The organism is Enterobacter sp. CPE_E863 (assembly GCF_046521465.1).
Lineage (GTDB): Bacteria > Pseudomonadota > Gammaproteobacteria > Enterobacterales > Enterobacteriaceae > Enterobacter > Enterobacter adelaidei.
In genome coordinates this window covers 1718938-2641683 of record NZ_JBKFZX010000001.1, presented here as the reverse complement: position 1 = coordinate 2641683, position 922746 = coordinate 1718938, and the positions used below count along the sequence as shown (strand labels likewise).

At 53.2% G+C, this 922746-nt stretch carries 873 protein-coding genes, 3 tRNA genes, 3 other RNA genes, 37 pseudogenes, 1 riboswitch and 2 other annotated features (2 of these 919 cut by a window edge); of the genes and pseudogenes, 491 read left to right on the top strand and 425 right to left on the bottom strand.

Annotated features, from left to right (window positions below; all coding sequences use genetic code 11):
* Positions 1–465 carry the 3' portion of an alpha,alpha-trehalose-phosphate synthase gene (gene otsA / locus ACLHV8_RS13025; RefSeq protein ID WP_028018601.1) on the top strand. Its footprint begins 960 nt before the window's first position, so 465 of the gene's 1425 nt are visible here — the last part of the coding sequence; its start codon lies beyond the left edge, outside the window; it ends in the stop codon at positions 463–465.
* A 15-nt stretch (positions 466–480) separates the two neighbouring features.
* Here the strand turns inward: otsA and uspC are convergent, their stop codons facing one another.
* The gene (uspC, locus tag ACLHV8_RS13020) at positions 481–909 is read right to left on the bottom strand and encodes a universal stress protein UspC (RefSeq protein WP_028018602.1); all 429 of its coding nucleotides are present in this window, start codon (positions 907–909) and stop codon (positions 481–483) included.
* Between the two features lie 795 nt (positions 910–1704).
* Here uspC and flhD point away from each other — a divergent pair.
* From flhD to cheW, 6 genes are all read left to right on the top strand, one after another.
* Positions 1705–2055: a flagellar transcriptional regulator FlhD gene (flhD, locus tag ACLHV8_RS13015; protein WP_023312264.1), complete on the top strand. Its 351-nt coding sequence runs from the start codon at positions 1705–1707 to the stop codon at positions 2053–2055.
* Positions 2056–2057: 2 nt separating this feature from the next.
* Positions 2058–2636 (top strand): flagellar transcriptional regulator FlhC, encoded by a 579-nt coding sequence (flhC, locus tag ACLHV8_RS13010; protein ID WP_010432486.1) that lies wholly within the window; start codon positions 2058–2060, stop codon positions 2634–2636.
* A gap of 123 nt (positions 2637–2759) precedes the next feature.
* On the top strand, positions 2760–3647 hold the full coding sequence (motA, locus tag ACLHV8_RS13005) for a flagellar motor stator protein MotA (protein WP_008500417.1): 888 nt from the start codon (positions 2760–2762) through the stop codon (positions 3645–3647).
* Complete coding sequence (motB, locus tag ACLHV8_RS13000; protein ID WP_208594398.1) at positions 3644–4573, top strand: flagellar motor protein MotB; 930 nt, start codon at positions 3644–3646, stop codon at positions 4571–4573. Before motA ends, motB begins: the two co-directional genes overlap by 4 nt.
* A gap of 4 nt (positions 4574–4577) precedes the next feature.
* Positions 4578–6608, top strand: a complete 2031-nt coding sequence (gene cheA, locus ACLHV8_RS12995; protein WP_028018605.1) for a chemotaxis protein CheA — start codon at positions 4578–4580, stop codon at positions 6606–6608.
* Positions 6609–6627: 19 nt separating this feature from the next.
* Positions 6628–7131, top strand: a complete 504-nt coding sequence (cheW, locus tag ACLHV8_RS12990) for a chemotaxis protein CheW (protein WP_410376923.1) — start codon at positions 6628–6630, stop codon at positions 7129–7131.
* Positions 7132–7227: 96 nt separating this feature from the next.
* Here the strand turns inward: cheW and ACLHV8_RS12985 are convergent, their stop codons facing one another.
* Positions 7228–8487 (bottom strand): dicarboxylate/amino acid:cation symporter, encoded by a 1260-nt coding sequence (locus ACLHV8_RS12985; RefSeq protein WP_028018606.1) that lies wholly within the window; start codon positions 8485–8487, stop codon positions 7228–7230.
* A 429-nt stretch (positions 8488–8916) separates the two neighbouring features.
* Between ACLHV8_RS12985 and ACLHV8_RS12980 the strand changes: the two genes are divergently transcribed.
* The 14 genes from ACLHV8_RS12980 (at position 8917) to ACLHV8_RS12915 (ending at position 24296) form a co-directional block, all read left to right on the top strand.
* Positions 8917–9489: a spore coat U domain-containing protein gene (locus ACLHV8_RS12980; RefSeq protein WP_028018607.1), complete on the top strand. Its 573-nt coding sequence runs from the start codon at positions 8917–8919 to the stop codon at positions 9487–9489.
* Between the two features lie 12 nt (positions 9490–9501).
* Positions 9502–10050 carry a spore coat U domain-containing protein gene (locus ACLHV8_RS12975; RefSeq protein ID WP_208594399.1) on the top strand — a complete coding sequence of 183 codons (549 nt, stop codon included), beginning with the start codon at positions 9502–9504 and terminating at the stop codon, positions 10048–10050.
* Positions 10051–10066: 16 nt separating this feature from the next.
* Entirely contained in the window at positions 10067–10825 is a 759-nt protein-coding gene (locus ACLHV8_RS12970) for a molecular chaperone (protein WP_208594400.1), read from the top strand.
* Positions 10801–13185, top strand: a complete 2385-nt coding sequence (locus ACLHV8_RS12965) for a fimbria/pilus outer membrane usher protein (RefSeq protein ID WP_208594401.1) — start codon at positions 10801–10803, stop codon at positions 13183–13185. The genes ACLHV8_RS12970 and ACLHV8_RS12965 overlap by 25 nt, the downstream gene beginning before the upstream one ends.
* On the top strand, positions 13182–14144 hold the full coding sequence (locus ACLHV8_RS12960) for a spore coat protein U domain-containing protein (protein WP_049006620.1): 963 nt from the start codon (positions 13182–13184) through the stop codon (positions 14142–14144). The genes ACLHV8_RS12965 and ACLHV8_RS12960 overlap by 4 nt, the downstream gene beginning before the upstream one ends.
* An 84-nt stretch (positions 14145–14228) precedes the next feature.
* Positions 14229–15896, top strand: a complete 1668-nt coding sequence (tar, locus tag ACLHV8_RS12955) for a methyl-accepting chemotaxis protein II (RefSeq protein WP_208594402.1) — start codon at positions 14229–14231, stop codon at positions 15894–15896.
* 44 nt (positions 15897–15940) lie between these two features.
* On the top strand, positions 15941–17542 hold the full coding sequence (gene tap, locus ACLHV8_RS12950; RefSeq protein WP_410376922.1) for a methyl-accepting chemotaxis protein IV: 1602 nt from the start codon (positions 15941–15943) through the stop codon (positions 17540–17542).
* A 19-nt stretch (positions 17543–17561) separates the two neighbouring features.
* Positions 17562–18428 carry a protein-glutamate O-methyltransferase CheR gene (gene cheR / locus ACLHV8_RS12945; RefSeq protein ID WP_028018614.1) on the top strand — a complete coding sequence of 289 codons (867 nt, stop codon included), beginning with the start codon at positions 17562–17564 and terminating at the stop codon, positions 18426–18428.
* A complete protein-coding gene (locus tag ACLHV8_RS12940) occupies positions 18425–19474 on the top strand; it encodes a chemotaxis response regulator protein-glutamate methylesterase (protein ID WP_028018615.1) in 1050 nt (349 codons plus the stop codon). Before cheR ends, ACLHV8_RS12940 begins: the two co-directional genes overlap by 4 nt.
* 17 nt (positions 19475–19491) lie before the next feature.
* Positions 19492–19881, top strand: coding sequence for a chemotaxis response regulator CheY (gene cheY / locus ACLHV8_RS12935; RefSeq protein WP_000763862.1), 390 nt, complete (start codon positions 19492–19494; stop codon positions 19879–19881).
* A gap of 10 nt (positions 19882–19891) precedes the next feature.
* Positions 19892–20536, top strand: a complete 645-nt coding sequence (gene cheZ, locus ACLHV8_RS12930; RefSeq protein ID WP_008500432.1) for a protein phosphatase CheZ — start codon at positions 19892–19894, stop codon at positions 20534–20536.
* 148 nt (positions 20537–20684) lie between these two features.
* Positions 20685–21833 carry a flagellar biosynthesis protein FlhB gene (gene flhB / locus ACLHV8_RS12925; RefSeq protein WP_028018616.1) on the top strand — a complete coding sequence of 383 codons (1149 nt, stop codon included), beginning with the start codon at positions 20685–20687 and terminating at the stop codon, positions 21831–21833.
* Complete coding sequence (gene flhA / locus ACLHV8_RS12920; RefSeq protein WP_028018617.1) at positions 21826–23904, top strand: flagellar biosynthesis protein FlhA; 2079 nt, start codon at positions 21826–21828, stop codon at positions 23902–23904. Before flhB ends, flhA begins: the two co-directional genes overlap by 8 nt.
* The gene (locus tag ACLHV8_RS12915; RefSeq protein WP_049006633.1) at positions 23904–24296 is read left to right on the top strand and encodes a flagellar protein FlhE; all 393 of its coding nucleotides are present in this window, start codon (positions 23904–23906) and stop codon (positions 24294–24296) included. The genes flhA and ACLHV8_RS12915 overlap by 1 nt, the downstream gene beginning before the upstream one ends.
* Before the next feature lie 42 nt (positions 24297–24338).
* Here the strand turns inward: ACLHV8_RS12915 and argS are convergent, their stop codons facing one another.
* Positions 24339–26072: an arginine--tRNA ligase gene (gene argS / locus ACLHV8_RS12910; RefSeq protein ID WP_028018619.1), complete on the bottom strand. Its 1734-nt coding sequence runs from the start codon at positions 26070–26072 to the stop codon at positions 24339–24341.
* Positions 26073–26311: 239 nt separating this feature from the next.
* Here argS and ACLHV8_RS12905 point away from each other — a divergent pair, with 239 nt between their 5' ends.
* Together ACLHV8_RS12905 and cutC are read left to right on the top strand one after the other, a co-directional pair.
* A complete protein-coding gene (locus ACLHV8_RS12905; protein WP_208594404.1) occupies positions 26312–26872 on the top strand; it encodes a VOC family protein in 561 nt (186 codons plus the stop codon).
* Between the two features lie 78 nt (positions 26873–26950).
* Positions 26951–27694: a copper homeostasis protein CutC gene (gene cutC, locus ACLHV8_RS12900; RefSeq protein ID WP_028018621.1), complete on the top strand. Its 744-nt coding sequence runs from the start codon at positions 26951–26953 to the stop codon at positions 27692–27694.
* A gap of 139 nt (positions 27695–27833) precedes the next feature.
* Here the strand turns inward: cutC and cmoB are convergent, their stop codons facing one another.
* From cmoB to ACLHV8_RS12875, 5 genes are read right to left on the bottom strand one after another with little or no spacing between them, the layout of a single operon-like run.
* Positions 27834–28805 carry a tRNA 5-methoxyuridine(34)/uridine 5-oxyacetic acid(34) synthase CmoB gene (gene cmoB, locus ACLHV8_RS12895; RefSeq protein ID WP_028018622.1) on the bottom strand — a complete coding sequence of 324 codons (972 nt, stop codon included), beginning with the start codon at positions 28803–28805 and terminating at the stop codon, positions 27834–27836.
* Positions 28802–29545, bottom strand: coding sequence for a carboxy-S-adenosyl-L-methionine synthase CmoA (gene cmoA / locus ACLHV8_RS12890; protein ID WP_049006641.1), 744 nt, complete (start codon positions 29543–29545; stop codon positions 28802–28804). Before cmoA ends, cmoB begins: the two co-directional genes overlap by 4 nt.
* 41 nt (positions 29546–29586) lie before the next feature.
* The gene (locus ACLHV8_RS12885) at positions 29587–29982 is read right to left on the bottom strand and encodes an MAPEG family protein (protein WP_028018624.1); all 396 of its coding nucleotides are present in this window, start codon (positions 29980–29982) and stop codon (positions 29587–29589) included.
* A gap of 52 nt (positions 29983–30034) precedes the next feature.
* Positions 30035–30853 (bottom strand): DUF72 domain-containing protein, encoded by an 819-nt coding sequence (locus ACLHV8_RS12880; protein ID WP_108089678.1) that lies wholly within the window; start codon positions 30851–30853, stop codon positions 30035–30037.
* Positions 30850–31416: a hydrolase gene (locus tag ACLHV8_RS12875; protein WP_049008480.1), complete on the bottom strand. Its 567-nt coding sequence runs from the start codon at positions 31414–31416 to the stop codon at positions 30850–30852. The genes ACLHV8_RS12880 and ACLHV8_RS12875 overlap by 4 nt, the downstream gene beginning before the upstream one ends.
* A gap of 264 nt (positions 31417–31680) precedes the next feature.
* Here ACLHV8_RS12875 and aspS point away from each other — a divergent pair, with 264 nt between their 5' ends.
* The 6 genes from aspS (at position 31681) to ruvB (ending at position 36935) form a co-directional block, all read left to right on the top strand.
* Complete coding sequence (gene aspS / locus ACLHV8_RS12870) at positions 31681–33453, top strand: aspartate--tRNA ligase (protein WP_410376921.1); 1773 nt, start codon at positions 31681–31683, stop codon at positions 33451–33453.
* Between the two features lies 1 nt (position 33454).
* Positions 33455–33898, top strand: a complete 444-nt coding sequence (gene nudB, locus ACLHV8_RS12865) for a dihydroneopterin triphosphate diphosphatase (RefSeq protein WP_028018628.1) — start codon at positions 33455–33457, stop codon at positions 33896–33898.
* Positions 33899–33925: 27 nt separating this feature from the next.
* The gene (locus ACLHV8_RS12860; RefSeq protein WP_028018629.1) at positions 33926–34666 is read left to right on the top strand and encodes a YebC/PmpR family DNA-binding transcriptional regulator; all 741 of its coding nucleotides are present in this window, start codon (positions 33926–33928) and stop codon (positions 34664–34666) included.
* A gap of 34 nt (positions 34667–34700) precedes the next feature.
* Positions 34701–35222 (top strand): crossover junction endodeoxyribonuclease RuvC, encoded by a 522-nt coding sequence (gene ruvC / locus ACLHV8_RS12855; RefSeq protein WP_014832404.1) that lies wholly within the window; start codon positions 34701–34703, stop codon positions 35220–35222.
* A gap of 79 nt (positions 35223–35301) precedes the next feature.
* Complete coding sequence (gene ruvA, locus ACLHV8_RS12850) at positions 35302–35916, top strand: Holliday junction branch migration protein RuvA (protein ID WP_048223742.1); 615 nt, start codon at positions 35302–35304, stop codon at positions 35914–35916.
* Between the two features lie 8 nt (positions 35917–35924).
* Positions 35925–36935 carry a Holliday junction branch migration DNA helicase RuvB gene (ruvB, locus tag ACLHV8_RS12845; protein WP_028018631.1) on the top strand — a complete coding sequence of 337 codons (1011 nt, stop codon included), beginning with the start codon at positions 35925–35927 and terminating at the stop codon, positions 36933–36935.
* Between the two features lie 59 nt (positions 36936–36994).
* Here ruvB and znuB read toward each other — a convergent pair whose 3' ends face one another.
* Positions 36995–37780, bottom strand: coding sequence for a zinc ABC transporter permease subunit ZnuB (gene znuB / locus ACLHV8_RS12840; RefSeq protein WP_049008485.1), 786 nt, complete (start codon positions 37778–37780; stop codon positions 36995–36997).
* Positions 37777–38532: a zinc ABC transporter ATP-binding protein ZnuC gene (znuC, locus tag ACLHV8_RS12835; protein ID WP_023312233.1), complete on the bottom strand. Its 756-nt coding sequence runs from the start codon at positions 38530–38532 to the stop codon at positions 37777–37779. The genes znuB and znuC overlap by 4 nt, the downstream gene beginning before the upstream one ends.
* 77 nt (positions 38533–38609) lie before the next feature.
* Between znuC and znuA the strand changes: the two genes are divergently transcribed.
* From znuA to lpxM, 3 genes are all read left to right on the top strand, one after another.
* The gene (znuA, locus tag ACLHV8_RS12830) at positions 38610–39554 is read left to right on the top strand and encodes a zinc ABC transporter substrate-binding protein ZnuA (protein WP_028018634.1); all 945 of its coding nucleotides are present in this window, start codon (positions 38610–38612) and stop codon (positions 39552–39554) included.
* 15 nt (positions 39555–39569) lie between these two features.
* Complete coding sequence (gene mepM / locus ACLHV8_RS12825; RefSeq protein ID WP_028018635.1) at positions 39570–40889, top strand: murein DD-endopeptidase MepM; 1320 nt, start codon at positions 39570–39572, stop codon at positions 40887–40889.
* 120 nt (positions 40890–41009) lie between these two features.
* Entirely contained in the window at positions 41010–41981 is a 972-nt protein-coding gene (gene lpxM / locus ACLHV8_RS12820; protein ID WP_028018636.1) for a lauroyl-Kdo(2)-lipid IV(A) myristoyltransferase, read from the top strand.
* Between the two features lie 45 nt (positions 41982–42026).
* Here the strand turns inward: lpxM and pyk are convergent, their stop codons facing one another.
* Together pyk and ACLHV8_RS12810 are read right to left on the bottom strand one after the other, a co-directional pair.
* The gene (pyk, locus tag ACLHV8_RS12815; RefSeq protein ID WP_008500455.1) at positions 42027–43469 is read right to left on the bottom strand and encodes a pyruvate kinase; all 1443 of its coding nucleotides are present in this window, start codon (positions 43467–43469) and stop codon (positions 42027–42029) included.
* Between the two features lie 139 nt (positions 43470–43608).
* The gene (locus ACLHV8_RS12810) at positions 43609–44478 is read right to left on the bottom strand and encodes a MurR/RpiR family transcriptional regulator (RefSeq protein ID WP_028018637.1); all 870 of its coding nucleotides are present in this window, start codon (positions 44476–44478) and stop codon (positions 43609–43611) included.
* Positions 44479–44835: 357 nt separating this feature from the next.
* Here ACLHV8_RS12810 and zwf point away from each other — a divergent pair, with 357 nt between their 5' ends.
* The 3 genes from zwf (at position 44836) to kdgA (ending at position 49038) form a co-directional block, all read left to right on the top strand.
* Entirely contained in the window at positions 44836–46311 is a 1476-nt protein-coding gene (gene zwf, locus ACLHV8_RS12805) for a glucose-6-phosphate dehydrogenase (protein ID WP_028018638.1), read from the top strand.
* Between the two features lie 234 nt (positions 46312–46545).
* A complete protein-coding gene (gene edd / locus ACLHV8_RS12800; RefSeq protein ID WP_028018639.1) occupies positions 46546–48357 on the top strand; it encodes a phosphogluconate dehydratase in 1812 nt (603 codons plus the stop codon).
* A 39-nt stretch (positions 48358–48396) separates the two neighbouring features.
* Positions 48397–49038 carry a bifunctional 4-hydroxy-2-oxoglutarate aldolase/2-dehydro-3-deoxy-phosphogluconate aldolase gene (gene kdgA, locus ACLHV8_RS12795; RefSeq protein WP_108089680.1) on the top strand — a complete coding sequence of 214 codons (642 nt, stop codon included), beginning with the start codon at positions 48397–48399 and terminating at the stop codon, positions 49036–49038.
* Positions 49039–49079: 41 nt separating this feature from the next.
* Here kdgA and purT read toward each other — a convergent pair whose 3' ends face one another.
* Entirely contained in the window at positions 49080–50258 is a 1179-nt protein-coding gene (purT, locus tag ACLHV8_RS12790) for a formate-dependent phosphoribosylglycinamide formyltransferase (protein WP_208594406.1), read from the bottom strand.
* 170 nt (positions 50259–50428) lie between these two features.
* Between purT and ACLHV8_RS12785 the strand changes: the two genes are divergently transcribed.
* Both ACLHV8_RS12785 and ptrB read left to right on the top strand, forming a co-directional pair.
* Complete coding sequence (locus ACLHV8_RS12785) at positions 50429–51079, top strand: tellurite resistance TerB family protein (RefSeq protein WP_208594407.1); 651 nt, start codon at positions 50429–50431, stop codon at positions 51077–51079.
* A gap of 84 nt (positions 51080–51163) precedes the next feature.
* A complete protein-coding gene (gene ptrB, locus ACLHV8_RS12780) occupies positions 51164–53224 on the top strand; it encodes an oligopeptidase B (RefSeq protein WP_208594408.1) in 2061 nt (686 codons plus the stop codon).
* Here the strand turns inward: ptrB and exoX are convergent.
* From exoX to ACLHV8_RS12765, 3 genes are all read right to left on the bottom strand, one after another.
* Positions 53221–53883 carry an exodeoxyribonuclease X gene (gene exoX / locus ACLHV8_RS12775; protein ID WP_410376920.1) on the bottom strand — a complete coding sequence of 221 codons (663 nt, stop codon included), beginning with the start codon at positions 53881–53883 and terminating at the stop codon, positions 53221–53223. The two genes, ptrB and exoX, sit on opposite strands and share 4 nt — an antisense overlap.
* A 24-nt stretch (positions 53884–53907) precedes the next feature.
* Complete coding sequence (locus tag ACLHV8_RS12770; protein ID WP_108089684.1) at positions 53908–54558, bottom strand: carbon-nitrogen hydrolase family protein; 651 nt, start codon at positions 54556–54558, stop codon at positions 53908–53910.
* A gap of 111 nt (positions 54559–54669) precedes the next feature.
* Positions 54670–54900: a DNA polymerase III subunit theta gene (locus ACLHV8_RS12765; protein ID WP_028018646.1), complete on the bottom strand. Its 231-nt coding sequence runs from the start codon at positions 54898–54900 to the stop codon at positions 54670–54672.
* 137 nt (positions 54901–55037) lie between these two features.
* Between ACLHV8_RS12765 and yobA the strand changes: the two genes are divergently transcribed.
* The 3 genes from yobA to ACLHV8_RS12750 are packed head-to-tail and all read left to right on the top strand — an operon-like array spanning position 55038 to position 56635.
* Positions 55038–55409 (top strand): CopC domain-containing protein YobA, encoded by a 372-nt coding sequence (yobA, locus tag ACLHV8_RS12760; protein ID WP_049008501.1) that lies wholly within the window; start codon positions 55038–55040, stop codon positions 55407–55409.
* A gap of 1 nt (position 55410) precedes the next feature.
* On the top strand, positions 55411–56280 hold the full coding sequence (gene copD / locus ACLHV8_RS12755; protein WP_208594409.1) for a copper homeostasis membrane protein CopD: 870 nt from the start codon (positions 55411–55413) through the stop codon (positions 56278–56280).
* Positions 56281–56296: 16 nt separating this feature from the next.
* The gene (locus ACLHV8_RS12750; RefSeq protein WP_049008505.1) at positions 56297–56635 is read left to right on the top strand and encodes a YebY family protein; all 339 of its coding nucleotides are present in this window, start codon (positions 56297–56299) and stop codon (positions 56633–56635) included.
* Positions 56636–56954: 319 nt separating this feature from the next.
* On the opposite strand, the gene ACLHV8_RS12745 is transcribed toward ACLHV8_RS12750, so the two are convergent.
* From ACLHV8_RS12745 to ACLHV8_RS12690, 12 genes and pseudogenes are all read right to left on the bottom strand, one after another.
* On the bottom strand, positions 56955–58040 hold the full coding sequence (locus ACLHV8_RS12745; protein ID WP_410376919.1) for a tyrosine-type recombinase/integrase: 1086 nt from the start codon (positions 58038–58040) through the stop codon (positions 56955–56957).
* Positions 58009–58281, bottom strand: coding sequence for an excisionase (locus tag ACLHV8_RS12740; protein ID WP_410376918.1), 273 nt, complete (start codon positions 58279–58281; stop codon positions 58009–58011). The genes ACLHV8_RS12745 and ACLHV8_RS12740 overlap by 32 nt, the downstream gene beginning before the upstream one ends.
* Positions 58282–58623: 342 nt before the next feature.
* Positions 58624–58815: a hypothetical protein gene (locus tag ACLHV8_RS12735; RefSeq protein WP_410376917.1), complete on the bottom strand. Its 192-nt coding sequence runs from the start codon at positions 58813–58815 to the stop codon at positions 58624–58626.
* Positions 58816–58824: 9 nt separating this feature from the next.
* A complete protein-coding gene (locus tag ACLHV8_RS12730) occupies positions 58825–59064 on the bottom strand; it encodes a DUF4222 domain-containing protein (RefSeq protein ID WP_410376916.1) in 240 nt (79 codons plus the stop codon).
* Positions 59042–59698, bottom strand: coding sequence for a hypothetical protein (locus ACLHV8_RS12725; RefSeq protein ID WP_410377044.1), 657 nt, complete (start codon positions 59696–59698; stop codon positions 59042–59044). The genes ACLHV8_RS12730 and ACLHV8_RS12725 overlap by 23 nt, the downstream gene beginning before the upstream one ends.
* Before the next feature lie 11 nt (positions 59699–59709).
* Positions 59710–59931: a TraR/DksA family transcriptional regulator gene (locus ACLHV8_RS12720; protein WP_410376915.1), complete on the bottom strand. Its 222-nt coding sequence runs from the start codon at positions 59929–59931 to the stop codon at positions 59710–59712.
* A gap of 91 nt (positions 59932–60022) precedes the next feature.
* Complete coding sequence (locus ACLHV8_RS12715; protein WP_410376790.1) at positions 60023–60340, bottom strand: hypothetical protein; 318 nt, start codon at positions 60338–60340, stop codon at positions 60023–60025.
* Positions 60337–60555 carry a hypothetical protein gene (locus ACLHV8_RS12710; protein WP_410376914.1) on the bottom strand — a complete coding sequence of 73 codons (219 nt, stop codon included), beginning with the start codon at positions 60553–60555 and terminating at the stop codon, positions 60337–60339. Before ACLHV8_RS12710 ends, ACLHV8_RS12715 begins: the two co-directional genes overlap by 4 nt.
* Positions 60552–61103 carry a phage N-6-adenine-methyltransferase gene (locus tag ACLHV8_RS12705; protein WP_410376913.1) on the bottom strand — a complete coding sequence of 184 codons (552 nt, stop codon included), beginning with the start codon at positions 61101–61103 and terminating at the stop codon, positions 60552–60554. The genes ACLHV8_RS12710 and ACLHV8_RS12705 overlap by 4 nt, the downstream gene beginning before the upstream one ends.
* Positions 61100–61267 carry a hypothetical protein gene (locus ACLHV8_RS12700; RefSeq protein WP_237422456.1) on the bottom strand — a complete coding sequence of 56 codons (168 nt, stop codon included), beginning with the start codon at positions 61265–61267 and terminating at the stop codon, positions 61100–61102. The genes ACLHV8_RS12705 and ACLHV8_RS12700 overlap by 4 nt, the downstream gene beginning before the upstream one ends.
* The gene (locus ACLHV8_RS12695) at positions 61264–61692 is read right to left on the bottom strand and encodes a regulator (RefSeq protein WP_410376912.1); all 429 of its coding nucleotides are present in this window, start codon (positions 61690–61692) and stop codon (positions 61264–61266) included. The genes ACLHV8_RS12700 and ACLHV8_RS12695 overlap by 4 nt, the downstream gene beginning before the upstream one ends.
* A pseudogene (locus ACLHV8_RS12690) lies at positions 61689–61901 on the bottom strand (exonuclease); the annotation flags it as partial. The pseudogene ACLHV8_RS12690 and the gene ACLHV8_RS12695, both read right to left, overlap by 4 nt.
* A gap of 17 nt (positions 61902–61918) precedes the next feature.
* Here ACLHV8_RS12690 and ACLHV8_RS12685 point away from each other — a divergent pair.
* The 14 genes from ACLHV8_RS12685 to ACLHV8_RS12620 all read left to right on the top strand — a co-directional run bounded on the left by ACLHV8_RS12685 (position 61919) and on the right by ACLHV8_RS12620 (position 73738).
* Entirely contained in the window at positions 61919–63313 is a 1395-nt protein-coding gene (locus ACLHV8_RS12685; RefSeq protein WP_410376911.1) for a hypothetical protein, read from the top strand.
* A 3-nt stretch (positions 63314–63316) separates the two neighbouring features.
* Positions 63317–63754: a hypothetical protein gene (locus ACLHV8_RS12680; protein WP_023327272.1), complete on the top strand. Its 438-nt coding sequence runs from the start codon at positions 63317–63319 to the stop codon at positions 63752–63754.
* Positions 63755–63756: 2 nt separating this feature from the next.
* Complete coding sequence (locus ACLHV8_RS12675; protein ID WP_224435084.1) at positions 63757–64341, top strand: hypothetical protein; 585 nt, start codon at positions 63757–63759, stop codon at positions 64339–64341.
* Positions 64342–64464: 123 nt separating this feature from the next.
* Entirely contained in the window at positions 64465–66402 is a 1938-nt protein-coding gene (locus ACLHV8_RS12670) for a lytic transglycosylase domain-containing protein (protein WP_410376910.1), read from the top strand.
* 2 nt (positions 66403–66404) lie between these two features.
* Positions 66405–67121: a hypothetical protein gene (locus tag ACLHV8_RS12665; protein ID WP_410376909.1), complete on the top strand. Its 717-nt coding sequence runs from the start codon at positions 66405–66407 to the stop codon at positions 67119–67121.
* Positions 67118–67393: a hypothetical protein gene (locus tag ACLHV8_RS12660; protein WP_333487901.1), complete on the top strand. Its 276-nt coding sequence runs from the start codon at positions 67118–67120 to the stop codon at positions 67391–67393. The genes ACLHV8_RS12665 and ACLHV8_RS12660 overlap by 4 nt, the downstream gene beginning before the upstream one ends.
* On the top strand, positions 67393–68412 hold the full coding sequence (locus ACLHV8_RS12655; protein ID WP_333487902.1) for a hypothetical protein: 1020 nt from the start codon (positions 67393–67395) through the stop codon (positions 68410–68412). The genes ACLHV8_RS12660 and ACLHV8_RS12655 overlap by 1 nt, the downstream gene beginning before the upstream one ends.
* A complete protein-coding gene (locus tag ACLHV8_RS12650) occupies positions 68409–69125 on the top strand; it encodes a hypothetical protein (RefSeq protein ID WP_208594289.1) in 717 nt (238 codons plus the stop codon). Before ACLHV8_RS12655 ends, ACLHV8_RS12650 begins: the two co-directional genes overlap by 4 nt.
* The gene (locus ACLHV8_RS12645) at positions 69122–69454 is read left to right on the top strand and encodes a hypothetical protein (RefSeq protein ID WP_151571603.1); all 333 of its coding nucleotides are present in this window, start codon (positions 69122–69124) and stop codon (positions 69452–69454) included. Before ACLHV8_RS12650 ends, ACLHV8_RS12645 begins: the two co-directional genes overlap by 4 nt.
* Positions 69451–70869 (top strand): ubiquitin-activating E1 FCCH domain-containing protein, encoded by a 1419-nt coding sequence (locus ACLHV8_RS12640; RefSeq protein ID WP_410376908.1) that lies wholly within the window; start codon positions 69451–69453, stop codon positions 70867–70869. The genes ACLHV8_RS12645 and ACLHV8_RS12640 overlap by 4 nt, the downstream gene beginning before the upstream one ends.
* Position 70870: 1 nt before the next feature.
* Positions 70871–71575, top strand: a complete 705-nt coding sequence (locus tag ACLHV8_RS12635; RefSeq protein ID WP_410376907.1) for a hypothetical protein — start codon at positions 70871–70873, stop codon at positions 71573–71575.
* A gap of 325 nt (positions 71576–71900) precedes the next feature.
* Entirely contained in the window at positions 71901–73148 is a 1248-nt protein-coding gene (locus tag ACLHV8_RS12630; protein WP_410376906.1) for a hypothetical protein, read from the top strand.
* Between the two features lies 1 nt (position 73149).
* The gene (locus ACLHV8_RS12625) at positions 73150–73566 is read left to right on the top strand and encodes a tail assembly chaperone (protein ID WP_410376905.1); all 417 of its coding nucleotides are present in this window, start codon (positions 73150–73152) and stop codon (positions 73564–73566) included.
* A gap of 10 nt (positions 73567–73576) precedes the next feature.
* On the top strand, positions 73577–73738 hold the full coding sequence (locus tag ACLHV8_RS12620; protein WP_410376904.1) for a hypothetical protein: 162 nt from the start codon (positions 73577–73579) through the stop codon (positions 73736–73738).
* A 301-nt stretch (positions 73739–74039) separates the two neighbouring features.
* Here the strand turns inward: ACLHV8_RS12620 and ACLHV8_RS12615 are convergent.
* Positions 74040–75160 (bottom strand): IS3-like element ISSen4 family transposase gene (locus ACLHV8_RS12615; RefSeq protein ID WP_121528277.1). Its coding sequence is split into 2 segments (ribosomal slippage): positions 74040–74902 and positions 74902–75160, totalling 1122 coding nucleotides; the frame shifts between segments, so codons are not numbered across the junction.
* 33 nt (positions 75161–75193) lie between these two features.
* Positions 75194–76087: an acyltransferase family protein gene (locus tag ACLHV8_RS12610; protein ID WP_410376903.1), complete on the bottom strand. Its 894-nt coding sequence runs from the start codon at positions 76085–76087 to the stop codon at positions 75194–75196.
* Between the two features lie 157 nt (positions 76088–76244).
* Here ACLHV8_RS12610 and ACLHV8_RS12605 point away from each other — a divergent pair, with 157 nt between their 5' ends.
* Positions 76245–76634 carry a S24 family peptidase gene (locus tag ACLHV8_RS12605; RefSeq protein WP_410376902.1) on the top strand — a complete coding sequence of 130 codons (390 nt, stop codon included), beginning with the start codon at positions 76245–76247 and terminating at the stop codon, positions 76632–76634.
* Between the two features lie 473 nt (positions 76635–77107).
* Here the strand turns inward: ACLHV8_RS12605 and ACLHV8_RS12600 are convergent, their stop codons facing one another.
* Positions 77108–78049 (bottom strand): VirK/YbjX family protein, encoded by a 942-nt coding sequence (locus tag ACLHV8_RS12600; protein WP_049008507.1) that lies wholly within the window; start codon positions 78047–78049, stop codon positions 77108–77110.
* A gap of 176 nt (positions 78050–78225) precedes the next feature.
* Between ACLHV8_RS12600 and pphA the strand changes: the two genes are divergently transcribed.
* Positions 78226–78870: a protein-serine/threonine phosphatase gene (gene pphA, locus ACLHV8_RS12595; RefSeq protein ID WP_208594410.1), complete on the top strand. Its 645-nt coding sequence runs from the start codon at positions 78226–78228 to the stop codon at positions 78868–78870.
* A gap of 34 nt (positions 78871–78904) precedes the next feature.
* Here pphA and ACLHV8_RS12590 read toward each other — a convergent pair whose 3' ends face one another.
* The 4 genes from ACLHV8_RS12590 to yebS all read right to left on the bottom strand — a co-directional run bounded on the left by ACLHV8_RS12590 (position 78905) and on the right by yebS (position 84655).
* Positions 78905–79144, bottom strand: coding sequence for a YebV family protein (locus ACLHV8_RS12590; RefSeq protein ID WP_028018652.1), 240 nt, complete (start codon positions 79142–79144; stop codon positions 78905–78907).
* Between the two features lie 106 nt (positions 79145–79250).
* The gene (gene rsmF, locus ACLHV8_RS12585; protein ID WP_049008511.1) at positions 79251–80693 is read right to left on the bottom strand and encodes a 16S rRNA (cytosine(1407)-C(5))-methyltransferase RsmF; all 1443 of its coding nucleotides are present in this window, start codon (positions 80691–80693) and stop codon (positions 79251–79253) included.
* 76 nt (positions 80694–80769) lie between these two features.
* Complete coding sequence (locus ACLHV8_RS12580) at positions 80770–83403, bottom strand: PqiB family protein (protein ID WP_049008513.1); 2634 nt, start codon at positions 83401–83403, stop codon at positions 80770–80772.
* Positions 83372–84655: a membrane integrity lipid transport subunit YebS gene (yebS, locus tag ACLHV8_RS12575; RefSeq protein WP_014832380.1), complete on the bottom strand. Its 1284-nt coding sequence runs from the start codon at positions 84653–84655 to the stop codon at positions 83372–83374. Before yebS ends, ACLHV8_RS12580 begins: the two co-directional genes overlap by 32 nt.
* A 132-nt stretch (positions 84656–84787) precedes the next feature.
* Here yebS and ACLHV8_RS12570 point away from each other — a divergent pair, with 132 nt between their 5' ends.
* From ACLHV8_RS12570 to htpX, 4 genes are all read left to right on the top strand, one after another.
* Positions 84788–85285, top strand: coding sequence for a GAF domain-containing protein (locus ACLHV8_RS12570; RefSeq protein WP_028018655.1), 498 nt, complete (start codon positions 84788–84790; stop codon positions 85283–85285).
* 96 nt (positions 85286–85381) lie between these two features.
* Entirely contained in the window at positions 85382–86068 is a 687-nt protein-coding gene (proQ, locus tag ACLHV8_RS12565; protein ID WP_028018656.1) for an RNA chaperone ProQ, read from the top strand.
* Positions 86069–86087: 19 nt separating this feature from the next.
* Positions 86088–88136, top strand: a complete 2049-nt coding sequence (gene prc, locus ACLHV8_RS12560) for a carboxy terminal-processing peptidase (protein ID WP_028018657.1) — start codon at positions 86088–86090, stop codon at positions 88134–88136.
* 193 nt (positions 88137–88329) lie between these two features.
* A complete protein-coding gene (gene htpX / locus ACLHV8_RS12555; protein WP_028018658.1) occupies positions 88330–89211 on the top strand; it encodes a protease HtpX in 882 nt (293 codons plus the stop codon).
* A 50-nt stretch (positions 89212–89261) separates the two neighbouring features.
* On the opposite strand, the gene ACLHV8_RS12550 is transcribed toward htpX, so the two are convergent.
* On the bottom strand, positions 89262–90635 hold the full coding sequence (locus ACLHV8_RS12550; RefSeq protein ID WP_208594411.1) for an MFS transporter: 1374 nt from the start codon (positions 90633–90635) through the stop codon (positions 89262–89264).
* A 179-nt stretch (positions 90636–90814) separates the two neighbouring features.
* Between ACLHV8_RS12550 and kdgR the strand changes: the two genes are divergently transcribed.
* Positions 90815–91606 (top strand): DNA-binding transcriptional regulator KdgR, encoded by a 792-nt coding sequence (gene kdgR, locus ACLHV8_RS12545; protein ID WP_028018660.1) that lies wholly within the window; start codon positions 90815–90817, stop codon positions 91604–91606.
* A gap of 60 nt (positions 91607–91666) precedes the next feature.
* On the opposite strand, the gene ACLHV8_RS12540 is transcribed toward kdgR, so the two are convergent.
* Positions 91667–91906, bottom strand: a complete 240-nt coding sequence (locus ACLHV8_RS12540; protein ID WP_049008652.1) for a YobH family protein — start codon at positions 91904–91906, stop codon at positions 91667–91669.
* A gap of 159 nt (positions 91907–92065) precedes the next feature.
* On the opposite strand from ACLHV8_RS12540, the gene mgrB reads away from it, so the two are divergent.
* The 7 genes and pseudogenes from mgrB to rlmA all read left to right on the top strand — a co-directional run bounded on the left by mgrB (position 92066) and on the right by rlmA (position 97298).
* Positions 92066–92209 carry a PhoP/PhoQ regulator MgrB gene (mgrB, locus tag ACLHV8_RS12535; RefSeq protein WP_014170606.1) on the top strand — a complete coding sequence of 48 codons (144 nt, stop codon included), beginning with the start codon at positions 92066–92068 and terminating at the stop codon, positions 92207–92209.
* A gap of 74 nt (positions 92210–92283) precedes the next feature.
* Entirely contained in the window at positions 92284–92574 is a 291-nt protein-coding gene (locus ACLHV8_RS12530; RefSeq protein WP_028018662.1) for a YebO family protein, read from the top strand.
* Between the two features lie 23 nt (positions 92575–92597).
* The gene (locus tag ACLHV8_RS12525; RefSeq protein ID WP_128347531.1) at positions 92598–93587 is read left to right on the top strand and encodes an MBL fold metallo-hydrolase; all 990 of its coding nucleotides are present in this window, start codon (positions 92598–92600) and stop codon (positions 93585–93587) included.
* A gap of 525 nt (positions 93588–94112) precedes the next feature.
* Positions 94113–94257 (top strand): annotated as a pseudogene (locus ACLHV8_RS12520) (DUF2627 domain-containing protein).
* Positions 94258–94269: 12 nt separating this feature from the next.
* A complete protein-coding gene (cspE, locus tag ACLHV8_RS12515) occupies positions 94270–94479 on the top strand; it encodes a transcription antiterminator/RNA stability regulator CspE (protein ID WP_001062678.1) in 210 nt (69 codons plus the stop codon).
* 219 nt (positions 94480–94698) lie between these two features.
* A complete protein-coding gene (gene ftsI, locus ACLHV8_RS12510; RefSeq protein ID WP_128347532.1) occupies positions 94699–96417 on the top strand; it encodes a peptidoglycan glycosyltransferase FtsI in 1719 nt (572 codons plus the stop codon).
* A 65-nt stretch (positions 96418–96482) separates the two neighbouring features.
* A complete protein-coding gene (gene rlmA, locus ACLHV8_RS12505; protein ID WP_208594412.1) occupies positions 96483–97298 on the top strand; it encodes a 23S rRNA (guanine(745)-N(1))-methyltransferase in 816 nt (271 codons plus the stop codon).
* On the opposite strand, the gene mntP is transcribed toward rlmA, so the two are convergent.
* From mntP to manX, 5 genes are all read right to left on the bottom strand, one after another.
* The gene (gene mntP, locus ACLHV8_RS12500) at positions 97295–97861 is read right to left on the bottom strand and encodes a manganese efflux pump MntP (RefSeq protein ID WP_126303775.1); all 567 of its coding nucleotides are present in this window, start codon (positions 97859–97861) and stop codon (positions 97295–97297) included. The genes rlmA and mntP overlap by 4 nt on opposite strands.
* Positions 97862–97871: 10 nt before the next feature.
* A riboswitch (yybP-ykoY riboswitch) is annotated at positions 97872–98062 on the bottom strand.
* Between the two features lie 199 nt (positions 98063–98261).
* Positions 98262–98720: a DUF986 family protein gene (locus ACLHV8_RS12495; RefSeq protein ID WP_208594413.1), complete on the bottom strand. Its 459-nt coding sequence runs from the start codon at positions 98718–98720 to the stop codon at positions 98262–98264.
* A 62-nt stretch (positions 98721–98782) separates the two neighbouring features.
* Complete coding sequence (locus ACLHV8_RS12490; protein WP_028018668.1) at positions 98783–99634, bottom strand: PTS mannose transporter subunit IID; 852 nt, start codon at positions 99632–99634, stop codon at positions 98783–98785.
* A gap of 12 nt (positions 99635–99646) precedes the next feature.
* Positions 99647–100447 carry a PTS mannose/fructose/sorbose transporter subunit IIC gene (locus ACLHV8_RS12485; protein ID WP_028018669.1) on the bottom strand — a complete coding sequence of 267 codons (801 nt, stop codon included), beginning with the start codon at positions 100445–100447 and terminating at the stop codon, positions 99647–99649.
* A gap of 46 nt (positions 100448–100493) precedes the next feature.
* Positions 100494–101456, bottom strand: coding sequence for a PTS mannose transporter subunit IIAB (manX, locus tag ACLHV8_RS12480; protein WP_028018670.1), 963 nt, complete (start codon positions 101454–101456; stop codon positions 100494–100496).
* Positions 101457–101720: 264 nt separating this feature from the next.
* Between manX and ACLHV8_RS12475 the strand changes: the two genes are divergently transcribed.
* Together ACLHV8_RS12475 and yoaE are read left to right on the top strand one after the other, a co-directional pair.
* Positions 101721–101930 (top strand): protein YoaL, encoded by a 210-nt coding sequence (locus ACLHV8_RS12475; RefSeq protein ID WP_072032730.1) that lies wholly within the window; start codon positions 101721–101723, stop codon positions 101928–101930.
* A complete protein-coding gene (yoaE, locus tag ACLHV8_RS12470) occupies positions 101918–103477 on the top strand; it encodes a CNNM family cation transport protein YoaE (protein ID WP_028018671.1) in 1560 nt (519 codons plus the stop codon). The genes ACLHV8_RS12475 and yoaE overlap by 13 nt, the downstream gene beginning before the upstream one ends.
* A 6-nt stretch (positions 103478–103483) precedes the next feature.
* On the opposite strand, the gene ACLHV8_RS12465 is transcribed toward yoaE, so the two are convergent.
* From ACLHV8_RS12465 to pabB, 4 genes are all read right to left on the bottom strand, one after another.
* The gene (locus ACLHV8_RS12465) at positions 103484–105082 is read right to left on the bottom strand and encodes a cyclic diguanylate phosphodiesterase (RefSeq protein ID WP_134708067.1); all 1599 of its coding nucleotides are present in this window, start codon (positions 105080–105082) and stop codon (positions 103484–103486) included.
* Between the two features lie 131 nt (positions 105083–105213).
* Positions 105214–106578, bottom strand: a complete 1365-nt coding sequence (sdaA, locus tag ACLHV8_RS12460; RefSeq protein ID WP_023336071.1) for an L-serine ammonia-lyase — start codon at positions 106576–106578, stop codon at positions 105214–105216.
* 185 nt (positions 106579–106763) lie between these two features.
* Positions 106764–107342, bottom strand: a complete 579-nt coding sequence (locus ACLHV8_RS12455; RefSeq protein WP_047652298.1) for a CoA pyrophosphatase — start codon at positions 107340–107342, stop codon at positions 106764–106766.
* Positions 107343–107348: 6 nt separating this feature from the next.
* Positions 107349–108674 carry an aminodeoxychorismate synthase component 1 gene (pabB, locus tag ACLHV8_RS12450; protein WP_208594414.1) on the bottom strand — a complete coding sequence of 442 codons (1326 nt, stop codon included), beginning with the start codon at positions 108672–108674 and terminating at the stop codon, positions 107349–107351.
* A gap of 61 nt (positions 108675–108735) precedes the next feature.
* On the opposite strand from pabB, the gene ACLHV8_RS12445 reads away from it, so the two are divergent.
* Positions 108736–108927: a YoaH family protein gene (locus tag ACLHV8_RS12445; RefSeq protein WP_208594415.1), complete on the top strand. Its 192-nt coding sequence runs from the start codon at positions 108736–108738 to the stop codon at positions 108925–108927.
* Between the two features lie 6 nt (positions 108928–108933).
* On the opposite strand, the gene ACLHV8_RS12440 is transcribed toward ACLHV8_RS12445, so the two are convergent.
* Positions 108934–109278, bottom strand: a complete 345-nt coding sequence (locus ACLHV8_RS12440) for a RidA family protein (protein WP_023312193.1) — start codon at positions 109276–109278, stop codon at positions 108934–108936.
* Between the two features lie 133 nt (positions 109279–109411).
* Between ACLHV8_RS12440 and ACLHV8_RS12435 the strand changes: the two genes are divergently transcribed.
* From ACLHV8_RS12435 to rnd, 5 genes are all read left to right on the top strand, one after another.
* A complete protein-coding gene (locus tag ACLHV8_RS12435; RefSeq protein WP_028018676.1) occupies positions 109412–111322 on the top strand; it encodes an ATP-dependent DNA helicase in 1911 nt (636 codons plus the stop codon).
* Positions 111323–111388: 66 nt separating this feature from the next.
* A complete protein-coding gene (gene tsaB / locus ACLHV8_RS12430; protein WP_208594417.1) occupies positions 111389–112084 on the top strand; it encodes a tRNA (adenosine(37)-N6)-threonylcarbamoyltransferase complex dimerization subunit type 1 TsaB in 696 nt (231 codons plus the stop codon).
* A gap of 37 nt (positions 112085–112121) precedes the next feature.
* Complete coding sequence (locus ACLHV8_RS12425; RefSeq protein WP_028018678.1) at positions 112122–112703, top strand: Slp family lipoprotein; 582 nt, start codon at positions 112122–112124, stop codon at positions 112701–112703.
* Between the two features lie 203 nt (positions 112704–112906).
* The gene (fadD, locus tag ACLHV8_RS12420; RefSeq protein WP_208594418.1) at positions 112907–114592 is read left to right on the top strand and encodes a long-chain-fatty-acid--CoA ligase FadD; all 1686 of its coding nucleotides are present in this window, start codon (positions 112907–112909) and stop codon (positions 114590–114592) included.
* A 71-nt stretch (positions 114593–114663) separates the two neighbouring features.
* Complete coding sequence (gene rnd, locus ACLHV8_RS12415) at positions 114664–115791, top strand: ribonuclease D (RefSeq protein WP_028018680.1); 1128 nt, start codon at positions 114664–114666, stop codon at positions 115789–115791.
* Positions 115792–115864: 73 nt separating this feature from the next.
* On the opposite strand, the gene minE is transcribed toward rnd, so the two are convergent.
* The 3 genes from minE to minC are packed head-to-tail and all read right to left on the bottom strand — an operon-like array spanning position 115865 to position 117681.
* Entirely contained in the window at positions 115865–116134 is a 270-nt protein-coding gene (gene minE / locus ACLHV8_RS12410) for a cell division topological specificity factor MinE (protein WP_008500504.1), read from the bottom strand.
* A 3-nt stretch (positions 116135–116137) separates the two neighbouring features.
* Positions 116138–116950 (bottom strand): septum site-determining protein MinD, encoded by an 813-nt coding sequence (gene minD / locus ACLHV8_RS12405; RefSeq protein ID WP_023312187.1) that lies wholly within the window; start codon positions 116948–116950, stop codon positions 116138–116140.
* Positions 116951–116973: 23 nt separating this feature from the next.
* On the bottom strand, positions 116974–117681 hold the full coding sequence (gene minC / locus ACLHV8_RS12400; RefSeq protein WP_208594419.1) for a septum site-determining protein MinC: 708 nt from the start codon (positions 117679–117681) through the stop codon (positions 116974–116976).
* Positions 117682–117804: 123 nt separating this feature from the next.
* Between minC and ACLHV8_RS12395 the strand changes: the two genes are divergently transcribed.
* From ACLHV8_RS12395 to ACLHV8_RS12385, 3 genes are all read left to right on the top strand, one after another.
* Positions 117805–118080 (top strand): YcgL domain-containing protein, encoded by a 276-nt coding sequence (locus ACLHV8_RS12395; protein WP_028018682.1) that lies wholly within the window; start codon positions 117805–117807, stop codon positions 118078–118080.
* A 47-nt stretch (positions 118081–118127) separates the two neighbouring features.
* The gene (locus ACLHV8_RS12390) at positions 118128–118787 is read left to right on the top strand and encodes a fumarylacetoacetate hydrolase family protein (RefSeq protein WP_028018683.1); all 660 of its coding nucleotides are present in this window, start codon (positions 118128–118130) and stop codon (positions 118785–118787) included.
* A gap of 93 nt (positions 118788–118880) precedes the next feature.
* On the top strand, positions 118881–119321 hold the full coding sequence (locus ACLHV8_RS12385) for a YcgN family cysteine cluster protein (protein ID WP_049008556.1): 441 nt from the start codon (positions 118881–118883) through the stop codon (positions 119319–119321).
* A 65-nt stretch (positions 119322–119386) separates the two neighbouring features.
* Here the strand turns inward: ACLHV8_RS12385 and dsbB are convergent, their stop codons facing one another.
* Positions 119387–119917 (bottom strand): disulfide bond formation protein DsbB, encoded by a 531-nt coding sequence (dsbB, locus tag ACLHV8_RS12380; RefSeq protein WP_028018685.1) that lies wholly within the window; start codon positions 119915–119917, stop codon positions 119387–119389.
* A gap of 143 nt (positions 119918–120060) precedes the next feature.
* The gene (nhaB, locus tag ACLHV8_RS12375; RefSeq protein WP_049008558.1) at positions 120061–121599 is read right to left on the bottom strand and encodes a Na(+)/H(+) antiporter NhaB; all 1539 of its coding nucleotides are present in this window, start codon (positions 121597–121599) and stop codon (positions 120061–120063) included.
* 201 nt (positions 121600–121800) lie between these two features.
* On the opposite strand from nhaB, the gene fadR reads away from it, so the two are divergent.
* Complete coding sequence (gene fadR / locus ACLHV8_RS12370) at positions 121801–122520, top strand: fatty acid metabolism transcriptional regulator FadR (protein ID WP_028018687.1); 720 nt, start codon at positions 121801–121803, stop codon at positions 122518–122520.
* 73 nt (positions 122521–122593) lie between these two features.
* Here fadR and ACLHV8_RS12365 read toward each other — a convergent pair whose 3' ends face one another.
* A complete protein-coding gene (locus ACLHV8_RS12365; protein WP_024909810.1) occupies positions 122594–124126 on the bottom strand; it encodes a SpoVR family protein in 1533 nt (510 codons plus the stop codon).
* Positions 124127–124447: 321 nt separating this feature from the next.
* Between ACLHV8_RS12365 and ACLHV8_RS12360 the strand changes: the two genes are divergently transcribed.
* The gene (locus tag ACLHV8_RS12360; protein ID WP_028018688.1) at positions 124448–125746 is read left to right on the top strand and encodes a D-amino acid dehydrogenase; all 1299 of its coding nucleotides are present in this window, start codon (positions 124448–124450) and stop codon (positions 125744–125746) included.
* A 9-nt stretch (positions 125747–125755) separates the two neighbouring features.
* Entirely contained in the window at positions 125756–126826 is a 1071-nt protein-coding gene (gene dadX / locus ACLHV8_RS12355) for a catabolic alanine racemase DadX (protein WP_108089702.1), read from the top strand.
* 46 nt (positions 126827–126872) lie between these two features.
* Here dadX and ACLHV8_RS12350 read toward each other — a convergent pair whose 3' ends face one another.
* A complete protein-coding gene (locus ACLHV8_RS12350; protein WP_208594421.1) occupies positions 126873–128606 on the bottom strand; it encodes a potassium/proton antiporter in 1734 nt (577 codons plus the stop codon).
* Positions 128607–128703: 97 nt separating this feature from the next.
* Complete coding sequence (ldcA, locus tag ACLHV8_RS12345) at positions 128704–129618, bottom strand: muramoyltetrapeptide carboxypeptidase (RefSeq protein ID WP_208594422.1); 915 nt, start codon at positions 129616–129618, stop codon at positions 128704–128706.
* Between the two features lie 107 nt (positions 129619–129725).
* Between ldcA and emtA the strand changes: the two genes are divergently transcribed.
* Positions 129726–130337 carry a membrane-bound lytic murein transglycosylase EmtA gene (gene emtA / locus ACLHV8_RS12340; RefSeq protein WP_028018692.1) on the top strand — a complete coding sequence of 204 codons (612 nt, stop codon included), beginning with the start codon at positions 129726–129728 and terminating at the stop codon, positions 130335–130337.
* 38 nt (positions 130338–130375) lie between these two features.
* Here the strand turns inward: emtA and ACLHV8_RS12335 are convergent, their stop codons facing one another.
* On the bottom strand, positions 130376–131107 hold the full coding sequence (locus ACLHV8_RS12335; protein ID WP_114976938.1) for a flagellar brake protein: 732 nt from the start codon (positions 131105–131107) through the stop codon (positions 130376–130378).
* A gap of 208 nt (positions 131108–131315) precedes the next feature.
* On the opposite strand from ACLHV8_RS12335, the gene ACLHV8_RS12330 reads away from it, so the two are divergent.
* On the top strand, positions 131316–131570 hold the full coding sequence (locus ACLHV8_RS12330; protein ID WP_049008565.1) for a GlsB/YeaQ/YmgE family stress response membrane protein: 255 nt from the start codon (positions 131316–131318) through the stop codon (positions 131568–131570).
* A gap of 112 nt (positions 131571–131682) precedes the next feature.
* Complete coding sequence (locus tag ACLHV8_RS12325; RefSeq protein ID WP_208594423.1) at positions 131683–133785, top strand: TonB-dependent siderophore receptor; 2103 nt, start codon at positions 131683–131685, stop codon at positions 133783–133785.
* 64 nt (positions 133786–133849) lie between these two features.
* Here the strand turns inward: ACLHV8_RS12325 and ACLHV8_RS12320 are convergent, their stop codons facing one another.
* Entirely contained in the window at positions 133850–135535 is a 1686-nt protein-coding gene (locus ACLHV8_RS12320) for an alpha,alpha-trehalase (protein WP_410376901.1), read from the bottom strand.
* A gap of 102 nt (positions 135536–135637) precedes the next feature.
* Positions 135638–136594 carry an AraC family transcriptional regulator gene (locus ACLHV8_RS12315; protein WP_128347543.1) on the bottom strand — a complete coding sequence of 319 codons (957 nt, stop codon included), beginning with the start codon at positions 136592–136594 and terminating at the stop codon, positions 135638–135640.
* Positions 136595–136709: 115 nt separating this feature from the next.
* Between ACLHV8_RS12315 and ACLHV8_RS12310 the strand changes: the two genes are divergently transcribed.
* Positions 136710–137897, top strand: coding sequence for an MFS transporter (locus ACLHV8_RS12310; RefSeq protein ID WP_410376900.1), 1188 nt, complete (start codon positions 136710–136712; stop codon positions 137895–137897).
* Between the two features lie 48 nt (positions 137898–137945).
* Here ACLHV8_RS12310 and ACLHV8_RS12305 read toward each other — a convergent pair whose 3' ends face one another.
* From ACLHV8_RS12305 to ACLHV8_RS12290, 4 genes are all read right to left on the bottom strand, one after another.
* A complete protein-coding gene (locus tag ACLHV8_RS12305) occupies positions 137946–138425 on the bottom strand; it encodes an Hcp family type VI secretion system effector (protein ID WP_129323400.1) in 480 nt (159 codons plus the stop codon).
* 221 nt (positions 138426–138646) lie between these two features.
* Positions 138647–139351, bottom strand: a complete 705-nt coding sequence (locus ACLHV8_RS12300) for a hypothetical protein (protein WP_208594425.1) — start codon at positions 139349–139351, stop codon at positions 138647–138649.
* Between the two features lie 280 nt (positions 139352–139631).
* Positions 139632–140642 (bottom strand): type I glyceraldehyde-3-phosphate dehydrogenase, encoded by a 1011-nt coding sequence (gene gap, locus ACLHV8_RS12295; RefSeq protein ID WP_208594426.1) that lies wholly within the window; start codon positions 140640–140642, stop codon positions 139632–139634.
* A gap of 78 nt (positions 140643–140720) precedes the next feature.
* On the bottom strand, positions 140721–141701 hold the full coding sequence (locus ACLHV8_RS12290; protein WP_410376899.1) for a GlxA family transcriptional regulator: 981 nt from the start codon (positions 141699–141701) through the stop codon (positions 140721–140723).
* A gap of 149 nt (positions 141702–141850) precedes the next feature.
* Between ACLHV8_RS12290 and ACLHV8_RS12285 the strand changes: the two genes are divergently transcribed.
* Entirely contained in the window at positions 141851–142822 is a 972-nt protein-coding gene (locus tag ACLHV8_RS12285) for a fatty acid desaturase (RefSeq protein WP_049008656.1), read from the top strand.
* The gene (locus tag ACLHV8_RS12280) at positions 142815–143561 is read left to right on the top strand and encodes a phosphate/phosphite/phosphonate ABC transporter substrate-binding protein (protein ID WP_208594428.1); all 747 of its coding nucleotides are present in this window, start codon (positions 142815–142817) and stop codon (positions 143559–143561) included. Before ACLHV8_RS12285 ends, ACLHV8_RS12280 begins: the two co-directional genes overlap by 8 nt.
* On the opposite strand, the gene ACLHV8_RS12275 is transcribed toward ACLHV8_RS12280, so the two are convergent.
* Together ACLHV8_RS12275 and ACLHV8_RS12270 are read right to left on the bottom strand one after the other, a co-directional pair.
* Entirely contained in the window at positions 143540–144436 is an 897-nt protein-coding gene (locus ACLHV8_RS12275; RefSeq protein ID WP_208594429.1) for a LysR family transcriptional regulator, read from the bottom strand. The two genes, ACLHV8_RS12280 and ACLHV8_RS12275, sit on opposite strands and share 22 nt — an antisense overlap.
* 22 nt (positions 144437–144458) lie before the next feature.
* Positions 144459–146747: an FdhF/YdeP family oxidoreductase gene (locus tag ACLHV8_RS12270; protein WP_410376898.1), complete on the bottom strand. Its 2289-nt coding sequence runs from the start codon at positions 146745–146747 to the stop codon at positions 144459–144461.
* 1000 nt (positions 146748–147747) lie between these two features.
* On the opposite strand from ACLHV8_RS12270, the gene ACLHV8_RS12265 reads away from it, so the two are divergent.
* The 12 genes from ACLHV8_RS12265 (at position 147748) to ACLHV8_RS12210 (ending at position 161609) form a co-directional block, all read left to right on the top strand.
* Positions 147748–148242: a hypothetical protein gene (locus ACLHV8_RS12265; protein WP_028018705.1), complete on the top strand. Its 495-nt coding sequence runs from the start codon at positions 147748–147750 to the stop codon at positions 148240–148242.
* 23 nt (positions 148243–148265) lie between these two features.
* Positions 148266–148769, top strand: a complete 504-nt coding sequence (gene tssJ, locus ACLHV8_RS12260) for a type VI secretion system lipoprotein TssJ (protein WP_049008586.1) — start codon at positions 148266–148268, stop codon at positions 148767–148769.
* A 25-nt stretch (positions 148770–148794) separates the two neighbouring features.
* A complete protein-coding gene (tssK, locus tag ACLHV8_RS12255) occupies positions 148795–150138 on the top strand; it encodes a type VI secretion system baseplate subunit TssK (protein ID WP_128347548.1) in 1344 nt (447 codons plus the stop codon).
* A 17-nt stretch (positions 150139–150155) separates the two neighbouring features.
* Positions 150156–151394, top strand: a complete 1239-nt coding sequence (locus tag ACLHV8_RS12250; RefSeq protein ID WP_208594432.1) for a DotU family type VI secretion system protein — start codon at positions 150156–150158, stop codon at positions 151392–151394.
* Between the two features lie 2 nt (positions 151395–151396).
* Positions 151397–155017, top strand: a complete 3621-nt coding sequence (gene tssM / locus ACLHV8_RS12245) for a type VI secretion system membrane subunit TssM (RefSeq protein ID WP_208594433.1) — start codon at positions 151397–151399, stop codon at positions 155015–155017.
* Positions 155018–155033: 16 nt separating this feature from the next.
* Positions 155034–155750: a type VI secretion system-associated protein TagF gene (tagF, locus tag ACLHV8_RS12240; RefSeq protein ID WP_028018710.1), complete on the top strand. Its 717-nt coding sequence runs from the start codon at positions 155034–155036 to the stop codon at positions 155748–155750.
* An 11-nt stretch (positions 155751–155761) separates the two neighbouring features.
* The gene (gene tssA, locus ACLHV8_RS12235) at positions 155762–156778 is read left to right on the top strand and encodes a type VI secretion system protein TssA (protein WP_208594434.1); all 1017 of its coding nucleotides are present in this window, start codon (positions 155762–155764) and stop codon (positions 156776–156778) included.
* A gap of 75 nt (positions 156779–156853) precedes the next feature.
* Positions 156854–157378: a type VI secretion system contractile sheath small subunit gene (gene tssB / locus ACLHV8_RS12230; protein WP_008502644.1), complete on the top strand. Its 525-nt coding sequence runs from the start codon at positions 156854–156856 to the stop codon at positions 157376–157378.
* Positions 157379–157381: 3 nt separating this feature from the next.
* Entirely contained in the window at positions 157382–158881 is a 1500-nt protein-coding gene (gene tssC / locus ACLHV8_RS12225) for a type VI secretion system contractile sheath large subunit (RefSeq protein ID WP_028018712.1), read from the top strand.
* A gap of 329 nt (positions 158882–159210) precedes the next feature.
* On the top strand, positions 159211–159693 hold the full coding sequence (locus ACLHV8_RS12220; RefSeq protein ID WP_008502640.1) for an Hcp family type VI secretion system effector: 483 nt from the start codon (positions 159211–159213) through the stop codon (positions 159691–159693).
* A gap of 568 nt (positions 159694–160261) precedes the next feature.
* A protein-coding gene (locus ACLHV8_RS12215; RefSeq protein ID WP_174491968.1) for an IS1 family transposase occupies positions 160262–160958 on the top strand; the annotation gives its coding sequence in 2 pieces (ribosomal slippage) (positions 160262–160515 and positions 160514–160958; 699 coding nt in all).
* Between the two features lie 102 nt (positions 160959–161060).
* Positions 161061–161609, top strand: a complete 549-nt coding sequence (locus tag ACLHV8_RS12210) for a hypothetical protein (protein WP_410376897.1) — start codon at positions 161061–161063, stop codon at positions 161607–161609.
* A 25-nt stretch (positions 161610–161634) separates the two neighbouring features.
* Here ACLHV8_RS12210 and ACLHV8_RS12205 read toward each other — a convergent pair.
* A pseudogene (locus tag ACLHV8_RS12205) lies at positions 161635–162602 on the bottom strand (IS5-like element IS903B family transposase).
* On the opposite strand from ACLHV8_RS12205, the gene ACLHV8_RS12200 reads away from it, so the two are divergent.
* The 25 genes from ACLHV8_RS12200 (at position 162582) to comJ (ending at position 190394) form a co-directional block, all read left to right on the top strand.
* Positions 162582–163115 carry a hypothetical protein gene (locus tag ACLHV8_RS12200; RefSeq protein ID WP_410376896.1) on the top strand — a complete coding sequence of 178 codons (534 nt, stop codon included), beginning with the start codon at positions 162582–162584 and terminating at the stop codon, positions 163113–163115. The pseudogene ACLHV8_RS12205 and the gene ACLHV8_RS12200 overlap by 21 nt on opposite strands.
* Positions 163109–163525, top strand: a complete 417-nt coding sequence (locus tag ACLHV8_RS12195) for a hypothetical protein (protein WP_134708079.1) — start codon at positions 163109–163111, stop codon at positions 163523–163525. Before ACLHV8_RS12200 ends, ACLHV8_RS12195 begins: the two co-directional genes overlap by 7 nt.
* A gap of 88 nt (positions 163526–163613) precedes the next feature.
* The gene (tagH, locus tag ACLHV8_RS12190) at positions 163614–165368 is read left to right on the top strand and encodes a type VI secretion system-associated FHA domain protein TagH (protein ID WP_410376895.1); all 1755 of its coding nucleotides are present in this window, start codon (positions 163614–163616) and stop codon (positions 165366–165368) included.
* Positions 165365–166162: a PP2C family protein-serine/threonine phosphatase gene (locus ACLHV8_RS12185; protein ID WP_114976964.1), complete on the top strand. Its 798-nt coding sequence runs from the start codon at positions 165365–165367 to the stop codon at positions 166160–166162. Before tagH ends, ACLHV8_RS12185 begins: the two co-directional genes overlap by 4 nt.
* 16 nt (positions 166163–166178) lie before the next feature.
* Positions 166179–167177: a hypothetical protein gene (locus ACLHV8_RS12180; RefSeq protein WP_208595203.1), complete on the top strand. Its 999-nt coding sequence runs from the start codon at positions 166179–166181 to the stop codon at positions 167175–167177.
* 9 nt (positions 167178–167186) lie between these two features.
* Complete coding sequence (locus tag ACLHV8_RS12175) at positions 167187–167999, top strand: type VI secretion system accessory protein TagJ (RefSeq protein ID WP_410376894.1); 813 nt, start codon at positions 167187–167189, stop codon at positions 167997–167999.
* The gene (tssE, locus tag ACLHV8_RS12170) at positions 167992–168555 is read left to right on the top strand and encodes a type VI secretion system baseplate subunit TssE (RefSeq protein WP_028018721.1); all 564 of its coding nucleotides are present in this window, start codon (positions 167992–167994) and stop codon (positions 168553–168555) included. The genes ACLHV8_RS12175 and tssE overlap by 8 nt, the downstream gene beginning before the upstream one ends.
* Before the next feature lie 2 nt (positions 168556–168557).
* Positions 168558–170429, top strand: coding sequence for a type VI secretion system baseplate subunit TssF (gene tssF, locus ACLHV8_RS12165; RefSeq protein ID WP_049008631.1), 1872 nt, complete (start codon positions 168558–168560; stop codon positions 170427–170429).
* On the top strand, positions 170426–171469 hold the full coding sequence (gene tssG / locus ACLHV8_RS12160) for a type VI secretion system baseplate subunit TssG (protein WP_208595202.1): 1044 nt from the start codon (positions 170426–170428) through the stop codon (positions 171467–171469). The genes tssF and tssG overlap by 4 nt, the downstream gene beginning before the upstream one ends.
* Positions 171470–171503: 34 nt before the next feature.
* Positions 171504–174119, top strand: a complete 2616-nt coding sequence (tssH, locus tag ACLHV8_RS12155) for a type VI secretion system ATPase TssH (RefSeq protein WP_128347560.1) — start codon at positions 171504–171506, stop codon at positions 174117–174119.
* A 24-nt stretch (positions 174120–174143) separates the two neighbouring features.
* Entirely contained in the window at positions 174144–175577 is a 1434-nt protein-coding gene (locus tag ACLHV8_RS12150; protein ID WP_208595200.1) for a serine/threonine protein kinase, read from the top strand.
* Between the two features lie 36 nt (positions 175578–175613).
* A complete protein-coding gene (locus ACLHV8_RS12145; protein ID WP_410376893.1) occupies positions 175614–177083 on the top strand; it encodes a phospholipase in 1470 nt (489 codons plus the stop codon).
* A 23-nt stretch (positions 177084–177106) separates the two neighbouring features.
* A complete protein-coding gene (locus ACLHV8_RS12140; protein ID WP_244250161.1) occupies positions 177107–177841 on the top strand; it encodes an ankyrin repeat domain-containing protein in 735 nt (244 codons plus the stop codon).
* A 14-nt stretch (positions 177842–177855) separates the two neighbouring features.
* On the top strand, positions 177856–178305 hold the full coding sequence (locus tag ACLHV8_RS12135) for a hypothetical protein (protein ID WP_049004890.1): 450 nt from the start codon (positions 177856–177858) through the stop codon (positions 178303–178305).
* A gap of 31 nt (positions 178306–178336) precedes the next feature.
* Positions 178337–179092: an ankyrin repeat domain-containing protein gene (locus tag ACLHV8_RS12130; RefSeq protein WP_208595198.1), complete on the top strand. Its 756-nt coding sequence runs from the start codon at positions 178337–178339 to the stop codon at positions 179090–179092.
* A gap of 14 nt (positions 179093–179106) precedes the next feature.
* Positions 179107–179874 carry an ankyrin repeat domain-containing protein gene (locus ACLHV8_RS12125; protein WP_208595197.1) on the top strand — a complete coding sequence of 256 codons (768 nt, stop codon included), beginning with the start codon at positions 179107–179109 and terminating at the stop codon, positions 179872–179874.
* On the top strand, positions 179871–180311 hold the full coding sequence (locus tag ACLHV8_RS12120) for a hypothetical protein (RefSeq protein WP_208595196.1): 441 nt from the start codon (positions 179871–179873) through the stop codon (positions 180309–180311). Before ACLHV8_RS12125 ends, ACLHV8_RS12120 begins: the two co-directional genes overlap by 4 nt.
* A 98-nt stretch (positions 180312–180409) precedes the next feature.
* Entirely contained in the window at positions 180410–182332 is a 1923-nt protein-coding gene (locus ACLHV8_RS12115) for a type VI secretion system Vgr family protein (RefSeq protein ID WP_049005141.1), read from the top strand.
* A 162-nt stretch (positions 182333–182494) separates the two neighbouring features.
* A complete protein-coding gene (locus tag ACLHV8_RS12110; RefSeq protein ID WP_247171576.1) occupies positions 182495–183040 on the top strand; it encodes a hypothetical protein in 546 nt (181 codons plus the stop codon).
* A 2-nt stretch (positions 183041–183042) separates the two neighbouring features.
* Positions 183043–183483: a hypothetical protein gene (locus ACLHV8_RS12105; protein ID WP_244250158.1), complete on the top strand. Its 441-nt coding sequence runs from the start codon at positions 183043–183045 to the stop codon at positions 183481–183483.
* Positions 183484–183636: 153 nt separating this feature from the next.
* Positions 183637–184077: a DcrB-related protein gene (locus ACLHV8_RS12100; protein WP_208595194.1), complete on the top strand. Its 441-nt coding sequence runs from the start codon at positions 183637–183639 to the stop codon at positions 184075–184077.
* Between the two features lie 3 nt (positions 184078–184080).
* Positions 184081–188466: an RHS repeat-associated core domain-containing protein gene (locus ACLHV8_RS12095; RefSeq protein WP_208595193.1), complete on the top strand. Its 4386-nt coding sequence runs from the start codon at positions 184081–184083 to the stop codon at positions 188464–188466.
* A gap of 12 nt (positions 188467–188478) precedes the next feature.
* Positions 188479–188928 carry an SMI1/KNR4 family protein gene (locus tag ACLHV8_RS12090; RefSeq protein ID WP_208595192.1) on the top strand — a complete coding sequence of 150 codons (450 nt, stop codon included), beginning with the start codon at positions 188479–188481 and terminating at the stop codon, positions 188926–188928.
* Positions 188929–189336: 408 nt separating this feature from the next.
* Positions 189337–189768 (top strand): immunity 26/phosphotriesterase HocA family protein, encoded by a 432-nt coding sequence (locus tag ACLHV8_RS12085; protein WP_208595191.1) that lies wholly within the window; start codon positions 189337–189339, stop codon positions 189766–189768.
* A 143-nt stretch (positions 189769–189911) separates the two neighbouring features.
* The gene (gene comJ / locus ACLHV8_RS12080; protein ID WP_410376891.1) at positions 189912–190394 is read left to right on the top strand and encodes a competence protein ComJ; all 483 of its coding nucleotides are present in this window, start codon (positions 189912–189914) and stop codon (positions 190392–190394) included.
* 76 nt (positions 190395–190470) lie between these two features.
* On the opposite strand, the pseudogene ACLHV8_RS12075 reads toward comJ, so the two are convergent.
* Positions 190471–190566: pseudogene (locus tag ACLHV8_RS12075) on the bottom strand (DUF933 domain-containing protein); the annotation flags it as partial.
* Here ACLHV8_RS12075 and ACLHV8_RS12070 point away from each other — a divergent pair.
* The 3 genes and pseudogenes from ACLHV8_RS12070 to ACLHV8_RS12060 all read left to right on the top strand — a co-directional run.
* Positions 190560–191624: pseudogene (locus tag ACLHV8_RS12070) on the top strand (RHS repeat domain-containing protein); the annotation flags it as partial. The pseudogenes ACLHV8_RS12075 and ACLHV8_RS12070 overlap by 7 nt on opposite strands.
* Before the next feature lie 412 nt (positions 191625–192036).
* Positions 192037–192357 (top strand): hypothetical protein, encoded by a 321-nt coding sequence (locus ACLHV8_RS12065; RefSeq protein ID WP_208595205.1) that lies wholly within the window; start codon positions 192037–192039, stop codon positions 192355–192357.
* A gap of 344 nt (positions 192358–192701) precedes the next feature.
* A complete protein-coding gene (locus ACLHV8_RS12060) occupies positions 192702–192995 on the top strand; it encodes a YciI family protein (RefSeq protein ID WP_208595162.1) in 294 nt (97 codons plus the stop codon).
* A gap of 54 nt (positions 192996–193049) precedes the next feature.
* Here ACLHV8_RS12060 and ychF read toward each other — a convergent pair whose 3' ends face one another.
* Complete coding sequence (gene ychF, locus ACLHV8_RS12055) at positions 193050–194144, bottom strand: redox-regulated ATPase YchF (RefSeq protein WP_010432886.1); 1095 nt, start codon at positions 194142–194144, stop codon at positions 193050–193052.
* Positions 194145–194270: 126 nt separating this feature from the next.
* Positions 194271–194855, bottom strand: a complete 585-nt coding sequence (gene pth, locus ACLHV8_RS12050; protein ID WP_023336005.1) for an aminoacyl-tRNA hydrolase — start codon at positions 194853–194855, stop codon at positions 194271–194273.
* Between the two features lie 274 nt (positions 194856–195129).
* Between pth and ychH the strand changes: the two genes are divergently transcribed.
* Positions 195130–195405 carry a stress-induced protein YchH gene (gene ychH / locus ACLHV8_RS12045; RefSeq protein WP_028018741.1) on the top strand — a complete coding sequence of 92 codons (276 nt, stop codon included), beginning with the start codon at positions 195130–195132 and terminating at the stop codon, positions 195403–195405.
* A gap of 55 nt (positions 195406–195460) precedes the next feature.
* Positions 195461–195592: pseudogene (locus ACLHV8_RS12040) on the top strand (MerR family transcriptional regulator); the annotation flags it as partial.
* On the opposite strand, the gene dauA reads toward ACLHV8_RS12040, so the two are convergent.
* The 4 genes from dauA to lolB all read right to left on the bottom strand — a co-directional run bounded on the left by dauA (position 195578) and on the right by lolB (position 199932).
* Positions 195578–197257 (bottom strand): C4-dicarboxylic acid transporter DauA, encoded by a 1680-nt coding sequence (dauA, locus tag ACLHV8_RS12035; RefSeq protein WP_208595163.1) that lies wholly within the window; start codon positions 197255–197257, stop codon positions 195578–195580. The pseudogene ACLHV8_RS12040 and the gene dauA sit on opposite strands and share 15 nt — an antisense overlap.
* A gap of 124 nt (positions 197258–197381) precedes the next feature.
* Positions 197382–198329 (bottom strand): ribose-phosphate diphosphokinase, encoded by a 948-nt coding sequence (prs, locus tag ACLHV8_RS12030; protein ID WP_003856663.1) that lies wholly within the window; start codon positions 198327–198329, stop codon positions 197382–197384.
* A gap of 125 nt (positions 198330–198454) precedes the next feature.
* Positions 198455–199324: a 4-(cytidine 5'-diphospho)-2-C-methyl-D-erythritol kinase gene (gene ispE / locus ACLHV8_RS12025; protein ID WP_208595164.1), complete on the bottom strand. Its 870-nt coding sequence runs from the start codon at positions 199322–199324 to the stop codon at positions 198455–198457.
* Positions 199321–199932 carry a lipoprotein insertase outer membrane protein LolB gene (gene lolB, locus ACLHV8_RS12020; RefSeq protein WP_028018744.1) on the bottom strand — a complete coding sequence of 204 codons (612 nt, stop codon included), beginning with the start codon at positions 199930–199932 and terminating at the stop codon, positions 199321–199323. The genes ispE and lolB overlap by 4 nt, the downstream gene beginning before the upstream one ends.
* Positions 199933–200133: 201 nt before the next feature.
* On the opposite strand from lolB, the gene hemA reads away from it, so the two are divergent.
* From hemA to kdsA, 6 genes are read left to right on the top strand one after another with little or no spacing between them, the layout of a single operon-like run.
* Complete coding sequence (hemA, locus tag ACLHV8_RS12015; protein ID WP_028018745.1) at positions 200134–201390, top strand: glutamyl-tRNA reductase; 1257 nt, start codon at positions 200134–200136, stop codon at positions 201388–201390.
* A 41-nt stretch (positions 201391–201431) separates the two neighbouring features.
* Positions 201432–202514: a peptide chain release factor 1 gene (prfA, locus tag ACLHV8_RS12010; RefSeq protein ID WP_049005087.1), complete on the top strand. Its 1083-nt coding sequence runs from the start codon at positions 201432–201434 to the stop codon at positions 202512–202514.
* Positions 202514–203341 (top strand): peptide chain release factor N(5)-glutamine methyltransferase, encoded by an 828-nt coding sequence (gene prmC / locus ACLHV8_RS12005; RefSeq protein WP_208595166.1) that lies wholly within the window; start codon positions 202514–202516, stop codon positions 203339–203341. The genes prfA and prmC overlap by 1 nt, the downstream gene beginning before the upstream one ends.
* Positions 203341–203733, top strand: a complete 393-nt coding sequence (sirB2, locus tag ACLHV8_RS12000) for an invasion regulator SirB2 (RefSeq protein WP_028018748.1) — start codon at positions 203341–203343, stop codon at positions 203731–203733. Before prmC ends, sirB2 begins: the two co-directional genes overlap by 1 nt.
* Positions 203734–203736: 3 nt before the next feature.
* Positions 203737–204546: an invasion regulator SirB1 gene (sirB1, locus tag ACLHV8_RS11995; RefSeq protein WP_028018749.1), complete on the top strand. Its 810-nt coding sequence runs from the start codon at positions 203737–203739 to the stop codon at positions 204544–204546.
* 36 nt (positions 204547–204582) lie between these two features.
* Complete coding sequence (gene kdsA, locus ACLHV8_RS11990) at positions 204583–205437, top strand: 3-deoxy-8-phosphooctulonate synthase (RefSeq protein WP_028018750.1); 855 nt, start codon at positions 204583–204585, stop codon at positions 205435–205437.
* A 48-nt stretch (positions 205438–205485) separates the two neighbouring features.
* Here the strand turns inward: kdsA and chaA are convergent, their stop codons facing one another.
* Positions 205486–206586 carry a sodium-potassium/proton antiporter ChaA gene (chaA, locus tag ACLHV8_RS11985; RefSeq protein ID WP_024907071.1) on the bottom strand — a complete coding sequence of 367 codons (1101 nt, stop codon included), beginning with the start codon at positions 206584–206586 and terminating at the stop codon, positions 205486–205488.
* A 270-nt stretch (positions 206587–206856) separates the two neighbouring features.
* Between chaA and chaB the strand changes: the two genes are divergently transcribed.
* Together chaB and ACLHV8_RS11975 are read left to right on the top strand one after the other, a co-directional pair.
* A complete protein-coding gene (gene chaB, locus ACLHV8_RS11980; protein ID WP_021240355.1) occupies positions 206857–207087 on the top strand; it encodes a putative cation transport regulator ChaB in 231 nt (76 codons plus the stop codon).
* A 177-nt stretch (positions 207088–207264) separates the two neighbouring features.
* A complete protein-coding gene (locus tag ACLHV8_RS11975) occupies positions 207265–207960 on the top strand; it encodes a gamma-glutamylcyclotransferase (protein ID WP_049005090.1) in 696 nt (231 codons plus the stop codon).
* A 30-nt stretch (positions 207961–207990) separates the two neighbouring features.
* Here the strand turns inward: ACLHV8_RS11975 and ACLHV8_RS11970 are convergent, their stop codons facing one another.
* The 3 genes from ACLHV8_RS11970 to ACLHV8_RS11960 all read right to left on the bottom strand — a co-directional run bounded on the left by ACLHV8_RS11970 (position 207991) and on the right by ACLHV8_RS11960 (position 210686).
* Positions 207991–208230 carry a DUF1883 domain-containing protein gene (locus ACLHV8_RS11970; RefSeq protein WP_010432930.1) on the bottom strand — a complete coding sequence of 80 codons (240 nt, stop codon included), beginning with the start codon at positions 208228–208230 and terminating at the stop codon, positions 207991–207993.
* Between the two features lie 211 nt (positions 208231–208441).
* Positions 208442–210226, bottom strand: coding sequence for a methyl-accepting chemotaxis protein (locus ACLHV8_RS11965; RefSeq protein ID WP_208595167.1), 1785 nt, complete (start codon positions 210224–210226; stop codon positions 208442–208444).
* Positions 210227–210332: 106 nt separating this feature from the next.
* Complete coding sequence (locus ACLHV8_RS11960; RefSeq protein WP_049005091.1) at positions 210333–210686, bottom strand: DsrE/DsrF/TusD sulfur relay family protein; 354 nt, start codon at positions 210684–210686, stop codon at positions 210333–210335.
* A gap of 177 nt (positions 210687–210863) precedes the next feature.
* Between ACLHV8_RS11960 and ACLHV8_RS11955 the strand changes: the two genes are divergently transcribed.
* Positions 210864–212270, top strand: a complete 1407-nt coding sequence (locus ACLHV8_RS11955; protein WP_208595168.1) for a YchO/YchP family invasin — start codon at positions 210864–210866, stop codon at positions 212268–212270.
* A gap of 3 nt (positions 212271–212273) precedes the next feature.
* Here the strand turns inward: ACLHV8_RS11955 and narL are convergent, their stop codons facing one another.
* Together narL and narX are read right to left on the bottom strand one after the other, a co-directional pair.
* Positions 212274–212924, bottom strand: coding sequence for a two-component system response regulator NarL (gene narL, locus ACLHV8_RS11950; protein ID WP_028018756.1), 651 nt, complete (start codon positions 212922–212924; stop codon positions 212274–212276).
* Complete coding sequence (gene narX / locus ACLHV8_RS11945; protein ID WP_129323429.1) at positions 212917–214713, bottom strand: nitrate/nitrite two-component system sensor histidine kinase NarX; 1797 nt, start codon at positions 214711–214713, stop codon at positions 212917–212919. The genes narL and narX overlap by 8 nt, the downstream gene beginning before the upstream one ends.
* A 309-nt stretch (positions 214714–215022) precedes the next feature.
* Between narX and ACLHV8_RS11940 the strand changes: the two genes are divergently transcribed.
* From ACLHV8_RS11940 to narI, 5 genes are all read left to right on the top strand, one after another.
* Positions 215023–216420 (top strand): NarK family nitrate/nitrite MFS transporter, encoded by a 1398-nt coding sequence (locus ACLHV8_RS11940; protein ID WP_208595169.1) that lies wholly within the window; start codon positions 215023–215025, stop codon positions 216418–216420.
* Positions 216421–216799: 379 nt separating this feature from the next.
* On the top strand, positions 216800–220543 hold the full coding sequence (locus tag ACLHV8_RS11935; RefSeq protein ID WP_208595170.1) for a nitrate reductase subunit alpha: 3744 nt from the start codon (positions 216800–216802) through the stop codon (positions 220541–220543).
* A complete protein-coding gene (gene narH / locus ACLHV8_RS11930) occupies positions 220540–222075 on the top strand; it encodes a nitrate reductase subunit beta (protein ID WP_028018760.1) in 1536 nt (511 codons plus the stop codon). Before ACLHV8_RS11935 ends, narH begins: the two co-directional genes overlap by 4 nt.
* Entirely contained in the window at positions 222072–222782 is a 711-nt protein-coding gene (narJ, locus tag ACLHV8_RS11925) for a nitrate reductase molybdenum cofactor assembly chaperone (RefSeq protein WP_208595171.1), read from the top strand. The genes narH and narJ overlap by 4 nt, the downstream gene beginning before the upstream one ends.
* Positions 222782–223459, top strand: coding sequence for a respiratory nitrate reductase subunit gamma (narI, locus tag ACLHV8_RS11920; RefSeq protein WP_208595172.1), 678 nt, complete (start codon positions 222782–222784; stop codon positions 223457–223459). Before narJ ends, narI begins: the two co-directional genes overlap by 1 nt.
* On the opposite strand, the gene ACLHV8_RS11915 is transcribed toward narI, so the two are convergent.
* Positions 223456–224352, bottom strand: coding sequence for a DMT family transporter (locus ACLHV8_RS11915; RefSeq protein WP_208595173.1), 897 nt, complete (start codon positions 224350–224352; stop codon positions 223456–223458). The genes narI and ACLHV8_RS11915 overlap by 4 nt on opposite strands.
* Positions 224353–224459: 107 nt before the next feature.
* Between ACLHV8_RS11915 and ACLHV8_RS11910 the strand changes: the two genes are divergently transcribed.
* A complete protein-coding gene (locus ACLHV8_RS11910) occupies positions 224460–224903 on the top strand; it encodes an Lrp/AsnC family transcriptional regulator (RefSeq protein WP_028018764.1) in 444 nt (147 codons plus the stop codon).
* Positions 224904–224921: 18 nt separating this feature from the next.
* Here ACLHV8_RS11910 and ACLHV8_RS11905 read toward each other — a convergent pair.
* From ACLHV8_RS11905 to ACLHV8_RS11885, 5 genes are all read right to left on the bottom strand, one after another.
* A non-coding RNA gene (locus tag ACLHV8_RS11905) (RtT sRNA) lies at positions 224922–225052 on the bottom strand.
* Positions 225053–225097: 45 nt separating this feature from the next.
* Positions 225098–225227: non-coding RNA, RtT sRNA (locus ACLHV8_RS11900), on the bottom strand.
* 164 nt (positions 225228–225391) lie between these two features.
* Positions 225392–225476: transfer RNA gene (locus ACLHV8_RS11895), tRNA-Tyr, on the bottom strand.
* Positions 225477–225633: 157 nt separating this feature from the next.
* Positions 225634–226476, bottom strand: a complete 843-nt coding sequence (gene purU / locus ACLHV8_RS11890; RefSeq protein ID WP_208595174.1) for a formyltetrahydrofolate deformylase — start codon at positions 226474–226476, stop codon at positions 225634–225636.
* 48 nt (positions 226477–226524) lie between these two features.
* The gene (locus ACLHV8_RS11885; protein WP_032666959.1) at positions 226525–226983 is read right to left on the bottom strand and encodes a YchJ family protein; all 459 of its coding nucleotides are present in this window, start codon (positions 226981–226983) and stop codon (positions 226525–226527) included.
* Between the two features lie 114 nt (positions 226984–227097).
* On the opposite strand from ACLHV8_RS11885, the gene rssA reads away from it, so the two are divergent.
* From rssA to galU, 3 genes are all read left to right on the top strand, one after another.
* Positions 227098–228000, top strand: a complete 903-nt coding sequence (gene rssA, locus ACLHV8_RS11880) for a patatin-like phospholipase RssA (RefSeq protein ID WP_032666960.1) — start codon at positions 227098–227100, stop codon at positions 227998–228000.
* A 91-nt stretch (positions 228001–228091) separates the two neighbouring features.
* Positions 228092–229105, top strand: coding sequence for a two-component system response regulator RssB (rssB, locus tag ACLHV8_RS11875; protein WP_028018768.1), 1014 nt, complete (start codon positions 228092–228094; stop codon positions 229103–229105).
* 200 nt (positions 229106–229305) lie between these two features.
* Positions 229306–230214 (top strand): UTP--glucose-1-phosphate uridylyltransferase GalU, encoded by a 909-nt coding sequence (gene galU, locus ACLHV8_RS11870; protein ID WP_049007582.1) that lies wholly within the window; start codon positions 229306–229308, stop codon positions 230212–230214.
* 199 nt (positions 230215–230413) lie between these two features.
* On the opposite strand, the gene hns is transcribed toward galU, so the two are convergent.
* From hns to ACLHV8_RS11855, 3 genes are all read right to left on the bottom strand, one after another.
* Positions 230414–230827: a histone-like nucleoid-structuring protein H-NS gene (hns, locus tag ACLHV8_RS11865; protein WP_008502781.1), complete on the bottom strand. Its 414-nt coding sequence runs from the start codon at positions 230825–230827 to the stop codon at positions 230414–230416.
* 417 nt (positions 230828–231244) lie between these two features.
* A complete protein-coding gene (locus ACLHV8_RS11860) occupies positions 231245–232225 on the bottom strand; it encodes an IS5-like element IS5 family transposase (protein WP_032636617.1) in 981 nt (326 codons plus the stop codon).
* Positions 232222–233252 (bottom strand): IS3 family transposase gene (locus ACLHV8_RS11855; RefSeq protein ID WP_410376890.1). Its coding sequence is split into 2 segments (ribosomal slippage): positions 232222–232994 and positions 232994–233252, totalling 1032 coding nucleotides; the frame shifts between segments, so codons are not numbered across the junction. The genes ACLHV8_RS11860 and ACLHV8_RS11855 overlap by 4 nt, the downstream gene beginning before the upstream one ends.
* A gap of 156 nt (positions 233253–233408) precedes the next feature.
* On the opposite strand from ACLHV8_RS11855, the gene tdk reads away from it, so the two are divergent.
* The gene (gene tdk, locus ACLHV8_RS11850; protein ID WP_208595106.1) at positions 233409–234023 is read left to right on the top strand and encodes a thymidine kinase; all 615 of its coding nucleotides are present in this window, start codon (positions 233409–233411) and stop codon (positions 234021–234023) included.
* Between the two features lie 64 nt (positions 234024–234087).
* Here tdk and adhE read toward each other — a convergent pair whose 3' ends face one another.
* Positions 234088–236766: a bifunctional acetaldehyde-CoA/alcohol dehydrogenase gene (adhE, locus tag ACLHV8_RS11845; protein WP_028018771.1), complete on the bottom strand. Its 2679-nt coding sequence runs from the start codon at positions 236764–236766 to the stop codon at positions 234088–234090.
* A gap of 477 nt (positions 236767–237243) precedes the next feature.
* Here adhE and ACLHV8_RS11840 point away from each other — a divergent pair, with 477 nt between their 5' ends.
* From ACLHV8_RS11840 to ACLHV8_RS11810, 7 genes and pseudogenes are all read left to right on the top strand, one after another.
* Complete coding sequence (locus ACLHV8_RS11840; protein WP_021240330.1) at positions 237244–237891, top strand: YchE family NAAT transporter; 648 nt, start codon at positions 237244–237246, stop codon at positions 237889–237891.
* A gap of 771 nt (positions 237892–238662) precedes the next feature.
* On the top strand, positions 238663–240294 hold the full coding sequence (gene oppA / locus ACLHV8_RS11835) for an oligopeptide ABC transporter substrate-binding protein OppA (protein WP_028018772.1): 1632 nt from the start codon (positions 238663–238665) through the stop codon (positions 240292–240294).
* A gap of 84 nt (positions 240295–240378) precedes the next feature.
* Complete coding sequence (gene oppB / locus ACLHV8_RS11830) at positions 240379–241299, top strand: oligopeptide ABC transporter permease OppB (protein WP_028018773.1); 921 nt, start codon at positions 240379–240381, stop codon at positions 241297–241299.
* Positions 241300–241311: 12 nt separating this feature from the next.
* Complete coding sequence (gene oppC / locus ACLHV8_RS11825) at positions 241312–242220, top strand: oligopeptide ABC transporter permease OppC (protein WP_049006867.1); 909 nt, start codon at positions 241312–241314, stop codon at positions 242218–242220.
* A gap of 11 nt (positions 242221–242231) precedes the next feature.
* Positions 242232–243245, top strand: coding sequence for an ABC transporter ATP-binding protein (locus tag ACLHV8_RS11820; RefSeq protein WP_208595105.1), 1014 nt, complete (start codon positions 242232–242234; stop codon positions 243243–243245).
* Positions 243242–244246, top strand: coding sequence for a murein tripeptide/oligopeptide ABC transporter ATP-binding protein OppF (oppF, locus tag ACLHV8_RS11815; protein ID WP_028018776.1), 1005 nt, complete (start codon positions 243242–243244; stop codon positions 244244–244246). Before ACLHV8_RS11820 ends, oppF begins: the two co-directional genes overlap by 4 nt.
* A gap of 14 nt (positions 244247–244260) precedes the next feature.
* Positions 244261–245130 (top strand): annotated as a pseudogene (locus ACLHV8_RS11810) (ion transporter).
* Positions 245131–245161: 31 nt separating this feature from the next.
* On the opposite strand, the gene ACLHV8_RS11805 reads toward ACLHV8_RS11810, so the two are convergent.
* Positions 245162–245491, bottom strand: coding sequence for an HI1450 family dsDNA-mimic protein (locus tag ACLHV8_RS11805; RefSeq protein WP_410376889.1), 330 nt, complete (start codon positions 245489–245491; stop codon positions 245162–245164).
* Positions 245492–245524: 33 nt separating this feature from the next.
* Positions 245525–246985 (bottom strand): cardiolipin synthase, encoded by a 1461-nt coding sequence (cls, locus tag ACLHV8_RS11800; protein ID WP_028018778.1) that lies wholly within the window; start codon positions 246983–246985, stop codon positions 245525–245527.
* Positions 246986–247129: 144 nt separating this feature from the next.
* On the opposite strand from cls, the gene ACLHV8_RS11795 reads away from it, so the two are divergent.
* Entirely contained in the window at positions 247130–247303 is a 174-nt protein-coding gene (locus ACLHV8_RS11795; protein ID WP_021240326.1) for a YciY family protein, read from the top strand.
* 107 nt (positions 247304–247410) lie between these two features.
* Positions 247411–248045 (top strand): annotated as a pseudogene (leuE, locus tag ACLHV8_RS11790) (leucine efflux protein LeuE).
* 37 nt (positions 248046–248082) lie between these two features.
* Here leuE and ACLHV8_RS11785 read toward each other — a convergent pair.
* The gene (locus tag ACLHV8_RS11785) at positions 248083–248379 is read right to left on the bottom strand and encodes a YciI family protein (RefSeq protein WP_049006872.1); all 297 of its coding nucleotides are present in this window, start codon (positions 248377–248379) and stop codon (positions 248083–248085) included.
* 221 nt (positions 248380–248600) lie between these two features.
* On the opposite strand from ACLHV8_RS11785, the gene tonB reads away from it, so the two are divergent.
* Positions 248601–249323, top strand: coding sequence for a TonB system transport protein TonB (gene tonB, locus ACLHV8_RS11780; protein WP_049006960.1), 723 nt, complete (start codon positions 248601–248603; stop codon positions 249321–249323).
* Positions 249324–249358: 35 nt separating this feature from the next.
* Here the strand turns inward: tonB and yciA are convergent, their stop codons facing one another.
* The 4 genes from yciA to ACLHV8_RS11760 all read right to left on the bottom strand — a co-directional run bounded on the left by yciA (position 249359) and on the right by ACLHV8_RS11760 (position 251628).
* Positions 249359–249754 (bottom strand): acyl-CoA thioester hydrolase YciA, encoded by a 396-nt coding sequence (gene yciA, locus ACLHV8_RS11775; protein ID WP_008502796.1) that lies wholly within the window; start codon positions 249752–249754, stop codon positions 249359–249361.
* Between the two features lie 104 nt (positions 249755–249858).
* A complete protein-coding gene (locus tag ACLHV8_RS11770) occupies positions 249859–250398 on the bottom strand; it encodes a septation protein A (protein ID WP_049006874.1) in 540 nt (179 codons plus the stop codon).
* 56 nt (positions 250399–250454) lie between these two features.
* Positions 250455–251198 (bottom strand): YciC family protein, encoded by a 744-nt coding sequence (locus ACLHV8_RS11765; RefSeq protein WP_208595103.1) that lies wholly within the window; start codon positions 251196–251198, stop codon positions 250455–250457.
* A gap of 25 nt (positions 251199–251223) precedes the next feature.
* Positions 251224–251628: a YkgJ family cysteine cluster protein gene (locus tag ACLHV8_RS11760; protein ID WP_049006878.1), complete on the bottom strand. Its 405-nt coding sequence runs from the start codon at positions 251626–251628 to the stop codon at positions 251224–251226.
* A 282-nt stretch (positions 251629–251910) separates the two neighbouring features.
* Here ACLHV8_RS11760 and ompW point away from each other — a divergent pair, with 282 nt between their 5' ends.
* Positions 251911–252543 (top strand): outer membrane protein OmpW, encoded by a 633-nt coding sequence (gene ompW / locus ACLHV8_RS11755; RefSeq protein WP_049006880.1) that lies wholly within the window; start codon positions 251911–251913, stop codon positions 252541–252543.
* A 53-nt stretch (positions 252544–252596) separates the two neighbouring features.
* Here the strand turns inward: ompW and uspF are convergent, their stop codons facing one another.
* From uspF to trpL, 11 genes and pseudogenes are all read right to left on the bottom strand, one after another.
* Positions 252597–253031, bottom strand: a complete 435-nt coding sequence (uspF, locus tag ACLHV8_RS11750; RefSeq protein ID WP_049006882.1) for a universal stress protein UspF — start codon at positions 253029–253031, stop codon at positions 252597–252599.
* Positions 253032–253171: 140 nt separating this feature from the next.
* Positions 253172–253405: a sulfurtransferase-like selenium metabolism protein YedF gene (gene yedF, locus ACLHV8_RS11745; protein WP_003856774.1), complete on the bottom strand. Its 234-nt coding sequence runs from the start codon at positions 253403–253405 to the stop codon at positions 253172–253174.
* Positions 253402–254613 (bottom strand): selenium metabolism membrane protein YedE/FdhT, encoded by a 1212-nt coding sequence (gene yedE / locus ACLHV8_RS11740; protein WP_208595102.1) that lies wholly within the window; start codon positions 254611–254613, stop codon positions 253402–253404. The genes yedF and yedE overlap by 4 nt, the downstream gene beginning before the upstream one ends.
* A 220-nt stretch (positions 254614–254833) precedes the next feature.
* Complete coding sequence (locus tag ACLHV8_RS11735) at positions 254834–255493, bottom strand: DUF1345 domain-containing protein (RefSeq protein ID WP_028018789.1); 660 nt, start codon at positions 255491–255493, stop codon at positions 254834–254836.
* 74 nt (positions 255494–255567) lie between these two features.
* The gene (locus ACLHV8_RS11730; protein ID WP_128347583.1) at positions 255568–256443 is read right to left on the bottom strand and encodes a transcriptional regulator; all 876 of its coding nucleotides are present in this window, start codon (positions 256441–256443) and stop codon (positions 255568–255570) included.
* 220 nt (positions 256444–256663) lie between these two features.
* Positions 256664–257473 carry a tryptophan synthase subunit alpha gene (trpA, locus tag ACLHV8_RS11725; RefSeq protein ID WP_128347584.1) on the bottom strand — a complete coding sequence of 270 codons (810 nt, stop codon included), beginning with the start codon at positions 257471–257473 and terminating at the stop codon, positions 256664–256666.
* Entirely contained in the window at positions 257473–258666 is a 1194-nt protein-coding gene (gene trpB, locus ACLHV8_RS11720) for a tryptophan synthase subunit beta (RefSeq protein WP_208595100.1), read from the bottom strand. The genes trpA and trpB overlap by 1 nt, the downstream gene beginning before the upstream one ends.
* 10 nt (positions 258667–258676) lie before the next feature.
* Complete coding sequence (gene trpCF, locus ACLHV8_RS11715) at positions 258677–260035, bottom strand: bifunctional indole-3-glycerol-phosphate synthase TrpC/phosphoribosylanthranilate isomerase TrpF (RefSeq protein WP_208595099.1); 1359 nt, start codon at positions 260033–260035, stop codon at positions 258677–258679.
* Between the two features lie 3 nt (positions 260036–260038).
* Positions 260039–261634, bottom strand: coding sequence for a bifunctional anthranilate synthase glutamate amidotransferase component TrpG/anthranilate phosphoribosyltransferase TrpD (trpD, locus tag ACLHV8_RS11710; protein ID WP_028018794.1), 1596 nt, complete (start codon positions 261632–261634; stop codon positions 260039–260041).
* Positions 261634–263195: pseudogene (locus tag ACLHV8_RS11705) on the bottom strand (anthranilate synthase component 1). Before ACLHV8_RS11705 ends, trpD begins: the two are co-directional and overlap by 1 nt.
* A gap of 23 nt (positions 263196–263218) precedes the next feature.
* Positions 263219–263313, bottom strand: a sequence feature (Trp leader region).
* Positions 263290–263334, bottom strand: coding sequence for a trp operon leader peptide (gene trpL / locus ACLHV8_RS11700; protein WP_106993556.1), 45 nt, complete (start codon positions 263332–263334; stop codon positions 263290–263292). (Overlaps the previous feature by 24 nt.)
* Positions 263335–263461: 127 nt before the next feature.
* On the opposite strand from trpL, the gene rnm reads away from it, so the two are divergent.
* From rnm to rluB, 3 genes are all read left to right on the top strand, one after another.
* Positions 263462–264355, top strand: a complete 894-nt coding sequence (rnm, locus tag ACLHV8_RS11695; RefSeq protein WP_208595097.1) for an RNase RNM — start codon at positions 263462–263464, stop codon at positions 264353–264355.
* Positions 264352–264972 carry an L-threonylcarbamoyladenylate synthase gene (locus ACLHV8_RS11690; RefSeq protein WP_003856793.1) on the top strand — a complete coding sequence of 207 codons (621 nt, stop codon included), beginning with the start codon at positions 264352–264354 and terminating at the stop codon, positions 264970–264972. Before rnm ends, ACLHV8_RS11690 begins: the two co-directional genes overlap by 4 nt.
* Positions 264973–265068: 96 nt before the next feature.
* Positions 265069–265944: a 23S rRNA pseudouridine(2605) synthase RluB gene (gene rluB / locus ACLHV8_RS11685; RefSeq protein ID WP_008502809.1), complete on the top strand. Its 876-nt coding sequence runs from the start codon at positions 265069–265071 to the stop codon at positions 265942–265944.
* Between the two features lie 33 nt (positions 265945–265977).
* On the opposite strand, the gene cobO is transcribed toward rluB, so the two are convergent.
* Together cobO and ACLHV8_RS11675 are read right to left on the bottom strand one after the other, a co-directional pair.
* The gene (gene cobO / locus ACLHV8_RS11680) at positions 265978–266568 is read right to left on the bottom strand and encodes a cob(I)yrinic acid a,c-diamide adenosyltransferase (protein ID WP_108089769.1); all 591 of its coding nucleotides are present in this window, start codon (positions 266566–266568) and stop codon (positions 265978–265980) included.
* The gene (locus ACLHV8_RS11675) at positions 266565–267326 is read right to left on the bottom strand and encodes a YciK family oxidoreductase (RefSeq protein WP_028018798.1); all 762 of its coding nucleotides are present in this window, start codon (positions 267324–267326) and stop codon (positions 266565–266567) included. Before ACLHV8_RS11675 ends, cobO begins: the two co-directional genes overlap by 4 nt.
* A gap of 251 nt (positions 267327–267577) precedes the next feature.
* Between ACLHV8_RS11675 and sohB the strand changes: the two genes are divergently transcribed.
* Entirely contained in the window at positions 267578–268624 is a 1047-nt protein-coding gene (gene sohB / locus ACLHV8_RS11670; protein WP_208595096.1) for a protease SohB, read from the top strand.
* Between the two features lie 34 nt (positions 268625–268658).
* Here sohB and ACLHV8_RS11665 read toward each other — a convergent pair whose 3' ends face one another.
* The gene (locus tag ACLHV8_RS11665) at positions 268659–268910 is read right to left on the bottom strand and encodes a YciN family protein (protein ID WP_023312072.1); all 252 of its coding nucleotides are present in this window, start codon (positions 268908–268910) and stop codon (positions 268659–268661) included.
* Positions 268911–269308: 398 nt separating this feature from the next.
* Between ACLHV8_RS11665 and topA the strand changes: the two genes are divergently transcribed.
* From topA to acnA, 6 genes are all read left to right on the top strand, one after another.
* Positions 269309–271906 carry a type I DNA topoisomerase gene (gene topA / locus ACLHV8_RS11660; RefSeq protein WP_114977042.1) on the top strand — a complete coding sequence of 866 codons (2598 nt, stop codon included), beginning with the start codon at positions 269309–269311 and terminating at the stop codon, positions 271904–271906.
* Positions 271907–272093: 187 nt separating this feature from the next.
* Positions 272094–273068 (top strand): HTH-type transcriptional regulator CysB, encoded by a 975-nt coding sequence (gene cysB, locus ACLHV8_RS11655; protein WP_006175683.1) that lies wholly within the window; start codon positions 272094–272096, stop codon positions 273066–273068.
* Positions 273069–273406: 338 nt separating this feature from the next.
* A complete protein-coding gene (locus ACLHV8_RS11650) occupies positions 273407–273547 on the top strand; it encodes a YmiA family putative membrane protein (protein WP_218064857.1) in 141 nt (46 codons plus the stop codon).
* A 2-nt stretch (positions 273548–273549) separates the two neighbouring features.
* Positions 273550–273720, top strand: coding sequence for a hypothetical protein (locus ACLHV8_RS11645; protein ID WP_032666965.1), 171 nt, complete (start codon positions 273550–273552; stop codon positions 273718–273720).
* 137 nt (positions 273721–273857) lie between these two features.
* Positions 273858–273956, top strand: coding sequence for a small membrane protein YmiC (ymiC, locus tag ACLHV8_RS11640; RefSeq protein ID WP_049006961.1), 99 nt, complete (start codon positions 273858–273860; stop codon positions 273954–273956).
* Positions 273957–274116: 160 nt separating this feature from the next.
* On the top strand, positions 274117–276792 hold the full coding sequence (gene acnA / locus ACLHV8_RS11635) for an aconitate hydratase AcnA (protein ID WP_208595095.1): 2676 nt from the start codon (positions 274117–274119) through the stop codon (positions 276790–276792).
* Between the two features lie 37 nt (positions 276793–276829).
* Here the strand turns inward: acnA and ribA are convergent, their stop codons facing one another.
* Entirely contained in the window at positions 276830–277420 is a 591-nt protein-coding gene (gene ribA, locus ACLHV8_RS11630; RefSeq protein ID WP_028013401.1) for a GTP cyclohydrolase II, read from the bottom strand.
* A 197-nt stretch (positions 277421–277617) separates the two neighbouring features.
* Here ribA and pgpB point away from each other — a divergent pair, with 197 nt between their 5' ends.
* From pgpB to yciH, 5 genes are all read left to right on the top strand, one after another.
* Positions 277618–278385: a phosphatidylglycerophosphatase B gene (pgpB, locus tag ACLHV8_RS11625; RefSeq protein ID WP_028018802.1), complete on the top strand. Its 768-nt coding sequence runs from the start codon at positions 277618–277620 to the stop codon at positions 278383–278385.
* A 148-nt stretch (positions 278386–278533) separates the two neighbouring features.
* Positions 278534–278842: a LapA family protein gene (locus ACLHV8_RS11620; RefSeq protein WP_023312067.1), complete on the top strand. Its 309-nt coding sequence runs from the start codon at positions 278534–278536 to the stop codon at positions 278840–278842.
* 6 nt (positions 278843–278848) lie between these two features.
* The gene (lapB, locus tag ACLHV8_RS11615) at positions 278849–280018 is read left to right on the top strand and encodes a lipopolysaccharide assembly protein LapB (protein WP_028018803.1); all 1170 of its coding nucleotides are present in this window, start codon (positions 278849–278851) and stop codon (positions 280016–280018) included.
* Between the two features lie 185 nt (positions 280019–280203).
* Positions 280204–280941, top strand: coding sequence for an orotidine-5'-phosphate decarboxylase (gene pyrF, locus ACLHV8_RS11610; protein ID WP_028018804.1), 738 nt, complete (start codon positions 280204–280206; stop codon positions 280939–280941).
* Complete coding sequence (yciH, locus tag ACLHV8_RS11605; RefSeq protein WP_028018805.1) at positions 280941–281267, top strand: stress response translation initiation inhibitor YciH; 327 nt, start codon at positions 280941–280943, stop codon at positions 281265–281267. The genes pyrF and yciH overlap by 1 nt, the downstream gene beginning before the upstream one ends.
* Before the next feature lie 106 nt (positions 281268–281373).
* Here the strand turns inward: yciH and osmB are convergent, their stop codons facing one another.
* From osmB to ACLHV8_RS11590, 3 genes are all read right to left on the bottom strand, one after another.
* On the bottom strand, positions 281374–281592 hold the full coding sequence (osmB, locus tag ACLHV8_RS11600; RefSeq protein WP_028018806.1) for an osmotically-inducible lipoprotein OsmB: 219 nt from the start codon (positions 281590–281592) through the stop codon (positions 281374–281376).
* 263 nt (positions 281593–281855) lie between these two features.
* Positions 281856–282608, bottom strand: a complete 753-nt coding sequence (locus ACLHV8_RS11595; protein WP_208595094.1) for a DNA-binding transcriptional regulator YciT — start codon at positions 282606–282608, stop codon at positions 281856–281858.
* 43 nt (positions 282609–282651) lie between these two features.
* Positions 282652–282834 carry a hypothetical protein gene (locus ACLHV8_RS11590; RefSeq protein ID WP_024907126.1) on the bottom strand — a complete coding sequence of 61 codons (183 nt, stop codon included), beginning with the start codon at positions 282832–282834 and terminating at the stop codon, positions 282652–282654.
* 193 nt (positions 282835–283027) lie between these two features.
* Here ACLHV8_RS11590 and ACLHV8_RS11585 point away from each other — a divergent pair, with 193 nt between their 5' ends.
* Positions 283028–283897, top strand: a complete 870-nt coding sequence (locus tag ACLHV8_RS11585) for a crotonase/enoyl-CoA hydratase family protein (RefSeq protein ID WP_129323453.1) — start codon at positions 283028–283030, stop codon at positions 283895–283897.
* Here ACLHV8_RS11585 and pdeR read toward each other — a convergent pair.
* From pdeR to ACLHV8_RS11550, 7 genes are all read right to left on the bottom strand, one after another.
* On the bottom strand, positions 283894–285873 hold the full coding sequence (pdeR, locus tag ACLHV8_RS11580) for a cyclic di-GMP phosphodiesterase (protein ID WP_208595093.1): 1980 nt from the start codon (positions 285871–285873) through the stop codon (positions 283894–283896). The genes ACLHV8_RS11585 and pdeR overlap by 4 nt on opposite strands.
* 323 nt (positions 285874–286196) lie before the next feature.
* A complete protein-coding gene (locus ACLHV8_RS11575) occupies positions 286197–288131 on the bottom strand; it encodes an exoribonuclease II (protein ID WP_208595092.1) in 1935 nt (644 codons plus the stop codon).
* 88 nt (positions 288132–288219) lie between these two features.
* On the bottom strand, positions 288220–289206 hold the full coding sequence (locus ACLHV8_RS11570; protein WP_028018811.1) for a carboxymuconolactone decarboxylase family protein: 987 nt from the start codon (positions 289204–289206) through the stop codon (positions 288220–288222).
* 154 nt (positions 289207–289360) lie between these two features.
* Positions 289361–290149, bottom strand: coding sequence for an enoyl-ACP reductase FabI (gene fabI / locus ACLHV8_RS11565; RefSeq protein WP_003856831.1), 789 nt, complete (start codon positions 290147–290149; stop codon positions 289361–289363).
* Positions 290150–290419: 270 nt separating this feature from the next.
* Positions 290420–293515, bottom strand: a complete 3096-nt coding sequence (locus ACLHV8_RS11560) for a multidrug efflux RND transporter permease subunit (RefSeq protein WP_208595091.1) — start codon at positions 293513–293515, stop codon at positions 290420–290422.
* A 4-nt stretch (positions 293516–293519) separates the two neighbouring features.
* Positions 293520–294428 carry an ABC transporter six-transmembrane domain-containing protein gene (locus ACLHV8_RS11555; RefSeq protein WP_065422670.1) on the bottom strand — a complete coding sequence of 303 codons (909 nt, stop codon included), beginning with the start codon at positions 294426–294428 and terminating at the stop codon, positions 293520–293522.
* A 124-nt stretch (positions 294429–294552) separates the two neighbouring features.
* A complete protein-coding gene (locus tag ACLHV8_RS11550; RefSeq protein WP_374936333.1) occupies positions 294553–294945 on the bottom strand; it encodes a transporter in 393 nt (130 codons plus the stop codon).
* Between the two features lie 358 nt (positions 294946–295303).
* Between ACLHV8_RS11550 and ACLHV8_RS11545 the strand changes: the two genes are divergently transcribed.
* The 3 genes and pseudogenes from ACLHV8_RS11545 (at position 295304) to ACLHV8_RS11535 (ending at position 298159) form a co-directional block, all read left to right on the top strand.
* Positions 295304–296284 (top strand): IS5-like element ISKpn26 family transposase, encoded by a 981-nt coding sequence (locus tag ACLHV8_RS11545; protein WP_000019445.1) that lies wholly within the window; start codon positions 295304–295306, stop codon positions 296282–296284.
* A gap of 123 nt (positions 296285–296407) precedes the next feature.
* Complete coding sequence (locus tag ACLHV8_RS11540) at positions 296408–297115, top strand: response regulator (protein ID WP_410376888.1); 708 nt, start codon at positions 296408–296410, stop codon at positions 297113–297115.
* Positions 297112–298159, top strand: a pseudogene (locus tag ACLHV8_RS11535) (ATP-binding protein). Before ACLHV8_RS11540 ends, ACLHV8_RS11535 begins: the two are co-directional and overlap by 4 nt.
* Here ACLHV8_RS11535 and ACLHV8_RS11530 read toward each other — a convergent pair.
* From ACLHV8_RS11530 to pspF, 7 genes are all read right to left on the bottom strand, one after another.
* Positions 298140–299081, bottom strand: coding sequence for an ATP-grasp fold amidoligase family protein (locus tag ACLHV8_RS11530; RefSeq protein WP_208595290.1), 942 nt, complete (start codon positions 299079–299081; stop codon positions 298140–298142). The pseudogene ACLHV8_RS11535 and the gene ACLHV8_RS11530 overlap by 20 nt on opposite strands.
* 159 nt (positions 299082–299240) lie before the next feature.
* Entirely contained in the window at positions 299241–300047 is an 807-nt protein-coding gene (sapF, locus tag ACLHV8_RS11525; RefSeq protein ID WP_028018817.1) for a putrescine export ABC transporter ATP-binding protein SapF, read from the bottom strand.
* A 1-nt stretch (position 300048) separates the two neighbouring features.
* A complete protein-coding gene (gene sapD / locus ACLHV8_RS11520) occupies positions 300049–301041 on the bottom strand; it encodes a putrescine export ABC transporter ATP-binding protein SapD (protein ID WP_028018818.1) in 993 nt (330 codons plus the stop codon).
* Positions 301041–301931 (bottom strand): putrescine export ABC transporter permease SapC, encoded by an 891-nt coding sequence (sapC, locus tag ACLHV8_RS11515; protein WP_114977056.1) that lies wholly within the window; start codon positions 301929–301931, stop codon positions 301041–301043. Before sapC ends, sapD begins: the two co-directional genes overlap by 1 nt.
* Positions 301918–302883, bottom strand: coding sequence for a putrescine export ABC transporter permease SapB (sapB, locus tag ACLHV8_RS11510; RefSeq protein ID WP_028018820.1), 966 nt, complete (start codon positions 302881–302883; stop codon positions 301918–301920). Before sapB ends, sapC begins: the two co-directional genes overlap by 14 nt.
* The gene (gene sapA / locus ACLHV8_RS11505) at positions 302880–304520 is read right to left on the bottom strand and encodes an ABC transporter substrate-binding protein SapA (RefSeq protein ID WP_028018821.1); all 1641 of its coding nucleotides are present in this window, start codon (positions 304518–304520) and stop codon (positions 302880–302882) included. The genes sapB and sapA overlap by 4 nt, the downstream gene beginning before the upstream one ends.
* Positions 304521–304608: 88 nt before the next feature.
* Positions 304609–305586: a phage shock protein operon transcriptional activator gene (gene pspF, locus ACLHV8_RS11500; RefSeq protein ID WP_128347594.1), complete on the bottom strand. Its 978-nt coding sequence runs from the start codon at positions 305584–305586 to the stop codon at positions 304609–304611.
* Between the two features lie 166 nt (positions 305587–305752).
* On the opposite strand from pspF, the gene pspA reads away from it, so the two are divergent.
* From pspA to tyrR, 7 genes are all read left to right on the top strand, one after another.
* The gene (gene pspA / locus ACLHV8_RS11495; RefSeq protein WP_028018823.1) at positions 305753–306421 is read left to right on the top strand and encodes a phage shock protein PspA; all 669 of its coding nucleotides are present in this window, start codon (positions 305753–305755) and stop codon (positions 306419–306421) included.
* Positions 306422–306475: 54 nt separating this feature from the next.
* Positions 306476–306700 (top strand): envelope stress response membrane protein PspB, encoded by a 225-nt coding sequence (gene pspB, locus ACLHV8_RS11490; protein WP_028018824.1) that lies wholly within the window; start codon positions 306476–306478, stop codon positions 306698–306700.
* On the top strand, positions 306700–307059 hold the full coding sequence (gene pspC, locus ACLHV8_RS11485) for an envelope stress response membrane protein PspC (RefSeq protein ID WP_208595291.1): 360 nt from the start codon (positions 306700–306702) through the stop codon (positions 307057–307059). Before pspB ends, pspC begins: the two co-directional genes overlap by 1 nt.
* 12 nt (positions 307060–307071) lie before the next feature.
* Entirely contained in the window at positions 307072–307290 is a 219-nt protein-coding gene (gene pspD, locus ACLHV8_RS11480; protein ID WP_028018826.1) for a phage shock protein PspD, read from the top strand.
* Between the two features lie 115 nt (positions 307291–307405).
* Positions 307406–308803, top strand: a complete 1398-nt coding sequence (locus tag ACLHV8_RS11475; RefSeq protein WP_028018827.1) for a YcjX family protein — start codon at positions 307406–307408, stop codon at positions 308801–308803.
* Complete coding sequence (locus tag ACLHV8_RS11470) at positions 308800–309852, top strand: YcjF family protein (protein ID WP_028018828.1); 1053 nt, start codon at positions 308800–308802, stop codon at positions 309850–309852. The genes ACLHV8_RS11475 and ACLHV8_RS11470 overlap by 4 nt, the downstream gene beginning before the upstream one ends.
* A 112-nt stretch (positions 309853–309964) precedes the next feature.
* Positions 309965–311506 (top strand): transcriptional regulator TyrR, encoded by a 1542-nt coding sequence (gene tyrR / locus ACLHV8_RS11465; RefSeq protein ID WP_208595292.1) that lies wholly within the window; start codon positions 309965–309967, stop codon positions 311504–311506.
* 37 nt (positions 311507–311543) lie between these two features.
* On the opposite strand, the pseudogene ACLHV8_RS11460 reads toward tyrR, so the two are convergent.
* The 4 genes and pseudogenes from ACLHV8_RS11460 to tpx all read right to left on the bottom strand — a co-directional run.
* Positions 311544–311675 (bottom strand): annotated as a pseudogene (locus ACLHV8_RS11460) (DUF4432 domain-containing protein); the annotation flags it as partial.
* Positions 311676–311682: 7 nt separating this feature from the next.
* Positions 311683–312379 (bottom strand): IS1 family transposase gene (locus ACLHV8_RS11455; RefSeq protein WP_174491968.1). Its coding sequence is split into 2 segments (ribosomal slippage): positions 311683–312127 and positions 312126–312379, totalling 699 coding nucleotides; the frame shifts between segments, so codons are not numbered across the junction.
* A 56-nt stretch (positions 312380–312435) separates the two neighbouring features.
* Positions 312436–313527 (bottom strand): annotated as a pseudogene (locus ACLHV8_RS11450) (aldose 1-epimerase family protein); the annotation flags it as partial.
* A 275-nt stretch (positions 313528–313802) separates the two neighbouring features.
* Positions 313803–314309, bottom strand: coding sequence for a thiol peroxidase (gene tpx, locus ACLHV8_RS11445; protein WP_049006931.1), 507 nt, complete (start codon positions 314307–314309; stop codon positions 313803–313805).
* A 107-nt stretch (positions 314310–314416) separates the two neighbouring features.
* Here tpx and ycjG point away from each other — a divergent pair, with 107 nt between their 5' ends.
* On the top strand, positions 314417–315382 hold the full coding sequence (gene ycjG, locus ACLHV8_RS11440; protein ID WP_208594865.1) for an L-Ala-D/L-Glu epimerase: 966 nt from the start codon (positions 314417–314419) through the stop codon (positions 315380–315382).
* On the opposite strand, the gene mpaA is transcribed toward ycjG, so the two are convergent.
* Complete coding sequence (gene mpaA, locus ACLHV8_RS11435) at positions 315373–316086, bottom strand: murein tripeptide amidase MpaA (protein ID WP_028018833.1); 714 nt, start codon at positions 316084–316086, stop codon at positions 315373–315375. The two genes, ycjG and mpaA, sit on opposite strands and share 10 nt — an antisense overlap.
* 185 nt (positions 316087–316271) lie before the next feature.
* On the opposite strand from mpaA, the gene ACLHV8_RS11430 reads away from it, so the two are divergent.
* Complete coding sequence (locus ACLHV8_RS11430; protein WP_208594863.1) at positions 316272–317888, top strand: ABC transporter substrate-binding protein; 1617 nt, start codon at positions 316272–316274, stop codon at positions 317886–317888.
* 59 nt (positions 317889–317947) lie between these two features.
* Here the strand turns inward: ACLHV8_RS11430 and ACLHV8_RS11425 are convergent, their stop codons facing one another.
* The 4 genes from ACLHV8_RS11425 to ACLHV8_RS11410 all read right to left on the bottom strand — a co-directional run bounded on the left by ACLHV8_RS11425 (position 317948) and on the right by ACLHV8_RS11410 (position 322399).
* Positions 317948–318511, bottom strand: a complete 564-nt coding sequence (locus tag ACLHV8_RS11425) for a DJ-1/PfpI family protein (protein WP_028018835.1) — start codon at positions 318509–318511, stop codon at positions 317948–317950.
* Between the two features lie 218 nt (positions 318512–318729).
* The gene (locus tag ACLHV8_RS11420; RefSeq protein ID WP_049006936.1) at positions 318730–318870 is read right to left on the bottom strand and encodes an Ecr family regulatory small membrane protein; all 141 of its coding nucleotides are present in this window, start codon (positions 318868–318870) and stop codon (positions 318730–318732) included.
* Positions 318871–318944: 74 nt separating this feature from the next.
* On the bottom strand, positions 318945–320177 hold the full coding sequence (locus tag ACLHV8_RS11415) for a sensor domain-containing diguanylate cyclase (RefSeq protein ID WP_128347597.1): 1233 nt from the start codon (positions 320175–320177) through the stop codon (positions 318945–318947).
* Between the two features lie 92 nt (positions 320178–320269).
* The gene (locus tag ACLHV8_RS11410) at positions 320270–322399 is read right to left on the bottom strand and encodes a putative bifunctional diguanylate cyclase/phosphodiesterase (RefSeq protein ID WP_028018837.1); all 2130 of its coding nucleotides are present in this window, start codon (positions 322397–322399) and stop codon (positions 320270–320272) included.
* A gap of 456 nt (positions 322400–322855) precedes the next feature.
* Here ACLHV8_RS11410 and ACLHV8_RS11405 point away from each other — a divergent pair, with 456 nt between their 5' ends.
* On the top strand, positions 322856–324010 hold the full coding sequence (locus ACLHV8_RS11405) for a methyl-accepting chemotaxis protein (RefSeq protein WP_208594867.1): 1155 nt from the start codon (positions 322856–322858) through the stop codon (positions 324008–324010).
* Positions 324011–324043: 33 nt separating this feature from the next.
* Here the strand turns inward: ACLHV8_RS11405 and ACLHV8_RS11400 are convergent, their stop codons facing one another.
* Positions 324044–325174, bottom strand: a complete 1131-nt coding sequence (locus tag ACLHV8_RS11400; protein WP_208594862.1) for a GGDEF domain-containing protein — start codon at positions 325172–325174, stop codon at positions 324044–324046.
* 197 nt (positions 325175–325371) lie between these two features.
* On the opposite strand from ACLHV8_RS11400, the gene zntB reads away from it, so the two are divergent.
* The 3 genes from zntB to dbpA all read left to right on the top strand — a co-directional run bounded on the left by zntB (position 325372) and on the right by dbpA (position 328199).
* Positions 325372–326355 carry a zinc transporter ZntB gene (gene zntB, locus ACLHV8_RS11395; RefSeq protein ID WP_049006940.1) on the top strand — a complete coding sequence of 328 codons (984 nt, stop codon included), beginning with the start codon at positions 325372–325374 and terminating at the stop codon, positions 326353–326355.
* Positions 326356–326627: 272 nt separating this feature from the next.
* Positions 326628–326798: a hypothetical protein gene (locus ACLHV8_RS11390; RefSeq protein ID WP_154231563.1), complete on the top strand. Its 171-nt coding sequence runs from the start codon at positions 326628–326630 to the stop codon at positions 326796–326798.
* A 27-nt stretch (positions 326799–326825) separates the two neighbouring features.
* Positions 326826–328199, top strand: a complete 1374-nt coding sequence (dbpA, locus tag ACLHV8_RS11385; RefSeq protein WP_208594861.1) for an ATP-dependent RNA helicase DbpA — start codon at positions 326826–326828, stop codon at positions 328197–328199.
* A gap of 42 nt (positions 328200–328241) precedes the next feature.
* Here the strand turns inward: dbpA and ttcA are convergent, their stop codons facing one another.
* Positions 328242–329177: a tRNA 2-thiocytidine(32) synthetase TtcA gene (gene ttcA, locus ACLHV8_RS11380; protein ID WP_028018842.1), complete on the bottom strand. Its 936-nt coding sequence runs from the start codon at positions 329175–329177 to the stop codon at positions 328242–328244.
* Between the two features lie 38 nt (positions 329178–329215).
* A pseudogene (locus ACLHV8_RS11375) lies at positions 329216–329520 on the bottom strand (tyrosine-type recombinase/integrase); the annotation flags it as partial.
* 348 nt (positions 329521–329868) lie between these two features.
* On the opposite strand from ACLHV8_RS11375, the gene ACLHV8_RS11370 reads away from it, so the two are divergent.
* The 10 genes from ACLHV8_RS11370 to ACLHV8_RS11325 all read left to right on the top strand — a co-directional run bounded on the left by ACLHV8_RS11370 (position 329869) and on the right by ACLHV8_RS11325 (position 336549).
* A protein-coding gene (locus tag ACLHV8_RS11370) for an IS3-like element ISSen4 family transposase (RefSeq protein ID WP_121528277.1) occupies positions 329869–330989 on the top strand; the annotation gives its coding sequence in 2 pieces (ribosomal slippage) (positions 329869–330127 and positions 330127–330989; 1122 coding nt in all).
* Positions 330990–331320: 331 nt separating this feature from the next.
* Positions 331321–331665 (top strand): DUF1294 domain-containing protein, encoded by a 345-nt coding sequence (locus ACLHV8_RS11365; protein ID WP_208594859.1) that lies wholly within the window; start codon positions 331321–331323, stop codon positions 331663–331665.
* Between the two features lie 95 nt (positions 331666–331760).
* Positions 331761–332216, top strand: a complete 456-nt coding sequence (locus ACLHV8_RS11360; protein WP_028018845.1) for a VOC family protein — start codon at positions 331761–331763, stop codon at positions 332214–332216.
* A gap of 10 nt (positions 332217–332226) precedes the next feature.
* Positions 332227–332775: a GNAT family N-acetyltransferase gene (locus ACLHV8_RS11355; RefSeq protein WP_208594866.1), complete on the top strand. Its 549-nt coding sequence runs from the start codon at positions 332227–332229 to the stop codon at positions 332773–332775.
* Positions 332776–332900: 125 nt separating this feature from the next.
* Positions 332901–333350, top strand: a complete 450-nt coding sequence (locus ACLHV8_RS11350) for a hypothetical protein (RefSeq protein ID WP_208594858.1) — start codon at positions 332901–332903, stop codon at positions 333348–333350.
* A 267-nt stretch (positions 333351–333617) separates the two neighbouring features.
* On the top strand, positions 333618–333740 hold the full coding sequence (locus ACLHV8_RS11345) for a hypothetical protein (protein ID WP_410392128.1): 123 nt from the start codon (positions 333618–333620) through the stop codon (positions 333738–333740).
* 40 nt (positions 333741–333780) lie between these two features.
* Positions 333781–334761 (top strand): IS5-like element ISKpn26 family transposase, encoded by a 981-nt coding sequence (locus ACLHV8_RS11340; protein WP_000019445.1) that lies wholly within the window; start codon positions 333781–333783, stop codon positions 334759–334761.
* Complete coding sequence (locus ACLHV8_RS11335; RefSeq protein ID WP_410392127.1) at positions 334743–335849, top strand: methyltransferase; 1107 nt, start codon at positions 334743–334745, stop codon at positions 335847–335849. Before ACLHV8_RS11340 ends, ACLHV8_RS11335 begins: the two co-directional genes overlap by 19 nt.
* Positions 335850–335940: 91 nt before the next feature.
* A complete protein-coding gene (locus tag ACLHV8_RS11330; RefSeq protein WP_028018848.1) occupies positions 335941–336138 on the top strand; it encodes a hypothetical protein in 198 nt (65 codons plus the stop codon).
* Positions 336139–336141: 3 nt separating this feature from the next.
* The gene (locus ACLHV8_RS11325) at positions 336142–336549 is read left to right on the top strand and encodes a GFA family protein (protein WP_028018849.1); all 408 of its coding nucleotides are present in this window, start codon (positions 336142–336144) and stop codon (positions 336547–336549) included.
* Positions 336550–336838: 289 nt separating this feature from the next.
* Here the strand turns inward: ACLHV8_RS11325 and ompC (ACLHV8_RS11320) are convergent, their stop codons facing one another.
* Positions 336839–337948 (bottom strand): porin OmpC, encoded by a 1110-nt coding sequence (gene ompC, locus ACLHV8_RS11320; RefSeq protein WP_028018850.1) that lies wholly within the window; start codon positions 337946–337948, stop codon positions 336839–336841.
* Positions 337949–338337: 389 nt separating this feature from the next.
* A complete protein-coding gene (nifJ, locus tag ACLHV8_RS11315; RefSeq protein WP_049007343.1) occupies positions 338338–341862 on the bottom strand; it encodes a pyruvate:ferredoxin (flavodoxin) oxidoreductase in 3525 nt (1174 codons plus the stop codon).
* 271 nt (positions 341863–342133) lie between these two features.
* On the opposite strand from nifJ, the gene ACLHV8_RS11310 reads away from it, so the two are divergent.
* Positions 342134–342400, top strand: coding sequence for a DUF333 domain-containing protein (locus ACLHV8_RS11310; protein WP_025759109.1), 267 nt, complete (start codon positions 342134–342136; stop codon positions 342398–342400).
* Here ACLHV8_RS11310 and hslJ read toward each other — a convergent pair whose 3' ends face one another.
* The 4 genes from hslJ to ACLHV8_RS11290 all read right to left on the bottom strand — a co-directional run bounded on the left by hslJ (position 342401) and on the right by ACLHV8_RS11290 (position 345504).
* Positions 342401–342838, bottom strand: a complete 438-nt coding sequence (gene hslJ / locus ACLHV8_RS11305; protein ID WP_028018852.1) for a heat shock protein HslJ — start codon at positions 342836–342838, stop codon at positions 342401–342403.
* Positions 342839–342965: 127 nt separating this feature from the next.
* Positions 342966–343094: a DUF2474 domain-containing protein gene (locus ACLHV8_RS11300; protein WP_032666970.1), complete on the bottom strand. Its 129-nt coding sequence runs from the start codon at positions 343092–343094 to the stop codon at positions 342966–342968.
* Complete coding sequence (gene cydB / locus ACLHV8_RS11295) at positions 343094–344104, bottom strand: cytochrome d ubiquinol oxidase subunit II (protein ID WP_208594856.1); 1011 nt, start codon at positions 344102–344104, stop codon at positions 343094–343096. The genes ACLHV8_RS11300 and cydB (ACLHV8_RS11295) overlap by 1 nt, the downstream gene beginning before the upstream one ends.
* Positions 344104–345504: a cytochrome ubiquinol oxidase subunit I gene (locus ACLHV8_RS11290; RefSeq protein WP_028018854.1), complete on the bottom strand. Its 1401-nt coding sequence runs from the start codon at positions 345502–345504 to the stop codon at positions 344104–344106. The genes cydB (ACLHV8_RS11295) and ACLHV8_RS11290 overlap by 1 nt, the downstream gene beginning before the upstream one ends.
* A gap of 393 nt (positions 345505–345897) precedes the next feature.
* On the opposite strand from ACLHV8_RS11290, the gene ACLHV8_RS11285 reads away from it, so the two are divergent.
* The 9 genes from ACLHV8_RS11285 to ACLHV8_RS11245 all read left to right on the top strand — a co-directional run bounded on the left by ACLHV8_RS11285 (position 345898) and on the right by ACLHV8_RS11245 (position 354416).
* Positions 345898–346086 carry a hypothetical protein gene (locus tag ACLHV8_RS11285; protein ID WP_032666971.1) on the top strand — a complete coding sequence of 63 codons (189 nt, stop codon included), beginning with the start codon at positions 345898–345900 and terminating at the stop codon, positions 346084–346086.
* Between the two features lie 82 nt (positions 346087–346168).
* Positions 346169–347578: a PLP-dependent aminotransferase family protein gene (locus ACLHV8_RS11280; RefSeq protein ID WP_410392126.1), complete on the top strand. Its 1410-nt coding sequence runs from the start codon at positions 346169–346171 to the stop codon at positions 347576–347578.
* A 273-nt stretch (positions 347579–347851) separates the two neighbouring features.
* Positions 347852–348997, top strand: a complete 1146-nt coding sequence (gene ydcS, locus ACLHV8_RS11275) for a putative ABC transporter substrate-binding protein YdcS (RefSeq protein ID WP_028018856.1) — start codon at positions 347852–347854, stop codon at positions 348995–348997.
* 17 nt (positions 348998–349014) lie between these two features.
* The gene (locus tag ACLHV8_RS11270) at positions 349015–350028 is read left to right on the top strand and encodes an ABC transporter ATP-binding protein (protein WP_028018857.1); all 1014 of its coding nucleotides are present in this window, start codon (positions 349015–349017) and stop codon (positions 350026–350028) included.
* 1 nt (position 350029) lies between these two features.
* Positions 350030–350974, top strand: coding sequence for an ABC transporter permease (locus tag ACLHV8_RS11265; RefSeq protein ID WP_208594855.1), 945 nt, complete (start codon positions 350030–350032; stop codon positions 350972–350974).
* Positions 350964–351770, top strand: a complete 807-nt coding sequence (locus ACLHV8_RS11260) for an ABC transporter permease (protein ID WP_208594854.1) — start codon at positions 350964–350966, stop codon at positions 351768–351770. The genes ACLHV8_RS11265 and ACLHV8_RS11260 overlap by 11 nt, the downstream gene beginning before the upstream one ends.
* A gap of 24 nt (positions 351771–351794) precedes the next feature.
* Positions 351795–353219: an aminobutyraldehyde dehydrogenase gene (gene patD, locus ACLHV8_RS11255; RefSeq protein ID WP_208594853.1), complete on the top strand. Its 1425-nt coding sequence runs from the start codon at positions 351795–351797 to the stop codon at positions 353217–353219.
* A gap of 181 nt (positions 353220–353400) precedes the next feature.
* Positions 353401–353574 carry a GhoT/OrtT family toxin gene (locus ACLHV8_RS11250; RefSeq protein WP_013096478.1) on the top strand — a complete coding sequence of 58 codons (174 nt, stop codon included), beginning with the start codon at positions 353401–353403 and terminating at the stop codon, positions 353572–353574.
* A gap of 86 nt (positions 353575–353660) precedes the next feature.
* Positions 353661–354416 carry an alpha/beta fold hydrolase gene (locus tag ACLHV8_RS11245; RefSeq protein WP_208594852.1) on the top strand — a complete coding sequence of 252 codons (756 nt, stop codon included), beginning with the start codon at positions 353661–353663 and terminating at the stop codon, positions 354414–354416.
* Positions 354417–354447: 31 nt separating this feature from the next.
* Here ACLHV8_RS11245 and ACLHV8_RS11240 read toward each other — a convergent pair whose 3' ends face one another.
* The 3 genes from ACLHV8_RS11240 to ACLHV8_RS11230 are packed head-to-tail and all read right to left on the bottom strand — an operon-like array spanning position 354448 to position 360948.
* Positions 354448–356625, bottom strand: coding sequence for a virulence factor SrfC family protein (locus ACLHV8_RS11240; protein ID WP_208594851.1), 2178 nt, complete (start codon positions 356623–356625; stop codon positions 354448–354450).
* Positions 356622–359603, bottom strand: a complete 2982-nt coding sequence (locus ACLHV8_RS11235; RefSeq protein WP_128347622.1) for a virulence factor SrfB — start codon at positions 359601–359603, stop codon at positions 356622–356624. Before ACLHV8_RS11235 ends, ACLHV8_RS11240 begins: the two co-directional genes overlap by 4 nt.
* A 4-nt stretch (positions 359604–359607) precedes the next feature.
* Complete coding sequence (locus ACLHV8_RS11230; protein ID WP_208594850.1) at positions 359608–360948, bottom strand: SrfA family protein; 1341 nt, start codon at positions 360946–360948, stop codon at positions 359608–359610.
* 283 nt (positions 360949–361231) lie between these two features.
* On the opposite strand from ACLHV8_RS11230, the gene ACLHV8_RS11225 reads away from it, so the two are divergent.
* Complete coding sequence (locus tag ACLHV8_RS11225; RefSeq protein ID WP_049007332.1) at positions 361232–362830, top strand: ABC transporter substrate-binding protein; 1599 nt, start codon at positions 361232–361234, stop codon at positions 362828–362830.
* 56 nt (positions 362831–362886) lie between these two features.
* Positions 362887–363120, top strand: coding sequence for a YdcY family protein (locus ACLHV8_RS11220; protein ID WP_028018866.1), 234 nt, complete (start codon positions 362887–362889; stop codon positions 363118–363120).
* A gap of 3 nt (positions 363121–363123) precedes the next feature.
* Here ACLHV8_RS11220 and ACLHV8_RS11215 read toward each other — a convergent pair whose 3' ends face one another.
* On the bottom strand, positions 363124–363573 hold the full coding sequence (locus tag ACLHV8_RS11215; protein WP_208594849.1) for a DMT family transporter: 450 nt from the start codon (positions 363571–363573) through the stop codon (positions 363124–363126).
* Complete coding sequence (locus ACLHV8_RS11210) at positions 363570–364088, bottom strand: GNAT family N-acetyltransferase (protein ID WP_410392125.1); 519 nt, start codon at positions 364086–364088, stop codon at positions 363570–363572. The genes ACLHV8_RS11215 and ACLHV8_RS11210 overlap by 4 nt, the downstream gene beginning before the upstream one ends.
* A 148-nt stretch (positions 364089–364236) precedes the next feature.
* On the opposite strand from ACLHV8_RS11210, the gene ACLHV8_RS11205 reads away from it, so the two are divergent.
* The 3 genes from ACLHV8_RS11205 (at position 364237) to ACLHV8_RS11195 (ending at position 366839) form a co-directional block, all read left to right on the top strand.
* Positions 364237–364812, top strand: a complete 576-nt coding sequence (locus ACLHV8_RS11205) for a helix-turn-helix domain-containing protein (RefSeq protein WP_134708148.1) — start codon at positions 364237–364239, stop codon at positions 364810–364812.
* 65 nt (positions 364813–364877) lie between these two features.
* The gene (locus ACLHV8_RS11200; RefSeq protein ID WP_208594848.1) at positions 364878–365918 is read left to right on the top strand and encodes an NADP-dependent oxidoreductase; all 1041 of its coding nucleotides are present in this window, start codon (positions 364878–364880) and stop codon (positions 365916–365918) included.
* Positions 365919–366170: 252 nt separating this feature from the next.
* Positions 366171–366839: a GntR family transcriptional regulator gene (locus ACLHV8_RS11195; RefSeq protein ID WP_208594847.1), complete on the top strand. Its 669-nt coding sequence runs from the start codon at positions 366171–366173 to the stop codon at positions 366837–366839.
* A gap of 119 nt (positions 366840–366958) precedes the next feature.
* Here the strand turns inward: ACLHV8_RS11195 and pqqU are convergent, their stop codons facing one another.
* On the bottom strand, positions 366959–369067 hold the full coding sequence (gene pqqU, locus ACLHV8_RS11190) for a TonB-dependent receptor PqqU (RefSeq protein WP_128347627.1): 2109 nt from the start codon (positions 369065–369067) through the stop codon (positions 366959–366961).
* A 242-nt stretch (positions 369068–369309) separates the two neighbouring features.
* Here pqqU and ACLHV8_RS11185 point away from each other — a divergent pair, with 242 nt between their 5' ends.
* Positions 369310–370371 carry a YncE family protein gene (locus ACLHV8_RS11185; RefSeq protein WP_208594846.1) on the top strand — a complete coding sequence of 354 codons (1062 nt, stop codon included), beginning with the start codon at positions 369310–369312 and terminating at the stop codon, positions 370369–370371.
* 40 nt (positions 370372–370411) lie between these two features.
* On the opposite strand, the gene ansP is transcribed toward ACLHV8_RS11185, so the two are convergent.
* Complete coding sequence (ansP, locus tag ACLHV8_RS11180) at positions 370412–371908, bottom strand: L-asparagine permease (RefSeq protein ID WP_208594845.1); 1497 nt, start codon at positions 371906–371908, stop codon at positions 370412–370414.
* A gap of 401 nt (positions 371909–372309) precedes the next feature.
* On the opposite strand from ansP, the pseudogene ACLHV8_RS11175 reads away from it, so the two are divergent.
* Positions 372310–372469: pseudogene (locus tag ACLHV8_RS11175) on the top strand (cupin domain-containing protein); the annotation flags it as partial.
* Here the strand turns inward: ACLHV8_RS11175 and ACLHV8_RS11170 are convergent.
* The gene (locus tag ACLHV8_RS11170) at positions 372466–374001 is read right to left on the bottom strand and encodes a methyl-accepting chemotaxis protein (RefSeq protein ID WP_208594844.1); all 1536 of its coding nucleotides are present in this window, start codon (positions 373999–374001) and stop codon (positions 372466–372468) included. The pseudogene ACLHV8_RS11175 and the gene ACLHV8_RS11170 overlap by 4 nt on opposite strands.
* 487 nt (positions 374002–374488) lie before the next feature.
* Here ACLHV8_RS11170 and ACLHV8_RS11165 point away from each other — a divergent pair, with 487 nt between their 5' ends.
* From ACLHV8_RS11165 to ACLHV8_RS11120, 10 genes and pseudogenes are all read left to right on the top strand, one after another.
* Positions 374489–375490: an LLM class flavin-dependent oxidoreductase gene (locus ACLHV8_RS11165; RefSeq protein ID WP_208594843.1), complete on the top strand. Its 1002-nt coding sequence runs from the start codon at positions 374489–374491 to the stop codon at positions 375488–375490.
* Positions 375487–376608: an amidohydrolase gene (locus ACLHV8_RS11160; protein WP_208594842.1), complete on the top strand. Its 1122-nt coding sequence runs from the start codon at positions 375487–375489 to the stop codon at positions 376606–376608. Before ACLHV8_RS11165 ends, ACLHV8_RS11160 begins: the two co-directional genes overlap by 4 nt.
* 16 nt (positions 376609–376624) lie before the next feature.
* Positions 376625–378888, top strand: a pseudogene (locus tag ACLHV8_RS11155) (NtaA/DmoA family FMN-dependent monooxygenase).
* Between the two features lie 9 nt (positions 378889–378897).
* Positions 378898–379407, top strand: coding sequence for a GNAT family N-acetyltransferase (locus tag ACLHV8_RS11150; RefSeq protein ID WP_028018880.1), 510 nt, complete (start codon positions 378898–378900; stop codon positions 379405–379407).
* Between the two features lie 9 nt (positions 379408–379416).
* Positions 379417–380343 carry an amino acid ABC transporter permease gene (locus tag ACLHV8_RS11145; RefSeq protein ID WP_208594840.1) on the top strand — a complete coding sequence of 309 codons (927 nt, stop codon included), beginning with the start codon at positions 379417–379419 and terminating at the stop codon, positions 380341–380343.
* Positions 380327–381100: an amino acid ABC transporter ATP-binding protein gene (locus ACLHV8_RS11140; protein ID WP_028018882.1), complete on the top strand. Its 774-nt coding sequence runs from the start codon at positions 380327–380329 to the stop codon at positions 381098–381100. Before ACLHV8_RS11145 ends, ACLHV8_RS11140 begins: the two co-directional genes overlap by 17 nt.
* A gap of 9 nt (positions 381101–381109) precedes the next feature.
* On the top strand, positions 381110–381997 hold the full coding sequence (locus ACLHV8_RS11135) for an ABC transporter substrate-binding protein (RefSeq protein WP_049007317.1): 888 nt from the start codon (positions 381110–381112) through the stop codon (positions 381995–381997).
* A 49-nt stretch (positions 381998–382046) separates the two neighbouring features.
* Positions 382047–382664, top strand: coding sequence for a glutathione S-transferase family protein (locus ACLHV8_RS11130; RefSeq protein ID WP_208594839.1), 618 nt, complete (start codon positions 382047–382049; stop codon positions 382662–382664).
* Between the two features lie 37 nt (positions 382665–382701).
* A complete protein-coding gene (pptA, locus tag ACLHV8_RS11125; protein ID WP_049007315.1) occupies positions 382702–382932 on the top strand; it encodes a tautomerase PptA in 231 nt (76 codons plus the stop codon).
* Between the two features lie 183 nt (positions 382933–383115).
* Positions 383116–384117: a Kdo(2)-lipid IV(A) acyltransferase gene (locus ACLHV8_RS11120; protein ID WP_208594838.1), complete on the top strand. Its 1002-nt coding sequence runs from the start codon at positions 383116–383118 to the stop codon at positions 384115–384117.
* A gap of 47 nt (positions 384118–384164) precedes the next feature.
* On the opposite strand, the gene ACLHV8_RS11115 is transcribed toward ACLHV8_RS11120, so the two are convergent.
* Entirely contained in the window at positions 384165–385850 is a 1686-nt protein-coding gene (locus ACLHV8_RS11115) for an NAD-dependent malic enzyme (RefSeq protein ID WP_129325144.1), read from the bottom strand.
* A 32-nt stretch (positions 385851–385882) separates the two neighbouring features.
* The gene (locus tag ACLHV8_RS11110) at positions 385883–386830 is read right to left on the bottom strand and encodes an AEC family transporter (protein ID WP_028018888.1); all 948 of its coding nucleotides are present in this window, start codon (positions 386828–386830) and stop codon (positions 385883–385885) included.
* A gap of 409 nt (positions 386831–387239) precedes the next feature.
* On the opposite strand from ACLHV8_RS11110, the gene ACLHV8_RS11105 reads away from it, so the two are divergent.
* The gene (locus ACLHV8_RS11105) at positions 387240–388565 is read left to right on the top strand and encodes a 2-hydroxycarboxylate transporter family protein (RefSeq protein ID WP_028018889.1); all 1326 of its coding nucleotides are present in this window, start codon (positions 387240–387242) and stop codon (positions 388563–388565) included.
* 34 nt (positions 388566–388599) lie between these two features.
* Here ACLHV8_RS11105 and ACLHV8_RS11100 read toward each other — a convergent pair whose 3' ends face one another.
* Complete coding sequence (locus ACLHV8_RS11100) at positions 388600–389061, bottom strand: winged helix-turn-helix transcriptional regulator (protein ID WP_410392124.1); 462 nt, start codon at positions 389059–389061, stop codon at positions 388600–388602.
* A 60-nt stretch (positions 389062–389121) separates the two neighbouring features.
* On the opposite strand from ACLHV8_RS11100, the gene ACLHV8_RS11095 reads away from it, so the two are divergent.
* Positions 389122–389358 carry a tautomerase family protein gene (locus tag ACLHV8_RS11095; RefSeq protein ID WP_028018891.1) on the top strand — a complete coding sequence of 79 codons (237 nt, stop codon included), beginning with the start codon at positions 389122–389124 and terminating at the stop codon, positions 389356–389358.
* 95 nt (positions 389359–389453) lie between these two features.
* Here the strand turns inward: ACLHV8_RS11095 and ACLHV8_RS11090 are convergent, their stop codons facing one another.
* On the bottom strand, positions 389454–390932 hold the full coding sequence (locus ACLHV8_RS11090) for a PLP-dependent aminotransferase family protein (RefSeq protein ID WP_410392123.1): 1479 nt from the start codon (positions 390930–390932) through the stop codon (positions 389454–389456).
* 148 nt (positions 390933–391080) lie between these two features.
* Between ACLHV8_RS11090 and ACLHV8_RS11085 the strand changes: the two genes are divergently transcribed.
* A complete protein-coding gene (locus ACLHV8_RS11085; RefSeq protein ID WP_410392122.1) occupies positions 391081–391536 on the top strand; it encodes a GNAT family N-acetyltransferase in 456 nt (151 codons plus the stop codon).
* A 53-nt stretch (positions 391537–391589) separates the two neighbouring features.
* Here the strand turns inward: ACLHV8_RS11085 and ACLHV8_RS11080 are convergent, their stop codons facing one another.
* Positions 391590–391889 carry an ArsR/SmtB family transcription factor gene (locus tag ACLHV8_RS11080; RefSeq protein WP_028018894.1) on the bottom strand — a complete coding sequence of 100 codons (300 nt, stop codon included), beginning with the start codon at positions 391887–391889 and terminating at the stop codon, positions 391590–391592.
* A 159-nt stretch (positions 391890–392048) separates the two neighbouring features.
* Between ACLHV8_RS11080 and fusA the strand changes: the two genes are divergently transcribed.
* Positions 392049–394151 carry an elongation factor G gene (gene fusA, locus ACLHV8_RS11075; RefSeq protein ID WP_028018895.1) on the top strand — a complete coding sequence of 701 codons (2103 nt, stop codon included), beginning with the start codon at positions 392049–392051 and terminating at the stop codon, positions 394149–394151.
* Positions 394152–394230: 79 nt separating this feature from the next.
* Here the strand turns inward: fusA and ACLHV8_RS11070 are convergent, their stop codons facing one another.
* Positions 394231–394656, bottom strand: a complete 426-nt coding sequence (locus ACLHV8_RS11070) for a DUF3828 domain-containing protein (protein WP_049007307.1) — start codon at positions 394654–394656, stop codon at positions 394231–394233.
* Between ACLHV8_RS11070 and ACLHV8_RS11065 the strand changes: the two genes are divergently transcribed.
* A complete protein-coding gene (locus tag ACLHV8_RS11065) occupies positions 394647–394862 on the top strand; it encodes a hypothetical protein (protein ID WP_160311051.1) in 216 nt (71 codons plus the stop codon). The two genes, ACLHV8_RS11070 and ACLHV8_RS11065, sit on opposite strands and share 10 nt — an antisense overlap.
* 282 nt (positions 394863–395144) lie before the next feature.
* On the opposite strand, the gene ACLHV8_RS11060 is transcribed toward ACLHV8_RS11065, so the two are convergent.
* Entirely contained in the window at positions 395145–395717 is a 573-nt protein-coding gene (locus ACLHV8_RS11060) for a flavin reductase family protein (protein ID WP_108089824.1), read from the bottom strand.
* 108 nt (positions 395718–395825) lie between these two features.
* Here ACLHV8_RS11060 and nhoA point away from each other — a divergent pair, with 108 nt between their 5' ends.
* Positions 395826–396671, top strand: coding sequence for an N-hydroxyarylamine O-acetyltransferase (gene nhoA / locus ACLHV8_RS11055; protein ID WP_128347639.1), 846 nt, complete (start codon positions 395826–395828; stop codon positions 396669–396671).
* 37 nt (positions 396672–396708) lie between these two features.
* Here the strand turns inward: nhoA and ACLHV8_RS11050 are convergent, their stop codons facing one another.
* Positions 396709–397638: a LysR family transcriptional regulator gene (locus ACLHV8_RS11050; RefSeq protein WP_049007304.1), complete on the bottom strand. Its 930-nt coding sequence runs from the start codon at positions 397636–397638 to the stop codon at positions 396709–396711.
* 154 nt (positions 397639–397792) lie between these two features.
* Here ACLHV8_RS11050 and ACLHV8_RS11045 point away from each other — a divergent pair, with 154 nt between their 5' ends.
* Together ACLHV8_RS11045 and ACLHV8_RS11040 are read left to right on the top strand one after the other, a co-directional pair.
* The gene (locus ACLHV8_RS11045) at positions 397793–398881 is read left to right on the top strand and encodes a 4-oxalomesaconate tautomerase (protein ID WP_208594970.1); all 1089 of its coding nucleotides are present in this window, start codon (positions 397793–397795) and stop codon (positions 398879–398881) included.
* A 76-nt stretch (positions 398882–398957) separates the two neighbouring features.
* Positions 398958–399098, top strand: a pseudogene (locus ACLHV8_RS11040) (MFS transporter); the annotation flags it as partial.
* Between the two features lie 177 nt (positions 399099–399275).
* Here ACLHV8_RS11040 and ACLHV8_RS11035 read toward each other — a convergent pair.
* Both ACLHV8_RS11035 and ACLHV8_RS11030 read right to left on the bottom strand, forming a co-directional pair.
* Positions 399276–400244 carry an alpha/beta hydrolase gene (locus ACLHV8_RS11035; protein ID WP_208594969.1) on the bottom strand — a complete coding sequence of 323 codons (969 nt, stop codon included), beginning with the start codon at positions 400242–400244 and terminating at the stop codon, positions 399276–399278.
* A gap of 311 nt (positions 400245–400555) precedes the next feature.
* Positions 400556–401131, bottom strand: a complete 576-nt coding sequence (locus ACLHV8_RS11030; RefSeq protein WP_208594968.1) for a TetR family transcriptional regulator — start codon at positions 401129–401131, stop codon at positions 400556–400558.
* A gap of 115 nt (positions 401132–401246) precedes the next feature.
* Between ACLHV8_RS11030 and ACLHV8_RS11025 the strand changes: the two genes are divergently transcribed.
* Positions 401247–402734: an MFS transporter gene (locus tag ACLHV8_RS11025; RefSeq protein ID WP_208594967.1), complete on the top strand. Its 1488-nt coding sequence runs from the start codon at positions 401247–401249 to the stop codon at positions 402732–402734.
* 89 nt (positions 402735–402823) lie between these two features.
* The gene (locus tag ACLHV8_RS11020; protein WP_410392121.1) at positions 402824–404707 is read left to right on the top strand and encodes a potassium transporter Kup; all 1884 of its coding nucleotides are present in this window, start codon (positions 402824–402826) and stop codon (positions 404705–404707) included.
* A gap of 39 nt (positions 404708–404746) precedes the next feature.
* On the opposite strand, the gene ACLHV8_RS11015 is transcribed toward ACLHV8_RS11020, so the two are convergent.
* From ACLHV8_RS11015 to ACLHV8_RS10985, 7 genes are read right to left on the bottom strand one after another with little or no spacing between them, the layout of a single operon-like run.
* A complete protein-coding gene (locus ACLHV8_RS11015; protein ID WP_129325137.1) occupies positions 404747–405973 on the bottom strand; it encodes a Zn-dependent hydrolase in 1227 nt (408 codons plus the stop codon).
* Positions 405970–406452, bottom strand: a complete 483-nt coding sequence (locus ACLHV8_RS11010; RefSeq protein WP_129325136.1) for an L-2-amino-thiazoline-4-carboxylic acid hydrolase — start codon at positions 406450–406452, stop codon at positions 405970–405972. Before ACLHV8_RS11010 ends, ACLHV8_RS11015 begins: the two co-directional genes overlap by 4 nt.
* Positions 406453–406470: 18 nt before the next feature.
* On the bottom strand, positions 406471–407628 hold the full coding sequence (locus tag ACLHV8_RS11005) for a branched-chain amino acid ABC transporter substrate-binding protein (RefSeq protein ID WP_028018906.1): 1158 nt from the start codon (positions 407626–407628) through the stop codon (positions 406471–406473).
* A 28-nt stretch (positions 407629–407656) separates the two neighbouring features.
* A complete protein-coding gene (locus ACLHV8_RS11000) occupies positions 407657–408376 on the bottom strand; it encodes an ABC transporter ATP-binding protein (protein ID WP_134708169.1) in 720 nt (239 codons plus the stop codon).
* On the bottom strand, positions 408369–409136 hold the full coding sequence (locus ACLHV8_RS10995) for an ABC transporter ATP-binding protein (RefSeq protein WP_208594966.1): 768 nt from the start codon (positions 409134–409136) through the stop codon (positions 408369–408371). The genes ACLHV8_RS11000 and ACLHV8_RS10995 overlap by 8 nt, the downstream gene beginning before the upstream one ends.
* Entirely contained in the window at positions 409133–410239 is a 1107-nt protein-coding gene (locus tag ACLHV8_RS10990) for a branched-chain amino acid ABC transporter permease (RefSeq protein ID WP_208594965.1), read from the bottom strand. Before ACLHV8_RS10990 ends, ACLHV8_RS10995 begins: the two co-directional genes overlap by 4 nt.
* An 8-nt stretch (positions 410240–410247) precedes the next feature.
* Positions 410248–411198, bottom strand: coding sequence for a branched-chain amino acid ABC transporter permease (locus ACLHV8_RS10985; RefSeq protein WP_208594964.1), 951 nt, complete (start codon positions 411196–411198; stop codon positions 410248–410250).
* Between the two features lie 170 nt (positions 411199–411368).
* Between ACLHV8_RS10985 and ACLHV8_RS10980 the strand changes: the two genes are divergently transcribed.
* Positions 411369–412307, top strand: coding sequence for a LysR substrate-binding domain-containing protein (locus ACLHV8_RS10980; RefSeq protein WP_208594963.1), 939 nt, complete (start codon positions 411369–411371; stop codon positions 412305–412307).
* Here ACLHV8_RS10980 and ACLHV8_RS10975 read toward each other — a convergent pair.
* The 3 genes from ACLHV8_RS10975 to yddG form a co-directional block, all read right to left on the bottom strand.
* The gene (locus tag ACLHV8_RS10975) at positions 412302–412742 is read right to left on the bottom strand and encodes a GFA family protein (protein WP_028018912.1); all 441 of its coding nucleotides are present in this window, start codon (positions 412740–412742) and stop codon (positions 412302–412304) included. The genes ACLHV8_RS10980 and ACLHV8_RS10975 overlap by 6 nt on opposite strands.
* Positions 412743–412821: 79 nt before the next feature.
* Complete coding sequence (ompC, locus tag ACLHV8_RS10970) at positions 412822–413904, bottom strand: porin OmpC (RefSeq protein ID WP_208594962.1); 1083 nt, start codon at positions 413902–413904, stop codon at positions 412822–412824.
* A 650-nt stretch (positions 413905–414554) separates the two neighbouring features.
* Entirely contained in the window at positions 414555–415433 is an 879-nt protein-coding gene (gene yddG, locus ACLHV8_RS10965; protein WP_028018914.1) for an aromatic amino acid DMT transporter YddG, read from the bottom strand.
* Between the two features lie 221 nt (positions 415434–415654).
* On the opposite strand from yddG, the gene fdnG reads away from it, so the two are divergent.
* The 3 genes from fdnG to fdnI are packed head-to-tail and all read left to right on the top strand — an operon-like array spanning position 415655 to position 420244.
* Positions 415655–418702 (top strand): formate dehydrogenase-N subunit alpha, encoded by a 3048-nt coding sequence (fdnG, locus tag ACLHV8_RS10960; RefSeq protein WP_208594971.1) that lies wholly within the window; start codon positions 415655–415657, stop codon positions 418700–418702.
* An 11-nt stretch (positions 418703–418713) separates the two neighbouring features.
* A complete protein-coding gene (gene fdxH / locus ACLHV8_RS10955; RefSeq protein ID WP_049007245.1) occupies positions 418714–419595 on the top strand; it encodes a formate dehydrogenase subunit beta in 882 nt (293 codons plus the stop codon).
* Positions 419588–420244, top strand: coding sequence for a formate dehydrogenase-N subunit gamma (gene fdnI / locus ACLHV8_RS10950; protein WP_208594961.1), 657 nt, complete (start codon positions 419588–419590; stop codon positions 420242–420244). Before fdxH ends, fdnI begins: the two co-directional genes overlap by 8 nt.
* A gap of 51 nt (positions 420245–420295) precedes the next feature.
* Here the strand turns inward: fdnI and ACLHV8_RS10945 are convergent, their stop codons facing one another.
* The 3 genes from ACLHV8_RS10945 to ppk2 form a co-directional block, all read right to left on the bottom strand.
* Positions 420296–420619 carry a CcdB family protein gene (locus tag ACLHV8_RS10945; protein ID WP_128347660.1) on the bottom strand — a complete coding sequence of 108 codons (324 nt, stop codon included), beginning with the start codon at positions 420617–420619 and terminating at the stop codon, positions 420296–420298.
* Entirely contained in the window at positions 420619–420807 is a 189-nt protein-coding gene (locus tag ACLHV8_RS10940; protein WP_049006512.1) for a type II toxin-antitoxin system CcdA family antitoxin, read from the bottom strand. Before ACLHV8_RS10940 ends, ACLHV8_RS10945 begins: the two co-directional genes overlap by 1 nt.
* A gap of 102 nt (positions 420808–420909) precedes the next feature.
* Positions 420910–421728 (bottom strand): polyphosphate kinase 2, encoded by an 819-nt coding sequence (gene ppk2 / locus ACLHV8_RS10935; protein ID WP_208594960.1) that lies wholly within the window; start codon positions 421726–421728, stop codon positions 420910–420912.
* A gap of 159 nt (positions 421729–421887) precedes the next feature.
* On the opposite strand from ppk2, the gene ACLHV8_RS10930 reads away from it, so the two are divergent.
* The 3 genes from ACLHV8_RS10930 (at position 421888) to araJ (ending at position 423935) form a co-directional block, all read left to right on the top strand.
* Positions 421888–422079, top strand: coding sequence for a hypothetical protein (locus tag ACLHV8_RS10930; protein ID WP_244250125.1), 192 nt, complete (start codon positions 421888–421890; stop codon positions 422077–422079).
* A gap of 18 nt (positions 422080–422097) precedes the next feature.
* A complete protein-coding gene (locus ACLHV8_RS10925) occupies positions 422098–422604 on the top strand; it encodes a YbjP/YqhG family protein (RefSeq protein ID WP_208594959.1) in 507 nt (168 codons plus the stop codon).
* A 155-nt stretch (positions 422605–422759) separates the two neighbouring features.
* Positions 422760–423935: an MFS transporter AraJ gene (gene araJ, locus ACLHV8_RS10920; protein WP_208594958.1), complete on the top strand. Its 1176-nt coding sequence runs from the start codon at positions 422760–422762 to the stop codon at positions 423933–423935.
* A gap of 5 nt (positions 423936–423940) precedes the next feature.
* Here the strand turns inward: araJ and ACLHV8_RS10915 are convergent, their stop codons facing one another.
* From ACLHV8_RS10915 to ACLHV8_RS10870, 10 genes and pseudogenes are all read right to left on the bottom strand, one after another.
* Positions 423941–425032 carry an alkylhydroperoxidase domain protein gene (locus ACLHV8_RS10915; protein ID WP_208594957.1) on the bottom strand — a complete coding sequence of 364 codons (1092 nt, stop codon included), beginning with the start codon at positions 425030–425032 and terminating at the stop codon, positions 423941–423943.
* A 10-nt stretch (positions 425033–425042) separates the two neighbouring features.
* Entirely contained in the window at positions 425043–426032 is a 990-nt protein-coding gene (locus ACLHV8_RS10910; protein WP_208594956.1) for a putative FMN-dependent luciferase-like monooxygenase, read from the bottom strand.
* On the bottom strand, positions 426029–427636 hold the full coding sequence (locus tag ACLHV8_RS10905) for an ABC transporter ATP-binding protein (protein WP_208594955.1): 1608 nt from the start codon (positions 427634–427636) through the stop codon (positions 426029–426031). Before ACLHV8_RS10905 ends, ACLHV8_RS10910 begins: the two co-directional genes overlap by 4 nt.
* Positions 427633–428484 (bottom strand): ABC transporter permease, encoded by an 852-nt coding sequence (locus ACLHV8_RS10900; RefSeq protein ID WP_208594954.1) that lies wholly within the window; start codon positions 428482–428484, stop codon positions 427633–427635. Before ACLHV8_RS10900 ends, ACLHV8_RS10905 begins: the two co-directional genes overlap by 4 nt.
* Entirely contained in the window at positions 428481–429425 is a 945-nt protein-coding gene (locus tag ACLHV8_RS10895; RefSeq protein ID WP_023327539.1) for an ABC transporter permease, read from the bottom strand. Before ACLHV8_RS10895 ends, ACLHV8_RS10900 begins: the two co-directional genes overlap by 4 nt.
* A 10-nt stretch (positions 429426–429435) precedes the next feature.
* The gene (locus tag ACLHV8_RS10890; protein WP_208594953.1) at positions 429436–431055 is read right to left on the bottom strand and encodes a TIGR04028 family ABC transporter substrate-binding protein; all 1620 of its coding nucleotides are present in this window, start codon (positions 431053–431055) and stop codon (positions 429436–429438) included.
* 151 nt (positions 431056–431206) lie between these two features.
* Positions 431207–432217, bottom strand: a complete 1011-nt coding sequence (gene adhP / locus ACLHV8_RS10885) for an alcohol dehydrogenase AdhP (RefSeq protein ID WP_049006495.1) — start codon at positions 432215–432217, stop codon at positions 431207–431209.
* A 197-nt stretch (positions 432218–432414) separates the two neighbouring features.
* Positions 432415–434124: an ABC-F family ATP-binding cassette domain-containing protein gene (locus ACLHV8_RS10880; RefSeq protein ID WP_208594952.1), complete on the bottom strand. Its 1710-nt coding sequence runs from the start codon at positions 434122–434124 to the stop codon at positions 432415–432417.
* Between the two features lie 631 nt (positions 434125–434755).
* Positions 434756–435235, bottom strand: a complete 480-nt coding sequence (locus ACLHV8_RS10875) for an Hcp family type VI secretion system effector (RefSeq protein WP_049006491.1) — start codon at positions 435233–435235, stop codon at positions 434756–434758.
* A 235-nt stretch (positions 435236–435470) separates the two neighbouring features.
* Positions 435471–436031 (bottom strand): annotated as a pseudogene (locus ACLHV8_RS10870) (hypothetical protein); the annotation flags it as partial.
* A gap of 71 nt (positions 436032–436102) precedes the next feature.
* Here ACLHV8_RS10870 and ACLHV8_RS10865 point away from each other — a divergent pair.
* Positions 436103–437223 (top strand): IS3-like element ISSen4 family transposase gene (locus ACLHV8_RS10865; protein WP_121528277.1). Its coding sequence is split into 2 segments (ribosomal slippage): positions 436103–436361 and positions 436361–437223, totalling 1122 coding nucleotides; the frame shifts between segments, so codons are not numbered across the junction.
* Positions 437224–437232: 9 nt separating this feature from the next.
* Here ACLHV8_RS10865 and ACLHV8_RS10860 read toward each other — a convergent pair.
* From ACLHV8_RS10860 to ACLHV8_RS10840, 5 genes and pseudogenes are all read right to left on the bottom strand, one after another.
* Positions 437233–437388: a hypothetical protein gene (locus ACLHV8_RS10860; protein ID WP_410377053.1), complete on the bottom strand. Its 156-nt coding sequence runs from the start codon at positions 437386–437388 to the stop codon at positions 437233–437235.
* A 5-nt stretch (positions 437389–437393) separates the two neighbouring features.
* Positions 437394–437486, bottom strand: a pseudogene (locus ACLHV8_RS10855) (type VI secretion system tube protein Hcp); the annotation flags it as partial.
* 250 nt (positions 437487–437736) lie between these two features.
* Positions 437737–439434 carry an NAD-dependent malic enzyme gene (locus ACLHV8_RS10850; protein WP_028018933.1) on the bottom strand — a complete coding sequence of 566 codons (1698 nt, stop codon included), beginning with the start codon at positions 439432–439434 and terminating at the stop codon, positions 437737–437739.
* A 174-nt stretch (positions 439435–439608) separates the two neighbouring features.
* Positions 439609–439746, bottom strand: a complete 138-nt coding sequence (sra, locus tag ACLHV8_RS10845; protein WP_008501714.1) for a stationary-phase-induced ribosome-associated protein — start codon at positions 439744–439746, stop codon at positions 439609–439611.
* A 100-nt stretch (positions 439747–439846) separates the two neighbouring features.
* Positions 439847–440697 (bottom strand): annotated as a pseudogene (locus ACLHV8_RS10840) (Vmh family MBL fold metallo-hydrolase).
* A gap of 110 nt (positions 440698–440807) precedes the next feature.
* Between ACLHV8_RS10840 and ACLHV8_RS10835 the strand changes: the two are divergent.
* Positions 440808–441683 (top strand): LysR family transcriptional regulator, encoded by an 876-nt coding sequence (locus tag ACLHV8_RS10835; protein ID WP_128347673.1) that lies wholly within the window; start codon positions 440808–440810, stop codon positions 441681–441683.
* Positions 441684–441702: 19 nt separating this feature from the next.
* On the opposite strand, the gene ACLHV8_RS10830 is transcribed toward ACLHV8_RS10835, so the two are convergent.
* A complete protein-coding gene (locus ACLHV8_RS10830; protein ID WP_244250127.1) occupies positions 441703–442644 on the bottom strand; it encodes a hypothetical protein in 942 nt (313 codons plus the stop codon).
* A gap of 133 nt (positions 442645–442777) precedes the next feature.
* Between ACLHV8_RS10830 and ACLHV8_RS10825 the strand changes: the two genes are divergently transcribed.
* A complete protein-coding gene (locus ACLHV8_RS10825; protein ID WP_208594950.1) occupies positions 442778–443206 on the top strand; it encodes an OsmC family protein in 429 nt (142 codons plus the stop codon).
* Positions 443207–443285: 79 nt separating this feature from the next.
* Here ACLHV8_RS10825 and ACLHV8_RS10820 read toward each other — a convergent pair whose 3' ends face one another.
* From ACLHV8_RS10820 to ACLHV8_RS10790, 7 genes are read right to left on the bottom strand one after another with little or no spacing between them, the layout of a single operon-like run.
* A complete protein-coding gene (locus ACLHV8_RS10820) occupies positions 443286–444215 on the bottom strand; it encodes an ABC transporter ATP-binding protein (protein WP_208594949.1) in 930 nt (309 codons plus the stop codon).
* Positions 444208–445194 (bottom strand): ABC transporter ATP-binding protein, encoded by a 987-nt coding sequence (locus ACLHV8_RS10815; RefSeq protein ID WP_028018940.1) that lies wholly within the window; start codon positions 445192–445194, stop codon positions 444208–444210. Before ACLHV8_RS10815 ends, ACLHV8_RS10820 begins: the two co-directional genes overlap by 8 nt.
* Entirely contained in the window at positions 445191–446087 is an 897-nt protein-coding gene (ddpC, locus tag ACLHV8_RS10810; RefSeq protein ID WP_049006481.1) for a D,D-dipeptide ABC transporter permease, read from the bottom strand. Before ddpC ends, ACLHV8_RS10815 begins: the two co-directional genes overlap by 4 nt.
* The gene (locus ACLHV8_RS10805; RefSeq protein WP_128347677.1) at positions 446084–447106 is read right to left on the bottom strand and encodes an ABC transporter permease; all 1023 of its coding nucleotides are present in this window, start codon (positions 447104–447106) and stop codon (positions 446084–446086) included. Before ACLHV8_RS10805 ends, ddpC begins: the two co-directional genes overlap by 4 nt.
* A 23-nt stretch (positions 447107–447129) precedes the next feature.
* Positions 447130–448662, bottom strand: a complete 1533-nt coding sequence (locus tag ACLHV8_RS10800) for an ABC transporter substrate-binding protein (RefSeq protein WP_208594948.1) — start codon at positions 448660–448662, stop codon at positions 447130–447132.
* A gap of 15 nt (positions 448663–448677) precedes the next feature.
* A complete protein-coding gene (gene ddpX / locus ACLHV8_RS10795; protein ID WP_208594947.1) occupies positions 448678–449253 on the bottom strand; it encodes a D-alanyl-D-alanine dipeptidase in 576 nt (191 codons plus the stop codon).
* Positions 449254–449265: 12 nt separating this feature from the next.
* A complete protein-coding gene (locus ACLHV8_RS10790; protein WP_208594946.1) occupies positions 449266–450120 on the bottom strand; it encodes a MurR/RpiR family transcriptional regulator in 855 nt (284 codons plus the stop codon).
* Positions 450121–450386: 266 nt separating this feature from the next.
* On the opposite strand from ACLHV8_RS10790, the gene ACLHV8_RS10785 reads away from it, so the two are divergent.
* The 8 genes from ACLHV8_RS10785 (at position 450387) to ACLHV8_RS10750 (ending at position 461374) form a co-directional block, all read left to right on the top strand.
* Positions 450387–451862, top strand: coding sequence for an alpha/beta hydrolase (locus ACLHV8_RS10785; protein WP_208594945.1), 1476 nt, complete (start codon positions 450387–450389; stop codon positions 451860–451862).
* Positions 451863–451963: 101 nt separating this feature from the next.
* The gene (locus tag ACLHV8_RS10780) at positions 451964–453175 is read left to right on the top strand and encodes a diguanylate phosphodiesterase (RefSeq protein ID WP_208594944.1); all 1212 of its coding nucleotides are present in this window, start codon (positions 451964–451966) and stop codon (positions 453173–453175) included.
* Between the two features lie 89 nt (positions 453176–453264).
* Positions 453265–454155, top strand: coding sequence for an aminoimidazole riboside kinase (locus ACLHV8_RS10775; RefSeq protein WP_410376886.1), 891 nt, complete (start codon positions 453265–453267; stop codon positions 454153–454155).
* Between the two features lie 173 nt (positions 454156–454328).
* A complete protein-coding gene (locus tag ACLHV8_RS10770; protein ID WP_208594942.1) occupies positions 454329–455846 on the top strand; it encodes a carbohydrate porin in 1518 nt (505 codons plus the stop codon).
* 66 nt (positions 455847–455912) lie between these two features.
* Positions 455913–457283 (top strand): sucrose-specific PTS transporter subunit IIBC, encoded by a 1371-nt coding sequence (locus tag ACLHV8_RS10765; RefSeq protein WP_208594941.1) that lies wholly within the window; start codon positions 455913–455915, stop codon positions 457281–457283.
* Positions 457283–458689 carry a sucrose-6-phosphate hydrolase gene (locus ACLHV8_RS10760; protein ID WP_208594940.1) on the top strand — a complete coding sequence of 469 codons (1407 nt, stop codon included), beginning with the start codon at positions 457283–457285 and terminating at the stop codon, positions 458687–458689. Before ACLHV8_RS10765 ends, ACLHV8_RS10760 begins: the two co-directional genes overlap by 1 nt.
* Positions 458690–458717: 28 nt before the next feature.
* Positions 458718–459734: a LacI family DNA-binding transcriptional regulator gene (locus ACLHV8_RS10755; protein ID WP_208594939.1), complete on the top strand. Its 1017-nt coding sequence runs from the start codon at positions 458718–458720 to the stop codon at positions 459732–459734.
* 89 nt (positions 459735–459823) lie between these two features.
* Positions 459824–461374 carry a methyl-accepting chemotaxis protein gene (locus tag ACLHV8_RS10750; protein WP_410376885.1) on the top strand — a complete coding sequence of 517 codons (1551 nt, stop codon included), beginning with the start codon at positions 459824–459826 and terminating at the stop codon, positions 461372–461374.
* 70 nt (positions 461375–461444) lie between these two features.
* On the opposite strand, the gene ACLHV8_RS10745 is transcribed toward ACLHV8_RS10750, so the two are convergent.
* Positions 461445–461720, bottom strand: a complete 276-nt coding sequence (locus ACLHV8_RS10745; protein WP_208594938.1) for a PAAR domain-containing protein — start codon at positions 461718–461720, stop codon at positions 461445–461447.
* A 166-nt stretch (positions 461721–461886) separates the two neighbouring features.
* Here ACLHV8_RS10745 and ACLHV8_RS10740 point away from each other — a divergent pair, with 166 nt between their 5' ends.
* From ACLHV8_RS10740 to dsbG, 12 genes are all read left to right on the top strand, one after another.
* Entirely contained in the window at positions 461887–464451 is a 2565-nt protein-coding gene (locus tag ACLHV8_RS10740) for a type VI secretion system Vgr family protein (protein ID WP_208594937.1), read from the top strand.
* Positions 464448–466727 carry a DUF3274 domain-containing protein gene (locus tag ACLHV8_RS10735; protein ID WP_208594936.1) on the top strand — a complete coding sequence of 760 codons (2280 nt, stop codon included), beginning with the start codon at positions 464448–464450 and terminating at the stop codon, positions 466725–466727. Before ACLHV8_RS10740 ends, ACLHV8_RS10735 begins: the two co-directional genes overlap by 4 nt.
* On the top strand, positions 466724–467116 hold the full coding sequence (locus ACLHV8_RS10730) for a hypothetical protein (protein WP_208594935.1): 393 nt from the start codon (positions 466724–466726) through the stop codon (positions 467114–467116). Before ACLHV8_RS10735 ends, ACLHV8_RS10730 begins: the two co-directional genes overlap by 4 nt.
* Positions 467117–467166: 50 nt before the next feature.
* Positions 467167–467863 (top strand): IS1 family transposase gene (locus ACLHV8_RS10725; RefSeq protein WP_174491968.1). Its coding sequence is split into 2 segments (ribosomal slippage): positions 467167–467420 and positions 467419–467863, totalling 699 coding nucleotides; the frame shifts between segments, so codons are not numbered across the junction.
* An 82-nt stretch (positions 467864–467945) separates the two neighbouring features.
* Complete coding sequence (locus tag ACLHV8_RS10720) at positions 467946–468215, top strand: hypothetical protein (RefSeq protein WP_208595220.1); 270 nt, start codon at positions 467946–467948, stop codon at positions 468213–468215.
* A gap of 72 nt (positions 468216–468287) precedes the next feature.
* On the top strand, positions 468288–469004 hold the full coding sequence (locus ACLHV8_RS10715; RefSeq protein WP_244250164.1) for a hypothetical protein: 717 nt from the start codon (positions 468288–468290) through the stop codon (positions 469002–469004).
* 218 nt (positions 469005–469222) lie between these two features.
* The gene (locus ACLHV8_RS10710) at positions 469223–469642 is read left to right on the top strand and encodes a hypothetical protein (RefSeq protein ID WP_208595221.1); all 420 of its coding nucleotides are present in this window, start codon (positions 469223–469225) and stop codon (positions 469640–469642) included.
* Between the two features lie 5 nt (positions 469643–469647).
* Positions 469648–470208, top strand: a complete 561-nt coding sequence (locus ACLHV8_RS10705) for an RNA polymerase sigma factor (protein WP_128347773.1) — start codon at positions 469648–469650, stop codon at positions 470206–470208.
* Positions 470209–470295: 87 nt separating this feature from the next.
* Positions 470296–470667 carry a hypothetical protein gene (locus ACLHV8_RS10700; protein ID WP_049007666.1) on the top strand — a complete coding sequence of 124 codons (372 nt, stop codon included), beginning with the start codon at positions 470296–470298 and terminating at the stop codon, positions 470665–470667.
* 47 nt (positions 470668–470714) lie between these two features.
* Complete coding sequence (locus ACLHV8_RS10695; RefSeq protein WP_410376884.1) at positions 470715–472736, top strand: protein-disulfide reductase DsbD family protein; 2022 nt, start codon at positions 470715–470717, stop codon at positions 472734–472736.
* A 7-nt stretch (positions 472737–472743) separates the two neighbouring features.
* Positions 472744–473355 (top strand): DsbA family protein, encoded by a 612-nt coding sequence (locus tag ACLHV8_RS10690; RefSeq protein WP_208595223.1) that lies wholly within the window; start codon positions 472744–472746, stop codon positions 473353–473355.
* A gap of 42 nt (positions 473356–473397) precedes the next feature.
* Complete coding sequence (gene dsbG / locus ACLHV8_RS10685) at positions 473398–474156, top strand: thiol:disulfide interchange protein DsbG (RefSeq protein ID WP_208595224.1); 759 nt, start codon at positions 473398–473400, stop codon at positions 474154–474156.
* Positions 474157–474198: 42 nt separating this feature from the next.
* On the opposite strand, the gene ACLHV8_RS10680 is transcribed toward dsbG, so the two are convergent.
* The 5 genes from ACLHV8_RS10680 to ACLHV8_RS10660 all read right to left on the bottom strand — a co-directional run bounded on the left by ACLHV8_RS10680 (position 474199) and on the right by ACLHV8_RS10660 (position 478373).
* On the bottom strand, positions 474199–475491 hold the full coding sequence (locus ACLHV8_RS10680) for a glycoside hydrolase family 10 protein (RefSeq protein ID WP_208595225.1): 1293 nt from the start codon (positions 475489–475491) through the stop codon (positions 474199–474201).
* Between the two features lie 7 nt (positions 475492–475498).
* Positions 475499–475786 carry a VF530 family DNA-binding protein gene (locus ACLHV8_RS10675; protein WP_208595226.1) on the bottom strand — a complete coding sequence of 96 codons (288 nt, stop codon included), beginning with the start codon at positions 475784–475786 and terminating at the stop codon, positions 475499–475501.
* A gap of 95 nt (positions 475787–475881) precedes the next feature.
* Positions 475882–476868 (bottom strand): MBL fold metallo-hydrolase, encoded by a 987-nt coding sequence (locus ACLHV8_RS10670; RefSeq protein WP_208595227.1) that lies wholly within the window; start codon positions 476866–476868, stop codon positions 475882–475884.
* Between the two features lie 121 nt (positions 476869–476989).
* Positions 476990–477733, bottom strand: coding sequence for a 5'-nucleotidase, lipoprotein e(P4) family (locus ACLHV8_RS10665; RefSeq protein ID WP_244250165.1), 744 nt, complete (start codon positions 477731–477733; stop codon positions 476990–476992).
* 94 nt (positions 477734–477827) lie between these two features.
* Positions 477828–478373 (bottom strand): winged helix DNA-binding protein, encoded by a 546-nt coding sequence (locus ACLHV8_RS10660; RefSeq protein ID WP_208595229.1) that lies wholly within the window; start codon positions 478371–478373, stop codon positions 477828–477830.
* A 201-nt stretch (positions 478374–478574) separates the two neighbouring features.
* Between ACLHV8_RS10660 and ACLHV8_RS10655 the strand changes: the two genes are divergently transcribed.
* From ACLHV8_RS10655 to ACLHV8_RS10645, 3 genes are read left to right on the top strand one after another with little or no spacing between them, the layout of a single operon-like run.
* The gene (locus ACLHV8_RS10655; RefSeq protein ID WP_008501655.1) at positions 478575–479297 is read left to right on the top strand and encodes a DUF969 domain-containing protein; all 723 of its coding nucleotides are present in this window, start codon (positions 478575–478577) and stop codon (positions 479295–479297) included.
* On the top strand, positions 479294–480280 hold the full coding sequence (locus ACLHV8_RS10650; RefSeq protein WP_114977198.1) for a DUF979 domain-containing protein: 987 nt from the start codon (positions 479294–479296) through the stop codon (positions 480278–480280). The genes ACLHV8_RS10655 and ACLHV8_RS10650 overlap by 4 nt, the downstream gene beginning before the upstream one ends.
* Before the next feature lie 9 nt (positions 480281–480289).
* Positions 480290–481285, top strand: a complete 996-nt coding sequence (locus ACLHV8_RS10645; protein WP_208595230.1) for a DUF2891 domain-containing protein — start codon at positions 480290–480292, stop codon at positions 481283–481285.
* Between the two features lie 35 nt (positions 481286–481320).
* On the opposite strand, the gene ACLHV8_RS10640 is transcribed toward ACLHV8_RS10645, so the two are convergent.
* On the bottom strand, positions 481321–482736 hold the full coding sequence (locus tag ACLHV8_RS10640) for an MFS transporter (protein WP_208595240.1): 1416 nt from the start codon (positions 482734–482736) through the stop codon (positions 481321–481323).
* A 117-nt stretch (positions 482737–482853) separates the two neighbouring features.
* On the opposite strand from ACLHV8_RS10640, the gene ACLHV8_RS10635 reads away from it, so the two are divergent.
* The gene (locus ACLHV8_RS10635) at positions 482854–483759 is read left to right on the top strand and encodes a LysR family transcriptional regulator (protein WP_208595231.1); all 906 of its coding nucleotides are present in this window, start codon (positions 482854–482856) and stop codon (positions 483757–483759) included.
* Between the two features lie 4 nt (positions 483760–483763).
* Here the strand turns inward: ACLHV8_RS10635 and ACLHV8_RS10630 are convergent, their stop codons facing one another.
* Positions 483764–485218 carry a Cu(+)/Ag(+) sensor histidine kinase gene (locus ACLHV8_RS10630; protein WP_208595232.1) on the bottom strand — a complete coding sequence of 485 codons (1455 nt, stop codon included), beginning with the start codon at positions 485216–485218 and terminating at the stop codon, positions 483764–483766.
* Positions 485208–485891 carry a copper/silver response regulator transcription factor gene (locus ACLHV8_RS10625; protein WP_028018970.1) on the bottom strand — a complete coding sequence of 228 codons (684 nt, stop codon included), beginning with the start codon at positions 485889–485891 and terminating at the stop codon, positions 485208–485210. Before ACLHV8_RS10625 ends, ACLHV8_RS10630 begins: the two co-directional genes overlap by 11 nt.
* A gap of 162 nt (positions 485892–486053) precedes the next feature.
* On the opposite strand from ACLHV8_RS10625, the gene ACLHV8_RS10620 reads away from it, so the two are divergent.
* From ACLHV8_RS10620 to ACLHV8_RS10580, 9 genes are all read left to right on the top strand, one after another.
* On the top strand, positions 486054–487439 hold the full coding sequence (locus ACLHV8_RS10620; protein ID WP_208595233.1) for an efflux transporter outer membrane subunit: 1386 nt from the start codon (positions 486054–486056) through the stop codon (positions 487437–487439).
* Positions 487440–487467: 28 nt separating this feature from the next.
* The gene (gene cusF / locus ACLHV8_RS10615) at positions 487468–487809 is read left to right on the top strand and encodes a cation efflux system protein CusF (RefSeq protein ID WP_208595234.1); all 342 of its coding nucleotides are present in this window, start codon (positions 487468–487470) and stop codon (positions 487807–487809) included.
* Positions 487810–487820: 11 nt separating this feature from the next.
* Entirely contained in the window at positions 487821–489071 is a 1251-nt protein-coding gene (locus tag ACLHV8_RS10610) for an efflux RND transporter periplasmic adaptor subunit (RefSeq protein WP_208595235.1), read from the top strand.
* A gap of 10 nt (positions 489072–489081) precedes the next feature.
* Positions 489082–492258: a Cu(+)/Ag(+) efflux RND transporter permease subunit SilA gene (gene silA / locus ACLHV8_RS10605; protein WP_208595241.1), complete on the top strand. Its 3177-nt coding sequence runs from the start codon at positions 489082–489084 to the stop codon at positions 492256–492258.
* A 44-nt stretch (positions 492259–492302) separates the two neighbouring features.
* Entirely contained in the window at positions 492303–493607 is a 1305-nt protein-coding gene (gene yjjJ / locus ACLHV8_RS10600; protein ID WP_208595236.1) for a type II toxin-antitoxin system HipA family toxin YjjJ, read from the top strand.
* Positions 493608–494196: 589 nt separating this feature from the next.
* The gene (locus ACLHV8_RS10595; RefSeq protein ID WP_024908520.1) at positions 494197–494466 is read left to right on the top strand and encodes a hypothetical protein; all 270 of its coding nucleotides are present in this window, start codon (positions 494197–494199) and stop codon (positions 494464–494466) included.
* A gap of 157 nt (positions 494467–494623) precedes the next feature.
* A complete protein-coding gene (locus ACLHV8_RS10590) occupies positions 494624–495766 on the top strand; it encodes an HBL/NHE enterotoxin family protein (protein WP_208595237.1) in 1143 nt (380 codons plus the stop codon).
* Between the two features lie 111 nt (positions 495767–495877).
* Complete coding sequence (locus ACLHV8_RS10585) at positions 495878–496765, top strand: HBL/NHE enterotoxin family protein (RefSeq protein WP_208595238.1); 888 nt, start codon at positions 495878–495880, stop codon at positions 496763–496765.
* Positions 496766–496800: 35 nt separating this feature from the next.
* Positions 496801–497892 carry an HBL/NHE enterotoxin family protein gene (locus ACLHV8_RS10580; RefSeq protein WP_410376883.1) on the top strand — a complete coding sequence of 364 codons (1092 nt, stop codon included), beginning with the start codon at positions 496801–496803 and terminating at the stop codon, positions 497890–497892.
* 139 nt (positions 497893–498031) lie between these two features.
* Here the strand turns inward: ACLHV8_RS10580 and ACLHV8_RS10575 are convergent, their stop codons facing one another.
* The 5 genes from ACLHV8_RS10575 to ACLHV8_RS10555 form a co-directional block, all read right to left on the bottom strand.
* Positions 498032–498367, bottom strand: coding sequence for a copper-binding protein (locus ACLHV8_RS10575; RefSeq protein ID WP_208594714.1), 336 nt, complete (start codon positions 498365–498367; stop codon positions 498032–498034).
* Positions 498368–498966: 599 nt separating this feature from the next.
* On the bottom strand, positions 498967–500610 hold the full coding sequence (locus ACLHV8_RS10570) for a hypothetical protein (RefSeq protein WP_208594715.1): 1644 nt from the start codon (positions 500608–500610) through the stop codon (positions 498967–498969).
* Positions 500603–503452 carry a hypothetical protein gene (locus ACLHV8_RS10565; protein WP_208594716.1) on the bottom strand — a complete coding sequence of 950 codons (2850 nt, stop codon included), beginning with the start codon at positions 503450–503452 and terminating at the stop codon, positions 500603–500605. The genes ACLHV8_RS10570 and ACLHV8_RS10565 overlap by 8 nt, the downstream gene beginning before the upstream one ends.
* Before the next feature lie 228 nt (positions 503453–503680).
* A complete protein-coding gene (locus tag ACLHV8_RS10560; RefSeq protein WP_050482915.1) occupies positions 503681–504784 on the bottom strand; it encodes a glycoside hydrolase family 19 protein in 1104 nt (367 codons plus the stop codon).
* Positions 504781–505215 (bottom strand): hypothetical protein, encoded by a 435-nt coding sequence (locus tag ACLHV8_RS10555; RefSeq protein ID WP_208594717.1) that lies wholly within the window; start codon positions 505213–505215, stop codon positions 504781–504783. The genes ACLHV8_RS10560 and ACLHV8_RS10555 overlap by 4 nt, the downstream gene beginning before the upstream one ends.
* Positions 505216–505768: 553 nt before the next feature.
* Between ACLHV8_RS10555 and ACLHV8_RS10550 the strand changes: the two genes are divergently transcribed.
* The 8 genes from ACLHV8_RS10550 (at position 505769) to ACLHV8_RS10515 (ending at position 512858) form a co-directional block, all read left to right on the top strand.
* Entirely contained in the window at positions 505769–506626 is an 858-nt protein-coding gene (locus ACLHV8_RS10550; protein WP_208594718.1) for a lipase family protein, read from the top strand.
* Positions 506627–506637: 11 nt separating this feature from the next.
* Positions 506638–508128, top strand: a complete 1491-nt coding sequence (locus tag ACLHV8_RS10545; protein ID WP_208594719.1) for an alkaline phosphatase D family protein — start codon at positions 506638–506640, stop codon at positions 508126–508128.
* A gap of 16 nt (positions 508129–508144) precedes the next feature.
* Positions 508145–508945, top strand: coding sequence for a hypothetical protein (locus tag ACLHV8_RS10540; RefSeq protein ID WP_208594720.1), 801 nt, complete (start codon positions 508145–508147; stop codon positions 508943–508945).
* 329 nt (positions 508946–509274) lie between these two features.
* Positions 509275–510624, top strand: coding sequence for an ISNCY-like element ISLad2 family transposase (locus ACLHV8_RS10535; RefSeq protein ID WP_410392136.1), 1350 nt, complete (start codon positions 509275–509277; stop codon positions 510622–510624).
* A 58-nt stretch (positions 510625–510682) separates the two neighbouring features.
* Positions 510683–511486 (top strand): hypothetical protein, encoded by an 804-nt coding sequence (locus ACLHV8_RS10530; protein ID WP_000589340.1) that lies wholly within the window; start codon positions 510683–510685, stop codon positions 511484–511486.
* Between the two features lie 108 nt (positions 511487–511594).
* A complete protein-coding gene (locus tag ACLHV8_RS10525; protein WP_410392120.1) occupies positions 511595–512170 on the top strand; it encodes a hypothetical protein in 576 nt (191 codons plus the stop codon).
* Positions 512149–512394: an FRG domain-containing protein gene (locus ACLHV8_RS10520; protein WP_410392119.1), complete on the top strand. Its 246-nt coding sequence runs from the start codon at positions 512149–512151 to the stop codon at positions 512392–512394. Before ACLHV8_RS10525 ends, ACLHV8_RS10520 begins: the two co-directional genes overlap by 22 nt.
* An 83-nt stretch (positions 512395–512477) precedes the next feature.
* On the top strand, positions 512478–512858 hold the full coding sequence (locus ACLHV8_RS10515) for a hypothetical protein (RefSeq protein ID WP_227807621.1): 381 nt from the start codon (positions 512478–512480) through the stop codon (positions 512856–512858).
* A 916-nt stretch (positions 512859–513774) separates the two neighbouring features.
* Here the strand turns inward: ACLHV8_RS10515 and ACLHV8_RS10510 are convergent.
* Positions 513775–514742 (bottom strand): annotated as a pseudogene (locus ACLHV8_RS10510) (IS5 family transposase).
* 888 nt (positions 514743–515630) lie between these two features.
* Here ACLHV8_RS10510 and ACLHV8_RS10505 point away from each other — a divergent pair.
* Positions 515631–517032 (top strand): annotated as a pseudogene (locus ACLHV8_RS10505) (ISNCY family transposase).
* A gap of 32 nt (positions 517033–517064) precedes the next feature.
* Here the strand turns inward: ACLHV8_RS10505 and arsH are convergent.
* Positions 517065–517769: an arsenical resistance protein ArsH gene (gene arsH / locus ACLHV8_RS10500; RefSeq protein WP_000130816.1), complete on the bottom strand. Its 705-nt coding sequence runs from the start codon at positions 517767–517769 to the stop codon at positions 517065–517067.
* Positions 517770–517853: 84 nt separating this feature from the next.
* On the opposite strand from arsH, the pseudogene ACLHV8_RS10495 reads away from it, so the two are divergent.
* The 3 genes and pseudogenes from ACLHV8_RS10495 (at position 517854) to arsC (ending at position 519942) form a co-directional block, all read left to right on the top strand.
* Positions 517854–518172, top strand: a pseudogene (locus ACLHV8_RS10495) (metalloregulator ArsR/SmtB family transcription factor).
* A 45-nt stretch (positions 518173–518217) separates the two neighbouring features.
* A pseudogene (locus tag ACLHV8_RS10490) lies at positions 518218–519504 on the top strand (arsenic transporter).
* Between the two features lie 12 nt (positions 519505–519516).
* A complete protein-coding gene (gene arsC, locus ACLHV8_RS10485; RefSeq protein WP_000065802.1) occupies positions 519517–519942 on the top strand; it encodes a glutaredoxin-dependent arsenate reductase in 426 nt (141 codons plus the stop codon).
* 59 nt (positions 519943–520001) lie between these two features.
* Here arsC and ACLHV8_RS10480 read toward each other — a convergent pair.
* From ACLHV8_RS10480 to ACLHV8_RS10465, 4 genes and pseudogenes are all read right to left on the bottom strand, one after another.
* A pseudogene (locus ACLHV8_RS10480) lies at positions 520002–520828 on the bottom strand (universal stress protein).
* Positions 520829–520846: 18 nt separating this feature from the next.
* A pseudogene (locus ACLHV8_RS10475) lies at positions 520847–522323 on the bottom strand (SulP family inorganic anion transporter).
* Positions 522324–522819: 496 nt separating this feature from the next.
* Positions 522820–524433, bottom strand: a complete 1614-nt coding sequence (locus tag ACLHV8_RS10470; protein ID WP_208594721.1) for a mechanosensitive ion channel family protein — start codon at positions 524431–524433, stop codon at positions 522820–522822.
* 89 nt (positions 524434–524522) lie between these two features.
* Positions 524523–525275 (bottom strand): DeoR/GlpR family DNA-binding transcription regulator, encoded by a 753-nt coding sequence (locus tag ACLHV8_RS10465; protein WP_028017394.1) that lies wholly within the window; start codon positions 525273–525275, stop codon positions 524523–524525.
* Positions 525276–525360: 85 nt separating this feature from the next.
* Between ACLHV8_RS10465 and ACLHV8_RS10460 the strand changes: the two genes are divergently transcribed.
* Both ACLHV8_RS10460 and tam read left to right on the top strand, forming a co-directional pair.
* A complete protein-coding gene (locus ACLHV8_RS10460) occupies positions 525361–525945 on the top strand; it encodes an NUDIX domain-containing protein (protein ID WP_049005520.1) in 585 nt (194 codons plus the stop codon).
* An 83-nt stretch (positions 525946–526028) separates the two neighbouring features.
* Positions 526029–526787, top strand: a complete 759-nt coding sequence (tam, locus tag ACLHV8_RS10455) for a trans-aconitate 2-methyltransferase (protein WP_129325030.1) — start codon at positions 526029–526031, stop codon at positions 526785–526787.
* A gap of 4 nt (positions 526788–526791) precedes the next feature.
* Here the strand turns inward: tam and ACLHV8_RS10450 are convergent, their stop codons facing one another.
* The 7 genes from ACLHV8_RS10450 to ACLHV8_RS10420 all read right to left on the bottom strand — a co-directional run bounded on the left by ACLHV8_RS10450 (position 526792) and on the right by ACLHV8_RS10420 (position 533403).
* A complete protein-coding gene (locus tag ACLHV8_RS10450) occupies positions 526792–527982 on the bottom strand; it encodes a cytochrome c biogenesis protein/redoxin (protein WP_208594722.1) in 1191 nt (396 codons plus the stop codon).
* A 135-nt stretch (positions 527983–528117) separates the two neighbouring features.
* A complete protein-coding gene (locus ACLHV8_RS10445) occupies positions 528118–529416 on the bottom strand; it encodes an ATP-binding protein (protein ID WP_208594723.1) in 1299 nt (432 codons plus the stop codon).
* On the bottom strand, positions 529413–530153 hold the full coding sequence (locus ACLHV8_RS10440) for a response regulator (protein WP_128347722.1): 741 nt from the start codon (positions 530151–530153) through the stop codon (positions 529413–529415). Before ACLHV8_RS10440 ends, ACLHV8_RS10445 begins: the two co-directional genes overlap by 4 nt.
* A 44-nt stretch (positions 530154–530197) precedes the next feature.
* Positions 530198–531193, bottom strand: a complete 996-nt coding sequence (locus ACLHV8_RS10435) for an alpha/beta fold hydrolase (protein ID WP_208594724.1) — start codon at positions 531191–531193, stop codon at positions 530198–530200.
* A 145-nt stretch (positions 531194–531338) separates the two neighbouring features.
* Positions 531339–531779, bottom strand: coding sequence for a GNAT family N-acetyltransferase (locus tag ACLHV8_RS10430; RefSeq protein ID WP_208594725.1), 441 nt, complete (start codon positions 531777–531779; stop codon positions 531339–531341).
* A gap of 74 nt (positions 531780–531853) precedes the next feature.
* A complete protein-coding gene (locus ACLHV8_RS10425) occupies positions 531854–532441 on the bottom strand; it encodes a hypothetical protein (protein ID WP_049005514.1) in 588 nt (195 codons plus the stop codon).
* Entirely contained in the window at positions 532441–533403 is a 963-nt protein-coding gene (locus ACLHV8_RS10420) for a hypothetical protein (RefSeq protein ID WP_028017403.1), read from the bottom strand. The genes ACLHV8_RS10425 and ACLHV8_RS10420 overlap by 1 nt, the downstream gene beginning before the upstream one ends.
* 177 nt (positions 533404–533580) lie before the next feature.
* Here ACLHV8_RS10420 and ACLHV8_RS10415 point away from each other — a divergent pair, with 177 nt between their 5' ends.
* Positions 533581–534129 (top strand): GNAT family N-acetyltransferase, encoded by a 549-nt coding sequence (locus ACLHV8_RS10415; protein WP_049005513.1) that lies wholly within the window; start codon positions 533581–533583, stop codon positions 534127–534129.
* Here the strand turns inward: ACLHV8_RS10415 and ACLHV8_RS10410 are convergent.
* The 9 genes from ACLHV8_RS10410 to sad all read right to left on the bottom strand — a co-directional run bounded on the left by ACLHV8_RS10410 (position 534117) and on the right by sad (position 544477).
* Complete coding sequence (locus ACLHV8_RS10410) at positions 534117–535031, bottom strand: bestrophin family protein (RefSeq protein WP_238934275.1); 915 nt, start codon at positions 535029–535031, stop codon at positions 534117–534119. The genes ACLHV8_RS10415 and ACLHV8_RS10410 overlap by 13 nt on opposite strands.
* 200 nt (positions 535032–535231) lie before the next feature.
* Positions 535232–536683 carry a tagaturonate reductase gene (locus ACLHV8_RS10405; protein ID WP_208594726.1) on the bottom strand — a complete coding sequence of 484 codons (1452 nt, stop codon included), beginning with the start codon at positions 536681–536683 and terminating at the stop codon, positions 535232–535234.
* A 116-nt stretch (positions 536684–536799) separates the two neighbouring features.
* Positions 536800–537327: a GNAT family N-acetyltransferase gene (locus ACLHV8_RS10400; protein WP_049005512.1), complete on the bottom strand. Its 528-nt coding sequence runs from the start codon at positions 537325–537327 to the stop codon at positions 536800–536802.
* 82 nt (positions 537328–537409) lie between these two features.
* Positions 537410–538375: a sensor domain-containing diguanylate cyclase gene (locus ACLHV8_RS10395; protein ID WP_208594727.1), complete on the bottom strand. Its 966-nt coding sequence runs from the start codon at positions 538373–538375 to the stop codon at positions 537410–537412.
* Between the two features lie 119 nt (positions 538376–538494).
* The gene (locus ACLHV8_RS10390) at positions 538495–539934 is read right to left on the bottom strand and encodes a GGDEF domain-containing protein (RefSeq protein ID WP_134708419.1); all 1440 of its coding nucleotides are present in this window, start codon (positions 539932–539934) and stop codon (positions 538495–538497) included.
* Positions 539935–540046: 112 nt separating this feature from the next.
* Positions 540047–540403, bottom strand: a complete 357-nt coding sequence (locus tag ACLHV8_RS10385) for a DUF4186 domain-containing protein (protein WP_049005509.1) — start codon at positions 540401–540403, stop codon at positions 540047–540049.
* Positions 540403–541329 (bottom strand): glutaminase B, encoded by a 927-nt coding sequence (gene glsB / locus ACLHV8_RS10380; RefSeq protein ID WP_028017411.1) that lies wholly within the window; start codon positions 541327–541329, stop codon positions 540403–540405. Before glsB ends, ACLHV8_RS10385 begins: the two co-directional genes overlap by 1 nt.
* Before the next feature lie 62 nt (positions 541330–541391).
* Positions 541392–542981: a methyl-accepting chemotaxis protein gene (locus ACLHV8_RS10375; protein ID WP_208594728.1), complete on the bottom strand. Its 1590-nt coding sequence runs from the start codon at positions 542979–542981 to the stop codon at positions 541392–541394.
* Positions 542982–543088: 107 nt separating this feature from the next.
* A complete protein-coding gene (gene sad, locus ACLHV8_RS10370; protein WP_208594729.1) occupies positions 543089–544477 on the bottom strand; it encodes a succinate-semialdehyde dehydrogenase in 1389 nt (462 codons plus the stop codon).
* Positions 544478–544576: 99 nt separating this feature from the next.
* Here sad and ptrR point away from each other — a divergent pair, with 99 nt between their 5' ends.
* On the top strand, positions 544577–545455 hold the full coding sequence (ptrR, locus tag ACLHV8_RS10365) for a putrescine utilization regulator PtrR (RefSeq protein WP_208594730.1): 879 nt from the start codon (positions 544577–544579) through the stop codon (positions 545453–545455).
* Here the strand turns inward: ptrR and ACLHV8_RS10360 are convergent.
* From ACLHV8_RS10360 to ACLHV8_RS10350, 3 genes are all read right to left on the bottom strand, one after another.
* The gene (locus ACLHV8_RS10360) at positions 545409–545891 is read right to left on the bottom strand and encodes a GNAT family N-acetyltransferase (protein ID WP_208594731.1); all 483 of its coding nucleotides are present in this window, start codon (positions 545889–545891) and stop codon (positions 545409–545411) included. The two genes, ptrR and ACLHV8_RS10360, sit on opposite strands and share 47 nt — an antisense overlap.
* A 92-nt stretch (positions 545892–545983) precedes the next feature.
* A complete protein-coding gene (locus tag ACLHV8_RS10355; protein WP_208594732.1) occupies positions 545984–546775 on the bottom strand; it encodes a PhzF family phenazine biosynthesis protein in 792 nt (263 codons plus the stop codon).
* A gap of 27 nt (positions 546776–546802) precedes the next feature.
* Positions 546803–547591, bottom strand: coding sequence for a PhzF family phenazine biosynthesis protein (locus tag ACLHV8_RS10350; RefSeq protein WP_208594733.1), 789 nt, complete (start codon positions 547589–547591; stop codon positions 546803–546805).
* Positions 547592–547768: 177 nt separating this feature from the next.
* Here ACLHV8_RS10350 and ACLHV8_RS10345 point away from each other — a divergent pair, with 177 nt between their 5' ends.
* Positions 547769–548965, top strand: a complete 1197-nt coding sequence (locus ACLHV8_RS10345; RefSeq protein ID WP_128347735.1) for a sugar transporter — start codon at positions 547769–547771, stop codon at positions 548963–548965.
* Between the two features lie 46 nt (positions 548966–549011).
* Here ACLHV8_RS10345 and ACLHV8_RS10340 read toward each other — a convergent pair whose 3' ends face one another.
* Positions 549012–549677: a MarC family NAAT transporter gene (locus tag ACLHV8_RS10340; RefSeq protein WP_028017428.1), complete on the bottom strand. Its 666-nt coding sequence runs from the start codon at positions 549675–549677 to the stop codon at positions 549012–549014.
* A gap of 256 nt (positions 549678–549933) precedes the next feature.
* Here ACLHV8_RS10340 and marR point away from each other — a divergent pair, with 256 nt between their 5' ends.
* From marR to marB, 3 genes are read left to right on the top strand one after another with little or no spacing between them, the layout of a single operon-like run.
* Positions 549934–550368, top strand: coding sequence for a multiple antibiotic resistance transcriptional regulator MarR (gene marR / locus ACLHV8_RS10335; RefSeq protein ID WP_028017429.1), 435 nt, complete (start codon positions 549934–549936; stop codon positions 550366–550368).
* Between the two features lie 20 nt (positions 550369–550388).
* Entirely contained in the window at positions 550389–550769 is a 381-nt protein-coding gene (gene marA, locus ACLHV8_RS10330) for an MDR efflux pump AcrAB transcriptional activator MarA (RefSeq protein WP_008502237.1), read from the top strand.
* Between the two features lie 32 nt (positions 550770–550801).
* Entirely contained in the window at positions 550802–551008 is a 207-nt protein-coding gene (gene marB, locus ACLHV8_RS10325; protein WP_028017430.1) for a multiple antibiotic resistance protein MarB, read from the top strand.
* Between the two features lie 42 nt (positions 551009–551050).
* Here the strand turns inward: marB and eamA are convergent, their stop codons facing one another.
* Positions 551051–551956, bottom strand: coding sequence for an O-acetylserine/cysteine exporter (gene eamA, locus ACLHV8_RS10320; protein ID WP_208594734.1), 906 nt, complete (start codon positions 551954–551956; stop codon positions 551051–551053).
* Between the two features lie 193 nt (positions 551957–552149).
* On the opposite strand from eamA, the gene ydeE reads away from it, so the two are divergent.
* Positions 552150–553343: an efflux MFS transporter YdeE gene (gene ydeE / locus ACLHV8_RS10315; RefSeq protein WP_108089930.1), complete on the top strand. Its 1194-nt coding sequence runs from the start codon at positions 552150–552152 to the stop codon at positions 553341–553343.
* Positions 553344–553389: 46 nt separating this feature from the next.
* On the opposite strand, the gene zinT is transcribed toward ydeE, so the two are convergent.
* From zinT to ACLHV8_RS10275, 8 genes are all read right to left on the bottom strand, one after another.
* Entirely contained in the window at positions 553390–554031 is a 642-nt protein-coding gene (zinT, locus tag ACLHV8_RS10310; RefSeq protein ID WP_208594766.1) for a metal-binding protein ZinT, read from the bottom strand.
* Positions 554032–554083: 52 nt separating this feature from the next.
* Positions 554084–554782 (bottom strand): urea ABC transporter ATP-binding subunit UrtE, encoded by a 699-nt coding sequence (gene urtE, locus ACLHV8_RS10305; protein WP_049007235.1) that lies wholly within the window; start codon positions 554780–554782, stop codon positions 554084–554086.
* Between the two features lie 9 nt (positions 554783–554791).
* Positions 554792–555589, bottom strand: coding sequence for an urea ABC transporter ATP-binding protein UrtD (gene urtD, locus ACLHV8_RS10300; RefSeq protein ID WP_208594735.1), 798 nt, complete (start codon positions 555587–555589; stop codon positions 554792–554794).
* Positions 555589–556662 (bottom strand): urea ABC transporter permease subunit UrtC, encoded by a 1074-nt coding sequence (urtC, locus tag ACLHV8_RS10295; protein ID WP_028017436.1) that lies wholly within the window; start codon positions 556660–556662, stop codon positions 555589–555591. Before urtC ends, urtD begins: the two co-directional genes overlap by 1 nt.
* Complete coding sequence (gene urtB, locus ACLHV8_RS10290) at positions 556662–558236, bottom strand: urea ABC transporter permease subunit UrtB (protein WP_410376879.1); 1575 nt, start codon at positions 558234–558236, stop codon at positions 556662–556664. Before urtB ends, urtC begins: the two co-directional genes overlap by 1 nt.
* Positions 558237–558260: 24 nt before the next feature.
* Positions 558261–559532, bottom strand: a complete 1272-nt coding sequence (gene urtA, locus ACLHV8_RS10285) for an urea ABC transporter substrate-binding protein (protein ID WP_208594737.1) — start codon at positions 559530–559532, stop codon at positions 558261–558263.
* A gap of 204 nt (positions 559533–559736) precedes the next feature.
* Complete coding sequence (locus tag ACLHV8_RS10280) at positions 559737–560840, bottom strand: cobalamin-independent methionine synthase II family protein (protein WP_208594738.1); 1104 nt, start codon at positions 560838–560840, stop codon at positions 559737–559739.
* Positions 560841–560996: 156 nt separating this feature from the next.
* The gene (locus ACLHV8_RS10275) at positions 560997–561410 is read right to left on the bottom strand and encodes a rhodanese-like domain-containing protein (RefSeq protein ID WP_108089934.1); all 414 of its coding nucleotides are present in this window, start codon (positions 561408–561410) and stop codon (positions 560997–560999) included.
* Positions 561411–561483: 73 nt separating this feature from the next.
* Here ACLHV8_RS10275 and ftrA point away from each other — a divergent pair, with 73 nt between their 5' ends.
* Both ftrA and ACLHV8_RS10265 read left to right on the top strand, forming a co-directional pair.
* Positions 561484–562491, top strand: a complete 1008-nt coding sequence (ftrA, locus tag ACLHV8_RS10270; RefSeq protein WP_208594739.1) for a transcriptional regulator FtrA — start codon at positions 561484–561486, stop codon at positions 562489–562491.
* 40 nt (positions 562492–562531) lie between these two features.
* Entirely contained in the window at positions 562532–563068 is a 537-nt protein-coding gene (locus tag ACLHV8_RS10265) for a dihydrofolate reductase family protein (RefSeq protein WP_028017442.1), read from the top strand.
* Positions 563069–563238: 170 nt separating this feature from the next.
* Here the strand turns inward: ACLHV8_RS10265 and ACLHV8_RS10260 are convergent, their stop codons facing one another.
* Positions 563239–563601 (bottom strand): hypothetical protein, encoded by a 363-nt coding sequence (locus ACLHV8_RS10260; RefSeq protein ID WP_028017443.1) that lies wholly within the window; start codon positions 563599–563601, stop codon positions 563239–563241.
* Between the two features lie 243 nt (positions 563602–563844).
* Between ACLHV8_RS10260 and ACLHV8_RS10255 the strand changes: the two genes are divergently transcribed.
* Positions 563845–564075 carry a DUF2554 family protein gene (locus ACLHV8_RS10255; RefSeq protein ID WP_028017444.1) on the top strand — a complete coding sequence of 77 codons (231 nt, stop codon included), beginning with the start codon at positions 563845–563847 and terminating at the stop codon, positions 564073–564075.
* On the opposite strand, the gene ACLHV8_RS10250 is transcribed toward ACLHV8_RS10255, so the two are convergent.
* Entirely contained in the window at positions 564072–566036 is a 1965-nt protein-coding gene (locus ACLHV8_RS10250) for a peptidase U32 family protein (RefSeq protein WP_128347745.1), read from the bottom strand. The genes ACLHV8_RS10255 and ACLHV8_RS10250 overlap by 4 nt on opposite strands.
* Positions 566037–566116: 80 nt before the next feature.
* Positions 566117–566644, bottom strand: coding sequence for a helix-turn-helix domain-containing protein (locus ACLHV8_RS10245; RefSeq protein ID WP_208594740.1), 528 nt, complete (start codon positions 566642–566644; stop codon positions 566117–566119).
* 92 nt (positions 566645–566736) lie between these two features.
* On the opposite strand from ACLHV8_RS10245, the gene ACLHV8_RS10240 reads away from it, so the two are divergent.
* Entirely contained in the window at positions 566737–567906 is a 1170-nt protein-coding gene (locus ACLHV8_RS10240; RefSeq protein ID WP_410376878.1) for a benzoate/H(+) symporter BenE family transporter, read from the top strand.
* Here ACLHV8_RS10240 and ACLHV8_RS10235 read toward each other — a convergent pair.
* Positions 567886–568758: a helix-turn-helix domain-containing protein gene (locus ACLHV8_RS10235; RefSeq protein WP_208594742.1), complete on the bottom strand. Its 873-nt coding sequence runs from the start codon at positions 568756–568758 to the stop codon at positions 567886–567888. The two genes, ACLHV8_RS10240 and ACLHV8_RS10235, sit on opposite strands and share 21 nt — an antisense overlap.
* A 173-nt stretch (positions 568759–568931) precedes the next feature.
* Between ACLHV8_RS10235 and ACLHV8_RS10230 the strand changes: the two genes are divergently transcribed.
* On the top strand, positions 568932–569828 hold the full coding sequence (locus ACLHV8_RS10230; protein ID WP_208594743.1) for a DMT family transporter: 897 nt from the start codon (positions 568932–568934) through the stop codon (positions 569826–569828).
* Between the two features lie 35 nt (positions 569829–569863).
* On the opposite strand, the gene ACLHV8_RS10225 is transcribed toward ACLHV8_RS10230, so the two are convergent.
* Together ACLHV8_RS10225 and ACLHV8_RS10220 are read right to left on the bottom strand one after the other, a co-directional pair.
* Positions 569864–570538 (bottom strand): DUF3313 domain-containing protein, encoded by a 675-nt coding sequence (locus ACLHV8_RS10225; RefSeq protein ID WP_049007223.1) that lies wholly within the window; start codon positions 570536–570538, stop codon positions 569864–569866.
* 135 nt (positions 570539–570673) lie between these two features.
* Complete coding sequence (locus ACLHV8_RS10220) at positions 570674–572269, bottom strand: ABC transporter substrate-binding protein (protein ID WP_208594744.1); 1596 nt, start codon at positions 572267–572269, stop codon at positions 570674–570676.
* A gap of 111 nt (positions 572270–572380) precedes the next feature.
* Here ACLHV8_RS10220 and pepT point away from each other — a divergent pair, with 111 nt between their 5' ends.
* Entirely contained in the window at positions 572381–573610 is a 1230-nt protein-coding gene (gene pepT / locus ACLHV8_RS10215) for a peptidase T (protein ID WP_049007221.1), read from the top strand.
* Here pepT and tehB read toward each other — a convergent pair.
* A complete protein-coding gene (gene tehB / locus ACLHV8_RS10210) occupies positions 573607–574200 on the bottom strand; it encodes a tellurite resistance methyltransferase TehB (RefSeq protein ID WP_208594745.1) in 594 nt (197 codons plus the stop codon). The genes pepT and tehB overlap by 4 nt on opposite strands.
* Before the next feature lie 135 nt (positions 574201–574335).
* Here tehB and ydcK point away from each other — a divergent pair, with 135 nt between their 5' ends.
* Positions 574336–575316, top strand: coding sequence for a YdcK family protein (gene ydcK, locus ACLHV8_RS10205; protein ID WP_208594746.1), 981 nt, complete (start codon positions 574336–574338; stop codon positions 575314–575316).
* Here the strand turns inward: ydcK and rimL are convergent.
* The 7 genes from rimL to ACLHV8_RS10170 all read right to left on the bottom strand — a co-directional run bounded on the left by rimL (position 575311) and on the right by ACLHV8_RS10170 (position 583798).
* A complete protein-coding gene (gene rimL, locus ACLHV8_RS10200; RefSeq protein WP_208594747.1) occupies positions 575311–575850 on the bottom strand; it encodes a 50S ribosomal protein L7/L12-serine acetyltransferase in 540 nt (179 codons plus the stop codon). The genes ydcK and rimL overlap by 6 nt on opposite strands.
* Positions 575851–575861: 11 nt before the next feature.
* Positions 575862–576479 carry a hypothetical protein gene (locus ACLHV8_RS10195; protein ID WP_208594748.1) on the bottom strand — a complete coding sequence of 206 codons (618 nt, stop codon included), beginning with the start codon at positions 576477–576479 and terminating at the stop codon, positions 575862–575864.
* Positions 576480–576493: 14 nt separating this feature from the next.
* Positions 576494–577852 carry an McrC family protein gene (locus ACLHV8_RS10190; RefSeq protein WP_208594749.1) on the bottom strand — a complete coding sequence of 453 codons (1359 nt, stop codon included), beginning with the start codon at positions 577850–577852 and terminating at the stop codon, positions 576494–576496.
* Positions 577849–579831: an AAA family ATPase gene (locus tag ACLHV8_RS10185; RefSeq protein ID WP_208594750.1), complete on the bottom strand. Its 1983-nt coding sequence runs from the start codon at positions 579829–579831 to the stop codon at positions 577849–577851. Before ACLHV8_RS10185 ends, ACLHV8_RS10190 begins: the two co-directional genes overlap by 4 nt.
* 115 nt (positions 579832–579946) lie before the next feature.
* On the bottom strand, positions 579947–581602 hold the full coding sequence (locus tag ACLHV8_RS10180; RefSeq protein ID WP_410376877.1) for a glucan biosynthesis protein D: 1656 nt from the start codon (positions 581600–581602) through the stop codon (positions 579947–579949).
* A 242-nt stretch (positions 581603–581844) separates the two neighbouring features.
* The gene (locus tag ACLHV8_RS10175) at positions 581845–582618 is read right to left on the bottom strand and encodes a transporter substrate-binding domain-containing protein (RefSeq protein ID WP_049007271.1); all 774 of its coding nucleotides are present in this window, start codon (positions 582616–582618) and stop codon (positions 581845–581847) included.
* Between the two features lie 10 nt (positions 582619–582628).
* Complete coding sequence (locus ACLHV8_RS10170; RefSeq protein ID WP_049007272.1) at positions 582629–583798, bottom strand: pyridoxal phosphate-dependent aminotransferase; 1170 nt, start codon at positions 583796–583798, stop codon at positions 582629–582631.
* 114 nt (positions 583799–583912) lie between these two features.
* Here ACLHV8_RS10170 and ACLHV8_RS10165 point away from each other — a divergent pair, with 114 nt between their 5' ends.
* Positions 583913–584755: a LysR family transcriptional regulator gene (locus ACLHV8_RS10165; RefSeq protein ID WP_208594752.1), complete on the top strand. Its 843-nt coding sequence runs from the start codon at positions 583913–583915 to the stop codon at positions 584753–584755.
* Here the strand turns inward: ACLHV8_RS10165 and ACLHV8_RS10160 are convergent.
* The 3 genes from ACLHV8_RS10160 to ACLHV8_RS10150 form a co-directional block, all read right to left on the bottom strand.
* Positions 584742–586247, bottom strand: a complete 1506-nt coding sequence (locus tag ACLHV8_RS10160) for a carboxylesterase/lipase family protein (RefSeq protein ID WP_208594753.1) — start codon at positions 586245–586247, stop codon at positions 584742–584744. The two genes, ACLHV8_RS10165 and ACLHV8_RS10160, sit on opposite strands and share 14 nt — an antisense overlap.
* Before the next feature lie 43 nt (positions 586248–586290).
* Positions 586291–587634 carry a VOC family protein gene (locus tag ACLHV8_RS10155; protein ID WP_208594754.1) on the bottom strand — a complete coding sequence of 448 codons (1344 nt, stop codon included), beginning with the start codon at positions 587632–587634 and terminating at the stop codon, positions 586291–586293.
* Positions 587635–587837: 203 nt separating this feature from the next.
* A complete protein-coding gene (locus tag ACLHV8_RS10150; RefSeq protein ID WP_164881334.1) occupies positions 587838–587999 on the bottom strand; it encodes a hypothetical protein in 162 nt (53 codons plus the stop codon).
* Between ACLHV8_RS10150 and ACLHV8_RS10145 the strand changes: the two genes are divergently transcribed.
* The 6 genes from ACLHV8_RS10145 (at position 587998) to ACLHV8_RS10120 (ending at position 595763) form a co-directional block, all read left to right on the top strand.
* Entirely contained in the window at positions 587998–589401 is a 1404-nt protein-coding gene (locus ACLHV8_RS10145; RefSeq protein WP_208594755.1) for a cytochrome ubiquinol oxidase subunit I, read from the top strand. The two genes, ACLHV8_RS10150 and ACLHV8_RS10145, sit on opposite strands and share 2 nt — an antisense overlap.
* The gene (gene cydB, locus ACLHV8_RS10140) at positions 589401–590411 is read left to right on the top strand and encodes a cytochrome d ubiquinol oxidase subunit II (protein ID WP_208594756.1); all 1011 of its coding nucleotides are present in this window, start codon (positions 589401–589403) and stop codon (positions 590409–590411) included. The genes ACLHV8_RS10145 and cydB (ACLHV8_RS10140) overlap by 1 nt, the downstream gene beginning before the upstream one ends.
* A 270-nt stretch (positions 590412–590681) precedes the next feature.
* Entirely contained in the window at positions 590682–591071 is a 390-nt protein-coding gene (locus ACLHV8_RS10135) for a YdeI family stress tolerance OB fold protein (RefSeq protein WP_208594757.1), read from the top strand.
* Positions 591072–591135: 64 nt separating this feature from the next.
* Positions 591136–592020 carry an SDR family oxidoreductase gene (locus ACLHV8_RS10130; RefSeq protein ID WP_208594758.1) on the top strand — a complete coding sequence of 295 codons (885 nt, stop codon included), beginning with the start codon at positions 591136–591138 and terminating at the stop codon, positions 592018–592020.
* Positions 592021–592201: 181 nt separating this feature from the next.
* Positions 592202–593125, top strand: a complete 924-nt coding sequence (locus ACLHV8_RS10125; RefSeq protein ID WP_028017465.1) for a LysR substrate-binding domain-containing protein — start codon at positions 592202–592204, stop codon at positions 593123–593125.
* Between the two features lie 256 nt (positions 593126–593381).
* A complete protein-coding gene (locus ACLHV8_RS10120) occupies positions 593382–595763 on the top strand; it encodes a glucose/quinate/shikimate family membrane-bound PQQ-dependent dehydrogenase (protein ID WP_410376876.1) in 2382 nt (793 codons plus the stop codon).
* 48 nt (positions 595764–595811) lie between these two features.
* Here the strand turns inward: ACLHV8_RS10120 and ACLHV8_RS10115 are convergent, their stop codons facing one another.
* From ACLHV8_RS10115 to ACLHV8_RS10105, 3 genes are all read right to left on the bottom strand, one after another.
* Entirely contained in the window at positions 595812–597503 is a 1692-nt protein-coding gene (locus tag ACLHV8_RS10115) for a methyl-accepting chemotaxis protein (protein ID WP_028017467.1), read from the bottom strand.
* A 181-nt stretch (positions 597504–597684) separates the two neighbouring features.
* Positions 597685–598803 carry an S-(hydroxymethyl)glutathione dehydrogenase/class III alcohol dehydrogenase gene (locus ACLHV8_RS10110; RefSeq protein ID WP_208594760.1) on the bottom strand — a complete coding sequence of 373 codons (1119 nt, stop codon included), beginning with the start codon at positions 598801–598803 and terminating at the stop codon, positions 597685–597687.
* 31 nt (positions 598804–598834) lie between these two features.
* Positions 598835–599110 carry a metal/formaldehyde-sensitive transcriptional repressor gene (locus tag ACLHV8_RS10105; RefSeq protein WP_003857256.1) on the bottom strand — a complete coding sequence of 92 codons (276 nt, stop codon included), beginning with the start codon at positions 599108–599110 and terminating at the stop codon, positions 598835–598837.
* 298 nt (positions 599111–599408) lie between these two features.
* Between ACLHV8_RS10105 and ACLHV8_RS10100 the strand changes: the two are divergent.
* The 3 genes and pseudogenes from ACLHV8_RS10100 to ACLHV8_RS10090 all read left to right on the top strand — a co-directional run.
* Positions 599409–599582: pseudogene (locus tag ACLHV8_RS10100) on the top strand (hypothetical protein); the annotation flags it as partial.
* 37 nt (positions 599583–599619) lie between these two features.
* Positions 599620–600084, top strand: coding sequence for a DUF3828 domain-containing protein (locus tag ACLHV8_RS10095; protein ID WP_208594761.1), 465 nt, complete (start codon positions 599620–599622; stop codon positions 600082–600084).
* Positions 600085–600147: 63 nt separating this feature from the next.
* Positions 600148–601014, top strand: a complete 867-nt coding sequence (locus ACLHV8_RS10090; protein ID WP_208594762.1) for a GyrI-like domain-containing protein — start codon at positions 600148–600150, stop codon at positions 601012–601014.
* 49 nt (positions 601015–601063) lie between these two features.
* Here the strand turns inward: ACLHV8_RS10090 and ACLHV8_RS10085 are convergent, their stop codons facing one another.
* Positions 601064–601993 carry a LysR family transcriptional regulator gene (locus ACLHV8_RS10085; protein WP_208594763.1) on the bottom strand — a complete coding sequence of 310 codons (930 nt, stop codon included), beginning with the start codon at positions 601991–601993 and terminating at the stop codon, positions 601064–601066.
* An 89-nt stretch (positions 601994–602082) separates the two neighbouring features.
* On the opposite strand from ACLHV8_RS10085, the gene ACLHV8_RS10080 reads away from it, so the two are divergent.
* From ACLHV8_RS10080 to ACLHV8_RS10070, 3 genes are all read left to right on the top strand, one after another.
* Positions 602083–602559 (top strand): GNAT family N-acetyltransferase, encoded by a 477-nt coding sequence (locus tag ACLHV8_RS10080; RefSeq protein ID WP_129324982.1) that lies wholly within the window; start codon positions 602083–602085, stop codon positions 602557–602559.
* Positions 602560–602684: 125 nt separating this feature from the next.
* Entirely contained in the window at positions 602685–603353 is a 669-nt protein-coding gene (locus ACLHV8_RS10075; RefSeq protein WP_208594764.1) for an epoxyqueuosine reductase QueH, read from the top strand.
* Positions 603354–603472: 119 nt separating this feature from the next.
* Complete coding sequence (locus ACLHV8_RS10070) at positions 603473–603745, top strand: YqjD family protein (RefSeq protein ID WP_045284344.1); 273 nt, start codon at positions 603473–603475, stop codon at positions 603743–603745.
* Between the two features lie 31 nt (positions 603746–603776).
* On the opposite strand, the gene ACLHV8_RS10065 is transcribed toward ACLHV8_RS10070, so the two are convergent.
* Positions 603777–605240 (bottom strand): EAL domain-containing protein, encoded by a 1464-nt coding sequence (locus ACLHV8_RS10065; protein ID WP_049007285.1) that lies wholly within the window; start codon positions 605238–605240, stop codon positions 603777–603779.
* Positions 605241–605517: 277 nt separating this feature from the next.
* Between ACLHV8_RS10065 and ACLHV8_RS10060 the strand changes: the two are divergent.
* A pseudogene (locus ACLHV8_RS10060) lies at positions 605518–606183 on the top strand (MarR family transcriptional regulator); the annotation flags it as partial.
* Between the two features lie 13 nt (positions 606184–606196).
* Here ACLHV8_RS10060 and ACLHV8_RS10055 read toward each other — a convergent pair.
* Positions 606197–606893 (bottom strand): IS1 family transposase gene (locus ACLHV8_RS10055; RefSeq protein ID WP_174491968.1). Its coding sequence is split into 2 segments (ribosomal slippage): positions 606197–606641 and positions 606640–606893, totalling 699 coding nucleotides; the frame shifts between segments, so codons are not numbered across the junction.
* A 512-nt stretch (positions 606894–607405) separates the two neighbouring features.
* On the opposite strand from ACLHV8_RS10055, the gene ACLHV8_RS10050 reads away from it, so the two are divergent.
* The gene (locus ACLHV8_RS10050; protein WP_049006022.1) at positions 607406–608170 is read left to right on the top strand and encodes a DeoR/GlpR family DNA-binding transcription regulator; all 765 of its coding nucleotides are present in this window, start codon (positions 607406–607408) and stop codon (positions 608168–608170) included.
* Positions 608163–609230, top strand: coding sequence for an oxidoreductase (locus tag ACLHV8_RS10045; RefSeq protein WP_208595249.1), 1068 nt, complete (start codon positions 608163–608165; stop codon positions 609228–609230). Before ACLHV8_RS10050 ends, ACLHV8_RS10045 begins: the two co-directional genes overlap by 8 nt.
* A gap of 45 nt (positions 609231–609275) precedes the next feature.
* On the opposite strand, the gene cybB is transcribed toward ACLHV8_RS10045, so the two are convergent.
* Complete coding sequence (gene cybB / locus ACLHV8_RS10040) at positions 609276–609806, bottom strand: cytochrome b561 (protein ID WP_032666827.1); 531 nt, start codon at positions 609804–609806, stop codon at positions 609276–609278.
* A gap of 188 nt (positions 609807–609994) precedes the next feature.
* Between cybB and gap (ACLHV8_RS10035) the strand changes: the two genes are divergently transcribed.
* A complete protein-coding gene (gene gap / locus ACLHV8_RS10035) occupies positions 609995–610996 on the top strand; it encodes a type I glyceraldehyde-3-phosphate dehydrogenase (RefSeq protein ID WP_208595250.1) in 1002 nt (333 codons plus the stop codon).
* Positions 610997–611036: 40 nt separating this feature from the next.
* On the opposite strand, the gene ACLHV8_RS10030 is transcribed toward gap (ACLHV8_RS10035), so the two are convergent.
* Positions 611037–611840, bottom strand: a complete 804-nt coding sequence (locus ACLHV8_RS10030) for a YdcF family protein (protein WP_208595251.1) — start codon at positions 611838–611840, stop codon at positions 611037–611039.
* Between the two features lie 283 nt (positions 611841–612123).
* Between ACLHV8_RS10030 and ACLHV8_RS10025 the strand changes: the two are divergent.
* A pseudogene (locus ACLHV8_RS10025) lies at positions 612124–612784 on the top strand (O-methyltransferase).
* Positions 612785–612866: 82 nt separating this feature from the next.
* On the opposite strand, the gene hrpA reads toward ACLHV8_RS10025, so the two are convergent.
* A complete protein-coding gene (gene hrpA / locus ACLHV8_RS10020; RefSeq protein WP_208595252.1) occupies positions 612867–616769 on the bottom strand; it encodes an ATP-dependent RNA helicase HrpA in 3903 nt (1300 codons plus the stop codon).
* A 205-nt stretch (positions 616770–616974) separates the two neighbouring features.
* On the opposite strand from hrpA, the gene azoR reads away from it, so the two are divergent.
* The gene (gene azoR, locus ACLHV8_RS10015; protein ID WP_028017486.1) at positions 616975–617580 is read left to right on the top strand and encodes an FMN-dependent NADH-azoreductase; all 606 of its coding nucleotides are present in this window, start codon (positions 616975–616977) and stop codon (positions 617578–617580) included.
* Between the two features lie 89 nt (positions 617581–617669).
* The gene (locus ACLHV8_RS10010) at positions 617670–618356 is read left to right on the top strand and encodes an RluA family pseudouridine synthase (RefSeq protein ID WP_208595253.1); all 687 of its coding nucleotides are present in this window, start codon (positions 617670–617672) and stop codon (positions 618354–618356) included.
* A 7-nt stretch (positions 618357–618363) separates the two neighbouring features.
* Here ACLHV8_RS10010 and ACLHV8_RS10005 read toward each other — a convergent pair whose 3' ends face one another.
* The gene (locus tag ACLHV8_RS10005) at positions 618364–618903 is read right to left on the bottom strand and encodes a DUF2058 domain-containing protein (RefSeq protein ID WP_049006011.1); all 540 of its coding nucleotides are present in this window, start codon (positions 618901–618903) and stop codon (positions 618364–618366) included.
* Between the two features lie 262 nt (positions 618904–619165).
* On the opposite strand from ACLHV8_RS10005, the gene ACLHV8_RS10000 reads away from it, so the two are divergent.
* The 3 genes from ACLHV8_RS10000 to ACLHV8_RS09990 all read left to right on the top strand — a co-directional run bounded on the left by ACLHV8_RS10000 (position 619166) and on the right by ACLHV8_RS09990 (position 621666).
* Positions 619166–619501, top strand: coding sequence for a GNAT family N-acetyltransferase (locus ACLHV8_RS10000; protein ID WP_410376875.1), 336 nt, complete (start codon positions 619166–619168; stop codon positions 619499–619501).
* Between the two features lie 141 nt (positions 619502–619642).
* Positions 619643–620617, top strand: a complete 975-nt coding sequence (locus ACLHV8_RS09995) for a DUF1852 domain-containing protein (RefSeq protein ID WP_049006007.1) — start codon at positions 619643–619645, stop codon at positions 620615–620617.
* Positions 620618–620640: 23 nt separating this feature from the next.
* Positions 620641–621666 (top strand): methionine synthase, encoded by a 1026-nt coding sequence (locus ACLHV8_RS09990; protein WP_208595254.1) that lies wholly within the window; start codon positions 620641–620643, stop codon positions 621664–621666.
* Between the two features lie 7 nt (positions 621667–621673).
* Here the strand turns inward: ACLHV8_RS09990 and ACLHV8_RS09985 are convergent, their stop codons facing one another.
* From ACLHV8_RS09985 to ACLHV8_RS09950, 8 genes are read right to left on the bottom strand one after another with little or no spacing between them, the layout of a single operon-like run.
* Positions 621674–622204: a DUF3833 domain-containing protein gene (locus ACLHV8_RS09985; protein ID WP_134708383.1), complete on the bottom strand. Its 531-nt coding sequence runs from the start codon at positions 622202–622204 to the stop codon at positions 621674–621676.
* Complete coding sequence (locus tag ACLHV8_RS09980) at positions 622201–622725, bottom strand: hypothetical protein (RefSeq protein ID WP_208595255.1); 525 nt, start codon at positions 622723–622725, stop codon at positions 622201–622203. The genes ACLHV8_RS09985 and ACLHV8_RS09980 overlap by 4 nt, the downstream gene beginning before the upstream one ends.
* On the bottom strand, positions 622722–623207 hold the full coding sequence (locus ACLHV8_RS09975) for a DUF2878 domain-containing protein (protein ID WP_208595256.1): 486 nt from the start codon (positions 623205–623207) through the stop codon (positions 622722–622724). Before ACLHV8_RS09975 ends, ACLHV8_RS09980 begins: the two co-directional genes overlap by 4 nt.
* Entirely contained in the window at positions 623204–624424 is a 1221-nt protein-coding gene (locus tag ACLHV8_RS09970) for an SAM-dependent methyltransferase (protein WP_208595257.1), read from the bottom strand. Before ACLHV8_RS09970 ends, ACLHV8_RS09975 begins: the two co-directional genes overlap by 4 nt.
* Positions 624421–625143: a DUF1365 domain-containing protein gene (locus tag ACLHV8_RS09965; RefSeq protein WP_049005998.1), complete on the bottom strand. Its 723-nt coding sequence runs from the start codon at positions 625141–625143 to the stop codon at positions 624421–624423. The genes ACLHV8_RS09970 and ACLHV8_RS09965 overlap by 4 nt, the downstream gene beginning before the upstream one ends.
* Before the next feature lies 1 nt (position 625144).
* Positions 625145–626404, bottom strand: coding sequence for an NAD(P)/FAD-dependent oxidoreductase (locus ACLHV8_RS09960; protein ID WP_049005997.1), 1260 nt, complete (start codon positions 626402–626404; stop codon positions 625145–625147).
* Positions 626401–627120, bottom strand: coding sequence for an SDR family NAD(P)-dependent oxidoreductase (locus ACLHV8_RS09955; RefSeq protein WP_049005996.1), 720 nt, complete (start codon positions 627118–627120; stop codon positions 626401–626403). The genes ACLHV8_RS09960 and ACLHV8_RS09955 overlap by 4 nt, the downstream gene beginning before the upstream one ends.
* The gene (locus ACLHV8_RS09950; RefSeq protein ID WP_028017499.1) at positions 627117–627551 is read right to left on the bottom strand and encodes a nuclear transport factor 2 family protein; all 435 of its coding nucleotides are present in this window, start codon (positions 627549–627551) and stop codon (positions 627117–627119) included. The genes ACLHV8_RS09955 and ACLHV8_RS09950 overlap by 4 nt, the downstream gene beginning before the upstream one ends.
* Before the next feature lie 296 nt (positions 627552–627847).
* Between ACLHV8_RS09950 and ACLHV8_RS09945 the strand changes: the two genes are divergently transcribed.
* Positions 627848–628390: a phosphoglycerate mutase family protein gene (locus ACLHV8_RS09945; protein WP_080351356.1), complete on the top strand. Its 543-nt coding sequence runs from the start codon at positions 627848–627850 to the stop codon at positions 628388–628390.
* 44 nt (positions 628391–628434) lie between these two features.
* Here ACLHV8_RS09945 and ACLHV8_RS09940 read toward each other — a convergent pair whose 3' ends face one another.
* Both ACLHV8_RS09940 and ACLHV8_RS09935 read right to left on the bottom strand, forming a co-directional pair.
* Positions 628435–629265 carry an oxidoreductase gene (locus ACLHV8_RS09940; RefSeq protein ID WP_208595258.1) on the bottom strand — a complete coding sequence of 277 codons (831 nt, stop codon included), beginning with the start codon at positions 629263–629265 and terminating at the stop codon, positions 628435–628437.
* 115 nt (positions 629266–629380) lie between these two features.
* Positions 629381–630484, bottom strand: a complete 1104-nt coding sequence (locus ACLHV8_RS09935; protein ID WP_410376874.1) for an AraC family transcriptional regulator ligand-binding domain-containing protein — start codon at positions 630482–630484, stop codon at positions 629381–629383.
* Here ACLHV8_RS09935 and ACLHV8_RS09930 point away from each other — a divergent pair.
* Positions 630483–631463: an IS5-like element IS5 family transposase gene (locus tag ACLHV8_RS09930; RefSeq protein WP_032636617.1), complete on the top strand. Its 981-nt coding sequence runs from the start codon at positions 630483–630485 to the stop codon at positions 631461–631463. The genes ACLHV8_RS09935 and ACLHV8_RS09930 overlap by 2 nt on opposite strands.
* Positions 631464–631501: 38 nt before the next feature.
* On the opposite strand, the gene ACLHV8_RS09925 is transcribed toward ACLHV8_RS09930, so the two are convergent.
* A complete protein-coding gene (locus tag ACLHV8_RS09925; RefSeq protein WP_410376873.1) occupies positions 631502–632734 on the bottom strand; it encodes an alkene reductase in 1233 nt (410 codons plus the stop codon).
* A gap of 99 nt (positions 632735–632833) precedes the next feature.
* On the opposite strand from ACLHV8_RS09925, the gene ACLHV8_RS09920 reads away from it, so the two are divergent.
* Together ACLHV8_RS09920 and ACLHV8_RS09915 are read left to right on the top strand one after the other, a co-directional pair.
* Entirely contained in the window at positions 632834–633745 is a 912-nt protein-coding gene (locus ACLHV8_RS09920) for a LysR family transcriptional regulator (RefSeq protein ID WP_410376872.1), read from the top strand.
* An 83-nt stretch (positions 633746–633828) separates the two neighbouring features.
* A complete protein-coding gene (locus ACLHV8_RS09915; protein ID WP_337281695.1) occupies positions 633829–634143 on the top strand; it encodes a PTS cellobiose transporter subunit IIB in 315 nt (104 codons plus the stop codon).
* A gap of 44 nt (positions 634144–634187) precedes the next feature.
* Here the strand turns inward: ACLHV8_RS09915 and ACLHV8_RS09910 are convergent, their stop codons facing one another.
* Positions 634188–634556: a MerR family transcriptional regulator gene (locus ACLHV8_RS09910; RefSeq protein WP_410376871.1), complete on the bottom strand. Its 369-nt coding sequence runs from the start codon at positions 634554–634556 to the stop codon at positions 634188–634190.
* A gap of 96 nt (positions 634557–634652) precedes the next feature.
* Between ACLHV8_RS09910 and ACLHV8_RS09905 the strand changes: the two genes are divergently transcribed.
* From ACLHV8_RS09905 to ACLHV8_RS09880, 6 genes are all read left to right on the top strand, one after another.
* Positions 634653–635447 carry an SDR family NAD(P)-dependent oxidoreductase gene (locus tag ACLHV8_RS09905; RefSeq protein WP_410376870.1) on the top strand — a complete coding sequence of 265 codons (795 nt, stop codon included), beginning with the start codon at positions 634653–634655 and terminating at the stop codon, positions 635445–635447.
* Between the two features lie 209 nt (positions 635448–635656).
* The gene (locus ACLHV8_RS09900; RefSeq protein WP_049006838.1) at positions 635657–636271 is read left to right on the top strand and encodes a TetR/AcrR family transcriptional regulator; all 615 of its coding nucleotides are present in this window, start codon (positions 635657–635659) and stop codon (positions 636269–636271) included.
* Between the two features lie 74 nt (positions 636272–636345).
* On the top strand, positions 636346–637455 hold the full coding sequence (locus tag ACLHV8_RS09895) for an efflux RND transporter periplasmic adaptor subunit (RefSeq protein ID WP_410376869.1): 1110 nt from the start codon (positions 636346–636348) through the stop codon (positions 637453–637455).
* The gene (locus ACLHV8_RS09890; RefSeq protein ID WP_410376868.1) at positions 637452–640541 is read left to right on the top strand and encodes an efflux RND transporter permease subunit; all 3090 of its coding nucleotides are present in this window, start codon (positions 637452–637454) and stop codon (positions 640539–640541) included. The genes ACLHV8_RS09895 and ACLHV8_RS09890 overlap by 4 nt, the downstream gene beginning before the upstream one ends.
* A 34-nt stretch (positions 640542–640575) precedes the next feature.
* A complete protein-coding gene (locus ACLHV8_RS09885; RefSeq protein ID WP_049006831.1) occupies positions 640576–641169 on the top strand; it encodes a TetR/AcrR family transcriptional regulator in 594 nt (197 codons plus the stop codon).
* Positions 641170–641242: 73 nt separating this feature from the next.
* Complete coding sequence (locus ACLHV8_RS09880; protein ID WP_208594996.1) at positions 641243–641848, top strand: NAD(P)H-dependent oxidoreductase; 606 nt, start codon at positions 641243–641245, stop codon at positions 641846–641848.
* Here the strand turns inward: ACLHV8_RS09880 and ACLHV8_RS09875 are convergent.
* Positions 641838–642314: a WbuC family cupin fold metalloprotein gene (locus ACLHV8_RS09875; RefSeq protein WP_208594995.1), complete on the bottom strand. Its 477-nt coding sequence runs from the start codon at positions 642312–642314 to the stop codon at positions 641838–641840. The two genes, ACLHV8_RS09880 and ACLHV8_RS09875, sit on opposite strands and share 11 nt — an antisense overlap.
* A gap of 321 nt (positions 642315–642635) precedes the next feature.
* On the opposite strand from ACLHV8_RS09875, the gene ACLHV8_RS09870 reads away from it, so the two are divergent.
* Positions 642636–643106: a hypothetical protein gene (locus tag ACLHV8_RS09870; protein ID WP_129324808.1), complete on the top strand. Its 471-nt coding sequence runs from the start codon at positions 642636–642638 to the stop codon at positions 643104–643106.
* A 42-nt stretch (positions 643107–643148) separates the two neighbouring features.
* On the opposite strand, the gene ACLHV8_RS09865 is transcribed toward ACLHV8_RS09870, so the two are convergent.
* Positions 643149–644075: a LysR substrate-binding domain-containing protein gene (locus ACLHV8_RS09865; RefSeq protein ID WP_129324809.1), complete on the bottom strand. Its 927-nt coding sequence runs from the start codon at positions 644073–644075 to the stop codon at positions 643149–643151.
* Positions 644076–644115: 40 nt separating this feature from the next.
* Complete coding sequence (locus ACLHV8_RS09860) at positions 644116–644622, bottom strand: MarR family winged helix-turn-helix transcriptional regulator (protein ID WP_049006818.1); 507 nt, start codon at positions 644620–644622, stop codon at positions 644116–644118.
* Positions 644623–644752: 130 nt separating this feature from the next.
* Between ACLHV8_RS09860 and ACLHV8_RS09855 the strand changes: the two genes are divergently transcribed.
* Together ACLHV8_RS09855 and ACLHV8_RS09850 are read left to right on the top strand one after the other, a co-directional pair.
* Positions 644753–645913: an MFS transporter gene (locus ACLHV8_RS09855; protein ID WP_208594994.1), complete on the top strand. Its 1161-nt coding sequence runs from the start codon at positions 644753–644755 to the stop codon at positions 645911–645913.
* An 82-nt stretch (positions 645914–645995) separates the two neighbouring features.
* Positions 645996–646433 carry a glyoxalase/bleomycin resistance/dioxygenase family protein gene (locus ACLHV8_RS09850; RefSeq protein WP_028017524.1) on the top strand — a complete coding sequence of 146 codons (438 nt, stop codon included), beginning with the start codon at positions 645996–645998 and terminating at the stop codon, positions 646431–646433.
* A gap of 281 nt (positions 646434–646714) precedes the next feature.
* On the opposite strand, the gene ACLHV8_RS09845 is transcribed toward ACLHV8_RS09850, so the two are convergent.
* From ACLHV8_RS09845 to ACLHV8_RS09835, 3 genes are all read right to left on the bottom strand, one after another.
* Positions 646715–647835, bottom strand: a protein-coding gene (locus ACLHV8_RS09845) for an IS3-like element ISSen4 family transposase (protein WP_121528277.1) whose coding sequence is annotated in 2 segments (ribosomal slippage) — positions 646715–647577 and positions 647577–647835 — 1122 coding nt in all. Because the reading frame shifts where the segments join, the coding sequence is not laid out codon by codon here.
* 360 nt (positions 647836–648195) lie between these two features.
* Entirely contained in the window at positions 648196–648510 is a 315-nt protein-coding gene (locus ACLHV8_RS09840; RefSeq protein WP_028017526.1) for a cupin domain-containing protein, read from the bottom strand.
* Positions 648511–648638: 128 nt separating this feature from the next.
* Entirely contained in the window at positions 648639–649550 is a 912-nt protein-coding gene (locus ACLHV8_RS09835) for a LysR family transcriptional regulator (protein WP_049006817.1), read from the bottom strand.
* Between the two features lie 103 nt (positions 649551–649653).
* Here ACLHV8_RS09835 and ACLHV8_RS09830 point away from each other — a divergent pair, with 103 nt between their 5' ends.
* From ACLHV8_RS09830 to ACLHV8_RS09815, 4 genes are all read left to right on the top strand, one after another.
* Positions 649654–650862: an MFS transporter gene (locus ACLHV8_RS09830; RefSeq protein ID WP_208594993.1), complete on the top strand. Its 1209-nt coding sequence runs from the start codon at positions 649654–649656 to the stop codon at positions 650860–650862.
* A 129-nt stretch (positions 650863–650991) separates the two neighbouring features.
* On the top strand, positions 650992–651552 hold the full coding sequence (locus ACLHV8_RS09825; protein ID WP_208594992.1) for a winged helix-turn-helix transcriptional regulator: 561 nt from the start codon (positions 650992–650994) through the stop codon (positions 651550–651552).
* Between the two features lie 127 nt (positions 651553–651679).
* A complete protein-coding gene (gene fabF / locus ACLHV8_RS09820; RefSeq protein ID WP_208594991.1) occupies positions 651680–652954 on the top strand; it encodes a beta-ketoacyl-ACP synthase II in 1275 nt (424 codons plus the stop codon).
* Positions 652955–653273: 319 nt separating this feature from the next.
* Complete coding sequence (locus tag ACLHV8_RS09815) at positions 653274–654257, top strand: MDR family oxidoreductase (protein WP_134708367.1); 984 nt, start codon at positions 653274–653276, stop codon at positions 654255–654257.
* A gap of 50 nt (positions 654258–654307) precedes the next feature.
* Here the strand turns inward: ACLHV8_RS09815 and ACLHV8_RS09810 are convergent, their stop codons facing one another.
* Both ACLHV8_RS09810 and ACLHV8_RS09805 read right to left on the bottom strand, forming a co-directional pair.
* Positions 654308–654964, bottom strand: a complete 657-nt coding sequence (locus ACLHV8_RS09810) for a TetR/AcrR family transcriptional regulator (RefSeq protein ID WP_128348924.1) — start codon at positions 654962–654964, stop codon at positions 654308–654310.
* Positions 654965–655134: 170 nt separating this feature from the next.
* Positions 655135–655617 (bottom strand): glutathione peroxidase, encoded by a 483-nt coding sequence (locus ACLHV8_RS09805; protein WP_028017533.1) that lies wholly within the window; start codon positions 655615–655617, stop codon positions 655135–655137.
* Positions 655618–655737: 120 nt separating this feature from the next.
* Between ACLHV8_RS09805 and ACLHV8_RS09800 the strand changes: the two genes are divergently transcribed.
* Positions 655738–657459 carry a SulP family inorganic anion transporter gene (locus ACLHV8_RS09800; protein WP_028017534.1) on the top strand — a complete coding sequence of 574 codons (1722 nt, stop codon included), beginning with the start codon at positions 655738–655740 and terminating at the stop codon, positions 657457–657459.
* 155 nt (positions 657460–657614) lie between these two features.
* On the opposite strand, the gene ACLHV8_RS09795 is transcribed toward ACLHV8_RS09800, so the two are convergent.
* The 16 genes from ACLHV8_RS09795 to paaA all read right to left on the bottom strand — a co-directional run bounded on the left by ACLHV8_RS09795 (position 657615) and on the right by paaA (position 671588).
* A complete protein-coding gene (locus ACLHV8_RS09795) occupies positions 657615–658163 on the bottom strand; it encodes a hypothetical protein (RefSeq protein WP_244250129.1) in 549 nt (182 codons plus the stop codon).
* A gap of 182 nt (positions 658164–658345) precedes the next feature.
* A complete protein-coding gene (locus tag ACLHV8_RS09790) occupies positions 658346–658864 on the bottom strand; it encodes a DUF2569 domain-containing protein (RefSeq protein WP_028017536.1) in 519 nt (172 codons plus the stop codon).
* A gap of 45 nt (positions 658865–658909) precedes the next feature.
* Complete coding sequence (locus tag ACLHV8_RS09785; protein ID WP_028017537.1) at positions 658910–660322, bottom strand: hypothetical protein; 1413 nt, start codon at positions 660320–660322, stop codon at positions 658910–658912.
* 135 nt (positions 660323–660457) lie between these two features.
* Positions 660458–661054 (bottom strand): phenylacetic acid degradation protein PaaY, encoded by a 597-nt coding sequence (gene paaY / locus ACLHV8_RS09780; protein ID WP_108089988.1) that lies wholly within the window; start codon positions 661052–661054, stop codon positions 660458–660460.
* A gap of 9 nt (positions 661055–661063) precedes the next feature.
* On the bottom strand, positions 661064–661996 hold the full coding sequence (paaX, locus tag ACLHV8_RS09775) for a phenylacetic acid degradation operon negative regulatory protein PaaX (RefSeq protein WP_028017539.1): 933 nt from the start codon (positions 661994–661996) through the stop codon (positions 661064–661066).
* Between the two features lie 80 nt (positions 661997–662076).
* Positions 662077–663393, bottom strand: coding sequence for a phenylacetate--CoA ligase PaaK (paaK, locus tag ACLHV8_RS09770; RefSeq protein WP_028017540.1), 1317 nt, complete (start codon positions 663391–663393; stop codon positions 662077–662079).
* Between the two features lie 26 nt (positions 663394–663419).
* A complete protein-coding gene (pcaF, locus tag ACLHV8_RS09765) occupies positions 663420–664625 on the bottom strand; it encodes a 3-oxoadipyl-CoA thiolase (RefSeq protein WP_129324816.1) in 1206 nt (401 codons plus the stop codon).
* On the bottom strand, positions 664625–665047 hold the full coding sequence (paaI, locus tag ACLHV8_RS09760) for a hydroxyphenylacetyl-CoA thioesterase PaaI (protein ID WP_208594990.1): 423 nt from the start codon (positions 665045–665047) through the stop codon (positions 664625–664627). The genes pcaF and paaI overlap by 1 nt, the downstream gene beginning before the upstream one ends.
* Complete coding sequence (gene paaH / locus ACLHV8_RS09755; RefSeq protein WP_108089990.1) at positions 665037–666461, bottom strand: 3-hydroxyacyl-CoA dehydrogenase PaaH; 1425 nt, start codon at positions 666459–666461, stop codon at positions 665037–665039. Before paaH ends, paaI begins: the two co-directional genes overlap by 11 nt.
* 1 nt (position 666462) lies before the next feature.
* The gene (paaG, locus tag ACLHV8_RS09750) at positions 666463–667251 is read right to left on the bottom strand and encodes a 2-(1,2-epoxy-1,2-dihydrophenyl)acetyl-CoA isomerase PaaG (protein WP_128347900.1); all 789 of its coding nucleotides are present in this window, start codon (positions 667249–667251) and stop codon (positions 666463–666465) included.
* A complete protein-coding gene (gene paaF / locus ACLHV8_RS09745) occupies positions 667251–668018 on the bottom strand; it encodes a 2,3-dehydroadipyl-CoA hydratase PaaF (protein WP_208594989.1) in 768 nt (255 codons plus the stop codon). The genes paaG and paaF overlap by 1 nt, the downstream gene beginning before the upstream one ends.
* Positions 668015–669085 carry a 1,2-phenylacetyl-CoA epoxidase subunit PaaE gene (gene paaE, locus ACLHV8_RS09740; RefSeq protein ID WP_049006792.1) on the bottom strand — a complete coding sequence of 357 codons (1071 nt, stop codon included), beginning with the start codon at positions 669083–669085 and terminating at the stop codon, positions 668015–668017. The genes paaF and paaE overlap by 4 nt, the downstream gene beginning before the upstream one ends.
* 7 nt (positions 669086–669092) lie before the next feature.
* Positions 669093–669590: a 1,2-phenylacetyl-CoA epoxidase subunit PaaD gene (paaD, locus tag ACLHV8_RS09735; protein WP_028017547.1), complete on the bottom strand. Its 498-nt coding sequence runs from the start codon at positions 669588–669590 to the stop codon at positions 669093–669095.
* Between the two features lie 14 nt (positions 669591–669604).
* The gene (paaC, locus tag ACLHV8_RS09730) at positions 669605–670351 is read right to left on the bottom strand and encodes a 1,2-phenylacetyl-CoA epoxidase subunit PaaC (protein ID WP_208594988.1); all 747 of its coding nucleotides are present in this window, start codon (positions 670349–670351) and stop codon (positions 669605–669607) included.
* 8 nt (positions 670352–670359) lie between these two features.
* A complete protein-coding gene (gene paaB, locus ACLHV8_RS09725) occupies positions 670360–670647 on the bottom strand; it encodes a 1,2-phenylacetyl-CoA epoxidase subunit PaaB (RefSeq protein WP_006175064.1) in 288 nt (95 codons plus the stop codon).
* 11 nt (positions 670648–670658) lie between these two features.
* The gene (gene paaA / locus ACLHV8_RS09720) at positions 670659–671588 is read right to left on the bottom strand and encodes a 1,2-phenylacetyl-CoA epoxidase subunit PaaA (protein WP_247171593.1); all 930 of its coding nucleotides are present in this window, start codon (positions 671586–671588) and stop codon (positions 670659–670661) included.
* Between the two features lie 285 nt (positions 671589–671873).
* Here paaA and paaZ point away from each other — a divergent pair, with 285 nt between their 5' ends.
* The 6 genes and pseudogenes from paaZ to ACLHV8_RS09690 all read left to right on the top strand — a co-directional run bounded on the left by paaZ (position 671874) and on the right by ACLHV8_RS09690 (position 680442).
* Positions 671874–673913: a phenylacetic acid degradation bifunctional protein PaaZ gene (paaZ, locus tag ACLHV8_RS09715; protein ID WP_208594987.1), complete on the top strand. Its 2040-nt coding sequence runs from the start codon at positions 671874–671876 to the stop codon at positions 673911–673913.
* A gap of 165 nt (positions 673914–674078) precedes the next feature.
* Positions 674079–676352 carry a primary-amine oxidase gene (gene tynA / locus ACLHV8_RS09710; protein WP_208594986.1) on the top strand — a complete coding sequence of 758 codons (2274 nt, stop codon included), beginning with the start codon at positions 674079–674081 and terminating at the stop codon, positions 676350–676352.
* Between the two features lie 165 nt (positions 676353–676517).
* Positions 676518–676748 (top strand): annotated as a pseudogene (locus ACLHV8_RS09705) (MBL fold metallo-hydrolase); the annotation flags it as partial.
* 55 nt (positions 676749–676803) lie between these two features.
* A protein-coding gene (locus ACLHV8_RS09700; RefSeq protein ID WP_174491968.1) for an IS1 family transposase occupies positions 676804–677500 on the top strand; the annotation gives its coding sequence in 2 pieces (ribosomal slippage) (positions 676804–677057 and positions 677056–677500; 699 coding nt in all).
* Between the two features lie 15 nt (positions 677501–677515).
* Positions 677516–679267: pseudogene (locus tag ACLHV8_RS09695) on the top strand (alkyl/aryl-sulfatase); the annotation flags it as partial.
* A gap of 69 nt (positions 679268–679336) precedes the next feature.
* Positions 679337–680442, top strand: a pseudogene (locus tag ACLHV8_RS09690) (membrane-associated sensor domain-containing protein).
* 39 nt (positions 680443–680481) lie between these two features.
* On the opposite strand, the gene ACLHV8_RS09685 reads toward ACLHV8_RS09690, so the two are convergent.
* The gene (locus ACLHV8_RS09685) at positions 680482–681981 is read right to left on the bottom strand and encodes an aldehyde dehydrogenase family protein (RefSeq protein ID WP_049006774.1); all 1500 of its coding nucleotides are present in this window, start codon (positions 681979–681981) and stop codon (positions 680482–680484) included.
* A gap of 241 nt (positions 681982–682222) precedes the next feature.
* Here ACLHV8_RS09685 and feaR point away from each other — a divergent pair.
* A pseudogene (feaR, locus tag ACLHV8_RS09680) lies at positions 682223–683130 on the top strand (transcriptional regulator FeaR).
* On the opposite strand, the gene ACLHV8_RS09675 reads toward feaR, so the two are convergent.
* From ACLHV8_RS09675 to ACLHV8_RS09665, 3 genes are read right to left on the bottom strand one after another with little or no spacing between them, the layout of a single operon-like run.
* A complete protein-coding gene (locus ACLHV8_RS09675) occupies positions 683131–683448 on the bottom strand; it encodes a YdbL family protein (RefSeq protein ID WP_028017556.1) in 318 nt (105 codons plus the stop codon).
* A gap of 7 nt (positions 683449–683455) precedes the next feature.
* Positions 683456–683647 (bottom strand): YnbE family lipoprotein, encoded by a 192-nt coding sequence (locus tag ACLHV8_RS09670; protein WP_028017557.1) that lies wholly within the window; start codon positions 683645–683647, stop codon positions 683456–683458.
* A complete protein-coding gene (locus ACLHV8_RS09665) occupies positions 683644–686283 on the bottom strand; it encodes a YdbH family protein (protein ID WP_208594984.1) in 2640 nt (879 codons plus the stop codon). Before ACLHV8_RS09665 ends, ACLHV8_RS09670 begins: the two co-directional genes overlap by 4 nt.
* Before the next feature lie 210 nt (positions 686284–686493).
* On the opposite strand from ACLHV8_RS09665, the gene ACLHV8_RS09660 reads away from it, so the two are divergent.
* Positions 686494–687483: a 2-hydroxyacid dehydrogenase gene (locus tag ACLHV8_RS09660; protein WP_028017559.1), complete on the top strand. Its 990-nt coding sequence runs from the start codon at positions 686494–686496 to the stop codon at positions 687481–687483.
* Positions 687484–687502: 19 nt separating this feature from the next.
* Here ACLHV8_RS09660 and ACLHV8_RS09655 read toward each other — a convergent pair whose 3' ends face one another.
* Entirely contained in the window at positions 687503–688711 is a 1209-nt protein-coding gene (locus tag ACLHV8_RS09655; protein ID WP_208594983.1) for an MFS transporter, read from the bottom strand.
* A 449-nt stretch (positions 688712–689160) separates the two neighbouring features.
* Between ACLHV8_RS09655 and ACLHV8_RS09650 the strand changes: the two genes are divergently transcribed.
* On the top strand, positions 689161–689835 hold the full coding sequence (locus ACLHV8_RS09650; protein ID WP_371128440.1) for an MgtC family protein: 675 nt from the start codon (positions 689161–689163) through the stop codon (positions 689833–689835).
* Between the two features lie 264 nt (positions 689836–690099).
* A complete protein-coding gene (locus tag ACLHV8_RS09645; protein ID WP_028017562.1) occupies positions 690100–690318 on the top strand; it encodes a cold shock domain-containing protein in 219 nt (72 codons plus the stop codon).
* A 90-nt stretch (positions 690319–690408) separates the two neighbouring features.
* Here ACLHV8_RS09645 and ACLHV8_RS09640 read toward each other — a convergent pair whose 3' ends face one another.
* Positions 690409–690573 (bottom strand): YnfU family zinc-binding protein, encoded by a 165-nt coding sequence (locus ACLHV8_RS09640; RefSeq protein WP_218064858.1) that lies wholly within the window; start codon positions 690571–690573, stop codon positions 690409–690411.
* Positions 690574–690721: 148 nt separating this feature from the next.
* On the opposite strand from ACLHV8_RS09640, the gene ACLHV8_RS09635 reads away from it, so the two are divergent.
* Positions 690722–690949, top strand: coding sequence for a hypothetical protein (locus ACLHV8_RS09635; RefSeq protein ID WP_028017563.1), 228 nt, complete (start codon positions 690722–690724; stop codon positions 690947–690949).
* A gap of 159 nt (positions 690950–691108) precedes the next feature.
* Here ACLHV8_RS09635 and dcp read toward each other — a convergent pair whose 3' ends face one another.
* A complete protein-coding gene (gene dcp / locus ACLHV8_RS09630) occupies positions 691109–693142 on the bottom strand; it encodes a peptidyl-dipeptidase Dcp (protein WP_208594982.1) in 2034 nt (677 codons plus the stop codon).
* Positions 693143–693284: 142 nt separating this feature from the next.
* Between dcp and ydfG the strand changes: the two genes are divergently transcribed.
* Both ydfG and ACLHV8_RS09620 read left to right on the top strand, forming a co-directional pair.
* Complete coding sequence (ydfG, locus tag ACLHV8_RS09625) at positions 693285–694031, top strand: bifunctional NADP-dependent 3-hydroxy acid dehydrogenase/3-hydroxypropionate dehydrogenase YdfG (protein ID WP_108090002.1); 747 nt, start codon at positions 693285–693287, stop codon at positions 694029–694031.
* Between the two features lie 91 nt (positions 694032–694122).
* Entirely contained in the window at positions 694123–694809 is a 687-nt protein-coding gene (locus tag ACLHV8_RS09620; RefSeq protein WP_208594981.1) for a GntR family transcriptional regulator, read from the top strand.
* Between the two features lie 35 nt (positions 694810–694844).
* Here ACLHV8_RS09620 and ACLHV8_RS09615 read toward each other — a convergent pair whose 3' ends face one another.
* Positions 694845–695276, bottom strand: a complete 432-nt coding sequence (locus tag ACLHV8_RS09615) for a universal stress protein (RefSeq protein WP_028017567.1) — start codon at positions 695274–695276, stop codon at positions 694845–694847.
* A 286-nt stretch (positions 695277–695562) separates the two neighbouring features.
* On the opposite strand from ACLHV8_RS09615, the gene ydfZ reads away from it, so the two are divergent.
* On the top strand, positions 695563–695766 hold the full coding sequence (ydfZ, locus tag ACLHV8_RS09610) for a putative selenium delivery protein YdfZ (protein ID WP_014831738.1): 204 nt from the start codon (positions 695563–695565) through the stop codon (positions 695764–695766).
* 43 nt (positions 695767–695809) lie between these two features.
* On the opposite strand, the gene ACLHV8_RS09605 is transcribed toward ydfZ, so the two are convergent.
* The 5 genes from ACLHV8_RS09605 to ACLHV8_RS09585 all read right to left on the bottom strand — a co-directional run bounded on the left by ACLHV8_RS09605 (position 695810) and on the right by ACLHV8_RS09585 (position 701623).
* Positions 695810–697273, bottom strand: a complete 1464-nt coding sequence (locus tag ACLHV8_RS09605) for a mannitol dehydrogenase family protein (RefSeq protein WP_208594980.1) — start codon at positions 697271–697273, stop codon at positions 695810–695812.
* 222 nt (positions 697274–697495) lie between these two features.
* Complete coding sequence (locus tag ACLHV8_RS09600) at positions 697496–698863, bottom strand: MFS transporter (protein WP_208594979.1); 1368 nt, start codon at positions 698861–698863, stop codon at positions 697496–697498.
* A gap of 73 nt (positions 698864–698936) precedes the next feature.
* Positions 698937–699956, bottom strand: a complete 1020-nt coding sequence (locus ACLHV8_RS09595) for a Zn-dependent oxidoreductase (protein WP_208594978.1) — start codon at positions 699954–699956, stop codon at positions 698937–698939.
* 14 nt (positions 699957–699970) lie between these two features.
* The gene (manD, locus tag ACLHV8_RS09590) at positions 699971–701185 is read right to left on the bottom strand and encodes a D-mannonate dehydratase ManD (protein WP_208594977.1); all 1215 of its coding nucleotides are present in this window, start codon (positions 701183–701185) and stop codon (positions 699971–699973) included.
* 111 nt (positions 701186–701296) lie between these two features.
* The gene (locus ACLHV8_RS09585; protein WP_208594976.1) at positions 701297–701623 is read right to left on the bottom strand and encodes a YnfA family protein; all 327 of its coding nucleotides are present in this window, start codon (positions 701621–701623) and stop codon (positions 701297–701299) included.
* 152 nt (positions 701624–701775) lie between these two features.
* On the opposite strand from ACLHV8_RS09585, the gene ACLHV8_RS09580 reads away from it, so the two are divergent.
* Both ACLHV8_RS09580 and speG read left to right on the top strand, forming a co-directional pair.
* Positions 701776–702114 (top strand): DUF1283 family protein, encoded by a 339-nt coding sequence (locus ACLHV8_RS09580; protein ID WP_028017573.1) that lies wholly within the window; start codon positions 701776–701778, stop codon positions 702112–702114.
* A complete protein-coding gene (speG, locus tag ACLHV8_RS09575; protein ID WP_208594975.1) occupies positions 702114–702674 on the top strand; it encodes a spermidine N1-acetyltransferase in 561 nt (186 codons plus the stop codon). Before ACLHV8_RS09580 ends, speG begins: the two co-directional genes overlap by 1 nt.
* A gap of 17 nt (positions 702675–702691) precedes the next feature.
* Here the strand turns inward: speG and ACLHV8_RS09570 are convergent, their stop codons facing one another.
* Positions 702692–703402, bottom strand: coding sequence for a YnfC family lipoprotein (locus ACLHV8_RS09570; protein ID WP_208594974.1), 711 nt, complete (start codon positions 703400–703402; stop codon positions 702692–702694).
* A gap of 104 nt (positions 703403–703506) precedes the next feature.
* On the opposite strand from ACLHV8_RS09570, the gene ACLHV8_RS09565 reads away from it, so the two are divergent.
* The 4 genes and pseudogenes from ACLHV8_RS09565 to ACLHV8_RS09550 form a co-directional block, all read left to right on the top strand.
* Positions 703507–703773: a DUF1161 domain-containing protein gene (locus ACLHV8_RS09565; protein WP_208594973.1), complete on the top strand. Its 267-nt coding sequence runs from the start codon at positions 703507–703509 to the stop codon at positions 703771–703773.
* A gap of 131 nt (positions 703774–703904) precedes the next feature.
* Positions 703905–706343 (top strand): annotated as a pseudogene (ynfE, locus tag ACLHV8_RS09560) (selenate/tellurate reductase subunit YnfE).
* Between the two features lie 93 nt (positions 706344–706436).
* Entirely contained in the window at positions 706437–707051 is a 615-nt protein-coding gene (dmsD, locus tag ACLHV8_RS09555) for a Tat proofreading chaperone DmsD (RefSeq protein ID WP_049005639.1), read from the top strand.
* A 38-nt stretch (positions 707052–707089) separates the two neighbouring features.
* Positions 707090–707374 (top strand): annotated as a pseudogene (locus ACLHV8_RS09550) (aminoglycoside phosphotransferase); the annotation flags it as partial.
* A 113-nt stretch (positions 707375–707487) separates the two neighbouring features.
* Here the strand turns inward: ACLHV8_RS09550 and ACLHV8_RS09545 are convergent.
* Positions 707488–708387 carry a LysR family transcriptional regulator gene (locus ACLHV8_RS09545; RefSeq protein WP_049005640.1) on the bottom strand — a complete coding sequence of 300 codons (900 nt, stop codon included), beginning with the start codon at positions 708385–708387 and terminating at the stop codon, positions 707488–707490.
* Positions 708388–708523: 136 nt separating this feature from the next.
* Between ACLHV8_RS09545 and ACLHV8_RS09540 the strand changes: the two genes are divergently transcribed.
* The 6 genes from ACLHV8_RS09540 (at position 708524) to ACLHV8_RS09515 (ending at position 713624) form a co-directional block, all read left to right on the top strand.
* Positions 708524–709447 carry an alpha/beta hydrolase gene (locus ACLHV8_RS09540; protein ID WP_049005641.1) on the top strand — a complete coding sequence of 308 codons (924 nt, stop codon included), beginning with the start codon at positions 708524–708526 and terminating at the stop codon, positions 709445–709447.
* Positions 709444–710376 (top strand): alpha/beta hydrolase, encoded by a 933-nt coding sequence (locus ACLHV8_RS09535; RefSeq protein WP_208594972.1) that lies wholly within the window; start codon positions 709444–709446, stop codon positions 710374–710376. Before ACLHV8_RS09540 ends, ACLHV8_RS09535 begins: the two co-directional genes overlap by 4 nt.
* 18 nt (positions 710377–710394) lie before the next feature.
* Positions 710395–711033: an SDR family oxidoreductase gene (locus ACLHV8_RS09530; protein ID WP_208594997.1), complete on the top strand. Its 639-nt coding sequence runs from the start codon at positions 710395–710397 to the stop codon at positions 711031–711033.
* A 72-nt stretch (positions 711034–711105) separates the two neighbouring features.
* A complete protein-coding gene (locus ACLHV8_RS09525; protein ID WP_049005644.1) occupies positions 711106–711939 on the top strand; it encodes an SDR family NAD(P)-dependent oxidoreductase in 834 nt (277 codons plus the stop codon).
* Between the two features lie 39 nt (positions 711940–711978).
* Positions 711979–713106 (top strand): NADH-dependent flavin oxidoreductase, encoded by a 1128-nt coding sequence (locus ACLHV8_RS09520; RefSeq protein ID WP_049005645.1) that lies wholly within the window; start codon positions 711979–711981, stop codon positions 713104–713106.
* Positions 713107–713399: 293 nt separating this feature from the next.
* Positions 713400–713624, top strand: a complete 225-nt coding sequence (locus ACLHV8_RS09515; protein WP_108090007.1) for a hypothetical protein — start codon at positions 713400–713402, stop codon at positions 713622–713624.
* A 165-nt stretch (positions 713625–713789) separates the two neighbouring features.
* On the opposite strand, the gene ACLHV8_RS09510 is transcribed toward ACLHV8_RS09515, so the two are convergent.
* On the bottom strand, positions 713790–714101 hold the full coding sequence (locus tag ACLHV8_RS09510; RefSeq protein WP_239519041.1) for a barstar family protein: 312 nt from the start codon (positions 714099–714101) through the stop codon (positions 713790–713792).
* A 106-nt stretch (positions 714102–714207) separates the two neighbouring features.
* Positions 714208–715191: an NAD-dependent epimerase/dehydratase family protein gene (locus ACLHV8_RS09505; protein ID WP_208595276.1), complete on the bottom strand. Its 984-nt coding sequence runs from the start codon at positions 715189–715191 to the stop codon at positions 714208–714210.
* A 96-nt stretch (positions 715192–715287) separates the two neighbouring features.
* Between ACLHV8_RS09505 and ACLHV8_RS09500 the strand changes: the two genes are divergently transcribed.
* Positions 715288–716196: a LysR family transcriptional regulator gene (locus tag ACLHV8_RS09500; RefSeq protein WP_208595275.1), complete on the top strand. Its 909-nt coding sequence runs from the start codon at positions 715288–715290 to the stop codon at positions 716194–716196.
* Positions 716197–716316: 120 nt separating this feature from the next.
* Here the strand turns inward: ACLHV8_RS09500 and dgcJ are convergent, their stop codons facing one another.
* Positions 716317–717834: a diguanylate cyclase DgcJ gene (dgcJ, locus tag ACLHV8_RS09495; protein ID WP_244250174.1), complete on the bottom strand. Its 1518-nt coding sequence runs from the start codon at positions 717832–717834 to the stop codon at positions 716317–716319.
* 334 nt (positions 717835–718168) lie between these two features.
* Between dgcJ and asd the strand changes: the two genes are divergently transcribed.
* Complete coding sequence (gene asd, locus ACLHV8_RS09490; RefSeq protein WP_208595274.1) at positions 718169–719287, top strand: aspartate-semialdehyde dehydrogenase; 1119 nt, start codon at positions 718169–718171, stop codon at positions 719285–719287.
* Positions 719288–719339: 52 nt separating this feature from the next.
* On the opposite strand, the gene ACLHV8_RS09485 is transcribed toward asd, so the two are convergent.
* A complete protein-coding gene (locus tag ACLHV8_RS09485) occupies positions 719340–719924 on the bottom strand; it encodes a dihydrofolate reductase family protein (RefSeq protein WP_049005660.1) in 585 nt (194 codons plus the stop codon).
* 245 nt (positions 719925–720169) lie between these two features.
* Between ACLHV8_RS09485 and ACLHV8_RS09480 the strand changes: the two genes are divergently transcribed.
* On the top strand, positions 720170–720649 hold the full coding sequence (locus ACLHV8_RS09480) for an RrF2 family transcriptional regulator (RefSeq protein WP_028017381.1): 480 nt from the start codon (positions 720170–720172) through the stop codon (positions 720647–720649).
* Between the two features lie 59 nt (positions 720650–720708).
* Here the strand turns inward: ACLHV8_RS09480 and oqxB are convergent, their stop codons facing one another.
* Together oqxB and ACLHV8_RS09470 are read right to left on the bottom strand one after the other, a co-directional pair.
* Positions 720709–723861, bottom strand: a complete 3153-nt coding sequence (oqxB, locus tag ACLHV8_RS09475) for a multidrug efflux RND transporter permease subunit OqxB (protein WP_129324838.1) — start codon at positions 723859–723861, stop codon at positions 720709–720711.
* 23 nt (positions 723862–723884) lie between these two features.
* The gene (locus ACLHV8_RS09470) at positions 723885–725060 is read right to left on the bottom strand and encodes an efflux RND transporter periplasmic adaptor subunit (RefSeq protein ID WP_208595273.1); all 1176 of its coding nucleotides are present in this window, start codon (positions 725058–725060) and stop codon (positions 723885–723887) included.
* 338 nt (positions 725061–725398) lie between these two features.
* On the opposite strand from ACLHV8_RS09470, the gene ACLHV8_RS09465 reads away from it, so the two are divergent.
* Positions 725399–725749: a helix-turn-helix domain-containing protein gene (locus ACLHV8_RS09465; RefSeq protein WP_028017378.1), complete on the top strand. Its 351-nt coding sequence runs from the start codon at positions 725399–725401 to the stop codon at positions 725747–725749.
* Here the strand turns inward: ACLHV8_RS09465 and ACLHV8_RS09460 are convergent.
* Positions 725673–726587: a LysR family transcriptional regulator gene (locus tag ACLHV8_RS09460; RefSeq protein WP_208595272.1), complete on the bottom strand. Its 915-nt coding sequence runs from the start codon at positions 726585–726587 to the stop codon at positions 725673–725675. The two genes, ACLHV8_RS09465 and ACLHV8_RS09460, sit on opposite strands and share 77 nt — an antisense overlap.
* A 100-nt stretch (positions 726588–726687) precedes the next feature.
* On the opposite strand from ACLHV8_RS09460, the pseudogene ACLHV8_RS09455 reads away from it, so the two are divergent.
* Positions 726688–727668 (top strand): annotated as a pseudogene (locus ACLHV8_RS09455) (nitrilase family protein).
* 77 nt (positions 727669–727745) lie between these two features.
* The gene (locus ACLHV8_RS09450) at positions 727746–728063 is read left to right on the top strand and encodes a YebG family protein (protein ID WP_128347920.1); all 318 of its coding nucleotides are present in this window, start codon (positions 727746–727748) and stop codon (positions 728061–728063) included.
* A gap of 82 nt (positions 728064–728145) precedes the next feature.
* Here ACLHV8_RS09450 and gcvA read toward each other — a convergent pair whose 3' ends face one another.
* Complete coding sequence (gene gcvA / locus ACLHV8_RS09445; protein ID WP_208595277.1) at positions 728146–729045, bottom strand: transcriptional regulator GcvA; 900 nt, start codon at positions 729043–729045, stop codon at positions 728146–728148.
* Positions 729046–729163: 118 nt separating this feature from the next.
* On the opposite strand from gcvA, the gene ACLHV8_RS09440 reads away from it, so the two are divergent.
* Both ACLHV8_RS09440 and ACLHV8_RS09435 read left to right on the top strand, forming a co-directional pair.
* Positions 729164–729520, top strand: a complete 357-nt coding sequence (locus tag ACLHV8_RS09440) for a gamma-glutamylcyclotransferase (protein WP_208595271.1) — start codon at positions 729164–729166, stop codon at positions 729518–729520.
* Between the two features lie 64 nt (positions 729521–729584).
* Positions 729585–730244: a DsbA family protein gene (locus tag ACLHV8_RS09435; RefSeq protein ID WP_208595270.1), complete on the top strand. Its 660-nt coding sequence runs from the start codon at positions 729585–729587 to the stop codon at positions 730242–730244.
* A gap of 18 nt (positions 730245–730262) precedes the next feature.
* Here the strand turns inward: ACLHV8_RS09435 and ACLHV8_RS09430 are convergent, their stop codons facing one another.
* Complete coding sequence (locus ACLHV8_RS09430; protein WP_208595269.1) at positions 730263–731390, bottom strand: MFS transporter; 1128 nt, start codon at positions 731388–731390, stop codon at positions 730263–730265.
* A gap of 102 nt (positions 731391–731492) precedes the next feature.
* Here ACLHV8_RS09430 and ACLHV8_RS09425 point away from each other — a divergent pair, with 102 nt between their 5' ends.
* Complete coding sequence (locus ACLHV8_RS09425; protein ID WP_208595268.1) at positions 731493–732287, top strand: AraC family transcriptional regulator; 795 nt, start codon at positions 731493–731495, stop codon at positions 732285–732287.
* 291 nt (positions 732288–732578) lie between these two features.
* Positions 732579–733699 (top strand): IS3-like element ISSen4 family transposase gene (locus tag ACLHV8_RS09420; RefSeq protein WP_121528277.1). Its coding sequence is split into 2 segments (ribosomal slippage): positions 732579–732837 and positions 732837–733699, totalling 1122 coding nucleotides; the frame shifts between segments, so codons are not numbered across the junction.
* A gap of 326 nt (positions 733700–734025) precedes the next feature.
* Here the strand turns inward: ACLHV8_RS09420 and ACLHV8_RS09415 are convergent.
* Positions 734026–734232, bottom strand: a complete 207-nt coding sequence (locus ACLHV8_RS09415) for a hypothetical protein (RefSeq protein WP_191933842.1) — start codon at positions 734230–734232, stop codon at positions 734026–734028.
* On the bottom strand, positions 734198–734608 hold the full coding sequence (locus ACLHV8_RS09410) for a hypothetical protein (RefSeq protein WP_208593954.1): 411 nt from the start codon (positions 734606–734608) through the stop codon (positions 734198–734200). The genes ACLHV8_RS09415 and ACLHV8_RS09410 overlap by 35 nt, the downstream gene beginning before the upstream one ends.
* Positions 734609–735449: 841 nt before the next feature.
* On the opposite strand from ACLHV8_RS09410, the gene ACLHV8_RS09405 reads away from it, so the two are divergent.
* Complete coding sequence (locus ACLHV8_RS09405) at positions 735450–735851, top strand: YybH family protein (RefSeq protein WP_208593953.1); 402 nt, start codon at positions 735450–735452, stop codon at positions 735849–735851.
* 53 nt (positions 735852–735904) lie between these two features.
* Here ACLHV8_RS09405 and ACLHV8_RS09400 read toward each other — a convergent pair whose 3' ends face one another.
* Both ACLHV8_RS09400 and ACLHV8_RS09395 read right to left on the bottom strand, forming a co-directional pair.
* The gene (locus ACLHV8_RS09400; protein WP_208593952.1) at positions 735905–736360 is read right to left on the bottom strand and encodes a hypothetical protein; all 456 of its coding nucleotides are present in this window, start codon (positions 736358–736360) and stop codon (positions 735905–735907) included.
* Positions 736361–736712: 352 nt separating this feature from the next.
* Positions 736713–737597, bottom strand: coding sequence for a LysR family transcriptional regulator (locus ACLHV8_RS09395; protein WP_049005685.1), 885 nt, complete (start codon positions 737595–737597; stop codon positions 736713–736715).
* A 113-nt stretch (positions 737598–737710) separates the two neighbouring features.
* Between ACLHV8_RS09395 and ACLHV8_RS09390 the strand changes: the two genes are divergently transcribed.
* From ACLHV8_RS09390 to clcB, 8 genes are all read left to right on the top strand, one after another.
* Entirely contained in the window at positions 737711–738838 is a 1128-nt protein-coding gene (locus ACLHV8_RS09390) for an alpha/beta hydrolase (protein ID WP_208593951.1), read from the top strand.
* A 48-nt stretch (positions 738839–738886) separates the two neighbouring features.
* Positions 738887–740062 (top strand): MFS transporter, encoded by a 1176-nt coding sequence (locus tag ACLHV8_RS09385; RefSeq protein ID WP_208593950.1) that lies wholly within the window; start codon positions 738887–738889, stop codon positions 740060–740062.
* A 150-nt stretch (positions 740063–740212) separates the two neighbouring features.
* The gene (locus ACLHV8_RS09380) at positions 740213–740836 is read left to right on the top strand and encodes a glutathione S-transferase family protein (RefSeq protein ID WP_208593949.1); all 624 of its coding nucleotides are present in this window, start codon (positions 740213–740215) and stop codon (positions 740834–740836) included.
* A 342-nt stretch (positions 740837–741178) separates the two neighbouring features.
* Positions 741179–741889 (top strand): osmoprotectant ABC transporter permease OsmY, encoded by a 711-nt coding sequence (gene osmY, locus ACLHV8_RS09375; protein ID WP_208593948.1) that lies wholly within the window; start codon positions 741179–741181, stop codon positions 741887–741889.
* A gap of 18 nt (positions 741890–741907) precedes the next feature.
* Positions 741908–742807: an osmoprotectant ABC transporter substrate-binding protein OsmX gene (gene osmX, locus ACLHV8_RS09370; protein WP_049005693.1), complete on the top strand. Its 900-nt coding sequence runs from the start codon at positions 741908–741910 to the stop codon at positions 742805–742807.
* 8 nt (positions 742808–742815) lie between these two features.
* On the top strand, positions 742816–743463 hold the full coding sequence (gene osmW / locus ACLHV8_RS09365; RefSeq protein WP_021241193.1) for an osmoprotectant ABC transporter permease OsmW: 648 nt from the start codon (positions 742816–742818) through the stop codon (positions 743461–743463).
* Positions 743463–744611, top strand: coding sequence for an osmoprotectant ABC transporter ATP-binding protein OsmV (gene osmV, locus ACLHV8_RS09360; protein WP_208593947.1), 1149 nt, complete (start codon positions 743463–743465; stop codon positions 744609–744611). Before osmW ends, osmV begins: the two co-directional genes overlap by 1 nt.
* A 102-nt stretch (positions 744612–744713) precedes the next feature.
* Positions 744714–746024 carry a voltage-gated ClC-type chloride channel ClcB gene (gene clcB, locus ACLHV8_RS09355; RefSeq protein WP_208593946.1) on the top strand — a complete coding sequence of 437 codons (1311 nt, stop codon included), beginning with the start codon at positions 744714–744716 and terminating at the stop codon, positions 746022–746024.
* Here clcB and bioD read toward each other — a convergent pair.
* The 3 genes from bioD to ACLHV8_RS09340 form a co-directional block, all read right to left on the bottom strand.
* Positions 745959–746654 (bottom strand): dethiobiotin synthase, encoded by a 696-nt coding sequence (bioD, locus tag ACLHV8_RS09350; RefSeq protein ID WP_208593945.1) that lies wholly within the window; start codon positions 746652–746654, stop codon positions 745959–745961. The two genes, clcB and bioD, sit on opposite strands and share 66 nt — an antisense overlap.
* A 130-nt stretch (positions 746655–746784) precedes the next feature.
* Positions 746785–748005 carry a sugar metabolism global transcriptional regulator Mlc gene (mlc, locus tag ACLHV8_RS09345; RefSeq protein WP_028017362.1) on the bottom strand — a complete coding sequence of 407 codons (1221 nt, stop codon included), beginning with the start codon at positions 748003–748005 and terminating at the stop codon, positions 746785–746787.
* Between the two features lie 121 nt (positions 748006–748126).
* Positions 748127–749032 carry a LysR family transcriptional regulator gene (locus ACLHV8_RS09340; protein ID WP_108090031.1) on the bottom strand — a complete coding sequence of 302 codons (906 nt, stop codon included), beginning with the start codon at positions 749030–749032 and terminating at the stop codon, positions 748127–748129.
* Between the two features lie 121 nt (positions 749033–749153).
* Between ACLHV8_RS09340 and ACLHV8_RS09335 the strand changes: the two genes are divergently transcribed.
* The 5 genes from ACLHV8_RS09335 (at position 749154) to ACLHV8_RS09315 (ending at position 754410) form a co-directional block, all read left to right on the top strand.
* Positions 749154–750407, top strand: coding sequence for an MFS transporter (locus tag ACLHV8_RS09335; protein ID WP_134708334.1), 1254 nt, complete (start codon positions 749154–749156; stop codon positions 750405–750407).
* 74 nt (positions 750408–750481) lie between these two features.
* The gene (locus ACLHV8_RS09330; RefSeq protein ID WP_208593944.1) at positions 750482–751966 is read left to right on the top strand and encodes a carboxypeptidase M32; all 1485 of its coding nucleotides are present in this window, start codon (positions 750482–750484) and stop codon (positions 751964–751966) included.
* A gap of 173 nt (positions 751967–752139) precedes the next feature.
* The gene (locus ACLHV8_RS09325; RefSeq protein WP_244250001.1) at positions 752140–752664 is read left to right on the top strand and encodes a thioredoxin fold domain-containing protein; all 525 of its coding nucleotides are present in this window, start codon (positions 752140–752142) and stop codon (positions 752662–752664) included.
* Positions 752665–752839: 175 nt separating this feature from the next.
* Positions 752840–753310 (top strand): acid resistance repetitive basic protein Asr, encoded by a 471-nt coding sequence (asr, locus tag ACLHV8_RS09320; protein WP_208593942.1) that lies wholly within the window; start codon positions 752840–752842, stop codon positions 753308–753310.
* A 278-nt stretch (positions 753311–753588) separates the two neighbouring features.
* Positions 753589–754410 (top strand): trypsin-like serine peptidase, encoded by an 822-nt coding sequence (locus tag ACLHV8_RS09315; protein ID WP_028017357.1) that lies wholly within the window; start codon positions 753589–753591, stop codon positions 754408–754410.
* Position 754411: 1 nt separating this feature from the next.
* Here ACLHV8_RS09315 and ACLHV8_RS09310 read toward each other — a convergent pair whose 3' ends face one another.
* The 3 genes from ACLHV8_RS09310 to mdtJ all read right to left on the bottom strand — a co-directional run bounded on the left by ACLHV8_RS09310 (position 754412) and on the right by mdtJ (position 757337).
* Entirely contained in the window at positions 754412–756574 is a 2163-nt protein-coding gene (locus ACLHV8_RS09310) for a bifunctional diguanylate cyclase/phosphodiesterase (protein ID WP_208593941.1), read from the bottom strand.
* Positions 756575–756658: 84 nt separating this feature from the next.
* Positions 756659–756988 carry a multidrug/spermidine efflux SMR transporter subunit MdtI gene (gene mdtI, locus ACLHV8_RS09305; protein WP_028017355.1) on the bottom strand — a complete coding sequence of 110 codons (330 nt, stop codon included), beginning with the start codon at positions 756986–756988 and terminating at the stop codon, positions 756659–756661.
* The gene (gene mdtJ, locus ACLHV8_RS09300) at positions 756975–757337 is read right to left on the bottom strand and encodes a multidrug/spermidine efflux SMR transporter subunit MdtJ (RefSeq protein WP_028017354.1); all 363 of its coding nucleotides are present in this window, start codon (positions 757335–757337) and stop codon (positions 756975–756977) included. Before mdtJ ends, mdtI begins: the two co-directional genes overlap by 14 nt.
* 421 nt (positions 757338–757758) lie before the next feature.
* On the opposite strand from mdtJ, the gene ACLHV8_RS09295 reads away from it, so the two are divergent.
* On the top strand, positions 757759–758793 hold the full coding sequence (locus ACLHV8_RS09295; protein WP_208593940.1) for an AI-2E family transporter: 1035 nt from the start codon (positions 757759–757761) through the stop codon (positions 758791–758793).
* Between the two features lie 3 nt (positions 758794–758796).
* On the opposite strand, the gene ACLHV8_RS09290 is transcribed toward ACLHV8_RS09295, so the two are convergent.
* Complete coding sequence (locus ACLHV8_RS09290; RefSeq protein WP_208593939.1) at positions 758797–759744, bottom strand: zinc-dependent alcohol dehydrogenase family protein; 948 nt, start codon at positions 759742–759744, stop codon at positions 758797–758799.
* 28 nt (positions 759745–759772) lie between these two features.
* Positions 759773–760798 (bottom strand): LLM class flavin-dependent oxidoreductase, encoded by a 1026-nt coding sequence (locus ACLHV8_RS09285; protein WP_208593938.1) that lies wholly within the window; start codon positions 760796–760798, stop codon positions 759773–759775.
* Between the two features lie 178 nt (positions 760799–760976).
* Here ACLHV8_RS09285 and yajD point away from each other — a divergent pair, with 178 nt between their 5' ends.
* Positions 760977–761324, top strand: coding sequence for an HNH nuclease YajD (yajD, locus tag ACLHV8_RS09280; protein ID WP_006808895.1), 348 nt, complete (start codon positions 760977–760979; stop codon positions 761322–761324).
* A 70-nt stretch (positions 761325–761394) separates the two neighbouring features.
* Here the strand turns inward: yajD and ACLHV8_RS09275 are convergent, their stop codons facing one another.
* Positions 761395–762162: an arylamine N-acetyltransferase family protein gene (locus tag ACLHV8_RS09275; protein ID WP_208593937.1), complete on the bottom strand. Its 768-nt coding sequence runs from the start codon at positions 762160–762162 to the stop codon at positions 761395–761397.
* 36 nt (positions 762163–762198) lie between these two features.
* Here ACLHV8_RS09275 and ACLHV8_RS09270 point away from each other — a divergent pair, with 36 nt between their 5' ends.
* Entirely contained in the window at positions 762199–763713 is a 1515-nt protein-coding gene (locus ACLHV8_RS09270; RefSeq protein WP_410376866.1) for a PLP-dependent aminotransferase family protein, read from the top strand.
* Here the strand turns inward: ACLHV8_RS09270 and ACLHV8_RS09265 are convergent.
* Complete coding sequence (locus ACLHV8_RS09265) at positions 763685–764569, bottom strand: LysR family transcriptional regulator (protein ID WP_028017348.1); 885 nt, start codon at positions 764567–764569, stop codon at positions 763685–763687. The two genes, ACLHV8_RS09270 and ACLHV8_RS09265, sit on opposite strands and share 29 nt — an antisense overlap.
* Positions 764570–764704: 135 nt before the next feature.
* On the opposite strand from ACLHV8_RS09265, the gene ACLHV8_RS09260 reads away from it, so the two are divergent.
* Complete coding sequence (locus ACLHV8_RS09260) at positions 764705–765685, top strand: NAD(P)H-dependent flavin oxidoreductase (RefSeq protein ID WP_128347936.1); 981 nt, start codon at positions 764705–764707, stop codon at positions 765683–765685.
* 40 nt (positions 765686–765725) lie between these two features.
* Here the strand turns inward: ACLHV8_RS09260 and ACLHV8_RS09255 are convergent, their stop codons facing one another.
* Positions 765726–766781: an SDR family oxidoreductase gene (locus tag ACLHV8_RS09255; RefSeq protein WP_028017346.1), complete on the bottom strand. Its 1056-nt coding sequence runs from the start codon at positions 766779–766781 to the stop codon at positions 765726–765728.
* 97 nt (positions 766782–766878) lie between these two features.
* Here ACLHV8_RS09255 and ACLHV8_RS09250 point away from each other — a divergent pair, with 97 nt between their 5' ends.
* Both ACLHV8_RS09250 and ACLHV8_RS09245 read left to right on the top strand, forming a co-directional pair.
* A complete protein-coding gene (locus ACLHV8_RS09250) occupies positions 766879–767766 on the top strand; it encodes a LysR family transcriptional regulator (protein WP_208593935.1) in 888 nt (295 codons plus the stop codon).
* A gap of 83 nt (positions 767767–767849) precedes the next feature.
* Positions 767850–768119: a hypothetical protein gene (locus ACLHV8_RS09245; RefSeq protein WP_028017344.1), complete on the top strand. Its 270-nt coding sequence runs from the start codon at positions 767850–767852 to the stop codon at positions 768117–768119.
* 12 nt (positions 768120–768131) lie between these two features.
* Here the strand turns inward: ACLHV8_RS09245 and umuC are convergent, their stop codons facing one another.
* From umuC to ACLHV8_RS09225, 4 genes are all read right to left on the bottom strand, one after another.
* Positions 768132–769394: a translesion error-prone DNA polymerase V subunit UmuC gene (gene umuC, locus ACLHV8_RS09240; RefSeq protein WP_134707609.1), complete on the bottom strand. Its 1263-nt coding sequence runs from the start codon at positions 769392–769394 to the stop codon at positions 768132–768134.
* On the bottom strand, positions 769378–769812 hold the full coding sequence (gene umuD / locus ACLHV8_RS09235) for a translesion error-prone DNA polymerase V autoproteolytic subunit (protein WP_028017342.1): 435 nt from the start codon (positions 769810–769812) through the stop codon (positions 769378–769380). The genes umuC and umuD overlap by 17 nt, the downstream gene beginning before the upstream one ends.
* 134 nt (positions 769813–769946) lie before the next feature.
* A complete protein-coding gene (locus tag ACLHV8_RS09230) occupies positions 769947–771470 on the bottom strand; it encodes a cyclic diguanylate phosphodiesterase (protein WP_208593958.1) in 1524 nt (507 codons plus the stop codon).
* A gap of 139 nt (positions 771471–771609) precedes the next feature.
* Positions 771610–772476, bottom strand: coding sequence for an aldo/keto reductase family oxidoreductase (locus ACLHV8_RS09225; protein ID WP_208593934.1), 867 nt, complete (start codon positions 772474–772476; stop codon positions 771610–771612).
* 144 nt (positions 772477–772620) lie between these two features.
* On the opposite strand from ACLHV8_RS09225, the gene tcp reads away from it, so the two are divergent.
* On the top strand, positions 772621–774282 hold the full coding sequence (gene tcp, locus ACLHV8_RS09220; RefSeq protein WP_028017339.1) for a methyl-accepting chemotaxis citrate transducer: 1662 nt from the start codon (positions 772621–772623) through the stop codon (positions 774280–774282).
* 27 nt (positions 774283–774309) lie between these two features.
* Here the strand turns inward: tcp and smrA are convergent, their stop codons facing one another.
* Positions 774310–774873, bottom strand: a complete 564-nt coding sequence (gene smrA / locus ACLHV8_RS09215) for a DNA endonuclease SmrA (protein WP_028017338.1) — start codon at positions 774871–774873, stop codon at positions 774310–774312.
* 356 nt (positions 774874–775229) lie between these two features.
* Positions 775230–776141, bottom strand: a complete 912-nt coding sequence (locus ACLHV8_RS09210) for a LysR family transcriptional regulator (protein WP_028017337.1) — start codon at positions 776139–776141, stop codon at positions 775230–775232.
* Positions 776142–776316: 175 nt separating this feature from the next.
* Between ACLHV8_RS09210 and ACLHV8_RS09205 the strand changes: the two genes are divergently transcribed.
* The 7 genes from ACLHV8_RS09205 to uspE all read left to right on the top strand — a co-directional run bounded on the left by ACLHV8_RS09205 (position 776317) and on the right by uspE (position 783492).
* Positions 776317–777627 carry a M20 family metallo-hydrolase gene (locus ACLHV8_RS09205; protein WP_208593933.1) on the top strand — a complete coding sequence of 437 codons (1311 nt, stop codon included), beginning with the start codon at positions 776317–776319 and terminating at the stop codon, positions 777625–777627.
* Positions 777627–779072: a M20 family metallopeptidase gene (locus ACLHV8_RS09200; protein WP_208593932.1), complete on the top strand. Its 1446-nt coding sequence runs from the start codon at positions 777627–777629 to the stop codon at positions 779070–779072. The genes ACLHV8_RS09205 and ACLHV8_RS09200 overlap by 1 nt, the downstream gene beginning before the upstream one ends.
* 41 nt (positions 779073–779113) lie before the next feature.
* Complete coding sequence (abgT, locus tag ACLHV8_RS09195) at positions 779114–780640, top strand: p-aminobenzoyl-glutamate transporter (RefSeq protein WP_410376865.1); 1527 nt, start codon at positions 779114–779116, stop codon at positions 780638–780640.
* Between the two features lie 10 nt (positions 780641–780650).
* A complete protein-coding gene (ogt, locus tag ACLHV8_RS09190; protein WP_208593931.1) occupies positions 780651–781166 on the top strand; it encodes a methylated-DNA--[protein]-cysteine S-methyltransferase in 516 nt (171 codons plus the stop codon).
* A gap of 183 nt (positions 781167–781349) precedes the next feature.
* Complete coding sequence (gene fnr, locus ACLHV8_RS09185) at positions 781350–782102, top strand: fumarate/nitrate reduction transcriptional regulator Fnr (RefSeq protein ID WP_006174991.1); 753 nt, start codon at positions 781350–781352, stop codon at positions 782100–782102.
* Between the two features lie 135 nt (positions 782103–782237).
* Entirely contained in the window at positions 782238–782432 is a 195-nt protein-coding gene (locus ACLHV8_RS09180) for a hypothetical protein (protein WP_008500541.1), read from the top strand.
* A 109-nt stretch (positions 782433–782541) separates the two neighbouring features.
* Complete coding sequence (gene uspE / locus ACLHV8_RS09175; protein ID WP_028017332.1) at positions 782542–783492, top strand: universal stress protein UspE; 951 nt, start codon at positions 782542–782544, stop codon at positions 783490–783492.
* A 57-nt stretch (positions 783493–783549) separates the two neighbouring features.
* Here uspE and pntB read toward each other — a convergent pair whose 3' ends face one another.
* The gene (pntB, locus tag ACLHV8_RS09170; RefSeq protein WP_028017331.1) at positions 783550–784938 is read right to left on the bottom strand and encodes a Re/Si-specific NAD(P)(+) transhydrogenase subunit beta; all 1389 of its coding nucleotides are present in this window, start codon (positions 784936–784938) and stop codon (positions 783550–783552) included.
* A gap of 10 nt (positions 784939–784948) precedes the next feature.
* On the bottom strand, positions 784949–786478 hold the full coding sequence (gene pntA, locus ACLHV8_RS09165) for a Re/Si-specific NAD(P)(+) transhydrogenase subunit alpha (RefSeq protein ID WP_049006288.1): 1530 nt from the start codon (positions 786476–786478) through the stop codon (positions 784949–784951).
* Positions 786479–787013: 535 nt separating this feature from the next.
* Between pntA and ydgH the strand changes: the two genes are divergently transcribed.
* The 3 genes from ydgH (at position 787014) to folM (ending at position 790288) form a co-directional block, all read left to right on the top strand.
* A complete protein-coding gene (ydgH, locus tag ACLHV8_RS09160; RefSeq protein ID WP_028017329.1) occupies positions 787014–787958 on the top strand; it encodes a DUF1471 family protein YdgH in 945 nt (314 codons plus the stop codon).
* Positions 787959–788143: 185 nt separating this feature from the next.
* Complete coding sequence (locus ACLHV8_RS09155) at positions 788144–789526, top strand: amino acid permease (protein ID WP_028017328.1); 1383 nt, start codon at positions 788144–788146, stop codon at positions 789524–789526.
* A gap of 39 nt (positions 789527–789565) precedes the next feature.
* Entirely contained in the window at positions 789566–790288 is a 723-nt protein-coding gene (folM, locus tag ACLHV8_RS09150) for a dihydromonapterin reductase (protein ID WP_208593929.1), read from the top strand.
* On the opposite strand, the gene ACLHV8_RS09145 is transcribed toward folM, so the two are convergent.
* Positions 790285–790620, bottom strand: a complete 336-nt coding sequence (locus ACLHV8_RS09145; RefSeq protein ID WP_028017326.1) for a GlpM family protein — start codon at positions 790618–790620, stop codon at positions 790285–790287. The genes folM and ACLHV8_RS09145 overlap by 4 nt on opposite strands.
* Before the next feature lie 132 nt (positions 790621–790752).
* Here ACLHV8_RS09145 and rstA point away from each other — a divergent pair, with 132 nt between their 5' ends.
* From rstA to tus, 3 genes are all read left to right on the top strand, one after another.
* On the top strand, positions 790753–791469 hold the full coding sequence (gene rstA, locus ACLHV8_RS09140) for a two-component system response regulator RstA (protein WP_028017325.1): 717 nt from the start codon (positions 790753–790755) through the stop codon (positions 791467–791469).
* A gap of 24 nt (positions 791470–791493) precedes the next feature.
* Complete coding sequence (rstB, locus tag ACLHV8_RS09135) at positions 791494–792792, top strand: two-component system sensor histidine kinase RstB (protein ID WP_028017324.1); 1299 nt, start codon at positions 791494–791496, stop codon at positions 792790–792792.
* Positions 792793–792865: 73 nt separating this feature from the next.
* Positions 792866–793795 carry a DNA replication terminus site-binding protein gene (tus, locus tag ACLHV8_RS09130; protein WP_128347944.1) on the top strand — a complete coding sequence of 310 codons (930 nt, stop codon included), beginning with the start codon at positions 792866–792868 and terminating at the stop codon, positions 793793–793795.
* Here the strand turns inward: tus and fumC are convergent, their stop codons facing one another.
* Positions 793796–795190, bottom strand: a complete 1395-nt coding sequence (fumC, locus tag ACLHV8_RS09125; protein WP_208593928.1) for a class II fumarate hydratase — start codon at positions 795188–795190, stop codon at positions 793796–793798.
* A gap of 139 nt (positions 795191–795329) precedes the next feature.
* On the bottom strand, positions 795330–796976 hold the full coding sequence (fumA, locus tag ACLHV8_RS09120) for a class I fumarate hydratase FumA (protein WP_028017321.1): 1647 nt from the start codon (positions 796974–796976) through the stop codon (positions 795330–795332).
* Between the two features lie 197 nt (positions 796977–797173).
* On the opposite strand from fumA, the gene manA reads away from it, so the two are divergent.
* Together manA and ACLHV8_RS09110 are read left to right on the top strand one after the other, a co-directional pair.
* A complete protein-coding gene (manA, locus tag ACLHV8_RS09115; RefSeq protein ID WP_208593927.1) occupies positions 797174–798349 on the top strand; it encodes a mannose-6-phosphate isomerase in 1176 nt (391 codons plus the stop codon).
* Between the two features lie 99 nt (positions 798350–798448).
* Positions 798449–799981: a YdgA family protein gene (locus ACLHV8_RS09110; RefSeq protein WP_108090044.1), complete on the top strand. Its 1533-nt coding sequence runs from the start codon at positions 798449–798451 to the stop codon at positions 799979–799981.
* 54 nt (positions 799982–800035) lie between these two features.
* Here ACLHV8_RS09110 and ACLHV8_RS09105 read toward each other — a convergent pair whose 3' ends face one another.
* Positions 800036–801064 carry a Mal regulon transcriptional regulator MalI gene (locus ACLHV8_RS09105; protein WP_049006298.1) on the bottom strand — a complete coding sequence of 343 codons (1029 nt, stop codon included), beginning with the start codon at positions 801062–801064 and terminating at the stop codon, positions 800036–800038.
* A gap of 177 nt (positions 801065–801241) precedes the next feature.
* Between ACLHV8_RS09105 and malX the strand changes: the two genes are divergently transcribed.
* The 3 genes from malX (at position 801242) to add (ending at position 805154) form a co-directional block, all read left to right on the top strand.
* A complete protein-coding gene (malX, locus tag ACLHV8_RS09100; RefSeq protein WP_208593926.1) occupies positions 801242–802834 on the top strand; it encodes a maltose/glucose-specific PTS transporter subunit IIBC in 1593 nt (530 codons plus the stop codon).
* A 49-nt stretch (positions 802835–802883) separates the two neighbouring features.
* Entirely contained in the window at positions 802884–804056 is a 1173-nt protein-coding gene (locus tag ACLHV8_RS09095) for a MalY/PatB family protein (protein WP_208593925.1), read from the top strand.
* 96 nt (positions 804057–804152) lie between these two features.
* Positions 804153–805154: an adenosine deaminase gene (gene add, locus ACLHV8_RS09090; protein ID WP_410376864.1), complete on the top strand. Its 1002-nt coding sequence runs from the start codon at positions 804153–804155 to the stop codon at positions 805152–805154.
* 54 nt (positions 805155–805208) lie between these two features.
* Here the strand turns inward: add and ACLHV8_RS09085 are convergent, their stop codons facing one another.
* The gene (locus ACLHV8_RS09085; protein WP_208593923.1) at positions 805209–806249 is read right to left on the bottom strand and encodes an oxidoreductase; all 1041 of its coding nucleotides are present in this window, start codon (positions 806247–806249) and stop codon (positions 805209–805211) included.
* A gap of 243 nt (positions 806250–806492) precedes the next feature.
* Here ACLHV8_RS09085 and blr point away from each other — a divergent pair, with 243 nt between their 5' ends.
* The 12 genes from blr to gstA all read left to right on the top strand — a co-directional run bounded on the left by blr (position 806493) and on the right by gstA (position 816661).
* Positions 806493–806618 (top strand): division septum protein Blr, encoded by a 126-nt coding sequence (gene blr, locus ACLHV8_RS09080; protein ID WP_168112406.1) that lies wholly within the window; start codon positions 806493–806495, stop codon positions 806616–806618.
* A 233-nt stretch (positions 806619–806851) separates the two neighbouring features.
* Positions 806852–807067, top strand: coding sequence for a transcription modulator YdgT (gene ydgT, locus ACLHV8_RS09075; protein ID WP_006174966.1), 216 nt, complete (start codon positions 806852–806854; stop codon positions 807065–807067).
* An 86-nt stretch (positions 807068–807153) separates the two neighbouring features.
* The gene (locus ACLHV8_RS09070) at positions 807154–807594 is read left to right on the top strand and encodes a DUF2569 domain-containing protein (RefSeq protein ID WP_023311379.1); all 441 of its coding nucleotides are present in this window, start codon (positions 807154–807156) and stop codon (positions 807592–807594) included.
* Positions 807595–807670: 76 nt separating this feature from the next.
* The gene (gene rsxA, locus ACLHV8_RS09065; protein WP_008500564.1) at positions 807671–808252 is read left to right on the top strand and encodes an electron transport complex subunit RsxA; all 582 of its coding nucleotides are present in this window, start codon (positions 807671–807673) and stop codon (positions 808250–808252) included.
* A complete protein-coding gene (rsxB, locus tag ACLHV8_RS09060; protein ID WP_028017313.1) occupies positions 808252–808830 on the top strand; it encodes an electron transport complex subunit RsxB in 579 nt (192 codons plus the stop codon). Before rsxA ends, rsxB begins: the two co-directional genes overlap by 1 nt.
* Positions 808823–810844, top strand: a complete 2022-nt coding sequence (gene rsxC, locus ACLHV8_RS09055) for an electron transport complex subunit RsxC (protein WP_208593922.1) — start codon at positions 808823–808825, stop codon at positions 810842–810844. The genes rsxB and rsxC overlap by 8 nt, the downstream gene beginning before the upstream one ends.
* Positions 810845–811897: an electron transport complex subunit RsxD gene (gene rsxD / locus ACLHV8_RS09050; RefSeq protein ID WP_128347956.1), complete on the top strand. Its 1053-nt coding sequence runs from the start codon at positions 810845–810847 to the stop codon at positions 811895–811897. It abuts the gene before it with no gap.
* Positions 811898–811907: 10 nt separating this feature from the next.
* On the top strand, positions 811908–812528 hold the full coding sequence (rsxG, locus tag ACLHV8_RS09045; protein ID WP_028017310.1) for an electron transport complex subunit RsxG: 621 nt from the start codon (positions 811908–811910) through the stop codon (positions 812526–812528).
* Positions 812529–812530: 2 nt separating this feature from the next.
* Positions 812531–813217, top strand: a complete 687-nt coding sequence (locus tag ACLHV8_RS09040; RefSeq protein WP_128347957.1) for an electron transport complex subunit E — start codon at positions 812531–812533, stop codon at positions 813215–813217.
* Positions 813214–813849 (top strand): endonuclease III, encoded by a 636-nt coding sequence (gene nth, locus ACLHV8_RS09035; protein WP_049006313.1) that lies wholly within the window; start codon positions 813214–813216, stop codon positions 813847–813849. The genes ACLHV8_RS09040 and nth overlap by 4 nt, the downstream gene beginning before the upstream one ends.
* A gap of 591 nt (positions 813850–814440) precedes the next feature.
* The gene (gene dtpA / locus ACLHV8_RS09030; RefSeq protein ID WP_028017307.1) at positions 814441–815949 is read left to right on the top strand and encodes a dipeptide/tripeptide permease DtpA; all 1509 of its coding nucleotides are present in this window, start codon (positions 814441–814443) and stop codon (positions 815947–815949) included.
* 106 nt (positions 815950–816055) lie between these two features.
* Complete coding sequence (gene gstA, locus ACLHV8_RS09025; RefSeq protein WP_028017306.1) at positions 816056–816661, top strand: glutathione transferase GstA; 606 nt, start codon at positions 816056–816058, stop codon at positions 816659–816661.
* A 77-nt stretch (positions 816662–816738) separates the two neighbouring features.
* On the opposite strand, the gene pdxY is transcribed toward gstA, so the two are convergent.
* The 5 genes from pdxY to anmK form a co-directional block, all read right to left on the bottom strand.
* Positions 816739–817599: a pyridoxal kinase PdxY gene (gene pdxY, locus ACLHV8_RS09020; protein ID WP_208593921.1), complete on the bottom strand. Its 861-nt coding sequence runs from the start codon at positions 817597–817599 to the stop codon at positions 816739–816741.
* Positions 817600–817665: 66 nt separating this feature from the next.
* Positions 817666–818940 (bottom strand): tyrosine--tRNA ligase, encoded by a 1275-nt coding sequence (tyrS, locus tag ACLHV8_RS09015; RefSeq protein WP_208593920.1) that lies wholly within the window; start codon positions 818938–818940, stop codon positions 817666–817668.
* Positions 818941–819065: 125 nt separating this feature from the next.
* Entirely contained in the window at positions 819066–819722 is a 657-nt protein-coding gene (gene pdxH / locus ACLHV8_RS09010; protein WP_028017303.1) for a pyridoxamine 5'-phosphate oxidase, read from the bottom strand.
* A gap of 57 nt (positions 819723–819779) precedes the next feature.
* The gene (gene mliC / locus ACLHV8_RS09005) at positions 819780–820103 is read right to left on the bottom strand and encodes a C-type lysozyme inhibitor (RefSeq protein WP_028017302.1); all 324 of its coding nucleotides are present in this window, start codon (positions 820101–820103) and stop codon (positions 819780–819782) included.
* A 94-nt stretch (positions 820104–820197) separates the two neighbouring features.
* Positions 820198–821322: an anhydro-N-acetylmuramic acid kinase gene (anmK, locus tag ACLHV8_RS09000; protein WP_028017301.1), complete on the bottom strand. Its 1125-nt coding sequence runs from the start codon at positions 821320–821322 to the stop codon at positions 820198–820200.
* Positions 821323–821577: 255 nt separating this feature from the next.
* On the opposite strand from anmK, the gene slyB reads away from it, so the two are divergent.
* Both slyB and ACLHV8_RS08990 read left to right on the top strand, forming a co-directional pair.
* Positions 821578–822045 (top strand): outer membrane lipoprotein SlyB, encoded by a 468-nt coding sequence (slyB, locus tag ACLHV8_RS08995; RefSeq protein WP_008500578.1) that lies wholly within the window; start codon positions 821578–821580, stop codon positions 822043–822045.
* A gap of 195 nt (positions 822046–822240) precedes the next feature.
* Complete coding sequence (locus tag ACLHV8_RS08990) at positions 822241–823602, top strand: MASE4 domain-containing protein (RefSeq protein ID WP_410376863.1); 1362 nt, start codon at positions 822241–822243, stop codon at positions 823600–823602.
* Between the two features lie 34 nt (positions 823603–823636).
* On the opposite strand, the gene slyA is transcribed toward ACLHV8_RS08990, so the two are convergent.
* The gene (gene slyA / locus ACLHV8_RS08985) at positions 823637–824077 is read right to left on the bottom strand and encodes a transcriptional regulator SlyA (RefSeq protein WP_028017299.1); all 441 of its coding nucleotides are present in this window, start codon (positions 824075–824077) and stop codon (positions 823637–823639) included.
* Positions 824078–824263: 186 nt separating this feature from the next.
* On the opposite strand from slyA, the gene ACLHV8_RS08980 reads away from it, so the two are divergent.
* From ACLHV8_RS08980 to ACLHV8_RS08970, 3 genes are read left to right on the top strand one after another with little or no spacing between them, the layout of a single operon-like run.
* Positions 824264–824500, top strand: coding sequence for a DUF1656 domain-containing protein (locus tag ACLHV8_RS08980; RefSeq protein ID WP_028017298.1), 237 nt, complete (start codon positions 824264–824266; stop codon positions 824498–824500).
* Between the two features lie 2 nt (positions 824501–824502).
* On the top strand, positions 824503–825363 hold the full coding sequence (locus tag ACLHV8_RS08975) for an HlyD family secretion protein (RefSeq protein ID WP_028017297.1): 861 nt from the start codon (positions 824503–824505) through the stop codon (positions 825361–825363).
* Entirely contained in the window at positions 825363–827396 is a 2034-nt protein-coding gene (locus ACLHV8_RS08970; protein ID WP_208593918.1) for an FUSC family protein, read from the top strand. Before ACLHV8_RS08975 ends, ACLHV8_RS08970 begins: the two co-directional genes overlap by 1 nt.
* Here the strand turns inward: ACLHV8_RS08970 and sodC are convergent.
* From sodC to ACLHV8_RS08955, 3 genes are all read right to left on the bottom strand, one after another.
* Entirely contained in the window at positions 827375–827893 is a 519-nt protein-coding gene (gene sodC, locus ACLHV8_RS08965) for a superoxide dismutase [Cu-Zn] SodC (protein ID WP_208593917.1), read from the bottom strand. The genes ACLHV8_RS08970 and sodC overlap by 22 nt on opposite strands.
* 80 nt (positions 827894–827973) lie before the next feature.
* Positions 827974–828870, bottom strand: coding sequence for an aldo/keto reductase family oxidoreductase (locus ACLHV8_RS08960; RefSeq protein WP_049006321.1), 897 nt, complete (start codon positions 828868–828870; stop codon positions 827974–827976).
* Positions 828871–828918: 48 nt separating this feature from the next.
* Positions 828919–829206 carry a DUF1289 domain-containing protein gene (locus ACLHV8_RS08955; protein ID WP_161788399.1) on the bottom strand — a complete coding sequence of 96 codons (288 nt, stop codon included), beginning with the start codon at positions 829204–829206 and terminating at the stop codon, positions 828919–828921.
* Positions 829207–829307: 101 nt separating this feature from the next.
* Between ACLHV8_RS08955 and eptA the strand changes: the two genes are divergently transcribed.
* From eptA to rnt, 5 genes are all read left to right on the top strand, one after another.
* A complete protein-coding gene (gene eptA, locus ACLHV8_RS08950; RefSeq protein ID WP_049006323.1) occupies positions 829308–830933 on the top strand; it encodes a phosphoethanolamine transferase EptA in 1626 nt (541 codons plus the stop codon).
* Between the two features lie 41 nt (positions 830934–830974).
* The gene (locus ACLHV8_RS08945) at positions 830975–831574 is read left to right on the top strand and encodes a TetR/AcrR family transcriptional regulator (RefSeq protein WP_129324549.1); all 600 of its coding nucleotides are present in this window, start codon (positions 830975–830977) and stop codon (positions 831572–831574) included.
* A gap of 53 nt (positions 831575–831627) precedes the next feature.
* Positions 831628–832725, top strand: coding sequence for an alkene reductase (locus ACLHV8_RS08940; protein WP_028017290.1), 1098 nt, complete (start codon positions 831628–831630; stop codon positions 832723–832725).
* 100 nt (positions 832726–832825) lie between these two features.
* A complete protein-coding gene (gene gloA / locus ACLHV8_RS08935) occupies positions 832826–833233 on the top strand; it encodes a lactoylglutathione lyase (RefSeq protein ID WP_013096923.1) in 408 nt (135 codons plus the stop codon).
* A 95-nt stretch (positions 833234–833328) separates the two neighbouring features.
* A complete protein-coding gene (rnt, locus tag ACLHV8_RS08930; protein WP_049006331.1) occupies positions 833329–833979 on the top strand; it encodes a ribonuclease T in 651 nt (216 codons plus the stop codon).
* Between the two features lie 44 nt (positions 833980–834023).
* Here the strand turns inward: rnt and grxD are convergent, their stop codons facing one another.
* Positions 834024–834371: a monothiol glutaredoxin 4 gene (gene grxD, locus ACLHV8_RS08925; RefSeq protein WP_003832760.1), complete on the bottom strand. Its 348-nt coding sequence runs from the start codon at positions 834369–834371 to the stop codon at positions 834024–834026.
* Between the two features lie 338 nt (positions 834372–834709).
* On the opposite strand from grxD, the gene ACLHV8_RS08920 reads away from it, so the two are divergent.
* Both ACLHV8_RS08920 and sodB read left to right on the top strand, forming a co-directional pair.
* Complete coding sequence (locus tag ACLHV8_RS08920; RefSeq protein WP_028017288.1) at positions 834710–835483, top strand: C40 family peptidase; 774 nt, start codon at positions 834710–834712, stop codon at positions 835481–835483.
* Positions 835484–835604: 121 nt separating this feature from the next.
* Complete coding sequence (gene sodB, locus ACLHV8_RS08915; protein ID WP_028017287.1) at positions 835605–836186, top strand: superoxide dismutase [Fe]; 582 nt, start codon at positions 835605–835607, stop codon at positions 836184–836186.
* Between the two features lie 38 nt (positions 836187–836224).
* On the opposite strand, the gene ACLHV8_RS08910 is transcribed toward sodB, so the two are convergent.
* Positions 836225–837391 carry an MFS transporter gene (locus ACLHV8_RS08910; protein ID WP_208593915.1) on the bottom strand — a complete coding sequence of 389 codons (1167 nt, stop codon included), beginning with the start codon at positions 837389–837391 and terminating at the stop codon, positions 836225–836227.
* A 163-nt stretch (positions 837392–837554) separates the two neighbouring features.
* A complete protein-coding gene (locus ACLHV8_RS08905) occupies positions 837555–837644 on the bottom strand; it encodes a YnhF family membrane protein (protein WP_020688313.1) in 90 nt (29 codons plus the stop codon).
* A gap of 297 nt (positions 837645–837941) precedes the next feature.
* Between ACLHV8_RS08905 and purR the strand changes: the two genes are divergently transcribed.
* Positions 837942–838967 (top strand): HTH-type transcriptional repressor PurR, encoded by a 1026-nt coding sequence (gene purR, locus ACLHV8_RS08900; protein WP_028017285.1) that lies wholly within the window; start codon positions 837942–837944, stop codon positions 838965–838967.
* An 18-nt stretch (positions 838968–838985) separates the two neighbouring features.
* Here the strand turns inward: purR and punR are convergent, their stop codons facing one another.
* Entirely contained in the window at positions 838986–839897 is a 912-nt protein-coding gene (punR, locus tag ACLHV8_RS08895; protein WP_129324548.1) for a DNA-binding transcriptional activator PunR, read from the bottom strand.
* Positions 839898–840011: 114 nt separating this feature from the next.
* On the opposite strand from punR, the gene punC reads away from it, so the two are divergent.
* Together punC and cfa are read left to right on the top strand one after the other, a co-directional pair.
* Positions 840012–841211: a purine nucleoside transporter PunC gene (gene punC, locus ACLHV8_RS08890; RefSeq protein WP_028017283.1), complete on the top strand. Its 1200-nt coding sequence runs from the start codon at positions 840012–840014 to the stop codon at positions 841209–841211.
* A 297-nt stretch (positions 841212–841508) separates the two neighbouring features.
* Complete coding sequence (gene cfa, locus ACLHV8_RS08885) at positions 841509–842657, top strand: cyclopropane fatty acyl phospholipid synthase (protein ID WP_208593914.1); 1149 nt, start codon at positions 841509–841511, stop codon at positions 842655–842657.
* Between the two features lie 31 nt (positions 842658–842688).
* Here the strand turns inward: cfa and ACLHV8_RS08880 are convergent, their stop codons facing one another.
* Positions 842689–843330, bottom strand: a complete 642-nt coding sequence (locus tag ACLHV8_RS08880) for a riboflavin synthase (RefSeq protein WP_028017281.1) — start codon at positions 843328–843330, stop codon at positions 842689–842691.
* A 225-nt stretch (positions 843331–843555) separates the two neighbouring features.
* On the opposite strand from ACLHV8_RS08880, the gene mdtK reads away from it, so the two are divergent.
* The 4 genes from mdtK to ACLHV8_RS08860 all read left to right on the top strand — a co-directional run bounded on the left by mdtK (position 843556) and on the right by ACLHV8_RS08860 (position 846953).
* Positions 843556–844929: an MdtK family multidrug efflux MATE transporter gene (gene mdtK / locus ACLHV8_RS08875; RefSeq protein WP_028017280.1), complete on the top strand. Its 1374-nt coding sequence runs from the start codon at positions 843556–843558 to the stop codon at positions 844927–844929.
* 153 nt (positions 844930–845082) lie between these two features.
* Positions 845083–845159, top strand: a tRNA-Val gene (locus tag ACLHV8_RS08870).
* 4 nt (positions 845160–845163) lie between these two features.
* Positions 845164–845240: transfer RNA gene (locus ACLHV8_RS08865), tRNA-Val, on the top strand.
* Positions 845241–845357: 117 nt separating this feature from the next.
* Entirely contained in the window at positions 845358–846953 is a 1596-nt protein-coding gene (locus tag ACLHV8_RS08860; RefSeq protein WP_208593913.1) for an FAD-NAD(P)-binding protein, read from the top strand.
* A gap of 28 nt (positions 846954–846981) precedes the next feature.
* Here ACLHV8_RS08860 and ACLHV8_RS08855 read toward each other — a convergent pair whose 3' ends face one another.
* Entirely contained in the window at positions 846982–847617 is a 636-nt protein-coding gene (locus tag ACLHV8_RS08855) for a carbonic anhydrase (protein ID WP_108090114.1), read from the bottom strand.
* A gap of 72 nt (positions 847618–847689) precedes the next feature.
* Entirely contained in the window at positions 847690–848472 is a 783-nt protein-coding gene (locus ACLHV8_RS08850) for an MBL fold metallo-hydrolase (protein ID WP_028017277.1), read from the bottom strand.
* Between the two features lie 125 nt (positions 848473–848597).
* On the opposite strand from ACLHV8_RS08850, the gene ACLHV8_RS08845 reads away from it, so the two are divergent.
* Complete coding sequence (locus ACLHV8_RS08845) at positions 848598–848738, top strand: hypothetical protein (RefSeq protein WP_003857665.1); 141 nt, start codon at positions 848598–848600, stop codon at positions 848736–848738.
* Between the two features lie 92 nt (positions 848739–848830).
* Here ACLHV8_RS08845 and ACLHV8_RS08840 read toward each other — a convergent pair whose 3' ends face one another.
* Positions 848831–848998, bottom strand: a complete 168-nt coding sequence (locus tag ACLHV8_RS08840; RefSeq protein WP_032666818.1) for a hypothetical protein — start codon at positions 848996–848998, stop codon at positions 848831–848833.
* Between the two features lie 245 nt (positions 848999–849243).
* Here ACLHV8_RS08840 and ACLHV8_RS08835 point away from each other — a divergent pair, with 245 nt between their 5' ends.
* Genes ACLHV8_RS08835 through ACLHV8_RS08820 form a run of 4 tightly spaced genes read left to right on the top strand, consistent with a single transcriptional unit; the run spans position 849244 to position 852337 of the window.
* Positions 849244–850074, top strand: coding sequence for an ABC transporter substrate-binding protein (locus ACLHV8_RS08835; RefSeq protein WP_208593957.1), 831 nt, complete (start codon positions 849244–849246; stop codon positions 850072–850074).
* A gap of 1 nt (position 850075) precedes the next feature.
* Positions 850076–850891 carry an amino acid ABC transporter ATP-binding protein gene (locus ACLHV8_RS08830; protein WP_208593912.1) on the top strand — a complete coding sequence of 272 codons (816 nt, stop codon included), beginning with the start codon at positions 850076–850078 and terminating at the stop codon, positions 850889–850891.
* Positions 850891–851667 (top strand): amino acid ABC transporter permease, encoded by a 777-nt coding sequence (locus ACLHV8_RS08825; protein ID WP_208593911.1) that lies wholly within the window; start codon positions 850891–850893, stop codon positions 851665–851667. The genes ACLHV8_RS08830 and ACLHV8_RS08825 overlap by 1 nt, the downstream gene beginning before the upstream one ends.
* Positions 851651–852337, top strand: a complete 687-nt coding sequence (locus ACLHV8_RS08820) for an amino acid ABC transporter permease (protein ID WP_208593910.1) — start codon at positions 851651–851653, stop codon at positions 852335–852337. The genes ACLHV8_RS08825 and ACLHV8_RS08820 overlap by 17 nt, the downstream gene beginning before the upstream one ends.
* Here the strand turns inward: ACLHV8_RS08820 and fumD are convergent.
* The 4 genes from fumD to ACLHV8_RS08800 all read right to left on the bottom strand — a co-directional run bounded on the left by fumD (position 852318) and on the right by ACLHV8_RS08800 (position 855157).
* Positions 852318–852527, bottom strand: coding sequence for a fumarate hydratase FumD (fumD, locus tag ACLHV8_RS08815; RefSeq protein WP_008500615.1), 210 nt, complete (start codon positions 852525–852527; stop codon positions 852318–852320). The genes ACLHV8_RS08820 and fumD overlap by 20 nt on opposite strands.
* A 110-nt stretch (positions 852528–852637) precedes the next feature.
* Positions 852638–853450: a MetQ/NlpA family ABC transporter substrate-binding protein gene (locus ACLHV8_RS08810; RefSeq protein WP_208593909.1), complete on the bottom strand. Its 813-nt coding sequence runs from the start codon at positions 853448–853450 to the stop codon at positions 852638–852640.
* A gap of 23 nt (positions 853451–853473) precedes the next feature.
* A complete protein-coding gene (locus ACLHV8_RS08805; protein WP_008500617.1) occupies positions 853474–854142 on the bottom strand; it encodes a methionine ABC transporter permease in 669 nt (222 codons plus the stop codon).
* On the bottom strand, positions 854135–855157 hold the full coding sequence (locus tag ACLHV8_RS08800; protein WP_208593908.1) for a methionine ABC transporter ATP-binding protein: 1023 nt from the start codon (positions 855155–855157) through the stop codon (positions 854135–854137). The genes ACLHV8_RS08805 and ACLHV8_RS08800 overlap by 8 nt, the downstream gene beginning before the upstream one ends.
* Before the next feature lie 400 nt (positions 855158–855557).
* Between ACLHV8_RS08800 and ACLHV8_RS08795 the strand changes: the two genes are divergently transcribed.
* From ACLHV8_RS08795 to lpp, 4 genes are all read left to right on the top strand, one after another.
* Positions 855558–856928, top strand: a complete 1371-nt coding sequence (locus tag ACLHV8_RS08795) for a pyridoxal-phosphate dependent enzyme (RefSeq protein WP_208593907.1) — start codon at positions 855558–855560, stop codon at positions 856926–856928.
* Between the two features lie 11 nt (positions 856929–856939).
* The gene (locus ACLHV8_RS08790) at positions 856940–858085 is read left to right on the top strand and encodes a trans-sulfuration enzyme family protein (protein WP_129324557.1); all 1146 of its coding nucleotides are present in this window, start codon (positions 856940–856942) and stop codon (positions 858083–858085) included.
* A gap of 377 nt (positions 858086–858462) precedes the next feature.
* Complete coding sequence (gene pykF / locus ACLHV8_RS08785; protein WP_028017267.1) at positions 858463–859884, top strand: pyruvate kinase PykF; 1422 nt, start codon at positions 858463–858465, stop codon at positions 859882–859884.
* Positions 859885–860192: 308 nt separating this feature from the next.
* The gene (gene lpp / locus ACLHV8_RS08780; RefSeq protein ID WP_001082307.1) at positions 860193–860429 is read left to right on the top strand and encodes a murein lipoprotein Lpp; all 237 of its coding nucleotides are present in this window, start codon (positions 860193–860195) and stop codon (positions 860427–860429) included.
* Between the two features lie 60 nt (positions 860430–860489).
* Here the strand turns inward: lpp and ACLHV8_RS08775 are convergent, their stop codons facing one another.
* The 10 genes from ACLHV8_RS08775 to ACLHV8_RS08730 all read right to left on the bottom strand — a co-directional run bounded on the left by ACLHV8_RS08775 (position 860490) and on the right by ACLHV8_RS08730 (position 870851).
* Positions 860490–861503 (bottom strand): L,D-transpeptidase family protein, encoded by a 1014-nt coding sequence (locus tag ACLHV8_RS08775; RefSeq protein WP_208593906.1) that lies wholly within the window; start codon positions 861501–861503, stop codon positions 860490–860492.
* A 97-nt stretch (positions 861504–861600) separates the two neighbouring features.
* Positions 861601–862017, bottom strand: coding sequence for a cysteine desulfuration protein SufE (gene sufE / locus ACLHV8_RS08770; protein ID WP_028017265.1), 417 nt, complete (start codon positions 862015–862017; stop codon positions 861601–861603).
* Between the two features lie 14 nt (positions 862018–862031).
* Positions 862032–863252 carry a cysteine desulfurase SufS gene (gene sufS / locus ACLHV8_RS08765; RefSeq protein ID WP_208593905.1) on the bottom strand — a complete coding sequence of 407 codons (1221 nt, stop codon included), beginning with the start codon at positions 863250–863252 and terminating at the stop codon, positions 862032–862034.
* Positions 863249–864520: a Fe-S cluster assembly protein SufD gene (sufD, locus tag ACLHV8_RS08760; RefSeq protein WP_049006365.1), complete on the bottom strand. Its 1272-nt coding sequence runs from the start codon at positions 864518–864520 to the stop codon at positions 863249–863251. The genes sufS and sufD overlap by 4 nt, the downstream gene beginning before the upstream one ends.
* Complete coding sequence (sufC, locus tag ACLHV8_RS08755) at positions 864495–865241, bottom strand: Fe-S cluster assembly ATPase SufC (protein ID WP_028017262.1); 747 nt, start codon at positions 865239–865241, stop codon at positions 864495–864497. Before sufC ends, sufD begins: the two co-directional genes overlap by 26 nt.
* Positions 865242–865250: 9 nt before the next feature.
* Entirely contained in the window at positions 865251–866741 is a 1491-nt protein-coding gene (gene sufB / locus ACLHV8_RS08750; protein ID WP_208593904.1) for a Fe-S cluster assembly protein SufB, read from the bottom strand.
* 8 nt (positions 866742–866749) lie between these two features.
* Complete coding sequence (gene sufA / locus ACLHV8_RS08745) at positions 866750–867118, bottom strand: Fe-S cluster assembly scaffold SufA (protein WP_028017260.1); 369 nt, start codon at positions 867116–867118, stop codon at positions 866750–866752.
* A 461-nt stretch (positions 867119–867579) separates the two neighbouring features.
* Positions 867580–868263 carry a hypothetical protein gene (locus ACLHV8_RS08740; RefSeq protein ID WP_208593903.1) on the bottom strand — a complete coding sequence of 228 codons (684 nt, stop codon included), beginning with the start codon at positions 868261–868263 and terminating at the stop codon, positions 867580–867582.
* Between the two features lie 451 nt (positions 868264–868714).
* Positions 868715–869443 carry a MerR family transcriptional regulator gene (locus ACLHV8_RS08735; protein ID WP_208593902.1) on the bottom strand — a complete coding sequence of 243 codons (729 nt, stop codon included), beginning with the start codon at positions 869441–869443 and terminating at the stop codon, positions 868715–868717.
* A 187-nt stretch (positions 869444–869630) separates the two neighbouring features.
* Positions 869631–870851, bottom strand: a complete 1221-nt coding sequence (locus tag ACLHV8_RS08730) for a diguanylate phosphodiesterase (protein WP_208593901.1) — start codon at positions 870849–870851, stop codon at positions 869631–869633.
* A 340-nt stretch (positions 870852–871191) separates the two neighbouring features.
* Here ACLHV8_RS08730 and ycgZ point away from each other — a divergent pair, with 340 nt between their 5' ends.
* The 4 genes from ycgZ to fdhF all read left to right on the top strand — a co-directional run bounded on the left by ycgZ (position 871192) and on the right by fdhF (position 874405).
* Positions 871192–871431 carry a regulatory protein YcgZ gene (gene ycgZ, locus ACLHV8_RS08725; protein ID WP_208593900.1) on the top strand — a complete coding sequence of 80 codons (240 nt, stop codon included), beginning with the start codon at positions 871192–871194 and terminating at the stop codon, positions 871429–871431.
* Between the two features lie 4 nt (positions 871432–871435).
* Positions 871436–871756 carry a hypothetical protein gene (locus tag ACLHV8_RS08720; RefSeq protein ID WP_049006380.1) on the top strand — a complete coding sequence of 107 codons (321 nt, stop codon included), beginning with the start codon at positions 871436–871438 and terminating at the stop codon, positions 871754–871756.
* Positions 871757–871785: 29 nt separating this feature from the next.
* On the top strand, positions 871786–872064 hold the full coding sequence (locus ACLHV8_RS08715; RefSeq protein WP_028017255.1) for a biofilm/acid-resistance regulator YmgB/AriR: 279 nt from the start codon (positions 871786–871788) through the stop codon (positions 872062–872064).
* Positions 872065–872254: 190 nt separating this feature from the next.
* Complete coding sequence (gene fdhF / locus ACLHV8_RS08710) at positions 872255–874405, top strand: formate dehydrogenase subunit alpha (RefSeq protein WP_208593899.1); 2151 nt, start codon at positions 872255–872257, stop codon at positions 874403–874405.
* Between the two features lie 88 nt (positions 874406–874493).
* Here the strand turns inward: fdhF and ACLHV8_RS08705 are convergent, their stop codons facing one another.
* From ACLHV8_RS08705 to ACLHV8_RS08665, 9 genes are all read right to left on the bottom strand, one after another.
* Complete coding sequence (locus tag ACLHV8_RS08705; RefSeq protein WP_108090127.1) at positions 874494–874715, bottom strand: hypothetical protein; 222 nt, start codon at positions 874713–874715, stop codon at positions 874494–874496.
* A complete protein-coding gene (locus ACLHV8_RS08700; protein ID WP_208593898.1) occupies positions 874693–874926 on the bottom strand; it encodes a hypothetical protein in 234 nt (77 codons plus the stop codon). Before ACLHV8_RS08700 ends, ACLHV8_RS08705 begins: the two co-directional genes overlap by 23 nt.
* Positions 874923–875288, bottom strand: a complete 366-nt coding sequence (locus ACLHV8_RS08695; protein WP_208593897.1) for a hypothetical protein — start codon at positions 875286–875288, stop codon at positions 874923–874925. The genes ACLHV8_RS08700 and ACLHV8_RS08695 overlap by 4 nt, the downstream gene beginning before the upstream one ends.
* On the bottom strand, positions 875260–875931 hold the full coding sequence (locus ACLHV8_RS08690; protein ID WP_208593896.1) for a helix-turn-helix transcriptional regulator: 672 nt from the start codon (positions 875929–875931) through the stop codon (positions 875260–875262). Before ACLHV8_RS08690 ends, ACLHV8_RS08695 begins: the two co-directional genes overlap by 29 nt.
* Positions 875932–876130: 199 nt before the next feature.
* Complete coding sequence (locus tag ACLHV8_RS08685) at positions 876131–876643, bottom strand: fimbrial protein (protein ID WP_208593895.1); 513 nt, start codon at positions 876641–876643, stop codon at positions 876131–876133.
* 11 nt (positions 876644–876654) lie between these two features.
* The gene (locus tag ACLHV8_RS08680) at positions 876655–877602 is read right to left on the bottom strand and encodes a fimbrial protein (RefSeq protein ID WP_108090132.1); all 948 of its coding nucleotides are present in this window, start codon (positions 877600–877602) and stop codon (positions 876655–876657) included.
* Between the two features lies 1 nt (position 877603).
* Positions 877604–880147, bottom strand: a complete 2544-nt coding sequence (locus ACLHV8_RS08675; RefSeq protein WP_208593894.1) for a fimbria/pilus outer membrane usher protein — start codon at positions 880145–880147, stop codon at positions 877604–877606.
* Between the two features lie 42 nt (positions 880148–880189).
* Positions 880190–880867, bottom strand: a complete 678-nt coding sequence (locus ACLHV8_RS08670; protein ID WP_108090134.1) for a molecular chaperone — start codon at positions 880865–880867, stop codon at positions 880190–880192.
* A gap of 57 nt (positions 880868–880924) precedes the next feature.
* Positions 880925–881455, bottom strand: coding sequence for a fimbrial protein (locus ACLHV8_RS08665; RefSeq protein WP_208593893.1), 531 nt, complete (start codon positions 881453–881455; stop codon positions 880925–880927).
* Positions 881456–881876: 421 nt separating this feature from the next.
* On the opposite strand from ACLHV8_RS08665, the pseudogene ACLHV8_RS08660 reads away from it, so the two are divergent.
* Positions 881877–882137: pseudogene (locus tag ACLHV8_RS08660) on the top strand (cyclic nucleotide-binding protein); the annotation flags it as partial.
* Here the strand turns inward: ACLHV8_RS08660 and ACLHV8_RS08655 are convergent.
* A complete protein-coding gene (locus ACLHV8_RS08655; protein ID WP_407220422.1) occupies positions 882114–882305 on the bottom strand; it encodes a hypothetical protein in 192 nt (63 codons plus the stop codon). The pseudogene ACLHV8_RS08660 and the gene ACLHV8_RS08655 sit on opposite strands and share 24 nt — an antisense overlap.
* Positions 882287–883267, bottom strand: coding sequence for an IS5-like element ISKpn26 family transposase (locus tag ACLHV8_RS08650; RefSeq protein WP_000019445.1), 981 nt, complete (start codon positions 883265–883267; stop codon positions 882287–882289). Before ACLHV8_RS08650 ends, ACLHV8_RS08655 begins: the two co-directional genes overlap by 19 nt.
* Before the next feature lie 67 nt (positions 883268–883334).
* On the opposite strand from ACLHV8_RS08650, the pseudogene ACLHV8_RS08645 reads away from it, so the two are divergent.
* Both ACLHV8_RS08645 and ACLHV8_RS08640 read left to right on the top strand, forming a co-directional pair.
* A pseudogene (locus tag ACLHV8_RS08645) lies at positions 883335–883736 on the top strand (helix-turn-helix domain-containing protein); the annotation flags it as partial.
* A gap of 77 nt (positions 883737–883813) precedes the next feature.
* Complete coding sequence (locus ACLHV8_RS08640; protein ID WP_108090137.1) at positions 883814–884443, top strand: helix-turn-helix domain-containing protein; 630 nt, start codon at positions 883814–883816, stop codon at positions 884441–884443.
* 49 nt (positions 884444–884492) lie between these two features.
* On the opposite strand, the gene ACLHV8_RS08635 is transcribed toward ACLHV8_RS08640, so the two are convergent.
* The 3 genes from ACLHV8_RS08635 to ACLHV8_RS08625 form a co-directional block, all read right to left on the bottom strand.
* Entirely contained in the window at positions 884493–884687 is a 195-nt protein-coding gene (locus ACLHV8_RS08635) for a YdiH family protein (RefSeq protein WP_010430192.1), read from the bottom strand.
* An 85-nt stretch (positions 884688–884772) separates the two neighbouring features.
* Entirely contained in the window at positions 884773–885183 is a 411-nt protein-coding gene (gene menI, locus ACLHV8_RS08630) for a 1,4-dihydroxy-2-naphthoyl-CoA hydrolase (RefSeq protein WP_028017253.1), read from the bottom strand.
* Complete coding sequence (locus ACLHV8_RS08625) at positions 885180–888236, bottom strand: FAD-binding and (Fe-S)-binding domain-containing protein (protein WP_208593892.1); 3057 nt, start codon at positions 888234–888236, stop codon at positions 885180–885182. Before ACLHV8_RS08625 ends, menI begins: the two co-directional genes overlap by 4 nt.
* A gap of 199 nt (positions 888237–888435) precedes the next feature.
* Between ACLHV8_RS08625 and ydiK the strand changes: the two genes are divergently transcribed.
* The 5 genes from ydiK (at position 888436) to ACLHV8_RS08600 (ending at position 891524) form a co-directional block, all read left to right on the top strand.
* Positions 888436–889551 (top strand): AI-2E family transporter YdiK, encoded by a 1116-nt coding sequence (gene ydiK / locus ACLHV8_RS08620; protein ID WP_049006386.1) that lies wholly within the window; start codon positions 888436–888438, stop codon positions 889549–889551.
* A 195-nt stretch (positions 889552–889746) separates the two neighbouring features.
* Positions 889747–889854, top strand: an RNA gene (gene rprA / locus ACLHV8_RS08615) — antisense sRNA RprA.
* Between the two features lie 365 nt (positions 889855–890219).
* A complete protein-coding gene (locus ACLHV8_RS08610; protein ID WP_049006387.1) occupies positions 890220–890714 on the top strand; it encodes an Hcp family type VI secretion system effector in 495 nt (164 codons plus the stop codon).
* Positions 890714–891082: a tlde1 domain-containing protein gene (locus ACLHV8_RS08605; RefSeq protein ID WP_049006388.1), complete on the top strand. Its 369-nt coding sequence runs from the start codon at positions 890714–890716 to the stop codon at positions 891080–891082. The genes ACLHV8_RS08610 and ACLHV8_RS08605 overlap by 1 nt, the downstream gene beginning before the upstream one ends.
* Position 891083: 1 nt before the next feature.
* Complete coding sequence (locus ACLHV8_RS08600; protein ID WP_108090139.1) at positions 891084–891524, top strand: Shiga toxin A subunit; 441 nt, start codon at positions 891084–891086, stop codon at positions 891522–891524.
* 77 nt (positions 891525–891601) lie between these two features.
* Here ACLHV8_RS08600 and ACLHV8_RS08595 read toward each other — a convergent pair whose 3' ends face one another.
* The 3 genes from ACLHV8_RS08595 to ppsA all read right to left on the bottom strand — a co-directional run bounded on the left by ACLHV8_RS08595 (position 891602) and on the right by ppsA (position 898014).
* A complete protein-coding gene (locus tag ACLHV8_RS08595; RefSeq protein WP_410392118.1) occupies positions 891602–893998 on the bottom strand; it encodes a glycoside hydrolase family 3 N-terminal domain-containing protein in 2397 nt (798 codons plus the stop codon).
* A gap of 3 nt (positions 893999–894001) precedes the next feature.
* On the bottom strand, positions 894002–895402 hold the full coding sequence (locus ACLHV8_RS08590; RefSeq protein WP_208593890.1) for an MFS transporter: 1401 nt from the start codon (positions 895400–895402) through the stop codon (positions 894002–894004).
* A gap of 233 nt (positions 895403–895635) precedes the next feature.
* Entirely contained in the window at positions 895636–898014 is a 2379-nt protein-coding gene (gene ppsA / locus ACLHV8_RS08585; RefSeq protein ID WP_208593889.1) for a phosphoenolpyruvate synthase, read from the bottom strand.
* A gap of 335 nt (positions 898015–898349) precedes the next feature.
* Between ppsA and ppsR the strand changes: the two genes are divergently transcribed.
* The 8 genes from ppsR (at position 898350) to ACLHV8_RS08545 (ending at position 906457) form a co-directional block, all read left to right on the top strand.
* A complete protein-coding gene (gene ppsR, locus ACLHV8_RS08580; protein WP_028017244.1) occupies positions 898350–899183 on the top strand; it encodes a posphoenolpyruvate synthetase regulatory kinase/phosphorylase PpsR in 834 nt (277 codons plus the stop codon).
* Positions 899184–899335: 152 nt separating this feature from the next.
* Positions 899336–900382, top strand: a complete 1047-nt coding sequence (gene aroH, locus ACLHV8_RS08575; protein WP_049006390.1) for a 3-deoxy-7-phosphoheptulonate synthase AroH — start codon at positions 899336–899338, stop codon at positions 900380–900382.
* Between the two features lie 172 nt (positions 900383–900554).
* Positions 900555–900737 carry a hemin uptake protein HemP gene (gene hemP, locus ACLHV8_RS08570; protein ID WP_208593888.1) on the top strand — a complete coding sequence of 61 codons (183 nt, stop codon included), beginning with the start codon at positions 900555–900557 and terminating at the stop codon, positions 900735–900737.
* Between the two features lie 76 nt (positions 900738–900813).
* Positions 900814–902799 carry a TonB-dependent hemoglobin/transferrin/lactoferrin family receptor gene (locus ACLHV8_RS08565; RefSeq protein WP_208593887.1) on the top strand — a complete coding sequence of 662 codons (1986 nt, stop codon included), beginning with the start codon at positions 900814–900816 and terminating at the stop codon, positions 902797–902799.
* A gap of 47 nt (positions 902800–902846) precedes the next feature.
* Positions 902847–903875, top strand: coding sequence for a hemin-degrading factor (gene chuS / locus ACLHV8_RS08560; protein WP_208593886.1), 1029 nt, complete (start codon positions 902847–902849; stop codon positions 903873–903875).
* Positions 903872–904693: a hemin ABC transporter substrate-binding protein gene (locus ACLHV8_RS08555; protein WP_208593885.1), complete on the top strand. Its 822-nt coding sequence runs from the start codon at positions 903872–903874 to the stop codon at positions 904691–904693. Before chuS ends, ACLHV8_RS08555 begins: the two co-directional genes overlap by 4 nt.
* Positions 904693–905685 (top strand): FecCD family ABC transporter permease, encoded by a 993-nt coding sequence (locus tag ACLHV8_RS08550; protein ID WP_028017238.1) that lies wholly within the window; start codon positions 904693–904695, stop codon positions 905683–905685. The genes ACLHV8_RS08555 and ACLHV8_RS08550 overlap by 1 nt, the downstream gene beginning before the upstream one ends.
* The gene (locus ACLHV8_RS08545; RefSeq protein ID WP_028017237.1) at positions 905678–906457 is read left to right on the top strand and encodes a heme ABC transporter ATP-binding protein; all 780 of its coding nucleotides are present in this window, start codon (positions 905678–905680) and stop codon (positions 906455–906457) included. Before ACLHV8_RS08550 ends, ACLHV8_RS08545 begins: the two co-directional genes overlap by 8 nt.
* Here ACLHV8_RS08545 and ACLHV8_RS08540 read toward each other — a convergent pair.
* Complete coding sequence (locus ACLHV8_RS08540) at positions 906424–907347, bottom strand: LysR family transcriptional regulator (RefSeq protein ID WP_032666815.1); 924 nt, start codon at positions 907345–907347, stop codon at positions 906424–906426. The genes ACLHV8_RS08545 and ACLHV8_RS08540 overlap by 34 nt on opposite strands.
* 140 nt (positions 907348–907487) lie before the next feature.
* Here ACLHV8_RS08540 and ACLHV8_RS08535 point away from each other — a divergent pair, with 140 nt between their 5' ends.
* The 5 genes from ACLHV8_RS08535 to ACLHV8_RS08515 are packed head-to-tail and all read left to right on the top strand — an operon-like array spanning position 907488 to position 912264.
* Positions 907488–908195: a CoA transferase subunit A gene (locus tag ACLHV8_RS08535; protein WP_208593884.1), complete on the top strand. Its 708-nt coding sequence runs from the start codon at positions 907488–907490 to the stop codon at positions 908193–908195.
* A 2-nt stretch (positions 908196–908197) separates the two neighbouring features.
* The gene (locus tag ACLHV8_RS08530; protein WP_049006738.1) at positions 908198–908854 is read left to right on the top strand and encodes a CoA transferase subunit B; all 657 of its coding nucleotides are present in this window, start codon (positions 908198–908200) and stop codon (positions 908852–908854) included.
* A 9-nt stretch (positions 908855–908863) separates the two neighbouring features.
* Positions 908864–910045, top strand: a complete 1182-nt coding sequence (locus tag ACLHV8_RS08525; protein ID WP_208593883.1) for an acetyl-CoA C-acetyltransferase — start codon at positions 908864–908866, stop codon at positions 910043–910045.
* 46 nt (positions 910046–910091) lie between these two features.
* Positions 910092–911483, top strand: a complete 1392-nt coding sequence (locus tag ACLHV8_RS08520; protein ID WP_208593882.1) for a GntP family permease — start codon at positions 910092–910094, stop codon at positions 911481–911483.
* Positions 911484–911493: 10 nt separating this feature from the next.
* The gene (locus ACLHV8_RS08515; RefSeq protein WP_208593881.1) at positions 911494–912264 is read left to right on the top strand and encodes a 3-hydroxybutyrate dehydrogenase; all 771 of its coding nucleotides are present in this window, start codon (positions 911494–911496) and stop codon (positions 912262–912264) included.
* A gap of 40 nt (positions 912265–912304) precedes the next feature.
* On the opposite strand, the gene selO is transcribed toward ACLHV8_RS08515, so the two are convergent.
* The 13 genes from selO to infC all read right to left on the bottom strand — a co-directional run.
* Positions 912305–913747 (bottom strand): protein adenylyltransferase SelO, encoded by a 1443-nt coding sequence (gene selO / locus ACLHV8_RS08510; RefSeq protein ID WP_208593880.1) that lies wholly within the window; start codon positions 913745–913747, stop codon positions 912305–912307.
* 61 nt (positions 913748–913808) lie between these two features.
* Entirely contained in the window at positions 913809–914522 is a 714-nt protein-coding gene (locus ACLHV8_RS08505; protein ID WP_028017230.1) for an EAL domain-containing protein, read from the bottom strand.
* A gap of 293 nt (positions 914523–914815) precedes the next feature.
* Positions 914816–915280, bottom strand: a complete 465-nt coding sequence (locus tag ACLHV8_RS08500) for an NlpC/P60 family protein (protein ID WP_028017229.1) — start codon at positions 915278–915280, stop codon at positions 914816–914818.
* Positions 915281–915354: 74 nt separating this feature from the next.
* Positions 915355–916110, bottom strand: coding sequence for a vitamin B12 ABC transporter ATP-binding protein BtuD (btuD, locus tag ACLHV8_RS08495; protein ID WP_028017228.1), 756 nt, complete (start codon positions 916108–916110; stop codon positions 915355–915357).
* On the bottom strand, positions 916110–916661 hold the full coding sequence (locus tag ACLHV8_RS08490) for a glutathione peroxidase (protein ID WP_049006724.1): 552 nt from the start codon (positions 916659–916661) through the stop codon (positions 916110–916112). The genes btuD and ACLHV8_RS08490 overlap by 1 nt, the downstream gene beginning before the upstream one ends.
* Before the next feature lie 33 nt (positions 916662–916694).
* Positions 916695–917675 carry a vitamin B12 ABC transporter permease BtuC gene (gene btuC / locus ACLHV8_RS08485; protein ID WP_028017226.1) on the bottom strand — a complete coding sequence of 327 codons (981 nt, stop codon included), beginning with the start codon at positions 917673–917675 and terminating at the stop codon, positions 916695–916697.
* 103 nt (positions 917676–917778) lie between these two features.
* Positions 917779–918078: an integration host factor subunit alpha gene (gene ihfA, locus ACLHV8_RS08480; protein ID WP_208593879.1), complete on the bottom strand. Its 300-nt coding sequence runs from the start codon at positions 918076–918078 to the stop codon at positions 917779–917781.
* A gap of 4 nt (positions 918079–918082) precedes the next feature.
* Entirely contained in the window at positions 918083–920470 is a 2388-nt protein-coding gene (pheT, locus tag ACLHV8_RS08475) for a phenylalanine--tRNA ligase subunit beta (protein WP_208593878.1), read from the bottom strand.
* Between the two features lie 15 nt (positions 920471–920485).
* Positions 920486–921469 carry a phenylalanine--tRNA ligase subunit alpha gene (gene pheS, locus ACLHV8_RS08470; RefSeq protein WP_010426091.1) on the bottom strand — a complete coding sequence of 328 codons (984 nt, stop codon included), beginning with the start codon at positions 921467–921469 and terminating at the stop codon, positions 920486–920488.
* A 62-nt stretch (positions 921470–921531) separates the two neighbouring features.
* Positions 921532–921656 (bottom strand) — a sequence feature (Phe leader region).
* Positions 921607–921651, bottom strand: coding sequence for a pheST operon leader peptide PheM (gene pheM, locus ACLHV8_RS08465; protein ID WP_001386830.1), 45 nt, complete (start codon positions 921649–921651; stop codon positions 921607–921609). Its footprint overlaps the feature before it by 45 nt.
* A 117-nt stretch (positions 921657–921773) precedes the next feature.
* On the bottom strand, positions 921774–922130 hold the full coding sequence (gene rplT / locus ACLHV8_RS08460; RefSeq protein WP_000124850.1) for a 50S ribosomal protein L20: 357 nt from the start codon (positions 922128–922130) through the stop codon (positions 921774–921776).
* 50 nt (positions 922131–922180) lie between these two features.
* A complete protein-coding gene (rpmI, locus tag ACLHV8_RS08455) occupies positions 922181–922378 on the bottom strand; it encodes a 50S ribosomal protein L35 (protein ID WP_001124225.1) in 198 nt (65 codons plus the stop codon).
* A gap of 97 nt (positions 922379–922475) precedes the next feature.
* On the bottom strand, positions 922476–922746 hold the end of the coding sequence (gene infC, locus ACLHV8_RS08450; RefSeq protein WP_023616141.1) for a translation initiation factor IF-3. Its footprint extends 272 nt past the window's final position; 271 of the gene's 543 nt are visible here — the last part of the coding sequence; its start codon lies beyond the right edge, outside the window; the stop codon is at positions 922476–922478.

Genomic DNA, 922746 nt, shown 5'->3' with positions numbered 1-922746 from the left:
ATTAACGGCCGCTATGGCCAACTGGGCTGGACGCCGCTCTTTTATCTGAATCAACACTTTGACCGTAAAATCCTGATGAAAGTGTTCCGCTATGCAGACGTTGGCCTGGTCACGCCGCTGCGTGACGGGATGAACCTGGTGGCGAAAGAGTATGTGGCGGCCCAGGATCCTGCCGACCCGGGTGTACTGGTACTTTCACAGTTTGCCGGAGCGGCAAATGAACTCACTTCAGCGCTTATCGTAAATCCTTACGATCGGGATGATGTGGCTAACGCCCTGAACCGCGCCCTGACAATGCCGCTTACAGAGCGCATTTCCCGGCATGCCGAAATGATGGAGACGATCCGTAAGAACGACATTAATCACTGGCAGGCGAATTTTATTCAGGATTTACGTGATATCGCCCCGAAAAGTAAGGATGGTGATCTGCAAAAAAAGATCGCGACATTTCCTAAACTCGCCTGATTTTCTACTGGGGGATTAATCTCCCCCAAGAGGTACTAACAGCACATCGACCTGACTTGAAGCAACAATAGATTTCGCCGCACATGCCGCGCGCGATAAAAAGCTATGGTTGTGGTTCCCGCATATCACTAAATCAATATTCTGTTTACGACACATGTCAAGAATATGTGCATTAAGTTCTCCCGTTGCAATAACGGTCTCATAAACAGGATATTGTGCCTTTTCAGCCAGTTCCCGCAGAAATTGCTGTGTTTCTTCCTGAAGTACCTCCCGAATATCTTCAAGCATAGGGGCTGCCAGCTGGTTATACATTTCGGGTTCGGCCGCGAGAGTGATGAGGCTGATGCGGGCATTATGGGGCCTGGCAATGGAAACTGCCCGGGCGACAAGCTGATGGCTTTCGGGTGAAACAGCAACAGAAACAAGAAGATGGGAGTAACTCATGGTGCACTCCTTAGATGTCTGACAGACTGCGTCTACCCACCTTTACCGCGAATCCCCTGGTTCTGCAAGAGTTGAATACGACATTAGTGTGAAGCTTATCATAATTATTCATTAATTATTCTTATAAGAAGAATAACTGAAAAATACGCCTAAATGAAAAAAATTAACAACTTAACGTAAATCACACAATTTTACTCTTCCACTATTAAATCATTTTAACGCGTTATAAACACAATTCGAATGATCACATACTGAAACATTTTTTTTGAGCGTTACGCATAAGTATATGTTTTTTCGAGGTAAGAAAAATGTATCCAGGACATTCTCGGGATGTGAACGATTGCAGACACCGGGAATGACAGGCAAAGCACGTTAAATGCCAGTTATGTTCACCCTTCTGCATGAGTATTCGGCATTTAAGAATACAAAACAGGACTGATTGCTCGCTTTTTGAGCAAATTACAAGTCATGCTGATGGATTTATGGGTGATATTCACTTAAATTATGTGACGTGGATCACATTTTTTTAAATTTGAGGAAGGCTGCATTGTATGTATCAAATCTGACGAGTAGAGTTTGCGTCGAATTAGGAAAAATCTTAGTTATTTGTAAGAAATGATAAAAGATGTAAGAGGCGCAACGGCGTTTCTTCTCTTGCGTGTATCAACTGAATACAAACCTAAATTCAACTATGCATTTGGCCTTTTCTTTTTTATACCGGGTGATTTCCCGGCGACATCACGGGGTGCGGTCTTTCCGCATAAAAATAATAGTTGGTTATTCGGGATGGGAACAATGCATACATCCGAGTTGCTAAAACATATCTATGACATCAATTTGTCGTATTTACTGCTCGCGCAGCGTTTGATTAGTCAGGACAAGGCGTCCGCGATGTTTCGTCTGGGTATTAACGAAGAAATGGCAACCATGCTGGGGGGTTTAACCCTCCCTCAGATGGTTAAACTGGCCGAAACGAATCAGCTGGTTTGTCAGTTCCGTTTCGATGATTCACAGACAATAACGCGTCTGACGCAGGAATCCCGTGTTGACGATCTTCAACAGATCCATACCGGTATACTTCTCTCCACTCGCTTGCTTAACGAAATCAGCCAGCCTGATGACGCAGCCCGTAAGAAAAGGGCCTAGCAATGAGCGAAAAAAGCATTGTTCAGGAAGCGCGTGACATACAGTTGGCCATGGAGCTGATTACACTGGGTGCTCGTTTACAAATGCTGGAAAGCGAGACTCAGTTGAGCCGTGGTCGTCTCATCAAACTGTACAAAGAGTTACGTGGTAGTCCCCCGCCGAAAGGCATGCTGCCGTTTTCTACCGACTGGTTTATGACGTGGGAGCAGAACATCCACGCATCCATGTTCTGTAACGCCTGGCAGTATCTTCTCAAAACCGGTTTGTGTAGCGGCGTTGACGCTGTGATCAAAGCGTACAAACTTTACCTTGAACAATGCCCACAGCAGGAAGATGGTCCACTGCTGGCGCTGACCCGCGCATGGACGCTGGTGCGTTTTGTTGAAAGCGGAATGCTTGAACTGTCGCGCTGCAATTGCTGCGATGGCAATTTTATTACCCATGCTCATCAGCCTGCAGGCAGCTTCGCCTGTAGTTTATGTCAGCCTCCATCCCGTGCAGTAAAAAGACGTAAACTTTCCCGGGATGCTGCCGATATTATTCCACAACTGCTGGATGAACAGATCGAACAAGCTGTTTAACCCGAACGTGTGGGCAAGATTCCAGCAGCGGTAAGCAATTACCGCTGCTTTTTTTTACCCCGCAAACGGTAAACGCTGCGAACTGAACGTCCTTGCCATAGTCACTAGCGGAAGGATGATGTCGTGCTTATCTTATTAGGTTACCTGGTAGTTCTCGGTACAGTTTTCGGCGGTTACATGATGACCGGCGGGCACCTTGGAGCACTCTATCAACCGGCTGAACTTATTATCATCGGCGGCGCAGGGGTAGGGGCTTTTATCGTTGGTAACAACGGTAAATCGATCAAGGGCACGCTGAAAGCGATTCCATTGCTGTTCCGTCGCTCGAAATACACCAAAAGCATGTATATGGACCTGCTGGCGCTGCTCTATCGCCTGATGGCGAAGTCACGTCAACAGGGGATGTTCTCTCTTGAACGCGATATCGAAAACCCGAAAGAGAGTGAAATTTTTGCCAGCTATCCGCGCATTCTTGCCGACGCCATGATGCTGGATTTCATCGTCGACTACCTGCGACTCATCATCAGCGGCAATATGAACACCTTCGAAATTGAAGCGCTGATGGACGAAGAGATCGAAACCCACGAAAGTGAATCCGAAGTGCCGGCCAACAGCCTGGCGCTGGTGGGCGATTCCCTTCCTGCGTTCGGTATCGTTGCCGCTGTCATGGGGGTTGTTCACGCCCTGGCCTCGGCGGATCGTCCTGCCGCTGAGCTGGGCGCACTGATCGCCCATGCTATGGTGGGCACCTTCCTCGGTATTTTGCTGGCGTATGGCTTCATCTCTCCGCTGGCAAGCGTTCTGCGCCAGAAGAGCGCGGAAACGACTAAAATGATGCAGTGCGTGAAGATCACGCTGCTCTCTAACCTCAACGGTTATGCGCCACCGATCGCGGTTGAGTTTGGCCGTAAAACGCTTTACTCCAGCGAGCGTCCGTCGTTTATCGAACTTGAAGAACACGTGCGTGCGGTGAAAAACCCAAACCAACAGACGACAACTGAGGACGCATGAAAAACCAGTCCCATCCGATCGTCATCGTAAAAAAACGCAAGCATAAGGGCGGCGGGCATGGCGCACACGGCTCGTGGAAAATTGCGTACGCCGATTTTATGACTGCAATGATGGCGTTCTTTCTGGTGATGTGGCTGATCTCCATCTCCAGCCCGAAAGAACTGATCCAGATTGCGGAATATTTCCGAACGCCGCTGGCGACGGCGGTGGCCGGTGGGCCGCGCATCTCTAACAGCGACAGCCCAATCCCGGGCGGTGGCGATGATTACACCCAGCAGAAGGGTGAGGTGAAAAAAGAGCCGAACATCGACGAGCTGAAAAGAAAGATGGAGCAGGCGCGTCTGAAGAAACTGCGTGGCGATCTCGATCAGCTGATTGAAGCAGATCCAAAACTGCGCGCGCTGCGTCCGCATCTGAAAATCGATCTGGTACAGGAAGGGTTACGTATCCAGATTATTGATAGCCAGAACCGCCCAATGTTTAAGACCGGGAGTGCGGAAGTTGAGCCGTACATGCGCGATATTTTGCGTGCTATTGCGCCGGTGCTGAACGGCATTCCTAACCGAATCAGCCTGTCAGGACACACGGACGGTTTCCCGTACGCCAGTGGGGAGAAGGGATACAGCAACTGGGAGCTTTCTGCCGATCGTGCCAACGCCTCGCGTCGCGAGCTGGTGGCCGGTGGGCTTGATGATGGCAAGGTACTGCGCGTGGTCGGCATGGCAGCAACCATGCGTGTCTCTGACCGCGGGCCGGATGACGCCATCAACCGTCGTATCAGTCTTTTAGTGCTGAACCAGCAGGCGGAGCAGGCCATCCTGCATGAAAACGCCGAAAGTCAGAATGAGTCACTGGACGATTTAAAACAGCCTGGGGCCGTTCCTTCGGCTGCCGTTCCAACATCGCCACCAGCCAATCCGAGGTGATAGCGTGAGCATGGATATTAGCGATTTTTACCAGACATTCTTTGATGAAGCCGACGAGTTGTTGGCCGATATGGAGCAACACTTGCTCGATTTGGTGCCTGAAGCACCAGACTCTGAGCAGCTTAATGCCATCTTCCGTGCGGCGCACTCCATTAAAGGCGGAGCCGGAACGTTTGGATTTACCATCCTGCAGGAAACGACCCATCTGATGGAAAACCTGCTTGATGAAGCACGACGCGGTGAGATGCAGCTCAATACCGATATTATCAACCTGTTTTTGGAAACCAAAGATATTATGCAGGAACAGCTCGACGCCTATAAAAGCTCGGCAGAGCCTGATGCCGCCAGCTTTGAATACATCTGCAATGCGCTGCGCCAGCTCGCGCTGGAAGCAAAAGGTGAGGTTGCCGCAGCCGTTGTTCCGGCCGCAAAACTGAGCGTTGTCGATGCCGTTGCCGCCCAGGAGTCTGCCCCTGCCGAAGCACAAGCGGGCAAATTGCGCGTTGTGCTGTCACGCCTGAAAGAGAATGAAGTTAACCTTCTGGAAGAAGAGCTGGGTAATCTGGCGACATTAAGCAATGTGGTAAAAGGCAAAGACAGTCTTGCTGCGACGCTTGATGACGGCATTGGCCAGGACGATATCGTGGCGGTGTTGTGCTTCGTCATTGAAGCCGACCAGATTGCCTTCGAAACCGAAACGGCCGTTGTCGAAACGCCAGCAGAAGAGGTCGCTGTTGTTGCTCAGACTACTGCACCGGCCGTTGTGCCTGCGGCTCCGGCGCTGAAAGCCGTGCCAAAAGAGGCTGCGGCGCCAGGCCGTGGTGAAAAACCGGCTGCGCGTTCCAGTGAGTCCACCAGCATCCGTGTTGCCGTTGAGAAGGTTGACCAGCTGATTAACCTGGTGGGCGAACTGGTCATCACTCAGTCAATGCTGGCACAACGTTCAAACGAACTGGACCCGGTCACGCACGGCGATCTGATTACCAGCATGGGGCAATTACAGCGTAATGCCCGCGATCTGCAGGAATCGGTCATGTCCATCCGAATGATGCCGATGGAATATGTCTTCAGCCGCTTCCCGCGTCTGGTCCGCGACCTTGCCAGCAAACTGAATAAACAGATTGAACTGACCCTGATGGGCAGCTCAACCGAACTGGATAAGAGCCTGATCGAGCGCATTATTGACCCGTTAACACACCTGGTGCGTAACAGCCTCGACCACGGTATCGAACTGCCGGAAAACCGCATTGCCGCCGGGAAATCTCCGGTCGGCAACCTGATCCTCTCTGCGGAACACCAGGGTGGGAACATCTGCATCGAAGTGACCGATGACGGTGCGGGCCTTAACCGTGAACGCATCCTGGCAAAAGCGATTTCGCAGGGGATGGCGGTCAATGAAAACATGACCGACGAAGAAGTGGGCATGTTGATCTTTGCGCCAGGCTTCTCGACTGCGGAACAAGTGACCGACGTGTCCGGGCGCGGTGTGGGCATGGACGTGGTGAAACGTAACATCCAGGAGATGGGCGGTCACGTTGAGATCCAGTCTAAGCAGGGCTCTGGCACCACCATTCGCATCCTGCTGCCGCTGACGCTGGCAATTCTGGACGGTATGTCAGTCAAAGTGGCAGACGAAGTCTTTATTCTGCCGCTGAACGCCGTGATGGAATCGCTGCAGCCGCGTGAGGAAGATCTGCATCCGCTGGCGGGTGGCGAGCGTGTTCTCGAAGTGCGCGGTGAGTATCTGCCGCTGGTGGAACTGTGGAAAGTGTTTGAAGTGGACGGGGCGAAGACAGAGGCCACGCAGGGTATCGTTGTGATCCTGCAAAGTGCGGGCCGTCGCTACGCGCTGCTGGTTGATCAGCTGATTGGTCAGCACCAGGTGGTGGTGAAAAACCTCGAAAGCAACTACCGCAAGGTACCAGGTATTTCTGCCGCGACCATTCTGGGTGATGGTAGCGTGGCGCTGATCGTCGACGTATCGGCGCTTCAGGGATTAAATCGTGAACAACGTGTGGCGTACACAGCCGCCTGATTAAGTAGAAGGTAATAACATGACCGGTATGAGTAATGTAACGAAACTGGCGGGCGAGCCATCAGGGCAGGAATTCCTGGTTTTCACTTTAGGTGACGAAGAGTACGGTATCGACATTCTGAAAGTGCAGGAAATCCGTGGTTACGACCAGGTTACCCGCATCGTTAACACGCCTGCTTTTATTAAAGGTGTCACCAACCTGCGTGGTGTGATTGTGCCAATCGTTGACCTGCGCGTGAAGTTCAGCCAGGGCGACGTTGACTACAACGACAACACCGTGGTGATTGTTCTGAACCTGGGGCAGCGCGTAGTGGGCATCGTGGTGGATGGCGTGTCTGATGTGCTTTCCCTGACCTCTGACCAAATCCGTCCTGCACCGGAATTTGCCGTCACATTGTCGACGGAATACCTGACCGGTCTGGGCGCGCTCGGCGAGCGTATGCTGATTCTGGTGAATATTGAGAAGCTGCTGAACAGCGATGAGATGGCACTGCTGGATATCGCGGCGAGTCATGTAGCGTAAAACAAAGCCGGGTAGCACTGACGCTTACCCGGCCTACGTGTTCGAGCCATTAGTGGGCCGGGTAAGGCGAAGCCGCCACCCGGCTTTTTCATACCCTTATGCTTCCTGCTCCACCAGCTCAGCTTCCGCTTCCCGCGCACCTTCATTCTGCGACAGCATCGCGGTCGCGATACCATTCCCCAGAACGTTAATCGCAGAACGTCCCATATCCAGGAAGTGATCAATTCCCATCAGCAGCAGAATACCGGCCACCGGAATATTGAAGCTTGGAATAGTCGCCGCCAGAACGACCAGCGATGAACGTGGTACGCCTGCAATGCCTTTTGAGGCGAGCATCAGGGTCAGCATCAATACCGTCACTTCAGAGAAGCTCAGGTGAATGTTGTACGCCTGGGCGATAAACATCGAGGCGAAAGAGCAGTACACCATCGAACCCACCAGGTTGAAGGAGTAGCCAATCGGCAGAACGAAAGAGGCAATGTTGCGCGAGCAGCCAAAACGCTCCAGCTGTTCCAGCGTTTTTGGATAGGCCGCTTCAGAGCTGCTGGTGGTAAACGCTACCAGTACCGGGTCTTTCAGCATACTGACCAAGCGAAACACCTCTTTTTTCAGCACCATGTAACCCACGGCCAGCAGCACCATGCAGGTGAGAAGAATGGCAACATAGTAGCCACCAATAAAGGAGGCGTAGTTCAACAGAATGCCCAGACCCTGAGTGGCAATAACGGATGAAATCGCCGCGAAAATGGCCAGTGGCGCAACGTACATCACGTAACCCGTCACCTTCAGCATGATATGGGAAACCACATCCAGCGCGGCAACCAGTGGCGCGTTGAATTTCTGTCCCAGCGACGCGCCGCCGATGCCGAAGAACATCGAGAACACCACAATCTGCAGGATCTCATTGTTCGACATCGCCCCTGCGATACTGGTTGGAATGGTGTGAGACAGGAAGGCTTTCAGCGTCATGCCCCCAACGGCCAGACCGGTATCGACGGCCTCGGTTGGGATCGTCAGGTTCAGACCGCTTCCCGGATGCTCGAGCGTGACGATAAACAGCCCCACCAGAATAGACAGCACGGATGAGCTGATAAACCACACCATCGCTTTGCCGCCAACGCGGCCAATGGTGGAGGTTTCACCCAGTTTCATGATGCCGACGGTTAACGTGCTGAAGACCAAAGGTGCAATCACCATTTTGATCAGGCGAAGGAAGATATCGGTCAGAAGGGTAATATTATCCGACCAGGCTTTAATAGCATCCGCAGATGCGTACTCATGAATTGCTGCCCCTGAAAGAATACCCGCCAGCATGAAAATCACGATGAAGAGTGTGAGTTTGTTTGCACTTGCCACGAAAAAAGACCCTCTATGCGCTTTAGATGTAGCCCGAGTCGATACATATAAATTTTTTATTACGACGCGGGAAATTATTCGGCACATAAATTGACGCAAAGTGTAGGGGGATACAACTCCTTTTTAAGTTTTATTAATTTTGTTGTTAATTCACTGACGATATATTGTGATCAATATCACATTATTGCGGATATATTCTCTGTGGATAAAATAAAATCTCTGTTTTTTAGAGTTCAACTGACTGTTATTTATAGAAATACCTCGTCAATAAGACATTCGGCTTATGCGTCATGGGGCAGGTGGTAGAAGCGATATCCATAAACTAAATTCTCAATAACCCCCCTCAAAGGAACCTTAAGCGGGGCTAACATCTTGAACGACAAAAATAAAATGCGGCAAGGGAACGGAGACGTCTTCTGGAGGGTGTAAATGAAAAGAAAACTCCTGTTGATCTGCGCAGGCAGCTTACTGACTGCAACAACGGCCCATCAGGCGCTGGCCGTTACCAGCAGCGGCACCATCGGCGCGACGCTGACGCTGACAAACGGTTGTTTGATAAACGGATCGCCCGCGCAAAGTGGCATTAACTTCGGTACGCTCGATTTCGGTACCCATCCGGCTACCTTTTCCACTCTTACGACGCAGTTGAGCGGCGCCAGCGGCGGAAACACCTTCACCATTCAATGTACGACCGCAAGCTATACGGTCGCGATCACCGGTAATACCCACTCCACCGCGCCCGGCTCCGTTGTCGGTTCGCCGGGTACGCCTGAACGCTATCTGGTTAATACAGCCAACGCGGCACAGGGCGTGGCTTATAGCCTGTACAGCGACAGCGGGTTTAACACCGTGATTGCCAATAACGCCGCGTTGCCGATCGCCTCTACGGCCGGAGGCGTGGATAGCTACACCCTCTACGGGCGTATTACCGGCGGTGGTAACAGCGTGACGGTCGTCCCGGGAACCTACACCGACACGATTAACGTCAGCGTCACCTATTAGTCCCGAACCGCCATGAAGGCAACTCTCACAGGTCTGCGCAAACGCGCAGAGGGACGCGTGCAGCCTTTTTTCGCGCTGATTGTCGGATTGCTCGTGATGCCCTCTGCGGACGCGGTGACATCACAGTCCTTTAAGGTCAGCGCGACGATAGTACCGGGATGCGCGGTGGCCACCGGCAGCGGAGGGCTTCTCGGTATGCTGGATTTTGGCACCCATAACGGCGTCGAGAGCGCGCCGGTCAGCACCAGCTTTGTGCCAAACGGGGCGTTGTCTATCGCCTGTACGCCGGGCGTGGCGCTGAGCATGAGCATTAATGGTGGTCAAAATTATTCATCCGTGCGTCGAATGAAGCGGTCCGGTGCAACAGAACTGGTGCCGTACCGGCTCTACAGCAGCAGCTCGCTGGCCGCGAACAGCGAAATTGGCGTAAACCAGGCAATACCGGTGACGTATACCAACAGCAATAACATCGCGCTGCCGCTTTTTGGCGTGGCGCTACTGACCGGATTTAGCCCGGCAGGAACCTATTCCGATCAACTCACCGTGACCTTGTCATGGTAATAAAGGGAGAGTGTTGATGAAGCCATTTTTCAGACCGATATGTCTGGCGGGTGCGTTGGGTATGGCTGCGGTAACCGGCCAGGTGCAGGCGGCGGCGACTATTCTGCTCTGGCCGATCGATCCGTGGCTTGCTGCAGACGCCAACGCCACGGAACTGTGGATCCAGAATCAGGGAAACAGCGCCACGACGATGCAGGTCCGCATCGTGCGCTGGAAGCAGGAGGACGGACACGAGCGTTATACCTCTCAGCAGGACGTGGTCGCCAGCCCGCCCATCGTCACGATTGGTACTGGCAGCAAGCAGCTTATTCGCCTTATCAAACAGGCTTCTGTTCCCGCTGGTGTCGAACAGGCTTACCGCATTATCGTAGATGAAATCCCTCAGCCTGATACAAAAGCCGAACCTGCCATCGGCCTCAAATTGCAGATGCGTTACTCCATCCCTTTGTTTGTGTATGGACAGGGGATCCCGACCATCAAAGAAGGCGCGCATCACGCGCTGGCGGAAACCCAAAACCTGAGCTGGCGGGTGACGCGCGCGGAGGGGCAGCCGGCGCTGGAGGTCAGAAATCGGGGTGATGTCCATGTCAGGCTGAGCCAGGTGGCGCTGGAGCAGGGAGGTCGGAAACACACGGTAGCGGATGGACTACTGGGTTACGTTCTCCCCGGCAGCACCCGCAGTTGGCCAATACCCGCCGGGGTTCGCCAGCCAGACCGGATGAGTGCGCAAATTAATGCCAGGGACGCACAATGGCAGTCGACGCCCGTCAACTAAAACCGGCGATGATGATACTGCTTTGCGTCAGTACCACTTCCTGGGCTGAAACCGGCGACGACAGTTTACCGCCGCCCCCCCAGGCTCAGGCGATCAATGATGAGGCGGTCTTCCAGCTCGCCCTCGTGCTGAACCACTACGATACCGGTCTGGTGGTGCCTGTGACGCAACGTAAAGGCGCTTTCTATATCTCCAGCGCAGATTTGTTACGCGCAGGGCTTCCCCCTGAGCATGTACCAACCGGGGACGTTAATCTCTCTTCGCTTTCTCAGGTTAGGGTGGAGTATGACAGCGCTGCGCAACGGTTATTGCTGACCGTTCCCCGCGACTGGGTCACGACCCGCGTGACGCCGTTCAGCACACAAACGGCGCAGAGCAAACCGCACTTTGGACGCGGGGCATTGCTGAATTATGATCTCTACACCAACCACACGGAACATCTTGGTGGTCAGGCGTCGCTCTGGCACGAATTCCGCTACTTTAACGAGAACGGCTCGTTTTCCTCTACCGGCTACGCCCGGGAAAATTTCACCGGGGATAATGGTCAGCAGGAAGGATATGTCCGCTATGACACCACTCTGCTATTCACAAATGAGGATGAGGCGATTTCCTGGAGTGCCGGGGATGTGATCAGCGACGCCCTGAGCTGGAGTACCAGCGTACGTATGGGCGGGATAAGTTACGGACGGGATTTCTCCCTGCGTCCGGACCTGGTCACATGGCCGCTACCCGAATTTTCGGGAGAAGCCGCGGTACCCACCTCGGTTGATCTCTTTATTAATGGCTATCGGTCCGGCTCAACTCAGCTCCAGCCGGGGCCATTTACGCTGACTAATCTGCCCTATATCAACGGTGCTGGGGATGCGGTGCTGGTCACCACCGATGCATTGGGTCGTCAGGTAAGTACCACGCTACCGTTTTATGTCACCAGTGATTTGTTAAAACAAGGCCTGAGCGGCGGGGCCGTGACGCTGGGAAGCCTGCGGCGTAATTATGGCATCAGGAATTTTGACTACGGCCCTGCGGCAGGCAGCGGCTCATATCGTTATGGTTTGACGGACTGGCTCACGCTGGAGGGGCATGCGGAAGGGGCACAAGAGCTGGCGTTGGGGGGCGCTGGCACTGTGGTTAAACTCGGACAGTTTGGCGTGGTGAATACCTCTTACTCGCAAAGCCGCATGCGCGGTGATGCAGGCGGGCAAATCAACTGGGGTTACCAGTACAGCACCAGCGAGTTTAGCGTGGCAACCCAGCACACGCGGCGCGATCGCGGCTTTGGCAATCTGGCTCTCTACGACCAGCCGACGGTCTATGACGAAAATGACAAACCCATCGCCAGTTTTAGTCGCAATACGGATCAGTATTCTCTCACCTTTAATCTGGGGCAGTACGGCAATATTGGCGCCGCCTGGATCGGCGTAGAGAGCTTCGACAGTCAAAAAACCGAGCTGCTGAATCTCTCCTGGAGCCGTAATCTGTGGGGTGCGAGCAGTATTTATCTGGCGGCAAGCCGGGACCAGCAGCGGGGAGACTGGACGGTGGCGTTGTCGCTGCAGGTGCCGCTGGGGGCGCGTGACAGCGCCGCCGTCACTTTCGAAAACACCCCGGATGCGGGCAGCACGCAGCGCATCAACTATAACCACTCGATGCCTTCCGACGGCGGGTTTAGCTGGAACATGGCATGGGCTAACCAGTCGAAAGCCAGTGACTATCAGCAGGGAACGCTGGGCTGGCGCAATAACAACATTGAGCTACAGGGAGGCGGTTATGGTGAAAAGGACAACATGACCTGGTGGGGCGAGGCGATGGGGGCGATTGTTCTGATGGACGGCGAGCTGTTTGCGGCCAACAAGATCAACGATGCCTTTGTGGTCATCAGTACCGATGGTCACCCGGACGTCCCGGTCAGCTACGAGAACCAGCCCGTCGGTAAAACCAATAACAACGGTTATCTGCTGGTGAGCGGGGTGTCGGCGTATTATCCGGCCAGTTACCGGATTGATACGCTGAATTTGCCTGCGGATACTCGGCTGAAAGAGACCGAACACCGGATTGCGATCCGCCGCCATAGCGGCTACCTGGTCGATTTCCCGATGGAACAGGAGCGGGTGGCGAGCGTTATTCTGCATGATGCGCAGGGACAGGCTATTCCGGTGGGAAGCCAGGTCCGACGCGCATCGCGTAGCAATGCGGTGGTAGGGTATGACGGTATCGCCTGGCTGGAAAATCTCAGTGATGTGAACCCGCTCGACGTTATCACCCCTGACGGAAAGCACTGCTCGGTCACGCTGACGGTGAGTGCCAATCCGCAACACAAACTGCAAACCTACGGTCCTCTGGTTTGTCGGGAGGGACAGTGAAACGCTTGCTGCTGTTGATGTTGTTGCTGTTCTCTGGCAGCGGCTGGGCGGCGTGTAACATCAGCACGGTCAATGCGTCGTTTGGTAGCGTTACCTCGTTCGCACTCAGCGGAAGCGGAGAGGTCGAAACCACGGGCACGCTGGTGGTGGCGTGCGATGCCATACTGAATCTGTTGACCAGCGACTCCGTGACGCTGACCTATAGCTCGGCATCGGTCTCGGGCAGCAGTCGGGCCACCATGAAACGGACGGATAATGCGACCATTACGGACGTGATCCCCACGCGATTGTGCGGTCTATCGGGGTGCGCAAGCAGCAGCGAGGTACAGATAAGTAAATCGTATACCTGGAGTGGGAATACCTTGCTGGGGCTGCTGGGGTCAAAGCAGTACAACATTCCGCTCTATTTTCGCACCGTCGCCGGGCAAAACGTCACTGCCGGGCCATATCAGGTGCAGTTAACCTTCAGCATTAACTACAGCGTGTGCTCCGTGGGCGCGCTCGGCATTTGCACAATCAATCAGACGGGAACCTCGACAACCACCATCCTGTTAGATATGACCGTCACCAATGACTGCAGCGCGATGACCACGCCAGACGTGAGCTTCAATAGCGCGCCGCTGGTACAAAGTTTCCCCACCGTCTCACAGGCGATTGCCGTCACCTGCACCAAAGGAAGTTCGTATACCATCGGCATCAATAACGGTGCCAACGCGCTGAACAACGTACGGCGTATGGTGAATGGTAGCAACTTTATGAGCTACGACATCTATAAAGAAGCCACCAGTAACCGCTGGGGGGGAAGCGGCAGCGAGCGCTGGTCCAGCGCGGTATCGTCGCAGGTCAGTACTGATGGTTTACTGCGCACCTACAACTACACCGCGAAAGTCCTGACCAATCAGGCCACGCCCCCCGCCGGAACCTACACCGATACGCTGATTGTCGACGTGGCGTTTTAACCCCGCGCTTTTCCCTTTCTCAAATGTAAAGTTCCTGTGGGCAGTGCCGATAACACCGTTAATAAATCTATGAGAAGGTGTTGTATGTTGAACCGTATCCGCGTTGTCACAATGCTCATGATGGTGCTGGTCATTTTCGCACTTCTTCAGCTCATCTCCGGCGGGCTTTTTTTCTCGTCATTAAAACAGAACCAGGACAGTTTCGCGGCCTCGAACGATCTCCGCCTGCAGCAGAGTGAACTCACGTCGACGTGGGATCTGATGCTGCAAACGCGTATCAATCTGAGCCGCTCGTCCGCGCGCATGATGATGGATCCGAATAATCAGCAGAGCAGCGCGAAAACCGATCTGTTGAAAAATGCCCGTGCTACTCTCGCTGACGCCGCAAAACATTACGACGCCTTCAAAAAGATCCCCCCGCAGCCCGCTATGGAGCAGGTGAGCCAGAATATTGACGAAAAATACAACGCCTACAATGCCGGTCTCACGGAGCTGATTCAGTTCCTGGAAAGCGGCAACATGGACGCCTATTTCGCGCAGCCAACGCAAGGGATGCAAAACGCACTCGGCGCGGCGCTGGGGGAATATGCGAAGGTCAGTAGCGATCTGTATCACTCGGCCTTTACCGAAAGCCAGAATGACTATCGCTTTGCGAAATGGCAGATGGCCGTGATGGCGCTGGCGCTGGTCATTGTGCTGGTCGCGGTCTGGTACGGCATTCGCCATATCCTGCTGAACCCTCTCGGCCGCGTCATTGCCCACATTCGTGAAATTGCCGGTGGCGACCTGACCAAAACGCTGACCGTTTCCGGGCGCAATGAGATCACCGAACTGGCCAACAGCGTTGACCATATGCAGCGTTCATTAATTGAAACCGTCGCCAACGTGCGAAACGGGTCGGAGGCTATCTATACCGGCACCAGCGAAATTGCGCTGGGGAATAACGATCTCTCTTCCCGTACTGAAGAGCAGGCATCCGCCCTGGAAGAGACGGCCGCCAGCATGGAACAACTTACCGCGACCGTGAAGCAGAACGCCGATAACGCCCGTCAGGCTTCTCAACTGGCTGAAAGTGCCTCTGAGACGGCGCAACGTGGTGGTCGCGTGGTGGATGGCGTGGTGAAAACCATGCACGAAATCGCCGACAGCTCGAAGAAAATCGCCGACATCATTAGCGTCATCGATGGCATTGCTTTCCAGACCAACATCCTTGCGCTGAACGCCGCCGTGGAAGCGGCACGTGCGGGCGAGCAGGGGCGTGGGTTTGCCGTGGTCGCGGGTGAAGTGCGTAACCTCGCCAGTCGCAGTGCCAATGCGGCGAAAGAGATCAAAGCGTTGATTGAAGATTCCGTTTCCCGCGTGGATACCGGCTCCGTGCTGGTAGAAAGTGCCGGGGAAACCATGAATGACATCGTGAATGCTGTTACTCGCGTAACGGACATCATGGGTGAAATCGCCTCTGCATCTGACGAGCAGAGTCGTGGTATCGACCAGGTTGCTCTGGCGGTATCGGAAATGGATCGCGTGACACAACAAAACGCCGCGCTGGTGCAGGAGTCCGCTGCGGCTGCTGCTGCCCTGGAAGACCAGGCGAGCCGTCTGAAGATGGCCGTCTCGGCGTTTCGTCTCGCTTCACTCGCTGGAAACACGGTCACCCCGCAAGCCACCTATCGTGTGCCCGCTGCAGAATCAGCGGCAACCCGTACCCGTGCTGCGACGACCGGACAAGATGAAAACTGGGAAACATTTTGACTGACAATTAAACCGCGGCTGCTTGCCGCTTGATGGGAGCGTGGATGTTAAATCGTATTCGTATCTCGACCACACTGTTTTTGATTCTGATCCTTTGCGGTGTGTTGCAGGTTGGCAGTAACGGGTTGTCTTTTTGGGCGTTTCGCGATGGCTATCAGAATTTGCAGGAAGTTGAGGCGAGTAATCAGCAGCGCTCCGCACTGGCACAAACGCGTGCCGTGCTGTTGCAGGCAAGCACTGTGCTGAATAAGGCGGGAACCTTAACCGCGCTGAGTTATCCGCCGGATGACATCAAAGCGCTGATGGCGACCGCGCGTGACAGCCTGAAACAGGCAGACGGGCAGTTTAAAGCCTTTACGGCGCAGGAAGCCGTTAGCGAGAAAGAGAAAACGCTAAAGGCTGCCATGAAAAAGAACTTTGAACAGTGGTACAGCGATCTGGACCACCAGGCAACCTGGCTTGAGAACAACCAGCTGTCAGATTTTATGACCGCACCGGTTCAGGCGTCTCAGGCGGCGTTTGATGGCAGCTTTAACGCGTGGCAGCAGGATATTAACCAGTTTGTTCAACGTGCAGAGGAAGACAGCAAAATGAGCTACCACATGTCCGGCGTGATTTTTGCCGTGGTGGTGATTTTGGCGGCGCTTCTGACCGGCGGGGCACTGATCTGGTCTCGCAAAATGATTGTGCAGCCGCTGGCGATTATCAGCAGCCACTTCGACAGTATTGCGAAGCGGAATCTGGCGCGTCCGGTGGCGGTTTATGGCAAGAACGAAATTTCGGCGATCTTTGCCAGCCTGAAGGCGATGCAGGGATCGCTGCGGGAAACGGTATCCGATGTGCGTCAGGGCAGTTATGCCATGCACACCGGGATTTCAGAGATTGCGGCAGGCAATAACGATCTCTCGTCCCGTACCGAGCAGCAGGCGGCCTCCCTGGCGCAGACGGCAGCCAGTATGGAGCAACTGACTGCGACGGTAAGTCAGAACGCTGATAACGCGCGTCAGGCGTCTGACCTGTCGAAACAGGCAGCAATGACGGCGAAAAAGGGTGGGGATCAGGCGTCTCATGTTGCGAGCACCATGCAGGAGATTGCCACCAGTTCGCAGAAAATTGGTGACATCATCAGCGTGATTGACGGTATCGCCTTCCAGACCAACATTCTGGCGCTCAATGCCGCTGTCGAAGCGGCGCGCGCCGGTGAACAGGGTCGTGGTTTTGCGGTGGTGGCGGGTGAAGTGCGTAACCTGGCAAGCCGAAGTGCCAACGCGGCGAAAGAGATTAAGGTGCTGATAGAAGAGTCGGTTTCACGCGTCCAGCAGGGCTCTACGCTGGTCGATACGGCGGCACAAACCATGCACGAGATCGTCACCTCTGTCACGCGGGTGAACGACATCATGGGCGAAATTGCCTCGGCGTCGGACGAACAGCGTCGCGGGATTGAGCAGGTTGCTCAGGCAGTCAGTCAGATGGATCAGGTCACGCAACAGAACGCCTCGTTAGTTGAGGAAGCGGCAGCGGCAACCGATCAGCTGGCCAGCCAGGCGGATCATCTCACCGGACTGGTCGCGGTATTTAATGTGAAAGAGCACGTTGAAGCAGTAACAGAAGTCGGGCGGTCGCAGGCCGTGCCAGTTGTATCCTGAATGTAATTAAGAAGGCGCTATGACATCACCAATGCCCTCCGGGCAAACGTCATTATTGTTGCAGATGACACAGCGCCTCGCGCTGTCCGACGCGCATTTCCGTCGGATATGTCAGTTAATCTACCAGCGTGCGGGGATCGTGCTTGCGGATCATAAGCGAGACATGGTTTACAACCGTCTGGTGCGGCGCTTGCGTACGCTGGGGCTGGATGACTTTGGTCGCTATCTGAGCATGCTCGAAGCGAACCAGAACAGCGCCGAGTGGCAGGCTTTTATTAACTCATTAACCACGAACCTGACGGCGTTTTTCCGTGAAGCGCACCACTTCCCGGTCCTGGCAGAGCACGCGCGTCGCCGCACCGGGGAGTATCGCGTCTGGAGCGCGGCAGCCTCGACGGGTGAAGAGCCGTACTCGCTGGCAATCACCCTTGCCGATACCCTGGGCATGGCACCCGGACGCTGGAAAGTCTACGCCAGCGATATCGACACCGAGGTACTGGAGAAGGCGCGTAACGGTGTTTATCGCCAGGATGAGTTGAAAACGCTGTCACCGCAACAGCTACAGCGTTATTTCATGCGTGGAACCGGTCCACATGAAGGCCTGGTACGCGTACGCCAGGAACTGGCGAACTGCGTCGAATTTGCGCCCGTTAACCTGCTGGATAAGCAGTACAACGTGCCGGGACCTTTTGACGCTATTTTTTGCCGTAACGTCATGATCTATTTTGATAAAACGACGCAACAGGACATTCTGCGTCGGTTTGTTCCGTTGCTCAAGCCTGACGGTTTACTGTTTGCCGGGCACTCGGAAAACTTCAGCAACCTCGTGCGTGAGTTTAGCCTGCGTGGGCAAACGGTATATGCGCTGAGTAAGGAAAAAGCATGAGTAAAATCAGGGTATTGTCTGTCGATGATTCGGCGCTGATGCGCCAGATAATGACTGAAATCATCAATAGCCACAGCGACATGGAGATGGTGGCAACAGCGCCGGATCCGCTGGTAGCGCGGGATTTAATTAAAAAATATAACCCCGATGTGCTAACGCTGGATGTCGAGATGCCGCGCATGGATGGCATAGATTTTCTGGAAAAATTAATGCGACTGCGCCCGATGCCGGTGGTGATGGTCTCCTCCCTGACGGGAAAAGGATCGGAAATCACGCTGCGCGCGCTGGAGTTAGGGGCGGTGGATTTTGTCACCAAACCGCAGCTCGGCATTCGTGAAGGAATGCTGGCCTACAGCGAGATGATCGCAGAGAAGATCCGTACCGCATCGCGAGCGAAACTCGCCGCTCACAAACCGATGGTTGCACCGGCAACGTTGAAGGCGGGTCCATTGCTCAGCTCGGAAAAACTGCTGGTGATTGGGGCGTCAACCGGGGGAACAGAGGCAATTCGTCATGTACTCCAGCCATTGCCGCTTTCAAGTCCGGGTATTCTGATCACTCAGCATATGCCGCCTGGCTTTACCCGCTCGTTCGCTGAACGTCTGAACAAGCTGTGTCAGATCAGCGTGAAAGAGGCGGAAGACGGCGAACGCGTGCTCCCGGGGCATGCGTATATTGCGCCGGGTGACAAACATATGGAGCTGGCGCGCAGCGGCGCTAACTATCAAATCAAAATTCATGACGGGCCGCCGGTCAACCGGCACCGTCCGTCGGTGGATGTGCTGTTTCATTCGGTGGCGAAACATGCGGGGCGCAACGCCGTTGGGGTGATCCTGACGGGGATGGGCAACGATGGTGCCGCCGGAATGCTTGCAATGCACCAGGCTGGCGCCTGGACGATTGCGCAGAATGAAGCAAGTTGTGTGGTGTTCGGCATGCCGCGCGAGGCCATCAATATGGGTGGCGTGAGCGAAGTGGTCGATCTTAGCCAGGTAAGCCAGCAGATGTTGGCGAAAATCAGTGCCGGACAGGCAATACGTATTTGACTCAGGAGTAGAATTAGATGGCGGATAAAGAGCTTAAGTTTTTGGTTGTGGATGACTTTTCCACCATGCGTCGCATTGTACGCAACCTGCTGAAGGAGCTGGGCTTCAACAACGTTGAAGAAGCAGAAGATGGTGTTGATGCGCTGAACAAACTGCAGGCGGGTGGGTTTGGTTTTGTTATCTCCGACTGGAACATGCCAAACATGGATGGTCTGGAACTGCTGAAAACCATTCGTGCAGATGCGGGCATGGCGTCTCTGCCGGTTCTGATGGTCACCGCAGAAGCGAAAAAAGAGAACATCATTGCCGCTGCACAGGCGGGCGCAAGCGGCTACGTGGTGAAGCCATTCACTGCTGCGACCCTGGAAGAGAAGCTCGGCAAGATCTTCGAGAAACTCGGCATGTGAGGTGTTGGTTATGATGCAACCTGCTATGAAACCCGTTGAAGAACACTCGCCGAGCGATATCATCGTACGCATCGGCAGCCTGACGCGCATGCTGCGTGACAGCCTGCGTGAACTGGGGCTGGATCAGGCGATTGCCGAAGCGGCGGAAGCCATTCCTGATGCGCGTGATCGCCTGGACTATGTCGTGCAGATGACTGCTCAGGCGGCTGAACGTGCGCTGAACAGCGTTGAAGCGTCACAACCGCACCAGGACGCGATGGAAAAGGGCGCGAAAGCGCTGACAAAACGCTGGGATGAGTGGTTTGAGAATCCGATCGAACTGGCGGACGCCCGTGAACTGGTTACCGATACCCGTCAGTTCCTGGGGGATGTTCCTGGCCATACCAGCTTCACCAACGCACAACTGCTGGACATCATGATGGCGCAGGATTTCCAGGACCTGACCGGTCAGGTTATCAAGCGCATGATGGATGTTATCCAGGAGATTGAACGTCAGTTGCTGATGGTGCTGCTGGAGAATATTCCAGAGCCTGCAGCCCGCCCAAAACGCGAGAACGAAAGCCTGCTCAATGGTCCACAGCTCGACGCCAGCAAAGCGGGCGTGGTAGCAAGCCAGGACCAGGTGGACGATCTGCTCGACAGCCTCGGCTTCTGATTGTCCATTCCGCCTCAGAGGGTTAACACCGTCTGAGGCGGTTTACGACAAAATCACTGAAAAGAGCCCGAATAAACGGGCTTTTCCCGCCATTGGATTTTCGCTGCACTGGCATGATACCCGTGACTTAATAGGTTGGGCATGCACTGTGGCAGAAGAGAACGACGACAAAACGGAAGCCCCCACACCCCACCGACTAGAAAAGGCGCGTGAGGAAGGGCAGATCCCCCGATCCCGAGAACTGACTTCCCTGCTGATCCTTATCGTAGGGGTGTGCATTATCTGGTGGGGTGGGGAGTCGCTCGCCCGCAAACTGGCGGGAATGTTGTCTACTGGCTTACGTTTTGACCACAGCATGGTCAATGACCCGAATCTGATCCTCAGCCAGATTATCCAGCTAATAAAAGGGGCGATGGTTGCACTGCTGCCGCTGATTACAGGGGTTGTGCTGGTCGCGCTGGTTTCGCCGGTGATGCTGGGTGGTCTGGTCTTTAGTGCCAAATCGCTGCAGCCGAAATTTTCCAAACTGAACCCGCTGCCGGGCATTGCGAAAATGTTCTCTGCGCAGACCGGGGCGGAGTTGCTCAAAGCCATTCTCAAATCGGTACTGATGGGGAGTTCAGCGGGGTTTTACCTCTGGTACCACTGGCCGGAAATGATGCGTCTTATCAGTGAATCCCCCCTCACCGCAATGAGCAATGCGCTGAACCTGGTCGGACTCTGCGCGCTGCTGGTGGTGCTCAGCATTATTCCGATGGTGGGTTTTGACGTGATCTTCCAGCTTTATACCCACTTCAAGAAACTGCGCATGTCACGCCAGGATATCCGTGACGAATACAAACAGATGGAAGGTGACCCGCACGTCAAAGGGCGTATCCGCCAGATGCAGCGCGCCGCTGCCCGTCGACGCATGATGGAAGACGTGCCAAAAGCTGACGTGATCGTCACCAACCCGACACACTATTCCGTTGCGCTGCGCTATGACGAAAACAAAATGAGCGCGCCGAAAGTGGTGGCGAAAGGGGCGGGTCTGATAGCACTTCGCATTCGTGAGATTGGTACTGAACACCGTGTACCTATCCTGGAAGCCCCTCCGCTGGCGCGTGCCTTATACCGCCATGCGGAAATTGGACAACAGATCCCCGGACAACTCTACGCCGCCGTGGCGGAAGTGTTGGCCTGGGTATGGCAGTTGAAGCGCTGGCGTCTGGCTGGCGGACAACGACCTGTGAAACCTGAGAACCTTCCGGTGCCTGAAGCGCTGGATTTTTTGAACGAGAAGGACACTGATGGCTAATCTGGTGGCAATGTTGCGCCTGCCCGGCAACCTGAAATCGACCCAATGGCAGATCCTTGCCGGGCCGATTCTCATCCTGCTAATTCTGTCGATGATGGTACTGCCGCTCCCGGCATTCATCCTCGATTTGCTTTTCACATTCAACATTGCGTTGTCCATCATGGTGCTGCTGGTGGCGATGTTCACCCAGCGTACCCTTGAGTTCGCGGCGTTCCCGACCATTCTGCTGTTTACCACCTTGCTGCGACTGGCGCTGAACGTGGCCTCCACGCGTATCATTCTGATGGAAGGTCATACGGGTGCGGCTGCGGCGGGTAAAGTGGTTGAGGCCTTCGGCCACTTCCTGGTAGGCGGTAATTTCGCCATCGGTATCGTGGTGTTTGTGATCCTCGTAATCATCAACTTTATGGTTATCACCAAGGGTGCAGGGCGTATCGCCGAAGTGGGCGCGCGCTTTGTGCTGGACGGGATGCCAGGCAAGCAGATGGCGATTGATGCCGACCTGAACGCCGGTCTTATCGCGGAAGATGAAGCGAAAAAACGCCGTGCGGAAGTGACGCAGGAAGCGGACTTCTACGGCTCCATGGACGGTGCGAGTAAGTTTGTGCGCGGTGACGCCATCGCGGGCATTCTGATCATGGTGATCAACGTGGTGGGTGGCCTGCTGGTCGGTGTTCTGCAACATGGCATGGACATGGGCCACGCGGCAGAGAGTTATACGCTGCTGACCATCGGTGACGGTCTGGTCGCGCAGATCCCGGCGCTGGTTATCTCCACGGCGGCGGGTGTGATTGTGACCCGCGTGAGTACCGATCAGGACGTTGGCGAGCAGATGGTCGGCCAGCTCTTCAGTAACCCGCGCGTCATGCTATTGGCCGCTGCGGTACTGGGGTTACTCGGTCTGGTCCCAGGTATGCCAAACCTCGTGTTCCTGCTGTTCACTGCGGCACTGCTGGGTCTTGCCTGGTGGATGCGAGGGCGTGAAACCCAACCGGCAGCCGAGCCTGTTGCGGTTAAAATGCCGGAGAACACCCAGGCTGTCGAAGCGACCTGGAATGACGTTCAGCTGGAAGATTCGCTGGGTATGGAAGTTGGGTATCGCCTGATCCCGATGGTCGATTTCCAGCAGGATGGCGAACTGCTTGGCCGCATCCGCAGTATCCGTAAAAAATTCGCCCAGGACATGGGCTTCCTGCCGCCGGTGGTACACATCCGCGACAATATGGACCTGCCGCCCGCGCGCTATCGCATCCTGATGAAAGGCGTTGAAATCGGCAGCGGCGATGCCTATCCGGGACGCTGGCTGGCGATTAACCCCGGCACCGCCGCAGGCACATTGCCAGGCGAGCAAACCATCGATCCGGCTTTTGGTCTGGCCGCGATCTGGATTGAAAGTGCGCTGAAAGAGCAGGCGCAAATTCAGGGGTATACGGTAGTCGAAGCCAGTACCGTGGTGGCAACCCATCTTAATCACCTGATTGGCCAATTCTCGGCAGAGCTGTTTGGACGTCAGGAAGCGCAGCAGCTCCTTGACCGCGTCACGCAGGAGATGCCGAAGCTGACGGAAGATCTGGTGCCGGGCGTGCTGACGTTGACTACCCTGCACAAAGTGTTGCAAAACCTGCTCGACGAGAAAGTACCGATCCGCGATATGCGTACCATTCTGGAAACCCTTGCCGAACATGCGCCGTTACAAAACGATCCGCATGAGCTTACCGCGGTGGTGCGCGTGGCGCTGGGGCGAGCGATTACCCAGCAGTGGTTCCCTGGAACCGGAGAAGTGCAGGTTATTGGTCTCGATACGCCGCTTGAACGTCTGCTGCTGCAGGCCTTGCAGGGTGGCGGCGGGCTGGAACCGGGTCTGGCGGACCGCCTGCTGGCGCAAACGCAGGAGGCGCTGGCGCGTCAGGAGATGCTGGGAGCACCGCCGGTGCTGCTGGTTAACCATGCGCTGCGTCCGCTGCTGTCGCGCTTCCTGCGTCGTAGCCTGAACCAACTGGTCGTGCTGTCAAATATGGAGCTGTCGGATAACCGTCATATCCGCATGACCGCGACGATTGGAGGAAAATAATGCGTAAGTGGTTATGGATCTTATTCTTCCCGCTGGTGGCGCAGGCTGCCGGGGAAGGGACCTGGCAGGCGAGCAGCATGGGCGTGACCCTCAGCAATCGCGGGGTTGCCATGTCATCAAACCCGTTATCGCCCTCTGAGCCGGTTTCCGGCCAGATGGGGCTTGTGGTGTGGAACTACAGGCTGATTGGCCCAACGCCAGCAGGGTTGCGGGTACGTCTCTGCTCTCAGACTCGCTGCACGGAAATTGACGGAGAGAACGGCACCACACAGGCATTTAATGGCGTGCCGGCCATCGAACCTTTGCGTTTTATCTGGGAAGTACCGGGTGGAGGGCGTTTGATTCCGGCGCTGAAAGTTCAGAGTAACGCTGTCATCGTTAACTATCGTTAACGGTGTGAAAAAAGAAACCCGGCGCTTGCCGGGTTTTTTGTATTACATGCGTTCTACGGTTTCGATACCCAGGGTATCCAGACCCAGCTTCAGGGTCTTCGCCGTGAGCTGCGCCAGCTTCAGGCGGCTGTTACGTACCGCGTCGCTTTCCGCAGACAGGATAGGGCAGTGCTCGTAGAAGCCGGAGAACAGGCCTGCCAAATCGTACAGGTAAGCACACATCACGTGCGGTGTTCCGTCTCGCGCCACAACCGTCAGTGTCTCTTCAAACTGCAGCAGACGCGCTGCCAGCTGCGCTTCGCGATCTTCAGTGATGGTCACGGCAGCATTCGCCAGTACGCTTTCGTCGATATTGGCTTTACGGAATACAGAGAGCACACGGGTGTAGGCATACTGCATGTACGGCGCGGTGTTGCCTTCAAACGCCAGCATGTTATCCCAGTCGAAGATATAGTCGGTGGTCCGGTTCTTGGAAAGATCCGCGTATTTAACCGCACCGATACCCACGGCATTCGCCAGTTTTTCCAGCTCATCGGCAGGCATATCCGGGTTCTTCTCCGCCACCAGGCGACGGGCGCGTTCCAGCGCTTCGTCCAGCAGGTCGGACAGCTTCACGGTACCGCCCGCACGGGTTTTGAACGGCTTGCCGTCTTTACCGAGCATCATGCCGAACATATGGTGTTCCAGCGGAACGCAATCCGGCACGTAACCGGCTTTACGCACGATGGTCCACGCCTGCATCAGGTGCTGGTGCTGACGGGAGTCGATGTAGTACAGCACGCGGTCGGCATGCAGCGTTTCGTAACGGTATTTTGCACAGGCGATATCGGTAGTGGTGTAGAGATAGCCGCCATCCTTTTTCTGGATGATCACGCCCATCGGTTCACCTTCCTTGTTTTTATACTCATCAAGGAACACGACCGTTGCGCCTTCGCTCTCAACTGCCAGATTTTTGGCCTTCAGGTCAGCCACAATGCCGGGCAGCATTGGGTTATAGAGGCTTTCACCCATTACGTCATCACGGGTTAGGGTGACGTTCAGACGGTTATAGGTGAGTTGGTTCTGAGACATCGTAATGTCAACCAGCTTGCGCCACATCTCGAGGAAGTACTGGTCGCCGCCCTGCAGTTTTACTACGTAGCTGCGCGCGCGCTCGGCAAAAGCTTCGTCTTCGTCGTAGTGTTTTTTGGCTTCGCGGTAGAACCCTTCGAGATCGGCCAGCGCCATTTCACCCGCGTTTTCCTGCTGCTGTTTTTCCAGGTAAGCAATCAGCATACCGAACTGAGTACCCCAATCGCCCACGTGGTTCGCGCGGATCACCTTGTGACCGAGGAATTCGAGGGTACGCACGGCAGCATCACCAATGATGGTGGAGCGCAGGTGACCCACGTGCATCTCTTTCGCCACGTTCGGGGCAGAGTAGTCGATCACAACGGTCTGCGCTTCCGGCTGGGAGACACCCAGGCGGTCAGATTTCAGCGCCGCGTCAACGTGGCTTGCCAGGAAAGCAGGTTCCAGGAAGATGTTGATAAAGCCCGGACCGGCGATTTCGGTTTTGCTGGCGATACCGGTGAGATCCAGATGCGTCAGTACCTGCTCAGCGAGTTGTCGCGGCGGCATGCCCAGTTTTTTAGCCACTGCCATCACGCCATTAGCCTGATAGTCGCCAAACTGTACTTTTGCTGACTGACGAACCTGCGGTTCGCAATCCGCAGGTGCACCTGCGGCAATCAGTGCCTGACTGACTTTTTCGGAGAGAAGAGCCTGAATATTCACCTGGATACCTTACTTTTTTGATGCGGGCTCACAACCACCCGCGCCAGTTATAGAATTTAGGGCGGGAGTATACTGCAAATGCCCTCTGGCGTCAGCATTGCGCGGGCCGAAGATTGTTCAGAATCCAGGCTAAGAAGGCGTGCATAATCATGCAGTCATAAAAAGCCGTATTCTGCGGTTGGTCAAAACTGGGCAACAGAGTAAATTAGCGGCTTTGCGACATGAAAAGAGACTGACTTATGGCGAACTGGCATTCCATTGACGAACTGCATGATATTTCCGCAGATTTACCGCGCTTCACCCAGGCGTTCACAGAACTTGCCACCCGCCTTGGTCTGGATATCGCACCGCTTGAAGCGGATCACATCTCTTTGCGCTGTCATCAAAATGCGACCGCCGAGCGCTGGCGTCGAGGTTTTGAACAGTGCGGTGAGCTGCTCTCTGAGAACATTATTAACGGTCGCCCAATATGCCTGTTTAAACTGCATGAACCCGTGAAGGTAGCGCACTGGCAATTCACTGTGATTGAACTGCCGTGGCCGGGGGAAAAACGTTATCCGCACGAAGGCTGGGAGCATATCGAAATTGTTCTGCCGGGTGAGCCAGAAACACTGAACGCGCGCGCACTGGCCTTGTTATCTGATGAAGGCTTAAGCAAACCGGGGATTTGTGTCAAAACGAGTTCACCCAAAGGCGAACGCGAGCGTTTACCTAACCCGACGCTGGCCGTCACGGACGGACAGGTCACCGTGAAGTTTCACCCGTGGACCATTGAGCAGATTGTTGCCAGTGAAGCGTGAGAGTTGTGAGTCAACGCCGGGACTAAAAACGGGCGGCGTGTCATGATGATTTGTTTAGTGGGCTTTCAGGAGGATTAAATGGCACTGCTGGAGATTTGTTGTTACAGCGTGGAGTGTGCCGTGACTGCGCAAAAACACGGTGCTGATCGCATCGAACTGTGCGCGGCACCCAAAGAGGGTGGGCTGACGCCATCCTACGGCATGTTGAAGTCTGCCCGTCAGGCCGTCACCATTCCCGTTCACCCGATTATTCGTCCTCGCGGCGGTGATTTTTGTTACACGTCGGGCGAGTTCAGTGCCATGCTTGAAGATATCACTCTGGTTCGTGAACTGGGATTTCCCGGGCTGGTTATCGGGTTGCTTGATGAAGACGGTCAGGTCGATATGCCACGTATGCGCCAGGTCATGGATGCCGCGAAAGGGATGGCAGTGACTTTCCATCGCGCATTTGATATGTGCAAAGACCCCCTGCAAGCATTTGATTCGCTTACCGAACTGGGCGTGGCACGCATTCTGACATCGGGGCAGCAGTCCTCTGCGGAAAAAGGTCTGCAATTAATTACGGAACTAAAAGCCCATTCTGGTGTTCCAATAATAATGGCGGGTGCGGGTGTCCGTGCCAGCAATCTGGAACGGTTTTTAAACGCCGGGGTAGAGGAGCTTCACAGCTCGGCAGGCAAGTGGATGCCGTCTCCCATGCGTTATCGCAATACAGGGTTGTCAATGTCGACAGATGCTGAAGCGGATGAGTATTCACGCTACGGTGTAGAGGGAGAGTCGGTTGCGGAAATGAAGTCGCTGATTGAGCGTCATCACGTGTAGCAACGTACCGATTTTTACCGCGCATCATGTCGCCCAATATGATGCTTGCTTGTACCAGGCCCCTGCAATTTCAACAGGGGCCTTTTTTTATCCTTCATATTTCAAGCCGCAGCTGCGTTGGCCACCAACGGCTAAAAGGCTACGGCTTCGTGGCAATCAACACCGCACGCATCGGCGCAGGATAGCCTTCAACGGTTTTGCTGTGATCGGCCGGGTCAAGGAATTGCTCCAGCGATTCGGTAATCATCCAGTCGGTGCGGCGCTGTTCTTCGATTGACGTCACGCAGACATCTGCAATGCGTACATCCACAAACCCGCACTTCTCAAGCCAGTTTTTTAGTGCCAGCGCGGAAGGGATGAAGTAGACATTTCGCATTTGCGCGTAACGGTCACCCGGCACCAGAACCGCATTCTCATCACCTTCGATAACCAGCGTTTCCAGCACCAGTTCGCCACCGCTGACCAGCTGATCTTTAAGCTGCCATAGATGCTCCAGCGGGGAACGGCGGTGGTACAGCACACCCATGGAAAACACGGTATCAAAGGCTTTCAGGGCTGGCAGTTGCTCAATGCCCAACGGCAGCAGGTGTGCGCGCTGGTCGTTACCCAGCAATTTACGCACTGCCTCAAACTGGCACAGGAACAGCTGCATCGGATCAATGCCCACTGCCAGATGCGCACCTGCGCCAATCATGCGCCACATGTGGTAACCACTGCCGCAGCCGACATCCAGAATGGTACGTCCGGTCAGATCGGACAGATGCGGCAAAACGCGATCCCATTTCCAGTCTGAGCGCCATTCGGTATTGATGTTCACACCGTAAAGTGAAAACGGTCCTTTGCGCCAGGGCATCAGGTTTCGCATCAACGTTTCGATGCGGTTAGTCTGCCCGGCGGAAAGAGGCTCTGCGCTTTCTGCGGTCACGCTATGCAGCAGATCCAGACGGTGAGGTGTCAGTTCAGGAAGAAACTCCACTGCATTTGACCACTGCTTTAACAGGCCGTGCTGCTGATCGCGCTGCCAGGTAGCAATCTGCGCCGGCAGGGTTTCCAGCCAATGGGAAAGGTGGTTTTTCGCAATCAGCTGATAGAAGTTGCCGAACTCAATCATGCAGGAACCCCCGCTTTCAGTGCCACCAGGGAGCCAAAGTTGAAACACTGGAACCACAGTTCGCTATGCTCAAATCCTGCCTGACGCAGACGCGCTTTATGGGTCTCCACGGAGTCCGTGAGCATCACGTTTTCGAGCATGCTACGCTTCTGACTGATCTCCAGCTCGCTGTAACCGTTCGCACGCTTGAAATCGTGGTGCATATTGAACAGCAGTTCGCCAACCTCGGCGTCTTCAAAGCTGAATTTTTCGGAAAGGACCAGCGCACCGCCAGGGTTCAGCCCTTGATAAATTTTGTCCAGCAGTCGCTGACGGTCTTCAGGCACCAGGAACTGCAGGGTAAAATTCAGCACCACCATCGACGCGTTATTGATCTCAATCTCACGGATATCACCTTCTACGACGTCCACCGGGGTAGGGGCTTTGTAAGCATCAATATGGCGACGGCAGCGTTCAACCATTGCCGGGGAATTATCCACGGCAATGATCCGGCAGCCTTCGTGGTGAACGTTACGACGTACCGACAGCGTTGCCGCGCCAAGCGAACAGCCCAGGTCATAGACCTTTGTGCCGGGTTGAACGAATCGCTCAGCCAGCATGCCGATCATCGAGACAATATTGGAATAACCGGGAACAGAGCGCTGGATCATATCCGGGAAGACTTCGGCTACCCGTTCATCGAAGGTCCAGTCGCCCAGGCTGGCGATAGGCGCGGAAAAAAGCGTGTCGCGATCTGACATAACGTAAAAAATCCGGGAAAAATAAAGTGGCGTATTGTGCGCTAATGGAAGGAGAAAACCAACTCCCACGGCATATACCAAAGGTTAGCCAGCACCATCAGCAAAAGTGAACACCACGTCGCACTCATGCCGGAACGACGCCAGCGAAACAGGCGGTGGTGAAAACCGTAATAATGCATTAGTCGGCCGGCAAGCAGAAGCAGGCCACAGATGTGCACCATCCAGGTTTCTGCGCCATTCATCTCCATAAACAGCAGCAAAATTAACGCCACCGGGATGTATTCGACCGCATTGCCGTGAACGCGGATAGCGCTTTGTAGCTCGGAAAATCCGCCGTCACCGTAAGAGACGCGGTACTGCATTCTGAGGCGCACAACATCAAATGAAAACTTAATCAGTAGCAATGCACCTAATACCGCATACAGCGCGCTGACCATACAAACTCCCTGTTTTTTGGCAGATGGCACTTTACTATGATAGGGGGTGATATCAGAAAAGAGAAGATTGTTGTGGGATGACGGGGGCGCTGCCCACGGACGGTACCGCAGCCTGCAAGGCCTGCCAGAGAGCATCGACCAGTTCAGGTGCCTGCGCGATATCCGGGGTGTGCAGGAAGAGATATGGCGTGGTGGTCTGTTCCCACGTCGCTAATTTTTGCAGCCAGACGGCGAACATCTCCTGATTTTGCTGCATGTTATCGCTGCCTATAAACCTGACCATAGGGTGATGAGCCGTCACGATGGCATGAACAGGCACTTTGGGCTTTTTGCGTTGCGCATCAATGATGGCTTCGCTATGCGGAATGGCGCTATGCACCGGACGGCTGTCGAGGATCACACGGTTGACTGAGCGCTCAAGCAGACCGCGATTGAGCGCTTTCTCTTCTTCACCTTTGGCAAAAAATGCAGGATGCCTGACTTCAACCCCATAGGTAAATTCCCGGGGAAGTGTATCCAGAAACTGCCAAAGCGCGGGCAGATCGCGTGGGCCAAAGACGGCGGGAAGCTGCAGCCAGTACTGACCTATGCGGTTTGCCAGCGGCGACATTCTGTTCAAGAACTCGACGGTCAAATCATCGCAGTGACGCAGGGCCGCGTTATGGGAGATGGTTGCCGGAAACTTAAAGCAGAAGCGGAAATCATCGGTTGTTTGTTCGCGCCAGCGTTCAACAATCTCTGCTTTGGGTAGTGCATACAGCGTGGTGTTACCCTCGACGCAATTGAAGTGTCGGGCATATTCCTCAAGGCTGGTGATGCCAAGGCGCACCCATTTCGGGTGCGACCATTGGGGCAGGCCCACATACATCATAACGCGTTTAAGATCTCGTCAGTGCTGCGCACACGACTGATGCGCGGGAAGATGTGAGTCATACTGCCCTGGTGCTGTTCCGCAGAGGCCGCGCTGCAGGCATCTTCTGCAATCACAAGGTTAAAGCCCAGTTCCCACGCGTTGCGGGCGGTAGATTCCACGCCGATGTTGGTGGAAATGCCACAAAGAATGATGGTGTCGATTCCGCGACGGCGCAGCTGCAGCTCCAGATCGGTACCGTAAAATGCACCCCACTGGCGTTTAGTCACTTCGATATCACTGTCACGCTTGCCGAGTGAGACCGGATACGTCCACCAGTTTTCCGGTAGCGAATGCGCCGCAATCTGCGCATCGACGGGCTGTTTTAAGGCTTCGGCAAAATCGGCGGACCAGCCGACGCGCACCATGACAACAGGCGCTCCGCTTGTGCGGCATTTTTCCGCCAGGCGAGCGGCGCGGCTGACCACATCATTTGCGGTGTGTGGGCCTCCGGCAAAAGGCAGGATCCCTTCCTGTAAATCAATGACGACAAGCGCGGTTTTGCTGGTATCGAGTGTTAACATAGTCACTCCAGTTAAATTAATCACTTCCGCTACACCATACGACGTGATGGCCTGTTACCGGTCGGATAATTTTGTTAATTTTTGTGAGAATGCGCAATAAGAGTGCAGCAAACGACCGTCAGGCCGAGGTTCGCTCTTATCGTCCGGCGGAATTTCCAGTATAATAGCCGCCTTTTTTCATCCAGTTGTGACATACAGAAAGCTGCGACATAGTAGCCTGCATACCAGGCGACATTTAGCCTGCGGCTAATTAAGGGATATCTCATGCGTACAGAATATTGCGGGCAGCTGCGTCAGTCCCACGTTGGACAGCAGGTAACCCTGTGTGGTTGGGTCAACCGCCGTCGTGATCTTGGTAGCCTTATCTTCATTGATATGCGTGACCGCGAAGGTATCGTTCAGGTGTTCTTCGATCCGGATCGCGCAGATGCGTTGAAACTGGCTTCTGAGCTGCGTAATGAGTTCTGCATTCAGGTCACCGGCACCGTTCGTGCGCGTGACGAGAAAAACGTCAACGCAGACATGGCGACCGGCGCAATTGAAGTGCTGGCGTCCGATCTGGTGATTATCAACCGTGCTGAAGCGCTGCCGCTGGACTCTAACCACGTCAACACTGAAGAAGCACGTCTGAAGTACCGCTATCTGGATCTGCGTCGCCCGGAAATGGCTCAGCGCCTGAAAACCCGCGCGAAAATCACCAGTCTGGTGCGTCGCTTTATGGATGACCACGGTTTCCTGGATATCGAAACCCCGATGCTGACCAAAGCCACGCCGGAAGGCGCGCGCGATTACCTGGTCCCATCCCGCGTGCATAAAGGTAAATTCTACGCGCTGCCACAGTCTCCACAGCTGTTCAAACAGTTGCTGATGATGTCTGGTTTCGATCGCTACTATCAGATCGTAAAATGCTTCCGTGACGAAGACCTGCGTGCTGATCGCCAGCCAGAATTTACCCAGATTGATGTGGAAACCTCCTTCATGACCGCCGAGCAGGTGCGTGAAGTGATGGAAGCTCTGGTGCGTAGCCTGTGGAACGACGTGAAAGGCGTTGAGCTGGGCGATTTCCCAATCATGACCTTCGCTGAAGCTGAGCGTCGCTACGGTTCTGACAAACCAGATCTGCGTAACTCGATGGAGCTGGTGGACGTTGCTGATCTGGTTAAATCCGTTGAGTTTGCGGTATTTGCTGGCCCGGCTAACGATGCCAAAGGTCGCGTAGCTGCGCTGCGTGTACCTGGCGGTGCGGCACTGAGCCGTAAGCAGATTGACGACTACGGTAACTTCATCAAGATCTACGGCGCGAAAGGTCTGGCCTATATTAAAGTCACCGAGCGTGCAAAAGGTCTGGAAGGTATTACCAGCCCGGTCGCGAAATTCCTGAACGCGGACATCGTGGAAGCGATCCTTGAGCGCACTGGCGCGCAGGACGGCGACATGATCTTCTTCGGCGCGGACAACAAGAAAGTGGTTGCCGATGCGATGGGCGCCCTGCGTCTGAAACTCGGTAAAGACCTGAACCTGACCGACGAGAACAAATGGGCGCCGCTGTGGGTTATCGACTTCCCAATGTTTGAAGACGACGGTGAAGATGGTCTGACCGCAATGCACCATCCATTCACCTCGCCGAAAGACATGACTGCCGCAGAGTTGAAAGCCGCACCGGAAGACGCGGTGGCGAACGCCTACGATATGGTCATCAACGGCTACGAAGTGGGCGGTGGTTCCGTGCGTATTCACAGCGGTGACATGCAGCAGACCGTGTTCGGCATTCTGGGCATCAATGAGCAGGAGCAGCGCGAGAAATTCGGCTTCCTGCTGGACGCCCTGAAATACGGTACGCCTCCGCACGCGGGTCTGGCCTTCGGTCTTGACCGTCTGACCATGCTGCTGACCGGTACCGATAACATTCGTGATGTTATTGCCTTCCCGAAAACCACTGCCGCGGCGTGTCTGATGACCGAAGCACCAAGTTTTGCTAACCCGGCCTCTCTGGCCGAGCTGGGCATTGAAGTGGTGAAGAAGGAAGAGAAAAACTGATATGACATATAAGCTGCCCGTTTCGGTCCTGGTGGTCATCTATGCAGAAGACACGAAGCGGGTGCTGATGTTGCAGCGGCGCGATGACCCTGATTTCTGGCAGTCGGTAACCGGCAGTCTGGAAGAGGGGGAGACCGCGCTGCAGGCCGCCGCGCGTGAAGTAAAGGAAGAGGTCACCATTGATGTTGCCCGCGAGCAACTGACCCTGAAGGACTGTCAGCGCACGGTGGAGTTTGAAATTTTTAGCCATTTACGTCATCGCTATGCGCCGGGTACCGAGCGGAATACGGAATCGTGGTTCTGTCTTGCACTCCCCCACGAACGTGAGGTTGTGTTTACCGAACACCTGACCTACCGCTGGGTCAGTGCGGCGGATGCCGCCGCTCTGACCAAGTCGTGGAGCAACCGGCAGGCGATTGAAGAATTTGTAATTAACGCAGCCTGAGAAGGCGCGATTTTTGGAGAACTTTTTATGGCAGGTCATAGTAAGTGGGCCAACACCAAACACCGTAAAGCGGCACAGGATGCCAAACGCGGTAAAATCTTTACCAAAATCATTCGTGAGCTGGTAACAGCGGCACGTCTGGGCGGCGGCGATCCGGCTTCTAACCCGCGCTTGCGCGCGGCGGTTGATAAAGCGCTGTCTAATAACATGACGCGTGACACCCTGAACCGTGCAATCGCACGTGGCGTGGGCGGTGATGAAGACGCGAACATGGAAACCATCATTTATGAAGGTTACGGCCCTGGCGGTACTGCGGTCATGGTTGAGTGTCTGTCCGACAACCGTAACCGTACCGTAGCCGAAGTGCGTCACGCGTTTACCAAAACCGGTGGTAACCTGGGAACTGACGGTTCCGTTTCTTATCTGTTCAGCAAGAAAGGCGTGATCTCCTTCGAGAAAGGCGACGAAGATGTGATCATGGAAGCGGCACTGGAAGCCGGTGCAGAAGACGTTGTGACCTTCGATGATGGCGCAATCGACGTCTACACCGCGTGGGAAGAGATGGGTGCGGTACGTGACGCGCTGGAAGCGGCGGGTCTGAAAGCAGACAACGCTGAAGTGTCTATGATCCCATCAACAAAAGCGGACATGGATGCGGAAACTGCACCGAAACTTCTGCGCCTGATCGATATGCTCGAAGACTGCGACGACGTGCAGGAAGTGTATCACAACGGTGAAATCTCTGATGAGGTTGCAGCGACTCTCTGATGAGAGCGTGTAAACCGTTAACGGGAGACGCGTGATGTCGATTATCCTCGGGATTGACCCCGGCTCACGCGTCACCGGCTATGGCGTTATCCGTCAGGTGGGACGCCAGCTAACCTACCTCGGCAGCGGGTGTATTCGCACCAAAGTGGACGATCTGCCGTCACGCCTGAAACTGATCTACGCAGGTGTGACAGAAATTATCACCCAGTTCCAGCCAGACTATTTCGCCATCGAACAGGTCTTTATGGCCAAAAACGCTGATTCGGCATTAAAGCTTGGTCAGGCGCGCGGTGTGGCCATTGTTGCTGCCGTAAACCAGGATTTACCGGTGTTCGAATACGCGGCAAGGCAGGTCAAGCAGACGGTGGTGGGGATTGGCAGCGCGGAGAAAAGCCAGGTGCAGCACATGGTGCGAACCTTGTTGAAGCTCCCCGCGAACCCCCAGGCGGACGCCGCGGATGCGCTGGCTATCGCGATTACCCACTGTCACGTCAGCCAGAACGCGATGCAAATGAGCGAGTCGCGGCTCAATCTGGCGCGAGGCAGGTTACGATAATGAAAAATCAGGCTGGATGTTTATCCAGCCTTTTTTTATTATGTCGGCAGTTAATTTTTCCAGAACGCAGGAGCGTCACGTGATAGGCAGACTCAGAGGCATCATCATTGAAAAACAACCCCCGTTAGTGCTGCTGGAAGTGGGTGGCGTGGGCTATGAAGTCCATATGCCGATGACCTGCTTCTACGAGCTGCCGGACGCGGGTAAAGAGGCGATTGTCTTTACTCAGTTTGTGGTGCGTGAAGATGCTCAGCTGCTGTACGGCTTCAACAACAAACAGGAACGTACCCTGTTCCGCGAGCTGATTAAAACCAACGGCGTCGGGCCGAAGCTGGCGCTGGCAATTCTCTCCGGTATGTCAGCTCCACAGTTTGTGAATGCCGTTGAGCGCGAAGATCCCGCAGCGCTGATTAAGCTTCCGGGTATCGGCAAGAAAACCGCCGAGCGTCTGATTGTCGAAATGAAAGATCGCTTCAAAGGGCTGCATGGCGATCTCTTTACCCCTGCGACCGATCTGGTGCTGACCTCGCCTGGCGCGCCAGCGACGGATGATGACGCCGAGCAGGAAGCGGTTGCTGCGCTGGTGGCACTGGGCTATAAACCTCAGGAGGCCAGCCGTATGGTGAGTAAAATCGCCAAACCGGATGCCAGCAGTGAAACTCTGATTCGTGAAGCGCTGCGCGCTGCATTGTGAGGTAAAGGATGATTGAAGCAGATCGCCTGGTATCGGCAGGCTCCCTTCAGGCTGAAGACGTGGTGGATCGTGCGATCCGCCCGAAGCTGCTTGATGAGTACATTGGCCAGCCGCAGGTACGTTCCCAGATGGAGATTTTCATCCAGGCGGCAAAACTGCGCGGCGATGCTCTCGATCACCTGCTGATTTTTGGTCCTCCGGGACTGGGGAAAACCACGCTGGCGAATATCGTCGCCAATGAAATGGGCGTCAACCTGCGTACTACCTCCGGCCCGGTGCTGGAGAAAGCAGGCGATCTGGCGGCGATGCTGACCAACCTTGAACCCCATGACGTGCTGTTTATCGACGAGATTCACCGTCTGTCGCCGGTGGTGGAAGAGGTGCTCTATCCGGCGATGGAAGATTACCAGCTGGATATCATGATCGGTGAAGGCCCGGCAGCGCGCTCTATCAAGATCGATCTGCCACCGTTTACCCTGATTGGCGCAACAACCCGCGCCGGGTCGTTGACCTCTCCGCTGCGCGACCGTTTCGGTATCGTACAGCGTCTTGAGTTTTACCAGGTGGCGGATCTCCAGCACATCGTTGGCCGTAGCGCCCGCTATATGGGGCTGGAAATGAGCGAAGAGGGCGCGTTTGAAGTGGCGAAGCGTTCCCGCGGTACGCCGCGTATTGCCAACCGCCTGCTGCGCCGCGTGCGTGACTTTGCCGAAGTGAAGCATGATGGTTCCATTTCCGCCGAGATAGCTGCTCAGGCGCTGGATATGCTGAACGTAGATGCCGAAGGCTTTGACTACATGGACCGCAAGCTGTTACTGGCGGTGCTGGACAAATTCTTTGGCGGGCCAGTCGGGCTGGATAACCTGGCGGCGGCAATCGGGGAAGAGCGCGAGACAATTGAAGATGTGCTCGAACCGTATTTGATCCAGCAGGGCTTCCTGCAACGTACTCCGCGTGGACGCATGGCCACGGTGCGGGCGTGGAATCACTTCGGGATTACCCCACCGGCAATGCCATAATGTTTAATTCCCTCTCCCAACGGGAGAGGGGCAGGGTGAGGGCATCAGCGCCCTCGATGTCAACTTGCCGTCTTCTTCATCATACTGAAAATAAACAGCACCGCTGCACACAGCACCACAGACGGCCCTGCAGGCGTGTCATAAAACGCCGAGAAGGTTAATCCACCCGTTACCGCAATCATCCCGATAATCACGGCCACACCGGCCATCTGTTCTGGCGTGCGGGCAAAGCGGCGCGCTGTTGCTGCCGGAATGATCAGAAGGGAGGTAATAATCAGCGCTCCAACAAACTTCATCGCCACACCAATGGTCAACGCTGTTACCAGCATCAGCAGCAACTTCACGCGCTGCAATTTCACGCCGTCAACAAACGCCAGATCCGGACTTACGGTCATCGCCAGCAAATTACGCCACTGCCAGAGCAGAATGCCGAGCACCACGACGACACCAATGGCGATAGAGATCAGATCTTCTGGCGTCACGGCCAGCAGGTCGCCGAACAGGTAGGCCATCAGGTCGACGCGAATGTTCGACATCAGGCTCACGACGACCAGACCCAGCGACAGGGCACTGTGCGCCATGATGCCAAGCAGCGTATCAATGGCGAGGTGTGGGCGTTTTTCCAGCCAGACCAGCCCCCCGGCAAGGAGCAGCGTGACTACAATCACCGCATAGAAAGGGTTGACGTTCAGTAACAGACCAAAAGCGACGCCCAGCAGAGAGGCATGCGCCAGGGTATCGCCAAAATAGGACATTCTGCGCCAGACAACAAACGAGCCGAGTGGGCCCGCGGCGCAGGCAAGCATAATCCCGGCTAACCAGCCGGGCAGTAACAGTTCAATCATGAGTGTCCATTTCCCCGGCGCAGGACAATTCGTCCCTGTAAATCATGGCGATGATTATGATGATGGCGATAAATGCCCAGTTGCTCAGCACCGCGAGGGCCAAACATGGAGATAAACTCCGGATGCATTGACACCACTTCAGGCGTGCCGGAGCAGCAAATATGGTGGTTGAGACACAGCACTTCGTCAGTTTTTGCCATGACCAGATGCAGGTCATGGGACACCATCAGCACTGCGCAATCAAGCTCTCGACGTAGCTGGTCGATCAAATCATAAAGCGCAACCTGACCATTCACATCCACACCCTGAGTCGGCTCATCCAGTACCAGCAGCTGCGGGCTGCTCAGCAGCGCGCGGGCGAGTAAAACTCGCTGCGTTTCACCGCCGGACAGTTTTTGCAGAGGCGCATCGACAAGATGGCCCGCCTGCACGCGTTTCAGTGCCGGGAGAATATCGGCTTTACGGGTGCCGGGGCGCAGACGCAGGAAACGGCTGACCGTCAGCGGCAGCGTGGCGTCGAGGTGAAGTTTTTGCGGCACATAGCCAATACGCAATTTTTCCTCGCGCTTGATCACGCCTTCATCGGGTGCGACCAGACCCAGCACCACGCGCACCAGGGTAGATTTTCCGGCGCCATTGGGACCGAGCAGCGTCAGAATTTTGCCGGGCTTCAGATCGAGCGACACGTCAGAGAGGACGCGGCGCTGCCCGAATGAGACCGAAATATTTTCAAGAGAAACCAATGTCGTCATGTCATTTTAAGCTTGAAGAAGTCAACGAATGTTATAATATCACATTCCACGCATTCACTACGATGATTAGTCGCATTATGTTACATAAAAATACGCTTCTTTTCGCAGCATTATCCGCTGCCCTTTGGGGTACAACCGCACAAGATGTTAACGCTGCGGTTGTCGCTTCGCTTAAACCGCTTGGATTCATCGCATCTGCCATTGCAGACGGGGTAACGGAAACCCAGGTTCTGCTCCCTGATGGTGCATCCGAGCATGACTATTCCCTGCGCCCGTCAGATGTAAAGCGCTTACAAAACGCGGACTTAGTCGTCTGGATTGGTCCGGAAATGGAAGCGTTTATGCAGAAGTCAGCGAAACAGATTGTTGACGAAAAACAGGTCGCGATTGCCGAACTCCCTGGCGTGAAACCGTTGCTCATGAAAGGGTCGGATGACGACGGCGACGAACATGACCATCATGCTGCAGACGGCGAAAAAGGTGATGGAGATCACCATCACGGCGAGTACAACATGCATCTTTGGTTATCCCCAGAGATAGCGCGGCTTTCAGCGGTTGCAATCCATGACAAATTAGTGGAACTTATGCCGCAAAGTCGAGCCAAACTAGACGCCAACCTGAAGGATTTTGAGGCACAATTAGCCGCAACCGATAAGCAGGTAGGTACTGAGCTCGCACCGTTGAAAGGAAAAGGGTATTTCGTTTTTCATGACGCCTATGGCTATTACGAAAAACACTACGGTCTGACCCCGCTGGGTCATTTTACCGTCAACCCTGAAATTCAACCTGGTGCGCAGCGTTTACATGAAATCAGAACACAGTTGGTTGAGCAAAAAGCGACATGCGTTTTTGCTGAGCCACAGTTCAGGCCAGCGGTCGTAGAAGCCGTGGCCAGGGGGACATCCGTGCGCATGGGGACCCTTGACCCGCTAGGAACGAATATCCAGTTGAGCAAAGCGAGCTATTCGCAGTTTCTCAGCCAACTGGCGAACCAGTATGCGAGCTGCCTGAAAGGAGATTAACGAGGAAGTGAATACGTGCAACAGATAGCCCGCTCTGTCGCCCTGGCATTTAACAATCTGCCTCGACCCCATCGCGTTATGCTGGGGTCGCTTACAGTTCTCACTTTAGCGGTCGCCGTCTGGCGGCCCTATGTTTACCACCCGAGTTCTGCCCCTATCATCAAAACCATAGAGCTCGAAAAGAGCGAAATCCGTTCTTTGCTGCCTGAAGCCAGTGAGCCTATCGATCAGGCGGCTCAGGAAGATGAAGCTATCCCACAAGATGAACTGGACGATAAAACCGAGAGCGACGCAGGGACCCACGAATACGTTGTTTCTACCGGGGATACGCTGAGTAGTGTACTGAACCAGTACGGCATCGACATGGGCAATATCAGCCAGCTGGCGGCTGCAGATAAAGATCTCCGTAATTTGAAAATAGGGCAACAGCTCTCATGGACATTAACGGCAGATGGCGATCTGCAGAGTCTGACCTGGGAAATGTCTCGCCGCGAAACCCGCACCTACGAACGCACTGCAAACGGTTTCAAAATGACCAGCGAAATGCAGAAGGGCGACTGGGTCAATAGCGTTATGAAAGGGACCGTGGGCGCAAGCTTTGTTTCCAGTGCCCGAGATGCAGGGTTGACCAGCGCTGAAATCAGTTCTGTCATCAAAGCCATGCAGTGGCAGATGGATTTCCGCAAGCTGAAGAAAGGTGATGAGTTTTCCGTTCTGATGTCCCGCGAAATGCTGGAGGGTAAGCGCGAGCAGAGCCAGCTGCTGGGCGTGCGTTTGCGCTCAGAGGGCAAAGATTACTACGCGATTCGTGCTGAAGACGGCAAGTTCTATGACCGCAGCGGTACAGGTCTTGCGAAAGGCTTCATGCGCTTCCCGACGGCGAAACAGTTCCGCGTTTCCTCTAACTTCAATCCGCGCCGTCTGAACCCGGTCACCGGGCGTGTTGCACCGCATCGTGGCGTTGATTTTGCTATGCCGCAGGGTACACCGGTACTGGCTGTGGGTGATGGTGAAGTGGTCATGGCCAAACGCAGCGGAGCAGCTGGATACTATGTTGCGGTGCGTCATGGTCGTACTTACACGACTCGCTATATGCACCTGCGCAAGTTGTTGGTCAAACCGGGTCAGAAAGTGAAACGTGGTGACCGTATCGCGCTGTCAGGCAATACCGGACGTTCTACCGGCCCGCACCTGCACTATGAAGTATGGATCAACCAGCAAGCCGTGAACCCGCTGACGGCGAAACTGCCGCGCACCGAAGGCCTGACAGGTAAAGATCGTTCTGATTACCTGGCGCAGGTGAAAGAGGTGGTGCCGCAGCTGAGCTTAGACTAAGCCTTCTGTGTTGTTTAAAAAGCCGGTGTCAGTGTGCGCCGGCTTTTTCTTTTGTGCGTGGGCGACTGCCTCGCTACACTATCTGAATAAAATTTTGCGTCATCAGACCCTGGATCCAGCATGGAAACCCAAAAAAACAATATTGAATACATTCCCGAGTTTGAAAAATCTTTCCGTCACCCGCGTAACTGGGGTGCCTGGCTTGGCGTTTATGCATTTGCGGGTATTGCGATGCTACCAGCTTCTGTACGCGATCCTGTGCTGGGCAAAATAGGTCGCCTGGCCGGACGCTTAGGCAAAAGTGCCCGTCGCCGCGCGCAAATTAATCTTTACTACTGTTTCCCGGAAAAGAGCGACGCAGAGCGGGAGGCCATTATTGATGCCATGTATACCACTGCGCCACAGGCGATGGCGATGATGGCTGAACTGGCGCTGAAAGGGCCGGAGAAAGTCATGGATCGCGTTGACTGGAAAGGTCTGGAAATCATTGATGAGATGCGTCGCAACAACGAGAAGGTCATTTTTCTCGTTCCGCACGGCTGGGGCGTTGATATTCCAGCTATGCTGATGGCGTCGCAGGGACAAAAAATGGCGGCAATGTTCCATAATCAGGGTAACAAGATCTTTGATTACGTGTGGAATACGGTACGTCGCCGTTTCGGTGGTCGCCTACATGCGCGCAATGATGGTATCAAGCCGTTTATTCAGTCCGTACGTCAGGGCTACTGGGGCTACTATTTGCCAGATCAGGATCACGGCCCGGAACACAGTGAGTTTGTGGATTTCTTCGCGACTTACAAAGCGACACTACCTGCGATTGGCCGTCTGATGAAGGTGTGCCGTGCCCGTGTTATTCCGCTTTTCCCGGTCTACGACGGTAATACCCATCGTCTGAGCATTGAAGTTCGTCCGCCGATGGATGATCTGCTCACTGCAGACGATAACACCATTGCGCGTCGAATGAACGAAGAGGTGGAAATACTGGTGGGACCGCATGCGGAGCAGTACACGTGGATACTGAAACTGCTTAAAACGCGTAAGCCAGGCGAAAAAGAGCCGTATAAACGCAAAGAGCTTTTTCCAACGAAATAAAAAAAGCCCTCTCTGAAAGGAGAGGGCTTTTTAACAGAGACTGACTTACTCGACTGTCATAACGCGAGTGGTGTTGGTTGAGCCGATGGTGCTCATCACATCACCCTGGGTCACGATGACGATATCACCGGATACCAGATAGCCTTTGTCACGCAGAAGGTTTACGGCGTCGTGTGCCGCAGCCACGCCGTCATTGGTGCTATCGAAGTGAACAGGGGTAACACCGCGATACAGCGCCGTCAGGTTCAGCGTACGCTCGTGACGGGACATGGCGAAGATAGGTAAGCCGGAACTGATACGGGAGGTCATCAGCGCGGTACGGCCAGATTCGGTCATGGTGATGATTGCGGTAACGCCCTTCAGGTGGTTGGCAGCGTACATGGCGGACATCGCAATCGCTTCTTCCACATTGTCGAACTGAACGTCCAGACGGTGTTTAGAGACATTAATGCTTGGGATCTTCTCAGCACCCAGACAAACGCGCGCCATGGCGGCCACGGTTTCTGCAGGATACTGGCCTGCTGCGGTTTCCGCTGAAAGCATAACCGCATCGGTACCGTCCAGCACGGCGTTGGCCACGTCCATGACTTCCGCACGGGTTGGCATTGGGTTGGTGATCATGGATTCCATCATCTGAGTGGCGGTGATCACCGCGCGGTTCAGCTGACGTGCGCGGCGAATCAGCGCTTTCTGGATACCCACCAGCTCAGGGTCGCCGATTTCCACACCCAGGTCGCCACGGGCAACCATCACCACGTCAGAGGCGAGAATCACGTCGTCCATGGCGTCCTGATCGCAAACGGCTTCCGCGCGTTCAACTTTAGCGACGATTTTGGCATCGCAACCAGCATCACGTGCCAGTCGGCGCGCATAGTTCAGGTCTTCACCGCAGCGTGGGAAGGAGACGGCCAGGTAGTCAACGCCGATCAGCGCAGCGGTAACGATATCCGCTTTGTCTTTATCGGTAAGCGCTTCTGCAGAGAGGCCGCCGCCCAGTTTGTTAATACCTTTGTTGTTGGAGAGCGGGCCGCCGACGGTGACTTCGGTGAACACTTTCATGCCCTGAACTTCCAGCACTTTCAGCTGTACGCGACCGTCGTCGAGCAGCAGGATATCGCCAGGCACCACGTCAGCCGGCAGGCCTTTATAGTCAATCCCGACTTTTTCTTTATCGCCTTCACCTTTGCCGAGGTTGGCATCAAGCAGGAATTTGTCGCCAATATTGAGGAAAACTTTTCCCTCTTTAAAGGTCGATACACGAATTTTAGGACCTTGCAGATCGCCGAGGATGGCAACATGGCGCCCCAGTTTTGCTGCGATTTCACGCACTTTATCGGCACGTAATTTATGGTCTTCTGGCGTACCGTGAGAGAAGTTCATACGCACCACGTTGGCACCTGCGGCGATAATCTTTTCGAGGTTATTATCGCGATCGGTGGCCGGGCCTAAGGTGGTTACGATCTTGGTTCTGCGAAGCCTTCTGGACATGTATTACTCCGTTGACTGAAACAACTTTGGTGTTGCGTGAACATTGAATCGGCCTTCATTTGCCGCAAGGCGGCAGAGAGTGGACCGAATGCCGTAAATCGTTACATCGTCATTATTCGTGACGTTTTGTTATCAACTATCAGGGAACATCGCTCTTTATAAGCAATTCTTTATCAAAACGCGATTCCTTAAGCGCTTCCTTGACACGCTTCAAGTTATCTCTGAATTTTGCCCCTCTTCGTAGGGTAAAACCGGTCGCCAGCACGTCAATCACCGTGAGCTGCGCCAGACGGGAGACCATCGGCATATAGATATCGGTGTCTTCCGGTACGTCGAGGGTAATCGCCAGCGTGGCCTCACGGGCCAGCGGTGTCCCTGCCGTCGTGAGAGCGATCACCATGGCATCGTTTTCACGCGCCAGCTGGGCCAGTTCTACCTGGCTCTTGGTACGTCCGGTGTGCGAAATCAGTACCACGACGTCATCTTCACTGCAATTCATACAGCTCATGCGTTGCAGCACAATGTCATCGGAATAAATAACCGGCACGTTAAAGCGGAAGAATTTATTCATGGCGTCATGCGCCACGGCTGCCGATGACCCAAGACCAAAGAAGGCAATCCGCTTGGCCTGGGTGAGTAAATCCACCGCACGATTTACCGAACTCATATCCAGAGACTGGCGGACGTGGTCAAGTGTGGCCATCGCTGACTCAAAAATTTTCGCCGTGTAGGCATCAACGCTGTCGTCTTCATCCACATTACGATTAACATAAGGTGTGCCGTTTGCCAGACTTTGTGCCAGATGCAGTTTAAAATCAGGAAAGCCGCGCGTTTCCAGGCTACGGCAGAAGCGATTTACCGTTGGCTCGCTGACACTCGCTTCCTGCGCCAGAGCGGCGATGCTTGAATGAATCGCCTGAGCGGGAGACGCGAGAATAACTTCGGCCACTTTTCGCTCGGATTTGCTAAGGTGTTCCAGTTGAAACTGGATTTTTTCCAGCATGTTCATTGTTAACATGACGCTCATGGGTGTAAACGATTTCATAAATGGGTGAAATCGTGATTCGATTTAGCCGATATTACCCCTGTGGCTTCCATAAAGGGTAACAGTCGACAAGATAATGTTGTTGTTTTTTTTCATTACTTGATCGGCGTCGGGTTTTGCCGGGCCCTTGTTGCGCAAAGAATCGACGGTTGTTGCGTCATTGCATCCCCGAAAGCACCGGAATGGCGAAAAATCGCGGTAAAGCACGTGGCGATAAGCGCTAATGGTTTCGGGAATGACGTAAAAGCAGTACAGTGCATTGTAATAAAATTACAACGATACCTGGCAGAAGTACCAGGTGATCCAACTGAGGAGAATGACATGGCGGTAACGCAAACAGCCCAGGCATGTGACCTGGTCATTTTCGGCGCGAAAGGCGATCTTGCACGCCGGAAATTGCTGCCTTCCCTGTATCAACTGGAAAAAGCAGGCCAACTTCATCCAGATACCCGTATCCTGGGTGTAGGGCGCGCCGAATGGGACAAGGACGCTTATACCAAAGTCGTTCGTGAAGCGCTCGAAACGTTCATGAAAGAGAAAATCGATGAAAGTTTGTGGGATACGCTGAGCGGACGCCTTGATTTCTGCAACCTGGACGTGAACGACATCAGTGCGTTTTCCCGCCTGGGCGACATGCTGGATCAGAAAAATCGTGTCACCATTAACTATTTCGCCATGCCGCCAAGCACCTTTGGTGCCATCTGCAAAGGTCTGGGTGAAGCCAAACTGAACGCCAAGCCGGCGCGCGTGGTGATGGAGAAGCCGCTGGGTACGTCGCTGGCAACCTCCCGCGAAATTAACGATCAGGTAGGCGAGTTCTTTGAAGAGTGCCAGGTTTACCGTATTGACCACTATCTTGGTAAAGAGACGGTCCTGAACCTGCTGGCGCTGCGTTTTGCTAACTCCCTGTTTGTGAACAACTGGGACAACCGCACTATCGACCACGTGGAAATCACCGTGGCGGAAGAGGTGGGGATTGAAGGGCGCTGGGGTTACTTTGACCAGGCCGGTCAGATGCGCGACATGATCCAGAACCACCTGCTGCAAATTCTGTGCATGATTGCTATGTCTCCACCGTCTGACCTGACGGCTGACAGCATCCGTGATGCAAAAGTGAAAGTACTGAAGTCACTGCGCCGTATCGACCGCTCTAACGTACGTGAGAAGACCGTTCGTGGTCAGTACACCGCCGGGTTTGCGCAAGGCAAAAAAGTGCCTGGGTACCTGGAGGAAGAGGGCGCGAACAAGTCCAGCAACACCGAGACGTTTGTGGCTATCCGCGTGGATATCGACGACTGGCGCTGGGCGGGGGTTCCGTTCTATCTGCGTACCGGTAAACGTCTGCCAGCCAAATGCTCCGAAGTGGTTGTCTACTTCAAAAACCCGGAACTGAACCTGTTCAAAGAGTCCTGGCAGGAACTGCCTCAGAACAAACTGACCATTCGCCTGCAGCCGGACGAAGGGGTTGATATTCAGATCCTGAACAAAGTGCCGGGTCTTGACCACAAACACAACCTGCAGACCACCAAACTGGATCTGAGTTACTCCGAAACCTTCAACCAGACGCATCTTGCAGACGCGTATGAGCGCCTGCTGCTGGAAACCATGCGCGGTATCCAGGCGCTGTTTGTGCGCCGCGACGAAGTGGAGGAGGCCTGGAAATGGGTTGACTCCATTACCGAAGCCTGGGCAGCCGATCAGGATGCGCCTAAACCGTATCAGGCAGGCACCTGGGGGCCAGTCGCGTCCGTGGCGATGATCACCCGCGATGGCCGCTCCTGGAACGAGTTTGAGTAAGATCATCCTCTAGCTCGAAAGTGTTATTTTACCGGTAACATGATCTAACACAGCTAGTGGCATAATTTTTAAACTTTTAAGCTCCGTGTGGATTCACCCGCGGAGCTTTTTTTATTACACTGCCGGAAGTGATTTTGCCCCTGAGCTCCGGACAGCAAGCGTTTCAGCGTTGTTAACAACTGCCAGCGACTTTGTAAACTCCTGAGCACGGACAGATAAATTAGAGGAGCATTTATGAATCCGACATTGTTACGCGTAACACAGCGCATTATTGAACGCTCGAAAGAGACCCGTTCGGCCTACCTCGCCCGGATTGAACAAGCTAAAAGTAACACCGTCCACCGCTCTCAGCTGGCATGCGGTAACCTGGCACACGGTTTCGCCGCCTGCCAACCCGATGATAAAGCCTCGCTGAAAAGCATGTTGCGTAACAACATCGCCATCATTACTTCCTATAACGATATGCTTTCCGCGCACCAGCCGTATGAGGTATATCCCAATATCATCCGTAAAGCGCTGCACAGCGTGAATGCCGTGGGCCAGGTGGCGGGCGGTGTTCCGGCGATGTGCGACGGCGTGACGCAGGGTCAGGACGGAATGGAGCTTTCCCTGCTGAGCCGCGAAGTGATTGCGATGTCTGCAGCGGTTGGCTTGTCACACAACATGTTCGATGGCGCGTTGTATCTCGGCGTGTGCGACAAGATTGTCCCGGGCCTGGTAATGGCTGCGCTGTCGTTTGGTCATCTGCCTGCGATCTTCGTGCCATCCGGCCCGATGGCAAGCGGCCTGCCAAACAAAGAGAAAGTGCGTATCCGTCAGCTGTACGCAGAAGGGAAAGCAGACCGTCAGGCGCTGCTGGAGGCAGAAGCCGCGTCCTACCATGCGCCGGGAACCTGTACTTTCTACGGTACGGCTAACACTAACCAGATGGTCGTAGAGTTCATGGGGATGCAGCTTCCGGGCTCGTCCTTTATCCAGCCGGATGCACCACTGCGCCAGGCGCTGACCGAAGCTGCTGCCCGTCAGGTGACGCGTTTGACCGGTAATGGCAACGAATGGATGCCAATGGGCAAAATGGTTGACGAGAAAGTCATCGTTAACGGTATCGTCGCGTTGCTGGCAACGGGGGGGTCAACCAATCACACCATGCACCTGGTGGCCATGGCGCGTGCGGCGGGCATTCTGATTAACTGGGATGATTTCTCCGAGATCTCTTCTGTGGTGCCGCTGATGGCGCGCCTGTACCCGAACGGCCCGGCTGACATTAACCACTTCCAGGCCGCAGGTGGTGTGCCGCTGCTGATGCGCGAGCTGCTGAAAGGCGGTCTGCTGCATGAAGATGTAAATACCGTGGCGGGCTTTGGTCTGCAACGCTACACCCAGGAGCCGTGGCTGAATAACGGCGAGCTGGACTGGCGCGAAGGGGCGAATGCCTCTCTTGATGCACAGGTTATCGCCACCATCGACAAACCGTTCTCTCCTCATGGCGGTACCAAAGTGCTCAGCGGCAACCTCGGACGCGCGGTGATGAAGACGTCTGCCGTACCGGAAGAGAATCAGATTATCGAAGCACCGGCGGTAGTGTTCGAAAGCCAGCACGACGTATTACCTGCCTTTGACGCCGGTCTTCTGGATAAAGACTGCGTGGTGGTCGTTCGCCATCAGGGGCCAAAGGCCAACGGGATGCCAGAATTACATAAACTTATGCCGCCACTTGGTGTATTATTGGACCGCCGTTTCAAAATTGCTCTGGTGACGGATGGACGCCTCTCTGGCGCATCCGGTAAAGTGCCTTCAGCCATCCACGTGACACCTGAAGCTTACGACGGTGGTTTGCTGGCGAAAGTGCGTGACGGCGACATGATCCGCGTAAACGGTCAGACAGGTGAGTTAACCCTGCTGGTGGATGACGCAGAGCTGGCGGCACGTAAGCCACATATTCCTGACCTGAGCGCATCGCGCGTGGGGACAGGGCGCGAAATGTTTGGTGCGCTGCGTGAGAAACTCTCTGGTGCTGAGCAGGGCGCAACCTGTATTACGTTTTAAGACGACTTGATTTTAACGATCTGGCGAGAGAAGACACTGATGAAAAACTGGAAAACAAGTGCAGAAGCAATCATGACCACTGGCCCTGTCGTGCCGGTTATCGTGGTAAATAAACTGGAGCATGCGGTACCGATGGCGAAAGCGCTGGTTGCCGGTGGCGTTCGTGTTCTGGAAGTCACCCTGCGCACTGCCTGCGCGATGGATGCTATTCGCGCAATCGCTAAAGAAGTGCCGGACGCCATCGTCGGTGCGGGTACCGTTCTGAATGCACAGCAACTGGCGGAAGTGACTGAAGCGGGCGCACAGTTTGCGATCAGCCCGGGCCTGACGGAGTCTCTGCTGAAAGCGGCAACCGAAGGCACCATTCCGCTGATCCCTGGCATTAGCACCGTATCTGAACTGATGCTGGGTATGGACTACGGTCTGAAAGAGTTCAAATTCTTCCCGGCAGAAGCGAACGGCGGCACCAAAGCGCTGCAGGCGATTGCGGGTCCATTCGCTCAGGTTCGTTTCTGCCCGACGGGTGGCATCTCTCCTGCTAACTACCGTGACTACCTGGCACTGAAAAGCGTGCTGTGCATCGGTGGTTCATGGCTGGTTCCGGCGGATGCGCTGGAAGCGGGCGACTGGGATCGCATTACTAAACTGGCTCGTGAAGCGGTTGAAGGTGCGCAGCAGTAAGTTATACGCAGCATGAAAAACGGGCCATTCGGCCCGTTTTTTTATCCTCTTACGCTAACAGCTGCGGAGGCTGTTTTCGCTCTCGCCACGGCGTCTTCTACGTTATCCCCGGTGGCTAATGCTACGCCAAGACGACGCGTGCCGTCGATCTCCGGTTTACCGAACAAACGCACCTGTAACCCTGCACCTACTGCGCCGTCGACGTTATCAAACGTGACATTCTGGCTGGTTAATTGCGGCAGGATCACTGCGGAAGCGGCCGGGCCGTACTGACGGATGCCACCAACAGGCAATCCGAGGAAAGCGCGCACGTGCAGGGCGAACTCAGAGAGATCCTGCGAAATCAGCGTCACCATGCCGGTGTCATGCGGGCGAGGTGAGACTTCGCTGAAAATAACCTCATCTCCGCAGACGAAAAGCTCTACGCCAAACAGGCCATAGCCGCCCAGCGCGAGTACGGTTTTACGGGCGATCGCCTGCGCACGTTCCAGTGCCAGGGCACTCATCTGCTGCGGCTGCCATGATTCACGGTAATCGCCATCTTCCTGACGGTGGCCAATTGGGTCACAGAAATGGACGCCATCAATGGCGCTGACGGTCAACAGGGTGATCTCGAAATCGAATTTCACGACACCTTCGACAATCACGCGACCCGCTCCGGCACGACCACCTTGCTGGGCATAATCCCATGCCTTATCCAGCGTGCTGCTGTCGCGAATAAAGCTCTGTCCTTTACCGGAGGAACTCATCACGGGTTTAACGATGCACGGGTAGCCAATCTCCTCAACAGCCTGCAGGAATGCGGTTTTATCGCCAGCAAACCGATAGCTCGACGTGGGGAGCCCCAGCTCTTCCGCTGCCAGACGACGAATACCTTCCCGGTTCATGGTCAGTTTTGCCGCTTTGGCACAGGGCACCACGCGCTGGCCTTCCTGTTCAAGAGCGATCAGCGTATCGGTGGCGATGGCTTCAATTTCCGGGACCACGAAATCGGGTTTCTCCTGCGTAATCAGTGCCCGTAGGGCATCGCCATCCAGCATGTTAATCACATAAGAACGATGGGCGACGTGCATGGCAGGAGCATCGGCGTAACGGTCTACGGCAATCACTTCCACACCTAAACGCTGACATTCAATGGCGACCTCTTTACCCAGTTCGCCCGATCCCAACAGCATCACACGCGTCGCTGCAGGTCGCAGCGCAGTGCCTAAACGAGTCATAACATTCCCCCTGAAAAAGATGCGCGCAGTATAAACGAAAACGTTTGCGTGTGTCTTGTGCAGGGCTAAGGGAGGGGGAAGAAATTTGCGCATCTTTAGCCCATCCAGACATTTCCTGACGCCTGCTCGCTTACGCTGTGAAATATGTTCACCGTTAAGTGAGGGAAACCATGTCTGGTTGGTTAAATCAGTTGCAATCGCTGTTAGGACAGAAAGCATCGTCGTCTGGCGAGCAGGGGCTCAGTAAACTATTGGTTCCCGGCGCACTTGGCGGGCTGGCAGGCCTTTTAGTCGCGAATAAATCCTCACGTAAGCTGCTGGCAAAATATGGAACTGGCGCGTTGCTGGCCGGTGGCGGGGCCATCGCAGGTACCGTACTATGGAATAAATACAAAGACAGGGTACGGGCTGCACACTGCGATGAACCGCATTATAGCGAGCACACCTCGCCGCTGGATCTGCGTACCGAACGATTGATCCTTGCGCTGGTCTTTGCCGCGAAGAGTGACGGGCATATTGACGATAAAGAACGATCGGCGATTGAGCAGCAGCTTCGCGAAGCCGGTGTTGAAGAGAAGGGCAGAGCCCTGGTGGCGCAGGCGATTGAACAGCCGCTCGATCCACTGCGTCTTGCGCAGAGTGTGAAGAATGAGGAAGAGGCGCTTGAACTCTATTTTCTCAGCTGTGCCGCCATTGATATCGACCACTTTATGGAACGTAGCTACCTCAATGCCCTCGGCGATGCGTTGAAGATCCCGCAGGATGTACGCGAGGGTATTGAGCAGGATATCCGGGAACAAAAAAAAGCGTTACAGGGATAGCGTCGCGGCTGCGACACTGTTTCGCTTGCATCATGCGTGGGTTTTGCCAACCTTATAGGGTGTAAAACTTAAAAGAATGATGACATGCCACCGAAAGCCCGACGTACTCCTTATGCGATCACCACGCATGGCGATACGCGTATAGACAACTATTACTGGCTACGGGACGATTCTCGCTCCCGGCCAGAGGTGCTCGACTACCTGCACGAGGAAAACGACTATGGCCGCAAGGTCATGTCCAGCCAGCAGGCACTTCAGGATCAATTGCTGAATGAAATGGTGCAGCGCATTCCTCAGCATGATATCTCCGCGCCCTGGACCAAAAATGGCTATCGCTATCGTCATATCTACGAGCCCGGCAACGAGTATCCCATCTACCAACGACAACCCGTGTTAAGTGCCGAATGGGATGAGTGGGAGATTTTACTGGATGCCAACCAGCGCGCCGCCCACAGCGAATTTTATACGCTGGGTGGCATGTCCATTTCACCTGACAACACGATTATGGCGCTGGCTGAGGACTACCTCTCCCGCCGTCAGTATGGCCTGCGTTTTCGCAATCTGGACACCGGGAACTGGTATCCTGAAATGCTGGAAAATGTCTCCCCGGATTTTGTCTGGGCGAATGATTCCGAGACCGTCTACTACGTCAAAAAGCATGCGTCCACGCTACTGCCTTATCAGGTGTGGCGACATACCGTAGGGACGGGTTCTGCCGATGACGAACTGGTCTATGAAGAGAAAGACGAAACGTTTTATGTCAGCCTGCATAAAACCTCCTCACGCCACTATGTGATTATTTTCCTCGCCAGCGCGACGACGTCTGAGGTTTTGCTGCTGGACGCCGAACTACCTGATGCCCAGCCGCTCTGTTTTCTGCCGCGTCGCAAGGATCATGAGTACAGTCTGGATCACTTCCAGCACAGTTTTTATTTGCGCTCTAATCGCGAGGGCAAAAACTTTGGTCTCTATAAAACCAAAGTGCGCGATGAGCGCAAGTGGGAGGTGCTTATTCCCGCGCGGGAGCAAGTGATGCTGGAAGGGTTCACTCTGTTTACCGACTGGCTGGTGGTGGAAGAGCGTCAGCGCGGGCTGACCAGTATCCGGCAAATCAACCGTAAAACCCGGGAAGTGGTGGGGATTGCGTTCGACGACCCAGCGTATGTGACGTGGATTGGGTTCAACCCTGAACCCGAGTCGTCTCGGTTGCGCTACGGTTACTCCTCAATGACCACGCCGGACACGTTGTTTGAGCTGGATATGGATACCGGGCAGCGTCAGGTGATTAAGCAGACCGAGGTCAAAGGGTTTGAATCTGAAAACTACCGCAGCGAGCACCTTTGGGTCACTGTCCGCGATGGCGTGGAAGTTCCGGTCTCACTTGTTTACCACCAGGCGCATTTCCGGAAAGGGAAAAACCCACTGCTGGTTTACGGCTATGGTTCCTATGGCTCAAGCATGGATGCCGATTTCAGCAGCAGTAGGTTAAGTCTGCTCGATCGTGGCTTCGTTTTCGCTATCGCCCATGTGCGCGGCGGCGGTGAACTGGGGCAGCACTGGTATGAAGACGGGAAATTCCTGAAAAAGAAAAACACCTTCAATGACTATCTCGATGTTTGTGATGCGCTGATTGAGCAAGGCTACGGGGATCCGCATCTCTGCTTTGGGATGGGGGGCAGCGCGGGCGGCATGTTGATGGGGGCGGTGATCAACCAGCGTCCCGATCGCTTCAAAGGGATTGTCGCGCAGGTTCCGTTTGTCGATGTGGTCACGACCATGCTCGATGAATCCATTCCCCTGACGACGGGGGAGTTCGAAGAGTGGGGGAATCCTCAGGATGCGATCTACTATCGCTATATGAAAGAGTACAGCCCGTACGATAACGTGGAGGCAAAAGCCTATCCGCACATGCTGGTCACCACCGGGTTGCATGATTCGCAGGTGCAGTACTGGGAGCCGGCAAAATGGGTGGCAAAACTGCGGGAGCTAAAAACCGATGATAATCTGTTGCTGCTCTGTACCGATATGGATTCCGGGCATGGAGGGAAATCAGGGCGGTTCAAAACCTATGAAGGCGTCGCCCTGGAATATGCCTTCCTGATTGCCCTGGCGCAGGGAACGCTGCCAGGCGGTGAAGAGCCTTAAGCTTCGCCCAGGTAGTGTTTCAGCGTTAAGCGCAGTTCCGGGCTCATTTTGTCGAGGTTATTGTAAAGCCAGCGCAGATAGCCCGGATCTTTATCCGCAATATCAGACACCGCTCTACCGCGATATTTGCCAAAGGTAAAGGTGGTGAGAAGCGCAGGACGACCGGTGATCGTTGCCATATCATCCGGCGTCCAGCCAGAGATATTCATAATATCAATGAGTAACGCGGCGGTAATATAGCAGTCGTACAACGCGCGGTGATGGTGAAGCCCCTCAGGTGTACGGACGTTAAGCTTACGGGACTTATACAGCGCCATATTACTGTATTTGATCCCCGGCCAGAGGCGACGCGCCAGCTTCATAGTACAAATCCATTCCCCTGGCATTTCGGGCAACACCCGGCGGTCAAAGCTGGCGTTATGCGCGACGTACCACGGGCTACCGTAATAGTGTGGAATAATTTCTTCTATCCACGGCTTATCCGCCACCATTGATTCGGTAATGCGATGGATTGCCATAGCCTGCGGGCTAATGGGGCGATCAGGGCGCACCAGATGGCTCATTGGGTTGACGATTTTACCGTCTACCACATCGACAGAGGCCACTTCCACAATTCCGCCCTGAAGATCGCAAGTTTCGGTATCGATGACGCGCAGCATTGAAAACTCCTGAGCTTAAAACGCTTAGCCTAAAGGAATGATATCGCCTTGCCAACCCTGTCTGCCGAGCGTGCCGGTCAGCAAGAGCTCGCCTTTATCCGCGCGGACAATCAACTGGCCTCTTTCATCCCATAACGCGCTGCCGCCACACGCATTAGCCATTAACACGGCAATCGCATATTTATGTGCGAAGCGCTGCAGGGTGCTGATGGACTGCCGCCAGCGATAATCAACAACAGACTGACAGCTGGTAAACAGCGCCGCCTGTGAATCGAGATTGGGTGAATCGGTATGCGCATCAATGATGCTAAGTTGTTTATCTCCCGGAACCAGACTTGCACCGCTCCCCTGCGGGTAGCGCAGAATATCCTGGCTGGAAGGCGTAAACAGCGCGAGTCCTTTCTGGCGCTGACCATTCCGTTCAAGAGGGAGCCCGGCAATGAGGGTGATTTGGTAAAAATGTGCGGCGTCAAGCAGGGGTTCAAGCTGCGCATCACTGGGGGGAGGAGGTAATACCGTTGTGCCCGAGCCCGTTAATGAAAGTTCAGGAAATACCAGCAAATCGCATTGCTGGCGTGCTGCTTCGGCGATGAAGCAGAGGTGGCGCGCAACATGGTCATCCACACTGTGATGCTGCCCGGTATACTGGGCTGCGGCAATATTCCATTGTGACATCGTGACTTCCTTATACACTGAGTCGCAGGGATTTTAAGAATACACCTAGATTAATCAGGGTTTTCTTATCCTGGCATATTCCGCGTAAGGAAGTGTAACGACTTTTTAAGCTTATTTAACTTTAGGCTCGTAGGGCAAACGAGAAAGGTTGACCGATGCGAGACGGTGGGCAATTAATCTTTCGCGAAACCAGTCGCGCAGATGAGCCGGTTGTTCACGTTCAACAACCTCAGCCACGATGGGCATGTTGTAACGCTCTTTAAACGCGACGCCTGCGGCAGCGAGATCGACATTCACTTTATCCATCTCGTCCTGAGGAAGGGTGGCCAGATTGATCTTCATTTCCTTCTCCTTATTATGCGGCGGCAACGTTACCGCGATTGCACGATGATGACAAGCGGAGGCGGGATGATCCTCGACTCGTTTATTATACAGCGTTATTCTTTAGCATACAGACATAACAAAAAGGAATGATTGCGATGGGACTAACCACTTCCCGCGCGGTATGCGCGCTTGCCTTTCTGGCATCATTGGTCATGACGCCTTCTGTGCTGGCGCATGCTCATCTTAAACAGCAAACCCCGGCGGCAGAAAGCCAGGTGACACCACCCCAGGTCCTTACGTTGATTTTTTCGGAAGGTATCGAACCTGGTTTTAGTGGGGTCGTGGTCACGGATGCACAAAAGCAGGTTATGAAAACAGGTACGGTTAAACGAGACGAAAAGAACAACGCTCAGCTGACGGTTCCGCTGGAACAACCGCTGACGCCCGGGACCTATCAGGTCGACTGGCATGTGGTCTCCGTAGACGGCCATAAAACCAAAGGCAGCTACCACTTTAGCGTGAAATAGCATGCTGGCCCTGATTTATGTCGTGTTGCGATTTATCCATTTCGGGGCGCTGATGCTCATTTTTGGCAATGCGCTTTACAGCGTCTGGTTTGCGCCTTCCTCACTCCACCGCCTGATGTCCCGGCGTTTCCAGTTACAGCAGAAAGTGGCATCTTTAATCAGCCTGGGTGCTGCACTCCTGATGTTTGTGTTTCAGGGGGGATTGATGGGTAGTGGCTGGGGAGATGTCTTTTCCCCGGAGATCTGGCGTAGCGTGCTGGCGACGCAGTTTGGCAGCGTCTGGCTGTGGCAAATGATTCTTGCTGCCATTACTGTCGGAGCTGCATGGCTCGCTCCCCTGAAAGGTTCACGGCTGTTATTGCTCGCAATGGGTCAGCTTATTCTGCTGGCAGGGGTAGGGCACGCGGCGATGAGCGACGGTCCGACAGGGGCTTTGCAGCGTCTTAATCACGCTTTTCACCTGCTGTGTGCCGCAACCTGGCTTGGCGGATTACTTCCGCTGCTGTTCTGCATGCGTCTGGCGAAAGGGCGCTGGCAAAATGCCGCTATCTACACCATGATGCGTTTCTCGCGTGTCGGCCATTATGCCGTTGCGGGTGTGCTGCTCACTGGCATTATCAACACGCTGTTTATCACTGGCATCCAGATCCCATGGCAGTCTGACTACGTGCAGTTTTTGTTGTTCAAATGTGCGCTGGTGGCGTTGATGGTAGCAATTGCACTGGCAAATCGGTATTTTCTGGTGCCACGGTTTCGTCCGGAGACCGGACAAGCGCAACAGATTTTTATCAGGATGACACAGGCAGAGGTGGTGCTGGGAACGCTGGTGCTGGCAACGGTCAGTCTGTTCGCTACCTGGGAACCCTTCTGATAAGGTTAAATAGCATATGAAAAAGACAGTACTTTCTCTCTTATTACTGGCCTGCACGGGGAGTGCTCTGGCTGCACCGCAGGTGATTACCGTCAGCCGTTTTGAGGTGGGTAAAGACAAATGGGCTTTCAATCGCGAAGAGGTAATGCTGACTTGCCGTCCGGGTCATGCATTATATGCGATCAACCCAAGTACGCTGGTGCAATACCCGTTAAATGAGACCGCAGAGCAACAGGTGGCTAGCGGTAAGAGCAGTGGCCAGCCGATCAGTGTTATTCAGATTGATGACCCGGCTCATCCGGGACAGAAGATGAGTCTGGCACCGTTTATCGAGCGTGCCGACAAGCTCTGTTAATGTTCAGGTTTCCAATAAAAAACCGCAGATGCTTGCGAAAGCACTGCGGTTTTTTACTTTTTATGATGCTCTTACGCTTTTTTTCAGGCCGCTTTAGCTGTGGACTGGAAAACCTGGCGTCGTCATCTATTCTTAAAAGGCAAGGCGACTTAGCCTGCATTAATGCCAACTTTTAGCGCACGGCTCTCTCCCAAGAGCCATTTCCCTGGACCGAATACAGGAATCGTATTCGGTCTCTTTTTATATATTTGTTTCTCAAAGGTTTTTTCGGTATCAACACGAAATCCCCCGAAAATTACTCGAATATTCCATATCCTGTCTAAACCATAACATACTCTGCACCGCGTGCGTCCAGGTATTTTTTGGTCATTGTTAAATTTTTGTGGCCGAGTAAACGCTGAGCAAATTCTTCTCCGCGCTCCTTTTCATATAGCCTGCTCGCCAGACTCCTTATCTCATGGAAAGGCGGTGGGTTAGGTCCGAATTTTAACCCGGTCGAATCCCTTATCTCTGCGAACGCCTGGGTAAGACCGTCAGGCGTTAGCGGCCCCGGCTTTCTCCCGCCACGGCGAACCGGCGAGTAAAGCATGAAGTCGGAAGGGTTATTTACCCGGCATCGTTCAATGACATCCTGCAATACAAGTCCTGCGACGTCCAGCCTCAAATCAAGGGGGATCGCCAGTTTGTGACCTGTTTTCTCCTGAGTAACGAACAGCCTGCCATCTTTGACGTCACTAAACCTGAAAAGAGAGATATCTTCCCTTCGCTGGCCGGTGACCAGTGCCAAATCGCATGCATTTGGTGCCCAGTCAGAATGGGTTAACGCGGCTTGGCGGATGATGGTGAATTGTTCGAGCAACAGGCGCTCTCGCTTAACTTTCGGCGTCGGCGTTCGCGTCGGCTCTGCCGGGTTCCTGTCGACATGTCCTTCTACGATCGCCTCCCTGAAGATGTCCATCAGAACAGACCGCAGCCCGGAAGCCATGCTCTTTTTATCGCAGAGAATGTACGATTCAAGAAATGAGGCGATATCCTTTGTCGTGACGGAAGTGAGGGGAATTTTGCCGAACTCTTCCTTTATGGTGGCGATCTGGTTTCGCCTGACCTTCATCGTGTTTGGTTTCAGCTCGCGCCGCTCGAGAATCACCTCGTAACGCTCCAGCCATGCGGCCACTGTGAAAGTGGGCACGTCTTTTATGCGATCCAGGAGAGAAGAGGGGAGGTAATTCTGGTCGATGTAGTTGTTGGCCTCAATGGCCTGGGCAACAGCGTCCTTGCGATCAATTCGGCCAAGAGATATCTCCTGCCCGGTCACCGGATTGCGCCAGCTGTAAAGTCTGTCTCTTTTACGGTAGGTCAGGTTACGGGGCAGGTTAGCGTCGTAACGTACTGGCCTTTTCGCCATGAGTCAGTCTCTCCAGTAAGGTGCCGCCGGACGGCAGTTTGGTGTGTTTCGGTTTAGAGCGCAGGTTCTTCTTGCGCGGATCCACGTAGATAGCGTCAGGCTGAACCTTATATTCCTTTCCGTGCAGCTCTGGCGCGGGATAAATTCGCCCCTCCCGCGTCCATCGACGCAGAGTGGAAATGGAGGGGGGAGTCGTGTAGACCTCAGCAGCCCATTCCTGCAAGTTGAGAAGCTTAGCCATGAGAACTCCTTAGCCGCCAGGCATTATATGCGAGGCTGCGTTGACGTGTTGATTAATCGAAATCAGGCAAAAAGAAGCCCGGCGCATGGCCGGGCAAAAGGGATAACGGAGCAGTGCTTTCGCACCCAATAGCCAGCTCATAACTGGCTATCAGTTGCGTCATTCAGTGAAATAGCAAAAGTCAGAGCTACGCGTTCGCACAGCAATCCATCCAGGGGCCGGTTTTCCCGTTTTGGCTGCAACATGCCACGACACGAACTGCATAAGCTGAGTGTTGCTGCGCTAATGGTTCATCCCAAGCAGCCGGCGTTCCACTGAGTTTTTCTTCATGGTTACTCCTTCTCATTCTTGTTGCTTAACGGTGTAATTTCCGTTTGGCTTTACGCCTACTGAAAAATAGGTGCCGCCGGTAATGCCGATCCCCCACACATCGCTCGTCCCATCATCAGGCTTCTTCTCTTTGATGAAATGGCGCAGAGCTGCCATGGCCGCCTCCACATCAAGAGTGGAATTAACATTTATAGTGATGCGCATAATCCCTCCTCACGCCGCGCGCTGGGCGCGCAGCTTCTTCAGGTGCTCTGCTGTTTCGATTTCTTCGGCGATCCGCTTGGCCTCGTCTTTGGTTAGCGGTTCGAACTCGTTTTGAAAGCGGCCCATGCTGGCTATGCAGGTGCGACCATTGCGGATGTAGTGGATAACTTCGTGGGTAGCGCGGAGGATTTTGCAGGGCGCGCCGTGGGGATCGGCGTACCAGGTATTAGGCTGGATGATCCTGAACATTGGGCACCACCTTAAATTCGATAACCCAAACCCATGGGTTAGTTTCCCAGTTGTCGGCTCCGTAGATGCTCATCCAAAGGTCACGGAAGTTAATGCGATATTCCCATCCGGGAAGAACCCCGCCGGAAGGCGGCGTAATGCCTTCTGACTTTGCATCGTCCTCACTCAGATCTCTAAGTCGCTCAACACGCACGCCGGTAATCTCCAGAGTTAGACGACTGGCCCAGCGCGGCATGTGAATCGAAGGCGTCCAGAGTATTTCATCAGCCGGCGGAACATTCTCGTAATGAGTTGGAACGTGCTCAGGGTAATCCGCGCGATAAAGTTTCAGGTCCGGCGCGCCAGCACCAGCTTCAGCCCATGTTTCGCGCACCCAGATGCGATCGCCGACGGCACCGAACGGGCAGGTGTAGCCTTCATTCTCATCAGCAACGCCAAATACATCTTTCTTTGCAGGCTGCAGGTATCCGTTTTTATCGACCACGCCAGGTGTGTACCAGTGTGCGTTTAAATCCAGATCGTAACCATTATGCGTTGGGTGGAAACCATCAGACGGCTGAACTTTCATGATGCGCCGCGTCTGCGTCTTCCTGCCGTCGAGGATGGCGCGCACCATCTCGCCATTAAAAATCATTCCACGCTCTTTCACTGGATCCCCCTTTGCTTATTCCTCAATTCGATAACACCCTGGCACTCCGCGCATGTCTTGCAGCCGGGAACGGCAGCGCGCCGCGGCTCGGGAATTGGTTCGTCGCACTCCGCACAATGCTCAGCTGATACGGCGTTGCGGTTGAGCCGGTGAGCGGAAAGGGCAGCGTTACGCTGAAGCTCTTCAATCTCTGCTGCGGTATCGATGATGTCGGCCATGGTCAATGCTCCCGGAACTGTCGATTAATTCGGGCGAAGGTAAACGCCAGCAATAAAAAAGGAGCTTTAAGCTCCCGGGTTATTAGTGCCTTCATGCGGCGCCGCCAGCGTGCCGCAGCCAGATGCATACCGCGCCATCTTCAGTGTCGTGAATTGAACCGACAAACCAACCACAACCGGCGGGTGTTTCTGGCTGCCACGCCGAAATGTCATAGCCGTCAACATCTGGATCAGCGTCGTCCTCATCGCGATAAATCACTTTCCACTCGAGGCCGTTCTTCTCCAGCCATGCGTTGAACTCAATGGGCGAAATGGATTCGCGGCCATCGCAAAATTCATCGTAAAGCGGGTGAGTCCAGTAGCCGTATTGGTCGCGTTCGACGGGTAGGGCTTTAAATTCTGTTGTCATTGTTCTGCTCCGAAGCGACGATTAAGCCGCCCTGTGTATACGATGAACTCCAGGAGGCTTACTCCCAAAGCTTCAATTTTCTTGTGATGCTTGTTGATGATGGGAGGCACCGTTTCGTTCCAGTTAGGCTTTGGCTTCTTGCGCATGGCCTGCTGGATTTCTTCGGTGCAACGGCGGCAGGCGGCGCGGATAGCGTTTTCATTTGCTGGCGTCATGCGGCCTCCCGGCGGGCGAGAAGTTTCGCCCCGAAAGCCATCAGCTCGTCCCGGTCCACAGTTGCGAAGTGGCAGTGTGTCCGCGGGTAAGGTCGCCAGATGATGAGCATCGACCCTTTATTGTTGCCACTGACTGGCTTACCGGTAACCGGGTTGATAAATGCCAGCCGCCCAGCGGTGATTAAGCGAACCTCGCTGGCGGTCTGGATAGCCTCCTTAAACCAGCCAACCGAAGTGTCAGCTGGGACAAGCATGACCGTGCCGATCTGGTTGGCGCTCTCGGCGGCGGCCTTCTTAACGAACGGTGTGATATCGCTGTATGGCGGGTTCAGCCAGATGTATCCTGGAATGCTCATGTAATCAGCCCAGGGCGTTTGCAGCGTGTTCTGCTCGGCGGTGATGAACTTACAGCATAGCGCGTTATGCGGCGCCGCGGCGGCATCCAGTTGAAAGCAAAACTCAGCATCAAGGGAAGCGAAGAGGGCTGGTGGAGTACGCCAGAGATCGCGCTGATCCGATGGAGTGTTGCTGCCGGTGAAATCCGTCATATATCCTCCCGCTCCGGATCGTTAACATCCCAGCCATTACGCTCCATATTGGTTTGCAGCCGCTTATCTCCGACCTCTTCAATGCTTCGGCCGGTAATCTCTGCGACTTCGGCGTTTGAGTGTCGCCACAGCAGCGCAAGCTCTTCGAGTGACCACGCTTTCATAGCACTGACTCCATTTCGTCGATGTAGAGGCCCTGAGCAATCAGGCGACGACGGCGGGCGGCACGCGCAATGCACTCCTGCCGTCTACCTTCCTGCGATTGCTCTATGGCGCGCCGGGTGAACAACCGCGATTTACCCTGTGGTGTAATGACCTTTGGCTTCGTGACGAGGTCGAAAGTCCGGTCGCAGATGCCGTCCTCGTTGATCCACTTTTCCGACTCAACTATCTGCGCTATCTGTCCGGATCCGCGTGTGATGCCGTTGGCCACCCTGTTAAACTCGATGAGCGTTACGCCAAACTTCTCGGCGATTTCGCTGCCTGTTACCGGGCGGCCACGCGTCTGAATCATCCAGATAAAGCGCTCACGAAGGCCGGAGAATTGCCCGGTTCGCCCGGGTCTGCGGTAAAAGGGTGTGCGTTTCATGCTGCACGCTCTGTGATTTTCTGAATTTCAGATTCCAGATCTGCAAGGAAGCTCTTAACCTCAGACTCGATTTCGCGCGCCAGCTCTTCGTCGAAATGAATGCGCTTCTTGAAATAGGCGAGGTCAGGCGGCAGGCGATCATCGAAACTAACGAAATCACACCATTTCCGCCCGGTGCACATCATCTGCGCATGCATTTGCAGCATGTACCCGGAGAAATAAATAAATGGCAATTGTTAACATTAACGTCTCGGTGACTAACCCACCGAAGCCCTCTCAGCTGCTCAAATCCGGCGCGATGATCTCCATGGGCGGAACAACCCTGGCTGCAGGTGAGTATCAGCTCCTGACGACGAAAGACGATCTGAAGGATATCACCTCACCGGCTAAAACTATTTCAACGATCACCTGGGCAACCGGCGTGGTCACGGTAACCCTTTCAGCGGCGCATGGCTGGAATGTTGGAGATACTATCCCGCTGGTAGTCTCTGGCGTTACTCCAGCAGCGTATAACCGCGCCGTAACCGCCACTGTGACCACTTCTACCGCCTTCACTTATCCGCTGGCGACAGACCCTGGCACGGCAACAGTCATGGGTACGGTGAAAACAGTGGCGGCAAACGAAATCATCGAGATGAACACCACGTTCTGGTCCCAGGGAACTACCCGCGCGGTCTATGTGCTGGAGCTCGGTGACGTATCTGTTGCTGCTGCTGTGGCTGCACTGGCCGACTTCATCGATGAGGATATCTCTCTGGGTAACACCTACCAGAAATTCTTCTCGTACCTGGTGCCGCGCGAGTGGGATGGCGAGCCGACGTTTAAAACCCTGACAGGTCTGTATACCAGTCCGGCGTCACTGGTTTATTTCTTCGTTACCACCACGATTGCCACCTATCCGGCGTGGGTCGCCACCAAAAACAAATCTGTTCTTGCAGGCGTGGAGTCAACAAACATCCCCGCTGGTGAGTTTTCCATGGCGTTCCCGTTCCAGTCATCTCTGGCAAACGATCCTGGCTCATCAAACATGGTACCGCCAATGGCGTACCGCTTTGGTTACGGGGTTACAGAGTATCCGGTCGAAGGTAATGGCACGCTGCTAAAGCAGCTCCAGGACAACAGCATCAACTACGTCGGTACCGCCGCGGAAGGTGGGCTGAGCAACAAAATGCTGGTGGCAGGCCACATGCTGGACGGCAATCCGTTCAACTACTGGTATTCCGTGGCGTGGACTGCAATCAACCTCGAGCTCGACCTGGCCAACGAAATCATCAACGGGTCAAACACCAATGTTAACCCGCTGTACTACGAGCAGAACGGTATCGACCGCCTGCAGCGCCGCGCGCTGAAGACGCTGCGCAACGGTATCAGTTACGGCCTGATCCTGGGGCGTGTGATTGGTACCGGCCTGACTCAGCAGGACTTCAACACCGAATACGAGAAAGGCACGTATGCTGGTAACGCGGTGATTAACGCCGTGCCGTTCGCGAATTACACCAGCCTGAATCCGTCCGATTACGCCGCTGGCAAATATAACGGCCTGAGCGCCGTGATGACGCCGCGCCGCGGCTTCGAATCCATCACGTTTAACGTGAACGTAACCAACTTTGTAGGGGCGTAAAAAATGGCAAACCCATTAGTACCTCAGGGATTCCTCAATCGTGTACGCGGCGCGGTGTCGGTAACTGACGTGCCAGCGCTGAACATCACCGCCTCTTATCTTGGCAAGGACGCCATCAGCATGCGTCCTGATGGCCCGGCGACGGACATTATCCCGACGCTTACCGGCACTGTAGGCAGCCAGGCGCCATATCAGCAGGTGACCGTCACCGTCCATCTGCTGCGCACCCAGGGCCTGAGCGACAGCTACAAAAACCGCTTCGCCACCGATACGGCACTGGGCGAGGTTGTAATCACCCCGGACGCGAACACGCTGAGCAATTTCACCGTGCTTAACGCTTATCTGGTGAACTTCAACGAACTGCCGTTTACCGGCATGGATGCCGGGTACGTGGTGACCATCAGCGGATACATCCTGGCTAACGACAACATGTGGGTCTGATTGTGAAAATTGACAAAAAGCTCAACCTGGTAACAAACATCACCCGGGAAGACGGGTCAATCGTGTACCTGCATGTAACCCCGTTCCCGTATGAGGTGGTGGAGGAGCACTGCCTGCTGCTGGGCAACCTCTTTACCAACTTCATCTCGCAGGTCGGCGGTCTGGGCGCGGCGCGCGTCGCCGCAATGATGCTCCGCAAAAAGCTCAAGCGCGAGCAGGAGCTCAATGCTGATAACGGGCAGCACGGGCCAAATATCGTTGACGAGATCCAGCGCCTTACATCTGTGGTCTGGAATGACGGTGGAACCTGGAAAACAACATCATTCGACGCCGCGATGAAGCAGGGGATTATCTCCCCTGACGAATACCGCGAAGTTGAAGGTGAGGTGGTTTTTTTTATGGTTTCCTCTGCCATTCAGAAAGCACAGCTGATAGCGCCGACAGTGGGATCAGTGATCGGCATGTTCGGTGGGCAACTCGAATCATTGAGCGTTACGGCGTTCCGCGATTCGTTGCTGACGTCGAATCCGCCTACCGATATCCAGACCCAGAGTGCCCAGCCGGAAACGTCATACATACCCTCCTAGACTGGGCGTCTAACGAGGGTTTCTGGCGGGTGATCAGGGAAATTACCGGCGAAGAGTTCGCCAGCCCGGCGCAGTACCGCCAGCGTTACATTATTTCCGCGCTAAAAGACAGGGGTTCCTTCAATGGTGGCTAAGTCTATTGTCGATATTGACGTAAATGACGACAAGTTTGTCGCGTTTATGGAGAAGTTTAAAGAATATCAGGCTGCATTAGAGGAACTCCCTGAAGCATGGCGAGGGCTGGCGCATGGTGCTACTGATGCCACCAAAGAGACGGCGAAAGCGAAAACAGAGGGCGACCTACTGGCTAAAGCCTTTTCTGAGGGGGCAAGCGCGATTCTGTCGATAAACAGCGGCCTTGAGCGGCTTACCGACAGTCTGGACAGGGCCAACAAGAGTCAGGAAGACTTCAACAAGAAAACTCGCTCATCAAAGGGTTTTTTGAGTGACGCCACGAAGGACGCGAAATCGCTGGCCGGGCACATCAGGGATGCAACCACAAGCCTGCTGTCATGGGGTGGAATTGTCGGCCTGTTCACCGGCGTGCTGGGTGTCGGCGGTCTTTTCGGGCTTAACCGGCTGGCGGCCACGACCGGGTCCCAGCGTTTCACCTCTCTCGGGATCGGGACGAGCATCGGCGCGCTGGACTCGACAGCCATTAACTACCAGAAAGCGCTTGGCAACCCGACGGGAACGCTGGGCGCTATCCGCGACAGCCAGATGGATCTGTCAAGGCGCTGGACATTCCAGGCTATGGGGATCAACAACCCTGACCAGGACCCGGCCAAACTCCTGCCGCAGATGATTCGCAATGCGCGAGACATCTTTGTAAAAAACGGCAGCACCCTGCAGGGGGCTAACGCCTACGGACTGACGAACTTCTTCAGCCTGGATGACCTGAATCGCTTTAAAAATATGAGCGATGAAGAAATAGATGCGATGGAGCGCCGGGCGCAGAAGGATGCGAAGTTACTGCAGATCACCGATCAGCAGGCGCGGCAGTGGCAGGATTTCAACGTCCAACTGGATTACAGTAGCCAGAGTATTCGAAATGCGTTTGTGCGCGGGCTCGGCCCGCTCACCCCGCAGCTGAGCAAACTCTCTGATGCGCTGGCTGGCGCCATTGATACCGTGTTGCAGTCACCTGAACTGGGTAAATGGATTGATAGCCTGGCGGTGGGGATTGAGAAATTTGGAAATTATCTCGCATCCCCTGATTTCGCCAAAGATGTTGATGATTTTATGGATGGCCTGCGTAGGCTAGGTCAGTCGATAGGTAGAGTAATTGACCTATTCACTGGCAAAGCCAGCGTGAGTGAGTTTATGGCGGCCTCCTCGCCAATGCTTAACAACCAGACTGTCCACGACCCGAACGGCGGCCCTGATTATGTTCCTGGAAGTGAGAGCGATCCGAACGTTCCCGGTTGGTTGAAAAAGTTAAAACTGGCTTCGGGAGTTGCTCCGGTTCAATACGATGAGTATTTCGAAGAGGCGGCTAAAAAATACAACGTTGATCCGAAGCTATTAAAGGCCCTGGCTGCGGCTGAGTCATCATGGGACCAAAACGCAGTTTCCAAGGCTGGCGCGCAAGGGTTAATGCAAGTTATGCCAGACAACTTCAAGCCGGGAGAAAAGCCATTCGATCCTCACGATAACATCATGGCTGGGGCAAGAGTTCTGCGTGACGGGATGAACTGGGCTAACAAAAATGCTGGTGGTGATCTGGAGGAAGCATTGCGGTATTACAACGGCGGAGTCAGGCGTGGTAGTGCCGAGAACATCGCATATCCAGGAAGGGTTAATGAAAAATACCAGCAGATTTACGGAGTTCCTGCGCTAAGCGCTAAAGAGCAGTACGCGGAAATGCAGGGTTCACGTAAAACCCCAGCAATAGAAAACGGCAGCGACAATTCAGAGGTTGCCAAAAACACGAACAAGACCAACCAACTGCTGCAACAGATTGTTGACAGAGGGCTTACTGGGAACGGCTCTGGGATGGTCGTTTATAACAACACTGGCGGAAATGCCGTTGTTTCCAGCTCTCAACTCGGAGTTCGATAATAATGGCATTTACTCGCGAGCTGTACCGTCTTGGCTTTGAAATATCCCCAGTTATCCTCTGCAATGGAGTTGCGGATGCTATACCCGGCGGCATGCTGCCGATAGTCGCGCTCACCCAGAGCGCCAGCTTTGTGACCGGGCTGATTGGTGGGGCAATCAACCTTACCGATCTTGATAAATATTTCTGTCACTGGCGGCCTGTTCAGGGCGCAACGATGGTTGACTATGACATCGCTCGCTATCCGTTCGCTAACCAGACTGTCGCAGCTAACGCGCTTCTTGCACAGCCACTGAGGGTCAGCCTGATGATGGATGCGCCAGTGAACGAGAATACCGGAGCCATGACCAAGCTGGTAACGCTGAGCGCGCTGCAGGCGGTGCTTCAGGCGCATGCCAACCTGGGCGGGACTTACATCGTGGCCACGCCGTCAATCATCTACAACAACTGCATTCTGAAAACTGTTAAGGACAGCTCAACCGGTAATGATCCTCTGCCTCAGCGCTCATGGCTCTGGGATTTCGAGCAGCCGCTGATTAGCGAAACTGCAGCTGATCAGGCAGTAAACAGTTTCCTCAGCAAAATCGATGGTGGTGACCAGAATAACAGCAGCGCATGGACAAACACCGTCAGTGCACTGGGTAACACATCGCTTGGCGGATCGGTTACAGAGGCGATAACGGGCGTGATCGGCAAGCTGCAGGGGGTATTTGGCATATGAGCACCGTCAATTACCCGTTTACCGGGCTTGAGAGGAAGAGCATGACGTTCTCGCCGGTTCTCGACGGGACGGTCTACACCTGCCAGATGAAATGGAACATCGCCGGGCAGCGCTGGTATTTGCTGATCACCAACAGCGCCGGAAACACGGTGCTGAATACTGCCGTTGTTGGGTCGACATCTTCTGGTGGAATAAACCTCCTGAATGGGGTGTTCACATCGACGACCATGATCTGGCGTGAAAAAAACGGGCAGATTGAGGTAACGAGCTGATGCGCTATTACGAAATTAACATTTTTGATGGCGACACCCTAATCCAGCAATATACCAGCCTGAAGAATGGGGTCTATAACCCAGGCGCGCTGATGGTCGAGTTCGACATCATGCGATTTGGCGAATCCACGCCAGCAGGGGAAACCCATCTCACTGTATGGGGTATAGGCCCAAAAGACATGCAGCAGGCCAGACAGAACCTCTATGGTAAGCGAATTCAGATCTTTGCGGGGATGTCGAAAGGTCTGCCGCTGGCGGGAGTGTGGGATAAAAAGCTTGCCATTGAGGGGACCATTTTTCAGGTTTTCGGTAACTGGCAGGGCACAGAGCTGAGGCTGGACTTCATTATTGTCGCTGGGCCGGTTAACACCACGAACCGCGGGCAAATGGTTCCTCTCCAGCTAACAATGCCATGGTCTATGGGGCAGAAACTCTCCGTTGCGCTGACACAATGTGTCATGACGATGGGCGGCTTTACGCCGAACATAAGCATCAGTGACAGGCTGACGCTGAATTACGATCGCCCCATGTTCTGCGGTTCCCTCGCTGAGCTGGCAAAAAACCTGAGAGCATTTTCCCTCTCGCGTATCAAAGACCCAGGCTATACGGGCGTGGAAATTGCCGTAGTCAACGGCAACGAAATCCGGGTATGGGATAACGATTACGCTAACCATCCAGATCAGGGATCGAAAACCAGCGCGACGGAAAGGAGTAAAAATCCTGTCCAGATAAATTTCAATGACCTGATCGGCCAGCCAACGTGGATCAGTTTTGGCGTTGTCAGCGTCATCTGCGTCATGCGCGCAGACCTGCAGACTGGTGACCATATCCTTATGCCGGAAAAGTCCAGGCCAATGATTCAGGCTTCTTCCTACTCGCAGTTTCGCGATGACTCGGCTTTCAACGGTGAATTCGTCGTTCAATCGGTAAGGTTGCTGGGTAACAGCAGGCAGCCAACAGCGGAAGCGTGGATCACCGTGATTGAGGCATACCCGGCGGAGGCGGTTAAGACAAAATGAGTGTTGACCAGAAGCTTAATTTCGGCAGGAACATGAACAGGTTCGCCGAGCAGAAGTTTAATGAGGCGTTCCAGGCGGCCGGGAAAATCCTGCCGGCCAGCATTGTTGAGCAGCAGGGAAACATGGTCACCGTGTCTTTCGAGCTACATGACACGCCATACGTTTTCCCGAATGTCACGATCCCACTTTTCGGCCCGCAGTACATCCGATATCCGATGCAGCCGGGGGACAAAGGCATTGTCATTCCTGCCGACACCTATCTTGGGGGCGTAAGCGGGCAGGGCGGCGGTATTGCTGACCTGACCCCGCCGGCCAACCTGAGCGCTCTGGTATACCTGCCGATCAGTAACACCGAATGGGAGGCCGTCGACGGGAACGTTGTCACTATTTACGGTCCTGAGGGTGTGACTATCCGGGACCAGGGAAGCAACACGACGTTTCTGTTAACGCCTGAAAGCGTGACGATTGCGGCCGTCGATTTGTTTAAGGTAACAGTCGGCAGCACGGTGCTAACACTTACGCAGGGAATGTGGAGTATTACAGGCCAGAGCGGAAAGCTGCAGGATTCAACTGCCAGCACCAGCCCTGAGATTATGCATACCGGCTGGGCCGCCTTGGTTGCATGGGTGAATTCTCATCAGCATTCAAACGGTAATGGCGGTTCAAATACTGGGGTCCCAACCACCACTTTCAACGGGAATATCACACAATGAGAACCTACGGGAGAGATGCAAATGGTAAGTGGGTGCTGGTGGTTCCGGATGAAAATGGCTTCAACGACTCCATCTATCTTACGACGCTGATCCAGAATCTGAAGCTGGCGCCGCAGGAGTCACCATTTTTTGCAAATAATGGCATTCCGGCGCAGAGCTCGGTCATTCAGCAGGTGCTACCCACCTATTATGTCGACAGGCTTCAGCGGCAATTTAGTCCGTATTTTTCATCGCTGCAGATCGCCCTTGTGAGTGATGACCCGCCTGTATACAACATTTCGGCGATTACGAACGCCGGTTCTAAAATTATCACAACGGTGAACGTATGAGTGATTTGTCCGTTAGCTATGACGCAGCCGGGCCAGTGCCGAAAACATCCGAAGAGCTGCGCGCCGACTTAGTTTCAAGAGCCACAGAATTATCACCAGGCATCACGACAGATCTCCCAGGCTCTCTGATTGAGGATATCGTTGGTACCGACGTTGGCGCGCTGCTCATTGCCGATCAGATCCGCGTTGACCTAATCAACTCCGTAGGTCCGCTGAAGGCGAATATGTACATGCTGAACCTTCTGGCTCAGCAGTCAGGTATCAGCCCACAAAAAACTCAAGGAGAAACTACCGTTCCGGTTACGTTTTCTGGCCCGGCTGGATTCGTTATCCCGCAGGGTTTTCTGGTCAGCGACGGAACGTATACCTACCAGATCTCCGATGCGACAGTGGTCCTGTCTTCTGGTGTCAGCTCGATGGTAACAGCCATTGCAACGAATACGGGTTCGTGGGCTGTTCCTGTGGGCTCAGTTAACCAGATCCTTACCAGTCTGCCGTCGGATATTACCCTGACCTGTACCAACCCTGTTTCCGGTACGCCAGGCGGTGCGAAAGAAACTGATTACGAGTTTCGCGAGCGCGTCTGGGAAGGCCAGATGTCAACCGTTCAGGGGTATCCTGGCTTTATCCGCCAGAAATTAACCGACCTGAGCAATGTTCAGGCCCGGCTGGTTTCAGTCGTTCAGAGCGGCAATGCATGGATTGTAATGTGCGGCGGTGGCGATATTTATGAAATGGCAGGAGCCATTTATAAATCAGCAGGAGACATCAGCAGGCTCAAAGGCACGGACCTCAATGTCACGGGCATTACCAATGCAAACCCTGGCGTTATCACGACTGACATCACCCATGGATTCAGCACTGGGCAAGTTATTAATATCACCGGCGTCACCGGAATGAGCGGCGTCAATAACGTGCCACTTACCATTACCGTTCTGAGTCCGCATACCTTTTCCATCGGCATAAACACGGCTTCATCCGGCACGTGGACGGGCGGAGGCATTGTCACCCCGAACCTGAGGAATAATGTCTTTACGATCAATGACTGGCCTGACAACTACGTCATTCCCTTCGTGATCCCGCTTCAACAGTTGGTGACAATAAAGTTTGAGTGGGCGACGGAAAGTGCTAACTACCTGACGGATGCGACTATCGCCTCACTGGTATCACAGCCAGTTATCGACTACGTGAACGGTATATTTGCCGGAAAGCCGATGAATATCAATAACGTCAAGGATGTTTTTCTTCAGGCGATTAACAGCACGCTGGATATGAGCCTGATTTCAACACTGAACGTTATTGTTACGGTAAATGGTGTTATCACAGGAGTCGATTCCGGAACAAATATAATCAGCGGTGACCCATACAGTTACTGGTACATAGCCTCGAATGGGGTAATTGTCGACGGGATATAACATGCTGGAAGATATCATTAAATCATACCTGTATACGCAGTATAACGACGATGATGATCTACAGGCGTTCGTCACCGCGTATAACACAATGGCTCAGGATATTTATTCATGGATGATTAAAGCCAACCTTCCGATCTTTGTCGGGGGGTACAATGCTGGCGATCAGTTGAAATGGATTGCCAGGGGGATTTATGGCGTCAAGCCGCCGGTACTTGTCAGTGGAAAGCAATCCGTTTTCGGTTCATACAACACCGTTCAGTTTAACCAGCTGCCATTCAATGGCAGAAAGGTGGTTAATCAGTCTGATCAGGTTGTCGTTTCTGATGATTTGTTTAAACGCATCATGACCTGGAATTTTTACAAAGGTGATGGGTATTATTTCACCATCCCATGGCTGAAGCGCCGAATCATGAGGTTCTTGACTGGCATTGACGGTGTCGATGTCGTTAATGATCAGCGGTGGAGTATTTCAGTTCTCTTCTCTGGGGCGGGCGCGAGCATATCAATAATTAAGGGATACAGAAAACTAACCGATGCCACTATTTTTAATGGCTTTTCTTTCAATACACGGTCATACAATCAGAAGAATAGCCTGCTTATAAATAGCGACAATTATGAATATGCCGCTCTCTTCAAACAGGCCTTTGACAGCGGGTTGCTACACATGCCGTTTTATCAACCAGTGAGCGTGACTATCATTGGTTAGTATTGTTTCGACTATCAATTTCCATGTCAGTAAAATGTTTAAGGCACTGACATATAACAAGCAGCATGATAACTGTAAAGAAAACAGCAATGCTGAATTTAATGTTCTCGAAAGGTGGGATTCCTTCCTTAATCCACATATCGAAAATTAAAAATATAAGGAAAGTTGAAAGCAATATTGTAATCGCACCTACAGATGCCAGAAGAAATTTAGAAATAGACACTGATAAGTTTTTCATTCAGAAATCCTCGTTAATTTTAATTTCATTTTAACACTAAGAGCCCGCATTGCGCGGGTTTTTTATTGCCCGTATCCCGGAGGATAAATGGCACTCACACTTTTAGCAGCTAACAATGCGCAAACTGTGCTGGCAGCAGGCATTAGCTCCAGTGCAACATCAATGACTGTAAATACCGGTACCGGTGCATTGTTTCCAGCACCAGTTTCTGGTACTAGTTTTTTCAAGCTTACTTTAGTAGATGCAGCAACAGGGCAAATAACAGAAATCGTTCATGTCACAGCGCGTTCCGGTGACACCATGACAATCGATCGTGCACAGGAAGGAACAACCGCGAGAGCATGGTCTGCAAACGACATTGCAGCAAATATGATGACTGCAGGAACTTTGGGCTACATCCTTAATAATTTTCAGCCCCTTGACGCTACTCTTACGTCTCTTGCTGCTCTTCCTACTGGGGTAAACAAACTACCATATTTCATCGGGACGGATAATGCTTCCCAAACAGATCTAACATCAGTTGGAAGAGATATTATTGGTAAAGGAACTGTTGCCGATATTTTAAAATATCTTGGGCTCTCCGATATTTTGCATAAAGGAGACTATGGGGTAGGTGGAAGCCTTCAGGGGAGCGCAGGGGGTGGCAGCCATGTTGGTGGGTTCATGTATGAACCTTACCAGGCAAATAACCTGTACCCAGTAAGCGTCGCCCTAATGCAGGCCGGTGGTCCCACACCTACTGAATGGGCTCAGATTGCTGTTGCTTATGGTGGAGCGTTCAGAGCATTTCTAGGTCGTCAGGTTTTTGGTGGAGCGTTCAGAGCATTTCTAGGTCGTCAGGTTTTTGGTGGATCCTCTGAGATAAGCGAGCTTTATCATGACAGGCGGAAACCTACAGCGGCTGACGTTGGTGCCCAGCCTCTGGATGCAACTCTCACCACTCTTAGTGGAAAAGATGCATCAGGATTAAGGAGCGTCCTGGGGCTTGGAACAACAGCTACAAGAAACGTAGGTACAGGCTCCTCACAAATTCCCGATATGAGTTCTTTTTTAAGCGGGTCGACATCATCGGCATTTTGGTACAAATTGCCAGGCGGCATGGTAATGATGGGTGGCAACGCATCTGGAATCGCTTCTGGTACTACAGGGAATGGCGTCTTCTTTCCAGTGCCATTCCCAAATTCCTGCTCAAGTGTTGTTGTCACATTAGTTAGTAATGGCTTGTATGCAAACACAGTCTCTTTTAACACATACATTCCAGGAAACGACAGGTTTAACATTTATACGAATACCAGTGGTACATATACTGTATATTATCTGGCGTTTGGGAGTTGATATGAATAATTACGTATGGTCAGCATTGCATGTTTCATTCTTCCCAAAATCGATGCTACAAGATTATGAATCTGCCGGGTGGAATTTGTCTGATGCGGTAGACGTTGTTGACAGCCTTTTCCAAACATACAGAGCAATGCCGCCAGATGGGAAGATGCTTGGAGTTGTTGATGGCATGCCTGCATGGATTGACAAGCCAGCAGTGCCAAATAGCGTATTGCTTTCAGACGCACTTGCGCGGCTTGCATCAGAATATAAAAATGACAGAGGTCAGTTAAATGATGCATACGTTGCAGCAATGGTAAGTGATGGTCCATCAGGGCAAACTAAGCAGCAAGCCGTTAGAGATCAAATTACCCAGCGAAAAGCTAAGTACGTATCAGATATCGCTGCTGCAAAATTACAATATCCTGTATAAGGTGGTCATCATGGAAACACAATCAAACGAAGAACAACAGATACTGCAGCAGCAGGACTCTACCGTGAAATTCTGTCCGATATGCGGCTCAACAATGCATCAGCAAGATTATCTGAATGGGAAGTGGTGGTTTTGCGATGATGAAGAATGCGGTTTTTTTGAGCCCGTGTAAAAGTTTTTTTTCAGAAAAAGCCCTCCCTGGAGGGCTCATACTTATTTCGCGTATCTCTTTCTAAATCCAAGAAATGGTTTTTCAATCAATTCAAAACATATCTTGGAAAAGACGAGAATTGCAGGAAGTAGAATTAGAAAGTTAATTACAGCATTGATATTGTCATTTGCAACAAACCTCGGAATTCCGAATGTTTTATGGAATGAGTAAAGAACCACACCGTGCAATATGTATTCAGAAAAGCTTACTTCACCAAGCTTAGATAATGCATTTGACCTGCCCCCACGATTAGATACAACACTCAGTTAGTAACGTCGGAATCTTCATTCTCAGAATGACCCTTTCTCCAGCCCGCTGCAAATTCAGACGGTGTCTGATAATTCAGCGTGGAGTGCGGGCGGCATTCGTTATAATCCTGCCGCCAGTCATTAATAATTTTCCTGGCATGAACGATATCGCTGAACCAGTGCTCATTCAAACATTCATCGCGAAATCGTCCGTTAAAGCTCTCAATAAATCCGTTCTGCGTTGGCTTGCCCGGCTGGATTAAGCGCAACTCAACACCATGCTCAAAGGCCCATTGATCCAGTGCACGGCAAGTGAACTCCGGCCCCTGGTCAGTTCTTATCGTCGCCGGATAGCCTCGAAACAGTGCAATGCTGTCCAGAATACGCGTGACCTGAACGCCTGAAATCCCAAAGGCAACAGTGACCGTCAGGCATTCCTTTGTGAAATCATCGACGCAGGTAAGACACTTGATCCTGCGACCGGTGGAAAGTGCGTCCATGACGAAATCCATCGACCAGGTCAGATTGGGCGCCGCCGGACGGAGCAGCGGCAGACGTTCTGTTGCCAGCCCTTTACGACGTCTTCTGCGTTTTACGCCCAGGCCACTGAGGTGATAAAGCCGGTACACGCGCTTATGATTAACATGAAGCCCTTCACGGCGCAGCAACTGCCAAATACGACGGTAGCCAAAACGCCTGCGCTCCAGTGCCAGCTCAGTGATGCGCCCTGATAAATGCGCATCAGCAGCCGGACGGTGAGCCTCATAGCGGCAGGTCGACAGGGATAAACCTGTAAGCCTGCAGGCACGACGTTGCGACAGACCGGTCGCATCACACATCAACATCACGGCTTCCCGCTTCTGGTCTGTCGTCAGTACTTTCGCCCAAGAGCCACCTGAAGCGCCTCTTTATCCAGCATGGCTTCGGCAAGCAGCTTCTTGAGTCTGGCGTTCTCTTCCTCAAGCGACTTCAGGCGCTTAACTTCAGGCACCGCCATACCGCCATACTTCTTACGCCAGGTGTAAAACGTGGCATCGGAAATGGCATGCTTGCGGCAGAGTTCACGGGCGGGTACCCCAGCTTCGGCTTCGCGGAGAATACTGATGATCTGTTCGTCGGAAAAACGCTTCTTCATGGGGATGTCCTCATGTGGCTTATGAAGACATTACTAACATCGGGGTGTACTAATCAACGGGGAGCAGGTCACATTGTCTATGATGTAAGGTATCTTTATGCTTGACGACAAGTAAGAAAGTACAAAAACACCCCACATACAAGCCTCCAGATATGATAAAGAGGTTACATATGGTGTTGGTATGTACCACAGACCTTCAGATCTTAGCGCCAAAAGAGAAAAGAAGACAATTGCAGAGCTGGCGATGATAAAGATCGGATTAGCGAATTTATCCTTATAGTTTATATATAGATATCCAAATACCATCCCAATTAATAGCTGGTCAAATCGTCCAAGCATTGTTAAGTAGTAATAATGATTATTCAGATATGAATCCGATCCAAGCTCCCCGCCATAGATTGCTACTATCATGGCTCTCCACGCAAGCCAAAAAAGAGACAGATACACAATATACTTCACACCGTATCTGTTAAGAAAAAGAGCAAGGAACGGGAATATTAAATAAAACTGAAACTCAACCGCTATAGTCCAGGTTTGGCCAAAATGTGCTAATAATGGGGACGATTGCAAATTTGAAAAAAGGAACAAGGATAACGCATCAGAAAATGTGGCGGTACCTCTCGATAGAGACATGGCAGTAATCCATGCTACAGAAAGGAGTGGGAAGATACGTATAAATCTATTGAAGATAAAAGATTTATAAGAAATATCTTTTTTCCCTCCATCAGATATTATGGTGAATAGAAAACCACTAAGCACTAAAAATAACGTAACTCCCGTATCACCAGCGAGCATGAAATTTATTAATGGATTGTTCGATTCTTTTCCTCCGAATGCCGTATAAGAATGAACAAAAACAACAAATGTTGCTGCAAAAAAACGAAGATGGTCAATCCTTGACAGGTATTGTGAGTTTAGACTTTTCATCTTTATCCACTTGAAAATGAAAAAATATTAGCACGTAAGATGATGTCGCGCCAAGAATCATCATTCGTAAAGGGCGCGAATTTTTGTTACATACACTTGATCGACGCCACCGATCAATAATACTGTATGCATATACAGTAACTATCGGAGGTGCATCATGGGATTTCCAAGTCCTGCGCAAGACTACGTTGAAGAGCGCATATCTCTCGATAAGCGTCTTATCGCTCATCCATCAGCCACATACATGATGATAGCCGGCACAACATACCTGCGTGCTGGGATCATGAAGGGCGCAATGCTTATCGTCGATTCATCACTGACACCGAAAGACGGTTCTCTGCTTGTGTGTGCTATTGATGGTGAGTTCAGGATTATGCGCTACCGTACTCACCCACAACCGCATCTGGAAAATCTTGAGAACGGCAAGCGGGAGAGGCTGCCTGATAAGAATGAAGCATCAGACACATCTCGTCCGGTGTTTGGAGTGATCACGTACAGCATCAACGATGCTCGCTCTGGCGAGTTCGATGATTGTCCAGTGATGTAAGAAGAGGTGCGCACCAGGTAAGTCTTACAAACGGATTCGCGGCGATTATGCTGATGCTAATGGAAGGCGTAAAGAGGTGTGTTTCGAAACTGGAAGGAGCTACGCAAAAGAGGGGATGTTTTCGGATCAAAGCGATCCCGAAGTTCACTCGTCGCTCACTCGAAAAAGATAGCAACGGTTTGATCTTGAATAGATGTATTGGTAAGCATTGAAACCCGTATTTAACGGGTTTCTGACATGTAACTATATGAATTATATCAAAAAGGGCTGGTTGTAGCGGAAACAGGAATCGTATTCGGTCTCTTTTTATCTGTATGAAAGTAAACGAATAAATCCAACGCCTTCTTTCTTTTACAGCGTGCACACTGTGTGTGTCTTACTAAAACATAACACAACACAGCATGCGGAAGTCCAGCCCTTTTTGCCTGTTTTGTTAAATTTTTGTGCGCAGTCAGCGAAAGCCTATGCAGTGCTTAGAAGCGCGATTTAACAGATGCCTCAATTTCATCAAGGAGTTCAAAGCGACGGCGATATTCGGCACGTTTTTTACTGGCAATCTCCTCAAGGGATTTGCGTTCCATCTGCAAGGGCAGTTGCCAGCTGAATGTTGAGCGCTTTTGACCGTCGATAGAGGCCCAAAACTCATCGTAACTGGCGTGGAAATGACGGCCTTTACTCAGGCGATAACGCAGAGCACGGAAGATATGCCCTTCATCGCTGACGGCATAAATCGCTTTGATACCGGAGAGTGTTGCAAGCTGGAAAAGCACCTCCATTAATACTCGCTTAGGGAAAAGGCCGTGGCAGGCTCGTGTTGCCTGCTTGATCACATCACGGGATACGCTGCGGCGAGGTCCCTGAAGACCGCCAATCACCAGCACATATTCCCCGTTTTCCCGGGCGACGCAAAAGGTCACGCTCGCAAGCAGGGTATTTTCATTGTCTCGCAGCCACAGCGTACACTCGCCTTCGCGCTCCGCTTTACTGGCGTTCATGGCATTGACGTTATAGCTCACGCCATCTTTTGCATGAAACTCAACAATAGATTGCTCCTGGGGGCCAGTTAAAGCGTTGACCAGCCCGGCATCTTTCAGAGAGTCAATCCACTGATAATGACTAATGATAGCGTCGGCACGCGCGTTGGCATTCATGCCACGCATCAGATACTGACGATGGGTTTTACTTGGCAGCGTGATTTGCGAGGCCAGAAGTTGGTCAAAATCGTCGCGACGGGCCAGCGCATCGAGCATTCGGTGCGTTGAAGACCAGAAAAGCAGCGAACGTAATAGAAATTTAAGTCGATACTCGCGTTTTTGCCAGATAGGGCCTGGGACGAGTTGACCTTTCACCAGTTCGGAAATGATATGGGTACGATGCGAATGTGCTGCATCGTCTTGCAGGCGCGTATTTGACACGGGAAAACCTCAAATTTTATGCATTGCATATTTTAGGGGGCATGCAAAACTGGATTAATACTGGTGAAATATTTATTTATCCTTAGTTTACTGTTTGTTTAGCTTTGTGGAAAGCACTGCTGGATTGCGTCTCTCCGGATAAGTCTGGTGCAACTATACTCGCTACAGGAGGTGTTATGTATCAGCGATTAGAAGGTGGGAGGTGGCGTCACGTCTGGGTTGTTAGCGACATTCATGGTTGTTACCAGTGGCTGATGGATGAACTGAAACGTCGTCATTTTAATCCATATGAGGATTTACTGATCTCCGTCGGGGATTTGATTGATCGTGGTCCTGACAGCGTTAAATGCCTGGGGCTAATCAATGAAAAATGGTTTCGCGCGGTGCGCGGCAATCATGAACAAATGGCAATCGACAGCCTGGATAATAATGATTTTTCGCTCTGGACGATGAATGGCGGAATGTGGTTTGCACGCCTTGAACGTGACCAGCAACAGCTGGCGCTATCGCTGCTCAATGCCTGTCGCAGTTTGCCGCATATTATCGAGATCACCTGTGCAAATGGCCTGAATGTGATCGCCCATGCTGATTATCCTGCGGAGGAATACCGCTGGCAAAAACCGGTAAGCGCCCAGCGCGTATTATGGGATCGCGATCGGTTGATGGGGTTTATGGTGGGTAAAGGGCAGGGAATTCGCGGAGCGGATCATTTCTGGTTCGGACATACGCCTGTCGACCGAAGGTATGATTTTGATAATTTACACTATATCGACACGGGGGCTGTTTTTGACGGTTACTTTACGCTGGCACAACTGCAATAATAAATAACCCGCCTTCGGGCGGGTTCTCTTTAGGTCAGGCAAGGCGCATGACCCAGGCATCAGTTTTGCTATCGTAATGCTCACGGTAAAGGACAGAGTGTTCGCCATCAAGAATTGCCGGGACGCTGATGTCCGCATCCCAGGCATCGAGTTGCATACACAAATCCGGGTCGGATTTGCAGGGAATACTTAACGTTCGATCGCCTTGTATTTCGCCGCGCAGTTCTGCGTCGTCAATCTCAAAAGCGCCAATACGCACGCTGGTTTTCGTCATATTGCTCTCCGGGTCGATTGTCAAAATCTGGTATGACCAGTACGGTCATCCATTTTTGATCGTAGACAAGGAGAGCGAAATCGCCAGTAAAAAAATGCGCTTTTTTTCAGGCGGTGCGATCGTTACCGGTAAACAGCCGACCATCTCGCACTAGTTCACGCGGATAGCTGTTCTTCAGTCGTGAGCCCACTTTTTTAGCCAGCCCCAACGGGTATCCCTGATACGTAACCACAACTTCATCATTCGATGGCGTACTGACAGGATAAACATCGCGACCACGGTACCACTCTTCGGCTTCCTGATGTGTCAGGGCAAACGTATTCTCGTGTCCGGCGAGGGCGATAACAGCCTCATGCTGCCAGCGATAGCCTTTATTATGAACTTCCGCCAGACGGATCCCGATACGGGAAAAACGTACTTTGCCAATAAGCGGTTCAATACTGGCCGGGAAAAGCCAAATCTCTTTCTCACGTAACCAGAGATGGTGCGTTTCATCCCAGGAAAGCCCGGCTTTTCTGGCGGCGAGGGTGACCTGCTCGGCCTCTCGGCCTTTCAGCGGTGTGAACGGGAAATTGCCGACCTTAAACGTTGGAGCGGGCAGGGGGGCAACGGCGACAGCTTTACGCAGTCGGGCAACAAAAAAACCTTCACAGTCATAGATCTGCGGGAAAACATGCAGGAATCCTTCAGGCGTGATGGCCTCTTTTGCCGTGGGGAACAGATCGTTGAGCGGCAGAAACTCGACGGCATCGGGATATTGCCCCTTCAGCCACAGACAGACGTCTTCGTTTTCATCCCGGTTCAGTGTGCAGGTGGAGTAAATCAATGTGCCGCCTGGCCGCAGTGCATGAAATGCGCTGTCGATCAGCTCACGCTGGGTAGCAGCGATCTCAAGGTTGCTTTCAACAGACCAGTTCTTTAACGCATCAGGATCTTTACGCACCACACCTTCCCCGGAGCAGGGAGCATCCAGCAGAATAGCATCAAAGGCTTCCGGCAGGGCAGCACCGAACACGCGCCCGTCGAAGTGTGTCAGGGCAACATTATGAATACCGCAGCGGCTGATGTTGGCATGCAACACTTTGACGCGGCTGGCGGAATACTCATTGGCAAGAATTGCCCCCTGGTTACCCATCCGGGCGGCAATCTGCGTGGTTTTCGACCCGGGTGCCGCGGCCACATCCATCACCCGCTCAGGCGCGTTGTCATCGGCGAACAACGCGGCAACTGGCAGCATTGAACTGGCTTCCTGAATATAAAACAGCCCGCTCAGATGCTCGGCGGTACTTCCCAGCGGCACGGCATCTTCGTCATCACGCTCGATCCAGAACCCTTCAGCACACCATGGTACTGGCGTCAGTTGCCAGTTGTACGGGGATACCAGCGCGAGAAAATCCCCGACGCTGATTTTTAGCGTATTGACGCGAATACTTCGGCGCAACGGACGCTGACAGGCGGCGATAAAATCGTCTAACGACAGGTGAGAAGGAAGCGCCTCACGCATTTGCGCGAGGAATTGTTCAGGAAGAAATACGGAGTTTTGAGCCACGGGTACACCACAGGGAAAAGTTCAGGTGCGCAGTGTAGCATAAAGGCTCCGGTGCGTTGACACCGGAGCCCTGAGATTAACGCGGCAGAGCAGTTCCCCATTCACGCCACTCTTTCGGTTCACTTTCGAGCAGCAGGAAGTGTTTACCCGGTTGCGCTTTCGGTGCCAGCGGTGTGCCCGGTGGTGTGGCAAACGCAATCCCACCGCGAATAAACTGGTTGAAGGTACCAGTTTTCACGACACCCCCCGTCAGGCCAAAGTCCAGCGAATAGCCGGAAGCCAGCCAGAATACCGAGTTATTTCGCACCAGATGCTGGTAACGTTCGCTGATCCGTAACGCCACCATCACGCGGTCGGAGAGCGTCCCGAGCGTCAGACCGGTCACTGTGCCCACCTCAATACCGCGGAACAGTACTGGCGTGCCGATGCTGAGCGAACCAGCTTCTGGTACCTCCACCACAATGCTCAGACCATCAAGATAGCGCGAATCAGTGATTGTGGCTTCCTGCAGCTCAAAATCACGACGGGCATTGCCCTGGCCAGGCTCGACGTTGATATACGGCTGCAGGATGGTGTCGAGGTGCTCAACGCCTGCGGCCGAGATTTGCGGCGTCACCACCGAGAAGCGCGAACCGGTGCGGGCGAACGTCTGTACATATTCCGGGTAGAGCACGGCGGTGGCCTGCACCTCGTTACGCGAGGTGATCAGCGTCAGCTTCTGGATCTGCCCGATATCAATACCCAGGTAACGGATTGGCATCCCTTCAGCCAGTTTTCCCGCATCAAAAGCGTGCAGGGTAATCTGCCCGCCAACGGCACGTGCTGCGGTTTCGGACGGGAAGAGAATACGCTTATCCCCTTTGCGCAGATTCGCACCTGCACCGCTGAGGTTATCGAAACTAATTGCCCCACGCAGCGCGCGTGAAAGCGGGGAGGCCTGCACCGTCAGCCCGTTACCGTTGAGCTGAACTTTTGCACCGCCTTCAGCCCAGAAGACGCTGTTTGGCGTCAACAGCTTGCGATACTCCGGCTTGATATGCAGCTCGATATCAAATGCGTCCGCGCGAGGGCGAACGGTGATCACTTCCCCGACCTCAAATTTGCGATACAGCACAACGGAGCCTGCCTGAACGTCCGGCAATGTTTCGGCGCTTAATGTCAGCGTAGTGGTAGGAAGATCGCTCAGGCTGTTTTCAATCGCTTTATCCAGGTTGGCATACAGCGGGTAGCTGTCACGCACAGGGCCTTTATCGCCCGGCAGAATGCGGATCCCGCCGTTGACCCATTCGCTGGCGCTGGCGCCAAGGAACTCCACCCCGTCCAGACCTACTTTCACGTCGACACGACTGTTAACCACAAACTTACTGTCGCCATGGACCAGGTTGCTGTATTGCGGGTCAATGGCGACCGAGAAGCTCACGCCGTTCTCGGTAAGCGTACGCTCAAGAACTTGTCCTACCTGAACACCGTGCAAAATCAACGGCTGGCCGGCTTCAATACCGTAGCTTTCTGGCGCATTCAGCGTGACCGTCACGACACCCGGCTTTTGCAACAAGGCTTTGTCGGCCGGGGCAATCACAAAGCTATTGCTGGGCTGACCTTCACCGGGCACCAGCTCAAACGTATTTCCCGTCAGCAGACTACTGATACTGGCATCGTTGAGTGATAGCTTTGGACTGCGCATTTCAATACGCGTCTTCTCGCGCAGAAGATCGACCACGCTCGGATCAACGGTCATTTCGCCGGTGACCGAGCCGCCCGGGTTGAGCGTCATTTTGGTAAGCTGACCGACCTGCAACCCTTGATACATCAGCGGTGTTGAACCGGCTTTAAGCCCCTTCGCATCGGGCAGGACGAGTTTGATAATCACTCCGCGCTGGCTGTGCGCCAGGTCAGCGTACAATCCGAACGAGTCATCAGCGGTGGCAGGGCTTGAGTTTTCAGGGGAATCAAAGGCAATGGCGCCATTCACCAGCGCAGCCAGACTCTCCAGTTTCACCTTTGCACCGCTCAGGCTGAGATCGGCATCCACGCCGGATACGTTCCAGAAGCGGCTGCCCTTTTTAACCAGATTGGTAAAGCGGCGCTCGATCAGCACATCAATGGTGACACCCTGTTTATTCGGGTTGATGGCGTAATCGTAAACGCGACCCACCGGGATTTTACGGAAATAAACCAGTGAGCCACTGTTCAGAGAGCCGAGATCCGGCGCCTGCAGATGGATCATCAAATCGCCGTTGTTAAGGCGGTACTTGGGCTGTGTATCCAGGGCAACAAAGTGATCCTGCGGTTCACCTTTACCTGGCATCATACCGATATAGTTACCGCCCACCAGCGCATCCAGACCGGAAACACCCGCCAGAGAGGCCTTCGGCGTGACCAGCCAGAATTGCGTTTCGCTGCGCAGGGCATCCTGCATGTCTGATTTAATACTGACCCGCACCTGAATCTTGTTCAGCCCTTTTCCAAGGGAGATGTCCTGAACCGTACCTACTTCAACCCCCTGGAAGCGAACGGGTGTTCGCCCGGCGACGATACCGTCGGCGGTCTGGAAATCAATGGTGACCGTACTCCCGCGATCTTGATAGCTCGTCCAGATAAGCCAGCCCGCAATCATCAGGGCGATGACAGGCAGCAGCCAGAATGGCGAAATGCGGCGTTTTGTTTTAATTCTCGCTTCAGTCGGCGAAGCGGGGGTTTCCTGACTCATGTGCATCCCAAAGTAAGCGGCTATCCAGCCATTCCACAGCAAGAATAGTCAATATCACCGCTGAGCCGAAATAAAAAGCCGCGGGTCCCATTGTAAAAGCAAGTAACTGGTCACGATTAATCAGCGACATCATCAACGAAATCACGAACAGATCCAACATCGACCAGCGACCAATCCAGGTGACGAACCGCAAAAGCAGGATACGGGTACGTAGCCCCTGCTCACATTTAAAGTGAATGCTGATAAGTAACGTAAACATCACCACCACTTTGGTAAACGGCACCAGGATACTGGCAATAAAGACGATGGCAGCCACCCCCACATTGCTGTGCGCAAGGGAAATAATGCCTGAGAGGATGGTATCTTCCTGGCGTGCACCATTCACGTAAATAATGGAAATCGGTAGCATATTGGCCGGGATCAGAAACACCAGGGAGGCAATCAGCGCCGCCCAGCATTTTTGCAGGCTGTTGTTGCGCCGCAGTCTCAAAGGAATATGGCAGCGTGGACAGCGGCCACGCGCGTCGGGCAGCCCGGTATAGTGGCAACCCAGACAGACACGGAGGTTCTCATCCGGGCGTGTGGCTGGGCGCTGAGGATAAAAACGCTCCCAAAGCTGTTCGACGTTCAGGTGGATGAGCGTCAGGATACTGAGCAATACCAGGCAGATAAAAGCAAAGAGTCCGACGCCTGGCTGCAGAAACGCGTAGTCCTGCACTTTAATTGACGCCACGCCAACACCCACAAGATAGATATCCAGCATGACCCACTCTTTGAGTTTATCCAGCATCAGCAACACCGGTCGCAGGTTCATACCCAGAATGTTGCCGAGCCATAAATACGCAATCGCCGCGACCAGGACCAGCGGCGCGCCAACGGTGCAAAAAAGCACCATCGCTGCAGTTACCGGATCACCCTGTCGGGTCATCTGCCAGATACCCTGTAGAACGTTGGCATCAATGCGTACACCAAGCAGATAGAGTTTGAGGAGCGGCTCGCTCCACGCGAAAGGCATCAGAAGCAGCATCGTGACGGCCATGGCGGCGAGGCGGGTCAAAGACCAGTCGCGGCCGTCACGAATTTTGGCATCGCAGCGGGGACAAAAGGCACTTTGGTGCGATTTCATCTTCGGCAACATAAAAAGCGTATCGCACTGGGGGCAACGCTGATAATGTGCACGAGGCAAAGCTTCGCTTACCGTATGGACAGTTATCTTTTTTGTCGGCGTAATTTTGGTTGTTTTTAAGGCCATCAGCTGCGCACAAATAAGTATTGTTGAAAGTTATAATAACTCATGAACTGATTCATCTTGAGCATGAGTGCATTTAATGCTTATTTTAATAGGCTATGCGGTAATTTTGTAAGACAACTAAGTGATTGAATAATGAACAAAACAGAATTCTACGCGGATCTGAACCGCGATTTTAAGGCATTGATGGCGGGCGAGACCAGCTTCTTAGCCACTCTGGCAAATACTAGCGCATTGCTGTTTGAACGTCTCAGTGACGTTAACTGGGCTGGATTTTACCTTCTGGAAGGTGAAACACTGGTGCTGGGGCCATTCCAGGGCAAGCTGGCCTGCGTACGTATCCCGGTAGGGCGCGGTGTGTGTGGTACCGCGGTCGCCGAGAATCAGGTACAGCGTGTGGAAGACGTTCATGCGTTTGACGGACATATTGCCTGCGACGCTGCAAGTAATTCTGAAATCGTTCTGCCACTGGTGGTAAAAAATCAGATTATTGGCGTTCTGGATATCGACAGTACGGTCTTCAGTCGCTTTACAGCCGAGGACGAACAGGGACTGCGCGAGCTGGTGGCAAACCTGGAAAACGTTCTCGCTGCAACCGATTATCAAAAATTCTTTGCGAGCGTCGCAGGATAATCAACGGATAACGTAGCATTTACTGATAGCGTCATTATAATGACGCCTGTTCATGCCTGCGCTTGTTGGCAACGTCCGTTGTAATCAGGAAATTTCATGGAAAATCAACCTAAGTTGAATAGCAGTAAAGAAGTTATCGCATTTCTGGCCGAGCGTTTCCCACAGTGCTTCAGTGCTGAAGGTGAAGCTCGTCCCCTGAAAGTCGGTATTTTTCAGGATCTGGTGGCACGTGTTGAGGGGGAAATGAACCTCAGCAAAACTCAGCTGCGTTCCGCCTTACGTCTTTATACTTCGAGCTGGCGTTACCTGTACGGTATCAAACCGGGCGCGACTCGCGTGGATCTCGATGGCAACCCTTGTGGTGAGCTGGATGAGCAGCACGTTGAGCACGCGCGTAAACAGCTGGAAGAAGCCAAAGCACGCGTTCAGGCACAACGTGCTGAACAGCAAGCGAAAAAACGCGAAGCCGCAGCGGCAAACGGCCAGGAAGAAGCGCCTCGTCGTGAGCGTAAACCACGCCCTGCACCGCGTCGTAATGATAATAACGATCGCAAACCGCGTGCTGACAAACCTGCAGCGAAAGCCCCGCGCGCCCCTCGTGAAGAGCCGCGTCATACCCCGGTTTCAGACATTAACGCCCTGAGCGTTGGTCAGGCGCTGAAGGTAAAAGCGGGTAACAATGCTATGGACGCCACTGTACTGGAAATCACCAAAGATGGCGTTCGTGTACAGCTGACTTCTGGTATGTCAATGATTGTACGCGCAGAACACTTGTTGTTCTGAAACGGAGGCCAAGCCTGGCATGAACACTTTTTTTAAGCTCACCGCGCTGGCGGGCCTGTTTGCCATAACAGGTCACGCTTTCGCAGTGGACGATATCACGCGTGTTGATCAAATTCCGGTTCTTAAGGAAGAGACCCAGCACGCAACGGTGAGCGAGCGCGTAACCTCACGTTTCACCCGTTCGCACTATCGTCAGTTCGATCTCGATCAGGCCTTTTCGGCCAAAATCTTTGACCGCTATCTGAACTTGCTGGATTACAGCCATAACGTTTTGCTCGCCAGCGATGTCGAGCAGTTCGCTAAGCGTAAATCTGAGGTGGGTGACGAGTTGCGTTCAGGCAAGCTGGATCTGTTCTACGATCTCTATAACCTGTCGCAAAAGCGCCGCTTTGAACGTTATCAGTACGCGCTGAAAGTGCTGGAACGTCCGATGGACTTCACCGGCAATGACACCTTTAATCTGGATCGCAGTAAAGCACCCTGGCCGAAAGATGAAGCCGAGTTGAATGCGCTGTGGGACGGAAAAGTTAAATATGACGAACTGAGCCTTAAGCTCACCGGCAAAGATGAAAAAGAGATCCGTGACACGCTGACGCGTCGTTACAAATTTGCTATTCGTCGTCTGGCGCAGACCAACAGTGAGGATGTCTTCTCACTGGCAATGACTGCCTTTGCTCACGAAATCGATCCGCATACCAACTATCTCTCCCCGCGTAACACCGAGCAGTTCAATACTGAAATGAGCCTGTCTCTCGAAGGTATCGGTGCGGTGCTGCAGATGGATGATGATTATACCGTGATCAATTCGATGGTCGCAGGTGGCCCGGCATCCAAAAGCAAAGCGATAAGCGTAGGCGATCGCATTGTGGGTGTGGGACAAACCGGTCAGAACATGGTTGATGTGATCGGCTGGCGTCTTGATGATGTGGTGGCGCTGATTAAAGGCCCGAAAGGCAGCAAGGTTCGTCTGGAAGTTCTGCCAGCAGGAAAAGGCACTAAAACCCGTATTGTTACCCTGACCCGTGAGCGTATCCGTCTGGAAGACCGCGCGGTGAAAATGTCGGTGAAAACCGTGGGTAAAGAGAAGGTGGGTGTCCTGGATATCCCGGGCTTCTACGTAGGGCTGACCGACGATGTGAAAGTGCAGCTGCAGAAGCTTGAGAAGCAGAACGTTAGCAGCATTATCATCGACCTGCGCAGTAACGGCGGCGGTGCGCTGACGGAAGCGGTTTCGCTCTCTGGCCTGTTTATTCCATCTGGTCCTGTGGTTCAGGTGCGCGATAACAACGGTAAAGTCCGTGAAGATGCCGACAACGATGGTGTGGTTTACTACAAAGGCCCGCTGGTGGTCTTAGTGGACCGCTTCAGTGCTTCAGCGTCTGAGATCTTTGCTGCCGCAATGCAGGACTATGGCCGTGCGTTGATCGTGGGTGAACCGACGTTCGGTAAAGGCACCGTTCAACAGTATCGCTCTCTGAATCGTATTTACGATCAGATGCTGCGCCCTGAATGGCCTGCGCTGGGTTCGGTTCAGTACACTATTCAGAAGTTCTACCGCGTGAACGGTGGCAGTACGCAGCGTAAAGGGGTGACGCCGGATATCATGATGCCGACAGGCACGGAAGAGACGGAAACGGGCGAGAAGTTTGAAGATAACGCGTTACCGTGGGACAGCATCAACGCGGCGACCTACGTGAAAGCGGGTGATATGACGCAGTTTGGTCCTGAACTGCTGAAAGCGCATAATGACCGTATTGCGAAAGATGCGGAATTCCAGTACATCATGAAGGACATTGCACGTTTCAATGCTCTGAAAGATAAACGGAATATTGTTTCTCTGAACTACGCTCAGCGTGAAAAAGAGAACAACGAAGACGATGCAACGCGTCTGGCGCGTATCAACGATCGCTTCAAACGGGAAGGCAAGCCTCTGCTCAAGAAACTGGACGATCTGCCAAAAGATTACAAGGAGCCAGATCCTTATCTGGATGAGACGGTGCATATTGCACTCGACCTTGCGAATCTTGAAAAAGAGAAACCTGCCGTCCAACCTGCTCCGGCAAAATAATCTCCCAACAGGCACAAGAAATTGTGCCTGTTTCTTTTTGTTCTGCATCCTTCCGTCAGGCTGGTTTCCAATTGTGTAAAGTTGTGTCTTTCTGGTGACTTAAGCCCGCCTGATGCTTGAAAATAGCCACAATACCCATACGATGTGGGTAATCGCATAGTGCGTTTTGTTAAACTGAGGTTAAAAGAAAATTATGATGCGAATCGCGCTCTTCCTGCTCACCAACCTTGCGGTCATGGTGGTTTTCGGGCTCGTGCTAAGCCTGACAGGAATTCAGTCGAGCAGCGTTCAGGGTCTGTTGATTATGGCGCTGCTGTTTGGTTTTGGTGGCTCTTTCATTTCACTGTTGATGTCGAAGTGGATGGCACTGAAATCGGTAGGTGGTGAGGTTATTGAACAGCCGCGTAACGATATGGAACAGTGGCTGATGAATACGGTTGCTCAGCAATCCCGTCAGGCTGGGATTGCCATGCCGCAGGTCGCTATTTATCACGCGCCGGATATTAATGCGTTCGCTACGGGTGCTCGTCGTGATGCATCCCTGGTTGCCGTCAGCACCGGGTTATTACAGAACATGAGCCGTGATGAAGCCGAAGCGGTTATCGCTCACGAAATCAGCCATATCGCAAATGGTGACATGGTGACCATGACCCTGATTCAGGGCGTGGTGAACACTTTCGTTATCTTTATCTCCCGTATTCTGGCGCAGATTGCTGCAGGCTTTATGGGTGGCAACCGCGACGAAGGTGAAGAGAGCAACGGTAATCCGCTGATCTACTTCGCAGTTTCCATGGTACTGGAGCTGGTGTTCGGTATTCTGGCAAGCATTATCACCATGTGGTTCTCCCGTCACCGCGAATTCCACGCGGATGCCGGTTCCGCAAAACTGGTTGGGCGTGAGAAAATGATTGCTGCGCTGCAGCGTCTGAAAACCAGTTACGAGCCGCAGGAAGCGAACAGCATGATGGCCTTCTGTATTAACGGTAAATCGAAGTCACTGAGTGAAATGTTTATGTCTCACCCGCCGCTGGATAAACGTATCGAAGCGCTGCGTAGTGGGGAATACATGAAGTAACGCGAAGAACCGCAATAAGCCGGGCAGGAGAAGACTCCGCCCGGCTTTTTTTATGCCTGGGCTCTGGGCTGGGTAATGCGCAGACCGCTGACGATAGCCGCGAGGGTAGCAAGGGCTCCAGCGCTAAGGAGCGCAATGTGATTACCGTTTTGCCCGGCAAGGTTAAACATCAGAGCGACCAGAGCTGCACCGCTGCTTTGCCCTAACAGACGCGCGGTGCCTAACATACCGCTGACCCCTCCACTGCGATGACGCGGCGCTGAGGTAATAATGGTGTGATTGTTAGGCGACTGGAACAGGCCAAACCCGGCTCCGCACAGGATCATGCGCCAGATGATGTCGAGATCGGAAGGCGATGACGGCAGCAGCGCCAAAGCGAAAAGGCCTGTTGCCATCACAGCCAGCCCCAGAGCACCTAATAAACCGGCATGGACGCGTTCAATCAAGTAACCCGCCAGCGGTGCCATTACCATCGTAGCCAGCGGCCATGGGGTTAACAACAGCCCGGTCTCCACTTCAGAGCGTCCCACTACGCTTTGCAGGAAGAAAGGCAGAGAGACCAGGGCCAGCATCTGGGCGCAGAATGAGCAGACAGATGTGCAAATGGAGAGCGAAAAGAGGGGAATGCGCAGCAGGTCAACTGGCAGTAACGGCACAGGAAGCGTGAGCTGACGGCGAACAAAGAAGAAACCTGTCGCCAGCAAGACGATGAGTTCCGCGCCGGTAAGCATCAGGGATTGTCCCTGTGCAAAACCGCTCAGGGCAGTAATCAGCAGACCAAAGGTGAGGGCATTCATTATCGCGCTCACGACGTCGAAGCGCGGCATTGTACTTCTGGGGCCGTTAGCGGGAAGAAAGCGTAGGGCAAAGAAGATAGCCACGATGCCCAGCGGCACGTTTATGGCGAACAGCCATTGCCAGGACGCGACGGAAAGAATGGCTGCTGCAATGGTTGGCCCGGCGGCAGAAGAGACCGCAACAATAAACGAGTTTATCCCCATGCCGCGTCCCAGATGACGCTGCGGATAAATTAAGCGGATCAACGCTGTGTTAACACTCATGAGCGCTGCACCGCCAAAACCTTGTGCAATACGTGCAAGCGTCAGGGTATGCAGCGAATCAGAAAGGGCACATAACAATGAGGTGAAGGTGAAAACCACCAGACCGCATTGATAAACCCGACGGTAGCCAAACATATCGCCCAGAAAAGAGAACGAGAGCAGGGAAATAACAATTGCAATCTGATAGGCGTTAACTATCCATATCGAACTGGCAGGGGAGGCATGCAGGTCGCTGGCGATGGTTGGCAGGGCCACATTCGCAATTGCGCCGTCAAGGACGGCCATTGAGATACCGATAATGATGGTCGCTATAGCGCCATACCGCTGGGGTAAAGGCAGGCCATCGGAAAGGGTCTTTTCCATTAGGATTAAAAAAGCTCAGCGTGAAATTATTCTCAGGGTAACTATTTTAGCATTGTTACAGCCGCGATATGTCGCAGATTTGTAACGAAGTAAACGCGGATTGATTGCAGGTGACATGACGGGAACTTATAATAAAAACCGATTCTGATTTTTATAAAACACTCTCTATGAGGTGGTAAATGGCAATTGCGGATTTGGATAAACAGCCAGATTCTGTTTCTTCCGTGCTGAAGGTGTTTGGCATCTTACAGGCGCTTGGGGAAGAGCGTGAAATTGGTATTACAGAGTTGTCGCAGCGTGTGATGATGTCGAAAAGCACCGTTTATCGTTTTTTGCAAACCATGAAGTCACTGGGCTACGTTGCGCAGGAAGGCGAGTCTGAAAAATACTCTCTGACGCTGAAACTCTTCGAACTGGGTGCCCGTGCGCTGCAAAATGTTGACCTGATCCGCAGCGCGGATATTCAGATGCGTGAAATCTCCCGTCTGACCAAAGAGACCATTCACCTGGGGGCACTGGATGAAGACAGTATTGTTTACATCCATAAAATCGACTCCATGTACAACCTGCGTATGTATTCACGCATTGGCCGCCGTAACCCACTCTATAGTACTGCCATTGGTAAGGTTCTGCTGGCGTGGCGCGATCGTGAAGAAGTGAAACAGATCCTTGATGGCGTGGAGTACAAACGCAGTACGGCACGAACCATTACCAGCACGGATGCGCTGTTAACCGTGCTCGACAAGGTGCGTGAGCAAGGCTATGGCGAAGATAACGAAGAGCAGGAAGAGGGGCTGCGCTGTATTGGTGTTCCGGTATTTGACCGCTTTGGCGTCGTGATTGCGGGGCTCAGTATTTCTTTCCCGACGTTGCGCTTCTCTGAGGAGCGACTGCATGAATATGTGGCTATTCTGCACACCGCAGCACGTAAGATTTCCGAGCAGATGGGGTATCACGACTATCCTTTTTAATCCTCGTTAGCATAAAAAACGCCGCGAATGTTGCGGCGCTTTTGCTGTTAACCTGGCTGATTAGCCATTATCGATCACGACGGATGTTTTACGCAGTACCGGGCAATTAGTCAGGCCAATGATTCCGCTGTCAGTATGCAGATACTGCGCGGTGCTTACTCCTTGTGCTGTTAAATATTTACACTGAATGCCTAATCCTGCCGCGTTTTCAGTGCTTCCCACCAGCACACCATAACCGGTTAACAGAAGGCCAATCCAGACGATGGCCAGTACAACAATTGTTCGAATGATTAAGCGCATCAATGCCTCTTTATCGTTGTTATCATTAAGCAAGCGTAAACGGTTTACGTAATGAAACAAGTGCATGATTCTGAAAAAGGCTTGATGTCGGTACAGTTAGCCCTTGTTTAAGATAACCGTGATAACCTGGTTACATCAGGTCTTTTGACGGAGTGTGGAGTGAAAAAAATACGCTGGGTAATTCTGATTATCGTGCTGGTAGCGTGTGTGGTGCTATGGACGCAGACCATCAATGTGATGTGCGATCAGGATGTACAGTTCTTTAGCGGCGTTTGCGCAATAAATAAGTTTATTCCGTGGTAACACGCATTTTTTCTCAAGGTGATTTCCTTCCTTCGCGCCAGTGGTAAAATAGACGTTTTTATTGAGGTGGTGAAATGGGTGAGTTACTGAATTCAGGGCTGCTGAATGTGGCATCCTTGATGATTTCTTTGGTCGTTCTGCTTGTGGGACTGGTCATTTGGTTTTTCGTTAACCGGGCCAGTTCACGTACTAACGAGCAGATCGAACTGCTGGAAGCGCTGCTCGATCAGCAAAAACGTCAAAACGCGTTGTTACGCCGTCTGTGTGAGGCTAACGAACCGGAAGAGAAAGACGCGCCGAAAGACGCTGTCGCTGAAGACGACAAAGACGAAGACGACTTTATCCGCCTGGTGGCTGAGCGTTAATCTTTTTGTCCTGGGAGGTGGCTGTGGTCTGGAAAAATCCCTGGTATGACCCCTCCCTGAAACATCACACGCCGAATGGTTTCCGTAATACCCGTCCTGTCGGGCATCAGCCCGGTGACCTTGAGCGCTGGCGAAAAGCGCGTAAAGAGGCCGGTTTGCCCAGACCGCCCGCACTCGGTTATGAGGATTTTATACGTCAGTGGTGGCAACCGGTTGATCTTATGCAACCTCATGAGGATGGGGTATGGTGGCTGGGACACGCGAGTGTGCTGCTGCAGATAGACGGCAATATTCTCCTCACTGACCCGGTTTTCTCACAGCGTGCCTCTCCGCTCTCATTTCTGGGACCACAACGTAAAACCCCTCCGGTACTTTCTGTCGATCAACTTCATCAGCTTGATGCCGTCGTTATCTCCCATAATCATTACGATCATCTTGATGACGCAACTATCCGTCGGATCCTTAAACGCTTCCCTGACGTGAGTCTGTTTGTACCTTTAGGTCTGGCCGACTGGTTTCGCCGCCGGGGGGCAAGATGTGTGGTTGAGCTCGACTGGTGGCAGAGTTTCACCTGGCAAGGGATAACCTTGAGTGCTGTTCCGGCACAGCACTGGAGTATGCGAACACCCTGGAATCGAAATCGCACCTTGTGGTGCGGCTGGGTCTTTGAGGGGCGGCATCACCGTTTCTGGTTCAGCGGTGATACAGGTTATTCGCCTGAGTTGCTATTGATACCGGAGCGTTTGGGGAGAATTGACGCTGCTGCATTACCTATCGGAGCTTATGCCCCACGATGGTTCATGGCTGTACATCATATGGACCCTCAATCTGCCGTTGCGTTATGGCAACAGTTGGGCTGCCCTCTGGCGTTTCCTATTCACTGGGGCGTGTTTGAACTGGCAGATGATGCGCTGGATGACCCAGTGAGGGAGTTAACGGTTGCACTAGATAATTTAGCACCAGTTGATAGTTCTTTAAGGATACTGAAAATTGGTGAATATTTATCCTTATAAACGAAGCGATAAATTGTTGCATATATTCTGTATGTGAACGCGATAATGAATATTTTATTTTTATCGAAACGTTTTGCTTGCCTTGTTTTGATGCAGAGTCATAAAAATTTCATTATTTTGGTGCATAACACGGCTTATTAGCTGATGAATTTTAATACAGTCAACTGCAGGTTATTAACATTGTATTTTCTGCGAAACAATGCCGTGTCGTTACAATGATTTAAGCATAAGTTTTCACAAATTGTTCTAACTCAATCAATTTTGAAGATTTCTTTTCCCGACTGCTGGACGCACTGGAATGATTGAGCTATGTTAAAAAAGTCTTAGATTACAGCGACTGCGAAAGCAACGTTGAGTCTCTGTAACGAAGTAGAATTGCCTGTATGTTATGCGCATAATTGTGCAAAACCTGACAGGCAGTGTTCGAATTTGTGCGGCGGATCGAGACATGTTTAAAAATGGCTTGCCATATTAAACATTGTGTGTGATAACACGTTTTGGGTCAAACGAGGTACAGTTCTGTTTATGTGTGGCATTTTCAGTAAAGAAGTCCTGAGTAAACACGTTGTCGTTGAATACCGCTTCTCTGCCGAACCTTATATTAGTGCCTCATGCAGTAATGTCTCAGTTTTATCTCAGTTAATGCCTGCGGGCTAAGAAAACACTCTAAGGAATTTTGCAAATGGCAAAGATTAAAGGTCAAGTTAAGTGGTTCAACGAGTCTAAAGGTTTTGGTTTCATTACTCCTGCTGACGGCAGCAAAGACGTGTTCGTACACTTCTCTGCAATCCAGGGTAACGGCTTCAAAACTCTGGCTGAAGGCCAGAACGTTGAGTTCGAAATTCAGGACGGCCAGAAAGGCCCAGCTGCAGTTAACGTAACTGCTATCTGATCGAACCACTGCTGACTGAAGCGCTTAGCACTTCACTCTCAGACATAAAGCCTCGCATAACGCGGGGCTTTTTTATGCCCTTTATCTTTCAAAATATTACCATCCCCGTACTTGTTAGTAACTTGTTGCAAAGCTGCGAGGTTAGTAGCACTGTTTCGGCTCCTTCTGCTCGGCTTTTCCCGTTAAATCAGGGCGTTGTTAAATTGTCCTGGGGTTCAGGTGAAGAAGAAGATACTTACGACAGCCGGAAATTTCACTCCGGCGCGTTTTGCGCTGCTCTGTTTTGCCATTTTTTGTAGTCTGGCTTTTTTACTGGGTCGTGTTGCGTGGCTGCAAATCATCAAGCCAGACAATCTGGTGAAGCAAGAGGATATGCGGTCACTCCGGGAACTGCCGATTGATGCTCCACGCGGCATGATCAAGGATCGTGAAGGAAGACCACTGGCGGTCAGTGTGCCAGTCAGGGCCGTATGGGCCGATCCAAAAACGGTACTGGCGAAAGGGGGAGTCGGCTTTGATCAGCGCTGGCAAGCGCTGGCGAATGCGCTACATCTCTCTTTGGCTACGCTCTCGACACGCATCAACGCGAATCCACAGGGACGTTTCATTTACCTTGCCCGCCAGGTTGACCCGGCACAGGCAAAGTGGATCGATAAACTGAATTTGCCGGGTATCAATTTACGTGATGAGTCTCGTCGTTTTTATCCCGCCGGGCATGTGGCGGCAAATCTGATTGGTTTCACCAATATTGACGGGCAGGGTATTGAAGGTGTGGAAAAAAGCTTCAACGCTCAGTTAACGGGGAAGGCCGGGGTCCGGCAGGTAAGAGAGGATCGCTACGGGCGTGTGGTAGAAAACCTGACAGAAGTTGCTCCTGCACCGGCGCATAACATCCAGTTGAGCATCGACGAGCGGTTGCAAACCATTACCGAAGATGCGCTTGATAATGCCGTGGCCTGGAATAAGGCCGAATCCGGGGCATCGGTGTTAATTAATATCCCAACCGGGGAAATACTCGCCATGGCGAGCTATCCGGATTTCAACCCCAATAATCGCGAAGGCGCAACAATAAACGATTTTCGTAACCGTGCGATCAGCGATACTTTTGAACCTGGTTCTACCGTCAAACCGCTGGTGCTGATGACTGCATTGCAGCAGGGGCTGGTCCAGCCGGACAGCGTGATTGACACCCATCCGTATACTCTCGACGGGCATCGTATCCGCGATGTGGGTTACTACCCTGAACTGACCATGACCGGGATCCTGCAAAAATCGAGCGATACAGGCGTATCCCGCCTCTCGCTGGCGATGCCGATCCAGCATCTTATTGATACTTACCGGAACTTTGGTTTTGGTACAAATACGGGGCTTGGCTTAACGGGGGAGAGTGCGGGACTACTGCCACAGCGTAAATTCTGGAGCCAGCTCGACAGGGCGACGTTTGCCTTTGGCTACGGGCTGATGGTGACACCGCTCCAGCTGGCACATGTTTACGCCACCATTGGCGGCTACGGGCTTGAGCGTCCTCTCTCAATCACGCGTATCGATCCACCCGTAATTGGACAACGCGTCATGCCAGAGGAAATCGCTCATGAAGTGGAGCATATGATGGAGAGTGTGGCACTGCCTGGTGGGGGAGGCGTTAAGGCAGCCGTGCGTGACTACCGCGTGGCGGTGAAAACCGGTACGGCGAAGAAAATTGATGATAGCGGGAAGTATGTCGATAAATACGTCGCCTACACTGCAGGTGTTGCACCCGCCAGCGACCCACGTTTTGCGCTCGTAGTCGTGATTAACGATCCTCAAAACGGGGCATACTACGGCGGTGCCGTCTCCGCGCCCGTTTTCAGCGAGATTATGGGAAACGTGCTGCGTCTGGAGAATGTGAAACCCGATGGTTTACCGGCGGGTTCAGATCACCTTATCGTTATGCGTTAACCGGGCGTTTATAACCAGGGCGAATAGCGGTACACTTCGCCCTTTGAATATGCTCCGGAGTCACCATGTCCTTCAGCTGCCCCCTTTGCCACGCCCCCCTGACACACTCAGATAAAAGTTATACCTGTCCGCAGGGGCATCAGTTTGATATGGCAAAAGAAGGCTACGTGAATCTTCTGCCGGTGCAGCATAAGCGCTCCCGCGATCCCGGCGACAGTGCAGAGATGAAGCAGGCGCGTCGCGCGTTTCTGAATGCCGGGCACTATCTGCCGCTGCGGGAGACCGTCGCGCAGAGGCTGAATGACATTCTGCCTGATTCTGCCACCGCCATACTCGATATCGGCTGCGGGGAAGGGTACTACACCGCACGGTTTGCCGAGATTGCCCGTGAGAAGGGCGCGCTGACATTCGGTCTGGACGTGTCGAAAGTGGCGATTCGCGCAGCAGCAAAACGTTACACCGACGTGACGTTCTGCGTGGCATCCAGCCACCGTCTGCCGTTTGACGATGCCAGCATGGACGCTGTTATCCGCATTTACGCGCCCTGCAAGGCGGAAGAGCTGGCTCGCGTGGTGAAGCCGGGCGGATGGGTGATTACCGTTACCCCCGGCCCACGTCATCTGATGGAGTTAAAAGGGCTGATCTACGACGAAGTGCGTCTGCATGCGCCGCATTCTGAACAGCTGGCCGGTTTTAGCCTGAAGCAGGAGCAAAGCGTGGCGTATGAAATGACGCTTAAAGGAGAAGAGGCCGTTGCGTTGTTGCAGATGACTCCGTTCGCGTGGCGGGCAAAACCGGAAGTATGGGAAACGTTAGCGGCACGATCAGCATTTTGCTGCCAGACGGATTTCAGTATCCACGTCTGGCAGCGCGAAGATTAACCGGCGAAGTGTGCCCAGAGTATCTGGGCTCCGATGCCAATTAACACAATCCCACCCAGGATCTCGGCGCGTTTACCCAGCAGCGGGCCGATAAATCGACCAACCATCATTCCCAGTGTGGACATAATTAGCGTTGCGCAGCCAATAGCAAGCGCAGTGGCGATAATATTGACCTGCAAAAATGCCAGTCCGACACCGACAGCCATCGCATCAAGGCTGGTAGCAATGGCTGTGGTAACCAGTAACCAAAAACCGTGGCGGTGTTGAGGCTCCTCATCTTCATCGTCACTGCCGCGAAAACCTTCGATGACCATTCGGCCACCAAGAAACACCAGCAGCACGAACGCAATCCAGTGGTTCCATTCCAGCACAAACTGGCTGGCGAGCATGCCAAGACCCCAGCCGATAAGCGGTGTCAGCGTTTCAATTGCGCCAAAGATAAGACCGGTGCGTAATGCTTCAGAGAATTTTGGTTTGTGGAGCGTGGCACCTTTACCAATGGAGGCGGCAAACGCGTCCATGGACATGCCAAAAGCAAGAAGGATGGTAGCGGAGATATTCATAACAGCGTCCAGACCGGGAGATATCCATATGACACATCACTGCCCCCAGTAAACAGCAGTTGATGTATCTATGGTCTCGCCTGATCGCAACGCACATAAGATGTGCAGAAAGCGATCCGTACGCGCCACGTTTTTCAACGAGTATGTTGACACGTACATTTCCTGAGAACAGGAAATCGGCTACTCCCCAACGACGGGCGCAACCTTAACATATTTTGAGAATATAAAACAACAATGGATAGGCATTATTTCAAATGCTTATTGATAACGATTTTCATTTTTATTTAAGGGTGAGTGTGTCGTTAAGAAATATAGGTAGAAAGAAAAATGAGTAATATAGCTTCGGCTATGTTTATTGCGTAAAACGCACACAAAATATAGCCGATGCTATATATCTAACTCATTGAGTTTTAACGAGTAGTTTGTATATTTTTTCCAAATCGTCAATATTTTTAACACGAATAAGCAGGCGGCGTTGCTCTAATTGCATGACCAGTACACCATCTTCCGATAAATTCATCTCTTTAATACGGTTATATTCTATCCAGACATTGGCAAAGAAAAATCCATGGGATTTAAAAATGATTTTTGGCGTGCGGATCCAGAACAGATAAATCGCCATTAATGCCAGCGCACATAATAACCATGTGGTTAATATTGCACCATGGCTGGTGACGTTGTTGTAAATAAGGATGACGATGAGACCCGCGAAGATAAACGCATCTACGCGTCCGCGTCGCAGAAGAGGGAGGGAGAGCAGCGTCTCGCCGTGGCGGCGAGGCATGATGAACTCGTCATAGATCGCGTAAGCCAGAAGGGCAGCAATAAATAAAACCAATACGATGTCCGTGACAGTCATTCATCCTCCAGATGACAGATAAAAAAACCGGGGGCAAGCCCCCGGCGTCAAACGTTATTGCCTTACAGGCCCAGCAGGCCGACAGCGTAACCCGCGATACCGATGATAAAGAAGCCAACGATGATCCACAGTGGGTTAACTTTCTTACGCAGCAGCCACATGCAGGCGAAGGTTAACAGCAGCGGCACCAGGCCAGGCATAAGCTGGTCCAGAATCGTCTGCACGGTGGTGACGCGCGTCTGACCATCCTGCCCGGTGATGGTCGATACCACCAGCGGGATGTTCACGTGCGTCCACTTGTTAACCAATGCCCCCATCACAAACAGGCCGAGGATCGACGCCCCCTCAGTCAGTTTTTGCAGGAAGCCGCCGCCCATGTCCTTAACGATGTCCACCCCTTTACGGTAACCGTATGCCACACCGTAGTAACGGGTCAGCAGACGCACGGCGTTGAACAGGATAAAGAACAGCAGCGGGCCAAGCAGGCTGCCGCTCATCGCGATACCGGCCCCTAGTGCCGCGAAGACCGGACGAACGGTACCCCAGAAGATAGGGTCACCGACACCTGCTAACGGACCCATCAGACCGACTTTAATACCGTTGATGGCACCATCGTCAATCTCTGCGCCGTTCGCACGCTGCTCTTCCATCGCCAGCGTTACACCCAGAACGGGAGCCGCCACATATGGATGGGTATTAAAGAATTCCAGGTGACGCTTAATTGCCTGACGGCGCGCTTCGTTGTTTTCCGGATAAAGGCGTTTGATTGCCGGCACCATGGAGAAACAGAAGCCCAGCGCCTGCATACGTTCGAAGTTCCATGAACCCTGAAACAGGTTAGAACGGATGAACACGCCACGAATATCACCCGGAGTGAGTTTTTTCTCGGTGGTAGTTTTTGTCATATCAACCATTTCGCTCACCTGCTAGTCCAGTTCGTTATCGAGATCGTTGTTACCAGCAGCCTGCACTGGGGCACCCGCAACGCGGTTGTATTTCGGGCTCAGCTGGATGTAGAGAATCGCCATCACTGCACCAATTACACCCAGCGCAACCAGGTTGAAGTTGGTGAAGGCAGCGGTCACGAAGCCGAGGTAGAAGAACGGCATCAGGTAGCCTGCGCGCATCATGTTGATGACCATTGCGTAACCGACTACCACGATCATACCGCCCGCGATGTTCAGGCCGCCGGTGACCACTTCTGGAATGGCGTTCAGCATGCTCTGCACTTCACTGGTACCGACAGAAATCGCGACGATGACCGCCGGAATAGCGATACGCATCGCCTGCAGGAACAGCGATGAAACGTGGATCCAGGACAGCGCCGTGAGGTTGCCATTTTCGGCTGCCTTATCCGCTGCGTGCTGGAAAGCAACCGTGATGGTACGAACGATGATAGTCAGTACCTGGCCTGCTGCTGCCAGCGGGATCGCCAGGGCGATACCTGCACCAATACTCTGGTGACCGGCAATAACCAGAACGGTAGAAATGATGGAAGCCAACGCGGCATCAGGCGCAACCGCCGCACCGATGTTCATCCAGCCCAGGGCGATCATTTCAAGGGTACCACCGATGATGATACCGGTTTTCATGTCACCCAGAACGGCACCAATCAGCGTACAGGCCACCAGAGGACGGTGGAACTGAAATTCATCAAGTACGGATTCCATACCCGCAATACATGCGACGACGAACACCAGCACAATCTGAAGAGTGGTAATCTCCATTGCACTTCTCCTATTACATAAGCGTTATGTGAAAACCGGCGCGGGCTTATTTCCCAACTTTACCGATCAAATCCATCATTTTCAGTTTCTGATCCGTGGAAACCTTACGGGCTTCCAGCTCAATACCGCGGGCATTCAGCTTGTTAAATGCCTCGATATCTTTCGCATCAACCGAAATGGCGTTGTTGACCTGCGTTTTGCCCTGACGGAATGCCATACCCCCGATGTTCACGGAGGTGATTTTCACGCCGCCTTCAACAATGCGCTCAACGTCTGTCGGGTTAGTGAACAGTAGCATCACGCGTTCACCCGCATATTTCGGGTTGTTATAAACGCGGATCATCTTGGCGACATCCACCACGTGCGCGGTAACGCCAGGAGGAGCAACCTGAGTCAGAAGGGTTTTACGTACAGTATCGGCGGCAACCTCATCACTGACGACGATAATGCGTCGAACGTTGGTCTCTTTGGTCCAGCGCGTAGCGACCTGACCGTGGATTAAGCGGTCATCAATACGTGCAAGGCCAATAACCATGTAATCATTCGGGCCCATCGGTTTTGCCGGTGCAGCAGCTTTTGGCGCTGCGACAGCCGGTGCGGGTTTCTCGACTGGTTGTGCTTTCAGCGCTTTCACGCCTTCGCGGCCGGTTTCCACAGCGAGTGCAACCAACTCATCGAAAGAGGGATTGTCGTCGCGCGCCATGAAGGTTTCCACCAGCATCGGGATATTCACCCCGGCGACAACTTCGTAGTGCTCTTTATCGACGACAATGCGGCTGGCAGCATTGAACGGACTGCCTCCCCATGTATCAACGAGAAACAGCACGCCTTTGCTGGTATCCAGCTTCGCGAGTTGGGCGTTGTACTTCTCAATCAGCGTCTCGGCATTTTCACCGGGAACGAAATCGATCCAGCCGACGTTTTCCTGCTCGCCCAACAGCATCTCTGCTGTTTTGAGTAGCTGCTCAGCAGCCCAACCATGTGTGCCTATGACAATAGCAATGGTCACTTGCTACCTCCTTTTATTATCATTAATACGCCTGCCAGGCAGTCGTACTGAGAATCGTATTGGCGAACCGAATCGATTCAGATAAGGGTTAGAGTTCAAAAAACTAAGACTTCCGCGAATTATTTTAGATAGTGAAAAAATAATTTATGTGATGAAGATCCGTAATTTAGCTTTCGCAATCGAGAAATTACTCGTCAAGAATTAAGTCTTATCGAATTTTTGCAAAGGAACGTAAATCTTTGCTAAACAGATATTGTCTCTGATATGTTTAGCCTCCGTTTAATTGTTCAGGAGTATAGGGCTACAGCCCACTATATGGACCGTCACCGACGTCAGACATCTACCAGGCCATTTCGCGCCTATTTCACCGGCGATCCTCGCCACGTATCGACTCTGTTTGCCTCTGTTTTGCCCACATTGAGTGGGGCACCGTTTCGTCATTCCTTTAGCAGGAGCTTGTCATGGAATTCTTAATGGACCCGTCAATCTGGGTGGGATTGCTCACGCTGGTGGTGCTGGAGATTGTTCTCGGCATTGATAACCTGGTGTTTATCGCCATCCTTGCGGACAAACTGCCGCCAAAACAGCGTGATAAAGCGCGCCTGATCGGTCTGTCGCTGGCGCTGGTCATGCGCCTGGCACTGCTGTCCGTCATCTCGTGGATGGTCACGCTGACAAAACCGCTTTTTTCCGTCATGGATTTCACCTTCTCCGGCCGTGATTTGATCATGCTATTGGGGGGGATATTCCTGCTGTTTAAAGCGACGACAGAGCTGCATGAGCGGCTGGAAAACCGTCAGCACGATGATGGACACGGTAAAGGCTATGCCAGCTTCTGGGTTGTTGTGATGCAGATCGTGGTGCTTGATGCAGTCTTCTCGCTGGATGCGGTGATCACGGCCGTCGGTATGGTGAACCATCTTCCGGTGATGATGGCGGCTGTTGTTATTGCGATGGCGGTTATGCTACTGGCCTCGAAACCGCTGACGCGTTTCGTGAATCAGCATCCGACGGTAGTGGTACTGTGTCTGAGCTTCCTGCTGATGATTGGTCTGAGCCTGGTGGCGGAAGGCTTCGGTTTCCATATTCCGAAAGGCTACCTGTACGCAGCCATTGGCTTCTCAATTCTGATTGAGCTGTTTAACCAGATTGCGCGCCGTAACTTTATTAAACAGCAGTCGAATCAGCCGCTTCGCGCCCGTACTGCAGACGCCATTCTGCGTCTGATGGGGGGGCGTCGACAGGTCAACGTCCAGTCTGACTCCGAAAACCGTCATCCGGTTCCGGTCCCTGAAGGGGCGTTTGTGGAAGAAGAGCGCTACATGATTAACGGCGTACTCTCCCTGGCCTCGCGTTCACTGCGTGGGATCATGACGCCGCGCGGCGAAATCAGCTGGGTTGATGCTAACCTGAGCGTGGATGAAATTCGTCGGCAGTTGCTCTCGTCACCACACAGCCTGTTCCCGGTTTGCCGTGGTGAGCTGGATGAGATCATCGGTGTCGTCCGTGCAAAAGAGATGCTGGTGGCTCTGGAAGAGGGTGTCAACGTCGAAGCCATCGCCGCTGCTTCACCTGCGATTGTGGTGCCGGAAACGTTAGATCCAATCAACCTGCTGGGCGTGCTACGCCGTGCTCGCGGTAGCTTTGTGATCGTCACTAACGAATTTGGCGTAGTACAGGGGCTGGTGACGCCGCTGGACGTGCTTGAAGCGATCGCCGGTGAGTTCCCGGATGCAGACGAAACACCTGAGATCGTGGCTGACGGCGAAGGCTGGCTGGTTAAAGGTACAACCGATCTGCATGCGCTCTCGCACACCCTGGGGCTGGAAAACGTGGTCAACGATGAAGAAGACATTGCCACCGTGGCGGGTCTGGTCATCGCGGTTAACGGGCAAATCCCACGAGTGGGGGATGTTATCGAACTGCCGCCGTTGCACATTTCCATCGTTGAAGCCAACGACTATCGCGTTGATATGGTTCGTATTGTTAAAGAACACTCTGTCCACGATGAAGATGAGTAAGTCTGCTTAACGTAACGGCATTAAAGGCACGATGTGTCCGTTATGGTGTGCTGGCGGGGGGGCGCTTCCCGCCAGCCATTGCGGAAAATCTCGCAGTGGCATAGGCCGCGCATAGAAAAACCCCTGCAGGACAGGTACCCCATGACGGCGTAAATACCGCGCCTGCTCCTCTGTCTCGACTCCTTCAGCAACCAGTTCGATATTCAGCCGCTGACCCAGAGCAATAATGATGTCTGTCACCGTTGAATTTACTGCATCAGTTCCAATTGCAGTGGTAAACGACTGATCAATTTTCAGAACGTCCGGGTGCAGTTTTTCAAGCCAGGAGAGGGAACTGTTCCCGGTGCCAAAATCGTCGATAGCGAGTTTCACCCCCTTACGATGGAGCTCACGCACAGTGCGATAATCCGCATCCAGCAACGCATCTCGTTCCGTTAATTCAATCACCAGTTGCTGGCGCGGGTGTGCGCTGAACCAGAAGTGGTTCAGATCCTGTATCAACACAGCGCGACGGAAATGGCTGGCGGCGACGTTAATCCCAATGTGGAAACCTGCGCTGGAAGGAAAGTAACCTATCTGGCGCACCGTTTCGGCGATGACGTAACGGGTCAGGGGAACAATCAGGTTGTGTTCTTCTGCCAGAGGAATAAACACTTCCGGGGAGATCCACCCCTGACGGGGATTATTCCAGCGCAGCAGGATCTCAACACCAGAGCACTCCTGAGTACGGGCATTCACCAGCGGCTGACAGAAAAGCTCAAATTCCCGCGCCGCAATCCCCATATCAATCTCCCATGTGAAGCTCATCCGGTTTGCCGTAGCGAGCCAGGCGAGATATCCCAGCAACAGGCTCAGCATTAACCCCAGCGGCAGTTGGGCTGGCAGGCTCTTTAAGGCGAGTTGTCCAGGACCCGGCCCGCTTACTGTAATGGAGAAAGGATTACGGATTGATGACTGCTGGAAAATAGCGCCATCTTCATCAAATGTCAGGCTATCAGTGACGCGTTGACCATAACGCAGGAAGCGATCGCCCACGGTCAGCGCCACGTCATCGATCAGCGGGCGCTGGGGTTCCAGTATCATTTTGGTGATCAGATCAATATTGATGATTTCAATAACGCCATCTTCACCGTCACCGGAAACAGGGTACCACTGGATCAAAATCGGACTGCCCTTAAGCAGCCACTGGTCGGTCGATAAAATCAACTTCGTCGTATTGGCGGGTAATTCTTTCAGAAAATCACGAACCGGCACATCGCGGCTACCGAAAATACTGGAGCAATAGAGAATACCGTCTTTAATCAGGGCAATGGAGCGCACGGTCTGCAAAATGGCTGCCTGCTTTCGCAGAGCAAGGTGCACCTGAGGGCAGGGTTGACCCACGAGGGACTGCAGCACCTTGCGACGGTTTTCTAATGAAAGCAGTATGTTATCAAGGGAGCGAACGGTATGGCTGGTAAAATCGAGGATCCGCTGTTGGTTGACGTTCCGCTGCGAAATAAAGCGAATACCTAATGTCAGGATGAGCGTGAGGAGCGCGACCGTCACACAGACGATAACGCGTTTTCGGCGATAGTTTTTAATGATCGTTTGTGCTGTTTGCATGAACGGGCGCCTGATAAGCCACCAGCCACAAAAGCCGGACGCAACAGTACAAAGTGTAGTGGTGAAAGCAGAAGGAGACGAGAAACAGGAGGGAAATTCGCCCATCCGTTGCAGATGGGCGAAAGAGAGTATTAGTCGCACTGCACCTTAATAGCCAGGCCACCACGGGACGTTTCACGGTATTTCGCGTTCATGTCTTTGCCCGTTTCGTACATGGTTTCAATCACCTTATCCAGCGATACGCGAGGTTCGCTGGTACGGCGCATCGCCATGCGCGAGGCGTTGATGGCTTTCACTGAGGCAATCGCGTTACGCTCGATGCACGGTACCTGCACCTGGCCCGCGACCGGGTCACAGGTCAGACCGAGGTTATGCTCCATACCGATTTCAGCCGCCACACAGACCTGCTCAGGGCTTGCTCCCAACAGCTCTGCCAGACCGGCTGCCGCCATCGAACAGGCCACACCCACTTCACCCTGACAACCGACTTCAGCGCCAGAAATTGAGGCGTTCATTTTGTACAGCGCACCGATGGCACCTGCCGCCAGGAAATAACGGATGTAGATGTCCGGGGTCACGGGCTCAATAAAGTGATCGTAGTAGGCCAGCACCGCCGGAACGATGCCACACGCGCCGTTGGTTGGCGCAGTCACGACACGACCCCCTGCGGCGTTTTCTTCGTTAACCGCCAGGGCAAACATGTTTACCCAGTCGACCACGTTCATCGGGTCGTTGGAGAACTTGTCCGTGGTCACCAGCATACGGCGCAGGGCGGAGGCACGACGCGGCACGCGGAGCGGACCCGGCAGAACGCCTTCGGTGTTCATCCCGCGATCGATACAGGCGCGCATGGTTTGCCACACGTTCGCAAAATAGTCTTCAATCTCTTTTTTGCTGTGCAGTGCCAGTTCGTTCTGCATCACCATACCGGACAGTGAAAGACCGGTCTCTTTGCAGTAACCCAGCATTTCGGTAGCCGATTTGAACGGGTACGGTACGTTGACGTCGCCGACGCTATCTTTGCCAAAATGCTCTTCATCGACGATAAAGCCCCCGCCGATGGAGTAGTAGGTTTTGCTGTAAATCTCTTTTTCACCGCTATAAGCGTGAATGGTCATGCCGTTTTCATGCAGCGGCAGGTTGTCGCTACGAAAACGCATGCCATCATCCTGCGGGAAATCGACTTCCTGCTGGCCGTTTGCCAGCAGCAGGCGGCCACGTGTTTCCACGTCGCGAATGAATGCCGGGATGGCATCAATATCAACGGTATCTGGCATATTGCCTGCCAGACCCATAATAATGGCGATATCGGTGTGGTGGCCTTTACCCGTTAATGACAGTGAGCCGTAAACATCCACGGCGACACGGGTAACGCTTTCCAGTAATCCTTTTTCGACCAGATCATCGACGAACTGTTTACCGGCCTTCATCGGGCCAACAGTATGGGAAGACGAAGGGCCAATTCCCACTTTGAACATGTCGAATATACTAATCACTTTCACACTCCTGACAGGGTTACCGGGGTTCCAGTAACGATGTTATAACTGCGCATAGTGTAAGAGGGAACACCGACCTCGGCTTAACTATTCACATGAATTAAACTAATGGTTAACGATGGGTTTTGCTAATAGCGCGACGCAGATCGCAAACCTGGCAGAAGAGGGTGGAATGTAAAGTATAGTCAAGGCTTCAGGCCGATTTGCAACGCCAGCTCACGAATAATCCCCGCCGTCATGCCCCAGACAAAATAATGCTGATACCAGGACAACCAGACCCGATGGTCATGTCCGCGACGCTGAATATCCAGCGGGTGATAACGACTCAGTCGAAGGGCTTCATCCAGCGGCATTTCAAACACCGCGGAAACTTCATCAACGCTGGCGTGATACTGCAGGCCCGGCGGGATAATGCCAACCACTGGCGTGACCTGAAACCCGGTGACACTGTCGACGGGCGGCAGCACGCCGATAACCTCCACCGCCTCTGGCGGAATGGCAACCTCTTCCTGCGCCTCCCGCAGCGCGGCGGCAATCAGCGAGGCGTCGGAACTGTCGACTGCGCCTCCTGGAAAGGCGACCTGACCCGCGTGCTTACGTAAATGGGGAGAACGCTGGGTGAGCAGCAGGCCCGGCTGCGCGCGACGCACGACCGGGATCAGTACGGCTGCCTGACGCTGATTAAGCGCTTCGCGGTTGACCTGCGGTCGTAATAGCTGAAAACGAGATAAAAAGTCATCCAGCGTCAGGTTCTCTTTTTCCACCCGTGATTACTCCAGTTGTTTCAGGATACGGTTAACTTTATCAAAGGTTTCCTGATATTCCGCATCGACCTGGCTATCAGCAACAATGCCGCCCCCGGCAGAACAGTACAGGTTCCCGTTGCATGCCGTCAGCGTGCGGATCGTAATGCTGGTATCCAGCGTGCCGCACAGGCTTATATAGCCAATGCTGCCGCACCAGGCGTTGCGGCGGTGCGGTTCCAGTTCGTCGATGATTTCCATGGCGCGAATTTTTGGCGCGCCGGTGATGGAACCGCCCGGAAACGCGGCGCGGAGCAGATCGCAGGCGGTGCGAGAAGTGGGCAGACGCGCGGTAATGGTACTGACCAGATGATGCACCGCCGGGAAAGGTTCGACGACAAACAGTTCCGGCACGCGCACGCTGCCCGGAACGGCCACCCGGCCTATATCGTTACGCATGAGATCAACAATCATCAGGTTTTCGGCGCGGTCCTTCGGTGAGGTGGCCAGTTTTTCTGCCTGCTGACGATCGGCGTCGGGATCGGTAAGACGCGGCAATGTGCCTTTAATCGGACGGGTTTGGATCGTACCCTCTGCCAGATGAATAAAGCGCTCAGGTGACAAGCTGAGTATTGCCCCCTGTTTCAGGCGAATAAACGCGCTGAACGGTGCCCGGTTAGTGGCATTGAGGCGGGTAAATGCCTGCCATTCGTCGCCTTCATAAGTCGCCTGGAAACGCTGGGCAAGGTTAACCTGGTAGCAGTCACCGCTTTGCAGATACGCCTGAACGCGCGAGAATTTTTCGGCATAATCCGCGGCGCTCATATTCGAGCGCCAGTCGGAGGTCAGCATGAACGTCTCTGCGGGTGTAGCCTGTTGCGCCTCTAGCCAGTCCAGACGCGCCTGCACGTCACGATGGCTCAGCAGGGAAACCGTTTTTTTCTGGTGATCAACAATTAACGCCCAGTCATACAGCCCCACGGCCATGTCGGGCAGGGGAATATCAGCCTGCGCATGCTCAGGCAGCGTTTCGTAACGACGACCCAGATCGTAGCCAAACAGGCCCAGCGCGCCACCCTGAAAAGGAAGGTCCGGGTTCGGTGTGGCAGATAAGCCCAGCGCGTTAATTTCTTGCTGAAGCTGCATCAGCGGATCGTCCGTTAACGGCAGGTCATCGGTTGTCAGCGTCTTGACGGGATCGGCGACCAGAATATCGAAGCGGCTGTACGGGTGGTCCGCATAGCCGGAGTGCAGCAGCATCGCAAACGGAAGATGGCTCAAACGAGCAAACCAGAATTCAGCGGCGTCCGTACGCCAGGGCAGGGTAATAACAGTGGGGAAGCGCATGTTCATGTGTGGCATACTACCGGGCAGCGTGAAATAATTAGCGCCAATAATCTAGCAGGAGTTGACGATGTTTGCAGGTTTACCTTCTCTGAGCCATGAACAGCAGCAGAAAGCGGTTGAGCGAATTCAGGAACTGATGTCCCAGGGGATGAGCAGCGGACAGGCGATTACCGTTGTCGCCAAGGAGATTCGCGCCAGTCATTCCGGCGAGCGGATCGTGGCGCGTTTCGAAGATGAAGATGAAGATCCAGAAGAGTAATCGGGCTTACACCGCCGCGATAATCTTAATCTCAACCTTATACTCCGGTTTCATCAGCGTGGCCTGTACGGTGCAGCGTACAGGCGCGTGACCTGCTACAACCCACGCATCCCAGGCTTTGTTCATCGCCGCAAAATCCTCTTTGTTTGCCAGGAAAATCGTCGCATCCAGAATGCGGGATTTGTCGCTGCCCTGTTTTTCCAGCACCGCGTCAATCTGCGCCAGGGTATTTGCCGTCTGCTCGAACGCATCTGCGTCCAGGTTAGCCGGTACGCCGGTGTAGTAGAGCGTCTGGTTATGGATCACCACATCAGACCAGCGGGCTTCGGCATCAATGCGCACAATTGTCATAAACGTTTCCTCGTTATTTTTCGTCATCAGGCGGCAAGACTGCCATATTGTTCCGCTGACGTCACTATTTGGGGTGGCACTGGAGAGAAGGGGCTGACATAATCCCTGTGCAAAAATACAGTGAGAGAACACCGTGGCAGACGATTTTTCCCCTGAAGGTCAATTAGCACAGGCCATCCCTGGCTTCAAACCGCGTGAACCACAGCGGCAGATGGCGCATGCCGTTGCACGCGCCATCGACAAGGCGCAACCGCTGGTGGTCGAAGCCGGAACCGGCACGGGGAAAACGTATGCTTACCTTGCACCGGCGCTGCGCGCGAAAAAGAAGGTAATTATTTCCACCGGGTCGAAAGCGCTGCAGGATCAGCTGTACAGCCGCGATTTGCCCACGGTGGCAAAAGCGCTGAAATACAAAGGTCGTCTGGCCTTGCTGAAGGGGCGCTCCAACTATCTCTGTCTGGAACGTCTTGAGCAGCAGGCGCTGGCGGGTGGCGATCTGCCGGTGCAAACTCTGAGCGACGTCATTATTCTTCGCGCCTGGGCGAACCAGACCGAAGAAGGGGATATCAGCACCTGCGCGAGCGTGCCGGAAGACTCTCCTGCCTGGCCGCTGGTGACCAGTACTAACGATAACTGTCTTGGCAGCGACTGCCCGCTGTATAAAGACTGCTTTGTGGTGAAAGCGCGCAAAACGGCGATGGATGCCGACGTGGTGGTGGTTAACCACCATCTGTTTCTCGCCGATATGGTGGTTAAAGACAGCGGTTTCGGCGAGCTGATCCCCGAGGCGGACGTCATGATCTTCGATGAAGCCCATCAACTGCCGGATATCGCCAGCCAGTATTTCGGTCAGTCGCTCTCCAGCCGTCAGCTACTGGATCTGGCCAAAGATTTCACCATTGCTTACCGTACTGAATTAAAAGATACCCAGCAGCTACAGAAATGTGCCGACCGTCTGGCGCAAAGTGCCCAGGATTTTCGCTTACAGCTTGGCGAGCCGGGCTATCGTGGCAACCTGCGTGAACTGCTGGCCGACAAAAATATCCAGCGCGCACTGCTGCTGCTGGATGATGCCCTTGAGCTCTGTTACGACGTGGCGAAACTGTCGCTCGGACGCTCCGCGTTGCTGGATGCCGCCTTCGAGCGCGCCACGCTCTATCGCGGGCGGCTTAAACGGCTGAAAGAGATTAACCAGCCGGGGTTCAGCTACTGGTATGAGTGTACCTCACGTCATTTCACCCTCGCCCTGACACCACTTACCGTAGCGGATAAATTCAAAGAGGTGATGGCGCAAAAACCGGGAAGCTGGATCTTCACCTCGGCAACGCTTTCGGTGAATGACGATTTGCACCACTTTACCGAGCGTCTGGGTATCGAGCAGGCGGAGTCGCTGCTGCTGCCAAGCCCGTTCGATTACGAAAAACAGGCGCTGCTCTGCGTGCCGCGCAATTTGCCGCTACCGAATCAGCCCGGTGCCGCACGCCACCTGGCGGCGATGTTAAAACCGATGATTGAGGCCAACAATGGCCGCTGCTTTATGCTCTGCACTTCTCACGCCATGATGAGAGACCTGGCTGAGCAGTTCCGTGCCACTATGACCTTGCCAGTGCTGTTGCAGGGTGAAACCAGCAAAGGGCAACTGCTGCAGCAGTTTGTCAGTGCTGGTAATGCCCTCCTTGTGGCCACCAGCAGCTTCTGGGAAGGGGTGGATGTGCGCGGGGACACGCTCTCGCTGGTGATTATTGATAAACTGCCGTTTACCTCTCCGGACGATCCGCTGCTGAAAGCGCGCATGGAAGACTGCCGCCTGCGCGGAGGCGATCCGTTTGATGAAGTCCAGCTGCCGGATGCGGTAATCACCCTTAAGCAAGGGGTAGGGCGATTGATCCGCGACGTGACCGACCGCGGTGTGCTGGTCATTTGCGATAACCGGCTGGTGATGCGCCCATATGGTGCCACTTTCCTTGCAAGCCTGCCGCCCGCGCCGCGCACGCGGGACATAAAACGCGCGGTGCGTTTCCTCGCAAACCCAACGGCGGAGTAATTTGCCCCGGAGTGTGCTAAGATGCGCGCCATTTTGTGACTGACCCTTGCGAGAGCGCGACAACTGATGCGAATTCTGGCTATTGATACCGCTACAGAGGCTTGTTCCGTTGCCCTGTGGAACGACGGTACTATCTCTGCTCATTTCGAAGAGTGCCCACGGGAACATACCCAGCGCATTCTGCCCCTGGTAAAAGCGATTTTAACTCAGGGCAACACCTCCTTAACCGACCTCGATGCGCTGGCCTTTGGCCGAGGGCCTGGCAGCTTTACGGGCGTACGTATCGGGATTGGCATTGCACAGGGGCTGGCGCTGGGCGCTGAGCTGCCGATGATTGGCGTCTCTACTCTCGCCACCATGGCGCAGGGCGCATGGCGCATGACCGGAGCAACGCGTGTGCTGGCCGCGATTGATGCCCGCATGGGTGAAGTCTACTGGGCTGAATATACGCGCGATGAAAACGGCGTGTGGCACGGTGAAGAGACGGAAGCCGTGCTTAAGCCGGAAGCGGTCACCGAAAGACTGCAACAGTTGTCCGGTGAATGGGCGACCGTTGGCACTGGCTGGCCTGCGTGGCCGGAGATGGCGAGCGGCACCGGGGTGACACTGGTAGACGGCAACATGCTGCTGCCGGCTGCGGAAGATATGCTTCCGATTGCCTGCCAGCTGCTCGCAGAAGGAAAAACCGTTGCCGTTGAACACGCGGAGCCGGTTTATTTGCGAAACACCGTCGCGTGGAAGAAACTTCCGGGCCGCGAGTGAATCTCAGTAACAGGAACTGAGAAAAAGGAGTCGCATCATGGCGGTTCAGACCAAAGTAGTACGCCTTATTATGGCAGGCGCAGTTGCCATAGCACTGAGCGGATGCGTTTCCGTTCCTGATGCGATTAAGGGCAGCAGCCCAACGCCACAGCAGGATCTGGTTCGGGTGATGAATGCGCCTGAGCTGTACGTCGGCCAGGAAGCCCGCTTTGGCGGCAAGGTGATCGACGTGCAAAATCAGCAGGGGAAAACCCGTCTGGAGATCGCGACCGTCCCGCTGGACAGCGGTGCCCGGCCTGTTCTGGGTGAAGCCTCTCGCGGACGTATTTATGCGGACGTCAGTGGTTTCCTTGACCCGGTCGATTTTCGCGGGCAGCTGGTGACCGTCGTCGGGCCAATTACCGGCGCCGTGCAGGGCAAAATCGGCAATACGCCGTACAAATTCATGACCATGCAGGTTAACGGGTATAAACGCTGGCGGCTGGCACAACAGGTGATTATGCCGCCTCAGCCGATCGACCCGTGGATGTGGGGGCCGCATCCTTATCGTTATGGCTACCCAGGTTGGGGTTGGTATAACCCAGGACCTGCACAGGTACAGACTATCGTTACTGAGTAACTTACTGTTATTGTTGGAAAAGAGACAGCGGCTCAGCCGCTGTCTCTGTTTTTTTACGGACAAGACGAAAAAAAAGAGTGACGCGCTTCGCAACCTTAAATCTGAACAATTAATAAACTGGTACGCTGAGTTAATATAATGTTAACAAACTGTTTATTATCGGGGTTGTGATGACGACGAACACTCATTTCAGAGGTGATGCATTGAAGAAGGTTTGGCTTAACCGTTATCCCGCAGATGTTCCTGCCGAGATCAATCCTGACCGTTATCAATCCCTGGTTGAATTATTTGAACACTCGGTAAGGCGTTATGCCGATCAACCCGCTTTCGTGAACATGGGCGAGGTGATGACGTTCCGTAAACTTGAGGAGCGTAGCCGGGCGTTTGCGGCGTATCTGCAGGAAGGGCTGGGGCTGCAAAAAGGGGACCGCGTCGCGCTGATGATGCCGAACCTGCTGCAATACCCGGTGGCGCTGTTCGGTATCCTGCGAGCCGGGATGATTGTCGTCAACGTTAACCCGTTGTACACGCCGCGTGAGCTGGAACACCAGCTGAACGACAGCGGCGCGGCGGCGATAGTGATTGTCTCTAACTTTGCCCACACGCTGGAAAAAGTGGTCGACAAAACCCAGGTTAAGCATGTCATCCTGACGCGTATGGGTGATCAACTCTCCACCGCCAAAGGCACGCTGGTTAACTTTGTCGTTAAATACGTCAAACGCCTGGTGCCAAAATACCATCTGCCTGATGCTATCTCCTTCCGCCGTGCGCTGCACGCGGGCTACCGTATGCAGTATGTGAAACCCGACGTGGTGGCAGAAGATCTTGCGTTTCTGCAATACACAGGCGGGACCACCGGCGTGGCGAAAGGCGCGATGCTGACCCACCGTAACATGCTGGCTAACCTTGAACAGGTGAACGCCACTTACGGGCCGCTGCTGCATCCGGGCAAAGAGGTGGTGATCACCGCGCTTCCGCTGTATCACATCTTTGCGCTGACCATGAACTGCCTGCTGTTTATTGAGCTGGGTGGTCAGAACATCCTCATCACCAACCCGCGCGATATCCCGGGCCTGGTGAAAGAGCTGGCGAAATATCCGTTCACCGCCATGACCGGGGTGAATACCCTGTTTAACGCGCTGCTTAATAACAAAGAGTTCCAGCAGCTGGATTTCTCCACGCTGCATCTCTCTGCGGGCGGCGGCATGCCGGTTCAGCAGGCGGTCGCCGAGCGCTGGGTCAAACTCACCGGTCAGTATTTGCTGGAGGGCTACGGCCTGACGGAATGTGCTCCGCTGGTTAGCGTCAATCCACATGATATCGACTACCACAGCGGTAGCATTGGTCTGCCAGTGCCTTCGACAGAAGCCAAACTGGTCGATGATGACGATAACGAAGTTGCACCGGGCGAGCCGGGAGAACTGTGTGTCAAAGGGCCACAGGTGATGCTGGGTTACTGGCAGCGTCCCGATGCGACCGACGAAATCATCAAAGACGGCTGGCTGCACACGGGTGACATCGCAGTGATGGATGACGAGGGCTTCCTGCGCATCGTTGACCGTAAGAAAGATATGATCCTGGTGTCCGGGTTCAACGTCTATCCGAACGAGATCGAAGATGTCGTCATGCAGCACAGCGGCGTACTCGAAGTGGCGGCGGTAGGGGTTCCTTCCGGCAGCAGCGGTGAAGCGGTCAAAATTTTTGTGGTCAAGAAGGATCCCTCTCTCACCGAGGAGGAGCTGGTAACGTTCTGTCGTCGTCAACTGACGGGCTACAAGGTACCGAAGCTGGTTGAATTCCGCGATGAGTTGCCGAAATCCAACGTCGGAAAGATATTACGACGAGAATTACGTGACGAAGCCCGTGGCAAAGTAGACAATAAGGCCTGAGCTTCACGCTAATCGCCCAGACGCCGGTTAAGCCGGCGTTTTTTATGGGCGCAAACAAAAGAGAACCCGTTTTGAATTACCAGATGATCACGACCAATGACGAGCTGGCTTCGCTGTGCGAAGTGACGCGCGACTTTCCTGCCATTGCCCTGGATACCGAGTTTGTTCGTACCCGGACGTACTATCCGCAGCTGGGTTTGATTCAGATGTTCGACGGTAAACATGTGTCGCTGATCGATCCTCTCGGTATTACCGACTGGACGCCGATGCGTGACCTGCTGCTCGATACTGCCGTGACGAAATACCTGCACGCAGGCAGTGAAGATCTGGAGGTATTTCTCAACACGTTTGGCATCATGCCACAGCCGTTGATTGATACGCAGATCCTGGCGGCATTCAGCAATCGTCCGCTCTCATGGGGCTTTGCTGCTATGGTAGAGGAGTATACGGGCCTGACGCTGGACAAAAGCGAATCCCGTACTGACTGGCTGGCGCGCCCTCTGACTGAGCGTCAGCTGGAATACGCGGCGGCAGACGTGTTTTATCTGCTGCCTATTGCCGGACAGCTGATGAAAGAGGCTGAAGCTTCAGGCTGGCTGGCTGCAGCCCTGGATGAGTGTCGTATGGCGCAGCAACGTCGTCAGGAAGTGGTTGACCCGAAAGACGCCTGGCGCGATATCAGTAATGCCTGGCAGTTGCGTACGCGTCAGCTGGCGTGCCTGCAGCTGTTAGCGGACTGGCGTCTGCGCAAAGCCCGCGAGCGCGATCTTGCCGTTAACTTTGTAGTCCGCGAAGAGCATCTCTGGGCGGTCGCGCGCTATATGCCAGGCAGCATGGGCGAGCTGGACAGCATTGGGCTTTCGGGAAGCGAAATCCGTTTCCACGGCAAAACCCTGCTGGCGCTGGTCGCAAAAGCGCAGGAGCTGCCGGAAGATGCGTTGCCGGAACCGCTGCTGAATCTGATGGATATGCCGGGCTACCGTAAAGCGTTTAAGGATATCAAAGCGCTGGTGCAGGTCGTCGCAACGGAAAGCAAACTGAGTGCGGAACTGCTCGCCTCACGCCGACAGATTAACCAGCTGCTGAACTGGCACTGGAAGCTGAAACCGCAAAATGGTTTGCCGGAAATGGTAGCAGGATGGCGCGGAGAATTGATGGCCGATCGCCTGAATACGCTGCTGGAAGGGTATCCGCGCTAATAAATATGCCGGGTGAAATACCCGGCATATTCCCCCGGCGGCGCTGCGCTTACCGGGCTACAAAATCACAAACCTACGGACGTGACTCTTCCGCTTCCGGAAGCGTAACGTTCAGCTCCAGAATCGAAATATCCCCGTCTTTCTGCTCCAGCTGTACGGTGACCATCTCCGGGTCAATCTGCACATACTTACAGATCACTTCCAGGATATCCTTACGCAGCTGCGGCAGGTAATGAGGCTCGGCGTCGCTACGACGGCGCTCCGCCACGATAATTTGCAGACGTTCTTTAGCGATGTTGGCGGTGTTCTTTTTCCGCGAGAGAAAAAAGTCCAGTAATGCCATAACTTATCCTCCGAACAGGCGTTTGAGGAAACCTTTCTTCTCTTCTTCAATGAAGCGGAAAGGACGTTCTTCTCCCAGCAGACGGTCAACAGTATCAGCATACGCTTTACCTGCATCTGCCATTGTATCAAGGATCACTGGCTCGCCCTGGTTAGAAGCGCGTAACACGGACTGATCTTCCGGGATAACGCCTACCAGTTTGATGCGCAGGATCTCCAGCACGTCTTCCATGCTCAGCATGTCACCTTTGTTCACGCGGCCAGGGTTGTAGCGGGTGAGCAGCAGGTGTTCTTTAATCGGGTCTTCGCCATTTTCCGCACGACGGGATTTAGAGGCGAGGATCCCCAGAATGCGGTCTGAGTCACGCACGGATGAAACTTCAGGGTTGGTGGTGATGATCGCTTCATCAGCGAAGTAGAGCGCCATCAGGGCACCGGTTTCGATGCCGGCAGGGGAGTCGCAGACAATGAAGTCGAAATCCATTTTTTTCAGATCGTCGAGCACCTTTTCCACCCCTTCACGGGTCAGCGCGTCTTTGTCACGCGTCTGAGAGGCCGGAAGAATGTAGAGGTTCTCGGTGCGCTTGTCTTTAATCATCGCCTGGTTCAGCGTGGCATCGCCCTGAATGACGTTCACGAAGTCATACACGACGCGACGCTCACATCCCATGATCAGGTCGAGGTTACGCAGACCGATATCGAAGTCGATAACGATGGTTTTCTTTCCCTTCTGGGCCAAACCAGTAGCGATGGCCGCGCTGGAGGTGGTCTTGCCAACGCCTCCTTTACCCGAAGTAACAACAATAATGCGTGCCATAGAAATTCCTTGTTAAAAAGGGATCAATTCAACGGTTGAACGGTCAACGCGTCGTCTGCCAGAAGCAGGCGAGCCGCTTTGCCATAAAATTCGGCTGGGATCTTGTCGCTCAGCCAATATTCACCTGCGATGGACACCAGTTCCGCCGTCAGGTGAGTACAAAATATTTGCGCATCCCGATCGCCACTTGCTCCCGCGAGCGCGCGTCCACGCATCATACCGTAAACGTGAATATTGCCATCTGCAATCAGCTCTGCGCCAGCACTGACGTGGCTTGTAACAATCAGATCACAGTTTGGTGCATAAATGCGCTGACCGGAACGAACCGGTACATCAATCATTCGCGTTTTTGTGACGGGGGTAACGTTTTGCACCACGGGAGGGGGCGTCTGGACGGCAACAGGTGCTGCACGTGAGGCTTTTTCTTTGCCCTCAGTCAGAAGTGGCAGCCCCGCACGGTCAATTTCCGCTTTCAACTCAGCATCTTTGCAGCCGCTGATGCCCACAATACGCAGACCGGTCGAGGAGACGGCTTGCTGGAGAAGTTTCCAGTTAACCGGTGCTTCAAGCGCGCTGACATTGATAACAACAGGGGCATGTTTCAGAAAAGCGGGAGCCTGGGCGATTTTGTCTTCTAACGCCTGACGAATAACCTCGGGTTTTGCATCATGCAAATGTACCACTGATAAGGTGAAGCTACTGCCTTTAAGCTCGATGGGCGTGTTTGACATCCTGGCCTTACTCAATTTGCTATTAACCGCAACCACTCGCTGCGATATTCCGAAGAGTATCAGGCATGTTATAGTCAGGAGTATATTGAGGCAAGCAACCACCCATTAATTCAGAGTAAAAACATGTTTTGTGTGATCTACAGAAGTACAAGTCGTGACCAGACCTATCTTTATGTCGAAAAGAAAGACGATTTTTCCCGCGTGCCTGAAGAATTAATGAAAAGCTTTGGCCGACCGCAGCTGGCGATGCTGCTGCCGCTGGATGGTCGTAAGACGTTGGTGAATGCCGATCTGGAAAAAGTGAAAACGGCATTAACCGAGCAGGGCTATTATTTACAGCTTCCGCCGCCGCCTGAGAATTTATTAAAACAGCATCTTGAGGCGAACGGAAAAAAATAGTCTCAACTGTTTTTGGACTCAACACATCAACCGTTTAGGGGTCGACCATGTATCAACATCATAACTGGCAAGGTGCATTACTGGATTATCCCGTCAGCAAAGTGGTCTGCGTGGGCAGCAACTATGCAAAACATATTCAGGAGATGGGCAGCGCGACGCCAGAAGAACCGGTTCTGTTCATTAAGCCAGAAACGGCGCTTTGTGATATCCGTCAGCCGCTGGCCTTACCGCAGGGGCTGGGTTCAGTCCACCACGAAGTTGAACTCGCCGTGCTGATCGGCGCGACGCTGCGTCAGGCCTCTGAAGAGCACGTGCAAAAAGCGATTGCTGGCTACGGCGTTGCGCTGGACCTTACGTTGCGTGATGTTCAGGGGAAAATGAAAAAAGCCGGGCAGCCGTGGGAAAAAGCCAAAGGGTTTGATAATTCCTGCCCGATCTCCGGTTTTGTGCCAGTGGGCGAGTTCACTGCTGACCCGCAGGATACGCCGCTTTCCCTGAAGGTTAATGGTGAATTCCGCCAGCAGGGAACCACCGCCGATATGATCCACAAGATCCTACCGCTGATTGCCTATATGAGCCGCTTCTTTACCCTGAAACCGGGTGATGTGATCCTGACAGGTACACCGGAAGGTGTTGGCCCGCTACTCAGCGGGGATGAGCTTGAGGTTGGTTTTAACGGCCTGTCGCTGAAAACCCGCGTGCTGTAACTGCATCTTGCCGCCTGAAGAGGGCGGCAAAACTTGCAACAACGTGCCAGACTCGTTATAAGGTGCGCTTTCTTTTGACGTGTGGACATCCTGATGAACGACATCCCTTTCTGGCAAAGCAAAACTCTTGATGACATGACTGACGCGGAATGGGAATCATTGTGCGACGGATGCGGGCAGTGCTGCCTGCACAAGCTGATGGATGAAGATTCTGACGAAATCTACTTCACCAACGTTGCCTGCAAACAGTTGAACATCAAAACCTGCCAGTGCCGTAACTATGAGCGTCGGTTCGAGTTTGAGCCGGACTGCATCAAATTAACCCGCGATAACCTGCCAACTTTCGAATGGCTGCCGCATACCTGCGCGTATCGCCTGCTGGCGGAAGGGAAAGGTTTACCAAACTGGCACCCGCTGCTGACGGGGTCGAAAGCGGCGATGCACGGTGAGCGCATTTCAGTGCGCCACATTGCGGTGAAAGAGTCTGAGGTTCGGGACTGGGAAGATCACATCATGAATCATCCCAACCGTTGAGTTGAAATAAAAAACCCGCCGAGGCGGGTTTTTTATTGTTTGCTGTATGTCGGGTAGCGCTGCGTTTACCTTCCAAACAAATCGCGTTTCTTCGGTTTGAATGGCTGAGCAATCAGCACCAGCAGTGCCACGACGAAGTAGGCCACAAAAATACCCACCAGCCACTGCGGCATCTCCAGGGTCAGGAATTCCCACTGACGAACGGAGCAGTCGCCGGAAGCAACAAACACCTGCGGCAGCCATTTATCCAGCGGTAGCCAGCTCGGGAAGCGGGCGGCGAAATCACAGGTCATAAATGGTGACGGATGCAACTGCATCATGGTGTGCTGCCAGGAGAGTTCAATCCCTTTCCAGGCGCTGTACAACCAGATAGCGATTGCGGCATAGCGCAGCGGTGATTTCGGGGCAATCGCGCCCACCAGACCCGCCCCCATAATGCCAAACAATGCGCAGCGTTCGTAAATACAAAGCACGCAAGGCTTGAGTCCCATTACATGCTGGAACCACAGCGCGACCATTTCCAGCGCAAAGGCGGTCAGGGCCATTAACAACCACGCTCCGCGACCGCGGGAGCACTGGTTTAAAAATCTCAACATAATCATTTCCCTGGAACATGCTTAGAAAGCGCAGTGTAAACGAATTCGTTTTTCGCGCCACCTGTACCTGACGAAATAAAACGTAATTGGATGTTTATCGTGCGAAAAAACAAACGGGCAGCGAACTGCCCGAGATGCATACTTTATTGCGCCGCAAGTATACCCGCTTGTATCAACCATTGCGTACAGGGAATGAGGGTAATTTTGACGCAAAGCAATCCCACGATCGTGAGCACCAGCGTATAGGGCAGGGCCATCCAGACCATCTTGCCATAAGAAAGTCGTATGAGTGGCGCCAGCGCGGAGGTCAACAGAAAGAGGAAAGCGGCTTGCCCGTTAGGGGTCGCAACCGACGGCAGGTTAGTGCCGGTGTTGATCGCCACAGCCAGCAGCTCAAACTGCCCCGTACTGATGACGCCTTGCTCCATGGCCGCTTTAGCCTCATTGATGTAGACCGTCCCGACAAAGACGTTGTCGGATATCGACGAGAGCAGGCCGTTAAACAGATAAAACAGCGAGAGCTGAGCATCCGGTGCAGCCTGTAAAACAAAGGCAATAATTGGCGCGAAGAGGTGTTGGTCAATAATTACCGCCACAACGGCAAAAAATACAGCTAACAGCGCGGTAAACGGCAAGGCTTCGGTAAACGCCTTGCCGATAGCATGTTCATCCGTTACGCCAGTAAATGTGGCGGCGAGGATAATAACCGAGAGACCAATCAACCCCACTTCAGCAAGATGAAACGCCAGCGCGGCAATAAGCCAGACACCGATGATCCCCTGCGCAATAAGACGCAGTGTCTCCTGGCGCGTCCGCTGGCTACGGCTTTGCAGATCGAATTTATGCAGTTCCTGACGCACCGGGGCCGGGAGTTGTGCGCCATAGCCAAAGAGACGAAACTTCTCCACCAGCATGCAGGTCACCAGACCGCAGATCAGAACCGGTATACTCACCGGTGCCATTCTCAGGAAGAAATCACCAAAATGCCAGCCAGCCGCTTTGGCAATGATCAGGTTTTGGGGTTCACCCACCATTGTCATCACGCCACCCAGGGCGGTGCCAACGCCGGCATGCATCATCAGGCTTCGCAGGAAGGCGCGAAATTGTTCCAGCACTTCCCGGTGGTAAGTATCAACCTGGCTGTCATCCAGCAGATCGTCACCGGGGCGCGAAGAGGCCACCCGATGGTAAATGCCGTAAAATCCAACGGCAACGCTTATCACCACCGCAACGACCGTCAGGGCATCCAGGAAGGCCGAAAGAAAAGCAGCAGCCACGCAGAAGGCCAGCGACAGAAGTGTTTTCGACGGAATGCTGAGCAGCAGGCGGGTAAAGATAAACAGCAGTAGCTGTTTCATGAAGTAGATACCGGCCACCATAAATATCAACAGCAGAAGCACTTCCAGATTAGAGGCCAGTTCTGCTTTAACATGCTCTGCGCTGGTCATACCGATAACGACCGCTTCAAACGCCAGCAATCCGCCCGGCAGCAGGGGATAACATTTCAGCGCCATTGCCAGGGTAAAGATAAACTCGGCCACCAGCAACCAGCCGGCAATAAACGGGCTCACAATAAAAATGATGGGATTAACGACCAGGAACACCAGCAATAACAGTTTGTACCAGTCGGGTGACTGGCCTAAAAAATTGCGCCACACTGCGCGCCCAAAAGAAATTTCCACGACAGACGTCCTTCCCCGTCAACTCAGACAAAACATGAGTATACGCAAAAATCGCGGCCTGGAGGTGGATAAGTCAGTATTGTAAATTTCACAAAAATGAAACCGCGATCCCTCTTTTCTCTCTTTGCCGCGCTATCTGCTACAGCGTGCCTCTGGTATGATGAGTCCAATTTGCTAAAGCTGTGTAATGGAAATCTCACTATGGTCATTAAGGCGCAGAGCCCGGCGGGTTTCGCGGAAGAGTACATCATTGAAAGCATCTGGAATAATCGTTTTCCTGCGGGATCCATTCTTCCGGCTGAACGCGAACTCTCTGAACTGATTGGCGTCACTCGCACCACGCTGCGTGAAGTGCTCCAGCGACTGGCACGTGATGGGTGGTTGACGATTCAGCACGGCAAACCAACGAAAGTGAACAACTTCTGGGAAACTTCCGGGCTGAATATTCTTGAAACGCTGGCGCGCCTCGACCATGAAAGCGTGCCGCAGCTGATCGATAATCTGCTTTCCGTGCGTACCAACATTGCGACGATCTTTATTCGCACCGCTTTTCGTCAGCATCCGGAAGATGCGCTTGCCGTGCTGGCCAGTGCGAACGAAGTTGAAGATCACGCAGATGCGTTTGCAACCCTCGATTACAACGTCTTCCGTGGGCTGGCGTTTGCCTCTGGCAACCCAATTTACGGCCTTATTCTGAATGGTATGAAAGGGCTGTATACCCGCATTGGTCGCCACTATTTTGCTAATCCGGAAGCCCGCAGCCTGGCACTGGGTTTCTACCATAAGCTGAGCAAGCTCTGTTCTGAAGGTCTGCACGATCAGGTCTATGAAACCGTGCGTCGCTACGGCCACGACTCCGGTGAAATCTGGCACCGTATGCAGAAAACCCTACCGGGTGATTTAGCGATTCAAAGTCGTTAAATAAAAAAACCTCTCATATGAGAGGTTTTTTTTCGTCGGATGGCGCGACGCTTCGCGGACAAACAGGGCAGAGCTACAGCGTATTCAACCGCGCCGGACAACGCTCAAGTAACTCCACGCTACCATCTTCATTCTGCTGCTCAAGCTGCACGTCAAAGCCCCACAGGCGATGCACATGCTTCAGCACTTCTTTACGCCCTTTATCCAGCGGCGCGCGGTTGTGAGGGATATACCGCAACGTCAGAGAGCGGTCACCGCGTAAATCAACGTTCCATACCTGAATATTGGGTTCAAGATTGCTCAGGTTGTACTGAGAAGAGAGGCGAGAGCGGATCTCACGGTACCCCTCTTCGTTATGGATCGCTGAAATCTCCAGATAATTATTCCGATCGTCGTCCAGAACGGTAAAGAAGCGGAAATCACGCATGATCTTCGGCGACATAAACTGGCTGATAAAGCTCTCATCCTTAAAGTCGCGCATGGCGAAATGCAGCGTTTCCAGCCAGTCAGAACCGGCGATATCCGGGAACCAGTACTTGTCTTCTTCTGTGGGTGACTGACAGATACGTTTAATGTCCTGGAACATGGCAAAGCCAAGCGCGTACGGGTTAATCCCGCTGTACCACGGGCTGTTGTACGGCGGCTGGAACACCACATTGGTATGGCTATGCAGGAATTCCATCATAAACCGCTCGGTGACTTTTCCTTCGTCATACAGATGGTTGAGAATGGTGTAGTGCCAGAATGTCGCCCAGCCCTCGTTCATCACCTGGGTCTGTTTTTGCGGGTAGAAATACTGGCTTACCTTGCGCACGATGCGCAGGATTTCACGCTGCCATGGTTCCAGCAGCGGAGCATTCTTCTCCATAAAATAGAGCAGGTTTTCTTGCGGCTCAGACGGATAGCGACGTGCTTCGGCCACCGCTTTCTCTTCCTCACGCTTCGGCAGGGTACGCCACAACATATTTACCTGGCTTTGCAGATACTCTTCGCGGCTTTTCTGCCGGGCTTTCTCCTCCTGCAGGGAGATTTTCTGCGGACGTTTGTAACGATCCACGCCGTAGTTCATCAGCGCATGGCAGGAATCGAGCAGTTTTTCCACTTCATCCACGCCATAACGCTCTTCGCAGTCGGTAATGTACTTACGGGCGAAGATAAGGTAATCGACAATAGAACTGGCATCCGTCCAGCTGCGGAACAGGTAATTGTTCTTGAAAAAGGAGTTGTGTCCGTAGCAGGCATGCGCCATCACCAGTGCCTGCATGGTAATGGTGTTCTCTTCCATCAAATAAGCAATACACGGGTTGGAGTTGATGACAATCTCATACGCCAGCCCCTGCTGCCCGTGCTTATACAACCGTTCCGTTTCAATAAATTTTTTACCAAACGACCAGTGAGGATAATTAATCGGCATCCCGACGCTGGAGTAGGCGTCCATCATCTGTTCGGACGTAATGACTTCAATCTGATGCGGATAAGTATCCAGGCGATACAGTTTTGCCACCCGGTCGATTTCGGCGAGGTAGACATCCAGCAGCTCGAAGGTCCAGTCGGGTCCATCGCTCAGACGTGTGTTGTCCTTGTTCAGGGAATCAATAGTAGCCATTAGCGCGCCCTCATTGTGGGTGCTCTCTCTGTCTGGAGAGCCTCCTTTCAAGCATAGATCAACGTGTTAAAAAGCGTGCTGGAGCAGAAATTTTTTCTTTGCGATTTCGCGTTTTTGATACGGCAAATAAACGGTGTCTCGCAGCATATTATGCTGGTTAAAAATAACGCGCAGCAGGAGATCCCAAATTAGCACTATCCCCTGATGCTGGGGGATGTGTGAGGTAAGTCACCATAAAAAAGTCATATGTTGAATAATATTTTCAACTAGGTTATCAATCTGTAATTAGAAGATTGTTCTTTTGCACATAATGGAGTGGCTATGCGTGTTGTCATACTGGGAAGTGGTGTCGTTGGCGTAACCAGCGCCTGGTATTTAAGTCAGGCGGGACATGACGTAACCGTTATCGATCGTGAATCCGGTCCAGCGCTTGAAACCAGCGCGGCAAACGCCGGGCAAATCTCTCCGGGTTATGCGGCGCCGTGGGCGGCACCCGGTGTTCCGCTGAAGGCGATTAAATGGATGTTCCAGCGCCATGCGCCGCTGGCCATCAGCCTCGACGGCACCCAGTTTCAGCTGAAGTGGATGTGGCAGATGCTGCGCAACTGCGACACCCGCCACTACATGGAAAACAAAGGGCGCATGGTGCGTCTGGCGGAGTACAGCCGTGATTGCCTGAAAGCCTTGCGCGCGTCGACCGGCATTGAGTACGAAGGCCGCCAGGGCGGGACGCTACAGCTGTTCCGTACGGAGCAACAGTACGAAAATGCGACCCGCGATATCGCCGTGCTGGAAGATGCCGGCGTACCGTACCAGCTGCTGGAAGCGAGCCAGCTTGGTCAGGTTGAACCGGCCCTTGCGGAAGTGGCGCACAAACTGACGGGCGGTCTGCGCCTGCCGAATGACGAAACCGGTGACTGCCAGCTCTTTACGCAACGTCTGGCACAAATGTGCGAGCAGGCGGGGGTGAAATTCCGCTTTAACACCTCTGTCGATAAGCTGCTGTCGGAAGGGGAAAAGATTTACGGCGTGAAGTGCGGCGACGAAGTGATCAAAGCTGATGCTTACGTCATGGCGTTTGGCTCGTACTCCACTGCCATGCTGAAAGGCATTCTCGATATTCCGGTCTATCCGCTCAAGGGCTACTCGCTGACCATTCCGGTGAAAGAGGAGAGCGGCGCGCCTGTGTCGACCATCCTGGATGAAACCTACAAGATTGCAATTACGCGCTTCGATAACCGCATCCGCGTCGGCGGCATGGCGGAGATTGTCGGCTTCAACACCGAGCTGCTGAAGCCGCGTCGTGAAACGCTGGAGATGGTGGTGGGGGATCTCTTCCCGCGCGGGGGTTTTGTTGAGCAGGCAACGTTCTGGACCGGCCTGCGTCCAATGACTCCCGACGGCACACCGATAGTTGGGCGCACGCCGTTTAAAAATCTGTGGACCAATACCGGACACGGCACGCTTGGCTGGACGATGGCCTGCGGGTCTGGTCAACTGCTGAGCGACCTGATTTCCGGGCGCACGCCGGCTATTCCGTTTGACGATTTAAGCGCAGCACGCTATCAATCAGGGTTTACGCCGTCACGTCCACAGCACCTGCACGGCGCGCATAACTAAGGAGTCGTCATGTCCCGTCCTGTTCTGGCTCAGCTGGATCTGCAGGCCCTGAAGGATAACCTGCAAATTGTTCGCCGGGCAGCACCTGGTTCACGCGTCTGGTCGGTGGTCAAAGCGAATGCCTACGGCCACGGTATTGACCGTATCTGGAGCGCCCTCAGCGCGACCGACGGTTTTGCGTTACTGAATCTGGAAGAGGCCATTCTGCTGCGTGAACGCGGCTGGAAAGGGCCCATCCTGTTGCTTGAGGGTTTCTTCCACGCCGACGACCTGCCGTTACTGGATAAGTACCGTCTGACCACCAGCGTTCACAGTAACTGGCAAATTAAAGCCCTGCAGGATGCAAAACTGCATGCGCCGCTGGATATTTACCTCAAGGTCAATAGCGGTATGAACCGCCTGGGCTTCCAGCCTGAGCGGGTGCACACCGTCTGGCAACAGCTGCGTGCGCTGAAGAATGTGGGTGAAATGACGTTGATGGCGCACTTTGCCGATGCGGAAAAACCTGATGGCATTGCCGATGCCATGGTGCGTATTGAGCAGGCGGCTGAAGGGCTGGATTGTCCGCGCTCGCTGTCAAACTCAGCCGCCACGCTATGGCATCCTGAAGCCCACTATAACTGGGTACGACCGGGGATTGTCTTGTACGGCGCATCTCCGTCAGGTCAGTGGCAGGATATCGCCAACAGCGGCCTGAAGCCGGTCATGACCCTGCGCAGTGAAATTATTGGCGTGCAGACGCTGAAGGCCGGTGACACGGTGGGCTACGGCAGCCGTTACCGGGCGAAGGGTGAGCAACGGATTGGTATTGTGGCGGGCGGCTATGCCGACGGTTACCCGCGCATCGCCCCGACCGGTACGCCAGTTCTGGTAGATGGTGTGCGCACCGGTACGGTGGGTACCATCTCTATGGATATGCTGGCCGTTGATTTGACGCCATGCCCGCAGGCGGGGATCGGTTCACCGGTTGAGCTGTGGGGTAACGAAATCAAAATTGACGATGTGGCTGCCGCGGCGGGAACGGTGGGGTACGAATTAATGTGCGCGCTGGCACCAAGAGTGCCGGTTGTGACGGTGTAACATATATTCGCCGGGTAGCGCTAGCGCTTACCCGGCAAAAAAACTACTACTCCGCTTCCTCGTCCATTGGCCTCACGCCAACTTTCCTGACCTCGTTATCTTCTTTCTCGGCCACCGTCCAGATCATCCCGGCAAACTCCACCTGGTCACCAACGACGGGGGCTGCACCCAGCAGTTGCTGAATGATTTCCCCTAACGTCTGCTGCTTGTCGCGGTACTCCAGTCCTTCATCCAGACCGTAAATCAGCGCCACATCGGCAAACTTGGCACTCGCTTCCAGAATAAAATCACCAAAGAAGCGCTGATCCAGCGCCACCGGTGGTGACTGACTGAACAGCTTGCCCAGCGCAGGCAGATCGCGCTCGCGGCCAATGACACACAGGATATCGCCTTCGCGCAGACGAGTGCTGCCGGTAGGATGCAACAGGGCATTATCACGGAACAGCGCGGCAATACGCGTTTCGGCCGGCATATGTAAATCGCGCAGCGATGCTCCCACACACCATTTGTCGGCGCTCAGTTGATAGACGAATTGTTCCCATGGGTTCTCAGGGTGAATGTCCAGCCCCACGCGGGAAACCGGCCAGCCGACAGGAGGGACCACCACTTTGGCTTTTTTCGCCGCCCACCCGAGCGAGGTTCCCTGGAACAACAGGGAAATCAGTACCACAAAGAACGCCACGTTAAAGAACAACCGCGCATTATCCAGACCGGCCATCATCGGGAAGACGGCAAGAATAATCGGCACCGCACCACGCAGCCCCACCCAACTGATAAAAACCCGTTCACGCAGATTGAAACCGCGAAACGGCAGCAGGCCCGCAAACACCGACAGCGGACGGGCGAAGAAGATCATCCATGCTGAAAGCAACAGCGCCGGAACGGCAATCGGCAACAGGTCTGACGGCGTGACCAGCAGACCCAGCACCAGGAACATGCCGATTTGCGCCAGCCATGCCAGACCGTCGAAGTTCTGCAAAATGGCGTGACGGTTGCGAATCGGACGGTTGCCCATCAGGAATCCGCAGAGATAAACCGCCAGAATGCCGCTGCCGTCCAGCGCCGTGGTAACGGCAAAAATCAGAATGCCGCCGCTCAGCGCCAGCAGAGGGTAAAGCCCCAGAGGAAGCGAGATACGGTTGATCATCTGCTGTAACAGATATCCTCCCGCCAGACCGATGAAAATACCCAGACCGAACTGCTGCAGAATATGCCAGGCAAACATCCAGCTCAGCCCGTTTTCGTGCTGCTGAATCATCTCGATTAACGTGATGGTGAGAAACACCGCCATCGGATCGTTACTGCCGGATTCAATCTCAAGCGTGGAACCGACACGTTCGTTAAGCCCCTTTCCGCCGAGCAGGGAAAACACGGCAGCGGCATCGGTTGAGCCAACGATAGCGCCAATCAGCAAACCTTCCATGATATTGAGATGGAAAAGCCACGCGGCCATCATCCCGGTCAGTCCAGAGGTAATCAACACACCGATCGTCGCGAGAGACAGTGCAGGCCCTAAGGCCACGCGGAACGAACTCGCCTGGGTGCGCATCCCGCCGTCCAGCAGGATCACCGCCAGCGCGAGGTTACTCACCATGTAAGCGAAAGGGTAGTTATCGAATGGGATACCGCCGATGCCATCAATGCCAGCCAGCATGCCGATGGCAAGGAAAATAACAAGAATAGGTATGCCGAGACGCGATGAAAATGAACTTAATAAAATACTGCTGGTTACAAGCACAGAACCCAGAATGAAAAGGCTGATTATCGCTGCGGCATCCAATGTTGTCTTTCTCCCACCTCAATGTTAACGCTGTTACTAAAACCCTAACATATTAACGGTGGCAACAGCGTTTTATTAAGGGGGTTAAACGGTTTTTTTATGCCTTTATGACAGGATGGCCGCTGATGGTTAGTCGACTGCCTGAATCATCATGAATCAGGGCGGCGTGTGCGCCCAGCGCCAGGGTCACAGTCTGCTGCTCATGGCCAAAATCCAGCCCCGTAATAACCGGAATATCCAGCCGCGAGCGAATGAAATCGACCATGGTTTCAAGAGAGTAACCTGCATCATAATCATTCGGTGCCGAGCCGCTAAAGCTGCCCAGTACAATCGCGGACTGACGTTCGAGGATCCCGGCGTGATAAAGCTGCAATAACATACGCTCAACGCGGAACGGATGTTCGTTGATATCTTCCAGCACCAGAATGCCGTCCTCAATTTGCGGCAGCCACGGCGTACCAATCAGCGAGACCAGCATCGCCAGGTTGCCGCCCCAGAGCTGGCCTTCACATTCCCAGTGCGGCCCATTGCCTTGCCACTCCACGCTGTAGGTGGGATTACGCAGCGCGCGCCAGAAATGCTCCTGGGTGAAGGGATCCAGTTCCGGCGCACCGAAGTTACCGGCCAGCATCGGGCCGCTGAAGGTGATGACGTTATGCAAGGCCAGCAGCCCAAGCTGGATCGCCGTGAAATCGCTGTGTCCGCAGATCAGCAGCGGATCCTGTTGTTGACGCTGTGCCAGCCCTTGCCAGTCGATACTCTCCAGTAAGCGGCTCGCACCGTATCCCCCGCGCACCGCGAGCACAATCTGGTTTTCGCCCTTCAGGTTCACCAGGTTATTAATATCATTCAGCCTCTGCGCTTCCGTTCCGGCAAAACGCTGAAGACGGCGGGGGATAATCGTCTGATTTTCTACCTGATGGCCGGATTCCAGCAAGCGCTGAACGCCCCGTTGTGCCGCGTCCTGGTTAATGCAGTAGCCCGAGGGCGCGATGAGATGAAACTGAGACATGGCAATTCCTTGCTGAATGAGAAACTAATTGTCTATATCATGCCGCTTATACGCCGCCCGCTTCAAGAGGCGGCGCACCGCGATGACCGGCTATAAGGATAGATGACGTGAAATTGAGATGGTTTGCTTTTTTGATTGTGTTGCTTGCTGGCTGTAGTTCTAAACATGATTATCAAAACCCGCCCTGGAACCCGGAAGTGCCTGTAAAACGGGCTATGCAGTGGATGCCGATCAGCGAACAAGCCGGAAAGGCCTGGGGCGTTAGTCCACGACTGATCACGGCGATTATTGCGGTGGAGTCCGGCGGTAATCCAACGCTCGTCAGCAAATCCAACGCGGTGGGGCTGATGCAGCTTAAAGCGTCAACGGCGGGAAAAGAGGTCTACCGTTACATGGGCTGGAGCGGGCAGCCGTCGACCAGTGAGCTGAAGAACCCGGAACGCAACATTTCGATGGGAACCGCCTACCTGAGCATTATGGAGCATGGGGTGCTGAAGGGGATTCAGGACCCGGAAGTGATGCAGTATGCGCTGGTGGTGTCTTATGTAAACGGTGCCGGCGCGTTGCTCAGAACCTTCTCCTCTGACCGGAAAGAGGCGATAGCAGAAATTAATGGCATGGACAAAGATGAGTTCTTTGAGCATGTAGCTAAGAATCACCCGGCACCACAGGCACCTCGTTATATCTGGAAAGTTCAGAAAGCGATGGATGCTATGTAATGCCGTAGACGGGCGGCGGTTACGCTGCCCGACTTTTCTCACAGAACTTTATTGGCGCGTTGCCGCGCTTCCCGCTCCAGTGAATAGATAATACGCTGAAGCTCGCGCTCTGCGCCGGGCCCCACGTTAAGGAAACGGAAGCTCAGGCGTGGCGTAGTGATAGTTTCATTTTTGCTGTCTACGACTTTGCGATCGCTGATGGCAATCAGCTGTGCATCAAAATAAAAGCGACCCCAGCCTCCCATATCCAGTTCTATCTGGGTAAAGCGCATGCCTTCAACCAGCCCCTCAGGTTTCGCGGTATCCATCAGCGCGCCCATACCGCCCAGAGACAGATCGAAGAGGCGGAAACGGATCTCTTTTTTGTCAGGCATTTTGGCCTTACAAAAATAGGCTGGCTGAAGTGGAGCGCTGATGCGGAAATACTCACGACGCTGGACAAACCAGAGATTGGTGGGAAGAGGCGTAACAAAAGCAGGAAGCCCCTGGTATTCACTCAGTTCCAGTCGTGGCAGCACAAACTCCACTTTCGCACCCTGCGTTTCGGCCATCACTGCGATATTTTCCGCTTTCAGTGCGGCACGGTTTTCATACTCCTGACTGCCAAGGTCGATAACCAGCCGCTCCTGCGAGGCATCAAGGATCTTGCTGATGAACTGATTATTCGACCAACTGATGCGCAGCGGCACTTCGCCTTTTTGCAGGTCGCGTAATACCCCTAATACAGCCAGCGGATTTTGCTTGAGGAACTGCTCACTGTAATGACTCACGCCGGATGGCTCCTTGAAAGATGACAGACTGTCTTAGCGTTATCGGCAATCAACAATGAAACTTAATACAAACCGGTGAGTTTTTTTTGCCTGTTTAAGCAAAGATAAGTCGGTGAGATGAAAATGGTTTTCCGGCGATGACCTATACTTAAGTTAGCTGTGCAGAAGGTTTTCTGCGCACGCGTTAAACCTGCAAGAGGGCATCGCTATGGGTATCATCGCCTGGATTATCTTTGGTCTAATTGCCGGCGCTATTGCCAAACTGATCATGCCGGGGCGTGATGGTGGCGGTTTTATTTTGACCTGTGTACTCGGGGTCGTTGGTGCGGTTGTGGGCGGCTGGCTGGCGACGATGTTTGGCTTTGGAGGCAACATAAGTGGTTTCGACCTGCACAGTTTTCTGGTCGCTGTCGTGGGTGCCATTGTGGTGCTGGTCATATTCAGGTTACTGCGACGAGCATAAATTGACATAAACGGCTCTCTGCGGAGGGCCGTTTTTTTACCGGAGTATTGATTTGCTAATCTAAATGATAATAATTGTCGTTCCTAATTGTATCTAACAACAAGACGACATTATGAATACCTCACGTTTTGCGCTGTGCGCCCTGGCAGGTGCCGTCACGCTGGCATTACAGGCCCAGGCGATTGCCGAAGAATCCACCATCGTTGTTACGGGCTCAGAGCAGGGCAGCGCGCTACCGGCCTGGACGAACAGCGCCACGAAATCGGCCGTTGCTGAAAGTAAAACGCCGCAGGTCATCACGACCCTCTCTGCGCCGGAAATAGAAAAGCGTCACGCGAATTCGGTGAATGAAATCCTGCGCTATGCCCCGGGCGTCTCAACGGAGGTACGGGGGAATACCTCCTATATGAGCGAATATAAAATTCGTGGCTTTACCGTTGACCAGGAGTTCTACAACGGGCTGCAACTACCCTATAACGTCACCGGAAACACCAAGGCGCGCATCGATCCGCTGTTAATAGACAGCGTTGATATCCTGAAAGGTCCCTCATCGGTCCTATACGGCGGCGGTTCGCCGGGCGGGCTGGTGAATATTCAAAGTAAAAAGCCGCAGCGAGAAGCCCGAACTGAGGTCGGTTTTAACACCGGGAACCGTAATCTGAAAGAGGGCTATCTCGACTCAACCGGACAAATTGCCGGCAGCGACTGGAGTTATCGTCTGCTGGGTAAAGCGACGGAAAATGACGATCAGCCGCACACTACCCGGTATGAAAACTACCTGATTGCCCCATCTGTCACCTGGCAACCGGACAGTAAAACCCGCCTCACCCTGGATGCCCTGGCGCAAAATACCCCGAGCCTGACGCCGTCTAACCCGTTGCCGCTCGCTTACCTGCGCTCGAAATACGCGGGCAAGCGCGATTACGCCGGAGATGAGTGGAATGGATTTAAGCAGCGTCAGTGGATGCTGGGCTACAGCTTCGAACACGAATTTGACAGCGGCTGGGGCTTTAATCAGAAAGCGCGCTATTTCGACGTTGATACCCACCAGCGCAGCGTCTACGCGACAGGGACGGGAAGTGAGGTGTACCAGCTCAACCGCTTTGCCTACACCACCGATGAAGACCTTAAGAGCTTTAACATCGATAACCAGGTGACCAAAACCGTTACGCTGGGTGACTGGAAACACCATCTGCTGGCCGGGTTTGACTATCAGAAGCTGAACTCCCATTTCCACTATCGCTACGCGTCGGCCACGCCGGGTATGGATATGCGTCATCCTGACTATTCGCAGATCCAGGAAAGCGCGCTGGGGCTCTACACCGCCCAGAAAAACCGTCTCAGCTACCAACAGAACGGTTATTACCTGCAGGATCAGGTGGAATTTGGCGGCCTCAACCTGCTGGGCAGCTTGCGCTACGACGATTACCGCTCCGTCACCACCAATTATCTGCAAAACGGCGATAAAGCCTGGGTATCGCAGGACCGCGTTACCAAACGCCTGGGGGCGCTTTACGCCTTCGACAACGGGATTTCGCCATTTATCAGCTACTCAGAAGGTTTTGCGCCAGTGTCACCGCAGGGAACGCTCGTGGCGAAAGACGTCAAACCGACCACCAGCAAGCAGGTGGAAGGCGGGGTAAAATATCTGCTGGCCGACTACGCCACCACCTTTACCGCCTCGGTGTTTAACATCCGTCAGAAAAACGTCGTCACCTCCGATCCGGGCTTCCTGAACTATCGTCAGACCGGGGAAGTGGAATCAAAAGGGGCAGAACTGTCCGCCATCAGCCGTCCGATGGATAACCTGACGCTGATTGCTAACTATGCCTACACCCACGCGATCAATACGGAAGATGACAAGTACAAAGGGAAACGTCCAACGCAGGTGCCGGAAAACGCCTTTAATCTCTGGGGGGATTACACCTTTGAGAACACGGCGTTGAAAGGGTTGATGCTGGGTGCGGGCGCACGCTACACCGGGCCGATGGAAATCTCTCCGGCTAACGATGCGGGTAAACTGGGTGGTGCAACGCAGTACGATCTGGCGGCTTCGTACCGGATGGGGGAAATTATGCCTTCGCTGGCAGGGCTGACGCTTAAGGCCAGCGCACAGAACATCACCAACAAAGAGACGCTGACCTGCTACGACGCGACCAACTGCTGGATTGGGCGTGACAGGACGTATCAGCTAGGGGCGAGTTACAGTTTCTAAGCAAAGCCCGGTGAGTACAAAACGTAGGCCGGGTAAGGCGTAGCCGCCACCCGGCAATACTCACTTACTGCGCCGTCGCTTTCACCGGTGCCACCTCATCATTTGCCGCAGGCTGATTTTCCGGCACGCTGTCACACGGTTTCGCTTTCGGACACACCCTATCCAGCATCTTCAGCGTTACGCCGTTACTCCAGCCGAAGCCGTCCTGCAGCGGATACTCGCCTCCGCCGCCACCGGTCCCGGTTGTCGACACGTCATATTTCTCGACCAGTTTCTTTTCGCGGTCGTAAGTATGCTGAACGTTCTTCAGGAAACGCCAGGTTACCTCCATCGAGACCTTCTCTTGCCCGTAATTCTGCAGACCTTCCGCGGCCACCCACTGCAGCGGGGCCCAGCCGTTTGGCGCATCCCACTGCTGACCACTGTTGATGGTGGTGGTGGAAATCCCGCCCGGTTTCAACAAGCGAGACGAGGTTGCTGCTGCCACTTTGTCGGCCCGATCCTGTGCCGCCGCCTTCACGTAAAGTGGGAACAGGGCTGCCGCCGTGAGTTGATTACGCACCTTTTTGCTCTTGAGATCGTAATCGGCGTACCAGCCCTCTTTATCATTCCACAGATGGCTCTCGATGGCTTTCTGACGCGCGGTTGCCAGCGTTTCGTATTTGCTTGCGCTGGCGGCATCGCCACTCTCCTGGCTTGCCCGCGCCAGCAGTTTTTCCATCTTGAACATCAGGGCATTCAGATCGACGGGCACAATGCTGGTGGTCCGGATCGTGCCGAGCTTTTGCGGATCGTCCATCCAGCGGGAGCTAAAATCCCAGCCCGAAGCCGCAGCGGAACGCAAATCACGGTAGATCTCCGTCGCGGGACGGTTAGGGTTACTTTTGGCGGTATTCACGTCGTCAAGCCATGACTCCGGGCGCGGGGTATCGCGGTCATCCCAGTAGCGGTTGAGAATGGCGCCATCATCCAGTTTCACCACCCGTTTACTGGCTTGCCCCGGCTGAAGGGCATCTACGCCATCCATCCAGTAAGCGTACTCTTTCTCCATCTGCGGACGATATTTCTTCAGCGCATCGCTGTCGTGGGTCGCCAGCAGCTCAACCATCATTGAGAAAAACGGTGGCTGGGAGCGGCTCAGGTAGTAGCTACGGTTGCCGTTGGGAATGTGGCCGAAGGTGTCAATCTCATACGCAAAGTTATCCACCATGTCGCTGATTTTGTCCCAGTGATCGCTTTCCGCCAGGCCCAACATGGTGAAATAGCTGTCCCAATAGTAGACCTCACGGAAACGCCCGCCGGGCACCACGTAAGGTTTGGGTAACGGCAGAAGGGAATCCCATTTGTTGCTGGCTTTATCCGTGGTGCGCGTCAGTACGGGCCAGAGATCGTCAATGTGCTCACGTAAACTTTGTCCAGCAGGCGGAACATATTTTTCCCCTTCCGCAGGGAGCGTGAAGTTCATCTCGACAAAGTGGCGTAAGTCAAAGCTGGACTGCGTGTGCTGCATCCGATAATCCGCCAGAATCATTAGCGGGTCGCTTTTGGGGACTGCATCAGCGAAGGTTTTCTGATCGGGAAACAGTTTGGCACTTTGCACATCATTGAAAAGAGGGCCCAGCAAAATATCAGGTGAGGTTGTCTGGGGCGCGGGGCTATCGTCGGCATAACCCAATGTCGTTACGCCGAGCAGCACGCCTCCTGACGCAAGGGCCAGGAAAGCAGGGCGTAGTGTACGAGGTCTTATCATTAGTTCGTCTCCTGTCTTCACTAAACAGCGTGACCGCTGTTGTCAATCACCTGAAAACCTTAGACGAATATTGCCTGCTTCGCGTTAAATATTGCTGTTCGGTCAGGCCTCTTCCGGCGTCTGGCTGGTTTCCCGCAGCGTGCCCGGCGCATGTCCAATAATGCGCTTAAATGCCCGGCTAAATGCCGCCAGAGAGCCGTATCCCAGCCGCAGCGCGACGGTTTCAATCGGCTGATTTTCGTGTCGAATGTACTGAATGGCCAGCCTCATCCTCAGCTCGCTGAGATATTTTGCCGGCGTAGTTCCCGTCGCCGCCAGAAACCGTTCTGCGAATACAGAACGGGAAGTCCCCGCTTCTTTTGCCAGGTCTGCCACGCTCCAGTTCAGGCCAGGCTGCTGGTGCATAGCGTAAATGGCGCGGCTCAGGCGTGGGTCACGCAGTACCTGCACCCAGCCGGTGGCTTTGCCACAGCCGCCTTCAACCCAGCCACGTACGATTAACGCTGCCACCACGTCGGCCAGTCGCGCCAGGATCCCCGCGTACCCGGCCTGACGCGCCACGGATTCCCGCTCCATCGCCGCCAGCAACGGATGGATCTCCGGCCAGGTGGACATCAACCGGCTGACCATCATCACTTCCGGCATCGCCTTGATCAGTGGCTGCATCCCGCCCAGCTCAAAATCCATGCACCCGCTAAAGATGATGGTGTTCTCGCTTTCCGGGCAGGGCTCGCAGGTGATGGCACACACCGAGCTGCAGATGGGCTCGCTGGGAAAGGCGTTAATGGGCGTAATGGTCGCCTGCTCGTCTGAGAGCAGGGCATGGGAATTGCCGGCAGGAATAAAAAGGGCGTCACCACTGCTCAGTTCGAACGTTGCACCGCTCTCCATTCGCAGCAGGGCGCTACCGTGGCTTACAAAATGAAACTGCGCCCTACCGGGTGCCTGATGGAACGCGACGCCAAACGGTGCACTGGCCTGGATGCGCCGGTATTTCACACCTGACAGGCGCATGCCGCGTAAAAGTTCGCTGATCAAATCGGGTGACTGTACGGTCATGGCGCAACTCCGGACGAATAATCAATAAGTGGAGATTATATGTCATAGATCGTCCAGGGTGAACCTTCTATGCTTTTGCGACAGTTGTCACATTTTCATAACGGGAGAACAACAGATGAATTCATGTGTCGCGGCGAGAGAGGCCATCGCGCCTGCAAAACCCGCCTGGCGAGCGGTCTATTCACTGGGGCTGGGAGTGTTTGGGTTGATTACGGCAGAGTTTCTGCCCGCCAGTTTGCTGACGCCGATGGCAGCGAGCCTGGGGGTAAGTGAGGGGATGGCCGGTCAGGCCGTAACCGCCACCGCACTGGTGGCGCTGGTCACGGGATTGCTGATCACGCCGGCCACCAAGAACATCGACCGCCGCTGGGTATTGATGTTTTTCTCCGTGCTGCAAATCATCTCCAGCCTGCTGGTGGCTTTTGCGCCCAGCCTGCACGTCCTGCTGATGGGGCGATTGCTGCTGGGGGTTGCCATCGGCGGATTCTGGGCGATGTCGACGGCCACGACGATGCGTCTGGTTCCTGCGGATAAAGTGCCGAAAGCGCTGGCGGTGATCTTCTCCAGTGTATCAATTGCCACCGTAGTTGCTGCCCCACTGGGAAGCTATCTGGGTAGCCTGATCGGCTGGCGTAACGTCTTTATTCTCTGCATTCTGCCAAGTATGCTGGCGCTGCTGTGGCAGCTCTGGGTGCTGCCTTCCATGAAACCGGAGAGCAGCGGTAGCCTGAGTACGCTGTTCCGGGTGCTGCGTCGTCCGGGGATGATCGGCGGCATGCTGGCGACCATCCTGATCTTCAGCGGCCACTTTGCCTTCTTTACCTACCTGCGTCCGTTCCTGGAAACAGTAGGTCAGGTAAGCGTTGAGAGTATTTCACTGATCCTGCTGGGTTTTGGACTCGCCAATTTTGTGGGCACCTCTGTCGCCGGGCACCTGCTGGCATGTAATCTGCGCCTGACGCTGGCGCTGGTACCGTTTGCGATGGGCGTACTCGCCCTCACGATGGTGGCGTTTGGTCATCTGGCGATGCTGGATGGATTCCTGGTTGCGTTGTGGGGCTTTGCGTTTGGTCTGGTTCCGGTGGGCTGGTCAACCTGGCTTGCTACCACCGTTCCGGATGAAGCCGAAAGTGCAGGGGGGCTGCTGGTGGCCTCAATTCAGCTGGCAATCAGTGCGGGTGCGGCCGGGGGCGGGGCGGTATTTGACCTCAACGGTGCCAGCGGCGTATTTGCCGGAAGTGGTTTCCTGCTGGTGACGGCGATGGTGATTGTGTTTATGGGTGTAAAAGTTAAAGCAGAGTGAGTGCTTTCCCTCTCCTTTGGGAGAGGGACTTATCGGGTGTCCATCGTTCTATGCTGTCGCTCTTTCATTCCAGGTGTCTTTAAACATGATGTTCCCTTCGCAATATTTCCATTCAATTGATTCATAGCGGAGTTCGACTTCTTCCATGTGCGCACTCGCGATACCTAATGGATGCAATACTGGCGAAATCCTCGTTATCTTGACGTTTTCCAAAGTGATATGGAAGTATTCGCGCTCAATACCGGCGTCATCGATTTTATACATTTTTATTAATGCAGATTTGAATGTTTTGCCTGTGCATACAGCACGACATAAATAGGGTGTGATGCGGTCTATTTCCTTTTCAAAGGTAATTGGAACATGAAGGCGTGTCCCTGTCAGCTTTCCCGTGTTGGAACAGGTGGGGATCCAGACCGAGTGGTTAAACGATTTTAGTTCGGTAGAGCCCAATCTTGTAGGCATTAAACATTCACCAATAACGGGCGCGTTATTTTCATCAGTAAACCATATATGTGCTGGAGTAGGCATATTTCATTCCTTTCCCTGGTAAAAAAAGACAATTGAGTAAACGACGAGCACAATGACGCCAATGATTCCCATTGCAGTCAGGTCATCTTCGATGTAATTCACGACTAGCATGGCAAGAATAAGGATAAATAATACTATCCCATAACCTAAAATATCGTTGATGATATCTTTAATAAAGCTTGTAAAAAATTGCTTGAAAAATTTGCTTATGGATTTCCACATTATTTCATCATCGCTTTCAAAGCATCAATGATTTCATGAGAGGATGCAGTATTTATATTAAGATAACCAGATTTCATTATTACAGGTTCTACCAGAAAGTACATCATTTCGAGATCTTCCATATATAGTGCATGGTAAAATTGTGGACAGAGATTTTTCAGGTTATTTGCGCTATCTGCGGCATGCTGAACTATTGCATAAGCATTTAACGCCGCCAGACCCCAGCCAGTTTTGTTCGCAATTTTTTTCATTAAAGCGTTTTGAACGGCTGTATTTACTTTGTTGCCATAACAGATATAGGATGCCAGGGCATAAACTAAACCATTTTTAGATATCACTCTAACTGAATAGTTGGATGTAAAAGGTGTGACTTTTTCGAGAATATATCTTATTTCATTTTCACTCTTGTTTTTAAACAATGTCATTATGTATATTTTAATTATACGGGAAATGAGATCTCTTTTCTTGATTAACTGTATAATACCAAGCAAAAATCTTTGATCTTCTGAAGCCAAACGTTTACAGACATCCTGGTAATTGTCTGTAAAGCAAGATGTATAATAAAGCAAGCGCGTGGTAGCATCACCAAGATTGTTTAAATATTCTATAGCACCATCCTTTACTCCCGCGACGGCGCGATCGAGTCTTACTGCGAGGTCCTTATCGGATCCAATTATTTCTATAATTTCCTTGCTGTAATACATAATATGTTCCTGTTGTGTACAGGGTTTATCATGGTCTACGTTATCGTCTAAGGACAGTGATCGTACTCTCAATTTTAAAAGTAAAATAAAGAATAACTACTAACCTATTATCTAAGTTAATCGATGCTTATTTATAATTGATGCGATGAATTGGAACTTGTTGAATCTTAATAAGATTATCTTGAATTATATATTCAGCGAGGAGAGGGTGATATTACAGAATGATGACATAATTTGCAGACCGGGTAAGCGTAAGCGCCACCCGGCATTAAGGTAAGATTTACAACCCTTTCTTATCCATCCACAAAGCCAGATCTACCAGGCGGTTTGAGAATCCCCACTCGTTGTCATACCACGCCAGGATCTTCACCATATTCCCGCCAATCACCAGCGTGGAAAGCCCGTCGATAATTGAGGAGCGTGGGTCGCCCTGGTAATCGCTGGAGACCAGCGGTTCATCGCTATATCCCAGAATGCCTTTCAGTGGCTCGCTGGCGGCAGCGTGACGAAACGCGTCATTCACCTCTTCAACAGTCACGTTACGGCTTAGCGTTACCGTTAAATCCACAATCGATACCACCGGAACCGGCACGCGCAGGGAGTATCCGGTCAGTTTACCGTCCAGGGAAGGGATGACTTTCCCCAGCGCTTTTGCCGCACCGCTGGAGTACGGGACAATTGACAGTGCTGCAGCACGTGCTCCACGCAGATCCTTTTCAGGCTGATCATGCAGCGCCTGACTGTTGGTATACGCATGTGTTGTGTTCATTAGCCCATGCTCAATCCCGAACTGTTGATGCAGCACTTGCGCAGCGGGAGCCAGGCCGTTAGTGGTACAACTCCCGTTGCTTACGACAACATGCAGGGCCGGATCGTACTGCTCGTGATTGACCCCCATGACTATCGTCAGGTCATCGTTTTTCCCGGGAGCGGAGATGATAACGCGCTTAGCACCACCGTGGGTGATATGCACTGCCGCTTTTTCCCGTTCGGTAAAGAAGCCGGTGGCCTCAATCACCACGTCAACGCCGGCATCACGCCACGGAATATTCGCCGGGTCGCGTTCGCTGTATACGGTAATTCGTTGACCATCCACCTGCAACGCGCCGTCAGCTGCTTCAACGGGAACCGGCAGGGTACCGAGAAGGGAATCGTGTTTGAGCAAATGGGCGAGGGTTTTGCTGTCCGTCAGATCGTTAATGGCCACAATCTGCAGATCCGCATTACCCAGCGCCGCGCGCAGGAAATTACGTCCGATACGGCCGAAACCGTTAATACCGACCTTAACCATGGTGCACTCCTTATCTCTGTTGTCTGGAGTCACTGTAGGCGTCAGGCCGGGTGGCGTAAACGACAAAAAAAGATCAGATTACGCCATCTTCCGGCAATGAAAGCGCTGGCGGTACTCGCCCGGAGTGAGGTGGAGTTGTTTCTCAAACACGCGTCGCAAATTAATACTGCTGCCAAACCCGGTTCGCTCAGCAATAAGCTCAAGGGGATCCCGGGTCTGCTCCAGCAGTTGTCGGGCGGCAGCCAGACGCGCTTCAGTGACGTAGCGGGCCGGAGAAACCCCTGTCTCACGGGTAAACACACGGGTGAAATTGCGCGGACTCATCGCCGCTTTTCCGGCCAGATTTTCCACGCACAGGTCTTCCGTGAGGTTTTGCAGGATCCAGGTTTGCAACGCACTGAGCGGGCCAGAATCACCGGGTTGCTGAAGGCTATAACGGCTGAACTGCAGTTGCCCACCGGGGCGGCGCAGATACATCACCATATCCTGCGCCACGTCGCGGGCGAGGGTAAAGCCATAGTCATCTTCCACCAGCGCCAGAGTCAGATCGAACCCGGAACTTACGCCGCCAGAGGTCCAGACAGGACCATCCTGAACATACAGCGGACCACTTTCGACCCTGATATCCGGATACTGGGTTTGCATTGTTTCCAGCAGCCGCCAGTGGGTGGTCGCGCGACGACCATCGAGCAATCCCGTCTGGGCAAGTAGCATCGCACCGCCACAAATTGACGCGATCCGCCGCGCATGCGGCGCAGCAAGGTGCAACCAGTCCACCACGGCGGTACTTTCCTGTTCGTTCATACCGCGACCGGTGATGATAATCGTATCCAGCGGTTCACGCGGATCCAACTCCGGCAGACGGTAGTCCGCCAGCAGATTCAGGCCAGACTGACCGTGGATCACCTGGTGGGGCTGAGTCGTGGCGATGATAATGCGATAGCGGGGATGAGAAATACCTTCCGGATGCAGTCGATTGGCCTGCATCAGAATGTCAACGATACCGGCGGCTTCAAACAGCATGCCGCCGTCGGGAACAATAATCAGGATTTTCTTCATGTCTTGAAAAGTACCTTTATTGCAGAATAAGTCAAGTGGCGGAGCCTGCCCACGTTTCTGGCAAAGCAATGCGATTTAAGTTCTTTGTTATTTCAGACGTTATCCGCGATCGTCAGGGCACTGTCTCTGGCGAAACGGCGTCTGAAGGAATGGGTAATCGAAGCTCCCTCTATTTACATCCACAACATCGTAATCACATCCACCGTCTCGCGTCGGGATTCCTGTGGCGAAGCGAACTGCCCACGTGGCTATTGATCATCACTATTTATGCAGGCTGGTTTGCCACGCTGACGTTCTGGCAAACGCTCGGCCTGCTGCCCGCCACGCTGCTGCTCATCGGGTTTACCGCCTGGTACATGTCCCTGCAGCATGAGCTGATCCACGGACACCCCACGCGTTTTGCCTGGCTTAACCAGCTGTTTGGCACGCTCCCGCTGGCGGTCTGGTACCCGTACGGCCTGTACCGGGACTCCCATCTTGCCCATCATCGGCACCATAGCCTGACCCATCCGGTGGATGACCCGGAGTCGTACTATTTTACGCCGGAGAGCTGGGCGCGCTTCTCCCCCTGGCAGAAGCGCGTGATCCAGGCGCGTAATACCTTTACCGGGCGGATAGTGCTAGCGCCGCTGCTGGATATCGTTCAAACACTGGGCAGCGCCGTGGCGGCATTTCGTCATCTTCAACTGCGGGCAATATCAATGTGGCTGCTTCACGTTTTGCTGCTGGTGGCTCTCTTCGCCTGGATGACGCAGACCGGCTTTTCACCCGTCTGGTTTGTACTGGCGGTCAGTTATCCGGCGCTGGCGCTGACCAAGGTTCGATCGTTTTTCGAACATCGCGCGGCGGATGACCCGCTCGCACGTTCCGTCATTAACGAGGCCGGGCTGTTCTGGCGGGTACTGTTTTTGAATCTCAACTACCATTCAGTACATCATGATTTACCGGGCGTGCCCTGGTATGGACTGAAGACGATCTACCAGCAAAACCAGGATGCGTATCGGCTGCGAAATCGTGGTTTTCTCGTTATGGGCTATGGCGAATGGTTCCGCCAGTTCTGGAGCAGACCCGTTAACGTTACCGTTCATCCGGGGAGCCAACAAAGGACAAATGATGAGTAACCTGCTGGCATTTCCCATGTATGCCGTGGATCAAGCCAATACCCGCGCGCTTTGGCTAACGGTAAAGAGGTTGCTGGTCGCACGTGGTGTGTCCGTTGACCGTGTCCCCGGCTGGCCGGAATCCAATCTGCTGACCCACTGGCAACAGCCTGAGCTTATCCTCAGCCAGACCTGTGGTTATCCGTTGGTGACGTTGCTACCGGACGTGCAGGTGGTCGGCTGTTTTCACTACACCGCTCCGGGCTGCGAGGGGATCCAGTACCGCAGTTTTCTGGTAGTGCGTGCGGAGGATCGGCATCTCGCGCTGGCTGATTTTCGCGGTCGTCGCGCGGTCTGTAATTCCGCGGACTCGCAGTCCGGCTACCGTGCGCTGCGAAAAAAAGTGGCTGACGACAATTTTTTCTCACAAACAACATTCAGCGGCAGCCATCGCCAGTCGCTGATTGATGTCAAACGCGGAGAAGGTGATATCGCGGCCATCGACTGTGTGACCTGGGCGCTGCTCCAGCGTCACGAGCCGGAACGGCTTGAGGGGCTCGCGGTCATTGACCGTACCCCTTTGACGCCGGGGCTGCCGCTGATCACCTCGCATAACACCTCGCCTGAAACGCTTAACGCCATTCGCGATGCGCTCCGCGCGCTGGTGGAATCACCGGAAAATCGGGACGTTTGCAACGCGGTGTTGATCGGCGGTTTTAGCGTGGTGACACGCCAGGCTTACGCTTCATTGTCTGCCTGAAAAATCTCCTGAGCGTCAGTAAAACAGCGCAGCGCCAGCGAGGAGACGGGCTTCTGTCTGCGCATAATCAGGCCGACGGGCGCCTCAATGTTTGCATCGGCGATGGGGACTATCCTGAAATTGCTGTTCAGGTCTTCCAGCCCGTTGTTCAGCGGCATCACGGCGCAGCACACGCCGCTCTGCACCGCCTGAATGATCTGGAACGTGGAGTCGCTTTCAAAAACAGATTTGGGTTCGATCCCTGCTGCGTTAAAGCTGGCCTCCATATGCGCCCGGTAGTGCATCCCTTTGGTCAGGAACCCCAGCGGAAAATCCATCAGGTCGCGCCAGGTCAGCGTGTCCTGATCCAACTGAAAGTGACGCGTATCGTGCAGCAGGCCCATCTTCGTTTTTGGCAGCTGGATAATGTCAAACAGGCTGGTGTCGATGCTGTTGAGGTAGCATATACCCAGCTCAAGCTGATTGCGGCTGACGCCATCGGCGATCTGTGCCGAGGACATGGAATAAAGGCTGTAAGTCAGCTCCGGGTATTTTTGCGTCAACAGGCGGATAAAGGTCATCGGGTCCACGCTCGCCAGCGGGACCATTCCCAGGCGTAACTCACCCACCACCTGGCCTTTGCACAGCGCGGCTTCGGCCTGTAACCCGTCGTGGGCAGCAAGCAAGGCATGCGCCCATGCCAGAATGCGTTCACCTTCCGGTGTAAAGCCTTCAAAGCGCTGCCCGCGCACAATCAGCACCAGCCCAAGCTCCTCCTCCAGGCTGCGGATGCGCATGGAGAGCGTCGGCTGGGTGATGTTGCACTGCGAGGCCGCCTTACCAAAGTGGCGGGTCTGATCGAGCGCGATCAAATATTTTAGCTGTTTTATATCCATCGTTTACTCGGCGCGAACAGCCTTACAGCATGCGGATCTCTTTCGAGCGCAGGGTGATGCGAACCGGAACCGATTTATAGGACGGCGTACCGCTGTCCTTATCCAGATAATCGAGTGGAACCAGCACGTTGGCTTCCGGGTAGTACGCCCCGACAGATCCCTGTGCGATGCTGTATGCCACAACGGTAATATCTTCCAGACGCTGAACACTGCCGGGGAGGGCGGTTTCGATATCCACGCGATCGCCGTGTTCCAGCCCGGCCTGTGCCATATCATCTTCATTCATAAACAGCACATCCCGGCGGCCAAAAACGCCACGGTAGCGATCGTCCAGGGCGTAAATGGTGGTGTTGTACTGATCGTGGCTGCGCAGCGTGATCAGACGCAGAACATGCTCTCCTTCACCACTGGCATTTTCATGCACGCCGTCGAATATTGAGAACATCGCTTTGCCCGTTGCGGTTGGCCAGATACGTTTCGTTGGCGGTAGCGGCATGCGGAAGCCGCCGGGAACGCGGATCCGCGCATTGTAGTTCTCGAACCCCGGAATGGTTTGCTCGATGAGATCGCGGATGCGGTCGTAATCCTCAATCAACGTCATCCAGTCCACGCGAGTTGTCTGCAGAGTGGCTTTCGCCATGCCGGCGACAATGGCCGGTTCAGCCCGCAACAGTGGAGAAGCAGGCTTCAGCTTGCCTGAAGAGGCATGCACCATCGACATGGAATCTTCGACGGTAATGGACTGACGCCCGGTGGCCTGGACATCCAGTTCTGTACGACCAAGACACGGTAAAATAATCGTCTCTTTACCGACCAGCAGATGGGTACGGTTGAGCTTGGTCCCGACGTGCACACTCAGTTCGAGTGACCCCATCGCCGGAAAACCGCGCTCGTGATCGGGCATCGCGACGGCAAAATTACCGCCGAGGCAGATGAGCGCTTTCGCGCGGCCGTCGATCATGGCTTGCGTTGCCTGCACCGCATCATGGCCGTGGTGGGAGGGGGGCTCAAACCCAAAAACGTCTTTCAGACGCTGCAGAAATGCCGGTGTCGGCTTCTCGCTAATCCCGACGGTGCGGTTCCCCTGCACGTTTGAATGACCGCGCAGAGGGCAGATCCCCGCGCCGGGTTTGCCAATATTGCCGCGTATCAGCAGCAGGTCAGCAATCAGCCGGACGTTAGCCGTGCCTTTATTGTGCTGGGTAATCCCCATCCCGTAGGTAATGATGGTGGCACTGGATTTCGCATAGGCGTCGGCCACGCTTTTAAGGGCCGCCTTGCTTAGCCCTGACTCTCGCTCGATCTCGTCCCACTGCGTATGGGCAATATCGGCAGCAAAGTCCTCAAAACCCTGGGTGTGCTCGGCAATAAACGCGTGGTCGAGCACGTTACCGCGTTCGGCCTCCATGTGCAGAAGGTGTTTAGCAATACCTTTTAACGCGGCGGCATCGCCTCCGGCCTTCACCTGGAAGTAAGTCGACGCGATATCTGTCGAGCTGTAGGTCGCCATTTCAATGACGCTTTGCGGGTCAGCAAAACGTTCCAGAGCGCGTTCGCGTAGCGGGTTAAAGACGATAATCGGCACGTTGCGACGCGCAAGCTCATGAAGGGTACCCATCATCCGTGGGTGGTTAGTCCCGGGGTTGTGACCGATGGAGATCACCAGCTCTGTTTTATCGAAATCATCCAGTGAGACGGTACCTTTCCCGATACCAATCGAGCGTGGCAATCCGACGCTGGTGGCTTCGTGACACATATTCGAACAGTCGGGGAAGTTATTGGTACCGTATTCACGTGCAAAGAGCTGGAACAGGTAGCCCGCTTCGTTGGAGGCGCGCCCGGAGGTATAGAACTCAACCTGATCCGGATCGAGCTCGCGCAGGACCTCACCGATGCGTTGAAACGCCTCGTCCCATTCAACAGGCCTGAAAGTATCGCTTGCCCGGTCATAGCGCAGGGGATGTGTCAGACGGCCGTATCCTTCCAGTTCAAAGTCAGACTTAGCCAGCAGTGAGGTAACTGTGTTTTCGGCCAGAAACGCCGGGGTGACACGTTTGCTGGTCGCTTCCCAGGTCACCGCTTTCGCGCCGTTCTCACAAAACTGGAAGGTCGATTTGTGTTCTTTATCAGGCCATGCACAGCCCGGACAGTCAAAGCCGTCAGGCTGGTTGGTACGCAGCAGCGTCGCGGGAGCATCAAAGGTATCCATTTGGGTACGTACCGCAATGGCGGTGGCTTTTAACGCCCCCCAGCCTCCGGCAGGACCGTCATAGTGCCTGATTCCGGGAACTGAGCGTCTTTTCTTGTTCATACCAACTCCTGACTCGTTAACTCATACACCGTCGGACCAGTAAAACCACTGTGGGAGGCAATAAGCGCAAGCAATGATCGGCACGTGTATCAATGCACACGGTGTTGCAAAGCGCTTTATCTTAAATACCTCTTTATTACAGTGATTTATCAACGATGTAATCTAAATATTTAAAGAAATTATAACGAAATTTTATCATTTTGATAATAAATCTTATCTATCACGCATTCGGTGGGATAGATGACGCAGAAAGAAAAAATGATGTAGCAGCGGTAAAACTTCATATGAAAGTCGGGAAGGGTGAGCTAGCGGTAAACCTCAGCGTAAGTTGGTTTAGAGAAAAATCAGAACATTCTGGCAGCATAAAAGTTTACTCATGCTTAATTGTTAATTCATTCAATTGATGTCTGAATAGACAGTTATCACCATACAAAATACAAACTTATTTTGGGGTGTGAAATTAACCGTCTGCCAATGACCGAATTAATCTCATTTAAGGTGCCCTGCCGGAAAAAATAAACATACTCTATCGATGCAACAAATAATTCATAATGAATATATTCATTGCAAACCGAAAATAAACGAAATTCTACTAATTATGGTAGTGGTGAAAATAGGGCTTCTGCGTTAATGCAACTGGTTCTCTTTTGTGTTTTTCTTTTTTTAAAACAAGTAGTTGTGTTGGTTGTTTGCCTGGTAATTAGCTCATTGAGACTGCGCCACTTTGTTTGTCAGATTAATCCTATAATGCGCCATGTGCTTCATTAACCATCACTTGCGGGGCGTTAAATATTGAATTGATGCGAAGCTCATGTAAACTTGCTTGCTGTTTGTCAAAATATGTCAGGAAGACACTGGGCCTTATTCTGAAGGGCTCGTGCGGTAGCTATGCCCTTAAAATAGTCACGTCCCGAAAATATCCTGCATGTTTTAACTTTTGTACTTAAAACAAACTTCATTCCCTCATCTTCATCATCGAAATATCGCTACGGAAAAGCATATGAAAATGCGCGTACTGTTTTCACTTCTGTTTGTAATGGCGGTGGCGGGCTGTAAAGCGCCGCAGAAACCTGTGATCAACGACGATACGATCGTGACTAGCCAGGTCAACGGCGTCACCTTAACCCACCGTCACGCCGTTACCCCCCCAGCAGAATTCACCCAACTCAATGAGCCGTATCGTGCCATGTATCCGGCATCCGTGATGAGCCGTCCTGACTTTGGCGGAAAGGTTATCCGTACGCTGGAAACCGGAAAAACCTACGTGGTGCTGGGGCAGGTTGAACACTACTGGATGGCGCTTGCCGATGAAGGACAAGACCAGCTGATTGGTTACGTGCCGATGCGCGCCGTTATCAAGGCCGATCAGTACGACGCGGCCGTGCGTAAACAAGCCATTCGTCCTAAGTCACGTAAAAAAGCAACCTGTGTCGATGTTGATGGCAACAGCAAAGCCTGCAAAGACAGCGCTAACGGTACCTGGATCCTGAACTAAACGGCTTTTATGAGCGTGTTTTTATGAATAATAAAAATTTTCATCGGCTGTGGTTGGTCTTTTACGCGGTGGTTTTCACCCTTGTCAGTGGTTGTACGTCGTCTTCACACAGCGACCCTTCCCGCTACAATCTGCAGTTTCAGGCTCATCCACAAATCAATGAATCTGCGCCGCTTAAAGTCCGGGTACTGTTGTTGAAATCCGATGCGGATTTCATGTCCAGCGACTTCTATTCCCTGCAGAACAACGCGTCAGCAACGCTTGGCGCGAATCTGCTGAACAGCGATGTGTTCTTCCTGATGCCAGGACAGCTGTCGAAAACCCTCAGCGGACAAAGCTCTCCGGAGGCCCGCTATATCGGTGTGATGGCGGAATATCAAATGCTGGATGGAAAAAAATGGCGCGTTTCAATCCCTCTGCCTGTGCCAGGCGAAAATCATCTCTATCAGTTCTGGAAATGGTCCGCGGATGAACTCCAGGCCAACGTTTTTCTCGACGTGAATGGCATTCGTGTCATCAGTCAGTAACGCGCGTTAAAACAGGAAACACATCATGACGAAAGCAGAAAAGGTCGTCTGGACCGAAGGCATGTTCCTGCGTCCACACCATTTTCAGCGGGCTGAAAGCTATCTGCTCAACCATGTTCGTGAATGGGGTGCGCTACAGCGGTCCTATCTCTGGGGCTTTCTGGACGTTGAACTCGATGAAGCCATGCTGCGTCAGGGATGCATTGCCCTGAGCTACTGCAGCGGGTTGCTGCCGGACGGCACCTTTTTCCAGGTGCGTAACGGGCGCAACGGGCCTGCACCGCTGAAAATCCCGGACAACCTCACCAATGAAAAGGTGGTGCTCGCACTGCCGGTTCGCCGTGGCGAGAGAGAAGAGGTGATTTTTAGCGAAGAGCAGGCCTCTCTGGCGCGCTTCATCGCTTTTGAGCAAGAGGTAGAAGACGATAACGCCATGTCGGTGGGGGATGCCACCGTCCAGTTTGGCCGTCTTCGTCTGACCCTGATGCTGGAAAAAGATCTGACAGCAGAATGGACCGCCATCGGCGTGGCGGCAGTGACCGAGAAACGTAACGATAACCTCGTGCGACTCGATAACAGCTACATTCCGCCAATGCTGAACGCCAATAACAGCCCGCAGATCTACAGCATGATCAACGATCTGCACGGCTTACTGGTGCAGCGCAGTCAGCAGATTGGCGGTCGTCTGCGTCAGCCTGGCCGCTTTAACACCTCTGAACTGATCGAATTTACGCTGTTATCGCTGGTGAACCGCCATCTGGGCGAGGTTTCTCACTTAAAAACGCTGCCGCTGCTGCACCCGGAAACGCTCTGGCGCAGCTGGCTGCCGTTTGCCACCGAACTCGCCACCTGGACCTCGCAACGTCACGCCGAAAACGTACTACCGATTTACGATCATGACGATCTCGCGAACTGCTTCAGTAAGTTGATGCTGATGCTGCGTCAGGGGCTGTCGCTGGTGATGGAAGATCACGCGATTCAGCTGCCGCTTAACGAACGCTCTCACGGTCTGAACATCGCTACGGTGCCTGAAACCAGCATGGTGCGCGAGTTTGGTTTCGTACTGGCGGTAAAAGCCAGTGTGCCAGGCGAACACCTGCAAACCTATTTCCCTGCCCAGATGAAGATCGCGCCGGTATCGAAAATCCGCGATCTGGTCCAGTTGCAACTGCCTGGCATTATGCTGCGCGCCATGCCGGTTGCGCCACCGCAAATCCCATGGCATGCGGGCTACAGCTACTTTGAGCTGGAGAAAGGCAGTGAGCTGTGGCACGAGATGGATAAGTCCGGTGCATTTGCCCTGCATCTTGCAGGGGAATTCCCGGGGCTGGATATGGAGTTTTGGGCCATCCGTAGCCCGACAGAATAATATAGCGAGCGCTAAATATGCAGGAACGACAGGATACCGGCAGTGATGCCGCGATTACCGGAGCCAGTAGTAACAATCCGCTGGTGGCGGCCGCTAATCCGCTGCTCAATGCGATTCCGCAGATCCGTCATTCGGTGTCTCATGACGATCAGGTGGCATTACGCCAGCGTCTGATCGATGAAATTCGCCGTTTCGAAGTCCGCTGTCAGCAGGCTGGCCTCGCCTATGAGGTGATCGTCGGGGCACGTTACTGCCTGTGTACGGCCCTGGATGAAGCGGCTGCGCTGACCCCCTGGGGAAGCAGCGGCGTCTGGTCAAGCAACGGTCTGCTGGTGACGTTTCATAACGAAACCTGGGGCGGCGAGAAATTCTTCCAGCTGATGGCGCGCCTGTCGCAGAACCCGCGTGAACATATTCTGCTGCTGGAGATGATCAATTACTGCCTGCTGCTTGGCTTCGAAGGACGTTATCGGGTGCTGGATAATGGCCGCACCCAGCTCGAGACGATCAAGCAGCGGCTGTGGCAGATGATCCGCGGCGTGCGTGGAAGCTATCCGCCACCGCTTTCTCCCCATCCGGAAGATCGCCCGGTGCTGCGCAAACTGTGGCGTCCGATGGTGCCGCTCTGGGCTTGTGTCGCGCTGGCCGGGTTTATCGCCTGCCTGTTCTACATCGTCCTTAACTGGCGTCTTGGCGACAACACCAGCCCGGTGCTGGCGAAGATTTACCAGTCCCAGCTGCCGGAAACCACCATCCAGCAGCCAGCTCGCCAAGTACCTGCGGTGTTAAACCTGCGCGGCTTCCTGAAGCCTGAAATCGAGGCGGGCCTGGTCGCGGTGAAAGACGAAGCGGACCGCAGCGTTGTTATCCTGAAAGGTGATGGGCTGTTTGCCTCTGCTTCCACCGTTGTGCGTGACCGCTATGAACCGGTGATTAACCGTATTGCGCAGGCGATGAATAACGTCAGCGGCAAAATTCTGGTGGTGGGCTACAGCGACAACGTACCGATCCGCAGCGCGCGCTTTGCTTCTAACTATGAACTGTCTCTGGAACGTGCCCGCTCGGTACAGAAAATGCTGCAGGGAAGCCTCTCCCGGCCCGATCGTGTAAAAGCGGAAGGGCGGGGCGAAATTAACCCGGTGGCGCCGAACACGACGCCTGAAAATCGCGCCCGTAACCGCCGTGTGGAAATTACTCTGCTGGTGTCGCCTGAAAATACACAGGCTGAGCTGAACGGATTGCCGCAAGGAAACTAAGGATGCTGACTACACTTCTTTCCATTTTGACCAACCGCATTCTGTGGAGCTTCCTCGGCGTAACGGCGCTTGCGGCGGTGATCTGGATGATCGGTCCCCTGTTGTCCATCGTGGACACCCGACCGCTTGAGTCTGAACAAAACCGCATTATCAGCATCGCTGTGGTCTATCTGCTCTGGGCGCAAGGCCATATCCTGCCGCGGTTGTACAATGCCTGGCTGAACCGCAAGCTGATGGACAAGCTCAATGAGAACACGAGCAAACCGGAAGCCGCGGATCCGCAGAAACGACTGAACAGCGAGGAGCAGATCCTCGCCAGCCGTTTTGATGAAGCCGCGCAGATGCTGAAAAAAGCGCACTTCAGCAAAGCGGGGCAGAGTGCCCAGTGGACGCAGCGCTTCAGCACGCAATATCTGTATCAACTGCCGTGGTACGTCATTATTGGCGCACCGGGCTCCGGTAAAACCACGGCGCTGGTCAATTCCGGGCTGCAGTTCCCACTGGCCGATCGTTTCGGTAAGACCGCATTGCGCGGTATTGGGGGGACACGTAACTGCGACTGGTGGTTCACTAACGAGGCGGTGCTGCTGGATACGGCGGGTCGCTATACCACTCAGGAGAGCGAGCAGGTACAGGATGCCGGAGAATGGCTGGAATTCATGGGGTTACTGCGTAAGTATCGCCGCCGCCAGCCGATCAACGGTGTCATCATCACTATCAGCATTTCTGACCTTCTCACCCAGTCTGCCGAGGCGTCCCGCCAGCAGGCGGTGAATCTGCGTCAGCGTCTGTCTGAGCTGCATGAACAACTGGGCATTCGCTTCCCGGTGTACGTGATGGTAACCAAGGCTGACCTGCTTAAAGGCTTCCGTGCATGGTTTGCCGACTACGACAAAGCCCAGCGCGATCAGATCTGGGGCTTTACGCTGCCGTGGGAGCAAACCAGACACGCCGATTACGACCTGATGGGCAACTTCCAGCAGGAGTTTTCTCTGCTGCAGCAGCGCCTGGACGCCGGGCTGCCGGAAACCATGCTGAAAGAGCATGATGCAAAAACGCGCGCCGAAGCCTATCTCTTCCCGCAGGAATTTGCCGCGCTGCGTCCGCTGCTGGCGGACTACCTGAGCACGGTCTTCGCCCGTTCGAATTTCGAAACCGAGTTTTCCCCGCGCGGGATCTACTTCGCCAGCGGGACGCAGGAGGGCATGCCGTTCGACCGCGTGGTGGGCGAACTGAACCGCGCGCTCTCTTTACCTGAAGGTGCCGAGGGCGATAGCTGGGATGCAGTCAGCAAAGAGGCACCCATTCCAGGAGCGAAAGGCCAGAGCTTTTTCATCAAGAATCTGCTGCAAAACGTCATTTTCCAGGAGGCCGGTATTGCCGGAGAAAACCGCTGGTGGGAACTGCGCAACCGGGCGGTGATCTGGTCCGGCTATGCAGCACTACTGTCTCTGCTGGTGATCCTCGGTGGACTGTGGCTGACCAGCTACGCCAAAAACAAGGCGTATCTGGAAGAGGTCGATGCGAAGGTGCCGCTGCTTGATCAGCAGAGTAAAGCGTTACAGAACCAGCCTCAGCGTGACCTGTTTGATCTGCTGCCGCTGCTCAATGGTCTGGTGGACCTGCCGAAGAGTGACGCGTTTGATGTAAACGATCCGCCAGTATCCCGCCGTATGGGTCTTTATCGTGGGGATGACGTCAGTGATGCATCGCAGTCTCTGTACCAGAAAGCGCTGGATCAGATGCTGCTGCCTGCCGTCGCCATGCACATCACCACCTGGCTTCGTAACGACAACGGCAGCGATGTGGAATACAGCTACGAAGCGCTAAAAGCCTATCAAATGCTGTATCAGCCGAAGCGCTACGACGGCAAATTCCTGCATTCGTGGGTGATGCTCAATCTGCAGCGCAACCTGCCGCAGAACGTCACGAAGGCGCAACTGCAACAGCTTGAATGGCATCTTACGCAACTGCTGGAACCGAAAATTCAGGCCTCCCCGTATGCCCAGGACGAATCCCTGGTTACCCGCGAAAGAGCGCTGATCAACCAGCAGCCGCTCTCCACCCGCGTATATGGTCGTCTGAAGCGTCTGCTGGAACATGATGAAAATCTGAAGCCGGTTTCTCTTACCGACCTGGGAGGACCGCAGAGCGAACTGGTGTTTTCACGTAAAAGCGGCAAGCCGGTGAGTGAGGGTGTGCCGGGGCTTTATACCCCGGACGGCTACTGGAAAAGCTTTAACGGCCAGATTGACAGCGTCACCACCGCCCTGCATGAAGACGATGCCTGGGTGCTGGGAGCCGCCACGGCGCAGGAAGATAAAAAGCAGATCGATAACGCCGTGCGCCAGCTCTACATGCGAGACTTTATCGCAAACTGGGATCCCTGGCTCGCCGACATTCAGCTTAACAACAGTGCCGACCTTTCTCAGCGTATCAATACCGCACGCCTGCTTTCTGGCACAAACTCGCCGCTGCGCCGTCTGGTGCTGAGCCTGAGTCAGGTACTGAGGCTTTCTCGTGATGTGCCAGCAGCAGACAATGCTGGTAAAGCGCAGGATCAGAGCAACCGTGCTACCCGCACGCTGGAAGCGCTGTTCAGCAACAATGACAATACCCCGACGCAGGCTGCCGTGGTCACGCAGGCGCCGGAACAGCTGGTGACCGACCACTACGCCCCGCTGATTGAGCTGGCGCAGCCGCTGGAGAAGGGCGGGAAGACCATCGTCTTTGATGACTTTCTTAAGCAGGTGGACGAGCTTTATCGTTACCTGACCGCCGTCCAGGATGCCGCCAACAGCGGTATGCCGGCACCGGGTGGTGAGGCGATCAGCCGTCTGCAGGCCAGCGCCGGTCGCCTGCCGGGCGGGCTGCAAACCATGTTCAGCAACATGGCGGTGGGGGCCAGCAGTGATACCCAGCGCCGCGATCTGGACAATGTGCGTAAGCGGATCAATGTCGAAGTGGGCGGATTCTGTCGTCAGGCGATTGCCGGTCGCTACCCGCTGGTACGCAGCGCCAGCACCGAGGTCACTCCTGACGATCTCGCGCGTATGTTTGCGCCGGGAACCGGGCTGATGGACGCCTTCTTCCGCGACAATCTGACCAATAAAGTGGATACCACGCAGGCAAACTGGCGCTTTATGCCGGGCATTGACGGCAAAACGCTGCCGGGAAGCGAAGGGCTGCTGAGACCGTTCCAGCAGGCCCAGTCGATCCGTGATGCTTTCTTTGCTAATGGCGCCACGACCCCGTCTTTCAAAGTGACGGTCCGCACCGTCCGAATGGATAACACCATTCTGAACCTGACGCTGGACGTTGATGGCCAGCAACTGCGCTACAGTCATGGTCCTCAGGCGGTGCAGATCATGAACTGGCCAGGACCAGGTGGTACCAATCAGGTTCGTATGCAGCTGGGGCTGGCGAATGGCAGCACGGCAACGCTGGTGACCAACGGTGCCTGGGCGCTAAACCGCTTTTTCGATAAAGCGAGCACCAGCCCGGGGGCAGGTAGCCTGAGCCGCCAGGCCACGTTCAACGTCGACGGACATCAGGTCACGCTGGAGTTTGCGCCAAACAGCATTCGCAACCCGTTCCAGCTTCCTCGTTTCTCATGCCCATAACCGCAAGGACAGCCGTATGACGAATACCCCTGCGATGAACCGCTACAGCTGGTATGGCAAGTTACCCAGCGCCGGAGATTTTTTGCAGCGTCGCTTTCCTGACACTTTACAGCGCCAGTGGTCACACTGGTTCCAGGTTGGCCTGCTGGCCTGGCAGCAGGAAGAGCAGCGCAGCGGCGAGCGCCAGTTTCACAAAGCGCCGGTCTGGAATTTTGTTGTCCCCCCGATGCTGGGTAGCCAGATGATCCAGATGGGCTGTCTGCTGCCCGGCCGCGACAGCGTTGGTCGACAATACCCGGTTTGCCTTCAGCTGAGCTTCGCCCCGACAGAGTGGTCGACGAGCCTGCTCAGCCAGGCTGAAAGCTGGTATCAGCAGATTGGGCGCCTGGGTTTGCACGCGGTGCGCAATAGTTTTTCCGCCTCACAGCTGGATGAGATGCTGATGACCATTCCGGCGCCGCAGCCCGTTGAGCCGCAAAAGCGTTCTGACATCCTTGATGTGATTGGTTATGACGAAGACGGTCAGAACACGCTGGGCTGGCCCCAGGCCGCGGAATGCTTTGATCCGCTGCGCCAGACCAGCTACTGGTGGACTAACCGCTGCGATGGTTATCCGCTGTACACCCATGTTCACAGCGGTAACTTTACCGGGCAGCTTTTCACCCTGCTGTTCGACCCGGCAGGGGGTGCCCGCCCGGGCCGTCACGGTCTCTATCCGCCCATGTTTGAATAAGCAGGGAACTCATGAATATCGAAGAATTTCTCGCACCAATAAGCCCCGACAAGCCCTGCGGCGAAAACCTGGAGTACGACGCTGACTTCCAGATCATGAATCAGGCAAGTCTTGGGAAAGCAGAACAGCAGTTTGGCGACACCATTATCCCGGCAGAGCCTGCTGACTGGAACACGGTAGAAAAGTTCGCCACCAGCCTGCTGACCCGCACCAAAGATCTTCGCGTACTGCTGGCACTCACGCATGCCTGGACCCGCCGTCGCGGCCTGGCAGGTTACGCAGACGGGTTATTACTGGTGCAGGAGGCTATCAGTCGTTACTGGGAGCCGCTTTATCCGCTGCTGGAAGAGTATGGCGAAACTGATCCGTTCTATCGCATTAACGCTCTGGCCGCGCTGAGCGATAAATCTGATCTCACCGTCGCCGTGCGTAACGCTTCGCTGCTGCGTTCAAACGGCGATGAAATTTCGCTCCGGGATGCCCAGGCGCTGCTGGATGGCAGCAAGACCGAATGTCCGGATTATCCGGGTGGCCGTCCACGACTGATTGACGAACTGGCTCGCGGCGACCAGCCAGGTACCGCCGCGGTTATCGTCATTCACGAACGACTGCAGGCCATTCGCGATCTCCTCACCGGGTATCTCGGTGAAAGCGGCGTACCCGAAATGGAGCAGCTGCTGAAAACTGTGGGGCTGGTCGCCGGCGCGTGTCAGGTGACCGACATCAGCAAGCTGCTGCCAAACCGTGAAGCGCAGGTTGAACAACAAGCTGAGCAGCAACAGGTGACAGCACAGCCCGTTCAGCAGGTCACCGACTGGCGCAGTGTGCAGGTCACCAGCCGCGCCGACGCGCAGCTGATGCTGGAAAAAGCGAAGCAGTATTTTGCGCAGTACGAACCGAGCCACCCTGCGCCGCTGATGATTGAACGGGTACAGCGGCTGTCAGAACTCAACTTTATGGACATTATTCGCGACCTGGCGCCGGACGGCGTTAACCAACTGGAAAACATCTTTGGACGCCGCGAATAACGCGTCCAGGCATTATGACGACAGGCATGGAGCCTGCCGTTTCAACTTCACCGCGCATCTTTGATGGAGAACATCATGGCAATGAGTAACAGTGGGCAGAAATTCATCGCACGTAACCGTGCCCCCCGCGTGCAGATTGAGTACGACGTAGAGATCTACGGTGCAGAACGTAAAATTCAGCTGCCGTTTGTGATGGGCGTCATGGCCGATCTGGTCGGCAAACCGGTTGAAAACCTGCCGGCCGTCGACGAGCGTAAATTCCTCGAAATCGACATCGACAACTTTGACGAACGCATGAAGGCACTTAAGCCGCGTGTGGCGTTCCAGGTGGATAACACCCTGACCGGCGAAGGCAAGCTCAATGTCGATCTGACCTTTGACAGCATGGACGACTTCCTGCCGGATGCGGTGGCCCGCAAGGTTGAACCGCTGAACAAGCTGCTGGAAGCCCGTACACAGCTCTCCAACCTGCTGACCTACATGGACGGCAAAAACGGTGCGGAAGAGCTGATCGCGAAAATTCTCCAGGATCCGACGCTGCTCAAATCCCTGAGCCAGTTGCCGAAAAATGACGAAAGTGCGAAAGGTAGCGAGGAATAATCGATGAGCAACCAGACTCAACAACATGAGCAGCAGGCGGGTCAGGCGTTCAGCCAGGATGAATTCAGCGCGCTGCTGAACAAAGAGTTCCGCCCGAAAACCGATCAGGCGCGTTCCGCTGTAGAAAGCGCGGTCAAAACCTTGGCGCAGCAGGCGCTGGAAAATACCGTCACTTTCTCCAACGACACCTACCGCACCATTCAGAACCTGATCGCCGGTATCGATGAGCAGCTGTCGCAGCAGGTGAACCAGATCATTCACCACGACGAGTTTCAGAAACTGGAAAGCGCCTGGCGCGGTCTGAGCTACCTGGTGAACAACACTGAAACCGACGAGATGCTGAAGATCCGCTTTATGAGCATCTCCAAGCAGGAGCTGGGCCGCACCCTGAAACGCTATAAAGGCGTGGGCTGGGACCAGAGCCCGATCTTCAAGAAAATCTACGAGCAGGAGTACGGCCAGTTTGGTGGTGAGCCGTTTGGCTGCATCGTTGGTGACTACTACTTCGACCACAGCCCGCAGGACGTTGAGCTGCTGGGTGAAATGGCGCGCATCGGCTCTGCGGCGCACTGTCCGTTTATCACCGGTACCGCACCGGGCGTGATGCAGATGGAATCCTGGCAGGAACTGGCTAACCCGCGCGACCTGACCAAGATCTTCCAGAACACCGAATACGCCGCCTGGCGTTCACTGCGTGAATCCGAAGATGCCCGCTATCTGGGTCTGGTGATGCCACGCTTCCTGTCACGTCTGCCGTATGGCATTCGTACTAATCCGGTCGACAGCTTTGACTTTGAAGAGCAGACCGACGGCGCGAACCACAACAGTTACTCCTGGGCGAACGCGGCGTATGCGATGGCTGCCAACATCAACCGTTCTTTCAAAGAGTACGGCTGGTGCACCTCGATTCGCGGCGTGGAGTCCGGCGGGGCGGTAGAAAACCTGCCATGCCACACTTTCCCGAGCGATGACGGCGGTGTGGACATGAAATGTCCGACTGAGATCGCCATCAGCGATCGTCGTGAAGCCGAGCTGGCGAAAAACGGCTTTATGCCGCTGGTTCACCGCAAAAACTCCGATTTTGCGGCCTTCATCGGCGCGCAGTCTCTGCAGAAACCGGCCGAATACCACGACCCGGATGCCACCGCCAACGCGCGTCTGGCCTCTCGTCTGCCGTACCTGTTCGCCTGCTGCCGCTTTGCGCACTACCTGAAGTGCATTGTGCGCGACAAAATCGGCTCCTTCCGCGAGCGCGAAGAGATGGAACGCTGGCTGAACGACTGGGTAATGAACTACGTAGACGGTGACCCGGCCAACTCCTCTCAGGAGACCAAATCCCGCAAACCGCTGGCGGCTGCCGAAGTGCAGGTGCAGGAGATTGAAGACAACCCGGGCTACTACGCCGCGAAGTTCTTCCTGCGTCCACACTACCAGTTGGAAGGTCTGACCGTTTCCCTGCGTCTGGTTTCAAAACTGCCGTCGCTGAAGACGAAAGACGCGTGATTAAGGAGCATGCACAGACAGCCCCCTCTCCCTTGAGGGAGAGGGTTGGGGTGAGGGGGAAAATACGGCTACGGTGGTTATTCCGTTTTCCTCAAAAATAATTGTCTGTATGTGTTCAATTTTAATTCCGGCTAATGCTGGGTTTAGTAATAAAGACTTCACATTCTTTCCGTTTATTCAAGGGGAATGTAAGACTGTCAAATGACACGGGTCATTTGATGTGAGGCAGAGGTAAAATATGGACGGTTTTATTCAGCCCCATGCTTTCCTGTTTGCCATATAAGTGCTTTTTCGAAAGCAATATTGTTCATCCACGAAGAGTAGATATTATGGCTATTGATATGTTTCTGAAGGTCGAGGGTGTTACGGGCGAATCTAAAGATTCTAACCACACCGGCTGGACTGATATTACCTCCTTCTCCTGGGGCGCTTCCCAGCCAGGTAATATGAGCGTCGGCGGTGGTGGTGGTGCCGGTAAAGTTAACTTTAACGATCTGCACGTTAACGCTCTGATTGACAAATCCACTACAGCAATCCTGAAACACTGCGCCAGCGGTAAACACCTGACCAAAGTTGAGCTGTCCGTCTGTAAAGCCGGTGGTCAGCAGGTAGAATACTCCCGCATCACGCTGGAAGACGTTCTGGTAACGTCTGTTCAGTACACCGGTGCAGATAACGGCGATACCGTTGGTGTGACCTACGCATTCCAGGCTGCGAAAGTGAAACAGCAGTACTGGGAGCAGACCACTTCTGGTGGTAAAGGTGCTGAAAGCAGCGCTGGCTGGAACATCAAAGAGAACAAAGAAGCGTAATTGCGTATGTGACCGGGGAATTTTCCCCGGTTATTACGATTGGTTCACAACCCGGTGTATATTTGCGATGGAAAAAGCGTTAACGGTTATATCCATTGTATTATCATGTAGCGCCTGTATATCCCATCCTGCTCAGTTTCAGAGTCTAACCGTTAAGTTAGAAAAAAATGTTCCCTGTTTTGGAGTTTCGAATGACGCGAGATTCGGTGAACCTGTGTTAGTTTATGAACCTTCGATATCTAGACGTGTAGGTAACGGATGGGAGACTGTTTTTTCTCCAGGGAAATATCCTTCTCGCCATATTCTAAAATCTGAAGAGTGTCTTCGCTGGGATAAGGTGGACTGGCGGTCAGGAGAGTATGATGTGGTATTAAAGTCGAGAAATTATAATGGCGCTATTCGATATGCGACTCGCTTTGTGCTCAGTATAAATTCTAAAGGTGAATTATCGCTGGCTAAAATAGAATAGAGGCGTTTTCAAATGTTGGCGTTTTAAAGAAGTGCCAACATTTGGGTAATGGTGCCAACTTACTGATTTAGTGTATGATGGTGTTTTTGAGGTGCTCCAGTGGCTTCTGTTTCTATCAGCTGTCCCTCCTGTTCAGCTACTGAAGGCGTGGTGCGTAACGGTAAAAGTACTGCCGGACATCAGCGCTATCTCTGCTCTCACTGCCGTAAAACATGGCAGCTACAGTTCACTTACACCGCTTCTCAACCCGGTACGCATCAGAAAATCATTGATATGGCCATGAATGGCGTCGGATGTCGCGCCAGTGCACGCATTATGGGCGTTGGCCTCAACACGATTTTACGACACTTAAAAACTCAGGCCGCAGTCGGTAAACTCACGCATACAACCGGGCAGTGACGTCATTGTTTGCGCGGAAATGGACGAACAGTGGGGTTACGTCGGCGCTAAATCACGCCAGCGCTGGTTGTTTTACGCGTATGACAGGATACGGAGGACGGTTGTGGCGCACGTATTCGGTGAACGCACGTTGGCCACGCTGGAGCGTCTTCTGGGCCTGCTGTCGGCCTTTGAGGTCGTGGTATGGATGACGGATGGCTGGCCGCTGTATGAATCACGCCTGAAGGGAGAACTGCACGTTATCAGCAAGCGATATACGCAGCGCATTGAGCGGCATAACCTGAATCTGAGGCAGCATCTGGCAAGGCTGGGCAGGAAGTCACTGTCGTTCTCAAAATCGGTGGAGCTGCATGACAAAGTCATCGGGCATTATCTGAACATAAAACACTATCAGTAAGTTGGAGTCATTACCAACATTTGGGTACTAATTCAACTCCATTTTTATTTTAATGTTTTTACTTATTCGTGAGCGTTTTTGTGAAAATCAAAGGGAATGAACATGGCTAGTCAATCATTAGTTAATCCGGGATATTGTATTGTTCAGCAACCAGGAACCCTGGATTTCCAGGCAAGGCACTTGTTCAACAATCCCAATAGTGATGCTGCACGTTATTTCATGCAGGTTAATAGTGATATGCAGTGGTCAAAACCTGGGCAGATGTTGATTCTTGATGCGCCGGGAAGTAATAATGCTGTGCAATTTAAGCAATTACAGCTTGCAAAAAAGAAAGTCAATGGTGCTCTGGCCGATCTTAACTCTGGAGAAGCGAATTTCTTTAACCAACATTTTAGTACCATAGCCGCAGTCACTAATTTTATGGATAAGTCCCTTGGTGTCGTTGCTGATGCAGGTGAAAAATATTTCAGTGAAATAGAAAAAAAACTTAAATCCATTGAGTTGGCTTACCAGAATCAGTACAGGGCGCAAGGGACATTGATAAGCCAACAGTTTTTTGTTGAGCGTCAGCGCCTCTTTTCTGAGTTGGATGGTTTATTAAACAAATTGTCCCGACTGACGGCTTTGTTGAATAAATCAGATTTCGGGTAAGTCTCCCCCGTAGCGGGTTGTGTTTTCAGGCAATACGCACGCTTTCAGGCATACCTGCTTTCGTCATTTTGTTCAGCGCTCGTACCAGGGCCATAGCCTCCGCAACCTGACCATCGTAGTCACGCAGCGTCAGTGAACCCCCGAACAGCTGTTTTACCCGGTACATCGCCGTTTCCGCTATCGAGCGACGGTTGTAATCTGTTGTCCATTTCCACCGCGCATTACTCCCGGTCATTCGCTGATTAGCCACTGCACGGTTACGGTCTGCATATTCACCGGGCCAGTAACCCGCACCTTTTCGGGGAGGGATAAGCGCGCTGATTTTCTTACGCCGCAGTTCATCGTGACATAGCCGGGTATCGTAAGCGCCATCGGCGGCGGCTGACCTGATTTTCCGGTGGGTTTGCCGGATTAACCCGGGGAAGGCCTCTGAGTCCGTAACATTGTTCAGCGACAGGTCAGCGCAGATGATTTCATGTGTTTTACTGTCAACGGCGAGATGCAGCTTACGCCAGATACGGCGGCGTTCCTGGCCATGCTTTTTGACTTTCCACTCGCCTTCACCGAAGACCTTCAGCCCGGTGGAATCAATTACCAGGTGTGCGATTTCACCCCGGGTGGACGTTTTGAAACTGACATTAACCGACTTTGCCCGCCTGCTGACACAGCTGTAATCCGGGCAGCGTAGCGGAACGTTCATCAGAGAAAAATGGAATCAATAAAGCCCTGCGCAGCGCGCAGGGTCAGCCTGAATACGCGTTTAATGACCAGCACAGTCGTGATGGCAAGGTCAGAATAGCGCTGAGGTCTGCCTCGTGAAGAAGGTGTTGCTGACTCATACCAGGCCTGAATAGCTTCATCATCCAGCCAGAAAGTTATGGAGCCACGGTTGATGAGGGCTTTATTGTAGGTGGGCCAGTTGGTGATTTTGAACTTTTGCTTTGCCACGGAACGGTCTGCGTTGTCGGGAAGATGCGTGATCTGATCCTTCAACTCAGCAAAAGTTCGATTTATTCAACAAAGCCCCGACTGACCTTAAAGATGAAACCCTATAACGAATTGAAGCATGCATTAGGCTTGTCAAGCAGATCCATTGTACATGAATGGAGTACAGCCGGAGTCGCTTCTATTCGTGGTTATTCAACTTATATCGATAATGCCTCTAAGGCTGCTCGTTTTCTTAAAGCGGGAGGGTGGCTTGCAATAGGTTTTGCAGGTGCAAATACCACTAATGAAGTTTACAATGCCTGCACCGCGGGACGAGAGCAGAGTTGCTCTAAAGTCGCTGTGAAAAAATACAGCAGCTTTGGTGCAAGCCTGGCAGGGGGGATTTACGGTGGTAAATACGGAGCCATGGCAGGTGCTGGTGTATGCGTTGCGCTTGGTGTTGCGACGGGGGGCGCAGGACTGCTCGCCTGCTCCATTGTCGGGGCTGCTGCAGGAGGATACGTTGGTGGCGAGATAGCGGGCGGAGCGACTGAGTATATGATGGATAAAATATGGTGAATATAGAGAATTTATTATTACTACTTATCGTGGTTTTATTGCTGATTGTTGTAATTATGGATCTGCGCAGTTCTCGTTATTTCAAAAAACACGAGGCTGATTATAATCAGTTACTTTCAGACTATCGGCGCAAGGGATATGATCTCGATCTTGTAACCGACTATGCTTCTTTTTTTGGTTCGCTGGCCAATTATCAAAAAATAATCTGGTTTGTTCGCCTTTATAAAGGCGTTAAAATGAAATTTACGCGTGAAAGGCTTGTTCAGGAAGATGCTTATAAATATGTACAGTCGTTACCTGAAGAAAGAATTGGTTGGATACTAAAGTTACATCGCCGTTATAAGTTACAGGCGTTAATATTCACTCTATGGCTCATTGTTGGATTATATTTTATCATCTTCATTAAATAGTTTTTTGATATTCAATTTCTCAAACGCCGCCGTTCTCGCTCCGAGAGCGGCAGCGTTTGAGCGCTAATCATACCAGCAGGAATACGCCATGCGATTCACGATTATTTCTACAAAACCCGGTCATCAGCCGCCGCAGAGCAGCTGTGATTTTTATGCCCCGGGCGGCACCATTGGGCGCGGTACGGATAACAACCTGGTGTTGCCGGATAATGACCGCACTATCTCTCGTCTGCAGGCCATTGTTCACGTTGACGCCCAGGGTGAATGCCGCGTGACCAACCGTGGCAGCGTCACCCGCGTGGTATTAAATGACATTCCGCTGGAGCGGGGGCGTCAGGTTGAACTGCAGGATGGCGACATTCTCGGTATTGATGACTACCGCCTCGAAGTGACCGAGCTGATCCACGACACGCAGCCCGTGAGCCGTATGGCGGCGAGCATGCAGCAGCAGGCACGTCCGACTGTCGCACCCGCACCCGCTCCGCAACCGAAGCCTGTGAGTGCAGCGCCACGAGCGAAAGCAGAGCCGACAGCCGTGCCAACGGAAATCTGGGATAACCTGATGCAGGAGTTCTCTATCTCCGACAGTATCTCCAGCAACCGCACAAAACCGCAGCCTGCAGCTTCGCACGATCCCTTCTCCCAGCCTGCGGCCCCGGAGCGTAACGCTGAAGATCCGCTGGCGATGTTCAACGACAGCGATCCTAAGCTTGAGCGTAAGAATGTCGATCCGGACACGCTGTTCAGCGATGAAGCGTTGTTCAAAAAAGAGAGCATCTTCGATGACGTCACCCCGTCAACACTGGTGCCGCCTGTAGAGAGTAAACCCGCACCAGAAGAAGAGGCGACGGATGAGCTCGATCCGCTGGCCCTGTTTGGTGGCAAGGCCAGCGCGCCAGCTGCGCGTAATGATGACCCACTCGGGCTGATGGGCGGCACGCCGTTAACCCATCCGGATGAGGTCATCGACAATCAGCCATTACCTGAACCTGAGCAGGAAGACAGCGTGCTGGCTGATTCTCCTCTGTTTGCCCCTGAGCCGCAGGAAGCACCGCGTGCAGAAGAAGCGCCCGCGCGACCAGATTATGCAGGTTTCACGATGCCTACGCCGCAGGTTGTGACGCGCAGTAGCGCTCAGGCCCCTAAGGGCCGTCTGCGTATCGATCCGGTCAATAACACTGCCACCTCAACCGCCACGGTAAACAATGGCGAGAAGGGCGATGTGTTGCAGGGTGAACTGCTGGAGGCGCTGCTGGAAGGCATGGGCCTGAGTGAAATGCAGCCGGTGCCGCAGTTTGACCGTGAAAATATGCGTCAGCTGGGGCAGATTCTGGGTATGTTCTCTCAGGGAACCGTGGCGCTGCTCTCCTCGCGCTCCATCCTCAAGCGCGGCGTAAAAGCCGACATGACCATGGTGCTGGACGATGCCAACAACCCGTTCAAGCTGTTGCCGACCGGCAAAACCGTCCTGATCCAGATGTTCGGCACCCCGATGCCGGGGTTTATGCCGCCAACAAAATCCGTGCGCGACGCGCTGATCGATTTGCAGGCGCATCAGCTGGGTATGATCTCCGGTATCCGCGCCATTATTGCCGCGATGCTGCAGTCCTTTAACCCGGAACAGCTCGAAGAGCAGGCGAAGCAGAACGGCATGACCTCCCGTCTGGCGCTACCGGGCAGCCGCAAAGCCGCCCTGTGGGACTATTTTGTCCGCAGCTATGGCGAGACGGCCGGCGAGATTGAGGATGACTTCCATACCCTGTTTGGCGAAGCATTCCTTCATGCGTATGACATGGAGGTGAATCAGTACAAAGACTCACAGAGCGGATCGGAAGACAAATGAATATCGCAACGGCTTCTCTCTCCCGCCAGGGGACGCGCGCCAGCAACCAGGATCAGACGGGAGAAACCATTGGGGAACGTTCAGCCTGCTTTGTCGTCTGTGACGGCATCGCGGGCCTGCCGGGTGGTGACGTCGCCGCTGAACTGGCCCGCAACAGCATTATCTCCCGCTTCGATGGCGACAAGCACCTCAACGCGCAGCATATACGCGACTATGTGAAAACGGCGAACCGCACCATTCTGAGTGAACAGCAGGCGGTACAGGACTATCGCCGGATGGGCACGACGCTGGTCAGCCTGTTTATTGACAGGGATTACGGCCTGGCGTACTGGGCGCACGCCGGAGACAGCCGTCTGTATCTGTTTCGTCGGGGCTGGTTGTGGCATGTCACCACCGACCACAGCCTGGTGCAACAGATGAAAGATGCCGGACACCAGACCGACGACCTGAACAGCAACCTGCTGTATCTGGCGCTGGGGATTGAAAACGGTGGACCGGAAGCGAGCTACAGCGACGTGGTACAGGTTGAAGATGGCGATGCCTTTTTACTCTGCACAGACGGCTTCTGGCATGGCGTCAGCGAAGAGCAGATGAAACAATCGCTACACATGGTCAACACACCGCAAGAATGGTTGACCTTAATGAACCAAATCATTCAAAAGAATGGCGAGCAGGAGGGGAATGCGCAGGATAACTATACCGCTCTGGCGGTATGGATGGGCAACCCTCAGGACACCACATTGCTGCACACACTCTCTGACGCAGCACAATTTCTTCCCTGCGGAACTGATTAGACACACAAGGAACGATATGAAACTTTGGCTATCGGGTTTGGCACTTCTGACGGTGGCTTCCACCGCGCAGGCTGAGAATTTCCGCATTGTGCAGTCACCTGCGCAGAAGCTGGATATCTGGATCGACAACATCAAAGACAACACGCCGCAGAGCTGGTGTAAGCCAGAGGTGGCCCTGCGTATTGTGGCGAACGGCAAGAAAGACGTTTCCGTTCTGGAGAACTTTGTGCCACGTCTTGGTGCTCTGCTGGAACACCAGTGCAGCAAAGTGAATAAGCTCAACTGGACGCTTAACGATCCGGCGGGCACGACGCTGGCACAGGGCACAGCAGGTAAAGCACAGGATTGGGCGCTGGTGGTGAAACAGGAGCAGTCCGCCCCAGCAGCGACCGTAACCGCAACCCCTGCCAGCGGTGCGTTAGTGCCGCCGGACCAGAATGTCGCCGCCCAAACTGCTGCCGCCGACCGCACGCCGTGGCAGGAATTTACCCTTCAGGATGGCTGCCACCTGCGCACCTTCTGGGAAGGGGGTTCCTCAGCACCGGCGCTGTTTATTCCGGATACTGACACCACCCGCTGCGGTAACGGGAGCTGGCTGAGTGGACACGCCGTCATCTCACAGTCCCGTAACGGCGGGCAGAAAGAGATGGCAGTGACGTACATTCATGGCTTCCCGGTAATGGGGCTGAATCAAAGCGCCAACCCTGAAAACGCGCTGATCACCTCCGTCAATAAAGAGCGCATGGTATTCAGCACCCCAAACAGCGACCAGAGCTGGATGATCCTGCCTTACGACGACACCCTCAATAGCTGGAAGAGTAACGGCACCGTAGCGGTGGAGATTTCCCGTGAAACCGCCAGCGACGATGCAAAACTACAGGCGCGTATTGCGGCAGTGAAAAAAACCTGGAGCGCCTGGGTTGCACCCGGTACCCCGGTGAATATCGTTCTGATTGATACCCTGCGTCCTCAACTGCGCGACCCGGCAGTCGGTGCGTGGCGCGCGGCGAATTAAGGAATGGCTATGAATACGCTTTATCAACACCTGGCGGGTGAGTCGCTCAGCGACGCGCTGGCACGTCTTGAAGCCGAAATCAAAGCCCGTCCGGCAGATGCCGATCTCCGCGCCGCGTTCGTACAGTTTTTAACCCTCAGCGGCAACTGGACGCGTGCGCTGACTCAACTGAAAAGCTGGCTGGCGCTGAAGCCTCAGGCAAAGCCAACGGTTACGCTGCTGGAGCAGTCAATCCAGGGCGAGTTGCAACGTGCGCAGGTAATGGCGGGACAAGCGCGTCCGGCCATGCCTGAAACCCAGTGGCCGTGGCTGACCACGCTTGCTGCGGCGCTGAGCGAAGAAGGCGAACAAGCCGCGGTACTGCGTCTGGACGCCCTTGAACAGGCGCAGGCAAACCCGGGACACCTCACCCTCGAAAACGAGGAAACACAGACGTTTGACTGGCTGATGGATGGCGATGCCCGTCTCGGCCCGGTGTGTGAAACCATTGTGAACGGTCGCTATTTCTGGCTGCCGTTTAGCGCCATCGCAGAAATCCGCTTCCAGGCTCCGGCCAGCGTCACCGATCTCGTCTGGCGCCATGCGCTGGTACGTCTGACCGACGGTACGGAACAGGTGTGTCAGATCCCGGCGCGCTATCCTTTTGCGGCCGATGCCTCCGATGCGGTCAAGCTGGGACGCACCACCGAGTGGCGTCCGCTCGACGAGGACGCCACCCTTTACGAAGGGATGGGGCAGAAAGCCTTGCTGAGCGAACAAAGCGAAAGCCCGCTGCTGACGCTAAGCCTCGTGACGTTTGCGACGGATGGAGCCGATGAGTAATCCCGCTGGCGAAGGCGATCTGCTGCGCAGCGGCTGGCAAGCCCGCAGCAAGCAGGAGAAGGTGGGGGCGCGCGATAAAATGCAGCCCTCACTGCTGGATCGCCTCACCGATAACGACCCGGAAAAAAAACGCGAGTCGGCCAACAGCAATCTGATCACCCACGCTGCGCTGCGTCGCAATGTCCTGCGGGATCTGCAGTGGCTGTTTAACACCATTAACCATGATGCGTCCGGTGATTTGAGTGCGTTGCCACACGTCAACCGCTCGGTGATCAACTTTGGTGTTGCGCCGCTGGCCGGGAAGCGCATGTCGGATATCGAATGGCACGACATTCAGCGCAAGCTCACTGAGGCCATCATCAATTTTGAACCACGTATTTTGCCGCAAGGGCTGCAGGTTCGCTGCGTATCGGATACCTCATCGCTGGATCTGCACAACGTGCTGTCCATCGAAATCAAAGGGCGTTTGTGGTGTGTGCCATACCCGCTGGAGTTTCTTTTTCGCACTGATGTCGATCTGGAAAACGGCCATTTTGAACTGAAAGATGCGGGGTAATCATGGAAAGTAAACTGCTCGAATACTACAACCGTGAACTGGCCTACCTGCGTGAAATGGGGGCCGAATTTGCAGAACGCTACCCTAAAGTCGCCGGACGGCTGGGCATGCGCGGCATCGAGGTTGCGGATCCGTATACCGAACGTCTGATGGAGGGCTTTGCCTTCCTGACGTCCCGCGTGCAGATGAAAATGGATGCGGAGTTTCCGCGTTTCTCTCAGCGCCTGCTGGAGATGATTGCGCCGAACTATCTCGCCCCGACCCCCTCAATGGCGATTGCTGAAATCCAGCCAGACAGTAGCCGGGGCGATCTGAGCAAAGGTTTTATCGTGCCGCGCGGCACTATGATGGACAGCCTGGCGCTGAAAAAAACCGGCGTGACCTGCAGCTATACCACTGCGCACGAGGTCAACCTGCTGCCGCTGAAAATCGAGAAAGTCGAACTGGGCGGGGTGCCTGCTGACCTGCCGCTGGCGCAGCTGGGCCTGAGCCAACGGGGGATCAACAGCGCGTTACGGATCCGCATCGCCTGCGACGGCCCGCAAAACCTCGGTCACCTGGATTTCGACCGTCTGGAATTTTTCCTCGGCGGTCCTGACATTGAAGCGCTGAAGCTGCTGGAGCTGGTGATGGAGCACCACGCCGGGATCGTCTGCCAGACGGTCAGCCCGCAGCCGCAGCGACAACTGCTGGCATCTGACGCTTTGCGTCAGGAGGGCTTTGAACCGGATCAGGCGCTGCTCCCGGACGATCTGCGTAACTTTGACGGTTATCGCCTGTTGCAGGAGTATTTTGCTTTTCCGGCACGTTTCCGCTTCATCAGCCTGAGCGGTCTGAGCAGGCTTATTGAGCGCAGCGAAGACGAAAAAGCCTTTGATATTTTCATCCTGCTGGATAAGTCGGATGAGCAACTGGAGCGCGTCGTTGATGCCAGTCATCTGGCGTTGCACTGTACGCCGGTGATCAATCTGTTCCCGAAAGTGGCGGCGCGACAAAAGCTCAACGACGGTCAGCATGAATACCATCTGGTGGTGGATAACATCCGTCCGCTGGATTATGAAATTTACGCGGTGAATAAAATCTTCGGCAGCGCCGACGGCCAGCGTGACGACCAGACGTTTCGTCCTTTCTGGAGTACCTGGAGCGGCGATGCGGGCAATTACGGTGCCTATTTTTCTCAGCGCCGGGAACAGCGCGTGCTCTCAGAACATGCTCTGCGGTACGGCACCCGTACCGGTTATATCGGTTCGGAGGTCTTTGTTTCGCTGGTGGATGAACAGCATGCACCCTGGCAGGAAAACCTGCGCTACATCTCCGCCGAGGTGTTGTGCACCAGCCGCGATCTGCCGCTGATGCTGCAGCAGGAGCTCGGGCAGTTCATTATGGCCGACTCCATGCCGGTGAAATCCCTTACCTTGCGTAAAGGCCCAACGCCACCGCGTCCGGCGCTGGCCGAAGGGTTCAGTACCTGGCGGCTTATCAGTCAGTTGCAGATGAACTACCTCAGCCTGATGGACAGCGAAAATGAAGAGGGCGCGGCGGCGCTGCGTCAGCTGTTAGGGCTGTATGCAAACCTGGCAGAAACGCCCGTTGCGCGTCAGGTCGAAGGGGTTCGCCACTGCGTGCTGGAACCCGTTCACCGTCGTGTTCCTGAACCCGGTCCGGTCGTTTTCGCCCGTGGGATCGGTATTACCCTGACGGTGGATGAGCGGGCGTTTTCCGGTGCCAGCCCCTGGCTTTTTGGCAGCGTGCTGGAGCGCCTGTTTGCCCGGCTGGTGTCGATCAACAGCTTCACCGAGTTCACCCTGCAAAGTCAGCAGCGCGGCGAGATCGGCTACTGGGCTCCGCGGATGGGTAAAAGGGCGCTGCTATGAGTGACGTTGCTGTCGCACCGCTGCGCGTCCAGCGCCTGACGCCGTTGTCGGATACGTTCTGGCATGGCGTTCGCGAGACCCCGTGGCGCTACGATCTGTTCCAGCTGTTAAGGCGTATTGATGCTCAGGGCGGCGAGCGCTACCCGCTGGGACGCGCGCCACTGCCAAAGTTTGAGCCGTTACGCATCGGTCAGCAGCCGTCGATGAGTTTTGCGCCGTCGACGGTGGCACAGGCCGGCCTGCGGGAGGAAAGCGGGCTGCATGAGGTGTCTATCCTCAGCTTCGGCCTGTTTGGCCCTAACGGCCCGCTGCCGGTACACATGACCGAGTACGCCCGCGAGCGTATTCATCATCACCAGGACACCAGCCTGAGCGCGTTTGCCGATCTGTTCCATCATCGTCTGACGTTGCTGTTTTATCGCGCGTGGGCGGATGCGCAGCCTGCAGTCTCTCTGGACCGCGCCGACAACAGGCGCTTTGAGGGGTATCTGGCGTCGCTGATTGGCATGGGACAGCCGGGCCAGATGGACAAAGGCAGCCTGAGCTCGCATGCACGCTTTACCCACGCCGGGCACCTGACCCGTCACGGGCGCGATCCCGAGGGGCTGGAGAAGATCCTGCGCAACTATTTTAAAGCGCCGGTCAAACTGATAAGCAACGTGCCCCAGTGGATGCCGCTTTCACCGCGTGAGCAGGCGCAGTTGGGCGAAGGACGTCGTTTGCCTCGTCTGGGCGAATCTGCGTTTCTCGGCGTTGCCGTCCGCGACGTGCAGCACAAGTTTCGCATCGACATTGGCCCGCTGAGCGCGGAGGAGTACAACCGTTTTCTGCCGGGCGAAGCGTGGGTCACCGAGCTGCGCGACTGGGTGCGCCAGTATCTTGGGGTGGAGTTTGAATGGGAAACACGGGTGATCCTGCGTGAAGACGCCGTGCAGGGCACCACGCTCGGCAGCGCCGGGCGATTAGGCTATAACACCTGGCTGGGACTTCAGCCGCAGCCTGTCCCGCGTGGCGACCTGGTGTATTGCGCAGAGCGATAATTTTTCTAACGCATTGTTATCAACGGAACCGAACATGTCAGAAATTAGCCGTGCCGTGCTTTTCGGCAAACTGGATACGCTGTTATTTACCTCTCTGGAAAGCGCCACTGCGTTCTGCAAGCTGCGCGGCAACCCCTATGTTGAGCTGGTGCACTGGCTGCATCAGCTGATGCAGCAGCAGGATGGCGATCTGCAGCAGGTCATCCGCCACTTTGGTCTCGACGAACAGCAACTGACGCGTGATATCGTGGCCGCGCTGGACGCACTTCCGCGCGGCGCGAGCTCCGTTTCCGATCTCTCCGAACATATCGACAGCGCTGTGGAGCGCGCCTGGGTGTTCGGCTCGCTGAAGTTTGGCGTCAGCCGTATTCGTGGCGGGCATTTGCTGATCGGCATACTGAAAACCTGGAATCTGGCTAACGTGCTGAAAAGCATCTCTGCGCAGTTTACTCGTCTGAATGTCGAGGTGTTGATTGAGCAGTTCGACGCTATTTGCGCCAACAGCAAAGAGACGCAGCAGGCTGCTGCCGCGGCGGATGTGCCAGCCGGTGCAGTACCGGCTGCACAGGGCACGCTGGCCCAGTATGGTCAGGACCTGACTGCGCGTGCCCGTGAAGGGAAAATTGATCCGGTGGTCGGGCGTGATGAAGAGATCCGCCAGATGGTCGACATTCTGATGCGCCGCCGTCAGAACAATCCGCTGCTGACCGGAGAAGCCGGGGTCGGGAAAACGGCCGTGGTGGAAGGACTGGCGTTGCGTATCGCCGACGGCGACGTGCCGGAACCGCTGCAAAATATTCAACTCTGGCTGCTGGATATCGGCATGCTACAGGCCGGTGCAGGCATGAAAGGTGAGTTCGAAGCACGTCTGCAGGCATTAATCAATGAAGTGCAGTCCAGCGCCACGCCGATCATTCTGTTCATTGATGAGATCCACACTCTGATTGGCGCAGGTGGCCAGCAGGGGACCGGTGATGCGGCAAACCTGCTGAAGCCTGCCCTGGCTCGCGGGCAACTGCGTACCATTGGGGCCACGACCTGGGCGGAGTACAAAAAATACATTGAGAAAGATCCGGCGCTGACCCGTCGTTTCCAGACGGTACAGGTTCACGAGCCGGATGAAGCCAAAGCCATTCTGATGCTGCGCAGCACCGTCTCGCCGCTGGAGACCCATCACCAGGTCCTGTTGCTGGACGAAGCGGTCAGCGCGGCGGTGAAGCTGTCGCATCGCTACATTCCGGCACGTCAGCTACCGGATAAAGCTGTTGCGTTGCTTGATACCGCCTGTGCCCGCGTCGCGGTCAGCCAGAGCGCGCCACCTGCGCAGTTGGAAGACTGCCTGCGCCACCTTGCCGCGCTGGACGTGGAAATTGAGATAGCGGAACGCGAAGCCCGCGTGGGGGCAGGTGACGTCGATCGCGTGACGGCATTACTTGCAGATCGCGACGCGTATGAAACAAAACGCGAAGCCCTGGCCCAGCGTTGGGAAGATGAACGCAGCCTGGTGCAGGAGATTATCCGCCTGCGTGCCGCGCTGTTTGCAGCGGGCGACGACGATAACGCTGAGCTTCGCCGCCAACTGGCGGAACAGCAGCAGGCGCTGAACGCCTTGCAGGGTGATGAACCGCTGCTGTTCGCGGCGGTGGATGAAAACGTGGTCGCTGCAGTGGTTTCTGACTGGACCGGCATCCCGCTGGGCCGGATGGTGAAAAACGAGATCGACGCGGTGCTGAACCTCGCCGACACGCTCAACCAGCGCGTTATTGGCCAGCGTCACGGTCTGGAGCTCATTGCCCGTCGCGTCAAAACCTCACGGGCGAAACTCGACGACCCGAACAAACCGGTCGGGGTCTTTATGCTGTGTGGCCCGTCTGGCGTCGGTAAAACCGAAACCGCACTGGCGCTCGCCGAATCGCTGTACGGCGGTGAACAGAACGTTATCACTATCAACATGAGTGAGTTCCAGGAAGCACACACCGTTTCCACCTTAAAAGGTGCGCCTCCGGGGTACGTAGGGTATGGTGAAGGCGGGGTGTTAACCGAGGCGGTCCGCCGTCGTCCGTACAGCGTGGTGTTGCTGGATGAAATTGAAAAAGCGCACCCGGACGTACACGAGATTTTCTTCCAGGTCTTCGATAAAGGCTGGATGGAAGACGGCGAGGGTCGCCACATTGATTTCCGTAACACCATAATTATTCTGACGTCTAACGTTGGCACCGATCTGATCAGCGCCATGTGTGCCGATCCGGATCTGATGCCGGAGCCAGACGCCCTGAGCGGCGCGCTTCGCCAGCCACTGCTGGAAGTATTCCCGCCAGCGCTGCTGGGCCGCTTGCTGGTGGTGCCGTACTACCCGCTCAGTGACGAGATGCTGGGGCTGATTGTTCGCCTGCAGCTCAAGCGCATTCAGCGTCGTCTGGAAGAGAATCACAGCATTATTTCTGAGTTTGACGACAGCGTAGTGGAACAAATTGTTCAGCGCTGTACCGAGGTGGAGTCTGGTGGTCGCATGGTGGACGCTATCCTGACCAATACCCTGCTGCCTCAGATGAGCCAGATCTTACTTACCGCCAGCCGCAGCGACGAGCAGTACCGACGTCTGCATGTCACCTGCGAGCAGGGCGAGTTTCACTGTCAGTTTGCCGCGTAATAATCATCAAGAGAACTGTAAAAGATGACGGATAATGATAACAATCGGACTGTTCCAAACGCGCTCCCGGTCGGGTATCGCTTCAACGAGTTTGAAATCAAAGAGGTGATCGGCGGCGGTGGATTCGGCATCGTCTATCGCGCGTGGGATCATCAGCTCGAACGCACTATCGCTATCAAAGAATTTATGCCTTCTTCGCTCGCCGTGCGTGGCGATGACATGACCCTCGTGCTGCGCAGTGAGCGCTTTGGCAAAGCCTTTTCCGCAGGCCTGAATAGCTTTATTCAGGAGGCTCGTCTGCTGGCGCGTTTTAACCACCCGAACCTGCTGCACGTCCTGCGTTTTTGGGTACAAAACGACACGGCCTATATGGGGACGCTGTTTTACAGCGGTACCACGCTTTCTCGCCTGCGTGAAGAAAAGCCGGAGCTGATTAACGAGGCCTGGATCCGTCGTACGCTGCCGATGCTGTTTGGCGCGATTAAGACCATCCATGACGAAGGCTATCTGCACCGCGACATCTCCCTGGATAACATTCAAATTCAGGAGAACGGTCTGCCGGTACTGCTCGATTTCGGCTCCGCACGTCGCACCATTGGTAACCTTTCTGACGAAACGGAAACCATGTTGCGCCCGGGTTTTGCGCCCATTGAGCAGTACACCGACGACAACGAAAGCGAGCAGGGCCCGTGGACAGATATTTATGCCCTCGGTGCGGTGTTGCGTACGCTAATCGTGGGTTCACCGCCGCCAGTCAGCGTGGTGCGTTCGATCCAGGACACCTGCAAACCGCTGGTCGAGTTGATGCCGCTGGGCTATTCCATTCCACTGCTGCAGGCCATTGACCGCGCGCTGTCGCTGCACATGGAAGACCGTCCGCAGTCCATCGACGAGTTTGCCGCGCTGATTGAGATGCCGGTCGCCGGTATCAACGACGTGCTGACGGCGAAAAAACCTGGCACGATGCTGGTTCCGGTGGAAGAGGAAAAACCGGCTTCTGTACTCGACTGGCGTCGCTACAAGATCCCTGGGATGGTTGCCGCAGGTGTGCTGGTAGGTGTTGTCGCCGGAGCGATGCTGTTTAGCGGCGGCCATGATGCGCCGGAGCAGGCCGCACAAGCGCCGGAAGCGTCTCGCCCGACGGAAACCGCATCTAACGCGCCAGAAGTAAAACCTGAAACCGAGAAGGTGAGCGAGCCAGCGGCAACGCCTGAGACCGCGCAACCGAGCCCGCCACCGGTTGAAGCCAGCCCGATTGCCCTGGTTTACATTCGCATTCTTGATGGCGAGACGTTGAAAGTGAACGGCGAGACAAAAGCGCTGCGTCCGGCGACCAACGGTTATGCATCGCTGAAATTGCCGGCGGGTGAGATCAGAATTGAACTGGAAGGGAATGGAAGAACCCGTACCCAGACGCTGGATATTGCGAAGCCTGGCACCTGGCTGGTGAATCCATAAGTAAGGTAGACAGGGACAGGTAACAGGACGGAGCGAATGTATAACATTAAGTTTGTCTATCTTTTCAACGAGAATGTCTCGCCAGCGCTTTTTGCGAAAATTACCCGCCCGTCCGTTGCCGGGCAGTGGATTATGTCGGTTCCTGACAATTCGCTGCGCTCCCTGTTCACACGCTACGATTTGCTGCACGCCATCACTGGCGCGAATCCTTATCAGTCAGGGCGTGATACCCGTAAGCTGATTGTGCAGGATCTTGATATGGGCAGGGTCGTTGCTATCGACGAGAGCTATCGCAACTGGTCGTCGGTGACGGAGATGTTTTATATCAATGCCGATGGCCGTCTGCAGGCCGCCTCGTTGAACGGTCTGGGCTGGTACCCGGTAAGTACCATTGTCGATCGTTACGAAACGATGGTGCGAACCTATGGTTCTCGCCCTGCGCCAACAGTGCTGCCGAAGCAGGTTGTGAAATCCAAAACGGCACAGATGCCGGATAAGCCGACACCGGGCAAAGACGGTAAAACCTACGCGGCGCAACTGCAGGAGATGACCAAGGCAGAGCGTTGGCAGGCACGTAAGGATCTGATTGCGAAGGGAAGCAACAGTCTCTACCCGGATGCGCAGATCGCGGCTAAACGGTTAGCGGCGAATAATATTGCCGTGGAGAAAGCGAAGTTTGCGGAAAATGTTTATAAGACCGTAAACCCGCTGGAATCAACGCCGGGCGTGCCGGAGGGGTGGAAGGATATTAGTAATGATAATGCGATGTTGAATAAATTTTATCTCTCGAACGATATGCTTTACGACAAAAAAGTCGGTCCCGACTTTCTGGCGCGCGTCTATCAACCTGACCCTGATATTTTTGGTAATGATATGAACCCTACCTTGGTATTTAGGGGGTCCCGGGCGCCGGAAATTACATCCAAGGAAGAGATAATTTCTTGGATGAAGGGGGATGAAGGTGCACAATTAATTAAAAATGGGGAAGACTGGAAAAATAATTTTTCGCAGGGTGCTGGAATGAGTGCGGAATATTATAGGAAGGCAGTATTGATTGGTAATAGACTGGCAAGGTCTGGTCAGAATATTGATATTGCTGGGCACTCATTAGGTGGTGGAATGGCTTCCGCAACTTCAATTGCTGGTGGTAAAGCTGGATGGACTTTTAATGCTGCCGGGCTAAATAGTAGTACCGTAAAAAAATATGGCGGCAAGATTGTTGGAAGTCCGGATAACATTCAGGCCTATCGGGTTAAAGGAGAACTCTTGACGAAGCTTCAGGAGGTTAATCCATTAGAGGATATTCAGATAATGAAAGAATATGGACCTGGAAGTTTCCTGCTTAAGGAAGAACTTTCTGCGATGCTTCCAAACGCTGCTGGAATACCTCACGATTTACCCGGTGGTGTGGGTGGAGCATTTGACAAGCATGGGATCAATCAAGCTATTGATTGTATAGAACAACAAAAAGACGAAGACATTTCGATTATCAGGAGTCGTTTGTGAAGACGTATGTTTTAACAAGCCTGATGTTTATTTTTATTTTCACGGTTCAGGGGTGTAAGCCAAATATGGATTTAAAACCACAGGATTACTTCAACGGAGATCAGCTTACTTTGGCGAAGGCTATTGAAAGTGGCAAGTTCGAAGAAGTTAACAAACTTGCCCCAAAAACCGAGCTCAACAAACCAGGGCAACATGATATGACTCTGCTGTTCTGGGCTGTTGGATGCTCAATAAACGATCGAAATTCTGTCTCGAAATTAAAAATAATAACTGATCTGGTAAAGAGTGGAGCGGATCCACTCCAGCAAACTCAGAAAGGTGATAGCAGCCCGGCTGAATTTGTTCTGAAAAGTGATAATGGTGAATGGATAAAAGCAATGTTAGATGGTGGCTTATCGACAGATGCTAAAGATAAGACTTTCAATAAGCCAATAATATTCAACACGCTTGAAGCAAAAAATACCAGGACACTAAAGGTCATGATTGACAGAGGAGCAAATATCAACGTCACCGACTCGCTCGGAGATACTTTACTAATGTATGCAATGGATTACGGTAAATACGAGCATGTACTGTTATTACTGGATAGTGGTGCAGATCCTACAATTCCTGGCAAAGGTGGCTGGACTTTAGGTAATCAACTTGAGCGTCTTTTAACTGATACAAAAGAAGATGACGAGCACTATCAAATCCTAAATAAGATAAAAGAAGAATTAATTAAGCACGGCGGTAAATGGCCACCTGCGCCAGTAAAATAAGAGATGAGCAGGATATGACTGGAAAAGATAAGGTGTTCTTTTTCTGGGGGGGTATGGATATTCTTGCCATCATACTCTATTGTGTTAACTCAGTACGAATGGGAAGAATACCTGTCATTTCGGATGCCCAATCATTTATTGATCTATGGTATGCACACAACGCTGTAGTACCAGGCATATTCGTAATGATCCTTTTTATACTGGATCTGGGACTTCTGCTTTCTTTTGTTGTCTCAGCAATTCTTTTCTTTAAACGGAAGCACTGGGCAGTTAAGTTGGCTCTGTTTCAAGAAGTTTTTCGATTGATATCATTCCGTTGTTCCCTTTCATTATTCCCGTTGCTGGTGGGCGTTACTGGTATCTCGAATGTTTGGGTTAACCTTATTTTATTCATAATCTCCGAAACGCTAAAATTGTACTCCCTAAAATATTATAAATATGTGCAGAAGGGAGTTTCTGCGTAAAATAGTGCTTTTATCAAGCATTGAGGGGCGAATGATTCTTCGAAATTTTTTCGTGTTAGTAATAGTAATCCTTTTACCAGGGTGCAATTGGGATGTAGAGATGGGCCCCCGGGATTATTTCAGTGGTTCACAACTTATTCTGGCTGAGGCAATTGAGCGTGGCGATACGAGTCATGTAAAAAAACTTGTGGCAACAACTGAACTCAACAAACCTGGTAAAGAGGACATGACGCTGCTCTTTTGGGCATTAGGCAATACAATGTATGAAAAGAAGACTGCTAATCGACTAAAGATTGTAACCCTTTTAGTCAAGGCGGGGGCGGATCCACTCCAGCCACGTTCTAAAGGTAAAAGTAGTCCTGCAGAGTTTGTCCTCATGGCCGATAGCGGTGTATGGATTGAAGCGCTGCTTGATGGTGGATTGTCGCCTAATGCAAAGGATAAAACATTTGATAAGCCAATTGTTTTCCAGTCAATAAAGGCTAAAAATACTGAAACGTTAAAAGTAATGTTGGATTATGGTGCAGATATAAACACAGTTAACTCGTTAGGCAGTACGCTGCTATTTGAAGTCTTGAATTATCATGCGTATGATCACGTTTTCCTTTTATTAGAGCGTGGCGCTGACCCTGAGATTAGGGCCGATAATGGATGGACGATGGTAAATCAATTGCAGAGACTGCTTAATGTGGAAGAAAAAGATAGTGATGAATATAAGATGTTAATAAAAATAAAAGATGCTGTCGTTGCGCATGGCGGGAAGTGGCCGCCTGCACCGGTTAAATAGGCAACATAAAGAACATGAATCTCACCGCTCGTCTAATACTGATTTTCATCCTTCTGTTACAGGGATGTAGACAGAATACAGATCAAAATCCACAAGACTACTTCAGCGGTCAGCAACTTGTTCTGGCTCAGGCTATTGAGAGCGGCAAGATAGATGAAGTTAAAAAACACCTAACGGGAACCGATCTCAACAAGCCTGGTCAGCGTGATATGACGTTGCTCTTTTGGGCGCTGATGAATACGCTCTATGATAAGAAAACGCAACCGCGCCTACAGATTGTTACGGAACTGATAAGGGCTGGGGCCGACCCGCTTCAACCAAGGCCTAATGGAAAAAGTAGCCCGGCAGAATTTGTTCTTATGGCGGACAGTGGTGACTGGATAAAGGCGATGCTGGATGGTGGATTATCACCCGTTGCTGAAGACAAGACATTTCATGAACCCATAATATTTGAAACCATCAAAGCTCAAACTACTGACACTCTCGTTGTTATGTTAGATCGGGGGGCTGACATTAACGTCACCGACTCACTTAATAGCTCATTATTGTTTGAAGCCTTAAATTACCATGCTTATGAGCACGTCATGCTACTATTGAATCGTGGTGCTGATACTGAAATCAAAGCCAAGAATGGCTGGACGGTGAGTAATCAACTTCAACGTTATCTGGATAGGGCTAAAAAAGACAGCGACGAGTATAAAGACCTTATTGCTATTAAAGAATCACTTATTCGACATGGTGGTAAGTGGCCACCAGATCCGGTCAAAAGAGGGTTTGAGTGAATATAACCGCGAAAAATAAAATATTCTATTTCTGGGGCATTATGGATGTCATTGGTATTGTGTTTTATTCAATTGGCCCATACCACTTGCTTCAGTCATGGTGGGATTCTACAGGCGGAAACTTTGGTGTCATTATCTTTATGCTGATAGCAGGAGGGGTAAACGGTTTATTGGCGGGGCTTTTTTACCTCGTTTACCTTCTGTGGCCGGTTTCATTATGCTTCTCTGCCTGGTTTTTTTTCACAACGCACCGATATGCCGTCCGGTTTGCTCTGGCGCAGGAAGTACTACGCCTGCTCACCATGAGTTGTTCGGTGACCTTGTTCCCAATGATTATAGTCGGTCTGGGAAAGAGTGTTATCCCTCTCAATATCACGCTGTTTGTTTTTTCTGAAATAGTGAAAATTGGTTCGCTCATATTTGTAATGAAAAAATAGTGTTCTGTGAATATCAAGTCTGATTCAGAATAGTCATTATCATCGTACGTTTATTGCCGTAATTATCTACATCGCATAAGCCATATGGATTAACGATTATGCTCAACCGAATTACCGTTCAGCTCCCGGTCGAGGGGCTTCTTTTCTGGAAACTTTCTGGCCGCGAGGCGATGTCCGAATCGTTCGCCCTGACGCTGACGCTGCTCGGCACGGATGCGCGCATTGACCGCAGTAAACTGCTGGGGCAGCCGGTCACGGTCACCATTCCGACGCAGAATCTGCTCACTTCCCGCTACATCAACGGCAAAGTCACACGGGTGGGGGTCAGCGCCGTGGAACTGACGGGCACCCGCTATGCGGTCTATCAGTTAACGGTAGAGCCAGATTTGTGGCCGATGAAACGTGACCGCAACCTGCGAATCTTCCAGGGCCAGACGGTGCCACAGATTGTGAAAACCCTGCTGGGTGAGCATCAGGTCAACGTTGAGGATAAACTCACCGGCAGCTACCGGGTGTGGGATTACTGCGTGCAGTATCAGGAGTCCAGTCTGGACTTCATCAGCCGTCTGATGGAGCTGGAAGGGATTGCGTATCACTTTAATCACGAAGCGGACAAACATACGCTGGTGCTGACCGACGCCGCGACGCAGCATCAGCCGTTCAGTGGCTATGAGGTCATTCCTTACCACCAGACTCCGTCCGGCGGCAGTACGGACGAAGAGGGAATCAGCCAGTGGGCGCTGGAAGACAGCGTCACGCCGGGGATTTACAGCCTCGACGATTATGACTTCCGCAAGCCGAATGCGTGGTTGTTCCAGGCTCAGCAGAACCCCGCGTCACCGAAACCGGGCAGCATCGACGTTTACGACTGGCCGGGTCGCTTTGTAGAGACAGGGCATGCGGAGTTCTATGCCCGTATACGCCAGGAGCGCTGGCAGGTGGAGCATCAGCAGATTCAGGCCACCGCGACGGCGGCAGGAATTGCGCCAGGCCACACCTTCACGTTAACCAACGCGCCGTTCTTCAGCGATAACGGTGAGTATCTGGTGACGGCCGCCGGTTACCACCTCGAAGAGAACCGCTATGCCAGCGGCGAGGGGGAAACCATTCACCGTACCGATTTCACGGTCATCCCGTCGGCGGTGGTCTACCGTCCATTGCAGTCCACGGCATGGCCACGCACCTACGGGCCGCAGACCGCGAAAGTGGTGGGACCGCAGGGGGAAAGTATCTGGACGGATAAATATGGCCGCGTGAAGGTGAAATTCCACTGGGACCGTCTGGCGAAGGGCGATGACACCAGCTCCTGCTGGGTACGCGTGTCGAGCGCGTGGGCGGGCCAGGGCTACGGCGGGGTACAAATCCCGCGCGTCGGCGATGAGGTGGTGGTGGACTTTATCAACGGCGACCCGGACCGTCCGATTATTACCGGCCGCGTGTATAACGACGCGAGCATGCCGCCGTGGGCGCTACCGGCTGCGGCTACGCAGATGGGCTTTATGAGCCGCACGAAAGACGGTTCCGTCGACAACGCAAACGCTCTGCGCTTTGAGGACAAAGCAGGTGCAGAGCAGGTGTGGATCCAGGCCGAGCGCAATATGGATACCAGCGTTAAAAACGATGAAACGCACAGCGTCGGCGGGGAGCGCAGCCATTATGTTAAGAAAAATGAATTGCATCGGGTGGAAGCAAACCAAATCCAGGCCGTAAAAGGCGGAACCGAAATCCTGACGGGTAAAGGCAAGCTGGATGCGGCGGTAGAGCAGTATGTCATTGCTTCCGGGACGAAGCTGCGGCTGGTCTCAGGTGAAAGCGCTATTGAGCTGAATGCTAACGGCAAGATTAACCTGATCGGCAAAGAGTTTAACTTCTTTGTTGAGGGCGATGGTTATATCACCACAGGCGGTAAGCTGCATCTGAATACCTCCGGTACAAATCCAGGTACCACGGCACCGGGAGCGGGACATAAAGGGGATATTGATGCGGCGGTGCAGGAGAAATTTACGACCAAAGGTGAGTAAGGCAGGAGCGGTGCTTGCCGCTCACTTAAAACGTTATCCGTTATGAATCTGAGTGCTGCACCGCTTCGGTTTCACCATGAAAAAACCTGACTCTCTTGCTTTAGTCTTCATTTTTCACCAGTGGTGAGAAACGCAATACACATTCCTTAAATGACAAATAACGTGAAAAAGTGCATCCCGACATATCTCTGCTGTGCCCTGATGTTGACCTGTCTGAGCAGCTATGAGGTATTGGCTCAACAAGTTTTAGTAAAACAGGATTTTTCTGTGCAGGTAAAAGACCATACTGTCGCATTGGGCGACAGGTGGACTCATGACGTTGCGTGTAAAATCGAGGTGCCGGTTGAAGGGAATTTTGTTGGTGAGGTTCCTTTTGACGGAACCAATTATAAATTCTACCAGCATCAAAGGGCTGGGTTAGAAATATTCAGTTCCAATCTCTGGTGGGATAAAGCGGAAAGACGCGTTGATGATTATATCGTGTCGCAGATTACGCTGACGGTAGCGGATATCAAAACGCCGCGTGGTATCCATGTGGGTTCAACGACGACGGAACTGAATAAAGCATACGGTGAGGGTCTGGTCGAAAATGATTCCGGGGAACGGTGGGTTTCCTATGAATTGGGTAAGAAATTGCTCTCTTTTGAGATTAAAGACAGCAAGATCGCAAAAATAACAATGAATTACGATAATGGTACTTCAGAGTGATTATGACCAGAAAATATTTGGCAGCTGCCTTGCTCGCAGCTTTATTGACTGGCACTGTTGAACCGTCATTTGCACTTGAATTATCACAGTACAATAACCTCGATACGGTAAGTCGCATCGTTGACGACAGTGCAGTGACAGACAATCTCAGGAAGGCGCTGGGCCGAGATTATGAGACGTTTATTGATAACTTTGATGTCTTTGGTGAACCGCATACCACCCCAGGTGGCGGATTGTTTGTTGAAGGCTGGCTAAAAGATCTTTATCAGGAGAACGCATCAGCTCTGGTCATCAATCCTGACGGCAAAATCTTTGCGGCCTGGGTGGTTCCGGAGTCGGACGTTATACAATATCGGTCATCTGATAATAGTCCGGATATTCATGCCGATATTCAGCAATGGGCCGCCAGATTTAATACGATGCATTTCGCAATGATGAACTAATCAAGATTATGCACCGTAAAATTTATTGTCAGCAAAGGCAGCCATATTTTAGTCGACCAGTCAGGTCATTGGCTTACAAAATAAAATAGCCAGCCAACAGGCCAGCGTGGATTGGCCATTCCTCTCTCAATAGTCATCATCCCGAGTTCACTTATGAAATACATCCTTCAGGAAGGCTCATTTTCCCTATTCCCTGCTGCCTGGCAGGATAACAGCATGAACATTATTCGTGATGACGAAAGTGGGTTGTCCGTGGTGGTCAGCCGCGGCGTTATCCCGGATGGCAGCGACTACGAACAAGAGTTCCACCGCCAGTGGGATGCGCTGCGTCCTCAGATGGGTGAGATTGCCCAGAGCGAATTCCGCAACGTAAAAGCGGGTCCTGACGGAAAAATTAACGGGCTGGAAGTCGAGACCACCTTTGACCGTAATGGCCAGCGCCTGTGGCAAAAACAGCTGGCCGTTCAGACACCGGGCAAACCGGTATTGATGATTTTTACCCTCTCGGCACTCAGAGCCTTCACCGAAGAGGACGAGGTGCGCTGGAGCGCGCTTAAGCAGAGTCTGACGCTAAACGACAACCGGAATGTGTAAGGCATGAGCGATAACAACGCGGCCCGTAAGGGCGACGAGATTATTCACTCCAGCATTTTTGCTGACATCACCAGCATTGTGGCGGAAGGTGCCGCCTATGCGGTGATCGGTGCGGCGGTGGGCGCGGCAGCCACCGTGGCTGCACCATTGCTGGGGGCGGGGGCTGCTGCCGCAGGCGTGGCGGCGATTGGTTCCAGCTGCTTGCTGAGCGGCATCATTGGCGGTGTGCTGGCAAACGTGGCGGGCATCACCGACGATATCAGCAACGCTGCGGAGGGATTAGGCAATGCGCTTTTCCCGCCGTCGCCTGCGGGTAAAATCACCACCGGCTCGAATAATGTTCTGACGAATGCGATCCCTGCTGCACGCGCGGCGGGCACGCTGACGCCCGCGGATACCCCTTCACCCGAACCGCAGTCCCCGGGTAGCTTTGCCGATTACGCGGGTATGCTGCTTTCCGCTGCCGGACAGTTCGGCAGTGAAATGTGGCAGCCGAGTGTGGCATCTGCCGCTGCGGGGACTTCGCCGCTGGAAGAAGACAAGGTGGCGTGCGAAAAACACTCCGGGCCGCAGTATCTGGCAGAAGGCTCCAAAAGCGTCTTCATCAACGGACAACCCGCTGTGCGTGCGAAAGATCGCACCACCTGCGAAGGCACCGTTTCCGACGATGTCTCCCCGAACGTGATCATTGGCGGCGATACGCTGACGGTCCGCGATATCAAAAGCGGCAAAACGCCTGGGCTGGCGCTGGGGATGATTGCGCTCTCCTTGCTGCGCGGGCGTCCGGGCAAGATCCTGAAAAACATGCCCTGTGCGCTGGCGGCAGCCGGCGGCGGGATGCTGGCCGATATGGCCGTCAATGCCGTGTTTGGCTCCTCGCATCCGGTTCACGCCGCCACTGGCGTGAAGGTCTTGAATGACGACGACGAGCTCGACTTCTCGCTGCCGGGGCGTTTCCCGCTTCGCTGGCAGCGCAGCTATAACAGCCTGACCACCCGCGAAGGGCTGTTTGGCCTGGGCTGGGCTACCACCTTTGACAGCTATCTGACGCTGGAAGAGAACAACGCAACCTGGTTCGATGAAACCGGACGAGAGCTGACTTTTGAGCTGCCGCCGGTTGACCACGCGTTTTACAGCATCAGCGAAGGCATCATTATCCGCCGCAATGAGAGCGGCGACGTGGCGATTGCCGACGATGACGGCGCTGTGTGGCGTCTGTATAAACCAACCCGGGCGGAGCCATCTATCCTGCGTCTGGCCTCTCTCAGCGACGAATACGGCAACGCGCTGCTGACGGAGTGGGATGAGCACGGCAGGCTGGTCGGTCTGCACGATGAGTTGCGGGCGATAGACGTCACCCTGCGCTATGAAGATGAACGTTTCCCGCAGCGTGTTACCGCTGCCAGTCATTTTGACGGTAACCAGACATGGCCGCTGATGCAGTGGCGCTACGATGCGCGCGCACAGCTGGCGAGCGCGACGGATGCCTCCGGCGTGGTGACGCGTGAATACCGCTATAACGACCACGGCATGATGGTCTGGCATCGCCTGCCGGGCGGTCTGGAAAGTGAATACCGCTGGAAAAAATTTGACCACTGGCGCGTGGTGGAAAACCGCACCAGCACAGGGGATGGCTGTCGCTTCACCTACGATCTGGACGCCGGGCTGACCAGTGTTGAACACTACGATGGTCAGAAACGTCAGCACTACTGGAACGCGCAAAATCTGATCGTCCGCTACGTTGACGAGCGCGGCGAGAACTGGCGCTACGCGTGGGATGACAACGAGCTCCTCACGCAACGCATCGATCCGCTCGGGAACGTCGTCACCTTCGTCTACGACGACATGGGCAATCGGGTGCAGGAGATCGACGCCGACGGCAATGCCCGTACCACGACCTGGCTGGAGCACCGTGCGCTTCCCGCGGCGATTATCGAAGCAGACGGCAGCGCTACCCGGTTCTGGTACGACGAACACCACGGCCTGAAACGCGTGGTGGACCCGATGGGGCAGACCACGCAGCTGCGACGGGATGAGTTCGGTCAGGTGGTTGAAGAGGTGGACGCCGCCGGGAACAGCCGCTACCAGGAGTACAACGAGGCCGGACAAGTCGTGCGTGCGACGGATTGCTCTGGCCGCACGACCCGGTATCACTATCATCCGCTGGGCTGGCTGACGACTGAGATAAGCGCTGACGGTGAAGAGACCCATTACCGCTATGACGCGGCAGGGCGTCCGGTGCAGCTTGATCGCCCGGAAGGCTGGACAGAGTCGCTCAAATGGAACGAACGTGGCCTGCCTGTGAAGCATGCTGGCGCCGACGGGAAAGAGAGTGAGTTCAGATACGATGAGGCAGGGCGCTTAACTGCCACCCGCAATACCCGGGGCGAAGAGGTTCGCCGCCGCTGGGACAGCCGCGGGCGTCTGATTGCTCTGGAAAACGAAAACGGCGAAGCGTATCAGTTCCGCTGGGGCGCAGACTCGCTGCTGCTGGAAGAGGTGGGGCTCGATGGGGTGGCCTCGCAGTATCGCTACGACGCCTGCGGGCGCACGATAGCGCGTACCTTTGCCGCCGGTCATCCCGAAGCCATTACTCACGCCTTTGCCTGGAGCGCGAGCGGCCAGTTGGTCGCCCGCACCACGCCGGAAGGGCAGACCCGCTACCATTACACCCCGTCCGGGCTGTTAAGCCGGATTGGCCTGCACCCTGCGCTTTCAGCGGATGCGTGGAGCTCCGAGGCAGAGCAGGAGCTTGCCTTTGAGTATGACGCGCTCGGTCGCGTCACGCGCGAGGCGGGTGAGCACGGCGAGCTGGCGTGGGAGTATGACGCGCTGGGCAACCGCACGTCCGTCACGCTGCCAGATGGCCGCGAGCTGAAGCAGTTCTACTACGGCAGCGGGCATCTGCTCAGCATTGCCCTCGATAAACTGTCGGTCTCCGACTTTACCCGCGACGAACTTCACCGGGAGACCAGCCGCACACAGGGGCTGCTGACCACCCGCAGCGAATACGATCGTCTTGGCCGACTGCATCGCCGGGATGTCTTTACCGGCAACGCTCAGCGCCCTTCGCCGCGTCGCTGGTCCCGCCGCTGGGATTACGACTACCGCAATAACCTGGTGCGGGAAGAGCGGGACGATAACCCGTTCAGCTGGTACCGCTGGCAGTACGACAGCGCCGGACGTCTGCTCGTTCAGGACGGTACGCTGCCCGGACAGGAGCAGTGGCGCTGGGACGCTGCCGGTAACCCGCTCGAAGGATCTGCTGAGAAGGTCACGCACAACCGCCTGACGCAGCTGAACGGCATTCGCTGGCGGTATGACATTCACGGCCGCACCGTGGAGAAGGATAACGGCCAGACCCGCTGGCACTACCGCTACGACGGTGAACATCGCCTGACGGAGGTTATCAGCCAGCCGCGGGACCGCAATAAACCGCAGACGCAGGTGAGCTTCCGCTACGACCCGCTCGGACGCCGCATCAGCAAAACGCGACGCCAGATGCTGGGCGGTCAGCCAACCGGCAAGCCGGTCACAACCCGGTTTGTCTGGGAAGGGTTCCGCCTGCTGCAGGAAGTGCACGGGGATGTGCCGCTGACCTACGTCTACAGCGACCAGGACAGCTACGACCCGCTGGCACGTATTGACGGCGTGGATGCGCCGGAGATTTTCTGGTTCCACTGCCAGCCCAACGGTACGCCGGAGCGGATGACGGATATCGAGGGGCAGGTGCGCTGGGAAGGCGTGAACAGCGCCTGGGGCAAGCTGCTGCGGGAAAGCAAGACGCAGGTATCAGGATATTCTCAGAACCTGCGGATGCAGGGGCAATACCTGGACCGTGAGACAGGGCTGCACTACAATCTGTTCCGGTATTACGACCCGGACTGCGGAAGGTTTACGCAGCAGGACCCGATAGGGCTGGCGGGGGGGATAAACCTTTACCAGTATGCGCCGAATGCGCTGGGGTGGGTGGATCCGTCGGGGTTGAGTAGGTGTTCATCCTCAGGTAAATATAAGCCCGGAACAATTCTTGGACGTACGGTTTATAAAAATACTGTCGATATACATCCTGGAGTTCCTAAATCAGTTCATCCTTCAGTTCATCCGTCAATCAAAGCGAAAGTTAAGGATGGTTGGACAAATGTTGATTTGATGAAAAACGGCTATGCTCCGATTGGTACGGATGGAAAACAAGTGAATCTACATCATGTTCTTGGACAAGAGCCTGGACCAATGGTGGAAATTCTTTCATCTACGCATAAGCTGTATCATAAGCAATTGCATGGATTAATCGAGAACGGTGGTAGTTTCAGAAATACTCCTGAACTTGATAGACAGTACAACAGATTCAGAAGTGCGTATTGGAAGTTGAGAGCATTAGATTTTTAATAGGGTGTAAAAATGATGACTATCAAAGCTGCAATTGAGTATTTGAACAATAATGCGACAGACGAAGTTTTTTGGTTAGGTCAAGTTGATATAGAACAGGTTGACTCACTTGAAAATAACCTGGGCATTAAACTCCCTCATGATTTTCGAGAGTTCTTACTTTTGGTTGGAGGCGGAGGGGTGATTGGAGAGGAGATTTCAGGAGTTGTGGATAATAATGCTCTCGAAGAGTCCGGAGGGGCCGTTTTTTACGATACAATATATTGTCGTAATGAATTTTCACTTCCTGAAAATTATGCAGTTATATATTTTAAAGATGATGAAGTTTGCTGGTGTATAGATTCTAATAGTGATGGCTTTGGAAGGGTTGTTAATTATGACCTGTTTTCCAAGAAAACGACAAACACTATAAGCTCTTCGTTTACTGAATTTTTTGATAATTATGTTAAGTTACGAACGTGATTAGTGGTATGAATTCCAATTAAATCCATGAGTATTTCCCAAGCTGATAAGGTCCAAGAGATAATTTGGACCTTATGATGCGAGTTTTATTGTGTCTAATTTAGAATGTGGGAATGCACCAACGCGATTGAATAGTCATGAGAATACACCGGATAAATCTCATTTGGAACAGCTGACTATATTTGATAATAATTTGACCAAGGCTGAGGCTAAATACTTGGAACAAAGAATTATGGATCTTAATGGTGGAACTAAGTCATAGAATTCCTTAACAAATCTCCTCAATAAAATCAGATTATATAGCCCTAATAACCAAAACGCTAGCATATATTATATTGCGGGTCATAGCTGTGATTGGGGTGGGAAAGTATTGAAAGATGCGTTATCAATTCTGAAAGGTAATGGTTTATGAAAGTAAAATACAAAGAGGGTGACATTTTTGTCATTCCATTGAGTAATGGGGAATATGCGATTTGTCATATTGTTTTTGTTCCAAGCAAAAAATTTAAGCAAGCAATAGGGTTCTGCATATTATCATTACAGAATACTGAAGAACTTATGGATAGCGGTGCATTAACGCCTTTAATTTTTGAAAAGTTTGGTAAGGAGATGAAAGTTATCTTTACTGGCAACCAAAATATCAGCAAAGGCGTTTGGAAAATTATTGGTTACGCTGATCTCACAGAAGAAAAAAAACAACTGAAAATATTTAATTATGCAGGTGGTTTGTATAATGGAGAGGACGAAATCAGGAGGTTATCTGTTGCAGAATACCCTAATTACACAACAATGGGGGTATCAGGGTTTGAGCTTGCCGATAACATTCTGACCAATATTTGAGTATCAGGGGAAGGGTGCTTCCCCTGTCACCTTTCGTATTACAGCCACTCATTAACGCATTGAAAAATATCACAGGAATTTTATTTTTTGATGGCCTGACCTCACATTATAGGTAGAGCGAGAATAAAAATAGAGGTAATGTAATGAATGATAAAAAAATACAAATAGTTGACCTACTGATTTCGCATAGTCAAATATTGTTACGTTCCCGAGATTATGACGAAAAACTGAGTCAGTGGGGAAAAGGCAATGTTTCTCAAGGTGCTGTTCTACACAAGGATTATGTTATATTCGATCTATTACCAGAGGACGCGTTTGGAGCAAACGTCAATATCAAAATAGAGAATGCTTTCAAATTGGATGAAAATGCTCAGCGCTGTATTGTTGTACCATTTTTTATTACGGATAAACATAAGCTGCAAATCGCTTCTGCAACTGAGAAATTCGATTTAAATATAGATGTGAACGATAAAGTTTATTCACTCTTTTATGAGATTTGTGAAGGAGATGAAATTTACTATAATTTCACTCTTGTACCGACAAAAGAAGCTATTGCTGCTAAGTTTTTGCTAGATGATCCTTGGGGAGGAATAAAAGATCATCCTCTCAAAGAAGGGGTTTTTTAAATGTAATATTAACCGGGGAATTAATCTTGGAATAAAAATCCACGCCGAAGCGTGAATTTTTTTCATTCAAAACAAATCAAACGTTAAACAAGAAGTTCATTACGTCGCCATCTTTAACGATGTAATCTTTCCCTTCCGCACGCATTTTGCTTGCTTTTTTCGCGCCTTGCTCTAGATAAGCTGTCGGTCTACGACTTTACCCGCGACGAACTTCACCGGGAGACCAGGCGCATCCAGGGGCTGCTGACCACCCGCAGCGAGTACGACCGTCTTGGCCGACGGCATCGCCGGGATGTATTCACTGGCAATGCCCAGCGCTGCGTCGTTGGGATTACGACTACCGCAATAACCTGGTGCGCGAAGAGCGGGACGATAACCCGTTCAGCTGGTACCGCTGGCAGTACGACAGCGCCGGGCGTCTGCTCGTCCAGGACGGTACGCTGCCCGGCCAGGAGCAGTGGCGCTGGGATGCGGCCGGTAACCCGATCGAAGGATCTGCTGAGAAGGTCACGCACAACCGCCTGACGCAGCTGAACGGCATTCGCTGGCGGTATGACATCCACGGCCGCACCGTGGAGAAGGATAACGGCCAGACCCGCTGGCATTACCGCTACGACGGTGAACATCGCCTGACGGAGGTTATCAGCCAGCCGCGGGACCGCAATAAACCGCAGACGCAGGTGAGCTTCCGCTACGATCCGCTCGGACGCCGCATCAGCAAAACGCGCTGCCAGATGCTGGGCGGACAGCCAGTCGGCAAGCCGGTCACCACCCGGTTTGTCTGGGAAGGGTTCCGCCTGCTGCAGGAGCTGCACGGAGACGTGCCGCTGACCTACGTCTACAGCGACCAGGACAGCTACGACCCGCTGGCGCGTATTGACGGCGTTGATGCGCCGGAGATCTTCTGGTTCCACTTCCAGCCCAACGGCACGCCGGAGCGGATGACCGATATCGAGGGGCAGGTGCGCTGGGAAGGCGTGAACAGCGCCTGGGGCAAGCTGCTGCGTGAAAGCGAGACGCAGGTATCAGGATATTCTCAGAACCTGCGGATGCAGGGGCAATACCTGGACCGTGAGACAGGGCTGCACTACAATCTGTTCCGGTATTACGACCCGGACTGCGGAAGGTTTACGCAGCAGGACCCGATAGGGCTGGCGGGGGGGATAAATCTTTACCAGTATGCGCCGAACCCTATCAAATATATCGACCCGCTTGGATTATGTAAGGCTGAAAGAGCAAGAGCGCGCCAAGCTAAAATGCTAAAAGATGATGTAGGATATAATATTAGTCCAAAAAGTTGGGATCAATATCCTGCAATCGGTCGAGATGGTACATTTATTACAGACAAAAAAGGAGCGTTGAAATATTTCAATGGCATTGAAGACGGAGATATCATTATATCTAAATCTCTTGCTTCAAAAATTGAAAAAGACATGGGTTTATACCCAGGGTCTTTAAGTGAAGGATTTAATATAAGAAAGATTGGTGGCATCTCTAATATGCAGCCACGAAGCCCATTAAGTGGTAATGATTATTTCTTAGGTCCGGGCCAACATTTACCTGGCGGGGCTCCAGAAATGGTGATAAATTCCGTACCAACATCAACTCCAGTAGCTATAAGGGTGAATGTAAATTGAATAAGATGCCAGATGATTCGATTATTGTCATTGATATGGCTGGGACTAGTGTGAAAATACGCGTTCTGGGAAAAGATTTAATTAGAAAAATGCAGGCGATAGGTTTTTCATTAAAAGATGAGCTTATGGTTTTACCTGTAATTGACGATCAGGATAAGCAAAGAATAATAAGGCTATTAGTTGACGAAGGAGCTCTTTTTTTATTTGGATATGGTTGGTATCCATCCGAAGTAATGGATTATTACAAAGAACAAAACATCAACTTTGGTAAATATAAGATTATATACTGGAGTGATAAAGATACATACCATATTGAGGAAAGATAACCCCCCATAAAATAAATGCAGGAGAGCACTTATCAACCATGTTGATAATCTTCGAAGCTCAGGGCAAAAAATTATTTTGGACTCCACCTCCTGAAGGCGCAACTTTCTATTACTTAACATTCAACCTGTCAAAGGAAGTGGTCGTTGTCTGTAGATATCCAGCAAAAAAATGGCTGGCATGATTGGTTTTATTCCTGGGATATGAAACGTAACACGTTGTCACGATCAGGCCCTGCATATTAAGCTCAAATGCGCCCTAAAAATGATAATGATACCGGGTGGCAAAAGAGGGGCTGCACAAGCAGTTCGAACAAACGACGTAAAAACCAAACTAAGAGGCAAGGATGAGCACAGTTTACATTGTCATATTGACCTATATAAAACCACTCGAAGAAATCGACGCAGAGATACCTGCTCATGTTGAGTGGCTTAAAAAGGGGTATTCAGAGGGGATTTTCCTGGCATCGGGTAGACGGATCCCAAGAAACGGTGGGGTCATTCTCGCGAAATGTGAGAGTCTTGCCGCTCTTGAAGAGCGCTTGCGCGAGGATCCTTTTCAGGCGTTGAAGCTTGCGACAGCCGAAATCATTCCATTTGAACCCAGCATGAAAACAGAACTCTTAGACAGTGTGTTTTAACCCCGGAATAAAAAAATCCACGCCAGGGCGTGGATTTTTTTCAGTCAAGACGACTCAGACGTTAAACAAGAAGTTCATCACATCGCCATCTTTAACGATATAATCTTTCCCTTCCGCACGCATCTTGCCTGCTTCTTTCGCGCCTTGCTCACCCTTGTAGGTGATGAAGTCTTCAAACGCGATGGTCTGCGCACGAATAAAGCCTTTCTCGAAGTCGGTGTGAATTTTACCAGCCGCCTGAGGCGCAGTTGCACCCACAGGGATGGTCCACGCACGCACTTCCTTCACCCCAGCGGTGAAGTAGGTCTGCAGGTTCAGCAGCTCATAGCCTGCGCGGATCACGCGGTTCAGGCCCGGCTCTTCCAGACCCAGCTCGGCCATGAACTCTTCACGGTCGGCGTCGTCCAGCTCGGCGATGTCGGATTCAACGGCAGCGCACACCGCCACAACCACAGAACCTTCAGCCGCCGCGATTTCACGCACTTTGTCCAGGTACGGGTTGTTCTCGAAACCGTCTTCGTTAACGTTGGCGATGTACATGGTTGGCTTCAGGGTCAGGAAGCTCAGGTATTTGATTGCCGCCTTGTCTTCTTCCGTCAGATTTTTCAGCGCGCGCAGCATGCCCGCGTTTTCCAGCTGTGGCAGACATTTTTCCAGCGCAGCCAGTTCCGCTTTCGCGTCCTTGTCGCCGCCTTTGGCTTTCTTCTGCACGCGGTGAATTGCGCGTTCGCAGGTGTCGAGATCAGAGAGCGCCAGCTCGGTGTTGATAACGTCGATGTCGTCAGCCGGATCCACTTTGTTGTTTACGTGGATAATGTTGTCGTTCTCGAAGCAGCGCACAACGTGCCCGATCGCTTCGGTTTCACGAATATTAGTCAGGAACTGGTTACCCAGACCTTCACCTTTGGATGCGCCTTTTACCAGGCCCGCGATATCCACGAATTCCATGGTGGTTGGCAGAATGCGCTGCGGCTTCACGATTTCCGCGAGCTGGTCCAGACGCGGGTCCGGCATTGGTACAACACCGGTGTTAGGTTCGATGGTACAGAACGGGAAGTTCGCCGCTTCGATACCCGCTTTGGTAAGCGCGTTAAACAGGGTGGATTTGCCCACGTTTGGCAGACCGACGATACCGCATTTGAATCCCATTTCTAAATCACCTTAATATCTTGATAATCAATCCGTTAACGATAACCGATTGATGAAAAGTAAATAACTACGCCTATTATACACGTAACCCGCATGACGCGCGGTAAAAAAGCCGGATCGGGCGGATTATTGCGCTTTGAAAGCGTGTAAGCGGTTTGTCGCTTTGGTTAACCCATCTTTCAGCCAGATTTCAGTGCAGCGAGCCGCTTCGTCTACCGCCTCGTCAATCAGTTTCTGCTCAGAAACCGGTGGTTTACCGAGTACGAAACCAACAACTTTGTTTTTATCGCCCGGATGACCGATTCCCACGCGCAAACGGTGGAAATTCGGGTTATTGCCCAGCTTGCTGATAATATCTTTTAGACCGTTGTGGCCGCCATGCCCGCCGCCCAGTTTGAATTTTGCCACACCAGGCGGGAGATCCAGTTCATCGTGCGCCACCAGAATTTCATCCGGGTTGATACGATAAAACGTTGCCATCGCCGCCACGGCTTTACCGCTCAGGTTCATAAAGGTGGTTGGTACCAGCAAACGAACATCAGCGCCAGCAAGGTTGATACGTGAGGTATAGCCAAAGAATTTAGGTTCTTCACGCAAAGGAGCACGTAACCGCTCGGCCAGGAGATCGACGTACCATGCCCCGGCATTATGGCGTGTTGCCGCATACTCTGCGCCTGGGTTGGCGAGGCCGACAATCAGTTTAATCGTCACGATTCAATTCCTAATGGGTTCCAGATCTGGCGCGTAGTTTACTGTCTGACGAGCCGCTTGACAAAATTCTGCGATCTTCACAGCGGAATACGAATAATTTCTTATTTAAACAATTAGAATTTCAAGCTGTTCAACGTCTTATTTGTAAACTTTTGTTTGGACGTTATCGGTAATTGTGATCATTCACGCAACTCATAAAAGAGGCGTTGTCTATACTTTACACACAAGGATTAGGGGCTTTTCCCCTGACAACCCAAAGTTCCGGAGGTGACACATGAAACGCAAAAACGCTTCGTTATTCGGTAACGTGCTGATGGGGTTGGGACTGTTCGTGATGGTAGCCGGCGTGGGTTATTCAATTTTAAACCAACTGCCGCAGCTTGACCTCCCGCAATACTTCGCGCACGGCGCGATATTGAGCATCTTCATTGGTGCGGTATTGTGGCTGGCAGGGGCTCGCATGAGCGGTCGTGAGGAAGTGTGTGACAAATACTGGTGGGTGCGCCACTACGACAAGCGCTGTCGTCGTGACCAGCACAAGCACAGTTAGTGCGACGATAAAGAACACCGAAACGGCTCCCAAGGGAGTCGTTTTTTTTTGCACGGACATGAAGCAGGAACCGCATATGATGAAGGGGATATGGATGGTGCCTGCCGTGCTTGCATCGCTCCAGCAGGCCACCCGGGTGATGATGCAGAGACATTATTCTGCATCAGACCACTCACAGATCCGCTAATGCGGCTTCACGGTTAGGGTAGAAGGAGAGTCGGCCAGGGATTGGCTGCACGCCCGCGCGCGCCATGGTGCGTAGGGGCTGGAATTCCAGGTTACTCACGCGCAGCTCACAGCCTTCCGGCAGACGTTTCACAAAGCGCTGGAAGGCATCCAGTCCACCGGCATCCAGCACCGGAACGGCATCCCATTTCAGCACCACAATCCGTTTCCCCGCGATGCGGGATTCGAGATCGCTGAACAGCCCCTCCGCGGCGGCAAAGAACAGCGGGCCAATCACACGCAAAACCAGCACATCGTCAGGCACTTCGACGTTCACCGGGGAAAGACGCGTCATCTGCGCAATACGACGCATAAACAGCAGGGACGCCAGCACAATCCCGACGCTGATGGCAATGACCATATCAAACAGCACGGTCAGCGACATACAAAGCAGCATCACGATAATGTCGTCTTTCGGTGCGCGACGCAGCAGGTTCACCACCTTATGCGCCTCACTCATGTTCCAGGCTACCATCAACAGCAGAGCGGCCATGGCTGAAAGCGGTAGCCAGGAGAGCAACGGAGCAAGGATAAGCAGGGCGAGGATCACCAGCACGGAGTGGATCACTGCCGAAATGGGGGATGTTGCCCCGGCACGCACGTTTGCCGCGGAGCGTGCGATGGCTGCCGTTGCAGTGATGCCGCCAAAGAACGGTGCGATAAGGTTACCCAGACCCTGACCAACCAGCTCGCTGTTGGCTTTATGCTTCGTTCCCGTCATGCCGTCCAGTACCACCGCACAGAGCAGAGATTCAATGGCCCCCAGCATTGCCATTGAGAAGGCTGCGGGAAGGAGGGCGCGCAGGGAATCCCAGCTTAGCGTGAAGCTGGAACCGGGCATATCCCACGGCAACACCAGCTGCGGTAACAGCTGCGGAATACCGCTTCCCTGTGAACCGTCCGCCAGAACATAGTGGAACTGCGAGCCGATAGTCGCGACATGGCCACCGAACATATTGACGATGGCCATTACCGCGCAGCCCAGCAGCAGCGCGGGCAGATGGCCAGGGAGACGAATGCCCAGACGAGGCCACACAATCAGCGTACCCAGCGTCACAATCCCGATGGCGGCGTCGCCCAGGTTGGCGGTCGGCAGCGCCATAATTAGCGCACCGATTTTTTGCAGATAGTGTTCAGGTACGTGGGGCATCTGCAGACCCAGGAAGTCCTTGATCTGCATGGTTCCGATGGTGATACCAATCCCGGAGGTGAACCCCAGCGTCACGGAAAGGGGGATGTATTCAATCAACCTGCCAAAACGGGCAAGACCGAATAAAATCAAAAAGACGCCGGACATCAGGGTGGCAACCAGCAGGCCTGCCAGGCCAAACTGCTGGGAAACCGGGTAGAGGATCACCACAAAGGCAGCGGTCGGGCCAGAGACGCTGAAGCGCGAACCGCCGGTCAGGGCAATGACGATCCCGGCAACGGCCGAAGTATAAAGGCCATACTGCGGCGCAACGCCGCTGCCAATCGCCAGCGCCATTGCCAGCGGAATGGCGATAATGCCGACGGTGATCCCGGCTATCAGGTCACGTAGAAAGCGTGACGAGGTGTACTTCTCTTTCCAGCAAGCGTCGATGAGGGCGCGAAAGGGCAGAACATGTGAGGAGGTTACGTTTTTCACAATTATCTATCTTCCAGATGCGCATCATCTGTCATATGAATGGCAGGTGAAGGAGGCATTGATCATACAAATAAATATTAAAGACAAAAAAACCCGCCGCAGCGGGTTTTTTGGCCGTGCTCGATTAGTGTTCGAACATAGCTGAGATGGATTCTTCGTTGCTGATACGACGAATCGCTTCGGCCAGCATCCCGGACAGGGTCAAAGTACGTACGTTTGGCAGCGCTTTGATTTCGTCACTCAGTGGGATGGTATCGCACACCACAACTTCGTCAATGACGGAGTTACGGAGGTTGTTTACCGCGTTACCGGAGAAGATCGGGTGAGTTGCGTAAGCGAATACGCGCTTGGCACCACGTTCTTTCAGTGCTTCTGCAGCTTTACACAGCGTACCGCCGGTATCGATCATGTCGTCAACCAGCACGCAGTCACGGCCAGCTACGTCACCGATGATATGCATCACCTGAGAAACGTTAGCGCGCGGACGACGTTTGTCGATGATCGCCATATCGGTATCGTTCAGCAGCTTCGCGATAGCACGAGCACGTACCACGCCGCCGATGTCCGGAGAAACCACAATTGGGTTGTCCAGGTTCAGTTGCAGCATGTCTTCCAGCAGAATAGGGCTGCCGAATACGTTATCAACCGGGACGTCGAAGAAGCCCTGGATCTGCTCTGCGTGCAGGTCAACGGTCAGTACGCGGTCAACGCCGACGCTGGACAGGAAGTCAGCGACAACTTTGGCGGTGATAGGTACACGTGCAGAACGAACACGGCGGTCCTGACGGGCATAGCCGAAGTAAGGGATTACAGCAGTGATACGGCCTGCTGAAGCACGACGCAGCGCGTCGACCATAACAACCAGTTCCATCAGGTTGTCATTTGTTGGAGCACAGGTGGACTGGATGATGAAAATATCACCACCGCGTACATTTTCGTTAATTTGTACGCTGACTTCGCCGTCGCTAAAGCGACCTACGGCGGCGTCGCCGAGGGAAGTGTACAGGCGGTTGGCAATACGTTGTGCTAGTTCCGGGGTGGCGTTACCAGCAAAAAGCTTCATATCAGGCACGAGAAGAACCTCAGGCATGCGTCCAGTGGTGGATAGCGTTCGCCGCAAACTGTGCGGGCCAGGCGAATACTATCCAGGCGGTGTATTAAAGAGCGCGATGCAACGTCTGGAACAGGGTGACGTTGTCACCGAAACTCAGTCTGCGCCAGAATGGTCTGCTGTAGGGGAGACGTGTTCATCCCACGCGCTACAAAACCATGCAGCCAAACCGGCGCTTGCTCAAGCACCTGACGAGCGGCGGATTCGGTGTCAAATTCAGCAAAGACACAGGCCCCTGTACCAGTCAGGCGCGACGGCGCGTATTCTAACAGCCAGGAAAGCACCGCATCAACCTCGCGAAAACGTTTTCTTGCGATATCCTCGCAATCGTTGCTGAATTCACAATTTAATAACGTTTCTATTGACCGAACCGGAGTATCTCTTTTCAGGTCAGGATCTTTAAAGATGACCGGGGTCGGAATGCTCACGCCGGGGTGGGCAACGAGATACCATTTTTCTGGCGGCTCGACCGGAGTGAGGACCTCTCCTACACCTTCGGCAAATGCCGCATGACCACGAATAAATACCGGTACATCCGCGCCCAGCGTCAATCCTAAGGCTGCCAGTTCGTCCGTCGACAGCCCACAACCCCAGAGATGGTTCAGAGCAACCAGCACGGTTGCGGCATTGGATGAGCCTCCACCGAGACCGCCACCCATTGGCAGACGTTTCTCAATGAGGATATCTGCGCCGCTTCCTGTCGGTAGTCGTCCGGCGTCAGTTGCCGCTTTCATCAGCAGGCGCGCCGCGCGGACAATTAGGTTGTCCTCATGCGCCACACCATCGACAGGCGTCAGCAGGCAAACCTGCCCGTCCTGACGCAGCTCAATCGAGATTGTGTCGGCATAGTCAATAAACTGAAACAGCGTCTGCAGGGTGTGATAGCCATCAGCACGCTGGCCGGTGATGTATAAAAACAGGTTCAGTTTTGCCGGAGAGGGCCAGTGGGTCATCATTTAACGATCCAGTTGTCCATTTTCAGCTTGATACGCTGGCTGCCCTGGGTCAGTTCCATATTCGATGGCAGAGAAGGTTTACTGTTGCTGTCATAGGCGCTGTACACCACTTTCCAGGTTTTGCCATTCTGCGCGTAATTCACCTGGCTTAGACGGTACTGATCGTCAAGCTGGTAGTCGGTGGCATCCCCCGGCAGGCCAAGGATCCACTGGCGCAGGCTGTTGAGCGGGATAGGCATTCCCGTCAGCTTACCAATCATCTCTTCGGCATCTGTCGCGGTGTAATGCTGGCCTTTGTTATCGGTGATCTGCGCTTCGCCCGGTTTCGCGATAAGCTCCAGTTCGGTGCTGCCCAGCGGGTTCAGCAGCAGCAGACGGTAGTTGTCCTGGCCTGTTTGCTGCCAGAAGAAACGCGCATAAACCTTTTGTTCGTCAGAGAGATACGCGAAAGCGCCGCGAGTCTGGTACTGGCTCAAATTACGGACGTCCTGCTGGTGTTGACGCCACTGCGGAGAATCAGGGCTTTTGCCTGGGCCTTTTGGTTGGGTGACAGTACAGGCGGTCAGAACCAGTGCGGCCAGCGGCAGCAGGCGAATCAGTCGGGTCATAATGAGGACAAATCCTTGAGATACGTTGCAGTTATAACTGTTAATGCTAGCGTTGAAGGGCCCCACCGTCTACGTTCAAATTATCTCAAAGCGCGATGTAACCTATTACTCCGAAAGGGTGCAGTCTCTTTTATTGATCTCGCGCATCCTGTATGATGCGTTCTGCTAACCTTATTAACGCTGGTACTACTCCCGCTCAACATGACCTTATTAGCACTCGGCATTAACCACAAAACAGCCCCGGTTTCGCTGCGAGAACGCGTAACGTTTTCGCCAGACACGCTTGACCTGGCGCTGGACAGCTTGCTTGCACAACCTATGGTGCAGGGTGGCGTGGTGCTCTCGACGTGCAACCGTACCGAGCTTTATTTGAGTGTGGAAGAGCAGGATAACCTGCACGAGGCGCTGATCCGCTGGCTATGCGACTACCACAATCTCAACGAAGACGAACTGCGCAATAGCCTGTACTGGCATCAGGACAATGATGCCGTCAGCCATCTGATGCGCGTGGCCAGCGGGCTGGATTCGCTGGTTCTCGGCGAGCCGCAAATTCTGGGGCAGGTGAAAAAAGCGTTTGCGGATTCGCAAAAAGGGCATCTGAAGGCCAGTGAGCTGGAACGTATGTTCCAGAAGTCATTCTCCGTGGCTAAGCGTGTGCGAACCGAAACCGACATTGGTGCCAGTGCGGTTTCTGTTGCTTTCGCGGCCTGCACCCTTGCACGCCAAATCTTTGAATCCCTGTCGACCGTTACCGTGATGCTGGTGGGTGCGGGCGAAACCATCGAACTTGTCGCGCGCCATCTGCGCGAACATAAAGTGAAAAAGATGATTATCGCCAACCGTACCCGCGAACGTGCTCAGGTGCTGGCGGACGAAGTGGGCGCAGAGGTGGTGGCGTTAAGCGACATTGATGAACGCCTGAAAGAGGCGGACATTATTATCAGCTCTACCGCCAGCCCACTGCCGATCATCGGTAAAGGGATGGTGGAGCGTGCGCTGAAATCCCGTCGTAATCAGCCGATGCTGCTGGTGGATATCGCCGTCCCGCGCGATGTTGAGCCAGAAGTCGGTAAACTGGCTAACGCCTATCTTTACAGCGTGGATGACCTGCAAAGTATCATTTCGCACAACCTTGCCCAGCGTAAAGCGGCGGCAGTGCAGGCGGAAACCATTGTTGAGCAGGAAACCAGTGAGTTTATGGCCTGGCTGCGCGCGCAAAGCGTCAGCGAGACCATCCGCGAGTATCGCGGGCAGGCGGAGCAGGTGCGTGATGACCTGACAGCCAAAGCGTTAGCGGCCCTGGAACAGGGCGGCGACGCACACGCTATTATGCAGGATCTGGCATGGAAACTGACCAACCGCCTGATCCATGCCCCAACCAAATCTCTTCAGCAGGCTGCCCGTGACGGGGATGATGAACGCCTGACTATTCTGCGCAACAGCCTCGGGCTGGAATAGCGCCCTATACCCATTTTCTAAGAAAAGGTGCACTTACGCCTATGAAGCCTTCTATCGTCGCTAAACTGGAAGCTCTGCACGAGCGCCATGAGGAAGTACAGGCGCTGCTCGGTGATGCCGGGACCATTGCGGACCAGGAACGTTTTCGCGCGCTCTCTCGCGAATACGCGCAGTTAAGTGATGTTTCTAAATGCTTTACTGACTGGCGACAGGTTCAGGAAGATATTGAAACTGCGCAGATGATGCTTGATGACCCTGAAATGCGCGAAATGGCGCAGGAAGAGTTGCAGGATGCGAAAGCGCGTTCGGAAGAGATGGAACAGCAGCTTCAGGTGCTGTTGCTGCCGAAAGATCCGGACGATGAACGTAACGCATTTGTGGAAGTCCGCGCCGGTACCGGCGGTGATGAAGCGGCCCTGTTTGCCGGGGATCTGTTCCGCATGTACAGCCGCTACGCTGAATCGCGCCGCTGGCGTGTGGAGATCATGAGCGCCAACGAAGGCGAGCATGGTGGTTTTAAAGAAGTGATCGCGAAGATCAGCGGCGACGGCGTATACGGTCGTCTCAAGTTTGAATCTGGCGGTCATCGTGTGCAGCGCGTACCTGCCACCGAATCGCAGGGGCGTATTCATACGTCAGCCTGTACCGTTGCGGTCATGCCGGAGCTGCCGGAAGCGGAACTGCCGGACATCAACCCGGCGGACCTGCGTATTGATACCTTCCGTTCCTCCGGAGCGGGTGGTCAGCACGTTAACACCACCGACTCCGCCATCCGTATTACCCACCTGCCGACCGGTATTGTCGTTGAATGTCAGGACGAACGTTCGCAGCATAAAAACAAAGCCAAAGCGCTTTCCGTGCTCGGTGCGCGTATCCACGCGGCAGAAATGGCAAAACGCCAGCAGGCAGAAGCGTCGACCCGCCGTAACCTGCTGGGCAGCGGCGACCGCAGCGACCGTAACCGCACCTACAACTTCCCGCAGGGGCGCGTGACCGACCACCGCATCAACCTGACGCTTTACCGTCTGGACGAAGTGATGGAAGGCAAGCTGGATATGCTGATTGAGCCTATTGTGCAGGAATACCAGGCCGATCAGCTGGCGGCGCTGTCCGAGCAGGAATAATGGATTTCCAGCGCTGGTTACGCCAGGCCGTCGGTGAGCTTTCAGAAAGTGAGAGTCCTAAACGCGATGCCGAAATCTTGCTTGAGCATGTGACGGGGAAACCGCGCACGTATCTGCTGGCTTTCGGGGAAACACAGCTGGCTTCTGAGCAGGAGGCGCAACTCGCCATACTGCTTGCCCGTCGTAAGGCCGGTGAGCCGGTGGCGCATCTGGTTGGAGAGCGTGAATTCTGGTCGTTACCTTTGTACGTTTCGGCAGCGACCCTGATCCCACGTCCGGACACCGAGTGTCTGGTCGAGCAGGCGCTGGCGCGTTTACCGGCTAGCGCCACTCGAATCCTCGATCTAGGTACTGGGACGGGCGCCATTGCGCTGGCGCTCGCCAGTGAACGCCCGGACTGTGATGTGACGGCAGTGGATGTGATGCCAGACGCGGTAGCGCTGGCAAAGCGTAACGTGGACAGGCTCGGCCTGACTAATGTCACCGTACTGCACAGCAGCTGGTTTAGCGCGCTAGAAAATCACACGTTTGGGATGATTGTCAGCAACCCTCCTTACATTGACGAACATGATCCGCATCTTGCGCAGGGAGATGTCCGTTTCGAACCGCTGACGGCCCTGGTCGCCGCTAACGAGGGACTGGCCGATCTTGATCACATTGTGACAACGTCACGGAAGCATTTAGTTCGCGGCGGCTGGCTGCTGGTGGAGCACGGCTGGACGCAGGGAGAAGCCGTGCGGGCGCTGTTTACGCAAGCAGGCTACACCGCAGTGGAAACCTGCCGCGACTACGGCGGCAACGAACGTCTGACGCTGGGGCAGTGGTGATGAGCCTGTTTACTGTGCTTATTTCCGCTCACCTGATTTCCGTTGCGCTGACCATCGGTTTTTTCATCGTGCGCTACTGGTGGCGTTACAGCAACAATCCGCTGATGGATGCCCGCTGGGTGCGTGTCGCACCGCACTGTATCGATACGGTTCTGTTCCTGACTGGCGCCGGACTCATGTGGAAGACCGGCTATCTGCCATTTACTGATAAAGGCGCATGGCTGACTGAAAAGCTGTTTGGCGTTATCATCTATATCGTTTTGGGTTTTATCGCGCTTGGGCGTCGTCGTCCGCGCAGCCAGCAGGTGGGATTTATTGCCTTTCTGCTGGGTCTGGTGGTGCTGTACATCATCATTAAACTCGCCACCACAAGAATACCGTTACTGGGGTAAGTCATGAAGTCCTTAGCCGATTTCGAATTTAATAAAGTGCCGCTTTGCGATGGCATGATCCTGATTTCGGAGATGATCCGTGACGATTTTACGTCGCAGTATGTCTACGATGAGCTGGAAAATCTGGTCAGCCTGGCGCGTGAAGAGATCAATCAGGCGCGTCCGCAGGACTGGCAATTAGAGAAGCTTCTGGAACTTTTCTACGGCGAATGGGGTTTCTGCGATACGCGTGGCGTGTATCGCCTGTCTGACGCATTATGGCTGGACCAGGTCTTAAAGAATCGTCAGGGCAGCGCCGTTGCGCTGGGCTCTATTTTGCTGTGGGTCGCACACCGTCTGGATATTCCACTGGTGCCGGTCATTTTCCCGACGCAGATGATACTGCGTGCCGAGTGGCTGGATGGTGAGATGTGGCTCATTAATCCGTTTAACGGCGACACGCTGGATGAGCATACGCTGGACGTCTGGCTGAAAGGCAATATCAGCCCGGTGGCCGAGCTTTTTAACGAAGATCTCGACGAGGCGGATAACTCAGAAGTGATCCGCAAGCTGCTGGATACGCTGAAATCAGCGCTGATGGAAGAGCGTCAGATGGAACTGGCTTTGCGTGCCAGTGAAGTGCTGCTGCAGTTTAATCCGGAAGATCCGTATGAAATTCGCGACCGTGGGCTTATTTATGCTCAGCTCGATTGTGAACACGTCGCGCTGAATGATTTGAGTTATTTCGTGGAACAATGTCCGGAAGATCCGATTAGCGAAATGATTCGCGCGCAGATCAACGCGATCTCGCACAAACAAATTACACTGCATTAATCTTAATTCCGATTCACACCTGAATAAGGCGATCCTATGAAACAAAAAGTGGTTAGCATTGGTGATATCAACGTGGCAAACGACCTGCCGTTCGTGCTGTTTGGCGGTATGAACGTGCTGGAATCCCGCGATCTCGCTATGCGTATCTGCGAACACTACGTGACTGTGACCCAGAAACTGGGTATCCCGTACGTGTTTAAAGCCTCTTTTGACAAAGCCAACCGCTCCTCCATCAACTCTTACCGTGGCCCGGGCCTGGAAGAGGGAATGAAAATTTTCCAGGAGCTGAAACAGACCTTTGGCGTGAAAGTGATCACCGACGTGCATGAAGCCGCTCAGGCGCAGCCTGTGGCCGATGTGGTAGATGTTATCCAACTGCCGGCGTTCCTGGCTCGCCAGACTGACCTGGTTGCCGCGATGGCGAAAACCGGTGCGGTGATCAACGTGAAGAAACCACAATTCGTGAGCCCGGGTCAGATGGGCAACATCGTCGATAAGTTTATCGAAGGTGGCAACGACAAAGTTATTCTGTGCGATCGTGGTTCAAACTTCGGTTACGACAACCTGGTTGTGGATATGCTGGGCTTCAGCGTGATGAAGAACGTCTCTAATCAGTCTCCGGTGATCTTCGACGTGACGCACGCACTGCAGTGCCGCGATCCGTTTGGTGCAGCCTCCGGCGGCCGCCGTGCCCAGGTTACCGAGCTGGCGCGCGCCGGTATGGCAACCGGCCTGGCGGGTCTGTTTATCGAAGCGCACCCGGATCCGGCTAACGCGAAATGTGACGGTCCATCCGCGCTGCCGCTGGATAAACTGGAGCCGTTCCTGAAACAGATCAAAGCGATTGACGATCTGGTGAAGAGCTTCGACGAGCTGGATACCAGCAACTAATAAAAAAACCCGCTTCGGCGGGTTTTTTTATGGGGCATGGTAAAAAGACTACGCAAATATCGTCATCAGATACGCAATAAACAACGCCATATGCGCCGCGCCGTTCAGCACATTGGTACGTCCGGTCGAGAACGAAATCTGACACAACAACAGTGATGCCACCATCACGATCATCTCTGGCGCACCCAGCGCAAACTGCAGCTCGTTACCCGTCATAAACGCAATCAACGTCACCACCGGAACGGTAAGCGAAATCGTCGCCAGCACGGAGCCGAAGAACAGGTTCATTGCGCGTTGCACCTGATTATTCAGTACCGCTTTCAGCGCGCCCAGTCCTTCAGGGGACAGAATCAACAGCGCTACCAGGAAGCCGGTAAAGGCCACCGGCGCGTTCAACTCGGTTAACAGCGTCTCCAGCGGATTGGCGTTCATCTTGGTAACCGCGATAACCGCAATCAGATGCACGATCAGCCAAACCGTGTGCCACGCGCTGCTGTGGGCCGACGGTTTACCGTGATGCGGGTCGTCATCGTCGCTGTCGTCTTCATGCTCATACACAAACAGACTCTGGTGCGTTTTGGTCTGAATCAGCAGGAATACGCCGTACATGGCCGCGGAAATCAGCGCAACCAACAATGCCTGACCGGTGGAAAAGTTTGCACCCGGCAGCGCCATCGGGAACACCAGCACGATAATTGCCAGCGGGAAGAGGGCAATCAGATACTGTTTAATGCCGAACAGGTTCATATACTGGGTCGCGAATTTACGACCACCCAATAACAGCGAGAAGCCCACCAGACCGCCCGTCACAATCATAATGATTGAGTAGAGCGTATCGCGCATCAGCGTCGGGGCGGCATCACCGGTCGCCATCAGCGCAGAGATCAGGCTAACTTCGAGGATAACAACGGAAAGACTAAGAATTAACGAACCGTACGGCTCGCCCAGACGGTGGGCTAATACGTCGGCATGGCGAACGACGCTAAAAGCGCTGGTTAAAATACCAACCAGAGCAAGAATATTGATACCAACCACCACTGGCAGTGACTGACTGCTTCCCCAGAAGAGCAGCACAGCCAGTGCCAGAACCGGGAAAATGAGTGACGTCTCCTTGTGGCGGGTCTTTACCGCCTCGTGTGTTGCTGTCATGTGCTTCTCCATCAATGCAGGTGCTTGTAATTATAGATAGATTTTTGAGGTCATTAAACTAACAGATCTCTGTTAAATACCCTTTATTTTTTACTTAATTTTACCCTTTGTCATAATTTTGTTTCTTGATGGGTAAAATGCAGAGTCTTTGTTTATTAGTCATTAAATAACAATGTATTAAAAATATAATGTCCTCATAAATTATTGCCGGGTGGCACCATGCCATATCGTCGTCCACACTTATCTCTTTAGCCAAAAGAGAGGTCAGTGATGCCCTATAAAACGAAACGCGAATTACCCGATAACGTGCAAAACGTGCTGCCCGCCCACGCGCAGGATATCTACAAAGAAGCGTTTAATAGCGCCTGGGAACAATACAAAGATAAGGACGATCGCCGGGATGATGCCAGCCGTGAAGAGACGGCGCACAAAGTCGCCTGGGCCGCCGTAAAACATGAATATGAGAAAGGAGACGACGATAAATGGCATAAAAAGAAATAGCCGTGAAATAATTCGCTGCCTTCATTTTGACTTTTCAGGCGGTTGAACTTCCGTTGTATTGCAACTGGTCCGCTAATTGCTTATCGTTATTTAACTGCTGGCAAAATGACCAGCACCTAAGGCCGGGAAGGCGAATTACAGATGTCGCAAGGAAGCATGCAGTGGCGGAGGTGTAAAGTGTTAACGCGTGATTTCTTAATGAAGGCAGATTGTAAGACGGCATTTGGTGCTATTGAGGAATCGCTTCTCTGGTCGGCTGAACAACGTGCGGCGTCACTCGCTGCCACGCTTGCCTGCCGCCCGGATGATGGCCCGGTATGGATTTTTGGCTACGGCTCTCTGATGTGGAACCCGGCTCTGGAATTTGTCGAATCGGCAACGGGAACGCTGCCGGGCTGGCACCGCGCATTTTGCCTGCGTCTGACGGCCGGGCGTGGCAGTGCGTGTCAACCTGGGCGCATGCTTGCACTGAAAGAGGGCGGACGCACCACGGGCGTGGCATATCGCCTCCCGGACGCCACGCTGGAAGAGGAGCTCACGCTGCTCTGGAAGCGCGAGATGATTACCGGCTGCTATATGCCGAGCTGGTGCAAGCTGGAACTGGACGACGGACGTACCGTTAATGCGCTGGTCTTTATTATGGATCCTCGCCATCCGCTGTATGAAGCGGATACCCGTACGCAGGTAATTGCCCCGCTGATTGCTGCCGCCAGTGGCCCGCTGGGTACTAACGCGCAGTATCTCTTCTCTCTTGATGACGAGCTGACCCGCCTCGGTATGAAGGACGACTGTCTGAACGAACTGGTGGTGAAGGTGAAGGCACTTCTGGAAGGGAACCTGCTCAACAGCTCGCTGCGACCGGGTTTTGCCTGAGAATACGCCCGGCTCGCCGGGCGTTTAATGTTATGCTGCTACGTAGCTGACAGAATGCTCCAGTGACTGACTGTGGCTGTCGATCAACACATCCCACGTGCCGGTATAGGGCACCGTAAGCCAGGCTTTATCATCCTGCACGGTCAGAATATCTGCCTGCGATTGTTTTTGTGCTTTTGAACTCATCAGATGAATACGGCAGCGCTCTGAACAACGAACCACTACCGTATCCCCGCCAAACAGTTTCAAACTTGTTTTTACCAGTGCCATTTTTTACCCCGTAGTCTTAAACAACGCTCTCCCTGCTGCCATATCCGAGCGTGATATTGTTCACAATTCACTCATGGCATAACACCAAAGGGGAGGGGCCGGGATGCTGATTTTGATCAAAAAATGGCATAACGATTAAACAAAAATGACAAAATCCCTAAAAATTTCAGCTGGCGCGCGTTTTACCCGCTAAACGCGCGCCGGGATAAAATTAAATGCGGAAATGTCCGGCGGTTTCAGCAAGGTCACCCGCCTGGCTCTGCAGGGCGCCCGCGGCGGCGGCGGATTGCACAACCAGCTCGGCGTTCTGCTGTACCATTCTGTCGAGATGGGTTACCGCATGGTTGATCTCATGGATACCCTTCATCTGCTCGCTGGTGGCGATGGAGATTTCACGCATGATGCCCGAGACGCTGCCGATGCTGGCGCGGATTTCATTCATGCTTTCCCCTGCCAGATGCACGTAACGGGAGCCCGTTGCCACGCTGTCAGTGGTGGAATCGATAAGCGATTTGATCTCTTTCGCCGCCTGAGCGCTACGGCTTGCCAGGTTACGCACCTCTCCTGCCACCACGGCAAACCCACGCCCTTGTTCCCCGGCTCGTGCTGCTTCCACCGAGGCGTTCAACGCCAGAATATTGGTCTGGAAGGCAATGCCGTCAATTACGCTGGTGATATCGCCAATTTTTGCGGATGCCACTTCGATGGACTGCATGGTACTGATTGCCTGCGACACCACCTCACCACCGCGCGCCGCGGCCGCTGAGGCTTTGCTCGCCTGGTCGTTGGCTTCTGCTGCAGACTCATTCGACTGCGTCACGGAGGCGGTGATCTGCTCCACGGCACTGGCGGTCTCTCGCAGGCTGGATGCCGCCTGCTCGGTGCGTCCGGAAAGATCCTGGTTACCAGCCGCAATTTCCTGCGCGGCATTTTTCACCGATGCGCTGGCATCACGGAGCTGTACCATGACGACGGAGAGTTTATCGCTGAAGGCGTTAAACGCTTGTGCAATCTGCGCGACTTCGTCTTCACCATCATCCGGCAGGCGCTGCGACAGGTCGTTAGTCCCGTTAGCAATGTTGTGCATCGCGTCGCGGATGTCAGACAGTCGCTTCAGCAGACGGGCAATCAGGAAGTGAACAATAGCGGCGCTCAGCAGAGCCAGGATCACCAGCGAGATAGCCGACGCTTTAAGCAGGGAACGCATGCCGGATGTCGCATCGCCATTGTCGAGGGCGACAACTAACATCCAGTTAGTGCCTGACACGGCCGTCGCAACAAAGGTTTTTTCTTTGTCATCGAATGTGCCGACAACCGGATTACCGCTTTTCAGCGCCGCAAAATCGATACCTTTGATCGTCTCGGCAAACGGTTTAAGCGTCAGCGCCGGATCATTGGCGGCAATCACGGTGCCATCGCTGGTCAGAAGTAATCCACTACTTGCCGGGGTCGGATGGATCCCGCGCACGTTAGCGACCACGCTATCCATGGCCACATCGCCTGCTACCACGGCTTTCAGGGTGCCATTTTCTTTCACCGGCACGGCGAACGTCACCACCAGCTTCCCGGTACCGGCATCTACGTAAGGTGCGGTGACGACAGGGGCGTCCTGGCTTACCACCTGCTGATACCAGGGGCGAATGGTCGGGTCATAATCCGCGGGGACGCCCGCTGGGTCAGAGAATTTGGCTGTCTTGCTGGCATAACCAACATAGACGTTGGTGAATCCCCCCGCCTGCGCAAGCTGTTTGAATACCGGAACCGGATCGTCACTCAGCGCCACGGTCTGAGCGGAGGCGATCACCGTCATTTTGCTTTTTACCCAGTCGGCAATCGCCATGTTATGGCTGGCGCTGGTGCTGGTCAGGATATCGCGCTGTGACTGCTGGTTATCCTGACGCGTGACCTGGAAGTTGATAACGGTATTAAGGAGAAGGGCGACGACCAGACAGCCTGCCGTCGCGGCGATGATGCGTGCACGAATCGATCTGAACATAAGTGAAATACCTGCTGTGTTGTTTCCATGCCTATCGGCAACCTTGCAGGTAAACTTGATGCTGAAACCGCGTCCATAAGAAAATAATATTTTTACGGGTTTATTATTAAAAAGTTAATACTTTATCGGCGGACAGCGTCCACTCGGCCAGCTCAACCAGCGTACCAATCTCTACACCATCAATCAGCGGCAGCCCGGTAATGCCGCGGCCGTCGGTGCAGGTCTTGCACAGCTTCACCGGCACATTTTGCGCGGTGAGGATCTCCAGCATTTGCTGAATGTTGTAGCCTTCTGCAGGTTTCTGTCCCTTCAGCCCGGCAGTGACCGCGTCCGACATTAAAAAGAGCCGTAACTCCAGTTCGCTCTCTTTATCGCGGAGTGCGATAGCCAGACGCAGGCTGTTAAAAAGGGATTCGCTGCCGTAAGCCGCACCGTTGGCGATGATCACTATCTTCTGCATGTTGACTCCTGTTCTTAAAAAGGCACGAATAATATAGGGTTTACCGAGTTTACGCCGTCTACAGCCGACAATAAACTTCAGGATATTCCTGAAATTTCCCGTAAGGCTGCAATTCTTTCTTAATAGCGTTAAGGTAAGAGCGTCTTTAACAAAACCCAGGCGCTAAACCCGACGTTGATGGCTGTATCGTCCTGCATTCGCTTTCTGTTATTACTCCCCCTTCTTACGGCGGGAGCCGTTCACGGTGCCCCGAATTCCTTTATGCAACAGGCAGAAAATCCCTTTGATAACAACGGGGATAGTTTGCCCGATCTCGGTATGGCCTCCCCAACTGGCGAGGGAGAAAAACACCTGGCCGAAATGGCAAAAGCGTTTGGTGAAGCCAGTATGACCGATAACGGTCTGACCACGGGCGAGCAGGCGCGCCAGTTTGCGTTTGGTCAGGTACGTGATGCGGTGAGTGGGGAAGTGAACCAGCAGATTGAATCCTGGCTCTCCCCGTGGGGTAACGCCAGCGTAAACTTGCTGGTGAATGACGAAGGTAAATTTAACGGCAGTAGCGGGAGCTGGTTTATCCCCTGGAATGATAACAACCGTTACCTGAGCTGGAGCCAGTTTGGCGTGACGCAGCAGACGGATGGCCTGGTCAGTAACGCCGGGGTAGGTCAGCGCTGGATCGCCGGCAAGTGGTTACTGGGCTACAACACGTTTTACGATAACCTGCTGGATGAAGGCCTGCAGCGTGCCGGGCTGGGCGCGGAAGCGTGGGGTGAAAATCTGCGTCTGTCTGCTAACTACTATCAGCCGTTTGCCAGCTGGCGTGACAGCTCGGACGTTCAGGAGCAGCGCATGGCGCGCGGGTATGATGTCACCGCCAAAGCCTGGTTGCCGTGGTTCCATCATCTGAACACCAGCGTTAGCTTCGAGCAATACTTTGGCGATAACGTCGACCTGTTCAACACCGGAACCGGCTATCACAACCCTGTCGCGGTAAATCTGGGGCTCAACTATACCCCTGTTCCGCTGGTCACATTGACGGCCGCCCATAAGCAGGGAGAGAGTGGCGTCAGTCAAAATAATCTCGGACTGAAGCTTAACTATCGCTTCGGCGTACCGCTTATAAAGCAGATCTCTGCCGGAGAAGTCGCCGCCACGCGCTCCCTGCGCGGGAGCCGCTACGACTCGCCTGAGCGGGACAACCTGCCGGTTATGGAGTTCCGCCAACGCAAAACGTTATCAGTGTATCTGGCGACGCCACCGTGGGATCTGAAAGGGGGCGAGACCGTGATGCTGAAGCTACAAATTCGCAGCACGCATGGTATTCGTCAGATCCACTGGCAGGGTGATACCCAGGCATTGAGCCTGACATCACCGGCGAAAAGTAACAGCGGCGATGGCTGGAGTGTGATTATGCCTGCCTGGGATAGCCGGGAAGGGGCAACTAACCGCTGGCACTTGTCGGCAGTGGTAGAAGATGAGAAAGGCCAGCGCGTCTCTTCCAATGAGATCACGCTTATTGTGGTGCAACCGCTGGTCGCATTACCCAACGACGACCCGCGCTGGAGGCTGCTGCCGGATGAGTAATGCTTAAAAAATTCGTTCCTGATGTACCCACACAGCGGCTTCAACGCGGGATTTTAACTTCATTTTCTTCAGCATGTGCTTCACATGTACTTTGACCGTGCTTTCGGTGATATCCAGGCGGCGGGCAATCATCTTGTTTGGCAGACCCTGAGCAATCAGCTTGAGAATGTCGCGCTCGCGTGGCGTTAACTGACTGACGTCGCGATCGGAGGTGGCGCGGTTGGCGCGCAGGCTGGCGGCCAGTACCGGCGTTAATGCTTCGCTCAGCACCATCTCACCTGCGGCAGCCTGTTGCAGCGCTTTAAGCAGATCTTCCGGCTCCATATCTTTCAGCAGATAGCCGTCCGCACCGCGCTTCAGCGCTGTGACCACATCTTCTTCATGGTTCGACACGCTAAAAACCACCACGCGACCGGAAAGGGATTTTTCCCGCAGCTTGTCGAGGGTTTCCAGACCGTTCATTCCGGGCATATTGAGATCAAGCAGGATCAGATCGGGATCAAGCGCTTCGGCAAGCTCAATGCCTTGTTCACCGTTGCTGGCTTCGCCTACGACGGTGATATCGGGTGCCATGCTGACCAGCTGTTTCACGCCAGTACGCAGCATCGGATGGTCGTCGATCAACAGAATTGATGCCGGTTCCTGATTAGTCATGGGTTTCTCCTTGAGCAGTTGTGAGCGGTTTCTCGGGAATAAAGGTGACAACAACTTCCGTGCCACCTGTCTCTCTCCGGCGAACCTGGCAATCACCGCGCAGGCTTTGGGCGCGGTCTCGCATGATGATTAAACCATAGTGGTTAGTTCGTTCGGCATTTTCCGGCACGCCGCGGCCGTTGTCATGAACCGTGAGCCTGACCTGATTAGCGTGCTGGCTGACGGTGACGGTTACCGCCGTCGCGCCAGCATGTTTGAGCACGTTACTCAACGCTTCACGGGCGATCTGCAGTAAATGAATGGCCTGATGCGACGGAACAAACCGCGGCGGCAGTTGGTAATCCAGCTTCACCGGGAACCCCAGCCGGGCGCTAAATTCGTGACAGCTGGATTCCAGGGCGGGGCGCAGGCCAGGTTCAGTGAGCTGCAGACGGAAAGTGGTCAGCAGTTCACGAAGTTGCACCCAGGAGGTATTCAGTTCGTTGCGGATCTGGCTCAGCAGCTGTTTATTACTTTCCGGCATCTCCGTATCCTGCATTTGCAGGCAGCTCACCTGCATTTTCATACAGGAGAGCGACTGGGCGATGGAGTCGTGAAGCTCGCGGGCGATGGTTGCACGCTCTTCCATGACGATCAGCTGCTGCTGTTTTTCCTGATGACGGTCGAGTGCCAGCGTGGCCGTCAACTGTTCAACCAGCGTATCAACCAGCTGTTGCTGGTCGTGGCTGAGGTGACGACCGGCCGGCAGGGTTGCCAGCAGAATGCCGTACTGGGTGTGGTTGTCCGTCAACCGCCACTTCAGCGTGGTACCACTCGACGTCAACGGCGGCAAGCCGCGAGGACAAAGATGGCAACCTTTGTCATCACAGGACATATCGGACTGGCAGGTAAACTCCTGATGGTTTTCTTCGTCTTCCACATCGTAGACCCGCAGCTCCAGGTCGTGAAGCAGGGTCAGATTTTGCAGGCCATTCAGTACCGGCGAGAGACGCTCGCAGAGCGGTACCTGCATATGCAGACGACGGTTGGCTTGCCACAGGAAGGAGAGCATCTCGTTTTTCTGCTCCAGCCCGGCCGTTTTTTCCTGAACGCGCTGCTCCAGCACCGCGTAGCTTTCGGAGAGTTCTGCCGACATGGTATTCAGCGCCTGGCCGAGCATCGCCATCTCGTTGCGCCCGCTGATATGGGTGCGCTGCGTAAAATCCCGTGCGGTGACCGCGCGGGCCATCGCCAGCAGCTGTTTCCAGGGATTCAGCAGCCGTGCACGCAGCCAGACAATGGTGAAGATGAGTAACAGCCCCATACACAGCGCCATTGCACGGTGCATCATCACTACCCGGTCAATACGCAATTCGGTGGTTTGGTCAAAAGAGGAGACCAGGGCATCAATGCGTGATACGAAACCCGCAACATCATGCGCAACCGCTTCTGGACTGCGCGCCTGTTTCAGCCCCGGCTGCAGTTGAGTGTGCCAGTAGCCCTGGAGTTCTTTAAGCTGAGATTGCTGACCGGCGCGAATGGCGGCGTTTTCCAGTTCCGGGCTGAACGCCGTGCGTTCCATTTCATCGAGCAGTGGCTGATCGACCTGCGTCAGGGGAACCGATGACAGAAGGCGGTAACTCTGCATGCGTAGCGAGCCCGCCTCATTGATGGCATGCGCGTTACCCTGTACACCCTGTACCAGCCAGCCGGAGATCGCCATGCCCGTCACACCGAGGGCGGTGGACAGCAAAACGATCAGCGCGACCTGATTCACGAGTGTCAGTGGAGATAAACATCTTTTTAACATAGAGTTGCCGTGCTCCTGACGTGGCCTGCTTGCAGGAATGGCGCTATTCTGGTGCATACCCTGGAGTATACCCATACCAATAAAGGATTACTCCCAAATTGCCAACGGAGTAACGGGAAGGGGGTGGGGGTAGCAAGGAAACGTCAGCACCGTGAAAAACCACATCTTTTTTACCGTCATAACCTACTCATTAAGGATGAGGGCTTTTTTTGCGCCGCAAATCCTCCCTCTTTTCCTTTGATTTATATCAACTTACCGCCGCTCTAAAACCCTAATGTTTGCAGCATCATTCGAGAATCAGAGGTGTCTATGAGTCACTCATCCGCTCCCGAAAGGGAAAATGGTGCCGTTATTACAGACTGGCGTCCAGAGGATCCGGCGTTCTGGCAACAGCGCGGCCATCGTGTAGCAAGCCGGAATCTGTGGATTTCCGTTCCGTGTTTGTTGTTAGCGTTTTGCGTCTGGATGTTGTTTAGTGCGGTGGCGGTAAACCTGCCAAAAGTCGGTTTTACCTTTACAACCGATCAGCTATTTATGTTGACCGCGCTGCCGTCTTTATCCGGCGCATTGCTGCGAGTGCCTTACGCGTTCATGGTTCCGGTGTTTGGCGGCCGTCGCTGGACGGCATTCAGTACCGGTATCATGATCGTGCCATGTGTCTGGCTCGGTTTTGCGGTACAGGATACGTCTACCCCGTTTAGCGTGTTCGTGATTATCTCCCTGCTGTGTGGTTTTGCGGGTGCGAACTTCGCCTCCAGTATGGCAAACATCAGCTTCTTCTTCCCGAAAGCGAAACAGGGCGGCGCGCTGGGTATTAACGGCGGTCTCGGCAACATGGGCGTGAGCGTGATGCAGCTGATTGCACCGCTGGCGATCTCTGTCTCCATTTTCGCAGCGTTTGGCGGCGGTGGCGTTGAGCAAGTGGATGGCTCTTCCCTGTATCTGCAAAACGCCTCCTGGATCTGGGTTCCGTTCCTGGTGATCTTCACTCTGGCAGCCTGGTTCTTTATGAACGATCTGTCAGCGTCAAAAGCGTCTCTGAGCGAGCAGTTGCCGGTGCTGAAGCGCGGGCATCTGTGGGTAATGGCGCTGCTGTATCTGGCAACGTTCGGTTCGTTTATCGGATTCTCTGCGGGCTTCGCCATGCTGTCGAAAACGCAGTTCCCGGACATTCAGATCCTACAGTTTGCCTTCTTTGGGCCATTTATTGGTGCCCTGGCGCGTTCGCTGGGTGGCATGGTGTCTGACCGTCTGGGCGGGACGCGTGTGACGCTGGTGAACTTTGTGGTAATGGCTGTCTTCTGTGCGCTGCTGTTCCTGACGCTGCCAACTGACGGACAGGGGGGTAACTTCACCGCCTTCTTCGGTGTGTTTATGGTGCTATTCCTGACTGCCGGGCTGGGCAGCGCTTCTACTTTCCAGATGATTTCCGTGATCTTCCGTAAACTGACCATGGATCGCGTAAAAGCTCAGGGGGGAACCGAAGAGCAGGCGATGCGTGAAGCGGCGACGGACACGGCGGCAGCGCTGGGCTTTATCTCTGCCATCGGCGCAATTGGCGGCTTCTTTATTCCGAAAGCGTTCGGTATCTCTCTTGACCTGACCGGTTCTCCGGCGGGGGCAATGAAAGTATTTCTCGTCTTCTATATCGCCTGCGTTGTGATCACGTGGCTGGTATATGGCCGTAATACTAAGAAAAATAAGTAAGTTTGATTATCCGTTTACGCGGCCTTCGGGCCGCGTTTTTTTGGCTCGTGAATAGTTACAACATACTGACGGGTTTGCAGAGGAAATCTGCGGGTAACACTGTTATCGCCATCGCTTTGCAGGTGGTTCTACCCCTTAATACCTGGGATGTTAAATCGTCTCCGTCTTTTTGTATGGCGAAATAAAAATATTCATATAAATCATCATTATATGAAAAATATAAAGCTACCGCTTTGGTGGTATTCGCTTTAATGCCTCGCCTGAAAGTCCCTCGTCGTCTTGATCGTTATCAATTCTCCCCCTCTTTCAGGGCGTTACCTTCGCTGCAAATCAGCAATGTCGATTTAGAGAGCCACAGGCTCCACACAGGAGATACCCGATGAGCAAATTTTTGGACCGGTTTCGCTACTTCAAGCAGAAGGGTGAAACGTTTGCCGATGGGCACGGCCAGGTTCTGGAGACTAACCGGGACTGGGAGGACGGTTACCGCCAGCGCTGGCAACATGACAAAGTCGTCCGTTCGACCCACGGCGTGAACTGCACTGGCTCATGTAGCTGGAAGATTTTCGTTAAGAACGGTCTGGTGACATGGGAAATGCAGCAGACCGACTATCCGCGCACTCGTCCGGATATGCCAAACCATGAGCCGCGCGGCTGCCCGCGTGGGGCGAGCTACTCCTGGTATCTCTACAGTGCTAACCGACTGAAATACCCGCTGATGCGCAAGCGCCTGATGAAAATGTGGCGTGAAGCGAAAGTCCAGCACAGCGATCCGGTTGATGCCTGGGCGTCTATTATCGAAGACGCTGACAAAGCGAAAAGTTTTAAGCAGGCTCGTGGCCGCGGTGGCTTTGTGCGTTCTTCCTGGAAAGAGGTGAACGAGTTGATTGCTGCCTCTAACGTCTACACCGTTAAGACCTACGGTCCGGATCGTGTAGCGGGCTTCTCACCAATCCCGGCGATGTCGATGGTCTCTTACGCCTCCGGGGCTCGCTATCTGTCACTTATCGGCGGTACCTGCCTGAGCTTCTACGACTGGTACTGCGACCTGCCGCCGGCGTCTCCGCAGACCTGGGGCGAGCAGACCGACGTGCCGGAATCCGCCGACTGGTACAACTCCAGCTACATCATCGCCTGGGGCTCTAACGTGCCTCAGACCCGTACGCCTGACGCGCACTTCTTCACCGAAGTCCGTTACAAAGGCACCAAAACCGTAGCAGTGACCCCTGACTACGCGGAAATCGCCAAGCTCTGCGATCTGTGGCTGGCACCGAAGCAGGGTACCGATGCCGCGATGGCGATGGCGATGGGCCACGTCATGCTGCGTGAATTCCACCTGGATAAGCCTAGCCAGTACTTCACCGACTACGTGCGTCGTTACACTGACATGCCAATGCTGGTCATGCTGGAAGAGCGTGATGGCTACTACGCTGCAGGCCGTACGCTGCGTGCCGCCGATCTGGTGGACGCGCTGGGCCAGGAAAATAACCCCGAGTGGAAAACCGTTGCGTACACCAGCAACGGCGAGCTGGTGGTGCCAAACGGCTCTATCGGTTTCCGCTGGGGTGAGAAGGGTAAGTGGAATCTTGAGCAACGCAACGGCACGACCGGTGAAGAGACGGAACTGCGCCTCAGCATGCTGGGTAGCCAGGACGAGATCGCCGAGGTGGGCTTCCCGTACTTCGGCGGTGAAGGTTCCGAGCACTTCAACAAGGTTGAACTGAACAACGTTCTGATGCACAAGCTGCCGGTGAAACGCCTGCAGCTGGCCGACGGCTCTACCGCGCTGGTCACTACCGTCTATGACCTGACCATGGCGAACTACGGCCTGGATCGCGGCCTGGGCGATGAGAACTGCGCAACTCACTACGACGAGGTGAAAGCCTACACCCCTGCGTGGGCGGAGCAGATCACTGGCGTTCCTCGGGCACAAATCACCCGTATCGCACGCGAATTTGCGGAAAATGCCGACAAGACGCACGGCCGTTCGATGATCATCGTCGGTGCCGGTCTGAACCACTGGTATCACCTCGATATGAACTATCGTGGCCTGATCAATATGCTGATCTTCTGCGGCTGTGTCGGTCAGAGCGGCGGCGGCTGGGCGCACTACGTGGGCCAGGAAAAACTGCGTCCACAGACCGGCTGGCAGCCGCTGGCGTTTGCCCTCGACTGGCAACGTCCGGCACGCCACATGAACAGCACATCCTACTTCTATAACCACTCCAGCCAGTGGCGTTACGAGACCGTAACCGCGCAAGAACTGCTCTCGCCAATGGCGGATAAATCCCGTTACAGCGGCCACCTGATCGATTTCAACGTGCGCGCAGAGCGCATGGGCTGGCTGCCATCGGCACCTCAACTGGGCACCAACCCACTGCGCATTGCAGAAGAGGCGAAGAAAGTGGGCATGTCGCCGGTGGATTACACCGTTAAGTCTCTCAAAGACGGTTCCATTCGTTTCGCGGCAGAACAGCCTGAGAACGGTAATAACCATCCGCGTAACCTGTTCATCTGGCGCTCCAACCTGCTGGGCTCGTCCGGTAAAGGGCACGAGTACATGCTGAAATATCTGCTGGGCACCGAGAACGGTATTCAGGGGAAAGATCTGGGCAAGCAGGGCGGCGTGAAGCCAGAAGAAGTGGAATGGAAAGATAACGGCCTGGACGGCAAGCTGGATCTGGTGGTGACCCTGGACTTCCGTCTGTCCAGCACCTGCCTGTACTCCGACATTGTGCTGCCAACCGCGACCTGGTACGAAAAAGACGACATGAATACCTCGGATATGCATCCGTTTATTCATCCGCTGTCTGCGGCTGTTGACCCTGCGTGGGAATCGAAAAGCGACTGGGATATCTACAAAGACATCGCGAAGACATTCTCCGAAGTCTGCGTCGGGCATCTCGGCAAAGAGACTGACGTGGTGACGCTGCCCATCCAGCACGACTCCGCTGCCGAACTGGCGCAGCCGCTGGACGTGAAGGACTGGAAAAAAGGCGAGTGCGACCTGATCCCGGGCGTGACCGCACCGCACATTATTCCGGTTGAACGCGACTACCCGGCAACCTACGAGCGCTTTACCTCTATCGGCCCACTGATGGAGAAAATCGGTAACGGCGGGAAAGGGATCGCCTGGAACACCCAGAGCGAAATGGATCTGCTGCGCAAGCTTAACTACACCAAAGCGGACGGCCCGGCCAAAGGCCAGCCAATGCTGAACACGGCGATTGATGCCGCAGAGATGATCCTGACTCTGGCACCGGAAACCAACGGCCACGTGGCGGTGAAGGCCTGGGCGGCCCTGAGCGAGTTCACCGGTCGCGACCATACCCACCTGGCGACGAATAAAGAGGAAGAGAAAATCCGCTTCCGCGATATTCAGGCCCAGCCGCGCAAGATTATCTCCAGCCCGACCTGGTCAGGCCTGGAAGATGAGCATGTGTCCTATAACGCGGGCTACACCAACGTTCACGAGCTGATCCCATGGCGCACCCTGTCAGGCCGCCAGTCGCTGTATCAGGATCACCAGTGGATGCGCGACTTCGGTGAAAGCCTGCTGGTGTACCGTCCGCCAATCGACACCCGCTCCGTGAAAGCCGTGATGGGCGCGAAATCGAACGGTAACCCTGAGAAGGCGCTGAACTTCCTGACGCCGCACCAGAAGTGGGGTATTCACTCCACCTACAGCGACAACCTGCTGATGCTGACCCTGTCGCGCGGCGGTCCGATTGTCTGGATGAGCGAAACGGATGCCAAAGATCTGGGTATTGAAGATAACGACTGGATCGAAGTGTTCAACAGCAACGGTGCCCTGACGGCGCGTGCGGTGGTGAGCCAGCGCGTACCGGCCGGGATGACCATGATGTACCACGCGCAGGAACGTATCGTTAATCTGCCGGGGTCAGAAATTACCGAGCAGCGCGGCGGGATCCACAACTCCGTGACCCGCATTACGCCGAAGCCGACCCATATGATCGGTGGCTATGCTCAGCTGGCCTACGGCTTTAACTACTACGGCACCGTAGGATCGAACCGCGATGAGTTCGTGGTGGTACGTAAGATGAAGAATATTAACTGGTTAGACGGCGAAGGTAATGACCAGGTACAGGAGAGCGTAAAATGAAAATTCGTTCACAAGTCGGCATGGTGCTGAATCTGGATAAATGCATCGGCTGCCATACCTGCTCGGTCACCTGTAAAAACGTCTGGACCAGCCGTGAAGGTATGGAATACGCCTGGTTCAACAACGTGGAAAGCAAGCCGGGCACCGGCTTCCCGACCGACTGGGAAAACCAGGAGAAGTGGAAGGGCGGCTGGATCCGTAAAATCAACGGCAAGCTGCAGCCGCGCATGGGTAACCGCGCTTGGCTTCTGGGAAAAATCTTCGCTAACCCGCATCTGCCGGGCATCGATGATTACTACGAGCCGTTTGACTACGACTACCAGAATCTGCACAACGCGCCGGAAGGCAAACACCAGCCGATCGCCCGTCCTCGCTCGCTGATTACCGGCCAGCGCATGGACAAGATCACCAGCGGTCCAAACTGGGAAGAGATTCTGGGCGGCGAGTTCGAGAAACGCGCCAAAGACCAGAACTTCGAGAACATGCAGAAGGCGATGTACGGCCAGTTCGAAAATACCTTCATGATGTATCTGCCGCGCCTGTGCGAGCACTGCCTCAACCCGGCGTGCGTGGCGACCTGCCCGAGCGGTGCCATCTACAAGCGTGAAGAAGACGGTATCGTGCTGATCGACCAGGATAAATGTCGCGGCTGGCGTATGTGCATCACCGGCTGCCCGTACAAAAAAATCTACTTCAACTGGAAGAGCGGGAAATCCGAGAAGTGCATCTTCTGTTATCCACGTATTGAAGCGGGGATGCCGACCGTCTGCTCTGAAAGCTGTGTAGGTCGTATTCGCTACCTCGGCGTGCTGCTGTATGACGCGGACGCGATTGAAAACGCCGCCAGCACCGAGCACGAGAAAGATCTGTATCAGCGTCAGCTGGACGTGTTCCTCGATCCTAACGATCCAAAAGTGATTGAGCAGGCGCTGAAAGACGGCGTACCGCAGAGCGTGATCGACGCCGCACAGCAGTCTCCTGTGTACAAAATGGCAATGGACTGGAAGCTGGCGCTGCCGCTGCATCCGGAATACCGCACTCTGCCGATGGTCTGGTACGTGCCGCCTCTGTCGCCGATTCAGTCAGCTGCAGATGCGGGCGAGCTGGGCAGCAACGGCATTCTGCCGGACGTGGAAAGCCTGCGTATTCCGGTTCAGTACCTGGCGAACCTGCTGACTGCCGGTGATACGCAGCCAGTACTGCTGGCACTCAAGCGGATGCTGGCAATGCGCCACTTCAAACGTGCGGAAACGGTAGACGGTGTTATTGATACCCGTGCGCTGGAAGAGGTCGGTCTGAGTGAAGCGCAGGCGCAGGAGATGTACCGCTATCTGGCCATTGCCAACTACGAAGACCGTTTCGTAGTACCGAGCAGCCACCGTGAACTGGCTCGTGAAGCCTTCCCGGAGAAAAACGGCTGCGGCTTTACCTTTGGCGACGGTTGCCACGGGTCAGACAGCAAATTCAACCTGTTCAACAGCCGCCGCATCGACGCCATGGATGTGACCAGTAAAACGGAGCCGCACCCATGATTGAACTTGTTATCGTTTCTCGTTTGCTCGAGTACCCGGATGCTGCGCTTGTGCAGCATCAACAGGAACTTTTCGATGCACTCGCATCATCTGAAAACCTGGATAAAGAGGATGCCCAGACATTGGGCATTTTCTTCCGGGACCTGTTAACGCGTGATCTTCTGGATGCGCAGGCGGATTACAGCCAACTGTTTGACCGGGGTCGTGCAACCTCGTTACTGCTGTTTGAACATGTTCACGGTGAATCCCGTGACCGTGGTCAGGCGATGGTTGACCTGATGGCGCAGTATGAGCAGCACGGCCTGCAGCTCGACAGCCGCGAGCTGCCTGACCATCTGCCGCTGTATCTGGAGTATCTGGCGCAGTTGCCGAAAGAAGAGGCCCTCGGTGGTCTCCAGGACATCGCGCCGATCCTGGCGTTGCTCAGCGCGCGTCTTCAGCAGCGTGAGAGCCGCTATGCGGTAATGTTCGAGTTGCTGGTGAAACTGGCTAACGCATCTGTCGACAGTGAAAAAGTGGCGGAGAAAATCGCCGATGAAGCCCGCGACGATACGCCGCAGGCGCTGGATGCCGTCTGGGAAGAAGAACAGGTGAAATTCTTTGCTGACCAGAGCTGCGGCGAGTCTGAAATCTCGGCTCACCAGCGCCGTTTTGCCGGCGCTGTGGCCCCGCAATATTTGAATATCTCTAACGGAGGACGGCAATAATGCACTTCCTGAATATGTTCTTCTTTGACATTTACCCGTATATCGCGGGCACCGTGTTCCTGGTGGGAAGCTGGTTGCGTTATGACTACGGTCAGTACACCTGGCGTGCTGCCTCCAGCCAGATGCTGGATCGGAAAGGGATGCATGTGGGTTCTAACCTGTTCCACATCGGTATTCTGGGGATTTTTGCCGGTCACTTCCTCGGGATGCTGACGCCGCACTGGATGTATGAAGCGTGGCTGCCCATTGAGGTGAAGCAGAAGATGGCGATGATCGCAGGGGGTGCTTGCGGTGTGATGACGCTGGTGGGTGGTTTACTGCTGTTGAAACGCCGTCTGTTCAGCCCGCGTGTGCGTGCGACCACTACCGCAGCGGACATCCTGATCCTCTCCCTGTTAATGGTGCAGTGCGCGCTGGGCCTGCTGACCATTCCGTTCTCAGCACAGCATATAGACGGCAGCGAAATGATGAAGCTGGTCGGCTGGGCACAATCTGTGGTGACTTTCCACGGTGGTGCGTCGTCGCATCTGGACGGCGTGGCGTTTATCTTCCGCCTGCATCTGGTGCTGGGGATGACGCTGTTTGTGCTGTTCCCGTTCTCCCGACTGGTACATATCTGGAGCGCGCCGGTAGAGTATTTGACGCGCAAATACCAGATTGTGCGCGCCCGTCGCTAATTTGCTGTTTTGATCCCAACCCCGCACTCGCGGGGTTTTTTTTCGCCCCAGCCCAGGTTATTGCCAGCCGCAGCAAACAATATCAGTGTGCCGCCCGCCAGCTGCGTCAGGTTCAGCGAGTGTCCGAATACCAGATTATCGACAATAATCGCTACCACCGGATAGATAAATGACAGCGAGCCGGTAATGGGCGTAGGCAGCTTCTGGATCGCGCTATAGAGCAACTGATACATAATGCCGGTATGGACGATGCCCAGCGTCAACAAAATTGACCACGGAAAATCCCCTGATAATGAGGGCATGTGGGCAAACGGCAGAAGCATTACCACGCCGGTCAGCACCTGAATAAAGGCAATATGCTGCGGCGCAATGGATCGTAGCTTACGAGCGATAATGGCGGTCACTGCGTAGAAGAAGGCTGCCGCCATTGCCAGACCGATACCCGTCAGCCAGTTGGTACTATGCGCTCCGGTCAGCTCACTGGAGAGCAATATCACCACGCCGCCAAAGGCGAGGAACAGCCAGCCCCATTTCACCAGGCTGACGCGTTCACCTAAAAATATCCCCATCAAAACCAGCATAAACGGCTGGGTGTTATACACCACGGTAGAAAGACCAATTGAGATCCGTTCATAGGCAGCGAAGAGCAGGAGCCAGTTCACCACGAGAGCCACGCCACCGAGAATAGCCAGTAGCAGTGTCGTCCGGGTGAGGGGACTGAACGGTTTTTGACTCATACGGATAAAAATAAACAGTGCGATGGCTCCGATAAGGCAGCGCCAGAACACGACTTCCGTTACTGGCAGACCGGAAAGTAAAACAAACGCGCCAATTGAGCCGGAAATTAACATCGCCAGGCTCATTTGCCAGACGCCTTTATGTAAATCACGCATCATTCACCTCCTGATTGTATGACGCTATTGTCGAGAATCGCTGTCGGGTTTTACAGGGATGAGATAAGGTGAAATGCAGTGATGGCTTTTTAAAATTAGGTGAAATGATGGAATTCCTTCTCGATGATATCGACCGACAAATTTTGGCCTGTCTGGTCGAGGATGCGCGTATGTCTTTGAAGGTGCTTAGCGGGCGCATCGGTCTGACCTCACCCAGCACGGCAGAGCGGCTGAAAAGGCTGGAAGAGCGTGGCGTGATTCAGGGGTATGGCGCACGAGTGAATCTGGCGGCGCTGGGGTATACGCTGCAGGCGCTGGTGCGTGTGCGGCCTTTGCCGGGGTTATTGCATAAGGTGGATAAATACATTCAGGCGATGCCGGAGTGTATTGAGAGCGACAAAGTCACCGGGGAAGATTGCTTTGTGATTAGGCTGGTGGTGCGTTCAATTGAGCAGCTTGATGGGTTGCTGGACGGTTTGGCGGAACATGCCCAGTGTAATACGTCGATTGTGAAGAGTTCGCCGGTGAAGCGTCGCTTGCCGCCGATGTAATTGTTGGTTTCGATATGATGGTGGTGGGGGAAGGATTACTCGGCGCGTTGCGCCTCGCCCTTCGGGTCGTTGCCTGCGGCAACGCTTTCTCGCTACGCTCGAATCGAACCTTCGTCGAAGCCTCTCATCCTTCCCCGTTGCGGAAATACATGATACAGGGTGCGAACAGAAGATTTGGAGTTATTTGAAAGTGATGGTGGTGGGGAAGGATTACTCGGCGCGTTGCGCCTCGCCCTTCGGGTCGTTGCCTGCGGCAACGCTTTCTCGCTGCGCTCGAATCGAACCTTAGTCGAAGCTTCTCATCCTTCCCCGTTACGGAAATACATGATACTGGGTGCGAACAGAAGATTTGGAGTCATTTGAAAGTGATGGTGGTGGGGGAAGGATTCGAACCTTCGAAGTCGATGACGGCAGATTTACAGTCTGCTCCCTTTGGCCGCTCGGGAACCCCACAGGGGTAATTCAAATTTTGAGGTACTGCTGAGAGATGGTGGTGGGGAAAGGATTCGAACCTTCGAAGTCGATGACGGCAGATTTACAGTCTGCTCCCTTTGGCCGCTCGGGAACCCCACCACGGGGCAATGCTTTTTACTGGCCTGCTTCCTGTCGGAAGCGGGGCGCATCATATCAAATGAGACGCCCCTGTAAAGCATTCCTTTAGGGAAATGAAGTTGTTTGGCTGCTTTTTATCCGTAAAGGTGCAAAGCTAATCAATTCATTTTCCAAAAGATTAAAGAATGATAGTTCTGTTACCGTAGACAAAGACGCGCTGCGCCAGCACCTGATACAGCGCACGGCTTAAGACGTTCTTCTCAACGTCACGCCCTGCACGCATCATGTCCTCAGCCGTGTAGGTGTGATCCACATGAATCACGTCCTGCATGATAATTGGACCTTCATCCAGATTGTCATTCACGTAGTGAGCGGTCGCACCGATGATTTTCACGCCACGCTCGTACGCCTGATGATAAGGACGTGCACCAATAAAGGCTGGCAGGAACGAGTGGTGAATGTTGATAATCTTGTTTGGGAAACGCGCCACGAAGGATGGCGTCAGCACGCGCATGTATTTCGCCAGCACGACGTAGTCGGGATTATGCGCTTCAATGGCCTGCGCCATCAGGTTGTCGTGCTCTTCACGCGTATGACCTTCGTGGCTCACCAGTTCGAACGGAATATCAAAACGCTCAACAAGCGTGCGCAGCGTCTCGTGGTTGCCGATCACGGCAGCAATTTCGACGTCCAGACCACCGTAGTTTGCTTTCATCAGCAGGTCGCCAAGACAGTGTGCTTCTTTGGTCACCAGAATCACGACGCGGCGGCGGCCTGCGGGAGTCAGTTCGCGAACGGAACCTTCCGGCAGCGCGCTATCCAGATCGGCAAGCAGGGTCGTGTCGTTGAAAATACCTTCCAGTTCGGTACGCATGAAGAAACGACCGGTACGGTGGTCAACGAACTCGTTGTTCTGCACGATATTCAGTTCATGTTTGTAACAAATGTTGGTAATTCGTGCGATCAGTCCTTTTTGATCGGGACAGATAGTGCGCAGAACTTTACGTTGTAGTGATTGCATCGCCGGGAAATCCTGTTTGTGTATTTGCGAAGTCTGGGTTGTCAGGCATTACTGCCCGCAACACTTTTTAAATTTTTTACCTGAACCGCATGGGCAGGGATCGTTACGACCAAACTGTGGGCGCGTTCCGTCAATATAATACCATTGCCCGCTTTCCTTTAAGAACCGGGAACGCTCGATAATGGCCGCCGTTTTATCGCGCTCGATAAAGCGGGCAACAAAGCTGACGTAGCCTTCGTTGTCGTCGTTTCCGGCCGATGCTTCAAAAACGGTCAGTCCAAGCCACTGCGTGTTGGCGAAGCCAGCTTCAATGTCCTGGCGAAAATCGGCGGCATGGCAAGACGGGTGCCAGGTTTTGATCAGATAGTCTGCGTCTTTGATCACAAAAGCAGTGTACCGTGAACGCATGAGGTGTGACGGGTCTGGTGCAACCTGATCGCCAGAAAGATAACGCTGGCAACATAGGCTATACTCCAGAGCGCTACCACAAGGGCAGAGTTGAGACACGATTCTCTTCCTGGAACAAAAAATAAGGGCGTAAAACGCTTCGGGTAGCACTATGTTAACTGAGCAGTTGCGTTGATGTCATGTCAGGAATCCAGGGGACGTAAAACAGGGCTAATGAGAAAGGTTAAAATTGGACTGGCGCTGGGCTCAGGTGCAGCCCGGGGATGGTCACATATCGGCGTGATTAATGCCTTAAACCAGATGGGCGTTGAGGTTGATATTGTTGCAGGGTGTTCAATAGGATCGCTTGTCGGCTCCGCTTACGCGTGCGGAAAGCTTCCGGAACTTGAAACCTGGGTACGTTCCTTCAGCTACTGGGACGTGCTGCGCCTGATGGACCTCTCATGGCAGCGTGGTGGGCTGTTGCGCGGTGAACGCGTTTTTAACCAGTTCCGCCAGGTTATGCCTCTTGAATACTTCACTGACTGTCAGATGCCTTTCGGCGCTGTTGCGACGAACCTCAGCACGGGACGCGAGCTTTGGCTTACTGAAGGTGATATTCATCTTGCCGTTCGTGCCTCCTGCAGTATGCCGGGACTAATGGCTCCTGTTCCGCATAACGGTTACTGGCTTGTCGATGGTGGCGTTGTTAACCCGGTCCCTATCTCCCTGACGCGTGCGATGGGTGCCGACATCGTCATTGCCGTGGATTTACAGCATGACGCCCACCTGATGCAACAAGACCTCATGCCGGTGAATCTCCAGAGCGAAGATGCCGAAGGCGAGAAACTGGCCTGGCATGAACGTTTGCGTGGAAGAATCGGGCGTATGGCCGCACGACGCTCTGTGACTGCGCCGACGGCCATTGAAATTATGACTACCTCTATCCAGGTTCTTGAGAATCGCCTTAAGCGAAACCGCATGGCTGGCGACCCTCCAGATATTCTGATTCAACCGTACTGTCCGCAAATATCTACCCTTGATTTCCATCGAGCTGAGGCCGCCATCGCAGCGGGCTCGATAGCCGTCGAAAAGAAAATGGATGAGCTGTTGCCTTTTGTGCGAACAGCACGTTAAGCACCTTTTTTTGATTACTTCAGCAAAATCTGACAGGCGGTAGTGCTGATAGCATGCCACTATTTAATTACTGTCAGCCAGGGGAGGAACCATGACGCAGCCATTGGCCGGAAAACACATTTTGATTGTTGAAGACGAGGCCGTTTTCCGATCGCTACTGGATTCGTGGTTATCCTCAATGGGAGCAATCACTTCGCTGGCTGAAGATGGCATAGACGCACTGGAAAAAATGGTCAGCATCACCCCGGACCTGATGATTTGCGACATTGCGATGCCGCGTATGAACGGACTGAAGCTGGTTGAACATCTGCGTAACGAAGGCAATCAGACACCGATTCTGGTGATATCTGCCACAGAGAATATGGCAGATATTGCCAAAGCGCTGCGAATTGGGGTTCAGGATATCCTGCTTAAACCTGTCAAAGACCTGAACCGGTTACGAGAGACGGTGTTAGCTTGTCTTTATCCGAACATGTTTAATTCCCGGGTAGAGGAAGAGGAGCGTCTGTTTCAGGACTGGGATGCCCTGGTAAGTAATCCACCTGCCGCGGCTAAACTGTTACAGGAACTTCAGCCGCCCGTACAGCAAACTATTTCACATTGTCGGATAAACTATCGCCAACTGGTTGCGGCGGACCAACCTGGGCTGGTGTTGGATATTGCACCGCTGTCTGATTCAGACCTGGCTTTTTATTCCCTGGATGTTACTCGGGCAGGGGATAATGGTGTATTAGCGGCGTTATTACTTCGTGCGCTATTTAATGGTCTCTTGCAAGAGCAGCTATCGCATCAGGGGCAACGGCTTCCGGAACTGGGCAGTTTACTAAAACAAGTGAACCAACTTTTTCGTCAGGCCAATTTGCCTGGACAGTTTCCGCTATTGGTCGGTTATTACCATAGTGGTTTAAAGAATCTGATCCTCGTTTCAGCGGGCCTCAACGCCTCACTGAATACGGGTGAACATCATATTCAGGTAAGCAACGGTGTGCCGCTTGGGACACTGGGAACAGCGTATCTTAATCAAATTAGCCATCGTTGCTCCTCCTGGCAGTGCCAAATTTGGGGTGCCGGGGGACGGTTACGATTAATGTTGTCCACGGAATAAGCAATTGGATCGTAATTTTAAGATTGCTTTACCTGTGTTTTGTGGGGAGTGCTACTATCCCTGCCCAGATTCATGCGTATTTATCCTAATTGATCGGCAACGCGTTCTTTTCAGACCCGAACTGTGGGGCGAGGCTGATATACTCAACGCGTTATTTATTGCATAAAAGTTCAAAACTTGAACAGCTCAGGAGAATTTGAATGGCTGCCCTAAATTCGAAAGTCAGAAAGGCCGTTATCCCGGTAGCGGGATTGGGGACCAGGATGTTACCAGCAACTAAGGCGATTCCTAAAGAGATGCTGCCTCTGGTTGATAAGCCATTAATCCAGTACGTCGTTAATGAGTGTATCGCAGCCGGCATCACTGAAATTGTGCTGGTTACGCATTCATCAAAAAACTCTATCGAAAACCATTTCGATACAAGTTTTGAACTTGAAGCCATGCTGGAAAAGCGTGTTAAGCGTCAGTTGTTACAGGAAGTGCAGTCTATTTGCCCTCCGCACGTGACTATTATGCAGGTTCGTCAGGGGCTGGCTAAAGGCCTGGGTCATGCGGTTATGTGTGCCCACCCTGTTGTCGGTGATGAGCCAGTAGCGGTAATACTGCCTGACGTTATTCTGGATGAATACGAATCAGATCTTTCTCAGGATAATTTGGCTGAAATGATCAAGCGTTTTGATGAAACAGGTAGCAGCCAGATTATGGTTGAGCCAGTTGAAGACGTAACCGCTTACGGTGTGGTTGACTGCAAAGGCGTTAACCTTGAGCCTGGCGAAAGCGTGCCAATGGTTGGCGTTGTAGAGAAGCCAAAAGCCGACGTGGCGCCTTCTAACCTGGCAGTGGTGGGTCGCTATGTCCTGAGTGCGGAAATCTGGCCTCTGCTTGCTAAAACGCCTCCAGGAGCGGGTGATGAGATCCAACTGACCGATGCTATTGATATGCTGATCGAGAAAGAGACCGTTGAGGCTTACCATATGAAAGGTAAGAGCCATGACTGCGGTAATAAGCTCGGTTATATGCAGGCATTTGTTGAATATGGCATTCGCCACAATACCCTGGGTGAAGAATTTAAAACCTGGCTCAAAGAGAACGTGGGTATTAAGAAATAACCAGGGCAGCAAATGTTTGAGACCGGTGAGGCGTTGCCCACCGGTTTTTTTATGCCCATAACACTCGTTATCCCGCTTGAATGTAAGAGATGGCAATAGCCGAATAAGATTCTATGACAGAGTGTAAGGGGATGTTGGTGATAAAATTGTGGTTAAAAAAAATCCCGCATTACGCGGGATTTTATGGAATGTGGCTTGATTAATCCTTGATCAGGAAGTCATCCAGCTGTTTACCTTGCTCATCCATGGCTTTCTTGATAACAGCAGGAGTACGACCCTGGCCAGTCCAGGTTTTAGTTTCGCCATTCTCATCAACGTAGCTATATTTAGCAGGACGGGCAGCGCGTTTTGCTTTGGTGCCGGTTTTAGCTGCAGCCATGCTGTTCAGCAATTCGTTTGGATCGATACCATCAGCAATCAGCATTTCACGATATTGTTGCAGTTTACGAGTGCGCTCTTCGATTTCAGCTGCTGCAGCGCTTTCTTCTTCGCGACGTTCATTAACTACAACTTCCAATTTTTCCAGCATTTCTTCAAGCGTTTCGAGGGTGCATTCTCTAGCCTGCGCACGAAGAGTACGGATGTTGTTCAGAATTTTAAGTGCTTCGCTCATTGTAGTAATCTCAAACTTATAATGGGGGGGTGGTTTGTTGACCTAATAATAGAGCCATAAATTCAGTTGTGCAATAGCCAGGAATGTAAGGAATTCAAAAAATACTAAATAAAGCCACTATTATTAATTACGCTAACTTAAATTTCATCTCCCAGGAATCTCGCTTGTTATCAGCGTAAGCCTGCGCAACCTGCTCGATTGCATCTTTTTTTGTGACATTTACCGCAGGAATTATAGTTGCTGCGGATAAATATCAGCCTTTTGTATTAGGGAAGGTGCGAATAAGCAGGTCATTTCTTCCCAAGCTGACTCGCTGATTAAAATTTCGCGGATCTGGGCCGATTTTTTTCCCGCAAACACATCGAATCAGCCTATTTAGGCTATTTTTTCCACCATTTCTGGCGTTATTTCAGGTTTTTACTGAGATCTCTCCCTCTGACGTATCATTTGGTCCACTCGAAACAGGTTGGCCAGGGTGAATAACATCGCCAGTTGGTTATCGTTTTTCAGCAGCCCCTTGTATCTGGCTTTCACGAAGCCGAACTGCCGCTTGATGATGCGAAACGGGTGCTCCACCCTGGCACGGATGCTGGCTTTCATGTATTCGATGTTGATGGCCGTTTTGTTCTTGCGCGGATGCTGCTTCAAGGTTTTTACCCTGCCGGGACGCTCGGCGATCAGCCAGTCCACATCCACCTCGGCCAGCTCCTCGCGCTGTGGCGCTCCTTGGTAGCCGGCATCGGCTGAGACAAATTGCTCCTCTCCATGAAGCAGATTACCCAGCTGATTGAGGTCATGCTCGTTGGCCGCGGTGGTGACTAGGCTGTGGGTCAGGCCACTCTTGGCATCGACACCAATGTGGGCCTTCATGCCAAAGTGCCACTGATTGCCTTTCTTGGTCTGATGCATCTCCGGATCGCGTTGCTGCTCTTTGTTCTTGGTAGAGCTGGGTGCCTCAATGATGGTGGCATCCACCAAAGTGCCTTGGGTCATCATGACGCCTGCTTCGGCCAGCCAGCGATTGATGGTCTTGAACAATTGACGGGCCAGTTGATGCTGCTCGAGCAGGTGGCGGAAATTCATGATGGTGGTGCGATCCGGCAGGGCGCTATCCAGGGATAATCGGGCAAACAGGCGCATGGAGGCGATTTCGTACAGAGCATCTTCCATCGCGCCATCGCTCAGGTTGTACCAATGCTGCATGCAGTGAATGCGTAGCATGGTTTCCAGCGGATAAGGTCGCCGGCCATTACCAGCCTTGGGGTAAAACGGCTCGATGACTTCCACCATGTTTTGCCATGGCAGAATCTGCTCCATGCGGGACAAGAAAATCTCTTTTCTGGTCTGACGGCGCTTACTGCTGAATTCACTGTCGGCGAAGGTAAGTTGATGACTCATGATGAACCCTGTTCCATGGCTCCAGATGACAAACATGATCTCATATCAGGGACTTGTTCGCACCTTCCCCAGTGCTCATTCAAACATTCATCGCGAAATCGTCCGTTAAAGCTCTCAATAAATCCGTTCTGCGTTGGCTTGCCCGGCTGGATTAAGCGCAACTCAACACCATGCTCAAAGGCCCATTGATCCAGTGCACGGCAAGTGAACTCCGGCCCCTGGTCAGTTCTTATCGTCGCCGGATAGCCTCGAAACAGTGCAATGCTGTCCAGAATACGCGTGACCTGAACGCCTGAAATCCCAAAGGCAACAGTGACCGTCAGGCATTCCTTTGTGAAATCATCGACGCAGGTAAGACACTTGATCCTGCGACCGGTGGAAAGTGCGTCCATGACGAAATCCATCGACCAGGTCAGATTGGGCGCCGCCGGACGGAGCAGCGGCAGACGTTCTGTTGCCAGCCCTTTACGACGTCTTCTGCGTTTTACGCCCAGGCCACTGAGGTGATAAAGCCGGTACACGCGCTTATGATTAACATGAAGCCCTTCACGGCGCAGCAACTGCCAAATACGACGGTAGCCAAAACGCCTGCGCTCCAGTGCCAGCTCAGTGATGCGCCCTGATAAATGCGCATCAGCAGCCGGACGGTGAGCCTCATAGCGGCAGGTCGACAGGGATAAACCTGTAAGCCTGCAGGCACGACGTTGCGACAGACCGGTCGCATCACACATCAACATCACGGCTTCCCGCTTCTGGTCTGTCGTCAGTACTTTCGCCCAAGAGCCACCTGAAGCGCCTCTTTATCCAGCATGGCTTCGGCAAGCAGCTTCTTGAGTCTGGCGTTCTCTTCCTCAAGCGACTTCAGGCGCTTAACTTCAGGCACCGCCATACCGCCATACTTCTTACGCCAGGTGTAAAACGTGGCATCGGAAATGGCATGCTTGCGGCAGAGTTCACGGGCGGGTACCCCAGCTTCGGCTTCGCGGAGAATACTGATGATCTGTTCGTCGGAAAAACGCTTCTTCATGGGGATGTCCTCATGTGGCTTATGAAGACATTACTAACATCGGGGTGTACTAATCAACGGGGAGCAGGTCATGTGCGCTGAGTCGCTGTTGACCAGACAAAATATGGTACAATCAATCATCGGGAATATTACACATTGATTAGGGTTTTACGGCCAATGGCACAACTTTATTTCTACTATTCGGCAATGAATGCCGGAAAATCCACAGCACTGCTTCAATCCTCGTACAATTACCAGGAACGAGGAATGCGTACTGTTGTTTATACGGCTGAAATTGACGATCGCTTTGGTGCAGGGAAGGTGAGTTCCAGAATAGGCCTTTCGTCTCCGGCCAGGCTGTTTAACCCGCAAACTGACCTGCTGGAGGACATTCGCGCAGCGCATGCCACGCAGCCTATTCATTGTGTTCTGGTTGATGAGAGCCAGTTTCTGACGCGTGAGCAGGTTCATGCGCTTTCAGAGGTGGTAGATGGGCTCGATATCCCTGTTCTTTGCTATGGGCTGCGTACAGACTTCCGTGGCGAGCTATTCGCAGGGAGCCAGTATTTGCTTGCCTGGTCAGATAAACTCGTCGAACTCAAAACTATCTGCTTTTGCGGCAGGAAAGCCAGTATGGTGCTTCGTCTCGACCAGGCCGGAAAGCCTTATGCAGATGGTGAGCAGGTGGTGATAGGCGGCAATGAACGCTATGTTTCTGTCTGCCGTAAGCATTATAAAGAAGCGCTGTCTGTAGGCTCGCTGACGGCGATTCAGCACGACAACAGAAAATAATTTTCACCGTGTTCTTCAGACATAAAAAAACCCGCCATTGGCGGGTTTTTTATCAGACTGTCAGTTAAGCGCTTTTCTTCGCTTTTTTGTCAGCTTTTACCGCAGGAGCTTCAACTTTAGCCACTGCTACATCACCTTCTTTGAACTCACGACCGTAGTAGGTATCCAGCAGAATCTGTTTCAGCTCGGAGATCAGTGGGTAGCGCGGGTTAGCACCAGTACACTGGTCATCGAAGGCATCTTCAGACAGTTTATCTACGTGGGCGAGGAAGTCAGCTTCCTGAACGCCAGCTTCACGGATAGATTTAGGAATACCCAGTTCAGCTTTGAGGCTTTCCAGCCATGCCAGCAGTTTCTCAATCTTCGCAGCAGTACGGTCACCCGCAGCGCTCAGACCCAGATGGTCAGCGATTTCAGCGTAACGGCGACGTGCTTGCGGACGGTCGTACTGGCTGAATGCAGTCTGCTTGGTTGGGTTATCATTCGCGTTATAACGGATAACGTTGCTGATCAACAGGGCGTTCGCCAGACCGTGAGGAATGTGGAACTGAGAACCCAGTTTGTGCGCCATTGAGTGGCAAACACCCAGGAAGGCGTTAGCAAACGCGATACCGGCGATGGTTGCTGCACTGTGTACACGCTCACGTGCTACAGGGTTTTTCGACCCTTCATTGTAGGATGCTGGCAGGTTTTCTTTCAGCAGTTTCAGAGCCTGCAGAGCCTGACCATCAGAGAACTCAGACGCCAGTACGGAAACGTAAGCTTCCAGAGCGTGAGTAACCGCATCCAGACCACCGAAGGCACACAGTGATTTCGGCATTTCCATGACCAGGTTGGCGTCAACAATCGCCATGTCTGGGGTCAGTGCGTAGTCAGCCAGTGGGTATTTCTGACCTGTTGCATCGTCAGTAACAACCGCAAACGGAGTCACTTCTGAACCGGTACCGGAAGTGGTAGTAACGGCGATCATTTTCGCTTTTACGCCCATTTTCGGGAACTTGTAGATACGTTTACGGATATCCATAAAGCGCAGCGCCAGTTCTTCAAAGTGAGTTTCCGGATGTTCGTACATTACCCACATGATTTTCGCGGCGTCCATTGGGGAACCGCCACCCAGTGCGATAATCACATCTGGTTTGAAGGAGTTCGCCAGTTCAGCACCTTTGCGAACAACGCTCAGGGTTGGGTCAGCTTCAACTTCAAAGAAGACTTCAGTTTCGACGCCAGCCGCTTTCAGAACAGAGGTGATCTGGTCAGCGTAGCCGTTGTTGAACAGGAAACGGTCAGTCACGATGAGCGCACGTTTGTGGCCATCAGTAATCACTTCATCCAGCGCAATTGGCAGAGAGCCACGGCGGAAGTAGATAGATTTCGGAAGTTTGTGCCACAACATGTTTTCAGCTCGCTTAGCAACGGTTTTCTTGTTGATCAGATGTTTTGGACCAACGTTTTCAGAGATGGAGTTACCACCCCAGGAACCACAACCCAGAGTCAGGGAAGGTGCGAGTTTGAAGTTGTACAGGTCACCGATACCACCCTGAGAAGCAGGGGTGTTAATCAGGATACGTGCAGTTTTCATCTTCTGACCGAAGTGAGCAACACGTTCTGGCTGATTATCCTGGTCGGTGTACAGGCAAGAGGTGTGACCGATACCGCCCATGGCAACCAGTTTCTCTGCTTTCTCTACTGCATCGTCGAAATCTTTCGCGCGGTACATTGCCAGAGTCGGAGACAGTTTTTCGTGTGCAAATGGCTCGCTCTCATCAACAACTTTCACTTCACCGATCAGGATCTTAGTGGTTGCCGGAACGGTGAAACCTGCGAGTTCAGCAATTTTATACGCTGGCTGCCCAACGATAGCGGCGTTCAGTGCGCCATTTTTCAGGATGATGTCCTGAACGGCTTTCAGCTCTTTGCCCTGCAGCATGTAGCCGCCGTGGCTGGCGAAGCGTTCGCGAACCGCGTCATATACGGAATCTACAACAACAACGGACTGTTCAGATGCACAGATAACGCCGTTATCGAAGGTTTTGGACATCAGTACAGAAGCAACAGCACGTTTGATATCAGCCGTTTCGTCGATAACAACAGGAGTGTTACCTGCGCCTACGCCGATTGCTGGTTTACCGGAGCTGTACGCTGCTTTAACCATGCCAGGACCACCGGTCGCCAGGATCAGGTTAATGTCTGGGTGGTGCATCAGTGCGTTGGACAGTTCAACAGAAGGTTGGTCAATCCAGCCGATCAGGTCTTTTGGTGCGCCTGCAGCGATAGCCGCCTGCAATACGATATCAGCAGCTTTGTTCGTTGCATCTTTAGCACGTGGGTGCGGAGAGAAGATAATTGCGTTACGGGTCTTCAGGCTAATCAGTGATTTGAAGATAGCAGTAGACGTTGGGTTGGTGGTTGGAACGATACCGCAAATGATGCCGATAGGTTCTGCAATCGTGATAGTACCGAAGGTGTCGTCTTCAGACAGCACGCCACAGGTTTTCTCATCTTTATAGGCGTTGTAGATATACTCAGAAGCAAAGTGGTTTTTGATCACTTTATCTTCAACGATACCCATACCGGATTCGGCAACGGCCATTTTAGCGAGAGGGATTCGAGCATCTGCAGCAGCCAGAGCGGCCGCGCGGAAGATTTTATCAACCTGTTCTTGGGTGAAATTGGCATATTCACGCTGGGCTTTTTTAACGCGCTCGACGAGGGCGTTCAGTTCAGCGATATTAGTAACAGCCATAATGCTCTCCTGATAATGTTTAAACTCTTTTAGTAAACCAGCGCTCGATACGTCAGACAGTATAGACAGAGCTGATATGACTTGCGTAACACAAAATAAAACAAAGAGTTACTTTCTACACCAGCACACTAATTTACTAAAAGAGCCTTACCTTAGCATCATCCCTTTTTGTCAGGTGACCTCCCTGGGGTGTAACCAAGATTACTCACTTCTGAGTACGGAAATCATGATCTGCGTCAATTTTCCCCCAAGCTGATACCTTTCAGCAGGGTTATTTCTTTGAGATTTTTCCAGTGTTAAATAATTACGTAAGTATTGGAAGTGGCGCTATCATTGATTCTACATATGTTTAACATCCTGAAATGATAACTTTTTGGCACAGGTTTCGAGTGAAGTATGCTAATAAAAAGGGTATCTTCAGCGCGATTTCACATGACAAATTGTCAGTCCCGGGCATGCGCATAAGCGGAGCAAAACGTGATCCAAACGCTCTTTGATTTTCCAACGTATTTTAAATTTTTTATTGGTTTGTTTGCCCTGGTCAACCCGGTGGGGATCATTCCTGTCTTCATTAGTATGACCAGTTACCAGACGGCGGCGGCCAGGAACAAGACCAACCTCACCGCCAACCTGTCAGTGGCTATCATATTGCTCACCTCCCTTTTTCTGGGGGACGCCATTCTTCAGCTCTTCGGGATTTCGATCGACTCTTTCCGCATTGCGGGTGGGATCCTGGTTGTGACCATCGCCATGTCTATGATCAGCGGTAAGCTGGGTGAGGATAAACAGAACAAACAGGAGAAGTCAGAAACTGCCATCCGTGAAAGCATTGGCGTGGTACCGCTGGCGTTACCGCTTATGGCTGGCCCCGGAGCCATCAGTTCAACGATTGTCTGGGGCACGCGTTACCATAGCCTGATGCATTTGATTGGCTTTTCCGTGGCCATTGCCATTTTCGCGCTCTGCTGCTGGGGAGTATTCCGCATGGCGCCCTGGCTGGTGCGCTTATTGGGGCAGACGGGCATCAACGTTATAACCCGTATCATGGGCCTGCTGTTGATGGCGTTAGGGATCGAATTTATTGTCACCGGTATTAAAAGCATTTTCCCCGGCTTGTTACACTAATATTTCATATGAAAGAACGGAGCTACAGCTCCGTTTTTTTACGTGATTATCAGTAAATCATATAACTAAAGTTGAAATGCTCACATATCATAATAAATTCTACTAATAATGTTCATCTCTTGTATTTCAATAAGTTATTAATTTCCTTCCAACCCGCCTGCGCAGAAAACCTTCGATCGCTCTGTTATTTTACTCACATGATACTCTGGGGCTTGCTGAGATATAACCGAAATGATATTAGTAATTTCAACATTCCCCTAGATGAATGTGCTAAATAATAACCAGTTGTTAAATTTTTGTACAAAAACACTCGATGATAGCGCAGCGACGCGCTTGTAGAGGAGGTTTCCTCTATCTTATTGAATGTCATGTTTTTTAGTGGCGTTTGATGTCTGGCAGGGCTGCCCTCAACGATACGGTTCTCACCGTAAAAGAGAATTGCTTAACAAATTTGCAAAATGTATTGGCGTGCGTTTACGCCATTTGATACTTTCCGGCCTACTATTTTGCAGCATAAAACAAGTAGATGAGAATTATTTTCATATGCTTCTCTTCTCAGATATCCAGCGCAGGTCTCAAACAGGGGAGGCCTGTAAAGAATCGACGCAAGACGGCCATACGAGCGGTCAGTAATAAAAAAGTCGGTGATAGCAAGAAGTAAAAAAGAAGAACCTGGCAGCAGCAAAAAAAACTCCTGCGCTGTACAGGCCCCAACAGGGGATTACACAGCTGGCGAAGGCCAGTCATTATAATGAGTGGAGTACCAACACAATGTCCATCATCACAAAAAAAAATCTGGTAGCGGCGGGGATTTTAACTGCGCTAATCGCGGGCAACGCTGCAATGGCTGCGGACGTACCTGCAGGTGTTCAACTGGCTGAAAAACAGACGTTGGTTCGTAACAACGGTGCGGAAGTTCAGTCTCTTGACCCGCATAAAATTGAAGGTGTTCCCGAGTCAAACGTTAACCGCGACCTGTTCGAAGGTCTGCTGGTGACTGACGTAGACGGCCACCCGGCACCTGGTGTGGCAGAAAAATGGGAAAATAAAGATTTCAAAGTCTGGACTTTCCATCTGCGTAAAGATGCGAAATGGTCAGACGGCACGCCGGTTACCGCCGAAGATTTCGTTTATAGCTGGCAGCGTCTGGCGAATCCAAATACTGCCTCTCCGTATGCGAGCTACCTGCAATATGGCCACATTGCCAATATTGATGACATCATCGCAGGCAAAAAACCGGTCACCGACCTGGGCGTGAAAGCGATCGATGCGAATACCTTTGAAGTCACGTTGAGCGAACCTGTTCCGTACTTCTATAAGCTGCTTGTTCACCCGTCTGTTTCTCCAGTTCCAAAATCCGCAGTGGAAAAATTTGGTGAAAAATGGACTCAGCCTGCCAATATCGTGACCAACGGTGCCTACAAACTGAAAGACTGGGTAGTCAACGAACGTATGGTTCTGGAGCGTAACCCGCAATATTGGGACAACGCGAAAACCGTGATTAATCAGGTGACGTACCTGCCAATTTCTTCCGAAGTGACTGACGTTAACCGCTACCGTAGCGGTGAAATTGACATGACCTATAACAACATGCCGATTGAACTGTTCCAGAAGCTGAAAAAAGAAATTCCTAAAGAAGTGCATGTTGATCCGTATCTGTGCACCTATTACTACGAAATCAACAACCAGAAAGCACCATTCACCGATGTTCGTGTCCGTACGGCACTGAAACTGGCACTGGATCGCGATATCATCGTGAACAAAGTGAAAAACCAGGGCGATCTGCCAGCATACAGCTATACCCCTCCATACACTGATGGCGCAAAACTGACTGAACCAGATTGGTTCAAACAGACGCAAGAGCAGCGTAACGCAGAAGCGAAGAAACTGCTCGCCGAAGCTGGCTATACTGCTGATAAGCCGCTGACCTTCAGCCTGCTGTATAACACCTCCGATCTGCACAAAAAACTGGCTATCGCCGTCGCCTCGATCTGGAAAAAGAACCTGGGCGCAAACGTGAAGCTGGAGAACCAGGAGTGGAAGACCTTCCTGGATAGCCGTCATCAGGGCACCTTCGATGTGGCGCGTGCTGGCTGGTGTGCGGACTATAACGAACCAACCTCCTTCCTGAACACCATGCTGAGCGACAGCTCGAACAACACCGCGCACTATAAGAGCCCGGCATTCGACAAGCTGATTGGCGACACGCTGAAAACAACTGACGAAGCACAGCGTACTGAACTGTACTCTAAAGCTGAGCTGCAGTTGGATAAAGATTCCGCGATCGTTCCGGTTTACTACTACGTCAACGCCCGTCTGGTGAAACCGTGGGTAGGTGGCTATACCGGTAAAGACCCGATGGATAATATCTACGTTAAAAACTTGTATATTATCAAGCATTAATGGCAATGAGTGGGGCGAGTTCGCTCGCCCCACGGTGTCTAACCGACGTCACAATATATAGGCACACGCCAGAAGGTACGGGCAATGTTTAAATTTATCCTACGTCGCTGTCTTGAAGCGATTCCAACGCTGTTTATTCTGATTACAATTTCCTTCTTCATGATGCGTCTTGCGCCGGGAAGTCCATTTACCGGTGAACGTACGTTGCCGCCAGAAGTCATGGCGAATATTGAAGCGAAATATCACCTGAACGATCCTATCTCCACCCAGTACTTCAATTATCTGAAGCAGCTGGCTCACGGTGATTTTGGACCGTCATTCAAATATAAAGACTATTCCGTTAACGACCTGGTGGCTTCCAGCTTCCCTGTATCGGCAAAGCTGGGTGCTGCGGCATTTTTGCTGGCCGTTGTTCTCGGGGTGACTGCAGGCGTTATCGCCGCGCTTAAACAAAATACCAAATGGGATTATACCGTAATGGGGGTGGCGATGACTGGGGTAGTCATACCCAGCTTCGTTGTCGCGCCGTTACTGGTGATGATATTTGCCATCACGCTGAAATGGCTACCTGGCGGTGGCTGGAACGGCGGGGCGTTAAAGTTCATGATTTTGCCGATGGTGGCATTATCTCTGGCGTACATCGCCAGCATTGCGCGTATCACCCGTGGTTCAATGATCGAAGTGTTGCATTCGAACTTCATTCGAACCGCGCGCGCTAAAGGGCTGCCGATGCGTCGGATTATCTTCCGCCACGCGCTCAAACCGGCGCTGTTGCCTGTGCTCTCCTACATGGGGCCGGCATTCGTCGGTATCATCACTGGCTCAATGGTTATCGAAACGATCTACGGTCTGCCGGGTATTGGTCAACTGTTCGTAAATGGCGCGCTCAACCGCGACTATTCGCTGGTACTGAGCCTGACCATTCTCGTTGGTGCGCTGACCATTCTCTTTAACGCAATTGTCGATGTGCTGTATGCCGTCATCGACCCGAAAATCCGTTACTAACTGGAGCACGCCATGATGTTGAGTAAGAAAAACAGCGAGGCGCTGGAAAACTTCAGTGAAAAACTGGAAGTAGAAGGTCGTAGCCTCTGGCAGGACGCGCGTCGCCGCTTTATGCACAACCGTGCCGCGGTAGCCAGTCTGGCCGTACTGGTGATCATCGCGCTGTTTGTGACCCTGGCGCCGATGCTGTCGCAATTTACCTATTTCGACACCGACTGGGGCATGATGTCCAGTGCACCTGATATGGAGTCCGGACACTATTTTGGTACGGATTCCTCCGGACGCGATCTGCTGGTACGAGTCGCTATCGGAGGCCGTATTTCGCTGATGGTCGGTATCGCTGCTGCACTGGTGGCGGTGATTGTGGGCACGCTCTATGGCTCACTCTCAGGCTACCTTGGCGGTAAAGTGGACTCCGTGATGATGCGTCTGCTGGAAATCCTGAACTCCTTCCCGTTCATGTTCTTCGTTATCCTGTTGGTGACCTTCTTTGGCCAGAACATCCTGTTGATTTTCGTGGCTATCGGGATGGTTTCCTGGCTGGATATGGCGCGTATTGTCCGCGGACAGACACTGAGCCTCAAACGCAAAGAGTTTATCGAAGCCGCGCAGGTGGGTGGCGTATCAATCGGTAATATTGTGGTTCGCCATATCGTTCCTAACGTGCTGGGGGTGGTGGTGGTTTATGCTTCACTGCTGGTACCAAGCATGATTCTGTTTGAATCCTTCCTGAGCTTCCTGGGGCTGGGTACGCAAGAGCCTCTGAGCAGCTGGGGTGCACTCCTGAGTGATGGTGCAAACTCCATGGAAGTCTCTCCGTGGTTACTGCTTTATCCGGCGGGTTTCCTGGTCGTTACCCTGTTTTGTTTCAACTTTATCGGCGATGGCCTGCGTGATGCCCTCGACCCGAAAGACCGTTAAGGAGCGCCGTCATGACAATTATTGAAACGGCCGCTGCGCCGCAGGCGCAACAGCAGAGCAAACTTCTGCTGGATGTGAAAGATCTCCGTGTAACCTTTAAAACCCCGGACGGAGACGTAACCGCCGTTAACGATCTCAACTTCGACCTGCGTGCAGGTGAAACGCTGGGGATTGTTGGTGAATCTGGTTCCGGAAAATCCCAGACTGCATTTGCGTTGATGGGACTGCTGGCTGCAAACGGTGTTATCGGAGGTTCCGCGAAATTCAACGGACGTGAAATCCTCAACCTGCCGGAACATGAGCTGAACAAGCTGCGTGCCGAGCAGATCTCGATGATTTTCCAGGATCCGATGACTTCGCTGAACCCGTACATGCGTGTTGGCGAGCAGCTGATGGAAGTCCTGATGCTGCACAAAGGTCTGGGCAAAGCGGAAGCGTTTGAAGAGTCAGTCAAAATGCTGGATGCGGTGAAAATGCCGGAAGCCCGTAAGCGCATGCGTATGTTCCCGCACGAATTTTCTGGTGGCATGCGTCAGCGTGTGATGATTGCGATGGCGTTGCTGTGCCGGCCAAAACTGCTGATTGCTGATGAACCCACCACCGCGCTGGACGTCACCGTTCAGGCACAAATCATGACCCTGTTAAACGAGCTTAAGCGCGAGTTCAACACAGCGATCATCATGATCACCCACGACCTTGGCGTTGTGGCGGGCATCTGTGACAAAGTGCTGGTGATGTATGCCGGCCGTACCATGGAATATGGCAACGCGCGTGATGTGTTCTATCACCCAGCCCACCCGTACTCAATTGGTCTGTTGAATGCGGTACCGCGTCTCGATGCGGAAGGGGAATCTCTGCTCACCATTCCGGGTAACCCGCCAAACCTGCTGCGTCTGCCGAAAGGTTGTCCGTTCCAGCCGCGTTGCCCGCATGCGATGGAAATCTGCAACAGCGCTCCGCCGCTGGAAGCGTTTGCACCAGGCCGCCTGCGCGCCTGCTTTAAGCCGCAGGAGGAGTTGGTATGAACGCATTAGATGAAAAACGCAATGTGCTGCTCGAAATCGCTGACCTTAAAGTGCATTTTGACATCAAAGACGGTAAACAGTGGTTCTGGCAACCATCTAAGACCCTGAAAGCGGTCGATGGTGTCACGCTGCGTTTGTACGAAGGCGAAACCCTGGGCGTGGTAGGGGAGTCTGGCTGCGGTAAATCCACCTTCGCGCGCGCCATTATTGGTCTGGTAAAAGCCACCGGCGGCAAAGTGGCCTGGCTGGGTAAAGACTTGTTGGGGATGAAGCCTGACGAGTGGCGTGACGTGCGTAGTGATATCCAGATGATTTTCCAGGATCCACTGGCATCATTGAACCCGCGTATGACCATCGGTGAGATTATTGCCGAGCCGCTGCGTACTTATCATCCGAAGATGGCTCGTCAGGAAGTTCGCGATCGCGTGAAGGCGATGATGATGAAAGTTGGCCTGTTGCCTAACCTTATCAACCGCTACCCGCACGAATTCTCAGGCGGCCAGTGTCAGCGTATTGGTATTGCACGTGCGTTGATCCTCGAACCGAAGCTGATCATCTGTGATGAGCCCGTCTCCGCGCTGGACGTATCCATTCAGGCACAGGTGGTCAACCTGCTGCAGAAACTGCAGCGTGAAATGGGGCTGTCACTCATTTTTATCGCGCACGATCTGGCCGTGGTGAAACACATCTCGGACCGCGTACTGGTAATGTACTTAGGCCATGCAGTGGAGCTGGGCACCTATGATGAGGTGTACCACAACCCGTTGCACCCTTATACCAAAGCGCTGATGTCCGCAGTACCGATCCCCGATCCCGATCTGGAAAAGAATAAAACGATTCAGCTTCTGGAAGGGGAATTACCCTCACCGATTAACCCGCCGTCGGGCTGCGTCTTCCGTACGAGATGCCCAATGGCCGGGCCGGAATGTGCGAAAACGCGACCGGTTCTGGAAGGCAGTTTCCGACATGCGGTTTCCTGCCTGAAAGTAGACCCGTTATAATCGCAAGGGCTGACATGATGTCAGCCCTTATTTTTTGCGAGGTTACTGTGTCGCTTTTAATCACGCCCGCCCGTCGGCGGCTTTACCATTTTTTATTCGATCCTGAAACCGTAACCGGGAGACGCTTCGAAGGCCTCTGTGGTTTATTTGCGCTGCTCAGCGTGGTTGTGATCTTTATTGAGTCTGGTGTCGGGACGCAATACCACCTGACGTTTGACGAGTGGCATATTTTTGTCTGGCTTGAGTTGGCGATTACCCTGGTCTTTACCGCGGAATATTGCCTGAGAGTCATTTGCTGGCCCAACCCGGCCAGATATGTTTTCAGCTTTTGGGGATTTATTGATTTAGCGACCATCCTGCCGCTCTATGTGATGTGGCTGTGGCCGGAAATTAGCCTGAGTTACGTCTTTGCCTGACGAGCGATGCGCGTCATTCGGGTATTACGTATCCTTAAATTACTGCGTTTTATGCCGTCATTGCACGTGTTCTGGAGCGCGATAGTCAGCGCACGGCACCAGCTTATTCTGTTCTATTCATTTATTGCCATCGTCATGATTGTTTTCGGCGCGCTGATGTATCTGATAGAAGGGCCAAAATATGGCTTCACGACGCTTAATGCCTCGGTCTATTGGGCCATCGTGACCGTGACGACCGTGGGTTATGGTGATATCACACCGCATACCCCATTGGGACGTATTGTGGCATCAGTGCTGATCCTGATTGGCTATTCGGTGATTGCAATCCCGACAGGGCTCATTACCACACATATGAGCAGTGCCTTTCAGAGTCGCAAACAGCAGCGCAAATGCCCGAATTGTCATCAGGGTGAGCATGAACACAGCGCACGGTTTTGTAACCGCTGCGGAAGCGAATTACCGGATTAAATAAAAAAGGCTGCAATCGCAGCCTTTTTTACTATTCGCGCCAGAGGATATGGCACAGTTTGTGGTCTTTCTCGCGGCACAGCAGGACGCGGGCGAAGATGTCATTTATTTCGCCGCCATCTTCATCGGCCAGCCCAATCACTACTTCGGCAAAGAAGTCAGGATTAAGGTCGAAATCCACATGCTCAGCCCAGTCTTCTGAAGGGTCGAACAATTCGGCACCGCCGCGCTCTTCGAACTGCAGATTAAAGAGGATCACGTCTGCGGGATCGAGGTTATCAACCGCCAGTTCGAGAAAAATGTTATAGGCCTGCTCGAGCGTTTCGTCTTCGGTCAGGCGATTGTTCAGATCCATTTCCATGATGACTACCTGTTTAACATCGTTGGGCACGTTTTACAGCAACGGACTAAAGAAGTAAAACAGTCGTTCGGCAATTCTCTGCCACATTGGACGTTTTACCCACAGTCTGGCATCCAGCAGTCGCGAGCGGGAGATATAATCATCCTGGACTGCCGCCAGGTCACCGCCAAAACCGGCGTCATCAATCACCAGCGTGATTTCAAAATTGAGCCACAGACTCCGCATATCCAGGTTTACCGTGCCTACCAGGCTCAGCTCACCGTCGACGAGAACGCTCTTGGTATGGAGTAATCCGCCTTCAAACTGATAAATTTTCACCCCTGCGGCCAACAGTTCGCTAAAGAATGCCCGGCTGGCCCAGCCTACCAGTAGGGAGTCATTTTTGCGTGGCAAAATGATACTTACGTCGACACCACGTTGCGCCGCCGTACAGATTGCGTGCAGCAGGTCATCGCTGGGGACAAAGTATGGCGTGGTCATGATCAGGTATTCACGGGCTGAGTAGGTTGCCGTCAGCAGCGCCTGATGAATCAAATCTTCAGGGAAGCCTGGCCCGGATGCAATCGTATGAATGGTGTGCCCGCTGGCCTCTTCAAACGGCATAATATTGCCGTCCGGTGGTGGTGGCAGAATACGTTTACCGGTTTCAATCTCCCAGTCGCATGAGTAAACGATACCCATAGAGGTGGCAATCGGCCCCTCCATTCTTGCCATCAAATCAACCCATTGCCCAACTCCCGAATCCTGTTTAAAGAAGCGTGGGTCGACCATGTTCATACTGCCGGTGTAGGCAATATAGTTATCGATCATGATCATCTTACGGTGCTGGCGGAGATCCATCCGGCGCAAAAAGACACGCAGGAGGTTAACCTTCAGCGCCTCAACCACTTCGATACCGGCATTACGCATCATGCCCGCCCACGGGCTGCGGAAAAATGCCACGCTGCCTGCAGAGTCCAGCATCAGTCGGCAGTGAATGCCCCGACGTGCTGCGGCCATCAGGGATTCAGCAACCTGATCGGCCATACCACCGGGCTGCCAGATGTAAAACACCATCTCAATGTTATGGCGAGCCAATTGAATATCGCGGATCAACGCCTGCATAACATCGTCAGAAGTGGTCAGCAACTGGAGCTGATTGCCTTTGACACCGCCAATCCCCTGACGGCGCTCGCAAAGTTTAAACAGCGACGCGGCAACACTGCTGTTCTCTTCGGCAAAAATATGTTTGCAGGCTTTAAGGTCGTTAAGCCACTTCGCGGTCGAGGGCCACATGGCGCGGGCACGCTCGGCGCGGCGCTTGCCCAGATGAAGCTCACCGAAAGAGAGATAGGCAATGATCCCTACCAGCGGGAGGATGTAGATTATCAGAAGCCAGGCCATGGCAGAGGGTACGGCTCTGCGCTTCATCAGGATGCGTAATGTCACACCCGCGATTAACAGCCAGTATCCCAGAATGACCAGCCAACTCACCACGGTGTAGAAGGTTGTCATAGGTTAAAAAATCCTTTTGAAAGCGTATTGTTATGAGTGTACGCATCAGGATTCATCTGGCAAATAAAAACGCCAGGTAAAAGCGCTGGTTTGCTGTAGTGTTGGGTTTATAATGGCATCTCTGTTAGAGAAAGAGTTGTAGACATGAAGCGCAGTAGAACTGAAGTAGGGCGCTGGCGCATGTTGCGACAGGTGAGTCGTCGCAAGGCACGTTGGCTGGAAGCACAATCCCGCCGCAATATGCGTATTCACGCCATCAGAAAATGTGGAATGACCCGGCACCGCAACGCGTTGCTGTTCGCAGTCCAGGATATCTGATAACCATGAGGGCACCGCAAGGTGCCCACTGATTTTATAGCGTCTGATTTTTAGGAATAGCGTTTTTGCAGCGATATTCCCGTTGTTTTTAGCAAAAGGAGGGAGAAGTGTTTGCGGAGTTTGGTGTACTGAATTTCTGGACGTACGTTGTAGGCGCATTTTTTATCGTGCTGGTACCTGGGCCGAATACCCTGTTTGTGCTCAAACCGGGATTGGTCACGGCGTTAAAAAAGGGTACCTCGCCGCGACAGGTGTATTTATCGGCGATGCGGTACTGATGTTTCTGGCCTGGGCGGGTGTTGCGGCATTAATCCAGACCACGCCGGTACTGTTTAACATCGTGCGCTATCTCGGGGCTTTTTATCTGCTCTGGCTGGGGGGCAAAATGCTCTGGTCGGTGATCACCCGTAAGAATCATGCCCACGAGAGCGGCGCCGAGCCCGCCAGCATGATCATGAAACGTTCGCTGGTGTTGAGCCTCACGAATCCAAAAGCGATTCTGTTCTACGTCTCGTTCTTCGTGCAGTTTATCGACGTGAATGCGGAAAATACGGGGACCTCTTTCCTGATCCTCGCTACCACCCTCGAGCTGATTAGCTTTATGTATATGAGCTTCCTGATCTTCTCTGGGGCGTTTGTCACGCGTTACCTGAAAACCAAAAAGAAACTGGCAAAACTGGGGAACGGGCTGATAGGGCTGCTGTTTGTCGGGTTTGCGGCAAGGTTAGCATCGCTGCATTAATTGCCAAAAAGGCTCCGGTGACGGAGCCTTTTTTGTATCAGAATACTTTCTTATAAGGGCGAACGGTCACCTTTGCATACACACCGGCCGCAACGTATGGGTCTGCATCAGCCCAGGCCTGAGCCGCTTCCTGAGATTCAAACTCGGCAATAACCGTGGAGCCAGAAAAACCAGCGGCACCCGGATCATTGCTGTCGACTGCTGGCATTGGGCCGGCGGTCAGTAATCGACCTTCATCCTGCAGCAGCTGTAAGCGTGCCAGATGGGCAGGGCGAACAGACAGACGTTTCTCGAGGGAATCCGCGACATCTTCAGAGTAAATCACGTAAAGCACGGTGAAGCTCCTTAACCGTTAAAAGTGTCAGTTACGTTATGTGAAAGGGCAATTGACTGCAATGCAAAGATAAAAACAATGTTAATACCCTGATCTGAATGCCCCTTTTTTGGCCTCTCCTGCGCTTAAATTGCGCCAGAACAAAGTGTCTTATTGAATATGATTGCTATTTGCATTTAAAATCAATGTTCGATTTTTTAACGTTGATGATTATGACTGCGATGACCCTTGATTTACCTCGCCGCTTTCCCTGGCCGACGCTGCTTTCTGTCGTTATTCACGGTGCCGTCGTGGCGGGTTTGCTCTATACCTCGGTTCATCAGGTTATTGAAATGCCCGCGCCCGCGCAGCCGATTTCTGTGACGATGGTTTCACCAGCGGATCTCGAACCACCGCAGGCTGCGCCTGCGCCGCCACAGCCAGTTGCTGAACCTGAGCCGGAGCCCGAGCCGATTCCGGAGCCGCCGAAGGAAGCACCTGTGGTGATCCACAAACCTAAACCGGAGCCAAAGCCTAAGCCGAAGCCAAAGCCGGTGAAGAACGTTGAGGAACGTCCGAAACGCGAAGAGCGTCCGGTTGAGCCGCGCGCCACCCAGACAGTAGAGAATGCGGCACCTTCACGTCCGGCAATGAACAACACGGCGACAACCGCTAAGCCGACAGTATCGGCGCCAGCAGGCCCGCGAGCACTGAGTCGTAACCAGCCTCAGTATCCTGCTCGAGCTCAGGCATTACGTATTGAAGGGCGCGTAAGGGTAAAATTCGACGTCACTGCGGATGGTCGTGTTGATAATGTGGAAATATTATCTGCTCAACCTTCTAATATGTTTGAGCGAGAAGTGAAATCCGCGATGCGCAGATGGCGATACGAAGCTGGAAAACCGGGAAACGGGTTGATAGTGAATATTGTTTTCCGTCTGAATGGCGGGGCACAGATGGAATAAGAGAAGCCTCCGTATGGAGGCTTTTTTTCGGTCTATCAGGCTTGCGGAAGTTGACGAGGTTTCCCTTCGCTATCCACTGCGACATAAATAAACAGCGCTTCTGTCGCTTTATAACGCTGGCCAATCGGTTCTGAAGAGACCTTCTTGACCCATACTTCTATATTGATCGAAATGGAGGTGTTGCCGCGTTTGACGCAACGCGCGTAACAGCAAACCACATCACCCACCGCAACCGGACGCAGGAAGGTCATGCCATCCACTCTCACGGTCACCACGCGTCCATGGGCGATCTCTTTTGCCAGAATTGCACCGCCCATATCCATCTGCGACATCAGCCAGCCGCCAAAAATATCGCCATTGGCATTGGTGTCAGCGGGCATTGCCAGTGTGCGTAAAACCAGTTCGCCCTGAGGGGCGTTAGTTGTTGTCATTGTTTTAACTCATAACGGAAGACTTCAGGCGGGATGCTACTATGATTCGCGTGCGGAGAGAATAGACCAGAACGCCTGTCGTTGACGTTCTGGTCAGTCATTAATCAGTGGTTGTCGTCCTGTGGCATATGACGATAGATGTATACACCGCTTAACAACGTAAAGATAAGCGTCAGCGCGGTCAGGCCGAAGACCTTAAAGTTGACCCAGATATTCTGCGGCAGCCAGAAGGCGATATAGATATTGGCAAGTCCACAAAGAATAAAGAATACCGCCCAGGCAATATTCAGGCGGGACCATACTTCCTGCGGTAGCGTCAGCTCTTTGCCCAGCATGCGCTGGATCAGTGGTTTTTTCATTACCCACTGGCTGATCAGTAATGCACCTGCAAACAGGGCGTAGATCACAGTGACTTTCCACTTGATAAATTCATCATTGTGGAAGAAGAGGGTTAGCCCACCGAATACGGCTACCAGGACAAACGTCACCAGTGCCATCTTTTCCACTTTACGATAGCGAACCCAGCTGTAGATCAGCACAACCGCAGTTGCAACGATCAATGCCGTGGTGGCGGCATAAATGTCGTAAAGCTTATAAAACGCGAAAAAGACGACGAGCGGTAAAAAATCAAGAAACTGCTTCATTCTGTGATTCCATCTTCTGTGTTGAGCCGGGTCCGATAAGGCACCCGACATCAGGATTACTGACGAATTAACATATACAGGCGGAACAGATAAACCAGCAGTACCGCTGAAATCAGGTTGCTTAGCGTATTCGCGACTACCGCACCTACGTTTGGCGTTAACACCGCAAAATTCGGCGCAAACAATAACAAGAGCGTTTTAGCCAGCAGCCAGCCGATCACGGCGGGCGCCACCAGACGCATATTAGCCCATGCCAGCCTGATGCTGCTGCGCATTGCGGTAAAAATCCCCATTTTATCCTGCACAATCATCACTGGGGCAAAAGCGAGCACGATAGCCAGCAACACACCCGGTACCACGACCAGCATAATCCCCATCTGCACCAGCAGGGTGGTTAAGAAAATCAGGATAAACAGCTTAGGTAAGACCGGTGCGCTGGCTCCAATCGCCCGTAAAGCGCTGACCCGATGCCCCGCCGACACCAGTTGAATCATTAGCAGAACGCCACCGGCCAGCACCGCATTACCAATCAGACCTGAGAAAGTGGATGCAGCGGAAGCCCGCAGCAGAATTTGTTGCTGCTCAGGCGTCATGTTTTGTACCAGTTCAAACAACCCTACGCTTCCTGCAAGGTGGTCGCCCTGGCTCAGGCTGGCAATTTGTTCTTCACTTGGTGAGAACGCATGGCCAAGCACCACCGTGATAAAGGCGCATAGCAACGCGATCAGTAAAAAGGTAATGAACTGATTGCGGAAAAAGTTTCCCGTGTCACGGTAGACAGACTTCGCCGTGATAGACATGCACTCTCCTTGAGTATTGCAGGTGTTAATTAGCCGGCAATTGTACACCGGATGCACCTGCTGTGGCAGCATCAAGGCTTGTATGGAAAAGCATATCTTTGTAAAGCGGCGGTAATCCAACGCGCGCGCGTGCGCGGTTACAGGCTTCGTTGACCTGCCCATCTTCCCCCGACATGGCAAATTCCCTGCACGGGCTGGGGCGATCCTCATAGATGGAACATCGGGTCGAAACCCCGGGCTCACCCTGTAGCGCTGCACAGCGGACCTGTTTTTGGTTGGTGCCACTCATGCAGCGCAGAAAAGGCGTTAGCGGCTCAGTGAGATGAACCGGAACGGCACCGCCGCCATCGCTGGCTTCGGCCCAGTAGAAAGAGACTCGAAAATACGCACAACAGGCTCCGCACGTCATGCACGGGTTCATATCACTCATGGCACACCTGCAAAAGAAGAACGCATCAAATCAACTTGTGAGAGCGATAAATTATCCAGCCACCAGAGGAAGAGCAAGAGGGGGAAAAGGGAAAATTTTGTAACCGTGAAATGCCAAAAATTGACATGGAGACAACTTATTGGTTTTGGGTGCGCAACAAAAAATTAATCCAGATCAATGAATGTTAAGTTACTGGTTTTAATGTGATCTGTGGCAGATCACTTATTACTCATTTATGAGTATATTCTCACCCGCGATTAAAACCACAACGATGGAGCGGATATGAAAAAATTAGCGGTGGCAGCCCTTGTATTAAGCAGTCTCTCTGGCGGCGCGTATGCGCATGAAGCAGGCGAATTCTTTATTCGTGCCGGTTCGGCTACGGTTCGCCCTACTGAAGGTTCCGACAATGTGCTGGGGATGGGCGGTTTTAACGTCAGTAATAATACCCAGTTAGGTTTAACGTTTACTTATATGGCGACGGATAACATTGGTGTTGAGCTTCTGGCTGCGACGCCATTCCGCCATCGCGTTGGCCTTGGGCCGACTGGCGATATCGCCACAGTTCATCATTTACCACCAACGTTGATGGCGCAGTGGTACTTTGGCGATGCCAGCAGCAAAGTGCGTCCGTATATTGGCGCCGGTGTGAACTACACAACCTTCTTTGATGAGAAATTTAACGATACCGGTAAAGAGGCGGGTCTGTCAGACCTCAGTCTGAAAGATTCCTGGGGCATGGCCGGGCAGGTAGGTCTTGATTATCTGATTAACCGTGACTGGTTAATTAACGCCTCAGTCTGGTACATGGATATTGATACGGACGTACGCTTCAAAGCAGGCGGTCAACAGCAAAGTATCAGTACTCGCCTGGACCCGTGGGTATTTATGTTCTCCGCGGGTTATCGTTTCTAATTTCATCACCTGAGACTGGCCATAAAACGGCCAGTCTTTCTGCGGAATTTCCCCTAGCGCACAACCAGCACCGGACATTTTGCGTGGCGGACAACGACTGCCGCGTTTGAGCCTAAGAGATAGGTAGTAATATCAGGCCGATGAGAGGCAATAATGATCAGGTCTGCGTTGATACTGTCGGCCAGTTTCAGGATCTGATCTTTAGGCGCGCCTGAAATGGCATGTGTCTGAACGCGGTCTGCGGGCAGATTGAACTGCTTAACCATCTCATTAAGTTTCTCCAGCGCCTCCTGCTGTATTTCCGCAAGTTTTGGCATCTCAACGGAATAGGCCAGCCCAAGAGAGGAGTAGTAGGGTAAAGAGGGAACGACCGTCAGAAAATGAACTTTACCGTTACTGATTGCTGCGTTTGCCTGTACATAAGGGATCACCTGTTCGGTCAGGCGACTCTCAGAGATATCGACAGGAACAAGAATCGAATTAAACATGCCACACCTCCTGTTTGTTTTTTATCCACCTAAAGTGTAGTGCTGTTGTAATGACATTCACTGTATTCGCGGCCAAAGTGGGATATAAGGCAGGTTTTGAGGTGGGAGAGACACCCCAGATAGGGGCGTCCGTGACAGCATTATTTCTGAATTAAATAGCGGATGGTCGGTCCGTCCTGCTGGATATCTAACACCGTGTAACCGTGGTTTTTGGCATCCAGCGGAATATTGTTGATGGACTGCGGACAGTCACTCACCACTTCCAGAATTTCACCTTTTTTGAGCTGCGGAAGCGCTTCAAGTGTGGCAACTGCCGGATAGGGGCAGGGTTCGCCGACCATATCCAGGCGATAATCAGGCACGATCTCTTTCATGCGGCATTCTCCTGCGTTTGGGTTTTAACAGTGGCTCTGCGGAAGAAACGTTTTTCCTGTGCGACAACCAGTAAAAAGGCTGCCAGCAGCAGACCATAAGTGACCAGCAGACCGCCGAGGGGGCCGAAGGTGCTCAGCAGATTCACCTTGTCCCAGTTGGTGGCAAGCACAGGGGAGAGGTCGTCCCAGAAGTAAGCCAGTATCGTCGAGCCGATAACATTTCCCAGACCCACCCACCAGTAATGCACCTGACCCTCAACGGCGCGGTACATCCAGCCGGTTTCACACCCGCCAGCCAGCACGATCCCGAAGCCAAACAGCAGACCGCCAATCACCGCGTTAGGACCTGCCCACATGATTTTCGGTTCGACCCCCAACTGAACATAGCTGAAGATACCGATGGCACTGACCGCCATCCCGGCGATAATCGCTTTCGCCATCATCGTGCGGCCGGTGATCCACATATCGCGAAACGCCGAAGTAAAGCAGATCTGTGCGCGTTCAATGAGAAGGCCAAAACCCACGCCAAACAGCATCGCCAGACCGAGTTTCGGCTGGTTCAGGGCTGTACACAGCGCCCACGCCAGCATGGCGAAAAAGACCAACATACCCAGGCGGAAGCGGCGACGGGCCTGAGAGGGCTTTTGCGTCAGTGGAGAAGCCGCACTCACCTTGACCATTTTGACCGGAATACGGAACAACGGGAGAAGGGTAAATTTTGCGCCAAAGTAAGAGCCGATGGCCGTGGCGACAGCAAAAAACCAGGCATGCAGTGAAAACTGAGGAATACCAGTGAAGAAGGCGGCAAGGTTGCACCCCATCGCCAGACGCGCGCCGAAGCCGGCAATCATGCCGCCGACAATCGCCTGCAGAATACGGATTCGGCTTTTAGGCAGCCTCAGCTTGACGTTATTTGCCCATAGCGCCGCAGCTAAACATCCGCCGAACATACCCATGATCATCATCCCATCAATGCGGGTGAGCGGTGTGCCGTCCAGATGAATGAGTTTAAAGTAACCCCACTCTTCGGTATGTGCCCCAGCCAGTTGTAGCAGTTGCCCACCCCAGCGCGTGAACTCGCCGGTGACGGCCCAGAAGGTGCCGGTAATGCCGAAATAGTAGGTAGAAAGGATCCCCGCCGCGATAACGGCCGGTACAGGTGACCAGAACTTAACCAGGTAAGTCTGTTTAAAGTATTGCCATGACATGAGAAAGCCTCTGAACTCAGAAGGAGTATGTTGATTTAACGGACTGGAATATATAACGTTTTTTGTTTCTCCAAAACTGCTCTCCAAAATACTGCCTGTTTTTATGACCTCAATCATTAAACCGTGCTGCTCACCCAACGGCAGCACGACTTCGGAACAGAGATAGCACTGAACACCGGTTATACTGAGTTGTTTCTTCGATGCGGAAATTCAGATGGGTTTAGCTCAGTAGCCCGGCTCCAACGTTTACTGACAGACCCAGAATCGCCAGATTGAAAACAAAAGAAATCACCGACTGGAGCAACGTAATTTGCCGCATGTCGGTGGTACCGGTCGCCACATCGGCAGTTTGTGACGCTACCGCGATGGTGAACGAAAAATAAAGAAAATCCCAGTAACCGGGTTCCTCCGGTTTTTCTGGAAAAATCATGGGTATGACGTCTTTAGTTCGGTGCAGGTAATGGTGGTGAGCGTAATGCATCGCAAATGAGGTGGGCAGTAAGGCCCAGGAAACGGCCAGCGTGGTGCCCGTCAACAGCAGATGCAGCACGCGCGGCGATCCGGTGAGGTGCTTGAGTGAGGTTAGCTCAATGAGGATCGCCAGAATGCTGGCCAGGCAGCCGATTATCACCATGCCCAGCACCAGCCCCGCGCTCTCATCCTGCATTTTGGCAATATGCGGAATATCCCGCACATCAGTACGTAACATACGAAACCACATAAAGCACAGATATAGCCACGCCAGCACATTCCAGCCTATCAGCAGCCGTTGCAGATATCCCAGATCAGGGGGAAGGGCTACAAAGCAGGTTACTCCGGCCAAAATGGCGAGCATTAACCGCATGCGCCCGTGAAAATAAGATCTGACAGAAAAGAGCATAATGTGAGTGTGTTTGTGAAGGGACAATAGATTAACTATAGTAGGTGAGCGTGAGGTTTTTCATCAAAACGTAATTAAAATACACACCTCAATGGACTAATGTTGCACCACTGTTTTTTATACTCCATTCCGCTGAAGTATTTCCCAAGAGAGAAAATGATTTTTTTCTCATTCTGCTCACACAGTTCTCTGGCTCGATTATAATTTTCCCAAAGCAAGATGCTTCCCGCACCAATATTGTTGTATTGAGGGTCGTATCCTCCATTGATGTCGTCGAAGTAAATCCACCCGGGGCATTCGGTTTTAAATATTAAATCAATGGCTATGATTTTCTTATTGATTGCGAGTGCGGATCCAAAAATCATATGTCTCAAGCTATTAATGGCATCCAGTAGATTTTCTCTTGGGTAGGGCGATACTTTGCCGCGCCAGCGAACATTAAACAAGTCTATGTAACTGTCGCAAATCTCGTCAGTGGAAAGATTGTTCACATCCAGTATTTCACCTCCAAGCTTGAGAAAACGACTCCTTTCCCCATTTCTTTTTCTAACCGTTTTTGTAGAAAATAGCGGTTTCATGTGACATATCTCATCATTCAGCATTTTACTGCTGAAGGAGTTGATGAATGAACTTTTCTGTAGTGGTGAAAGCTTTTTCGTCCTGACGGGAAGAAAGGATTTTGAATGGGTGGCGCTGGGTAAAATTATATCCTCAAAAACAAAAGGATGTGATTTTGAGTAGAGATTCAGTGACCCATTAATAGAATAAATTGATGAAACGACAATGCCATCTTTTTTTCTGCAAAAGAACTTGATTTCTTTATTTCGTTTGCTCGAAAGATAAGTTAGCACATCCGGATGTGTGCATACACTACCGCCATAAGTAGCATATGCCTGACGGTAAATACTCAGGTCACATTCTTCCCAGCCAAAAATGAAATTTCTCAACATGTTGTCCAAATATTATTACAATAGCAAACATGTGCATACATTATACTTTCCTTATAATAAGTAAATCGACAAAACGATATTGTTGACTGCCTGTTTAGTGAAGTGGGTAATTAAGTATTAGTTTGCTATTTATTGCAGTTGATATTAATGCTGTAAAGTGAAGAGGGAGTATAAAAAGAAGAAGGGAACCGTCTGGCGGAGTTGCCAGACGGCGAAGGGGTTATGCTCTTCGGGTTGCGGCTTTCATTGCGCTTACGAATGTTTTCAGTTCGGCCAGCATCTGCTCGGGCTTATCAACGTTCTTCTCGATGATTTTGACAATAGCCGAGCCGGAAATCGCCCCTGCTGCTTTTGCTTCAATCGCTGCCGAGACCTGTTCAGGAGAGGAAATCCCGAATCCCTGCAGCGGCGGTGCGGCATGGTATTCAGCCAGCTTTTCTACCAGATGATGCAGCGGCAGTGCGGCTTTATTTTCGGCACCGGTCACGCCCGCACGGGAGAGCAGGTAGGTATACCCGCGACCGTAAGAGGCAATCTGGCGCAGCAGCTCGTCATCAGCATTCGGTGGGCAGATGAAAATCGGGGCAACGTTGTGGCGCATTGCTGCCTGGCGAAACGGTGCAGATTCCTCAACCGGCACATCCGCCACCAGTACAGAATCAACACCTACGCGTGCGCACTCGGCATAGAACTCATCGATCCCGCGGTTAAACACCAGGTTGGCGTACATTAGCAGGCCGATTGGGATTGTCGGGTGTTTCTGTCGAATGGCGGCCAGCATCTCAAAGCACTGGGTTGGCGTTACGCCCGCCGCAAAGGCGCGCAGCGTCGCATTCTGAATGGTTGGGCCATCCGCCAGCGGGTCAGAGAACGGGATACCCAGCTCCAGCGCATCGGCACCGGCTTCAATCAGGGCATCAATAATCCTCAGCGACTGTTCCGGGCCCGGGTCGCCCAGGGTAACGAAGGGAACGAACGCGCCTTCCTGGCGGGATTTCAGTTCTGCAAATGCGTTATCGTAACGTTCCATCAGATTTCCCCTCGTGCTTTCAGAATATCGTGAACGGTGAAGATATCTTTGTCACCGCGACCGGAAAGGTTAACCACCAGCAGCTGCTCTTTCTCCGGGTTTTCTTTCATCATTTTCAGCGCGTGTGCCAGTGCGTGAGATGACTCCAGCGCCGGGATAATCCCTTCGCTGCGACACAATGTTTTAAATGCTTCCAGCGCTTCATCATCGGTAATGGAAACATAATCCGCACGACCAATGCTGTTCAGGTACGCATGCTGTGGCCCAACCGACGGGAAATCCAGGCCCGCTGAGATAGAGTATGATTCTTCAATCTGGCCTTCGTCGGTCTGCATCATCGGGGACTTCATACCGAAGTAGATCCCAACGCGGCCATGCTTCAGTGGCGCACCATGCTCACCCGTTTCAATTCCATGACCAGCAGGCTCAACGCCAATCAGGCCAACGCGGGTGTCGTCGATGAAATCGGCAAACATGCCGATAGCGTTAGATCCACCGCCGACGCAGGCGATCACCGCATCCGGCAGTCGACCCTCTTTTTCAAGGATCTGCGCTTTGGTCTCTTCACCAATCATGCGCTGGAATTCACGTACGATAGTCGGGAACGGGTGCGGGCCCGCAGCGGTACCGAGCATATAGTGCGCGGTTTCATAGCTGCCAGACCAGTCGCGCAGCGCTTCGTTACAGGCATCTTTCAGCGTGGCTGAACCACTGTGAACCGGGATCACTTCTGCACCCATCAGACGCATACGGAACACGTTCGGCGACTGACGTTCAACGTCTTTTGCGCCCATATAAATGTGGCATTTCAGACCGAGCAGGGCGCTGGCGAGAGCAGAGGCCACACCGTGTTGACCCGCGCCGGTCTCGGCGATGATTTCGGTTTTACCCATACGTTTGGCGAGCAGCGCCTGACCCAACACCTGGTTAGTTTTGTGCGCGCCGCCGTGCAGCAAATCTTCACGCTTGAGGTACAGCGTCGTTTTGGTGCCTTCGGTCAGGTTACGACACTTGGTCAGCGCCGTTGGACGACCAGCATAGTTTTTCAGCAGGTCAGTAAATTCAGCCTGAAATGCCGGATCCTTCTGCGCGCTGACAAACGCCTCTTCCAGCTGGCGCAGAGCGGGCATCAGGATTTGCGGGACGTACATCCCACCGAACTCACCAAAATAAGGGTTTAGTAATGTCGTCATCTTCTCTTCCTTAATATGCACGCAGAGTTTTAAATACCGAGGCCAGCTTGCTGGCATCTTTGATACCCGGTTGCGACTCTACGCCTGAATTGAAATCGAGGCCTGCGCAGCCCGTTTTGGCGGCTTCAACGCAGTTATCCGGGCTTAATCCGCCCGCCAGCAGGACGTTGTCCAGCTTTTCACCATTCAGCAGCGACCAGTCAAAACGCTGACCTGTGCCGCCCTGGCCGTTATCCAGCACGTATTTATCAACATGAGTAAGATTACGCGCTGGCAGGGTGTCGCCTACGCTCTGGGCTTTCCAGATCTGCACCTGCGGTGCCAGCACGGTACGCAGAGCGTCTATATACGCCTGATCTTCATCACCGTGGAGCTGGACCGCGCTCAGGGATAAAGCGTCGGCTTTTGCCGCCACGTCCGTGATATCCGCATTGCGGAAAACGCCGACATAGCTGAGCGGCGCTGCCGCTATCACCTCGCGCGCCTGTTCTACGCTGACAACTCGTGGAGATGAATCGACAAAAATCAGCCCGCCGTAAATCGCCCCCGCGTCATACGCAGCCCGGGCATCCTGTTCGCGGGTCAAACCGCATACTTTGTTTTCACCCAGCAACACCCGGCGCACCGCAGCGTTGAGGTCGTCATGTTCCATCATGGCGGAGCCAATCAGGAAACCGTTGGCGAAGTGGCTCAACTCACGTACCTGCGCGTAGCTGTTAATACCGGACTCGCTGATCACCGTCACACCGGAGCCCAGACACGGCGCGAGCTGGCGGGTGCGGTTGAGGTCGATCGACAGGTCGCGAAGATCGCGGTTGTTAATGCCGACCACTCTGGCTTCCAGCGCAATCGCGCGTTCCAGTTCTTCTTCATTACTGACTTCTGTCAGCACGCCCATGTTCAGACTGTGTGCCACGGCAGAAAGCTGGCGATACTGTTCGTCGTCTAGCACCGAGAGCATCAGCAGGCAGGCGTCAGCCTGGTAAAAGCGCGCCAGCCAGATTTGATACGGATCGATAATAAAGTCTTTGCACAGAATCGGCTGTGGTGCGATGCCGCTGACGATGGGCAGAGAATCAAAGCTGCCCTGGAAATATTTCTCATCCGTCAGCACCGAGATGGCTGACGCATGATGCTTATAAATGCCGGCAATACGCGCCGGGTCGAAATCGTCACGAATAACGCCTTTAGACGGGGACGCTTTTTTGCACTCAAGAATAAACGCGGTGCGCGCGCCCTGCAGGGCGTCATAGAAACGACGGCTGCTCGGGACGACGTCGTTCTGGAAACTGGCAAGCGGCTGTTGTTGCTTGCGTGCTTCCACCCAGATGGCCTTATCGGCAACGATTTTCGCTAAAACGGTCTGCATTCTTTACCCTCTTGCCGCAAGTGCGGTAACGCGATCGTAAGCTGCACCAGAGCGCAGTACATCCAGAACTTTTTGAACGTTGGCCTTCAGGTCTTCCTCACCGTGCAAACGCATCAGCATGGCGACGTTGGCAGCAACGGCGGCCTCATGAGCGACCTCTCCTTTACCTTGTAATAAGCGCGTCAGAATGTCACGGTTTTCTTCCGGCGTACCGCCTGCCAGCGCTTCCTGGTGATATGGCGCTAAACCGAAGTCGGCGGCTTCCAGCTGATAACTCAGGATCTCGCCGTCGCGCAGTTCGGCTACCAGCGTTGGCGCATGCAGCGACACCTCATCCATTCCTCCACTGTGGACCACGGCGGCACGTTGATATCCCAGAACACGCAGTGTCTCAGCAATCGGCAGCACCAGTTCCGGGCTATAGACGCCAATCAGCGCCAGCGGCGGATGAGCCGGGTTGATAAGTGGCCCCAGTACGTTAAACAGCGTACGGGTTTTGAGCTGCTGACGAACCGGCATCGCGTGGCGGAAACCGGTGTGGTACTTCGGCGCAAACAGGAAACAGACACCCAGGTCATCCAGCGCTTCACGGGAACGCTCGGCGTTCATATCGAGATTAATACCAAATGCGGCGAGCAAATCGGAAGAGCCTGACCGGCTGGAAACGCTGCGGTTACCGTGTTTCGCGACTTTCAAACCACACGCCGCCGCCACGAAGGCGCTGGCGGTAGAGATGTTGATGCTGTTGCTGCCGTCACCGCCGGTGCCAACAATATCGGCAAACGGATAGTCCGGGCGCGGGAACGGAGCGGCATTTTCCAGCAGGGCCGTAGCGGCACCGGCGATCTCCTGCGGGCTTTCACCGCGCACTTTCATGCTCACCAGTGCAGCAGCAAGCTGTTCAGGTTTCAGCTCGCCGCGAACCACGGCGGAGAAGAGCTGATGGCTTTCCTGCTGGCTCAGGGTCTGCGCCTGGTACAGTTTTTCCAGAATCGGCTGAAGGGTATTAGTCTGTTCCAGCTTCTGTAACGCCCAGTCGAGAGTTTGTTCCAGCAGACGAGCACCGTTAGAGGTCAGAATCGATTCCGGGTGGAACTGCATACCGCAGACGCGATCCGCATCATGACGCACCGCCATCACCATCCCTTCAAACGAGGCGTTAATGGTCAGCCCGGCTGGAATGTTGCTCCCCACCAGCGAGTGGTAGCGCGCCACCGGGAGTGGGTTAGGCAACCCGGCAAACATCGCCTGACCGTCATGTTCTATGCTGGACGCTTTGCCGTGCAGAATTTCGCCCGCCTGGCCGACGTAGCCGCCATAGGCTTCCACAATGGCCTGGTGGCCGAGACAGATACCGATAATCGGCAGCTTTCCGCGCATACGCGTCAGCAGTTCTGGCATACAGCCAGCTTCACTCGGTGCACCGGGTCCTGGAGAGAGCATCAACACCGGGTTTTGCATGGTGGCCAGTCGGTCAATCAGCGTCTGTGCCGGCACGTGGTTGCGGTAGATAACGACGTTATGACCATTCGCACGCAGCTGATCTGCAAGGTTATAAGTAAAGGAGTCGATATTATCGAGCAGCAGAATGTCAGCCATCAGAAAATCTCCTGTGCATGGTGTGCGGTAGCAATGGCGCGAAGTACCGCACGCGCTTTACTGCGTGTTTCGTCAGCTTCAGACTGCGGAACAGAATCAAGAACAATGCCAGCGCCTGCCTGGACGGTGGCAATGCCATCTTCCACATACGCAGAGCGGATAACGATGCAGGTATCGAGATCGCCGTGGGCGGTGAAGTAACCCACTGCGCCGCCGTAGCTACCGCGACGACGGCCTTCGGCACCGGCAATCAACTGCATGGCGCGGACTTTTGGCGCACCGCTCAGGGTCCCCATGTTCATGCAGGCGCGATAGGCGTGCAGCACGTCGAGGTCGCTGCGCAGTTCACCGACCACTCGGGACACCAGGTGCATCACAAATGAATAACGGTCGACTTTGGTGAGGTCAGCGACGTAACGGCTGCCCGGAGTACAAATGCGCGCCAGGTCGTTACGCGCCAGATCGACCAGCATCAGGTGCTCGGAAAGCTCCTTGTGGTCGGTACGCATTTCGAGTTCGATGCGGCTGTCGAGATCGCGATCCAGTGAACCATCAGCACGACGACCGCGCGGACGCGTCCCGGCAATAGGGTAGATCTCAATCTGGCGGCTGGTGGCATCGTATTTCAGTGAGCTTTCTGGTGACGCGCCAAACAGGGTGAAATCGTTGTCCTGCATAAAGAACATGTACGGACTCGGGTTGCTTTTCTTCAGCACATCGTAGGCCGCCAGCGGAGACGGGCAAGGCAAAGAGAAGCGACGGGAAGGTACAACCTGGAAAATTTCACCGGCACGAATCGCTTTTTGCATCTGGCGAACAACGGCGCCGTACTGATCGTCAGTCTGGTTGACGTCGCACGTCATCTTCTCCACGCGCTGCACTGGAAGCGCAGGCGGCGCTTCGGTCATTTGCTGCTGCAGCTGGGTGATGCGATGTTCAAGGCGATTTTTCTCTGCCACAGAAGGCGTGAACAGGCTCGCCTGAATGCGGGTATATTTTTCTGATGGTCGATCACCAGCAAGGTTTCCGCCAGATAGAAGCAGTAGTCCGGGCAGCGGTTGCCTTGTTCTGTTTCCGGCAAATCTTCAAAACCCGCGACCAGGTCATACGCAAACAACCCGCCGAAGAACATCGCCTCACGCTCATTTTCCGGTACGGACACCAGGTTTTGCAGCAGGCGGAAAGCATCGAAAACGGACAGAGAACAGAGACGTGCGTCTTCATCCAGCAACTGGCTGACCGGCGGGAAATGCAGAACCCGCATTTCCGGATGACGTTCATTTTCAATTCCTGCAGGCAGGGCGGCATCCAACAGCGGCAGCAGCGACTCGCCATTTTCTGACAGTGCCTTAATGGTGACAGTGTCACCTAAAGCGGTAATGCGCAACGCGCTGTCAACCAGCAGCAGGCTCTTGAGATCGTCTTTGCTGTCGATATCCGCAGATTCAAGCAGCAGCGTTGCCGGGCGAGCACCGCACACCTGATGAAACAGCGCGGTGGGGTTGTGGCGATAGGCCGCCTCGCGGGTTAGCAATTCGAGGTGTGGTTTGGCTGTTTGCATGATGTTGTTCTCATTTATTCTGTTCAAAAAAGCCCGCTTAGTAGCGGGCTGGGTATCTGTTTGCATTTCGCAGACGCGTGACACTGCCCGATGATCAGGAAGTGCGCCACCAACCGTGCAGAGTGAAATGTGCTGTCATTTTCAGATACCTTTCTCGTGTGAACTTGCGTACTAGTTAACTAGTTCGATGGCGAGTTGTCAACCCTTGATTTCAGAATTTCACGTTAAGTCGGTATCATGGCGGTTTCGGATGTCTCCAACCTGCTATGGGAAGTGCTTTGAGCGATACCACCTACGCGATTATTTATGATTTACACAGCCATACACAGGCCTCTGATGGCCTACTGACACCCGAGGACCTGGTTCATCGTGCCGTTGAAATGCGCGTCGGTACGCTGGCGATAACCGATCACGATACGACAGATGCCATTCCGGCGGCGCGCGCCGAAATCGCCCGCAGCGGGCTGGCGCTTAATCTGGTGTCCGGTGTCGAAATCTCCACCGTCTGGGAAAACCATGAAATTCATATTGTTGGCCTGAATATCGATATAGACCATCCGGCACTTCGGGCCTTTTTGCAAGAACAAAAAACGCGCCGCAACCAGCGCGCAGAGATGATTGGTGAACGTCTGGAAAAGGCGCATATTCCGGGCGCGCTGGAAGGTGCTCAAAAGCTGGCGAACGGCGGGGCGGTCACGCGCGGTCATTTCGCCCGTTTTCTGGTAGAGGTGGGCAAAGCCACGACAATGGCGGATGTTTTTAAAAAATATCTTGCTCGCGGGAAAACCGGATACGTTCCGCCACAGTGGTGTACAATAAAACAAGCTATTGATGTGATTCATCATTCTGGTGGCAAGGCCGTGCTGGCCCATCCGGGGCGATATAATCTTTCTGCTAAATGGCTGAAAAGACTGCTGGCACACTTTGCCGAATGCGGTGGTGAGGCGATGGAAGTCGCCCAGTGTCAGCAGGCGCCCAATGAGCGCGCGCAGCTCGCAACTTATGCCCGTCAGTTCGGCCTGCTTGGGTCACAAGGGTCTGATTTCCATCAGCCTTGCGCCTGGATCGAACTGGGGCGCAAGCTCTGGCTGCCCGCTGGCGTTGAGCCTGTCTGGACGCTCTGGGAACAGCCGCAGCAAATTGAAGAGAGGGAAGTATGAGTCAATTTTTCTATATCCATCCGGATAACCCGCAGCCACGCCTGATTAACCAGGCCGTAGAGATCGTTCGCAAAGGCGGTGTCATTGTCTATCCGACCGATTCTGGCTATGCGCTGGGCTGCAAAATTGAAGACAAAGGGGCGATGGAACGCATTTGCCGTATTCGCCAGCTGCCGGACGGCCATAACTTTACCCTGATGTGTCGCGATCTCTCTGAGTTGTCGACCTATGCTTATGTGGATAACGTGGCGTTTCGCCTGATCAAGAACAACACGCCGGGTAATTACACGTTCATCCTGAAAGGGACGAAAGAGGTTCCGCGCCGTCTTCTGCAGGAAAAACGTAAAACCATCGGCATGCGCGTACCGTCGAACCCGATTGCTCAGGCGCTGCTGGAAACCCTCGGCGAACCTATGCTCTCGACCTCGCTGATGCTGCCGGGAAGTGAATTTACCGAATCCGATCCGGAAGAGATCAAAGATCGTCTGGAGAAGGTCGTTGAGTTGATTATTCACGGTGGCTATCTCGGACAGCAGCCGACCACCGTGGTCGACTTGACCGAAGATGCACCAGAAGTGATTCGTGAAGGCGTGGGTGATGTTAAGCCTTTCTTGTAATGGTCTAAGCAGATATACTACGCGGCCATCAAAGCAGGGGTAAGCCCTCTTTTGACCTGATTCGACGCCTGTGAAGGCGACACCTGAGGAAGCTCAATGAGCGAGAAGTTACAGAAAGTGCTGGCGCGCGCCGGCCACGGCTCACGCCGTGAAATCGAAGCCATTATTGAAGCGGGCCGCGTGAGTGTGGACGGTAAAATCGCCACGCTGGGCGACCGCGTAGAAATTGTACCGGGGCTGAAGATCCGTATTGACGGTCATCTTATCTCCGTAAAAGAGTCCGCTGAACAGATTTGCCGCGTGCTGGCTTACTACAAGCCGGAAGGCGAACTGTGTACCCGCAACGACCCGGAAGGTCGCCCGACGGTGTTTGACCGTCTGCCTAAACTGCGTGGCGCTCGCTGGATTGCAGTAGGTCGTCTGGACGTGAATACCTGCGGTCTGCTGCTGTTTACCACCGATGGTGAACTGGCAAACCGTCTGATGCACCCAAGCCGTGAAGTGGAACGTGAATACGCCGTGCGCGTCTTTGGTCAGGTTGATGAGAATAAACTGCGCGATCTGTCGCGCGGCGTTCAGCTGGAAGACGGTCCTGCTGCGTTCAAAACCATCAAATTTACCGGTGGTGAAGGTATTAACCAGTGGTACAACGTAACGCTGACCGAGGGCCGTAACCGCGAAGTACGTCGTCTGTGGGAAGCCGTCGGCGTTCAGGTGAGCCGCTTGATCCGCGTCCGTTACGGCGACATTCTGCTGCCAAAAGGTCTGCCGCGTGGCGGTTATACCGAACTGGATCTGACGCAAACTAACTATCTGCGCGAGCTGGTTGGTCTGACGCCAGAAACCACCTCTAAAGTGGCAGTAGAGAAAGATCGTCGTCGCATGAAGGCGAATCAGATCCGTCGTGCGGTGAAACGCCACAGCCAGGTGAGCAGCAACCGCCGTTCCGGCAGCCGTAACAACAACGGTTAAAACAGAAGCCCGGTCAGCGTGACCGGGCTTTTTTTAGTAATCAATCCCGATTTGCGCTTTGATACCCGCATCAAACGCATGTTTCACCGGACGCAGCTCGCTGACGGTATCTGCCAGCTCCAGAATATCCCGATGACACCCACGCCCCGTGACGATCACCGTCTGATGTGCAGGACGGTTCTTCAGCGCATCCAGCACTGCTTCCAGAGGCAGGTAGTCGTAGGCGACCATATAGGTGATCTCATCCAGTAGCACCATGTTTAGCGAAGGATCGGCCAGCATTCTTTTGGCATGTTCCCAGACGGCGAGACAGGCGGCGGTGTCCGTTTCCCGGTTCTGGGTATTCCACGTAAACCCGGTCGCCATTACCTGAAACTCGACGCCATGAGGCTCAAGCAAATTCCTCTCGCCGTTGGGCCATATGCCTTTGATAAACTGGATGACACCGACTTTCTGCCCGTGCCCGACGGCACGCGTAGCGGTACCAAATGCGGCAGTGGTTTTACCTTTACCGTTGCCGGTGAACACGATGATGATCCCGCGTTCGTCCTGGGCTGCCGCGACGCGAGCATCGACCTGTTCTTTCAGACGCTGCTGGCGCTGCTGATGGCGTTCTTCACTCATTGGGAAATTCCTGGTTTACGGCCTGGCTGGGCGTCAAAGGTCATCCCTGTCTTGCGGCGACTGTCATCGCCCATTAGCCAGAGATAGAGCGGCATTATATCAGCCGGAGTTTTCAGCTTCTGTGGATCTTCGGTCGGGAACGCGCTGGCACGCATTTTGGTGCGCGTTCCACCGGGGTTAATGCAATTTACGCGCAGATGGCGGCTCTGATATTCCTCCGCCAGCACCTGCATCATGCCTTCGGTGGCGAATTTTGATACGGCATAAGCTCCCCAGTTCGCCCGGCCTTCGCGACCCACGCTGGAAGAGGTGAAGACCAGCGAGCCTGACTCAGATTTGAGTAATAAAGGAAGCAATGCCTGGGTAAGGAAAAACGTCCCGTTGACGTTGACCTGCATCACCTGCTGCCAGGTATCAGGATCCTGTTCATCCATTGGGCAAACATCCCCAAGCAAGCCGGCGTTGTGTAGCACACCGTCCAGTACTGGGTAGCGGGTACTGATGCGTTGGGCGAGTTCCTGGCACACTTCGGGAGTGCAGGTGAGTAAATCGAGCGTGTACCACGCCGCCAGTGTTCCACCAGCAGCTTCAATTTCCTGCGCGACACCTTTCAATTTCTCTTCGTTGCGGCCAATCAGAATAACGCTTGCGCCATATTCAGCGTACGTCAGAGCCGCCTCGCGGCCAATTCCGTCGCTGGCACCAGTAACGAGAATGATCCGGTTCTGTAGCAGGTTTTTTTGTGGTTGATAATGCACGGTGACTCCTCAGGCGTACAGTGACGCGATGACGCCTTCACGATGACTTTTCGGCTTTATGCCCGAATTAGCCTAATAATTCAATCAGTCTACAGGACGCATTACTGTAAAATTAACAATTTGCAAATATTTAAACTCCAGGCCGGGGATTCCTGAAGGCGGCTCGCAGAGGTAATGTCACGAGCGAGACGCATGGGCAGGGCTGTTGTACACTGCCGTGAAAGATTCGTGGTTAAATCAAGGTGGAACGCGTGGAATTACTTTCTCAATATGGGTTGTTTTTGGCCAAAATCGCGACGGTTGTCATTGCCATCGCAGTGGTTGCCGTTCTGATTGTCAACCTGACGCAGCGCAAGCGTCAGCGTGGGGAGTTACGCATCACGCGTCTAAGCGAGCAATATAAAGAGATGCAGGAAGATATGTCTCTGGCGCTGCTTGATAGTCATCAACAAAAACTGTGGCAGAAAGCGCAGAAGAAAAAGCACAAACAGGAAGCCAAAGCGGCAAAGGCAAAAGCAAAGCTCAATGCGCCGAAGGAGAAGGTCACGCCACGTGTCTATGTACTCGATTTTAAAGGTAGTATGGATGCGCATGAAGTTTCCTCTCTGCGGGAGGAAGTGACTGCCGTTCTGGCTGTGGCGACACCGCAGGATCAGGTTGTCGTGCGTCTTGAAAGCCCCGGAGGTGTCGTTCACGGTTACGGGTTGGCAGCCTCACAGCTGCAGCGTCTGCGCGAAAAGCGGATCCCATTAACCGTTGCAGTGGACAAAGTGGCGGCGAGCGGTGGTTATATGATGGCCTGCGTAGCGGACAAAATTGTTGCCGCGCCGTTCTCTATCATTGGCTCAATCGGTGTGGTCGCGCAGATCCCTAACTTTAACCGTTTCCTGAAGAATAAAGAGATTGATATCGAACTTCACACGGCAGGTCAGTACAAACGGACCCTGACGCTGCTGGGTGAAAACACGGAAGAAGGGAGACAGAAATTCCGTGAAGATCTCAATGAAACGCATCACCTCTTTAAAGATTTTGTGCACCGTATGCGGCCTACGCTCGATATTGAACAGGTCGCGACGGGCGAGCACTGGTACGGTATCCAGGCACAGGAGAAAGGGCTGGTGGATGAAGTGGGCACCAGTGACGACCTGCTGTTGAATCTGATGGACGGCCGTGAGCTGGTTGGTGTGCGCTTTACCCAGCGTAAGCGACTGCTTGACCGCTTCACCAACAGTGCGGCAGAAAGTGCAGACCGTCTGTTGCTGCGTTGGTTACAACGCGGACAAAAACCGTTGCTGTAAACAAAAACGCGAGGCATATGCCTCGCGTTTTGCATTAATCGACCAGGTGATATTTCTCTGAAAGCGTATGCGCCAGGTATTTAAACATGTTAAACACGGCGGTGCTTTTCGGGGTCGGTAACCCCTGTTCGTCAAGGAAGTATTCGCCACTGAAAATCAGCACGCCATTGCGCTGCTCCACACCAGTGGCTTCAATGCCCGCCAGCGTATCTTCATGGTCACGGATAAGCTTGTTTGCTTCGATAAGCAGAGAGGCTCGGTCAATAGGTTGGGTCGTATTCTGCATAATCCACTCCTTAAACAGTGACAATAGTCTACGCCGAGGGCGCTTTGGGGGCAAATTTTCCCTGTAATCTGAGGGGATAAGGAGCAGGGGCCTGGCTGGCGGGATTTGCTTTTGCATGCTAATAAAGTTGCGTAACGAATTTTATCAGGTAGAGTGTGCGCTTTCGTCATTCTGGCAACAGAATTGCTTGACATTCGACCGGGAATTCGTCACGAATTATACGAAATGTGAGAAAAATACCCGATAACTCAATCACCTGGGCGTGTTTCTTTGACGTCCGGTAAGACAAAGGGGTTGATATCTCCTGACGCGGCCGCAATATCATTGGCTCGCCGTCAGCGGAAGGGAAATCAACGTGCGGCGTATTCCTGGAAGAATTAAATTAGGTAAAGGTGAATATGGGTAAAGCTCTCGTCATCGTTGAGTCCCCGGCAAAAGCCAAAACGATCAATAAGTATCTGGGTAATGACTACGTGGTTAAGTCCAGCGTGGGTCATATCCGCGATTTGCCGACCAGTGGCTCAGCCAGCAAAAAGAGCGCAGACTCTACCTCCACCAAAGGGGCCAAAAAGCCTAAAAAGGATGAACGTAGCGCGCTTGTCAACCGCATGGGTGTTAACCCATGGCATAACTGGGATGCACAATATGAAGTGTTGCCCGGGAAAGAAAAAGTCGTTAACGAGCTGAAGCAGCTTGCTGAAAAAGCAGACCACATCTATCTCGCAACCGACCTTGACCGCGAAGGGGAAGCCATTGCGTGGCACCTGCGGGAAGTGATCGGTGGTGATGACAAACGCTACAGCCGTGTAGTGTTTAACGAAATTACGAAGAATGCGATTCGTCAGGCGTTTGAGAAGCCGGGCGAGCTGAATATCGACCGTGTAAACGCACAGCAGGCACGCCGTTTTATGGACCGTGTTGTGGGCTACATGGTTTCTCCACTGCTGTGGAAGAAGATTGCCCGTGGTCTGTCAGCAGGTCGTGTGCAATCTGTCGCTGTACGTCTTGTCGTTGAGCGTGAACGCGAAATTAAAGCCTTCGTACCGGAAGAATTCTGGGAAGTTGACGCCAATGTGACGACGCCAGGTGGTGATGCTCTGCCGCTGCAGGTGAGCCATCAAAACGACAAACCGTTCCGCCCTGAAAACCGTGACCAGACCATGGCCGCCGTGGCGCTGCTGGAAAAAGCTCGCTACCAGGTGCTGGAACGTGAAGATAAACCAACCAGCAGTAAGCCTGGGGCGCCGTTTATCACCTCTACACTGCAACAGGCCGCAAGTACGCGTCTGGGCTATGGCGTGAAGAAAACCATGATGATGGCCCAGCGCCTGTATGAAGCGGGTTACATCACTTATATGCGTACCGACTCAACCAACCTGAGCCAGGACGCGGTTAACATGGTGCGCGGCTACATCAGTGACAATTTCGGTAAGAAATACCTGCCGGAAAGTGCCAATCAGTTCGCCAGCAAAGAGAACTCTCAGGAAGCGCACGAAGCGATCCGTCCTTCTGACGTCTCTGTGTTAGCCGAGTCGTTGAAAGACATGGAAGCCGACGCGCAGAAGCTTTATCAGCTGATCTGGCGCCAGTTCGTAGCGTGTCAGATGACGCCAGCGCAGTACGACTCCACCACGCTGACTGTCGGCGCAGGTGATTTCCGACTGAAGGCGCGTGGCCGCATCCTGCGCTTCGATGGCTGGACGAAAGTCATGCCAGCGTTGCGTAAAGGTGATGAAGATCGCACGTTGCCGGCGGTTAACAAAGGTGACGAGCTGTCTCTGGTCGAATTGATCCCGGCTCAGCACTTTACCAAGCCGCCTGCGCGCTTCAGCGAAGCCTCCCTGGTGAAAGAGCTGGAAAAACGCGGTATTGGTCGTCCGTCGACCTACGCGTCAATCATCTCGACCATTCAGGACCGTGGCTACGTACGCGTTGAAAACCGTCGTTTCTATGCGGAGAAAATGGGTGAAATCGTGACTGACCGTCTGGAAGCCAACTTCCGCGAGTTGATGAATTACGATTTCACCGCGCAGATGGAAGACAGCCTCGACCAGGTTGCCAGCCATCAGGCGGAATGGAAAAAGGTACTCGACAGCTTCTTCAGCGACTTTACCGGTCAGCTTGAAAAAGCGGAGAAAGATCCTGAAGAAGGCGGCATGTTGCCTAACCAGATGGTACTGACCAGCATCGACTGCCCAACCTGTGGCCGTAAGATGGGGATCCGTACTGCAACAACGGGCGTATTCCTGGGATGCTCCGGTTATGCGCTGTCGCCAAAAGAGCGCTGCAAAACCACCATTAACCTGGTTCCTGAGAACGAAGTTCTTAACGTGCTGGAAGGTGATGACGCAGAAACCAACGCCCTGCGCGCCAAACGCCGTTGTAAAAAATGCGGCACGGCAATGGACAGCTACCTGATCGATCCAAAACGTAAACTGCACGTGTGCGGTAATAACCCAACGTGTGACGGGTACGAGATCGAAGAGGGTGAATTCCGCATCAAAGGCTATGACGGTCCGATTGTGGAGTGCGAGAAGTGTGGTTCTGAAATGCACCTGAAAATGGGGCGTTTCGGTAAGTACATGGCGTGTACTAACGACGAGTGTAAAAACACGCGCAAAATTCTGCGTAACGGTGAGGTGGCGCCGCCGAAGGAAGATCCTGTTCCGCTGCCTGAGTTGCCGTGTGAGAAATCAGACGCGTACTTCGTGTTGCGTGACGGCGCCGCAGGTGTCTTCCTTGCCGCCAACACCTTCCCGAAATCGCGTGAAACGCGCGCACCGTTGGTGGAAGAGCTGCATCGTTTCCGCGATCGTCTGCCTGAGAAACTGCGCTATCTGGCCGATGCGCCACAGCAGGATCCGGAAGGCAACAAAACCGTGGTGCGTTTTAGCCGTAAAACTAAGCAGCAGTACGTTGCGGCAGAGAAAGAGGGTAAAGCGACCGGATGGTCAGCCTTCTTTGTCGATGGCAAATGGGTTGAAGGCAAGAAATAATCTTCCCTAACCGTAACTTACCTGTAAAAGGGCCGGATTTCCGGCCCTTTTTTATTACCTTGTTATTATTTTTTGTTCCGTACTATACAGTCAGGCTATAAATGATATAGTGGTTATAGTTAATCTGTTTTTTATTATTAAATCGTCTTAAGCGATTGACCGCATGCGCTAAATCGGATGGTCTGGCATGAAATTACAGCAGCTTCGTTATATCGTTGAGGTGGTGAATCACAACCTTAACGTCTCGTCTACCGCTGAGGGGCTTTATACCTCGCAACCTGGCATCAGCAAACAAGTGCGTATGCTGGAGGACGAATTAGGTATCCAGATTTTCGCCCGCAGCGGCAAACATCTCACGCAGGTAACGCCAGCAGGACAGGAAATCATCCGCATTGCGCGGGAAGTCCTCTCTAAAGTCGACGCGATTAAGTCTGTGGCGGGGGAGCATACCTGGCCGGATAAAGGCTCGCTGTATATTGCCACGACGCATACCCAGGCGCGTTATGCCTTGCCAGGTGTTATTAAGGGCTTTATTGAGCGTTATCCACGCGTCTCTTTGCATATGCATCAGGGGTCACCGACGCAAATTGCTGAAGCGGTGTCGAAGGGAAACGCGGATTTTGCCATCGCGACGGAAGCACTTCACCTGTATGACGATCTGGTTATGCTCCCGTGCTACCACTGGAACCGTTCGATTGTGGTGACTCCCGATCACCCGTTGGCGGGTAAAGGGTCGGTGACTATTGAAGAGCTGGCGCAATATCCTTTAGTGACCTATACATTCGGCTTCACCGGACGGTCAGAACTTGATACAGCCTTTAACCGCGCAGGATTAACGCCGCGTATTGTCTTTACCGCCACCGATGCTGACGTTATTAAGACCTATGTACGGCTTGGCCTTGGGGTGGGTGTCATTGCCAGCATGGCGGTTGATCCGGTTTCAGACCCCGATCTGGTGCGCCTTGATGCGCACGATATTTTCAGCCACAGCACAACGAAAATTGGATTCCGTCGCAGTACCTTCCTGCGTAGCTATATGTATGATTTTATTCAGCGCTTTGCCCCGCATTTAACACGTGACGTGGTTGATACTGCCGTCGCATTACGCTCGAATGAAGATATTGAAGAGATGTTTAAAGACATCAAACTCCCGGCAAAATAATCACTCCCGGTATCTTTCCATCAGGGAAAGATACCGAAATAACGTCTCAAAGCTAAATTAGAATTATCATCATCTACGCTTCCCCTGCCATATAATGTCATTACCCATTTTATCTGCAGGGTTATAATGTCGTGAATTGGCGACAAAAGTAGAAACTAATTTGACGCTTCGCAAATATTTCTTTTCAGTTATTTATTTCTGGTCAAAAGATTGAATATTTCATACCTCCCAATGCATAAATTCACTGGCTTTTCGGCTAAAGTTTCTTTAGGATTTATCTCAACAGATGATTAATTGTACCAATTGTTTGGTCCTAAATGATAAGCGATGTCGATTGTATGAGGTTAGCAATGCCTTCTGGAAGTGAAGAACCGCAAAGGGATCCTGCGCTTAAGCGTAAAGCTTGGCTGGCGGTCTTTCTCGTCTCCGCCTCCTTTTGGGCGGTGGTTGCTCTCCTGGCCTGGAAATATTGGGGTTAACTATGGCACTGACGGTACGAACAGAGACGGTAAAACAGATGCGTCAGCATCGTGACAATGGTCACAAGGTGCGGAAAGCCCCTGCGAATACTGTGCCTGCATCCTGGAAACTGACGCCGCAGCAGCAAGCTTTTATTGATGTGTTCGCGGAAGACGAACCCAAAAAACAATAATTTAGTTGATTGCGTAATGATGCAAATAGTCTGAATAGTGACTCCGCATTTTTGTACTCTTTAATAAATACACATCAGCAATATAGAACTGAGGGCGACCTCGGAAACGTTTATAAATAATGCCTGGTGTCCCTATGATGAATAACACGACGTCTCATAAATACTGGTCATGGATCGGCGTTTTTACCGTGTCGATTCTGTTCTGGAGCCAGCTCATCTGGCTGGCCTTCCGTTAAATTGTAAAACCTCGCTGCGGCGGGGTTTTTTGTTTTCACCTTCTGAACACATCTGAATTTATCAATTTGGGTTGTTATCAAAACGTTACAGCGTCTTTGTGTTATCTTTAATTACGGCCCTGATGATTGTCAGGACATCTCTGTAATTAAGGAGGAGCTTATGTCGTTAACCCTACGCGAAGCCAGTAAGGACACATTACAGGCAGAAAATAAAACCTGGCATTACTACAGCCTGCCGCTGGCTGCCAGGACGCTTGGGGACATTTCGCGTTTACCCAAGTCCTTGAAAGTTTTGCTGGAAAATCTCTTACGCTGGCAGGATGGTGATTCTGTCACCCTCGAAGATATCCAGGCGCTGGCAGGGTGGTTGAAGCATGCCCACGCCGACAGAGAAATCGCTTATCGCCCGGCCCGGGTCCTGATGCAGGACTTCACCGGTGTTCCCGCAGTGGTTGATTTAGCCGCTATGCGCGAGGCCGTTAAACGCCTCGGCGGGGATACCGCAAAAGTGAATCCGCTTTCCCCTGTGGACCTCGTCATTGACCACTCCGTAACCGTCGACCGCTTTGGTGATGACGACGCCTTTGGTGAAAACGTACGTCTGGAGATGGAGCGCAACCACGAGCGCTATGTCTTCCTGAAGTGGGGACAACAGGCATTCAGCCGGTTTAGCGTCGTGCCACCAGGCACCGGAATTTGCCATCAGGTTAACCTTGAGTACCTGGGTAAAGCCGTCTGGAGTGAACTGCAGGATAAAGAGTGGGTGGCTTATCCGGACACGCTGGTGGGAACGGATTCACATACCACCATGATCAACGGTCTTGGCGTACTGGGTTGGGGGGTTGGTGGTATCGAAGCCGAAGCCGCGATGCTCGGACAACCGGTATCCATGCTCATCCCGGATGTGGTGGGCTTCAAGCTCACCGGCAAACTGTCAGAGGGCATAACAGCTACCGATCTGGTACTCACCGTCACCCAGATGCTGCGTAAGCATGGTGTGGTAGGTAAATTTGTTGAATTCTATGGTTATGGGCTGGATTCGCTGCCGCTGGCTGACCGCGCCACCATTGCCAATATGTCTCCGGAATATGGCGCAACCTGCGGCTTTTTCCCCATCGATGATGTGACGCTGGAATACATGCGGCTTAGCGGTCGCAGCGAAGAGCAGGTCGCGCTGGTGGAAGCCTATACCAAAGCGCAGGGCATGTGGCGCAACCCGGGCGATGAACCGGTCTTCACCAGCACGCTTGAGCTCGATATGGGCAGCGTTGAGGCGAGCCTTGCCGGGCCGAAACGCCCTCAGGATCGGGTCGCGTTGACTGACGTGCCCAAAGCGTTTGCCGCCAGCAATGCACTGGAAGTGAACGTGGCGCAAAAAGATCATCGCCCGATCGACTATGTCCTGAACGGGCATCAGTATCAGCTCCCGGATGGCGCGGTGGTTATTGCAGCCATTACTTCCTGTACCAATACCTCAAACCCCAGCGTATTGATGGCAGCAGGTCTACTGGCCAAAAAAGCGGTTGAGCTTGGGCTAAAACCTCAGCCGTGGGTCAAGGCTTCGCTGGCACCGGGCTCCAAAGTCGTATCGGATTACCTGGCCCAGGCCAAACTGACACCGTATCTCGACGAACTGGGCTTTAACCTGGTGGGTTACGGTTGCACCACTTGCATCGGTAACTCTGGCCCACTTCCTGAGCCGATTGAAACGGCGATCAAACAGGGTGATCTGACGGTAGGCGCAGTCCTTTCCGGCAACCGAAATTTTGAAGGGCGCATTCATCCGCTAGTGAAAACCAACTGGCTCGCCTCGCCTCCGCTGGTGGTGGCATATGCTCTGGCAGGAAATATGAATATCAACCTGGTGACCGACCCTATTGGTCACGATCGCAAGAATGACCCGGTCTACCTGAAAGATATCTGGCCGTCTTCGCGTGAGATCGCGCTGGCCGTTGAAAAAGTGTCAACCGAGATGTTCCGCAAAGAGTATGCGGAAGTCTTTGAAGGTACGCCGGAATGGAAAGCCATCAACGTCGCAGGGTCGGATACCTATGACTGGCAGGATGATTCGACCTATATTCGCCTGTCGCCGTTCTTCGATGAAATGCAGGCTGAACCTGCGCCGCTTAAAGATATCCACGGCGCGCGCATTCTGGCGATGCTGGGAGATTCTGTCACTACGGACCATATCTCTCCGGCAGGGAGCATCAAAGCCGACAGCCCGGCAGGCCGTTATTTGCAAAGCCGGGGTGTCGAACGCCGTGATTTTAACTCCTACGGGTCGCGTCGCGGTAACCATGAAGTCATGATGCGCGGCACGTTTGCCAATATTCGCATTCGTAACGAGATGGTTCCGGGCGTGGAAGGGGGCATGACGCGCCATCTGCCAGGTACGGAAGTCGTTTCGATTTATGATGCGGCTGTCAAATATCAACAGGAAGGTACACCGCTGGCGGTGATCGCCGGGAAAGAGTACGGTTCTGGCTCAAGCCGTGACTGGGCAGCGAAAGGTCCGCGTCTGCTTGGTGTTCGTGTGGTCATTGCCGAATCGTTCGAACGAATTCACCGCTCGAATCTTATTGGGATGGGGATCCTACCGCTTGAGTTTCCGCAGGGCGTCACGCGTAAAACGCTGGGTCTGAGCGGAGAGGAGCAGATTGACATTAGTGGTCTGCAAAATTTACAGCCTGGTAAAACGGTGCCAGTGAAATTAACGCGGGCAGACGGAAAAACCGAGGTACTGGAGTGCCGGTGTCGTATTGATACGGCAACAGAGCTGACCTATTACCAGAACGACGGTATTTTACATTACGTGATTCGTAAGATGCTGGATTGACGAAACCAGCCCGGCACATGCGCCGGGCTTTTTGCTCTTACTCTTTCAGCAGGTGGCCCATTTTTGCGGCTTTGGTATCAAGATAGTGGGCATTTTTAGGATTGCGGCCCACAATCAGCGGTACACGCTCAACAATATTGATCCCTGCCTCGGTCAGAATTTCCACTTTTTTCGGGTTATTGGTCAACAGACGAACTTCATCTACACCCAAAAGCTTGAACATATCGGCGCACAGGGTGAAGTCACGTTCATCGGCGGCAAAGCCGAGCTGGTGGTTCGCTTCCACCGTATCGTAGCCCTGGTCCTGCAGCGCGTAGGCGCGGATTTTATTCAGCAGACCAATGTTACGGCCTTCCTGACGGTGATAGAGCAGAACCCCACGGCCTTCCTCTGCGATGTGAGTCAGCGCTGCTTCCAGTTGGAAACCGCAATCACAGCGCAGGCTGAACAATGCATCACCCGTCAGACACTCCGAATGTACGCGGGACAGAACCGGCGTCTGCCCTGAAATGTCGCCGTACACCAGCGCGACATGATCCTGTCCGGTTGCCAGTTCTTCAAATCCCACCATCAGGAAATCGCCCCATGGGGTTGGCAGTTTGGCTTCTGCCACACGTTTAAGCTGCATGTGATTCTCCAGAGTAGGCTGACACGTGTCGTGCCTTTCGCCTGTTTTGCTTTCTGTATCAGTTCATTTTGCCACAAGCTCAGCATGTTCACCTAATGGGCACCATGCTATATGAACGTTAAACGCACGATCCGACATATCCACGTATCGAATAAATTTCAGTTATGATTGTGACGCTTAGCAAAAAAGGAGAAGACATGCTTTCAATCGCCAGACGTACGGCAGCAGGTGCGGCCATTTTACTGATTATGCCTCTGGCCGTATGGGTTTCGGGCTGGATGTGGCAGCCCGGGCAGAATGCGGCATGGCTGAAAACGTTATATTGGATAACGGAAACCGTCACCCAGCCGTGGGGAATTATTACCCATGTCCTTCTCTGCGCGTGGTTTCTGTGGTGTCTGCGTTTTCGACTGCGGGCGGCGCTAATGCTTTTTGCGATCCTCGGTGCTGCCATTTTGATTGGTCAGGGCGTGAAATCCTGGGTTAAAGATCGCGTTCAGGAGCCACGGCCTTTTGTCGTCTGGCTGGAAAAAACTCACCATATTCCTGTGGATGAATTCTACAATTTAAAACGTAAAGATCGTGGAGCACTGGTGAAAGAACAGCTTGCTGAACAGCAGGATATTCCGAAGTTTTTGCGTAAACACTGGCAAAAAGAGACGGGGTTCGCGTTTCCTTCTGGCCACACCATGTTTGCGGCCAGTTGGGCGTTACTGGGCGTTGGATTACTCTGGCCGAGACGACGAACCGTGACTATCGTGATTTTACTGGCCTGGGCGACAGGAGTGATGGGCAGCCGCCTATTGCTGGGGATGCATTGGCCGCAGGACCTGGCGGTCGCTACGCTGATCTCATGGCTGCTGGTCACGCTGGCGACCTGGCTTGCCGAACGACTCTGCGGTCCGTTAACGCCACCGCTCGAAGAGAAAGAAGAAATTGCCGAAAGGGAGCAAAGTGACGGTTGACGGTTGATAATCCGTCTTTCGCCCATAAATCCATAGCTGGCGCGTTACTTTTTCCGTTTCGCGCCCGTCACTAAAATGGTAGTTTATAAGACTGATTGCGGTGAATTGAACACACTTTATTCGCTTGAACCACATAACGGGAAGTAATGTGAAATATTTACTCATTTTCTTACTGGTATTGGCGATTTTTGTCATTTCAGTCACATTGGGTGCACAAAACGACCAACAGGTGACGTTTAACTATCTGCTGGCGCAGGGCGAGTACCGGGTATCGAGCCTGCTGGCGGTCTTATTTGCTGCGGGCTTTGCCATTGGCTGGCTGGTTTGTGGTCTTTTCTGGTTGAAAGTCCGTGTTTCTCTTGCGCGCGCTGAACGTAAAATTAAACGCCTCGAAAATAACATTGCGCCTGCGTCCGACATTCCGGAAAGCTCTGGTGTGCCGGTCGTGAAGGAATAATCGACTATGCTGGAGTTGTTGTTTCTGCTTTTGCCTGTAGCCGCAGCCTATGGCTGGTATATGGGCCGCAGAAGTGCGCAACAAACAAAGCAGGATGAGGCCAACCGACTCTCCCGTGACTACGTTGCGGGGGTTAACTTCCTGCTGAGTAATCAGCAGGACAAAGCGGTAGACCTGTTCCTCGATATGCTTAAAGAGGATACGGGAACCGTTGAAGCGCATCTCACCCTGGGGAACCTGTTCCGCTCACGCGGCGAGGTTGACCGCGCAATTCGTATCCACCAGACCCTGATGGAAAGTGCCTCCCTGACCTACGACCAGCGACTCCTTGCGGTACAACAGCTGGGGCGGGATTATATGGCCGCAGGGCTGTACGATCGTGCTGAAGATATGTTCTCGCAGCTGGTGGATGAAACTGATTTCCGTATCGGCGCACTACAGCAACTGCTGCAGATTTATCAGGCCACCAGCGACTGGCAAAAAGCTATCGATACCGCGGAACGTCTGGTTAAGCTGGGTAAAGATAAACAGCGCGTAGAGATAGCGCATTTCTACTGCGAATTAGCCCTTCAGCAGATGGGCAGCGACGACATGGACAAAGCCATGGCGTTGTTGAAGAAAGGCGCAGCCGCCGATCGTAATAGCGCGCGTATTTCGATCATGATGGGGCGCGTCTTTATGGCGAATGGCGATTACGCCAAAGCCGTTGAAAGCTTGCTGCGTGTTATCGACCAGGACAAAGAGCTGGTCAGTGAAACGCTGGAGATGCTGCAAACCTGCTATCAACAGTTGGGTAAGCAGGAAGAGTGGGTGGCGTTCCTGCGTCGTTGTGTGGAAGAGAATACCGGTGCGACCGCAGAGCTGATGCTTTCAGACGTGGTTGAGAAGTATGAGGGGAGCGACACCGCGCAGGTTTATATTACGCGTCAGCTGCAGCGTCATCCGACCATGCGGGTATTCCATAAGCTGATGGATTACCACCTGAATGATGCTGAAGAGGGGCGTGCTAAAGAGAGCCTGATGGTGCTGCGCGACATGGTAGGCGAGCAGGTGCGCAGCAAGCCGCGCTATCGTTGCCAGAAGTGCGGGTTTACGGCGTATACTCTCTACTGGCACTGTCCTTCATGCCGTGCATGGTCCACCATCAAGCCAATTCGTGGCCTCGACGGGCAGTAATTTTTTAAAATACTGCATTTTAGTTACAACATACTGAAGCGGTTTACTGCTTCCTGAACTCCATGCGGTTTGCCAGCCTGGCAGGAAAACAAATGGATTCTGTCAATTTGCGGCGGCGGCAGGTAGAATGCTCGCCGTTTATCTGTTCCGCGCCGCTGCGCGCCCATAGACGAAAAGGGCTGGTCATGACGTCTGTTACTTCCTCCACTTCCCGCGTAATTACGGATTCTCCTGTTGTTGTTGCGCTTGATTACAATAAGCGCGACGCAGCTCTGGCCTTTGTCGACGGTATCGATCCTCGCGACTGCCGTCTGAAAGTTGGCAAAGAGATGTTCACGCTGTTTGGGCCGCAAATCGTACGCGATCTGCAACAGCGCGGCTTTGACGTTTTCCTCGACCTTAAATTCCATGATATTCCAAATACCACGGCGCACGCTGTTGCTGCAGCCGCGGAGCTGGGGGTATGGATGGTTAACGTTCATGCGTCGGGTGGAGCAAGAATGATGACGGCCGCCCGCGAAGCGCTTCTGCCGTTCGGTAAAGATGCGCCTCTGCTGATTGCGGTCACCGTGCTGACCAGTATGGACGAAAGTGATTTACGCGACCTGGGTGTGACGTTGTCACCTGCGGAACATGCTGAGCGCCTCGCACGTCTGACACAAAATTGCGGTCTTGATGGTGTTGTCTGTTCGGCTCAGGAAGCGGTGCGTTTCAAATCAGTCCTGGGGCAGGATTTTAAACTTGTTACCCCGGGGATCCGCCCCGCAGGCAGCGACGTGGGCGATCAGCGCCGTATAATGACACCTGAACAGGCACTGGCTGCAGGTGTTGATTACATGGTCATCGGACGTCCGGTGACGCAGTCTGCGAACCCGGCAGAGACCCTTAAGGCTATCAACGCGTCGCTGAAAAAGGGGGCGTAATGACAGATTCCAACAGCCGTCTTGTTTACTCTACCGAAAGCGGACGGATAGACGAACCGAAAACGAAAGCGGAACGTCCGAAGGGGGACGGTATTGTTCGGATCCAGCGTCAGACCAGCGGGCGAAAAGGAAAGGGGGTATGCCTTATCTCCGGAATCGATCTGGATGATGCGGAACTGGCAAAGTTGGCGGCTGAACTGAAAAAGAAATGTGGCTGCGGTGGTGCCGTGAAAGACGGCATAATCGAAATTCAGGGTGATAAACGCGATTTAATTAAATCGCTGCTCGAAGCCAAAGGCATGAAAGTTAAGCTGGCGGGTGGCTAACAGAAATAAGCCACGACAAATGCCGTGGCTTGTTTTATATACGTGCGTAAGTCAGACCTGAAATGCGTTCTAAATAGCGTAATATCGGGGATGGCTTATCGAATTATTATTTACCAACCTGGTGACCGATAATACCACCGACAGCCGCCCCACCTAATGTCCCCAGCGTACTACCATCTGTTAATACTGCACCACCGAGAGCACCGGCACCGGCACCAATAGCGGTGTTGCGGTCACGTTTAGACCAGTTAGAGCAAGCGCTCAGGGACATTGCTACAGTGATTGCCAGAACAGCGGCGGCTACTTTTTTGCTGGTTAAGGTCATAATACTTTCTCCTGAATTATCGATTCACGGAAAGATGTACACATTAAGTATAGACGAATCGAATACTTAATTCTGTTCTCCGCGAAAGCTGGTCGCGCAGGCGTTACGTAATCACGCAGGTGATAGTCACTTCCTGTTATATCGCTAACATTAATTTTACGACTTTAGGCCAGCTTAAACAGGTAAAAACTCTTAAAGGGAGGTTAGGAATCATCTCAGAGAATGGGCTGCGTGTGCGCCCGAAAGCCGGGCGCATAATGTGCTCAGGCGGGGGTTTTAATAATATTGACGATGAGTCCGTCATCTTCCAGTTTATTACGGTGCGCGTCGCTCAAACGTTCATCGGTAATGACGCGGCTAAAGCGAGAAATTGGCCCCATTGTATAAGGGTGAACAGCGCCAAATTTAGAGCTATCCGTAAGCACAATGGCTTCACACTCTTTCTCGAGTACAGCATTGACTACGTCAGAACGCATCATATCCCGACCGGTGAAACCTGTCTCCGGTTGCCAGCCGTCGATCCCGATAAACGCCTTGCTGAAATGAACCTGCTGGACATACTGGCGTGTCAGAGGACCTACCATACTTTCACTTTTTTTCTGGTAAATTCCCCCCAGCAAAATCACTTCACAGCGTGTTTCTTTGAGTAAATGCGCGATATAGCTGCTGACCGTGATGATGGTAACGTCTTTTTGATCGGCAAGCGTACGCGCCAGAAGGGCATTGCTGCTGCCGTTTTCAATAAAAACGGTCTCATCATTGTTCACTAAAGACGCGGCAAATTCTGCCAGTTCACGTTTAAGCGCGTAGTTATTCATCATTCGCGTTTCAACGTCTTCGCTGTCGAGTGGGACAGCATATCCATGCGCACGACGGAGGTAGCTCTGTTTTTCCAGCAGATTGAGATCCTGACGGATGGTGACTTCAGAAACACCCGTGGTTTTAGCAAGATCGACCACGCTTACGCGCCCCTGATCGATGACCATCTGCAAAATGATTTGTTGTCGGGAATTCATAGCATCCATTTAATAAAGCGAAACGAGGTCGGGAACGCTGGGGTTAAACTTCCCACGGCGCCTTTGGCTGACGGTTTTCTGGCGCATTGTCGGCACCATTCTGAGCAAGAAGTTCAGACTTCAGGATCTCAAGATTACGGATCGCAGAGTGATAATCGCCCGCCACCAGGATATCCAGCACGGTATCAATACGTTGTGCTACAGCTTGTGCATCAATAGTAGACATAATCTCACCCCAGGAGCGAAAAGTTAATATTTTCAATGATGCAGAAAATAGGATCAAAAGAGAAGGGAAAAAATGCAATAACTAAATTACATAAACAACAGTGATAAATTTATTCCCTCTCATGCAGTGGGCTTAATGAGTGGATTAGTCTAAAACTGCGCGCAAGGCGCTTTTTTATAAGAGGAATTAGACTATGACAGTTATCAATCAGCCTACATGCACACTGTTTACCGATTCTAAACGTTTCACGCAGTTATCAGGGTATTACGAGGCGGAGCGCCGTACAGTCTGGATGATGCTGCAGGCCCAGCCGCGTCCTTGCTTCAATCATGCGCTAATTGAGGAGATCATGAACCTCTCATGGTTGGTGCGTCAGTCTGGTTTTGAGGTCGATTTTTGGGTAACCGGATCGCTGGTTCCTGAAATGTACAATACAGGAGGTGATTTACAGTTCTTCGTCGAGTGCATTCAGAACGGACGTCGAGAAGCGTTACGGGCATATGCACGTGCATGCGTTGATTGCGTTCATGCGGCATCACGCGGGTTTGATACGGGGGCTATCACGCTGGCAATGGTAGAAGGCAGTGCATTAGGTGGCGGGTTTGAGGCCGCTCTGGCGCACCATTTCGTAATGGCTCAGCGCGATGCCCGTTTAGGTTTCCCCGAGATTGCCTTCAACCTGTTCCCGGGCATGGGGGGATATTCACTTGTTGCACGTCGCTCCGGTATGAAACTGGCAGAGGAACTCATCTATAAAGGGGAATCGCATACGGCAGAATGGTACGAACAGCACGGGCTGGTGGATGTGCTGTTTGAACCTGGACAAAGCTACGTCTCTGTCAGGACATTTATCGACACGCTGCGGCCAAAATTGAACGGTATAAGATCAATGTTACGTGCCCGTACACGCGTTCTGCAATTGCCCCGCAGCGAGCTGATGGACATTACAGAAGACTGGGTTGATGCCGCATTCTGCCTCGAGCCAAAAGATATCGCCTATATGGAGCGTCTGGTTATGCTGCAAAACCGCCATCATGCGGCGGGTTTACGCAAAGCCAGTTAACGCTGATTTCGCGATTGATATCGTTTTAGCCATCGCTCGAATACGGCAGCGGGCATCGGCTTAGCAAAAAGAAAACCCTGCCGTTCGTTGACGCCATTCTTAGTCAGAAAGGCGTCTTCTTTTGCACTTTCCACGCCTTCCGCAATCACCTGCAGATTTAACGCCTGCGCCACCGCAACAATGGCGCGAACCAGGGACTGGGAGATGGATTGCTTATGAATATCCCTGACAAAAGATTGATCGAGTTTAATGGCATCGATCGGGAATCGGGCCAGTTGCGAGAGCGAAGAGTAGCCCGTGCCAAAATCATCCAGATGAATTTGCGCCCCTAACTTGCTGAACTGCTGGATTACTGAAAGCGCCAGCTCTTCGTTCTCGATAAGACAGCTTTCGGTTAACTCAACGTCCACAGGGCAGTATTCAAAGTTCAGATCTTTGAGCGCCTGTTTTAAATCACTGAAAATAGTCTGATCGGCCAGCTGGCGCGCAGAGACGTTCACGGCCACGCGCAGATTAATCCCCTTGTCGCGCCATTTAGCGATCTGGCGAACCACGTCCAGCATCACCCAGCGACCTAAGGGCACAATCAAACCCGACTCTTCGGCATAAGAGATAAATTCCAGCGGAGGGATCAAACCGCGTTCTGGTGACTGCCAGCGGACCAGCGCTTCAAGACTACGGACTTCCCCACGCCAGGTTATTTTGGGCTGGTAGTGGATCAGCAACTGATCGTTATCAAGCGCTTTACGCAGGTTGGTGTCTAGCCAGAGATATTCAAACACGCGCTGGTTCATCTCAGGTGAGAAGACACAAAACTTACCCCGTCCGTTCTCTTTGGCGGTGTACATCGCAGTATCGGCATTGCGAATGACGCTTTCCCGGTCAATGCCATGCTGTGGTGCGAGCGCGATACCCAGAGAACAACCGGTGTAAATTTCAATCAGACCAATTCTGAACGGCTGGCGCAGACGGGTTAAAATGCGCGACGCCATTGCCTCCAGAGAACCCTGCGAGGTATTTGTGGCCATGACAATAAACTCATCACCGCCGAGTCGAGCCAGTATCTGGCCCTCATCAAGACAACTCAAAATAGCGAGGGCGACAGCCTGTAGCAGCTGGTCGCCAAACATATGCCCGTAGGCATCGTTGACCTTTTTGAAGTTATCGAGATCGAGATAGACCACGCCAACCTGCGTTTCGCCACGGCTGTCGATGGCATCTGAAATCAGTTCGTGGATCGCATTGCGGTTTGGCAACCCGGTGATGGTGTCGGTATTGGCCAGCACGCGCAGCCGCTCCTGAGCACGGCGTTCCTCTGTAATATCGGTACCGGAACAGATAAGGAAAATTTCATTTTTACCGCTGCCGCTGTGAACAAATTTGTTTCTGAACAGAAACAATCTTTGTCCTTTTCGCGTTTTGATCCAGCGTTCGACTTCATACGAACTGCCGTTACGAAAGAAACCGGTAATATTGCGCTTTGAGGCCGCTGCTTCGCTGCGGCTCATAAAGAGCTTAAACACGTTCTGGCCAATGACTTCCTGTTCTTTCAGGCCGGTGTACTCTTCACTTAGTCGGTTAAAACGCTGGATATTGCCGTTATGATCGAGAATAACAATGACGGAGTTGGCCTCTGAGACTACCTGCTCCGCAAATGAGAGGCCCTGAGCCAGATCGCGGGCCACGGAGGGGGTATCATTCCAGGAGGACGCGGTGCCAGCCCACTCATTGCGGGTTATTTTGCGTCCGACAAGATGGACAGGGACATTTTCCCCGTACAAAGAGAGCGTCATTGAAATGCTGGAGGTAATAACAGTTAGGTCAGCCTGTTCGTCGTCCAGCGACACCACCTGAGTCACGTCGGCATTTTCACTTGCGGCAAGATGCAGAGCGTTGCTGTCAGCTGATAATCGCCACCATGGGCTGTGAGTGCCCATGTAACGAAACAGCAAATTCTGCTCCAGATCGTCCATCATGTATTCTCCCGCAGCTGCTCATTAGCGCACAAATTATTCATTTGCTGTCGACTTTTCCGTTGTGAAACAGCGGCAAAACCGAAGTGAACTTATTGTTTTTTCCCTGAATTCTTATAATAAAACGAGTCACGCTAAAAAGGATACGTAGCGTATAAAAATTCACGTAACCGAATATAACAACACTCTTTTACTGTAGATAATTATGGTGAGTTTGGGCGGAGGGAGATTGAAAATAGTAAGAAAAAGTGATGATTTTGTGGTGAAAGATAAAAGTAAAATGTCGGCCTTTCCTGCAAAGAAAGGACCGACATTTTAACAGTCTATCAGGCGACAGGGCGCGCGATAATGCTCCGGGTTTCCATGCGAACTTCAGCGATGTTTACGTCAATCACATCTGTGACTTTGTAAACCGTTTCACCTTTAATTTGCACAGTCCCATTTTCCTGACTACAGACCATTTCGTCACGGACAGTGTGCAGGAACGGAGCAGGGATAAAGGCGACAGCACCGTTATCCACCAGACGGACGCGCATACCGCCACGGCTAATATCAATGATCTCCGCAGCAAAGCGGGTATCTGTACCGGTTTTGTCCTTCAGGAAACGCGCGTACAGCCAGTCCCCAACGTCACGTTCTGCCATCCGGTTCAGACGACGACGATCGGCCATCTGCTGGGTGGTATCGTCCTGAGGACGTGCAATCGTTTCGCCTTTGATAATCGCTTTCAGCAGGCGGTGGTTAACCATATCGCCATACTTACGGATCGGGGATGTCCAGGTCGCATAGGCTTCCAGACCCAGGCCAAAGTGCGGGCCTGGCTCTGTGCTGATTTCCGCGAAGGACTGGAAGCGACGAATGCGGCTATCCAGGAAACCAGAAGGCTGTGCGTCAAGCTCGCGACGAAGCTTGCAGAAGCCCGGCAGCGTCAGTACTTCTTCTGGATCAACATGCACATCGTGATTTTTCAGCAAGGCTGCCAGCGCTTCGGTATTGGCCGGATCAAATCCAGTGTGGACGTTGTAAATGCCAAAGCCCAGTTTGTCTCGCAGCACGCGAGCGGCGCAAATGTTGGCAGAAATCATCGCTTCTTCAACAATGCGGTTGGCAATGCGTCGTGGCTCGGCCACGATATCCAGCACTTCGCCTTTTTCACCCAGAACAAAGCAGTAATCCGGACGGTCTTTGAACACCAGCGCATGGGTTTTACGCCACTCGCCGCGGTTCAGACAGATACGGTGCAGCAGACGAATCTGAGCGGCAATGGCGTCTGATTCCGGTTTCCAGCTGCCGGTGTTCTCCAGCCAGTCGGAAACATTGTCATAAGCCAGCTTGGCTTTTGATTCAATGGTCGCGGCGAAGAACTCAATATCATCTTCAATCGTGCCATCTGCAGCGATGGTCATGCGGCAGGCAAGTACCGGACGCACTTCATGTGGACGCAATGAACAGAGGTCGTCAGACAGCTCGCGTGGCAGCATCGGAATGTTAAAGCCCGGCAGGTAGTTGGTGAATGCGCGGGTTTTCGCCGTATCGTCCAGCTTGCTGCCTTCAGCTATCCACGCGGTTGGGTCCGCAATGGCGACAGTCAAATGCAGTTTGCCATCGGCACTCTCTTCAGCGTAGAGGGCATCATCCATATCTTCTGTACTGGCGCTGTCAATGGTGACAAATTCCAGGGCAGTGAGATCGCGACGAACCAGGCCTTCATCCTGCATCTCAGTTGCAACGCCATTCGGCGCCTCTTTTTCAAGATTATGGCGTGCAAGCGTCACCCACCACGGCACGAAATGGTCGTCGCCAAAGGTGATGAACTGGGTCAATTCAGCATAAAAACCGCGATCGCCTTTCAGAGGATGACGGCGCATTTCTGCTACTGCCCAGTCACCTTCTTTAAAATCATGCTCAACGCCACGGGCGGCGCGGCAGGGAATAGCATCTTTCAGCAGGGGATGATCCGGCACGATAGAAAGACGATCGTCTTTTCTCTGCACCTTGCCCACAAAACGGGTCAGGAACGGTTCGATCAGTTCTTCCGGCTCGGCGGACTCACGATCCTTCTCGGTATGAATGACGGCCATGACGCGATCGCCATGCATCACTTTTTTCATCTGCGGTGGCGGAATGAAATAGCTTTTCTGCGCGTCAACTTCAAGGAAGCCAAAACCCTTTTCTGTGGCTTTTACGACCCCTTCTGCACGCGGCGTTTGGGAATGCAGTTGCTGTTTAAGCTGCGCTAGCAGCGGGTTGTCCTGAAACATAATGTTCTATTTTCGTAGCCATTGAGCGGCTGACAGTTTTACGCGATTCTCACTGTATCAGCAAGCGCTCTTTGGGTAATTAGTATGGTTATTCCTCTTTACCAAACGCGACGTTCAGGCGATTGAGCCAGCCATCAAATGCGCTTTGGCTTAGCAGTTCGATCGCGTGTACGGCAGGGAGTCCTGCATCCATGAGCGGGGTAAACTGTGCGGCGCTGAAGCGGTCAGGAGAGCGTGTCAGCAGTTCTGTTGCTGCCGAAAGTGCGGGAGAGGTAAGAGAAATCTCTTCGCGAATATTAATCAGGATTTCTCCCGTCAGGTCGAGTAGCGTCGGTTCATGGCAAAGAACCGGCGTCAGCGCTTCAAGCGCGGGTTCCGACTGCCAGCGGGAGAGAGATTCAAGCTGATGTGCACTTGCATAGCGCAGTTCGACGACGGGTAAAAGCGGTACCCACGCGTCATGGGGCGTGGGCAGGGTGTGCGGCTGAATATGATGGCCCGGCAACCAGCGAACAGGATGTCCCAGCAGAGCCTGAAACACCGCGACTACGCGAGCCTGAAAACCAATAAAGCCGATAATCTGGTTAATCACCACAATGTCGTAGGTTGACAGGCCCACCTCATCAAGCTGGTTCCGGGCTTTATCATCAATGACATCAGGAGAGCTGGCGAGCTGGCGGGCATACTGGGTGATTTGCGCCAGACGTCGGTTGCTTTCACGCGAGGAGTCCGGGCCGGGAAGCGGGGCGAGGAGGGCGGCGTAGTGGTTACACAGCCGCTGAACGCCGCAGGCCTGCGCAACGGTTAACGCGGTACTGAGCCGATCGTAAGCGCTGAGCGTTTGCAGGCGATTCACGGGAACTGAGAGCGGAAACAGCAGTTGGCATAAGGCTCTGGCAGGAGTAAGCCAGCCTGTACAGGCGGCGACAATCTCATCAGGCAGGGCTAAATCGAGCAAAAAACGATCGTCGACGTTAGCGGCTTCGGGCACCAGGGGCAGAACATCCGTTTGCGCGTGGTTGGACTGGGTTTCGTGGTACCAGTGGCCTTTGCCGGAAAAACGGCGTTGTTCCATGTGCGTTCCTTGATCTCAAAATGGCGATCAATATCCTGGCGTAAGGCTGATAAAGGGAAAAATATTGTTAGGTGATAACAAATAGCAGAACGGAATAACGAAGGGGTGGTGCGGAGGGAAAAACTCTCTTCCCGTGCGGGAAGAGAGTCACAGCTTATTTAATTTCCAGCTCGTTCATTGCAGCGATGTTGAAGCCACCGTCAACGTGAACCACTTCGCCGGAGATACCAGCGGAAAGGTCAGAGCACAGGAATGCTGCAGAGTTACCCACATCTTCAATGGTAACGGTACGACGAATCGGGGTAACCGCTTCGCAGTGTGCCAGCATTTTACGGAAATCTTTAATACCGGAAGCTGCCAGGGTGCGGATAGGACCTGCAGAGATGGCGTTAACGCGCACGCCTTCAGGACCCATTGCGTTCGCCATATAGCGTACGTTGGCTTCCAGAGAGGCTTTCGCCAGACCCATGACGTTGTAGTTAGGGATAGCACGTTCAGCGCCCAGGTAGGACAGGGTCAGCAGAGCTGCGCCCGGGTTCAGCATCGCGCGGCAGGATTTCGCCATCGCAACGAAGCTGTAGGAGCTGATGTCGTGAGCGATTTTGAAGCCATCACGGGTAACCGCGTTCACGTAGTCGCCGTCCAGCTGGTCGCCAGGAGCGAAGCCAATGGAGTGAACGAAACCGTCGAATTTCGGCCATGCTTTTGCCAGTTCAGCAAACATGCCGTCGATGCTTTCGTCTTGTGCAACGTCACATTCCAGAACAATGCTGGAACCCAGCTGCGCGGCAAACTCTTCAACACGGCCTTTCAGCTTGTCGTTCTGGTAGGTGAACGCCAGCTCAGCGCCTTCGCGATGCATTGCCTGAGCGATGCCGTATGCGATGGACAGTTTGCTGGCAACGCCAGTCACCAGAATGCGCTTACCGGAAAGAAAACCCATAGCTTTAATCCTTATATTCATTGCTTATTTTGCCTTGTAATTCATAGTGTTACAGGCAGTATTTCAAAATCATTCGAAATTAGCTCGAAATTATAGCCCACTCACAGCCCCTTGTGTCACGATATTTCTCGCACTTCTCCGAAGACGCATGCCCCGAAGAATGCGTCGCGGACTCGCGGGGACTCAAAATTTCAGCATTAGTCCAGTATATCACCCGGCAACACGTTCACCTCATCCAACCAGCGAGAAAGCGCGATCCCGCAAGGGTATTCACGCTTTGCTGAGGTTATCGATGAAGCGCGCGATGACGATAAAGAAAACCGGTACGAAGAAGATCGCGAGAAGCGTACCGCTAATCATTCCGCCAAATACGCCGGTACCGATGGCATGCTGCGTACTGTCGCTCGCACCATTGGCCAGCATCAACGGAACAACCCCTAAGGTGAAGGCTAACGACGTCATCAGAATGGGGCGCAGACGCTGGCTGGCAGCATGAATGGTTGCAGCCAGCAGGGGCTGCCCCTGTCGATGGAGCTGCCTGGCAAATTCAACAATCAGAATGGCGTTCTTGGCCGACAGGCCGATAAGCGTAATCAGGCCGACCTTGAAGAAAACGTCATTCGTCATGCCGGTAACGGACACCGCTATCACCGCGCCGATAAGACCCAGCGGAACAACCGGCATGACCGCAAAAGGAATAGACCAGCTCTCATACAGGGCGGCCAGCACCATAAACACGACCAGTATCGACAGGACGATAAGGCCCGGAAGCTGAGATTCCGATTTTCTCTCCTGCAATGAACTCCCGGCCCACTCGCCAGCCATGCCCTGAGGCAGACTCCTGGACACGTTCTCCATAACCTTCATTGCGGTGCCGCTGGACTCTCCCGGCGCCGCATTTCCGGTAATGCGAATAGCCGAATATCCCTGATAACGCGTCAACTGCTGCGGCGCAACGTTCCAGGAAAGCGTGGCAAACGTCGATACCGGCACCATCTGTCCCATCCGGTTTTTCACTGATAATGTCAGTATCTGCTCTGGCTGCATTCGGTGGGGCGCATCGGCCTGAATAATCACCTGCTGAACGCGGCCGTTATTCGTATAGTCATTGACGTAATTTGAGCCCAGGGTGACGGAGAGCGTTTGGTTGATTTCATCGAATGAGACGCCCATCGCTTCCGCCTTTTCTCTATCAACCTGGAGCGCAAGGCTTGTTCCTTCCGGAAGTCCGTCTATATAGACATCACTGAGTTCAGGGCGTTGGTTGGCTTGCAGGACCAGTGCGTCGGCAGCGCGCTTTAACGCCTCGTAGCCTAGTCCCGCTCTGTCCTGCACGTACCAGGTGAAGCCCGAGGAGGTGCCCATATCCGAAATGGCCGGCGGGAGCAGGCTCATCGTGACGGCATCAGGGACGTTTGCCATACTGGCCTGTATCCAGTCGGCTTCCCCCTGGGCCGTCGAGCCCTGCCGATCTTTCCAGTCCTTCAGCGTGGTGAAGGCCATAGCCGAATTTGGTCCTGAACCTGAAAATCCAAACCCCAGGATCATAATGTTGCTTTCAATATCCGGTCGGGCCGCAATTTCCTCTTCAAATTTTTTAACCACGTCGAGGGTACGCTGCATTGTGGCATCAGAAGGCAGTTGGATTGAGGACATAAAGTAGCCCTGATCTTCATCCGGCAGAAAGGACGACGGTAACGAAGACAATCCCAAAAACAGCGCAGCACAAAGCGCAGCGTACAGGAGCAGCATACGCCCGGTTCGCTTCAGAACGGCACCCAGCCCGGCTTCGTAACAGGCGGTGAGCGAACGAAAGCGCGCGTTAAACCCGACTGCGAACCTTCCACCTCCGCTCTTTTCTGCCTTATGCGGCTTGAGTAACGTTGCGCACAGGGCAGGCGTCAGCGTCAGGGCAAGAAACGCGGACAGCAGTATGGAGACTGCCATGGAAATACAAAATTGTCGGTAGATAATCCCGACGGATCCTTCGGCAAACCCCATGGGGATAAAGACGGCGGTTAGTACCAGCGTGATGCCTATAATCGCCGGGGTGATTTCCTGCATGGCTTGCCGCGTGGCGTCACGCGGGGACAGGCTTTTTTCCTCCATCAGTCGTTCAACGTTCTCCACAACCACGATGGCATCATCAACGATAATTCCTATCGCCAGGACCATGCCGAACATCGTCAGAATATTGATGGAGTAGCCGCTCAATAGCATCACCGTGAAGGTGCCAAGAAGTGCGACGGGCGCAACAATCGCCGGGATAAGCGTACAGCGTATCTTGTGCAGAAACAGCAGCATAACCAGGAAGACCAGGACCATCGCCTCTACAAATGTCTGAACAACCTTCATGATAGAAAGTTTCACAAACGGCGCGGTATCGAAGGGAACCGTAAACACCATTCCTTCGGGTAACACCCGGGAAAGCTCGTCGATGCGCGCCCGTACGCCGGAAGCTGTACTCATTGCATTCGCGCCAGGCGAGAGCTGGATTGCCGCCGCCGTTGCGGGCACGCCATTTTCACGAATACCAAAGGCGTAGCTTTGCAGGCCAGATTCAATCCGCGCAATGTCGGACAATTTCAGGCGGGCGCCGGATGCGTCAGATTTCAGGGTGATATTTCTGAACGCCTCTACCGAGGAGAGTTGTCCCTTCACGGTGATGGGATACGTCACCCCTTGTCCTGCAGATGCGGGCTCATCTCCCGTTTTACCAGGCGAAACAAGGGCATTTTGCTGGCCAACAGCGGTAAGAACATCACTCACCGAAAGCCCGTAGCTGTGGAGCTTCATGGGATCCAACCAGATGCGCAGCGCTTTTTCGCCGCCAAACAGCTGAACTTTCCCTACGCCGGGCACGCGACGAAGCTCGTCACTGACATTTCTGGCAAAGTAGTCGCTTAAATCGGCTTCCTCAAATTGACCCGTCGCGGACTTCAGCCCCACCATCATTAAAAACCCAGAGTTAACGGCCTCAACGTTAATGCCGTTTTGCCTTACCGCCTGAGGTAGACGAGGCTCGACGATCTTAATCTGATTCTGCAGATCCATCTGCGCCAGCTTGATGTCCGTGCCCGGTTTAAACGTAACGGTAATCGATGCTGAACCGGTTGTGTCACTGGATGATTCAAAGTAGAGCAAATTATCTACGCCAGAGATTTCGCGCTCAATTAACGATACCACCGACGTGTTCATGACATCGGGGCTGGCCCCCGGGTAACTGACGGAAATAATGATTCCAGGGGGCGCCACCGCCGGATACTGCGCAACCGGCAAACGGGGAATAGACAGGAGTCCTGCCAGAACGATAAAAAGCGCCACTACCCAGGCGAAAACGGGGCGTTCAATAAAAAAATGCGGCATTAAATTAACGTCCCGTTACGTGAATTTCATCATCAGTGGATACGCGCTTACCGATATCCCTGAGCTGCGAAAATTTCTCAAGAAGTTGCGGTGCATCATCGAGGCTCGTCGCGAACATCCACATGTAGGTCATCACCGAATAAATATGTCCGGCGGTGATGCCGGTTGAGCGCGTCATCCAGACGATGGTCAGCGTAAAAAGCGCGGCAACAAGCACGCCAACCCACAAATAACCCCACGCCTCGCGGTCAGATAATGCGATACGTAAACGCGCCAGCGTGGAGTAATGTCGGTGAAGCGTGGCCGTGCCCGCCTTATGAACATAATCCACTTCTTTTTCCAGCCGATTATTCAGGCGCATGAACAGCCATTCATTTTTACGGGCGTATCCTGAAACAAATCCGAGCAGGATAAATACAATCGCAAAGCACATGACGCCGGCCCAAAATTCAATAAACATCAACATGATTGCGGCACCAAAAAGTGAGCTCAGCGAAGTAATAAGCAGGGGAAGGTGCATTTCAAAGAAATCTACATATTCGCGTGAGAGCGTTACCCTGGCGGCGATCGCCGAATGGTTAAGCTGATATTTGCGCTGTGCCAGGACGACGGAAACCGCGAGTCCGGCATAAATGCGTGCAAACGTGCGCGTGTCTACGCTCCGTCTGGCTGCACCGATGAACCACATGCAAAGTACCATCAGGCCATACAGCGCGGCGTTAAGCGTTTCACCGGCGAGGATGGCATTTATCGCGATGCCAGCCAGTACGGGATAAAGTAAAAACGTCACGTTTTCGGCCACCACCAGGAAAAAAGTGACAACCAGTTTTTTCCGGTGCCGTATTGCGAGTTTTTTTAGCGAGTGCATTACTCCGGCAGGTTCAGAAGAACGAAGATTATTACGGTTCATCATTATGGGTAATTTTTATCAGGTTTTTTCAGTGAGTTATTTTTGTGCAAAATAGCGTGAGGGAGAGTCTACCGCGCATCTGTTTAGCGGAAATGGGCGGTTTGTGGAGGTTGTGTGGAGCAACGGCTCAAATCATTCTTATAATAAGGTACAGCGGGGCTCCACCAAAAAAAATGATCAAATAACACTCGTAGTAAAAGATCAGATCCTCGATATCAGGTATCACGTTTAACAGCACGGTGAACGTAATAATGAGATAAACAAAAATCACCATCAACCAGAAGGCGACGACGAGTAGCTCAGTCAACGCGCCAGCTTTATTCTGGATTATCAGAGAGACAACCGACAATGCGATGCAGCCATAGATGATGGGTGAAGAGAGTAGCGTTGAGGCGACTTTTTCATCCATTTTGTGTACCAGCACCAGCCAGGTATAAAGTAATCCCCAGGACAGCAGCAGGAACAGGGAATATATGCCCAGCTTTTTGGGAGAGAAATATTTAGAAAGTTCCATGTTCATTATTTGAGTCAACTTCATAAAGTCATTAAGTAACAGGATTAATTTGCAACGCCCAATGTAAAAAGAGTTTTGTCTCAATAACGATTGTGTACGGGCATTGTCGAGTCTTTATTGACGAAATGTGTAGGCTGTATGGAGAATTAACCGGGCAGGTAAATCAGCCGGGAATTTTTCGTGACTACGGCACTTTCTCCCGGCGGCTGTGTCTTATTGTGCTAAAGAGATCTGATAGCGAGCTCAAAGGGTTTTCACCCACGGAGATAAAATGTACAAAAATACGCTGATCCTAGGGAAGGTGCGAACAAGTTCCTGATATGAGATCATCATATTCATCCGGAGCGCATCCCAGAGGGACATCATGAGCCATCAACTCACCTTCGCCGATAGTGAATTCAGCACTAAGCGCCGTCAGACCCGAAAAGAGATTTTCCTCTCCCGCATGGAGCAGATTCTGCCATGGCAGAATATGACCGCTGTCATCGAGCCGTTTTATCCCAAGGCGGGCAATGGCCGACGGCCCTATCCGCTGGAGACCATGCTGCGTATTCACTGCATGCAGCATTGGTACAACCTGAGCGACGGTGCCATGGAAGATGCCCTGTACGAAATCGCCTCCATGCGCCTGTTTGCCCGATTATCCCTGGATAGCGCCCTGCCGGATCGCACCACCATCATGAATTTCCGCCACCTGCTCGAGCAGCATCAACTGGCCCGTCAATTGTTCAAGACCATCAATCGCTGGCTGGCCGAAGCAGGCGTCATGATGACCCAAGGCACTTTGGTGGATGCCACCATCATTGAGGCACCCAGCTCTACCAAGAACAAAGAGCAGCAACGCGATCCGGAGATGCATCAGACCAAGAAAGGCAATCAGTGGCACTTTGGCATGAAGGCCCACATTGGTGTCGATGCCAAGAGTGGCCTGACCCACAGCCTGGTCACCACCGCGGCCAACGAGCATGACCTCAATCAGCTGGGTAATCTGCTTCATGGAGAGGAGCAATTTGTCTCAGCCGATGCCGGCTACCAGGGAGCGCCACAGCGCGAGGAGCTGGCCGAGGTGGATGTGGACTGGCTGATCGCCGAGCGTCCCGGCAAGGTAAAAACCTTGAAGCAGCATCCGCGCAAGAACAAAACGGCCATCAACATCGAATACATGAAAGCCAGCATCCGTGCCAGGGTGGAGCACCCGTTTCGCATCATCAAGCGGCAGTTCGGCTTCGTGAAAGCCAGATACAAGGGGCTGCTGAAAAACGATAACCAACTGGCGATGTTATTCACCCTGGCCAACCTGTTTCGGGTGGACCAAATGATACGTCAGTGGGAGAGATCTCAGTAAAAACCGGAAATAACGCCAGAAATGGTGGAAAAAATAGCCTAAATAGGCTGATTCGATGTGTTTGCGGGAAAAAAATCGGCCCAGATCCGCGAAATTTTAATCAGCGAGTCAGCTTGGGAAGAAATGACCTGCTTATTCGCACCTTCCCTAGTTGTTGAAGATGAAGACGAAATCGCCGATATACTGATGAGCTACTTAGAGCGTTCGGGAATGAAAACGCTCCGAGCCCGGCAGGGCGAGCAGGCCATAGCGCTCAATCGCCTCCATAAACCTGATCTCATATTGCTGGACATTCACCTGCCCGTATGTGACGGCTGGAGTGTACTCACCACGATTCGTCAGGAAAGTGTTGTCCCCGTCATTATGGTTTCCGCTCTCGATCAGGATGTCGATAAGCTCATGGGGCTGAGGCTGGGCGCGGATGATTACGTGATCAAACCCTTCAACCCTTCTGAAGTTGTCGCACGGGTTGAGGCGGTGCTGCGCAGGACAAAACCCGCGCTTCAGCAGACGGGTTCCCAGCCGCTCAGAACGCCATTTATTACGGTCTATCCGGATGACTTCTACGTGGAAGTCACCGTGGAGGCAGAGGTTGTCTCCCCGGTATTAACGACGACCGAATTTAAATTGCTCACATACCTGGTGAGATACCCGCGAAAGGTCTGCTCCCGCGAAGAGCTACTCAACACATGTCTGCCGGAAGGGGATACGCTCGACAGAACGGTCGACAGCCATATGAGCAAGTTGCGTAAAAAACTGGAGCTTGCTGGCCTTTACGGTGTTCCAGAGAGCATCAGAGGCATGGGTTACCGGCTTGGGGAAAAGAAATGAACAAAGAGTCTGTTCTGAGTCGTCAGATCTTAACGTATATGCTGTTGTTGACGTTTACGATCATTGCCATCGCCGTACTCGGCTCCTGGTTTTTTTACTCCTTTATTCTGGAACACCTCCCGGGCGGCGCTGCTGCGGGCGATGACGAGCAGATGACGATGTGGGACTGGGTATGGATTGGGACCGCGACAACGATCAGTCTGATTATTGCACTCTTTTTCACGATCAAACTTTCATCGCGGATCCTCACCCCGCTAAACGCGGTAGCGTCCAGCCTGAAAAAGATTTCTCAGGGCATTCTGCGCCAGTTCCCGGCTGGGTGAGATCAATCACCTGGTGACGGATTTCAATGAAATGGCGGAAAAATTACAGACGCTGGATATTCAGAGGAAATCCTGGAATGCCGCTATTGCGCATGAGCTGAGAACCCCAGTCACGATCTTACGCGGACGGCTTCAGGGGTTGGTTGACGGCGTTTTTACCCCGGACCCGGTGCTGTTTAATAATCTTCTCAAACAGACGGAAGGGTTAACCCGCCTGATTGAAGATCTCCGGGTTATCAGTTCGGATGGCGGGGCGGGTTACACGTTATGCCAGTCCAGAACGGATCTCAAAGGGACAATACAGAATGCACTCGATACGTTCATGCCCGAGTTCAGCCGTAAGGCGTTTACCGTCAATACAGACCTGAGGGATCAGCAATGCGTATTCGATCCATTACGCATCAATCAGTGTCTGACCGTTTTATTTGATAATGCCTTACACTATTCAACCTCGCGCACGCTCATCGTGAAAAATGGCGTTTCTGATAAAGGCAATTATATCCTTATTCAGGACGGGGGACCGGGCATCCCCGGAGAGTTTCATGATTTCCTGTTTCAGCCCTTTCAGCGCGATAATGGCGCCAGACATGTGAACCCGGAAGGCTGTGGTTTGGGCTTGTCGGTGGTAAAAGCCATCATGCTGGCTCATGGTGGCGATGTTACCTATACCTTATCGACGCAAAACCACTCGATATTTAAACTCACCTGGCCCGACTCGTGAGCTTCAGCGGCAGGTCAAATGTGCCTGCCGGCGATAAATGCCATATTTTTCCTAACTTAGCATCCCATTCCTGCGGGGTAATCGTCAGTTTACCGCGTCTCGGGCTTAAGGTTATCTCGCTGAAATAGATTTCGTCTCTTTTTAACATAAGGTCCACACGGCAGTAGTCAATGCCATGCGCCAGCTCCTGGGAGGCCAACAAAGCCTGTCGGAACAAGAGCGGTTCGCCTGGCCCTACTGAAGTATTCGGATATTCCATCCGGAAGGGTTGTAAGTTCCAGTGCCTGTCATAAACGTTGATAAACCCCTTGCCGTTATCATCCGTAAAATCCGCTTCTACATAGTGAGCAACACCATGAAAGCAATGGATCCTCAGCATTTCGGGCGTTGTGTTCCTGTCAGCATCGTCGAAGAGATCGACAAACGGCTCGCAAAGTATACTCGGCGTAATGTTTTTGTACTGCCATTCGCGCGTGGTGTAGTAAAGATTTTTCTTTAACGCGAGGCTCAGCTTTTTACACGCTTCTCTTTCATTAAATTGCGATTTGTTTGTACATATTATTGTGCTGCCGCTGTCATGATTGCACTTAAGGACGAATTTGTCAGGAAGAACTGAAAAATCAATCTGCGACGGCCTCGTATAAACGCCGATTAATGGCACTGTTTTCACGCGCGTTGTTCTGGAGGAAACGTACGCCCGAACGGCGAGTTTATCGGCAAGCATCGTGTAGAAGTTATTATGGTCATAGACCAGACGATGGCATATTTTTTCACTCAACGTTGTGGGTGAGTTAATGTCAGGGTTTTTCCCGGATACTCTTTTAAGCCTCATGGTATGAAAGTGCAGGTCCGTCATTAAAAATGAACGGCATTTTCTGATGAGATACTCTGTGTATTTTAGAACGTAAGTGACAGTGTTCATTTCTTCTCCCCCGTATTGTCCGGATATTCTGGAGAAGAACTGTTGATTGATATTGCTTAAAATATGGAGCAGGGGTGGAGACGAAAAATTAAAGGATTAAATAGCGTACGCAGGCTATTTAATCCTTAATTTAGGGGGGATTTGTGTTTACCGTCGCGCTTAGCGGTCCTTTCTCCACGCATCAGCCGTCAACGCTTCACCGAAATGACCGGCAATCAGCCGTTTTGTCAGCTCATGAAGCGGAGAGGCCATCACATCCGCCGTGCTGCCGCGCTCGACAACTTCGCCCTGGTGCATGACCATCACCTGGTCGCTGATGTGTTTCATCATCCCCAGATGTTGGGTGACGTAGATATAAGAGATACCCTGTTTTTCCTGCAATTCCAGCATCAGGTTAATTAACTGCGAACGCATCGACATATCCAGCGAGGCAAGCGCTTCGTCGGCGATGATCACTTTCGGGCGCAAAATCAACGCGCGCGCCAGGCCCAGACGCTGTTTCTGACCCGGGGCTAACATATGCGGGTAATAGCTTTCGTGATCGGGCAACAACCCAACCATACGCAGGGTTTCAAAGATACGCTTACGGCGCGCCTCAGGCTCCAGGTCGGTGTTCAGACGCAGCGGAAAATCCAGAATTTGCGAAATGCGCTGACGTGGATTGAGCGAGGTTGACGGATCCTGGAAAATCATACGGATGCGCTGGCTACGGAAAGAGTAATCACCGAATTCCAGGGGATGATCGTCAATCAACACTTCGCCTGCCGTCGGTTCAACCATGCCGGCGAGCATTTTCGCCAGGGTGGATTTCCCGGAACCGTTCTCGCCGATGATCGCCAGGGTCTGTTTTTCACGCAGCGTAAAGCTCAGCGGTTTCACCGCGTCGACGGTTTGACGATGAAACAGCCCCGTACGGTAGCGAAAGGTCTTACTCAGGTTGCGAACTTCCAGCAAAGTTTCGACCATTTCACTCTCTCTCCATGTTCAGTGGGAAATGACAGGCGTAAAGATGATTTTTGGCCCCGGTCAGGCGTGGTGTCTCGATACATTTACGCTGAGCATACGGGCAGCGCGGGCCGAGACGACAGCCTATCGGCAAGGACTCCAGCAGTGGAATGGCTCCTGGCAACGTATTCAGGCGACTCTTATGCGGCATGGCGCTGCCAAAATCCGGAATGGCACGGATCAGCGCCTGCGTGTATGGATGATGCGGCGCGTTGATTAAATCTTCACTGGGCGCTGTTTCGACCGTTTGCCCGCAGTACATGACATCAATTTTGTCGGCCCATTTGCTAAGCATCTGCAGGTCATGGCTGATCAGCAAAATGGTGGTGTTGTTATTCTGGTTGAGACGCGACAGCAGGCGGAAAATTTGCGCCTGCGTGGTCGGTTCCATCGCGTTTGTCGGCTCGTCGGCAATCAGCAAACGCGGTTGATTAGCCAGCGCGATGGCAATCATCACTTTCTGACACTCGCCGTCGGTCAGCTCATACGGGAAGCTGCGCATGGCATCTTTATGATCTTTGATCCCGACGCGGTGCAGCAGCTCAATGGCACGACGTTTCCGCCAGCCAATGCGCTGCCACCAGCGGCCTTTATAGGTCCAGCCTGGTATGTTCTGCATCAGCTGTTTGCCCACGCGCTCGGACGGGTCGAGACAGGATTGTGGCTCCTGGAAAATCATTGAGACGTTATGGCCCACCAGCTTACGACGCTCGCGGTGGGAGAGGCGCAGCAGGTCAATATCATCGAACCGCATACGGTCAGCGGTCACGCGCCAGTTATCTTTTGCCACACCGCAGATGGCTTTAGCGATCAGGCTCTTGCCCGAACCGGATTCTCCCACCAGCCCGCGAATTTCACCCTCAGCGAGCGTGATACTGATGCGATCGACTGCTTTAACCCAGCCTTCACCGGTTTTGAACTCGATAGTGAGGTTGCGAATATCAAGAAGCGGCATTATTGCACCCCCGCGTTAATTGCACGGCGAATACCGTCGCCCAGCAGGTTGATAAGCAGCACGCTCACCATGATGGCCGCACCTGGCAACATAACCACCCACGGCGCCACGTAGATGAGCTCCAGGGCATCGCCGAGCATTGCACCCCATTCAGGTGACGGCAGCTGTGCGCCGAGGTCGAGGAAACCGAGCGCCGCGATGTCCAGAATCGCCATCGACAGGGCGCGGGTGATCTCGGTGACCAGCCCGGAAGCGATGTTCGGCAGAACGGCGAACCACAGAATATTGAACGTTGTTGCCCCGTCCAGACGGGCAGCGACGACATACTCTTTTTCCAGCTCATCATGCACCATGCTGTAAACCGAGCGAACGATGCGGGGTAAAATTGCCAGCCAGACGGCGAACATGGCATGCGACAGATGCGGACCCGCAAACGCGACGACAATGATTGCCAGCAGCAGAGACGGAATTGAGAGCAGCGTGTCCAGAATGTGGTTCAACACCGCCGAACGCAGGCCATGGGTGGAACCTGCAAAAATGCCGAGCGCCAGACCACAGATCGTTGCCGCAAGGGTCACCACAAATGCACCCCCCACCGTTGGCGCAGCACCGCTCAACAGGCGGCTCAAGACGTCACGACCCAGGTCGTCAGTACCCAGGAAGAAAGAGACCTCACCGTAGCGTGACCAGGAAGGCGGCAGCAGCTGATAGCCAAGGAACTGTTGGTCAATGCCATACGGCGCAAACCACGAGCCAAAGACGCAAAGCAAGACCAGACCGGCACAGCCATACAGGCCGATCATTGCCGTGGTGTCACCATAGAATTTACGCCACACGGTACGCAGCACACCGGGCGTGCGCTTTTCACTGTATACGTTATCGTAAGGCATACCATTCCTTATGCTTCAATGGGTTAGCCATCGCACCCAAAATATCGGAGATCACGTTAACAATAATCACCAGCGAGCCAATCACCATGACACCTGCGGAAATAGCCGCATAGTCCTGCTGGCGGATGGCGTTTATCAGCCAGCGTCCGAGCCCCGGCCAGCTAAAGACCATCTCGGTGATCATTGCCAGCGTTAACATGGTGGAGAACTGTAGCCCCAGACGTGGGATCACCGGCGGCAGCGCATTGTGTAGCACATGACGGCGCAAAATGGTCAGACGTGATAATCCACGCGTGGCGGCGGCTTTGACATAGTTTTGATCAAACACCTCGATGGTGCTCAGACGCATCAGACGGATCACTTCGGTCGTTGGGGCAACCGCCAGCGTTAGCACCGGCAATACCATATGGCGCAGCGCGCTGACGATCATCTCATGACGCCACACCGAATCAGAGAGCCATGCGTCTATGATTGCAAAACCGGTCACCGATTTAACGGTATAGAGCAGGTCAAAACGACCGGAGACCGGGAGCCAGCCCATGGTCAGTGAGAAGAAAAGCGTCAGCAGCAGCGCCAGCCAGAAGACAGGGATCGAGAAGCCGAGCAGGGCGAGAGCGCTGATAAACTTATCCTGCCATTTGTTGCGATAAATTCCGGCCAGCATGCCCACGGGAATGCCGACCATCAAAGCAAAGCCGAAGGCCAGAATGCACAACTCCATCGTGGCCGGAAAAACCTCTTTTAGCTGATCGGAGATCAACTGCCCGTTAATGCTGGAGACGCCAAAATCCCAGTGCAGTAGACCGTTAAACCAGAAGATCCAGGCATCCCACAGCGATGACCCCTGAAGTGGGGCATGCGGCGTGAAATAGCTCAGGCTGAAGCCGACGAAATTCAGGAAAAAGAGCGTCACCAGCAACAGAAGAAGCCGACGTAAGGTAAAAATAATCATGGTTTTTTCACCTCTTGTTCTTTTTCGCGCGACACTCCGGCGAACGAGGCGTTGCCAAACGGGCTCAACACCAGACCTTTAATATCATAACGATAGGCCTGAAGGCGCAGGGAAGAGGCCAGCGGCAGTACGGGCAACTCCTGGGCAAGGATCTTCTGTGCTTCGTCATAGGCGTCGATACGTGAGGCCAGCTGCTGGGAAGCCAGTGCTTTTTGCAGCACAGCGTCAAACTCCCGGTTACACCAGTGGGCATAGTTGGTCTGCGAGTTGATCGCCGCACAGCTCAGAAGCGGCCGGAAGAAGCTGTCCGGATCGTTACTGTCGGTCGCCCAGCCGGTCAGGGTTAAATCATGGTTCATGTCCATCAGGCGTGCCTCCTGGAAACGACCCTCAACCGGTACGATGATCACTTTCACGCCCACCTGCGCCATATCGGCCTGCAGCAGTTCGGCGGTTTTCAGTGGACTTGGGTTCCATGCCTGGGAGCTGGTGGGCACCCAAAGTTGCAGGGTCAGGTTTTCCGCGCCCAGCGCTTTCAGTTGTTCACGCGCTTTTGCCGGATTGTACTCCGTAATTTTAGCTTCACCGTCATAGGCCCATGAGGCGCGCGGTAAAATTGAGGCGGCGGTTTCCGCCGTGCCGTAGTAGATCGACTGCATCAGGCGCTGATTGTTGATCGCCAGCGCAAGGGCATGGCGGACGGCAGGATTATTTAACGGTGGTTTGTCGGTATTAAACGCCAGATAGGCAATATTCATACCCGGGCGCAACGTCAGGCGCAGGCGCGGATCGTCGCGCAAAATGGTGAGTTGGCTGGCAGCAGGCCAGGCGAGCACGTCGCACTCCCCGGTCAGCAGTTTTGACAGTCGTCCCGTCCCGCCAGAACCGAGATCGACCACGACCTGCGGCATCAGCGGTGTGCCGCGCCAGAAATGCTCGTGACGTTGCAGGCGAATATATTGACCCGCGCGGTATTCGGCGAGCTGGAACGGACCGGTGCCGACAGGTTGACGATCGAGCAGCTCCTGATGGTCCGATTTAGTCAGATTCGCCGCGTATTCAGCAGACATGACTGACGCATAATGGGTTGCCAGGTGCCAGAGGAAGGAGGCATCCGGGCGCGTCAGCGTAAATTCAACGGTTCGGTTATCCAGCTTGCGCACGCTTTTAACCGTGTCGGCAAACTGCAGGCTGTCGAAATAGGGGAAGTTGCTGCCGTTTACATTATGCCACGGGTGGTTGCGGTTAAAGATTCGCTGGAAGGTAAAGACCACATCATCCGCATTCAGCTTGCGCGTTGGGGTAAACCACGGCGTTTTTTGAAAGGCGACATCATCACGCAGATGAAAACGGTAGGTGGCGCCGTTATCAAGCACTTCCCAGCTTTCCGCAAGCTCAGGCACCAGACGATAAGTGTAAGGATCGACATCCAGCAGACGATCGTAAAGTTGTGCGGCAAGCGTATCGACAATCAGGCCGCTGCCCGCCTTTTGCGGGTTGAAAGTATCCACCTGACCGCTTACGCAATAGACGAAGCCGCTGTCACGAATATCAGGCTGCGCAACGTGCTCGGGCGCAGCAAAGGCCAGGCTGCTGAAGAGACCGAGTGCAAAAAAGGACGATAAAACCAGACGCATAATTTTTAAGGTTTTTAGGTTCGATCTGCAAAGTGTATCGCACTTACGCCTGCTTCGTAAAAATGTCTGCGGGTAAGTGCTGATATTGTCAGCGCATTTGATGCTTTTTGAGCAATGCCCTTAATTGATGGTAGGTCAGACCCAGGAGTTCAGCCGCGCGTTTCTGGTTATATTTCGCCGTCTTCAGACTTTGCTCAAGCAACTGCTGCTCCTGATGATGCTGAAACTGACGCAAATCAAGAGGAAGAGTGGGGGACTCGCTCGCTAACGACGGTGCGGAAGCCGGCTGCATGGTGCGCTGGAAAGGATCGATAATGATGTTATCCAGCTCCGTCTCACTGCTGCCGTGGCGATAAACCGAGCGCTCCACGACGTTCTTCAGCTCACGAATATTGCCCGGCCAGCGGTAAGCAAGGAGTGTTTCCTGAGCAGATTCGCTGAAACCTGGAAACAGCGGCAGGCCGAGCTCCCGGCACATCTGAATAGCAAACTGCTCTGCCAGCAGCATGATGTCGCTTTTGCGCTCGCGCAGCGGTGGAAGCTGAACGACGTCAAAAGCCAGGCGATCAAGCAGATCGGCACGGAATTTTTCCTCCGCCACCATTTCCGGCAGGTTGGCGTTAGTGGCGCACACCAGGCGCACATTGACCTGCAGCGGCTGGCTGCCGCCTACGCGTTCCAGCTCGCCGTACTCAATCACGCGCAGCAGTTTTTCCTGCACCAGCATGGGGGCGGTGGCCAGTTCATCAAGAAAGAGTGTGCCGCCATCGGCGCGTTCAAAACGCCCCGGATGGCGTTTTTGAGCGCCGGTAAACGCGCCCGCTTCATGGCCGAAAAGCTCGGTGTCGAGCAGGTTTTCATTCAGCGCCGCACAGTTGAGGGAAATGAAGGGGCCATCCCAGCGCCCGGATAGATAATGCAGGCGGTTGGCGATCAGTTCCTTACCCGTACCGCGCTCACCAATGATGAGCACCGGTTTATTCAGCGGCGCGAGGCGAGAGACCTGTTCCAGCACTTCCAGAAAACTGTTTGCTTCACCGAGTAGATTGTCTTTGTATCCAGGCATGATGAAATTAACCACTCCTTAGCGATATTCACCAGGTAAGCATAGTTATCCGTTGCGTTAAAATCAATCAGATCAAGTAAAATCAATAAGATAAAAAACTGGCATGGTATTTGTATTATCTGTTCAGCAGGGCATTGCCCGATAACAGAACTATGAGGACTAGATTATGGGTATTTTTTCTCGTTTTGCCGACATCGTGAACGCCAACATCAACTCACTGCTTGAGAAAGCGGAAGATCCGCAGAAGCTGGTACGTCTGATGATTCAGGAGATGGAAGACACGCTGGTTGAAGTGCGTTCTACCTCCGCCCGTGCGCTGGCTGAGAAGAAACAGTTAACGCGTCGTATTGAACAGGCTACCGCTCAGCTGAACGAATGGCAGGAAAAAGCCGAGCTCGCGCTGCGTAAAGATAAAGAAGATCTGGCCCGTGCAGCGTTGATTGAAAAACAGAAGCTGGCGGACATGATTGCAGCGCTTGAGCATGAAGTGACGCTGGTTGATGACACCCTCAACCGCATGAAGAAAGAGATTGGTGAGCTTGAAAACAAACTGAGCGAAACCCGTGCGCGTCAACAGGCACTGGCTCTGCGCCACCAGGCGGCAAGCTCTTCACGAGACGTTCGCCGTCAGCTGGACAGCGGTAAACTGGATGAAGCGATGGCGCGTTTTGAATCGTTTGAACGTCGTATCGATCAAATGGAAGCGGAAGCCGAAAGCCATAGCATCGGTAAGCAGAAGTCGTTGGATCAACAGTTCGCTGACCTGAAAGCCGACGATGAAATCAGCGAGCAGCTGGCGGCACTGAAAGCCAAAATGAAGCAAGATAACCAATAATAATTTATGCGGCACCTGAGCGTGCCGCCATGCATCGTAAGACAAGGAGTACACATGAGCGCGCTTTTTCTGGCCATACCTCTGACTATTTTCGTGCTGTTCGTTTTGCCGATTTGGTTATGGCTGCACTACAGCAATCGTTCTTCACGGGGCGAGCTTTCCCAGAATGAACAACAGCGTCTGGTACAGCTATCGGAACAGGCGAATAAAATGCGCGAACGCATTCAGGCACTGGAAGATATCCTGGATGCCGAGCATCCAAACTGGAGGGATCGTTAATGTCTGGACTGAATCTGAACAAAAAACTGTGGCGAATTCCGCAGCAGGGTATGGTGCGCGGCGTCTGCGCCGGGCTGGCCCATTATCTTGATGTTCCAGTGAAACTGGTCCGTGTCGTCACGGTTTTGTCTATTTTCTTCGGCCTCGCGTTTATCACCCTGGTGGCGTACATCATTCTGTCATTTGTACTCGAACCGATGCCGGAAGGTGAACTGGCTGCGGAAGGTGCGCCAACCAGCAGCGATCTCCTGAATGCAGTGGACGATCAACTGGCCGCAGGTGAAAAGCGGTTGCGGGAAATGGAGCGCTATGTCACCTCGGATACCTTTACGCTGCGCAGTCGTTTTCGTCAGCTTTAAGAGAGAGCCTACATGAAGCAAAACTGGCAACAGGCCGGTCAGAAGGTCAAACCCGGCCTGAAAATCGCAGGTAAACTGGTCCTGCTGACGGCGTTACGTTACGGCCCGGCGGGTGTGGCGGGGTGGGCAATCAAATCTGTTGCCCGTAAGCCCGTCAGATTGTTGCTGGCCGTGGCGCTGGAGCCACTGCTGCAGAAACTGGCCGGACGTCTCGCAGGAAAATTTAAATAATAGTGGTATGGCATGCGTATCAGCGTGCCGTTTCACTGTACGGTTTTATTCCTTTCATGTAGCCCCCATGTCATATTTTTAAAAAGAGATACTCCTTCAGGCAAAAAGGACGGCGATGAAGCGACTTAAGAACGAATTCAATTCACTGGTGAACCGCGGTGTTGACCGTCATTTGCGTCTGGCGGTGACAGGTTTGAGCCGCAGTGGTAAGACGGCATTTATCACCGCGATGGTGAATCAGCTTCTTAACCTGCACGCCGGGGCACGCTTGCCTTTGCTTAGCGCCGTGCGGGAAGAGCGTCTGCTGGGCGTTAAGCGCGTACCTCAGCGCGATTTTGGCATTCCACGATTTACGTATGATGAAGGGCTGGCACAGCTTTATGGCGACCCACCCACGTGGCCGACGCCAACCCGAGGGGTAAGTGAAATTCGTCTTGCGTTACGCTTTCGTTCCAATGAATCCCTGATGCGCCACTTCAAAGATACCTCAACACTGTATCTTGAAATCGTCGATTATCCTGGCGAATGGCTGCTCGATTTACCCATGCTGGCGCAGGATTATCTTAGCTGGTCCCGTCAGATGACGAGTTTGTTACAGGGTCACCGCGCGGAGTGGTCAGCAAAATGGCGGCAATTGTGCGAAGGCTTAGATCCGCTCGCGCCTGCTGATGAAAACCGTCTGGCGGCTATCGCGGAAGCCTGGACGGCGTATCTGCATCAGTGCAAACAGGAAGGCCTGCATTTTATCCAGCCGGGGCGTTTTGTCCTGCCGGGCGATTTAGCCGGAGCGCCCGCACTGCAGTTCTTCCCGTGGCCGGACGTGGATGGCACCGGAGAGTCAAAACTGGCTCAGGCCGACAAGCACACGAATGCCGGGATGCTGCGCGAGCGTTACAATTACTACTGTGAAAAGGTGGTCAAAGGTTTCTACAAAAACCACTTTTTACGTTTTGATCGTCAGATAGTGCTGGTGGATTGTCTTCAGCCGCTTAACAGCGGGCCACAGGCTTTCAACGATATGCGCCTCGCGCTGACACAGCTGATGCAGAGTTTTCACTATGGTCAGCGGACGTTATTTCGCCGCCTGTTCTCGCCGGTGATCGACAAGCTGCTGTTTGCGGCCACCAAAGCCGATCATGTTACGGTCGATCAACACGCCAATATGGTGTCGCTGCTGCAACAACTGGTCCAGGATGCCTGGCAAAATGCCGCTTTCGAAGGGATCAGCATGGATTGCCTTGGGCTGGCGTCCGTGCAGGCGACGCAAAGTGGGCTGATAGACCTTAACGGCGAAAAAATACCGGCATTGCGCGGGAACCGTCTCAGCGACGGCGAGCCACTTACCGTTTATCCGGGTGAAGTGCCCGCGCGGCTTCCAGGCCAGGCGTTCTGGCAGAGCCAGGGCTTCCAGTTTGAAGCCTTCCGACCCCAGGCCATGAGCGTCGATCAACCGTTACCGCACATTCGTCTGGATGCGGCACTGGAGTTTTTGATTGGAGATAAATTGCGATGACGGAACCGTTAAAACCACGCATAGACTTTACCGGAACGCTTGAGCAAAAGAATCAGGAAGCGTTTAAAACGGCACAAACGTTCAGTGGTGCGCAGGCTGAAAACTTTGCCCCGGCGCTGACGGAGGAGCCTGATGTAGAGGAAGGCCAGGCGGAAGCTGTCGTTGAGGCTGCTTTACGCCCGAAACGCAGCCTGTGGCGTAAGATGGTCACCGCCGGTCTGGCGCTGTTTGGAGTAAGTGTGGTTGGGCAGGGCGTACAATGGACGATGAATGCCTGGCAAACCCAGGACTGGGTTGCGCTCGGCGGGTGTGCTGCGGGTGCCCTGATTGTGGGGGCGGGTATTGGGTCGGTTGTAACGGAGTGGCGTCGCCTCTGGCGTCTGCGGCAGCGCGCGCATGAGCGCGATGAAGCGCGGGATCTGCTTCACAGTCACGCTACCGGAAAAGGTCGCGCATTTTGTGAAAAGCTCGCCAGTCAGGCTGGAATTGATCAATCGCATCCGGCACTTCAGCGCTGGTATGCCGCCATCCATGAAACCCAGAATGACCGCGAAGTGGTCACGCTCTATTCTCATATGGTCCAGCCGGTGCTGGACGCCCAGGCGCGGCGCGAGATTAGCCGCTCTGCGGCGGAATCCACGTTGATGATTGCCGTCAGCCCGCTGGCGCTGGTCGATATGGCATTTATCGCCTGGCGTAACTTACGCCTGATTAACCGTATCGCGAATCTTTACGGCATCGAGTTGGGTTATTACAGCCGGCTCAGACTGTTTAAACTGGTTTTGCTCAATATCGCCTTTGCCGGTGCGAGTGAGCTGGTGCGCGAAGTGGGAATGGACTGGATGTCGCAGGATCTGGCGGCACGGCTCTCAGCCCGTGCTGCTCAGGGTATTGGGGCGGGTTTATTGACGGCGCGTTTAGGCATTAAAGCGATGGAAGTCTGTCGTCCGCTTCCCTGGATTGATGACGACAAGCCGCGGCTGGGGGATTTCAGGCGCGAGTTGATCGGTCAGCTCAAAGAAACGCTCAATAAAAAACCTGCCCCGTGAGGTTTTGTTCACTAATCGTGCTGGCTGTCAATATTTGTTGACAGCCATCTTCCGGATCACCGTGTTCTGACATATCATTTTACTGTTATTGGCTTAAAACGGTGAATTTCCCATGCGTCTTGAAGTCTTCTGTGAAGACCGTCTCGGTCTGACCCGCGAATTACTCGATCTTCTTGTTTTACGTAGCATTGATTTACGTGGCATTGAGATCGACCCTGTCGGGAAGATTTACCTCAATTTTGCCGAAATTGAATTTAATACCTTCAGTAGCCTGATGGCCGAAATCCGCCGTATCGCTGGCGTTACGGATGTACGGACTATCCCGTGGATGCCCTCTGAGCGTGAGCATCTGGCGCTGAGCGCGCTGCTGGAAGCGATGCCAGAGCCTTTCCTCTCTCTGGATTTGAAAAGCAAAGTAGAACGCGTTAACCACGCCAGCTGCCAGCTTTTTGCGCAGAGCCAGGACAAACTCAGCAACCACAACGCCGCGCAGTTGATTCCCGGTTTTAACTTCCAGCGCTGGCTGGACAGCAACCCCCAGAACACACATAGTGAGCACGTTGTTATCAACGGACAGAATTTCCTGATGGAGATCACGCCGGTCTATCTGAAAGGGGAAAGCAATACCCGCGTGTTAACTGGTGCGGTGATCATGCTGCGATCAACGTTACGTATGGGACGTCAGTTGCAAAACCTCTCCAGTCAGGATGTAGGGGCATTCAGCCAGATTATTGCCGTCAGCCCGAAAATGCGTCATGTGATTGACCAGGCCCGTAAGCTCGCGAGTTTGACTGCGCCGCTGCTGATTACCGGCGATACCGGCACCGGGAAAGACCTGCTCGCTCACGCCGTACACCTGGCGAGCCCGCGTGCTGCAAAACCGTATCTGGCGCTTAACTGCGCCTCTATCCCGGAAGATGCCGTCGAAAGCGAGCTGTTTGGTCATGCTCCGGAAGGCAAGAAAGGGTTCTTCGAGCAGGCGAACGGTGGTTCGGTGCTGCTGGACGAGATCGGCGAAATGTCGCCACGTATGCAGGCTAAGCTGCTGCGTTTCCTGAACGATGGTACGTTCCGCCGCGTGGGTGAGGATCACGAAGTGCATGTGGACGTGCGCGTCATTTGCGCCACCCAGAAAAACCTGGTGGAACTGGTGCAAAAGGGGATCTTCCGCGAGGATCTCTATTATCGCCTCAACGTCCTGACACTCAACATTCCACCGCTGCGCGATTGCCCGCAGGATATCATGCCATTAACGGAACTGTTCGCGGCTCGCTTTGCCGACGAGCAGGGGGTTCCACGTCCTAAGCTGTCTGCCGATCTCGGCACGGTATTAATGCGCTATGGCTGGCCGGGCAATATTCGTCAGCTCAAAAACGCCGTTTATCGGGCTCTGACGCAGCTGGAAGGATATGAATTACGTCCGCAGGATATCTTGTTGCCAGATTACGACGCCGGGTCAGTATCTGTCGGTGAAGAGGCGATGGAAGGTTCACTGGATGAGATCACCAGCCGTTTCGAGCGTTCAGTGCTGACACAGCTTTATCGCAGCTATCCAAGCACCCGCAAGCTGGCAAAGCGTCTTGGTGTCTCGCATACCGCGATAGCGAATAAGCTGCGTGAGTATGGTTTAAATCATAAGAAGGGCGACGAATAACAAAAAGCCTCTGTATAGAGGCTTTTTTTCTTTTCGCTTATTCCTTCGCAAGAGGCGTGGTTACGATTTCTGTTTTGGTGTCTCCCTGAATCGACGCAATTCTGTTTTCCACATCTTTCACCTGTTGCGGGTTGTGAAGCAGGGTATAGGTCAAATCAAACGGTAATGACTCCAACTTACTGATAGTGTTTTATGTTCAGATAATGCCCGATGACTTTGTCATGCAGCTCCACCGATTTTGAGAACGACAGTGACTTCCTGCCCAGCCTTGCCAGATGCTGCCTCAGATTCAGGTTATGCCGCTCAATGCGCTGCGTATATCGCTTGCTGATAACGTGCAGTTCTCCCTTCAGGCGTGATTCATACAGCGGCCAGCCATCCGTCATCCATACCACGACCTCAAAGGCCGACAGCAGGCCCAGAAGACGCTCCAGCGTGGCCAACGTGCGTTCACCGAATACGTGCGCCACAACCGTCCTCCGTATCCTGTCATACGCGTAAAACAACCAGCGCTGGCGTGATTTAGCGCCGACGTAACCCCACTGTTCGTCCATTTCCGCGCAAACAATGACGTCACTGCCCGGTTGTATGCGTGAGTTTACCGACTGCGGCCTGAGTTTTTAAGTGTCGTAAAATCGTGTTGAGGCCAACGCCCATAATGCGTGCACTGGCGCGACATCCGACGCCATTCATGGCCATATCAATGATTTTCTGATGCGTACCGGGTTGAGAAGCGGTGTAAGTGAACTGTAGCTGCCATGTTTTACGGCAGTGAGAGCAGAGATAGCGCTGATGTCCGGCAGTACTTTTACCGTTACGCACCACGCCTTCAGTAGCTGAACAGGAGGGACAGCTGATAGAAACAGAAGCCACTGGAGCACCTCAAAAACACCATCATACACTAAATCAGTAAGTTGGCACCATTACCAATCAAACTGCGTGCTGGCTCCTGGTTGCAGCTGCTTAACGCGTTTCTGCTCGCGTTCGATGGTGACGGGGTACGCGTAGCTGGTACCTGGCTCAATGCCTGTAACATAACCCTGTTTCAGCGTGTCGGTGTTTTTCCAGAGAGTCAGCACGGGCAACTGGCGAGTATCAAACTGAATTGACGCACCTTTATCACCGGCTTTATTGATCACCGCTGCAAGCGTTTCGTGGTTATTATCCGCGAGCGGTTTGATATTAAAGACCATCTCATCAAAGCCTTTTGTTGGCCCTGCGTAAGTCTGCCAGTCGTTAACACCGGCTTTGGCGTAATCATTGAATGGGCTCACGCTTACCGCCGGGGCAAGGAATCGCGCGCCTTCTTCGAGGATCGGTGTTCCAAAGTTACTGTGATAGATGATTTGATAATCATGAGGGTAATCAGCATGGTTAGTCAGAACATCATGCAGGCTGAACTGGTTGCTTCCAGGAACGTAACGCAGTTCGGTCATGGTCTGCAGATCGGCTTTCTTGAACGTACTCTCTTTGATTAAACCGCGAATGCGAATCTCATGTGGGGCAGCATCAGCAACTTCCACTTCCACCTGCGAGGCAGGCGTATTACCCGCCTTACCGTGAAGGGTATAGATTTGTCCATCAGCGGTGACCGGATGGCCTGTCCACTCATAGCCACATCGCACCATCATCTCATTGAAACCTTCCAGCCAGCCGAGTCCGTTTCGACTTTCCAGATTAATATAGGCCGGGTTCACGACCTCTTTAACTGGGGAATTCCACCCGAGTTTGGTACCAAACCCTTCGACATGCAGGAGATCCATGCCACGAGTCGGGCTTAACGCAATTGTCAGTCCATTTTTACTGCTGATGATGATGACTTTACTGCCTTCCTGTTTACCCCCGTGTAAGACTTTTTGCTCAATGCTGAACGTTTGATCTTTAACGTTCAGCTCACCGCTGGAAATCTTCCAGTTCCCTTTCTCCACACTGCTTTCAGCACTTGTCAGCACCCAGGTTTTAGCCGCAACTTGGCCAGAGATCAGTACTGCGAGTATCGTAAACGCCAGTTTGATTTTCATTTTCATTCCTTTTTGCTGAAACGATTATTTGATTTCGTAAGAAAATCTAAAGGTTTAACAAAAATGGAAATGTGATGTGCTTCACCAGGCATGAAAATATGAATTTTGGGGAATGGTTATGGGATATAGATCGCTATATTGTTAAATATTGCGAATGGTTTTGCACAATTAATGTGAATTATGGCAATAATAGCTTGAACGATTCAGCTTTGAGGAAATAAAAAACCCCGCCATCGCGAGGTTTAGAAAGTACTGTATAGATTGCTAAGCAATTATTATGCTTTCAGCACGTCCAGCGCAGCAGTGTAATCTGGTTCGGTGGTGATTTCGTTAACCAGTTCGCTAAATACGACATTGTCATTTTCATCAATAACCAGTACAGCGCGTGCTGCCAGGCCTTTCAGCGGGCCTTCCGCGATGCTGACGCCGTATTTTTCCAGGAAATCCTGGCTGCGCAGAGTGGAGAGGGTGATAACGTTGCTCAGGCCTTCGGCACCGCAGAAACGAGACTGGGCAAACGGCAGGTCAGCGGAAATGCACAGCACAACCGTGTTGTCCATTTCAGTCGCCAGCTGGTTGAACTTACGTACGGATGCAGCACAAACACCGGTATCAATGCTTGGGAAAATGTTCAGCACTTTGCGTTTACCCGCAAACTGAGCCAGTGTGACGTCAGACAGATCTTTAGCCACCAGAGTAAAAGCCTGAGCTTTGCTGCCAGCCTGCGGAATGGAACCTGCAACAGCAACCGGGTTGCCCTGGAAATGAACGAGTTGTGACATAGATATCTTCCTGTTTACATATAGTTAACGTCGGGGCTAGTGTATGCCATCAGCGGATAACACGGCAAACCAAATTTTTCGCCTTTCCGGGCCGCAAGGAGTCAGTGATGAGAAGCGTTAAAGTCTATGAAGAAGCCTGGCCATTGCATAGCCCATTTGTCATCTCCCGCGGCAGCCGAAGTGAGGCCGGTGTGGTGGTGGTTGAAATTGAAGAAGAGGGGTTTAAAGGTACGGGAGAATGCACGCCATACCCACGCTATGGAGAAAGTGCTGCGTCAGTGATGGCGGCTATCATGACCCTGGTACCCGATCTGCAAAAAGGGCTCTCGCACGAAGCATTACAGCAGCGTTTACCTGCAGGAGCGGCACGTAACGCTATTGATTGCGCGTTCTGGAATCTTGAAGCCGCTAAACAGCAAAAACCCCTGACATCGTTGCTGGGGGTGGCCTTGCCGCAATCGGTCGTTACGGCGCAAACCGTTGTTATTGGTGAGCCGGAACAGATGGCTGCCAGCGCAAAAGCGCTTTTTGATGCAGGGGCCACCCTGTTAAAGGTGAAGCTCGACGATCGTCTGATTAGCGAAAGAATGGTTGCCATTCGCGCGGCAGTGCCGTCGGCCACACTGATTGTTGACGCCAACGAATCATGGCATCCCGAAGGGCTTGCCGCGCGATGTCAGCTGCTGGCTGACCTGGGCGTGGCGATGCTGGAACAACCTCTACCCGCAAAGGATGATGCGGCGCTGAAGAATTTTATCCATCCGTTGCCTGTGTGCGCGGATGAAAGCTGTCATACCCGCGAGAGTCTGAGCGGGCTACAGGGCAGCTATGAGATGATCAACATTAAGCTCGACAAAACCGGTGGGCTAACGGAAGCGCTGGCCCTGGCGGCTCAGGCCCGGTCGGAGGGTTTTTCCGTGATGCTGGGATGCATGCTTTGTACATCCCGGGCGATCAATGCGGCACTCCCGCTGGTCAATCAGGCCAGTTTTGCTGACCTGGATGGCCCGACATGGCTGGCGGTTGACGTTTCACCGGCGCTTAATTTTACCAGCGGCGTGCTTCATCTTTGAGGCTGCCAGCGCAGAAGTTCCACCATCGCTTTTAAGTATTTTTCGCTGGCTTCATCGGATGAGATTGCCGGGAATTCAGCGGTGATACACGGTAAGCTCAAATCGGCGCACCAGCTTCCGAATGAGCCGGGCGTTTCATAGCCAACGCTGGTAACCAGCGGCAGGGCGAAAGCCTCTGCCAGCCATGCGCCCAGTTCGGTGTGACGTGGATCTTCAATACAGGCCAGCGGATCGTGGAAGGAGACAATCCAGGCGGGGTGGATCTTATGGATAAGCTGGCACAACGCTTGTGTTTCAGGCTCCGAACCCGGGGTGTCTCCCGTCAGCAGGACCACATCCCGCTCTTCGGCGGCGCTGTTCCAGCGATAAACCGTTTCCCCGGCATGCCAGTTTGCTGCCGGGAAATTACGGTTTAAGTCGACTCCTCTCGCATTCGCGCGTAATCCAAGCTGACAGCCATCCGGATTCACCGCCAGAATGACGTGATGACGCCGTAGTTTGGGCGTCAGTGTTCTCAGTGCACATGAGAGCGTGACGATAGAGGAATTTTCATCGCCATGCGTGCCGGCAATGACCAGACCGCTATTGCGATCGGCATCGGGGGCAGGGAACCAGATCAGCGATGCGCCTAAAAATGAGCGGCCATATTGCTCAGCGCCCGGCGGAAAGGCGCCTCGTTCCGCTCTTGGTCGGGTGATTGCCATACGAAATCCTGATAAAGAAGTCTCTACAGGCAGTGTTGTGCAAAATTCGCTGTTAATCAAATAGTTTCCTTATCGGTTGAGAATTGCCGCAAATCACTTTTCCGGGCGAAGGTATTTGCATTTCTCTTTTTCGAAACAAATAATTACGCATCTGCTTGTTATCTGAATTCATTAAAGGGGATCGTATGAAGCATCCTGTCTCGCGTCTTTGTGCTGCACTATGTCTGTGCGGACTCTCAACACTCTCGTACGCTGCTGATGTGCCACAGGGCACGGTACTGGCGCAACAACAGGAGCTGGTCAGACATATTAAAGATGAGCCTGCCTCGCTCGATCCGGCAAAAGCGGTGGGGTTGCCAGAGATTCAGGTGATTCGCGATCTCTTCGAAGGACTGGTTAATCAGAATGAGAAAGGGGAATTAACTCCCGGGGTAGCGACGCGCTGGCAGAGTAACGATAACCGTATCTGGACGTTCACCCTGCGTGATAACGCCAGGTGGTCTGACGGTTCCCCGGTCACCGCGAAGGATTTTGTCTACAGCTGGCAGCGTCTGGTCGACCCGAAAACCACCTCTCCGTTTGCCTGGTTTGCAGCGCTGGCGGGTATCAACAACGCCCAGGCCATTATTGACGGTAAAGCGGCACCAGACACCCTGGGCGTGACGGCGGTGGATGCCAGAACGTTACGCGTCCAGCTGGACAAACCGCTGCCGTGGTTTAGCAACCTGACGGCAAGCTTTGCGTTCTATCCGGTGCAAAAAGCCAACGTTGAAAGTGGTAAGGAATGGACGCGTCCAGGAGCTCTGGTTGGAAATGGAGCATACGTTCTTAACGACCGCGTGGTGAATGAAAAACTGGTTGTCGTTCCAAATACGCATTACTGGGACAATGCAAAAACTGTCCTGCAAAAAGTGACGTTCATTCCAATCAATCAGGAGTCGTCTGCCACCAAACGCTATCTGGCGGGAGATATTGATATTACCGAATCGTTCCCGAAAAACATGTATCAGAAACTCCTGAAGGATATTCCGGGGCAAGTTTATACCCCGCCTCAACTGGGTACCTATTATTACGCGTTTAACACGCAAAAAGGTCCGACAGCGGATGCCCGCGTTCGTCTGGCGCTGAGTATGACCATCGATCGCCGCATTATGGCGGAAAAGGTATTAGGGACCGGTGAGAAGCCAGCATGGCATTTTACCCCAGACGTGACGGCGGGCTTTACCCCAGAGTCTTCACCGTTTGAGCAGATGTCACAGCAGGAGCTGAATGCTCAGGCAAAAACCTTGCTGCAGGCTGCGGGTTACGGTCCTCAGCGCCCGCTGAAATTGAATCTGCTGTATAACACATCCGAAAACCACCAGAAAATCGCCATTGCGGTGGCGTCCATGTGGAAGAAAAATCTTGGTGTGGATGTCAAACTGCAAAACCAGGAGTGGAAAACCTACATTGATAGCCGCAACACCGGCAATTTTGACGTAATCCGCGCCTCATGGGTCGGTGATTACAACGAACCCTCGACGTTCCTGTCGCTGCTGACGTCAACTCATACCGGTAATATTTCGCGTTTTAACGATCCGGCTTACGATAAAATTGTTCACCAGGCGACGCTGGAAACGACGGCGAAAGCGCGTAACGCAGACTACAACATGGCGGAGAAAATCCTCATGGAAAAAGCGCCTATCGCACCTATCTACCAGTACACCAATGGTCGCCTGATTAAGCCCTGGGTGAAAGGGTATCCCATCAATAACCCGGAAGACGTGGCATACAGCCGTACGATGTATATTGAGAAGCACTGACGTATAGCCATCAGCTAAGCGAAACTGGCGCTAAGCTGCGCCAGTTTTTACTTACCGCACTATTCTAACAATGCATTAAATTTTGCCAGCCACTGGGGATGTGCAGGCCAGGCGGGAGCAGTAACCAGATTGCCGTCCACATGTGCCTGATCGATGCCAATATTCGCGTAGTGTCCGCCGCTGAGACGGACTTCAGGGGCACAGGCCGGGTAGGCGCTACAGGTACGTCCTTTCAGAATGCCAGCGGCAGCGAGCAATTGCGGGCCGTGGCACACGGCGGCAATCGGTTTACGCGCGGCGTCGAATGCCTGTACCAGCTTCAGCACGTCATCATTTAACCGCAGATATTCGGGGGCTCTCCCGCCGGGGATAAGCAGTGCGTCGTAGTCCTGCTCTTTTACTGCGGAAAAGTCGGCATTGAGCGTAAAACGGTGACCGGGTTTCTCGCTATAGGTCTGGGCACCGTCAAAATCATGGATCGCCGTCATGACATAATCGCCCTTTGATTTATCGGGGCAGACAGCATCAACCTGGTGACCAATCATCTGTAAAGCCTGAAAGGGCACCATCGTTTCGTAATCTTCGGCGTAATCGCCAACCAGCATCAGGATCTTCTTGCTCATCATTCCTCACCTCTGCGAATAAAGATGATTAAGATATAGCCTGGTATGGCTGAAATGCCGGAAATAAAAAAAGCCCGTCAGAGAACGGGCAACATAAGCAAATGATTTAGTGATTCGTTATCAACGTTACTGGATGATAACGCCGCGTATTTTACGTGGCGTTAAGGGATTCAGGTAGCTAACAAATTCGGTAGGTGAAACAATAAATTAAACGTGTGTTATGGCGTATCGAAAGTGGGGTAGAGGCTGTTTTCCAGAAATTCTACCAGGTACCAGATTTCACCGCTAAAAATAAACCAGAAACCAAATATAATAAGGCTCAGAATAATTAAGGTGAGTATTATTTCTGTTTTACTCATTGAAGACGTTACCCACCGCTATTCGGTTTATACGAGGCGGGCATTGTAACGGGGCTTTCCTGGATACTCCAGTTTCACGCTGCAAGGACCTTGTTGCGTCCATCATTTTTGGCGCGATAAAGCGCATCGTCCACACGCTTAAACAGGTCATCAATACTCTCACCCGGGGTATGTCGCGCCACGCCAATGCTGACGGTAAACCGAGGTAAGCCCGGGATAGTGATGCGGGAAACAGCAGAGCGGATCGATTCGGCAATCAGCAAAGCGGTTTCGAGGGATGTACGCGGCAGCAGGATGACGAACTCTTCACCACCCCAGCGGAACACCAGATCATCTTTCCGGCCACAGGCTTCCAGCGTTCGGGAGAGGGCGATAAGTACTTCATCACCTTTCAGATGACCAAAGAGATCGTTAATGTTTTTAAAATGATCGGTATCCACTAGCAGCAGGCTAAATTGCTGTTGCGCGGGAAGATGATTCTGGCTGGTTTGATCGATAAGGGTGTAAAACTGCCGACGATTGAGCAGACCCGTCATGGCGTCACGCGAGGCAGCGTGTTCCAGCTCTTGCTCCAGCCTTTTTTGCTCGGTGATATCGTGGATGATGCACAGCATGAGCTTGTCACCGTAAATCTCAAGAGGCCCGGCATACGTCTGAACATGACGAGTGGAACCATCGGCAAGACGGTGAACAAAGTTGAGAGGTTTATGACCACCGGGCAGTGCGGCAATTTCGGTCATAATGGGTATAACATCTCTTCCAAGAGTATTTATTTCCCAGGTATGTTTACTGCACATTTCATCATGTGAATAACCATAAAAATTGAGTGCAGCCAGGTTTGCATCGACGATTTGGCCATCGCGGGCAGGATCGATTAACAGCATCGGTGCGCTGTTGGTCAGGAAAAAGCGTGCGTAAAACCCCTGTTTTTTGCGCCGGTAGGTTGCAGAACGGCTGGCTTTCAGCCCGGAGACGATTTGCGAAGAGATCCCTTCGAAAACAATCACATCACCATAGGGTGCGTAGTGGGCCAGCGAGAGTCGACAGCTCAGTGGAGCATCTTGTCCATCCCGCTTAATGGTCCAGATTTCGACGATCTCCTGCTCCGTTTTGAGTTCAGAAACGTACATCGACAGCACAGTTTGCGCACTCGCGGAATAAATTCCTTTGCGTAAATCATTCAGTGTTTTGTCACCCATTACCTGAGCTGCGGCCACATTTGCAAAAATGATCTGTTCCGAAACAGCTGAAATAAGCCACACGGGTGTTTTAATTACATTCAGCGCATCAAAACCATTTTGCGACATAGGCATTTCCTGTTCATCGGCACATTGTGCCTGACAATCATGATCGGATTGACTCGTGTGTACTCTTTTGAAACATACTCTACTTAAACTCGTCAGGCATGATTTTTTTGTGAAATAAATACGTGTTCTGAATGAATTTTACCAATTGGTATAATTTGTTTGTCTGAGTTCTTCTGCAACAGCAGCCACGGCACCTGTTCGGCAGGTAAAGGACGGGAAAAAAGGAACCCCTGCAGATAATCGCAGCCGAGGCTGGTCAGTACCGCTTGCTGCTCTTCTGTTTCGATCCCTTCTGCAACCACATTCATCTCCATGGTCCGCGCAATGTTGATAATGGTTTCCACCAGCTTGCGGCTTTTTTCATTTTCCAGCATCGACATCACAAAACTTTTATCAATTTTGAGCTCTTTTGCCGGAAGAACGCTCAACATCAGCAGGTTTGAATAGCCAGTCCCGAAATCATCAATCGAGACGGTGATCCCCGCTTGAGTAAACGCATTGAGTAACTCGATACTGCGGTCGAGATTTTTAAGCGCGGTACTCTCAGTCACCTCAAGGATCAGCCGGGAAGGAGACAGGTTATATTTTTCCAGCATCGACGATACGATATAGAAGATGTCTGGCTGTTCGAACTGAACAGGGGATAAGTTGAATGACAACGTCCACTGGCTAAAACCTTGTTCAGTCCAGAAATGAAGCTGTCGGCATGCTGCTTCAATTGCCCAGTTGCCAACCGGAATAATTAAACCTGTTTGTTCCAGCGAGGGTAAGAACAGATTAGGCAGCAACACCCCTTGCTCAGGATGGCGCCAGCGGAGAAGCGCTTCAAAACCGTGAATCGTTTTCTCTTCGGCATGCCAGGTTGGTTGGTACCAAAGTTCAAACTGATCGCGTTCAAGTGCCTGGGTGAGTTCCTGCAAAAAGCCAGGTTTAGCCGGAACCGCCGTCGACATTTCAGTCCGGTAAATAGCCCAGCCATTACGGCCATCCTCTTTAACGTGATGTAAAGCCGCATCCGCCTTCAGTTTAAGTTCATGCAACGTTTCTCCATCCTGTGGGTAGAGGCTAACCCCCGCGCTGACGGTTGTACTTAACGTGTGTCCACAGATTGAAAGAGGACGACGCATATCCCCGAGTAACGTAGCGAGCAGAGCATTGAGTTTGTCGTCGTCGCATTCTGGAACCAGTAAGATAAAGGCATCCCCTCCTAGTCTGGCCAGGGTCATCTCACGCGTGAGTCGGGCCGTGATGCGTTGTGCAAGCGTGATTAACAACTCATCACCGACATTGTGACCCCAGGTATCGTTGACGCGTTTGAAGTGATCGACATTCAGGAAAATCACGGCAAATTGCTTGTTGCTGAGCAACGCGCTGCGCAGACAATCCTGCATGCGAATATCCATCTGGTGGCGGTTGGCGAGTCCAGTGAGTGCATCAAAGCGAGCCTGTAGCTCTAACTGGCGGTTGAGTTGTCGAAGATTTTCCGTCAGGCGATTGGTGCGCCAGTGAGAATCTACAAGCGAGATAATAAGCATTACGCCGAGCAGGGTGAGCGTAGTGACCGAAACCCAGATAGACAATCCCAGCTCGCTGATCCCACCGGGGAGGGTATGTGACATTTCATGAAAATGCGCGGCACTCATACCGGTATAGTGCATCGCACAGATGGCGGCGCCCATAATAAAGGCTGCAAGAATGCGACTGACAAAAACCCCTTTGTGAATATCGCGCAGCCGGAAAGCCAGCCACAGGGCAACGCCGGAAGCAACAACGGCAATCAGCACAGATAAACCCACAATACGCCGATCCCAGACGATGCTGCCGTCCAGCATCAATGCGGCCATACCGATGTAGTGCATAGACACCACGCCCGCACTCAGGATCACCGTGGCGAAGAACAGTCGAAAGGGAGAAAGTTTTTTGCCGGTGACGGCAATATTAATGGCCACGGACGACGCAACAACTGCCGCACCCAGAGACGCAAGTGTTAACCAAAGGTCGTAGCTCATCATCATTGGCATTTGCATCGACAGCATGCCGATGAAGTGCATTGACCAAATCCCGATGCCCAGCGTGACGCCTCCGGCAATGCGCCAGAACATTGCCGCCTTGCGGCTGGAAAGGGGGATTTTCCCGGCGCTGTCCAGAGCGACAAAGGAGGCGATAAAAGCCACCAGATAAGAGATGGCGATGAGTACAGGGTCCCACGATATATTGAGCATTATGCAATCCCACTCCTGAGAGGGTTACCGATTTCGCCTGCCGGGCACATCTCTATCTGGCAACGAACATGCGCATTAAACAATATTAGTTATTTATCGTGAAAAATGGCCAGTCATATTAAAACTCTAAAAATAGTAAGGAATATAAAATATATTCCATTTATTAATCTATGTAGCATTGCTAAACAAACAGGAATAACTATAGCAAAGCTCCTTAAATATGAGGCTAAAAACAACCTCTCACCGCAGGGGATGGTATCGCTTAACGTGGCAGGAGACCAGTATCGCAGCATGCCACGCAGAACATTTTTACTAATACACTCTTTTTATCTGACTTAAGCTAAATCTCAGGCAGCTATCGGTAAAACAAAAAACCGACGGTGTTTGTGAGGACAAAGTTCAGAGCCGATGCTATAAGTCTAAATGCCGACCAAAATATAAAACGTGGGTATAATCATGCTAAGAAATATTAGTGTCAGAACCTTCATTGTCTGGTTTCTTTTTTGTCTTTTTTTGGTTAATGCAGGTGTCGTTGTTCTATTTTCCAGCAATGTCTCACTTTTCGTTTCACTTAATTTATTAAATTTCGTTGCGCTATTTTTACTTTGGGGCTACATGACAAAGTATCTTGTGACACCGATCAATACTGTGAAAAAAAGTATTGAAGACGTGACCGCAGGCAATCTTGGCGTGTCTATTCCTGAGTTTGGTAATAACTGTGCAGGCAGATTAATCCCGGGGATTAATAGCCTCTCCAGCAACATTGCCACGCTTGTCCGGGAGATCAGGGCATCGTCGCAAACCGCCATGACGTTATCGGATCAACTCTCTTCCCGAAGTGCGCAGCTCTCGGTGAAAACGGAGCAACAGTCTGCATCTCTGGTGCAAACTGCGGCCAGCATGGAACAGATGGCCGCGAGCACTAAAAACAATGCCGATAACACCCGGCTGGCGAGCGAACAGGCGAATGTGGCGACGTTACAGGCTCGCAAGGGAGGAGAGCTGATGGGGCAGGTCGCGACTAATATGCAATCCATTACCGAATGCGCACAGCAGATGACAGAAATCATCTCGCTCATCGATGGTATTGCGTTCCAGACGAATATTCTGGCGCTTAATGCGGCCGTCGAGGCGGCGAGGGCGGGAGATCATGGAAAAGGTTTCTCTGTGGTTGCGGAAGAGGTAAGAAACCTCGCACACCGCAGCGCGGAGGCCGCGAAAAATATCAAAGCGCTGATTGAAGTCACCAGCACTAACGTCACTCAGGGTGTCACTGTTGTGTCTCAGGCAGAAAAGAATATGCATGAGATCGTGGCGGGGTCGGGAAAAGTTAGCCGGTTGATGGACGAGATTTCCACGTCCACATCAGAGCAGGAGAAAGGCATTTCTCAGATCACTCTGGCGTTGTCCGAGCTTGAACGGGTCACGCAAAGCAATGTGGCGATGGCTGAGGAACTCAATGGTTCATCTGATGTGTTGCGTAATCAGGTGATCGAACTGCAGACGCGCACACGTAACTTCCGGCTTAATAATAACGATGAGGCAGACATCACGTTCTCATCACATGCGGGCAATTTGTCGTTCCACCCGCGACCCGGTCACTCCCTGTAACGGAACAAAAAAGCCTGGTACGCCGGGCTTTTTTTATGCTTCTACCCAGCGATTACGTCCCTGCAGCTTCGCCATATACAGGGCTTTATCCGCACAGCCAATGACCGATTGGGGCGATTGCCCGTGTGTCCAGAGCGTCAGCCCCTGGCTCACCGTTACGTGAGGATTGACTGGGGAGAGGGCGTGAGCGAATGCCTGGCTTTCCAGCATGCGGGAAATGCGTTCCGCAGTTGATCGCACCGTGCCGGCATCGGCCTCGGGGAGTAAGACCATAAACTCCTCGCCACCCACCCGGCCTACAATGCCTTCGTTTTCACGGCTCGCAGATTCAAGTACACCCGCAATCATGATCAGACAGCGATCCCCTTGTTGATGCCCGTAATGGTCGTTGTAGAGTTTAAAATGATCGACATCCAGCATAATCAATCCAAATCCTTTCCCATCCTGCTGATGGCTGGCAATTTCCTGATCCATACGCGCTTCAAAACTTCGACGGTTGGCTAACCCGGTCAACGGATCTTTGCTGGCGAGCAGACCTAGCTGATGAATAAGATCGGCGTTTTCTTGTTCACGTTGCAGCGCAAGAATAAACCAGCGGTTAAGGATCCGTCTCCCGGATTCAATTAAGCCTGCCAGTAAGACCCATTGCAGCGCGCTCAGGACGGTGAGCTGAGTGGGGTGAAACAGTGTGGTAACCAGAATGGTCACCCACACAGGGATGATAAAACTTAATAGCACTCTGGGGTCGAAATAGAGGGAAATGAGCGACGCAAACAGTAGGAGTGCAGCGAACGGGAAGATGATCCGAATATCTTCACTGGTGATTAATACGTAAAAGCACGTCGCCCAGCAGAGGCTTAATCCGACAACAACGCCTTTGGCCAGGCTTCTGAGCCAGGGAGCGTTTTGCAGCGGTGCCATTCGTAGTATAAAGAGTACGCCTGCCGAGAGGGTAAGAATGATAACCATCATGCCTTCCATCAATCCTGCTGGATGAAGGGAAGGTGTTAACACCCCAATCGGAGCAAAATAACGTCTCCCCAGGATGAACAGCGAAAACAATATGTTCACCCACAGGAACCAGGTCATGCTGGTTTTTATCGCGATTGCGCGCATTTCTGCCAGGCGCAAATCGAAGGCGACGCAGTTCTTTTTTATGGTCACGCACTTACCCCAGCATCTTTTTAGAACAATCCAGCAGCATTTCTTTAACTCTAATGATTTGCCTGCGACTGTCTACAGGAACCTGTTGCAATACGCTCAATTCCTGAGCGATTTCAGCGCGATGCCGCATATAGTTGTTGCTTAACCCCTGATGAAAGCTAGACTGACATCGAAAGAGCTTAAAAGGCGGAGGCGCAGTGGAGAGCATTAAAGGATCTGAACTTAACGTTCCTGACGCAGTTTTTGCGTGGGTGCTGGATGGGCGCGGCGGTGCCCGACCGCTGGAGGATAGCGATGTCATTGATAACGAGCATCCTTGCTGGCTACACCTGAACTACACCCATCCGGACAGCGCTGACTGGCTGGCTTCGACGCCGCTCTTGCCTAACAATGTGCGCGATGCGCTGGCGGGAGAAAGCCTGCGACCTCGCGTGAGCAGAATGGGAGACGGAACGTTGATTACCCTGCGCTGCATTAATGGCAGCACGGATGAACGTCCCGATCAGCTGGTTGCGATGCGCGTCTATATGGATGATGGTCTGATTGTTTCCACCCGTCAGCGTAAAGTCCTGGCGCTGGATGACATTGTTAACGATCTGAAAGAAGGTACCGGGCCGATCGACTGTGGCAGTTGGCTGGTGGACGTCTGCGACGCCCTTACCGATCATGCGAGCGAGTTTATCGAAGAGCTGCACGATAAAATCATCGACCTGGAAGATAACTTGCTCGATCAGCAGATCCCACCGCGTGGATTTCTGGCGTTATTGCGTAAGCAGTTGATCGTTATGCGTCGTTATATGACACCCCAGCGTGACGTATATGCCCGTCTGGCAAGCGAAAGACTGACCTGGATGAATGACGATCAGCGACGCAGAATGCAGGATATCGCCGACCGGCTGGGCCGCGGGCTGGACGAAATTGATTCCTGTATCGCCAGAACGGCAGTGATGGCAGACGAAATCGCCCAGGTGATGCAGGAATCCCTGGCGAGAAGAACCTATACAATGTCCCTGATGGCGATGGTATTTTTGCCCAGCACGTTTCTGACCGGCTTGTTTGGTGTGAACCTGGGGGGAATTCCGGGGAATGCCTATCGCTACGGCTTTACCGCTTTTTGCGTCATGTTAGTTGTTGTGATTGGTGGTGTTGCATGGTGGTTACATCGCAGTAAATGGCTGTAAATTTACGTTTTTTTCACGTTTTACGCGGTTCAAAACGCTCTTTTAATTGAGCGAAGTCAATAAACATCTACCCCGTAAGGTGCAATATTACTCCCGCAGGTGAATGCAACGTCAAGCGATGGGCGTTGCGCTCCATATTGTCTTACTTCCTTTTTTGAATTACTGCATAGCACAATTGATTCGTACGACGCCGACTTCATAGTCGGCTTTTTTTTGCCTCCTGTTTCCCAGCGTCTACCCTAAGAAGAGTACGCCTAAACCTGGAGGGAAATATGAGCATGCCATTGTTACAGTCCATTCCGACCGGCCCAACCCCCAACGATCCCGTACCGATGCCCGATCCCATCCCGCGTCCTCAGCCGATGCCCGACCCGCCGCCAGATGAAGAACCGATTAAAATGTCGCATCAAACCGCGAGATCTGCGAGGATACGCGCCATCTGACTGCGAAGATGACCACGAGAGATTATTGTGACTGCTTTTTCTACCCTGAATGTTCTGCCCGCCGCCCAACTCGACAACCTCAACGAGTTGGGTTACCTCACGATGACGCCGGTTCAGGCGGCGGCACTGCCCGCTATTCTTGAGGGCCGTGATGTACGCGTACAGGCGAAAACGGGCAGTGGGAAAACAGCGGCATTCGGTCTTGGCTTGTTGCAACATATTGATGCCGCGATGTTTCAGACCCAGTCTCTGGTATTATGTCCCACCCGTGAACTGGCAGACCAGGTCGCGGGTGAACTGCGTCGCCTTGCGCGTTTCCTGCCAAATACCAAAATTTTAACCCTCTGCGGCGGACAGCCTTTCGGTGCTCAGCGTGATTCGCTCCAGCATGCGCCGCACATTATTGTCGCGACGCCAGGTCGCCTGCTGGACCACCTGCAAAAAGGCACCGTTTCGCTGGATGCGTTACAAACGCTGGTGATGGATGAGGCAGACAGGATGCTGGATATGGGCTTCAGCGATGCGATTGACGAGGTGATCCGTTTCGCTCCGTCCGATCGCCAGACGCTGTTGTTCTCTGCCACATGGCCGGAAGCCATCGCCGCCATCAGCGGCCGCGTGCAGAAAAATCCGCTTACCATTGAAATCGACAGTGTTGACGCCCTGCCAGCCATTGAACAGCAGTTCTTTGAAACTTCGCAGCAGGGAAAAATCCCTCTCCTGCAGAAATTGCTGAGCCAGCATCAGCCTGCATCCTGCGTGGTGTTCTGTAATACCAAAAAAGACTGCCAGTCAGTCTGCGATGCGCTAAATGCGGCGGGGCAGAGTGCATTGTCGCTGCATGGCGATCTGGAGCAGCGCGATCGCGATCAGACGCTGGTCCGTTTTGCCAACGGCAGCGCCCGTGTACTGGTTGCGACCGACGTGGCGGCGCGGGGGCTGGATATCAAATCGCTTGAGCTGGTGGTGAACTATGAGCTGGCGTGGGATCCTGAAGTCCACGTCCATCGTATCGGCCGTACGGCGCGAGCAGGAAACAGCGGCCTTGCGATCAGCTTCTGTGCGCCGGAAGAGGCGCAACGCGCCAATATTCTCTCAGAAATGCTGCAGATTAAGCTGAACTGGATGACCCCACCAGCCGGTGTCAGCCTCGTGCCGCTGGAGGCTGAAATGGCGACGCTGTGCATTGATGGCGGTAAAAAAGCCAAAATGCGTCCAGGCGATGTATTAGGTGCGCTGACAGGAGATGTGGGTCTGGATGGGGCGGATATCGGTAAGATTGCGGTGCATCCGTCACATGTTTATGTGGCGGTTCGCCAGACGGTTGCGCATAAGGCCTGGAAACAGCTGCAAAACGGGAAAATTAAAGGGAAAACCTGCCGCGTTCGTCTGCTGAAGTAAAGGATATAGCGTCTCAGAATCTCTTTCTGAGACGCTATCATTTTATTTCACTTCGAGTACGTTCAGACGCAGTTCTTCGAACTGATTGTCATCTTCTTCTGGCTGCCAGCCAGCAGGCTGCATAGGGATCTCTTCCCGATCAAACGCCAGATCGCCGCCATTCACCACGTCTGATTCGTGGTTGATACCTTTGAAGTCGAACAGCTCAACATCCGCGAGGTGGGACGGCACAACGTTCTGCATCGCGCTGAACATGGTTTCGATGCGACCCGGATAACGTTTGTCCCAGTCACGCAGCATGTCGCCAATCACCTGGCGCTGCAGGTTCGGTTGAGAGCCACAGAGGTTACATGGAATGATCGGGAATTCTTTGGCCTGAGAGAAACGCTCAATGTCTTTTTCGCGGCAGTAGGCAAGAGGGCGGATGACAATGTGCTTGCCGTCATCGCTCATCAGTTTTGGTGGCATGCCTTTCATCTTACCGCCGTAGAACATGTTCAGGAACAGTGTCTGCAGGATATCGTCGCGGTGATGGCCCAGCGCAATTTTGGTTGCGCCCAGTTCCGTTGCGGTGCGATACAGAATGCCGCGGCGCAGACGGGAGCAGAGAGAGCAGGTGGTTTTCCCTTCCGGGATCTTCTCTTTCACAATACCGTAGGTGTTTTCTTCAACGATTTTGTACTCAACGCCCAGCTTCTCCAGATATTCCGGCAGAATGTGCTCCGGGAAGCCCGGCTGTTTCTGGTCAAGGTTGACCGCCACCAGGGAAAACTTCACCGGCGCGCTTTGCTGAAGATTACGCAGGATCTCCAGCATCGTGTAGCTGTCTTTACCCCCTGACAGGCAAACCATAATACGGTCACCGTCTTCAATCATGTTGAAGTCTGCAATGGCCTCGCCCACGTTACGGCGCAGTCGCTTTTGCAGTTTGTTCAGGTTGTATTGCTCTTTCTTTGTATTTGCTTGATTTTCTTGCATGTATTACTACCTTCGGAGCCAATAGGGGCAAAAATTTTTCAGCGCGCGAGCTTATCGTTAAGCATCAGCACCTGTTCGCCATTCATTTCTTCAATCCACGCACCGTAGACTTCATAAACCATTTGCGCGTTTTCATGCCCCATCTGGCTGGCTATGAAAGACGGTTAGCGCTGACAGATAAAAGCCAGCAGGCAAAAGTATGCCGCGTATGGTACGGATTCCGGCGGCGAATGCCAGCACGTTTTACAGCAGCGTTAAATCTGGCGCCGATACTTGATAAAGAGTAGTAGGCCTTCTGTATGCCCTTGCGCATCCTGGGCATGAAAACAAATCGCAGGCTCTGGCAGATCGCTTCGCCAGTGGCGAGACTTTTAGTATCCATGGAAGAAGTAGCGAATCTTCAAGCCGATAAACTTCAACACTGGCCAGACATAATGCTGGATGAAATATAGGGCAGGTGGAACAACCAATGCCGCACCAGCTGCGCAGATTGCGTATACTGCCGAGTCTTTTGCAATTAATGAATAATTTAGGTTAAGTGTTTCAAGGTTAATTGCATTGGTTGTACTGGAACCTACAAATCCAGAGCCAAAAACAACCAGGAACACATAAAGTGATGCTGACCTGCTCCCCGTTGATTAGTACACCCCGATGTTAGTAATGTCTTCATAAGCCACATGAGGACATCCCCATGAAGAAGCGTTTTTCCGACGAACAGATCATCAGTATTCTCCGCGAAGCCGAAGCTGGGGTACCCGCCCGTGAACTCTGCCGCAAGCATGCCATTTCCGATGCCACGTTTTACACCTGGCGTAAGAAGTATGGCGGTATGGCGGTGCCTGAAGTTAAGCGCCTGAAGTCGCTTGAGGAAGAGAACGCCAGACTCAAGAAGCTGCTTGCCGAAGCCATGCTGGATAAAGAGGCGCTTCAGGTGGCTCTTGGGCGAAAGTACTGACGACAGACCAGAAGCGGGAAGCCGTGATGTTGATGTGTGATGCGACCGGTCTGTCGCAACGTCGTGCCTGCAGGCTTACAGGTTTATCCCTGTCGACCTGCCGCTATGAGGCTCACCGTCCGGCTGCTGATGCGCATTTATCAGGGCGCATCACTGAGCTGGCACTGGAGCGCAGGCGTTTTGGCTACCGTCGTATTTGGCAGTTGCTGCGCCGTGAAGGGCTTCATGTTAATCATAAGCGCGTGTACCGGCTTTATCACCTCAGTGGCCTGGGCGTAAAACGCAGAAGACGTCGTAAAGGGCTGGCAACAGAACGTCTGCCGCTGCTCCGTCCGGCGGCGCCCAATCTGACCTGGTCGATGGATTTCGTCATGGACGCACTTTCCACCGGTCGCAGGATCAAGTGTCTTACCTGCGTCGATGATTTCACAAAGGAATGCCTGACGGTCACTGTTGCCTTTGGGATTTCAGGCGTTCAGGTCACGCGTATTCTGGACAGCATTGCACTGTTTCGAGGCTATCCGGCGACGATAAGAACTGACCAGGGGCCGGAGTTCACTTGCCGTGCACTGGATCAATGGGCCTTTGAGCATGGTGTTGAGTTGCGCTTAATCCAGCCGGGCAAGCCAACGCAGAACGGATTTATTGAGAGCTTTAACGGACGATTTCGCGATGAATGTTTGAATGAGCACTGGTTCAGCGATATCGTTCATGCCAGGAAAATTATTAATGACTGGCGGCAGGATTATAACGAATGCCGCCCGCACTCCACGCTGAATTATCAGACACCGTCTGAATTTGCAGCGGGCTGGAGAAAGGGTCATTCTGAGAATGAAGATTCCGACGTTACTAACTGAGTGTTGTATCTAATCGTGGGGGCAGGTCAATGCTGTTATGAGCTTTAAAATTAGCCGAATGTATTTCACGATGAACACCTGCTGAATGAATCCCCCTTTTTACACATAAGCAACGTGTTTAGCTAGCTCATGGTTTACGTTGTTCTAAATGGTATTCTGAACTTTACACCCGAACCCACAAAGGCTGGCTGTGTTGACCTGTTCTCGCGCAAAGTTATTGGCTGGTCAATGCAGCTCCGGATGACAAAAGATAAATAGCCTGAGCCTGATACATACGTGATATCGCGTATAATGCTTCTTCAAAATCGCTTAACATCCACTGGCTTGTACTATGACTCTCAATCGTTTTTGTTATTTACTCCTGATCCTCGCTGCGGTCGGCAGCATTCTTACCTCGTATCCAGTGGTGATGTGGTTGCTGCTGATCAATGTACTGACGATGGTTATATATGGCGCAGATAAAATGGCGGCGCGTAAAGGTATGCGCAGAGTTCCGGAAGCGACGTTGCTGGTATTTGGTGTGACAGGGGGTTGGCCCGGGGCCCTTTTGGGGCAACAACTCTTTCGTCATAAAACCCAAAAGCAGCCATTCAAAACGTACTTTTTTATCAGCGTTATCATCAGCATCGCTGTGATGGCCGCGGCTTACCATTTCTCTCCTTTTACATCTTCATGAGTGCTACTCATGATGAGTGAAATGCCTGTTGACATCAAGTTAACTTGAACTTTTAAGATGCCTGCCACAGGTTGAAAAAGGAGTAACATCTTAAAATGAAAGATATTGATGTCGGTTTTACACATGTCGCGTTCATGGTCAGGGATCTTGAGAAGAGCATTGCTTTCTATCGTCGTTACGCGGGTATGGAGATTATTCACTCCCGTGAACCCGATATTCCTGATGCCCGTAAAGTGGCGTGGCTAAGCGACCATACCCGTCCTTTCGCCCTGGTGCTGGTACAGGCAGATAACGTAACCGATACTCCGCTGGGCAACTTTGGTCATCTGGGCATTGCCTGCGCCACCCGTGAAGAACTCGACAGGAAAACGGAGATGGCAAGCGCTGAAGGTGTGTTAAGAAAAGCGCCGGAAGAGCTGGGTGATCCCGTCGGTTACTATGTATTTTTTGCCGACCCTGACGGTAACACGTTAGAACTGTCTTTCGGTCAGCGGGTTGGGCTTGAAGCAATCCGAACGGCTCATCCAGAAAGTAAAGATAACGGGATATAAGAGAGAAATAATGGAATACAGATTGCCATTACAAACCTCGCGTTTGTTACTGCGTCCACTGGCATCCGCCGATTTGCCGGAAATTTCGTGCTACCGCAACCAGCCTGAGGTGGCCCGTTTTCAGAGCTGGGATCGTTTTACGATGCAGGATGCGGAGAAATTATATGCTCAGCAGAACACCCTTGCGTTTAACTGCGATGACACGTGGTACCAGATTATCGTTGAACGGCAAATGGACGGGGCTGTGATTGGGGATATTGGTGTTCATTTTTTTGACGAGGGCATGCAGGCTGAACTGGGTATGACCTTTGATGTGAAATATCAGAATCAGGGTTATGCCCGGGAAGCTATCAATGCCATAATCACGCTGCTATTTACGCACTATAACAAGCACCGGCTTATCGCCGTTGTGGATACACGCAATATTCGCGCTGCAAACCTTTTGCAAAAACTCCATTTTCGACGGGAAGCCCATTATCGGCAGAACATCTTTTTTAAGGGAGAATGGGGTGATGAATATTGTTATGCCTTGCTGAAAGAGGAACACCTCCGGCATTAACAGAGCGTCAAAAGTTACTCAATACAGACACCAGCACCGCTAATAGTAGTAGGTTTATTCTCAATAGCTTGCTGTTTTTTGCACAATCTGAATAATAAGTGCAACAACACATAAGACAACATCCCATGAAAATTCAATCTATTACACTGGCGGTGCTGGCATTCATTGCTACACCTGCCTGGTCCGCGTTTCAGGAGCGGGAATATAATACATGGTATATAAAAAATGCCGTTCTTTATGACATGACACAAACTTCAGAGGGTTTTCCTGTCATGGTGAGTATATCCCAACCGGAGCGGCGGTCTGCCAATCTGCTGGTGTCCTATATTTCTGAAGGACAATGTGGTGGAGACAGGAAAGAGCTTAACGTCAATGGCAAAGCACTGCCTGCGCAATATCACTGTGTTCAGGTGGGCCAGAGCAAAATTGAACATTTTTCTGTGATTGATGCTGATAGTGTTAATGGCATGGTGACGCATCTTAAGTCTGATTTCACCATACTGCTACAAAACGACATAAAGGTATGGGCGGCAAATATTAAAACACCAAAATACGGACTGACACCCAGATTCTAAATACTGAAATCCCGTCTTTTTACGGGGTTTTAGCAATCGCCAATAATTATTTCCTCTATAATAATTTCATTGTTTTATTACTCCAAAAAATGATAAGTGGACTTGTTTTTTTACGTATTGAAAATTCTGTACTTAAAGCGATACGAAATTGTATGAGTTAACTTTGCTAAATATTCTTTTCATGATGGATAAAGCTCACTTTCAGTCTTACGCTTGCTAACAGCTTTTTAGTTGTTCAACACGTCTGTACTGGGTAAGGAGCAGAAAATGACACAGCTTAATAGTCTGGATTCACTCAGCCGTAAAGAAGGGATGTGTTTATTAGAGCAAAGTATGGGTTTTGTCTGGCAGGCAGCACTTAGGGAAGGTGCGAACAAGTTCCTGATATGAGATCATCATATTCATCCGGAGCGCATCCCAGAGGGACATCATGAGCCATCAACTCACCTTCGCCGATAGTGAATTCAGCACTAAGCGCCGTCAGACCCGAAAAGAGATTTTCCTCTCCCGCATGGAGCAGATTCTGCCATGGCAGAATATGACCGCTGTCATCGAGCCGTTTTATCCCAAGGCGGGCAATGGCCGACGGCCCTATCCGCTGGAGACCATGCTGCGTATTCACTGCATGCAGCATTGGTACAACCTGAGCGACGGTGCCATGGAAGATGCCCTGTACGAAATCGCCTCCATGCGCCTGTTTGCCCGATTATCCCTGGATAGCGCCCTGCCGGATCGCACCACCATCATGAATTTCCGCCACCTGCTCGAGCAGCATCAACTGGCCCGTCAATTGTTCAAGACCATCAATCGCTGGCTGGCCGAAGCAGGCGTCATGATGACCCAAGGCACTTTGGTGGATGCCACCATCATTGAGGCACCCAGCTCTACCAAGAACAAAGAGCAGCAACGCGATCCGGAGATGCATCAGACCAAGAAAGGCAATCAGTGGCACTTTGGCATGAAGGCCCACATTGGTGTCGATGCCAAGAGTGGCCTGACCCACAGCCTGGTCACCACCGCGGCCAACGAGCATGACCTCAATCAGCTGGGTAATCTGCTTCATGGAGAGGAGCAATTTGTCTCAGCCGATGCCGGCTACCAGGGAGCGCCACAGCGCGAGGAGCTGGCCGAGGTGGATGTGGACTGGCTGATCGCCGAGCGTCCCGGCAAGGTAAAAACCTTGAAGCAGCATCCGCGCAAGAACAAAACGGCCATCAACATCGAATACATGAAAGCCAGCATCCGTGCCAGGGTGGAGCACCCGTTTCGCATCATCAAGCGGCAGTTCGGCTTCGTGAAAGCCAGATACAAGGGGCTGCTGAAAAACGATAACCAACTGGCGATGTTATTCACCCTGGCCAACCTGTTTCGGGTGGACCAAATGATACGTCAGTGGGAGAGATCTCAGTAAAAACCGGAAATAACGCCAGAAATGGTGGAAAAAATAGCCTAAATAGGCTGATTCGATGTGTTTGCGGGAAAAAAATCGGCCCAGATCCGCGAAATTTTAATCAGCGAGTCAGCTTGGGAAGAAATGACCTGCTTATTCGCACCTTCCTTAGGGCAGTTGCGGTGTTAGGCGTCGCGGACCATCTGATCGAAGGAAAAAAATCAATTAAGCAACTGGCCCTGGAGCTTAATGTCGATCGCGACTATCTGCATAGAATCATGCGATTATTATCCTCCCGTGGGGTGTTCAACGAATTAACTGAAGACGAATACAGTCTTAGCCATTCAGCAAAATTCCTTTGTTCTGAGTATGAATTTTCCTTGCGTTCAGCGGTACTTATGCTGACCGATCCCACTTTCTGGCAGCCAGCGTCCAGAATGGATGAAATATTACAAGGTAAACCTGTTTTCAATGAATTGTTTGGTAAGCCTTTTTACGAATACTGGCAGCATGATGACACGGTTACGGGCAGCAATATTTTTCATGCCGGTATGGCATCTATGTCATCTGTGGAAAATGAAGTCATTGTGGATTGCTATGCGTTCCCTCATCACGCCGTCGTTGCAGATATCGCCGGGGGACTGGGGAATTTATTACTGGCTGTTTTACGTCGAAATCCAGGCCTTACCGGGATCCTTTTTGACCAAAAGGATGTGCTTGCGCGGAACCGACTGCATTTGCTGAATGACGATCGCCGGTGGAGGACGGTAGAGGGTAGCTTTTTTGAGACCTGTCCTGATGCGGATATTTATCTCCTTAAATACATCTTGATGGATTGGCCAGACGCGAAAGCCGTTCAGATACTACAGTGCTGCAGAAAGGCAATGAAAGAACGTTCACGATTATTGGTTTTTGAACCCCTTATCAAAGACGAAAATAATGAGCAGGGACGGTATGAGATTGACCTGCTTCTTTTAACAAGCTTTGACGGAGGGCGGGCAAGGGCAAAATCTGAATATCAGAACTTGTTTGAACAGGCGAATCTTAAGTTAAATACAATAATAAATACCCGCTCGTACCTGTCGATACTGGAAGTCGTACCTGTTTGAACCGCTTTCATGGTATTAACAGAGCAGTTGAACACCATTCCGTTTTAACATATTCCTGCTACGCTTTTCTGTTGTAAAAGGGAGCTCGAATATGCAAAACAAAGATGAACAAACAGGTTTAGTGGGGCTGGCGATCGGTGCCGCCGTCATTGGGCTGGTTTCAGCGCAGAAACCGATCGATCGCGATAGCATCGTCAATGAACTGGTCAGGCTAGGCAGGCAGAAGGGAGACGGCGTTGAAGATGAGGTTTTCGTTAAGGCTGCTGCGCTTGTGAGGAAAGGGGTGTAACCGATGGGTGAACTTCGTCATGCGCAGTGCCATTGTGGCGCGGTGGTATTTACCGTCGCACTGTCTGATGGCTTTAATACTGCGCGGCGCTGCAGCTGTTCTTTTTGCCGAATGCGGGGGGCTGTGGCGGTATCCGCGCCGTTATCGGGGATTACCGTAACCAAAGGGGAGGATAAGCTCACGGAGTACCGATTTAACACGGGTACGGCCCGGCATTTCTTCTGCTCAATATGCGGGATTTATACGTTCCATCAGCGGCGTTCCAACCCGAACGAATACGGTGTGAATGTTGCCTGTTTTGAAAACGTATCGCCGTTCGACTTCCCGGAGGTTACGGTGATGGACGGGGTTAACCATCCTATGGACGGGGATAGTGGGGTTTTTGGCTATCTCTCTTTCCGCAAAAAATGAGTGTTTTCAGGATTAAGGCTAACCGCCATCCAGGTGGTTCAGAAGAGTGCTGAGGTGACCAACGATATCACCAAAATCAAAAATTAGCGCCATCCACAGAAGCGCTAAAAGAGTAAGTACTGCAACGGATACACGACTTAACAACGCTGTTGTCCTTAGTGATGAAAGGGCTAAACCGTAAGTGTAACCAGCTTTCTTTCAACTTACTCTCAACCTGTTCGTCAGAAACTCTCCATTTTGTGACGTGGCTCAAAAAAATGGGCCCGCATAATTTTACGGGCCCGGACAATTAGAACTGGTACACCAGGCCTAACGCAACAACATCATCGGTACCGATGCCGTTGTTCTTGTAGAAACTTTCATCTTCGTCCAGCAGGTTGATTTTATAATCAACATAGGTGGACATGTTTTTGTTGAAATAATAGGTCGCACCTACTTCAGCATATTTAACCAGATCCTGATCGCCCTGGCCGTTGCCCAGGTCTTTACCTTTAGACTGCAGGTAGGACAGGGTTGGACGCAGACCGAAGTCGAACTGGTATTGCGCGGTGATTTCGAAGTTCTGAGTTTTGTTCGCCACGGCGTCGGTATTATCACCATAAGGCGTCATGTTACGGGTTTCAGAATACATTGCCGCCAGGTAGATATTATTGGCGTCATATTTCAGACCAGCAGTCCAGGCATCGGCTTTGTCACCACCAGCCGTGGTATTCATGACCTGCTCGTTGGTACGGTCAGAAGAGGTATAGGCCGCACCTGCGCTGATCCCCATCCCAAAGTCATAGGTGGTAGAGATACCGAAGCCGTCACCGTTTTCATGGCGTGTGTCACGGCCATTGTTGGTACCTTCCTGGTTGTTGCTGGCGTCTTCATTCTTACCCTGATACTGCAGAGCAAAGTTCAGGCCCGGTACCAGACCATAGAAGTCGGTGTTACGGTAGGTTGCTACACCGTTCGCACGACCGGTCATAAAGTTGTCAGCTTTGGTGTAGGAGTCGCCACCGAACTCTGGCAGCATATCTGTCCAGCCTTCAATGTCGTACAGAACGCCATAATTACGGCCGTAATCGAAGGAACCGTAGTCACCCACTTTTACGCCCGCGAAGGCCAGACGTGTCCAGGACTGGTTATCTGAACCTTCAGTATTGTTCGCCTGAATGTTGTATTCCCACTGAGCGTAACCGGTCATCATGTTGTTGATTTGGGTTTCACCTTTGAAACCCAAACGCATGTAGGTCTGATCGCCATCAGCGCCTTTATCGTCGGAGAAATAGTGCAGACCATCTACTTTTCCGTACAGATCTAATTTGTTGCCGTCTTTATTATAAATCTCTGCTGCATGCGCAGCACCAGCCATTAACAGAGCCGGAATCATCAGAGCCAGTACTTTTCTTTGCATTGTGATATTCCTTTGCAGTTGTTTTTATTTAATTACCTGTTGAACTTTCCGAATGAGAAAGTTGTCCCATGCTAAATCACTCCAGTGTAAGAGTAATAAAGTATAATTGTTACGAACTAAGTAAAATCTAAACTGAATAAAACGACGGAAATGATCATTGGTTTAATGAATAATTCGTGATGAATTATATAAAATAAAAATTATTAATAAGGGATTAAGTAAGCTAGTCTCTGTGCTGTTATATGCCTTTAAGATTATTTATCCATAATTTACATGAATGCTATTTAGTTTTCTAAATAGATATTTATTAATTAACTGGATTGGCCCGATGTGATTACATCGGGCTTTTTTTATGGCAAAAAAATGCCCGGACTAGCCGGGCGGGGGGATTAATCGCTGGTTGATTTTTCGGCTTTACCGGCCATATGCGCCAGGAAATCATACCGTTTTTGCAGGTCAGCGGCGGCATCTTTCCATAACTGTTCAGCGACCTCAGGCTGTTGCGCATTGAGGCGGCGGAAGCGTTGCTCCTGCATTAACGTTTCGGCCAGGGCATCTGACGGTGGACGCGAATCCAGCGCCAGCGGTAACTTGCCCTCGTCCGCACGGCGCGGATCGAACCGGTAAAGAGGCCAGAATCCGGTAGCCGTCAGCTGACGCATCTGATCGTGGCTGAGTGCCAGGTCGTAGCCATGCTCTTCGCATGGGCTGTAAGCAATAATCAACGACGGGCCTGGATACGCTTCCGCCTCCTGAATGGCTTTCACCGTCTGGTTAAGTTGCGCACCCAGCGAGATTTGCGCGACGTAAACGTGACCGTACATCATCATGCTCACACCGAGATCTTTGCGCGCCTTACGTTTTCCGTGTTCACCAAATTTTGTGACGGCGCCCAACGGCGTAGCCTTTGATGCCTGACCGCCGGTATTGGAATAACACTGCGTATCCAGGACCAGAATATTGACGTTTTCGGTCAGGCTCAATACGTGATCCAGCCCGCCAAAACCAATATCGTAAGCCCAGCCGTCACCACCAATCAGCCAGATCGATTTTTCAACCAGGGCGTCAGCGTCAGTCAGAAGTTGTTCTGCACCTGCCACCCCCTGAAGGGCATGCCGCAGCTCAGCAACTTGCTCGCGACGAACTTCTGGTGTGGCTTCTGCGCGTAGTGCCTCATTGAGCTCAGCAGGGATCTGCCCGGCAAACTGTTCCAGCAAACGCATCACTCGAGCGCGATGCTGGTCGACGGTCAGACGGAAGCCGAGACCAAATTCGGCATTATCTTCGAACAATGAGTTTGCCCATGCCGGGCCTCGACCATTCGCGTCGGTGGTGTACGGCGTGGAGGGCAGGTTACCGCCGTAGATAGATGAACAGCCGGTGGCATTGGCAATCAACATCCGGTCGCCGTAGAGCTGAGTCAGCAGCTTAATATAAGGCGTTTCACCGCAGCCAGAGCAGGCACCGGAGTACTCGAATAACGGCGTGATGAGCTGCGACGTTCGAATATCAATACGTTCCAGCTTGCTGCGATCGATTTCCGGTAAGTTCAGGAAGAAGTCATAGTTTACTTTTTCTTCTTCAACGTGCTCCAGACGCGACATCATATTGATGGCTTTGATATTCGGGTCCTGTCTGTCTTTCGCCGGGCACACCTCAACGCACAGATTACAACCGGTACAATCTTCAGGTGCGACCTGCAGAACGTATTTCTGTCCGCGCATATCACGCGATTTCACATCCAGAGAATGCAGGCTGGCCGGGGCATCCGCCATTGCTTCCGGGGAAACCACTTTGGCGCGAATGGCCGAATGTGGGCATGCCGCTACACAGTGATTGCACTGGGTACACAGATCTTCTTTCCAGATGGGTATCTCTTCGGCGATGTTGCGTTTTTCCCACCGCGTGGTCCCCATTGGCCAGGTCCCATCTGGCGGCAGGGCAGAGACGGGAAGGGCATCGCCCAGCCCGGCCAGCATTGCCGCCGTCACGGTCTTAACGAAATCAGGCGCCGCATCAGATACCACCGGAGGACGATTTGGACTTGCAGCATTTACTGGTTGCAGCGCTACTTCAAACAGAGATTCGCGAGCGAGTGCCAGCGCCTGCCAGTTGCGTTCGACCAGTTCCTGCCCCTTGCTGCTGTAGCTTTTGGCAATTGCGCCCTGCAGTTCCATGAGTGCGCTGTCGCCAGGCAGGATGTTGGTCAGATGGAAAAAGGCCATTTGCATAACGGTATTAATACGCGCGGCCAGACCACATTCGCGGGCAATTTTCGCAGCGTTAACCACATAAAAACGGGCTTTCTTCTGGTTGAGGACCGCCTGTACCTCCTGCGGCAGACGCGCCCAGACTTCGTCTGCACTGTATGGCGTATTCAGCAGGAAAATACCGCCGGGTTTCAGGCGCTCGGCCATCTGGTATTTATCAATAAACTGCAGCTGGTGGCAGCCAACAAAATCAGCCTGCGAAATAAGATAAGCCGAGCGGATGGGGTGTTCACTCACGCGCAGGTGGGAAACGGTCAGACCACCGGCTTTTTTGGAGTCATAGACGAAGTATCCCTGGGCATACCACGGGGTAGAATTGCCGATGATTTTGATGTTGTTTTTGGTCGCCGAGACGCTGCCGTCGCTGCCCAGACCATAGAACAGCGCCTCAAGTTTGGCATTCGATGGTAACGTATTTTCTGGCAAAGCCAGGGAAAGGTTAGTCACATCATCATAAATGCCGACCGTAAAGCGAGGCTTCGGTTTCGCTTCATTTAACTCGTTAAATATCGCCAGCACGCAGTCCGGTCCAAACTCCTTGGAGGACAAACCATATCGGCCGCCGATCACGCGCGGTAGCGTTTCACGTTCGCCGTTATTAAATGCTTCAGCCAGGGCGGTCATGACATCCAGATACAGGGGTTCCGCGTGTGCGCCGGGCTCTTTGGTACGGTCAAGTACCGCCACAGCACGTGCGCTTTCAGGTAGGGCAGAAAGCAGATGTTTAGCTGAGAACGGACGATAGAGACGCACCTTAAGCACGCCAACTTTTTCGCCGCGCGTCAGCAGCTCGTCAACCACCTCTTCACAGGTTCCAATGGCGGATCCCATCAGCACAATCACGCGTTCTGCCTGCGGGTGGCCGTAGTACTCGAACGGTTTGTATTCTCGACCGGTTGCGGCGGCAAAGTCAGCCATCGCCTGTTCAACATGGGCGTAAACCGCGTTGTACCATGGGTTCGTGGCTTCACGGGACTGGAAATAGGTATCTGGATTCGCTGAAGTCCCACGGATCACCGGATGCTCCGGGTTAAGGGCGCGGGCGCGGTGCGCGTCGATTTCCGCCTGCGGCAGAAGATTCAGAATAGTGTCGTCAGCCAGCGGGACAATTTTGTTGATTTCGTGAGAGGTGCGGAAACCATCAAAGAAGTGAATAAATGGAACGCGACTTTTCAGCGTGGCGATATGCGAAATTAAGGCAAAGTCTTGTGCTTCCTGTACGCTGCTGGCACAAAGCATCGCGCAGCCCGTCTGGCGCACGGCCATCACGTCGGAGTGGTCACCGAAGATGGAAAGGGCGTGGGTGGCGATGGTTCGTGCCGCAACATGCAGAACAAAGGGGGTGAGTTGACCGGCGAGCTTGTACAGCGTCGGGATCATCAATAGCAATCCCTGAGAAGAGGTAAACGACGTGGAGAGCGCGCCTGTCTGAAGCGCACCATGTACCGTGGCAATCGCACCGGCTTCAGACTGCATTTCAACCACTCTTGGGACATCTCCCCAGACGTTTTTTAAGCCATTTCCCGCCCAGGCATCTGCCTGCTCAGCCATGGTAGAACTTGGCGTAATCGGATAGATGGCGATAACTTCGCTGGTGCGAAACGCGACTGAAGCAACTGCACCATTACCGTCAATAGTTTGCATAGGACGACACCCTTACATTGCGCAAAATTAGAGGGGCAGTCATTAGGCGACTACCCCTGAATATTATCTCTTTAGTCTAGCAAACAGGGGATTCTACAATTTTCGCTTTTGTGTCCTCGGTATTCCCGGCATCAATGAGTAGATCAAACTTTTGCCAAAAAAATTGCGAGAAAGTGTTTCAGGAGCGCATAAATACGCACTTCCGCTCTCGACGACACGGGATGTGATGCCTATTATGCATAGGTTTCGCATTATTCATGGGGGAGAGAGCATGCGCTCAGCATTTTTGGTAGGGTGTGCGGCGTTATTATTGTCGGCATGTAGCAGTGAACCAGTCCAGCAGGCAACGGCGGCCCACGTGGCGCCTGGAATGAAAGCGGCGATGTCCAGCTCCGGCCAGGCCAACTGCGCGATGATTGGCGGTTCGTTGTCTGTTGCCCGCCAGCTTGACGGTTCTGCTATCGGGATGTGCGCCTTGCCAAACGGCAAACGCTGCAGCGAACAGTCGCTTGCCGTTGGAACTTGCGGTAACTACTGATTATTCTGCACGCTTAAACAACAGCGTTTTATCGGCTGTCGCCAGCGTTAACTGGTCTTCTGTCAGGTCGACCTGCGCCCCTTTGCGCAGCATGTCGCCGATAGCGCGATCCAGCTCGTTAAGCTGTGGTTCAGTACAAAGTTTACGCGTCATGGCCAGACCGCTGACTTTCAGCTCGCCTTCGGATAATTTCCCCTGCCCGTTGAAGCGATTACACATCAGGCCTGAAACACGAATGTTATTCACCAGGCTAATATCTGGCAGGGCGCTAAAGCTGATCTCAGGTTGCGTTGCTGTGGCCTTCACGGCTTTACCGTCCACATTTTCCAGAACAAAGCGATGATTCTTCAGTTGCTCCGGCTGAACGGAAGCTTTCCCCGGATTAACGCAACCGGAGAGGACCAGGCTAATAACGCTTAACGCAATGAGCTTTTTCATTTTTCGTCTCAAACTATAAATACTGTGAATCTTTTTCCAGTGTAACGATACGCTGTCGTGCGTTAATGGGGTTTATCTGAAAGTGCGGGCAGGTGTCGGGCAACGAAGACGTTGCCCGACATGAAGATTAGTGAGATTTAAACCCTGCGGCCGTCATCAACATACGAAAGAACATACTGACCGCAGCCAGCGCCAGTACGCTTCCGCCCCAGATAATGGCCAGCCACATCAATCTTTTCCAGACAGGTTGTTGCATCAGTGATAACCCTCCCCATGCTGAACTTTTCCGCGAAACACGTAGTAACTCCAGAAGGTGTAGACCAGGATAATGGGAATGATCAACAACGCGCCCACCAGCATAAAGCCCTGGCTTTGCGTCGGCGCGGCGGCCTGCCACAGGGTGATTGACGGTGGAATGATATGCGGCCAGATGCTTATCCCAAGACCGCTAAAGCCGAGGAATATCAATCCTAACGTCAGGATGAATGGGCGATTATGGCTTGCAGGATTATTGAGGCAACGCCACTGATACAGACTCAGAAGCACCACCAGCACCGGAACAGGCAACAGGTAAAACAGATTCGGCAGCGTGAACCAGCGCGCGGCGATGGCTGGCTGCGCCAGCGGTGTCCAGATACTGATTGCGGCAATGAAGGCCAGAAGAATGATTAACAGCGTTCTGGATACCCCACGCATCCGCTGCTGAAGGGCATTTTCGCTTTTCATCACCAGCCATGTAGAGCCTAACAGTGCATAGGCCACCACCAGACCGGCACCGCAGAACAGGTTAAACGCGGTGAACCAGTCAAAGGGCCCGCCAGTATAGGCCCGGCCAGTCACGGTAAAGCCGTTGATCACTGCGCCCACCGTGACACCCTGGGTAAACGTAGCCAGAATTGAACCACCAATAAACGCTTTATCCCAGAAGGGACGGTGCGCCGGCGTTGCTTTAAAGCGAAACTCGAATGCTACGCCACGGAAAATAAGTCCGATCAGCATTAATGTCAGCGGGATGGTGAGGGCATCAATGATCACCGCATAGGCCAGTGGAAATGCACCGAACAGGGCCGCACCGCCGAGCACCAGCCAGGTTTCATTTCCGTCCCAGACCGGGGCGACGCTGTTGACCATCACATCGCGATCGTCGGCATTTTGTGTCGCCGGAAACAGAATACCCATCCCGAGATCAAAACCGTCCATCACGATATACATCAGTGTGGCGAAGACGATGATGACAAACCAGATAATGGAAAGATCGATACCCATTATGGCTGCTCCTTATGTTCAGTTGTGACGGCAGAGAGTGGGCGTGCCGGACGTCCGTCTGATTCGGTGGCATAAGATTCATGAGGCTGCGGACCTTTCCTGATAAGGCGCACCATATAGCTGTAACCCACGCCAAACACCGAGGTGTAAACGACGAAAAATGCCAGCAAACTCACGCTCATATGCAGGTCACCATGCGCTGAAACCGCATCTTTCGTTCGCTGCAGACCATAAACAACCCACGGCTGGCGGCCCACTTCGGTGGTGATCCATCCGGCCAGAATCGCAATCAGCCCGGATGGCCCCATCAACAGGGCAAACCACAGGAAAGGGCGAGAAGCGTAAACACGCTTTTTATAGCGTAACCACAGCGCCACAACGCCGAGCAGCAACATCAGCATGCCTAAGCCGGCCATAATGCGGAATGACCAGAAGACGATGGTCGAGTTCGGGCGGTCTTCCTTCGGGAACTCCTTGAGAGCCGGAACCTGTTTATCCAGGCTGTGCGTCAGGATAAGACTCCCCAGCGCAGGGATCTCCAGACCAAAGCGGGTGCGTTCCTGTTCCATATCCGGCCAGCCAAAAAGCAGCAGCGGGGTGGGTTCTCCTGGCGGGTTTTCCCAATGACCTTCAATGGCGGCGATTTTAGCGGGCTGGTGCTTTAGCGTGTTCAACCCGTGCATATCACCAACCATGGCCTGGATGGGGGCGACAATTAGCGTCATCCACAGCGCCATAGAAAACATCGCGCGGATGGCTGGAGTATTATTCCCGCGCAGCAGATGCCATGCCGCGGAAGCGCCGACAAATAACGCGCTGCTGAGGAACGCGGCTATCGACATATGCAGCAGTCGGTAAGGGAAGGAGGGGTTAAATACCACGGCGAACCAATCCACCGGCACGACCTGACCGTTGACGATCTCATAGCCTTGCGGGGTCTGCATCCAGCTGTTTGATGAGAGGATCCAGAAGGTGGAGATAATGGTCCCCAGTGCCACCATGCAGGTGGCGAAGAAGTGCAAACCAGGCCCGACTTTGTTCCAGCCGAAAAGCATCACACCAAGGAAACCTGCTTCCAGGAAGAAGGCGGTCAGCACTTCATAGGTCAGCAGCGGGCCGGTAATACTGCCCGCAAACTGCGAAAATCCACTCCAGTTGGTACCAAACTGGTAGGCCATCACCAGACCGGAGACAACGCCCATACCAAAGTTAACGGCAAAAATCTTCGACCAGAAATGGTACAGCGAGCGCCAGACCGGATTTTTGGTTTTAAGCCACAGGCCTTCGAGCACGGCAAGATAGCTTGCCAGGCCGATGGTGATGGCCGGGAAAATGATGTGAAAGGATACGGTAAAAGCAAACTGTATCCGTGCAAGATGAAAAGCATCTAAACCAAACATGCACAACCTCAATGTCAAACGGTGTGCTGTTATGCTATAGGGGCAGAAATCAAACTATCAGAGGCAGAAAAGTAAAATTTATCTATAACAGTTGGAGGAATAATCAGGAATTGAACATCTGATATACATCGTGTTTTTGAATAAAAAATTTATTTTTATGAATTTTACGCATGAAACTGCTTGCTTTGTCTTCAACACCATGCGTTAATGACCTTCTGGTTTTGAGTCCAAAAAAATATCTGACGTAGTTTTATAAAGTAGTCCTCATCACGTTGTGCCTCTCCGCAGCCGCTCCTGGTTCTCTTTCTACACTCCGATTAGTTTTTGTTTCAAACCACTATCGCCTGAAAGGCCCATTAGCAATTTACGTTTTAACGTTCACAGGAGAATCCTATGACTTCTTACATTCATTTCCGCTGCCCATGCTGTCATGGTTCGCAGTACCGTACCTCAGTCTTTGATGTGTCTGAGAAAAACCCGTTTGGCGCGAAATGCATTTTTTGCAAATCGTCGATGATTACGCTCGATCACCTGACCGTTGCACATTCAGCCCAGAGCCACGTTATCGAGTACCGCAAGTAATCAACACCGCTTTTCATAACAGTTAGCAAAAACTTCTCTTTTTCTCCTGCTGATATACACTGTCGGCATTAAGGAGAATCTGATGAAAAAATACCAGCGTCTGGCGCAACAAATTATCTCGCAGATTGAGCTTGGCGTATGGTTGCCGGGCGATAAGTTGCCTTCTCTGCGCGAGCAGGTGGTGAGCAGCGGCATGAGTTTTATGACCGTTGGCCACGCGTACCAGATGCTGGAAAGTCAGGGGCGCATCGTCGCCAGACCACAGTCGGGCTATTACGTTGCCTCGCGCCCGACGACACAACAGCCTGCTCCGCCTGCCCAGGTGATGCGTGACGAAGCGGTCGATATCAACACCTATATCTTCGACGTATTGCAGGCCAGCCGCGATCCATCGGTTGTTCCTTTTGCTTCCGCGTTTCCCGATCCCCGACTTTTCCCGCTTCAGCAGCTCAACCGTTCGCTGGCGAATGTCAGTAAAACGGCGACCGCAATGAGCGTCATTGAAAATTTACCTCCGGGTAATGTTGATCTCCGCCACGCCATTGCTCGTCGCTATGCCCAGCAGGGGATGAACATCTCACCGGAAGAGATCGTCATTACCGCTGGCGCACTTGAAGCGCTGAATCTCAGTTTGCAGGCAGTGACTGAACCCGGGGATTGGGTGATTGTCGAGAATCCCTGTTTCTACGGCGCATTGCAGGCGCTGGAACGCCTGAAACTCAAGGCGCTGTCGGTTGCGACGGATGTCCGCGAGGGGATCGACCTGAATACGCTTGAGCAGGCGCTGAATGAATACCCGGTAAAAGCCTGCTGGCTCATGACCAATGGGCAAAACCCGCTTGGCTTTACGCTGAGTGCCGAGAAAAAAGCGCATCTGGTGGCGCTGTTAACGAAACATAACGTCACCCTGATTGAGGATGATGTCTATAGCGAGCTTTACTTCGGCCGGGAAAAACCGCTTCCGGCGAAGGCCTGGGACCGGGAGGAGATGACGCTTCACTGCTCATCGTTTTCGAAATGTCTGGTGGCGGGGTTTCGTATCGGCTGGGTGGCGGCGGGAAAACACGCACGCCGTATTCAGCAGCTTCAACTGATGAGCACGTTATCGACCAGTTCTCCGATGCAACTGGCGCTGGTGGACTATCTGGCGACTAAACGTTACGACGCGCATCTGCGCCGCCTGCGACGCACGCTGGCCGAGCGAAAGCAGCAGGCCTGGCAATCCCTTTTGCGGCATATGCCTGCCGGGGTCAAAATTCACCATAATGATAGCGGCTACTTTTTATGGCTGGAGCTTCCGGCGCAGCTGGATGCAGGGCTGCTTAGCGAAAAGGCCTTAATTCACCACATTAGCATTGCCCCCGGAAAGATGTTTTCCACCTCTGACGCCTGGACGCCATTCTTTCGTTTTAATACCTCCTGGGCATGGGGGGAGCGTGAAGAACAGGCGGTTATTCAGTTGGGGAAATTAATTAGCAGTATGCTGAAATAAACTTTTCTTACCTTCATTTAAATAATCATTCCTTATTCGTATGGCGGCACGGCGAATATTTCGTGGCGCCATATCCCAGAAAATCTGCATACCGTCTCCCATCGCTAACTCCTTGTCTATAATCCAGTTAACGGGTAATGCGCCCTCGGTCACACCTTGATGAAATTTCCTTAAGCCGCACGGTGCGGCGCATTTACGCGGTCTACGTTTAATAAGGGAGATATTTTTACGGCACGGCTGCCGCTAAATTCCATTGCGACAGGAGTAACCCTTATGAGCAAAAAATTTGCCCGCAGCAGCCTGTGTGCGCTCGGCATGACTATCATGACAGCGCAAGCCGCAGAACCACCAAAGGCTATCGGTGACGGGGAAGGACGACTGGATATTATTGCCTGGCCGGGATACATCGAACGCGGACAGACGGATAAAAATTATGACTGGGTCACCCAGTTTGAAAAAGAGACCGGGTGCGCGGTCAACGTCAAAACGGCGGCCACGTCGGATGAGATGGTGAGCCTGATGGCGAAAGGGGGATACGACCTGGTCACCGCGTCGGGTGATGCTTCCCTGCGCCTGATCATGGGCAAACGCGTGCAGCCCATTAATCCCGACCTCATCCCCAACTGGAAAACCCTCGATTCACGGATTGTGAAAGGAGAATGGTTTAACGTAGGTGGCAAAGTCTACGGCACTCCCTATCAGTGGGGGCCAAACCTGCTGATGTACAACACCAAAACCTTCCCGACACCGCCGGATAGCTGGGGCGTGGTCTTTACCAAACAGGATCTCCCGGACGGTAAAACCAATCAGGGGCGTGTGCAGGCGTATGACGGCCCGATTTACATCGCCGATGCCGCGCTGTTTGTCAAAGCTACTCAACCGCAACTGGGTATTACCGACCCGTACCAGCTCACGGAGAAACAGTATGCCGCCGTACTCAAGGTGCTTCGCGATCAGCACGCCTTGATCCACCGTTACTGGCATGACACGACCGTACAAATGAGTGACTTCAAAAATGAAGGCGTCGTCGCCTCCAGCGCCTGGCCTTATCAGGCGAATGCCCTGAAAGCTGAGAACCAGCCGATTGCCACCGTCTTCCCGAAAGAAGGGGTTACTGGCTGGGCGGATACCACCATGCTTCACGCGCAGGCAAAACATCCGATGTGCGCCTACAAATGGATGAACTGGTCGCTGACACCGAAGGTGCAGGGCGATCTGGCGGCATGGTTTGGCTCACTGCCTGTGGTTCCTGAAGGGTGTAAAGCCAGTACGTTGCTGGGTGATAAAGGTTGCGAAACAAACGGATATAACGAGTTCGACAAAATCATGTTCTGGAAAACCCCTATCGCTGAAGGCGGCAAATATGTGCCATACAGTCGCTGGACGCAGGATTACATCGCCATCATGGGCGGCCGTTAATCGCCCGGGAGCAGAACATGACGTATGCCGTAGAGTTTAATAACGTTTCTCGTCTGTACGGCGAGGTACGGGCGGTGGATGGGGTCACCATTGCGATTCGTGACGGAGAATTTTTCTCCATGCTGGGGCCTTCGGGCTCCGGCAAAACCACCTGCCTGCGTCTAATTGCTGGTTTTGAACAGCTCTCAGGCGGCACGATCGCTATCTTTGGCAAAGAGGCGAGCGAACTTCCTCCGTGGGAACGGGATGTGAACACCGTATTCCAGGACTATGCGTTGTTCCCGCATATGTCGATCCTCGATAATGTCGCCTATGGGTTGATGGTCAAAGGTGTCGACAAGAAAAAACGCCATGCACAGGCCCGGGATGCCCTGGAAAAAGTGGGCTTAAGCTTTGCCGTAGCCCGTAAGCCCTCACAACTTTCTGGCGGTCAGCGCCAGCGCGTTGCTATTGCACGTGCGTTGGTCAATGAACCACGCGTCTTGCTGCTGGACGAACCTTTAGGCGCACTTGACCTCAAATTGCGCGAGCAGATGCAGTTCGAGCTGAAGAAGCTTCAGCAGGAACTGGGTATCACCTTTATTTTTGTCACCCACGATCAGGGTGAAGCCCTTTCCATGTCAGACCGGGTGGCGGTGTTCAATAACGGACGTATTGAGCAGGTCGATACACCCCGCGATCTCTACATGCGCCCGCGCACCCCGTTTGTGGCCGGTTTTGTCGGCACCTCCAATGTCTTTGATGCTGGCCTTGCGCAGAAAGTCTGTGGTCTGGAAGGTACTTACTCGCTACGTCCTGAGCATATTCGCCTCAATGAGAGCGGTGAAGTTCAGGTTCAGGGCGTCGTGCAGGCGGTACAGTATCAGGGGGCGGCAACACGTCTGGAGCTCAAACTCGCTGATGGGGCAAAACTGCTGGTGAGCCAGGCCAATCTTAGTGATATCACGATGCTGAGTGGCGTTGAGCCGGGGCAGGCAGTGATGGCGTCGTGGTCACGGGATGCCATGATCCGTCTGTCTGAGGAGAGGTGAAATGGATATGAGTGTCGCTCATCCTCCCGCACCACGCAGCCGCTTAAGCCGCATAACGGCTCTGTTCTGGCGAAAGCCATTGCTCGGCTTGTTCCTGCTCCTGCTTGCTCCGCTGATGTGGTTTGGCATCGTCTACTTAGGTTCGCTCCTGACCCTGCTGTGGCAGGGTTTTTACACCTTTGACGACTTCACTATGGCGGTCACGCCGGATCTGACGCTGGCTAATATTCAGGCACTCTTCAACCCGGCAAACTACGATATCATCCTGCGTACGCTGATGATGGCAATCGCGGTCACCATTGCCAGCGCAATCCTGGCATTCCCGATGGCCTGGTATATGGCGCGTTATACCAGCGGTAAGTGGAAAGCATTCTTCTATATCGCGGTGATGCTGCCGATGTGGGCGAGCTATATTGTTAAGGCGTACGCCTGGACTTTACTGCTGGCGAAGGATGGCGTGGCGCAATGGTTTCTCAGCCATATGGGGCTGGAGCCGATCCTGACCTCAATGCTGATGCTACCGGCGATTGGCGGAAACACATTGTCCACCTCAGGGCTAGGGCGGTTTCTGGTCTTCGTCTACATCTGGTTGCCGTTTATGATCCTGCCCGTACAGGCGGCGCTGGAACGGTTGCCCGCTTCTTTACTGCAGGCCTCGGCCGATCTCGGTGCGCGTCCCCGTCAGACCTTTCGTTATGTCGTTTTACCGCTGGCGATCCCGGGTATTGCCGCAGGGTCAATATTCACCTTTTCCCTGACGCTGGGGGATTTCATTGTTCCGCAGCTGGTAGGGCCGCCGGGCTATTTCATCGGGAACATGGTCTATTCTCAGCAGGGGGCGATCGGCAATATGCCCATGGCCGCGGCGTTTACTCTGGTTCCCATCGTGCTTATTTCTCTCTATCTGGCGTTCGTGAAACGTCTGGGAGCATTCGATGCACTCTGAACGCGCACCGTTGTTCCTGAAAGTGGCAGCATGGGGAGGGGTAATCTTCCTGCACTTCCCGCTGCTGATTATCGCGACCTATGCCTTTAACACCGAAGACGCTGCGTTCAGTTTCCCGCCACAGGGGTTGACGCTGAAGTGGTTTAGCGTGGCGGCAGGGCGCGGCGATATTATTGAATCCGTGACGTTGTCACTTCAAATTGCCGCCTTATCCACCGCAATTGCCCTCGTGCTTGGCACGCTTGCTGCAGCGGCACTGTGGCGCAGTGAGTTTTTCGGCAAAAACGCGATCTCATTGTTGTTGATGTTGCCGATTGCGCTACCGGGGATCATCACCGGTCTGGCGCTACTGACAGCATTTAAGGCTATCAACCTCGAACCGGGATTTTTCACCATCGTGGTCGGACACGCCACCTTCTGTGTGGTGGTGGTGTTTAACAACGTGATTGCCCGGTTCAGACGTACCTCCTGGAGTCTGGTTGAGGCGTCGATGGATCTGGGGGCTGACGGCTGGCAAACCTTCCGGTATGTCGTGCTGCCCAATCTTGGCTCAGCGCTATTGGCCGGGGGCATGCTGGCGTTTGCGCTGTCGTTCGACGAGATCATCGTCACAACATTTACCGCGGGACACGAGCGTACGTTACCGCTGTGGTTACTCAATCAGCTCGGGCGTCCACGCGACGTGCCGGTCACCAACGTTGTTGCACTGTTGGTGATGCTGGTGACGACCATCCCCATTCTGGGAGCCTGGTGGCTAACCCGCGACGGCGAGAACATTGCCGGTAGCGGGAAATAACTTTAATTTCAACAGGATAATGCTATGCAAAAACATCTGCTGATAAAGGGTGAACTGGTTGCCGGAGAAGGAGAAAAACAGCCGGTTTATAACCCTGCCACCGGAGAGGTACTGCTGGAGATTGCGGAAGCCTCGCCTGCTCAGGTCGATGCGGCCGTTCAGGCTGCGGATCGTGCTTTCAGCGACTGGGGGCAAACCACACCTAAAACGCGTGCTGAGTGCCTGCTGAAACTGGCTGATGTCATTGAGGCGCAGGGTGAAGAGTTTGCCAGGCTTGAGTCTCTTAACTGTGGTAAGCCGCTGCACTGTGTTCTGGGTGATGAGATTCCGGCCGTCGTCGACGTTTTTCGTTTCTTTGCCGGGGCTGCGCGTTGCCTGAACGGGCTGGCCGCCGGAGAATATCTTGATGGCCACACCTCGATGATCCGTCGCGACCCGATTGGTGTTGTCGCCTCTATCGCACCGTGGAACTACCCGCTGATGATGGCTGCATGGAAGCTGGCACCTGCGCTGGCGGCCGGTAACTGTGTGGTGATCAAACCCTCTGAAATTACGCCGCTGACAGCCTTAAAACTGGCAGAACTGGCGAAGGATATCTTCCCGGCAGGCGTTCTGAACGTGCTGTTTGGTCGAGGTAAAACGGTAGGTGATCCGCTGACCGGACATGAAAAAGTGCGTATGGTCTCACTGACCGGTTCGATTGCCACCGGGGAACATATCATCGGGCATACCGCATCTTCGATTAAGCGCACCCACATGGAGTTGGGGGGCAAAGCGCCGGTTATCGTCTTTGATGATGCCGATCTCGATGCCGTTGTCGAAGGTGTTCGTACTTTCGGTTTCTACAATGCCGGACAAGACTGTACGGCAGCCTGCCGTATTTATGCCCAGAAGGGGATTTATGCCCGGCTTGTTGAAAAACTGGGGGCAGCAGTAGCCAGCCTCAAAATGGGTGCCCCGGAGGATGCCTCTACCGAGCTTGGGCCGCTGAGTTCGTCCGCCCATCTTTCACGGGTCTGTAAAGCTGTTGATGAGGCGAAAGCGCTCGGCCATATCCGCGTTGTCACGGGAGGCAGTAAAAAAGAGGGGACGGGCTACTACTTCCAGCCAACCCTGCTGGCGGGTGCAAAACAGGAAGATGCCATTGTTCAGCGAGAAGTGTTTGGTCCGGTGGTGAGCGTGACCGAGTTTGACGATGAAGCGCAGGTGCTGGCATGGGCTAACGACTCGCAATATGGCCTGGCATCATCGGTCTGGACCAAAGATGTGGGGCGCGCCCATCGCCTGAGTGCGCGCCTGCAGTACGGATGTACCTGGGTTAACACCCACTTTATGCTGGTGAGCGAAATGCCACATGGCGGCATGAAATTGTCCGGATACGGAAAAGATATGTCGGTTTACGGGCTTGAGGATTATACGGTTGTCCGGCACGTTATGATTAAACACTGACCATCATGCCCGGTCGCTTGCGCGGCCGGGTGTACTCTCATTTCGCCACGAATGTTGCGTAAAATACCCAATTGTTATTAGCCATAATTTTTAAGTGGTTATTCTGTAACGAAAAAACTTGATCTGTATCAACATATGACGCATATTGCGTGCGGTTATTTTTTCGGCTCTGGTATACAGAATGACGTTGTATCAAAAGATGTTGGTTTTTTACGCAATCATGGCTTCCATCTGCGCATTAATTACCTGGTTCCTCTCTAAAGACCGTAAACGTATACGCCTGCTGAGTGCTTTTCTGGTGGGATCTACCTGGCCAATGAGCTTTCCCGTTGCGCTGCTGGTCTCGCTTTTCTGAAGCTCGCTTCCAGTTTTAAAAGATGAACATAGCATTCCAGATGTGATGACTGTATAAATACACAGTGCATCATAAAAGGAGTGCTTATGAACAGTTTTTACTCACACCAGGCTGGTTGCACTGTGCGCTGGCATGATTTGCCGGGTGCTGACGATCCCGTCGTGTTCATTCACGGGTTGGGTTGCGCCTCTTCCTATGAATACCCCCGAGTCGTTCGTGATCCATTATTCGGCGCGCGCAGAGCCATTCTTATTGATTTGCCTGGTAGCGGTTACAGCGATAAGCCTGAGCACTACAGCTACAAAACCACCGACCAGGCGCACGTTGTGGCGGAACTGATTGATCATCTTAAACTGAATGCTTTCTGGCTCTATGGTCACAGCATGGGTGGCAGCATTGCTATCGAAGCAGCGGGGCTGCTGGCACCGCGCGTCAGAGGGTTGATGGTGTCAGAACCTAATTTTCACGCAGGTGGCGGAGTGTTCAGTCGGCCTATCGCAGCGCAAACAGAGCAACAGTTTCTGGAACAGGGTTATGATGCCATGCTCAGCGCAGAAACGACGGCGTGGGCGGGTTGCCTGCAGAGTAATGCCCCGTATGCCGTGTGGCGGGGTGCATCAAGCCTGGTGGAAGGTGTGGAACCCGAGTGGGAAGCACAATTCCTGTCTCTGACCTGCCCGGTGACGTTGATTTTCGGCGAGCTGTCGCTGCCTGATAACGATGTGGATAATCTGAAGCAGAAGGGCATTGAAGTGAAAATCATCCCGGCAGCCGGGCATTCAATGTCCTGGGAAAACCCGTCCGCGCTGGCACAGGCATTAGCAGAGTGCGTGGCAGCGTGATAATAGCCCGCATTGCTGCGGGCTAAAAAGATCAGCGCAATAATGCCTGCAGCGCCTGACGAGAGGCGGGCTGAACATCATGCGGATGCTGGTAATCAATGTTCTCTATCGCCCGGCTATAGAGCGCAACCAGCCAGTCGTAAACATACGCGGTAGCCGCATGTACGGGCTGTTCCCCCAGTCGGGTAAGACGAGGTTCCGCGCTACTCACCACCGGTGTGACAAAGATGGCATTACCCTTACGGATGCGGCTTGCCGGACGTGCTGTAACAGGTGTCTGGTCGTAACCCAACCAGCCAACAAAGTTACCCATCACAGCATGCAGCTGTGCGGCGCTACTTTTATCCGTTTCAACAATGCGCTGAAGTTGCTGAGGCAGGTTAAGCCGGTAGCTGGTTACCACCAGAACATCTGCGATTTGCTGCAACACCCCGGGCTCCAGTCCAAGACGGGCTGCCGTGGCATCATTGCGGCTCCATTGACGCAGATGATTTATCCACACTCGGTGTGCCAGACGCGCTTTGTCTTTGGTCTGGAACATGCCGGTACTTTCCTGTGCGTTATCGGCAAACAGGTCAATGGAATCCGTAAACAACCCGTTAACTTGCTCCTCACGGGGTTGCTGAACGGCCAGCAGGGTTTCAAAGGCTTTAAGCGGCGGCAGAAGACCCTCCAGCAGTTCACCGTGGCGGGCGGCGCAGCCCTGAAGGGTTCGCACCATACTTTCTGCACGGGTTCGTCTGGCTCCGGGGGCCTCAACCAGTGGCGCCAGATAGCTTTGCATCAGAGACGAAAGCTCCTGCCGCAGTAAGTTTTTCAGCGTATTAAGACGCTTCTGCCGCTGGGCAGGTAATGTAGCCTGAGACAACCACTCGATCACGCGCTGCATGCTGTTGCTGTCCAGTGCCTGGAGGGTGCCCCAGCGCAAACCCGGTTTACCGAGCAGATGCTGCACGGCTTCATCGAGATTCTGCCGGGTGGTAAAACGAGCGTCATGAGGGGTGATTGCCCACACCAGACCCGGCAGGGCCGATTCTTCAGCAGGCTGTGTCTCTTTAACCCAGTTCATTAACACTTTTGCTTTTTTGGCCGTTTGCTCGTGCTGTGCGGTCGCATTGCAAATAACCAGAACATCTGGCTGTAGCTGTTGACGGTAGTGCTCAAGCAGCCACTGTGATTTAGCCTGGTGTAACGGATCGGCATTATTTTCTTCAAATACCGGAATATCAATAATATCGACATTATCCAGGGCACTGTTCTCAACCGGTAACACCAGCTCGCGGGTCAGGAAGGCAAGCACATCGACGGGGATGCTGATGGCATTGAGCATCTCACCGTTATTCAGTGGATGAAGCAGCGTCTCCTGCGCTTCCTGAAGGGTTAACGTGCCGTCGTGCGTCAGGAACCCTTCACCGGGCAGGCCGAAGCTATCCACCAGCAGGCTAAGCGGCGCGGCAAGTTCGCTGGCATGGCTGGTCTGATGCAGCACATGGGCGAGTTTTAACCACTGCTGGGTCAACTCCTGTTGCTCACCCCACAACAGTGACCAGACGCTGGCTCGCGTGCTGAGATCAAGGGAGGGGACCAGTTGGGCAAACTGGTGCCACAGGGCATCATCAATTTGCTGTTTTGCGGCGGGTACCGTGTTCTGCCAGAAGCGGGCAATTGCCCCGACTTCCTGAGACGTGATGCCAGGCACGCCCTGCGGCTGACGCAGACCGCGCCATTTTTCCAGGCGCGTCTCAATGACGGCTTTATCCACGGCGCGCATCTGCGGGTGCTGCGTCGTGCGGGCAATAAACAGCTGTACCAGTTCGGCCTCGGTGATCAGACTCAGACGCAGAGGAAACGCCTCATCAATGACGTCTGCATGTCCCCGGGTGAAGCGGACGGCCATGTTTGTCAGGGCATGTCCCGGATTGATATGGGAAAAATAGTCAAAGGTGCGCTGGCCTGGTGTCACGTTCAGGCGTCCGTTGCCGCTACCGCACAGAGACAAAAGCAGGTGCGCTTTTGCACTCTGAGAATGACCGTAAAGCCCAATGCTGCTCTGGCGAGTCAGGGCATGTTCAATGGCTTGTTCCCGCGCCTGCACCGCGTTGATGCGAGCAAGCAGGGCGTCGGCATCGTTATCCAGCACCGGGGCGTTCAGGCGCGTCTCATTAATCCACCCGATTAGAGCCTGAGTGGTGGTCGTCGTCACTGTCATTTCAGGTATACGCTCCCGCTGTCGATCCAGTAGTGGCTACCGCTATGACGGCGATCGGCCAGAGTATTCAGTTTGAAGGTTAACGCGTCAGGGGCGACCGGGGTGCCGTCCTGGAGCCAGGCATCGCTCAGTTCGAAGGACTCCGGGCCTTCCTGCTTGCTGCCACCGCAGAGTTTAAGCCGCACGTTCAGCACGCCATCACCCGCAATCGCTTTGGCCAGTTCAGCCGAGTTGATGCTAAGTGTATAGAGCGGTGTGGCCGGCCAGCGTGCGTTTGCCAGCTGGCGGAAGCCGAGGGTGACGTTACCGCGCAGCGGGAAGTGCAGACGCGCGTCGAGTTTCGCACCGGGTTTATCGAGATCGATATCCTGATACCAGACGTTCTCTTCGCGCAGGGTGTTGACCGTATTATCCAGCACACCCAGATACCGCACGGTTGAATACGCACCAATATCTGCTGCCTTAAAGTTAAAGCGCGGCAGACGCAGATCAAGCGCCAGGCTGCAAAGCATCGCACCCACGGCGGCTGTTGATTTGGGGTTGCCAATGCGGCCCTGTTGGCTGAACGGATACCACTCATGAACCTGATACTTATCCAGCCAGACGATGCGATTGACCGGAACCGGCTGCAGGTGACGAATCAGTGCCTGAACGCCAGGCAGGCAGCCAGGACGCCCGGTGATCAGCAAAATATCGCAGCTGTAATGGGAAATCGCCTCACATACTGCATGGAGCGGCGAAGCCAGCGTAAACTGACCAGCCAGCATTGCATCCTGCATCTCACGGAAATTTACGTGCAGCGGAACGGTGAACAGATCGAACGTTTCAGAACCCGCAGGCAGGGCATGATCGATCGCCTGTTGCAGATAATTCATCACGTTGCGGGTCGGTTTCTGCGGCAGGAGATCGCCAAAGGTGGCATGCAGGCCAGCCAGCGGATCGTCAATATCGCTCGATTCCCACGCGGCAAGAATGGCATGGCCAATCGGCATAAAGAGCTGAAGCGCCGTTTGCTGGCGCAATACTGCCTGGGTGTCAATTCGGCCGGAGTCACCGAAGAGCGAAGCCATCAGCAGCGAGGCGTCCGCAATACCCGATTTCTGCAGTTGCGTTTGCAGGGCGGGCAGTACATAGCGCTGAATCACATCAAGCAGGGTATCGTCGCCCGCGACTTTAAACCCTTCACGGAACAGCAGTTGCGGCGTGATTTTAACGTTGTTACCCGAGCCATCATCAAGCTGATAATGGGTGATCGCCATATCCGTTGTGCCGCCACCAATGTCGATGGACGCGACGCGCAGTGAACGCCCCGGCTGAACGCCGGGCTCAGGTTCACGATCCGGGCGGGCGAGGGAGGCAAAGAACGCCTCAGTCTGGCCGCCAAAACGAGAAATGGCTTCGTTATACAACCAGACCAGTTGACCGCAGCTGGCTTCATCCCACTCCATCTGGATTTCAGGAACCGGCACCACACTTTTTTCCTGCTGTTTGCGGGTGGCGAAATCTTCATCCTGCGGGTGCCATCCCATTGCTTTCCAGACAATGGCGATCGCTTCGAACATGCGGCGACGGAAAATCTCCCGCTCCTGCTTTGGCATGGCCGACGGCAGGGTCAGGATCAGGGTTCGTAACTGGCGCGGAGATGCCGGGAAGCCCAGACGCAAGCGCGTGGCGACGCTATTGATCTGACCCAGAGCCTGTGCCAGCAGCTCGCACAACATGTGTGTCATCAGCGTGCTACGGCTGTACTGCGGCGAGAAGACTGGCAGTCGCTCGTCCTGCGGCAGCGTAAAGAGCGGCTCACCGTCATCGTTCATCAGGTTCATCAGCGGAAACGCGGTAGCCAGAGGTTCACGCTGGGTTTTGCTGTTCATCTGGCTAAATCGCCAGTCCTGAACCACCGGTGTTTCATCCCAGAGGTAGCGACGCGGGCTGGAGATGCCGCTGTTACCTTCGGTTCCCAGGCGCTGGGTAGCCAGTTTCCGTGCTTCATCGCCGACGCGGACAATCGACGGCCAGACAAAGGCATCTTCGCGACCGCTTTCAACCGAGAAGTGCTGCTTGCCAAAACGCGCTTCTGAGAACTCCAGACGGCTGGTGAACAAGGGTTCATTGAGGAATTGTGGCTCGCTCAACGAACGTACCTGCAGCTCGGCAGTCTGGCGCAGACCATCGTTCGCATCCCCGTGGTCTTCAATAATCACGCCGCAGGTATGGGTATTGCCCACATCGAGGATCAGGTCGACCGGAATGGCAGGGGTACTGAGCGTATGAGTGACAAATTTCACTTCCGGCACGGTAAGCTGCTCACCGAGCATGGTCAGAAGGTTGAGCCAGTGTGCCTGATATTCAAAACTACGCATCGCCTGTTGCAGATCACGTTCAGAGCGGTTTTCAACACCGTCGGCATACTGGGTAAATGCCTCACGCAGCCAGCCGTCAATCCAGGTCTGGTCGAGGAAACTTTCCACTTCGTTATCCCGCCAGGCCAGAGCGAAACGGGTTCCGTTCAGAATGTCGTTTTCGACCGGGGACAGCGCGGACGTGGCATGTTCGGCAATCTGGCTGTCAAGCGCGAGGGTCACGCGGTGCGTATTGCCTGCCGTGTCGGGTTTATCAAGCTTGCGAACCTGAACGCGAGCCCAGTTATCCGGGCCGTCAACAAAGGTCCGTGGCGGGTTAAAGCGCAGGAACGGAACAGGAAGCCAGACACCATCAAGGACCGCCAGCGACTGATGTAGCGCAATGGTGGTTTCCGGTTTCACCACTTCAGGCTGCCCGCCGTTCAACCCGGGCAGAGTATAACGCCCGTTCACCAGGTCGAAATCGAGACGCAGAAGCGGGCCGTTCGCGGTTTTACGTACGAAGCGCCCGTTGCTGGCGGTGTCCTGCGGCGTCAGACCGAAATCAAGGAACTGCACGCCGCTGTTAGCGATAAGCGTGACGCTTTGTTTATAGTCGCAAAGATTTACCAGCATAGGATCAGGCACCTGCTTTCTTGAACGTCAGTGGGACGACGGTGTTTGCATCATAGTGAGCACGACATTCTGCGATATCGCTGGTGCCTGCTTTACAGGAAACCTCCGGCATCGGGTAGCGTGAACCGTCGGTGCAGCGGGCGTTACCGCGACTCTTAATCATCAGTTCACCATTGCTGTGAAGCCCGGAGAAGATCTCTGCGCGGCAGACAATGTTGTCACCATGTACTACACGGGCGAAACCTTTATTGTTCTGGATCTGGTAGCGCAGTGACGGTGGCTTACCGGTCACCGGATCTTTCACATCGAGGATGGCGCGCCAGGTCCCGTTGAGGAAGCGCGTCGATCCCGCTTTCACTTGCTGACCTTCCATAACCATCGCATCTTTCGGAATCGCGACGATAACGACCGGGGCGGGCGCTGGAGCAGGAGCAGGTTCTTTTTCTTTGCTTGCCACTACCTCAGCCTGATGCAACGGTAATTTCATCGCCAGTGGTTCAACTGCTTTGATCGGTTTCGGCGCAATTTCTACAGGCTCTGGCATAGGTGCAGGCTGCGCGGAAGGGGACTGTTTTGGCCACAGCTGCGGTGCGGCAATGGCGGCAACGATCACGGCGGCAACGGGTAGCGTCCACAGCGGGATACGACGCTTTTTCACAACGGTTGTCGGGGTGGGTTCCTGAGCAGGTTGTGGTTGTGTCGCGACTGGAGCAGGTTCTGGCTCATACAGATCCTCCGGCGTAATGCGCACCACCGTTGACGGTGCAATCAGTGGCTCGTCTGCTTGTTCGAAGGTGATGATCGGTTCCGGCTCAGGTTCCGGTTCAGGATCTTCAATCACAACGGGGGCTGGCTCAGGGATCAGTGATTCACGCAGGCAGTCGAGAACATCGTCGCGTGCATTTTCGTTCAGGTTTACAAAGCCCCAGAAGCTAATGACCGGTTTCCCTTCGACCAGAAAGAGAAAGTTTTCGCCCGGAAACTGGAACGCTTTTGACAGCAGTGAACCAAAAAGCTGTTGTGCTGTTTTAGGTGACTGGAGGCACTTCTTACTCAACGACTCGACGCTGGCAAGCGTATTTTCCAGATAGCGCAGGGCGCGAAAACGGTCGTCTTCATCGGCCGCTTTCCAACTGGTAACACTCCCCTCTATCGGGGAATACCAGTCTACACGGTCACCGCTATCGTTGACCTGTGGAATGGCCAGACAGTCGACAATGGCCTGTTGTTTGCGCAACCGGAGCGCTTCCCGGATTTGTAACGCTGATTCAAAAACGGCTTGTCCGCCGCCGCCAACGGCCTGAAAATCATCCAGATTACCGCTGCGTAAAAGAGTTTTTGCCACGATTTGATCCCATATACTTCTTCACACCGTTACTTTAACGAAATGAGGAAGCAAACAAACGGAGGAAGAGACGCTAAAAGCGCCGATTTCTTGCGGCATAGAAAATGACGGTTGTGCTTGACGGATAATGGCACTTAAGGCAAATCATCTTTTTTTGCATTGACTGCAAAACCAGCGAAAAACGTGACTTTAGAATAACCTGATAGTGTTTCGTTATTTGCCAGGTCATTAAGCCTGTGCTGTTATTACTGTCCTATATAATAAAACATCCAGGGTTATAACCATGTCTACAGGGAAAACACTGCTCGCCCTTGCGCTGAGTACGCTTTTACCAGCCGGTGCCGCATTGGCGGCAAATAATGACACCATTATTTACTGCTCTGAAGCCTCACCCGAGTCTTTCAACCCGCAAATCGCCAGCTCCGGCCCGTCTTTCGTGGCCAGCTCTCAGGTGTTGTATAACCGTCTGATCAATTTCGATCCGGTGAAAAATACGCCGGTTCCGTCGCTGGCGGAGTCCTGGACAATCTCACCAGACGGTAAGACCTATACGTTTACCCTGCGTAAAGGGGTGAAGTTCAACAGCAATAAATACTTCAAACCGACCCGTGACTTTAACGCCGATGACGTCATTTTCTCCGTCATGCGTCAGAAAGACCCTAAGCATCCTTATCACAACGTATCGCAGGGCAACTACGAATACTTTAATGACGTCGGCCTCGATAAACTGATTCAGGACGTTAAAAAGGTCGATGATTACCATGTTCAGTTCACCCTCAGTGAACCCAACGCTGCATTCCTTGCCGACTGGGGAATGGATTTTGCCTCGATTCTCTCCGCTGAATACGCTGACGTGATGCTGAAAAAAGGTACGCCAGAGAACGTGGATACCTGGCCGATCGGTACAGGGCCTTATGTGCTGCAGCAGTACAAAGTGGATTCACTGATCCGCTATGTCGCTAACCCGAACTACTGGGAGGGCGAGGTACCGACAAAACACCTGATCTTCTCCATCACGCCAAATGTGGAAACGCGTCTGGCGAAATTGCAGACCAACGAATGCCAGATCATTCCTGCTCCATCCCCGGTGCAGTTTGATGTGATTAAAAATAACAAAGACCTGACGCTGCACTCTGTCGATGCGTTGAACGTCGGCTATCTGGCGTTTAACACCGAGAAAAAACCGTTTGATAATGTTCTGGTACGTCAGGCACTAAACTACGCAACTGACAAGAAAGCCATCGTCAACGCGGTCTTTATGGGCTCGGGTACGGTGGCAAAATCACCAATTCCGCCAAACATGATGGGCTTTAATAAAGACCTGAAGGACTACAGCTACGACCCCGAAAAAGCGAAAGCCCTGCTGAAGCAGGCCGGGCTGGAGAAGGGCGCGGAAGTGACGCTGTGGTCAATGCCGGTGCAGCGTCCGTACAACCCTAATTCGCGCCGTATTGCGGAGATGATCCAGAGCGACTGGGCGAAAGTCGGTGTGAAGGCCAAAATTGTCTCTTACGAGTGGGGCGAATACCTCTCCGGCATGCGTAAAGGTGAGCACGACTCTGCGCTGTTCGGCTGGATGTCCGATAACGGTGACCCGGACAACTTTGCTGACGTACTGCTGGGGTGCAACAGCATTAAAACGGGTTCAAACGCAGCACGCTGGTGCGATAAGGGGTATGATTCCCTGGTGCAAAAAGCGAAGCTGACCAGCAACCCGGCTGAGCGCGCTAAACTCTACGGTCAGGCGCAGGAGATTTTCTACCAGCAGGCGCCGTGGATCGCACTGGCGAACGGGAAAACGTTCTACGCTACCCGCAGCAACGTCACGGGTTACAGCGTGAGCCTGATGGGCAGCGATTTCTCAAAAGCGAAGCTGAACTAAGCGTATTATTGCCGGGTAAGGCGTAGCCGCCACCCGGCAATTCACAAGGAGTGACAATGTCACATTTAAACGATGTTATCGCCCGCGTCGATGCCGCCATCGAAGAGAGCGTAATTACCCACATGAATGAACTGCTGATTGAATTAAGCGATGATGCAGAGCTCAGCCGTGAAGATCGCTACACCCAGCAGCAACGTCTGCGCACCGCGATTTCACACCACGGTAAGCAGCATAAAGAGGAGCTGGAAGCGCGACAGGAACAGCTAACGAAAGGCGGCACCATTCTGTAGCGATCAAAACTGGCGTCGCGCGACCAGCCAGGCCCCCACGACCAACATCACCGCGCCGCACACCGGGCCGATCAGGGCGCGCAGCGGTATGCCGTTGCTTCTCAGCACGTCCATCACCAGCCCGCCGATCAACTGGCTTGCCACCAGCACAGCGATGGTCGTTGCCGCGCCTACGTTCTGGTATCCGCTGATACTGGCAAACACGAAAAACGAACCCAGCAGCCCCGGGATCAGCGTCCACCAGCGCACTGTAGCGGCCAGCTCGCTAAATCCGGCGAAGCCCTGTTTCAGCAGCAGAATGCTGACAAACAGCACAATGCCGACCAGTGAATTCAGCAGCATCGCGATAAGAATAGTTGAGGAGGTCTGGGTGATGCGCACCATTAAGGTATTTTGCACCACCAGACCGATTCCCGCCGCCACCAAAAAAGCCAGCGTCATTGACTGATTCATGGGATGGCGTCCGGGTCGCTGCGCTCATCCAGCTGCAGCTGCATAAAGGTTAAGTCCAGCCAGCGGCCAAACTTGGTACCCACCTGCGGCATTTGACCCGTCGTCACAAAACCGAGCGTTTCATGGAGATGAATCGAGGCATGATTCTGCGCTTCGATGCCTGCGACCATCACGTGTTTGCCGATGGCACGGGCTTCGTTAATCAGCGCTTTCATCAATGTGCGACCAATCCCTTTGCCCTGATGATCCGGATGAACATAGACCGAATGTTCTACCGTATGACGAAAACCGTCGAAGGCACGCCAGTCACCAAAAGAGGCATAGCCCGTGATAACACCGTCTTCTTCACTGACCAGTACCGGATAACCTGCGAGGGTGCGTGCCTCAAACCAGGCGATACGATTATCGGTGTCGACGGTCTTATCGTTCCAGATTGCGGCAGTGTGCAACACCGCGTGGTTGTATATTTCTCCTATCGCAGCGCAGTCTTCTTTGCAGGTATGACGAACGATCATGATGAAACCTCTGTGTGTTGTTCACTATAGTATTACGATTTAACTACGATATTACACAACTGTATCGCCAGATAGCTATGACATAAGCCATATTTTTTTGTTATCAAAAGCCCATTGAAATGCCGTTCATACACTATAGTATGACGTCATGAACACCATAACAGACACCATGAATCAACGGATTAGCGCAAGAGTTCGCCTTGAACGCGAGTCTCGCGGATGGTCTTTGAGCGAGCTTGCTGACCGGGCAGGCGTTTCGCGTGCGATGATCCACAAGATAGAACGTGGGGACAGTAGCCCTACGGCAACGTTGCTTGCCCGCTTGTCGGGGGCTTTTGGCATCAGCATGTCGACGCTGATTGCCAGAGCCGAGATGCAAGAGGGAAAACTACTGCGCCTCGCCAACCAGCCCGTCTGGCGCGATCCACAAACGCATTACCTTCGCCGCCACGTTTCTCCCCGCACAGATCTTCCCATTGACCTTGTTCAGGTTGAACTCCCGGCGGGGAGCGATGTGCCTATGCCTGCCTCTTCTTATGCGCTGGCACGTCAGCTTATCTGGTTACAAATGGGTGAGCTGGTGTTCCAGGAGGGCGATACGCGCCACGAGATGCGGGCCGGGGACTGCCTGGAGCTGGGGCCGCCTAATGACTGTCGGTTCATCAACGAGACGAATGAAACCTGCATCTATCTGGTCGTACGGCTTAACCAATCTGGCTCGTAATGTTAAAGCGATAACGCCGATCGTGAGCCAGGCTGTAATGACATTTGAACCAGAAGGAGTTCCTGATGAATCAATCTGTTTCGCTTAATCGCCGCTGGGTACTGGCCTCCCGTCCACAGGGTGCGCCTGTCGCGGAGAATTTTCGTCTGGAGGAGCAACCTGTTCCTGCGCCAGTTGAGGGGCAGCTTTTGCTCCGTACGGTCTGGCTGTCGCTGGACCCTTACATGCGTGGCCGCATGAGCGATGCGCCATCCTATTCACCGCCGGTTGAGATCGGTGCGGTGATGGTGGGAGGAACGGTCAGTCGCGTTGAGCGGTCAAACCATCCCGACTTCAAAGCTGGTGAATGGGTGCTGGGCTACAGCGGCTGGCAGGAGTATGAACTCTCGGACGGCAGCGGCCTGGTCAAGCTGGGTGAAAATCCGTCTCATCCTTCCTGGGCGCTGGGTATTCTGGGTATGCCGGGCTTTACCGCCTATATGGGATTGCTGGATATCGGGCAACCTAAAGCGGGGGAAACGCTGGTGGTTGCTGCCGCAACAGGCCCGGTTGGCGCGACCGTTGGGCAGATTGGCAAAATCAAAGGTTGCCGGGTGGTCGGCGTGGCCGGTGGCGCAGAAAAATGCCGCCATGCGGTTGAGGTCCTCGGGTTTGACCTCTGTCTGGATCACCACGCTGCGGATTTTGCCGACCAGTTGAAACACGCCTGTCCGAAAGGAATTGATGTCTATTATGAAAACGTCGGCGGAAAAGTCTTTGACGCCGTGCTGCCGTTGCTGAATACCTCCGCGCGCGTCCCGGTATGTGGTCTGATCAGTGGCTATAATGCGACGGGCCTGCCTGACGGCCCGGACCGTTTGCCGCTCCTGATGGCGACCATTCTGAAGAAACGCATTCGTATGCAGGGCTTTATCATCGGCCAGGACTATGGGCATCGCATTAAAGAGTTCCAGCAAGAGATGGGGAGCTGGGTGCAGGAGGGCAAAATTCACTATCGTGAACAGGTGACTGACGGCCTGGAGAACGCGCCTGAGGCGCTGATTGGCCTTCTGGAAGGGCGAAACTTCGGCAAAGTCGTGATTCGCGTCGCGGGTGACAATAAATAAACCACAATATGGCGGGGTTTCCCGCCATATTTATTTGTGAAGATACGATATATTGTCTTTAATTAACTGACATGGCTTTTCGCGCCATCATCCCGGATGAGCCCGAAAACGAAAAATACAAATTTTGCACGTTTTGATGTTTTTACGTACTTCCCACCACCAGGCATGACGATACAGGATATATCGGACCGGCGTCGTTTTATTAAACTGACGTTTAAAAATAGCATTGAGCTTTAGCTACAGGAATTGAACATGCTTGATTTGGATCATTTAGAAAAAGCGCAAAGGATCAGTCTTACCATGCAAGTTGAACTCAGTTTGAAAGGAGCGTTAATTACAGGCTCACTCAAACCTGGGGCACGACTGATTACGAAAGAGATCGCCGAAAAATTAGGCACCAGTATTACCCCGGTTCGTGAGGCGCTTTTGCGTCTGGTGTCATCAGGGGCATTACATGCCACGCCAGCACAGGCATTTCTTGTGCCTGAGGTGACGCTGGAGCGTTATAACGAGATTAATGCCATCCGAAAACAACTTGAGCCGATGGCGGTTGCCGCAGCATGTCAGAATATGTCTGACGGCAAGCTGGAGGTGCTGCACAAATTGTCGGACGCCTTTCATGACGCCATGCGTAATGGTAACGTTCAGCAGGCCTTGCATGCAAATCGTGTCTTCCGGTTTACGCTTTATCAGTATGCGGAAATGCCTACGCTCAATGCCTTAATTGAACAGTTATGGGTCCGCATTGGGCCGTGCATTAACTATCTGCACCAGGAACTCAACGACATCACGATGTCGACGTATCACTATGATGAGCTACTTGCGGCCCTTGAGCGACGGGATGTGGGCGACTGCCAGAAGGCGATTGATAAGTTGATTGATGAAGCAAATTCTCTTTTACAGCGACAATATTTTAACTAAGAGATTATTTAACACAGCGACTATATACCGTAGCTAATTATTTATTCGGTGAATAACTCCTGATGGCTTATTGCCATCAGGAGGGTTATTTCATTAATAAAATAAACTTTTCTTTTTGCTTACTCGAAGCGATAAGAGATCGACATACCTACGCCATAGTTACGCCCGGGTGCAGGCTCGTAATAACGACCATTGGATTCGTTGACAATAACCGAGCCGACGTACTCTTTGTCGAACAGGTTATCTACGCGGCCAAAGACGTCCATTCCCCAGTTACCATAGTTGAGCTTATACCCGGTATTCAGCCCAACCACGGTGTACGACGGTGCTTTCGCCGTGTTTTCGTCGTCGGCCATGATATCGCTCATGTAGCGGACATCTGAACCCGCGTACCAGCCTTCCTCCGGCTGCCAGCCAAACGAGGCATAACCCATGTTACGGGCGATACCTGGCATGCGGTTTCCATTACAGTCTGCGTCGCTGCATACGTTAGTACGGTAGGTGGCGTCCAGATAGGTCCACGCCATTTTCAGCTTCCAGTTTTCAGCAAACTGCTGGTCCAGGGAAACCTCCACCCCCTGACGACGGGTTTTACCGGCATTTTTATAGCTGGTACGGCCGCCGGAACTGGAATCGACCACGATCTCATCATCCGTGTCTGTGCGGAACAGCGCAGCCGTTAGCAGACCATTGCCGATACGGGTTTTGCTCCCCACTTCATACGTATTGTTGGTGGAAGGTTTCAGGCCAATATTCAGACCGCCCTGGTTATCTGAACGATATGAGAGTTCGTTGATTGTTGGCGTTTCGAATCCGCGCCCGGCAGCAGCATAGAGATTCCACGCGTCCGTCATGGCATATTTCACGGAGCCCGCCGGGAGCCACTTGTGATAGCTCGCGTCACCACTGTCATCCCCGTTGCCCGGCGTAATGTAATGATCGTTGGAGTCGAACCAGACCGAACTGTAACGCACACCCGCATCCACAGAGAGCTTCTGTGTCAGCTGCCAGCTGCTTTGCAGATAAGGGTCGACGTTCCACATCAGGTTACGTTCGTTACGGCGCTTGTCACCCTTCACACCGTATTCCGGCACGCCGTTATTCATCACGAAGTTTTCATACCCGCGACGATCTTCGCTCAGGTTTTCATAGTTCAGGCCGGTGGTAAGGGTCACCGGCACCAGCAGCTCGCCACGGTGCGTCCAGCGGGTATCAACGCCCTGGTAATGGCGCTGCATATCAATCACACCACCAGAGTGAGATGGCTTAAGCTGCGGTTGATAAGGTATCGACTGGTACTGCGTCATTTCACGCTCACCGGCATACATCATCACGCTAAGGTCGTCCTGGGCGCTGAGCTGGCGGTCATAGCGCAGACCGGCCTGGGTCTGTTTGATGGTCTTACGGGTGTTGTACTGATCGCCGCGCGGAGACTGGCGCGGGTCATTCCGCCACTCCTGGTAATCGAGTCCACCCGGATCGTTAGCCTTCATGTCCACGCTATTAACGATCAGCGTGAGTTTACTGACATCATCTATACGCACACCCAGTTTGGCATTGGCGAGATTCTTCCGCGCACCGCTGTGGTCACGATAGCCTTTAGTGGTGAAGCGGGTGGTGGAAACGGTGTAATCCACATCGCCTGCGTGTGTCCCGTCACCCATTGCCCCCGTGGCTTTCATGCCATAGCGCCAGGTACCGTAACTGCCGTAATAGCTGCTGGCCTCAATGGTCGGCGGCTGCTGCCCGGTCTGGGTGTTGATGTTAATCACGCCACCCGAGGCGTTGCCGTACAGGGCAGAGAAGGGGCCGCGCAGCACTTCCACAGTGTCCACACTGGAAAGATCGATGTTGGAGGTTTGCCCTTGTCCGTCAGGCATGGTGGCTGGAATACCGTCGACATACATGCGGATACCGCGTACGCCAAAGGTTGAACGGGCACCAAATCCACGCATTGACAGCTGGAGATCCTGCGCATAGTTCTGGCGGTTTTGAATTTGCAGGCCTGGAACGCTACCCAGTGATTCAGACAGGTTGATGCGTGGCGTGGCCTGACGCATATCATCGCCATTCACGACGCTCACCGCGGCTGGAGTATCGAGTTCCGATACAGTTTGCGGTGTAGCGCTGACGATCATGGTCTGTTCATCCGCACTCATCGCAGTGAGAGGCGCAACAATAACAGGAACCAGCATCAGAGATGCCTTACGGGCGGAAATGATTTTCATGAGTAAAACCGGTTGTGGTATCTAAACGAACCAAATGGAACATGTGCCTATATGTTAAAGGTTTTGTAAATGTTTTGAAAACTTTAACCGCACGTTGCGTTAATGAATGTGGGCGAGGGAAAGAAAAACTCCACATTTTGTTGATTAATGATTACTATTCTCATTATCAAAAGGCAATGCCAGGACGTTGCCTGCCGGAAGTGATGTCAGCAGAAAACCCTCTTTTCAGAAAAGGAATTGTTATGTCTTTACGTCATCTGTGCTCGCCGCGACTGAGCCTTTCTCTGCTGTCTGCTACGTTACTGTTTGCCAGCACCTTCCAGGTGCACGCCGCCGAAGAGATCCTGCGTAAAGCGGTGGGGAAAGGGGCGTATGAAATGGCGGTAAGCCAGCAGGAGAATGCGCTGTGGGTTGCGACGTCGCAAAGCCGTAAAACCGATAAGGGCGGGGTTATCTATCGCCTTGACCCGGTCACGCTGGACGTGACGCAGGCGATTCATAGCGATCTCAAACCTTTCAGTGCCACCTTTGACAAGGCGAGCCAAACGCTGTGGTTCGGTAACACCATCAACGGCGCGGTGACGGCCATTGATGCCAAAACGGGCGACGTGAAAGGGCGTCTTGTGCTCGATAATCGCCAGCGCAGTGAAACCGTCAAACCGCTGCAGCCACGCCAGCTGGTGGCTGATGACAGCACTAACACCGTCTATATCACTGGTGTGGGTAAAGAGAGCGTGATTTGGGTGGTGGATGGCGCAACGCTGAAGCTGAAAGAGACTATTGCTAATACCGGCACCTATAGCACCGGTCTGGCGCTGGATGCGCAGGCGAAACGCCTCTATACCACCAATGCCGACGGTGAGCTGGTGACGATTGATACGGCCACCAACAAAATCCTGAGTCGTAAAAAAGTGCAGGACGACGGGAAAGAGCACTTCTACCTGAATCTGAGCCTCGATACTGCCGGCCAGCGCGCGTTCCTGACCGATTCAAAACAGCCGGAAGTGCTGGTGGTGAGCCTGAAAGACGGCAGCGTGATCGAGAAAATCTCAGCACCAGAATCACTGGTCGTGCTGTTTAACCCGGCACGCAATGAAGCGTATGTGACGCACCGTGAAGCCGGTAAGGTGAGCGTGATTGACGCGAAATCTTACAACGTGACGAAAACCTTCGACACGCCGGTCTACCCGAACAGCCTGGCGCTCTCTGCGGATGGCAAAACCTTGTATGTGACGGTAAAACAGAAATCTACCCGTCAGCAGGAGGCAACCCAACCTGACGACGTAATTCGTATCACGCTGTGATGTAAAAAAAGGGAAGGCATCTGCCTTCCCTTTTTAATGATTAACGCGACGTTTCTTCAACCAGCGGCGCGTCGTGTTTTTCATCATCAGGATGAACCGGCGCGGTGCTGTGAATTTCGTGAACGCGTTTACGTACGCCAAACCAGCCAGCAATCAGCAGTACAGCCAGCAGCGGTATAGTGGCGATGGTGTAGGTGCCGTTCGGGTAATCGAACGCCATCAGTACCAGCACGCTGAACAGGAAGAGCAGGGTGAGCCAGGAGGTCACCGGCGCGCCAGGCAGCTTAAAGCTCACGTCAGCGGCTTTACCTTCTTTAATGGCTTTACGCAGACGCATCTGGCAGACCACGATAAAGGCCCAGGATGCGATAATACCAAGCGCAGCAACGTTCAGAACGATTTCGAAGACCCGGGACGGGACCAGATAGTTCAGGAATACGCCGAATACATACACTACCAGCGTCGCCAGAATACCCGCGTAAGGCACGTGCTGCTTGCTCATCTTCGACATGAACTTCGGCGCAGAACCGCCCATGGACATGGAGCGCAGGATACGACCGGTAGAATAAAGCCCGGAGTTCAGGCTGGAGAGCGCTGCGGTCAGTACCACGATGTTCATGATGCTGCCAACATAAGGCACGCCCAGCTTAGAGAAGAAGGTCACAAACGGGCTCTGACCCGCCTGATAGGCGTTCCACGGCAGTAATAGAACCAGCAGTACCACGGAACCAACGTAGAACAGACCGATACGCCAGATCACGCTGTTAATGGCTTTTGGCACCATCGTCTGCGGATCTTTACATTCACCCGCAGCAGTACCCACCAGTTCGATAGAGGCAAAGGCAAACACCACACCCTGAACCAGTACCAGCGCTGGCATCAGACCGTGCGGGAAGAATCCGCCGTTATCGGTTATCAGATGGAAGCCAGTGGCATTACCATCCAGTGGTTTACCGCTGCCGAGGAAGACAGTACCCACGATCAGGAACACGACGATGGCCAGCACTTTGACCAGTGCAAACCAGAATTCCATCTCCGCAAACCACTTCACGCCGATCATGTTCATGGTGCCGACAATGGCCAACGCGCCAAGCGCAAAGACCCACTGCGGCACATCACCAAACGCGCCCCAGTAGTGCATATACAGCGCCACGGCGGTGATATCGACAATACCGGTCATCGCCCAGTTGACGAAGTACATCCAGCCTGCAACATAGGCCGCTTTTTCACCGAGGAATTCACGGGCGTAAGAGACAAAGCTGCCGCTTGAAGGGCGATGCAATACCAGTTCGCCCAGTGCACGAAGAATAAAGAAAGAGAAGATCCCGCACACCAGATAGACCAGGGCGAGAGCTGGGCCAGCCATCTGCAAGCGAGCGCCTGCACCTAAAAACAGACCCGTTCCGATAGCGCCGCCGATGGCGATCATTTGAACCTGACGGTTGCCCATCGCTTTGTGGTAGCCATCTTCGTGGGAGTTCAACCAGCGACGTTTAGCAGCATGATGATCGGCTGCGCTTTTATTGCTTGTTTTCATTGAGTTACCTGTTTGCCTGTCTGAACCATTATCGTGATAGTCCTGCCTGGCAGAGTGCAATACAAACGATTGCTTCTGCGCAAACACATGTCGCCTTCCCAGTGATTCTACGTATGGATAAGGCGAAACATGGCGAGGCATCCTACCTGCAATTCATAAGCGACGCAAAATATAACCGTGCCGAAAGTGATGCAGGTCGAAGGAAATCGTGTGGTCAGAGCAGACGTGGATCACAAGATGCTGAATCGTGGTGATTTTTTAGACGAACCCATTAGTGACTTGATGATTTATTCATCAATATTGCTTAATGGTTGCGCAGTGAAATGAACTCATTGCAAACGCAACGCTTCAATCAGCAACGAAAAGGCGAGGGTATGCTGGCGACGGCTTGGGTAATAAAAATGATCGTGACGCAGGGTCGTGGCTGGTTACAGGAGTGGGGCAAAGAGGCTGAGCCGCTTAACCAGGGCGATGACGCACATTGCCATCGCCGAATCCGTAAACGGTAGCCCGGTAAAGTGGCTGGAAAAAGTTACTGACGGGCAGTGCCTGAACGACTAACCGCCAAAAACGGAAATTGCCTGCTGCAGGCGCGTTGTGCGCTGCGTCAGGTGATTAGCGGCCTGAGTGACATTATCCACCATCCCCGTATTGTTATGCGTCATTGCACCAATACGGGAGATGGACGCGTTGATAAGCGTCAGCGCCTGAGTCTGTTCCTGAGTGGCATGACCGATCTCCTTAATCAGGGAGGACATCTGCAGAACATTGTCGATCATGACCGTCAGCTGCGTTTCGGTTTGTTCCACCTTTTCCACACCCGCGTTCACACTGGAGACGTTTTTCTCAATAAGCGTTTTGATCTCTTTAGCCGCCGTCGCGGAGTGCTGCGCAAGGTTTCGCACTTCAGCCGCCACCACCGCAAAACCGCGCCCGGCTTCACCTGCGCGTGCCGCTTCAACGGCAGCATTTAGCGCCAGTATATTGGTCTGAAAGGCGATGCGATCGATAACGCTGATGATATCGACGATCTGACTGTTATCCTGCGAAACGGATTGCATCATGCCGATAGTCTCTTTCATCATCGCTTCACCGCAGTGGGCGCTGGCACTGGTGCGATCCGCCATCAGGATCGCTTCTTTTGCGGTTTCCGCCGTTTGCTTAACGGCACTGGCAATTTCTTCCACCGCCGCTGCGGTTTGCTGCAGAAAGTCTGCGGTCTCTTCAGAACGCGCCTGCAGATCCGCGCCCTCTTTGGCGACCTGCTGGCTGATAGTGCCAATCCCGTTAATCTGCGCCCCGACATCGTCGACCAGAGAATTCAGGTTTAAACCGGATTGGTTGACCAGACGCATCATCAGACCGATTTCATCGATCCTGTCAAAGTGGTAATACTCGGTTTTACGCCCTGAAACCACGCACTGCATCTGTTGAACAATGGATTTTACCGGCCGGGCAATTTGTGCATGAAGATAATATGCCAGGGTTACAAATAGCAGAACCAGACCGCCGAACTGTGTAAGCGTATTCGGGAATAATAAAATCAGCAAACAGGAAAGCAGGGCCGTCACTGTAATACCGAGATAGATTCTTTTGCTGGTACTGAGTCGTTTAAAAAGAGACATGAAAGAAAATAAACCGCGACGAACCAATAATCCCTTGTAAAAACGATGATGCGTTAATTCGTTATTGCGTACTTTCTCATAGAGTTTTTCACTGGCAGCGATCTCTTCGCGTGCTGGAATATTCCGCACGGAGATATAGCCTGTTAAGTTTCCATCCTGCCAGACTGGCGTCACATTAGCGCGTACCCAATAGTGATCGCCGTTCTGACGACGGTTCTTGACTAGCCCTGTCCAGGTTTCCCCCTGTTGTAGGGTAAACCACATGTCACCAAACGCCTCGGCAGGCATGTCGGGGTGGCGAATAATATTATGCGGTTCACCCATAAGGTGTTCTTCTTTATATCCGCTAGCTTCAATAAAAGCGGAATTGGCATAGGTAATATGACTTTGCGTATTGGTGGTCGACATTAACGTCGAGCCTTCGTTAAGAAAATACTCGCTTTGTGTAACGGGACTGTTACGCCTCATGAGTAACTCCATGATGATGTGAAAGAATAAAAACCGCCTGGTAAACACTCAGGCAAGATTGATGTAATTATTTTTATAGCTGTCTGCCGTGTATTCTCTATTAAATTCTGCTTGTCCGAAATACCTGGTGCTAATTATTTTTTATCTATTAAACTGAGTCAATGTAATAAAAATGAAAATAATTTCGAGCGCAGTTTCGTCATCCCCTGCAAATAAATGACATAAGCCAAATTAAAAGCGGGAGATCACCTCCGCGAGGTAAATTAAGATGTCGAAATAGCGTTTCGTTAACAGAATGAAAACGTGATGATTTGCGCGACCCTGTTGGCTCGGATGCGGGCAGAAAAGTGGTTGCACCTCAAAAGTCTTAGTCTTTGCATGGTTTTGGATATCTGATTTCCGGCAAACTAAATGTAAATTAATTGTTTCTCAGTAGTGAAATACGCCTTTAATAATGTCGCCATGTTAAGTCAAACGAGAACGCAACATGTCATGGCGAATCAGCATTCTGGATAAAAGCCCCATCGCTGAAAACGAAACCGCTGCCGATGCACTGGCGCGTACTTTGATGCTGGCGCAACAGGCAGAGAACCTGGGTTATCACCGCTTCTGGATTGCTGAACATCACAACACACCGCAGCTGGCCAGTCCCTCACCGGAGCTGCTGATTGCCTGGATCCTGGGACAAACAACGCGCATTCGAGTGGGGTCGGGCGGCGTCATGCTCCAGCACTATAGCCCGTATAAAGTTGCCGAGAATTTTAACGTTCTGGCCGCCCTGGCGCCGGATCGCGTTGATCTCGGCGTCGGAAAAGCCCCGGGTGGGCTGCCACTCTCGACCCGCGCGCTGCAGCAGGGTCTGAATCAACAGGAAAAGGGCAGCTTTGCCGAACAACTGGCTCATCTTGACCACTGGATCCGCCCAGAAAACCAGGCTGCGGAAGAGGTTGTTCGCGCAACGCCGCTACCGCCCGTACCTGCACAGGGTTTTCTGCTGGGCGCAAGTGCTGAAAGCGCGCTGCTGGCCGCAAAACTCGACTGGCACTTTGTTTTTGCCGCACACCTGAACGGTGACCCGGATCTGCTGCGCGAGGTGATCGCCACCTGGCGTGAAAACAGCGTCCGCGACGTGATAGTGGCGGTACAGGCGATTGTTGCGCCGACGCAGGCTGAAGCAGACGCGCTTGCGCAGAAGGTCGAGGTGTGGGGCGTTGAGCTGGCAAACGGCCAGCGCGTGACCGTCGCCAGCGAAGAACAGGCTTATGCCTTTGCACGTCAGGCGGGCAGCGAACCGGTACGTATTGCCCGTCGGGCCCAGTCTCTGCTGGCCGGTACGGCTGAATCAGTCCTAGAACAACTGAACGCCCTGCATGAACAGTGGGGCATTGACGAATTCATTATTGATACCCCGGTTGCGGATGGCGTTGCGCGCGTGCAGTCCCTGCGTCTGCTGGCCCAGGCGCGGCTTAACAAGGAGGTCACGGTATGAGCTTTGGCGAACAACTGATTGCCTGGCGGCGCGAGCTGCATCAGAACCCGGAATTGTCAGGTCAGGAAGTAGAAACCACCGCACGCCTGCACCAGTGGCTGACAAAGGCAGGCATAACGCCGTTGCCTTACGCGCTGCCAACCGGTCTGGTGGCGGAAATCGGGACCGGTGACAAGCTGATTGCGCTACGGGCAGATATAGACGCTTTGCCGATTGAAGAGCGCAGCGGGGTGCTGTTTAGCTCACAGCGTGCGGGCGTGATGCATGCCTGCGGGCATGATATCCACACCAGCGTGATCCTTGGGGCCGCGTTAAAACTGAAAGAGCGGGAATCCTTGCTCAACGGCCGGGTGCGAATCCTGTTTCAGCCTGCCGAAGAGAACTTCGGTGGTGCGAAAAGCCTGGTGCGGGCCGGCGCGTTGCGTGATGTCAGCGCGATTTTCGGCATGCATAACGAACCTTCGCTGTCGGTCGGCGAGTTCGCCACCCGTGGCGGGCCATTCTATGCCAACGTCGACAGATTTGTGATTCGCATAACCGGTAAAGGCGCGCATGCTGCCCGGCCACATGAAGGCAACGATGCGATTGTCCTGGCGAGTCAACTGGTGACCGCTCTGCAAAGCGTCGCCAGCCGTAACGTCAATACGCTGGATTCGGTGGTACTGAGCGTTACGCGTATTGCGGGTGGGAATACCTGGAACGTGTTGCCAGAAAGCGTCGAGCTGGAAGGCACACTGCGCACTCATCGTACGGAGGTGCAGCAGAATGTTAAAACCCGCGTGGAAGAAATCGCCGCCGGGTTTGCCAGCGCCTTCAGCGCACAGATTGATATTACCTGGTACGCCGGGCCCACCGCGCTGGTGAATGATGAACGTTGGGCAGATTTTGCCACCTCGGTCGCCCGGGAAGCGGGGTATGAGACCCGGCACGCCGAACTGCATATGGGAGGGGAAGATTTTGCCGTCTATTTGCAGCAGATCCCGGGGGCATTTGTCAGCATTGGCAGCAATAGTTCGTTTGGTTTACACCACCCGGCATTTAATCCGGATGAAGCCCTAATTGAGCCGGCTGCCCGCTATTTTGCACAGCTTGCGGAAAAAGCCCTGCAACACGTTTAATTCAGAAGAGGTAAATATGTCTGCAAACCGACAATTGCGGCTGGGGACCATTTTGCATGGTGCATCCGGGAATATGTCAGCCTGGCGCCACCCGGTGGCCACCGCTGATGCCAGTATTAATTTTGAATTTGTAAAAGCGACGGCATTAAAAGCGGAAGAGGGGAAACTCGATTTCTTATTCGTTGCCGATGGCCTTTATATCAACGAAAAATCGATCCCGCATTTTTTAAATCGTTTTGAACCGCTGACGGTATTGTCCGCGCTGGCAAGTATCACCTCACGTCTGGGGCTGGTGGGAACCTTATCCACCTTTTACAGCGAGCCCTTTACCACGGCGCGCCAGTTCGCCAGCCTTGACCACCTGAGCAACGGGCGTGCGGGCTGGAACGTGGTGACCTCGCCGCTGGAAGGTTCTGCGAAGAACTTTTCCCGCGAAAAGCACCCGGAACATACCCTGCGTTACCGGATTGCAGACGAGTATCTCGACGTGGTGAAAGGGCTCTGGGACTCCTGGGAAGGTGACGCCTTTGTACGCAATAAAGAGAGCGGTCAGTTTTTTGACCCGGCCAAACTGCATGCGCTGGATCACCACGGTGACTTCTTCCAGGTCGCCGGACCGCTGAATATTGGCCGTACACCACAAGGGCGTCCGATTGTCTTTCAGGCGGGCGCGTCGGATGACGGTAAAAGACTGGCGGCGAAACATGCCGACGCCATTTTTACCCATCACGATACGCTCGACGAGGCAAAAGCTTTTTACCGCGACGTGAAGCAGCAACTGGAAACTAACGGACGCCGCACGTCAGATCTGCATATTTTCCAGGGCGTCAGCGTGATTGTCGGAAAAGACGCCGATGATGTGGAAAACCAATATCAAACGACGGCGGCGCTGGTGTCGATTAATGATGCTTTGAACTACCTCGGGCGTTATTTCGAGCACCACGATTTCAGCCAGTATCCACTCGACGAACCGTTCCCGGATATCGGTGATTTAGGTAAAAACAGCTTCCGTAGTACTACCGATGAAATCAAACGTAATGCCCGGGAGCGCAACTTAACCCTGCGTCAGGTGGCGCTTGAGGCGGCTTCACCGCGCCCGCGTTTTTCCGGTACGCCGGAGCAGGTGGCGGACGGTCTGCAAGCCTGGTTTGAGGATTATGCGGCTGACGGATTCATCATTCAGGGCGGGACGCCGGACACCTTCCCGCGCTTTGTTGACCAGGTGGTGCCCGTTTTACAAGCCCGTGGCCTGTTCCGTACCGAATACCCGGGCACCACGCTGCGCGAAAGTCTGGGCTTAGACGAACCCCAAAACCAGTTCATAAAACAATAAAAGAGAATACCGCTATGCAGAAAAAAACGCTTATTCTGGCGCTTGCGCTGGCCTTTACCCCTGCCGTCTGGGCAGAGAATGTGAACATTAACGGTACTGGCGTCAGCATTGAGGCCAATAAAACGCCGATCAACACGACCAAAAACAGTGATGCAGTAGCAAAACTGCCTAAGGATTATCGGTTTGCCGTGCCGGGGAAATTTACCGTCGCGGTGGCAGGGCTGAATCAACCGCCGCTGACGGTGTTTTCAGATGACAACAAAACGCTGCTGGGCAGCGAGGTTGATGTCGCCCGTCTGGTGGCCGACAGCCTGGGCCTGGAGCTGAACGTGGTGCCCACCTCCTGGGAGGACTGGCCGCTGGGCGTGGCCTCCGGTAAATATGACGCGGCCATCAGCAATATCACGGTCACTAAAGCGCGCAAAGAGAAGTTTGATTTTGCCACCTACCGTAAGGATTCCCTCGGCTTCTACGTGAAATCGACCAGCCCGCTGAAGTCGATAGAGAAAGCAGAGGATATTGCCGGGCTGAAAATTATCGTCGGCTCAGGCACCAATCAGGAGGCCATCCTGCTGGCCTGGAATGACGAAAACCTCAAGAAAGGGCTCAAACCCTTTACCCCTGTCTACACCAAAGACGATGCGGCGCAAACGCTGGCACTCCAGTCAGGACGTGCGGATGCCTATTTTGGCCCGAACGTAATAGGCGCGTGGAAAGCGGCGTTAACCGGTAAAACCAAACTGGTGGGCAGCGTCGACGGTGGTTGGCCGAAGGCGGCGCACATTGCAGTGACGCTGAAAAAAGGCAGTGGCCTGGTCGAGCCGGTGCAAACCGCACTTAACGGCGTCATCAAAAACGGTGATTACGACAAAGTGCTGAACCGCTGGGGAGAAGGAGTGGAGCGTATCCCGCAATCTGAAGTAAACCCGGCGGGTCTGGGTGACTAAGGAGGGGCTATGAGCGAACAATTCCGGGATGTGTCACCAGAAGATGCGGATCTTCAACCTGTTATCGAGGGGCTGTTTGGAGAATATGCGGCCCGCTACGGTGACTACTTCTCTAAAGACGCTGAAGTGGAACTTACCGAGTGGTACTTAGCGCCGCAGGGGCTGTTCATTGTGCTGGAGCGCGATGGCGAGATTATTGCCACCGGCGCATACAAACCCTTTGACGAGCGTACCGCTGAAATTAAACGTATCTGGACAAATAAATCCCTGCGTCAGCAGGGACTTGCTGGCCGGGTAGTGGCGGAACTGGAGCGCAGGGCGGTGCTGGCCGGTTACAGCCAGATTTACCTCACCACCGGTTTTCGTCAGCCGGAGGCGGTCAGGCTCTATCTCAGCCAGGGGTACCAACCGCAGTTCGATCTCAACCGCAATCCGGAAGAGTACAGTCAGCCACCGTTTGACGGTCGGCTGCGTTTCACCAAAACGCTGGTACGCGAAGCGTTCAGTAAAACCGCATGAGGAACGACGATGAGCAACGTTGAAACCATTAAGGTGGTCCCGGCGCGTTATCCGCTGCGGGCCGTTGGTGCCGCGGTAGCGCTGTTTGTGCTGGCGGGCGTGATTCAGTCCGTAGCCTTTAACCCGCGCTGGGAGTGGGCAGTGTTCGCCCGCTGGTTCTTTGACCCGGTGATCCTTGAAGGTGTAGGGCAAACGCTTCTGCTGACGCTGATCGGCACCGCGCTGAGCGTGGTGATTGGCGGCATGCTGGCCCTGGCGAGACTTTCTTCATCCTGGCTGTTGAGCAGCCTGGCGTGGGGTTACATCTGGCTGTTTCGATCGTTACCGCTGATCGTGGTGCTGATCATCCTGTACAACTTTTCCTATCTCTACGACACACTCTCGCTCGGCGTGCCGTTCACCGGCATCACCTGGGGCAGCTTTGAAACCATCAACGTGCTGGGGCAGTTTTCCACTGCGGTAGTGGGGTTAACCCTCGTTCAGAGCGCCTATACCGCAGAGATTATTCGCGGCGGATTTCTCGGCGTTGACCACGGGCAATATGAAGCTGCCGCTGCGCTTGGTCTGCCTGCATGGCGACGCACGGTGCGCATCATTTTGCCCCAGGCACTGCGCACCATTCTGCCGTCGGGATTCAATGAAATCATCAGTCTCGCCAAAGGTACGGCGATGGTTTATGTCCTGGCGATGCCGGAACTGTTTTATACCATTCAGATGATCTACAACCGTACGCAGGAGGTGATCCCTCTGCTGATGGTGGGGGCTGCCTGGTATCTGGTGATTACCACCGTTTTGTCCGCTATACAGCATGTCGTTGAGCGCGGTCTTGCCCGCAGCGAACGCCGTTCTGCCGTTAATCAGAACCGTGCGGCCAGCCGTACCCGGTCTGTTACCACCTCGCCAGCACAGGAGCCCATCCATGCAAGCCTCTCCTGAAGGACACATTTCCATTACCGGAGTCAGTAAGTTTTTTGGCCGCCACAAAGCGCTCGACAACGTCACGCTTGAGATCCCTCCGGGATCGGTCACGGTGATCCTCGGGCCGTCCGGCTCGGGTAAATCGACCCTTTTACGCACCATTAACCATCTGGAGCGAGTCGACGAGGGTTTTATCCAGATCGACGGGGATTACATTGGCTACCGCCGTCAGGGAGACAAACTCTACGAGCTGAAGGAGAAAGAGATCCTCAAACAGCGTGTCAACGTGGGCTACGTGTTCCAGAACTTCAATCTCTTTCCGCATCTCACGGTGCTGGAAAATTTAATTGAGGCACCTGTCGCGCATAAGAAACTCAGCAAAAAAGAGGCGGTAGAGCACGCCTGGAGCCTGCTTGACGTCGTGGGTTTACGCGATAAAGCGGATGCCTGGTCGCGTCACCTCTCCGGCGGTCAGCAGCAGCGCATTGCCATTGCTCGTGCACTGGCGTTACGTCCTCGCGTGATGCTGTTTGATGAACCCACCTCGGCTCTCGACCCGGAGCTGGTGGGCGAAGTACTGGACGTGATCAAAAAACTGGCCCGATCCGGCACTACGCTGGTGGTGGTGACCCACGAGATTGGTTTTGCCCGGGAAGTGGCGGATCAGGTGGTGTTTATGGTCGACGGTAAAATTGTGGAGCAGGGCAGCAGTGACGAGGTTTTAAACCGTCCGTCGCACCCGCGAACGCGCCAGTTTCTGTCAAAAGTGCTGTAAGGAGCGCAGATGAAATATGGACTTCTGGTGGGGCTGATCTTTTCGGCTGCCAGCCACGCCAGCTTAGATTTAACAGCAAACGAGCGACCTCTGCCGGTAACGGTCGATCCCCAGGCGGTGGCAAAGATACCTGCGGATTATACGTTCGTTGAACCGGGAACACTGACGGTGGCCATTTCGGCGCTGAACTCTCCGCCGCTGGCGCTGCTTGCCAGCGATAATCGAACGCGGATTGGCAGCGATCCGGATATTGCTCGTCTGCTGGCGGGCAGTCTGGGGCTAAAACTGAAGCTGGTCCCCACGGCGTGGGAAGACTGGCCGCTGGGGATCACCTCCGGGCGCTATGATGTGGCGCTGGTGAATATTGCGGTAACCGAGCAGCGGAAAGAGAAATTTGATTTTGCGACCTATCGCGTCGATTCACTGGCCTTTTCGGTGAAATCCACGAGCGAGATTCAGTCAATCAAAAGTGCGGAAGATCTGGCAGGGAAAAAGGTGATCGTTGGCTCTGGCACGAATCAGGAACGTATTCTGCTGGGCTGGAACGAAGAGAACAAAAAGGCAGGGCGTGAACCTGCGCTACCGGTCTATCTGACCGACGATGCCTCGGGCAATCTCTATATTCAGTCCGGCAGGGCAGATGTCTTTTTTGGGCCGCAGTCGGTGTCGGCGTATAAAGCTGCACTGACCGGCAAAACCCGCGTGGTCGGTTTAGGGCCGAAAAAAGCCTGGGTCGCCACCACGACCAAAAAAGGGAATCAGCTGGTTTATGCTCTGCAAGCCGCACTGGACGGGGCAATTAAGCGGGGAGATTACCAGAAGGTGCTGGCGCGCTGGGGAGAGCAGGGCGAAGCAGTGGAGCGCTCCGAGGTCAACCCCCCTGGGATAACCTACTAACCTACTAAAGGTGCTCTACACTTAGGGTTTTTATCCCTGAGGGGGCAACATGATTAAACTCTATGGCGTACCCGGCTGGGGCTCGGCAATCAGTGAAGTGATGCTAACCCTGGCTGATATCCCTTATCAATTTATCAACGTGGACGGGTTTGACCAGCCCGGTCCGCAGCGTGAGCTGTTGCACAAGCTGAACCCGCTGTGCCAGGTGCCCACGCTGGAGCTGGAAAATGGGACCATCATGACAGAAACCGCGGCGATTGCTCTGATGGTACTCGATAAATGTCCCGAGCTTGCTCCACCTCCAGAACAGGCCGAACGCCAGCAGTTTCAGCGTTTACTGATCTGGTTTGTCGCCAATGTTTACCCCACCTTCACGTATGCCGATTACCCCGAGCGCTGGGCGCCAGATGCGCCGGAGCAGCTGCAGAAAAATTGCATTGAGTACCGTAAATCGCTCTATCAGTGGTTCGACGGTCAACTCAAGGCGAGCCCTTATGCGCTGGGTGAACGCCTGACGCTGCTTGATGTGTATATTGTGGTCACGCGCACCTGGGGGCCTCGTCATGAATGGTTTGCCGCGAATACCCCGAAGATAACAGCGATTGCGGACACGGTTACTCAGCTTCCGAAACTGCACAAGGTGTTAAAGGCAAACAATATTATCTGATAACGTGGAACCCTGGCTCATAACTGGAAACCTGCACATGCCACATGTAGATATCAAATGTTTTCCCCGCGATTTGAACGACGAACAAAAAACTGCGCTGGCGGCGGATATTGCCGACGTCATCATTCGCCATTTCAACAGCAAAGACAGTTCCGTGTCGGTTGCGCTGAACCAGGTAGCGCCGGAAGACTGGAAAGCCCAGGTCTGGGATACCGAGATAGGTCCGAAGCTGGATGAGCTGATTAAGAAGCCAGGGTATTCGATGTAAATCTTTTGCCGGGGAGCGGATAAGTCCTCCCCGGCTCAACTTCCCGTTTTTCGCAAAAAACGATAAAAATGCGTTTTGTCTTATCCGCTACACTTAACGTTTCTGACTGACTTATTATTAATCCTTAGGAAAGATCTCCAACAGAATCAATTAAGGACAGACACGTTAAAGGATAATTTTCTGATGACAAAATTACCCCGTTTTTCATTCGCCTTTCTTCATCCCCGTTACTGGCTAAGCTGGGCAGGCATTGCCGCGCTGTGGCTTATCATGCTGCTCCCTTATCCGCTTCTGTTCAGAATTGGTCATGGTCTTGGTCGACTGGCGATGCGCTTGCTTCCCCGCCGCGTCGAAATTGCCCGCCGCAACCTTGAGCTTTGTTTCCCGGAGATGAAAAAGGCGGAGCGAGAGTCATTGCTGCAGCGTAATTTTGAATCGGTAGGAATGGGGGTGATTGAAACCGGAATGGCATGGTTCTGGCCTGCGTGGCGGGTTAAGAAATGCTTTACCGTTAGGGGCTATGAGCACATGGAAATGGCGCGGGCGAAAGGTAATGGCGTGGTGCTGGTGGGAATGCATTTTCTCACACTTGAGCTGGGCGCGCGGATATTTGGCATGCTCAACCCCGGTATTGGCGTATATCGTCCTAATAATAATGCCCTGCTGGACTGGCTACAGACGCGAGGGCGTCTGCGTTCCAATAAATCTATGCTCGATCGTCATGATTTAAAAGGCATGATCCGCTCGCTGAAGCAGAATGAAATTTTGTGGTATGCCCCGGATCATGACTATGGCAAAACCAATAGCGTCTTTGTGCCGTTCTTTGCGGTTCCGGATGCCGCGACGACCGCTGGAAGCTATATGCTGGTCAAAAGCGCTAAGCCCGCCGTCATTCCCTTTGTGCCGCGACGCAGGGTGGATGGCAGCGGTTATGAACTGATTATTCTGGAGGATATCAGCGAGGCGTTGCAGGGGGGAGATAAAGAATCTGTTGCGACGCAAATGAACAGAGCGATCGAACAAGCGGTACGCATGGCACCAGAACAGTATATGTGGCTGCACCGGCGCTTCAAAACCCGCCCGGAGGGGGTGCCGGACCGATATGCGCGTGCAAAAGACGTGACGTCCTCCGTTAATATCTTATCCGCTGAAGAGATTTCTGAGCGGTCTGGCATACAGCACTGAGGCAAAAAACCATGCCCTCACTCTTGTGGTGAGGGCATAAATATCCCCTACAGGGCAGACCTGCGATAAGGTGCGTAATCTGCTTGCCACCAGGTCTGCTCGATGCGCGCCAGCAAGATTTCGTTGTCTATCGACGGGGCGACGCCCTGATCAATCGCCGCACGGGCAACGGCGAGGGCAATCTGGCGTGACACCGTTTCAATGCGATCGACCGGCGGCAACAAGCCCCCTTTCTCGGTGGTAACCAGTGGAGACTGCGCGGCCAGGCTGCGGCTTGCCGCCATCAACATCTCTTCCGTCACACGGCGGGCGTTGCTGGCCAGGATCCCTAGCCCCAGACCCGGGAAAATATAGGCGTTGTTACACTGGGCGATGTCGTACTGCTCGTTTTGCCAGAACACCGGGGCAAACGGGCTACCGGTGGCCACCAGTGCGGCACCCTGGGTCCACGCGATAAGATCCTGTGGCTGCGCCTCTGCCCGTGATGTCGGGTTCGAGAGCGGCATGATAATAGGGCGCGGGCAGTGCCGATGCATCTCTTTCACAATTTCTTCACTGAAGAGTCCTGGCTGGCCTGAAACGCCGATCATCACCGTCGGATGTGCATTTTTTACCACTTCCAGCAGGGAGATATTATTGGCTTCTACCTGCCAGTGGCTAATCGCATCACGCGCGGTGAGAAGGTTTTTCTGGAAGTCGAGCAGGTTGGTCATATCGTCGGTCAGCAAGCCAAAGCGGTCGACCATAAAGATCCGGCTGCGGGCTTCGGACTCTGTCAGGCCGTCATCAACCATCAGGGCCACAATTTTTTCTGCTATTCCGCATCCGGCGGAACCGCTGCCCAGGAAGACCACACGCTGATCGCGAATGCGTGTACCCGCTGCATGGGCTGCCGCAATCAGCGTACCTGCGGTGACGGCTGCCGTTCCCTGAATGTCATCATTGAAGCAGCACAGCTGGTCGCGGTATCGCTGGAGCAGTTTAGTGGCGTTTTTCTGCGCGAAGTCTTCAAACTGCAGAAGAACATTTGGCCAGCGTGCTTTGACGGTGCTGACAAACATATCCATAAATTCAGCATATTGATCGTCGCTGATGCGCGGATGGCGCCAGCCCATATACATCGGGTCGTCCAGGTGCTGCTGATTATTCGTCCCGACATCCAGCATAATGGGCAGGGTGGAAGCCGGATGGATCCCCCCGCAGGCGGTATACAGCGACAGCTTACCAATCGGGATACCCATTCCACCGATACCCTGATCGCCAAGCCCCAGAATACGTTCCCCGTCAGTCACTACAATCACTCGAATATCGTTGCGCGAGAAACTTTGCAGCATCTCATCAATACGATGGCGGTTTGGCCATGAAATAAACAACCCGCGTGCCCGACGGTAAATGGTGGAGAAATGCTCGCAGGCTTCACCTACCGTCGGAGTATAGATAATTGGCAATGTCTCTTTCAGGTGCGAGCGTAAGAGATTGTAAAACAGGGTCTCATTGGTATCCTGAATATTACGCAGATACACATGACGGGAAATATCGCTTTTAAAATGACAGAATTGTACCCACGCGCGTTCCGTCTGCTCTTCAATGGTTTCAACGTTGTGAGGCAATAAACCATGCAGGTTGAAATTATCACGTTCTTCTTTTATGAACGCGAGACCTTTATTTAATAATGGGTTTTCCAGCAATACGGCCCCGTTATAGGGAGTGTACAGAACTTCTTTGCGAGACATGGTTAACTCCTGAATTTTTTAAATAAAACAGATTAAGAGATTAAATAGATCATAATGCCTTCAGTCAGTACGCCGACGGCAGTGCCAATTAATATGGAGGATGAGGCAGTATCAATATAGGTGTCGCTGCGTATGGCAAACATACCTGCGGCGATAGCGGAAGGCGTCGCACCAATAATAACAACCTGCTGGAGTAAGGTATGGCTAAGACCAAATGCGATACCGGCTACGGCCATGATGGCGGGTTGAATGAGGTTTTTAATACTGATATTGGTAAATGTCTGCACATTCAATTTTGGACGTTCACCGTAAAATAACAGGCCGAGAGCAAACAGCGACAGTCCACCGGAGACTTTGCCAACCATCTCAATGGGCATACTGAGAATTGACGGGATCTGTACGCCAGCCAGGCTGAGCAATACACCGGAAACGGGTATCCAGACGATAGGATTACGTGCCGCTTTGATGAGGTTTTGTATCACCATCGCTCCAGGATGCAGCGATTCCAGACCATCATGACTGTTCTTATCTCCCATACGAATCAGGACGATAGTCAACGGGATCATGATAACGCTGGTGATGATATTGCCGATCAGTACGCCAATGAATCCTTCTGGCCCAATCAACACAGCAAGCACGGGTGCCCCAAAGTAGGCCATATCCGGAAAGGCACAAACCAGAGACTGAATGGCACTGGTTTTTATATCGTGACGAAAAACAAAACGTGAAATAAATAATGTCAATAAATACGAACCCATTAAACCGACAACCAGGACCGCCATAAACGTCAGGTTCTTAATTTTGCTCGGGTCGGTATGCAATGCGCCAATAAAAAGATGAAAGGGAAGTGCAAAACGAATCACCACTGTCGCCATAACGTTTGCATCTTCACGTCGGGAATACCCGAGTTTCCCGCTTAACCACCCAAGCAGCATTATAAAGACGAGCGGAAACAGCGACTGTAATAGTAATGAAGGCATAGTATTTCCTGTAGGGTATTTTATGTGTTTTGTTGCAGCGCTAATCTAGCGGTTAGATAGCACGGTAAGAGTGACAATGGTCACACTCTCTCTGGTTTTATTAATTTCAAAATGATTGCGTTAGTTGGATAAGTAATAGGGGTGGCAAAAATTGATTAGGCACAAGAAAACAGCAATGCCTGTCTAAAATAACTTTAGTTACTTAATGATGAATAAAGTTATTTAACGGGAAAGGGTTGTATTGTTCACACTTCTTTCAGGCCCCGCATGTTATTTTTTACACTGAGCCTGTTTTTAGAAAAGGCCACGTAAGTCTTTAATTGATATTAAATAACATTTATCCGTATTGGAATAATTCCGTGTTTATTCCTTTTCTTTGCATATCCGAACACAATTATCAGGTGATTATATGAAAGATAATCCTGTACCGACTTCTGAGTTGTCGTCCACGCGTTTTGCCTTTGGGCTTTACAATACCGAGGTTGGCGCAGTCCCGTTGATGCTATTCGTCGGGATCGCTGCCATTGTGGCGACCTCTGCCTGGGCAGGCTTGCTGCCGAAAAATATGATCGGCGGACTCGCAGTCATCATGACCCTTGGTTTTGCGTTTGCGAAAGTGGGGCGGCAAATCCCGTTGCTGAAAGACATCGGCGGCCCGGCAATCCTGTGTCTGATGGTCCCCTCCGTACTGGTCTATTTTGGTGTCTTCGAAAAACACACGCTGGATACGGTGCATCTGTTGATGAAAGAGGCAAATCTGCTCTATTTCGTCATCGCCTGTCTGGTGGTAGGGAGCATTCTGGGAATGAACCGGATACTGCTTATCCAGGGGATGATGCGCATGTTTATCCCGCTGGTGGCCGGGACTTTCATGGCGGTACTGAGCGGGCTCATCGTGGGTTCACTGTTTGGCTATACCCCGTACCACACGTTCTTTTTTATCATCGTGCCGATCATTGGTGGCGGGATTGGTGAGGGGATTTTGCCGTTGTCCCTGGCCTATTCGGCAATCCTTGGTCATACGCCGGACGTCTATGTTGCTCAACTGGCGCCTGCCGCGGTGGTGGGGAATATCTTCGCCATTATTTGTGCAGGCTCGCTGGCGCGTCTGGGAATGAAACGTCCTGCATTGTCGGGTAATGGCATGTTAACCCGTAGCAAAGAAGACAGCAGCCTCTTTGCGGGCGCGGACAGTGCTCAGCAGACAGATTTCCATCTGATGGGAGGCGGGTTACTGATGGTGTGCGCATTTTTCATCGTCGGAGGGTTGTTTGAAAAACTGGTACACATTCCCGGTCCGGTGCTGATGATCCTGATAGCCGTACTGTGTAAATACTTTAAGGTGATCCCGGCCTCAATGGAGCAGGGCGCACACAGTTGCTATAAATTCGTCTCGGCTGCGCTCGTCTGGCCACTGATGATTGGTCTGGGAATGTTATACGTGCCGCTTGAAAGCGTAGTGTCTGTCTTCTCAGTAGGCTACGTGGTGGTATGTGGTTCGGTGGTGATTGCGATGGCGCTGAGTGGCTATTTTATTGCCTCGCGTCTGAATATGTATCCTGTGGAAGCGGCCATTGTCACCTGCTGCCACAGTGGTCTGGGCGGGACAGGGGATGTGGCTATTTTGTCTGCCTCTAACCGAATGTCGCTCATGCCGTTTGCACAGATTGCCACCCGTATCGGCGGCGCATCGACGGTGATCATCGCCACGCTGCTGATGGGCTGGATTATGTAACGTAGCAGGGGTAAGCCGGGTAACACACCCGGGCTTACCCCTTTGTTGTCGGCACAATCTGAACATGGTTTTGTTTCACCTCATGACCCTGCGCATTCACATAACCAATATGCACCGGATCGCCGCTTTCTTTATCCACCAGGGTTAAATGCGGTGCGGTGTGTAAAACATGTTTGTGTCCCCATTTCATCAAAGATAAAAGCACCGGGGCAAGGGTGCGGCTTTTGTCGGTAAGCTGGTACTCATACCGTTCCCGTGCTCCCTCTTCCCGGTAAGGTATACGGGAAAGCAACCCCAGTTCTGTCATCAACTTTAAACGTGTCGCTAACGTCTGTTTCGCTATTCCGGTATGTATTCGCATGGTTTCGAAACGCGTCACACCGTAAAACGCCTCTCTCAGAATCAACAAAATCCATTGATCGCCCACGATTTTTGCCCCTTCAGCCAGACCGCACAGTTCTGGCGAGAGGTAAGGCAACAATTTATCTTTTGACACAGGATGTTTTCCTTTTTAATCTAAGTATGATTTTTAGACCTTGCTTATAGGGAGAATACAATGCCTTTTGTAAATGTACAAACGATTAAAGGGATCATGAATGCCGAGCAGAAGAGCGAGCTGTTGCGCCGTATGACGGACTTAATGGTGGAAATCGAAGGGAAAGGGGATCCGGAGTTCCGGCGCTCGGTCTGGATCCGTATTGATGAGCATGACCCGGAGCAATGGAGCCTGGGGGGATTACAGCCTACCGCTGAAATGATTGCGAAGAAATTCGCGTCGACGCAGGCGTCCTGATAAGAGGCCGGGAGGGACACAGTATCTCCCGGTGAAACCTTGTTTGCAGCCGGGTTCGCCCGCAATGAGTATCGACCGATGAACAGTCGACAGCTTCAAACAAGACGGAAAATTGCGGCCAGTTTTTTGACTGCGTCTTCTATTTCCCTCTCCGTATAAGCGGCAAAACCCATCAAAAAACCGCTGGTCAGGGGTTTGTCTGCATATAAACTGGTAAGCCCTAATATATCAACATTTGCGCGACGGGCGGCGGCGGCAATCTCCTTCTCGGAGATCCCGTGCCTGAGGTGACAAGGCATCTGCATTCCACCTGTTGGTATTACGCACTCAACATAATCAGAAAGATACTCATCCATCAGCCTGGCCAGTTTGTTGCGGCGAGTAACATAAACGCTCCGCATCTTGCGAATATAGGCACCAAAATGCCCTCCCTCCAAAAATTTCGCCAGCGTCAGTTGGGATATTGAGGCGGTATGGCCGTCCATTAATGTCCTGGCCATGGTCATCGACTCTACCAGTTCTGAGGGAACAATCATGTACGCAATACGTAGCCCGGGGAACAGGGACTTGGTGAAAGTCCCGATATAAATTGTCCGGTTGTAAGCATCAAGCCCCTGAAGACAGGCCATAGGCTTTCCTTCATAGTGAAACTCACTATCGTAGTCGTCCTCAATGATCCAGGCGGAGTGACGATTTGCCCAGTCAATGACAGCCAGGCGTCGGTCAAGAGAGAGCGTCACCCCGGTAGGATATTGATGAGAAGGGGTAAGGTAGATAGCCCTGGCAGGACTGGTCAGAGCATTCAGCGCGTCAATTGAGATGCCTTTATCGTCAAGAGGAACCGGAAGACAGTGCAGTCCGGCAGATTTAAACGCTTTGTATGCTCCTTGATAGCAGGGATCTTCAATGGCAATGCCATCCTCTGCGTCCATCAGCACGTGGGAACAGAGAGCAAGCGCCTGCTGAGAACTGGTCAGAATGATGATCTGTTCAGCCCTCGCACGCGTCCCGCGCTCAAGATTGACATATTCCGCGATTGCCCGCCGTAGGCGTTCCATGCCCTGCGGAGGGCTTTGCTCTAATATCTGGTGTTGATATTCCTTAAGAACCTGCCGCTGAAGTCGCTCCCAGGTTGGAATGGGAAACATGCGCGTCTCGGGGATACCCGGTGCCAGTGGGCGGGGCGAGGAAAATTCGCGGATCCCGCCACTTTCATAGATGATCTTTCCACGAGCGCTGAGTTTTGCCTTTCGTCTATCAGCGGCAGGATGCTGCTGCCGGGAATGCGGTTTTAAAAACCGTGCGCTGGAAGAGACAAAGCTTCCTCTGCCTGTTTGCCGCTCAATAAAACCTTCTGCATGCAGGCTGGAATAAGCTGCTTCAATCGTATCCCGGGAAACACTCAGTGAACTCGCCAGCGCGCGTGAAGAGGGAAGGGCCTTACCGTGAGATAAGATCCCTTCCAGTATCAGTGACCGTATTGCTCTCTGGATCCTTTCATGCAGGGGCAGCGATCCGTTGGAAGGATCAATAATCCATGCCTTAACCGTTTCAAGTTGTGCGTGCTTAAACATCTTTACCCACTCTCCCTCGTGTGGCCTCCATTATAAAACAACACGGCAAAATTGGTCTGCTTCACTTGCGAAAATTGGCGGGGCTAAACGTGCCATTTAGCGCATACACTCATCCCGAAACCGTGAATGAATAAACAAAGAGGTTGTTATGAATAATACGATTGTGACCATTGAGGCTGTTCAGGAAAGTGATTACGAGAGCTGGATGCCATTGTGGGGTAAATATCAAGAATTTTATAACGTTGATCTCTCCGGGGCAGTCACTCAGCGCACCTGGCAACGATTTTTCAGCCCCATTGAGCCACTATTTTGCTTAATGGCAAGATATAACGGAGAGGTGGTGGGTTTTGCGCATTATCTTTTCCACCGTTCAACCTGGGCGGAGAGCGATTACTGTTATCTTGAAGATTTATATGTTTGCGATGCCGTCAGGGGCAAACACATTGGTAAACAGTTAATAGAATATGTTCAGCGAGAAGCGAGAAAACATCATGCGCGTCATCTTTACTGGCATACACATGAAACCAACTACCGCGGGCAACGATTGTATGACTGGGTCGCGAAAAAAAGCGGCATGATTGAATATCGTATGCACGTAAGATAAATCCCTTCGCTGACGTGATGCCCCCTCAAATGTTGACGGGGCGTTTCAAGCTATTATTTAGCCTGTAACAGTATGTCCATCAGTCCCGGGAAACGGGCATCGAGATCGTCTCTACGCAAAGAAATCATATTCTCTCGTCCCTGCTGACGTTGCCAGATCACTCCGCTGTCACGCAATACGCGCCAGTGATGTGTCATTGTGGACTTCACCACATCTTCCGGGCGTAGTGCGTTACAGCTTAGCTCGCAACCATCGGCCAGCCTGCGGATAATCGACAGCCTGAGCGGGTTGCCGAGGGCAAACAACACATTTTCCAGCAGTATCTGTTCTGTTTCGGGGTGGTTTTGGATCATCGTTTTCCTGCGTCTGGTGTCAGATTGAGCTATATCAACAATAGGTCAATCGTTAAAAAATAGTTCGATAATACTCGTACAATGGGACTATTATAGCAAACGAACGAATACACGACCATCCTGGTCGTCACAACCTGTCTTACTGACTAAGGAAATATTATGCCCCGACCCATCCCCCTCGAACGTTATCGCAACATCGGTATCTCCGCGCATATCGATGCCGGTAAAACGACCACCACCGAGCGCATCCTTTTTTACACCGGGATGAGCCACAAACTGGGTGAAGTACACGATGGCGCGGCAACAACTGACTGGATGGCGCAGGAGCAAGAGCGCGGGATCACCATTACGTCCGCGGCCGTGAGTTGCTTCTGGCCGGGTATGGACAGAGGGTTTGAACCGCACCGGATCAACATCATCGACACCCCGGGGCACGTGGATTTCACCATTGAGGTGGAACGTTCCATGCGTGTACTCGACGGTGCCGTGATGGTGTATGACTCCGTTGGCGGCGTTCAGCCGCAGTCCGAAACCGTCTGGCGTCAGGCGAATAAATATCACGTGCCGCGGCTGGCCTTCGTTAACAAAATGGACCGTCCGGGTGCCGATTTCTTCCGCGTCGTACGCATGATGCAGGAACGTCTGAAAGCGAACCCGGTACCGATTGTTATTCCGGTTGGCGCGGAGGAACACTTCACCGGCGTGGTGGATCTTATCAAAATGCGTACCATTTTGTGGGACGATGCCACCCAGGGCATGGTGTTCACCTATGCGCCCGTGCCGGATGATTTACTGAGTACCGCGAAGGAATGGCGGGAAAAAATGGTCTCTGCGGCGGCGGAAGCCAGCGATGAGCTCATGGATAAATATCTGGAAACCGGCGATCTGGACGAGGCGGAAATCATCAGAGGTCTGCGTATTCGCACTATCTCGGGTGAAATCCAGCCTATGCTGTGCGGCAGCGCGTTCAAAAACAAAGGTGTGCAGCGCATGCTCGATGCGGTCATTGAGTTGATGCCGTCACCACTGGATGTGCCAGCCATTGATGGCGTGGATGAAAAAGGCCAGCACGCTGAGCGTCATCCCAGTGATGATGAGCCGTTCTCCGCGCTGGCATTCAAACTGATGAGCGATCCGTACGTCGGGCAACTGACCTTTATCCGCGTTTACTCTGGCGTGCTGCGCAAAGGCGACGCGGTGTATAACCCGGTGAAAGGGAAGAAAGAGCGCATTGGGCGTATTGTGCTGATGCATGCCAACGATCGCCACGAGGTGGATGAACTGCGCGCCGGTGATATCGCGGCCTGCGTTGGGTTGAAAGATGTGACAACCGGTGACACGCTCACCGATCCGAATGCCGTCATCACGCTTGAACGCATGGAGTTTCCGGATCCGGTTATCTCCCTTGCTATCGAGCCGAAAACCAAAGGCGATCAGGAGAAAATGGGGATCGCGCTGCAGCGTCTGGCGGCGGAAGACCCCTCTTTCCGCCTGCATACTGACGAAGAGTCCGGCCAGACGATTATCTCCGGGATGGGTGAGTTACACCTTGAGATTATCGTCGACCGCATGAAGCGTGAGTTTGGCGTCGAGGCGAACATCGGTCGTCCACAGGTGACCTACCGGGAAACCTTGCGTAAAGCGGTGAAGGATATCGAAGGTAAGTTTGTCCGTCAGTCCGGCGGTAAAGGACAGTACGGTCATGTGGTACTGAGCCTTGAGCCGACTGAACCGGGCAGCGGATTTACGTTTGAAGATGCCACCAAGGGCGGCGTGGTGCCGCGCGAGTATATCCCGTCCGTTGAAAAAGGGCTTCGGGAAGCGATGAACAGCGGCGTGCTGGCGGGGTATCCGGTGGTCGATGTCAAAGCGACGCTGACGTTTGGTTCGTATCACGATGTCGACTCCTCGGAGATGGCGTTCCGCATGGCGGCGATCCTCGGATTTAAAGAGGGCGCTCGCAGGGCGGATCCGGTGATTCTTGAGCCGATCATGCATGTCGAGGTGGAAACACCGGAAGAGTACGCCGGCAACATTATGGGCGATCTCTCTTCTCGCCGTGGCATGGTGCAGGGGATGGAAGAGCAGTACGGAAGCCAGATTATTCGCGCTGACGTGCCGCTGGCAGAGATGTTTGGTTATGCCACCACGCTGCGCTCGATGTCACAGGGGCGTGCGACGTATACGATGGAGTTCCATCATTTTGCGGAAGCACCGCGAAATGTTGCGGATGAGATTATTTCACGACGTGCTAAGAGTTAATTAATTGCACATGGTAGTCGTTGGGCTACCATGTGTTTTTGCCTCTGCGGCAGGGGACATTTCCTTTCATACCACATTGTTACTTAATCAGCGTGGCGGAACGAACTTTCCATTTCCCTTTTTCCTGGACGAGACAATCAGCTACAACGTGATCTTGTTTCTTACCAAACGCGATATAGACGTTTGTGCAAACGGCATCAAAATCAGAATGTAAGACGGTTATCTGATCCCAGTCCTCATTCCAGTCCTGCGCTTTGATGAACATATCAGCATCTGGCATGTCTTTTTCGTTACTGTCGCCTGAGTACATTTCTTTAATTGCCGCAATTGTTTCTGATGCAACGTAATCATTCATGATGTCTGGATTGAGGACTGGTGCTTTGTCCTGATTCAACTGAGCGATATACCATTGATTGAATTTAAGCGCCGCCAGCCCTGGGGCATCGGTGCTATCAGCGACCGCGAACGGAGACACGGCAAAAAGAAAAAAGCAGAGTGTTTTCATTAGTCATGCCTGAAGAGTTCGTAATGGGGTTGTATGTTTCGGTAAGCCTGTCCTGGGTACATGGTGCGTTGTACAAAATCGCTGATCCACTGCTGACCATCGTAGATGCACACGTGTCCGCTATCGTGACCCACAATGTTTTGGATAACGGCTACGTCACCAGCATGAGGTTGATCATATATCAGGCGGAAGCCAGCGTTGACTAATGTCAGCCCCATGTCTTTTGCAAGACGCGTATTAAGGATTTTTAATCTTCCTCCGGATCTGATTGCTTCGGTGACGTAGTGAGCACAATTACCTGTGCTCTTCGGTTGGGCGTGTGATCGGGCATATGAGATTGCGCCATATTTATTCCATGACATTGATATTTCCTTATTGAGAGATCGCTAATGCAACAGCCCTGGAAATATCCTCCGTTTTACCACGTCATGGTAAACTTAAAATGCCATAAAAATTTAATATAATTCAGCAGGATATAATTAATTAAATCAATCCAGCGCCTTCACTATCTTCCCGCTAGCCACAAACGTCCCCGCACCAAGATGATGCAGCGTATTCAGCTTATCTCCGTCAAACTGCCAGCGTCCGGCGAAGAACGCGCGTTCATCGGCTGCGGCAGAAACCACTTCACCAAACAGCGTGTCATATTTTTCAGCCGCTGCGGTCACCGGGAGTAAACGACACTCCATCCAGGCCAGACATTTTTCTTCAATGACGGGCAAACCGAGTTCCGGACCGTTCACTACCGGGATCCCGTAGCAGTTAAATTTGTCTTCATCGCGCCCACTAACGCTACCGACCGCCCAGGTCCAGTTGGCAGCCGCCACGCCGGGGATAACGATGCCGAACATCCCACTGCGTTCAATCAGCTCACGTGACCAGGTACTTTTATCCACGACGATCGCGATACGCGGCGGTTCAAACTCAACGGGCATTGACCATGCGGCGGCCATAACGTTGCGTCTGTCGAGGCTTTCATCCCGACTGGTGATAAGCACAGTAGGGCCGTGGTTCAGCAGACGGCTGGCATGATGTAATTCAACGGGGCGAAAGTAGCTCATAGGGTCTCCTCATGTACAACGATGAGTATGACGAAAAAGCACGTAAATCAAAGTGGGCGCGTAGAATTAGTTTATAAACAAAACATCACTATCAAAGGAAACTGATGCATGTCCCCATTTCTGACTGCCTATTTCGCCCGTATCGGCTGGAATCAACCGACCGGGGTTAATATCGACACTCTGCGCGCGCTGCATTTACACCACAACTGTGCGATCCCTTTCGAGAATATTGATGTCGTCCTGCCGCGTGAAATCCATCTTGACGATCGGTGTCTGGTCGACAAACTGCTAACAGCGCGACGTGGGGGATATTGTTTTGAGCAAAATGGCTTATTCGAACGGGTGCTGCGCGAAGTCGGTTTTACGGTACGCAGTGTGCTCGGGCGCGTGGTATTAGCGAATCCACCACAAATGCCGCCGCGAACACACCGCCTGCTGCTGGTTGAGCTTAACGGTGAGCGCTGGATTGCGGACGTAGGCTTTGGCGGACAGACGCTGACGGCGCCGATTCGGTTGCTCGCTAACGAAGAACAGACAACGCCGCACGGGGCGTATCGTTTGCTGAGCGAGGGCAATGACTGGGTATTGCAGTTCCGGCACCACGAGCACTGGCAGTCGATGTACCATTTTGATCTGACGACGCAATATTTCAGTGATTATGTCATGGGCAACTTCTGGTCAGCACACTGGCCGCAGTCGCATTTCCGTCATCATTTGCTGATGTGCCGCCACTTGCCGGACGGTGGCAAGCTGACGCTGACCAACTTCAACTTTACCCACTGGCAGAATGGCCATGTGGAGGAGCAGATCCATCTTCCTGATGCTGCGGCGCTGTATCAACTGATGCAGACGCGTTTTGGGTTGGGTATTGATGATCCTAAGCACGGCTTTTCACTGGCGGAACTGACAGCGGTGATGGCAGGGTTTGAAACACATCCACAGGCAGGGAAATAAGGTGAAAAGGGGCTAACGCCCCTTTGCCGCATAAGGCTTACAGCTGGGTAAACTTGCTGATCCACGGGCTGTTTTTTTCTCCAGACCACAGTTGAACAAGCATGTCTCTGAATTTTTCCGCCGCCGGGCTGAGAGGCGTTTCCCTGCGCTGTACAAGGCCTAACGTGCGCCGTATGACGGGTTCAATCAGCGGCCGGCTGACCAGAATATGATGCTCATCGGCCGGCATAGCCAGGCTGGGAACGACAGAGACCCCGAGACCCGCTTCCACCATCCCCAGTGACGTTGAAAGATGTCGAACCTCATAAAACCAGTTAGGCTTCCACGCCATTTTCTCAAACGCCTGATCGATAAGGGAACGGTTTCCGCTCGAACGCCTAACCCCAATCAGCTTCATTCCTGCCAGATCGTCCCATGTTACCAGCGGCTTTTTTGCCAGTTCATTGTCGCGGCGACATGCCAGAACAAAGGGTTCATTCACCAACGGCGCAAAATCGATATTTGGATGTGTGATGTTTATCATATTTATACCGAAATCTGCGTCGCCATTTAAAACGGCTTCGAGACAATCGCTGGCACTGTGCTCAAGTATGCGAATACGGATGTTTGGATAGGCATTGTTATAATCTCGTATCACTGAAGGCAGAAAATAGAACGCGGCAGTAGGGATACAGGAAACGGTAATAACACCTGCCTGATGTGTTGCCATCTCTTTAATACTCATGACTGAGCTTTCATAAAAATCTATTAAATTCTTTGCCTTAGGTAAAAACTCTCTGCCCACCGTCGTCAGCTTGACGCTGCGAGTGGAACGTTCAAACAGCGTGGTCCCCAGGCTCTCTTCCAGTTTCTGAATTCTGCGTGTTAAAGCAGGTTGTGAGATGTGAAGAAATTGCGATGCTTTTGTAAAACATCCAATTTCTGCAATTTTTACAAATGCTTGTATTCCCTGTAATTCATGCTGCATATCTGCACACCATTCTCGCTTTACCTTAACCATGCTAACGCAGGGGGTATTAATGTGCAAAGCGTATTAATCCTTCTTTTTTTGACATTAGAGTTATCAACTGGAGTGTGAAAACCTTATTGCGTTCCTGATAAAAACGAAATAAGAAAAAGACATGTTAAAGATCCCTTGCGTATTAATGCGTGGCGGTACGTCAAAAGGTCCCGTCATTCTGGCCAGCGACCTGCCGGCGGAAACCGAAGCGCGTGACGCGGTATTACTCAGCCTAATGGGCGCAGGCCATGAACTCGAAATTGACGGCATTGGTGGCGGAAGCCTACAAACCAGTAAGGTGGCGATCGTCAGTCCGTCCAACAGTCCGGACGCGGATGTAGATTACTTATTCGCACAGGTGATGGTGAACGAACGTCGTGTCGATACCACACCAAATTGCGGGAATATGCTCTGCGCCGTGGGGCCTTTTGCCATTGAAAAAGGGCTGGTGAAGGCGCAAAGCCCGGTGACGACGGTGCGTATCCGCAATCTCAACACTGGTACTCTGGTTGATGCTGAAGTTCAGACGCCAGACTATTGGGTTGAGTATGAAGGCGATACCCAAATCGACGGTGTGCCGGGTACAGCGGCACCGATTGGCTTAACGTTCCTGAATTCTGCGGGGTCTAAAACAGGGAAACTGCTGCCGACCGACAGCGTGACGGATGTATTCGATGGTATCGAAGTCACCTGTATTGATATGGCGATGCCGATGGTGCTGATTGAGGCATCAGCACTAGGGAAAACAGGAGGGGAGTCACCGGCAGAGTTAGATGCCGATCGTGAGTTTAAAGAAAGGCTGGAGAGGGTGCGGCGCCAGGCTGGCACGGCGATGGGATTAGGGGATGTATCGAACAAAGTGATCCCTAAACCGGTTCTCCTCAGTCGGGCATGTAAAGGCGGAACGCTCCAGGTTCGTTATTTCATGCCACATACATGCCATAAGTCGCTGGCCATTACCGGTTCGATCGGCATATCGACCGCGACGCTGATTGAGGGCTCAGTGGCCTTTAAAATCATCGCCGACCGTCCAAAGGGGTTATTTACCAATATTATTGATATTGAACACCCCTGCGGAAAAATATCCGTTTCATTATTGAGGGAGGGTGACAAAATCGAAAACACCCGTGCGGCTGTTATTCGTACTTCACGCAAGTTATTTGAAGGTGTTGTTTGTGTGCCTGAAAATATATTATCTGAAGTTGATTGATGAAAATATTAATCAAATAAACAACCAGCATTAAAAAAATTACATTCTGTACCTTAACTATAATACTGAGGTTATTATGGCGTTAACTCATGCTAACAATACCCAGAGGGCTCCTGATCCTGTAAAAGCCAGTGCGCATATTCGCGTGATTCTGGCCCTGGCATTATCAGGGCTTGCTGAGCTTGCTTCTCTTTTCTTTATTCAGCCACTGCTCCCGACTGCACGTTTTTAGTTCACATGTTCCTCGGCATTCCCTGGTGGGGTTTCCTGATGCAGCATGGCATGCTGCAGTCTTAATTGTCCGATGGCGGCTACGCCTTACCGGATCTGGAACGGATAAAACAGTAGGCCGGGTAAGGCGTAGCCGCCACCCGGCACCTGTCACAATTTCCGGCTAGCGTATCAGGATTGTTTTTCCTTCGCCGTCAACCGATCGGGTTGGAATAACATAGCGATCAATGCCAATCAGTGTGCAAAACAGATCTCGGGTAAATACTTTATTTCCGAAATACCACGAATGTGATGGCATTCCTTTGATCCCTGCGGGTTCATCCTGTACGAGAATAGCAGAGTCACTTTCTAGTTTTTCGTAATACTTTGTACAGTCTACATTTATTGCATTTGAAGGTGCGTTCTCAGGAAGACCCACACGCCCAACCCGAGGAGCAACGCCGACACGTTTCACATTCGATATATCCAGAGCCTGGTCACGACGGCTGGAATAATTAGTTAGACGAATACCATGACGGTAAATAGAATCACTTCGCGGGTCAGGGTTTGACATTACGCTGCTCGATACATCGCCTGCGACGAAAATGATCTGGCTCACTTTCCAGGCACTATTTGGCAGGTTGGTATCATCCGCATCATCAAATGCTTCAGTGAGCACATAAGCCCCAGTAGAATGACCCAAAACATGAATATTAATCGGACAGTCGGGTTTTTGTTTTTCTGATACGTAGGAAATTCCTTCTGTCATAAGGCGCATTGCGGTAAGTTTTGCCTTGTGACGGTCAGGTAAATAGGCCAGCGCCTTGTCATCACTTGGCCAGTCAAAGGAAACCACTATTCCTTTAAAACCAATATCAGACAATCCGTTTGCCAAAAGTCTGTGTCGCTCGATCACTTCGCTCTCGCTCATGTTGTAACCATGCACAGAAAAAAGTAAATCCCCTCGCTTTTCGCCTTTCTCGTTTTTCCACTGTGCACCTTGTATAACTTGATCAAACCATTTTTGTTCAGGAATGGCATGGTCGGGACTGGGGTCCTCTCCATCAGGAACAACCAAATAGCTTGTTCCACCAATATCGGAGGTAAATTTACCTCTTGATGCTTTCCGAACAGACATAACATATGAAGGCATGATTTAATCCCACGTTGAGTAAAAAGTTATCTTTGTTTGTAATGTAGGAAATCTATTCTAAAATTGTCTGATTCACTTTGCGGTTAAATTTTCCTTTTTATTGGAAGGGCAGTATGAAGTGTATATGAGAACGCAAGTGATTTAGTGCAATATGTTTCTTTTGTTAAGGAATTTGAGGTGGCTCGCATTATTTCTGATTTTGTGTTAAATATTCATGGCTTGAATGTGTGTGAAAGGGTGTCTGCGCAGATTAAGAACCTGTACTCTACAGCAGGCTCTTAATGTATGGGTTAAATAACGTCTAACGATGATTAATTCAATTCAAGGTCGATCAATTTATCGAGATGCCTATTAAACGCGGCTTCGTCCATTTCATGCATGTTTAAGATATACATCCCGTCCAGACCGCACACCAGACCAATCAAGCGCCAGGCGATATTTTCCGCTCTATCGCCAGGACGAAATACCCCGGCCTCCGTTCCCGCTTTGATTAGCGCCACCGTTTCCTGGTGCCACATTTCCATGGTCATAATATAGGCACCCTTAATGTCAGCATCGCGGTTGGCCAGGATCTGTGCTTCACGCCACAGGCGAATGTAAGGTTCAAACATGCCATCATCGCTCCCGAGCATGGCATGAAGCTGCTCCCGCCAGCCAGCCTGTTTGCCGACGACATCTGCATCCAGCAGTTCACGGATCAAGCGAACAAAAGCCAGCGATTTTAGCTCCCCGCCGGAGGTAAAATGATGGTGAACCTGTCCGGTCGCGACCCCAGCTTCAGCTGCAATGCGGCGTACCGTCATTGCCGCCAGTCCTTCGGACAGCGCCACGCGCATGGCGGCCTGTAAGATGTCTTCCCGCCGTTCATCCTTGCTCAGATATTGCATTTCGACTCACTCTCAATAGGAATGAAACGAGTGTAACAAAAAGCTGGACACGCGTTCAACTTTACGTAGGATCGCATTCTGGACATGTGTCCATGATTTAATTAAAAGGAAATTTATGTTTCGTCAGTGGTTAGCGTTAGTGATTATCGTGCTGGTGTATATCCCGGTAGCGATCGACGCAACGGTGCTGCACGTGGCGGCGCCGACATTGAGTATGACGCTGGGGGCCAGCGGCAATGAATTGCTTTGGATCATCGATATTTACTCGCTGGTGATGGCGGGGATGGTGCTGCCGATGGGCGCACTGGGCGATCGTATTGGTTTCAAACGGCTGTTAATGATCGGCAGTACGTTGTTTGGTTTGTCATCGCTGGCGGCCGCGTTTGCCCCGTCTGCTGGATGGCTGATTGCGGCGCGCGCCTCGCTGGCGATTGGTGCGGCGATGATTATTCCGGCTACGCTCGCGGGTATCCGCACGCTGTTTACTGAAGCGCGGGATCGTAATATCGCGCTTGGTGTCTGGGCGGCTGTGGGGTCCGGTGGCGCAGCATTTGGTCCGCTGATTGGCGGTATGCTGCTCGAACATTTTTACTGGGGATCGGTATTTTTAATCAACGTACCCATTGTATTGGTCGTGGTTTCGCTGGCCGCACGTTTTGTGCCGCGTCAGCAGGGTCGCCCGGAACAACCGCTTAATATTAGCCATGCCATCATGCTAATCGCGGCGATTTTACTGCTGGTCTACAGTGCGAAGACCGCGCTAAAAGGCGTCCTGGCACCAGGCGTCGTCGTGTCCGCGCTGGTTACCGGCTCGGTGCTGCTGTTTATCTTCGTGCGTATTCAGCTTCGTGCTCGCGTGCCGATGATCGACATGCGTCTGTTCTGCCACCGCATCATTTTGAGTGGCGTGGTAATGGCGATGACTGCGATGATTGCGCTGGTCGGGTTTGAGCTGCTGATGGCTCAGGAGCTGCAGTTTGTTCACGGCTTTACGCCGTTTGAAGCGGGGATGTTTATGCTGCCTCTGATGGTTGCCAGCGGCTTCAGTGGGCCGATCGCCGGTGTACTGGTTGGACATCTGGGGTTACGCATCGTCGCCGCTGGCGGAATGGGGCTGAGTGCCGTCAGTTTTATTGGTCTGTCGCTGCTCGACTTCAGCACCCAGCAGTGGCAGGCGTGGTGCCTGATGGTGCTGCTGGGCTTCAGTGCTGCCAGCGCGCTGTTGGCTTCAACCTCAGCGATCATGGCTGCTGCGCCAAAAGAGAAAGCCGCTGCAGCAGGAGCGATTGAAACCATGTCGTATGAACTGGGTGCCGGTCTGGGGATCGCCATTTTTGGTCTGCTGTTGACCCGCAGCTTCACGGCGTCGATCGAATTGCCACAGGGGCTGAATGCTTCTCTCGTCGACAAAGCGTCGTCATCCATTGGTGAAGCGATGAAGGTGGCGCAGGATCTGACACCCACGATGGCGGAAACACTGATTGAAGCAGCGAAAAGCGCGTTTATCACTTCGCATAGCGTAGCGTTGGGGAGTGCTGGGGGAATGCTGCTGTTGCTGGCCGTTGGCGTTTGGTTTAGCCTGGCTAAGGTCAACCCGCGGTAAATAGATCCGGAAAACCAGGTTTATGGTTGGCGTCAGTGGGGCAGATGCACTATGTTTTTTAAAGGATTATCTGACTCTTGCTGGAAAATATGAGCCTGCTCCACCGCAGTGAATCGCGCCAACCGTTCTCCCGGTTAACCCTGCTTGCCGGTGGTGCGCTGGGTGTCGTTTTTGGTGATATTGGCACCAGTCCGCTCTATACCTTCAGGACCGTGTTGTCGCTCTCTGAGCATGATCCTACGCCCGCAGTGGTTCTGGGACTGCTCTCGCTGATTACCTGGACACTCATCCTGGTGACATCCATAAAATATGCTGCATTCGCCATGCGAATTGATAATCATGGCGAGGGCGGCATCATGGCATTGATGTCGCTTCTGGTGGAAAAAGGGAAAGGCGGGCGCTGGGTCATTTTTTCCGCACTTATCGGCGCTGCGTTGATTTACGGTGATGGCGCGATAACCCCGGCAATCTCCGTACTTTCCGCTCTGGAAGGGCTGGAAATTGTTTTTCCTGAATCGCAGCCGTATATATTGCCGCTCACGGTCATGGTTTTACTGGCACTTTTTCTGATCCAACCTTTTGGTACCGCTCGTATAGGAAAGATATTTGGTCCGATCATGGCGCTGTGGTTTTTTGCAATTGCAGCGTTGGGCGTATGGGGGATCATTCAGCACCCATCGGTATTGCTGGCGCTGAATCCTGCGTATGGCATCGCGTTTTTGTTTTCGAACGGGTACACCAGTTTTCTGGTCCTGGGGGGCGTTTTTCTCTGTGTGACTGGTGCTGAAGCGCTGTACGCCGATATGGGGCATTTCGGTAAAAAACCCATCTGGCTTGCCTGGTACGGTGTCGTATTTCCCGCATTGCTGCTCAATTATGCGGGGCAATCCGCGCTGATCCTGGCCGGAGCCGACAGTAAACAAAACCTTTTCTTTATGCTGTGTCCGCCTGTGATGCAGTTTCCGCTCATTATTCTTGCCGCACTGGCGACGATAATCGCCAGTCAGGCGATAATTACGGGCGCTTTTTCCATGACGCGGCAGGCTATTCAGCTCGGCTGGTTACCCCGTTTACGGATCAAACAGACGGCGGCAGAAAGCTACGGTCAAATCTATATAGGCACAATCAATTGGCTGCTTATGGTGGTAACGATTGGGCTGGTGGTGTTTTTCAAATCTTCCGACAAGCTTGCTGCTGCATACGGTATTGCCGTGTCATTAACCATGCTGATGACGACGGGCCTGCTATTTGTGGCAATGCGGGAAGTGTGGCACTGGAGCCGGGTCAGCAGCGCGGTTATTGCCCTCTGTTTCCTGGTGATTGATGCCACCTTCTTGTTTGCCAATCTGATTAAGGTCCTGGAAGGCGGCTATATTCCGCTGCTGATGGCCGCAGCGATTTGTACGGTGATGCTGATCTGGCACCGCGGCGTTAAGGAGGTATCCGCATCGGTGGGCGAGAAGGGCATCAGCGTGGATGCGTTCTTTAACCAGCTTCAGCAAAAGACGGTACCCAGAGTTGCAGGTTCCGCCGTTTTTTTGACCCGTACACAGAACAATATCCCGCCGGTCATGCGCTGGCATGTTGCGCGCAACAAGGTGCTACAGCGAGATGTGTTATCGCTGACTATTGATATCCTGAATGTGCCCTATGTTGGGGAAGAACAACGGATCAGGGTAGAGCAGCGCGCGCCAGGTTACTGGCACGGCGTGGCACAATACGGTTTTATGGAGCACCCGGATATCCCGCATTTGTTGCAGGGTGTCAGTGAAATCAACGTGCTGTTCGCGAATGATGATGCCACCTGGTATGTTGGACATGAAACTATCGTAGCCGGTGATGGAACCGCGGGTATGGCAGCATGGCAACGGCATATTTTTGCTTTCATGAAGCGCAACTGCACGCACGTCATCAACCACTATCACCTTCCCAGCGACAGAGTTGTCGAAATCAGCCGACGCGTTGCCGTGTAGACTCTGGCGAAAGCAGAGGTCCTCTGCTTTCGCACCATTCTATTTCTCAAGCGCCGCAGACAGGACACTATGCAATAACACATTCGCCCCTTTCTCCGACCATTCTGGCAGGATCCTTTCCGCTTCGTTATGGCTAATGCCTTTCACGCAGGGGATAAAGATCATGCTGGCGGGCGCAATTTTGCTGACATAGCAGGTGTCGTGACCCGCGCCGGAGACCATCGGTTTCGACGAATAGCCCAGTTTCGCCACGGCCTTCTCCGTACGAGCCAGGCATTCGGCATCAAACGCGATGGGCGCGTAGTCAAAAATACGTTCAACGAGAGCCGACACGCCGCGCAGGCTCAGGCTTTCAGCCACCTTATGCAGCGCCGCCTCCATGGTTTCCAGCGCCTGCTGCTCCGGGTGGCGAAACTCAACGCTGCATTCCACGCGAGACGGCACGACGTTGCGCGAGTTTGGCGTAACCTGCGCCATACCGATCGTCGCGCGTCCGTCTGGGGCATGCCGATAGCCAATCTCTTCCACCTTCAGCGCCAGCTCTGCGAAGGCGGTCAGCGCGTCGCGGCGGCTGTGCATCGGCGTGGTGCCTGCGTGGGCGGCAAATCCGTCCAGCGTCAGGGTAAACCAGCGCTGGCCCATTGCCGCGCGGACTAAGCCGATATCGATGGCTTCATCTTCCAGGATCGGTCCCTGCTCGATGTGCAGTTCGTAGCAGGCGTGAACAGGAAACGCGCGAGCAGGGATTTCACCCCGGTAGCCAATGCTATCCAGCGCTTCGCCCACGGTGATGCCATCGTTATCCGCACGGGCATGCGCGTACGCTTCGCTAAATTGCTCCGTCCAGACCCCTGAAGAGAGCATGGCTGGCGCAAAGCGCGCACCTTCTTCGTTAGTCCAGTTCACCAGCACAACGTCACGTTCAGTCTCAACGTGATGATCGTTAAGGGTTCGCAGCAGCTCCAGCCCTGCCAGCACGCCGTAAACACCGTCGTAGTTACCGCCCTGCGGCTGGGTATCCACATGTGAACCCGTCATGACCGGGGCAAGCTGCGGGTTTTTCCCCGGGCGACGGATAAACATATTGCCCATGCTGTCGACGTCGCAGGTGAAACCCGCGTCCAGCGCCCAGCCGCGCAGCAGGTTTCGCGCAATACGATCTTCCTCGCTCAGTGCCAGACGGGTGACGCCACCGGCAGGCGTGCCGCCGATCTGCGCCATCATCTCAAGCGTTGACCACAGTCGTTCGGCGTTGACGCGGATCATGTCTTGTCCTTACTGCTGCGGTAGCGGAAATCACAGCATGAACCGCCCTGCATGATGGTGGTGGTGCGGGTCAGTTCCACGTCCGGTGCATAGCCAACGATGAATTTTTCATCGCGCGCGCAGGAGAGCAGATGACCAATCTCGCCCAGCCCCATTTCGTGATACATCTCCGCGTAGCGGCAACGGGTCACGTTGTAGTTGTACTGCTGGTCGTCGGCGTCAATCACCTTCACCTCAAGCGCGTTATCTTTCTCCCACAGATATTGCAGTGCGATAAAACTCTTTACGTCCGCGCCGTTGGGTTCTTTGCTGGCAAACGCTTTGCCTGCGTCAATCGCGGCCTGCTCAATGGCCTCACCAATGACCGCCTGGGCGCGGGTTTTCCCTATCTCGCGCACCAGGATTTCATAAATTGGCTTAATAATTTCTGCTTCAATTTTGCGGCGGGCGAGAATGCCCAGCTCGTTATTATCACTCATCACATTGCCCTCACTGCGTTACTTCGCTTTTGTGCCACCCAGCACGGTTTGCGGCTGCCATTTGCCGTCGACAACTTTGTAAACGGTGAAAGACGGCGATTTCAGGTTACCTTCTTTATCAAACGCTATCTGGCCGGTGACGCCGGAGTAGCTGATGGCGCGCAGGGCGGGCAGATATTCGGACGGCTCAACGGAATCTGCTTTTTCCATCGCCGCAACCAGCACGCGGGTGGCGTCATAGGCGAACGGGGCGTGCAGTTCGATATGGGTGTGGTAGCGGGCCTGATAGGCCTGTTCGAATGCCTTTCCACCCGGCATCTGGTCAACGGGCAGACCCGGCTCCAGCGCGACCACGCCTTCGCCTTCTTTCTGCGCCAGCTGCAGGAACGTCTGGCTGACAAATCCGCCTGCGCCCATCAGCGTGGCGTTCATGCCCAGCTGTTTGATACGACGCGCCAGCGGTGCGGCCTGGCTGTCGACGCCGCCGAAGAAGATCAGATCGGCGTTTTTACTCCGGATGGCGGTCAGTACGGCGCTGAAGTCCACCGTTTTGTCATCAACGTACTGACGATCGACAACCTTCACGCCCTGTGCTTCCAGCGATTTAATGAACTGGTCCGCCAGCCCCTGACCAAACGCGGTACGGTCGTCAATCACCGCAATGCGTTTCGCTTTCAGGGTATTTACCGCGTACTGTCCGGCCAACTGGCCGCCGTCATCGTCGTGGCCCATCACGCGGAAGCTGGTATCGAAACCCTGTTTGGTATAGGCGTGACCGGTCGCTACGGGCGCAACCTGAGCGATACCGGCATCGTGATACACACGCGCAGCCGGAATACTGGTACCGGTGTTCCAGTGACCGACAACGCCCGCCACGCCGCTATCCACCAGACGTTGCGCCACGGCCACGGCGGTGCGCGGGTCAGACTGATCGTCTTCGGACTGCAGTTTGAATGTCACCGCTTTGCCGCCGATGGTCGGGTGCTGCTTGTTGATGTCATCAATCGCCAGCTGTGCGCCATTCTCCAGATCTTTACCGATACGGGCCGATGGTCCAGTGAGCGGGCCCGCCAGACCGATAACCACGGTTTCACTGTCGGCGGCCCATGCGCCCGTTGAGGCAAAACCACCGAGCAGAATAGCGGCGCTGAGCGCGCTGATTTTTACTGTTTTCATTGTATTTCCCTGATGCTGGTTAGTGTTGTTAAGCGGGCATTTCGCCCAAATAAATCTGTGCAATCTGGTCGTCATTGAGCAGCGCTTTCGATTCGCCGTGATGAACAATGCTGCCACTGTCCATCACCCACGCGCTGTCGGTGACTTCCAGCGCCAGGCGGGCGTTTTGTTCGATGAGCAGCAGGGCAACGCCGCGCTCGCGCAGGCCGGCTATGACGGCAAAAATGTTTTCTACCATCTTCGGTGCAAGTCCCATTGAGGGTTCGTCGAGGATCAAAAGTCGCGGGCGACTGAGCAGGGCGCGGTTAAGGGCCAGCAGCTGTTGCTCTCCGCCGGACAGCAACCCGGCAAGTTGATGCTGGCGCTCGCCCAGACGCGGGAAGCGCTCGAAAATCTCGTTCATCTCGCGCTTTACGGTGACAGTGTCACGCCTGAGCCAGGCGCCCATCTGCAGGTTTTCCAGCACCGTCATTCGGGAGAAGATTCCCCGGCCTTCCGGGACCATCACCAGTCCGTCACGGAGCAGGGTTTCGGGCTTGTGCTTACGCACCGCTTTACCGTTGAATTCAATACGACCGCTAAAGTTTTCCAGCCCGGTAATGGCGCGCACGGTGGAGCTTTTACCCGCACCGTTAGCGCCGATCAGCGTGGCCTGCTCGCCCTCGTGCAGGGTAAAAGAGACATCGCGTACGGCCTGAATACCGCCGTAATGCACGTCCACGCGTTCCACTTTCAGTAATTCAGACATGGGCGTTGCCTCCAAGCCAGGCGGCGATCACTGCCGGGTCGCGACGAACGCTCTCGGGCGTGCCGCTGGCGAGCGTTTTGCCGTAATCCAGCACCGTCAGGCGATCGCAGATGCCCATCACGAGCTTGACGTCATGTTCAATCATCAGCAGGGTTTTACCGTCATCACGTAGTCGGATGAGTAACTCGCCAAGCGCTACTTTTTCTGCTGCATTCATCCCGGCGGCGGGTTCGTCCAGTGCCAGCAGCAGAGGGTCGGTTGCCAGCGCTCGGGCGATTTCAAGTCGACGCTGATGGCCGTAGGCCAGATCGCAGGCACGGTAGTGGGCGAACTTCGCAATGCCGGTGTATTCCAGCCAGTGCCAGGCCAGCTCACGGGTTTGCATTTCTTCTGCGCGGGCGCGTTTGTGGCGGCTCAGCGCTTCCCAAAGACCGTTACGGGTGCGCACGTGGCGACCCACCATTACGTTTTCCAGCACCGACATGTCGTTAAAGAGGCGCACGTTCTGGAAGGTTCGCGCAATCCCGGCGGCGGTGACCTTCTCAATGTGTCTGGGGAAATAGGGCTTATCGGCGATTGAAAATTCACCGCTGTCCGCCGGATAAAGCCCGGTGATCAGGTTAAAGCAGGTGGTTTTTCCCGCCCCGTTAGGACCTATCAGTCCGTAGATTTCACCCTTGTTCACGGCGATCGAAACGTCATCCACGGCGGTAAGCCCACCGAAACGTTTGGACATGTTGCGTACGGTTAACAGACTCATGTATTCACCTCCTTGTGGCGTACCGGCCAGATCCCGGCAGGACGAACCAGCATGACCAGCACCAGCGCCAGGCCGTAGAACAGCTGACGCAACACTTCGGGGTCAATCAGCACCGTACCGAACAGCGCCTGCTGAACCGGGGCTGCCTGACTGCGCAGCAGTTCCGGCAGGGCGGTAAGCAGTATCGCGCCGAGGATCACGCCCGGAATATGCCCCATACCGCCCAGCACCACCATCGCCAGCACGGCAATGGATTCCTGTAACGTGAAGGATTCCGGGGAGACAAAGCCCTGAAACGCGCCGAACAAGGCACCCGCCACGCCGCCAAATGAGGCACCCATCGCAAAGGCCAGTAGCTTATAGTTACGGACGTTGATGCCCATCGCGCGGGCCACATCCTCATCTTCACGAATGGCATGCCAGGCGCGACCAATACGCGAGTGTTGCAGGCGCAGGCAAACAAAAATAATGGCCACAATCACCAGCATCAGTAGGTAGTACCACAGCCATAGGGCAGGCACTTTAAAACCGAACCAGTGATACACACCGCTGAATTTCAGGCCGAAAAGATTCAGGGTATCGACGCCGGTAATACCTTTCGCACCGTTCGTGATATTCACCGGACGGTCGAGGTTACGCATCAGGATGCGGATGATCTCCCCAAACCCCAGCGTCACGATCGCCAGATAATCCCCACGAAGCTTTAACGTTGGCGCACCGAGCACGATGCCGCACACCGCTGCAACCAGTGCCGCTATGGGAATAATCAACAGATAAGACGTGTGCAGCCCGTCCGGGAACCAGACCGCGAGGATCGGGAACACTTCAAGCAGGTGCGGTGAAGCCAGCAGGGCGGCCAGATAGGCACCCACTGCGTAAAAGGCGATAAAGCCCATGTCCAGCAGGCCGGTGTAACCGACCACAATGTTCAGCCCCAGCGCCAGCATGATGTAGAGCAGGGCGAAGTCGATGACGCGCACCCAGTAATTTCCGCCGAGCTGGCTGGCAACCACTGGCGCAATCAGCAGCGCGAGGCAGAACAAACTCATACCGGACCAGAATTTGCGCGTAGCGGTCGGCGTTTGTAGTTGTACGGTTGTCATAGTATCCCTTACGCTCGGTTTGCCACACGCTCACCCAGCAGACCTGCCGGACGGAAGACCAGTACCAGAATCAGCACGATGAAGGCAAAGACGTCCTGATAGTTGCTGCCAAAGACGCCGTGGGTCAGTTCACCCAGGTAACCTGCGCCCAGCGCTTCGATGATGCCGAGCAGGATCCCGCCAATCATGGCGCCACGAATGTTACCAATGCCTCCCAGCACGGCGGCGGTAAAGGCTTTGATCCCGGGCAAAAAGCCCATCGAGAAGCTGGCGTTGCCGTAGTTGCTGGCCATCATGACGCCTGCCAGCGCGGCAAAGATGCCGCCAATGGCGAACGTCAGGGTAATAATGGCATTGGGGTTAACCCCCATCAGCGTAGCCACGCGCGGGTTTTCCGCCACGGCGCGCATGCCGCGCCCCAGGCGGGTGTATTCCACCAGCAGCCATAGCCCTGTCATCACTGTAAGCGCCAGCACCACGGTAACAATGCCGGTGACGGTCACAATGGCAGGGGGATGCAGTTCACTTCCTGACGTCACGGCAATCGGTTCCATGGGCAGGATCTGAGGGAACATCAGAGGGTTGCGCGTCCAGACGATCATCGCCACGGTTTGCAGCAGCACCGAGACGCCAATCCCGGAGATCAGCGGTGCCAGACGCGGCGCGTTACGCAGGCGTCGGTAGGCAAAGCGCTCCACGGCCATCGCCAGCAGGGCACAAACGGCCATGGCGATCAGCAAGGCAAAACCGAGCTGAATCAGAAGCGGCAGGTGCGGGAAAGTATTGTTGAGGATGTTCATGGCAGAAAGTGTGGTTAATGCACCCACCATCAGAATATCGCCATGGGCAAAGTTAATAATGCGCAAAATGCCATACACCATGGTATAGCCCAGCGCGATCAACGCGTAGATGCTTCCCAGCATCACACCGTTGATCAGTTGTTGTATGAATGTATCCAACGTAGGTTCCTGCAAAGTGCTCTTTCTGCGGCTACCATCCAACAAATGAAATAAATTGTAAAATACACATATATTATTTCTTATGATAAACAGATATTGTTTTATCTTTATGATTTATATGAAAATATAAAAATTCCGTTTTCGGATATAAAGCCTAAAGAAATCAACATATGAATAAAACAGAACAGTCACCTGGCCTACCCATTTATGGAGAAAGTCGACTGGCCAATGATCCGCCGCTACGGGCTGTACGTGCTTTTGAAGCTATCGCCCGGTTGGGCAGTGTTACGCTGGCGGCACAGGAGCTGGATATTTCACCGTCTGCTGTCAGTCACCAGCTCAAGGTGCTCGAAGGGTTCCTGCAAATGCCGCTGACGGAACGCCAGGGGCGCAGGCTAGTGCTGAGCCAGCAAGGACGTGAATATTACCGCTCCATCCGTGCGGCTTTTAACGTGTTGCGCCAGGCAACGGAGCATCTGGCTGAACAGGCGCAAACGCGTCAGGTCACCATCAGCCTGATCCCGCTTTTTGGCATGGGGTGGTTTATCCCGCGTCTGCCTGCTTTTATGCGTGCCAATCCGCAAACCGAGATCAACGTAGTGTATGCCAATCATCGTAACTATCTGAGCGATGCGTCGGATATGTCGATTCGCTTCGGCAACGGTCAGTGGGCGGGATATCAGAGTGAAAAATTGATCTCCGGTCAGATGGTGCCTGTATGCAGCCGTGCATTTTTGCGCATTCATGGCCATATCGACACGCCAGAGCAACTGCTGCAAATGCCGTTGCTGCACGATGAGGAGCGCATCACATGGTCACAGTGGTTCCTGTTACAGGGAGTGAAACGCCCTCTGCGGCGCAGTGGCCCCCTGTTTGAGGACGGACTTTTGACGCTGGCGGGAGTACAGGCCGGGCTGGGCTGCGCGTTGATGCGTGAGCCGCTGATCGCGCCTTATCTTGAGAGTGGTGAGCTGGTGAAGATATTTGACTTACCCATTGATGACGGGCGCGACTACTACCTCTGTGTTCGTTCGGATTCGGAGATGACCGAGGACGGTAAGCTACTGCAAAACTGGCTTCGTCGGGCCGCGGGGGAGAATCTCCTATGAGGTAAGCAAACAGTGCTTATCCATGGCTTCAATTTCTGAACCGCTGTAGCGCGCATATTGTCCGGTCAGACCAAAGAATGCGGGCTGGGTTTCGGTATAGATTTCAGCGGCGAGCACCAGCCGACGTCGTTCATCTTCGCTCATCTCAAGTAATGTCCATGGAATAAAATAGCGTGCTGTTGAGGTCAGCTTGAACCACAGAGGACAACCACACCCCGGACAGAACCAGCGTTCTCCTCGCGCAGAGGACGAGAAGTGAGAAGGGGCAATCGAGTCTTGCTCCACAAGCGGTTTACCCGCGGCTTCCAGATACATGGCAATTCCGCCTGACCACTTCTGACATTGCGTGCAGTGGCAGGCATAGACGTCGAAATTGTTGAGGGAAACGCTGAATTGGCTCATCCCGCATAGACAGCGTCCTTTGAATATGTGCATGGCGTGCTCCTTTATTACGCCAGTCAAACGGTATAAAAAAAGCCAGCCACGAAGGCTGGCCTTTTTATACTGACAAATCTTAGAACTGGTAAGTCAGACCCAGAGCAACGATGTTGTCGGTAGCAATACCCGCAGCTTTGGTGAACTTGTTGTCGTCCAGCAGGTTGATTTTGTAATCAACGTAGGTAGACATGTTCTTGTTGAAGTAGTAAGTCGCGCCAACATCAACGTATTCAACCAGATCCTGGTCGCCATAAGTACCGATGTCTTTACCTTTGGATTTCAGGTAAGCAACGGATGGACGCAGACCGAAATCGAACTGGTACTGAGCAACAACTTCAAAGTTCTGAGCTTTGTTCGCGATATAACCTTTACCGAAGTTGGTCATATTGCGGGTTTCAGAGTAGGTGCTTGCCAGGTAGATGTTGTTTGCATCGTATTTCAGGCCAGCGGCCCAAACTTCTGCGTTGTCACCGCCAGCGTTCATGGTATTAGCCACTTCACCAGCACGAACCTGATTGTTGGTACGGTCAGATTTCGCATAGGTTGCACCCACGCCGAAACCGTCCATTTCATAGGTAGAAGACAAGCCCCAACCGTCACCGTTCGCTTCGGTGATGTCGCGCTTGTTGTTTTTACCCTGGTACTGAGCGGCAAAGTTCAGACCGTCAACCAGACCGAAGAAGTCGGTGTTACGGTAGGTTGCAACGCCAGTGGCACGCTGAGTCATGAAGCCATCAGTCTGCGTCCAGGTATCACCACCGAACTCTGGCAGAACGTCAGTCCATGCGCCGATGTCGTAAGCAACACCGTAGTTACGACCGTAGTCGAAAGAACCGAATTCGTTGAATTTCAGACCAGCGAAAGCCAGACGCGTTTTGTTGCCTTTGTCGCCGTTGCTTTCATCGTTGTTGCCTTTGAATTCATATTCCCACTGACCGTAACCGGACATCTGGTCGTTGATCTGAGTTTCACCTTTGAAGCCCAGACGTACGTAGGTTTTGTCGCCGTCGTTGCTGGTGTCATCAGAGAAATAGTGCAGACCTGTTACTTTACCGTACAGATCCAGCTTGTTACCGTCTTTGTTATAAATTTCAGCAGCGTTAACAACGCCTGCTGCCAACATGGAAGTCACTGCCACTGCAACTAATTTAAGTTTCATCTTAAATATTCCTTATAATTTTCTTAAGTATTTCCTGAGCCACTTCGAACGATTTCTAAACGAGGCTGTTCGTCAATGGCATGCTATTTTTAAAAATGTTGTAGTTGCCTTTCAATAATAAGTTTCAAATTATTGCTAATAATTTCCTTTAGTGTGATCGAGATCGGATAAATGGTCGCTAAACAGAATGAAATGAAGAGTGTTTAACCGGGTTTTGTATATTTTCTTATCAGATCTATTATCCGCAATATAGTTTTTTAATGGTTTAATTTAGTTATGTTACTATCAATTTTATCGGTGCATTTTGTAGAATTAAGCTTAGCTGTTTACCGTAAATCATTGTGTTAGGTTATTGAATGCACGTAATTACCGTGTTTTTTGCTGAAATACACAGAAATACACAGAAACACACAGAAACACACTATTGCACTTTGTGCTATTAAGGTTGTTAATATTCGCAGGAGAGTAATTGCGCTACGGTGTCAGTTTATGTCAAGAAGAGAGGAGGGGGGAATGCGAAACAACGATAATATAAACAGAATTTAAACACATTCTCTAATGAGCTTATGAATATTTTGACGTGCGATCACATATTAAATTTATGTTAATTTTCTGCCGGGTTACAGGCCTCCCGGCAGAGCGACGGACCCTTATTTTCGTGTCGCGAACCAGCAAAGCAGCGACCCGGCGCAGACCATCAGCGCACCTTGCCAGAACGAGAAAGAGAGTGGAGAGCTCAGCAGGGCGGCAGCCAGAGCGGCAGAAAGTACAGGGGTAAAATAGGATACGGCGGCAAGTACCGTGACGTTGCCATGGAGAATACCGATATTCCATGAGGCATAGCCAAAACCCAGAGCAACACCGCACATTAATAGCTTCACGACAACCGGGACACTGAATACCATTTCTGGCTGCTCGCTAAGGGCATATTTCACCCAAAGACTCAACGCAGTCAGCAAAACAAAAAGGGTAATACCGTTTTGCCCTTTGGCAAATTTGCTGGTTACGGTGCAGTAGGCCGCCCAGATAAATGCCCCGGCAAACGCCAGCGCATAACTCAGTGGACTGGAAACGATATTGCGGGTGATCTCCTCAAGATGTAATCCCTGTTCACCGCCTAATACCCAGCAGACGCCCAGTAATGAGATGGCTAAGCCGGGGATCACCCACAGAGTTGATTTTTGCCCGTTGAACAAAATGGCAAATACAATCGTCAGGCTCGGCCACAGATAATTGACCATGCCGACCTCAATGGCCTGCGATCGCGTTGCGGCATAGCCCAACGAGAGTGCCAGGCAAATTTCATAGCTGACAAACAGCACGCTGCCTGCAATAAGATAGCGTGGCGAGAATTTGCGGATATCAGGAAATCCCACCGTCACCAGACACAATAATCCACTGACGGTGTAGATCATTGCCGCACCGCCTACTGGCCCTAACCCCTCGCTCACGCTGCGAATGAGCCCAACCATCGTGCTCCATAACAGTATTGCCGCCAGCCCAATAAGCGTTGCTTTTTTTCTGTCCATTACTTCGCCATTGCAATAAAAATCAAAGGAAAAATGTATCGCATTCATCCTGACGCTGTCGCCAATTATTCTCTTAAACCGTTAATCAAAAAGGGGTATTTAAATGTACCGGTGGTGACTATTAAGGGGGTGAAGACAGATGACCTTGATTTGACGCAAAAAAATCAGGGGAGTTACTGCTAGTTTGCGGCGCGAAGTCTTATATGAAAACGAGGACAACAATGGACGTCAGCCGCAGACAATTTTTTAAAATCTGCGCGGGCGGTATGGCCGGAACAACGGCAGCCATGTTGGGATTTGCTCCCAAAATGGCGCTGGCTCAGGCACGCAACTATAAGCTGCTGCGCGCAAAAGAGATCCGTAACACCTGCACATACTGCTCCGTGGGTTGTGGGCTTTTAATGTATAGCCTGGGCGATGGCGCGAAGAACGCCAGAGAAGCGATTTACCATATTGAAGGGGATCCGGATCATCCGGTGAGCCGCGGAGCGCTTTGCCCGAAAGGGGCGGGGCTGCTGGACTACGTTCACAGCGAAAACCGCCTGCGCTACCCGGAATACCGCGCGCCGGGTTCCGACAAGTGGCAGCGTATCTCCTGGGACGAGGCCTTCTCCCGCATCGCCAAATTAATGAAATCCGACCGCGATACCAACTTTATTGAAAAGAATACTCAGGGCGTAACGGTTAACCGCTGGCTTTCCACCGGGATGCTGTGCGCGTCTGCGGCGAGTAATGAAACCGGCATGCTGACGCAAAAATTTGTGCGCTCTCTCGGCATGCTGGCGGTAGACAACCAGGCGCGCGTCTGACACGGACCAACGGTAGCAAGTCTTGCTCCAACATTTGGTCGCGGTGCGATGACCAACCACTGGGTTGATATCAAAAACGCTAACGTCGTGGTGGTGATGGGCGGTAACGCCGCTGAAGCTCATCCGGTGGGGTTCCGCTGGGCGATGGAAGCGAAAAATAACAATGATGCGATGCTTATCGTCGTCGATCCGCGCTTTACGCGTACGGCATCGGTGGCCGATATCTATGCGCCGATCCGCTCCGGTACGGACATTACGTTCCTGTCCGGCGTGCTGCTGTACCTGATCGAAAACAACAAAATTAACGCGGAATACGTTAAGCACTACACCAACGCGAACCTGCTGGTGCGGGATGATTTTGCCTTCGATAACGGGTTGTTTAGCGGCTATGACGCTGAAAAACGCCAGTACGATAAAACGACCTGGAACTATCAGTTCGATGAAAACGGCTATGCGCTGCGGGATGAAACCCTGACGCACCCGCGCTGCGTGTGGAACCTGCTGAAGCAGCACGTCTCCCGCTATACGCCGGAGGTGGTGGAAAACATCTGCGGCACGCCGAAAGCGGACTTCCTGAAAGTCTGCGAGGTGCTGGCCTCAACCAGTGCCGCCGACAGAACCACCACGTTCCTGTATGCGCTGGGCTGGACGCAGCATACCGTTGGTGCGCAAAACATCCGTACCATGGCGATGATCCAGCTGCTGCTCGGCAATATGGGGATGGCCGGTGGTGGTGTTAACGCCCTGCGTGGTCACTCCAATATTCAGGGCTTAACGGATCTTGGTTTACTGTCGACCAGCCTGCCGGGCTACCTGACGCTGCCGTCTGAAAAGCAGGCGGATCTGCAAACGTATCTTGAGGCCAATACGCCAAAAACGACGCTGCCGGATCAGGTGAACTACTGGAGCAACTATCCGAAGTTCTACGTCAGCCTGATGAAATCCTTCTACGGCGACGCGGCGCAAAAAGAGAACGACTGGGGCTTCGATTGGCTACCAAAATGGGATCAGGCGTACGACGTCATCAAGTATTTCAACATGATGGATAAAGGCAACGTCACGGGTTACATCTGCCAGGGCTTCAACCCGGTGGCCTCGTTCCCGGATAAAAACAAGGTTGTGCGCAGCCTGAGCAAGCTCAAGTACATGGTGGTTATCGACCCGCTGGTCACTGAGACCTCTAACTTCTGGCAGAACCACGGCGAGATGAACGATGTCGATACCGTATCCATTCAGACCGAAGTGTTCCGCCTGCCGTCCACCTGCTTTGCGGAAGAAGACGGGTCTATTGCTAACTCTGGCCGCTGGCTGCAGTGGCACTGGAAAGGCCAGGACGCTCCGGGCGAAGCGCGTAACGACGGCGAGATCCTGGCCGGGATTTACCATCGCCTGCGCGAAATGTACCGCACCGAAGGCGGCAAAGGCGCTGAGCCGCTGCTGATGATGAGCTGGAACTACAAGCAGCCTGACCATCCTGAGTCAGAGGAAGTCGCCAAAGAGAACAATGGCGTTGCGCTGGCGGATCTCTATGACGCTAAGGGCAACCTGGTGGCGAAGAAAGGCCAACTGCTGAACAGCTTCGCGCTGCTGCGCGACGACGGCACGACGGCGTCTTCCTGCTGGATCTACGCCGGTAGCTGGACGGAGCAGGGTAACCAGATGGCTAACCGTGATAACGCTGACCCGTCCGGGCTGGGCAATACGTTGGGCTGGGCATGGGCATGGCCACTGAACCGTCGTGTGCTTTACAACCGTGCCTCGGCGGATATCGACGGTAAAGCGTGGGATCCGAAACGGATGCTGATTCAGTGGAACGGGACAAAATGGACGGGGAACGATATCCCGGACTACAACACCGCCGCGCCGGGCAGCAACACCGGGCCGTTTATCATGCAGCCGGAAGGGCTGGGACGCCTGTTTGCCCTCAACAAGCTGGCGGAAGGGCCGTTCCCGGAACACTACGAGCCGATGGAAACGCCGCTCGGCACCAACCCGCTGCATCCAAACGTGGTCTCCAGCCCGGTGGTGCGTATCTATGAGGACGATGTGCTGCGTTTAGGTAAGAAGGATAAGTTCCCGTACGTGGGGACCACCTATCGCCTGACCGAGCACTTCCACACCTGGACCAAGCATGCGCGGCTTAATGCCATCGCCCAGCCGGAACAGTTTGTGGAGATAAGCGAAACCCTGGCAAAAGCGAAGGGCATTGCCAACGGCGACCGCGTGAAGGTGAGCAGCAAGCGCGGCTTTATTCGCGCAGTGGCGGTAGTCACTCGCCGCTTGCAATCTCTGAACGTGAACGGGCAGCAGGTGGAAACCGTCGGTATTCCGCTGCACTGGGGCTTTGAGGGCGTGGCGCAGAAAGGCTACATCGCCAATACCCTGACGCCAAACGTTGGCGATTCCAACTCGCAAACGCCGGAGTACAAGGCGTTTCTGGTTAACATCGAGAAAGCGTAAGGAGCGATTACATGGCGATGGAAACACAAGACGTTATCAAACGCTCCGCGACTAACCCGATAACTCCCGCGCCCCGCGCGCGGGACTACAAGGCAGAGGTCGCCAAGCTTATCGATGTCTCCTCCTGCGTGGGCTGCAAGGCCTGCCAGGTGGCGTGCTCGGAGTGGAACGATATCCGCGACAACATTGGGCACTGCGTAGGGGTTTACGATAACCCGGCGGATCTGAGCGCCAAATCCTGGACAGTAATGCGCTTTAGCGAAACCGAGCAGAACGGCAGGCTGGAGTGGCTGATCCGCAAAGATGGCTGCATGCACTGTGAAGATCCGGGCTGCCTGAAGGCGTGCCCGTCTGCCGGCGCGATTATTCAGTACGCCAACGGGATCGTCGACTTCCAGCAGGATAACTGCATCGGCTGCGGGTACTGCATTGCGGGTTGTCCGTTTAATATCCCGCGCCTCAATAAAGAGGATAACCGGGTATACAAATGCACCTTGTGCGTGGACCGCGTCAGCGTCGGGCAGGAGCCAGCCTGTGTGAAGACCTGCCCGACCGGCGCTATCCACTTCGGCACCAAAAAAGAGATGCTGGACGTGGCGCAGGCGCGGGTAGACAAGCTGAAAGCACGCGGTTACGACAAGGCCGGTATTTATAATCCGCAGGGTGTGGGCGGCACGCACGTAATGTATGTGCTGCACCATAACGACCAGCCGGAGCTGTACCACAACTTACCGAAGGATCCGGCGATCGATACGTCCATCAATCTGTGGAAAGGGGCGCTTAAACCGCTCTCAGCGGCGGGCTTTATCGCCACCTTTGCCGGGCTGATTTATCACTACATTGGGATTGGGCCAAACAAAGAGGTAGACGACGAGGAGGATCATCATGAGTAAGTCGAAAATGATCGTGCGCACGAAGTTTGTCGACCGCGCCTGTCACTGGACGGTGGTGATCTGCTTCTTCCTGGTGGCGGTGTCGGGGATTTCGTTCTTCTTCCCGACGCTGCAGTGGCTGACCGAAACCTTCGGTACTCCGCAAATGGGGCGTATTCTGCACCCGTTTTTCGGCGTGCTGATTTTCGGGGTGCTGATGTTGATGTTCGTGCGCTTTGTCCATCACAACATCCCGGACAAGCAGGATATCCCATGGGTGAAAGGGATCGTCGAAGTCCTGAAGGGTAACGAGCATAAAGTCGCGAAAGTGGGCAAATACAACGCAGGGCAGAAGATGATGTTCTGGACCATCATGAGCATGATTTTTGTGCTGCTGGTGACCGGCGTGATTATCTGGCGTCCGTATTTTGCACACTACTTCCCTATTCAGGCGGTGCGCTACGCGCTGCTGATCCACGCGACGTCGGCCATCATTCTGATCCACGCCATCCTGATCCATATGTATATGGCATTCTGGGTTAAAGGGTCGATTAAAGGCATGATTGAAGGGAAGGTGAGCCGCCGCTGGGCGCAAAAACACCACCCGCGCTGGTATCGTGATGTGGAACGTCTGGAAGCGAAACAGGAAAGTACGGAAGGCATGAAGTAAGACCTGCGCCGTCGGCTTTGCCCGGCGGCGCTGCACTTGCGCGGGCCTACGTTATGTATTGGTCACTAACGCATCTATCGCTGCAATCACAGTACTCCTCGCGCTGCGAAGATTGCATACATAATTTTTATTATTTAGTTTCTTTTTCTCCACGTGTGTTATGCCAGCGGTGTTAAGAAAATATCGCTCAAAATCAATATTCACTAAGGGCGCCGCGGCGTTGATATGTCCACATAAATAATTGTGGTAACTTAATGGAATAATCAGTCTTGTTGATAAATCATCATAATAGTCATGTTGAATTATCATAAAATAAGGTTGATAGTCCCGGGTTCTCTCTGAAGGGTTACGGTAAACGTCAAACTGAAAGCACATTAAATCCCTCCAAAGAAAGGATCGTCTGATAATAATCCCGCTTTAGCCGTAAATTCATTCATGGCTCTTATGAACTCTTTATCTTGCTGATGCTGTCGTCTTTGCGCCTCTTGTGTCTGGGCTTCACGGGAGACTCCACTCGCCACGCTCTCCCTTTTACCATAGTCTTTGCTTCGGTTTGGTTTCATTTTAAGCTCCTTTGTTGGTGCGGTTATTATCAACCGCAGCCAACAAAAAACAATACTTTACCCCCTGGTAATCTACATTCTGCGAGGCGTATTCCAGTAATTTCAGAACCGCTCTTCAACATACCGGAACGGGTATTTGGTGGGTTTCACTTTGCCGATTTTACGTTTCGGTAAATCCACCTTGTCGACATGAATTTCTTTATACGGGATTTGCGTAAGCAGGTGCGAAATAATATTCAGGCGCACGCGTTTTTTATCTTCTGAACGCGCCACAAACCACGGCGCCCAGGCGGTATCGGTGGCTTCAAACATTGCGTCGCGCGCAAGGGTATACTCGTCCCACAGGTTAAAGGATTTAATATCCATCGGTGACAGCTTCCAGATTTTACGACCATCGTTAATGCGGTCACGCAGACGGCGCTCCTGCTCTTTCGGCGTCACCTCCAGCCAGTACTTCAGCAGGATGATCCCTGCATCCACCATCGCTTTTTCCATCACTGGCGTGCCGTCAAGGAACTTCTCAACTTGCTCAGGGGTGCAAAATCCCATTACCCGCTCGACACCCGCGCGGTTGTACCAGCTTCTGTCAAATATGACGATCTCCCCGGCGGCAGGCAAATGGGGAACATAACGTTGAAAATAGAGCTGGGTTTTCTCTTTCTCGGTTGGCGCGGGAAGGGCAACCACGCGGAACACGCGTGGACTGACGCGCTCGGTGATCGCTTTAATGGTACCGCCTTTGCCGGCGCCGTCCCGTCCTTCAAAAACAATACACACTTTGAGTCCTTTGGCGACAACCCATTGCTGGAGCTTAACCAGTTCAACGTGCAGGCGACGAAGCTCTTGCTCATACTCTTTGGTTTTTAGCGGTGCATTTTTTACGACATCAACAGTGGCACTGGTTTTCTTTTTGCTTCCCATGATTGTCATCCTCAGGTTATCCGGCGCGGGAAAAAAGCGAGGCCGCACTATGAAGTGTAATAGATCGTCGCGGACGCAACAAAATCAGCACTTTTAATACCGCTCACATTGTGTGGTTAATGGGATAATTTCATTCTTATTTACTTAAAGGAACTAAGAATGAGTTGGAATAAAGAAGCTGCAGTTTCGTATCTCCGTTCACACGCTCTGGGGCACTCTCATAGTGAATGTGCTAAATTTACCCGCCTGGCCATGCTGGCTGGAGGTGTTAAGGTACCGAACACAGATTATGCAAAAGATTGTGGGGCGGAATTCAGGGCCGGGGTATCGCAAAATGCAACCAACCTTTAAAATTTACAGGATGCATTGATGAAAAGGATATTTATATTACTCGGTATGTTGTTAGTGGGATGTAGTTCGACAGCCAATCATGATCAGAGTGCGCAAGACACTACCAAATCATTTTATAAATCCTATCTTTCCGCATTCGGCAGTGATGAAGCCAGGCCTTACCCTGCCGACGAACTGCGTAAATATGTTTCTGCTGATACTATTGTTCGCATTGGTGCCATTCAGGAAATCTCTGAACAAGAGTTAATAGAGTCCGACTATTTTACATATACTCAGGATTACTCTCGCGAATGGATACCTGCGTTACGAGTGGAAAACGCAAGACCATTTTTAAACGGTGAAGTAGTCCAGGTCATTGAGGGGGCGGGTGGCGGGAGAAGCATACACCTTGAAGTATTTCTTCGTCGTGAAGGTGATGCATGGAAAATCTACCGCGTTCGTGACATAACGAACAATCACGAGCATCCAATTTTCAATACTGGCGCTATTACACGCGCTAAAGCAGCGGCAGAAAGCGCATTGTAAAAACTACACCTCAAACCCTCTCACCAGATTTAAAAAAATATTGGATAAAGCATCTGAATTAATGGATTAACGTGTCAGCCAGTTCATTTGAACTGGCTCACCATACAAGATTATTCAATAATGCCCGTCGCGAGTGATTAACCAGTGGTTGAAGTATGAAAAAGACAATTTTTTCGTTGGCGCTGAGCACCTTTGGTCTGGGAATGGCTGAATTTGGCATTTTGGGAGTGTTAACCGAGCTGGCCCATGACACCGGGATTTCAATTCCCTCTGCCGGGAATATGATCTCGTTTTATGCCTTCGGGGTGGTGATTGGCGCGCCGATTATGGCGCTGTTTTCGGGCAAGCTCTCTTTAAAGACTACGCTGCTGTTTCTGGTGGCGATATCCGCCGTCGGAAACGCCCTGTTTACCTTTTCAACGTCATATTTCTGGCTGGCGACGGGACGCTTAATTTCAGGATTCCCTCACGGCGCGATTTTCGGCGTCGGGGCGATTATCCTCTCCAAAATTGCGCCACCGGGGAAGGTGACGGTCGCGGTGGCCGGAATGATCGCCGGCATGACGGTGGCTAACCTGGTGGGCGTTCCGCTGGGCACCTGGCTGGGGCACGAATTCAGCTGGCGCTATACCTTTTTCCTGATTGCAGTGTTCGATGCGCTGGTGATCCTCTCGGTTCTGCTCTGGGTACCGGATATCCACGACACATCAGAAATCAAATTGACCGAGCAGTTCCACTTCCTTAAAAAACCAGAACCCTGGCTGATTTTTGCTGCCACCATGTTTGGCAACGCCGGGGTTTTTGCCTGGTTCAGTTTCGTTAAACCATTTATGGTCAACGTCTCCGGCTTCACCGAAGGGGTGATGACAGCCATCATGATGTTGATGGGACTTGGTATGGTGTTGGGCAATCTGTTGAGTGGCAAACTCTCGGGTCGCTTTAGCCCGCTGCGCATTGCGGCCACCACCGACATGGTGATTGTGACTTCTCTGCTGCTGCTTTTTGCCTTTGGTGAACTGAAAACGGCCTCGTTGGTCATGGGGTTTATCTGCTGTGCCGGGCTGTTCGCGCTCTCTGCGCCGCTGCAAATTCTGCTCCTGCAGAATGCGAAGGGCGGTGAGATGCTGGGTGCCGCAGGCGGTCAGATGGCATTTAATCTCGGCAGTGCGGTTGGCGCATTTTTCGGCGGCATGATGATTACGCTTGGCTTTAGCTGGAGTTATGTCACGCTGCCTGCCGCACTCCTTTCGTTTTCGGCCATGAGTTCGCTGCTGATCTACGGCCATCTGCGGGCCAGACAGGCTCAGGCTAACGCTCGCGCGCTAGCCTGATGGAGTCATGCTAGCCAGGGCTCTCCCAGCGTCAGCATCAGGCGGTTGGCCCAGGCGAAGAACGCGGCGGACTGCACCAGATCAAGCTGCGCCAGGGTATCCAGCCCCTCTTTTTCCAGCGCGGCAAGGTGCAGCGGCGTGGCGGCAGGCGGCGTAACCGACAGCGCCGCTGCAAAATTGATCTCCGCCTGCCAGCGCGCAGACTGCCCGTCGCTCAGGGATTGCCCGGGACGCACCGCCAGAAGCGCCTCTACCGCAGCGTCATCCTTTGACAGCTGGCTGGCTTTACGCGCATGGACAGATGCGCAGTAAATGCAGCCGTTGATTTTACTGGCGACCGTTGCGGCCAGCTCGCGCTCGGCGCGCGGTAATCCCCCCGATGTATAAAAAATTCCTTTATCGGTCAGCGTGCGCTGTTCAAGCACCGGCAGGTTGCTCCCCAGCAGGCGGAAGTAGTCAGAATCGGTATGGCCAAATTTCGCCAGAATGGCAACCTCATCGTCACGGAAATCCGCCAGCGGTTTGGCCGCTATCCACGGTTCCCATCCCAGCTCCTGCTGGGTAAACGCGACGGGTGCCGCCTTTCCGGTGACCGTTGTTGCGGTCGTGTGCCAGATGCCTGCCGTCACCGGCGCATCGCTTTTGGCGACGGGCCTGTCGTTCAGCAGCCGCAGTCCGGTGATGAGTCGACTCTGGAAGCTCACAAATGCGACGAGCTGCGCTAGGGTAACAATGCCTTCCTTGCTCCATCCCGCCTGGGTCAGCGCCTTTAACGCTGCAGGCGTCGCTTCGACGGGTGAGAACGTCAGCAGACGCGCGAAGCTCAGCGCCGGGGTCAGCCGTTCCGTGGTCGGATCGGCCAGGCCAAACCCTGCGTAGTGCGCGGCCAGCGCCTCTGCGTTGTGCCATCTGGCAACTTTTGCTGCCACAGTGAAGCGTTCATCGAGTGGGAAATCGGTGTCCTGCTGGCTGAAGAGAATTTCGTAGCTGCCCTGCGCGTGTCGTGTGGCGGCATCACGCGTGGCGCGCGCCTCTGCCAGAGGGGAACCGGGTTTAATTTCCGCCAGCTCGGCGAGAATGTCCTGACTTAATGACATAGGTGTCTCCTCAAAGGATGTGGGGGGCAATATGTTCGGCGATCAGTCCGATGGAGCGCAGCGTGTCTCGATGGGTGGGCTCGACCGAATGGACCTGGAATGAGATATCCGTGGCGCGCCTGAGAATGGAATCCGCATTAAGTGAACGCAGCACCGTATCAGGCGAACCGATATGGGCATCGAACTGACGACGATAATCAGTGACGTTGTCACCTTTGACCGTGTATCCGGCAGCGCGATGCTGCTGAGCTTGTTTCGCGAGACCCGGCGTTGCGACTCTGAGCGCATAGTCATCGCTGTCAGCGACGAAGGCTGTACGGGAGGCCAGAATACGCGGGGCGATGCCTGATGGCAGCGCATCGAGGTAGGCATCCACAATCGGGTTCTGGATCGCGTCGAGCGTTAAATCCAGCCGATCTGCCGGGCGCGGCTGCGTGCGGGAGAGCATTAAACCGTGTCCGGCCTGCGCGGCGCGAACGGCACCGTCAACTGAGAAGGTGGCTATCCAGATACGGTCAGCCAGCTGTGGCGCTGGCGGGTACAGGTGGTTATCCGGATGGGTGAGCGAATCCCCGTGCCAGGCGCTTTGGATCACATGCAGGTTCTCGGCAAACGCGGTCGCACGTTCTTCAAACGTCAGGCCGAACGGCAGAAAAGAGGTCGGCGTGCCGCCTGAGCCAAAGCCTACTTCCAGGCGTCCGTCTGCAAGCAGATCCAGCACGGCGGCATCTTCCGCCACACGCAGCGGGTTTTCCATCGGCAGGGTAATGATGGCCGTGCCCAGGCGAATGGTTTCCGTATGCGCGGCGACGTGTGCCAGAAACAGCAGCGGCGACGGCAGGCCACCTTCGCTTTCGTGGAAGTGGTGCTGTGCAATCCAGGCGCTGTCAAAACCGTGGCGTTCGGCGTGGCGGATCTGTTCAGTTGCCAGGCGATAGCGCTCCTTCGGCGTAGCGTCGTCAAGCAGGCGGGTGAAAAATCCCAGGCGTTTTCGCGTCATGCGAACTCCTCTGTAGCGGGTGAAAAATGGGGAATGGCGGCAATCAGCTCGCGGGTATAGTCGTTCTGTGGCGACGTGAATAAGGTTCCGACGTCGCCCTGTTCGACCACCTGACCGCTGCGCAGCACCGTGACGCTGTGGGCGATTCGGCGAACCGTGGACAGATCGTGCGTAATAAAGAGATAGGTCAACCCCAGTTGCTGCTGCAGCTGCTGAAGCAGAGCCAGGATCTGCGCCTGCACGGTGACGTCCAGCGCGGAGGTGGCTTCGTCCAGCACCAGAATGGTCGGCTCCAGGATCAGCGCCCGCGCGATAGCCACGCGCTGGCGCTGCCCGCCTGAAAGCTCACGGGCAGTGCGGCTCAGAATATCGACGGGCAGGGCAACCCGCTGCGCCACGGTCTCCACCCGGACCTTTCGCTCCGCCTTACTGAGGCGAGAAAAGTTCTTCAGAGGTTCTTCGATGATCTCAAACAGCGTCTGACGCGGGTCGAGAGAGGCAAACGGGTTCTGGTAGACAAACTGGATCTTCTGGCGCAGCTGGCGACGGGCCTCGCGGCTAAGCGTAGTGGCATCAATATCATCAATAATGACCTGTCCGCTGTCGGCCTGTTCAAAACCCAGCAAAATACGGGCGAGGGTGGTTTTTCCGGAGCCGGACTCACCCACCAGCGCATGCGTGCTGCCGCGCCTGACGTCAAACGTTACCCGATCCAGCGCCTGAAGCTGATGGCCTTTGCCCAGGGAGAATTGTTTGCTGATGGCGCGGGCGCGAATGGTCGGTGACGCGAGCGGCAGACCTGCCACCGGGGCAATGGTCAGGCGCTGGCCCTGGAGATCGCTTAACAGCTGACGGGTGTAGGCGTGCTGCGGCGTGCGCACGATATCGGCGGTGTTTCCCTGCTCCTGAACCTCGCCATCGCGAAAAACCAGCAGCCTGTCCGCGCGCTCAGCGGCAAGCGCGAGATCGTGGGTGACAAACAGAACGGCGGTACCCGATTCCCGGCGCAGGATATCCAGCAGGTCGAGAATGCGTTTTTGCACCGTCACGTCCAGCGCGCTGGTAGGCTCATCGGCAATGATGACGTCCGGGCGCAGCGCTATTGCGATGGCAATCAGCACGCGCTGTTTCATCCCGCCGGAGAGCTGGTGCGGATACTGGTTCATGCGCTGTTCGGGATGGCTCAGGCCGACCTTTGTCAGCAGGGCGAGCACCTGCTCGTCGCGCTGAGCGCGAGTCACTTTCTGGTGTAGCTGAATAATCTCTCCAACCTGCGCACCGATGGTCTTCACCGGGTTGAGCGAATTACCCGGGTCCTGCGGAACCAGGCTAACTCGCGCACCGCGAAGGGTATCGAGACGCTTAGCGGACCACTGGCTTATCTCCTCGCCGTTGAGAATGATTTTTCCCGCATCGCGCCGGGCGTTATCGGCCAGCAGACCGATGATCGCCTGCGCCGTGGTCGTTTTGCCGGAGCCGGACTCGCCGACAAAGGCCAGCATTTCTCCTCGCCCGAGCGTGAAGCTGACGTTATGCACCACCTCGCGCCACTGGCGCGCGGTACGGTAGCTGATGGTCAGGTTTTCTACCGAGAGTACGCTCATTTCAGGCCTCCGCTGAACTGTTGACTGATACGGTTGGTGGCCAGCACCACGGCGATGACGACCACGCCGGGGAAGGTGGTGAGCCACCAGGCGGTAGAGAGATAGTTACGGCCTTCTGCAATCAATAAGCCCCACTCCGGCACCGGCGGCGGGGTGCCGTAACCGAGGAAGCTCAGCGTGGAGAGCGCCAGGATGGCCTGACCAAACTGCAGCGTGGCAAAGGCGATGACGGCAGTTAAGGCATTGGGCAGGATGTGTCGCCACAGCACGGCGAAAAACGTCCCGCCGCAGCCAAACGCCGCTTCGACATAATCCGTGTGGCGGATGCGCACGACTTCACCGCGCGCGAGGCGGGCGAAGCTGGCTATTGAAGCCACGCCTACGGCAATCGCGGCGTTAACGGTGCCAAACCCGAGCAGAATAATCACCGTCAGCGAGAGCAGCAGAGATGGGATGGACAGCAGCACGTCGACGAAGCGCATCAGCAGAGACTCGACGCGTCCGGCGAACGCCCCGGCAACCACCCCTAAGCCGGTGCCTGCCAGCAGACCCATCGTCACGGCGGCCAGCGCCGCGCTCAGGGAGTGGGACGCACCATAAACAATACGGGTATAAACATCGCGACCAAGCTGATCGGTGCCGAGCCAGTGTCCCGCCTGCGGCGTCAGGCGCTGTGCACCGGCGATGCCCTCAATCGGGCTGTAGTGGGTTAACAGGCCGGGCGCCACGGCGGCAAAAAGCGCAATGATAATTACTGCCCATGCCAGCCACAGTCCTGGTTGCCACGCGACGCCCTGCCAGGCGGGAACGCGTTTTCGCGCGGCGGCAGCGTAATCGACCAGGCTCATGATGCACCTCCGGTAACGGTTTGCAGACGGGGATCCAGCAGCGGCATCAGCAGGTCCACCAGCAGATTGATCAGGACAAAACCGAGGGCGGAAATCATCACCACCGCCTGAAGTACGGCAATATCCTGGTTATTCACCGCCTGCTGGGTCAGTTGCCCGAGACCGCTGCGGCCAAAAACGGTTTCCGTGATCAGCGCCCCGGCAATCAGCTCGCCGAGCAGCAGCCCGGCAATATTTAGCACTGGCAGCAGGGCGTTGCCGGTCACGTGACGCCACAGGACAGCGGTTTCACTCAGCCCTTTGGCACGGGCGACGGCGACAAACGGCTGCGTCGCCACCTGGTCCAGACTGCGCATCAGAATTTGTGCCAGCGGGGCGGAGATTGGGATCGCGACGGTTACGATTGGCAGGATCAGCCCCTGCAGCGGCGTCGGGTTAATCACCGGGATCAGCCGCAGCTGGAAAGAAAAGAGCTGGATAAGGGCAATCCCCAGCCAGAACGTCGGTAAAGAGATAAACAGGACTGGCAGAGACTGGAGGGTATTACTCAGCCAGCGCAGACCCGGCAGGCGCGACGCAAAGGCCAGCGCAAATGCCAGCAGGACCGCGAGTAAAAAGGCAGGCAGGGCGAGGCTCAGGGTATCCGGCAGATTGCTGGCAATCAGCTCGCTGACCGGCACCCCGGCCTGAAGCGAATAGCCGAAATCCCCGCGCAGCATCGCCAGCAGCGTATGACCGTATTGCTGCCACAGCGGGCTGTCCGCGCCGTAGGCCACGCGCATCTCCTCGATTTGCGCCGGGCTTAAGCCCAGGTCCGGGTTCTGAAATTTAATCAGCACCGCGTCGCCCGGCAGCACCTGGAGCAACACGAACGAGAGGGTAAAGGCGGCCCACAGTACCAGCAGCCCGTGCCCAAAGCGTTGAAGAAGTGCGTGGCGCATCGTCGGCTCCTCAGTGTTTCTCAATCCACGCGCCGTAGAACGACGGGCGGCCTACCGCTTCAAAATTGACGCCTTTCAGCCACGGCGCACCGGCAAAGACCTGCGGCTCCTCGAAAATCGGAATAACGTAGGCGTTATCCAGCAGGTAGCGCTGGGCGTCCCCCGTCAGCTGCAGGCGTTTTTGCGGATCGACTTCAGCAGAAATGTTCACCAGCAGTTCATTCAGCTTGTCGTCACGGAAGTTTTTGACCTTGTCGCTGGACCCGCCTTTTTGCAGCAGCGCGTCGCGGTTAGCCGGGTAGAACATGCTTTTCACCACGTCAGGATCGGCGCGGCCCACTTCGGAGACGGTTAACGGGGTTTTCAGCGGGTCAAGGTTATCCAGCGTGCGGCTGCCTGCGTCACCGGCTTTGACGCTCAACGCCACGCCCACCTGTCGCCACTGCTGGGCAACCAGCTGCAGCACCTCTTTGTTTTGCGGCTGCGGCAAGGATTCATACACCGTCAGTGCCAGACGTTGGCCGTCTTTGGCGCGGATCCCGTCGCTGCCTGCTTTCCAGCCCGCGTCATCCAGCAGCTGGTTGGCTTTAGCCGGGTCAAAGGCCAATTTGTCGCTGAGATCGACAAAACCTGCGGCGGAATCGGCAATCACTGACTTCGCCTGCGGATAGTTGGCCGAGAAGAGGGTCTCAACCACCTGTTTTGCGTTGGTGGCATGCAGCAGCGCCTGGCGCACGCGAATATCGGAGACCAGCGGGTTATCCGGACGGAAGCTGATGCTGTCGTTCACCCCGCGCGTCGGGGCAGCATAGATCTTATAGCCCTGATCTGTAGCCTGCTTTTCGTCATATGCCTGCACCTGGCGAATAAAATCAGTCTGACCGGCCAGCAGGGCGCCCACGCGTACGCTGTCTTCCTGAGTCACGATAAACTTGATGCCATCAAGATTGGCTGGCCCCTGTTGCGCCAGATTTTTGGGACCCCACTGGTAGTCCTTACGCGCTTCCAGCGTTACTTCGCGACCCAGCTTCTCGTCCTTTACCACAAACGGGCCAGAGCCAATGATATGACGGGCATCCCCCAGCTCTTCAAAGTTGCGTTTCAGCGTGCTGAGCGAGACCAGACCCGAGCCAATGGTGGCGGTACCTTGCAGAAACCCCGGCGACGGTTTTTTGAAGTAGAACTTCACGGTCAGCGGGTCGATGACTTCGCTGCGATCGTAGTTATTGATCACTTCTGACACCGGCAGGCGCTGCGCCTTATTGCCTAAACCGTAGGTATCAAAATTTTTCGCTACGGCGTTCGCGTCCAGCGGCGTGCCGTCAGAGAAGGTGATGCCTGGGCGAATTTTAAAGGTGTATTCGGTTTTATCGGCGTTGGTGGTCCAGCTTTCTGCCACCCAGGGCTCCACCTGCAGCGTCCTGGGGTTCTGCCACGTCAGTTTGTCGGTGATCTGGTTCAGAATGCCGCCGTTCGGGTAAAAGCCACCGGCGGGCGGATAGAGGTTGGTGTGCGCCTGTTGCTCCAGATAAATCAGCGTGCCGCCTTTAACAGGCGCATCGGCGGACCAGGCTGCGGTGGTCGTCAGAATCAGCGCCGTCAGCAGCGGCAGACGAAACGGGGTTTGCATGGTGAATTCCTTTGTTATCTTCTTGTTAGCGTCGGATTCATCATCGGGCGCGGGGGAAAACAAGGGAACAAAGGAATTAAGATAAGGATTGCCGGAAAATGGCTATAAAAAAAACCGCCCCTGTCAGGAGCGGTACTTGAACGGTGGGTGATTATGAACGCAGGTCAATCACCATACGGCCACGGATCTGACCCTGTTCCATCTCTTTAAAGATGGCGTTGATGTCTTCCAGCGGACGCATCGTGACTTTCGGCACGACCTTGCCTTCTGCTGCAAACTGGAACGCTTCCTGCAGATCCTGACGGGTACCGACCAGCGAACCGACAACCTGAATACCGTCCAGCACCAGACGCGGAATATCGAGGCTCATTGCTTCCGGTGGCAGGCCAACCGCGACCACGCGGCCACCGGCACGCACGGCATCAACCGCTGAGTTGAATGCTGCTTTTGCGACGGCAGTGACGACTGCGGCATGCGCGCCGCCGGTTTTTTCCTGCACAATTTTAGCGGCATCTTCGCTGCGTGAGTTGATAGTTAAATCCGCACCCATGCTTGCCGCCAGCTTCAGCTGTTCATCGTTAACGTCAAGAGCGATGACTTTGGCGTTAAAGACGTTTTTAGCGTACTGCAGTGCGAGGTTACCCAGCCCGCCAAGACCATAAATTGCAATCCACTGGCCCGGTTTAATACCAGACACTTTTACCGCTTTGTAGGTGGTCACGCCGGCGCAGGTGATGCTGCTGGCAGCAGCCGAATCCAGACCGTCCGGCACTTTTACCGCATAATCTGCGGTGACAATGCACTCTTCCGCCATGCCGCCATCCACGGAGTAACCGGCATTTTTTACATCGCGACACAGGGTTTCGTTGCCGGTATTACAGTATTCGCAGTGACCACAGCCTTCAAAAAACCATGCCACGCTTGCGCGATCGCCGACTTTAAGCGATTTCACGCCAGGACCAACTTCTTTTACGATACCAATCCCTTCATGGCCCAGGATAACCCCGGTTTTATCGCCGAAATCACCGTTCTTCACGTGGAGATCGGTATGGCATACGCCACAGCACTCCATCTTAAGCAGGGCTTCTCCATGCTTTAACGGTCTTAACGTTTTTTCGGTGATATTGACCTGGTGATCCTGAGTGACAACAGCAGCCTTCATGTGTATCTCCTTGTTCATGATTAGAATTTGCATAGCAGGTGTAATACCCCTTAAGGATTGATACATTAGCCTGGTAATGCAAGGCTACGGCAACATAATGTCATCATTTGATTCGATTTAAGATTAAGAATACGGCGATCCCTCTAATTATTAAGGGGGAAAAGACTGGCCCGGCGAGCAACTCGCCGGGCGCAGTTTTACAGCTGTGCTTCTATCTCCTTAATCTCTTTACGCCATTGCGCCTGAAGCTGCGGCTTCTGATGCTTCGGCTTCCGTGCCAGATCGTCTTCCAGCAGCGTTTCCAGAGCGACCAGCCGTTCAAGCAGATCGTCATACGGCGAGGGTTGAACCGTCGCGGCAGCAGCGGGCGCCGCGGATGTCACTAGCCCTGCGCTTTCACGCAGACGCTCAAACACCGCTTCTGCATCGTGCCACTCGCTCAGCTTTCCTTCTTCAATCAGCCAGAAACGGTTGCAGCTTTCGCTAATTAACTGGCGGTCATGGCTGACCAGCAGAACACCACCTTCGAACTGCTGAAGGGTTTGCGCCAGCGCCTCTTTGCCTTCCATGTCCAGGTGGTTGGTGGGTTCATCCAGCATCAGCAGGCTATAGCGAGCAAGCGTCAGGCCCACGAACAACAGGCGTGAACGCTCGCCACCGCTGAGCGTGCTGACCGTTTGCACGTGACGCGCCCACGGGAAACCCGCGCTTATCAGCGCCATTTTGCGGTTCTGCGGATCCGGCGCGAAAGGCTCCAGCGCGTCGAGCAGCGTGGCGTTGTCCGGTAGCTGATTCAGCGTCTGGTCGTAATAGCCTGGCGACACGCGGGGGTGGATTTTCAGCCCGCTGTCTGCGGACTCATCGGCGAACTGTTGCCAGATAAGCCTCATTAGCGACGATTTGCCGCAGCCGTTGCGTCCGACAATCGCCACGCGATCGCCGCTTTTCAGCCGCGCCATGTCGATGTTAAACAGCTGCGGTAGCCCGGGCGCAGGCGGGACGCTGAGGTTTTCCATCTCCAGCAGACGGTCTGCCCGCAGCGCGTCGCCGCGCAGGGTTAACGTCCACTGGCTGCCTGCCGTGAGTGCCGTCTGGCTCTCCTTCAGCCGTTCGACCTGTTTTTCCATCTGTTTGGCTTTGCGGGCCAGGTCTTCGTTGTCGTAAACCTTGCCCCAGGTCGCCAGCCGCTTCGCGCTGGCGGTCACACGGTCGATCTCCTTTTGCTCCGCCTTGTGGCGCTGCGCGTCGCTTTCATCCTTTGCTTCAAGCGCCTTGCGGGCGGCCGTGCAGGGAAGGGCGAAGTAGTGCAGCGTTTTATCGCGCAGGATCCAGCTACCGTTGGTGACGGCATCCAGCAACTGTCTGTCATGCGAGACCAGCACAAAGCTGCCTGACCAGTTCTGCAAAAATTGCTCAAGCCAAAGCATGGTGGGTAAATCGAGATGGTTACTCGGTTCATCCAGCAAAAGCAGATCCGGCTCGTGAATCAATGCCCGCGCCAGCAGCAGGCGAGTGTGCTGCCCGCCGCTCAGCGTGGCGGATTGCAGCGCCATATCCTGCGGCGTGAAGCCCATGCTTGCCAGCAGCGTTTCGGCTTTCCAGCGCAGGCTGTCACGTTCAGCAGAAGGTAACTGTGCCAGCACGGCATCCAGCATGGTCAGCGGAAAAATAGCGTCCGGGAGGTGTTGTTCTACCCGTGCCATCAGGCACTGCCCGGCCAGCGAAACCGTTCCTGCGGCAGGAGCGTCAGTGCCGTCCAGTACCTTCAGCAGCGTACTTTTGCCGCAGCCGTTATCGCCCAGCAGGCCAATGCGATCGCCTTTTTTCAGCGTAAAGGATAGCGAGTCGAAGAGCGTGCCAAACGCCGTATCAACGCGTAAAGATTGTGCAGTGAGTAAAGTGCTCATTGTTGCTTACCCAAGAGTTACAGGCATGTTTATGCCTCGTCAAACATCGCTGACGATAACTCAGTAAGCCCGAGAGAAGGGATTTCAGGGGTTGGTGTCTTCGCTCAAGCAGAAGTTATCGCAGCACGATACCGATAACGCTTGAGCTGGTGCGATCACCAAATGTATGTGAAACATTGAAAATTTCACAGTACAGCATAATTGGCCTCCTTATATGTTATGAGTTTGTAATGAACTACCACTATACAACGTTTTCGAGTGTATACCAAGTAGAGGGGCAGCATTGCTGCCCTGTATTATCTTTTCCGTATAAGCAAATACAGGGCTAGTGTAAGAGCTGAGGCAATGAATGCGGCTATACTGAAAAAAGGTACAGCACAAAATCCATAATCAATTCGTCGCCATAGATTTCAAAATGCTCCGCAAAAGAGTACTGCGCATCTGGTGGAATAACTTTATATAATGTGATTAATGACAGAAATACTACGGTACACCATAGAATTACAAGGAGTACCACCTTCACTAATGGACAATCATATAGTTTCATTCTCACCACTTGTCGTTGCTCTGCGGTTAAATTAAACATTTTCTCTCTTAGTTAGAGGCGAAGCATCCTTTGCTTTCTTCGTCATCATGCACAACAACGATCGTTCCATGAATCACGATAGATAATATTACCCTCTGTATACTTCCAGGTAATCGCTTCATAACGTAATTCGAGCGTTTCAAGGTGCGTACTGCTTATACCGTTAGGAGACAGGTAGGGTGCAACTGTTGTAAACTTGACGTTTTCCAGAATGATATTGAAATACTCGGCCTCAATACCTGATTCCAGAATACGGTACATTTTAATTGTGGCCTTCTTCATGGTTCGGCCTTCACAGACAGCACGGTACAAAAGTGGTGTTGTTTGATCAAATTCCTTCACTATTGTGATAGGGCGATGGACACGCGTTCCTGTTAGTTTTCCCCAGCTTGGATCGACCGGGATAGTGACACCGTGAGAGAAGGATTTTAACTCGATAGACCCCAGACGAAGTGGCATAAGGCAACTGCCAACGATCGGTGAACCATTTTCATCTTCAAGCCATAAGTGTGCGGGTATAGACATAATATATCCTTATGCATAAATTTACGATAATGCTAACGTTTGAATCTTGCAATTTCATATATTGATAAAACAACCATCACAAACACAAAGAATAAGGGGATCAGCCAGATTGGGGCGTCAGGAAATAATGAGCCCTGAATCAAGGCGAATACTACTGTCAGCGCTGATGGGCCATAATACGAAACTAACGACCTGAACATTCGCCTGAAAAATCTTTTAATAAGATTCATCATGGTTATCGAACCATCCTGGTTATGATATCCGCAATTTCATCATCCGATGCCCATTGTGCTGTAAGCGCCTTAGCCCGCTCAAACACTGGCTCTATCAGGAAATACATCATTTCCAACTCTTGAACGTATAGCGCTGAGTAGTAAGCGGGATAAGTAATGTGAAGACGATGCGCGCTGTCTGCTGCTTTTTGGACAATGCCGTATATGCCAATAATCCCAACAACCTGTCCCGCTCTTCGCCCTGCCAGGGCACTGATTTCAAGGTTTAGATTCATGCCTGCTGCGACAAATGATGCCGTTGCTAAAGCAAACCCCACGTTTGTGAGTGAGCTTGCGGCAATATGGATATTAACAGCCATAAGCATTTGTTTGATACGTTCAAGCTGTTCTGTGGTTTTATCTTTAAATATTTCTTCGAAATAAATTTTGAACATGTCATACGCAACATTGTTATGTCGAAGAAGATAAATAACACCGTTTCTAAATCGAATGTCTTCAGCTTTTTGTTTCTTGCATACGTCCTGATATTCATCAGTAAAGCAGGACGTATAATACAGTGCGCGTGACCTGCTCCCCGTTGATTAGTACACCCCGATGTTAGTAATGTCTTCATAAGCCACATGAGGACATCCCCATGAAGAAGCGTTTTTCCGACGAACAGATCATCAGTATTCTCCGCGAAGCCGAAGCTGGGGTACCCGCCCGTGAACTCTGCCGCAAGCATGCCATTTCCGATGCCACGTTTTACACCTGGCGTAAGAAGTATGGCGGTATGGCGGTGCCTGAAGTTAAGCGCCTGAAGTCGCTTGAGGAAGAGAACGCCAGACTCAAGAAGCTGCTTGCCGAAGCCATGCTGGATAAAGAGGCGCTTCAGGTGGCTCTTGGGCGAAAGTACTGACGACAGACCAGAAGCGGGAAGCCGTGATGTTGATGTGTGATGCGACCGGTCTGTCGCAACGTCGTGCCTGCAGGCTTACAGGTTTATCCCTGTCGACCTGCCGCTATGAGGCTCACCGTCCGGCTGCTGATGCGCATTTATCAGGGCGCATCACTGAGCTGGCACTGGAGCGCAGGCGTTTTGGCTACCGTCGTATTTGGCAGTTGCTGCGCCGTGAAGGGCTTCATGTTAATCATAAGCGCGTGTACCGGCTTTATCACCTCAGTGGCCTGGGCGTAAAACGCAGAAGACGTCGTAAAGGGCTGGCAACAGAACGTCTGCCGCTGCTCCGTCCGGCGGCGCCCAATCTGACCTGGTCGATGGATTTCGTCATGGACGCACTTTCCACCGGTCGCAGGATCAAGTGTCTTACCTGCGTCGATGATTTCACAAAGGAATGCCTGACGGTCACTGTTGCCTTTGGGATTTCAGGCGTTCAGGTCACGCGTATTCTGGACAGCATTGCACTGTTTCGAGGCTATCCGGCGACGATAAGAACTGACCAGGGGCCGGAGTTCACTTGCCGTGCACTGGATCAATGGGCCTTTGAGCATGGTGTTGAGTTGCGCTTAATCCAGCCGGGCAAGCCAACGCAGAACGGATTTATTGAGAGCTTTAACGGACGATTTCGCGATGAATGTTTGAATGAGCACTGGTTCAGCGATATCGTTCATGCCAGGAAAATTATTAATGACTGGCGGCAGGATTATAACGAATGCCGCCCGCACTCCACGCTGAATTATCAGACACCGTCTGAATTTGCAGCGGGCTGGAGAAAGGGTCATTCTGAGAATGAAGATTCCGACGTTACTAACTGAGTGTTGTATCTAATCGTGGGGGCAGGTCACGCGCGTTGCACCTGCGCCGATCGTTTCAATCTGATTTGATACGGCTTTTCCTACACCCGTTAATGCGTGGTCGAGTTTTAACGCAAGAATTTTATTCGCCTGCAAGTAACTTATCACTTCATCTCTGTAGCACATGACCGCTCCTTGCTTCCCTCGCGATCTTGTACATCAACAGCGTCTTTGATATCTGCACCGCCGTCATCTTTAAGCCAAAGATATGCCGGAATTGCCATTTTAATACCCTTTTTAAATTAATGAGTTTAGTGATGTGGAACGTTACTAAACCCTTAAAAGAATTTGTTTATTAGGCAAAAAGTGTTATGTGAAAATTTTATATTTCAACGAGATATGAATTATCGTTGAATTATTGATTTTTTAAATAAGGGGTAGGGGAACGCCGTTGTAGCGGCTAAGAAAATAAAGAGAGGAGGGTGTTCACGTTCCCTCTCCCTTTTGAGGAGAGGGAACGGTTGGAACGCAGAGTTAAATCGACGTCCGGCGATAACTCCGGTATTCAGGCTTCCAGAAGTTGTCGTCGATGGCCTGTTGCAGCGCGTCGGCTGAAGTTTTCACCGCCACGCCTTGCTGCTGCGCCATTTTACCTACCGCGAACGCGATAGCGCGCGACACCTTGTGAATGTCTTTCAGCTCTGGCAGCACCAGACCTTCACCGTTGTTGACCAGCGGCGAGTAGCCTGCGAGGGTTTCGCTCGCCGACATCAGCATTTCATCGGTGATGCGAGACGCGCCGGAGGCGATTACGCCCAGACCAATGCCCGGGAAGATGTAAGAGTTGTTGCACTGGGCGATCGGATAGGTTTTATCCTTCCACACCACTGGATCGAACGGGCTGCCGGTGGCAACCAGGGCGTTACCTTCAGTCCAGGCGATGATGTCCTGCGGCGTCGCTTCCACGCGGGAGGTTGGGTTAGAGAGCGGCATCACGATAGGGCGCTCGCAGTGCTTGTGCATCTCGCGAATGATCTCTTCGGTGAAGAGGCCGGTTTGCCCGGAAACGCCGATCAAAATATCCGGCTTCACGTTGCGCACCACGTCCAGCAGGGAGAGCACTTCGTTGTCGGTATCCCAGTTTTTCAGGTTTTCGCGCTTCTGCACCAGTTTGGTCTGGAACGGCAGCAGGTTTGGCATACCGTCGGTCAGCAGGCCGAAACGGTCAACCATAAAGACGCGAGAGCGCGCCAGCTCTTCGCTTAACCCTTCACGCTGCGTCTGCGCGATAATCTGCTCGGCAATACCGCAGCCGGCAGAGCCTGCGCCGAGGAAGACAATTTTCTGATAGCTCAGCTGGCTGCCTGCCGCGCGGCTGGCGGCGATCAGCGTACCCACGGTGACCGCTGCGGTACCCTGGATGTCGTCGTTGAACGAGCAGATCTCGTCGCGATAGCGGTTCAGCAGCGGCATGGCGTTTTTCTGCGCGAAGTCCTCAAACTGCAGCAGCACGTCCGGCCAGCGGTGCTTCACGGCCTGGATGAAATCATCAACAAACTGATAGTACTCATCGTCGGTGATTCGCGGATGACGCCAGCCCATATAAAGTGGATCGTTGAGCAACTGCTGGTTGTTAGTGCCGACGTCCAGTACCACCGGCAGGGTATACGCCGGGCTGATACCACCACAGGCGGTATACAGGGAGAGTTTACCGATGGGGATCCCCATCCCGCCAATGCCCTGGTCACCGAGGCCGAGAATACGCTCGCCGTCGGTCACCACAATCACTTTGATATTGTGGTTAGGCACGTTTTGCAGAATGTCGTCCATGTTGTGACGGTTCTGATAAGAGATGAAAACGCCGCGAGAGCGACGATAGATCTCTGAGAAGCGCTCGCAAGCCGCACCCACCGTCGGGGTGTAGATCACCGGCATCATCTCTTCGAGATGGTTCTGTACCAGGCGATAGAAGAGGGTTTCGTTGGTGTCCTGAATGTTACGCAGGTAGATGTGTTTGTCGATTTCAGTTTTGAAACCCTGATACTGGATCCACGCGCGCTCTGCCTGTTCTTCAATGGTCTCAACCACTTCAGGCAGTAAACCCAGCAGGTTAAAGCTGCTGCGCTCTTCTATGCTGAAGGCGCTGCCTTTGTTAAGCAGGGGGAATTCGAGTAAAACCGGTCCGGCATAAGGGATATATAAGGAACGATGTTTTTTCAGTTTGTTGTCCATGTCACTCACTCTTTTTATGGAGATCCGTCCCTGACACTGCTGTTTGTCATCTTTCTGGCCTGTGCTACGGGATTCGGTCAGCGGTATTATAAAGGAGCTAAATATGAATTACCGCAACACATAAACAAAAACACCATCGGAAGACCGATGGTGTTGAGGTTCTGTTTCTGGAACTTACTTGCCCGCGTGGCGTTTTCTGCCGGTGGCGTGAGTGACTTGCGTTTCATGGTCGCCTTCAATCACCACTTTACGTTGGTTTGAAAGCTTGTAGTTCAGTCCCAGAATGTGGCGTGCCTGACGGTTCGATTTCATGTTAACTCCTCAATCCTGTTGATAGTTTTAAGGACCAGTTTGCTCACGCAAACGAAATGTAACCCCTTAGGTTGCACATCCAGCATAGCAGGTTTTTACATTACCACTTCATTTCGCCGGTATTCACTTTGGCGCTCAGTTCCAGTGAGCTGGCTTCTGCAAGGTTCGGCCACTGTTTTTTCATCGTGTCGATTACGCTGGCTGAGTTTTTATGTTGACCTAACGCCAGTTCGAACTGCTGAAGGTACTGACGGGTAAAGTCGATAGCCCCGGTTCCGGCTGGCGGCGTGCCGAGATAATGCCCCGGAATGACGCGCTCGGGCTTATGTGCGGCCATATCATCCAGCGTTTCTTGCCACTGCTTACGGCTCGCTGGTGTCTGGGTGTCTGCTGTCCAGACGTGAATGCCCCAGGAAACCCCGGTACCGCCAAGAATGGTTTTCGCTGACGGGATCCAGACATAAGCCGCGTAGCTGTCTGGTTGCTCAATATCAATCTTTTCCCCGTCAACCATAAACGTGGTGGAGGTAAGCACCTGCGGCACAACCAGCTCGGTTGGCGCGCCGTCTTTCATCTGTGGACCCCAGAAGGCGAGCTTGGCGTCTTTGGTGGCTTTAATATGGTCAACGACATGCTGGGTGGCTACCACTTTGGCATTCGGGAAGGCTTTTACCAGCGGCTGCAGACCGAAGTAAAAATCGGGGTCGCCAGACGTGATCACAATCTTATTCAGCGTTTTACCGCTGTGGCGAATTTTCTCTACCAGCGCTTCGCCATCTTTCACGCTGAACTGCGCATCAAACAGAACCGCTTCTTTCGGGCCGGAGACCAGCGTTGATGAGACCGCGAAAACCCTTTTTCTTGCGGGTTATAGGTATCAATGGTCAACGGTGCAGCAAAAACAGCCGGAGTGAAAAGGGTGGAAAGCAAAGCAAGGTGAGTGAGTTTCATACTGTTGTCTCTGTTGTGCAGGAAAGTCTCTATTGTACGGATATTCGCATTTGCCAGAATTCCTGAAACAAGACATGCTTAGTTTCATAAATCGAGCAAATGGAGTTTCTATGGATCGCGTTATTGCCGCTCAGGTCTACAACCGGATATGCGAGCTGGGAAGTTTGAGCGCGGCGGCCCGCGCGCTGGGGATTTCCCGACCGATGGTGAGCCGCTATCTTGAACAAATGGAGAAGTGGGCGGGAACACGGCTGGTTAACCGCTCAACGCGCAAGTTAACCCTGACCGCGGCAGGGGAAAAGGTGCTGCAAAAAACACGGACACTCTCGCAGATCTCGCAGGAAATCGAAGGTCAGTCAGAGAAAGATCTGCCGTCCGGCACGCTGCGGGTGGCCTGCGCCCATTTCACCGCTATGCACCTGATTGCGCCGGTGTTGCCCGGTCTGCTTTCGCGCTATCCGCAACTGCGCATCGAGCTGGATGTGAACAACCACCCGGTCAGCCTGGTGGGAGAGCGCATTGATGTCGCCGTGCGCATTACGGATAACCCTGAACCCGGCATGATTGCCCGTCGGCTGGGAGAATGTCGCTCGGTTCTCTGTGCCTCACCCGATTATCTTGCACTGCACGGGACGCCCGTCAGCCCCGAAGAATTAGCACAGCATAACTGCCTGCACTACAGCTTTTTCGCCGGGCAGTCCTGGCACTTTCTGACCCCGGAAGGCGAAAACCTGAGCGTGGCCGTCAGCGGCAACCTGAGCGCCAGCATCTCTTCGCTGTTGATGGATGCGGCGATAAAGCATTGTGGTATTGCGATGCTGCCGGAGCGTGAAGCGTCTGCCGCGCTGGACCAGGGCTTACTGGTGCCGGTGCTGAGCGCGCTGGAGCCGAAACCGCTTGCCATCCATGGCATTTATCAGTCCCGGGAATATCAGCCAGCTGCACTGCGCGTGTTTCTCGATGAACTGGCCGGTTATCTGGCATGATAGCCGCGAACGCTCTTGATTACTTTGCCTTTAGCCAGGGCGTGGCGGTGCTCCAGAAAATAATATCGGCCCCGAGGTACTGTTCTGCGAACTGGTCAAACTCGGCTTTGATAAAGGGCTTACCGGTCTGCGGATTTTTATAGGTCAGGGTCGGCTCCTGAACCGCCATGGCGATGAGCGGCAGCGTGTGTTTATTTTTATGGAAGAAGGGATAGGCGTTCTTCATGTGGGCCTTGCGGTTGGGAACAATGTCCGGTCCACCCAGGCCGATATTGTTAGCGCTGGCATACGCAAACAGACGCCCCATGTAGTTGTGGTCATTATCCCACTCGCACGGCCAGAAGTTCACGTATTGCACAACGTGTGATTTCTGAAAAGCCTTTCGCGCAAAGGCGAGGTTTTCCATTTCACCCGCGAAATAGCTGTCGCAGGTAAATCCGGCCGGCGGATTTTTTTCGTCGATATCAATGGCGGTTTCCGGCAGGTTTACCCCGTATACCTCGCCATCAAAGCGTTTCGCCAGGGCGGCCAGCAGCGCCTGGTAGCGCTGGCGCACGGCAGGATCCCACTGACGCGCCACCCATCCTGAACCGACTGGCTTTCCTTCGCCGGGGTTATCGAACTGCGGTGCAATCCCGCCACCATATTGCTTATCGTGCATCAGATAATCCGGCACGTAGCGGGCATTAGGCTCAAAGAAACGATCCTGAATCTGGATGAAGAGCTTTTTCCTGGCAGTCTTAAGACGCGCCAGATCCTGCTCAATGCGCGAGAAGTCATACTTGTTCTTCTCGGGTTCAAGCAAGCGCCAGTTGTAAACAATCTGCACGCCGCCGATGTCGCTTCGCGCAACAAGCGGAAACGCCGCATCGAGATCGCCGGAGCTGGTATAGATAAAGTTCTCCGGCGTTTTCGCCAGTGCAGACAGCGATAGAGCCAGTGTAGTTACGGCAACGGCCATCCTGATTTTTAGCGCCACATCATTATCCTTTTTGTTGGTGCAGCAGGTGAAAGTCCTGGAAAAGTCTGTGTTCCAGGGTGGGTCAGATGCGTAGTCTATACTTAACCCTTTGTAAGCCAAAAGGAGAGCAAGAATGACTATTCATAAGCACGGTTCGGCACACTGGTCTGGCGACATTAAGCGCGGAAAAGGAACGGTTTCCACCGAGAGCGGCGTTCTCAATCAACAGCCTTATGGTTTCAATACCCGCTTTGAGGGCGAAAAGGGGACCAACCCCGAAGAGCTGATTGGCGCAGCACATGCGACCTGTTTTTCGATGGCACTGTCGCTGATGCTTGGCGAAGCGGGCTATATCGCCGATTCCATTGATACCACCGCGGACGTCTCTCTGGATAAAACCGACGGCGGCTTTGCTATCACGAAGGTTGCCCTGAAAAGTAAGGTGACCGTCCCAGGCATCGCCCCTCAGCAGTTCGATGGCATTATTCAGAAAGCGAAAGCGGGCTGCCCGGTATCGCAGCTCCTGAAAGCCGAGATTACGCTCGACTATAAGCTTAACTAAGTCCCAGTCGGGTTCGCGCCCGGCTCTTCCTCTCGCGCGTTCCTGGCGCTGGATTTACAGGGACGGGGGATCCGCAAATCTAATCCAGATTCCGCCAGCAGCGAACGTTCCGGCCCTCATGTGAGGGCTGTAACGGTTGCGGATGTTCACATCCCTCCATTGCCATCGGGCAGCGATCACGGAAAAAACAGCCAACCGGCAAATGACGGTTTCCGGGAAGTTCAGTCTTACGCAGCGCCAGCCCCTCATCCAGCGGTTGACCTGTTCTGGGAACGGAGTCAAGCAGCAGCCGGGTGTAAGGATGGCGCGGCTCCCCCAACACCTGTGCGGCACTACCCAGTTCAACAATCTGACCCAGATACATTACTGCCACGCGGTCGCTCATATGCCTGACCACCGAAACGTTATGGGAGATCAAAACAAAGGTCAGATTACGCTGCTGTTGCAGTTTTACCAGCAGGTTGAGGATTTGCGCCTGCACCGAGATATCCAGCGCGCTGGTGGGTTCATCGAGCACTATAATATCGGGATCGGACGATAGCGCCCGGGCGATGGCAATGCGCTGACGTTGTCCACCGGAAAAGGCGTGCGGGAGTCGGTCGAGATACTCCGGGCGAATACCTACCAGCAGTGCCAGGTTTTCAGCCAGCTGGCGGCGCTCGCGCTCGCTGCTGCGTTTTTGCACCCACACCGGCTCGGTGATAATGCGCCAGACCGGTAGACGCGGGTCGAGTGAGGAGAGCGGGTCCTGGAAAACCATCTGCATGCCGCCCGCGTGCTGTGTCCGCTGGCAGGCGCCGGTGCTGGGTTTAAGCATGCCCATCAACAGTTGTGCCAGCGTGCTTTTCCCACAGCCGGACTCACCGACTATACCCAGTGTTTCTCCCCGGCGGATCTGTAAATCAAGCCCGTTGAGGGCATGTACCTGTTCCGTTACGCGGCCAAGCCAGTTTTTGCGTGCCGGAAAATTCACGTACACGCTATCCAGTTCCAGCAGTACATCAGACATGGTGTTGCTCCCGTTGTGGATACCAGCAGGCAGCCTGTTGGCCTTCTGCTCCATTGGGTTGTAAGCGCGGTGTTTCACTGCATTTCGCCCCGGCGGCAAAGCAACGCTCGCGGAAAGCGCATCCTTGCGGAAGCTGGCTGAGGTTGGGTACTGTGCCGGGGATCGCCGGAAGCATGTCGCGCGGCTGACCATTTTCCGGTGCACACTGCAACAGACCAATAGAATAAGGGTGTACGGGATGGTGGATCAGCGTTTGCGTGGATCCGCTTTCTATCACGCTACCCGCGTACATCACATACATGCGATCGCAGAGTTGCGACACCACGGCCATATCGTGGCTAATAAACAGCACCGAGGTGCCGCTGGCGCGTGCTTTGTGTTTCAGTAGCCGGAGCACCTGTAACTGAACGGTGACATCCAGTGCCGTGGTGGGTTCGTCGGCGATGATAAGTTCAGGCTCGCAGGAGAAGGCAAGGGCGATCATCACCCGCTGGCGCATGCCGCCTGATAGCTCGAACGGATAGCGTTCCATGACCTGTTTCGCGTCCGGGATTTGCATCTCCTCCAGCAGAGTAATCGCCTTCTGCTGCGCCTCACCCCGCGAAAGCGGCTGGTGCTGGCGGATAACCTCCACCATCTGTTTGCCAATCCGCCGCGTCGGGTTGAGTGCAGTCATCGGCTCCTGAAAAATCATCGCCACTTTAGCGCCTCGCCACTGGCGAAGCTGTTGCTCGGATGCCGTCAGGACATTTTCACCCAATAGCCTCACCTGACCGTGATGAATATGGTAGCTGCCTTCCGGCAGCAGGCGCATAGCCAGCATGGCGGTAACCGATTTTCCCGAACCCGACTCACCAACAACGCCAACGATTTCACCTCGTTTGATCTCCAGCGAGACGTTGTTGAGGGCATGGACCTCACCGCGAAAAATCGGGAAGCTCAGATGTAAATCTTCAATGGTTAATACCGATTCGGTCATGACTGTTTCCCTCCCGATTTCGGATCCAGCAGATCGCGGATACCGTCACCAAACAGATTAAAGCCCACGGCAGTAATCAAAATGGCTGCACCAGGAAAGGCACAGTACCACCACTGGTCGAGGACGTAGTTACGGCCAACGGCCACCATTGCGCCCCATTCGGCGGTCGGTTGCTGAGCACCCAAACCAATAAAGCCCAGCGTGGCGGCCATCAGAATGGCGCTACCGATATCCAGTGAGGCCTGCACAATCAGCGGTGGCAGGGCATTGCGCAGGATATGCCAGCGGATTAAATGCCAGCGCGATGCGCCAAACGTGCGGGCGGCCTGGACATAGGTAAACTGGCGCACCACCAGCGTTTGTCCGCGCGCCAGGCGGACGTAAAACGGAATGCGGACAATCGCAATCGCCAGCATGGCGTTAAATAGGCTCGGGCCCAGTGCGGCTGCCAGTGCCATGGTGAGTACCAGGGAGGGAATAGAGAGCATAATGTCCATCACCCGCATGATGATGGCGTCGCCGCGCCCGCCCAGAACACCGGACAAACAGCCCAGCAGCGAGCCAATCCCTCCTGCAATAACCACAACGGCCAGCCCGGCGGTAATGGATTGCTGACTGCCCGTCAGTACGCGGCTGAACAGATCGCGGCCCACTTCGTCAGTGCCAAACCAGTGTTGCGCCGACGGTGCCTGCAGGCGGGCGGTCAGATCCAGCGCGTTCGGGTCGTGCGGCACTATCCACGGTGAGGTCACCATCAGAAGCAGCATGGCTATCATAATGACGCCACCGACGATCGTGAGCGGGCTTTGACGCAGCATCCAGAAGAGCTTTGCCCAGTTGATGCGTTGTCTCACGGTTTTAACCGGTACGGGCGTTTCCTGCGTTAACATCATTCGGCACCTCCGCGCCCGATTCGCGGGTCGATCCACAGGTAAAGCAGATCGACCACCAGATTAACCAGCACGTAGGCCAGCGAGACGACGACCGCGAAGCCCATCACCGCCGGGAAATCCAGCGCCTGGATGGACGTCACCACCCAGGCCCCCATTCCGGGCCAGGCGAAGACGGTCTCGGTGAGCACGGCACCGTAAAGCAGATCGCCCAGCGCCAGCCCGAGTACGGTAATTGACGGGATCATGGCGTTTGGTAAGGCATAGCGCAGCACGATGTACCAGCCTGGCAACCCGCTGGCGCGGGCGGTACGAATGTAATCCTCGCTCAACTGCTCAAGCATGGCCGAGCGTACCTGCCGCGCCACAATGCCCAGATGCACAAACGCCAGCGTCAGTGAGGGTAAAATCAGATGCTGCAGGGTGTTCAAAAACACCTCTGCGTTGCCTTCAAGCAGGGAATCGATCAGATAAAACCCGGTGACATGAGCTGGCGGGTCAAGCCAGTCGTCCAGCCGACCGCCACCGGGAAGAATTTGCAGATGACCATAGAACAGCACAATGACGCCCAGCCCGAGCCAGAATGCGGGGGTGGAGATCCCGGTCATTGCCATCAACCGCACCAGATGATCCAGCCAGCGGTTACGATACACCGCCGATAAAATCCCCAGCGGCACCCCAATCACCAGGGCCAGCAGCAGGGAACAAAAAGCCAGTTCCAGCGTAGCGGGGAAAAAGGCTTTTAAATCTTCCGCAACCGGACGCCCGGTGCGAATCGACGTCCCTAAATCACCATGGGCGAGAGCCTCCACGTAGCGGCCAAACTGGATATACAGCGGTTGGTCCAGTCCCAGCTGCTGGCGAATGCCCTGTACAATTTCGTCGCTGGCGCGGTCACCGGCCAGCAGACGGGCCGGATCGCCGGGGATCATGTGTGAAATAATAAAAGTAATAATACAGACACCGGCCACCACCAGGAGTAACCCCCAGCAGCGCTGGCGCACAATGCTCCAGAACGTCATACACTTTCCCCCGGCGAGAACCGTTACTTACTCATGGTGGCGATGTTGAACACCTGCTCGAGCATCGGATTAAAGGTGAAGCCTTTAACGTCTTTGTTCATCGCCAGCTGGTAATTCTTCTGGAACAGATACACGTAGGCGGCTTCGTCGATCACCACTTTTTGCGCCTGCTGGTAGTCTTTGGTGCGCTCCGCCTGATCGGTGGTTTTCAGCGCGGCCTGCAGGAGCGAATCCACCTCTTTGTTCTCATAGAACGAACGGTTGCCTGGCAGCCCTTTTTTGTCCGATTCGAACCAGTAGTTCATGAACATATACGGGTCGGCAAAGTCCGGGCTCCAGTTGCCGATGGCAATGTCATAATCACCTTTACCGACACGGTCGCGCATGGTGGCGTTTGCCAGTTTTTCCAGCTTGACGTTAATGCCGAGTTTGCCGAGGCTGGCCTGGGTAGAGAGTGCGATAGGCTCCCAGTTCGGGTCGTTGTCCGAGTAGAGGAAGGTCAGGCTGGCCGGTTTGTCTTTCACCTTCTCCAGCGCGGTTTTGGCTTTGGCCTCGTCAAAACTGTACTGCATGGCCGTCGCGTCAAAGCCCCACATGCCGTCCGGGATCGGGCCACGCATCTGCTTGCCATTTCCGCTCAGAATGCCTTTCACCATTCCCTGATAATCCGTCGCCCAGGAGACGGCACGGCGTAAATCCACCTGATTAAGCGGTGCCTTACTGTTGTTAAGATACAGGTAGGTCACGCGCAAAGAGGGGTATTCTGCGACGGCCACTTTGCCTTCCTGTTTCAGTGCGGCCAGCTGGTCAACCGGCAGAGAGTCAGCAATATCCAGATCGCCACGGGAAAGCTGCAGTCGGCGGGAGGCGCTCTCACCGATTATTTTCACGGACACGCGTTTAAAGTGCGGTTTATCACCCTGCCAGTGGGGATTTGGCACCAGCACCAGTTGCTGACCTTTCTGCCAGCTTTTCAGCATAAACGGGCCTGATCCAGCGGTGTTTTGCGCCAGAAAACCGCGCGCATCGTCCGCCGCATTGGCTTTCAACACCGCCGGGTTAATGATGGAGGCACCGTCGTTCGCCAGCGTGTAGAGGAACGGGGCAAACGGCTGACTGAGCGTGAATTTCACCGTATGGTCATCAACGGCATCAATTTTCAGGTCTTTCGGGAAGGCTTCAGACGGCCCCTGGCTGAGTTTCAGCAGGCGTTCGAACGAGAGCTTGACCGCTTCGGCGGTGACCGGCGTGCCGTCGGAGAATTTCGCGTTGTCCGTCAGGGTAAAGGTCCACTCTTTTTGGTCGTCGGAGGCTTTCCATACTGTTGACAGATCGCCTTCCACTTCGGTTGTACCGGGCTTGTATTTCACCAGTCGTTGATAGGACGGATAGGTGACGGTCCAGTCGTTGTTATCAATCGTTACGGCAGGATCGAGCGTTTGCGGGTCAGCTGCTTTACCGATCACCAGCATGTCTTTCGGGACGGAAGCCAGCGCCAGCGGGGCGCTCAGTGCCAGCGTGGCGGCAATTACGGTCGTGAGAAGCGTTGTTTTCATGGCAGTGCTCCAGGTTCAAAGAGGGGGGTGCGTCAATGGAAAACAGGCAAAACGGTCGTCAAGCAGCGGATAGCTGGCGGCATTCGGCAGTTCGAAATGCCACCATTCGCTGCTGATCCCCACAAAACCGCCGCCGAACATGATGGCGTTCAGCAGCAGACGGTTGCGCTGTGCGTGCGGTGGCACGGAGGGATGATACGGATGCGAGCGGTCATGCATTTCGTCAAAACCGGCACCCATATCCAGCACGGTGTTATGTTCATCCATCAGCGTGACGTCGATAGCCGTACCGCGGCTGTGATTGGAGCCAATCGCCACATCCACCACATATTCCGGGTTTGGGCAGGCATCCCACAGCTGGGCCTGCGCCTGTTGCGGTCGATAGGCGTCGTACACCACCAGTTTCAACCCGGCCAGCGTGGCAATACCGATGGCTTTCGCCAGTGCGGTGGCCGCGTCGGTATGCAGCAGGCACTGTGCTTCCTGATAGATCGGGCGACCAGTGATGTTGTCGGCGGTGGCGTACTTCAGATCGATGTGCAGCGTGGGAAACGCTTTCGCCACATCAATCAGTTCACTCTCTTCGGGCATAGCTCCGCTCCTTTAGCGTTCGAATTGGCCAAACTCTTGTTGTAATTGTCGGTTTACGGCCAGGCGCGCCGGAAGCGCGTCACCTAACGCTTCCACCACGCCCGACAGCAGCAGGTTGAACAGACAGCTCACGGGGGCAAGTGAATCCCAGAAATGGCCGGTATCGGTTTTCACTTGCAGTAAATCAATCTGATAATCGCGTGCCCACGGACACCAGATATCAGTGATCAAGGCCAGGGGGATCTGTTTCTCACTTGCAACACGGCAGTACTGCCGAGCGACAGCGGAGTAGGTACGGGTATCTGTCAGCACCACATAGGGATGAGAAAACCCTGAGTTCAGAGATTCAACCCAGCTCCCGGATGCCCCCTCGGAATAGCTGACGCCCGGGCGGAGATACTCGAGGTGGCTGAAGAAAGCGTTGGCTATCCCGCGGGTCGACTGAATTCCCAGCACAAAAACGGCCTCCGCGTGAGCCAACTGATGCACCACCTGGCGGAAGGTGTCCGTTTGCGCCAACTGATACACCTGCGTGATGGCATCCACTTCCAGCGACAAAGCGTGCTGAAGGCGATTGGGCAGGGGGCGCTGCTGCTGCCAGGAGTCCAGACGCTCATTCATGCCCCAGGGCTGGTAAGGGTCGCGCAGGCTTTTCTTGGCGTCTTCCAGGTTACGATACCCCAGCTTGCGCAGGAAGCGTCCGACGGTGATGCCGCTGGTACCGGTCGCCAGACCGACGCTCTCTGCCGTTTCAAACGGAATTTGCGCGGTGTGCGCCAGTAGCCAGCTGCCAACCCGTTTTTCGCTGGGCGTCAGTTGGCTGAAGGTCGCTTCGATACGGCTCAACATCTCGGGTTTTGTCGTCATAGCGCCTCGCTGTTAACAGGCTGTCAGTCGCCAGAATTGTGTTACCTGATTAACAATGCATGACGCGTGCCAGAGTCACAGGGCAGTGAGAACCTGCTGCGACACAAACTTCATGCAATATTTAATTAACCAATGATCAACATTTGTGCAGCCTAGTTCACTTTTGGTGCACTGGCTGAGCGGGCAGGTATGAATTTGTTGAATACGTCAGCTTCTTCACATTTTTGATAAGATATAAACACAGTGAAAATAAAAGGGATCCCGGCATGGCGAATTTGTCCTGGCGTGTCAGCGTGCGCCTGATGTCTCTCGCAAAAAAAATAGCGATGGTAGCGGGGATCGTCCTGGTCGTGCTGCTTGCTGTGCGGGCGTATCTGTCTCAGCAGGGGCCGGAACTGCACCCCTGGCATACCTGGCGGGCAGATGAGATGTCCGTGCGCGAGCTGGACAAAGCCGATTTTTCCGGGTATCAGGCCCGGGAAAAGGCGATTTTCACCGATCTGGATAACGCGGTGACGGCGAAAACAGCGGGCGAGGAACAAACCCCGTTAAACCGTTATTACCGCCAGAGCCTGGTGTGGCCCGGTCAGTTTTCACCAGATGCCAACCGTTCATTTGTGCTGATGCCTGCCGGAAAGCCGCGCGGTGCGGTGGTGTTGCTGCACGGATTGACGGACTCACCTTACAGTGTAAGACACCTGGCTTTGCATTATCAGCAGCACGGGTTTGTGGCAGTGGTACCGCGGCTACCCGGACACGGCACCGCGCCCGGCGCGCTGACGGACGTTGACTGGGAGATGTGGCTGGCGGCAACGCGCCTTGCTGTGCGGGAAGCCACGCGTCTGGCGGGAGAGAGTGCGCCACTCCATCTGGTGGGGTACTCCAACGGCGGGGCGCTGGCGATGAAATATACCCTTGATGCGCTGGATTCCACTTCACTTCATCGACCGCAGCAGGTGGTACTGCTTTCACCGATGATTGGCGTGACGGCCTTTGCGCGGTTTGCCGGTTTCGCCGGGTTACCGGCGCTGCTGCCGGCGTTTGCCAAAGCGGCGTGGCTGAATATCTCGCCGGAATATAATCCGTATAAATACAACTCGTTCCCGGTAAATGCTGCCCGCCAGTCGTGGCTGTTGACGAAGACCCTTCAGGAGCAGATTGGCCGCGCGGCGCGGGAACACAAACTGGGGCAGTTGCCGCCGGTTCTGGCGTTTCAGTCAGTGATGGATTCCACGGTCAGTACCCGCGCGGTGGTAACCGGGTTATTTGATCAGCTTCCGGAGAACGGCAGTGAACTGGTTATGTTTGATATCAACCAGGCGGCAAGTTTCCGTCCTTTGTTTAAGCCGTCATCCTGGACGGCGGCCTCGTCGCTGCTGCCCGTCGAACAGAGGCGTTACAGTGTCACGATTATCACCAATGCCAGCGAGCACAGTTTCTCGACGGTGGCGAAAATAACCCCGGCAGGCAGCACCCATGAGACAGTCGTACCGCTTGCACAGTCCTGGCCGCAGGATGTCTACTCCCTGTCGCATATTGCCGTGCCGTTCCCGCCGGATGACGATCTGTATGGCCGCGAACCTGGCGTGAAAAACCACTATGGCATTAGCCTGGGGACGATTGCGCTCTGGGGAGAAACGTCCGTGTTGAGCGTCGGAAAAGAGGCGCTCATGCGAGTCACCTCGAACCCGTTCTACGACTACATGCTGGAGAGGATCGGCGGCCGGATCGGGGATCAATAACCGTAAAGAACCCTTGTGGCGTGAATATGTTAGGTCGCACTGATTAATTATGATAAACAGTAGGTTCAAGGCACCTTTCTCTCTCATTGGAACCCGCTCTTGTGCTGACAACGCTCATTTACCGAAGCCAGTTGAATTTATCCCACCCGTCCACCGAACTGCGGGAGCTGGTGGAGCGGGCCAGGGGCCGCAACACAAAACTGGATATTACCGGCGTCCTCCTGGCTAAAGGGAGTGATGTTATGCAAATCCTAGAAGGGTCGGAAGAGAGTGTGGTCAAATTGTTCCACACCATCCGTGAGGATAAACGGCACAGTGGTGTGGTTGAACTGATGCGGGACTACGGCCCGCGCAGACGGTTCGAAAATGTCGGTATGCTGCTCTTCGACCTGCAGATCCAGTCGGCGAAAGACGTGCTACAGTCGGTACTGCGTTACAGCAAGCTGGACAGCTATCTCGCCTCTGATGATCGGGTATTCAAATTTATCCAGAGGTTTATTACAGATCAGCGACCGTCCTCGTCTGGGGAACGTTACGACCCGACAAAATGGACGCTCTCACCGGAGACATTACCGTTTGGTGATAGCCTGGGCCTGCTGGCTAACCAATCTTGCCAGTTTGCGCTCCAGCCCATTGTTGAGCCCTCCGAAGGGAAGATTAGTTCACTTGAAGCCCTCATTCGCGGTAATGATGGCGGCAGTCCGGAGCATTTTTTCAGCTCCCTCGACCCGGACAAAATCTACGAAATTGACCTTCAGACGAAAGTCTATGCCTTTGCGCTGGCTGAAAAGCTCGGTATTGGTAACCATAAAATTGCGGTAAATCTGTTACCGATGTCGCTGGTCAATGTTCCTGGCGCCGTGGCATTTCTGGCGGATCAAATTAAAAAACACGGGCTTAAACCGGAGCAGGTTGTCATTGAAGTCACTGAAAACGAGATGATTTCCGGCTTCAACCAGTTTAATAGCGCCATTAAACAACTTCGTGCTGAAGGCATTGGCCTGGCGATTGACGATTTTGGTTCCGGCTATGCGGGGCTTTCGCTGCTGACCCGGTTCCAGCCGGATAAAATTAAAATTGACCGGGAAATTGTCAGCAATATTCATCTTAGCGGCCCGAAACAGGCGATCGTGCGCTCGATTGTCAGCTGTTGCTCCGACCTCGAAATCACCCTGGTGGCGGAAGGGATCGAGAAAATGGAGGAGTGGTGCTGGCTTGAATCAGCCGGGATCCGCCGTTTCCAGGGCTTTCTGTTTGCCCGTCCACAGCTTAATGGCGTAGGCGATATTCACTGGCCGCATCTGGTGCGTTAAGCCAATTTTCCACCCTCGTTATTTCCCCTTTTCCTGACCTGTGCTTAAATAGCTAAAACGGTTTAACAATGTTTAGCTAAGAGGATCACATGAAAAAAATCTGGGTACTTGGCGATGCGGTAGTGGATTTGCTGCCTGACGGCGAAGGCAGATTACTGCAGTGTCCCGGCGGTGCACCGGCAAACGTCGCCGTCGGTATAGCCCGGCTGGGCGGTCGAAGCGCCTTTATCGGCAGAGTTGGCGATGACCCGTTCGGGCGTTTTATGTCTAAGACATTAGCCGACGAGCGAGTCGACGTGAAGTATATGCGCCTGGACCCGGCGCATCGTACCTCTACGGTGGTAGTGGATCTGGATGACCACGGCGAACGCTCGTTTACCTTCATGGTGCGCCCGAGCGCCGATCTGTTTCTGGAAACGGCCGATCTCCCGAGCTTCAGCGCCGGGGAGTGGCTGCATGTCTGTTCCATCGCGTTGAGCGCAGAGCCAAGCCGTTCTGCGACCTTCAGGGCGATGGCCTCCATCCGGGAAGCGGGTGGTTACGTCAGTTTCGATCCCAATATTCGCCCGGACCTCTGGCAGGATGAGAACGAGCTTCGCCGCTGTCTCGAACGCGCTCTGCAGGGTGCAGACGTGGTGAAACTTTCTCTCGAAGAGCTGGCCTTTTTCACTGGCGAAACGCAGGTGGAGACCGGTCTGGATAAGCTCATGAATCGCTGCCCGGCACATCTGGTGCTGGTTACACAGGGTAAAGAGGGCGTCATCGCATGGCATGAGGGCACCGTGAAACACTATCCGGCCACGCCTGTGAAATGTGTCGATACGACCGGCGCAGGCGATGCCTTTGTGGCGGGGCTGCTTTACGGGCTGGCCGCCGGTCAGCCGTTGACGTCCGTTATCGCTTTAGCTCAACGCTGCGGTGCGTTAGCCACCACGGCAAAAGGCGCCATGACGGCTCTGCCATATCAGCACGGCCTGTAATTCCTCCCATTGCTGGCCGCCATCCGGCGGCCTGAATTGTCGCCTCGATCACACTTACTAAAACGGTTTAGCAAAAAAGATTGCCGATCCAAAATTCAGAGGTTTAGTATCAGCAACCTAAACCTGTTTAGCAATTTAGCACGTTTAATGACTTCTTTTAGGGATGCGACAAAATGTATAAAAAACGCAGACTTGCCGTGATGATAGGCATGCTGGCCGGAAGTACCTCTGTTTTTGCCCAAACGGATATGACAAGCATCGAAGCGCGACTTGCGGCGATGGAACAACGTCTTCAGGACGCGGAGACGCGCGCACAGGTTGCTGAGAAACGCGCGACGGATGCAGAACAAAAAACGCAGCAACTGGTTGCGGCTCAGCAGCAGGCGCAAACGACAACTCAGGAAGTGGCTCAACGCACCGCCGCACTGGAGAAAAAAGCGGACCAAAGCGGTGGGTTTGAGTTCCACGGCTATGCCCGTTCTGGTCTGCTGATGAACGATGCGGCCTCCAGCAGCAAAAGCGGCCCTTATCTGACACCCGCCGGGGAAACGGGCGGAGCAGTAGGGCGTCTGGGTAACGAAGCCGATACCTACGTTGAGCTGAACCTGGAGCATAAACAAACCCTGGATAACGGGGCGACCACGCGCTTCAAAGCGATGCTGGCCGACGGTCAGAGGACTTATAACGACTGGTCAGCCGATACCAGCGATCTCAATATTCGTCAGGCCTTTGCGGAGCTGGGCAACTTGCCTGATTTCACCGGTGCGCTGAAGGGCAGTACCTTCTGGGCGGGTAAACGCTTTGACCGCGACAACTTTGATATTCACTGGCTGGATTCCGACGTCGTGTTCCTTGCCGGTACCGGTGGCGGTGTGTATGACGTGAGATGGAACGATTCGCTGCGCAGTAACTTCTCAATTTACGGCCGCAACTTTGGCAGCGTGGAGCAGACCGACAATAACGTTCAGAACTATATCCTCAGCATGAACCACTTCGCCGGACCGTTCCAGCTGATGGTAAGCGGCCTGCGGGCAAAAGATAACGACGACCGTAAAGACACCAACGGCGATCTCATCAAAACTGACGCCGCCAATACCGGCGTTCATGCTCTGGTCGGGTTGCACAATGAGAGTTTCTACGGCCTGCGGGAAGGGACAGCCAAAACGGCGCTGCTGTACGGTCACGGGCTGGGTGCGGAAGTGAAAAGCATCGGTTCCGATGGCGCACTGCTGTCCGAGGCGAATACCTGGCGCTTTGCAAGTTACGGTGTCACGCCGATTGGCGGGGGCTGGAGCGTTGCGCCTGCTGTCCTGGCGCAAAGCAGTAAAGATCGTTACGTCAAGGGCGATAGCTATGAGTGGGTGACGCTCAACACCCGCCTGATTAAAGAGGTGACGCAGAACTTCGCCCTGGCGTTTGAGGGAAGCTATCAGTACATGGATTTAAACCCGGAAGGCTATAAGGACCGCAACGCCGTCAACGGCAGCTTCTACAAGCTGACCTTTGCCCCAACGTTAAAAGCGAGCAAAATCGGCGATTTCTTCAGCCGTCCGGAGCTGCGCCTGTTTGCCACCTGGATGGACTGGAGCAGCAAACTGGATCATTACGCCAGCGATGATGCCTTTGGCAGCAGCGGGTTCAACGCAGGCGGGGAATGGAACTTTGGGGTCCAGATGGAAACCTGGTTTTAACCCATCACGCTCCCGCCTGGCGGGGGCGTTTCGCACATCATAAAAAGAAGTCAGGCAGAGGTATCTATGGATTTTAATCAAATCGCCCGCGAGCTTATTCCGCTGCTCGGTGGCAAGGAAAATATCGCCAGCGCGGCGCATTGCGCAACGCGTCTTCGTCTGGTGCTGGTCGATGACGCGCTGGCAGATCAGCAGGCTATCGGCAAGGTCGAGGGCGTGAAGGGCTGTTTCCGTAACGCCGGGCAGATGCAGGTGATTTTTGGCACGGGCGTGGTCAACAAGGTTTATGCCGCGTTTATTCAGGCTGCGGGGATTAGCGAATCCAGTAAATCCGAAGCCGCGGATCTGGCGGCGCGCAAGCTGAACCCGTTCCAGCGCATTGCCCGTCTGCTCTCCAACATCTTTGTGCCGATCATTCCCGCGATTGTGGCGTCCGGCCTGCTGATGGGCCTGCTCGGTATGGTGAAAACCTACGGCTGGGTCAATGCGGATAACGCCATCTACATCATGCTGGACATGTGCAGCTCGGCGGCGTTTATCATTCTGCCTATTCTGATTGGTTTTACCGCCGCGCGGGAATTTGGCGGCAACCCGTATCTCGGCGCGACGCTGGGCGGCATTCTGACGCACCCGGCGCTGACCAACGCCTGGGGCGTGGCGTCCGGTTTCCACACCATGAATTTCTTCGGCCTTGAGATCGCAATGATTGGTTACCAGGGCACGGTTTTCCCGGTGCTGCTGGCCGTCTGGTTCATGAGCATCGTGGAGAAAAACCTGCGCCGCGCGATCCCGGATGCGTTAGACCTGATCCTGACACCGTTCCTCACCGTCGTTATCTCCGGATTTATCGCCTTGCTGATTATCGGCCCGGCGGGGCGCGCCCTGGGCGACGGTATCTCCTTTATTCTGAGCACGCTGATCGCCCACACGGGCTGGCTCGCCGGGCTGCTGTTCGGCGGACTGTATTCGGTGATTGTGATCACCGGTATTCACCACAGTTTCCACGCGATTGAAGCAGGTCTGCTGGGTAACCCGTCGATTGGCGTTAACTTCCTGCTGCCGATCTGGGCGATGGCGAACGTAGCACAGGGCGGCGCCTGTCTGGCGGTGTGGTTCAAAACCAAAGATGCCAAAATCAAAGCCATTACCTTACCTTCGGCGTTCTCTGCCATGCTCGGTATTACTGAAGCGGCCATTTTTGGTATCAACCTGCGTTTCGTAAAACCGTTTATTGCCGCGTTGATTGGCGGTGCGGTGGGCGGGGCCTGGGTGGTCTCAGTGCATGTTTATATGACTGCCGTTGGGTTGACCGCTATTCCAGGTATGGCCATTGTGCAGGCAAGCTCTCTGCTCAACTATATTATCGGCATGGTGATTGCCTTCGGCGTGGCGTTTACCGTCTCGCTGCTGCTGAAATATAAAACGGACTCAGAATAATGACGTTACCTTCACGCTGGCCTGCGATCCTGCAGGCCGTTATGAAAGGCCAGCCGCGCGCGCTCGCAGACAGCCATTATCCGCAATGGCACGCCGCGCCGGTGACGGGGCTGATGAACGATCCCAACGGGTTTATCTGGCTTGCCGGGCGTTATCATCTGTTTTATCAGTGGAACCCGCTGGACTGCGAGCATCGGTTTAAATGCTGGGGGCACTGGAGTTCTGCGGATCTGGTGCACTGGCAGCATGAGCCGCTGGCGCTGATGCCCGACGAAGAGTATGACCGCAACGGCTGCTACTCTGGTAGCGCCGTGGATAACGAGGGCGTTTTGACCCTGTGTTACACCGGCAACGTCAAATTCGATGACGGCAACCGCACCGCCTGGCAGTGTCTGGCCGTGGAACAACCGGACGGCAGCTTTAAGAAACTCGGACCTGTGCTTGCGCTACCGGAAGGTTACACCGGCCACGTGCGTGACCCGAAGGTGTGGCAGCACAATGGGGAGTGGTACATGGTGCTGGGCGCGCAGGATCTGCAAAAACGCGGCAAAGTGCTGCTGTTCAAATCCGCTGATTTGCACACCTGGGCGTCCTGCGGTGAGATCGCCGGTCACGGCGTTAACGGCCTGATGGACGCAGGGTATATGTGGGAGTGCCCCGATCTGTTTGCCCTCGACGGGACGCATGTTCTGATCTGCTGTCCGCAGGGGCTGGCGCGCGAGCCACATCGCTACCTCAACACCTATCCAGCCGCATGGATGAGCGGGGCGTTTGACTATGCGCGCGCCGCATTTGAACACGGTGAGCTGCATGAGCTGGATGCCGGGTTTGAGTTTTACGCACCGCAAACGACGCTGGCGGAAGATGGTCGACGCATTCTGATCGGCTGGATGGGCGTGCCGGACGGAGAAGAGATGCTTCAGCCAACACGAACGCATGGCTGGATGCACCAGATGACTTGTCCGCGCGAATTACGCTACCACGACGGCAAGCTCTGGCAGACCCCAGCTCGTGAACTGGAAGCGCTGCGTGAAGGTGAACGACGCTGGCAGGGGTTCGCCAGTGATGCGCCAGAACTGGATGCGACGCGTCTGGAGTTTGAACTGAGTACATCGCGCGTGGACGTCGATTTCGGCGGAACCTTGCGTCTCACGGTCGATGGCCAGGGGCTGCGTCTGGAACGCGCCAGTCTGAAAGCCGGGGAAACATTGACCCGCTACTGGCTGGGGGACGTCAGCCATTTACGCGTTCTGTGCGACCGCTCCAGCGTTGAAATTTTCATCAACCACGGTGAAGGAGTGCTGAGCAGCCGCTATTTTCCTGACCATCCAGCCCGTGTACGATTCGAAGGTGAGTCCGTCATCACATTACGCTACTGGTCGCTGCGCGCCTGCATGATAGAATGAGGGTTTTGGCAGCCGGATCTAAGTCGTTGTGAGAAAAACAAAACGCGTCACCATTAAAGACATCGCGGAACTGGCGGGGGTATCAAAAGCCACCGCCAGCCTGGTCCTGAACGGACGCAGCAAAGAGCTGCGCGTAGCGGAAGAGACGCGTGAACGCGTGCTGGCGATTGCCAAAGAGCACCACTATCAGCCCAGCATTCATGCCCGGTCGCTGCGTGATAACCGTAGCCACACCATTGGGCTGGTGGTTCCTGAAATTACCAACTACGGTTTTGCCGTGTTTTCTCACGAGCTGGAGACGCTGTGCCGTGAGGCTGGCGTTCAGCTGCTGATCTCCTGTAGCGATGAAAACCCGGGGCAGGAGACGGTAGTGGTGAACAACATGGTGGCGCGTCAGGTGGACGGGCTGATTGTGGCTTCCAGCATGCTTAACGATGCGGACTACCACAAGCTGAGTGAGCAACTGCCCGTTGTCCTTTTTGACCGCCACATCAACGACAGCGCGCTGCCGCTGGTGATCACCGATTCCATTACCCCGACGACGGAACTGGTGGCTGACATAGCGCGTCAGCATCCTGATGAGTTTTACTTCCTCGGCGGTCAACCACGCCTTTCCCCGACGCGCGACCGCCTGGAAGGGTTTAAGCAAGGTTTGCGTGAAGCCAATGTAACGCTGCGCCCGGAGTGGATCATTCACGGCAACTATCATCCGAGCTCCGGATACGAGATGTTCGCTGAACTTTGCGCCCGCCTGGGACGTCCGCCGAAAGCGCTTTTCACCGCCGCCTGCGGTCTGCTGGAAGGGGTATTGCGCTACATGGGTCAACACTACCTGTTGCAAAGCGATATCAGGTTAGCCAGTTTTGACGATCACTACCTCTACGATTCGCTGACGATCCCTGTCGATACCATTCGTCAGGATAACCGCCAGCTGGCCTGGCACTGCTTTGATTTAATTAGCAAATTGATCGAAGGGGAGACACCACAGCCCTTGCAGCGCAAGCTGGATGCCACCCTGCAACGACGCTATAAGTCATCTATATAGCTCTGACCGATACATCAATAACTTTAATTAATTTAAGTTTTGGATGCGCCGATAACCATAAGGAATAATTCTCCTTGAGGTATTGGTCTATGTCGTTGAAAAAGTCGTCCCTGATTGTCCTGTTCTCACTGCTTTTCTTCTTTGATGTCAGCACCGTCACCAGCGTTGGCCTCATCATTAAAAGTAATAATTCCCTGGATAATGTGAACAAAGAGATCCAGGTTGTGCTGTCGATTATTGACCCCATCAACCACAGCCGCACCCTGCGCGTTCGGGTGATGGAGTATGTGAAGATGGTGGAAGCGGGCAACTCGGCAGATGAGTCTGCGAAGCTTGCCGCAGTGAAAGAGGCGCTGACCAAAGCGGACCACGCCTTTGCTGCCTTTATGGATTCACCGCGTCTGACGGATGAAGCGCCGCTGGTGAGTGCCTATCAGGATGCCTGGCAAAACTACCGCAACCAGGGACTGGTACCGCTGATCAATGCTGCCGAAGCGCACGATGTTGCCAAATTTAACGCCCTGATCCCGAACGTGTCCCGCCTCGACCGCCAGTACGAGATCGTTCTCGACCAGGTGCTTTCGGTCCACCAGAAATACGCCAAAAGCCTGAACGAAGATGCGAGCAGCAACTTCATCTCCGGCCTGGTGATGATTGCCGCTATCGCCTGCCTGTTTGTGGTGGTGATTGTCGCGGTCAGCCTGCTGATGAAGCGCTTTGTGTTTGCCCCGGTAAACCTGGCACGCGAACACTGCAGCCAGATTGCGGCAGGCAAGCTGGACATCCCGGTGCCGGTGAAGGGACGCTCTGGCAACGAAATCGACCATCTTATGAGTTCGATGGAGCAGATGCGCCAGGCGCTGCTTGCGACCATCGCCCAGGTGCGCGATGCGAGCCATACCGTGACCCACGCAGCGCAAGAGATTGCCTCCGGGAATATTGACCTGGCGTCACGTACCGAACAGCAGGCGTCCGCGTTAACCCAGACGGCGGCCAGCATGGAAGAACTGAGCGCAACCGTGGCGAACAATACCGATAACGTCTATCAGGCCGGAAAACTGGTGCAGGACGCGGTGAAAAATGCCCACACCGGTGAAGCGGTGACCCGTGAAGTCATCGACACCATGAATACCATCGCGGCGAACTCGAAGCGCATCGAAGACATTACCAGCGTTATCAACAGCATCGCCTTCCAGACCAATATTCTGGCGCTCAATGCGGCAGTTGAAGCGGCGCGCGCCGGTACGCAGGGACGCGGTTTCGCGGTTGTGGCCAGTGAAGTTCGCACCCTGGCACAGAAAAGCGCAGTGGCGGCTAAGGACATCGAGAGCCTGATTGCGCAGTCGGTTTCCAGCGTGAAAAACGGTGCCGAGCTGGTGAACCGTTCGGGCGAGGTGATCGATTCCATTATTGGTTCTGTTAATAAAGTGAATACGCTGATGGAGCAGATCTCCGTCGCCTCTGAAGAGCAGAGCCGTGGGATCAGCCAGGTCGGACAGGCGGTAACCGAGATGGATGGCGTAACCCAGCAGAACGCCGCGCTGGTGCAACAGTCCGCCGCGGCCGCGGCATCGCTGGAAGAGCAGGCGCAGCAGCTTTCGAGAAGTATTTCGAGTTTTAGTTTGCCGGTGCAGGCTTAATTGAATGGAGGGAGGCTCCTGAGGGAGCCTTTTTTGTGTCTGATGTCGCGGGGAGATCGTGTGATTTTCCTTAACCTTTCGCTCCCGTTTCTGACACACTGCTTTTATACTGACCGATTACCGTTGCCCCACAAGTTGTTTTATCTCCATGCAGAACGCGACGTTGACCATTAACAGTGACATGGCTCGATCCAATTAATGTGGCCTCTTTACCGCATTGAGGGCAATTGAACTTATGGCCGGTAACTACCATTGCAGCACGGTCAACGGTGTGCGTGTAAATACCCTGTACGATTGTGCCGCCGTGAGTCGTGGTATCACCCACTAAAATGAATCGCTGATTCATCCGAATCCCTCCTTGAGTGAAATGTCAAAATTTGCGCTAAAGCATACTTATGTAAATAGCCATTAAAATTATAAGGTTTTTGGTTGTATAGTTTGCCACCTGCTTTGAACTTAATGCAAATTTGCCATTGCGGAAAGATCGGTCATGTGACTGTAAAAGGACGCTTATGAATGGACGCGAAATACGGTTTTCTCACTTACCGGTCGTTTTCAATCCCGAAGAAAGCCTGAATAAATACCTCCTGACCATCAGCGGGTCTGACTTGATTGCTGATGTGGAATCATTTACCGGTGAAGAAGCGCTGAGTACCCCGTATCGATATACAATCCGTTTCACCTCCACCACTGACGACGCTGAAGCTTTTCATATCGTCCAGAAAGAAGCGTCATTTATTCTTCGAGCCGCCAACCCTGCATGGTCAAAGTATTTTCCCGATCGTGAAAAATGGGTCGCTTTGCGTAAAATCCCTGGCGTCATAACTGAACTCAGCAGAATCAGCAGCAGCGTTGAAGAAACGCTGTACGAAGCTGTGTTGGAACATCCTCTGGCGCTTCTTAACGCCCGCTATCGCAGCGCTATCTATCAGAATGTATCTGTACCAGAACTGGTTAAACGCATCCTTAAAGAACACGGTTTTGAGGGATATGAAATCAATTTTGACCAGCTTCACTGGGAATATCCGCCGCGGGAAATGATTGTTCAGTGGAAAGAAAGCGATCTGGGGTTCATCCAGCGCTTGCTGTCTGAAGTGGGTATATGGTTCCGGTTTGAGCTACATCCCGATCATGACCATATTGTTGTTATCGTGTTCGGAGATTCCGGGGCGCACTATGTACACAACCATAAGATCGCAGCAATCAACCCTGCTGGAACCGTAGGTAATATCTACAGCCTGCGAAAAATGACAACCAGGCATACCATCGTTCCTGGCTCGGTCGATGTGCGTAACTACAACTATCGGGAGAGTCGGAATTACAGAGCACTCGAAACACAGGCCGATAAATCACGCCAGTCGGAACTGGTTTACGGTGGCGAATATCACTACGCGGATAATCATCTGGCATCCGGTGATCGTTATGCCATAGGCAAAGGCCAACACGCCGAAACCAGTTGGCACTATGCGCGAATTCGTCATGAATGCCTGCTTACCAATATGATTACGCTGGAAGCCGTAGCCGACGATCCCGCTATTGTGCCTGGATTCGATCTCGATATCACCGGCAATAAACCAGCAGCCTTTGACGAAGGGATGGTTGTCACCAGCATCCGCTCCACAGGTTCACGCAAGAGCAGTTTTCAAAGTGAAATTAAAGGAATTCCATTCAGCGAAATCTGGTGTTATCGCCCTGAACGTCTCCCACGCCCCATCATCACAGGTACAATCCCGGCGAGAGTGTCGGGGATAAGCATTAACGATCAGCTTTCGCGGATAGATAATCAGGGTCGTTATCGGGTGCAGTTTAACTTTGACCAGGCTGAATGGAAAAAGGGGCTGGAGAGTATGCCTGTCAGGTTAGGGCGGCAGTACGCCGGTGATACCTATGGGATACATTTTCCCCTGCTCGATAATACAGAAGTTGGCATTGCGTTTGAAAATGGCGACCCGGAACGACCGTTCATTGCCCATGCCTTCCATGATGAAATAAACCCTGATTTAGTTACTGACCGCAACAGCACACGCAACGTCATCAGGACTCCACGAAATAACAAATTTCGGATGGAGGATAAGAAAAACCATGAACACATCAAAGTCGCGACGGAGTACGGCAAGTCGCAACTGAATTTAGGACACCTGGTCGATGCCAGTGGTAAGCGGCGCGGGGAAGGCGTTGAGTTACGCACCGACAAGCAAGCTTCGCTTCGTTCTGCTGAAGGCTTTCACATCACCACAGAGGCGAAACTAAAAGCAACCGGCAATCAGAACGACATGGCTGCGACCATAGCGCAGCTTGAATCTGCGTTACAACTGGCCCGTTCGCTTCAGGCCTGTTCGGAAATAGCAGATACGCCAGCCGCCGATCTATCGTCGGTGACTGAATTTCGGCAGCGAGTAGCAAAACCAGAAGATGCCACGCTCTCTCTTCATGGTGAAACCGGCATAGCTCTCACATCCCCTAAATCAGTCTTGCTGCATGCCGGGGAGAATATGACCACAACGTCCAGGCAGGACATGAATGCTAACGCCTTCCGGCGCATGACTCTGGCCGCTGGGGAAGTCTTCTCCGTATTCGTCCGTAAAGCAGGGATGGTGTTTACCGCTGCAAAAGGGTCTATTCGGCTGAGTGCACAGAAGGGGGAAATTAACGTCGTCGCGAATCAGAACATTAACCTCACCAGCTCTCAGGGCAAAATTGTACTGAATGCGCAAGATGAATTGCTGTTGATGTGCGGAGGTGCAGGCATTCGCCTTAAGAAGGGTGAAATGGAGTTCATTGCCCCGCATTACATCCGTATAAAAGCGCCCGCCGTCGATTACATGGCGAAAGCAAGTCTTGACCATCTGAAGCCTACCTTTTCAGAAGGCGAGCTGGCTCAGCAGTTCCGGCTACATGCCCCCGACGATCCGGATCATATTCTTAAAGGTCAACGCTTCAGGCTCCATAAAAAGGGCGAAGTCATCGAGGGGATCACCGATGATAACGGCGAATCACCGCTACTTAACACGTCTGAACTTGATACCTGGTCACTCGAATTAGTCCATGAGTTAGAAGCCCCGGAGGGAACCGTATGAGTGAGTCATCTGATGCGCAGAACGCCAACCCATTTGATGAGGCTCCAGAGTCTCAGGATCCGCAAAGTTTCGGCGCACACAACAAACGTTTCCTGGCGGAGCAGTGTATCGGTGTTCCGGTTAATGCCGGTAAACCGATGTACACCACGAACTGCCCTGTACATCGTCCAATGCCAGGCATTGTGATCCTGGTTCATGGTGTGAATGACGTGGGGGAAGCCTATCAGAACCAGGAGCGCGGCATCATCGAAGGGTTGAAAAAGCGACTGGGTCGCGATGACTTATGGCCGCATGAGTGGGAAGAAAAAACCTACAAAATCCGAAATGCGGATGGGGTAATGGAGGATTGTCCTGACTCACAGAAAAAGCAAATGATCTGCTCAAATACTCCCGTGCGCTCACCAGTGATCCCGTTTTATTGGGGATATCGCCCGGTTGATAAGGCTATGTGGGAGGATGACCAGCGGCAGTACCGTGAAGCCATGCGCAACAGCGGCAATAACGCAGAAACCCCCTTACCGTATGATGCTTATCGCGAAAATGACCCGGCGATCCTGAAACGATTCGGCGGTAAGTATGCAATGGACTGCTTTCACAATACTCTGGACCTAAATGGCGTCTGGGGAGGTGGAACGTTTGCCAATGCCACGACCAGCATCCCTGATATGCTTGGCCCGGGAGCAGGGGGCGCAGCGCTTGGTGCGGTCGGCTTTTTGAGTCGTACTGAACTGGCAAACGGCGGTGACTTTACCCACCCGGTATACAGCAACCCACACCGTATTTATCAGTTCTATGCCGCACAACGGCTGGCAAATCTGATTTTAACCATTCGCCAAAATAAGCCTACCGCCAAAGACACAATTAATGTCGTTGCGCATAGCCAGGGAACCATCATCACCATGTTGGCAAACATGCTGGTTAAGCAGGCGGGGGAGCCTCCGGCTGATTGCGTGATCCTCAATCACTCCCCGTATTCGCTCGAAAATCGCTGGCTGGAGAACGGTCAGCCAGGTCATCACCAGACAGATGCCGCCCGGCAGCAAACCTTTGTGAATTTCTGCCGTCTGATGGCGACGAATGAAAAATTTGCGTCCAGCGGTGACGGGTTAATGACCGCCGCAGATCAAAAAACGCTGCTCGACACGATGACGCTTCCGCGCAAGGAGTTCAGCAGTAACTGGTATGATTCACCTTTAAATCAGCGCAATAACTTCGGCAAAGTTTATAACTATTTCTGCCCGAATGATGGGACCGTATCACTGCTTCCTGTTCAGGGTTTCGGCTGGCGCGGGGTTCCACAAAAGCTGGCCGACACCATCCCCAATTTACGCCAGCGCGTTTTTTTCCAGAACAGTAGTGTTGGTCATGCGCCAGATGGAAAACCGTTCCGTAAGCCTGCTGTGGGGAAAGGTGATTTCGCTTATTCCGCATTGACGAACGCAAGCTGGGATTACAGCGATGTGGTTCCAAACGGTGAAGCCCTGCCTGAGCCGTTTATTTTCACTCTCATGGGGCAACTAAACCCTCTCGATACTAGTACGGACAAAGACAACGCCTACAAAGCCCCTGCAGGGGGAAATGACGTTATGGTTTCGTATAACGCCAAAGCGGGAGCAACCAGCAACTCCCGGCGAACTAAGGAGGACGTTTTCGACTGCCCGCCGTTTGAACCGTTCAAACATCTACGGCCCGGCCATGTCCTGACGAAAAGCGAAATCAACACGCTTGAGTATTGGCGCAATATCGATATCGTCAGCGGTGAAATCACCGGTGTTAACGATGCCAACAAAAAAATCGTTGTACGCCGGAATTTGACCGAAGCCGAACTGCACAAGCTGTTCAGTTCTTCAGACGATGTGATGTTCAGTCAGCATTCGTCCATCGTTATGTCACCTAAAGTACCGGAACTGGCGATGGCCTATGACCTGGCTATAGGTCCGTGCAAATCGTTTGATTTTGAGCATGGTGCATTCTGGAAGAAATTACTGCGTATTGCCGACTGGCGCAGTGATTGGTCAGATGATCGTGATGCATCGAAATACTACAGATCAGGCGAACTACCTTCTGAAACCACCAAAAAATTCATGAACAAGCCAGGTTCAGTCTTGCCTACCGGCGAGTTTGGTGTAGTGAACCAGTTTATGAATGCAACTCGAGTGATCCCCGCCCGCTACCCGGAAGTCTATAACCGTGAAGTGACAAATCTGCAATGGCCGATGCCTCCCGTTGAAGGTTTTAACACCGTACCCTCTGAGCCGAGAAGGAAAGTCGGATGATGAATAAAGGAGTTGCCCATGCAACGTTGGCCTGGCTGATGTTGATGGCGGGATGCACACAGGCACAGGACGCGCCGACGCAGGTGATTTACCGGTTTGATGATCATCGTTACCTGGAGTTGAAGGGATGGAACTGTGAGGGGGCATTATTCTATATTGACCCGCAGCGCGGTATACGTTCAGAGGTTTCCAGTCAGTTTTACCGGGCATTTGCGAACAAGTATGTGCATCCCTCCGAGCGTTATATTGCCATTCCGTCCTGGGATACGGATGCCTTTGCAGTTTCAAAAGATTACGGTAAAACCTGGCAGTCAGCACCATTCTCCCCGGCTACGCATAGCGTTGAACCCGATGGAACAACCAGACCAGGCAGAGAAAATATGCGGTAATGGTGCCAACTTACTGATTTAGTGTATGATGGTGTTTTTGAGGTGCTCCAGTGGCTTCTGTTTCTATCAGCTGTCCCTCCTGTTCAGCTACTGAAGGCGTGGTGCGTAACGGTAAAAGTACTGCCGGACATCAGCGCTATCTCTGCTCTCACTGCCGTAAAACATGGCAGCTACAGTTCACTTACACCGCTTCTCAACCCGGTACGCATCAGAAAATCATTGATATGGCCATGAATGGCGTCGGATGTCGCGCCAGTGCACGCATTATGGGCGTTGGCCTCAACACGATTTTACGACACTTAAAAACTCAGGCCGCAGTCGGTAAACTCACGCATACAACCGGGCAGTGACGTCATTGTTTGCGCGGAAATGGACGAACAGTGGGGTTACGTCGGCGCTAAATCACGCCAGCGCTGGTTGTTTTACGCGTATGACAGGATACGGAGGACGGTTGTGGCGCACGTATTCGGTGAACGCACGTTGGCCACGCTGGAGCGTCTTCTGGGCCTGCTGTCGGCCTTTGAGGTCGTGGTATGGATGACGGATGGCTGGCCGCTGTATGAATCACGCCTGAAGGGAGAACTGCACGTTATCAGCAAGCGATATACGCAGCGCATTGAGCGGCATAACCTGAATCTGAGGCAGCATCTGGCAAGGCTGGGCAGGAAGTCACTGTCGTTCTCAAAATCGGTGGAGCTGCATGACAAAGTCATCGGGCATTATCTGAACATAAAACACTATCAGTAAGTTGGAGTCATTACCAAATATGCTCTCGTTTACGGTCGTTAACGATCAGGGTTTTTTGCTTACTCGTCAGGGCAATCTCTACATGAGTTCAAAGCCCTTCGATGATCCGCGAATTTTACCCGGGGGCACCGGCGTTGATTATGTCGATGAAGATGGTGATAAACATCGCCTTCGACCGGGTTTTGCTGGTGCAACCTGGGGGCTATCGTACCTTCCACCGAAGTCTCTTAAATATCTAACAGCTTCTGAGTTAGCTAACTGGCAAAACTTGCCGACTCACGTACCTGAAGTCAGAAATTATAAAGGCTGGGATCATATGCAGTGCAACCCGGATAAAGGGCTTAAGCAATGAGCACTCTGATTCAGGCAAGCCTGCCGTTGAAGGATTTAACACCGTACCCACTGAACCGAGAAGGAAAGTCGGATGATGAATAAAGGAGTTGCCCACGCAACGTTGGCCTGGCTGATGTTGATGGCGGGATGCACACAGGCACAGGACGCGCCGACGCAGGTGATTTACCGTTTTGACGATCATCGCTACCTGGAACTGACGGGCTGGAACTGCCAGGGCGCGTTGTACTACGTTGACCCGGTGCGCGGTATCCGCTCTGAAGTCGCCAGCCAGTTTTACCGGGCATTTGCTGACAAGTACGTGCATCCCTCCGAGCGTTATATTGCCATTCCCGGATGGGATACAGATGCCTTCGCAGTTTCAAAAGATTACGGTGAAACCTGGCAAGTTGCGCCATTCAACACCGGTTTTCATACGGTAGAACCGGATGGCTCAAACAGTCCATCCAGAGAAAATATGCTCTCGTTCACGGTCGTTAACGATCAGGGATTTTTGCTTACTCGCCAGGGCAATCTTTACATGAGTTCAAAGCCCTTCGATGATCCGCGAATTTTACCCGGGGGCACCGGCGTTGATTATGTCGATGAAGATGGTGATAAACATCATATGGCCCCCGGTTCTGCCGGGCCAAAATGGGGGCTGTCATATATCCCACCCAAAACAATCGACCAACTGACTGACCAATATCTGACAAACTGGCAAAACTTGCCGACTCATGTACCTGAAGTCAGAAATTATAAAGGCTGGGATCATATGCAGTGCAACCCGGATAAAGGGCTTAAGCAATGAACGCGATGATTCGGGCAAGCCTGCCGATTGCTATCCGATCAGGATAATCTGCCATGCCGGAAGATTGACCGTACTGAGATAGCTCCAGCCAGCAGTGAGCGCTATGTATTCAAATTCGTCAGCACAAAAATTTTTTATTCATCCCAGCAATATTTCCCTCCCTCATTCGTCTACCTCATCACAAGCCATAATCAGTTACTGTAAACGAGGTACACACCATGAGAGATTTTGATATGCACGACAAAGGTCACGGACGCGGATTCGGTCGCCACCGTATGGGCAAGGGTTTAGTCATCGGCGCAGTGATCTTCGTTGCACTCGGCCTGCTGGTAATGTCCCTGTGGAACGCCTTGCTTCCGGCGATCCTCGGCGTGAAAGCCATCGGGTTCTGGCAGGCGCTGGGCATACTGGTGCTGAGCCGCATTCTGTTTGGCGGGCTAGGTTTCCGTCCCGGGATGTTTGGCGCGCACCGCCGGATGCACGAGCGCTGGATGAACATGACCCCCGAACAGCGCGAGGCGTTTATTCAGCAGCGTCGCGAAGGGTTTGGTCGCCACGGGCGCGGTCACTGCGGCTGGCACGGCCATCGTGACGATAAGCGCGATGACAACGCGCCAAAAACGCCGGAAGCAGAGTGAGCGAAATGAAAGCCGGGGAGGCGGGCGGATCCATGCTGATGTCGGCGCTCAATGCCTGTCGCGCCAGGCTGAAAGCCTTCATACGCGGGCGCACGTCCGTCCGTGATGATGCCGAGGACATTTTGCAGGAAGTCACGTATCAGCTGATGAAAGTGGAACAGCCAGTCGAGAACGTTGCTGCGTGGCTGTTCCGCGCGGCGCGTAATGAGATGATTGACCGGTCGCGGAAAAAACGCGAGGTTTCGCTCTCCGGCTATTTTACGGGCGACGATGAAGACGGTTTTCCGGAAGACGAGCTGGCCGAAACCCTGTTCGGTGTGCCGCAGACACCGGAAGAGGAGTATCTCAAAACGCTGTTGTGGGAAGAACTGGAACAGGCGTTGTCTGAACTTCCACCGCCGCAGCGGGAGGTATTCGAAAAGACCGAGCTTCACGGCTACAGCATTAAAATGCTGGCAGAGGAGACGGGTGCCAGCGAGCAGGCGCTGTTATCCCGTAAGCACAAGGCGGTATTGTTTCTGCGTACGCGGCTGCGGGATGTTTATGACGCGCTGACCGGTGAATAGCGGCGACAGACAAAACCTTACACTTCCGGCACTTGTAGATTCATCACTATCGTTTATGATCGGGGCGTCTTGTTACTCTGGAATGTTATGCGCAACCGTCAGCTTCTCGGAAAATGGCTTTTGATCGTCACCTGTCTCGCGATGGCACTTTGTCTCGTGCAGCGTGCGGTGTATCTCAACCATTTTTTACAGGGACTGGATCCGCAAACGTCCCAGATAGCTGACGCCCCAGCTCAAAACAGCAACACTGAACAGCCCGGCCCGTCACCTTGTCAACTGGGCGCACACTCGCTTCTCTGCGCGCAGCCGCTGTTCTTCGACGGTGCGCTACCGGCCATTATTATCTTCTTTGCCCTCCTGCAGCTGTTTACGCAGGGGCGGGTATTTGTTTCCAGAGAACAACCCGTTCAGGCGCCGCCTCCCCGAATACATCTTAAAAACTGCGTCTTCCGTGAATGAAAAACATCGTCACCACACGATAATTTTCACTATTCACGGAGTAAAACATGTTTAACCTTTTCAGGGGGTTCGTCTTCCTGTGGCTGTCCTGCATCGGTATTACCCATGCGGCAGACACTGGCTGGCAGGTCTCCCCACAAAACGATCACGCCCGTATCCGCTTTCAGGCGGAAAGGGATCAAAACCGCATTCAGGGTTTGCTCACCGTCGAGCTAAAGCCCGGCTGGAAAACCTACTGGCGTGCGCCGGGCGAGGGCGGTGTCGCGCCGAAAATCAGCTGGCCGGAAGGCGTAACGGACAGCTGGTCCTGGCCAGTGCCTTCGCGTTTCGATATCTCCGGCATGACCACGCAGGGATATCACGACAAGGTCACGATCCCGATTGTCCTCGACGGGGTGAAGGGAGACGCGCTCGACGGAACGCTGACGCTCTCCACGTGCAGTAACGTCTGTCTGCTGACGGACTACCCGCTGCATCTTGATTTTACCCAGCCGGTCGATGCAGGTTTTCGTGACGCTTTTGACCATGCGATGCGCTCTATGCCCGGCTCGTCTGGCGTTTCATCTGACCTCACCGCCTGGCTGGCGGACGGCAATCTGGTCATTACAGGGACAACGGAAGGAAAGTGGGACAATCCGGGGATCTATTTTGACCCGCTGGAGGGGGATATTCTTCCGGGAGAACCCGTCATTAAACACGACGGCCATCAGCTTCGGGTGACCGTTCCCGTCACCGATGAGTGGGGAGATAAGCCCACCTCGCTGGCAGGTAAAGCTCTGTCGTTTGTGTTGACTAATGGCAGTAAAGCCCAGCAAACCGTAATGACGGTTGGATCAACGCCTGCTGCGTCCGCAGCGCCCGGCACGGGCAAAATGATGCTCTTTGCGCTGTTGGGCGGGCTGATCCTGAACCTGATGCCCTGCGTGTTGCCGGTGATGGGTATGAAGCTCAACAGTATCCTGCATGCAGGCTCGAACAAACGAACGATCAGGCTGCGTTTTCTGGCAACCAGCGCCGGGATCCTCACCTCCTTTATGCTGCTTGCCGCGATGGTGACTGCGCTTAAGCTGACCGGGGCATCTCTGGGCTGGGGTATTCAGTTCCAGAACCCGTGGTTTATCGGCCTGATGATCGCCGTGACCTTCCTCTTCGCGCTGAATCTGTTTGGGGTGTTTGAGATGCTGCTGCCTTCTGCTACCGCAGGACGCCTGGCCGCAACAGGCGGCGCGGGGCTGGGCGGCAGTTTCTGTGAAGGGATGTTCGCCACGCTGCTGGCCACGCCGTGCTCCGCGCCATTCCTCGGTACTGCCGTGGCGTTTGCCCTCGGCGCACCGCTGCAGACCCTGTGGCTCATTTTTCTGATGCTCGGCGTGGGAATGAGTTTGCCGTGGCTGTTCGTCGCCCTGGTGCCCAAAACGGCCATGCTGCTGCCGAAACCCGGCCGCTGGACGAACACGCTTAAGGTGATCCTGGGCCTGATGATGCTGGCCTCCAGCCTCTGGCTGGCGACGCTGTTGAACCTGCATCTGGGTGATACGATTGGTCAGATCGTGATGCTGGTGCTGATTGTTGTCGCACTGGCGCTTTTTGCATTGAAGGGGCAAAGGTCCTCGCCACTGTTCTGGCTGGTGGTGATCTCCCTGTCGGTATTTGGTGGATACCAACTGCGCGGGTTGCTTAACGCATCACCTGTTCTCGCAACGCAAAGTGTGGAGCAGACGATCCCGTGGCAGCCGCTAAGTGAAGAGGCCATCCAGATGGCGCTTGCGCAGGGGAAACGGGTGTTTGTGGATATCTCTGCCGACTGGTGCGTAACCTGTAAGGTTAACGAGCATCGGGTACTGAATCAGCCGGACATCATTGCCGCACTGAGTCAGCCGGACGTAGTGGCCCTGCGCGGAGACTGGAGCCAGCCTTCCGCGCTTATCGCTGCGTTTCTTGAGAAGCGAAATCGCTACGCCATTCCGTTTAATGAGGTGTATGGCCCCGGTATCCCGGACGGGGAGATCCTCTCGCCGCTGCTGGATAAGCGCACCCTTGTCACTACCCTGAACAACGCAAAAGGCTAACCGTTTTATGAAAAAAATCCTTATTACGCTGCTGCTACTTCTGGCCTCTGTTCAGGTGATGGCGGCAACACCCCTGACGCCGGACCAGGAACAACGTGCGCAGAAGATGATCTCTGATTTCCTGTTTAATGATCCGAACTCCCCGCGCATCGGCGCGAAAAACCCAAAACTGACCCTGGTGGTCTTTACGGACTACAACTGCCCGTACTGTAAGAAATTCGACCCGTACATGGAGAAAATTGTCGAAAAATACCCGGATGTCGCAGTGGTCTTTAAGTTTTTGCCTTTCCGCTCGGAAAGTTCGCTGACCGCAGCGCGTGACGCCTTAACGCTCTGGCGCGCGCATCCGGAGCAGTTTATGAAATTGAACCATACCCTGATGGCCAGAAAGGGGTACCACGATGACGCCAGCATTCAGGAGGCGCAAAAACGGGCAGGGGTGAGTGTCACGACGCCAGATGAGGAGAGCCTGATGACGATTAAGCGCAGCCTGATCGTTGCAGAGAAAATGGGGATTCAGGGCACTCCCGCCACGCTTATCGGCGAGGGATTGCTTCCCGGCTGGGTCCCGTTTGAACAGTTCGATGAAATGGTCAGTGACGCACTGAAAAACCGCTAACCTGAAAGGGGGCTTGATGCCCCCGATAAACCGGAGAGGGAAATGAAAAAATTACTGTTACTTTCAGCGCTGGTATCGTCAGGGCTGGCGCAGGCGGCTGAAGCCATACCGGATGTGGTAAAACACTTCAGCGAGCAGCAGGACATCAAAATCATTAAGAAACTGGATGCACCTGGCGGTGTGCCAGCCTGGCTTGGACAATATCAGGATATGGGCGTGACGCTCTTTTTAACGCCGGACGGCAAGCACGTGATCTCGGGGTATCTGTACGATGACAAAGGAAAAAACCTCAGCGAAGAATATTTCCAGAAAGAGATCTATGCCCCGATGGGACGTGAAATGTGGAAAAAGCTTAACGCGGCGCACCCCCTGAAAGAAGGGGCGGAGAACGCTCCGCGTAAAGTGTTCGTCTTTGCCGATCCGTTCTGCCCGTACTGCAAACAGTTCTGGTCAGAGGCGCAACCGTGGGTGAAGGCCGGTAACGTTCAGCTCAATACGCTGCTGGTGGCGTTTCTCAACCCCAACAGCGGACGTAATGCTGCCGCCATACTGAATGCGAAAGATCCGGTCTCGGCCTGGCGTGATTACGAATTATCTGGCGGCAAAAAATTGCCAAAACCAGAAGGCAGCGCATCCCGTGAAACCGTTGAAATACTGCAGAAACACCAGACATTAATGGACGCTCTGGGCGCTAACGCCACGCCAGCCATTTATTATCTGAATGCGGAAAATGAGCTTCAGCAGGTGGTGGGTATGCCGGATGAAAAACAGCTTGAGGCGATGTTCGGGCCGAAGCCATAAGCGAAAACAGGCAGAAACGGGACGTTTCTGCCTGATATTCTCTTAGCTACCCCAGCGCCCCCTGAGGTAGTTGACTGCTTGCTGGGTCTGCGGCTGGTTCAGGTAATCTTCCCTGAACAGGATCGTACCATTCACATTGGGCAGCGAATCGTTCAGATCGAGCTGTTTTTTCAGCTCCGGTACACCGCCCTGAACCATCCAGTCCGGTTCATTTTTCGACGGTTCACCCACTTTGTAGAACGCAACGCCGATATACAGGCGAGTGTGAGTCGATTTCACGACATCTGCCCACCATTTGGTCAGCACGTCGTAGCGCGCCGCATCCCGGGAGAAAGGCCAGTAAATCTGGGGGGCGATGTAGTCGAGTAAACCTTGTTGTACCCACTGACGTGTATCCGCGAAGGATTCATCATAGGCTGCAGCACCCCGTGTGTCCGAGCCTGCCGGGTCAAATGAACGGTTACGCCACACGCCAGCCGGGCTGACGCCAAACGCAACGCCGGGTTTTGTCTGTTTAATCGCGCGGGAAACCTGCACGATCAACTGCTGCGTGTTATGTCTTCGCCAGTCAGCTTTTGAGGCAAATCCCTGGCCGTATTGCCGGTAAGTCTGCGCGTCATTGAGCGCCGAACCGGGTGATTCGGCATAAAAGTAATCATCAAACTGCACGCCGTCTATCGGGTAGTTTGCAACCACTTCGGTGACCACTCGGGTGATCCAGTCGCGCACTTCCGGAATGCCCGGGTCGAGTACGAAACGATCGCCTGAAATGCGTACCCACTCCGGGTGCTGGACATAGACACTGGACGGGGTCTGGTATGACGTCCGGTTCAGGGCGGCGATGGTCGAGGGTTTCGTGTTTGTCGATACGCGGTACGGGTTGAACCAGGCATGCACTTTCATGCCGCGCTTGTGCGCTTCATCGAGCATGAACTGCAGCGGATCGTATCCAGGATATTCGCCGATGTTGCCCGTCAGCATATCTGACCACGGTAAAATTTTTGACGACCAGAGGGCCGTGCTGTCCGGTTTCACCTGGAAAAAGACAGTGTTAATTCCTAGCCGCTTAAGATTGTCGAGCTTGCTGGTCAGTGCTTGTTTTTGCATCGCGATACGCTGGTCAGCGCTTCGTCCATTCACTGATGCGACAGGGGGCCAGTCGAGGCGGGAGACGGTCGCCAGCCAGATCCCGCGCATCGGCTCGTTGGCCTGCTGCGTTGGTTCGCTCACGCCAGGAAGGGGAGTAATCAGTGATTTCGGTGGTTTTGAGGAGCAGCTCACAAGTAAAAGTGCGCAGCCAGCCAGCGCACCAATCCGTTTTACATGTCGCGTCATTTGCGTATTAGCTCTTGATAATCCGACTGTTAGCCCAGGGATTAAAGGCGGGCGTTTCCTGTTCTGCGTGTCCTTCATCGTTGAGGGAGTCCAGATACAGGGCTTCGACTTCCGCGCGTGCCCAGGGGGTACGGCGCAAAAATTTCAGGCTCGATTTAACGCTGGGATCTTTTCTGAAACAGTTAATTTTGATTCGGTCGCCCAACTCGTTCCAGCCATATTTCGCCACCAGGGCGTTGACCATCATCTCCAGCGTTACGCCATGCAAAGGATCGTTAGAAATGTGTGCAGTCATAAGCGTCCGGATGTCTCAATTTTAATGGGGTTGGGTTAACCGGTGAAAGGGTACAAGAAAGCACGGGAAGCGGCAATGACATCCCGCGCTGATGCTTATTCCGCACGGCTGGCGTCCCGGTTGGTATAGGTGACAGGCACCCACCCATAGCCGCCGTTTTCGCCTTTGGTGACATAGCCGATACCCGGGAACGGTAGATGGGGCGCGGCAACCAGGTCTTTATTTCTCACAAAGCCCGCAAACGCCTCTTCGCGCACGCGTGCCGCTTTGTTCTGATCTTCATCGTAGGTGATAGTCACGTCGGGCTGCGGGAACTGGACCGCCGCAGCATGAATAATATCGCCCACGAAGGTGATCTTCTCGCCTTTACTTGTCAGCGTATAGAAGGCTGATCCCGGTGTATGGCCGGGATGTACCGTGCCGGTAATGCCTGGAATAAGCTCGGAAGTGCCAGAAAAAGGCACGACTTTGCCTGCATCAAGGTAAGGTTTTAACGTTTTCTGAGCGACGTCAAAGTAGTTCTTGCCGTAGCCTGTTTTTTTCTGATTATCGTCATTAAAGAAAAAGTCGATTTCCGGTTTTCCAACGAAAACGCGCGCGTTGCTGAACACCACTTTACCGTCCTTCACCAGGCCGCCAGCATGATCGGAATGGACGTGAGTGAGCAGGATTTCGGTAATATCCTGCGGCTTAACCCCCTGCGTGGCAAGGCTCTCAATCAGACGTCCACCGTTACCGGGGCCAAAGAGCTGGCCTGAGCCGGTATCCACCAGGATTTTGTGTCCGGGCATCGCTATCAGGAAAGCGTTAATGGACACTTCAGCCGGGTTGGTCTGGAAATTTTTCGCGAGCAAAGCATCAATCTTTTGTGGCGTTGTCCGGCGCAGTAATTTATGCAGATCCTGAGCGACGCTCCCGTCTGTAAACGAAGTGACGATAATATCGCCGATCTGAACGCGGTATCCGCCAGCTGGTTGTTCAACAACGTGCTGAGGCGTATTTGCCAAAACCTGTAATGAAGGGTAGAGAAGTAATGCACTGGATATCAGCGTGGACAGAGCAAGTTTTTTCACGGTAAGCATAAGAGTCTCCTTTGAAAGCGCTCATCTTACTTCTCCGTAAAAATAGAAGAACCTACCTAATAATGACAGGAGCCAGCATAATAGCCGGGTGGTGCAGACACCATTCCCGGCCCGTAAGACGTTATTTTTTCAGCGGTGCGTTCCAGCTGTCCGGCGTCGATTTTGACCAGGAGCCATAAGCAGCATTAGGCAGCACAATCCAGTCATTGCCGAAGTGTTCAGCGCTGGCCTCAACCAGCTCACGCTGCTGCTCGCTCGGTTTTTTGTTTTTAAATTGCACGGCGAAATCCGGCAGGCTGTCGCCGAACAGCATCACGATCTGCTGTTTTTTGAGGATACTCTGGCGACGCTCTTCTTTGCTGACCGTATCCAGAAGTACGCTCTCGTCTGTAACCTGTGGAAGTCCCAGAGATTTTAACGTATTGAGCGTGTCGGCTTTGTTTTCCTGCATACGATCCGAAACATAATAAATACGGACTTTGCTTTGATTCACGTGGTCAAGAAAGGCTTTCGCACCGGGGATCAACCCGGGTTTGCCGTGTTTCTCCCACTCACTCCAGGTATCCCATTGGGTAAAATCGTGACACTGCTCCATGTCGCGCACCAGTAACGGGGTGTTATCGAGGACGGTTTCATCCAGATCCATGACGACGGCGTAATTCTCTGGCGTTTTCAGATCTTTTAATTTTTCATTGAAACGCTCAGTAGCAAACCGATACGTCTGCATCTGAAGCGCCATAATCTCGGCCGATTTCTGCTGATAGCGCAGCGCCATTTCATACGCTTTGGGTTCACACAGGTCACGGTTAGCCGCCATTGCCGTTGCACTGAATACGGGTAATGCCAGCAGTAATACCTTAGCCATTGAATTCACACTTCTTTCCTCAACACCTTGTTAAAATCCCGCAAGCGTAATGGAGTTCAATGACAGAAAAATGAACCTTATGTGGCAACTCAACTTACAGTGAGGCTGCCGCCCGGGCCGCAGTGTCATACAGTGATGATATGGTGCGTAACAGTTGTGCGGTGTCTCCAATCGATCCCCCTGAAATGCCGCTCTCTGCCTGAATATTGATAAGGCACGCCTCACGAACATCACGGTATTTCATGCATAACGCTTTACCTTCCTCCGTAGTGGAGAAGAAGAGCTCTTTACCCGCTTTCTCGCTCGTCACGTAGCCCGCTTTGACCAGCTTTTTCAGGGCATAGGTCACTACGTGGGTATCTTCCACGTTGAGGACGAAACAGATATCGGCCAGCTTTTTCTTGCGGTCACGGTGGTTCACGTGATGCAGCAGTGAAACGTCAAACGCGCCCATATCGGGCTCTCCGGCAGCCGCCATGCAGCGCACCATCCATTTGTTAAACGCGTTACTGGTCATGATCAGCGCGTATTCCAGCTCTGATAACTCTGCGCAGCGCTCGGATACCAGATGGCGGGAAGAGACGATACGGCCATCATTGATATCTTCGCGAGGTGATGAAGCACTCTTTTTGGTGGTCATAAGGGTCCTTAGCCAGAAATGTAAACTCGTCGATAAAATAAGAACATTTTATTGATAATTTGTTTACATGTTTTTGAGGTTCAGATATAGCTTTTTAGCGCAGGTTTTGCGAAGCCTGCCAACAAAACACAACATCGCTCGCCGCAAATTAAAAAAATAGCCGTCGGCGCGCAACGCTCACTTTCGATAGGGTAAACGTTTATGGACGGTACTACGCTGTTACCGCTGATCGGGATACCGATCGTGGTTATTGGTTTTGCACTGCGCTTCAACCCGCTACTGGTGGTTGTGGTGGCGGGGCTGGCGACGGGTCTGCTGGTCGGCATGGATTTCGGTATGCTGCTGGAAACCTTCGGCGAGAAGTTTGTGAATAGCCGATCGCTGGCGACCTTCATTCTGATCCTGCCCGTTATCGGTTTGCTGGAGTACTACGGGCTTAAAGAGCGCGCCCAGGCCTGGGTGGCGAAGATCGCCAGCGCCACATCTGCGCGTATTCTGATGCTCTACTTTGTCGCTCGTGAAGGTACGGCTGCACTGGGTCTGATGTCGCTGGGCGGTCATGCACAGACGGTACGTCCGCTGCTGGCACCGATGGCCGAAGGGGCGGCGCTGAACGAATATGGCGAGCTGCCGCAGCACATTCGCGACAAAATCAAAGCCCATGCCGCCGCGTGTGACAACATCGCGGTCTTCTTTGGGGAAGACATCTTTATTGCCTTTGGCGCGGTGCTGCTGATTGACGCGTTCCTGAAAGAGAATGGCATTCAGGGCATTGAACCGCTCCATATTGGTCTGTGGGCCATCCCGACCGCGATTGCGGCATTGATTATTCATATGACGCGCCTGCTGCGTCTGGATGCGAGCATCCGTCGCGACGTGATGGCCTGGCGCGCGGAGCAGGGAACGCAGGAGGCCGCGCAATGATGACGCTTATTACCATTAACCGCGTGTACTACCTGATTGGCTTTGTCGTGATGCTGCTGGTTGTGATGACCCTGCGCGATCGTGCCAATCCTAAGCGTTTTACCACTGCGCTGTTCTGGTTTTTATTCGGCGGGATCTTCCTGTTTGGCGACCTGATGGTGCAGGAGCTCGGTAAATCGCTGGCCTACCGGATCATTGGCGGCAGTGTCATCGTTATCGCGCTGCTGGCGGGTTTTGGGCTGGTCGGGAAAGGGCACTATAAAATGGCCTCCGATGAAGAGCGGGTTGCCTCGTCAAACCGGCTCAAAAACTGGCTGTTCCTGCCCGCACTGATGATCCCGGTGGTGACGGTTCTCGGGACGTTATTCCTGAAAGGGGTTTCTGTAGGCGGTGTGTTCCTGCTCGATCAGAAACAACTCACCCTGGCGGCACTTTGCGTGGCTTGTGTCGCGGCGATCCTCACCGGCTGGTGGCTGACCAAAGGCACGCCGCTGCATGCGGTTCGTCAGTCTCGTCGTCTTGTCGATACCATCGGCTGGGCGGTGATCCTGCCGCAAATGCTGGCCATGCTCGGCGGCGTGTTCGTGGCGGCCAATACCGGTGATTCAGTGCAGAAGGTGGTGAGCCTGTTCGTTAACCCGGATAGCCGCTTCATGCTGGTGGTCATCTACTGCGTGGGTATGGCGCTGTTCACCATGATCATGGGTAACGCGTTTGCGGCCTTCCCGGTGCTGAGTGCCGGCATCGCCTTACCGTTCCTGATCAACGTGCATCACGGCAACCCGGCGCCGCTGCTGGCGATTGGCATGTACGCGGGCTATTGCGGCACGTTAATGACGCCGATGGCGGCGAATTTCAATATCGTTCCCGCCGCGCTGCTGGAGCTGAAAGACAAATATCAGGTGATCAAGATCCAGATCCCAACCGCGTTAACCCTGCTGGTGGTGAACGTGTTCTTAATGTATTTCCTCGTGTTTCGCTAAGGAGCTGTTATGGAATTAACGCAACATCAGGCTGACGCGTTTGCCCGCATGCCATTGACCTATTTGCGCCAGGAATATCCGAACCACATTATGCACCTGCTGAATGATGATGGAGATGTTCTGCCACCTCGCGAATTGCACCCGATTTTCTACGGCTGTTTTGACTGGCATTCGGCGGTGCACGGCTACTGGCTGCTGCTGCGCTGCGTGCGTCTTTATCCAGAATTGCCGTGCAGAGAGGAGATTGTCGCGCTCATCGATGAGCACCTGACAGAAGAGAATGTGGCAAAGGAGTTGGCCTATTTCACCGCCCCGTTCCGCGCGTCGTTTGAGCGGCCGTATGGTTACGGCTGGCTGCTGGCGCTGGCCCAGGAACTGAAACAGTCGTCGTTGCCTCAGGCCGCTGGCTGGTATCAGACACTACAACCCTTAACGCTGGACATTCGCGACAGGCTGGTAGATTACCTGAATAAGCTCACCTATCCGATCCGCGTCGGGACGCACTACAACACGGCGTTTGCGCTCGCACTGGCACTCGATTACGCCCGGGGAGTGGAAGATAGTGCGCTTGCGCAGTCTATTCTGACGGCGGCGGAGCGGTTTTATCTTGCCGACACGCGTTATCCGGCTCACTACGAACCCGGTGGCGATGAGTATATTTCCGGCGCGTTGACCGAAGCGTTACTGATGAGCAAGGTGTCAGAGGACTTCCCGGCGTGGTTTGACGCGTTTCTGCCGGAGGTGGGGTCGATTGCGGCACTGATGAACCCGGCGGAAGTGAGTGACCGAACCGACCCGAAAATTGCTCATCTGGACGGATTAAACCTGAGCCGTGCCTGGTGTATGAAGCATATTGCCAAAGCATTGCCGGCAAACCATCCGGCACAGCAGGCATTGCGTGATGCCGTGACAAAACATCTTGCCGCAAGCGTAGAGCATGTGGTGGGTAGCCACTACAGCGGCGGACACTGGCTGGCGAGCTTTGCGTTGCTCGCTCTGGAATAAACGAAGGTGCAGCGCCGTCAGGCGCTGCACCAGGTTTAGGCTGCGGCCCGGACTGCGGGACGTAGCCTGCTCAGGCTAAACAATACCGATCCCGTTGAGGCAATCACGGCGATCCACAGCGCCAGATGGACCGTTTGCTCATCAAGCGTTTGATGTTCGGGTGCTGCGGCGATGGTCAGCAGAACGCCTACCACGGCAGCGCCGAGACACTGACCAAATGTTCGGACGATAGACAACACCCCGGATGCATAACTGGCATTTTCCCGCGCCACATTCGAGAGCATTTCCCGGTTATTGGGGCTCTGGAAGCAACCAAACCCCACACCGCAAACCAGGCTACGCAGGCAGATATTCCATGCGGAAGGATTGGAAGGTAACGTCGCCAGCAGAACCAACCCGACGACAAAAATAATCAGTCCGATGGTCGAAATCAGCGGTGCTGAAAGCGTATCCGCCCAACGCCCGGCATGCGGGGCAATCAGCACGATACCGATTGGCCACGGTGTGAAAAGCAGGGCGGAAACGACCGGACTGTAGCCATAGACGCTCTGAAACAGGAACGGCAGCGCGACAAACGTGATGCCCTGACTCACAAATGAAGCCAGAGAGGTCAACGCGGCAAGTGTAAAGCGGCTATTTTTGAACATGACGGGGGGCAGTAATGGCGCCCGGCTGCGGCGAATATGCCAGATAAAGGCGATGGCACTGACCATGGCGATAAGCGCCCACGTCACGCTTTCCTGACCAGCGCTTTGCAACACGTGCTGAAAACTGTTGGCCGTCATGATCGTCGAACCTAACAGTGCGGCAGAGAGCACCGCCCCCATCGTATCAAAGGGAGCACTATCAACAGCCGCTTTGCGCGGTAAAGCCTTCCAGGCCAGCAGCAAGGCAATGCTTCCTGGAATAATGTTAATGGCGAACAACCATTGCCAGCTCAGCGTGTCCAGTATCGTTCCGCCCAGCACGGGCGCAATCGCGGTGCTGGAGGCGATAAGCAGAGCGTGTAACCCCAGAATGCGGCCAAGCAGTCGACCGGGGAACACGGAACGCAGTATCGCCGGGGCTATACTGAGGGTGGCCGCACCGCCGATACCCTGCAATATACGCATTCCGATCAACACCTCGGGTGTTTTCGCCAGTGCGCAGCCGAGGGAGGTGAGCGTAAAGGTGGTAAGCCCGGCCAGAAAGACCCGCCGATAGCCAATGCGAGCCGCCAGCGCAGCGAAAATGGCGAGTGTCATTGCCGCCGACAACAGATAACCATTCGCAAACCAGACCGCGACATTCGCGGACACCTGCATGGCATTCGCCATGGAGGGCAGCGCTATGTTGATCATGGTGCCATCAAAGACGCCCATCAGCGTGGTGGTCATCACTGCGGCCATGACCCGGGCGCGTTCATCTCCCGGCAGCCCTTCATCACCAGGTTGATTTGAAAATAGCATCATCATCGTAACTCCAGATAAGAATGTTGATGACGAAACTATAACCATGGGGTATACAGGGCGGAAGACGCAGCATTTGCAACTTATCGTTGCATTAAACGCCTTATATGAGGAACCACCGTGACCGATCCTGATTTTAATCTGCTTGTTGCGCTCGACATCCTGCTGGCTGAAGCCAGTGTTGCGGGCGCGGCGCGGCGTTTAAACCTGAGTACCTCCGCCATGAGCCGTACGTTGAGCAGACTTCGGGAGGTGACTGGCGATCCGATCCTGGTGAGAGCCGGGCGTCATATGGTACTGACACCCTGGGCCGAAGCCACACGGGACCGCGCCAGAAGCGCCGTGCATGAGGCGAGGGCGGTGCTGCAACCCTCTGCCGACACACTGAAGGTGGAAAGTCTGGAGCGGCTGTTCGCCATCAGAGCCAACGACGGTTTTGTGGTGGCGTTTGGGCCCTTGCTGATTGCCGCCGTGGCGGACGTCGCACCTGACGTGTGTATCCGTTTCACCCCGAAACCGGAGAAAACGTCGCGCTATCTTCGCGAAGGGCTGGTTGACCTGGAAATTGGTGTGCAGAGCAATATGGGGCCTGAAATCCGTCTGCAAAGGTTATTTCAGGATCGGTTTGTTGGCGTGGTGCGCAAGGGGCATCCGCTGGCGTCACTCCCGACGGTAAGCCTGAATGATTACGTCTCCTGGGGGAATGTGGTCGCCTCACCCGACGGATCGTTACACGGTTTTGTCGATGAGGCGCTGGCGGAATTGGGGATGAAACGTAAAGTCGCCAGCGTGGTGCCGGGTTTTCCGACGGCGCTATCCGTCGCGCTGACGTCTGATATGATCGCGATGGTGCCGGCATTGTATTTGCTGAATCAACCGATGACCGGGTATGCGCACGTCTTTGAACTGCCTTTCAGGGCCCGAACTATCACGGTCTCACAGATGTGGCACCCGCGAATGGAAAGGGACCCTGGCCATCAGTGGCTCAGAGAGAAAGTTCGCGACGTGTGTCGGGCGGTGCGCTGACGACTTATACACCTTTTCGCGGTACGGTGAGGATGAAGCGAGTCGATACGGTATCCGATTCCACATGCACTTTACCGTGATGCGCAGTGACGATGGACTTGACGATGGCAAGCCCAATGCCGCTCCCTTCACCTTTACGTTGTCTGGATGGATCAACCCGATAAAAACGATCAAACAACCTTGGCAGATGTTCTTCCGGGATGGGGGTTCCGGGGTTTTCAATCACCAGTTCAAAATCGCTGTCCTGTTCTCTTATCGAGACGGTGACCGCTTTTCCTCCCGGGGTATAGCGCAGCGCATTAGAGATCAGATTACTAATTGCTCTTCGGAACATCTGCGGATCGCCTTCCGTCAGGCAGGGCATACCGTTGAATTTCAGCGATACGTTGCGTTCTTCCGCCCACGCCTCAAAGAAATCGAACACTTTTACGACCTCTGCACTCAGGTCGAACATGACCTTGTCAGGAATGAGCTGGTTATTATCCGCCTGAGCGAGGAAAAGCATATCGCTGACCATTCTGGTCATCCGGTTGTATTCTTCAAGGCTTGAGTAGAGTACATCTTCCAGCTCCTTCTGCGAACGGTTCTGGCTCAGCGCGATTTCGGTTTGCGTCACCAGATTCGTGATGGGCGTTCTGATTTCGTGTGCGATATCGGCAGAAAAGTTAGCCTGGCGGGTAAAGACATCTTCAATCTTTTCAATCATATGGTTGAATGAGATCACCAGCTGTTCCAGTTCGACAGGCACGCGGGACGGCTCCAGCCGCGCATCGAGATTTTCAGAGGTGATGTTTTTGATGGCGGTGCTGACGTTACGCAGTGGCAGGTGCCCCTGGCGAACCGCGATACGAACGATAAGAATAATCAGCAGGCTTATCACCGTGGCGATCGCGAACAGATTCTTTTTCAGCGCCTCAAGGTAGTGCAGATGGAAATTAATGGAGAGCCCGATCAGCATGACATAGCGCTGCGTTTTGCCCTGCAGTGTCGCCGTTCCTGAAGAGGCGATAATCCGGTACGTTTCCATTTTCATATCAGACCCGGCGTGCATTGACCCGGCGGGTTCCTCTACCGACCAGAGAAATACGTCCTGTGCGCGACGGTGCGTGCTAAAGTCTGCCGAGTTCATCGCCGGGCGTAATGCCGCCCCTCGTGCCGAGCTGAACAGTTCATTTCCCTGCGGATCAAGAAGCAGGACGGCAACGTTGCGGTAACTGGCAATCGACTCTTTGATTTTACTGACTTTCTTCTGGTCAGGTTCTGACGGGGACTGCAATATGCGCTGCATCGCGGTGCTGATTTGCTGCAGATCGCTGATATCCTGCTCGGCAAAATGTTTTTCAACAGAATGCAGCATAAACCAGGCAAAGGCGAAAAAGGCCAGTATCGTGGAGAGGCTGATAAAAAAGGTCAGCCGCAGGGCAAGAGAAAAAGGGCGCCTGAGGGCCTTACTGCGCATCCGGGACCTCCAGCATATAGCCCACGCCGCGCACCGTCTGGATAAGTTTAGGCTCATAATCGCTATCTATTTTCGCCCGCAGCCGCTTCACCGCAACGTCAATCGCATTTGTGTCGCTGTCAAAGTTCATGTCCCAAACCTGGGAGGCTATCAGGGAGCGGGGGAGCACTTCTCCCTGATGACGCATGAAAAATTCCAGCAAGCTGAATTCTTTGCTGGTCAACAGAATACGGTTTCCGGCGCGGCTCACTTTTCTTGAAACGAGATCTACCGTCAGGTCCGCCACCTGAAACTGGCTTTCTGTGATCACCGTATTTCCGCGTCTTAGCAGCGTTCTCACCCGGGCGAGAAGCTCAGCAAAAGCAAATGGCTTTATCAGATAATCATCTGCCCCCAGCTCCAGCCCCTTAACCCGGTGTTCGATCGTGCCGAGGGCAGTCAGTAACAGTATCGGCATGCCTTTTCCGGCAGAACGAAGCATGCGGACAATATCCCAGCCGTTCACATCGGGAAGCATGATATCCAGTATCAGTAGATCATATTCGGCGGTCATGGCGAGATGGTACCCATTCAGCCCATTGTCAGCGTGGTCGACAATAAACCCTGCTTCAGTGAGCCCCTTGCTGAGGTATTCACCGGTTTTAATTTCATCTTCAACGATCAATATTTTCATCTTGCTCCCCTGACTGACTGCTGATGACATTCTAGTGAGCCTGCGACCGTTAACAATGACTTACGGTAAAAATGACAACATTGTCATTATCCTGTCACCCGTCAAACAGGATGCGTTCAGTAGAGTAGCCCTAAAAATACTCTGGATTTCATTTGAACCGTTATGTTCCTGTTAAAACGACTTAGCATCAGTACAGTATTTATCCTCGCAGGCTGCGTTTCGCTGGCACCTGACTACCAGCGACCGGCAGCGCCTGTACCTCAGCAGTTTTCGCTTTCACGCAACAGCCTCACACCCGCAGTGACGGGATATCAGGACACTGGCTGGCGTCACTTTTTTACCGACTCTCAGGTCGCCGGGTTGATTAACGAAGCCCTGAATAACAATCGTGATTTAAAAATGGCCGCGCTGAAGGTTGAGGAGGCCCGGACACAGTTCAATGTGACCGACGCAGATCGTTATCCTCAGCTGAATGGATCGTCTGGTATCACTTACAGCGGTGGTCTGAAAGGTGACAAACCTGGCACACAACAGTATGACGCAGGTATTGCGCTTAGCTACGATCTCGATTTCTTCGGCAAGCTCAGAAACATGAGTGAGGCTGACCGACAAAATTATTTCGCCAGCGAAGAGGCGCGTCGTGCCGTGCATATTTTGCTCGTCTCGAATGTGTCGCAGAGTTATTTCAACCAACAACTGGCGTATAAACAACTGCGTATTGCACGGGATACGCTGAAAAATTACCAGCAGTCCCTGGCGTTCGTTGAACAACAGCTTATGACCGGCAGCACGAACGTCCTGGCGCTTGAACAAGCTCGGGGGCAAATTGAAAGTACCCGGGCAGAAATTGCCAAAAGAGAAGGGGAACTGTCGCAGGCCAACAATGCCCTGCAGCTGGTCCTCGGAACCTATCGTGCGCTTCCATCCGAAAAAGAGATGAACGCCAGCGATATCGCACCAGTAAAACTGCCGCCGCATCTTTCATCAGAAATACTGTTGCAGCGCCCGGATATTATGGAAGCGGAGTATCAGCTTAAAGCAGCTGATGCCAGTATCGGCGCGGCACGTGCGGCCTTTTTCCCGTCCATATCGTTAACCAGTGGTCTTTCGACAAGCAGTACGGAATTATCCAGTCTCTTTACGACAGGGAGTGGAATGTGGAATTTTATCCCTAAAATTGAGATCCCCATTTTTAATGCGGGCAGGAATAAAGCCAATCTGAAACTGGCTGAAATTCGCCAGCAGCAATCTGTTGTTAATTATGAACAGAAAATTCAGTCCGCTTTCAAACAGGTTGCTGACGCGCTCGCGTTGCGAGACAGCATCAACCAGCAGCTTGATGCACAACAACGTTATCTTAATTCTCTGCAAATAACGCTGCAGCGTGCGCGAGGGTTATATTCCAGTGGTGCGGTCAGTTATTTAAATGTGCTTGATGCGGAACGTTCGCTGTTCTCTACGCAACAAAACATCCTCGACCTTATCTATTCCCGGCAGGTTAATGAAATTAATCTATTCACCGCGCTGGGTGGCGGTTGGGCTGAGTAAACTTATTTAATTAAACAGGAAAATAAAAATGCGTAATTCTCTTAAAGCCGTTGTATTCGGTGCGATCTCTGTGATGTTCTCTGCCAGCCTTCAGGCTGAAGTTCATCAGCATGAGGAGATGAGTGTCGCCAGTGATGCCGGCGCAGAGCAAATCATCAACGCCACGGGTGTCGTGAAAGACGTTGACCTCACGAATAAAAAAGTCACGATTTCTCACGAAGCTATACCTGCAATCGGCTGGCCTGCAATGACCATGAGTTTCACTTTTACTAATGCTGACGAGAGCATCAATGCCTTAAAACCAGGTCGTCATGTTGATTTTTCATTTGTTCAGCAGGGCAATATCTCTTTACTTAAGAGCATTAAATAGAGAGGAATGGCATGACCTCTTTCAAAATAAAATATGCCGCCATGATTATCAGCAGTCTCCTGATTGGAGGAGTGATATCCGTGACGGCATGGCAAACAATTCATGCATCTGAAAAAACAGAAAATAGCGCATCTGAAAGAAAGGTACTTTTCTGGTATGACCCGATGAAACCAGACGTTAAATTCGATAAGCCCGGTAAATCGCCGTTTATGGATATGGACCTGGTGCCGAAATATGCGGATGAAAATAGCGAAAAAAGCAGTGCCGGTATACGTATTGATCCGACGCAGGTCCAGAATCTGGGGTTAAAAACACAAAAAGTCACCCGTGGAACACTGAATTATTCCCAGACGATCCCGGCTAACGTCAGTTATAACGAATATCAATTCGTCATTGTCCAGGCACGCTCGGAAGGTTTTGTTGAGAAAGTGTACCCCCTGACAATTGGCGACCATGTAAAGAAAGGGACACCACTTATTGATATCACGATACCGGACTGGGTAGAGGCGCAGAGTGAGTTTCTGCTGTTATCCGGTACCGGCGGTACACCCACGCAAATAAAGGGGGTTCTGGAACGGCTTCGGCTTGCCGGCATGCCGGACGATGACATTCAGAGGCTACGTGCAACCCGGACTATCCAGACCCGGTTTACCATAAAGGCACCGATTGACGGCGTGATCACGGCTTTTGACCTGCGTACCGGTATGAATATTTCTAAAGAGAAAGTGGTCGCGCAAATTCAGGGAATGGATCCGGTCTGGATCAGCGCTGCAGTACCTGAATCTATCGCTTATCTGCTGAAAAACTCGTCGCAGTTTGATATTTCCGTACCCGCTTATCCGGATAAATCGTTCCCGGTCGAAAAATGGAACCTTCTGCCCAGCGTGGATCAAACGACCCGCACATTGCAGGTGCGATTACAGGTATCAAACAAGGATGAGCTCCTGAAACCGGGCATGAATGCGTTTCTGAAACTGAATACCCAAAACCCGGAAATGCTGTTGATCCCGTCCCAGGCCGTGATAGACACCGGCAAAGAACAGCGTGTGATTACCGTCGATGCTGATGGTCGTTTTGTGCCCAAAAAGATCCACGTTCTGCACGAATCTCAGCAGCAGTCCGCTATTGATACTGGACTGAACGAAGGGGATTCGGTGGTGGTCAGTGGTCTGTTCCTGATTGACTCCGAGGCCAATATTACCGGTGCGCTGGAACGTATGCGCCGTGCTGAAAAAACTGACGACACGCATTCAGGTCATTAAGGAGACGATGATGATTGAATGGATTATCCGGCGGTCAGTCGCCAACCGTTTCCTGGTGATGATGGGGGCGCTGTTCCTCAGCGTGTGGGGTACCTGGACCATCATCAATACCCCGGTCGACGCCTTGCCCGATCTGTCTGACGTTCAGGTGATTATCAAAACCAGCTATCCCGGCCAGGCCCCGCAGATTGTTGAAAATCAGGTCACGTATCCGCTCACGACTACCATGTTGTCGGTGCCAGGCGCAAAAACCGTGCGCGGATTTTCTCAGTTCGGCGACTCGTATGTATATGTTATTTTTGAAGATGGTACCGATCTGTACTGGGCCCGATCTCGCGTTCTGGAATACCTTAATCAGGTTCAGGGCAAACTGCCTGCGGGGGTGAGTTCTGAAATCGGCCCTGATGCCACGGGCGTGGGCTGGATATTTGAATATGCTCTGGTTGACCACAGTGGAAAGCACGATCTTTCAGAACTGCGCTCATTGCAGGACTGGTTCCTGAAATTTGAACTCAAAACCATCCCGAACGTGGCTGAAGTCGCGTCCGTGGGCGGTGTGGTTAAGCAGTATCAGATTCAGGTCAATCCGTTAAAACTGGCCCAGTACGGTATCAGCCTGCCGGAAGTTAAGCAGGCGCTTGAATCGTCTAATCAGGAAGCAGGGGGATCATCTGTTGAAATCGCGGAGGCGGAGTATATGGTCCGCGCCAGCGGTTATCTCCAGACCATTGATGATTTCAATAACATTGTCCTGAAAACCGGTGTAAACGGGGTCCCGGTTTATCTGCGTGACGTTGCCCGCGTACAAACAGGCCCGGAAATGCGGCGTGGGATAGCAGAGTTTAACGGTCAGGGAGAGGTCGCTGGTGGCGTCGTGATCCTGCGTTCGGGCAAAAATGCGCGCGACGTCATTACGGCGGTGAAAGATAAACTGGAAACGCTAAAGGCGAGTTTGCCCGAAGGGGTCGAGATCGTGACGACTTACGATCGCAGCCAGTTAATTGACCGGGCCATAGATAACCTGAGTTCTAAACTCCTCGAAGAATTTATTGTGGTCGCCATCGTCTGTGCGCTGTTTCTGTGGCATGTACGCTCTGCGCTGGTGGCGATTATCTCACTACCGCTTGGGCTGTGTATTGCCTTTATTGTCATGCACTTCCAGGGGCTGAATGCCAATATTATGTCACTGGGAGGTATTGCCATTGCCGTTGGCGCGATGGTGGATGCGGCCATCGTGATGATTGAAAACGCACACAAACGGCTGGAGGAGTGGGATCACCAGCATCCGGGGGAACAGATTGACAACGACACGCGCTGGAAGGTTATCACTAACGCCTCCGTCGAAGTGGGCCCTGCGCTGTTTATTAGTCTGCTGATCATCACCTTATCGTTCATCCCCATTTTTACCCTTGAAGGGCAGGAAGGGCGGTTGTTTGGTCCGCTGGCGTTTACAAAAACCTATTCCATGGCGGGTGCGGCCGCGTTGGCTATCATCGTGATTCCTATCCTGATGGGGTTCTGGATACGCGGGAAGATCCCTGCTGAGACCCGTAATCCACTGAACCGGTTGTTGATTAAGGCCTATCATCCGCTATTGATTAGGGTGCTTCACTGGCCGAAAACCACTTTGCTGGTCGCGGCGTTATCCATCTTCACGGTTATCTGGCCACTGAGCCAGGTTGGCGGTGAGTTTCTGCCGAAGATCAATGAGGGCGACCTGCTGTACATGCCGTCAACCTTGCCAGGCGTTTCGCCGGCTGAAGCCGCCGCGATCCTGCAGACCACGGATAAATTAATCAAAACCGTGCCTGAAGTCGCTTCTGTTTTTGGCAAAACCGGGAAAGCCGAAACGGCAACGGATTCCGCACCGCTCGAAATGGTAGAAACCACGATTCAGTTGAAACCGGAAAATCAGTGGCGGCCCGGCATGACCATCGACAAGATCATTGATGAACTGGACAAAACGGTACGTTTGCCGGGCCTGGCTAACCTCTGGGTACCCCCCATTCGTAACCGAATTGATATGCTCTCAACCGGGATCAAAAGCCCGATAGGTATCAAAGTGTCTGGTACGGTTCTGTCTGATATTGACGCCACGGCGCAGAACATTGAGGCGGTCGCCAAAACCGTGCCTGGAGTGGTTTCAGCCCTGGCAGAGCGCCTGGAAGGGGGGCGCTACATTGATGTGGACATCAACCGGGAAAAGGCCGCTCGCTACGGTATGACCGTAGGTGATGTGCAGCTGTTTGTCTCCTCAGCCATCGGCGGGGCGACGGTGGGTGAAACAGTAGAAGGTGTCGCTCGCTATCCAATAAATATCCGCTATCCCCAGGACTACCGGAACAGTCCAAATGCGCTGAAACAGATGCCGATCCTGACGCCGATGAAGCAGCAGATCACGTTGGGTGATGTCGCGGAGGTTAATGTGGTCTCCGGCCCGACCATGCTGAAAACGGAAAATGCCCGGCCAGCAAGCTGGATTTACATCGATGCGCGGGGCAGGGATATGGTATCGGTGGTAAATGACATTAAGACGGCAATCAGTCAGAACGTGAAGCTGCGGCCAGGTACCAGCGTGTCATTCTCTGGACAGTTTGAACTGCTCGAGCACGCGAACAAGAAACTGAAGCTGATGGTGCCGGTGACGGTGATGATCATCTTCATTCTGCTGTACCTGGCATTCCGTCGCGTAGATGAAGCCTTATTGATCCTGATGAGTCTACCGTTCGCCCTGGTCGGGGGGATATGGTTCTTGTACTGGCAGGGCTTCCATATGTCTGTGGCTACCGGGACCGGATTTATCGCCCTGGCCGGGGTTGCAGCCGAGTTTGGTGTGGTCATGCTGATGTATCTGCGACATGCCATTGAAGCGCATCCGGAGTTATCTCATCGGGAAACATTTACCGCAGAGGGGCTCGATGAAGCGCTTTATCATGGTGCCGTACTGCGTGTTCGACCGAAGGCGATGACCGTTGCGGTGATCATTGCAGGTTTACTGCCTATTCTCTGGGGAACCGGTGCGGGGTCAGAAGTGATGAGCCGGATAGCAGCGCCAATGATTGGGGGGATGATCACAGCTCCGCTGTTATCACTGTTTATTATTCCTGCGGCGTATAAATTGGTTTGGATGCGGAGGCACAAAACAGCGAGCGCATTTCGTGAAGATGACAGAGGAACGGATAGCTGATAAATTAGCTATTCAATAACCTATTCATAAAGCGATTCAACACCATGACAAATAGATCCGAAACGTTACGTCAGTTGCTGAGGAAAGGCCCAATATCGGTAAGGCAACTTACTGATAATATGGGAATTAGTCAGCCTACGGCTTCGAGAGCGATTAAAGCGCTTGGTGATGAAGTGGTGCGTATTGGCTCTGGTCCATCTATTCATTACGTACTACGCGATGCGCTTCGTGGGTTCAGTTCGGCCCCTATTTACCGCATCACCGAAGAGGGCAAGGTCAAGCCGCTGGGGCAGCTCATACCGGTTTATCCCGATGGTTTTGTGATGGAGCAAGCGGATAACATCTGTCTTCATAGCGATGGGCTGCCGTGGTGGCTCTTTGATATGCGGCCTCAGGGATATCTTGGCCGGGCGTATGCATCCCGATTTTCAACTGAACTTGGCCTGCCGGCAAATCCTGAAAACTGGACAGACTCCGATGTTATAAGGGCCTTACTGGCTCATGGGCACGATGCGGTAGGGAACGTATTAATAGGAGAGCAAGCGCGAAACCATTTTGTGGATATGCCGCAGCCTGTTGCAGTGGAGCGGGCAACGGCATATCCGTCGTTGGCTCTGGCCGTTAGCTCCGGAGAGGTGCCGGGTTCCTCCGCTGGCGGTGAGCAACCAAAATTTTGCACCTATACAGAACGTGGTCATGTCATCGTGAAGTTCACGGCTCCCGACGATAACCCCATAAGCGAACGCTGGCGAGATCTTCTACTGGCAGAACATCTTGCGTTAAAAGTGCTTGATGTTGAAACAGAGGTATTTGATTTTGGTGGACAGCGTTTCCTTGAAATCCCACGGTTTGATCGTGTAGGACCACTTGGCCGTAAAGGTCTTTTTTCGTTACGGGCTCTGGAGGCGGAATTTGTCGGCCGAGCAAGAGAGGCCTGGCCCGTATTGGTTAACGAGTTGGTTAAGCAGGGATGTGTTCATCCTGATGCCATCGCAGGAACGGCGCGGCTTTGGGCATTTGGCATGTTGATCGGCAATACCGACATGCACCACGGGAATCTGTCGTTTATTAGCGCCCATGGGCGTCCTTATCATCTTGCGCCTGCCTATGACATGCTGCCCATGGGATTTGCGCCGAAGTCGGGGGGCGGAATGTTGAATACACTTCGTCCGGCAATGCTCCTTGATGCGATTGTGGGAGAAATCTGGCATGAGTCACTTGAACTGGCTGAGCGCTTTTATGCTTTGGTCAGCAATTGCAACCGTTTTTCTGCCAGCTTTGCGCCATGCGTGGCGGCGTTACGCGCACATCTTGACGAGGCGAGGTCAAGGATATCGCGTCTGGGATAATGCAATGCATTCGGACCTTGGCTTATGAAGTTGAAAACCCGCAGATGACTTTGCGGGTTTTTTATTCCAGCCACAAAAAGGTCGACAAATCAAAATATAAAATATTTATGCAATTAAGTTTTGATTAAGAAAAATAAATTAACAATTAACGATTGCTTAATTGTTAATTTAAAACAAAACCGTTTTTTTGCCTTTTTCTGAATGGAGGGATATTTATCCTGATAATAATTAAGCACTTGAGATATTGTTCTTGATTAAGAGCTTATAGTCGTTATTGATGCTTTGTTTTTGTCATTAAGTGGTGTATTGCATTGCGCGATTAATGGAGCAGCAAAATGAAATTCTGAATTATTAAAGTCAGTTGCGGGAAGTGATTACACCACCCATATTTAAGAACGTTCTGATTGCCAGTTATTGCATTGGCAAAAATATAAAATATATCACAAGCAGCTTCTGCCAGATTGAAGCTGGCGGGGGCTTTATTGACAAATCTGTATGGAAATAAATGGATCCCAGAAACCATTTCAAAATAGATGGGGCGAACTCCGAAAAGCCAAATGAGTAGGATGACTAATATCGAGGAAATATCATGTCGAATCAAGAGACTATTGTTGGTGGCTGGACGGCTTATCATACATTGACCGAAAAAGATTGGCAGGTATTTAAAGAAGCCATGGCGGGATTTGTTGGTGTAACGTATGAGCCGCAGGCCGTCTCAACGCAGTTAGTGGCCGGGACAAATTATCGCTTCAAGTGCCTTGCTTCAATTCCGCCTGCATTAGTGGTGTGGGAATCTATTGTTGAAATCTTCCAGCCTTTGCAGGGTGCTCCACATATTGTCGGAATCACCAGAATCTGAATTTTAATTAATACTGTGTCAATGCGTGATTTAGGAAAGCATTCCAGACTTTGACGGTCTATTTCTTAAATAAGTGATTTTTATTAACTTGGTGTTTTATATTTAACCGAGTTCAAAAAGTCCACTCCGTTCTTAGTAACTGAAAGGGTATTTAATAATGCTAAATCATATTCTACAGGCTGGCACCAATCCATCGATTAACAGTAATAACATGAAAGCGAGCGCTGATGCCTCTACCACAGCAGCCGTGATCATTCAAAACTATGTCGGCACCATTTTAACGCAGGCCGATCTCTCCCTGCCGGATATATTACCTCATCTACCGGAACATCAGGCAAAGGCCAGAGACCATGCCACATCCTGGCGTGATGTCATACAGCCGCAAATGATCTCAACCAATACGGATATTGTAAGCTTCTCTAACAATTTTGATTCCTATTATGATCCTTTGGTTAAGCTGGCGGTAAAAATACAGCAAAACCCTTCGGACACAGCATCAATTAATACTTTTAAACTGGGTGTTCAGCAACTTCAGGCGCTGGTCGCTCAAAAACAAACCGCTACGCATACCGTGGTTAATTCAGTGGGCGGTTTCCAGACAACGCTTGCCGAAGATGCCCGCAATTTCGCCAGTGATTTTACTACGGCAGAAGCGGCATTAGCCGGTAAAGACGGACAAATTGCCGCTCTGGGAAAACAAATCGACGCTATTAATTCCGCCATGAGTAAGGACTTAACTATGATTGCAGCGGGTTCAACCGCCGCAGTGGTAGGAGGATTAATGATTGCCGTGGGGGTACTGGCGGAAATTGCGACCGCAGGCGTCAGTACCGCACTGATTGTCGGTGGATTGGTGGTCGTCGGGGCCGGTGCTGGTGTTGCCATTGCCGGGGGGGTTGACTATGCCAAGCAAACCAGCGCGCTCAGCACGGCCATTACGACCAAAACAAAACTACAACAACAGTATTCTGCCACCAAAAACGTGAATACGATTGTTCAGAATCTTTCGGGCCAGGCATCCGCTGCGGTTCAGGCCGCGGGTTCTTTACTGGCAGGTTGGCAGACGCTTGAACAGGACTTTATTGTCTTCCAGTCGGCGCTGACCAGCGCGACCCCAGATTTAGGCTATTTCCTGATCGCGCAACTCAATGCGGCGAAAGCGGACTGGGATGATGTTGGCAATCATGCCCGTAAGCTATTGGATTATGGTTCTTTACCGGTCAGCAACGCATCGGTCACCAGCAGTGGGATCCTGTTGCCTAACCCAACGGCGACATTTGCACGGCTGGCTGCTGCATAGCGTTCATCAATCATCAATCAGGCCCGTGAGGGTCTGATTGTTTTAGCAGACAAACCGGACGCATCGTTTCACGATGATGCCAATAAGTGACCCGTGTCTAAGGTTCAGAGTATGCCAGCATTGAAAGTCAGCTTTACTCAGGCATTAACGGCTCAACAAAATGTGCGTCAACAGATGATGCAGGTCGCACAACAATTAGAACAGCTTCCGCCCATTAACGATCCGCAGATCTCCGATCTGAATGAAAATATCTTTTCCGTCCGCAATCATGCAAATTATTATCTGTCTGACATTGTGGTCAAAATGGATTCGTTGTATTCCGAGGTTATCAAGTTTGGAGGTGAGCTGGATTCTACGGTTGCCAACATCCGTTCTGAATTAAATGGTCCTGACGGACAGGAATATCTCACAAAAGCTCAGGGGCAGATTAAGCAGTTACTCGCCGACAGCGCGCCGCTATCCGCCTCTCTGAATGATTTCAATAAGGTTATTATTTCCTTTAATAATGACATTACGACGGACTCAAGGAACTTGCTAGCCGATCAGCAAAGGGCACAACAGTTATTAGCTGCCGATCAGGCAAGGTTAGAGGCTCTTAACGCTCAGCTGAATGCGCTGAATGCTGAGCTTGAAAGTAAAAAGAGGATGGAAATTATCATCGGTATTTTTACTCTTGGGATTGGCGCCGCGATTATGGAATTGACAGGCTATGTGCAAAGCACGGAGCGGGCAATTGCTCAGGCGCAACAGGAAACGGGAATGCTTTATCAGGAAATAGGACAACTTGGTGCCACCAGTGATGCACTGAACGCATTGACCAAAGGAACCGCTATTTTGTGTGGCCTGACACAATCTCTTCAATATGGTTGGCAAACCGTGACGGCCGAGCTGTCGGAGGTCACTCAACAACAGGTGACTGCGGATTTTCTTATAGTCTCCGTTAATGCCGTGCAGGCGAACTGGCAGGAAGTGATGCGCACCGTTGAGCAATTGCAGTAAGCCAAAAACCAATTAACGACTTTGAGGTTTTCATTATGATCATGCAAGCCATTGCAGCTGCGAAAAATGATACTGAATCATCATCAACCAATGCCTTAATGACAGGTATTCAGGGCATCGGTGCTTCTTCGATTGCTCAACAGACTTATGCGAGCACTGTATTATGTCAACCCAACATTCATTTAGATATTTTACCTGACCTTCCTGCACAGCAGGCTATTGCGCGCGATCAGGCGCAGGAATGGTTGTCCTCGATTAATCCGGCGGCTATCTCTTCTCTGGTGAATGTGCGTAATTTTTCGAATCAGGTGGGGGCTTATGTCGATGCACTTCTTCCGGCGGCACAAAAATATGACATGGGGGATAAAAGCCAGCTTCCTTATATCCAGCAGGGCATCCAGCAGCTGCTTTCTCTTGCTCAGAAAAACGTCACTTCCACGGGGGTGTTTGTCGATAACGTCCAGGTTTATGTGAATGGGATCAACAGCAGTCAGAGCACATTTAAAGCGGCTAAAGAAACCGTGCAGACGCAAATTACCGGTGATAAAGGGGAAATATCGGCACTCCGGCAGAAGCTAAACGATCTGAATAAACAGATGGATGCAGATATTGTGCAGATTTCGGCGGGAGCGGTGAGCGACATTATAGGGATCGGCATGATTGTCATTGCGGCCACAACAATTATCGAAACCGGTGGGGCAACACAAACGCTTCTGGCTGCGGGTATTACCCTGGTCGCGGGCGGAACGCTGGCGATGACCATAAGCTCTGCCGATATTGTCAAAGCGCAAAAAGAGTACAGCACAACGTTGACCAATCTCGTCGGGCTTGAATTGGAGGTGGCTGTCTTTGACACGGTTTATAACCAGTTGACGGCCAGTGAAAGACTTTCTCAGTCTGCCATTGATTCCGCTAAGCTGCTGGTCAACGGATGGCAGACCGTTGCTGATAGCTACCAGCAAACGCTGACCGACCTGCAGCAGAGTTCAAAGGGGTATCTGGCACTGAGGCTGAGTGCGATGAAACGCCAGTGGCAACAGCTAGGTGAACAGGCGGGAAGCGTGATGCAGTTAGGGCCGCTGCCTTTCAATACTGTTCCCGCAAATGAACTGAAGTCGAGTGCATGACAAGCGAAGATTAATATTTGGCTGCTGCTGCCCGGTAACCGCCGGGCAGACAGGCTTGTTTCCGTCCGAAGGCGGTACACCGTCAGCGCTGTTGGCTGAAGGTGAGGGGTACAAAACAGAGCAGGGAATGCAATCGCATTCAGCCTGCATTGATCATGCGGCGGTGCGCTTCGGCCATGGCCTCATGTGGGCCGGACTGACCGTTATTCATGAATTCATGGGCAACCGCTGCTCTTTCATGCTCATCCATCGCTGCGTAAGACGTTGACGAGACGGTCATGGATACAGTGTTATTTCCCATCGTCTTCTGATGACTTTCCACACCCTGGATCCTGACAGGAGCCGCGGCAGACTGCATCTGGTGAGCAGGAGCTTGCGCATTGTTGACGCGCTCATGGATATCCACGGTTTCAGTGGCCCAGGCCGAAGAAATTAAACCAAAGCCCAGCAAAGATGTTAATACGATATTTTTCATGATAACTCTCCATTTCTGAATTAGTGATATCCGGGGAAGTACAACCGATATTTTCAGTTCCATAACTGAAACAGGTTCGGCAGTGTTTATTTATCCGGGAGAGGGCTGGATATTCATTTCCTGGCATACTCTGACGCCGAGTATTGATGAAGTGATTCAGCCTTTCTGATAAGTCGCACTAATTATATCGAATGGCTTCTGTTTGCTGCATGACATGCTAATGACATCTTTGTCATGAATGTCAGGGTTTACATCGATAATATACAGAGGTGAATATGAAAATGTTCGCCAGGAAAAATCAGGTAGTTGGGGGGATAGGTAAGTGTATGATTAATCGTAGTCTGTATGAACGGCAGACTCCATTTAACTTATGTTGTGCAAGAATTTAGTTCATAAGAAATAATCATCAATATGATCTTGTTTTAAATGAATATTTAAATTAAAAATTCTACTGGCTACATAGATGACTTCATGAACTAACAGATAAAAGGTGATGTTTGTCGACCTTATCGTTATCTATATGGCATCATGCTGATACTAGTTTCGAGAGAGGATCTCTGCGATGTTTGCTTACAAAGCGGCCATACGGAGATAACACTCTAGTGTAATTGCTGCGGTGGAAATAATGGAATGTCGCACTCACACCAGACAGCGAAGGGATCATTTTTCTCGGGGAAGACCATTCCGGCAATGCTATTCATTTTCACCGCTTTTAACACCTCTACGAGACGTTGTAAATCTTCTTTACCAGACGTATTATTTGACTGATTTCCGACCAGCCTTGTCCAGCTTCCTTTTTTTTCTACGGCATGGATTTGGCCGTTGGCACCCTGAATGAGCCGGTATGACTGATGTCGACTCAGATCTGTAATGGTTGAGAGTTCGTCATGCCCTTCATATCCGAACAGGTAATTCCCATGGTTTTGCCATCTAACTCTTAGCGGCTTGCAATTGTTCGTGTATTGAATAGCCAGAAAATCCGTGGATGTTCTGTCAGCGACGCTGTTACACCTGGGGTCGGTTTTATATTGTACAACTCCCTTTGGTGTGGTTGTGATGAAGTTTCCGCTTACAGGTACCAGAATGCGTTGCTCAGTAACACTATCATCGGAATAATATTGAAAAAGGTTTGTGCCTGATTCGTAAGAAATGGTTCTCTGACCTGTGCGTGCAATGGTATATAACGCATCGGACTTAGGAGCTTCATACCTGAATTCGAAATAATAACTCTGCTTACCTGAATCTTTACATGACTCTATAACTTCTGTGAAATAATGCATATCACTATGCGGCGTATCAAATGTGTATATGTTTTTATAATTACAACCGTTGCTAAATTTATGCGTCAGCGCCCAGTCATTTTTTTCATCATAACTCATCTCCTCTGTTGGCTCGCCCGTTTCAGTTTTGCGGATCATATTAAATAAGTCCGAGTACTGAAAACTGATGGTAATGCCGGCCATTTCTAATTTTGATAGGGTTGAGTAATTTTCAGTGGAGGGGGGGGGCCAGTAAGCTATCTGAACGGCTTTTCCCTTTGCAAACAATTGGGTAATAAAACCAAATTGATCCTGATCTATGTTAATGACAGGCCTTGTGTTTCCTCGCTTCATTCCGATGATGCTACCTCCAAAATAATAAACTGAGATATCGTCAGATAACTGAGTATGTTTCTCTTTGAGTAACCTACCGAAGCGGTCAAATCTATAGCTTATAGAATCGATTTGTGAAATCACACCACTTCCGGATTTTCTCAGAAAGGTTTTGGGCCCATTTGAATACTGCTCGATATTGAATTCATCATACCAATTATAATTATGTTGAGTGATAAGGTAGTCAGCAATAAGTTGGCTGCGGTCACTGGATGGTTCATTATATCCAGCTATATTTGACTCAAACTCTTCTTTATGATGCTCTATAAATTGTCGGTATTTAAATTCGTGTGAAGGAGACTTGAGTATTATTTTAACTCCCCCGCCACATATATTAACTGCCAGTCCATTTTCCTGTAGAGTAAGTGTAGTGCCGATATCACTGCACCAGCCCAGACCAAATGATGATCTCAGCAGCGAACGTGAATTATAGGTCAAATCGAGAGGGACTGAATGCACGTACCGTTCAAGGTTTGCTGTATATATGTAATTAGCATTATTCGGGGACACTAAACCTTTCTCAGCAAAAACCATCGTCGACAGTATAGCCAGCGCGCAAATAAAAAGCCGAGGCCGTAGGAGTTCAGACATATTTACCATCCATAACATGAAGATGAATCATAACCCGATCGATGATGGTGTGATCTCCCGTCACGGCCCCCACTTCAGCGACAACATGAATGACCATCTGCCAGCGCTCACGAGGTATGAGCGCAATCAGCATGACAAAAGCCTGTGCCATTACTGGGACGGCAGCAGCTTCTTTCCAGAGGTCTTGTCTTGCCCTGAAGAAATTTGCCACAAACCAGTCCTGCAACCGCTCATGTCTGAATGCATAAATATTGCCTGTTATTCCCCCTCCGGTGATGATTAATCGCTCATCCCGAAAAAACGTAAGCTCATCCGTTGTAAATTCTGACTCTGAAATACATGAGCTATTGTTTTTCCGCTCATTGTAGGCCAGTTCAGATAATCTGGTGAGTGGCAGTTCTCGATAAAATTTACCTTTATAACGTAGTGAGATGTTCTCCATAAACTGAGATATAATATTTTCATTGCTCACTGCAACATTATGCTTAAATAGCTGTTTGATAATTTCAAGATCGAACGGCGTCAATCCTTCACCAAATTTAAAATTGGCAGGAAGGCCATGAATAATATTCCGTATCTCTTCTAACGAGGTTGTCTGTATTTTATCGTGGAGTAATGCTTCCGTTAAATACTTCTCGGCACTGTCCATAGTCAATGGTGTAATGCGTAACTGTTTGCAATCCTGCAACTCAGGAACAATACCTGGCTGTGACGTTATAATGACGTTTGCTGTGGTGTATCGCAGGCAAAAATCTTGGATCCGCATTCTCGCGACAGGACTGCCTTCATTATAGCCATCAATGATGATACTAAGTGCACCGGTTGCCAGTGCTCTTTCGATGATTTTAAAGTCCGATGCTTCCTCCGGTAATCTGGCATAAACAGCAGCGATAACACCTTCTTCACATTGACGGGCACCAATCATTATCACCGGAGATTGCATTCGATGCACAAGACTCTTCACATACACGCTTTTACCTGAGCCTGACACGCCAGTAAGTAATGTGTAGCCGGAAGGTTTTTCGAGCATTTCGGCGATATTCTTTGACTCAGACCAGGAGCCATTGTCCAGGAGTGCTTCGGCATTAATCCCATTGAAATAAAATGTAACAGCTGCGCGTTTTTTATGAATTTGCTGGACGACAGGTTTTATCAGGAATCGTGTGACACCCGGAACATTAAGAAGTAAATCCAGTATGCCCAATGTTAAAATTTTCCGTAGCATGGGATTTTGCCAGATGATAGCACGGGTAGTGGCTGATGTTCGGTAACGCAGGAATAGCATGATAAGCAGCAATGACTCGGCAATAGCGAGTGCTACGGCCGTATATTTGGTATATTTGGCAATGGTGTAGACTACGCTGTCTTCCATTTCCAATGTTAACGGTGCCTGTAATAGCTCGCGCCAGGGGAAGAGCAATCCCGTTGATGAATAAGCCCGTAATTCAGTAAGTTGTGGAGTATCCATATCCTGAGGGATACTGAATTTTAGTTCTTTATCTGTAATCTGAGCATTCACAATACTTTGTTTACTACCATCATTCAGTACAGCAAAGGCTACAAGAGGGCTTACGGATGGCATGCTTGCAGAAAACCTACCGTTAGATATTTTTCGACTATTCAGGGCTGCCACTAACTCTGGCGCTGGTTCTGAATAAAATGATGCCCCCCCGTAAAAATGTGCGGCCCACAATCCATGGGAGTCCTCAAAAAGGCGTACGACGGGATTAGATGAGTCTGATAAATCAGGAACTTCAAAGATATTTTCACGGAAGACTTTATACACCTGATCCTGACATATTATCCAGGCGCCATCATCAGTGCTACGTATTACATCAATGACTGGTGACTGCACGCTGGCGATCTTTTTAACAATGCTGTTATATAACTGGAAAATTTCCCCGCGAGTGTTTGCGAGTACGGCATAATTATTTTTAGCATTAATTAATGCAGCATAAAAAGACGTGCCAGTTGTACTATCACTTAGCATATTTTGCGGGTTTGAAATAATTTTTATCTGCGAAGAGTCTGTAATCCCGAGAGCGCCGCTTTTAAATCCGACAATTACATGGCTTCCCAAAGTAAATAGATTGGCCACATAATCTAATTTTCGCGGAAAAGGCATTTTTTGTATATTAATGCTACCGTCATGGTAGGCCGCATAGAAAAGCAGACCTTTTTCAGTTTGCATTATTACAGTGCCATTCTCGCTACCAGTGATTGTCATGGGAGAATCATCAGCATCAATCTGTGACTGTGAACTGAGTTTTACGCCGGTATCGATGTTTACCTGAAAAATCTCCCCATCGTTAAGGCTTAACCATAACGTGTTTTCACCAGTACTGGTGGCAGCAGTAACTACTTTTTGACATCCCCCCTCATCTAATACATTAATTTTCTTAATTATTTTCCCGGTGGCATCTGTCTTTGTTATGCTTCCGCACAACTGAATCGCAGTAGCTGAATTTTCTGAGGCGATGACTTCAATAACAGGATTTTCTACAGGTAAAGTAGTTAAGTCACTCCTGATCGTTTGTCCTTTACTGTCAATATGGTAAAGGTTTAATCCACCTAATGTGAACCACGCACCTCCGGAACCGTCTTCACGGACATGCTCAACAGGTAACTTATCTGGGTTCTCGATATTTAATAAATCACCTGAGCCTTTGCGGGCAATACCCTGCGTAACCAAAAAGAAAGGGGAACTGTTGTCATAACCTACAAAGAGTACATCTGTCTCATCGGCAGGGATGGTTTCGCTCCAAGCATTAGAGGAAAAGATTATATATTGTAGAATAAGCAGTAAATACAGCAGTAAATTGTGCCGATTATGAATGCCCATATGATAATCCTACTCAGTTGAATATGTTCAACTACTCAATTTTAGTTCAGAAGAAACAGATTCGTCTGGGTAAAATTGCGGGGGAGCCAAAAATAACGTCATGATCCGGAATAGCACAATTTCACTATAGTTAATCCGGTGTTCATCTTGGTTCATGAATTAAGTTAACAATCAACATGATTCAACTTATGTGGTTTTTAATTGAGCGTCTTCCCTGACGCCCCCCTCTCATGAAAGGGCTTTCAGCATCGCCTTTGAGAAAGCGATTCGATCTTCGAGGATCACTTTGGCTTTGCCATTGACTCGCTCTGTTAACTTCACCAAATCCCAGTTGTCGGCGAGCGGCAGGCAGTTGCGGGTTTTCAGATACCAGCAGCCTGAAGCGGCTGCTCCTTCAGGGCTTGTACACCATTCGGCAGCTTCCTCAACGGGCATGTTGATAAATCTGGCAAACTCCTGATATTCCGATTTTCCCGTCAACTGGATCAAACCTCGCCCGCGATAGCGGTAACCGTCTCCCGAGGCTTCATCGCCATTGCCCAGTCGGTTGGCATAGACACGGTTTGCCAGTTTCATTGGCTGACGTAAGAACTGTTCGGCTTCCTGGTCGTCTTTGAAGTGACGGCCAAAAATCTTTATTAACTGGTTCAGCGTGGTGTATCGCAGATTTTCCTCAAGCTCGGAAAACGTTGCCCCTGCTTCCACCATAAATTGCCCGACAGCGGCGGCAATGCGTCGTTCGGAATGGATCTCGTAGTGATTAAATGCGTTGCCAAGCGCCGGAGCCCAGATATCGATATTCAGGCGTGGGCTTACCTGTTTTAAGGCGCTGGCAAGCGGCGATTGTGGAAGCGTCGTATAGGCAGGGGCTGCCTCAGGTGCTGGCTTGGGTGAGGCAGGGCTGACGGGCGTGGGTGGGGTGTCATCACCTGTGCCAATACTGCCAACCGATCCCCCACCATCGGCTTTTTTGGCATCAGGACCGATATAGGGGGATACGGCAGATTTGATGCGAGAATTAAAACTCCCCTCAATAAAATCGACACCGGCATATCCTGCGGCTACCACGGCCATTAGCGATTCAGCAGGAAATTTTCCGGCAAATGTGTCCAACCCCATTGTTATCCCTGAAAGGCTGCCAGCAATAAAACCGATCATCAGGGTGACCATTAAATAGCTGGCACTGAAGTTCTGCTTACTGTCGCCCGCTTCAAGTTGCAGATAACCTGCTTTTCTCAGCCCGACAACGGCCCGAATCCCTTGTCCAACCATCCCCGCCACACCGCATAAAATCAAGGCAGAGAGCGCGGTTCCTAATGTTAATTCGCTCATTTATTCACCTCAATATGTGCAATAGTCACTACATTCTGCTTAGATTGCTTCATGATTGGGCTGACGCGCAGGCTGATTTCAGCACTGTCGCTGGCATGTAATTTATACTGATTAATCCCGTACGGCGGCGTCAGCCCTTGAAGCCAACTGTCGTGTACAAACATATTGGGGGCGTCTTTATTTTGTTGCATGCCGTGAGCAATGCCCTGGAGTACTTCTTCTGCCAGCGACGTCGCCACCATAGCGGTTGGTGCTATTATGCTAGCGGCGATTGCACTGCTGTTGATGGCCGCTTCCAGCTGCTTTCCTGCATTTTGAATGTCCGCGTCAGAATCCATGTAGGGATCAAGATGGTTGCAAAAATCAAATGGCTTGCGTATCCGCAATGTTGTCATAAATACGGCAATATTATCTTCCAGAGGGCTGAACATAGTGTTTCCTCAGCAATCTGATAAGTGCGAGGGACAATACGCTTAAGTATTTTCTTTTTTGTTCAGGGTTCGATAGCACAAAAGCGTGAAACACAAAAAAAATATCGCACTTCATTATCATGGTGAATAATTTTGTCGAAGCCACCTGTTAAGCGGAGCTAATATTGTTTTAACAGATGCTTGAGTAATGTCGAGGTGGATAGGTAATGAATCCGTCATACTGGCCGTGATGGATGGCAGAAGAGCGAGCAGTTTATCGCTGCCTTTGCAAAGTCAGTGCGTTCTGTGAGTCGCATTGTTGAGAAAATAGCAGACTCAAACTACACTCAAGAATATTTTAGCTAGTTGTTGGTTTTTTATTATCCTGAATACGTTGCTGATGAGGAGTAAAAAAAACCTTATAATTATCGGCGCTTGCTTTCTTTAAATATGGGTTCTGATTTTCCTTTAGTGACAGTGTGTTGCCTGGATGATGGCTTTTATAATTATTAATGCAGCTTTCTGACAGTAGCGTGAGACCATAAACGTTTGTATCAACAGATAGGGAAAATATATGCCTGTTGCTTATAGTGCAGATAATCAATCACTTTATCATCCTGAACGAGATATAACATTATTGTGTGATTCTGACTGGCCAGATGAAATCGCGCTGGCAGCAGAATTATCACGGCTGGCATATCTGAGGGCAGAAAAAAAGGGGGCTGGAGAAAAAGAGAAGTTAACGGGCATATTAAAAGCGGCGGGGTTTGGCGCGCCCGAACTGTTGAACGATGTTGCTCGTGATGCTTACGGGTTTGCCACCTGTCATGCCAGCGGCCTGTGCGTGCTTGCCTTTCGGGGAACGCAGATTGATCACTACCAGGATTTTCTGACCAATATTCAGACATTGCCTGAATATTGTCGCTATGGACGAGTACATACCGGATTTCAAAAAAGCGCCCAAGCCCTACAGCCTCTGGCGGAAAACTGGCTCAAGAAAATGACAGCAAAGCGAACCCATTTGCTGATTTGTGGCCACAGCCTAGGTGGGGCAATAGCTACTTTGCTGGCGATGGCGTTACAGCCGGACACGTTAATAACTATAGGTTGCCCCAGAGTCGGAGACGATGCATTTGTCAGTTCCCTGCTGGGCCAGCCTCATTTGCAGGTAATCCGGGTGGTCAACTGCTGCGATGCGGTGCCGACCGTCCCCCCGACATTCCTGGGCTATGAGCATGCCGGAAATGCTCTCTACCTTGATTGCAATGGAAAGCTTCTGCATAACCCAACCGCTAGCGCACTGAAAAGCGATCGGGCGGCAGGGCGTAAAATCTATGCTCCGCTCTATGAAGCCGACCGCCTGAATCATGTTCCGGTGCGTTGGCTCGCCGATCACGCCCCTCACAATTACATCCGGGCCTTCTGGCCATAACGAGGTGTGGAATGCCATATCTGATGGTTCGACCGTTGTTAGGTAATGTTGGTGTCATCCAGCTGTGGGTGGGTGTTTTTGGGTATAAGACAGCCCCGATATTGAACTTTACGTTGAATGAAAAAGCGGTTAGCCCGGAAATAAGTAGTCAGCCTCTGGCTCCGATTCGTGATGATGACTGTCTGAACAAGCGGCCGCTAAGTTATCAGGGGATTTATGAGTTCAGTGTCCAGGGAAATGACAGTGAGCACTGCTTTAATGTGAGCATCCCGCAAGATGGCACATCGCGATTTCTGGCTGTGAAGTCGCTCCCTGCGAAAGTGCCATTTTTGGGTAACAGCTTCAAAATTATGCTGATGTCATGTTACTGCGCGGGTACCGATGCAGTGGGAGTGGGTGATTTTGTGCAACAGATACCGGTACGTCCGGATATGACGCTTTTTGCGGGTGATCAGGTTTATCTGGATCAACCGCCTTTCTTTCACATGCCGGACTCTGCTGAGGAACTCCGAAAAAACATTGCCGCCAAGTACCGTCGAAACTGGTTGTCAGATTTCACCGGGCAAAGGGGGTTACAGAAAGCGTTAACCAAAGCGCCGACATTATGTCTGCCTGATGATCACGAATTCTGGAATAACTATCCCTGGGAACAAGTCTGGAAAGAGGGGACGGGGCCGGAGCCAGGTGCAAATGGGATTAATCATTGGGAAGTTGTCGCAAGAGAGCTGTTACAGGATTTTCAACTGGGAGGCGCTCCTGCTTCCCAACAACCCTGGACGTTTTTGGAAATTGAGCCACTCAGTATGTTGTTCCTGGACACGCGAAGCTATCGACAGAAAAACTTTACCAGCCCGACTGGACTTATGCCTGACAGCGCGTGGAAGGCCGTCGAGAAATGGCGGGATAATCTGTTGGATCACCAAATTAACGGTAAGCCGCTTATCGGTGTACTTGCCACAGGGCAGGCCTTGTTTTGCGAACCAACGGGGTGGTTATTAAACAAAATGGGAGATGCTGAGCTCGCGAACTATACAACACAGTTTGCGAAACTTATGGAATCAATTGATAAGCTTGGTGAGTGTGGTGTACAGGTGATCTTCCTGACGGGAGATGTGCACTGGAACAGAGTGGCTCAAGCTAACCATACCCGGACGAAAAGGACCACTCTGACGGAGGTCATCTGCTCGCCGACCAGTTTGTGTGTGACGCCAGGAGTTGACCAGGCGAATATTGCCAAACACACGGTAGGGGGATTATTCGGTAAAAATTCTGACTGGAAAAGACATTCCGATCCCGATACCCCTCCGAAATATGTTGGTGAAAAAAATCAGTTCAGCCCGTTTGAAAAGTTCTACGGAATGAGAGGCAATCACGTCGCAATTATCGAATTTACTCGTTCAGGTTCAGGGGTAAATATGACGGTGAATTATTATCCCATTACTTATCCAGCGTCTCCTGCCGTTTCTACGAGAACGTATCCGATTATCAACGTTAATACTTAGCTTCTGGAGAATAATAATGGTCATGAATTATGCCCCAGGGTCAGAAAAGAACCCTAAACTGGTTGAGCAAAAACGCGCCGATAATGAGAACAACCTTGAGTGGTTGTTACGTGCCTTTAATGCGCTTAAAGGTAAAGAGCCTTTGGCGCAGTCATACATTTTGCTGCTTGGTGGTACGGATACGTTGTCGTGGCGAATTCGTGCTGGCCAGTCACAGCTGCGCTTTGATATGTTGCCTTCGTATTGGTCTACCTCGGCGCTGCTGTGCGCTAATGCTGAAAATGTGGATAAATCGAAAGTGCTGCATATTCCACTTTTCCAACCCCAGGGAGGTTTTTTTGCCACTGAGCGCAATGGCGTTGTGGAATCACCGGTCTCAATTTTTAAGGATTCTGAGCACTGGAAAAATATCGCATTGATAGCTTTTCCAAAAGCTCAAGAAGACGTACTGAATTCGCTTCCTCATTTTCAGAGGGGACGCAACTATATTGACGCACTTGAGCATATTCTCCGTTGGCTGGCTTTTGCGTGGGGTGTCGCAAGAACTCCCACGCCGATTAATGATGGTATTGGGCTGCCTACCGCCTGCATGCTGGAAAGTTTATATAGTGGTGCGGGGATGGATCTCACCCCAGGGCTGGAAACTCGTGCATCGACTCCTGAAGCCATCTGGGCTACAGCCTCGCGCTGGTATAAACATTTTGAAAATAATAAGCTGAAAATGCCAAAAGGGCGCTTCTGCACACCCGACAGTTACAACATCAATGATGGGCATAAAAAGCCATCGGGAAGGGCGAACAAGTCCACTGAAGACTAATTCAAAAGCAGAAGCCTGCTATAAAGCAGGCTTCTCTATAATCGCCCTGGGCATGAATACAAAAGTATTTAAACGACTGGAGCAGGAATGTGAAAAAGCCAGAAGCCATCTTGCTATAGTTGAAGGGTTGGGTAAGTGTATGACTAGTCGTTGTCTGCGGGCGGTTATGAACTAAATGAACGACAGACTTAATTTAACATAATATACATTATGCGCACTAATATTGTTAGAACCATTTAGTAATGTCACTTTTTATCCAGATAGAAACGTCACCTTAGAGTAAGCTAAACTGAATGCAATTCTAAGGGGCTCAACGCATGTTGGTGACCATGTCAGATAAAGAGATCCACCGCCTACCGGTGATACAGGCAGTTTGTGAAAAGCGTCTACGCCGTCGTGATGCAGCATCACAGCTTGGCATTTCAGAACGTCAGGCGCAACGACTTATCAATCGTTACCGAGTTTCTGGTGCTGAAGGACTTGTCAGCCGCAAACGCGGCCAGCCCAGCAACCGCCGGTTGACCGAATCTCTCAAACTACGAGTACTCACGCTGATACGTGAAAACTACAGTGACTTTGGGCCCACACTGGCCGCAGAAAAACTCAGAGAGCGCCATAATATCCGGCTTTCAATCGAGACCGTCCGCAACTGGATGACGTCTGACGGACTCTGGGTCCCGCATGCTCGCCGTAAGTCACGGGTTTATCAACCCCGACATCGGCGTGATTGTCTGGGTGAACTTATCCAGATCGACGGCTCCCACCATGACTGGTTTGAAGGCCGTGCGCCAAAATGCTGCCTGCTGGTCTTTATCGATGATGCCACCGGGCGTCTGATGCATTTGCGGTTCAGCGAGTCAGAAACAGCCTTTGACTACATGCTGGCAACCCGGGAATACATCGAGCAGCATGGGAAGCCGGTATCGCTGTACAGTGACAAACACGCAATATTTCGCGTCAGTGGTCCGGAGAAACGCAATACCACCGTTACCCAGTTCGGACGTGTGCTTTATGACCTGGCAATCGAGCTTATTTGTGCCAACAGCTCTGAAGCTAAAGGCCGCGTGGAACGTGCGAATCAGACACTTCTTCAGGATCGGCTGATCAAAGAAATGCGTCTGGAAGGTATAACCGGCATTGAGGCCGCAAATGCCTGGCTTGCCACTTTCATCGCTGACTTTAACAGCCGGTTTTCACGACCGGCTAAGTTCCCCAAAGATTTGCATCGTCCGGTGCAGGAAAGCCCCGATGAATTAAGAGACATCTTTGCCTGGCATGATGTTCGTACCGTGTCGAAATCACTGACCTTCCAGTACGATAAGATCCTTTATCTCATGGACACCACAGAAGAAAATAGCCGTCTTGCCGGTGAAAAAATTAAAGTACTGGATTATCCCGATGGCACCCTCGCCTTCCTCTATGGGCACCGGAGCCTTAAGTGCCAGGCATTTGATAAGCTGGCCTGTGTCGACCAGGGGCAGATTGTTGATAACAAACGTCTCGGGACTGTACTCCGACTGGCTCAGGTAAAACAGGATGAGCGGGAAAGCGAAGGCAAACGGGAACGAAGCAAAAAATCGCCCAGCCGTAAGGCTCAGGTGCGCATCCAGGAACAGCTCCGGGCTATCAATCCCGTTCTGGCAGACCCGAGCTTGTTTGTGGCAAGTTCAAAGCGATAGAATCGACCATCAGTGCTGCAAAGTACCGGAACAGTGAGTCCCCAAAAGGATACTTGAGATGATTAAATTCCCGACTACAAAGCGCGTTGATTTGTATAAAACTGCTGTCAGCTCTGAGCAATTACATCTAGATCTGGTTGCGGCTCAGGAGTTCATGTTCGATGCCTGGGAAAATGATGACCTGGAAGTTGTGCTGAAACTCATCAGAAAAGCTATCAAGAAATCCCCGCTCTGTGCTGACGCATACTCATTCTACTGCGAGATATCTCAAGAACCTCCTGAGTCAAAAATCGGGAAGCTGGAGACTGCTTTGTACGCAGCCAGCATTGCACTTGGCGAGGATTTTCAGGAGTTCGCAGGACGTTTCTGGGGATTTGTCGAAACACGTCCATATATGAGAGCAAAAGCAGCTTTGGCTGAGGCCTTATGGGAGTCTGGTAATTTTTATCCGGCTATGGCTCATAGCCGCGAAATGCTGAAGCTCAACCCGAACGATAACCAGGGGATTCGTCATTTATTAGCGAACTATTACCTTGAGCTTGAAATGGTGGATGATCTGGCCTTGCTACTGGACGATTATCCTGGGGATATGCGTTCGTTTTTTCAGTATACACGCGCCCTACTCGCCTACCGACAGTCATCCCCGGATGCCGATGATATCGCTAAAGCTGCGATTGATTCTAATAGACACATCCCCGGCTTGTTATCGAAGTGCAGATTACAGATCAAGTCTAACAGTGGATATATCACGTTAGGTGGAATGGATGAAGCCATTTATTATGTGAATCATAATATAAAGCCTTGGATTCGCACCTCTGGCGCAATTGATTGGATTGTAAATAATTCATTAAGTAAAATATAAGGATTTAGTTTTAATGTTTAATCTAATTATGGGCGGAGAACCTGACTATTTTGAACATTGGCCCATGTATGAACGGGTTAGTGGAGTTGTGATTTTCCTATATCACGTATGTTAGAAGGCACCTCTGATGACATCCGGTTGAAGTTAACGCCTTTGAATGATAAAGCATTATCTTATATTGAGAAATTACCTACGCTTTTTATGTCAGAACTTTATTCCCGAGACAATGTTGAATACATTACTTTGCGACTTGGTGTAATTTCAAATCTACGAACAGTTAACAAAAATGTTGAGTTTGATTTCAGAATCACTCACTCACAAGATGATGTCGTAGTGATAAACAAAGAGTTATATCAAACAGCTTTAGAATTAGGTGCATATGGGCTGAAACGGACTCACTGGGGAATAAAAGCACGTGATTTAAATCAAACATTAGCACTTCTAAATATAACGACAAGAAGTACACCACTTCCTCCTACTGAAGCACTTCCTGATGAAGTTGATAACTACCCAATAATAGATAATGTTCAAAGTTTCATGGCGCGTGTTTTAGAACAAGATCATGAAGAAGATGCAGAAATATTTTATCGTGGACATTCTGATGTATCTTACGAGTTGGCTCCATCAGTTTTCAGGAAAAACAAAAAGGTAACTTCAAGCATTTGCACAGTGAATCAAATTTAGTCCGTGAAGCCCTAACAGCAAGGCCAACTGAGTTTGTTGATGATAAAACAATGCTAGACAAGTTAGTAAGGATGCAACACTACGGACTACCAACTCGTTTGTTGGATATAACATCAAATCCACTAATCGCTCTGTATTTCGCTTGTTGCGACATTAGTAATAATGAAAATACAAATGAGGTTGATGGACATGTTATTATTTTCAAAACAAAAGGGATCGTATAAAATTCTTTGACTCTGATACAGTAAGTTGCATATCAAATATATCAATGCTAAGTCAAACACTGAAAGATCAGCTGGATTGTAAAATGGACAAGGAGGCTTTCAATAAAACTGAAGCTTGTCAAAAACTCATACATTACATTAAAGATGAAAAACCTTATTTTAAAGATGTAATTATACCATCAGATTTGGAAAGGTTAATTTTCGTTAAAGGAAGAAATAATAATGAAAGGATGTCATCACAGTCAGGTGCATTCTTATTATTTGGGAATAATGCTGTTTATCCCGATTTAGTTTCAAACCCTGATGATGCTATGCAAGAGTTTAAAGTAGAAAAAATAGTGATCAGAAACAAAGCTAGAATACTTAAGGAACTCGCAAGGTTAAACATTACAGATGCGACAGTTTATCAAGGCATGGAAAGGACAATGAAACTAATTGCGGCCAAATTTTCCGCAGGAGATTGATCTTCATGTGGTTTTTTGACACACTAGCCTGTCGCTACTGGCATTGGTCCCTTGTATGCTAAGCATATGAACTCTGGTGTGTGTTGGACAGGAGCAATTAACCAGTCGTATAGTAAAATTTGAATGTAAAAATATAAAACAAGGAGTTGAGAATGAACCCCATTACTTTGAGTGAAATGAGTGATGAAGATTGAAGAGGTAAAAATCATTTCTTCATATGAACCTCAAGATGATGAGATTGCGATCGTTTTTGATAGTTCAAAATTACTGGAGGTAATGCACTGGATTTTTTTCCAGTTCACCAAGCAATCACATTCTAATGTTAAAGTGTACGGAGATTCTAATGGTGTTTCGTACCTGCAATTAAACAGTATAACGTTAGCGTTAGGCACTTTCTTTGCCACATCAGTAATGATACCTTTTTAGTAAATCTTGTTTCAAATTATATTCAGAAAAAAATTGATAACTTTGGAACTAGAGATATAGACGTTAAAGTCTCTATAATTAAAAAAATAAATCAGGAAAACATGTGAAATACACTGTTTCTGGAAAAGTAGACGATGTTTTAAAAGTAATTAACAAAATCAAATAAAAATCTATATAGATATTATGAATATTCACGAAAAGTTAAAGCGTTGGATGTGTATTACTCAAGAAGATAGTGCTATTCTTGATTATCTTAATGCTGAGTTAAAAAAGCTCAATCCTTGAGCTTGAATAATGAATCAAACAGATTGTTTTTATACAAAACAATTTTACTAGCCCATTTAAAATATATTCAAGTCATTAATTTACTTACAAGAGGTGATTTTTATGAAGCATGGGTAGAACTTGAAAGGATAGAAATAGATTTAATACATGGCTTTGTTGAATAAATCAGATTTCGGGTAAGTCTCCCCCGTAGCGGGTTGTGTTTTCAGGCAATACGCACGCTTTCAGGCATACCTGCTTTCGTCATTTTGTTCAGCGCTCGTACCAGGGCCATAGCCTCTGCAACCTGACCATCGTAGTCACGCAGTGTCAGTGAACCTCCGAACAGCTGTTTTACCCGGTACATCGCCGTTTCCGCTATCGAGCGACGGTTATAATCTGTTGTCCATTTCCACCGCGCATTACTCCCGGTCAGCCGCTGATTCGCAACAGCACGGTTACGGTCTGCATATTCACCGGGCCAGTAACCCGCGCCTTTTCGGGGCGGGATAAGCGCGCTGATTTTCTTACGCCGCAGTTCATCGTGACAGAGCCGGGTGTCGTAAGCGCCGTCTGCCGATGCTGCCCTGATTTTTCTGTGAGTCTGCCGGATAAGACCCGGGAAGGCTTCTGAGTCCGTCACATTGTTCAGCGACAGGTCTGCACAGATGATTTCATGTGTGTTGCTGTCAACTGCCAGATGCAACTTTCGCCAGATACGGCGGCGTTCCTGGCCATGTTTTTGACTTTCCATTCGCCTTCACCAAAGACCTTCAGCCCGGTGGAATCAATCACCAGATGCGCGATTTCACCCCGGGTGGGCGTTTTGAAACTGACATTAACCGACTTTGCGCGCTTGCTGACACTGGTGTAATCCGGGCAGCGCAACGGAACATTCATCAGTGTAAAAATGGAATCAATAAAACCCTGTGCAGCCCGCAGGGTCAACCTGAACACGCGTTTAATGACCAGAACGGTGGTGATGGCGAGATCAGAATAGCGCTGAGGTCTTCCCCGTGATGAAGGCGTTGCCGACTCATACCAGGCCTGAATAGCTTCATCATCCAGCCAGAAAGTTATGGAGCCACGGTTGATGAGGGCTTTATTGTAGGTGGGCCAGTTGGTGATTTTGAACTTTTGCTTTGCCACGGAACGGTCTGCGTTGTCGGGAAGATGCGTGATCTGATCCTTCAACTCAGCAAAAGTTCGATTTATTCAACAAAGCCTTAATACATATTAAAGAAAATAATGAGTTTCTGCCTGAGGTTAATTTCTATGGTGTTAACTTCTTAGCGAGAATGGTATGTAATTGGCAGGCGTTATTCCCATATAAAATCTTCGGTAGTTCTCGTGAAATAATAAAAGAAGTGAAATGTTCAGTATGTAATACAACCCGTAGTTTTATTAATGATTGTGGTCATGTTAAAAATAAACTTTATAATGGAGTTCTTTGCTTTGATGAAGTGATCGATTTTGAATTAATTACTTATGACATAGTTAGTAATCCCGTTAACAAATGTAGTGTTTTTTTCTCCAATGATGGTGATCATTATAACTATTCAACTTTAATTAGTGTTGTCAAATACATACAATCCCCACATCAAATTTTCAATATTACGACCTGGAGATTTAAGGCGAAAGAACATGATGGAGTATTATCGCCAGAAAATATTTGTCCATGTGGAGATTCTTTAAAAAATATGCAGATTGTTGTTTGCCACGTAATGGTATTTATAAAAACATATAGATATTTGGTTTCCCTTCCCGTTGAATGTAGAACCTATTTAGAACCAGATATTCAATAACTAAAGATCCCGTTGACACAGATATTTCCATATTAAGATGTTTTCGTTATATTTTTATTCCAGTCTTTCATATTTAACTTTTGCTTTATTAATTGGTTGAGTGGGATAACGCAGCAGTCACATTAATATGATTACATAGGCTGAAAGTGCCCTTTCTATCTTGCACAAAGAGGTGACATTTTAAACTTGCTTTGACAAATATTGTAGTAGCAAAGTTGTAATGTCCGATAATGGCTAAGTTAAGATGTCCGGCGTGTATAATCAAGTAAGGATTACCATGACGGCTCTCGCAGCGGAGTTTTTCACATTGGATGAAGTTAACCGACTCAAAATCATTCAGGATGTCATCGACCGGCGTCTGACAACACAAATGGCAGCTCAGCGGCTTGGTATCTCCGACCGTCAGTGCCGTCGTCTGCTTGCGCGTTATCGTGAAGATGGTCCGATTGGCATGACCAGCCGCCGTCGTGGTAAATCCAGTAACAACCAGTTGCCTCAGGGACTGGCCGCATACGCGCTGAACATTATTCGCGAACGCTATAACGATTTCGGTCCGACGCTGGCCTGTGAAAAACTGTCTGAGGTGCACGGTGTTCATCTTTCCAAAGAAACCGTCCGTAAGCTGATGACTCAGGCCAGTCTGTGGGTCCCACGTAAGCAACGTGCGCCAAAAATTCAGCAACCTCGTTACCGCCGTGCCTGTGCCGGTGAACTCATACAAATCGACGGCTGCGACCACCACTGGTTTGAAAATCGGGGACCTAAGTGTACGGCACTGGTTTACGTTGATGACGCAACCAGTCGTTTAATGCAGCTTCTTTTCGTGAAATCTGAGTCTACTTTCACCTATTTTGAAGCGACCCGGGGCTATATTGAAAAACATGGCAAACCGCTTGCGCTGTACAGCGACAAAGCCAGCGTATTCAGGATCAACAATAAAAATGCAACCGGCGGCGACGGCGATACCCAGTTTGGCCGTGCGATGCATGAACTGAACATTCAGACCATTTGTGCAGAAACCAGTGCTGCCAAAGGCCGCGTTGAACGGGCGCACCTGACGCTTCAGGACCGACTGGTCAAGGAGCTCAGGCTCCAGGGCATCAGTTCCATGGAAGCTGCGAACGCATTTGCCGAAGAGTTCATGAACGATTACAACCGTCGTTTCGCAAAAGCGCCTCGCCAGGCGTTTGATGTTCATCGGGAACTGGATGTCATGACGATCTTGATATGGTATTTAACTGGCGTGAAGCTCGTAAAGTGTCGAAATCACTCACAGTGCAATACGACAAAGTCCTTTATCTGATTGAAGACAGCGAATTCAGTCGTCGGGCGATTGGTAAATACATCGATGTCTGGCATTACCCGGATGGACATAAAGAGCTCCGGCTTAATGGCGTATCACTTCCCTACTCCACCTATGACAAGCTTTCTGAAATCGATCAGGGGCCATTGTGGATAACAAACGTCTGGGGCGGGCCCTGGAAATGGCGCAGCTGGTCCAGGCCGAGCGGGATAATAACCGGTCGCAATCCGTACCATCCGGAGACGGCCCTTCTCGCAGGCGTAAAGCTCCCACGACGAAGAAATCCCAGCGTTCCCTGGATCAGGACGATATGTTCAATGCCCTGGTGAAACTTCAGTCACGCTCTGAAGAGATATTTGGGAAGAAACCGATTTAAAGCCCGGTAATCCATCCGGGCATGCCTGGCTGTCAGATTTTGGCCTGATTGACCCGTGCCGCGAGCTCCTGATGACTCTCTTTCCTTTCGCTGTAGCGGTCGGACAGGTAGGCTGTGTGCCCTTTCAGGAGTAACGTCATTTTGAACAACTCTTCGGTAACGTCGACAATCCTGTCATACCAGGGTGAGGGTTTCATGCGCCCTTCATCATCAAATTCCTGCCATGCCTTTGGCACTGACGACTGATTGGGGATGGTGAACATCCGCATCCAGCGGCCAAGTATCCGCATCTGATTGACCGTGTTAAACGACTGTGAACCACCACAAACCTGCATGACGGCCAGCGTTTTACCCTGGGAAGGACGAACAGCACCTTCACTCAGGGGTATCCAGTCAATCTGGGCCTTCATCACCGAGCTCATGGCGCCATGTCTTTCCGGAGAACTCCAGACCATTCCGTCACACCACCTGACCAGCTCGCGGAGTTCAAGCACTTTGGGGTGACTTTCGGGCGCATCATCGGGTAACGGCAGACCGGATGGGTTAAATATTTTCACCTCAGCCCCCATCTTTGCCAGCAACCGCCCGGCCTCTTCCGCTGCAAAACGACTGTAGGACCGCTCTCGTACTGAACCGTACAGGATGAGAATTCGCGGCATGGTTTCGTTGTTGCCCGTAAGTTTGCTGGCAAGCGCATCATCAAAATAAGCCGGTTCGATTGCTGGTAAGTCGGTCATAAAAAATCTCCATTTCATAAGCTATGCTTTAAAAGTTATCACATATGAAATACCATATGTATTGTTATTTTTACGAGGTTAAGCATGCTACAGCCTGTTCAGCTTTTTAAACTGCTCGCCGACGAGACCCGTTCAACTATCGTGATGCTTCTCAGGAGTCCGGTGAAATGTGCGTCTGTGACATCTGTGCGGCAACCGCAGAGTCTCAGCCAAAAATTTCTCGCCATATGGCCCTTTACGTGAAGCCGAGCTGGTCATCGACCGTCGCGAAGGAAAATGGGTGCATTACCGACTGTCGCCACACATGCCAGCATGGGCTGCGGGTATTATTGATACAGCCTGGAACTGTGAACGAGAAAACATACGCAACAAGCTCAGTAGCGTGGCATCTGTCTCCTGCTGATGGCGATATATATATCCGAATAAACAAATGTGAATGGAGTTTCTGATGTTACTGGCTGGTGCTATCTTTTTATTCACGCTCGTCCTGGTTATCTGGCAACCCAGAGGGCTGGGGATTGGCTGGAGTGCCTCACTGGGCGCAATTCTGGCATTGCTGACTGGCGTCGTTCATCTGGGGATATTCCGGTGGTCTGGCAGATAGTGTGGAATGCGACCGCCACCTTTATCGCCGTGATCATCATCAGTCTTCTGCTCGACGAATCCGGCTTCTTTGAATGGGCCGCGCTGCACGTTGCCCGTTGGGGGAATGGCCGGGGGCGGCTGCTCTTCACCTGGATCGTCCTGCTTGGTGCGATGGTTGCGGCACTGTTTGCCAACGACGGTGCGGCACTGATCCTGACACCTATCGTTATCGCGATGCTGCTGGCGCTGGGATTCAGCCGGGGAGCAACCTTAGCGTTTATCATGGCCGCAGGGTTTATCGCTGACACGGCAAGCCTGCCACTGATTGTCTCAAACCTGGTGAATATCGTCTCGGCGGATTTCTTTAAGCTTGGTTTCTCAGAATATGCCGCCGTGATGGTCCCGGTTAACCTGGCCGCGATTGCGGCTACGCTGGTGATGCTGCATCTGTTTTTCCGTAAGGACATTCCCGCCGTTTACGACGTTTCTCTGTTGAAAGAACCGAAAGACGCTATACGTGATGTGAATACCTTTAAAACCGGCTGGCTGGTTCTGGTGTTGCTTCTGGTGGGATTCTTCGGACTGGAGCCGCTGGGCGTACCGGTCAGTTTGGTCGCAGCCGCTGGTGCATTGCTTCTGTTTGCTGTTGCGAAAAAAGGGCATGCCATTAACACCGGTAAGGTGCTGCGTGGTGCGCCCTGGCAAATCGTTATCTTCTGCTGGGGATGTACCTGGTGGTCTACGGCTTACGAAATGCCGGTCTGACCCACTATCTCTCTTCCTTGCTGAATCAGCTGGCAGAGCAGGGATTGTGGGCGGCAACGCTGGGTACGGGCTTCCTGACGGCCTTCCTGTCATCAGTGATGAACAATATGCCGACCGTGCTGGTCGGGGCGCTGTCGATTGATGGCAGCACAGCGACCGGTGTTATCAAAGAAGCGATGATTTACGCCAACGTCATCGGCAGCGACCTGGGGCCAAAATTACCCCTATCGGCAGTCTGGCAACGTTACTGTGGCTGCACGTTCTGTCGCAGAAAAATATCAAAATTACCTGGGGATATTACTTCCGGGTGGGCATTGTCATGACAATCCCCGTGCTGTTTGTCACGCTTGCAGCACTGGCGCTTCGTCTGTCTTTCACTTTGTAATGAGATACTGATATGAGCAACATTACCATTTATCACAACCCGGCCTGCGGCACGTCACGCAATACCCTTGAAATGATCCGCAACAGCGGTACAGAGCCGACCGTTATTCATTATCTTGAAACCCCACCATCACGAGCTGAGCTGGTAAAACTCATTGCGGATATGGGGATCACGGTACGAGCGCTGCTGCGTAAGAATGTCGAACCTTTTGAAGCGTTAGGGCTGGCGGAAGACCGCTTTACTGACGAGCAGTTAATCGATTTTATGTTGCAGCACCCTGTTCTGATCAATCGCCCTATCGTGGTAACGCCGCTGGGTACCCGGCTATGCCGCCCTTCTGAAGTCGTGCTGGATATTCTTCCCGATGCGCAGAAAAGCGCGTTCACGAAAGAGGACGGTGAGAAGGTAGTTGATGAAAAAGGTAACCGGCTGAACTAAACGTGTTCTTGTGACGAAGGGCGAGAGAACTCGCCCTTTTTTATTTAAGATAATCAGTGCTAACGGAGGATAAGAAGCGGTTGTTGCGTCTTTTGCAGCATTTCGGAGGTATGACTACCGATAAAGAACTGCCGCAACCTGGAATGACCGAGGCCCCCATCACTATCAGATCGACAGCATTTTCCTCGGCGTAACGAATAAGCGCGTCCCCGACTGATTGCCCGGTAAGATGTGTTGTGCTGTTTTCTATATCCGCGTCACGTAAAATTTGCTGTGCGGTCAGCAGCTCTTCCTTCTTACCGTTTACCATGACAAGGTGGCACTCCAGCCCCCTGAGTAAGGGACTCATCGTCAGACGTTCCAGGTTACTCCTGCTTTCTTCACTGCCATCATAAGCCAGCATGACTCTGGAAGGCACTGAGTAGTTCTCCGGAACAACCAGTAGGGGTTTCTTTTGCAGACGAATAACGCTTTCCAGATGAGAGCCTACCGGATGCTGGCTACCCCGACGCCCCAGCACCATGAGACGAAGGTCGCTCAGCTCTGCCAGAACTTCATCCGGTGTACCGTGTTTTTGCATCAAAAGCACATCCGGGCTTCCCTGTTTTTGAAGCAGTTCAGCACAACTTTCCAGTATTGCTTTCCCCTGGGCCATCAGCAGGCGATTACGTTGCCCTTCAATTTCTACCAGCTCATCGGTCAGCAATTGCTGACTGTCTATGCCGAGAGTGCCGGTCAGGTCTGACACTACCGGGGTGCTGTCTTTTTCGATAACGTGCAACAGTGCTAGCTGTGATTGCAAAGTGCGGGCTGCCCACGCCGCATATTCACACACTGACCGCGTTGAAAGTGAACCGTCCACACAGGCTGTAACAGTATTATTCATAGTTTTCCCTCCAGTCTGTTAATGACCGCCCATCAGTTTTTCGACTTCTTCAGGTTTATCGTGAACACCAAACCGGTCAACGATGGTGCGGGTGGCTTCATTCATCCCACGTATTTCAACCCCGGCGCCCTCTCTACGGAACTTAATGACCACCTTATCCAGGGCGCTGACGGACGTGATGTCCCAGAAATGGGCATGTGAAACGTCTATCACCACATTCTCAATCGCTTCACGGAAATCAAAGTGGCTCGTAAAGCGGTCTGCTGATGCAAAGAATACCTGGCCGGTGACGGTATACGTCCGGCTCGTCCCCCAGAACTGAGGTTACACGCATGAACCGGGATACTTTAGTGGCAAAATTGAGCGAAGCAATCAGTACACCGGTCAGCACACCGAAGGCCAGATTATGTGTTGCCACCACAACCGCGACGGTGGCAAGCATGACCACGCTGGTTGAAAGGGGGTGTGTCCGCAGGTTGGCAATGGAGCGCCAGGAGAATGTCCCGATGGAAACCATAATCATCACCGCGACCAGCGCTGCCATCGGAATTTGGGAGACCCAGTTGCGCAGGAACACAATCAGGCAAAGCAGCACCACGCCCGCCGTGAGGGTTGAAAGTCGTCCGCGTCCACCGGATTTTACGTTGATAACAGATTGCCCAATCATCGCGCAGCCTGCCATTCCTCCGATAAAGGATGTGCAGATGTTCGCGATGCCCTGAGCTTTGCACTCCCTGTTTTTGTCGCTTGGCGTGTCGGTCATGTCATCCACGATAGTGGCGGTCATCATCGACTCAAGCAGGCCAACCACCGCAAGCCCCGCAGAATATGGCAGGATGATGAGCAGCGTCTGAAGATTTAAAGGCACGTCCGGGAGCAGGAAGACCGGCAGACTGTCGGGAAGTTTCCCCATATCCCCGACGGTTCGCACATCCAGATGCAGCCACATGGCAATCCCAGTCAGCACCACGATGCACACAAGCGGTGAAGGAATGGTTTTGTTGATATAAGGGAAGAGATAGATGATCCCCAGCCCTGCCGCAGTCATGGCATAAACATGCCATGTCACATTGGTCAGCTCAGGCAACTGGGCCATAAAAATCAGTATTGCCAGTGCATTAACAAACCCCGTGACCACTGAGCGTGAAACAAAACGCATCAGCCCGCCAAGCTTCAGATATCCGGCTATCAGCTGGAATACCCCGGTCAGTATGGAGGCAGCCAGTAAATACTGTAAGCCATGATCTTTCACCAGCGTCACCATCAGGAGAGCCATTGCACCGGTGGAGGACGAAATCATCGCCGGACGTCCGCCAAAGAAGGCCATAACGAGAGGAATACAGAACGCCGAGTAGAGGCCCACCTGGGGATCAACACCGGCGATAATGGAAAAGGCGATCGCTTCTGGAATGAGTGCGAGCGCGACAACAATACCGGCCAGAACGTCACCACGGACGTTACCCAGCCAGTCCTTACGCGTCGAGGACAGCAACATAGTAATTTCTCAGTTTTTAGATACAGTCAGCCCTGGAGGGCTACATTTTTACGTACGGTAAAGCACATCCGCAGACGGGATGTTATTGAGTGCGTGCTGAGGCTTGCTCAGTACGACAGAGGAAGGAAAAACTCAGGGTGGCGTAATACGCATAGCGGTTGTCAGATTCTCCATAGCGGATGTGTATATATTGTCGGCTCTGTTGTCAGGAAGAACTTACAGAACACGTCGCGTTTGAACATGAAACACTTCAAAGCAGCCCAATACTACAAATAAAGCGAATACGGGGTCAACCCAACAAGGTACTCAAACGAAGAGGTTAAGATGCGATTTTTATCCAGGAATTCAATATTATCAAAGGACATTTGAACTTTGCCCCACCCCGGACATCTCTACTTAGCTTTGACAAATATGAATCCATGGAAAATCTACACATTATCTGTTGTCATTGCCCTGGTCATTGAGCCCACTGAAAGTACCTTCCAGACGCTGTTCATCATTTTCCGTTTTCAGGTGGCGTCGCTGGTGCGCTATACCAGTTCTCTTTTGGCACCATCACACTGTTTTCCGGTTGCAATACAAAGTTCGGAGACATGATCTGCACGTTAAATTCATTGAAGACGTCCTGAATATTGCTGTGCAGTTCGTTACGGCCATCTGCCAGTGACAAATCCGGCAGCAGTCGTACCTGTAATTCATAAGCAATGTACCAATCCATCAGACTCAACTGTCGCACCAACGGTGGCTGTGAAAGATCGATTCCTTTGGCACGTTTGGCCGCCAACTCCAACATTGCATGCACCTGACGCCATGGCGTGTCGTAACCAATGGTGACGCCGACAGTCAGGTTAACGCCACCGTTTGTACTTTGCGCACTCAAATTGGTAATTTTACCGCTTACCACGACAGCGTTCGGCACGGTAACCACGTAGTTTTCACGGGTGATAATTTTGGTTGCAAGCATACCAATTTCACTTACCAGCCCCTCGTTATCTGCCACCCGAATCATGTCTCCTTTGCGGAGAGCACGCGAGTAAATCAAAACCAGACCACTCATTGCATGGTTCATCACCCCGGCAGAGCCTAGCGTGAGCATCAGGCCAAAGAAAACACTGATGCCTTTAAAAGCCAGTGAATTGGCCCCGGGCAAAAAAGGATAAGCTGCCGAAAGCGCAAAGAGCCACACCACGACTGAAATCAGCTTGCGGGTTGCACCAACTGTTTCAGGATGGATACCGGGCAGTTGCAAACGCCCTGCTTCCACCTGATTGAGTACCATCTTTAACAACTTCAAAATGAAGGCGGTAATAAGGAAGATGATCAGAACAATCAACAGGCCCGGTAACGCTGAGACAATAGACAGCGCGATATCGCGTACCACGCGTACGGACCACTCTCCCAGAGACTCTCCCCAGACGCGCGTCCAGGGGAACAGGCTGAAGGTCCAACTCAGCCAGACATAGAGTGCGACAATTCCCAGTAAAATCATCAACAACGCATACAGGCGCGTTTCGATAGCACCGATAAACCGCCGCCAGCGCTGAGGTATCCAGCTTCGATTCTCAAAAATACGCCGGCGATAAACACGTTTGATCCAGCGCCATGAACGGTATGTGCCGTACCAGAACAGCACCAGTGCCAGCAGTCCCGCTACGGTCTTCACCGCCGATAGCGCCAGCCAGCCGCTGTTATACTGATCGCTCAAGGCTGAGCGTTGCGCTTCCATACGCGCCAGTACGCGCTGCGCCGCCTGGTCAAGCGTAAGATCGTCTCCCTCGTCGAGATCGCCTGCTGTCAGTAGCATCACCGGTTTGCCGTTCATCACGATGAGCCGTCCCGGCTGGTTATAACGATTTACTGACACAATCTTTAGCGGTTCGCGAACATCAGCTTCAGTGAAATTTCGTAGCGTATTGCGGATGCGTAACACCCGTTCTTCTGGCGTGGTAAGACCGAACTTTGCCTGTAGCATGACGATCGGTTGATGGAAAATATAAACCGTGCGAGCGCGCTCCTTTTCAGTGGGCTCCTGTCGAGGTTCCGCCGCATGGGAATTAACAAGCACAGAGAAGAGAAAACACGTTAAAAGCGCGAGCACAATCCTGTTCATATTCGCCACCGAAAACGCGAGAATTATCGTTATTTTTCAAAAAGCCAAATCAAGGCCGATCGCTTTTTTAGCATAGTCCAGCCCTTCACTTACGCAATGATAGATACCCCTTTTTCCGATATCGCACGGATCCAGTCCTCATCGGTGTTGCCATCGATAACGATGGTATTCGCCAGAGACACATCGCCAATCACAAACGATGATGCGGTGTTTATTTTTTCCGGTGAGGCCAGGACAACCGTCTCGGCGGCTCTGCCGGAAAATGCACGTTTGATGCACGCTTCTTCAAAATCACCGGTCGTCAGTCCCGCCTCAGGGTGGATGCCGGTCACTCCCATAAAGAACAGATCTGCGTGAATATTTTCGATACCTTCAATGGCACCCGCACCGACCGCAACAATAGAGTGTTTATACAGGCGGCCACCTATCAGAATCACCTCGACAGAAGGATGATTAACCAGTCCCAGAGCGATACTCGGGCTGTGCGTTACCACGGTGATGTGCAAGTCAGGAGGTAAAAACGTAATCAGTTCGGCGGTCGTTGTTCCACCGTCAACGATCACCACCTGACCCGAAGAGATGAGCTGTGCACCCTTTTGAGCCACCTTTTTTTTCGCATCCATCTTAACGAATTGACGCTCTGCGAACGGAGCAATAGCGGAAGATGACGGTAGCGCGCCACCGTGAACGCGCTGTAAACGCCCTTCTGCCGCCAGCTCACGTAGATCGCGCCGTATAGTGTCTTCAGAGACATCGAAGAGAATGCTGAGCGCTTTCGACTGAACCTGCCCTTCGGCTTCGAGCTTTTCAATAATCAATTGTTTTCGCTGACTGGTGAGCATTAGGATTCCTGGTGTTGCATGTTTAATCTTGAAGTTGCACGATAATGCTGGTTATGATGATTACTCTACGTAAGGAGGAACAATCGTGCAATCAAAACGTGCAGATGTACGCATTATTGACAGTGAAACGCTGTCAAATAACTGGTATGTCCTTAAAAAATATACCTTTGACCTGCAGCGCCGTGATGGCGAATGGCAGCGGCAAAACCGTGAAGTTTATGACCGGGGTAACGGCGCGACAATCCTGCTCTACAACCGTGAGAAAAAGACGGTGATCCTGACCCGCCAGTTCCGTTTTCCTGTATTTATCAACGGCCACGAGGACGATTTGATCGAAGCCGCTGCCGGGTTGCTCGATAACATGGATCCAGAGAGCCGCATTAAAGCAGAAGCGGAAGAAGAAACTGGGTTTAGCGTTTCATGCGTGCAGAAAATCTTTGAAGCGTATATGAGCCCGGGATCCGTCACGGAAAAACTCTATTTTTACCTTGCCGAGTACCATCCGAAAGACAAAACCAGCTCAGGCGGCGGGATCAAGGCTGAGGGCGAAGATATCGATGTACTCGAAATGACGCTGGAAGAAGCATTACAGGGCATTGAAACGGGTAAGATTGTCGACGGGAAAACCATCATGCTGCTTTACCATGTTGCACTGAAAGGCATTTTGTAATTTGCCTGAGTCATGACACCTGCCACTGTGCAGGTGTCTGCCTGTGCTATTCTTGCAAAAACATGCAAAACGGAGATCTGACAATGGCTGACTGGAACCCTTCCCTTTACCTGCAATATGGTGCAGAACGAACGCGTCCTGCCGCTGAACTGCTCGCCAGAATTCCACTGGATGAGGTCTCCTCCATCGTTGATCTGGGCTGCGGGCCAGGCAACAGTACTGCCCTGTTAAAGCATCGCTGGCCCTCGGCACATATCACTGGGGTTGATAATTCACCTGCGATGCTGGAAGAAGCACGCAAGGCGTTACCTGACTGCCATTTTGTTGAAGCCGATATTCGCCAGTATAAGCCCGGCCAGCCGCTGAGTCTGATTTACGCTAATGCATCGCTGCAATGGATCCCTGACCATTACGATCTCCTGCCTCACCTTGTCTCTTTGCTTATGTTAAATGGCGTGCTGGCGATCCAGATGCCTGACAACTGGCTCGAACCCACCCATGTGGCGATGCGTGAAGTGGCGCTGGAGCAAGATTACCCCGATCGTGGTCGTGAACCGTTGCCCGGCGTACATGCCTATTTTGATATTTTGTCAGAAGCCGGTTGTGACGTAGATATCTGGCGGACAACGTATTTTCATAAAATGAGCTCTCACCAGGCCATTATTGACTGGGTCAGCGCCACCGGTTTGCGCCCCTGGCTGCAGGAGCTGAATGAGAGCGAGCAGAAACATTTTCTGAAACGCTACCATGAACTACTGGTAGAGCAGTATCCGCTCCAGGAAAACGGGCAGATACTGCTGGCTTTTCCACGGCTGTTTATTGTTGCTAAACGTCAACCCTGATGGCTTATGACCGGGCTTCTTTGAGCAGCTGTTGAATGACCTTCTCTTGCTGTTCATAGTTGCCTTCGCCAAAAGAGGTGTAGCGTAACTGCCCTTTCGCATCAAAATAGTAATGTGCGGGCCAGTACTGGTTGCCGAAAGCATTCCAGATTTGATAGTTGTTATCGGTCACAACCCGATAGGGCAACTGCCACTTATTCACCGCATTTTTTACCGAGGAAAGCGGTTTTTCCCAGGGGTATTCGGGCGTGTGAACCCCAATCACCACCAGACCCTGTGACTGGTATTTTGTCGCCCAGTCACGCACATGCGGGAGCGTATGCTGGCAGTTGATACAGTCCCATGTCCAGAAATCGATCAGCACTACCTTACCGCGCAGTGATTCAGACGTGACACTGTCACCATTTATCCACCCTGTTCCACCGCTTAACGAAGGTAACTGACTGCTGGGCTCCGCCATCACGACTGGCTGAAGCTTCACCGGTGTGGTTGCTGGTTTTGCCAGATTCATCAACGATGTTTCCAGATAGTCGGCAACGCCGTTAGCGCCTTTCAATATGGATGTTACGCCTGTTGCATTCAAAGCCACAGCCGCTAGCATCACGCCCCCTGCAGCCTGGCGTAATCTCTCCATCATCGCCGACTTTGCTCTCAGCGGTGCCAACAGTTTGCGCCCGCCGATAATAAGCAATCCCAGCATCAGCGCGCATCCGCTGCCATAGGCGGCCAGCAGAGCCCCTGTCGCAATAGCTGAATTCCCCGCAATATTAATGCTGAAAATGGCGCCCAGAACCGGCCCGGCACAGGGAGACCAGAGCAACCCGACGGCTAGTCCGGCCAGAAAAGCCGATGCTATACCGCGCGTTTGCCCGCTTCGGGTATTGAGGGCATTTCCCACGCTGACGGCAGGCTGCGCAATACGCCGGGCAAAGGACGGAGAGATTAAGCTCAGTGCGGCGATAGCCAGAATGACAAGCGCGACCCAGCGCCCGATAATGGTTGCCTCTGCAATCCACTCGCTGGCGACGGTGACGGCCATCGCCACCAGGGTGAACATCACGATCATCCCCGCAAAGAGCGCCAGAATATGTCGTCGTTGCCCCTGAAAGCCGGCGAACAGGAGCGGAATAACCGGGAGCGTACATGGACTGAGCAGGCTTATCATCCCACCTAAAAAAGCGATTATCAGAAACATAGTGACCTCACATGACAGATGCTGCAACGCTGCAGTGAGGCTATTTCATCGTACCGATGTGTTAAGGATATGTGTAAAACCTGGGGTTTTGTCTGGCTCTGTATCTGTCTCCCTGAGAGATACAAAGCCGTACAATTAGCGTCGAGGCAGTGCAATGGAGACGTCGAGCCCTCCCTCTGCACGGTTTTCCAGCTTCAGCTTTCCTTCGAGTTGGGCGGTGAGCTGCGCGGCAATAGCCAGACCAAGCCCGGTTCCGCCGGTGTCACGGTTGCGCGATGTTTCAACCCGATAAAAAGGCTGCAACACGGCCGCGAGCTCGGCCTCGGGTATTCCCGGCCCACCGTCCATGATGTGAATGACCACCTCTTCGGTAGACGAATCATCTATAGCGATGACGGCACGCTCGCCGAATTTCAGAGCGTTATCCAGCAAATTAGTCATCACCCGACGAAGCGCCTGCGGGCGCGTAACAACGGGTAAACGAGCCTCGCTTGCCTGAAACTGCACGTTTTTACCGATGTCCTGATAATCGCACGCTATGCTATTCACCCACGCGTTCAACTCCAGTTTCAGCGACGTCTCTTCCAGTGATTCTGATGAACGGGCATATGCAATCCCCTCCCGCACCAGACGCGACATGTTATCAAGGTCATTTAATAGCTTGTCGCGAAGCTCAGGTTGTTCAGCCATTTCGACACGCAGTTTCATGCGTGTTATTGGAGTCTGGAGATCGTGAGAAATGGAGGCGAGGATCTGCGCGCGGTCTTTGATATAGGACTGGATGCGAGCCTGCATTGCATTGAAGGCATGCGCTGCTCGTTGTACTTCAACCGGTCCCTTCTCTTTCATGGGAGCATTTGCCGAAGGATCCAGCGTATCTACCGCATGGGTAAATTGTGAAAAAGGCCGTATCACCTGTCGCACCGCGATCCAGGAGCAGGCAGCAAGGAGCAAAAGTTGCAGGATGAGAACAACAGGTAGCCAGCTTGCGACCGGCGGCATTCGGGGGATCAGGTCAATGGTCAGCGGCGAGCCATCGTGCAATGTGAGATGTGCCTGAATATGGGAAACAGAACCCGGAACCGCGGTAAAACTGAGCGGATAGTCAGCCGCGAGGGTCTCTTTTAACGTTCGGATGGCATCCTGAGAACGCTTATCCGTCGGCGCGGCGCCAGGCTCACCTGCACCGAGGATATAACGATAGTTACCCCGTTCAAGCCGCGGAAGCCAGGCCGCGCGTTCACTGGCGGGTAACCGGTCTAAAATGGCCACGCTGGTTGCAACATCGTATTCCAGATTACCGAGCATCACCGTGCGGGCACTGTGCATTCGTTCAACCATGACCAGCGTCATACTCAGGGCGTTGGCCAGCAAGAGACCCGCAAGCACAATGATCAGCAGTCGGGCAAGCAGTGAGCGTGGCCAAAGCGTCATTCATTAACCTCTTTGATTGTCACGGGCATGGTAAAAACATAGCCTTCACTGCGCACGGTTTTAATATAGGCAGGCGTGCGTGCATCTTCATTCAGACGCTGGCGAACCCGGCTTACGAGCAAATCGATAGAACGTTCAAACAGTTCGGCGTCTCGCCCTTGCGTCAGGTTGAGTAACTGATCCCGGGAGAGAACACGTTGAGGATGGTCGAGGAATACGCGCAGCAGGCGATACTCCGCCCCGCTGAGCGCCACGATCACCCCTTCCGGGTCAATTAAGTGGCGGGCGACGGTATCCAGTTGCCATTCGCCAAACATCACCAGTCGTCCTGCCTCGGTCACCTGTAAATTGGGCGGCATTGTGCGAAACCGCCGCAAAATTGCTTTGATACGTGCCAGTAGCTCACGGGCGACAAACGGCTTCACAACGTAATCATCCGCCCCCATTTCCAGTCCCAGGATCCTGTCCGTCTCTTCGCTGCGCGCCGTCAGCATCAGGATGGGCAAATCTTTGTGTTTGCCGCTGCGAAGCTGTCGACACAGGGTGAGTCCATCATCACCGGGCATCATGACATCCAGCACTACCAGGTCGATATGCTGTTTATCCAGCACGGCACGCATTTCTTTACCGTTTGCCGCACCGGTCGCGCGATAACCGGACTTAATGAGATAGTCGACAATCAGTTCACGAATATCCCTGTCGTCATCGACGACAAGGATATGATCAATATGCTCCACCGAACTCTCCTGACTGAGGGGTAACGTATTGAAAATAGCACATATCACAGCTTATCCGCGTCGATAACCGCCTTGACGAAATCCTGTGGATCTTCCTGAGGAGGGTTGTGCCCCACGGTTGCGCCGGAGGTGCGGTGCTCATATTTACCGGTAAATTTACCTGCATAGGCCTGCGGTGCCGGGTGCGGCGCACCGTTATTTCCGCCTTCAATGGTAATGGTCGGGACGGTAATATTCGGCAAAGTCGCCAGTTTTTGCTCGTAGCTGTCGTATTTACGCTCCCCTTTTTCCAGCCCTAAACGCCAGCGATAGTTGCTGAGCGTCACTGCGACGTGATCCGGGTTATCAAGGGATTTGGCGCTGGCGTTAAAGGCTGCATCGCTAAATTTCCAGTCAGGCGATGCCTGCGACCAGATTAAGCGCGCGAAATCATGCGTGTTTTTGGCATAGCCTTCAGCACCACGCTCGGTGGCGAAATAGAACTGATACCACCACTGCTGTTCGGCTTTTGGCGGCAACGGTTGTTTGCCAATCTGCTGGCTGCTGATGAGATATCCACTCACCGACACCAGTGATTTAACGCGCTCTGGCCAAAGCGCCGCAACGATATCCGCCGTACGGGCACCCCAGTCGTATCCCGCGAACACCGCCTGTTTGATATTCAAAGCGTCCATCAGGTTAACAATGTCTTTCGCCATCGCCGAAGGCTGGCCGTTGCGCGGCGTTTTTGCAGACAGGAAGCGCGTGGTGCCGTAGCCGCGTAGAGAAGGCACAATCACCCGGTAGCCTTTGGCCGCCAGCGCAGGCGCTACCTCGGCGTAGCTGTGAATATCGTAAGGCCAGCCGTGTAATAAAATGACCGGTTGACCATTTTTGGGGCCGATGTCGACATAACCGACATTCAGATCGCCGGCGTTAACTTGCAGTGGATGATCAAAAGCTGACGCGAAGTTTGTGCCGGTGGCTTCGGCCTGACAGGACATCACCGTGCCAAGAGAAACGGTCAGTGCGAGGGTTGAGTACGCGAGTTTGCTGAACATGTTGGTATCTCCGGTTGAGTACATTTCACGGGGATATAACAACACCTCAATGTATAGCGGATATGTGCGAAAGCGGGTTTATTGCAAGCCTGTGTATGTATCCCGGGCGCTGATACAGTGTGATACAAACACAGGCGTTACAGATTTACAGGGAGAGGCGATAGCGGACGTAATCGTCAGCTTCACCATATTTATCATAGAGTTTACGCGCCTGATTGTTCTCCCGGGTGACCCAGTATAGTTTTGACCACCCTTCCCGTTTGCCTTCCTCTATCAGAGCATCAATGAGCGCCTTTCCGGCTCCCGCCCCGCGCTCGGTGGCATCGACAAACAGATCTTCCAGGTAACAAATGGGCGCTGTCGACCAGGTTCCTTCGTGCAGAATGCACATCGCAAAACCGATGACCTTTTCGTTCTTCTCTACTACGCGGCAGAACATCTGTGAACGATCTGATAACGCCCTTTCCCATGTCGATGCGGTAACAGATTCCTCAAGGTAGCAGTCATAAAAATGGGTATAGCCATCCCACAGGGGACGCCATTGAGAATAATCATCTGCGCGTAAAGCTCTTACCGTGACAGCCATGTATTTCCTCGTATTACAAAGAGTTCGCCATTATCAAAACCCGACTTAGTTTTCGGTAACGTCACATCACCTCTTTAACGGATTTTTAGCCGCATTTCACGTGCCAGCCTGGCAAGACGCTGAGTACGACAATACAGCGTAAACAGCACAAAACCACTGCTATTCATTACTACCCGACAAAGTAACAGTGCGGAGAATGCGATGACTAGTGGCCAAAGACTTCCGTCATGGGAAAGCAGAAGATATAGCGTCTGAACGAGGGTTAGTACCAGCATAACTATGAACAGCGTCATAAACCCCTGCAATCCCGACGTTGCCCCTCGTGCCAGAAGCGCGCTTATAACAATGAGCGCGCCTGTCATTATTAATGATGGTACGAAAAAGCTCAGTGCATGATTTAATGGAGATAACCCCTGCATAGTATGGAGAAAAGGCAAAAGGTTAAACGCAAACACCACTAAAAACAGAGGGAACAACGTGGCTACCGGGTAAGGATTTTGACGCGGCAACTCGCTAAGGGGACGAGAAAAATACTGTTCCATCTCGGGAGTGGAATAGTTCAACAAACGAGGATCACGACGAGCAATAGCTTCCTCTATCTCTCTGCCATGCTGCAGAAGATCCAGGAAAACCCGTCCGGTTAAAAAACTCAGAAACCTCATCAGAATACCGCCAGCGACTGGATGGTACCGATAATGTATTTACCGGTCCGTGGTATGTTACTGGGCGCTGCAACAACTCCACTCACTGCACTCCCAGCCAGAGCCGCGGCACTTGTGACCACTTGTCCAAGTTGTCGAGTGAGTTCTATCTGAACCGGTCCGGTAGGAAAGCGTTTCGGATAAAGACCTGCGCGAATAAGAGCTTTAATCTCTTTGTTACTTATACCCGGGTTTTGTGCGCGAATTATCAATTCGGTCAAACGAGCGCGATCCTGACGAGGATAGTTTTTCAACCACTCAGTGGCTTTCAAAGAAGATATGGATTTCATTGCACGCCAGGTGGTAATCGCTTCTTTTAATGCACCTCCGGCACTTGCTAACGAAATTAAATCCAGTGATGTAGAGGTTGCTACGTACCATTCTTGCGTATCGAGCCAGGCAACATTTCCGCCACCGTTTTCAACCAAATCATAGATACGATAAAGGCCATTAACACATTGCAACCCAGTGGCGATGGTACCAGCGTAGCCAATAGCCACTAAGACGCCACTGCCTCCTGCGGTAATAGGTGTTGCTGCAGTGCCCGCAAGCATCACGCCTCCAGTAATGATCATCGCACCACATGAAAGTACCGTTGATGCTAGCTCAGTTCCCATGGATGTGGATGTCACTGCATCAGTCAAGGATTTACCTACGATAGAAGCGGATGGTTGGGATGTTGCTTTAGTTACAATAACATGGGTTACAATGCCACTTTGCCCATTAGCATGACGTTGCCCAGATCGAACCAGGTAGCGTTGAGCACCGTCAGAATAAATGATCCCGGCCTTAGCAAATTCGCGATTACAGTCCATAGCGGAACCTAGCGCGTTGAAATCAAAATCTGCAGCCCCAAGCCCTGCAATGCGTGCAAAATCATAGCCGGGGAGATTTCTCTCAGGGTTCATTCCAGGCAAAACCATACAATACTCCTTTTGCGTGTGGATAAGTTGAACTCAACCTATCTGACTGTAACCGTTCGGAATGCAAAGCAAAATTTTGGTAGTAAATTACTTATAACGCAACCAAATAGAATGTGATAGAAGTGAAAATATCAGAACCCAAACAAAAGCATAACGCTTAAATATGGAGATCCGCGGATGACGATACCGACTCTCACGACAGAACGCCTATTGCTAAAACCGTTGGTTGCCGAAGATGCCGTCCAGATACAGAAGCTTTATCCGCGCTGGGAGATCGTCCGCTATATGGTCTCTTCTGTACCCTGGCCCTACCCGGATAACGGCGCGGAAAACTATGTCAATAATGTGGCGCTGCCGGATATGGCAAAAGGAATTGCCTGGTTCTGGAGCATCCGCCGTCGCGACGTTCCCGATGAACTGATGGGCATTATCTGCCTTTACGATGTCGAAGATAATAACCGTGGTTTTTGGCTGGCTCCGGAGTTTCAGGGTCAGGGATTTATGCGTGAGGCCAGTATTGCAGCAACGGATTATTGGTTTAATACACTGAACAAGTCGGTATTGCGTGCGCCAAAAGCCGCTGCAAATAGCCGCTCCCGACGTATTTCGGACAGTAGCGGCATGCGGCTTATCAGGACAGAAAAGAAAGCGTACGTCAGCGGAATACTGGATTCTGAGCTGTGGGAGATCACCCGCGACGAGTGGAACGCCCGTCAGGTCAGCTGATAATGTTTATCCGGCATCAGCCTGTCAGGAATAGTCTCTTCATCGTTCATCTGCAGCAGATCGCGTTCCATCATGTTGCAGATGGCGTCCAATGGCAGGTCATTATTTTCTGTACCAAACGGGTCTTCCAGTTCTTCCGCCAGTGCATCCAGCGAGATGAAAGTGTAAGAAATCAGCGCAGAGACAAACGGCGTCATGTAATGCAGGTCCACAACCAGCGCGAACGGCAGCATGATGCAAAACAGATACACCGTACGGTGCAGAATTAACGTATACGCAAACGGCACTGGGGTCGTCGCAATACGTTCACACCCAGACAGAACGATGGACATGTCGTTCAGACGGTTATTCAGACTGTGGAAAAGAATGTCTGATAGTTGTCCGTTACGACGTCGAACAGCCAACCACTCTCCCATGATCAGCAAAATACGGTTCGCCGGCGAGTTGGCTTCCATCACTTTTTTTAAATCATCTGCGGCAAGATAGCGAGACAACTGACCGGCGTTCATTTCTCGGCGCAGGGTCATGCGTAAACAGTTGGCGAAGGCAATCTGCAGGCGGACAAATTCACCCAGATACTTATCGTCTGGTAGGGTGTTTTTTACCTCGCGAAACAGAGAGCGGGCCGCTATCATCAGTTGCCCCCAAAGCAGGCGAGCTTCAACGTAGCGCGAATAACAGGCGTTGTTTCTGAAACCTAAAAAGATAGCGATCGCCACGCCGAGAATGCTAAATGGCGCAACCGTAAATTTGATGCCGAGAGAGGTATACCACGGTAGCATCACGATCACGGCGATAGATAACAGGAAGTTAAGTAACAGTCGGGTATAGATTTTAGGCAGTACTGAGCCATGCCAGACAAAAATCATTTGCAGCCAGTGCTGCTTAGGACGAACAATCATAGTGAGTTTCAGAAAAGAAAAGAGCGTGGTTATTAAACGTGATCCCCCACACGGTTGCAAGCATGTTAATGGAACATTGAATTTTCACACCTGTTTAGCTTTAACCGCACGGTGCTGCATCTGAATTTTAAAACAGGCATAATAGTATGTTGTAACTAAATGGTGATGTTATTAAACCCGGCCGAAGCCGGGTAACGTCCTTAGCAAAGCGGTTTTACCGCTGAGCGCATTCCTTTCAACAAAATGGCATCAAGATCCAGTGTCACCTGGTCTACGAGGCCACGAACCTGAGTGAGATCCTGCTCCCAGTGCTCACTTACGCTCAATACCGCCTGCACCAGCTCACGGGTACTGATCTGCTTATCGTGATGCTGCGCCCACAGCTGTTGATAACGTTCGAGCCAGTGTGCATCATCCTGCACCGGATAGCGTTCCCCGTTACGCTCTGCACGATAGAACGCCATCAGTGCCGCTAAGGCAAATGTCAGGCGTGCAGGTAATTTACCTGTCGTTTTCTGCCCTGCCAGCAGCTGCGGCAGTATACGAGTGCGATATTTGGTCATGCCGTTGAGCGCAATAGAGAGCAACTGATGCCTGATGTAAGGATTACGGAACCGACCTGTTACCGCGCTGGCGAAAGATTCCAGTTCATCACGCGGTAGATCCAGAACAGGAATAATTTCCTGATAAATCGCTTTCTCGACGAAGGCGCAAACGTCGCTATCATTCATCGCCTCACCTACCGTATCCAGCCCTGCCTGAAATGCCACCGGCACCAGCGCCGTGTGTGCACCGTTCAGAATCGCGACTTTTCGCTCTTTGTATGGCTTGATGTCATCAACAATCAGCACATTTAGCGGGTATTTATCCAGGCAAAGCTCACGGGCAAGGGAAGCCGGTCCCTGAATGACAAATAAATAGAAATGTTCAGCCGTATCCAGGAACCCATCGTGATAACCCAGCTCAGCTTCCAGCGTGGCCACTTCGTCACGCGGATAACCGGTCACAATACGGTCGACCAGCGTCGAACAGAAGCTGTTGGCCTCGTTCAGCCAGCGGATAAAAGCGGCAGGCAGCGCCCACTCTTGCGCATAGCGCAACACCAGTTCACGAAGTGCATCTCCGTTGTAGTCAATCAATTCACAGGGAATGATTATCCAGCCTTTGTCTGGCGCGCCGTTGAAGTGACTGAAACGCTCAAACAGCAGTCGCGTCAGCTTCGCCGGGTAACTCACTGCGGGGGCATCTTCAAATCCGTCACCGGCGTGATAACTTATCCCGGCTTCGGTGGTATTCGAGAAAACAAAGCGCATATCCGGGTTGTGAGCCAGTTTCAGGAACTCATCATACTGGCTATAGACGCTGATCTCCCGGTTAACGGAACGGATAAGACGGGCATCGCTCACCGCCTCACCCTGCGCATTCAGCCCACGAATAATCGTGGTATACAGGCCATCCTGGGTGCTAAGCGACGGTGGGAAGTCACTTTGAATAGGACGAACGATAACCACACCAGCGTTAAGATCGGTATGTTCATTTAACAAATCGAGTTGCCAGTCGACGAACGCACGCAGGAAATTGCCTTCACCAAACTGAATGATACGTTCAGGATATTGCGCACCGGGAAAATCACGACGGTTGAGAGTGTCCACTTTAGGTTCCTTTTATAATTAGTCATACAGCCTGATAAGATTGGTACGATAACCTATCAAAACCTGACGACCAGAAACCCTGTTTTGATCAATCCCGGTGCAGTTGTGCAAAATAATTACAGGAACTTGTAGAACACGGACGTGGCCGTCATGGCACCATCCGGCATAAGAGCATAGCGTGGGATCTCGCCGACCTTTTGCCAGCCAGCGCGCTGGTAAAACGTCTCGGCGCCGCTGCCTGTGGAAGTATCAAGCACCAGCACGGAAATGCCTCTGGCTCTGGCCTGAACTTCAAGCGCTTCCATTAGCGCCATCGCGGCCCCTTTCCGACGCGCTTTCTCATGAACCAGCAGCTTCGCTACATCGGCGCGATGCGGCTGGTTTTCCGGCAGGTCTGTGATTAACTGCACCGTTCCGATGATGCCGTCCTGCGGGTCGACACAGGCCAGCACGAGGCGCTCATTGCGCCCTACGCTTTCAGCAATACCGCGCCAGAAAGAGCGGCCCTTCTCCAGACTAAAGGGAAGCATAAAGCTGACGGATGCGCCGCCGTTGACACAGTTTTCGAGGATCCCGGCCAGGGCATCAATATGGGTGAGAATGTCTTCGCGGGTGAGGCTTTTGATTTGCAGTGAGGTATTCATTGTTATTCCTTACGTTGAATACACTCACTGTGCATTTAACATCTTCTTAACGCAAACGGTTCGGACATAGGCTTTTGTTATGTCACCGGGCGCGCTGGCGCTGCTGTTTCATGGCATACATCTTTTCATCAGCATCTTTTAACCACTGCTGCAGGTCGTTGCCGTTATGATCGAATTCACTTAGCCCCCATGAGAAGTGAAGCGACCAGGGGTGTAACTTGCGGGCGTTATAGTTTTCTACCTGCTCGACGAGATACTGCATGGCAATCCAGGCGCCCTGCTCATCCGTATCCGCAAACAGCACGGCGAACTCGTCCCCGCCAAAACGAACCAGCAGATCCGCTTCACGGAAAGAAGCACGCATCAGTTGCGCCATGGCTTTCAGCGCCTTATCCCCCTCTTCATGCCCGAAGCGATCGTTAATTTCCTTAAAGCGATCCAAATCCAGCCAGCCGAGCGTCAGCGGCTCGGCCCGGCGCCGGGCAACGGAAAGCGTGAAACGCACGAGTTGATTAAAGCCCCGACGGTTGAATAGCCCGGTTAATTCATCCGTGGTCGCCGCGCTGATGGCAGCAAATTCATCTTCCGCCAGTGCGCCAAGGTCTCCCAGGACAGCAAGGTCGGCGTCAGAAAACTCCCGGGGAGCGTAATCAATCAGGCACAGCGAACCTACGCTTGCGCCATCGCGCAGGCGCAGCGGGAAGCCCGCGTAGAAACGAACACCGGGTTCGCCTGCCACCAGCGGATTATCAGCAAAACGATCGTCCTGTAGCATATCTCCCACCACCAGCGGCGCTTCGGTAAGGATCGTATGGCCACAAAATGAGATGTTACGTGGCACACTGCCGGGTGCCTGCCCATCGGCTGATTTAACGATCAGGGCATGTTCATCAATAAGATTGACCATCGCAAGCGGCACCTGGAAGAATCGCTTTGCCAGTCGTGTTAAGCGGTCAAACGATGGGGAACTGTCAATCTCGAGCAAACCAGACTCACGCAGTGAGTTAAGACGTTCCGTTTCATTTTCAGGGATTGCAGGTGCTTTCATAATGTCTCCTGACGTAAAGCGTTACTCAAAGCGTAGCTTAAACAGGGACATTGTCAGTGTTCTAACATCCTGCTAAGTCGCTTACTATTCACGTCAATGCCTTATGACGATTAACGCAGCTATGTTTCACTCCCGGAGGTCGCGGCAATTTGCTCGTCCGACACCCGTGCGCTGGTACGATTTCGACCCGCTTTTTTTGAACGATAGAGATGATCGTCCGCTTCGGCCATCAGTTTGTTGAAGACCTCAGTCAACTGCCATGACTCAGCCTTGCCACTCCCCAGGCCAATACTGACCGTCAGATGGAGCGCTTGCTGACGCCATGTAAAAGGGTGACTGGAAACAGTGGACCGGATACGCTCAGCCAGTTCAAAACCATTCTGTGCGTCGCCAGAATTTACCACCACCGCGAACTCTTCTCCGCCCATTCGCGCCACCATCCCATCTTCACCAACGACCTCCTGAACCTGCTGGGCGAACGACGCGAGCACACGATCACCGCACTCATGGCCGTAGTTATCATTAATGCTTTTGAAGTAATCAATATCCAGCAGCATGACGGTCAGAAAACGTGAATGGCGGTGCGTTTCTTCACGCTTTAACGCCTCATAAAGGCCGGAACGCGAGTAAACCTGCGTTAAAAAGTCGTAATCCGCCCTGAGAGAAACCTGGCGAATCAGGGAATTAATCGCTGCCATGCTGACGGATACCATCACCGGGCAGATTGCCATTGTGGCGATCCCCAGACGGGCTGAAAACATCATCGGCGTCGTAAACGGCGTCGCCACGGCAATATTAATAATCGAGTTGGCGACCAGAATGATTTCAGTCGCGCCCGTGATAAACGTCAGCAGACAGGTCGCAGGCAATGAGTAGCGAACCGCACACCAGATAAGCGCAGGAAGAGGAAATGAGAGACTCCCCGCCCCGCCAATCACCACCGATGCAACCACCGAGACGATCAAGGCAATCACCGGCAAGAGCTGTTCAAGACGTAACCTGAATTCACGCAGGGGCATACGTAACGTGAGCATACAAGGCACAACAAGCACGCCGGTTGAGAATTGTTCGCTAAACCAGTCGGCAAACAGCGGCCAGAAGGTGTGACTATCAATCCCCACTGACCCCACCGCACCGAGCAACGCACAAAGCAGCGCGGCAATCAGGCAGTAGTTAAACAGACGTAACGCGTTGAGCGGGTCTGGGGTTTTCTTCATTAACCGTCTGTCGCGCTGAACCAGCACGGCGACAACAACGATAAAGATCATATTAGACAGATTAATCACCACTGAGGCCATTCCCCAGTTGGTCGTCACTGCGTCGTACGTCAGCATAGCAACATACGACACCGCGTAATAATGCAGGCGATTCAGATAGACATAACGGGCAAAGATCCCCGCCATGACGCCATTCAGCGGCCAAAACAGCGACAAAGCCTCAATCAGCCGTAATTCCGCCCCCACAAAATAGAATAAGGTGGTGAGAATAAAAATCGCCAACGCATTTCGCAGCGGCGTATCGGGTTGGAACAGCCTGAAAGCGGTAAGAGCAGAACGCATTAAATATCATTCCATATGTTGCTTATGGCAATTACTGCGGTCGTCAGCATAGTCGGGACTAACTTAGGATGCATCTATAACACAATTACAACGGGATCATAACTCGTCAAATTTAGGTGTTCATCTGGAGCACCAGCCAGTGGTGGATCACGCTGACGATATAATGCTGTTGCTGCGCCGTAAGCTGAACACCCTGCGGAATGTTATGCCATTTTGCCAGACAACCCCGACAACAGGTGGCCGTAGCATGTTGGGCAATAAACACCGGGTGACCACGCATCGGTGTCTGTTTGCCATCATTTACCGGCAAGGCCGGAGCAAGGCGCTTTTCTACAAAGTCAGCGGCATGCCGATCGATGGTTTCGGCACCTTTGTCCCAGCAGTACTGTCTTTCCTTATCGCCTAAGCGAAAGCGCGAACGAAAAGTCGATCGCGCCAGGCGGGAAAAGAGAGGGTCAAGGTCAGGCATCAGTACACGGAACGCCCAAGACGCTGGGTCAGTTTTTCCAGAACCGCCACACCGGCAAGTGAATTCCCCGTTTCATCCAGCTCCGGGCTCCAGACGGCAATCGCCATTTCATGAGGCACAATTGCCACCACACCGCCGCCAACGCCCGATTTTGCCGGGAGGCCGACGCGCCAGGCAAACTCGCCAGCGTTTTGATACATCCCGCTGGTTGCCATCAGCGCATTAATCTGACGCGCCTGCAGAGGTGAAACCACCGGCTGGTTAAGATGCGGAGCGTGCCCCTGGTGCGCCAGGAACAGGAATGTCTGAGCCAGCTCAACGCAGCTCATTTTCAGGGCGCAGTAATGGAAATAATTTTGCAGAACAGTCGCCACGTCATTATGGAAATTGCCGAAGGATTTCATCAGCCAGGCGATGGCGGCATTGCGGGCGGAGTGTTCAAATTCCGAGCGCGCCACCACCGGATCGTAGGCGATATCGTCTACGCCTGAAAGCTGGCGAACAATCTCAAGCATTCGCTGACGCGGCGCGCTGAGGCGGCTTTGCAACATGTCGCAGACCACCAGCGCCCCGGCATTGATAAAGGGATTTCGCGGTTTACCCTGTTCGATTTCAAGCTGCAGCAGTGAGTTAAAAGGCTGGCCGGAAGGATCTTTACCCACGCGCTGCCAGATCTCGTCACCTTCATACTGGCGCATAGCTGCAACCAGACTCAGCACTTTGGAAATGGACTGAATGGAAAAACGTTCAGTTGCATCGCCTGCCTGGTATCGCTGTCCGTCCAGGGTGCAGATAGCGATGCCAAGTTTATTCCCGCTGACCGAGGCAAGAGCCGGAATGTAGTCGGCAACCTTCCCCTTTCCAATTAACGGACGAACCTGCGCCAGAATCTCGTCCAACATCTCATTATGGATGACCGCAGCCACACTTTGCTCCTTGCCCTCAGGCTAAAACGGGCTGCGAGTATAACAGAGGCTAATGTATTGCGTCAGGCGCTAAGACGAAAACGCGAAACCGCCTGCAATAAAAGATCGGATTGCTTTTGCAGCCGTACTGAGGAATCCGAGGCGTCAGAGACCAGTAAATCCGTCTGACGGGAGACCTGATTAAGCGCCTGCAGCTGGCTCGTCATCCGATGAATACTCTCTCCCTGACTGAGCGTGGCGGCTGAGATCTCATTCAGCAAACTACTTAAATTCCCCACCAGACCGGTGACCTGCTGCAAGTTCTCCTCCATCAGGTTAACGGCGCGAGAACCGTCTTCAATACCCTGCAAAGAGCGATTGATAAGTTCCTGGATAGTCTGGGTCGAGTGGCTACTCTTTCTGGCCAGCAGTCCGACTTCCCTGGCGACAACGGCGAACCCCCGCCCCTGGTTCCCGGCATGGGCAGCCTCGATGGCGGCATTCAGCGCCAGGATATTAGTCTGAAACGCCACGCTGTCGATCATTGCCACGATCCCGCGCATCTCTGAGGATCGGTCGACGATCGCCTGCATAGAGGCATTAACGGCAGACATCATCCGATCTCCGCCAACTACCGCCTGGCGCGCTTCATCAGCCCGCGAGCTGGCGAGTCTGGCGTAACCGGTGTTCCCTTCTACATGCGTTTCCAGTGCCGCAATATGCGCCGTCACGTCCTCAAGCTCTTTCGCCTGACGTGCCGACTGCTGATACAGCTTCTGGTTGCCCTGTGCCAGGGCACCAACGTTCTCAACCATAGAGGTGGTCGCATTGCTGACCTCAGACACCAGCTGCTGCAAACCCTGCTGCATGGTGGCAATACTGTCGCTGAGCTGCCCTATTTCCCGGTTGAAACGCATGACACCGGGCGGGGTGCCGGAGAGATCTCCCGCAGCCAGTCGGGTGATATGCGCAATCAACCGACGCAACGGCGTAATCACCCATCGGGACATGCCGAACCAGACGGCAATAGCGATGGCGAGTAACAAAACCGGAGCAAACAGGAACAACGTTTGCAGACCGGAAAGCTGCGCCATCAACGTCTGGCGGCCCTGCACAGCCTGCTGCTCGCTGGCTTGCTGGTAGCGCGCGTAATTGTCGTTAAAGTCTGTCTGAAAAGCCTGAGCCGGTACGGCAAAAAACGCGTCGATAGTGTTGGTTTTGACCAGACCTTCCGCCTGCTCTTTGATCGCGCCGTAGAACAGCTGATAGCTGTTCGTCAGGGCTTCATCTTTCGGCGGATTGAGCGCCAGCCAGGCCTTCCATGCCTGCTGAGAAACCGTCAGCGCCTTTTGCGCGTCATCCATCAGGCTATGCCAGCTTCCGTCGGAGCCGGTCTCTTTATCCTGCATAAACCAGACGCCGGACCGGTTAAGCAGATCGCTTGCTGCCAGCAGGGAAACGCGGGCCAGATCCAGCTTACTCTGTTGCTGATACGCCAGCAGATTTTGCTGCTCGTTGCGTTGGGCTTCGTTCAGTGAGGCGTTAAGCAAAAATGAAGAGGAGAGCTGCAGCGCGGAGAAAAGGCCAATAATACAAAAAATACCCGTCAGCAGGCCAAAGTGACGAGGGATAACACGCTGCGCAATACGGCGGAAAATTTGCGTTAGGTTCATGATTTTCTTCATTAACAATGCGTTAGACGCGTGCGAGTCTACGAAATGAAAATGACAGAACCATTGCAAAGAAATGACAACGGCCCTCGTGATGAGGGCCGAATAAATTACACGCGATCCTTCCACACCGTCTGCACGTTGCAGAACTCGTGCAGCCCAAAGTGGGAAAGCTCGCGGCCAAATCCACTCTTCTTCACGCCACCAAAGGCCACGCGCGCGTCGCTGGCGCTATAGCCGTTGATAAACACGCCGCCGCACTCCAGCTCGCGCGAGAATTTATCCGCAAGCGCTGCGTCAGCGGTAAAGACGGTTGCTGACAGACCAAAGTCGCTGTCATTGGCAAGCGTCAGAGCGTGCTCCGCGTCTTTCGCAACCGTAATGGCCGCAACCGGACCAAACAGCTCCTGGCGGAAGGCCGTCATCTCAGGCGTCACATTGCCGAATACGGTCGGGGCATAATAATTGCCCTCACCGCTGATTTTCTCCCCGCCCAGCAGCAACGTTGCCCCTTCAGCCAGCGTGGCCTGCACCTGCTGATGCAGTTCATCGCGCAGGTCAAAACGCGCCATCGGGCCAATATAGTTCTCTTCCCGATCCGGAGCACCCATCTTCAGCGCAGAAACCGCATCGACAAAACGTTGAGTAAAGGTATCCGCAATACCCTCTTCCACAATGAAGCGTTTTGCTGCTGCACACACTTGTCCAGTGTTCTGGTAGCGACCCGCTACCGCCGCCTTCACGGCAAGATCGAGGTCGGCATCGTTGAGAACAATAAACGGATCGGAACCACCCAGCTCAAGCACGCATTTTTTCAGCGCCGCCCCGGCCTGGGCGCCAATCGCCGCACCGGCACGCACGCTGCCGGTTACGGTAATTGCCGCGATACGACGATCGTTAATCACCTGGCTCACGCCATCATTAGTGGCATTCACCCAACCAAAAACGCCTTCAGGAAACCCTGCGTCTGCAAAAATCTGCGCAATAAGATCGGCTGAACCGAGGACGTTTGGCGCATGCTTAAGCAGATAGCTGTTCCCGGCGAGCAGGATCGGTACCGCACCGCGCAGCACCTGCCAGAGCGGGAAGTTCCACGGCATCACCGCGAGAACCGGTCCCATTGGTCGGTACTCAATCACCGCCTTCTGGTTTTCCACCAGCGTGGGCTCCGCGTGCAGCATCGCCGGGCCATGCTCAGCATACCAGTCGCACAGACCGGCGGATTTTGCCACTTCCGCCCGCGCCTGCAGAATGGGTTTTCCCATTTCCCGGGAGATCGTCTGCGCCATCTCTTCCGCACGGTTGCGCAGCGCTGCGCCGAGATCGCGTAGTTTCTGCGCACGGTGTGAAACGCTTTCGCGTCGCCACTGACGAAAACCCGCGTCAGACAGTGAAATCGCGTGTTCAACCTCCTCCTGGGTTGCCCACGGCCAGGCTGCGAGCGTTTCCCCCGTCGTCGGGTTCACAGAGAGGGCATGTGTTGCAGGTGAATAAGTCATGATGTTCTCCACGTTAAAACGGTTGATTAATTGTGGCCCACTCTGCTATTTCTTAAAAATGAATAATACTAACCACCTTATTCACGAATCGAGAATGCTATGGATTTAACCCAGCTTGAAATGTTTAACGCCGTCGCACAGACGGGCAGTATCACCCAGGCGGCGCAGAAGGTGCATCGCGTGCCGTCTAACCTGACGACCCGCATCCGCCAGCTGGAAGCTGACCTTGGCGTTGAGTTGTTTATTCGTGAGAACCAGCGTTTGCGTTTATCCCCTGCCGGGCATAACTTCCTGCGCTACAGCAAGCAGATCCTGGCGCTGGTGGATGAAGCGCGCATGGTCGTCGCGGGAGATGAACCCCAGGGGTTATTTGCCCTCGGGGCGCTGGAAAGTACCGCTGCGGTACGCATCCCTGAGACGCTGGCGCAGTTTAACCAGCGCTACCCGCGTATCCAGTTTGCCCTTTCTACCGGGCCATCCGGGACGATGATTGATGGCGTACTCGAGGGAACCTTAAGCGCCGCCTTTGTCGACGGGCCACTTTCGCACCCGGAACTGGAGGGAATGTCCGTCTACCGCGAAGAAATGATGCTGGTCACCCCCGCCGGACATGCGGAGGTCAAACGTGCCACGCAGGTGAGCGGTAGCGACGTCTACGCTTTTCGCGCGAACTGTTCGTACCGTCGACACCTGGAAAGCTGGTTTCATGCGGACAGAGCCACGCCCGGGCGCATTCACGAGATGGAGTCCTATCACGGTATGCTCGCCTGTGTTATCGCGGGTGCGGGTATTGCGCTGATGCCCCGTTCAATGCTGGAAAGCATGCCGGGGCATCATCAGGTTGAGGCGTGGCCGCTGGCGGAAAACTGGCGCTGGCTGACCACCTGGCTGGTGTGGCGCCGCGGGGCAATGACTCGCCAGCTGGAGGCCTTTATAGCGCAGCTAAACGAACGTCCACAACCAGTGCCTTCTCCATAAACAGGCTGAGGGGATCGTCAACGTACGGCGCAAACGCCGGGCGCATTTCGTACCCGCACTGTTCGTAAAGCCGAACCGCAGCGCGCTGTTTGATGCCCGTCTCCAGCCGTACCGTGTGGCAATGTCGGCTGAGGGCTTCGTCCTCCAGTGCGGCCAGCAGCGTCTCTCCAAGATGTTGGCCCCGATGGGCCGGGTCGATATAGACCCGCTTCATCTCCCCCGTTTCGTCACCGTTGAGAACGACCGCTCCACACCCGACAGCCTGGAGCTGCTGGTCGCGAATGATCATCAAAATTAACGATGACTCTGGTAGCGCAGTCAGATCAAGCAGATGGTTACTTTCGGCGGGATAGAGTTCGCTCTGATAGCGGTCAAGCGCCGCAATCAGTTTGAGGATATCCGGGTGACGGGCAGACTCAGAGGTAATGGAATACATGGCAGGCTCCTTGCTTTTTTTGTGAGACTAAACTTCAACATAGCGCAGCCCTGCCATGGTGCTTCATAGTATTAACTTATAGCGATCCACTCTTAGCGTAAATAGATACGCCCTTTCAGATACAAGGTCGCCTGGCCGCCAATTAACACCCGGTCACCCTTCAGTTCGCAGCGCAGATCCCCGCCGCGATACGACACCTGGCGGGCATTCAGTGAGGTTTTACCCAACTTCTCGCTCCAGTATGGGATCAGCATGCTGTGGGCGGATCCTGTGACCGGATCTTCCGGCACCCCTTCACCCGGGCAGAAGAAGCGACTGACGAAATCGTACTCATCACCCGGCGCCGTCACGCAAACCATTTTATCCAGCGGGAGCATCGCCGCGATGTCCGGCGTTAGTGCTTCCACCGCCTGCTGGCTCTCCAGCACCACCATGTAATCTCGACCAACGCGCACCTCTTTCGCCTCTGTGATGCCCAGCGCGCCAAACAGCACCGCAGGTGGGTTATCGACCCCCTCCGTTGACCACGCAGGGAAATTCAGGGTCAGCCAGTCGCCGCTGCGTTTTACCGTCAGTTCGCCGACAAAGCGCGTGGTGAAGGTGATTTCGGTATGAGGGTAATCAAGGTATTCGAAAATAACGTGTGATGCCGCCAGCGTGGCATGGCCGCACAGGTTAATTTCATCCAGCGTGGTAAACCAGCGCAGCTCAAACCCGTCGTCGGTTCGTACAAAAAAAGCTGTCTCAGACTGGTTATGCTGCTGCGCCATTTTGAGCAGCGTCTCGTCCGGCAACCACTCTTCCAGAGGACACACTGCTGCCGCATTGCCGCCAAACGTTTTGTCACTAAAGGCATCCACCAGATAAAATTCAATTTCCTGCATTGTCTCTTCCTCTCTTGTTATGGGTATTCAGCGCAGAAAAACTGTGCCTTTTAAATAAAGTGCTGCCTGGCCGCTCATCAGCACACGTGAGTCTTTCAACTCGCAGCGGACATCCCCGCCGCGTGCGGAAACCTGACGAGCAAGCATCGTCGTTTTACGCAGTTTTTCACTCCAGTAAGGAATGAGCATCGTATGTGCAGAGCCAGTAACCGGATCTTCCGGGACGGACACCCCCGGCGAGAAGAAGCGGCTGACAAAATCATATTCACCGTCTCCCCGTGCCGTTACCGTCACTTTATGTTCGCCTGGCGTCATCGCGGAGATGTCTGGCGCGAGCGCTTCGACCTGCTGGCGATCGTCCAGCATGATGAGCCAGGCCCGGCCTTTACGGGCTTCTACGTAGCGGCTGATGCCCAGGGCCGAGAGCATCTCCGGCGGGGGCGTCTCTTCATGAGTTGGGCATGCCGGGAAATCCAGTGTCATCCAGTCACCTTCGCGGCTTACCGTCAGGCGGCCAGATGCGGTATCAAAGTGGATCCGCGAGTCGGGATAATCCAGTTCGGTAAACAGGACATACGCCGCCGCCAGCGTGGCGTGACCACAGAGATTCACTTCCGTAAGGGTGGTAAACCAGCGTAGCTCAATCCCCCCTTTACTGCAGACGAAAAAAGCCGTCTCCGACTGATTATGCTCTTGCGCCATTCTCAGCAAGGTCTCATCGGGTAACCATGTCTTCAACGGGCAAACCGCTGCCGGATTGCCGCCAAAGGTTTTGTCACTGAAGGCATCAACCAGATAAAAATCAATCTCCTGCATTGTCTTACCGCCTGTTTTTATTATGTTGTTCTTTTATATTCAATGAAAACGACGTTCCCGGCTACCGCTTTCATAAGGTAAATATTGAGATCTGCATCACATAATGATTGAGTTTTCACCATTTAACGTTTTAAGATCGACATCTCTTCTTTTCAGCAACGAATCTCCGACATCCCTATGACAACGAACACAGTTTCCCGCAGAGTTGCGTGGCTACGGGTGGTCACGCTGGCTATTGCCGCATTTATTTTTAACACCACAGAATTTGTTCCGGTTGGGCTGTTGTCTGATATCGCGGAAAGTTTCCAGATGGAAACGGCGCAGGTGGGCATTATGTTGACCATCTACGCCTGGGTGGTGGCGCTGATGTCCCTGCCGTTTATGCTCATGACCAGCCAGATGGAGCGGCGTAAGCTGTTAATCGGTCTGTTTGCGTTGTTTATTGCCAGTCACGTTTTGTCGTTTATGGCGTGGAGCTTTACCGTGCTGGTCATTAGCCGCGTCGGTATTGCCTTTGCCCACGCTGTGTTCTGGTCAATTACTGCGTCTCTGGCTATACGGCTGGCACCGGCCGGTAAACGAGCCCAGGCGCTGAGCCTGATTGCCACCGGTACGGCGCTGGCGATGGTATTGGGTCTGCCTATTGGCCGAATCGTAGGGCAATACTTCGGCTGGCGTACCACCTTCTTCGCCATCGGCATGGGGGCACTGATCACACTGGTTTGCCTGATCAAACTGCTGCCGACGCTGCCAAGCGAACATTCTGGCTCGCTGAAAAGCCTGCCGCTGCTGATGCGTCGCCCGGCGTTACTGAGTATCTACCTGCTTACCGTCATTGTGGTGACAGCGCATTACACGGCGTATAGCTACATTGAGCCGTTTGTACAGGTTGTGGCGGGCTTTAGCGCCAACTTTGCCACGGTATTACTGTTGATCCTCGGTGGAGCGGGCATTATTGGCAGCATTCTGTTTGGTAAGCTGGGTAACCAGCATGCCTCCACTCTGGTGAGTAGTGCCATTGGCCTGCTGCTGGCCTGCCTGCTGTTACTGATGCCCGCGGCGGGAAGTGAAAACCATCTGGCGATCCTCAGCCTGTTCTGGGGGGTGGCGATCATGATTATTGGTCTGGGCATGCAGGTGAAAGTCCTGGCCCTGGCACCCGATGCGACGGACGTCGCCATGTCACTGTTCTCGGGGATTTTTAATCTGGGAATTGGCGCGGGCGCGCTGGTGGGAAATCAAATTAGCCTGCATGTGTCGATGTCGGCGATCGGCTATCTGGGAGCCATCCCTGCGCTGGTAGCGCTGATCTGGTCAGTGCTGATCTTCCGTAAATGGCCGGTGGCGCTTGAAGAACACAGGCAGCACGGGTGACGTTTGTTTGTGCCGGGTGAGGCGAAGCCGCCACCCGGCAATGAAATTAATGGTAAGTTTTAATAATCTCCAGCACGCCGTTAATAATAAACTGCACGCCCATACAGACCAGTAAGAAGCCCATCAGACGGGAAATCGCCTCGATACCGCCCTTGCCTACCCAGCGCATAATGGCGCCAGAACTGCGCAGTGACACCCACACGATAATCCCTATAATCGCAAAGATCAGCGGTGGCGCAACCGTCAGTACCCAGTCCGGGAAGGTTGCGCTGTCACGCACCGTGGATGCGGAACTGATGATCATCGCGATGGTACCCGGCCCCGCCGTGCTCGGCATGGCAATTGGTACAAAGGCGATATTCGCACTCGGTTCGGTTTCCAGCTCTTCCGATTTACTGGTCGCTTCCGGTGACTCATGCGCTTTTTGTGCCGGGAACAGCATACGGAAACCGATAAAGGCCACAATCAGCCCCCCGGCGATACGCAGGCCAGGGATAGAAATCCCGAAGGTGTTCATCACCAGTTGTCCGGCGTAGTAAGCCACCATCATGATGGCGAATACATACACGGAGGCCATCATCGACTGATGATTACGCTCGGCGCTGTTCATGTTCCCCGCGAGCCCGAGGAAGAGCGCAACCGTCGTTAACGGGTTGGCCAACGGCAGCAATACCACCAGCCCAAGACCAATTGCTTTAATCAAATCCAACATAGTGCGTTGTTGTCCTTATTCATATTTAACACAGCAATTATAGGGGGAAAGTGTGACGTTCAGCCATCTGCTCAACGTAACGATTATTTTCCTCCGTGAACAATTACTCCCGGTTATCTATTTGATTTGAAAGACCTCAAAAAACGTACATGAAACGTTTTAGCAATTCGTGGCATCGGTTAATTCATTCAGTTGACTTATACTTGCCTGAGCAATAATATCTGCCGTGACTAAACTACTTGCCAGGGCAACCATTGTGAAAAGCACCAGTGATCTCTTTAACGACATTATTCCACTGGGTCGTCTTATTCATATGGTCAATCAGAAAAAAGATCGCCTGCTCAATGACTACCTGTCACCGCTGGATATCACCGCAACACAGTTCAAAGTGCTGTGTTCCATTCGCTGCGAAATGTGTATCACGCCGGTTGAGCTGAAAAAGGTGCTCTCTGTCGATCTGGGTGCGCTAACCCGCATGCTGGATCGTCTCGTCTGCAAAGGATGGATAGAACGAAGCCCTAACCCGAATGACAAACGCGGCGTACTGGTGAAACTCACCGAGGATGGCGCAGCGATGTGCGAACAATGTCATCAATTAGTAGGACAAAAATTACATCAGGAACTCACAAAAAACTTAACGGCAGATGAAGTGGCAACCCTTGAGCTTTTGCTTAAGAAAATACTGCCGTAATCAGAATAAGAGGTATGACGATGTCCAGACGCAATACTGACGCTATTACCATTCATAGCATTTTGGACTGGATCGAAGATAACCTGGAATCGCCGCTCTCCCTTGAAAAAGTGTCCGAGCGTTCAGGTTACTCCAAATGGCACCTGCAACGGATGTTCAAAAAAGAGACCGGCCATTCATTAGGTCAATATATTCGCAGCCGCAAGCTGACAGAAATTGCCCAGAAACTGAAAGAAAGCAATGAGCCGATCCTTTATCTGGCGGAGCGTTACGGATTTGAATCGCAACAAACCCTGACGCGTACGTTCAAGAACTACTTTGACGTGCCACCTCATAAGTACCGAATTACCAGCGTGCCGGGCGAATCCCGATACCTGTATCCGTTAAAACATTGTAGTTAATCATCGCCTTTAAAGACGTAACCGAGGAAATCATGAAAGCTATCGCCTCCGCCGCCCTCGCCTTGCTGGTGCTATTCTCCAGCCAGACCTTCGCGGAGCAAACCCCTCGTGCAACGCAGCAAAATAATCCTGATACGATGATTTTGCCGTCAGCACATGACCGGTCACCCTACGATTTCAACCACATGGGTGCAGGTAGCGACAAGTCCGACGAATTAGGCGTGCCTTATTACAATTAGCACGGCCTCTGATTCGTTTTGCCCCGCAGATGCGGGGCTTTTTTATGCCTTTCCACTGACCCGCGTCGCCCGACGCACGCGCAAACCAAAGACATTAATATACAACCCGGCCATGATCAGCACAGCGCCAAGCAGCTGCAGCGCGCTCAGCGTTTCATTCAGTAAGAGTGCCGCACTGGCAAGCCCCACCACCGGAACCAGCAGCGACAGCGGTGCGACGCGCCAGGTTTCATACTTGCCAAGCAGTGACCCCCAGATCCCATAGCCGATAATGGTGGCCACAAACGCCAGGTAGAGTAGCGACAAAATCGTGGTGAGATCGATTTCAACCAGGCTGTTCAGCATCACATTCGGACCATCCAGAATAAACGACGCCGCCAGAAACGGGATTATCGGGATCAGCGCACTCCAGACCACCAGCGACATAACCGCCGGGCGCGCCTCATGCTGCATGATCAATTTGTTGAAGATATTCCCGCAGGCCCAGCTCAGCCCCGCCGCCAGCGTCAGCATAAAGCCGAGCAGCGCCACATCCTGACCGTTCAGACTGGCCTCAATCAGTACCAGCACGCCAAACACCGCGAGCGTGATCCCCGCCAGCTGTTTGCCCTGCAGGCGCTCACCAAACACAAACGCGCCGAGGATAATGGTAAAGAACGCCTGCGCCTGTAACACCAGCGAGGCAAGACCGGCCGGCATTCCGAACTTGATGGCACAGAAGAGAAAAGCGAACTGGCCAAAGCTGATGGTCAGGCCATAGCCCAGCAGCAGTTTCAACGGGATTTTAGGACGGGCGACGAAAAAAAGCGCCGGGAACGCCACCAGCATGAAACGTAAACCGGCCAGCATCAGCGGGGGCATGTTGTGCAACCCCAGCTTGATGACCACAAAATTGAGCCCCCATACTACGACCACCAGCAACGCCAGCAGCCCGTCTTTACGCGTCATACCCTGCCCCTGAATTATTAATTATTTGTTAACACTTCAAGGTAACAGAAAAAAGCACGCTGCAAGAAGATCATTAATTCTGGCAGTCAGGCGAAGCACTTACGGATAAATTGGGTGCTATACAAGCCCCTTATGTCGTGATACTCCTTTTAGAACACAACATAAAAAGCATAAGCAATTGTCGGGCAGGAATATGAAACCATCTCTCAGGCGCTCAACCGCAGCGCTGCTGGCATCGTCATTGTTGTTAACAATCGGTCGGGGGGCAACGCTGCCGTTTATGACCATTTATCTCACGCGCGTCTATAGCATGAGCGTCGAGAATATTGGTTATGCCCTGACGATTGCGCTGACTATTGGCGTGGTGTTCAGCCTGGGGTTTGGCATTCTTGCCGATAAGTTTGATAAAAAACGCTACATGCTGATCGCGATCGTGGCTTTTATTGCCGGATTTGTCGCGATCCCGTTGGTCGATAACGTCACGCTGGTGGTGCTGTTCTTTGCGCTGATCAACTGCGCCTATTCCGTCTTTTCGACGGTGCTGAAGGCCTGGTTCTCCGACGTGCTCACCGCAAGTCAGAAAGCGCGTGTCTTCTCGCTTAACTACAGCTTCCTGAATATTGGCTGGACGATCGGGCCGCCCATTGGCACCCTGCTGGTGATGTACAGCCTGCAGCTGCCGTTCTGGCTGGCCGCCTTCTGTGCCGCACTGCCGCTCGGATTTATCCATTTCTTCGTGCAAAAAAGCGTCGCACTGGATACCACCGAGGAGAAAATGCCCTGGCAGCCGTCAGTATTGCTGAAAGACCGCGCGCTGTTCTGGTACACGCTCTCTGGCCTGCTGGCGTCCTACGTGGGCGGGTCGTTCGCGAGCTGTATTTCGCAATATGTTCTGGCCGCGCATGCAGACAGTGATTTCGCTGAAAAAGTGGTCGCTGTGGTATTGCCCGTCAACGCCGCCGTGGTGGTGACGCTGCAATATGCGCTGGGCCGCAAGATCTCTGCCAGCAATATTCGCCCGCTGATGACCCTCGCGACCCTGTTTTTTATTATGGGACTGGGCGGCTTCATGCTCTCCGGAGAAAACCTGATTTACTGGGGTATTGCTGCCGCCATCTTTACGCTCGGCGAAATCATCTATGCACCGGGTGAATACATGTTGATCGACAATATCGCTCCACCAGGAATGAAAGCAAGCTACTTCTCCGCGCAGGCGCTGGGCTGGCTGGGCGCAGCGGCAAACCCGATGATCACCGGTATTATCCTGACCAACCTGCCGCACTGGTCGTTATTTGTGATTATGATGGTCGCCATTGTGATTGCCTGGCTGATGATCTTGCGCGGGATGAGCGTGAAGGCATGGTGCGAGTCACCCAATGTAGCGTAGCACGTGTAGGCCGGGTAAGGCGTTGCCGCTACCCGGCCGTAAAGCATCAATGGTGTAACATCTCCTCCACCACCTGCTCTTTGTACATTTCATTCGGATAATAGGTCGGCCAGTTATCCATCTCTTTCAGCAGCGCCTCATGAGAGGTATTACCCATAAAAATGTGGAAATGCGAAGACGCTTTCGGCGCGATGATATGGTCGCTGAACTGGACAAACTTCGGTGCCTGACTGCTGGCATCTTTGCATTCAAACAGATAGCGAACCCCTTTTTTGCCGGATGTATAGGTCAGGATTTTGTAGCCGCTGTAATCATAATGACAGCGGCTAACCTCTTTACCTTTGTGAAATTCCATAACGTTATTTTCGATGCCGATGGCATCCACGTCCGTCGCATATCCCGTGCGGTAGTAGGCTTTCACCTCATCAAAGGATTTGCTTTTATCCTTCTGCGCTTTCTGCCTAAAGACCGGATCCAGCGAACCATCGAGCAGGAACGGATAGACCGACTGCCAGGTACCGTCCCAGTCAGACAGCGCTCTGTCCTTCACGTCTTTATCCTCAAACACGCCGTTCGCCGCCTTCTGTTCCGCTTCGGTCATCTGATGTCCGTGCGAGTGAGCAAACAGCTGGCCGCTGACCAGCAGCGCCCCCAGAGTCATGGCAAATTTTCCAATATGTGCAGCCAACATAACATCCTCATTCCGTTTGATAAGAATGCGAATGTTATATTATAACATTTCAAATCGCAACCAGGCCGCGAACGCCCTCCTGCTCCATGTTTTCACCTCGTCCGCGCTGAATGATAGTGCCGCGCGACATCAGCAGATAGCTGTCAGCCAGCCCGGCGGCAAAATCATAAAACTGCTCGACCAGCAGGATCGCCATATCGCCCCGATCCGCCAGGGTGCGGATCACCTGACCTATCTCTTTTATGACAGACGGCTGTATACCTTCGGTGGGTTCATCGAGGATCAACAATTGCGGGCGGCTTGCGAGCGCTCGACCAATCGCCAGCTGTTGCTGTTGTCCTCCGGAGAGATCGCCCCCGCGACGCTGTTTCATCTCTTTAAGCACCGGGAACAACTGCCAGATCTCTTCCGGAACATGCTTTGCATCGCGGGCAGAAAACCGCGACAGGCCAAGCAGCAAATTTTCTTCAACGGTTAAGCGAGGGAAAATTTCACGCCCCTGCGGGACATACGCCACGCCAGACTGCACCCGCTGGTGCGGCTTGCTATAGGTGATTTTTTTGCCCTGCCAAATCACCTCCCCGGTTTTCGCCGGGATCAGACCCATAAGGCACTTCAGCAGCGTAGTTTTCCCGACGCCGTTACGCCCCAGCAGGCAGGTGACTTCGCCAGTGATGGCTTCAAAGCTCACGCCGCGCAGAATATGGCTGCCGCCATAATATTGATTCAGTTCGTTAACCTGTAACATCACCGCTCCTTAGCGTCCCAGATAGACTTCAATCACCTGCTCATTGGCCTGCACCTCGCGAAGCGATCCCTCCGCCAGCACGCGCCCCTGGTGCAGTACCGTCACGTGATCGGCAATGGTTTCTACAAAGCCCATATCGTGCTCCACCACCATCAGAGAATGCTTGCCCGCCAGCGTTTTGAACAACTCAGCGGTATATTCGGTTTCCGCATCGGTCATCCCGGCCGCCGGCTCATCCAGCAACAACAGATGCGGATCCTGGACCAACAGCATGCCGATCTCGAGGAACTGTTTTTGCCCGTGCGAAAGTAGCCCGGCCAGGCGGTCACGTTCACTACTCAGCCGCAGCAAAACCAGCATTTCATCAATCCGGTCGCGTTGTTTACCGTTGAGTTTTGCCCGCAGGCTCGCCCACACGGATTTATCGGTTTTCATGGCAATCTCAAGGTTTTCCCACACCGTTAGCGCTTCAAATACCGTCGGTTTCTGGAATTTTCGGCCAATCCCCTGACGGGCAATGGCGGCGGGCTCAAGCAGCGTCAGGTCAATAGACTGGTCATAAATCGCTTTGCCGCTTTTCGGCCGTGTTTTGCCAGTGATGACATCCATCAGCGTGGTTTTACCTGCACCATTGGGACCAATCACGCAGCGCAACTCGCCCACGCCGATGTTCAATGTGAGATCCGTCAATGCCTGAAATCCATCAAAGTTAACGTTGATCTTTTCCAGTTGCAGCACAGGGTCAGTCTGCTCACGGTAGCGATCGCCAGGTAACTGGCGGGTGAATAATCCTTCAGCTGGCTGCATTACTTCTCTCCCTTACGAAACAGACCGTAAACGCCGCGTGGTAAAAACAGGGTCACGGCGATAAAAATCATCCCGAGAAACAGTTGCCAGTATTCCGGCATCGCGACCGTGAAAACACTCTTTGCCCCATTCACCAGCGCAGCGCCTATCACCGGCCCCACCAACGTGCCACGTCCGCCCAGCGCTACCCAGATTGCCGCTTCTATCGAGTTTGTCGGCGACATCTCTCCTGGGTTGATAATGCCCACCTGCGGAACGTAGAGTGCCCCTGCAAGGCCACACAGCACTGCAGAAAGTGTCCACACCAGCAGCTTGAACCCGCGAGGATCGTACCCGCAAAACGTCAGGCGGTTTTCGGCATCCCGTACGGCAGTCAAAATACGGCCAAACTTGCTCTTCGCCAGTGCAAATCCGGTGCCTAACGCCAGGAGCAGCAACAATACGGTCGCCAGAAACAGCGCAATACGCGTGGTCGTTTCCGTCACCGAAAACCCCAGCAACGTGGTGAAACCGGTAAAGCCGTTATTACCGCCAAAACCGGTTTCGTTGCGAAAGAACAGCAACATCCCCGCATAGGTCAGCGCCTGGGTCATAATTGAGAAGTAGACCCCTTTGATCTTCGAGCGGAAGGCAAACCAGCCAAACACCAGCGCCAGCAGGCCAGGCACCATGACAATCAGTACCAGCGTCCAGGCAAAGTACTGGGTTCCCCACCAGAACCACGGCATTTCGGTCCAGGAGAGAAACGACATAAACGCGGGCAAACCGTCACCTGCGGCCTGGCGCATCAGGTACATGCCCATCGCATAGCCACCCAGCGCGAAGAAAATACCGTGCCCAAGGGACAACATTCCGGCATAGCCCCACACCAGATCCAGCGCCACCGCAACGATGGCGTAGCAGAGGATCTTACCGATAAGCGTCAGCATCCAGGTTGATAACGCCAGCGGATGCGTAGCAGGGAGTAAGGCAAAAAACGGCAATATCAGCAGACACGCCACCAGCAGGCTGCCGACAATCTGAATGGTTCGTGGCGCTTTACGCGCCAGCGTTAAGGTGAGTGGCTGGCTCATCAGTCAATAACCCTCCCTTTCAGTGCAAACAACCCCTGCGGTCGTTTCTGAATAAACAGAATGATCGCCACCAGAATCAGAATCTTGCCCAGTACCGCCCCCATCTGCGGCTCAAGGATTTTATTAAAGATCCCAAGACCAAAGGCTGCGGCCACGCTGCCTGCCAGCTGGCCTACGCCACCGAGAACGACCACGAGGAAAGAGTCGATGATATAGCCCTGACCCAGCTCTGGCCCGACGTTCCCAAGCTGAGATAACGCCACGCCGCCTAACCCGGCAATGCCTGAGCCAAGCCCGAACGCCAGCATATCGACACGCCCCGTCGGCACCCCACAACAGGCAGCCATGCTGCGGTTTTGTGTCACCGCACGCACGTTAAGCCCCAGACGGGTTTTATTCAGAATCAGCCAGGTGAAGAACAGCACCAGCAGCACGAATCCCAGCACCACTATGCGGTTCCACGGCAACGTCAGGTTAGCAAAGACCTGCACGCCGCCAGACAACCATGCCGGGTTTGCCACCTCCAGATTCTGTGCGCCAAAGGTCATGCGCACCAGCTGGATGAGCATCAGGCTGATGCCCCAGGTTGCCAGCAGCGTTTCCAGCGGACGACCGTACAGGTGACGGATCACGGTACGCTCCAGCACCATCCCGATGCCCGCCGTCAGGCAGAACGCCACCGGCAACGCGATAATCGGATAGAGCGCCAGCCACTGGGGAGCAAGCCCGGCCATCACCTGCTGCACCATCCATGTAGCGTACGCCCCGAGCATTAGCATCTCACCGTGGGCCATATTGATTACCCCCAGCAAACCGTAGGTGATAGCAAGACCCAGCGCGGCCAGCAGCAGCACCGATCCCAGAGAGAGTCCCATAAACGCCTGTCCCAGCAGATCGCCCCACATCAGGCGATGCTTAATCTGGCTAAGGCTCTCTTCTGCGGCAGCGCGAACGCCAGCATCAGGCTCTGTCTGTACCTGCGCAAACGGTGTTAGCTTTGACTGCACATCCGGATCGTCGGACTGACCTAACAGCTCGACTGCCTTGCGGCGCACCTCTGCCTGCGGACTTGCAAGCTGAAGATTCGCCACTGCAAGCAGCAGCGCCTGGCGCGCCACATCATCGGTTTCACTCACAACCCGCGTTTGCAGGAAACCGAGCATGCCGGGCTGAGCGTCACGCTGAAGCTGGCGAGCCGCAGCACGTCTTTCAGTGACACTGTCACTCACAACCTGATGTGTAGCAATGGCTGTTGCGGCAAGCACCCGCAGCCGGTTGGTCAGACGCACGGCTTTGGTTGGCCCCTCTGCAGTTTTGGTTTCCCCCAGCGGCTTGATGTCGCCATTACGTTGCACAAACGCGTGCTTTTGGCTGTCGGTGTAGAGGTTTTCATCTTGCAGTGCCTGAAGCAGCGGCAACCTTGCGGCATCCGGCGCTGCGGCCCACTGCGTCAACAGGTCAGCCTGCTGGCTGCGACTGGCGGCAACAAAACGATCGGCATCCGATGCCTGCGCCATCCCTGGCAGCAGACCGGCAAGCCACACAATAGCGACGATCGTGCGCATGACGCTCATGGATTATCTCCCTGCTGTAATGGCTCAGTTGCTGGCGGTTTTCATCGGCTGATCGGACTTTTTGTCATTCCCGGCAATGAACGGGCTCCACGGCTGGGCACGTACCGGCTGTTCAGTCTGCCACACCACGTTAAACTGACCGTTCCCTTCAATTTCACCGATCATGACCGGCTTATGCAGGTGATGGTTGGTGGCATCCATGGTGAGCGTAAAACCTGAAGGGGCTTTAAATGACTGGCCTGCCATCGCCGCGCGCACTTTATCTACATCGGTAGAACCGGCTTTTTCCACCGCCTGTGCCCACATATGGATGCCCACGTAGGTGGCTTCCATCGGGTCATTCGTGACCACGGTGTCGGCATTCGGCAGCTTGTGCGCTTTTGCATAGGCTTTGTAATCCGCCACGAACGCCTGGTTGGTCGGGTTATCCACAGACTCAAAGTAGTTCCACGCAGCCAGGTTGCCGACCAGCGGTTTGGTGTCGATCCCGCGCAGCTCTTCTTCACCCACGGAGAATGCCACTACCGGCACGTCGGTCGCTTTCAGACCCTGATTGGCCAGCTCTTTGTAGAACGGTACGTTGGAGTCTCCGTTGATGGTCGATACCACGGCGGTTTTACCGCCTGCGGAGAATTTCTTAATGTTGGCAACAATAGTCTGGTAGTCGCTGTGACCAAACGGGGTGTAAACCTCTTCGATATCCTTATCCTCGACACCTTTCGAATGCAGGAAGGCACGCAGGATCTTGTTGGTCGTACGGGGGTAAACGTAATCGGTACCTAACAGGAAGAAGCGTTTTGCCCCACCGCCGTCTTCACTCATCAGGTATTCCACCGCCGGGATCGCCTGCTGGTTCGGTGCCGCGCCGGTATAGAAGACGTTCGGTGACATCTCCTCGCCTTCATATTGCACCGGATAGAACAGCAGGCCGTTCAGTTCTTCAAACACCGGCAGAACCGATTTACGCGACACCGATGTCCAGCAACCGAACACGACCGCGACTTTATCCTGGCTTAACAGCTGGCGAGCTTTCTCAGCAAACAGCGGCCAGTTCGACGCCGGGTCAACCACTACCGGTTCCAGCTTTTTACCCAGTACGCCCCCTTTGGCGTTGATCTCATCGATCGTCATCAGCGCAACATCTTTCAGCGGGGTCTCGGAGATAGCCATCGTGCCGGACAAAGAATGCATGATGCCCACTTTGATGGTATCGGCCGCTTGCACGCCAAAACTCATTCCCATAGCAACAACAGAAGCTGACAACGCGAAGGCTTTCAATAAGGTACGACGGTGCATATTTTCACTCCTGAAAAAGAACGCTGTGCGAAGACGTCCGTTACGGCGTGGACGCGGAAAAAAATGTGCCAGCTAAGCAGGAGCAAAAAGGATGCCAGAATGGAAAAAGCGCGATTGCAGGGAAAGTGAAAGCAGGATGTAAAGAGAACGACTCAGAATGGCACAGCGCTGCACTTTTATAATGCAGCGCCGGGAACGAAGGGTTTACCAGACTTCGCTGGCGATCTGCGTCACCAGACGCACTTTATCCCACTGCTGGTTTTCACTTAGCGTGTTGCCCTCTTCCGTGGAGGCAAAACCACACTGTGGGCTGAGGCAAATTTGCGCTTTCGCCACGTATTTTGCCGCCTCCTCCAGACGTGCCTTTACCCCTTCCGGGTTTTCAAGTTCGCCGTTTTTAGTGGTGATAAGGCCCAGCACCACCTGCTGCTTGCCCGGGCGAACAAAGCGCAGGGGTGCAAAATCCCCGCTGCGGTCGTTGTCATACTCAAGGAAGAAGGCATCAACGTTGACCGTGCCAAACAGCACTTCCGCCACCGGCTCGTAGCCGCCTTCGGAAATCCAGGTTGAACGGAAATTCCCGCGACAGACGTGCAGCCCGATGGTCAGATCGTCCGGTTTCCCTTCCAGCGCCTTGTTTAGCACGCGGGCATAGATACGCGCCAGTTCATCGGCATCATCGCCGCGTTCGCGGATCTGACGGCGCTGATCGTCAGAACAGAGATACGCCCAGACGGTGTCATCCAGCTGCAGATAACGGCAGCCTGCATCGTAGAATGCGCGGATGGCATCACGCCAGGTGGTCGCCAGGTCGTTAAAATAGTCATTCAGATCCGGGTAAACCGTCGCATCAATGTCTTTACGGCCTCCGCGGAAATGGAGCACGCTCGGGCTGGGAATGGTCATCTTCGGCTGAGCGTTGCCGCTGATGCTTTTCAGATAACGAAAATCTTCCAGCATCGGATGCTCGCCAAAGCCCAGCTTGCCGATGACGCGCACGCCATGGGCTTTGGTTTGTACCCCGTTAAATTGAATACCCTGCTGTGAATCGTAACGCTCAACGCCCTGCAGACCGTCGAAGAAATCGAAATGCCACCAGGCGCGGCGAAACTCGCCGTCGGTGACCACATGGAGCCCACATGCGCACTGCTGCTCGACAACATGGCGGATCGCCTCATCCTCCACCGCGCGAAGTTCTCCGGCATCAATTTCGCCGCTGGCAAATTTCAGGCGGGCCTGTTTGATGGTGTCCGGACGTAAAAAACTGCCTACTACATCGGCGCGATACGGGGCGTGTTGTCGTTGCATGGAATTCTCCTCAGTCTGCCGGCGATAATTGCCAGAAGTGATAATTCATTATTTGAACACTTGGACTTCTGGATGTCTAAATGTCCAAAAAAGATGTCATATCTGTCATATTCCGGCAAACGAGAAAATTTCACGGGTGTTGAATAAAATTCATCTTCACAGCGCGGTAGCGGTTTCGCTGCTGGCAAAGGCGAACTTTTCATCTTCCCAGCCGGTGATCCCCCCGAGCATGATTTTGACCGGCAGCCCGAGACGTGCCAGCTTGAGCGCCGCTCTGTCCGCACCGTTACAGTGCGGCCCTGCGCAGTAGACAACGAAAAGCGTGCCTTCAGGCCATTGCGCCATGCGCTCAGGAGTAATCTGGCTACGCGGCAGGTGCAAAGCACCAGGCACATGACGGCGTGCAAACTGCTCCGGACTCCCCACTACGTGCAGCAGCACAAAATCTTGCTCCTGGTTGACGATGGCATGATGCACATCAGCACAGTCGGTTTCGACGCTCAGGCGGCGTAGAAAATGGGTGACAGCTTCCTGCGGTTCCGCAGCCGGAAATTCAGTAACATAACTCATGATACTTCCTCATCTTTGGCGTTTGTGTTAACACTACTCTATCCACAAATTCAGCCCGTGAATGCCCGCGCGTATGCCAGAGAACAGCAAAAAGATGACAAACTTAAGACAGATAACGCGGCCGCTGGTGGTTGTACTGGCGTATGACGGTCTGTGTACCTTTGAGTTTGGCGTGGCGGTGGAGATCTTTGGTCTGCCGCGTCCTGAACTGGGGGACGAATGGTATCGTTTTGCGGTGGCGGGTATTGATAGCGGTGAACTTCGGGCAACCGGTGGGATCCGTATAATAACCGACGGCGATTTAAGCCTGCTTGAATCTGCCGATCTGATCGTGATTCCTGGCTGGAGAGGCCTGGATTCACCAGTCCCGGACACACTTTGTGAGGCATTACGCCAGGCCAGCGCGCGAGGCTGCCAGTTGCTGTCCATCTGTTCGGGGGTCTTTGTGCTGGCGGCATCGGGGTTGCTGAACGGACGTAAAGCCACGACGCACTGGCGCTATCTTGACGCGCTTAAAGCCCGTTACCCTGACATCCAGGTGGTCGAGGATGTGCTCTATCAGGATGAGGGAGATATTCTTACCTCCGCAGGCAGTGCGGCAGGAATTGATCTTTGCCTGCACGTTGTACGACGGGATTATGGAATGGAAACGGCCAATAGCGTTGCGCGTCGGCTGGTCATTCCCCCTCACAGGGATGGCTCACAACCGCAACAGCTGAGTCGCCCGGTCGCGCAGTTGCGGGAAAGCCAGCGCCTGGGCCAGCTTTTTGATTTCCTGCACAATCATCTTGTCGAGCCTCATAGCGTCGATTCGCTGGCGCGTCGGGTGGGCATGAGCCAGCGTACTTTCCTTCGTCGCTTCGAGGCAGCGACAGGAATGACCCCAGCGCGTTGGTTGATCAATGAACGCCTGATGCGGGCAAAAGATTATCTTGAAAGCAGCCGTTTAAGTATCGACAGTATTGCAGAACAAACTGGATTTGGTCAGGCATCGACGTTGCGCCATCATTTTCGCCAGCAGTTTGCACTTTCCCCGGCACAGTATCGCAAGCAATTTTCAGGTTCAGGTACTGCCCGCTGAGGCATCACTCTTTTGGTTGTGTTGAAATACGGAGCACCTGATGATCACCACACACGTTTTTATCGCGGTCAGTCTTGATGGCTATATCGCCCGAGAGAATGACGATATCGACTGGCTTTTGCAGCGCGATGACCCGACAGAAGATCATGGCTATGAAGCGTTCATCGCGGACAAAGAGTGGATCGTAATGGGACGAGGGAGCTATGAGAAGGTATTGTCCTTTGACACATGGCCTTATGACCGGCCCGTGCTGGTACTCTCCCGACAGCTGGCGAATACTCCCGTGCCGGAGGCCCTGAAGGGCAAAGTACAGTTCTCTCATCGCACACCAACAGAGGTGCTCGATGACCTGGCGGCGCAGAACGTCCATCGCGTCTATCTCGATGGCGGACAGGTGATACAGTCGTTCCTGCGTGAAGGGCTGGTCGCGGATATGGTTATCACGACCGTCCCTGTTCTGCTTGGTTCAGGAAAGTCTTTGTTCGGAAGCCTGCACCAGGATATTGATTTGACACTGGTATCAAGCCACAGCTTCCCTTCAGGTCTGGTGCAGTCGCACTATCGGCTGAAATCATAAACCGCGGCAAACATCATGACGACATGTAAAAAAAAACCGCCATTATCTGGCGGTAAATGCTTGCATGGATAGATTTGTATTTTATGCTCTACGTCCCGACACTCCATGGCCGGGCAGCGGATCCATTACAACCTAACACCTTTTATCTTAACGAGAGGTAAACAGCCCTATTAACCCGCTTTGATATTGATTTGCAAATAACGCATCAGCCCCTGTTCAGCGCTCAATTTTGCGTCATCATTCATTGCTTCCAGATAAAACGAACGCGCGACGCTATAAGGCGCTTTATCAGAAGGATACACGGCAAACTGAAATGTTTTTCCCCGCAACTGATTGGTGCAGTCTAATTCCCAATGTTGATCGTTCACTTTGGTGCTATTGCAGGCAACACGGCCATAATCGCTGGTTAAATATGAACCAACACGTGTTTGTGCGGACTTAATATATTCCGGTTCGTTGTCACCAGCGTAGTGAAACCCAGCAGCAGCCACAACAGCAGCCGCTACAATCCCAAACGTTATCATTTTTTTCATTAATCAGGACCCATTCCTTAGCCATAGACTCGCTATTATATAGGAATAATCTTTAAAGTAACTGTCCAGTTATGTACCAAAAATGGCGGTTTGCAATATATCAGATGATTTTTAAGATGTTTCCTGGCCGTCTTTCATTCCGACAATATTTGACATTCTCTTTGCGATAATTTGAACTTTTGAATAATAACACCATGAAATAACAGGCATGATATTCCTGCTCTGTCATTTCGCGGTGAACACATGATAAAAAAAGGGTTAACACTCATAATGCTGATTTGCGCTCTGTTTTCAGGCCAGCTGATGGCCGGGCACAAAGGTCATGAGTATTTATGGGTAAAAAATGTTGGGCATCAGCTTCGGCATGAAGCTGACAGCGATGAGTTGCGAAGTGAAGCAGAAGAATCAGCGGAAGGTTTGCGCGAACACCACCTGTGGCAAAAATCGCGCAAACCGGATACACACTTTCGTTAATTACCTTTGCGTTTAGGCAGGGTTTTCATAAGTTCGTCCGGGCTTACTGAGGCTACGACACTCCCCGGCGCTGGCATTTTGAAAATATGGTTTTTCATCTTACCAATTACATGCATTTCGCAAGGACGGCAGTCAAATTTCAGGGTAAGCACTTCGTCACCATTCACCAGTTGCATAGGTGTGGCCTTCCAGCTCTTGATGTTCCCTTTCGCCTGCTTAGGACACAGGTTAAACGCAAAACGGAGACAGTGCTTGGTGATCATCACCGGCACATCCCCCTTCTCTTCATGTGCTTCATAGGCCGCGTCGATCAGCTGCACGCCGTGACGATGATAAAATTCACGTGCTTTATGGTTGTAGACGTTAGCCAGGAACGACAAATGCGTATCCGGGTAAACGGGCGCTGGAACAGCTTCAGCTTTACGGCTACCGCGCGGATAGTGAGCCAGACGAGCCGCATCCAGCATCTCCGAGGTTTCCCGACGGAACTGGTTAAGCAGGCTGTTCGGCACGAACAGTGCGTCCGACAGATTCACCTCAATATTACGCGCGTAGTAAATCGTCTGCCCCAGCTTCGCCACACCTTCTTTCAGGTTGTTTAGCGCTTTTTCCGCATTGTTGGCGACCTCAAATTGGCCATCAAGCGTATGCGTCACGCTGATGCCATCTTCGCAGGTCATGGTCAAAATCAGCTGCTCTTCCCAGCCTCCCAGTTCAATATCCACCGCGATGCGACGCTCGCTGGAGGTTTTCAGCAGCGCCTGCTGCCAGTTATGATCCAGGTTACGGTTTAGCGCCGCGTTCGGTCGCGCTTTGTAGAGATCGGCAGGCATTTCATTCGGCCACACGCGATAGCGATTTTCTCCGGTTTTTTCAACCGTATTGGCACGGAAGCCTACGACTTCACGCTTAATCATCACGTTCAGGCCATCGCCGTTCGCCAGCGGCTCCGTGACCTCCACGTCCAGATGATCCTTCGCCACTTTCAGAACTTCACCGACCGGCAAGCCGATAAATTTCGGCGAATCAAACGCGCCGATGTCACCTTTACGGGCGTTCACGAAATAGTCGGTACTGCCACGATGGAAGGTTTTATCGGTCGACGGAATAAAGAAATGTTCGGTACGACCGGCTGACGCGCGTGCCAGGTCACCACGATCTTCAATAATGGCATCCAGCATCTGGCGATAGTGCGCGGTGATGTTCTTCACGTAGCTCATATCTTTATACCGCCCTTCAATCTTGAAGGAGCGCACGCCTGCATCAATCAGCGCGCCGAGGTTGGCGGTCTGATCGTTATCCTTCATGGAAAGCAGGTGCTTTTCAAACGCCACGACGCGACCCTGATCGTCTTTCAGGGTATACGGCAGGCGACAAGCCTGAGAGCAATCGCCGCGGTTAGCGCTGCGCCCGGTCTGGGCGTGAGAAATATTGCACTGGCCGGAATAAGCCACGCACAACGCGCCGTGGATAAAGAACTCAATCGTCGCGTCTGTCGCCTGGTGGATATCACGGATCTGGTTCAGGTTCAGTTCACGCGCCAGAACGATCTGCGAAAAACCGACGTCGGAGAGGAATTTGGCTTTCTCAACGGTGCGGATATCGCACTGGGTGCTGGCGTGCAGTTCAATAGGTGGGATATCCAGCTCAAGAACGCCCATATCCTGAACGATCAGGGCATCGACCCCGGTCTGGTAGAGATCGGTGATCAGACGTTGCGCAGGTTCCAGCTCATCATCATGAAGAATGGTGTTCAGGGTCACGAACACTTTCGCCCCGAAACGGTGGGCGAACGGTACCAGTTCAGCAATATCCTGCAGACTGTTGCTGGCGTTATGGCGGGCACCAAAGCCAGGACCGCCAATGTAGACGGCATCTGCACCGTGAAGGATCGCTTCACGGGCAATGGCGGCGTCGCGGGCCGGGCTTAAAAGTTCAAGATGATGGGATTGCAGGCGCATACTTCGTCGTTATCCGTTATGGTCAAAATGGCGGCTATTGTAGTCAGAAGTATGCGACAGCGAAACAGTTTTGCGTAGCGTCAGCGGGGATAATGGATTAGGGAGTGAAAATGCACCGTCCGGTCGCTGCTGTTACGGTACGCGTGCGGTTTGTCCCCGGCAAAACGGATGCCTGAATCGGCAGGAATTGTCTGCCACTCACCCTCCAGTTGCATCTCCAGCTCGCCGCTTATCACCACCACATGCTCAATCACCCCCGTTTCATGGGGCGTTGACTCGCTTAGCGCGCCGGGTGCCAGAGTAATGGAGAAATGATCAAACTTCAGCGTCTCATCCCACGGGAACAGCGGTTTTACCACCATGGCCTGCTGCTGCGGGTCAAAAACAGCCTGCTTGTCCGCCTCTGGGGTGATAAAGGTGGAAAACGGTACGTTCAGCCCGGTGGCGATTTTCCACAGTGTTGATACCGTCGGGCTGGATTCATTGCGCTCGATTTGCCCGAGCATCGCTTTTGAAACCCCCGTATCTTCTGCCAGCTTCGACAAACTCCAGCCGCGATCCTGGCGCAGTGTTTTCAGTGTGGTTGCAAGATGTTGTGTGATGTCCATGTGCCCTCCTGGTCATGATCAGCATACCACTTGTACGCTATAGCGCACAGTGCTACCTTACCCCGGACGTTATAACGCACAGCGGAGTTTTCATGCGCGCTTCTTCAACACACCTTGTTCCAGCCGTTCTGGCGGGTTTTGTCGCCGTCCTGGTCGGCTACGCCAGTTCTGCTGCCATCATCTGGCAAGCCGCAGCGGCAGCCGGCGCAAATGCGCAACAGATTGCGGGCTGGATGACGGCACTCGGGATTGGGATGGGAGTCAGCACGCTGGCGCTTTCATGGTGGTATAAAGCGCCGGTACTCACCGCCTGGTCAACACCCGGTGCAGCGCTGCTCGCGACCAGCCTGCAAGGTGTCACGCTGGCTGAAACGATCGGCGTATTCATCTTTGCCAATGCGATCATTTTACTCTGCGGCATCACCGGGTTATTCGCCAGGTTGATGAAGTTGATCCCCCATTCGCTTGCCGCTGCCATGCTGGCAGGGGTGCTTTTGCAGTTTGGGCTGCATGCGTTTGCCCATCTGGAGGGGCACTTTCTGCTGTGCGGCAGCATGATTGCCGCGTGGCTAATGGCAAAAGCGCTGGCCCCCCGCTATGCCATTGTGGTTACGCTTCTGGCAGGCGGCATCGTGGCCTGGGTAAGTGGTGACGTTGTCACGGATAAATTCACCCTTTCCCTTGTTATGCCGGAGTTTATTGCGCCATCCTTCACCTTCACCAGCCTGGTGAGCGTGGGTATCCCTTTCTTCCTGGTGACCATGGCCTCTCAAAATGCCCCGGGATTCGCCACGATGAAAGCCTCCGGCTACCCGCTGGCGGTTTCGCCGCTCATCATCTTTACGGGCGGGCTGGCACTGCTGTTTTCGCCCTTTGGCGTCTTTTCCATCTGTATCGCGGCGATTACCGCCGCCATTTGTCAGAGCCCGGATGCGCACCCGGATGCAGGTAAACGCTGGCTGGCAGCCATCGCGGCCGGGGGATTTTATCTGTTAGCCGGTATTTTCGGTGGTTCTATTACTGCAATCATGACGGCGCTACCGCTCAGTTGGATCCAGACGCTGGCGGGTCTGGCGTTACTCGGCACCATCAGCGGAAGTCTGTATCAGGCGCTGAATCACGAAGCGGAACGTGACGCAGCGATAGTCACATTCCTGATGACCGCGAGCGGTGTGACGCTCCTGGGCATTGGTTCGGCATTCTGGGGACTGGTTCTGGGCGGTGTGTGCTATGCCCTGTTATCACGCACTCGCCGCGCGTAGCTGAGAAGGCGTCATTCCCGTCACGCTGCGAAAGCGGTTACTGAAGTGGCTGGCGGAGTTAAATCCACAGGCAAGCGCGATGTCCGTCAGCGGCGTCGCCGTGTGTTGTACCAGCGCTTTCGCCTTTTCCATTCTGCGCTGCATCACGTACTGATGCGGCGCCAGGCCCGTCGACTGGCGGAACATGCGGGCAAAATGGTATTCGCTGAGAGAGGCCTGTGCAGCCAGTTCTGCCAGCATCAGGGGCTGCCCCAGGTTCTCTTCGATAAAGGCCAGCACGTTACGCAACACGAACGGGGATAACCCGCCCGTGACGACAGGCAGCTTCCACTGAACGTTCGAGTAGTTTTGCAGCAGATGGGTTAACAGCAGCGTAGAGGCCGTGCTCAGGGTGAGCTGGTTAGCGTGCTGCTGCCAGTCGCAGCCAAGTAAAAACTGACGGTACAACGCGGTTATCTTCGGGTCACTGCCGAAAATATGCTCGTCCAGGGTCAGCGAAAGTGGCCGCTTGTCCCAGATTTTTTCTCCCACGTCGCGCAGATGTTCATCGGTGCAGTAGAGATGCACAAACGACAGGTCATCCCGGATATCCCACGTTGATTCGCTCTCTTTGGGCATCAAACAGAAACGATCCGGACCACCGCCATTTTTCCAGCCGCCCGGCGTTTTTTGATAACTTTCGTAACCGTCAGCCACGTACAGGCTAAGGGTATGATGATTGCTTTTTACCGTTATCGTATCGTGCTTGTTGTACCACGCTGCCAGCTGAATACCCGAGTTCAGCGAGACAGTTTCCCGCAGGACTGCATTCTGTTGGCGCAGCGTTTCAAAGGTATCGTAAGCGTGAGACATAACCGTTAGCGTGTTATTGATCAGAATATTAGTCTAAGAATTGTTGCCGCCGGTTGCCAGTCCCCATAAAAGAAAAAAGCGCAAGAATTTGCAAGTCTACCGCAAGGCAGTGCAAGCCCCTTGCGGCTCAGCGCGCCATACTGCCCACTTCCGTGGTTTGAGAAGAGAAAAGTATGAACGCATTATTATACGGACTGGTGGTAATTATCTGGGGAACCACCTGGATCGCGATTTTCCTGCAGCAGGGTTCCGTGGCGGCCCCCGTATCCATTTTCTGGCGCTTCGCGGTTGCCAGCCTCACGATGATGGTGGTGTTACTCGCCCTGCGTAGACTACGCAAACTGGCGCTGCGGGATCATCTGTTTTGCATACTTCAGGGATGCTGCGTTTTTTGCTTTAACTTCTGGTGTTTTTATACCGCGGCCTCGCACATCAACACCGGGCTGGAATCGGTGATTTTCTCAATGGCGGTGCTCTATAACGCCATCAACAGCTTTATTTTCTTCGGCCAACGCCCACCAGCGCGGTTCTGGACCGCTGCGGCTCTGGGGTTGATTGGCATTATCACCCTCTTCTGGGACGATCTTCTGGCCAGTGGCTGGAGCGCGTCACTCCTGATGGGTATTGGTCTCTCCGCACTCGGTACCTACGGTTTCTCGCTGGGCAATATGATCAGCATGCGCCATCAGCGCAAAGGCCTTGAAACCATGACTACCAACGCCTGGGCGATGCTGTATGGCACACTGGTGATGGGCTGCATTGCCCTTTTCAGAGGCGACAGTTTCACCCCGGAATGGACGGTGAGCTACATTGGCGCGCTGCTCTATCTGGCTTTGTTTGGTTCGGTGATTGCTTTCGGTGCTTACTTTACGTTGGTAGGGCGTATCGGCCCAGGCAAAGCGGCCTACAGTACGCTGCTCTTCCCGCTGGTCGCCCTCTCCATCTCAACGGTTTATGAAGGTTACGTGTGGCATATTAACGGTATCGTCGGATTGTTGCTGATTCTGGGAGGGAATATGGTGATGTTTACTAAACCCGAAACCTGGATCAGGCGCTTACGAACAGCGTAAATAAATAAGGCCTGCGCAATGCAGGCCTTTCCTGGTTATTTCATGGTCTTTTTCACGTCAAACATGGTGGCATCGGTCGCCATGTCATCAACAACCTGTTTCAGGGTTGCAAAGCCCATTGGGGTATTTTTGTTCGTCAGCTCTTTACCTTCGCCTTTACGAACCACTTTAATAACAGGTTTACCGGTTTTTGCATCAATCAACTCACCTTCAAAGTAAAGGTGGGTATCCATTGTGCGGTGACCGGTCGCCATTTGCGTACCTGCAACAACCAGTGCCACTGGCACCACTTCATAGAACTGCAAACCTTCTTGCTTAGAGGTTACACCGGTAATCGCACCACGGAAGATCAGGCTACGCGGCCCTGGTGTGGTAACGATCGGTTTACGCTGACCAATCGAGGTTTTCATTTTGTTGTTGGTATAACTCAGCAGCTCATCCAGTGTTTTTTGACCAATCTGCGTGGTTGGTTTTGGAGCCGGATAATAAGTAATCGGGTTCCAGACAATATTGTCATAATTAGCTTCGTTATATGACGGATCAACCCAACGTAAGGTCGGTTTACCCGTTGCAGAAGTTGTTTCCTTTAAACCAGAATAGTCTTTTAAAAAGCCTGAGTATTGTTCGGGAGCGGCCACTTTTGATGAACAGCCCGCCAAAGCCAACAGACCAGTAAGCACTGCAACTTTTAAAAAAGTTTGAGTACGCATGATGGTTTTCCATGTTATCTGCAAGTATGCATTTGAAGTTATAGCAAAGGACTGGAGGGTTTGTTGTGACAAAAAATGATGTCGGGAGCACAAATTGCAAAAAGACTGCCCGGATGCGTGCCGGGCAGTGAAAAATTACTGATGTATATCCAGTTGCCAGAACAGATGTTTACCAAACGGGTCAATTTCATAACCCGTCACCTCTTTGCGCACCGGTTCGAAAATGGTTGAATGCGCAATCATCACCGCTGGCATCTGGTCATGCATCATCTGCTGAGCCTCTTTATACAGCGCCACACGTTTATCGTGGTCGGTTATTGATTTTGCCTCCGCAATAATTTTATCAAACGGCTTATAGCACCACTTCGCCGAGTTCGAACCGCCATTTGCAGAGGTGCAGGTAAATAGCGGACCAAAGAAGTTGTCCGGATCGCCCGTTGCGGTCGTCCAACCCATCAGCGCAGCCTGATGCTCCCCGCCCTTCACGCGCTTGAGGTATTCACCCCATTCATAGGTGACAATGTGAGTTTGTACGCCCACTTTCGCCCAGTCGGCCTGAATCATTTCGGCCATACGTTTCGCATTCGGGTTGTACGGACGCTGCACCGGCATTGCCCACAAATCAATGTTCACCCCGTTTGCAAAACCTGCTTCCTTCAGCAGCGCTTTTGCCTTTTCCGGATCGTAATCGTAATCCTTAAGTTCACTGTCGGCGCTCCATACCCCTGGCGGCAGCAGGTTCTTCGCGGCGGTCCCCGTGCCATGGAACACCGCGTCAATAATGGCTGATTTGTTGATGGCGATGGCCAGCGCCTGGCGAACCTTCACGTTATCCAGCGGTGGCTTTTGGGTGTTAAACGCCAGAAAACCAGTGTTCAGCCCTGCCTTGCTCATCAGGTTGATGTCTTTGTTCGCCTTCATACGCGGCAGATCGGCTGGGTTCGGGAACGGCATCACCTGACATTCGTTCTTTTCGATTTTGGCAAAACGTACTGAAGCATCCGGCGTGATGGTAAACACCAGCCGATCGAGTTTCGATTTACCCTGCCAGTAGTCTGCAAACGCGGTGAAAAGGATGCGGGAGTCCTTCTGATACTGTGTGAGCTTAAACGGCCCGGTGCCAATCGGCTCCATATCCACCTTCTCTGGTGTCCCCGCTTTCAGCATCGCGTCGGCATACTCCGCAGAGAGGATCGAGGCAAAATACCATGCCAGATCCGCGACAAACGGCGCCTCCGGGTGTGCCAGCGTAAAGCGCACGGTGTGATCATCGACTTTATCAATGGCGGTTATCAGACTGCCAAACTCCAGACTTTCGAAATTGGAATAGCTGCCGTTAGAGACGTTATGGTAAGGATGATTCACATCTTTCTGCCGCATAAACGAGAAGATGACGTCATCGGCGTTAAAGTCCCGGGTCGGTGTGAACAATTTATTGCTCTGGAATTTCACCCCCTTGCGCAGATGGAAGGTATAGACTTTACCGTCGTCGCTCACCTCCCAGCTCTCTGCCAGACTGGGTACCAGCTCCGTGGTGCCAGGTTTGAAATCGACCAGCCGGTTATAAACAGGTACAGCACTGGCATCCACGCTGGTGCCCGACGTGTATAACTGAGGATTAAAGTTTTCCGGCGATCCTTCGGAACAATACACGAGCGTTTTCGCAGCGACAGTGGAACTGACGGTGAGCGCCGCAAGAGCAAGCGTTAAGATTGTGAGTTTGCTTTTCATCATTTATTCCTGTCTTTTTAATTCGACGGCTAATTAATTCTTTTGCCATTTCATAAATAACATTAAAGTGAAGTGGCAAACACCTGAAAAATAAATAAGGAATAAATCACTATGGGCTCGCCACTTTCCAGACAATTAACGCACCGCTTTTTTCGCTATCTCTCCATCACCAGCCAGAGCGATGCCAGAGTAAAAACTCTGCCCTCTACGCCAGGCCAACACAACATGGCGCGGGAGCTTGCTCAGGAGCTGGCACAGCTGGGGTTAGACGACATTGTGATTGATGAATTCGCCACGGTGACCGCGGTGAAAAAAGGTAACGTAGCCGGTGCGCCGCGTATTGGTTTTATTACCCATATTGATACCGTCGACGTGGGATTATCACCGGATATTCATCCGCAGATATTAACATTTACAGGTGAAGACCTCTGCCTGAATAAAGACAAAGACATTTGGTTACGCGTAAAAGAGCATCCGGAAATTCTGGCCTATCCGGATGAGGAGATTATTTTCAGTGACGGAACCAGCGTTTTGGGCGCAGACAATAAATCAGCCGTTACCGTAGTCATGACCGTGCTGGAAAACCTGACCGCGGAGCATCAACACGGCGACATTGTGGTCGCATTTGTCCCGGATGAAGAAATCGGCCTGTGCGGCGCGAAGGCGCTCGATCTGAAACGCTTCGATGTTGATTTTGCCTGGACCATTGACTGCTGCGAGCTGGGTGAAATTGTCTACGAGAATTTTAATGCGGCAGCCGCGGAAATCCGCTTTACCGGCGTAACGGCACACCCCATGTCCGCCAAAGGCGTGCTGGTGAACCCCCTGCTGATGGCGACCGATTACATCAACCATTTTGACCGCCAGCAAACGCCCGAGTGTACCGAAGGTCGTGAGGGCTATATCTGGTTTAACGGTATTCAGGCGGGGCAAAACGAGGCCATCCTCAAAGCGAATATCCGCGATTTTGACAAGGACAGCTTTGCCGCCCGCAAGCAGCAGATTGCCGACGTTGCCGCGCTGATAGCCGCCCAACATCCAACGGCCAACGTGGACTATCGCATTGAAGATACCTACAGCAATATCAGCAATGCGATTGGTGAAGACAGGCGCGCCATCGACCTGATGTTTGAAGCGATGGAATCGCTCGGCATCACGCCGAAACCGACGCCGATGCGCGGCGGCACAGACGGTGCGGCACTCTCGGCAAAAGGGCTACTTACGCCAAACTTCTTCACCGGCGCGCATAACTTCCACTCGAAGTTTGAATTTCTGCCGCTGTCGTCGTTCGAGGCCTCTTACCAGACAGCCCTGCAACTCTGCCTGCTGGCCGCCCGTTAAGTGGGTTTACGCGCCAGCATGGTGGCAAAGCGCAGCTTAATGCGATTGCCGTTTTCATCGGTGCGGTGCAGTTCACCAACGTCTTCGTTGTATTTGAGCAACTCCCAGCCTTCATAGTAGTTGCTCAGTTCGCCCGTTCTAAACGCAAACGGGAAGCCGACGGTACACGGATAATCAGTCGTATCCATGGCGGCGACAATCAGGTTGTGGCCGCCTGGTGTAGTGCAGCGCTGCATATTGGCGATAAGACCGGGGATGGTTTTTGCATCCAGGAACATCAGCACGACGGTGGACAAAATAAAATCGTATTCACCGTCGAAACTCAGGGTGTTGAGATCTTTTATCGCCGTGTGGAGGTTGTCGATCCCTTCTTCCGCCTTGATGCGCTCGATATTATCAATGCTCATCGGGTTTTTATCCCAGGCCGTCACCTCGTGACCGTTAGCAGCAAGGTAGAGACTGTTACGGCCATTTCCACAGCCCAGATCCAGCGTTTTACCCGGTTTAACTCTTTCTGCACTGAACAGCACCTCGGAATGCGTTCGGGTTAAGCCATATTTCTCTGTGAAGTAATTCTCATCGACGGTCATTATTTTTTCCTGATCCTGCATAAATTTAAAGTGCATTTTGAATGCCATTTTAAGGCGTTTACCGTCTGGTTGCCAACCGTTCGAAAACCGAAATATTTGCTACGTTTAGTTAAGACGGTTATCAGAGAGATCAAGATGAACAAATATCGCCTGAGCGACGATACACGCCTTTGGCAATGGAAAAATGGCGAAACAACCCACTCGACCACATTACGGCAGATTATCGCCACGGCGGAGTTTAACGACGTGACGATAGGTACGAAAGGTGGATGGATTGACGATGAGCGCGCCCTCGCACAAGACGGTGACTGTTGGATCTACGACGAAAACAGCGTGGTGTTCGCCGGTGCCACCGTATCCGGCAACGCGCGGCTTACCCTGCCTTGCATCATCAGCCACGAAGCGCATATCGGCGACAATAGCTGGCTGGACGAGGCCGAAGTCAGTCATGGAGCACGAATAAGTGACAACGTCACCATTCAGCACTCCTGTGTTCGGGGTGAATGTCATATTTATGGCAATGCCCGCGTGCTTCACAACAGCGTCGTTATTGCCGCCAAAGGCCTGACGCCGGACCATGAACAGATCCTGCAAATCTACGATAACGCGACGGTCAGCCAGTCACGCATTGTGCATCAGGCGCAAATCTACGGCGATGCGATGGTGAATGATGCCTTTATTGAGCACCGCGCCGAAATATTCGACAACGCAATCCTTCAAGGCAACGATCTCAATAACGTCTGGGTGTGCGACTGCGCAAAGATCTATGGCAATGCCCGCGTGATTGCCGGTTTTGACGACGATGCCATTCCGACGGTGCGCTACAGCTCTCAGGTCGCGGAGGATGCGGTGGTAGAAGGAAACTGCATCATTAAACACCACGTTCTGATTGGGGGACAGGCATGGCTACGCGGTGGGCCGATCATGCTGGATGATAAAGTCGTGATTCAGGGACGGGCGAGGATCAGCGGCGATGTGCTGATTGAGCACCGGGTTGAAATCACCGACGATGCGGTGATTGAAGCGTTTGCCGGTGAGAATATTCATCTGCGCGGCGAAAAGGTCATTAATGGCAACCAGCGCATTACCCGCACGCCCCTGCTGGGCGCGCTATAGCGTATAAATCTTGCCGTAGATGTTCACATCGTCGAAATGACCATTGAGGAATTCCGCTTCCCGCAGGCAACCTTCCAGCGTAAAACCGTTGCGCAGGGCAACATTGTTGCTGTGCTGATTCGCGACCCGACACTTAATCACAAAACGACGGATTTCACCGCGTTCAGCGTAGTAACGCGTAAACGCCTGCAATGACTGAGAGAGGATCCCCTGCCCTTGATGCGCTTCATCCAGCCAGTAGCCGATGTACCCGGCTTTGTTGGCCGGTTCAATCGTGTTAAACGACAGCACGCCGACCAGCCCATCATCCTTAAAGATCAAAAACATTTTGGCGTAGCCGCGCTGGTGCAGCATCTGGTTACTCTGCACGTTACGGCGGGTATCTTCTTCGCTGCCCACGTGCTGCGCCCAGTCAAAGGCGGTTTGCAGAAAAGCTCTGTTTTTGACGACGAGGTTGTGCAGTTCGGCGGCGTAGCGCTCTTCAACGGCGCGCAGTTCGATGTGTTGCGATACAGGGATGATTTCAGATGTCATAATACCTCATATTAACGAATGTGACTCTTTAAACAAGAATGCCGTTTCACAATACTAAGCTTTGTTATTCTCATGGCTTCTTGCTCGAGCGCATAAAAATTTGCTGAGCAAATCTTAAAGTATTCATTACCCGTGAATGGCTCAGAGTGAGTGTAACTACGTTCATTATTTACTGAAGAGCAACCGGCAGAATGCAGGAAAGTTGAATTTGAAGGATCCATCTCACCGCTTATTTCACTTCTTTTACGCAAATTTAAAACATAGCCTTCAGGGTTTGCATTCAGCCAGTTTTTATATTGCACTTCGCTGTTATCGAGTTCTTCACTGTGAAATCGCACAACGGAGGCATTACGATCAGTAATATATTTCATCGCAGCCAGAAGATAGGAGGCTTTGAAAGTCACATCCTGGTAGTCTTTCGCTAACAAACTTTCAGCTTCTTCAAACCGCTCAACAAATGCTGCAACCTCTTTGGGATCGATACGGCTAATATTATCTTTTCCATTTCGAACAAACAGCTTTTGCTCTTCAGTGTAGAGAGTGAAAGGAACATTCCTTGATCCAGTGATCAGCTCGACGGGGTGGGAAAAATACTCCAACATTAGATGATAGAAATCTTTATAAGCCATGATTCTGTCTCCCTTTAATATTCGTGAAATGCGTGGCTGTTTTGTTGCTCATCATAAATGACTTCAGGCTCATCTTCAGGGAAGCAACTGAACGAATCCTGCCATTCGCCTTTCACCAATCCACCAGATTCAAGGTCAAAGGGCACACACCATAGAGATAAATCTTCGTCAAAATGGAACACCGGTAATGGCGCAGCAAAGTACTGATGACGCGGATAAATCAGCATCATTTTGCCTTTCCCATGAAGATACTTTTGCCCATAGGCGAACATCTGATACAGGTCCGACTGGCTGATTTCATACTTCCTTAGAGCATCATCAGCTCTGCTATCTAATAGCTTCCATTTAGCATCCATAACCACCGTCTGCTCGCCGGTGATAAGAAAGTCAGGTTTAAGCATGAACCATCGTTGAGATAACTTTTCGCCAACAGGAACATGTTCTAACAAGTACTGGCTCTTAGTCTGCTCAATAAGCTGGTAATCGTGATGCAACGCTCCAGCCAGACCGTATCCTACCCAGCCCTCATATAACTTCTCCATAGGGAACAGCAAAGATATTCCCTGATGCAATCCATATTGAAAATCTGGATTCATCTGTTCAAGAATGAGCTGGCACCACGGCTTTATCGCGCGATAGCCAAAGAGATATTTACCGTCACTCCACTGCCTCATTGAAAGTGTTGTACTGCCAGAGATCGGCACTATGCCATCCAGTTGGTGGCTAAGTGAATTTGCCTGCCTCCAGCTCTGCCCTTGTCTGGTCATTTTGAGAGTCCAGTCTAAAGCAGTCCGTAACAGGCGATTTTCGATACGCTGAGGGGAAAACTCAGCATAACGCACATGAAAATGAGTGCCTCTGCCCGGAGGCATTCTCATTTGCGCAGTGACATCCAATTGACCACGGATGAACGCACTATGCTCATCCTCAATGAGGTGATAATCGAAACGCAGTCCTTTGCGAACTAAATCAGCAAGATGTCGCAAAAACTCACTGATTATCCATTCATGTAGAGGCTGGTCACTACGTTGCAATACCGCCTGGCTCGCCTCACGAGGTGCAATTCCGGTAGAGGCACTAAGCATTCGGCGTAAAAGCTGACGCAGAGGGACTATTTCGACGGGAACGTCAAGAGTGGTTTTTGGCAGAATTTCAATTGACTCGCCAGTCGGGGATTGCAGATAACCGACATAGCTTCCCAAACGCAAAAATCGCCTCCCTTCCCGGCTGAGAATTTGAGAGGTACCACTCCACTTTTGTTGCAATTGCTCAAGCCAGGAAAATGTTGCTTCAGAGACAATCCCCAAATCCATACTGGCTGGTTGAGAGTTATCACAGGTAAGCAGAGCATATTCCCGGACCTGAATCATCATGCCACAATACCCTGATAAGCTTCTGCCGACACGAAAGCATGTTCATTAATACGAAAACGCCTGTCAGACAAACTATCCGCAATATCTTTCGGGAATAGCGCAGAAAATGACGGTAATTGTGCTGACTGTTGCAAGAGAATAAAACGGTTTTCTTTCGCTTTCACTGAATCATTAAGCACCCAACCGATACGTTCATAATCATCAAAGAAATACTCTCTCAGCAATGGAATGAGTTTTTCCTGGAAGATGCTGGCAAGACAGGCTTCACGGTCGGCGTTATTTTCTAATTTCTTTAATGGCATGAAGTAAGCATGACCAATCATATGCTCACTATCCAGCAGTGCTTCGATACGTTGATTAATGCGCGTTAACAACGTTTCGACATCAACGCCAAACGCAGTGACCCCAGCTAATAACTCCGGTCGTGCAGGCATTTCGGTAAAGCTAAAGCGTCGTCTTAGCGCCAGGTCCATTTGTATCAGGGATTTATCCGCAGTATTCATCGTCCCAATGACATAGACATTTCTTGGCACGGAAAACAGCTGTTTAGAATAAGGCAGGACTAAGGAGCGGGCATCTTCAGCTCCCAATCGTTTATCGGATTCCAACAGAGTAATCAATTCACCAAAGATACGGGCAATATTCCCCCTGTTTATCTCATCGATAATGAGCACATGCGGTAATGCTTGATTATCACTTGTTTCTACCGGGGCCAATAGTTGAGACAGTTTTTCCCTGTCAATTGAGGCATCCCTCAACTCATATAATGTCATCTGTGAAAGTGCTTTTAAAAAAAGCTGCTCTTTCGGTAAGCTCGGTGAATAAGTTCGTAACCAGTTGACCTTACGCATTTGGTGATAGCCTACGCGTTCATCATTTGGCAGGAATTGATAATCTCCGGCGATCTCGGCGATGGCCCTGAACTTATGATTACCATCGGAAATAATAACCAGATCACCATTCCGAATGATATTTTTAAACATGTTGACCGCAGTCAACATGTATTCACTTCTCTCAACCTGGCCTTCATTCGATTCGTCTATTCGTAATCGGACATCCGCAGGAGTAGTGCAACCACTAAAATCAAGATTATCACCCCAACCCAATAAAATATAATTGTTCGCAAGGCATTCATCGAAAATATAATCTTCACCGTCAAGAGTATTTCCAAGAGACATTTTCCAAATCCGTCTCCCATTCAAAGACAATGACTGGGTTGAACTACCACTCGTTTTAACTTCAGCATTCAGGCACAGCTGCTTAAAAATACCATCCATAACTTCGTAGCGAAGCGTACCCGAGCTTTCATCAGTAGTCGCACGAATACCCTCGATAAAGTCCTCATAGGAGAAACTTTGATGGAAAGTGGTAAACATGATGCGCTGCTTTTCTACCAGAATCTGATACCGCTGCTTTACCTTTTCCCGTAAGTCATTGCCATGATGCTCACGCGTAGCCTGTTGATACCATGCATTATCCGCAATTTTGACAGCCAATTCGGTCGTCGTGTAGGTTTTACCCGTGCCTGGTGGTCCAAAGAGAATCTGGTTTAAGGGATACATTAACGATTGCTCCTTGTTTTCGTTGTCTCTTTTTAGTCCAGGCTGGGTGATCAAAGAGGGTTGGCCTCTCAACAAATTCACGAGAGCCTGTAGCGCTTCGACTGATTCAACATCAGTTGCATAACCATATTGGGAGGTACCATTATCTTTCGGGTAACGTCGATAGCTGGTGCTTTTTACTTTTTCCCAAAGGCAGTAGAGACCCTCAATGCGATCAATTTCCGCCTTTAAGGCAAGGGTGTCTGGTGCGAGAACCAATGGGCTCTTGTTAACAACGCCGTCCCGACTGCGTTTGACATACAGATACTTCCCATTTCCGAGCGGATGCTCGGATGCATAGCTTGGCTCGAATTTTCCATCCTCAAGCCGGTAACCCAATTCATTCAGTGCCTGGAATATCTGGAGCGAATTCAGCATTTCCTACACCACTCCTTGTTAAAAAAGCAGCACAAATGAGAACATATGCTAAATCATGATTTATAACTGTTAATCGCCCGGCAGCGTTACGCTTACCAGGCGCAGTTCAACTCGATTAACGCATTACCCTGTCATCAACGTACTGACGTTTATCCGGTGCTGGCGGGAAATACTGATACAGCCAGGTTTCACTGATGGCATCCCCCTGGCAGCGCAGGAACAAACGCATGTCCACTGGTTCGGTCGAATCCGATGTTGGATACCAGTCAAACAGAATGCGATAGCCGTCAAACGGTTCAACGTAAAGGATCTCAACCTGCTTCGCTTCACCGCTGGAGAGCGTAATGACCGGCTCGATGCCTTTTGGTGCAGACGCTTTCAGGTCGCCACCGACAAAGTCGATAGCGAAGCGACGGGCCCACACTTTCGGGTAATTTTCGCCGGGTGCCCACCCTTCCGGGAAGCCACCCATACCGGTGCGGGTCGCGAAGACCGTTGCCAGCGGAGAACGCACTGGCGGCATGGCGCTCCAGTAGAGGCGATATTTGAAGTCCAGCTCGTCGCCCGCTTTGACCGCTTTTTCTGGCTGCCAGAAGCAGACGACGTTATCCAGCGTTTCACCCGTAGTCGGGATCTCCATCAGGCCAACTGAGCCTTTGCCCCAGTCATTGCGCGGCTCAACCCACAGACTTGGGCGTTTGTTATACCAGCCCATCACGTCCTGATAGTGCGAGAAATCGCGATCAAGTTGCAGCAGGCCGAACCCTTTCGGATTCTTGTCCATATAGGCATTGAACTGCAGCTTCTGCGGGTTGTTCAGCGGACGACAGATCCACTCCCCGTTGCCGCGCCACATGGCCAGGCGGTCGGAGTCATGAATTTGCGGGTGAATGGTGTCACACATGCGGCGTTCGTTATTACCGCAGCTGAACATGCTGGTCATCGGCGCGATGCCGAGTTGCTTAATGTCTTTACGCGCATAGAGGTGGTTTTCCACCTCCATAATCACCTGGCTCTTCTCGCAGTGGATCACGAATTTATAAGCACCAGTGATGCTTGGGCTGTCCAGCAGCGTATAAACGGTAAAAGTGGTGTCGCCAGGTTTGACGGTTTCAAACCAGAACGAGGTGAAATCCGGGAACTCTTCCGGCGTGTCGGTAAAGGTATCCACCGCCAGACCACGTGCGGAAAGACCATATTGGTAGGTGTCATCAACCGCACGGAAATAGCTCGCACCGAGGAAAGAGACGATATCGCGACGCGCCAGTTCAGGGGCTTTAAACGCACGGAAGCCCGCAAAGCCGAGATCGCTTTGCCCTTCCAGCTGTTTGGTATCCACACCCGTTTCACCATAGCTGAACAGCTCCGGACGGAAGTGGATCTCGCGCGCCATAGAAGTAGACTGGTCCCGCGAGAACATCCGCACGCGACGACGGAAACCCATTCCCATATGGAAGAACTGCACGTCCAGTTGACGCCCTTCAATGTTATTCCACAGAGACTGCTTTTCATCGTAGCGGATGGCGTTGTACGCCTGCGGCGTCATGGTGGCCAGCGTGTCCGGCAGCGGGCGCGGCGCACCACCCCACGGGGTTTTCGCCAGGTCATGCGCCATGGATTGCAGTACGGAGAAATCAAAACGACGGCTCTGGCCGTCAGCAATGTCAGAGTCAGCAGCGTATGCCGCTTTGGAAAACAGAGAAGCAAGGCCAGATGTGCCGCTCAGGGCTGCCACTGCCAGCGAGCCTTTTAGAAAACGTCTGCGATTCATGCCTGGAAAAACGTCCTTATGGTCGTGTGAATGTGTTTCGCGCTCGGCGAAATGACGGCAAGAAAGAACGCACAGCCTAAACAAAAATGGTTAAGAATCCAATTGTTGGCCGGTGATTATATGAACAAAGTGTGAAATATTTTCTGTCGACCAGAACGGCCCGAAAGTGGTGTAAAGAAAGCCTGGAGAATGTGTAGAAAAATGCCCCGGCGCGACATCGTTCGCCGGGGCCAATGAGGCGGTTATTTTACGCTGACATCGATACCCGGGAAGTACTTATCAGCGAGTTTAGCGATCGTGCCGTCGGCACGTACTTTATCAATCGCGGCATCAAGTTGCTTTTTGGTGGCCTCGTCACCTTTACGCAACCCAAAACCGATCCCACTGCCGAGGATAGTGTCGTCAGACACCGGTTTGCCGATGAAGCCAAACCCTTTCCCCTGCGGCTTGCTGAGGAAACCTGCCTGCCCGGCCGCTGACATGACCAGCGAGGCGTCGATCCGACCATTCAGCAGATCGCCCCAGGCCATATTCTGATCTTTATAAGACACCACGGTGACACCCTGCTTTTCCCAGTGCTCTTTCGCATAGGTTTCCTGAATGGATCCCTGCAGCACACCAATGGTTTTTCCCTTCAGCCCTTCGGGAGTCGCCTCTACCGCCGTTCCGGCCTTACCGACCAGCTGCGACGGAATACGGTAGATCGGTTGGGTAAAATCAATGCTCTTGCGGCGCTGTTCGGTGATATTCATCGCCGAGTTGATCGCGTCGAATTTCTTCGCCACCAGCCCCGGAATCAACGCATCAAACGAGGTTTCAACCCAGGTGCACTTCAGCGCTGCGGCTTTACAAATGGCATTCCCCAGTTCAACGTCAAACCCTTCCAGTTCGCCCGCCGCATTACGGCTCTCAAACGGCGGATATTCCGCCTCCAGACCGTAACGCAGCTCGGTAGCCGCAAAGGAAGAAAAAGTACACAGCAATCCCATGCCGACAACTAACGCGCGTAATTTCATCCAATACTCCTCAGCGTGGTTTAACCCGACACAGGGCCTGGGCACCTGCCCGTAACGTCGCCTCATCTTTCGCAAAAGAGAGACGAATCAATTTATTATCCGTACCGTCCGCATAAAACGCCGACAGCGGAATGGTGGCAACACCGTACTCAACGATCAGCCGTTTCACCAGCTCGCTATCGCGCTCATCGCTAAACTGGCTGTAGTCCGCCAGCATAAAGAACGACCCGGCACTCGGCAACAGGGTAAACGGCGAATCCTCAAGCAGACTTTGCAGCAGATCGCGCTTACGCTGGTAAAACGCCGACAGCGACAGCCAGGTTTGCGGATCAACCATATGCTCAGCAAAGGCATGCTGCATTGGCGTATCGGCAGAAAACATTAAAAATTGATGGACTTTACAAATCTCGTCCATCAGTACCGCCGGGGCAACACAGTAACCCACACGCCACCCGGTAACGTGATAGGTTTTTCCGAAAGATGAGATAATCACGCTACGCTCCGCCAGCTGCGGGTGTGTAGCCATCCCGTGGTGCGGTTCACCATCAAAAACAACGTGTTCGTACACTTCGTCAGACAAAATAATGATATCGGTATTGCGCGTCAGCGCCGCCAGCTGCTGCAGGTCATTAGCTGAGAAAACCTGACCGCTCGGGTTGTGCGGGGTATTGATGATAATCATACGCGTACGCGGGGTGATCGCGGCACGCACTTCATCCCAGTTGACGGCAAAATCCGGCACCGTGAGTTTGATGGCGACCGGGGTTGCCCCCTGCAGGCGGACAATTGGCGCATAGCTGTCAAATGACGGTTCAAAATAGATCACCTCATCGCCCGGGTGCACCAGCCCGCTGATTGCCGAATAAAGTCCTTCGCTGGCGCTGGCGGTGACCAGCACCTCGCTACCTGGGTCATACTGCGTGCCGTAGAGGGTGGCAATTTTATCGGCAATGCGTTCTTTGAGCGGCTGCAGACCGGTCATCGCTGCATACTGGTTATGCCCTGCCTCCATTGCGCGGGTGACGCCCGCAATCAGCTTCGGGTCGCAGGAAAAGTTCGGTGCGCCCTGAGAAAGGTTAATCGCGTTATGCTGCGCCGAGAGCTGGCCGATAACGGTAAAAATGGTGGTACCCACATCAGGCAGTTTAGAGCGTGTTTGCACCGGCGTTCGTAAAGTCATCCTCTTTCCCTTCTCATGGACATTGCATAACTATTCAAACAACAAGTGAGTTGTCGGGACAATCGAATTGTTGTCATAATAGCCATGAGAAAAATGCATAGCTGAGGTGTTTATATGTCGCGCCGTTCGCTCCCGCTCAATGCCATCGACGCATTTTTAGTCACCGCGCGTCACCTGAACCTCACCCACGCCGCCGCTGAGCTTTGCCTGACACAGGGGGCAGTGAGCCGCAAGATCGCTTCCCTTGAAGCGTGGTTTGGCTTTCCGCTATTTGAGCGTCATGCGCGTGGGCTGCGGCTGTCACCGCAGGGAAGCGCCCTGTTGCCTGAACTGCAATCGTCTTTTGAGCAATTGCTGACGGTGGCCGGCCGGGCCCGCAGCCAGCAAACCGTCATCCGCTTAAAAGCCCCCACCTGCGCCATGCGCTGGCTGGTCCCCCGCCTGCTGGAGGTGGAGCGTGAACAGCCGGATCTGCAAATTGCATTGACCACCACCACCGATCACAACGTGAATTTCAAAACCGAATCTTACGACGCGGCCATCGTGTTCGGCACGCACATGAGTGCCGGCGACCTGCTGTTTGAAGAGGCGTTAACCCCGGTGCTTAGCCCTATGCGCGCGAGTGCCGCACTGGGTTCGTTGACATTTCTTCACCCCACAAGGGATAAGACAGACTGGTCATTGTGGCTGGCAAAACAGGAAGGCCCGGGCTTTGTTATGCACAAAAATCAACACTTCGATACGATGGATCTCGCCATTACGGCGGCCATTCAGGGGCTGGGCGTCGCCATTGCCGACGAAACGCTGGTAGAAGAAGATGTCCGTGCCGGAAGGCTAACGCGGCCCTATGAGACAAGTATAAAAACCGGCGCGAGCTACCGCCTGGTGCTGCGCGAAACGCCTGGCGAAGAAAATGGGCTGGCGGCGTTTCGCGCTTGTTTGCTTAGTCGAGGCTGACGTGATGTTTCATCACCCGCTTGAAGAGACTCATGCGGGCACGCATAAAGCGGTTTTCAAGCCTGAAACCTGCATGTTTATTCAATCCAATACGTAACAGAACGTCCCTCCCTTTGCGACATGCTGGCCAGTGCGTGGGGCCCGGCAGAATGTCGCGCCTCCCGGCGTCACGCGCGAAACTTACCCAATAATCGGCCACCTGGGCAGCAAACTGGAGATCGCGTGCATTAACATACTGACGCGACGGTTCTACCTGACCAAGCGTATCGAACACATAGGGAACTTCATTGCCATGCCAGGCGCCGTTGATGTATGTGTCATGTTCTGCTTCCGCGACATAGTCGAACCAGTAACGCCAGCACAATCCGCCGATGCGCTGTTGAGCCTGCATCACTACGTAGCCCATCGTGGTGAACGCCATATCGCGGCACACCTGTCGGCCCAGCTCTTCGTCCCCTTTGACGCCAGGATAGAGCAGCTTAATCAACCCCAGACCAAAGCGACGTTCGCGGCGCAGTTTCTGGATTTGCCCGGCAAGATCGATACCAAACACCGCCATCACGCTGGCTTCATCGCTGTTTGAGCCAATCATCACCGGCACAGGATGCTGTCGGGCGGCGAAGAAGACATCGAGCATCGCTTCCGGCAGCACGCAATCCCCGACGATGGGTGCCGGGGCAATGTTCAGCGGTGCGGTTAATGGCCAGAACGCGTCGGGCGGAATAGCGCGTAGCTCCTCGGCTGTCGCATTCTCCAGGCTAAAATGGGCGGCCAGCGCTTCCCCCTTCTGCAGTGCCTGCTCGCGCGGCGTGTCAGGTAAGGTGTAACCGCTTTGTACAATCGCCTTATGGAACAATCCTTCTGCCAATGGCGAGGCCAGCAGCGAAAGCACGCTGCGCGCGCCCGCGGATTCGCCAAACAGGGTCACGTTAGCAGGGTCGCCGCCAAACGCAGCAATGTTATCCCGCACCCATTCGAGCGCGGCGATCTGGTCCAGCAGGGCAAAATTATGCACAACGCGATATTCTTCGCCCTCCAGTGCAGGATGGGCAAAGAAGCCAAGATGACCGAGGCGATAGTTGATCGTGACTACAACAACACCGCGCATTGCCAGCGCTTTGCCGTTATAGGGCGGCAGCCCCCCGGCACCAATGGTAAACCCGCCGCCGTGCAGCCAGACCATCACCGGAAGCGATTCCGCGCGCTCTTTGGGAGACCAGACGTTGAGATAGAGACAATCTTCAGAAAACTGGCCCGGATCGCCGCCGCCTAGCTCCTGACAATACTCGCTGCTTTGCCAGCTTGAGGCCGAAAAGGTGGTGGCTTCGCGAAGTCCATCCCACGGTTCAGGCCGCCGCGGGGAACGCCAGCGCCACTCGCCCACGGGCGGTGCGGCGTAGGGAATACCGCACCAGACATGGACATTTTCATCGGTTAAACCAGACAGTGCGCCGCAGCGCGTTTCAACCACAGGGGCGGAAGGATTTTGCATAACGACCTTAATTTTTCCATCACACCCCAGCAGAGTAACGGTTTCAGAGCAAACCGCAACGCTGTTTGCTTCGTACTTCAGCCTCCTGATAGAGCGTAAACTCGTCATACACCGGGCAGCCCAGCGCCGCTTCAAAGGCATCGCGGCTGGCATTTCCGTGGCTGCGCGCCTGGGTTTCGTTCCCGAGATTGGACTGGAATATCCCGGCAGCGCTGACCGGCAGGAAATCTTCGTAGGTAATCGGCTGAGCGACCACCCACCCACGTTCGATCAGCGGCTGCGGATCGTCTCCGGGACGAAACGCGTGGCGATGCGCTTCCCCCGCAGGCGTCAGACGATAGCGGAAATAGGCCAGCTCCTGACGACGCATTAGCATTTCGCTGTCCGGGAAAGCGTTAAAGATCTCCCGCAAATGCAGCTGGTGGGTCAGGTTATCTTTACCGGTACCGGCCTGTGCGAGCAGGCTATCGTACAGTTCACGGCCTTTTGGCGTCAGCGCCACGCCGCGCTGTTCAATTTCACCAAACCGCGCGGTATGTGTGCCTTTATGTTCTCCGGCAAACAGCACTGGTTCTTCAAGCGCCTTAAAGCTGGTCTGTCGTAAGAGCACAGGCACTTCGCGACGAGGAGGTCCTTCGATCAGCACTTTTGGTTCTATACCATACTTCGGCATCAGCTCCTGCACCCGGTCAATATCCAGGGTACGCGGCGTGAGGTGGTTAATGTGGCAGCCCGGGAAGCAAACCACATCGGCAATCAGCCGGTGTTCGTTGTGCAGGGCCAGATAGGTTTCCTGATCGACCGTCGCATGACGATGCCAGCGGAAGGTTTCCAGCGCTTCCTGCACAAATTCGTGCGCCTGTGCGTCAGTAAACTGCCCTTCCGACTCATGGAGCTCGATCAGCGCCAGACAGCTTGGGGTAAAGATGTTCCGGTGAGACAGGATCTCCGCCGCGCGTTCACGCAGCGCAACGTTTTCAATCAGCTCAAGACGCAGTAGCGAGGTAAAGATACGAAACGGATTACGGCACAGCGCCGCATCGTCTATCGGACGAAACGCCGTGGAGTGGACCGGCACCCCCGCCTGAGAGAGATCGTAATAGCTGACCGGGTACATGCCCATGATGGCAAACATACGACGCAGGGTTGATAGTTCCTGTGCCGTGCCGACGCGGATCGCCCCGTGGCGCTCCACGTTCAGGCGCGCCAGTTCATCGGCATTAGCCAGTTGTTCATGTAATAGCGGGTTATTTTCCAGAACCGCCAGGTTTACGTCTGCGACCAGTTCGAGCAAAGTGCCGTATTGCGGAACTTCCTGCTGGTACATCGCCGACATAGCCTGCGAAAAGCGTTCCCGAATGTCATCAGCCGTGATGGTGTTCGCCATGATGTCATGCCTCCAGTGAATATTACCTGGAGTGTAGAGAAACCCGTTCCTTCCTGGGGGAAGAATTTCTGATTTGTGATCTTAAGACGACAGTGGTCAAACCGTGTGCTACTGGCCCCCTGAACAACCCCAAACGGAACCATTATTTTATCCTCACACTGTCTCCAGACGAGGATTATGCCAACAGGGTCTACACTCTATCTTTAGGTAAAGAGGTTCGCGGAAGTTGGCACGGCGATCCGCATTCCGACCTGCTCACCGTGGCCGATTGCGGCACCGGTATCAAAAACCGTAATCGGTTTTGCCTGGTAGCAAAAAGCAGCCCGGCGATGCGCGTGCCCCATCGTTTCAGAGGTACGGACCATGTTCGCACTTGATGCATTCCATTTAGCAAGAATTCAGTTCGCTTTTACCGTCTCGTTCCACATCCTGTTTCCTGCGATCACCATCGGGCTCGCCAGCTATCTGGTGGTGCTGGAGGGCATGTGGCTGCGCACCAAAAACGACGTCTGGCGATCGCTGTACCATTTCTGGCTCAAGATATTTGCCGTTAACTTCGGGATGGGCGTCGTTTCCGGTCTGGTCATGGCGTATCAGTTTGGCACCAACTGGAGCGGCTTCTCACAGTTCGCCGGCAGTATTACCGGCCCACTCCTGACCTATGAGGTGTTAACCGCCTTCTTCCTGGAAGCCGGTTTCCTTGGCGTCATGATGTTCGGCAGGAATAAGGTCGGTCCGGGTCTGCACTTCTTTTCAACCTGCATGGTGGCGCTCGGCACGCTGATGTCGACCTTCTGGATCCTCGCCTCCAACAGCTGGATGCATACCCCGCAGGGTTTCACTATCGATAACGGGCAGGTTATCCCGCAGGACTGGCTGGCGATTGTCTTTAACCCCTCGTTCCCTTACCGCCTTATTCATATGGCTATCGCCGCTTTTTTGAGCAGCGCGCTGTTTGTCGGGGCATCGGGCGCATGGCATCTGCTGCGCGGTAACGATACCCCCGCCGTTCGCACCATGTTTTCGATGGCGATGTGGATGGCGCTGGTGGTCGCGCCCATTCAGGCGGTGGTGGGCGATATGCACGGCCTGAACACGCTTGAGCATCAGCCGGCAAAAATTGCCGCCATTGAGGGGCACTGGGAAAATCCTCCCGGCGAGGCTACCCCGCTGCTGCTGTTTGGCCTGCCGGATATGGACGAGGAGCGCACCAAATACGGTCTGGAAATCCCCGCGCTCGGCAGCCTTATCCTGACGCACAGCCTGGATAAGCAGGTCCCGGCGCTGAAAGACTTTCCGAAAGAAGATCGCCCAAACTCAACCATTGTTTTCTGGTCGTTCCGCGTGATGGTCGGGATGGGACTGCTGATGATTACCCTTGGTCTTATCAGCGTCTGGCTGCGCTATCGCCATCGACTTTACCACTCGCGCCCGTTCCACTGGTTTGCCCTCTGCATGGGGCCTGCCGGGCTACTGGCGCTGCTCGCCGGATGGGTAACCACCGAAGTGGGACGTCAGCCGTGGGTCGTCTATGGCTACCTTCGCACCATCGACGCGGTATCGCTGCACAGCACCTTGCAGATGAGCATCAGCCTGCTGGCGTTCTTCGTCGTCTACTCGTCGGTGTTTGGCGTAGGCTATGTCTATCTCATCCGGCTGATTAAGAAAGGTCCTCAGCCCGTCGATACGCTGACGTCAAACACCTCGGGCACGCCTGCCCGTCCGCTGTCTGCCGCTGAGTCTGTTCCGGAAGAGGAGAAAATCTGATGGGTGTCGATATCTCAGTGATTTGGTTTGCCATCATCGTGTTTGCCACGCTGATGTACATCATTATGGATGGCTTCGATCTGGGCATTGGCCTGCTGTTTAACTTCGTGGGCGATGCCAGAGAGCGCGATGTGATGGTCAACAGCGTGGCGCCCGTCTGGGACGGTAACGAGACCTGGCTGGTACTCGGCGGCGCGGGGCTCTTCGGCGCATTTCCGCTGGCCTATGCGGTCATTATTGATGCGCTGACGATCCCCCTCACCGCGATGCTGATCGGCCTCATTTTTCGCGGCGTCGCCTTTGAGTTCCGCTTCAAAGCCACCCCCTCACACCGCAAGTTCTGGGACTACTCCTTTGCTGGCGGCTCCCTGCTCGCCACCTTCAGCCAGGGCGTGGTGGTGGGGGCGATGATAAACGGCTTCGACGTGGAGGGACGGCGGTTTGTTGGCTCGGCGCTGGACTGGCTCACACCCTTTAACCTCTTCTGCGGCATCGGTCTGGTCGTCGCCTACACGCTGCTGGGCACAACCTGGCTCATTATGAAAAGCGAAGGCGCGTTGCAGGTCCGTATGCGCGAGCTGACCCGCCACGTGCTGCTGGCGCTGATAGTGGTAATTGCGGTGGTGAGCGTCTGGACGCCGCTCGGCTGGCAGTACGTGGCCGACCGCTGGTTTACCCTACCCAACTTCTTCTGGTTCCTGCCGGTTCCTCTGCTGGTCGGGATCTTCAGCGTGTTGATCTGGCGCCTGACCCGCAATCCGACCAGCCACGTGCGCCCTTTTCTGCTGACGCTGGGACTTATTTTCCTCGGGTTTAGCGGACTGGGCATCAGCCTCTGGCCGAACATTATTCCGCCGCGTATCACCCTGTGGGAGGCCGCAGCCCCGCCTGCCAGCCAGCTGTTTATGCTGGTCGGGACATTACTGATTATTCCGGTGATCCTGGTGTACACCGCCTGGAGCTACTACGTCTTCCGGGGCAAGGTTTCGGATACCGAAGGCTATCACTGAGGAACGCCATGACGGCGGACTGTTGTCGCGAAAAAGAATGTTTCTCTGTCCGCCTGTCATTTCTCGAAAGGAATATTCGAAATATATACATGGCGTTCAATCATGGCATATTTAATTTCACGCATACCTGTATAGCAATTATTATGGCAGCCAATAGCAAAATATCCTCGACTTTTAAGGTACGTGTTTTTAGGACTTATCACATTTGCCCCATAAAGGAATAGCAATAATACTTAATAATTCAATACACCCAAAGATGAAGGATATCAGATGAAATTATCATCCGCTTTCGCTTTAGTGATATTTCTGGCTCCGACCGCATGGGCAGATAATAACGGCGGATTACAAAAAGGCGAAGCCCCAACGCCACCTCATTCGCTGGATAGCGGATATCGCGGAACCGACGATGCGCGCATTATGACAATCACTCAGGCAAAACAAATGCACGATGGTGCAACAATTTCATTGCGCGGTAATCTTATTGACGGTAGCGGCGATAAATTTGTATTTCAGGATAAAACCGGAAAAATCGACGTTATTATTCCCCAGACAGTCTTCGAGGGCAGAACGGTAAAACCCGACCAGATGATCGGTATTAACGGTTCGCTTGATAAAAAATCATCCCCTGCCGTCGTCCGCGTAGATCGTTTGCAGAAATAATTCAGCGAAGCGTTAACGCTGCAGTTATCCATCAAATCTCACCCCTTGGCTTAAGGAGTCAGCTATGAGCGATACCCAACAACGTACGAACGCTTACCCACACCCCCCGTTCCCGGAACAGCCGCAAACGCCGCCGGGACTGGCATCCGAAATGCAACCTGTACCTGACCATGGGGAAACCAGTTACAAAGGGCATGGACGCCTCACCGGAAAAAAAGCGCTGATAACCGGAGGAGACTCCGGTATTGGACGTGCGGTGGCGATTGCCTATGCCCGTGAAGGTGCCGATATTGCCATCAACTACCTGCCGGAAGAGGAGCAGGACGCGGTAGCCGTTATTGACCTGATTAAAGCTGAAGGCCGCACTGCCGTCGCGCTTCCGGGCGATATCAGGGACGAAACCTTCTGCCAGAACCTGGTTGATGAGGCCGCCACCCAACTTGGCGGGCTGGATATTCTGGTGAATAACGCCGGTCGCCAGCAGTTCCGGGAATCAATTGAGGAACTGACCACCGAAGAATTCGACGCGACGTTTAAAACGAACGTGTATGCCCCTTTCTGGATCACCAAAGCCGCTCTGCGCCACCTGAAAGCCTCATCCGTTATCATTAATACCTCCTCCGTGCAGGCGGTGAAGCCCAGCCCCGTACTGCTGGACTATGCCCAGACGAAAGCCTGTCTGGCGGTATTTACCAAAGCATTAGCCAAACAGTTGGGTCCGAAAGGCATTCGCGTCAACGCGGTCGCCCCTGGCCCTTACTGGACTGTGCTGCAATCCAGCGGCGGGCAACCGATGGAAAAAGTGAAGGAGTTCGGTGGCGACACCCCGCTGGGGCGTCCGGGCCAGCCCGTCGAGATTGCACCATTGTACGTCACGCTGGCCTCGGATGAATGTTCCTTTACGTCCGGCCAGGTGTGGTGCTCTGACGGCGGTGACGGCGTGATCTAAATCGGTTAGCCACTCCTCTCCTGAATGCGCAATAAATGAACACGGACGTTCGCTTTTGTGCCCCCGTCGAAAAACATGTTGTAACTCAAACAGATCAAATGTTAAAAATATTTTGCTATCAGGTTATCAAAATTAAACAACTTAACTTGTCACCCGCATCGCTCTGTTTTTAACATCGCCTATGGAAAAAAATGGTCTGTTCAGTCAGCGCATACGCTTGCGCCATTTGCATACATTTGTGGCCGTCGCTCAACAGGGAACGCTGGGGCGTGCGGCTGAAACTCTTAACCTGAGCCAGCCTGCTCTCTCGAAAACGCTGAATGAGCTGGAACAACTTACCGGTACACGTCTTTTTGACCGTGGTCGTCTGGGGGCACAACTGACCCTGGTGGGCGAGCAATTTCTCACGCACGCCGTAAAAGTGCTTGATGCCCTCAACACCGCGGGCCAGTCCCTCAATCGCAAAGAAGAGCACGCCAGCGAAGTTGTGCGCGTGGGAGCCCTGCCTACCGCTGCACTGGGTATTCTTCCTCCGGTCATCGGTCAGTTCCACAAACAGCAAAGACATACCACGATTCAGGTTGCCACCATGAATAACACCATGCTGCTCGCGGGGCTGAAATCAGGTGAACTGGATCTTGGCATCGGTCGAATGTCCGATCCTGAACTGATGGGTGGTCTGAATTACGAACTGTTGTTCCTGGAATCACTGAAGCTGGTTGTGCGTCCTGACCACCCTCTGTTGCAGGATACCGTGACGTTAAGCCGCGTCATGGAGTGGCCTGTGGTGGTCTGCCCTAAAGGGACGGTCCCGCGAGACACCGCCGAGACACTGCTTAAAATGCAGGGATGTTCGCTGCCTTCGGGTTGTATCGAAACGCTTTCGGCCTCGCTTTCACGCCAGCTTACTCTGGATTATGACTACGTCTGGTTCGTTCCCTCCGGCGCGGTAAAAGATGATTTACGCCAGGGTACGCTTACCGCACTGCCGGTGACGTCGCCTGGCGCCGGTGAACCCATCGGTATTCTGACGCGGGTAGATACCCCGCTTTCCACAGGCGCACAGACGCTGCTGAGCGCCATTCGCAAATCTATGCCGGTCTAGAAACCCTTCCCCTCACTCTACCCCTCTCCCCAAAGGGGGCGAGGGGCAGTCCTGTGCTCTAATCAATTAATGCGAAATTATTCATTAACAATTGCGTAAAACAATTTAACAGTTTTATCATACCTGTGAATTCACCAAATGGTTCGCAAATCATTTTACAAACCCGAATTCACTCGTATTTATCATTACCCCCTCTGCAATTATTACCCAACTGGTACATTTCCGGCACGGCGGGGGGATCTAAAGGAGACAGAAAATGGCATTTGGCAGCGCGCCGCGCGGGATACCTCGTATTCTGCAGTGGCTACTTGCCGGACTGATGATGCTCATCGGTCTGGCCGTCGGCGGGTTGGGCTTTAAGCTCGCCTCCGTAGGTGGAAGTTGGTACTTCATGATAATGGGCGTGGTGATGGTGATTGCCGCGATCCTCATTTTTACCAGTCGCACCAGTGGGATAGTGCTTTATAGCATCGCGTTTATCGCCTCGCTGTTCTGGGCGGTAAGCGATGCGGGCTGGGATTTCTGGCCGCTCTTCTCCCGCCTCTTTACGTTTGCCGTACTGGCATTCCTCTGCGCCATCGTGTGGCCTTTTCTGCGTGCAGCAAACCATAACGCACCGAACAAGGCTCCCGCTTTTGGTATCGCAGCCGTGCTTGCGGTGGCTATGCTGGTCAGCCTGGGCTGGATGTTTAAACCGCAAACCCTCGTGGCGGCTAACGAGCCCGTTCCGGTTAAACCCGTCGCACCCGGCGAGCAGCAAAAAAACTGGGAGCACTGGGGCAACACCACGCACGGCGACCGCTTCGCCGCGCTGGACCAGATTAACAAGCAGAATGTCAGTGACCTGAAAGTTGCCTGGGTTGCACACACGGGTGATATCCCGCAGAGCAATGGTTCTGGCGCGGAAGATCAAAACACGCCATTGCAGATTGGCGACACGCTGTATGTCTGTACGCCATACAGTAAAGTGCTGGCGCTGGATGTCGACTCAGGTAAAGAGAAGTGGCGCTATGATTCCAAAGCCACGGCACCTAACTGGCAGCGTTGTCGTGGGCTGGGCTATTTTGAGGATCGGTCTTCAGTGACAACGTCACAGGTTGAGACACAGCCTGCCGCGTGCCCTCGCCGCCTGTTCCTGCCCACTACTGATGCCCGCCTGATTGCCATCAACGCGGATACCGGTAAGGTCTGCGAAGACTTTGGCGACCATGGCACCGTTGACCTGAGCGTCGGCATGGGCGAGATCAAGCCGGGCTACTATCAGCAAACGTCTACGCCGCTGGTTGCCGGGAATGTTGTTGTCGTCGGCGGTCGCGTCGCGGATAACTACTCCACCGGCGAACCGCCGGGCGTGGTGCGCGCGTATGACGTTCACACCGGTAAACTGGCGTGGGCGTGGGATCCGGGTAACCCTAACCTGACCGGCCTGCCGCCGAAAGGCCAGACCTACACGCGCGGTACGCCGAACGTCTGGTCTGCGATGTCTTATGACGCCAAACTGAACCTGATCTACCTGCCAACCGGCAACGCCACCCCGGATTTCTGGGCAGGTGAACGTACCGCGCTGGATGATAAATACAGCTCATCTATCGTGGCGGTTGATGCAGCCACCGGTCAGGTCCGCTGGCATTTCCAGACCACCCACCACGACCTGTGGGACTTTGATCTGCCTTCCCAGCCGCTGCTGTACGACCTGCCCGACGGTAAGGGCGGTACCACGCCTGTACTGGTGCAGACCAGCAAGCAGGGTATGATCTTCATGCTCAACCGCGAAACCGGTAAGCCGGTGGCGAAGGTTGAGGAGCGTCCTGTCCCGGCGGGTAACGTCGAAGGTGAGCGCTACTCTCCAACCCAGCCGTATTCTGTTGGTATGCCGATGATTGGCAACCAGACGCTGACCGAGTCCGACATGTGGGGGGCGACGCCTGTCGACCTGCTGCTGTGCCGTATTCAGTTCAAGGAGATGCGCCATCAGGGCGTCTTCACCCCACCAGGTCTCGACCGTTCCCTGCAGTTCCCTGGCTCGCTCGGCGGGATGAACTGGGGCAGCGTCTCCGTTGACCCGAACAACAGCCTGATGTTCGTCAACGATATGCGCCTGGGGCTGGCAAACTACATGGTACCGCGCGCTAACGTGGCGAAAAACGCCAGCGGCATCGAGATGGGTATCGTACCAATGGATGGAACGCCTTTCGGTGCCATGCGCGAACGTTTCCTGTCGCCGCTGGGCATTCCGTGCCAGAAGCCGCCGTTTGGCACCATGTCAGCCGTTGACCTGAAAACCGGCAAGCTGGTGTGGCAGGTTCCTGTCGGTACGGTGGAAGATACCGGCCCGCTGGGCATTCGTATGCATATGCCGATCCCAATTGGTATGCCGACACTGGGTGCGTCACTCTCTACTCAGTCTGGTCTGCTGTTCTTTGCCGGCACTCAGGACTTCTACCTGCGCGCGTTTGATACCGCCACCGGGAAAGAGATCTGGAAAGACCGTCTGCCGGTGGGCAGCCAGTCCGGCCCGATGACCTACGTGTCGCCGAAAACCGGCAAACAGTACATCATCATTAACGCCGGTGGTGCCCGTCAGTCACCGGATCGCGGTGATTACGTTATCGCGTATGCCTTACCCGATAAGAAGTAACAGATGAAAAAAGGGACCGAAAGGTCCCTTTTTTTCTGGTGGCGCAACTCAGAACGTTTCCCAGTTATCCCCGGAAACCGTTGCCGCGGGGCGTAGCGGCGTGCTCTTCGTCACTGAGGCTGGTGTAGCCACTCGGCCTGGCTTCACGCTGCTCAAACGAAACGCGCCAACCGCCTCGGTCAGACGCGCGCCCTGTTCTTCCAGAGATGCTGCGGCTGCGGAGGCTTCTTCCACCAGCGAGGCGTTCTGCTGGGTCACTTTATCCATTTCAGAAATCGCCTGACTCACCTGCACAATGCCACGACTCTGCTCATCAGACGCTGCGGCAATCTCCAGCATGATGTCAGTCACCCGTTTAACCGCCTCCACGATTTCATTCATGGTGTTGCCGGCGGCGACAACTTCACCGGAACCCTGGTCGATCAGCGAGACCGACTCGTTGATCAGGCTCTCAATCTCTTTTGCGGCATTCGCACTGCGGCTTGCCAGGGTACGTACTTCACTTGCTACCACAGCAAACCCACGCCCCTGTTCACCCGCCCGCGCCGCTTCTACCGCTGCGTTAAGCGCCAGGATATTGGTCTGGAAGGCAATGCTGTTAATCACTGCGGTAATCTCAGAGATTTTTTTCGAACTGCTGGAGATGTTACCCATGGTTTTGACCACCCCGGAGACCATCTGGCCGCCACGGCTGGCTTTACCGGAGGCATCTTCTGCCAGTTTACTGGCATGGTGAGCATTATCCGCGTTCTGTTTCACCGTTGCGGTCAGTTGTTCCATGCTTGCGGCGGTCTGCTCAATGGCAGCAGCCTGCTGTTCAGTGCGCGAAGAGAGATCGGTGTTACCGGCAGAGATTTCACTGGTTCCACGGTAGATCTCCTCCGCCCCCTGACGTACGGTACCCACGGTGTTTTCAAGCGAGTGCTGCATGGTTTGCAGATCGCGCGTCAGGCGGCCAATTTCGCTGCGTCCGGCCACATCGTCCGGCATCGTCAGGTCGCCTTTGGCGATATTCTCGATACGTTTCGCCGCACGCTGCAGCGGATGGATCACCGTGCGGCGCAGCACGGTAAAGGTCAATGCCGTCAGCACCAGTGCGAGCGCGAACGCGCCGATCATAAACATCAGACCCAGCTGTGTGCGGCTGTGCGCCTGTGCCGTCAGGGCATTGGCACGGTCGGTACGGATCTTAATCGCCTTCAGCAGCACGGCGTTGTAGGCGTCGTCCAGCGGACGCGCGGTTTCGTTTTCATGGTTGATAATTGCTTCAAACATACCGTTTTTGGCGAATTTAACCATCGGCTGCATACCCGCAATATAGGCGTCATATCGTGCTTTCAGGTCAGCATCCAGCGCTTCGCCCTCTGCGGTACGCACGGCGCGATTCATATAGGCGGTGAAACTCTCCTGAGACTGCTTAATACGCGTTTCCGCATCGCTGATGTTCTGCTTCATGGCATCCATCTCCGCGATACGGCTTGCCGCACCGGCGTGGATCAGATTGATACGCGCGGTTCGCAGATGGTTTGAGCTGTTCGACAGCCCCATACGCACCTGAATTTCAGATGTGACATCCTGCTGATCGCGATCGGCCTGAAGCAGGAAATATCCCGCCAGACCTGAGCTCAAGGCAAAAAGCAGAATAATGCCACCGAGAATGGAGGAAAACAGCGGAACCAGCCTGATGTGATGCAAGAAGCTCAGCTTGCGCTGCGCCTGCATCGAAGTAGTGTTGTCCATGACCGTCGACTCTCTTATAGGTAAGATGCGTAAAAACACGCCCGTTAAATAGTCATCGGCACGGCAGAGATTTAGATTACGGCTAAAAACGCCGCACTGGTCACACTTTAGAGAAGATTATTAAAGAAATGCCAGCGGTGAAAAACCGCTGGCAGAAGAGTTACTTGTCGCCGAAATGAAATTACTTGTCGCCGAAATGAATAACGGTGCGGATGGATTTCCCTTCGTGCATCAGATCAAACGCGTCGTTGATCTGCTCCAGTGGCAAACGATGGGTGATGAACGGGTCGAGCTGGATTTTTCCGGCCATGGCATCTTCAACCATACCCGGGAGCTGAGTACGCCCTTTCACGCCGCCAAACGCGGAACCGCGCCACACGCGACCTGTCACCAGCTGGAATGGACGGGTTTTAATCTCCTGACCCGCCCCGGCAACCCCAATAATGATGCTCTCGCCCCAGCCTTTGTGGCAGCACTCCAGCGCAGAACGCATCACGTTCACGTTGCCGATGCATTCGAAGCTGAAGTCAACGCCGCCATCGGTCAGCTCAACGATGACATCCTGAATCGATTTTTCGTGATCTTTCGGGTTCACGAAATCGGTCGCGCCCATTTCACCCGCCAGCTTGAATTTCTCCGGATTGGTGTCGACTGCGATGATACGGCCGGCCTTCGCCTGAACCGCGCCCTGAATCACCGCCAGACCAATGCCGCCGAGACCGAACACCGCCACGGTATCGCCCTCTTTGACCTTTGCCGTGTTATGCACCGAGCCGATACCGGTGGTCACGCCGCAGCCCAGCAGGCAAACTTTATCCAGCGGCGCCTGCGGGTTCACCTTCGCCAGCGAGATCTCCGCGCAAACGGTGTACTCGCTGAAGGTGCTGGTGCCCATGTAGTGATAAATCGGCTCGCCGTTATAAGAGAAACGGGTGGTGCCGTCCGGCATCAGCCCTTTGCCCTGAGTGGCGCGAACCGCCTGGCAGAGGTTGGTTTTACCGGATTTACAGAACTTACACTCGCCGCACTCCGCGGTGTACAGCGGGATCACGTGATCCCCGGGTTTCAGGCTGGTCACGCCCTCGCCCACTTCTACCACAATCCCGCCACCTTCATGACCGAGTACCGCAGGGAAAACGCCTTCCGGATCGTCACCCGACAGCGTAAACGCATCGGTATGACATACGCCGGTATGGGTTATTTTGATCAACACTTCGCCGTTCTTCGGCGGTGCCACGTCGATTTCAACGATTTTGAGCGGCTGGCCGGGGCCAAATGCAACAGCAGCGCGAGATTTCATATTGTCTTCCCTTATTGTGAGGTATGTGGGTTTATTTTAGATAAGAGCGCAGCAAATGGCCGACTTCCGCCATGCGCACGGCTCGCTGATCCGGCGTTGTTTCCCCCGTCACCAGCTCATCTTTGAGGTGAATTTCGACCATTTCGCCCATCAGGCCATTGGCAGCACCGCGCACGGCGGCGATTTGCTGCAGGATGGCTAAACAGGGATCGCCCGACTCCAGCGCGCGTTCAAGGGCATCGACCTGCCCACGAATGCGACGGACGCGGGTAAGGATACGTTTTTTGTCTTCGGGTGAATGCGGCATACGCCCTCCAGATACTATAGGGGGGTATGGTATTTCACTTAACAGGGGATGTAAACCTTCTGTTTCCGTTGCTACATCAGCGTATCTACCGCATATCATCAACCAAGCGAATAAAACCCCAAAAACATATAAGACTATGAAATATATAATCTTTTAATAACATTTTTTGCCTAAGCGGATTGAAGCTCTCGTTGTTTAGTGACACTTTCATCTACAACAGGAGTTAACACATGGCATGGAACAAACACGCAGCGGCCCTGAACGGGCAGGTTTCCTAATTTTAGGACAAGGCGAAACATTACAGGAAGGCGATGTGGTTGTTATTCAGCCCTATGATGGCGGTAATCCTGCGGGTCACATGGCAATTTACGACGGCACTACCTGGTACTCAGATTTCAGACAAAGAGATATGTGGGGTGGTCCGGGATATCGTTCTGAGCGCCCTTCTTACAAAATTTACAGGAAAAACTGATGCGTAACATTCTTATGATGTGCCTGTTATTGACGGGATGTTCAGCACAGATGGATTCGCCGGAAAACGTATCAATGATTTTTATTCGTTCTACCTCACGGCCTTCGTTACAGATACCCATGAAGATAATCTCGATTCACCAAAAATACGTGAGTATATTGCGCGCGACACGCTCTTCCGTCTGAAGAAAATTCTTTCTCTCAATGAGCAGGAAATTATCGGTTCCGATTATTTTACCTATACACAAGACTATGCCGCGGAGTGGATCCCTGACCTGAGCGTAAGCAACGCAATAAACTCAGTGTCCGGAAAAGTTGTTAACGTCGAGCTGGGTGCAGGTAATGGGCAAAAACAGCGGTTAAACGTGTATCTGCGCAATGAAGACGGTAAATGGAAAATTTACCGCGTCACCGATGCGAGCCATCATTTCGAACAGTATATTTTTGACGACAGGGCGATTGCTGCCGCACAACGATATGCGGCCAGTATAACTTCTCCATAATTAGCAAGATCGGTCAGGATTCTGGCCATTTGGTGAGGCAAAGTGGGTCATCAGGAGGATGCAATGAACGATGCAATCAAAACGGCCTACCGCGAGCGCTTCACGATGGTGTGCGACTATATCGCCCACCATCTCGATGAGCCGCTCACGCTGGAGAAGCTCAGCGCGATAGCCTGCTGTTCGCCTTATCATTTTCACCGGCAGTTTCTGGCATTCAGCGGCCAGCCGCTGTATCGCTATATCCAGTGGCTACGCCTTCGTCGTGCTTCCTGGCGACTGGCGTTTAATCCACAGGATAAGGTGATTGATATTGCGCTCGATGCCGGATTCCAGAACCCCGAATCGTTCAGCCGCGCCTTCAGAAACGCATTTGGAAAAAGCCCCCGTCAGTTTCGGCAACAGCCGGACTGGCTGAGCTGGCACCAGCGCGTACCGAAAATGACCTTTCAGGAGCAAAAAACAATGGAAATTAAGATTGTCGATTTCCCGCAGACCCAAGTGGCAGTTCTGCAGCACCGTGGCAGCCCGGATAGGGTTAATGACAGCGCGGCGAAATTTATTGCCTGGCGTAAAACCTCGGGCTTATCACCCGTACACGAAAGCAGCACCTTTGGCATTGTCTGGGATGACCCGGCAACCACACCCGCAGACGCCTTTCGTTTCGATATTTGCGGCAGTATCTCTGAAGCGATACCGGAAAATGACTTCGGGGTTTCCAGTGGTGAAATCGACGGTGGTCGATACGCCGTCGGGCGTCACACGGGTTCGCTGGATAACATTTCCGCCACGGTATGGGCGATGTTTCGCGAGTGGCTACCGGCCAGCGGCGAAACGCTGCGCGATGCCCCGCTATTTTTCCACTACCTCAACTTTATTCACGAGGTGCCGGAACATGCGCTGCAAACGGATATCTACCTGCCGTTAAAATGACTATACCTCATTGACCGCTATATCTGCCGGGTAGCGACGCTTACCCGGCCTAAACGTCCCTACCAGTCTGCGCTAGCGACTGCAGTTCCTCCTTAAGCCATCGGGTCGCCCCCCGCTGCCCGCTGCGTTTATGTGAGTAAATTTTCACTTCGAACGCGTGTATCGGGAACGGTAGTGCAAAAATTCTGAGATCCGCTGTCGCAATCAGCTTTTCAGCAGCATATCGGGGGATCGCCATCAGCAGGTCGCTTTCCGCTACGATAAACGGCGCGCTGAGCATCGACGGCGTTTTGATCGCGATTTGTCGGGTATAGCCCAACTGCTCAAGCCGCACGTCCAGCACGCCCTTCTTCTCATTCCACGGGGTCACCACCAGATGCCGGGCCGCGAGATAATCCTCCAGCGTAAGCCGCGTCCGGCTTGCGTTGCTGATGACCACATACTCATCTTTAAACCAGCCGATCTCTTCCAGTTCCGGATGGCGGATATCATCCGGCGTGCTAAAGCCCAGCGCCAGATCCACCTCACCCGCCAGCAGCTCCGTCAGCGCCGGGCTGTGCGGCAGATAGCGCAATTCAAATCGTAAACCCGGCGCAGTAAGCTGCAGCTTGTGCATCAGAGCAGGAAAAATGCAAAGCGCGGTAAAATCCGTTATCGCAATCTGCAAGCTCTCTGTACTGCTGGCTGCATCAAACTCCAGCTGCGGGGTCAGCTCATGATTCAGGAACGACAGTGCGGAAGCAATCGAAGGTGCGAGCTGAGAGGCATACACGCTGGGAGACATACTATGTCCTTCGCGAAAAAACAGCGGGTCATTCAGGGTGACGCGCAAACGCGACAGCGCATGGCTGAGCGCGGATGTGCTCATCGCCAACTCGTCAGCGGCCAGCCGAACGGAGCGGTGACGGTAAATCGCGTCGAAAACGGGCAGCAGGTTTAAATCAAGCCGCCTCAGTACCGGATGCATAATATTCATCATATATTGATTTCATTGCACTTAATTCTACGGACAATACTCCGTATGCTTAACGCCATCAATCAAGACGCACGCTAAAAGCAGGGAAAACAATGAGCATCACCATTCGTCAGGCACGCCCCGAAGATGCGGCGGCCATTTACGCCATGATCTATGAGCTGGCAGTGTATGAAAAAGCGCCGGAAGAAGTGGTTACTACACCGGAGGAGATCCGGAAAACGCTTTTTGTCGCAGATACCAAAACCGAAGCATTGATCGCGGAGTGTGAAGGCAAGATCGCCGGCTATGCCGTGTACTTCACCAGCTATTCAACCTGGCTCGGGCGCAACGGGATTTATATGGAAGACCTGTACGTTTCTCCGGAATATCGCGGTAAAGGTGCAGGCAGAGCGCTGCTGAGACATATCGCGCAGCTCGCGGTAAAACGACAGTGCGGTCGTCTTGAGTGGAGCGTGCTGGACTGGAACCAGCCCGCTATCGACTTTTACCTGAGTATTGGCGCGCTGCCACAGTCCGAATGGATCCGCTATCGTCTTGATGGCGAAGCACTACTCAAATTTGCCGAATAGCGGCACGATTTACCCGAGAATAATCCCGCCCCGCGGGATTATTCTTATCTGCGTTGCTCCCTTCTCTACAGTTTATGAATTTATGCTACTCTTCCATAAATTTCATAAACATAATGCAGAACATCATGACGACAGTTCCTTTTATCCGCCCGCAACTTACCCTGCCAGACGGTGCCGAAAAACTGCTGCTGCACTCCTGCTGTGCCCCCTGCTCGGGTGAAGTGATGGAGGCTATTCAGGCTTCTGGCATTGAATACACGATTTTTTTCTATAACCCCAATATCCATCCGCAAAAGGAATACCTCATTCGCAAGGAGGAAAATATTCGGTTTGCGGAAAAACACGGTGTGCCGTTTGTTGATGCCGATTACGACACCGATAACTGGTTTGAGCGTGCTAAAGGCATGGAGTGGGAACCCGAGCGCGGCGTGCGCTGCACTATGTGCTTCGATATGCGCTTCGAGCGAACGGCGCTCTATGCGGCAGAAAATGGATTCAGCGTCATCTGCAGCTCGCTGGGTATCTCCCGCTGGAAGAACATGCAGCAGATAAATGACTGCGGCCAGCGTGCGGCTGCACGCTATCCAGGTATGGTTTACTGGGACTATAACTGGCGCAAACAGGGCGGATCCTCACGCATGATAGAGATCAGCAAGCGTGAACAGTTTTACCAGCAGGAATATTGTGGATGCGTTTATTCTCTCAGGGACAGTAACCTGCATCGTAAGTCTCAGGGCCGCCCGTTGATCCGCATTGGGAAGCTCTATTACGGTCAGGATGACAATGAGAAATAACGGGTTCCCGGTATAGAGATATATCCGAAAACCATCCTTTCAGGTGCCGAATTTAGCCTTTCGCCTCTCACCTCTACAAAGAGCGGCTATCCTTTAACTATCAACAAAAGGAGGCAAAAATGTCTGATTTCGGTACTGATAAAAATACCCAGTTTGCTGAAGATAAAGCAAAAAATAAACTTGATGAACTCGCAGGTTCAGCGCAGCAGCAGTTTGGTGAATTCGTTGATTCACCAAAACATCAGGTAAAAGGTGCTGCGAAAAAATATGCCGCGCAGGCCAGTGATGCGGTCTCCGATGTCACCGAAGCGGTCAGAAATAACCCTCTCACCGGCCTAATCGCCGCCGGTGCTGTCGGTATTGTGCTCGGCCTGCTGTTAGGTCGAAAATAACTCAAGGCCCTTCGGGGCTTTATTTTCCTTACTAGCTAAATAACCGTACCATGCGGTCTAACTCATCTTCTTTCACAGCACGAGATAAATAATACCCCTGAAAGTTTTTGACGCCCAGGGCAGCTAATTTCTCAAATTTTTCTTCGCTATCAACGCCCTCTGCAATGCAATCTGTTCCGGTCATATCGCTATAAAGCTGTATCGCTTTAATAAGGTGATAGTCATTGTCATTTGCCACGAAATGCTCAACAATGTCCTTGTCCAGTTTGAGCCCATCAAAATGTACCTGTCGCACCGGGAACATGGTTTGATGGTTAGAGAAGCAGTCATCCAAAAATAATCGACATCCCGTACTCCGTAAATGCCGCATAGTTTCAGGGATCCTGGTGTCCTTCGTGACATCAATATCCTCCGCGAATTCAAAGACTAAATTTTCGGCCCACCGCGGTTTGAGTAGCATGTCGATAGCTTTCTTTGCCATATCAGGCAATGCATTCCCGGAAGCCAGTCGGGGTGGTATATTAACTGAAAAATAATATTTCCCGTTATATTTATTAATACCTGACACGGCAGCATGGATAACTAACGCCGTAATCTTTAGCCATATTTCATTATTTGAAATATCAGCCAAAAAACTGACTGGCTTGACGATTTTACCATTTTTATTCCATCGAATAAGTATTTCAAAACCAACCCCTTTTTTGTTATGGTCGGTAATGATCTGGTACACAGGGAAAATATCCCGCTTAAGCAGTGCGTTAAAAATCTCTGTTTCCTTTTCCGTAAAATCTGTCTTTTGATTTTTGCGCTTAATACTTTCACCCACATTGAAATTGTGTGGATCGTTTACCCATTGCTTGATTAAATGTAATTTTTGAATACCTTCCTTTCGGTGAGTATATACCGTTTTATTAGATAACCCCATTGTATCGCACAATTCTTTTACGGACATACCCCGGTAGAAACTTAATAAAACATCAACCTCCCTTCGGGTTAGCCATTTAAAATTTCCTTTAGCAGAATAATCCAGAGAGTGATCCCGCAATAAACGAGAACCATCCTTAAATATATTATCATGCATGCTGATGGAGCCTATTATATCAGACACGCTGGCCATGCGAATCAGCGATAACTGACGGCTGCTATTTAAAAGGCTACCCAGGGTGCGATACAGCCAGCTGTCTGGTATATCACCATACAGAGTAACACGTTGAATAACGGGTAGCGAATTAAGTACGGATGCCAGGCGTTTCAGACTCTCAAGGAGATTGACAATACCTTTCCCGAGGAACACCACAATGTGAGCACTCTGATTTATAAGAATATTTTTTCTGTCTCGTTGCGATATCTCATCCCCGACAAAGCGAATAAGCGATGCCTCTATCCCGTATTTTTCCAGGATCAGACGATATCCCTGAAATGTGAAGCCGCAGGCTGAGATGACAAACTTTTGGTCATCGCAAGCCCCATTTCTGAGAGAAATTTTTTGGGTCATAACCTGCTCCTGGGCACCAACGCGCCATTTCCATTTGTGAATGCATAAAATGTCATGCACCTGATGTGAGTATTAATTTTACCGTACAATAACAGGGTAAGAAACAGTCCTCACCGGAACATCTTTGCGTTAATCACTTCACGCCACGCAACGTGCAAATATACTTTTCTTTTCAAATAACCACGGTAAATGTTTCATTCTCAGGGTATAATGAAAATTCCGAAAAAGAAGGCTGGATACTTCATCTATCGGCTCATTCAAATACGAGAAATACGCTATGGATAATCATATCTCATCCAGGGCCTTGCTACATCGAAGGGATGTTATAAAGAACAATCCGCGATTCAGTGAGGCAATATTAGAGCACTACACCATTAATGACACCATCTACAAAAAACAACCTTTGTTCTACAAAACGATGCTGCAGGAATCACGATTTAACATTATCCTTTCCATGTGTTGTTTTATTTTTGGAAATCAGGCTGAATCTGTCTCGGAAATAAAAGAGTTATGTTCTCGCTATAAAATAGCCAGCCCCAACAGCGTTATTGCAATCATTACGATACTCAGAACCACCGGGCGCATCAGCACCTGGCGCTGCACGGAAGACAGACGCAAAACGAGAATAGCGCCAACTGAAAAAGGCCTGAATGAACTAAAGCGATATATGTCCGGGGCATTTTTGCCGGTCAGCATTCTTTATCCGGCATTTAATATTGACGTTAACCTTTTGGATAATGACGTGTTGAGAAATAATTTTTTCCGTCGCGCGGCAGAATATCTTTTTCGGGGATTAACGTTCAGAAAAGTTTTGCCTGAAGTGGGATTATTCATCGATAAAGATGGCGGTCGAATGATTATGCTCTATCTATACCTGCAGGCCATAAAAAACAAATCTGCCCATGGTGCAACTATTGAGTATTCAGCAAGCACACTCGCAAGGTAATGACTCCAACTTACTGATAGTGTTTTATGTTCAGATAATGCCCGATGACTTTGTCATGCAGCTCCACCGATTTTGAGAACGACAGTGACTTCCTGCCCAGCCTTGCCAGATGCTGCCTCAGATTCAGGTTATGCCGCTCAATGCGCTGCGTATATCGCTTGCTGATAACGTGCAGTTCTCCCTTCAGGCGTGATTCATACAGCGGCCAGCCATCCGTCATCCATACCACGACCTCAAAGGCCGACAGCAGGCCCAGAAGACGCTCCAGCGTGGCCAACGTGCGTTCACCGAATACGTGCGCCACAACCGTCCTCCGTATCCTGTCATACGCGTAAAACAACCAGCGCTGGCGTGATTTAGCGCCGACGTAACCCCACTGTTCGTCCATTTCCGCGCAAACAATGACGTCACTGCCCGGTTGTATGCGTGAGTTTACCGACTGCGGCCTGAGTTTTTAAGTGTCGTAAAATCGTGTTGAGGCCAACGCCCATAATGCGTGCACTGGCGCGACATCCGACGCCATTCATGGCCATATCAATGATTTTCTGATGCGTACCGGGTTGAGAAGCGGTGTAAGTGAACTGTAGCTGCCATGTTTTACGGCAGTGAGAGCAGAGATAGCGCTGATGTCCGGCAGTACTTTTACCGTTACGCACCACGCCTTCAGTAGCTGAACAGGAGGGACAGCTGATAGAAACAGAAGCCACTGGAGCACCTCAAAAACACCATCATACACTAAATCAGTAAGTTGGCACCATTACCCGAAAATGGACTTTCAAATGAAACATATAAACCCCCTGTTATTTAAGGAAAATTCCTAATTCGTTATATGCACATTTTTGCGTTAATTTCATGACGGGTCAGACACAAAGATTTTCAAAGAAGTGTCAACTTACGTAGTTAAAGCCTACACGGCGACACATATGACCATTAAAAAACAAATTTACGTTATTTTAATTCGTTAATTAGAATTTAATTGAAATATATAGCCAGATAAGGGTGATACAATAGCGACATAATCCAAACTATTAAATAAAACATAACAATAACACCATGGTTAACATTTAAAACGGTTTACTTATAAGCACTTAATATAATTTTAATAATCACCCACCTGAATCATTACCCCACTTGCGTATCCTGGTGACGACATTGTGCTTTTCTCTGCGCTGAAATGCTGTATTATGCGAACTATTGCGACATTTTGCAGGATTTGTTCATGCACAAAACGGCTCGTCAACGATATGTACTTGATATTATTAGTGAGCAAGGACAGGCCAGTATCACCGAGCTGGCAGAAAAGCTTCAGGTTTCAGCAGACACCATCCGCCGCGATCTGACTGACCTTGAAAACCAGGGCCTTGCGCAGAAGAATCATGGCGGGGCTATTGCACTCAATCTTTCCGCCATGAATCGTCAGGGGCGCAGTACGTTGCTGCCCGAAGCCAAACAGCGTCTGGGTAAACAGGTCGCGCAGGCAGTTCCACCGGGCTCCACCCTGTTTCTGGATGCCGGAAGCACGGTGATGGCTGTTGCCACCTTTCTTCAGGGGCCGCTGACTGTTATCACCACCTCGCTGGATATTGCCCAGCATTTTAGCGACCAGGATAATATTGAGCTGATCCTGCTCGGTGGAAAATGGGACCAAAAGCAGCGCCTGTTCGCCGGAAGCGCCACCCTGTCCCTCCTGTCCCGTTATCGTGCGGATATCGCTATTCTCGGGGCGTGCGCCATCCATGCCGATCTCGGTCTGAGTGCCAGTACAGAAGCAGATGCGGAGGTCAAGCGCGCGATGCTTGCCGTAAGCCATGCTCACTGGATTGTCGCCGACCACCTTAAAGTCAACCGCTGCGAACCGTATCTGGTTTGCGAGTTATCCAACATCCAACAACTGTTTCTGGATCGTCCCTGGCCTGAGCTTGGGGACCATAGCGCATTGCAGGTCACGGTTTGCGCGAATCAACGTGGAGAAGGTCATGAGTAAAGTGAAAACAATCAACATTGCATTGATCGGGTATGGATTTGTCGGCAAAACTTTCCATGCACCGCTGATCCAGTCCGTTGATGGACTTAAGCTGGCGGTCGTCTCTTCTCGTGATGAAGAAAAAGTAAAACGCGATCTTCCGGATGTTCAGGTGGTTGCAACACCGGAAGAGGCCATTCAGCATCCGGATGTCGATCTGGTCGTTATTGCCTCCCCCAACGCCACCCACGCGCCGCTGGCCACGCTTGCGCTGAACGCCGGGAAACATGTGGTTGTGGATAAGCCTTTCACCCTCGACATGCAGGAAGCCCGCGACCTGATTGCGCTGGCGGATGAAAAGCAGCTTTTGCTCTCCGTCTTTCACAACCGCCGCTGGGACAGCGATTTCCTCGGCATTAAGCAGCTTATTGAGCAAGGTACGCTCGGCAAGATTAAACATCTGGAGTCGCATATTGACCGTTTCCGTCCGGAAGTACGCGTGCGCTGGCGCGAGCAGAACGTCCCCGGGAGCGGCCTGTGGTTTGACCTGGGTCCTCACCTGATTGACCAGACGCTTCAGCTCTTTGGCCTGCCGCAGTCGGTTCAGGGGAATATCGCGACGCTGCGCGACGGTGCAGAAATTAACGACTGGGCGCACGTGGTCTTAAATTATCCGCAACATAAGGTCATTCTGCATGCCAGCATGCTGGTCGCAGGCGGTACGGCACGCTTTACGGTCCACGGGGATAAGGGCAGCGTGATGAAAGCCAGAATCGATCAGCAGGAAGCGCAGCTGCTCGCAGGGGTGATTCCCGGCAGTGCAACCTGGGGCGAAGACAGCGACAGCATGGTGCTCTATGGAGCAGACGGAGCACAGCAGACTATTGCGACCCCGAAAGGCGATCAGCGCCAGTATTACATTAATGTACGTGATGCGGTTCTCGGGAAAATCACCAACCCCGTTAATCCTGTCGAAGCATTAGCGGTTATGGCTGTACTGGAAGCGGCAGTGAAATCGTCTGAGACCGGATCAACGCAGGCGCTGGCGTTAACTACTGAAGAGCGTGCTCAGCTGCGCTAAAAAAAAGCCGGGTGGCGCTGCGCTTACCCGGCCTGTTTTCCGCATTTATTGACGCTTTTTCGGCATCATGCGCAGAAGGGTATTATCTTTCCAGAAATAGTGGTGCATCAGTGCTGCCAGTGCGTGCAGGCCAATCATAAAATAGCCCAGATTCGCCAGCGTAACGTGCCACTCTTTCAGCACATCGACCAGGTCAAAATTGGATTCCGCCGCATGCGGCATCACCATGCCAAAAGCAAACCAGTCGCTGCCCCGGTTGTACATCATCACAATACCAATCAGCGGTAACGCAATGAACAGCATATACACCACCAGATGCCCCAGATGAGACATCCCCGTCACCATCGCTTTTGGCTTTGGTTGAATCGGTGGCGCGCGGAACTTGAGACGAACCAGCAGACGCGTCACCATCAGCACCAGAATGGTGATTCCGCATGAGACGTGGATCATATTGATCAATGGGCGAGCGGTACGCGGGAAGAAACCTTTAAACTCCATCGCGCAATAAGCAACGATGATTAACAGAAACACCAGCCAGTGAATTGCGATTTGCAGGCTTGTATATTTAGTACGCATGGGATTTCCTGAAAAAAACGGATATCGCGTCAACATAATCCCCTTTCCTTAAAAATTCATCAATTTTTCTGTATGGTTTTTCAAATACTTCCTTTCGCATGAAGCATCTTCAATTGCCGCCCAGCCCGTGATGGTCTAAGCCTGGATGAGTTCAAACTGTCGTATCGACACGTTCACAGGAGAACACCATGAGTAAAATTGGCATTAACGGATTTGGACGCATTGGACGCCTTGTACTGCGCCGCCTTCTTGAAACCCAGGATAGCAACACCGTCGTCGCCATCAACGACCTCACCTCTCCCAAAGTATTGGCCTATCTGCTCAGGCATGATTCCAACTACGGTGGTTTCCCGTGGAGCGTGGATTTCACTGAAGATGCGCTGATTGTTGACGGTAAAACCATTGCGGTATACGCCGAAAAAGAGGCGAAGCATATTCCGTGGAAAGCCGCAGGTGTGGATATCGTTGTGGAGTGCACCGGCTTTTACACCTCCGAAGAAAAATCACGAGCGCATCTGGATGCAGGCGCGAAGAAAGTGCTTATTTCTGCCCCAGCCGGAGAGATGAAAACCATCGTTTATAACGTGAATGACGACACCATTGACGCCAGTGATACCATCATTTCCGTCGCTTCCTGCACCACCAACTGCCTCGCCCCACTGGCAAAAGCGCTGCATGATGCCTTTGAAATTAAAGTCGGTACCATGACGACTATTCACGCCTATACCGGTACCCAGGCACTGGTAGATGGGCCTCGCGGAAAAGATCTTCGTGCCTCACGCGCGGCGGCAGAAAATATCATTCCGCATACCACCGGTGCGGCGAAAGCCATCGGCCTGGTCATCCCCGCGTTGAGTGGCAAACTGAAAGGCCACGCGCAGCGCGTGCCGGTTAAAACCGGCTCCGTCACCGAACTGGTCGCCATTCTGGGTAAAAAAGTCACGGTTGAAGAGATCAATACCGCGTTGAAAAAGGCGACGCAGGGAAATAAATCGTTTGGTTATACCGATGAAGAGATTGTGTCGTCAGATGTGATCGGTTCGCACTTTGGTTCGGTATTTGATGCCACGCAAACTGAGGTAACGGAAGCGGGCGATCTGCAACTGGTGAAAGCCGTCGCCTGGTATGACAACGAATATGGTTTTGTGACGCAGCTGGTGCGTACGCTGAATAAGTACGCCGCACTGTAATGCCTTCCCCCTCTTTGCGGAGGGGGAAACCGCAGGATGCTCAGAGAAGCGAGCGCCGGGATAAGGCGTTTTTCAGGATCGGATCCTGCTGTAGCAATGCCCATGCGTCTGCCACGGCATCAGGAAACTCAACGTGCGCGATAAAATCACGTCCGGCAGGACCATAGCCGTTAACGTCATCATACAGTCGCGGCAGTTCCCCCAGAACCAGTGACAGGTAGCGGTCAACGGGCCACAGTCCGGTGTTGCCCTCGCTAAATTCCACCCCATCTTTGCCGTTCTGCAGTGTCGGCGTAACACCCGGGTGGCTTATCCACCGCGGTGCAACGGGTTCATCCCGGCACACGCGGGCAAACGTCGCCATGGTACGTCGCTGCATCGTCGGATCCTGCACCACCAGCACCCGTCCGGTAGCTCGCTGACGTTTTTTCAGTATGTTCCAGCTAAAACGCGCGTTTTCACCACAGTTGGTGGATTGATCTTCGATCCACAAACGTCCCTCAGGGATCTGCCAGAACTCGCGCGCAATGTCGGCCAGAATACCGCCTTCCGGTCGCCCAGTGACCGGTATCGTGTGATAACGCGGGTGACTGCCAATGCCCGCATATAGAAACGCGGTCGAATGGCCGATACCGCCGCTAATCAGCAACGGGATCTCGTTTTGCGCGGCGATACGGCAGGCCGCATCAATAGTCGGAATGACCGCGTTTCCTGCCAGAACCACCCCATCGACATCCGGGTTCTGACGGGAACCGCTCAGATCATCCTGCGCCAGCCATGTGCCGAGAGTATTAATCGCCGCCAGAGTGGCATCAGGCAGAATGGGGAAATGGGTCTGAACCATGATGAACTTCTCCTGTGAGTCTCTTCAGGGGGACGGCTTCTGGCTAATAAAGTACAGGCGAGCGCCGAATCGGATTGCATCTGCCTATTATGCTATTGGTTTTCTATCACTCAAAACATTCTGTTGCGTGTGCTGTTTAAAAAAGTACCCAGTGCGGCTCAATTATACCGTGAACGATTTTACAGGGAACTTCGGGGCCAGATTTACGAAGGTTCAATGCCTGAAGTGCTACGATTACCAGGTCCCTATTTCGCCCCCAGTTTTTACTCTCAGGAGCCAATCTATGCAACAACAGTGGTCAGCAGTAGATAATTTCATGATTTCTTCGCTTATTCCTGAAGATGATGTCTTGCGTCAGGTACTGGAAAACAACAAACGCGGCGGGCTCCCCGAACACGATGTAGCGGCCAATCAGGGTCAACTGCTGGCGCTGTTTGTCCGTCTGACGCAGTCGCGGCGTGTTCTTGAGATTGGCACGCTCGGTGCCTATAGTTCCATCTGGATGGCTCGCGCTCTGCCGCCAGACGGAAAGCTGATTACGCTTGAAGCGGATCCAACCCATGCCGAAATTGCCCGCCAGAATATCCACCTCGCGGGGCTAAACAACCGTATTGAACTGGTAGAAGGCCCGGCTCTGAACTCGCTCGAGAATTTCGGTGATATACCGCCATTCGACCTGATCTTTATTGATGCAGATAAGCCAAACAACCCAGGTTATCTGGAATGGGCGCTGCACTACTCCCGCCCAGGGACGTTGATTATTGGTGATAACGTGGTACGCGAGGGCGAAGTGATTAACGAGCAAAGTGACGATGCGCGCGTGCAGGGTGTTCGTCGGTTTATCGAGATGATTGGGGACAATCCCCGTTTAACCGCCACCGCGTTGCAGACGGTGGGGGTTAAGGGGGTGGGACGGGTTTACGCTGGCAATTGTGGAACGATAACCAGCCGGGTGGCGGCTACGCCTTACCCGGCCTACATTTTCTTCCGTAGGCCCGGTAAGCGCAGCGCCACCGGGCAAGGGTTTTAACCGGAAATCTGCTCCATTGTCTGCAAAATACGTTTATCCGAAATCGGATACGGCGTACCGAGCTGCTGGGCAAAGAAGCTGACACGGAGCTCTTCGATCATCCAGCGGACTGCCTGAACGTCTTCATCGTCGCGGCGTGTCGGCGGCAGTTTATTCAGCCACTGCTGCCACGCCTGCTGCACGCTCTCCACTTTCAACATCTGAGCGCGATCGCGATGTGGGTCGATAGCCATTTTCTCGAGCCGTTTTTCAATCGCCTGCAGATAACGCAGCGTATCGCCGAGTCGCTTAAAGCCGTTTCCGGTGACAAACCCGCGGTACACCAGCCCGGCCATCTGTGCTTTTACATCTGACAGCCCCAGCGCCATGGTCATATCCACGCGCCCTTTCAGACGTTTGTTGATATTGAAAACGGTGGTGAGGATTTGCTCGACCTGTTTGGCAATATCTACCACCGTGTCGTTCAGCTCCGCGCGCACCTTGTCATGAAGCTGAGCAAAACCTGCTTCCGTCCAGACCGGACCACCCGCCTCGTGGATCAGTTTGTCCACGCCGCAGGAGATGCAGTCGTCGATCAGATCCAGCACTTTACCGTATGGGTTAAAGTACAGCCCCAGTTTGGCTTTGTTCGGTAACTTCTCGTGCAGATACTTAATCGGCGACGGGATATTCAATAGCAGCAAGCGGCGCAGGCCGCGCCACATCATCTGTTGCTGTTCCTGCGGGTTATCAAACAGCTTGATCGCCACACTGTCGCGCTCATCGACCAGCGCAGGCCAGGCCTTCACCTTATAGTTACCGCGCTTCTGCTCGTAGCTTTCCGGAAGCTGACCAAAACTCCAGATGTGCAATCCGCTCTGCTCGATACCGTCATCCGCAACCGCAGAAAGCGTCTCCTGGACTTTGCCTTTCAACGCCTCTTTCAATTCGGTCAGGGAACGCCCTTCCTGCAGCTTTTTGTTTTTATCGTCCACCACGCGGAAGCTGATTTTCAGGTGATCGGGCACCTGATCCCAGTTCCAGTCATCGCGGTCGATGGTCGTGCCGGTCATGCGTCGGAATTCACGCTCCAGCGCGTCCAGCAGCGGCAGTTCCAGCGGTGTGACGCGGCCTAAAAAGGCTTCCGCATAGTTTGGCGCAGGCACAAAGTTGCGGCGCACCGGTTTAGGCAGCGATTTGATTAATGCAATGACCAGTTCGCGACGCAGGCCAGGAATTTGCCACTCGAACCCGCTCTCTTCCACCTGGTTTAACAGTGGTAGCGGAATGTGTACGGTCACCCCATCCGCGTCTGCGCCGGGTTCAAACTGATAGGTCAACCGCAGCTTGAGGTTGCCCTGATGCCAGAAGTTCGGGTAATCAAGTTTGCTGACTGACTCCGCCCCTTCCTTAATCAACATGCTCTTCTCAAAGTTGAGCAGGTCTGGCGTCTCTTTGCTGGCCTTCTTCCACCAGCTGTCGAAGTGACGGGCAGAGATCACATCATGGCTGATGCGCTGATCGTAAAACTCAAACAGCGCCTCGTCGTCCACCAAAATGTCGCGACGGCGGGATTTGTGTTCCAGCTCTTCCACCTCGGCGCGCAGTTTGAGGTTTTCGCGGAAGAAGGCGTGGCGAGTCTGCCAATCACCTTCCACCAGCGCATGGCGGATAAACAGCTCGCGGCACAGCGCCGGATCGATCTGGCTGTAGTTGACCTTACGCGCGGCCACGACAGGCAGACCGTAGACGGTCACCTTCTCAGTTGCCATTACCGCGCCCTGCGCACGCTCCCAGTGTGGCTCACTGTACGAGCGTTTCAGCAGATGTTGCGCCACCGGCTCAACCCATTCCGGATCGATACGCGCCGCAATTCGCCCCCACAGACGGCTGGTTTCCACCAACTCGGCCACCATGGTCCATTTCGGTGGTTTTTTGAATAAGCCGGAACCGGGGAAGATGGAGAAACGGGCGTTACGCGCGCCGGTATACTCCTGCTTTTCTGCGTCCTTCATCCCGATATGGGACAACAAACCAGTCAGCAGTGCGATATGCACTTCCCGGTATTCCGCCGGTTCACTGTTGACCGGAATGCCCAGCTCTTTCACCACCTGGCGGAGCTGGGTGTAGATATCCTGCCACTCGCGTACGCGCAGGTAGTTGAGGAAATCCACGCGACACTGGCGGCGGAACTGGTTCGAGGAGAGCGCTTTCTGCTGCTCACCGAGGTAGTTCCACAGGTTCACGAAGGCGAGGAAATCGGACTCTTTATCGTGGAAGCGGCGGTGTTTTTCATCAGACGCCTGCTGTTTGTCCATCGGACGTTCACGCGGATCCTGAATGGAGAGCGCCGAGGTGATGATCATCGCTTCACGCACGCAGCCGTGTTTTTGTGCTTCCAGCACCATACGCGCCAGACGCGGGTCGACCGGCAACTGGCTGAGCTGACGGCCCAGCGGCGTCAGCTTATAAGCCGTTGCCTGCTCATCGGTGGTAATAGCGCCGAGCTCTTCCAGCAGACGTACACCGTCCTGAATGTTGCGTTTGTCCGGCGCTTCCACGAACGGGAACGCCGCGATGTCGCCCAGCCCCAGGGCAGTCATCTGCAGGATAACGGACGCCAGGTTGGTGCGCAGAATTTCCGGGTCAGTAAATTCCGGACGCGACAGGAAATCGTCCTCAGAGTAAAGACGAATACAGATCCCTTCTGACACACGACCACAGCGGCCCTTACGCTGGTTCGCCGAGGCCTGGGAGACCGGCTCAATCGGCAGGCGCTGAACTTTGGTACGGTAGCTATAGCGACTGATACGCGCCGTACCCGGGTCGATAACGTATTTGATCCCCGGTACGGTCAGCGAGGTTTCCGCCACGTTGGTCGCCAGCACGATACGTCGCCCGCTGTGCGCCTGGAACACGCGGTTCTGTTCGCTGTTTGACAGACGCGCGTACAGCGGCAGGATCTCCGTGTGGCGCAGGTCGCGCTTGCTGAGCGCATCGGCGGTGTCGCGAATTTCGCGCTCGCCGCTCATAAAGATCAGAATATCACCCGCGCTTTCGTTACCCAGTTCGTCAACGGCATCGAAAATAGCCTGCAGCTGGTCACGCTCGGTATCATCCGCCTCTTCCACAATCGGGCGATAGCGCACTTCCACGGGATACGTGCGTCCTGACACCTCGATAATCGGCGCATTGTTGAAATGCTTCGAGAAGCGTTCCGGGTCGATGGTTGCGGAGGTGATGATGATTTTCAGATCCGGGCGACGCGGCAGCAGCTCTTTCAGGTAGCCGAGCAGGAAGTCGATGTTCAGACTGCGTTCGTGCGCTTCGTCAATAATGATGGTGTCGTACTGCATCAGCAGGCGATCCTGCTGGATTTCCGCCAGCAGAATACCGTCGGTCATCAGTTTGACCATAGTGTTATCGCTAACGTGGTCGCTGAATCGCACCTTGTAACCGATGCAGCCGCCCGGCTCCGTTTGCAGCTCTTCGGCAATACGGTTCGCAACAGTACGCGCCGCCAGACGACGCGGCTGGGTGTGGCCAATCAGCCCTTTGATCCCGCGGCCCAGCTCCATACAGATTTTCGGCAGCTGGGTGGTTTTCCCCGAACCGGTTTCGCCGGCGACAATCACCACCTGGTGATCGCGGATAGCTTCGAGGATGTCCTGTTTTTTCTGACTGACGGGCAGGTTATCCGGGTAATTGATCGCCGGACGCGCAGCTTCACGCAGCACAACTTTCCCTGCCGCCTGTTCAATCTCTTTTGCCATCTCCTGGTAAATGGCCTGTTGTGCATCAGGATTTTTAACCTTCTTCACGCCGTGTAAACGTCGGGCAAAGCGCTGTTTATCACGCAGCGTCAGCGAATCAAGCTGTTGCAGGAGCATCGCGAAGGTGAGTTTTTGTTGTTCTGTCATAGCGTTAACGGGCAGTGCACTGCCAGGTAAAATCTCTTTTTAATGATTGCTATAGAGTACCACATTGGTGCTTTCAGCGCCTTATTCAAAAAATTCGAACATAGGCTTCGATATATTGCGCTATCTCTATGGCAGGATTGTGAATAGAGTGTCAACAAGCAACGGGGCAACCCCCTTCAATCAAATGCAATAACAGGAATCACCCATGAGCAAAGTATTAGTTTTGAAATCCAGTATTCTGGCAGGGTACTCTCAGTCTGGTCAGCTGTCTGATTACTTCGTTGAACAGTGGCGTGAACAGCATTCTGCTGACGAAATCACCGTGCGTGACCTGGCTGCAAACCCAATTCCTGTGCTGGACGGCGAGCTGGTTGGCGCGCTGCGTCCAAGCGATGCACCACTGAGCCCACGTCAGCAGGAAGCTCTGGCCCTGTCCGACGAACTGATTGCTGAGCTGCAGGCGCACGACGTTATCGTCATTAACGCCCCAATGTACAACTTCAACATCCCAACTCAGTTGAAGAACTATTTCGACCTGGTGGCGCGTGCTGGCGTAACCTTCCGTTACACCGAGAACGGTCCTGAAGGCCTGGTAAAAGGTAAACGTGCGATCGTACTGACCAGCCGTGGCGGTATCCACAAAGACACCCCAACCGACCTGGTTGCACCATATCTGACCGTTTTCCTGGGCTTCATCGGTATCACTGATGTGAACTTCGTGTTCGCTGAAGGTATTGCCTACGGTCCTGAAATGGCGACCAAAGCGCAGACCGATGCGAAATCTGCTATCGACAGTTTCGTAGCTGCTTAAGATATTCCCCTCTCACCGCCCGGTGGGAGGGTTTTTCTTTTCTCCGCATTTAGTTATCATCCGCTCCCACTCTCCAGCCGGGCGGCCTGATGTCTGCGATTATTGATTCTTTTATTGCCCCACCGTGTCACGACAACATCGAGATCCTCTGGCAGGATGAACATCTGCTGCTGATCAATAAGCCTTCCGGTCTGCTCAGCCTCTCGGGCAAAAATCCGCAAAACCTCGATTCTGTCCATTATCGTCTGGTCCAGACGTTCCCTGGCTGCACGCTGGTACACCGCCTGGATTTTGGTACCTCAGGGTTGATGGTGGTTGCGCGCAATAAAGCCATCAATGCCGCACTGTGCGAACAGTTCAGCCAGCGCAGCGTGGAGAAAGTCTACAGCGCCCTGCTTTGCGGACATGTTGAAAATGACGAAGGTGTAATTGATGCGCCGATTGCCAAAGATCCGGCGCTATTCCCATTGATGTCGATCTGCGCGAAAAATGGTAAACCCGCCCGCTCCCACTATCGGGTGGTGGAAAGGTTTTATCAGGAGACGGGACTGCCGTTAACACGGGTGAAACTCACCCCGGAGACCGGGCGAACCCACCAGTTGCGCATTCACTGCCAGCAGCTGGGGCACCCGATTCTGGGCTGCGATCTGTATGGTGGTCTCGAAGCGCCGGGAGCGGAAGACGCGCCCCGGCTGATGCTGCATGCCTGCGAATTGAATTTTATTCATCCCGTGAGCGGAGAGCCGGTTAACGCCCGTCACGCCGCCCCGTTCTGAAGGGGATTTACCACATCAAATCGTCCGGGATTTTGAAGTCCGCGTACGGATCGTCTTCGTCCTGCTCTTCCTGGCTGAGCGCGCTGTTTAATACGATACTGTCGGCATCGCGCTGGGCAATTTTGTCTGCCACCACAGCCGGGATAATTGCGTATTCGCAGTCACCGCTGGCGTTGATGACCAGGCGGGCAATCGCCAGACGACCGTTAATCAACTGAGTTTGAGTCTGCTTATCAACCTCGATTCTCTTGATCAGATTACCGTCGGTGAAGTTAAAGGTGATGTTGCCCCTTGAAACGGTGATGCGGTTCATCTCAATCAACTGTTTCACCTGGGCTTTAAACTCTTTCGCCAGTACTGCCTGTTTTTGCTGCTCGCTCAGCAGTTTATCGCGCTCGATCTGCGCTTTCTTGTTCTCTTCAACCGCTTCCCGAGCTTCACGCGCCTGAACGCGTGATTTCTTTGCCGTGCGCTGCACTTTCGCCGCTTTCTTGCTGCTGACCAGGCCTGCTTTCAGCATCTGCTCTTGTAAGGTGAGTTTTGTCATGATCGTTTCTAAACCGATTGGAAATTTTGGGGATTATACCGTCATTAAGCCCGTGCCGAAACATAAGTAAAACATAGGACAGCTCGCCTTAACTGTCTGATAATTTTGCGGCTGCCAATAAAGCACACGGGATACACCCATGATATAGATTAAAGTCGCAGACCTGCACGCGTCCGAATCCCAACGCCTCATTGAAAATCTGTCATCAGAACTGGCAGCGATTACCGGGGATGGCGGTACACAACATTTTAACGTCGACGCCATGATGGCCGAACGCACGCTGTGGGTTGTCGCTAAAAATGACAAGGGTGACGCCGTGGGATGTGCGGCATTGCGCCCGCTCTCCGGGCAGGTTGCCGAACTTAAGCGAATGTACTCCGACAGAAGCGAACCCGGTATTGGGCAGGCTTTACTGGCTTTTCTTGAAGCCTCTGCGCAAAATTTAGGCTACGGTGAAATCTTGCTTGAAACACGAAAAGTGAACAGGCGCGCTGTGAATTTCTATGTGCGGAATGGCTACAGCGTAATCGACAACTACGGACCCTACATCGGCAAGCAAGAAGCAGTCTGTTTCGCTAAAAAATTCATGATGATCTAGCGCGGTCAGAAAATGTGATCAACATCATGAACTTCCCTCATGTTGCATTGAAATTAAGTCACTTCCCCTGCGCCGCGGGCTCAGGCATAAATTATGCATCGGTAACTTCTTAGCAACATGAACTTAGGATGCATAACCACAATGAGCAAAGCTTTCACATATACCCTTAAGCGCAGTTGCTTCGATGAGAATTACAACCCGTCTGAAAATACGCGTACGACCACCAACTTTGCCAACCTGGCGCGCGGGGAAAAGCGTCAGGAAAACCTGCGCAATACGCTGGTGATGATCAACAACCGTTTTAACGCCCTGGCGCGCTGGGATAACCCAAATGCCGATCGCTATGCGGTCGAACTTGAAATCATTTCAGTTGAGATGAACATCGGTGCTGAGAAAGCATTCCCGGCCATTGAGATACTGCAGACCACCATTGTCGACAAGAAAAACAACCAGCGTATCCCTGGCATTGTCGGGAATAACTTCTCGTCGTATGTGCGGGATTATGATTTCAGCGTGCTGCTGCTCGAGCACAACAAGAACCAGCAACACTTCAGCATTCCGGAAAAATTTGGCGAGCTGCATGGCAATATCTTCCGCCATTTTATGAGCTCATCTGAGTACAGAGATAATTTCAAAAAGGCACCTGTAATTTGCCTGAGCGTCTCCAGCAAAGACACCTACCGTCGTACGGGGAACGAGCACCCTGTGCTCGGCATCGAGTATCAGCCAGATGGAGAGTCTTTAACAGAACAGTACTTCGCGAAGATGGGCCTTAACGTACGCTATTTCATGCCTGAAAACAGCGTCGCACCTTTTGCGTTCTTTTTTACCGGCGATTTGCTGAGTGATTACACCGATCTGGAACTGATCGGCACCATCAGCACGATGGAAACGTTCCAGAAAATCTATCGCCCGGAAATTTATAACGCTAACTCGGCGGCGGGACTTTTCTATCGACCGGATCTGAACCAGCAGGATCACTCATTAACAAAAATTGTTTATGACCGCGAAGAGCGAAGCCGTCTGGCGATTGAACAGGGTCGATTTACCGAAGAATACTTCATTAAGCCTTACCAACACATTCTTGAGCAGTGGTCTGATAACTACACGCTTTAATACATTAAAAAAGGTCTTTTACTATGAAAACATTGCTCCCGACTTCTACGGCTGGCAGCCTGCCTAAGCCGACCTGGCTTGCTCAACCTGAAACGCTGTGGTCACCCTGGAAATTACAGGATCTGGAATTACTCACGGGGAAACAGGACGCACTTCGTTTATCTCTGGATGAGCAGATCCGTGCGGGTATTGATATCGTCAGCGACGGTGAACAAACCCGCCAGCACTTTGTCACCACCTTTATTGAACACCTGAGCGGCGTTGATTTTGAAAACCGCCAGACCGTACGCATTCGTAACCGCTATGACGCCAGCGTGCCGACCGTGGTCTCTGCCGTTGCGCGCCAGAAACCGGTATTCGTGGATGACGCGAAGTACCTACGCCAGCTCACGGACAAGCCAATCAAATGGGCCCTGCCTGGGCCGATGACCATGATCGACACCCTTTACGACGCGCACTATAAAAGCCGTGAAAAGCTGGCCTGGGAGTTCGCCAAAATCCTGAATCAGGAAGCAAGAGAATTAGAAGCAGCTGGCGTCGATATTATTCAGTTTGATGAGCCAGCGTTTAACGTCTTCTTTGATGAGGTCAACGACTGGGGCATCGCCGCGCTGGAACGCGCCGTTGAAGGCCTGAAATGTGAAACGGCGGTACATATCTGCTACGGGTACGGTATTAAAGCCAACACTGACTGGAAAAAGACGCTCGGCTCGGAGTGGCGCCAGTACGAAGAGGCCTTCCCTAAACTGCAGACCTCTACCATCGACATTATCTCCCTGGAGTGCCACAACTCCCGCGTACCGATGGATCTGCTGGAGCTAATCCGCGGTAAAAAAGTGATGGTTGGCGCGATTGATGTCGCCACTAACAGCGTCGAAACGCCAGAAGAAGTGGCCGATACGCTGCGTAAAGCCCTGCAGTTTGTTGATGCCGATAAGCTTTACCCGTCAACCAACTGCGGTATGGCTCCTCTTTCCCGTCAGGTTGCCAACGGTAAACTGAAGGCCCTGAGCGCCGGGGCGGAGATTATTCGCAAAGAGCTCGCATAACGGCGAATCACTCCCCCTTCCGGGTAAAGAACAGCGTCACCGTGGCGACGGTGACGCCTAGCTTCTTCATCTCGGTTTTGTTGAACAGATGTGTCTCATCCTGCAGGTACATCCAGTCGTCAAACTTGAGCAGCCAGGTACTGCCGTTCGCCTTCACATTCATGCTGTAATGCCAGTTAAAGGCGTTGCCTGCTGCCTGTCCGGTGGCAACCCCTTCAATGTCCCCTGCCGTTCCCTCGTAGCGATCGTTCCCCACGCGGCGGATTTGCCAGACCCGCTGCTGCTTTTCACCGTCGTCATAAACAAAGTGTTCATTGAGCGTCAGCGTATCGCCGATAACGTCCCCGGTAATCTCCACATGAAAACGGCGGATCTGCTTGCCGCTGCGATCCTGCACCATCCCCCACGCTTCGGTTTTGCCCTGGAAATAGTGGAAGATATCGAGCCGTGGCTGCTGCTGGCGATACTCGGTCACGTCGGTGCTACAGCCGGCCAGCAGCATCAAGAATGCCAGCGCCATCATCAGGATACGTTTCATTTTTGGCCTCCGATTAACTGCTGACGCAGGTCTGGATACTGCGTGCGTGGGCCAAGCCAGATCGCCAGAAAGCGAGTACTGAATGCTTCTGACTGGCGTGGTCCCAGGGGAATAAAACTTTTCTGGGAAGTGGGCTCGCGATACCAGAACTGCCCCTGCTTATCATTGAGGACAAATGCCAGTTGCGAACCCGGTCTGACATCCGGCCACAGTGACTGAAGCATACGCAGCCAGGCTTCGCTTTGCGGTTCCTGCGCCAGGATCCCCTGAGCCTTCCACTGGTCGCGGGTCGCTTCAACCAGCTCTTCGCCATCGATATCGCGCGCATAGGTAATAATTAGCGCCTGATCCTGATTTTCCCGGCTGTATCGACCATCGGGAGTACGCAGCTGGGAGGTATAGACGGTGAACGGTCCCCACGTCAGCGTGGCATCCCCTACCTTACGCCAGGCCAGCCAGTCGGCCGCCTGAACCAGAGGGGACATGGTCATCAGCCAGATAAGCAAAACGGCAGACCTCATTTTTGTCTCCCCAATAGCAGGTGGAAAAACAGCATCAACACCAGCCAGCCCGGCACCATCCAACTGACGACGATAAAGGTCGGCTCCAGAAACGTGATGGCCCCCAGTCGCTCGCCAATCAGGTACGCCACCGGTCCTCCTGTGGCTGCCAGCAGAGTCAGCAGCCAGCCGGGTAAGGTCGTAGTGAGCGTAAGCTGTGTCCAGACGGTGGCGAACATCAGCCACAATGCCACTATCCATAGCGGTATCAGGGACTCGCTCCTGAAGGAAATCAGCCCCGTTAATGCCCAGAGCGCATCCAGCAGGCAGCCCGCTGCGGCCAGACCGATTGCGTACAGACGGTATGCTGACGGCAACAACAGACAGGCAAGGATCGCCAGCGCGAGCCAGATAATCAGGCCATGTTCTCGAAAAAGCACCACCAGCGCCCAGTAAAGATCGAACGCTATGGCCAGCAGGAAGACCTGAATGTATCGTTTCATACGCGCTCAGCGGTCAACTGCACTACGCTAATGGTGCGGGCGTTAAACCCGGCTTCGCAGTAGCCAAAGTAGTAAAGCCACATCCGGCGAAAACGATCGTCGAACCCAAGTTTTTCAATCTCCTGCCAGGTATGGACAAAGCGCTGCCGCCAGTGGGCCAGCGTGCGGGCGTAGTCAGGCCCCATGTCGAAGAGATTACGCACCACGAAATCGGTGTGGCGTGTCATCAGCTCATTCATCGCGGTAATGCTCGGCAAGAAGCCGCCGGGGAAAATATAGCGCTGGATGAAATCGACGCTTTTGCTGTAGTCGCGATAGCGCTGGTCCTGAATGGTAATGGCCTGAATTGCCATGCGACCTCCTGGACGCAGCCGCGCCTGGCAGGTACGGAAGAACACTGGCAAGTAGCGCTGCCCTACGGCTTCAATCATCTCTATTGAGACCAGCTTGTCATACTGCCCGGTAAGGTCACGGTAATCGCAAAGCAGTACCTCGACGCGATCCTGCAATCCAGCGCGGGCGATCCGCTCCGTCGCCCAGAGATATTGCTCTTTCGACAGCGTGGTAGTGGTTACCCGACAGCCGTAGTGACGCGCGGCGTATTCCGCCATCGCACCCCAGCCCGTGCCAATTTCCAGCAGGTGATCGGTCTCATTCAGAGCCAGTTGTTCGCACAAACGCGCCATTTTTGCCTGCTGCGCCGCCGTAAGATCCTGCTCGTCCGCGGTAAATAGCGCGCTGGAATAGAGCAGCTCCTTATCCAGAAAATGGGCATAAAAGGTGTTGCCCAAATCGTAATGGGCGGCAATATTTTCACGTGCCTGCGCGCGGGAGTTACGCCGAGTCCAGTGACGTAAGCGCTCCAGAGGCTTGCCGAGAAAACGGAATCCTTTCTCCAGACGGCCAAGCACCTCGCCGTTAAGCGCCAACAGCTCCAGAAGCGGCGTGAGTTGCGTGGTTTCCCATTCGCCGTCCATCCAGGCTTCTGCCGCGGCAAGGCTACCGCCGGTTAAGACACGCCAGTAGACGCCGGGAGAAAGGATTTGCACATCCGCATGCAGCGCGGAGGATGTCTCGCCAAAATGGAAAGTTTGTGCCCCTTCGCGCAGCGTCAGCGAGCCGCCGCGAATACCGCTTAGCAAACGAAAAAGCAGCCAGCGCGCGATGCGGACGTTGCGCGGGATATCGGGTTCAAGCGCAAAGACAGGATCGGTCATGAGCGTTCACTCCTGCTGACGGGATGGTTATACAGCGGCACACGCTTGAGCCACAGGCGCAGCGCCTGCCAGTAAATGGCAAAAACGGTTTTCAGGGTCATGAGCGGGATGCGCAATAGCAGTGAGCGCAGTGCCGGGCGTGTCAGAGGCGCCCGGCGTAGCGCCAGCGTGGCATCGAAAACTTTCCCTTCCTGATGATTTTCAATGTGCATATGCAGCGTGTTATCCGGGTCGTTAAAGCGCCAGTGATAGACCATGTCCATCGGGTTGAAGGGGGAAACGTGAAACGCTTTTTCGGTGGGCTGCGCATTTTGTCCGTTAACGGCATAGTAATGACGTTCATTCCACGGCGTGTTGCGAACCTCCGCCAGCACCCAGCGCAGCATTCCCTTCCCGTCGTAGCAGTAGTAAAAGTTGACCGGATTGAAATGAAAGCCGAAATAGCGCAACTGTGTCAGAAGCATCACCCGCCCGTCCGGGCGTTCTCTGGTCAGGCTTTCCAGCCTGTTCAGCACGTTCTCTTTGAGCGGCAAGCCGAGCGGATAGTCCGCGTCATAAAACGCGGCGGCGGCAAAGCGATTGCGCCGCACGCCGACGGAGGCCAGCAGCGGCAGTTCATCCAGCTCCAGCCAGGCCATAAAGACGCTGTAGCGAAATTCATGGGTTTTCGGCTGAAGGCGACGGTGGCGCAGTACGCCATGATAGAGGCAGCTGTTCATCTCAGTTCCCCTCTCCGGACGCTATCGCATTGACCACGTCCAGCGCGCTGCGCACGCCATCTTCATGAAAACCGTTGTACCAGTAGGCCCCGCAAAACCAGCTTCTCTGGTGGCCGTTGATCTCGCCCCGCCGCGCCTGTGCCCGCCAACTTTTCGGGTTAAAAAGCGGATGTTCATAAACAAAACGTTGCAGAACGAAGCGTTCATCCATCGGCGTGTCCGGGTTCAGGGTGACGCAGAACAGCGGGCTACCCACAGGCAACCCCTGCAAAATATTCATGTTGTAGGTAACACAGGCGCTGGCCTGCTCGTGTTCGCTCAGGCGGTAGTTCCAGCTGGCCCATGCCCGCTGCCGAACCGGCAGCCAGCGCGGATCGCCGTGTAAAACGACCTCGTTGCGCTGCCAGCCGATATCGCCCAGCACCTCGCGCTCTGCGGGCGTGGGGTCATCAAGCATCGCCAGGGCACTGTCGGAGTGGCAGGCAAAAATGACCTGGTCGAAGGTATGGCTGGCGTTTTCAAGCTGAAGCGTAACCCCGTGCGCGTGGCGGCTCACCCGCTGCACCGGCACGTTGAGGTGTAGCGTCATGCGGTTGCCCAATTTGTCCAGCATGGCGCGGATATACTCCCGCGAGCCGCCGGGTACCACGTACCACTGCGGGCGATGGGTGATATCCAGCAGGCCATGATGGTGAAAGAAGCGTAAAAAGAGCGGCAAGGGGAAACGCTTCATCTCCTGCAACGACGATGACCAGATGGCGGCCCCCATCGGCAGAATGTAGTGGCGCGCAAAAAACGGCGTGAAGCCGTGCTGCTCCAGAAACGTTTGTAGCGTGGCATTCGGGTCCACCTCCCCAGCCAGCGTCTCTTTCGCCAGCCGATTGAAGCGGACGATCTCCCCGAGCAGCCGCCAGAACGTCGGATTCGCCAGATTTCGACGCTGGGCAAACAGCGATGTCAGGGTGTGTCCGTTGTACTCCAGCCCCGTCGCGGGATTGTGCACCGAAAAGCTCATCTGCGTTTTTTGCCCGCTGATGCCCAGCTCGCTGAGTAGCCCCATAAACCGCGGGTAGGTGCGGTCGTTGTAGACGATAAACCCGGTATCGATCGCGTATGTGCCCTGAGGTGTCGTCACGTCAACCGTTGCGGTATGGCCGCCGGGCGTGGCTCCCGCTTCAAACAGCGTCACCCGATGGTGCCCGGCCAGGCGCCAGGCGCAGGTCAGGCCGGCGATGCCGCTGCCGATAATCGCAATGTTCATGAACGCACCATCCTGCGCAGCAGCGCACGCTGAAGAAACGCAGGCAGTCCGGAGAGTAATCGCATAATCAGGCCGAAACCGTCAGGAAACGCGATATGCATTTTTCCTGCCGCCAGCCCGGTGCGGATCGCCTTAACCGCGTCGTCGACAGTCACCCGGCCAGGCATGACAAAATCATTTTTGCGCGTCAGAGGCGTGTCAACAAAACCCGGAGAAACAACCGTGACAGCAATCCCTTTTGGCTCCCAGTCAAGACGCAAGCTCTCGGCAAACCAGCTCAGCGCCGCTTTGGACGCGCCGTAGGCCTCCGCGCGTGGAAATGGAAGCCAGTGGGCCATCGAGCTCACCAGCACCACACGGTTGCCAACAGCCATCTGCGACTGCAGCACCTCAAGGCAATTCACCGGGCCGATGAAGTTTGTCGCCATAACGCGTTCCACCAGCGCCGCATCTACCTCGCCATGATCGAGGTATTCGCAGGTACCGGCGCAAAGAATGATCAAATCGGCATAGCTGCCGGTCAGGGCCTGGCGACAGGCGTCCCTGTCTGTCATATCGAACAGGCGAACGGTAAGATTGGGGCAACTCTGGTGCAGGGCTTCAAGACGTGCAGGGTCGCGCCCGCAGGCAATCACGTGGTAGCCGTCAGCGGCAAATGATTTCGCCAGCCCGGCGCCAATACCCGAGCTTGCGCCAGTAATGAGCACCGTCTTCATGATTTCACCCTCCGCTTCACGCCGCGTACCGCCCAGCCAAGCAGAGGAAGGTGTTCGTAGAGCATCTCTCCTGCATCGTAGTAATCACGTTGACGTGTGATGAGATGGTTTTCCGTCTCCACTACCGAACACCCCGGCAGTTCGAGCGGCTCTCCACCCGCAATGCGCGGGTGCGACCAGTGCATTACCCAGGTGACCGCAAAGCAGCTTTCGCTGCACAGCGGCGGATCGATAGTGAAACGGCAATCTTCGACATTGGCCAGCAGATGGGTGAAATAGCGCTGAAGCGCAAAAATTCCCTGATGCTCGCCGAACGGATCGATAAGCGTGGCATTTGAATGATAAAGCTCAGCCAGCGCAGAGGGTGGCTGGCTATCCAGTGCGGTGTAGTAATTCACAAAACGACTCACGACAGTGTGCAACGTGCTCATGGGTCACATCCCGGCTGTATATAACGTGGCGTAATCGCATAATTAAAACTTACACAATTGTAGTTATTTGTCCAAGTTTGTGTGGGTATTTTTTTTATATCATTTATATTTCAGTTGGTTAAAACTATACTTCGAATGACTAATGATGTAGGCCGGATAGATGCCTTCCCCCTGCTCGTTATATAGAACGCGTGCTCCCCACTAAAACAAGTGGTAGAACATTTTCGCCAGAACGCGCTAGTCTGCCTGCGGACGAGTGGATGACAGACGATAAGATTTTTATGGAAATTATTTTGATGCGACATGGAAAGCCCAAATACGCAGGCGCGCCAAAAGTGTCGTGCAGGGAAATGCCGGAATGGATCGACAACTATAATCTCTCTTCTACGGGCCGCGATATGCCGCCGGAAATCAGTAAAGTGCTGATTTATCGCGCACTCACCTTCATCAGCAGTCCGCTTCCGAGAGCCCTCTCATCGCTAAAAAAACTGGGGTGTGAACCCGGCTTCATTGATGACGTGTTTCGGGAGGCGGAGCTACCGGTATTCCGTATCCCGGGGTTGCGGTTATCGCCTTTTCATTGGGCAGCGTTATTTCGTGTGCTTTGGCTCTGCGGCCTGTCTGGAGAGGTAGAGTGCGTAAGAATGGCAAAAAGTCGTGCCGTTAAGGCGGCAGAGCTCCTCGTGACGGCGGCTAAGGGCTCCGACGGACCCGTCTTGCTCATGGGACACGGGATCATGAACCGGTTTATTGCAAAAGAACTGATCGCATTAGGCTGGAAAGAACAGACTCGCCCGGGTAAGGGATACTGGGGAGCCGGTGTTTACAGCATTGTGTAGCGGCGCATACGGAGGCCGAGTTTTTTTTATCCTCGGCGCTCGGATCATCGGGTCTGGCTAAGAATAACGCGATCGAACAGACGGTCACCCAACCAGACGCGCATGCGGATGAGCATCTTTGCATACTTGCCGGCAGCATAACGTGTACGTGGATGAGGACTGTTAACGGCGCGGGCAACCACGTCCGCAATCACCTTCGGGTCGCTGCCTCTGCCATTCCCGTAAGCATTTTTGACCGAGTTCGCCACCTTCCCCACCAGATGACCATAAGGGCCACTAGCTGAACGTTTGACAATACTGCCGCTGACCACTTCACCAAAGCCTGTCTCGATTAAACCCGGTTCAACAATCACAACCTTAATTCCATATTCAGCCACTTCAAGACGCAGACAGTCAGACCATCCTTCGAGTGCATGTTTCGTAGCGTGATACCAGGCTCCCAGGGGGGTGTAAATTTTCCCTCCTATTGAAGTGATATTGATAATGTAACCACGGCGTCTGGCGCGCATGGCCGGGAGCAGCAGTTGCGTAAGGCGGGCCGCTCCAAACACGTTCGCCTCAAACTGATAGCGAGCTTCATCAATACCGATCTCTTCTACCGGTCCATAGAGCCCAAAACCCGCATTGTTGACCAGTACGTCAACCCCACCTGTCTGCGACACGATGGTATCTACTGCAGCCAAAATGTCTTCATCACGCGAGATATCCATCCGCAGAGCGCGCGCACCAAGCTGGGCGAGATCGTTCATTTTCTCAACGCTACGGGCAGCAGCGTAAACCTGATAGCCATCCTGAATAAGACGACGGGCGATGACTTTGCCCATACCTGACGATGCACCGGTGACCAGCGCGGTTTTCTTGTCCTGAGTAAACATAAATACCTCGGTGAGTAGACTGTCGTTATTTTGCCCTCCTTAGGCCCTACGTTAACTAGCGTACCGCGCCATATGACTCGCAAACTGCGCCATCGAGCGATAAATATGCACCTGTTTACTCAAGACGCATGGCTGTCCTGGCCGCTTCAGGGGTCTGGCCCGTCCAGGTCATAAATGCGCGATAGAATGAGTTAGGATCTTCAAAGCCAAGCAAAAATGCGATCTCATACCCGGAAAGACGCGTATTACGAAGATAATGACGGGCCAGGTGTTCGCGACAAGCATTAACAAGGTTGCGAAAGTTGCCCCCTTCCTGCTCAAGCCTGCGTTGCAGCGTGCGTTTGCTCATTCCCAGACGCTCCGCCGCTTTTTCAATAGTCGCTTCGTTACCGGGAATAAGTTCCAGGAGTACCGCACGAACGCGCTCGGCGGTTGAAGCCAGTTCATTTAACTGACTGAGACGACGCTGAAGTTCTGGTTCAAATACCTGCCACATCCCCTCATTTGCCGTTAAAAACGGCCGAAGAGCATCAGTCGAGGAAAAGCTGATGGCAGGCTGTTCTCCATATTGCACGTCAGTTCCAAAGAAATGGGAAAAGTGGCTGCTCTGAACCGCTGACGGCAGTGCAGAGACACGGACCTGTAAGGGGTTAACCGGTTCGCGGGTCCCCAGCCGCAGAAGCTTGAGCAGGAAGCCCAGCTCTGCCACCTGCAGAGACGGCGGGATAGCTATCGCATAGAGCCAGCGTGGTGAAACGGTAAGGATGCCGTTTTGTTCCACCGTTGTTTCCAGAACCATGGGTGCAATAAGCTGTTTATATCTGGCCAGACGCTGGACAGCCTGCATCATATTGCTGCTACACAGTGCGGCAAAAAGTGGTGGATCAAACACATCCGCTGAGATCAACTCAATGAGCGGTACGGGAAAGGCAGGATGGTTCGTTTCGGCCTCCAGCGCGCTCCAGAAGCGGATGTATTCATGCGTATCGAGTCCGCGCGCTTTTTGCAAAAAGAGATCGTCAGGTAATCCTGCCCTGCGGAGAATGCGTACTGGCTCAAGCCCCGCGTCTTTCAGCAGCGTTTTCCAGCTTATATCGAGAGCGAAAGTACGGTTATAGGCCATTTGCTCATTTCCGGTGTGAAGGTTAGGGAAGGTGCGAACAAGTCCCTGATATGAGATCATGTTTGTCATCTGGAGCCATGGAACAGGGTTCATCATGAGTCATCAACTTACCTTCGCCGACAGTGAATTCAGCAGTAAGCGCCGTCAGACCAGAAAAGAGATTTTCTTGTCCCGCATGGAGCAGATTCTGCCATGGCAAAACATGGTGGAAGTCATCGAGCCGTTTTACCCCAAGGCTGGTAATGGCCGGCGACCTTATCCGCTGGAAACCATGCTACGCATTCACTGCATGCAGCATTGGTACAACCTGAGCGATGGCGCGATGGAAGATGCTCTGTACGAAATCGCCTCCATGCGCCTGTTTGCCCGATTATCCCTGGATAGCGCCCTGCCGGATCGCACCACCATCATGAATTTCCGCCACCTGCTCGAGCAGCATCAACTGGCCCGTCAATTGTTCAAGACCATCAATCGCTGGCTGGCCGAAGCAGGCGTCATGATGACCCAAGGCACTTTGGTGGATGCCACCATCATTGAGGCACCCAGCTCTACCAAGAACAAAGAGCAGCAACGCGATCCGGAGATGCATCAGACCAAGAAAGGCAATCAGTGGCACTTTGGCATGAAGGCCCACATTGGTGTCGATGCCAAGAGTGGCCTGACCCACAGCCTAGTCACCACCGCGGCCAACGAGCATGACCTCAATCAGCTGGGTAATCTGCTTCATGGAGAGGAGCAATTTGTCTCAGCCGATGCCGGCTACCAAGGAGCGCCACAGCGCGAGGAGCTGGCCGAGGTGGATGTGGACTGGCTGATCGCCGAGCGTCCCGGCAGGGTAAAAACCTTGAAGCAGCATCCGCGCAAGAACAAAACGGCCATCAACATCGAATACATGAAAGCCAGCATCCGTGCCAGGGTGGAGCACCCGTTTCGCATCATCAAGCGGCAGTTCGGCTTCGTGAAAGCCAGATACAAGGGGCTGCTGAAAAACGATAACCAACTGGCGATGTTATTCACCCTGGCCAACCTGTTTCGAGTGGACCAAATGATACGTCAGAGGGAGAGATCTCAGTAAAAACCTGAAATAACGCCAGAAATGGTGGAAAAAATAGCCTAAATAGGCTGATTCGATGTGTTTGCGGGAAAAAAATCGGCCCAGATCCGCGAAATTTTAATCAGCGAGTCAGCTTGGGAAGAAATGACCTGCTTATTCGCACCTTCCTTAGATAACTGCAGATCATTCTCTTGCAGGTTGTATATTGGATAATCGGTATATCCCGTCGCAGTGCCTCCAAACAACGTGGCGGGGTCTCGCACCTGAGCCAGAGGCAACTGGTGCGCCAGCCGGTGAGGTAAATCCGGGTTGGCAATAAATGGTCGTCCGAACGCAATCAAATCGGCATAACCGGCAGCAAGTATTTTTTCCGCTTTATCAAGGTCATAGTTTCCTGCGACGATAAGGGTTCCGCTAAACGTCTCGCGAAGCGATTGACGGAAATGATCAGGCACCTGAGGCGCATCGTCCCAGTCAGCTTCCGCCAGGTGGATGAACGCGATCCCTTTTTGCTCACACCAGGCCGCGAGAGCGAGTATGGCTTCCGTCACCTGCGGATCGTTCATCCCACGTTGGGTAATAAACGGTGAAAGTCGGATGCCCGTATGCTCGGGACCAATAGCCTCCGCAATCGCGTTCAACACGTCCTGGGCAAAGCGGATCCGGTTAGCAAGCGTGCCGCCATACTCATCCGTACGTTTGTTGGAGGTTTGGCGCAGGAACTGGTCGATCAGATAGCCGTTTCCGCCGTGAACCTCTACGCCGTCAAACCCGGCCTGAACAGCATTCAGTGCCGCCTGGCGGTAATCCGCGATGATGCTGTGAATGTCCTTTCGCGAGAGCGTTCTCGGCTGCGGGCAGTCAACCATTTGACCTTCCCCCTGTTCATTCACCACCCACACTTTGGCGTCCGGCGCCAGTGCTGAAGGGGCGACGGGCTTACCGTCCTTGTGAAAACTGGCGTGCGACATTCGGCCGACGTGCCAGAGCTGAGAAAAAATCACCCCACCCGCCTGATGCACAGCGCCCGTCGTGAGTTGCCATCCTGAAACCTGCTCCGGCGAATGGATGCCGGGTGTCCATGAGTATCCCTGGCCCTGAGGCGAGATCTGCGTGGCTTCCGTAATGATTAATCCCGCGCTGGTACGCTGTCGGTAATACTCAGCCATCAGTGAGGTCGGAATATTTCCTGGCTGAAGGGAACGCGCACGGGTCATCGGCGCCATAACGATACGATTTTTGAGGTTTAGCTCACCTAACCTGTAACGTTCAAAAAGTGAAGTACGGTTCATGATTTCATCTCGGGTGGTTTGGATGAAATCACTTTACAGCTCACCTCTTCTTTTGATAATTACAGCAAAAACAGATGCACTTTTCGGAAAAAATGAATAATGGGCAAACTTGAAGACATGGCATTACTGGTTGAAGTTGCCGAGGCGGGTGGTCTTTCCGCCGCCGGACGACGCCTGTCGCTTTCCCCTGCCACCATGACGGCCAGGTTAAAAGCAATTGAAGAGCGTTACCAGACACGCCTGTTCCATCGTTCTACGCGCGCCATTACGCTGACCCGTGCAGGCGAAGAGTTTTACCATGCCGCGCTTCGCGTGCTGGAAGAGATGCATCACGCCGAGTCGTTACTGACGCAAAAAGAAGGTGTACTCAGCGGCAACATTCGCCTTTCTGCCCCCTCTGACTTTGGCAGACAGTATCTTAGCCCCGCCGTTCTTGAATTTTCCCGATGCCATCCTGAAGTGAAATTTTTCATCTACTTAAGGGAGCATGTTGAGGATCTGGTCGCTAACCGGCTGGATATGAGCATTCGCTTCGGCAACCTGCCGGACAGCAGCCTTGTCGTCAGAAATATCCGTCCGAATCATCGGGTGCTGGTCGCCTCCGGGGCGTATCTTAACGATCGCGGTACCCCCTCCACCTTTGCCGATTTAGCCCAGCACCGGTGCCTGGCACTTGAGTCTCAGGGCGTGGTGATGAACGAATGGCGTTTTGAAAGTGAGGGAGAAGAAACCATCGTTCGTATAGAACCTGCCATGGTGTGCGACGACGGAGCATTGCTTCGTCAGTTGGCGCTCAGTGGCGCGGGTATTGCAGGAAAATCGTGGTGGGACGTCAAAGACGATGTTGAGAGCGGTAAGCTCATGGTGCTGTTTGCCGACAGCTTCACCGGGTTTAGCCGTTACGACCGCAAAGATGTCGGGCTGCAGTTTGTTTACCCACAACGCAAATTACAGCCGCTTCAGGTCACGGCATTTAGTCAGTTTTTTCTCGACTGGCTAAAAGAGCATTAATTTGTCGCCGAAATAAGAGACAGCACGCATTTCGGTAACACCCTCAGGACTACCCTAAGAGCGGTTTTCAGGAGGAACAAAACATGAAAAAGCTTCTGATATGTTGTTTGTTTGGTAATACCGCAAACTCGCTCGCCAAAAAGATGCAGTCTCTGGCAGAACGCGAAGGCTATCCGCTGATGATTAGCGCTGTAGGGCTGGATAATTTCGCCAGTGTCGCTCCCGCTTTCGATGGTTTCCTCATTGCGCCGCATATTCAGTACAAACTCGATGAGATAAAAGAAACGGTGGGGAATACCCGTTCAATCGCCATTATTGAGAGTCTTCCCTATGCCTCTCTGGACGCGAGGAAGGTATTGGATTTCGTAAAGGAACAGATGCCTGAACTGGCTGCCTGACATATAAGGCCGCATCGGTTTTTGCGGCCTCCTCTCTCGGTCTATCAAAATTCATCTACGCAAGGTTCGCCAACCTTATTAATGGCGTTAGTTATCCTGGCTCTGAGTTCAATTAACGCCGCTTCTTTCTCTTCCAGCTGCTGCAACTTGCGGCGCAGAGACGCTTTTTTTTGCTCTGCAGTAAATTTGTCATCGACCCAAACAGCTAAAACATCTGATATTTCGGCTAAGGTAAAGCCCAGCATTTTGGCATGCTTGATCATTTTCAATCGCTGTAAATCGACCGAGGAATACACTTTGTAGTTGTTGCTACGATTAGGTTGCGGGATATTCTCTAACAACCCCTGCTTTTCATAGTAACGTACCGTCTCTTTTGACAATCCCGTTTTCTCACACAGTTCGCCAATTCGCATCGCGCCACCCTCACCTTGTAAAAATCACGCTTGACCGTGTACCTAAGTGCACGGTTTATCCTGTGTTGCATCTATCAGGGATACGGGATTTAAAATATGAATTCTTTTGATTATACAGGAAAAACAGCGTTGATTAGCGGGGCGTCATCGGGAATTGGTCGTGATTTCGCCCGGCAACTTGCGAACCGCGGCGTGTCATTGATTCTGATCGCCCGCTCCGAGAAAAAGCTACAGGCACTTGCTACAGAGCTAGTCAAAACGCATGGTGTATCAATCGCTATTATTGTCCAGGACTTAGTGGAACCAGATGCCATTTCTGCCATTACGGAACGGCTGGATAAATTAAGACGTCACCCCGACATTCTGATCAATTGCGCCGGGTTCGCCACCTATGGTCCCTTCGGAAAACTGTCCATCGATCGTCAGCGTGATGAGATAAACGTGAACTGCCTGGTACCCGTGGAACTGACTCACGCGATACTACCCGGAATGCTCAAGAAAGGGTCTGGGGTGATCATCAATGTGGCTTCAACCGCGGCGCTACAACCGGACCCCTACATGGCGATTTATGGCGCAACAAAAGCTTTTTTACTCTTCTTCTCGAGTGCGCTTTGGGCAGAATACCGCACACAGGGTATTCGCATTTTGGCGCTTTGCCCCGGTGCAACGGACACGGCCTTTTTTGATGTGGTCAATGCCGAAGAAGCCTCGGTAGGTAAAAGGATGCCAGTGGATAAAGTCGTTACCCTGGCATTAAGGGCTGTCGATGCTAACCGCAGCTATCTGATTACCGGGTGTGGCAACTGGCTACTGGGGCAGTTACACCGATTCGTAACACGCAAACGTCTGTTGCACATCGTTGAAAAAATATTACGTCCACGCTCTCCTTAAGAAAAATACTCTCGTTTCAGTGCAAAGGAATTGCACTGAAACCCTCACACATCGCCACAGATAGATGCCATCGCGCGCGAAAAACAGTGATACACTTACCCCATCTGGTTGATTGTCCAGTCTGAATGGCTTATGACAAAACAGAAGGTAACCAAAGTATAAAATGGTCACTCGTTGTCAATCAAAGCCCGTCACGCTAAGCTTAAATAATGACTAAAAATATGAACGCCCCATCAACACGTGGTCCCCTTGACCACTCTGTCAGAGAGCAAATCGTCGAAGCGGCTTTTGAGCACTTCGGTCACTACGGCTATGAGAAAACCACCGTCGCCGAACTGGCGAAATCCATCGGTTTTTCAAAGTCCTACATTTATAAGTTTTTCGATTCCAAACAAGCAATTGGTGAAGTGATCTGCGCTAACCGCCTGGAGCTGATTATGGCGGCAGTGCTTTCCGCCATCAATGATGCGCCGTCAGCAAGCGAGAAATTACGTCGTCTTTTCAAAGCGCTCACCGAGGCAGGAAGCGAACTGTTTTTCCACGACCGTAAGCTTTACGACATTGCCGCCGTTGCCGCACGCGAGCAGTGGCCTTCGACAGAAAGGTACGCGGAAAGCCTGATGAAGCTGATCGAGAGCATCATTATAGAAGGCAGGCAGGCCGGCGAGTTCGAAAGAAAAACGCCGCTGGACGAGGTCACCCATGCCATTCACATGGTGATGTGCCCTTACATTAACCCCATTCAGTTGCAGTACAACCTCGAAATGGCCCCCACTGCGGCGGTACTTCTCTCCTCACTGATTTTAAGAAGCCTGGCCCCCTGATTTGTGACCATTGACAATATTGGTCACTAGTCAGAGAATGCGGATACCGTCCTGTTATTCCAAAAAGGTTTCCCATGCTCAGGCTCACTTCAGCCCGCGTTGCCGTTTGTCTCTTGCCGTTTGCCCTTGTGGCGTGCGGCGATATTTCCGCGAGTGATGACCCACGCACCAGGCCACCGCTTGTCAGATCGGCCTCCGTTGAGCTTGCGAACGAGTCTCTCCACGCTTTTACGGGTGTGGTGGTCGCAAGAACACAAAGCGATTTAGGTTTCAGGGTTCAGGGAAAAATCCTCGAACGCCTGGTTGATACGGGACAGAGTGTCAAACAGGGGCAACCCTTACTGCGCCTGGATCCGGTTGACCTGAGATTACAGGCCCAGGCACAGCAACGCGCGGTGGACGCGGCCCAGGCGCGTGCGAGAAAAGCTTCCAGCGATGAGGCGCGTTATCGCGGCCTTGTGGCCTCCGGCGCCGTGTCTGCCTCGGAGTATGACCAGATCAAAGCGGCGGCCGATACGGCCAGGGCCGATCTCAGCGCCGCCCGGGCACAAGCCAACGTAGCGCAAAATGCTACGGGCTATGCCGTTCTGCTGGCGGATTCAGACGGCGTGGTAATGGAGACGCTCGCCGAACCGGGTCAGGTTGTCAGTGCCGGGCAGGTCGTAATCAGGCTCGCCAGAGCAGGACAGCGTGAAGCGCTCGTGCAGCTTCCGGAAACGTTGCGCCCTGCCGTCGGCAGCGCAGCGCAAGCCACACTTTATGGCAATGAAAAACACCCGGTCACCGCGACGCTGCGCCTGCTGTCAGATTCAGCCGACGCCACAACCCGCACCTTTGAAGCACGGTACGTACTGGAAGGTGCAATGGCGAATGCACCGTTAGGGGCTACCGTCACGCTTAACATTCAGGACAATAAAGCGGAAGGTCAGGTCATGCAGGTCCCACTGGCATCGCTCTATGATGCAGGCAAAGGTCCGGGCGTCTGGCGCATTTCCACCCAACCGGAAAAGGTCGCGTGGACGCCCGTCAAAGTACTGAGCGTGGGTGAAGATGCGGTGCAGGTCACAGGTGCTGTGAAGCCCGGCGAGAAGATTGTTGCATTAGGTGCCCACCTTCTGCATGAAGGTGAAATCGTCAGGCTTGCCGTACAACGTAGTGCCGTCCTGGCGGAGAACACGCCATGAGCGAAAATCGCTTCAACCTCTCAGCGCTGGCCGTCCGCGAGCGATCCATCACGCTGTTCCTGATCGTTCTTGTGACAATTGCCGGTATTTACGCCTTTTTTGGGCTCGGACGCGCGGAAGATCCGCCCTTCACGGTGAAACAAATGACGGTGATTGCCGTCTGGCCGGGTGCCACCGCGCAAGAAATCCAGGATCAGGTTGCCGAACCGCTGGAAAAGCGGCTGCAGGAACTTAAGTGGTATGACCGTACGGAGACCTATACCCGTCCTGGTATGGCGTTTATCACGCTATCATTGCAGGACAAGACCCCGCCAACAGAGGTACAGGAGGAGTTCTATCAGGCGCGTAAGAAGCTTGGGGATGAATCCCAACATCTCCCGACGGGTGTCCTTGGCCCGATGTTCAATGACGAATTCTCGGATGTCACCTTCGCCCTCTTTGCCCTGAAAGCGAAAGGCGAGCCACAGCGGCAACTGGTACGTGATGCCGAAGGCCTGCGCCAGCAGCTTCTGCACGTACCTGGCGTGAAGAAAGTGAACATTATTGGTGAACAGGCCGAACGGATTTATATCTCCTTCTCTCATGACCGTCTGGCGACAACGGGGCTCTCGCCACAGGATATTTTCAATGCACTCAACAGCCAGAACGCGTTAACCGCTGCGGGTTCCATTGAGACCCGAGGTGCACAGATTTTTATCCGCCTGGACGGGGCATTCAATGAGTTGCAGAAGATCCGCAATACACCTTTTGTGGCTCAGGGCAAAACGCTCAGGCTGTCCGATGTGGCAACGGTTGAACGCGGCTATGAAGACCCCCCGACGATGCTGATTCGTAATCAGCATGAACCCGCTCTTCTGCTGGGCATTGTGATGCGTGAAGGCTGGAACGGTCTGGCACTGGGTAAAGCGCTGGATGCGGAAACGGCAAAAATAAATGATAGCCTGCCGCTTGGCATGTCCCTGAGCAAAGTCACCGACCAGTCCGTGAATATTCGCTCGTCGGTCGATGAATTCATGATCAAATTCTTCGTCGCCCTGCTTGTGGTCATGGTGGTCTGTTTTGTCAGCATGGGCTGGCGCGTGGGGGTGGTCGTTGCGGCGGCGGTACCGCTGACGCTGGCAGTCGTCTTCGTGGTGATGGAAGCCGCGGGAATAAACTTTGACCGCGTCACCCTGGGCTCCCTGATCCTCGCCCTCGGTCTGCTGGTTGATGATGCCATTATCGCCATCGAAATGATGGTGGTGAAGATGGAGGAAGGTTACGACAGAATTAAAGCTTCCGCCTACGCCTGGAGTCATACCGCCGCGCCGATGCTGGCCGGTACCCTGGTAACGGCCATTGGCTTTATGCCGAACGGTTTTGCCCAGTCGACAGCCGGGGAATACACCAGCAATATGTTCTGGATTGTTGGCCTTGCACTGATCGCGTCGTGGTTTGTCGCCGTGGTGTTCACACCGTATCTGGGTGTGAAGATCCTGCCCAACATCCCCAAAGTGGAAGGGGGTCATGCCGCCATCTATAACACGCCCCGCTATAACCGTTTTCGCCAGCTGCTTGGCCGCGTTATCGCCAGAAAATGGCAGGTGGCAGGTGCTGTTGTCGCCATTTTCATCCTGGCCGTGCTCGGCATGGGGCTGGTAAAAAAACAGTTCTTCCCGACCTCCGATCGCCCGGAAGTGCTGGTTGAGGTACAGATGCCTTACGGTACCTCAATTGCGCAAACCAGCGCCGCAACGGCAAAAATTGAAGCGTGGCTCGGCCAGCAGCCGGAAGCCAAAATTGTCACTGCCTATATTGGTCAGGGCTCGCCCCGTTTTTATCTGGCGATGGCACCCGAGTTGCCCGACCCTTCATTTGCGAAAATCGTGATCCTGACGGACGGTGAAACGTCGCGCGAGGCGCTCAAGTTGCGGCTCAGAGACGCCGTCGCCAACGGGCTTGCGCCTGAAGCGCGCGTGCGGGTGACGCAGCTGGTGTTTGGTCCGTACTCCCCCTTCCCGGTTGCCTGGCGAGTCTCAGGGCCGAATGTTGATCAAGTACGGGACATTGCCGATCGGGTGAAAGCCGTACTCCAGGCCAGCCCGATGATGAGAACCGTCAACACCGACTGGGGATCGCGCGTGCCCGTATTACATTTCACTCTGGATCAGAACCGCCTGCAGGCCACCGGGTTAACCTCCAGCACCGTCGCTCAGCAGCTGCAGTTCCTGCTATCCGGGGTGCCGATTACTTCTGTGCGGGAAGATATTCGTTCGGTTGAAGTCATTGGTCGTGCCGCGGGTGATATCCGTCTTGACCCGGCAAAAATCGAGGGGTTCACCCTTGTCGGCAATGCGGGACAGCGTATTCCGCTGTCTCAAATCGGCAAAATTGAGATCGGCATGGAAGACCCAATACTGCGCCGTCGCGATCGTACCCCCACGATTACCGTGCGGGGCGATATCGCCGACAATCTTCAGCCACCGGATGTGTCTGTCGCCATCATGAAACAGCTCAAGCCGATTGTTGACGCCCTACCGCCTGGATACAGTATCGAGATGGCAGGTTCTATTGAGGAATCGGGGAAGGCGACAAAAGCCATGCTGCCGCTGTTCCCGATCATGATTGCCCTGACGCTTCTCATCATCATTCTGCAGGTGCGTTCACTCTCGGCGATGGTGATGGTGTTCTTAACCGCTCCGCTGGGGCTGATTGGCGTGGTGCCTGTACTGCTGGTTTTCAATCAGCCGTTTGGCATCAATGCGCTGGTCGGATTGATCGCTCTTTCAGGCATTCTTATGCGCAATACGTTGATTCTGATTGGGCAAATCGACCATAACCAGAAAGAAGGTCTCGACCCGTTCCAGGCGGTAGTCGAGGCGACGGTCCAGCGGGCGCGACCGGTATTATTGACCGCGATGGCTGCAGTGCTGGCGTTCATTCCCCTGACGCATTCGGTCTTCTGGGGAACGCTGGCCTATACGCTAATCGGCGGAACGTTAGGGGGAACAATCGTTACGCTCGTGTTCCTGCCTGCAATGTATGCGATCTGGTTCAGGATCCACCCGGTGGAACAACGCGTGCAGCACCCCGCAGAAAACGTGTAAACTACCATCAGTAGATAAAAGTTTTGAGGAAAGCATGGTTGTTAAGCGCTTAAGAAAAGAGGATCGCCGCGTGCAACTGCTGGAGGTTGCGCGTGGTATTGTCCGCCAGCAAGGCACGGAGGCACTGACGCTCGGTTATCTGGCCGAGCGGGCCAACGTGACAAAACCTATCCCCTACGACCACTTTGGCGATCGTGAAGGGTTGCTGATGGCGTTGTACCAGGATTATAGCGATCGGCAACTGGCGAAATTCCGTGAGACGCTGGCGGTCGACAGCAAAACACTGGAAAAGACGATCCGCTTTTTCAGCGCTGCCTATATCGACTGCGCCATTACCGCCGGGCCTGAAACCGGGCCGATCGCCGCGGCACTGTCCGGCTCCCGCGCGTTGCAAACGTTTCGGGAAGCCTGCGTGGCGGAATGTGCCGACTGTCTGCGTACCGCGCTTTCCCCTTTTATCGTTCTGAAAGGTGTCCAGGGCGAAGCGGTACTGACGGCCATCATTGGTGCAGCAGATGCTCTCAGCACGGCCGCAGGTAACGGCGCGCTCGCCCGAAATATTGCAGAAGATATGCTCAGTGGTGCCATGACTGGCGTGCTGGAGACCTACGTGAATAGCACAAAATGATCGCTCGGGGTGGATTGATGCTTAAGTTACCAATGGTAACATAAGCGTCAATTCTTACCCATTCGAGGTCACTATGTCTGCTACAAATGCCATTAATAACGCATTGATCGTGACGGCTCACCCTGTCGACAACTCATTATCCCATTCGCTGGCAACCCATATTGCCGTGAAATTACGCGAGCAAGGTACGCAGGTTGAAATTGCCGATCTGCATGCTGAAGAGTTTAATCCGGCCATGTCTCGTCCCGATCTTGATTTATATCACGGCGATCCCAGCGCCCTTCCCGGCGATATTCTGCGCGAGCAGCAGCGCGTCGAGCGAGCGGATAGGCTGGTGTTTGTCTTCCCGGTGTACTGGTGGTCAGTTCCCGGTCTGTTAAAAGGCTGGTTTGATCGCGTTTTGACGCTGGACTGGGCATATAAGGTGGGAGAAGATGGCCGGATTGTGGGGAATTTGCGTGACGTTCCCGTTCACCTTGTGACAACAGCAGGCACCGATCTCAGCGGATTCGATAAGCATGGCTACACAACGGCGATTCAGACGCAGATAATCGAGGGTATTTTCGGCTTCTGCGGCTTGAAGAACGTCACGCTTGATATTCTTTTCCAGGCGGATACAGCAACACCTTCTCAGGTTGAGGATTTCCTGCAAGGGCTTGTGAGCACCATTACAGCGTAAAACCACCGTCACCCACTTGTACCTGAGCGTACCATTTCATTAGCTCCGCGGTACCTGGCTCGTTTTCAGCAGGTGCCCATGGGGCTGAATCTTGTTCGGCAACAGGCTGGTAGCCACCGTGTTTTACCTCAAAAATGACCCCGCCTTTATCCAGCGATAACACGGCATGCCAGATCCCCGCGTCCATCTCCAGCACCTTGCAATCTTCACCCAGTACAACCCGCTGGGTCACATTACCGTTGTCATCAAAATTCAGTACTAAAAAGCGCCCGCTAAGAGCCGTCAGCAGTTCAAACGTGTGCGGGTGACGATGAGGACGAACATAGGTACCTGGTTCCATGGCAATAGCCAGACGCTGAACCGGATCGCTGAGCTCAGGGTGCAAATTTCGATGAGCGCGTAAGCGAGGGGAATTTGCGGCTTGCTCGCTTTGTTGCTGCAGGTCACTGAACGTAATTTGTTTCATATAAACCTTTGGGAGTGTAGTTAACATACGGCAACCCGATTGCCGCAGCACGTTATACCATTAGAAACAGACAATCAGCTACGGCGATCCTCAATAAATTCACCTCAGAGCCAGCAAAGACCTTAACGCGTCTGCAGGTTCCGAGCCCTGTGTTATGGGTAAAATTCAATGTTGAGTAAAACTCACGCTGAGTCTTACTATTTGTCGTTTTTCAATTTAACCGCACTGAAATATCATTCCCTCAACCTTTTTTATTGCTGTTCGATGAAATGAACATCGAGACGCATACTCTAAATAATAATGAGAGTTGATGAGGAACCTATGACGCTAGAAATTTTATGCCATTTAATGAATATAGTTTTGCCACATAAAAATACCACGACTGAAAATTTACATACGTTTATAAAAATACTTTCAGCTGAGAAAGGAAACTCTGAAGCACTTTCACAATTTATACATCGCCTGCATCTGCTCTCATTCGCCCTTAGCGAGCCTGGCAAAGCTGAGGAGTTGCTTTCTGCGTATTTACCCAAAGAAGACATCCCCCTTCCCCTGCCTGACTTCGCGGAATGGTCCCGGGTGCCTAACACCGCGTCAGATGAAATGCAGGCATCTGAAGCAGTGGATTATTTTCATAAAATGACAGCGGCTGCCAACGTATTACGCACTGCGTTGATCGATGCAGAGCGGGAAAAAGGAGCACCTGCCCTCTACATTCTGGATAAATTGCTCAACCTGAATAGTGCATTGCCGGATAGATATAAGAAAATGGCTAACATCCCCTACGCATAAATAATGCTGACAGACAGGATACTCCGCAGGGAATATCCTGTTTCAGTACGACCTTTTATAATCCCAATCAAGACATACAATATCCAGAGAAGGAACAACCGGAGTATTAAGATTAAGCCAGCCTAACAGGCGTTCGATACTTTGCTTTCTGAGCGAATTTTTCGGCCAGACAATATAGTAGCCCTCTCCTGTTGCGATGGCCTCCCGAAAGGGAAGGACGAGAAGGCCACCCGTCAGGGCTTCTGACGAGAGACGAAGGTCAGTCATAGCGACACCATGACCGTTCATGGCTGCAAGACTTCCCTGTTCAAGGGTATCAAAGACAATCCCGCCACTCACGTCGAGTCCGGGAAATTTCCCCGTCCTTTTCAGCCACCTTCTCCAGTCTCGTCTGTCCGGTGAGGGATGGATAAGATCGCACTGAGGAAGATGATGCCGGGCAGATTCCAGCAAAGAGGGGGCGCAAGCGGGGATAAGCCATTCACTGAAAAGCAACCGGCTCTCTGTGGCTTCACCAAAATACCCATTTCCGAGGAGTATCGCGCAATCGTAAGGCTCGCGAGTGAAATCAACGGTATCAATGTCCATCCAAACACTGGCTATTTCAACTTTGGGTTTCGCATGGCTCTCGCGAAAAGTTCTCAGGGCATCGAGCAACCACCTCATGGTAAGCGAGCTGGGGGCTTTGAGGCGCAGGAGGTGATGTTCACTTCTGAATGCCCGACAGGCCCACTCCATGCTGGCGAAACTTTCGCTGAGTTGCCCGGCAAGAATCCGTCCGGCCTCACTCACCTCGACTCTCGGGCCTTGTCGTTTAAAAAGCTCACAGTCGAACCACAACTCAAGCGTCCGGACATGTCTGCTGACCGCGCCCGGCGTAATATTGAGCGTTTCAGCGGCTTTACTGAATGAGTTCAGCCGTGCGGCCGCTTCAAACGCGCGTAGGGCATACAGTGGTGGTAATGACATCATTCACCTTGTTTTTTGCGATATTCCGGCCAGTGTTCAGTCATTTATCCCCCGACGCCTCCGGAGGAAATGTCAGCAGTAATTCCCTCAGCAGGGATTCAAGCTGCCCGTGTTGTTCGCCCGATAACGGTTTCAGTAGTGCATTCTGTGTTTCTGTATGAACGATCAACGCGCGTTCAATACACTCCTGCCCGTGAGGCGTCAGGCTGACGAGGGTGCTGCGTTTGTCTTCAGGGTCAGCAATCCGCCGGATAAAACCTTGTTGTTCCAGATGATTGAGCCGGTTAGTCATTGCCCCAGAGGTGATCAACAGCGATTTATACAGCTGCGTGGGCGACAGGCAATAGGGCTCACCGGCGCGACGCAACGTGGCAAGCACATCAAATTCGCCCTCGCGAAAACCGAACGACGCCATGGCCTGCGCACGCTTTTTTGCAAGATGCTTCATCAACCTGAGCATGCGGCCAAAAATTTTCATCGATGAGACATCCAGTTCCGGCATGGCACTGCCCCACTGGTCAACAACAAAATCGACATGGTCTTTCATTTTCACCCCTGATAACGCGGGAATTTATCCTGTTGTGCGGTACATCTTACACAAAAAAAGATTTTATCTTAACGTTAAGATAAATGCTTGCGGTGTTTTGCCCTGGCTGCTCACTACCGAAAAGGATCTCATGTTGAAACGCACATCGCCTTTACTCTTTGCCGTTATCGCTTTTATCGTCGGGTTGAACCTGCGCCCTATACTTGCTTCTGTCGGACCGTTGTTTTCAGTACTTCAACGTGAAGTGGGGTTATCAGCCACAGAGTTCAGCCTGCTTACCACGCTACCTGTCGCCATGATGGGGCTGGCGGCATTAAGCGGCCCCTGGCTTTTAGCCAGAGTGGGTGTCGTCCGGGGGATTATGATCGGACTTTTCATCCTGCTCCTGGCCTGTTCATTCCGGGGGATGAGCGCCACGCTGACCGGCCTGATGACCACAGCATTATTGGGCGGGGCCAGCATAGGCATGATCCAGGCGTTAATGCCTGCTCTGATAAAAAGGGAGTATGCACAGACGGCCAGCACGGTGATGTCCCTGTTCAGCACGGGCATTATGGCCGGGGCCGCATTAGCGGCCGCCAGTGCCGAGCCGTTATTTTCATGGCTTGCGCTGAAGCCCGCGCTGGCGATGGCAGGTGTGTTAACGCTGCTTGCGCTGGTACTGTGGCTGGCGTTGGTTAAGCATCATCGCGGGCAAACGCCAGTGCGCGAATCAGTGACTCTCTCCTCTTCCCGTACCGGGCTATTGCTGCTCTTTTTCGGTGTGGGGACGGGAGCCTACACGCTGGTTCTGGCGTGGCTGCCACCGCTCTATATTCAGGCGGGATGGAGCGCACGCAGCAGCGGTTATATGCTGGCCTGGCTAACATTAACCGAAGTTGTCGCAGGGTTTGTTGTCTCTGCGCTAATTGGTAAATTCCCCGACCGTCGCGTTCCGCTGATTACTGTTCTGCTGTTGCTGCTGGCGGGGTTAATGTGTCTGGTCTTTTCGCCAGGAACCACGCCCGTAATATCAACCTTACTGCTTGGCACAGGTATCGGCGCCCTCTTCCCGCTGTCGCTCATCGTCACATTCGATCACGCACAAACACCTGCCCAGGCAGGGAAATTACTTTCGAAAGTGCAAGGCGGCGGGTACATGATTGCGGCACTCATGCCATTAATTGCGGGGATCGTTCGCGACAATGCGGTTTCACTGACCAGCGCCTGGCTGGTAATGAGCGCCGGTGTCGTGCTGTTGATCGTCATCGCCCTTACGTTTAAACCCGTGGCGGCATGCCCGATACGGTAAATGAGATACCAGAATTGAGGGTAGTGTTAATGCCAGCCATACTTTAAATTCAGCATTAATTTCAGGCAATCCAGGGGGTGCTATGTCGCAGATTTTACCGGGAGTTGACGTGTTATTTATCGCGGGTTTCGGACCCATTTCGCGAAATACAGAGTCCAGTTACGGGTTTTATGTCGAGACGCTCGGATTGCCGCTAAAGCCGATGGAAGGTAATAGCGACTATCTTCTTGCCGAAGAAGGTCTTTTGCAGGGGGTTAAACATTTTGCCGTCTGGCCGCTTTCGCAGGCTGCCACGTCATGTTTTGGCCAGGAGCAGTGGCCAGCCGATCATCCGATACCTCAGGGATGGATTGAATACGAGGTGCAGGATCTCGCTTCTGCTACCCGTATCCTGAGGGATAAAGGTTATCGCCTGCTTGTGGCTAACCGTACTGAACCGTGGGGGCAAACCGTCACTCGCCTGCTTAGTCCGGAAGGTTTGTTGACCGGGCTGACGATCACACCGTGGCTACGGGGGTAAACGGTGTCCGCGTCCGGCACGAAGCAGACCTGCATGAGTAAATGTGGGGGTATTCTTTGAGCGAGGAGCGGACGTTGCAACCTGGATCTAAACGCGCTTCGACTCAGGCGTTCCCTGATGGAATACCAATTGCCATTGGCCATTTCCATTCATTTCCCAGCATGAAGAACGAAGAGAGGCATTACTACCATCTGGATCAAAAGTCCTATAATGCAATATTGCGAAATTATTTCTAACGATGATAAGTCTAAATGACCTGCCCCCACGATTAGATACAACACTCAGTTAGTAACGTCGGAATCTTCATTCTCAGAATGACCCTTTCTCCAGCCCGCTGCAAATTCAGACGGTGTCTGATAATTCAGCGTGGAGTGCGGGCGGCATTCGTTATAATCCTGCCGCCAGTCATTAATAATTTTCCTGGCATGAACGATATCGCTGAACCAGTGCTCATTCAAACATTCATCGCGAAATCGTCCGTTAAAGCTCTCAATAAATCCGTTCTGCGTTGGCTTGCCCGGCTGGATTAAGCGCAACTCAACACCATGCTCAAAGGCCCATTGATCCAGTGCACGGCAAGTGAACTCCGGCCCCTGGTCAGTTCTTATCGTCGCCGGATAGCCTCGAAACAGTGCAATGCTGTCCAGAATACGCGTGACCTGAACGCCTGAAATCCCAAAGGCAACAGTGACCGTCAGGCATTCCTTTGTGAAATCATCGACGCAGGTAAGACACTTGATCCTGCGACCGGTGGAAAGTGCGTCCATGACGAAATCCATCGACCAGGTCAGATTGGGCGCCGCCGGACGGAGCAGCGGCAGACGTTCTGTTGCCAGCCCTTTACGACGTCTTCTGCGTTTTACGCCCAGGCCACTGAGGTGATAAAGCCGGTACACGCGCTTATGATTAACATGAAGCCCTTCACGGCGCAGCAACTGCCAAATACGACGGTAGCCAAAACGCCTGCGCTCCAGTGCCAGCTCAGTGATGCGCCCTGATAAATGCGCATCAGCAGCCGGACGGTGAGCCTCATAGCGGCAGGTCGACAGGGATAAACCTGTAAGCCTGCAGGCACGACGTTGCGACAGACCGGTCGCATCACACATCAACATCACGGCTTCCCGCTTCTGGTCTGTCGTCAGTACTTTCGCCCAAGAGCCACCTGAAGCGCCTCTTTATCCAGCATGGCTTCGGCAAGCAGCTTCTTGAGTCTGGCGTTCTCTTCCTCAAGCGACTTCAGGCGCTTAACTTCAGGCACCGCCATACCGCCATACTTCTTACGCCAGGTGTAAAACGTGGCATCGGAAATGGCATGCTTGCGGCAGAGTTCACGGGCGGGTACCCCAGCTTCGGCTTCGCGGAGAATACTGATGATCTGTTCGTCGGAAAAACGCTTCTTCATGGGGATGTCCTCATGTGGCTTATGAAGACATTACTAACATCGGGGTGTACTAATCAACGGGGAGCAGGTCATAAATTCGTCACTGTGTATTATTGAACCGCCAACTTCAGTAGAAAGTGCCTCTATTGTTTCTGCCCGATCAACTAACATGCCAGATCGCGTTATCTCTCGAAATTCCTCATGAAGTATCTGTTCAAGCCATTTCCGATCGTTCCGCTTGTTATTATGAAGAGAGCATTCGAGACGTTTAAGTTTCTCAAGGAGCATAGTATTGTCCTGATTACATAGGGTCATTAATTTTTAGGACAATCAACGCTGGAAAGCCACGTCCGCCTTTGGCACTGAGCTGACATACTATCGTCAAGCAACGTCCGTTTCTGGTAAATCAATGATAACCAGTGTGCCAAAACTGCCGGGTTCTACCGTATGAGGAATACCCGCTTTCGCGACATAAAGCTGGCCGGACGTAACAGAGATTTTGTTTCCTTTCACACTCAGCTCCAGACGTCCATCAATAACCAGTAACCCCTCGTCGTACGCATGTACCTCTTCAATGACTGAGCGTTCATCCATGCGTAAAACTTTGAGATTTGCGGTGCCAATGCGGCCTAATACAGTAGAGTGCCAGCTCTCAGGTAATGCAATTGCTTCGGCTCGAAGGTCATAAAGCGTCATAATGTCACTCCTTTTTATGTTCGTTAATCACTCTTATGCCATACAAACTCGCTGTCGCCATATGACAAATATGGACAAACAAGTCGAATAAGATGCTAAACCCTTTGGCTATGCAACATTACCTTGTGTTACTCAGGATTTTTGCTCAATTTCTGCTGCATGAAATCAATGAGCGCTCGTGTTTTAGCAGGCAAATAGCGTCGTTCTGAATAAAGTGCAAACAATTGCAATGGCGCTGGCGATTGTTCAAACTCAACTTCGATTAACTGTCCATTGTTAATGTATGGCTGACAGGCTTGTTTCGAAAGAATGGCAAAACCGACACCTGCGACCGCCGCTCGCCCTGCCATTTCTCCGCTGTTTACCCGGTAATGACCTTTAACCTTAATGGTTTCAAATCCCCCTTTTTTATTAACAAACTGCCAGGGAGCACTTCTAAGTGCACTTACCGTTGTAATACAGGGTAACTCTTCAAATTGCTGTATCCGAGAAGGTGTACCATAACGCTGAATAACGGAGGGGGCTGCAACAATAGTGCAAGGGATAGTCACCAGATGACGGGCTATGTAGTCACAGTCATCCATTTGACCACGGCTAACGATAACAGCTAAATCAAGATCATCTCGCAGGGATTCAAAACCAGACAAATTTGTTACGCAGCTTATTTCCAACTCGGGATACTGGCAAGCGAAATCGGCAACAACAGAGCCCAGCAATGCAGGACCTATTTCATTCGGAATACAAATGCGTAATGGACCCTTGAGTTGCATTTGCCGTAACGTTAATTCTGTTTCAGTTTGCTCAAGCGCCTCCAGTAGTGGCTTAGCCCGGGCATAGAGTAAGTGCCCCGCCTGAGTAAGTTTCATATGTCGGGTGCTGCGCTCAATAAGCTGAAGATTCAGTTTGTCTTCTAACTGAGAAATACAGCGACTTACATTAGATGTAGGCATTTCAAGGAACTTTGAGGCCCCAATAAAACTTTCTCTTTCAACCACCGCCGTGAACACTTTAAGGGTATTAAAATCAAGAGCCGAACGCATCAACTATCCCAAAAATGATAATAATAAGTGCCATTTTTACCATCTAATGAACTGCATTGATAGTAGTTAAACTCGGGTATCTTTCATCCACAGGTTGCTTGCTATGCCACTGGTCAACACAATGTTTAATCATAAAACCCTTATACGAATAGCGATTGTAATGGCTTTTATCCAGTTCAATAATGCGCTGGAATATATGATGTTCAACCCTGTTTTTGCTTTTATGGCCGCTGATTTCGCTGTCCCCGTATCATACTCTGGCTATGTATCCGGCATGTACACAGCTGCAGCCGTGCTGTCTGGGATTATCGCCTTTTACTGGATAGGTCACTTCAACAGGAAACGTTTTTTAATTGCCAATATGGCATTACTAGGCCTGGTGACACTTTTGACTACATTTATCTCCCATTTTAGCATTCTGCTGATATTACGATTCTGCGCAGGATTAGTCGGAGGAACGACAATGGGGGTGGGTATCAGTATATTGATAAACCACGCACCAACTAACTTGCGGGGGAAAATGTTGGCGACGGTGATTGCATCATTTTCGATAGTCAGCATTGCAGGAATGCCCACGATATTATTTTTGTGTACTCATTATGGCTGGCATATCGCTTTGTGGTTAATCAGTGCACTGTGTTTGTTGGCATTGCCGCTGATTGTTTCCATCATCCCTCAGGATCCCGTTTCTTTCGAGCCCCCCCACACACTCACTCTCGACGCTGATACTTTACTGTTTGCTTCCAGTAATGCACTTGTACAGTTTAGTTCGATGTTGGTCATTCCCGTTCTGGTGCCGGTAATGACACAGCAATTGAGCGCTTCGCAGGACCTGTTACCCTGGCTGTTCTTCGTTGGAGGGATGAGTGGGTATCTGTCTACAAAAATGACTGGCGCGTTAGCTTCCCGTATATCTGCTTTGATTTTGGCCTCAGGGTCAACCATCGTCTTTATCCTGAGTTTACTCATACCCATCCTGGGTTATCCGCATCCGGCTCTGTTCATTACTTTATTCCTTGGCGCATCTTACAGCCGTCTGGTTTCGACTTCGGTGGTGACGATTCAGTTTCCTGATGACAAACAACGAGCCGGGTTCGCTTCATTACAGACATCAATAATGTATTTGACTACAACAGTCGCATTTTTCCTCTCTGCTTACCTGTTACCAGGGTACGTCATGGCACCACGAAATATCAACACGTTGCTGGCAGCATCTGCAATTTTCGCATCAGTTTCCCCCTTTATTATTGTTATTCTGCAAAAGAAACTGGCTAAACGTCTTATCCAGGCTGACCACCCCATCACTGACTAGCATTTCATCTGTTTTTATCTGTGTGCTGAAACTGGATGCAACATTCAGATTGATTCTTAAGTAACTTGCATTTTGATAGTTACTATGCCAATTTGCTTGCGAAAGCCACCTATTCATCCAGGTCAGCCCATGAAAAATGAACTGCTTTGCCACGCTCCCTGCCCCATTGCCCGTAGTCTTGGCCGTATTGGTGACAGCTGGAGCATCATGATCCTGCGCGACGCCGCTTCGGGTTTTACCCGCTTTGACGAGTTTCAGAAAAGCAGTAACGTCGCGCCCAATATTCTTTCGCGCCGTCTTAAGTCGCTGGTAGATGACGGATTACTGGAGAAGATTTGCTACAGCAGTTCACCACCGCGCTACGAATATCACCTCACACAAAGCGGACGCGATTTTCGCATGGTTCTGCTGGCGATCGCGGAATGGGGAAGCCGCCACTTTTCACCCGAAGGCCGTCAGATGCAATTGGTGGAAAGTGAAACCCAGCGTTCTGTGGAGCCGATCCTGGTCGATAAAGCAACCGGTGAGGAGATTGTTACGGGCAAATACACCATGGTACCGGGACCCGCGGCCTCACCGATGATGAAATACCGCCACGAATATCTGCTGCGCAAACGCGAAGGCGATAGCGCGCAAAAATTCCAACCCGAACCTTACAGAGATGCCAGCCATGAATCCGACCTGAATTAGCGGGAGGAACGAAGCAAGGTATTTCCCGAAGTAATTGACCTCATCATGATCGGTTTTTTGATTGTCGCGCTGCTGGTTTCATTGCTGAAAAAGTCGCCGGCACATTACTCATACAGGAGAGTTGTTTATGGGTGTTTCAGCTAAACGCATTGTTGTAACCGGGATGGGGATTGTCAGCCCACTGGGCTGCGGTGTACAACACGTCTGGCAGTCGCTGCTGGCAGGAAAGTCAGGTATTACAAAGCTTAGCGAGAAGTTGGTCGACGATATTCCCTGCAAAGTCGCTGGACAGGTTCCGTCCGTTGAGAACGACCCGCTGCACGGCTTCGATCCGTTGACAACCATTCCGGCCAAAGAACGTAAAAAGATGGATCGCTTTATCGAATTTGCGCTGGTTGCCGCGCGTGAAGCGCTGACGCAGGCCGGGTGGTCGCCTGCATCAACGACAGAACAAGATCGTACTGCAACGGTCATCGCGACTGGGATCGGCGGGTTCAGCGAGATCGCCAATGCGGTACATACGACGGATGAGCGCGGGCCGCGTCGCCTGTCTCCGTTCACCATCCCCTCTTTTCTTGCCAATCTCGCAGCCGGACATGTGTCTATTGCTCACGGTTTTCGTGGTCCCATCGGCGCGCCGGTCACCGCCTGTGCGGCAGGAGCGCAGGCCATTGGCGATGCTGCACGAATGATCCGCAGCGGCGAGGCCGATATCGCCCTCTGTGGCGGTTCAGAAGCGGCGATTCATCGCGTTAGCCTTGCCGGGTTTGCCGCAGCAAGAGCACTCTCCACCGCATCCAATGACCAGCCGGAAGCGGCTTCTCGCCCCTTTGACCGTGACCGCGATGGTTTTGTGATGGGAGAAGGTGCCGGGCTTATCGTGATTGAGTCGCTGGAGCACGCACTGGCACGTGGCGCCACGCCGCTGGCAGAGTTGGTAGGCTACGGCACCAGCGCAGATGCGTATCACCTGACAGCGGGTCCGGAAGACGGTAACGGCGCACGTCGTGCCATGGAAATGGCCATTCGTCAGGCGGGTGTCTCAGTAGAAGAGATTGACCATATCAATGCCCACGCCACTTCGACTCAGGTAGGAGACAAAGGTGAACTGGCAGCGATTAAAAGCCTGTTTGGCACGCATCCCGTTGCTATTACGTCCACAAAATCAGCAACCGGTCATCTGTTAGGTGCAGCCGGCGGAATTGAGGCCATCTTCACTATTCAGGCGTTGCGTGACCAGATAGTGCCGCCGACGCTGAACCTGTCTCACCCCGATGAAGACGCGGAAGGCCTGAACCTGGTTGCGCTGTCGGCTCGTCCTCAGAAGATGAACTACGCGCTGTCGAACGGTTTTGGCTTTGGTGGCGTCAACGCTAGCCTGCTGTTGAAACGCTGGGAGTAAGGATCCAGTTCCCCCGCTGGCAAAGGCCGGCGGGTTTGGCCCGATAACCGCCCCGCTGATTATCCCCAACGCTATTTGAACAGAGTCTGACGTGTGTTTTATTTCCCGGTTCACGTCTGAAACGAGCATACATAATCTGCATTCAGCTCCTCATTTTGATTCGAATCAAAAGCTCACCCGATAATGCGATGAATTAACAAACAATTCTTGAATATTGCTAAAACGCTGGGATAGTAGCACTGATTATTAGACGATCGGTCAATATTGAAATTATACTGCTGTTTAAGGGTAGCCATACAACCAAACTTACGAGGTAAAAATGTTTAACTCATTATTAATCAACAAGAAAGAAGACCATTACTCTGCGCAATTTGTTGAGACAGCTGAAAGCGATCTGCCTGACGGGGATGTCACTGTCAACATTGACTACTCTTCCATCAATTACAAAGATGCCCTGGCTATCACCGGGCGGGGTCCTATCGTCCGTCAGTTCCCGATGGTGCCGGGCATCGATTTTGCTGGCACTGTGTCCGCCAGTTCGCATCCGGAATATCAGGTCGGTGATCAGGTTCTCCTCACCGGCTGGGGTGTAGGGGAAAAACACTGGGGCGGGTTGTCCGAAAAGGCACGGGTAAAAGGCGACTGGCTGACGCCGCTTCCGGCTGGCGCAAACAGTAAACACGTCATGGCCATCGGAACTGCAGGCTTTACCGCGATGCTGTGTGTTGACGCCCTGCTGAACCACGGTGTTAAGCCTGAAGATGGCTCGGTACTTGTTACCGGAGCCAGCGGAGGCGTCGGAAGTATTGCGGCCATGATCCTGGCGTCAATGGGCTTCCAGGTCACCGCGTCTACCGGTCGTCCGCAAGAATCCGAATGGCTTTATAAAACGGTCGGGGTCAATGAGATTATTAATCGCACTGAGCTTTCCAGCCCAGGCAAACCGTTGCAGAAAGAACGCTGGGCTGCCGCGATTGATACGGTGGGCAGTCACACGCTCTGTAATGCCTGCGCCGGAGTTCGCTATGGTAGTATTGTTGCGGCCTGTGGCATGGCCCAGGGTATGGATATGATGGGTAATGTGGCCCCGTTTATTCTGCGTGGCGTTACGCTGAAAGGAATTGACAGTGTCATGTTCCCGAAAGAGAAAAGAGCGGCGATCTGGCAGCAGGCAATTACGTATTTACCAGAATCCAGACTGGATAGCCTGACCAGCGTATATCCGCTCAGTGAGGCCATCTCGGTGGCCGAAGCACTTCTTAGCGGCGGCATTCGTGGCCGGGCAGTGATTAAATGTAGCTAAAGCGACAGGATTATCGTTCTCTTAAGGGGCTGCTGTCAGCCCCTCTCTTTTTACTGTTCAGGTGCCACATCCTGCGATGGTTGATAGCGTACAGACGTTTTGAAGTAGCTCCAGAAGTCGTACACAGGTTGGGTGGAACAATAAAGTTTGGCACGCATTACAGCCCCCTCCCAACCACTCCAGAAAATAGCGGCCAGTTGTTTGTCATTCATATCAGAGCATATTTCACCGGAAGATAATGCATCGGACAAACAGGTCGCCACAAGCGCTTGCCAGCTTTCAAGAATATCCTGTAGCTGTTTAATAAAGGAGGGTGGAAGCCCCGGACTTTCCTGCATCATATTTCCAACCAGGCAGCCCCGGGTGAAATTGTACTTTTTAATCCCGTCGCAGGCATCGTGTATAAAATTTTCCAGGCGTAGCATGGGTGCGCAGGATGACGCATGCAGATGTTTTTTTAGTTTGTGCTCGAAGAAACTGTCGTAAGCACTCAGAACGGTCTGGACGTATTCCTCTTTGCTCTTGAAGTAATAATAAAATGAGCCTTTTGGAACACTGGCATTTTTGACAATGGCATCGACTCCCGTCGAAAGAAAACCATTCTGCGTCAGGAGTTCAAGTCCGCTGCGGATCAGATCATTACGGGTATCTGCATAGGTGCTTTCTGTTTTTCGTGGTCTTCCCCGCCCGCGCGTTTCGCCGATCATGACGCATCTCCTGCATGTTTAAACGACAAAGAATAAGTGATTATACGCGACGGCTTCAATCAGTTTATCCCTTGCGGTATTGTATACGCCCCCCCTGTCAACGGGCGGTCATACTACCTGCCGTTTGCCGAAAGTACGCCAGAAGCAAATATCTCGAATAACGGGAACACTCAGATCTTGAGTGCGGCGAGGATGGAGGCTTCCATTTTCTCCGGCGTCGTGAACGGTGCAAAACGCTTAAGCGGTGTACCGTCGCGACCTATCAGGAACTTCGTGAAATTCCACTTGATCCGTCCCCCCAGCACCCCGGGCAATTCATTTTTCAGGTAACGAAACACCGGGTGCGCGGCATTGCCGTTGACCTCTACTTTCTCGAACATCGGGAAGCTCACACCGTAGTTGATATAACAGGTCTGCTCGATTTCATCAGCACCACCGGGTTCCTGCTTACCAAACTGGTTGCAGGGGAAACCCAGCACCACAAACCCATGGCCAGCATACTTCTTGTAGAGCGCTTCAAGGCCAGAGTATTGTGGCGTGAATCCACACTGACTGGCAGTGTTCACCACCAAAACCAGTTTGCCAGCATAGTCAGCCATTGAGATAACCTGGCCGCGCAGACTGGTAGCAGAAAATTGATAAAAGGTGGTCATATCGCGCTCCTGAGAGTAACAACTGCCAATGCCGGCAAAGCCTGGAACCATTTTAAAACAAAAATTTTATTTAGAAGCGTGCCATCATTACGTAGGTAAGATCAATATCCGGAGAAAAACGTGTTCGGAAAATTTTTATTAAACTACATGCCAGGGTTACAAAATTTATTAGCCTACGATAAAAGCTGGCTAAAACATGATGTTAAAGCCGGGTTATCCGTTGCGGCTGTAGCACTGCCCGTTGCTATTGCTTATGCTGAGTTGGCGGGTGTTGGGGCTATCGTAGGTCTGTATTCATGTGTTTTACCGATGATAGCCTATGCGCTGTTTGGCTCTTCACGTCAGCTTATTGTTGGCCCCGACGCAACGACCTGCGCGGTGATTGCCGCCGTCGTGTTTCCTCTTTCTGCCGGAAATCCCGAACTGCACTGGCAACTGACGATCGTCATGACATTGATGATGGGCGGATGGTGTCTGCTTGCCAGTAAATTTCGCCTGGGTGCCCTTGCCGATCTGCTTTCTCACCCTATTCTGACTGGCCTGCTTAATGGCGTAGCCGTGACGATTATTGTCGGGCAATTAGGCAAGGTTTTCGGGATCAAGCTTGATGAAGCGCAGGTTATTGAGAAAATTCTTGCCTTACCGGGCCGAATTTCAGACAGCCATTTATTAACCTTAGGAATATCCATTTTAACGTTAGCGATTTTAATGGCGATCAAAACGTTTCGCAGCCACTGGCCCGCACCGTTGATTGCCATCGTGATTACGACGTTTCTGGTATGGGGGACATCTGCGCAACAGTATGGTATTGCCACTATTGGGGGGGAAGGCTTCCAGCCCGGTTTACCGGTCGTTAACTGGGTGGCGTTCCAGCCGGGCCCGATGCGTGATTTAGTGATCCCGGCGCTGAACCTGGCTTTGGTTAGTTTTGTCAGTCTGATGCTGACCGCCCGCAGTTTTGCCGCGAAAAATGGCTATGAAATTAATGCTGATGCAGAGTTCAGAGCGCTGGGTATTGCGAATATCATGTCGGGGTTATCTCAGGGGTTTGCTATTAGTGGGGCCGATTCCCGGACCGCGGTTAATGATTCCACTGGAGGAAAAAGTCAGCTGGTATCCATTGTCGCAGCCTTAATCATTGGAGTCGTATTACTCTTTTTCACCCAACCCTTACAATTTATTCCGGTCTCTGCCTTAGGCATTGTTCTAATGTATGCGTCGTGGTCATTAATTGATTTGCGTGGGCTATGGAACCTGAGACGAAGAAATAAACAGGCATTTCGCCTGGCCTTTTTCACGTTTGGCTGTGTTTTAATTATCGGCGTAATTCAGGGGATCGGCCTTGCGGTGCTGCTTGGCCTGTTACAGTTCCTCCGTACAGTCTTTCGCCCCTCTGAGCATTTACTGGGAACAGACGAAAATGGCATGATCCACTCATTAGGGAATACCACCGATATTAAAATGGTTCCGGGCGTGCTGATGTATCGATTTAACTCACCGTTGACCTATTTTAATGTGGCTTATTTTAAACGCCGCGTGTTGAACTTAGTTGAAGGCGCAGCAGAACAGCCTAAATGGGTGGTCATTGATGCCGTTGCCTGCTTCACGTATTCAGATATCAGTGTCCTGGCAACCATTAATGAGCTAAAGCGTGACCTGAAGGGTCGGCAGATTAAGCTCATCCTTGCGGGCAGGAAAACGGAATTAACACGCTGGTTCAAAGAAAGTCGACCAACTATCAATGATGATGAAATGATTCTGGCGCCAGACCTCTATCTGGCACTCCGCTTCATTCAAAGCAAAGAGACTGCGAGTGAGGGTGAAACCGGTAGTGTTATATAACCCCAAACGGGTTGAAGGCGAATATTACCAGAATTTTCAAAGGGCTGCTGTCGCAGCCCTGCGATAAAGCGGAGAGAAGGATGTTACTATATGTCGCACAACCAACGGGTGGTACATCACTTCATTCTATAATGTCGTCACACCAGGTGAAGGATTCATCTAAAGCTCCACTGTGCTGTAATGACAAATACGGATGGAATTATAATACCCACATCCATCCCAAAATAAGACGTAAAATTGTATTGAAATCCATGGTATATGTAGGGAGAAAAGCCGATTCCTGTTACTTTTTTGAAATCATGGTATGACCCATGGTCACCACAATCACTGAAAGCATCAAAGAAAAACTCACCGACGTATCCATATATCCCTTTAAAAACCCAACCGTTATCCCACCCTGCCCAGTCTCTTCTGACGCCGGCAGCCAGACATCTGTTATCAAAGCTGTTTTTCATTGTGCCTAGCACAAAGCTATATTTCGAATCATCCGAGAACTTCCTCTCCACGGATATAAAGTTATTCTCAAAATTCTCAGTATATTGTCCGTGATTGTTTGTAAGATGATAGACGTATGAACCCGTGTTTATTGAGTACAGGTTTATTTCATCTGCAGAACAATACAATGCAACCAGATAAAAACTTCCGCACCACAACCATGCGCGGTATCTTTTCCAAACTGTCTGTTCATGTGGACTATTATCCATAATCACTCACTTTGGCTAACGCGCTGAAATTGCGACGTTTTATCTTCGGCTTATCGCTGTACAAATTTTAGCATACTTTCGGATATGTGGGAGACACCCAATATTGGTTGGGTTGCTGAGATGACCTCCCAACAACGCCAAAAAATATTGCTTCCCTATCGTGTACTGGCGGCCAGCCTCGTCTACCAAATGAACGTCTTTTTAACCCGAACGGAGGTACGGAAGTACGGGATCCAGATACAAGCGTATATCACATGCATAATAATAGGCATTATCTGAGCCATATTCAGGGAGATCTGCGGAAAGATGTAAGAAGTGGCGACCCTGTCAATTAGCATCAGAGCGATACCCGAAACAAGCAAAGCACAATAAGCCAGAGGTAACTCTTTCTTTTTCCGCAAAAACAGAGAAACAATATAGATGATAAAGAGCAGGAAAACTAAGTTAATCCCACTAGCAACAAAGAGATAGGTCGTCTGGGAGAGCGGAAGACGACCTACCGTTTCCATCCCGGCACTTAACGTTACTGCCATAGAGTTAAAGTAGGCGTAAGCGATAAACAGCATATTGATAAATGGCAGATATAACAAACCACCTATTTTGCGATATCGTTTTTCTTCGCACTCAGAACAATATTCAAGATGCTGTGGGATCTCTTTATCACATTTAATGCACGTCCACTGAAACGCTGAATTGGTCATTTTATGTCCTTATTTCATAATAGCTCGGTAAGGCCTGGTTATTGATTATCGCGTCACACTCACATTTTCCAGCGTCACCAACCTTTCAGGCTTGTCACCCAGTTGCTGAGCAACAGGGACGAAGATATTGAGATCCTGCAGCCAGGCTAATTTGCTCCTGTTATCCGGTTGCCCCTCATTACTTTCATGACACTCAACTAACAAATATTTCCCACTAAACTCAGGTGCGATACGCTGCGCATCCCCTTCCCCCGTCACTTCACAGCGCATCGCTGACGATGTGACTTTCTTATCCGCATCAATATTTTCCAATTTAGCCTGAAATTTTTGACCCTGTACTAACGGGAAATGCAGATCCGTCTGCAATGTGTTGAGCAACATGGCACCGCTACTGATGGACATGGCGAATTTCAGTTGCAACAGATTAGCCAGCGTTAAACGTTGAACCGTCCAGATGCCATAATCTTCCAGCTTACGTATATAACCATCCGATTGCGCATCCAGCTGGACTTTAATCTTACCGAGCGCGCTGACTTCGGTGTAACGAACCTGTTTAAAACGCGGCATCGCCCAGGATTTGATCAATGCCTGCGCCTGGCGATCAATAGCAGCAGAAAGGGGGTATTTGCTCAACCATTGCGGATTATTATTGCTCAGATCGGGCATTGAGGGCCCCATCAACGTGGATGCTGACTTGTTCACCGCGGGTACAAAGCGCCCTTCAGCGGTGAACGTTTTGCCTGCAGGTAGCTGGCAGAGTTGCTCAAAGCGTTGTGCCTTTTGAGCGTCAATCTTGAAGCTACTTTTGCGACGAACAATATCAGCCGTGATGAGTGAGTCCGTTACGCGACCCTGGCCATCGAAGTTCATTGCAGCGACAGCGTCGCCCTGATGGGTTTTACAGTTATAGAAATAGTGCTCAATCTTTAATTCAAGCGGCGCGTCATAAGGCGGTTCCCAGATGATATCGGCAAAATCATATCCCATGCGTACCGTTAAAATGTCGCCAACGCGATGAATGCTGTTAACATCGACAAGATCGGTAATGCCCGTTGCAGACGTGGCTGATAATCTTTCCCACAGAGGTTCTTTTACCGGTAGCTGGCAGATCTTACGGATATCCTCTGCCGTCATCAGCTTATCATCCTGTGCTGACGCATACCGCATGTAGCTGTCGCCGTAAAAACGGGCTTTGGTTAACCCTTCATCATCCAGTAAATCCTTGTACAGAAGCTCGGACTTACCCTGCTTACAATCCACTGAACGCCATTGTTGCGCTGTTTTGCCGTTATTGAAGTTTAACGACACCATATAACTCACACGATCGTGGATGCGGGTAACAGACAAGGGGTTGATGCCGCCGCCGATAAGTTCAGGCTTTTCAGCGGCCTGAGCAAAAGAAAACGGCAACAGAGAAAGTAAAAACAGAGGGCGTAGTAAAGGCCGTGCGTAATGCATACATGTTCCTTCATATATAATCAGAGAAAAAGATTATCGGCACCAGGGATTAAATAATTAGCCTCATTTAATTGCAACTGTACAGATAACCGCAGCATGGGTCGGTTCCATCCGCCCCTGCTTCAATATCTCACCTCACACCGCCGACTTCGGCCTTAAATTCTCATCAAACGTCAGCCGTTTCCGCCCAGGCTCCACTTCACGCAGCGGTTCCACCTGGTGCATGGTCAGCTTGCAGCGCTCCACCAGCACCTGATATTCCCTTGTACCCTGTTTTTTCCACGCCAGTTCCTGCTCGCTCAACTCGCGAATCGCTTTGGCCGGGCTGCCAATAATCAAATACCCTGCGGGCATTTCCGCTTTCGCCTTCACAAATGCCGCCGCGCCGACGATGCTGTTTTCACCAATCACCGCGCCGTCCATCACCACAGCGTTCATTCCCACCAGTGCGTTACGGCGGATAACACAGCCATGCAGAATAGCGCTGTGGCCGATATGGCCGTCCTCTTCCACCACCGTGTCCTGCTCAGGGAAACCATGCATCACGCAGTTATCCTGAATGTTCGCGCCATCTTTCACCACGATACGGCCAAAATCTCCGCGCAGGCTGGCGTTCGGGCCGACATAAACACCTTTCCCCAGGATCACATCACCAATGAGTACCGCCGTCGGGTGAACATAGCTCTCGTCAGGTACGACCGGCGTCAGACCATCAATTTGATAAACAGGCATCCTCACTCCTTATGTGCTCGTAAGACCACCAAAGCGTTGATAGTAGAGCGTGCCAGGCACGGGCAGTTCACCGACGGAGGTTTCGCCTTTCTCACTGACAAACGCCAGCGCCCCCGGTGCCACACGCTGATAAATATTGATGCAGAGCTGCCGGGCGCTTTGCCCGGCCCAGTGCGCTGGCAGTAGCTCTTCCGGCAGCAATGGGTCTTTCAGCACCACACGACGATAAAAATGGATAAGCAACAGCTGGATCTGGAAACAACGCTCTGGCGTCAGCTCCTCTGGTGTCGCCTCTTTCAGCAGCGGCAGCAGCGGTCGGAACGAGCTAATAAACGTTTCGTACATCGTGTTTTGTTCGGTCAGTTGCCAGCACTCTTCCACCCGCGAACGCAGCGCAGCGCGGGATAAAGCCAGCGGCGAGTGAGCTTCAAAGAAGATGACGTTTTCCGCCACGCCAGCATCATGAAGCAGGGACTGCACATCCGCCAGATGCTGCGATGGCGAGGCCATCAGGCTCGGCGCCAGCGTGCCAAATCCCTGCCAGATCAGCTGTTTTTTGACGTCAGCAAGCGTGGTTTTGTCCAGCCCTTCAGAGAGCAGCAATAACCATTTTCCGTCCCAGGCGGGCAACTCCGCGCGATAGATCTTATTCTCCGCGCGGCGGGTTAAGCGTAGCCCTTTGTCGCTCAGGCGATAAAAGCTGCGGCGTCCAATGCGCGAGACGTCAAGCCAGCCCTCTTTGTTAAGGCGGAACAACGCAGTTCGCACGAACCGTTCGCCGAACCCCATACCCTCCAGTAATGCCGCCAGGCTTCCGAGCCAAATCTCGCCCCCGCGATGGGAAAGCGCGTCACCGTATAATGAAGAGATAAGGGATGTCCCGCTGACCGGAACGGAGCTGACTGCGTGCTGGATGAAGGCGTCGAGTTTCATGTGATTCATTCTGTTGTAATTTTTGTCCCGGATGAATCATAGCATAGTTCTGCGTTCCCTCTCTCCGGCGGAGAGAGGGAAGAAGAAACTCAGCCGTTGGCCGCGACTTTACGCAAATCAAACACCCGGCAGGCTTTCCCCTCTGAGCGAGGGATACTGCCGCAGTTAACGATCATCACGTCGGTTGAAATCCCGACCATGGATTTAATGCGGTGGCGCAACTGGTGGCACACCTGGCAACGCTGTTCGTGCGTCAGCGTCAGGCTGCTCTCTTTCAGCTCCACCTTCACGGAAAGTGAATCAAGATGTCCGCGACGGTTCACCTCCAGCTGGTAATGCGGCGAGAGATGTTCGAACTTCACAATTTCCTCTTCCAGCTGCGACGGGAAGACGTTGACGCCACGGATGATCAGCATATCGTCACTGCGACCGCTGATCCGGTCCATACGACGCATACTGCGCGCGGTTGCTGGCAGCAGGCGTGTCAGGTCACGGGTACGGTAGCGGATCACCGGCAGCGCCTCTTTCGTCAGCGTGGTAAACAGCAGTTCACCCTGCTCGCCGTCATTAAGCGGCGTGCCGTCGTTCGGGTTGACGATCTCCGGATAGAAATGATCTTCCCAGATGGTCGGACCATCGGCAGTTTCGATACACTCCATCGCCACGCCGGGGCCCATCACTTCAGAAAGACCATAAATATCCAGCGCTGTGATCCCTAGCCGTTTTTCAATCTCACGGCGCATGGCCTGCGTCCACGGCTCGGCGCCGAACACGCCCACACGAAGAGAACAGGTACTGGCATCGCCGCCCATCTGGCGTTCCAGTTCTTCAATCAGGTTAAGGCAGTAGGATGGCGTCACCATGATCATATCTGGCTGGAAATCCCGGATAAGCTGCGCCTGCTTCTCCGTCTGACCACCCGACATCGGGATCACCGTTGCGCCTAAACGTTCCGCACCGTAATGCGCGCCCAGACCGCCGGTAAACAACCCGTAACCATAGGCCACGTGAATTTTGTCTTTTGCACTGCCGCCCGCGGCGCGCAGGGAGCGGGCCACCAGATTGGCCCAGGTGTCGATATCATTTTGGGTATAACCCACCACCGTTGGCTTGCCGGTAGTGCCTGAGGAGGCGTGAATACGCACTACCTGCTCCATCGGTACGGCAAAGGTATCGAACGGATAGTTATCCCGCAGGTCCTGCTTGGTCGTGCACGGGAATTTACGGATATCCGCCAGCTCTTTGAAATCGTCAGGGTGAACGCCCGCTGCGTCAAACTTGCGTTTGTACATCGGTACGTTGTTATAGGCGTGGTGCAGCGTCCATTTCAGACGCTCGGTCTGAAGGGCCTGTAATTCGTCAAGGGATGCTGTTTCGATCGGGTCAAGCTTTGTTGTATTTGTCATTGTAGGGTACTCACATTGTTATTCGCTCAAACACGCTCAAGGATCATGGCAATGCCCTGACCCACACCGATGCACATCGTACACAGCGCATAGCGCCCGTTGCGTCGATGCAATTCATTGCTTGCGGCCAGCGCCAGTCTGGCACCGCTCATCCCCAGCGGGTGGCCTAACGCAATAGCGCCCCCGTTCGGGTTAACGTGAGCGGCATCATCGGGTAACCCTAACTGACGCAGCACGCCCAGCGCCTGCGAAGCAAAAGCTTCGTTAAGCTCGATGACGTCCATATCGTTGATACTGAGTCCGGCTCGCTCCAGCACTTTGCGGGTGGCAGGTACCGGGCCTAAGCCCATCAGACGCGGCTCCACGCCTGCCGTCGCCATCGCCACAATACGCGTACGCGGGACTAATCCCTGCGCGAGCGCCATCTGTTCACTGGCGACGATCAGCGCTGCTGCGCCGTCGTTCACGCCAGAGGCATTCCCCGCCGTAACCACCCCATTTTTACGAAACGGTGTTTTCAGTCCGGCAAGCTGTTCAAGTGTCGTATCCGCCCGTGGATGTTCATCCACGCTACATTCCGTTACCGCGCCTTTTTTACCCGGCACCAGCACCGGCACAATCTCCTGCGCCAGAATACCGTTCTGCTGCGCCCTGGCGGTTCTCTGCTGGCTGCGTAGCGCAAAAGCGTCCTGATCGGCACGGCTGATATTTAACAATTCAGCTACATTCTCTGCCGTTTCCGGCATACTGTCAGTTCCGAAGTGCTGATGCATGAGCGGATTCACAAAACGCCAGCCGATGGTGGTATCAAAGATCTCTGCCTGACGCTGAAACGCGGCGGTGGCTTTCCCCATCACAAACGGCGCGCGGGACATGGACTCCACGCCGCCCGCCAGCAACAGATCGCCATCGCCTGCTTTAATAGCGCGGGCTGCAAAGCCAATCGCGTCCAGCCCCGAACCGCACAGGCGGTTAATGGTGGTGCCGGAAACCGTCTGCGGTAATCCTGCCAGCAGGGACGACATGCGCGCCACGTTGCGGTTGTCTTCCCCCGCCTGGTTGGCGCAACCGAGGATCACATCATCAATCCGCTCCAGATCAAGCTGCGGATAACGCGCCAGCAGCGCCCGCAGCGGAACGGCCCCCAGATCGTCAGCGCGAACTGCGGAAAGTGCGCCGCCGTAACGCCCCACCGGGGTTCGTACGCCATCACAAATAAATGCATCACGCATCAGGCTTCTCCTGTCACACTGCCGCCAATGCGGTGCGATTTTCCGCGAAAAAGGGCGACGGTTTTCTGTTGTTGATTCTGAATTTCAATGTCATACACGCCGGTGAGTTTGCCCTGATGCTTTACCCGCGCGGTGGCGGTCAGCGTATCCCCGGCAAAGCCCGGACGCAGAAAATCAATCGAGCAACCGGAGGCGACCGCCGCCAGCCCCTGGCTGTTGCAGGCGTAGGCAAAGGCGGTGTCCGCCAGCGAGAAAAGCTGTCCGCCGTGACAGGTTTTGTGGCCGTTTAGCATATGCGGGGTGATGGTCATCGTCACCACCGCATAGCCTTCGTCCATTTCAATGATGTCGATTCCCAGCGCCTGCGCGCAGGCGTCCTTTTCGTACATCGTGCGGGCGTTATGCCAGGCGTTAGGACTCATAGCTACTCTCCAGAAGCGCACGCTGGCGCAGCAGTGAACAGGGACGATAACGTTCTTCACCGTAATGACGTTGCAGGTTCTCCAGCAGCGTCAGCAGACGTTGCCAGCCCAGACGCTCCCCCCAGGCAATCGGACCGCTCGGGTAGTTCACGCCGAGGCGCATGGCGGTATCAATATCCTTCTCGCTGGCCACCCCTTTTTGCAGGGCATCCAGCGCTTCGTTGGCAATCATCGCCAGCGTGCGCCAGACCAGCATGCCCGGATAATCGGCAATTTGTACGACCCGTTTGCCCTGCTGTTGCAGGTACCAGATGGCTTTTAACGTCGCGGTCTGCGGGTTGCTGGCTGCCGCCGCAATCACCGCCACATCGCGTTCAATACGGTCAACCATCACCACCGGGCAGTTAAGGCGCAACGCCAGCGCCTGAGCGGTTTCACCCTGCGTTTCCATCAGATACACATCGTCAATTTCAGTGACGCCGTCACTTTTCTTTTCGATGCGCATCGGACGATAACTGTCATCCACGGGCTCAACCCACTGCACGTCGGGTTTATCCCCTTGCCAGTCGTAAACGCCCTTTCCGCTTTTTTTACCGAGTCGCCCCGCCAGCACCAGCTCCTGCTGGACCAGCGAAGGCAGAAAACGGCGTTCCTGCCAGAAGGCGTTAAACACCGAACAGGTCACGGCAAAGTTAACGTCCTGACCAATCAAGTCTGTGAGTTCCAGTGGTCCCATCGGGAAACCGCCGCCTTCGCGCAGTGCGGCGTCAATCACTTCCGGTGCGGCCACCTGTTCTTCCAGTGCGCGCCAGGCTTCAGAGTAGAACGGACGTGCAACACGGTTCACGATGAACCCCGGCGTTGACTGGCAGCGAACGGGTTGTTTCCCCCAGTTGAGCGCCAGCTCGCACAGCGCATCGGCCACTTCCGGAGAGGTCGCCAGCCCGCTGACCACTTCCACCAGCTTCATTACCGGTGCCGGGTTAAAGAAATGCAGTCCCGCCACGCGCTCCGGGTGGTGCACGTCGGCCGCAATCGCGGTAACTGAAATAGACGAGGTGTTACTGGTCAGCACCGTCTGAGCCGGGCAGATCGCGGCCAGCTGTGCAAACAGCGCCTTTTTCACCTCCAGACGCTCAGAGGCCGCTTCAATCACCAGATCTGCCGCCGAGAGTGCCTCGATATCGGTCACTGGCAGCAGTCTGGCCAGGATTTGGCTACCGGCATCTGCGGAGAGTTTTCCCCGCGTCACCCGGGAAGCCAGACGCTGGCGAATGCCGTCAATGGCGCGCGAGATCGCATCTGCGGAGATGTCGTATATCAGGACGTGATGACCATGGCTGGCCGCGACTTCGGCAATTCCGGCGCCCATCGTGCCGCTGCCAATCACGGCGACAGTGCGTATGTTCAACATCTTATTTCCCCGTAAAGTTCGGCGCGCGCTTTGCCAGGAAGGCGCTGACGCCCTCGCGGTAGTCGTCGCTGCGCCCGGCCAGGCGTTGATAGTCGCGCTCGAGATCGAGTTGTGCATCCAGGGTGTTGGTTTCTGCCGCGTTGATGGCCTGCTTGATCAACCCCAGACCAAACGTCGGCTGTGAGGCAAAATGCAGCGCCATCTGCTGTGCCGTGGCGGAAAGCTGCTCGTCGTCCACCACCTGCCAGATCATCCCCCAGGCCTGCGCTTGTTCGGCGCTGAGTTTGTCCCCCAGCAGCGCCAGCCCCATAGCGCGAGCGCGTCCGGCAACGCGCGGCAGCAGCCAGGTGCCGCCGCAGTCCGGGACTAACCCAAGCTTGCTGAAGGCCATGACAAAGTTGGCGGAACGCGCCGCAATGACCATGTCGCATCCGAGCGCCAGCGTAGCCCCGGCACCGGCCGCCACGCCGTTGACCGCGCAGATGACCGGCTTCGGCAGTTTTGCCAGGCGGCGCACCAGCGGGTTGTAAAACGTCTCCACGGACATGCCCAGATCCGGCGCCGGGCCGTTGGGGTCAACATTGCGGTCATTCAGATCCTGACCGGCACAGAAACCGCGTCCTGCCCCGGTGATCAGCAGACAGCGGATGGTGTCATCACGCTCGGCCTGTTTCAGGCACTCCGAAAGCTGCTGATGCATCACGTCGTTAAAGCTGTTCAGACGCTCCGGGCGATTCAGCGTAATGGTCATTACGCCTTGCTCTACGTTACTCAGGATAAATTCCACAATTAGCGTCCTTTAAAGTCGGGGGTGCGTTTCTGTAAGAAGGCATTGATACCTTCCCGGCGGTCTTCGGTCGCGGAAAGCAGCGTAAAAAGCTGACGTTCCTGTGCCAATCCTGCCTGCAATGGCACTTCCTGAGACTGGCGCAGCGCCTGTTTCGCGGCCTGCAATGCCAGCGGCGAATGACGCGCCATCAATGCCGCCTGCTTCAGGGCATACTCCAGCGTCAGGGAGACCGGGAACACATCGCTGACCAGCCCAGCACTCAGCGCCTGTTGCGCGGAGAGACTTTCCCCGGTCAGCACCATTTTGCTGGCGAGGGATTTACCCACGCTGCGAATGAGGCGCTGCGTGCCGCCCGCGCCAGGCATAATCCCGAGGATGATTTCCGGCAGACCGAAACGCGCGTTATCCCCGGCGATCACCACGTCGCACAGCAGTGCCAGTTCACATCCAGCCCCCAGCGCGAAGCCGTTCACGGCGGCAATCAGCGGTTTGTTAAATGCGTCTATCCGCTTCCACAGCTGCGGACGGATATCGTTCAACGTGGCCGGCAAGTCTTTATCTGCCATTTCGTTGAGATCCGCCCCGGCCGCGAAGCAGCGCTCGTTGCCATAAATAACGCAGGCAGAAATGCCGCTATCACAGGCCGCCGCCTCAAGCTGTTCCGCAATCTGCGTCAGCAGCGAATTGTTGAGGGCGTTGCGTGCCGCCGGACGGTTCAGCGTCAGCTGCAACACGCGGCCATGGCGGGTGACAATCAGTTCGCTCATGCCATCCCCTTCGCGTCGAAATCGACGATCACGTCAGCGGTTAACGGCAGCGACTGACAGCTCAGCACATACCCGGCGGCCAGTTCGTCCGGCTCCAGGCTATAGTTGGTCACCATGTCCACTTTGCCGCGCAGCACTTTACATTTACAGGTGGCGCACACGCCGCCTTTACAGGCATACGGCAGATCCGCCCCCTGGCGCAGTGCGGCATCAAGAATACTTTCATCGTCCGCCGTCAGGGTGATTTCACGGTCACGGCCGTCCTGACGAACGGTGACTTTCTGCCCCTCAGCCTGCACGCTAACCGTGCGTTTAGCCGCTGAGCCTGGCGTATTAAAACGTTCCAGATGGATGGCTTTTTCCGGCATCCCCAGCGCTTTTAATGTGCTTTCAGCCTCATCCATCATCGCCGACGGACCGCAGATAAACGCTTCGTCGTACTGGCGGAAGTTGATCAGCGTTTTCGCCAGTGCCTGCAGTTTTTCCCCGTCAATACGACCATGGAGAAGATCGCTATCCAGACGCTCCTGGCTGAAGATGGAGACCAGCTGCAGCCGCTGCGGGTATTTGTCTTTCAGGTCCGCCAGCGCCTGGCGGAACATCATGCTCTGGCTGCTGCGGTTGCCGTAAATCAGGGTGAAATGACTGTTCGGTTCGGTGGCAAGCGTTGCGGATAAAATCGCCAGCATCGGGGTGATCCCGGAGCCTGCGGCAATCGCCAGATAGTGTCCTTCACGTTCCGCCTGCGGCTGGTAGCCAAACTGGCCCTGAGGAACCATCACCTCCAGCGCCATACCCTGTTTAATCTGATCCCGGGCATAGCGGGAGAATCGTCCGCCCTCGATGGCTTTGACCGCCACGCTGATCTCACCCGGTGCGCTACTCCGGCAAATGGAGTAACAGCGGCGCAGTTCATCCCCGCCCAGTTTCGTTTTCAGGGTCAGGTGCTGCCCCGGACGGAAGCGGTACGCGTCCTGTAATTCCTGCGGCACCGCGAAGGTGATCGTTACCGCATCACGGGTTTCGGGTTCCACTTTTGCCACTGTTAATGAATGAAACGTTGTCATGGCAGCCTCAAATACATTTGAAATAATCGAAAGGCTCACGGCAGGTGTTGCAGCGATAGAGCGCTTTGCAGGCCGTTGAACCAAATTCACTGATAAGCGAGGTATCGGTGCTCGCACAGCGCGGACACGTCACCTCAGCGGGCGCATGGGCATGGCAGCTGTGGCCGACCGGCGGGCTGATGCCATATTCACGCAGACGCTCGCGGGCATCGGCGGTCATCCAGTCGGTGGTCCAGGCGGGTTCAAGCTGGAGCACAATATGAACCGGCGTAAACCCGTGTGCGGTCATCGTTTCGCGGATAGCACCCAGCAGGTGTTCCGTCGCCGGGCAACCTGAGTAGGTTGGCGTGAAGCCAATGACCCAGCCTTCACCTTGCGGTGCGACGCTGCGCACCATGCCCAGATCGGTGATGGTTAACACGGGCACTTCCGGGTCCGGGATCTGGCTTAACAGCGACCAGATCTGCGGGATCTCCGCCGGTGCAATCTCAGCAAAACGCTGCATCATGACCTCCGCTATTACCACTGTTGACCCGGGTACGCGCGCTGGAGATATTGCATTTCCGCCAGCATCGGGCCCAGATGTTCGGTATGTAGCCCTTTCTTGCCTCCGGTGCGATACGCCACTTCGTCGGGTACCTTCAGGTTGGCTTCTGCCATGCCGGCAAACACTTCGCTTTCCCACGGCTGGCGCAAGGTGCGCGGGTCAACCGCCACGCCGGAGGCAGTCAGCTCCAGCTCGACGTCATCGGCTTCGAACAGTTCGGCCGTAAAGCGCCACAAAGTGTCGATGGCCTGCTGCATTTTTTGCGCGGAGGTTTCGGTGCCATCGCCCAGGCGCACCAGCCAGCCACGGCTAAAGCGCAGATGGTAGCGCGCCTCTTTAATGGCTTTTGCGGCAATGGCGGCAAGCTGACTGTCGCTGCTGTGTGCAAGGCGTTCATATAGCGCCACATTCCAGGCATCCATCAGGTACTGACGGGCAATCGTGTCGGCGAAGTTGCCGTTCGGCTGCTCCACCAGCAGTAAATTGCGGAACTGACGCTCGTCACGCCCAAATGCCAGCGTGTCTTCATCGCCCTGACCTTCCAGCTCCGCGGCATAGGTCAGGAAATTGCGCGCCTGCCCCAGCAGGTCGAGACCGATATTGGCCAGCGCGAGGTCGATCTCAAGCTCCGGTGCGTGACCGCACCAGGCGCCGAGACGCTGCGAAAGCACCAGACCGTTGTCGCCCAGACGCAGGGCATATGCAGTGACTGTTTTCATCCCCATCCTCACATATGCTCGATGCCATCAGGGATGGTGTAAAACGTCGGGTGGCGGTAGACCTTGCTTTCCGCCGGGTCGAAGAACTCGCCGCTCTCTTCCGGCTGGGAGGCGATAATCTCGCTCGCCTTGACCACCCAGATGGAGCACCCTTCGCTGCGGCGGGTATAAGCATCACGCGCATTTTCCAGCGCCATGCGATCGTCAGCGGCATGCAGACTTCCCACGTGACGGTGGGACAAACCTTGTTTGCTGCGTACGAACACTTCGTACAGCGGCCAGTAGACATTGCTCATCGTGATTCCTCTCAAGCCACTTTGCGGGCATGTTGTTTTTCTGCGTGCGCCAGTGCAGCTTCACGCACCCACGCCCCCTCTTCCCAGGCCTTGCGTTTGGCGGCCAGGCGTTCGTGGTTACAGATGCCACGCCCGTTAATCACCTCTTCAAATTCCTGCCAGTAGATCTCGCCGAAACGGTAATGACCGCTCTCGTCGTCAAAACGCAGGTCGGGATCGGGCACCGTCATGCCGAGCATCTCCACCTGGGGAATGGTGTTGTCGACAAAACGCTGGCGAAGTTCGTCATTGCCGAAGCGTTTGATTTTCCAGGCCAGGCTGCGGGCGCTGTTCGGCGAGTTGTCATCGTTCGGCCCAAACATCATCAGTGCCGGCCACCAAAAACGGTTGATGGCGTCCTGCAGCATCTGGCGTTGGGCTTCACTACCCTGCGCCAGCGCCATACAGGCTTCAAAGCCCTGACGCTGGTGGAAGCTCTCTTCTTTACAGATTTTCACCATTGCCCTGGCATACGGCCCATAAGAGGTCCGGCACAACGCTACCTGGTTAACGATGGCAGCGCCGTCCACCAGCCAGCCGATCACGCCGATATCGGCCCAGCTCAGGGTTGGGTAGTTGAAGATGGAGGAGTATTTCATCTTGCCGTCGAGCATCTTCTGGTAGATGTCTTCCCGCGCGCAGCCCAGCGTTTCTGCCGCGCTATACAGGTACAAACCGTGTCCGGCTTCGTCCTGCACTTTCGCCAGCAGGATCGCTTTACGGCGCAACGTCGGTGCGCGGGTGATCCAGTTACCTTCGGGCAGCATGCCGACAATTTCGGAGTGCGCGTGCTGGCCAATCTGGCGGATCAGCGTCTTGCGGTAGGCCTCAGGCATCCAGTCCTGGGGCTCTATCGCCGTCTCCTGCGCTATGCGCTGCTCAAACCGTTGTTCTTGCGTCACGTCATCACCTTTATGATTCGTTAGTTTGCAATCTAAAGCGAAATGTTGAATCACTTTGTTTTTTAAAAGTTACACAAAGGTTAAATATAACCCCAAGAATTGTTTCCTGGTTTTGTGATGCCGCTCGCAAGGCTTTTACAGCACACCCTAACATTCGGGCGTTTGCGCACCTCGTTTCATCAGTGCCGGATCACAATGTTAACAAATCATTAAAACTCAGCTTGATTTTTATGATTCACGATCAAACTATTAATGGTGAATTTTCGTAACATTTGGAGATAAGCGATGCAGCAGTTAGCCAGCTTCTTGTCCGGTACCTGGCAGTCTGGCCGGGGCCGCGAACGCACTATTCATCACGCCATCACTGGCGAAGCGCTGTGGAGCGTAACCAGCGAAGGGCTGGATATGGCGGCCGCCCGTCGCTATGCCATTGAGCACGGCGGCGAAGCACTTCACAAAATGACCTTTATCGAACGTGCTGCCATGCTGAAGGCGGTGGCGAAACATCTGCTTAGTCAGAAAGAGACGTTTTATGCCCTGTCTGCCCAGACCGGGGCGACAAAGGCAGACAGCTGGGTGGATATTGAAGGCGGTATCGGTACCCTCTTCACCTATGCCAGCCTGGGCAGCCGCGAACTGCCGGATGACACACTGTGGCCTGAGGATGAGTTGATCCCTCTGTCGAAGGAAGGTGGTTTTGCTGCACGCCATGTCCTGACGTCAAAATCAGGCGTGGCGGTCCATATCAACGCTTTTAACTTCCCGTGCTGGGGTATGCTGGAAAAACTGGCACCCACCTGGCTCGCCGGGATGCCTGCCATCATCAAACCCGCTACCGCCACAGCGCAGGTGACCCAGGAGATGGTGAAATCCATTATCGACAGCGGCCTGGTACCGGACGGCGCCATCAGTCTAATCTGCGGTGGCGCAGGGGATCTGCTGAATCATCTCGACAGCCAGGACGTGGTGACGTTTACCGGCTCCGCCAGTACCGGGCAAAGCCTGCGCGTCCACCCCAATATTGTGGCGAATTCCATTCCCTTCACCATGGAAGCTGACTCCCTGAACTGCTGCGTGCTGGGGGAAGACGTTACGCCAGACCAGCCAGAATTTGCCCTGTTCATTCGGGAAGTCGTCCGTGAAATGACCGCCAAGTCCGGACAAAAATGTACGGCGATCCGCCGCATCATTGTGCCGCAGACGCGGCTCGATGCCGTCAGCCAGGCGCTAATCGCGCGGCTGGAAAAAGTGGTGGTGGGTGACCCGGCGCAGGAAGGGGTAAAAATGGGCGCGCTGGTGAACAGCGAACAGCGTGCGGACGTTCAGGAGAAAGTGGAGCTGCTGGTTGCCGCAGGCTGTGAAATCCGCCTGGGGGGCAAAGCGGATTTGCAGGCTACTGGTGCCTTCTTCCCACCGACCCTGCTTTTCTGTCCGCAGCCGGATGAAACACCGGCAGTTCACGCGACTGAAGCCTTTGGTCCGGTTGCGACCCTGATGCCGTATCGCAATGCAGCCCACGCGATGCAGCTTGCCCGCGCGGGCGGTGGAAGCCTGGCCGGGACGCTGGTCACTGCGGATCTGGCAACCGCCCGCCAGTTTATTGCCGGCGCGGCACGCGCTCACGGACGTATTCAGGTCCTCAATGAGGAATCCTCGAAAGAGTCTACCGGCCACGGTTCTCCGCTTCCTCAACTGGTCCACGGTGGTCCAGGTCGCGCGGGCGGCGGTGAAGAGCTGGGCGGCCTGCGGGCAGTGAAGCACTATCTGCAGCGCACCGCCATTCAGGGCAGTCCATCCATGCTGGCTGCCATTGGCAAACAGTGGGTGCGCGGTGCTGACGTGCAGGAAGACCGCGTTCATCCGTTCCGTAAATACTTCGAGGAGTTGCAGCCGGGCGACAGCCTGCTGACGCCGCGTCGTACGCTCACAGAAGCGGATATCGTGAACTTTGCCTGCCTGAGCGGCGATCACTTTTACGCGCACATGGACAAGATTGGCGCGGCAGAGTCAATCTTTGGCGAACGCGTGGTCCACGGTTATTTCCTGATTTCCGCCGCAGCAGGGTTGTTCGTTGATGCGGGTGTCGGGCCGGTGATTGCCAACTACGGCATGGAAAACCTGCGCTTTATCGAGCCGGTTAAACCGGGCGATACCATTCAGGTGCGCCTGACCTGCAAACGTAAAACGCTGAAGAAACAACGCACCGCCGAGGAAAAACCGACGGGCGTGGTGGAGTGGGCCGTTGAGATTTTTAACCAGCATCAGCAGGCCGTGGCGCTCTACTCCATTCTGACGCTGGTGGCGCGCCAGCAGGGTGACGCCTGACTCTTTTCTCTCTCGCACGTTGACCGGGGTGTGATGCCACCCCGGTCTTTTTTTAACCTGGCAAGACTGACAAATAATCTGGCAGATGCAGGCAAACGCTTTTCTCAGGCGCCTGTCAGGATAAGGCTGTCACCACACAATAAACACAACAAGATGAGGTCTACGATGGGAAGCAATTCTTCTTTTTCTGCCCGTAGAACGGCACTGGCTATGGCTGTTGCGCTGTGTTGCGCCTGGCAACCCCCTGTTTTCGCTCACGGCAGCGAGGCGCACATGGTCCCGATGGACAAAACGCTGCAGGACTTTGGCGCAGATGTACAGTGGGATGATTACGCACAACTGTTCACCATCGCGAAAGACGGTGCTTTTGTGAAGGTCAAACCGGGGGCGAAAACCGCTATCGTCAACGGTAAAACCCTCAAGCTGCAGGTACCGGTGGTGATGAAAGGCAAAAAGGCCTTTATCTCTGACACCTTCATCAACGACGTTTTCCAGTCCGGCCTCGACCAGACTTTCCAGGTTGAAAAACGCCCTCACCCGTTAAACGCGCTAACGGCTGACGAAATCAAACAAGCCGTAGAGATCGTCAAAACCTCTGCGGATTTCAAACCGAATACCCGTTTTACCCAGATTGCCCTTGCTGAGCCAGATAAGACCAAAGTGTGGGACTTTGTGCTTAACGGTACGGCAGTGGATTCTCCCCGCCAGGCGAACGTGGTTATGCTCGACGGGAAGCACGTTATCGAAAGCCGGGTAGATCTGAAGGACAAAAAGATCCTGAGCTGGGAACCGGTAAAAGACGCACACGGCATGGTGCTGCTGGATGACTTCACCGCGGTTCAGCAGATCATCAACGAGAGCACTGAGTTTGCAGAGGTGCTTAAAAAACACGGTATCACCGATACGAAGAAAGTGATTACCACGCCGCTGACCGTCGGCTATTTCGACGGTAAAGACGGCCTGAAGCAGGAAGATCGCCTGCTGAAAGTGGTCAGCTACCTGGACGTCGGTGACGGTAACTACTGGGCGCATCCGATTGAAAACCTGGTGGCCGTAGTCGATCTTGAGCAGAAGAAAATCCAGAAAATTGAAGAAGGCGCTGTTATTCCGGTTCCCATGGCTCCGCGTCCGTATGACGGCCGTGACCGTATCGAAACAGCGAAAAAGCCCCTTGAGATCGTTGAGCCAGAAGGCAAGAACTACACCATTACCGGTGATATGGTGCACTGGCAGAACTGGGATTTCCACCTGAGCCTGGATTCCCGCGTCGGCCCGATGATTTCGACTGTGACGTACAACGATAACGGCAAAAAGCGCCAGGTTATGTATCAGGGCTCCTTAGGTGGCATGATCGTCCCTTACGGCGACCCGGACGTGGGCTGGTATTTCAAAGCCTATCTGGATTCCGGCGACTATGGCATGGGCACCCTGACCTCTTCGCTGGTACGGGGGAAAGACGTGCCGTCTAACGCCGTGATGCTCAATGAAACGATCCCGGATTACACCGGTGCGCCAATGGAGATCCCGCGGGCAATCGCCATTTTCGAACGCTACGCCGGGCCGGAATACAAACACCAAGAGATGGGACAGCCAAACGTCAGCACCGAGCGTCGTGAACTGGTGGTACGTTGGGTGAGTACTGTCGGTAACTACGATTACATCTTCGACTGGGTATTCCATGAAAATGGCACCATTGGAATTGATGCTGGTGCGACGGGTATCGAAGCGGTGAAAGGCGTACTGGCGAAAACCATGCATGACGCCACCGCGAAAGACGACACCAAATACGGCACACTGATCGATCACAACATCGTGGGTACCACCCACCAGCATATCTATAACTTCCGTCTTGATATGGATGTGGATGGCATCAACAACAAACTGGTGGCAATGGATCCGGAAGTGAAACCGAATACCGCCGGTGGCCCGCGCACCAGTACCATGCAGATCAATCAGTACGACATTGATACCGAGCAGCAGGCGGCACAGAAATTCGACCCGGGCACCATTCGCTTGTTGAGCAATACCAGCAAAGAGAACCGCATGGGCAACCCGGTCTCGTACCAGATTATCCCGTACGCGGGCGGTACACACCCGGTAGCGACGGGCGCGAAGTTTGCCCCGGACGAGTGGATTTACCATCGGCTGAGCTTTATGGATAAGCAGCTGTGGGTCACCCGCTACCATCCTGATGAGTTGTACCCGGAAGGGAAATTCCCTAACCGTTCCATCCACGATACGGGCCTGGGGCAGTACAGCAAAGATAATGAGTCACTGAATAACCAGGATGACGTCGTCTGGATGACCACAGGGACAACCCACGTCGCCCGTGCCGAAGAGTGGCCGATCATGCCGACGGAATGGGTACATACTCTGCTTAAACCGTGGAACTTCTTTGACGAGACCCCCACGCTGGGGAAGAAAAAAGACGCTAAATAACATACCGGGCGCAACGCCCGGTTTTTTATTCATTCACTTGCTGAATACCTCTTCCCGATTATAGTTATTCATGCCCTCTTTATTTCCACTGCATCTCTTGAATCACTTTCAGCCAGGACACGACGTTTCTACGTAAGCCGTAATACATCACTGAGAGGTTTTAGGATGAAATTTAATTTGATTGTCAGGAGCCTGGCGTTAGCAGGTTTTTTTATTTCCGTCAGTTATTCATTTGCCGCTGAAGCGCCAAAAGATGCTACAGCAGCAACTCAACAGGCCAATAATGCCCTTTTTAATCAACTTCCTTTCTCTGACAAAACCGATTTTACCGACGCGCATAAAGGTTTTATTGCCCCTCTCCCTCAGGAGGTTATCAAAGGGGAACAAGGGAATGTTGGTAATGGTGCCAACTTACTGATTTAGTGTATGATGGTGTTTTTGAGGTGCTCCAGTGGCTTCTGTTTCTATCAGCTGTCCCTCCTGTTCAGCTACTGAAGGCGTGGTGCGTAACGGTAAAAGTACTGCCGGACATCAGCGCTATCTCTGCTCTCACTGCCGTAAAACATGGCAGCTACAGTTCACTTACACCGCTTCTCAACCCGGTACGCATCAGAAAATCATTGATATGGCCATGAATGGCGTCGGATGTCGCGCCAGTGCACGCATTATGGGCGTTGGCCTCAACACGATTTTACGACACTTAAAAACTCAGGCCGCAGTCGGTAAACTCACGCATACAACCGGGCAGTGACGTCATTGTTTGCGCGGAAATGGACGAACAGTGGGGTTACGTCGGCGCTAAATCACGCCAGCGCTGGTTGTTTTACGCGTATGACAGGATACGGAGGACGGTTGTGGCGCACGTATTCGGTGAACGCACGTTGGCCACGCTGGAGCGTCTTCTGGGCCTGCTGTCGGCCTTTGAGGTCGTGGTATGGATGACGGATGGCTGGCCGCTGTATGAATCACGCCTGAAGGGAGAACTGCACGTTATCAGCAAGCGATATACGCAGCGCATTGAGCGGCATAACCTGAATCTGAGGCAGCATCTGGCAAGGCTGGGCAGGAAGTCACTGTCGTTCTCAAAATCGGTGGAGCTGCATGACAAAGTCATCGGGCATTATCTGAACATAAAACACTATCAGTAAGTTGGAGTCATTACCGGGAATGTTATCTGGGATCCGCAGCAATATTCGTTTATTAAAGAAGGCGATAAAGCGCCTGATTCCGTCAACCCAAGCTTATGGCGTCAATCACAGCTGATTAATATTAGCGGCCTGTTTGAAGTCACCGACGGGGTATACCAGATCCGTAACCTCGACCTGTCAAATATGACGATTATTGAAGGTAAAGCGGGAATAACGGTCGTTGATCCGCTGGTATCCGCCGAAACCGCTAAAGTCGGGATGGACCTGTATTTTAAACATCGCGGGAAAAAACCGGTCGTGGCTGTTATCTATACCCACAGCCATGTCGACCACTATGGTGGCGTGCGCGGCGTGGTAGATGAAGCCGATGTAAAAGCTGGTAAGGTAAAAATTTACGCCCCGTCCGGTTTTATGGAAGCCGCAGTAGCGGAAAATATCATGGCGGGTAACGTCATGAGCCGCCGCGCCAGTTATATGTACGGCAACCTGCTTAAGCCCGATGCGAAAGGACAAGTTGGTGCAGGCTTGGGTACAACGACCTCTGCCGGTACGGTTACGCTTATCGCTCCGACCAATATCATAGAAAAAGATGGCCAGAAAGAGGTCATTGACGGCCTGACCTATGATTTTATGCTGGCGCCGGGCTCTGAAGCACCATCAGAGATGCTCTGGTTCATCGAAGAGAAAAAACTGATCGAATCAGCAGAAGATGTCACCCACACGCTGCATAACACTTACTCCCTGCGCGGCGCGAAAATTCGCGAGCCGTTACCGTGGTCGAAATACATCAACCAGGCGATCGTACGCTGGGGCGACAAAGCCGAAATTATTATGGCGCAACACCACTGGCCAACCTGGGGTAACGAAAATGTGGTCAAGCTGTTGAAGAGCCAGCGCGATCTTTATCGTTACATCAACGACCAGACACTGCGTATGGCGAACGAAGGCCAGACGCGTGACGAGATCGCCGCCAACTTTAAGCTCCCGGATTCGCTGGCGCACACCTGGGCTAACCGGGGCTACTATGGCTCCGTCAGCCATGACGTGAAAGCCACCTATGTCCTCTATCTTGGCTGGTTCGATGGCAACCCAGCGACGCTGGATGAACTGCCACCTGAAGAGGGAGCGAAGAAATTCGTTGAGTACATGGGTGGTGCTGACGCCATCCTGAACAAAGCCAAAACGGACTTTGACCAGGGGAATTATCGCTGGGTTGCACAGGTCGTGAGCAAAGTGGTCTTTGCCGATCCGAATAATCAGGCGGCACGTAACCTGGAAGCAGATGCGCTGGAGCAGCTCGGTTATCAGGCCGAATCTGGCCCGTGGCGTAACTTCTACCTGACCGGTGCGCAAGAACTGCGTAACGGCGTGGTGAAAGGCCCGACGCCGAATACCGCTAGCCCGGATACCGTGCGGGCAATAACGCCAGAGATGTTCTTCGACTATCTGGCTGTGCATATCAATGGCGAAAAAGCCGGTACTGCCAAATCCGTGTTCAACATTGATTTAGGCAGCGATGGCGGAAAGTATAAACTTGAGCTGGAAAACGGCGTGTTGAACCACACGGCTAACGCCGAGGCGAAGGACGCTGACGCCACGCTGACCCTGAACCGTGATACGCTGAACAAAATTATCCTGAAAGAAGTGACGCTGAAACAGGCGCAGGATAGCGGCGATATTAAGATCACCGGCGATAGCGCGAAGCTGGATGCGATGCTGGGCTATATGGATAAATTTGAATTCTGGTTTAACATTGTGACACCGTAACACATCACCTGATGGGCGGTAACCCCGCCCATTTTTCTCCCGCTCCTTTCGATACGGAAATCCCTCTTGATAGAAAAAAGACGCAATACACCACCCGAGCTAGCCACCTGGCCCACCCGAAAATCCATGGTGCACCATGGCCTGGCGATGAATCTACCTTGGCTGGCTTTCGTGAACGTGAGCTTTGCGCTGATGCTCCTGCTGCGCAACGTCTTGTTCGGTAACATCGACAGCCAGGTCGGTGCAACGAAATACCTAACGATGATGGTCGATACCTCAATGCGGGGGTCATTATCCTTTCAACTGCGCTGATGGTTATGGCCTGGCGACGTATCGTCGGGATCAGTGTCGTGCTGTTTATCTGCAGCCTGCTGTGGTCACTGTGTAGTTATTTGTTGATCACGGTTGTTCAGCTTCCTCACGCCTGGCCAATCTTCGTGATTCTGTTGCTCGCGGGAATGACCGCGCTCTATTTTCACCCGTCGGGGCTGCTCTCTTTTGTCCTGCCGCTCTGGATCGCCCTGCCGTCTGCAAGCATCGCCCTGAACCAGAGCGTTAACCTGCGCTTTGCCGTGATCTGGGTGGTATTCACCCTGATCCTGATTTGCGGACGCTTTATCCTCCTGAACTGGTTCGAAGAAGCCTGGCGACGTAACCAGCAGAATCAGCGACTCATTCTGCGGCTGGACGCGCTGGCGCATCTGGATGCGTTAACCCAGACGGCAAACCGCCGGGCCATGGAAACCGTGCTGGAAAACGCGGTTGATCAGAAAAAAGCCTTCTCGCTGATTATGCTGGATGTCGACTATTTCAAACTTTACAACGACACTTATGGCCACCAGGCGGGTGACGACTGCCTGGCGCAGGTAGCGCAGGTGCTGAAAAAATCAGTACGTACACCTCACGACGTTGTTTCTCGCTACGGTGGTGAAGAGTTTGTAGTGATCCTGTTTGACTGTCCGGAGAACATGGCAGAACAGGTTGCTATACGCATTCAGGAGGGGTTGTATTCAGCCGCGATACCGCACAGTGGCTCGAAGGTTAGCGGGGTTGTCACCGCCAGCATGGGGATTGCGGGAATGGAGGACGGTCTGGCGGGTCCCGAGATCATCGCCCGCGCTGACGCGGCGTTGTATCGGGCGAAAGAGGCCGGGCGGGATCGGTGGTCCCGTTAATAAAGCCGGGTGAGGCGTAGCCGCCACCCGGCTTGTTTTTTAATACCGCACGCACACCGACTTCGTTTCGCACCAGCCGTCCAGCCAGTCCGGGCCAAAGTCGCGTCCGGTGCCAGACTGTTTCATCCCGCCGAACGGCAGGTTAGCGTCGATCAGCGTATGGCTGTTTACCCAGACGGTACCCGCCTGCAGCCTGTCGGTATATTCCAGCGCCTTGCTGATATTCTGCGTCCAGACGCTGGCCGTCAGGCCATACTCGGTGTCGTTTGCCAGCTGGAGCGCCTCTTCACCATCGGCCACTCGCACCAGGTTGACCACTGGGCCAAATACCTCTTCACGAGTGAGCCTCAGCGCGGCATCCGGGTTCACCACCAGCGTTGGTGAAACGTAATAGCCTTTGCCTTCCGGGCCACGGTTACCGGCGATCAGTTCCGCATGACGGGACTTCGCTTCATCGAGGAAAGTCTGCACCTTGTCGCAATGCGCACGCGAAACCAGCGGGTTAATAAAGGCTTCCGGCGACATGCCCGGCCCGACGCTCAGCGATTTCACCGCCTGTTCAAACCCGCTGACCAGCGTGTCGAACAGCGGCGCTTCGATATAGATGCGGGAGCTTGCCGCACAGACCTGTCCCTGATTCAGGAAGCTGCCGGTCATCAGGCCTTCAATCACCCAGGCAGGGTCGGCATCTTTCAACACGATGGCCGGGTTTTTCCCGCCCAGTTCCAGGGTCACCCCGGTTAACGTGTCCGCCGCCGTGCGGGCAATTTGCTTACCCGTTGCCGTTGAACCGGTAAAACTCACTTTCGCAATGTGCGGATGCGAGGTCAACGCTGCGCCACACACCGCGCCGCTACCGGTTACGACGTTGAACACCCCGTCCGGGATGCCCGCTTCGCTGGCCAGCTCCGCCACGCGCAGCATGGTCAGCGGCGTGGTTTCTGACGGTTTAATCACAATGGAACAGCCCGCGGCCAGCGCAGGCATCACTTTCCACATCCCGATCATCAGCGGGAAGTTCCAGGGTACAATTCCGGCCACCACGCCAACCGGCTCTTTGCGCGTCCACGCCTGGTAGCGGGCCCCCTGTGGCAATGGGATAGAGAGATCCAGCGTTTTGCCAGCGATCTTCGTGGTCAACCCGGCGGTGTAGCGCATCCAGTTCAGGGTGCAGCCAACTTCAAAAGCGCGGGAAATGTTAATGGATTTGCCCTGCTCCAGCGTTTCAAGCTGAGCCAGCTCCTCACTGTGCTGCTCAACCAGATCGGCAAAATGGAGCAAGATCCGCTCGCGTTCAGCCGGTAATTTTCCGGCCCAGCTGCGGGCAACAAACGCGCGCCAGCCGGACATCACGGCGCGGTCAACATCGTCAACGCTGGCATCGGCAGTCGAGGCAATCACCTCGCCCGTGGCCGGGTTGTAGACATTCAGCCGTTTTTCACTGTCTGATGCGGCCTGACGCCCTTCGATCCACAGGCCATGATGTCGGTCTAAAAACTGCTGCACAGCAGGTTGGATTGCCACCAGTGATTCAGACATAGGGTACTCCTTCGTTATTATTCGTCGGGTGTTGATCCAGTCTAAGAGGGGTTTCGCATTCTCGCTTTTGTCTGTGTGACATTCGCTTTGCCACCTGTGACAGGCTCCGCAAATCGTGATAATTCCGCCTTATATCACTGTTCCCGGTGAGTGTTCTTTCCTATAGTCAGCCTCATAGCTCTGACAAAATGCAACACAAATGCAACAATGCGAAAACGTTGACGGCGCAGTGAGAGAAACGATGGCGTGTGCAAGCGAGCAGGAACAGTATCAGCAGTGGCTGGCGCAAATTAACCAGGTTTGCGGGCGCTTTAACGCGCGTCCTCTGGAGGGAAAATTCTTCGGGAACTGGAAACCAGCTACGCGCGCAGCCTGAAGCTCAGTACCGTTACCGCAGGCGGCGTGAATCTGTTCCGTTCTCGCCAGGAGATCGCTCAGAGTAATGATGCCTGGTTCTATACCGTGTTCCAGCTTGAAGGCAGCGCGGAAATTGAACAGGATGACCGGCGCTCTGTGCTTAAAACCGGTGATATCACGCTGCTTGACGCATCACGCCCCTGCTCAATCAACTGGCAGGAAAAATCCCGCCAAATTTCGCTGCTGGTACCCCGTCAGATCATTGAGCAGCAGTGTCGGTTTCAGGAGATCAACTGCGCGCTCACTCTTTCCCGTTCGTTGCCAACGGTACAGCTGAGTCATCGTCTGTTAATGGACAGTATGAACAATGCCGATCTGAGTGACCGGGAGAGTGAAGCCGCGCTCGAAGCGATGGTCTGCCTGCTGCGCCCCGCTTTCCAGCAGCGCGAGTTGATTCAGCCGCGTAAGGAACGCCAGTTCCTGCATGTGGTGGCGCTGATCGACGATCATATTCAGTCCGAATCTCTGCGTCCGGAATGGATTGCCGCCGAGAGCGGTATGTCCGTGCGAAGCCTCTACCGCATGTTTGCCGAGAAAGGGCTGGTGGTGGCGCAGTACATTAAAAACCGTCGTCTGGATCTGTGCGCGCAGGTGTTGCGTTCTACCAGTGATGACGAAAAGCTGGCGGGGATTGGCTACAGCTGGGGATTTACCGACCATAGCCATTTTTCCACGGCGTTTAAGCAGCGTTTTGGCGTCTCGCCAGGTGAATACCGCAAGCGCTACCGCTAACTATTTTTTCAGCCATTTTCCGTTAATGCCCTTCACATACTCGCCGGGTTGAGCACGGGCAACCAGTTTTTGTCCCGCCATTTTCGCCACTTCATCGACCGGTAAATTATTGCTGTCAGCCAGCTTCTGGTAGTTTTCCGTGCGCGCCGCATTGATACGGTTAACCAGCGCCAGCGTTTCCGCATCCTGTTGGATCGGGGCAAGATACCCGCTCAGGGTTTCCCCTACGCGCCCCTGCGCCCGGGCATCATTTAAGGTGAGCGCGGCCGCCTGCACGTTCATCCCCAGTGCCAGTAAAATCAGAGCTAATCGTTTCATGGCGTCCTCAGAACAGATCGCTGCGCGATTTCAGCAGAGTTTCAACGTCTTTATCGACCTTAATGTGGATCTCATGTTCGATTTTGACATTCATATTGATGGTAATCGGCTCTTTCGGTGCCGCGACTTCAATGCGCGGCGTACAGCCAGACAGTAGCGCGACAACGGCAACGGTGAGTACACCAGCCATCTTTTTCATTGTTGTTCCTCACTTTCCTTGCCAGTCGAACTGCGGGGACCGGGTATCGCCGCGTGTTGCTCAAACCAGGTTTGCAGGTTGTCTCCAAAACGCAGGCTGCGCCAGAGGGTAAAGACATTCTCGTCATGGGTATAGTTCAGGTTGACGGTGCTGCTTTTGCCATCGACACGGCTGGTCCCCTTGATGGTGGCCTGCATGGTTAATTGCCCCAGGTTATCTAAATTGATTCTCGTCCACGAACGCGAAATTTCCATATAGCGGAGCCAGTTAATCGCGGCGCCCGCGACCATATTATCGTTCACAATGGCGTCTGCGGTATCTTTGTCGATACGCAGCGTCATGGGCCCGGGGTTGCTCAGCCAGCCATCTTTGATGATCCATTTTTCATTGTCCAGCCAGAACGGCAGCGCCCCGCTGACCGGCCCCGACATGGCAAACTGTTTCGGATTGACGGCGCTAATCAGCTCGCTGGAAGATATATTATCTACGCGCAGCAAGGCCGGATCGTGCTGCGGCATCCTCAGCTGCTGCATGGTGATCTTCCCGCCGAGGGTTTCCACCTTCACGTTGGTGAGCAGAAGCGGATTGTCCTCCGTCCAGGGATAATCCCCCTGTAAGTCGGCGGTGATGTTGCGCGCGGTCACCAGGTTTTCGACTTCATCTATGCGCAACGTGACCGGGCCGCGCGTGCCCAGGGACCAGGTCCCTTCGCTGAAGCGGAACGGCAGCACAAAATCGACGCCGTTGACCTGGTTATCAGGCATCCAGGCGCTGCCGGATTTCAGCACGCCGTGCCCACCGGCTTCAAAGCCCTGATCGGCCGCCGCCGAGAAGGCGACCTGCGCATAGAGTTCCCCGTCACGCAGCGTCATTTTCCAGTCCGGTGGTATCAGCGGCTGAAATACGGTAAGCGACTGTTTCGGCCACCAGGCCTGCCCGCGAAGACGTTCCCCATCCCATCGACCATTTACCTGTACCGGGCCAATTTTGTCTGCATGGAGGTCGCCCTTGAACTGGAAAATCGTTGGGTCTGTTCCGTCGACGCTAAAGGTCAGTACTGAGGGCGGTAACACGCTCCCGCCGGAGAAGCGGGTTTGTCCCGCATTGAGCGCCAGCGCGCCGCTGAAGGTGGGTTTTTCGGGGTCACGGAACCAGCGCACCGGTTGATCCAGCACCAGACGCGGCTTGCTGACTTCCATCGTACCGTACTGAAGTTTGTCAAAACCGGTGGAGAGCGCAGTTAGCTCAATGAGATTGTCACGCCATTCGCCTTTCCCGGCGACATCCCAGCGCGCATTCATCGGCGTAAAGCCCCCTTTTCCCCAGTAGCGCCACTGCCACAGACCGTTGTCGGGTAAAAAGTCGTTGGCCTGGCCGTCCAGGTGGAGCTCAAAATCGCCCATTTCGTTTTCATGGGCCCGCAGAATGGCCTGCAAACGGCCATCAACACCCTTTTGCGTGAGCTTGACGCCCGCAAGTGGCCAGCGAATTTCATCAATATTGAGGGAGTTAATAATGCGTCCGCGTGAACGAAGCAGCGCCCCCGGCTCAAAGGAAAGCTGAGGTTCATACAGGCTTCCGGTCAGTTTTGCCGGCAGTCTGGCGTAGAGAATAAGGTCGTTTTGTTTCGCCTCACCGCTCAGATACAGCGGCATGTCGCTGTTTTCCATACTGAGCCTGCCCGGCCCAAGGTTCAGAACCGCGTTGCCTTTCCCTGCATCACCCTGGGTAAGCACATTGAGACGTCCGGACAAGGTAGCTTTCTCCAGTCCCTGTTGCCAGTTGTCGACTCGCAGGCCAACTCGCCCGCTCAGCGGCATACCGGAGAGGTCCCAGTTCCAGCGTCCGTCACTGATATTCAGCTGTTCTGCCGTGATCTGCCACGGGAGGTCGAGCAGCGGGTCGGGGTTATCGCGCGCCATCACCACCAGTTGTCCCTGATTTTCCGCCCAGTCCAGATCGGCATCGACCAATGAGGTGAGCTGTGGCACGTTAAAGGTCGCGACCGCGTGGCCTTTAACCGGTACCCCATCGGGAACCAGCGGCAGAGTGAACTCGCCCACCAGTTTTATGGGCTGAGGCCGATCGGGAAGCTGTACATCGAACTGGCTGACGGAGAGCAACTGTCCACGAAGTTTCCCTTTAATGCTGACCTGCTCGCCATTATAGGTAATCTCCTGGCTGGCAGGCGTCAGCGAGGCATAAAGCTCGCCCTGCCATTGTTGCCAGGGTGAGAGCGTCAGGCGATGAACGGTAAGCCAGGTCTTCGGTAAAACCGCCTGCCACTGTGCCAGCGTTTTGGGCGCAACCGTTGAGGGTGCAGACTGAGGGATTTTGCTTAAACACTCGGAATTAAGCTCGAGCGCACCGATATCCAGTTTCCAGCGACTGGGACGTGACAGCGTCACGTTATCGACCCGGGCAATCTCACAGTCTTCAACCAGATAGCGAACATCGGGAATGACCAGTGCGTGACGGGTGATTTTGGGGCTTTGTTCAAAGGCGATACGTGTCCCGACGGGTAGCCAGATACCGGCAAGCGTTGGAACCCACTGGGCGAGCGTCATCAGCAGCGTCAGCGGCAGGAGGATGAACAGCAGTAAAAGCGCAATTGCGGCTTTGTATTTACCCTTCATGGGCAGTTAATATCCTGATTTAGCAAAAGAATTAAGCCGACATTGCCGATCATTGTCGCATGTTTAGCCAGTCAGTTGAAGGGAATGCCATTTTTAAGGATAGATGCTCTAGAATAATTGATAGAACTTATTGAATTCAATAATATTTCAAAAATTGTAAGATAATTTTAATCATGCTAACGTGAATGCAAAATCACTGGAGAAAGTCTTATGAAACTCGCGGTATATAGCACAAAGCAGTACGACAAAAAGTATCTGCAACATGTTAACGAGGCTTACGGGTTTGAGCTTGAATTTTTCGACTTTCTGCTGTCTGAAAAAACCGCCAAAACGGCGCACGGCTGCGAAGGCGTCTGCATTTTTGTGAACGATGACGGCAGTCGTCCGGTGCTGGAAGAGTTGAAAAAACAGGGGGTGAAATACATCGCCCTGCGCTGCGCGGGTTTTAACAACGTTGACCTCGACGCGGCGAAAGAGCTGGGCCTGAAGGTGGTTCGCGTGCCGGCGTACTCCCCGGAAGCGGTCGCGGAACATGCGATTGGCATGATGATGTCGCTCAACCGTCGTATTCACCGCGCTTATCAGCGCACCCGTGATGCTAACTTCTCGCTGGAGGGACTGACCGGCTTTACCATGTACGGCAAAACCGCCGGCGTGATCGGCACCGGTAAAATTGGCGTCGCCGCCCTGCGCATTCTGAAAGGCTTCGGCATGCGTCTGCTGGCATTTGATCCCTACCCAAGCGCTGCGGCGCTGGAACTGGGCGTCGAATACGTCGACCTGCCAACCCTGTTCTCACAGTCTGACGTGATCTCCCTGCACTGCCCGCTGACGCCGGAAAACTACCACCTGCTGAACCAGGCGGCGTTTGACCAGATGAAAGATGGCGTGATGATCATCAACACCAGCCGCGGTGGGTTGGTTGACTCTCAGGCCGCCATCGAAGCGCTGAAAACGCAGAAGATTGGCGCGCTGGGGATGGACGTGTATGAAAACGAGCGCGATCTGTTCTTTGAAGACAAGTCTAATGATGTGATCCAGGACGACGTGTTCCGCCGCCTGTCTGCCTGTCATAACGTGCTGTTTACCGGACACCAGGCGTTTCTGACTGCCGAAGCGCTGATCAGCATTTCGGAAACCACGCTGGGGAATCTACTGCAGCTGGAAAAGGGTGAAGCCTGCCCTAACGAACTGGCATAAGCCTGGCGCCGGGTGGCGGCTATGCCCCACCCGGCGAACTGTCAGTTTCCCATGTCCGATTAGCGCAGCGCCACCACAGCAGCACGGCCACCAGGGCAATCGCGCTCAGTACGCTGAACGCCGTCGCAAAAGAGTAATGACCGGCGATCGTACCGGTTAACGCCGGACTCATGGATGCCCCAATCCCCTGCATCAGCATCACCACGCTTTGCCCGGCATTGACGTGCCCGCTTCCGCGCAGCAGCACCACAATAAACGACGGTACCACGACACCCAGGATCCCGGCGGCCAGTCCGTCGAGGATTTGTACCGGTATCATCATTAACGGCGCGTCCGTAGATGCCGCCAGCGCCGCGCGCACCGGCATAACCAGCAGCGCCAGCATAATTAAGCGCCAGTAGCCGTAGCGTTCTATGCGGTGTGCGACCCAGATGGCAACGGGGATCATCACGGCCTGTGAGATGATGACGGTACCCGCCGCATACAAACCGGGGTTAATCGAGGCAGGTGCCGCTGCAACTCTCATGCTCAGCATCGGCAGCAGCGCGGCGTTTGCCAGGTGAAACAGCAGCAGCGTCAGCCCGGTCACAAACAGCGCACGGTTTTTCATCAGCACCGCAAAACCGGGAACCGGCAGGTTCGCCTGAGATGACAGCCCGCGCGCGGCGTTGTTGTCGATATCGCCGTGGCGAATGGCAAGCAGCGCGCAGAGCGTGAGCAGCGTCGTGCAGGTCATCAGCAGGAAAATCCCGCCCACGCCCCAGTACCAGGCAATGCCGCCTGCAATCAGTGCAGTGACAAAGTTGCCGCCGTGATTGAACGCCTCATTTCTGCCCATCTGCGCACTGAACCCGCTCTGGCCGGTCAGCCCCAGCGTTATACCGGCGAGCAACGGCCCCACAAATGCCGCACTGATACCGCTGACAATTTGCGAAACAGCGACAACGCTGCTCTGCTGGCTAAACCAGAGCAGGAGCGTACTAAGGGTGATGAGCAGGCACACCAGCGCCAGCACGGATCGCTTGCTGCGTGAGGTGTCGGTGATAAATCCCGCCGGCAGCGTGGCCAATAATCCCGCCAGACCACCGGCCGTCATCAGTATGCCGATATCATCAGGGGACCAGTGACGTTCAGTCAGAAAAATACCGAGAAAAGGACCAAGACCATCGCGGACATCCGCAATGAAAAAACTGGTCAGGCACAACGCCCGCAGTGAACGAAGAGACATACTGTCTGCCTTAGCATGTTACAGCCTGTTATAAATACAATCGAGTATACCGGGTATTGTTGAAAATCAGGTGACATCTGTAAAAACTTTTTCCCGAACTTAAACAATTCATAACGAACGTTGTTTTTTCGCTTTACTCATTATAAAGCCTTATTATACTGGCGATAAATTTACACAGGAGTCCTTCGTTGGAAAGTCACCTTATATATGATACGAAGGTAAGCTAGTGCGATTTCACGCTGCTTACCTGAACGGTGGGCAGCAATCATCTCAACGCGATTGCATCCCGACACATTAAGAACCGCTATAATTGTGGGTAATCGCCATGTTTCTGTTTACACATTCACTCTTCCCGCCGCCGTCGCGCTGAAAATACGTAGTGTTTAAATGGCGTCATATAGTGCTTTAGCACTGACGTTTATTATTGAATATCGTAAACAGGCGACAGGATGATGTTCCCATATATCTCTCATCTGCTCGCAGCAATGCTGCTGGGCGCAATTATTGGCGCAGAAAGACAATGGCGCCAGCGGATGGCCGGGCTTCGTACTAATGCACTGGTTGCTACAGGCGCGGCAGTATTTATTTTAAGTTCCGTCTCCACTTCTCCTGATAGCCCGGGGCGCATCGCGGCACAGATCGTCTCCGGAATAGGTTTCCTCGGCGCCGGCGTGATTATGCGTGAGGGAATGAATATTCGGGGTCTGAATACCGCGGCAACGCTGTGGTGTTCGGCTGGAATTGGTGTGCTATGCGGATTAGGCCAATTCTGGAATGCCGCGATGGCCAGCGTAATTATTCTCTGTGCTAACATATTGCTTCGCGAAGCCGCGCAGCGGATTAATCAACTCCCCGCGCTTCACGAAGGCGAAAAATGTTATGTTCTGAAAGTGACCTGCAATGATGAGCATGAAGATGCCGTGCGGCAGAATGTTGTCAAAATGGCTCAGGAGCTGACGTTAAGTCTGAAAGCCATCTATTCAACGGCAGCGAAAACAGAAGGAACCACCGAAATTCGGGCTGAAGTGATTACCCGTGAGGAATACCGAAAATTACTCGATTTGATTATGGGTAATATGGGTGGGAATAAAATTATCGCTTCCGTAAGCTGTCATGCAATATGAACATAAGCCGGGCCCTGTGCCCGGTTACGTGACCACTCAGCAAGCCCACGCGCCCAGACGGCTAAAATAAAATTTGCTAATTAATCCTGTCCGTGTATTAATGATCTCGTTGGTTCGATGCAATACAGAATGTAACATTTTACTAAGCAGTCCTCATAACCAGGCGCTATCGCTGATACCCCCTCCTTTTGAGTCCATACGTATACAATTTATACGTTCTCTATCATAACGTTACTACTTTAAAAGCATTCAAATGGAGTATATATGTCGTCAAAAATTTTAGGTCTGGTTAAGTGGTTTAACGAAGATAAAGGCTTTGGCTTTATCTCCCCGCTTGATGGCAGTAAAGATATTTTTGTCCACTTTTCCGCCCTTGAGGGGGACAGTTTCAACACGCTTTTTGAAGGTCAAAAAGTCGAGTTTGCTATCATTAGCGGCAGTAAAGGCCCTGCAGCAGGCAACGTAACGCTTTGCGATAAATAATATCGCCACGGACCCGCGATAACGATGACGGTTTTCCTGAGTAGACGGGTCCTTAGCATTGCTTTTTAATTTTCTGGCGAAATTATTTTTTTAAAATCGTTGAGAGGACTTAAAAAGAGTATTGCAATATGGGCAAACAAGCTGTGCGCCCTTTTGTACGCGATTATAGCTGTGCTCTGAATCTTTCGAGCAGTTTGGGCAGGGACATTTGACTAAATGATTTCGACGAAATTGCGTATTTTTACGTCCAGACATAGGCTTCTCCTGATTAAATGGACTGCCACAGTACACGTTAAGTCAGGATATTGCTTGCTTTAATTTTCGAAAAAGTTAAAACAATGAATAAATCAGTCTTTTTGGACGGCATCAGCTTAAAAAATCACGAATGATTACAGGGTGATATATGAAAAAGGTGATAGTGTTCTTTAATGGTAAACCGAGCAAAGTTATGACTGTGCTTAAGGGCATTACATCCATACGTGAAGAATACCCGAATGGCGAAGAGGTTAATCTTCAAATAATGTCTGCTGGTTTTCCGTCTTTAACAGGCGATCATGATGTTATCTATGTTGCCTCGGATCGGGAACTTACCTCTCAGGAAATACTCGATGCAGCACAAAAATATTTGTGATGTATCGGGTTCGCAATTAATTTTTTGAATTAAGATTAGAATAATAACTATGCATCATCATTAGCGCCTGCTTAATGCAGGCTTTTTTTATGACCATTTGTCCTCAACGGTGAGCGGGTCAAGCGGGCGCTAACCCTGGATGACCCGCCAACTATGGCATTACGCGCTCAATCCGCGATTCTCCAGCATCGGTTCAATCTTTGGATCGTGCCCGCGCCAGCTACGATACAGTTCCGCTAAATCTGTACTATTCCCACGGGATAAAATCGCCTCACGGAATTTTTGCCCGTTTTCACGGGTTAAACCGCCCTGCTCGACAAACCACTGATAGCCATCGTCCGCCAGCATTTGTGTCCACAGGTAAGCGTAATACCCCGCCGCGTAACCGCCACCAAAGATATGAGCAAAGTAGCTGCTGCGATAGCGCGGCGGTACGGCGGGCAGATCCAGCCCCTCTTTTTTCAGGGCGGCGGCTTCAAACGCCTCGACACTTTCAACAGGCTCACGAATACTGTGCCAGTTCATGTCCAGCAGCGCGGCACTGAGTGTCTCCGTCATGTCATAGCCTTTGTTAAACTGAGTCGCACTCAGCATGCTTCTCCGTAGCGCTTCCGGCATCGGTTCACCGGTTTCAAAATGACGGGCGTAATGGGCAAATACCTGAGGATGGCTGGCCCAGTGTTCGTTTATTTGCGACGGAAACTCAACGAAATCACGTGGGGTATTGGTACCCGCGAGCGTGGCGTAGCGCTGACTGGCAAACAGCCCGTGTAGCGTATGGCCGAACTCGTGGAACAGGGTAATCACGTCATCCCAGGAGAGTAGCGCCGGGCGTCCATTACCCGGTTTCTGATAGTTACAGACGTTGTAGATAACCGGACGGGTGGCAAATTCATAGGATTGCACGACAAAACTGTCCATCCACGCCCCACCTTGCTTGGAGTCACGGGCAAAGAAGTCACCGTAGAACAGTGCCATACCAACACCCGTGTGGTCGAAAATTTCCCATACGCGAACGTCCGGGTGATAAACCGGGATATCAAAGCGCTCCACAAAGCGGATGCCAAACAGCTGGCTGGCCGTCCAGAATACGCCATCGTGCAGTACGTTATTGAGCGCAAAATACGGCCTGATTTGCGACTCATCGAGGGCATATTTTGCCTGACGCACGCGCTCCGCATAGAAGGCCCAATCCCAGGCCTGCACGGTGAAACCACCCTGTTCGTCATCAATGACATTCTGAATATCGGCCTGCTCGCGTTCCGCGCGGGTACGTGCGGCAGGCACAATGCCACGCATAAAGGTAAGCGCGGCGTCTGGCGTTTTCGCCATCTGGTCGGCAATGCTCCAACTGGCATAATCCTCAAAGCCCAGCAAGCGAGCCTGACGTGCACGTAACGCAGTAAGACGAAGGATCAGCGCGCGCGTATCGTTCTCATCCCCTTTCTGGGTACGCGTCCAGCCTGCGTTAAACAGATTTTCCCGCGTCTGACGATCGCGCAGCGCCGAAAGCGCTGGTTGCTGGGTGGTGTTCAGGAGCGGGATCAACCAGCGATCGTTAAGCTCTCTCTCGGTGGCAGCCTGTGCGGCATCAGCGATTTCGTCAGCGCTAAGCCCATCAAGCTGGTGTGCGTAATCCACCACCAGCCCGCCAGCCTTATCAGCAGCCAGCAGACGCTGATTAAACTGGCTGGTCAGAGAGGCCGCCTCGGTATTAAGCGCCTTCAGCTCGGTTTTTTCTGTCTCATTCAGACGTGCGCCGGCCAGAATAAACCGCTGATATGTCTCCTCAACCAACCGACGGGATTCAGCGTCCAGCGCGGCACGGTCCTGCCAGACGCTCTCCACGCGAGCGAAAAGCGTGTCGTTTAGCCAGATATCGTTCGCCAGCGCGGCAAGTTCGGTAGAGAACTGCTCTTCCAGTTCCTGCAGGTACGCATTGGTGTGTGCGGAGGTCATGGCGAAGAAAACGCTGTTGACGCGCGTGAGCATGGCGCCGCTTTTCTCCAGCGCCAGTACGGTGTTGGTGAAGTCTGGCGCAGTGGTCTGAGAGACAATGGCGTCAATATCCGCCCTCTTCTGGCGAAGCGCTTCATCGAAAGCCGGGCGATAGTGGCTATCGTTGATTTCATCAAAATGAGGTGCCTGGTAAGGTAAAAGGCTGATTTCAAAAAAGGGATTCGTGGCCGTCATCTTTTGCTCCTGAGTACGGGTATCCTCCCAGATTAGGCCAGGCCGCCATCCCCTGCAATGCTGCCATACAAATGTTGCCTTAACGCACCCTCGTCGACCGTGCTATGTTAGTACCACACAAAAAGCGTTGAGGAACAGTGAGATGATTATTTTAGTTACCGGGGCGACAGCGGGTTTTGGTGAAAGCATCACGCGTCGCTTCGTCGCCAACGGACACAAGGTGATTGCAACGGGCCGTCGTCAGGAGCGTCTGCAGGAGCTGAAAGACGAATTGGGTGACAGCATCCTGACCGCGCAACTGGATGTGCGTAACCGCGCGGCCATTGAAGAGATGATTACTAACCTGCCTGCCGAATGGCGTGCCATTGATGTGCTGGTTAACAATGCCGGTCTGGCGCTGGGCATGGAGCCTGCCCACAAAGCCAGCGTTGAAGACTGGGAAAACATGATCGACACCAACAACAAAGGGCTGGTCTATATGACCCGTGCAGTGCTGCCGGGCATGGTCGAGCGCAACCGCGGCCACATTATCAATATTGGTTCCACCGCCGGGAGCTGGCCATATGCGGGCGGCAACGTCTATGGCGCGACCAAAGCGTTTGTGCGCCAGTTCAGCCTGAACCTGCGTACCGATCTGCACGGCACGGCCATTCGCGTCACCGATATCGAACCGGGTCTGGTTGGCGGGACAGAATTCTCCAACGTGCGCTTCAAAGGCGATGACGCGAAAGCGGACAAAACCTACGAAAACGCTAACGCGCTGACGCCGGAAGATGTCACTGAAACGGTGTGGTGGGTGGCGACGCTGCCGAAACACGTCAACATCAACACTGTAGAAATGATGCCGGTCAGCCAGAGTTTTGCCGGACTTAGCGTCCATCGTGGCTAACTGAGCCCTTCCCGGCCTGCGGGCCGGGTCTGTTTCGGGTTATAAAAGAATGGTAGTATGTTCTGGCTAACTCTCTGAGAAATGACAACTCATGGCCGCTGAATCGCAACTCAATCCCACCCAGCCAGTAAACCAGCAAATCTATCGCATTTTGCGACGTGATATTGTCCATTGCCTGATCCCACCGGGTACACCGCTTTCTGAAAAAGAGGTGTCCGTGCGTTTTGACGTTTCCCGTCAGCCGGTGCGCGAAGCGTTTATTAAGCTCGCAGAAAACGGTCTGATTCAGATCCGCCCGCAGCGCGGCAGCTATGTGAACAAAATTTCACTCTCGCAGGTGCGCAACGGCTGTTTTGTTCGCCAGGCGATTGAATGTGCCGTCGCGCGCCGTGCTGCAACGCTTATCAACGACAACCAGTGTTATCTGCTGGAGCAAAATCTGCACCAGCAGCGCATTGCGATTGACCGTAAACAGCTCAATGATTTCTTCCTGCTGGATGACGAATTCCACCAGAAGCTGGCGCAAATTGCGGACTGTCAACTCGCCTGGGACACTATCGAGAACATTAAGGCCACCATCGACCGCGTGCGCTACATGAGCCTCGACCACGTCTCCCCGCCGGAAATGCTGCTCCGTCAGCACCATGATATTTTTAATGCGCTTGAAAAACGCGATGCAGACGGTGTGGAAAAAGCGATGACGCTACATTTGCAGGAAATTAGTGAATCCGTGCAGCTTATTCGCCAGGAAAATAGCGAGTGGTTCAGCGAAGAGTAACATTTGCCGCACCCCTTACGGATGCGGCGAAGAAATTAACGAACGACTAATACCGGAATAGTGGCGTAGCGCAGAATAGATTCCGCATTTGAACCAAGCAGATGAGTGGTGATGCCCGGGTTTTTCGACCCGATGACGATCACATCATATTCCCCTTCCTTGCTCAGCTTGATAATTTCATCGCGGACATTGCCAAAACGAACCATGCCGTGAATATTCTCAGGGGAGATATCGAACAGTCTCTTTAACTCGTTCATTTTCTTCCCGGATTCAGCGGTCATATACTCTTCAAATTTTTTTATATCAGCGTTAAACCCGCGCAGCAGTGAGCGACTGCTGGCCGGAAGAATGTTGACCAGGGTAATCGACGCGCCCTCAGCCTTTGCCAGGTTGGCCGCATGGCGTACCGCTTTATCGCTTAATTCCATTTCAAACACATCAACAGGCATCAAAATCTTCTTATACATAAGCCTGACTCCTTATTCCGATGAAGGGTTATTTCCTGCCTCCAGAATGGCATCAGAAATATAAACCAACCCTCAACGCTTCCCTATCGAAACTATCAGCTTATGAAAATAACGGTCTGCTTTGTAAATTGCTGTCGTGAACCGTCAGCACTCGATGCAATAAACAAAAAAGTGTGAGTTTGATCAAAAACAAAAACATGAAGCGCGGACAGGCGTATTTATATGCCCCGTGAACGGCAAACCTGAATTAGCGCCGTAACGGATAAGTTAGAGAGGAGAATATACCATGATGACATACGACCGTAACCGTAATGCAATTACCACTGGCAGCCGCGTCATGATAAACGGCACAGGCCATACTGGGGTCATTAAAGCGATCCACAGCGACGGGCTGGATGCCGCGCAGGTGCGTCGTAGCAAAACGGTGGAAGTGGAAGGATGCGAAGGTAAGTTCGAACCGATTGAACTGATTCGCCTGGGTATGCACTAAATTGTACCCGTACATGCCGCCGCGAACGGCGGCATGAGATGAATTATCGTTGCGCGGCGTACTGTGCCACCGTGGCTTTTGCTCCCTTCTGTAGCAACGTCTGATACGCGCTCATCACCGCATCCACAAAGCTAGCCTCTTCAGGTAACTCTCTGCCAAAAATAGCCTCGATGCCAAGCAGGGCTTTCACACGGCTTTCCCCCTCGGTACTTCCCTTCACTGCCGCCTGAATCACGGCCAGTTGCGGATCGCTCACCTCAATGGTATTACCCTGTTCATCCACACCGCCAACATAGCGCATCCAGCCAGCCACACCCAATGCCAGTAGCGGGAACGGCTTTTGATGCACCAGGTGCCAGCGCACAGAATCCAGCATACGCTGCGGGAGCTTCTGGCTACCGTCCATCGCAATTTGCCAGGTTCGATGACGCAGGGCCGGGTTACTGTAGCGAGCAATCAGCAGATCGGCATAATGACCTAAATCGACGCCTTTCACTTTTAAGGTTGGCGCCTGCTCGTTGAGCATCAGCTTATGCGCGGCGAGGCGGTAATTTTCATCCTGCATACAGTCGTTGATATGCTGGTAACCCGCCAGATAACCAAGATAGGCAAGGAATGAATGACTGCCATTGAGCATACGCAGCTTCATCTCTTCAAACGGAATAACATCTGACACCAGCTCGGCCCCGGCTTTTTCCCATTCAGGACGCCCGGCAACAAAGTTATCTTCAATCACCCACTGGCGGAACGGTTCACAGGCCACTGCCGCCGGGTCGAGCACGCCAGTCAGTTGTTCGATTTTATTCAGCGTGTCTACCGTTACTGCAGGCACGATGCGGTCCACCATCGTTGACGGGAAGGTGACACTGGATTCAATCCAGTCCGCCAGCTCACCATCGACAGCGCGAGCATAAGCACAGGTGACATTGCGCATCACATGGCCGTTCTCCGGCATGTTGTCACAGGACATCACGCTGAAAGCAGGCAGACCCGCAGCTTTACGGCGCGCCAGGGCTTCAACCACTACCCCGGGTGCGGATGTCGGGTGATGGGGGTTTTGCAGGTCGGCGGCAATTAACGGATGATCGAACATCAGTTGCCCGGTCGCGGGTGAGTGACAATACCCTTTCTCGGTGATCGTCAGCGAGACAATTGCCACCTGCGGTTCACACATCGCGGCCAGCACGGTCTCCAGCCCGTCAACCTGCGCATGGAGTGCTTTTTTGACCACTCCGACCACGCGAGATGTCCATGCATCGGCAGACATCTCCGCCACGGTATAGAGGTTATCCTGCGCGTTGAGATCGGCAATCTGCTGCTCGCCGCCAATCAGGTTTACTTCACAATAACCCCAGTTGCTGCCGTGTTCCGCTGCGAGAATGTCGGCATAAACCGCCTGATGCGCACGGTGAAATGCGCCGAAGCCAAGATGAACAATGCGTGCCTTCAGGTCGTCGCGAGTGTACTGAGGAAGCGTGGCTTTCGCCTGTAATAACCGGTTTTCCATGATTAAGACTCGTTAAGTAGAACGCTGTGAACCACTGCCGCCCATTGACCAGAGCGGCAGCGCCTGCTGACTACACCAACTAGAATGGCAGTTGGGGTAAAAAAATAACTGCCATTAACCATACTGATACTTCAGTTTGAAATTTTGATTTATATTAACTTTTGTTCATGTGGTGTGACACACGCTGAAAGTTGTGTGACAAATTACTCAAGTTATAAACCATCAGCGCCGTGAGGAGACGGCTCCGTAGCTTACGGACTCTTCTGGCGCGACTTCCGCTGCATCTTGCGCCGCGCTCAGGTCACGGTCACGCACTTCCGGCATCAGGAATGCAGAAACCAGCCCAATCACGGAATAGGCCACCAGCATGGCGACAATCGGCCACCAGGAGCCGGTCATATTGCAGAAGATCCCGGCCAGCACTGGGCCAAACCCGACCGCCACCAGACCACCCGCCTCTTTTGAAATGGCCATACGGGTAAAGCGATTACGCGAACCAAACATCTCCGCCATGGTGATGTTTTCCAGTGCAAACAGCCCCAGAACGGCAAAATTATGGATAACGATGATCGAGAGCATAATCACGCCCGGCGCATAACTTTTATCAACGATGATCGACAGCATCGGGTACGCCAGAATAATGGCGGAGATATTCAGGATAATGTACGGCAGACGACGACCCACTTTATCCGACAGCCAACCTAACAGTGGGATGGTGATAAACCCGAGAACCGAACTGATCATCAGCGCATCAGTGGGAATCGCTTTATTAAACAGCAACGTCTGAACCAGATAACCGGCAAGGAACGTCTGAATCAGACCTGAGTTACCCGCCTGACCAAAACGCAAACCTGTTGCCAGCCAGAAGGATTTGCTCTTAAACATGGCACCTAAAGATGTATCGGGAACCACGGTCTCTGTATCGCTGACTTTCTCAAATACCGGGCTCTCTTTGAGGTTCATCCGCAGCCAGATGGCGAAGATCATCACCACCACACTGGCAAGGAACGGTACGCGCCAGCCCCATGCGAGCAGCTGTTCACGATCGAGGGCAAAGAACATCACAGCCCAGATAGCCGTTGCGCTCAGCGTCCCGCAGTTGGTCCCCATCGCCACCAGCGAGGAGATAATGCCGCGTTTCCCTTTCGGGGCATATTCTGCCAGCATGGTCCCGGCTCCGGAGATCTCTGCCCCGGCCCCCAGCCCCTGAATAATGCGCAGCGTCACTAACAGAACAGGTGCAAAAATCCCGATTTGCGCATAGGTCGGCAGGACACCGATGAGGGTGGTACAGATCCCCATCATCGTGATGGTGATGAACAACACTTTTTTACGGCCGATGCTGTCCCCCATTCTGCCAAAGATAAAGGCCCCGACGATGCGCGCAATATAGCCTGCACCGTAGGTTCCCATCGCCAGGATCAGCGCCATCGCAGCAGACTGTTCCGGGAAGAAGATCTCATGGAAGACCAGGGCGGCCCCAAGCGAGTAGAGCTGGAAATCCATAAACTCCAGAGCGGTGCCCAGCCAGCCGGAGACGGCGGCTTTCACCAGATCGGAGGTCGTTCTTTGAGGTTGTATTTGCGTCATAATGGCTATCTCTGAAAGGTAAGATGCGTACCACATAGAGCCTGTCTGCGCAGGCTCTTAACCGCGTGAATTATTATTTGTCGAATGTCAGCAAGACCTTGCAGCACTGCCGCTGATCTTTCTCAAACAGTTCGATGGCGTCTGTTACATGGTGATAGTCAAAGGTGTGCGTAATCAATTTTTCAGGGTCGATAAGCCCCTTTTCCAACCAGTTAATAACGACCGGGAATTTGTTGGCGTTCAGGCGTGAAGAGAAAATCGTCAGCTCTTTACCGGTGATGCCCTGCTGAGCAATCTGACTCGGCTCGCTTGAGAAGCCCATCAGCACGATGCGCGCCGCCGGAGAGGCCAGCGTAATGGCCTCCTGCAAAATCGACGGATGACAGGCGGCATCAATGATTAACGTCGGTTTGATGCCTTTTTCCTCCAGCGCAGCCTGTAAGGACTGTTCGCTGTTGTTAAATACCCAATCAGCACCACTGCGCTGGGCCATTTTCAGGCGTTCATCGATGCGGTCAACCACGATAACCTGCTTCACCTTGTAGACGCCCTTCAGCGCCTGAACGGTGACCAGCCCCATCGGTCCTGCGCCGTATATCAGCGCAACGTCCTGCTCGGTGGGGTTGGCCTGCCCCGTCACGTTGGCGGCAATGGTGAAGGGTTCAACCATGACGGCGTGTTTATCCGGGATCGCGTCCGGGATAGGCCAGGCATTTTTAGCAGGTACTGCCGCATAGTCGCTGAAGCCGCCGTCACGGTGAACGCCCAGCACCACCAGCGAGGTGCAGACGTTCGGTTTTCCGACGGAACACGGATAGCAGTGCCCGCAGCTGATCACCGGGTCAACCGAGACGCGCTGGCCCAGGCGCGAACTGTCGACGCCCTCGCCCACAGCATCAATGACGCCAAAAAATTCATGTCCGATCACTCGCGGATACTTCGCAAACGGGTTATGCCCCCGGTAAATATGGCTGTCTGAGCCACAAATCCCGGCCAGTTTAATGCTGACACGCACTTCTCCGGCAGCAGGTTCCGGGTGTGGACGCTCTTCAATCACCAGTTGGTTCGGCTGCTGAATCACTATGCTTTTCATCGTTCGTTCCTCACTTACCAGTTCCACAGCGTGCCGTCTTCAAGACGGGCCACCGGCAGATAGGCAGGATCGTACGGATACTTCGCTGCCAGCTTTTCATCAAATTCAATGCCCAGGCCCGGCTTATCGCCCGGGTGCATATAACCGTTATCAAAGCGCCAGCTGTGCGGGAAGACCTCCAGCATCTGTTCGGAATAGCCCATATATTCCTGCACGCCAAAGTTCGGTACCCACAGGTCGAAATGCAGCGCGGCCGCATGGCACACGGGCGAGAGATCCGACGGGCCGTGTGAACCCGTGCGCACCTGGTAGAGCGAGGCAAAATCCGCGATGCGGCGCATCCCGGTGATCCCCCCCGCATGGGTAATGGTGGTACGGATATAGTCGATAAGCTGCTCTTCAATGAGCTGCTTGCAGTCCCAGATGCTGTTAAACACTTCACCCACCGCAATTGGCGTAACGGTGTGCTGGCGGATCAGGCGGAAGCACGCCTGATTTTCCGCAGGCGTGGGGTCTTCCATCCAGAACATACGGAATTCTTCGATGCTTTTGCCGAAACGCGCCGCTTCGATGGGCGTCAGACGATGGTGCATGTCGTGCAGAAGATGTTCATTGAAACCAAATTTACTGCGTACCGCGTCAAACAGCTTTGGAGTGAAGTCGAGGTATTTTTCGGTGGACCAAAGCTGCTCTTCCGGCCAGTCTCCTTTCGTGGCAGGCTCATACGCCAGCCCTTTCCCTTTTGACATGCCGTAGGTTGTTTTCATGCCCGGTACGCCACACTGGACGCGGATCGCTTTAAAACCCATCTCTTTGTGACGGGCATAATCTTCCAGCACGTCCTCAAGGGTGTGCCCGGTGGTGTGGCAATAAACCATCACCCCTTCCCGGGACGCGCCGCCCAACAGCTGGTAGAGCGGCATGTTCGCCGCTTTGGCTTTGATGTCCCACAATGCCATATCCACGGCAGAGATGGCCGACATGGTAACCGGGCCACGACGCCAGTAAGCACCTTTATAGAAAAACTGCCAGATATCTTCGATGCGGTGGGCATCACGACCAATCAACTGCGGGCAGAGGTGATCCTTCAGATAAGACGCTACGGAAAGTTCGCGCCCGTTCAGCGTGGCGTCGCCAAGACCGATAATCCCCTCGTCGGTAGTGATTTTAAGCGTGACAAAGTTCCGCCCCGGGCAGGTAACAAACACGTCAGCCGCGACAATCTTCATAATTCCTTTCCTTACATCGTTGGTTGTGATGTTGGAAATTTACTCATCCACACTACTACCATACAAGTATAATGATCATAAAATCAGCGAGCGGTCACAAAAACCGGGCGCTCAGGCTCGCCCCCATCCCGCAACAATAATCAGCATACCGCACAGGGCAATCAGCGCGCCGGCCCAATCGTATGCGCTGAGTTTTACGCCATCCACCACGCGCAGCCACAGCAGTGCGGTACAGACATAGACTCCACCGTAAGCCGCATAGACACGACCGCTGGCTGCCGGGTGTAGCGTTAACAGCCAGACAAACAGGGCCAGCGCCACGCCGGCCGGGATGAGCAACAAGACCGTTACGCCCTTCTTCAGCCAGAGCCAGGGCAAGAAGCATCCGATGATTTCGCAGAGCGCGGTGGCGAAAAAAAGGAGTGTGGTTTTGATCATATTTAACGTTGTATGAGGATTTATTTAGACATCATACCTGATGATGTCCTTTACTTTTCCATACCCTGGCTACGGGTATGACGTAATTTTACTTTGGTGTAGAATCTGAACGGGATAACGTGATTATCTGCACTCACTTAAAAGGAAACGCGATGACTACATTAAGCAAACGCCTTTGTCTGACAGCCCTGCTGGCGCTGTCATCGTTCGCCTTTGCCGCCTCTGCAACAGCGGAAACCAGTAAACTCGTTATTGAGTCTGGTGATAGCGCGCAGAGCCGCCAGAACGCCGCCATGGACAAAGAACAATGGAATGACACCCGCAACCTTCGTCAGAAGGTTAACAAACGTGCGGAAAAAGAGTGGGACAAAGAGGATGTCGCTTTTGACGCGCGTGATAAATGCCAGCAAAGTGCAAACGTTAATGCTTACTGGGAGCCAAATACCCTGCGCTGCCTGGATCGCCGTACTGGCCGCACGGTAGCGCCTTAATGTCAGCGCCCTGTGATATAAAACTCCGTCCGCTGGAGCGTGAGGACCTGCGCTTTGTCCACCAGCTCGATAACAACGCCAGCGTAATGCGCTACTGGTTCGAAGAGCCTTACGAGGCTTTTGTCGAGCTGTCCGATCTTTACGATAAGCACATACACGATCAGAGCGAACGTCGTTTTGTGGTGGAGTGTGAAGGTGAAAAAGCCGGGCTTGTTGAACTGGTTGAAATCAACCACGTTCACCGTCGGGCAGAGTTTCAGATTATTATTTCACCGGAACATCAGGGGAAAGGTCTTGCTTCACGCGCGGCGAAGCTGGCGATGGATTACGGATTTAACGTCCTGAATCTCTACAAGCTTTACCTGATAGTCGATAAAGAGAACGAAAAAGCGATTCACATCTACCGCAAGCTGGGCTTTATGGTGGAAGGTGAGTTGATACACGAATTCTTTATCAACGGTGAATACCGCAATACCATTCGCATGTGCATCTTCCAGCACCAGCACCTGGCCGGACATAAACCCTCCAGTGCCAGCCTGCTGAAACCTACCGCGCAGTAACCTGCGCGGCTTTATGCTCAGTAGTAGTCAATCGTGTTTTTGATCGTGTATTTGCGCTCAACGGCGGGTTTGACGCTATCGTCCGTTATTGTGAGATCGCAACTGACAGGATTATTATGACGATCGTAGTCGCAGCTCTGCTTCACGTTGCCCAACGGCTTGTCATTCAGCATGCTCACTGCCGAGTAATCCATTCTTTTGCGAATATCCTTAGACGGTGTCGACTGAACGGATAAATGCTGATCCCCGGAGACGGTGGTTTTACCCAGCGGGTAACCGTCCGCGTCGTAGCGATACTTCACCTCCATCTCTTTGCCATGCGCCGCCACCACAAAACCGTTATCGTCGGTATCCCACGTCACCCCGGCTGATGGTAATTCCGCCAGCTGGCATTTTCCCTGCAGTTTCACTTTGCGCTGCTGAGTTTCCGCATCAAGGTAGTAGTTGGCATCCAGCACCAGCGCCACACCGGTGTTAGCCTCGAGGTCGTGCAGCTCCAGGGTATCGAAACACCCTTCTGTCGACACGGTACCGGTGACCCGTTTAGACACTTCCCCTTTTTCATTGAACAGCGTCTGGGTAAAGTCTTTGACCGGACCGCGCAGAGGGTCAAAATCAAACTCGTTAGAGAAGCTCGCCATCTCGGGGGTAAACGACAGCGGCGAGGTGTTGTTATCACACCCCACCAGTGTCGCTGCCAGTAGCGTTATCGCTGTGTATTTATTCACATTCATTACCGTACAGAGAGATTATTCCCAATCATATTAGCAAATACAGTTGTTTACACGAAGCCTGCTAAAATTAATCTACACACAGAGATAAGGAGCTACAGATGAAACGGTTACCCTGGATTACCGCCCTGCTGTTAATGAGTGCTTCAACGGCCGCGCTGGCGGCACCGGATTCCTGCGAACGCGTGAAAAGCGACATTCAGCAGAAAATCATCAACAACGGCGTGCCGGAGTCAGGTTTTACCCTGAGCATTGTGCCAAACGACCAGGCCGACCAGCCGGGCACACAGGTGGTGGGCCATTGCGCCAATGACACCTTTAAAATCTTGTACACCCGTACGGGTAGCGGTGCTGCTGAAGCTCAGTAATTCACCCTCAATCCCCTTTGATTTGATGAGGATTAATATTTAATACCCCCAAATAAGTAACACTCACCCCATCATTAGCCCGGTTGTAATTACGGGAAAAAAAATACGCAATTATAATGATGGGGTGAGCCATGTCCGATACTGAACATCACGGCGGAATTAGCCGTCGAACACTCGTGAAATCTACTGCCTTAGGTTCTCTGGCGCTTGCCGCCGGTGGTTTATCGTTGCCCTTTGGCGTGAAAAGCGCCGCCGCTGCGGTGCAAAACGCCATAAGCCCTGTGGAAGATAAAGTGGTCTGGGGCGCCTGTTCGGTCAACTGCGGTAGCCGCTGCGCATTGCGTCTGCATGTCCGTGACGACGAAGTGTATTGGGTCGAAACCGATAACACCGGTGAGGATATTTACGGTAATCACCAGGTTCGCGCCTGCCTGCGCGGGCGTTCTATTCGGCGTCGGATCAATCACCCTGACCGTCTGAACTACCCGATGAAACGCGTGGGCAAACGCGGTGAAGGCAAATTCGAGCGTATTTCGTGGGATGAAGCGCTGGATACGATCGCCCGCAACCTGAAAGGTGTGGTGGAGAAATACGGTAACGAGGCGGTTTACATTAACTACTCCTCCGGTATTGTTGGCGGCAATATCACCCGCTCCTCCCCCTATGCTTCTCTGGTCGCGCGCCTGATGAACTGTTACGGCGGTTTTCTGAGTCATTATGGCACCTACAGCACCGCGCAAATCGCCTGCGCGATGCCGTACACCTACGGCAGCAATGACGGCAACAGCACGTCTGACATCGAAAACACCAAACTGGTGGTGATGTTCGGTAATAACCCGGCGGAAACCCGCATGAGCGGCGGCGGAATTACGTATTACCTCGAGCAGGCTCGCGAGCGTTCCAACGCGCGCATGATCGTCATCGACCCGCGCTACACCGACACCGCAGCAGGACGTGAAGATGAATGGATCCCGATCCGTCCAGGCACCGATGCCGCACTGGTGGCAGGTATCGCCTGGGTATTAATCGACGAAAACCTGGTCGACCAGCCTTTCCTGGATAAATACTGCGTTGGCTACGACGAAAAAACGCTCCCGGAAGGCGCTCCCGCTAACGGTCACTACAAAGCGTATATTCTCGGCCAGGGTGACGACCAAACAGCCAAGACCCCGGAATGGGCCTCTCGCATTACGGGCATACCGGCCGATCGCATCATTAAGCTTGCGCGCGAAATTGGCTCCGCAAAACCGGCCTGTATCTGTCAGGGCTGGGGGCCACAACGTCAGGCTAACGGCGAGCTGACAGCCCGCGCCATCGCCATGTTACCGATTTTAACCGGAAACGTGGGGATCAACGGCGGTAACAGCGGCGCGCGTGAGTCGACGTATACCATCACCATCGAGCGAATGCCGCTGCCGGATAACCCGATAAAAACGCAAATCTCCTGCTTTAGCTGGACGGATGCCATCGCTCGTGGGCCGGAAATGACCGCCCTGCGCGACGGCGTTCGCGGTAAAGATAAGCTTGATGTGCCCATCAAATTTATCTGGAACTATGCAGGCAACACCATCATCAACCAGCACTCGGATATCAACAAAACCCACGACATCCTGCAGGACGAAACCAGGTGCGAAACCATCGTGGTGATCGACAACTTCATGACGTCATCGGCGAAATACGCCGATATCCTGCTGCCGGATCTCATGACTGTCGAGCAGGAAGACATCATTCCCAATGATTACGCCGGAAACATGGGTTACCTGATTTTCCTTCAGCCCGTGACCGCACCGAAGTTTGAACGCAAGCCTATCTACTGGATCATGAGCGAAGTGGCTAAACGTCTTGGGGCTGATATTCACCAGAAATTCACCGAAGGCCGTACCTAGGAACAATGGCTGCAGTATCTGTATGCCAAAATGCTCGAAAAAGATCCGCAGCTGCCGTCGTATGATGAACTGAAACAAATGGGCATCTATAAGCGCAAAGATCCCAACGGGCACTTCGTGGCCTATAAAAAATTTCGCGATAACCCGGAGGCTAACCCGCTGAAAACCCCTTCGGGTAAGATTGAGATTTACTCCAGCAAACTTGCAGAGATTGCGGCAACCTGGGAGCTGGCCAAAGATGAAACCATCAGCCCTCTTCCGGTTTACGCTTCGACATTTGACGGCTGGGATGCCCCCGAGCGCACCCAATTCCCGCTGCAGCTGTTCGGTTTCCATTTTAAAGCTCGTACTCATTCGAGCTATGGCAACGTCGACGTGCTGAAAGCGGCCTGTCGTCAGGAGATCTGGATTAATCCTGTTGATGCTGAAAAACGCGGCATTAAAAACGGCGATACGGTGCGCGTCTTTAACGATCGCGGTGAGGTGAGAATTGAAGCGAAAGTCACGCCGCGCATCATGCCCGGCGTGAGTGCCATGGGACAGGGAGCCTGGCACGACGCCAATATGAACGGCGATCGTATCGACCACGGCTCTTGTATCAACACCCTGACGACCCATCGACCTTCTCCGCTGGCGAAAGGCAACCCGCAGCACACCAATCTGGTGCAGATCGAGAAGGTGTAGAGGGTGAAACGCAAGACCATGGTTTATTCTATGGTCAGTATTATAGGTTAACACAGTCGCGCGGACGTCATCCGCGCGAGCAAGGAAGGTTTAATGAAAGACATATCGCATCGTGAATCGTTAGCGTTTAGCGCCCGGGTACTGGGCGCGCTGTTTTATTTTTCTCCTGACAGCAAGCAGGCTGAACCGCTGGTGCAGGCCCTTTGCGCTGGTGAATGGGTTCAGGACTGGCCCCTGCCATCGGACACTCTGCAACCTGTTGCTAAAACCTTCGCCACGTCTGCCGATGAGTCACTGACGGACGCCTGGCAACGGTTATTTATCGGCCCTTACGCCCTACCCGCTCCTCCGTGGGGTTCCGTCTGGCTCGACCGTGAATCCGTGCTGTTTGGCGACTCGACTCTCGCGCTGCGCCAGTGGATGCGGGAAAACAATATCGCCTTTGAGATGCAGCAGAACGAACCGGAAGATCATTTCGGTACCGTGCTGCTGCTTGCGGCGTGGCTGGCCGAGAATGGCCGCGAGGCGCAGTGCGATCAGCTTCTGGCCTGGCATCTATTGCCGTGGAGCACCCGCTTCCTGTCAGTGTTTGTCGACAACGCCGGGCATCCGTTTTATGCCGCGTTGGGCAAGCTCGCACAGTTGACGCTTGCGGACTGGCAATCAAGGCTAATTATTCCGGTGGCCGAAAAAACGCTCTACCGCTAAGGGCTTTGACTTGCTTATGGTTGAAGGGTTGGCTGTAGCTCCTGGCATTACCTGATAAAGCTGCACAGCAGCTACGGCTTTTTCAGAAATATAGTGATGTTTTGTTTGGTAACCAATACCTGGTATCAAGCGATAGCAATGCCGGTAACTGGGAACGAAGCGAGCATTTATTGCTATTTCTAAACGCTATTGCCAAAGCATGGATTGTCACCGAAGTCATTGTGCTGCTCAATGAGCGGCAAAAAGCAGCATTTCCTTTGTATCTCAACTGGTATAGAGAACATCTTCCAGACTGGTTAGATGATGTCGTCAAAATGCTATGAATGAACAATGGCCCAGTTACAGACAATGATGTCCGCTTTGTGCCACAAGCGGACGTTGCACTAAGGTGTATTAGTACCCTCTGAACGCCTGGAATGACCATCAAAAAGAATAGTTAAACCTCCCGTTTATACTTCAGCACATCAATGAACAGAGAAAATGCCGAACCCGCATGGCGGCGGTGTGGGTAGTACAGATGATACCCAGGTAAGTCAGGGGTAAATTTCTCCAGAACGCGGGTCAGTTTTTTTTCTTCAATAGCCTGCTGAACCTGGTCATAAGGCAGATACGCGAGGCCGTGCCCGTCAATTGCGGCATCGAGGATCAGATCTATTGTATTTAATAGAAGTTGTCCTTCCATGCGAACCCTGACTTCGCGCCCTCCACGCACTAATCTCCAGCGATTTGCGGTGCCCGATGACGGAAGGAACAGATTAATAGCCTGATGATCGACCAGGTGCGCCACAGACACTGGAATACCTTTTCGCGAGAGATAATCCGGCGCACCAACAATTGCCATCGGGATATCGGGTCCGATTCGAACAGCAATCATATCCTTGTCCATCTCTCCCCCCAGGCGAACCCCGGCATCAAAGCGCTCAGAGACGACATCAGTCAGGCCGTAATCGATGAGTATCTGCACATCAATTTCGGGATGGGATTGCAACAACGTGCGCATGGCGGGCAACAATATGGTCTTTGCGGCATGTTCCACTGTGGTAATGCGTATGGTGCCAGACGGACGATCGCGCAGGTCGCCCAGGGAAGTCAGAGCAGAATCCAGGTCATGCAGCATTGGGCCAAGAACAGACAAAAGGTGTTCACCCGCTTCCGTCGGTACCACGCTGCGTGTGGTTCGCGTTAAAAGCCGTAACCCTAACCGTTCTTCCGTGCGACGAACTATCTGACTTAACGCTGACTGCGCCATGCCAAGACGGGCGGCGGCCCGGGTGAAACTACGCTCTTCGGCGACGGCCACAAAGGCCATCAGATCGGCTATCTCATCGCGTTTCATCTCTTTTTTCCATCCGGGATATTAATCATTTAAATGATAAGTCCAGTCATTATTTTGGGTCTAATCATCTTAATAATCAATGGCTATAGTTATCCCATCAAGCATGACAGATAACCGACAGCCCATGAGGAACCGGATGATGAACCAGAAAATCAGCTTCACCAACAGCAATATCCCGACAATCTCTTTGTCCGCCGTGCTTTATTTCCCACCCGCATTTGATGAAAGCCGCAAGTACCCGGCTATTGTAGTTTCGCATCCGGGGGGCGGCGTTAAGGAACAAACCGCCGGTACCTATGCCGAAAAGCTGGCAGAAAAAGGGTTTGTGACCGTGGCTTACGATGCGTCTTATCAGGGCGAAAGTGGCGGCGAACCGCGCCAGCTGGAAAACCCGTACATCCGTACCGAAGATGTCAGCGCAGTGATTGATTACCTGACCACACTGCCTTATGTCGACACCGCGCGAATTGGCGCTATGGGAATATGCGCCGGTGCGGGCTATACCGCCAATGCCGCGATTCAGGATCGCCGTATCAAGGCCATCGGAACGGTCAGCGCCGTTAATATCGGCTCAATGTTCCGCAACGGCTGGGAAAACAATGTGAAGTCCATTGATGCACTGCCGTATGTTGAAGCCGGTTCAAATGCCCGTAGCACCGATATCAGCAGCAGTGAATATGCCACCATGCCGCTGGCTCCCATGAAGGAGTCTGATGCTCCAAATGAAGAGTTGCGCCAGGCCTGGGAGTACTACCACACGCCACGGGCACAGTACCCGACGGCCCCTGGATACGCCACGCTGCGCAGCCTCAACCAGATCATTACCTACGACGCGTACCATATGGCGGAGATTTACCTGACCCAGCCACTGCAAATTGTTGCAGGTAGCGTGGCGGGAAGTAAATGGATGAGCGATGATCTGTACGATCGCGCCTCAAGTCAGGACAAGCGGTACCACATGGTCGAAGGTGCTAACCACATGGACTTGTATGACGGTAAAGCCTACGTCGCTGAAGCCGTTTCCGTATTAGCCCCATTCTTCGGGGAGATTCTGTCATGAAACATGTTCAAATCCAGAATGCCGATATGGCCTGGCATGTTGCCGCCAACGTTCAGTTTCCACCTACGTTCGATGAGTCAAAACAGTATCCGACAATTATCAGCGTCCACCCTTTTGGCAGCTGTAAGGAACAGACGTCCGGCAATGTCTACGGAAAAGCGCTGGCTGAAGCAGGCTATGTCGTGATCGCCTATGACGCCAGCTTCCAGGGGGAGTCCGGCGGCTCTCCACGCTGGGTGGAGGATCCGACTCAGCGCGTGGAAGATATCAGTCGGGTTATTGATTACGCCGTCACCCTGCCGTATGTCGATGCTGAACGGATTGGCGTGCTGGGCATTTGCGGCGGCGGTGGCTATGCCATTAATGCCGCACTGACGGAGAAACGTATTAAAGCCGTGGTGAGCATCACCGGCGTAAATATCGGTCGTCTTTTTCGCGAAGGCTTCAGCAATTACGACCCTATTGGCGCGCTGAATGCGATGGCGGCACAGCGTACAAATGAAGCCCGTGGGGGGGAGGTTCAGGTTAATGAACTGCTCCCCGCCAGCCTGGAAATGGCAAAGGCTAGTGGGCTGACTGAGCGTGATGTATTTGAGGCAACAGACTACTACAAAACGCCACGCGGCCAGCAGCCAGGCGGGGCAACGCGGATGGTGTTCTCTCATGCGCAGAAAACTCTGGCCTGGGATGCCTTCGCTTTCGCCGAAGTGTTGCTGACTCAGCCAGTAATGGTGGTAGTTGGTGAAAAAGTGGGTGCTTTCGGTGCTTACCGTGACGGGCTGGAAATCTATGGCCGGGCTGTAGCCTCGCGTGACCGTCAGTTGGTCTCATTAGCCGATTTTTCGCATTACGAACTGTATGACAAACCGGAAGCGGTTAGTGAAGCGATGTCAAAAGTACTTCCGTTCTTTGCCGCACACCTGGAGTAATGCCCTGTGAAAAACATCATTCAAAAAGTCCTGGTACTTGGCGCCAGCGGGCAGATTGCCCGCCATGTTATCGACCAACTGGCCGATAAACCAGGCGTCATACAGACGTTATTTGCCCGTCAGCCAGAAAAAATCACCCAGCCTCACCCGGCCAATAGCCGGATTATCATGGGCGATGTGTTAAACCATGCGGCGCTGGAACAGGCCATGGTGGGTCAGGATGTGGTTTACGCCAATCTGACCGGGGAGGATTTAGATCTACAGGCGAAGGCGGTGATTGCGGCGATGAAAGCCACTGGCGTAAGACGCCTGATTTTCGTCCTTTCTCTCGGTATCTATGATGAAGTCCCGGGAAAATTCGGTGAGTGGAATAACGCCATTATTGGCGAACCTCTCAGACCATTCCGCCGTGCGGCTGATGCGATTGAAGCCTCCGGGCTGGATTACACCATCCTGCGTCCGGCTTGGCTGACGGATGAAGATACGATTGATTATGAACTCACTACCCGCAATGAGCCGTTCAAAGGCACGGTTGTATCACGCAAAAGCGTTGCCGCATTAATCGCCGATATGATTGATAAACCTGAAAAACATATCGGTGAAAATATCGGTGTTAACCAGCCCGGGACCGACGGCGACAAGCCGTACTTTATGTAAATCAATCATGCCCTTTTACCCGTACAGCTTGTATTGCAGTACGGGTTCTTAAACTTATCGAGGTGAACTGAGATGAATCGTGTTTGGTTTGTAACCGGGGCTGCCCGCGGTATGGGGGTCAGTATAGTGAATGCCGCTTTGCAACAGGGAGATCGTGTGGTGGCAACGGGGCGTAATATGGACAAATTACGCCAAATATTCAGCACGGTAGCGGCGGAGAATATTGCGCTGCTGGAGCTTGATGTTCGCGATGAGCACCAGGCTAAGGTTGCTGTAGATGCCGCTGTTCGCCGTTTCGGGCGTATTGATGTTCTGGTTAACAACGCGGGATTCTGCCTGCTGGGTCGCTTTGAAGAGGCAACCGCTGAACAAATAGAGCTGCAGTTTGCCACTAACGTGTTCGGCACGGCCAATGTGCTACGCGCTGTCTTACCGGTCATGCGCCAGCAGCATAGCGGACGCATTATTAATACGTCCTCGATCGCGGGTGTCAAAGCGGTCGCAAACGCTACATTCTATTCTGCATCGAAGTTTGCCGTTGAAGGTATGACGCTGGCCCTTGCCGATGAAGTTACGCCGCTTGGTATTCATGTCACCGCGATTGAGCCCGGTTTCTTCCGCACAGAGTTTCTCAGCAATAGTTCGGCCCACTATGGCGAAAAAAAGATTGAGGACTATGCCGATTTCGGCGATGCGCGTGAGTTACTGGCATCCGCAGATGGTCAACAGCAAGGGGACCCGGCCAAACTTGCACAGGTCGTTTGTCAGATGGTTGAAATGGAGAACCCACCCCGACAGCTGCTTATAGGGAATGACGCTATCAGTTATGTAATGCCTTCGCTGGAAGCCCGTATTAAAGAGATACGCGAATTTGCGGCGCTGAGTAATACAACCGATTTTGATTAATGGGTGTAAGCACCCGATGTTTTAAATATCGAGAGTACAATGACTGACTTATTAACCCAGGCCTTCACGTTTAAAAATGGCCTCAGGATGCGTAACCGCGTCGTTATGGCACCGATGACCACCTGGTCCGCTAATGACGATGAAACTATTTCAGATGAAGAAGTAAACTATTATCGGGCACGCGCTACCGGTGTGGGATTAGTGATAACGGGATGCGCTCATGTTCAGAGAAACGGAGTGGGTTTCACCAATGAATTCGCAGCCTACGATGATCGTTTTATCCCGAGTCTGAGGAAACTGGCTGATGCGGCAAAAAGCGGGGGGGCGCTGGCAATCCTGCAACTGTTTCATGCCGGTAATAAAGCGGTTCCCGAACTCATCACTGGTGGAGAGCTGGTCAGCGCCAGCGCCCTGGCCGCTCCGGCTGGCCCTTTTAATCGCGGGGAACAAGCCAGCCGGGCGATGGAACATGACGAAATTCTTGATGTCATTCATGACTTCGGCGAAGCCACTCGCCGCGCAATTGAGGCCGGATTTGATGGTGTCGAATTGCACGGCGCACATGGTTTTCTTATCCAGAACTTCTTCTCCCCCTGGTTTAACCAGCGTACTGACGAATGGGGTGGTTCATTAGCAAACCGGATGCGTTTCCCGCTGGAGGTCGTTCGGGAAGTCCGGCGGGTTATTGAAACTCATGCCAGGAAACCCTTTTTACTGGGTTACCGGTTATCGCCGGAAGAGTCAGGAGACGGAGGATTACGGATTAATGACTCCCAGGCTCTGGTGTGTCAGTTAGAGAAAGAGACTCTCATTGACTATCTCCATATCTCACTCCACGACGTACTTACTGAGCGGCCGCAGGGTAGTGAGGATAAGGAAACAATTCTGGCGCGGTTTGTAGAACAATTTAATGGGCGTTTACCTTTGCTGGCGGCCGGAAAAATTACTTCGTCACAGGCGGCTCAACAGGCTCTGGAGGCCGGACTGTCACTGGTTGCCTTAGGCCGGACGATTGTCATGAATCCCGACTGGATGGAGCTGGTGCAGGCAGGCCATGAGAATAAGGTAAAAAACATGCTTATCCTGTCTCAACGGTCAGACGAATTAGCGATCCCTGAAAAACTATGGCAAGTGATTCAGAAAACGCCCGGATGGTTCCCGACATAAACAAGACCTGAGTAATCAGACATCAGTACAGGTAATTCTGAAATATACCGTTTTGCCTGTAACTATCTGGAAGGTGAAACATCAATTTGTAGCTTTCTATCCATACAGGGCGAGAAGGTCCGCTTCTCGCTCATCGCTGCCGGTCAGATAGCAGGGGAGCAAACTGCCATGGACAGAATCACCGCAAAATCCACCAGAACGAAAACGAATATCACCCCTACATTTAGTGGTGGCTACGTGAAGGTGGTTCATCTATTCTGCTTGTATCAGCGGGCAGGCCGGAGTCACTCTTTGTGGATAATCCCATCCTTCAGAAAACCATCATTATCTTTATTCTCATCTTGTGGGTAATCGATGAATTCAGGGCCAGGAAAAGAAAATGTTCTGACCCCGCTATTGAAGCAGCTGATGCCAGAGAACGCCAGGAATGGCGCTATCTCAGATGGGGGTTCCGGACTATACAAGTGGCAGCGACAGTGTATATCTTCGTTCAGCTGATTCAGGTATTACTGAGATAAATGCCACAGGCAGGTACAACTGGACAAAAACATCTTACTGTCCAGTTGAGCCTCGGTGAACGCCGTTATGTAGGTCACCTGAGTGCCAGGAGCGGTCATTTCACACTTCTGTTTATGTTGCCAAAATCGGTATGCCACTACGCCGGACTATCCAGCGGGTACGGGTTATTTCAATACATACTCGAACTTTTCTTCCCAATTTGAATTCAGGTCTTGCAGTTTTGCCCTCTCAAAAACCTTGATAATTTCGTCGAAATAACTGCCAAGATATATTCTGGATAAATCAGAGTTTAACCATATTATTTTTACTGGCCTTTCAACATCGGTGCTAAGGCGATCCCACAATGCATCGAGATTTCTACCATAGTAGGGCCCAAAGTCTAATGATGCAGACATAATGGAATGAAACTCTTTTTCAGATAGGACGTGCGCTCCATCCAAATACAATTCACCTACACTCATTTCCTGTTCACTCACTTTGACTTTCTACCCGTTAATTAATACACGACAATGCACGTAATGTCCGCCTTGATGGTTTCAACAATTACCAACTTCCGCTCTTCATTCAAAGCAGACCTTTGGCTCAGTTAGATCGTCCGCTTCGTGCTGTGAGGCATCCCAGTCCCTGTAATGTCATACGAACAGCCTCATCAAGAGGGGTATGCGGCTCGGCACCTAAAAAAGTCACGAGTTTCGTATTGTCCAGGCGGACCGATTGACGCCACAGATACCGCATTTCCAGAAGTTCGCGCAAGGTTGCGTTGAAAGGTGCTGCCAGGTGCATAAACCACCACGGAAATGAGTGTATTTTGGCAACACCGCCATAGTGTGCGGTGATACGTTGTATCGCCCTGACCATTTGGCTGCCGTCGGGATCCCAATGTCCTTGCATATGGAATCGCGCAAATGGCTCAAGTTCTTCACGTCGCGCCAGCAATGCAGCAATAGTTTTCGCGATATCAGGTAAATAGGCCCACTGATGACCTGTTTCAGCCGTACCTGGATTAGAAATTACTTTTGGCAGTGTGCCGGGCTTGATCAAACCTTGAGAAAACCAGTTATTACCAGCGTGTGGACCGAAGAAATCCCCCGCGCGGACGACCAGGACCCGTCCGCCACGCCGTGAATAGGCCTCAAGTTCTTTCTCCATTTGTACCCTGATCGCTCCTTTCCTTGTGACTGGCCTTTGCTGAGCATCTTCTCGTAACAGCGGGAAGGCATCAGGACCATAGTTGTAAACGGTACCTGGAAGCACTACCAAGGATCCATTTCTTTCTGCTGCATTGATTGTGTTGCGCAGCATAGGCAATACAAGATGCTGCCAGTTTCGGTAGCCGGGTGGGTTGACGGCGTGTACGATCACAGAGCAGTCTTTCGCCGCAGAGGCGACTTGTTCTTTGTCGAGAGCATCGCCCGCTATCCACTGGATTTCGCCATTAAGTTCGCTTCCATGGCTTCCTCGTTTTAATGCACGTACCTCCCATTTTTCCCGAATGAGTTGTCGAGCAGTTTCACCACCAATACCGCCTGTAGCGCCTAGTATTAAGACCTTCCCTCTGGTTTCCATCGTATTTGCCTCTTTGCTGATTTCAGATTGACAGCATAAGTACAGGCAGAGCTAAATGGTATTGCATATCAATATAGGGCAGGTATACAAATTTGTATGAAGACATCTATTCCATGGGAGTGGTACCGAACATTTCTTGCGGTGCTCAGAGAAGGGTCTCTTTCCGGTGCATCCCGCATGCTTGGTATTACGCAACCAACGGCAGGTCGGCACATAGCTGCACTGGAATCTGCCCTCGGCCAGGTATTGTTCACGCGGTCGCAAACGGGATTGCTGGCAACTGAAACTGCGCAGGCGTTGAGGGAACATGCCGAAGCGATGGAGAGTACGGCTAACACGCTGGAGCGTACAGCGGCCAACGTTGGTGCTAGCAGCGCGTCCATTCGCGGTGTAGTACGTGTCTCTGCAAGTGAGATTATTGGTGTCGAGGTACTCCCGCCACTCATTGCGCAGCTCAGGGAATCCAACCCGCAAATCACGATTGAATTAGTGCTGTCCAATCGGGTTCAGGATTTACTGCATAGAGAAGCAGATATTGCGATACGCATGACGACGCCAATACAGGAGCAGCTTATTGCTCGTCGCGTTGGCAGCATTGAGCTCGGTCTACACGCGTCCACTGCTTATCTTGCCCGACATGGCGCGCCTGACAATACCGAAGATCTGTTGAAACACGCGCTGGTTGGTTTTGATCGGAATACGCCTTTCATCCGTAATGTATTGAAAAAATACCCGCAGCTAAATCGGGATCTCTTTTCTATACGCACTGACAGCGACGTGGCTCAGCTAAGCCTGATTCGTGCCGGTGCAGGCATTGGCATATGCCAGGTACAACTGGCCAATGGACCTATTCCGCTTCAGCGGATACTTCCACATTTCTTTTCTTTATACCTTGATACATGGCTCGTCATGCACGAAGACCTGCGTAATAGTCGGTGCTGCAAATTAGTTTTCGATGTTCTGTCAAAGGGATTAGCGGAATATATCTACCCGAAGCGAACGTAAAAATGCCAAAATACATCACCCATGTAATGGCATGCCACCATACAGTTCGGCCTTAGATCGTCCTTAATCAGATTACACTGAGCGCTATCGTGCAAGAAATAAAGACTCATGCACGCGAGTTTATCGGCGTTCTTCATATTTGCTGCGTTTATGCTGATAGAGCAACTCGTCGGCTTTCAGCATCGCGACATCCAGCGTGTCCCCAGGCCGCAACTGATATGCCCCCCAGGAAAATGCCACCAGTTTATTCGGGTCAATCGTGAGTAATTGCTTCTGCGCACGGGTAATAACTTCGCGGGATTTATTCAGCGTATAATCGATAAGAAGTAAACAGAACTCATCGCCCCCAAGCCTGATACCGTAGTCACTTTTACGAATGACATTGCCCAGAACCATCCCCAGCGTCTGTATCGCTTTATCCCCCATATGGTGGCCGAGAGAATCATTGATTCTTTTGAGGCCATCACTGTCAATGGCGATGATCGTGACAGGGATAGCTCTGTCAACGAGTGAGCGGATTTTATGTTCCAGCTCAGGTGTAATGACTTTTCTGTTATACAGTCCGGTCATTGCGTCCGTCACATTATCCCTGGAAAGCAACGTTTGTCTGATTAACTGCTTATACGCATATCGGCATAATGCCCAGGTACCAAGGAGATAAAGCAGAAACAGCCATAAATTCGCAATAATGACGTAGAAAGCATCCAGTTTCACATGCAGAGTGTAATACTGGGTGAGTGAATCTTCATAACTGATCAAGGCAAAAGATTTGATATATGGCTTATGGAAAGCAATATGGATGCCGGTTCCATTATCGGTGACATATAAAGAAAGGAATCGCCATAACAACGGACGATCGACAGTATTAAACGAAACGACCAGATCGTCAACATTGATGTCTGTAATCAGAATGCCTTTTACTTTATCACCCAGAAATACCGGGGTAAGCATGCTAATAATATTATTGCGGGTGTAGCCATCCTGATAAATATGAGACAGCGTGGTTTCCCCCTTCAGTAGATCTTTAAGGGCATTATCATCAATCGAAATCGTGTGTGCGCTATGTGCAATATTGATGCTGCCATTATTACCCTCAAGCCAGTTACTGAAGGTATAGTTGTGGGTATTAACTAGCTGATTAATATAAATATAGTTATGAGCAAGATCGATATAGTATCTGATGTTCCTGAACGTATAGCCGGAATAATTTGAAAAGCTGTACTTCGACTGGGCTGCGCGCTCAGCGGTGTGGATAACCGAAAGTGCGCCAATGTCTCCCGCCCACTCGTTGCACGAGGTATTGCGGGTTTGCAGCGTACCTTCAAGGTTATTCCTGTTTTTCTTCAACAGATTGAATCCGTAAATATTACCCTCGGTTTCTAACTGCTGACATATTGATGCCCGTTCGCTATCGTCAGAGTCCGGATCGGCTATTCGACGATAAAACTCGCGCGAGAGCCGGGTGGCAATATTCTGGTTAATAGACTCTTCATGAAAAAGTGCCGATTTCCCATTTTCAGCAACGTACCCCAGATAGTTCTGTAAATCATGCACGTTACGAACAGCCAGCGCGGTAAACAGTGAGGTTGTGCAAACCACGATCAGAAAAATCGCACTGATATATTTTTGTCTGGTCAAGATGGCTCATTCCCTGTTGTACCACCTAAAAATAATAGCAATTATAGCACTGGCATCTTAGCGGATGCTTGCTCAAGGAATAAATTTTCAATGCCACCCATAATGCCAATCTATTCCAGACAACCACCAAAGGTTACGATGGATTTAATTCCATAGATATCAAGTAGTTGCGGTGATATTTTATATGGCAAAGGTATAACAAATGCTGATGCCGCATGAAATATATTAATATTGCCGGAATCTAATGCAATTCATAATGACCTTGATTATGGAATGAGATATAACGTGCCCCGAAGAAAATTAACATTTTCATAACGTAATTAAGGTTAAGCAAATGAAGCAAGTTGGTATTGTTGGCTGGCGAGGTATGGTCGGTTCGGTTTTGCTACAGCGAATGGTTGAAGAGAACGACTTCGACAATATTTCTGCACATTTTTTCAGCACCTCCAGTGCAGGTGCTGCTGGTCCTGTCATTAATGGCGTCAGCTACACGCTTAAAGATGCTAATTCCATTAGCGCCCTGGCCGATATGGATATCATCATAACCTGTCAAGGTGGGGATTATACCAAAGCCGTTTACCCGGCTTTGCTTAACCATGGCTGGCAAGGCTACTGGATTGACGCGGCCTCCGCGCTGCGGATGGATGAGAAAGCCTGCATTATTCTCGACCCCGTCAACCGCACAAATATTGATCGAGCAATCAAAGAAGGTATTAAGCTTTTTGTCGGTGGCAACTGTTCCATTACGCTGAGTCTTATGGGCCTGGCTGGGTTGATAAAGGCTGACTTGATCGAATGGATGAGTGTGATGACCTATCAGTCCGCATCGGGTGCGGGTGCACAATATGTACGGGAATTAATCACACAAAGTGCTTACATAAATAACCATTTATCTTCGGATGAGCTGGCGTCCTCAGGTTCAGTGCTTCCTTTAGTTAACAAGGTCAGTGAGTTGATTAACAGCGCTGATATGCCGACCCAGAACTTCGGTGCTCCTTTGATGGGCAGCATCATTCCCTGGATTGACAGCGATTTAGGCGATGGCAATAGCCGTGAAGAATGGAAAGGTGAGGCTGAAACGAACAAAATTTTAGGTCTGTCTCCCGGCACGATCCCGGTTAACGGCTTATGCATACGAGTCGGCGTAATCCGCTGCCACAGTGCTGCTATAACCCTTAAGCTCAAGCGTGAAGTCCCCGAAGAGGAATTTGCAGAATTAGTGATGAATTCCCACCCTTGGGTTAACTATGTGCCCAATAACAAGGCTGAGAGTATCAGCACACTAACACCGGCATATATCAGCGGTTCGCTTAAGGTGGGTATTGGCCGTTACAAAAAAATGTCGCTAAACAATGAACCTATCTACTCGGTCCTGACGGTAGGCGATCAGCTATTGTGGGGAGCAGCGGAACCATTGCGTCGCATGTTGAATATTCTGCTTGGTAAAGTGTAAATCATAATATTCCGACAAAACACCTACTTAGTAGGTGTTTGCGGAACTTACTTTAGCGATTTCGTTTCACCTCGTATTGCAGGCACACTACCCCCGACGGGAAAATATGACTCTTCACCAACATGAGTGAGGTTCTGTCTTGTATATTTTTGAACAAGGGAATGCCTTGCCCCAGCAGAACGGGATTGACGAATAGCCAATATTCATCGATGAGGTTTTCCGCCATTAGCGCGTGAGTCGCTGAGGGGCTACCAAACAATAAGATTTCGCTGCCCGCGTTTTGCTTGAGCTTATTGATTTCGTCGCTTAAGTTGCTACTGATAATTTGCGTATTAGGGTGATTTTTTTCCAACAGCGTTTTCGACAACACCACTTTTTTGGCAGATTTATACCAACGCGAATGCGCAAGGTCATGCGGGCTGGCGTCAGGCTTATCGGCAGCAGTGGGCCAGTACGATTCCATCATCTGGTAGGTGGTACGCCCATATAGGGCGGTGTCGGTCTGCTGAATCCGCTTCTCCACGTATTCAAACAAATCGGGGCTTATGCAAATCCAGTCCAGACTCGCCTGCCCCTCAGCGTTAGATGCGACAAAACCATCCAGCGACACATGAACAAACGAAACGATTTTTCTCATGGTTTTCTCTCTGATTAAGTGTTGATTACGTAGCCTTTGGTTTGTCCATTCACCACCGATCACGCTCAAGTTGTATCGGATCGCGATGAACAAAAGCGTGAAGCGGTGAAAAAAATAGGATGTTCGATCACGAATGCCGCAGATTGCTTCAAAAAAATGACCGTATTTGTTATATTGTTGCTCATTGATTATTCACCTCTGCGGTGCCAAAAAGAATAAGATTCACCGCAACCCAGGAAAGAGAAATGTTAGATTACCGCTTCCCGACAGCTTTGCAGATGGTTCTCAGCGTAGCGATGGCGGAGCAATTGGGTGAACGTTCGACGAGTGCCATTCTTGCCTACGGCCTGGAAGCCAACCCGAGCTTTATCCGCAAATTGATGGTTCCGCTTACGCGTGATGGCATTATTGTCTCAACGCTTGGCCGTAACGGCTCTATTCATCTTGGTCGCCCGCCGGAAGAGATCACCCTGCGCGACATCTACCTTTCGGTCATCGAAGATAAAAAGCTATGGGCGTCGCGTCCAGACGTACCGGCTCGCTGCGTAGTCAGCGCTAACGCCTGCTGGTATTTCAAGTCAATTTCCGAAGAAGCGGAGCAAGCTTCGTTAGCGGTATTAGCGCGCCACACTGTGGCAAGCGCGCTGGAAGAGGTCAAAAAAGCCGATACCAGCGGGTGCGATCCGGTGCCTGAACTTATCGCCCTGTATAAAAAAGCCCATTAATTTTTACGAAAAAAAACCGCCTTCACAGTGAAGGCGGTTTTTTATTATCTGCAATGTCCTTACGCAGGCAGCACTTCCCTTTCCGCTTTACCGCGCGTTACGAGTTTACGCAGCGTCACGTAGAACACCGGTGTCAGGAACAGACCAAACAGGGTCACGCCCAGCATCCCGGAGAAGACGGTGATCCCGGTGACGCCGCGCACTTCCGCACCCGCACCGTGACCGAGTATCAGCGGAATTGTCCCGGCAATAAAGGCGATGGAGGTCATCACTATCGGACGTAAACGCAGACGACAGGCCTCCAGCGCCGCTTCCATAATGCCTTTGCCCTGAATTTCCAGCTCGCGGGCAAACTCCACGATAAGAATCGCGTTTTTACAGGCCAGCCCCATCAGTACCACCAGCCCCACCTGCACGAAGACGTTGTTATCGCCCCCGGTCAGCCAGACGCCAAACAGCGCGGAGAGCATGGTCATCGGCACGATGAGGATCACCGCCAGAGGCAGCGTCCAGCTTTCATACAGCGCCGCCAGCACCAGGAACGCCAGCAGTACCGCTACCGGGAAGACGATCAGCGCCGTATTGCCCTGGGTGGCCTGCTGGAAGCTCAGATCCGTCCATTCAATATTCATCCCGTTCGGCAGGATCTGCTTAGACATCGCGTCCAGCTGCGTCATCGCTTGCGCTGATGAGAGCACGCGCGGGTCGGCATCACCAATCAGGTCCGCCGCCGGATAACCATTGTAGCGAATCACCGGATCAGGCCCGTAGGTGGTCGTGATTTTCACCATACTGCCAATCGGCACCATTTCGCCCTGGCTGTTACGGGTGCGCAGATTAGCAATATCTTCCACGCTGTCGCGGAACTGCCCATCGGCCTGCGCCATCACGCGCCAGGTACGCCCGAACTGGTTGAAGTCATTAACGTACGACGAGCCCAGATAGGTTTGCAGCGTACCGAAAAGATCGGTCAGCAACACGCCCTGCGCTTTCGCCTTATCGCGGTCAACCTGCACGTCCAGCTGCGGCACGTTAGCCTGGTACGTTGAGATCGGGAAATGCATCCCCGGCGTTTGCATAATCGCACCGGACATGGTGTTCACCGCGTTTTGCAGCGCGCCATAGCCCAGACCACCGCGATCCTGGATGTACAGCGAATAGCCCGACCCCTGACCCAGACCTAAAATCGGCGGTGGCAGGATAGAGAAGCCAAAGCCTTCCTGGATTTGCGCGATTTTTGCGTTGATCTCAGCGTTAATTTCCGCCGCAGTATGTTTGCGCTGGTCGAACGGTTTCAGGCCAAAGAAGACCGTCCCGGTATTCGGCGTGTTGGTGAACTGCAGCGCATTCAGCCCCGGAAACGCGACCGCATAGTCCACACCTTCGGTATTCATCCCGATTTCGCTCATTTTGCGGATCACCGCATCGGTGCGCGCCAGCGACGAACCTTCCGGCATTTTCACGCCACCAATCAGGTACAGCTTGTCCTGCGTCGGAATAAAGCCGCCGGGCACCGCTTTAAACATCACGCCCGCCGCACAGAGCAGCAGCAGATACACCGCAAATACCGCACCGCGTCGTCCGAGCGTTTTCCCCACCAGCCCCTGATAACCGTTCGAGCTGCGGTGGAAAAAGCGGTTAAACGGACGGAAAATCCAGCCAAACAGACGGTCAATAAGCCGGGTCGGAAAATCCTTCGGTGCGCCGTGCGGTTTTAACAGCAGAGCCGCCAGTGCCGGAGAAAGCGTCAGCGAGTTGATGGCGGAAATCACCGTCGAAATCGCGATCGTCACCGCAAACTGCTTATAGAACTGCCCGGTGACGCCTGAGAGGAACGCCATCGGCACAAACACCGCACACAACACCAGCGCAATCGCGATAATCGGCCCCGAAACCTCACGCATCGCCTGATGCGCCGCCGCAAGCGGAGCAAGCCCCTCTTCGATATTTCGCTCGACGTTTTCCACCACCACGATGGCATCGTCCACCACGATACCGATAGCCAGTACCAGCCCGAACAGGCTCAGGGTGTTAAGTGAAAAGCCCAGCAGGTAGAGAATGCTGAATGTCCCCACGACAGAGACCGGCACCGCGATCAACGGAATGATCGACGCGCGCCAGGTTTGCAGGAACAGAATCACCACCAGCACCACCAGCACCACCGCTTCCAGCAGCGTTTGTACGACAGCACGAATCGAATCGCGCACAAAGACCGTCGGATCGTAAGGAGCCGCCCACTTCATGTCTGCCGGGAAACGCGTGGACAGTTCGTCCATTTTGGCGCGCACCGCGTTAGACAAATCAATGGCGTTCGCCCCCGGAGACTGGAAGATGCCAATCCCGACCGCGTCTTTATTGTTAAGCTGGGAACGCAGCGCATAGCTGCCGGAACCCATTTCGATACGCGCCACGTCGCGCAGGCGGACAACCGTACCGTCCTGCGTCGTTTTCAGGACAATATTGCCAAACTCGTCTTCAGTATGCAGACGCCCCTGGGCGTTAATGGAGATCAGGAAATCACTCTCTTTCGGCAGCGGCTCGGCACCCAGTTGCCCAGCGGACACCTGAACGTTCTGCTCCTGCATAGCCGTGACCACGTCCGATGCGGTCAGCCCGCGGGCTGCCACCTTGTTAGGATCCAGCCAGACGCGCATCGCGTATTCGCCTGAGCCGAAAATCTGAATCTGGCCGACGCCGGGCAGGCGCGCCAGCTCGTCCTTCACCTTCAGCGTGGCGTAGTTACGCATATACAGGGAGTCGTATTTCCCGTTGGGCGAAAACAGATGCACCACCAGCGTGAGCGTTGGCGACTGTTTCTGGGTGGTAATCCCCAAACGCCGCACGTCTTCCGGCAGGCGCGCCTCGGCCTGCGCGACGCGGTTTTGCACCTGTACCTGCGCCTGATCCGGGTCGGTTCCCGGACGGAAGGTGACGGTGGTCACCAGTACGCCGTCCGAGCCCGCAACGGACTTCATGTACATCATGTTTTCAACGCCGTTGATCGCCTCTTCCAGCGGCGTCGCCACGGTCTCGGCAATCACTTTCGGGTTGGCGCCCGGGTATTCCGCGCGCACCTGCACGCTTGGCGGCACAACGTCAGGATATTCGCTCACCGGCAACAGCGGGATGGCGATCAATCCTGTGATAAAAATCAGAATCGACAGGACGGCGGCAAAAATGGGCCTGTCGATGAAAAAACGGGAAAAGTCCATGGGTCGGATTCTCAGGTAAGGGATCAGTTAAGGGCGGCGCTGGTAGTCATGGCAACGGTTTTCGCGTTAACCGGCATCCCCGGCATGAACACTTTTTGTAAGCCCTCGACGATGACTTTATCGCCAGGGTTCAGCCCCTGCCGCACGATGCGTAAACCGTCTGCCAGACGTCCCGGCGTGATGTCGCGACGCTGTGCTTTCCCCTCTTTATCCACGATATACACGTATTTGCGATCCTGATCGGTCAGCACCGCTTTGTCGTCGATCAGCGTGGCTTTGAATTCCGCGCTGCCCGGCAGGCGTACGCGGGCAAAGAGCCCTGGCGTGAACTGACGCTGCGCGTTATCCAGCAGCGCGCGCATACGGATGGTGCCGGTACTCGGCGTTAACTGATTATCAAGGAAGTCCACTTTGCCCTGATGGGGATAACCCTCCTCGCCCGTCAGACCAATCTCCACCGGAAGCGCCATGTGATTGCTGGACGCCCCCTGCCCGCTGCGGGCCAGATTTTGGTAGTGAAGATAGGTCGACTCATCCACGTCAAAGTAAACGTAAACCGTTTTCTGCGAGACCAGCGTGGTGAGGACGCTGGCGGTGTCCCCCGCCGTCACCAGATTACCGCTGGTGATCAGCGCCCGGCTGGCGCGGCCATCAATAGGCGCGGTGACTTTGGTGAAATCCAGGTTAAGTTGTGCGGCGTCAACCGCCGCCTGCGCGGCGCGAATGTCGGCCTGTGCCTGGGTGGCAGCTGAACGACGCTGCTCCCATTCTTCACGGGAGACTACGTTGGTATTGACCAGTTTATCGGTACGGTTGGCCTCGCTTTGTGCCAGGCTGGCCTGCGTTTTGGCTCTCGCCAGGTTCGCCTGTGCCTGCTCCAGCGCCGCACGATAGGTTCGGTCATCAATGGTGAACAATACCTCGCCCTTTTTCACCTCCTGGCCATCGGTGTAATTCACTTTATCAATGTAACCGGAGACGCGCGGACGTAACTGAACGCTCTCCACTGCCTCAATCCGACCGTTAAAGCTATCCCACTGGCTTATGGATTTCACAACCACGTCAGCAACGCTGACGGCGGGCGCAGGTGGCGCAGCGTTTTGCGCGACACTGTTATCGCATCCGACGAGCAGCACGGAGAGCAACATGACCCCCAGCGCGCTCAGATGAAAGTTACCCCAGGTTTTTTGCAGGCTCATTATTTTTATTCCGATAATTGTAGCCGCCGGACAAGACGCCGCAGGAGATGCCGCGCCACTTCCTTTGTCCGGTAGCTGGCTTAAGGCCATTTGTGCCGTTCATCGCCACAAAACTGTAACAGTAATGAATACACTATTCGCGGCGATTGTAGGAATGCGCTTAACTAAGTGCAAGAATAATTGTTGCACTTTATGTGCTATTTGAGTCGAAGGGAAAAGAGCCGTTTCGCTCAAGGATTTAAATGCAACAATAAAACTTGCAATTAACGTAAAAACCAGCCAACCTTTAAATGCAACAGACAAAGATACTTTTAGGCGAGCGGTATGAGGATAACCAGATGAACACTGGCGCATTTATGCATGATTTACTCGACTGGATCGACAACAACCTTGATAGCCGTCTGGACATTGAGTCCGTCGCCAGGCGATCCGGTTACTCAAAATGGCACCTCCAGCGGCTCTTCAAAGAGCATACTGGCTCCCCTCTCGCCGAGTATATTCGCGCGCAAAAGCTGCAAAAATCGGTCGAACGGCTGGCTCAAAGTGATGAACCGATTCTGAATGTGGCGATCGCGCTGGGCTTTGACTCACAGCAGTCCTTCAACCGCAGCTTTAAGCGTCAGTATGGTCAGGCGCCTGGCGCATGGCGGCGGAGTCTGGGTGGCCCGGAAACGCAGCAGCTACGCTAGCAATGAAATTGTCACGGATGACATCCTCCCTGCTTGCGTCCCAGGCGATGCCCACCTCCCAGCTTATTGACTCCCCCGTTAGCGGAATAATCACCAGTTCCGGCGGCGCGATATGGGTCACGCTGGTGGGCAGAATGGCCACACCGATCCCCGCAATCACCATTGCGACGATAGTTTGTATATCGTCAGTCAGTTGCGTCGATGAGATGAAAAGACCGTTGTCATGCAGGAAGCGGTCAATCTGTGCGTTTAAACCCCGTCCTCGCTCATCATAAAGCCGCAACAGAGGGCGTTTCGCGAGCCACTCAGCCACAGACATTGTCGGCGACGCGGCGGGCGCAACCAGAACCAGCCGATCGGTAAATAACGGCAGGTATTCAAGCGCCACGGGGGGCGGAACCCTGACAAACCCCACCTGTAGCTCATCATTTTGCAATTGCTCGTACTGCTGGAAGGAAGGCAGATCCGTCAAGGACATCTCGACTCCCGGGAAGTCGCGACGAAAGTCTGCAATACAGCGTGGTGCCAGATAAAAGCTTGAGAGACCGAACCCGACGGCAATATGCCCTTCAACCCCTTTTGAGACCCGCTCAGCATGCTGCATAAATAACTGGGTTTGCCTGACCACTTTTTCAGCCTCTGGCAGTAAACGTTTGCCGTTGGCCGTCAGTACTGCGCCGTGACGACCTCGTGAAAAAAGAGACATATTCACCTGAGATTCGAGGAGATTAATCTGTTTGGTCAATGCCGGTTGTGAGATAAACAGCGCCCGCGCCGCATCGGCATAGTTCCCTTTTTCAGCCAGTACCACAAAGGCTTTAAGCAACCGGATGTTCAATTTTGCATTCCAGATGGTTATTAAAATCAGAAATGATTTGATTATACAGTTATTGGAAAGCGTTATGTAATTCAGTTTCGATGACAACTGGAGACACATCATGAACGAACATCAATCCTTAAAGGCGGCAACCGTACAGTTTCAGCATCAGGCCAGTAATAAAAAATACAACCTGCTGATAATGTAGAAATTTATTGAGCAAGCGGCGCTTGAGCAGGTGAAAATTCTCACCTTCCCTGAAATGTGTATCACCGGCTACTGGCATGTCCCCAAACTCACCTCAGCGGAGGTATCAGCTCTGGCAGAGCCGATTGCTGAAAGCCCTTCCCTGATGTTAATTCGCTCTCTGGCGATTAAACATCAAATGCTTATTGGCGCAGGTCTTATTGAAAGAGCCGACGATGGCCGTCTTTACAATGCATATGTTGCCTGTATGCCGGACGGCTCAATGCATACGCACCGTAAACTCCATGCGTTTGAACATCCGGCCATCAGCAGCGGGGACAGCTTTACCGTTTTTGATACGCCCTGGGGAGTGAAAGTCGGCATCCTGATTTGCTGGGACAATAATCTGGTCGAAAACGTGCGCGCGACGGCGTTGCTGGGTGCCGATATTCTTCTCGCGCCGCATCAAACGGGCGGTACCGATTCCCGCAGTCCTCATGGCATGAAGCCGATTCCGCTGGCGCTCTGGGAGGCGCGGGAAACGCGCAAGGAGGAAATTACGGCCGCATTCAAAGGGGCAAGCGGTCGGGAATGGCTCATGCGCTGGCTGCCTGCCCGTGCACATGACAACGGATTATTTGTTCTCTTCAGCAACGGTGTGGGTGCAGATGATGACGAAGTGCGCACAGGAAATGCCATGATCCTCGACCCCTATGGCAGGATTGTGAATGAAACCTGGGCGGCTGAAAATATGATGGTGAGCGCTGAACTGGATTTAAGCCTGCTTGCTATGAGCACCGGACGCCGCTGGATCCACGGTCGCCGCCCCGATTTATACCAGATATTGACCCAGCCGCAGGGCTATGAACGTGATGCGATCAGCGCACGATTTTCGAATGAGCCCCCTGCCCGCTAGAAATGTCAGCATTTTTTAGCTGCAACATAAACCCGGAGCTGTTATGCTGTATATAATTACAGTATGAGGTGCGCATAATGGCTGTTGAAACAAAATATGTTGTCGTAAGAAAAGGTGAAGAGAAAATGACATTTGCCAGTAAGAAAGAAGCTGACGCTCACGACAAGCTGCTTGATATGGCAGACGCGTTCACCGACTGGCTGTTGCAAAGCGGAATGCAGATGGATGAAACACAGGCTGAAGATCTTGGTCTGTATCTCGCCGAGCAGAAAGAGGCCGTGCAGCATATTCTGCGTACCAGCAAGCTTCCCGATCTCAATGCCGCCGTTGTTGCAGATAAAACAGAAGCCGATGCGGTTGATGATAAAAAAATCAGAGCGGTGAAAGCGGCCTGATTACGAGAATAATCATTACCTGTTCCGAAGCCGTAAGGAGATAACTGCTTGCGGCTTTTTTAGCTGTTTGTAGGGTTCCCTGTTAATCTTTCAGCAGGCTTATTTCTTCGAACAGCCATTGCTTCAGCGTTCGTATTTTAAACGAATCCTTATTATCCAAACGGTAAACTAAATCGTATCCCCGCTCTGCTTTAAGTTTGTATTGCGGAAACGGAACAACAAGCCTTCCGGTAGCGACATCATCTGCAATCAGCACACTCCGTCCCAGAGCCACGCCTTCGCCACGTATAGCGGCTTCGGTAGCCATGCTGCCAAGCGTCCATAAGGTCCCCTGATGGCCGCTGAAATGGTTTTCTCCGGCCATTTCAAACCATGCCTCCCAGTTCGCCAGCATTCTGTACTCATGAAGAAGCACGCAGTTTGAAAGATCCTTAATTTCTTTCAGACCGTTATGTTCCTTAATAAAGTCGGGGCTACAGACAGGGGTGACTGTTTCACTCAAGATTCGCTCAGAACAGACGTCGCGATAATTACCACGGCCATAACGAATTGCTGCATCGACCTGACCATCGTTAAGATCCACGTTAATGTCAGTAACATCCAGCTGAATATCGAGTTCAGGATGCCGCTGCCTGAAACGGCTGAGACGTGGGGCCAACCACTTACTGGCGAATGAAACCGTTGTACTGATACGCAAACTTTTTGCTGGGCTCCTTTCGCGTAAACGCTCGGACTCTCTCACTAAATCACCCAGAAGGCGGGTAACCGAAGGGTGGAATTCAGCCCCCTCCTCCGTCAGGATTATCTGTCGCGTCAGTCTGTGAAATAGCTTTATCCCCAGATGATCTTCAAGCTTCCGGATTTGCCGGCTTATCGCGCCGTGCGTGACGTGCAACTCCGCTGCCGCCAGCGTCATGCTGGAGAGCCGGGCAGTGGCTTCAAAAGCCCGAAGCGTTTGCAAGGGTGGGAGGCGATCGAACATCATACGCGTGATAATAATTCACGCATGGTGTGAGAACAAATGATTTGTCAGGCCCTCGTCCCAAAATCAAAATCGAAACAAATAACCATTTTATTTTCATCATGTTATCGGAGGGATAATGGAAAGTTTGTTCGTGTACGGGACGCTCGGTCCAGGCAGACCTAATGCGCATATTCTTGAGAATATCGGTGGGTCGTGGCAGGAAGGACACGTGGGTGGGTCTCTGTTAAATAAAGGCTGGGGTGCAGAGATGGGGTATCCGGGGATCGTGCTGGATGACTCGGGTAATCGTGTTCAGGGGTTTATTTTCACTTCAGCGAATTTGCGTAATCACTGGGATGTACTCGATCGGTTTGAAGGTGCTGAGTATGAGCGTGTACCGGTAGACGTCACGACGACTGCCGGTCAGACAATACATTCATGGGTGTACCGGCTTAAGCCATTCGCTCATTTTACGCAACACTGCATTTACTGAATGCCCGTTTTTAACGAGGTTCGAACGCATTATGATGGCGCTATTCCGTTATGAAGGAGGCAACATGCGTTTTGAGAGACTGCAGTATTTATTTGATCCACTTTGCGGCTGGTGCTACGCCAGCGCGCCGGCGCTGGGTTACCTTGCTCAGCACCACGCTGATAAACTTGCGCTAATGCCCAGCGGGCTGTTCAGCGATGAGGGAGCCCGGGACATCACCGCGGAATGGGCGGAGTACGCCTGGTCCAACGATCGGCGCATCGCTTCACTCACCGGGCAGCCTTTCAGCGAGCGCTATCATCAGCTTCTGCTGAGCGGTACGCGGTTTGATTCGACGTTTATGAATCGTGCTCTGACCATGGTTCGTGACATCAACCCGTCGGCCGAGACACATCTTCTTCATACGCTACAGCATGCCCGCTATGTTGAGGGGCGAGACACCTCAAGACCTGACGTGGTGGGTGATATCATTGAGGACTGGGCCGGGAAAAACAACCTCGCGTTAAAGCATGAACGGGTCGCTCTGGCGCTTGAAACCGATAACGCGCTGCGGCATATCACGGACGAGAGGATCGCGAAAGTGAATCGTCTTATGAATCAGCGAGGTATCCGGGGAGTGCCTTTGCTGCTGGCAACGGTTAATGGCACAGAGCATATGATTAGTGGACATGCTCTTTACGGTGGCGCAGAGAAATTACGCGCTACGCTATTAGCGCTTGGCTGAATGGGTTTGCCAGCACGCTTAGTGGCGAGAAAGGATGCAAAAACAGGCTGTTACTGCACAAGCTGTCAGAACTAATCCCAGCTGCTGCACGATACCGGCAAGTCCCAGCATCATTCCCAACAGCATATAGTAGACTAATCCAAACAGCGCTCCGGCTGCTCCGGCCTGTTCACGATACTGGCTCAGGGCCTGGCTCAACACGTTTGGAATCGCGATTCCATAGGCAACCACAATCCCGGCCATCGGCAAAAGGATCCATACGGATTGCTGTAAAACCCATGCTGCAATACCCGATAACAGGGCCAGCAGGCACGCATTCTTCACCAGCTGTTCTGGTGACAAACCGACAGACAACAGTTTCCGGTTCCAGAGGCTGCCCGACAGAGAAGCAAAAGCCAGTAAAATTCCCGTCCATCCGAAAGCCCTGGGACTCCAGCCCAGTTGCCCAAAAAGAAACGGCGCAAGGCTGTAGTAACTGAAAATCATCGTATTGAGCAGCGCAACAAGCGCTGCATTTTTCCACAGCCTTGCATCACCCGCCATTCGGTAAACCAGCCCGCCAAGACGGGCACTGGAAGTATTTTCCGACCGCGTTTCTGGCAGCAAGAATGCGGTCAGTGTCAGCAGAACCAGCGCCAGTGAGGCCAGCGCAACAAATACGCCGGTATGTCCGTACAGGCTAACCAGCCAGCCTCCACTCACCAGACCGAAAACCGGGCTGATTGCCAACGCCGCACCCATAACAGAAAAGACGCGAGCTAAGGCCGTCGATTCGTAACTATCACGCAGCATGGTCTGAACGACAACGGATCCGGCTGCTGCCCCCATGGCCGCGACCATGCGAGCCATGAGCAAAACACTAAAGCCTGGAGCGACAAGCGCCAGTGTGGAACCGGTCCCGTAGCACAGTAGTCCGGCCATCATCGCCGGTCGCCGACCGATATGGTCGCTTAACCAGCCCCAGAGCGCAACGCCGACGGCAAACGCGACAAAATAGACAGAAAGAGTCTGCGCGGCACGTTCACTGCCTACCTGAAAAGCACGGGCAATGTCAGGCAATGCGGGGCTGTAAATGGTTTCGACCAGTTGAGGAAACATAATCAGTAATGTCAGAAGCCACAACGGTGGCTGTTTATCGGTGTTCATAACAACAATCCTCAGATAAGCAGAATATGCAGGTATCATTGCGGAAGTTGCCATGTCGAATTACCATTATTACGACTACATATATTTAAAATCGGACATTCAATGAAGATAAACCCTCAAGATTCTTTCGATCCGGATCTGTTCGACGATCTGGTTATCGGAATTGCATCCGATATGGGGGTACATGATTCAGGGATGCACAGCCACCTTCGTCATCAGTTACTTTTTTCGGCGGCGGGAAGTATCACAATTGAGCTGGATAATACCCTTTGCCTGCTTCCACCCAGGCGTGCGGCATGGATACCGGCCGGCACGGCTCATCGCGCCATAATGAAGGGTACGATGGCCTACCGTTCTCTGTACTTTTCTAGCACTTTACCGTTATCAGCATTACCTCTACAGGTTGTTGAAGTTAATCCCCTGTTCTTTGAGGTGATCGAGCGGATGGCATTCTGGCCATGGGGAATGCCCACAGAACAACAAAGCAGTCTAATCAATGTTTTTTGTGAGGAAATTAAAAATGCCCATCGCGAAAACTGGACGTTACGGTTTCCCTCAGATATTCGCCTGAATACCTGGCTGAACACGATCCGTAAGGGCGAATTACCCCCTCGGCTTGGACAATTAGTCCAGAAGGTAGGGGCATGTGAACGCACGATAAGCCGTATATTTATCCGGGAAACGGGAATGAGTTATCAGAGCTGGAGGCAACAGTGGAGGCTGCTGAAAGCGATGGAAATGTTGTGCGAGGGTATGCCGCTAAGTCAGGTTGCACAGCAGCTAGATTTTGTCAGTGACAGTGCCTTTATTGTCTTCTTCCGCCAATATACGGGAACAACGCCGACCCGCTACCTCCGGCATTTAATTGCTGAACATCAGGACGTAACGTCGGTTTAACAGCCAGTCTTCGCTCACAGCTGACTTGCTTCTTAGTTAGCTCGCCCGCTTTGTGCCAGGAGAGGAAGTTGGAGTGCCAGAGATTATATAAAAGCTAATGGTTCGTTTTACTGGGATACTTACACTTCTGCCATGGAACGTGCAAGGTGTTGCCATCTTCAGACGTAAAATTTCCTGCCTTATCATCCGTCCTGAAACACCGGGTGACTTTACCGTCAATTGACCTGCTCCCCGTTGATTAGTACACCCCGATGTTAGTAATGTCTTCATAAGCCACATGAGGACATCCCCATGAAGAAGCGTTTTTCCGACGAACAGATCATCAGTATTCTCCGCGAAGCCGAAGCTGGGGTACCCGCCCGTGAACTCTGCCGCAAGCATGCCATTTCCGATGCCACGTTTTACACCTGGCGTAAGAAGTATGGCGGTATGGCGGTGCCTGAAGTTAAGCGCCTGAAGTCGCTTGAGGAAGAGAACGCCAGACTCAAGAAGCTGCTTGCCGAAGCCATGCTGGATAAAGAGGCGCTTCAGGTGGCTCTTGGGCGAAAGTACTGACGACAGACCAGAAGCGGGAAGCCGTGATGTTGATGTGTGATGCGACCGGTCTGTCGCAACGTCGTGCCTGCAGGCTTACAGGTTTATCCCTGTCGACCTGCCGCTATGAGGCTCACCGTCCGGCTGCTGATGCGCATTTATCAGGGCGCATCACTGAGCTGGCACTGGAGCGCAGGCGTTTTGGCTACCGTCGTATTTGGCAGTTGCTGCGCCGTGAAGGGCTTCATGTTAATCATAAGCGCGTGTACCGGCTTTATCACCTCAGTGGCCTGGGCGTAAAACGCAGAAGACGTCGTAAAGGGCTGGCAACAGAACGTCTGCCGCTGCTCCGTCCGGCGGCGCCCAATCTGACCTGGTCGATGGATTTCGTCATGGACGCACTTTCCACCGGTCGCAGGATCAAGTGTCTTACCTGCGTCGATGATTTCACAAAGGAATGCCTGACGGTCACTGTTGCCTTTGGGATTTCAGGCGTTCAGGTCACGCGTATTCTGGACAGCATTGCACTGTTTCGAGGCTATCCGGCGACGATAAGAACTGACCAGGGGCCGGAGTTCACTTGCCGTGCACTGGATCAATGGGCCTTTGAGCATGGTGTTGAGTTGCGCTTAATCCAGCCGGGCAAGCCAACGCAGAACGGATTTATTGAGAGCTTTAACGGACGATTTCGCGATGAATGTTTGAATGAGCACTGGTTCAGCGATATCGTTCATGCCAGGAAAATTATTAATGACTGGCGGCAGGATTATAACGAATGCCGCCCGCACTCCACGCTGAATTATCAGACACCGTCTGAATTTGCAGCGGGCTGGAGAAAGGGTCATTCTGAGAATGAAGATTCCGACGTTACTAACTGAGTGTTGTATCTAATCGTGGGGGCAGGTCACAATCTTGCAATTCTCCCGTTCCCGTAACAGCGTCGTTTGTGACGCACAGAAGAAGCGCTATGACTTATCTTCAGGCGGACGGTTCCGCGTAGCGCCTTCAGAAACTGATAGCCCCTGCTCCATACGGTTAATGGGACTGAAATACGCGCTAGTGCAGGAGACGGAAGGCAAACTAGGCCTGGTGAACCTACTCTGTGTCAGACATTGCCTGCGCAACTCTGAATAGCAAAAGATTAATCAGGAGGGAGGGTGGAGACTTCGTAGGTCAGGGCCGCACTATACTGCGGCCCCCACCGTTAACCATTCTTATCAATATCATCAATTGTACGGTTGTTGTCATTGTAAGTCTTCATTAAGCGACCATCACCGTTTTTCAGGTCCTGTCCTGCCTGTTCTGCAATGGTGTTGTTCACTGTTTTAGCACCATTAACCCAGGCTTTCTTATTCTCTGCAAAATTTGCGCGGAGATCACTTTCGGGTTTCTTTAACGGTTTCTTTGCCATGCTGTATGCCCTCTAAATAATTGATGATTTCTTGAACGGTTATAGCAGCGTTCCCAGTTAGAGAGATGGTCTTGAGCTCCCATCCTTCTTTTACAGAAAACTCTTTCATCGGACCTAAGGTATAAACTACTTTTTCTTGAGAAAAGTACAAGACATTAGATTTTTTATTTGTTTGCCAGTCGGAGGGAGGAGAAAGGCGAAACTTTATTTTCCTCTGACCTAGCAATGACTTGATTCTTAAGAATAAGTTTCGTTTATTGACCGAACCTGTAGCGCTTTTGAACTTCTTCTCAAGACTTTCGATGTACTCATCCGAGGACATTTCATCTATCGGGGTTTCTTTTACGTCAGCTGAAAAGGTTAAGACATTAGACACTTTGCGCCCCCTTAAATTTCAAGAATCATTTCCAGTCAAGAGTAACTGAACCTGTTGCGATCATTCAAGAAAAAGAAGCATTGCGGTGGCCTGCGCCCGCCCGATGGGCGAACATTGGCAAATTATGAGCCGGCGTCACTGTGTGAAATCTGAGAAAACGTCAGAGATAAAAACCCCGACAGAATGCCCGCAGCGCGGTCAGAGGAGACAGAGCGTTTATGTCACTACCTGTCTTAAACGGTCAGCCCCCCCTCAGCCCGACTGCGGCCACACGCCGAGCTGCCCCGCTAACTGCTTGCGCCTGAGGTTACCGGCCTGCGTCACCGCCGTGATGTCGGCCTGAACGCGGCCATTTTGCACGAGGTGATCCGCACTACCAAGCAGCGTCGATCGGGAATCGGCTGGCCGAAAAATGGCACGTGTCCCGCTTTCCGAAACGGCCGACATTGACGATCTAAGGAGACTTTCGCAAGTTCCAGAGAGGAACTTGAGGCGGACGAAGAAACCTGCAAGCAGCGCGTCCTGCCCGTCAGGATCTGCGACTGGCTGATCCGAGCCACCGATGTGACCGTACGCGCTGACGCGTTACCCCACACGTTCTGTCCGAGATGCAGCAGTGGCTGCTGGATCATTAAAAAATTGAGTTAACACAGTCGGGCTAAGGACTATTCGTAGAGGACTCCAAGAGAGTCATAAATCGTTCATCATTAATGTCCGCTTTTCGCTCATAGCCGCCCTAACGTTACCTAAACCCCGAACTCCCCCCATAAAACCTGGTAGCTATACAAACGCACCAGGCTGTTACGTTAATACGTGTTAATCACTTAAAAAGGAAATGCGCATGACCCCACATCCGCTGCGCCAGATAATCGAATCCTGCGATCGCGCCATCACCACCAAAAACTATGACGCCCTGATGGAGTACTACGCCGAAGATGCGGCTCTGGTGGTCAAGCCAGGCATGACGGTTAAAGGTAAAGAAAACATCCGCAGCGCGTTTATTGCCATCTCAGATTATTTTCAGGATCAGCTGGTTGTCGAACAAGGAGAGATGCAGGTGATAGAAGGTGGCGGCAATGCGCTTGTTATCATGGAAACCATTCTGCGTTTTCCTGATGGCAAGGGTGGAAGAACGGAAATATCACGTCGCGCGACCTATGTTTTTCGACAGGAGAGCGATGGTCGCTGGCTTTGTACCATCGACAATTCCTACGGGACGTCACTCCTGGATACGAGGAACTGATTACTTTTATCACGACGTCAAAGGGGCGCTACCGCCCCTCCATACCAGCAACCTTAATGCGCAGTAATGCGCGGCTCCTTCACAAACTCCGCCAGCAGCCACACCATATCGTGCAGCAAGCCCGTTAGCTCTTTCGCTACATTCGCAGGTAGCGTTCCGCCCTTAACCGCTTGTGTCAGCGCCAGAGCATAGTCCACCTGAGTCACGGTATCCTGCCAGCAGTCCGGCACGCAGGAGTTCAGTTTCTCACCCATGATCAGTTGTGCGATCAGGTCTGGCGGAAGATCGACATCGCAGAGTTCCCTTAGCTTCCACAGGGCGTGCAGCAGACGCTCGCAAAGCGTCGTAAACATCGTTGCATCTTCGATTTCGACCAGCACACTCACCAGTGCAGCGCAGTTGTCGGCGACGACAAACAGATCGGCGTCAGCCGGAAGTGGTCGGGAGATAAGTTGCAGAATGACGCTTTCGTCAGATGGGAGGTAAGTCAGGGTTGGGATCGTAGCCATCGTAAGGCATCCTCAGTGTATAAATTTGGGTGAACCACCCGATGAGTTCCTACGCTCGAGGGGGTAGCGCTGACAGAGGTAGGAATACCGCCCACAGAGAAAACGGCCAGCCTTGCGGCTGCTCCGCCAGCGCCACCGCAATTTTAGCGATTGAAACGCTGCCGCGACAAATAAATATCGCTCTGTAGATACGGGTTCCTACGCCCGATTGCGGATGTGCCGCAACGCAGGCACTTTACGACCGCGATCGCCTGAATAAAAGAGATATCCCTGAATTACACAGGGTTACTTTTAGGTTTGCGAGGCGTCTTCCAGAACGGCAACCCTACCGGGAGTGCTACGCTTGCCCGGCCTACATTTTCAGCGTATCAATCACCGCTCTCAGCGCGGGCGACACGTTACGGTGCGGGTAGTAAAGGAACAGACCCTCCATACGCAGGCTGTAGCGCAGCAACACCCGGATAAGCGTTCCGCGTGCAAGATCGTCTGCCACCAGCTCAACCGGCACATACGCCAGACCCAGACCCAGCCGTGCGGCTTCGGCTTCCATATAGCTGTCGGATAACGCCCACTGTCCTTCCGGCCGATGGGTAACGATTTTTTCGTCCTGCACCAGTTCCCAGTGATAAAGACTGCCGTCAGCAAGCTGGTAAGCAATACAGGGGTGAGGCGTCAGATCGGCAGGCGTTTGCGGGAAGCCGTAGCGGCGAAAGTGCTCCGGTGTGCCCACCACCGCCATCTCCATGTCGGGGGTGATGCGTACCGCGATCATTCCCTGCCCCACTTCCGGCCCCAGCCGCACGCCTGCATCGAAGCGCTCGGCGATGATGTCAACGAACCGACTCTCGTTTATTAGCTCCAGCCGGATATCCGGGTAGCGCTGCTTAAACACCGCGAGCTTCGGCAGCAGACATTTGTCGATGGCGTGCTGGCTGGCATTAATGCGCACCGTGCCGGAGGGGGTCTCGCGAAAATGCGCCAGGGTGGCAAGGCCGTTATCAAGCGCATCAAATCCCGACTCCGTGGTGCGATAAAGTTGCTCGCCAGCCTGAGTCAGGGACAGCTTTCGCGTGGTGCGAACCAGCAGCTGAACGCCCAGCCGTTCTTCCAGTTCGCGCACCGAACGGCTGATCCCGGATTGTGCCAGCCCAAGCCGCTGCGCGGCTGCCGTAAAGCTCCCTTCCCGCACCACCTGCATAAACAGGTACAGCTCATTGTAGTTTTCCCGCCTCGCCATCCCGCCCCCATATTTATAACAATATGATATGAATCCTAGCAGAATTCGCCCTCTAATCAGCACTTTTTCTGCTAACTATAATGGCCGCATCACAACAACGCACGGTACCTCTTATGAAAACATTCACCCAAAAACTATCAGTTGCGATGCTGCTCTGCGCATCTTTAAGTGGAGTTACAACAATGAGTTATGCAGATACCATCAACCCAAACGCACCCGTTTCAATGGTGACCACCTGGGACAAAACCTTCGCTGAAAGTGATAAGGTCGACCATCGCAAAGTGTCATTCCAGAACCGCTACGGGATCACCCTGGTGGGCGATTTGTATCTTCCTAAAGATCGTGGAGACCGTAAACTGGCGGCGATTGCCGTCAGCGGGCCGTTTGGCGCCGTTAAGGAGCAATCCAGCGGCCTGTACGCACAGACGCTGGCCGAAAACGGGTTTGTGACGCTGGCGTTCGACCCGTCCTACACTGGCGAAAGCGGCGGCCAGCCACGCAACGTGGCCTCCCCTGACATCAACACCGAAGACTTTAGCGCGGCAGTGGATTTCCTCGGCATTCAAAAAGAGGTGGACCGTAACCGCATCGGTATTCTCGGCATCTGCGGCTGGGGTGGTATGGCACTCAATGCGGCATCTATGGACACCCGTGTGAAAGCGGTCGCCACCAGTGTGATGTATGACATGAGCCGCGCCATGGGTCACGGCGTGGGCGACGGTAAAGACCGTTACACCACGGCAGACCGCCACGCCGTGTTGCAGTATCTGAACGAGCAGCGCTGGAAAGATGCCGAGAGTGGCACCCTCGCCCATGCGGGCCATGACATTTATGTCGATGAACACAGTAAGGTGACCGCCGCCGATCGTATTCTGCCGGAGTCATTACCTGCGAACCCCCATCCGGTTCTGAAAGAGTTCTTCGATTACTACCGGATGCCGCGCGGCTACCATGCGCGTTCCGTCAACTCAACCGGCGCATGGACGGCAACAATGCCTTTATCCTTTATGAATATGCCGCTGCTGAGTTATGCCAAAGAGATCACCATCCCGACGCTTATTGTCACCGGTGAGAAAGCGCACTCCCGCTATTTTGCTGAAGATGCGTATAAAGCCGTGGGCAGCAAACAGAAAGAACTGGTGATTGTCCCGGGTGCAAATCATGTTGATCTCTACGACAACGCTGCCGGAAAAATTCCGTTTGCTCAGTTTGAGCAGTTCTTCAAAACCAGCCTGAAATAACCTGCTACGCCACCCGTTTCTGCGGGTGGCGCTTCGTGAAATCTGACTATGTCCACACTGAACCACACCTCATCATCAAACGCTGAGCGTGCGCACTGGGGCGGTATTTTTGCCATGACCCTGTGCGTGTTCGTCCTGATAGCTTCTGAATTTATGCCCGTCAGCCTGCTCACCCCCATCGCCCGGGATTTGGGTGTGACAGAGGGGCTCACTGGCCAGGGGATTGCCATCTCGGGTGCACTGGCGGTGCTGACCAGCCTGAGCCTTTCTCACCTTGCCGGGAAAATGAATCGCAAATATCTGCTGCTGGGCATGACGATGCTGATGGCGATATCGGGGATCATTATTGCCTGTGCGACCGGCTATCTGGTGTATATGGCAGGCCGCGCGCTCATCGGCATCGCGATTGGTGGATTCTGGTCGATGTCTGCCGCGACGGCTCTCCGTCTTGTGCCGCAACATCAGGTATCCCGCGCCCTGGCTATTTTTAACGGCGGCAACGCGCTGGCGACGGTTATCGCAGCCCCGCTTGGCAGCTATCTCGGCGCGACCATTGGCTGGCGTGGCGCTTTTCTGTGTCTGGTGCCGGTCGCCATCGTCGCCGCTATCTGGCAGTGTTTTAGCCTGCCAGACATGGCAAATCAGCAAAGCCCACGCGGGAGCGTGTTTCGTCTGTTCCGCGAGCGCGTGGTCCGTACAGGGCTGATGGCCTGCGGCCTGTTCTTCATGGGGCAGTTCGCGTTATTTACCTACATACGGCCGTTCCTTGAAAACGTCACCCGCGTCAGTCCTTCCGGCTTATCGCTTATTCTGCTTGCCATCGGTATAGCGGGTTTTGTTGGCACGCTTGTTGTTGTCCGGGTTCTGAGCGCTGCGTTTTACCCGACGTTAATGGCGATCCCGCTTCTGATGGCGGCCATTGCTGGCACGTTAATCCCGGCCGGAAACAGCGTGTGGATAGTGGCGGTGCTGTCAGGCGTTTGGGGAATGCTGGCCACGGCGGCGCCAACAGGCTGGTGGAGCTGGCTTGCCCGTACTCTTCCTGATGACGCCGAGGCAGGCGGCGGGCTGATGGTCGCGGTGATCCAGCTGTGTATTGCGATAGGTTCAACGGTGGGCGGCATGGTGTTCGACCATGCTGGCTGGCAGAGCACGTTTGCACTGAGTGGCCTGTTGCTGCTGGCCTCGGCTGCACTGACATTTTTCACATCACGGCAAAAATAACCTGAATTTGCGTAGCGACTTCCAGAACGGCAACCCTACCGGGAGTGCTACGCTTGCCCGGCCTGCGTATTCCCCACCAAATTTTGCCCCATCCTTCCCCTCTAACTGTTGTATTGTTTCCAGACATAACCCCTAAAGGACACCTGCACCATGCTCAAGATCCTCGGCAAAACAACCTCGATAAACGTTCGCAAAGTACTCTGGACCTGTGAAGAAGCCGGGCTGAATTATCGCCAGGAAGATTACGGGATCGGTTTTATCTCAACGGAAACGGAAGAATTTCGCGCCCTGAACCCGAACGCAATGGTACCGGTGCTGATTGATGAGGAGTTTGTGCTGTGGGAATCTAACTCCATTTGCCGGTATCTGGCGCGCAAAGCCGGACGCGACGATCTGCTCCCTTCTGAGCCAAAAGCCTGCGCGAATGTCGAACACTGGATGGACTGGCAAGCCACAGAATTCAACAATGCCTGGCGTTACGTCTTCCCGGCGCTGGCGCGCAAGAACCCGGACTATAACGATCCAGACCGCATTGCCGCAGGCATTAAAGAGTGGAACCACTGTATTGCTATCCTTGAACAGCAGCTCCAGCGCACAGGGGCGTGGGCAGCGGGCGAAAACTTTACTCTTGCGGACATCGTGCTGGGATTGTCGGTCAACCGCTGGAAAATGACGCCGTTCGAGCACCCAGCCGTCCCGGCTATTGATGCCTGGTTTGCGCGCCTTAACCAGCGTCCAGCATTTTTACGTCGCGGGAATAACGGGATGGTGTAAGTCTTATCCGCCGTCCTCTGATTGCCGCATATCAGTCCGGGGACGGCCCCCGCTCCAGAAATGTCTGTTTTGTGACGATGGCTCCGATGAATGGGGGTTAATATGTGACAGTGTCACACATCATTTGTATCTTTAGGACTATTCTGCCTCTGGCTTAGCCAGCCCTTACCCTGTCAGGCCTGACACAAGGTTTACTCATTAATCATAGGGTTACTGATTCCCCCCCTTCGCTGGAACCCTTCCCAAACGCTTGCTATAGGTGAAATACCCCTGCCGAAACATGGCATAACAACAGGCAACCGGTGGTTGCTATAACGCATGCGTACAGGGAGACACACCGCAATGCACCCATTACTTAAACGTTCGCTGCTGTTTGTCGGCGCCATTATCGTGGTCCTCGCCCTCCTCGTCTGGGGGATCGGCCTGGAGACGATTAAGGCGCGCCAGGTTGACCTGGTTTATCTCGGGCAACAGCACATGATTCTGGTTTTCTCATCCATGTTTTTTGCCCTGCTGGTGGGTATTCCGGCCGGTATTCTGCTGAGCCGCCCGGCCGCGCGCGGTATCGCCGAATACGTGATGCAAATCTTCAACGTCGGCAACACGCTGCCGCCGCTGGCCGTGCTGGCGCTGGCGATGGTGGTGATTGGCATCGGCGATACGCCCGCCATCATCGCCCTGTTCCTCGCCTCTCTGCTGCCGATTGTGCGCAATACCTATGCCGGGCTGTGCGCGGTTCCGCCGTCGTTGCTGGAAGCGGCAAACGGCATCGGGATGACCAAATGGCAGCGGCTGCGTCAGGTTGAGTTACCCACCGCCTGGCCGGTCATGCTTTCGGGGATCCGCATCGCCACCGCCATTAACGTCGGTACCGCGCCGCTGGCGTTCCTGATTGGCGCCAGCAGCTACGGCGAGCTGATTTTCCCCGGCATTTACCTGAACGATTTCCCGACCCTGATCCTCGGCGCGGCGGCCACCGCCCTGTTCGCCCTGATCCTCGATACCCTGCTGGCGGCGCTGGGTCGCGCGATGAGCCCCCATCTCGCTCGATAACAATAATAAGGAGCTTTTATGAGACTGTTTTCCGGCCTGACGGCGCTGTGTGCCGCGGCGCTGTTCACCAGCCAGGCGATGGCGGCCCCGCTGATTCTGGCGACCAAGAGCTTTACCGAGCAGCACATTCTCTCGGCGATGACCGTGCAGTATCTGCAAAAGAAAGGATTCCAGGTTCAGCCGCAAACCAATATCGCCACGGTAATTTCCCGTAACGCCATGATCAACAAGCAGATTGATATGACGTGGGAGTACACCGGCACGTCGCTGATCATCTTCAACCACATCAACAAGCGCATGTCTCCAGAGGAGTCCTGGGAGACGGTGAAGCGCCTGGACGCGAAGCACGGTCTGGTCTGGCTCAAGCCCGCCGACATGAACAACACCTACGCTTTCGCCATGCAGCGCAAGCGCGCCGAGGCGGAACACATCAACACCATGTCGGAAATGGTGGCGAAGATTGAGCAGATCCGTAAAACCAACCCGGACAAGAACTGGCTGCTGGGCTTAGACCTGGAATTTGCCGGACGCAGCGACGGCATGAAGCCGCTTCAGGCCGCCTATAAAATGGACCTGGACCGCCCGCAAATTCGCCAGATGGACCCCGGTCTGGTCTATAACGCGGTGCGCGACGGCTTCGTCGACGCGGGTCTGATTTACACCACTGACGGGCGCGTGAAGGGCTTCGACCTCAAGGTGCTGGAAGATGATAAAGGCTTCTTCCCGAGCTATGCGGTCACCCCGGTGGTACGCAAGGACACGCTGGAGGCCAACCCGGGGCTGGAAGAGGCGCTCAACACCCTCTCGGCACAGCTCAACAACGACGTTATCACCGAACTGAACAAGAAGGTGGATATCGACCATCAGTCACCGCAGCAGGTCGCCCGTGATTTCCTGCGTAGCAAACAGCTGCTGTAGGAGGCGCTATGGAGACAATTCACTACATTCTGGACAACTGGGATTACCTCTTAACCCTGACGCTGCAGCATCTGTGGCTGGTGGCGCTGGCCGTAGGCTTAGCCATTCTCATCGGCGTCCCGCTGGGCATTCTGATTGTCCGCCACAGGTGGCTGGCAACGCCGGTGCTGGGGATAGCCACCATTGTGCTGACCATTCCGTCCATCGCCCTGTTTGGCCTGATGATCCCGCTGTTTTCGCTGATCGGTCAGGGTATCGGTGCCCTGCCCGCAATCACGGCGGTGTTTCTCTACTCGCTGCTGCCGATTGTACGTAACACCCATACGGCGCTCGACAGCCTGCCGCCTGGCCTGCGCGAAGCCGGGCGCGGCATTGGCATGACCTTCTGGCAGCGCCTGCGCTGGGTAGAGATCCCGATGGCGCTGCCGGTGATTTTCGGCGGGATCCGCACCGCCGTGGTGATGAATATCGGCGTGATGGCGATTGCCGCCGTGATCGGCGCGGGCGGTCTTGGCCTGCTGCTGCTGAATGGCATCGGCGGAAGCGATATCCGCATGTTGATTGCGGGCGCGCTGATGATTTGTCTTTTAGCGATTGTGCTCGACTGGCTGCTGCACCGTCTGCAGGTGGTTCTGACTCCAAAGGGGATTCGATAATGATAAAACTGGAAAACCTCACCAAACAATTTTCACAGAAGCGCGGCCAGACCTTTAAGGCCGTTGATAACGTCAGCCTGAACGTGCCGGAAGGGGAAATGTGCGTCCTGCTTGGCCCGTCCGGCTGCGGAAAGACCACCACCCTGAAGATGATTAACCGCCTCATTACCCCCAGCAGCGGAACGATCCTGATCAACGGTGAAGACACCAGCGGGATGGACACCGTCACACTGCGCCACAACATCGGCTACGTGATCCAGCAGATTGGCCTGTTTCCGAACATGACCATCGAAGAAAACATCACCGTCGTGCCGCGCATGCTGGGCTGGGATAAAGCCCGCTGCAAAACCCGCGCCGAAGAGCTGATGGATATGGTGGCGATGGATCCGCATAAGTTCCTCAACCGCTACCCGCGCGAGATGTCCGGCGGCCAGCAGCAGCGTATCGGCGTGATCCGCGCCCTGGCGGCGGATCCTCCGGTACTGCTGATGGATGAACCTTTCGGCGCGGTGGACCCGATCAACCGCGAGGTGATCCAGAACCAGTTCCTGGAGATGCAGCGCAAGCTAAAAAAAACCGTCATGCTGGTCAGCCACGATATCGACGAAGCCCTGAAGCTCGGCGACCGTATTGCGGTGTTCCGTCAGGGGAAAATCGTGCAGTGCGCCAGCCCGGATGAACTGCTGGCGAAACCGGCGAATGAGTTTGTCGGCTCGTTCGTCGGTCAGGACCGTACGCTGAAGCGTCTGCTGCTGGTATCGGCGGGCGACGTGACCGACCAGCAGCCGACCATAACGGTACAGGGCTCTACGCCGCTTCCCGACGCCTTTGCGACCATGGACGATAATGATATTCGCGCCGTGACGGTGGTCGACGAGCATGGCAAACCGCTGGGCTTTGTGAAGCGTCGCGAAGCGCGTCAGGCCAGCGGTACCTGCGCCGACATCCTGCATCCGTTTCGCATCACCGGCAAAGCGGAAGATAACCTGCGCGTGGTGCTTTCACGTCTGTATGAGAGTAATACCAGCTGGATGCCGATCGTGGATGAGGACGGGCGCTATAACGGCGAGATTTCTCAGGACTATATTGCCGAGTACCTGAGCTCCGGACGTACGCGTCGGGCGCTGAATATTCACAGCGACAGCTAACCTTTCTGGCCGGGCGTCGCCCGGCTTTTTCGCACGCATACCTTTTGCTAACCCCGCGATTTCCCGCCACAATATTGTATCGTTCCTGTTTACTCGCGACCCATGCAACGTCTTCATGCTTACCCCGACATCCGGGCAATGTTTCGCCGACTGCTGATTGCTACCGTCACCGGTGTACTGGCCGCGCTGGCCGTTGCGGTGTTTCGACACAGCATGTATTTGCTGGAGTGGCTGTTTCTCAGTAACGACAGCGGCAGCCTGGTGAATGCCGCCGCCGCGCTCGCTCCCTGGCGGCGTGCATTGACGCCTGCCCTGGGGGGGCTGGCGGCCGGGTTGCTGTTATGGGGATGGCAGCGAATGACCGCGCAGCGCCCTCACGCCCCCACCGATTACATGGAAGCGCTGGAGACCGGGGACGGTCAGTTTGACTACGGTGCCAGTCTGGTAAAATCCCTTGCCTCACTGCTGGTCGTGGCCAGCGGGAGTGCCATTGGTCGCGAAGGCGCGATGATCCTGCTTGCCGCCCTCGCCACCTCCTTTTTTGCCCGGCGCTTTACGCCGAAATCCGAGTGGAAACTCTGGATCGCCTGCGGCGCCGCGGCCGGGATGGCCAGCGCCTACCATGCTCCGCTAGCCGGAAGCCTGTTCATTGCAGAGATTCTGTTTGGCACGCTGATGCTGGCCTCGCTTGGCCCCGTGGTTATTGCTGCGGTGGTGGCGCTGCTCACGACGCATCTTTTAGCGCCCGGAGCCCTCACGCTCTATGACGTGCATCTGAGCGGCATATTCACCGCGGCAGATTATGCCCTGTTGCTCGCTATGGGTTTGCTGGCGGGCCTCTGCGGCCCACTGCTGATGTGGCTGATGACGTTCAGTCATGGGCTATTCCTGCGTCTCAAACTTTCACCACCGTGGCAACTGGCGCTCGGCGGTTTGATCGTCGGGCTGCTGTCCCTTTTGACACCTAAGGTGTGGGGGAATGGCTACAGCGTGGTTCAGGCTTTTCTGATCGCGCCCCCGTTGCTGTTGGTCATTGCCGGTGTGTTTATCTGTAAACTGCTGGCGGTGCTGGCCAGCAGCGGCTCCGGTGCGCCGGGAGGGGTATTTACGCCTACGCTGTTTGTCGGTATGGCGACAGGTATGCTGTTTGCTCAACTTTTCGCGCTGTGGTTACCGGGCTCTGAGACGGCGATTTTGCTGGGGCTGGCAGGGATGGCAACGTTACTCGCCGCAACCACACATGCGCCCATTATGTCGGCGCTGATGGTCTGTGAAATGACCGGGCAGTATTTTTTGCTGCCCGGTTTGCTGGTCGCCTGCGTGGTGGCGTCCGTTCTGTCGAGGACGTTACGCCACGACTCTATCTACGGTCAACACGCCACCGAGGGCAGAGAGATCGATGTATTGCGCTAACTCGCGCTGCTCTGCGCGGGGCAGGTACGGCAACTCACCGACCAAAGGCCCGGGCAGTTTTGTGCTCAGCACGTCGATGATTTCAGCGTAGTGCGCAAGTCCTGGGTTGATGCGGTTTGCCACCCAGCCAATCAACGGCAGGCCGTCATTGGCTATGGCTTGTGCCGTCAGCAGCGCATGGTTAATGCACCCTTCCTGGATACCCACAACCATCACCACAGGCAGCTGCTCCTGCACGACCCATTCAGACAGCGGGCGCAAATCATTCATCAGGCTGCGCCAGCCGCCCGTCCCTTCAACCACAACGTGATCAACCTTCCCGCTCAGGTTTGCCAGGCCATCAGACAGCAGGGGGTAATTAATCATACCGCTGTGCGCCACGCTGCTCTCCTCTTCGCTTAACGCAATTGGATTAACCGCGTCATATGTCAGCTCCAGCGACGAGACGCTTTGCAGCACCAGAGCGTCTTTATTACGCAATCCCTCTGGCGTCTCTTTACTGCCTTTTGCGACCGGTTTGTACCCTGCAACGCGTTTACCGCTTGCAGCCAGAGCCTGCAGTAATGCGCGGGATACGACTGTCTTGCCGACAGAGGTATCTGTACCAGTAACAAAGAAACGCTTAAGCATGACTCACTCCACCTCTTGGGTATGCTTCGAAAATATAAACCAGGTAAATAATTCAGTGGGGGAAGTCTACGGGATGCATGCGCTACCCGGCTTGAGATAGCGCAATTTTTCTTACATCTGCAGAAAAGAGTTAACCCTGTAACAGGCGGATCAACAGCGAGCCGTTATACATGGCATCTTTGACCAGCGCCGCACCTGCCATCGTGCCCTGGTTGGAGAATTGGGTACTTTCTACCGCAATATTCTTGCTGTACGCGGGGAGCGACTGCTGATGAATACAGGCCGAAATAGCCGGGAAGAGGATCTCCGCCGCCTGGCTGAGCGGCGAACCAATCAGGATTTTTTGCGGGTTGAAGAGATTCACCATAATAGCCAGAATGCGGCCAACGTTGTTACCTACGCCGGTAATAATGTCCTTCGCCAGGAGATCGCCCTGACGCGCGGCAGCGCAGAGGGAGTCCACCGTTAAGGGTTGTCCGTGTAGCGAAGAGCTCATGGACTGGCCGAGCCTCGCCTGCGCCAGTTCCAGCACGCTTTCCACGCTGGCAATCGTCTCCAGACAGCCATGGTTCCCGCAATAACAGCGTTTACCGTAAGGGTCGACCTGGGTGTGGCCGATTTCGACCAGACTACTGCTTCCGGCATGCAGAAGGCGTCCGTCGGTGATCACGCCCGCCCCGACGTTATGATCGATGACGACCTGAATGACGTCCCGCGCACCGCGTGACGCGCCAAACAGTGCCTCAGCCATCGTCCAGGCGCTGATGTCATGCTGAATATAGACCGGCACACCGGTATGGTTTTTCAGCACTTCACCCAGCGGCATCTCTTTGACATCGTCGTAAAACGGCATACGGTGAACAATGCCGTTTTCGGTATCAATAATGCCCGGCATGGTGATGGCTATCGCCGTTAAGCGTTCAAGCCGCTGCTGATGGCGGATAAAGAAGTTATCAATATGCGAGACAATCGCATCGAGGAGCGGTTCCTCAGCATTGAGCGGCAGTTCAAGCCGGTCTTCCACCACCAGTTTGCTGCTCAGGTCGCGCAGCGCAAGGAAGATTTCCCCCCGACTGATGCGCAGTGACAGGTAGTGCCACGCTTCCGTCTCGACCACCAGCCCGACCGCCGGACGGCCACGGCTGCCCGGCTCCTGGATCTCGGTCTCCTGAACCAGGTGGGCTTCCAGCATTTCGCGGACAATCTTGGTGATACTGGCAGGTGCCAGTTGTGCCAGGCGCGAAAGATCGATACGCGAAACCGGACCAAGCTGATCAATCAGGCGATACACCGCGCCAGCATTGGTCTGCTTAATCTGATCAATATGCCCTGGCTGACTATCAGCAACCACCTCGTACTCCCTTATTTTCGAGCTTCGAAATAAACTGTGGGCTATGGTGAAGCACTTCCATGTCCGTCGTCAAATATTTACTTAGCCATGTGATTTACTGCACATTTTTGCCCGTATTTCCCTATAAATATCGCCCGGCAGAGGCGCTAATTAACTGCTGTTTAAAACGCTGTGCGGCATGACTCTGTTCATGATGTTTTGACCATACCAGCCACATCTCTGAAACAGCGTCCTCTTCAGCGATGGTAACCCAGCGCATTTCGCGCAATTGTACCCGTTTAAAGGAGGCCGGAAGAATAGACACGCCCAGCCCGGCAGCGACCAGACCAATAATGGTCATCGCTTCCCCGACTTCCTGAGTAATAACCGGGGCAAGATCGTAGCGGCGCATCAAACCCAGAATATCATCATACAGGCCCGTCCCGACCTGCGGGTCAAAAAAGACAAACGGTTCTTTTGCCAGTTCTGCCAGCGTGACAGACGGACGCGAAGCCAGTGGATGATCGTGAGGGATCATCGCCATCAGCGGTTCGCGCAGGATCACCTGCCACGACAGCGTGTCCGGCAGTTGAGTGTTTCGCATCAGCCCCAGATCCAGCGAACCTTCATTCAGTGGCGCAATCTGTTCGCGGGTATTAATTTCGCGCGTCTGAATATGAACATCCGGAAAATGCCGGCGGAATGAGGAGAGCGTCTCCGAGACGGCGCTGATAAACGGTGCGGACGAGGTAAACCCGATCCGCAGTTCTCCGGTTTCACCGAGATACAGCCGTTCTGCCCGCGCCGCGGCCTCCTCGACCATACTCAGGATTTGTCTGCTATCGGCCAGAAACTGTTTTCCCGCCGCCGTCAGGCTTACGCTGCGGTTGGTGCGGGCCAGAAGACGCGCCCCAACCTGCTGCTCCAGGATCTGAATCTGCTGGCTTAGCGGTGGCTGAGAGATATTCAGTCTTGCCGCCGCGCGGCCAAAATGCAGTTCTTCGGCAACGGCAACAAAGTATCGGAGGTGACGCAGCTCAATATTCATATTTTTAAAGTATCATTTGAGATTATTAATATATTAGACAGAATATTTACATTTTCCTACTCTGATCGTGTGGTCATACCCGTCACCAGAAATCACGGGGATGTTTAAGCAAGGAAACTGTGTGAGTCGTACAACTGCCATTGATATCGATCCGGCCAGAGATATCAATGATTTACCCGTAGCATCTCAGCCGGTTCAGTTCATTAAACGCGGTACACCTCAATTTATGCGCGTCACGCTGGCGCTCTTCTCAGCGGGTCTGGCAACGTTTGCATTGCTCTATTGCGTTCAGCCGATCCTGCCCGTTCTCTCTCACGAGTTTGGCGTATCGCCTGCCAGCAGCAGCATTTCGCTCTCAATTTCCACCGGGATGCTGGCAATTGGCCTGCTCTTTACCGGCCCACTTTCCGATGCCATCGGTCGCAAACCGGTGATGGTTACCGCGCTGATGCTGGCCTCGGTCTGTACGTTACTCTCGACCATGATGACCAGCTGGCACGGTATTCTGGTGATGCGCGCGCTGATTGGTTTATCGCTCAGTGGGGTTGCCGCTGTAGGGATGACCTACCTCAGCGAAGAGATCCACCCGAGTTTTGTTGCCTTCTCAATGGGGTTGTACATCAGCGGGAACTCCATCGGCGGGATGAGTGGACGCCTGCTGAGTGGGGTATTTACGGACCTCTTTAACTGGCGCATTGCGCTGGCTGTCATTGGCTGCTTCGCCCTTGCCTCTGCACTGATGTTCTGGAAAATTCTGCCGGAATCGCGCCATTTCCGCTCCACCTCGTTGCGCCCGAAAACGCTGTTTATCAACTTCCGTCTGCACTGGCGTGATAAAGGGCTGCCGCGCCTGTTTCTGGTCGGCTTCCTTCTGATGGGCTCCTTCGTCACGCTGTTTAACTATATTGGCTACCGCCTGATGCTCTCACCGTGGCATCTGAGCCAGGCCGTTGTCGGTTTGCTTTCTGTCGCTTATCTGACCGGAACATGGAGCTCCCCAAAAGCCGGAGCGATGACGGCACGCTTCGGGCGGGGACCGGTGATGCTGGTATTCACAGGCGTGATGTTACTCGGCCTGCTGTTGACGCTCTTCTCCTCCCTGTGGCTGATTTTTGCTGGAATGCTGCTCTTCTCCGCGGGATTCTTCGCCGCCCACTCGGTTGCCAGCAGTTGGATTGGCCCACGCGCCCGTCGGGCCAAAGGTCAGGCGTCGTCGCTTTATCTGTTCAGCTACTATCTCGGTTCCAGTATTGCCGGGACGCTCGGCGGCGTGTTCTGGCATAACTACGGCTGGAACGGCGTGGGCGGGTTTATCGCGCTGATGCTGTGCGCGGCGCTGCTGGTTGGCGCCAGTTTGCATAAACGTCTGCATTAACAATCCACCGCCTTCGTGTTTAAATCAAGCCGATGCTAATTTTTGTCATCGGCTGATTCAGACACGAGGACTTCATGAAAAACAACAACTACCAACAACTCACCCGCACCTTCCAGCGTCTCTCCCGATTCTCCCACCTCTCCTCTATCGCCAGTTGGGATATGTTCACCATGATGCCGCCAGGCGGCAGCGCTGCCCGTGGCGAGGCGCTGGCGGAGATAAGCGTCCTGCAACACCAGATCCTGACCGATAAAAAAGTCGGCGACCTGTTAGCGGCGGCGGCAGATGAAAATCTGAATGATATCGAACAAGCCAACCTGCGCGAAATGACGCGTCAATATCAGCAGGCCTCGCTGCTGCCAGAATCGCTGGTGGAAGCCAAATCCCTGGCGGGCAGCAAGTGTGAACACGCCTGGCGCACGCAGCGCCCCGCCAACGACTGGCAGGGCTTTTCTGCCAACCTGAAAGAGGTGGTCAAACTCAGTCGCGAAGAGGCTCGCCTGCGGGCCGAAGCCAAAGGCTGTACGCCGTACGACGCGCTGCTGGATATTTTTGAGCCCGACATGACCAGCGCGCGTCTGGACGTCCTGTTCGGCGATATGAAATCCTGGCTGCCGGACCTGCTGGCAAACGTGGTGGAAAAACAGGCTCAGCGTTCGTTTGTTCCACCGCAAGGCCCCTTCCCGACAGCAACACAGCGTGAGCTGGGGCTGGAAGCTATGCAGATGCTGGACTTCGATTTTAACGGCGGACGCCTGGACGTCAGTGCGCACCCGTTCTGCGGTGGCGTACCGGAAGATGTGCGAATTACCACGCGTTATGATGAGGATGAACTGCTGAGCGCGCTGTTTGGTGTGATTCATGAAACCGGGCACGCCCGCTACGAACAAAACCTGCCGCGAGCGTGGGCAGGACAGCCTATCGCTCTGGCACGCTCCACCGCCATCCATGAATCCCAGAGCCTGTTCTTTGAGATGCAACTCGGCCGCAGTGAGGCCTTCCTCAAACATCTCCTCCCTGCGGTGCACGCCCGCTTTGGCAGCCAGGCGGCGTTCAGCGAAGAGAACTTTATTGCCTGGAACCAGCGCGTGAAGCCGGGCTATATTCGCGTCGATGCGGACGAAGTGAGTTACCCGGCACATGTGGTGCTGCGCTATGAGATTGAGCGTGCGCTGATCAACGGCGAGATCGAGGTGGACGATATTCCCGCCCTGTGGGACGAGAAAATGCAGGCCTGGCTCGGATTATCCACGAAAGACAACTACCGCAACGGCTGCATGCAGGATATCCACTGGACCGACGGCGGTTTTGGCTACTTCCCGTCCTATACGCTGGGGGCCATGTATGCCGCGCAGCTGTTCCATGCGGCCAAAACGGCGCTTCCGGGTCTGCAGTCCTCCATCGCTGAAGGCGATTTTTCCGCGCTGTTTGACTGGCTGCGCCAGAACATCTGGCAGCACGGTAGCCGCTTTACCACGTCGCAGTTAATTACCCAGGCAACGGGTGAAGATCTGAATATCAGCTACTTCCGGGAACACCTGACCTCACGTTATCTGTAATTCTTTCAGCCGGAGCATGCTCCGGCTACCCCCTCGCCGAATTTGTTTAAGACTATGATTTAGCGCATACCGTTCCGATCACACCTGGTGTATTACTGCGCTTCCTTGTCAAATAATTAAACCGCTATCAGACAGGGATTAACAAAATAAAGGGATGAATGATGAAAGGCATAATGAAAACGATGTTGGCCATTGTGTGTGCGACGAGCTTAAGTACCTTCGCGGCCACGGATAACACACCACAAGACGCATTCAATGATATTACCCATTCACTGACAGATCTCCAGCCCATCACGTTTCAGGCTCCCGCGGAGCGATATAAGCTGCTGGTGTTTATTGATAATCAGTGCATTTACTGCAGCAATGTGGTGAAAAACGTTAAGCAGTATACGGATGCCGGGTTGACGATGTCGTTTCTGACCGTTGCGCCCAACGCCATTCGCGACTCGGTCATTGAAGATATGGGGCGCGTCTGGTGTTCAACCGATAAGGTCAAAAGCCTGCAAAAAGCGATGGCGGGATTTTTACCTGATAATGACACCACCGCAGCGTGCTCCGATTTGATCGTGCGGCAATCCGCGCTGGCTGAACGGTTGGGCGTGAGCATTACGCCAGTTATGGTAGTAATTGAGCCTGAGTCACGCACCATCATTGGCAGCCAGCCTCCGGCTGCGATTCTGGCTGCACTCAAAAAATAACGCAGGCCTGAACGGACAGCGGCGCAGGCCCTGTCCGTTCACCGTTTCCACCCTTTGTACATATGGTTACACAGCGATACCAATCACTCACGGAAACCTCGAATTTACAGGGATATAGTTATTTCAACGGCCCCGCAGTGGGGTTAAATGAAAAACCAAATTCGAGGGTATGAGAATGAATAAAGTATTAGCTCTGGTTGTTGCCGCTGCTATGGGTCTGTCTTCTGCTGCGTTTGCTGCTGAAACTACTGCAACCGCTGCACCGGCTGCCGCTCCAGCTGCAACCACTACCGCTGCTCCAGCAAAAGCAGTTCACCATAAGAAACATCATAAAGCAGCAATGAAAAAAGAAGCCGCTGCACCAGCAACCGCAGCACCAACCGAGCAAAAAGCTCAGGCTGCCAAAAAGCACCACAAAAAAGCCGCTAAACCGGCTGTAGAGCAGAAAGCGCAGGCCGCTAAAAAGCACCACCACAAAAAAGCGACCAAACCAGCTGTAGAGCAGAAAGCGCAGGCTGCTAAAAAGCACCACCACAAAAAAGCGACCAAACCAGCTGTAGAGCAGAAAGCTCAGGCCGCTAAAAAGCACCACAAAAAAGCAGTAAAACACGAAGCTGCTAAACCAGCTGCACAGCCAGCTGCGTAAGAGTACAAGCTTAATCGTGCCCTTCGGGGCACGTTGGTAAACCGGCGCTGAACCGGAACAGGTTCCGCGCCGTTTTTTTATCCGGAGGGCGTATGCTGCGACGCTATCGGTTTGAGCTGATCCTGATCCTGCTTATTTTATGCGCGCTCATCGCAAGCCATTTTTATCTTTCCTGATTGTAGCACGCTGATTTTACTCCCACTTTAGCGCTGTCCCGTCTATAGTATTTTCATAGGGTTCACTTTTAATAATCATAATTACCCCCACCAGAGTGTGATATGCGTAAATCTGTTGTGTTGTTACTGGGAACGTTTGGTCTTTTTTCTGGATTTTCACATGCGGATGATGGCGGTGATGACACCATTAGCGCGAAAGATCTAAAAACGCTTTTTTTCGGTCATGATGACCGGACTCGCGTCACCGATCCTACCCAGGCGCCCTGGGATGCAATAGGGCAACTGGAAACCGCCAGCGGTAACTTGTGTACCGCGACGTTGATCACCCCGCAGCTTGCCCTGACGGCCGGCCACTGTCTGTTGACACCGCCAAACGGTAAGCCAGACAAAGCGGTTGCCTTGCGGTTTGTGTCGCAAAAAGGAATCTGGCGCTATGAAATCCACGGTATTGAAGGCCGGGTTGACCCTTCTCTCGGCAAACGCCTGAAACCCGATGGTGATGGCTGGATAGTGCCACCGGCAGCCGCCTCATGGGATTTTGGCCTGATCATTTTGCGCTACCCGCCTTCAGGTATTACGCCGCTGCCGTTATTTGACGGAGATAAAGCCGCACTCACCGCCGCCCTGAAAGCTGCCGACCGCAAGGTGACGCAGTCAGGCTACCCTGTCGATCATCTGGATGCGCTTTACACTCACACCGACTGTGTTGTGACGGGCTGGGCACAAACCAGCGTGCTTTCGCATCAGTGCGATACGCTGCCAGGCGACAGCGGTTCACCGTTAATGCTGAAAACGGATAATGGCTGGCAATTGATTGGCGTCCAGAGTTCCGCGCCTGCGGCGAAAGATCGCTGGCGCGCAGATAACCGGGCGTTGTCTGTTACCGGTTTTCGCGACAAGCTGGAAGCGCTGGCGCAACAGTAAATCAGCACTGCCTGATCTGATGTAATTCTCTGATTGACTCAATTGGCATCGGCTGGCTGAACCAAAAACCCTGCAGTTGATCGCAGCCAGCCAGCCGTAGCAGTTTCATCTGTTTTTCGGTTTCCACCCCTTCCGCCACCACCGCCATGCCCAGCGCATTGGCGATCCGCACTGTGCCGCTGACCAGCGCTGCCGCCTGTTCATCGTTGCCCACCAGCCCGGCCAGTGATTTATCAATCTTAATGGTGTCGAAGTTAAAACGCCGTAAATATCCAATACTGGAATAGCCCGTGCCAAAATCATCCAGCGCCACCGCGGTTCCAAGCGCTTTAAGATTGGCTATTGCCATGCGGGCTCGCTCCGGGTTTTCCAGCACATAGGTCTCTGTTACCTCAAGCTGCAATCTGTTGGCCGGGAAACGCGTGGTCTCCAGCACACTTGCCACTTTGTCTTCAAATTCAGGATCGCGAAATTGTGCAGGAGAGATATTCACGGAGAGTTTTAACTCACTGAATGGCTCCAGATCCTGACAGGCCCGCTGCAAGACAAACTGGCCCAGTTTGTAAATCAAACCACTGGTCTCTGCAATGGTGATAAAGGTGTCCGGGTCAAGTGGCCCGCCCGGTCGACGCGGCCAGCGAACCAGCGCTTCGACACTGCCCATTTTCTGGCTGTGAGCGTCAATAATTGGCTGGTACCAGACCTCAAACTCATCGCGCTCCAGGCCGCTTCTGATCTGATTCTCAATCGCCAGCTTACGTTCACGGGTACTGTTCAGCGCCGCGTCGTAGTGGGTGATGCGCCCTTTTCCACTCATTTTGGCGTGATACATGGCAATATCCGCACGGCGAAACAACTCAGTACTGGTGCATTCGATCAGGGTGCCGCTGGCAATACCTATACTGGCGCCGATATGGATTGTGCGCTCCCCTAGCCGAATCGGGATGTTGAGAAAATCCAGCACCGAACGGGCAAACGCAGTGGCCTGCGCTTCCGCGCCATCACCACCGATGGTCATAGCAAATTCATCGCCGCCCATGCGTGCCAGCATCCCTCCCGGTGGGACGCGTTCATTCAGCGTTTTCGCTATCACTACAATGAGATCGTCACCCACGCTATGGCCGTAGATGTCATTGACATCCTTAAAGCCATCCAGATCGATAAACACCACGCTTTTGACGTCAATATCACCGCGTAAACTCACGCGATCCAGATCTTCGATCAGCGCACGTCGGTTCGGCAGATGGCTTAACCAGTCCGTTCTCGCGACCATACGCGCCTGATTTTCTCCACGCGCAAGTTTGTACAGCCCCACACCGCTCACCAGAATGAAGAGCAGGATCAGCGCCGACGCCAGCACCACAATCTGCGTAATATCAGACGATGCAGCCCGGGCGGCTTGCGCTCCCGGAAGACGAGCCTGCCAGTTCAGGTATCCCAGTAACTCTCCTGCTGAACTGCGCAGGGGCATACTCAGATTATTGATTTTTTCAGGGGTAAAATTGAGGTTATCAATCTGAAAGGTCGTCCCCAGATCGGATAATATTTTCGCGTTCAGATGACGCGTAATCACCAGATAGCGGCGTGTTCCATCGGTAACCTGTAAATCTCCAACCATCGGGCGAATCAGCCCTATCCCAATAAATGCAATGCCGTTACGCGTTCGGGTGATGCCCGCATAGATATTTTTATCACCGGGCAGTGCTTGTCCGTACTGGTTAATAAGCCCTTTGAAGCCTTTACCAAAAAAATCAAGGTTCGTCTCTTTGAACGGTTGGCTTTGAAACGATCCCCAGATGACATTGAAGTGTTCATCAAGCACGAAAGTGCCGTCATAAAGGTTGTTAATTTTAAAGCCAGCGCCCCAGGTGTTATACAGCCAGTTGGGATCCAGAGTTGGACGGTACGTCTCGTGTACCGCATCGTCCCAGACAGCGTTATCCAGGACCAGAGAGGAGACTCGGTTGACGGATGTCTGAATGGCACCCTGCACGGAAAGTGCCGAACGGTGTTCGTCAATTTCATTGGTTTTCGTGCTGATAAGGTGCAGGGATAGATAGAGCAGTGCCACAATGGAAATGATTAAGCCGATCCCCGCGATGAAGACCATGGCAAACAATGTTCTCGCAGTAGGAATATTGCGCCAGCTCAATGTGCGATACATCAGCCATCCTCTTCAATGTTATGCTTTTCTAAGAGTACTACAGGCAGCGAATTTCGCTGCCTGTAAATAATGGCTGTCAGTATATCAGGCGAGTTTTATCATGATCATACCAGCAAGCAGTAATATCAATCCTACCCAGCCTTTGTTATTTAAACGCTGACCGAAGAGCACCCAACCTGCTGCCAGCGTGGCGGCGATACCAAACCCTCCCCACAGCGCATAGGCAACAGAAAGGTCGATTCCTTTTACCGCCTGGGACAGGGCACTGAACGCCCCCAGAACCGCCGCAATCGACATCAGTCCGTACACTTTACGGCGAAAACCATCCGAGAATTTCAGCAGGACGTTAGCCAGAATTTCCAGCACGATGGCAAAACCCAGCCAGGCCGCATGAACCCATTCAAACTGTTGCATGGTTCTGCTCCTTCTGCTGTTTTGTCGGCTTACGAGTACCCGATTTAATCAGCACAATACCCGCAACCAGGGTCGTTAACCCGGCAACCTTCATCGTGGAGAGCGTTTCGTCAAATATCATGACGCTGAACAGTGTAATCAGCAAAATACCGATCCCCTCCCATAGGGCATAGGCCACACCCAGCGCAATTTTTTTTACTGCAAATGAGAGGAAAATATAGGAAAGTGAAATCATCACCAGCATTAAAATAAAACCGGTGTTGCCATCGCTGACACTTGCCCATTTCATCGACAACGTGCCGGTAATTTCAGCGATAATAGCCAGAGCTAATAAAATCCAGTAAAACATGTTTTTCTCCTGCTTGAGAATATAATCCATCGTGGCCCGCCGCGAACAGCAAACCAAAAAATATGAAATTAAATCGGACAGCTAAGCGCGTAGCGCCAGCTCAGGCAGAAGATGTGACTATAGTGCGGTGCGCCAGTGTTGCTCACCAGAAAGCAGGCAGAAGGAAGAGGAAAATACAGCAGTATTGTTTGAAAAGTACGTCCTGAACAAATTGTCCATAAAATTACAATTATCCGCGGTGTTGCTTCTCGTCTTTGCGGATCAAAATTGTCCTCGGTAGTTAAACACGCCAGATTTGTACCATAAGTCAGGATTTTACTCAAAGTCTTTGCAATTCTTTACCCACCCCGTTTGATTTTGGTTACTTTATTACAGCGGGTTTCGCATTTATTATAAATAAAAAGATTATTCCGGAGTCACCATGGCTAAACCCATCATTACCCTGAACGGGTTAAAAATTGTCATCATGCTGGGCATGCTGGTGATCATTCTGACAGGCGTTCGTTTTGCCGCCGACATCATTGTCCCCTTTATTCTGGCGCTGTTTATTGCGGTGATCCTTAACCCGCTGGTACAGCGCATGACACGGTTACGCATCCCGCGCGTGCTGGCGATCACCCTGCTTATCAGCATCATTATTATTGCGATGGTTCTGCTCGTCGCTTATCTGGGGACGTCGCTCAATGAACTGGCGCGAACATTGCCGAAATACCGTTCGTCACTGGCGATACCGCTCCTGCAAATTGAACCCTGGCTGCAGCGTGCAGGCATAGAAGTCTCGGTTGAGGAGCTCCTGAAATATATCGATCCCAACGCGGCCATGACGCTTGTCACCAGTCTGCTGGCGCAACTCTCCAATGCCATGACCTCTATTTTCCTGCTGTTCTTAACGGTGGTGTTCATGTTGCTGGAGGTGCCGCAGCTTCCCACAAAGCTGCAGCAGATCATGGTTCGTCCGGTTGAAGGTATGGGGGCAATTCAGCGCGCGCTGGACAGCGTTTCCCGCTATCTGGTGTTAAAAACGGCCATTAGTCTGGTCACAGGAGGGGTGGTCTGGGGAATGCTCATGGCGCTGGATGTCCGCTTTGCATTTGTCTGGGGACTGCTGGCGTTTGCGCTGAACTACATCCCTAACATCGGCTCCGTGCTGGCAGCAATCCCCCCTATTCTTCAGATGCTGGTTTTCAGCGGGTTCTATGACGCGTTGATTCTGCTGGCTGGATATCTGGTGATTAATCTGGTGTTCGGCAACATTCTTGAGCCACGGATGATGGGGCGTGGACTGGGGTTGTCCACACTGGTGGTCTTTTTGTCCCTTATTTTCTGGGGCTGGCTGCTCGGCCCCGTTGGGATGCTGCTTTCCGTTCCGCTGACCATCATTGTGAAGATTGGCCTGGAACAGACGGCTGGCGGGCAAAGTATCGCGGTGCTGCTGAGCGATATGAGCCATCAATAACGGTCACGCTATCATCGACAGGATCGGCTTGCCGATCCTGCCACCTTCACGGTACGCACTTAGCGCCCTCTGCCATTCCGTCAGAGGGTACACCGTGGCATGGCTGTACTGGCTACCACGCAACTGAGGCCAGATGCGTTCGAACTCGGCATGCCACGCCTCCACGCTGAGGGCATCGAGATAGTTGCGAATATGAAACCATGCCACGCGCGGCATGGGGCGCTGCTGACGGAAGGTTTGCCCGGAGAGCAGTCCGTAGCAAACAAACATGCCCTGCTCGGGCATCACGTTGAGAATAGCTTCCGCAAGCGCTCCTCCGGTCGCATCGTAAACAACATCGGCACACGCAGCGATAGCGCCGATTCTCTTCGTATCCTGTTGCGCGACGGGAATGATCCCCATCGCATCCAGCCTTTCAGCATGTACAGGTGAACGGTGAATACCGTATACCGCTTGTGCTCCCCTCTGACGCGCCCACTGCCCGAGCAGAATGGCACAGTCAGAACCGGCAGCCGTGAGCAACACCCGCTTTCCCTGTGGTGGATAGTGAGCGAGCATCATCTGCGCCGCCAGCGGATTGATATAGGCCCGTGCGGCCAGGCGTGAGTCGATATTGTCCGGAACCGGGATCGTATACTCAGCCGGGCAATCAACATAGCGCTGCCAGGTTCCCTGCCCCCGTAAGGGTAAGACGCGCTTGCCCACCAGCCCCGTGAAGGGGGCTGGTGCCTGGGTCACAATCCCGACGCCTTCATACCCTGCCACCGCCGGTAGCGGCGTCCGGTGGCGATAGGCCCCGGTAATGGGGATAAGATCGGACGCGTTCACCGGGGAAAACAGCATTTGCACACGAATATGACCTGGAGCAAGCTCGCCCAATGGCGCTGTTTCCGGCTGCAGAACAGAATCTGGCTCGCCAAAACGTCGATACCAGAGGGCCAGGTTTTCCATTACGATCTCACGGCTAATTACAGAATGGCTACTCGCGCCAGCCCATTGCCGGTGCGACATGTTTGAGAATGGACTCAATCACGTGCGCATTGTAATCCACACCAAGTTGATTCGGCACGGTCAATAATAACGTATCGGCTTCGGCAATCGCGTCGTCCTTTTTCAACTGTTCAATCAGCTTGTTAGGCTCTGCGGCATAGCTACGTCCGAAGATCGCACGCGTTTTCTCATCAAGATAACCGACGCTATCGCTGTCGCTCCGGCTGGAGCCGAAGTACATCCGATCGCGATCGTCCATCAGCGCAAAAATACTGCGGCTAACCGAGACTCGTGGCTGACGCGTATGCCCCGCTTCCGCCCACGCCTGACGGTAAGCGCGGATCTGTTTTGCCTGCTGAATATGGAACGGCTCACCGGTTTCATCGTCTTTTAAGGTAGAACTTTGCAGGTTCATTCCCAGTTTTGCCGCCCACACTGCCGTCGCATTCGAACCGGCGCCCCACCAGATACGCTCGCGCAAACCGGCGGAATAAGGTTCAAGGCGCAGCAACCCCGGCGGGTTCGGGAACATAGGTTGTGGATTCGGTTTTGCAAAACCTTCTCCACGCAATACCTCAAGCAGTACCTCGGTATGGCGGCGTGCCATATCAGATTCGTTTTCCCCTTCCTGCGGGACATAGCCAAAATGACGCCAGCCATCAATAACCTGCTCCGGGGAACCCCGGCTGATGCCAAGCTGCAAACGCCCACCTGAGATCAGATCCGCGGCTCCAGCATCCTCTGCCATGTACATCGGGTTTTCATAGCGCATATCAATGACGCCAGTACCGATTTCAATGGTTTTCGTTTTGGCGCCTATTGCGGCCAGCAGGGGGAACGGGGAGCTCAACTGCCGGGCAAAGTGGTGCACACGGAAATACGCGCCGTCTGCACCCAACTCTTCGGCCGCCACGGCCAAATCAATGGACTGAAGCAATGTATCCGCTGCTGAACGCGTACCGGACTGCGGTGAAGGTGTCCAGTGACCAAACGACAGAAACCCGATCTTTTTCATAACGATTTATCCTGATGGGACTTTGCATCTCACCTACTTTACGCATTACCCGGTGAGAATAAATGCCGTTTATTTAACGGAATGATTCAAATAAATTGACTGAATTGAGGGGTTCGTCATTACGCTCCATAATGGGATATAATATCCCCCACTCTTTTCATGGCAGGTAAAACCGGCAATGGCTTTGATCCCTAAAAACTACGCGCGGCTGGAAAGCGGCTATCGCGAAAAAGCATTAAAAATCTATCCATGGGTGTGTGGTCGCTGCTCGCGAGAGTTTGTTTATTCCAATCTGCGTGAACTCACGGTTCACCATATCGATCACGACCATACCAACAACCCGGAAGATGGCAGCAACTGGGAACTGTTGTGCCTGTTCTGCCATGACCATGAACACTCGAAATACACCGAAGCGGATCAGTACGGTACCACCGTGGTTGCAGGGGAAGACGCGCAAAAAGACGTGGGCGTTGCCACGTTTAACCCGTTTGCCGATTTAAAAGCGATGATGAATAAGAAGAAATAATATCGCACCGCCCATACCAGCCGTATGGGCGATTCTCGGGGCAGTGTGACAGCAGGCCGCCCCTTCTGTTTTACGCCGTCGTCAACGCAAAACGGTCTTTCAGCATACTGGAGATTTCTTCCTCCGCCAGTTGCTGTATTTCAACCCCATCCGCAGTGATCGTCTTCAGCACATCGCCCAGTAAAATCTCACGTCCTTCCGGGCGATGCTGCACCACCACCAGCTTCTGGACAAAGATGGCATCCGGATGCGTGGAGTTAAGGTAGTTGGCCGGAACGAAATCAATCCATTCCTGAGGCGTGAGATCAAAGCCGTATTGACGGGCCCATTCCCCCTCCACTTTTGCCTGAAGCAGATATTCGCCCTCTGCGCTACGGCTAAGCCGAAACGTGTCGAAATCCTGGGTGATATCGACATCAAGCGTGTCCAGCGCCATCGGTGCACGGATGCCGTAGCTGCCGAACCCGAGATCGCAAAGCCACTGTCGACTATCTACCTCAGCGATGAGCGCCATGTGGGTTTTCGGTCGTCGCGCAGGGTAGAACATCGGGCGTGCCGCCACGAAACGGTAAGGAATACCTACCGCCTCCAGCGCCATGGCAAAAAGACCGTTCACCTCATAGCAGTAACCGCCGCGCCCCTGCGTTAACACCTTATCGGCAATATCGTCTGGTGCCAGCGAGACAATTTTGCCCGCCTGCACGTCCAGATTTTCAAAGGGAACTGAAAAGAGCTGATGACGCATAAGCGCATGTAACGTGGCCGTATCGGCAGCCACCGGTCCGGTGTAGTTTATGCGTTTGAAATAAGTAGAGATGTTGAAATTATTGCTCTGCATAATGCCTCCTTGTCCTGAACATGTCGGACACTATAGATGGCGCGCATCATTGGCTGTATAGTCAGTTTTATCGAAAATCAGCCTGAACAGATGCCCATGTCTGCCCCATCTCCGTCGTCCCCACATTACCGCCGAATAGCTGAGATGCTCCGTCTAACACTGACTTCAGGTGCGTTGCGTGTAGGCGACCGGATGATCTCCGCGCGTAAACTGGCCGAACGCGAACACGTTAGCCTTCCGACGGCGCTGGAAGCCCTTCGTTGCCTTGAAGCAGAGGGGCTGATTGTGGCGCGTCCGCGTTCGGGCTACTTCATCTGCCAGACCAGCATCACTCCGCGTGCGGAACCTTCGCACTCCGTACCTGGTCCGGTCCCTGTGGCAATGTCCGCCGTGGCCCGCTCGCTGTTCAGCAGTGCAGAAGCCCGTCTGATACCGTTGGGCGCAGCCCTGCCTGACCCCGCATGGCTACCCGGCGATATGCTGCAACGGGCGTTGCACTCTGCCGTCCGCCGTCTGGACGCACACGGACAAAGCTATAGCCTGCCTCCGGGAAGGCGTGATTTACGAAGTAAGATTGCCGCGCGTTCTGCGCAATGGGGGGCTCGTTTCGGCGCGGATGATCTCATCATCACCGCGGGTGCAACGCAGGCGCTGCGCCTTGCCCTTCAGGCAGTGTGCCAGCCAGGTGATGTCGTAGCGATTGAGCAGCCTGCCTACTTTGGTACACTCCTGCTGCTGGAAGATTTAGGCCTAAGAGCCTTAGCGATCCCGACCGATCCCGTTGAAGGCCTGTTACTGGAACCGCTGGCTGACGCCATTCGCTACCACCGCCCCGCTGCCGTTTTGGCCTCACCCACCGTGCAAAACCCTTTGGGTGCCAGTATGCCCGTTGCACGCAAGCAAGAGCTTGTTGCTCTGCTTGAGCAGGCAGAGATCCCTTTAATTGAGGACGATGTCTATGGTGACCTCGTTGGCGAAGGGCAACGCCCTCCGGCCTGCAAAGCGTTCGACCAGAGCGGAAACGTGATTTACTGCAGTTCGCTCTCTAAAACGCTTGCGCCAGGCTGGCGGATCGGCTGGATTGCCGCCGGGCGCTACCACGCGCAGGTATTGCAGACGCGTATGGCCGGAGAGTGGGCAGGTGCGCCAATGCTGGAAGCCGCAACGAGCGAGATCCTCGCAAGTGGCGACTACGATCGTCATCTGCGGCGGTTAAAGCACCGGATCGCAGAGGGAATAGACGCCGTCGTTGCGCGGGTCGAGACGAGTTTCCCACCGGGTACACGTGTTAACGTGCCCACTGCCGGTTTCCTGTTGTGGGTAGAACTTCCTCAGCAGATCAACGCGCTGGAGGTGCATCGACGTGCGCTGGCGTTGGGCATCGGCGTCAGCCCTGGCCCGCTGTTTTCCCCTGGCGCAGAATTAACGCACTTTCTGCGGCTAAACTGCGCAAACGAACCAACGCTCCTCCTGCTGAATGCCGTGGAACAGATTGGCGCGCTGTGTCACGAACTGGCTGTTTTCACACCAGACTCTCCAGCCACTCGGTAAATACCCGCACTTTTCGGGAGAGGTGACGGTGTGGATAGAGAAGTGACAATTTTCGGTCCGGAGATCGGTAGTCTGGCAAGACTTCAACCAGAAGACCGCGGTCAATGTAAGGCTGCAGAAAGAGATTCATCCCCTGCATTAATCCCAGTCCGGCCAGACCTGCCGCAATGTAGGCTTCGGAGTTATCCACCACAAGTTTTCCGGGAAGTTTAATCTCAGCAGTCCCTTCTGGCGTTGTAAAAGTCCACGGATAAATTTGTCTGCTGTTGTTGTTAACCCAGTTGATCGCCTGATGTTCGCGTAAATCATCCAGCGTTGCAGGCGTGCCGTTTTTCGCAAGCCAGGCCGGGCTGGCGCAAGTCGTAATCTTGATATTCCCGATTTTACGCGCGATATAGTCACCATCGTCGAGTTCTCCCACCCGTAGCACACAGTCCAGGCCCTCTCGTAGCATATCCCGACGACGGTCAGAACTGCTCAGGATAATATCGATTTCAGGATGCTGGCGATAAAAATCAGGCAGATTAGGTATCACCCGCAACGCCGCAAAAGAGATGGGCATATCCACACGTAACTGACCGTGTATTGCCCGGCCACTGCCAAACGACTCCAGTAATTCATCAGCCTGCACCAGCAGAGGTTTACTCTGACGGTAAAACGCTTCCCCATCAGGTGTCAGGCTGATACGACGCGTTGTTCGTTGCAGTAAACGTGTGCCGCTGTGTTGCTCCAGAAGCTGTAATGCTTTGGTGACTGCCGGACGATGGATTTGCAGATTCTCCGCCGCCTGGGTAAGACTCCCTGACTCGATAATTTCAATAAAAATCCTAATAGATTCAAAGAGGTTTATTTGCATAAAGGATGTTTTTGCCGCAAGCAGGATAAAGTTATTGTTATGAATTTTATAACAGTGATGAATCTTTTTGGCTATTTTTCCTAACAATATTGAGCCCTACACTCTCCCCCATTCAAACATGAGGGAGAGTCTGCTATGAAAAATAACCGTATCTGTCAGATCCTGGGTATCGAAAAACCTGTTATTCAGGGGCCTTTATCCTGGCTCACTGATGCACGATTAGTCGCCGCAGTCAGCAATGCCGGAGGGCTCGGTGTGCTGGGACCAAATGCAGGTTTAACCGCCGATACCGCGGTCTCTACGCCGAAAGAGACCGCTGAAAAAATGCGTGAGGAAATTCGTAAAACCAAACGGCTGACCGAAAAACCCTTTGGCGTGAACCTGATCCCCACAGCCGTTAATGACATCTGGACCGGGCCTATCCTTCAGGTGGTAAAAGAAGAAGGTATCAGGGCCGTGGTGTATACGGGTTATGGGGAAGGCAGCATTATTCCAGCGCTTTTTAACGAGTTAAAAGAGACAGGTATCACCATTATCTACCGCGACATCAACCCAACGCCTGAAAACACTCGTCTCGCAGAAGACCTGGGAGCAGACATTATCGTCGCCACCGGTTTTGACGAAGGGGGCACATTGCCCGCAACGGTGCTTGGCACCTTTTCCATCGTGCCGCTGATTGCCGATGCCGTGAAGCACATTCCAGTGATGGCTGCGGGGGGTATTACCGATAACCGCACCGCCAGAGCGGCCCATGCATTAGGCGCTGAAGGCGTGTTTGCCGGTTCGGTCTTTATCAGCACAGAAGAAAGCCGCGTGCCGCAGGGGGTCAAAGATAAAATTATTGCCGCCAACGGTCTCGATTTGCTGCTTTTCCGCACCGTGCCCCATTACTACCGTTCTCTTCCCGGCAAGCTGGCGGAAAAACTGGCGTTGATGGATAAAACAGGTGCAAGCAACGAAGAGTTGGGCAAGGTGATGGGAGGATTACGGGGTTTACGCCTGGGTATGCTGGAAGACAACACCGATGAAGGTTATATCGCGCTTGGCACAGGCATCGGAAATATCCGTAGTGTTAAAAGCGTCGCCGACGTCGTCAATGCGTTAACAGTTGAGTAAGTGTCCCCGCGTCCTGGCTTGCACCAGGACGCCCTTACAGTCAGGGAATAATACGTGCCGCTCTCAGCTGCGCGAACAGGTTGAAAAACATCTCATCGGTTGCCTGCATTCGCGTGAAGCCAGACCGCCGAAGCTTGCTGCCATCACCGAACATGTCGTAATTCCAGCTAAAGACGAAATCGGCAAAATGTCCGTCATTCAGCTGCATAATATCCGTTTCTACCAGCCGATCTCTGGCAAGCTCGCGCCATACCTCACGATAGTCCTTAAACAGCTGATGAAATGACAACCTCACGGGCGGAGCAGATTCCAGTTCAAACCAGCGTGCGATGCGCGGCCATAGCTCACTCCAGCGCCAGATATCGCCGTTATTCACGTTGAAAGCCTGATTCTGCGCCGCAGATGTCGTGGCAGCCCACAGCGTTGCCTCGGCCAGCAACCCGGCGTCGGTATGATCAACGATACTGTGCCAGGTCTGCTCGGTACCGGGAAAGCGCAAAGGTAGCCCCTGAGCCTTACACAAAGACGCATACAGAGCGATGCTCAGCGCCAGATTCATCGTGTTGCCGGGCACGGTACTTCCCACCACGCCCGGTCTGATGGCATTCCAGTGCCAGCTTTTCCCACGCTGAAAATCGCTGAGCCACGTGAGCTGAGCGGCGTTAAATTCTGCACCCGGTACGCCCGGATCGCTTTCGCGTGCCGGGGTTTTGAACGGCCCCAGATGTGCACCATAGACTTTGTACCCCTGCATCAGGCTGACCGTCTGCAGCGGTGCTGTTTTTTCGATATGACTGACCAGATGACGCAGCATCGTAACGTTCGGCTCGACCATGTCTGTCCAGTTTGCCGCGTTCGCCCAGGCGCTGTAAAAAATATGGGTGATACCACTCAGGGGTTGCAGCACCTCTGCGCTGTTCTGCGCATCCAGTAAATCGACATTCACCATCGGAATAGCATCCGGATGGGTCACTGCATGGCGACTGAGACCGATCACCTGCCATTTATTGTGCAGGAGCGTTTTGACGAGCTGTCTACCCACAATTCCGCTGGCACCAGCGACCAGCGCGACGTTTTGTTGCGGCATCTTATTCATGAAGTTTCTCCAGAAAGGGTGACAGGCGCAGTGTCATATATTATTTTTTTATTGGATATCCCCTTAAACCGATGGCACTTATCAGAAAAATCATTAAATGAATAATAAACTCAACGCCATTTCCACCTTTCTTTGCGTTGCAAAAGCAGGTTCCTTTTCTGCCGCCGCCCGCCAGAGCGGGATGAAGCAATCTGCGGTCAGCCAGCAGATCGCCGCCCTTGAACAAGAGCTTGGTGTCGTGTTGCTGCATCGTACAACGCGATCAATGAAGTTGACTGAACAGGGAGAGCGTTACAGCCGTGATATGCAGCTTGTGCTGGATGCCATGCGGGAAGCTGAGATGCGGCTGGATCCTGTCGATCAGCAATTTCAGGGGAGAGTGCATGTCCAGCTGCCGAGCGGGCTGGGCCAGATCTTTTTGCCACATTTGCTTTCGCTGCAACGCCTGCATCCAGAATTGCACCTGATGCTTTCCCTCGATGACCGCATTGCCGACCTGGTGACAGAAGGGGTGGATGTCGCAATACGACTAAGCAGTGAGCCTCCTATGGCGCATGCGGCTCGCGTGCTGGCACGTGTTGAAACCGCGCTGTTTGCCACCCCCGAATTTCAGGCGGTGCACAGCGTCAGCGAGCTGGCGACGCTGCCACATGTACGATTTAGCGGCATCCCGCTGGATGCCCCATTGCGGCTGCTTTCTCAGGAAGAGACCCTCGACGTGAAGGTGAATACCGTTTTCCGCGCCAATACCAGCGACGCGCTATTACAGGCGCTGGAGTCAGACATCGGAATCGGAGGCATGCAGCTACCGCTTGCGGCCAGAGCATTGAAAAATGGCACACTGGTGCCGATCTTACCCGCCTGGCGGTTACCCGACCGATTCCTCTATGCCGTTTTCCCTGATGCCCGCTTTATTCCACAGCGCGTCCGACGTGTCGTCAGCGTGATTGAGCAATTACTGCCTGAGATCATGAAGAAAAACTGAACATTCCCCCCGCAAATCACGTGCACTTTTTGACCATAAGGAATAGAGTATTTTCACCGTATCCTCTTCTTTATGGAGCACATATGCCCGATTACAGTTTCTTCAGGAAAGGCCCGGATCTCGTTGCGATCGAGAGCGCAAACATCGATGCAGCTTCTCAGCTGACCGCTCAGGGGTTTGAAAAGCAGTTTGAGGAGATCAGCGCTGCGGATGAAAAAACGGCGCTTACCCGCTTTGCTGATATCCATAAAAATAATGACATCGATCGCCATAACTTCCTGGCAGGTGCGGGCCAAATGCCGTTGATCGGCGTGCTGACGGCGGCGGCAACCTGGTTGACGCAAAAGAAATAACGCAGGAGTTCTCTACCTCGCCACCGGCAAATCTGCGTATCGCGTGGTATAAGCCGGAGACAGCATCTCGCGTTTCATTGCCCAGGATTTCTCAATCCCCTGCCCGGCAAACCATATCTTCCCTTTGCCGGAATGATTGACGCTATCGATCATGTCCATCAGTGCCGCACTGTTGACGCGCAGACGGTTATCGTCAAACAAATTAAGCTGGGCGACACCCGTACTGAAAAAGTCCGCCAGCATCACCCCCGCTTTCATGTAGCGATACCCGTCAAGCCATATACGCCCCAGCGCCTCCGTGGCTGCACGGATGATATCGCGTGAGTCGTTGGTCGGCGTCATCAGGATGGTTGAAGCCTGATTGCCGTAATAAATTTCGTTGTCGGCATGAGGGCTAGTGCGCAAAAACACGCTGATAAAGCGGCAGTATTGATGCTCGCCGCGTAGTTTTTCTGCTGCACGTTCCGCGTAGGCGCAAATGGCCTGATGCATCTCTTCGTATTGCGTAATCCGGTGTCCAAACGAACGGCTACAGATAATTTGCTGCTTTGTGGGAGTAAACTCTTCCAGGTCAAGGCAGGGTTCACCGCGAAGCTCTCTCACCGTGCGCTCCAGTACCACGTTAAAATGTTTACGAATGACCCAGGATGAGGCATCCGCCAGCGCCAGTGCCGTGGAGATCCCCATCGCATTGAGTTTTTTCGTGATGCGCCGTCCAACGCCCCACACCTCGTCTACCGGTACATTCGCCAGCAGTTTGCGCTGCCGCTCGCGATCCGATAAATCCACCACGCCACCGGTACTCGACCACCGCTTGGCCGCATAGTTGGCCAGCTTCGCCAGCGTTTTTGTCGGGGCAATACCGACGCCAACCGTTAAGCCCGTATTTTTAAGTATCTGCGCGCGCACCTGGCGACCAAATGCTTCCAGCGACATGCAGTGGCTGACACCTGACACATTCACGAACGCTTCATCAATGGAATAGATCTCTATTGCCGGGGCAAGATCGGTCAGGGTTTGCATCACCCGGCTGCTGAGGTCGGCATAGAGTGCATAATTCGAACTAAAGACGTACACCCGGGAGGGGTAGCTCTTCTCTTTGAATTTGAAATACGGCTCACCCATTTTTATACCGAGCTGCTTTGCCTCCCGCGACAGTGAAATAATGCAGCCGTCGTTATTCGAAACTACCACGATAGGTTTCCCCTCCAGATCGGGACGGAACACCTTCTCGCAGGAGGCATAGAAACTATTCACATCAACCAGCGCGAACATGTTTATGCGTTTTGAGTGTGTGGGTAACAACCCCGAAGATTTGCAGCTCCTCTTCGGACTGAAAGGTGATCGGCTGATAGCGGACATTATGCGGCAGGAGTCTCAGGACCGGACGGGTCTGCAACTCTTTCACGGTAAATTCACCGGCGACCGACGCCACCACGATATCGCCATGTTCAGCATTTAACGAGCGATCAACCACCAGCAGATCGCCGTCGCCGATCCCGGCGCCAATCATCGAGTCTCCGCTCACCTTGACGAAATAGGTTGCACTCGGGTGTCTGACCGCCAGCCTGTTGAGATCGAGGCGATCCTCCACATAATCCTGCGCAGGGCTTGGGAAACCACAGGCAACACGCTCCAAAAATAAAGGTAATTCAATGTATTGCTTTGGATGATAAGAAAAGAGAGTGTTCATAAATGCCTTTCTCGCCACGCACTGTATATAAATACAGTATTACAGATAATGCCCCAGGATCAAGGTCATTTCCGCAGACGATCCCAAACGCATTGAAGTTTGAGAGGATTTAATTCAGCTGCAGCTTCTGCAGGTTACTCCACCACCACTTTCACCTTCGGCTTCGACAACAAAATATGAATAAGCTCGGTAAAAGGAACTGGTTTAAAAAAGTAGTACCCCTGCTGAAAGACGATGTTATTGCGATTGAGGTAGTCTAGCTGCGCCTTCGTCTCTACGCCTTCCGCTACAATGCTGATGGAGAGTTTACGCGCCAGATCCAGCACACAGTCGAGGATGCGGGTAGAGTCCGCATGCTCGTTCACCCGGCTGACGAAGCTATGGTCAATTTTGATATAATCAATATGCAGATCATGCAGATAAGAGAGTCCAGAATAGCCGGTACCAAAATCATCCAGTGCAATAGCGAACCCTTTTTCATGGAGCACATTCAGGGTCTGGACAAGGTTTTCATCAATATCCAGCGGTTCCCGCTCTGTCACTTCGATCACCAGGTTCAGATCTTTTCTGACGAAACTATCCTTGTACTTCAGGCACTCATCCAGGAAGGTCGGCATCGCAATGTGGGGGGCACTGAAATTCAACCCGACGTGAAACCCTTCCGGTAATTTCGTGGAAATCGCGTTCATCTGTGTCGTCACCTGCGCCATCAGGCTTTGCGTCAGAGGAACAATCAGCCCCGATTTTTCAGCAATGGGAATGAATGTGGCCGGAGAAATATAGCCCGCCTGCGGATGCTTCCATCTTGCCAGCACCTCCACGCCCCGCAACGTGCCTTCTCTACCATTCACTACAGGCTGGTAAAACGGAACGATTTCCCCCCGGGCAATTGCGGTACGAAGTGACTCTTCAGGCAGGGTGTTTTTGTTCAGATACTTATGCAAAACGTAAGCGGCAGTACCGGAGATCAGCAGTAAAAACAGCATGATGCCTGCCCCGTGTTCGATCAGCCTTTGTACGCTAAACAGAGGAGGAAGATTATATCTGACGCTATAGGGGTAATTTCCCGACCGGGCCTGCCCGGCCTGCGTTTCCTGGCGATGAGTGATGGTGAAATTGCCGGAAGCATCAAGAGCGTAACCGCCCACCACCAGTGCGTAATTAACATGCTCCAGGGGCGTACTCAGAGCGTCACGGATATGGCTATCGCTCACGCTGACCATAATACGATTGGTGGCAAAGTGGGTCTGAAATAACAGAACAGGTCGTCCATTTACCGTATCGCTCGCCGGCGTGAGAAGTAATTCTGAAAAAGGTATATCATTAATATTTAATAATAAAATACGATTCCCCGGCAGAGATGAACACCAGGGTTGCCCCTTTTTGAGAATAACGATGGTTCTGAGATGGGGTTGCAGAGCGGCCTCCGTACCAAGCTGATACTGCCCATCTGCATCACATCCCTTCGCAATAATTTCCGTCGCGGTTCTGGCTGCAACCCGTGCTTCATCAAGAATGGCATTGATATTGTTAACGGCGTATCTGGCTCCCGACGAGCTATCAACCCGAGCTGAATACCAGAGCTGTATATTGAGGATAAAAACGCCAGCAATAAAAATAGCCACTGCTGTTATGACAGGAATAAAGACATTGCGCATTGCCGTCTCAACTGTACTTAGCATTATCAGTACAAAGAGCATGGTCGACAACATTAAAAATAACCACTGAAAAAAGAGACAAATCTCAGGGTGTTGCAAACAAAACCCGGAAATTTTCCGGGCTTTGCTTATATCAGGTTTAGTCCACCAGCGAATTTAGCGTTTTCACGGCTTCAGGCGGTAGGTGCAGTGCCCCCGCCGCAAGGTTTTGCCGCAGATGCGTCACGGAAGAGGTTCCGGGGATCAGCAAGATGTTCGGGGAACGTTGCAACAGCCACGCCAGCGCCACCTGCATTGCCGTTGCGCCCAGTGAATCAGCAACGGCCTGCAGCCCGGAAGATTGCAGTGGCGTAAAACCTCCCAGCGGGAAGAACGGTACATACGCAATGCCCTGCTGTGCCAGCCCATCCACCAGCACATCGTCCCCCCGGTTTACAATGTTGTACATGTTCTGCACGCACACCACCGGCACCATCTTCTGCGCTTCCGCAACCTGAGTGGCCGTCACATTGCTCAGACCAATATGACGCACCAGCCCTTGCTGTTGTAGCTCTGCCAGGGTGGAAAGCGGTTCCGCAATCGACCCTTCCGCAGGCCCGTGTGTGCTGAACATAATTCGCAAATTCACCACGTCCAGCACGTCAAGCTGCAGATTACGCAGGTTGTCATGCACCGCCTGAGTCAGTTCCTGCGCGGAAAAGGCCGGCAGCCAGGCACCTTTACTGTCGCGACGGGCACCGATTTTGGTCACGATAGTCAGATCGTCCCGGTAAGGATGAAGTGCTTCGCGGATCAGCTGATTGGTAATATGCGGACCATAAAAATCACTGGTATCAATGTGGTTCACCCCCGCCGCGACGGCTTCACGTAGCACCTCCAGCGCGGCCAGCTTATCCTTCGGTGGACCAAAGACGCCCGGCCCGGCAAGCTGCATCGCACCGTAGCCCAGTCGTTTAACCGTCCGCGTCCCGAGCGCGTACGTCCCGCTTTTATCAATGCTGCTCATGTTAACCTGCCTCATAAAAATGATCCGGATTTACAACAGGTTCCCTGAGAGAACCCTTGGTTAAGCGCGAGTTAAATTAAAGTTTAAATTCTCTACGACGATAGTATTGGAGTACCCCTGCATTTTCTCTAACGGACGACCGCTATGCTGAAAAATCTGCACGTGATTACCGGTATTATCTTTGCCCTCACCATATTCTGTCTGTTGCAAGTTGTCACGGGAGGGTTGTTCTACTCTGCTGTCAGCAACGATCGCCATAACTTCCAGAACTCCGGGGTGCTCAATGCCCAACAGGAGAGTCTGAGCGACAGCGTGAACACGCTGGTGAAAACCCGCGTCACCGTCACCCGCGTGGCGATCCGTTACCTGAAAAACCAGCGTGACCCGGCTTCCCTTGCGGCGATAAACAAACTGCTTGGCACCGCAGGCGACTCGCTGGCAAAAGCCGAGGCCTACAACAAAGAGTGGCAGAAACTGCCGCAGGTTAAGGGTCAGGATGCGGCATTAACCGACGAAATGCAGAAGTCCTGGAACCAGATGCACGAAGTGATGCGTTTATCGATTGAGTACCTGCGTGCCGATAACTACCAGGCCTATGGCGATCTGGACGCTCAACAGGCCCAGGACGATATGGAAGCGGTCTATAACCGCTGGCGTGCCGAAAACAACACCCTGCTGAAGGCCGCAACGGAAGAGAACCAGAGCAGCTTCACCCAGATGCAATGGACGCTGGCGGCTATTTTGCTGGCCGTTATCGCGGTACTGGTAGTGATCTGGCAGGGTTTACAACATCTGCTGTTAAAACCCCTCAACACCATTATGAACCATATTCGCGCGATTGCGGGCGGCGATCTGACGCAGGATATCGTCATCACGGGTCGCAATGAGATGGGTCAACTGGCCGCAGGTCTGCAGGATATGCAGCAGTCGCTGGTGACCACCGTCAGCGCCGTACGTGGGAGCACTGACTCCATCTACACCGGCGCTGGCGAAATTGCCGCAGGCAGCAACGATCTTTCCGCCCGCACCGAGCAGCAGGCCTCCTCGCTCGAGGAGACCGCCGCCAGCATGGAAGAACTGACCGCAACGGTTAAACAGAACTCCGATAACGCCCGTCAGGCTACGCTACTGGCGAAAAACGCCTCTGAAACCGCAGCCCGTGGCGGTCACGTGGTGGATAACGTTGTTCGCACCATGACCGAAATTGCTGACAGTTCGCAGCAAATTGCGCACATTACCGGCGTGATTGACAGCATCGCTTTCCAGACGAACATTCTGGCACTTAACGCAGCGGTGGAAGCTGCTCGTGCCGGGGAGCAGGGTCGTGGTTTTGCGGTTGTGGCAGGCGAAGTCCGTACGCTGGCGAGCCGCAGTGCGCAGGCTGCGAAAGAGATCAAAGGGCTTATCGAAAACTCCGTCAGCCGGGTGAATACCGGTTCTGAGCAGGTTAGCGAAGCAGGCACCACCATGAAAGAGATTGTCGCTGCCGTTACCCGTGTGACCGATATTATGGGTGAGATTTCGTCGGCATCCGATGAACAGAGCCGTGGTATCGAACAGGTAAGCCTGGCCGTTTCACAGATGGACAGCGTGACACAGCAAAACGCCGCGCTGGTGCAGGAGTCCGCCACGGCGGCGGCGGCGCTGGAAGATCAGTCTGAACAGCTGCGCCAGGCAGTGGCGGCATTTCGTCTGAACGGCAAAGAAAAAGTCGCAGCCCCGCGCCCGGCCAATGTGAAGACACCGCAGTTGCTGCGTCCGGCAACGACAACCGCCTCTACCGACAGCAACTGGGAAACGTTCTAAGTCTATGGCGGGCGAGGCTATCGCCCGCTAGCGGCTGCGCTTGGCGTGCCGCTCCCAGTTTTCCTGTTTCGCTTCATCGGATTTTCGTAGCGAAACATAACATGCCCCGCTGCCGCCGTGATGCGGCAGCGCCACGCAGAAAGCCTGCACTTCCTCAAACTCGGTTAACCAGCGCGCCAGATAGCTGCGCACCACATTAGGATGGGAGTTCTGCTCACGCCCTTTCCCGTGAATGATAATCAGGTTACGTAACCCGTCACGTCCGGCCTGGCGAATAAAAGAATACAGCATCTGACGGCAGCGTTCGGCGGGCTGACGTAAGAGATTTAAGCTGGCCTGGCGGGCATATTTACCCGTGCGTAGCTTATCAATAACGCCCTGCTGCACCCCTTCACGCTGGAACGCCAGCGCCTCTTCAAGGGGCAGAAGTTCCAGAAAGCCCAGGGTCAGGAAGTTATCCAGCTGTTCGGTATCCATCTCCTGGCGCGACCGCGTATTGCGGCTTGGCTGCCAGTGAATATCCGGGCTGCGCTTCAGGGGCTGGACATCCTCCATGGCGTCAAGAAAAAAGGATTTGTCGTCAGGGTTCATGGATATCCTCCGGCTACATCTGAGGACTGTACTATACCTGTGCCAGACAGGGGCCTCAATAACCGTTATACCGCAAGGTATGGTATAAATATTAACCTGATGAATAGATATAATAATCCCCCCACAGACTTAAACCACACTTAACTAAAATTTTAGCAAAGATAAAATAAGTGATTTGTGTTAAAAATTCGTGAAATCAATCACTCACCCGCCTTTCAATTTTCAGGAAAGGTGTTATAACTAAATAAACCTGCTCCATGGATATAACACTCAGGATCTGCGAAAGGACGCACTGCTGTGTGTACTGTAGGGTCTGTCTGATGTCGGGCAGACCCTGTTTTTTTATTATATAAACTTCACTCTACAACTATTTTTCTCGCTTCTCTTCTGAATTGCGTTATTAACGATTCGGCAAGAGGCGTCTGACGTGAATCACGGCGCTGAACTAAATAATATGCCGCTTTTGGAAGCGACTCGATAACCGGGATCATGACCAGACGGTGCGCCAGCAGCGGGTCACAGCCCAGTTCCAGTGGCAATATACTTAAAAAATCACTTTGCGCGACAAGGCTAATACAGGAAGTAAACGTTTCACAGACCACACCAATCCGCGGTATTTGTGAGCGATGGTTAAATACATCCTCTAATTGCTTATAATAACTTCCCCGTGGCGTCGGCATTGTCCAGTTATAATGCAAAAGTTCATTAATAGAGGTTGCTCCTGTCGCCGGATGCCCTTTCCGGCAAAATACCGCAAACGGTTTTTCGAACAGCTTTTCAAACGTAAATTCATGGTCGTAAGGTCCCTGATAATAGGTGTTGATGGTAAAGTCCAGCTCCCCCTGGCGTAGTTCATTGATCATCGACACCAGTTGCCCTTCCATAATCCGGACTTTGACCTGCGGGTGCTGCGCATGAAAGCGGGTGATGACGGCGGGCATGAGGCTGCGTGAAACACTGGCCCCCATCCCAATGTTGATTTGCCCGGCAAGTTCCCCCTGCCGCTGGCGAATGTCATCCTGCGCCGCACGTAACTCTTCCAGAATCAGCCTGGCGCGCGGGTAAAAACCTTCGCCACATTCGGTCAATGCCACGCCCTTACTCCTGCGCACAAAAAGCTGCGCCGCCATGCCCTCTTCCAGCTCTTTGATGGATTTGGTCAGCGCCGGTTGTGACAGATTGAGCGCCCTGCTGGCACCACGAATACTGCCCTGGCGCGCGACTTCAACAAACGCCCGGATTTGATGAAATTTAATCTGAAATGACATAGCCCGACCGATAACCGTTGTTTATCAGAGTAAAGAAACTGTCATCTACTTTAATAGAAAGGGATGTGCGAGGGTAATTCCTGAACGGTTAAAACTGTGAAAAAACGGTTAGTGATAAGTAAAAACTATCACAGCGTGAAGCAGTTCACATATTTTAATGATAACAGGAACAGATATGGACACACTGGCGCAATACATCCAGACATTAACGCCGCAGCTAAGGGCATGGCGTCGCGATTTTCACCATTTTGCGGAATCCGGCTGGGTGGAGTTTCGTACCGCCGCGAAGGTCGCGGAAATCCTTGACTCAATGGGTTACGAACTGGCGATGGGCCGCGACGTAGTGGATGCCGAAAGCCGTATGGGGCTGCCTGATGACGACACCCTTGCGCGGGAGTTTGACCGAGCCCGTGCACAAGGCGCGCCTGAAAAATGGCTCGCGCCGTTTGAAGGCGGATTTACCGGGATTGTAGCGACCCTCAATACCGGCCGACCAGGGCCGACTCTGGCGTTTCGCGTGGACATGGATGCCCTTGATTTAAGTGAAGCGCTCGACGACAGCCACCGCCCGTATCGCGACGGATTTGCCTCCTGCAATCCTGGGATGATGCACGCCTGCGCGCACGACGGCCATACCACCATTGGTCTGGGACTGGCACAGGTGCTTAAGCAGAGTGAATCACAACTCAATGGTACCCTCAAACTGATCTTCCAGCCTGCCGAAGAAGGGACGCGCGGCGCACGCGCCATGGTCGCAGCCGGAGCGCTGGACGACGTGGACTATTTCACGGCCATCCATATTGGTACCGGCGTGCCTGCCGGTACGGTTGTCTGCGGCAGCGATAACTTTATGGCGACAACCAAGTTCGACGTGAACTTTACCGGCGTTGCCGCACACGCAGGCGGTAAACCGGAGGATGGGTGTAACGCTCTGCTCGCCGCGGCGCAAGCCGCCATCGCCTTGCACAGCATTGCACCGCACAGCGAAGGTGCATCCCGGGTGAACGTTGGGGTAATGCAGGCGGGCAGCGGACGCAACGTGGTGCCCGCCAATGCGATGATCAAGGTTGAAACCCGCGGCGAAAGCGAAGCCATTAATCAGTATGTCTTTGAACGGGCACAGTCTGTCATCACCGGCGCGGCGGCACTCTATGGCGTGACGGCCGAGATACGCCTGATGGGAGCCGCCACCTCCAGCGCCCCCACCCCCGCCTGGGTCGATTATCTGCGCGAGCAGGCAGGCCAGGTGTCCGGCGTGGTGCATGCCATTGATAACGTTAAAGCCCCGGCGGGTTCCGAAGACGCCACGTTAATGATGGCCCGCGTGCAGCAGAACGACGGCATGGCGTCATATATGGTGTTTGGCACGAATTTGAGCGCCGGACATCACAATGAAAAATTCGACTTTGATGAGCAGATAATGGCTGTTGCCATCGAAACGCTGGCGCGGACTGCGCTTAATTTCCCGTGGACGCGAGGTGTGTGATGCAGGAGAACTACGCTTTTATTGCCGATGCGATCGACACGCGATGTCGGATGTTAACCGATATTGCCGACGAGATTTGGGATCATCCCGAAACGCGTTTTGAAGAGTTCTGGTCAGCTGAACGGCTCGCCAGTGCGCTGGAGGCCGAAGGCTTCACGCTAACCCGTGAAGCGGGTGGCATTCCGAATGCCTTTATCGCCAGCTTCGGCAGCGGGAAACCGGTTATCGCTCTGCTGGGCGAATACGACGCGCTGGCCGGCTTAAGCCAGCAGGCGCACTGTGCAGCAGCGCAATCCGCCACGCCGGGAGCTAACGGCCACGGCTGCGGGCATAATCTCTTAGGTACCGCAGCATTTGCGGGGGCAATGGCGGTAAAAAGCTGGCTGGAACAACACGGTGGTAGCGGAACAGTGCGTTTTTACGGCTGCCCCGGTGAAGAAGGCGGCTCCGGAAAAACCTTTATGGTGCGTGAGGGTCTGTTTGATGACGTCGATGCCGCCGTCACCTGGCACCCGGAAGCGTTTGCTGGCATGTTTAACGTCAGTACGCTGGCCAACATTCAGGCCGCCTGGCGTTTTCACGGCGTGGCGGCGCATGCGGCCAACTCTCCCCATCTTGGACGCAGCGCGCTGGATGCCGTAACACTGATGACTACTGGCACCAACTTCCTTAACGAACACATCATTGAGAAAGCGCGCGTCCATTACGCCATTACTGACACCGGGGGCATTTCACCGAACGTGGTGCAGGCGCAAGCCGAAGTGTTGTACCTGATCCGCGCTCCGGAGATGGCCGACGCACAACAAATCTATGAACGCATCGGGAAAATCGCCCAGGGCGCAGCGATGATGACCGAAACCACCGTCGAGTGCCGCTTTGATAAAGCCTGCTCCAGCTACCTGCCGAACCGTACGCTCGAGGCGGCGATGTATCGCGCAATGCAGCACTACGGTACGCCCGAATGGACCACCGAAGAGCGCGATTTTGCCCGCGAGATCCGCGCCACGCTGACGCCAAACGATCTGCAAAACAGTCTGAAAAATATTGCTGCAACAGGCGGGGAAGCCGGTAAAGCCTTTGCCCGGCGCCATCAGGAGACGCTGCTGGTGGATGAAGTCGCACCGTATGCCATTACTGACAACGTGCTGGCGGGTTCAACCGACGTGGGCGACGTCAGCTGGAAAATGCCCGTTGCACAGTGCTTCAGCCCCTGCTTTACCGTCGGCACGCCGCTGCACACCTGGCAACTGGTCGCTCAGGGTCGTACCTCCATTGCCCATAAAGGCATGCTGCTGGCCGGAAAAGTGATGGGTGCGACCGCACTCAATCTGCTGCAGGACGCGGTGCTGCTGAAAAAATGCCGTGAAGAGTTCGAACAACAAATACAAGAAAAACCGTACGTGTGTCCGATCCCACAAGGTGTGACACCGTCACCTTTAAAATAAAAAAACACAACACAACAACACAATAGTCACGAGGAACGCCCATGAGTATGTCATCCATACCTTCGCATTCCCCATCCGGTAAGCTCTATGGCTGGGTTGAAAGGATCGGCAATAAAGTACCGCACCCTTTCCTGCTGTTTATCTATCTGATTCTGATTTTAATGGTCGCCACTGCCGTGCTCTCCGCCTTTGACGTGAGCGTGCGCAGCCCGGCTGACGGCAGCCTGGTGGCGGTAAAAAACCTGCTCAGCGTTGACGGGCTGCATTGGTTTTTACCCAACGTCATCAAAAACTTCAGCGGTTTCGCCCCGCTTGGTGCCATTCTGGCGCTGGTTCTGGGTGCAGGGCTCGCGGAACGCGTGGGACTGTTACCGGCCCTGATGGTGAAAATGGCCTCTCACGTCAGCGCACGTTACGCCAGCTATATGGTGCTGTTTATCGCCTTCTTCAGCCATATCTCTTCCGATGCTGCGCTGGTCATTATGCCGCCCATGGGCGCGCTGATTTTCCTCGCAGTCGGACGTCACCCTGTAGCGGGTCTGCTGTCGGCAATTGCGGGTGTCGGGTGCGGTTTTACCGCCAATCTGCTGATTGTCACTACCGACGTACTGCTCTCGGGCATCAGTACGGAGGCGGCGAAAACTATCGACCCCGCGATGCATGTCAGCGTCATCGATAACTGGTACTTTATGGCAAGCTCGGTCATTGTCCTGACGATTGTCGGCGGGCTGATAACCGATAAGATCATCGAACCGCGTCTGGGAAAATGGGAAGGTCGCAGCGATGAAAAGCTGGAAACCCTGAGCAAAGAACAGCGCTTCGGCCTGCGCGTGGCGGGCGTGGTCTCGCTGGCCTTTATCGCGCTGGTGGCGCTGATGGTGGTGCCGGAAAACGGTATTCTGCGCGATCCGGTTAAACATACCGTTCTTCCCTCACCGTTTATTCAGGGCATTGTGCCGCTAATTATTCTGTTTTTCTTTGTCGTGTCGCTCGCCTACGGCATCGCTACCGGCAAGATTCGCCGTCAGGGCGATCTGCCGCAGCTGATGATCGAGCCGATGAAAGAGATGGCGGGCTTTATCGTGATGGTTTTCCCGCTGGCTCAGTTCGTCGCCATGTTTAACTGGAGCAATATGGGCAAATTTATGGCCGTCGGCCTGACCGACGCGCTGGAGGCTGCCGGGTTAAGCGGCGTCCCGGCGTTTGTCGGTCTGGCGCTACTGTCATCCCTGCTGTGCATGTTCATCGCCAGCGGATCGGCCATCTGGTCAATTCTGGCCCCGATCTTCGTGCCGATGTTTATGATGCTGGGGTTCCACCCGGCATTTGCCCAGATCCTGTTCCGTATCGCTGACTCCTCCGTCATCCCGCTGGCGCCGGTATCACCGTTTGTTCCGCTGTTTTTAGGCTTCCTGCAGCGCTATAAACCTGAAGCCAAACTGGGTACCTACTATTCGCTGGTTTTGCCCTACCCGCTTATCTTTTTAGGAGTATGGCTGGTCATGCTGGTGGCGTGGTATCTTGTCGGCCTGCCAATTGGACCGGGGATCCACCCGAGGCTGAACTAAAGGAACGAGGATGCTGAGATTACTCGAAGATAAGATTGCGACGCCGCTTGGGCCGCTGTGGGTGATCGCGGACGAGCAGTTTTGTCTGCGTGCCGTTGAGTGGGAAGAGCACAGCGATCGCATGGAAGAACTGCTCGATATTCATTACCGCTCACAGGGGTATGAACGCATCCGCGCCACCAACCCGGGCGGACTGAGCGACAAGCTGGCGGCGTACTTTGAGGGCGATCTCAGCAGCATCGACACCCTACCCACCGCCACGACCGGAACACCTTTCCAGCGCGAAGTGTGGCAAGCACTGCGGACTATCCCGTGCGGACAGGTCATGCATTATGGCCAGCTCGCGGAGCAGTTAGGCCGCGCCGGGGCGGCACGCGCAGTGGGTGCCGCGAATGGCTCCAACCCGGTCAGCATCGTGGTGCCCTGCCATCGAGTGATTGGCCGCAACGGCACCATGACGGGGTATGCCGGAGGCGTACAGCGCAAAGAGTGGTTACTGCGTCACGAAGGGTATCTTCTGCTGTAAATCCCAGGCTTTTTGTGCTTAATTTTCTACCGGTTAGGCTAAAAATCCATAATCAAGCTGTGGAATTTCAAGGAGATGGCAGCGCATTGCCGTCTCTTGTTCTTATTGAGAGTTTGCCAGGCTTACGTACTTACCAAAAAGATGTTAAAATTGACCAATATCAATTAAGGCTTGAGCAAACCTATGATCCCGGAAAAGCGAATTATACGACGCATTCAGTCTGGCGGTTGTGCTATCCATTGCCAGGATTGCAGCATCAGCCAGCTCTGTATCCCGTTTACCCTGAATGAGCATGAACTTGATCAGCTTGATAATATCATCGAGCGCAAAAAGCCTATTCAGAAAGGGCAGACGCTGTTTAAAGCGGGAGACGAACTGAAATCGCTCTATGCTATCCGTTCTGGCACCATCAAGAGCTACACCATCACCGAACAGGGTGATGAGCAGATCACCGGCTTCCATCTGGCGGGTGACCTGGTTGGCTTTGATGCCATCGGCACTGGCCACCACCCGAGCTTTGCTCAGGCGCTTGAAACCTCTATGGTTTGCGAAATCCCATTTGAAACTCTGGATGACCTGTCCGGAAAAATGCCTAATTTGCGTCAGCAGATGATGCGCCTGATGAGCGGTGAGATCAAAGGCGATCAGGACATGATCCTGCTGCTTTCCAAAAAGAATGCAGAAGAGCGCCTGGCTGCGTTTATCTACAACCTCTCCCGTCGCTTCGCTGAGCGTGGTTTCTCTCCACGCGAATTCCGTCTGACCATGACGCGTGGCGATATCGGCAACTACCTGGGCCTGACCGTGGAAACCATCAGCCGTCTGCTGGGCCGTTTCCAGAAAAGCGGTATGCTGGCTGTTAAGGGTAAATACATCACGATCGAAAACGGCGAAGCACTGGCCGTTCTTGCCGGGCACGCCCGTAACGTGGCATAAAGCCCATATGTATATTGCCAGACCAATAAATTTTCTTGATTTATTGGTCTGGCATATTAACACTTCCGTTATCTGACATTTTCACCGTAGCACGTCCCCACACAGCGCCCAAAAGGTTCTCGTTGAGGTTATGAATTGAGAGAAAGTTTATTTTTCGTTTCAGTCGTGATTGCCTCAGTGACCTTTATCTTCATCTGGATCATGCTTGTCGGCCCGATGAAGGGGGAGGAAAAAACCTACGTTCAGGATTCCACGACCTTTGCGATAGCAGTGATGGTGTTGCTGTTTATTGCATTTATTGCGGTGACAACGACCGTTCTTTTCCTCTGATAATTTTTCATGAATTATTGATCTGGCAAAACCTCCCCCCTGTTTCATTCAGGATATATAGGTTACTCTTTTAATTACAGACTGTGGTGACAGTAGTAAGGAGACCTGTATGGCAAAGTATCAAAACATGCTGGTAGCTATCGATCCGAATCAGGACGATCAGCCGGCATTACGACGTGCTGTGTATTTACATCAACGGATTGGTGGCAAAATCAAAGCGTTTTTGCCGATCTATGACTTCTCATATGAGATGACCACCCTTCTGTCGCCTGACGAGCGCACCGCTATGCGTCAGGGAGTGATCAGCCAGCGTACCGCGTGGATCCGCGAACAGGCGAAGTATTACCTGGAAGCGGGAGTTCCTATTGATATTAAGGTGGTCTGGCATAACCGACCTTTCGAAGCCATTATCCAGGAAGTCGTTGCCGGTGAGCATGACCTGCTGCTGAAGATGGCGCACCAGCACGACAAGCTGGAATCCGTGATCTTCACCCCTACCGACTGGCATCTGCTGCGTAAATGCCCTTGCCCGGTCTGGATGGTGAAAGACCAGCCGTGGCCTGAAGGCGGTAAGGCCGTCGTGGCAGTCAATCTCGCCAGCGAAGAGGATTACCACAATGCGCTGAACGAGAAGCTGGTTAAGGAGACAATCCAGCTCGCTGAACAGGTCAATCACACCGAAGTGCATCTGGTTGGCGCGTATCCGGTGACGCCTATCAATATCGCCATTGAACTGCCTGAATTTGACCCGAGCGTGTATAACGACGCCATCCGTGGTCAGCACCTGTTAGCCATGAAAGCGCTGCGCCAGAAATTCAGCATTGATGAGAAAATGACCCACGTGGAAAAAGGGTTGCCTGAAGAGGTTATCCCGGATTTAGCCGAACATTTGCAGGCCGGGATTGTCGTGCTGGGCACCATTGGTCGAACCGGTATTTCTGCCGCATTCCTCGGCAATACCGCCGAACAGGTGATCGACCATCTGCGTTGTGACCTGCTGGTCATTAAACCGGATGAGTACCAGACGCCGGTTGAGATGGACGACCCGGAAGACGATTAAACAGCGTTTGGGGATAAAAAAGCCGCCAGAATTGGCGGCTTTTTCATTTAGTACAACTTACAGCGCTTTCAGAATCGCATCCACGCTGGCTTTGGCGTCGCCAAACAGCATATGGGTGTTCTCTTTGAAGAACAGCGGGTTCTGAACCCCGGCATAGCCAGTGTTCATGGAGCGTTTGAAGACAATGACGTTCTGCGCCTTCCACACTTCCAGAACCGGCATACCGGCGATTGGGCTACGCGGATCGTCCTGCGCCGCCGGGTTAACGGTGTCGTTAGCACCGATGACCAGCACGGTGTCGGTCTCGGCGAAATCATCGTTGATTTCATCCATTTCCAGCACGATGTCGTACGGCACTTTCGCTTCCGCCAGCAGTACGTTCATGTGACCAGGCAGACGCCCTGCCACCGGGTGAATACCAAAGCGAACCTTGATCCCGCGCGCGCGCAGCTTCTCAGTGATCTCCGCGACCGGATACTGAGCCTGTGCTACCGCCATGCCATAGCCTGGGGTGATAATGACTGAATGCGAGTTTTTCAGCATATCAGCAGTATCTTCCGCGTTAATCTCGCGGTGCTCACCCACTTCTTCGTCAGAACCCGTCGAGGAACCATCAGAACCAAACCCACCGGCGATAACGCTGATGAACGAACGGTTCATCGCTTTACACATGATGTAAGACAGGATCGCACCGGAAGAACCCACCAGCGCACCGGTGACGATCAGCAGGTCGTTGCTCAGCATAAAACCTGCCGCCGCAGCCGCCCAACCGGAGTAGGAGTTCAGCATGGAGACGACCACTGGCATATCCGCACCACCGATGGAGGCTACCAGGTGCCAGCCGAATGCCAGCGCAATGATGGTCATCACCAGCAACGCCAGTACCTGCAGACCCACGCTTTCGGTACGCACGAAGACCACCAGCAGCACAAACGACACCACCAGCGCCGCCAGGTTCAGCTTATGACGGTTTGGCAGCATCAGCGGTTTAGACGAGATCTTCCCGCGCAGTTTACCGAACGCAACAATGGAGCCGGTGAAGGTGACCGCACCGATGAAGATTCCGAGGAACACTTCCGTCAGGTGGATGTTCACCAGAATCGGTTCCAGACCCGGGGTGTGGTACAGGTAGCTGTTGAAGCCTACCAGCACCGCCGCCAGACCGACAAAGCTGTGCAGAATCGCAACCAGCTCCGGCATCTCGGTCATTTCAACGCGTTTCGCCAGACGAATACCAATCGCACCACCGATGATCATCGCCACCAGGATCCACGCAACGTTGCCGGTGTCCGGCCCAAAGATGGTGGCAATCAGTGCAATCGCCATCCCGGCGATACCAAAGTTATTACCCTGCTGAGACGTTTCGTGTTTGGAAAGCCCCGCCAGACTGAAAATAAACAGGATTGCAGCAACAATGTATGCGGCTGTCACTAATCCTCCAGACATATGCTACCCCTTAGCCTTTACGAAACATTTTCAGCATGCGCTGAGTCACGGTGAAACCACCGAAAATATTGATACTGGCGATCAACACCGCAACAAAGCTCAGGAAGCTGATCCAGCCGCCGTGACCAATCTGCAGTAACGCCCCAACCACGATAATCCCCGAGATGGCGTTGGTGACCGACATCAGTGGCGTATGCAAGGCATGGGAAACGTTCCACACCACGTAGTAACCCACCACGCAGGAGAGCGCGAAGACGGTAAAGTGGCCAAGGAACTCTTTCGGTGCAACGTTAGCCAGCCAGCCGAACAGAATAATCGCCAGCGCCATGATCGCGTATTTGCGCCATGGAGAAGCGGGTTTGGCGGGTTCTTTAGGTTCTGGCGCCGCTTTCGGTGCAGCCTGAGGCTGAGCAGAAACCTGAATAGGTGGCGCAGGCCAGGTGATTTCACCTTCACGAACCACGGTAACGCCACGTACGACCACATCGTCGAAATCAACGGTGACGTTGCCATCTTTCTCTTTGCAGAGCAGTTTCAGCAGGTTAACGAGGTTGGTGCCGTACAACTGAGAAGACTGCGTTGGCAGACGGCCTGGCAGATCGGTATAACCGATCACCTTCACGCCGTTCGCGGTCGTGGTCACCTGATTCGGGACGGTATATTCACAGTTACCGCCGTTTTGCGCCGCCAGGTCGACAATCACGCTGCCCGGCTTCATGGAATCTACCATTTCACGGGTGATCAGCTTCGGCGCGGGTTTACCCGGGATAAGCGCAGTGGTGACAATAATATCGACATCTTTCGCCTGGGCAGCGAAGAGTTCCATTTCGGCTTTGATAAAGGCTTCAGACATCACCTTCGCGTAACCATCGCCGCTGCCTGCTTCTTCCTTGAAGTCCAGCTCAAGGAATTCGGCACCCATACTTTGAACCTGTTCCTTAACCTCAGGACGGGTGTCAAACGCGCGCACGATAGCCCCCAGGCTATTTGCTGCACCGATTGCAGCAAGACCCGCAACGCCCGCGCCAATCACCATCACCTTCGCCGGAGGGACTTTACCCGCCGCAGTGATTTGACCGGTAAAGAAGCGACCAAATTCGTGGGCCGCTTCAACAATGGCGCGGTAGCCGGCAATGTTTGCCATGGAGCTTAAGGCATCCAGCGACTGGGCACGCGAAATACGCGGCACAGAATCCATGGCCATCACGGTCACGCCACGTGCCGCCAGCTTCTCCATCAGCTCAGGATTTTGCGCAGGCCAGATGAAACTCACCAGCGTCGTACCTGGATTGAGCAGCGCAATCTCACTCTCTTCCGGTGCGTTCACCTTCAGAATCACCGGTGACTGCCAGACTTCAGCACTGTCCACCACTTCCGCGCCAGCCTGGATGAAGGCTTCGTCATCGAAACTCGCCAGTTTGCCTGCGCCGCTTTCAACCGCGACGGTAAAACCCAGTTTAAGCAGTTGCTCCACCGTTTTCGGTGTTGCCGCTACGCGGGTTTCATTGGCTAACCGTTCTTTTGGTACCCCAATACGCATAGTTTTCCCTTCCATCGGTTTTTGATGATGGTTTGTCGATAAATGCCCGCGGTTTGTATCAATTTTCGCCATCACAATAGCGACGAGATATGATTAACCCCGGAAAATAAAACAGTAACAAACTGTCTATAACCTACTGAAAATAGCGCCCGTGATCTACCGCCAGAAAACACTATTTCTTACTTTATCTGTGAAAAATAAGCGATCGGCGTCACTGACAGTGATATTTACCTTAAATTCATCGTCAAAGCCGATAAATCGCGCAAACGAAGCGGTAAAAACATGATATAGCGCCATAAGAGAACAAGTTATTAACATTAAATTAACTTGTGAAAGTCATAAGCTTTATCAGTTTTACTTGTCAAACGTCTGTTTTTTCAACATATCACTAAATGTTATCGAATTCGGTGATTCAGTAAGCACTGGCAGTGAAAAATGCCGCAGACAGCGACAGGTTTTAAATGCCATAATCGGGACCGTCTCAAATTAACAACAATACCAGTACATGGTTTGCGCAAGGCGAAGGATTATTTTTATGAAGCTTAAGAACACACTCCTGGCGTCCGCACTTCTCTGTGCGACCGCCCTGTCTGCGAATGCCGCAACAGAGTTAACGCCGGAGCAAGCGGCAGCGTTAAAACCTTTTGACCATACGGTCATTGTGGGTCGTTACAATTCCATTGGCGATGCCGTCGCCGCCGCATCAAAAGCCGCCGATAAAAATGGTGCGGCCTCGTTTTACGTCGTTGACCAGTCTGATTATGGCAACAGCGGTAATCAGCGCGTAACGATTGCGCTGTTCAAAGACAATGCACCAAAAGCTGATGCACCGAAAAATCGCGTGATTAATGGCATCGTTGAACTGCCAAAAGATCAAGCGATCGCATTGGAACCTTATGACACCGTCACCGTTCAGGGCTTCTATCGCAGCCAGCCTGAAGTGAACGATGCCATCACCAAAGCGGCGAAAGAGAAAGGGGCATACTCTTTCTATATCGTGCGTCAGGTGGATGCTAACCAAGGCGGCAACCAGCGCATTACCGCGTTCATTTATAAAGAAGATGCGAAAAAACGTGTTCTGCAAAGCCCGGATGTTATCCCGGCTGATTCCGAAGCAGGCCGCGCGGCGATAGCGAAGGGCGGTGAGGCAGCGAAGAAAGTTGAAATTCCTGGCGTAGCAACCTCTGCTGCACCAAGCGCTGAAGTGGGTCGTTTCTTCGAAACGCAATCCACGAAAGGTGGCCGTTATTCCGTGACGCTGCCAGACGGTACCAAAATTGAAGAGCTGAACAACGCCACTGCTGCACAGATGGTGCCGTTCGACAGCATCAAGTTTACCGGCAACTACGGCAACATGACGGAAGTTTCTTATCAGGTCGCGAAGCGTGCGGCGAAGAAAGGCGCGAAATACTACCACATCACCCGCCAGTGGCAGGAACGTGGCAACAACGTGACGATCAGCGCCGATCTCTACAAGTAACAAAATCATTGATCAAAGGCGGCGCAATGCCGCCTTTTTTTGTTACTTTTTTTGAATTTCTGCCACACGTCATTGCATGCTTTCGTTACACTCCGTAAAATCCCGCGCCTTAGTGTGATCCACCATTTTTATGCGCCTGTGCGAAATAATTATTCTGGATTTGGACTTTTCATAACAGGAAGCCAATGGAAAAGAAACTTGGCCTGAGTGCTCTGACTGCACTCGTTTTAAGCTCAATGCTGGGCGCGGGCGTATTCAGTTTACCGCAGAACATGGCGGCGGTGGCAAGCCCAGCCGCACTCCTCATTGGCTGGGGTATCACCGGCGTTGGAATATTGCTGCTGGCGTTCGCAATGTTGCTGCTGACCCGCATCCGACCTGATCTGGACGGCGGTATTTTCACCTATGCACGTGAAGGTTTTGGTGAGCTGATTGGCTTCTGCTCCGCATGGGGATACTGGTTATGCGCGGTTATCGCCAACGTCTCCTATCTGGTGATCGTCTTCTCGGCGCTGAGTTTCTTTACCGACACGCCTGAGCTGCGTCTCTTTGGCGATGGTAACACCTGGCAGTCTATTGTGGGTGCCTCGGTACTGCTGTGGTTCGTTCACTGGCTGGTTTTACGTGGCGTACAAACAGCAGCCAGTATTAACCTTGTGGCAACCCTCGCGAAGCTGGTCCCGCTTGGTCTGTTTATCGTGCTGGCCTTTATTGCGTTCCGTATGGACGTATTTAAGCTCGATTTCACCGGCGTTGCGCTGGGCGTACCTGTCTGGGAGCAGGTGAAAAACACGATGCTCATCACCCTGTGGGTGTTTATCGGTGTTGAAGGCGCGGTCGTGGTTTCCGCCCGGGCACGCAATAAACGCGATGTGGGCCGTGCAACTTTGCTGGCCGTACTGGCCGCGCTGGGGGTCTATCTGCTGGTGACGCTGCTGTCTCTGGGCGTGGTAGCACGTCCTGAGCTGGCCGGAATGCGTAACCCATCAATGGCAGGGCTGATGGTGAAAATGCTCGGTCCCTGGGGCGATGTGGTGATTGCTGCGGGGCTGATCATCTCCGTCTGTGGCGCTTACCTGAGCTGGACCATCATGGCCGCTGAAGTCCCGTTTCTGGCCTCTACGCATAAGGCGTTTCCACGCCTGTTTGCCCGTCAGAACAAAAACAGTGCGCCGTCCGCGTCACTCTGGCTGACTAACATCAGCGTGCAGGTCTGTCTGGTGCTGATCTGGCTCACAGGTTCTGACTATAACACTCTGCTGACCATCGCCTCCGAGATGATTCTGGTACCCTATTTCTTAGTGGGCGCATATTTGTTAAAAATCGCCACACGCCCGGCGCACTATGTTGTGGGTGTAGGAGCCTGTATTTACGGTCTGTGGTTGTTGTATGCTTCCGGGCCTATGCATTTGCTGCTGTCTGTAGTGTTATATGCACCGGGTTTGCTGGTGTTTATCTATGCACGCCGCACGCATCAGCTGGAAAACGCTCTTAAACGCCGCGAGATGGCCTTAATCGGACTGTTACTGGTTGCAGCTTTACCGGCAACCTGGATGTTAATGGGATAGCATCGCCTTTCCCATTGTTGAACTGTAAAGGAGAATACGATGGGAAATGAACAGCTTCACCCAATACTGATTACCGGTGGAGGCCGACGTATCGGCCTCGCCCTTGCCCATCATTTTCTCAACCTTCGCCATCCGGTCATCGTCAGTTATCGTACTGAATATCCTTCTGTCGAAGGATTACGGAAAGCAGGAGCTGTCTGCATTCAGGCGGATTTTTCAACCGATGAAGGCATTCTGGCCTTTGCGGATAAGGTGAAGTCCATCACGACGGGGCTACGTGCCGTTATCCATAACGCCAGTGCCTGGTGTGCCGAAAAGCCCGGCACGTCGCTCAGCGAAACGCTCTCTGCCATGTTACAGATCCACGTTAATGCGCCCTATTTGCTTAATCACGCGCTGCAGGATCTGCTGCGCGGCCACGGGCATGCTGCGGGTGACATTATTCATTTCACCGATTATGTGGTGGAGCGTGGCAGCGACAAGCACATTGCCTATGCAGCCAGTAAAGCCGCGCTGGATAACATGACGCGCTCGTTTGCCCGCAAACTCGCGCCCGAGGTGAAGGTAAATGCCATCGCTCCGGCAATGATTTTATTTAACGAAACCGATGATGCGGAGTATCGCCAGCAGGCGCTGAACAAGTCGCTGATGAAAATCGCCCCAGGCGAAAAAGAGGTGATCGACCTTGTGGATTACCTGCTCACCAGTTGCTACGTTACCGGCAGAACCTTTGCCGTGGACGGAGGCCGACCACTGCGCTAGTGAAAACGACTCCAGAAGAAGATTAATACCCAGGCGCTGAGCCCCCAGCAGACCACTGCCCCGCTCAGCGCCAGGGGAAGTCGCAGAAAACCGGTGAAATACCAAAGCGATAACAGGTAGAGGAAATACGGGATGATAGACCACATGCCAAACACGATGGTCGTTCGCAATGCTTCTGTGCCCCGTTCAGAGGCCACAATATAGTGCGCAATGAGCGCAAAAGTCGGGAAGAGTGGGATCAGCCCGGCAATATAATAATTTTTGGTTTTTGCCAGAATGCCAATCAGTAACACCACCAGCGCCCCAAGCGCGGCTTTAATCACCAGCCCCATACTTTTTCTTTCCTGAAACAATCAAGTAACAATATGAGTCAGAATAACGGAACTGATGCTAATTTTGAAAGATTAATGGAAGGTTAAGGTTCTGCGGTGTATGTTGACATTTTTCACGATAACAGACGTTGTATGAATAAGATTGTTTATGTTGAAGACGAACCCGAAGTCGGGCAATTGATCGCCGCCTATCTGGGTAAACATGATATGGACGTCATTGTTGAGCCTCGTGGCGATCGCGCCGAAGAGGTCGTCGTGCGTGAAAACCCGGACCTGGTACTGCTGGATATCATGTTGCCAGGAAAAGATGGCATGACGCTCTGCCGCGACCTACGCGCCCGCTGGGACGGTCCTATCGTACTACTCACCTCGCTGGACAGCGATATGAACCATATTTTGTCGCTTGAGATGGGTGCCAATGACTACATTCTGAAAACCACACCGCCTGCCGTTTTGCTCGCGCGCCTGCGCCTTCATTTACGCCAGCACGCCAGCATCGAACGTGAGGCGCCTGCTCCGTCACTGACGCCGCACAAAGCGATGCGTTTTGGTACGCTTTCCATTGATCCGATCAACCGTCAGGTACTGCTTTCCGACGAGCTTATTGCGCTCTCGACCGCCGATTTTGACCTGCTTTGGGAGCTGGCGACCCATGCCGGGCAAATCATGGATCGCGATGCGCTGCTGAAAAACCTGCGCGGAGTGAGTTATGACGGCATGGATCGCAGCGTTGATGTGGCGATATCGCGCCTGCGCAAAAAGTTGCAGGATAACGCCACCGAGCCGTACCGCATTAAAACCGTGCGTAACAAGGGTTACCTGTTTGCCCCGCACGCCTGGGAAACCTGATTATTTCATCATCCGGAATCGTTAATGAAAAAGCTGTTTGTGCAGTTTTATCTTCTGCTGTTTGTCTGCTTCCTGGTGATGACCATGCTGGTCGGGCTGGTCTATAAATTCACCGCCGAACGTGCGGGCAGGCAGTCGCTGGATGACCTGATGAAAAGCTCGCTGTATCTGATGCGCAGCGAGCTGAGAGAGATCCCACCGCACGACTGGGCAAAGACCCTGAAAGAGCTGGATCTGAACCTGTCGTTTGATTTACGCATTGAGCCGTTGAAAGATTTCGATCTGGACGCGCGTGCCATGCAGCGTCTGCGCGACGGGGACATTGTCGCGCTGGATGAGAAATATACCTTTATCCAGCGTATTCCGCGCAGCCATTACGTGTTGGCCGTCGGGCCGGTGCCCTACCTCTATTATCTGCACCAGATGCGTCTGCTGGATATGGCGCTGATGGCCTTTATCGCCATTTCACTCGCGTTTCCGGTTTTTATCTGGATGCGACCACACTGGCAGGACATGCTGAAACTGGAATCCGCCGCACAGCGTTTTGGCGAGGGACATTTTACCGAACGTATTCACTTCGACAGCGGTTCCAGCTTTGAACGTCTGGGCGTGGCCTTTAACCAGATGGCAGATAACATCAATGCCCTAATCGCCAGTAAGAAGCAGTTGATCGACGGGATTGCACACGAGCTGCGGACGCCGCTGGTTCGCCTGCGCTATCGTCTTGAAATGAGCGAGAATCTGACGGAAGCGGAATCTCAGGCTCTGAATCGCGATATTGGCCAGCTTGAAGCGCTGATTGAGGAGCTGCTGACCTACGCGCGCCTCGACCGCCCGCAGAACGAGCTGAACCTCAGCACGCCGGATCTGCCTGACTGGCTGCAAACTCACATTGATGATGTCCAGAGCGTGAACCCACAACGCACGCTGTTGACCCGCGTTACCTCGGGTGATTATGGTGCTCTGGATATGCGCCTGATGGAGCGCGTGCTGGACAACCTGCTCAACAACGCCATGCGTTACAGCGAAAGCACATTGCAGATTGGACTGGATTTACAGGGCAATCAGGCTCGTCTGACGGTGGAGGATGACGGGCCGGGGATAGCCCCGGAAGCGCGAGAAACGGTGTTTGAACCGTTTGTGCGTCTCGATCCCAGCCGCGATCGCGCCACTGGCGGATGCGGCCTGGGGCTGGCGATTGTCTACTCTATCGCACAGGCGATGGGCGGAACGGTGCATTGCGAGGAGAGCGAACTCGGTGGCGCGCGCTTCTGCTTTAGCTGGCCGGTATACCATAACATCGCCCTTCCCGTTCCTGCCTGACTTAAACCGCACGCTGGCCTGACCCGGCGTGCTGTGCTATATGATAAGTATGTTGTAACTAATGAGTATATTTATGGCGACTTACGATCTCATCGAAAGGCTCAACAGCACCTTTCGCGAAATAGAACATGAATTACTTACGCTGACAGAACGCTTGCAAACCTGCCGCCTGCTGGCCGCGCGCGTCTTTACCCTACCGGATGTAGCCAAAGGGGCTGAACACGATCCGCTGGATACCATCGACGTGAAACAGCACATCGGCAAAGCCGCATTTGAACTGGCATTAAAACATTATCGTCACCTTTTTATTCAGCAGCAGTCAGAACAACGCAGCAGTAAGGCGGCTGTTCGTCTGCCTGGCGTGATCTGCCTGCAAACCGATGCGACAACGCGTGAAGCGCTGGAAGGTCAGATTACGTATATCAACACTCTGAAAGCGGCATTTGAAAAGATCATCACCGAAGAGTCAGGCCTGGCCCCTGCTGCCCGGTTCGAGTGGGTGCATCGTCAGCTTCCTGGATTGATTACCCTGAATGCCTACCGCACGCTGACGGTATTGCGTCATCCCGCCACGCTGCGCTTCGGCTGGGCCAATAAGCACATCATTAAAAACTTCACCAAGGATGAGATTCTGGCGCAACTGGAAAAAAGTCTGAAGACGCCGCGCACCGTGGCACCGTGGTCGCGGGAACAGTGGATTGAACGCCTGGAGCAGGAGTATCACAGCATCGCCTCGCTACCGGCGGACACGCGCCTCAAAATAAAGCGCCCGGTGAAGGTCCAGCCTATCGCCCGCGTCTGGTATTCCGGTCAACAGAAACAGGTGCAGTATGCCTGTCCGACACCGCTGATTGCGCTTTACGATGCCGATCAGGGTGCTATCGTGCCGGATATCGGTGAACTTCTGAATTACGATGCTGAAAATATCCAGCACCGTTACAGACCTCAGGCGCAGCCGCTACAGCTGATTATTCCGCGGCTGCACCTGTATGTGGCGGGATGATTATTTCAGGCTGCCGACCATCGCTTCCGGACGAACCCAGGCGTCGAACTCCGCCTCCGTCAGGTAGACCAGCGCCAGGGCGGAGGCTTTCAGCGTCAGCCCCTCTTTATGCGCTTTTTTGGCAATCTCGGCGGCTTTATCGTAGCCGATATGGGTATTGAGCGCCGTCACCAGCATCAAAGACTCGTTGAGCAACTGGCTGATGCGCTCGCGGTTTGGCTCAATACCTACCGCACAGTGCTCGTTAAAGCTTTCCATCCCGTCCGCCAGCAGCCGAATGGATTGCAGAACGTTGTGGATCACCATTGGACGATAGACGTTCAGCTCGAAGTTGCCGGATGCGCCTCCCATGTTAACGGCCACGTCGTTGCCTATCACCTGACAGCAAAGCATAGTCATGGCTTCGCACTGGGTCGGGTTCACTTTACCCGGCATGATGGAGCTGCCCGGCTCGTTTTCCGGGATGCTGATTTCACCAATACCGCAACGCGGACCCGAAGCCAGCCAGCGTACGTCGTTGGCAATTTTCATCAGCGAGGCCGCCAGCCCTTTCAGCGCGCCGTGGGTATGAACCAGCGCATCGCAGGTCGCCAGCGCTTCGAACTTATTGGGTGCCGTAACGAACGGCTGCCCGGTGATGTTTGCCAGCTCCTCCGCCACGCGCACCGCGTATTCAGGATGGGTATTTAACCCGGTCCCGACCGCCGTCCCGCCGAGCGCCAGCTCCGCCAGATGCGGCAGGCTGTACTCAATATGCTTCAGGTTATGTTCCAGCATCGCGACCCAGCCGGAAATCTCCTGGCCGAGCGTCAGCGGCGTGGCGTCCTGCAGGTGCGTACGGCCAATTTTGACGATGTCACGGAAGGCCTGCGCTTTCTCGTTGAGCGTGGATTTCAGAACGTTGAGCTGCGGGATAAGCTGCTCGCGAATAGCGATGACCGCCGCCACGTGCATTGCCGTCGGGAACACGTCGTTCGAACTTTGGCTCTTGTTCACGTCATCATTCGGGTGAACCTTACGCTCCATACCACGCACGCCGCCCAGCAGCTCGCTTGCGCGGTTTGCCAGCACTTCGTTCATGTTCATGTTGCTTTGCGTGCCGGAACCGGTCTGCCAGATGGCCAGAGGGAATTCATCAGGGTGCTTGCCTGCCAGCACCTCATCAGCCGCGCTGATGATGGCCGAGGCTTTTTCTGAAGCCAGCAACCCTAAGTCCTGATTCACTTTGGCTGCGGCGCGTTTCGTCAGTGCCAGCGCCTGAATCAGCGAAACGGGCATTTTCTCAGTTGAGATGCGGAAGTGTTCCAGCGAGCGTTGGGTTTGTGCGCCCCAAAGTTTGTCGGCCGGGACGTCGATCGCGCCCATAGAATCTGTTTCGCGACGATGCGTTGTCATTACTTTCTCCTTGATAACAAAGATGGGATTGCTCACATGCTTAAGAGATAAGTATTGATGGCTTCTGAATTACTGTATGGCGCTTTGTGCGCTCTTTATTATGCCGGGTGGCGCTGACGCTACCCGGCAGAGTTTTAGCTTACTTCACACACGCCGAACACTGGGAAGACTGGATCTGTTTGAAGAAGTCGTTACCTTTGTCATCCACGAGGATAAACGCCGGGAAATCTTCCACCTCAATTTTCCAGATCGCTTCCATACCCAGTTCCGGGTATTCCACACACTCCAGGCTCTTGATGCTGCCCTGCGCCAGCACGGCTGCCGGGCCGCCGATGCTGCCGAGGTAGAAGCCGCCGTGCTTGTGGCAGGCGTCCGTCACCTGCTGGCTGCGGTTGCCTTTCGCCAGCATGATCATGCTGCCGCCGTTGGCCTGCAGCTGGTCAACGTACGAGTCCATACGGCCTGCCGTGGTTGGGCCTAACGAACCGGAAGCATACCCTTCAGGCGTTTTCGCCGGGCCTGCGTAGTAGATCGGGTGATCTTTAATGTACTGCGGCAGCCCTTCGCCGTTGTCCAGACGCTCTTTCAGCTTCGCGTGCGCGATGTCGCGTCCGACGATAATCGTGCCGTTCAGGGAGAGACGCGTCGACACCGGATACTGCGAAAGCTGTGCCAGGATCTCTTTCATCGGACGGTTCAGGTCAACGCGAACCGCTTCACCCTCACCTGCTTTACGCAGTTCTTCCGGAATGTACTTACCTGGGTTGTTTTCCAGTTTTTCGATCCACACACCTTCGCGGTTGATCTTGGCCTTGATGTTACGATCCGCAGAGCAGGACACGCCCATCCCGACCGGGCAGGATGCACCGTGACGCGGCAGACGGATCACGCGCACGTCGTGAGCAAAGTACTTACCGCCAAACTGTGCACCCAGGCCCAGATTACGCGCTTCTTCCAGCAGTTCTTGCTCAAGCTGCACGTCGCGGAACGCCTGGCCGTGCTCGTTCCCTTCCGTTGGCAGGCCATCGTAGTATTTGGTTGAGGCCAGTTTCACGGTCTTCAGCGTGCTTTCAGCCGAGGTACCGCCGATCACGAAGGCAATATGGTACGGCGGGCACGCCGCGGTGCCGAGGGTGCGCATCTTCTCAACCAGGTAGTTCTTAAGCTTGCCCGGGGTGAGCAGCGCTTTGGTTTCCTGGTAGAGATAGGTTTTGTTGGCTGAACCGCCGCCTTTGGCGATGCAGAGGAATTTGTACTCGTCACCGTCTACGGTATAGAGGTCAATCTGCGCAGGCAGGTTGGTACCGGTGTTGACCTCTTTGTACATATCCAGCGCCGCGTTTTGCGAATAGCGCAGGTTATCTTCGGTGTAGGTGTTGTAGACGCCGTGCGCCAGCGCCGCTTCGTCACCACCGCCGGTCCAGACGCGCTGGCCTTTTTTACCGACAATGATTGCCGTGCCGGTGTCCTGACAGGTCGGCAGAACGCCTTTGGCTGCGATATCGGAGTTACGCAGGAACTGCAGGGCAACGTATTTATCGTTCTCGCTGGCCTGCGGGTCGCTCAGGATATCGGCAACCTGCTGCTGATGCGCGGGACGGAGCATAAACGAAGCGTCGTGGAACGCATGCTGCGCCAGCAGCGTCAGCGCCTGCGGATCGACCTTGAGGATCTCCTGTCCTTCAAACTCAGAGACGGAAACGTGATCGCGGGTTAACAGGTAATACTCGGTCTGATCCTTACTCAGCGGGAAAGGATCCTGATAATGAAAGGGTTTATTCGACATTGTTCTCTCACTTACTGCTTCAGTCTGATTATTTGGGCAGATGTTCCGCTGCCCGCTTAAAAGCGAGTCAGCTTATCCTACACAATTTTTTAACAAAAACTGAGACTAGTACGACTTTTTACATCCGCAGGTTACTTCCACGTGGTTTATTGCTTTAATACCCGGAGTTAATTCCACATTTGAATCAGGGCTTGATAATGCAAAAACTCATTAACTCAGTGCAAAACTACGCCTGGGGAAGTAAAACTGCGTTAACGGATCTCTACGGTATCGCGAACCCGAACAACCTGCCGATGGCAGAACTGTGGATGGGGGCGCACCCGAAGAGCAGCTCAAAAATTGAAGATGCCAGCGGCCAGATTCGCGCTCTGCGCGACGTCATTGATGCCGATAAAGGCGCGCTGCTGGGCGACAAGGTTGCCAGCCGTTTTGGTGAGTTGCCGTTCCTGTTTAAAGTACTGTGCGCCGACCAGCCGCTCTCCATTCAGGTTCACCCGAACAAGAAAGCCTCTGAGATTGGTTTCGCCAAAGAGAACGCCGCAGGCATTCCGTTAGATGCCGCCGAGCGTAACTACAAAGATCCTAACCATAAGCCGGAGCTGGTCTTTGCGCTGACCCCGTTCCTGGCGATGAATGCGTTCCGCGAGTTTTCAGAGATCATCTCCCTGCTGCAACCTGTCGCAGGTGCCAACAAGGCTATCGCCCACTTCCTCGAAAACCCAAACGCAGACGCGCTGAGCCAGCTGTTTGCCAGCCTGCTTAACATGCAGGGTGAAGAGAAATCGCATGCGCTGGCGGTGCTGAAAGCGGCGCTGAACACGCAGCAAGGTGAACCGTGGGAGACTATCCGTCTGATTTCCGAATTCTACCCGGACGACAGCGGTCTGTTCTCTCCTCTGCTGCTGAACGTGGTGAAGCTGAACCCGGGCGAAGCGATGTTCCTGTTTGCCGAAACGCCTCACGCCTATCTGCAGGGTGTCGCCCTGGAGGTAATGGCCAACTCTGACAACGTGCTGCGCGCGGGTCTGACGCCGAAATATATCGATATTCCTGAGCTGGTTGCCAATGTGCAGTTCGTGGCGAAACCAGCCGGAGAGCTGCTGACTCAGCCGGTGAAAAACGGCGCAGAACTGGACTTCCCTATCCCGGTTGAGGATTTTGCTTTCTCACTGCACGACCTGAGCCAGACAGAAACGACCATCGCGCAGGAGAGCGCGGCGATCCTGTTCTGCGTAGAAGGCGAAGCGGTGCTGCATAAGGGAGAACAGTGTCTGGTGCTCAAGCCGGGCGAGTCGGCTTTCGTTGCGGCCAATGAATCTCCGGTTAGCATTAGCGGTAAAGGCCGCCTGGCGCGCGTTTTTAATAAGCTATAGGGACTTACTGAATTTTTTAACAACTCTTGCTAAGCTAGTTGCTGGCTTTATATCTCCGGGCGGTGTCTACCGCCTGGTTTCATTTTAGGGATAGTCGCAATGAAAAAATCGGTCGTAGCGGTTGGAGTGATTGTAGCGTTAGGCGTGGTCTGGACAGGTGCCTCCTGGTTTACCGGGAAACAGCTGGAAGGCCGTCTGGCTGAGATGGTGGCGCAGGCTAACAGCGAGCTTAAACGCAGCGCGCCGGAAGCAGGTCTTGAGCTGAGCTACCAGAATTATCAGCGCGGCGTATTTACCAGCCATATGCAGGTTGTGGTGAAGCCGGTTGCCGGTACTGAAAACGGCTGGCTGAAATCGGGCCAGAGTGTGGTGCTGGATGAAGTGGTCAGCCACGGTCCGTTGCCTCTGGCGCAGTTGAAGTCCTTTAACCTGATCCCGTCGATGGCATCCGTTCACACCGTACTGGTGAACAACGACCTGACCAAACCGCTGTTCGACCTGGCGAAGAATGAATCACCTTTCGAGATTAACACCCGCATCAGCTATGCCGGTGACACGAGTTCCGATATTGCCCTGAAAGCGCTGAACTACGAGAAAGAGAATGAGAAAGTCGCCTTCAGCGGCGGTAACTTCAAGCTTGATGCTGACCGCGACGGAAACGTGTTCTCCCTGACGGGTGAAGCGGAAAGTGGCCTGGTCAATGCCGTCAATGAATACAACCAGAAAGTTCAGCTCACCTTCAATAATCTGAAAGCCGACGGCAATAGCCGAATGACCGATTTTAAAGAGCGTATCGGCGATCAAAAACTGTCTCTCGATAAGGTTGCCATTGCGGTTGAAGGAAAAGAGATGGCCGTGCTGGAAGGCATGGACGTCAACGGCAAATCCGACGTTTCCAAAGACGGTAAGAGTATCAATACTCAACTGGACTACACGCTGAAGAGCCTGAAAGTGCAGAATCAGGATCTGGGCACCGGCAAACTCTCTCTGAAGATCGGCAATATCGACGGCCAGGCGTGGCACGAGTTTAGCCAGAAATACAGCAAAGAGAGCCAGGCGCTGCTGACCGATACCGCACTGCAGCAGAACCCTGAGGTATATCAGCAGCAGGCGATAGCGGTGCTGTTCAATAACCTGCCGATCCTGCTGAAAGGCGAGCCGGTGATAACCGTTGCGCCACTGAGCTGGAAAAACAGCAAAGGTGAAACCAACTTTAACCTGTCTCTTTTCCTGAAAGATCCGGCAACTGCCACGGGTGAACCGCAAACGCTGGCGCAGGAAGTCGATCGCAGCGTGAAATCGCTCGACAGCAAGCTGACCATCCCTATGGAGATGGCAACCGAGTTTATGACCCAAATTGCGAAACTGGAAGGCTACGGTGATGAAGACGCCGGCAAGCTGGCGAACCAGCAGGTGAAAGGCCTGGCGGCGATGGGCCAGATGTTCCGCATCACCAAGGTGGAGAACAACACGATTTCCACCAGCCTGCAGTACGCCAACGGCCAGGTCACGCTCAACGGCGATAAAATGCCGCTGGAAGACTTCGTCGGCATGTTTGGTATGCCGGCTCTGGGGATGCCGGACCCGGCTGAACCGGCAGCGCCAGCTGAACCGGCTGCACCGCAGCAGTAAACGTCAAAACCCCTCGCATGAGGGGTTTTTTATTGCCGGGTGGTGCAGAGGCGTCTATTTCACCGTCACCAACCGCGCCGCCACAATCTGATGCCCGGCCTGGACATCCGTATTCTCGATGCGCTGCATGATCCTGTCTGCCAGCGTGTAGCCCATCTCCCGCGCGGGCGTCGTGGCCCAGACGATTGGAAGATCGTCCAGCGCGTTTTCGCCGACGTCGGCAAATGCCCCTAGCGCCACCTGATGGCCGAAGAAGGTTTCTACCCCGCCCTCGCCGCTCTGACGCCCGGCGCGGATCAGCCCAAACCAGGCTCCCATGGCGATCACGTCGTTATAGCAAATCACGGCGCTGATCGTCGGGCTGCTGCGCAACAACGCGCTTATCGCTTCCGCCGCTTTCTTTTGGCTGGATTCGCACTCAACGACCCATTCACTGTGGAATGGCAGGCCGTATTTAATCAGCGTCGCGCAGTAGCCGCCTACCCGCTCGGCCCGGGTCAGGGACGAACTTTTGCCGCCGAGCCAGGCAATGCGCTGATGACCGCGACGAATAAGATGTTCGGTTAACATTTGTGCGGCCTGCATGTTATCCGGGCGCAGCGTATCAGCCTCATCCAGGTAACTGGCGCGCGAGGCAAAGACCAAAGGCACACCTTTTTCGGCGGCTCGTTCACACAGCTCACTGCCTACGCCTGACGCCCCGGCGACAATCACCCCGTCGACACCCTGGTTAAGCAACATATCCAGGCGGGAAAGCAGCTGATCGGCTTCACGGCCACCGTGCAGCAGAAAGACCATCCGTCCCTGCGCTTCAAGCGCCTCGGTTAACCCTGCAGTCAGTTCTGCATAGAAGGGAGACGTCAGGTCACGAACAATCAAACCGATCACCCCGCTTTGCCCACCGCGCAGCGCCGATGCCTGGCGGTTACGCACAAAGCCCAGCTGTTCAACCGCCTCGTTCACCCGCTGGCCGGTCGCAGGAGAGATCCGCCCTTTCCCGCTTAGCACCAGAGAAACGGTGCTGACGGAAACACCCGCCGCCAGCGCAACATCGTTGATGGTGATTTTTTTCGCTACAGCCATGTGTCGGCGTGACTCCCTGAAATGAGATCGGTAAAACGTTTTATCAATACGTTATCTTTATACTACCAGTCAAAGCCTGAGAATGTGATTTAGCGCGGACTAAACTTTGATAAAACGTTTTATCTTCTCGCAGCATTGAAGCAGATAAACTGATTTTAACAATAAAGGAGTCGTTTTATGACGGCGAAAGCAGCACAAAAAATATCGCTGTGGGAGTTTTTCCAGCAACTGGGTAAAACCTTTATGCTGCCCGTGGCACTCCTCTCGTTCTGCGGGATCATGCTCGGGATCGGCAGTTCACTCAGCAGTAAAGACGTCATCACGCTGATCCCGTTCCTCGGCGCGCCAGTGCTGCAGGCGATCTTTATCTGGATGAGTAAGGTCGGCTCCTTTGCCTTCAGTTTCCTGCCCGTGATGTTCTGTATTGCTATCCCGCTGGGTCTGGCGCGCGAGAATAAAGGCGTGGCCGCGTTTGCCGGTTTTGTGGGTTACGCGGTGATGAACCTGGCCGTTAACTTCTGGCTGACCGCGAAAGGCATTCTGCCTACCACCGACGCCGCTGTGCTGAAAGCTAACAACATTCAGAGCGTGATTGGTATCCAGTCTATTGATACCGGGATCCTCGGTGCGGTGATCGCCGGGGTGATCATCTGGATGTTGCACGAACGCTTCCACAATATCCGTCTGCCGGATGCGCTGGCATTCTTCGGTGGTACCCGCTTTGTGCCGATTATTACCCTGGTGGTAATGGGTCTGTTTGGTTTGATCATTCCGCTGATCTGGCCAGTCTTTGCGATGGGTATCAACGGCATTGGGCGCATCATTAACGGCGCGGGAGATTTTGGACCGATGATCTTCGGTACCGGTGAACGCCTGCTGCTGCCGTTTGGCCTGCAACATATCCTCGTGGCTCTGATTCGCTTCACCGAAGCGGGTGGTACCATGGAGGTGTGCGGTCACGATGTGAGCGGTGCACTGACTATCTTCCAGGCACAGTTAAGCTGCCCAACTACGCACGGCTTCTCCGAAAGTGCAACCCGCTTCCTGTCTCAGGGGAAAATGCCTGCCTTCCTCGGCGGCCTTCCTGGCGCTGCGCTGGCAATGTACCACTGTGCACGCCCGGAGAATCGTCATAAAATTAAAGGCCTGCTGATTTCCGGCGTGATCGCCTGCGTGGTAGGCGGTACCACTGAGCCAATCGAATTCCTGTTCCTGTTCGTCGCACCGGTGCTGTATCTCATCCACGCCGTGCTGACCGGTCTGGGCTTTACCGTGATGGCGGTACTGGGGGTTACCATCGGCAACACCGACGGCAACGTGATCGACTTCGTGGTGTTCGGTATTCTGCACGGCCTGTCCACCAAGTGGTATCTGGTGCCGGTCGTGGCGGCTATCTGGTTCGCGGTGTATTACGGTATCTTCCGCTTCGCCATCACCCGCTTTAATCTGAAAACGCCAGGTCGTGATACCGATACAGCGAGCAATGTTGAGCAGGCTGTTGCCGGGACCGTGGGTAAATCCGGCTATAACACCCCTGCTATTCTGGCGGCACTGGGCGGTGCGGATAACATCACCTCTCTGGATAACTGCATTACCCGTCTGCGTCTGTCAGTGGCGGATATGTCGAAAGTAGACACCAACGCCCTGAAAGCCAACCGGGCCATCGGCGTGGTGCAACTAAATCAGCACAATTTGCAGGTGGTTATCGGCCCACAGGTACAGTCAGTGAAAGATGAGCTGGCGACCCTGATGCGAACTGTCGAAGCCTGATGCCTCAGCCCCCTCACCATGAGGGGGTTTTACTTTAAGGACGTACGTCATGTTTGATTTTTCTCCCGTCGTGGATCGTCACGGCACCTGGTGTACACAGTGGGATTACGTCGCCGACCGTTTTGGCGCGGCCGATTTGCTGCCCTTCACTATCTCGGATATGGATTTCACCACCGCCCCCTGCATTACCGATGCGCTGCAACAGCGCATTCATCACGGCGTGTTTGGCTATAGTCGCTGGAAGAACGAGGAGTTCCTGGCCGCCGTCGCGCACTGGTTCCAGCAGCGGTTTAACAGCCAGATTAATACGGAAACCGTCGTTTATGGTCCTTCCGTCATTTATATGGTCTCTGAATTGATTCGTCTCTGGTCAAACCCCGGCGACGGCGTGGTGGTACACACCCCGGCATACGATGCGTTTTACAAAGCCATTGAAGGCAATGCTCGTCATGTGGTGCCCGTCGAGATGGAAAAGCATGCCGCAGGCTGGCAGGGAAATATGGCTGCGCTGGAAGCGGCCCTTGCAAAATCTGAAAACAAAATTTTGCTGCTGTGCAGCCCGCAAAACCCGACCGGCAAGGTCTGGACGCGGGATGAGTTGACCCACATGGCGGAACTGTGCGCACGCTATGACGTGGCGGTGATCAGCGATGAAATACATATGGACATGGTGTGGGGAGATCGTCGTCACACGCCGTGGAACGCGGTAGCACGGGGCAAATGGGCGCTTCTCACCTCCGGTTCGAAAAGTTTCAATATTCCGGCGTTGACCGGCGCTTACGGCCTGATTGGTGATGAAGAAAGCCGTAACGGTTATCTTAGCGCGTTGAAAGGCCGGGACGGACTCTCTTCCCCTTCCGTGCTGGCACTGACGGCACATATCGCCGCCTATCAGCAGGGAGAGCCGTGGCTGGATGCCTTGCGGCGTTATCTGGAAGAAAATTTGTCGTATATCGCGCAGGAAATAAACAGCGCTTTTCCGAAACTGAACTGGCAGCCGCCAGAAGCGACCTATCTGGCCTGGATTGACCTGCGCCCACTGAACATTGACGACCGGGCGCTGCAAAAAGTGCTGATCGAGAAGCAAAAAGTCGCCATCATGCCAGGAAATACCTACGGCAAAGAGGGAAATGGCTTCGTGCGCCTGAATGCTGGCTGCCCGCGCAGCAAGCTGGAACAAGGGGTTCAACGCCTTATCGCCGGGATTAACACGCTACTGTAATTCATTTGCGCAACGGAATATTCCATTGCGCAAATAGCTTTTTACCTCGTTTTGTTTTTATAATATGGCGCACTTTAACCAGAAAAGAGTGCGACCATGATTGATACACGCCTGCCATTAACTGATATTCATCGTCACCTTGACGGTAACATTCGTGCCCAAACCATCCTCGATCTTGGCCGCCAGTTCAATTTAACGCTTCCTGCTCAGACACTTGAGTCCTTGATCCCTCATGTTCAGGTCACCTCCAATGAACCTGACCTGGTCAGCTTCCTGAGTAAACTCGACTGGGGCGTGAAGATGCTGGCCTCGCTGGATGCCTGCCGCCGCGTGGCGTTCGAGAACATCGAAGATGCCGCCCGTAACGGTCTGCATTACGTCGAACTGCGTTTCTCGCCAGGCTATATGGCGATGACCCACAACCTGCCCGTTGCAGGCGTAGTGGAAGCCGTCATTGAAGGCGTCCGCGAAGGCTGTAAAACGTTTGATGTCCAGGCCCGTCTGATTGGCATCATGAGCCGTACGTTCGGTGAGGCAGCCTGCCTGCAGGAACTGGAAGCGCTGCTGGCGCATCGCGATGCCATCACTGCGGTCGACCTCGCCGGTGATGAGCTGGGCTTCCCGGGCAGTCTGTTCCTGTCCCATTTCAACCGCGCGCGTGACGCCGGGTGGCACATTACCGTTCATGCAGGTGAAGCGGCAGGTCCGGAAAGCATCTGGCAGGCCATCCGCGGGCTGGGCGCCGAGCGTATCGGCCACGGCGTAAAAGCGGTAGAAGATCGCGCTCTGATGGATTTCCTGGCGGAACAGCGCATCGGAATTGAGTCTTGCCTGACGTCTAATATTCAGACCAGCACCGTGGCAACGCTGGCACAGCACCCGCTGAAAACGTTCCTTGAGCACGGTGTGCTGGCCTCACTGAACACTGACGATCCGGCGGTTCAGGGGGTGGATATTATTCACGAATACAACATTGCTGCGCCTCAGGCGGGTCTGAGCCGCGAGCAAATTCGTCAGGCGCAGATCAACGGGCTGGAGATCGCTTTCCTGACGCCTGAAGAGAAGCAGGCGCTGCGGGATAAGGTGGCAACCGCGTAAGCCTTTTTGCCGGGTAGCGGCTGCGCCTTACCCGGCATACAAAATATCTGTACCTTATGCCAGACAGAGCGTGGCGCGATGTTTGGCTGATTCGATGCCCAGCTCAATCAGCTCCATAATCTGAATGGCCTGGCTTGCCGGAACCGGATTTTCCCCCGTTCCGTTCAGCGCATCGCGGATAGCTGCATAATAAGCCGGGTAGTTACCTGGAATAGTCAGCAAGGTTTCCTCCACCAGCTCCTCACCTTCAACCCGCGTCACAACACCGTCTCGCATATCATAGCCCCAGTCTTCCTGTGGCAAACGCTCCCCGTTTTTTAAGCGATCTTCCTGCGGGTCGAGACCGAACTTCACATAACTCCCGCGCGTACCGTGAATGATATAACGCGCGGATTCTGCGGCCGCCACCATCGTCCCGTGGAGCACAATTCGACGCTGTGGGTAACTCAAAACCGCATGGAAATAATCCGTTGTCTGCGCGCCAGGCCTGAGCTGTGCCAGATCGACCGTCATACTCACCGGCAGGCCAAACAGATTCACGGCCTGATCCAGAAGATGCGGGGCCAGATCGTACCAGATGCCGCTGCCCGGACCGGCCTGCTCGCGCCAGCGGTTTCGTACCTGCGGGCGAAAACGGTCAAAATGCGATTCAAAAAAGAGGATCTCCCCCAACGTACCTTCGCTGAGAAGCCTTTTTACGGTCAAAAAATCGCTGTCCCAACGGCGGTTATGGAATACCGAAAGTAACCTGCCCAGGCTCTTTGCTAGCGCATCAAGCTCGCGTGCTTGTGACAACGTCACGGTAAAGGGTTTATCAACGACCACGTGCTTGCCGGCTTCCAGCGCCGCCTTTGCCAGCGGAAAGTGCGTGTCGTTTGGCGTGGGGATGATAATTAAATCAATATTCGGATCGTTGAAAAGATGTCTAGGTTCAGAGACAACCGGCACGGAAGGCCAGTCGGCATGGACTTTAGTTGCATCACTACTGGATACGGCAGCCAGCGCCATTCCGGGCGTCCCGGCGATCAGAGGCGCATGAAACGTTTTTCCCGCATATCCATAACCAATAAGCCCGACGCGGATATTATCACTCATAGTGTCATCCTCTTTTATGGCGTTCTTATTTCACACTGGCTAGCCTGGCATTACCACAGATTAATAATGTGCCATATGACTTAAAATAGCAGGTTGTATGGGTTGTTTTTGTTACATAGTATTAACCACCTGATTTTGTTTAAGGGAACCGTTCCCAAAGCACTTGCCGCCGGGGAAACGCCGCTGTAACATCTGCTCCCTGTATTTATGGATAAATTACAACTACGAATCATGACGTCAATTATTAATCGAATCATTGAATTAGCGGGATGGATTGTTCTTGGGGTATCGGTCATTTTGCTTGGCGTTGCCAGCCATATCGATAACTACCAACCGCCGGAGCCTGTCACAGTCGCCCAACCTAAGTAACCGGTTACTGCAATAAAGAGTGACACAATATGTCAGTTACGTATTGCCAGCCCTGGTGAACACGGTTAACCTTCTCTTCCAGGCATCATTTGATGCCTGAAACTTTCAGCAAAGAAAACTCCTAATTTAGTCGCATTACCTGAGTGGGCTGTTTACGTCTTTATTAATCCGTTTATTATTCGAACGAATTACCTTAACTGGTATTACTCACTTTTATATGGAAAATTATTAATATGACAGTTCAGGACTATTTATTAAAATTTCGCAAGATCAATTCCCTTGAAAGCCTGGAAAAACTGTTTGACCATCTGAACTACACCCTGTCGGATAATCAGGAAATCATCAACATGTATCGTGCCGCTGACCATCGCCGTGCGGAACTGGTCTCCGGAGGCCGTTTGTTCAATGTGGGTGAAGTGCCTAAGTCTGTCTGGCGTTACGTTTTATAAGAAAGTAGCCATCAGCGCGAAATGTTATATACTCTCCGCCCTGCAAACTGGCTGTACAACATTTCGCGCAGATTATGGGAGAGTTTATGACCGCAACGCCTGGAGAACGCATTGGAGGCTGGTTAATCGCCCCACTGGCATGGCTGCTGGTTGCCTTATTAAGCGCATCACTTGCGCTGCTGCTTTATACCACCGCACTGATTACCCCGCATGCCATCCAGACGCTGATGTCGCAAAGTGTGCTTAATATTGCGATGTGGTTTGTATCGTTCGTTTTCGCGATAGGGATGTGGTACTACACGCTGTGGCTGACCATCGCTTTCTTTAAGCGCCGTAAAAGTGTGCCTAAGCATTACATTATCTGGCTGCTGATTTCGGTCCTGCTGGCGGTAAAAGCTTTTGCTTTTTCGCCGGTTTCTGACGCCCTGGCCGTCCGCCAGCTACTTTTCCCTTTACTGGCCGCTGCGCTGCTGGTGCCCTATTTTAAGCGTTCGACACGGGTGAAAAACACCTTTGTGAACCCGTAATAACCTTACAGATAACCTGTTGTCGCCTGCGTTGGTTTATCCGATAATAGGCGGCTTTTTTATTTCAGGCTAAATAATGACCGATTACTTACTGCTCTTTGTCGGCACAGTGCTGGTTAACAACTTCGTCCTGGTGAAGTTCCTTGGCCTATGTCCATTTATGGGCGTTTCCAAAAAACTGGAAACTGCAATGGGCATGGGGCTGGCGACCACCTTTGTCATGACGCTGGCGTCTATTTGCGCGTGGTGGATTGATACCTGGATCCTTATCCCGTTGGGGTTAACCTATCTCCGTACGCTGGCCTTTATTCTGGTTATTGCAGTGGTTGTGCAATTTACCGAAATGGTGGTACGCAAAACCAGTCCGGCGCTCTATCGCCTGCTGGGGATTTTCCTGCCGTTGATTACCACCAACTGCGCCGTGCTCGGCGTAGCGCTGCTGAACATCAACCTTGGGCATAACTTTATGCAATCGGCACTGTATGGTTTTTCTGCGGCCGTCGGTTTTTCTCTGGTGATGGTGCTGTTCGCCTCTATTCGTGAGCGCCTCGCCGCAGCGGATATCCCTGCGCCGTTTCGCGGTAACGCGATTGCGCTGGTGACCGCAGGTTTAATGTCTCTGGCCTTTATGGGCTTTAGTGGTCTGGTGAAGTTGTAATGAATGCTATCTGGATTGCCATCGCCTCTATCAGCGTCCTGGGGTTGGTGTTTGGCCTTATCCTGGGTTACGCCTCCCGCCGTTTTGCGGTAGAGGACGATCCTGTTGTTGAAAAAATTGATGAGCTTCTTCCACAAAGCCAATGTGGACAGTGTGGCTATCCCGGTTGCCGCCCCTATGCCGAAGCGGTAGGGATTCAGGGTGAAAAAATTAACCGCTGTGCACCGGGTGGTGAGGCGGTAATGCTGAAAATTGCGGCTCTGCTGAACGTTGACCCGCAGCCGATTGATGGCGATGCAGACGTCCAGGAGCCGGTTCGCGCCCTTGCTGTGATCGACGAAGCAAACTGCATCGGCTGTACCAAATGTATTCAGGCCTGCCCTGTAGATGCCATCGTTGGCGCAACCCGCGCCATGCACACTGTCGTCGCTGATCTGTGTACTGGCTGCAACCTCTGCGTAGCGCCATGCCCGACGCAATGTATTGAACTGCGCCCGGTTGAAACGACTACCGAAAGCTGGAAGTGGGATCTTCAAACCATTCCGGTTCGCAACATTCCTGTGGAACAACATGCTTAAGTTATTTTCTGCTTTCAGAAAAGAGAAGATCTGGGACTTTGACGGCGGTATTCATCCGCCGGAGATGAAAACCCAGTCCAACGGCACCCCACTGCGTCAAATTCCGCTGGCGACGCGTTACATCATGCCTCTCAAGCAGCATATTGGCGCGGAGGGCGAGCTGTGTGTGAAAGAAGGTGATACGGTTCTTCGCGGCCAGCCGCTGACCTTTGGCCGGGGACGAATGCTGCCTGTACACGCGCCAACATCTGGCAAAGTGATGGCAATCGCTCCGCATACGGTGGCTCACCCGTCAGCACTTTCAGAACTGAGCGTCATTATTGAAGCCGACGGTGAAGATCGCTGGATCGAGCGTGACGGCTGGGGCGACTACCGCAACCGGAGTCGCGATGAGCTCATCGAGCGTATTCATCAGTTCGGTGTGGCCGGACTGGGCGGCGCAGGCTTCCCTACCGGTGTCAAACTGCATGGCGGTGGCGATAAAATACAGACGCTGATTATCAATGCTGCTGAATGCGAGCCTTATATCACCGCAGACGATCGTCTGATGCAGGATTGCGCCGCCCAGGTGGTGGAAGGTATTCGCATTCTCGCGCACATTCTGCAGCCGAAAGAAGTACTGATTGGTATTGAAGACAATAAACCACAGGCCATCTCAATGCTGCGCGCCGTACTGGCCGGTAGCCATGATATCGCCCTGCGCGTCATTCCAACCAAGTACCCTTCTGGTGGCGCAAAACAGCTGACGCAGATTCTTACCGGTAAACAAGTGCCACACGGTGGACGCTCCTCAGATATCGGTGTGCTGATGCAAAACGTCGGGACCGCCTATGCGGTGAAGCGCGCGGTGATTGACGGCGAGCCGTTGACCGAGCGCGTGGTAACGCTGACCGGAGAGTCTGTCTCGCGTCCGGGGAACGTCTGGGCGCGACTGGGAACGCCGGTTCGTCACCTGCTGGAACAGGCTGAGTTTTGCCCTGGCAGCGACCAGATGGTGATCATGGGCGGCCCACTGATGGGCTTTACCCTGCCGTGGCTGGATGTCCCGGTGGTCAAAATCACGAACTGCCTGCTTGCGCCTTCTCCAATCGAAATGGGCGAAGAGCAGGAGGAGAAAGGTTGTATCCGCTGTAGTGCCTGTGCCGACGCTTGCCCGGCGGACCTGCTTCCGCAGCAGTTGTACTGGTACAGTAAAGGCCAACTGCACGACAAAGCACAAGCCCATAATCTGGCTGACTGTATTGAATGCGGAGCCTGCGCCTGGGTTTGCCCAAGTAACATTCCACTGGTGCAGTATTTCCGCCAGGAGAAGGCTGAAATTTATGCCATCTCAATGGAAGAAAAACGTGCAGCCGAAGCAAAAGCCCGCTTTGAAGCGCGCCAGGCTCGACTGGAGCGCGAAAAAGCGGCTCGTCAGGAGCGCCATAAGCAGGCTGCTGTTCAGCCAGGTGAGAAAGATCAGGATGCCATTAACGCGGCACTGGCGCGCGTTCGCGAGAAAAAAGCGACCGCAGCCCAAACCGTGGTCATCCCGGCGGGTGAGAAACCGGATAATAGCGAAGCGATTGCCGCCCGCGAAGCGCGTAAAGCAGCGGCTCGCGCCCGTCAGGCTGAAAAAGCGCAAACAGCTCAGGCTGAAGTTGAGGTTGATCCACGGAAAGCCGCCGTTGAAGCGGCAATTGCCCGCGCCAAAGCCCGAAAAGCCGGTGAGCAAAACGTGGTAGTCGAGAAAGAGGCGGTGGACCCGCGCAAAGCTGCCGTCGAAGCGGCAATAGCCCGTGCCAAAGCCCGTAAGACAGCACAACAGACGCAGACAACCGAACCCGAAATGCCGGTCGACCCGCGCAAAGCCGCTGTTGAAGCAGCAATTGCACGCGCTAAAGCCCGTAAAGCGGCGCAACAGGAAGAGCAACCTCAGGCCGCAAATGACGACCCGCGCAAAGCTGCCGTCGCCGCTGCCATCGCGCGCGTTCAGGCGAAGAAAGCCGCACAGCAAGCAGTTAACGAGGATTAAATGGTTTTCAGAATCGCAAGTTCCCCTTACACCCACAACCAGCGCCAGACATCGCGCATTATGATGCTGGTCTGCCTGGCCGCGCTGCCGGGCATTGCCGTTCAGTGCTGGTTTTTCGGCTGGGGAACCCTGTTCCAGATAGTCCTGGGCTGTGTCAGCGCCTTAGCCGCTGAAGCCCTGGTGCTTAAACTGCGCAAGATGGTAGTTTCCCGCATCCTTGCCGACAACTCCGCGCTACTGACCGGCCTGCTGCTGGCCATCAGTATTCCACCGTTTGCCCCATGGTGGATGGTGATACTCGGTACCGTCTTCGCAGTGATAATTGCCAAACAACTGTATGGTGGACTCGGTCATAACCCGTTTAACCCGGCAATGATCGGCTACGTGGTGCTGCTGATCTCCTTCCCGGTACAGATGACAAGCTGGTTGCCACCGCATGAGATTGCGGCAACGGTTCCGGGCTTTATGGATGCCCTTCACGTGATCTTTACCGGCCATACCGCACTCGGCGCTGATATGAACACGCTGCGTATGGGCGTGGATGGTATCAGCCAGGCGACGCCTCTCGATACGTTTAAAACGTCCCTGCACGCGGGTCACAGCGTTGAACAGATTATGAAATCAGCCATCTACAGTGGCGTGCTGGCAGGCGCAGGCTGGCAGTGGGTTAACCTGGCGTATCTGCTGGGCGGTCTGTTCCTGCTGCAACAAAAAGCCATTCGCTGGCATATCCCGGTCAGCTTCCTCGTGACGCTGGCGGTTTGTGCCACGCTGGGCTGGGTGTTCTCCCCCGAGTCACTGGCCAGCCCGCAGTTGCATTTGCTCTCCGGCGCGACCATGTTAGGCGCATTCTTTATCCTGACGGATCCGGTTACCGCGTCAACGACCAACCGTGGCCGCCTGATCTTCGGTGCGCTGGCTGGGTTGCTGGTATGGTTGATCCGCAGCTTTGGTGGCTATCCGGATGGTGTGGCATTTGCCGTCCTGCTCGCCAACATTACCGTTCCGCTCATCGACTATTACACGCGTCCGCGCGTGTACGGACATCGTTAAGGGTTTCGCCATGTTAAAAACAATGCAAAAACACGGCGTTACGCTGGCTGTCTTCGCCGCGGTCCTGACTGGGCTGACGGCACTGGTGAATTCGTTGACCAAAACGACCATCGAAGAACAGGCTTCGAAGCAGCAAAAAGCGCTGTTCGATCAGGTGATCCCGTCTGATTTCTACGATAATGACCTGCAGCAAAGCTGTTTCATCGTCCAGGCACCGCAGTTAGGCAAAGGCGCACATCGCGTCTTTATCGCCCGTAAAGGGGATAAACCGGTGGGCGCGGTGATGGAAGCGACCGCCCCCGATGGCTATTCCGGTGCCATTCAACTGCTCGTTGGCAGCGATTTCTCCGGTACGATACTGGGCACCCGCGTAACGGAACATCATGAGACGCCGGGTCTTGGCGATAAAATTGAAACCCGTCTGAGCGACTGGATTTTGCATTTTGCCGGTAAAGTGATTCATGGCGAAGGAGATACTGCCTTTGCGGTGAAGAAAGATGGCGGCGAGTTCGACCAGTTCACCGGGGCGACCATCACCCCACGCGCCGTGGTTAACGCCGTAAAACGAGCCGGGCTGTATGCTGAAACGCTGCCCGCGCACATCAACAATCTTCCGGCCTGTGAGGAGTAATCATGAGCCAGGTTAAAGAAGTTATTGTCCAGGGGTTGTGGAAGAACAACTCCGCGCTGGTACAGCTTCTGGGAATGTGTCCATTGCTGGCGGTCACCTCCACCGCCACCAACGCGCTTGGTCTGGGTCTGGCGACCACCCTGGTACTGACCCTGACCAACCTCTCCATCTCAGCCCTGCGCCGCTGGACGCCGTCGGAAATCCGTATTCCGATTTACGTCATGATCATTGCCTCGGTCGTGAGTATCGTCCAGATGCTGATTAACGCTTACGCATTCGGTCTGTATCAGTCGCTGGGCATCTTTATTCCGCTTATCGTCACCAACTGTATCGTGGTTGGACGCGCGGAAGCCTTCGCGGTGAAAAATAGTCCGGCCATGTCGGCGCTGGATGGTTTTTCGATTGGTATGGGCGCCACGGGAGCCATGTTTGTGCTGGGCTCAATACGTGAAATCCTCGGCAACGGTACGCTGTTTGACGGTGCAGACGCGCTGCTGGGCGGCTGGGCCAGGGCGCTGCGCATTGAAGTGTTCCACACCGATACGCCATTTCTGCTGGCCATGCTGCCGCCAGGCGCATTTATTGGCCTCGGCATGATGCTGGCGATAAAATACCTGATTGATGAGAAACGTAAGCGCCGCGCGGCAGAGCGCAGCGTCCAGGAAGGGATACCCGAGAAGGCCTCATGAATAAAGAAAAGCGCATTGCGATCCTGACTCGTCTGAGGGACGAGAACCCACACCCGACGACAGAGTTGAACTTTAACTCCCCGTTTGAGCTGCTGATCGCCGTGCTGCTCTCTGCACAAGCTACCGATGTAAGCGTCAATAAAGCCACCGCCCTGCTCTATCCTGTTGCCAATACGCCGAAGGCCATGCTGGAACTGGGCGTGGAAGGCGTGAAGTCTTATATCAAAACCATCGGCCTGTTTAACAGCAAAGCGGAGAACGTGATTAAGACCTGCCGGATCCTGCTGGAACAGCACGGTGGCGAAGTGCCGGAAGATCGCGCGGCGCTTGAGGCGTTACCCGGTGTAGGTCGAAAAACCGCGAACGTTGTGCTAAATACGGCATTTGGCTGGCCGACTATCGCTGTCGACACGCATATCTTCCGCGTATCTAACCGCACCAACTTCGCACCCGGCAAAAATGTCGAGCAGGTTGAGGAGAAACTGCTCAAAGTGGTTCCTGCCGAATTTAAGGTTGACTGCCACCACTGGCTGATTCTGCACGGGCGTTATACCTGCATTGCCCGTAAGCCTCGCTGCGGCTCCTGCATCATTGAAGATCTCTGCGAATACAAAGAAAAAGTGTATCCCTGATCGACTAATTCCCCCGCTAAAAGAAGGGCTACCAAACGCTCTTCTTTTGGCCGTTATTTGTCCGCCTGTTGCTTACCCTGGCTTGTCACTTGTTCGGCCATTTAACGCTCAAACAGGTTAATAGTTTTTTTATATCCAAAAATTTCTATATATCTGTGATCGCGATCACCCTGATAACTTCATGTTGATTTTTTGTTGTCAAAATCGGCCTAAACCCTTTATCTGACAAGACACACCTCTCCCATCACCGTAGATAAGACCAGCTATTTTTCAGAATATGGGCTATATCACTGCACCAGGCGGCAAATAGCAGAACATATCGCCAAAACCTAATCATGACCGGTCATTACCAGTCGAAAAAACTACCTTTACTCATTGCATGAAATTTAACGCTGAATAACATTTATATAAACCGACGATTATACCACCCAAGATATATGTAACAGATTATTACAAACGTATTGCCAGATGGAGCAGGATAGTGAACATTACCCGCCGTTTCTCCTCCCAAAATAACTATAAGGCGTATTGACTACGGCCATCACGCTATGAACACCCCCGTTAATATGGGATGTAAAAAAAGAGGTATATGTGTCTACTGCAAACAATAAACCAACAGATGAAAGCGTAAGTCTTAACGCTTTTAAACAACCAAAAGCGTTCTATCTCATCTTCTCTATCGAGTTATGGGAGCGTTTTGGTTATTACGGCCTGCAAGGGATCATGGCGGTTTACCTGGTAAAACAGCTGGGTATGTCCGAAGCCGATTCCATCACGCTGTTCTCCTCCTTCAGTGCTCTGGTTTACGGTCTGGTCGCAATCGGCGGCTGGCTGGGTGATAAAGTTCTCGGTACTAAACGCGTTATCATGCTGGGTGCCATTGTACTGGCAATCGGTTATGCGCTGGTTGCGTGGTCTGGTCATGATGCTGCTGTCGTGTATATGGGCATGGCGACCATCGCCGTGGGTAACGGGCTGTTCAAAGCGAACCCGTCTTCCCTGCTCTCTACCTGTTACAGCAAAGATGACCCGCGTCTGGACGGTGCATTCACCATGTACTACATGTCCGTGAACATCGGTTCCTTCTTCTCCATGCTGGCAACACCGTGGCTGGCCGCTAAATTCGGCTGGAGCGTGGCGTTCTCCCTGTCCGTGGTCGGTATGCTGATCACCGTTGTCAACTTTGCCTTCTGCAAACGCTGGGTTAAAAACTACGGTTCAAAACCTGACTTCGAACCCGTACATGTGGGTAAACTGCTGGCGACCATTGTAGGCGTTGTGATCCTTGCTGCAATCGCGACCTGGCTGCTGCACAACCAGGGTATCGCACGTGCGGTTCTGGGTGTGGTTGCACTGGGTATCGTGATTATCTTCGCAAAAGAAGCCTTCGCCATGCAGGGTGCCGCGCGTCGTAAGATGATTGTGGCGTTCATTCTGATGCTGGAAGCGATTATCTTCTTCGTACTGTACAGCCAGATGCCAACCTCTCTGAACTTCTTCGCCATTCGTAACGTTGAGCACTCAATTCTGGGTATCGCATTCGAACCGGAGCAGTATCAGGCCCTGAACCCGTTCTGGATTATGATTGGCAGCCCAATTCTGGCCGCTATCTATAACAAGATGGGTGACCGTCTGCCAATGCCGCACAAGTTTGCCATCGGCATGGTGTTGTGCTCCGGCGCCTTCCTGGTGCTGCCACTGGGTACCAAATTCGCGACTGATGCAGGTATCGTTTCCGTTAACTGGCTGATCCTGAGCTACGCTCTGCAGTCTATCGGTGAACTGATGATCTCCGGTCTGGGTCTGGCGATGGTTGCACAGCTGGTACCACAGCGTCTGATGGGCTTCATTATGGGTAGCTGGTTCCTGACCACTGCCGGCGCAGCAATCATTGCAGGTAAGATTGCAAACCTGATGGCCGTTCCGGATAACGTCACTGACCCACTGGTCTCTCTGAACGTCTACGGTACTGTATTCATGCAGATTGGTATCGCTACAGCAGTCATCGCTGCTCTGATGCTGCTGACGGCACCGAAACTGAATCGTATGACTCAGGACGACGACAAGACCGCTAAAGCGACTAAAACCGCTACCGCGTAATATCATTGAGAAACGACATAACAGAAGCCGCTAATGCATTAGCGGCTTTTTTTTTACCCGTTCGCGCACTAACATAGCTGAAACCTCAGCAAAAAAGGAGTTACCGATGAAACTGTTCTATAAACCGGGCGCGTGCTCTCTTGCTTCCCATATTACCCTGCGCGAGAGCGGCAAAGATTTTACGCTGGATGGCGTTGATCTGATGAAAAAACGTCTGGAAAACGGTGATGATTTTCTTGCCATCAACCCGAAGGGACAAGTTCCGGCACTGTTGCTGGATGACGGTACTCTGCTGACCGAGGGTGTGGCGATTATGCAGTTTCTGGCAGATAGCGTGCCCGATCGCCAGTTACTGGCACCGGTAAGTACGGTTTCTCGCTATAAAACGCTGGAGTGGCTGAACTACATTGCGACCGAGTTGCACAAAGGCTTTACGCCGCTGTTCCGTCCCGATACGCCAGAAGAGTACAAACCCACCTTGCGTGCGCTTCTTGAGAAAAAGCTGCAGTACGTTAACGAATCGCTGAAAGACGACCAGTGGATTTGTGGTTCGCGTTTCACAATTGCCGATGCGTACCTGTTTACCGTACTGCGCTGGGCGCGCGCGGTTAAGCTGAACCTGGAAGGGTTAGACCATATTGCATCGTATATGACACGCATGGCAGAACGTCCTGCGGTAGCTGCAGCGCTGAAAGCGGAAGGTCTTAACTAACATCGCCCGGCGGCGCTGCGCTTGCACGGGCCTACGGGTTGAGTAGGCCGGGTAAGCGCAGCGCCACCCGGCATATTTTAAAGCTGCGTTGCGCTAAAATAGTGTTCCGGCTTAGCAATACGATCCTGTGCCGCAACGACCTGTAATTCATACTCCTGCATTTCTTTCGTCGCAATCATGATTTCGTATACCGCCGCGGTGACATGCTCCAGGGCATCTCGCAGCGTTGCACCCTGCAGGAGTTTCACCAACAGCAGACCGCTGGTCACATCCCCAACCCCTACCGGCTGACGTGGGCCAAAATCCACCAGCGGACGGCTGATATGCCAGGCATCGTCTTTCGTCACCAGCAGCATCTCAAAACGGTCCTTACTAAGCCCTGCACGCGCGAGATGTTTCACCAGCACAGTTTTTGGCCCCAGAGCTATCAGCTCGCGGGACGCGCTTACCGCCTCTTCTACGCTGTTAACGGGATGCTCGCAAAGGATCTCCAGTTCGACCAGATTTGGCGCAATGATATCGCTGGCGGGCAGCGCATGGCGAACATGAAACTCTGCGACACCCGGTGCCACGATGCAGCCTTTCTCCGGATGGCCCATAACAGGGTCACAGAAGAATTTTGCCGCTGGGTTTGCCGTTTTCACCTGGCGAACAATACCGAGGATATGCTCTCCTTGCTCTGCTGAACCGAGATAACCGCTCAGTACCGCGTCACAACGTTTGAGCTGGCCGATATCGGCAATACCTTGCACAACTTCCGTGAGGTGTGAAGGCGGCATTACGTAGCCGGTCCATTGGCCGTATTGCGTGTGGTTGGAGAACTGTACGGTGTTGAGCGGCCAGACGTTGGCACCGAGGCGGCGCATTGGAAATTCCGCTGCGCTATTGCCAGCATGTCCGAAAACAACGTGGGACTGAATGGCGAGGATGTTCTTCATTTTTTTCTTACCAAACCCTGTAAAAACAAAAGGGGCGTGGTTTCCCACGCCCCTGGCTACTTTTAATTATTTCCAGCAGACCAGACAGTAATTTTTCTTGCCGCGACGCAGCAGCGTGTAGCGACCATACAGACGATCGCTGTCAGTGAAGGTGTATTCCGGGTCGGACTGCTTCTCACCATTGATGGTGATAGCGTTGGACGCGATGGTTTTACGCGCCTGACCACGGGAAGGCTGCAGCTCGGAGTCCACCAGCGCCTGCATCAGGTCAGCACCTTTTTCCATCTCGACCATTGGCACGCCGTCCTGCGCCAGCTGTTCGAAGTCCGCTTCGCTCAGATCGCTCAGTGTGCCGTTGAACAGGCTTGCCGTGATACGTTTTGCCGCGGCCAGACCTTCTTCACCGTGAACCAGTTTGGTCACTTCGTCCGCCAGCACGTACTGTGCACGTGGCGCCTTACCGCTATTTTTATCCTCTTCTTCCAGGGCATTGATTTCTTCAAGGTCCATAAAGGTGAAGAACTTCAGGAAGCGGTATACATCGGCATCAGCCGTGTTGATCCAGAACTGGTAGAATTTGTACGGGCTGGTCTTTTTCGGATCAAGCCATACCGCGCCACCTTCGGTTTTACCGAATTTGGTCCCGTCGGCTTTGGTGATCAGCGGAACGGTCAGACCAAAGACCTGGTTCTGGTGCAGACGACGGGTCAGGTCAATACCGGAGGTGATGTTACCCCACTGGTCAGAACCGCCAATCTGCAGGGAAACACCGTGCAGTTTGTTCAGACAGGCAAAGTCATAACCCTGCAGCAGGTTGTACGAGAACTCGGTGAAGGAGATACCCTGGTCATCACGGTTCAGACGCTGCTTCACGGCTTCTTTGTTAATCATCTGGTTAACAGAGAAATGCTTGCCGATGTCACGCAGGAAAGTCAGCACGTTCATGCCGCCAAACCAGTCATAGTTGTTAGCGGCAATGGCGGAGTTATCACCACAGTTGAAGTCGAGGAACGGTGCAACCTGTTTGCGGATCTTATCCACCCACTCCTGCACGGTATCTTCGGTATTCAGTTTACGCTCAGCGGCTTTAAAACTTGGGTCACCAATCAGACCTGTCGCACCGCCAACCAGGGCAACAGGTTTATGGCCCGCCATCTGGAAGCGTTTCAGGCATAACAATGGAACAAGATGCCCCAAATGCAAGCTGTCAGCGGTGGGATCGAAGCCGCAATAGAGCGCGATCGGGCCTTGCGCCAGTCGCTCTGCTAACGCTTCCTCGTCCGTCACCTGAGCCACGAGGCCCCGCTCTTGCAATTGTTTAATCAAGTTACTGCTTGCCATCAAATTCTCCATGTATAAACGACTGCACCTTTGCCGGTACACGACTTTTCGCCTGATGCGAAAGTACCATAGAATAAAGCGCAAGCGCGGTGTGCGCTAGCGCTTAAATCAACAAATTTCGGGGATTACGGTGCCAGTCTGTCGATTTTCCAGCCGCCATTGTCGCGCTGGTATAAAAAGCGATCGTGCAGGCGATGTTCGCCCCCTTGCCAGAACTCCATCTGCTCAATCGGGATGCGGAAACCGCCCCAGAAACTCGGCAGAGGGATTTCACCCTGCTGGAACTTCTGTTTCAGCTCAAGAAATTTGCTTTCCAGCACGCCTCGAGCTGAAATTCGGCTCGACTGTTTTGAAACCCAGGCACCAATCTGGCTGTCGCGCGGACGGCTGTGGAAATACTTCACCACTTCCAGCGTCGAGAGACGTTCCGCTTTGCCTGTCACCATGACCTGACGCTCCAGCATATGCCAGGGGAACAGCAGGCTGATACGCGGATTGTTTTCCAGATGATGTGCTTTGCGACTGCCCAGGTTGGTGTAGAACACCAAACCTTTCTCGTCATAATGCTTGAGCAATACGATGCGCTGATACGGTTGACCGTTTTCATCGACCGTTGCGACAACCATAGCCGTTGGGTCGGCCAGTTTCGCTTCGCAAGCCTGTTTCAGCCAGCGTTCAAAAAGCACGAGGGGTTCAGCGGGAAGGTCCTGGCGACGCAGGCCACCTTTGGTGTATTCACGGCGCAGATGCGCGATTTGCTGCAGTTCGTCGTTATCTGACATGGCGTTAGCTGACATTGAGATTGGGTGGCGCTATTGTGCGCCGCCCCTGTAAAAATCTCAACGCTTCGGATTTTCCAGCTGACAATTGTTCAGCACGATACGGTCACGTTTGTAGACCGTGGCGCTGTCCCCTTTCGACCAGAAGACATAGATACCATCGGTATAACGTGCACCGGAGGCCGAGATGCCCTGCTTCAGGGTCAGCAATTTATTGTCGTACACAAAACTGGCTTCCTGGCGCGGGTTATTCAGCTTAACGGTCAGCGGCTTTTCATCGCAACGATACTCCAGCGTATCGGTCTGCATACGCTCAACGAGTTGGTTATAGACGCTGCATCCTGACAGCAACAAAGGCGCGACAATAAGAAGAAGTTTTTTCATGAGCGTATTCCGACGACTTTCCTGGTCCTGGAGGGCGTGACTGCCCTCCTGTTTTTATTCCATTCTAACGACAATACGCGACGCTGAATTTCAGTTAACTCTGATTCTGACGAGGGTTGGCCGGGAAAATGGCACCAAGGACGCTCGCCTCACGCGCACCGGTTACCGACGGTAAATTGCCCGGTAGCCCGGCAATCGTGCGCCAGGCAAGCCATGCAAAGGCCAGCGCTTCCATATCATCTCCACTGATACCCGCTTCATCTGTCGTCGTGACTTCTGTACCCGGCAGTAGCCCGGCAAGACGCGCCATCACCAGCGGATTTCGGCTTCCTCCCCCGCACACCAGCAGACGTTCGCATCCGCCACTGAGAAGCACCTGTTCAGATATCGACACGGCCGTTAACTCAGCAAGTGTTGCCTGGACATCCTGCGGCGCGAGTGCCGGGAATTGCGCCAGCTGGCGCTCAAGCCAGCCATAGTTGAAATATTCGCGCCCCGTGCTTTTCGGTGCCGGTAGTGCAAAATAAGGGTCGCTTAACATGGACTGCAACAGCGGAATAATCACTTTACCCGCGCTCGCCCACTCCGCGTTTTTATCATACGGTTGACCGCACTGACGCCAGATCCAGGCATCCATTAACATATTGCCCGGGCCGGTATCGTAGCCACGTACGGGCTGTCCCGGGATGAGCATGGACAGGTTGGCGATACCACCAATATTGAGCACCATACGGCGTTCTGAAGGGTGCGCCAGTAAAGCCTGATGGAAAGCGGGCACCAGCGGTGCACCCTGTCCTCCAAGCGCAATATCGCGACGACGAAAATCGCCCACCACCGTTACACCGGTCTTTGCCACAATCTGGTTGTTATCACCAATTTGCAGGGTATGCGGTGCTTCGCCACCTGGCTCATGCCAGACAGTTTGTCCGTGACACCCAATGGCAACCACATCCTGTGGACGAAGATGTTCTTTGTGCATTAACGCCTGTACCGCATCAGCAAACAGCGCTCCCAGGCGTACATCGAGCTGCCCTAGCTGGGAAAGGGTGAGTTGCTGCCCCTGACAGATACTCAGAATATCCTCTTTCAGTGAAATGGGGATTGGCCAGGTCAGGCTCGCCTGCTGCGCCACCATGTTTTCATCAATGGCGGCCAGAACGACATCTACCCCATCCAGACTGGTGCCTGACATCACACCAATGTAGCGACCCGATTTCATGCGCTTTCCTTACGTTGCGTGGGCTAAGAGTATCCACTCAACCATAAACAGCGCTGCTTTGCTATCCGGCGATAATATTTTTTAACAATGTCAGACGGGTAACACGTGCGAAGACTGTTTATGTCTCGTTAAGTCAAATTCAAGTACAATTTTCCCATTGTTAGTGCAAAGATATGAACTATGGCCCCTTATGCCATATAATTTAGCCATAACGGATGCCCTCAATCGGGCGTTTTTGGTGAACAGGAGATTCAAATGATTTTACGTGTACTGGGCGTTTCGCTGATTGGTTTAACTCTGGCTGGCTGTGTGAATGACAGTTCACTTTCTGGCGACGTTTACAGCGCTTCTGAAGCGAAACAGGTTCAGAATGTGACTTACGGTACCGTTGTTAATGCCCGTCCTGTACAAATCCAGGGTGGTGATGAAAACAACGTGATGGGTGCAATCGGCGGTGCTGTGCTGGGTGGTTTCCTGGGTAATACCGTCGGCGGTGGTACAGGCCGCTCTCTGGCGACCGCAGCAGGCGCCGTTGCCGGTGGTGTAGCAGGCCAGGGCGTTCAGGGTGCGATGAACAAAACCCAGGGTGTAGAGCTGGAAATCCGTAAAGATGATGGCAGCACCATCATGGTTGTTCAGAAACAAGGTAGCACGCGTTTCTCTGCAGGCCAGCGCGTTGTTCTGGCGAGCAACGGAAGCCAGGTTACCGTTTCTCCACGTTAATTCGTTTTTGGATGTGGTCACCAGGCCACATCCATTTACAAAAATATAATATTAATTAATACTTTCACACAAATATATACTTAACTTATTATTAATTAGTCTTGATATTGTTCCTGCGCAAAGTATTTATAAAACTCATTAGTTAAACTCATCGCAATTGCCTTTTTTATTTATTATAATTTTGTTAAAACTTATATGCTTGCGATGAATAATTGTGTGAAGAACCGTTATTTCTTATTCTGTATCGGCTGCATTGCCGTCATTGGGCTATTGCAGGGTTTATTTTTAGAACTTGTCGAACGGGTACCGTCGTTCTCTCCGTTATTATTCCCTACACTGACCATTTTCTTACTGGTATTTCACCTGTTTATTGCCTGTTTTATGGCAATGAAATACTGGTGTGATCGAAGAAGGTTGTATCTGATTGCAATTGCCTTAGCCTTTGCCGGCTCGGCGATGATGATGGTAGGAACGCTATCCAGCTTCCCTTCCTGGTTAGCTCTCTATCAGTTCAATGCAGTTAACTATAATGATGCCATGATCTTCTTTATGTTCCGCCATCTTATCATGGCGGTTCTCATCATCCTTTCAGCCTTGCTTTATACCATCCGGGATTACCCGCTTTCACGTCCGGCACATATTTCCATCGTGACTGGCGGATTTATCTTTACTGTTTCTATGGTGGCTCTGGCGTGGTTTTGTTCCAGTCATTCATCACTGTTATTACTGGATCTTGTCGATAATGAAACCCGGCAATTTATGGTTCTCTGGAGCCAGGCCATTAATATTCTTCTTATTGTTCTCTGGATAGTAACGTTAGCAACACTAATGTTTATTACCCGGGTACGTAACCTTTTCTGGGTTGGCGGTAATTTCTTATGCGTCTGTTATATTGTGACGCTGACAATGCTACTGGCTGGCGGACACGCTGAAGATATCGCCTGGTATCGGGCCCGATTATTTGAAACAGTTGCTACGCTGCTTATTATTTTTGTTCTGCTTTATGATGTCTTCAGGTTGTATCGTGACTCACATTTAAAGTATCAGCAATCGTATCAGAACTCGATTCGCGATCCGCTCACCCGGCTTTATAACCGCAGTTATTTCTATGAATCATTAAATCAGGCCCTGGATATCGCCAAAGCCGGTCGTCCTGTTTCTGTTATCGTCAGCGATCTCGACCGCTTTAAGCGAATCAACGACAACTATGGGCATCTCCAGGGAGACAAAGTGTTGCAGTTTGTCGCTCATCTGCTGATGGATTCCGTGCGCCCACAAGATATTGCGGCCCGTATCGGTGGCGAAGAGTTTGTACTGATGCTGGCTAACACCTCTTCAGAAGAGGCTTACAAGGTGGCTGAACGCATACGGCTCAATCTGAGCGGCTTTGATAAGGCCAGCAGCGAGGGGCAGTCACCAGAACCGATCACTATCAGCATGGGAGTATTTACGGCAACCTCATCAGGGATTACTGCAGAAGAGTGCGTGGAAAGTGCCGATAAGGCAATGTACGAAGCAAAAGAGACAGGCCGTAACCGCGTAGTTGTCTTTAAATGAAAAAGGCCTTGCTGTTGCAAGGCCCTTTGGAATGTCAGTCGCGCGACTGCAGCTCATGGATGTTTTGTTCCAGGCGACCAATAAGGCTGATGAGCATTTCAAGCTCCGCCGGAGAAACACCCGAGAGGATTTCACCCCGCGTTTTGGTAATCACGGCTTCCATTTCAGTAATGATGGGAGTCGCTTTCTCTGTGAGTTTAATCCGCTTAGCGCGACGATCGCTGGCGCAGGTTTGCCGGGAGATGAGTCCCTTCTCTTCCAGCTGGTCAAGCGTGCGCACCAGCGACGGTTGCTCAATACCTATCGCTTTTGCCAGTTGAATTTGCGACTGTTCAGGCGGCAGCTGATGAATGTTATGCAGCGTAACCCAATGTGTCTGTGTCAATTCCAGAGGTTTCAGGCGATGGTCAATCAGAGCACGCCAGACGCGTACCAACCTTGCCAGATCAGAACCTAATGGCGATTCCAATTTCATCTCCTTATAATTAGCTTGCTAAGTTATTATACTGATTTTAGAATAGTGTGCAGCATTTATATTGCCAAAACAAATGCAATACTGCATTCATGGAACTTAAAAGTATGACTTACACTGAATTGTGATACCTCATCATATTAAGACAAGCCATTGTGACATTCTGTTCACTGCAAAGGATTTCTACCTGTGACGTTTTTTCATCACTCAGAAGGTTTGCCCCTTCAGGACTTGATCTTCGGTGCATCAGTCTACTTTCCGCCTCTGTTTAAAGCCGTACTGGTAGGTTTTATTCTCTGGCTCATCGCACATCGTCTGCTTCGTGACTGGATGTATTCCGGCGAAATCTGGCATCCCATGTTGATGGATCTCTCCCTGTTTGCCCTCTCCGTGTGTCTGGGTCTTGCTGTCTTGCTGGTGTGGTGAATATGCCCCTGAAAACGCTGAAGTACTTTTCCACGTTGTTTGTCCTCGCTCTCGCGCTGGTTGCAGGCTGGTGGCTGTGGAATTTTTATATGCAATCACCCTGGACGCGTGATGGCAAAATTCGCGCTGAACAGGTCAGCATTACTCCCCAGGTTTCAGGGAGTATCACGGCGCTTCTTGTTAACGATAACCAGTATGTAAAAAAGGGGGACGTGCTATTCCGTATCGACGATACCCCGTATCACATTGCGATTCTGAATGCCCAGGCTCAGCTGGCAAAAGCCCAGTCTGACTTAGCGAAAGCCAACAACGAGGCAAACCGCCGCCGACATTTATCGCAAAATTATATCTCTGCAGAAGATTTAGATACTGCGAATATCAACGTTAAGGCCATGCAGGCAAGCGTCAATGTGGCTGAGGCTACGCTGAAACAAGCCCAGTGGGAGCTAACCCAAACCGTTATAACATCGCCTGTCGACGGATGGGTGACCAACCTTTCAGCGCGTGTGGGTAACTATGCCACTACCGGACAGCCGGTGTTTGCCCTCGTCGACAGCCACTCCTTCTATGTCGTGGGCTATTTTGAAGAGACCAAACTTCGCCATATCCGCGAGGGTTCTCCGGCAACCATTACCCTTTATAGCAGTTCGCAAAAGTTACAGGGTCACGTATCCAGTATTGGTCGGGCGATATACGATCAAAGCGTTGAAACGGATTCCGGCCTGGTACCGGACATTAAGCCGAACGTTCCCTGGGTGCGTCTGGCTCAACGCGTTCCGGTTCGCGTAGAGTTTGACCGTCTACCGCAGGACATCACCCTGGTATCCGGCACGACCTGTACCGTCTCCATCGGAACCCGTTAATGAAACTGCAGGTGCTCTCCTGGCGTAACACGCCGTGGATGAAAGCGACGCGTCCCCAGTGGCGCTATGCGCTGCGTAATGGCATCGCGATGTGTCTTGCGCTGACCATCGCCTATTACCTGAACCTTGATGAACCCTACTGGGCGATGACCTCTGCGGCGGTGGTGAGTTTTCCCACGGTCGGAGGTGTTATCAGTAAAAGCCTCGGTCGTATCGTAGGCAGCCTGCTGGGTGCCAGTGCCGCGTTAATTATCGCCGGTCATACGCTGAACGATCCATGGCTGTTCTTGCTGAGCATGGCGGCATGGCTGGGATGCTGTACCTGGGCCTGCGCTCATTTTACCAACAACGTCGCCTATGCTTTCCAGCTGGCGGGCTATACCGCCGCCATCATTGCCTTTCCGGTGGTTAACGTACTCGATACCACCGAACTGTGGGATATCGCTCAGGCGCGCGTCTGTGAAGTGATTGTCGGTATCCTCAGCGGCGGGTTTATGATGATGATCCTGCCCAGTACGTCGGACGGCACCGCGCTCATCACCGCGCTGAAAGCCATGCATGCCCGATTGCTGGAGCACGCAAGCCTGCTGTGGCAACCTGATACCAACGATGAGATCCGTCTCGCCCATGAAAAGGTCATTGGGCAGATCCTGACCATGAATCTGTTACGCATCCAGGCCTTCTGGAGCCATTACCGCTTTCGCCGTCAGAATACCCTGCTTAACTATCTGCTGCACCAGCAGCTGCGCATGACCAGCGCTATCTCCAGCCTGCGCCGGATGTTACTCAATTGGCCGACGCCACCAGAAAACACCCGTGCGGTGATTGACGTACTGCTCGCAACGCTTGCACGCCCGGATGCGGACATCTACACCGTCGCGAAGATCATTGCGCCGCTCGCCCCGGTCGATGAGTACGATTATCGTCATCGCGCCTTCTGGCAGCGTCTTAATTATTTCTGCCGGCTGTATCTGCGAAGCAGCCGCTGGATTAGCGCCGTCGAGAATGCCACCCCGGTGACTGAATTCAACGTCCCGGGTAGTCCAGCGCTCGCACGCCATACAGACTATCTCGAAGCACTGTGGAGCGGCTTTCGCACCTTCTGCGCACTGATGCTGGTGGGGGCGTGGAGCATTGCCACGCAGTGGGACTCCGGTACGGCAGCCCTGACGCTCGCTGCCATCAGCTGCGTGCTTTACTCCGTTGCTGCCTCACCGTTTAACTCTCTTACGCTGCTGATGCGCACCCTGGTATTACTGTCGTTGTTCAGTTTTGTGGTGAAGTTCGGCCTGATGGTGCAGATAAGTGACCTGTGGCAGTTCCTGCTGTTTCTGTTTCCGCTGTTAACCACCATGCAGCTTCTGAAGCTGCAAATGCCCAAACTGGCGGGGCTATGGGGACAGTTGATTGTTTTTATGGGGTCGTTTATTTCCGTGACGAATCCGCCGGTTTACGATTACGCCAGTTTTCTCAATGACAACCTGGCGAAGATCCTCGGTGTCGGACTGGCCTGGCTGGCCTTCGCGGTGTTACGCCCCGGTTCAGATGCGCGCAAGAGTCGTCGGCACATCCGGGAGTTACGCCGGGGGTTTGTCGACCAACTCAGTCGTAAACCGCATCTGAGTGAAAATGAGTATGAATCGCTGGTTTATCACCATGTCAGCCAGTTGAATAACAGCCAGGACGCACTTTCCCGCCGCTGGCTGTTGCGCTGGGGCGTAGTGCTGTTGAACTGTTCACACGTCGTCTGGCAGCTTCGCGTATGGGAAACACGCACTGATCCCCTCTCACAGGTTCGGGATGTTTGCATCTCCCTGCTACGCGATGTCATGAGTGAACGCGGTGTTCAGCAGCGCCCCCTCGAAGCCACACTGGCTGAGCTGCAGCGGATCTGCGATACCCTCGCGCGGCACCATTTGCCCGCTGCTCGAGATTTGGCCTCGATCATCTGGCGCCTGCACTGCTCGCTGTCGCAGCTGGAGCAAGCGCCTCCTCCTGGAACCATTGGGGATCAAATTACGCCACAGGCATAACGCACCCCGCCACCGCCAAGCGGTTTAGGCCGATCGGACATATTGTCACCGCCAACATGGATCATCAGCGCTTTGCCTTTAATCTCAGCCAGTTTTTTCAGCCGTGGTGCAACGACGGGTTCCGTGGCTTTCCCGTCGTTATTCACCACCAGCACAGGGAGATCGCCGAGATGCCCCTTCCCGTTCGGACCTTCGTGTTTACCGGAGTGTTGGGGATCAAAGTGGCCGCCCGCTGATTCCGCCGCCGAGGCTTTTCCCTCTTTCAGTGCAGGCTGACAGCTACCGTTGGCATGAACATGGAAACCATGTTCACCGGGTGGGAGTGCTTTGAGGTTGGGTGCGAACTCCAGTCCTTTGTCGGTTTCGGTTATTTTCACCGTTCCGATTGACTGCCCCACACCCTGAGAGGTGACAAGATTCATTTCCACTTCATCACTGGCCGCCTGCGCACCAGCGCAGACTACCAGCGTGACGAGCGCCAGAGCAAAACGCTTCATATGACCTCCACGGGTTATTTTTTGCCCCTTAAGTTTATACCAGGGGCAAACATTTCACCGGAAAGTCACTTTTTGCTGGTTTACGGTACGTCGTAGCCGAGTGCGGCTTTACGGATGCGGAACCACTGCTGACGGGTCATCTGCAGCTCTTCAGCCGCAATCGCAGAGCGTACGCGTTCAATTTTACCAGAACCAATAATTGGCAGTGGTTTTGACGGCAGGCGCAGGATCCACGCGTACACCACTTGTTCGATGCTCTCAGCATTGAGCTCGCGGGCGATGGTTTCCAGTTCATTGCGCAGCGGCTGGAATTCATCGTCATTAAACAAGCGTCCCCCTCCCAGGCACGACCACGCCATCGGGCGAATGCGAAGCTGTTGTAGCTGGTCAAGCGTCCCATCCAGCAGCAGCGGCTGGTGAACCGGGGATATCTCGACCTGGTTAGTGGCCAGGGTAAATGGCAGGCGCGACTGAAGCAGCGCAAACTGTGCCGGGGTAAAGTTTGAGACGCCAAAATGACGGACTTTCCCGCTCTGATGCAGATTCAGAAACGCTTCGGCCACTTCATCGGCATCCATGAGCGGATCGGGACGGTGGATTAACAGCAGGTCGATATGATCCGTCGCCAGATTGACCAGCGACTGCTCAGCACTTTTGATGATATGCGCACTGTCGGTGATGTAATGACCGAGGGCATGCTCAGGTTTTGCCGTGGTGGCAATACCGCACTTCGTGACGATCTCCATGCGTTCACGCAGGGCCGGAACCAGCTTGAGCGCCTCTCCGAACGCGGCTTCACACTGGTAGCCACCATAAATATCGGCATGATCGACCGTGGTGATCCCTAAATCGAGATGCTCTTCAATAAAGCTCGCCAACTGGAGGGGGGACATATTCCAGTCCATCAGGCGCCAGTAGCCCATCACAAAACGGGAGAATTCTGGCCCCTGGGGGGCAAGGGTAATTCGCTGAACCATAACATTTTCCTCAAGGACGTGATGTCATGAGTATACGCAATTACCGTGTTAAAAAAGTGAAGGTTGCTGGGGTTCTTCTGCCTCACCCGCTTTATTTGCGCGTATTTTGCGCAGAAGTCGCTGTCGGCAGAGTCGAAGCACCTCCTGTTTTTGCGTGTCGCTAAAGGTTTGCCAGTTGAAACGTTCATCACGGGTACGCATGCACCCGCGGCAATATCCACGTTCATCTACCTGACAAATACCCCGGCACGGGCTCTGGATGGGGAAAAACTCCAGTTGCTCTGCCACACTCACCTCCAGATTACCGCTATCACTTACAGTGAAGACGTTAAACATGCCGCGTGCAAGGGCTTTACCACAGATTTGTGGCATTAAGGTTTCACTAATCTTCCCTCTCTATACTCGCCCCATCATTAAAATGACAGGTTTTTCATTCGATGCGGTTAATTAAAAAGTTACAGTGTAACGACATTAAATTTACTCTTGGCTGTGCGCTCTTCTTTACCCTGGTAAACGCGCTATTTATACAACGCAGTTGGGCAATTATCGCCCCCGCTCATCTTCACGATATCCTCTTTGCCGCTACCGTACCGCTGGTGCTGTTTTGCGGCTGGGTGATTGTGTTTAGCCTGCTCAATATTCCATTTATTCGCAAGCCGCTGCTGATTGTGCTGACGCTCGGGTGCGCCGCTGCCACCTACTTTATGTACACCTACGGCGCGGTTATCGATCAGAACATGATCGTGAACGTGTTCGAAACGAACTCCCAGGAAGCCACCGCCCTGGTAACGCCACAGATGATTTTGTGGATTGTTGTTGCCGGTCTCATTCCATCCGTAGTGCTGGTATTGACCCGCATTCGTACCGGGAAATGGTGGTATGCCCTGTTGATGCGCGTTGCCGCAATGCTCGGTGCCCTGCTGGTGATTATCCTTATTGCCGCCGTATTTTATAAAGATTACGCGTCGCTGTTTCGTAATAACAAAAGCATTGTCAAAATGGTCACCCCCGCGAACTACGTCAGTGCCGTGATGAAGTACAGCAAAATGCGCTGGTTTGCAGGCGATCAGACGCTGGTGCGGATTGGCGAAGATGCACACAAAGGACCCTTGATTTCAGGTCAGCAAAAGAAAACCGTTCTGGTGCTTGTCGTCGGCGAAGCGTCACGCGCGGCGAACTACTCCCTGAACGGCTACGAACGCGAAACAAACCCGGAACTGAAAAAGCAGGATGTGATTAACTTCCCGCAAGCCTCCTCGTGTGGTACTGAAACCGCGGTATCCGTTCCCTGCATGTTCTCCGGCATGACGCGCAGCAAATACGATGCTGACCTGGCTCATCATCGGGAAGGACTGCTCGACGTGCTCAAGCATGCGGGTATCAATCTGCTGTGGCGCGACAACGATGGCGGCTGTAAAGGTGCCTGCGATCGCATCCCCCATACCGACATGACGCAGTGGAAACTGGATCAGTTCTGCAAAGACAAGTCCTGCATCGACGACGTGAATTTCTACCGCCTGGACAACGTCCTGGATGGCCTAAAGCAAGATACCGTTCTGGTTATCCACCTGATGGGCAGTCACGGCCCCGCGTACTATCGCCGTTATCCGGATAATTTCCGTAAATTCACCCCAACCTGCGACACCAACGAAATCCAGGATTGCGATCATCAGGCGCTGATAAACACCTATGACAACACGATCCTGTATACCGACAGCGTGGTCAGTAAAACGATTGATACGTTGAAAGCACGACAGGCAAGCATGAACACTGCGCTGATTTACCTCTCAGATCACGGCGAATCGCTGGGCGAAAGCGGTATCTATCTGCACGGCACGCCGTACATGCTGGCACCGGAACAGCAAACACACATTCCGTTTATGTTCTGGTTGTCACCGGACTATGCGAAAAATTTTGGCATCAACGAGCAGTGTTTACGTGACCATGCGGCAAAAAATGCGGTTTCTCAGGACAATTTGTTCTCGACTGTACTGGGTATGATGGACGTGAAATCAACGGTTTATCAACAGCAACTGGATATTCTGCACGCGTGTCGTCAATAAACTTGCTTGCATTAGACCGAACGGTCTATTAGAGTGCGGCCATGAGCAGAAATACTGAACACGATACCCGCGAACATTTACTGGCGACCGGCGAGCAACTTTGCATGCATCGCGGATTCACCGGTATGGGCCTGAGCGAGCTATTAAAAACCGCTGAGGTACCGAAGGGGTCGTTTTACCACTACTTCCGGTCCAAAGAGGCGTTTGGCGTCGCAATGCTGGAGCGTCATTATGCTGGTTATCACCAGCGTCTGGCGACCCACTTTGCATCGGGTAAAGGTAACTATCGCGATCGTGTTTTGAACTACTATCAGGAAACGCTGAACCAGTTCTGCCAGCAGGGCATTATCAGCGGATGTCTGACGGTAAAACTTTCTGCTGAAGTGTGCGATCTCTCCGAAGACATGCGCACGGCAATGGATAAAGGTGCCAGTGGTGTTATCGCCCTGCTGGCTCAGGCACTGGAGAAAGGCCGCGATGAGAAAACGCTGGCCTTTCCCGGTGAGCCGCTAACCCAGGCGCAGGTGTTATACGCCCTCTGGTTGGGCGCTAATCTGCAGGCCAAGATTTCGCGCAGTGCCGTGCCGCTGGAAAGCGCACTGGCACATGTGAAAAACAGCATTACTACGCCTGGCGTTTAACAGGCGTTTTTATTTACCTCGTTACTAGTCGACTGGTCTACTCAGGAGTCTTTATGTCAGCTGAAAAATTATTTACCCCATTGAAAGTGGGTGCCGTCACTGCGCCAAACCGCGTGTTTATGGCTCCGCTTACCCGTCTACGCAGCATTGAGCCGGGTGACATCCCAACCCCACTGATGGGTGAATACTATCGTCAGCGCGCAAGCTCTGGCCTGATCATCACGGAAGCCACACAGATTTCTGCTCAGGCTAAAGGTTATGCGGGAGCGCCGGGTCTTCACAGCCCGGAACAGATCGCCGCATGGAAGAAAATCACCGCGGGCGTTCACGCTGAAGAGGGTCGTATTGCGGTTCAGCTGTGGCACACCGGTCGTATCTCTCACAACAGCATTCAGCCAGGCGGTCAGGCACCTGTTTCCGCTTCCGCCCTGAGCGCGAATACCCGTACTTCACTGCGTGATGAAAATGGTCACGCAATCCGCGTTGATACTTCTATGCCACGCGCACTTGAGCTGGACGAGATCCCGGGTATCGTTAACGACTTCCGCCAGGCCGTAGCCAATGCGCGTGAAGCCGGGTTTGACCTGATTGAACTGCACTCCGCGCATGGCTACCTGCTGCATCAGTTCCTGTCACCGTCGTCTAACCATCGCACCGATCAGTATGGCGGCAGCGTCGAAAACCGTGCCCGTCTGGTGCTGGAAGTGGTTGACGCCGTATGCCAGGAGTGGAGCCCTGAGCGTATCGGTATCCGCGTCTCCCCGATTGGCTCTTTCCAGAACGTCGACAACGGTCCGAACGAAGAAGCGGACGCGCTGTATCTGATTGAAGAGCTGGCGAAACGTGGTATTGCTTATCTGCACATGTCCGAGCCCGACTGGGCCGGTGGTCAGCCTTACACTGAGGCTTTCCGTCAGAAAGTACGCGAGCGTTTCCATGGCGTGATCATCGGTGCGGGAGCCTATACTCCTGAGAAAGCCGAAGATCTGATCAATAAAGGTCTGATCGACGCCGTCGCATTTGGCCGCGACTACATCGCCAACCCGGATCTGGTTGCCCGCCTGCAGCAGAAAGCGGCACTGAACCCACAGCGTCCGGAAAGCTTCTACGGCGGTGGTGCAGAAGGCTACACCGACTACCCTTCTCTGTAATCCCTCCAATGAGCATTGATAGCGGCGACAATTCGCCGCTATACTAAAACATCGTTTCTGTTCAAAAACATATTCTATTCCATAGGTTAATGAGGAAATTATGCGCCTACTTCACACCATGCTGCGCGTTGGCGACCTGCAACGTTCTATTGATTTCTACACTAACGTACTGGGTATGAAACTGCTGCGCACCAGTGAAAACCCGGAATACAAATACTCGCTGGCGTTCGTGGGTTACGGCCCGGAAACGGATGAAGCGGTGATCGAGCTGACCTACAACTGGGGCGTAGACAGCTATGAGCTGGGCACGGCCTACGGCCACATCGCGCTGGAAGTGGACAACGCGGCCGAAGCGTGTGAGCGCATTCGCAGCAACGGCGGTAACGTGACGCGCGAAGCGGGCCCGGTCAAAGGTGGCACTACCGTGATTGCGTTTGTGGAAGATCCGGACGGTTACAAAATCGAGCTGATTGAAGCCAAAGACGCCGGTCGCGGTCTGGGCAACTGATCCCTCAGGGCGCAATATGCGCCCGTAGTTTTACTGCATACCCTTCCAAAATTTGCCATAATGCGCTCTGCTTTTTCCCCATGTAAGAGACCCTGATGTCCGATAACGCTCAATTTAGCGGTCTGTGCGACCGTTTTCGTGGTTTTTATCCCGTTGTCATTGATGTAGAAACAGCCGGATTTAACGCTAAAACCGATGCGCTGCTCGAAATTGCCGCCATCACGCTGAAGATGGATGAACAGGGCTGGCTTACACCGGACACCACGCTGCATTTCCACGTTGATCCTTTTGAAGGGGCAAACTTACAGCCGGAAGCACTGGCGTTTAACGGTATCGACCCGCATAACCCGTTACGTGGTGCAGTCAGTGAATATGATGCGCTGCACGCCATTTTTAAGATGGTGCGTAAAGGTATGAAAGAGAGCAACTGCAGCCGCGCGATCATGGTGGCCCATAACGCCACGTTCGATCACAGCTTTACCATGGCCGCCGCAGAGCGTGCCTCGCTCAAACGAAATCCCTTCCACCCATTTGTCACCTTCGATACTGCCGCCCTGAGTGGCCTGGCGCTTGGACAAACAGTGCTATCAAAGGCCTGTATCACGGCAGGTATTGAGTTTGACGGTACGCAGGCGCACTCTGCCCTGTATGACACGGAACGCACTGCAGAGCTGTTCTGTGAGATCGTCAACCGCTGGAAACGTCTGGGCGGCTGGCCGCTACCGATGGGCGACAGCGAAGAGTAAAAAAAAGCGACCTGAAGAGGTCGCTTTTTTATTTCGGCAGAAAGTTACTCTGCGTCCGGCTCTTCAGTTTTGTACTTAGCCGCCGTCTCTTTGATCAGCTGCTGCAGTTCACCGCGCTGATACATCTCAATCAGGATATCACAACCGCCAACCAGTTCACCGTCTACCCACAGCTGTGGGAACGTCGGCCAGTTAGCGTACTTAGGCAGCTCAGCGCGGATGTCCGGGTTTTGCAGGATATCAACGTAAGCAAAACGCTCACCACAGGCAGACAGTGCCTGAACGGCTTGCGCGGAGAAGCCGCAGCTTGGCAGCTTCGGAGAACCTTTCATATACAGCAGAATCGGGTTTTCAGCGATCTGGCGCTGGATTTTTTCAATAGTGGTGCTCATGTCTTGCTTCCTTTAACTTCTGTTACGGCATTAGTCTGACATTGTAGCGGTTCAGACTGGCATCGGAAAATAACATTTTTGTCACGTTTATTTATTTTACCGCGACTCATGAAAAGTTGCATTGCAAATGGTGTTTAACCCTGCTGCACTGAGGGTTTTGCTTAGGGAGTGAACAAATGTGCGACAGAACGATGAATTTTTTTGCACTTGCTAACGAAACACGATTGTAGATTGAAAAATGCTATTAACTTCTCGGGTTTTTATGGATTAGAATCGACGGGCTTTGTAAATCATACGCAGGTACTATAGATGGCCTGCATTTATCAGGGGACTGCCCAGTGGCGCGGATAAATAAAATCTCGATCACGCTCTGTGCTTTACTGTTTACATCACTCACTTTCACGCCAGTGGCAAACGCCTCTCAGCAGGCGCGGCATTCTGCTGTGCAAAAGAACCATCTGGTGAAAGCCACAGAACGTAAGAAAAAAACCACCAGTAAGAACGACAAGAAAAAAACAACTGCTCAGACTAAACAAACCGCTTCCAGCAAGACAAAAACAAAATCTTCCCGCACTGCTCACACATCCAAAAGTAAAGCCTCGCAGACTGCCGCCAACCTCGTGACTGAAAAATGCATCACGCGTAAAGGCCACAAGGCGAAATGCACGAAGGTCACGAAAATAGCGGAAGTGCATAAAGTGCGGGTACAGAAAGCGCAAAAAACCGCGATGAACAAACTGATGGGGCAAATTGGCAAACCTTATCACTGGGGTGGCAGTTCACCGCGTACCGGTTTTGACTGCAGTGGTCTCGTCTATTACGCCTATAAAGATCTGGTGAAGTTCCGCATTCCACGTACTGCCAATGAAATGTACCACCTGCGCGATGCTTCTCCGGTTGACCGTGGTGAGCTGGAAAACGGCGATCTGGTCTTCTTCCGTACACAGGGTCGCGGCACGGCTGACCACGTCGGTGTCTATGTCGGTAACGGGAAATTCATTCAGTCACCACGCAGCGGTCAGGATATTCAGATCACCTCGCTGAGTGAAGACTACTGGGTTCGTCACTATGTCGGCGCGCGTCGCGTCATGACGCCTAAAACCATTCGCTAATCCCTGCCCTGCCGCATCGCGGCAGGGTAAGTTCCTCTTTTGCATACCCTTTCAATTTGCTATTCTCTCCTCGTTGTCTGTGTGGTTATTGGCAACACAAAATACAATAAGGAGAGAAGCAATGTCGTTCGAATTACCTGCACTACCGTATGCTAAAGACGCCCTGGCACCGCACATTTCTGCGGAAACCCTGGAATATCACTACGGCAAGCATCACCAGACGTACGTCACCAACCTGAACAACCTGATCAAGGGCACCGATTTCGAAGGCAAAACGCTGGAAGAGATCGTCCGCAGCTCTGAGGGGGGCGTATTCAACAACGCAGCTCAGGTGTGGAATCACACCTTCTACTGGCACTGCCTGGCGCCAAACGCCGGTGGCGAACCTGCCGGTGAACTGGCTACCGCCATCAACGCCGCCTTTGGCAGCTTCGCGGATTTCAAAGCGAAATTTACCGATGCAGCTATCAAAAACTTCGGTTCTGGCTGGACGTGGCTGGTAAAAGAAGCCGATGGCAAACTGGCTATCGTTTCCACCTCTAACGCGGGTACCCCACTGACCACCAGCGCTAAGCCACTGATGACCGTGGACGTTTGGGAACACGCTTACTACATTGATTACCGTAACGCGCGCCCGAACTACCTGGAGCACTTCTGGGCACTGGTAAACTGGGAGTTTGTGGCGAAGAACTTCGCCGCATAAGAGACACGCAGAAGGGTTCGCCCTTCTGCGTTTTTTGCTTATTCAGCAGCGCAGGCTGTTTCTGGCTGCTTACGACCTGACATCATCACCAACAGCAGACAAAGCGCGGCAATAATCGCCCCCATCACCGGTACAAAACTGTATCCCAGCCCCCCGGAAATAACCGCGCCACCGGCGGCTGCACCGAGCGCATTACCGAGATTGAACGCGCCAATATTCACTGAAGACGAAAGACCCGGCGCCTCATGGGCGACACGCATCACGCGCATCTGCAGCGGTGGAACCACAGCAAAGGTGGCAGCTCCCCAGACGACCATCGCAATGGCTGCTCCGAACTCATTACGTGCCAGCCACGGAATAGCAATCATGATGACAATCAGCAGGGTTAAGAAGCCCTTCAACGTCCCGCTCACGGAACGGTCGGCAAATTTCCCACCCAGATAGTTACCAATCGAGAAGCCCACGCCAATCAGCACCAGCATCGCAGTGATAAAGATCGGCGTTGCGTGAGTGATGTCGTGAAGCACAGGAGAAATGTAGGTATAGAAGGTAAACATCGCCCCTGCCCCCAACACGGTCGTCAGCAGCGCCGAGAGCACCTGCGGGCGTACCAGCACAGACAACTCTTTGCGCACGTCAGGACGTTCCCCCGCGCTGCCTTTCGGCAGGGAGAAGAACAGTGCCACCATGGCGATCACACCGAGACCGGCCGTCGCCAGGAAAGACATACGCCAGCCGATCGCTTCACCCAGCCAGGTTGCCGCAGGCACCCCGCCGATGTTGGCAATCGTTAGTCCCATAAACATGGTTGCCACGGCACTCGCCTGCTTGTGTTTTGGCACCACGCTTGCGGCAACGACCGACCCCAGCCCAAAGAACGCGCCGTGATTAAGGCTGGTCAGAATGCGGGACAGCATCAATGTGGTGTAGTCCGGCGAAATGGCGGAAAGCACGTTGCCCAGGGTGAAAATCGCCATCAGGAAAATCAGCGCATTGCGGCGCGCGCGATGCGAAAGCAGAAGCGTCATCAGCGGCGCCCCGACCATCACGCCGATAGCGTACGCGCTGATTAACATCCCTGCGGCAGGGATCGAGACATCCACGCCTCTGGCAATAACAGGCAGTAAACCCATCGGGGAGAATTCAGTGGTGCCAATCCCAAAAGCGCCAATCGCCAGGGCCAGCAGGGGAAAATTGATTTTCATACGTCAACTCCGGATGCCGTGTCATGTGGTGACACAGAACAAAGAAGCGGAAAGCATGACATCAATCACAAAAAATGAGAAGTTAACAAATTGGCAAAAGATTTTTGCCAGAGAAGTAACAATCCGGGGAATCGGGAGGGAGAAGGCTCTCCCTCCGCGTAAATCAGTGCAGTGCGGCCGTCAGACCCGCTGCGACAATCAAAGCCAGCACAATAACGGTGGTGAACAGCGAAAACTTCAGATCGGAACTCATCAATTTTTCTCCTTTTAATCCCCCCACGGAAAGTGAGCTTGCTCATTTTTGCACAATTTACGTCAAAAATCTTCCTGGATTTAAACGGATAACCACTTTACCTCTTCCCCTTTTCATCAAGATAGGACAAAATTCCACGCTAAATTTATTAGCGTACCGGCCATTGACCCCCTCCTGACGTCCTGTGTCGTTTTCCCGGCGTGTCGCAATTCAAAATTGCGTGATAAGGGTGAGAGAAGGCAAACGTTTACCTTCAAGTTTTTCAGGAGTTTAGGATATGGTCTGGAGTGACATTTAATGGCAACAATTAAAGATGTAGCAAAACGCGCAAACGTTTCCACTACAACCGTATCACATGTAATTAACAAAACCCGCTTTGTGGCGGAAGAGACGCGCAACGCCGTCTGGGCAGCGATCAAAGAACTGCACTATTCGCCAAGTGCGGTTGCGCGTAGCCTCAAGGTTAATCACACCAAGTCTATTGGTTTGCTGGCGACCAGCAGTGAAGCGGCCTATTTTGCCGAGATCATTGAAGCGGTTGAGAAAAACTGTTTTCAAAAAGGCTATACCCTGATTCTGGGCAACGCGTGGAACAGCATTGAAAAACAGCGCGCCTACCTGTCGATGATGGCGCAAAAGCGCGTTGATGGCCTGCTGGTGATGTGTTCCGAGTATCCGGAAACTGTGCTGTCCATGCTCGAAGAGTATCGCCATATCCCAATGGTAGTGATGGACTGGGGTGAAGCCCGCGCGGACTTCACCGATTCCGTTATCGATAACGCCTTTGAAGGCGGTTATATGGCGGGTCGTTATCTGATAGAACGCGGTCACCGCGAGATCGGTGTGATCCCGGGTCCACTGGAACGCAATACCGGTGCAGGTCGTCTGGCTGGGTTTATGAAAGCGATGGAAGAAGCGCTGATCACCGTGCCGGAAAACTGGATCGTGCAGGGCGACTTCGAACCGGAGTCGGGCTACCGCGCGATGCAGCAGATCGTCTCCCAGCAGCATCGTCCGACCGCCGTTTTCTGCGGGGGCGACATCATGGCAATGGGTGCCCTCTGTGCTGCCGATGAGCTGGGTCTGCGTGTACCGCAGGATATTTCTGTGATCGGGTATGACAACGTGCGTAACGCGCGCTTCTTTACGCCGGCATTAACGACCATTCACCAGCCGAAAGACTCACTGGGTGAAACCGCCTTTAATATGCTGATGGACAGGATCGTCAACAAACGAGAAGAGTCACAGTCCATTGAAGTTCACCCGCGTCTTATTGAACGCCGCTCCGTTGCGGATGGTCCGTTCCGCGACTACCGCCGGTAATCTCTTCACGGGGGCCAGTTAAGCTGGCTCCCGTAACCATTCCCGGTTTAGCGTTTCGCTGTCTCCCAGATAATCCAGCAGCCAGGCCATCGCTGGCGAGACATCATTTTGTTGCCAGGTGAGGCAACAGGCCGCATCCGGGAACGGGTTCTCTAGCGTCAACTCAACCCACTCTCCGGTGTCAATTCGCGGCCGCGCAAAATGAACGGGCACCATCGCAACGCACAAGCCAGCACTGAGGCACGTCGCCGACGATTCCCAGTCGGGTGCAACCACCCGCCGCTGGTTATCCAGAAGCCATGTGATACGCTTGGGTAATGAACGGGACGTATCCTCCAGCACCAGCGATGGCCAGTTGCGTAGCGTATCGTCGCTCAAGGGGCCTTCCAGAGCCGCCAGCGGATGATCGCTTGCCACCACGCATTTCCAGCTCAGCATCCCCATATCGCGAAACGCATAACGTCCCCCAACCGGAATCGCCTGCGTGGCCCCGATCGCCATCTCTGCCCTGCCGTCCGCCAGCGCATCCCAGACGCCGTTAAACACTTCCTGCGACACCCGCAATTCGACGTCAGAAAAATGACGATAGAAATCGACAATCATTTGCCGGGTACGCTCAGGTTTGACGATATTATCCACCGCGATGGAAAGATGCCCCCGCCAGCCGTTAGCGATCTGCTGACACTGTTCGCGGGTGATCTGCATTTTTTTGATGACAGAACGTCCTTCTTTCAAAAACCACGCGCCGGCGGGCGTTAATTCCACATCACGATGTCGCCGTTCAAACAGAGGAACCGCCAGCCACTCCTCCAGCTGACGTACTGTATAGCTGATAGCTGAAGGCACGCGGTGTAACTCCTGCGCCGCTCCACTGAAACTGCCGTTACGCGCGACAGCATCGACCACTTCAAGAGAATAATCTGACCACATTTTCTGCCTGCAAAAAATTTGAATGCACACGCCAAATATTAGCGTTTCACAAGCGGCTTTGCACTCCCTACACTCAGCGCCAATGTATACCTGCCTCCTCAGGAGAATAAAACAATGCAACCCAGGAAAGGTTTTTTAGTCTGGCTCGGCGGCTTAAGCGTGCTGGGCTTTTTGGCCACTGATATGTACCTGCCGGCTTTCGCCGCCATGCAGGAAGATTTGCAAACCCCTGCAGCGGCCATCAGCGCCAGCCTGAGTTTGTTCCTCGCCGGTTTCGCCTTCGCGCAGCTACTTTGGGGGCCGCTATCAGATCGTTTTGGCCGTAAACCAGTACTGTTGCTGGGCCTGGGCATTTTTGCCGTCGGCTGTCTGGGTATGTTATGGGTACGCGATGCGACCTGGCTGCTGGTGCTGCGCTTTGTGCAGGCCGTCGGCGTCTGTGCAGCAGCGGTGACCTGGCAGGCTCTTGTTACCGACTACTACCCAGCCAACCGCACCAACCGGATTTTCGCCACCATTATGCCGCTGGTAGGGCTTTCACCTGCCCTCGCCCCGCTGCTGGGCAGCTGGATCCTGGTGCATTTCGAGTGGCAGGCTATCTTTGCCACGTTGTTTGCCATCACACTGGTACTCATGCTGCCGGCATTCGCGCTCAAACCAGCGCATAAAAAAGAGGCACATGCGGATGCGAAGCCCATTACCTTTACCTCTTTGCTGAGTGCCAAAGCGTATCGCGGTAATGTCCTGATTTATGCCGCCTGCTCGGCGAGCTTCTTCGCGTGGCTGACCGGTTCGCCATTTATTCTGCACGATATGGGGTACAGCCCGGCGGCGATCGGCCTGAGCTACGTTCCGCAAACCATCGCATTCCTGGTGGGCGGGTACGGCTGTCGTGCGGCGCTGCAGAAATGGGAAGGTCAGCAGATGCTGCCGTGGCTGCTGGTGCTGTATGCATTGAGCGTTATCGGGACATGGGCCGTCGGGTTTATCCCTGGCACCGGTCTGGTAGAAATTTTAATGCCATTCTGCGTGATGGCTGTTGCTAACGGGGCAATCTACCCTATCGTTGTGGCGCAGGCATTACGTCCGTTCCCGCAGGCGACGGGTCGCGCGGCTGCGCTGCAGAACACCCTGCAGTTGGGTCTGTGCTTCCTGGCAAGCCTGGTGGTCTCTGCGCTGATTGCCACACCGCTCCTGACCACCACTACCGTGATGCTGGTGACCGTTGTGCTGGCCTTTGTGGGCTACCGTATGCAGGCTTCCGCACAGCGTGAGCTGAATGACAGCACGCCGGTTGAAACATCGCATGCGTAATCGCGCCGGAAATTATGTTAACTTCCAGTGATTAGGTTGCTAAGAATTTTTTATTGAATCACCAAATTTTGAGGCCTATACTAAATTTGGTTCGATTAAATACGATAAATATTAAGTGTTAACGGGAGCCGGAGTGCTCCCGTTTTACCATGGAAGGCATTTCGGCAAGGGTTATCTCCCTTCCTCTGTTCTACGTCGGATATTAGCCTCGCGGTATTTACCGTGAGATTTCTCACAAACCAAAAAAAGCGTCTACGCTGTTTGAAGGTTCTGATCACACAGGGTGATGGAGAAGCTATGAGTTCATCGTGTATAGAAGAAGTCAGCGTTCCGGACGATAACTGGTCCCGGATCGTCAGTGAACTGTTAGGTCGAGCAGGCATCACTATCAATGGATCGTCGCCAGCCGATCCCCAGGTTAAACATCCCGACTTTTTTAAGCGCGTGTTGCGGGAGGGTTCGTTAGGCCTGGGGGAAAGCTATATGGACGGCTGGTGGGAGTGCGAACGGCTGGATATCTTCTTCTCCAGCGTGTTGCGTGCCGGTCTGGAAAATCAACTCCCCCGCAATCTGAAAGACACACTGCGCGTCGCCTCTGCCCGGCTGTTTAATCTGCAAAGTAAAAAACGCGCGTGGATCGTCGGCAAAGAGCATTACGATCTCGGCAACGACCTGTTCAACCGTATGCTTGACCCCTTCATGCAATATTCCTGCGCTTACTGGAAAGAGGCTTCGACGCTGGAAGAGGCTCAACAGGCTAAGCTGCAGTTGATTAGCGAGAAACTGAAGTTAGAACCCGGAATGCGCGTGCTGGATATCGGCTGCGGCTGGGGTGGACTGGCCTGGTTTATGGCGAAGCATTACGGCGTCAGCGTGGTGGGTGTCACTATTTCAGCTGAACAGCAAAAGTTGGCGCGGGAACGCTGCCAGGATCTCGATGTGGATATCCGGCTACAGGATTATCGCGATCTTAACGAACAGTTTGACCGTATCGTTTCGGTGGGCATGTTCGAGCACGTGGGGCCGAAGAACTACAACACCTACTTTAACGTGGTGGATCGTAATTTGAAACCGGACGGCATCTTCCTGCTGCATACCATCGGCTCTAAGCGGACCGACAACAACGTTGACCCGTGGATCAATAAATACATCTTTCCGAATGGCTGTTTACCGTCCGTTCGCCATATTGCCAACGCCAGTGAACCCCATTTCGTGATGGAAGACTGGCATAACTTCGGTGCGGATTACGACACCACGTTGATGGCATGGCATGCTCGTTTTCAGGAAGCCTGGCCTGAGATTGCGGACAACTATTCTGAACGATTCAAGCGGATGTTTAGCTATTATCTGAATGCCTGCGCGGGGGCGTTTCGCGCGCGGGATATTCAGCTCTGGCAGGTGGTCTTCAGCCGTGGCATTGAACACGGTTTGCGGGTCGCCCGCTAAAAAAATAACCCCGGTTACCCGGGGTTATTTTTTATTCTTCTTCTGCTGTTTTAATTATTGCAGCTTCTTTTGCCGCCAGCACACGCTCAACGGTATCCACCACCGCCTGAGTTTGCGGATCGATTTCGATATTTACGCGATGCCCCAGTTTTTTCGCCCCCAGCGTGGTGCGCTGCAGCGTTTCAGGAATTAAATGCACACAAAAACGCGTCGGCGTTACTTCACCTACCGTCAGGCTAATCCCATCAATGCCAATAAATCCTTTATAGAGGATGTATTTCATTAATGAAGGATCCTGCATTTTAAACCAGATTTGACGGTTATTTTCCGAGGTCACAATTTTTGCCACCTCAGCGGTGGTCATGATGTGCCCCGACATCAGATGCCCGCCAATCTCATCGCTGAACTTCGCCGCCCGTTCTACGTTGACGGTATCCCCAACCGCCAGCTCACCCAGGTTGGTGATACGCAGCGTCTCTTTCATTAAATCAAAGCTAATCTGGTTGCCGTTAATTTCGGTCACGGTCAGGCAGCAGCCGTTATGCGCAATCGAGGCACCGGTTTCAATGCCCTCAAGCATATATTCCGGCAGCTCAACAACATGAGTACGGAAATTAGGTTTTTCATCAATGGACACCACTTTGGCGGTGCCCTGCACAATACCAGTAAACATGCTTACAACTCCTGTTTTTTCCGGACGGTGGTGACACCGTTTAATCCCATCACAATAACAGTTGGAAAAACAGGTTGCCAGCGGAGCGCATTTTCTGGCGATTTTTTCACTAGATAAATAGCTAAAGCCCGCTACAATAGCTGGCACCCCCCTGCATTTTCTTCTTGCTGCCCGTTTCGGCGGCTTTTTTAGTCTCTCAAATAACTACAAAATAAAGGTGTTCACGTGCAGAAGTACATGAATGAAGCGCGCCAGTTATTGGCACTGGCTATACCAGTGATCGTCGCGCAAGTGGCCCAGACCGCAATGGGATTTGTGGATACGGTAATGGCGGGTGGCTACAGCGCCACCGATATGGCGGCCGTTGCTATCGGCACGTCAATCTGGCTTCCGGCCATCCTGTTCGGCCACGGTCTGCTGCTCGCGCTCACGCCTGTTATCGCCCAGCTCAATGGCTCGGGTCGTCGCGAGCGCATTGCCCACCAGGTCCGTCAGGGTTTCTGGCTGGCGGGGTTTGTCTCCGTGCTGATTATGGTGGTGCTCTGGAACGCGGGCCATATTATTCGCGCCATGCATAACATTGACCCGGCACTGGCTGACAAAGCCGTGGGTTATCTGCGCGCCCTGCTCTGGGGGACTCCAGGCTACCTCTTTTTCCAGGTGGCGCGTAACCAGTGTGAAGGTCTGGCGAAAACTAAGCCTGGGATGGTGATGGGCTTTATTGGTTTGCTGGTCAATATTCCGGTGAACTATGTCTTTATTTACGGTCATTTCGGAATGCCGGAACTGGGTGGCGTCGGCTGCGGCGTGGCGACGGCAGCCGTTTACTGGGTGATGTTCTTCTCGATGATCGCCTTTGTAAAACGCGCCCGTTCCATGCGCGATATCCGCAACGAGAACAGATTTAGCACGCCAGACTGGAGCATCATGACGCGTCTGGTGCAGCTAGGTTTGCCGATTGCCCTCGCGCTGTTCTTCGAGGTGACGCTTTTCGCCGTGGTCGCCCTGCTGGTCTCCCCGTTGGGCATTGTGAACGTAGCCGGGCACCAGATTGCGCTGAACTTCAGCTCGCTGATGTTCGTCCTGCCGTTGTCGCTGGCGGCGTCGGTGACTATCCGTGTCGGCTTCCGTTTGGGGCAAGGTTCGACGATAGACGCGCAAACCGCCGCGCGAACCGGGCTGGGTGTCGGTGTCTGCATGGCTGTCTGTACGGCGCTCTTTACCGTCACGCTACGCGAACAAATCGCCCTGCTCTACAATGACAACCCCGAAGTCGTGGCTCTGGCGTCGCATCTGATGCTGCTGGCAGCGGTCTACCAGATATCTGATTCCATTCAGGTGATTGGCAGCGGTGTGCTGCGTGGATATAAAGACACGCGTTCCATCTTCTTTATCACCTTCATCGCCTATTGGGTATTGGGTCTGCCGTGTGGTTACATTCTGGCCCTGACCGACCTGGTGGTTGACCGCATGGGTCCGGCCGGATTCTGGATGGGCTTTATCATCGGTCTGACCTCTGCGGCAATTATGATGATGATGCGAATGCGCTTCCTGCAACGTCAGCCATCAACGGTCATTTTGCAACGCGCAGCACGTTAATTACGCAGTAGCCGCCAGCCGGCGGCTACTTTATCTTCACTTTGCGCGGTAATACAGCAATCGCGTGAAATCAGAGAGAAAAATGCATTTTCCCTCTTGCCTCATTGGTGCTGTGCCGCTAATATTCGTCCCCGTTGTCACCGACAACACGTTGCGTTCATAGCTCAGTTGGTTAGAGCACCACCTTGACATGGTGGGGGTCGTTGGTTCGAGTCCAATTGAACGCACCATTCTGCGTCCGTAGCTCAGTTGGTTAGAGCACCACCTTGACATGGTGGGGGTCGGTGGTTCGAGTCCACTCGGACGCACCATTTCAGTCCTGAAATGGTGCAAATTCTCCTCTGATTTCCTGAATTATCCTAATCCCTTATTTTCATCACTGTTCTCCTGCTACGCTTTTCTCATGGAAAAAAAGAGGAATACCGTCGATGAAGAAAATCGCCATTATCGGTTCCGGCCCTACAGGGATTTATACCTTTTACGCACTTCTTAAAAATCCGCAGCCGCTTTCGGTTTACGTCTTTGAGCAAGCTGATAACGCGGGCGTGGGTATGCCCTATAACGACGACGATAATTCTCGTCTGATGTTGGCGAACATTGCGAGCATTGAAATCCCGCCACTGTTCATGTCCTACCTCGACTGGCTTAATGACCAGAGCGAAACCCATCTGGCACGCTTTAAGGTGGATAAATCCCGTTTGCATGACCGGCAGTTCCTGCCCCGGCTCCTGCTGGGTGAGTATTTCTGCGACAGCTTTTGGTCAATCGTAAAAGAGGCGAAAAAACGCGGGTTCCATGTTGAAATCCATGAGTCTGCCCGGGTCACCGACATCGTGCCCACGAATGACGGCGTCACGCTTTCCGTCAACGACAGCAGTTTTCCTGAACGCTTTGACCTTGCGGTTATCGCCACCGGCCACGTCTGGCCTGCAGACGACGAAGCCTCTCGTACGTATTTCCCAAGCCCGTGGTCCGGTCTGATGGATGCCAAAATTCCGCCCTGCCGTGTTGGTGTTATGGGAACATCGTTAAGCGGTCTTGACGCGGCAATGGCGGTAGTGATGCAGCACGGCGCGTTTCGCGACGGTAAATTCGTTCTGGATACAGGCAGCGAGGCGTTAAAGATTGTCCTGATGTCCCGAACGGGCATTCTCCCGGAAGCCGATTTTTACTGCCCTATTCCTTACGAACCGTTGTCAGTGTTGACTGAGCTCGCGGTTGAACGCGAAATTGCCAAAGGGCCGGATGGCCTGCTTGATCGCATTTTTGCCCTGATGGTGAGAGAGCTTGAACATGCTGACCCGGCATGGTGTAAGAAAGTTGCTCTGCATAAGCAGACGGCAGACAGCATGCGTGAGGCCTGGTTTGAAGATCGCAAACGACACGACCCGTTCACCTGGGCCGAAGAAAACCTCGACGAGGTTGAGAGAAACAAACAGGAACACCGCACCGTGGCCTGGCGCTACACCGTGCTTCGGCTCCATGAAGTGGTTCAGACGATCGTACCGCATCTCGACGATCGCGACAGTAAGCGCTTCAAACAAGGGCTGGCCCGGGTCTTTATCGACAACTATGCGGCTATCCCTCCACAGTCTATTCGCAGGCTGCTCGCGCTTCGCGAAGCCGGCATTATTAGCGTGGCTGCGCTCGGTGATAATTACACGCTGGATATTGGCAGCGATAGCGCAGCAATCGCCACAAAAGAGACCGTCTACCGTTTCGACGTTTTTATTGATGCACGCGGGCAAAAGCCGCTCAAAACGAAAGATCTGCCCTTCCCGACGCTGCGCAAGCAGCTGGAAGCAACGGGTGAAGAGATACCCGACATCGGCGAAGATTACACCTTAAAAGCGCCTGACACCGTTCGCGGGCGCATCGCCTTCGGCGCGATACCGTGGCTAATGCACGATCGTCCCTTCGTTCAGGGGCTGGCGGAGTGTGCAGAGATTGCAGAGGCGATGGCGAAAGCGGCAGAAAAAACCGCGTCTGGGTTACGGCGGAAATTACCGTATAGTGAGGACTGACAGGGCATCCATGCCCTGCTGTAATGGATTACTCGAAATACACTTCCGGGTTTTCAGACAGCGAAACGAAGGTTTTCGTCGCTTTATCCAGCGCGCGAATTTCGCCGCTTTCAATGTCATACACCCAGCCGTGCAGTCGGATAGAGTTGTTACGCAGGCCCACCGCCACGGATGGATGGGTCTTAATGTTGCTCAGCTGCGCAAATACGTTTTCCTGCACCATCGCGTTGACTTTATCGATCGGCTTATCCCAGATTTTCTTCTCAACCACCGCTTTTGCCGCATCGGAATAGCGCAACCAGTGCGACACAGCAGGCATCGGCTCCAGGTTCGCGTTATCGGCAATCGCCTTCATCGCACCACAGTTGGAGTGACCGCAAATCACGATATCCGTCACACCCAGCGCCACAACAGCGTATTCGATGGTTGCGGACACACCGCCAGGCTCAGGTCCGAACGGCGGCACAATGTTGCCAGCATTACGAATGACAAAGAGTTGTCCTGGCTCCTGCTGGGTGACCAGTTCCGGGACCAGACGGCTGTCGGAGCATGAGATGAACAGCGCTTTGGGATTCTGGCTGGACGCTAAACTGCGGAAGAGTTCTTTACGTTGCGGGAAAATCTCTTTTTGAAAGCTGAGAAAACCTTCAATGATATGTTGCATAGCAATGTCTCTTTTATCTGTTTTAGTTTAGGCATGATCGAGATCACACTCGTAAAGTTTACCCATCGTGGTTTACTTCAGACAAGCAATATATTTCTGGCCCGACCGCTGCACAATTTCGTCCGCGAAGGCCTGGATGTTCTGCCCTTCGAAAGCACCGTACAGACGTGCAAACGTTCTGCCTTTCAGATGACTCACTACCGATGCTACGGTCCGGGCCGGCAGCGGAAGATAATTTGGGTAACTCCACATAAACGAGACAGCGTCTTTCCCCGGCGTGACCTGCAGAATATCGCCCACCAGCAATACCCCCGCACCTTCCTGCCAGTGCAGCACTGTCCCGCCAGCAAAATGACCGCCGAGGCGCAGCAAAGTAACCGACGGGAAAATTTCCAGCGCATCGTCCTGCCAGAAGTGGATTGCCGGGCTATCGCGCATGACCCATTCTCTGTCGCTGGCGTGCAGATACAATGGTGCATCAAACGCCGCAGCCCATTCCTGCATCGTGGTGTAATAGTGCGGATGCGAAATCGCAATCGCGCTGATACCGCCGAGCGCAGTGATGAGCGTTTTAGTTGCCGGGTCGAGGTTAGCAATACAGTCCCAGAGAATATTGCCGTGCGGGGTACGCAGGAGCAATGCCCGCTGGTTGATAGCAAATGCGGGCACCGTTTTGATACTGAACAATTGCGGCTCCAGCTGCTGCCATTTGTTGCTGTGTGTGGCGGTTACGGTATCGAAATCTGTCCACACCTGGCCCGTGACGGGCACATACTGACGGTCATCCTCGCAGATCGGGCATCTGTCAGGCTGTGCATCATAGGCGGTTCCGCAGGTTTTACAGAGGGTAATCATGTGTTCTCCTCAGCGATAAAGCACTGAGTATGGCAGGGATTATCCTTATGTGCTGCGAGGTACATTGCTGGCTTTTTTTGCCCTATACTGTGCCAGTATCAAAAACTGAACAGAGCAGGTGCAACATGGAAATTGATCTCGATAACTTAGTGTTTAACGGTCTGGATGAAGCAGAAGAGCGTAATGCGGAACGTCTGGACGACGCGGATAAAAAAGCGCAGGCGATTGTCGCCGACGATGACTGCGGCGACGCCTGCAAGATCTAATAAAAAAGCACCGGGAAACCGGTGCTTTTTTATTTCACTCGTTAAACGTCGCGCACACCTCGTTCCAGTACGTTTCGCGCGTGCGGCGCAGTTCAGCGTGGCGTTTTATCATGGAACCACTCCGGGTCAATGTTGGCAACGTCTACGCCATACAGGCTGGCGACAGGCAGTATCGACTCAAGAACACGTTGCGCGCTGTTCTCCGCATTCGCTGGCCGGGCCGCAAAAAACCGCCGTAACGTGCTGATCCATTTTTTCATCGTCTTACCCTCTCTCGCCGTATCTGCCTTCAGTTAAGCACCCAAATCCCGTGGAGGGGAAATACCAAAATCCACTGTCGATGTGCAGGACCTGCAAATAGCCCCCCGTCCTTTTCACTCTTCATTAACACCTTGTTCACTAATGCTTTTTTGCTCATAGCAAAGAACGATTTCTTATTTGGCGATAGCTTTCCCTTATGGGAGCGTAACGGGGTAAAACAAAAACAACGGGATGGCGTATGACTATGGCAGCAAAAATGAAAGGGTTTAAAAAACGGACGCTGGTTCTGGGATTAGTGGCAGCCTGGGGCCTGTTTTCAGCGCAGGCGCAGGCCGATCAGCTGGCGGATATCAAGGCAGCAGGGGTGGTGAAAGTGGCCACATTTGATGCCAACCCGCCGTTTGGCTCGATTGATGCCAAAACGCATGAGATCGTGGGTTACGACGTGGACTTCGCCAAAGCGCTGGCTAAATCACTCGGCGTGAAGCTTGAACTGGTTGCCACCAATCCGGCCAACCGCATTCCGCTGCTGCAGTCCGGCAAAGCCGACCTGATCGTGGCGGATATCACCATCACCCCGGAACGCGCACAGGTCATTGATTTCTCGACGCCTTACTTCGTCACCGGCCAGCAGTTCCTGGTTCCGGCGAAATCACCGGACAAGCTTGATGACTACAGCCGGGCGCGTATTGGCGCGGTCAAAGGAACCACGGGCGAGCAGGCGCTGCACCAGCGTTTCCCGCAGCCACGCGTGCTCTCTTATGACGATATTCCACTGGCGCTGACGGCACTGCGCAATGGCAACGTGCAGGCAATCACCCAGGACAGCACCATTCTGGCCGGTCTGCTGGCGCAGGCGCCGGATAAAGCCAACTTTAAAATCCTGCCCGACCTGCTCAGTAAAGAAGAGATTGGCGTGGGGGTGAAGAAAGGTGAAACCGCGCTTCTGAAGGCCGTTAACGACGAGCTGGTTAATCTCGAGAAGAACGGCCAGGCGGCAAAAATCTACGACGTCTGGTTTGGTCCAGGCACTCCAGCTCCACAGCCTCGCGCCTTTAAAATAGAAGCTAAGTAATATGCTCTCAGGTTTATTTTCACACTCCGCGGCCGGTGCCGCGGATTTTTCACATCTGGAACAGGCCAGCGTCGAGTTTCGTCATGTGGACAAACGTTACGGTGACCATCAGGTTTTAAACGACATTAACCTCACCATCACGCCCGGAGAAGTGGTCGCCATCCTCGGCCCTTCGGGTTCCGGTAAATCCACCCTGATTCGTCTCATCAACCAGCTTGAAACCCTGAGCGGCGGGGAGATCCTTGTCGACAACAAACCGACCGGCAAGCTGTCTGGTATCGGGCTGCGTCAACTGCGCAGCCGCGTGGGGTTTGTGTTTCAGCAATTCAATCTTTATGCCCATCTTACCGCCAGCCAGAACATCACCCTGGCGCTGGAGCAGGTTCACGGCTGGAAGCCGCAACCTGCCCAGGAGCGCGCGCTGTCGCTGCTGGAGAAAGTCGGAATGCTGGAAAAAGCCTACCATTTCCCGGCAGAACTTTCTGGTGGTCAACAGCAGCGCGTGGCGATAGCCCGTGCTCTGGCCTCTTCGCCGCAAATCATTCTCTTCGACGAGCCGACATCGGCTCTCGATCCTGAGATGATTGGCGAAGTGCTGTTTGTGATGAAAGCCCTCGCCCACAGCGGGATCACCATGATCGTCGTGACCCACGAGATGCAGTTTGCCCGGGAGATTGCCGACCGGATCGTCTTTATCGACGGCGGGCAAATTCTCGAGATTGCGCCGCCGGCGCAGTTTTTTAGTCAGCCCTCACATCCGCGCGCGCAGCGTTTCCTGCAAAAGGTGCTTAACCCACTGCATCAGGAGCATCTGTAATGCCCGCGCTCGACTGGCACGGGGTACTGACCGGACAGCCCCTGCAGTGGATATTCTCCGGATTTCTCACCACCCTGTGGGTCACGATTATGGGGGTCATGCTGGCAAGCCTGCTGGCATTACTTTTTATGCTCCTGCGCCTTTCCGGCGGACGCCTCGGGAGCGCCATCGTCAGTGGCTGGGTATCGCTGTTTCGCAATACGCCGCTGCTGGTGCAGCTGCTGTTCTGGTATTTTGCCGCCTGGAACGGATTACCACAGGCGTTTCGCGACGTGGTTAACGCGGATCACAGCTGGTCAATTCTGCCCGGCGACGTCTGGTGGTTTACACCCGAGTTTTTATGTTCCGCCTGGGGGTTGGGCGTCTTTACCTCGGCGTTTTTAATCGAAGAGGTGGAGTCAGGGTTACGTTCTGTGCCTGCCGGACAACGGGAGGCCGCGCTGGCTCAGGGTTTCTCTTCGTGGCGTTTGTTTCGTCACATCCTTCTGCCGCAGGGCCTGGCCAACGCCTGGCAGCCCGTTGTGGGGCAGTACCTTAATCTGATGAAGCTCTCCTCGCTCGCCAGCGGGATTGGCTTTGCCGAACTCACCTACCAGGTCAGGCAGATTGAAAGCTACAACGCGCATGCGCTGGAGGCATTTACTGTTGGTACCGCACTCTATCTCCTGACCGGTCTGGTCATGGGAATGGTGCTGGTTCGTATTGGACCTCAGGCGAAACGTAAACGCCCCATCGTTGTCACCGCAGGGAGTGAAAAACATGATTGCCGGACTTAATGTCATCACCGATAACCTCGATTATCTGTTGTGGGGACGCGCGGCAAGCGGCGAACCGGGCGGCGTATTGCTCTCGTTGATGATGGCGGCTGGAGCCGCCGCCATCGCTCTGCCCGGCGGGGTTGCTCTCGCGTGTCTGGCCTGGCGCTTTACCGGGCTCGTACGCAAACTGCTTTTTTTGTGGGCAGAACTGATCCGCGGTATCCCACTCATCTTTGTGATTTTCTGGATGTGGTATCTGCTGCCGCTCATCACCGGGGGCGATCTGCCGGGGGCGCTGACCGTCACGCTGGCCCTGGCCTGGTTTACGGCGGCAACCGTGATGCACTCGGTGCTGGCCGGACTTAACGCGCTACCCTCCGGGCAATATGAGGCTGCCCTGTCTCAGGGATTCAGCACGCAACAAACGTTGTTGCGCGTGCTGCTGCCGCAGGCGCTGAGGAATATTCTGCCGTCGCTGGTGGGAATTTTTATCAGTCTGCTGAAGGATACGTCGCTGGCGTTTATCGTGAACGTACCGGAACTGACCACAGTCGCGGGACAGGTCAACAACCGGGTGCAAATCTACCCGGCGGCCATTTTTATCTTTACGGGTGTGGTCTACTACCTGCTCTGCTGCTCGCTGGAGCAGCTTGCGAAACGCTGGCGCATCACCCGGCCAGCGCTTTAACCACCGTTTCCATCGCTTCGGTTGTTAATTCACTGCGTTTAACGCGCTGGTTCGCCAGCGCGGTACGCAGTACTCCGGCAATGACAATATGCTTTGGCTCCTGCCCTAAATCACGCATCTCAAGCACCACCTTACCGACTACCCGGCACATCTCCTGATACAGCGCTTCATCTTTAGTCACATTACCCATCGTCATCACTCCATTGCCTGTTAAACGTTGAGCTTAAATGATTCTCCTGCCGGATACAAAAAAGAAGCCCGGCGAGAAACTCGCCGGGCTTCATCTGTAAAATCAGCTAATTAGTTGTTTACTGGAATGACTGCGCCTTTGTACTTGGTGCGGATCCAGTCCTGAATCTCTTTCGAGTGCAGCACGTTCACCAGCGCAACGATATCTTTCTTCTTCTCGTCACCGCGATGCACGGTGATGATGTTGGCGTACGGGTTGTTTTCACCGCTCTCAACCGCAATCGGGTCGTGAACCGGATCCAGACCGGCGTCAATCGCGTAGTTGGCGTTGATCACCACAGCAGCGCCTTCATCATTGTTGTACATCTGCGGCAGCAGAGAGGCTTCAACGTTAGGGGTGAACTGCAGCTTTTTCGGGTTTTCTACGATGTCGCTGATGCGCGCGGTCACTTTGTCGATGCCCGGATTCAGCTTGATCACGCCCTCTTTTTCAAAGATAGAGAGGATACGACCCTCTTCAGAAACAGCGTCACGCATGATGATTTTTCCGCCTTCCGGCAGATCTTTCAGCGACTTATATTTTTTAGAGTAAATGCCGATTGGCTCAATGTGGATCGCGCCTGCACTGACAAAATCATAATCCTTGTCGCCCGCATGATCTTTCAGAACGCTGTTCAGGTAAGGGATGTGCTGGAAATAGTTCGCGTCGATATCATGACCCGCCAGCGCGGTGTTGGGCAGAATGTAGTCCTGGAACGGTTTAATCTCCAGGTCGATCCCCTGCTTCGCCAGAATCGGTTTTGCCTGCTCCAGAATTTCAGCGTGTGGCGTGTTGGACGCGCCCACGGTCAGGGTATCTGCCCACGAGGCAAAGCTCAGGGCGCTCAGGGTTGCAGCGGCGATCAGTGTCAGTGTCTTTTTCATGATGTGGTTCCTGTGTGTATTTATTAGCGTTTATCTAACAGTGAAGTAATGACATCGCCGCAGAACTGGATGATGAAAACGATGATTAAAATGGTCACCGTTGCCACCAGCGTGACGTCACCATGGTTGCGCTGGAATCCTTCCAGATAAGCCAGATTTCCCAAGCCACCGGCGCCAATCACCCCCGCCATCGCGCTGTAACTTACCAGCGCAATCAGCGTCACCGTAATACCTGATACCAGTGCAGGTGATGATTCCGGCAGTAAAACCCGAAACACTAACGTGCTCAGTCGTGCGCCCATCGAGCGGGTTGCTTCGATGACGCCTTTGTCCACTTCACGCAGGGCGATCTCCACCAGGCGCGCGTAGAAAGGAGCGGCACCCACGATCAGCGCCGGCAGTGCCGCGTTGGCGCCAAGAATGGTGCCGACAACGGTCTTGGTAAACGGGATCAGCAGCACAATCAAAATGATGAACGGAATCGAGCGGAACACGTTCACCACAATCGAAATGACGCTATACACCGTGCGGTTGTGGAACAGCCCGCCGCGCGCGGTTAAAAACAGCGCCAGACCCAGCACGATGCCCAGGACAAAGGTCGCCACGCCGGAAAGCGCCGTCATGTACAGCGTCTCCAGCGTCGCCGCCCAAAGCTGATCCCACTTGAGATGCGGAAAGAGATTTTCAGCCATGTTTAATCACCTCGCCTTCAATATCGCTGTGCTGCAGGTCGGCGAGGATATTGTTCAGTTGTTCATCGGATGCCACCACGTGCACCCAGAGCTGGCCAAACACGCCGTGGGCGGTTTGCGTCATCTTCCCGTGCAGGATGTTAAACGGCAGGCCGTAGCGCAGCGTCAGTTCGCCCACGATCGGCTTATGGGTACTGTGCCCGGTAAAGGTCAGCCTGATGACCGTGCCTTCCAGATCGTTTGCCAGCTCGCTATTAAACGTTTCCTCTTCCGCGTACTGGCTCACCTGACGGACAAACTGCTGGGTAATCGGCTGCTGCGGATGGGTAAAGACGCTCAGCACGTCCCCCTCTTCCACCACTTTACCGTTCTCCATCACCGCCACGCGGTCGCAGATTTTGCGCACCACGTGCATCTCGTGCGTGATCAACACGATGGTCAGCTTGAAGCGGCGGTTAATATCCAGCAGCAGATCGAGGATCTGATCGGTAGTCTGCGGGTCGAGCGCTGACGTAGCTTCATCACAGAGCAGCACGTCGGGGCTGTTAGCCAGCGCACGCGCAATGCCCACACGCTGCTTTTGCCCGCCGCTCAACTGCGACGGGTAGGCATTTTCACGCCCTTTTAGCCCAACGAGTTCGACAAGTTCGGCCACGCGGGCCTTGATTTTCGCTTTTGGCACGCCAGCAATTTGCATGGAAAACGCGATGTTTTCTGAGACCGTGCGCGACCACAGCAGGTTGAAATGCTGGAACACCATACTGATTTTCAGGCGCGCCTGGCGCAGCGCTTCGCCGCTGGCGGCAGAGATATCCTGTCCGTTAATGGTAACGCTTCCGGCGCTGGGTTTTTCCAGACCATTCAGCAGACGAATCAGCGTGCTTTTCCCGGCCCCACTGTAACCAATAATTCCGTAAATCTGTCCCTGAGCTACCGTCAAATTGACGTTATCAACGGCAGTCAGTGCCACCTTTCCGTTGCCAAAAACCTTCGAAATATTACTCAGTACAATCATTCTTATTCGTTATCCGTCCCGCGCATGGCGGTTTAGCAGTATGGATGTCCAAATGAGTGTAAACAGGCGTTATCAGCTTTTAAATGAACAAAAAAGAATGTGTTATAACCGTGGGAAATAAACGGCGGATTTACCGGGTGGGAAGCATTTAGACCAATTTCAGCAATGATTATCTGCCAGATGTATATCTGCTGGCTGACACCCTTAAAAATCGGTCATTTTTGCAGCATTTCTCACTGGTATAGCCATCCTCACATCCAGACAACTTTACGTCTTGCTATCCTGACATCCAAAAACGGCATTTATATTCCTTTCAGTTCTAAACGGCAGTGAATGGTTCTTTATTGCGAAAATTACACCGCCCTATCATCCCGTCATGACATCCAGAAAGGAAAACATCATGGCGATTTATCACTCCGTCACCGAACTCATTGGTCGTACCCCGCTTATCCAGCTGCATAAGCTTGATACCGGTCCCTGCTCGCTGTTCCTGAAGCTGGAAAACCAGAACCCGGGCGGTTCTATTAAGGATCGCGTTGCGCTGTCGATGATTAATGAAGCGGAGCGTACCGGGCAGCTGCAGCCGGGCGGTACGATCATTGAGGCGACGGCGGGAAATACCGGTCTCGGCCTGGCTCTGATCGCCGCTCAGAAAGGCTACTCGCTGATCCTGGTGGTACCGGACAAAATGAGCCGCGAGAAAATTTTCCACCTGCGCGCGCTGGGTGCCCAGGTGGTACTGACCCGCTCCGACGTTAATAAGGGCCATCCCGCCTATTACCAGGATTACGCGCAGCGCCTGGCTAATGAACTGCCCGGCGCGTTTTACATCGACCAGTTCAATAACGAAGCCAATCCGCTGGCACACCGCACCACCACAGCCCCGGAACTGTATGAGCAGTTGGACGGCAAGATCGACGCTATCGTAGTGGGTGTGGGTTCAGGCGGGACGCTGGGCGGCCTGCAGGCGTGGTTCGCCGAGCACTCTCCGCACACGGAGTTTGTGCTGGCAGACCCGGCAGGATCCGTTCTGGCAGACCAGGTAGAAACCGGGAAATATCACGATGCCGGCTCCTGGCTGGTTGAGGGAATTGGCGAAGACTTTATTCCTCCGCTGGCCCACATCGAAGGCGTGAATCGCGCCTGGCGCATCACCGACCGGGAAGCCTTCACCACCGCGCGCGAGCTGCTGAAAACGGAAGGTATTCTGCCAGGCTCCTCCAGCGGCACGCTGCTGGCGGCGGCGCTGAAATACTGCCAGGCGCAGACCACGCCGAAGCGCGTGGTGACTTTCGCCTGCGACAGCGGCAATAAATACCTCTCGAAGATGTTCAACGATGACTGGATGCATCAGCAAGGCCTGATCACGCGCCCGCAGGCAGGCGATCTCTCCGACTATATCGCCCTGCGCCACGATGAAGGGGCTACCGTCACCGCCGCCCCGGACGACACGCTTTCCACCGTCCTGGCACGCATGCGTCTGTATGACATCTCCCAGTTGCCGGTACTGGAGAACGGCAAGGTCGTCGGCATTATCGACGAGTGGGATCTCCTGCGGAATATCGACGGCGATGGCGATCGCTTCGCACTTCCCGTAACTGAGGCCATGACCCGTCAGGTGGAGTTCCTCGATAAACGCGCCCCGGAAAGCGACCTGAATACCATTTTCGACCGCGGTCTGGTGGCCGTGATCAATGACAACGACCGTTTTCTGGGTCTGATTACGCGCAGCGACGTTCTGACCGCCTGGCGCAACCGTCTTCAGCAATAAAGGAATAGATGATGAAAAACCTGGCTACCTTGAGCGTCCACAGCGGCGAGTTTAACGATCAACATGGCGCCGTTATGCCACCGATTTATGCCACCTCGACGTTTGCGCAACCGTCTCCCGGAGAACATACCGGCTATGAATATTCCCGGAGCGGCAACCCGACTCGCCACGCGCTGGAGACCGCCATCGCCGAACTGGAAGGCGGCACGCGCGGCTACGCTTTTGCCTCCGGTCTGGCGGCTATTTCCACGGTGCTCGAACTGCTGGATAAAGACAGCCATATTGTCGCCATTGATGACGTCTACGGTGGGACGTATCGCCTGATCGAGAACGTGCGCAAGCACAGCACCGGCCTGCAGGTCAGCTGGGTTAAACCGGACGACTTAGCCGGGCTGGAGGCCGCCATTCGCCCGGATACGCGTATGGTCTGGGTCGAAACGCCCACCAACCCACTGCTTAAGCTGGCGGACCTGGCGGCCATTGCAGCTATCGCCCGTCGTCATAACGTCATCAGCGTGGCGGATAACACCTTCGCGTCGCCGGTGATCCACCGTCCGCTGGAATCGGGTTTCGATATCGTGGTGCACTCCGCGACCAAATACCTTAACGGCCACTCTGACGTCGTCGCCGGACTGGCGGTGGTAGGAGATAACCAGGCGCTGGCGGACAAACTTGGCTACCTGCAAAACGCGGTCGGTGGCGTACTGGATCCGTTCAGCAGTTTCCTGACGCTGCGCGGTATTCGCACGCTGGCTTTGAGGGTAGAAAAGCACAGCACCAACGCGCTGGCGATTGCGCAATGGCTGGAGCAACACCCGCAGGTTGAAAAGGTGTTCTATCCCGGCCTGGAATCGCACCCGCAATATTCGCTTGCCCGCACGCAGATGGCATTGCCCGGCGGAATGATTTCTGTTGTCGTAAAAGGCGATGCGCAACGTGCAGCAGAAGTGATTCGCAACCTGAAGTTGTTCACCCTTGCGGAAAGCCTGGGCGGCGTTGAGAGCCTTGTGAGCCAGCCTTACAGCATGACGCACGCCTCGATTCCGCTGGAGCAACGCCTGGCAAACGGCATTGTGCCGCAGCTGATCCGCCTGTCAGTGGGAATTGAAGATCCAAAAGACTTGATTGCCGACCTCAGCCAGGCGCTGAAAAAATAAGCAAAATGCGGCAGGTTAATCCCCTGCCGCCATAAGTTGTCATTATGGCTTAACGCCTTGATAACAATATTATGTGAAACTTCACAGATTATTTCTGAAACACCGTTTCCATTTTCCTTTTAGCTAAAAATCAGCGTATAATGCGCTCCTAATCCCTGGTGAATGGTTTCAGCGCTTGGAATACAAAAAACAACGTACAACTTCTCCTCTCCTTCGTTGGGCTGTCACTCAGGCACACTTTCTTCTGCACGCTCATTTGATGTCTCCTATCCTTAGTGCGTGTCATATACTCTTTTGCAACACAGGTTTGACTCCGCGGCGGTGCGCCCCAGGAGCGAGATTTCCATATCCTTCCCAACTTAAAGACTAAGACTGTCATGAAAAAGACGAAAATTGTTTGTACTATCGGCCCGAAAACCGAATCTGAAGAGATGCTGAGCAAAATGCTGGATGCCGGCATGAACGTGATGCGTCTGAACTTCTCCCATGGTGACTACGCGGAACACGGTCAGCGTATCCAGAATTTGCGCAACGTGATGAGCAAGACCGGTAAAAAAGCCGCGATCCTGCTGGATACTAAAGGTCCTGAAATCCGCACCATCAAACTGGAAGGCGGTAACGACGTCTCTCTGAAAGCGGGCCAGACTTTCACCTTCACTACTGACAAATCCGTTGTCGGCAACAGCGAAATCGTTGCTGTGACCTATGAAGGCTTCACCAGCGACCTGTCCGTCGGTAACACCGTACTGGTAGACGATGGTCTGATCGGTATGGAAGTCACCGCTATCGAAGGTAACAAAGTTATCTGTAAAGTGCTGAACAACGGCGACCTGGGCGAAAACAAAGGCGTTAACCTGCCGGGCGTTTCCATCGCGCTGCCAGCACTGGCTGAAAAAGACAAACAAGACCTGATCTTCGGCTGCGAGCAAGGCGTTGACTTCGTTGCTGCCTCTTTCATCCGCAAACGTTCTGACGTGGTTGAAATCCGTGAGCACCTGAAAGCGCACGGCGGCGAGAAGATCCAGATCATCTCCAAAATTGAAAACCAGGAAGGCCTGAACAACTTCGACGAAATCCTCGAAGCGTCTGACGGCATCATGGTTGCACGTGGCGACCTGGGCGTTGAAATCCCGGTTGAAGAAGTGATCTTCGCGCAGAAGATGATGATCGAGAAATGTGTTCGCGCGCGTAAAGTGGTTATCACTGCAACGCAGATGCTGGACTCCATGATCAAAAACCCACGCCCAACCCGCGCAGAAGCAGGCGACGTGGCAAACGCCATCCTCGACGGTACTGATGCAGTTATGCTGTCTGGCGAATCCGCGAAGGGTAAATATCCGCTGGAAGCGGTGACCATCATGGCCACCATCTGCGAACGTACCGACCGCGTGATGAAAAGCCGTCTGGATTACAATAACGACAGCCGTAAACTGCGCATCACTGAAGCGGTGTGCCGTGGTGCAGTTGAAACTGCAGAGAAACTGGAAGCGCCACTGATCGTGGTTGCCACCCAGGGCGGTAAATCTGCTCGCGCTGTGCGTAAATACTTCCCGGATGCGACCATCCTGGCACTGACCACCAATGAAACCACTGCTCGTCAGCTGGTACTGAGCAAAGGCGTTGTGCCTCACCTGGTGAAAGAAATTGCCTCTACCGATGATTTCTATCGCCTGGGTAAAGAAGTGGCTCTGGAGCTGGTTGATCGTGGCCTGGCTCAGAAAGGTGACGTTGTGGTTATGGTTTCTGGTGCACTGGTACCAAGCGGAACTACCAATACAGCATCTGTTCACGTGCTGTAATAATTCCCGAACGAATTAATTTTGGTAAAAAGCGCCCCTCGGGGCGCTTTTTTTATTCCTGGCATTAGCCAAAGTCATTCAAAATGCAAATCGGGTTTTTCTATTTAATTGCGAATTATCTAAGATGAATCCGATGATAAATGCCTTTTTTTACATAGATTTTTGCCCGAAAAGGGCTGATTCGATGCTTCTTTGAGCGAACGATCAAAAATAGGGGTATTCCCATCAAAAAATATTCTCAACCCAAAAACTTTGTGTAATACTTGTAACGCTACATGGAGATTAACTCAATCTAGAGGGTATTAATAATGAATCGTACTAAACTGGTACTGGGCGCGGTAATCCTGGGTTCTACTCTGCTGGCTGGTTGCTCCAGCAACGCTAAAATCGATCAGCTGTCTTCTGACGTTCAGACTCTGAACGCTAAAGTTGACCAGCTGAGCAACGACGTGAACGCAATGCGTTCCGACGTTCAGGCTGCTAAAGACGACGCAGCTCGCGCTAACCAGCGTCTGGACAACCAGGCTACTAAATACCGTAAGTAATAGTACCTGTTAATAAAATGGCGCACATTGTGCGCCATTTTTTTTGCCTGCATCAAACTGCTACTGCGTCACCTTCTCCCCTTCATCTTCCGCTACGGCAGCAGACGCCTGACTGTTCTGCACCGACAACACGTTATTACTGGCTGATGGCGCGCTACCCGACGATACAACAACCGGGATCCCGGCACGGCGTGACAGGGCCTTATTGATAAGCGTTTTATCACTTCCCGCCTGAGAAACAAATGTCGCAAAGTCTGCGGAGTGCGTGATTGGCGAAACCTGCGGGTTTTCCCCCTCAACCTGCGCCAGCGGACGGTGGACTTCGATATAGCGTTTACCATCCGGTTCGACGGAAAACTTCACGGGCTCATTGATAATCTGTACCCGCGTGCCAACCCGTACCTGTTCAAACAGAGCTTTAATATCCGGGGCGTTCATCCGCATACAGCCAGAGCTGACCCGAAGGCCGACGCTGTCCGGCGCACTGGTGCCGTGGATCAGGTATTCCCCATTACCCACGCCTAAACGCAGTGCAAAGCGTCCTAGCGGGTTATTCGGCCCGGCGGGTACAACCGGAGGTAATTTAATCCCCTGCTCCAGAGAGCGTGCTCTGATGCCCGGTGTTGGTGTCCAGGTAGGATTAGGGATTTTCTGGCTCACCCGCGTGGTCGTAACGGGTGTTTCCAGCCCCAGTTGTCCGATGCCGAGCGGAAAGACCTGAACAATGTTTTCTCCCGGCGGGAAGTAGTAGAGCCGAAGCTCAGCGAGATTCACCACAATCCCCTCGCGGGGCGTATCCGGCAACAGCATTTGCGACGGAATGGTAATAACGGTTCCCGGGGCAGGGTTTATCGGCGCAATAGTATTGTTGGTTTCCAGGATCACCTGGGCTGCAGTATTAAACCGGCGGGCAATAGTCTGCAGCTTATTATCCCCTTCCTGTATGGTGTAGGTTTGATTTTGCCCAATCAGACGACTGCCTGCGGGCGGCAATGGGTAGTCCATCGCGCGGGCCGAATTAAGGGCACCGAGCGAACTGAGGAGTAATAGAGTTATGAGAGACGCGCGCTTCATGCTGAGATTCCTTATTCACTGACAGAACGTCAGAAAGCTGAAAAACCAGCGAGGCGGGAACCACCTCGCGAAACAGAATGAATGCTGTTTTATAAGTCTAGCTAAGGATTGCAGCTTTAGCGCGAATGGCGCGAATCATCGCTTCGAGTCCCTGGGAACGGGAGGGGGTGAGGTGTTGAGTCAGAGCCATTTTTTCAAACCACGGGCGGACATCAAACGCAACAATGTCCTGCGCCGACATCTGGTGATAAAGAATAAACACCACGGCGATAAGCCCTTTTACAATCGCTGCATCGCTGTCGCCGTGCAACTGGATTGTGCCGTCGTGAGTTTGCTCCATCACAATCCACACCTGGCTCTGGCAGCCCTGAATAGTATTCTCCGGGTTATGCGCCTCTTCACTGAGCGGGGGTAAACGCTGTCCCAGCTCAATAATATAGAGATACTTCTCTTCCCAGTTCGCGCAACGCCCGAAGTTACGCAGCAATTTATCTTTATCCGGCAACTCTGCCATATTTTGCCTCTCCGTTAGCCCAGCAGCTGGTGAATACGTTTTAGCCCTGCCACCAGTCTGTCGACCTCTTCCATTGTGTTGTACATCACCAGCGACGCGCGGCACATTGCCGGCACCTGGTAAAACGCCATCAGCGGCATGGCGCAGTGGTGTCCGGTACGGACCGCCACGCCGTAGTTATCGAGAAAACTGCCCACGTCATAGGCGTGGTGTTTCCCGAGATTAAACGCGATCACCCCTTGCCGGTCGGCAGGTCCATAGAGGGTCAGATCCGGCACGCTGGCAAGCTCCGCAAGCGCATAGTGCATCAGCAGCTGTTCGTACTCCTGAATACTATCAAGGCCGATCGCGGAGACATAAGAGACCGCCGCCCCCAGCCCGATAATCCCGCCTGTGTTAGGTGTCCCCGCCTCAAAACGCCACGGCGCACGGGCGTAGGTAGTCCCTTCCGACAGGCTGACGGTGGCGATCATCGACCCGCCTCCTTCCCACGGCGGCATCGCCTGCAGGATGTCCTCTTTCACATACAACACGCCAATCCCCGTTGGGCCATACAGCTTATGCCCGGAGAAGACGTAGAAATCACAGTCCAGCGCCTGAACATCAACCGCGTGGTGCATTACCGCCTGAGCACCGTCAATCAGCACCTTCGCGCCGGTCTGATGGGCTTTCCCGACAATCTCTGCGACCGGGTTTTCCGTCCCCAGTACGTTGGAGACCTGAGTGACCGCCACCAGCCGGGTTTTATCGTCGAGTAATGCGTCAAGCTGCTCGAGCTGCAGCGTCCCGTCTTCATTCAACGGAATGACCCGCAATTGCGCCCCCACACGCTCACAGAGCATCTGCCACGGCACAATATTGGCGTGGTGCTCCATCTGGGTGATGATGATGTTGTCACCTGCGTGGACCTGCGCATTGCCCCAGCTGTTGGCAACAAGGTTGATCCCCTCCGTGGTACCCCGCACAAACACCAGCTCTTCCGGTGACCGTGCATTGAGAAAGGCGGCTATTTGCGTACGCACATTCTCCATGCGTTGAGTCGCTTCAGCACTCAGCGTGTGGATCCCCCGATGCACGGCGGCGTAGCCATGACGGTAGAACTCGGCTTCCGCATCCACCACCTGATTCGGCTTCTGTGCGCTGGCCGCACTGTCCAGGTAGGCCAGAGGAAGACCGTTCACTTCACGGGTCAGAACCGGAAAATCTGCCCGCACTTTCTCTACGGGAAAACTCATACTTCGCCTCCAGGCAGACGCTGACCAATACGGGCCAGCACCTGCTGTTTTAACAGGCCATCGTGCAACGCTTCCGTCAGTTCGGCGGCAAACGCATAGATAATCATTTTCTGCGCCGCCTGCTGGTCGATACCGCGGGAACGCAGGTAGAACATCTGCTCATCATCAATCCGCCCGACCGTCGCACCATGGCTGCATTTCACGTCGTCGGCATAGATCTCCAGTTGCGGCTTGGTATCCACTTCCGCCAGTCGCCCCAGCAGCAGATTGTTATTGGTCATCTGCCCGTCAGTTTTAATCGCGTGTTGCGCCACGTTAATCAGGCCATTAAACACCGCACGCCCTTTGTCGCTGACAATGGTTTTGTGCAACTGACGGCTGTTGCAGTAGCCCTTGTTGTGTTCAAGCCAGGTGCGCGTGTCGCACACTTCCGCTTTGACCGGCATCGCCAGGCTGTTGATGCGCAGCGTGGTGTTTTCACCGTTAAGCTGCGTGCTGGTGTTATGGCGCAGCACGGCGCCACCGAGTAGAAAACTGTGGCTGTAGGCTGCGGCATCCTGACCGAGCAAAATATCGTTATGGGCGAAGTGGTGACTCTGCGCATTCTCAAACGCCAGCTTGATATGGTGAAGATGGGCATTGGCGGCAACGTTCATCGTCAGACGCGATCCGGTAAAGTGTCGGATATCGTTGAGACTGACGTAATGCTCAATCACCGTGGCTTCCGCCCCCTCAGCCAGTTCAAGATGATGGCGGTAGTGAGCCGTGTTGATCTCGTCGCCGTCCAGCCCCTGGGTGATATGCATCAGCAACAGCGGTTTGGCCGGGCGCTGGTTACGCTTCACATGAATATGCGTCACCGACTGCGCCAGACTTTCAGTGAGATGCAGAAACACTTCCGGCTGAACTGCTGTCGTCAGGCTCTGACGATCGTCGTTAATCGCGATGCCGAACCCGCTCTCCTGCGTGTCATCGCTCAGTTCCGGGCGGAACTGACCATCGACAAACACCAGACGCACGGCATCCACACTCAGTGCCAGCGCATCGCGCTGCACCGGGGTGATATCCGCCAGACGGGTGACAAACTCGCCGTTCATCAGGCCATCAAGCGGGGTGTATTTCCAGTTCTCATGCTTTCGCGAAGGCAGGCCGAGACGCAGCATCTGCTGTAAATGTTGCTGCGCTTGCTCAGATCGTGTCTCCCCCTGGGCTTCAAACAGTCTGTGCCACTGCTGGAGCACATTACTGCTGTTCGGTAAGCCAGCCATAACCCTGCTCCTCCAGTTGTTTAACCAGCGTAAAATCACCCGATTTCACAATGCGCCCCTGGTAAAGCACGTGGACGTAGTCCGGCTTGATGTAGTCGAGAATACGCTGATAGTGGGTGACGATAATGAACGAACGCTTACCATCGCGAAGGGAGTTAACGCCGTCAGCGACAATCTTCAGGGCGTCAATATCCAGACCGGAGTCGGTCTCATCCAGAATGCACAACGCGGGTTCCAGAACCGCCATCTGCAGGATGTCGTTGCGTTTTTTTTCACCCCCAGAGAAACCAACGTTAACCGAGCGGGTGAGCAGATCCTCCGGCATTTTCAGCAGTTTGATCTTCTCTTCCATCAAATCCTGGAAATCGAAGCGGTCCAGCGCCTCCAGGCCGCGATACTTGCGCACCGCATTCAGCGCCGTTTGCAGGAAGAACTGGTTACTGACGCCAGGGATTTCTACCGGGTACTGGAAGGCCATAAAGATGCCCTCTCCCGCACGATCTTCCGGGGACATTTCTAGCAGATCTTTGCCGTTAAATTCGACCGAGCCGTGGGTCACTTCGTAATCTTCACGGCCTGCCAGCGTCGCTGAAAGCGTACTTTTCCCGGAACCATTCGGCCCCATGATGGCGTGAACTTCACCCGGTTTGACATCAAAATTGAGGCCACGCAGGATCGCTTTGTCTTCCACGCTAACCTGTAAATCTTTAATACGTAACATGTGCTTTCCTTAACCGACGCTGTGTTCAAGACTAATGGCGAGGAGTTTCTGGGCTTCAACGGCAAATTCCAGCGGCAGTTCAGAGAACACGTCCTTACAGAAGCCGTTCACAATCATCGAAATAGCATCTTCTTCGCTGATCCCGCGTTGCAGGCAGTAGAAGAGCTGATCTTCCCCAATACGCGACGTCGTCGCCTCGTGCTCAAGCTGGGCGGTATTGTTACGACACTCAACGTACGGGAAGGTATGCGCCCCGCATTCCGCGCCAATCAACATCGAGTCGCACTGGGTAAAGTTACGCGCATTGGTGGCCGTCGGCATGATTTTCACCAGACCACGATAGCTGTTCTGGCTGTGTCCGGCGGAGATGCCTTTCGAGATGATGGTCGACCGGGTATTTTTCCCGATGTGGATCATCTTGGTCCCGGTATCGGCCTGCTGATGGCCACTGGTCAGCGCCACAGAGTAGAACTCACCGATGGAGTTATCCCCACGCAGAATGCAGCTCGGGTATTTCCAGGTGATAGCCGAGCCCGTTTCTGACTGGGTCCACGACATCTTGCTGTTTTCACCTTCGCACAGCGCACGTTTGGTCACGAAGTTCAGGATGCCACCGGTATTGCCGTCACCCGGGAACCAGTTTTGTACCGTTGAGTATTTCACCTCGGCATCTTTATGGATGATGACCTCCACTACCGCCGCGTGCAGTTGGTAGCTGTCACGCACCGGGGCGGAACACCCTTCGATGTAACTGACATAGCTGCCCTCATCGGCCACCAAAATGGTCCGTTCAAACTGACCGGTTTTTTCGGCGTTGATGCGGAAATATGTCGAGAGTTCCATCGGACAGCGCACGCCTTTCGGCACATAGATAAAGGTACCGTCAGAGGCCACCGCCGCGTTGAGCGCCGCAAAGAAGTTGTCGTTAGAGGGCACCACGGTCCCAATGTACTTTTTCACCAGTTCCGGGTGCTCGTGAATGGCTTCACCGAAGGAGCAGAAAATGATCCCCTGCTCTGCCAGCTTTTCACGGTAGGTGGTTGCCACTGAGACGGAGTCAAAAATGGCGTCTACCGCCACCTCTTTGCCCTCACGTACGGGCACGCCCAGCTGGTTGAAGGCTTCTTCCACCTCTTTGCTGAGGAAGCTGTTTTCAGCGCCAGTCTGCTGTACTGCGCCAGGCTGAGAGGCACAGGTATCGTCGCAACTGCCGCAGGATGGCGCTGAGTAGTAGCTGTAGTCCTGATAATTCAGCTTGTCATAATGCGCTTTCAGCCAGTGCGGCTCTTCCATCTCCAGCCACGCGCGGTAAGCGCTCAGGCGAAACTCCAGCATCCACTCTGGCTCATTACGTTTCGCCGAGATCGCCCGCACGACATCTTCGTTAATGCCTTTCGCCAGCTCGTCGGTCTGCAGCTGGGTGAAGAACCCCTCTTTATAGTTGAGGTGCCCCCCGCTCCAGGTATTTACTTCACTCGTTGCTTCAGTATTACGAGACATAGTTCCGCCTATACCCCAAAGCTTTCGCCACAGCCGCATTCGTTCTGGGCTTTCGGGTTGTGAAATTTGAACAGCTGGTTTAAACCTTCCCGTACGTAGTCCACTTCTGTACCGTCGATAAAGGGCATGGCCTGCAGCGCGACGTACAATTTTGCGCCGTCGGTCTCGAAGACCAGATCATCTTTCTCGGGTTCGGTGACGGTATCAAGCACGTAGCCGAAGCCTGCGCATCCCGTCTGTTTGACTCCAAGGCGCACGCCGAGGATCTCGGGCTTTTTCGCCACCAGCTCGTGAATATGTGCCGCCGCCGCTGGCGTGAGCGTTAAACCGCGCCAGGTAAAATCGGCAGGATTGAAGGTTTCTGAATGCAGTTCCATAGGTCCACCTCATCTGATTAGCCATCAGGGCATAACACCATGTTAGTGATAACGATTATCACTTCAACCCTCTGGCAGCAGGGGCATTCGGCTAAACCGCCCTTTTTGGCTACTTTTATTAAGCATAGACCCTGTTGCGACAGGCCGGAGGGATGGATTTAATTGTTCAATACATTGATAAATAATGCATTATTCATCCAAAAACACGAAGGAAGAGGAAAAAATAAAATATGCATCGGAAATGCCTATTTTTAAGATAGATTTTTGTCTTGCAGTGAACAACGGGCAGGCAGCATATGTAAGCACCACCCTGGAGATGGCGCTTATTCAATCATACCGAATGGCCTGGCCTGGAAGATTTACACTATATATCGGCAAAATAAAACGTGTTTACACTTCACTATATGCGGGAGGTGCAGAATCAAACAATAAACCCAGTGTATCATAGGCAGGGGGTAAATTTAGATTTTCAACGGCAATGCGCGGACCTTGTCGGCGTGGTCTAAAGAGTTGAGAGGCCTCGGCATAATCTGGTAGGGCATGCAGAAAACGGCTTCGCACCGAACGTTCAAAATGATTGATAAAGGTTTTATGCACAGTGGAATCAAGATAATATTTAGCCACCGTCTGGCTTGGTCTCCTAAATATAACACCCGAACTTCCCCCCAACTTAAGCGATATGCTCTTCTTTTCGTAAGCTTAATTCTAGCTGTAAACCCACCTTCCTTGTTGAGCACAAGTTTTATTGTGCCTTTCAATTTACGGCTATCACTATTATAGAACGCGCTAAATTTGTTATTACTTTGCCAGCCATCTACTAAAATATCTTGTTGGCGCAAAAAATCTTCGAAAAATCCCTTTTGCGCGTTTAAGGCATCTCCTGGAGTAAATGAAGAACCGTCTGTGGCAACTGCTGAAACAACATTTCTACCAACCTCCAAATCCATCATCCCTTCGACTCTGTTCATTGCCTGTCCGGCAACTTCCATTTCTTCAGAGGCTCTGCGAACATTACGCCCAACAAAACCTGCAAAGATGAAAATAAAATCCAGCAATGGACCATGCCCGGATGCATCAGTGTTATTAATGCTATCACCACTGCAATAGGCAAAACCGTTCCCCCCCCCGGCGTCAAATGGGCTCATGTATCCTGGCCAGTAAAACGTTTCAGAATGGGGTTAAAACCACGGTAACCATTTCCCAGAAGATAACTATTGCTTACATCAGAACGCCGCTGGCCTGAATAAAAAATGCTATTTTTCCTCATCCTATATAACCTCATAATTTAATTTATACTCAACCTTAGGAAAAATACTTTGAAAAATACAAACTATCCCCCAAGGATTCCGCCCTGAGAAAAAGCAATCAAAAATACTTACGGTACTGAAGATAAATCCGTGATAGCTAATCGCAGGCTAATGACATTATTTTCCGAAAAAAAGTAGAGTATTGTGCTTAATGAACATCAATTATTCTATTTTTTGTACGCTATTGTATTATGGCATTCGAAATCAACGAACCGACGCCGCTCGATTGACGAAACAGGTCAGGTGATGACGAAATCTAAAGCAAAAAGGCCCTTCCGGACCCCTTAGTTTAAATATGAAACGACACAGAGAAACCCTGTTCACGCCAGTGATCGAGCTGTTCCTGCTGGCGAGGCGTTGGGGATTTCCCCGTCCAGACGAAGATTTTTTGCCCCGGGAAAAGTTCCGGACGCGGTGAGTCAATAGGTTCCGCCAGCACATCAATATGCCAGCCTTTCTGCGATAAGCGTGCGGCCTCAAGCCACAAATGAGTACGGTCCTCGCATTCCCAGCCAATAAGCAGCGCGTCTTTACCCGCTTTCTTGCGGGACTCCGCCAGGCTTGCAATCGCGAATTCAATCAGGACGCCGTCAAGCAGGCTTGCCATGTGACGCACGGTGTTCTGGTCCTGATTCATTCGCTGGCGGACGGGAGAGATGATGTTATCAATCAGTGCATCCAGCGCGTGATCGCGGCGATACTCACCAATTTTGGCGCGCAGCTTTGCCGGGCTGGCATAACGCAGAACGGTCATCATCTCTTCCTGGAATGAAACCCAGTTACCCTGAGTCAGTACGTCCTTGTTTTCCAGTAAGGCTTTGACTTTTCCGACCGAGACGCCGCTTTTCATCAGGCGCTTGATCTCTTCAATACGCAGGATATCTTCATCGTCAAACTGACGATGACCCCCTTCGCTGCGCTGCGGCTTCAACAATCCATAACGGCGCTGCCAGGCACGCAGCGTAACGGGGTTGATACCGCATCGTTCGGCCACTTCGCCGATACTGTAATAGGCCATTAACTCCCTCACGCACAGTACTTCCATACCTAACTACACCAACCTTATCAGATTGTACAACCCATTTGTATAACTAAGACCTCGTTTTAAGCAGGTGAATACGTTACAAGCCATTTACCTGTTAATACATTGTTGTATAAATTTTACCGTTAGTACAGTCACGTCAGTCAAACTGTGTACAGTTTTTTCAGAACTCGTACTTTTTCTCTGGCCACGCAATAGCCGGAATTCCGCCATGTCGCGGGCTGGCAAAAAGGTGTCCCTGAAACTGAGAAATTCCTGCAGACTCCAGCCACATCCACTCTTCAGCCTTCTCCACACCGACCGCACAGAACTGAATTTCAAGGGAAGTACAGCACTTGATGATCGCCTGAATGATGGCCTGTCTGGGGCCGCTTTTGTGCACGTTTGCGACCAGGTCGCGATTAATTTTAATTCTGTCCGGCTGGAACTGTGCCAGTAACTGTAGCCCGGCAAAACCGGCACCAAAGTGATCGATCGTCACACTGATACCCGCACTTTTTAACTGCCTGACCGAATGGGTAAATTCATCGAAACGGGAAATGGCTTCGCTCTCCGTAAATTCCACCACAATTTGCTCGGGCACAAAGCCATTTGCATCAATCGTGGTGAGCAGGAAGTCCACGGCGTTCGGTACGTTAACCAGCGTCATAGGCAGCAGGTTGAGGGATAATGTCTGGTCCTGTAGCCCCAGCGCGCTGGCCATTGAGAGCGCCACCTGCTTGCTGTGCAAATCAGACGCATACATTTCCTCACGCGGTCGGTTAGCGAAGTAGACCCCAGGAGCATTGCCGTCAGGGGTGCGGAGAAGCGCCTCCCAGGAGACGACCTGCTGCATGAACGGATCGACGATGGGTTGAAACGCAAAACTGCAGTCCGCTCCTTTTGCCACCACCTCAGGTTGCGCGGATAGCGGTGTTTCTTCGGGGATAAAATCCCATGAATCCGCCGGAGGCAATTCAAAATAGTTGGCTTTCTCAGTGGCCTCGACAAAGGTGCGGAAAAACTGCAAAGGACGGTCATTGTACGTCAACTGATAACGCGTGGTGCCTTTGTTAAGCACCTGCTGAAGTACCTCCTCCCTGTCGAACTGGCGCAAATCAAACAGCTCCATACCCACGTTGCCAAAACGTCGGGTCGGCCCGTGATCGCGCATCAACTCCACCACGTTATGGTGACGTGCGTCCTTACAGATCTGCTCATAGATTGACGAAACGTGTTCCACTGGCCCTTCGAGCAATTGAAAAAAATGTGTGCCGTTAAACAGCAAGATCCCCGTGACATTGGATTGCCGATTTTTACTATTTGCAGCAGCGACCATTTTTTCCAGCGCTTTCACTGGAACGTCCTCGCAGATATGACTGCGGTAAATGATGGTTGTAAGCATGCTATTCCTGGGGGGTTAGGGTTATGACCACAAAAACATGTGGATAAGGATCTGTTATAGCACATTAATTGCCTGACAAATAATTTACACCTCAATCATTTACGCCATTTAATGACTCCATTTTCTGCTCTGTACAACTTAACAGTGCCGCTCTGATTTGTACAATATATCTTGTAGAGTTACCATTTTGTGGCATGCAAACAACCCATTGAAATAGTTATAATTAATAAAAAATATCACAAATAAATCCAAAATCTGTACATTTTTAATGTACAGATTTGAGAATTGTGTATACCTTAAATGTAACGTTACTGATTACGAATTTTTACAGGAGTGAAACATGCAACAGAACGGTTATGTCGCAGATTCGGCAGCAGCGATTGCACAGTACTTCGAAAAAGCCGCACTTCCTACTCAGCAGGAAACATTGGGTCAGGTCGTGGTTGAAATTCTTAGCGACGGGCGAAACCTCAATCGCAAAGCGCTCTGTACCAAACTGTTAAGCCGCCTCGAAAGAGCCGATGGCCCGGAAGGGGAACAACATTATCACATGCTGCTTGGTCTCCTCTTCGAGCGGTAATGCCATGAACAGCAGTGACGCAGATCGACTGATAGACCAGCTTATCGGTGAAGCCGCCCTTTCTCTTCTGAAAGAGCGGGGGCCAGTCACAACCGAAGGATTGCTGCAGCGTCTGCGGGTCATGAAAGAACATGAAAAGGATCCCCGGCGGCGGGAGACACTTGCGGTGGTGATTGCCGAGATCGGCTCAAACAGCATCGCCTTTACACGTCGCAGAACCGCGCAAGGACGAACGAACAGAGAGGGATCTCTCAACGATAACAGAGACAATGTTGTGCCGTTATTTGGAAGTGGAAAACCGTCCGATCCCAAAAAAATACATTGACTGTCATTTAACAGCTACGGTGAGAACAAATGAGACAAAATATTCAGCTTCAACCCGAATACCATTCTGCTTTTTTAGACAGTGCGCTGTCGGAATATTTCCGTCACGCAGGCGATCGTTTTGCTGAAGAGTCCGCTGTTTTTTCTACTGCAGTACGCTGTGTTCTGGCCTCCGAAGGGCATCTCTCCAACAAAGCGATCATCCTCTGGCTTATTCAGACGCTGGAATCGACCAACGACGTTGTCCAGGCGGATGTTATTCGCAAGACGCTGGAAATCGTCGTTGGCTACACCATGGACGACCTGTAATATCACAGCCACTCAGCCTGCTCTCGTGTCATCGTCAAAACTGACGAATGTTCTGACGATGACACGCGCCCTCCCCGCTTAACCCCTGTAAAGCCAGCAAAGCCAACCTGGCACGGTTCCTGCTTACCTCCGTTTACGGGGCTGGGTCTTCCAGCCAACTTTGCTTCATTTCTTAACAGGTCTGTTATTGATGAAAAAGATCGCCAGCGTCTGCCCCTACTGCGGTGCAGGCTGTAAATTAAACCTTGTCGTTGAAAATAACCGTATTATCCGTGCCGAAGCGGCAGAGGGCGTCACAAACCAGGGCTCCCTGTGTCTGAAAGGCTTTTACGGCTGGGATTTCCTCAACGATACCCGTCTCCTCACCCCACGCCTGACCCAACCGATGATCCGCTACCACAAAGGAGAGGCATTTACTCCCGTCACCTGGGAAGAGGCAATCCGCTATACCGCCCACAAACTCAGCAGCATTAAAGAGCAGTACGGCCCACGGTCGATCATGACCACCGGCTCCTCACGTGGTACCGGGAATGAAACAAATTATGTGATGCAGAAATTTGCCCGTGCTGTGCTGAACACCAACAACGTTGACTGCTGTGCGCGCGTCTGTCACGGCCCTTCCGTTGCCGGCTTACAGGAAACGTTGGGCAATGGCGCAATGAGCAACTCGATCAGCGATATTGAAAACTCAAAATGCCTGCTGGTATTCGGCTATAACTGCGCGGACTCCCACCCTATCGTCGCCAGACGTGTGCTGAAGGCGCGTGAGAACGGCGCAACAATTATCGTCTGCGATCCGCGTCGCATTGAAACGGCGCGCATTGCCGACCAGCATCTGCAGCTGAAAAACGGCAGCAACATGGCGCTGGTGAACGCCTTTGGTTATGTGCTGCTGGAAGAAGAACTCTATGACAAAAACTACGTTGCGCGTTTTACAGAAGGGCTTGAGGCCTATCGTCAGACGGTAAAAGACTACGCACCAGAGAATGTCGAACATCTTACCGGCATTCCCGCCCGCGATGTTCGACAGGCGATGCGCACTTTTGCGGCGGCACCGTCAGCCACCGTGATGTGGGGCATGGGTGTAACGCAGTTTGGTCAGGCTGTCGATGTGGTCAAAGGACTTTCCAGCCTGGCGCTGCTGACCGGCAACCTTGGACGACCTGCCGTCGGCGTTGGCCCTGTACGCGGCCAAAATAATGTACAGGGCGCCTGCGATATGGGGGTTCTACCCAATATGTTCCCGGGTTACCAGGACGTCACGGACCCGGCAATCAGGCAGAAGTTCGCTGATGCGTGGGGGATTGACGTCAACAAAATGGACGATCGTGTCGGAACACGCATAACTGAAGTGCCACACCTGGCACTGGAAGGTAAGGTCAAAGCCTATTACATCATGGGGGAAGATCCGCTTCAGACCGAGGCCGATCTCGGCCTGGTTCGCAGCGGTTTTGAGGCCCTCGACTTTGTGGTAGTTCAGGACATCTTTATGACCAAAACAGCGGAAGTGGCGGATGTTCTTCTCCCCGCCACCTCCTGGGGCGAACACGGCGGCGTATTTACCTGTGCCGACCGGGGGTTCCAGCGTTTTGGCAAAGCCATCGAAGCCAGCGGCAACGTGAAGCGCGACTGGGAGATCATCAGCCTGCTCGCAAGCGAAATGGGCTACCCGATGCATTACGAGTCTAACCAGCAGATCTGGGACGAGATGCGCGAGCTGTGCCCGCTGTTCTTCGGCGTGACGTATGAAAAAATGGGTGAGATGGGTCATGTCCAGTGGCCGTGCCCGACGCTGGATCATCCGGGAACCCCGTACCTGTACAAAGGCAATCAGTTCGACACCGCATCCGGTAAAGGGCAGCTCTTTGCCGCCCCGTGGCGCGCGCCGGCGGAAACCCCGGATGCGGATTTCCCGCTGGTGCTCTGTACGGTACGCGAGGTGGGGCACTACTCCTGCCGCTCCATGACCGGGAACTGCGCCGCGCTGCAAAGCCTGGCCGACGAGCCTGGCCGCGTGCAAATGAACCCTGCCGATGCAGCTAAGCTGGGCATTACAGACGGGCAACTGGTCTGGGTGCGTTCGCGTCGTGGTAAAGTGATTACCCGCGCCAGCATTAGCGAGCGTATCAACGCCGGGGCGGTCTATATGACCTATCAGTGGTGGATTGGGGCCTGTAACGAACTGACGCAGGACAACCTCGATCCCATCTCCAAAACGCCGGAGACGAAATACTGCGCGGTGCAGTTGGAGGCGATTGAGGATCAGCGCTGGGCGGAGGACTATGCGACCACGGCCTATCAAAGCATGAAGACGCGGCTAATCACTGCCCTCAACGTCTGAGAATATGCCGGGAAGCGGCGACGCCTGACCCTGCCAACACCTGAGATTTTGTAGGCAGGGTCAGCGAAGCGCCACCCGGTGTGAAAAATCAGGGAGGGCTATGCATAGAGAACTGCACCATCAGACCCGCGTCATCTCCTACCTGGAATCTGCCAGCGGCCAGCCCTGCTGATACAGACCGCCGTGATATGACCTGCCCGTAAAGGGCGATAGGCATCTCCCCTGGCGGGATCTGGAGATCGATGCCGCCCAACTGGTCGCCCGGGTCGCGTTTCTGGCTTCCCGTATTATCCCGGCCAAGAAAAGCCATCACGAAACGCTGTCAACGTCTGAGGGCGTCCTCTTCCGCCCCACCACTGCGGGATCTCGCCAAAGCTCAACCATTGATTCGCAACGCTTACCGCAGCATAGCTACCGTTCGGGTTCAGATGTGAGGCATCGGAAACCCACTGTGTTTCGTCTACGTTCCCCTGAAGCGTGACATCCCAGTACTCACCGTTGGTGTTTAGCATCGTACTCAACGACTGTTCTGCCCGCTGAATATGCCTGGTCCCTGCGGCAGCGGGTCCCGACCGGTTGCCACGTCACCCCACGGCACGATGAGCGTTTTTATCTGCGCAAGGCGCATCTGAACCCGGCGAACAACCTGCTCGCTCACCGGATCGCGAGCGTCATACCGCGCCACCATCGTACGGCTGATTTCCGACTCACTTAGCGGCCGGGTTGATAGCGATAATGCGAACAGATGACGCCCGGCTAACCACGCCAGATCGTCCCGCAGCTGGCGGTCATTCTCAATTAATCCGGCTCCTCTAACGTTGAACGCGACCGCGCTGGCTAAAAATACGGCATATTTAACGGGCAGACGACGCGGCAACCTCATAGTTCTTGATATCCATGGTTAGATAGTCCCGAAAAAAATTGGGAGCGCTATTTTTCTCGGCCAGTCTGTTAAGCAACACGATTAATTCATAATCATTTCGCAGATCGAATTTTTGCATCAGCATATATTTATGGCTGAATACCGTCTTATCACTGATATTCAACTCGTGCGCAATCTCCATGACCGACAGTCCTTTATAAAAACTCGCCATAATGCGGATCTGCTGTGGAGAAAGTTTTTTATGATGGCAGTCAAGACAGACATTTTTATTCCAGCGATAGCCGGGCGACTGCGTTTTATACCAGGCAAAATAGATTATCTCTCTGATCTTCAAAACCGACGCTCTTCGCGAAATTAAAATAATATCTTCAAAACATGACGGGGTCGTTGCTTCACGACACTCGTCATCCACCAGGCCTATCACGATCCCCTTTTTACGCGACTGTAACTCCGGTATGCAGGTGAAAACCTCGCCGACACACAGCGAGAGCACCACAATATCGGCGACACTTACGCCGTCATGGGTAAAATGAGATGAAAACTGGACCTCTTCTCTGAAACCTCGCTGAAATAAATCAGCGAGAAAGACCTGTAAGCCATACTGAAACAGTAAATCAGACTCTTTTATCAGAATGTTCAGCATAGGTTAATCCGCTGCCATGAGTGAATTGAAATGGCAACCTACCACCACCTCTGAATCGCTATTTCGCTCCATACTGCTGTTATTAAATGAGGGGGAGTCAATAAAGGCCCATATAATTGAAAAAATAAGAACCAACACCGTCATCCCTTTCAATAAAAAGTGAATGGCATGCACATTTACCTCCAGAACGTCTGCTTAACTAATTATATTGCATGGTCATAACGACAACTGCACTGATGCTTCCGGGCGTTGCACCGCCTGAAGCGGATTTTACCCAGGCCTGCATAGGCATCGTGGCAGTGCTGTCTGCCGCAATGGCCTTTGTGATACTGGAGCCAGTCCCTTTAAGCGAGCCGGTTGCGGCGTCACTCATAGCGACGGCAACGCCAGTGGCCGAGCCGCTGTTCATGTAGTAGTCCGCCCCTGCTGCGGGATCCGAGTTACCTGTGAACGTCACCGTGATGCTACGGGTTCCCAGCGGACAACTTGTAAAGAGCAAATTGAACGCAACCGGGTCAGACGTGGATCCCGGCGTCACCATATTTGATGCCTGAATATTGCCAAGATTAATATCCAGATTCGTATTTCCGCCATTAAATATGCAGGGTGACGCAACGATATTCCCCGTTACGCCAATATTGACCGTATCGGCTGAAAACACCTTCCAGCTCAACAGGGCAAGCAGGAGCGTTTTTTTGTGCGATATTTTCATCTTCTCACCTGCTACTGGTAGGTTATATTAAGCGTGGCCGAGGCGTTGGCCGTTCCCGACTGAACGGTCCCCTGCGTTTGATAATAACGGGCCGTTAACGGGAGCGTTTCGACTCCACCCGTCGACTGTTTTAATAACAGGCGGCTATTCATGGCCAGTGGAGTACCGTTATAGATGAGTTGAACGCCCACTCCTTTTGCCGTTCCGGTATTACCTTGACCCGTTAAGGCCATTACGCTGGTATTGCTGATATCCGGATTTTGAATACCGCTTAAAGTGACGTTAATATTGGTTCCGGTGCTGCAGTTTAATCCGAGATTCTGCGTATTTTGCGCCCCTGCCGGCGACGTTCCCACGCCTGCGTTAAAAGATGAGGTGGGTATATTTCCAATGGCGAAGGTTAGTTGTGGCGTATTAATTGTGCATGCCAGGGCATTGATCGTTCCGCTGCTTAACTGCGTTGTCAGACCATCGCGATAAATAGCGTCGCTGCCCTGAAGGGTTACCACACCGATTACGCCTGGCGTGAGTGCCCCAGATGAAACCAGCCCGGTCACCACCAGTTCAATTTTTCCGCCATACCAGTCGACGTATGAGGTTTGTGCGTTATATGAGAAGGTATTGCTCGGGTTTTCGAAATAATTGTTCGATGAAAATCGAATCCCAATCCCGCTGACGTTGGTATTGTAAACATGATTCCCATAGGTACTGAGCGTGGCGCCGTTATAACGCATGCTAAAACCCAGCATTAATGGATTGGTGCAACCGGTCAGATACGATCCGGTGCCCGACGCAGCACCGGAGAATATCACCGTTCCAACAGGCGCATCGCGCTGCACGGTGAGGGTGCCCACCGACAGCGTAGACGTCTGCGGAACGATCGTCATGCACGTCCCGGCGTGGGCATAATTCCAGCCCACAAAAAAACACAGCAACAGCAAAAATTTCATCGTTTTCATCTTAATGTCCCTGACGGCAAAGAGCGTTAACGAGGGTGACGCCACCGTAGGTGGCCTGTTTCGGCAGGGTGAAATCCGCACGACACTGCTGGGCGGATTGATTTCCCCACGCGACGACCAGCGTCCCCTGCTCGCTCATGCCGGTTAAATAGACCTGTCCTCGATCGCCGACGATAAAGCTACCGTGACCGTCTCCAGCGAGCGTCACTACCGCCCCAAAAGGAACGAAGCGGCCGTTGTCCATCAAGGTCATCAACACCTTGCGCCCCACTTTGGAAAGGTAATCAGCCCTGACTACCGCGCCTCGCGTCGGCGTGACCGTACGCGTACTGATCTCCAGCTCAACGTCATCAGGCATATTTTCCGGATCGAGCGTGAGGTCGTTTTTGCGGTACACGGAGAGGTTGCTAACCACCGTATAGCCTCTGTAGTCCGTTCGCATGCCGGACTGGTTTCGAATATCCACCCCATGGGCGCCGGGTGCCTTAATCAGGGCATTGGTTTCCCCCAGCGGCTGGGAAAAGGTGATGCCGTCCGCGTGGGCCAGAATCCCCCCCTGCAGGCCGTAGTTCAGACGCTCGCTGCTCCTGTCGTAGCCATAGCCCGCCGTCACTTCGCCGTAGGTCCCTTTGTAGTCACCGTTAATGTTGCCGGTATATCCGACGCCGTCCGTGCCGAAGCCCTGCTGCACGTTCCAGTTCAGGGCATTGTTTTCCAGGGCCACGCCGTTCATACCCAGGTTGTGCGTGGTGCCGTTATTCTTGCTGGCGTTCATGCCATAGTTCGTCCACGTCTGCGGGAGGAATTTCTCCAGCGGCACGCTGACGTTAAATGCCAGAAGCTGATCGTGGTCGTACGTTTTGCTGCTCCCGGTGCCATAAGAGGCTGCACTGGCGTTTTTGCTGTATGTCCAGGTCACGCCATAGCTGATGTTATGCCAGTAGTTGTTATACCCGACGCTCCAGGATGCCATCGATTTGCCCGAATTCCAGTAGTCTTCCCGCGCGGCGCTGAGGGTCAGGGAACCCATATCCCCGCCCAGCGTCTGGCTCATGGTCAATTCGGCGCGGTTACGCCGCCTGTCCTGCAGCGAGGTACTGTCCCCCCAGGAATCCAGCACTTCCTGCATCCCGTAGTAGCCGCTGGTCGAATAGCGATACCCCGCAATAGAGAAGTTCGTTCCGGTATCGATAAAGTTCTTGCTGTACCGCGCGCGCCAGGACTGCCCGTTGGTTTTTGCCGTTTTATCCGGTGTAGACCAGGCCTGGGTAACGTCGGTAGAGAGCGCACCAAAATCCCCCATGTTTTTACCCACCCCAACGGCGAGCGACCGGTACTTGCCTGACCCCTGAACGCCACCGTATAGCGTCAGGCCATACGGGAGACCATAAATACCGGTCAGTTGCCCGAAAGGCGTCTTTTCCACCCTGCTGTTATAGGCACGATAATGGCCGCCCGTGATGGCATACTTCAGACGCCCTTCGCGCTGCAGCACCGGCAGTGAGGCGTAAGGCAGGGTGAAATGTTGTTCACTTCCATCAGCCTCTTTGATCGTCACGTCAAGGTCCCCGGCACCGCCCGTCGGGTACATGTCGGTTATCTCAAACGCCCCCGGGGCGACATAACTCTGGTAGATCTGATAGCCATTCTGGCGCACCACCACCTGCGCATTCGTGCGCGCAATACCGCGAACCACGGGCGCGTAACCCTTCAGGGAATCCGGCAGCATGTCATCGTCGGATGCCAGTTGGCCGCCGCGAAAAGGCATACTGTCAAACACGTCAGCCGGAGAAGAGCTGTCGCCTAGCGTCAGCTGCGCTTTCAGGGGAATAACGGCCCGCTGCGCATAGGTATAAACGGTGTCCCATTTATCCTGACCCGACGCATCCCGGGACCAGGTGGTGTAGTTGCGCAGACGCCACGGCCCAATGTTGATCCCCGGACGCAGGTTGGCATACAGGCTGTCGGTTCTGGCAGCCTCATCGGTTTTCGCCCAGGTGTTGGCCCCGCTCAGGCTGTAATTGAGCATGGCGGCATTGATACCTTCGTCCCACATCTCCGGCGGCACATAGCCACGCGCCGGTATATCGATAGCAGCCTGCGGAATACTGATAACCAGACGCTGCGCGTTGAACTGGAAATCCGTCGAGGACAGCGGAATGGCTTTAAGATCGGCACAGGCGCTTTTCGCTGAGCCCAACAGAGGAAAAAGCGCAGTCTTAACCCCCCACTGTTTTAATTGTTCAATGCTCAGGCATGGCTGTAATACGTCATTTCCATCGGGCGATTTCGCTGCGGCAAAGGTAATATCCCGGGTCTCAATGAGCTGATCGTCAAGAATAATATCAACATGGTACGTCCCCGGTGCCTGAGAGCCTGTTTCAAACGCGGATAAATCTGCTTTCCCTATTCCCGGGTTATCCAGCTCAACCAGTTCGGTATTAAACGTTTCGCTGGCATAAAGCGTGGGTGAAGAACCCGTCATCACCAGGGCGATGAGTGTCGCCAGACGTCGAGGTCGTACTTTATAATGCTGTATTTTCATTGCTGATGACCTGAGTAATGCAGGTATTACCGTTTTTCAAAATCACAAACTGGCTTGATGTAAAGCGCCGGGACTTCCATAATCGTTGATAACTTTAAACGTCAGCGTATTTCCGTTGGTTCCATGAGATAACGGGAACCGGGCCGACGCGCCGGGTAATACATACGAAACATCATCCAGTTTTTTTCCGCCTACGGATATTTCATTAAAATTGATTACATAGGGAGTCGGATTCGTTACCTGAATTTCATTCCCGTTGCGTTGCCATGCTAATTTTTCAACCTGTTCTTCAGGCGTTGACGCGTGAAGATTTGCCGGGCGATAAATCAACTTGATACGCGTTTTCACCGCAATTTGCAGTGAGTTAGCCTGTTTCGTTGCAGAAGGAATAGCTTTTATATTGAGCCAGAATAAACTTTCTTGTTCCTGAGGGAGTGAACCCGCCATGACAATGCGTTCGATATTTTTCTGGCCGCCATCAAGTCGATAAAGCGGAGGCGTAATGATAAAAGGCGCTTTATCTGCTTTTCCCTCCGGTGTATCAATCCACGACTGAATTAAAAAGGAAGCGCTATCGGCATTATCTACGCTAATTGATGCTTCTTTTTTTGCACCGTCGAAAATAACGCGCGTGCCGCCAATAATGACGCCGGCATTGGCCATTGAAAATGTCAGCGGTAACGCTGTCGCGGCCAGGCCGATTGTTTTGATAAAACGCATTGAATACCTCATAAAACAAAGGGGCCGGGTGGCCCCATACTGATTACTGCAAAAGACTTAGTTATAAACCACAGAGAAGTTAGCAACCGAATTAGCCGGGCCCGCGGTCACTGATTCCGCAGTCGAAATATACTGAGCATAGAAATTGAGCGTATTATCAGTTGTGCTGCTCAGAGCATAGGAATAGCTGTTGCTACCATGCAGCGGTAAATCGGCCTTATCAGCCGTCATCAGGTTGATGGCCACGCCCGTTGCTGCACCCACAACGGAGGAATCAATCGCCAGCAGGCTTGCGTTGGTTAAATCTGGCGTTCCGTCAAAACGCACCTTCGCGGAGGTAACGGTCACCGGGCAGTTTTTCAGTACGATATCGAACTGCGTCGCCGCGGTTCTGGAACCCGTTGTCGGGAATTCCGTTTTGTAGTAATCACCGAGGACCACAACCTGATTCTGGGATGCCACATCTACATCGCAGGCATTATCCAAAATATTACCGTTAAAATTAACCGTACCTGCCGCAGCGAAAGCCTGAGTCATTGTCAATGCAGAGCCTGCCGCAAACATGGCAGCAATAATTTTCTTTTTCATAAAGCCATTTCCTGTATTACTTTATTTATTACTGATATTCAGGCAAAACAGACAATCCTCATTCTGCCATTATTTTTAGGTGCCATCAGAAACAAAATAAAACTCTCATCATGGCGAGCGTTTCAGATTGGCATTTCTGTCGGCGAGTCAAAACTTATACAACTCTTTTCCGCGAAACAATCTATTTTCAGGTCTAGCTGTAGACTGGGGCTTAACAAAAAATAAACATTTAAACTGTGCGCTTTATCGTCAGTCTATTTTTAGACCTTCACCTTATAACGATAAAATTCATAGCGTTAAGATGCCTACTCCTCCTGGTCTATTATTAGACTTTTGACTGTTATTCCCTGCTTCGCTGATTTTTAAGATAATTCTCCACGCTGATTGAAAAACGATCACACCTGTTGAAGTGAGGTATATTATGAACACGCGAATTGCAACCGAATTAGACAATGAGAAATCATCGGTGCTGGGATTAAAACCCTTAAAGCACATAGAGCGCTTAATTGATAATGTCCTTCCTGTCGCAGAGAAAATCATTCTTTCGAAAAGTGAAGTCGTACAATATTACCGAAATGACGAACGCCACTGTTTTATGCTATTACACGGCAGCGTGGCGCTGCACCGCCGCGGCGACGGCATTGTGTTAAATTCGGAATCAGCCCCCTTTATACTGGGTGTTAGGGAAGGTGCGAATAAGCAGGTCATTTCTTCCCAAGCTGACTCGCTGATTAAAATTTCGCGGATCTGGGCCGATTTTTTTCCCGCAAACACATCGAATCAGCCTATTTAGGCTATTTTTTCCACCATTTCTGGCGTTATTTCCGGTTTTTACTGAGATCTCTCCCACTGACGTATCATTTGGTCCACCCGAAACAGGTTGGCCAGGGTGAATAACATCGCCAGTTGGTTATCGTTTTTCAGCAGCCCCTTGTATCTGGCTTTCACGAAGCCGAACTGCCGCTTGATGATGCGAAACGGGTGCTCCACCCTGGCACGGATGCTGGCTTTCATGTATTCGATGTTGATGGCCGTTTTGTTCTTGCGCGGATGCTGCTTCAAGGTTTTTACCTTGCCGGGACGCTCGGCGATCAGCCAGTCCACATCCACCTCGGCCAGCTCCTCGCGCTGTGGCGCTCCCTGGTAGCCGGCATCGGCTGAGACAAATTGCTCCTCTCCATGAAGCAGATTACCCAGCTGATTGAGGTCATGCTCGTTGGCCGCGGTGGTGACCAGGCTGTGGGTCAGGCCACTCTTGGCATCGACACCAATGTGGGCCTTCATGCCAAAGTGCCACTGATTGCCTTTCTTGGTCTGATGCATCTCCGGATCGCGTTGCTGCTCTTTGTTCTTGGTAGAGCTGGGTGCCTCAATGATGGTGGCATCCACCAAAGTGCCTTGGGTCATCATGACGCCTGCTTCGGCCAGCCAGCGATTGATGGTCTTGAACAATTGACGGGCCAGTTGATGCTGCTCGAGCAGGTGGCGGAAATTCATGATGGTGGTGCGATCCGGCAGGGCGCTATCCAGGGATAATCGGGCAAACAGGCGCATGGAGGCGATTTCGTACAGGGCATCTTCCATGGCACCGTCGCTCAGGTTGTACCAATGCTGCATGCAGTGAATACGCAGCATGGTCTCCAGCGGATAGGGCCGTCGGCCATTGCCCGCCTTGGGATAAAACGGCTCGATGACAGCGGTCATATTCTGCCATGGCAGAATCTGCTCCATGCGGGAGAGGAAAATCTCTTTTCGGGTCTGACGGCGCTTAGTGCTGAATTCACTATCGGCGAAGGTGAGTTGATGGCTCATGATGTCCCTCTGGGATGCGCTCCGGATGAATATGATGATCTCATATCAGGAACTTGTTCGCACCTTCCTTAGCAGTCAGTTTTCATCGGAACATCTTTACGTCAGGGCACTGGAGACATCCGAATTAGCGTGCATGTCGCTGGATGCGTTTAACAACGTGGTTGCACAGCACGATCTCTGGGAACATTTTTCTAAATTGCTGATCTATACAGCATCACGGGTGTATGAGCACTGTGCACAAATTTCACAGATGTCCGCATACGATATCATCCGCTTTCAGCTGGTTGAATTAATGCAGGAGCCTGAGGCAATTAGACAAAACATCACCGCAGCGGCCTACATTAAGAGCCGTACCTACCTTTCCCGCAGCGGTATAATGCGGATTCTGGCAGAACTGCGTACGGGGAAATACATCACCATGGAACGTGGCGTGCTGATAGAGGTTAACCATTTACCCCGGAAGTACTGAAAGCACAATAATATCTGGAGATAGCGCGAGAGAAGAGCGAAACTATAAGCATAAGGTCATCTTCCAGGTTTACGGCTATGTCCTCTACAGATAAATCGTCTCGCGGCTCCCCTTACGCCCAGGAACTGATCGCGCATCTGGAGCCCTATTGCACCGTGCGTCGAACGGGCCGCGGCGAACGACTTAACCTTGAGGTTAACGGTCAGGGGATCTGTTATTTAATCCTGGAGGGGACGATTGCACTCTACCGCAGCAGCGATAACATGATGCTTTCCACCGCTCGCAGCCCTGCCCTGTTTGGTCTTGCTAACCTGACAGACATCTATTTCAATGATTACCTCATCACGGTGAGCCCTTGCCTGATTGGTAGTATCCCTACTGAACAGGTGGCTGATATTATTAAAGAAAAAGGGCTATGGGGTCTGCTCTCCAGACAGCTGATGTTTGTCTATAGCCGACTTTATAACAACGTGATGCCCCAGGGTGCCCCCACTGCGTATGAGATGATTCGCCAGCAGCTCGTTAAGCTAATGGAGGAAGACGAAGGCTATCGACGCAGCGTGACGGCGGAGCGATACATTCGGGAGAAAACCCAGCTCTCCCGCAGCGGCGTGATGCGTATTCTGGCGGATTTAAAAACCGGTGGATTTATCGAGATGGAAGAAGGCAGGCTCATTAGAATCAATAAACTCCCCGCCAGATACTAAATTCCGGGTACAAAAAAGGCCGCAAGCGCGGCCCTTTCATTACATACACTCAATGGACGTGAACGCCCAACCGCCAGGCAAAGTAAATCTCTTCTTTCAGCTCATTCGAAGAGAGCGCCAGCAAATCTGCAAATTCCAGCTCAAGCTGTTTCAGCTTTTTCAGGTACTGCGCCGGAGACAGGTTGCTCTTATCGCGACGTAAATATTCAATTGCCAGCTGTGTTGGGGTTATTTCAGTATCCATGATGTCCTCACTTATGTACAAAACATGACCACTATATCACAACACAGTGGCTAACTTTTGACCAAAGGCAAAACATCTGAAAACTTTACACAACTGCCGTCGTCAGCCGCGACGAGCAGCACAAACGATCCTGCTCATCGAGAATGTCAATTTGCCACACCTGATGGCGACTTCCGGCGTGCAGCGCGCGGCAAACACCGCGCACACGACCGCTACGCACCGAGCGAATATGGTTAGCATTCACCTCCAGCCCGACGACCTTCTGCTCCCCTTCGGTACAGAGATACCCTGCCACAGAGCCCAGCGTTTCAGCCAGCACGACGGACGCGCCGCCGTGCAATAAACCAAACGGCTGATGAGTACGGTGATCGACAGGCATGGTCGCCTCAATCTCATCGTCACCGATGCGGGTGAACTGGATATCCAGCAGTCCCACCATATTGCCCTCGCCCATGGCGTTCAGCGCCTGCAGCGTCACTGCACGTTTCCAGATCATCCAATTATCTCCAGTAAAGCCTGCAATGGGTGACGAACACCGTTACCTTCTACCCGTTTAACCTGGCTTCGGCAGGAGTAGCCCGTCGCCAGACAGCGGTTTCGCGGCAAACGCTGCATCGCCTGATGCCAGGACAACTCGTAGATGCCGAGCGAGTTCGCGTGATTCTTCACTTCATGTCCGTAGGTTCCGGCCATGCCGCAGCAGCCCACATTCACACTCTCCAGCTTTGCGCCAAACCGGGCAAAGATAGAGGCCCACTGTGCAGGCGCGCCCGGCAGTGCAGTCACTTCCGTACAGTGACCGAACAGATACCACGGTTCCCCGCTGATATCCTGAATCGCTTTTTGATCCAGTGCGAGCGGCAACCACTCGTGCACCAGCATGACGTGGAAATCCCCCCGTTTATCCCCAAGCGTCTGCTTGTATTCATCGCGATAGCAAAGCACCAGCGCCGGATCGACACCAACCATCGGGATCCCCAGCGTGGCAACACGGTTGAGGAAGTCCGACGTTTTCTGTGCCGTTTTCGCAAAGCGGTTCAGGAAGCCTTTAATGTGCTGCGCCTTGCCGTTCGGTGAGAACGGCAGAACCACCGGTTGATAACCCAGTTTTTCTGACAGGCGGATAAAATCCGCCACCACCTGTGCATCGTAGTAGCTGGTGAACGGATCCTGCACCACCAGCACCACATTCGCTTTTTGCTCAGGGGCTAACGCCTCAAGCTGTTCAAGGGTCATGTTCGCTGAGCGGTGTCCGACGAGCTGTCGTTGCAGCGACGGTACCGACAGCAGCGGCAGATCGACCATTCCGATATGTTTTTCGGAGAGCTTGCGCACCAGCGGTTGATTAATAAAGAAGTTAAAGGTCTTTGGCGCACGCGCCATCAGCGGCGCATAACTTTCAACTGTCGCCACCAGATGGTCACGTACCGGACGCAGGTATCGGGTGTGATAAAGCTGCAGAAAACGCGAACGGAACTCCGGCACATCTATCTTAACCGGGCATTGGGTTGAGCAGGCTTTGCAGGCCAGACAGCCAGACATCGCCTCTTTCACCTCATGGGAGAAATCATACTCGCCTTTATTTGCATGCCAGCTATTCCGTGTGCGCTCAATCAGCGAACGCAGGCTGGCGCGTTTTTCCGGTAGCTCCTGCTCAAGCTTGAGCGGATCCACTCCTCGGTCGGCCAGCAGACGCAGCCATTCGCGCACCAGCGTTGCACGCCCTTTCGGAGAATGGATACGGTTACTGGTGATTTTCATCGACGGACACATCGGGCTTTTCACATCAAAGTTAAAGCACAGGCCGTTGCCGTTGCACTCCATCGCGCCGCGCCATGAGGAGCGTACCGCGATAGGGATCTGTCGGTCATAGGTGCCGCGTTTAACGGCATCCACCCGCAGCATCGGCGCATCCATACCTTCAGGCGGACAGATTTTCCCCGGATTGAGGCGGTTATCCGGGTCAAAAGCCGCTTTAACTTTGCGCAACTCCGCGTAGAGCTGCTCGCCGAAAAATGCCGGACTGTATTCAGCGCGGAAGCCTTTACCGTGCTCGCCCCACAGCAGGCCGCCATATTTCGCGGTTAACGCAACGACGTCATCGGAGATCTGTTTCATCAGGATCTCCTGCTGCGGGTCGCACATATCCAGCGCCGGACGCACGTGCAGCACCCCGGCGTCGACGTGACCAAACATGCCATAGCTCAGGCCGTGGCTGTCCAGCAGGGCGCGAAACTCGACGATATAATCCGCCAGATGCTCAGGCGGAACGCAGGTATCTTCGGCAAACGGAATGGGCTTGGCCGCCCCTTTCGCGTTGCCAAGTAGCCCTACGGCTTTTTTCCGCATCGCGTAGATACGTTCAATGCCGGCCAGATCGTTACAGAGCTGCCAGCCAATCACCCCGCCTTCACCTTGCGCGATAAGTTCATCCAGCCGCTGACAGAGCGTCATCACCTGGTTTTCAATCAGCGCCGCGTCATCGCCGGCAAATTCAACGATATTAAGGCCAAGCATTACTTTATCTGGCACATCGGTAATCAGCTCACTGACGGAGTGCCAGACGATGTCTTCCCGGGCCAGATTTAATACTTTGGAGTCGACGGTTTCAACAGACAGCGCTTGTGCTTCAACCATAAAAGGTGCATTACGCAGCGCAGAGTCGAAAGAGTCATATTTGACGTTCACCAGGCGACGTACCTTCGGCAACCGGGTGATATCCAGCCGCGCCTCGGTAATAAACGCCAGCGTTCCCTCGGAGCCCGTCAGTATGCGGGTTAAATCAAATTGCGTCAGATCATCGTTAAACACATGACGCAGATCGTATCCGGTCAGAAAACGGTTCAGTTTGGGGAATTTGTCAAGGATCAGCTGACGGTTGTCGCGGCAGCGCTCCAGCACGGTACGATAGATGCGTCCTCTGGCGGTGTTATCTTTACCCAGGGTTTCCGCCAGTTTGACCGGCATCGGCTGCGTATCAAGAATATCACCGCCCAGCAGAACGGCACGCACGCCCAGCACGTGATCGGAGGTTTTACCGTAGACCAGCGAGCCCTGACCGGAGGCATCCGTGTTGATCATCCCGCCGAGGGTCGCGCGGTTACTGGTGGAAAGCTCCGGGGCAAAAAAGTAGCCGTAAGGCTTGAGATACTGATTTAGCTGATCTTTGATAACGCCCGCTTCGACCCGCACCCACCCCTCTTCAGGGTTGATTTCAATAATGCGGTTCATATAGCGAGACATATCAACAATGATGCCCTGGTTCAGCGCCTGGCCATTGGTTCCGGTGCCACCGCCACGTGGGGTAAAGACCAGAGAAGCAAACCGCTCCTGCGTTGCCAGCCGGGCGATAAGCGCGACATCGGCCGTTGAACGAGGGAAAACAACGGCATCGGGAAGAAGCTGGTAGATACTGTTATCAGTCGCCATCGTCAGCCTGTCGGCATAATTCGTGGCGGTATCACCTGTAAAACCCTGTTGCTCCAGTGCCTGCAAAAAATTAAGCACCAGCTGAACGACGCCAGGTGCCTGAGAAATCTGTGGGATCATGACTGTCGACCCTAATTAGAGTAATTTGAAATCGTTTGCGTTGTGTCTGGAAAGTTTTATCACATTTTTTTCTTATGTGCTTCGTAGAATTACGGGCAAAATCCGCCTGTCAAAAATCGCCGAGATCACTAATGATTAGAGAGACGCGGTTTTCCGTTCCCGCCAGCCACGCTGGTGTTCATTAAAGGAAGTTTCAAATATGGTCAATCTTCGCCAGCCCAGGGATGTTGCGCAAATCTTGTTGTCGGTGCTGTTCCTGGCTCTCATGATTATTGCGTGTCTGTGGATTGTTCAACCCTTTATTCTCGGCTTCGCCTGGGCTGCGACCGTTGTCGTTGCCACGTGGCCTTTACTGTTGCGTTTGCAGAAGCTGCTGTTTGGCCGCCGCGGGTTAGCGGTGCTGGTTATGACACTCTTGTTGTTCCTGCTGTTTATTATTCCCATTGCTTTACTGGTGAATAGCCTGGTGGATTCCAGTGGTCCGATAATTCGAGCCATTACCAGTGGTGAGCTGACGCTACCGGATCTCGCCTGGCTAAACAGTATTCCAGTGGTGGGTGCCAAACTCTATAGCGGCTGGCATAGCCTGCTGGAGATGGGCGGCAGCGCGTTGATGGCGAAAGTGCGTCCTTATATTGGTACCACCACCACCTGGTTTGTGGGACAGGCGGCGCATATTGGTCGCTTTATGATGCACTGTACCCTGATGCTGGTCTTCAGTGCCCTGCTCTACTGGCGTGGTGAGCAAGTTGCTTTGGGTGTTCGTCATTTTGCTACCCGTCTGGCGGGCAAACGGGGTGACGCAGCGGTACTGCTGGCTGCACAGGCTGTGCGCGCGGTTGCGCTTGGCGTTGTGGTAACGGCGCTGGTGCAGGCGATACTGGGCGGTATCGGTCTGGCAATTTCCGGTGTGCCGTACGCCACCGTCTTTACCGTTGTGATGTTGATGACCTGTCTTGCGCAACTGGGACCGTTGCTGGTGCTGATACCCAGCATCATCTGGCTTTACTGGACAGGTGATACCACGTGGGGAACGGTTCTGCTGGTGTGGAGCTGCGTGGTTGGTACGATGGACAACGTCATTCGTCCAATACTCATCCGCATGGGTGCTGACCTGCCGCTGATCCTGATCCTCTCAGGCGTTATTGGTGGATTGATTGCCTTTGGCATGATTGGCCTGTTTATTGGCCCGGTGCTTCTCGCCGTGACATGGCGTCTGTTCTCCGCCTGGGTGCATGAAGTGCCGCCACCGGGTACTGACCCGGACCTCATCCTGAATGAGCTGGAAGAGCTGGAAGATAAGAACAGTCAGTAACCGCAGTGCCGGGTAAGATATGCTTACCCGGCCCCTTAATACTTAAGTAATACTTAAGTATTTATTCATTGAGCACTGGTCAGACCCACCTTCCCTGCACTAAATCTGCTGCTAACCTCAAGAAATCTTTACGTCTCTTTAACTATTGAGACGAATCTGATCGACGCTAAATAACACAATGCCTAGTATTAGCACACGGTTATAAATCAACACCTTGGTTTATAAGCATGGAAATCCCCTGAGTGAAACAACGAATTGCTGTGTGTAGTCTTTGCCCATCTCCCACGATGGGCTTTTTTTTCGCTTAAAAACAGTGAGTTACAAAGTACGGTGAAATTTAAGTGTACTACTGGTGTGCTAAACGTGTAATTAGCAGTAAATGCTACCCCCTGTACGCCTCTTAAAATTCCCCTAAAAATCAGAAGGTTGTTTTTGTGTATTACCCTTTTAAAAATTGTTCCATCCCGTGTAATCCGCTACACTATCGCCCCCGTTTTACTTCCCGTTTAGCGGGGCTATTTGCCGCAATTCCGGTAAAGCCTTTGCCGCTCATTGGTAGGGGCTTTTCTTTCCTCTCAGTGATATTTCTCCTTTATTCATTCATTATCTAAATAATTGATCCTGCTAATCATGGTGCTAACATAACCCTTTTCAATGGAGGGTTAAAAATGGCTATACCTGTTTATTTATGGCTGATTGATGATGCAGGAAATCAAGTAAAAGGGTCTGTAGATGTTCACGGTAGGGAAGGTTCTATAGAGATTGTAGAGTTAATGCATAACGTAGAACTACCTACTGATAACTTAACAGGGAAAATCACTTCTAAGAGACTGCACGGAGACTATTTTTTAATTAAAGAAGTAGACAGTTCATCTCCTTACATCTATCAAGGTGTTTCATCTGGTAAGCGGTTTAAGCAAGCTATATTAAAATTCTATCGCATTAATCATAACGGACAAGAGGAAGAGTATTTTAGGGTGACGTTAGATAATGTCAGAATCAATGAAGTAGAGCCTTTCATGTTTGATATTAAAAATCCTACATATGAAAAGCATAACCATCTTGAAGCATTCTATTTAGCTTATGAAAAAATCACATGGCACTATTTAGATGGTAATATTATTCATTCTGACTCTTGGAATGGTAACAAGGAGGTAGCGTAATGACTTGGGTATATAAAGTAAGTGCTCATAGTTTTTATCTTAACGGTACATACCAGTTTGATGCAATGTATGCAGGTAAACCGGGTTTTAAGAATGATTCAGCTAATGAGTGTGTAAAGGATAAAGGCCCACTTCCTAGAGGCACTTATACTATTGGACCGGCCTTCTATCACAAGAGGACAAAAGCCTACACTATGAGGCTGACACCTTATCCAGAAAATCAAATGTGCGGGCGTGATGGTTTTCTGATTCACGGCAACAGTGGAGCACATCCTTCAAGTGCCTCAAATGGTTGCATTATATTAGGTTTAAAGGGGCGTATCACGATCAATAAAAGCACAGATAAGATACTGGTAGTTGAGGATTAATATGAAGAGATTATTATTTCTACTATTTAATATTCCTGTTATATCTTATGCACAATCGGGGTGTGAATTACCTAATGCAGCGATGGAATCATCCTTATTTGATGCACTTTCTAAAGATTTAAAAATTGACACTTCAACTGTAGACGAGATGAAAGCAAAAGTAAAAATCCTCGATGTTACACCTATATCTAGATTCTATGCAGAGGAGTTAGCAAAGATAGATTATGAAGAGGATAAGGCCAGAAATAACAATAAACCGCTATTAGATGAAAAGTCATATTTTGACAGCTTCTATGATAACGATGTTAAATCTATAACTGCAAAATATACATATACAAACAAAGCAGGGAAGAAGTCTGTTTTCATTGCCACAAGCCTTATGAATAAAGATGAATGCTCTATAAGGTTCAACGGGTACATTACTCTTTCAAGAGAGTTTTAAACATAAAAGCCCCATCAGGGGCTTGTTCTAACATTCTTTCCTTCAGGAACAAAGGTAACCGATCTGATCCCGATTGATTAACACACCGCAATGCCTTCATTTGCGCGCTTAACCTGACAGCTACTGAGCATCCGCCACTCCGCAGACAGCACCCGCGTTTCACCTGTCACATTAACCGTCACCACCTCGCGGATATCCGTCGACGATGCGCCAATCTGCAACTCAAACTCACCCGGCTCAACAATGCGTTTTCCGTCCCGACGGGTGAAGTTGAACATCTCAACTGGCAGCATAAAGGTGAGCGTGGCGGTTTCGCCCGGCGAGAGCGTGACGCGCTGGAATGCCTTTAGCTCCTGAAGTGGCCGTACCTGCATGGCAACCTTATCCCTGACGTAAACCTGCACCACCTCGCTGCCACTGCGTTCTCCGGTATTGGTAATATCCACACTCAGCGTCACCTCACCGTCAACCGGCACGCTGGATGCCACCACTTTCGCCGTTCCCCAGTTAAACTGCGTCCAGCCAAGGCCGAAACCAAACGGATAACGAGATCCGAAATGGAACGCAAACGGCGTACCGCCACTTTTGAGCTTGTGATTGTAGTAATACGGCATTGCCCCGGCACTTTTCGGCACGCTCACTACCAGACGCCCTTGCGGTTCCGCACGCCCTGTCAGTACGTCCGCAATCGCCCAGCCCCCTTCCTGCCCTGGAGCCCAGGCCATAATGAGTGCCGCTACTTTGTCTTCCAGTCCCTGCAGGTTGTATGGCCGCCCTCCGGTCATCACGACAATCACCGGTTTGCCGTTGGCTACCAGCGCCTCCAGAAGTTGCTGCTGCACACCCGGCAGATTCAGAGAATCGGTATCAGACCCTTCCCCTACCGTGCCGCTCTGGAACAATCCGGCGAGGTCGCCAACGCAAGCCACTACAACATCACTCTCTTGCGCAGCGTTAACAGCCTCGGGGATCAAATCAGTACATTGAGAAACCGGCGACTGCTGCATCGGTTTGCCGCCGCTGTCGCCCGGGAAGACCGGCGCGCCCGCCATCCGTTTTTCGATAATGTGACACCCTTTGGCGTAGCGGACCTGCGAGGCACCAAGATAATGCTCCAGCGCCGCACGCGGGGTCGTGACCTGCGAGGTCTCTTCTACCATATCGCTGATGATCAAATGCACCGGGAAACTGTAGCCGCTGAGCAGCGCGAGCGGGTCGTCCGCCGTCGGCCCCACCACCGCCACGCGGGGTTTACCCCCGAGCGGTAAAATGCCGTTGTTTTCCAGCAGCGTGAGCGATTTCGTCGCCACTTCCCGAGCGGCCTGGCGGGCCATATCGTTTTGCAGATCGATACCATTTTCATCCGCGTACGGGTTTTCAAACAGGCCAAGGCGGAATTTTTCCGTCAGCGTACGCGCCACAATCTCATCGACCTTCGCCATAGAGATCAGCCCGCGCTCTACCGCTTCCGCCAGATGCCGCGCGCAGTCATCTTTCGGCAGTTCGACATCCAGCCCGGCGTTGAACGCCAGCGCAGCGGATTCGGCCGCGTCGTGGGAAATCCCGTGGTGCTGGTGCAGCAGGCTGACGCCGCCGTAGTCCGCGACAATAATCCCGTCGAACCCCCACTGCTCGCGCAGGACGGTGGTCAGCAGGAAGCTGTCGCTGTGCCCCGGCTGGTTATCAATATCGTGGTACGCGGGCATAACCGAACCGGCGTTTGCCAGCTTGACCGCCATTTCAAACGGCAGCAGGAAGGTGTCGTTCAGCTCGCTGAATCCGAGGTGGACCGGCGCATGGTTGCGTGCGCCTTCGCTGAACGAGTGACCCACGTAATGTTTCAGGGTCGCCAGCAGATCGCGTTTATCGCCCTGTAAGCCCTTCACGTAGGCGGTGGTCATCACCCCCACCAGCCACGGATCTTCACCAAAGGTCTCTTCGGTACGCCCCCAGCGGACATCGCGAGAGACATCCAGCACCGGCGCCAGCCCCTGCTGACAGCCAACGGACCGCGCCTCTTTACCGATCTGCTCTGCCGCGCGCTGTACCAGTTCAGGATCCCAGGTAGAGCCGTAGTTCAGCGACGACGGGAACAGCGTAGCGTCTTTGCACAGCAGCCCCACCAGGCACTCTTCATGGAACAGCGCCGGTATGCCGAGACGCGTCTCCTCCATCATCATGTGCTGCAGGCGGTTAGCGGCACGCACCCCAGTTTTCGCGTCGACGATATGGGTACCCAGCGGACGGGTGATCTGCCCGACGCCCAGCTTTAGCCGTTCGCTCAGCGCAGCCTGCTCGCTCACGCCGGAGAATTCGTCACTCAGATCGCTGCGCTCACGATGGTTACCGTTTTCATCGAGGATCAGCCAGTACGCATGCATCTGGGCAAACTTCTCTTCCGGGGTCATACGTGCCAGTAAGTCGGCGACGCGCTCGTGCACGGGACGTCCCGCGTCCTTATAGATAGCTGTCATGTTTTACTCCTGTAGTGCGGAAGGGGTTGCCGGGCTGAGTTGCCCCAGGTCAGGTCTCACCTCACGTTTGCTGGCCAGCTCCCGGGCAATGGAATCCACCAGCCGGCTGTTAAGTTTGTAGATAGCAAGCAGCGCGACCATGCAGAGGAACAACGCGCAAGGGATAAGGGTGAACAGTGCATTAATGGTAGAGAGAACATGCGGTGCCTGAGTTGCCTGTCCCGGGGCGTAATCCACCATACCAAGGACCCAGCCGACGACCGCCCCACCCAGCGCCAGGCCAAATTTGATGGCAAACAGCGCGGTGGAAAAAACCAGCCCGTCCAGGCGACGACCGCTGCGGTGCTCTTCGTAGTCGACCACATCGGAGAACATGGTCCACTGGAGCGGTGTGGTGAGGTTTTGCACAAAGCTAAAGACAATATTGAGGCCAAAGATCAGCCAGACCTGCGAAGGGGGAAGGAAGAAAATCAGCGCGCCGAAGATGACGAAGGAAATAATGGTCCACTGGTAGGCCCGGACGCGGTCAAATTTGCCCAGCAACCGTTCGGATAATAATGCGCCGCTTAAGGAGGCCACCATTCCGGAAACAATAAAGGCAAAAACCAGCTCCGGACGCAACAGCACATAGTTGACGTAATACATGGTGGCGGAACCGCGCGTCACCACCGCCGTTAACAGCAAAATATTAAACACGAACACAATACGCCACTGGCTGTTTCCGGCCAGCAGTTTTAAATCGGTGAGCATGGAGCCGGAGGTATCATTGCGCGGAGAATAACGCTCGCGAGTCATCAGGAAGCAGCAGAAGAACAGTACAATCCCGAGTAGTCCCATCAGGCTCATGGCATAGAAATAGCCTTTCTGCACGTTGCCCTGTCCAAACAATGAGACCAGCGGCAGGGCAATAACCGTAACAATCAACCCACCGATAAACGACAGGCCAAAGCGCCATGACTGCAGAGAGTGACGCTCGCGCGGATCCAGCGTCAGCGCGCCGGGCATGGCGCAGTAAGGTACGTTAATCGCGGAATAAATCAGGCTTAAGATCGCGTAGGTCACGCAGGCATACGCAATTTTCGCCGTAGGTCCCACGTCCGGAACATAGAAGGTGATGAGGCAGCTCACGCCAAACGGAATGGCGAACCACAGCAACCATGGACGGAAACGGCCATGACGCGTTTGCGTACGGTCGACCAGTGCACCAATGCACGGGTCGACAAACGCATCGACCACGCGTACCACTAAAAACATGGTGCCCATAATCGCGGCGGGCAACCCAAAAACGTCCGTATAGAAATAAGCAAGAAATAACGTAGCCGTTTGCCAGACCAGCGCGCTGGCCATATCACCTAAGCCGTAACCTATTTTATCTTTGGTACGCAATACAGAGGAAAGTGTCATTGTTATTTGCCTTTTTATCAGGTTAAAACGTATTTCAACCAGTTGCGCATCATCGGTAGGGAAATGCGCAGTAAGGCTCAAGTATTAGCAACGGTTTGCGCGCTAACAATTGTCTAAATTAACAGACAAATTATGATATTTGGTTTTTTACTTTATTTGTGATGGGGAGCAAATAAGAAGAGAAATAAAAAAGGCGAGGAATAATCTCCTCGCCTTTTCGGGTTATGATGGTGTTACTTGTTCAGTTCTGCCAGGCTCAGCCAGGTTTGCACCACGGTGTCCGGGTTCAGGGAGAGACTATCAATCCCCTCTTCCATCAGCCATGCGGCAAAGTCCTCATGGTCGGATGGACCCTGACCACAAATCCCGACGTATTTACCCTGTTTCTTCGCCGCACGAATGGACATCGACAGCAGCGCTTTCACCGCCTCGTTCCGCTCATCGAACAGCTCAGAGACCACGCCGGAGTCACGGTCCAGGCCCAGCGTCAGCTGCGTCATGTCGTTCGAGCCGATAGAGAAGCCGTCGAAGTGCTCCAGGAACTGCTCGGCCAGCAGGGCGTTGGACGGGATTTCGCACATCATGATGATCTTCAGCCCGTTCTCGCCGCGCTTCAGCCCCTGACGCGCCAGCTCGTCCACGACGGCTTTCGCCTGATCTACGGTGCGCACAAACGGGATCATGATTTCGACGTTGGTCAGTCCCATGTCGTTGCGCACGCGTTTCACCGCTTCACACTCCAGCGCGAAGCAGTCGCGGAAGCTCTCGGACACGTAGCGTCCGGCACCACGGAAGCCCAGCATCGGGTTCTCTTCTTCCGGCTCGTAGCGCTCGCCACCCACCAGGTTGGCATATTCATTAGACTTAAAGTCAGACAGACGCACGATCACGCGTTTCGGGTAGAAGGCAGCACCCAGGGTGGCAATCCCTTCGGTCAGACGGCCGACGTAGAACTCTTTCGGCGAGTCGTAGCCTTTCATCATCTCGCGGATTTCGTTCTGCAGCTTCGGATCCTGGTCGTCAAACTCCAGCAGCGCACGCGGGTGAACGCCGATCATACGGTTGATGATAAACTCCAGGCGCGCCAGGCCCACGCCTTCGTTCGGAAGGCAAGCGAAGTCAAACGCGCGGTCCGGGTTACCCACGTTCATCATGATCTTCAGCGGCAGATCCGGCATGGTATCCACGCTGGAGCTCTTCACGCTGAAGTCGAGGATATCGGCATACACATAGCCGGTATCGCCTTCGGCACAGGAGACGGTCACGTTCTGTCCGTCTTTCATGCGCTCGGTGGCGTCACCGCAGCCGACAACCGCAGGAATACCCAGCTCGCGGGCAATGATCGCCGCGTGACAGGTACGGCCGCCGCGGTTGGTGACGATAGCCGCCGCTTTCTTCATGATCGGTTCCCAGTCCGGGTCGGTCATGTCGGTCACCAGCACGTCGCCAGGCTCAATGCGGTTCATCTCGCTGATGTCGTGGATCACTTTCACCGGGCCGGCACCGATACGGTGACCGATGGCACGGCCTTCCGCCACGATTTTGCCCTGCGCGTGAAGCGTGTAGCGCTCCATCACCTGACCGCGAGAGCGGACGGTTTCCGGACGCGCCTGGACAATAAACAGCTTGCCGGTGTTCCCGTCTTTCGCCCATTCGATGTCCATTGGACGACCGTAGTGTTTTTCAATCTGTACCGCCTGCTTCGCCAGCTCCTGCACTTCGGCGTCGGTCAGGGAGAAGCGGTCACGCTGCTCCTGCGGTACATCTTCAATTTTAACCTGCTTGCCATGCTCCTGGGTTGGGGCATAGATCATGCGGATTTTTTTCGAGCCCATGGTGCGGCGCACCACCGCCGGACGGCCCGCGGCCAGAGTAGGCTTGTGGACGTAGAATTCGTCAGGGTTGACCGCCCCCTGTACCACCATCTCACCCAGACCCCACGCGGAGGTGATAAACACCACCTGGTCGAAGCCGGACTCGGTATCAATGGAGAACATCACGCCGGAAGAGCCCACGTCCGAGCGCACCATGCGCTGTACACCTGCGGAAAGTGCTACGCCGCGATGGTCATAGCCCTGGTGCACGCGATAAGAGATGGCACGGTCGTTGAACAGGGAAGCGAACACGTGCTTCACCGCCACCAGCACGGCATCGTATCCCTGCACGTTCAGGAAGGTTTCCTGCTGCCCGGCAAACGAGGCGTCTGGCATATCTTCTGCGGTTGCAGAAGAACGCACGGCAAAGGAGGCCTGCGCATCGTCAGCAGAGAGCTGGTTGTACGCATCGTGAATGGCTTTTTCCAGTTCCGGCTGGAAAGGTGTGTCGATAATCCACTGGCGGATTTGTGACCCGGCTTTGGCAAGCTCGGTAACGTCATCAATATCCGTTTTATCCAGCAGGTCGTAAATGCGCTGGTTCACGCCGCTCTGGTCTAAAAACAGGTTAAACGCATCGGCAGTTGTGGCAAACCCGTTTGGTACGGAGACACCCATACCCGACAGATTTGTAATCATTTCACCCAGGGAGGCATTTTTGCCCCCAACTCTGTCTACATCATTCATACCGAGTTGGTTATACCAAAGCACCAGCGGTGACGAGCCATTGTTGGACATCGAAACAATCCTTTTGTGATATTTGATCGGAGTAAGTAACACCTGACTACGTATTTATAGTGGCATATTTATTAGCGCTAAAAAAACGGTGAATCGTGTAAGCAATTTAAATTTTCAACTTTTCGGATACTTTCCCATCACCCACGAACCCGATGATTCCTATATATTCAGCCAGAAACCACAAAAATAAAGTCGCTATTTGAAAAATGAAATCCACTTTTCAGGAAAATCAAAAACATCGTTTCATTTATAATTAAGATAAGTTCTTTGCTGTGTAATTTACTTTTTTAATTTATGCTTTCAGGCAATTAGGTATGATATTCAGGGTGAGTAAAATGGATAATGCTGTCGATCGCCACGTTTTTTATATTTCTGATGGTACGGCGATCACCGCCGAGGTGCTGGGCCATGCGGTGATGTCGCAGTTTCCCGTTTCGATTAACAGCATCACGCTGCCGTTTGTCGAAAATGAGAGCCGCGCCAAAGCGGTGAAGGACCAGATTGATGCCATCTACCAGCAGACCGGCGTCCGCCCGCTGGTATTCTACTCGATCGTGATCCCCGAGATTCGCTCCATCATTCTGCAAAGTGAAGGCTTCTGTCAGGATATCGTCCAGGCACTGGTGGCTCCGCTGCAAAGCGAGCTTAAGCTTGATCCGACCCCGATCGCTCATCGTACCCACGGGCTAAACCCCGGCAATCTGACCAAGTACGATGCGCGTATCGCTGCCATTGATTACACCCTGGCACATGACGACGGTATCTCGCTGCGTAATCTTGACCAGGCGCAGGTGATCCTGCTTGGCGTATCGCGCTGCGGCAAAACGCCAACCAGCCTCTATCTGGCGATGCAGTTTGGTATTCGTGCCGCAAACTACCCCTTTATTGCTGACGACATGGATAACCTGGTGCTACCTGCCGCCCTTAAGCCTCTGCAACATAAGTTGTTCGGCCTGACGATCAACCCGGAACGCCTTGCCGCCATCCGCGAAGAACGCCGCGAGAACAGCCGCTACGCCTCCATGCGCCAGTGCCGGATGGAGGTCTCCGAAGTGGAAGCGCTGTACCGCAAAAACCAGATCCCGTGGCTGAACAGCACCAACTATTCGGTTGAAGAAATTGCCACCAAAATTCTCGACATCATGGGGCTTAATCGCCGCATGTACTAATATGCTAGTACATTAGCTCAGATTCAGGTATCATCATCGGCAACCACGGGGCGGTGTCGCCCCGAACTTGAAATCAGCAGGGATTGGTTTAAGGTGATGCCCATCACTTCCCGGTAGTCTGCCGATGAAGCAAAAATTTTCTGAGACATTCCATGAATAAAACCGACGAACTCCGCACTGCGCGCATCGACAGCCTGGTTACCCCAGCTGAACTGGCACTGCGGCATCCTGTTTCCGCCACCGTTGCGGAACATGTCACGGCTTCCCGCCGGCGCATTGAAAAAATCCTGAATGGTGAAGACAAACGTCTTCTGGTAGTGATTGGGCCTTGCTCCATCCACGATCTGGATGCCGCAATGGATTATGCCAAACGACTTCAGGGGCTGCGGGACAAATACCAGCATCGCCTTGAGATCGTGATGCGAACCTACTTTGAAAAACCGCGGACCGTAGTGGGCTGGAAAGGCCTGATTTCCGATCCTGATCTGAACGGTAGCTACCGCGTGAACCACGGTATTGAGCTGGCGCGCAAACTGCTCCTGCAGGTCAATGAACTGGGCGTACCAACGGCGACCGAATTTCTCGATATGGTGACCGGGCAGTTTATCGCCGATCTCATCAGCTGGGGCGCAATTGGCGCACGTACCACCGAAAGCCAAATCCACCGCGAGATGGCCTCCGCCCTCTCCTGTCCGGTCGGCTTTAAAAACGGAACTGACGGTAACACCCGTATCGCGGTAGATGCGATCCGCGCTGCCCGTGCCAGCCATATGTTCCTGTCGCCGGATAAGAGCGGTCACATGACCATCTACCAGACCAGCGGTAACCCGTACGGGCATATAATTATGCGCGGTGGGAAGAAACCCAATTACCATGCACAAGATATTGCGGCCGCCTGTGAAACACTGGCAGAGTTCGACCTTCCGGAACATCTGGTGGTGGATTTCAGCCACGGTAACTGTCAGAAACAGCATCGCCGCCAGCTGGATGTGTGCGATGAAATTTGCCAGCAGATCCGCAGCGGCTCAACCGCCATCGCGGGGATTATGGCCGAAAGTTTCATCAAGGAAGGCACGCAGAAGATCGTTGCCGGACAGCCAATAGTGTACGGTCAATCAATTACCGACCCGTGCCTGAGCTGGGAAGACAGCGAACTGCTGCTGGAGAAACTGGCTTCTGCGGTAGATACGCGCTTCTAAAATCCAGTCCTTCTCCCTCTCCCTGTGGGAGAGGGGCGGGGTGAGGGCATCAAGCCGCACTTCACCCCCAAATTTGATCCTCTCACCCTTTTTTCACAAAAACGCTTGCTGTGAATTTACAGTTTATTGATAATGATTATCATTGTTACATTGGTTGTCATTTATAAACATTATGTCACGTACGGATAACAACGCGGTAACGCCAGAAAAAACACACACAGCCCCTGCCTCCACCGAGCGTCGGATTGACAGCAAAGCCCTGCTCGGCGATGAGGGGCGGGTGATTATCGAGCATGACGGTCAGTATTACCTGCTACGCCAGACCCATGCCGGAAAACTGATCCTGACTAAATAAACAACACGATAACTTCGCCAGCCACCCAGGTGTTCCCCAGGCAGCCAGCGCTTTCGATTCTTAATGGAGAGTTGCTATGCCATACCTGCATTCCGCGTCTTTACGCCCGTCAATTTTGGCTCTGGCAGTCGTCAGTACCCTGCCGGGCGTCGCGTTTGCTGCCGCAGATGATATTACCGTCACCGCCACGGGCAACGCCCGCAGCGCCTTTGAAGCTCCGATGATGGTGAGCGTGATTGACGCCAGCGCGCCTGAGAAACAAACCGCCAGCTCTGCTGCCGACCTGCTGCGTAACGTTCCTGGTCTCACACTGGACGGCACCGGGCGCACCAACGGGCAGGACGTGAACCTGCGCGGTTATGACCGCCGCGGCGTGCTGGTGCTGGTTGACGGCGTGCGCCAGGGAACCGATACCGGCCACCTGAACAGCACCTTCCTCGATCCGTCGCTGATTAAACGTGTTGAAGTGGTTCGTGGACCATCCGCCCTGCTCTACGGAAGTGGCGCGCTGGGCGGCGTGATCTCCTATGATACTGCCGACGCCAAAGACCTGCTGGAGCCGGGAAAAAACAGCGGCTACCGCGTATTTGCTACGGGTGCAACGGGCGATCATAGCCTCGGAATGGGGGCCAGCGCGTTTGGCCGCACCGACACGCTGGACGGTCTGGTCTCCTGGTCGAGCCGTGACCGGGGTGACATTCGTCAGAGCAACGGTACAGCAGCACCAAATGATGAATCCATTAACAACATGCTGGCAAAAGGTCGATGGAAAATCGACCCGGCGCAGACCCTGAGCGGCTCCCTGCGCTACTATAACAACGACGCACAGGAACCCAAAAATCCGCAAACCATTAAAGCGGATGCCTCCAGCAACCCCATGACTGACCGTTCCACCATCCAGCGTGACGCTCAGCTGGGCTACAACATCGCGCCGGAAGGCAATGACTGGCTGAACGCCGATGCCAAAATCTACTGGTCTGAAGCGCGCATTAACGCCCAGAACATCAACGGCAGCGGTGAATTCCGCAAGCAAACCACGAAAGGTGGGAAGGTGGAAAACCGCACCCGACTGTTTAGCGACTCCTTTGCCTCACACCTCCTGACCTACGGCGGAGAATATTACCGCCAGGAGCAAAGCCCGGGCGGTGCGACGACCGGTTTCCCGGACGCAAAAATCGACTTCAGCTCCGGTTGGCTGCAGGATGAAATTACCCTGCGCGATCTGCCCATCACCCTTCTGGGGGGGACGCGTTATGACAACTATCGCGGCAGCAGTGATGGTTATGACGATGTGGATGCCGATAAGTGGTCATCCCGCGCCGGGTTAACCGTCAGCCCAGCCGACTGGCTAATGCTGTTCGGCTCTTACGCGCAGGCCTTCCGCGCGCCGACCATGGGTGAAATGTATAACGATGCGAAGCACTTCTCGATCGGCCGCTTCTATACCAACTACTGGGTGCCAAACCCGAACCTGCGTCCGGAGACCAATGAAACTCAGGAGTTCGGTTTTGGTCTGCGCTTTGACGATCTGATGCTGGCGAACGATGCGCTGGAGTTCAAAGCGAGCTATTTCGATACGAAAGCCAAAGACTACATCTCCACTACCGTCGATTTCGCAGCGGCGACCACCATGTCCTATAACGTTCCCAATGCCAAAATCTGGGGCTGGGACGTAATGGCGAAATACTCCGCCGAGATCTTCAACCTTGACCTGGCCTATAACCGCACGCGCGGGAAAGATACCGACACGGGAGAGTACATCTCCAGCATTAACCCGGACACCGTCACCAGCAAGCTGGATATCCCGGTAGCGCAAAGCGGTTTCTCCGTGGGCTGGATAGGTACCTTTGTTGACCGTTCAACGCACATCAGCAGCAGTTACAAAAAGCAGCCTGGCTACGCGGTCAACGATTTCTACGTCAGCTATCAGGGTCAGGCACAACTGAAAGGCATCACAACGACGGTGGTGCTGGGTAACGCCTTCGACAAAGAATACTGGTCACCGCAGGGTATTCCGCAGGACGGTCGCAACGGCAAGATTTTCGTAAGCTATCAGTGGTAACCCCCTCGCCCCGGTTCACCGGGGCATCCATGAAGAAGGACGAGACAATGAATCACTACACACGCTGGCTTGAGCTAAAAGAAGAAAACCCGGGTAAGTACGCGCGTGACATCGCAGGTTTAATGAACATCAGTGAAGCTGAACTGACCTTTGCCCGCGTCGGCCACGATGCCTGGCGCCTGAACGGTGAGATCCGCGATATCCTTGGCGCGCTGGAAGCCGTGGGCGAAACCAAATGCATTTGCCGCAATGACCATGCCGTTCACGAGCAGGTAGGGACCTTCACCAATCAGCATCTCCACGGTCACGCCGGGCTGGTACTGAACCCACGCGGACTGGATCTGCGTCTGTTCCTCAATCAGTGGGCGAGCGTTTTTCACATCAGTGAAGCTACCGCGCGCGGCGAGCGTCAGAGCATCCAGTTCTTCGACCATCATGGTGATGCGCTGCTGAAGGTCTACGCCACCGATAGCACCGACGTATCCGCCTGGAGCGACGTACTGAGCCGCTTTATCTTTGCCGATAATCCACCGCTGGCGTTAAAGGTGGCCGATGTCCCGGTTCACGCAGAAAACGCGCAAGCCGCGCTCGTGGACACAGAGTGGCGCGCCATGACCGACGTGCACCAGTTCTTCGGCCTGCTGAAGCGCCACAATCTCAGCCGCCAGCAGGCGTTTAACCTGGTGGGTGACGATCTGGCCTGCAGGGTAGAGAACTCCGCGCTGGCGCAGCTGCTGGAGACGGCGCGCCAGGACGGCAACGAAATTATGGTGTTTGTCGGCAACCGCGGCTGCGTGCAGATCTTCACCGGCGCGGTGGAAAAGCTGGTGCCGATGAAAGGCTGGCTCAACATCTTTAACCCGACCTTTACCCTGCATCTGCTTGAAGAAGCCATTGCGGAAACGTGGGTCACGCGCAAACCGACGGCTGACGGGCATGTCACTAGCCTGGAGCTGTTTGCCGCCGACGGCACGCAAATCGCTCAGCTGTATGGTCAGCGTACCGAAGGCGAGCCGGAACAGAGCCAATGGCGTAGCCAGATTGACGCCTTAACGGCGAAAGGGTTGGCCGCATGAAAAAATGGATCGCCGTTCTCAGCGCCCTGCCCCTGATGGCGTTTGCCGCCACGCAGGAGAAAATCGTTACGCTTGGCGGCGACGTGACGGAAATTGTCTTTGCCCTTGGCGCACAGTCGTCTCTGGTGGCTCGCGACAGTACCAGTCAGTGGCCACAGGCAGCAAACGATCTGCCTGACGTGGGATATTTGCGCCAGCTGAATGCGGAAGGCATTTTGTCCATGCGTCCCACCCTGGTGCTGGCAAGCGCCCAGGCGCAACCGTCTCTGGCATTAAAACAGGTTGAGCAAAGCCATATCAGGGTCATCACCGTTCCGGCAAGTAACGCGCTGGGCGTCATTGATGAAAAGGTGCGGGTCATCGCGCAAGCGACACATCGCGAGGTTGAGGGAGAAATCCTGCGTAACACGTTACGTCAGGCCCTGACCGCCCTGCCCGCCTCGCCACTCAACAAGCGGGTGCTGTTTATCCTCAACCATGGAGGGATGACCGCAATGGCTGCCGGACAACAGACCGCAGCGGATGCCGCCATTCAGGCGGCGGGGCTTAGAAATGCGATGCAAGGTTTTACCCGCTATCAACCGCTGTCACAGGAGGGCGTGATTGCCAGCCAGCCCGACCTGGTGGTGATTTCTCAGGAAGGTATCAACGCGCTGGGCGGTGAAGACAATCTCTGGAAACTGCCGGGTCTGGCGCAAACGCCGGCGGGACGCAACAAGCAGCTGCTGGCAATTGATGATATGGCGCTTCTGGGGTTTGGCGTGCGAACGCCGCAGGCAATTCAGCAGTTGCGCGTCAGAGCGGAGCAACTACCCTGATGTCCCGACGGATCACCTTGTCACTGTGGATACTGACCGCACTCCTCACGACGATGACGATCGTGGCGACCGGTTTTGGCGCGTTGCATCTACCGGTCAGCCTGCTGTGGAACGGCAGCGATGATGCGCTGCGTCAGATCTGGCTGACCATACGCCTGCCCCGAGTGCTGTTGGCGCTGGTTATTGGGGGTTCACTGGCGCTGGCAGGCTGTGTAATGCAGGGGTTATTTCGTAACCCGCTGGCAGATCCGGGCCTGCTCGGGATCAGCAGCGGTGCGGCGCTTGCCGTTGCGTTATGGGTGGTTATTCCGCTCTCGTTACCTGCACTGGTCATGCTTTATGCCCCGATGATCGCGGCCTTTTTCGGCGCGCTGTCTGCCACTTTCGTGATTTTCCTTCTCAGCCAGCAGCGTAACAGCTCGCTCTCCCGGTTGTTGCTAGTAGGTATCGCCATTAATGCCCTGTGCGGGGCAGCCGTCGGTGTGCTGTCATGGCTCAGTAATGATGCACAGCTTCGCCAGCTTTCACTTTGGGGTATGGGCAGCCTCGGCCAGGCACAATGGTCAACATTGCTGGCCGTCACCTCGCTGATGATGCCCACTCTTCTGGTGATATGGCGTCTTGCCAGCGCGCTCAATTTACTGCAATTAGGTGAAGAAGAAGCGCACTATCTCGGTGTGGAGGTTGCGGTTGTGCAGCGGATCCTGCTGCTGTGTAGCGCCTTGCTGGTCGCCGCTGCGGTAGCGGTCAGTGGCGTTATCGGTTTTGTCGGTCTTGTGGTCCCCCACCTGATGCGCATGTGGCTCGGGGCAGATCACCGGGCGGTGATCCCCGGATCTGTACTCGCCGGCGCGGCACTGCTGCTGATTGCGGATACGGTGGCTCGTACCCTGGTCGCCCCGGCGGAAATGCCGGTTGGTTTGCTGACCAGCCTTCTCGGCGCGCCGTGGTTTCTGTGGCTGATCTTTCGTCGTGGAGGCGAGCATGGCTGAACGCTATTGTGCAGAAAAAATAGATTTCCACACCGGACACCGGACGCTTATAAACGAGGTATCCCTGGATTTATCCATGGGTGAAATGGTGGCGTTGATTGGCCCGAATGGCGCCGGAAAATCGACGTTACTGCGGCTGCTCACGGGCTATTTAAACCCTACTGGCGGGCAGTGCAACCTGGCAGATATCCCCCTCAATGCCTGGCAGCCGGAAAGACTCGCTCGCCGCCGGGCGGTGATGCGCCAGAACACGCAGCTCGGCTTCGACTGGCCTGTGGAGGCGGTAGTCGGCATGGGCCGCGCTCCCTGGACTCGCTACCCCGAACCCGCAGTTGTTCAGGAGGTGATGCAGATTACCGGATGTTTACCGCTGGCGGGCAGGCAGTTTGCCGCACTCTCCGGTGGGGAACAGCAGCGGATCCAGCTTGCGCGGGCGCTGGCGCAGCTGTGGCACGAGGGTGCGCCGCGCGGCTGGCTGTTCCTTGATGAACCCACGTCTGCGCTGGATCTCTATCACCAGCAACATCTGCTGCGCCTGCTGAAATCCCTGACCCATCAGGGAGATCTCCACGTCTGCGTCGTGCTGCACGATCTTAATCTGGCGGCGCTGTGGGCGGATCGGATCCTGCTGTTACACAATGGCAGATTGGTCTGCGAAGGCGTACCTGAAGCTGTTTTGCAGGCTGATGCGCTGGCACACTGGTACGGGGCAGAAGTGCTCGTCGGCAGACATCCAGATTACGCCACGCCGCAGGTGTTTCTCGCCCCCTGACCAGGCTGATAAAAATCCTTCAGTGTTTCCAGCAGGGCACGCGCCGCTTTTGAAAGCTGTGTGTGCCCTGGATGGATCACGCCAATGCATTTCTCAATAAGCGGGTTATCCAGTGGAATACAGACCGCGCCTAACGCAGCCATCTGTGTTTCGCACAATGCCGGAACAGCGCTGCCGCCCAATCCACTGGCGACCATCCGCCCCACCGTCACCAGTTGATGACTCTCCAGCGCCACATCCAGTTTTCTGCCGCTTCGGGCCAGTTCCTCTTCCATCATCAGACGTACCGCTGAGGGTCGCTGCAGGGTGATGAAATCCAGCGTCAGCAGCTCTTCCCATGACAAGCGTTTTTTACCGGCAAGAGAGGAATCTTTCGGCACAATGGCGACAAATCTGTCGAGACCCAGGGGCGTAAACAGCAGGTTATGCGTGGGTGCCGGCTCAAACGCGATCCCCATCTCCACCCGCCCTTCCCGAACCATCTCGATCACGTGTTCGTTGATGACATCATGCACGGTGACGTTGATCCCGGCGTGGCGATCGCGAAAGGCTTTGAGTACCTCCGGTAAGACATTCGCGGCAAACGACGGCATGGCCGCGACCGAGATTTTGCCACGCTGTAGCGTAAAACACTGATGCATCGCCTCTTCGACGTTATCCCAGTCGGCAAGCAGTTGCCGCGCCATGGGCAAAAACGTCTCCCCTTCCTGTGTCAACGCCACTTTACGCGTGCTCCGCTGCAGCAGCGGCCCTCCCAGCACATCCTCAAGACCTTTAATCGTCAGGCTCAGTGCTGGCTGAGAGAGATTTAGCCGTTCGCTGGCGTGCGCGAAATTCAGAGTGTGAGCTACCGCTAAAAACGCGCGTAACTGTTTGACACTCATTCTCATTTTTCATCCTGTTAACTAATTGAAAAAATTTAGTTAACAGTAAATTAATAAAAAAACCAAATGAGTGAGTCACAAATTCAAAATTAACAAATGAGTCACCGCCCCTAATGATACCGGCACGGACAACGGGAGAGATGACGATGGCGGGACTGGATAAACGCGTCAGTAGCTATGCGCAAGCGCTGGATGGGCTGACGAACGGAATGACCTTGCTGGCAGGCGGTTTCGGCTTGTGTGGCATCCCAGAGAACCTGATTGCAGAAGTCAGACGCCGTCAGGTGAACGATCTGACGGTGGTTTCAAACAACTGCGGCGTGGATGGTTTCGGCCTCGGAATACTGCTTGAGACGCGGCAGGTACGCAAGGTGGTGGCGTCTTACGTGGGTGAGAACGCGCTATTCGAGCAACAGGTATTGAGCGGTGAGCTGGAGATTGAACTCACGCCTCAGGGCTCGCTGGCAGAAAAAGTGCGCGCGGGTGGAGCCGGTATTCCGGCATTTTACACCGCCACCGGTTATGGCACTCCCGTGGCGACTGGCAAGGAAATTCGTCAGTTTGCGGGGAAACACTACGTCCTCGAAGAGGCCATTACGGGTGATTTCGCGCTTATCAAAGGCTGGAAAGCAGACTGGTACGGCAACGTTATCTATCGCCATACCGCGCAAAACTTTAATCCGCTGATGGCCACGGCGGGCCGGATAACCGTTGTGGAGGTGGAAGAAATTGTTCCTCCGGGCGAACTGCCTCCGTCCGCTATTCACACCCCAGGAATTTACGTCGACAGAGTGATTGTCGGCCAGTTTGAAAAACGCATTGAACAGCGCACGCTGCGCGCGGAAGGAGTCTGACAATGTTGACCCGTGAACAGATGGCAATGCGCGTCGCTCGCGAGCTGCGCGACGGTTACTACGTCAACCTGGGGATCGGCATCCCTACCCTGGTGGCGAACTACATTCCACCGGGGATGGATGTGATGCTCCAGTCGGAAAACGGTCTGCTGGGAATGGGGGAATTCCCGGATGAACGGAACCTCGACGCCGACATGATTAACGCCGGTAAACAGACGGTGACCGCGCGGATCGGTGCTGCCATTTTCGACTCGGCTCAGTCATTCGCCATGATCCGTGGCGGTCATGTCGATCTGACCGTATTGGGTGCGTTTGAAGTGGACGTCGAAGGGAATATCGCCTCGTGGATGATCCCCGGGAAGATGGTGAAAGGGATGGGAGGAGCAATGGATCTCGTTGCCGGGGCACAGAACATCATAGTGGTAATGACCCACGCGTCAAAAAGCGGTGAGTCAAAGCTACTCCCCCGCTGCACGCTGCCACTCACGGGCGTGGGCTGCATCCGTCGGGTCTTAACCGACCTCGCGTTACTGGAGATCAAGGACGGCACGTTCATTCTTCGGGAATACGCTCCGGGGGTGAGTATCGACGAGATCGTGGCGAAAACGGCCGGGAAAATAACAGTGGCGGACGACGTTCGCGAGATGCGCTTCAGCTGAGGACTCAACATGAAAAACGTCATGATTGTCGGGGCAGCGCGAACCCCTGTGGGTGGTTTTCGCGGCTCGCTCGCCTCCCTTTCTGCAGTTGAACTGGGTGCAGTAGCGGTACAACACCTGCTTGCGACCAGCGGTTTGCATGCAGATCAAATAGACGAGTTGCTCTTCGGTCAGGTGCTGACGGCAGGCTGTGGACAAAACCCCGCGCGCCAGACGGCAATCCGCGCCGGGTTACCTGTCAAAACGCCCGCGACAACGGTCAATCTGGTGTGTGGTGCGGGCTTAAAAGCGGTGCAACTGGCCGCGCAGGCGATCCGCTGTGGCGATGCCGACGTGGTTATCGCGGGCGGTCAGGAGAGCATGAGCAACGCGCCTTATCTGCTGGACGGTGCGCGATCAGGGTTGCGTTTTGGTCATACAGACCTGCAGGACAGCATGATTACCGACGGGCTATGGGATGCGTTCAACGATTACCACATGGGGATCACCGCAGAAAACATCGCCCGGCAGTACGGCATTTCGCGCGAGCAGCAGGACGCCTTTGCCGCCCGGTCGCAGCAAAAAGCTGCATCCGCGGCTGAATCCGGTCGATTCGACGCCGAAATAGTGCCAGTGACGGTGAAACAGGGTAAAAAGCCGCCCCTGATCATCAGCCGTGATGAACAGCCCCGGCCGGGAACCACCGCAGAACAGCTCGCGCAACTGCGCCCCGCGTTTTTACACGAGGAAGGCACGGTCACGGCGGGTAATGCCTCAACGCTCAATGATGGTGCCGCTGCGGTACTGTTGATGAGCGAGGAAAAAGCACGGGAAAGCGGTTTGCCGATCCTGGGCCGCATCGTGAGTTACGCCGTGACGGGCGTTGACCCATCCGTGATGGGAATTGGTCCGGTCAGTGCCTGTCAGACGGCTCTGGCGCGGGCTGGCTGGACGCTCGATGACGTGGATCTCATTGAAGCCAATGAAGCCTTTGCGGCGCAAGCGCTGGCGGTGGGCAAGCTGCTCGGCTGGGATGAGTCAAAGGTGAACGTCAACGGTGGCGCGATTGCGCTGGGTCATCCGATTGGTGCTTCCGGCTGCCGCATTCTCGTCACGCTGCTGTACGAAATGCAGCGTCAGGGGGCTAAAAAAGGACTCGTCACCCTGTGCGTAGGCGGCGGACAAGGCATCGCTCTGACCGTCGAGCGTTAAACATCTCGTTGGTACCCGAATATAACAATGATAGTGAGGAGTCGTAATGAGTGTGTTAATTGCCCTGGCGGCACTGGCATTGCTGATGCTGGCGGCCTATCGCGGATATAGCGTTATTTTGTTTGCGCCGATTGCGGCGCTGGGTGCAGTGTTGCTGACCGACCCGGGGGCTGTTGGCCCGACGTTTACCGGTCTGTTTATGGAAAAAATGGTGGGCTTCGTCAAGCTCTACTTCCCGGTGTTTCTGCTGGGTGCCGTTTTTGGCAAGCTGATTGAGCTTTCCGGTTTCTCACGATCGATCGTCGCCTCCGCTATTCGGATCCTCGGTCGTCGCCACGCGATACCGGTCATTGTTCTGGTCTGTGCGCTGTTAACCTATGGCGGCGTTTCGCTGTTCGTGGTGGCGTTTGCGGTCTACCCGTTTGCCGCCGAACTGTTCCGCCAGAGCGGCATCCCTAAACGTCTGATCCCAGCCACCGTGGCACTGGGCGCGTTTTCGTTTACCATGGACGCCTTGCCCGGCACGCCGCAGATCCAGAATATCATCCCCACCAGCTTCTTTGGCACGAACGCCTGGGCCGCACCGTGGCTGGGGCTGATAGGCTCCCTGTTTATTATCGTATTTGGCCTGCTCTGGCTGGAGCGCCAGCGTCGTAAGGCGTTCAATAACAATGAAGGCTACGGCACGGATCTGAAAAATGAACCTGAGACGCCGGATAACATTAATCTGCCGCATCCGCTGATTGCCCTCTCCCCGCTGCTGGTGGTGGGCATCCTGAATCTGCTGTTTACCCGCTGGATCCCTGGCTGGTACGGTACTAGCCATGAGCTTACCCTACCCGGCCTGGCGAAGCCGATTGTGACCGAGGTGAGCAAGATCACCGCCATCTGGGCCGTTGAGGCGGCGCTGATCTCCGGCATCATGCTGGTGCTGATTTTTGGTTTTCGCAATATCCGCGGGCGTCTGGCTGAAGGCAGCCGGACGGCGGTTAGCGGCGCCATTCTGGCAGCGATGAATACGGCCTCTGAATATGGTTTCGGGGCCGTTATTGCTGCACTGCCTGGTTTTCTGGTGCTGTCAAAAGGGCTGGCCGCAATCCCAAACCCGCTGTTAAACGAAGCGATCAGCGTGACCGTCCTCGCCGGGATCACCGGTTCCGCCTCCGGGGGGATGAGCATTGCACTCGCGGCAATGTCTGACAGCTTTATTGCCGCTGCGCACGCCGCCAATATTCCTCTGGAAGTACTGCACCGCGTGGCCTCGATGGCAAGCGGTGGTATGGACACGCTTCCCCACAATGGCGCGGTGATTACCTTGCTGGCAATCACCGGCCTGAGTCATCGTCAGGCCTATGGCGGTATTTTCGCCATCACCCTCATAAAAAGTCTGGCAGTGCTTTTTGTCATTGCCGTGTTCTATCTGACCGGCATTGTTTAAGGAGAGAAAAATGAATCTGAAGGGTAAAACCGCTCTGGTGACCGGTTCGACAAGCGGTATTGGACTTGGGATCGCCCGCGTGCTGGCGAAGGCCGGGGCGCAGCTGATCCTCAACGGTTTCGGCGACAGCGAATCAGCAAGAGAAGAGATTGCGCAACTCGGCCAAAAGCCGGGCTATCACGATGCAGACCTGCGTGACGTACTGCAAATTGAAGCCATGATGCGCTACGCCGAATCGCAGTTTGGTAGTGTGGATATTCTGATTAACAATGCCGGAATACAGCATGTGGCCCCTGTTGAGGTATTTCCGGTAGAGAAATGGAACGACATTATCGCGCTGAATCTCTCTTCCGTGTTTCACACCAGCCGGCTGGCACTGCCTGCCATGCGTGAGAAAAACTGGGGCCGTATCATTAACATTGCCTCCGTTCATGGGCTAGTCGCGTCAAAAGAAAAGTCGGCCTATGTCGCCGCCAAGCATGGCGTGGTGGGCTTTACGAAATCCCTGGCGCTCGAAACCGCCCGCACGGGGATTACCGCCAATACGATCTGCCCGGGCTGGGTACTGACTCCTCTGGTACAACAGCAAATCGACAAACGCATTGCCGATGGCGTCGCACCAGACCAGGCACGAGACCAGCTTCTGGCGGAGAAACAGCCTTCAGGTGAGTTTGTCACCCCGGAACAGTTGGGCGAACTGGCGCTATTTTTGTGCAGCGACAGCGCCGTAAATGTCCGGGGCGTCGCATGGAACATGGATGGTGGGTGGGTCGCACAGTGACGGGTAAGCCGGGTGAGCGTCGCGTCACCCGGCAAAATGACTAACTTGAGCAGCTTACCTCCAGCCGCTTGCCCCAGTCAGGCGGGCGGCTGACGTAATCGTCATCCCTGTCGGCAAACGGCGTGCGTAACGCCACATGCAGACGGTGTAACTCGTCATACTCACCCTGCTCTGCCTGCTCAATCGCCCGTTGGGCCAGCCAGTTGCGTAACACCATCGCCGGGTTCGCCGCGTTCATCTGCGCATGCCGGGTGGTATCGTCAACCTGCTCTTGCTGCAACCGCGTGCGGTACCGGGCAAACCAGTCGTCAAACGCCTGCCTGTCGATAAACTCGTCCCGCAACGGTGAGGCGGCACTGTGCTGCTCCGTCTGGCCCAGCATCCGGAAAGTACGGGTATAATCACTGCCTTCACGCGCCATCAGGGCAAACAGGTCATTGAGGATCTCGTTATCCCCCCTTTCCTGGGTCATCAGCCCCAGCTTATTGCGCATCAGCATGCCGTATTCACGCAGCAAAATATCCTGATAGCTATCGAGCGCGTCATTCAAGGCATCAACGTCGATAAACGGTGACAGCGTTTGCGCAAGACGTTGCAGGTTCCACAATCCAACCGCAGGCTGATTGTCAAAGCTGTAACGGCCCTGATAATCGGAGTGATTACAGATATATCCCGGCTGATAATCATCAAGGAACCCAAACGGACCGTAATCAAAGGTCAACCCCAGGAGCGACATGTTGTCCGTATTCATGACGCCGTGGGCGAATCCTACCGTTTGCCAGCGCGCGATCATTGATGCAGTACGGGCAATCACATCCCGGAACCAGAGAACGTATTTATCATCCTCATCCTGCAAATGTGGCCAGTGATGAGCGATAGCGTAGTCTGCAAGCTGACGCACCTTTTCCGTCTCGCGGCGATAGTAAAAGTGCTCAAAATGGCCAAAGCGCAAATGACTTTGCGCAATGCGCATCAGCAACGCCCCTTTTTCCATCGTTTCGCGCGCAACCGGCGTGTCGCTGGTGACAATCGACAGCGCACGAGTGGTCGGGATCCCCAGCGCATGCATCGCTTCAGATGCCAGGCATTCACGAATCGTTGAACGTAATACCGCACGCCCATCCCCCATCCGCGAGTAAGGGGTAAGGCCTGCGCCTTTCAGGTGCCAGTCAACCGTCTCCCCGGTGGGAAGCTGTTGTTCACCAAGCAGGATCCCCCTGCCGTCGCCCAGTTGCCCCGCCCAGACGCCAAACTGGTGTCCACTATAGACCTGAGCCAGGGGTTTCATGCCTGTGAGGAGCTTTTCGCCCCCCCAGACGCCAGCGCCGTCTGAAGGCTGAAACATGGCAGGTGGAATCGCCAGCTCCTCTGCCAGCCGATCGTTGTGCCAGATAAGACGCGAATTTTGTAAGGGTGTTGGTTTGAGTGCTGTGTAAAAACCAGGCAACTCGTCATGCCAGTGAGCAGTAAAAGACAGGGTCATAAGTCCTCCTGCTTTTAGTGTAGAGGGTTTACCCGCACTTAAACACGGGCGAAAGAAAGGGTTATCGCTGAACCAGCGTGGTGACGTGCTCTGCACTGACCGCTGGCCAGAGCGCTCCCTGCATCGCGCCGACGTTAAAGGACAAGACACGTTGCAACAGGTTGTGATCGTCGATTCCGGCTACGATGACAGACTGGCAATGGGGTGTTATCTGCCAGAGAATTGCACGCATAAAAGGTTCAAAAGAAAGCTCCGATGCACGCTGCTGAATGAACCCTTTGTCGATGATCACCCGTTTAAATAATCCATCATAGACGGCTTTGAGGGATGCTGCGCCTGCACCAAAGTTTGCCAGAACCAACGGGAAATGAATCGCCATTCTTGCCAACTGGAGATCGTCTTTTCCGTTATTTAAACCTGGATAGTTCTCATTAACAGTAAACTCAATAAACGGATAACGCTCAAGGATTGAAACAGCGTTTCCATTGCTTAATAAAAACTCAACAATAACAGGTGTAATATTGATCCATGCAATTAACTGATGCTGAATAAAAAACAGTTTGCAGGTATCAAGCAATTGCAGTTTCTCGTTAAACAACGCTAACTCTTCTGTCGCTGTAAGACGAGGGATAACGAGGTCAGTGGGGATCCTTACATCAGTGCCGACGCCAGTAAAGTTAACCAGAACCTCTAAACCTTTAAGCTCACCTGCACTATTACGGGCAGGCATGAACAATAGTTCAGACTGGTAAGCATTATCTAGCGTAATTATCATTGCACTCGCCCCGCATTAAAGATGAGAGAGGACATCCTGGAGCAATTGCCGACACAATTCCACTGTCTTGATTTTAATAAGATTAATTTCATTAGTTCCGTATTAATTTTCAGATTTATCCCTGAATCTAAAATAATCTTATCCTGGTTACTGAATAATAGCCAGTTTTAGATAAAACAGACACATGCGGGCTTAGCTAATTTTAGGTAAATTTAACTTTAATCATCTTATTTGCGAAAAAACGACATGATTTATTCGCTACCATGCCGTCATAAAGACACATCCGGGGCAGACTAAATACGTCGTGCTTGCCAGAAGTTTTTACGCCAGTACACATTATCGAGAGAAGATCGCATCACTCCGCGGCTGGTCGAGGCGTGAATAAACTGATTGTCTGTATCATAAATTCCAACGTGAAGACCGCTTTCACCCGACCCGGTTTTGAAAAACACCAGGTCTCCAGGCAGAAGCTCATCTTTATCAATTTCAGTCCCTATTTCTGCCTGCTTGCGCGTTTCGCGCGGAAGCTGTAAGTCAAACTTGTCGCGGAACGTCATCAGGACAAAACCAGAACAATCTACACCGCCACGGCTCATGCCGCCATAGCGATAAGGCGTACCGCGCCAGTTGCTCAGCTGATCGTTGAGACTGGCAATGACGGTAATTGAATCTGAAAGCCGTGGGTTAGGTGGCGGCGCACGATGGCTACTGCATCCCGCGAGAAATAACGCTGCCATCAGGAGAAACCAGAATCGCATTTTCAGACGAATCCTCTGCTTTTTTTGTTCTTTTCGTAATTTAGCGTGCAACTGTGCTAACAGGCAAGAAACGGTTACTCCTGCCCGGTAGAAATCAGCATCTTATGTCCCTCTATATCCAACCTGCGGAACGACATATTGTACGCAAGAGCAAGATTTGGCGGCGTAAGAACCTGATCCCGCATCCCGCTGGCGATCATCTTTCCACGTGACAGCAACCACACCCGGTGGGCATGCCGCAAGGTATGGTTGAGGTCATGACTGCTCATTACCACGGCGATACCCTTTCGGCTCAGACTACTTAACAGCGAATCCAGCGCCGCCTGCTGCGCCACATCCAGACCGCTCATCGGCTCATCCAGAAGCAGCATCCGCCCGTGAGGGTTACCTGCCGGGTGAATCTGAACAATGACCGCCGCCAGGCGCACCCGCTGCCATTCTCCGCCGGAAAGCTGGCTGGCGTGTCGGGACAGTTTATCTTCTAGCCCCAGGGCCGCAGCCACTTCAGTCAGCAGTGCCGTATGTTGTTTGTCGTGCAAATGCAGCATCAGATAATGCCAGACAGGCATCGCAAAAGGGGGCATTTGTTGCTGCACAAGGTAACTGCGCCGGTGCGCCAGCGAGACCGGCGACCAGTCGGTTAGAGTATGCTCCAGCAGCGATATCTGCCCTTGCCCGGAGGTTAGCCCCGCCATACGGGCCAACAACGTGCTCTTCCCTGCGCCGTTGGGCCCAACAAGATGCAGGATCTCTCCCGCATTGAGGGTACCGGTTATCGGCTCCAGACGTCCCTTCTCGGCAACGTCCGTGAGCTGCATCAGCAACGACATTATTTCGCCAGCGCCAGCTTGATAGATTCCATGACAATCGGATCTTCAGGCGTCATATCCGGCGAAAAACGCTGAATCACCTGGCCATCACGACCAATCAGGAATTTTTCAAAGTTCCACAGAATATCATCCGGGTAGAGCGGTGCCCGACCTTTGCTCGCCATACGTTCATAAAAGCCGCTGCCTTCTGGCGCAACGGCTGTCGGCGCGGCAGCAATCAGCTTCGCATACAGCGGATGGCGATCTTCGCCGTTAACATCAATTTTGCTGAACAGCGGGAACGTCACACCGTAGGTCGTACTACAAAACGTTTTGATCTCTTCTTCGCTTCCCGGCTCCTGGCCCAGGAACTGGTTGCAGGGGAAACCCAGCACGGTGAAACCGTCTTTCTCCCACGCTTTCTGAATGTTCTCCAGCTGCTCGTACTGTGGCGTCAGGCCACATTTGGATGCCACGTTGACGATCAGCAATACATTGCCTTTGTAGCCTTCCAGCGTGGTGTTATCGCCATCAATGGTGGTCACTTTGGTGTTCAGGATATCTGACTGCATAGCATTCCCTCTGGTTGTCTTACGGATCGTGATTTAACGTCCGGCTTTTAATAGTAGCCAGATAAATACCGGCGCGCCCAGCGTGGCGGTCACTACACCAATGGGCAGTTCCGCGGCTGTCAGGGCAAGCCGGGCGATGATATCGGCCACCAGCAGTGTTACCGCCCCGGCGACTGCCGAGGCCGGAAGTAAGGTTCGATGGTCGGTGAGGCCACACAGGCGAAGCATATGCGGAATAACCAACCCGATAAAACCAATCGCCCCCGCCAGCGCCACGCTGACCCCCACCAGCCAGCCAATGGCAATAACCAGCACATTACGCCAGAACACCAGTGGCATCCCGAGCTGGCGAGCGGATGTTTCACCCAGCGCGAGCATGTTGAGTGGTTGTGCCTGCATGGTCGCCCACAATATGACCGGGATCAGAAGAACCATCAGCCAGCCCTGGTGCCAGTCCACGCCCCCAAAACCGCCCATCATCCAGTACATCAGCTGACGCAGGTCAAAAGAGGTCGAGAAGTAGACCGCCCAGGTCATCAGCGCGCTACAGATGATACCCAGCGCTACCCCGGCAAGCAGCAGACGGCTGGTCGACAAGTGCCGTCTGGCGAAACGCAGGAGAATGAGCGTTATCAGCAATGCGCCAGTAATGGCGCTCAGGCTGATACTCCACCCGGAGAGTGCTCCCCCGCCAAGCATGACGGCCGCTATCAGCCCCACGCCTGCGCCGTTCGATACGCCGAGCAGCCCGGGTTCCGCCAGCGGGTTGTCGAACAATGCCTGCATAATGGTGCCGCAGAGCGCCAGTGCAGCCCCCACCAGGATCACCGCCACGGTGCGCGGCAGACGTATTTGCCAGATGAAGATCTGCCCGTCAGGGCTCATCCAGCTTTCAGGCCCTATCCATCTGTCGCCCGCACACAGGCTTATGCCGGCGGCGACAACGAGCAGTAGCACCAGCAAAAACAGGCGACGTTGATCGGAACGGTGCTGGCGATAGGCGTAATCAAGCATGTGTACAGTTTTATTGACGTAAGATGTAATTGATTTTACGGCGGGTTTGCCAAAGAGCGCAAAGAAAAAAGGCCGCGTGAGCGGCCTTTTTAGTTAGTTCATATTACTCTGCTTTGGGCGTTGCGTTTTCGACACGGCTTTTTAACTTCTGGCCGGGTCTGAAGGTCACCACGCGGCGAGCTGTAATGGGAATATCTTCCCCCGTCTTCGGGTTGCGGCCCGGACGTTGGTTTTTGTCTCGCAAATCAAAATTGCCAAAACCGGAGAGTTTTACCTGTTCACCATTTTCCAGAGCACGACGGATCTCTTCGAAAAACAGCTCTACCAGCTCTTTGACATCCCGTTTGCTAAGCCCAAGCTTATCAAACAGATATTCTGACATTTCAGCTTTTGTAAGCGCCATAGGTTCAATCCCTCAATGATGCCTGGAATCGCTCTTTTAATGCCTCTACACATTTGGCGACGGTAGCGGCAATCTCCTCTTCTTCGAGTGTACGGCTGGTATCCTGAAGGATAAGGCTGATAGCAAGGCTCTTGAAACCTTCTGCTACGCCCTTGCCGCGGTACACGTCAAATAAGTTTACGCCAACTACCTGATTTACGCCAACTTTCTTACATTCGGCCAAAATATCTGCTGCGGGCACATTTTCCGCGACCACAACCGCGATATCACGGCGATTCGCCGGGAAGCGTGACACGTCCTGCGCCTGAGGAATGACGCGGTCTGCAACCGGGTTCCACTCCAGCTCGAACACGATGGTACGGCCATTCAGATCCAGTTTACGCTCCAGCTCAGGGTGAACAACACCAATGAAACCAACACGTTTGCCGTCTAAATAAATGGCTGCACTTTGCCCCGGATGCAGTGCCGGAATGGCTTCTGCACGGAATTCAATTTCAGATAATTTACCGGTCAGATCGAGAATTGCTTCCAGATCGCCCTTCATATCGTAGAAATCAACCGTCCCTTTCGCCAGATCCCAATGCTCTTCATAGCGGTTACCGCTGATGGCACCAGCCAGCATAAGATCCTGACGGATGCCTAAATTTGCCTGATTATCCGGTACAAAGCGCAAACCGCTTTCGAAAATTCGCACACGGTTTTGCTGGCGATTCTGGTTGTAAACAATCGTACCCAGCAGCCCCGTCCACAGAGACAGACGCATCGCGGACATTTCGCTGGAGATTGGGCTTGGCAGGATCAGCGCTTCCTGGCCCGGATGGATCAACTGTTGCAGCTTCGGATCAACAAAGCTGTAGGTGATCACTTCCTGGTAACCTTTATCATTGAGCATGGTTTTCACACGCTTCAGAGACAGGTCAGCTTCACGGTGGGTGCCCATCACCAGACCCGCCTGTACAGGCTCATCAGGGATGTTGTTGTAGCCGTATACGCGAGCCACTTCTTCCACCAGGTCTTCTTCGATCTCCATGTCGAAACGCCATGATGGCGCAACAGCCTTCCATTCGTCCTGACCTTCGGTGACTTCACAGCCCAGGCGCTTCAGAATGTCGGTGACCTGCGCATCGGCAACGTGGTGCCCAATCAAACGATCCAGCTTGCTGCGACGCAGAGTGATGGTTGCGCGTTTTGGCAGAGTGTCTTCGTTTGTCACATCAATAACCGGGCCAGCTTCGCCGCCGCAGATATCGATCAGCAGGCGGGTCGCGCGTTCCATCGCTTTGTACTGCAGCGCCGGGTCAACGCCGCGCTCGTAGCGGTGGGAGGCATCGGTATGCAGGCCGTGACGGCGTGCGCGACCGGTGATGGAGAGCGGGCTGAAGAAGGCGCATTCCAGCAGGACGTTTTGCGTCTCGTCGTTCACGCCTGAGTGCTCGCCCCCGAAGATACCGCCCATCGCCAGCGCTTTACCATGATCTGCAATCACCAGGGTATCAGCGTTCAGTTTTGCTTCGCTGCCGTCCAGCAGAACCAGGGTTTCACCCTCTTTCGCCATACGTACAACAATTCCGCCTTCGATACGATCTTTATCGAACGCGTGCATTGGCTGGCCAAGCTCCAGCAGAACGTAGTTAGTGACGTCAACAACCGCATCAATGGAGCGAATACCACAGCGACGCAGTTTCTCTTTCATCCACAGAGGGGTTGGCGCTTTAACGTTAATGCCTTTCACAACACGCCCCAGGTAACGCGGGCACGCATCGGCGGCTTCAACCTGAATTGGCAGAGTGTCGGTAATGGTTGCAGCTACTGGCGTGATGTCTGGTACGTTCAGCTCAACCTGGTTCAGCACCGCAACATCGCGCGCTACGCCGATGATACCTAAGCAATCAGCACGGTTTGGCGTGACGCTGATTTCAATGGTGTTGTCATCAAGCTTCAGGTATTCACGGATATCGGTGCCAATTGGCGCATCCAGCGGCAGCTCAATGATGCCATTGTGATCGTCGGAAATACCCAGTTCGGAGAACGAGCACAGCATGCCTTCAGACGGCTCACCGCGCAGTTTCGCGGCTTTAATTTTGAAATCACCCGGCAGTACCGCACCAACAGTTGCCACAGCAACTTTCAGCCCCTGACGGCAGTTTGGCGCACCGCAGACGATATCCAGCAGGCGCTCGCCGCCCACATTCACTTTTGTTACGCGCAGTTTGTCTGCATTAGGATGCTGGCCGCATTCAACTACTTCACCTACGACCACGCCATTAAAGGCACCTGAAACCGGCTCAACGCCGTCAACTTCCAGGCCAGCCATGGTGATCTGGTTAGAAAGCGCTTCGCTGTCCAGCGTGGTGTTCACCCATTCGCGTAACCACAGTTCACTGAATTTCATTGTTCTGTCCTGCCCTTATTTAAACTGTTTGAGGAAACGCAGATCGTTTTCGAAGAATGCACGCAGATCGGTCACGCCGTAACGCAGCATGGTCAGACGCTCCATGCCCATACCGAACGCAAAGCCGGAGTAAACTTCCGGATCGATACCTACGTTGCGCAGTACGTTTGGATGCACCATGCCGCAACCCAGCACTTCCAGCCACTTGCCATTTTTACCCATCACGTCAACTTCCGCAGACGGTTCAGTGAACGGGAAGTAGGACGGACGGAAACGAACCTGCAGATCTTCTTCAAAGAAGTTATTCAGGAAATCATGCAGCGTGCCTTTCAGGTTGGTGAAGCTGATGTTTTTATCAACAATCAGGCCTTCCATCTGGTGGAACATTGGCGTGTGGGTCTGATCGTAATCGTTACGATATACACGGCCCGGCGCGATAATACGGATTGGCGGTTCCTGATCCTTCATGGTACGGATCTGAACGCCGGAAGTTTGGGTGCGCAGCAGACGCGTGGCGTCGAACCAGAAAGTATCGTGGTCAGCACGTGCCGGATGATGGCCAGGAATGTTCAGGGCATCGAAGTTGTGATAATCATCTTCAATTTCCGGGCCAGTCGCCACGGTAAAGCCGAGCTCACCGAAGAAACTTTCAATGCGATCGATGGTGCGGGTAACCGGGTGCAGACCGCCGTTTTCGATGCGGCGACCCGGCAGAGAAACGTCGATAGTCTCTGCAGCCAGGCGCGCATTCAGCACTGCACTTTCCAGCTCAGCTTTGCGTGCATTCAGCGCCTGCTGTACCTGCTCTTTGGCTTCGTTAATTACCGCCCCCGCTGCCGGGCGTTCTTCTGGCGGCAGTTCACGCAGGGTTGTCATTTGAAGGGTCAGGTGCCCTTTCTTACCAAGATATTCGACGCGGACATTGTCTAACGCGGCAACATCTGAGGCCTGATTAATGGCGGCTGTTGCACTGGCAACCAGCTCTGCGAGATGTGACATGATTTTCCTCATTATGTCGGTGCAGACACCGATTTGGTGGAGTTATTCTCTCAAATTCAGGCACAAAAAAAGCCTCCATCGGGAGGCTTATCTGGCGCTGTTTTTCGTTTCATCTTTCACGCGCTAGCCTCCTGAATTCAGGTGCTAAAGTAAAAGAAGAAGCGGAAAATAGCAGCATTCATGCTTGCGTTACCTTGTGTGGTAAATACCGTTAAGACCTTATTGAAAAGGTTGCACCGGTAAAAGTCAATCTTCTGATGGTGTTAAATGAAAAGAGGGAGCTAAGCCCCCTCTCTCAACTGGCTTATGCCAGTGCTGCTTTCGCTTTTTCGACCAGAGCGGTGAACGCTACTTTGTCGAATACTGCGATGTCAGCCAGGATCTTACGGTCGATTTCAACAGAGGCTTTTTTCAGGCCGTTGATGAATTTGCTGTAAGAAATACCGTTCTGACGTGCTGCTGCGTTGATACGCGCAATCCACAGTTGACGGAACTGACGCTTACGCTGACGACGGTCACGGTAAGCGTACTGACCTGCTTTGATAACAGCCTGGAAGGCAACGCGGTATACGCGTGAACGCGCACCATAGTAGCCTTTAGCTTGTTTCAAAATTTTCTTGTGACGTGCACGTGCAATTACACCACGTTTTACGCGAGCCATGTGTGCTCTCCTGTATCTATTCTAAGTTAAAAAAGTTAAACGTTAACGACTTATGCGTACGGCAGGCACGCGATTACCAGGCCCAGATCGCCTTTAGAAACCATGGCTTTTGGACGCAGGTGACGTTTACGCTTGGTAGCTTTCTTAGTCAGAATGTGACGCAGGTTAGCGTGCTTGTGCTTAAAACCACCTTTACCGGTTTTTTTGAAGCGCTTAGCAGCACCGCGTACGGTCTTAATTTTTGGCATCTTAATAACTTCCACTTCGCATTGTTAAATAAACGAAACATAGGCGAACAAAACCTATGAAACCCGAAGGCTCCACAGATTTTGCTGCTTGAAGGCCTTACTGTTTCTTCTTAGGAGCGAGCACCATGATCATCTGGCGGCCTTCGATCTTCGTAGGGAAGGATTCGACTACTGCCAGTTCACTCAGATCGTCACGGACGCGGTTAAGCACTTCCATACCAATCTGTTGGTGGGCCATCTCACGACCGCGGAAACGCAGCGTGATCTTGGCCTTATCGCCATCTTCCAGAAAGCGAATCAGGCTGCGGAGTTTTACCTGATAATCGCCATCGTCGGTACCAGGACGGAATTTGATTTCCTTAACCTGG

Coding starts and splice junctions, on each gene's coding strand:
- uspC (WP_028018602.1), bottom strand. CDS start 909: ATGAGTTACTCCCATCTTCTTGTTTCTGTTGCTGTTTCACCCGAAAGC.
- flhD (WP_023312264.1), top strand. CDS start 1,705: ATGCATACATCCGAGTTGCTAAAACATATCTATGACATCAATTTGTCG.
- flhC (WP_010432486.1), top strand. CDS start 2,058: ATGAGCGAAAAAAGCATTGTTCAGGAAGCGCGTGACATACAGTTGGCC.
- motB (WP_208594398.1), top strand. CDS start 3,644: ATGAAAAACCAGTCCCATCCGATCGTCATCGTAAAAAAACGCAAGCAT.
- cheW (WP_410376923.1), top strand. CDS start 6,628: ATGACCGGTATGAGTAATGTAACGAAACTGGCGGGCGAGCCATCAGGG.
- ACLHV8_RS12980 (WP_028018607.1), top strand. CDS start 8,917: ATGAAAAGAAAACTCCTGTTGATCTGCGCAGGCAGCTTACTGACTGCA.
- ACLHV8_RS12975 (WP_208594399.1), top strand. CDS start 9,502: ATGAAGGCAACTCTCACAGGTCTGCGCAAACGCGCAGAGGGACGCGTG.
- ACLHV8_RS12970 (WP_208594400.1), top strand. CDS start 10,067: ATGAAGCCATTTTTCAGACCGATATGTCTGGCGGGTGCGTTGGGTATG.
- ACLHV8_RS12965 (WP_208594401.1), top strand. CDS start 10,801: ATGGCAGTCGACGCCCGTCAACTAAAACCGGCGATGATGATACTGCTT.
- tar (WP_208594402.1), top strand. CDS start 14,229: ATGTTGAACCGTATCCGCGTTGTCACAATGCTCATGATGGTGCTGGTC.
- tap (WP_410376922.1), top strand. CDS start 15,941: ATGTTAAATCGTATTCGTATCTCGACCACACTGTTTTTGATTCTGATC.
- cheR (WP_028018614.1), top strand. CDS start 17,562: ATGACATCACCAATGCCCTCCGGGCAAACGTCATTATTGTTGCAGATG.
- ACLHV8_RS12940 (WP_028018615.1), top strand. CDS start 18,425: ATGAGTAAAATCAGGGTATTGTCTGTCGATGATTCGGCGCTGATGCGC.
- cheY (WP_000763862.1), top strand. CDS start 19,492: ATGGCGGATAAAGAGCTTAAGTTTTTGGTTGTGGATGACTTTTCCACC.
- cheZ (WP_008500432.1), top strand. CDS start 19,892: ATGATGCAACCTGCTATGAAACCCGTTGAAGAACACTCGCCGAGCGAT.
- flhA (WP_028018617.1), top strand. CDS start 21,826: ATGGCTAATCTGGTGGCAATGTTGCGCCTGCCCGGCAACCTGAAATCG.
- ACLHV8_RS12915 (WP_049006633.1), top strand. CDS start 23,904: ATGCGTAAGTGGTTATGGATCTTATTCTTCCCGCTGGTGGCGCAGGCT.
- ACLHV8_RS12905 (WP_208594404.1), top strand. CDS start 26,312: ATGGCGAACTGGCATTCCATTGACGAACTGCATGATATTTCCGCAGAT.
- cutC (WP_028018621.1), top strand. CDS start 26,951: ATGGCACTGCTGGAGATTTGTTGTTACAGCGTGGAGTGTGCCGTGACT.
- cmoB (WP_028018622.1), bottom strand. CDS start 28,805: ATGATTGAGTTCGGCAACTTCTATCAGCTGATTGCGAAAAACCACCTT.
- cmoA (WP_049006641.1), bottom strand. CDS start 29,545: ATGTCAGATCGCGACACGCTTTTTTCCGCGCCTATCGCCAGCCTGGGC.
- ACLHV8_RS12885 (WP_028018624.1), bottom strand. CDS start 29,982: ATGGTCAGCGCGCTGTATGCGGTATTAGGTGCATTGCTACTGATTAAG.
- ACLHV8_RS12880 (WP_108089678.1), bottom strand. CDS start 30,853: ATGATGTATGTGGGCCTGCCCCAATGGTCGCACCCGAAATGGGTGCGC.
- ACLHV8_RS12875 (WP_049008480.1), bottom strand. CDS start 31,416: ATGTTAACACTCGATACCAGCAAAACCGCGCTTGTCGTCATTGATTTA.
- aspS (WP_410376921.1), top strand. CDS start 31,681: ATGCGTACAGAATATTGCGGGCAGCTGCGTCAGTCCCACGTTGGACAG.
- nudB (WP_028018628.1), top strand. CDS start 33,455: ATGACATATAAGCTGCCCGTTTCGGTCCTGGTGGTCATCTATGCAGAA.
- ACLHV8_RS12860 (WP_028018629.1), top strand. CDS start 33,926: ATGGCAGGTCATAGTAAGTGGGCCAACACCAAACACCGTAAAGCGGCA.
- ruvC (WP_014832404.1), top strand. CDS start 34,701: ATGTCGATTATCCTCGGGATTGACCCCGGCTCACGCGTCACCGGCTAT.
- ruvB (WP_028018631.1), top strand. CDS start 35,925: ATGATTGAAGCAGATCGCCTGGTATCGGCAGGCTCCCTTCAGGCTGAA.
- znuB (WP_049008485.1), bottom strand. CDS start 37,780: ATGATTGAACTGTTACTGCCCGGCTGGTTAGCCGGGATTATGCTTGCC.
- znuC (WP_023312233.1), bottom strand. CDS start 38,532: ATGACGACATTGGTTTCTCTTGAAAATATTTCGGTCTCATTCGGGCAG.
- znuA (WP_028018634.1), top strand. CDS start 38,610: ATGTTACATAAAAATACGCTTCTTTTCGCAGCATTATCCGCTGCCCTT.
- lpxM (WP_028018636.1), top strand. CDS start 41,010: ATGGAAACCCAAAAAAACAATATTGAATACATTCCCGAGTTTGAAAAA.
- pyk (WP_008500455.1), bottom strand. CDS start 43,469: ATGTCCAGAAGGCTTCGCAGAACCAAGATCGTAACCACCTTAGGCCCG.
- ACLHV8_RS12810 (WP_028018637.1), bottom strand. CDS start 44,478: ATGAACATGCTGGAAAAAATCCAGTTTCAACTGGAACACCTTAGCAAA.
- zwf (WP_028018638.1), top strand. CDS start 44,836: ATGGCGGTAACGCAAACAGCCCAGGCATGTGACCTGGTCATTTTCGGC.
- edd (WP_028018639.1), top strand. CDS start 46,546: ATGAATCCGACATTGTTACGCGTAACACAGCGCATTATTGAACGCTCG.
- kdgA (WP_108089680.1), top strand. CDS start 48,397: ATGAAAAACTGGAAAACAAGTGCAGAAGCAATCATGACCACTGGCCCT.
- purT (WP_208594406.1), bottom strand. CDS start 50,258: ATGACTCGTTTAGGCACTGCGCTGCGACCTGCAGCGACGCGTGTGATG.
- ACLHV8_RS12785 (WP_208594407.1), top strand. CDS start 50,429: ATGTCTGGTTGGTTAAATCAGTTGCAATCGCTGTTAGGACAGAAAGCA.
- ptrB (WP_208594408.1), top strand. CDS start 51,164: ATGCCACCGAAAGCCCGACGTACTCCTTATGCGATCACCACGCATGGC.
- exoX (WP_410376920.1), bottom strand. CDS start 53,883: ATGCTGCGCGTCATCGATACCGAAACTTGCGATCTTCAGGGCGGAATT.
- ACLHV8_RS12770 (WP_108089684.1), bottom strand. CDS start 54,558: ATGTCACAATGGAATATTGCCGCAGCCCAGTATACCGGGCAGCATCAC.
- ACLHV8_RS12765 (WP_028018646.1), bottom strand. CDS start 54,900: ATGAAGATCAATCTGGCCACCCTTCCTCAGGACGAGATGGATAAAGTG.
- yobA (WP_049008501.1), top strand. CDS start 55,038: ATGGGACTAACCACTTCCCGCGCGGTATGCGCGCTTGCCTTTCTGGCA.
- copD (WP_208594409.1), top strand. CDS start 55,411: ATGCTGGCCCTGATTTATGTCGTGTTGCGATTTATCCATTTCGGGGCG.
- ACLHV8_RS12750 (WP_049008505.1), top strand. CDS start 56,297: ATGAAAAAGACAGTACTTTCTCTCTTATTACTGGCCTGCACGGGGAGT.
- ACLHV8_RS12745 (WP_410376919.1), bottom strand. CDS start 58,040: ATGGCGAAAAGGCCAGTACGTTACGACGCTAACCTGCCCCGTAACCTG.
- ACLHV8_RS12740 (WP_410376918.1), bottom strand. CDS start 58,281: ATGGCTAAGCTTCTCAACTTGCAGGAATGGGCTGCTGAGGTCTACACG.
- ACLHV8_RS12735 (WP_410376917.1), bottom strand. CDS start 58,815: ATGCGCATCACTATAAATGTTAATTCCACTCTTGATGTGGAGGCGGCC.
- ACLHV8_RS12730 (WP_410376916.1), bottom strand. CDS start 59,064: ATGTTCAGGATCATCCAGCCTAATACCTGGTACGCCGATCCCCACGGC.
- ACLHV8_RS12725 (WP_410377044.1), bottom strand. CDS start 59,698: ATGATTTTTAATGGCGAGATGGTGCGCGCCATCCTCGACGGCAGGAAG.
- ACLHV8_RS12720 (WP_410376915.1), bottom strand. CDS start 59,931: ATGGCCGACATCATCGATACCGCAGCAGAGATTGAAGAGCTTCAGCGT.
- ACLHV8_RS12715 (WP_410376790.1), bottom strand. CDS start 60,340: ATGACAACAGAATTTAAAGCCCTACCCGTCGAACGCGACCAATACGGC.
- ACLHV8_RS12710 (WP_410376914.1), bottom strand. CDS start 60,555: ATGACGCCAGCAAATGAAAACGCTATCCGCGCCGCCTGCCGCCGTTGC.
- ACLHV8_RS12705 (WP_410376913.1), bottom strand. CDS start 61,103: ATGACGGATTTCACCGGCAGCAACACTCCATCGGATCAGCGCGATCTC.
- ACLHV8_RS12700 (WP_237422456.1), bottom strand. CDS start 61,267: ATGAAAGCGTGGTCACTCGAAGAGCTTGCGCTGCTGTGGCGACACTCA.
- ACLHV8_RS12695 (WP_410376912.1), bottom strand. CDS start 61,692: ATGAAACGCACACCCTTTTACCGCAGACCCGGGCGAACCGGGCAATTC.
- ACLHV8_RS12685 (WP_410376911.1), top strand. CDS start 61,919: ATGGCAATTGTTAACATTAACGTCTCGGTGACTAACCCACCGAAGCCC.
- ACLHV8_RS12680 (WP_023327272.1), top strand. CDS start 63,317: ATGGCAAACCCATTAGTACCTCAGGGATTCCTCAATCGTGTACGCGGC.
- ACLHV8_RS12670 (WP_410376910.1), top strand. CDS start 64,465: ATGGTGGCTAAGTCTATTGTCGATATTGACGTAAATGACGACAAGTTT.
- ACLHV8_RS12665 (WP_410376909.1), top strand. CDS start 66,405: ATGGCATTTACTCGCGAGCTGTACCGTCTTGGCTTTGAAATATCCCCA.
- ACLHV8_RS12660 (WP_333487901.1), top strand. CDS start 67,118: ATGAGCACCGTCAATTACCCGTTTACCGGGCTTGAGAGGAAGAGCATG.
- ACLHV8_RS12655 (WP_333487902.1), top strand. CDS start 67,393: ATGCGCTATTACGAAATTAACATTTTTGATGGCGACACCCTAATCCAG.
- ACLHV8_RS12650 (WP_208594289.1), top strand. CDS start 68,409: ATGAGTGTTGACCAGAAGCTTAATTTCGGCAGGAACATGAACAGGTTC.
- ACLHV8_RS12645 (WP_151571603.1), top strand. CDS start 69,122: ATGAGAACCTACGGGAGAGATGCAAATGGTAAGTGGGTGCTGGTGGTT.
- ACLHV8_RS12640 (WP_410376908.1), top strand. CDS start 69,451: ATGAGTGATTTGTCCGTTAGCTATGACGCAGCCGGGCCAGTGCCGAAA.
- ACLHV8_RS12635 (WP_410376907.1), top strand. CDS start 70,871: ATGCTGGAAGATATCATTAAATCATACCTGTATACGCAGTATAACGAC.
- ACLHV8_RS12630 (WP_410376906.1), top strand. CDS start 71,901: ATGGCACTCACACTTTTAGCAGCTAACAATGCGCAAACTGTGCTGGCA.
- ACLHV8_RS12625 (WP_410376905.1), top strand. CDS start 73,150: ATGAATAATTACGTATGGTCAGCATTGCATGTTTCATTCTTCCCAAAA.
- ACLHV8_RS12620 (WP_410376904.1), top strand. CDS start 73,577: ATGGAAACACAATCAAACGAAGAACAACAGATACTGCAGCAGCAGGAC.
- ACLHV8_RS12610 (WP_410376903.1), bottom strand. CDS start 76,087: ATGAAAAGTCTAAACTCACAATACCTGTCAAGGATTGACCATCTTCGT.
- ACLHV8_RS12605 (WP_410376902.1), top strand. CDS start 76,245: ATGGGATTTCCAAGTCCTGCGCAAGACTACGTTGAAGAGCGCATATCT.
- pphA (WP_208594410.1), top strand. CDS start 78,226: ATGTATCAGCGATTAGAAGGTGGGAGGTGGCGTCACGTCTGGGTTGTT.
- ACLHV8_RS12590 (WP_028018652.1), bottom strand. CDS start 79,144: ATGACGAAAACCAGCGTGCGTATTGGCGCTTTTGAGATTGACGACGCA.
- ACLHV8_RS12580 (WP_049008513.1), bottom strand. CDS start 83,403: ATGAGTCAGGAAACCCCCGCTTCGCCGACTGAAGCGAGAATTAAAACA.
- yebS (WP_014832380.1), bottom strand. CDS start 84,655: ATGGCCTTAAAAACAACCAAAATTACGCCGACAAAAAAGATAACTGTC.
- ACLHV8_RS12570 (WP_028018655.1), top strand. CDS start 84,788: ATGAACAAAACAGAATTCTACGCGGATCTGAACCGCGATTTTAAGGCA.
- proQ (WP_028018656.1), top strand. CDS start 85,382: ATGGAAAATCAACCTAAGTTGAATAGCAGTAAAGAAGTTATCGCATTT.
- prc (WP_028018657.1), top strand. CDS start 86,088: ATGAACACTTTTTTTAAGCTCACCGCGCTGGCGGGCCTGTTTGCCATA.
- htpX (WP_028018658.1), top strand. CDS start 88,330: ATGATGCGAATCGCGCTCTTCCTGCTCACCAACCTTGCGGTCATGGTG.
- ACLHV8_RS12550 (WP_208594411.1), bottom strand. CDS start 90,635: ATGGAAAAGACCCTTTCCGATGGCCTGCCTTTACCCCAGCGGTATGGC.
- kdgR (WP_028018660.1), top strand. CDS start 90,815: ATGGCAATTGCGGATTTGGATAAACAGCCAGATTCTGTTTCTTCCGTG.
- ACLHV8_RS12540 (WP_049008652.1), bottom strand. CDS start 91,906: ATGCGCTTAATCATTCGAACAATTGTTGTACTGGCCATCGTCTGGATT.
- ACLHV8_RS12530 (WP_028018662.1), top strand. CDS start 92,284: ATGGGTGAGTTACTGAATTCAGGGCTGCTGAATGTGGCATCCTTGATG.
- cspE (WP_001062678.1), top strand. CDS start 94,270: ATGGCAAAGATTAAAGGTCAAGTTAAGTGGTTCAACGAGTCTAAAGGT.
- rlmA (WP_208594412.1), top strand. CDS start 96,483: ATGTCCTTCAGCTGCCCCCTTTGCCACGCCCCCCTGACACACTCAGAT.
- mntP (WP_126303775.1), bottom strand. CDS start 97,861: ATGAATATCTCCGCTACCATCCTTCTTGCTTTTGGCATGTCCATGGAC.
- ACLHV8_RS12495 (WP_208594413.1), bottom strand. CDS start 98,720: ATGACTGTCACGGACATCGTATTGGTTTTATTTATTGCTGCCCTTCTG.
- ACLHV8_RS12490 (WP_028018668.1), bottom strand. CDS start 99,634: ATGGTTGATATGACAAAAACTACCACCGAGAAAAAACTCACTCCGGGT.
- ACLHV8_RS12485 (WP_028018669.1), bottom strand. CDS start 100,447: ATGGAGATTACCACTCTTCAGATTGTGCTGGTGTTCGTCGTCGCATGT.
- ACLHV8_RS12475 (WP_072032730.1), top strand. CDS start 101,721: ATGTTTAGCCTCCGTTTAATTGTTCAGGAGTATAGGGCTACAGCCCAC.
- yoaE (WP_028018671.1), top strand. CDS start 101,918: ATGGAATTCTTAATGGACCCGTCAATCTGGGTGGGATTGCTCACGCTG.
- ACLHV8_RS12465 (WP_134708067.1), bottom strand. CDS start 105,082: ATGCAAACAGCACAAACGATCATTAAAAACTATCGCCGAAAACGCGTT.
- pabB (WP_208594414.1), bottom strand. CDS start 108,674: ATGAACATGCGCTTCCCCACTGTTATTACCCTGCCCTGGCGTACGGAC.
- ACLHV8_RS12445 (WP_208594415.1), top strand. CDS start 108,736: ATGTTTGCAGGTTTACCTTCTCTGAGCCATGAACAGCAGCAGAAAGCG.
- ACLHV8_RS12440 (WP_023312193.1), bottom strand. CDS start 109,278: ATGACAATTGTGCGCATTGATGCCGAAGCCCGCTGGTCTGATGTGGTG.
- tsaB (WP_208594417.1), top strand. CDS start 111,389: ATGCGAATTCTGGCTATTGATACCGCTACAGAGGCTTGTTCCGTTGCC.
- ACLHV8_RS12425 (WP_028018678.1), top strand. CDS start 112,122: ATGGCGGTTCAGACCAAAGTAGTACGCCTTATTATGGCAGGCGCAGTT.
- minE (WP_008500504.1), bottom strand. CDS start 116,134: ATGGCATTACTGGACTTTTTTCTCTCGCGGAAAAAGAACACCGCCAAC.
- minD (WP_023312187.1), bottom strand. CDS start 116,950: ATGGCACGCATTATTGTTGTTACTTCGGGTAAAGGAGGCGTTGGCAAG.
- minC (WP_208594419.1), bottom strand. CDS start 117,681: ATGTCAAACACGCCCATCGAGCTTAAAGGCAGTAGCTTCACCTTATCA.
- ACLHV8_RS12395 (WP_028018682.1), top strand. CDS start 117,805: ATGTTTTGTGTGATCTACAGAAGTACAAGTCGTGACCAGACCTATCTT.
- ACLHV8_RS12390 (WP_028018683.1), top strand. CDS start 118,128: ATGTATCAACATCATAACTGGCAAGGTGCATTACTGGATTATCCCGTC.
- ACLHV8_RS12385 (WP_049008556.1), top strand. CDS start 118,881: ATGAACGACATCCCTTTCTGGCAAAGCAAAACTCTTGATGACATGACT.
- dsbB (WP_028018685.1), bottom strand. CDS start 119,917: ATGTTGAGATTTTTAAACCAGTGCTCCCGCGGTCGCGGAGCGTGGTTG.
- fadR (WP_028018687.1), top strand. CDS start 121,801: ATGGTCATTAAGGCGCAGAGCCCGGCGGGTTTCGCGGAAGAGTACATC.
- ACLHV8_RS12365 (WP_024909810.1), bottom strand. CDS start 124,126: ATGGCTACTATTGATTCCCTGAACAAGGACAACACACGTCTGAGCGAT.
- ACLHV8_RS12360 (WP_028018688.1), top strand. CDS start 124,448: ATGCGTGTTGTCATACTGGGAAGTGGTGTCGTTGGCGTAACCAGCGCC.
- dadX (WP_108089702.1), top strand. CDS start 125,756: ATGTCCCGTCCTGTTCTGGCTCAGCTGGATCTGCAGGCCCTGAAGGAT.
- ldcA (WP_208594422.1), bottom strand. CDS start 129,618: ATGTCTCAGTTTCATCTCATCGCGCCCTCGGGCTACTGCATTAACCAG.
- ACLHV8_RS12330 (WP_049008565.1), top strand. CDS start 131,316: ATGGGTATCATCGCCTGGATTATCTTTGGTCTAATTGCCGGCGCTATT.
- ACLHV8_RS12325 (WP_208594423.1), top strand. CDS start 131,683: ATGAATACCTCACGTTTTGCGCTGTGCGCCCTGGCAGGTGCCGTCACG.
- ACLHV8_RS12320 (WP_410376901.1), bottom strand. CDS start 135,535: ATGATAAGACCTCGTACACTACGCCCTGCTTTCCTGGCCCTTGCGTCA.
- ACLHV8_RS12315 (WP_128347543.1), bottom strand. CDS start 136,594: ATGACCGTACAGTCACCCGATTTGATCAGCGAACTTTTACGCGGCATG.
- ACLHV8_RS12310 (WP_410376900.1), top strand. CDS start 136,710: ATGAATTCATGTGTCGCGGCGAGAGAGGCCATCGCGCCTGCAAAACCC.
- ACLHV8_RS12305 (WP_129323400.1), bottom strand. CDS start 138,425: ATGCCTACTCCAGCACATATATGGTTTACTGATGAAAATAACGCGCCC.
- ACLHV8_RS12300 (WP_208594425.1), bottom strand. CDS start 139,351: ATGTATTACAGCAAGGAAATTATAGAAATAATTGGATCCGATAAGGAC.
- gap (WP_208594426.1), bottom strand. CDS start 140,642: ATGGTTAAGGTCGGTATTAACGGTTTCGGCCGTATCGGACGTAATTTC.
- ACLHV8_RS12290 (WP_410376899.1), bottom strand. CDS start 141,701: ATGAAGAAAATCCTGATTATTGTTCCCGACGGCGGCATGCTGTTTGAA.
- ACLHV8_RS12285 (WP_049008656.1), top strand. CDS start 141,851: ATGGGTAATCGAAGCTCCCTCTATTTACATCCACAACATCGTAATCAC.
- ACLHV8_RS12280 (WP_208594428.1), top strand. CDS start 142,815: ATGAGTAACCTGCTGGCATTTCCCATGTATGCCGTGGATCAAGCCAAT.
- ACLHV8_RS12275 (WP_208594429.1), bottom strand. CDS start 144,436: ATGGATATAAAACAGCTAAAATATTTGATCGCGCTCGATCAGACCCGC.
- ACLHV8_RS12270 (WP_410376898.1), bottom strand. CDS start 146,747: ATGAACAAGAAAAGACGCTCAGTTCCCGGAATCAGGCACTATGACGGT.
- ACLHV8_RS12265 (WP_028018705.1), top strand. CDS start 147,748: ATGAAAATGCGCGTACTGTTTTCACTTCTGTTTGTAATGGCGGTGGCG.
- tssJ (WP_049008586.1), top strand. CDS start 148,266: ATGAATAATAAAAATTTTCATCGGCTGTGGTTGGTCTTTTACGCGGTG.
- tssK (WP_128347548.1), top strand. CDS start 148,795: ATGACGAAAGCAGAAAAGGTCGTCTGGACCGAAGGCATGTTCCTGCGT.
- ACLHV8_RS12250 (WP_208594432.1), top strand. CDS start 150,156: ATGCAGGAACGACAGGATACCGGCAGTGATGCCGCGATTACCGGAGCC.
- tssM (WP_208594433.1), top strand. CDS start 151,397: ATGCTGACTACACTTCTTTCCATTTTGACCAACCGCATTCTGTGGAGC.
- tagF (WP_028018710.1), top strand. CDS start 155,034: ATGACGAATACCCCTGCGATGAACCGCTACAGCTGGTATGGCAAGTTA.
- tssA (WP_208594434.1), top strand. CDS start 155,762: ATGAATATCGAAGAATTTCTCGCACCAATAAGCCCCGACAAGCCCTGC.
- tssB (WP_008502644.1), top strand. CDS start 156,854: ATGGCAATGAGTAACAGTGGGCAGAAATTCATCGCACGTAACCGTGCC.
- tssC (WP_028018712.1), top strand. CDS start 157,382: ATGAGCAACCAGACTCAACAACATGAGCAGCAGGCGGGTCAGGCGTTC.
- ACLHV8_RS12220 (WP_008502640.1), top strand. CDS start 159,211: ATGGCTATTGATATGTTTCTGAAGGTCGAGGGTGTTACGGGCGAATCT.
- ACLHV8_RS12210 (WP_410376897.1), top strand. CDS start 161,061: ATGGCTAGTCAATCATTAGTTAATCCGGGATATTGTATTGTTCAGCAA.
- ACLHV8_RS12200 (WP_410376896.1), top strand. CDS start 162,582: ATGCGTGATCTGATCCTTCAACTCAGCAAAAGTTCGATTTATTCAACA.
- ACLHV8_RS12195 (WP_134708079.1), top strand. CDS start 163,109: ATGGTGAATATAGAGAATTTATTATTACTACTTATCGTGGTTTTATTG.
- tagH (WP_410376895.1), top strand. CDS start 163,614: ATGCGATTCACGATTATTTCTACAAAACCCGGTCATCAGCCGCCGCAG.
- ACLHV8_RS12185 (WP_114976964.1), top strand. CDS start 165,365: ATGAATATCGCAACGGCTTCTCTCTCCCGCCAGGGGACGCGCGCCAGC.
- ACLHV8_RS12180 (WP_208595203.1), top strand. CDS start 166,179: ATGAAACTTTGGCTATCGGGTTTGGCACTTCTGACGGTGGCTTCCACC.
- ACLHV8_RS12175 (WP_410376894.1), top strand. CDS start 167,187: ATGAATACGCTTTATCAACACCTGGCGGGTGAGTCGCTCAGCGACGCG.
- tssE (WP_028018721.1), top strand. CDS start 167,992: ATGAGTAATCCCGCTGGCGAAGGCGATCTGCTGCGCAGCGGCTGGCAA.
- tssF (WP_049008631.1), top strand. CDS start 168,558: ATGGAAAGTAAACTGCTCGAATACTACAACCGTGAACTGGCCTACCTG.
- tssG (WP_208595202.1), top strand. CDS start 170,426: ATGAGTGACGTTGCTGTCGCACCGCTGCGCGTCCAGCGCCTGACGCCG.
- tssH (WP_128347560.1), top strand. CDS start 171,504: ATGTCAGAAATTAGCCGTGCCGTGCTTTTCGGCAAACTGGATACGCTG.
- ACLHV8_RS12150 (WP_208595200.1), top strand. CDS start 174,144: ATGACGGATAATGATAACAATCGGACTGTTCCAAACGCGCTCCCGGTC.
- ACLHV8_RS12145 (WP_410376893.1), top strand. CDS start 175,614: ATGTATAACATTAAGTTTGTCTATCTTTTCAACGAGAATGTCTCGCCA.
- ACLHV8_RS12140 (WP_244250161.1), top strand. CDS start 177,107: ATGTTTATTTTTATTTTCACGGTTCAGGGGTGTAAGCCAAATATGGAT.
- ACLHV8_RS12135 (WP_049004890.1), top strand. CDS start 177,856: ATGACTGGAAAAGATAAGGTGTTCTTTTTCTGGGGGGGTATGGATATT.
- ACLHV8_RS12130 (WP_208595198.1), top strand. CDS start 178,337: ATGATTCTTCGAAATTTTTTCGTGTTAGTAATAGTAATCCTTTTACCA.
- ACLHV8_RS12125 (WP_208595197.1), top strand. CDS start 179,107: ATGAATCTCACCGCTCGTCTAATACTGATTTTCATCCTTCTGTTACAG.
- ACLHV8_RS12115 (WP_049005141.1), top strand. CDS start 180,410: ATGCTCAACCGAATTACCGTTCAGCTCCCGGTCGAGGGGCTTCTTTTC.
- ACLHV8_RS12105 (WP_244250158.1), top strand. CDS start 183,043: ATGACCAGAAAATATTTGGCAGCTGCCTTGCTCGCAGCTTTATTGACT.
- ACLHV8_RS12100 (WP_208595194.1), top strand. CDS start 183,637: ATGAAATACATCCTTCAGGAAGGCTCATTTTCCCTATTCCCTGCTGCC.
- ACLHV8_RS12095 (WP_208595193.1), top strand. CDS start 184,081: ATGAGCGATAACAACGCGGCCCGTAAGGGCGACGAGATTATTCACTCC.
- ACLHV8_RS12090 (WP_208595192.1), top strand. CDS start 188,479: ATGATGACTATCAAAGCTGCAATTGAGTATTTGAACAATAATGCGACA.
- ACLHV8_RS12085 (WP_208595191.1), top strand. CDS start 189,337: ATGAAAGTAAAATACAAAGAGGGTGACATTTTTGTCATTCCATTGAGT.
- comJ (WP_410376891.1), top strand. CDS start 189,912: ATGAATGATAAAAAAATACAAATAGTTGACCTACTGATTTCGCATAGT.
- ACLHV8_RS12065 (WP_208595205.1), top strand. CDS start 192,037: ATGCCAGATGATTCGATTATTGTCATTGATATGGCTGGGACTAGTGTG.
- ACLHV8_RS12060 (WP_208595162.1), top strand. CDS start 192,702: ATGAGCACAGTTTACATTGTCATATTGACCTATATAAAACCACTCGAA.
- ychF (WP_010432886.1), bottom strand. CDS start 194,144: ATGGGATTCAAATGCGGTATCGTCGGTCTGCCAAACGTGGGCAAATCC.
- ychH (WP_028018741.1), top strand. CDS start 195,130: ATGAAACGCAAAAACGCTTCGTTATTCGGTAACGTGCTGATGGGGTTG.
- ispE (WP_208595164.1), bottom strand. CDS start 199,324: ATGATGACCCACTGGCCCTCTCCGGCAAAACTGAACCTGTTTTTATAC.
- lolB (WP_028018744.1), bottom strand. CDS start 199,932: ATGACCCGACTGATTCGCCTGCTGCCGCTGGCCGCACTGGTTCTGACC.
- hemA (WP_028018745.1), top strand. CDS start 200,134: ATGACCTTATTAGCACTCGGCATTAACCACAAAACAGCCCCGGTTTCG.
- prfA (WP_049005087.1), top strand. CDS start 201,432: ATGAAGCCTTCTATCGTCGCTAAACTGGAAGCTCTGCACGAGCGCCAT.
- prmC (WP_208595166.1), top strand. CDS start 202,514: ATGGATTTCCAGCGCTGGTTACGCCAGGCCGTCGGTGAGCTTTCAGAA.
- sirB2 (WP_028018748.1), top strand. CDS start 203,341: ATGAGCCTGTTTACTGTGCTTATTTCCGCTCACCTGATTTCCGTTGCG.
- sirB1 (WP_028018749.1), top strand. CDS start 203,737: ATGAAGTCCTTAGCCGATTTCGAATTTAATAAAGTGCCGCTTTGCGAT.
- kdsA (WP_028018750.1), top strand. CDS start 204,583: ATGAAACAAAAAGTGGTTAGCATTGGTGATATCAACGTGGCAAACGAC.
- chaA (WP_024907071.1), bottom strand. CDS start 206,586: ATGACAGCAACACACGAGGCGGTAAAGACCCGCCACAAGGAGACGTCA.
- chaB (WP_021240355.1), top strand. CDS start 206,857: ATGCCCTATAAAACGAAACGCGAATTACCCGATAACGTGCAAAACGTG.
- ACLHV8_RS11970 (WP_010432930.1), bottom strand. CDS start 208,230: ATGGCACTGGTAAAAACAAGTTTGAAACTGTTTGGCGGGGATACGGTA.
- ACLHV8_RS11965 (WP_208595167.1), bottom strand. CDS start 210,226: ATGTTCAGATCGATTCGTGCACGCATCATCGCCGCGACGGCAGGCTGT.
- ACLHV8_RS11960 (WP_049005091.1), bottom strand. CDS start 210,686: ATGCAGAAGATAGTGATCATCGCCAACGGTGCGGCTTACGGCAGCGAA.
- ACLHV8_RS11955 (WP_208595168.1), top strand. CDS start 210,864: ATGGCTGTATCGTCCTGCATTCGCTTTCTGTTATTACTCCCCCTTCTT.
- narL (WP_028018756.1), bottom strand. CDS start 212,924: ATGACTAATCAGGAACCGGCATCAATTCTGTTGATCGACGACCATCCG.
- narX (WP_129323429.1), bottom strand. CDS start 214,713: ATGTTAAAAAGATGTTTATCTCCACTGACACTCGTGAATCAGGTCGCG.
- ACLHV8_RS11940 (WP_208595169.1), top strand. CDS start 215,023: ATGAGTCACTCATCCGCTCCCGAAAGGGAAAATGGTGCCGTTATTACA.
- ACLHV8_RS11935 (WP_208595170.1), top strand. CDS start 216,800: ATGAGCAAATTTTTGGACCGGTTTCGCTACTTCAAGCAGAAGGGTGAA.
- narH (WP_028018760.1), top strand. CDS start 220,540: ATGAAAATTCGTTCACAAGTCGGCATGGTGCTGAATCTGGATAAATGC.
- narJ (WP_208595171.1), top strand. CDS start 222,072: ATGATTGAACTTGTTATCGTTTCTCGTTTGCTCGAGTACCCGGATGCT.
- narI (WP_208595172.1), top strand. CDS start 222,782: ATGCACTTCCTGAATATGTTCTTCTTTGACATTTACCCGTATATCGCG.
- ACLHV8_RS11915 (WP_208595173.1), bottom strand. CDS start 224,352: ATGCGTGATTTACATAAAGGCGTCTGGCAAATGAGCCTGGCGATGTTA.
- ACLHV8_RS11910 (WP_028018764.1), top strand. CDS start 224,460: ATGGAATTCCTTCTCGATGATATCGACCGACAAATTTTGGCCTGTCTG.
- purU (WP_208595174.1), bottom strand. CDS start 226,476: ATGCAATCACTACAACGTAAAGTTCTGCGCACTATCTGTCCCGATCAA.
- rssA (WP_032666960.1), top strand. CDS start 227,098: ATGAGAAAGGTTAAAATTGGACTGGCGCTGGGCTCAGGTGCAGCCCGG.
- rssB (WP_028018768.1), top strand. CDS start 228,092: ATGACGCAGCCATTGGCCGGAAAACACATTTTGATTGTTGAAGACGAG.
- galU (WP_049007582.1), top strand. CDS start 229,306: ATGGCTGCCCTAAATTCGAAAGTCAGAAAGGCCGTTATCCCGGTAGCG.
- hns (WP_008502781.1), bottom strand. CDS start 230,827: ATGAGCGAAGCACTTAAAATTCTGAACAACATCCGTACTCTTCGTGCG.
- ACLHV8_RS11860 (WP_032636617.1), bottom strand. CDS start 232,225: ATGAGTCATCAACTTACCTTCGCCGACAGTGAATTCAGCAGTAAGCGC.
- tdk (WP_208595106.1), top strand. CDS start 233,409: ATGGCACAACTTTATTTCTACTATTCGGCAATGAATGCCGGAAAATCC.
- adhE (WP_028018771.1), bottom strand. CDS start 236,766: ATGGCTGTTACTAATATCGCTGAACTGAACGCCCTCGTCGAGCGCGTT.
- oppA (WP_028018772.1), top strand. CDS start 238,663: ATGTCCATCATCACAAAAAAAAATCTGGTAGCGGCGGGGATTTTAACT.
- oppB (WP_028018773.1), top strand. CDS start 240,379: ATGTTTAAATTTATCCTACGTCGCTGTCTTGAAGCGATTCCAACGCTG.
- oppC (WP_049006867.1), top strand. CDS start 241,312: ATGATGTTGAGTAAGAAAAACAGCGAGGCGCTGGAAAACTTCAGTGAA.
- ACLHV8_RS11820 (WP_208595105.1), top strand. CDS start 242,232: ATGACAATTATTGAAACGGCCGCTGCGCCGCAGGCGCAACAGCAGAGC.
- oppF (WP_028018776.1), top strand. CDS start 243,242: ATGAACGCATTAGATGAAAAACGCAATGTGCTGCTCGAAATCGCTGAC.
- ACLHV8_RS11805 (WP_410376889.1), bottom strand. CDS start 245,491: ATGGAAATGGATCTGAACAATCGCCTGACCGAAGACGAAACGCTCGAG.
- cls (WP_028018778.1), bottom strand. CDS start 246,985: ATGACAACCTTCTACACCGTGGTGAGTTGGCTGGTCATTCTGGGATAC.
- ACLHV8_RS11795 (WP_021240326.1), top strand. CDS start 247,130: ATGAAGCGCAGTAGAACTGAAGTAGGGCGCTGGCGCATGTTGCGACAG.
- tonB (WP_049006960.1), top strand. CDS start 248,601: ATGACCCTTGATTTACCTCGCCGCTTTCCCTGGCCGACGCTGCTTTCT.
- yciA (WP_008502796.1), bottom strand. CDS start 249,754: ATGACAACAACTAACGCCCCTCAGGGCGAACTGGTTTTACGCACACTG.
- ACLHV8_RS11770 (WP_049006874.1), bottom strand. CDS start 250,398: ATGAAGCAGTTTCTTGATTTTTTACCGCTCGTCGTCTTTTTCGCGTTT.
- ACLHV8_RS11765 (WP_208595103.1), bottom strand. CDS start 251,198: ATGTCTATCACGGCGAAGTCTGTCTACCGTGACACGGGAAACTTTTTC.
- ACLHV8_RS11760 (WP_049006878.1), bottom strand. CDS start 251,628: ATGAGTGATATGAACCCGTGCATGACGTGCGGAGCCTGTTGTGCGTAT.
- ompW (WP_049006880.1), top strand. CDS start 251,911: ATGAAAAAATTAGCGGTGGCAGCCCTTGTATTAAGCAGTCTCTCTGGC.
- uspF (WP_049006882.1), bottom strand. CDS start 253,031: ATGTTTAATTCGATTCTTGTTCCTGTCGATATCTCTGAGAGTCGCCTG.
- yedF (WP_003856774.1), bottom strand. CDS start 253,405: ATGAAAGAGATCGTGCCTGATTATCGCCTGGATATGGTCGGCGAACCC.
- yedE (WP_208595102.1), bottom strand. CDS start 254,613: ATGTCATGGCAATACTTTAAACAGACTTACCTGGTTAAGTTCTGGTCA.
- ACLHV8_RS11735 (WP_028018789.1), bottom strand. CDS start 255,493: ATGCTCTTTTCTGTCAGATCTTATTTTCACGGGCGCATGCGGTTAATG.
- ACLHV8_RS11730 (WP_128347583.1), bottom strand. CDS start 256,443: ATGTTGAGAAATTTCATTTTTGGCTGGGAAGAATGTGACCTGAGTATT.
- trpA (WP_128347584.1), bottom strand. CDS start 257,473: ATGGAACGTTACGATAACGCATTTGCAGAACTGAAATCCCGCCAGGAA.
- trpB (WP_208595100.1), bottom strand. CDS start 258,666: ATGACGACATTACTAAACCCTTATTTTGGTGAGTTCGGTGGGATGTAC.
- trpCF (WP_208595099.1), bottom strand. CDS start 260,035: ATGCAGACCGTTTTAGCGAAAATCGTTGCCGATAAGGCCATCTGGGTG.
- trpD (WP_028018794.1), bottom strand. CDS start 261,634: ATGGCTGACATTCTGCTGCTCGATAATATCGACTCCTTTACTTATAAC.
- rnm (WP_208595097.1), top strand. CDS start 263,462: ATGGGAAGTGCTTTGAGCGATACCACCTACGCGATTATTTATGATTTA.
- ACLHV8_RS11690 (WP_003856793.1), top strand. CDS start 264,352: ATGAGTCAATTTTTCTATATCCATCCGGATAACCCGCAGCCACGCCTG.
- rluB (WP_008502809.1), top strand. CDS start 265,069: ATGAGCGAGAAGTTACAGAAAGTGCTGGCGCGCGCCGGCCACGGCTCA.
- cobO (WP_108089769.1), bottom strand. CDS start 266,568: ATGAGTGAAGAACGCCATCAGCAGCGCCAGCAGCGTCTGAAAGAACAG.
- ACLHV8_RS11665 (WP_023312072.1), bottom strand. CDS start 268,910: ATGCAGAATACGACCCAACCTATTGACCGAGCCTCTCTGCTTATCGAA.
- topA (WP_114977042.1), top strand. CDS start 269,309: ATGGGTAAAGCTCTCGTCATCGTTGAGTCCCCGGCAAAAGCCAAAACG.
- cysB (WP_006175683.1), top strand. CDS start 272,094: ATGAAATTACAGCAGCTTCGTTATATCGTTGAGGTGGTGAATCACAAC.
- ACLHV8_RS11650 (WP_218064857.1), top strand. CDS start 273,407: ATGAGGTTAGCAATGCCTTCTGGAAGTGAAGAACCGCAAAGGGATCCT.
- ACLHV8_RS11645 (WP_032666965.1), top strand. CDS start 273,550: ATGGCACTGACGGTACGAACAGAGACGGTAAAACAGATGCGTCAGCAT.
- ymiC (WP_049006961.1), top strand. CDS start 273,858: ATGAATAACACGACGTCTCATAAATACTGGTCATGGATCGGCGTTTTT.
- acnA (WP_208595095.1), top strand. CDS start 274,117: ATGTCGTTAACCCTACGCGAAGCCAGTAAGGACACATTACAGGCAGAA.
- ribA (WP_028013401.1), bottom strand. CDS start 277,420: ATGCAGCTTAAACGTGTGGCAGAAGCCAAACTGCCAACCCCATGGGGC.
- pgpB (WP_028018802.1), top strand. CDS start 277,618: ATGCTTTCAATCGCCAGACGTACGGCAGCAGGTGCGGCCATTTTACTG.
- lapB (WP_028018803.1), top strand. CDS start 278,849: ATGCTGGAGTTGTTGTTTCTGCTTTTGCCTGTAGCCGCAGCCTATGGC.
- pyrF (WP_028018804.1), top strand. CDS start 280,204: ATGACGTCTGTTACTTCCTCCACTTCCCGCGTAATTACGGATTCTCCT.
- yciH (WP_028018805.1), top strand. CDS start 280,941: ATGACAGATTCCAACAGCCGTCTTGTTTACTCTACCGAAAGCGGACGG.
- osmB (WP_028018806.1), bottom strand. CDS start 281,592: ATGACCTTAACCAGCAAAAAAGTAGCCGCCGCTGTTCTGGCAATCACT.
- ACLHV8_RS11595 (WP_208595094.1), bottom strand. CDS start 282,608: ATGAATTCCCGACAACAAATCATTTTGCAGATGGTCATCGATCAGGGG.
- ACLHV8_RS11590 (WP_024907126.1), bottom strand. CDS start 282,834: ATGTCTACTATTGATGCACAAGCTGTAGCACAACGTATTGATACCGTG.
- ACLHV8_RS11585 (WP_129323453.1), top strand. CDS start 283,028: ATGACAGTTATCAATCAGCCTACATGCACACTGTTTACCGATTCTAAA.
- pdeR (WP_208595093.1), bottom strand. CDS start 285,873: ATGATGGACGATCTGGAGCAGAATTTGCTGTTTCGTTACATGGGCACT.
- ACLHV8_RS11575 (WP_208595092.1), bottom strand. CDS start 288,131: ATGTTTCAGGACAACCCGCTGCTAGCGCAGCTTAAACAGCAACTGCAT.
- ACLHV8_RS11570 (WP_028018811.1), bottom strand. CDS start 289,206: ATGGAACAACGCCGTTTTTCCGGCAAAGGCCACTGGTACCACGAAACC.
- fabI (WP_003856831.1), bottom strand. CDS start 290,149: ATGGGTTTTCTTTCCGGTAAGCGCATTCTGGTGACTGGCGTTGCCAGC.
- ACLHV8_RS11560 (WP_208595091.1), bottom strand. CDS start 293,515: ATGCCGCATTTTTTTATTGAACGCCCCGTTTTCGCCTGGGTAGTGGCG.
- ACLHV8_RS11555 (WP_065422670.1), bottom strand. CDS start 294,428: ATGATGAACCGTAATAATCTTCGTTCTTCTGAACCTGCCGGAGTAATG.
- ACLHV8_RS11550 (WP_374936333.1), bottom strand. CDS start 294,945: ATGAACATGGAACTTTCTAAATATTTCTCTCCCAAAAAGCTGGGCATA.
- ACLHV8_RS11545 (WP_000019445.1), top strand. CDS start 295,304: ATGAGCCATCAACTCACCTTCGCCGATAGTGAATTCAGCACTAAGCGC.
- ACLHV8_RS11540 (WP_410376888.1), top strand. CDS start 296,408: ATGACCTGCTTATTCGCACCTTCCCTAGTTGTTGAAGATGAAGACGAA.
- ACLHV8_RS11530 (WP_208595290.1), bottom strand. CDS start 299,081: ATGAACACTGTCACTTACGTTCTAAAATACACAGAGTATCTCATCAGA.
- sapF (WP_028018817.1), bottom strand. CDS start 300,047: ATGGTCGAAACTTTGCTGGAAGTTCGCAACCTGAGTAAGACCTTTCGC.
- sapD (WP_028018818.1), bottom strand. CDS start 301,041: ATGCCGCTTCTTGATATTCGCAACCTCACTATCGAGTTCAAAACCGGT.
- sapC (WP_114977056.1), bottom strand. CDS start 301,931: ATGCCTTACGATAACGTATACAGTGAAAAGCGCACGCCCGGTGTGCTG.
- sapB (WP_028018820.1), bottom strand. CDS start 302,883: ATGATTATTTTTACCTTACGTCGGCTTCTTCTGTTGCTGGTGACGCTC.
- sapA (WP_028018821.1), bottom strand. CDS start 304,520: ATGCGTCTGGTTTTATCGTCCTTTTTTGCACTCGGTCTCTTCAGCAGC.
- pspF (WP_128347594.1), bottom strand. CDS start 305,586: ATGCCTGGATACAAAGACAATCTACTCGGTGAAGCAAACAGTTTTCTG.
- pspA (WP_028018823.1), top strand. CDS start 305,753: ATGGGTATTTTTTCTCGTTTTGCCGACATCGTGAACGCCAACATCAAC.
- pspB (WP_028018824.1), top strand. CDS start 306,476: ATGAGCGCGCTTTTTCTGGCCATACCTCTGACTATTTTCGTGCTGTTC.
- pspC (WP_208595291.1), top strand. CDS start 306,700: ATGTCTGGACTGAATCTGAACAAAAAACTGTGGCGAATTCCGCAGCAG.
- pspD (WP_028018826.1), top strand. CDS start 307,072: ATGAAGCAAAACTGGCAACAGGCCGGTCAGAAGGTCAAACCCGGCCTG.
- ACLHV8_RS11475 (WP_028018827.1), top strand. CDS start 307,406: ATGAAGCGACTTAAGAACGAATTCAATTCACTGGTGAACCGCGGTGTT.
- ACLHV8_RS11470 (WP_028018828.1), top strand. CDS start 308,800: ATGACGGAACCGTTAAAACCACGCATAGACTTTACCGGAACGCTTGAG.
- tyrR (WP_208595292.1), top strand. CDS start 309,965: ATGCGTCTTGAAGTCTTCTGTGAAGACCGTCTCGGTCTGACCCGCGAA.
- tpx (WP_049006931.1), bottom strand. CDS start 314,309: ATGTCACAACTCGTTCATTTCCAGGGCAACCCGGTTGCTGTTGCAGGT.
- ycjG (WP_208594865.1), top strand. CDS start 314,417: ATGAGAAGCGTTAAAGTCTATGAAGAAGCCTGGCCATTGCATAGCCCA.
- mpaA (WP_028018833.1), bottom strand. CDS start 316,086: ATGGCAATCACCCGACCAAGAGCGGAACGAGGCGCCTTTCCGCCGGGC.
- ACLHV8_RS11430 (WP_208594863.1), top strand. CDS start 316,272: ATGAAGCATCCTGTCTCGCGTCTTTGTGCTGCACTATGTCTGTGCGGA.
- ACLHV8_RS11425 (WP_028018835.1), bottom strand. CDS start 318,511: ATGAGCAAGAAGATCCTGATGCTGGTTGGCGATTACGCCGAAGATTAC.
- ACLHV8_RS11420 (WP_049006936.1), bottom strand. CDS start 318,870: ATGAGTAAAACAGAAATAATACTCACCTTAATTATTCTGAGCCTTATT.
- ACLHV8_RS11415 (WP_128347597.1), bottom strand. CDS start 320,177: ATGTCGCAAAATGGTTTTGATGCGCTGAATGTAATTAAAACACCCGTG.
- ACLHV8_RS11410 (WP_028018837.1), bottom strand. CDS start 322,399: ATGCTCAATATATCGTGGGACCCTGTACTCATCGCCATCTCTTATCTG.
- ACLHV8_RS11405 (WP_208594867.1), top strand. CDS start 322,856: ATGCTAAGAAATATTAGTGTCAGAACCTTCATTGTCTGGTTTCTTTTT.
- ACLHV8_RS11390 (WP_154231563.1), top strand. CDS start 326,628: ATGAGCATGCCATTGTTACAGTCCATTCCGACCGGCCCAACCCCCAAC.
- ttcA (WP_028018842.1), bottom strand. CDS start 329,177: ATGCAAGAAAATCAAGCAAATACAAAGAAAGAGCAATACAACCTGAAC.
- ACLHV8_RS11365 (WP_208594859.1), top strand. CDS start 331,321: ATGACTCTCAATCGTTTTTGTTATTTACTCCTGATCCTCGCTGCGGTC.
- ACLHV8_RS11360 (WP_028018845.1), top strand. CDS start 331,761: ATGAAAGATATTGATGTCGGTTTTACACATGTCGCGTTCATGGTCAGG.
- ACLHV8_RS11355 (WP_208594866.1), top strand. CDS start 332,227: ATGGAATACAGATTGCCATTACAAACCTCGCGTTTGTTACTGCGTCCA.
- ACLHV8_RS11350 (WP_208594858.1), top strand. CDS start 332,901: ATGAAAATTCAATCTATTACACTGGCGGTGCTGGCATTCATTGCTACA.
- ACLHV8_RS11345 (WP_410392128.1), top strand. CDS start 333,618: ATGACACAGCTTAATAGTCTGGATTCACTCAGCCGTAAAGAAGGGATG.
- ACLHV8_RS11340 (WP_000019445.1), top strand. CDS start 333,781: ATGAGCCATCAACTCACCTTCGCCGATAGTGAATTCAGCACTAAGCGC.
- ACLHV8_RS11330 (WP_028018848.1), top strand. CDS start 335,941: ATGCAAAACAAAGATGAACAAACAGGTTTAGTGGGGCTGGCGATCGGT.
- ACLHV8_RS11325 (WP_028018849.1), top strand. CDS start 336,142: ATGGGTGAACTTCGTCATGCGCAGTGCCATTGTGGCGCGGTGGTATTT.
- ompC (WP_028018850.1), bottom strand. CDS start 337,948: ATGCAAAGAAAAGTACTGGCTCTGATGATTCCGGCTCTGTTAATGGCT.
- nifJ (WP_049007343.1), bottom strand. CDS start 341,862: ATGCAAACTATTGACGGTAATGGTGCAGTTGCTTCAGTCGCGTTTCGC.
- ACLHV8_RS11310 (WP_025759109.1), top strand. CDS start 342,134: ATGCGCTCAGCATTTTTGGTAGGGTGTGCGGCGTTATTATTGTCGGCA.
- hslJ (WP_028018852.1), bottom strand. CDS start 342,838: ATGAAAAAGCTCATTGCGTTAAGCGTTATTAGCCTGGTCCTCTCCGGT.
- ACLHV8_RS11300 (WP_032666970.1), bottom strand. CDS start 343,094: ATGCAACAACCTGTCTGGAAAAGATTGATGTGGCTGGCCATTATCTGG.
- cydB (WP_208594856.1), bottom strand. CDS start 344,104: ATGGGTATCGATCTTTCCATTATCTGGTTTGTCATCATCGTCTTCGCC.
- ACLHV8_RS11290 (WP_028018854.1), bottom strand. CDS start 345,504: ATGTTTGGTTTAGATGCTTTTCATCTTGCACGGATACAGTTTGCTTTT.
- ACLHV8_RS11285 (WP_032666971.1), top strand. CDS start 345,898: ATGACTTCTTACATTCATTTCCGCTGCCCATGCTGTCATGGTTCGCAG.
- ACLHV8_RS11280 (WP_410392126.1), top strand. CDS start 346,169: ATGAAAAAATACCAGCGTCTGGCGCAACAAATTATCTCGCAGATTGAG.
- ydcS (WP_028018856.1), top strand. CDS start 347,852: ATGAGCAAAAAATTTGCCCGCAGCAGCCTGTGTGCGCTCGGCATGACT.
- ACLHV8_RS11270 (WP_028018857.1), top strand. CDS start 349,015: ATGACGTATGCCGTAGAGTTTAATAACGTTTCTCGTCTGTACGGCGAG.
- ACLHV8_RS11265 (WP_208594855.1), top strand. CDS start 350,030: ATGGATATGAGTGTCGCTCATCCTCCCGCACCACGCAGCCGCTTAAGC.
- ACLHV8_RS11260 (WP_208594854.1), top strand. CDS start 350,964: ATGCACTCTGAACGCGCACCGTTGTTCCTGAAAGTGGCAGCATGGGGA.
- patD (WP_208594853.1), top strand. CDS start 351,795: ATGCAAAAACATCTGCTGATAAAGGGTGAACTGGTTGCCGGAGAAGGA.
- ACLHV8_RS11250 (WP_013096478.1), top strand. CDS start 353,401: ATGACGTTGTATCAAAAGATGTTGGTTTTTTACGCAATCATGGCTTCC.
- ACLHV8_RS11245 (WP_208594852.1), top strand. CDS start 353,661: ATGAACAGTTTTTACTCACACCAGGCTGGTTGCACTGTGCGCTGGCAT.
- ACLHV8_RS11240 (WP_208594851.1), bottom strand. CDS start 356,625: ATGACAGTGACGACGACCACCACTCAGGCTCTAATCGGGTGGATTAAT.
- ACLHV8_RS11235 (WP_128347622.1), bottom strand. CDS start 359,603: ATGCTGGTAAATCTTTGCGACTATAAACAAAGCGTCACGCTTATCGCT.
- ACLHV8_RS11225 (WP_049007332.1), top strand. CDS start 361,232: ATGTCTACAGGGAAAACACTGCTCGCCCTTGCGCTGAGTACGCTTTTA.
- ACLHV8_RS11220 (WP_028018866.1), top strand. CDS start 362,887: ATGTCACATTTAAACGATGTTATCGCCCGCGTCGATGCCGCCATCGAA.
- ACLHV8_RS11215 (WP_208594849.1), bottom strand. CDS start 363,573: ATGAATCAGTCAATGACGCTGGCTTTTTTGGTGGCGGCGGGAATCGGT.
- ACLHV8_RS11210 (WP_410392125.1), bottom strand. CDS start 364,088: ATGATCGTTCGTCATACCTGCAAAGAAGACTGCGCTGCGATAGGAGAA.
- ACLHV8_RS11205 (WP_134708148.1), top strand. CDS start 364,237: ATGAACACCATAACAGACACCATGAATCAACGGATTAGCGCAAGAGTT.
- ACLHV8_RS11200 (WP_208594848.1), top strand. CDS start 364,878: ATGAATCAATCTGTTTCGCTTAATCGCCGCTGGGTACTGGCCTCCCGT.
- ACLHV8_RS11195 (WP_208594847.1), top strand. CDS start 366,171: ATGCTTGATTTGGATCATTTAGAAAAAGCGCAAAGGATCAGTCTTACC.
- pqqU (WP_128347627.1), bottom strand. CDS start 369,067: ATGAAAATCATTTCCGCCCGTAAGGCATCTCTGATGCTGGTTCCTGTT.
- ACLHV8_RS11185 (WP_208594846.1), top strand. CDS start 369,310: ATGTCTTTACGTCATCTGTGCTCGCCGCGACTGAGCCTTTCTCTGCTG.
- ansP (WP_208594845.1), bottom strand. CDS start 371,908: ATGAAAACAAGCAATAAAAGCGCAGCCGATCATCATGCTGCTAAACGT.
- ACLHV8_RS11170 (WP_208594844.1), bottom strand. CDS start 374,001: ATGAGGCGTAACAGTCCCGTTACACAAAGCGAGTATTTTCTTAACGAA.
- ACLHV8_RS11165 (WP_208594843.1), top strand. CDS start 374,489: ATGTCATGGCGAATCAGCATTCTGGATAAAAGCCCCATCGCTGAAAAC.
- ACLHV8_RS11160 (WP_208594842.1), top strand. CDS start 375,487: ATGAGCTTTGGCGAACAACTGATTGCCTGGCGGCGCGAGCTGCATCAG.
- ACLHV8_RS11150 (WP_028018880.1), top strand. CDS start 378,898: ATGAGCGAACAATTCCGGGATGTGTCACCAGAAGATGCGGATCTTCAA.
- ACLHV8_RS11145 (WP_208594840.1), top strand. CDS start 379,417: ATGAGCAACGTTGAAACCATTAAGGTGGTCCCGGCGCGTTATCCGCTG.
- ACLHV8_RS11140 (WP_028018882.1), top strand. CDS start 380,327: ATGCAAGCCTCTCCTGAAGGACACATTTCCATTACCGGAGTCAGTAAG.
- ACLHV8_RS11135 (WP_049007317.1), top strand. CDS start 381,110: ATGAAATATGGACTTCTGGTGGGGCTGATCTTTTCGGCTGCCAGCCAC.
- ACLHV8_RS11130 (WP_208594839.1), top strand. CDS start 382,047: ATGATTAAACTCTATGGCGTACCCGGCTGGGGCTCGGCAATCAGTGAA.
- pptA (WP_049007315.1), top strand. CDS start 382,702: ATGCCACATGTAGATATCAAATGTTTTCCCCGCGATTTGAACGACGAA.
- ACLHV8_RS11120 (WP_208594838.1), top strand. CDS start 383,116: ATGACAAAATTACCCCGTTTTTCATTCGCCTTTCTTCATCCCCGTTAC.
- ACLHV8_RS11115 (WP_129325144.1), bottom strand. CDS start 385,850: ATGTCTCGCAAAGAAGTTCTGTACACTCCCTATAACGGGGCCGTATTG.
- ACLHV8_RS11110 (WP_028018888.1), bottom strand. CDS start 386,830: ATGCCTTCATTACTATTACAGTCGCTGTTTCCGCTCGTCTTTATAATG.
- ACLHV8_RS11105 (WP_028018889.1), top strand. CDS start 387,240: ATGAAAGATAATCCTGTACCGACTTCTGAGTTGTCGTCCACGCGTTTT.
- ACLHV8_RS11095 (WP_028018891.1), top strand. CDS start 389,122: ATGCCTTTTGTAAATGTACAAACGATTAAAGGGATCATGAATGCCGAG.
- ACLHV8_RS11090 (WP_410392123.1), bottom strand. CDS start 390,932: ATGTTTAAGCACGCACAACTTGAAACGGTTAAGGCATGGATTATTGAT.
- ACLHV8_RS11085 (WP_410392122.1), top strand. CDS start 391,081: ATGAATAATACGATTGTGACCATTGAGGCTGTTCAGGAAAGTGATTAC.
- ACLHV8_RS11080 (WP_028018894.1), bottom strand. CDS start 391,889: ATGATCCAAAACCACCCCGAAACAGAACAGATACTGCTGGAAAATGTG.
- fusA (WP_028018895.1), top strand. CDS start 392,049: ATGCCCCGACCCATCCCCCTCGAACGTTATCGCAACATCGGTATCTCC.
- ACLHV8_RS11070 (WP_049007307.1), bottom strand. CDS start 394,656: ATGAAAACACTCTGCTTTTTTCTTTTTGCCGTGTCTCCGTTCGCGGTC.
- ACLHV8_RS11060 (WP_108089824.1), bottom strand. CDS start 395,717: ATGAGCTACTTTCGCCCCGTTGAATTACATCATGCCAGCCGTCTGCTG.
- nhoA (WP_128347639.1), top strand. CDS start 395,826: ATGTCCCCATTTCTGACTGCCTATTTCGCCCGTATCGGCTGGAATCAA.
- ACLHV8_RS11050 (WP_049007304.1), bottom strand. CDS start 397,638: ATGCAGCATGAATTACAGGGAATACAAGCATTTGTAAAAATTGCAGAA.
- ACLHV8_RS11045 (WP_208594970.1), top strand. CDS start 397,793: ATGTTAAAGATCCCTTGCGTATTAATGCGTGGCGGTACGTCAAAAGGT.
- ACLHV8_RS11035 (WP_208594969.1), bottom strand. CDS start 400,244: ATGCCTTCATATGTTATGTCTGTTCGGAAAGCATCAAGAGGTAAATTT.
- ACLHV8_RS11030 (WP_208594968.1), bottom strand. CDS start 401,131: ATGCAATATCTGAGCAAGGATGAACGGCGGGAAGACATCTTACAGGCC.
- ACLHV8_RS11025 (WP_208594967.1), top strand. CDS start 401,247: ATGTTTCGTCAGTGGTTAGCGTTAGTGATTATCGTGCTGGTGTATATC.
- ACLHV8_RS11020 (WP_410392121.1), top strand. CDS start 402,824: ATGAGCCTGCTCCACCGCAGTGAATCGCGCCAACCGTTCTCCCGGTTA.
- ACLHV8_RS11015 (WP_129325137.1), bottom strand. CDS start 405,973: ATGATCCGCGTCAACGCCGAACGACTGTGGTCAACGCTTGAGATGATG.
- ACLHV8_RS11010 (WP_129325136.1), bottom strand. CDS start 406,452: ATGAGTGATAATAACGAGCTGGGCATTCTCGCCCGCCGCAAAATTGAA.
- ACLHV8_RS11005 (WP_028018906.1), bottom strand. CDS start 407,628: ATGAAAACAGTAAAAATCAGCGCGCTCAGCGCCGCTATTCTGCTCGGT.
- ACLHV8_RS11000 (WP_134708169.1), bottom strand. CDS start 408,376: ATGTCTGAATTACTGAAAGTGGAACGCGTGGACGTGCATTACGGCGGT.
- ACLHV8_RS10995 (WP_208594966.1), bottom strand. CDS start 409,136: ATGAGTCTGTTAACCGTACGCAACATGTCCAAACGTTTCGGTGGGCTT.
- ACLHV8_RS10990 (WP_208594965.1), bottom strand. CDS start 410,239: ATGACAACCGTACAACTACAAACGCCGACCGCTACGCGCAAATTCTGG.
- ACLHV8_RS10980 (WP_208594963.1), top strand. CDS start 411,369: ATGAATAAAACAGAACAGTCACCTGGCCTACCCATTTATGGAGAAAGT.
- ACLHV8_RS10975 (WP_028018912.1), bottom strand. CDS start 412,742: ATGCACATATTCAAAGGACGCTGTCTATGCGGGATGAGCCAATTCAGC.
- ompC (WP_208594962.1), bottom strand. CDS start 413,904: ATGAAACTTAAATTAGTTGCAGTGGCAGTGACTTCCATGTTGGCAGCA.
- yddG (WP_028018914.1), bottom strand. CDS start 415,433: ATGGACAGAAAAAAAGCAACGCTTATTGGGCTGGCGGCAATACTGTTA.
- fdxH (WP_049007245.1), top strand. CDS start 418,714: ATGGCGATGGAAACACAAGACGTTATCAAACGCTCCGCGACTAACCCG.
- fdnI (WP_208594961.1), top strand. CDS start 419,588: ATGAGTAAGTCGAAAATGATCGTGCGCACGAAGTTTGTCGACCGCGCC.
- ACLHV8_RS10945 (WP_128347660.1), bottom strand. CDS start 420,619: ATGTGCTTTCAGTTTGACGTTTACCGTAACCCTTCAGAGAGAACCCGG.
- ACLHV8_RS10940 (WP_049006512.1), bottom strand. CDS start 420,807: ATGAAACCAAACCGAAGCAAAGACTATGGTAAAAGGGAGAGCGTGGCG.
- ppk2 (WP_208594960.1), bottom strand. CDS start 421,728: ATGGGAAGCAAAAAGAAAACCAGTGCCACTGTTGATGTCGTAAAAAAT.
- ACLHV8_RS10930 (WP_244250125.1), top strand. CDS start 421,888: ATGAGTTGGAATAAAGAAGCTGCAGTTTCGTATCTCCGTTCACACGCT.
- ACLHV8_RS10925 (WP_208594959.1), top strand. CDS start 422,098: ATGAAAAGGATATTTATATTACTCGGTATGTTGTTAGTGGGATGTAGT.
- araJ (WP_208594958.1), top strand. CDS start 422,760: ATGAAAAAGACAATTTTTTCGTTGGCGCTGAGCACCTTTGGTCTGGGA.
- ACLHV8_RS10915 (WP_208594957.1), bottom strand. CDS start 425,032: ATGTCATTAAGTCAGGACATTCTCGCCGAGCTGGCGGAAATTAAACCC.
- ACLHV8_RS10910 (WP_208594956.1), bottom strand. CDS start 426,032: ATGACGCGAAAACGCCTGGGATTTTTCACCCGCCTGCTTGACGACGCT.
- ACLHV8_RS10905 (WP_208594955.1), bottom strand. CDS start 427,636: ATGAGCGTACTCTCGGTAGAAAACCTGACCATCAGCTACCGTACCGCG.
- ACLHV8_RS10900 (WP_208594954.1), bottom strand. CDS start 428,484: ATGAGCCTGGTCGATTACGCTGCCGCCGCGCGAAAACGCGTTCCCGCC.
- ACLHV8_RS10895 (WP_023327539.1), bottom strand. CDS start 429,425: ATGCGCCACGCACTTCTTCAACGCTTTGGGCACGGGCTGCTGGTACTG.
- ACLHV8_RS10890 (WP_208594953.1), bottom strand. CDS start 431,055: ATGCAAACCCCGTTTCGTCTGCCGCTGCTGACGGCGCTGATTCTGACG.
- adhP (WP_049006495.1), bottom strand. CDS start 432,217: ATGAAGGCTGCTGTTGTCACTCAGGATCACCAGGTCAATATCACCGAA.
- ACLHV8_RS10880 (WP_208594952.1), bottom strand. CDS start 434,124: ATGAGCACTTTACTCACTGCACAATCTTTACGCGTTGATACGGCGTTT.
- ACLHV8_RS10875 (WP_049006491.1), bottom strand. CDS start 435,235: ATGTCTATACCCGCACACTTATGGCTTGAAGATGAAAATGGTTCACCG.
- ACLHV8_RS10860 (WP_410377053.1), bottom strand. CDS start 437,388: ATGTGCTACAGAGATGAAGTGATAAGTTACTTGCAGGCGAATAAAATT.
- ACLHV8_RS10850 (WP_028018933.1), bottom strand. CDS start 439,434: ATGGACAACAAACTGAAAAAACATCGTTCCTTATATATCCCTTATGCC.
- sra (WP_008501714.1), bottom strand. CDS start 439,746: ATGAAATCGAACCGTCAGGCACGCCACATTCTGGGACTGAACTACAAG.
- ACLHV8_RS10835 (WP_128347673.1), top strand. CDS start 440,808: ATGGATCGCGTTATTGCCGCTCAGGTCTACAACCGGATATGCGAGCTG.
- ACLHV8_RS10830 (WP_244250127.1), bottom strand. CDS start 442,644: ATGGCCGTTGCCGTAACTACACTGGCTCTATCGCTGTCTGCACTGGCG.
- ACLHV8_RS10825 (WP_208594950.1), top strand. CDS start 442,778: ATGACTATTCATAAGCACGGTTCGGCACACTGGTCTGGCGACATTAAG.
- ACLHV8_RS10820 (WP_208594949.1), bottom strand. CDS start 444,215: ATGTCTGATGTACTGCTGGAACTGGATAGCGTGTACGTGAATTTTCCG.
- ACLHV8_RS10815 (WP_028018940.1), bottom strand. CDS start 445,194: ATGACCGAATCGGTATTAACCATTGAAGATTTACATCTGAGCTTCCCG.
- ddpC (WP_049006481.1), bottom strand. CDS start 446,087: ATGATGTTAACGCAGGAAACGCCCGTACCGGTTAAAACCGTGAGACAA.
- ACLHV8_RS10805 (WP_128347677.1), bottom strand. CDS start 447,106: ATGACGTTCTGGAGCATTGTGCGCCAGCGCTGCTGGGGGTTACTCCTG.
- ACLHV8_RS10800 (WP_208594948.1), bottom strand. CDS start 448,662: ATGAAAACAACGCTTCTCACGACCGTAATTGCCGCCACGCTGGCACTG.
- ddpX (WP_208594947.1), bottom strand. CDS start 449,253: ATGCCCGAAGAGAGTGAACTGATTGATGTGGCGAAAGCGTTTCCCACG.
- ACLHV8_RS10790 (WP_208594946.1), bottom strand. CDS start 450,120: ATGACGACAAAACCCGAGATGTTGAGCCGTATCGAAGCGACCTTCAGC.
- ACLHV8_RS10785 (WP_208594945.1), top strand. CDS start 450,387: ATGGCGAATTTGTCCTGGCGTGTCAGCGTGCGCCTGATGTCTCTCGCA.
- ACLHV8_RS10775 (WP_410376886.1), top strand. CDS start 453,265: ATGAAAAAAATCTGGGTACTTGGCGATGCGGTAGTGGATTTGCTGCCT.
- ACLHV8_RS10770 (WP_208594942.1), top strand. CDS start 454,329: ATGTATAAAAAACGCAGACTTGCCGTGATGATAGGCATGCTGGCCGGA.
- ACLHV8_RS10765 (WP_208594941.1), top strand. CDS start 455,913: ATGGATTTTAATCAAATCGCCCGCGAGCTTATTCCGCTGCTCGGTGGC.
- ACLHV8_RS10760 (WP_208594940.1), top strand. CDS start 457,283: ATGACGTTACCTTCACGCTGGCCTGCGATCCTGCAGGCCGTTATGAAA.
- ACLHV8_RS10750 (WP_410376885.1), top strand. CDS start 459,824: ATGTCGTTGAAAAAGTCGTCCCTGATTGTCCTGTTCTCACTGCTTTTC.
- ACLHV8_RS10745 (WP_208594938.1), bottom strand. CDS start 461,720: ATGAATCAGCGATTCATTTTAGTGGGTGATACCACGACTCACGGCGGC.
- ACLHV8_RS10740 (WP_208594937.1), top strand. CDS start 461,887: ATGAATGGACGCGAAATACGGTTTTCTCACTTACCGGTCGTTTTCAAT.
- ACLHV8_RS10735 (WP_208594936.1), top strand. CDS start 464,448: ATGAGTGAGTCATCTGATGCGCAGAACGCCAACCCATTTGATGAGGCT.
- ACLHV8_RS10730 (WP_208594935.1), top strand. CDS start 466,724: ATGATGAATAAAGGAGTTGCCCATGCAACGTTGGCCTGGCTGATGTTG.
- ACLHV8_RS10720 (WP_208595220.1), top strand. CDS start 467,946: ATGAGTTCAAAGCCCTTCGATGATCCGCGAATTTTACCCGGGGGCACC.
- ACLHV8_RS10715 (WP_244250164.1), top strand. CDS start 468,288: ATGATGAATAAAGGAGTTGCCCACGCAACGTTGGCCTGGCTGATGTTG.
- ACLHV8_RS10710 (WP_208595221.1), top strand. CDS start 469,223: ATGAGAGATTTTGATATGCACGACAAAGGTCACGGACGCGGATTCGGT.
- ACLHV8_RS10705 (WP_128347773.1), top strand. CDS start 469,648: ATGAAAGCCGGGGAGGCGGGCGGATCCATGCTGATGTCGGCGCTCAAT.
- ACLHV8_RS10700 (WP_049007666.1), top strand. CDS start 470,296: ATGCGCAACCGTCAGCTTCTCGGAAAATGGCTTTTGATCGTCACCTGT.
- ACLHV8_RS10695 (WP_410376884.1), top strand. CDS start 470,715: ATGTTTAACCTTTTCAGGGGGTTCGTCTTCCTGTGGCTGTCCTGCATC.
- ACLHV8_RS10690 (WP_208595223.1), top strand. CDS start 472,744: ATGAAAAAAATCCTTATTACGCTGCTGCTACTTCTGGCCTCTGTTCAG.
- dsbG (WP_208595224.1), top strand. CDS start 473,398: ATGAAAAAATTACTGTTACTTTCAGCGCTGGTATCGTCAGGGCTGGCG.
- ACLHV8_RS10680 (WP_208595225.1), bottom strand. CDS start 475,491: ATGACGCGACATGTAAAACGGATTGGTGCGCTGGCTGGCTGCGCACTT.
- ACLHV8_RS10675 (WP_208595226.1), bottom strand. CDS start 475,786: ATGACTGCACACATTTCTAACGATCCTTTGCATGGCGTAACGCTGGAG.
- ACLHV8_RS10670 (WP_208595227.1), bottom strand. CDS start 476,868: ATGCTTACCGTGAAAAAACTTGCTCTGTCCACGCTGATATCCAGTGCA.
- ACLHV8_RS10665 (WP_244250165.1), bottom strand. CDS start 477,733: ATGGCTAAGGTATTACTGCTGGCATTACCCGTATTCAGTGCAACGGCA.
- ACLHV8_RS10660 (WP_208595229.1), bottom strand. CDS start 478,373: ATGACCACCAAAAAGAGTGCTTCATCACCTCGCGAAGATATCAATGAT.
- ACLHV8_RS10655 (WP_008501655.1), top strand. CDS start 478,575: ATGGACGGTACTACGCTGTTACCGCTGATCGGGATACCGATCGTGGTT.
- ACLHV8_RS10650 (WP_114977198.1), top strand. CDS start 479,294: ATGATGACGCTTATTACCATTAACCGCGTGTACTACCTGATTGGCTTT.
- ACLHV8_RS10645 (WP_208595230.1), top strand. CDS start 480,290: ATGGAATTAACGCAACATCAGGCTGACGCGTTTGCCCGCATGCCATTG.
- ACLHV8_RS10640 (WP_208595240.1), bottom strand. CDS start 482,736: ATGATGCTATTTTCAAATCAACCTGGTGATGAAGGGCTGCCGGGAGAT.
- ACLHV8_RS10630 (WP_208595232.1), bottom strand. CDS start 485,218: ATGCGCAGTAAGGCCCTCAGGCGCCCTTTTTCTCTTGCCCTGCGGCTG.
- ACLHV8_RS10625 (WP_028018970.1), bottom strand. CDS start 485,891: ATGAAAATATTGATCGTTGAAGATGAAATTAAAACCGGTGAATACCTC.
- ACLHV8_RS10620 (WP_208595233.1), top strand. CDS start 486,054: ATGTTCCTGTTAAAACGACTTAGCATCAGTACAGTATTTATCCTCGCA.
- cusF (WP_208595234.1), top strand. CDS start 487,468: ATGCGTAATTCTCTTAAAGCCGTTGTATTCGGTGCGATCTCTGTGATG.
- ACLHV8_RS10610 (WP_208595235.1), top strand. CDS start 487,821: ATGACCTCTTTCAAAATAAAATATGCCGCCATGATTATCAGCAGTCTC.
- silA (WP_208595241.1), top strand. CDS start 489,082: ATGATTGAATGGATTATCCGGCGGTCAGTCGCCAACCGTTTCCTGGTG.
- yjjJ (WP_208595236.1), top strand. CDS start 492,303: ATGACAAATAGATCCGAAACGTTACGTCAGTTGCTGAGGAAAGGCCCA.
- ACLHV8_RS10595 (WP_024908520.1), top strand. CDS start 494,197: ATGTCGAATCAAGAGACTATTGTTGGTGGCTGGACGGCTTATCATACA.
- ACLHV8_RS10590 (WP_208595237.1), top strand. CDS start 494,624: ATGCTAAATCATATTCTACAGGCTGGCACCAATCCATCGATTAACAGT.
- ACLHV8_RS10585 (WP_208595238.1), top strand. CDS start 495,878: ATGCCAGCATTGAAAGTCAGCTTTACTCAGGCATTAACGGCTCAACAA.
- ACLHV8_RS10580 (WP_410376883.1), top strand. CDS start 496,801: ATGATCATGCAAGCCATTGCAGCTGCGAAAAATGATACTGAATCATCA.
- ACLHV8_RS10575 (WP_208594714.1), bottom strand. CDS start 498,367: ATGAAAAATATCGTATTAACATCTTTGCTGGGCTTTGGTTTAATTTCT.
- ACLHV8_RS10570 (WP_208594715.1), bottom strand. CDS start 500,610: ATGTCTGAACTCCTACGGCCTCGGCTTTTTATTTGCGCGCTGGCTATA.
- ACLHV8_RS10565 (WP_208594716.1), bottom strand. CDS start 503,452: ATGGGCATTCATAATCGGCACAATTTACTGCTGTATTTACTGCTTATT.
- ACLHV8_RS10560 (WP_050482915.1), bottom strand. CDS start 504,784: ATGAGCGAATTAACATTAGGAACCGCGCTCTCTGCCTTGATTTTATGC.
- ACLHV8_RS10555 (WP_208594717.1), bottom strand. CDS start 505,215: ATGTTCAGCCCTCTGGAAGATAATATTGCCGTATTTATGACAACATTG.
- ACLHV8_RS10550 (WP_208594718.1), top strand. CDS start 505,769: ATGCCTGTTGCTTATAGTGCAGATAATCAATCACTTTATCATCCTGAA.
- ACLHV8_RS10545 (WP_208594719.1), top strand. CDS start 506,638: ATGCCATATCTGATGGTTCGACCGTTGTTAGGTAATGTTGGTGTCATC.
- ACLHV8_RS10540 (WP_208594720.1), top strand. CDS start 508,145: ATGGTCATGAATTATGCCCCAGGGTCAGAAAAGAACCCTAAACTGGTT.
- ACLHV8_RS10535 (WP_410392136.1), top strand. CDS start 509,275: ATGTCAGATAAAGAGATCCACCGCCTACCGGTGATACAGGCAGTTTGT.
- ACLHV8_RS10530 (WP_000589340.1), top strand. CDS start 510,683: ATGATTAAATTCCCGACTACAAAGCGCGTTGATTTGTATAAAACTGCT.
- ACLHV8_RS10525 (WP_410392120.1), top strand. CDS start 511,595: ATGTTAGAAGGCACCTCTGATGACATCCGGTTGAAGTTAACGCCTTTG.
- ACLHV8_RS10515 (WP_227807621.1), top strand. CDS start 512,478: ATGGACAAGGAGGCTTTCAATAAAACTGAAGCTTGTCAAAAACTCATA.
- arsH (WP_000130816.1), bottom strand. CDS start 517,769: ATGACCGACTTACCAGCAATCGAACCGGCTTATTTTGATGATGCGCTT.
- arsC (WP_000065802.1), top strand. CDS start 519,517: ATGAGCAACATTACCATTTATCACAACCCGGCCTGCGGCACGTCACGC.
- ACLHV8_RS10470 (WP_208594721.1), bottom strand. CDS start 524,433: ATGAACAGGATTGTGCTCGCGCTTTTAACGTGTTTTCTCTTCTCTGTG.
- ACLHV8_RS10465 (WP_028017394.1), bottom strand. CDS start 525,275: ATGCTCACCAGTCAGCGAAAACAATTGATTATTGAAAAGCTCGAAGCC.
- tam (WP_129325030.1), top strand. CDS start 526,029: ATGGCTGACTGGAACCCTTCCCTTTACCTGCAATATGGTGCAGAACGA.
- ACLHV8_RS10450 (WP_208594722.1), bottom strand. CDS start 527,982: ATGTTTCTGATAATCGCTTTTTTAGGTGGGATGATAAGCCTGCTCAGT.
- ACLHV8_RS10445 (WP_208594723.1), bottom strand. CDS start 529,416: ATGACGCTTTGGCCACGCTCACTGCTTGCCCGACTGCTGATCATTGTG.
- ACLHV8_RS10435 (WP_208594724.1), bottom strand. CDS start 531,193: ATGTTCAGCAAACTCGCGTACTCAACCCTCGCACTGACCGTTTCTCTT.
- ACLHV8_RS10430 (WP_208594725.1), bottom strand. CDS start 531,779: ATGGCTGTCACGGTAAGAGCTTTACGCGCAGATGATTATTCTCAATGG.
- ACLHV8_RS10425 (WP_049005514.1), bottom strand. CDS start 532,441: ATGAGGTTTCTGAGTTTTTTAACCGGACGGGTTTTCCTGGATCTTCTG.
- ACLHV8_RS10420 (WP_028017403.1), bottom strand. CDS start 533,403: ATGGTTTTGCCTGGAATGAACCCTGAGAGAAATCTCCCCGGCTATGAT.
- ACLHV8_RS10415 (WP_049005513.1), top strand. CDS start 533,581: ATGACGATACCGACTCTCACGACAGAACGCCTATTGCTAAAACCGTTG.
- ACLHV8_RS10410 (WP_238934275.1), bottom strand. CDS start 535,031: ATGATTGTTCGTCCTAAGCAGCACTGGCTGCAAATGATTTTTGTCTGG.
- ACLHV8_RS10400 (WP_049005512.1), bottom strand. CDS start 537,327: ATGAATACCTCACTGCAAATCAAAAGCCTCACCCGCGAAGACATTCTC.
- ACLHV8_RS10395 (WP_208594727.1), bottom strand. CDS start 538,375: ATGAAAGCACCTGCAATCCCTGAAAATGAAACGGAACGTCTTAACTCA.
- ACLHV8_RS10390 (WP_134708419.1), bottom strand. CDS start 539,934: ATGCGTTCTGCTCTTACCGCTTTCAGGCTGTTCCAACCCGATACGCCG.
- ACLHV8_RS10385 (WP_049005509.1), bottom strand. CDS start 540,403: ATGCCTGACCTTGACCCTCTCTTTTCCCGCCTGGCGCGATCGACTTTT.
- ACLHV8_RS10375 (WP_208594728.1), bottom strand. CDS start 542,981: ATGAACCTAACGCAAATTTTCCGCCGTATTGCGCAGCGTGTTATCCCT.
- sad (WP_208594729.1), bottom strand. CDS start 544,477: ATGACTTATTCACCTGCAACACATGCCCTCTCTGTGAACCCGACGACG.
- ptrR (WP_208594730.1), top strand. CDS start 544,577: ATGGATTTAACCCAGCTTGAAATGTTTAACGCCGTCGCACAGACGGGC.
- ACLHV8_RS10360 (WP_208594731.1), bottom strand. CDS start 545,891: ATGTATTCCATTACCTCTGAGTCTGCCCGTCACCCGGATATCCTCAAA.
- ACLHV8_RS10355 (WP_208594732.1), bottom strand. CDS start 546,775: ATGCAGGAAATTGAATTTTATCTGGTGGATGCCTTTAGTGACAAAACG.
- ACLHV8_RS10350 (WP_208594733.1), bottom strand. CDS start 547,591: ATGCAGGAGATTGATTTTTATCTGGTTGATGCCTTCAGTGACAAAACC.
- ACLHV8_RS10345 (WP_128347735.1), top strand. CDS start 547,769: ATGACAACGAACACAGTTTCCCGCAGAGTTGCGTGGCTACGGGTGGTC.
- ACLHV8_RS10340 (WP_028017428.1), bottom strand. CDS start 549,677: ATGTTGGATTTGATTAAAGCAATTGGTCTTGGGCTGGTGGTATTGCTG.
- marA (WP_008502237.1), top strand. CDS start 550,389: ATGTCCAGACGCAATACTGACGCTATTACCATTCATAGCATTTTGGAC.
- marB (WP_028017430.1), top strand. CDS start 550,802: ATGAAAGCTATCGCCTCCGCCGCCCTCGCCTTGCTGGTGCTATTCTCC.
- eamA (WP_208594734.1), bottom strand. CDS start 551,956: ATGACGCGTAAAGACGGGCTGCTGGCGTTGCTGGTGGTCGTAGTATGG.
- ydeE (WP_108089930.1), top strand. CDS start 552,150: ATGAAACCATCTCTCAGGCGCTCAACCGCAGCGCTGCTGGCATCGTCA.
- urtE (WP_049007235.1), bottom strand. CDS start 554,782: ATGTTACAGGTTAACGAACTGAATCAATATTATGGCGGCAGCCATATT.
- urtD (WP_208594735.1), bottom strand. CDS start 555,589: ATGCAGCCAGCTGAAGGATTATTCACCCGCCAGTTACCTGGCGATCGC.
- urtC (WP_028017436.1), bottom strand. CDS start 556,662: ATGAGCCAGCCACTCACCTTAACGCTGGCGCGTAAAGCGCCACGAACC.
- urtB (WP_410376879.1), bottom strand. CDS start 558,236: ATGAGCGTCATGCGCACGATCGTCGCTATTGTGTGGCTTGCCGGTCTG.
- urtA (WP_208594737.1), bottom strand. CDS start 559,532: ATGCACCGTCGTACCTTATTGAAAGCCTTCGCGTTGTCAGCTTCTGTT.
- ACLHV8_RS10280 (WP_208594738.1), bottom strand. CDS start 560,840: ATGCAACGACAACACGCCCCGTATCGCGCCGATGTAGTAGGCAGTTTT.
- ACLHV8_RS10275 (WP_108089934.1), bottom strand. CDS start 561,410: ATGAGTTATGTTACTGAATTTCCGGCTGCGGAACCGCAGGAAGCTGTC.
- ftrA (WP_208594739.1), top strand. CDS start 561,484: ATGCCAGAGAACAGCAAAAAGATGACAAACTTAAGACAGATAACGCGG.
- ACLHV8_RS10265 (WP_028017442.1), top strand. CDS start 562,532: ATGATCACCACACACGTTTTTATCGCGGTCAGTCTTGATGGCTATATC.
- ACLHV8_RS10260 (WP_028017443.1), bottom strand. CDS start 563,601: ATGAAAAAAATGATAACGTTTGGGATTGTAGCGGCTGCTGTTGTGGCT.
- ACLHV8_RS10255 (WP_028017444.1), top strand. CDS start 563,845: ATGATAAAAAAAGGGTTAACACTCATAATGCTGATTTGCGCTCTGTTT.
- ACLHV8_RS10250 (WP_128347745.1), bottom strand. CDS start 566,036: ATGCGCCTGCAATCCCATCATCTTGAACTTTTAAGCCCGGCCCGCGAC.
- ACLHV8_RS10245 (WP_208594740.1), bottom strand. CDS start 566,644: ATGGACATCACACAACATCTTGCAACCACACTGAAAACACTGCGCCAG.
- ACLHV8_RS10240 (WP_410376878.1), top strand. CDS start 566,737: ATGCGCGCTTCTTCAACACACCTTGTTCCAGCCGTTCTGGCGGGTTTT.
- ACLHV8_RS10235 (WP_208594742.1), bottom strand. CDS start 568,758: ATGTCTCACGCTTACGATACCTTTGAAACGCTGCGCCAACAGAATGCA.
- ACLHV8_RS10230 (WP_208594743.1), top strand. CDS start 568,932: ATGAACGCATTATTATACGGACTGGTGGTAATTATCTGGGGAACCACC.
- ACLHV8_RS10225 (WP_049007223.1), bottom strand. CDS start 570,538: ATGCGTACTCAAACTTTTTTAAAAGTTGCAGTGCTTACTGGTCTGTTG.
- ACLHV8_RS10220 (WP_208594744.1), bottom strand. CDS start 572,269: ATGAAAAGCAAACTCACAATCTTAACGCTTGCTCTTGCGGCGCTCACC.
- pepT (WP_049007221.1), top strand. CDS start 572,381: ATGGGCTCGCCACTTTCCAGACAATTAACGCACCGCTTTTTTCGCTAT.
- tehB (WP_208594745.1), bottom strand. CDS start 574,200: ATGACCGTCGATGAGAATTACTTCACAGAGAAATATGGCTTAACCCGA.
- ydcK (WP_208594746.1), top strand. CDS start 574,336: ATGAACAAATATCGCCTGAGCGACGATACACGCCTTTGGCAATGGAAA.
- rimL (WP_208594747.1), bottom strand. CDS start 575,850: ATGACATCTGAAATCATCCCTGTATCGCAACACATCGAACTGCGCGCC.
- ACLHV8_RS10195 (WP_208594748.1), bottom strand. CDS start 576,479: ATGGCTTATAAAGATTTCTATCATCTAATGTTGGAGTATTTTTCCCAC.
- ACLHV8_RS10190 (WP_208594749.1), bottom strand. CDS start 577,852: ATGATGATTCAGGTCCGGGAATATGCTCTGCTTACCTGTGATAACTCT.
- ACLHV8_RS10185 (WP_208594750.1), bottom strand. CDS start 579,831: ATGCTGAATTCGCTCCAGATATTCCAGGCACTGAATGAATTGGGTTAC.
- ACLHV8_RS10180 (WP_410376877.1), bottom strand. CDS start 581,602: ATGAATCGCAGACGTTTTCTAAAAGGCTCGCTGGCAGTGGCAGCCCTG.
- ACLHV8_RS10175 (WP_049007271.1), bottom strand. CDS start 582,618: ATGAAATTACGCGCGTTAGTTGTCGGCATGGGATTGCTGTGTACTTTT.
- ACLHV8_RS10170 (WP_049007272.1), bottom strand. CDS start 583,798: ATGACTTTACGAACGCCGGTGCAAACACGCTCTAAACTGCCTGATGTG.
- ACLHV8_RS10165 (WP_208594752.1), top strand. CDS start 583,913: ATGTCGCGCCGTTCGCTCCCGCTCAATGCCATCGACGCATTTTTAGTC.
- ACLHV8_RS10160 (WP_208594753.1), bottom strand. CDS start 586,247: ATGCAAAATCCTTCCGCCCCTGTGGTTGAAACGCGCTGCGGCGCACTG.
- ACLHV8_RS10155 (WP_208594754.1), bottom strand. CDS start 587,634: ATGGCGAACACCATCACGGCTGATGACATTCGGGAACGCTTTTCGCAG.
- ACLHV8_RS10145 (WP_208594755.1), top strand. CDS start 587,998: ATGTTCGCACTTGATGCATTCCATTTAGCAAGAATTCAGTTCGCTTTT.
- ACLHV8_RS10150 (WP_164881334.1), bottom strand. CDS start 587,999: ATGGTCCGTACCTCTGAAACGATGGGGCACGCGCATCGCCGGGCTGCT.
- cydB (WP_208594756.1), top strand. CDS start 589,401: ATGGGTGTCGATATCTCAGTGATTTGGTTTGCCATCATCGTGTTTGCC.
- ACLHV8_RS10135 (WP_208594757.1), top strand. CDS start 590,682: ATGAAATTATCATCCGCTTTCGCTTTAGTGATATTTCTGGCTCCGACC.
- ACLHV8_RS10130 (WP_208594758.1), top strand. CDS start 591,136: ATGAGCGATACCCAACAACGTACGAACGCTTACCCACACCCCCCGTTC.
- ACLHV8_RS10125 (WP_028017465.1), top strand. CDS start 592,202: ATGGAAAAAAATGGTCTGTTCAGTCAGCGCATACGCTTGCGCCATTTG.
- ACLHV8_RS10120 (WP_410376876.1), top strand. CDS start 593,382: ATGGCATTTGGCAGCGCGCCGCGCGGGATACCTCGTATTCTGCAGTGG.
- ACLHV8_RS10115 (WP_028017467.1), bottom strand. CDS start 597,503: ATGGACAACACTACTTCGATGCAGGCGCAGCGCAAGCTGAGCTTCTTG.
- ACLHV8_RS10110 (WP_208594760.1), bottom strand. CDS start 598,803: ATGAAATCTCGCGCTGCTGTTGCATTTGGCCCCGGCCAGCCGCTCAAA.
- ACLHV8_RS10105 (WP_003857256.1), bottom strand. CDS start 599,110: ATGCCGCATTCACCCGAAGACAAAAAACGTATCCTTACCCGCGTCCGT.
- ACLHV8_RS10095 (WP_208594761.1), top strand. CDS start 599,620: ATGTTCAGCACAGATGGATTCGCCGGAAAACGTATCAATGATTTTTAT.
- ACLHV8_RS10090 (WP_208594762.1), top strand. CDS start 600,148: ATGAACGATGCAATCAAAACGGCCTACCGCGAGCGCTTCACGATGGTG.
- ACLHV8_RS10085 (WP_208594763.1), bottom strand. CDS start 601,993: ATGATGAATATTATGCATCCGGTACTGAGGCGGCTTGATTTAAACCTG.
- ACLHV8_RS10080 (WP_129324982.1), top strand. CDS start 602,083: ATGAGCATCACCATTCGTCAGGCACGCCCCGAAGATGCGGCGGCCATT.
- ACLHV8_RS10075 (WP_208594764.1), top strand. CDS start 602,685: ATGACGACAGTTCCTTTTATCCGCCCGCAACTTACCCTGCCAGACGGT.
- ACLHV8_RS10070 (WP_045284344.1), top strand. CDS start 603,473: ATGTCTGATTTCGGTACTGATAAAAATACCCAGTTTGCTGAAGATAAA.
- ACLHV8_RS10065 (WP_049007285.1), bottom strand. CDS start 605,240: ATGACCCAAAAAATTTCTCTCAGAAATGGGGCTTGCGATGACCAAAAG.
- ACLHV8_RS10050 (WP_049006022.1), top strand. CDS start 607,406: ATGCACAAAACGGCTCGTCAACGATATGTACTTGATATTATTAGTGAG.
- ACLHV8_RS10045 (WP_208595249.1), top strand. CDS start 608,163: ATGAGTAAAGTGAAAACAATCAACATTGCATTGATCGGGTATGGATTT.
- cybB (WP_032666827.1), bottom strand. CDS start 609,806: ATGCGTACTAAATATACAAGCCTGCAAATCGCAATTCACTGGCTGGTG.
- gap (WP_208595250.1), top strand. CDS start 609,995: ATGAGTAAAATTGGCATTAACGGATTTGGACGCATTGGACGCCTTGTA.
- ACLHV8_RS10030 (WP_208595251.1), bottom strand. CDS start 611,840: ATGGTTCAGACCCATTTCCCCATTCTGCCTGATGCCACTCTGGCGGCG.
- hrpA (WP_208595252.1), bottom strand. CDS start 616,769: ATGACAGAACAACAAAAACTCACCTTCGCGATGCTCCTGCAACAGCTT.
- azoR (WP_028017486.1), top strand. CDS start 616,975: ATGAGCAAAGTATTAGTTTTGAAATCCAGTATTCTGGCAGGGTACTCT.
- ACLHV8_RS10010 (WP_208595253.1), top strand. CDS start 617,670: ATGTCTGCGATTATTGATTCTTTTATTGCCCCACCGTGTCACGACAAC.
- ACLHV8_RS10005 (WP_049006011.1), bottom strand. CDS start 618,903: ATGACAAAACTCACCTTACAAGAGCAGATGCTGAAAGCAGGCCTGGTC.
- ACLHV8_RS10000 (WP_410376875.1), top strand. CDS start 619,166: ATGATGGCCGAACGCACGCTGTGGGTTGTCGCTAAAAATGACAAGGGT.
- ACLHV8_RS09995 (WP_049006007.1), top strand. CDS start 619,643: ATGAGCAAAGCTTTCACATATACCCTTAAGCGCAGTTGCTTCGATGAG.
- ACLHV8_RS09990 (WP_208595254.1), top strand. CDS start 620,641: ATGAAAACATTGCTCCCGACTTCTACGGCTGGCAGCCTGCCTAAGCCG.
- ACLHV8_RS09985 (WP_134708383.1), bottom strand. CDS start 622,204: ATGAAACGTATCCTGATGATGGCGCTGGCATTCTTGATGCTGCTGGCC.
- ACLHV8_RS09980 (WP_208595255.1), bottom strand. CDS start 622,725: ATGAGGTCTGCCGTTTTGCTTATCTGGCTGATGACCATGTCCCCTCTG.
- ACLHV8_RS09975 (WP_208595256.1), bottom strand. CDS start 623,207: ATGAAACGATACATTCAGGTCTTCCTGCTGGCCATAGCGTTCGATCTT.
- ACLHV8_RS09970 (WP_208595257.1), bottom strand. CDS start 624,424: ATGACCGATCCTGTCTTTGCGCTTGAACCCGATATCCCGCGCAACGTC.
- ACLHV8_RS09965 (WP_049005998.1), bottom strand. CDS start 625,143: ATGAACAGCTGCCTCTATCATGGCGTACTGCGCCACCGTCGCCTTCAG.
- ACLHV8_RS09960 (WP_049005997.1), bottom strand. CDS start 626,404: ATGAACATTGCGATTATCGGCAGCGGCATCGCCGGCCTGACCTGCGCC.
- ACLHV8_RS09955 (WP_049005996.1), bottom strand. CDS start 627,120: ATGAAGACGGTGCTCATTACTGGCGCAAGCTCGGGTATTGGCGCCGGG.
- ACLHV8_RS09950 (WP_028017499.1), bottom strand. CDS start 627,551: ATGAGCACGTTGCACACTGTCGTGAGTCGTTTTGTGAATTACTACACC.
- ACLHV8_RS09945 (WP_080351356.1), top strand. CDS start 627,848: ATGCGACATGGAAAGCCCAAATACGCAGGCGCGCCAAAAGTGTCGTGC.
- ACLHV8_RS09940 (WP_208595258.1), bottom strand. CDS start 629,265: ATGTTTACTCAGGACAAGAAAACCGCGCTGGTCACCGGTGCATCGTCA.
- ACLHV8_RS09930 (WP_032636617.1), top strand. CDS start 630,483: ATGAGTCATCAACTTACCTTCGCCGACAGTGAATTCAGCAGTAAGCGC.
- ACLHV8_RS09935 (WP_410376874.1), bottom strand. CDS start 630,484: ATGATGAACCCTGTTCCATGGCTCCAGATGACAAACATGATCTCATAT.
- ACLHV8_RS09925 (WP_410376873.1), bottom strand. CDS start 632,734: ATGAACCGTACTTCACTTTTTGAACGTTACAGGTTAGGTGAGCTAAAC.
- ACLHV8_RS09920 (WP_410376872.1), top strand. CDS start 632,834: ATGGGCAAACTTGAAGACATGGCATTACTGGTTGAAGTTGCCGAGGCG.
- ACLHV8_RS09915 (WP_337281695.1), top strand. CDS start 633,829: ATGAAAAAGCTTCTGATATGTTGTTTGTTTGGTAATACCGCAAACTCG.
- ACLHV8_RS09910 (WP_410376871.1), bottom strand. CDS start 634,556: ATGCGAATTGGCGAACTGTGTGAGAAAACGGGATTGTCAAAAGAGACG.
- ACLHV8_RS09905 (WP_410376870.1), top strand. CDS start 634,653: ATGAATTCTTTTGATTATACAGGAAAAACAGCGTTGATTAGCGGGGCG.
- ACLHV8_RS09900 (WP_049006838.1), top strand. CDS start 635,657: ATGACTAAAAATATGAACGCCCCATCAACACGTGGTCCCCTTGACCAC.
- ACLHV8_RS09895 (WP_410376869.1), top strand. CDS start 636,346: ATGCTCAGGCTCACTTCAGCCCGCGTTGCCGTTTGTCTCTTGCCGTTT.
- ACLHV8_RS09890 (WP_410376868.1), top strand. CDS start 637,452: ATGAGCGAAAATCGCTTCAACCTCTCAGCGCTGGCCGTCCGCGAGCGA.
- ACLHV8_RS09885 (WP_049006831.1), top strand. CDS start 640,576: ATGGTTGTTAAGCGCTTAAGAAAAGAGGATCGCCGCGTGCAACTGCTG.
- ACLHV8_RS09880 (WP_208594996.1), top strand. CDS start 641,243: ATGTCTGCTACAAATGCCATTAATAACGCATTGATCGTGACGGCTCAC.
- ACLHV8_RS09875 (WP_208594995.1), bottom strand. CDS start 642,314: ATGAAACAAATTACGTTCAGTGACCTGCAGCAACAAAGCGAGCAAGCC.
- ACLHV8_RS09870 (WP_129324808.1), top strand. CDS start 642,636: ATGACGCTAGAAATTTTATGCCATTTAATGAATATAGTTTTGCCACAT.
- ACLHV8_RS09865 (WP_129324809.1), bottom strand. CDS start 644,075: ATGTCATTACCACCACTGTATGCCCTACGCGCGTTTGAAGCGGCCGCA.
- ACLHV8_RS09860 (WP_049006818.1), bottom strand. CDS start 644,622: ATGAAAGACCATGTCGATTTTGTTGTTGACCAGTGGGGCAGTGCCATG.
- ACLHV8_RS09855 (WP_208594994.1), top strand. CDS start 644,753: ATGTTGAAACGCACATCGCCTTTACTCTTTGCCGTTATCGCTTTTATC.
- ACLHV8_RS09850 (WP_028017524.1), top strand. CDS start 645,996: ATGTCGCAGATTTTACCGGGAGTTGACGTGTTATTTATCGCGGGTTTC.
- ACLHV8_RS09840 (WP_028017526.1), bottom strand. CDS start 648,510: ATGACGCTTTATGACCTTCGAGCCGAAGCAATTGCATTACCTGAGAGC.
- ACLHV8_RS09835 (WP_049006817.1), bottom strand. CDS start 649,550: ATGCGTTCGGCTCTTGATTTTAATACCCTTAAAGTGTTCACGGCGGTG.
- ACLHV8_RS09830 (WP_208594993.1), top strand. CDS start 649,654: ATGCCACTGGTCAACACAATGTTTAATCATAAAACCCTTATACGAATA.
- ACLHV8_RS09825 (WP_208594992.1), top strand. CDS start 650,992: ATGAAAAATGAACTGCTTTGCCACGCTCCCTGCCCCATTGCCCGTAGT.
- fabF (WP_208594991.1), top strand. CDS start 651,680: ATGGGTGTTTCAGCTAAACGCATTGTTGTAACCGGGATGGGGATTGTC.
- ACLHV8_RS09815 (WP_134708367.1), top strand. CDS start 653,274: ATGTTTAACTCATTATTAATCAACAAGAAAGAAGACCATTACTCTGCG.
- ACLHV8_RS09810 (WP_128348924.1), bottom strand. CDS start 654,964: ATGATCGGCGAAACGCGCGGGCGGGGAAGACCACGAAAAACAGAAAGC.
- ACLHV8_RS09805 (WP_028017533.1), bottom strand. CDS start 655,617: ATGACCACCTTTTATCAATTTTCTGCTACCAGTCTGCGCGGCCAGGTT.
- ACLHV8_RS09795 (WP_244250129.1), bottom strand. CDS start 658,163: ATGGATAATAGTCCACATGAACAGACAGTTTGGAAAAGATACCGCGCA.
- ACLHV8_RS09790 (WP_028017536.1), bottom strand. CDS start 658,864: ATGACCAATTCAGCGTTTCAGTGGACGTGCATTAAATGTGATAAAGAG.
- ACLHV8_RS09785 (WP_028017537.1), bottom strand. CDS start 660,322: ATGCATTACGCACGGCCTTTACTACGCCCTCTGTTTTTACTTTCTCTG.
- paaY (WP_108089988.1), bottom strand. CDS start 661,054: ATGCCTGTTTATCAAATTGATGGTCTGACGCCGGTCGTACCTGACGAG.
- paaX (WP_028017539.1), bottom strand. CDS start 661,996: ATGAATCACATGAAACTCGACGCCTTCATCCAGCACGCAGTCAGCTCC.
- paaK (WP_028017540.1), bottom strand. CDS start 663,393: ATGACAAATACAACAAAGCTTGACCCGATCGAAACAGCATCCCTTGAC.
- pcaF (WP_129324816.1), bottom strand. CDS start 664,625: ATGCGTGATGCATTTATTTGTGATGGCGTACGAACCCCGGTGGGGCGT.
- paaI (WP_208594990.1), bottom strand. CDS start 665,047: ATGAGTCCTAACGCCTGGCATAACGCCCGCACGATGTACGAAAAGGAC.
- paaH (WP_108089990.1), bottom strand. CDS start 666,461: ATGTTGAACATACGCACTGTCGCCGTGATTGGCAGCGGCACGATGGGC.
- paaF (WP_208594989.1), bottom strand. CDS start 668,018: ATGAGCGAACTGATTGTCACCCGCCATGGCCGCGTGTTGCAGCTGACG.
- paaE (WP_049006792.1), bottom strand. CDS start 669,085: ATGACAACGTTTCATTCATTAACAGTGGCAAAAGTGGAACCCGAAACC.
- paaD (WP_028017547.1), bottom strand. CDS start 669,590: ATGCAGCGTTTTGCTGAGATTGCACCGGCGGAGATCCCGCAGATCTGG.
- paaC (WP_208594988.1), bottom strand. CDS start 670,351: ATGAAAACAGTCACTGCATATGCCCTGCGTCTGGGCGACAACGGTCTG.
- paaB (WP_006175064.1), bottom strand. CDS start 670,647: ATGAGCAATGTCTACTGGCCGCTGTACGAAGTGTTCGTACGCAGCAAA.
- paaZ (WP_208594987.1), top strand. CDS start 671,874: ATGCAGCAGTTAGCCAGCTTCTTGTCCGGTACCTGGCAGTCTGGCCGG.
- tynA (WP_208594986.1), top strand. CDS start 674,079: ATGGGAAGCAATTCTTCTTTTTCTGCCCGTAGAACGGCACTGGCTATG.
- ACLHV8_RS09685 (WP_049006774.1), bottom strand. CDS start 681,981: ATGTCTGAATCACTGGTGGCAATCCAACCTGCTGTGCAGCAGTTTTTA.
- ACLHV8_RS09675 (WP_028017556.1), bottom strand. CDS start 683,448: ATGAAACGATTAGCTCTGATTTTACTGGCACTGGGGATGAACGTGCAG.
- ACLHV8_RS09670 (WP_028017557.1), bottom strand. CDS start 683,647: ATGAAAAAGATGGCTGGTGTACTCACCGTTGCCGTTGTCGCGCTACTG.
- ACLHV8_RS09665 (WP_208594984.1), bottom strand. CDS start 686,283: ATGAAGGGTAAATACAAAGCCGCAATTGCGCTTTTACTGCTGTTCATC.
- ACLHV8_RS09660 (WP_028017559.1), top strand. CDS start 686,494: ATGAAACTCGCGGTATATAGCACAAAGCAGTACGACAAAAAGTATCTG.
- ACLHV8_RS09655 (WP_208594983.1), bottom strand. CDS start 688,711: ATGTCTCTTCGTTCACTGCGGGCGTTGTGCCTGACCAGTTTTTTCATT.
- ACLHV8_RS09650 (WP_371128440.1), top strand. CDS start 689,161: ATGATGTTCCCATATATCTCTCATCTGCTCGCAGCAATGCTGCTGGGC.
- ACLHV8_RS09645 (WP_028017562.1), top strand. CDS start 690,100: ATGTCGTCAAAAATTTTAGGTCTGGTTAAGTGGTTTAACGAAGATAAA.
- ACLHV8_RS09640 (WP_218064858.1), bottom strand. CDS start 690,573: ATGTCTGGACGTAAAAATACGCAATTTCGTCGAAATCATTTAGTCAAA.
- ACLHV8_RS09635 (WP_028017563.1), top strand. CDS start 690,722: ATGAAAAAGGTGATAGTGTTCTTTAATGGTAAACCGAGCAAAGTTATG.
- dcp (WP_208594982.1), bottom strand. CDS start 693,142: ATGACGGCCACGAATCCCTTTTTTGAAATCAGCCTTTTACCTTACCAG.
- ydfG (WP_108090002.1), top strand. CDS start 693,285: ATGATTATTTTAGTTACCGGGGCGACAGCGGGTTTTGGTGAAAGCATC.
- ACLHV8_RS09620 (WP_208594981.1), top strand. CDS start 694,123: ATGGCCGCTGAATCGCAACTCAATCCCACCCAGCCAGTAAACCAGCAA.
- ACLHV8_RS09615 (WP_028017567.1), bottom strand. CDS start 695,276: ATGTATAAGAAGATTTTGATGCCTGTTGATGTGTTTGAAATGGAATTA.
- ydfZ (WP_014831738.1), top strand. CDS start 695,563: ATGATGACATACGACCGTAACCGTAATGCAATTACCACTGGCAGCCGC.
- ACLHV8_RS09605 (WP_208594980.1), bottom strand. CDS start 697,273: ATGGAAAACCGGTTATTACAGGCGAAAGCCACGCTTCCTCAGTACACT.
- ACLHV8_RS09600 (WP_208594979.1), bottom strand. CDS start 698,863: ATGACGCAAATACAACCTCAAAGAACGACCTCCGATCTGGTGAAAGCC.
- ACLHV8_RS09595 (WP_208594978.1), bottom strand. CDS start 699,956: ATGAAAAGCATAGTGATTCAGCAGCCGAACCAACTGGTGATTGAAGAG.
- manD (WP_208594977.1), bottom strand. CDS start 701,185: ATGAAGATTGTCGCGGCTGACGTGTTTGTTACCTGCCCGGGGCGGAAC.
- ACLHV8_RS09585 (WP_208594976.1), bottom strand. CDS start 701,623: ATGATCAAAACCACACTCCTTTTTTTCGCCACCGCGCTCTGCGAAATC.
- ACLHV8_RS09580 (WP_028017573.1), top strand. CDS start 701,776: ATGACTACATTAAGCAAACGCCTTTGTCTGACAGCCCTGCTGGCGCTG.
- speG (WP_208594975.1), top strand. CDS start 702,114: ATGTCAGCGCCCTGTGATATAAAACTCCGTCCGCTGGAGCGTGAGGAC.
- ACLHV8_RS09565 (WP_208594973.1), top strand. CDS start 703,507: ATGAAACGGTTACCCTGGATTACCGCCCTGCTGTTAATGAGTGCTTCA.
- dmsD (WP_049005639.1), top strand. CDS start 706,437: ATGAAAGACATATCGCATCGTGAATCGTTAGCGTTTAGCGCCCGGGTA.
- ACLHV8_RS09545 (WP_049005640.1), bottom strand. CDS start 708,387: ATGAAACGCGATGAGATAGCCGATCTGATGGCCTTTGTGGCCGTCGCC.
- ACLHV8_RS09540 (WP_049005641.1), top strand. CDS start 708,524: ATGATGAACCAGAAAATCAGCTTCACCAACAGCAATATCCCGACAATC.
- ACLHV8_RS09535 (WP_208594972.1), top strand. CDS start 709,444: ATGAAACATGTTCAAATCCAGAATGCCGATATGGCCTGGCATGTTGCC.
- ACLHV8_RS09525 (WP_049005644.1), top strand. CDS start 711,106: ATGAATCGTGTTTGGTTTGTAACCGGGGCTGCCCGCGGTATGGGGGTC.
- ACLHV8_RS09520 (WP_049005645.1), top strand. CDS start 711,979: ATGACTGACTTATTAACCCAGGCCTTCACGTTTAAAAATGGCCTCAGG.
- ACLHV8_RS09505 (WP_208595276.1), bottom strand. CDS start 715,191: ATGGAAACCAGAGGGAAGGTCTTAATACTAGGCGCTACAGGCGGTATT.
- ACLHV8_RS09500 (WP_208595275.1), top strand. CDS start 715,288: ATGAAGACATCTATTCCATGGGAGTGGTACCGAACATTTCTTGCGGTG.
- asd (WP_208595274.1), top strand. CDS start 718,169: ATGAAGCAAGTTGGTATTGTTGGCTGGCGAGGTATGGTCGGTTCGGTT.
- ACLHV8_RS09485 (WP_049005660.1), bottom strand. CDS start 719,924: ATGAGAAAAATCGTTTCGTTTGTTCATGTGTCGCTGGATGGTTTTGTC.
- ACLHV8_RS09480 (WP_028017381.1), top strand. CDS start 720,170: ATGTTAGATTACCGCTTCCCGACAGCTTTGCAGATGGTTCTCAGCGTA.
- oqxB (WP_129324838.1), bottom strand. CDS start 723,861: ATGGACTTTTCCCGTTTTTTCATCGACAGGCCCATTTTTGCCGCCGTC.
- ACLHV8_RS09470 (WP_208595273.1), bottom strand. CDS start 725,060: ATGAGCCTGCAAAAAACCTGGGGTAACTTTCATCTGAGCGCGCTGGGG.
- ACLHV8_RS09465 (WP_028017378.1), top strand. CDS start 725,399: ATGAACACTGGCGCATTTATGCATGATTTACTCGACTGGATCGACAAC.
- ACLHV8_RS09450 (WP_128347920.1), top strand. CDS start 727,746: ATGGCTGTTGAAACAAAATATGTTGTCGTAAGAAAAGGTGAAGAGAAA.
- gcvA (WP_208595277.1), bottom strand. CDS start 729,045: ATGTTCGATCGCCTCCCACCCTTGCAAACGCTTCGGGCTTTTGAAGCC.
- ACLHV8_RS09440 (WP_208595271.1), top strand. CDS start 729,164: ATGGAAAGTTTGTTCGTGTACGGGACGCTCGGTCCAGGCAGACCTAAT.
- ACLHV8_RS09435 (WP_208595270.1), top strand. CDS start 729,585: ATGCGTTTTGAGAGACTGCAGTATTTATTTGATCCACTTTGCGGCTGG.
- ACLHV8_RS09430 (WP_208595269.1), bottom strand. CDS start 731,390: ATGAACACCGATAAACAGCCACCGTTGTGGCTTCTGACATTACTGATT.
- ACLHV8_RS09425 (WP_208595268.1), top strand. CDS start 731,493: ATGAAGATAAACCCTCAAGATTCTTTCGATCCGGATCTGTTCGACGAT.
- ACLHV8_RS09415 (WP_191933842.1), bottom strand. CDS start 734,232: ATGGCAAAGAAACCGTTAAAGAAACCCGAAAGTGATCTCCGCGCAAAT.
- ACLHV8_RS09405 (WP_208593953.1), top strand. CDS start 735,450: ATGACCCCACATCCGCTGCGCCAGATAATCGAATCCTGCGATCGCGCC.
- ACLHV8_RS09400 (WP_208593952.1), bottom strand. CDS start 736,360: ATGGCTACGATCCCAACCCTGACTTACCTCCCATCTGACGAAAGCGTC.
- ACLHV8_RS09395 (WP_049005685.1), bottom strand. CDS start 737,597: ATGGCGAGGCGGGAAAACTACAATGAGCTGTACCTGTTTATGCAGGTG.
- ACLHV8_RS09390 (WP_208593951.1), top strand. CDS start 737,711: ATGAAAACATTCACCCAAAAACTATCAGTTGCGATGCTGCTCTGCGCA.
- ACLHV8_RS09385 (WP_208593950.1), top strand. CDS start 738,887: ATGTCCACACTGAACCACACCTCATCATCAAACGCTGAGCGTGCGCAC.
- ACLHV8_RS09380 (WP_208593949.1), top strand. CDS start 740,213: ATGCTCAAGATCCTCGGCAAAACAACCTCGATAAACGTTCGCAAAGTA.
- osmY (WP_208593948.1), top strand. CDS start 741,179: ATGCACCCATTACTTAAACGTTCGCTGCTGTTTGTCGGCGCCATTATC.
- osmX (WP_049005693.1), top strand. CDS start 741,908: ATGAGACTGTTTTCCGGCCTGACGGCGCTGTGTGCCGCGGCGCTGTTC.
- osmW (WP_021241193.1), top strand. CDS start 742,816: ATGGAGACAATTCACTACATTCTGGACAACTGGGATTACCTCTTAACC.
- osmV (WP_208593947.1), top strand. CDS start 743,463: ATGATAAAACTGGAAAACCTCACCAAACAATTTTCACAGAAGCGCGGC.
- clcB (WP_208593946.1), top strand. CDS start 744,714: ATGCAACGTCTTCATGCTTACCCCGACATCCGGGCAATGTTTCGCCGA.
- bioD (WP_208593945.1), bottom strand. CDS start 746,654: ATGCTTAAGCGTTTCTTTGTTACTGGTACAGATACCTCTGTCGGCAAG.
- ACLHV8_RS09340 (WP_108090031.1), bottom strand. CDS start 749,032: ATGAATATTGAGCTGCGTCACCTCCGATACTTTGTTGCCGTTGCCGAA.
- ACLHV8_RS09330 (WP_208593944.1), top strand. CDS start 750,482: ATGAAAAACAACAACTACCAACAACTCACCCGCACCTTCCAGCGTCTC.
- ACLHV8_RS09325 (WP_244250001.1), top strand. CDS start 752,140: ATGAAAACGATGTTGGCCATTGTGTGTGCGACGAGCTTAAGTACCTTC.
- asr (WP_208593942.1), top strand. CDS start 752,840: ATGAATAAAGTATTAGCTCTGGTTGTTGCCGCTGCTATGGGTCTGTCT.
- ACLHV8_RS09315 (WP_028017357.1), top strand. CDS start 753,589: ATGCGTAAATCTGTTGTGTTGTTACTGGGAACGTTTGGTCTTTTTTCT.
- ACLHV8_RS09310 (WP_208593941.1), bottom strand. CDS start 756,574: ATGTATCGCACATTGAGCTGGCGCAATATTCCTACTGCGAGAACATTG.
- mdtI (WP_028017355.1), bottom strand. CDS start 756,988: ATGCAACAGTTTGAATGGGTTCATGCGGCCTGGCTGGGTTTTGCCATC.
- mdtJ (WP_028017354.1), bottom strand. CDS start 757,337: ATGTTTTACTGGATTTTATTAGCTCTGGCTATTATCGCTGAAATTACC.
- ACLHV8_RS09295 (WP_208593940.1), top strand. CDS start 757,759: ATGGCTAAACCCATCATTACCCTGAACGGGTTAAAAATTGTCATCATG.
- ACLHV8_RS09290 (WP_208593939.1), bottom strand. CDS start 759,744: ATGGAAAACCTGGCCCTCTGGTATCGACGTTTTGGCGAGCCAGATTCT.
- ACLHV8_RS09285 (WP_208593938.1), bottom strand. CDS start 760,798: ATGAAAAAGATCGGGTTTCTGTCGTTTGGTCACTGGACACCTTCACCG.
- yajD (WP_006808895.1), top strand. CDS start 760,977: ATGGCTTTGATCCCTAAAAACTACGCGCGGCTGGAAAGCGGCTATCGC.
- ACLHV8_RS09275 (WP_208593937.1), bottom strand. CDS start 762,162: ATGCAGAGCAATAATTTCAACATCTCTACTTATTTCAAACGCATAAAC.
- ACLHV8_RS09270 (WP_410376866.1), top strand. CDS start 762,199: ATGGCGCGCATCATTGGCTGTATAGTCAGTTTTATCGAAAATCAGCCT.
- ACLHV8_RS09265 (WP_028017348.1), bottom strand. CDS start 764,569: ATGCAAATAAACCTCTTTGAATCTATTAGGATTTTTATTGAAATTATC.
- ACLHV8_RS09260 (WP_128347936.1), top strand. CDS start 764,705: ATGAAAAATAACCGTATCTGTCAGATCCTGGGTATCGAAAAACCTGTT.
- ACLHV8_RS09255 (WP_028017346.1), bottom strand. CDS start 766,781: ATGAATAAGATGCCGCAACAAAACGTCGCGCTGGTCGCTGGTGCCAGC.
- ACLHV8_RS09250 (WP_208593935.1), top strand. CDS start 766,879: ATGAATAATAAACTCAACGCCATTTCCACCTTTCTTTGCGTTGCAAAA.
- ACLHV8_RS09245 (WP_028017344.1), top strand. CDS start 767,850: ATGCCCGATTACAGTTTCTTCAGGAAAGGCCCGGATCTCGTTGCGATC.
- umuC (WP_134707609.1), bottom strand. CDS start 769,394: ATGTTCGCGCTGGTTGATGTGAATAGTTTCTATGCCTCCTGCGAGAAG.
- umuD (WP_028017342.1), bottom strand. CDS start 769,812: ATGAACACTCTCTTTTCTTATCATCCAAAGCAATACATTGAATTACCT.
- ACLHV8_RS09230 (WP_208593958.1), bottom strand. CDS start 771,470: ATGCGCAATGTCTTTATTCCTGTCATAACAGCAGTGGCTATTTTTATT.
- ACLHV8_RS09225 (WP_208593934.1), bottom strand. CDS start 772,476: ATGAGCAGCATTGATAAAAGCGGGACGTACGCGCTCGGGACGCGGACG.
- tcp (WP_028017339.1), top strand. CDS start 772,621: ATGCTGAAAAATCTGCACGTGATTACCGGTATTATCTTTGCCCTCACC.
- smrA (WP_028017338.1), bottom strand. CDS start 774,873: ATGAACCCTGACGACAAATCCTTTTTTCTTGACGCCATGGAGGATGTC.
- ACLHV8_RS09210 (WP_028017337.1), bottom strand. CDS start 776,141: ATGTCATTTCAGATTAAATTTCATCAAATCCGGGCGTTTGTTGAAGTC.
- ACLHV8_RS09205 (WP_208593933.1), top strand. CDS start 776,317: ATGGACACACTGGCGCAATACATCCAGACATTAACGCCGCAGCTAAGG.
- ACLHV8_RS09200 (WP_208593932.1), top strand. CDS start 777,627: ATGCAGGAGAACTACGCTTTTATTGCCGATGCGATCGACACGCGATGT.
- abgT (WP_410376865.1), top strand. CDS start 779,114: ATGAGTATGTCATCCATACCTTCGCATTCCCCATCCGGTAAGCTCTAT.
- ogt (WP_208593931.1), top strand. CDS start 780,651: ATGCTGAGATTACTCGAAGATAAGATTGCGACGCCGCTTGGGCCGCTG.
- fnr (WP_006174991.1), top strand. CDS start 781,350: ATGATCCCGGAAAAGCGAATTATACGACGCATTCAGTCTGGCGGTTGT.
- uspE (WP_028017332.1), top strand. CDS start 782,542: ATGGCAAAGTATCAAAACATGCTGGTAGCTATCGATCCGAATCAGGAC.
- pntB (WP_028017331.1), bottom strand. CDS start 784,938: ATGTCTGGAGGATTAGTGACAGCCGCATACATTGTTGCTGCAATCCTG.
- pntA (WP_049006288.1), bottom strand. CDS start 786,478: ATGCGTATTGGGGTACCAAAAGAACGGTTAGCCAATGAAACCCGCGTA.
- ydgH (WP_028017329.1), top strand. CDS start 787,014: ATGAAGCTTAAGAACACACTCCTGGCGTCCGCACTTCTCTGTGCGACC.
- ACLHV8_RS09155 (WP_028017328.1), top strand. CDS start 788,144: ATGGAAAAGAAACTTGGCCTGAGTGCTCTGACTGCACTCGTTTTAAGC.
- folM (WP_208593929.1), top strand. CDS start 789,566: ATGGGAAATGAACAGCTTCACCCAATACTGATTACCGGTGGAGGCCGA.
- ACLHV8_RS09145 (WP_028017326.1), bottom strand. CDS start 790,620: ATGGGGCTGGTGATTAAAGCCGCGCTTGGGGCGCTGGTGGTGTTACTG.
- rstA (WP_028017325.1), top strand. CDS start 790,753: ATGAATAAGATTGTTTATGTTGAAGACGAACCCGAAGTCGGGCAATTG.
- rstB (WP_028017324.1), top strand. CDS start 791,494: ATGAAAAAGCTGTTTGTGCAGTTTTATCTTCTGCTGTTTGTCTGCTTC.
- tus (WP_128347944.1), top strand. CDS start 792,866: ATGGCGACTTACGATCTCATCGAAAGGCTCAACAGCACCTTTCGCGAA.
- fumC (WP_208593928.1), bottom strand. CDS start 795,190: ATGACAACGCATCGTCGCGAAACAGATTCTATGGGCGCGATCGACGTC.
- fumA (WP_028017321.1), bottom strand. CDS start 796,976: ATGTCGAATAAACCCTTTCATTATCAGGATCCTTTCCCGCTGAGTAAG.
- manA (WP_208593927.1), top strand. CDS start 797,174: ATGCAAAAACTCATTAACTCAGTGCAAAACTACGCCTGGGGAAGTAAA.
- ACLHV8_RS09110 (WP_108090044.1), top strand. CDS start 798,449: ATGAAAAAATCGGTCGTAGCGGTTGGAGTGATTGTAGCGTTAGGCGTG.
- ACLHV8_RS09105 (WP_049006298.1), bottom strand. CDS start 801,064: ATGGCTGTAGCGAAAAAAATCACCATCAACGATGTTGCGCTGGCGGCG.
- malX (WP_208593926.1), top strand. CDS start 801,242: ATGACGGCGAAAGCAGCACAAAAAATATCGCTGTGGGAGTTTTTCCAG.
- ACLHV8_RS09095 (WP_208593925.1), top strand. CDS start 802,884: ATGTTTGATTTTTCTCCCGTCGTGGATCGTCACGGCACCTGGTGTACA.
- add (WP_410376864.1), top strand. CDS start 804,153: ATGATTGATACACGCCTGCCATTAACTGATATTCATCGTCACCTTGAC.
- ACLHV8_RS09085 (WP_208593923.1), bottom strand. CDS start 806,249: ATGAGTGATAATATCCGCGTCGGGCTTATTGGTTATGGATATGCGGGA.
- ydgT (WP_006174966.1), top strand. CDS start 806,852: ATGACAGTTCAGGACTATTTATTAAAATTTCGCAAGATCAATTCCCTT.
- ACLHV8_RS09070 (WP_023311379.1), top strand. CDS start 807,154: ATGACCGCAACGCCTGGAGAACGCATTGGAGGCTGGTTAATCGCCCCA.
- rsxA (WP_008500564.1), top strand. CDS start 807,671: ATGACCGATTACTTACTGCTCTTTGTCGGCACAGTGCTGGTTAACAAC.
- rsxB (WP_028017313.1), top strand. CDS start 808,252: ATGAATGCTATCTGGATTGCCATCGCCTCTATCAGCGTCCTGGGGTTG.
- rsxC (WP_208593922.1), top strand. CDS start 808,823: ATGCTTAAGTTATTTTCTGCTTTCAGAAAAGAGAAGATCTGGGACTTT.
- rsxD (WP_128347956.1), top strand. CDS start 810,845: ATGGTTTTCAGAATCGCAAGTTCCCCTTACACCCACAACCAGCGCCAG.
- rsxG (WP_028017310.1), top strand. CDS start 811,908: ATGTTAAAAACAATGCAAAAACACGGCGTTACGCTGGCTGTCTTCGCC.
- ACLHV8_RS09040 (WP_128347957.1), top strand. CDS start 812,531: ATGAGCCAGGTTAAAGAAGTTATTGTCCAGGGGTTGTGGAAGAACAAC.
- nth (WP_049006313.1), top strand. CDS start 813,214: ATGAATAAAGAAAAGCGCATTGCGATCCTGACTCGTCTGAGGGACGAG.
- gstA (WP_028017306.1), top strand. CDS start 816,056: ATGAAACTGTTCTATAAACCGGGCGCGTGCTCTCTTGCTTCCCATATT.
- pdxY (WP_208593921.1), bottom strand. CDS start 817,599: ATGAAGAACATCCTCGCCATTCAGTCCCACGTTGTTTTCGGACATGCT.
- tyrS (WP_208593920.1), bottom strand. CDS start 818,940: ATGGCAAGCAGTAACTTGATTAAACAATTGCAAGAGCGGGGCCTCGTG.
- pdxH (WP_028017303.1), bottom strand. CDS start 819,722: ATGTCAGATAACGACGAACTGCAGCAAATCGCGCATCTGCGCCGTGAA.
- mliC (WP_028017302.1), bottom strand. CDS start 820,103: ATGAAAAAACTTCTTCTTATTGTCGCGCCTTTGTTGCTGTCAGGATGC.
- anmK (WP_028017301.1), bottom strand. CDS start 821,322: ATGAAATCGGGTCGCTACATTGGTGTGATGTCAGGCACCAGTCTGGAT.
- slyB (WP_008500578.1), top strand. CDS start 821,578: ATGATTTTACGTGTACTGGGCGTTTCGCTGATTGGTTTAACTCTGGCT.
- ACLHV8_RS08990 (WP_410376863.1), top strand. CDS start 822,241: ATGCTTGCGATGAATAATTGTGTGAAGAACCGTTATTTCTTATTCTGT.
- slyA (WP_028017299.1), bottom strand. CDS start 824,077: ATGAAATTGGAATCGCCATTAGGTTCTGATCTGGCAAGGTTGGTACGC.
- ACLHV8_RS08975 (WP_028017297.1), top strand. CDS start 824,503: ATGCCCCTGAAAACGCTGAAGTACTTTTCCACGTTGTTTGTCCTCGCT.
- ACLHV8_RS08970 (WP_208593918.1), top strand. CDS start 825,363: ATGAAACTGCAGGTGCTCTCCTGGCGTAACACGCCGTGGATGAAAGCG.
- sodC (WP_208593917.1), bottom strand. CDS start 827,893: ATGAAGCGTTTTGCTCTGGCGCTCGTCACGCTGGTAGTCTGCGCTGGT.
- ACLHV8_RS08960 (WP_049006321.1), bottom strand. CDS start 828,870: ATGGTTCAGCGAATTACCCTTGCCCCCCAGGGGCCAGAATTCTCCCGT.
- ACLHV8_RS08955 (WP_161788399.1), bottom strand. CDS start 829,206: ATGTTTAACGTCTTCACTGTAAGTGATAGCGGTAATCTGGAGGTGAGT.
- eptA (WP_049006323.1), top strand. CDS start 829,308: ATGCGGTTAATTAAAAAGTTACAGTGTAACGACATTAAATTTACTCTT.
- ACLHV8_RS08945 (WP_129324549.1), top strand. CDS start 830,975: ATGAGCAGAAATACTGAACACGATACCCGCGAACATTTACTGGCGACC.
- ACLHV8_RS08940 (WP_028017290.1), top strand. CDS start 831,628: ATGTCAGCTGAAAAATTATTTACCCCATTGAAAGTGGGTGCCGTCACT.
- gloA (WP_013096923.1), top strand. CDS start 832,826: ATGCGCCTACTTCACACCATGCTGCGCGTTGGCGACCTGCAACGTTCT.
- rnt (WP_049006331.1), top strand. CDS start 833,329: ATGTCCGATAACGCTCAATTTAGCGGTCTGTGCGACCGTTTTCGTGGT.
- grxD (WP_003832760.1), bottom strand. CDS start 834,371: ATGAGCACCACTATTGAAAAAATCCAGCGCCAGATCGCTGAAAACCCG.
- sodB (WP_028017287.1), top strand. CDS start 835,605: ATGTCGTTCGAATTACCTGCACTACCGTATGCTAAAGACGCCCTGGCA.
- ACLHV8_RS08910 (WP_208593915.1), bottom strand. CDS start 837,391: ATGAAAATCAATTTTCCCCTGCTGGCCCTGGCGATTGGCGCTTTTGGG.
- ACLHV8_RS08905 (WP_020688313.1), bottom strand. CDS start 837,644: ATGAGTTCCGATCTGAAGTTTTCGCTGTTCACCACCGTTATTGTGCTG.
- purR (WP_028017285.1), top strand. CDS start 837,942: ATGGCAACAATTAAAGATGTAGCAAAACGCGCAAACGTTTCCACTACA.
- punR (WP_129324548.1), bottom strand. CDS start 839,897: ATGTGGTCAGATTATTCTCTTGAAGTGGTCGATGCTGTCGCGCGTAAC.
- punC (WP_028017283.1), top strand. CDS start 840,012: ATGCAACCCAGGAAAGGTTTTTTAGTCTGGCTCGGCGGCTTAAGCGTG.
- cfa (WP_208593914.1), top strand. CDS start 841,509: ATGAGTTCATCGTGTATAGAAGAAGTCAGCGTTCCGGACGATAACTGG.
- ACLHV8_RS08880 (WP_028017281.1), bottom strand. CDS start 843,330: ATGTTTACTGGTATTGTGCAGGGCACCGCCAAAGTGGTGTCCATTGAT.
- ACLHV8_RS08860 (WP_208593913.1), top strand. CDS start 845,358: ATGAAGAAAATCGCCATTATCGGTTCCGGCCCTACAGGGATTTATACC.
- ACLHV8_RS08855 (WP_108090114.1), bottom strand. CDS start 847,617: ATGCAACATATCATTGAAGGTTTTCTCAGCTTTCAAAAAGAGATTTTC.
- ACLHV8_RS08850 (WP_028017277.1), bottom strand. CDS start 848,472: ATGATTACCCTCTGTAAAACCTGCGGAACCGCCTATGATGCACAGCCT.
- ACLHV8_RS08845 (WP_003857665.1), top strand. CDS start 848,598: ATGGAAATTGATCTCGATAACTTAGTGTTTAACGGTCTGGATGAAGCA.
- ACLHV8_RS08840 (WP_032666818.1), bottom strand. CDS start 848,998: ATGAAAAAATGGATCAGCACGTTACGGCGGTTTTTTGCGGCCCGGCCA.
- ACLHV8_RS08835 (WP_208593957.1), top strand. CDS start 849,244: ATGGCAGCAAAAATGAAAGGGTTTAAAAAACGGACGCTGGTTCTGGGA.
- ACLHV8_RS08830 (WP_208593912.1), top strand. CDS start 850,076: ATGCTCTCAGGTTTATTTTCACACTCCGCGGCCGGTGCCGCGGATTTT.
- ACLHV8_RS08825 (WP_208593911.1), top strand. CDS start 850,891: ATGCCCGCGCTCGACTGGCACGGGGTACTGACCGGACAGCCCCTGCAG.
- ACLHV8_RS08820 (WP_208593910.1), top strand. CDS start 851,651: ATGATTGCCGGACTTAATGTCATCACCGATAACCTCGATTATCTGTTG.
- fumD (WP_008500615.1), bottom strand. CDS start 852,527: ATGGGTAATGTGACTAAAGATGAAGCGCTGTATCAGGAGATGTGCCGG.
- ACLHV8_RS08810 (WP_208593909.1), bottom strand. CDS start 853,450: ATGAAAAAGACACTGACACTGATCGCCGCTGCAACCCTGAGCGCCCTG.
- ACLHV8_RS08805 (WP_008500617.1), bottom strand. CDS start 854,142: ATGGCTGAAAATCTCTTTCCGCATCTCAAGTGGGATCAGCTTTGGGCG.
- ACLHV8_RS08800 (WP_208593908.1), bottom strand. CDS start 855,157: ATGATTGTACTGAGTAATATTTCGAAGGTTTTTGGCAACGGAAAGGTG.
- ACLHV8_RS08795 (WP_208593907.1), top strand. CDS start 855,558: ATGGCGATTTATCACTCCGTCACCGAACTCATTGGTCGTACCCCGCTT.
- ACLHV8_RS08790 (WP_129324557.1), top strand. CDS start 856,940: ATGAAAAACCTGGCTACCTTGAGCGTCCACAGCGGCGAGTTTAACGAT.
- pykF (WP_028017267.1), top strand. CDS start 858,463: ATGAAAAAGACGAAAATTGTTTGTACTATCGGCCCGAAAACCGAATCT.
- lpp (WP_001082307.1), top strand. CDS start 860,193: ATGAATCGTACTAAACTGGTACTGGGCGCGGTAATCCTGGGTTCTACT.
- ACLHV8_RS08775 (WP_208593906.1), bottom strand. CDS start 861,503: ATGAAGCGCGCGTCTCTCATAACTCTATTACTCCTCAGTTCGCTCGGT.
- sufE (WP_028017265.1), bottom strand. CDS start 862,017: ATGGCAGAGTTGCCGGATAAAGATAAATTGCTGCGTAACTTCGGGCGT.
- sufS (WP_208593905.1), bottom strand. CDS start 863,252: ATGAGTTTTCCCGTAGAGAAAGTGCGGGCAGATTTTCCGGTTCTGACC.
- sufD (WP_049006365.1), bottom strand. CDS start 864,520: ATGGCTGGCTTACCGAACAGCAGTAATGTGCTCCAGCAGTGGCACAGA.
- sufC (WP_028017262.1), bottom strand. CDS start 865,241: ATGTTACGTATTAAAGATTTACAGGTTAGCGTGGAAGACAAAGCGATC.
- sufB (WP_208593904.1), bottom strand. CDS start 866,741: ATGTCTCGTAATACTGAAGCAACGAGTGAAGTAAATACCTGGAGCGGG.
- sufA (WP_028017260.1), bottom strand. CDS start 867,118: ATGGAACTGCATTCAGAAACCTTCAATCCTGCCGATTTTACCTGGCGC.
- ACLHV8_RS08740 (WP_208593903.1), bottom strand. CDS start 868,263: ATGAGCCCATTTGACGCCGGGGGGGGGAACGGTTTTGCCTATTGCAGT.
- ACLHV8_RS08735 (WP_208593902.1), bottom strand. CDS start 869,443: ATGGCCTATTACAGTATCGGCGAAGTGGCCGAACGATGCGGTATCAAC.
- ACLHV8_RS08730 (WP_208593901.1), bottom strand. CDS start 870,851: ATGCTTACAACCATCATTTACCGCAGTCATATCTGCGAGGACGTTCCA.
- ycgZ (WP_208593900.1), top strand. CDS start 871,192: ATGCAACAGAACGGTTATGTCGCAGATTCGGCAGCAGCGATTGCACAG.
- ACLHV8_RS08720 (WP_049006380.1), top strand. CDS start 871,436: ATGAACAGCAGTGACGCAGATCGACTGATAGACCAGCTTATCGGTGAA.
- ACLHV8_RS08715 (WP_028017255.1), top strand. CDS start 871,786: ATGAGACAAAATATTCAGCTTCAACCCGAATACCATTCTGCTTTTTTA.
- fdhF (WP_208593899.1), top strand. CDS start 872,255: ATGAAAAAGATCGCCAGCGTCTGCCCCTACTGCGGTGCAGGCTGTAAA.
- ACLHV8_RS08705 (WP_108090127.1), bottom strand. CDS start 874,715: ATGGCTTTTCTTGGCCGGGATAATACGGGAAGCCAGAAACGCGACCCG.
- ACLHV8_RS08695 (WP_208593897.1), bottom strand. CDS start 875,288: ATGAGGTTGCCGCGTCGTCTGCCCGTTAAATATGCCGTATTTTTAGCC.
- ACLHV8_RS08690 (WP_208593896.1), bottom strand. CDS start 875,931: ATGCTGAACATTCTGATAAAAGAGTCTGATTTACTGTTTCAGTATGGC.
- ACLHV8_RS08685 (WP_208593895.1), bottom strand. CDS start 876,643: ATGAAAATATCGCACAAAAAAACGCTCCTGCTTGCCCTGTTGAGCTGG.
- ACLHV8_RS08680 (WP_108090132.1), bottom strand. CDS start 877,602: ATGAAAACGATGAAATTTTTGCTGTTGCTGTGTTTTTTTGTGGGCTGG.
- ACLHV8_RS08675 (WP_208593894.1), bottom strand. CDS start 880,147: ATGAAAATACAGCATTATAAAGTACGACCTCGACGTCTGGCGACACTC.
- ACLHV8_RS08670 (WP_108090134.1), bottom strand. CDS start 880,867: ATGCGTTTTATCAAAACAATCGGCCTGGCCGCGACAGCGTTACCGCTG.
- ACLHV8_RS08665 (WP_208593893.1), bottom strand. CDS start 881,455: ATGAAAAAGAAAATTATTGCTGCCATGTTTGCGGCAGGCTCTGCATTG.
- ACLHV8_RS08650 (WP_000019445.1), bottom strand. CDS start 883,267: ATGAGCCATCAACTCACCTTCGCCGATAGTGAATTCAGCACTAAGCGC.
- ACLHV8_RS08640 (WP_108090137.1), top strand. CDS start 883,814: ATGTCCTCTACAGATAAATCGTCTCGCGGCTCCCCTTACGCCCAGGAA.
- ACLHV8_RS08635 (WP_010430192.1), bottom strand. CDS start 884,687: ATGGATACTGAAATAACCCCAACACAGCTGGCAATTGAATATTTACGT.
- menI (WP_028017253.1), bottom strand. CDS start 885,183: ATGATCTGGAAACGTGCAGTGACGCTGCAGGCGCTGAACGCCATGGGC.
- ACLHV8_RS08625 (WP_208593892.1), bottom strand. CDS start 888,236: ATGATCCCACAGATTTCTCAGGCACCTGGCGTCGTTCAGCTGGTGCTT.
- ydiK (WP_049006386.1), top strand. CDS start 888,436: ATGGTCAATCTTCGCCAGCCCAGGGATGTTGCGCAAATCTTGTTGTCG.
- ACLHV8_RS08610 (WP_049006387.1), top strand. CDS start 890,220: ATGGCTATACCTGTTTATTTATGGCTGATTGATGATGCAGGAAATCAA.
- ACLHV8_RS08605 (WP_049006388.1), top strand. CDS start 890,714: ATGACTTGGGTATATAAAGTAAGTGCTCATAGTTTTTATCTTAACGGT.
- ACLHV8_RS08600 (WP_108090139.1), top strand. CDS start 891,084: ATGAAGAGATTATTATTTCTACTATTTAATATTCCTGTTATATCTTAT.
- ACLHV8_RS08595 (WP_410392118.1), bottom strand. CDS start 893,998: ATGACAGCTATCTATAAGGACGCGGGACGTCCCGTGCACGAGCGCGTC.
- ACLHV8_RS08590 (WP_208593890.1), bottom strand. CDS start 895,402: ATGACACTTTCCTCTGTATTGCGTACCAAAGATAAAATAGGTTACGGC.
- ppsA (WP_208593889.1), bottom strand. CDS start 898,014: ATGTCCAACAATGGCTCGTCACCGCTGGTGCTTTGGTATAACCAACTC.
- ppsR (WP_028017244.1), top strand. CDS start 898,350: ATGGATAATGCTGTCGATCGCCACGTTTTTTATATTTCTGATGGTACG.
- aroH (WP_049006390.1), top strand. CDS start 899,336: ATGAATAAAACCGACGAACTCCGCACTGCGCGCATCGACAGCCTGGTT.
- hemP (WP_208593888.1), top strand. CDS start 900,555: ATGTCACGTACGGATAACAACGCGGTAACGCCAGAAAAAACACACACA.
- ACLHV8_RS08565 (WP_208593887.1), top strand. CDS start 900,814: ATGCCATACCTGCATTCCGCGTCTTTACGCCCGTCAATTTTGGCTCTG.
- chuS (WP_208593886.1), top strand. CDS start 902,847: ATGAATCACTACACACGCTGGCTTGAGCTAAAAGAAGAAAACCCGGGT.
- ACLHV8_RS08555 (WP_208593885.1), top strand. CDS start 903,872: ATGAAAAAATGGATCGCCGTTCTCAGCGCCCTGCCCCTGATGGCGTTT.
- ACLHV8_RS08550 (WP_028017238.1), top strand. CDS start 904,693: ATGTCCCGACGGATCACCTTGTCACTGTGGATACTGACCGCACTCCTC.
- ACLHV8_RS08545 (WP_028017237.1), top strand. CDS start 905,678: ATGGCTGAACGCTATTGTGCAGAAAAAATAGATTTCCACACCGGACAC.
- ACLHV8_RS08540 (WP_032666815.1), bottom strand. CDS start 907,347: ATGAGAATGAGTGTCAAACAGTTACGCGCGTTTTTAGCGGTAGCTCAC.
- ACLHV8_RS08535 (WP_208593884.1), top strand. CDS start 907,488: ATGGCGGGACTGGATAAACGCGTCAGTAGCTATGCGCAAGCGCTGGAT.
- ACLHV8_RS08530 (WP_049006738.1), top strand. CDS start 908,198: ATGTTGACCCGTGAACAGATGGCAATGCGCGTCGCTCGCGAGCTGCGC.
- ACLHV8_RS08525 (WP_208593883.1), top strand. CDS start 908,864: ATGAAAAACGTCATGATTGTCGGGGCAGCGCGAACCCCTGTGGGTGGT.
- ACLHV8_RS08520 (WP_208593882.1), top strand. CDS start 910,092: ATGAGTGTGTTAATTGCCCTGGCGGCACTGGCATTGCTGATGCTGGCG.
- ACLHV8_RS08515 (WP_208593881.1), top strand. CDS start 911,494: ATGAATCTGAAGGGTAAAACCGCTCTGGTGACCGGTTCGACAAGCGGT.
- selO (WP_208593880.1), bottom strand. CDS start 913,747: ATGACCCTGTCTTTTACTGCTCACTGGCATGACGAGTTGCCTGGTTTT.
- ACLHV8_RS08505 (WP_028017230.1), bottom strand. CDS start 914,522: ATGATAATTACGCTAGATAATGCTTACCAGTCTGAACTATTGTTCATG.
- ACLHV8_RS08500 (WP_028017229.1), bottom strand. CDS start 915,280: ATGCGATTCTGGTTTCTCCTGATGGCAGCGTTATTTCTCGCGGGATGC.
- btuD (WP_028017228.1), bottom strand. CDS start 916,110: ATGTCGTTGCTGATGCAGCTCACGGACGTTGCCGAGAAGGGACGTCTG.
- ACLHV8_RS08490 (WP_049006724.1), bottom strand. CDS start 916,661: ATGCAGTCAGATATCCTGAACACCAAAGTGACCACCATTGATGGCGAT.
- btuC (WP_028017226.1), bottom strand. CDS start 917,675: ATGCTTGATTACGCCTATCGCCAGCACCGTTCCGATCAACGTCGCCTG.
- ihfA (WP_208593879.1), bottom strand. CDS start 918,078: ATGGCGCTTACAAAAGCTGAAATGTCAGAATATCTGTTTGATAAGCTT.
- pheT (WP_208593878.1), bottom strand. CDS start 920,470: ATGAAATTCAGTGAACTGTGGTTACGCGAATGGGTGAACACCACGCTG.
- pheS (WP_010426091.1), bottom strand. CDS start 921,469: ATGTCACATCTCGCAGAGCTGGTTGCCAGTGCAACAGCCGCCATTAAT.
- rplT (WP_000124850.1), bottom strand. CDS start 922,130: ATGGCTCGCGTAAAACGTGGTGTAATTGCACGTGCACGTCACAAGAAA.
- rpmI (WP_001124225.1), bottom strand. CDS start 922,378: ATGCCAAAAATTAAGACCGTACGCGGTGCTGCTAAGCGCTTCAAAAAA.